Origin of the sequence: Streptomyces sp. Ac-502 (assembly GCF_045222935.1) — a bacterium.
In the GTDB taxonomy this organism is placed as follows: Bacteria; Actinomycetota; Actinomycetes; order Streptomycetales; family Streptomycetaceae; genus Streptomyces; species Streptomyces monomycini.
The window spans coordinates 4248161-5170906 of sequence record NZ_JBHFFO010000001.1 but is presented as its reverse complement, the minus strand read 5'-3'; the positions used below and the strand labels follow the sequence as shown (position 1 = coordinate 5170906).

The following is a 922746-nucleotide window of genomic DNA, read 5'->3' as shown; positions in this document are numbered from 1 at the left end:
GGCCCCCACCTCCACCTCGAAGTGCGCCCAAGCGGCACCCCGGTGGACCCGAAGCCGTGGCTGCGCGATCACGGAATCAGCATCTGACCCCGGAGCTTCGCCCCTCCCCTCCCACCTCCTGCACGACACGCGCGCCGCACCGGGAGGACAGATCGGCCCCGACAACCCCCACCTCCTGGAGAATCCCCTCCAACCTGGGCATTTCCCCTGCTTCGCGCGCTGTCCGCCGGGCACTCGGATGGATGCGCCGCCGGGGTGACCGGCCCCGGCCCGGTACAGGAGGGTGCGATGAGTCCGAACGACAAGGCAGGGGACACGCCGGGCACGAAGTACGACCGAGCAGCCGCGACGCCCGCGGACAGCGCCCCGAGTACCCCCACCGCCACATCCGCCCCCACCCCCACATCCACCCCTCCCCCGACACCCCCGCCATCACCACCGACGTCCCCGCCCGCCTCGACCGTCTCCCCTGGTCGCGCTGGCACTGGACGGTGGTCGTCGGCCTCGGCACGGTGTGGATCCTCGACGGCCTGGAAGTCACCGTCGTCGGCAACATCGCCGGCCGCCTGTCCGAGCACGGCAGCGGACTGCCCATCTCGTCCGCGCAGGTCACCGGTGTCGCCGCGGCGCTGTACGTGGCCGGGGCCTGTCTGGGCGCGCTGTTCTTCGGGCGGCTCACCGACCTCTTCGGCCGTAAGAAGCTCTTCCTGATCACCCTGGCCGTCTACCTGGCCGCCACCGCCCTGACCGCGGTCTCCTTCTCCTCCTGGTGGTTCTTCCTCTTCCGCTTCCTGACCGGTTTCGGGATCGGCGGCGAGTACGCGGCGATCAACTCCGCCATCGACGAGCTGATCCCCTCCGCCTACCGGGGCCGCGTCGACCTCGTCATCAACGGCAGCTTCTGGCTCGGCGCGATCGGCGGCTCCCTGCTGTCCATCGTCATGCTGGACACCAGCATCTTTCCCATCGGCGTCGGCTGGCGGCTGACCTTCGCGCTCGGCGTCGTCCTCGGCCTGGTCATCCTCCTCGTACGCCGCAATGTGCCCGAGAGCCCACGCTGGCTGTTCATCCACGGACGGGGTGACGAGGCGGACCGACTCGTCACCTCCATCGAGAAGCAGATCACCGAGGAGAAAGGCCGACAGGGCAAACCCCTCCCCGAACCCGAGGGTGAGATCACCATCCACCCCCGCAAGAGCATCGGCTTCCTCGAAATCGGCCGCACCGTCTTCTCGCGCTACCGCCGGCGCGCGATCCTCGGCCTCGCCCTCTTCATCGGCCAGGCGTTCCTCTACAACGCCGTCACCTTCGGCTTCGGCGCCATCCTCACCGCGTTCTTCGACGTGTCGACCTCGCACACCGGCTACTTCTTCGCCGTCATGGCGGCCGGCAACTTCCTCGGCCCGCTCCTGCTCGGCAAGCTCTTCGACACCGTCGGCCGCCGCGTCATGATCTCCGGCACCTATCTGCTCTCCGGCGTACTCCTCTTCGCCACCGCCTGGCTCTTCGCCGCCGGCCACCTGACGGCCACCACGCTCACCGCCTGCTGGTGCGTGGTCCTCTTCTTCGCCTCGGCCGGGGCCAGCAGCGCGTACCTGACCGTCTCGGAGATCTTCCCGATGGAGACCCGGGCCATGGCCATCGCCTTCTTCTACGCGGTCGGTACGGCCGCGGGCGGCATCAGCGGCCCCCTGGTCTTCGCCGGACTGACGGAATCCGGCGTGGCCGCCGACACCGCGCTCGCCTTCTGCATCGGCGCCGCCCTCATGTGCCTGGCCGGCCTGACCGCCGCCTTCCTGGCCGTACGCGCCGAACGCCGCTCCCTGGAAAGCATCGCCGCCCCCCTCTCAAAATCCCCCGTAACCTGACCCCACCCACCCCGCCCCCGCCCCACCCCTTCCCCTCCCCCTTCCCTCTCGTCTCCTTGGCCCCGCACCCCCTAAGTTGGAAGATCATGACCGCGCATCAGAAGACCCTCGGCTCCCTGTCCGTCTCACCGCTCTCCCTCGGAGGCAACGTCTTCGGCTGGACCGCGGACGAGCCCCAGTCCTTCGCCGTCCTGGACGCGTACGTCGCCGGCGGCGGCAACTTCATCGACACCGCCGACGTCTACTCGGCCTGGGTCCCGGGCAACAAGGGCGGCGAATCCGAGACCGTCCTCGGCAACTGGCTCGCCTCCCGCGGCAACCGCGACCAGGTCGTCATCGCCACGAAGGTCGGCGCCCACCCGGAACTCAAGGGCCTGGCCCCGGCCACCATCAAGGCCGCCGTCGACGCCTCCCTGACCCGCCTGCGCACCGACTACATCGACCTCTACTACACCCACTACGACGACGAGTCCCTCGCCGTCTCCGACTTCCTCCCGGCCCTCGACGAACTGGTCAAGGACGGCAAGGTCCGCGAGATCGCCGCCTCCAACATCTCGGCCCCGCGCCTGGAAGCGGCCCTGGCCTTCTCCGCCGACGAGAACCTGGCCCGCTACGTCGCCGTCCAGCCCCACTACAACCTGGTCTCCCGCGACACGTACGAAGGCGACCTCGCCGACACCGCCGCCCGCCACGGCGTCTCCGCCGTCCCGTACTACGCCCTGGCCTCGGGCTTCCTCACCGGCAAGTACCGCCCGGACAGCGACGTGAACAGCGCCCGTTCCGAGACGGCCGCCAAGCACCTGGCCACCGACCGCGGCCGCAAGGTCCTCGCCGCCCTCGACACGGTCGCCACCACCCACCAGGCCGAACACGCCACCGTGGCCCTCGCCTGGCTCGCCGCCCAGCCCACGGTCGCGGCCCCCATCGCCAGCGCCCGCACGGTCGACCAGCTCCCCGCCCTCATGTCCGCCGCCGACCTCCACCTCACCAACGACGACCTGACCCTCCTCAACGAGGCCTCAGCCTGACCGCACCCCATAAAAGGGCGTGGGCGCGCACCCAGTACGCGCCCACGCCCTTCTACGCCCCTTCTTCCTACCGACCGCGCCGATCAGCAACCACCCAAGAAGCAGCCCCCACAACCCCCGCCACCGCAAACACCGAAGGCCAGGCCCCCACCTTCTTGGCCAACGGATGCGACCCCGCAAACGCCGCCACATAAGCCCCACTCAACACCGCAGCAGCCTTCCCCCAGCCTTCCGCTCCCACTCCCGAGCCGCCAATCCCCCCGCCACCGCCAAAGCCACCCCACCAAGGGGCCGCTTCTTGGTCCAACGGGCTACGCCGTAACCGCCTACGAGCCCCGTCACAGCCACCAACGAACTCGGCACTCGAGCCATGAGCATGACCTCCACGTCAGAGAAAAGTCGATCAGCTCTTCGACCTTACGCCCAGCCTCGCTCAATCATTCGAAGGGTGGGACGCGAGCTGCCGGGCAAGAACACGGATGCCGGCTCTGTTACGGGGATCAGTGCAGGTCACATCGCTGTACGGCTCGGAGGAACACCTGCCAGACCTGGCAGGGGAAGCCAAGAACCGGCCTGTCGGGATCTTTCGAATCACGCACCAGCATGGTGGCAGCAGAATGCCTGGCGACTTCCAGGCATTCACCGCCGGTACCGTTGCTGTAACTGCTCTTTCGCCACCTGTGGGCGGCGGATATCGGGTACGGATCGCTGCTCATGTGGAGTACTCCTCCAGTACTTCTTTGATCAAGGCGGTTGATCGAGCGGGACTGGAAGCGATGGCTTGAAGGTTGTCGAAGGCCCTCGTGTACTGGGCTACCTCGTCCGGTGATTCCAGGTAGACGCCATCCGTCAGGCCATCTCGATACACCACATCGGGGTCTTCCCGCTCAGAGAAACCGAGCACGGTGAATGCTCCAGTGGCCGGGTACGTACCCGCGGTGAACGGCAGAACTTGCAAGGTCACGTTCTTCAGCGCCCCTACGACAAGCATATGACCAAGCTGTTCCCGCATCAGGGCGCAGTCACCGATCACATGCCGAAGTACGCTCTCGTGAACGATGACCCGCAGCTCAGGGGCTCCTCACCGGTGAGGATCTGCTGCCGAGCCATCCGTACGTTCACTGCGCGATCGAGTGCCTCGGTGGTGAACTGGCTGGACGCGCGGTGCAGCTCAGTGGCATACGCGGCGGTCTGCATCAGTCCGGGTACGAACTCATTCTGGTACTGCCGAAGACTGCAAGCATCTTGCTCAAGGCCGATGTATACGGAAAACCAGGGCGGCACAGCCGAGCCGTGCGCGTGCCACCAACCGCGCACCTTCGATTCCTTGGCCAAACGCATGAGGAATTCACGCAGTTCGTCGGTGGTCTCGTAGAAGCGACAGAGTGCATCCACGTCCGAAGGTTGGACCCGGCCACTGCCAGTCTCCAGGCGGTTGACCTTCGAACCACTCCAGTCAAGTTGTTGACCCACCTGCTGGCAGGTGAGCTGGTGCGATGCGCGAAGGTGCTTCAACTCAATGGCCAGTCGGCGACGGCGCGCTGTCGGTGATCCGGGCACGGCAACTCCCTTGTCGAGAAGGTGACTCCGAGTCTTGCTGGAGGCGCCGGCGGATCCAATCACTCGTTGGAGCGAATCCCTCCGTGCACATTGCATGTCGGGATGGGTGGCTGCCACTCTCGCACGCAGAGCGACCAACCTCGCTCGGTGGTTGCTGCGGTGATCACCGAGGTGTGCGCTAACGCGAGGGAGCTGGATCTCATGTACTCCAACCACTGCCTGCCACAGCCTGACTGGACGAGCGACTCCATCGCGAAGCCTGACGTGGTTCCTCACCTGAGACGGCTCACCCGTGCTCGGCTGGCAGCGTGGGGGCTCACTGACCTTGTAGGCCGGGCTGAACTCTGTGTCAGTGAGCTGATCACCAACGTGATCGATCACGTTGGTTCAGGAACCCCGTTCACTCTTACCGTCTCGCTGAGCGCTGCACAGCTGCGCATCGAGGTACGAGACCCCCTGAGCGTCGAACTCCCCGTCCTCCGCCCACTCTCGGCCCTCTCTGAAACGGGGCGTGGGCTCAGCCTCGTCGATGCCATGGCGGATCGATGGGGGGTCGTACCCACGCCCACAGGCAAGAGCACGTGGTGTGAAATCTCCGTACTCGCTGATACGCCAGGACGAGGCACACGTGGAACGCAGCTCCACAAGGCCGAGGCACTACTGACGCTCTACGACTGTGTGCCGAGTAGCGGTACCGAAATGAGTGATCGTCTTCGCGTCATGACACGTGAAGAAGCAGCGACCGCACTGATCGCAGATCTCCTCTGGTGGCTCCGCGCCCACGGCAGTGACCCAGAGAACGTCCTGGACCAGGCACAGATGCACTTCGAAGCTCAGTTGGGAGGCGCTGCTCAGTGGAACTGACGGATGCGGTGATGACAAAGGTCGCCGAGGAGTACGGGCTGGACATCGGGGGCCATTGCGCCGCTCTTGACGTTGAACTCCTCGCCCTGGCGGGGCGGGCAGCCGGGCTGTTGGCAGGGGTCGTGGTGCACCCGTTGGTGCCGGCCGATGCCCGGGACGACAGCTTTCTGGTCGCGGTGTACCTGGACCCGAAGGTGGCGGCAGTCTCGTTCCCCGTGCACGTACGAGAGGTGAACCCGCCCCACCGCACAAGCGTCCCGAATGCGCTTCGTTACATCCTGGGGAGGATCGGGCAGATCGCCGATCAGGTAGTGGCAGAACATGATCGGTGGAGCGGCCGCGGCAGGAGGTGAGCTGGAACTGCCCTCGTGTTGCCATGACTCTTCGCCCATACCTTCGCGTCATTCATATATTCGAAGCTGGGGGAGTGAGACCGAGTCAAGCGCCGCTACGCGCCCTGGTGCCGGCAACCTTGGCCGCTTGAACGACATCGGACACCTGCTTGGCCACTTCCTGCGGAGCTTCGTGCTCCCAGAAGCGCAGTACCGTCCAGCCAACGGATTCCAGATGAGCGGTGGTTTCGGCATCGCGGGTCATGTTGCCTTCCAGCTTGTCGCGCCACCATTGCGCATTGGCCTTGGGGTGAGTGGCGTGGTCCGGGCAACCGTGCCAGAAACAGCCATCCACGAAGACCGCGACCTGCAGGCCGGGAAAGGCGATGTCGATCGTGCGACGAGGCATGCCAGGTACGCGCCGCTGCAAGCGATAGCGCAGCCCGGCGGTGTACAGCAGGCGCCGCAAGGCCATCTCCGGCTTGGTGTCCCGACGCCCTTGGCGCCTCATACGGGACGAGACACCGAACGAGGAGGGTACGACAGGAGGGTGAGCCATGACCTCAGGATGACGCAACGCCGCCGGGTGGAAAAATTTATGGTCGTTTTCAGGGGATCGTCGTCGCCGGCTACACGGAACCCATCCCGCCGGACGCCTCGGTTGCCGCACAAGATCCTGATGCAGGCCCCGGATTGAAGCAGACAATCAGCGGTGGAACACGGCACCACAGTCACGGGGCATCAGCGACGGCGTCCAGCGGAGAGAAGGGAGGTGACGACTGACCCGTCCGACTCGCCGTAATGTAAAGTGTGAGGCCAGTAAAAGGCAGTACGTAGTCATCCGACACCGTTTGGACGTGGTGCTTAACCGGCGGCGCGGATGACTGTGCTGATCTCGTCGGCCATTATCATCGGGTCAGCATGCTCGCAGTACCACAAAGTAGTCCAATCGTCGACACTGGACAGTATTGTCTTTTCGTGATTCCTGCCACCTCCACAGCATGGCTCCAGGAAGATCGCGACGCGTGGGCCGATGAATGCCAGATCGCTGCTCCTGCAGGGTAGGCCGGTCAACTCGTGATGCAGGCGATACCGCGGACCGGTCCTGTGCAGCAATCGGCCTACGGTCGCTCGCTGCTCATCACGACCGCCGCGACTGCACCGTCCACCAGCGGGGTGATGTGCCCTCTTGGAGGACCTGCGGATCGCTCGGCGGGTCGATGCGCCCCGGACAGGCCCGGCGCTTGGCGTATGGAAGTGCTGCGGAATGTCACATATCAGGGCATAGTGGGAACATAACGGACACATTGAGTGAGCTCCCAAAAATGAGGTCGTCGGCATTGGTGGGCGACCCGCCCACCAATGCCGACGATACAAGCACTACTCGAGCCGATGTGCCAGGCCTTTGCTGGGTGGTCTAAGTCAAAGTCCGCGCCAGCGAGGGCGATCGGTGGTCACCCGACGAGGCCGTCGTTCCTCGACGGGAACGTGGCCCGGAACCTGAAGGTTTCCCGGAGCGGGTCTCCCAGCTCTCCCTCCACCACCACGTTGCCCTCGTCCTTCATCATCCGCACCGCGGCGTGGGGCGCTTCGGCGTCCCACTCGAACTTGCACCTGTAGTCGTCGTTCACTGTCTACCTCTCCGAGTCGAAGGGCCAGGAGGATCCTCCTGGCCCATGAGGCTGCTTCGGCACGGCGCGCCCCTTCGAACACCAGCCCGGCGCCGTCGCTGGGAAGAGTGAACCGCACTGCTACCATCCAGGGCAACCGAAGCGGGGAGGAAAACTTCATCACGGCAGACGAGTAAGTCCCGAAATGTCCGTTTCTGTGGAAGTTTTGTTAAGTCGATCATTGGAATTAACCTTCGGAGGGATCGTGTCGGCGACTTTCGGCGACTGGCTGAACAGGATGCTCGCGCTACGAGGAATGGCGAAGAAGGAGTTGGCGGACCTGACGGGTGTGACCGGGGCGGCTGTGACCGGATGGGTCAACGGTCGCTCGGAACCGCGCTACGAGAAGATCGCGGCGATCGCGGATGCCCTGGGGGTGTCCGTGGACGACGCCGTGGCCCGGCGGGAGCCCACGTCCGCGTCGGGAGAGCTGGACTGGATCTTCCGGGCGGCCCCCGAGGACGGGGGCGGGAAGGTGGCAACGCGGCGAACTTCGCCTTCGCGGCGAGCCTCGACGTGCTGGCGCGGGAAGCGACCCAGAACAGTCTCGACGAGCGCCTCTCCGACGAGGAACCGGTCGTGGTGCGTTACGAGTTGCGCGAACTCACGGGTGCCCACATGAGCGACTTCATGGATGCGCTGCGTTGGGAAAGCATCGAGAAGCACCTCCATGCTGCTGCAGATGTTCGGCAGAAGGTGGGTAGGGTCCTGCGGGACGGGCTCCAGGAGCTGGAGCGCTCGCGACGTCTCGTACTGCTGAGGATCGATGACCACAACGCGGCGGGACTGACGGGGCCGGAGTATGAGGACGGGCGGTTCGCCCGAGTGGTACGGCGTACGCTCGACAGCGGCAAGGCCGGTACGCAGGGGGGTCCTACGGGCTCGGAAAGGCAGCGCTGTGGGCCGCCAGCCGTTTCGGCCTGGTGCTGGTGAACAGCACGTTGTCGGAGGCTCAGGACGGGCGCACCGAACGTCGTATGGCGGGGCGGCTGGAACTGCCGTGGCACACCCTGGACGGCAAGGACTTTGCGGGTCCGGGCTGGTTCGGTGTGGCCGATCCGGAACGCAAGAGCACAGCCCGCTCCTGGTGGGGGGACCGGGAGGCGGCGGAGCGCCTTCATCTGGAGCGCTCCGACGCGTCGCCGGGCACGTCGCTGCTCGTGGTGGGGGTCTACGACGGATCGGGAGAGACCGAGGACGTCGAGGACATGTACGAACGACTGGTGGCGAGCCTGTCGCGCAACTTCTGGGCGTCCATGGTCGGGGGCAACCACGAGGGGCCCAAACTGCGGGCCTCGGTTGCTGCGTTCCGGAACGGGGTGTCCGTGAGGAGCGAGCAGATCATCGATCCGTTCGAGCGGGAACCGGCGCGTTCCCGCGCTGTACGGGCGTTCCTCGACGGAACGACGGTCGAGGAACTCACCGATCGGTCCCAGGTGTTGCAGGCCTCGGTGCCTCTTGAGCTCCGGCGCAGGAAGGACGCGGTCGGGAGCGGGGACGCGGGCACACACGAAGCAGTGCTGCTTGTCACTCCGACCGAGGAGGAGGACGAAGCGCCGGACACCATCGCCTACATGCGCGCGACACGGATGGTGGTCAAGTACAAGAGGGTCGGCGACCTACCCCTGGGCCACCGTCATTTCCAGGCCGTGCTTCTCGCCGGTACGGCGACACGCAGGGGACGCAAGAGGCCGAAGCGGCCGAGCAGATGTTGCGTACCGCGGAGCCGCCGGACCACAACGACTGGGAAGGCACGGAAGACCTGACCGCCACGTACGAGCGCGGTGCCCGCCAGAAGATCATCGATTTCAAGAAGGCGGCCGAGCAGAAGGTCAGAGAGGTGCTGCGAGGGGCGGTCGACGAGGAGAGTCACGACACGGGGCCGGAGGTGCTGCGCGAGCTGTTGCGCCTGGACGCCCCGAAGGCGTCCCGCACACAGGGGTTCCCCACGATCAAGGCCATCGAGGGCGCCGTGGACGAGTTCGGCGCATGGGCCGTCGACGTCACTGTCAAATTGCCGAAGCAGGAGGAGCCGTGGATCTTGACATCAATTCCCAAGTTCCTGATGCGCTCGTCGGGACCCGTCGCGGTCGAGTGGGAAGCTGTGACTCCTGTCGAGGACTGTGAGTTGACGCCGCTCGGTAATCTTCTGTTCCGTGAGGGAGCGACCCAAGGCAAGTTCCGAGGGGTGACGGCAGTGCAGAGCCACCCTGTGGAAGCAGGGATGTCGCAGGTCATGGTGGAGATACGGCGTGCGAAGGAGGACCTGGCGTGAAGACGGTCTTCCCTTATCGGATCCTCAGCGGTGACATCAGCCTACGGATCGACCAGGTCGCGGTGGACAACGTTCCCATCGGGCTGGAAAGAATCAGCGATCGTTATCAGGTCGTCGCTCTTCAGGACCTGAAGGAGTCCAGGCAGCGTTGGGCCGACATCCGCATGAGGGTGTCGGTGTCAGCCGACGGCGCCGAACTTGCCGCCGGCCCCTGGGAGGACCCGCTGTGCCTTGCAGTGGTCACCAACCAACGCGCGAATGTTTATCAGGCCTTCCGTCTCCGCCCCGCCGGGCTGGGGCGTTGGGTCGGAGAGGTGGAGCTGTCTCGCGACGAGCACGTCGGTCGGAGCCAGATCACTGCGCGCATCGTGGCTTCCGTCGGAGGGGTCGAAGGGCGCCTGGTGGGTAGCGCGGAAGTCCCTTGGAACGTCGATTTCGAGACCAAGCGTCCTACTCCGGAGCGCTCGATCAGGATCAAGTGGTTGGATTTCACGGATCCGTTCAACGATCACCTCAAGGAGTATCGTGACGATCCTTGGCTGATCGATTCGGAGGCCGGTGAACCCGTCCTCTACCTCAATTCTTCTGTGGACGGGTTGCAAGGTGTGCTGGAGAACGCATCGACTCCGGAGCAGAAGTTGGTGCGTGAGCTGCTGTCCGCACAAGTTGCCTCAGAGGCTTGGAACGCCATGTTCAACGCGGCTGTGTACGCGTGCGATGTGGTCGACGGTGAGGCGCAGTGGCCTGGCGGATGGCACGAGGACGTACTGCGGAGAATGATTCCCGACCTCTACCCATCCCTTTCCCCGGAAGACGCGCTGGCCGAGTTGGTCGAGGGACGCGTGGAGGGAGAGAACGGTGGGGACCTGCAGCGCCGGCTGATGCACGGCGCCGGTTCGCACGCCCGTAAGTCCAGAAAGGTTTCAACGGCACTGCGGGACCTGCGCCGCATGGCGAGCAAGAAGGAGAAGGCGTGAGCGTGAGCAGTCCGGAAGTTCCTGACAAGTTGGGGAGGTTGTCGGACTCCGTCGCCAACAAGGTATTGACACCGAGTGTCGTCAAGGGGGCGCCGCTACCCCAGGCAGTATTGGCGAACGGGACTGAAGATGTCTTCGACGATTCGCCGCGCTGGGATACTGCAGAGCTTCGCTCTCTTTTCGACGAAGTATTGGAGAGGTTCGAGGGGCAGCGCCCGACCCTCTCCGATGCCTGGTTGGCCCCTCGCCTGCATTCAACCCTGCGTATGACCAGGGCGGAAGCCACCGAATCGGGAATGTGGAATTTTATCGCTCTGAGAGTCGCCCCCGACTATATACGCTGGCGTTGGGGCAGGGTCGAGAGTGGACGTATGGTGGTTGGCCAGGCGGCCAGGTTCAGTGGACGTTGGGACATTCAGGGGGTCTCACGGCTCTGGTGGGCTGCCGAGCTCTTCCGGAACAGTGACAATTACGAACCAGTGGTTGTGTCCTGCGCCAATCAGGATGTTCTCAACACTGCGCTACGGCTGGAAATGAACAATCACCGTCCGTCGGCTCAAGCGTTGGTGAGACTGTTGAAGAAGGGTGTAGTGCGCACCGGGCGGGACGTGAACGGCCTCGTCAAGGCGGCCGGCGCGGCGGGCAGCACGTTGGTGTACGAAGCTCTGGCGCCCGATGAACCACGCGATCACGAGGCGGTCCGGGAGTGGATCCACGCGGCGGAAACCGACCTTTTGTGGAGCCCCAGCTCCCTGCCGGAAGGGCCCAGGGACGGCGACGTTCCCGACCGCTCGACAGAAAAACTGACCACTTGGTTCGAACGACTTTTCGCGACCGCTCCAGTCCGTGGCAAGAAAGCGAGTGACGAGAGCGTCGACCAGGAGGACGAAGTCAAGGCCTGAGGGTTTCGTAGACCATTTTGGCCAGTGCTCGGGAAAGGCCGACAGGCACCGCATTGCCGATCTGTCGGCCGATCTGAATTTTGCTTCCGCACCACAGGAATTCCGGAGGGAACCCTTGAATGAGGGCTGCCTCGTAGTGTGTGATGGGGCGGTGTGCCCGGGGGTGCAGGTAGCGACCTTTTTCCGGCTTGTAGAATTCCGTCCTGATGGTTACGGATGGCCGGTCCCAATACATGCGGCCCATGACGTCGTGCGAACCGTTCTTATGCGCCAGCCACTTCTCCGTGGAGAGATTGCGTGGCAGGTCGTGCCTGTTCCCGCCTTCCGGAATAGCTCGATAGCGATCCTGGGAAAGCTGTGTCGGGTTTCTGCCGAAATGCAGCTGCGTAGTTCGGAACGCTCCCGGAAGCTCCTTGCCCAGCGGATTGCACGTGCCCTCGGGGAGTTCGGTCGTCTGGGTTTCCGTTGCTGTATGAGCGAAGACCGATGGTCCTACTGCCACCCACGGAGCCGGCCCGGCACCAGGGAGGAAACCGCTTGCATTCTTGGCGTGGGTCGCCTCGGGGTACGACACGTCGGCCGGAGCGGCGATGTCGCGTCGCACAGCAACCACGATGGCGCGACGCCGTGCCTGGGGGACACCGTAATCGGCGGCATTGAGAACCGCGTGCTGAGCAAGCACGTAGTCCTTCAGAATCCCATCCGGCTTTTCGGTGGCCGCATGTAGGAGGGCGAACTCGGGTGACCGTAGAAAGCGGTCCACGTTTTCGACGATGAACAGCTTCGGTTTGATCGTGTTCACAATGCGGGAGTACTCGCGCCACAGCTTGTTGCGTGGATCGTTCGCGTCCTCTTTGCCGAGGCCTGAGAAGCCCTGGCAAGGAGGGCCCCCAGGATCACCTCGGCATCGACTTCCTGTGGCCCAGGCTCCCACTCCTCGATGTCGCCCGCGTGGATGTGGCCCGCCCCGCCGGCCTCGCCCGCGAAGTTCAGGGCGTAGGTGGAAGCAGCAGCTACGTCGTGCTCCACCGCGGCCACCGAACGGAAGGCCGGCTCGGTGGCCCCGTCGGGGCGGTACTCATGGAACCCTTGCGTGAAACCGCCGCAACCTGCGAAGAGATCAACGATGTTGATGGTGTCGGAGTGGTCGGCGGCGCTCATAGGTGAGATCTTAGACGGTGCTCAGCTACCGTCGGACAGGGAAGTGGTGAGCGCGGCTGCGATCTGTCGCCCGACAGCCGCAGCGAGGGGCGGGGGCACGGCCTGGCCGACCTGGCGGTAGCCACGCGTCTTGCGTCCGGCGATCCTCCAGTCCGAGGGAAAGCCTTGCAGCAGCGCAGCTTGAGAGACGGTGAGAGCAGGCAGGTCCTTCACGTCTCCGTCGAGGTCCCAGGGGGTACCTGCTGTGGGCACGTCGTCAGCGACGGTGCCGCCGTTGATACCCATTTCGGCCCAGATCTTCTTCGCGCGCGAGGGGCCCAGGTCCGGCCCACCCCGCCTGTCCGATCCTCCTACCAGGGTCGGGGCAACGCGTTGGGCGCGGGCTGCCCAGGTAGGGGCATGCTCCCAGCCTTGGGTGGCCATCGATCGGTATAGCACGTCTCCCACGGTCGGGGCAGGGCCGTCGACCGGCACCGGCCACGAGAACGCGTTGGCCCAGGGGTCCCGGAGTGCGACGAAGAACCCGTGTTTGCGGTCCTGGGGAACACCGAAGTCGCAGGCGTTGAGCACTGCTGAGAAGAGCCGGAAGCCGAGGTGATGCAGCTCATCCTCGATCTCGCCGCGTACCGCCGCGTACTCGTCCTTGCCGACCAGTCCTGGCACATTTTCGATGAGTACCGCCCGGGGCCTGATCGCCCCAACGAGGTAGAGGGCTGCAGCTACCAGTTCTCTTTCGACTTCATCGCTTGCGCGATTGACCGTTGCGGTGGATTTTACTCGCGGAGTACCGGCGGAGAGCAGGTCCGCATCGAGGGCCGCAGGGTGATTCACCGGATCGAATTCTTTGAGATCTGCCTGGATCAATGGCCAGGAGGGGCGATTTATGTTCAGAGTTTCGAGCGCTGTGGCGTCGTTCTCCACCAACCCTGCAGGCGCGAAGCCAGCGTCCTCCAGGCCGAGTGCCAGGCCGCCTGCACCGGCGCATACTTCCAGGAACCTCAGAGAACTGGCGGTTGACATTCGCGCTCCTTGAATGTTGGTGGGCCTCGCCAACCTACGTGACTTCTGGACACGGTTGAAGGTGCTTCGTGTGACAATGTCAATTCTGCGCCAGAATTCCGTGCGGCGGCGACAGTTTGGTCGGTTGCGAAGGGGTGATGGACACTCCGTCGTCAACTCGCCGCATTGATTTCGTGACTCTTCGTGCGGCATTCGAGAGCTCCGAGGTTGCTGTGGCATCACCGAGAACGGTGGCGGCGCCTTCACGTTTCCGCTGGCGGGCGTGTCGTCACGTATTGCGGTCGATGCGTCACATGTAGCGCCTGTAGCAGAGGCGGATGAGCCATTGGCTTGATTTGCCACAAGTGGTGGAGGAGAGCGCGTTCCTGGGTGGGGAAGTCGGGGGTGGGGCCCGTGCGGTGGGCTCGGCGGCGTAGGAAGGCGAGGGAGGTGGCCAGGGCGGCGTATTCGGTTACGGCGCGGGCGGCGGCTGGGCCGTGGGTGCGGCGGGCGATGTCGCGGGCCAGTGAGCGGGTCTTGAGGGAGGACAGGGAGATCGGTTCGGTGGGGGAGAGCCAGCCGGTGGTGACGTACGGGGGGAGGTAGGTGCGCAGGGCGAGGAGTTCGCGGTGGCGGGTCCAGACGGCGAGCCAGGTCAGGGCGGCGAAGACCGGCAGCATGAAGAGGCCGTAGACGGTGATGAAGCCGAGGTCGCCGAGGGTGGTGGCGGCGTTCCAGATGGCGTGCAGGAGGACGGCGGTGGCCAGGCCGACGAAGGGCAGGGCCAGGCGCAGTGGCCGGCGGTGGGGGTAGCTGGTCGCGGCTATGCCGAAGGCCAGGCCGGTGAGCATGGTGAAGAGGGGGTGGGCGAACGGCGAGAGGATGATGCGTACGAAGAAGGTCGCGGCGGTCAGGGAGTCGAGGCCGGTGTGGCCGAGGGACTGGTCCTGGCCGAAGGCGTTGCCCAGATAGAGAACGTTCTCGGTGAAGGCGAAACCGGTGGCCGTGATGCCGGCCAGGACGAGGCCGTCCGTGATGCCGTCGAAGTTCTGGCGGCGGAAGAGGAAGAGGAGGAGGACGGCAGCGGCCTTGACGGTCTCTTCGATGACGGGGGCGAAGACGGTCGCGCCCCAGGTCTTGGCGTCGTCGGGGGAGAGGGTGGAGAGGTTGTTCTCCAGCCAGTTCGTCGCGAAACCGTTGGCCAGGAGCGCTACGAGGGTGGCGGCGCAGGCGCCCCAGGCGAAGGCGAAGAGCAGGTTGCGGCGTGGTTCGGGGTCTATGCGGTCCAGCCAGCAGAAGCCGGCTATGAGGACGGGTACGGGGAAGACCGCCAGCCCGAGGCCGACGAGGAAGCCCTGGGTGCCGGTCTGCTGGCGGACCATCGCCAGGATGATCACGCCGGAGAGGGCGAGGAGCGAGAAGAGGGCGACGGCACGTGCCGTCTTGCTGTGCCAGGGCGCCGGGCGGCGGCGCGGTGTGTAGTGCCACTGCGCCGCCGCGGGCGACGCGGCGGGGGCGGCGTGGCGCGGATCGGGCGCGTACGCCGGTTTCGGCGGAAGCGGAGGCGGCTGCGGCGGATTCACCCATCGACCCTAACCAGCGCGGGGTGGACTATGCCGGGAGCCGCCGGAAGAGGAGGTCGTGGACGACGTGGCCCTTGTCCAGGCCCTGTCCCTCGAACTTGGTGAAGGGGCGGAAGTCCGGGCGGGGGCGTAGCCGGAATGCTCGTTGGCGAGGGTGGGCTCGGCGGACAGGACGTCCAGCATCTGCTCGGCGTACGGCTCCCAGTCGGTCGCGCAGTGGACCAGGGCGCCCGGGGCGAGGCGCGTGGTGACCAGGGAGAGGAACTCGGGCTGGATCAGCCGGCGCTTGTGGTGGCGCTTCTTGGGCCAGGGGTCCGGGAAGTAGACGCGCAGGCCGGCGAGGGAGGCCGGGGCGAGCATCTCGCGGAGCAGGATGATCGCGTCGCCGTTGGCCACCCGGATGTTGGACAGGCCGTTGCGTTCCGCGAGGCCGAGCAGGTTGCCCTGGCCCGGGGTGTGGACGTCGCAGGCGAGGATGCCGGTGTCCGGGTCGGCGGCGGCCATCTGTGCCGTGGCCTCGCCCATGCCGAAGCCGATTTCCAGGACGACCGGGCGGCCCTCGAAGAGCTCGTCCAGGTCGATCCGGGAGAGGCCGTCGATGTCCAGGCCCCACTGGGGCCACAGGCGGCGCAGGGCGTCCGCCTGGCCGGGGAGACCCGGCTGCGACGCGGCTGGAAGGAACGGATCCGCCGCTCGTGGTGCGAACCGGCCGGGTCGGCCGCCGGGCCGGTGCCGTCGGGGAACATCGATTTGGGGGTGGGGCGGGACGCCTGCTGGTGCGCCGAGGCCGGCGCTGCGTCGCCCTGCCCGGGACGCTCGCCCGAGTGCACGGCGTCGGGGCCGCAGCCGGGGGCGGGGGTGAAGGCAGGGCGGGGCTCGGCGGCCGGGCCGGGCTGGGCGGCGGGGCCGGGATCGGGGGTGGGGGCCGGGGCGGCGGAGTTCTCGGACACAGTGGGTCGATTCTACGGGCGGGGAAGTGGCGGAGAGGGGCGGTGGGGATGAGGCGGGAGTGGGGGGCAGGCATGGGGCGGTCGCGGGCCGCTCTCGGTGTCGGCCGCCCGCCGGCCGGTCTCAGCCCGTCGGTCTCAGCCCGTCGGTCTCAGCCCGTCGTCTCCAGCATCGCCAGCGCCCGCCCGGCTATCTCCCTCCCGATCGGCAGGGAAGCCGTGGCCGCGGGGGACGGGGCGTTCAGGACGTGGACGGCGGACGGGGTCTCGGTGATGAGGAAGTCGTCGGCGAGGGTGCCGTCGGGCAGGACGGCCTGGGCGCGGACGCCGGCGGGGGCGGGGCGCAGGTCCTCCTCGCGGACGGCCGGGAGCAGCCGGCGGACCGCTTCGGTGAAGGCACGGCGGGAGAGGGAGCGGTGCAGTTCGCCGGTGCCGTAGCGCCAGTGGCGGCGGGCTATGTGCCAGGAGCCGCGGTACGCCAGGGTGCCGGCCAGTTCCGCGGGACGGACGGTGCGCCAGTCGTACCCCTCGCGGGCGAGTGCGGGGACGGCGTTGGGGCCGATGTGGACGGAGCCGTCGATCCCTCGGGTGAGGTGGACGCCGAGGAACGGGAAGGCGGGGTCGGGCACCGGGTAGACCAGGCCGCGCACCAGGGAGGCGCGGGCCGGGGCGAGGGTGTAGTACTCGCCGCGGAAGGGGACGATGCGCATGCCCGGCGCGTCGCCCGCCAGGCGCGCGATGCGGTCGCAGTGCAGGCCGGCGCAGTTGACCAGGGTGCGGGCGCGGAAGACGGTGCCGGCGGAGGTGCGCACCGCGACCCGGCCGGGGCGGCGGCCGATGGTGGTGACCTCGCTGCCGTACGCGATGCGGGCGCCCGCGTCCGTGGCCAGGGCGGCGAAGCGCCGGGCGACCGCGCCGAAGTCGGCGATGCCGGTCGTGCCGACATGGATGGCGGCCAGGCCGCTGACTTCCGGTTCGTACGTCGCGAGCTGGGCGGGGCCCAGCTCGCGGACCGGGATGCCGTGCTCCCGGCCGCGCTGGATGAGGCTGTGCAGGCGGGGCAGCTCGCTGCGGTCGGTGGCGACGATCAGCTTGCCCGTGACCTCGTGCGGGATGTCGTGGTCCAGACAGAACTTGATCATTTCGGCCGAGCCCTGGAGCGCGAAGCGGGCCTTCAGGGAGCCGGGCGGGTAGTAGATGCCGCTGTGGATCACGCCGCTGTTCCGGCCGGTCTGGTGGCGGGCGGGGCCCGGCTCCTTCTCCAGGACCACCACACGGGTGCCGGGAGCGGCGCGCGTGATCGCGTAGGCCGTCGAGAGTCCGACGATGCCGGCACCGATCACCAGCACGTCGCAGTCGTACGCCGTCACAGCACCTCCCCTGGAACCCTTGGAATCAGACGTATCCCATCATGACGCGGGGGACTGACAACGGGCCGGGAGAGCGGCGGGGGCGCGTACGTCCCCGGGCCCCCGCCCGTGTGCACACTGAGAATCACGCCCGCATCCGTACCCAGAATCACGTTCGCATCAGTACTCACACTTGTACGTTTCCGTACCTGCCCTCGTGGTCGTCTCCGTACCCGTGTCCGTGCCCATCACCGTGCCCGCCGTCTTCGTACCCGTGTCCGTGCTGTCTTCGTGCCCGTCGCCGTACCCGCTGTCTCCGCGCCCGCGCCCTATGCCGGTGCCACGAGCAGCGGCCGGGCCCGTTCGCGCAGCTCCACGACGCGGGGCTCGTCACCGTACGGTTCGAGGCGGTGCAGGAGATCGCGTACGTACTCGGTCGTACGGGCCGAGGAGATGCGGCCGGCCACCTCGACCGCCCGGGTGCCGGCCGCGCACGCCGCGTCCAGGTTGCCGGACTCCAGCTCGGCCACCGCGGAGACGACCAGCCGCAGCCCGTGTGAGCGGACGTACTCCTCCGTGGGGCGGGACAGCGCCTGCTCCGTGAAGCGGCGCACCTGGCGGGGCAGCCGCAGGTCCCGGTAGCACTCGGCGGCGTCGGCGGCGAAGCGTTCGTACGAGTAGAAGTCCAGCCAGGACGGGTCGGGGTCGCCCTCCCGGGAGCGCTCCAGCCAGCCCTCGGCGGCCTTCAGGGCCACCTCGCAGGCGCGCGCCTCGTTGGCCTTGGCCTGCGCGCGGGCCTCCACCAGGCGGAAGAAGCTCATCGTGCGGGCGGTGGCCAGGCCGCGGTTGCGTTCGAGGGCGGCCTGCGCCAGGTCGACGCCCTCGTCGGCGAAGCCGCGGTAGGTCGCCTGGAGTGACATCGAGGCCAGGACATATCCCCCCAACGGGACGTCGGCGGCGGCTCGCGCCAGGCGCAGGGCCTGGATGTAGTAGCGCTGGGCCGCCTCCTGCTGCCCGGTGTCGAAGGCCATCCAGCCCGCGAGTCTGGTCAGTTCGGAGGTCGCCCCGAAGAGCGCGCGGCCCACCTCGTCGCTGTACGAGGCGAGGAGGAGCGGCGCCGCGTCCACCCGAAGGCACTCGGGCACCATCGAGGAGCGCCAGTCGCCGCCCCCGTACTTGGAGTCCCAGCGGCGGGCGTCCTCGGCGGCCTCCCGCAGCTTGGTGACGTCGCTGTGCCCGACGTGCTGGGGCGCGGGGTCGTGGGGAACGCCGTCCTTGCCCGTCGCGCCGTTGCCGTCCCGTACTTCCCGCAGGTCAGGTGCTTCGCGCGCGACGGAACTGTCGGCCGGGGATATCAGCCACCGCGAGGCGGGTGTCGCGTACGCGCTCACCGAGAAGGATCCGGCCAGGCTCTGCCAGATGCCCCCGCCACCGCGGCGTCCGGCCAGGTCGAGGCGGTACAGCTCGGTCGCGGACCGGACCGCGGCGCCCACGTCGCGCGGGAAGGCCAGACCCACCTCGGGGGCCGGGTCGGCGTCGGCCAGGCCGATCTCGTGGAGCGGCACCGGGCGGCCGAGCTTGCCCGCTATCGCGGCCGCGATCAGATGGGGCGCGGCGCCCTGCGGCACCATGCCCTTGGACACCCACCGGGCCACCGACGTCTTGTCGTAGCGGAGCGTCAGACCGCGCTGCGCCCCCAGGTCGTTGACCCGGCGGGCGAGTCCGGCATTGCTGATCCCCGCGAGGGCGAGAACGGTGCCGAGCTTCTCGTTCGGCCCGCGTATATCCCTTGACATGCGCACCCCTCGACACAGCGACGGCAGCCCCGGTACCCCGGGGCACGCGTCCACCCAGAGTAGTTCGCCGAATCCCTACCGTTAAGGCCCGATGTCCCGGATGGCGGGTTTCAAGTCCAAGCGTCCGTAGGGGGTTTGGCATGTGCTCCGGGTACGTGTTGCCGTGCGCCCGTGTGTGCGCGCTGGCCGGGTTGGTGCGGGAGCGCTTCCATGGGACCTGCGTGGGTCGGCCCGCTGCACTGGATCCAGTGGGCTGGGGGACACCGCCACCTCATTCCCCGCGGGTGGCGGTCCGGTCCGGGGGCGAGTCCCGCCTCCCGGACTGTCGCATTGTGCGGGAGGGCCCGCCGGGACGGCTTGGGGGTGCCTGCTCGGCCGCGGCGGCGTCCGGGAGGGAGCCCGGCCGTTCGGCGCGGCGTCCCGAAGGCGTGTCCGGGGGGTCGGAGGGGCGGCCCGAGGGGGCGGTTGACGGGTGATCGGCCGCGCTTCGGGTGCGCTGGCCGGTATCGGGCCAACTGGGCTTGGGCGCACAGATTTTGGCTGAAAATCGATGCAGGTGGGTTTGCTTTCGGGAGCGGGGGATGGAAGGGGGACGGGGCGCGGGGCGTACGGGGCTCCCTCGAACCCGCCACCTCCGGGCCGTCCGGTCCGCCCAAGCCGCCCGATCCGCCCGGCCCACCCGGTCCGCCCGCCCCACCCGCGCTCGATAACGTCTTCCGAACACCCCCACGCCCAGGCGCTCCTCGGCGCCTCCCGAAGGCCGCTGTCGTGGCAGCATGGTCCGCACAACAGCTTGGCAACGGCTTGGCAATCCGCTGTGCGGGGCGGCGGTCCGGTCCACCCTGCCGACCGTCAGGGCGATCCTGAGGTGGGCGGGTGTCCGCCCGGGCGGACGGACGGGGGCCGCCCGGCGGCGGCGAACAGGGTGGAGGCGGCGATGCGCTGGTTGGTGGGGTGGAGCAGTACCGCCACGGGACCGGCCCCCACCGAGGAGGCCCGTACGGTCCTCCCCGTAGGCGCCCAGCTCCTGTGGGGCGACCCCGATCCCCTGTGGGCGGTCGGCGACTGGCGTGCCGACGAGGTGCGCGTCGTCCAGGCCGACGCCGAGACCCGGCTCGCCGTCTTCGGGGTCTGCGGCGCCACCGACGACCAGTTGCGGGTGGGCCTCTTCGCGGCCCGTGGGGGCGCGCTGCGCCACCTCACCGCCTGGCCCGGCAGCTACACGGCCGTCGTCCAGGTCGGCAGGCGCGTGACGGTCACCGGTGACCTGGCGGGCGCGCGGCCGGTCTTCCACACCCCGTGGGCGGGCGGTACGGCGTACGCGACCGCCGCCCTCCCGCTCGCCGACCTGATCGAGGCGAACCTCGACGTCGGGCACCTGGCCGCGCTGCTGGCCTGCCCGGACGCGCCCGAGGCGCTCGGCGCCGGTACCCCGTACGAGGGAGTGCGACGGGTGCCGCCCGGCCATGCGCTCGTCCTCCGTGGGGGCAGCTGCGAGATCACCTCCTACGAGCCGACGGCGTCGCTCGCCGTCGCCGCGCCTCAACTGCCGCCGGAGCAGGCCGTCGACGGCGTGCGCGACGCGCTGGTCGAAGCCGTACGGGCGCGGCTGTCCGGGCCCCGGCACGCACCGGACCCGGACGGCCTGAACGGCCTGGACCCGGGGCCCGTCCCGGGTATGGGCCCGGCCGAACGACGGGCCGCGCGCGGCGCGCCGGCCCCCGGCGTCGGCGCCGACCTCTCGGGAGGCAGCGCCTCCGCCACCCTGGCGCTGCTCGCGGCCGGACTGCCCGGAGTGCCCGGCACGGTCAACGGGCGCGGGGAGCGCCTTCTGGCCGTCACCTTCAACGACCGTGCCACCCACGGGGGCCGCCCGTACCGCGAGGCCGAGCTGGAGCGGGCCCGCAGCATTGCCGCCAATCCGCGCCTCCACCACGTCGTCGTCGCGGCGGGTGAGGAATCCCTCCCGTACGCGGACCTGGAGGGCGGGCCGCTCACGGACGAACCGGGGCCGTCGCTCATCACGGCCGGACGCCACCGCCGGCGGCTGCTGGCGGGCAGCGCGGACCACCTCGTGGGCGCCGGTGCGCGGCAGGTCCTGGACGCGCACCCGGCCCGCCTCGCCGACCTGCTCCTGGACCGGCGCAGACGCCATCTGCTGCGGCCCGTCACGGCACTGGCCAAGGCCGACGGGCCGCTGTCGCAGTCGGCGCTGGTGCCGTTCACCGTCTACCGGGCCGCGCGCAAGCTGGCCCGTACGCCATACGGGGCGGGCATTACCGACACGGCGACGCGCCTGAGAGAGCGGCAGTTCAGCGACGACCCGGTGGCGGGCGGCGGGGCGGTGGACGCGTCCTTGGCGGCGCTCTCCTGGTGCCGGCCCGGGCCCGCGGCACGGTGGCTCACGGGGGAGGCGCTGGCTGAAGTATCGGTTCGGCTGAATGCCGCGGCCGTCCGGACGCCCACTGTGGGACGTCCGGGGGAACGCCGGGCCCGCGCCGCGCTGGCCCGGCACGCGGCCGACCACCGGATCTTCGAACAGGCCGTGGAGGTACGCAACCAACGCCTGCACGCCCCCTTCCTCGACAACCAGGTGGTACTGGCCTGCCGGGCGCTGCCGGACACCCTGCGCGTCCAGCCGGGGGCGCGGGCGGCCGTGCTGCGTGCCGTCCTGTCCGGCGCGGGCGTCCGCGACCTGCCGTCGGGCTGGGGCGCCACGTCCCACATCACGCACGCGGCAGCCGTACGGGCCGGGCTGCGTACCTCCATCGGGGACGTGGTCGGCCTCTTCGACGCACCGCTGCTCGCCGACGCGGGGCTGGTCGAGGCACGGGTCGTACGGAAGGCCCTGCGAGCGGCGGCCGAAGGCGCCCCGCTCCCCCTGGACGGGCTCGCCGAACTCGTCTCCACCGAACTCTGGCTGCGCCGCCTGCTCGCCCGCCGCGGCACCTGCTGGACCGGCACAGCCGCACCCCGCCAGCGAGCCGTGGCGGGCGGGGTGTCGCCGCGGCAGAGCCTTTGAGGGGGCGGGCCGGGTTTGCTGGGTGCCCGGCGTACGGCTTGACTCCGCATATGTCAGCTCTGGATGGGCGTCGACCGTACAGTTCCCCGGTGATCGCCTGCCGGCCGCGGCGATCACCGGGCGGCCGTGCGTGGCCGTGTTCCCGGCGGTGATGGTGTGATCAGGTGCTCTGGTAGGCGACGTACGCGGTGCCGTTGCCGGCGGTGATGGCGGGGGCCGACCAGGACGAGGCGTGGGGGACGGGTTCGAACGAGCCCCAGGTGGCGCCGAGGGACGCGACCCAGATCCGGGAGTCCAGGCCGCGCACGGCGCAGTGGAGCCGGCTGTTGATGACGGCCAGGGCGGGCGCGCAGTCGGTGACTCCGCCTACCTTCACCGGCCGGTTCCAGGCGGAGCCGTTGTGGGCGGTGACGTAGGTCTGGCCGTCGAGGGCGACCGCGGCGAGGTAGAGGGAACCCTCGCTGTTGTCCGGGTCGGCCGCCAGCGCCGGCGCGTGGCTGCTCTGCATGTTCGGGACCGTCTAAAAGGCGTGCCAGGAGTCGCCGGTCCGCCAGGTGAAGTAGATGTCGCGGTCGTCGCCCTGGCCGCGGACGGCGCAGTGCAGCGATCCGTTGCGGACGGCCAGGGCGGGGCCGGCAGCGCTCTTTCCGGGAAGGAGGACGGGGCGCCCCAGCCGGTGCCGGAGGCGGGGAAGACGTAGAGGGTGTCCTGCCCGCTGCGGACGGCCAGGTGCAGTACGCCGTCGACCTCGGCGAGGGCCGGGGTGGAGAGGGTGCCGTGGTTGGCCGCCTTGGTGAAGCCGCTCCATCCGGAAGCGGTGCGGCGGGACAGGTGGATGCCGCCGTCCTCGCCGCGGACCGCGCAGGCGGTGCCGGTTCCGACAGTGGCCAGCCCGGGCCCGGTGCCGGTGGTGCCTTGGAGACCGGTGGGGGCGCTCCAGCCGCCCGGACCGTGTGTGACGACGGCGACCTGGCCGGGCCGTTCCTCCGGCGGCCGGCCGCCGACCAACTTGAGGGTGAGCTGGTAGTAGACGGCTGCTGCCGCCCGCCCGGACGCCGGTGCGCAGCCCGTCGCCTGCTGCCCGGTACGCGGCGCTGTACCCCCTCAGGAGAAACGCACTTTTTGGACATTAGGCCCGCGATTCACCTACTGTGCCGACCGTAGGGGTGTTCCTGCTCGACGTCACACACGATGCGGTTCGCCCTCGTCCCGGCGCCGTCCGGTGCACGGAGTACCAGCGGAGAAAGCATCACTGTGACGGCCACTTCACCCCAGCCCGCCCTGCCGGTCATACCCGGCGCATCCGTCGTCCGCGCCCTGCTCAGCCGTGTGGCCGGGTTCGTGCCACCGGTGGTCGCGTTCGTCCTCGGTATCTGGGGGGCGTGGTATCCCTCCCCGTGGACCGATGAGATCGTCACCATGGACGTGGCGCGGCGGTCCTGGCCGCAGATGATGGAGCTGCTGGGGCGGGTCGACGCGGTCCACGGTCTGCACTATGTGCTGATGTGGCTGGTCGGGCAGATGAACGGCGGGCTCTACTGGGAAGCGGCACGGATGCCGTCCGCGGTGGCGGTGGCCGTCGCGGCCGCCGGTCTGGCGTGGCTGGGGCGGCTGCTCGGCGGCCGGCGGCTGGGGCTGTACGCAGGGCTGGTGCTCGCCGTTTTGCCGACCGCGTCGCGTTACGCACAAGAGGCCCGCTCGTTCGCCTTCGTCATGGCGGTGGCGGTGCTGGCCACGGGTGTCCTGGTGAAGATCTTGTCCAACGGTGCCCGGGGGCGGTGGCTGGCCGCCTACGCCGTGCTGATCGCCCTGCTGGGCTGGTTCAACCTCATCGGACTGCTGCTGGTGGCTGCCCACGCGGTCACCGTCGTTCTGCACCGCCCCGGCCGCCGCGTCATCGTTCGCCTGCTCCTGGCCTCGGCTGCAGGTGTCGCCGCTGTCGCTCCGCTGTTGATGCTCGCCGCCGCCCAGAGCTCCGCCGTGGGCGAAGCCGCACCGGTCACCGCCGGAACTCCCTTCAACTACTTCACCTGGCTCCTGTCCCCCGGCCAGGGCACCCTGCCCACCGCGCTGAGACTCCTGCTCACCTGCACCGCCCTCGCCGCCCTGGCCCTCCTCGTCGTGCGTCGGCACCGGGCCCCGTCCCTGGCCCTGGCGGTCGGCGTGCCCTGGCTGGCCGTGCCGCCGCTGCTCCTCCTGGCCGTCTCCCTGGGCCACCCTCTCTTCGCCTACCGTTACCTGCTGTTCTGCCTGCCTGCCCTGGCCCTGCTGCTCGCCCTGGCCGCAACCGTCATCCCCCGTACCAGCAACTGCTGCTCGCGCTCCTTGCGGCCGTGCCCATGTACGTGTCCCACCAGGCCATACGCCAGGTGGACAGCCGCCAGTGGGAGACCCACGCCGTGATCAGTTCGCTGAGCACTCGCGCCGCCCCCGGCGACGCCGTCCTCTTCAACGGCGCCCGGTGCGGCCTGATCGCCACAGCCTTCGAAGAGGCCTTCACCAACCGCCCCGACGTGGGCCGGGCCCAGACCGCCGCCGCAACCGGAGCCCTGGACAACCTGCCCGCCGACCCGGCCCTACTGCAGCAGCGTCTGAACCACGCCTCCCGGGTGTGGCACATCGACTGCACCCACCTGTCGGGCGGCGCCCGCCAAGCCGCCGCCCGCACCGCCGCAGCCCAGCAGCAGGCCCTTACGCGAGCCGGCTTTGCCCCGGTCTACCACCAGCGCGCCCGCGGCGTGGACATCATCATCGAACAACGCCCCACCAACAGGCAGCCCGCCGCTGCACCCGCCCACTGACAACCGGCTCCGGACGCCCTCACCAGGGCGAGCGGAGGGGCCCGGGCATAGGGGCGAGGACCGAAAATGCAATACCGGCCTGCCCTTCCTCGCCGCCGGTCATCCAACTCATTCCTTCACCTCGCTGGGTCACGGCGGCCGAGCGATGCAGAGTCCCGCGCGAACCGGCACTGGGTACGTCGGGGCGGGGGTGGAGCGTCGTTACGGTGGCGGGTCGTCGGGGCGGTGGCGGGGCACCGTTACGGTGGCGGCCCGCCGATACAGGCACGTACCGTCGCTACGGTAGCGTTCCGTCGCCTCGCCTCGCCTCGCCCGGCCCGCCGCTGCGGAATCGTTTCTCCGCTACAGGCCGCCCCGTCGTCACGGAACCGACCCGTCGCCACGTCGGCACCTCGTCGCCACGCCGCACCTTGCCGAAACAGCCCCGACGCCCCGGCGCTCCCGCGCCCCTCAGCGGCAGGTGATCTGTGACTGGGCCCAGTCGCCCAGGAACATCACGGTGTGGGGCGAACCGGGCTCGACTACCAGGCGCAGCGTCTTGTGTCCTCGCAGCGGCACATGGACCGGGACGGCGGGCTGGCCGCCGCGGACCACTCCCGAGCGCCAGAGCCGCTGCCCGTCCGCGTACACGGAGAAGCGCAGCGCCCCCAGGCCGAGCCCCATGTCGTCCACGCCGGCGAACGCGTCGTACGCCGTGCACTGCCGGTTCAGGTCGATGGTCACGGAGGACGGCGCGTGCACGGTCACCCCGTGCCGGAACGTCCGGCCGCCGATGCCCAGTCTTTGCCGCTGCCACAGCCAGCTGCTGTCCGCCATACGCACCTCGGGCTTTGTGCCGTCTCCCATGAGGTCCCACGTCAACTTGTTGATCTGGTACGGGGACGGAGCGGGCGCGGGCTGGGTCGGCTTCGGCTTCGGTTCTGGCTTCGGGGATTGTGCGGGCGGGGCGGCCGGTGCGGGGGAGTGCGGCGGCTCGGGGGCGGGGGTGGGCGTGGCCTTCGTCGGTGCGGGAGTCGGTGTCTGCGCCGGTTCCGGCCGGGAGGAGGCGGTGGGGCCGGGCGTCGGCTTCGGGGATGCGGGGGCGTGGGTCGGGGGCGGCTGCGCCGGAGTGCGCTCCGGCGGTTCCGACTCGGGAGGCTGCGGCGCGACCGAGGCCGCTCCGGGCTGCTCGGCCTGCGCCCGGGGCGTCGGCTGCGGGTCCCCGATCAGTGCCAGAGCGAGCGCGGCACCCGCCACGATCACCAGACCCGCGCCGATCGCCACCTTCGCGGGCGCGCCGAGCCCCTCACCCACCGCGGCACCCGCCCCGCCCGCGCCACCGGACCCGCCGACGACACCCGCCCCCGCGGCCCCACCGGCCCCAGCCGCTCCACCAGCCCCCGCAGCAGCCCCGGCCCCCGCAGCACCACCAGTTCCCGCGGACGCCCCCGCTCCGGCGCCCCCCGCCGCCGCGGCCGCGCCGGCTCCCGCCGCGGCGCCCGCGCTGCCGAGCCCCACCACGGCCGCGGCCCCCTTGACCGCGTATCCGGCCGCGAACCAGCCGATGACCGCCACCGGGAGGATGACGCGGATGTGCTCGTTGACGTCCGCGACCTCCGAGGCCGCCGTACGGCACCGGGCGCAGTCCTCCAGATGCTTGCGCAGCCCGCGCTCCGCCCGCATCCGCAGCCCGCCGCGGGCGTACGCGCCGAGCCGGTCCGCGTACCGGGCGCAGTCGCCCTCGGCGGTCAGCGAACGGTTCACGTGCGCCTGCAGATACGCCTGCTTGAGGCCTTCGCGTGCACGGTGGGCCAGTACGGCGGTGGCGTTGGCCGACAGCCCGAGCAGCGGCGCGACCTCGCTCGGCGACTCCTCCTCGATCGTGGTGTGCCACAGCACGGTCTGGTAGCGCTCCGGCAGACTGCGGAACGCCCGTACGGCCAGGGACTGCTCGGCTTCGCGCATGGCGCGGACGTCCGCGCCGAGGTCGAGCGTGTCGTCATCCAGTGCGGTGCCGGCCGTCGTGACCGCGAACACGGCGAAGTCCTCGACCAGTTGCTCGCGCTTCGCGGTCCTTCCCCAGGCCGCGGCCACCCGGCGGACGGTGGTGAGCAGATAGGCGCGTACGGACGAGTCGGGGCCGGAGCCGCCGCGTACGGCCTGGAGGGTACGGGCGAAGACTTCGCCGGTGAGGTCGTCGGCGGTGTGCGCGTCCCGGCAGCAACTGCGCGCGTAGCGCCGTACGGCGTCGGCGTGGCGGCGGTACAGCTCCTCGTACGCGCTGTCGTCACCGCCCCGCATGCGGTCGATCAACTCGCGGTCCGCGGGAGGCGGCCCGGACTGCCCGGCCGGGCCCTCTGCCGCGACTGCCCCGTCCGCTTCCGCAGACCTGTCCGAGCCCGCCGACCCGTCCGCTCCGGTCGCCCCGTTCGCTTCTGCCGTCCCGTCCGCTTCCGCCGACCCGCCTGCGCCGGTCGACCCATCTGCCTCCGCCGCCCCGCCCGCCCCCGCCGCCCCGACCGCTGTCGCGCCCCCACCCGCTCCCGCAGAACCGCCCCGCCTCCCGGAGCCGCCGGATCCGGCCGCCTTCAGACGGCTCGGCTTCCGGTGAGCGCCCCGGCCCTTCGGACCCCGCGCGCCACTCGGTTCCCGCCCACCCCTCGGCTCCCGGGCTTCACTCGGCTCCCGCGCGTCCGTCGACTCCCGGACTTCACCCTGCTCCCGCGCGTCCGCGGACTCCCGGGCTTCACTCCGCTCCCGCGCGTCCGCCGGCCCCGGACCGGTCCGCCGCACGCGCTGCTGAGGAACGTTCCGTTCGGCCGGCGCAGGCCGGTAATCGTCCTCCGCCCGGTCGTGCCGTTCCACGGCACGCCCCGAAGAACCCGTGCCCAACGCCTCCGGGCCACTCACCCCGTACGGACGTTTCTGCCCCGGGACTTGAGGGCCACGGCCCCCGCCGCCCTGCTGCCCGCCGCCCTGCCCGCCCTGCTGTCCATCACGCTGCCCGTCACGCCGCCCGCCCTGCTGCCCGCCCCGCTCCCGGCCGAGCCGCTCGTCCCGCCGCTCGTCCCGCCCGTCCACACCCATCGCCGAGGCCCCCGAACACGCCGTCGCTGCGGTAACACCGCGCCAGCGTGCCACAGGGGGGCCGCCCGGCTCGGCCTGCGAGCGCACCAACCACTCGTCCGGGGCGAGTTCATGGACGGCAGCACTAGAGGTCACTCGTACGGGGAATACTCGTCCACCGCGCCCAGGACACGGAACGGGGCGCGGCGTCGGCCACAGCCGACCCCGCGCCCCGCCCGATCTCTCAGGCTGTTGTCACTCAGCCCTGCTCGGCAGGCCGCGACCGCAGCCCCTCCAGCAGGATCTCCAGCAGCCGGGCCGAGGCGGCCTGCTGCTGGGCCGGGTCCGGCAGGGACGGTGCGCCCGTGGCGATGACCAGGAGTACGTCGGCCACCGTCACGTCCGCGCGCAGTTCGCCCGCCTCGCGTGCCCGCTCGACGAGCTGCCCGACGACCTCCAGCAGCGCCTGGGCGCCACCGTCCGCCGTGGTTTCGCCTGGCCCGGCCGGTGCCTCCAGCGCGCCGGTGACGGCCGTGCCGCGTGCGGTCACGCCGTTCGGAACGCCGGCGGAGACCCCGTTCGGGACGGTGGCCGGTACGTCCGAGACCTCGGCCCCGGGCGCGCCGCGCTGTGCGATCACACGGAACTCCGCGGGTACGTCGGACGTCAGCGCGCCGGGCACGTCCGCGGCGAGGTGCGCCGCGCCGGCCGACACGTCCGCCGGACCGGTCGGCACGCCGTCCGGTCCGTACGCCTGGCGCTGCTGCGGAACCCGGGCCTCAGCGGCACCAGCGTCAACACCAGTACCCGCACCGCCCGCGCCGTCCGAAGCCGGAGCGCTGGCGCTCACCCGCAATATGCTCGGCGGCAGCAGCCGTCCGGCGCCGGAGGCGACCGACGTCCGCAGGAAGCGCGAGAGCGCCGACCACGGGTCGTCCTCCTGGCCGAGCGCCGTACGCGCCTGGTCGGTGAGGCGGGAGGTCTCCTCCTCGGCTATTCGCCTGACCAGTACGTCCTTGCTCGGGAAGCGGCGGTACACCGTCCCCACCCCGACGCGGGCACGCCGCGCCACGTCCTCCATGGGCGCGCCGTACCCCAGCTCGCCGAAGACCTCACGAGCCGCCCGCAGGACGTGCTCAAGGTTGCGCTGCGCGTCCACGCGCAGCGGTGTGCTCCGAGCGCCGGCACCGGAGTGTCCGGAGTGCGCGGTGTGCGGATGTGTGTGCGTGGTGCCGTTCCCCCTGCCCTCCGCGGCGTGCGCGGTGGCAGTTACGGCAGTCGGCCATTGAGAGCCCTGAATGTGCATAGATGATCCCCCGGTAATGACGTCTCCCCCGGAGACTCCCCGCCCTGACTGCTGGGGTGTAACAACGTGACGACGAGAGGTTGCACCCCAACGAGGTACGAACATAGTTGAGCCCAGGTCAAGAATGAAGGGGGCAGTTCCGCACAGTCCGTGCACCGATCGGAGTACGGATCCCGTCCGCCCCTGTTCCGCACCCTCCGCCCGCCGTAGACCCACCACCTGACCTGCACCCTTGCGCCCGGCAGCGCGGAACCCGGCCCTCCGGGCCGATGTGCCGGACCGGTCATACATTTCGTCGGGCCTGTGGACAAAGGCGTGTCGCCGTTGCGTCATGGAACAGTGCTGCGTCCTTCCGGGGACGCAGTGCCTGGTGGTGGCAGGCCGGCCGGAGGACGGTGGCAACCCGCGCGGGCCGGCCTTTCGATGTGGCATGTCGCGAGGAGAACCTCTGTGAAGGAACCGGCGCGCATTCTCGTTGTCGGCGGCGGCTACGTGGGGATGTACACCGCCCTGCGCCTGCAACGGAAACTGAAACAGGAACTGCGGCGGTCCGCCGTCGAGGTGGTCGTGGTGGACCCCGACCCGTACATGACGTACCAGCCGTTCCTCCCCGAGGCCGCGGCCGGCTCCATCTCGCCGCGGCACGTCGTCGTACCGCTGCGCCGGGTGCTCCCGCTCTGCAAGGTCGTCGTCGGGGAGGTCACCGCGCTCGACCACACCGCGCGGACTGCGACGGTCACGACACCGGCCACCGAGGAGGAGGGCACCGGCGGTCTGCAACTGCCCTACGACGAGCTGGTACTGGCGCCCGGCTCGGTCTCCCGCGCGCTGCCGGTCCCCGGACTCGCCGAGGGCGGCATCGGCTTCAAGACCGTCGAGGAGGCCATCGGCCTGCGCAACCACGTCCTGGAGCAGTTGGACATCGCCTCCTCGACCCGCGATCCGGCGATCCGCGACGCCGCGCTGACCTTCGTCTTCGTCGGCGGCGGCTACGCGGGGGTGGAGGCGCTCGCGGAACTGGAGGACATGGCGCGCTACGCGGCGCGTTACTACCACAACGTCGAGCCCGACGACATGAAGTGGATCCTGGTCGAGGCGACCGGCCGCATCCTGCCGGAGGTGGGTACGGCGATGGGGCAGTACGCGGTACGGGAGCTGCGGGCGCGCAACATCGACGTACGGCTGGAGACGCGCCTGGAGTCGTACGAGGGGCGGATCGCCGTCCTGAGTGACGGCTCACGCTTCCCGGCTCGCACTCTCGTGTGGACCGCGGGCGTCAAACCGCACCCGGTCATCGCCGCTTCCGGACTGCCGCGCACCAGTCGTGGCCGCCTCAAATGCACGGCCGCCCTCCGGGTGGAAGGCGTCGAACACGCCTGGTCGGCGGGGGACGCCGCGGCCGTACCGGACCTGACGGCGGAGCGCCCGGCCAAGCCGGACGAGCCGCGCCGGGAGTGCGCGCCCAACGCTCAGCACGCCGTCCGGCAGGCGCGGGTGCTGGCGGAGAACATCGCCGCGGTGCTGCGCGGCGAGCCCGTCGTGGACTACGCGCACAAGTACGCCGGTTCGGTCGCCTCGCTCGGCCTGCACAAGGGGGTCGCGCATGTCTACGGGCGCCGCCTGAAGGGCTACCCGGCGTGGGTCATGCACCGCGTGTACCACTTGAGCCGGGTGCCCACGTTCAACCGGAAGGCGCGGGTGCTGGCCGAGTGGACGCTCGCCGGGCTCTTCAAACGGGAAATCGTTTCTCTCGGCTCGCTGGAACACCCGCGCGCCGAGTTCGAACTGGCGGCGAGCACCGGGCGCCACAACGAGCCGAGCTGACGGGCCGTCGTAGACGGTCGGCCGTACGGGCCGCACCTTGCCCGCCCCGCCCGTACGGGCCGCACCTTGCCCGCCCCCGCCCGTACGGGCCGCACCTTCCCGGGCCGCCCAGCCGCCCGCCCGGTCCGTACGGGCCGATCCTTCCAAGGCCGCCCAGCCGCCCGCCCCCAGCCGCGCGCCCCGCCCGTACGACCCCCGCCTGCCGCCCCGTCGCACCCCCGTACCCGGAGTCAGGAACTCCACCTCGTACCTCCGGCGTCTGACGGATGTCAGTCCGGTCGGCCACACTGGACGTGTGACCATGGGTGGGCTCGTATCTGCGAAGAGTGACAATCACGAGGATTCTGGACGATTGCTGCAATCCGCCAGAGGGCACCGAGGGTGCCCTCAGCCGACACCGCTCCCCGCCTCTGCCGGGCGGGCGTCCCTCCGGCGTGCGCGCGGGGAGTCCCACCGAGCCGACGGCCCGATCCCGCGCGACGACGCGAAGTAAGAGGTCCCCTCCGTGAACTTCACGCGCTGGAGCGCCCGTCTCCCCGGCACACAGCGGCGCGGCGCCGCCCGGCCCGACCGTGCCGCACCGACGTCCGCCGCCACCGTGCCCGCCGCTGCCGCCGCCTCCGCCCCGGGTGGCCCGCCGGGTGTGGCCGCCGGCGCGGTCCCCGCGGCCCGCGCCGAACACCCCGGCTCGGACGCGGTGACTGACGGCCCGTCCGCCGGCCCGGACCGCACCCCCAGCGTCGACGCGCTGTCCGTGCACGACATCCTGGGCAAGGTCCCCGCCCTGGTGGCGGTCGTGTACGGGCCCGAGCACCGCATCGCGTACGTCAACGGCGCGTACGCCACCGTCTTCGGCCCCCGCCCGCCCGGCGCCACCGCCCGTGAGGCACTGCCCGAGCTGGACGCGCTGGGCCTGCTGCCGCTGATGGACCAGGTGCTGCGCAGCGGCCGCCCCCGTACGGTCAAGGCCCGCCGGGTGCCCGGCGGCGCCGGCGCCGACCAGTCCCGGGACGGCTACTACACGTTCACCTGCACCCCCATCGAGGTCGCCGCCAGCGGTCCGGCGCCCGACCCCGAGGTCGCCTGTGTGGCGCCGCACAAGGGCGTGCTCGTCTTCGGCGCCGACGTCACCGACCAGGTGGAGTCCACCGAGCGGCTGCGCGCCAGTGAGGCGCGCCAGCGCGCCGCGGCCGTGACGCTCCAGCGTTCCCTGCTGCCGCAGGAGCTGGAGCAGCCCGACGACCTACGGGTCGCCGCGACGTACCAGCCGGGCGGCACGGACGCCGCGGTCGGCGGCGACTGGTACGACGTCATCACCCTCGGCGCCGGCCGTACGGCCCTGGTCATCGGCGACGTCATGGGCCGGGGCGTGCGCGCCGCGGCCGTCATGGGACAGCTGCGGACGGCGGTCCGCGCCTACGCCCGGCTCGACCTGCCGCCCCACGAGGTCCTCCAGCTGCTGGACGGACTGGCCGCCGAGATCGACGCCAGCCAGATCGCGACCTGCGTGTACGCGGTACACGACCCCAACGAGGGCCGCCTGGTCTACGCCTCCGCCGGCCACCTGCCCATCCTGGTGCGTGACGCCGAGGGCACGGTGCTCCGCGCCGCGGAGCCGACCGGTCCGCCGCTGGGCACCGGTGGCTGGCTGCACACCTCCGGAAGCGTCCCACTGGGGCCCGGTTCGAGCGCTGTCCTCTATACGGACGGTCTGGTCGAGCGCCGTGACAAGGACATCGACCACGGGGTCGAGGCCCTGGAGCGTGCCTTCTCGGGGGCGACCGGAGCGCCGGACATCGTCTGCGACCGGCTGCTGCGCGCCCTCGGGATCTCCACCGACCACGACGACGACGTGGCCGTCCTGGTCCTCCAGCACCCCGCCCGTACGGGACACGACGCCGAGCTGTTCCACAACGCCGCCCTCGAACTGCACGGCGGTACGGAAGCGGCACCCCGCGCCCGCGCCTTCGCCTCCGGGGTGCTCGCCTCCTGGCGCTTCTCCCCGGAGCTGCACGACCTCGGCGTCCTGGCCGCCAGCGAACTGGTCGCCAACTCGCTCCAGCACGGCACTCCGCCGATGCGGCTGCGGCTGCGCCGTACGGACCGCCGACTGATCATCGAGGTGACCGACGGCGACGACCACCTGCCGCGGCGTCGCCGGGCCGAGCCCGCCGACGAGGCGGGCCGCGGCATCTCGATCGTCGCGACGATCGCCTCGGCGTGGGGTTCGCGACGGACGCCCGGCGGCGGCAAGGCCGTGTGGTGCGAGTTCGCGCTGCCGCGGGAGTAGCGGCGGGGCGGTACGCACGCGGATGCGCGTACCGGCAGCACAACGGGCCGGCCCCTGCCAGGTGCAGCAGGAACCGGCCCGTACGCGATCGGTTGTTCCGCGCGGCTTACGCCACCGCCGTGACGGACTCCCGCCGCGGCGCACCCGCGTCGGCCCCCGTATCGGTGACCGTGCCCGCCGGCGCGTCCGGGGTGAAGGCCCGGATGTGCGGGTTGTCCTGCGCGGGGGTCAGCATCCGCCCCAGCCGCAGCGCCAGCACGCTGATGCCGACGGCGCACAGGATCAGCATCCCGATGTACGGGGCGGACATCCCGTGGCCCACCATGAGGGCGCCCACCGCCGGGCCGATCGCCAGCGCCAGCTGCTTCACCAGGGCGAAGACCGAGTTGTACTGACCGACCATGGACGCCGGCGCCAGGTCGGCCACCAGCGGGGCCACCGTCGGCGAGAGCAGCGACTCCCCTATACCGAACAGGGCGTAGGTCGAGATCAGCAGAGTGGTGGCCACCGCGTGCGCACCGTGCACCAGGCCCGACAGACCGGCCGCCAGCCACGCCACGGTCCAGATCAGCCCGACCACGGCCATGACCCGGCTGCGCCGCCGCCGCTCGACCAGTTTCAGGACCACGAACTGGGCCGCCACGATCGCCGCCGTGTTGGCGGCCAGCGCGATACCGAGGGTGGAGGGCGCGATCCTCGTGACCTCGGTCGCGTACGCCGCGAGCCCCGACTCGAACTGGCCGTAGCAGGCGAAGAACAGTACGAAGCCCAGCAGGCACAGCCACATCATGCGGCGGTCGGCGAACAGCGCACGCCAGGCACCCTTGGCCCGTGCCTCGCTCGGCACCGGGTCCTCGACCCGCGGCGTCCGCGGCAGCCGTACGGTCGCGATGGCCGCGCCCAGCACCAGGAACATCACGGCCTCGATCGCGAAGAGCCGGACGAAGCTGCCGGCCGCCGACTCGTCGACCAGCAGGCCGCCTATCAGGCCGCCGATGCCCAGACCCAGGTTGTTCAGGAAGAACTGGGTGGCGAACGCCCGCGAACGGGTCACCGTGGTCGAGCACCACACGATCATCGTCGCCAGGGCCGGCTGGATCACCGCGATACCGGCGCCCAGCGCGATGGCGGAGGCGATGACCAGGGGCTCGGTGGTGGACAGGCCCAGCCCGAGCGACCCGACGGCGGCGGTGACGGCACCCGCGATGGCCACCGGCAGCGGACCCCGCCGGTCGATCGCCCGACCGGTCAAGGGCAGCACGACGAGCGCGGCGACGGCCAGCATCGCGAGGACGACACCGGCCGTACTCGCGCCGAGGTCCCGTACCTTCGCCACATAGACGTAGAGATACGGAACCGTGAAGCCGTTGCCGAACGCGCTCAGCGCGTTGCCCAGCTGGATCCGGCGCAGCGCGGCGCCCATCGCGGTGGTCACACTCACCTACCTAGGTCAGATCGAGGGGGACTGGACAGTCACACCCTGAAGACTTCAATGCTAAAGTTCGAAGCTAAAGAGTACATGGCGAAGGACTTCAATGCCAATGAGGTACGTGTCATACTTCCCGGCATGCCAGAGCCCTCAGATGCGGCCCACAGTCCTGCGGAGCCGAGCCTCGAGGAACAGATCGCCGCTTACCAGCGCGAGTTCCAAGGCCTCGATCCCCAGGTGGAGCAGGTCGTCTCCGCACTGCAGCGCCTCAACCGCCGGATGAACGTCGCCTACGGGCGGCAGACCGCCACCCTCAACATGAGCAACGCGGAGTGGGAGGTGCTCAAGGCCCTCGTCGTCGCGGGAGCGCCCTATCAGATGGGCCCCGGCGAGCTGGCCAAACGCCTCGGCCTCACGCCGGCCGCCATGACCCACCGCATCGACCGGATGGCGAGCGAGGGCCTGGTGACGCGGGAGCGCGACGAGGCCAATCGCGTCCGGGTGATCGTGGAGCTGACCCAGGAAGGTCGCGAGAAGTGGGTCGAGGCCATGCGGATGGCCTCGGTCTTCGAGGAGGACCTGCTCCAGGACCTCTCCACCGAGGAGCGCGGCCAGCTCGGGGAGATGCTGACGCGCCTGCTGTGCCGCGTCGAGGACGCCCAGCCGGACGCGGACGGCCGGCTGAACGACCTGGATTGATCTCCGACCTCTGACCTCTGGCCGCCGACCGACCGGCCTCGACTGGCCGGTCTCACCGGCCCGGCCTCGGCTGACGTGGGCGCAAAACCGGTTGACCAGAGGTGGTTGACATGGGTCGCCGCCGTACGTAAAGTTCTTCGAGTTGCCATGGAGCTGTAACGGTTCTGCGGTAGCCCCTCGCGCCGCACCGGCGGCACAACCACTACTGCACGACTCCCGAACGGGACGGATTTCGGCATGCCGAAATTCTGACCAGTGACTCGATTATGCGTCACCGGGAAAAGGCACTAAAGTAGTGATCACGCCGGAAGGCGCGAACAAACCCCCTCCGACGGGGAATCGGATTCACATTCGAACCGACCAGCTTCCTTCACCGGAAGCCCGGAACGAAAAACGGATCTGATAGAGTCGGAAAGGCCGAAAAGCGAAAGCCGGACGGTCACCCCGCTCCAACAGGGAGCCGGAAACGGAAAGCGGAAACGCCGAACGGATCTGGTAAGGTTGGAACCGCGAAGAAGCCGAAAGGCCGAAACGCACCGGCGAAAATCAGGACCGCGAGGATCTGATAGAGTCGGAAACGCAAGACCGAAGGGAAGCGCCCGGAGAGCCTGGTGAAACAGGCACAAAGGAAGCGTCCGTTCCTTGAGAACTCAACAGCGTGCCAAAAGTCAACGCCAGATATGTTGATACCCCGTCCACCGGCAGCAGCCGGAGGATGAGGTTCCTTTGAAAAAGCCCACCAGCACCCACGCGGTGCGGGTGGCACACACAGCGAGGACGCTGTGAACGGGAAGCCTATTCCGCTTCCTGTTCCGCTCTCGTGTGTGTTGACCCGATTACGGGTAAACATTCACGGAGAGTTTGATCCTGGCTCAGGACGAACGCTGGCGGCGTGCTTAACACATGCAAGTCGAACGATGAACCTCCTTCGGGAGGGGATTAGTGGCGAACGGGTGAGTAACACGTGGGCAATCTGCCCTGCACTCTGGGACAAGCCCTGGAAACGGGGTCTAATACCGGATATGACACACGACCGCATGGTCTGTGTGTGGAAAGCTCCGGCGGTGCAGGATGAGCCCGCGGCCTATCAGCTTGTTGGTGGGGTAATGGCCTACCAAGGCGACGACGGGTAGCCGGCCTGAGAGGGCGACCGGCCACACTGGGACTGAGACACGGCCCAGACTCCTACGGGAGGCAGCAGTGGGGAATATTGCACAATGGGCGAAAGCCTGATGCAGCGACGCCGCGTGAGGGATGACGGCCTTCGGGTTGTAAACCTCTTTCAGCAGGGAAGAAGCGCAAGTGACGGTACCTGCAGAAGAAGCGCCGGCTAACTACGTGCCAGCAGCCGCGGTAATACGTAGGGCGCAAGCGTTGTCCGGAATTATTGGGCGTAAAGAGCTCGTAGGCGGCTTGTCACGTCGGATGTGAAAGCCCGGGGCTTAACCCCGGGTCTGCATTCGATACGGGCAGGCTAGAGTTCGGTAGGGGAGATCGGAATTCCTGGTGTAGCGGTGAAATGCGCAGATATCAGGAGGAACACCGGTGGCGAAGGCGGATCTCTGGGCCGATACTGACGCTGAGGAGCGAAAGCGTGGGGAGCGAACAGGATTAGATACCCTGGTAGTCCACGCCGTAAACGTTGGGAACTAGGTGTGGGCGACATTCCACGTCGTCCGTGCCGCAGCTAACGCATTAAGTTCCCCGCCTGGGGAGTACGGCCGCAAGGCTAAAACTCAAAGGAATTGACGGGGGCCCGCACAAGCAGCGGAGCATGTGGCTTAATTCGACGCAACGCGAAGAACCTTACCAAGGCTTGACATACACCGGAAACGTCTGGAGACAGGCGCCCCCTTGTGGTCGGTGTACAGGTGGTGCATGGCTGTCGTCAGCTCGTGTCGTGAGATGTTGGGTTAAGTCCCGCAACGAGCGCAACCCTTGTTCTGTGTTGCCAGCATGCCCTTCGGGGTGATGGGGACTCACAGGAGACTGCCGGGGTCAACTCGGAGGAAGGTGGGGACGACGTCAAGTCATCATGCCCCTTATGTCTTGGGCTGCACACGTGCTACAATGGTCGGTACAATGAGCTGCGATACCGCGAGGTGGAGCGAATCTCAAAAAGCCGATCTCAGTTCGGATTGGGGTCTGCAACTCGACCCCATGAAGTTGGAGTTGCTAGTAATCGCAGATCAGCATTGCTGCGGTGAATACGTTCCCGGGCCTTGTACACACCGCCCGTCACGTCACGAAAGTCGGTAACACCCGAAGCCGGTGGCCCAACCCCTTGTGGGAGGGAATCGTCGAAGGTGGGACTGGCGATTGGGACGAAGTCGTAACAAGGTAGCCGTACCGGAAGGTGCGGCTGGATCACCTCCTTTCTAAGGAGCACTTCTTACCGAGTTCGCTCGGTCAGGGGCCAGTACATCGGCGAATGTCCGGTGCTGGTTGCTCATGGGTGGAACGTTGACTACTCGGCACACTTGGCTCACTGGTCACTAGTACTGCTTCGGCGTGGAACGTGTCAGGGGGCGAGGGTGTCGGGCACGCTGTTGGGTGTCTGAGGGCATGGACGGAGACGTCTGTACCTTCAACGCCGGCCCCGGTAAAGGCCTGCTTCGGCGGGTTGTGACGGGTGGCTGGTCGTTGCTTGAGAACTGCACAGTGGACGCGAGCATCTGTGGCCAAGTTTTTAAGGGCGCACGGTGGATGCCTTGGCACCAGGAACCGATGAAGGACGTGGGAGGCCACGATAGGCCCCGGGGAGCTGTCAACCAAGCTTTGATCCGGGGGTGTCCGAATGGGGAAACCCGGCAGTCGTCATGGGCTGTCACCCGCTGCTGAACACATAGGCAGTGTGGAGGGAACGCGGGGAAGTGAAACATCTCAGTACCCGCAGGAAGAGAAAACAACCGTGATTCCGGGAGTAGTGGCGAGCGAAACCGGATGAGGCCAAACCAGTCACGTGTGATACCCGGCAGGGGTTGCGTGGTTGGGGTTGTGGGAGTTCTCTTGACCGGTCTGCCGGCCGGTCGGCGAGTCAGAAACCGTTGGTGTAGGCGAAGGACATGCGAAAGGTCCGGCGTAGAGGGTAAGACCCCCGTAGCTGAAACATCAACGGCTCGTTTGAGAACCACCCAAGTAGCACGGGGCCCGTGAAATCCCGTGTGAATCTGGCGGGACCACCCGCTAAGCCTAAATATTCCCTGGTGACCGATAGCGGATAGTACCGTGAGGGAATGGTGAAAAGTACCGCGGGAGCGGAGTGAAATAGTACCTGAAACCGTGTGCCTACAAGCCGTGGGAGCGTCGCTATGCAGCTTGCTGCATAGTCGTGACTGCGTGCCTTTTGAAGAATGAGCCTGCGAGTTTGCGGTATGTTGCGAGGTTAACCCGTGTGGGGAAGCCGTAGCGAAAGCGAGTCCGAAGAGGGCGTTGAGTAGCGTGCCCAAGACCCGAAGCGGAGTGATCTAGCCATGGGCAGGTTGAAGCGGAGGTAAGACTTCGTGGAGGACCGAACCCACCAGGGTTGAAAACCTGGGGGATGACCTGTGGTTAGGGGTGAAAGGCCAATCAAACTCCGTGATAGCTGGTTCTCCCCGAAATGCATTTAGGTGCAGCGTCGTGTGTTTCTTGCCGGAGGTAGAGCACTGGATAGGCGATGGGCCCTACCGGGTTACTGACCTTAGCCAAACTCCGAATGCCGGTAAGTGAGAGCGCGGCAGTGAGACTGTGGGGGATAAGCTCCATGGTCGAGAGGGAAACAGCCCAGAGCATCGACTAAGGCCCCTAAGCGTGTGCTAAGTGGGAAAGGATGTGGAGTCGCAGAGACAACCAGGAGGTTGGCTTAGAAGCAGCCACCCTTGAAAGAGTGCGTAATAGCTCACTGGTCAAGTGATTCCGCGCCGACAATGTAGCGGGGCTCAAGCACACCGCCGAAGTCGTGTCATTGCAGTATGTACCCCCAACGGGGACTGTGATGGGTAGGGGAGCGTCGTGTGCCGGGTGAAGCAGCACCGGAAGGTAGTTGTGGACGGTTCACGAGTGAGAATGCAGGCATGAGTAGCGATACACACGTGGGAAACGTGTGCGCCGATTGACTAAGGGTTCCTGGGTCAAGCTGATCTGCCCAGGGTAAGTCGGGACCTAAGGCGAGGCCGACAGGCGTAGTCGATGGACAACCGGTTGATATTCCGGTACCCGCTTTGAAGCGCCAAACATCGAATCCATTAATGCTAAGGCCGTGAAGCCGCCCTGGAGTCTTCGGACAAAGGGGAGTGGTGGAGCCGCTGATCCAAGGTGGTAGTAGGTGAGTGATGGGGTGACGCAGGAAGGTAGTCCAGCCCGGGCGGTGGTTGTCCCGGGGTAAGGGTGTAGCCCGTGCGGTAGGCAAATCCGTCGCACGTTAAGGGTGAGACCTGATGCCGAGCCGATTGTGGTGAAGTGGATGATCCTATGCTGTCGAGAAAAGCCTCTAGCGAGTTTCATGGCGGCCCGTACCCTAAACCGACTCAGGTGGTCAGGTAGAGAATACCGAGGCGTTCGGGTGAACTATGGTTAAGGAACTCGGCAAAATGCCCCCGTAACTTCGGGAGAAGGGGGGCCATTGCTGGTGATGAGTTTTGCACTCTGAGCTGGTGGTGGCCGCAGAGACCAGCGAGAAGCGACTGTTTACTAAAAACACAGGTCCGTGCGAAGCCGTAAGGCGATGTATACGGACTGACGCCTGCCCGGTGCTGGAACGTTAAGGGGACCGGTTAGCTCCATTTCGGTGGGGCGAGGCTGAGAACTTAAGCGCCAGTAAACGGCGGTGGTAACTATAACCATCCTAAGGTAGCGAAATTCCTTGTCGGGTAAGTTCCGACCTGCACGAATGGCGTAACGACTTCTCGACTGTCTCAACCATAGGCCCGGTGAAATTGCACTACGAGTAAAGATGCTCGTTTCGCGCAGCAGGACGGAAAGACCCCGGGACCTTTACTATAGCTTGATATTGGTGTTCGGTTCGGCTTGTGTAGGATAGGTGGGAGACTGTGAACTCGTCACGCCAGTGGCAGGGGAGTCGTTGTTGAAATACCACTCTGGTCGTGCTGGATGTCTAACCTGGGTCCGTGATCCGGATCAGGGACAGTGTCTGGTGGGTAGTTTAACTGGGGCGGTTGCCTCCTAAAGAGTAACGGAGGCGCCCAAAGGTTCCCTCAGCCTGGTTGGCAATCAGGTGTTGAGTGTAAGTGCACAAGGGAGCTTGACTGTGAGACTGACGGGTCGAGCAGGTACGAAAGTAGGGACTAGTGATCCGGCGGTGGCTTGTGGAAGCGCCGTCGCTCAACGGATAAAAGGTACCCCGGGGATAACAGGCTGATCTTCCCCAAGAGTCCATATCGACGGGATGGTTTGGCACCTCGATGTCGGCTCGTCGCATCCTGGGGCTGGAGTCGGTCCCAAGGGTTGGGCTGTTCGCCCATTAAAGCGGTACGCGAGCTGGGTTTAGAACGTCGTGAGACAGTTCGGTCCCTATCCGCTGTGCGCGTAGGAGTCTTGAGAAGGGCTGTCCCTAGTACGAGAGGACCGGGACGGACGAACCTCTGGTGTGCCAGTTGTCCTGCCAAGGGCATGGCTGGTTGGCTACGTTCGGAAAGGATAACCGCTGAAAGCATCTAAGCGGGAAGCCTGCTTCGAGATGAGGGCTCCCACCCCCTGGAGGGGTTAAGGCTCCCAGTAGACGACTGGGTTGATAGGCCAGATATGGAAGCCCGGTAACGGGTGGAGTTGACTGGTACTAATAGGCCGAGGGCTTGTCCTCAGTTGCTCGCGTCCACTGTGTTAGTTCTGAAGTAACGAACTCGCCTTGCCGGCTGGAGTTCAACTTTATAGTGTTTCGGTGGTCATAGCGTTAGGGAAACGCCCGGTTACATTTCGAACCCGGAAGCTAAGCCTTTCAGCGCCGATGGTACTGCAGGGGGACCCTGTGGGAGAGTAGGACGCCGCCGAACAATTTTTCAGCTCCGGTCCCTGAACCTTATGGTTCAGGGACCGGAGCTTTTTGCGTTCCCTGCGTTCCACCGGAATTCCGTCGTCTCCTCGGGGACACGAGTGCCGGGCGTCGCGCCATTTTCGGCCCTTCCGGGTATGGCGTTTAGGGTCGAAGGATGCGTTATGACCTCATCATCTTCGACAACGACGGTGTGCTCGTCGACAGCGAGCCGCTTTCCAACACCATCCTTGCCGGTTACCTCACCGAGCTCGGCCATCCCACCTCGTACGAGGAATCGATCCGCGACTACATGGGCGCCGCGGTGCACCGCGTCCACGACCTCGTCAAGGAGCGGACCGGGCAGCTCCTCCCCGAGGACTTCGAGACCACGCTGCACGCGCGCGTCTTCGAAGCTTTCGAGCGGGAGCTGGAGCCGGTCGCCGGCGTGGACGAGGTGCTCGGCAAGCTGACGGCGGACGGGACGCCGTACTGCGTGGCCTCCTCCGGCAGCCATGAGCGGATCCGCGTCGGCCACCGCAAGACGGGTCTCGACGAATGGTTCGAGGAAGAGTGGATCTTCAGCTCGCAGGACGTCGGCCAGGGGAAGCCGGCCCCCGGACTCTTCCTCCATGCGGCCCGTGAGATGGGTGTGGCGCCCGAGCGTTGCGTGGTCATCGAGGACAGCCCGCTCGGCGTCCAGGCCGCCGTCGCCGCCGGTATGGACGTGTACGGCCTCACGGCCAGGACGTCGGCCGCGGAGCTCACCGCCGCCGGGGCCACCGGGCTCTTCGCGCGCATGGCCGAACTGCCGGAGCTGCTCGCGTAACCAGGCGGTTACCCGACCACCCGCCTTCCGGCAAGGGGACGGCCGGGTACACCTTTCCGGAGCTCGGATACGGTGACGGGCATGAGCGGCCGTGCACAGCTGATGTGGGACGAGGCAGTAACGGGCTACGACTTCGGGCCCGGCCATCCGATGGACCCGGTGCGGCTCGCGCTGACCATGCGGTTGGTGGAGGCGTACGGGCTCGACCGGGGGCCTGACGCGGTGCAAGTCGTGGCCGCGAAGGCCGCCGGCACCTCCACGCTGCGGCTCGTGCACCGCGAGGACTACATCGACGCCGTACGGAAGGCCTCGTCCGACCCGAAGACCGCCGACCCCGTGTACGGGCTCGGCACCGAGGACGACCCGGCGTTCGCCGGGATGCACGAGGCGTCGGCGCTGATCGCCGGGCAGTCCGTGGGGGCCGCGGAGTCGGTGTGGCGCGGCGAGGCCCTGCACGCGGTGAACTTCGCGGGCGGCCTCCACCACGCGATGCCGGGCGGCGCGGCGGGGTTCTGTATCTACAACGACGCTGCGCTGGCCGTCGCACGCCTGCTGGAGCTGGGCGCCGAGCGCGTCGCGTACGTGGATGTGGACGTGCACCACGGGGACGGTGTGCAGGCCGCCTTCTGGGACGACCCGCGGGTTCTGACGGTCTCCCTGCACGAACACCCCCGGACGCTCTTCCCGCGGACCGGCTGGCCGGAGGAGGCCGGCGGGCACGGTGCCGTGGGCAGCGCGGTGAACGTGGCGCTGCCGGCCGGCACCGGTGACGAGGGTTGGCTGCGGGCCTTCCACGCGGTGGTGCCGGACCTGCTGGACGCGTTCCGGCCCGACGTCCTCGTCACCCAGCACGGGGCCGACACCCACTTCGAGGACCCGCTCGCGCACCTGGCGGTGAGCCTGGACGCGCAGCGGGCGGTTGCGGCGGCCTGCCACGACCTGGCGCACGAGACGGCCGACGGCCGGTGGATCGCGCTGGGAGGCGGCGGTTACGCGGTGGTCGACGTCGTACCCCGTACCTGGACCCATCTGGTGGCGATCGCGGCGGGGCGCCCGATCGAGCCCACGTCCTCGGTCCCGCAGGAGTGGCGGCACGAGGTCTACCGGCGTACGCGCCAGGGCGGGCCGCACCGGATGACGGACGGACGCGGAACGGGCTGGCGTGACTTCGTCGGCGACGGTTACGACCCGGCCGACCGCCTGGACCAGGCGATCCTGGCGACCCGCCGGGCGGTGTTCCCCGCGCACGGGCTGCTGCCGTAGGGCCGGGTGCGTCCGAAAGGCACGTACTTCGGGGTCCCTGGGGACGCACTTTGGGGCCATGTCCCCCTTCGGGGCCCATACGCCCGGATGTGTGACTACTGGGCGGTTCGGGCATGGGCCGGGAGCCGGGGCGTCAGCATGGGTGCCGTGTGGGGCACCGGTGCGGACACGGACGGAGCGGCGGCGGCCGCGGCGCTGAAGTCGCACGTGGTCAGGGTGCGGCTCGCGGGGACGATCGCGACCTCCAGGGAGAAGAGCCTGACCCGCTACCGTCTCTTCGCGGCCGGCGACCCACGCGTACTGATCGGCCTGGAGCCCGAGAACGACTGGTCTGTGGCAGAAGTTCTTCAGGTGATGGCTGAGCAGTGTGGAGTTTCGGCCGACCCTGGACATACTTCCGGCCCAGATGTGATCGATCCGCACCGTACGCTGGCGGGGCTCGACGCCTTCGCCGACCGGCTCGGCGCGGCGGCCGCCCGGCACGCTCCGGTACTGATCGGCACGGGCCATCCGCACCGGCTGATGGGCTTCTACGGTGGCCTGGCAGACGCTCTGTCGGCGGCGGGATGCCCCCTTCTCACCCCGGCGTATGGCCGCTGTGTCGACATAGCGACCCGATTCGGGGTACGCACGTACAACCTTGACTACGTACGGGGAGTCGCGCTGATGCGCGAACCGGGCGTGCGGCGCACCGCCGGTGAGCCGGGTGTGCACACGCACTCCCCCTCCCGGTTCGTACCGCCCTCGACGCCGCGGCAGACGCCGGCGGACCCCTTCCCGAGCTGGTGATCGGTGACCACGGATGGGTCTGCGGAGCAGGTCAGCTGGGCTTTGAGGCCATCGGACTGGCGGATACGGACGATCCCGCGCTGTTCGTCGGACAGGCCGAGGGGCGGGTGTCCGCCGTAGTTCCGCTTGATGACGCTGTGCGGTCTGATTACTACCGACCGCTTACTCGCTATGTACTCAATCGAGCGTGTCTGTCACAGTAGGCGGCCGATCGCTGCTCCTCTTCCCCACTCGCATCACCCGCCCCTAACCTGGGGAGTGAGCGCACAGCGACGGGGAGTCACCGGAGGGGAAGCCGGTGCCCGTCATGTGCGGAAGGTTCAGGTGTGTCATGGCTGCAGACCAGAGGCCTCTCAATGAGGTCGTGTTCCTGACCGTGGCGGAAGTCGCCACGGTGATGCGAGTGTCGAAGATGACCGTGTACCGCTTGGTGCACAGCGGTCATCTGCCCGCGATCCGAGTGGGGAGGTCGTTCCGGGTCCCGGAGCAAGCGGTCCACGACTACCTCCGTGAGTCCTATGTGGGGGTGGAATCGGCCTGAGGGGCTCAAGGTGTCCCTCGGATTACGCCGTAGGCTCGTCGGCGGGTAGGCTGGCCCGATGTAGGTAGTGTGGGCTCGGACGCCCCGCACCGAGTGATACGAAGTGAGCGAGGGTAGTCGTGGGCTCTGTTATCAAGAAGCGGCGCAAGCGGATGGCCAAGAAGAAGCACCGCAAGCTGCTCAAGCGCACCCGTGTTCAGCGTCGCAACAAGAAGTAAGCAACGCTGAGCGCGATTCCGCAGCCTCTCACCGCATCAGGCGGTGGGGGGCTGCGGTGCGTTTGGGGGCCGCTTTTCGGTGCGCCCGGTGCGGCGCGGGCCGGGCGGCCGATACCCGGACGGCGTCACCGGACGGACGAGGTGTTCCGGTCCCGGCCGAGTTCCCGGAAAGAGCGGCCCGCGGGAGAACACGGCTCCGGAAGGAACGTGCCGAAAAGTCGGCCGACGGTACGGGCAAAGCTCGGGCCAAGGCTTGAAATGTAGCTCAGCGCATCCCGCGGTCATCACAGCGCAACAACGACCCGATAGCGTGGCCGCACAGCTCGGCTCACGCGAGGGACAAAGGGCGGGAAGGAAGGGCTGATCTTGGGAAAGGTCGTGCTCGTCACTGGAGTCGCACGGCAACTGGGGGGCCGGTTCGTACGACGCATTCAGCGCGACCCCGACGTCGGCCGGGTGATCGGAGTCGATGCCGTGGAGCCCGAGCACTCCTTGGGCGGCGCCGAATTCCTCAAGGCCGACATCCGGCATCCGGCCATTGCCAGAGTGCTGGCCGGGACCAACGTGGACACCGTGGTCCACATGGACATCAACGGCACGCCGCTGGGCGGCCGCGGCAGCCGGGCGACGGTCAAGGAGACCAACGTCATCGGCACCATGCAGCTGCTCGGTGCCTGCCAGAAGGCGCCCAACGTCAAACGGCTGGTGGTGAAGTCCAGCACCAGCGTGTACGGCTCCGCGCCCCGCGACCCCGCCGTCTTCACCGAGACCACGCCCCCGAAGTCACTGCCCAGCGGCGGCTTCGCGAAGGACGCGGTCGAGGTCGAGGGCTACGTACGCGGCTTCGCCCGGCGCCGGCCCGACGTGGCGGTGTGCGTCCTGCGCTTCGCCAACATCCTCGGGGCGTGCGCCGACTCGCCGCTCGCCGAGTACTTCTCGCTGCCCGTGCTGCCCACGGTCCTGGGCTACGACCCGCGGCTGCAGTTCGTCCACGAGGACGACGCGATCGAGGCGCTGTGCCTGGCCTCCGGCAAGCCGCGCCGCGGCACGCTCAACAGCGGCACGTTCAACATCGCGGGGGACGGCGCGCTGCTGCTCTCCCAGTGCTCCCGGCGGCTCGGCCGGCCCACGCTGCCGCTGTTCCTGCCGACCGTCACCTGGGCCGGCACCGCGCTGCGCTCGGTCGGCGTCACCGACTTCTCGCCGGAGCAGATCCGGATGCTCACGCACGGCCGGGTCGTCCAGACGACCCAGATGCGCGAGACACTGGGGTTTCACCCGAAATACACGACGGCGGAGTCCTTCGCGGAGTTCGCCCGCAGCCGTGGGCCCGGGCTGCTGCCGCCCGAGGTCCTCGCCCGTACCGTCGACCGGCTCGCCGCCGTGCTGCCCGCACGCAGCGGCCCGACCCAGTGAGGAGTTCACCCACGATGGCGGACGCCAAGGTCATTCCCTTCGGCGAGGAGCCCCGGTCGCGCAGAAAGCCCAAACGGCCGGGCCGCGGAGGCCGCCGTACGCCGCTGGCGCCCGTACCGGAGCCGCGGCGGCAGGACGGGCGGGACCAGGCGGCGGGAGGGCCGCAGGGGGCGCCGGGGAGTCCCTGGAGCAGCGGATCGCCGGTGGCCTGCGCTTCCTGCGCCGGCGGCTCACCGGCGAGTACGAGGTCGACGACTTCGGGTACGACGAGGAGCTGACCGACCAGGTCCTGATGTCGGTGCTGCGGCCCCTGTACGAGAAGTACTTCCGGGTCGAGGTGAAGGGCATCGAGAACATCCCGGCGGACGGCGGCGCGCTGATCGTCGCCAACCACTCCGGGACGCTGCCCCTGGACGGGCTGATGCTCCAGGTCGCGGTGCACGACCACCACCCCGCCGGCCGGCATCTGCGGCTGCTCGCGGCCGACCTGGTCTTCGTCCTGCCGGTGATCAACGAGCTGGCGCGCAAGGCCGGGCACACGCTCGCCTGCGCCGAGGACGCCCAGCGGCTGCTGGAGCGCGGCGAGGTCGTCGGGGTGATGCCGGAGGGCTTCAAGGGCATCGGCAAGCCCTTCGCGGACCGCTACAAGCTCCAGCGGTTCGGGCGCGGCGGCTTCGTCTCCACCGCGCTGCGGGCCGGGGTGCCGATCGTGCCGTGCTCGATCGTGGGTGCCGAGGAGATCTATCCGAAGATCGGGGACGCGAAGACGCTGGCGCGGGTGCTGGGCTTCCCGTACTTCCCGCTGACGCCGACCTTCCCGTGGCTGGGGCCGCTGGGGCTGGTGCCGCTGCCGACGAAGTGGACGATCCAGTTCGGGGAGCCGATCCCGACGGACGGCTATCCGGCGGAGGCGGCGGACGACCCGATGCTGATGTTCAACCTGACGGACCAGGTACGGGAAACGATCCAGCACACGCTGTACAAGCTGCTGGTGCAGCGGCGCTCGGTGTTCTTCTGACGGTGCCGCCCGGCGGGCCGGGACGGTAGGGCCGCGGGTACGGGGCCGGCTCTCGTGGGACGCATGGGACGCACGCGACGCCCCGGCGCCGTGTGGCGGCACCGGGGCGTCGGAGCGTCGGGTGGCGGCCCGACGCGGGTGGGTCAGCCCAGCGGGTTCTTGCCGTCGAGGCCGATGTCCGGCAGCAGCCCGGGGAGCAGCGGCGGGATGGTGACATCGGGCTCGTGCGGTGTCTCCTTGCCCTTGCCGGAGCCCTTGCCGTCCGGTTCCGGGGTGCCGGCGTCGGACGGCGGGTCGAGCAGGCCGCCCGTGCTGCCGCCGAGCAGGCCCTCGTCCTCCTGGGACGGGGACGAGGCCGGCCGGCGCTGCGGCGTGTGCGAGCCGCCGGCCTTGCCGGACGAGGAGGAGCTCTTCCCGGACGGTGACGGGTGGTCCGTACGGCCCTGGGGGGTGCCCGGCGCGGGCGCCTCGCGCGCCTTCTCGTGGTGGCTCTCGCCGCCCGGATTCTTGGGCAGCAGGGAGCGCAGCGGTCCGACCTCTTCGTCTATGGCGTCGAAGACCGAGCTGACCTCGTCGCGCACGTCCGTCAGCTGGGGCGGCAGGCGGTCGCGCAGCCGGGTCCAGCTGTCGCGGTGCGACTTGGTGAAGGAGTTGAGCGTCTGGATGGGGCCGAGGGAGCCGTCGCGCTCGTACTCCTCGTGGAGGAGGCGGTGGCCCTCGCCGGCGTCCTGCTTGACGCCGGACAGCGCCTTGCGGATCTCACCGAGCGACTCGTGGTCGAGGGGGCCGGAGCGGATGCGCTCCATGAGGCGGTGGGCCTCGAACATGCGCGTGGACGCCTGGTCGAGGAAGAGGCGGCCGCGGTCGGCCACGTCACCCGTCAGGTTCAGCTTGAGGTCCTCCATGCCGCGCTTGAGGGGGTACAGCGAGTCGCCGGGGAGCGCGTCGGAGCTGGCGGCGGCGACGCCGCTGAAGGCGCCGGCCGCGACGCCCACCGTCAGGCCGCCCGCCGCGAGGCCCTTCGACAGCCGCGACCGGGGGCGCAGCCGGCCCAGGGACTTCGCCGCGCGGTGCGCGCCGCGCGTCCCGCGCTGCTGCGGCACCCGTGAGCCGTCGGACGCGGCGCCTTCGGCGAAGGCCGCCTCCATCGCCGCGATGAGCTGGGCCCGGTGGACGGTCTTGACCTCGGGGTCCAACTCCGGCTTGGGGAGTTCTCCGAGGGTGCCGGCGACCGCCAACAGCCTTGTTTCTCCGCACGCTTCCGCCGGTGTGCCGACCTCGTCCTCGGCCGCCGCGCCCGGAAGGACCTGATCCTCCAGGGCCTGGGCGAAGGCGTTAGCCCGCCGGTGCACCGATACGTTCGCGATCACGGGCGGCACCTCCTCTCGTCATCCCGCTCGACTCCCCGGACTGGCTTGACTATCCAGACGGGCCGGAAGGTTGCACGCCCTGCTCGCATCCACTCGATCGAGTGAGAGGGTGCGGGCATGGCGTGACCGCGAGGAGCCTGCGTTCTGCACAACGAGCGCCGCGGCACTTGGGTTACGCACTCACGATGATCTGACCGAACGGTCACGAACGGACACTCACGGTCGATCACCGCGGTGGCCGGCGCCGGGCGTGTCAGCGGCACGAACGGTGCGTCCGAGGGCGTACGGAAGGCGTGGCCGTCAACATCGGTCCGGGAGATTCAGGCGATCGGGGCGGTGGTCCAAGCGTTAGTCCTGGCGGCGGGCCGGAGTGGACGGCCCGGGGCGGTGAGGCAGGCGGAAGCGCAGTGGGCACGGGGACGCGGGTGGCAACCGGGGCACGGCAGGCGGCACGGACCGGGGTCCGTGCGCCGTGGCGGCGGTCAGCGGGCGTCGTCCGGGAGCAGCCGCGCGAGGGTCCGTACGGCCCGGTACTGCAGCGTCTTGATGGCGCCCTCGTTCTTCCCCATGACGCGCGCGGTCTCCGCCACCGACAGGCCCTGGAGGAAGCGCAGCGTCACGCACTCCTGCTGCTGCGGATTGAGCTTGCGGACCGCCTCCAGCAGCGCCGCGTTGGACAGCGACTCCAGGACCGAGTCCTCGGGGCTGCGTTCGACCTCGTTGGCGTCGAGCATCTCACCGGTGGTGACCTCCAGGCGGAAGCGCGACGACTTGAAGTGGTCGGCGACCAGGTTGCGGGCGATCGTGACCAGCCAGGCGCCGAAGTCGCGGCCCTGCCAGGTGAAGGTGCCGATGCGGCGGAGGGCGCGCAGGAACGTCTCGCTGGTCAGGTCCTCGGCCGTGGCCCGGCCGCCCACCCGGTAGTAGATGTAGCGGTAGACCGTGTCGGCGTACTGGTCGTAGAGCCGTCCGAACGCCTCTGCCTCGCCGGCCTGGGCGCGCTCGACGAGGTCCATCATGCGGCGGCTGTCGCTGTCGGCGGGACGCCGGGCGGCGGGCGTGCCCGCGCCGCGGCGCGTTCTGCCGCCGGTCTTGGTGACGGTGGTGGTGCTTCCGTCGGCCAGGGCGTAGCAGGGACCGGCGGGGGTGGCTGTGGCGAATGCGGGGACGGCGATCGCGGTGGGGACAAAACTGCGCAGGTGGTCGACGAGTGTCGTACGCAGCGTAGCCAGGCCCGAGGCGTCAACCCCGACGTGTGGGTACACGGGACTCCCAGAGGCAGAGCTTCCATCACGTGCAGTGCGGGACCGTTCACCCGTCGTAGGGACGCGTGGGTACCGGTTTGCGTCTGAGGAGAATAACGCTTCGTACAGGCAGCGCTACACCCAGTTGCTCAAATCATCGATTACTTCTGGTCCGTTACGAATTCATGCCCGATCAAGTATCGATTCCTGAGCAGATATTGATCAGAAAGGAACGTGATCTGCCTGGTTGCGGGGCGTCTTGTGGCGGACCGGCGGGGGCGGGACTGTGGGGGGTGGGGTGGGGGTATGCAACGGGGATTGGCCGGGCGGTGCGGTTGGGGGTGCGCGGTTTGGGGCGCGCTTCGCGCGGGGGTTTGCGCTGGCGCGCGGCTCGCATGGGTTGCGTTGTGGTGGCGGGGGCGCGCAGGGGGCCAACTCTCCCCCAGCCTTCGGCCGGGGGACCCCCACGGCACCGTGCACGTCCACCGCTTGAACATTGGGGACGCAGATACCCGGCTGCCTGCGGGGATGGCCCCCTACACGCCCCCTCCGGCCGGATTGGCGAGTCCGGGTCAGCTGGGGGAGTTTTTCGATCACACTGGTGCCCGCGCTCCTGGTGGAGAGGCGCACGAGGTGGAGGCGGTGAAGCGGGCCGCTGTACGGCGGTGAGTCGCGCGCGCCGGGCCGACGGGCGCGGAGGGCGGCAGAGTCGCGATGCGCGGGTGCTCGTCTTGTGAGGTCCCCAGCCCGATCGGTCCGATAGTCGCCGTACGGCCAGGGCTCGGGGACACGTAGGGGGCTCCCCGCAGGCAGCCGGGTATCTGCGTTCCCTTATGTTGCTGACTTGGTCGTGCACGGTGCCGAGGAGTGACCCCTGCGGGGCCCCGAGCCCCCCACCACCGGACCCAACGCGCACGACGCGCGCACCCACCAGGCCGAAGCTGAAGACGCGCGCCCCCATCAGGCAAAGGCGACAGCCACCAGCGCCAGCCCGAAGAACCGGTTCAGCGGCGCCGCCTCTGGAGTGCCACCGCCGCGGCCGCTCCGCCCGCGAGCGCTCCCACGCCGGCCGCCGCCGGGATGCCGATCTTGACTGCCTTGCGGCCGGTCCGGTAGTCGCGCAGGCGCCAGCCCTGTTCGCGGGCGTGCTTGCGGAGGCGGCCGTCGGGGTTGACCGCGTACGGGTGGCCGACCAGGGACAACATCGGGATGTCGTTGGCGGAGTCGCTGTAGGCGGCGCAGCGCTCCAGGTTCAGGCCCTCGGCGGCGGCCAGGGCCCGTACGGCCTCGGCCTTGGCGGGGCCGTGCAGTGGCTCGCCGACCAGTTTGCCGGTGTAGACGCCGCCGACGGACTCGGCGACGGTGCCGAGCGCGCCGGTCAGGCCGAGCCGGCGCGCGATGATCGTCGCGGCTTCGACGGGGGCGGCGGTGACCAGCCAGACCTTCTGGCCCGCGTCGAGGTGGGCCTGGGCGAGGGCGCGGGTGCCGGGCCAGATCCGTTCGGCCATGTACTCGTCGTAGATCTCCTCGCCGATGGTCATCAGCTCGGAGACGCGGTGGCCCTGGACGATGGAGAGCGCGCTGTTGCGGGCGTCCGCCATGTGCTCGGGGTTCTCCGAGCCGATGAAACGGAAGTAGATCTGCTGCCAGACGAAGCGGGCCAGGTCGCGCTTGTGGAAGAAGCGCCGTTTGTAGAGGCCGCGTCCGAAGTGGAAGAGGGACGCGCCCTGCATGACGGTGTTGTCGAGGTCGAAGAAGGCGGCGGCGTCGGTGTCGCCGACGACCGGGAACTCGGGTTCCTCGGCGCCCTCCTCCTGGGCGGCCGCTTCCTGCGCCTCGGCTTCCAGCGAGGACTTGCGCGCGGCCTCGGCGGCGGCCTCGCCTGCGAGCACGCTGCGCGCGGTGGCGGGGCGCCTACGGCGGCTGAACCACCCCGTGGGGAGGAGCGCGCCGTAGGCGTTCCTACGGGGACGGCGGGCGGACGACGGGTGGGCCATGTAGCTAGCGTAGCCAGGTTGTTCGGTGCGGCCGGTTACGGCCGGATGTCGGGCGGCCGCGGTGCGGCCGACCGTTGCGTTACGGCCATCCCGGTGACGGTGCCGGGCCGTCGGGGCGCGCGCCGCGGTGCGGGCGTATGCCGGGCGGTACCGGTGGCGTACGCGGCCTGGCCTGCCGGGCGTAGAAGGGCTCGTACCGCTGTGGGGTGGCCGGCTCGCGCCGTCAGGCGCCCAGTGCCTTGCGCAGCCGCTGGGGGTCGACCCGCCAGAAATCGTGCTGTGCGCCGTCCACGAGGACGACCGGAATCTGTTCCCAGTACTTGCGGTACAGCTCCTGGTCCTGGGTGATGTCCTTCTTCTCCCAGGAGGCGCCGGTCTCGGCGCAGACGCGCTCGATGACTTCCTGTGCGACATCACACAGGTGGCAGCCTGGCTTGCCGATGAGCGTGACCGTGCTGTCGGCGGGGTTCTTGCGGGCGCTGCGGCTGAAGAGGGAGGCCATGCCCGTCATTGTGCCTCCGTCCGGGGTGGCGCCGGGTCGCCGTCGTGCCCTTGTCGTGTCCTCGTCACCGCTCCGCCGTACGGGGCGGATAGTCGCCTGAGTCGACTACCATCGGTGGGCGATTTGTAGGTTTTCGGGGCGTTAGCGGTGAGGAGTGAGGGCGCGTGCGGCCGTCGGCGCTCTCGTGTTACCGGCGCGAAACGTGTGAACGGTGCGCCGGGGGAGTTGGTTCCGCGAAGCGGTGTAAAAGCCGCGTGACCCCGGTCACTTTGGCCGGACAAAGCGGACACCATCTTTGTGCACGCGTTCACAAAGACATAGCCTGCTGTCGACGGGGCGGTCGGGAAACCTACGGCCGTCCACAGCCCCGCTCTACCCGCAGGAGCACCGTGGCAACTGGCCGAACTCACCGACCGGCGACCCGAAGCCGAGGGATTCCCGAGGCCACCGTCGCCCGGCTTCCGCTGTATCTGCGCGCGCTGACCGCGCTCTCCGAGCGTTCGGTCCCCACGGTCTCCTCCGAGGAACTCGCCGCCGCGGCGGGGGTCAACTCCGCCAAGCTGCGCAAGGACTTCTCCTACCTCGGTTCGTACGGCACCCGCGGGGTCGGCTACGACGTGGAGTACCTCGTCTACCAGATCTCCCGCGAGCTGGGGCTGACCCAGGACTGGCCGGTCGTGATCGTCGGTATCGGCAACCTCGGCGCCGCCCTGGCCAACTACGGCGGCTTCGCCTCCCGTGGGTTCCGGGTCGCCGCGCTGATAGACGCCGACCCGGCGATGGCGGGCAAGCCGGTGGCGGGCATCGCCGTCCAGCACACCGACGAGCTGGAAAAGATCATCAAGGACAACGGCGTCTCGATCGGTGTGATCGCGACCCCGGCGGGCGCGGCGCAGCAGGTCTGCGACCGGCTCGTCGCGGCCGGCGTCACGTCCATCCTGAACTTCGCGCCGACCGTGCTGACCGTTCCGGACGGTGTGGACGTGCGCAAGGTCGACCTGTCGATAGAACTGCAGATCCTGGCCTTCCACGAGCAGCGCAAGGCGGGCGAGGACGCGGGCCAGGACGACGAGTCCGACGACGCCCGCGCCGTCGCCGCGCGTGAGGCCCGGCGGGCCGTGCGCGAGGTGCGCGAGGCCGCGGGCAAGACCGGCCCGGACGCGGGCGTGTCCACCGGTGCGTCCGACCGCAAGGGACCCGACGGGGACGTACCCGCCGTGATGCCGGCATGAGCCTCCTTGTCGTAGGGCTCAGTCACCGCAGTGCCCCCGTGAGCGTGCTGGAGCACGCGGCCATCGCCCCCGGGGCGCGCGGCAAGCTGCTCCAGGACACGGTGTCGGCCGAGCCGGCCGCCGAGGCCGCGGTGCTCTCCACCTGCAACCGCATCGAGCTGTACGCCGACGTGGACAAGTTCCACGCCGGTGTCGCCGAGCTGTCCACCCTGCTGGCGCGGCACAGCGGCGCGGGCCTGGACGAGCTGACTCCGTACCTGTACGTGCACTACGAGGACCGGGCCGTCCACCACCTCTTCTCGGTGGCCTGCGGCCTGGACTCGATGGTCGTGGGCGAGGGCCAGATCCTCGGCCAGATCAAGGACGCCCTCGCCGTCGCGCAGGAGCAGCACACCGCGGGCCGGCTGCTGAACGACCTCTTCCAGCAGGCGCTGCGGGTCGGCAAGCGCGCCCACAGCGAGACCGGGATCGACAAGGCGGGCCAGTCGCTGGTCACCTTCGGCCTGGAGCAGCTGGCGAGCGGTACGGACGTGGCCGAGTGGGCCCGGGGCAAGCGTGCCCTGGTCATCGGCGCCGGGTCGATGTCGTCGCTGGCCGCCACCACGCTCGTACGGGCCGGTATCAGCGAACTGGCGGTGGCCAACCGGACGGTGGAGCGCGCCGAGCGGCTGACGCGGATCCTGACCGAGCCCGGCTCGGCGGGCGCGCTGAACGGGCTGACCGCCCGCGCCGTGGCGATGACCGCCGTACAGTCCGAGCTGGCCCTGGCCGACGTCGTGGTGTCCTGCACGGGCGCCACCGGCCTGGTGCTGACCGGTGAGGCGATCGGGACGGCCGCGGAGACCCGCGCCGCCCGGATCGCGGCCGGTGACGGGTACGCCGGTACCGCGGGCGGCGCCGGCAGCGCGGTCGCGCCGGCGCCCGAGCTGGCACTGCTCGACCTGGCCATGCCGCGCGACATCGACGCCGCCGCCCACCGGGCCGAGGGCGTGCGCCTCGTCGACATCGAGTCCCTCGCCGACGCGTCGGCGGACGCTCCGATGGCGGCCGACGTGGACCGGGTGCGCGGCATCGTCTCCGACGAGGTGGCCGCGTTCGGCGCGGCGCAGCGGGCGGCGCACATCACCCCGACGGTGGTGGCGCTGCGCACCATGGCGGCGGATGTCGTGGCGGGCGAGATCGCCCGGCTGGACGGCCGCCTCCCCGACCTCGACGACAGGGAGCGCGCGGAGATCACCCAGACCGTGCGCCGGGTCGTCGACAAACTCCTGCACGCGCCCACCGTGCGGGTCAAGCAGCTGGCCAGCGAACCCGGCGGCGCCGGTTACGCGGACGCGCTGCGTGAACTCTTCGACCTCGACCCGCAGACGGTAGCCGCCGTCAGCCGGGCCGACACGCGGGCCGACGGCTCGCACACAGCACGGGAGCGGGCATGACTGACAGCAATCCACGGGCCCTGAGGCTGGGGACCCGGCGCAGCAAGCTCGCCATGGCCCAGTCCGGGATGGTGGCGGAGGCGGTGCGCGAGGTCACCGGCCGCCCGGTAGAGCTGGTGGAGATCACCACTTATGGCGACACCTCGCGGGAGCACCTGGCGCAGATAGGCGGCACCGGGGTGTTCGTCTCCGCGCTGCGCGACGCGCTGCTCGACGGGACGATCGACTTCGCCGTGCACTCGCTCAAGGACCTGCCGACCGCGCAGCCCGCCGAGCTGGCGCTGGCCGCCGTACCGCCGCGCGAGGACCCGCGTGACGTGCTGGTGGCGCGCGACGGTCTGACCTTCGAGGAGCTGCCGGACGGTGCCCGCGTGGGGACCGGTTCGCCGCGCCGCATGGCACAGCTGAACGCCTGGGCGCGTTCGCTGGGCCGTCGGGTGGAGGCCGTGCCGATCCGCGGGAACATCGACACCCGTATCGGCTATGTCGAGAAGGGCGAGCTGGACGCGGTCGTGCTGGCCGCGGCCGGACTGTCCCGGCTCGGCCGGATCGGCGAGGCGACCGAGCACCTGTCGCCCGACATGATTTTGCCCGCCCCCGGCCAGGGGCCCTGGCGGTGGAGTGCGCCGCGCACAACGCGCAGCTCGCCGCCCAGCTCGCCGAGCTCGACGACCCGTTCACCCGGGCCGCCGTGACCGCCGAGCGTTCCCTGCTCGCCGCCCTGGAGGCCGGCTGCTCCGCACCTGTGGGTGCGCTGGCCGACCTTCAGGACGACGGGCAGGCTGTCACCGAAATGCGCCTGCGTGGCGTCGTCGGCACGACCGACGGCTCGACGCTGGTGCAGCTGTCCACCACCGGACACGTACCCGCCTCTCTCGGCGACGCGGCGACCCCCGTGAACATGGGGCGCGAACTCGCCGCCGAGATGCTCGCGAAGGGTGCGGCCGGTCTTATGGGGGAGCGAGCACTTTGAGCCCCACCGCCCCGAATCACCCTGCCGCCGGCCAGGTCACCTTCATCGGCGCCGGTCCCGGAGACCCGGGCCTGCTGACGTTGCGTGCCGTCGAGGCACTGGCCCGCGCCGATGTGCTGGTCGCCGACCCGCAGGTGCTCGACGTCGTCCGCGCGCATGCGCGGCCGCATGTGGACACGCCGCAGCAGCCCACGGCTGACGAAGCGTCAACCACCGCTGGTGTACCCGCGCTTAGGGACACCACCAATCTTGTCATGTCGGCTGTGCGCACCGGCAAGCGGGTGGTGCGTGCGGTGTCCGGCGATCCCGGACTGGACGCGCACGTCGCCGAGGAGATGCTGGCGTGCGCCGCCGAGGGCGTCGTCTTCGAGGTCGTGCCGGGCATCGCCGCCGCGGTCGGCGTGCCCGCGTACGCCGGTGTGCCGCTGCGCGACGCGGACGGCACGGACGTGCGTTTCATCGACGCGCGGACCGCCGACGAGCGCTGCTGGACGGAGGTGGGCGCCAGCGACGCGACCGCCGTCGTGTCCACCTCGCTGGACTCGGTGGCCGCGGCGGCCGGCGAGCTGGTCTCCGCGGGCCGCAAGCCCGACACGCCGATGACGGTCACCGTCGCCGGTACGACGACACGCCAGCGCACCTGGAACGCCACCCTCGGTTCGGTCGCCCAGGTCCTGAAGGCCGCGAAGGTGCTGCCGTCGGCGGACGGCGGGCAGCCGGTCATAGCCGTGGTCGGTGAGCGCGGGGCCGCGGCCCGGCGCGACCAGCTCTCGTGGTTCGAGAACAAGCCGCTGTTCGGCTGGCGTGTCCTCGTGCCGCGGACCAAGGAGCAGGCCGCGTCGCTCTCCGACCAGCTCGTCGAGTACGGCGCGGTGCCGCACGAGGTGCCGACCATCGCCGTGGAGCCGCCGCGCACCCCGCAGCAGATGGAGCGCGCGGTCAAGGGCCTGGTCACCGGCCGTTACGAGTGGATCGCCTTCACCTCGGTCAACGCCGTCAAGGCGGTCCGGGAGAAGTTCGAGGAGTACGGGCTGGACGCCCGCGCGTTCGCCGGGATCAAGGTCGCGGCGGTGGGCGAGCAGACCGCGAAGGCGCTGGTCGCCTTCGGTGTGAAGCCCGACCTCGTGCCGTCCGGCGAGCAGTCCGCCGCCGGGCTGCTGGAGGACTGGCCGCCGTACGACCCGGTCTTCGACCCGATCGACCGCGTCTTTTTGCCGCGTGCCGACATCGCCACCGAGACGCTGGTGGCGGGCCTGATCGAGCTGGGCTGGGAGGTCGACGACGTCACGGCCTACCGGACCGTACGGGCCTCGCCGCCGCCGCAGGAGACCCGCGAGGCGATCAAGGGCGGCGGGTTCGACGCCGTGCTGTTCACCTCGTCCTCGACGGTGCGCAACCTGGTCGGCATCGCCGGCAAGCCGCACAACGTGACCGTGATCGCCTGCATCGGCCCGGCCACCGCCAAGACCGCCGAGGAGCACGGGCTGCGCGTGGACGTCATGTCGCCCGAGCCCTCGGTGCACAAGCTGGCCGAAGCGCTCGCGGACTTCGGGGCGGCGCGGCGCGATGCCGCGCTGGAGGCCGGGGACCCGGTCACCCGCCCCAGCGAGCGCCGGCCCGGATCGCGTAGGAGGGCTCGCAGTTGAGCAGCAGTACGTACGGCAACTTCCCCGGCGCCCGGCCGCGCCGGCTGCGCACCACGCCGGCCATGCGCCGGATGGTCGCGGAGCACCGTCTGCACCCGGCGGACCTGATCCTGCCCGCGTTCGTGCGGGAGGGGATCTCGGAGCCGGTGCCGATCGGCGCGATGCCGGGCGTCGTGCAGCACACCCGTGACACGCTGCGGAAGGCCGCCGTCGAGGCGGTCGAGGCGGGCGTCGCCGGGATCATGCTGTTCGGGGTGCCGGAGGACGCGAAGAAGGACGCCGCCGGTACGGCCGGCACGGACCCGGACGGCATCCTCCAGCAGGGCATCCGCGATGTGCGCGCCGAGGTCGGCGACGACCTGGTGATCATGTCGGACCTGTGCCTGGACGAGTACACCGACCACGGTCACTGCGGCGTCCTGGACGGCCAGGGCCGGGTGGACAACGACGCGACGCTGGAGCGCTACGCCGAGATGGCGCAGGTCCAGGCGGACGCGGGCGTCCACGTGGTGGGCCCGAGCGGCATGATGGACGGCCAGGTCGGCGTCATCCGTGACGCGCTGGACCAGACCGGCCACGAGGACGTCTCGATCCTGGCCTACACCGCGAAGTACGCCTCGGCCTTCTTCGGCCCGTTCCGTGAGGCGGTCGGCTCGTCCCTCAAGGGCGACCGCAAGACCTACCAGCAGGACTACGGCAACTCCCGTGAGTCGCTGCGCGAGCTGGCGCTCGACCTCCAGGAGGGCGCCGACATGGTGATGGTCAAGCCGGGCATGCCGTACCTGGACGTGCTGGCGAAGATCGCGGAAGCGGTGGACGTGCCGGTCGCCGCGTACCAGATCTCCGGTGAGTACGCGATGGTCGAGGCCGCCGCCGAGAAGGGCTGGATCGACCGCGACGCGGCGATCCTGGAGGCCCTGACCGGCTTCAAGCGCGCGGGCGCGGACATGATCCTGACCTACTGGGCGACGGAGGTCGCGCGCAAGCTCTAGTTCCCCATACGTACCTCTGCCGTTGCGGCGTCGCACGCGTGTACCCAAGTCCCGTACGGGGCACAGGAGATGCGACGTATCGACAGGGAGGGGTGCGGGCATGAGGAATCGACTGAAGAGACGGCGGCGCTCCGTGGGGAGCGCCGCCGTCGCGCTGTGCACGGCGGCCGTCCTCGGCGGGGCGCTGGCCACACCGGCCGAGGCGGCGAGCGGTCCGGCGCCGGTGACCTCGTACACGTACACCAGCGTGGCGGGGGACTACATCGGCCAGGGGCACGCCGGCACGTACCGCGAGCCGAACGCGAAGATCACGGTGGCGGGCGACGCCGGGTACGCCCGTGTCCGGGTCTCCACCGCCGAGGAGTGGTGGGACATCGACCTCGCCGCCCCCAAGGGCGAGAAGCTGCGCCCCGGCGTCTACCGCGACGCCGAGCGGGCCGCGTTCCGCACCGGCCGCTCGCCCGGCCTCGATGCCGGCGGCAACGGCCGCGGCTGCGACGAGGTGTACGGGCAGTTCACCGTCAACCAGATCGCCACGGACGAAGCGGGCACCATCACGCTGCTCGACGCCTCGTACACGCAGCACTGCGAGTCGGCGACGGCCCAGCCGCTCAAGGGGACGGTCAAGTACCGCGCGCTGCCGCTGTCCTACGCGTACAAGAGCGACGCGGGTGACTGGGTCGGGCAGGGCAAGTCGGTGACGCACACGGGCGCCACCAGCACCTTCCGGCTGTCCGACAGCTACGGCGGCGGCGTCGAGTTCGGCGTCGAGGGCAAGCGGGAGTACTGGACGGCAGTGCTCCGGCCGCCGCTGGGCGAGCGGCTGACCGCCGGGCGCACGTACCAGGTCACCGGCGCCGAGGGCGGTGCCACTCTGGAGGTCTACGGCAACGGGCGCTCCTGCGCGGACGCCCGGGGCGAATTCACCGTCGACCGCCTGTATTTCACCGACGAGGGCAAGGTGACCGGCCTCTCCGCCCGCTACCGGCAGATGTGCGGCGGCGGCACGGCCGGCATGTCGGGCACCATCCACCACGCGGCCTGACCGGCCTTCGTGACCGTGTGGTGCGGGCCGCGCCCTCCCGGAGGGCGCGGCCCGCGGTGCGGAGCGGCCGTCGAGGGGTGCGGCCCGCGGTGCGCGGCGGCCGTCAGCGCAGGTCGAAGCTGACCGAGCTGGCCTTGTCGTTCATGCCGTCGCCGACGTAGGGGACGTACCCGTAGTACGTCTGCTTGGCGCCGCGGAAGTCGCCGTGCTCCCAGAGCGTGATCGGGCAGGCCACGCCCTCCACGGAGCTGATGTTGTCGTTGTAGCCCCACTTGCCGAGGCTGTTGAACTCCGGGTAGCGCCAGTTGAAGCCGACGCTGCCGCGCAGCGCCAGTTCGGAGCCGCCGGAGTTGGTGTCGGTCCACATCTTGCCGAGGATCTTGTAGTCGGCCCTGGCGTTGCCGAACCGGTCGGCCTGCGCACGGGTGGCGAAGCAGCCGCCTTGGCCGGTGTCGACGATGTAGGTGCAGTACTTGCCCTGGGGGCCGGGGGGCCGGGAGGCGGATGAGGGGGCGGTGGAAAGGCTGGGTGCATACCGGGCGGCCGGATATCGGTTGCGGGGGGGGGCGCCGAGCCCGCCCGCCACGTTTCTTTGGCCCTCGCGCCCAACTGCCGTAACTGCAAGAACTGTTGGCCGGTTTCGTGGCTTGTGCCCCCTTCGTGGTGTCCACATAATCACAACGCTCTGCCGCGTCGTGGCGCCCCTTCCCCCACGTACGTTCCGTTCCCCGGGCCCCTCGGACGCGTGAACTTGGCATGACCTGATCAAGCAGTTCGGCGTGCCCCGGTGACCGCCGGGCGCGTGCCACCCCTCGGAGAGGAAACCCGGTGACCCGTTCCGCGAAACTCCTGAAGAGATCCGTCGCCCTCGGTGCCGTCACCCTGGCGGCCCTGTCGCTCCAGCCCGCCGCCGCCGGCGCCGCCGGCGAGCCGGCCCCGTCGAGCGGCACGCCCGGCACGCGGGTCGTGGGCGGGGTCCCCGCCGCCCAGGGCGAATTCCCGTTCATGGTCCGGCTGTCCATGGGCTGCGGCGGCTCGCTCTACCGCCAGGACATCGTGCTCACCGCCGCCCACTGCGTGGACGGCAGCGGCAACAACACCTCCATCACCGCCACGGCCGGTGTCGTGGACCTCCAGAGCTCAAGCGCGGTCAAGGTGAAGTCCACCAAGGTCCTCCAGGCGCCCGGCTACAACGGATCGGGCAAGGACTGGGCCCTGATCAAGCTCGCCCGCCCGATCAACCTGCCCACCCTGCGCACCACCACGGACGGCCGGTACGACCAGGGCGACTTCGTCGTGGCCGGGTGGGGCGCCGCCCGCGAGGGCGGCGGGCAGCAGCGCTACCTGCGCAAGGCGACGGTGCCGTTCGTCGACACCGCGACGTGCAAGCAGGCGTACGGCAACGCGTACATCCCCGGTGAGGAGATCTGTGCCGGGATCATGCGGACCGGCGGCGTGGACACCTGCCAGGGCGACTCCGGCGGGCCGATGTTCCGCAAGGACGACGCCGGCGCGTGGATCCAGGTCGGCATCGTGAGCTGGGGCGAGGGCTGCGCCCGGCCCGGCAAGCCGGGCGTCTACACACGGGTGAGCGCCTTCTCGCAGGCCATCGCGAAGGCGGCGGACCAGCTGCGGCGCTGAGACTGGACGGGCGGGTGGGGCCGCCGCGTAGCGGCAGCCGTTCCGGGCCGCAGGGCCGCCCACCCGCCCGAACTCGTACGGCATTTGGTCCGAACCACGCAGATGCGGATACGTCGCCGTACTCGGGAAGTGGCCGGTTTCAGAACCTTGTGCATCTTTGGGGCGCGTCCACATAATCACAACGCTCCAGCTACACCACGGCACGTCCGGCACAGCTCTTCGCGTCCGGTCGTGGCGCGGTGTGCCGTGCGGCAACAGCTGGGGACCGTTGTGCCTCCGACGCGAGAGGGAAGTCCTTGAAGCGCTCCGCGAGATGTGTCAAGAGATCCATAGCCGTTGGTGCCGCCGTGGCGGCGGCGGTGGCCCTCCAGTCGGCAGGCGGCGCCACCGCCGCGCCGGCCCCGTCGCCGACCCCCGGTCAGCAGATCATCGGCGGACCGCCCGCCAAGCAGGGCGAGTTCCCGTTCATGGTGCGGCTCTCGATGGGCTGCGGCGGCTCCCTCATCCGGGAGGACGTCGTGCTGACCGCCGCCCACTGCGTGGACGGCAGCGGCCCCAACACGAGCATCACCGTCACCGCGGGCGTCGTGGACCTCCAGAACCCCAAGGCGATCAAGGTGAAGTCCGCCGAGGTCGCGCAGGCACCCGGGTACGACGGCAAGGGCAAGGACTGGGCACTGATCAAGCTCGCCACGCCGATCAAGAACCAGGAGACGCTGCACATCGCCGAGGACGACAACTTCGACCGCGGCAAGTTCACGATCGCCGGCTGGGGCGCCAGCCGGGAGAGCGGCCCCCAGCAGCGCTACCTGCGCAAGGCCCAAGTTCCGTTCGTGAACATGACCGCCTGCAAGCAGGCGTACGGTGACCTGCTCACCCCCGGCGAGGAACTCTGCGCCGGCTTCGTGGCGGAGGGCGGAGTCGACACCTGCCAGGGCGACTCCGGCGGCCCGCTGTTCCGCCGCGACGGGGACGGCGACTGGGTCCAGGTCGGCATCACCAGCTGGGGCGAGGGCTGCGCGCGGCCCGGCAAGCCCGGTGTCTACACCAAGGTGAGCGCCTTCTCCGCACAGATCGAGAAGGCCGCCAACAAGCTGGCGGGCTGACCGGACGCGTCCCGGGCCGCACGACCGGCCCGGGATGCCTCCGCCGCTCGGCACCCCGCGAACCTCTTCCGCCCCGTCCCGTATCCGGGATAGCTTCCCGTTCATGAGAACCGAGGAGCCGGACCACCGCCCGCCCGGTGACGCCCACACCGCCCCGATGGAGTCCCGACTCGCCGCCCGCCTGACGGAGTTGCGTACGGAGCGCGGCTGGTCGCTCGACGATCTGGCCCGGCGTACTGAGGTGAGCCGGTCGACCCTCTCGCGCATGGAGCGGGCCGAGGTAAGCCCCACGGCGGCGCTGCTGTCCCGGCTGTGCGCGGCGTACGAGCGCCCGATGTCCCGGCTGCTGGCCGAGGTCGAGTCGGAGCCGCCCCAACTCGTACGGGCCGCCGCGCAGCCCGTCTGGCGCGACGAACCCTCCGGCTTCACCCGCCGCTCCGTCTCGCCACCCCACCCCAACCTCCGCGGCGAAGTCGTCGAAGCCACACTGCGCCCCGGCGCCGACATCACCTACGACAGCCCGCCGCCCGTACCCGGCCTGGAACAGCACATCTGGCTGCTGGACGGCCGGCTGGAGATCACCACGGGCGGTACGGCGCACACCCTCACCCCGGGCGACTGCCTACGCTTCCGCCTCTGGGGCCCCACCCGCTTCCGCAGCACCGGCCCCGACACCGCGCGCTACGCCCTGCTGGTGGTCCTCCCATGACCCACTCCACCACCTCCCACCCCGTCACCTCCCACCCCACTCCTGCCCACCCCGTCACCATCACCCGCCTCTCCGCCACCACCTTCGACGAACGCGTCCCGGGCCTGGCCGACCTCCTCACCGACACCGTCACCGGCGGCTCCTCCCTCGGTTTCGTCACCCCCTTCGGCCGAACGGAAGCGACGGCCTGGTGGCAGGCCCAACGCCCCGCCGTGGCCGACGGCACCCTCGACGTCTGGGTGGCCGACGGCCCCGAAGGCATCACCGGCATGATCAGCCTCGTCCACCCGGCGAAGCCGAACGCCCGCCACCGCGCCGAGATCGTCAAACTCCTCGTCCACCGCACCGCCCGCGGCCAGGGCCTCGGCCGCACCCTCCTCACCACCGCCGAACAGGCCGCCGCCCGCTCCGGCTTCCGCCTCCTGCTCCTCGACACGGAGACGGACAGCGCGGCGGACCACCTGTACCGTCACGCCGGCTGGACCCCGTACGGCACGGTCCCGTCCTACGCGGCAGACCCGGAGGGCGCGCTGCGGGACTGCACGTTCTTTTACAAGGAGGTGGGGTGAGGGGGCTCCGTGGCCGACGGTGGGCTGCGGCTGACAGCCTTGTCAGGTCTCATGGCCCCGGGTCAGGGCGGCCAGCAGGTCAGGGTCGGAATGGGCTTCCGCCGTGTGCTGCCAGGCGGTCAGTGTCTGGGCAATGGACGCGGTATTGCCGATGGCCCCTGCGGTTGTTCAAGGTAGTGGATGGGGGGCCGGGGCGAGGGTGTCGTGTTTGATGGCGGCTATGAGGGAGCCGAGCTGGGGGCGGGTGGTGGTGACCTCCGCGTTCGGGGTCTCGCTTTCTCGGATACGTATGGTGTGGTCGGGGAATGCGGCGAGGTTCAGGCAGTTGTTTCCTTCGCCGCAGTACGAGGATTTCTGCCAGGCGGACGTGGACACGAGCTTCCTTTCAGAGTTCTCGGGCGATGCTGTGAATGAAGTTTTGTGATGCGACTGGGTCGAGCGCGAGGGCGTGAAGGCGGCCGAGGACTGTCCGGTATTTGGCGAGCTGCGCTTCGGTGTCGAGGAGTGCGGGGCCGTGCGATTGGTCGAGCTGTACGGTGTCGAGTTGCGGTACGGGGCCGTGGGCGTACAGCACAGTCTGGCCTGAGCCCGGGTGGGCGCCGGCGGTGAAGGGGATGACGGTGACGGTGATGCTGTCCCGCTCACCCGCGTCGAGCAGGTGGTTCAACTGTGCTCTGGTGACGGCCGGGCCGCCGAACTGCATGCGGAGAGCCGCTTCGTGAATGATGGCGGAGTACGGGACGGGCGTGTCCCGGTAGAGGACCGCTTGGCGTTTGATGCGCAGCGAGAGGCGGTGCTCGATCTCCGGAGGCGGCAGCGCAGGGACGACCTGCTGGAAGACGACGCGCGCGTGGTCGACGGTCTGGAGTAGTCCGGGCAGGCTTGAGGTCTGTGCCGTGCGCAACTTGACCGCGTGGTGTTCGAGTTCGGCCAGATCGAGCATCCCGGGCGGCAGGATGCCGCGGTACTCCTCCCACCAGTGGCGGGTGCGGCCGCCGGTCATCGCGGCCAGGGCGTCGATGAGGGCTTCGTCCGCGCAGTCGTAGTTGCATGCGAGCGTGCGCACACGTTCCGCGCTGATGGGTGCGCGGCCGGTCTCGATGTTGCTTATGCGGGCCTGGTTGCCGCCGAGCAGTGCGCCTGCCGCAGTCGCGGTCATGCCGGCCTTCTCGCGCAGCTTGCGGAGTTCCGCCCCGAGACGTCGCTGCCGCGCCGTCGGGTGTGTCCTCGCGGCCATGAGCCCCTCTCTTCGCTCGTGATCAGTCTGCCGTGAGCAGTACGAGTACACCAGGGCCGATGGATTACCTCGACTCGGTGGAATCTATCTACCCGAAGGCGCTACGGTGTGAGCCACGTCACTCACGTGATGACGTCAACTGCGCATCCACAACGGAGGCTTCGCATGTCCGGTGACTGGGAGTACGCGTTCGAGATGTCCGACAACCCCCGGGCTCCGCGCGTCGCGCGGCGGGTGGTGCGGCTGGTGCTGGAGGAGCACGGGGAGACGGGGCTGGTCGACGGGGCGGAGCTGTTGGCGTCGGAGTTGATCGCCAATTCATACCGGTACGCGAAGGGGTCCGCCAACGTGCGGGTGAAGCGGATCGGGGCGCGCCTGCGCGTCAGCGTGTGGGACGGGAATCCGGAGCTGCCGAGCTTCGGTGCGGTCGCGGTGTCCGGGCCGGCGGCCGAGGCCGGGCGGGGGCTGGGGCTGGTCAGGCTGTGTGCCGAGAGCTTCGGCGGGTTCGCTTACGGGTCGGGGGCGTTGGGGTCGAGTGGGGGCAAGGTGATGTGGTTCGAGTTGGGGGAGGAGTGTCCGTTGCGGGGTGGTGGGGGCGGGCTCGGGTGAGGTGGGTGACTGCCGTACCGATCAGGAGCAGGGTCAGGGCGGTCCAGGGGAGGGCTGCGGGTGGGGAGACGGTCAGGAGGAGTGCGCCGGCCAGCGCGCCGCCGCCGATGCCGGTGTTGAACGCGGCGACGTAGAGGGAAGAGGCCGCGTCGGGGGCGTCACCGGCCGTGCGCAGGACGGCGGTCTGGAAGCAGACGGGGAGTGCGGTGCAGGCCATGCCCCAGGTGGCGATGGCGAGGAAGAGGAGCGGGCGGTGAGTCGGGGCTGCGCCCAAGGTGGTGAGGGAGACTGCCATCAGGGCGAGCGTGCCGAGGAGCGTGGCGCGGGGGCGGGTGTCGACGAGGGCGCCGCTGAGCCAGGTGCCCGCGATGCCCGTTAGGCCGAAGAGGAGGAGTACGGGACTGAGGGATGCGGGGGCGAAGCCGGCGGTGTCGCGGAGGTACTCCGTCACGTACGTGTAGAGCGTGAAGTGGCCGAGGATGACAAGGCCGGTGGTCAGGACGACCGGGCGCAGGCCCGGCGTACGGGCCACGCGGGGGAGGTCGGAGACGCGGAGGGCGGGGCCGGGTGGGACCTGCGGCAGCAGGCGCGCGGCGACGAGCAGCACGACCGAACCCAGTGCGGCGGTGGCGAGGAACGCGATGCGCCAGCCGAAGGCCGTACCGGCCGTCGTGCCGAGGGGCACCCCGACGACGAAGGCCAGGGACACGCCCGCGAAGACGATCGCCGTGGCGCGCCCCGAGCGCCCCGGCCCGGCGATGGCCGCCGCGTAACCGGCGACGATGGCGTAGAAGACGCCGTGCGCGAGGCCGCAGAGGAGGCGGGTCGCGGCGAGGGTGGCGTAGTTGGGAGAGAGGCCCGAGAGGGCGGTGGCTGCCATGAAGACGGCACAGGTGGTGAGAAAGAGGCGCTTGCGGGGCCAGTTGGAGGTGCGGGCGGTGAGCGGGGCCGCGGTCAGGCCGACGGTGAAGGCGTAGACCGTGACGAGGAGCCCGGTACGGGACGGCGCGACATCGAGGTCGCTGCTGATGTCGGGCAGCAGTCCGACCGGCAGGAACTCGATGGTGCCGATGATGAAGACGAGGAGGGAAAGGAGAAGGAGGCGAGGGAGGGTGGTCGGGCGTCGGCCGGGAGACATGCGCGGGACCGTAGATGTTGACACCGATGTGAAGGTCAAGGCGCGGATGGAGGCGTCTCGGCCTGGGGGTTACGGGGCCGGTGCCGGTCAGGCGGAGCCGTACGGGGCAGGGCCGGTGGGCACGGCTGCGTACGGAGCCGCGGGGATCTGCTGCATACGGGACAGCTTGCGGACGAAGAAGGTGGCGAGAACGGCGGTGACGGCGTTCAGGAGGTCGGACAGGGCCGTGAACACCAGGACGTGGCGGCTGGTGTCCGGGAACGCCGTCACGTCGAAGCCGAAGAGGGTGATACTGATGCAGTCGATGACCTCCGTCAGGATCCACAGCGCCCACCAGATCCGTACCGGTGCCGTGGAGACCGTGCGCCAGGTGCCGTCGGGCGCCGGCCGGGCGCTCGCCTGCCAGGTCTCCCTGGCGACGCGGAACGGCAGCCACAGGTTGGCGACCGGTATGAACCAGGACCCGATGGCCCAGCCGCGGCCCAGGGTGCACACATCCCGGGCGCAGTGCTCGGCGTTCACGCGGGAGCGATAGAACCAGATGAGGAAGACGATGCCGGTGGCGAGCAGGACGGTGGATTGCAGGCCACTGCTCAACATGTCCAAGTCGTCGGCATGACCGGCATCCTGTTCGGTGAGGGTGGTCAGGTCGCCCAGCAGTGCGAAGGCGTGGACGTCCTTGAAGAGCGCGGTCAGGTCTGAGGCGATGACCACGCAGAACAGCACGGTGAGAGCTGTGGCGAGGCCCTTGGTCGGCTGGAGCGCCGGGCCGCCGGTGAGCGGGAGGCCGCCGAGCGGGGAACCGTCGTGCGGCGGAGCGCCGCCGGGCGGAGATCCGACGGGTATGTGCGTCATGGCTGCGTGACTCTCCTGGACAGGTAAATGCCCGCTCTCGGGCGGAAGGAGAGGAATTTACAGGATGTCGGGGGCCTTGACGCGATAAAACGGTCGTGGAGTACGTCGGGTATGAGCGACAATCCCTCGGTTCACTCATGTACCAGGAGATTCATGCACAAGCGTCTGCCCCTGCTCGCCACCTGCCTCGCGCTCGCCGCCTTCGGCATCTCGGCATGTGGCCCGTCCGGTGACAGCGGGGCGAGTTCTTCCGCGACACCGGCTCCCGCGTCCGCATCCGCCTCGGCCGCCTCGGCCGCCCCGACCGGGAGCCCGTCGGCGACACCTGACGAGGTACGCGGTCTGACCGGCCTGGCGCCGAAGTTCTACCTGAAGACGATCCGGGAGCACTACCCGGACCTGGACCACATCAGCGACGACGTACTCGTCGCTCACGGCAACGCGCTGTGCGTCGCCCGTGGGCAGGCCTTCGTGGACCAGGCCCTCAAGACCAAGCGGGAACTCGGGATCACCGGCAAGCAGACGTCGCGGATCATCGGTACCGCGCACGGTAGTTGCGGCAGGAAAATGAACTGGTGAGGCCGAAGGGCCGGGCCAGGGCCAGGTGTGCCGGCCCGTAGCGCGGCGCGGCTCATACGGTCGAGGGGCCCGCCCGACCGCCTCGGCCATCACCGTCGCGGTCTTGATGATCAGGTGGGTGTCTCCCGAGGCGTTCGGAAGTGCCGGCTTGTGGGTGAAGGCCGCGAGGACGACGGGGGTGCCGTCCGGGGTCCAGGCGATGCCCGCGTCGTTGCTCGTCCCGTACGTGCTGCCGCCGCCGGACTTGTCCGCCACCTTCCAGTCCTTCGGAAGCCCCGCGCGGAAACGTTCCACGCTGGTGGTGCTGCGCAGCAGCCAGTCGGTCAGGAGCGCGCGGTCGGGGCGGTTCAGGGCGTTGTCGAGCACGAGGCGGCGGTAGGTGTGGGCGACGGCGTACGGGGAGGTGGTGTCCGTACGGCGGTCCGGTTCGCCGGAGTTCAGCTCGGGCTCCCAGCGGTCGAGGCGGGTCACCGGGTCGCCGAGGGACCGGCAGAAGCGGGTGACGGCGGTCGGGCCGCCCAGCTCGCGCAGGAGGAGGTTGGCGGCGCAGTTGTCGCTGTACCGGACGGCCGCGTCGCACAGGTCCCGTACGGACATGCCGTCGGCGACGTGCTGGGACGTGACGGGTACGTGGCCGGCCTTCCGTACGTCGGCCTCGGTGTAGCGGATCACGCGGGACAGCTGGGTGCCGTCGTGGTCGAGGTCGCGCAGTACGGCCGCGACGGCGAGTCCCTTGAAGACGGAGCACATGGGAAAGCGTTCGTGGGCACGGTGGAGCAGGGTGGCGCCGGTGGCGAGGTTGAGGGCGAAGACGCCGATCCGGGCCTGGTGTTCCCGCTCCAGCTCGCGGAGGCGGCGGGTGGCGGCGGGGTGTGGGGAGGAGGGGGCGGTGGGGCCGGCCTGGGCGGCGCTCGCCGTGGTGGTGCCGAGGGCGAGCGCACCGCCTAGGCCGAGGCCGAGTCCGGTGCCGAGTACGGACCGGCGGGTGAGTGCCGGCGTGGGCTTGCGCATGGTGTGTCCTTTCCCCAGTCCCCCGGTTGGCTGTTGCTGGTGGGGACGTCGGGGCGGGAGGGGCGGTTGCGCGTGCCGGGGAGCGCGGTCAGAGGGCGTTGTCCAGCTCGCTCTGCCAGTACGTGACCTGGGCGGAGTCGTCGATGTACGTACCCTTCGGCAGCTTGGGGTGGGCCGAGCGCTCCGCGTAGCCGCCGTCCCGGTTCGCGAAGAACAGCTCCAGGCTGTGTACGGTCCTCCCGCCGCCGGCCTCCCCGGTGGCGTCCGACGTGCGCACCGCCGCGTACGCGGACTGGCCCGGCTCGACGGACACCACGGACTGCGGCTTGCTGCTCTGCAGGACGTCGGTGGGCGCCTGGGCGTCGTCGAAGCGCAGGGCCGGGTAGTGGTACGCGTCGCAGCGGGTCGAGCCGGTGTTGGTGAGGGTGAGGAGGATGTGGTTGACGGGTCGGCTGAGCTTGGAGACGGTCACCTTGGTGTTGGCCGCGGAGCAGGTGGTGGACTTCCCGCCCGCAGAGGTGCCGTGCTTGCCGCCGGAACCGGCCCGGGTGGGAGACGCCTGCGAGCCGTGGCCGCTCCGCGAGCCGGCGCCCGAGGGGGACTTGGCTGACGGGACCGAGCCGTCCGCGGAGCCGGAACCGGCATCGGTACCGGCCGAGGAGCCCTGGCCGGCGGCGGGGGCCGAACCGGCCGCGGCCACGGGCTGCCCGGCCCCGGCGGCCTTCTTGCCGTCCTCGGCACCGCCGCAGGCGGTCAGGGAGAGGGCGGCGGCGACGGCCGCGGCGGAGGCGGCGACTCGGGCGGTACGGGTGGAGAAGAGACGCGAACGCATGGGTGGTGCTCCCCGTGAGGTGATGGGAAAGGGACGGTTGGTCAGGCGCGGTCAGAAGCTGTGGAGTACGGCCGCTACGACGACGACACAGACGGTCAGTACGCCCAGTGCCGCGAGATCGGCCGGTTCGAGAGGACAGCGGAATCGGATCCGCACGGCTGCTCCCCGGTAAGGCCCCTGGTCAGGGCGTCGTCAGTGATCACAGCCTGGGCGACGGTCCGTCCCGGCCACAACGGCCGCCGGGACATCCGGGACGCTGGAACGATTGCGCGTACTCTGACCTGGGGGAATGGGTGCTCCCTGGAACGGAGTTCCGGGACGGGCAGGAGGGGGAACGGTGAGCACGGCTTCCGGCACGGACGGTTTCGCGGCACTGCTGCGCACGTTGAAGACGAGGTCAGGGCTGAGTTACGGCGCCCTGGCCAAACGCCTGCACATGAGTACGTCCACGCTGCACCGCTACTGCAACGGCGACGCGGTGCCGGCGGACTACGCGCCCGTGGAGCGGCTGGCCCGGCTGTGCGGCGCGCAGCCCGAGGAACTGGTCGAGCTGCACCGCCGGTGGATCCTGGCGGACGCGGCGCGTGGGCGGCGGACGGCGGCGGGGGAGGAGAAGGCGGAGGGGACGGGGGTGAAGGAGGCCGGGTCGGGGGAGACCGGGTCGGAGGAGGCCGGGTCTGAGCCCGTACCGGACCCTGGACCGGCCCCCGAGCCGGCCCCCGCACCGACCCCCACTCCTGTCTCCGCAGGAACTCCCGCCCCTGCGGAAGCTCCCACTGCCGTGACTGCCCCCACAACAACCCCCACAACAACCCCCACACCAATTCCCACCCGCCCCACCCGCCCCAAGCTCCGCCTGGCCCTCGCGGCCGCCGCCGTGGTCGCGCTGGCCGTATCCGCCGTCGCCATCAGCACCGCGTCCTCCTCGGACCCGGAGCGGCCGGTCCGAGCCGGTGCGCAGACGGCCGATCGTACGGCCCGTGGCGGGGGCGGGCCGGTGCCGGACGGTGGTGCCTCCGGTACGCCGTCCCCGTCCTCGTCCGCGTCCGCCTCGGGGGCGGCCGAGGAGCCGAAGCGGAGCAGTGCGCCGGCCGGTGTGGGCGTGTCCGGTGACGCGGCCGGGGAGGGCAAGGGCGAGGCGGGCGGCGGCAGTGGCCGGGACGGCGGTCAGGACAGCGGCAGCGGCACTCCGCTCACCGTCGACGTCCGTACGAACAACTGGGACGACCCCTGCGACCGCTGGTACATGCTCGACAAACCGCCCACCGAGGTCCCGCCGCCGCCCACCGGGGTGAGCGCGCGCGGCTGGGCGAACGCGCTCGGCGCGCTGCCCGGCGGCCACCTCAGGGTGGCGCTGGCCGTGCAGGGCACCAACGACCAGGCCGTCGTCCTGCACTCGCTGACCGTACGGACCACGACGCGCACGGCGTCGGTGGCGGGTTCGGCGTACTCCATGGGCGACGGCTGCGGCGGCGGGCTCACCCCGGCCTCGTTCGACATCGGGCTGGACGCGGCGCAGCCGGTGACACGGCCGGTGGCCGGGGAGCAGGGGGACCGGAGGATTCCGGCGACCGACTTCCCGTTCAAGGTGTCGGCGTCCGATCCGCAGATGCTGTACGTGGACGCGCACGCGGAGGCGAACGACGTCAGCTGGTACCTGGAGCTGGAGTGGAGCAGTGGCGGGCGGCGCGGCACGCTGCGTCTGGACGACCACGGCAAGCCGTTCCGTACGAGCGCGATGAAGGGCCGTCCGCAGTACATCTACCGGTGGGACCAGAACGCCTGGGCCCCCTACGGGAGCTGATCGGAGCCGACCGGGCAACCGGCCCCGGCCCCCTACGGGAGGCGAGCCCGCGGACAGCGGAAAGGCCCCGCCGGAACGGACCGTTCCGGCGGGGCCTCTCCCGTGTACGTCCGGCGGGCGTCAGAGCCGCTCAGGCGTCCGGATCCCCAGCAGCGCCATGCCGCGGTGCAGCGTGCGGGCCGTCAGCTCGCACAGGAACAGGCGGTTCTCCACCTGCTCGCTGCCGCCCTCGGCCTTCAGGACCGGGCACTGGTCGTAGAAGGTCGTGTAGAGAGAGGCGAGCTGGTAGAGGTACGCGGCCAGCTTGTGGGGCTCGTAACCGGCCGCCGCCTCCGCCAGGACCTCGCCGAACTGGTCCAGGTGCAGACCCAGCGCGCGCTCCGCCGGGGCCAGCTCCAGTTCCGGGTGGGCCTTGGGCGCGGCGTCCCCGGCGCGGCGGAAGATGGACTGGACACGGGCGTACGCGTACTGGATGTACACGCTGGTGTCGCCGTTCAGCGAGACCATCTGGTCCAGGTCGAACTTGTAGTCGCGGGAGGCCGAGGTGGACAGGTCCGCGTACTTCACGGCGCCGATGCCGACCTGGAAGCCGTTCTCGGTGATCTCCTGCTCGGTCAGGCCGATGTTCTCGCCCTTCTCCCGTACGACGGCGGTCGCCCGGTCCACCGCCTCGTCGAGCAGGTCCACCAGTCGTACCGTCTCGCCCTCACGGGTCTTGAACGGCTTGCCGTCCTTGCCGAGGACGGTGCCGAAGGCGAGCTGGACGGCGGCGACGTCCTCGCCCAGCCAGCCGGCCCGGCGGGCGGTCTCGAAGACCATCTTGAAGTGCAGCGACTGGCGGGCGTCGACCACGTACAGCAGGGTCGAGGCGCCGAGGCCCTGCACCCGGTCGCGGACGGCGGACAAGTCGGTGGCCGCGTAGCCGTAGCCGCCGTTGGACTTCTTGACGATCAGCGGGGTCGGGTTGCCGTCCGGGCCCTTGACGTCGTCGAAGAAGACGCAGAGCGCGCCGTCGGAGCGGACCGCCACGCCGGACTCCTCCAGCAGTCGGCAGGTCTCCTCCAGCATGGCGTTGTAGCCGGACTCGCCGACCACGTCCGCGTCCCGGATGTCCATGTCGAGCTTGTTGAAGACCGAGTAGAAGTAGACCTTCGACTCGTCGACGAAGCGCTGCCACAGGGCGAGCGTCTCCTCGTCGCCGGCCTGGAGGTCGACGACGCGGCGGCGGGCGCGGTCCTTGAACTCCTCGTCGGAGTCGAACAGCGCGCGGGACGCCTTGTAGAGACGGTTCAGGTTCGACATGGCCTCTTCGCCGGAGATCTCGGCGGAGGCGTCCTCGCTCTTGTGGTCGAGCTCGTGCGGGTGCTCGATCAGGTACTGGATGAGCATGCCGAACTGGGTGCCCCAGTCGCCGATGTGGTGGCGGCGGACCACCTTCTCGCCGGTGAACTCCAGGATCTCGACCATCGCGGCGCCGATCACGGCGGACCGCAGGTGGCCGACGTGCATCTCCTTGGCGACGTTCGGCTGCGCGTAGTCGATGACCGTGGTGCCCGGGTTCTCGGCGTACGGGACGCCGAGGCGGTCGTCGGCGGCGCGCGCGGCCAGCGTCCGGATGATCGCCTCGTCGGAGACGGTGATGTTCAGGAAGCCGGGGCCGGAGACCTCGATCTCCTTGATCACGTCACCGGCGGCGAGCTGCCCGACGACCTGGGAGGCCAGCTCCCGCGGGTTGCCCTTGAGCTTCTTGGCCAGCGCCAGCATGCCGTTGGCCTGGAAGTCGGCCCGGTCGCTTCGTCGCAGCAGCGGGTCCGCGGCGCCGGCCTCCGGCAGGGCTGCCGAGAGGGCGTCCGCGACGCGCTGGTTGACCGTGGCTGCGAGGGAAGGGACCGATGTCATGGAATGAAGGCCGTTCCGTTGGTGTGGAAAGGGTTTGCCACCGAGTATCCCACGGCGGTTCCACCGGTTTTCCACAGGGAAAACCGGCGGTGGCGCGGTCTGGGAGAATGGTCGCCGTCAGGCTTGTCGAGTGGTGAGAAGAGGAAGGGCCGATCGTGGCTCAGCAGAGCACCGAGACCGACTGGGTCTCCAGGTTCGCGGACGAGGTCATTGCCGAGGCGGAGCGCCGCGCCCCCGGCAAACCGATCGTCTGCGCCTCGGGCCTGTCCCCTTCCGGCCCCATCCACCTGGGCAATCTGCGTGAGGTCATGACGCCGCACCTGGTCGCGGACGAGATCCGCCGCCGGGGCTTCGAGGTCCGCCACCTGATCTCCTGGGACGACTACGACCGCTACCGCAAGGTCCCGGCCGGTGTCGCGGGGGTCGACGAGTCCTGGGCCGAGCACATCGGCAAGCCGCTGACCTCGGTGCCGGCCCCGGCCGGCTCCGCGTACGCCAACTGGGCCGAGCACTTCAAGGCCGCCATGACCGAGGCGCTCGCCGAGCTGGGCGTGGAGTACGACGGCATCAGCCAGACCGAGCAGTACACCTCCGGGGTCTACCGCGAGCAGATCCTGCACGCGATGAAGCACCGCGCCGACATCGACGCGATCCTCGCCCAGTACCGCACCAAAAAGGCCCCGGCGAAGAAGTCGCAGAAGCCGGTCGACGAGGCCGAGCTGGAGGCCGCCGAGGGCTCCGGCGCGGCCGCCGAGGACGACGGCAGCAGCGGTTCGGCGGGCTATTTCCCGTACAAGCCGTACTGCGGCCAGTGCGACAAGGACCTCACGACGGTCACCTCCTACGTGGAGGAGACGACCGAGCTGACGTACGCCTGCACGGCCTGCGGCTTCGGTGAGACGGTCCGGCTCAGCGAGTTCAACCGCGGCAAGCTGGTCTGGAAGGTCGACTGGCCGATGCGCTGGGCCTACGAGGGCGTGATCTTCGAGCCGTCGGGTGTGGACCACTCCTCGCCGGGCTCGTCGTTCGTCGTCGGCGGCCAGATCGTGCGCGAGATCTTCGACGGCGCGCAGCCCATCGGCCCGATGTACGCCTTCGTCGGCATCAGCGGCATGGCCAAGATGTCGTCCTCCAAGGGCGGCGTGCCGACCCCGGGCGACGCGCTGAAGATCATGGAGGCGCCGCTGCTGCGCTGGCTGTACGCGCGCCGCAAGCCCAACCAGTCGTTCAAGATCGCCTTCGACCAGGAGATCCAGCGGCTCTACGACGAGTGGGACAAGCTGGAGGCCAAGGTCGCCGACGGCTCGGCGCTGCCCGCCGACGCCGCCGCCCACTCCCGCGCGGTGCGCACGGCCGCCGGTGAGCTGCCCCGCACCCCGCGCCCGCTGCCGTACCGCACGCTGGCCTCGGTCGCCGACATCACCGGCGGGCACGACGAGCAGACGCTGCGCATCCTCGGCGAGCTGGACCCGGCCGACCCGGTCACGTCCCTGGACGAGACCCGGCCCCGGCTGGACAAGGCCGAGTACTGGATCAACACCCAGGTCCCGGCCGAGCAGCGCACCATCGTGCGCGAGGCGCCGGACACCGAGCTGCTCGGCTCGCTCGACGACCAGGCCCGCGAGTCGCTGCGGCTGCTGCTGGACGGGCTGGACGAGCACTGGTCGCTGGACGGGCTGACCACGCTCGTCTACGGCGTACCGAAGATCCAGGCCGGGCTGACGCCGGACGCCAAGCCGACGCCCGAGCTGAAGGTCGCGCAGCGCTCGTTCTTCGCGCTGCTCTACAACCTGCTCGTCGGGCGCGACACCGGCCCGCGGCTGCCCACGCTGCTGCTCGCGGTCGGCGCGGACCGGGTGCGCAAGCTGCTGGCGGCGTGAGCGCCTGACGGGGCGGGCCCGGAGCGCACCGACGGCCGCCGTGGCGCGCGTACGGGTAGGAGGCTCTGACCGGGCCGCTGCGACTTTCGACGGAGTGCCGATTCGGCCCCGGGGACGACGATCCCCGGGGCCGCTCGCATGAGGGTGGAGACATGCGAGCCATCATCGGAGTCATCGGAGTCATCGTCATGATCCAGGGAGCCTTGGGCGCCCTCGGCCGGACCTTCACGGACACCACGGGCTGGGGCATCCTGCCGCACTGGTACGACCTGCCGACGCTCGCGTACGTCGGTATGGCCGTGGCCGGCCTGGTCCTCTTCGTGTGGGGGGAGGCGGGGAAGAAGGGCAAGAAGCGCGTGGGACAGGGGTGACCGCAGGCTTGCGGCCCCGCACCCGCCCGCTACTGGAGGCGTACCGGGCGGGAAATGCCCGGAACAGACATACGTCGAACACCGGGCGGGGACTCGTGTCCCATGACGGATTCGCTCACTTCACTCGGCCTGCCGGACCGTGTCCGGGCCTGCCTGTTCGATCTCGACGGCGTCCTGACCAAGACGGCCGTCGTGCACACGGCCGCCTGGAAGGACACGTTCGACGACTTCCTGCGTCACCGGGACGGCCCCGGATACACCCCCTTCGATCCCGTCTCCGACTACGACGAGTACGTGGACGGCCGCCCACGCGCCGACGGCGTCCGTACCTTCCTCGCCTCGCGCGGCATCGAGCTGCCGGAGGGCGGCCCTGACGACCCGCCCGACCGGGAGACCGTGCACGGGCTGGGCAACCGCAAGAACAATCTGCTGCTGAAGAAACTCCGCGAGCAGGGCGCCGAGGCGTACGAAGGCTCCCGCCGCTATGTGCACGCCGTACGCGAGCAGGGTCTGGCCACCGCCGTCGTCTCCTCCAGCGCCAACTGCCGTGAGGTGCTGGAGTCCGTGGACATGGCGGGCCTCTTCGACGTACGGATCGACGGGAACGTGGCCGCCGAGCGGAAGCTGCCGGGCAAACCGCACCCCGACACCTTCCTGGAGGCCGCCAAGGAGCTGGGCGTCCCCGCCACACAGGCGGCCGTCTACGAGGACGCCCTGGCCGGGATGGACGCCGGGCGGGCCGGCCACTTCGGGTACGTCGTCGGCGTCGACCGGGTCGGCCAGACCGAGGCGCTGCGGCGGCACGGCGCCGACATCGTCGTCAAGGACCTCGCCGAGCTGCTGAAACCCGGTCAGCCGACGCCCGAACCGTCCGCGCCCGGCCACGCGAACCCCGGCCACGCGAACCCCGGCCACTCGAAGGAGGACGGCCAGGCATGATCACCCACTCCTCGTACGCCTGCGACCCCTGGCTGCTGCGCGAGACCGACCTCAACCTGGACGTGCTGCCGCAGAGCGAGTCGGTCTTCGCGCTGTCCAACGGGCACATCGGCTGGCGCGGCAACCTGGACGAGGGCGAGCCGCACGGGCTGCCCGGCAGCTACCTCAACGGCGTCCACGAACTGCGCCCGCTCCCGTACGCCGAGGCCGGCTACGGCTACCCCGAGTCCGGACAGACCGTCATCAACGTCACCAACGGCAAGCTGATCCGGCTGCTCGTCAACGACGAACCGTTCGACCTGCGCTACGGGCGGCTGCGCAGCCACGAACGCGTGCTGGACCTGCGGGCCGGCGTGCTGCGCCGTACCTGCGAGTGGACCTCGCCGGCCGGCTGCACCGTGCGGGTGACCTCCACCCGGCTGGTCTCCTTCACCCAGCGGGCCATCGCCGCCGTCGCCTACGAGGTCGAGCCGTTGGACTCCGAGGTGCGGGTCGTCCTGCAGTCCGAACTCGTCACCAACGAGCAGCTGCCCGAGTCCGGCGGCGACCCCCGGGTCTCCTCGGCGCTGCACAACCCGCTGGAGGCGGAGGAACACTTCGCCTCCGACGCGCGCCTGCGGCTGATCCACTGCACGCGGAGCAGCGGACTGCGGGTGGCGGCCGCCGCCGACCACATCGTCGACGGCCCGGAGGAAGACCCGCACCGACAGCGAGAGCGGCGACGACACCGCCCGCTTCACCGTCACCTCGCTCCTGGAGCAGGGCCAGCGGCTGCGTCTGGAGAAGACGGTGGCGTACGGCTGGTCCGGCGCCCGTTCACTGCCCGCCGTACGCGACCAGGTGGACGCGGCGCTCGCCGGGGCCCGCAGCATCGGCTGGCAGGGTTTGACCGATCAGCAGCGCACCTACCTGGACGACTTCTGGGACCGCGCGGACGTCGAGGTCGACGGCGACGCGGAGATCCAGCAGGCCGTCCGCTTCGCCCTCTTCCACGTGCTCCAGGCGGGCGCGCGGGCCGAGCAGCGCGCCATCCCCGCCAAGGGCCTGACCGGCTCGGGGTACGACGGCCACACGTTCTGGGACAGCGAGACGTTCGTCCTGCCGATGCTGACGTACACCTCGCCCGGCGCCGTCTCCGAGGCGCTGCGCTGGCGGCGGAACACGATGGGCGCGGCCCGCGAGCGCGCGACCCAACTCGGCCTCCGCGGCGCGGCGTTCCCCTGGCGGACCATCGAGGGATCGGAGTGCTCGGCGTACTGGCCGGCCGGCACCGCGGCCTTCCACGTCAACGCCGACATCGCCGACGCGGTCGTCCGCTACGTGTGCGCCACCGGTGACGAGGAGTTCGAGCGGGAGACGGCCGTACCGATCCTGGTGGAGACCGCCCGGCTGTGGCACTCGCTGGGCCACCACGACCACCACGGCACGTTCCACATCGACGGCGTCACCGGCCCCGACGAGTACAGCGCGGTCGCCGACGACAACGTCTACACCAACCTCATGGCCCAGGCGAACCTGCGCGCCGCCGCCGACGTGGCCGAACGCCACCCGCGCGAGGCCGAGGCGCTCGGCGTCGACGACGAGGAGAGCGCGGCCTGGCGGGACGCCGCCGAGGCGGTGGCCGTACCGTACAACCGCGGCCTGCGGGTGCACGAACAGTCGGCGGGCTTCACCACCCACCAGACCTGGGACTTCTCCGGCACCCGCACCGACCAGTACCCGCTGATGCTGCATTTCCCGTACTTCGACCTGTACCGCAAGCAGGTCGTCAAACAGGCCGACCTGGTCCTCGCCCTGTACAAGCGCGGCGACTGCTTCGACGACGAGCACAAGGCCCGCGACTTCGCCTACTACGAGCCGCTGACCGTACGCGACTCCTCCCTCTCCGCCTGCGTCCAGGCCGTCGTGGCCGCCGAGGTGGGCCATCTGCGCCTGGCCTACGACTACTTGGGCGAAGCGGCCCTGATGGACCTCCAGGACCTGGAGAACAACACCCGCGACGGCCTGCACACCGCCTCACTGGCCGGCACCTGGATCGCCCTCGTCGCCGGCTTCGGCGGCATGCGCCACACGCCCCAGGGCCTGACCTTCGCCCCACGCCTCCCCGAAAAACTCAGCCGGCTGGCGTTCTCGGTACAGGTGCTGGGACGGCGGCTGCGCATCGAGATCACCGCCAAGTCGGTGACGTACAGCATGGTCGAGGGGGCACCACTGGAAATACAGCATTACGGCGAACCGCTCACCGTCTCCGACAAGAGCCCCCAGGAACGGGACATCCCCGAACTGGCGGCCCGCCCGGAACCGACCCAGCCGCCGGGGAGGCGGCCGTTGCGGAGGCACTGAGCAGGCAGGGCGGTACGGCTCGGGCGTGAGCCGTTGCGGCCCCTTCCCGCCCTCGGCGGACTGGTCGGACCATCGGACCGGGCCAGGGCCGGGAAGGGGCCGGAGACGGCTACTGGTTGGCCTTGCCGACCGCCGCGACCGCTTCCTTGGCGGCGGTTTCGGCGGCCTTGAGGAGGTCGCTCGGGTCGGGGGCGTCGGCGCCGGCCAGGCCCGCGCCGTTGTAGTTGACGGTGACCACGACGTTCGCGGTGCGGGCGATCACCGTCTGGTTCTTGAAGTCGGAGCCGTCCTTCTTCAGGTCGTAGGTGATCCAGGTGGACTCGTCGCCGTTGCCGTCGACCGCGCCGGTCTTGGTGTTCTTGGCGCCCTGGGTGCCCTTGGCGGTGTCGACCTGCTTCTTGTAGAAGTCGGTGGCGCGCTTCTCGCCGGTGCCCAGGGTCGGGTCGGAGTCGTAGCGCTGGAAGCCGACGTCCAGCCAGCGGTACTGGGTGCCGTCCACGCCCTGGGCGTCGGAGCTGTTCCAGGCGCAGTAGCCGCGGGCCATGGCGTCGGAGGACTTGCCCTGCTCGCCGTTCTCGTTCTTGGTCTTGGGGACGAGCTTCTTGACGGTGTCCTTGGACACGGCCTCGCAGGGGTTGGGCAGCTTCTTGAGCTTGGCGGGCGTGACGCTGGGGGAGGAGCTGCCGCTCTTGCTGGGGGCGGCGGTCTTCGATGCGCCGCCGCCCGAGTCCTTCTTGCCGGAGTCGTCGTCGGAGGAGCAGCCGGCGACGAGCATCACCGGTACGGCTGCGCAGGCGAGGAGGCTGGCGAGTCGCTTGGCTGAACGGTGCATGGTTCCTTCGCTGTTCGTCGTCGTTCGGCGCGTCGCACTGGACGCCGTCGGGTGCCGTGCACGGGCCGGGTGCGGTCCGTACGCGGTACGTCCTTCGGAGCGCGCGGCGACGCTGCCGCGCGCGGGGCTCGGGGGCACACGGTACGCGGCGGAGGGCGGCCGGAGGGCGATTCGTGACGTTACTCGCCGGACAAAGCGGACTATTCGTTGAAGCGGTCGGCCAGCTCCTGGGCCAGCGCCTGTGCCTTCTCCTGGAGGTCCCGGCTGTCGGGCAGCGTCGTCTTGTCGGCCGACCACTGGTCGTAGGCGAGGGTCACGATGACGTTCGAGGAGCGGAAGACGATCGTGACGTCACGGTGCACGCCGCTGTCCGCGGTGATCAGCTTGTCGTTGAGGAAGGCGGCGTCGGCGAGGCCGTCCAGGATGCGCGGGGCGATGTCGGAGCCGGGCGCGCCGCTCGGGTCGCCGCTCGGCGAGGCGGGCGGGGTGGTGGGGGGCGAGGCGGGGGGTGACGTGGGGGCGGGGGACGCCTTGCCGCCCGCGGCGGTCTTGCCGGCCTCCTGGGCGCCGCCGGGATCGCCGTCCTGGCCGCCGTCGGGCTTGCCGCTCTGGCCGCTCTGGTCGCCCTGCTGGTCCTTGCCGTCCTTGTCGGAGGGGGCGGTGGGCGTGGGCGTGGCGCTCTTCCCGCCGGCCGGCAGCTGGGCGGCCAGTTCCTTCTTCCCGTAGACCGTCTGCGCCTTGTCGTCGTCGCTGACCGCGGGGTCGTAGGAGACGACCCGCTCGAAGTCCAGGGTGAGGTGGCGGGTGCCGTCGGGCGCCTCGCGCTTCCAGCGGCAGCCGACCCTGCGGTCCGTGTCGTACGTGATGTCGGCGGTGCCCGCGTAGACCTTGTCGGCGTCCTGCGGGCTCTCCGTGCCGCCGGGCGGCAGCAGCCGGCGCAGGGTGCCCTTGGAGGGCAGGCCGCAGGGTTCGGGGAGCGTCTTGTACTTGCCGGGCTCGGCGGACGCCGACGTGGCGGCCGCGCCGCCGCCCTTGGTGTCGGCGGAACCGACGCCGGATCCGGAGCCGTCGGTGCAGGCGGTGAGCGTGGCGGCCAGCGCCGCCACGGTCGCCAGCGCGGTCCCCGGTACGAACGACCTTCGCTGCACCGTTCCCGGCTCCTTCCGTAGGAAATCTGGTTGCCGCGGCCATACGGCGGATGGACACAATGTCTACCGCACGTTCTGCCGCATACGCCGGTCCCCTGTCCTTGATCAGGCCGCTTGTCCGGCTTTTGCTATTTGTTGATTTTCGGGGGAATGAGGAAGTTATGTCGTACACCGAAGTGCCCGGAGCCAAGGTTCCGATCCGGATGTGGGCGGACCCGTCCACGGTCGAGGGCGTGGCCATGCAGCAGCTGCGCAACGTGGCCACCCTGCCATGGATCAAGGGCCTGGCCGTGATGCCGGACGTGCATTACGGCAAGGGGGCGACGGTCGGGTCGGTGATCGCCATGCACGGGGCGGTCTGCCCGGCGGCCGTCGGTGTCGACATCGGCTGCGGGATGAGCGCCGTGAAGACCTCGCTCACCGCCAACGATCTCCCCGGCGACCTCTCCCGCCTCCGCTCCAAGATCGAGGAGGCCATCCCGGTCGGGCGGGCCATGCATGACGAGCCGGTGGACCCGGGGCGGCTGCACGGCCTGGCGACCAGCGGCTGGGACGACTTCTGGCGCCGTTTCGGCGGGGTGGCGGAAGCGGTCCGGTTCCGTGAGGAGCGCGCCGTCAAGCAGATGGGGTCGCTCGGCGGCGGCAACCACTTCATCGAGTTCTGCCTGGACGAGACCGGCACGGTGTGGCTGATGCTGCACTCCGGCTCCCGCAACATCGGCAAGGAGCTGGCCGACTTCCACATCGGCCAGGCGCAGAAGCTGCCGCACAACCAGGGGCTGGTCGACCGCGACCTCGCCGTCTTCGTCGCGGACACCCCGCAGATGGCGGCGTACCGCAACGACCTCTTCTGGGCGCAGGAGTACGCCCGGCACAACCGGGCGATCATGATGGCGCTCTTCCAGGACGTCGTCCGCAAGGAGTTCAAGAAGGCCGAGCCGGTGTTCGAGCCGGTGATCTCCTGCCACCACAACTACGTGGCGGAGGAGCGGTACGACGGCCTGGACCTGCTCGTGACGCGCAAGGGCGCGATCCGCGCCGGGAGCGGTGACTACGGCATCATCCCCGGCTCGATGGGCACCGGCTCGTACATCGTCAAGGGCCTCGGCAACCCGGCGTCCTTCAACTCCGCCTCGCACGGCGCGGGCCGGAAGATGAGCCGCAACGCGGCAAAGAAGCGTTTCTCGACGCAGGACCTGGAGGAGCAGACGCGGGGCGTGGAGTGCCGCAAGGACGCCGGCGTCGTGGACGAGATCCCGGGCGCGTACAAGCCGATCGAGAAGGTCATCGACCAGCAGCGGGACCTGGTGGAGGTCGTGGCCAAGCTCAAGCAGGTGGTGTGTGTGAAGGGGTGAGGGCGCTTCCTCACCGGGCGAGGGCCCCGGGCCGGCATTTCCGCCGGTCCGGGGCCCTCGCTTTTCAGGCTGCCTGGATTCAGGCGTCCTGGCCGCTCACAGGGAGATCAGCGCCCGTACGGGCATCCTGGTGTCGGCCAGCGGCCGGACGGCCAGGCGTATCAGGGCCAGGGCGTTGTCGTCGCCCGCGGTGCGGTTGGTGCTCAGCTCACCGCAGGCCAGGCACTGGTGGACCAGCAGCCACTCCCCGTCCTGCCGGGCGGACAGGCACAGCGCCCGCATCCGGCCGCCGCAGTCCGCGTCCCGGTCGCCCGGGATCCTGCGGTCCACGTGGCGGCTGGCCAGGCAGTGCGGGCAGTGGTTGCGGTGGGTGGTGCCCGGTGCGGCCAGCGGGACCTCCAGGCGGCATCCGACACAGCGGAAGGTGTCGCCGCCGGCGCCGCCCGGCCCGTGGAGGACGTCCTTGGGCCGTTGGGCGCGGCGCTGCTGCTTGGGTGTACGGCGTCGTGGCACGGTCGTCACTCCCCGCTCACAGGTCGCCGAACGCTTCGAGCGGGAACGGCGGCTGGGCCAGCGGCCGGACCGCGATCCGCATCAGGATCAGCTGGTTGTCGTCCGGGGAGACCGGGTTGGACGTCAGCTCGTCGCAGCGGGTGCACCGGTGGACGAGCATCCAGTCGTCGGTGCGCAGCACCGCGATGGCGATGGGAGACATCCGGCCCCGGCAGGTGGAAGGGCCGCCCTCGGCCGCGTCCCGTACGTGCTGGGAGTGCAGGCAACTGGGGCAGTGGTTGCGGCGGTCGCCGCCGGGGTCGAGGGTGGTGACGGTCAGCCCGCACCGGACGCAGGTGAAGGTGTCGGTGCGCGGCAGCGGGTTCGGACGGTTCGGGCTCTTGGGGCTGTTGGACAGCACTCGGGTACTCCTTGCCGGAAAAGCGTGAGAAGGGCAGCGGGAGCAGGCCGAGCGGCCTCGGTGGTACGGGCGTGGGCGCACCGCGCGAAGGCGGGTGCGGCCGGGCCGGCACGGCGGACGGCGGCCGTCGGACGGTGAAGGTCAGCGGCGGGGTTCGTCCGCGCGGTGGTGAGGCGCGCTCAGCGCCGGCCGGGGCATAGACACTGCTTTCCAGGGCGAGGCCCGAGAGAGGGGGCACGCGCGAGAACGTGCGCGTGCGACGACGCGCTGGTGCGTCGGCTCAGGAAACGGTACGGGCGGGGGCGGCCGCGGCGCCAACGGTTTTCCGGGTGCGGCGCCGGAGCCGGACCTCGGCGACGACGAGCGGGCAGGAGCGGGAACCAGGAGCCGGCGGCGGCGATGTCGTGGGCGGCGGCGAGCTGGTCACCGGCGTACGCGAAGGGGGCGTCCAGCTGGGCGGCGACGGCCTGCCGGAAGAGCGGCCGGCCCGCCGCGCCCTGGGCCCAGCCACCCGGTCGGGGGCGGGGCCAGGGCGCGGCGGGGGTGTCGCGGGGCCTTCGGGGCCGCGGCGGGGTCTCGGGAGGCGGGCCCCCGGGCCGCTGCGAGATCTCAGGAGGCGGGGCCCCGGAGACGCTGCGGGCCTCAGGAGGCGCGGTGCACCTTGGAGTTGGAGGCCTGGGCGCGGGGGCGTACGACGAGGAGGTCGACGTTGACGTGGGCCGGGCGGGTGACGGCCCAGCCGATGGTGTCGGCGACGTCGTCGGCGGTCAGGGGCTCGGCCACGCCCGCGTAGACCTTGGCGGCCTTGGCGGTGTCACCGCGGAAGCGGGTGGTGGCGAACTCGTCGGTCTTGACCATGCCGGGGGCGATCTCGATGACGCGGACGGGCTCGCCGCACAGCTCCAGCCGGAGGGTCTCGGCGATGACGTGCGCGCCGTGCTTGGCGGCGACGTAACCGCCGCCGCCCTCGTAGGTGCCGTGCCCGGCGGTCGAGGAGACGACCACGACGGTGCCGTCCCCGGAGGCGGTCAGGGCGGGCAGCAGGGCCTGGGTGACGTTGAGGACGCCGAGGACGTTGACCTCGTACATGGTGCGCCAGTCGGCCGGGTCGCCGGTGGCGACGGGGTCGGCGCCCAGGGCCCCGCCGGCGTTGTTGACCAGGACGTCCACCGAGGCGTGCTGCTCCCGCAGGCGGGCGGCGAAGGCGTCCACCGCGGTGCGGTCGGTGACGTCGAGCTGGTGGGCCTCGGCGTCGGGCAGTTCGGCGGCCAGCGCCTCGACGCGGTCCTTGCGGCGGGCGGCGAGGACGACGCGGTAGCCCTCGGCGGCCAGCCGGCGGGCGGTCGCGGCGCCGATGCCGCTGCTGGCTCCGGTGACGACGGCGGTACGGGTACGGGGACGGTCTGCGGGCGCGTCGGGTACGGCGGTCATGCGGCGGGCTCCTCGGGCGCTGCGGGCGTCGGTCGTGGTGCCTACGCAGGATATGCGCGGGTCAGCGGCCCCTGGGCGCGTACATGATCACGGCCATGCCGGCCAGGCAGATCAGGGCGCCGGCCACGTCCCAGCGGTCCGGGCGGTAGCCGTCGGCGACCATGCCCCAGGCCAGCGAGCCCGCGACGAAGACACCGCCGTACGCGGCGAGGATGCGGCCGAAGTCGGCGTCCGGCTGGAGGGTGGCGACGAAGCCGTACACGCCGAGGGCGAGGACGCCCGCGCCGATCCAGATCCAGCCGCGGTGTTCGCGCACGCCCTGCCAGACGAGCCAGGCGCCGCCGATTTCGAAGAGGGCGGCGAGGACGAAGAGGGCGACGGAGCGGGCGATGAGCATGGGGCCAGCGTAAGGAGACGGGGGAGCGGGGTGGGTGTGGCGGGTGGGGCGTTGCGGAGGTGTCCGGGCGGTCGGCGCGCGAGGCGATTGTCAGTGGTGTGTGAGAGCTTCGGGACATGCTCATCGAACGCGCGTACGTGGATCTCTCCGAGGAGGAGCGGGCGGAGACCGGGGACAGCTGGCCCTGGACGGTGCCGTGCGTGCGCCGGTTCGTCGCGGACGGGCTGAAGTTCAGCGCGCCGGTCACCTTCCTCGTGGGGGAGAACGGCTCCGGCAAGTCCACCCTGGCCGAGGCCCTGGCGGAGGGCTTCGGACTCGACTCGTACGGCGGCTCGGCCGGTTACAAGTACGCCAGTTCACGCGTGCCGTCCGTACTGGGCACGGCCATGCGCTTCGACGCGACGACGGCGGGCCGCCGGATGGTCCGCGGGCCGCGCACGCGCCGGCGCGGCTTCTTCCTGCGGGCCGAGACGGCGTGGGACGCGCTCGGCCGTGAGCGGCTGTCGGAGGCACCGGAGGAGATGAGTCACGGCGAAGGGTTCCTGATGGCGTTCCGGGAGAAGTTCCGGCAGCCGGGGCTGTATGTGCTGGACGAGCCGGAGGCCGCGCTGTCGTTCTCCTCCTGTTTGGAACTGCTGGGGGTGCTGCACGAGTTGCGCCGCGGTGGTGCCCAGGTCGTCTGCGCCACGCACTCCCCGCTGCTCACGGCCCTGCCCGGCGCGGAGATAGTCGAGGTCGGTGAGCACGGCATGCGGTCGGTGGAGTGGGACGAGCTGGCCCTCGTCGACCACTGGCGGCGCTATCTCACCGACCCGCGGGCGTATCTGCGGCACATCATCGACTGAGCCGGGAGCTATGTACGGGAGCGTGGTCCGCAAGGGAGGGCCGGAAGGGAGGGCCGGAAGGGAGGCCCGGGAGCGTTGTCCGGAAGCGGGGATTGACGGGCGAGGGGGCCGCGCCGGCGGTCGCCGCTGCGTGAACGGCGAACCACTGGCCAAAAACCGTACAGGGCGTCACATGCCCTGGCCGGGCCCCTTGTCAGGCGGCAGAGGCGTCCCTAGATTCCCCTACTACCGGGGGGTACGACGCTGATCGGCGGGCGGCGGACAGAGCGGGAAGACGCGGCTTGCCGTTGATCGGACGACAACGGGTGACCTCCCCGGGTTCCGGGCGGTGCATCCGGGTGCGCACCGGCGCGCCCGGCCCGCTCCGCTTCTTCGGGGACCGGCCTCACCTTCCAGCGCGCGCGACCGTACGGACTTCGGTGGCGGGCGGCGGGCACCGGGCAGCTGCGGGATCCGGTCCGGCCGCCAGGCCCGGCGAGCGTCCGTCCGCCCGGCCCGGGGACGGCCGGGCGTACCGGGCGGCGCGGGCCCGTCCCCCGTTCATGGCCGGGGGACGGGTCCGCGCGAGCCGCACCGGGTCCGCGCGAGCCGCACCGGGTCCGCGCGAGCCGCACCGGGTCCGCGCGAGCCGCACCGGGTCCGCGCGAGCCGCACCGGTTGCTGGCGGTGGCGTGCTGGTCAGGCCAGGGCCGTGGCGCGTACCGCGGCCCGGCCCGAGCCGGTCCAGCGGCCGAGCGCGCCGCGCAGGGCCTCGGCGCGTACGTCCGGGTCGGCGGAGTCGGTGGCCCAGGCGATGTAGCCGTCGGGGCGCACGAGCAGCGCGGTACGCCGGTCACCGGCCCAGGCGGCCCGTACGAGACGGGGGCCGGCGGCGGAACCGCCCTCCGCAGCGGTCCCGTCGTGCGGCTCGACGGTCCCGTCGAGAGGCGACCCGGCAACCGGCGACCCGGCGTCCGGCACCCCGGCGTCCGCCGGTGCCTCGGCCCTCGGCAGTCCCTCGGTCCCCGGCAGTTCCTCGTCCCGCGGCACGACGAGGACGAACCGGCCGCCGCGCAGGGCCTCGTAGAGCCGGGTGCCGCCCGCCAGCCGCAGGTCGGGGGCCCGCTTGCCGGTGAGCGGGTGGGCGCCGCGCTCGGCCCGGTAGGAGATGCCCACCCCGCTGATCTGCCCCAGTGCCCGGTCCGTCAGGGGCGGCGCCACGTTCAGCAGCCCGGCGAGCGACGCGCGCAGCGCCCGCGCCGGCGCGCTGCGCAGCTGGGCCGCCCGGATGAGCGTGCCGCTGCTGCGCAGCACCATCTTCCCCACCGGGTGGCGCTCCGCGTGGTAACTGTCCAGCAGGCTGTCGGGCGCGTCACCGCGCAGTACGGCGGCCAGCTTCCAGCCGAGGTTGGCGGCGTCCTGGAGCCCGGTGTTCATGCCCTGGCCGCCGGCCGGGGAGTGGACGTGCGCGGCGTCGCCCGCGAGGAAGGCGCGGCCGACGCGGTAACGGGGCACCTGGCGCTCGTCGCTGTGGAAGCGGGAGGTCCAGCGGACCTCGCCCATCCCGTAGTCGGTGCCGAGGGCGAGTCGCAGGTAGCCGCGGACCTCGTCGGGGCCGACGGGGGTGTCCTCGGGGATCTGGCGGCGGCGGTCCCAGCCGACGACGCGGTACCAGCCGTCGCCGAAGTTGGCGACGACCGCGATGGCGTCGCCGGTGGCGTTGCCGACCATCGGGAGGTCGGGCTGCTCGTCGAGCCGTACGTCGGCGAGGACGACGGAGCTGACCACGGACCGGCCGGGGAAGGGCAGGCCGAGTGCCTCCCGGACGGTGCTGCGCACGCCGTCCGTGCCGACCAGGTAGGACGCGCGGTAGACCGTGGTGGTCCCGTCCTCCTCCTGTACGCGGGCCTGCACGCCGTGGCCGTCCTGGTCCAGGCCGGTCACCCGGGCCCCGTACCGGAAGGTGACGCCGGCCTTCTGCGCGCGCCGCTCCAGCAGCCGCTCGACCTCGTACTGCGGGGTGATCAGCACGAACGGGAAGCGGGAGGGCAGCCGGGCCGGCTTCAGGACGACGCCGCCGAAGAGCCGCATGCTCCGCAGCGCGTGGCCGTGCGCCAGCAGTTCGTCGGCGAGGCCGCGCGCGTCGAGCTGTTCGAGGCTGCGGGCGTGCACGGCCATCGCCCGGGTCAGGTTGCTGAGGCCGGGGGCGCGGCGCTCCAGCAGGGTGACGCGCAGGCCGGCGACGGCGAGGTCCCCGGCGAGCAGCAGTCCGGTGGGGCCGGCGCCGACCACGAGGACGTCGGCGGTCCCGCCGGTGTGCGTGGTGTCCGTGAGGGGCGTGGGGTTCGGGTCGTCGGTGGTGCCGGGATCGCGGTGCATGGCCGCCTCCAATGCCAACGAGTGTTTGCCAACGATTGTTGGTCAACGCTTGTTGGCAACGATAGAGCCGGCATGCTGGCCGGTCAACAGTTGTTGGCCTACAGTCGTTGGCATGGCTGAGACCACCTCCTCCCCCTCGTACCGGACGCCGCACCGGACCGCCCCCGCCGCTCCGACGCCACCCGTGCCGCGATCCTCGAAGCCGCCCGGGAGCGCTTCGCCGCCGACGGCTACGAACGCGCCACCATCCGGGCCGTCGCCCGGGACGCGGGCATCGACCCGTCGATGGTCATGCGCTACTACGGCAACAAGGCGGGCCTGTTCGCGGCGGCCTCCGAGATCGACCTGAAGCTGCCCGACCTGACGTCCGTACCGCGCGAGGAGCTCGGCACCACCCTCGTGCGGCACTTCCTCGACCGCTGGGAGCGCGACGAGGCGCTGACCGCGATGGTGCGCGTCGCCGTCACCAACGAAGCGGGCGCCGATCGGCTGCGCGGCGTCTTCGTCGAACAGATCAGACCGTCGCTCGCGGCGGTGTGCGCGGTCCCGGAGGAGGACGCGTCCCGCGCGGCGCTGGTCGGCTCCCAGCTCGTGGGCATGGGCATGCTGCGGTACGTCCTGCTGCTGCCGCCCGCCGTCGACCTCGACCGCGAGGAGGTCGTCAGCTGGCTGGGGCCCACCATCCAGCACTACCTGACCGCCGAGCACCCGTAGAACCGGAGCGTGCCCTGGTGTAATTTCGGCCGGGCGCCTGCCCCGGTCCGTCCCGAACGCGCCCGACTTCGGTGATCCCCGGACGCCGCGGCACCGCCGTTCTACGGTGGTGCCCGTACCAGCCGTACGTGCCGCCGTACCCGCAGTGGACCGGGAAGGAGACGCATGGCCCGGCAGCCGTCCGTGTCACCGTCACCCCAGGAGATCGTCGAGCTCTACGGACTGGAGCCGCTGCCCAGAGAGGGCGGCCGCTACCGGCAGACCTGGGCGGGGCCCGAACGCCCCGACGGGCGGCCGGACGGCACCGCGATCGTCGTCCTGCTCACCGCGGAACCCGACGGCCACAGCGCGCTCCACCGCCTGCCCATCGACGAGGTCTGGCACTTCTACCTCGGTGACCCGCTCTCGATGCTCCTGCTGGACCCGTCCGGCGCCACCCGGACGATCACCCTCGGCCCGGACGTCCTGGGCGGCCAGCACGTCCAGTTCACGGTGCCGGCCGGCACCTGGATGGCCGCCGAGGTCGCCGACGGCGGCGCCTGGTCGCTGTTCGGCTGCACGATGGCGCCGGGCTTCACCTTCGACGCGTACGAGCACGGGGACGCCGCCGAACTGGCCGCGCGCTACCCCCAGGAGGCGGCGCGCATCACCGCGCTGTCCCGCCCGTGAACGCGCCCGCCGGCAGCCCGCAGCTGCCCTCCCTCGCAGGTCAGGTGGCCCTGGTGACGGGCGCGGGCGGCGGCCTCGGCACCGGCATCGCGCTGCGCCTCGCCGCGGCGGGCGCCGCGGTCGTCGCCCACTACCGTACGAACGCCACCGCCGCCGAGGCGCTCGTAGCGCGTATCGATGAGCAGGGCGGCAGCGCGCTTGCCGTACCGGCCGACCTGTCCGCCGAGGAGGAGTGCCACCGCCTGGTGCGTACGGCGGCGGAGTGGCGTGGCCGGCTCACCGCCCTGGTGAACAACGCGGGCGTGCAGCCCGTCCAGGACCTGGCCGCCATGTCCGTCGCCGACTGGCGCGCGGTCAACGACACCAACGTGCTGAGCGTCTTCGCCTGCACCCAGGCCGCCGCCGCGGTGATGCGGGACGGCGGAGGCGGCTCGATCACCCACATCGCCTCCATCGAGGCGCACCAGCCCACGGCGGCCCACGCCCACTACTGCGCGTCCAAGGCGGCCGTCGTGATGCACGCGCGCACGGCCGCGCTGGAGTACGGGCCCGACGGCATCCGCGTCAACAGCGTCTCGCCGGGCCTGATCGACCGCGAGGGCCTGGCGGAGGCCTGGCCGGACGGCGTGACCCGCTACCGGCAGGCGGTACCGGCCGGCCGGCTCGGCCGCCCCGAGGACGTCGGCGACGCGTGTGTCTTCCTCGCCTCGCCGATGGCCGCGTGGGTGACCGGGCACGACCTGGTGGTGGACGGCGGGGTGTCGGCCAGGCCCACCTGGTGACCGCTCACCCGGTGACCGCCCGTCCCGTACCGCGTGCCCGGCCCCGGCGGGTCACTTGCCCCTGGCCGTGCTGCCACGCTCCGCGCGGTACCGCTTGTCGTAGCGGTCCTGGCGGATGCGGCGCTCCCGGTAGGCGCGGTACTCCGCGTCGTAGCCCAGGTAGCCCTGCCGGTGGCGCACGGCGAGATAGAGCAGTACGGCGGAAGCCAGCCACCAGACCGGGTTCGCGAACCCGGCGGCGACCGTCAGAAGGAACGAGACGAGCAGAAGCGGGAACACTGCGCACCTCCCACAGTGTGCGGTGACGGGTGATGGGAAGCGCCCCGCCCTTCGGAACGCTTCCTAGGAGTTGTCTTCAAATGTCACGCCCACATCAGGAGTGATGCGAGGGTGACGGCTGCTTGGTAGGACTCGGCGGTCTTCTCGTAGCGGGTGGCGATGCCGCGCCACTGCTTCAATCGGTTGAAGCAGCGTTCGACCACGTTGCGCCGCTTGTAGAGCTGTTTGTCGAAGGCCGGTGGGCGCCCGCCGCGACTGCCGCGCCGGAGCCGGTTGCGGATCTGGTCGGACCGCTGCGGGATGGTGTGGCCGACACCGTGTCGTCTGAGCCAGGCCCGGATCTCTTTGGAGCTGTAGCCCTTGTCGCCGATGACGTGGCTGGGCCGGACACGGGGCCGTCCCGGGCCGGGGCGGGGCACCCGTATCGCGTCCATCACGGCGGTGAACTGGGTGCAGTCGTTGGTGTTCCCGCCGGTGACAGTGAAGGCGAGCGGGCGTCCCAGGGCATCGCAGGCCAGGTGGATCTTGCTGGTCAGGCCGCCTCGGGACCGGCCGAGTCCGGGGCTGCGGAGCCCCTTTTCGGGCCCCGGCGGCATGCTGGTGGGCACGGACCACGGTGGAGTCGACCGACACGAGCCAGTCGATGTCGCCAGCTGCGTCCGCCTGCGCCTGGGCGGCCTGGAGCATCCGCTCGAACGTGCCGTCCAGGGCCCACCGGCGAAACCGGGTGTGCAGCGTGTGCCAGGGGCCGTACGTTCGGGCACGTCCCGCCAGGCCGTGCCGGTGCGGAACTTCCACACAATCCCGTTGAGCACGGTGCGGTCGTCCAGCCGCTTCCTGCCCCGCAACGACTCGGGCAGCAGCGGCCGGACGAACTCCCACTCGGCATCTGACAGCTCATGTCGACGTATCACCCGATCATGATCCACCACACAAGATCTTTGAAGACATCGCCTAGGCCGCGGCCGGGGTGCCGGTCGCGGTGTCCAATCCGGCGAAGACCGGCAGCAGCCGGTTCAGCCCGCTGGCGTGCAACGCCGCGAGGACGACCGGGCTCGGCTGGACGAGTCGCAGGTCACCGCCCTGGGAACGGGCCCGCCTGGCCGCCGCGACGAGCGGACCGAGGGCGAGCGCGCAGCAGTCGGTGACCTCGGACAGGTCGACGATCAGGAGACTTCCGGGGGCGCGGGGCAGGCGCCGCAGGCGTTCGCGCAGGGTGGGCAGGGTCGCCAGGTCCACCCTGCCGCGCACGATGAGGACCGCGAAGTCGGTGTCCGTCACGGGGACCGACGGCGCCTCGTCCGTCGCGGGCCCCGGCGGAACGGCCGGCACGGAGGCCTGCGCCGGTGCGTGCCGGGGGTGATGGCGGGTCGGCATCCGCGTTCCCACCACGCCGACGCGCGGGAAGTCGAGGGAGGTTCCGGGGTCTGCCATCAGCACGCGCCTCCTCGGGGCGGACGGGCTTCCGCGCTGCCGGGGACTCGGGCTGCACCGTCCAGAGTAGTGCGGGGCGGGTGGCGCGAACAGCATGCGTGACCGACCGGTCGGATACGGGGGCGTGCTGACGGCGCGTCACCCGAACGGCGTGCGCCGCCCGGATCCGCCGTCCGTGCTCCGGTTGCGGAAGCCCTGGTTACCCGCGGCTGAGGTCCTGGCCACCCGCCCCGGGGTTCCGGTCACCCGCCTCCGAAGCCCCGGTCATTCTCCGCCGATACCGCGGTCACCCACTGCCGGGACAGCCGTCACCCGCCGCCGAAGCCCCTGCCGGGGCCCGGCAGCGGACCGGCTCCTGAGATCTCTTCGCAGGTCACGGCCACACCAGGCAGTACGCCTGATGCCCGGCGTCGTGCAGCCGGTGGGAGAAGTCCTGCCACTCGTGGAGCAGCTGGTAGACGGTGAAGGCGTCCCGGGGGCCGCCGCGGTCGGGGACCGTGGACCAGATGAAGGCCGCGGCGCCCACCGACTCCTCGCCGACGCCGCGCAGCGGGTCGACGACCGTCATGGGGAGCTTGACGACGGCGTAGTCGGGATGGAGGACGACCAGTTCGAGCGGGGGACCTTGTGCAGCGGTATGCCTTCTATGCCGGTGAGGACCATCGCGGCCATCGTCTCCGGCTTGATCTTCGTGAACATGCCGCCCATGCCGAGCTCGTCACCGCCGAGCTCTTCGGGCCGCATCGAGATCGGCACGCGCGCCGCCGTGGCTCCGTTCGGCGCGCCGAAGTATTTGTACGTCACCCCCATGCGGCCGCCTCTGTTTCCCCCGCCCTTGATCTCCTCGCGCCGGTGGCGGCCCCGCTGGTCGCGCTCAGGACCCCGGTCATCGGTGCCCTCGCCCAGTCCGCCACCGCGATGCATATCTCCACCCGACCACTCGCAGCCCCAGCCGCGCAACCCGATCATCGTCTCAGAGACCTCCCCCGTCACCGGCGCGCGAAACGCCCGGCCGCGCGCCCCCGTGCGCCTCTGAGACCATTGCTTGCGTGACTTACTCGTCCGTTGCCCCAGTTTTGCAGACCCGCGGGGTCTGACACCTGGTCGGTAGCGAGGGGATTTCCGCTCCGCGCTCCGCCCGGGTGCCGCCGCCGGCCGCCGCCCCTTCCTACATTTGCGCAGGTCAGGATCACAGTGCCTTTTCCCTATGAAGCCCCAGTTTCGCAGACGCTCTTCGACCGTGCGGCCGTTGTGACGCCGGGCGGGGTGAACTCTCCCGTGCGCGCGTTCGGCGCCGTGGGTGGTTCGCCCCGGTTCATGGTGTCCGGTACCGGTCCGTACCTCACCGACGCCGACGGACGCGAGTACGTCGACCTCGTGTGCTCGTGGGGCCCGATGATCCTCGGGCACTCCCACCCCGAGGTGATCGCCGCCGTCCAGGAGGCCGTCGCCCGCGGCACCTCCTTCGGCACGCCCGGTGAGGGCGAGGTGGAGCTGGCCGAGCGGATCGTGGACCGGATCGACCCGGTCGAGCAGGTCCGGCTGGTCTCCTCCGGGACCGAGGCGACGATGTCCGCCATCCGGCTGGCGCGCGGCTTCACCGGCCGTACCAAGGTCGTGAAGTTCGCCGGCTGCTACCACGGGCACGTGGACGCGCTGCTGGCCGCGGCCGGCTCCGGCGTCGCCACCTTCGGGCTGCCGGACACGCCCGGCGTCACGGGCGCCCAGGCCGGTGACACGATCGTGCTGCCGTACAACGACATCGAGGCCGTACGGGCCGCCTTCGCCGCGCACCCCGGCGAGATCGCCTGCGTGATCACCGAGGCGGCGGCCGGCAACATGGGCGTCGTCCCGCCGCTGCCCGGCTTCAACCAGGGCCTGAAGGACCTCTGCACGGAGAACGGCGCGCTCTACATCTCCGACGAGGTCATGACCGGCTTCCGGGTCAGCCGCACCGGCTGGTACGGCATCGACGGCGTCCGGCCCGACCTGATGACCTTCGGCAAGGTCATGGGCGGCGGCTTCCCGGCCGCGGCCTTCGGCGGGCGCGCCGACGTGATGGCGCACCTCGCCCCGGTCGGCCCGGTCTACCAGGCGGGCACCCTGTCCGGTAACCCGGTCGCCACCGCGGCGGGCATCGCCCAGCTCAAGCTGCTGGACGAGGCGGCGTACGAGAAGGTCGACGCGGTCTCGGAGCAGGTGCGCTCGCTGGTCGCCGACGCCCTCACGGAGGCGGGCGTCGCGCACCGCCTCCAGGTCGCGGGCAACATGTTCTCGTTCGCCTTCACCGACCAGGACGTCACCGACTACGCCTCGGCCAAGGCGCAGGAGGCGTTCCGCTTCACCGCCTTCTTCCACTCGATGCTGTCCCAGGGCGTGTACCTGCCGCCGTCCGCGTTCGAGTCCTGGTTCGTCTCGACCGCCCACGACGAGCGGGCGGTCGAGCGGATCGCCGCCGCCCTGCCGTCGGCCGCGCGGGCCGCCGCCGAAGCGGGCGCGTGAGCGCGGCGGACGGCGGAGCGGACCGGAAGATGGGTGACATGAGCAGCGAAGACATCACCGTCGTACATCTGATGCGGCACGGCGAGGTGCACAACCCGGAGGGCGTGCTGTACGGGCGGCGGCCCGGCTACCACCTCTCCGAGCTGGGCCGGACCATGGCCGACCGGGTGGCCGAGCATCTGGCGGGGCGGGACATCACGCATGTCGTGGCGTCCCCGCTGGAGCGCGCGCAGGAGACCGCGGCGCCGGTCGCCAAGGCGCACGGCCTGGACCTGGCCACCGACGAGCGGCTGATAGAGGCGGCCAACGTCTTCGAGGGCAAGACCTTCGGGGTCGGCGACGGAGCGCTGAAGAAGCCCGGCAACTGGAAGTACCTGACCAACCCGTTCCGCCCGTCGTGGGGCGAGCCGTACCTGGAGCAGGTCGTACGGATGATGGGGGCGCTCGGCGCGGCGCGTGACGCGGCCCGCGGGCACGAGGCGGTGGCGGTCAGCCACCAGCTGCCGATCTGGATCGTGCGCAGCTTCGCCGAGCGGCGGCGGCTGTGGCACGACCCGCGCAAGCGGCAGTGCACGCTCGCCTCGCTGACCTCCTTCACCTTCCGCGGCGACAAGATCATTTCGGTGGGTTACAGCGAGCCGGCGATCGATCTGGTGCCGGCGCACCTGCGGGCGGGTGCCAAGCCGCAGGCCGGGAAATCCAAGGCCTTCGGAGCGTAACCTCCGGCCGGTTTTTCGCATCGTGTGATGTGAGGGATGCGAGAGGCCGGTGTGACGTGAGGTCATCTACAAGCAAAATAATAAATTCGCGCCAATAGCCCGGAACCTCCGTGTTCGACAATGCCTCTTACTCGATGTCCGTTTATACGGATATTGAGTGTGACGAGTACGGATGGGGACGACGCTATGCGCGCGATCAGTCGGCGGAACGTGCTGGGCATGGGAGTGGGTGCGGCCGCGGCGCTCGGCGTCGCGGGCTGCTCCACCGGCTCCGGTTCCGGGTCCGCCTCCGGCGAGGACAAGAACGCCGTACAGGCCAAGGCCAAGCCGATCGGCGACGGCTCGACGGCCGACGCGGGCCCGCAGCCCCACCAGCCGGAGAAGCCCCGCCGGCTGGAGCCCGGCGAGACCCCGCCGCAATTCGTGATCTTCTCGTGGGACGGCGCGGGCGAGGTCGGCAACGGCCTCTTCCCGCGCTTCCGCAAGCTGGCCAAGGACCACAACGCGGGCATGACCTTCTTCCTCTCCGGGCTCTACTGCCTCCCGGAGTCGAAGAAGCACCTCTACCGCCCGCCGAACAACAAGGTCGGCGCCTCGGACATCGGCTATCTCTCCGACGAGCACATCAAGGCGACCCTGCGGAACGTGCGCGAGGCGTGGCTGGAGGGCCACGAGATCGGCACCCACTTCAACGGGCACTTCTGCGGTGAGGCCCGTACCTCGGTCAAGCACTGGACCCCCGCCCAGTGGCAGTCCGAGATCGACCAGGCCATGGACTTCGTCACCACATGGCGGACCAACACCGGTTTCACCGATCTTGAGCCACTGCCCTTCGACTACAAGAAGGAACTGATCGGCGGCCGTACGCCGTGTCTGCTCGGCCAGGACAACCTGCTGCCCACCGCCAAGAAGCTGGGCTGGCGCTACGACGCCAGCTCGCCGGGCGGCCTGCAGATGTGGCCCAAGAAGAAGATGGGCATCTGGGACTTCCCGCTCCAGCAGATACCTTTCCCCGGGCACCGGTTCGAGGTCCTCTCCATGGACTACAACATCCTCGCGAACCAGTCGAAGAACTCCACCAAGGGCCCGCCCGCCAACTACCCGGGCTGGCGCAAGGAAGCCACCGGCGCCTACATCAAGGGCTTCGAGCGCGCCTACGAGACCAACCGCGCCCCCTGTTCGTCGGCAACCACTTCGAGCAGTGGAACGGCGGGATCTACATGGACGCCGTCGAGGAAGCGCTGAAGCACATCGCCGACGAGAAGCGCAAGGACGTGCGCCTGGTCTCGTTCCGGCAGTTCACCGACTGGCTGGACGCGCAGGACCCGAAGGTCGTCACCAAGCTCCAGGGCCTGCCGGTCGGCCGGAAGCCCACGGGCGGCTGGAAGACGTTCCTCTCGGGCGCCTGAGGCGCGGGGGTACGGGCCGGGGCCGCGCGCCCGGGCCCGTACCCGCCCACGCGCCTTGTGGTCCGTACCCGCCCCGCGCCTCCTGGTCCGTACCTGCCGGCAGGTACGAGCGGCCGACACGGCTCGCGACGGCCCCGCAACCCGCCTGACGTGCCCCGACATGACCGGTACGGCCCCGGCGAGGGGGTGCGGAAGATCCGCCACGGCCCCATGCGAAACTTTTCACATGAGTGCCTGCCGCGTCCCCCGACGACTCGCCAGTCAGCGCCGCACCACGCTGTTCGCCGCGGGAGCCGCGCTCGCCGCGCTGACGCTGAGCGCCTGCGGCGAGGGCACCTCGGGCGGTTCCGAACAGACCCAGTTCGTCGAGGGCAAGGACGGCGTCGAGCGGGTCGCCAAGGCGGACCGTAAGCCCGTCCCCGACATCTCCGGCGAAACCACCCAGAGCGAGAAGCTGGACATCGCGGACTACAAGGGCAAGGTCGTCGTCCTCAACGTCTGGGGATCGTGGTGCGCCCCCTGCATCGCCGAGGCCCCCAACTTCGCCAAGGTCGCGAACGAGACCAAGGCCAAGGGCGTCCAGTTCGTCGGCATCAACACCCGCGACTCGCAGAAGTCCCAGGCGGTCAGCTTCGAAGAACAGCACAAGGTGCCGTACCCGAGCCTGTTCGACCCGACCGGCAAGCTGATGCTGCGCTTCCCCAAGGGCAGTCTCAACCCGCAGGCCATCCCCTCCACCATCGCCGTCGACCGGCAGGGGAAGATCGCCGCGCGGTCCATCGGCCCGCTCAGCGAGGACGAGCTGCGCACGATGCTGCAGCCCCTGATCGACGAGAAGTGATCACGTGATCACCCTCGCCGCCTCCGGCCCCGCCGACACCATCACCTCGGGCGCGCTGCTGCTCGCCGTGCCCGTCGCCCTCCTCGGCGGACTGGTCTCCTTCTTCTCGCCCTGCGTGCTGCCGCTCGTACCCGGCTACATGTCCTACGTCACCGGCGTGACCGGTACGGACCTCGCCGACGCCAAGCGCGGCCGGATGCTCGCCGGCGCCTCCTCTTCATCCTCGGCTTCACCGCCGTCTTCGTCTCCACCGGCGCGCTCTTCGGGTTCTTCGGCAGCGTGCTCCAGGAACACCAGGACGTGCTCAACAAGGTCCTCGGCGTCCTGCTGATCCTGCTCGGCCTGGCCTTCGCCGGCATCCTGAAGAACTTCGGCCAGCGCGAGCTGCGCTTCCACAAGAAGCCCGCCATGGGCCTGGCCGGCGCGCCGGTGCTCGGCGTGCTCTTCGGCGTCGGCTGGACGCCGTGCCTGGGCCCGACCCTCACCGCGGTCAGCTCGCTCGCCATCGACCAGGCCAGTGCCGGGCGCGGCGCCCTGCTGACCGTGGCCTACTGTCTGGGACTGGGCCTGCCCTTCATCGCCGTCGCACTGGCCTTCCGCAAGGTGCTCGGCGCCTTCGGCTGGGTCAAGCGCCACTACGTGTGGGTGATGCGGCTGGGCGGCGGCATGATGGTCGTGCTCGGCGTCCTGCTCCTCACCGGCGCGTGGGCCGACCTGATGTCCACCATGCGGAGCTGGTCCAGCAGCTTCACCCCAGGGATCTGATCGATGACCACCAAGACCGACGCCGCCCGCGACGCCGACGACGCCGATGTCGGCGCCGCGGGCTCGCAACTGTCCACCGCGCCCCAGGAGGAGGTCTCCTTCCCGTCCCTGGGGCCGATCGGCTGGGCCCGGTGGTTCTGGCGGCAGCTGACCTCCATGCGGGTCGCGCTGATCCTGCTGTTCCTGCTCTCCCTGGGGGCCATCCCCGGCTCGCTGGTACCGCAGACCAGCATCGACCCGACCAAGGTCGAGCAGTTCCGGGCCGACCACACCACGCTGGCGCCGGTCTACGACAAGCTGGGCCTGTTCCACGTCTACAGCTCGGTGTGGTTCTCCGCGATCTACCTGCTGCTGTTCATCTCGCTGATCGGCTGCATCGTGCCGCGTACGTGGCAGTTCGTCGGCCAGCTGCGCAGCCGCCCGCCGGGCGCCCCGCGCCGGCTGACCCGGCTGCCCGCGTACACCACGTGGCATACGGACCGGGCGCCCGAGGAGGTGCTCGGCGCCGCGCAGCGGATGCTGAAGAAGCGCCGCTTCCGCGCCCACACGGTCGGTGACGCGGTCGCCGCCGAGAAGGGTTACCTGCGCGAGGCCGGCAACCTCGTCTTCCACATCTCGCTGATCGTGATCCTGGTGGCGGTCGCCGTCGGCAGCCTGTGGAAGTCCGAGGGCGGCAAGCTCGTCGTCGAGGGCGACGGCTTCGCGAACAGCCTCACCCAGTACGACAACTTCAAGTCGGGCGCCTTCTACGACACCGACGACCTCGAACCGTTCGGCTTCTCCCTCAAGAGCTTCGACGCGTCCTACGAGCGCACCGGGCCCCAGAAGGGCACACCGCGCGAGTTCCGCGCCAACATCTCGTACTTCCGGGGCGCGGACGGCCAGGAGCACCAGGGCAAGATCGAGGTCAACCACCCGCTGGAGATCGCCGACTCCAAGATCTTCCTGCTCTCGCACGGTTACGCGCCGGTCGTCGAGGTCACCGACGGCCGCGGCAAGAAGGTCTACAGCGGCGCGGTGCCGTTCCTGCCGCAGGACATGCAGAACTACACCTCCACCGGTGTGGTCAAGGTGCCCAACGCGCTGACCCCGGACGGCAAGCGCAACCAGCTCGGCTTCTCGGGCTTCTTCGTGCCGACGTACGGCGGCAAGGGCTCGGGCTCGATGTTCTCCACGTTCCCCGCGCTGGACAACCCGCGGCTGACGCTGACCGCGTACCACGGCGACCTCGGCGTGGACTCCGGACTGCCGCAGAGCGTGTACCAGCTGGAGAAGAAGAACCTCAAGCAGTACAAGCAGGACGGCCGCGCCGTCGCCCAGATGATGCAGCCCGGCGAGACGATGAAGCTGCCCGGCGGCGACGGCAGCATCACGTTCGTCGGCGTCAAGCAGTGGGCCACCTTCCAGGTCTCCCACCAGCCCGGCAACGGCCTCGCGCTGATCGGCGCGGTCGCCGTGCTGCTCGGCCTGGCCGGCTCGCTGTTCATCCAGCGCCGCCGGGTGTGGGTACGGGCCGTCCGGGGCGCCGACGGGGTCACCGTCGTCGAACTGGCGGGCCTGGGCCGCAGCGAGTCCGCCCGCCTGCCGGAGGAACTGGCGGACCTGGCGGAAGCCCTGGGCCCGGACGCGCCGCAGGCCGCCGAGCCCGCTCCCACCCCCACCCCCACCGAGCCCGAGAACGCGGCGAAGCCCTCAGACTCCGCCGATCCTGCTGATCCCTCCGAAGGAGCGCGCGCGTGAACCTCGCTGCCGCAGCCACCAACGAGAACCTGGCCAGTATCAGCAACGTGCTGATCTACTCGGCCATGGCCGTCTACACCCTCGCCTTCCTCGCGCACCTCGCCGAGTGGGCCTTCGGCAGCCGCAGCAAGGTCGGCCGCACGGCCGCGGCCCTGACCGCCACCGTGCCCGCCCCCGCCAAGGCGTCGGCCCGCACGGCGGAGCAGGGCGGCGGCACCGCCGTACTGGAGCGCCCCAAGGTCGTCACCCGCGCGGCCAACGGCGCCCGGGACGTCCCGGACGGCCCGGGCGCCGCGGGCGGCACCGAGAAGGGCGACCTGTACGGCCGGATCGCCATCTCGCTGACCACCCTCGCCTTCCTGATCCACCTCGGCGGCGTCCTCACCCGCGGCCTGTCCGTGCAGCGTGCCCCCTGGGGCAACATGTACGAGTTCTCCACGACCTTCGGCATGGTCGCGGTGGCCGCGTACCTCGTCCTCCTCGCCCTGAAGAAGAACGTCCGCTGGATCGGCCTGCTGCTGACCGCCACCGTCCTGCTGGACCTGGGCGTGGCCGTCACCTGGCTCTACACCGACAGCTCCCAGCTGGTCCCGGCCCTGCACTCGTACTGGCTGTGGATCCACGTCAGCTGCGCGATCATCTCCGGCGCCTTCCTCTACCTCGGCGCCGTCTCCACGCTGCTCTACCTCTTCCGCGACCGCTACGAGAGCAAGCTGGCCGACCCGTCCGGCAAGCAGCCCGGCGCCTTCGCCACCTCCGTGATGGAGCGCCTCCCCGCGGCCGCCAGCCTGGACAAGTTCTCCTACCGCGTGAACGCCTCGATCTTCCCCCTGTGGACCTTCACGATCATCGCGGGCGCGGTCTGGGCCGGCGAGGCCTGGGGCCGCTACTGGGGCTGGGACTCCAAGGAGATCTGGTCCTTCGTCACCTGGGTCGCCTACGCCGCCTACCTCCACGCCCGCGCCACCGCCGGCTGGAAGGGCCGCAAGGCCGCCTACCTGGGCCTGTTCGCCTTCGTGACGTACATCTTCAACTACTACGTGGTGAACTACTTCTTCTCGGGGCTGCACTCCTACTCGGGGGTCTGACCCGGAGGGCTACGCGGCCGCCGGTCCGGCGGTGCTAAAGGAGTGGATACGGGGATGCCGTCCGACGCCGAGCGGAACACGGGGCACGTATGCACGCCGTTCACGTCGGGCGGCGCCGCCCAGGTACTCACCGGGGCCTGCCGACGGGCAGGCCTCGACAGCGCCGGGGCGCGCCTGCTCCGCCTCGGGGAGAACGCGCTGTTCCGGCTGGCAGCCCATCCTGTGGTGGTGCGGATCGCCCGTTCGGCGGAATACCTGGGTTCGGCCCGGGGCGAGGTGCGGGTGTCCCGCTGGCTGTCGCGCACGGGATTCCCCGCGGCGCGCGTGGTCGACGACCTGGAGCAGCCCATGGTCGTCGACGGCCACCCCGTCACGTTCTGGCACCTGATCGAGGAAGGCGCCCGTAAGCCGACGTACGGGGAGCTGGGCGGGGTGCTGCGGGATCTGCATGCGCTCAGTCCGCCGGACGCCCTGGCGTTACCGCCGTACCCGGCCCTGGGCCGGACCGACCGGCGCATCGCAGCTGCGGTCGGCATACCGGAGGCCGACCGGGCCTTTCTGCACAAGCGCGCCCGGGAACTGCGGGAACGCGTTGCGAGCCTGCGTTTCACATCCCGGAAATGCGCCGTGCACGGAGACGCGCACGTGCAGAACCTGATGGTGGACCGTGCCGGGCAGGTCATCTTGATCGACCTCGAACGATTCAGCCTCGACCACCCCGAATGGGATTTGATGGTCACGGCCACCGAGCATCACAGCCTGGGCTGGCAGACCGAGGAGCAGTACGGCGCCTTCGTCGGAGCGTACGGCCGGGATCTGCGCGGCTGGCCGGGCTTCCCCACCCTGCGCGCCTTGCAGGAATTCAAGATGACGACCTGGCTCATGCAGAACGTCGCCGAGAACGCCGAAACGGCGGCGGAGTACGCCCGTCGAATCTTCTCCCTCCGGAACGAGGACGCGCCACGCGACTGGAAGCCGAGGTGACTCGGGACTACGCGTCGTCCATCCGGTTCATCGCGCTCCGTACCCGTTCGTTGAAACGCTGGACGACGGGATCCCTCGCGTGAACGGAAATCTCACGCCGGAAGTCGTTCACGTAGCGGTGGAACCGGGCTGACTGGAGTGCGTCTCCCGCTTCGACAGCGAGACCGGCGGTGGCCACGGCGGCTTCGAGATCCCCGTTGAGCAGCTGGCTCTGGGCAAGCACCATGCGGCAGAAGCCGAGCGTGCGAGCGTACCTGGGATCGGTGAGCGCGACGGCGCGTTCGGCGAAGCGCACGGCTTCCGGGCCGTGTCCGAGATCGCGGAAGCAGTGGCAGAACTCGCCGTTCAGCTCGGCTTCATCCATATAGGCGAGCCATTCCGGATCAGTGGCACTCCCGGCCCGTTCGAAGAACCTCTCGGCCTCGCTCATCGCGCGGGCAGTACCTCTGCGGTCCTGGGCAGTGGCCAGGGCGCGGGCCTCATGGGCGCAGAACAACGCCATCGCGCGGGGGGTGCAGTCGGCCTTACCGCCTTCCACCGACGCACGTGCCAGGGTCAGGGCGCGGTGCGCCTTGCCCAGGTAGTTGGCTTGATGGCTCAAGTTGGCCAGAATCCTGGAGCCCATCATGCGATCGCCCGTCACCTGCGTCAGCCGCAGTGTGGAAAGCAGGTACCGGCCGGCGAGAGGGTGATTCCCGATGTCGTACGCGCTCCAGGCCAGCAACTGCGACATCTCCGAGGCAGCTTTGAACAGTGCCTCGCCTACTTTGGCGGTGTAGCAGGCTCCGAGCAGAGGAAGCACATCTTCCCGGAAGTAGTGCCGGAAAGCCTTGTGCGCATGGCCACCACCGAATTGGAAGTCCAGCTGCATGAAAAACCCGGCAGCGGCCCGGACAGCGGCGATGTCCCGCATACCGACTCGGCGAGTACCGGTGGTGTCTCTGGGTGCTCCCTCCGGCCGGGAAATCAGCCACCTGAGGACAGCCGAGTGCATCTCGCTGTCCGGGAGCTGCGGTTCTCCCGAGCGGCCGTTCTCCGGGCATTGGCAGGTGAGGCCGTCGAGAGCGTTCAGCGTCTCGGGCAACGAGTCGGCATACCCCTTGCTTCCGGCGGGACATGAGGTGTGCACAGTGCTGGGGAACCCCAGCTCTTGCGGTGAGATCTCCCGCTGTAACTTGTCGCTCAGTGCCTCGGCTACGTACATACCTGTCTGCTGCTGGATACCGCTCCCGTTCAGCCACCGCTGGACGGCAACGTGTGTCGTGCCGACGTGGTCACCATGCCTTTGCGCGACCTCACGGATACGTCTGGCCAGCCCTTTGTTCGACGCGCCGGCCTCCGCCATGACGGCGGCCAAGCGATGGTTCGGCTCTTTGCCCATATTCGGCTGACACCCCCGGCGCCACGGAAAGTGTCCATCGTGTCACACGGGGTCGCAGCCTGTGAGGGGGTTCGTTGTGAACCCCCTGAGCGAGACCTTGAACCCTCCGGGTGCACGTGAACCTCCGTATGAACGCTGTCCCATGCCCGGAGGGGAGCGTTTACTGCGAACAAGACACACCCCGGCGGCGCAGCACGGTGCTCCGGGGGTGCGACCGACCCCGAGGAAGCAGAACGACATGCGGAACCGCAAGAAGAAGTCTGACGAGTTGCTGCTGAACGGCCCGCCCCGCGCGGCGGTGGCACGGTGAGCGTCCCCCCACGTCTGCTTCCATGGCCGGGCCCGAGCGGGCAACGCTCGTACCTGCTGACCGACTACGGCGACAGCCACCTCTCCCGGCTCGCCGACGAGATGGAAGAGGTTCAGCTGGCGATGGGAACCGAACTGCTCGACCACGCGGCCGACATGCTCGAAGACCGGAAAGCCGGGGGCCTGGAATTCCGCTTCCTCAGCGCCCGGTTGTGCGAAGCGCTGCGGGACGTGCTGCGGGTGGCCGAGAGCAGAGGTGGGCGGCTGGCCGCGCCCGGGGGCGAGGAAACCGAGCCAGAAGGACGACTGGCCGCGGACGCCGGGACCGCCGAATGAGCCGGGCAGGACGGGACACGCACGGCTGGGAGCTCACGCCGGTCACCGGCACTGCCGTGCGCTGGGAACCGGACGACCGCATGGCTCTGATGCTCCAGATCACCCGCCGCGGGGAACTGTTCGCCACCGCCCCACTGCGGCTGACCGTGGCCGAGGCGGAGCGCATCCATGCCGCGCTCTGCCACGCCCTCAACCGGGCATCCGCCCCGTCGATGCTCCGGAGTGCCGCAAGCCGATCCAGTATTCCGGCGGCCGGCGACGGTACTGATCAGTTCACCGTTGGCCGCCGGCCGTGTCACGCGCCATGACGACTGGCAGCTTGAGGGGACTCCCACCCTGTGACACCCGGTCGGAGCAGTCCCCCGGCGGGAACCCGTGCCGTACGCGACGGTGGCTTCATGGATCGTCTTGAGAGCCCTGTTCCGTACGGCACCGCCGTGTCCGACGACGACGTCCACACCCTGCGTTACGAGCTGAGCTTTCCCCAGCCTGTGGAGCGGGTCTGGGGTGCGGTGGCCACCCAGGAGGGGCTGCCGGGGTGGCTCGCGGCCGCCGATCCGTTCGTGCGGCGCGAGGGTGGGGCGATCACGCTGCGCTGGCAGAACACCGACGAGCACGGTGTCGCGACGGTGGCCCCCGGGCAGGTGACGGGCTGGGGACCGACCCGGCTGGCCGAGTACACCGTCGATGTCCACGGTCGGATCCGCTTCGATCTCCGGCCCTGGAACGGGCCCGACGCATCCGGCACGCTGCTGTGCTTCACCAACGAGTGCACCGGTCCGGCCGCCTTCCGCCTGGACTGCCTAGCCGGCTGGCACCAGCACTTCGAATTCCTGACCGACGCCCTCGCCGGTCGTCCCAAGGACTGGTCCACCTGGAATCTCGACCGGTGGCGGGAGCTGCGCGCGGACTACGCGGCGGCCGGGGAGTAGGGGCGCTCCTCGGGGAGCAGGCCGGCGGCGGTGGTCAGGTCGCCGCGGGTGACCAGGGCGTGGATCTCGTGGGCGAGCGGGGTGACGTCCCGGATGGCGACGGTCCACTCGTCGGCGTAGCGGCGGGACGCCTCGCCGGACAGGCCGAGCTGGAGCGAGCGGTGGGGCAGGGGCTGGAGGCGCAGATCGCGTTCGGGGTCCCACTGGATGCGGGCCGGGGAGGCGTGCAGCTGCTGCTTCCAGGCGTTCCGGTCGGGGTGGACGGCGGGGTCGTAGTGGGACAGACAGGCGTGGCGCAGCGCCCAGTCGAAGCCCGTGCGGTCGAGCTCGATGGCGAGGACGCGCTCCTGGTCGGGCTTGGTGGCCCAGCCGCAGCGGTACATCATCCACAGGAACGACGGCTTGATCCACGTCATCCGCTCCCGCTTCCACGCGGGCGGGAAGCGGCCGTCGCGGGCGGCGGGGAGGCCGAGGGCCGGGCTGTATGCCTGGTAGACGGTGATGGTCGTGTCGGTGTGGACGGCCCGGATGCGGCGGAGCGGTTCGGGGTGGGCGGCGTGTCCGGTGGTGTGGTCGAGCTGGTCGTCTCTGACGTTCATGGGCGGTCAGTCTGGGCGAGCGGCGGCTCGGGCGGCCACTGAATTAGGCGCGGCGGACCTGGGGCGTCAGGAGGTGCCCTGCGCGTTGATGGCGTCCAGCTGGCCGCGGAGGTACGTGTGCGAGTCCGCCAGGCCGCCGACGCGGGTGCCGGGGTCGCACTCGTAGAAGTAGACCAGGGACATCAGCTCTTCGGTGGGGACGTCCGGCGGGGGCGGCAGGACGCGGTGGCGGCCGGAGCGCCAGCGGCCGTCGGTCCAGTGGGCCATCAGGTCGCCGATGTTGACGGTGAGGGAGCCCGGTACGTACGGGGCGTCCTGCCAGCCGGTGCCGCCGGACGCCGGGTCGGTCCAGATCTGGAGGCCGCCCTTGCCGTACTGCCGGTCCAGGACCGTGACCGTGCCGAAGTCGGTGTGCGGGCCGATGCGGAACTGGCCGGGCAGGGCCTCGCCCACCGTCTCCGTCCCCGGGTACCAGTTGATGTTGAAGCCCCAGGTGGGGTGGGTGGTGTGCCGGGTGAAGCGGTCGGGGGCGGCGCCGAGCGCGGTGGCGAGGAGTTCGAGGAGGAGGTCGGAGAGGGCGCGCAGGGCGGTCAGGAGGTCCTGGACGTCGGTGCGGAGGGCGGGGACCTGGTGGGGCCAGATGTTGGGCAGGAACCACTCCGCGTCCACGGCCGGGACGCCGGTCGGCTCCTCGGAGGCGAAGGACAGCGACTCCTTCAGGTCCGGCGGGGTCGCGGTGCCTTCGGCGGCTCCGTTGGCCTCGGCGCCGGGGCCGAGCCAGCCGCGGCCGCCGACCTCGGTGGCGTACGGCTGCTTCGCCGCGGCGGGCAGGGCGAAGAACGTACGGGCGGTGGTGCGGACGCGGTCGCGCAGCTCCTGGTCGATGCCGTGGCCGGTGACGAGGAGGAAACCGGCGGCGCGCAGCCCGGTGTCGACGGTTTCGGCGATACGGCGGCGGGTGTCCGCGTCGCCGGTCCGCCAGTGGGTGAGGTCGATGGTGGGGATGGGGGAGGCAGGGGGTGGAGGGGGCTCACTCATGGCCGATGTCCTCGTTCCACAGCGCGGGCCGGGCCGCGATGAACTCGCGCAGCAGCGTCCTGCACTCCGTGTCGTCCAGCAGCACGATCCGTATGCCGCTCTGCGCCAGCCAGGCGTGTCCGCCGTGGAAGGTGCGCGCCTCGCCGATCAGGACGTGCGAGATGCCGAACTGGCGGATCAGGCCGCAGCAGAACCAGCAGGGGGCGAGGGTGGTGACCATCGTCGTGCCGCGGTAGCCGCGGCGGCGGCCCGCGGCGCGGAAGGCGGTGGTCTCCGCGTGCGCGGACGGGTCGCCGTCCTGGATACGCCGGTTGCGGCCGCGCCCGAGGACGGTGCCGTCGGAGTCGTACAGCGCGGCGCCGATGGGGATGCCGCCCTCCGCCAGTCCGGCCCGCGCCTCGGCGACCGCCGTCGCCAGCATCTCCAGATCCCGGTCCCTCACGACGGCCACTCTCCTCGCCTCGGGACGTCCGGGCAACGCGTGCGACGTGATCAGGCCGGAGCGGGAGGGGTACGGGGGAGCGCGGGGCGGGGGCGAGCGCCGGCCGGTGGTGGTTCGGCAGGCCCGACGGGGGCTTGGACGGCCGACGGGGGCTCGGGCGGCCGACGGGGGCTCAGTGCTTCGGAGGAGGGGCAGCTCTCGGGCGGAGGGGCCGGGCCGGTCCTCGGCGGAGGCTCAGTTTCTTGTGCGGAGGGTCCGGTCCTCGGCGCAGGCTCCGGCTCGTCGGCGGAGCCTCAGCTCGTCGGCGGAGCCTCAGCTCTTCGGCGGCGGGTTGTTGCCGCCCTCGCCGTCCGCCGGACCGTTTTCCTTGCGCCGCAGTTCCTCCTCGCGGCGCCGCAGGTCGGCCTCCCAGTCCTTCAGGAGTGCCTCGTCCCGCTTGCCCTCGTCCTTCGGGCCGTTCCCCTTCGGGCCGTTCCCCTTCGGGCCGTCCCCCTTCTTGCCCTCGTCCTTGAGGGAGCGCAGGAAGTCGGGGTTGTCGTCCGGCGCGACCCACTTCCGGGCCGCGCCGCGCCCGCCGCGGGGCCACGGTGACGCGGCGCCGCCGCCGGCGTGCTCTCGGCGTGGGCGGCCGGCCACCAGCCAGGCGACCGGGCCGATCAGCACCTCGCCGAAGAGCAGGATGATGAAGACCCAGGCGATCTTCGGCAGGCCGCGGACCTGGTTCTCCGGCGTGTTCAGGCAGTCGATGAACGCATAGATCCACAGCGCCAGGATCACGAGGAACGGCAGATACCTGAGCATTGCGGAAGCAGCCCCCCAGAGCTTGTGGGCGGGCCTCGGCGGGGCCCGGTGACCCGTCCAGGGTAGTGCGTACCGGATACTGGAACGCATGGCTTATGACGACCTTCGCTCGTTCCTGCGCGCGCTCGACCGGGAGGGCGACCTCAAGCGGATCAAGGCCGAGGTCGACCCGCACCTGGAAGTCGGCGAGATCGTGGACCGGGTGCAGAAGTCCGGTGGGCCCGCGCTGCTCTTCGAGAACGTCAAGGGCTCGTCGATGCCGCTGGCGATGAACGTGTACGGCACCGACCGCCGGCTGCTCAAGGCACTCGGCCTGACGTCGTACGACGACATCAGCGACAAGATCGGCGGGCTGCTCAAGCCGGAGCTGCCGCAGGGCTTCGTCGGGGTGCGCGAGGCGTTCGGCAAGCTCGCGAACATGACGCACGTACCGCCGAAGAAGGTCAAGGGCGACAGCGCCCAGGTCCAGGAGGTCGTGCTCCAGGGCGACGACGTCGACCTCGACCAGCTCCCCGCGCTGTTCACCTGGCCGCAGGACGGCGGGTCGTTCTTCAACCTGGGCCTGACCCACACCAAGCACCCGGAGACGGGCGTACGGAACCTGGGCCTGTACCGCCTCCAGCGCCACGACAAGCGCACCATCGGTATGCATTGGCAGATCCACAAGGACAGCCGCAACCACTACCAGGTGGCCGCCAAGCGTGGCGAGAAGCTGCCGGTCGCCATCGCCTTCGGCTGCCCGCCGGCCGTGACGTACGCCTCCACCGCGCCGCTGCCCGGTGACATCGACGAGTACCTGTTCGCCGGGTTCGTGCAGGGCAAGCGGATCGAGATGGTGGACTGCAAGACCGTGCCGCTCCAGGTCCCGGCCAACGCGGAGGTCGTGCTGGAGGGCTGGCTGGAGCCGGGCGAGATGCTCCCGGAGGGCCCGTTCGGCGACCACACCGGCTTCTACACGCCGCAGGAGCCGTTCCCCGCGCTGACCATCGACTGCGTCACGATGCGCAAGCGGCCGCTGCTCCAGTCGATCGTCGTCGGCCGGCCGCCGACGGAGGATGGGCCGCTGGGCCGGGCAACGGAACGGTTCTTCCTGCCGCTGCTCAAGATCATCGTGCCGGACATCGTGGACTACCACCTGCCCGAGTCGGGCGGCTTCCACAACTGCGCGATCGTCTCGATCGACAAGAAGTACCCCAAGCACGCCCAGAAGGTGATGCACGCCATCTGGGGCGCGCACATGATGTCGCTGACCAAGCTGATCATCGTGGTCGACGCCGACTGCGACGTGCACAACCTGCACGAGGTGTCCTGGCGGGCCCTCGGCAACACGGACTACGCGCGCGACCTGACCGTCGTCGAGGGCCCGGTCGACCACCTCGACCACGCCTCCTACCAGCAGTTCTGGGGCGGCAAGGCGGGCATCGACGCGACGCGCAAACTGCCCGAGGAGGGCTACACGAGGGACGGCGGCTGGCCGGAGATGGTCGAGTCGGACACCGAGACGGCGGCGAAGGTCGACCGCCGCTGGAAGGAGTACGGGTTCTAGACATGAGCGCCGATTCAGCGACACCGGAACTCTTCGCCCCCGAACCCGCACCGCCCGGCAAGGTCAAAGCCTTCCTCCGGCTGGTGATGATCGAGCACTCGGTCTTCGCACTGCCCTTTGCCTACATCGCCTCGCTGACCGCGATGCACGGGTCGGACAAGAGCGTCCACTGGGTCGAGCTGCTGCTGGTCACGGTCGCGATGGTGGGCCTGCGGACGTTCGCGATGGCGGCCAACCGCATCATCGACCGGGAGATCGACGCCCGTAACCCGCGCACCGCGGGCCGCGAGCTGGTCACCGGCGCGGTGAGCGTGCGCTCCGCGTGGACCGGCGCGCTGGTCGCCCTGGTGTTCTTCCTCGGCGCCGCGGCGCTGCTCAACCCGCTGTGCCTGGCGCTGGCGCCGATCGCCGTGATCCCGATGGTGGTCTACCCGTACGGCAAACGGTTCACGAACTTCCCGCACGCGATCCTGGGCCTCGCCCAGGCGATCGGCCCGATCGGCGCGTGGATAGCCGTGACGGGGTCCTGGTCCTGGGACGCGGTGATACTCGGGGTCGCCGTCGGCGTCTGGATCGGCGGCTTCGACCTGATCTTCGGCTGCCAGGACGTGCAGGCCGACCGGGCGCACGGCGTGAAGTCCGTCCCGGCCCGCTTCGGCATCCCGGCGGCGCTGCACGGCGCCCGCGCCTGCCATGCCGTCACCACGGCCCTGCTGGTCTGGTACGCGCTGGCCACCCACGCCGGAGTGTTCTTCTGGGTCGGTCTGGTGATCGTCGTGGGTGCCTTCCTCTACGAGCACACGATCGTGCGGCCGCACGACCTCTCCCGGCTCAACCGGGCCTTCTTCCAGGTCAACGGCTTCATCGGGATAGCGTTGTTCGTCTGCGCGCTGCTCGATCTGATCGTTCGGGGACTGACGGTCTGACGGACCTGAGGGAACTGACGGACCTGGCCGACCTGACGGTCGAGCCGTGACGCTCCGGGGGTAGCTGCCTCCGGAGCGCCGTACGTTGTGGCGGTCATCGCCACCGCTACCGCGTAATCCGGGCGCCGAGCCGCCTACGGACCCCCTACGGAACCGTCCGGGTGCCCGCCCCGGATATCCGCTCGGCCGGGCGCTGCCGGAAGGCGAAGGCCGCCAGGACGCCGCCCACCAGCCCGAAGAGGTGGCCCTGCCAGCTGATGCCGCTGTCGGTGGGCAGCGCGCCCCACAGGATCGAGCCGTACACCACGGCGACCAGCACGCCGAGGCCGATGTCCAGCGGCTTGCGGTCGATGAAGCCGCGTATCAGCAGATAGCCGAAGAGGCCGAAGACGACGCCCGAGGCGCCGGCCGTGTTGCTTCCGGCGGGGGCGGTCAGCCAGACGCCCAGGCCGCTGGTCAGGACCGTCAGCAGCGCCACCCCGACGAAGCGGCGCAGGCCGACGCGGAACGCGGCGAGGAAGCCGAGGAGCAGCAGCGGCAGGGTGTTGGCCGTCAGGTGGTCGAAGCCGAAGTGGATGAAGGCGGCGGGCAGCACGTCGGCCAGCTCGCTGATCTCGCGCGGGCGCACGCCGAAGGTGTCCAGCGCGTTGCCGGAAGCGGCGTCCGCGATCTCCAGGACCCACAGCAGGGCGACCCAGCCCAGCATCAGTACGGCGGCCGGCCTGGCCCGCTCCAGCGCTCGCGTCATCATCCGCGGCACCTCCCCTTCCCCGTTCACTGGAACAAACGGCCGTGCGGGGTCCGATGGTTCCGCCGGATAGGCTCGAACCGTGGAACCGCAGGACAACAACCCCAGTCAGCCCGGTGTCACAAGGCCCGGCGGCCACTCCGCCCGCCCGGCCGCCGGGTCCGCCGACGTGCCCCGCCGCCCTTGGGTGGTGGGTGTCTCCGGCGCGTCCGGCACGCCGTACGCGGCGTCCGTGGTGCGCGGCCTGCTCGCGGCGGGCGAGGCGGTGGACCTGATCGTCAGCCGGGCCTCGCGGCTGACGCTGCTGGACGAGACGGGCATCTCCTTCCGGGACGCGCACTGGCGCGCGGACCTGCGGGAGTGGCTGGCGCGCGGCGCGGACGGCAAGCCGGGCACGTTCGGCGTCACGGACGCCGGCCTGGACCTGGTGCGGTACTGGCCGGCCGGTGACCTGGCCGCGGGGCCGTCCTCGGGCTCGTACCCGGTCAAGGGGATGCTGATCGTGCCGGCCAGCACGGCGTGTGTGGCGGGCGTGGCGCTGGGGCTGTCGAAGGACCTGCTCCAGCGGGTGGCGAGCGTGACGCTCAAGGAACGCAGGAGGCTGGTGGTCGCGGTGCGGGAGACCCCGCTGAACGGGCAGACCCTCAGGCATCTGGTGACGCTGGACGAGGCGGGCGCCGTCGTGGTGCCCGCCTCGCCGGCGTTCTACGCGGGAGCGACGCACATCCAGGATCTGGTGGACTTCGTCGCGGGCCGGGTGCTGGATGCGGCGGACGTGCCGCACCGGCTCTACCGGCGGTGGGAAGGGGAGCTCGGTTCGGGCTCCAAGGAGGCTGGCTAGCGCTTCTCGGCGGTGGAGCCGTTGCGGCCGGTGCGGCGCTTGCCCTGGGTGGCGGCGGGACGGTGAGCACGAGAACGATTGGCCAGCTCCTGCAGCTCACGCATGCGGGCGTAGGCCATCTCGATCGAGTACACGGTGACATCTCCTGGGAAAGATCGTCTTTGATCAACGGGGATTGACGGTCTACAGGGTCGTAGCCCCTGTATGCCTTAGATTCTACATGTAAAAGCCGGGATTGCAGAGTGAATGGAAGGTCAGGGGCGTATGGATGCCGTAGATAGGCAGCTCATCCAGGCACTGCGGGAGAACGGCAGGGCCTCGTACGCGGAGCTGGGCCGGCTCGTGGGCCTGTCCGGGCCCAGCGTCACCGACCGGATCAACCGCCTGGAGGCGGCCGGCGTGATCACCGGATACCGCGCGACCGTCGACGCGGCCTCGCTGGGCCTGGGCGTCACCGCCCTGGTCGGCATCTCCCTGTCGGACGCGGCCGACCACGAGGACGTCGCGATGCGGCTGCGCGACCTCGCGGAGATCGAGGACGCCTGGTTCATCGCGGGCGACGACTCGTACATGCTCAAGGTCCGGGTCGGCGACGTGGACGGGCTGGAGCGCACCATCCGCAGGCTCTCGGGCACCAAGGGCGTCTCCCGGACGCGCACCACCATCGTGCTCTCCACCAAGTGGGAGAACCGGGTGGGCGAGCTGCCCGAGGACGCGTAGGCGGCCCGCCGCACGACACGCCGAACCCCGCTCCCGCGCCTGTACGGCGGGCTCCCGGCCGTACAGGCATGGGGGCCCGGCCGGGCCGGAAAACGGGGGAGTACGCTCGGTGAAGCCCGATTTTGGCAGAGATATGGGAGGCGGCCGGATGACTGCATCCATGGATGTGGGTCTCAAGCGCGAGCTGGAGGACAAGGTCCGGTCCGGGGAGCGGCTGACCCGTGAGGACGGCATCGCCCTCTACGCGTGCGACGACCTGGCGTGGCTGGGCGGTCTCGCCCACGAGGTGCGCACCCGCAAGAACGGCGACGTGGTGCACTTCAACGTCAACCGTCACCTCAACATGACCAACGTGTGCACCGCCTCGTGCGCGTACTGCTCCTTCCAGCGCAAGCCGGGCGAGAAGGACGCGTACACGATGCGCATCGAGGAGGCCGTCCGCCTCGCCAAGGCGATGGAGGGCGACAAGCTCACCGAGCTGCACATCGTCAACGGCCTGCACCCGACCCTGCCGTGGCGCTACTACCCGCGCTCGCTCAGCGCCCTCAAGGAGGCGCTGCCCGACACGGTCTCCCTCAAGGCGTTCACCGCCACCGAGATCCACCACTTCGAGAAGATCTCCGGGCTGCCCGCCTCCGAGATCCTCGACGAGCTGATCGACGCCGGTCTGGAGTCGCTGACCGGCGGCGGCGCGGAGATCTTCGACTGGGAGGTGCGCCAGCACATCGTCGACCACGACACCCACTGGGAGGACTGGTCGCGCATCCACCGCCTGGCGCACGAGAAGGGTCTCAAGACCCCGGCGACGATGCTGTACGGGCACATCGAGGAGCCCCGGCACCGCGTCGACCACGTGCTGCGGCTGCGGGAGCTGCAGGACGAGACCAACGGCTTCCAGGTCTTCATCCCGCTGCGCTACCAGCACGACTTCGTGGACATGAAGGACGGCAAGGTCCGCAACAAGCTCCAGGCGCGCACCACGATGGCGACCGGCGCCGAGGCGCTGAAGACCTTCGCGGTCTCCCGGCTGCTGTTCGACAACGTCCCGCACGTGAAGGTCTTCTGGGTCATGCACGGTGTGCAGACCGCTCAGCTCGCGCTCCAGCACGGCGCCGACGACATGGACGGCTCGGTCGTCGAGTACAAGATCACGCACGACGCGGACAACTACGGCACGCCGAACAAGCTCACCCGCGACGACCTGCTGGAACTGATCCGCGACGCGGGCTTCCGGCCGGTCGAGCGCAACACCCGCTACGAGATCATCCGGGAGTACCCGGGCCCGGACGCGGAGCGCCGCGAGGCGCCGCAGCCGATGCGGGTGTGACACCAGGGGCAGACGGAACGCCGGGGGCGGCCGAGACGGCAGGCCCCGGCGAGGTGGCAGACCCAGCCGAGACTGCTGGGACAGGCGAGACGGCAGGGGCGGGTGTCACCCGAGGCGATTAGGGTCCGCGCCATGGATCTCCGCTTCGACCTGGACCCCGCCGTCACCCCCGAACTGACCGACGGCATCCGCACGCTGTGGGCCGAGGTGTCCAACGCGGGCGGTGCCGTCGGGTTCGTCCCGCCGGTGACGGCCGACGACGTCCGCCCCGACCTGCTCTCCCACCTGGTGGCGATGTCCGAGGGGCGCGCCCGGCTGGTCGCGGGCCGCGACGCGCGCGACGGCCGGGTGCTCGCCACCGCGTTCCTCCACCTCAACCACCACCGCCTGAAGAAGCACTGGCTGTGGGTCTACACCGTGATGGTGCACCCCTCCCTCCAGGGGCAGGGCGCCGGCCGCGCCCTGATGGCGGCCGTCGACGAGGCCGCCCGCGCGATCGACGGCATCAAGGGCATCCGCCTCACCTGCCGCGGCGGCACCGGCGTCGACGGCTTCTACACCTCCTGCGGCTACAAGGAGGTCGGCCGGGTCCCGGAGGCGATCAGACTGGCCGACGACGACTACCGGGACGACGTCACGATGTGGCGCGAACTGGCGTGACTGGCCGCGCGCCGGGGCCGCGACAACCGCGTACGGGCCGCGACAACCGCGTACGGGCCGCGACCGCCCCGCCCGGCGCCCCGCATCCGCCCGGCGCCCCGCATCCGCCCGGCGCTCCGCACCCGCCCCATGGCAGGGGCCCGAAAAGATCACGAATCGGGCTGTGCTTGACTGGAGACAGACCCTTTCGGTTGTCGTCGTGAAGAAGGTCCGCCCGTGAGTAGCCAGAAGTTCGCCACGCTCCGCTACACCGCCCTGCGTCTGGGGATCTTCGTCGTGTGCTTCGCGCTGGTCTGGGCGCTGGCGTACTTCCACATCATCCCGCTGGGCGTGGGCAGTTCCAACGCCGTGTGGCTGCTGCTGCTCGCGATCGTGATCTCCGCGCCGCTGAGCTTCGTGCTGCTGCGCAAGCAGCGGGACGCGATGTCCGAGCAGATCGTGCAGAAGGTGGACCGGCAGAAGGCCCGCATCGCGGCCAGCGCCCGCCAGGAGGACGGTCTCCTGTAGTCCGCCCGCCGGCGCTGTAAGGCGCCTCACAGCCGACGGATGCCCCGCCGAGGAGAACCCTCCACGGCGGGGCATCACGCGTTCCACCAGCCTCTCCGGCCCCACCCGCTCCTCGGGCCCAAAGAATTTCTTTGGGTTCCCCAAAGTTCAAGTGTTAACGTGTTCGACATGAAGACAGCAGCAGCGCACCACCACACCACGGGCGTCCCGCTCGTGGCGCGCCTGCACGTCGATCTTTGCCGCTGCATGTCCGCGGCCTGTTGCCGCCGCTGACCCCTTCACCGCGGCGGCCGGAGATCCCGTACGGATCGATACGGACCTCCTTTCTCCTGGCGCTGTCCGCCGTTTCCCCACCTTTCGACGCCTGTCTGTCCCCGGAGTGTGTCCGTTGTCCACCACGTCTTCCGAGACCGAGCGGTCGCCCGAGACCGCCAGAACCTCCCGCCGCATACCCAAGGTCCCCTTCTGGGCCCAGATCCTGCTCGGCCTGGTCCTGGGCGTGCTGCTCGGCTGGATCGCCAAGAGCGGTGACGTCTCCTGGCTGAAGACCACCCTCGACACCATCGGCAGCCTCTTCGTCCAGCTGCTCAAGCTGGCCGTGGCGCCGCTGGTCTTCTTCGCCATCCTGGTCTCGATCACCAATCTGCGGCAGGTCAACAACGCGGCCCGGCTGGCCACCCGCACCCTGCTGTGGTTCATGGTCACCTCGCTGATCGCGGTCGCCATCGGCATGGCGATCGGCCTGATCAGCAACCCTGGCGCGGGCACCGGCCTGACCCCCAAGGACGGCAAGCTCCCCGAGCACGCCGGCTCTTGGATCGACTTCCTGACCGGCATCGTCCCCAAGGACGTCATCACGCCGTTCACCGACCTGAAGGTCATGCAGATCGTCTTCATGGCGACGGTGGCCGGCATCGCGGCCCTGAAGCTGGGCGACCGCGCCGAGCCGGTGCTGCGCCTGAGCCGTTCCGCGCTGGAGCTGCTCCAGAAGGCCCTGTGGTGGGTCATCCGCCTCGCCCCGATCGGCTCGCTCGGCCTGATCGGCTACGCCATCGCGGACTACGGCTGGGACCTGATCAGCAAGTACGCGACCTTCACCGTCGACATCTACGTCGGCTGCGCGATCGTCCTGTTCGGCGTCTACCCGCTGCTGCTGTCGGTCTTCGCCAAGGTCAGCCCGTTGCAGTTCTTCAAGGGCGCCTGGCCCGCCATCCAGCTGGCGTTCGTCTCCCGCTCCTCGGTCGGCACCATGCCGCTGACCCAGAAGGTCACCGAGCGCCTGGGTGTCCCGAAGGAGTACGCGTCCTTCGCGGTGCCGTTCGGCTCGACGACCAAGATGGACGGCTGCGCCTCGATCTACCCGGCGCTCGCCGCGATCTTCATCGCGCAGATCTTCAACGTCGACCTGGGCGTCGGTGACTACATCCTGATCGCCTTCGTCTCGGTCATCGGCTCGGCGGCCACCGCCGGCCTGACGGGCGCCACCGTCATGCTCACCCTGACCCTGTCCACCCTCGGCCTCCCCCTGGAGGGCGTCGGCCTGCTGATGGCCATCGACCCGATCCTGGACATGATGAGGACGGCTACGAACGTTGCCGGCCAAGTCGTCGTACCGATCCTGGTCTCGGCCAAGGAGAAGATCCTGGACCGCGACGCGTACGACCGTGCGGCCGGCGTGGAGCTGGAGGACGGCGTGGTCGCGGAGGCGGACGCGGAGCGGAAGGTGTCGGTACCGGCGCCTGCCGGAGCCTGAGCGCGGACACCGGCCGCGGGGCCGTATCGACCTGAACGCCGGACGGGCTGGGACTTCCCAGCCCGTCCGGCGTTTCGCGTGCGGCGGTACGCGCCCCCACTCAGCCGGCCTTAGCCGTATGCGCCAGGATCGCCTCCGTCAGCGGCCCCTGGACCTCCGGCGGCAGAGCGTGGCCCATGCCGGGGATCTCTGTCAGGTGGGCGTGTCCGACGACCTGGGCGAGGTGGTGCGGGTGCGGGGGCGGGAAGACCGGTTCGGCCGGGGCGTTGACGACCAGGGTGGGGATCCGGTTGGCGGCCAGGGCTTCGGTGCGCAGCATTCCGGAGTGGTCGGCGCGGGCGGGGGCGGTGGAGACGTCGTAGCGGCCGGTGTGCTCGATGATCCGGCGTTCCAGGGCGCGGTAGTGGCCGGGGTCGAAGGGGAGCTGTCCGCCGCTGAGGACCCGCCAGTGCTCGACGCGCCGGTCGAGTTCGGCCTCCAGGCCGTGGTCCTCGACGGGGCGGGCCCACATCTCCAGCACCTCCGGGGCGATGCCGGGCAGGTCGGCGACGGGGACCCGGACGCCGTCCGGGCGGGTGTAGGGGGTGGTGCTCAGGGCGTTGGTGCCCATCAGGGTGGCGCTCAGGATCCGGTCGGGGTGGTCGGCGAGGACCAGTTGCGTCAGCATCCCGCCGAGCGACAGGCCCACCAGGTGTGCGCGCTCGACGCCGAGGCCGTCGAGGACGCGGACGATGTCCGACGCCAGGTCCGTGATGCGGTACGGCTGTTCGTCGAAGGACCAGGTGGAGCGGCCCGTGTCGCGGTGGTCGTAACGGATGACCCGGTGCTGGACGGCGAGCGCGTCCACGAACGGCTCCGGCCAGCCCAGTCCGGACGCCTGCGCACCCATGACCAGCAGCAGCGGGGGCGCGTCGGCCGGGCCGCGCTGGTCGGTCCACAGGCGTACGCCGGGGGCCGCTTCGACGAACCGCTGGTGTGCCTGGTGCATGGGGAGGGTCCTTTCGGCCGAAACAACGAGACGACCCGTATCGTCTCGCTTTCGGGGCGATCGCGTCAAGAGGCGTCGGACAAGGCGGGAAAACGTAAACTTACTTGGCGGTAAAGGGGCGGGACGGAAGGGCAATTGGCGTGGGAGCTGTGAAGAGCAAGCGGATGCCGCGGGCCGTACGGGAACAGCAGATGCTCGACGCGGCCGTGCTGACCTTCGCGCGGCGCGGTTACCGGGCGGCTTCGATGGACGAGATCGCCGAGGTGGCGGGGGTGTCGAAGCCGCTGGTCTATCTGTACCTGAACTCCAAGGAGGAGCTGTTCAGCGCCGTGATCCGGCGGGAGTCGGCGGCGCTCGCGGAGGCCGTACGGGCCGCGGTGGAGCCGGACGCGCCCGCCGACCGGCAGCTCTGGAGCGGGCTGAAAGGATTCTTCGCACATACGGCCGAGCATCCGGACGGCTGGGCGGTGCTGCACCAGCAGGCCCGTACGCAGGGGGAACCGTTCGCGGTCGAGGTCGCCGCGATGCGGGCGGAGATCGTCGAGTTCGTCACGGCGATGATCGGCGCGGCGGCCCAGGAGGCGGGCTGCGTTCGGGAACCGGCCGCGCGTGAAGTGTCCGGCCTGGCGCACGCGCTGGTGGGAGCCGCCGAATCACTGGCCGACTGGGCCAACGGCCGCGGCAGCGGGACGGCGCCGGGGGAGCGCCCGTCGGCCAAGGACACGGCGGCGACGCTGATGAACTTCGCCTGGGCGGGGCTGGGGCGGCTGATGGACGGGGAGCGCTGGTCGCCGGGCGGGTGAGGGGGTGTACGCCCCGGGCGTCATACGTCCGTTTCGACCCGGCCCTCCAAGTGGACGCGGGGCCGCCCGTCCGGGCCGCCGCGGAGCTGGAACGCGCCGCCGTCGCGCGTGGTCTCGTACGCGTACGCGACGGTGGCGGGCAGCAGGACCGGGGAGCGGAATTCCGCCGAGATGCGCAGCGTCGCCGTACCCGGCAGCACCGCCTCGGCGGCGCAGCGCGCGAAGGTCCACATGCCGTGCGCGATGGCCCGGGGGAAGCCGAGCGGGCGGGCCGTGAGCGCGTGCAGATGGATCGGGTTGTAGTCGCCGGAGACGGCGGCATGGCGGCGGCCGAGGTCGGCGGGCAGGCGCCAGCGGGCGCGTACGGGCAGTTCGCGGGGGCCGGGAGGCGGGGGATCGGGGCGCCCGGTCCCCTCGCCGCCCGCCGTCCGGTGCCGTGCCAGATACGAGCTCCGGTCGTGCCACACCAGCGCGCCCCCACGGCGCGCCTCGGTGGTCATCACCACCTCGGTACCGCGGCGATGCGGCCGCAACGCGCTCGCGTACACCGTCAGTTCGAGCGTGTCGGTCGGGTGCAGCGGCGCGTACTGGGTGATCTCGATGCCGGTGTGCACCAGGCCCAGCATCGGCAGCGGGAAGTCCCGTGCGCTCATCAGCCGTGCGGCCAGCGGGAATCCGAGGATGTGCGGGTAGGTGACGGGCAGCGGTTCGGTGGCGTCGTACCCGCAGACCCGGGCGTACGTGGCGGCCCGGCCCAGCCCGATGCGGACGGCGGGCAGGACGAGGCGGGTGCGCGGCAGCACGGCGTCCGGCCGCGGGCGCTTGCCGAAGCCGGTCAGTACGCCCTTGGCCAGTACGGGCATCAGCCGCGGCGCGCGGGACAGGCCGGTGGCCGCGCCGCCCGGCACGTCGGCCGTCATCAGGCGCCCGGCCGGCGCGGCGCGGTCAGCGGGCGGTCCGCGCCGGGTGTTGCGCGGCGGGCGGTGACGGTCGTCCGGCGGCGGGTTCCAGGGGTGCGGAGGAGGGCCGGGGCCGCATCGGCGGGAGGAAGACGGTGCTCGGGCATTGGCCAACTCCTGGTCCTCGCGTAAATTTACTTCGAAGTAAGGTTACTGTCGGGTCAGGTGTTGGTCGAGAGCGCGAACCTGCGGGCCGCGCGCCGTCCCCGGCCGCTCAACGGGCCTGCTCCTCCGGCCTGTTGGAGTCCGCCGGCCGTTGTGCCGCGCCGGCCGCCGCGCCGCGCACACCGTGCGACCACCGTGAGACGAGGAGCCGCTCGTGTCCAGTCAGCAACGGCAAGGCGGGCCACCGGCGCCCGCTCCGGCGGAGCCCCGCACCCGGGTGCGGGACGGGGCCGTGCGGGAGGTGTCCGTACCGCCGCTGGTGGCGCCGGTGCGGACCGGTTCACTGGGAGACATCCCCTTCGACAACGCCGCGCAAGCGCCCGGCGAGGCCGTACTGGCGCGCAAGAAGGCGGGACAGGACGCCGGGGGCGCGTGGCGGGACGTGAGCGCCGCCGAGTTCGCCGCCGAGGTGCTGGCCGTGGCCAAGGGCCTGATCGCGCACGGGCTGCGGCCGGGCGACCGGCTGGCCATCATGGCCCGTACGACGTACGAGTGGACGCTGGTCGACTTCGCCGCGTGGGCGGCCGGCCTGGTCACCGTGCCCGTCTACCCGACCTCCTCGGCCCACCAGGCGCACTGGATCCTCCAGGACTCGGGTGCGGCGGCCTGTGTCGTGGAGAGCGTCGCGGAGGCCCGGCTGGTGAGCGGCGTCCGGTCCGGGCTGCCCGGACTGCGCCACCTGTGGCAGCTGGACACCGGCGCCGTACCGCAGATCGTGGCGGCCGGACGGCCGGTCCCGGACGCGCTGGTGACCGAACGGCGGGCGGCCACCGGCCCGTCGGACATCGCCACCCTCGTCTACACCTCCGGCACCACCGGCCGCCCCAAGGGCTGTGTGCTGACCCACGGCAACTTCTTCGCCGAGGTGGACAACGCCATCGAACTGCTGCACCCGGTCTTCAAGTCGGTCAGCAGCGAACCCGCCTCCACGCTGCTCTTCCTGCCCCTGTCGCACGTCTTCGGCCGGATGGTCGCGGTCGGCTGCCTGCGCGCCCGGGTACGGCTCGGCCACGCGCCCAGCATCCGTACCGAGGACCTCCTCGCCGACCTCGCCGCCTTCCGCCCCACGTTTCTGCTCGCGATCCCCTACGTCCTGGAGAAGGTCTACAACACCGGCCGCGCCACGGCCGAGAAGATGGGCCGGGCCGCCTCCTTCGACCGCGCCGCCGCGATCGCGCGGCGTTACGGGGAGGCCGTCGAGGCGCAGGAGCACGGCACGGGCAGCGGCCCCGGCGTGGCGCTGAAAGCGGCCCGGCGGATGTACGACCCGCTGGTCTACCGCCGTATCCGTGCCGCGCTCGGCGGCAAGGTCCGCTACGCGATCTGCGGCGGCTCCCCGCTCGGTCGGCGGCTCGCGGCCTTCTACGCCGGCGCGGGCATCGAGATATTCGAGGGGTACGGGCTCACCGAGACAACGGCGGCCGCCACTCTCACCCCGCCGCTCAAACCCCGGATCGGCACGGTCGGCCGGCCGCTGCCCGGCACCGCCGTACGGATAGCGGAGGACGGGGAGGTGCTGCTGCGCGGCGGGCAGGTCTTCAGCGGCTACTGGGACGCCGCGACCGGCGGGCCGCTGCCGGCCGGGGACGTGGACGAGAGCGGAGCGGGAGGGAGGACGGGAACGGACGCGGGGTCGGGGGCGGGCGCGCCGGACGGGGGCTGGCTGGCGACCGGCGACATCGGCGCGCTGGACGCGGACGGCTACCTGACCATCACCGGCCGCAAGAAGGAGCTGATCGTCACCTCCGGCGGCAAGAACGTCGCCCCGGCCCCGCTGGAGGACCGGCTGCGGGCGCACCCGCTGGTCGGCCAGTGCATGGTCGTCGGCGACGGCCGCCCGTACGTCACCGCGCTGGTCACGCTGGAGCCGGACGGGCTGGCGCACTGGCGGCAGATGCGGAGGAAACAGCAGGTGCCGTTGGCGGAACTGGTCCGTGACGAGGCGCTGCTGGCCGACATCCAGGACGCCGTGGACGACGCCAACCAGCTGGTCTCGCGCGCCGAATCGATACGCCGGTTCACCGTGCTGCCGGTCGACTTCACGGAGGAGGCCGGTCACCTCACCCCGTCCCTGAAGCTGCGACGGGCCGCCGTCGCACGGGACTTCGGTGCGGAGGTGAAGGAGTTGTACGCGCCGGAGGCCCCGTACTGATGCTCCGTTAACTGACCGCCGGGTAACCTCGTATGCGCTCCGGCCGGTTCGGCCGGGCCGGCAGACCGGAACCCCGTGTCACCTCTGTGGGGGAAGTGGCACGGGGTTCCTCCTCGTATGCCTGCCGCCGCCGGCTCAGCCGCAGTTGCCGCCCGCCGGCTTCCCGGCGAAGCGGCCCGCCAGCCAGTCGGCGGCCGGTACGGCGCCCGCGACCGCGCCGACGACGTGCTCACCCAGCGGGATCGGGGCCCACCGCACCTCGGCGCCCTCGGCGCACCAGTCCGCGCGCAGCCGCTTGCCGACGCCGTACGGGATCAGCTCGTCGAGCGTGCCGTGGTAGAGGAACACCGGCGCGTCCGGCCTGCGCGTACCGAGGTCCGACTCCCGCAGCCGCTGCTGCCAGTCTGCCTCGTACAGCGGGTTCTTGACCGTGACGTCGGAGATCTTCTTGAAGGCACCGGCGATGGCGTCGATCGCCACACAGTTCTTCTTCATGAAGCCGACGTAGTGCCGGCCCTTGTCGTTGAGGTATTTCGCCAGGTCCAGCTCCGGGAACGCGGCGTCCTGGCCGACGGCCGCCATCAGGATCAGGCCCGCGCCGACGTTGCCGTTGTTGAAGTCGGCGACCTTGAGCAGGTCGGCCGGGACGCCGCCGGTCGCGGTGCCCTTGACCTTCAGTTCGGGCGCGTACGTACCGTGCAGCTCGGCCGCCCAGCCGGAGGCCTGGCCGCCCTGCGAATAGCCCATGATCCCGACCGGGGAGTCCGGGGTGACGCCCGCCCGCACGGCACCGGGCAGCCGCTGCGCGGCGCGCGCGGCGTCCAGGACGGCCTGCCCCTCGGCGCGGCCGACGGTGTAGGTGTGGTCGCCGGGCGTGCCCAGGCCCTCGTAGTCGGTCACGGCGACCGCCCAGCCGCGGGCGGTGAGCTGCTGGATGAGGTTGGCCTCGACGGTGGTGCCCTTGGGGAAGCCGGCCGAGGGCGCGCACTGGTCGGCGAGGCCGACCGTGCCGACGGCGTACGTGACCAGCGGGCGGGGCCCGGTGCGGCCGTCGTCCGGGACGATGACGGTGCCGGAGACGACGTTCGGGGTGCCCTTGGCGGTGGTCGAGCGGTACTCCATGTGCCAGGCGCGGGTGCGGGTCGGCTGGCCCGGCAGTGGGTGGAAGGAGGTGGGGGAGGAGGCCACGACGTCGCCGGGGCGCGCTGCCGCCTGCGGGGCCGCCGGGGCGGACTGCGCGGTGGCGGTGGCGTTCGTGAGGCCGAGCGAGAGGGTGAGCGCCGTGACGGCGGTGACGGCGGTGGCGCGCAGCGCGCGGGACGCACGCCGGTCATGGGGGATGTGGGGCACCATGCGGCTCTCCCAACGGTCCGGAGGACGGGGTATGTGGGGTGACCGTAGTGACTCCCGGGTAAGTACGGCGCTGACCAGGACGCTCAGCTTTGCTGACCCCAAAGGGCAGCGGCGGGCGGACGCAGCCGGTACGCGCCCGGCGTGGTCCCCGTCCACCGCCGGAACGCCCGGTGGAAGGCGGTGTCCTCGGAGAAGCCGAGCCGCGCCGCCAGCTCGGCGATCGGCTCCCGGCCCGCCGTCAGCGAGCTGATCGCCGCTTCCCGGCGCACCGCGTCCTTCAGGCGCTGGTACGAGGTGCCCTCCTCCTGGAGCCGGCGGCGCAGCGTCGCCGGGCTGACCGCCAGCCGCGCCGCGATCTCGGCCGCCTCCGGCAGCCGGGCCGGGCCGGTGGCGCGCAGGGCGAGGACGAGCGTGTGCCGTACCCGCTCGGTGACGGTCGTGCCGTACTCCCGGCGGCTCAGCAGATCGGCGGGCGCCCGCCGCAGCATCGCCGTCAGCGCCGCCTCGTCCCGGACGACGGGCGCCGCCAGCCAGCGGGCGTCGAAGGCCGCCGCGGTGTGCGGCGCCCTGAAGCGCACCGCACAGCCGAAGAGCAGCTCGTACTCGTGCGCGTGTGCGGGGGCGGGGTGGGCGAAGCGGGCGTGGCGCAGCGGGATCCGGCGGCCGACGAGCCAGCTGGAGAGCCGGTGCCAGATGATCAGCACGGACTCGGCGAGGAAGGTGGCCTCGGGGTACGGGCGCAGATCGGTACGGATCGAGAACTCGGCGGGGGCGGGAGCGGGGGCGGGGGTGGGAGCGGGGGTGTTACGGGGGCTGATGGCACTGCCGGGGACGGTGGCGGTTCCGGGACTGGTGGCGCTACCGGGGCCGGTGGCGGTACCGGGAGACCCCACCGTCACCCCAGGAGACCCCACCGTCACCCCAGGAGACCCCACCGTCACCGTCATCTCCGGCCCGCCGGGGAACAGCCCGTAGAACCGTACGGCCCGCTCCAGCGCCGTACCGAGGTCGGGGCAGCCCAGGCAGGCGAGGCCCATCATGGCGAAGGTGCCGCGGCGGCTGGGCAGCGGTCCGAGGCCCAGGAACTCGTCGTCCGTCGCCCGGTGCACCTCCCTGACCAGCCGGGCGAAGCGGTCGGCGGTGACCCGCGCCCGCTCGTCCGCGAGCAGCAGGGGCGAGATCCGCGCCGCCTGCAACAGCGGCACGATGTCCACACCCATCCGCCGCGCACCGCTGAGTACGGCCCGCACATGGTGCACCGCGATGGTCGGCCCGGTCATGAATCTGCACGGTAGCCGCGGGGGCCGAAGAGGTCAGGAGGGCCGGAGCGCCGAAAACCCGCCTGCCCGCTTTCGTGCGGCGGGGTGCGGGAAAGGCAGGAGCCCCGTCCCCTTCCCCGAAAGGAAGGAGCGGGGCTCCTTGGGTACTGCTAAGTCGACCGCGATCGGTCGGACCGGGCAACTCAGACCGGCGTGACGTTCTCCGCCTGCGGACCCTTCGGGCCCTGCGTGACGTCGAAGTTCACCTGCTGGTTCTCCTCCAGGGAGCGGAAGCCAGAGGCGTTGATCGCAGAGTAGTGAACGAAGACATCCGGGCCGCCGCCGTCCTGGGCGATGAAGCCGAAGCCCTTTTCAGCGTTGAACCACTTCACGGTTCCGGTAGCCATAAGCCCTCCTTGGGCCAAAGGGTTGCCCTGCTCCAGAACCTGCAAGAAGTCTGAAAACTACAAAAGCCTGCGGCGTCACATGCTCCGCAGGCTCTGTACTGCAAGGGAAACCAAACTGCAACTTGCGCTGAGCGTAGCACGGGGCGCTTGGAGGGCGGAAGAGCCAAAGATCACGTTTACCCGGGCGGTGCAGTGGCCACAGGCGGCCCCGCCGCATCGTCCGGCACCCTCCGGGGCTAGCCTCCGCATGTGGACAATTCAACCGTTGGAGACGCATCCGCAGGAGCCGCAGCCGACCACCGTCGGAGCCGGCCGCGGGTGGGCCACATCCAGTTCCTGAACTGTATGCCCCTGTACTGGGGCCTCGCGCGTACGGGCACGCTGCTCGACCTGGAGCTCACGAAGGACACCCCGGAAAAGCTCAGCGAACAGCTGGTGCGCGGCGATCTCGACATCGCGCCGGTCACCCTCGTGGAGTTCCTGCGGGCCGCCGACGACCTGGTCGCCTTCCCCGCCCTGGCGGTCGGCTGCGACGGTCCGGTCATGTCGTGCGTGATCGTGTCGCAGAAGCCCCTGGAGGAGCTGGACGGGGCTCGGGTCGCACTCGGCTCGACCTCCCGTACGTCCGTACGACTGGCCCAACTGCTGCTGGCCGAGAAGATCGGCGTCACTCCTGAGTACTACACCTGCCCGCCCGACCTCGGCGTGATGATGCAGGAGGCGGAGGCCGCCGTGCTGATCGGGGACGCGGCGCTGCGCGCGAACCTGCACGACGCGCCGCGGCTCGGCCTCCAGGTGCACGATCTGGGCCAGATGTGGAAGGACTGGACGGGGCTGCCGTTCGTCTTCGCCGTCTGGGCGACCCGCCGGGACTACCTGGAGCGCGAGCCCCTCGTCGTACGCAAGGTGCACGAGGCGTTCCTGGCCTCCCGGGACCTGTCGCTCGAAGAGGTCGGCAAGGTGGCCGAGCAGGCCGCACGCTGGGAGGCCTTCGACGAGCAGGTGCTGGAACGCTACTTCACGACACTGGACTTCCGTTTCGGCCCGGACCAGTTGCGCGGCGTGACGGAATTCGCCCGCAGGACCGGAGAATCGACCGGCTATCCGGCGGATGTCCGGGTCGACCTGCTGCGGACCCCGCAGGGCTGACTTCCGTTTCCGGCGGCGAATTCCTTCCGTACGGGACGCGTACGGAACACGTAGGGAACGTGTAGGGAAGGCGTACGGAAACGGCACGGAAGTCAGCCGGAGAAAGTAAGGAAGGCGTACGAAATGCCCGGCCGGCGCGTCAGGGGGCGGGCGTCGGGCCCGGCATCACGTTGCTGATCCATTGCATGGTTCCCTCGTCCATGCCACGGACATATCCCCTGGCGTTGTGACCGCCGCCTTCGATCACTTGCAGGTGGGTCTTGATCGGTCCCTTGCCGTATTTCTTCATGAAGGACTCCAGCTTGGCCCGGCCGCTCTCCTTGGTGCCGATCTGGAAGGCGAGGTGCACGTCCGGGGCCCCGGGCCTGGCGATCAGCTGCTTGGCCAGCTGCTCCGGGTCGTTGGCCCGCTGCTCCTTCTCGTGGCCGCGCCACAGCGGCGAGTCCGGCCGGGTGTCGGGACCGCTCGCGATCACGGCCTTGAACCGGTCGGGGTGCTGGAGCACCTGCTTGAGGCCCACGAAGGCGCCCGAGGAGGAGCCCATGAAGGCCCAGCCGTCCCGTGAGGCGAAGGTCCGGAAGTTGGCCTTGACCAGATCGGGGACGTCGTCGGACATCCAGGTGCCCATCTTCGGCTGCCCCGGGATGTCGCTGCCGTCGTAGTAATTCTTGTCGTCCGCGTTCAGGACCGGCATGACGACGATGAACGGCTTGCTCTTGCCCGACTTCGACCACTCGCTGATGCTGCTCTGCAACTTCAGGTCGGTTCCCATCCAGTAGTTGACCGGATAGCCGGGGCCGCCGGGCAGCGCAATGAGCACCGGGAACGCGCTCTTCGCGTACTTCTCCTCGTAGTACTCCTTGGGCGCCCACACCCAGACCCGGCCCGTGAAGCCGGACTTCTTGCCGTGCAGCGTGGTCACGCCGATCTTGGTGCCGTCGTCCAGCGTGTTCGCCGTCGTGAACTGCGCCTGCGGCCCGGTGGGCATCCGCACCCCCGGCGCGGACCCGCCGGACGCCCCGCCCGCGCCGCCGGAACCGTCGGCGCCGCCACCGTCCGGGCGGGGCTGGCCGAAGGTCATCGGCTCGCCGTTGTCGGAGAAGACGTCGAAGGCGTTCAGTACGGGCACGGCGACCAGGCCCAGTACGACCACGGCCGCCCCCGCCAGCCAGAGCCGCTTCCGCCTGCCCGCGCGGCGGCGCGGCGCGCGGTGCTCCCGGGCGGGGCCGTACGCGGGCCCGCCGTCGGACTCGTACCCGTACGCGGACCGGCCCCCAGGGCCGTTCGAGGGCTGCTCCCCGGGCTGGTGCTGCACGAAGGTCTCCGGATGGGTGTGCTGCCCCGCAGGACAAGTCGGACGGTTGCTGGCGTTCCACCTCTTTGATGGCGAAAGCCGCTGTGCGGGTTCACCGGACCGGGCATGACCTGGGTCATAGGCTGTGCCGTGATCCGGGCCGGCAGGGGGAGGCGAAGCCATGGAGCCGCTGGGGGCGGACGATCCGCGCGTCATCGGTGCGTACCGGCTGCTGGGCCGGCTCGGCGCGGGCGGCATGGGCCGGGTCTACCTCGGGCGCAGCGCCGGCGGCCGTACCGTCGCGGTGAAGTCCGTGCACGCGCAGTTCGCGGCCGACGACCAGTTCCGGGCCCGCTTCCGGCGCGAGGTGGAGTCCGCGCGCCGGGTCGGCGGCGCTTGGACCGCGCCCGTACTGGACGCCGACCCCGACGCGCCCGTCCCCTGGGTGGCCACCGGTTACGTGGCGGGCCCCTCGCTCACCCGCGCCGTCGAGGACTTCGGCCCGCTGGACGGCCCCGCCGTACGGACGCTGGGCGCCGGGCTCGCCCGGGCGCTGGCCGCCGTGCACACCCACGGCCTGGTCCACCGGGACGTCAAACCGTCCAACGTCCTGCTCACCCTCGACGGCCCGCTGCTGATCGACTTCGGCATCGCCCGCGCCACGGACGGCAGCGCCGCGCTGACCGCCACCGGCGTCTCCGTCGGCTCACCCGGCTACATGGCGCCCGAGCAGATCCTCGGCCAGGACGTCACCGGCGCCTGCGACGTCTTCTCGCTCGGCGCGGTACTGGCCTACGCGGCCACCGGCGCCGGCCCGTTCACCGGGGACAGCTCGGCGGCCCTCCTCTACAAGGTCGTCCACGGCGAACCGGACCTCGGCACCGCCCTCACGGGCGAACTCCGCGAAATCACCACGGCCTGCCTGGCCAAGCGCCCCGAGGACCGGCCCGCCCCCGAGGAGATCGCCCGGCGGCTGGGCGGCGCGGAAGCGTGCGGCGAACCGGCGCGCTCTGGCTGGCTGCCGGCGCCGCTGGTCGAACGCGTCAGCAGGCAGGCGGTGGAACTGCTGAACCTGGACGCGCGGGCGGGGGACACCGGGGGCCTGCCGCGCCTGCGTACGGAGATCCGCCGGCGTCTGCGTACGGAGGGCCTGTCGCTGCTTCGTACGGGGTGCCCGACGCCCCTGCGTACGGGGTGCCCGGCACTCCCTCGCACGGGGCGCCGTCCGGCCTCGTTCCTTTCGACGCCCCGCCCGGCCCCGGCACGCCCGGCCCCGGCACGCCCGCCCCCGCTGCCTCCGGCCGGCAACCGACCTACATCCCGCCCCAGCCCCACCCTCAGCCTCACCCCCACCCTTCACATCCCTCTTCCCACCCCTCCTGGCCAACTGCCGGTGCCGCCCCCACCCAGCCACCGAACCCGCCGGAAGCACCCGCCCAGCCCTCCTCTCCGCCCTCCTCCAAGGAACGCCGCCTCACCCTCAAGGGCGCCCTCGGCAGCGGTACCCCCGGACGCCGCCGGATGAGCTGCACGCTGGTCCTGTCCGTGGCCGGTGCGCTCGCCGCCGCGACGACCGCCGCGTTCGTCTTCCAGCTGCTGCCCGGCCAGGGCGAGGGGGACGGCAGGGACGCGGCCGCGAAGCCGCCCGGCAGCGGGCAGACCCCGTCGCCCGGCGGCTCCCGGCCCGGGGAGTCGGCCGTCCCGAAGTCCTTCCTCGGCACCTGGACCGGCACGGTCGTCACCCGTCACGACATCCCCAACGGCACCATCACCAGCACCATCGCCCCGGGCGCCAAGGGTGATTACGTCGTCCACACCTCGTACGACTTCCTGATCGCCCGGTGCGCGGCCAAGGCGAAACTGGTGTCCGCCACCGCCACCACCCTGACCCTCCGGGAGCGCACGGACGGCAAGCCCGGGCCTGGCTGTACGGGAGCCGAGGCGGCCGTCACATACACGCTCGGCAAGGACGGCACGCTCTCCTTCTCCTCGGACGACGAGGCGGGCGGCCGTCCCCGCGCCACCATGAAGAAGACCGGCGGCTGACCCGCCGGAGAACCACCGCTCCGCCCGCCGGAGGGCCCGCGCCCAGCCCTTCGCGCGCCGCCCGGCCCGGCCGCCGCCAGGCCTGTCGTACCGCTGGCGTACGCTGGTTCGGTCGTTATGCCCGCCTCCGAAGGGACGCCCGGTGACCGAGAACGCCGACCTTCAGTCCGTACTCGACCGCGCCGCGGCAGGCGGGCGGATCACGCCCGAGGAAGCGCTGGACCTGTACCGTTCCGCTCCGCTGCACGCGCTGGGCGCCGCCGCCGACGCCGTGCGCCGCCGCCGTTACGCCGGTACGGAGCACATCGCGACGTACATCATCGAGCGCAACATCAACTACACCAACGTGTGCGTGACGGCCTGCAAGTTCTGCGCCTTCTACGCCGCGCCCAAGGACACCGCCAAGGGCTGGTCCCGCGACCTCGACGACATCCTGCGCCGCTGCGCCGAGACCGTCGAGCTGGGCGGCACCCAGATCATGTTCCAGGGCGGCCACCACCCCGACTACGGCGTCGAGTACTACGAAGAGCGCTTCTCCGCCATCAAGAAGGCCTTCCCGCAACTGGTCATCCACTCCCTCGGCGCCTCCGAGGTCGAGCACATGGCCCGGATCTCCAAGACCTCCGTCGAGGACGCCATCCGCCGCATCCACGCCGCGGGCCTGGACTCCTTCGCCGGCGCCGGCGCGGAGCTGCTGCCCGAGCGCCCGCGCAAGGCCATCGCCCCGCTGAAGGAGTCCGGCGAGCGCTGGCTGGAGATCATGGAGACCGCCCACAACCTGGGCGTCGAGTCGACCTCCACCATGCTCATGGGCACCGGCGAGACCAACGCCGAGCGCATCGAGCACCTGCGCATGATCCGTGACGTGCAGGACCGTACGGGCGGCTTCCGCGCCTTCATCCCGTACACCTACCAGCCCGAGAACAACCACCTCAAGGGCCGCACCCAGGCGACGATCTTCGAGTACCTGCGCATGATCGCCATCGCCCGGATCTTCCTCGACAACGTCGCCCACATCCAGGGCTCCTGGCTGACCACCGGCAAGGAGATCGGCCAGCTCTCCCTGCACTACGGCGCCGACGACCTCGGCTCGATCATGCTGGAGGAGAACGTGGTCTCCTCCGCCGGCGCCAAGCACCGCTCCAACCGCCAGGAGATCATCGACCTGATCCGCAAGGCGGGCCGCGTCCCGGCGCAGCGCGCGACCACGTACGAGCACCTGGCCGTGCACGACGACCCGGCCAACGACCCGGTCGACGACCGCGTGACCTCGCACATCTCCTCCACGGCCATCGAGGGCGGCACAGCACACCCCGAGCTGAAGCTCGTCGACGCCAACTGAGCCCCGGCCGAGACTTCCGGTGAGCCCCACGTGCTGACGATCCACCGCGTGCTCGGCGTCCGCCGCGCCCCTGACGGCGCCCCGGGCCCCGGGCACGCGGTCGTCGTCTCCGGCGACCGCGTCGAGGCCGTCGGCCCGTTCGAGGAGCTGCACGAGCGCTACGGCGAACGGGCCCGCGTCCGCGAGTGGGACGGCACGCTGACCCCAGGCCGCCACGAACCCGACGGCGCCGCACTGCTCGAATCCGCCTACCACCCCGACCCGCGCGAGGCCGACGAGCTGGGCACCGCCCCGCTCACCGGCGACGCCCTCACCGCCCTCGGCATGACCGACACCCGCTGGGGCGCGAGCGCCCGCCGGGGTGTCCAGCGCCTGCTTGCCACCGGCACGACATCGGTCTCCGGCCCTTTCACCCGTCCCGCCGTCCGCACGGCGGTCGCCCGCTCCGGCCTCCGCGACCGGCCCGGCCCGCAGCCTCTCGCTCCCGGCGCCCCGGCCGACTTCGCGGTCTTCGCGGAGGACGGCCGCTGCCTGGTCACGGTGCTGGGCGGGCGGCTGGTGTACCGGGGACGCTGAGCGTCACCACCGTCAACGCCGAGAAGCCCGCCCGTCACTTCGTGTGACGGTACTGTCGTATTCAGGACCGTGATCCGCACTCGCGTCCATGGGAGCAGTGATGAGCACTGACCGGCGGCTGGAGAAGGCAACTCCGGAGACCTGGATGAACCCGCCCGGGGGGCAGTGGACGTTCGACCAGGTCAAGGATCTGGAGCTGCCCTTCGACTGGGAACTCATGGACGGAGTGATCGTGGTTCGGGGGATGGCGGAATGGTGGCACGACCAAGTCCGGGACGAGATGTTCTTCCGCATCAAGCAGCTGAAGCCCGACCTGTACGGCGTCAATGCCGAGCGGTGTCTGGTGCTCGACGCCTACAACTCCGTCAAGCCCGACATCGCCGTCTTCGACAAGAGCGGGATCGACGTCGCCTTGTTGACGGCCACGTCGGCTGCCATCGTGAAGCTCGTAGTGGAAGTGGTTTCACCGGGCTCTCAGGTCCGGGACCGGAGCAGCAAGCCCTTCATGTACGCCGAGACGGGCATCCCGTACTTCTGGCGTGTGGAGCGGGGTGCGGACGACAGGCCGGTGGTGCACGAGTTCTGGCTCCGTCGCGACGTGGGCGAGTACGTTCCCGCCCCCGAGCACCCTCGCCACACCGGGAAACTGGAGACCGACCGCCCGTTCCCCATCGGCATCGACCTGGCGAGTCTGCTGGAGCTGTGAGGCCGGGCGTCAACGATCCGTGAAGGCCGACGCGTCCTGCGTCAGGACCCCGTCAACGGAACCGGAACCCCCACCTCCACCCGGCAGGATCTTTCCCGCGGGGACGGCCCATTCGGCCGCTCACGATGCTTCGCGCACGACGCTGCACCGCTGGACCGCCCGGATGTTCTGAGGGGGCATCGGGCCGTCCCCGACCAACGCCTTCCGGAGCCGTAAGGAACAATGGCCGGGTGACCCGAGCCTCTCTGGACAAGCAGCCGCAGGACGTCGCCGCGATGTTCGACGACGTGGCGGCGCGCTACGACCTCACCAACGACGTGCTGTCCCTCGGGCAGGCGCGGCTGTGGCGCAAGGAGGTGGAGCGGGCCGTCGCGGCGCGCCCCGCCGAGCGCGTGCTCGACCTCGCCGCCGGTACGGGCACCTCCTCGCTGCCCTTCACCCGCACCGGCGCCTACGTCGTCCCCTGCGACTTCTCCGTCGGCATGCTGGGCGAGGGCAAGAAGCGCCGCCCGTGGATGCCGTTCGTGGCCGGTGACGGGATGCGTCTGCCCTTCGCCGACGACGTGTTCGACGCCGTGACCATCTCCTTCGGGCTGCGCAACGTCCAGGACACGGACGCCGCCCTGCGTGAGCTGCACCGGGTCACCAAGCCCGGCGGCCGGGTCGTCATCTGCGAGTTCAGCGAGCCGACGTGGGGCCCCTTCCGTACGGTCTACACCGAGTACCTGATGCGGGCGCTGCCGCCCGTCGCGCGCGCGGTGAGCAGCAACCCGGACGCGTACGTGTACCTCGCCGAGTCCATCCGCTCCTGGCCCAACCAGCCGGCGCTGGCGGCGCGGCTCCAGGGGGCGGGCTGGTCGAAGGTGGCCTGGCGCAACCTGACGGGCGGCATCGTCGCCCTGCACCGGGGGACGAAGCCGGACGCGTGACGGCGGAGGGGGCCCGGCCCGGCCGCTGCCCCCTCTCCCGTACGTCTTCCACGCCTCCTCACAGCTCCAGCCGGAAGCAGTACCCCTGCCGCCCGGACGGCGTACGGAACGTTTCCGCGTGCCGCATCCCGAGCCGTCGGGTCACCGCGACGGACCGCTCGTTCCCGGCCGCCACCATCGCGACCACGCTCCGTACCCCCGCGGCCCGCACCACCTCCAGCGCGGCCCGGGCCGCCTGCGTCGCGTACCCCTTGCCCCAGTACGCCCGCCCCAGCCGCCAGCCGATCTCGATCTCGCCCACCGGCCCCCAGTCGTGCGGCCAGGGCTGCGCGCCCGTGAAGCCGAGGACGGCGTCGGCCGCCGGTCCTTCCGCGTCGACCATCGAGTACAGACAGAACCCGTGCTCGGCGTGGTGCCTGCGCTGTCGTGCGGTCAGCTCCTGGTAGACGGAGAGTTCGGCGGTGGCGCCGCCGTGGAACTCCATCACCTCCGGGTGGTCGAACACCCGGTGCCAGTGCCACGCGTCCTCCTCGTCCGGCACGCGCAGCGTGAAACCCGTTCCGGACGGTGTCCGTGGTGCTCCCAGTGGCTCGTGCATGCACCGACCAACCCTTCAGATACTGATCACCTGTGCCCCCATAGACTGACGGGGCCCAGTGCCGGTCGGCACCCAGATATCGACTTCCGGGAGATCCCGCCGTGACCGAGTCCGCGACTGATGCCGTGAGCGAGTCCGTGAGCGAGTCCGTGAACACCCTCCGCTCCGAGTACAGCGCGGACGTCATCGTGGTCGGGGCCGGTCCCGCCGGCTCGGCGACCGCGTACCACCTCGCCAAGTCCGGCTTGGACGTCCTCCTCCTGGAGAAGACCGCCTTCCCGCGCGAGAAGGTCTGCGGCGACGGCCTCACGCCCCGCGCCACCAAGCAGCTGATCTCCATGGGGATCGACATCTCCGAAGAGGCGGGCTGGCTGCGCAACAAGGGCCTGCGCATCATCGGCGGCGGCAACCGCCTCCAGCTCGACTGGCCGGACCTGGCCTCGTACCCGGACTACGGCCTGGTCCGCAAGCGTGACGACTTCGACGAGCAGCTCGCGCGCCAGGCGCAGAAGGCCGGCGCACGCCTGTACGAGCGCTGCAACGTCGGCGCGCCGGTCATCAACGACCTGACGGGCCGCATCGAGGGCGTCCAGGCGAAGCTCGGCGAGGAGAAGACGCCGGTCACCTTCCACGCCCCCTCGTGGTGGCCGCGGACGGCAACTCCACCCGCCTCTCCCTGGCGATGGGCCTGCACCGCCGCGAGGACCGCCCGATGGGCGTCGCGGTCCGTACGTACTTCACCTCGCCCCGCCACGACGACGACTACCTCGAATCCTGGCTGGAGCTGTGGGACCGCCGCGGCGCCGAGGACCGCCTGCTCCCCGGCTACGGCTGGATCTTCGGCATGGGCGACGGCACGAGCAACGTCGGCCTCGGCGTCCTCAACACGTCCTCCTCCTTCAAGGAGCTGGACTGGCGCGAGATCCTCAAGGCGTGGTGCGCCTCCATGCCCGCCGACTGGGGCTACACGCCGGAGAACATGACCGGCCCGATCCGCGGCGCCGCCCTCCCCATGGCCTTCAACCGCCAGCCGCACTACACCAAGGGCCTGCTGCTCGTCGGTGACGCGGGCGGTCTGGTCAACCCGTTCAACGGCGAGGGCATCGCGTACGCCATGGAGTCCGGCTCGATCGCCGCCGAGGTCATCGTCCAGGCTCACGCCCGCGCCACGTACGCCCAGCGTGAGCTGGCCCTCCAGCGCTACCCGAAGATCCTCAAGGACACCTACGGCGGCTACTACTCCCTCGGCCGCGCCTTCGTGAAGCTCATCGGCAACCCGAAGGTCATGAAGATCGCCACCCAGCGCGGCCTGACCCACCCCGTACTGATGCGCTTCACCCTCAAGATGCTCGCCAACCTCACCGACCCCACGGGCGGCGACGCGATGGACCGCATCATCAACGGGCTGAGCAAGGTGGCGCCGCGAGCCTGACGGTTCAGCCGTCTGCTCACCACTCCTGTTCCGCCTGCCGCCGTGTCTCGGCGGGGACGGGGCCGAATGCCGTGCGGTCGGCGGCCACGACCGCACGGAGCTGCTGCGCGGCAAGCCGTAGAACGAAGCCTTCGAGCTCGCGGCCAAGACGGAGAGCCTTGGCCCGATCCGCGGGTGGCTGACCGGGTGGGCCGGCGAGATCGAGATCGAGCGCCGCCCCGATCTGCCGTCCCGACGCCGTGCCGCCGAACATGCCCTCCAGGCACTCGACCACGATGATCCGGCGTGGAGCGCTGCGCGGGACGAGCTGGTGGCCGTACTGCGAGAGGCCCGCGAGGCGACAGGGTGAGCCCGAGCGGGCCTACGTCTTTCAGGTGCCCGCTTGGTAGAACCGCTGCTGCATCGAACGGTGTAGTCGTTTCTCGTCGTCGCGGACGAAGCATCGGGATCTCCCCGGCCCGACCATGGTGGGAAAGCGGGCACCGGGGGAAGGAAGCGGCGTGGCGGAGACGCGGGTACGGGGGACTGTGCCGGAGGTGGCTGGTCCGGGCGGGGCGGGCCGGGCCGGGCGGTTGCCGTTGCTGGACGTGTTGCGCGGAGTGGCGATCCTGGGGACGTTGATGACCAACGTCTGGATCTTCGCGGCGCCGGGCGCGGAGTGGGGTGTGCTGAACGGCAACGTCACCGCGGCGTCGTTCGGCGCCTCGTGGGCCGGGACCGTGGAGGGCGTCTTCCGGTTCGTCGCGGACGGCAAGTTCCTCTCGATGCTGACGATTCTCTTCGGTGTCGGCCTGGCCATCCAGTTCGGATCCGCCGCGAAACGCGGCCGTCCGTGGCCGGGCCGGTACAAGTGGCGGGCTCTGTTCCTCTTCGTCGAGGGCACCGTGCATTTCGTCCTCGTCTTCGCGTGGGACGTGCTGATGGGATACGCGGTCGTCGCCCTTCTGGTGGCCTGGCAGCTGACGCGCACGGCGCGCACGCAGCGGGTGCTGGTGTGGGTGGCGGGCGGGGTGCACGGGGTGGTGCTGGGGTTGCTGACGCTGGCCGCCGTGGCCGGGGGCGGGTCCGGGGAGGACACCGGGAGCGCTCCAAGTGCGGGCGTGAACCCTCGGGTTGTCGACCTGTACGCCGACGGAAACTACCTGGACCAGATCGCCTTCCGACTCCAGAACGCGATCGCCCTGCGCATGGAACCCGTCATCTCCTTCGCGCTGCTCGTCCTCCTCTTTCACCTCGGTGTGCGGCTGTACCGGGCGGGCGCCTTCCGCCCGGACGCGCCCGGGCGGCGCATCCGGCGCCGTCTGTGCGGCTGGGGCCTGGGCATCGGCGTCCCGCTCAACGTGGCCGCGGTGGCGGCCGGTCCGGACCTGGCCTTGGTGGCCCGGTACGGGGCCGCCCCCGTCGTCGCCGTCGGCTACCTGGGCCTCATCGGCCTGCTCGTCGACCGCGTACGCCGGCCGGGCCCGCTGACCGCCGGGCTCACCGCGGTCGGCCGTACGGCGCTGTCCTGCTACGTCCTGCAGAACGTGCTGTGCGTCCTGGTCTGTTACGGACTCGGACTCGGCCTGGCCGCACGGTGGGCGGACCACGGGCCTTGGTGGGTGCTGGGCCTGTGGGCGGCGGTGTGCGCGGTACTGGTCAGCGGGGCAAGGCTCTGGCTGCGGCGCTTCGAGCACGGGCCGCTGGAGTCCGTCCAGAAGCGGCTGCTCCGGTCCTGAGGCGGGTGGGCGCCTGGACGTTGCGCAGGGCGGCCGGCCGGGGTGCCGCCGCCGTCCACTCCTCGGCCGTACGGCAGCGGGGGCAGCGGACCAGGGACGACGACGGGGCCGGGGTCGGGGCCGTAGCCGGGGAACCGGGCGGGGCCGCGAAGGGGAGGCCGCAGAACTGACACTCCTGGCCGGTGGCGCGCACGCGCCTCGGCTCCTCGGGGGGCCGGGCGGGCAGGGGCGGCGGCAGTTTCTCGGTCAGGCGGTGCTTCAGGAACGAGGCCGGGTGGCCGATCGCGCCGGGAGGGAGTTTCGAGACGAGCGAATGGACGACGTACGCGGCCGACACACCACGGTCGAGCCAGACCGAGACGGCCGGGGCCAGGCGGTTCACGTCCCGTACGGAGAGCGTCAGGCGCTCGTCGGCGAGCCGCAGGCCGCAGAGGAGGTCGGCGGCCGGGGAGGGGACGAGGACGGGGGGTGCGGCGGGGGTGCGGGGTGGTGGGATCACTTGGGGCGGCGGGGGCACTTGGGCTGACGGGGCTACCTGGGCTGACGGGGCCACCTGGGGCGGCGAGGGTGCCTGGGGCTGCGGGGCCACTTGGGGCTGTGGGGCCACCTGCGGCGGCTGGGGCACCTCGATCGCGGCGGGTGCCTCGGGCGTCTCGGGAACCACGGGGCCCTCGGGTGTCTTGGGCGTCTCAGGGGCCTCGGAGGCCGTAGATGCCTCAGTGGCCTCGGCCTTCTCGCAGGGCGCAGGTGCCTCGGGCTCGGGTACCTCAGGCACCTTGGGTACCTCAGGCACCTCGATCACCTCAGACACCTCGATCGCCTCGGGCTCCTCCGGCGCAACGGCCGTGTCCGTCCGTGGGGGCTCGGGGATGTCCACAGGCTGTGGGCGAGGCGATGGCGATGGCGTTGGTGGTGGTGGCGGCGGTGGCGAGGGCGCGGGTGGAGGTGGAGGTGGCGGCGGGGCCTGCTGCTGCGTCGGCGTCGGCGCGGGCGACCGTAAACGGTCTTTCGGGTTCTCGTAGTACGTGGTTCGGGTGACGATGCGCTGGCCGTCGATGCGGACCCGCTCCCGGACCAGGTAGCCCTCGGCCTCCAGCTCCTTGAGCGCCTCGCCGATCACGTACTCCGTCTCCGCGTACTTCGAGGCGAGCTTCCGGATGCTGATGGTGGCGCCGTCGGGCATGGCCTGTACGCGTACGGCGTAGCCGAGGGCCATGGTGGAGATCATCGGGTTGAGGGCCAGGTGGTTGCCGACGACCGTGAAGCTGACCGTGTGGTGGTGCCGTACGTGGATCACTCCGGAGAACGGCCGAATCGCAGCGACGGAGCGGACGGGCGCGTTAGACTCAAGTCGAGTCATGGGGAAGGTCCTTGCTTCCTCTTGACGATCATGGGGAAGGTTTCGCTTCCTCTTGATCGGGCCCTCGGCATTGGGATCGCAAGTCCCGCCGGGGGCCGTTCTTTTTGGGTTGTGGCGTGAACGTACAGCCTCCGGGCCCCGGTAAGCGAGCGCGTCACCTGATCAGGTGACAAACGGAAAATGGGGACAGGGAGGGGAGGTTGGTCAGTTCTTTCCCGGTTCTTTTCAGGACCACACGGCACGCCGCGACGCGGCTCACCGGGTCGTGGAATCCCGTGTGCCGGTGAGCATGCCGTCAACACGGCCGACTCGGCCCCGGGCGCACGCCTCCAGGCTGTACAGTCCGGCCTGACCTGTCCCGCCCGCGCTCCAGGAACTGTGGGGCGGACACCCGGGCCGCGAGCGGGAAAGGTCGAGGGGCGGAGTGGGGCGGGGCCTATTGCGTGGGGGGCCCGAACGCCATGAACGTGTCGCGGGCCATGACCGGTACGGACCGTACGTAATGCCGTCCGTTCACGACCTTGCGTTCCACTGAGCGGCGGCGGGGGCCGTTGAGGAGTTGGGAGCCCGCGGGGCAGGGAACCGTGGCGTAGATCCTGTTCATCTGGCCCTGAATCTGGGCCCGGCGCTGGGAGGTGGTCCTGGGGCGGTGGGCTTCCTCGTACAGGGCCCGGCTCTGCCGTTGCGCGGCGCGGCTTTTCGGGGTGTGGAATTGCAGCTCGTACGGGTGGCCCGAATCGTTCGCCCGCCAGGCGGTGTTGATGCCCTTGTAACCGCGGGGCCGCGCCCAGGTGTTGGACCACCGGAGATTCGCGTTCTTCCACCCGGCCAGCAGTTTGGTGGAATCCTGGACGCCCTTGACGTAGGACTTGTCCGGCCACTGGAGGATGTAGCGAACGGAGTCGTTGATCCTTTCCAGCGCCTCGTCCGCGGTGGTGGTGGGGCTGCCCTGCATGGTGCGGGCGACCGCGCGCTTGACCGATTCCGGGGACCTCAGGCGGTTCTCGTATCCGACCACGGTGGCCTTGGTCCGGCGGGCGATGCTGCGCACCTGGGGGCTGACGGTGCGTTCGGCCTTTTTGGCACGGGCCAGGAAGACATTGACCTTGCGCAGGTCGGCGGCGTCGATGTAAAGCCCTTCCCAGCTCCAGCCGTGGTCCTTCTTCAGCTGCTTCCGCCGGGCCGGGGGCTTTTTGGCCGGCTGCTTCTTGGCGGCCTGCTTCTCGACCGGGGGCCGCTTCGCCGGGGGCCGCTTCGCCGGGGGTCGCTGGGTGGTCGGCCGCTGCGCGGACGGCTTCTTCGCGGCGGGTTTCTTCGCGGCGGGTTTCCGGGGCGCGGCCTGGCAGGTGGCCGCGGGCTTCGGCTTGGGCTTCGGCGGGCGGCAGGCCACCGTCGGCGCCTGGGGTGACTGCTTTCGCGCGGCCTGTTTTCTGGCGGCCTGCTTCTTGGCCGCCTGCTTCCGCGCTGCCTGCTTCTCGGCAGCCTGCTTCCGTGCGGCCAGTTTCTTCGCCGCCTGCTTCCGTGCCGCCTGCTTCCGGGCAGCGGCCTGCTTGTCACTGGCCTGCTTCTTGGCAGCGGTCTTTTTCGCGGCTTGTTTCCTGGCCGCCTGCTTCTTGGCTGCCTGCTTCCTCGCGGCCTGCTTCTCGGCGGACGGTGCGGGACAGGTATTGGCGGGCTTCTGTTGAGGCTCGGCCGGCGGGCAGGCGGGGTCGGCGGCGGCCGGCACCAGACTGAGAGTGGAGGCAAGAGCGGTGGCCGTCACCGTCCAGGCGATGGCGCGCAAAGTATGGGCACGACGGATTTTCATTTAAGTAAGTGCTTCCTCTCGTCAGCCGCTGTCCGGTGCCACGAAAAAGAGGGTGCGGGCATTACGGGGCGGAAGGGATGAGTACGGCGAGAGGTACAACTGGGACAGAGTCGTTACGGTAGTTGTGCCGAACGGGCGTCTCTTCATCGAATGGACGATGACGGCCGATCCGATGATCGGCCGTCATGTACGGCATACGGGTACTTTGCGGGCGCAACGCACGAGGGCCGCCGTTCCCGAGCGGTGGGAACGGCGGCCCTCGGCCGTGCGTGGGGGCGTCCTACAGGACGCGGACCGCGCCGGTCGGCTGGCTGTAGCTCAGCGGCTTCTCCACGATGCCGGTGCTGGAGTTCTGGGCACCGATGAAGTTGCCGTTACCGACGTAGACGCCGACGTGGTATGCGCTGCCCGCGCTGCCCCAGTACAGGATGTCGCCGACCTGGAGGTTGCCCAGGTCCACCTGCGTACCGGCGGTGCTCTGCGGCTGCGAGGTGCGCGGCAGGTCGATGCCGATGGTGCGGTAGGCGGCCTGCACCAGGCTGGAGCAGTCGTACGCGGACGGGCCGGAGGCGCCGAGCACGTAGGACTTGCCCAGCTGCGCGCGCAGGAAGCCGACCAGGGAGGAGGTGCTGCCGGTCGCGCCGGTGACGGGGGAGTCGTCGGACGTGGCGGCCAGGGAGCGCAGCGAGGTGCGCTCGGAGGAGCGGGAGGCGCGCTGCTGCTCGGCCTTCTCCTTCTCCTTCGCCTTCTCCTCGGCCTGACGGGCCTCTTCGGCCTTCTTCTCGGCCGCGGCCTTCTTGTCGGCCTCGTCCTTCGCCTTGGTGGCGGCCTCGGTGGCTTGGGCGGTGGCGGTGTCCTGTGCGGCCTGGCGCTCGTAGTCCAGCGCCATCTGCTGGGCGGTGTCCGCGCTCTTGGCCAGGCTGGTGGCCAGTGCCGACGTGATGGTCGGCATTTCCTGGGTCTCGGAGACGGGCTTCTCCGCGGCGCTGGCCGGCATGCTCGCGCCGGTCACCGCCAGGGTGATGATGCCACCGGTGACCCCTGCGCGCAGTGCCCGCGAGGACGCGGAACGGCGGGGCTTCCGGTGGCTGGGTATGACTGCGTTCGGGGACATGGCACCACGGCTATCAGGAGCCACAGGTTGCTGCCAACAAAGGTGGCGTGCGCCACACTTGACGCGTACGCGATGAATAAAAGGGACTTTTCGCCGGTCGGCGGACGGACGGTGGGCGGCCCGAATTTCGTGATCATGTTCTTACGCATGGCATTTACGGGCCGAAGCGGGCCCCGAGGGCACTTATCACCTACTGATCCGCCACGCCAAGGCTTCCCGAAGGTCAAGCGTTCAAGGCAGCAAGCCGCGTGGGATAGGTCACTCGTGAGTGCCCGTTATGTTCCCGTGATGTCGCTGTGACGGGAGTGCTCGTGAACGCGAGCACGTACCGATGATCACGGGAGGGTCACGACGGTCTCGGGACGGTCACGGTGATCGCGGACCGGTCGCGCCGGCCGGCCGCCGACCAGTCTCCGTCAGCGGGCCCTGTGGCCCTAGCAGTTGGCCGAGGGCTGCGCCAATTTGCTTGCATCCCCCACCTCTTGGTAGTGGCAACCCCACGCTGACCAGGGGTAACGCCGAAAAATGTCACCTCCAGTGATCGTTTGCGCGCTTGCTGTACGAAGATCGACACTCATCGGACCAGATGACCGGGCGTCAGGTGGTGGAGATCACAAAGGCGTTGTCGCACCCCGTGTCGCAGATCACAGACCAGCGGGCATAAGATGCAGGCGGCTCGGGCTTGTGAACTGCCTCACATAGGCGCGATCTTCGTGGGGCCGGTGAGCGGGACCGGGCGGACCGCCATCCAGTCATCGTCGACTGAAGGGAGCGGGGACGGTGAACGCTTACGCGCCCATCCTCGTACTGGGAGCCCTCGGGGCAGGCTTTGCGATCTTCTCTGTCGTGATGGCCACGCTCGTCGGACCCAAGCGCTACAACCGGGCGAAGCTAGAGGCGTACGAATGCGGAATCGAGCCGACGCCACAGCCGGCCGGCGGCGGTCGATTTCCGATCAAGTACTACCTCACGGCGATGCTCTTCATCATTTTCGACATCGAGATCGTCTTCCTCTACCCCTGGGCCGTCACCTTCGACGCGCTCGGGCTTTTCGGGCTCGTGGAGATGCTCCTCTTCGCGCTCACCGTCTTCGTCGCCTACGCCTACGTATGGCGTCGTGGCGGCCTGGAATGGGACTAGGGGCCACCAATGGGACTTGAAGAGAAGCTGCCGAGCGGCTTTCTGCTTTCCACCGTCGAACAGGCCGCGGGCTGGGTGCGCAAGTCATCGGTCTTCCCCGCCACCTTCGGCCTCGCCTGCTGCGCCATCGAGATGATGACGACCGGCGCCGGGCGCTACGACCTCGCCCGCTTCGGCATGGAGGTCTTCCGCGGGTCGCCGCGCCAGGCCGATCTGATGATCGTGGCGGGCCGGGTGAGCCAGAAGATGGCGCCCGTGCTGCGGCAGGTGTACGACCAGATGCCGAATCCGAAATGGGTCATCTCGATGGGCGTGTGCGCCTCGTCGGGCGGGATGTTCAACAACTACGCGATCGTCCAGGGTGTCGACCACATCGTTCCGGTGGACATTTATCTGCCCGGCTGCCCGCCGCGTCCGGAAATGCTGCTGGACGCCATTCTCAAGCTGCACCAGAAGATCCAGGACACCAAGCTCGGGGTCAACCAGCAGCAGGCGGCCCGCGAGGCGGAGGAAGCGGCACTCAAGGCGCTCCCGTTGATCGAGATGAAGGGGCTGCTGCGGTGAGCGACGGCACCAAGGGGACCGGCGGCCCCAAGGGGACCCCGGGAACGGTGACACCAACGGCACTGGCGGTGTCAACGGGAACGGCGGGCCCGGAGCGGCCAAGGGGACCGACGGGGTCAACCCCGACCAGGACCTGAACGCGCAGAACCTCCCCGGCCAGCGCGGCGACCACGGCGAGGTCATCGGCACCCGCCGCGGCATGTTCGGCGCGAGCGGCGGCGGCGACACCTCCGGGTACGGCGGGCTCGTCCGGTCCGTACGGATGCCGGGCGCCACGTCCCGCCCGTACGGCGGCTGGTTCGACGAGGTGGCGGACGAGCTGGAAGGCGCGCTGGACGAGCAGGGGCTGGTCCCCGAGAACGTCATCGAGAAGACGGTCGTCGACCGCGGCGAGCTGACCTTCCACATCGAGCGGGAGTACCTGCCGGCCGTCGCCAAGACCCTCCGCGACGACCCGGCGCTCCGCTTCGAGCTGTGCACCGGCGTCTGCGGGGTGCACTTCCCCGGCGACAAGGGCCGCGAGCTGCACGCCGTCTACCACCTGCGCTCGATCACCCACAACCGGCTGATCCGGCTGGAGGTGTCCGCGCCGGACGCCGACCCGCACGTGCCGTCCCTGGTGAGCGTCTATCCGACCAACGACTGGCACGAGCGCGAGGCGTACGACTTCTTCGGACTGATCTTCGACGGCCACCCGGCGCTCACCCGGATCATGATGCCGGACGACTGGCAGGGCTTCCCGCAGCGCAAGGACTACCCGCTCGGCGGCATCCCCGTCGAGTACAAGGGCGCCCAGATCCCGGCTCCCGACCAGCGGAGGTCGTACACCTGATGTCCACCAGCCATGCGACCCCTCGGGAGACGACCGAGGGCACCGTCTACACGGTCACCGGCGGCGACTGGGACGAGATCGCGGCCGCCGCGGCCCGTACCGACGACGAGCGGATCGTCGTCAACATGGGTCCCCAGCACCCCTCCACGCACGGCGTGCTGCGGCTGATCCTGGAGATCGACGGCGAGACCGTCACCGAGGCCCGCTGCGGCATCGGCTATCTGCACACGGGGATCGAGAAGAACCTCGAATTCCGTACGTGGACGCAGGGCACCACCTTCGTGACCCGGATGGACTACCTGACGCCGTTCTTCAACGAGACGGCGTACTGCCTGGCCGTGGAGAAGCTGCTCGGCATCACCGACGACGTGCCGGACCGGGCCTCCGTCATCCGCGTGATGCTGATGGAGCTGAACCGGCTCTCCTCCCACCTGGTGGCCATCGCCACCGGCGGCATGGAGCTGGGCGCCACCACCATCATGATCTACGGGTTCCGGGACCGGGAACTGATCCTGGACATCTACGAGCTGATCACCGGCCTGCGGATGAACCACGCGTACGTCCGGCCCGGCGGGCTCGCCCAGGACCTGCCGCCCGGCGCGGTCGACCAGGTGCGCGAGTTCGTGAAGAAGATGCGCAAGAACCTGGGCGAGTACGACAAGCTCGCCACCGGCAACCCGGTCTTCAAGGGCCGGATGCAGGACATCGGCTACCTCGACCTGGCCGGCTGCCTGGCCACCGGCGCCACCGGACCGGTGCTGCGCTCCGCCGGTCTCCCGCACGACCTGCGCAAGACCCAGCCGTACTGCGGCTACGAGCACTACGACTTCGAGGTGCCGACCACCGACACCTGCGACTCCTACGGGCGCTTCCTGATCCGTCTGGAGGAGATGCGCCAGTCGCTGCGCATCGTCGAACAGTGCCTGGACCGGCTGGCACCCGGTCCGGTGATGGTCGCCGACAAGAAGATCGCCTGGCCCGCCCAGCTGGCCATGGGACCGGACGGGCTCGGCAACTCGCTGGACCACATCAAGAAGATCATGGGGACCTCGATGGAGGCCCTGATCCATCACTTCAAGCTGGTGACGGAGGGCTTCCGGGTGCCTCCCGGCCAGGCGTACGCGGCCGTGGAGTCCCCTAAGGGCGAGCTGGGCGTGCACGCCGTCAGCGACGGCGGGACCCGCCCCTACCGGGTGCACTTCCGCGACCCGTCCTTCACCAACCTCCAGGCCATGGCGGCGATGTGCGAGGGCGGCCAGGTGGCCGACGTCATCGTCGCCGTCGCGTCCATCGACCCCGTGATGGGAGGCGTCGACCGGTGACAGACGTCAGTTTGGGGATGCCGCAGCTCCCCGCCCCCGACTATCCCGCCGAGGTCAGGGCCCGGCTCGAAGCGGACGCCAAGGAGGTGATCGCCCGCTACCCCGGCGCGCGCTCCGCGCTGCTGCCGCTGCTGCACCTCGTCCAGGCGGAGGAGGGGCACGTCACCCGCACCGGCGTCCGCTTCTGCGCCGAGATGCTGGACCTGACGACGGCGGAGGTCACGGCGGTCTCCACCTTCTACTCCATGTACCGGCGCGGGCCCAGCGGCGATTACCAGGTCGGGGTGTGCACCAACACCCTGTGCGCCGTGATGGGCGGCGACGCGATCTTCGAGGCGCTGCAGAAGCACCTGGGCGTCGGCAACGGCGGGACGACCGAGGACGGCAAGGTCACGCTGGAGCACATCGAGTGCAACGCGGCCTGCGACTTCGCGCCCGTCGTGATGGTCAACTGGGAGTTCTTCGACAACCAGACGCCGGACAGCGCCAAGCGGCTCGTGGACGACCTGCGTGACGGCCGGCCCGTCGAACCGACCCGGGGCGCGCCGATGTGCACGTACAAGGAAACGGCCCGCATCCTCGCCGGGTTCCCGGACCAGCGGCCGGGCGCGGTCGAGGCGACCGGCGGCGCCGGGCCCGCCTCGCTGGTAGGGCTGCGGCTGGCCAAGGGCGAGGCCGTACCGGGCGCGGGCCCGGCCGCCGACCACGTCGTACCGCAGCGGGGCGCGGGCCCCGCCGAAGCCGAGGGCGAGCGCGCCGGACGGGCCCCGGGCGAAGCACCGGCCACCCACCCCAGCTCACACGACGCGCCGCGCGACACCTCGGCCTCCGACCCGGCCCACCCGTCTCCCGCCACCACCCCGGATGGAGGGGCTTCGCCCCGCAGTGACATCGCCGGACCCACCGCCGAGGAGGGGAGTGATGACCGTGGCCGCCGAGGTCAGCAAGGCCAACCCGGAGAAGCTGCTCGCACCCGTACTGTCCGCCTTCTGGGACCAGCCGGACTCCTGGACGCTGGAGACCTACCTGCGGCACGAGGGCTACCAGGGCATGCGCAAGGCCCTCGCGATGCCGCCGGACGACGTGATCGCGTACGTCAAGGACGCCGGACTGCGCGGCCGTGGCGGCGCCGGCTTCCCCACCGGGATGAAGTGGCAGTTCATCCCGCAGGGCGACGGCAAGCCGCACTACCTCGTCGTCAACGCCGACGAGTCCGAGCCGGGCACCTGCAAGGACATCCCGCTGCTCTTCGCCAATCCGCACTCCCTCCTCGAAGGCATCGTCATCGCGTGTCACGCGATCCGGTCGCACCACGCCTTCATCTACCTGCGCGGTGAAGTCGTGCCCGTCCTGCGGCGGTTGCACGAGGCCGTACGGGAGGCGTACGACGCGGGCTATCTCGGCCGCGACATCCTCGGCTCGGGCCTGGACCTGGACGTCGTCGTGCACGCGGGCGCGGGCGCGTACATCTGCGGCGAGGAGACCGCGCTGCTGGACTCCCTGGAGGGCCGTCGCGGACAGCCCCGGCTGCGTCCTCCCTTCCCGGCGGTGGCGGGCCTGTACGCCTGCCCCACTGTCGTGAACAACGTCGAGTCCATCGCGTCGGTTCCCGCCATCATGAACAAGGGCAAGGACTGGTTCAGGACGATGGGCAGCGAGAAGTCCCCGGGCTTCACGCTGTACTCGCTCAGCGGCCACGTCACCAACCCCGGCCAGTACGAGGCACCGCTGGGCATCACCCTGCGCCAGCTCCTCGACATGAGCGGCGGCATCCGGCCGGGCCACCGGCTGAAGTTCTGGACGCCCGGCGGCTCCTCCACCCCGATGTTCACCGACGAGCACCTCGACGTGCCGCTGGACTACGAAGGCGTCGGCGCCGCGGGCTCGATGCTCGGCACCAAGGCGCTCCAGTGCTTCGACGAGACCACCTGCGTCGTACGGGCCGTCACCCGCTGGACGGAGTTCTACGCGCACGAGTCCTGCGGCAAGTGCACCCCCTGCCGCGAAGGCACCTACTGGCTCGTCCAGTTGCTGCGCGACATCGAGGCGGGCAAGGGCCGCATGAGCGACCTCGACAAGCTCCACGACATCGCCGACAACATCAACGGCAAGTCCTTCTGCGCCCTGGGCGACGGCGCCGCTTCACCGATCTTCTCCTCGCTGAAGTACTTCCGCGCCGAGTACGAGCAGCACATCACCGGCAAGGGCTGCCCCTTCGACCCCGCCAGGTCGACCGCCTGGGCCGACACCGACGCTCACCTGGGGGTGAACGCATGACCGTCACCAGCGACGCCCCCACCGGGGCGGGCGGGGCGGCCGTACCGCCCGAAGACCTCGTCACGCTGACGATCGACGGCATCGAGATCTCCGTCCCCAAGGGGACGCTGGTCATCCGGGCCGCCGAACTCCTCGGCATCGAGATCCCGCGCTTCTGCGACCACCCGCTGCTGGACCCGGCCGGCGCCTGCCGCCAGTGCATCGTGGAGGTGGAGGGGCAGCGCAAGCCGATGGCCTCCTGCACCATCACCTGCACCGACGGCATGGTGGTCAAGTCGCAGCTCACCTCGCCCGTCGCCGAGAAGGCGCAGCGCGGCGTGATGGAACTGCTGCTGATCAACCACCCGCTGGACTGCCCGGTCTGCGACAAGGGCGGCGAGTGCCCGCTCCAGAACCAGGCGATGTCCGCCGGGCAGGCCGACACCCGCTTCGAGGGCAAGAAGCGCACTTTCGAGAAGCCGGTGCCGATCTCGAAGCAGGTGCTGCTGGACCGCGAGCGGTGCGTACTGTGCGCGCGCTGCACCCGCTTCTCCAACCAGGTCGCGGGCGACCCGATGATCGAACTGATCGAGCGGGGCGCGCTCCAGCAGGTCGGCACGGGCGAGGGCGACCCGTTCCAGTCGTACTTCTCCGGCAACACCATCCAGATCTGCCCGGTCGGCGCGCTGACCTCGGCCGCGTACCGCTTCCGGTCGCGCCCCTTCGACCTGGTGTCCTCGCCGGGCGTCTGCGAGCACTGCGCGGGCGGCTGCGCGACCCGTACGGACCACCGGCGCGGCAAGGTCATGCGGCGGCTGGCCGCCGAGGACCCCGAGGTCAACGAGGAGTGGATCTGCGACAAGGGGCGCTTCGCCTTCCGGTACGCGCAGCAGCGCGACCGGCTGGGGCACCCGATGGTGCGGGACGCGGAGACCGGCGAACTGGTCACGGCCAGCTGGCCGGAGGCCCTGGAGGCGGCGGCGCGCGGGCTGGGCGCCGCCAGGGGCCGGACCGGCGTGCTGACCGGTGGCCGGCTGACCGTCGAGGACGCGTACGCCTACGCCAAGTTCGCGCGGGTCGCGCTGGACACCAACGACATCGACTTCCGGGCCCGTGCGCACAGCGCCGAGGAGGCGGACTTCTTGGCGGCGCGGGTCGCCGGGCGGGGCCGTGACCTGGACGACGACGGGGCCGGGGTCACGTACGAGGTCCTGGAGAAGGCACCCGCTGTCCTCCTCGCCGGTATCGAGGCGGAGGAGGAGGCGCCCGGCGTCTTCCTGCGGCTGCGCAAGGCCCACCGCAAGCACGGCATGCGCACCTTCGGGCTCGCGCCGTACGCGACGCGCGGCCTGATCAAGGCGGGCGGCACGCTGCTGCCCGCCGCGCCCGGCACGGAGACGGAGTGGCTGGACGCGCTGGCCGGCCATGAGGCAGCAGGCGCGGAGCGCCTTCCCGTGGAGGGCGGGGGCGGGCGACGGGCGGGCGGACTCGAAGGCCCGGGCCGCGGCGCGGCCGAGGCGCTGCGCGGCGCCGGTTCGGTGATCGTCGTCGGCGAGCGGCTGGCCGCGGTGCCGGGCGCGCTGACGGCGGCCGTACGGGCGGCCACCGCGACCGGCGCCCGGCTGGTGTGGATCCCCCGGCGGGCCGGTGAGCGCGGTGCCGTCGAGGCGGGCGCGCTGCCGGGACTGCTGCCGGGCGGCCGTCCGGCGACCGACCCGCGCGCCCGTGAGGAGGTCGCCGCCGCCTGGGACGTCGCGGGCCTGCCGCAGCGGCACGGCCGGGACACCGGCCAGATCGTCGCCGCCGCGGCCGCCGGGGAACTGAGCGCCCTCCTGGTGGCGGGCGTCGACCCGGCGGACCTGCCGGACCCGGCGCGGGCCCTGGAGGCGCTGGACTCGGTGGGCTTCCTGGTGAGCCTGGAGCAGCGCCCGTCGGCCGTGACGGAGCGGGCGGACGTCGTGCTGCCGGTCGCGGCGGCCGTCGAGAAGTCCGGCACCTTCCTCAACTGGGAGGGCCGGGCGCGGCTGTTCGAGGCAGCGCTCAAACCGGACCAGATGACCCGGCGGCACCTGCTGCCGGACGCCCGGGTGCTGCACATGCTCGCCGACGCGATGGACGTCCGCCTGGCGCTGCCCGCCGTACGGGCGGTGCGGCGGGAGATGACCGCGCTGGGCACGTGGGGCGGCCCGTACGCCGCCGACCCCGCGGAGACCGGGCGCGCGCTGCCGCGTCCCGAACCCGGCGAGGCCGTACTGGCGGGCCACAAGCTGCTGCTCGACCAGGGGCGGATGCAGGAGGGCGACGAGGCGCTGGCCGGTACGCGGCACGCGGCCGTCGCCCGGATGTCGCCGGTCACCGCCGAGGAGACCGGCGTCAAGGACGGCGACCTGCTGGCGGTCACCGGGCCCGCCGGGTCCGTACGGCTGCCGCTGGCGGTCACCCCGATGCCCGACCGGGTGGTGTGGCTGCCGCTGAACTCGGTGGGCGGCGGGGTGGCGGCCGACACCGGAGCGCGCCCGGGGAGTTGGTGAAGGTGGCGCCGGTGGCCGGGGCAGGTGAACCGGGTGTTCCCGGCGTTCCCGGCGCTTCCGGTACGGCGTCCGGTCCGGTCGAGGAGGTGGACGCGTGATGCAGCACCTGGCGCTGTCCGGCAGCAGTGCGCTGGCCCAGGAAGACCTGTCGATGTTCGGCCGCGACCCGTGGTGGCTGATCGTGGTCAAGGCGGTCTTCTGCTTCGCGTTCCTCATGCTGACCGTGCTCTTCTCGATCGTCTGGGAACGCAAGGTCGTCGCGTGGATGCAGCTGCGCATCGGCCCCAACCGGCACGGCCCCTGGGGCATGCTCCAGTCCCTCGCGGACGGCATCAAGCTGATGCTCAAGGAGGACCTGGTCGTCAAGCGGGCCGACAAGGCGGTGTACGTGCTCGCGCCGATCGTGGCGGCCGTACCGGCCTTCATGGCCGTCGCGGTGATCCCCTTCGGCCCGGCCGGCAACGAGATCTCGATCTTCGGCCAGCGCACCACGATGCAGCTGACCGATCTGCCGATCGGCGTGCTGTACATCCTGGCCACCGCCTCCGTCGGCATCTACGGCATCGTGCTGGCGGGCTGGTCCTCCGGCTCGACGTACCCGCTGCTCGGCGGCCTGCGCTCGTGCGCGCAGATGATCTCGTACGAGATCGCGATGGGCATGTCCTTCGCGGCGGTCTTCCTCTACTCGGGGTCGATGTCGACCTCGGCGATCGTGGAGTCGCAGCAGGACCGGTGGTACGTGCTGCTGCTGCCGGTCTCCTTCATCATCTACATCGTCGCCATGGTGGGCGAGACCAACCGGGCGCCGTTCGACATGCCGGAGTCCGAGGGCGACCTGGTCGGCGGCTTCAACACCGAGTACTCGTCGATCAAGTTCGCGATGTTCATGCTCGCCGAGTACATCAACATGGTGACCGTCTCGGCGGTCGCGGTGACCCTCTTCCTGGGCGGCTGGAAGGCCCCGTACCCGGTCAGCAGCTTCTGGGAAGGCGCCAACCACGGCTGGTGGCCGCTGCTCTGGTTCGTCGTCAAGGTGCAGCTGCTGCTGTTCTTCTTCATCTGGCTGCGCGGCACGCTGCCCCGCGTGCGCTACGACCAGTTCATGAAGCTGGGGTGGAAGGTCCTCATCCCGGTCTCGATGGTCTGGCTGATGCTGGTCGCGACCGTACGGGCCCTGAAGAACGAGGGGTACGACTTCCAGCGGATCGTGATGTTCGTGGGCGGCGCGGCCATCGCCGTCCTGCTGATCTCGCTCGTCGCGGACTTCTTCCGGCGGGGCGAGAAGGAGGAGCCGGCCGAAGAGCCGGCGTTCGACCCCATGGCGGGCGGTTTCCCCGTACCGCCGCTGCCCGGACAGACCCTGCCACCCGTGCCGCGACGGCGGCCCCGGCGTGACAGGGAGTTGATTGTCAGTGGTGGGGTGGACACTGTCAGTGACGGAATCGACAAGGACGGAAAGGGGGCGACGGTGCCTGACTTCCAGAACCCCGTGGCCGGCTTCGGCGTGACCTTCAAGGCCATGTTCAAGAAGCGGCTCACCGAGCAGTATCCGGAGGAGAAGAAACCGACGGCGCCGCGCTTCCACGGCCGCCACCAGCTCAACCGGCATCCCGACGGGCTGGAGAAGTGCATCGGCTGCGAGCTGTGCGCCTGGGCCTGCCCGGCCGACGCGATCTACGTCGAAGGTGCCGACAACACCGACGAGGAGCGCTACAGCCCCGGCGAGCGCTACGGCCGCGTCTACCAGATCAACTACCTGCGCTGCATCCTGTGCGGCCTGTGCGTCGAGGCGTGCCCCACCCGCGCGCTGACCATGACCAACGAGTACGAACTCGCCGACCGGTCCCGCGAATCCCTCATCTACACCAAGGAGGAGCTGCTCGCGGGGCTGGAGGAGACCATGGTCGACAGCCCGCACGCGATCTTCCCCGGCATGACGGAGAAGGACTACTACCGCGGCCTGGTCACGGAGGCCGCGCCGGGCACGGTGCGTCAGGTGGCCGTGTCCAAGGGCGAGACGGTCGAAGGGGAGGGCGGCGCGGACACCGCGGCGCCCCAGGAGGCCGCGGCCACCTTCGGGCCCGACGAGCCCGCCGCCCGGGAGGTGACCCGGTGACGACGACCACCCTGGCCGCCGCGGCGTCCACCGGCGAGGCGGTGCAGTTCTGGATCCTCGGCACGGTCGCGGTGATCGGCGCGCTGTGCACGATCCTCATGCGGCGCGCCGTGCACAGCGCCCTGTCGCTCGCCGGCACCATGATCATCCTTGCGGTGTTCTACCTCGCCAACGGCGCGTACTTCCTCGGCATCGTGCAGATCGTCGTCTACACGGGCGCGATCATGATGCTCTTCCTCTTCGTCGTCATGCTCGTCGGCGTCACGGCGGCCGACTCCCTCAAGGAGACGCTCAAGGGACAGCGCTGGTGGGCCGCCGCCTGCGGTCTCGGCTTCGGCATCCTGCTGATCGCCGGAATCGGCAACGCCTCGCTCCGGCACTTCAACGGCCTCGGCGAGGCCAACGCCGGGGGCAATGTGCAGGGCCTGGCGGCGCTGATCTTCACCAAGTACGTCTTCGCCTTCGAGGTCACCGGCGCACTGCTGATCACGGCGGCGGTCGGCGCAATGGTGCTGACGCACCGCGAGCGTACGGAACGGGCCAGGACACAGCGCGAGCAGTCCGAGGCCCGGATCCGCGAGGGCAAGCAGGCCCACCCGTCACCCGGCCACCACCCCTCATCGACAGGCTCCGCCTGGCCACTGCCTACGCCGCTGCCCGCCCCCGGCGTGTACGCCCGGCACAACGCGGTCGACGTCCCCGGCCTGCTCCCCGACGGCACGCCGTCCGAGCTGACCGTCAACCCGACGCTGCGCGGGCGCGGCCAGATCCGCGACGTCTCCGGCGAGGCGCTGGACGAGCTGAAGGCGCTGGAGCAGCGCTCCGAAGAGCGGCTGGGCCGCAGCGAGGAGGCGAAGCGGTGAACCCGGTCAACTACCTCTATCTCGCCGCCCTGTTGTTCACCATCGGCGCAGCCGGGGTGGTGATCAGGCGGAACGCCATCGTGGTGTTCATGTGCATCGAGCTGATGCTCAACGCCTGCAACCTCGCCTTCGTGGTCTTCTCGCGGATGCACGGAAATCTGGACGGGCAGATCATCGCGTTCTTCACGATGGTCGTCGCCGCGGCCGAGGTCGTGGTGGGCCTGGCGATCATCGTGTCCATCTTCCGTACCCGCCACACGGCCTCGGTCGACGACGCCAGCCTGATGAAGCTGTAAGGGGTCGTACTCGTGGAGAACTTGATCGCCCTGCTCGTCGCGGCCCCCTGGCCGGCGCGGCCCTGCTGCTGTGCGGCGGCCGGAGACTGGACCGGGCCGGCCACTGGCTCGGCACGCTGTTCGCGCTGGCGTCCTTCGCCCTGGCCGTCCCCCTGTTCATGGAGCTGCTGGGCCGCGACGCCGAGCACCGCACCCTGCACCAGCACCTGTTCAGCTGGATTCCGGTGGGCGGCTTCCAGGCGGACGTCGCCTTCCAGCTCGACCAGCTGTCCATGACCTTCGTCCTGCTGATCACCGGTGTCGGATCGCTGATCCACATCTACTCGATCGGCTACATGGAGCACGACGAGCGGCGCCGCCGCTTCTTCGGCTACCTGAACCTCTTCCTCGCGGCCATGCTGCTGCTCGTCCTCGCCGACAACTACCTGTTGCTGTACGTCGGCTGGGAGGGCGTCGGCCTGGCCTCGTACCTGCTCATCGGCTTCTGGCAGCACAAGCCCAGCGCGGCCACGGCGGCGAAGAAGGCCTTCCTGGTCAACCGCGTCGGGGACGTCGGCCTGTCCATCGCCATCATGCTGATGTTCACCACCTTCGGAACGTTCGCGTTCGGACCGGTGCTGGGCGCGGCGGGTGAAACCTCCGAGGGCAAGCTCACCGCCATCGGCGTGATGCTGCTGCTCGCCGCCTGCGGCAAGTCGGCGCAGGTCCCGCTCCAGTCCTGGCTGGGCGACGCGATGGAGGGCCCGACCCCGGTCTCCGCCCTGATCCACGCGGCGACCATGGTGACCGCCGGCGTCTATCTGATCACCCGCTCCGGCGCGATCTTCAACGGGGCGCCGGACGCGCAGACCGCCGTCGTGGTGGTCGGCGCGGTGACGCTGCTGTTCGGCGCGATCGTCGGTTGCGCGAAGGACGACATCAAGAAGGCGCTGGCGGGCTCGACGATGTCGCAGATCGGCTACATGATCCTGGCCGCCGGGCTCGGCCCGGTCGGCTACGCCTTCGCCATCATGCACCTGGTCACGCACGGCTTCTTCAAGGCGGGCCTCTTCCTCGGCGCAGGCTCGGTGATGCACGGGATGAACGACGAGGTGGACATGCGCCGCTACGGCGGCCTGCGCAGGTACATGCCCGTCACCTTCATCACCTTCGGTCTGGGCTATCTGGCCATCATCGGCTTCCCCGGTCTGTCCGGCTTCTTCTCCAAGGACAAGATCATCGAGGCGGCGTTCGCCAAGGGCGGCACGGAAGGCTGGATCCTCGGCGGCGCGGCCCTGCTGGGCGCCGCGATCACCGCGTTCTACATGACGCGGGTGATGCTGATGACGTTCTTCGGCGAGGAGCGCTGGCGCAAGGCGCCGACCCCGTCACCCGCCGAGCCGTCCGTGGAGCCCGCGGCCGAAACGAGGGGCGAGTACACCCCGCCGCACCCGCACGAGTCGCCCAGGTCCATGACGATCCCGATGATCCTGCTGGCCGTCGGATCGGTCTTCGCGGGCGGCCTGTTCAGCATCAACGAGGCGTTCGTGACCTGGCTGGAGCCGGTCACCTCCTTCGACCACGGGCACCCGCCGCTGAGCGCCTCGGCGATCACCACGGCCACCATCGTGGTGATGGTCCTCGGCGTCGGGCTGGCCTACCTCCAGTACGGGCGCAAGCCGGTCCCCGCCGTCGCCCCGCGCGGCTCGCTGCTCACCCGGGCCGCCCGCCGCGACCTGCTCCAGGACGACTTCAACCACGCCGTGCTGGTGCGCGGCGGCGGCGAGCTGACCCGCGCCCTGGTCCAGCTGGACCACTCCGTCGTGGACGGCGCGGTCAACGGCACGGCGGCGTCGATGGGCGGCCTCTCCGGCCGGCTGCGCCAGGCGCAGAACGGCTTCGCCCGCTCGTACGCGGTACAGATGTTGGGCGGTGCGGCCGTGCTGATCGCCGTGACCCTGCTGATGAGGGGTGTCTGAGCCATGTCGTTTCCCCTTCTGACGGCCACCGCGGCGGTCCCGGCGATCGGCGCGATCGCCACCGCCGCGGTGCCCGCCGCCCGGCGCACCGCCGCCAAGTGGCTGGCGCTGCTCTTCTCGCTGGCCACCCTGGTGCTGGCCGCGGTGGTCGCGGTCCGCTTCGAGGCGGGGGCGAAGGGCCCGTTCCAGCTGACCGAATCACACTCCTGGATCAGGGACTTCGGGGTCCGCTACGAACTCGGCGTGGACGGCATCGCGGTGGCGCTGATCGCGCTGACCGCGCTGCTGATCCCGTTCGTGATCCTGGCGGGCTGGCACGACGCCGACCCCCTGGAAGCCCCGGCGCCCAACCGGCGCTGGCGGCCCACCCAGGGCTTCTTCGCGCTGATTCTCGCCGTCGAGGCGATGGTGGTCATCTCCTTCGAGGCCACCGACGTCTTCCTCTTCTACCTCTTCTTCGAAGCCATGCTCATCCCGATGTACTTCCTCATCGGCGGCTTCGGGGACCGGGCCGGGGCGGACGGCGAGGAGCGCAGCGCGAAGCTGCGTTCGCAGGCCGCCGTGAAGTTCCTGCTCTACAACCTGGCCGGCGGCCTGATCATGCTGGCCGCGGTGATCGGACTGTACGCGGCCACCGCCGACCAGCTCGGCAGCGGCACCTTCTCCCTGACGGAGATCGTCCAGGCCCGGGCCGGCGGCAAGCTGGAGCTGGACACCGGCACCGAACGGCTGCTGTTCCTCGGCTTCTTCTTCGCCTTCGCGGTGAAGGCGCCGCTGTGGCCGCTGCACACCTGGCTGCCCGGCGCGATGGGCGAGTCCACGGCGCCGGTGGCCGTCCTGATCACCGCGGTGGTCGACAAGGTCGGCACCTTCGCGATGCTGCGCTTCTGCCTCCAGCTCTTCCCGGAGGCCAGCAGCTGGGCGACGCCGGTGATCCTCGTCCTCGCGCTGATCAGCATCCTGTACGGCGCGCTGCTCGCGGTCGGCCAGCGGGACATCAAGCGCCTGGTGGCGTACGCGTCCATCTCCCACTTCGGCTTCATCATCATGGGCATCTTCGCGATGACGAGCCAGGGCCAGGGCGGCGCGACGCTGTACATGGTCAACCACGGCATCTCGACGGCGGCGCTGATGCTGGTCGCCGGGTTCCTGATCTCGCGGCGCGGCTCCCGGCTGATCGCCGACTACGGCGGGGTGCAGAAGGTCGCGCCGGTGCTGGCCGGCACCTTCCTGGTCGGCGGGCTGGCGACGCTGTCCCTGCCGGGCCTGGCGCCGTTCGTCAGCGAATTCCTGGTGCTGGTCGGCACGTTCAGTCGCTATCCGGCCGTGGGCATCGTGGCCACCGTCGGCATCGTCCTCGCCGCGCTGTACGTCCTGGTCCTCTACCAGCGGACGATGACCGGCCCGGTGAAGGCCGAGGTGCGGGCGATGCCCGACCTCAAGGCGCGGGAGCTGGCGGTCGTCGCCCCGCTGATCGCGCTGCTGCTGTTCCTCGGTGTCTACCCCAAGCCGCTGACGGACCTCGTCAACCCGGCGGTCGACCACACCCTGTCCGTCGTCGACCGGCACGATCCCCGCCCCGACGTAGCCGTGAAGGCAGATGCGGAGGCCGCGAAGTGAGTTCCGTGGCGAGTGTCCACAGCCTGTGGACCATTGCGGCCGAGGCACCGGCCAGGATCCCGGCGCCGAAGATCGAGTATGCCCAGCTGGCCCCGGCGCTGATCGTGCTGGGTGCCGCGGTCGTGGGCGTCGTCCTGGAGGCGTTCCTGCCGCGGCGCAGCCGCTACCACGCCCAGCTGCTGCTGTCCGTGCTCGCGCTGGCCGCCGGGTTCGCGGCCGTCGTGGGCCTGGCGGCGGGCGGCTTCGGCACCACCAAGGCGAAGATTGCGGCGATGGGCGCCATCGCCGTGGACGGACCGGCGCTCTTCCTCCAGGGCACCATCCTGCTGGTGGCGCTGGTCGCCACGTTCACCTTCGCCGAGCGCCGGCTCGATCCGGCCGCGCACGGCAAAAGGTGGACTCCTTCGTCGCGCAGGCCGCGGCGGTGCCCGGCGGGGAAGCCGAGAAGGCCGCGGTCAGGGCCGGGTTCACCACCACCGAGGTGTTCCCGATCGCGCTGTTCGCGGTCGGCGGGATGCTGGTCTTCCCCGCCGCCAACGACCTGCTGACCCTCTTCATCGCGCTGGAGGTCTTCTCCTCCCGCTGTACCTCCTGTGCGCGCTGGCCCGCCGCCAGCGGCTGCTGTCGCAGGAGGCCGCGGTGAAGTACTTCCTGCTCGGCGCGTTCTCCTCGGCGTTCCTGCTGTTCGGCATCGCCCTGCTGTACGGGTACGCGGGCACCGTCACGTACTCCGGCATCGCACAGGTCGTCAGCGACGGCGCCAAGCAGATCGACCCGGCGCTGGCCGGCACCATGGGCAACGACGCGCTGCTGCTGATCGGCGCGGCGCTGGTGCTCATGGGGCTGCTCTTCAAGGTCGGCGCGGTGCCGTTCCACATGTGGACGCCGGACGTCTACCAGGGCGCGCCGACGCCGGTGACCGGGTTCATGGCGGCGGCCACCAAGGTCGCCGCGTTCGGCGCGCTGCTGCGGCTGCTGTACGTGGTCCTGCCGGGGCTGCGCTGGGACTGGCGGCCGGTCATGTGGGGCGTCGCGATCGTCACGATGCTGGGCGGCGCGATCGTCGCGATCACCCAGACCGACATCAAGCGGCTGCTGGCGTACAGCTCCATCGCGCACGCCGGATTCATCCTGGCCGGTGTGATCGCCACCAGCAAGGACGGCATCTCGTCCGTCCTGTTCTACCTGGCGGCGTACTCCTTCGTGACGCTCGGCGCGTTCGCGGTGGTCACGCTGGTGCGGGACGCGGGCGGCGAGGCGACGCAGCTGGCGAAGTGGGCGGGACTGGGACGGCGCTCGCCCCTGACGGCGGCGGTCTTCGCGGTCTTCCTGCTGGCCTTCGCCGGAATCCCGCTGACCTCGGGCTTCACCGGGAAGTTCGCGGTGTTCAAGGCGGCGGCGGAGAGCGGCGCGGGCTGGCTGGTCGTGGTCGGTGTCATCTCGTCCGCCATCGCCGCGTTCTTCTACATCCGGGTCATCGTGCTGATGTTCTTCGACGAGCCGAAGGCGGACGGGCCGACCGTGGCGGTGCCCAGCCCGCTGACCATGACGGCCATCGCGGTCGGTGTCGTGGTCACGCTGGTCCTGGGCCTGGCCCCGCAGTACTTCCTCGACCTGGCGGGTCAGGCGGGGGTGTTCGTGCGCTGAGCGGCGCCGAGCCGGCCGGATGCACGGCGCACGGACCACGGCCGCCGTCCGGTGCCCCCGCAGGGGTGCCGGACGGCGGCCGTTGCGCCACTCGGGCGAAGGGGACCGGCGCGGCCTGAAGCACGTACGAGGAGGGCCGGCCGGAGTACGCGAGGCGCAGGTCAGCGCGGGGGAGGGGCCGGGCTCAGCGGGAGAACAGCACCGACCGGACCAGGACCTTCGTCGGGGCGGCCTTGCCGGGCGGGACGACGTAGAAGGTGTCGCTGCTGCAGTCGTCGTCGGCGAAGAGGGTCACGGTGGCGTTCGTCCGGTTGCGCGCGGCGTAGGCGAAGTCGGCGCCGTCCGGGAGCTTGATGGTGATGCACTGCTTGCCGGGCGGATTGAACAGGGCCGCACGCTGGTCGAGCTCGTCGCCGGTGTTGAAGCCGTAGGAGAAGACGCCGTCGGCGGCGTAGGCGGAGGTGGGGGTGGTCAGGGCGAGTACGGCCGCTCCGAAGGCGGCGGCGACGGAGGTACGCAGGCGCATCTCGTGACTCCTCGTGGTTGTCGGTGTCGAGCAACTACTCGGAGTGAATATGGCTCAGCGTATGGCGTCTTTCCCGGCGCCGCCCCGGAAACACCCCTGGTGGCGTAGCGGGCCTGCGCCGTTCGCGGCGGCCCTCGGCCGTTCGCGCGTGCTCTGCGTCGTCCGCGTCGGTCAGGTCCCCGGGCCGGGCCGGGGACTGATCGGCCGTCAGGTGCCGGGTGTGCCTGCGGACAGGCTCGGCATGCCCGGTAGCTTGAGCTTGCCCTCGGCCTTGGTGAAGGTGTCGGTGGGCCCGTCCTTCCAGCTCACCTTCAGCGTCCTGCCGTCGGCGCCCGGCGTGACGGTGCCCAGGGTGCGGGTGGTGTGGCCGCCCATGCACTTCAGGGCGATCACCGTGGGGCCCGCCTTCTCCACCTTGCCCTGGCAGGCCGACCCGGTGTCCGCGCCGAGCCCCAGCGAGGCGATGCCCCGGTAGATCACGAGGGTGAGGTGCGAGTCGCCGGTGGTGGCCGTCCAGGCACCGTCGAGGCCGCTGGTGCCGCCACCGTCCCGGCCGTCACCGGTAGAGCCGTCACCGGTCGATCCGTCACCGGCCGGGCCGCCGGGAGTCTGCGATGGGGTGGCGGCCGGTGCCGTACGCGCCCCGCCCGCCGCGTCGCGCTCGCCGTCTCGGCTGCCGTCTCCGCTACCGCCACAGCCGCTGAGCAGCAGCGCGGCCATGGCGGCCGTCCCGGCGATCTGCACTGCCTTGCGCACGTACGTCTCCTCCGTTGTGGGGCAGGGAGACGAGAGGCTAGCAACGCGGCGCACGGTCCGGTCCTGTGACGGACGGGGACGGAGCGATCGCGGCAGCGTCGCTACGAGGTTGACGCGCTGCCGTGACCTTGCGCGGGCCGGGCGGTGACCGGGCGGGGACAGGAGCGGCTCATCCGCCACCGCCACCACTGCCGGCGGCGGCCTCGTCCTGGAGGACCGCGGACGCCACCGCGCGGGCGATCCAGTCGTCGCGGACCAATGCCTTCAGGTCGCGGCGTACGGCCCGCCGGTCCCGGCCCAGCTCCAGCTTGCGATCCAGGTGGGTGGCCGACACCAGAGCGGCCAGCGCCCGGTCGCGCGGGTCCGCGAAGCCGGTGGCCGGCGCGCTCTTGAAGCGCGCGCGGGCCGGCCCGGCGAGGTCCACCGGTCCGGCCGCCAGACGCTCGTAACGGAACAGGCCGAGCGCGCGCCGGGACTCCCGGCGGACCGCGCCGCGCTGTTCCAGCCGCTGCCGGCACGCCTCGTCGACACCGCGCGCCGCGGTCCGCACCCAGCGCTTGGCTTGGCCTCGCCGCCCTTGCCGGGGACGGACAGCGTGGCCAGCGCCGCGTCCAGCACCAGGTCACCGAGGGGCAGCGGACTGCCCACCAGGATCCGGCCGCCGCGGCCCTCGGTGACCCGCCCGGCCCGGGCCAGCTCCGCGAGGGCGGCGCCGGCCAGGCCGTACCGCAGGTAGGACGGATGGTTCAGCGGCTTGCCGCGTGCCGGGTCCAGGGCGAGGAGCAGCAACTCCTCGGGCAGGGTGGGCCCGCGGTCCGCGCCGCCCCACCCGCTCCCCGCCCCGTACCCGGTCACGGCGTACGCGCCGGCCGGATGCGTCCGGTGACCTCGCCCAGGCCGACCCGGGAGCCGTCGGGCCCGGGCGCCCAGGCGGTCAGCGTGACCTCGTCGCCGTCCTCCAGGAACGGGCCCTTGCCCTGGGTGAGTTCGAGGAGGCAGCCGAGCTGGTCCGGCTCCGGTCCGGAGACCGTGCCGGAGGCGTAGAGGTCGCCGGTGCGCAGCGAGGCGCCGTTGACCGTCATGTGGGTGAGCTGCTGGGCGGCGGTCCAGTACATGGCGGAGAAGGGCGGGCGGGCGACGGTCTCGCCGTTGATGTCGACCTGGATGCGCAGGTCGATGCCGCCCGGTTCGGCGTCCGAGTCGTCCAGGTAGGGCAGGACGGGCACGTCGCGGGCGGGCGGTGCCGTACGGGCGTGATCCAGCGCGTCCAGCGGCGTGATCCACGCGGACACGGAGGTCGCGAAGGACTTGCCGAGGAAGGGGCCGAGCGGCACGTACTCCCAGGCCTGGATGTCGCGCGCCGACCAGTCGTTGACCAGGCAGACGCCGAAGACGTGCTCGCGGAAGCCGGCCAGCCCGACCGGCTCGCCGAGCGCGGACGGGGTGCCGACGACGAAGCCGATCTCGGCCTCGATGTCCAGCCGCCGGGAGGGTCCGAAGGTGGGCGCCGCGTCGGCGGGTGCCTTGCGCTGGCCGCTGGGCCGTACGACCGGGGTGCCGGAGACGACGACCGTGCCGGCCCGGCCGTGGTAGCCGATGGGCAGGTGCTTCCAGTTGGGGGTGAGGGCGTCGGCGTTCGGCCGGAAGATCCGGCCGACGTTGGTGGCGTGGTGCTCGCTGGCGTAGAAGTCGACATAGTCCGCGACCTCGAACGGCAGGTGCAGCGTCACCGCGTCCAGCGGGATGAGCAGTGCTTCGGTGGTGGCGCGCTGCGCGGGGTCGGTGACGGCCGTGCGGACGGCCTCCCGTACGGCCTGCCAGACGTCGCGGCCCGCGGCGAGCAGCGGGTTCAGGGTCGGTGCGGTCAGCAGGGCGGCGTGCGGCGAACCGGAGGTGGTGGCGAGTGCGTCGAGGTCGAGCACGTGGTCGCCGTAGCGCACGCCGATGCGGTGCCGCGTCGGCTCGTCCGCCGTACTGAAGACGCCGTAGGGGAGGGTGTGCGGCCCGAAGGGGTGGTCCTCGGGCAGGTCGAGCGGGTGGTGCTCGGACATGTACGGCTCCTCGCGTGGTCTCTCGCGTGCGTCGTCACCTGTGGCCGCGGACCCGGCCGGCGGGCCGGCGGGCTCTTTCGATCAGATTACGGCCCAACGGGCCGCGAGGGGATGCCCGGCCGGACAGCGGGCGCCGGCGCGGAGGTGGCCGGGACAGCGGCGGGCCGAAGGGGGCATTGACAGAAGGCAAACAGAAGTGAGCGAAAGGCGTTGGCAAAGCGCCATAAAAGAGTTCGCAATGTCTGGAAAGACGGTACCGGGGCGGTCAGTTCGGTTCTAACTTCCTTGCGGGGCGTGGCCGGGGCGGGACGCGCGCCGTTGGGGGGTCAGGTGGCTCGGAGCAGTACGGCGTTCGCGGTGGACCGGACCGTTCCGGGCCTCATCGTGAAGATCGGGGACTATCCGCTGCACCACGGGGGTGGGGGCGATCCGCAGTCTGGGACGCCTCGGCGTCCCCATGTACGCCATCACCGAGGACCGGTTCACCCCCGCCGCCACCTCACGCTACCTGCACGGACGCTGCGTCTGGCCGACCACCGGACGCGAAGACCCCCAGCAGCTCGTCGAGGTGCTGCTGCGCATCGGCAAGCGCATCGGCCGGCCCACGGTCCTGATACCGACCGACGAGGAGGCCGCCGTCCTGACCGGTGAGTACGCCGACGTCCTCGGCGGCCACTTCCTGCTCCCCCGTACCGCGGCGGGCCTGCCGCGCCGCCTGGCCAGCAAGCAGGGACTGTACGAACTCTGCGTCGAGCACGGCATACCGTCACCGGCGTCCGCCTTCCCGGAGTCGCTGTCGGACATCGAGCACTTCGCCGCGCGGGCGCGCTTCCCGGTCGTGGCCAAGAACCGCGAGGCGTTCCAGCGGCGCCGGCACCCCGCGGTCGCCGGCACCACCCTGATCTCGGGGCCCGACCAGCTCATCGGCCTGGCCCGAGACTGGGGCCGGCGGCCGGACGTGATCCTCCAGGAGTACCTGCCGCGGGAGGAGGCCGAGGACTGGATCGTGCACGCGTACTTCGACGCGGACAGCACCGCGCTGAGCCTGTTCACCGGGGTCAAGGTGCGTTCCTGGCCACCGCACGCGGGCATGACGGCCTGCGCGTACGTCGTCGGCAACCCGGAACTGGCCGAACTGACCGCCCAGTTCGTCAAACGGGTCGGCTTCAGCGGCATCGTTGACCTGGACTGGCGTTACGACCGCCGGGACGGCGCGTACAAGCTGCTGGACTTCAACCCGCGGATGGGCGCCCAGTTCCGGCTGTTCGAGAACGAGGCGGGCATCGACGTCGTACGGGCCCAGCACCTGGACCTGACCGGCCGGAAGGTCCCGGAGGCGGAACAGCGCTCCGGACAGCGGTTCGTCGTGGAGAACATCGACCTGCCCGCGCTGCTCGCGTACCGCCGCAGCGGCTACACCACGCCGCACGCGCCGAGCCGCGCCACCGGCACCGAGCTGGCGTGGCTGGCCGCCGACGACCTCAAGCCGTTCTTCACGATGCTGGCCCGGTTCGTCGGCCCCGGGGCCCGGCATCTGGTCGAACTGCGCCGGGCGAGCAGACGCGCGCGGGCGATGAACGGGGGATCAGTACGGCCGTTCCCCGCCAGGGCAGTGGGGGCACTGCCGGACCAGCAGCAACACCCTGGGGAGGGGAACGCACGTGAACACTCCGGTAGCAGTCGTCGGAGCCGGTCCGTACGGTCTGTCGACGGCGGCGCACCTGCGCGCGCGGGGCGTGCCCGTACGCGTCTTCGGCCGGCCGATGGTGAGCTGGCGCGAGAACATGCCCGCGGGCATGCTGCTCAAGTCGACACCGGCGGCGTCCACCATCGACGCCCCGCAGCCCGGGCACACGCTCCAGGACTTCTGCGACGCGACGGGCGGGCGGCGCTACGAGTCCGACTGGGACATCCTTCCCGTCGAGACCTTCGTGCGGTACGGCGAATGGTTCCAGGAACGGCTGGTTCCCGGCCTGGAGCAGGTCCGGGTCGTCTCGGTCGACCGGCGGTCCGGCGGATACGACCGGCGTTCCGACGGATTCGAGCTGAAACTGGACAGCGGCGAACAGTTCCGGGCCCGCGCGGTCGTCGTGGCCACCGGACTGACCGGCTTCGCCCGGCTGCCGCGCGAGCTGGCCGCGGCGGTGCCGGACGGGCCGTCCCCCACCGGGCCGGTCTCGCACAGCTCCCAGCACCGCGACCTGTCGGCCTTCGCGGGCCGGGACGTGGTGGTGGTCGGCGCCGGGCAGTCGGCGCTGGAGAGCGCGGTGCTGCTCGCCGAGTCCGGCGCCCGGTCCGTACGGGTCGTCGCGCGCGGGCGTGCGGCGGTGGGCTTCGGCGCGCCGCCGGACCATCAGCCCAGGCTGCGGCCGGAGACACCGTTCGGCAACGCGTGGTCGCTGTACGCGTTCACGCACTACGCGGGCGGCTTCCGCCACCTGCCCGCACCGGCCCGCCGCTACCTGGTCCGCCGGGTGCTGGGGCCGCTGGGCGCCTGGTGGCTGCGGGACCGCTTCGTGGGGCGCGTCCAGGTCACGGCCGGGCAGCGGATCGTCCGGGCCCGCGTCGAGGACGGCCGCCCGGTCCTGACGCTGCGCGCCCCCGACGGCCGCACCGGCGAACTGGCCGCCGACCACGTCCTGGCCGCCACCGGCTACCGCGTCGACCTGGCGGCGATGGACTTCCTCGGCCAGGGCCTGCGCACCGGCGTCACGGTGAGCGGCGGAGGGCCCCGACTGGACGCGGGCTTCGGCTCGTCCGTGCCGGGCCTGCACTTCACGGGCCTCCCGGCGGCGGCGTCCTTCGGGCCCGTGATGCGCTTCGTCTGCGGTACGGAGTTCGCGTCCCGGCGGGTGGCGGGGGCGGTGGCGCGGTAGGAGGGGCGGTACGGGGGCAGGGCGCCTGAGCGAGGGCGTGCGCGCGGGCCCGGACAGGAGCCCGGGGCCCGCCTCCGGGCGGATGTCTGACCGGGAGGTCTGACGAGCACCCCGTCGCACAGCGGCCGGGGTGCGCCGCCCTCTCCCGGACCCACCGGTGTCCGAGGTGCGAGAAGCGCGTTCGCCATGCGGACGCGGGCGGGTGTCGAACGGGCTCGCACACCGTTCGAGTGCCTCGGAGGGGCGGGCGCTCACGGTGATCCAACAGCGACCGGATACGCTGGCCAATGGTGGAGACAGCGACAGATCGACAATCCGTTTGATCGTCAGCAGACAGGAGTACCCCTCGTGACCGTCGTCGGGCCCTTCGGGCTGAGCGTGCGGGACCAGGCTCTTGAGGCCGATGTCCAGGCCGGGTTGGCGGCTGTCGAGGAGGGCCTGCTGGAGGCCACCAAGAGCGACGTGCCGTTCATCACCGAGGCCGCGCAGCACCTCGTCCGCGCAGGTGGCAAGCGGTTCCGGCCGCTGCTGGTGATGCTCGCCGCGCAGTTCGGCGACCCGCACACGCCGGGCGTCGTCCCCTCGGCCGTCGTCGTGGAGCTGACGCACCTGGCGACGCTGTACCACGACGACGTCATGGACGAGGCGGACGTGCGCCGCGGGGTGGCCAGCGCCAACGCCCGCTGGGGCAACTCGGTGGCCGTGCTGACCGGCGACTTCCTCTTCGCGCGTGCCTCGCACATACTGGCCGACCTCGGGCCGGAGGCCGTCCGTATCCAGGCCGAGGCGTTCGAACGCCTGGTGACCGGCCAGATCCTGGAGACGGCGGGCCCGCGGGACGGCCGCGACCCGATCGACCACTACCTGGACGTGATCGCGGGCAAGACCGGCTCGCTGATCGCCGTCGCGGGCCGCTTCGGCGCGATGATGTCCGGCGCCGACGAGACGACTGTCAACATCCTGACCCAGTACGGCGAACGTCTCGGCACCGCCTTCCAGCTCGCCGACGACGTCCTGGACATCGCCAGCGACTCCCACGAGTCCGGCAAGACGCCCGGCACGGACCTGCGCGAGGGCATCCCGACCCTGCCGGTCCTGCACCTGCGCGCCCTGGCCGACGGCGCACACGGCACCGACCAGGACCGCGAGCTGCGCGACCTGCTGGCCGGCGACCTGACCGACGACGCCCGGCACGCCGAGGCGCTGGCCGGGCTGCGCGCCCACCCGGCGCTGGAGCAGGCCCGCCGTGACACGGTGCGCTACGCCGAGGAGGCGCGGGCCACCCTGGCGCCGCTGCCGGAGTGCATGGCGAAGGCCGCGCTGGAAGGGCTGTGCGACTCGGTGGTGCACCGGGCGGGGTGACCTTCGGTAACCCCTAGGGTCCGGCTCTGTCTTTGGTCATACCGGTTCCACCCCGCGGTCGCGGGGGCTCCACCCACGGGAGTACACGAGTTGGCCCCCGGGGCTGACGCGTCCGGCTGGCCGGTTTGGTGGGATGGAGAACACCACGCCGCGGCGGAACGGGTCACAATGAGCCCGGGAGTGGGACGAGTGCGTCGCGCAGCAGGCCGCCGCTTACGACGGAGGTAAGGCACATGCCACGGAACCAACCGGCACAGGTCACCGACGAATGGGACGGGGACGGGGGCGCTCCGCGAAGCGCCGCAGAATGATGCGGTACGCCGTTCCGGCCGCCGTCGTGGGCATCACCGCGGCCTCGATCGGGCTGGTCCCGGCGTTCGCCGGCTCCGGCTCCCCGGACCTGCCGGAGATCTCCGCGCAGGACCTGATAGCCAAGGTCGCCGCTTCGGACGTGCAGCAGCTGTCCGGCACGGTCCGTACGAGCACCGACCTGGGACTGCCGTCCCTGTCGGGCGCCGGCGCCGGTGCGTTCGGCGGCGGCTCCTCGGGCCAGGGCGGCAGCGGTACGGGCGACAAGGACGGCAAGGGCGCCTCCGCGAGCCCGCAGAACCAGCTCATGGACCTGGCGTCCGGCTCGCACACGCTGCGCGTCGCCGCCGACGGGCCGGACAAGCAGCGGGTCTCGGTCGTCGGCAAGGCCGCCGAGTACAACCTCGTGCACAACGGCCGTGACATCTGGGGCTACGACAGCAAGAGCAACACCGCGTACCACAGCACGATCCCGGCCGGAGCGGGCAAGGACGGCAAGCACGGTACGGACGGCAAGCACGGTACGGACGGGAAACACGGTACGGACGGCTCCGGCAAGTCCGGCGACCTGAAGAACGCCACCCCGCAGGAGCTGGCCAAGAAGGCGCTCGACGCGGTCGGCGACAGCACCTCGGTGACCGTCGACGGCACGGCCAAGGTGGCCGGACGGGACGTGTACCAGCTCTCGGTCAAGCCGAAGCAGGCCGGCTCCACCGTCGACTCGATCCGGATCTCGGTGGACGCCGAGACCGGCGTACCGCTGAAGTTCACGCTCACGCCCAAGGGCGGCGGCGCCGCGGCGATCGACGTGGGCTTCACCTCCGTCGACTTCGCCAAGCCCGCGGCCGGCACCTTCGACTTCAAGCCGCCGAAGGGCGCGAAGGTCGTGGACGGCGACAAGGCCCGCGCGCCGCAGCGCGCCAAGGGCGAGCGGACGGCCGAGGACCTCCAGGGCATCCTGGGGCAGTACGGCCTGAGCGGCAAGAACGCCGCGAAGGGCAAGGGCGGCGTCGACGTCATCGGCTCCGGCTGGACCTCGATCGTCCACGTCAAGGGCGCCGGCTCCGGTCTCTCCGCGGCCGGCGGCAAGGGCGCGTCCGGTGACGCGGCCAAGCTGCTGGACAGCCTGGGCGAGAAGGTGAACGGAAAGTTCGGCTCCGGCCGGCTCTTCAGCACCCGCCTGGTCAACGCCCTGGTGACGGACGACGGCTCGGTCTACGCCGGTGCCGTGGACAAGGAGTCCCTGCTCAAGGCGGCCGAGTCCGCCAAGTGACGGTCAGGGCGCGGGGCGGGGCCGCACGGTCCCGCCCCGCGCCCGGGACCGCCGGCACGACCGGTCGCGCGCACAGCGGGCGACCACAGGTGCGACCACATGGGGGACCGATGACGCAGCCGTCCGCCGGTGACCGGGTGATCGAGACCCGGGGGCTGACGAAGACCTACCGCGGCGGACAACTCGCCGTCGACCGGCTCGACCTCGCCGTACCGCGCGGCAGCGTCTTCGGCTTCCTCGGGCCCAACGGCTCGGGCAAGACCACCACCATCCGCATGCTGCTCGGCCTGATCGAGCCGTCGGCGGGCAGCGCCCGGCTGCTCGGCGAACCGATGCCGCGGGCCGCCCGCCGGGTACTCCCCAGGGTCGGTGCCCTCATCGAGGGACCGGCCCTGTACGGCTTCCTCAGCGGGCGGGACAACCTCGTCCGGTACGACGCGGCCGACCCGGCCACGGACCCCCGCACCCGCGCCCACCGCGTGGACCACGCGCTGGAACGGGTCGGACTGGCCGCCGCCGCCCGCAAGAAGGCACGCGCCTACTCGCTCGGCATGAAGCAGCGGCTGGGGCTGGCCGCGGCGCTCCTGGAGCCCCGGGAACTCCTCGTGCTGGACGAGCCGACCAACGGCCTGGACCCGCAGGGCATGCGCGAGATCCGTTCGCTCGTCAGGGAACTGGCGGGTGACGGCACCACCGTCTTCCTCTCGTCGCACCTCCTCGACGAGATCGAGCAGGTCTGCACGCACGCCGCCGTGATGGCCCGCGGCCGGCTCGTCACCCAGGGCACGGTCGCCGCGCTGTCCGCGGGCGCGCGGGGACGGCTGGCGGTCGGCACACCCGACACCGCCGACGCGGTACGGGTGCTCAAGGAGCACGGGGTGACCGACCTCGTGACGGCGGAGGAGCGGGTGACCGGGGAACTCCCGGCGCCGGCCGGCGGGCCGCCCGACCTGGCGGAGGTCAACGCCGCTCTCGTACGGGCCGGGGTGCGCGTACGGGCCTTCGGCGTGGAGCGGGCGTCCCTGGAGGACGTCTTCGTGCGGCTGACCGGGGAGGGTTTCGATGTCGCGGGTTGAGATGGCGGGGGGCGCGGAGGCTTCCGGGGGCGCGGGGTCCGGGAGCGCGGCCGTACGCCGTGCGCCGCGCCCGCTGTGGAACCTCGGCCTGCTGCGCAACGAGATCGGCACGACCTTCCGGCGCTGGCGCACCCTCGCGCTGCTCGCCGTACTCGCCGCCGTACCGGTCCTGATCGGTGTCGCCGTCAAGATCGAGACGAGCGGCGAGGACGGCGGACCGGGCGGCTCCGGCGGCGCGGCGTTCGTCTCGCAGATCACCAACAACGGTCTCTTCCTGGTCTTCACTGCGCTCGCCGTCACCCTGCCGGTCTTCCTGCCGCTCGCGGTCGGCGTGATCGCGGGTGACTCCATCGCCGGCGAGGCGCACGCCGGGACGCTGCGCTACCTGCTCGTCGCCCCGGCCGGACGGACCCGGCTGCTGCTGGTCAAGTACGCGACGACGCTGACGTTCTGCCTGGCGGCGACGCTGGCGGTGGCGGTGTCGGCGCTGGTCACCGGGGCGCTGCTGTTCCCGGTCGGCGAGGTGACGCTGCTGTCCGGGACGAGCGTGCCGTTCGGTGAGGGGCTGCTGCGGGCGCTGGCGATCGCGGTCGTCGTGGCGCTGTCCCTGGTCGGGGTGGCGGCGATCGGCCTGTTCGTCTCGACGCTCACCAACAGCGGCATCGCGGCGATGGCCACCACCGTCGGCCTGCTGATCGTGGTGCAGATCCTGGACAACATCCCGCAACTGCACGCGATCCAGCCGTATCTCTTCTCGCACCACTGGCTGTCCTTCGCCGACGTGCTGCGCGAGCCCGTCTACTGGGACCAGCTCCAGAAGAACCTCGGCCTCCAGGCGCTGTACGCGGCGGTCTTCGGCTCCGCCGCCTGGGCGCGCTTCACGGCGCGGGACGTCACGGCCTGAGCCGCGCCGCCCCGCGCCGTACGGTCACGGCCCGCAGGTGCGGCCGGCCGTCAGAAGGTGAGCTTCCAGCTGTCGATGTAGCCCGTGTCCTGCGGACCGAGGTCCTGCACCCGCAGTTGCCAGGTGCCGTCGGCCGGCTCGGCGGACGCGTCGACCGTGTACGTGGTGATCACGTTCGGCGCCGAGTCCGAACCGCTGGAGTTCTTCAGCCGGTATGCCTGCCCGCTCGGCCCCACGAGGTCGATGGCCAGGTCACCGCGGTAGCTGTGCTTGATGTCCACGCCGACCTGGAGGGCGGCCGGCGCGTTGCCGGTACGTCCGGAGACCGTCACCGGCGAGGTCACCGCGGCGCCCGCGTCCGGGATCTGCACGTCGTCGGTGTTCTCGAAGACGGTGCCGCCGGGCGGGGTCGTCGTACCGACGCCCAGCGTCCACACCGCGTGGGCGACGGCGTCGCTGTTGCGGTCCAGGGCGGTGTCGTTGATGTTCGCCGACGTGTCGCAGGAGCGGTGGTAGCAGCGGTCGAAGGGCTGGCCCGCCGTACCGCCCCACTTCTGCGCCTGCGCGGCCGTCTTGGTGTAGTCGGCGCCGGAGAACAGGCCGCCCACGGGGATGCCGACGTTCTTGAACGGCGCGTGGTCGCTGCGGCCGTCGCCCTCGGTCTCGATCTCCGTGGGGACGTTCAGCGAGGCGTAGTACGCCTTGAACACGGCCTCGATGGCGCGGTCGTCGTCGTAGACGAAGTAGCCGGGATTCGGGGAACCCACCATGTCGAAGTTCAGATAGCCGCTGAACTTGGACCGCTCCGTCGCGGCCAGCCGGCTCACGTAGTACTGCGAGCCGCGCATCCCCAGCTCCTCGGCGCCCCACCAGCCGAACCGCAGGTGCTTGGCGGGCTTGGCGCCCGCGCGGGCGACGGCCAGCGCGGTTTCGAGGACCGCGGCCGAGCCGGAGCCGTTGTCGTTGATGCCGGGGCCCGCGCTGACGGAGTCCAGGTGCGCGCCGGCCATCAGGACCTGGTTCGGGTCGCCGCCGGGCCAGTCGGCGATCAGGTTGTAGCCGGTGGTGCCGCCGGTGGTGAACTGCTGCACGCTGGTGGTGAAGCCGGCGGCGTCCAGCTTGCCCTTGACGTAGTCGAGCGAGGCCCGGTAGCCGGGCCGGCCGTGGGCCTGGTTGCCGCCGTTGGCGGTGGCGATCGACTGGAGCTGGCTCAGGTGCGCTTTGACGTTGGCCACCGGCAGGTCGGGGGCGGCGGCGGTGCTGACGGTGGGGGTGGTGGAGCGGGCGGCGGCGGGTGCGGCGGTGGCCGTACCGGCCGCCCCGGGTATCGCAACGATCAGGCCGAGTACGGCACCGGCGGCAGTCAGCCCGAGGCCGCCGGGACGAGGGCCGCCGCCGCGGCCAGATCTTCGAAAACGCCTGGTCGCGCAGGGCCTTGCGGCATTCCATGACATGAGGGGTCTCCGGATTCCGAACGTGGGATGAACGGTCCGTGCATGGCGCGAAGCTGATGTTCGACGTGCCGCGCTTCGCTGGCAAGGCGGAATCCGGACACCCCGACCCGCATATCGTTCCGCGGCGGATCAGGGCTTGGTGGCACCCAGTTCCGGGGCGGGTTCGGAGGCGGGTTCCGGGGCGGGTTCGGGGGTGGCTGACGGGGCGGGCCGTGCGGCGGCCGTCCGGGCGGGCTGCGCGGCCTGCGCCGCGGTGGCCGGGGTCAGGGCCGCGGCCGTCTCCCCGACCACTTCCCGGGCCGTCTTCCGGGCCGTGGCCAGCGCCGTACGCGCGGAACGGGCGGTGCGCACCGCGTCGTACGTCAGCAACACCAGCGCCAGCCAGACGAGACCGAAGCCCGCCCAGCGCTCCGCCGGCATCTCCTCGTGGAAGACCAGCAGGCCCAGCGCGAACTGGAAGGTCGGCGCGAGGTACTGGAGCATTCCGAGCACGGTCAGCGGCAGCCGCACCGCCGCCGCGCCGAAGGCGATCAGCGGCAGCGCGGTGGCCACGCCGCAGCCCATGAGCAGCAGCGTCTGCCCCACTCCGCCGGTCAGGAACCCGGACTCGCCGCGCGCGCCGAGGAAGGCCAGGATGCCGAGCGCAGGCAGGAACTGCATCGCCGTCTCGGCGCTGAAGCCTTCGATGCCGCCCAGTTTCACGCCCTTCTTCACCAGGCCGTACGTGGCGAACGTGAGGGCCAGCGCCAGGGAGATCCAGGGCACCTTGCCGTACGCCACGGCCATCACGACCACCGCGGCGGCGCCGACGCCCACGGCCGCCCACTGCAACGGCCGCAGCCGCTCACGCAGCACCAGTACACCGAAGGCGATGCTGACCAGCGGGTTGATGAAGTAGCCGAGGCTGGCTTCGAGCACGTGCCCGGCGTTGACCGCCCAGATGTACAGGAACCAGTTGACGGAGATGACCGCGGCGCAGACCAGCACCATGCCGAGCCGCTTGGGCTGCCGCACCAGCTCCCGCACCCAGGACCAGCGGCGTATCGCGGCCAGGATGACGACGACGACCGGCAGCGACCACACCATCCGGTGGGCCAGGATCTCGGTGGGGGCCAGGTCACCGAGCAGGTGCCAGTACAGCGGGAGCAGGCCCCACACCACGTACGCGGCCGTGCCGTAGACGAGTCCAGTGCGCTGTTCATTCTGGGGATGCAAGGGGCCCTCCGGAGGAATGCTGCTCCATCTGCGCCGACGGTGGCGCGGGTCGCGTTCTGAAGGTAACGCCGGACGGCCCGACTGTCATGTCCGTACCGGGATACGGTCATGACGGGGGGCGGGTGCGGTGGTCATGCGCGGCGGCCGAAAACGACGGTGCCCGTACGGGACGTCCGAAGACGCTCCGTACGGGCACCGGAAAGGCCGTGACCGGCTGTTCAGCCGACCACCGTCCAGGTGTCGCCGCCGGCCAGCAGGGAGGCCAGGTCGCCCTTGCCCTTCTGCTCGATGGCGGTGTCCAACTGCTCACCCATGAGCGTGTCGTACACCGGGCGGTCCACGTCGCGCAGCACACCGATGGGGGTGTGGTGCAGCGTGTCCGGGTCGGCGAGGCGGGACAGGGCGAACGCGGTGGTCGGCGAGGCCTGGTGCGCGTCGTGGACCAGCACGGCGTCCGAGCCCACCGTCGCCACGTCGACGACCTTCAGGTCGCCGGTGGCCGGATCCCGCACCACGCCCTTGGAACCGAGGCCGTCCTCGGCGAGCGCGCCGAAGCGGATCGGCTGCCCGTGCTCCAGACGGATCACGGCTTCCTCGGCCTGCTGCTTGTCTTTGAGGACCTCGAAGGCGCCGTCGTTGAAGATGTTGCAGTTCTGGTAGATCTCCACCAGCGCCGTGCCCGGGTGAGCGGCGGCCGCGCGCAGCACACTGGTCAGGTGCTTGCGGTCGGAGTCGACCGTACGGGCCACGAAGGACGCCTCGGCGCCGATGGCCAGCGACACCGGGTTGAAGGGCGCGTCCAGCGAGCCCATCGGCGTCGACTTCGTGATCTTGCCGACCTCGGAGGTGGGGCTGTACTGGCCCTTGGTCAGGCCGTAGATCCGGTTGTTGAACAGCAGGATCTTGAGGTTGACGTTGCGGCGCAGCGCGTGGATCAGGTGGTTGCCGCCGATGGACAGCGCGTCGCCGTCACCGGTGACGACCCACACCGACAGGTCGCGGCGCGAGGAGGCCAGGCCGGAGGCGATGGCCGGGGCGCGGCCGTGGATGGAGTGCATCCCGTACGTGTTCATGTAGTACGGGAACCGGGACGAACAGCCGATGCCCGAGACGAAGACGATGTTCTCCTTCGCCAGACCGAGCTCGGGCATGAAGCCCTGCACGGCGGCGAGGACCGCGTAGTCACCGCAGCCGGGGCACCAGCGCACTTCCTGATCGGACTTGAAGTCCTTCATGGACTGCTTGGCCTCGGCCTTGGGCACCAGCGAAAGCGCCTCGATCGACGAGGCCCCTCCGCGATCGTCTCAGTCATTGATGGCCTCCTTAAAGACCTCCGCGAGTTGCTCGGCCTTGAACGGCATTCCGCTGACCTGGGTGTAGGAGCGGGCGTCGACGAGGTACTTCGCCCGCAGCAGCGTCGCGAGCTGGCCGAGGTTCATCTCCGGTACGACCACCTTGTCGTAACGCGCCAGCACCGCGCCGAGATTCCGCGGGAAGGGGTTGAGATGGCGCAGATGGGCCTGTGCCACCCGCCCGCCGTCCCGCCGTACGCGCCGCACGGCCGCGGTGATCGGCCCGTACGTCGAGCCCCAGCCCAGTACGAGGGTGTCGGCGCCCTGCGCGGCGGCGGCACCCTGTCCGTCGTGGACGGCCGCCTCCACCGTCGGGTCGTCGACCTCCAGGTCGGGGACCTCGATACCGTCGATCTTCGCCTGGCGGGTGCGCACCATGAAGTCGTGGTTGGCCGGGTCGTAGGAGATGTTGCCCGTGCCGTCCTGCTTCTCGATGCCGCCGATCCGGTGCTCCAGGCCGGGCGTGCCGGGCACCGCCCACGGGCGGGCGAGGGTCTGCTCGTCGCGCTTGTACGGCCAGAACACCTCGGTGCCGTCCGCCAGCGTGTGGTTCGCGCCGGAGGCGAACTGCACCCGCAGGTCGGGCAGTTCGTCGACCTCCGGGATGCGCCACGGCTCGGATCCGTTGGCCAGGTAGCCGTCGGACAGCAGGAAGACCGGCGTACGGTACGTCAGCGCGATGCGCGCCGCGTCCAGCGCCGCGTCGAAACAGTCGGCCGGTGTCCTCGGCGCCACGATCGGCACCGGCGCCTCGCCGTTGCGCCCGTACATCGCCTGGAGCAGGTCGGCCTGCTCGGTCTTGGTGGGCAGGCCGGTGGACGGGCCGCCGCGCTGGATGTCCACGACGACCAGCGGGAGTTCGAGGAGACCGCGAGCCCGATGGTCTCCGACTTCAGCGCCACACCGGGGCCCGAGGTGGTGGTCACCGCGAGCGCACCGCCGAAGGCGGCGCCCAGTGCCGCGCCGATGCCGGCGATCTCGTCCTCGGCCTGGAAGGTCCGCACGCCGAAGTTCTTGTGCTTGCTCAGCTCGTGCAGGATGTCCGAGGCCGGCGTGATCGGGTACGAGCCGAGGTAGAGCGGCAGATCGGCCTGCTGCCCGGCGGCGATCAGGCCGTACGACAGGGCCAGGTTGCCGGAGATGTTGCGGTACGTCCCCGGCGGGAACGCCTGGGTGGCCGGCGCGACCTCGTAGGAGACCGCGAAGTCCTCGGTGGTCTCGCCGAAGTTCCAGCCCGCGCGGAAGGCGGCGACGTTCGCCTCGGCGATGTCCGGTTTCTTGGCGAACTTCTGCCGCAGGAACGCTTCGGTGCCCTCGGTCGGCCGGTGGTACATCCACGACAGCAGACCCAGCGCGAACATGTTCTTGGAGCGCTCGGCCTCCTTGCGGGAGAGCCCGAACTCCTTGAGCGCCTCGATCGTCAGCGTCGTCAGCGGCACCGGATGGACGTTGTACGCCTCCAGCGACCCGTCCTCCAGCGGGCTGACGTCGTAGCCCACCTTCGCCATCGGCCGCTTGGTGAACTCGTCCGTGTTGACGATGATCTCCGCGCCGCGCGGCACGTCCGCCAGGTTCGCCTTCAGCGCGGCCGGGTTCATCGCCACCAGGACGTTGGGCGCGTCGCCGGGGGTGAGGATGTCGTGGTCCGCGAAGTGCAGCTGGAAGCTGGAGACGCCCGGCAGGGTGCCGGCGGGGGCCCGGATCTCGGCGGGGAAGTTCGGCAGCGTCGACAGGTCGTTGCCGAAGGTCGCCGTCTCGGAGGTGAACCGGTCGCCCGTGAGCTGCATACCGTCACCGGAGTCGCCCGCGAACCGGATGATCACCCGGTCCAGGCGACGTACCTCTTTACCGCCGTTTTTGCTGCCGTGTGTACCGCCGTCTGTACCGCCGTTCTTCCCGCCGTCGGCGCCGGTCCCGGGAGCCTGCGGCTCCCGGGTGAGCGCTCCGTCGGCCTGCTCGGCTTGGCTGCTGACCTGGCTGGTCACTGCTTCGGACCTCCCTCGGGGCGGTGGCTCGGGACTCGTCGTGCCGACCGGTCGTCCCACGAACATCGTACGTGGGTAAGGGTCGCCTTCCCTGGGTCGATCACATGATGGACGTGGACATGAGACAGCACTCTGTCAGGAATTGTCATGAAACAACCGCCCCCCGGCCCCCTTCTCCAAGACGCTCGCGCCTAGGTCTTTGGTTCTACTCCTCAAGTCCCGGCCACCCCCGGGGCCGCCCGCAACCTGCGTGACTGACAGCGTGTCGGTTTCTCAGGAACCGAGATACCGCAGGACGGCCAGCACCCGGCGGTGATCCCCGTCACTCGGTGACAGGCCCAGCTTGAGGAAGATGTTGCTGACGTGCTTCTCCACCGCACCGTCGCTCACCACCAGCTGCCGTGCGATCGCGGAGTTCGTCCGCCCCTCGGCCATCAGCCCCAGGACCTCCCGCTCCCGCGGCGTGAGGTTCGCCAGCACGTCCTGCTTACGGCTGCGGCCGAGCAGCTGCGCGACCACTTCGGGGTCCAGCGCGGTGCCCCCTCGGCGACCCGGACCACCGCGTCGACGAACTCCCGCACTTCGGCTACCCGGTCCTTGAGGAGATAGCCGACGCCGTGACTGGATCCGGCGAGCAATTCCGTCGCGTACTGCTCCTCCACGTACTGCGACAGCACCAGCACCCCCAGCCCCGGGTGATCGCGCCGCAGCCGGACCGCGGCCCGCACCCCCTCGTCCGTGTGCGTCGGCGGCATCCGTACGTCCGCCACCACCACGTCCGGCAGCTCGCCCTCGGCCGCCAGCTCCCCGATGACCTTGAGCAGCGCCTCGGCGTCGCCCACCCCCGCCACGACGTCGTGCCCACGGTCGGTGAGCAACCGGGTCAGGCCCTCCCGAAGCAGCACCGAGTCCTCGGCGATGACCACCCGCACCCTGTCCTCCACGACTCTTCCTGCCCCCACGTCTTGATATTTCCCCACCCTGCGCCCCCAGCATCCCAGCATCCGATCCCGGCCGCCCCCACCCGCCCCGAATCGACGGGTGGGACTCCGGACGGGGCTCCGGAGGGGACGGGGATGTCGTTCGGGATCGGGCGGGGCGTTACTCCGAATAGGGCGGGGCGGGGACGGAGGCATTTCGGACAGGGTGGGGTGGGGCGAGGCGGGAGGGAGCGAGGGCGGGAGGGAGGAGCGGTTCGGGGCCGGTGCGAGTTGCGGTCAGGGGTGCGGGGGTGCCGGGGTGCCCGTACTGCCGGCTTGCCCGGACCACCCGTACCGCCGGATTGCCCGAACCGCCCAGACGGACTGGGGGTCCGGGCGGCCGGGCTGCTGGCTGCCCAGGTGTACCGGGGGCCCGGGCGGGCCGGGCGAGGTGACGGCTCGGCCGGAGCGGATGGGCCAGGTGCGTCAGGCGCGCCAGGGAAGGTCCGCCGTGATGGTGGTCGGGCCGCCCGGAGGGGAGTCGACGACCAGGAGGCCGTCGACCGCGCTGAGCCGCTCGGTCAGGCCCGCCAGCCCGCTGCCGGTTTCCGTGCTCGCGCCCCCTGCCCGTCATCCGCGACGAGCACCATGAGCCGGTCCGCCACCTGCCACACGTCCACGGAGGCGCTGCTCGCCCGGGCGTGCTTGGAGACGTTCTGGAGCAGTTCGGAGACGGTGAAGTAGGCGATGCCCTCGATGGCGGCGGCGGGTCGGTGGTCGAGGTCCACGGAGACCTTGACCGGCACCGTGCAGCGACCCGCCAGCGAGGTGAGGGCCGGGCCCAGCCCGCGGTCCGTGAGGATCGCCGGGTGGATGCCGCGCGCGAGGTCCCGCAGCTCCTGGAGGGCGATCTTCACCTCGCCGTGGGCCTCGCCCACCATCTTCGCGGCGGCCTCCGGGTCCTGCGCCAGCTTCTCCTTCGCCAGGCCCAGGTCCATCGCCAGCGACACCAGCCGGGCCTGCGCGCCGTCGTGCAGGTCCCGCTCGATACGCCGCAGGTCGGCGGCGGCGGTGTCCACGACCACCCCGCGGTCCGTCTCCAGCTCCGAGACGCGCGTGGCGAGCAGGGAGGGACCGAGCAGTCCGTGCACCAGGACGCGGTCCACGTGCGTCAGGCCGCGTATGACCCACGGTCCGGCCAGGACCAGCAGCAGGCCGAGCCCGCTGGCCGTCGCCATGCCGGGCGGGGAGTCCAGGTAGAGGCCGTCTCCCCGGCCGTTGCCCCACAGCTGGATGCCCGGCTGGTCGAGGTAGGCGGGGAACGTCCACTGCCACAGCGGGTAGAGGAACAGGGACCAGGCCACCGTCCAGAACGTCACCGCGAAGACGAAGGCGAAGACCGCCCAGGGGAAGTGGAGTATCGAGTACAGGAGATGGCGCCAGGAGGCACCGCTCTTGAGCACCGCGAAGACCCAGCTCATCATCCCCGGCTTGGCGGCACGCACCGGCGCCGGGTGCTCCACGTCCAGATCCAGCAGGGCGCGCGCCCGGACACGCTCCAGGTTTCCGAGCCCCCGGCAGCCGATCAGTCCGGCGGCGAGCACCGGTATGCCCAGGAACGTGATCAGCAGGCCCGCGCCGACCGAGATCATGGTGACGGCGTAGCTGAACATGACGCAGGCCACCGGGAGACTCAGGAGGAGGTAGAGGAACTCCCGCCAGGTGCGGCCCGCGAACGGGGCACGCAACGCCATGGGCACGCGTGAGGCTGCTGGTGAGGGGGAGTGGGGTCCGTAGGCGGTGTCCATGGTCGCGTCGTCCGTTCTGCCAGGTCCGGGTCGGCCTGCTGCCGGCGCCGTTCTACCTCCGGCAGCGTCCAGTTGCTGCCGCGTCGGCAGATCCGCTGCGTCCGGCTCTGTCGACTACCTCCAGCCTCCGCGCCCGGCGCCTTCCGCACCATGAGGGAAAGCGCAGTCTTCACCCTGGGGTTTTCCCCACCCCCTCGGCGGGCGAAGGTGCGGTCCCCCCGTTCCCCTGCTCCTGCTAACCCCGCTCCCGCTACCCGCTCCCGCTAGCCCCGCCCCTCCTTGACCCGTCCGCGCACCTTCCCGCCGCCGCGCGCCGTCGCCCCCTGCCCCGTACCCTCGCCGAAGGCCCGGCGGCCGCCCTCGTCCCCCTCCCGGCCCCGCCACGGCAGCTCGGCCGTCACCCGCGTCGGTCCGCCGGCCGGTGAATCGAGGACGAACAGCCCGTCCACCGACCCCAGCCGCTCCGCGAGCCCGGCCATCCCGCTGCCGCCGTCCAACCGCGCACCGCCCCGCCCGTCGTCCTGAACCTGGATCAGCAGCCGGTCCTGGGCACGCCACAGCTCCACCTGCGCCGCCCGCGCGCCACTGTGCTTGGAGACGTTCTGGAGCAGTTCGGAGACGGTGAAGTAGGCGATGCCCTCGATGGCCGGCGCGGGCCGCTGCGCCATGTCCACGTCCACCGTGACGGGAACCGTGCAGCGACCCGCCAGCGAGGTGAGGGCCGGGCCCAGCCCACGGTCCGTGAGGATCGCCGGGTGGATGCCGCGCGCGAGGTCGCGCAGCTCCTGGAGGGCGAGCTTCACCTCGCCGTGCGCCTCGTCGACCATCTGGGCCGCCGCGTCCGGGTCCTCCAGCAGCTTCTCCTTGGCCAGACCGAGACCCATGGCCAGGGCCACGAGCCGGGCCTGCGCCCCGTCGTGCAGGTCACGTTCGATCCGGCGCAGGTCGGCGGCGGCGGTGTCGGAGACCGTCGCGCGGTCCGTCTTCAGCTCGGCGATCCGCCGCTCCAGTTCGTCGGAGGGCGACAGCAGGCCGCGCACCATCATCCGGTCCACGTTGGTCAGCCCGCGCGCGATCCAGGGCAGAGCGGGCCAGAGCAGCAGCAACGTGACGATCGTCAGCGGAAAGGTCAGGATCGACCACGGCAGCCGGATGAACGCGTACAGCGCGTGCCGCCACCCGACCGGGTCCTTCAGGCGCAGCCACAGCCAGGTGAAGAAACCGTTCCCCGCAGTGTGCAGGGGCTGGGCTCGTCCACCCGCACGCCCAGCAGCCACCGTGCGCGGGCGCGCTCCAGCTTCCCGTACTGACGGCACACCATCAGCCCCACCGCGAGCAGCGGCAGTCCCACGACGGTGACGGACAGCCCGATGCCCGCCACCAGCCAGACGGTCAGTACGGCGAAGGCCAGGACGCCCAGCGGGAAGTCGGTCAGGAGGTGGGCGACCTCCCGCCAGGTCGCGGGGGCGAGCGCGGCCCGCGGCGGCGGCAGGGGATCGCCGTCGCCGTGCCGGTGGCCGTGACCGGCGGTGCCCGGCACCGGTGCGGTCCCTCCGGAAAGGTGATCGTGGCGTCGATCGTGAGCGGAACGTGCGGTCATACGCCCTAGCTTGCCGGTCGCCACCCGCGGCGACCATGGGGGACATCGGTGCCCGGGGGTGGGGTTTTCCTCACCCCGTCGCCCCGGTCCGCGGCGGCCACATCGGGCGCGGCTTGTGCGAAGGCGGGCGCGGCAGCTTGGATCTCCGACATGAGTGAGCACCAGCAGGGACCGTACGGGCAGCAGCCGCCCTACGGACAGCAGGCCCCGAACGGACAGCAGGCACCGAACGGACAACAACCGCCCTACGGGCAGCAGCCGCCCCACGAGGCGTACGGGCAGGGGCAGGCCCCCGGATACGGCGCGCCGGGGTACGGAGCACCTGGATACGGGGCGCCTGGATACGGTGCGCCGGGACAGCCGGGGTACCCCCGTACGGAACACCGCAGGCGGGCGGGCCGCCCATAGGCATGTTGGCAGGCCAGGGGGCGCGGCTCGGCGCGCGCGCACTGGACGGGGTCTTCCAGGTCGCCGCGGTCATCGTCGTCCTCGTGGTGGTCGGCATCGTCCAGGCCCTGCTGCCGCGCGGTGCCGGAGTGGGCATACCGACGGCCCTGGCCGGGATCGTCGGCGTCGTCGCGGTGCTGTTCTACGAGCCGTTCATGAACTGGAAGTACGGCGGCACGTTCGGCAAGCGGATCTGCGGTCTGCGGATCGCCCGGCTGAACGACGGCGCGGACCTGTCCTTCGGGCAGGCGGTGGGACGTTGGGCGGTGGTGTTCCCGATGGGGTTCGTGCCGTTCCTGGGGCTGCTCAACGTGCTGTGGTGCTGCTGGGACGAACCGTTCCGGCAGTGCTTGCACGACAAGGTGGCCGGCACCGTGGTGGTCAAGCGCGTCTAGACGCGGGTCAGGAGCTGCGGGGACGGCCGAGGGCGGGTGGCCGGGAAGCGGCCGGCCCGAGGCGGGCTCCCCGGACAGGTGCCGGGGCGGGTGGTCGGCGGCAGGTGGTTCCGGGGCGGGGAGGCGAGTCGTATCGTGTCGCGGTGCGGTGCGGTGGGGTGGATTCCGGTTCCAGTACGGGATTCCGGTTCTAGTACGGGGGCGTGGTCAGCATGGTGAACGCTGAAGCCGGGCAGCGGGTGACGTTGCGACGGCTGGTGCTGGCGGGCGAACGGCGGCGGGTCGACCTGGTCCTGCCCGCCCACGAGCCGATCGGCACGCTGCTGCCCGAGATCCTGCGGGCGGCCGGCGACCGGACGGCGCACGAGCCGCTGACGTCTCGTCTGGTGACAGCGGGCGGAGCGGTGCTCGCGCGGAGCGAGACGCTTGCTTCCGCGCAGGTGGCGGACGGGTCCGTCGTACGCCTGGTACGGGACCCCGGCGCGCCCGCCCCCTCGGCCGGGCAGGGCGGGGCCGGCGACACGGCCGGCGATACGGTCGGCGGCCTGGGCGGACATGCCGAACGCGGCGGCCGCGTGGGTCGTGAGGGCTACGAGAGCCGTGAGGGCCGCAAGTGGCGTGAGGGCTACGACGGCCGCGGCGGGTACGTCTGGCGATGGGACGAGCGGAGCCGGACGCGGACGGCGATCGTGGCCGCTGTGCTGCTCGCGGTCGTCGTCGGCGGGTTCACAGACGGCCGGTACGGACTCGACCGGGCCGGACTGTGGCTCGGCCTGGCGGCGGTGGCCGCGGCCGGAGCCGGTTCGGCAACCGTCCTCATGCCCTCCAGGAAGGCGCTGGGCACCGCGCTGCTCCTGGTGGGCGGGACGCTCGGCGTGTTCGCCTCCTGGGGCGCGACATCGGGCGGCGCCGCGCGCCTGGCCGCTGTCGGACTGACGGTGGCGGTCGTCCTCGCGCTGCTCGGGCTCTGTACGGGCCTGGGGCGGGGCGGACTCGTCGGAGCGGCGGCCGTCGCGGTCGCGGTCGGAGCCTGGGAGATCGGGCTGGCGGTCGCCGACCCGGCCCGTACGGGTGTCGCGCTGGGCGTGATCTCGGTCCTCGTCCTGGGACATCTGCCGCGGCTCGCGCTGGCGTCGGCCGGGCTGACGCGCCTGGACCACCATCACTCCGGAGGCGCGCCGGTCAGCAGGTACCGGGCCGCGGCGGCGCTGGGCGCCACGCATCGCGGGCTCACCCTGGCCGCCGTCACGGCGGCCGGATCGGCCGGGGCGGCCGGAGTGCTGGCCGTCAGCGGCACCGGGGACGCGTCCGGTACGGCGGACGGCTGGGCGGTGGCGGCCGCGGTGCTGCTGAGCGTCGTGCTGTTCTCGCGGGCGCGGGCCTACCCGCTGGTCTTGGAGGTCGTGGCGCTGCTGGTGGCGGGTACGGCGGTCTGCGTACGGCTCGTCCTGCTGTGGGGTTCCGACGGCGGGAACCCGGCCGCCGCGCTGACCGTGTCGTGCCTGCTGATGGCGCTCCCGCTCGCCGCTCTCGCGGTGCGGCCGCCGGAGCGCGTACGGCTGCGGGCGCGCCGCCTGGCGAACCTGGCCGAGTCGGTGAGCGTGGTGGCACTGATTCCGGTCGCCGTCGGGGCGTTCGGGGTGTACGGCGGTCTGCCGGACATGTTCTGACCAGCCGGCCGGCCGCGAAGGACCGGCCGGGTCGACGAAAATGAGCGGCCGCGACGGTCGGCCGGAGCGATCAGTCCGACCAGAAGGGGCGGCGGAGGGTTCATGTCGGGACAGACGAGTCAGTCGGGGCATTCGGGTCAGCCGGGGCAGGCAGGGTGGCCGGGACAGTCGAGACAGCCGGTTACGGGCCAGGTGGGTCAGGCGGAATGGGAGGGGAAGCCTGGGCAGACGGGGCCTGTGGTGCCGGTGGTGCCGCCGATGCCTGGGTACGCGCCGGGGGCGGGCGGGGGCGCGATGCCGGGTGACGGTGCGATGCCGGGAAGCGGTGCCATGGGTGGCGGGACGGCACCGACGGCTCCTGAGGGGAGGCCCGGTGCCGTACCTGCGGCGCCCGTACCGCTGTCCAAGCCGTTGCCCGAGGCGCGGTCCGCGGCCGGTTCCGCGCCCGTACCCGTACCCGCCGCGCCCGTCATACCGGCTCGTCCGGCCAGCCAGGTCGGCCAGGTCGGTCCGGCCGGTCCGGCCGGACCCATGAACCCGGCCACCCCCGCCCCCGTCCACACCCCCATCCACCCCTCCACCCCCACCCCCGTCTCCGTCCCCGTACTGCCGCCCGAGTTCGACGGTGTGCAGGCCAAGCCCCGGCACGGCGAGACCGTCGCCCGCCGGGCCGGGCGGGCGCTGCGGCGGGTGTTCGCCTCCTCCGCGGCGGCCGAGACCGAGGCCGTCACACGTGCCGCGCACGCCATCCAGCAGCCCGTGACCACCGGCCGCCAGCTGGCCGTCTCCAGCATTCGCGGCGGTGCGGGCAAGTCCACGGTCGCGGCCCTGCTGGCCCTCACGTACGCGCACTACCGCGCGGACCCGGTGCTCGCGGTGGAGGCCGACCCGGCGCTGGGCACGCTGCCGCACCGGCTGGGCGTACGGGAGGTGCGCTGGTCCGGCACCGATCTGGCGCAGATCGTCGACCCGTCCATGCTGATCACCGACCTGACCGGTTACCTCCTGCCGTTCACGGGCGGCGGCTGGCTGCTGCCCGGCAGCCAGGGCTCGATCGGTACGCGGCTGGACGTCGACACCTACCGCATCGTCATGACCTCGCTGCGCCGCCACTTCGCGACCACGGTCGTGGACTGCGAGACGCTGCCGGCCGAGGTGGCGCGTACCGCGCTGGTCACCACCCAGGCGCGGGTCCTGGTGACGCCGGCGACCGTGGAGGGCGTACGGGCGACCAAGTCCGTACTGGAGTGGATGGGCGGGGTGCACCGCGGGCTGCTGCCGACCGCCGTCGTCGTGCTCAACCACACCTCACCCGACGGGGGCATCGACGTACGCAAGGCCGTCGAGCACCTGGGAGCGGGCGGCGCGGCGGTGCTTCCGCTGCCGTACGACCGGCATCTGGCCGGCGGCGGTGCCGTCCGTACGGAGCTGCTGGGCGAACGGACGCGGGAGGCGGCGGCGCGGCTGGCCGCCGAGGTGATGGACCGCGCGGTCTCGCGCGGGCCGGGCCGGCAGCGCGAGGGCTGAGCCGCCGCGCGCGGTGCCACGGGGGGCGTGCGCGGTGCCACGGGGGACGTGCGCGGTGCCACCGGGTCCTGTGCGGGGCCCATGGTGAAGGGGCCAGGTGGGGCGAAGTCGGGCCATAGCTGTCCGCCAGGTGACGCGACTGCTCACCTGGGGCGGGCCAGGGCCTAGACTCCCGTGCGTACAGATCGTCGAAGTCGTTGAACAAGAGCAGTCAGGGAGCGAGGGCGGACGTGCCGGACGCGACCGTACGCACCAGCCTTGCCGCGGACTATTTCCAGGGGTACTCGGTCGTCGGGCTCATCGCCGTGATCGGCGTGCTCTTCGTGGCCGTGGCCTTCGGTGCCGGGCGGCTGCTGCGGCCCGTGGTGCCCACCCCGGAGAAACTGCTCACCTACGAATGCGGCGTGGACCCGGTGGGTGAGGGCTGGGCACACACCCAGGTCCGCTACTACGTCTACGCCTTCCTCTACGTGATCTTCGCCGTCGACTCGATCTTCCTGTTCCCCTGGGCGACGGTCTTCGCCGCCCCCGGTTTCGGCGGCGTCACGCTGGTGGAGATGTTCATCTTCCTCGGCTTCCTCGCCGTCGGCCTGCTCTACGCATGGAAGAAGGGCGTCCTGGAATGGACGTGACGAACGCGAGGCCGGCCACCGCGACGGGCACCGAACTGCCCGTCGTGTCCGCCGGCGGCACCGTCGAACGACGCCGGCTGGGCCCGCTCGCCCGGCTGGCTCCCGAACCCATGAAGGTGGTCCTCAACTGGGGCCGCCGCTACAGCCTGTGGGTCTTCAACTTCGGGCTCGCCTGCTGCGCGATCGAGTTCATCGCCGCGTCGATGGCGCGGCACGACTTCATCCGGCTGGGCGTGATCCCGTTCGCGCCGGGCCCCCGGCAGGCGGACCTCATGATCGTCTCCGGCACGGTGACGGACAAGATGGCGCCCGCGGTCAAACGGCTCTACGAGCAGATGCCGGAACCGAAGTACGTCATCTCCTTTGGCGCCTGCTCGAACTGCGGGGGCCCTACTGGGACTCGTACGCGGTCACCAAGGGTGTCGACCAGATCATCCCGGTCGATGTGTACGTACCGGGCTGCCCGCCCCGGCCCGAGGCGCTGCTCCAGGGCATCCTCAAGCTCCAGGAGAAGATCGCCCGCGAGTCGCTGGGCGAGCGGTACGGGGCCGCGGGCAACGATGCCGCGGGCAACGGCGACGTGCCTTCCGGGCCGTCGGCCGGCGCGCTGCGCAGCGGGCTGGTGACGCCGCCTGCGCCGGGGGCGTCGGCGCAGGCGGGGGCCGGGCCTGATGCGTCCGGCACCGATGTGTCCGGGGCTGCGGCGGCCGGTGGCGAGGCGTCCGGGGCTGCGGCGGCCGGTGGCGGGAAGCCGAAGGGAGCGGGGGACCAGTGAGCGACGAACAGCCCCCGGTCCCGTCGGCCGAGGACACGCCCGCCGACGCGGCCGACGCCGCCCGGCCGCCGTCCGAGCCCGCCGAGCCGTCCGAGCCCGCCGAGCCGTCCGAGCCCGCCGAGGCGCCGCCCGTCGGGTGGCTGCCCGGTTCCGCCACCGGGATCTTCGGTCCCGGCGCGACCGCCGACGAGGCGTACGACCTGCTGACCGTCGACGTACCCGCCGACGCCTGGCTCCCGGCGCTCACCGCCGCCCGCGACGACCTCGGATGCAGCTACTTCGACTGGCTGAGCGCGGTCGACGAGCCCGGCACCGGCTTCCGCGTCTGCGCCCACCTCGCCGACATCGCCCGGCCCGGCCGCGTACGGCGCCTGGTGCTGCGCACCACCGTCCCGCACGAGGCGGCCGTACTGCCCACCGCCACCGAGGTGTACGCGGGTGCCGGCTGGCACGAGCGGGAGACGCACGAGATGTTCGGCGTGGACTTCACCGGTCACCCGTACCTGGAGCCCCTCCTGCTCCCCGAGAACTTCGAGGGCCACCCGCTGCGCAAGGACTTCGTGCTCGCCGCACGGGTCGCCAAGGCGTGGCCGGGCGCGAAGGAGCCGGGAGAGTCCGAGCACGGCGGGCCCAAGCGCCGCCAGATGCTGCCGCCCGGCGTGCCCGACCCGAACGAGTGGGGACCGCTGAAGGGCCAGCTGCCGCCTGCCCCGGCCAGGCCCGCCCGTGGCGCGCGCGCGGCCGGTGCCCGTGCGGCCGGTGGGGCGGCGGGGGAGCGGCCTGCCCGCCGTACGCGTACGGCAGGTGCGGGTTCGGCGAGCCAGCAGAGCGCTGCGGACAGCGCGCAGACACCGGCCACGGAGGCGGTGGCCCCCGCCGGGACTCCGACTGCCGCCCCGACTGCCGCCCCGACTTCGGTCCCTGCCCCGGCCGCCCGGCCGGAACGCCCTGCCCGCCGGACGCGCAGCGCCAGCCAGGGTTCGGCCAGCCAGCAGCCGGCCGATCAGCAGGCAGACCAGGCGTCCGGTCAGGCGTCCGACCAGGCGCCCGGCCAGCAGGCCGGTCAATCGCCCGATCAGCAGACCGGTCAGGCGCCCGCCCCCACCGGCTCCTCGGACGCCCCCTGGCACCACGCCCGCCCCGCGTTCGAGGACGAGCCGAAGGCCGGCGAGAAGCGCGCAGCCGAAGCCGCACCGGAAGCGGTTCCCGCGCCCGAAGCCGCACCCACCCCCGAAGAGAAACCCGAGCCCCCCAGCACCGACGACGGCACGGGCACGGGCACCGACGACGGCACTGGCACGGGCACCGACGCCGGTCCCGACGACGGCACCCACGGCACCCCCGGCCCCAGCGACGCAGCGGAAGAAGGCGGGACCAGACCATGAGCGACGCCCTCGACATCGCCCTGCGCCTGATCGCCGTCTTCGTCGCCTTCCTGGTCTTCCCGCTGGTCATCGGCCAGACCGAACACAAGGTCATGGCCCATATGCAGGGCCGCCTCGGCCCGATGTACGCGGGTGGCTTCCACGGCTGGGCGCAGCTGGTCGCCGACGGTGTGAAGTTCGCGCAGAAGGAGGACATCGTGCCGGCCGGTGCCGACCGGCGGATCTTCCAGCTCGCGCCCGCCGTCGCGCTCCTGCCGTACCTGCTCGTGCTGGTCGCCATCCCGCTCGGCCCGGGCAACGCGGTCGGGCAGTCGCTGGACGCGGGCATCTTCTTCGTCCTCGCCGTGATGGGCGTCGGCGTCCTGGGCTCGCTGATGGCGGGCTGGGCGTCGGCCAACAAGTTCTCGCTGCTCGGCGGGTTGCGTACGGCCGCCCAGCTTCTCGCGTACGAGCTGCCGATGCTGCTCGCCGCGGCGTCCGTCGCGATGGCCGCCGGAACGCTCTCGCTGCCCGGCATCCTGGACGCCTTCCACTGGTGGTGGGTGCCGTGGCAGATCGTCGGCGGCCTGGTCTTCTTCACGGCGGGGCTGGCCGAACTGCAGCGCCCGCCGTTCGACATGCCGGTCGCCGACTCCGAGATCATCTTCGGTGCGTACACCGAGTACACCGGGCTGCGCTTCGCGCTGTTCCTGCTCGCCGAGTACGCGGGCATCCTCGTCCTGTGCGCCCTGACCTCCGTACTCTTCCTCGGCGGCTGGCACGGACCGTTCGGCGCCGACGGGCTCGGCTGGCTGTGGACGCTGCTGAAGACCGCGGTCCTCGCCTTCGGCGTGATCTGGCTGCGCGTCACTTACCCGCGGCTGCGTGAGGACCAGCTGCAGAAGCTGGCCTGGACGGTGCTGATCCCGCTGGCCCTCGCCCAGATCGCCCTCACCGGCGTCGTCAAGGTGGTGATCTCGTAATGGCCCCGGAGAATCCGGAGAAGAAGTCCGGCTGGCCCGGCAGCGGTCTGGCCAAGGGGCTGGCCGTGACCCTTCGGACGATGACGAAGCGTTCGGTCACCGAGCAGTACCCGGAGGTCCAGCCCGAACTGGCGCCGCGCACCCGCGGCGTGATCGGGCTGTTCGAGGAGAACTGCACGGTCTGCATGCTGTGCGCGCGCGAGTGCCCGGACTGGTGCATCTACATCGACTCCCACAAGGAGACGGTGCCGCCCGCCGCACCCGGCGGCCGCGAGCGCAGCCGTAACGTGCTGGACCGCTTCGCCATCGACTTCTCTCTGTGCATGTACTGCGGTATTTGCATCGAGGTGTGTCCTTTCGACGCGCTGTTCTGGTCGCCGGAGTTCGAGTACGCCGAGACCGACATCCACAACCTCACCCACGAGCGGGACAAACTCCGCGAGTGGATGTGGACGGTGCCGGAGCCGCCCGCCCTCGACCCCGCGGCCGAGGAGCCCAAGGAACTCGGGGCCGCCCGTAAGGCCGCCGACAAACTCGCCGCACAGGAAGCGGCCGAGCGGGCCGCGGCCCAGCAGCAGGCGGCCGGGGAAGAGCCTCGGAACGCCGCCCGGGAACAGGAGGGGAAGCGTGACGCTCGCCGCCGCAAGCCACGGTTTCCTCTCCCCGACCGGGGTCGAGATCGCCTTCCTCCTGGTCGGCCTCGTCACCCTCGGCGCGGCCGTGGTCACCGTCACCACCAAGCAGCTGGTGCACGCCGCCCTGTGGCTGGTGGTCGCCCTCGGCGGTATCGCCGTGGAGTACCTGCTGCTGACCGCGGAGTTCATCGCCTGGGTGCAGGTCCTGATCTACGTGGGGTCCGTCGTCGTGCTCCTCCTGTTCGGACTGATGCTCACCAAGGCGCCCATCGGCCGCTCCGAGAACGCCGACTCGGGCAACCGCTGGGCCGCGCTCACCGTGGCCGTCGCCTCCGCCGCCGCGCTCGTCTGGGTCGTCACGGACGCGTTCCGTACGACCTGGATCGACCTGGACGGCGCGGTCCAGGGCTCCACCGAAGCCTCCGGGCGCAGCCTGTTCCAGTACTGGGTGCTGCCGTTCGAAGCGCTCTCCGTCCTCCTCCTCGCCGCCCTCGTCGGCGCGATCGTGCTCTCCCGCAAGAACGACGACCGCGAACGGCCCGACGGCAGCGGACGGCCCGGCTCCGGCAAGCGGCCCGGTCCCCGTGAGCAGACCAGCTCCCGTGAGCAGCCCGGCTCCCGCGGACGGCCCGGTGACCGCGCACGCCTCAGAGAGGACCAAGGCTGATGCATCTCGCCTATCCCGCCGTCCTCGCCGTCCTCCTGTTCTGCGTCGGTCTGTACGGCGTCCTCGCCCGCCGCAACGCGATCCTCGTCCTGATGTCGGTCGAGCTGATGCTCAACGCCGTCAACCTGAACCTGGTGGCCTTCGACGTCTGGCTGCGCGACAAACTGCACGCCGGCCAGGCCCTCACCCTCTTCACCATCGCCGTGGCCGCCGCCGAGATCGGCATCGGCCTGGCGATCGTCCTGCTCGTCTACCGCAACCGCGGCAGCTCGGACGTGGACCGCCTCCGCGACCTCGCCGAGCGCCCGGACGGCAGCGACCCGAACGACGACACCCCCGGCCGGCCGCGGCCGGACCACCGGGCGGAGGCCGCCGCGTGACGACCACGACCACCGCCGTACTCGTACCCCTCCTTCCCTTCCTCGGCGCTCTCGCGGGCCTCCTCCTCGGCCGCCGGGCGCCCGGCTTCGTGCGCCCGCTGGCCATCCTGCCGACCGCCGCCGCGGCCGCCCTGGCCGTCGTCGTGGCCGTCTCGCAGGGCGGCGGCGCGGGCGCGGGGAAGACCCCGGTGGACGCCGCGACCCGGCTCACCCCCACCGGCTCGGTCCCCGTCGACCTCGCCCTGCACATCGACGGCTTCGCCGCCCTCGTCGCCGTACTCGTGGCCGTCGTCGCCTGCTGCGTGCAGCTCTACTCGACCGGCTACCTGCGCGACGACCCGCGCTACCCCTCCTACGCCGCCCTGGTCTCCCTCTTCACCGCCGCGATGCTGCTGGTCGTCTACTCCGGCGACCTGATGGTGCTGCTGGTGGGCTGGGAGATCATGGGCATCTGCTCGTACTTCCTGGTCGGCCACTACTGGGAGACCGAAGCCGCCCGCTCCGCCTCCCTCAAGGCGTTCCTCGTCACCAAGCTGGGCGACGTCCCCTTCCTCTTCGGCATCTTCGCGCTCGCCGCCGACGCCGGCACGTTCCGCATCACCGGCATCCTCAAGACCGTGGCCGTCGGCGGCCTGGACCACCCCACGCTCATCGCGCTGCTGCTCCTGGCCGGTGTCGCGGGCAAGTCGGCCCAGTTCCCGCTGCACACCTGGCTGCCCGACGCGATGGCCGGCCCGACCCCGGTCTCGGCCCTCATCCACGCGGCCACCATGGTCGCCGCCGGTGTCTACTTCGTCGCCCGTCTCCTCCCCGTCTTCGCGGCGTCCGCCACCGCGATGGTCGTGCTCGCCGTCATGGCCGCGGTCACCATGGTCGGCTCCGGCCTCGCCGCCCTGGCGCAGGACGACATCAAGCGCGTACTGGCCTATTCGACGGTCGGCCAGCTCGGCTACATGACCGGTGCCCTGGCCGTCGGCGACCGCGGCGCCGCCGTCTTCCACCTCCTGTCACACGGCGCGTTCAAGGCCCTGCTCTTCCTCGCCGCCGGTGTGGTCATCCACGCCGCCGGCACGAACTCGCTGGCCGCCATGTCGCGGATGCGCGGCCTGGCCCGGCGCATCCCCGACGCCTACTGGACGATGACGGTCGCGCTGCTCGCCCTGGCCGCCATCCCCCGTTCGCCGGCTTCTTCTCCAAGGAAGCCGTCCTGGGCGCCGCCGAACACGCCGCCACCGGTCACACCACGGCCTCCGGCACCCTCGCCGCCGTTCCCGCCGCGGCGGGCTGGACCGTCCTGCTCGCCGGCCTGCTCACCGCCCTCCTCACCGCCGGGTACGCGACCCGGCTGTGGCTGCTGGCCTTCCACGGCAAGGGCCCCGAACCCGCCCCCGACCACGGCAAACAGCCGCTCGTCATGAACACCGTGCTGTGGGTGCTGTTCGTCCCCACCCTCGCGCTGGGCCTCGCCACCCCCGTCCTGCCCGACTGGTTCGACGGCCGCTCGCTGACCCCGACCCTGACCACCTCCGTCCTGGGCACCGGCGTCGCCCTCGTCGGCGCCCTGGTCACCTACGGTGCCTGGCGGCACACCACCGCTCTCGCGGCGCGCGTCCCGCTCGGCGCGGTCGCCGTGGACCCGGACGCCGCCCCCGCGGACTCCGAGGAGCGCGCCATCGCCACCCACGCCGCGGCCTACGGCGACAACGCCGGCGCCCCGGACCCCGCCGACCCCGGCCGGCTCCTCCTGGGCCCGCTGCACCGCCCCGCAGCCGTCGGCTTCCATCTCGACGCCTTCTACACCGCCCTGTTCGTTCGGCCGGTGCGGGCCGCGGCCCGGCTCGTGCGCTTCCTCGACCGCGAGGTCGTCGACACGTACGTGAACGGCGCGGGCACCGCCTCCCGCTGGCTGGGAGCCGCCGTCCGCCGCGCCCAGACCGGCAATGTGCAGACCTACCTGGGCGCGCTGCTCGCGGGCTCGTTCGTCCTGGCCGTCGCCGTCGTCCTCGTCGCTACGGGCACGGGAGCCTGACCGTGAATCACACCGCTATGCAGCTTCTCCTCGCGGCTGTCGTCGTCCTCCCCCTGCTGGGCGCGGTCGCCGCTCTGCTCCCCGCCCCGCCCGGCCTCAAGGGCCGCGACCCCGACCAGGCCGTACTGCGCCACGGCGTGACCGTCACCGGTGTCGTGCTGGCCGCGGCCGTCGCGCTCGCCGTCGGATTCGACCACGACCACCCGGCCCGGATGCAGGCCACCACCGACATGAGCTGGATCCAGGCGCTCGGCATCCGGATCCATCTCGGCATCGACGGCATCTCGCTCCCCCTCCTCGTCCTGACCGCGCTGCTGACCTTCCTCTGCGCGCTCTACAGCTACTTCCACCTGCCCGCGGGCCCGTCCCCCAAGGCGTTCGTGGCCCTGCTCCTGGTCCTGGAGGCCGGCACCCTCGCCACCTTCGCCGTCCTGGACCTCGTGCTGTTCTTCCTCGCCTTCGAGATGGTCCTCATCCCGATGTACTTCCTCATCGCCCGCTGGGGCGGTGCGCAAAGGACGTACGCGGCGTGGAAGTTCATCCTCTACACCCTCCTCGGCTCGGTCGTGATGCTTCTGGGCCTCCTGCTCGTCGGCCTGAAGTCCGGCACGTTCGACATGGTGGCACTCGCCACTGACAACGGCCCGAACTCCCAGCTCAGCCACACCGTCCAGCTCCTCGCGGTGCTCGCGATCGGCATCGGACTGGCCGTCAAGGCACCGATGTGGCCCCTGCACAGCTGGCTGCCCGACGCGCACACCGCCGCCCCGACCGTCGGCTCGGTGCTGCTGGCCGGCGTCCTGCTGAAGATGGGCACGTACGGCTTCGTGCGCATCGCGCTGCCCATCGCGCCGGACGGCATGCACACCTTCGCCCCGTACCTCGCCGCCTTCGCCGCCGTCGGCATCGTCTACGGCTCGCTCGCGTGCCTGGCGCTCGCCCGGCGCGGCGCGAAGGGCGACCTCAAGCGGCTGATCGCGTACAGCTCGGTCGGCCACATGGGCTTCGTGCTGCTCGGTATCGCGACCATGACACCCACCGGCGTCAACGGCGCCCTGTTCGCCAACATCGCGCACGGCCTGATCACCGGCCTCCTCTTCTTCCTGGTCGGTGCCCTCAAGGACCGGTACGGCACCACCGACCTGGACCGGCTCGCCGGCCGCACCGGCGCCGCCCTGTACGGGCGCGCACCGCGCTTCGGCGGCCTGCTGGCGTTCGGTGCCATCGCCTCCTCGGCCTGCCCGGGCTCGCCGGGTTCTGGGGCGAGATGCTGGCCATGTTCGGCGCGTTCGAGCCCGCCGCGGGCCTCAGCCGCCCCGCGTTCCTCACCTTCATGGCGCTGGCCGGCCTCGGCACCCTCCTCACCGCCGCGTACCTGCTGATCGTCGTACGGCGGGTGTGCATGGGGGCAGGGAGCCGGCCGAGGACGGCGGGGCCGAAGCCGCCGGGACCGCCGGAACCGCGGGGCCCGAGGAGCCCGGTGCCCTCGCGACCGCGGGCTCCGAGGAGGCCGGAGCCACCCGCACCGCCCCCGTCGTCCCCGACCTGGCCCGCTACGAATACGCGGCCTGGACACCCCTCGCCGCGCTCACCGTCCTCGCCGGCCTGTGGCCCGCGGCCCTCCTCGGCCTCACCGACCCGGCCGTCCAGCAGCTCCTCGGAGGCGGTAAGTGATGAGTTCCGTGACCTCCCTGGTCCAGTCCGTCGACTGGGTCGCCGTCGCACCGCCCACCATCACCGCCGTCGTCGCCCTGGCCGTCCTGGTCGCCGACCTCTTCGTCCCGCGGCACCGCAAGCCGCTCCTCGGCTGGTGCGCGATCGGCGGCCTCGCGCTCGCCGCGCTCTCCCTCCTGCCCCTCGTGGCGGGGGACCGCCGTACCTTCTGCCTGACCACGGACCCGGGCGTGTGCAGCTACGCCGCCGACCACTTCGCCGTCGTCATCCAGTTCCTGGTACTGGCCGGCGCCCTGCTCACCGCACTGCTGTCGGTCACCGCCGTCGAGGACCACCGGCTGCCCGCCGGCGAGTTCTGGTTCCTGCTGCTGTCCTCCGCGGCGGGCGCGGCCCTGCTGCCCGCCTCCCGGGACCTGGCGACCCTCGTCATCGCCCTCGAAGTGGCCTCGCTGCCCGCCTTCGCCCTCGTAGGGCTCCGGCGCGCGGACCGCCTCTCCTCGGAGGCGGCCCTGAAGTTCTTCCTGTCCTCGGTGGCGGCCACCGCGGTCATGCTCCTGGGCGTCAGCTTCGTCTACGCGGCGACCGGCAGCCTGCACCTGTCCCGCGTCGCCACCGCCCTCACGGACCTGCCCGACCCGCAACTGGCCACCCTGGCCACGGCGGGCGTCGCCCTGACCCTGGTCGGTTTCGCCTTCAAGACCGCCGCCGTGCCGTTCCACTTCTGGGTGCCCGACACCTACGTGGGCGCGCCGCTGCCGATCGCCGCCTACCTCTCCGTCATCGGCAAGGCCGTCGGCTTCTCGGGCCTCATCCTGGTCACGGTCGAGGGCTTCCCCTCGTACGCGGACGTCTGGGGCCCGGCCGTGGCCGTCCTGGCCGCCCTCACCATGACCGTCGGCAATGTCGCCGCGCTGCGCCAGGCCCCGGAGCGCGCGCACAGCGCGGTACGCCTGCTCGCCTGGTCCTCGGTGGGCCAAGCGGGCTACCTCCTGGTGCCGATCGCCGCCGCCGGGTACGCCGACGACGCGGCGCACGCCATCGGCGCGACCGTCGCGTACGCCCTGATGTACGCGGCCGTGAACCTCGGCGCCTTCGGGGTCGCCGCCCTGGTGGCCCGTACGAGCCCCGCCAACCGGATCAGCGACTACCGCGGCCTCGTCACACGCCGCCCACTGGCCGCCCTCGCCCTCGGCTTCTTCCTGCTCTGCCTCGCGGGCCTGCCGCCCGGCATCATCGGTCTGTTCGCCAAGGTCACGGTCTTCTCGGCGGCGGTGGACGCGGGCCTGGCGTGGCTCGCCGTCGTCATGGCCGTCAATGTGGTCATCGCGCTCTACTACTACCTCCAGTGGACGGCGGTGCTCTTCCGTACGGCGGGGGAGACGGCCGAGGGCGAGGGCGAGGTCGCGGCTGAGCGGCGCGTGAAGGTCGCTGCCGCAGCGGGTGCCGGGGCCGGAGCGGTCGACGAGGGGGCGGAGGGGGCCCGTACCCAGGCCCCCGGGACGGCCGGACCGGCCGCCCTCCCCAAGGCGAAGGTCCCGGTTCCGCTGGCCGCCGCGATCGCCCTCGCCGCCGTCCTCGGCATCGTCCTTTCCGGCGCGCCGCAGCTCGTCCTCCGGTTCGCCTCCGGCGCACTCCTCTGAGCGGGCCGGGCGGACGTTCCCGGCACCTCTTCTGAGCGGGATCGCACCTGCTCGCTGTCCGCACCTGATTGCGGACCGTTCCTGACCGCTGTCCGAGCACGGTCCGGCCACCACCCGGCCGCTTCCCTTCCCTCCGGCCGCGATCTCCGGCCACTCCGGAACGGGTTCCGCGACCGCCTCCTGTCCGGAATACGACGGCCCCCGACCACCCTCGCAGGAGCGCACGGAAGACACCCGTGCACGGGCTCACTCGCACGGCCGTACGCCGTCCCCGCATGCACAAGGGAACTAGCACCCCTCATCTGGCGTTGACCAGACAGAAAGGGTCCACTGAAAAGTGGAGGAAACGTCAGCAAAGGGTTCCCCTGCCGCACCACCTGGAGGGCGTACCGTGCACCGCAGGCACAACGGGCTCAAGACCGCCGTACTCCTCGGGGGACTGTCCGCACTCATCATCGTCATCGGCGGACTTTTCGGCCGTACGGGCCTGATCGTCGCGGTCCTCGTGGCCCTGGGAACCAACGCCTACGCGTACTGGAACAGCGACAAACTCGCACTGCGGGCGATGCGCGCCCGCCCGGTGAGCGAGTTCCAGGCACCACAGCTCTACCGCATGGTCCGCGAGCTCTCCACGGCCGCGCGCCAGCCCATGCCCCGGCTGTACATCTCACCGACCCAGGCCCCCAACGCCTTCGCCACCGGCCGCAACCCGCGCAACGCCGCCGTCTGCTGCACGGACGGCATCCTGCACCTCCTGGACGAACGCGAGCTGCGCGGCGTCATCGGGCACGAACTCAGCCATGTCTACAACCGCGACATCCTCATCTCGTCCGTGGCCGGAGCCCTGGCCTCGGTGGTGATGTTCCTGGTCAACTTCGCCTGGCTGATTCCCATAGGCCGCTCCGACGACGAGGAGGGCCCCGGCTTCCTGGGGATGCTCCTGATCATGATCCTCGGGCCGGTGGCGGCCTCCCTCATCCAGCTGGCCGTCAGCCGCTCCCGCGAGTACCAGGCCGACGCCTCCGGCGCCCAGCTCACCGGCGACCCGCTCGCCCTGGCCTCCGCGCTCCGCAAGCTGGAGGCGGGCACCCAGCAGCTCCCGCTGCCGGCCGAACCGCGGCTGGAGACGGCGAGCCACATGATGATCGCCAACCCGTTCCGGCCCGGTGACGGCATGACCAAGCTCTTCTCGACCCACCCGCCGATGCGTGAGCGCATCAGCCGCCTGGAGCAGATGGCGGGCCGTCAGTCCTGACGCCGACCCGTCAGTCCTGACGCCGGGCCAGATCCCGCCGCCCGCACCGGGACGGCCACGACCTGGCCGTGACCGGCCGCAACTGTTTCCGACCACCGCTGCGTCTACCTGGAGGAAAGACACCACCACCGCACCACGCAGGTGCACGGAAGGCTGCCGACCATGAAGCTCATCCTCAACGTCATCTGGCTGATCCTGAGCGGCTTGTGGATGGCCATCGGTTACGTCATCGCAGGCATCATCTGCTGCATTCTGATCGTCACGATCCCCTTCGGTATCGCTTCGTTCCGTATCGCGGGCTATGCGCTGTGGCCCTTCGGCCGTACGACGGTGGAGCGGCGCGACGCGGGCGCGGGCTCGGTCATCGGCAACGTCATCTGGGTCGTCTTCGCGGGCTGGTGGCTGGCGCTGGGCCACATCGTCACGGGCGCCCTGCAGTGCGTGACGATCATCGGCATCCCGTTCGGCATCGCGAACTTCAAGATGGTGCCGCTCTCCCTGTTCCCGCTCGGCCGCGAGATCGTCCCGACGGACCAGCCCTTCGCCGGGCGTTACTGAGCCGAGGGCGCCGGCCGGGCGCTTCCGGGCGCTTCCGGGCGCCGTGGAAGGCCGGCCCGGCCCGGCCTGTTCCTTCACCGCCGTACGAGCCCCCGAGGCGTCACGTACCGCCGGAAACCGAGCGGGGTGACGCCCGGGATGCCCGCGATCAGGTTCATCACCGCGCCGCCCTGCTGCAACGACGTCTCGACCGTGTGCTGGTGCGCGGCCTCGTCCGTCCACTCGCTGTAGTTGAAGACCCGGGTGCCGTCCTCGCTGATGTGGAAGTTCGAGGAGATGCCGCCCGACCCGGTCCGCGAGGTCTCGGCCGAACCCGGCTGCACCTCGCCCAGCAGGTCCAGCAGGCCGTCGACGAGCTGCCGCGCGGCCTCGTGCCCCGTCGTCTCGAAGGAGACGGCCACCACGCACCCCGGCTCCGGCTGCTCGCCCTGCGGCAGCAGGCTGCGGTAGTAGCGGTAGCGCCGCGCCCCGCCCGCCTCGACGGCCTGCTGGGACGCTCCTGCCCGCCCCTCCTCCCACTGCCCTAAGCCCAGTACGGTCCGCCCGTCCGTACCGGTGAGGTAGACCTGCGAGACCAGCCCGTCCGGCAGCGGCGCCGCCCGCAGCGCCCGCGCGGCGCCCTCGGCCATGGCCTGCTGCCGCTCGGGGTTCTCCGCGTCCCACTCACTGATCAGCACGGTGCCGACGCCGGCCCGCCGGATGTCGGGGAAGGTGTCCGCCCGGAAGGCGTCCGGGTCCGGGGCGCCGCCCGGTGCGGTGGGGTGGACGTACTCGGCCTGCTGGGTGTGCGTTTCCGAAGTCATGCGAACAGCCTCCGACCTCAACCAAGATTGAGGTCAAGTGCCGGCTCTCGAAACGCGCACGGTGTGCGAGGGTGTCCCCTTCGAGACCGATTCGGGACACGGGGGGCGGGCGTCGGTGCGGGAACGAACAGGCAGACGGATCACGGCACTTCTGACGGCCGTCGCCGCGACGGTGCTGCTCGGACCGGGCGCCGCCGCGCCGTACGGGAACGGCGGGCGGCCCTCCTTCACGCTCCGCTCCCACGAGCCCTTCGTCCTCCCCGCGGACGATCCGGAGGCCGGCCGCGTCGACGCCCGTGCGGCCGTCCCCCGCCTGACACCCGCTTTCGAGAACACCGGGGACGTCCCGGCGGCCCGCGGTGTGGTGCTGGCCGTGAAAGTCGGCAACGCGGTCTTCGATGTCGTCGGCGCCGCCGCGGGCCATGACAACTGCTACTACCCGGTGGGCGGCAGGTCGGTCTTCTGCGAATTCCCGGACGCCGTGCCCGTGGGGGCCGCGTACGAGACCGCCGAGCCGCTCCCGGCGGTCACCAGTGATCACGCCACGGTCGAGGGGGCGTACCGCTACGCCGTCTGGCCGCTGGGCGACCCGCCCCCGTACGCCGAGGACTACAAGAGCTCCGGCCGGCGCGGCTCGGGGCCCGCGCTCGGCCTGGTACCGGTCGCCGGCGACACGGTCGAGGGCGGCGGTGAACTGCGTTTCGCCTCGCCCTCGTACAGCAAGAAGGCGGACTGGAAGGTCAAGGGCGTCACGCTCCGCGGCAGGGTCGGGGAGTACGCCACCGCGGAGATGGCGAACATCGGCGACGGGGCCGGCGGGGTGCGCGTGGAGCTGCCGCCGGGGACGTCGTTCGCCCCGCTGACGAGTGAGGAGCGGGAGGGGACCCCCTCCGAGATCTCCACCTGCTGGCAGGACGACCTGGACGGACACATTCAGTGCGGCGGTCAGCCCAACTACGAGGACCTGCGCGTACGGATCGACCGGCGGGTGGACGGCGCCGAGGGAAAGGTTTCGGTACGCGAACCCATCGAGGGGGACACCGACCCCACGAACAACACGGCACCGATCAGGCTGGAGATCACGGACACCGCCCCGCCCGGCAAGGCCGCCCCGCCCGTTCCGGCCGAACCCGGGACGTCCCCCGCGCCGGCCACTGCCCGGGACGCCGGCCGGCCCCGGAAGGCCGAGCTGGCCGTGGCCGCTGCCGCCGCCGCTCTCGCACTGGCGACCGTCCTGTTCACGCGCCGCAAGCGCGCCCGGCGGGCAGGCGGCCCGGCCTAGAGAAGGCGTGCGGAACGCGACGGGGCGCGGCGCCGAGACGGTTCTCGGTGCCGCGCCCTCGGTCGCGTCCGTCGCCGGAGGCGCCGGCGGAACGCCGAGGGACTACCGGTAGTTCACGTACTGCAGCGCGAAGTCCAGGTCCTTGCCCTTCAGCAGCTGCTGCACGGCCTGGAGGTCGTCCCGGCTCTTGGAGCTGACGCGCAGCTCGTCGCCCTGCACCTGCGCCTTGACGCCCTTCGGGCCCTCGTCGCGGATGATCTTGGCGACCTTCTTCGCGTTCTCCTGCGAGATGCCCTCTTCGAGAGAGGCGAAGATCTTGTACTCCTTGCCGGAGGCCTCCGGCTCGCCCGCGTCCAGGGCCTTCAGCGAGATCCCGCGCTTGACCAGCTTGGACTGAAAGATGTCGAGGACGGCCTTCACGCGCTCCTCGGCGTTGGCCCGCATCTCGATCTTCTCGCCCGACCACTTGATCGACGCGTCCACGCCCTTGAAGTCGTAGCGCTGCGAGATCTCCTTGGCGGCCTGGTTGAGGGCGTTGTCGACCTCCTGCCGCTCGACCTTCGAGACGATGTCGAAACTGGAGTCGGCCATCTTGAGTTGGCTCCTCGTACATAGATCCGTCAGGGGTACGGCCCACCTGGGACCGCTACGCAAGCCTAGTCACCCCGAGCATGATCGGTCCGGGAAGAACCGAGTGGCGAACCACCCCCGGCCATCGGGTATGGTTTACGTCGTTGCCACGGAGCGGCGCCACACCGGCGGATCTCCCGGCAGCGAAACCCATGGCGGTGTGCCCGAGCGGCCAAAGGGAGCAGACTGTAAATCTGCCGGCTCAGCCTTCCCAGGTTCGAATCCTGGCGCCGCCACAGGTCCGAAAAGGCCCTGGTCCGTGAGAACGGATCAGGGCCTTTTTGCTTGCCGGACGCTTGTCCGTACGAGGGCCGGAGCCCCGCAGCGCGTACGCCGCGGAGCGGGACCCGGACGGCTCAGTCGGCGGCGACCGCCCGGACGGCCTCGTCGACCGGAGTGCCGCCGCCGATCAGCTCCAGCGTGCGGCCGGCCGTGCCCGGCTCGTCCAGGAGGGCGGCGAGTACGGCAGCCACGTCGTCCCGGGGGATCGCGTCGCGGCCGGTCGACTCGGCCAGCCGGACCCGGCCCGTGCCCGGGTCGTCCGTGAGGCGGCCCGGCCGCAGGATCGTCCAGTCCAGGCCGGAACGGGCGCGTACGTCGGCGTCCGCGGCGCCCTTGGCCCGCAGATACGCGGCGAACACCTCGTCGGTGCCCGCCGGCGGCTCCGTGTCGGCGCCCATCGACGAGACGACCACGAAGCGCCGCACACCGGCTGCCTCCGCCGCGTCCGCGAAGAGGGACGCGGCACCGCGGTCCACCGACTCCTTGCGTTCGATGCCGCTGCCCGGCCCGGCGCCCGCCGCGAAGACCGCCGCGTCCGCCCCTTCGAGGTGCCGGGCGATGTCCGCGACGGTGGCCGTCTCCAGGTCGCAGACGACCGGCTCGGCACCGGCGGACAGCAGGTCCCCGGCCTGTTCGGGCCGGCGGATGATGCCCGCCACCTCGTCCCCGCGCCCGGCGAGCAGTCGCTCCAGCCGCAGCGCGATCTGACCATGTCCACCTGCGATGACAATGCGCATGATCCCGACCGTACGCCTGTCACCCGGCCCGGCGCGGCAGCCCGGGCGGCCGGAGCCGCACCGGGGGCCCTGCCTCCCCGCTCACCGCTGCGACTGACGCGGCAGCTCCAGCGCCACCACCGCCGCCGAGTCGCAGTACTCGCGTACCGCGCTCGTCCGGGCCACCACGCGTCCCCGGTGGACGACGATCCGGCTGTAGGCGAGGGACAGCACCCCGGCGAGGCTCTCGCCCCGTACGGCCAGCAGTTCGGCGGGGAAACCCGCTTCGACGCGGACTTCCGGCAGGCCCAGCGTCGCGCGGGCGGCCGTGCTGACCGCCCCGTAGGCGGTCTCGGGGCCGGCCTCGCCCATGGAGGCCAGCAGGTACGCCGCCTCCAGGGGGTCACCGCGGCCCACCGGGTTCGCCGCGTCGCGCAGGGCGCCGCTGCCCGCCGCCACCCGTACGCCGGCCGCGCGGAGCAGCCGTACGGGCGCTGAGCGGGGCGCCAGGCCGCCCGTGGCCCCGCCGTGTCCCGGGAGGGCGCCCTGCCGCTCCAGGGCCGCACAGCCGCCCTGTGGCAGGCAGACGACCGTCACGCCGGCCGCCGCGAGCTGCTCGGCGGTGCGCGCCGCCATCTCCGGCGGCAGCGCCGACAGGCCCGCGCACGGCCCGAGGGTCACGCCGGGCCGCAGCCCGCCCGCCATCGCGGCGAACCGGGCGAGGCGCGCGGGGTCGTCACCGTCGGTGTGCAGGTCGACCGCGCAGCCGTGCTCGTTCGCCAGCTCCAGGACGGTCTCGGCGTATCCGGCGGGGTCGGGGTCGAGGTCCGGGCAGCCGCCGACGACCGTGGCGCCCATTTTGAGGGCGTCCCGCAGCATCGCCAGCCCGTCCGCGCCGGCCGCCCCGGTGAGCAGTCGCGGCACCGCGACCGCGGTCAGCTCGGCCAGTCCGCGCAGCGACCGGCCCGCCTGGAGGACGGCTTCCAGCGACCGCAGTCCCTGGACGTCGCCGATCCGTACGTGGGCGCGCAGGGCCGTCGCGCCGTGGCCGAGTTGCAGCAGGGCCGCCTCGGTGGTGCGGCGCTGCACGGCTTCGAGCGTGTCGGCGACGGGGCCGGCGGCGTCGGCGGTCAGCGCGGTGTCGCAGTGCGCGTGCGGCTCGGCGGGGGCCGGGAGCAGCAGGTAGCCGCCGAGGTCGACGCGGGAGCCCTGCGGGGCGAGGCTGCCGGCCGTGCCGACCGCCTCGATGCGCCCGCCGCTGAGCCGTACGTCCACCACGCGGCCGTCGGCGAGCCGGGCGTCGCAGAGGACCAGGGTGCCTGCCGCGGCGCCCGTGCCGTCGCTGTCCGTGGCCCTCTCGGGCCCCGGCTGCGGCTGACTGCTGTCGGACATCGCGCTCCTCGAAGGACCGGGCGTGCAAGATCACGCAGCGTGGTCCGAGCCTAGGGGGCGCTCCGGGGAGCTTCACGGAGGCGCGAAATAGTCGTACCGGTGTGGTGCCGGGGGCGGCCGGGGCGGGGCTCCGGATACGGATTTCACCTTTGGCGGCAGGCCGTGTAATGTCTTCATCGCTCGCCCCAATAGCTCAGTCGGCAGAGCGTCTCCATGGTAAGGAGAAGGTCTACGGTTCGATTCCGTATTGGGGCTCTGATGTGTGAGGTATCCCGCCTTCGGGCGGGGTCCACTCGCATCACAGCGGTGTAGCTCAGTCGGTAGAGCAAGCGGCTCATAATCGCTGTGTCACCGGTTCAAGTCCGGTCACCGCTACTGACAGTAGCCGATTGTGGGGTCGGTCCTCCGATCGGCTACTCTTCTATGCGTTCATCCGTCCACCCGTCCGTCAAGGAGCACTCACGTGGCTGCCACCGACGTCCGCCCGAAGATCACGCTGGCCTGCGTGGAGTGCAAGGAGCGGAACTACATCACCAAGAAGAACCGGCGTAACGACCCGGACCGTCTTGAGATGAAGAAGCACTGCCCGCGCTGCAACTCGCACACCGCACACCGCGAGACGCGATAACACCAGGCTCGTCCGCGAGGCCGTCCCCAGTCCTTGGGGGCGGCCTCGCGGCGTTGTGGTGCGACGGCGGCGGCGCGCGGTGCGGTGCCGCCCCGCTGCGCCGGCGTGCCGGTATGGCAAGGTCAGGTTCTTTGCAGGGACCACTTCAGGGAGGTTGCGAGCCCATGGCGCTCGACCAGTCCTTTGTCGGGCGGAGCTACCCGGCCACCGCTCCTTACGAGGTCGGCCGGGAGAAGATCCGCGAATTCGCCGAGGCGATCGGGGACCCCGCGCCGGCGTACACCGACGCCGAAGCCGCCAGGGCGCTCGGTCACCCCGATGTGATCGCCCCGCCGACCTTTGTGTTCTCCATCACTTTCCGGGCGGCCGGACAGGTGGTCGAAGACCCGCAGCTGGGTCTCGATTACAGCCGGGTGGTGCACGGCGACCAGAAATTCGTCTACACCCGCCCGGTGCGCGCCGGCGACCGGCTGACGGTCACCTCGACCATCGAGGCGATCAAATCCATGGCGGGAAACGACATTCTCGATATCCGTGGTGAGGTGCACGACGAAGCGGGCGAGCACGTGGTGACCGCTTTCACGAAGCTGGTGGCGCGCGCCGCCGGGCAGGAGGGCTGACGCGATGACGGCGAAGATCTCTTACGAGGACGTCGAGGCCGGCACCGAACTCCCGGCGCAGACCTTTCCTGTGACCCGTGCCACGCTCGTGCGCTACGCGGGCGCCTCCGGCGACTTCAACCCGATCCACTGGAACGAGAAGTTCGCCAAGGAGGTCGGCCTGCCCGACGTGATCGCGCACGGCATGTTCACCATGGCCGAGGCGGTCCGCGTGGTCACCGACTGGACCGGCGACCCGGGCGCCGTCGTCGAGTACGGCGTGCGCTTCACCAAGCCCGTCGTGGTGCCCAACAACGACGAGGGCGCGGTCGTCGAGGTCAGCGCCAAGGTCGCGGCCAAACTGGACGACCAGGCCCGTACGGTCCGGGTCGACCTGACCGCGACCAGCGCCGGGCAGAAGGTGCTCGGGATGTCGCGCGCGGTGGTGCGGCTCGCCTGAGCCGAGTGATCGTCACTGCACGGGGGCGGCCCGGCCGGAGCGGCGGACCGCCCCCGTACTCTTGAGCCCGTGCAGGAACTCACCGATGCTCCCCTCGCCCCGCTGACCACCTTCCGCCTCGGCGGTCCGGCCACCCGGCTGCTCACCGCCACCACGGACGACGAGGTGGTCGCGGCCGTCCGCGAGGCCGACGCGGCGGGCACGCCGCTGCTGGTCATCGGCGGCGGCAGCAACCTGGTCATCGGCGACAAGGGCTTCGAGGGCACCGCGCTGCGCATCGCCACCCGCGGCTTCGCGCTGGACGGCACCGATCTGACGCTGGCCGCGGGCGAGAACTGGTCCGACGCGGTGGCCCGTACGGTCGAGGCCGGGCTCGCGGGCATCGAGTGCCTGGCCGGCATCCCCGGCTCGGCGGGAGCCACGCCCATCCAGAACGTGGGCGCGTACGGACAGGAAGTGTCCTCCACCATCACCGAAGTGGTCGCGTACGACCGCACGGTGGGCGAGACCGTGACCCTTTCGAACGCCGAGTGCGCGTTCTCGTACCGCCACAGCCGCTTCAAGGAGCACCCCGGCCGGTTCGTCGTGCTGCGGGTGCGCTTCGCCCTGGAGGACGCGGGCGGGCTGTCCGCGCCGATCAAGTACCCGGAGACCGCGCGCACCCTCGGTGTCCAGGCGGGTGACCGGGTGCCGGCCGCCGACGCCCGCGAGACCGTGCTCAAGCTGCGGGCCGGCAAGGGCATGGTGCTGGACCCGGAGGACCACGACACCTGGTCGGCGGGCTCCTTCTTCACCAACCCGGTCCTCACCGAGGCCCAGTACGCGGACTTCCTCGCCCGGGTCCACGAGCGCCTCGGCGCGGACGTCACCCCGCCCGCCTTCCCGGCGGGGGAGGGGCGCGTGAAGACCTCGGCCGCCTGGCTCATCGACCGCGCCGGTTTCACCAAGGGCTACGGCGACGGCCCGGCCCGCATCTCCACCAAGCACACTCTCGCCCTCACCAACCGCGGCGAGGCCACCACCGAGGACCTGCTCGCGCTGGCCCGCGAGGTCCGTGAGGGCGTCCGCGCGGCCTTCGGCGTCACGCTGGTCAACGAGCCGGTGACGGTCGGCGTCACCCTTTAGGACGCGCCGGGGCCCGGTAGAGCCAGGACACGCCGGGGTCCGGAGGGCTCAGCCTTCCCCCAGCCACGCCTCCACCCCCGCCAGCAGCTCCCGCCGCACGCCCTCCGGCGCCCGCGATCCTTCGATCGACTGGCGGGCCAGCTCGGCCAGCTCCGCGTCCGAGAAGCCGTGTGCCGTGCGCGCGATCTCGTACTGCTCCGCCAGCCGGGAGCCGAACAGCAGCGGGTCGTCGGCGCCCAGCGCCAGCGGGACACCGGCGTCGTACAGCGTCCGCAGCGGTACGTCCTCGGGCTTTTCGTAGACGCCCAGGGCCACGTTCGACGCCGGGCAGACCTCGCAGGTCACCCCGCGCTCGGCCAGCCGCCGCAGCAGCGCCGGGTCCTCCGCCGCCCGCACCCCGTGGCCGACACGGGACGCGTGCAGGTCGTCCAGGCAGTCCCGCACGCTCGACGGCCCGGACAGCTCGCCGCCGTGCGGCGCCGCCAGCAATCCGCCCTCACGGGCGATGGCGAAGGCCCGGTCGAAATCGCGCGCGAAACCGCGCCGCTCGTCGTTGGAGAGACCAAAACCGATCACGCCGTGGTCGGCATAGCGGACCGCGAGACGGGCCAGCGTACGGGCGTCCAGGGGGTGCTTCATCCGGTTCGCGGCCACCAGGACCCGTATCCCGAGCCCGGTGTCCCGGGAGGCGGTGCGCACCGCGTCCAGGATGATCTCCAGCGCCGGGATCAGCCCGCCCAGCCGGGGCGCGTACGAGGTCGGGTCGACCTGGATCTCCAGCCAGCCCGAGCCGTCCCGTACGTCCTCCTCCGCGGCCTCCCTGACCAGCCGCTGGATGTCCTCCGGGGAGCGCAGGCAGGAGCGCGCGATGTCGTACAGCCGCTGGAAGCGGAACCAGCCGCGCTCGTCCGTGGCCCGCAGCTTCGGCGGCTCGCCGCCCTTCAGCGCCTCCGGCAGGTGCACGCCGTACTTGTCGGCGAGCTCCAGCAGGGTCGACGGCCGCATCGACCCCGTGAAGTGCAGGTGCAGGTGGGCCTTGGGCAGCCCTCGGACATCGCGTACACGTTCCATCCCAGGATCTTGCCGTACGGGCCCGACGCGCCGGTAGGCCCTTTCCCGAACGAGCGCCCGCCCGAAAGCAGATGCGGGCCCCGGGTTCCCCCACGGGCCCGCGCATCCGCCGCTGTGCGCTACTTGGCCTCGGCCAGCAGCTTCTGGACCCGCGAGATGCCCTCGACCAGGTCCTCGTCACCGAGCGCGTACGACAGGCGCAGGTAGCCCGGCGTGCCGAACGCCTCACCCGGGACGACCGCCACCTCGGCCTCCTCCAGGATCAGCCCGGCCAGCTCCACGCTGGTCTGCGGACGCTTGCCGCGGATCTCCTTGCCGAGCAGTCCCTTGACCGACGGGTAGGCGTAGAACGCGCCCTCCGGCTCGGGGCACAGCACGCCCTCGATCTCGTTGAGCATCCGCACCATCGTCTTGCGCCGCCGGTCGAAGGCGACCTTCATCTCCTCGACGGCGTCCAGGTCGCCGGAGACCGCGGCGATGGCCGCCGCCTGCGCCACGTTGGAGACGTTGGAGGTGGCGTGCGACTGGAGGTTCGCCGCGGCCTTGATCACGTCCTGCGGGCCGATGGCCCAGCCCACCCGCCAGCCGGTCATCGCGTACGTCTTGGCCACGCCGTTGACGATGATGCACTTCTCGCGCAGCTCCGGGACCACGACCGGCAGCGAGGAGAACTCCGCGTCGCCGTAGACCAGGTGCTCGTAGATCTCGTCCGTCAGGACCCACAGGCCGTGCTCGGCGGCCCAGCGGCCCACCGCCTCGACCTGCTCGCGGGTGTAGACCGCGCCGGTCGGGTTGGACGGCGAGACGAACAGCAGCACCTTCGTACGGTCCGTACGGGCCGCCTCCAGCTGCTCCACGGAGACCCGGTAACCGGTGGTCTCGTCGGCCACCACGTCCACCGGCACGCCGCCCGCCAGCCGGATCGACTCCGGGTAGGTGGTCCAGTACGGGGCGGGCACGATGACCTCGTCGCCCGGGTCCAGGATCGCCGCGAACGCCTCGTAGATCGCCTGCTTGCCACCGTTGGTGACCAGCACGTTCGCCGCTTCGACCGCGTAACCCGAGTCGCGCAGCGTCTTCGCCGCGATGGCGGCCTTCAGCTCGGGCAGGCCGCCGGCCGGGGTGTAGCGGTGGAACCTCGGGTCGCGGCAGGCCTCGACGGCGGCCTCGACGATGTAGTCCGGCGTGGGGAAGTCGGGCTCACCGGCGCCGAAGCCGATCACCGGACGCCCGGCGGCCTTCAGCGCCTTCGCCTTGGCGTCCACGGCGAGGGTCGCGGACTCGGAGATCGACCCGACGCGGGCCGACACCCGACGGTCGGTGGGGGACTGTGCGGGAGGAGTAGCGCTCATGTACTGCATGTTCCCAGACCGCCGTCGGGGCGGGCACACGGGTTTGCGGGCACCACCTCGGGGCTTTCTGTTCGACGCCCGGCCGCGAACCACGTACACTCGCAGACCGTTGGCCCCCGACAGGGCGCAAGCGGTCACGCACCTCGTGCAGTGGCCGGGATGCGGTAGGTTGGGGGAACCACAAAGGGTCGTAGCTCAATTGGTAGAGCACTGGTCTCCAAAACCAGCGGTTGGGGGTTCAAGTCCCTCCGGCCCTGCTACACGCACTCGTCACCGAGTCGCGTGCACGCGTACGTACTGAAATGCACCGCCGTGCGGCTCTACCGGGCGCGGCACGGTCAACGACCCGGATTCAGGTGAGGACGAGTGACGGACGCCCTGGGCTCCATCGACATGCCTGAGCGCGGTCGTTCCGAAGACGAGGGCTCGGACGCGAAGAAGCCCCGCCGCGGCGGCAAGCGCGGCAAGAAGGGCCCGTTCGCCCGCCTCGCACTCTTCTACCGGCAGATCATCGCCGAACTCCGCAAGGTCGTCTGGCCCACGCGGGGACAGCTCTCGACGTACACCACTGTGGTGATCGTCTTCGTCGTCATCGTCATCGGTCTTGTAACCGTGATTGACTTGGGATTCAACGAGGCCGTCAAGTACGTCTTCGGCTGATCCCGCGAAGGGCGCCTTTGCGGGCGCCCCTTTGCATGTTCAACCCCTTGAAGCCAGGAAGAAGCAGCCACCGTGTCTGACCCGAACCTGAACGACGCCGCCGACTCCGTCGAGACGGCAGCGGCCGACGTTGACGCGGCTGCCTCGGCCGAGGTCGAGGGCGACGCTGCGGCGCTTGCCGACGAAGAGGGCGCTCGCGAGATCGTCGAAGGCGCCGACGCGGCCGACGAGCTCGACACCGAGGACGCCGAGGCGGGCGAGCCCGCCGAGGAGGCCGCGGTGAGCGTCGAGACCGCCGACGAGGCCGTCGAGGCCGATGACGAGGCAGCCGAGGCTGACGGCGAGGCCGCCGACGCGGCGGAGACCGACGAGGACGCGGCGCAGGACGACGCCGAGGCCGAGGTCGAGGCCGAGCCGGTCGACCCGGTCGCCGCGCTCCGCGAAGAGCTGCGCACCCTGCCGGGCGAGTGGTACGTCATCCACACCTACGCGGGCTACGAGAAGCGCGTGAAGGCCAACCTGGAGCAGCGCGCCGTCTCGCTCAACGTCGAGGACTTCATCTACCAGGCCGAGGTCCCCGAGGAAGAGATCGTCCAGATCAAGAACGGCGAGCGCAAGAACGTCCGCCAGAACAAGCTCCCGGGCTACGTGCTCGTGCGCATGGACCTGACGAACGAGTCCTGGGGCGTCGTGCGCAACACGCCCGGCGTGACCGGCTTCGTGGGCAACGCCTACGACCCGTACCCGCTGACCCTGGACGAGATCGTCAAGATGCTCGCCCCGGAGGCCGAGGCGAAGGCCGCCAAGGAGGCCGCCGAGGCCGAGGGCAAGCCGGCGCCGTCCCGCAAGGTCGAGGTCCAGGTGCTGGACTTCGAGGTGGGCGACTCGGTCACCGTCACCGACGGCCCGTTCGCCACGCTGCAGGCCACGATCAACGAGATCAACGCCGACTCGAAGAAGGTCAAGGGCCTCGTCGAGATCTTCGGCCGCGAGACCCCGGTCGAGCTGAGCTTCGACCAGATCCAGAAGAACTGACACCTTCTGGAACCACGCTTCCGAACAGGTCAGGCGGGCCCCTCGGGGACCGTCTGACCTGCTCGGTTTTTGGCCGCACCTCTGTACCCGTTATCGTTGTGCGGTATGCCTCCATCCGGATGACCGGATGGTCTGGCGAAAAACCTCTCACTAGGACCCGGAGAGAGCATGCCTCCCAAGAAGAAGAAGGTCACGGGGCTCATCAAGCTCCAGATCCAGGCCGGTGCCGCGAACCCGGCTCCGCCGGTCGGCCCCGCGCTGGGTCAGCACGGCGTCAACATCATGGAGTTCTGCAAGGCCTACAACGCCGCGACCGAGTCGCAGCGTGGCTGGGTCATCCCGGTGGAGATCACGGTCTACGAAGACCGTTCCTTCACCTTCGTGACCAAGACCCCGCCGGCCTCGAAGATGATCCTGAAGGCCGCGGGCGTGGAAAAGGGCTCCGGCGAGCCGCACAAGACCAAGGTCGCCAAGATCACGGCCGACCAGGTCCGCGAGATCGCCACCACCAAGATGCCCGACCTGAACGCCAACGACCTGGACGCCGCGTCGAAGATCATCGCCGGCACCGCCCGTTCCATGGGCATCACGGTCGAGGGCTGACAGCCACCCCGCATCCGCCCCGCGGCACCCGCCGCATCACGGGGCACGTGGCAGGGCCAGGCGCTGGCCCGTACCACGACTCCATCGCCACCATTCAGGAGCAGCAGTGAAGCGCAGCAAGACTCTTCGCAACGCGGACGCGAAGATCGACCGGGAGCGTCTGTACGCCCCGCTCGAGGCCGTCCGTCTGGCCAAGGAGACCTCCGCGGCCAAGTTCGACGCGACCGTCGAGGTCGCCATGCGTCTGGGTGTCGACCCGCGCAAGGCCGACCAGATGGTCCGTGGCACCGTGAACCTTCCGCACGGCACCGGTAAGACCGCCCGGGTCCTGGTCTTCGCGACCGGCGACCGTGCTGCGGCCGCGGAAGCCGCCGGCGCCGACATCGTCGGCTCCGACGAACTGATCGACGAGGTCTCCAAGGGCCGCCTGGACTTCGACGCCGTCGTCGCCACGCCGGACCTCATGGGCAAGGTCGGCCGCCTCGGCCGCGTGCTCGGTCCCCGTGGTCTGATGCCGAACCCGAAGACCGGCACCGTCACCCCGGATGTCGCCAAGGCTGTCACCGACATCAAGGGCGGCAAGATCGAGTTCCGCGTGGACAAGCACGCGAACCTCCACTTCATCATCGGCAAGGTGTCCTTCGACGACACCAAGCTGGTGGAGAACTACGCCGCGGCGCTGGAGGAGATCAACCGTCTCAAGCCGTCCGCCGCCAAGGGCCGCTACATCAAGAAGGCCACCATCGCCACCACGATGGGCCCCGGCGTCCCGGTCGACGGCAACCGCACCCGCAACCTCCTCGTCGAGGAGGACGCGCTCGCCGTCTGAGTCTGACGGCAGGCGCGCGCGTACGCGTACGCCGGGCCCCGCACCTCGTCCGAGGTGCGGGGCCCGGCGCTTTCGCGGCCGACGGGCCCGTACGGGACGGCACGGGGCGTTCGGGACGCCGCGGGGCCCGGCGGCGGGCGCTGTCACCCCTCTGCACTACGCTCACCCGCAGTCGTAAAACTGATCTACAACGGGGAGATGTACGTGCGTACTGCGCGGATCACGGCGGTCGTGGCCGGCGTCGTCATGATGGCGGGCCTGACCGCCTGCGGCGACAAGGACGGCGGCAACAAGGCGGGCGGCGACGGGGGCGGCAACGGCTCGCCCGTCCAGGCCGCCGCCGCGGCCCTGCGGACGGCCTCCGAGAAGACCGGCGCGGAGAAGTCGGCCAAGGTCGAGACGACCAGCAAGTCGGGTGCGATGACGCGCACGATGAAGGGCGAGCTGGACTGGGCCGAGGGCGTGCGGATGACCGCCGAGATGTCCGGCCAGGGCGGTCTGGGCGGCGGCAAGCCCATGAAGGTGCTCTCCACGCCGGAGGCGATGTACATCAACCTCGGCCTCGGCGGCAAGCCGTGGATGAAGTACGACTTCGACGCGCTCGCCAAGCAGAACCCGAGCTTCGCGCTGATCAAGGATCAGATGCAGAACAACAACCCGTCGCGGTCGATGGGCCTGGTCATCGCGTCGGGCAAGGCCAAGAAGGTGGGTACGGAGGAGGTGCGCGGGGTTCGGACGACCCATTACACCGCCACCTTCGACGTGGCCGAGCTGACGCGGATGCAGGCCTCCAAGGACTTCAGCGAGAAGGACATGAAGGCGCTGGAGGAGTCGCTCAAGCAGAGCGGCACCAAGAACGAGACCATCGACCTGTGGATCGGCCCCGGCGACCTGCTCGTCAAGAAGACCGAGAAGGCCCAGAACAACATGGGCGGCGCGGAGAGCACGGTCTACTACTCCGACTACGGCACCAAGGTCGACGTCCAGGAGCCCCCGGCCTCGCAGGTGAACGACGCCGGCAAGCTCAGCGCCGGTGCCGCGGGCGGCGGCCTGAAGGGCTGACGCCCTCCCGCCCCGCCGTTCCGGGCCCGGCGCGCCGCCGGGTCCGGAACGGATTTGCCTGCGCGACGGCCGTTCGCGTACCGTAGCGAAGAAGCCAAAGACCGCTGGTTGTCTCTGTACGCCTTTACGGGCGTACGGAACCGAAGGATCCGCTAGCTGCGGACGGCCTGCGCAGGTGGACGAGGAAGAACTCCCGGAAGAACTCTGTTCCCCCGGTTGAGCCATGCCCCGTGCGCCCGCGCCGGGGCGTTTGTTTTGCCCAGCCCCTTCTGCGCGGTCCTCATCACCCGGAAGGAGGCCGAGGCTCATGGCGAGGCCCGACAAGGTCGCAGCCGTCGAGGAGATCACGGAGAAGCTCCGTAACTCCAACGCCGCTGTCGTGACCGCGTACACCGGACTGTCCGTCGCTCAGCTCAAGCAGCTGCGCCGTTCGCTCGGTGACAACGCTCAGTACCGTGTGGTGAAGAACACGCTGACCAAGATTGCGGCCAATGAGGCCGGGATCACGCTGGACGAGCACCTCAAGGGCTCGACGGCTGTCGCCTTCGTGACCGGTGACCCGGTCGAGGCGGCGAAGGGTCTTCGTGACTTCGCCAAGGAGAACCCCTCTCTCGTCATCAAGGGCGGTGTCCTCGACGGCAGGGCGCTGTCCGCCGACGAGATCAAGAAGCTTGCGGACCTCGAGTCCCGCGAGGTTCTGCTCGCCAAGCTGGCGGGTGGCATGAAGGCGTCCATGGCCAAGGCCGCGGCGACCTTCCAGGCCCCGCTCACGAAGATGGTCCGCACCGCGGAAGCTCTTCGCAGCAAGGTCGAGCAGGGCGGTGCCGGTGAGCCGGCTCCCGCCGAGGCCGCGGAGTAACCACTTCGCAGTCCAGCGGGCACGTCTGCTCAGCACGCCCGCCGCAATGTACATCCGGCACCAGCCGAATTAGTGGAAGGACCGCCACCATGGCGAAGCTCACCCAGGACGAACTGCTGGCCCAGTTCGAGGAGATGACCCTGCTCGAGCTCTCCGACTTCGTGAAGAAGTTCGAGGAGAAGTTCGACGTCGAGGCTGCCGCCCCGGCCGCCGTCGTTGCCGCTGCCCCGGGCGCCCCCGCCGCCGAGGCCGCCGAGGAGCAGGACGAGTTCGACGTCATCCTCACCGGTGCCGGCGACAAGAAGATCCAGGTCATCAAGGTCGTGCGTGAGCTGACCTCGCTGGGTCTGAAGGAGGCCAAGGACCTCGTCGACGGCACCCCGAAGCCGGTCCTCGAGAAGGTCGCCAAGGACGCCGCGGACAAGGCCGCCGAGGCCCTCAAGGGCGCCGGCGCCTCCGTCGAGGTCAAGTGACCCGACGAGTCTGCTGACTCTTCGCAAACCTGAAGGCGATCACCCATGCGGGTGGTCGCCTTCGGGCGTTCGGGCCGCGGCTGCGCCGCCCCGGCATTCCGTGCGAGTATGGTGATCTTCGTTGCCCGGCCGTGCACCCCGTGACGATCTTCCAGTGGGTGGGGGCCTTGACGAACCGCACGCAGCGCGCAATTCTCAGGACGCGACGTCAGAAGCGATCCGGGTTCGAGGCATGGATCGCCGGCGAAGAGGGAAGCATCGGGGTGCGCCTGTTGGCGCACGGCTCGTGGCAGGCATAAGACGTTGGCGTTGAGACGAACAAAGAGGGGTACCTCCGTCACGGAGGGTGCCGCCTACCGGAGGGAGAAGATCGGTATCACGGTGCTGGACCGGTCTCCGGAAACTCGCTCTGGACATCAGTGTGCCGAGTGGCTACACTGACCCTTTGCGCTGCCTGTTAGCTGCTCCCTGCCCGTCACCAGGGGCATACCCGAGCTCGAGCAATGCCGACTGATCCGCCCTGACCTGGGCCTTTCCTCCGGCTTCGTTCGGTCCGGGACCGGTACGCGCGTAGTGAGTCCGAGCCCTCGGAAGGACCCCCTCTTGGCCGCCTCGCGCAACGCCTCGACTGCCAATACGAACAACGGCGACAGCACCGCCCCGCTGCGCATCTCTTTTGCGAAGATCAAGGAGCCCCTCGGGGTTCCGAACCTCCTTGCGCTGCAGACCGAAAGCTTCGACTGGCTGCTCGGCAATGCCGCATGGAAGGGTCGCGTCGAGGCTGCGCTGGAAAGTGGTCAGGACGTCCCCACCAAGTCCGGTCTGGAGGAGATCTTCGAAGAGATCTCCCCGATCGAGGACTTCTCCGGGTCGATGTCGCTGACGTTCCGCGACCACCGATTCGAGCCCCCGAAGAACTCCATCGACGAGTGCAAGGAGCGCGACTTCACGTACGCGGCCCCGCTCTTCGTCACCGCCGAGTTCACCAACAACGAGACCGGTGAGATCAAGTCTCAGACGGTCTTCATGGGCGACTTCCCGCTCATGACCAACAAGGGCACCTTCTGCATCAACGGCACCGAGCGTGTCGTCGTCTCGCAGCTGGTCCGCTCGCCGGGCGTCTACTTCGACAGCCAGATCGACAAGACGTCGGACAAGGACATCTTCACCGCCAAGATCATCCCGTCCCGGGGTGCCTGGCTGGAGATGGAGATCGACAAGCGCGACATGGTCGGCGTGCGCATCGACCGCAAGCGCAAGCAGTCCGTGACCGTCCTCCTCAAGGCCCTCGGCTGGACGACCGAGCAGATCCTCGAAGAGTTCGGCGAGTACGAGTCCATGCGCGCCACCCTGGAGAAGGACCACACCCAGGGCCAGGACGACGCGCTGCTCGACATCTACCGCAAGCTGCGTCCGGGCGAGCCGCCGACGCGCGAGGCCGCGCAGACGCTGCTGGAGAACCTGTACTTCAACCCGAAGCGCTACGACCTCGCGAAGGTCGGCCGCTACAAGGTCAACAAGAAGCTCGGCGGCGACGAGCCGCTGGACGCCGGTGTGCTGACCACCGACGACGTCATCGCCACGATCAAGTACCTGGTCAAGCTGCACGCCGGCGAGACCGAGACGATCGGCGAGAACGGCACGGAGATCGTCGTCGAGACCGACGACATCGACCACTTCGGCAACCGCCGCCTGCGCAACGTCGGCGAGCTGATCCAGAACCAGGTCCGTACGGGTCTCGCCCGTATGGAGCGTGTCGTGCGCGAGCGCATGACCACCCAGGACGTCGAGGCGATCACGCCGCAGACCCTGATCAACATCCGGCCGGTCGTCGCCTCCATCAAGGAGTTCTTCGGCACCAGCCAGCTGTCCCAGTTCATGGACCAGACCAACCCGCTGTCGGGCCTGACCCACAAGCGCCGTCTGTCCGCGCTGGGCCCCGGTGGTCTGTCCCGTGAGCGGGCCGGCCTGGACGTCCGTGACGTGCACCCCTCGCACTACGGCCGCATGTGCCCGATCGAGACGCCCGAAGGCCCGAACATCGGTCTGATCGGCTCGCTCGCCTCCTACGGCCGCGTCAACGTCTTCGGCTTCATCGAGACGCCGTACCGCAAGGTCGTCGACGGCCGGGTCACCGAGCAGGTCGACTACCTGACCGCCGACGAGGAAGACCGCTTCCTCATCGCGCAGGCGAACGCCCCCTCACCGAGGACATGCAGTTCGCCGAAGGCCGCGTCATGTGCCGCCGCCGCGGTGGTGAGGTCGACCTCGCCGCCCGCGAGGACGTGGACTACATGGACGTCTCGCCGCGCCAGATGGTGTCGGCCGCGACCGCCATGATCCCCTTCCTGGAGCACGACGACGCCAACCGCGCGCTCATGGGATCGAACATGATGCGCCAGGCCGTGCCGCTGATCAAGGCGGAGGCCCCGCTGGTCGGCACCGGCATGGAGTACCGCTGCGCGGTCGACGCCGGTGACGTCATCAAGGCGGAGAAGGACGGTGTGGTCCAGGAGGTCTCCGCGGACTACATCACCGTCGCCAACGACGACGGCACGTACACCACGTACCGCGTCGCCAAGTTCACCCGCTCCAACCAGGGCACCTCCTTCAACCAGAAGGTCGTCGTGGACGAGGGCGCCCGCGTCGTCGTGGGTCAGGTGCTCGCCGACGGTCCCTCCACGGAGGAGGGCGAGATGGCGCTGGGCAAGAACCTGCTCGTCGCCTTCATGCCCTGGGAGGGTCACAACTACGAGGACGCGATCATCCTGTCGCAGCGCCTCGTGCAGGACGACGTCCTGTCCTCGATCCACATCGAGGAGCACGAGGTCGACGCCCGGGACACCAAGCTGGGCCCGGAGGAGATCACCCGGGACATCCCGAACGTCTCCGAGGAGGTCCTCTCGGACCTCGACGAGCGCGGCATCATCCGGATCGGTGCCGAGGTCGTCGCCGGCGACATCCTCGTCGGCAAGGTCACGCCCAAGGGTGAGACCGAGCTGACCCCGGAGGAGCGCCTGCTGCGCGCCATCTTCGGTGAGAAGGCCCGTGAGGTCCGCGACACCTCGCTGAAGGTCCCGCACGGCGAGATCGGCAAGGTCATCGGCGTCCGCGTCTTCGACCGTGAAGAGGGCGACGAGCTGCCCCCGGGCGTGAACCAGCTGGTCCGCGTCTACGTGGCACAGAAGCGCAAGATCACCGATGGTGACAAGCTCGCCGGCCGCCACGGCAACAAGGGCGTCATCTCCAAGATCCTGCCGGTCGAGGACATGCCGTTCCTGGAGGACGGCACCCCGGTCGACATCATCCTCAACCCGCTGGGTGTCCCGTCCCGAATGAACCCGGGTCAGGTCCTGGAGATCCACCTCGGCTGGCTCGCCAGCCAGGGCTGGAAGGTCGAGGGCGACGCCGACTGGCAGAAGCGTCTCCAGGCGATCGGCGCCGACGAGGTCGCGCCCCGCACCAACGTCGCGACCCCGGTCTTCGACGGTGCGCGTGAGGACGAGCTCGCTGGTCTGTTCGACTCCACGCTGCCGAACCGCGACGGCGAGCGGATGGTCAAGGACACCGGCAAGGCCCGGATGTTCGACGGCCGTTCCGGTGAGCCGTTCCCGGACCCGATCTCGGTCGGGTACATGTACATCCTGAAGCTCCACCACCTGGTGGACGACAAGCTGCACGCGCGTTCGACCGGTCCGTACTCGATGATCACCCAGCAGCCGCTGGGTGGTAAGGCCCAGTTCGGTGGCCAGCGCTTCGGTGAGATGGAGGTGTGGGCGCTGGAGGCTTACGGCGCCGCGTACGCCCTCCAGGAGCTGCTGACCATCAAGTCCGACGACGTGACCGGCCGCGTGAAGGTCTACGAGGCGATCGTCAAGGGCGAGAACATCCCCGAGCCCGGCATTCCCGAGTCCTTCAAGGTGCTCATCAAGGAAATGCAGTCGCTCTGCCTGAACGTGGAGGTGCTGTCCTCGGACGGCATGTCCATCGAGATGCGCGACACGGACGAGGATGTCTTCCGCGCCGCGGAGGAGCTCGGTATCGACCTGTCCCGGCGCGAGCCGAGCAGCGTCGAAGAGGTCTGACGGGCCTGGCCGGGGCTCCTTCCCCCAAGGAGCCCCGGTCGCCCCGGACCCGTACAGACCATGATGTAGAGCCCATTTTTCGCTTACGCGAAGGGCACGACCCTGAAAGAGGGATTGACGACAGTGCTCGACGTCAACTTCTTCGACGAGCTGCGGATCGGCCTGGCGACCGCGGACGACATCCGACAGTGGTCTCACGGTGAGGTCAAGAAGCCGGAGACCATCAACTACCGCACCCTCAAGCCGGAAAAGGACGGGCTCTTCTGCGAGAAGATCTTCGGTCCGACCCGGGACTGGGAGTGCTACTGCGGCAAGTACAAGCGTGTCCGGTTCAAGGGCATCATCTGCGAGCGCTGTGGCGTCGAGGTCACTCGCGCCAAGGTGCGCCGTGAGCGGATGGGCCACATCGAGCTGGCCGCCCCCGTCACGCACATCTGGTACTTCAAGGGCGTTCCGTCGCGGCTGGGCTACCTGCTCGACCTCGCCCCGAAGGACCTGGAAAAGGTCATCTACTTCGCCGCCTACATGATCACGTGGGTGGACGAGGAGCGCCGTACGCGCGACCTGCCCTCGCTGGAGGCGCACGTCTCCGTCGAGCGCCAGCAGATCGAGCAGCGCCGCGACGCCGACCTGGAAGCCCGCGCCAAGAAGCTCGAGACCGATCTGGCCGAGCTGGAGGCCGAGGGCGCCAAGGCGGACGTGCGCCGCAAGGTGCGCGAGGGCGCCGAGCGTGAGATGAAGCAGCTGCGCGACCGTGCGCAGCGCGAGATCGACCGCCTCGACGAGGTGTGGAGCCGCTTCAAGAACCTCAAGGTCCAGGACCTGGAGGGCGACGAGCTGCTCTACCGCGAGCTGCGTGACCGCTTCGGCACGTACTTCATGGGCGGCATGGGCGCCGCGGCGCTGCAGAAGCGCCTGGAGTCCTTCGACCTCGACGAAGAGGCCGAGAAGCTCCGCGAGATCATCCGTACCGGCAAGGGCCAGAAGAAGACCCGTGCGCTCAAGCGCCTGAAGGTCGTCTCCGCGTTCCTGCAGACCCGCAACAGCCCCAACGGCATGGTGCTGGACTGCATCCCGGTCATCCCGCCGGACCTGCGTCCGATGGTGCAGCTGGACGGTGGCCGCTTCGCGACCTCCGACCTGAACGACCTGTACCGCCGTGTGATCAACCGCAACAACCGCCTCAAGCGTCTGCTCGACCTCGGTGCCCCCGAGATCATCGTGAACAACGAGAAGCGGATGCTCCAGGAGGCCGTCGACGCGCTGTTCGACAACGGCCGCCGCGGTCGCCCGGTCACCGGTCCCGGCAACCGTCCGCTGAAGTCCCTCAGCGACATGCTGAAGGGCAAGCAGGGCCGTTTCCGTCAGAACCTGCTCGGCAAGCGTGTGGACTACTCCGCGCGTTCCGTGATCGTCGTCGGTCCGCAGCTGAAGCTGCACCAGTGCGGTCTGCCGAAGGCCATGGCGCTGGAGCTCTTCAAGCCGTTCGTGATGAAGCGCCTGGTCGACCTGAACCACGCGCAGAACATCAAGAGCGCCAAGCGGATGGTCGAGCGCGGCCGCACGGTCGTCTACGACGTCCTCGAAGAGGTCATCGCGGAGCACCCGGTCCTGCTGAACCGTGCGCCCACCCTGCACCGCCTCGGCATCCAGGCCTTCGAGCCGCAGCTGGTCGAGGGCAAGGCCATTCAGATTCACCCGCTCGTGTGCACCGCGTTCAACGCGGACTTCGACGGTGACCAGATGGCCGTGCACCTGCCGCTGTCCGCGGAGGCGCAGGCCGAGGCCCGCATCCTGATGCTGTCCTCGAACAACATCCTCAAGCCGGCCGACGGCCGTCCGGTCACCATGCCGACCCAGGACATGGTGCTGGGCCTGTTCTTCCTCACCACCGACGAGGCGGAGCGCAAGGTCATCGGCGAGGGCCGGTCCTTCGGCTCGGTCGCCGAGGCGATCATGGCCTTCGACAACCGGGAGCTGTCGCTCCAGGCGAAGGTCGACATCCGCTTCCCGATCGGCACCGTCCCGCCGCGTGGCTGGACCCCGCCGGCGCAGGAAGAGGGCGAGCCCGAGTGGCAGCAGGGTGACAGCTTCCGCCTGCGGACGACCCTGGGCCGCGCGCTCTTCAACGAGCTGCTGCCCGAGGACTACCCGTTCGTCGACTACTCGGTGGGCAAGAAGCAGCTCTCCGCGATCGTCAACGACCTGGCCGAGCGTTACCCGAAGGTCATCGTGGCGGCGACGCTCGACAACCTGAAGGCGTCCGGTTTCCACTGGGCGACCCGTTCCGGTGTCACCGTCGCGGTCTCGGACATCGTCGTGCCGGAGGCCAAGAAGGCCATCGTCGCGGGCTACGAGGCCCAGGACGAGAAGGTCCAGAAGCAGTACGAGCGCGGTCTGATCACCAAGGACGAGCGCACTCAGGAACTGATCAACATCTGGACCAAGGCGACCAACGAGGTCTCCGAGGCGATGAACGCCAACTTCCCCAAGACGAACCCCATCTTCATGATGGTTGACTCGGGTGCCCGAGGAAACATGATGCAGATGCGGCAGATCGCCGGTATGCGTGGTCTGGTGTCGAACGCGAAGAACGAGACCATCCCGCGTCCCATCAAGGCCTCGTTCCGCGAGGGTCTGTCCGTGCTGGAGTACTTCATCTCCACCCACGGTGCCCGTAAGGGTCTGGCGGACACCGCCCTGCGTACCGCCGACTCGGGTTACCTGACCCGTCGTCTCGTGGACGTCTCGCAGGACGTCATCATCCGCGAGGAGGACTGCGGCACCGAGCGCGGTCTGAAACTGCGGATCGCCAGCAAGGGCGCCGACGGCATCCTGCGCAAGGCGGACGACGTCGAGTCCAGCGTGTACGCACGCATGCTGGCCGAGGACGTCGTCGTGGACGGCAAGGTCATCGGCCCGGCCAACGTCGACCTGGGCGATGTCCTCATCGACCAGCTCGTCGCGCACGGCGTCGAGGAGGTCAAGACCCGCTCGGTCCTGACCTGCGAGTCCGCCGTCGGCACCTGCGCCTTCTGCTACGGCCGCTCGCTGGCCACCGGCAAGCTGGTCGACATCGGTGAGGCGGTCGGCATCATCGCCGCCCAGTCCATCGGTGAGCCCGGCACCCAGCTGACGATGCGTACCTTCCACACCGGTGGTGTGGCCGGTGACGACATCACCCTGGGTCTGCCGCGTGTCGTCGAGCTCTTCGAGGCCCGTACGCCCAAGGGTGTGGCCCCGATCTCCGAGGCCGCCGGCCGCGTGCGGATCGAGGAGACCGAGAAGACCAAGAAGGTCGTCGTCACGCCGGACGACGGCAGCGACGAGACGGCGTACGGCGTCTCCAAGCGTGCCCGTCTGCTGGTGGGCGAGGGTGACCACGTCGAGGTCGGCCAGGCGCTGACCGTGGGTGCGGTCAACCCGCACGACGTGCTGCGCATCCTGGGCCAGCGTGCCGTCCAGGTCCACCTGGTCGGCGAGGTCCAGAAGGTCTACAACAACCAGGGCGTGGCGATCCACGACAAGCACATCGAGATCATCATCCGGCAGATGCTGCGCCGTGTGACGATCATCGAGTCCGGCGACGCGGAGCTGCTGCCGGGCGAGCTGGTGGAGCGTACGAAGTTCGAGAGCGAGAACCGTCGTGTGGTCCAGGAGGGCGGTCACCCCGCCTCCGGCCGTCCGCAGCTGATGGGTATCACCAAGGCTTCGCTGGCCACCGAGTCCTGGCTGTCGGCGGCGTCCTTCCAGGAGACGACCCGGGTGCTCACCGACGCGGCGATCAACGCCAAGTCGGACTCCCTGATCGGCCTCAAGGAGAACGTCATCATCGGTAAGCTCATCCCGGCCGGTACGGGCCTGTCCCGCTACCGCAACATCCGGGTGGAGCCCACCGAGGAGGCCAAGGCCGCGATGTACTCGGCCGTCGGTTACGACGACATCGACTACTCGCCCTTCGGCACCGGCTCCGGCCAGGCGGTCCCGCTGGAGGACTACGACTACGGTCCGTACAACCAGTAAGGGCCCGGCCGGCCGTCGGCGGCCGGTCCGGACACGCGCTGTGCGCAGGGCGGTCACCCCTCGGGGTGGCCGCCCTGCGGCGTTGTGGGCGGTTCACCCCGTCGGCGGCCCGTCGGCTCCACTTGCGGTGTCCGGGGCGGTGTGATGGCGCGCGATGATTCCTTCGCGGGGAACCGTGCGCTCTTCTGGCGCGTACTGAATGATGGGTGGTACTGCCTAATGTGGGGGAGGTGCTGAGAGTGGCGTTCCAGCCGTGGCAGGGTGGACAGCCGGCGCCGTGGCAAGGCGGGCAGCCGGTCCAGGGCCCGGGCCAGGTCCCGGCGATGCGTGCTTCGCACGCCGACCGTGAGCGTGCGGTGGACGTGCTGAAGGCCGGTTTCGCCGAGGGGCGGCTTCCGCAGCAGGAGTACGAGCAGCGCATCGGCCACGCCTATCAGGCGCAGACCCAGGCCGAGCTGCAGATGCTGGTGGCGGACCTGCCGCAGGGGCCGATGCCGCAGTCGCAGTTCGGGCCGCCGCCGCCCGCGGTGCCGCAGACGTTCATGCCGGTGCAGCCGATGACGGCGCCGACCAACGGTTCGGCGACCGGAGCGCTGGTGTGCGGCATCCTCGCCCCGGTGACGTGGGGCCTGACGTCGATACCCGCGGTCATCCTGGGGCACAAGGCGCGGGCCGAGATCCGCCGCACGGGGGAGCGCGGGGACGGCCAGGCGGTCGCCGGGCTGGTCCTGGGCTGGCTGGGGATCAGCGGCTGGCTGCTGTTCTTCATCCTGATGATCTTCGTGGGGGCGGCGAACCTCTGAGGGCGCGAGGGCGGGGCACACACGGCGCCGGCGGGGCGGTGGCACCCGGGCGCCGGGGGCGGCTCCGGAGGCCGTAGGGCGGCCGCCACGGCGCGCGCGGCGATGGCCGGGCCTTCTTCCGTACGGCCCCTGATCGCACTACGGTGGCCGCAGCGCCGGAGGAGTCCGGCGTGTCCTTCGCGTGTGCATTTGTTTTGACCGCAGCCCATGCGGTAGGTACGCTCTGACCTTGTGCCTGGGGTGTCCTCAGGCTGCCGTGCGTGCACTCGTCCGTACGGAAGCCGGGTCTCGACACCGCAATCTGCCGCCTTCCTCGTTCCAGCGAGGGGTCTGCAGTATTCGACACACCCGACCGCGTGGGTCGGGGACTGTTCCAGGTTAGCTTTACCGAGACTGGCACACAGAAACCGGAGAAACGGTGCCTACGATCCAGCAGCTGGTCCGCAAGGGCCGGCAGGACAAGGTCGAGAAGAACAAGACGCCCGCACTGGAGGGTTCGCCCCAGCGCCGCGGCGTCTGCACGCGTGTTTTCACGACCACCCCGAAGAAGCCGAACTCGGCCCTGCGTAAGGTCGCACGTGTGCGTCTGACCAGTGGCATCGAGGTCACCGCTTACATTCCGGGTGAGGGCCACAACCTCCAGGAGCACTCGATCGTGCTCGTGCGTGGCGGCCGTGTGAAGGACCTGCCGGGTGTTCGGTACAAGATCATCCGCGGCTCCCTCGACACGCAGGGCGTCAAGAACCGCAAGCAGGCTCGCAGCCGCTACGGCGCCAAGAAGGAGAAGTAAGAATGCCTCGTAAGGGCCCCGCCCCGAAGCGCCCGGTCATCATTGACCCGGTCTACAGCTCTCCTCTGGTGACCTCCCTCATCAACAAGGTTCTGCTGAACGGAAAGCGCTCCACCGCCGAGCGCATCGTTTACGGCGCCATGGAGGGTCTGCGTGAGAAGACCGGCAACGACCCGGTCATCACGCTGAAGCGCGCGCTGGAGAACATCAAGCCGACCCTTGAGGTCAAGTCCCGCCGTGTCGGTGGCGCGACCTACCAGGTCCCGGTCGAGGTCAAGCCCGGCCGCGCCGCCACGCTCTCGCTGCGCTGGCTCGTGGGCTACTCGCGCGCCCGCCGCGAGAAGACCATGACCGAGCGCCTCATGAACGAGCTGCTGGACGCCTCGAACGGCCTCGGCGCTTCGGTCAAGAAGCGCGAGGACACGCACAAGATGGCCGAGTCCAACAAGGCCTTCGCGCACTACCGCTGGTAGTCGCTACCCCCATCGAGACCGAGAGAAGATTGAGCCGATATGGCTACCACTTCGCTTGACCTGGCCAAGGTCCGCAACATTGGGATCATGGCCCACATCGACGCGGGCAAGACGACCACCACCGAGCGGATCCTGTTCTACACCGGTGTCTCCTACAAGATCGGTGAGGTCCACGACGGCGCTGCCACGATGGACTGGATGGAGCAGGAGCAGGAGCGCGGCATCACGATCACGTCTGCCGCGACGACCTGCCACTGGCCGCTGAACGACGTCGACCACACCATCAACATCATCGACACCCCGGGCCACGTCGACTTCACCGTCGAGGTGGAGCGTTCGCTGCGCGTGCTCGACGGTGCGGTGACGGTGTTCGACGGCGTTGCCGGTGTTGAGCCGCAGTCCGAGACCGTCTGGCGCCAGGCGGACCGCTACGGCGTGCCGCGCATCTGCTTCGTCAACAAGCTCGACCGCACCGGTGCGGAGTTCCACCGCTGCGTCGACATGATCGTGGACCGCCTGGGCGCGACCCCGATCGTGATGCAGCTGCCGATCGGCACCGAGGCGGACTTCAAGGGCGTCATCGACCTCGTCTCCATGAAGGCGCTGGTCTGGTCCGCCGAGGCCGCCAAGGGCGAGATGTACGACACCGTCGACATCCCGGCCACGCACACCGAGGCTGCCGACGAGTGGCGCGGCAAGCTGCTGGAGGCCGTCGCCGAGAACGACGAAGAGATGATGGAGCTGTACCTGGAGGGCCAGGAGCCCACCGTGGACCAGCTGCACGCGGCGATCCGCCGTATCACCATCAACTCGGGCAAGGGCGGCGACACCACCGTCACCCCCGTGTTCTGCGGTACCGCGTTCAAGAACAAGGGCGTGCAGCCCCTGCTCGACGCGGTCGTGCGCTACCTCCCGTCGCCGCTGGACGTCGAGGGCATCGACGGCCACGCCGTCAACGACTCGGAGCAGGTCATCACGCGGCGCCCCTCCGAGGAGGAGCCGCTGGCCGCTCTCGCGTTCAAGATTGCGAGCGACCCCCACCTGGGCAAGCTCACCTTCATCCGGGTGTACTCGGGCCGCCTCGTGGCGGGTACCCAGGTCACCAACTCGGTGAAGGGCAAGAAGGAGCGCATCGGCAAGATCTACCGGATGCACGCGAACAAGCGTGAGGAGATCGAGTCGGTGGGTGCCGGTGACATCGTCGCCGTCATGGGTCTGAAGCAGACCACCACCGGTGAGACCCTCTGCGACCCGTCGAACCAGGTCATCCTGGAGTCGATGGAGTTCCCGGCCCCGGTCATCCAGGTCGCGATCGAGCCCAAGTCCAAGGGCGACCAGGAGAAGCTGGGTGTCGCCATCCAGCGTCTCGCCGAGGAGGACCCGTCCTTCCAGGTCCACACGGACGAGGAGACCGGTCAGACCATCATCGCGGGTATGGGCGAGCTGCACCTCGACGTGCTGGTCGACCGTATGAAGCGTGAGTTCCGGGTCGAGGCCAACGTCGGCAAGCCGCAGGTCGCGTACCGCGAGACCCTGCGCAAGTCCGTCGAGCGCCTGGACTACACGCACAAGAAGCAGACTGGTGGTTCCGGCCAGTTCGCGAAGGTGCAGATCGCGCTCGAGCCGCTCGAGGGCGACGGGTACGAGTTCGAAAACAAGGTCACCGGTGGCCGTATCCCGCGGGAGTACATCCCGTCCGTGGACGCGGGCTGCCAGGAGGCCATGGAGTTCGGCGTGCTCGCCGGCTACCCGCTGACCGGCGTGAAGATCACGCTGCTCGACGGTGCGTTCCACGAGGTCGACTCCTCGGAGATGGCCTTCAAGATCGCCGGTTCGATGGCCTTCAAGGAGGCCGCCCGCAAGGCCAGCCCGGCCCTGCTGGAGCCGATGATGAAGGTCGAGGTGACGACGCCCGAGGACTACATGGGTGACGTCATCGGCGACATCAACTCGCGTCGCGGTCAGATCCAGTCCATGGAGGACCGCCACGGCGCCAAGCTCGTCACGGGCCTGGTTCCGCTCTCGGAGATGTTCGGCTACGTCGGAGACCTCCGCAGCAAGACCTCGGGTCGCGCAAGCTACTCGATGCAGTTCGACTCCTACGCCGAGGTTCCGCGGAACGTCGCCGAGGAGATCATCGCGAAGGCCAAGGGCGAGTAGTACCGGCTCGCACGAGTCGCGAGACGCTTTAGGCTTGACACCGTCTGCCGGGGCCCGTCCCCGCCACCCGCGAGGGGGCCCCGGCGGCCGGCATCCCAGCAAAGATCACCTGGCGCCGATGAGTAAGGCGTACAGAACCACTTCAGGAGGACCCAGTGGCGAAGGCGAAGTTCGAGCGGACTAAGCCGCACGTCAACATCGGCACCATCGGTCACATCGACCACGGTAAGACGACCCTCACGGCCGCCATTACCAAGGTGCTGCACGACGCGTTCCCCGACCTGAACGAGGCCTCGGCCTTCGACATGATCGACAAGGCGCCCGAGGAGCGCCAGCGCGGTATCACCATCTCGATCGCGCACGTCGAGTACCAGACGGAGAACCGTCACTACGCCCACGTTGACTGCCCCGGTCACGCGGACTACATCAAGAACATGATCACCGGTGCCGCCCAGATGGACGGCGCGATCCTCGTGGTCGCGGCGACCGACGGCCCGATGCCGCAGACCAAGGAGCACGTGCTCCTGGCCCGCCAGGTCGGCGTGCCCTACATCGTTGTCGCCCTGAACAAGGCCGACATGGTGGACGACGAGGAGATCCTGGAGCTCGTCGAGCTCGAGGTCCGTGAGCTCCTCTCGGAGTACGAGTTCCCGGGCGACGACGTTCCGGTCGTCAAGGTCTCGGCGCTCAAGGCGCTCGAGGGCGACAAGGAGTGGGGCGACTCCGTCCTCAAGCTCATGGCCGCCGTCGACGAGTCGATCCCGCAGCCCGAGCGTGACGTCGACAAGCCGTTCCTGATGCCGATCGAGGACGTCTTCACGATCACCGGTCGTGGCACCGTCGTCACCGGTCGTATCGAGCGTGGTGTCCTCAAGGTCAACGAGACCGTCGACATCATCGGCATCAAGACCGAGAAGACCACCACCACGGTCACCGGCATCGAGATGTTCCGGAAGCTGCTCGACGAGGGCCAGGCCGGTGAGAACGTCGGTCTGCTGCTCCGCGGCATCAAGCGCGAGGACGTCGAGCGCGGCCAGGTCATCATCAAGCCGGGCTCGGTCACCCCGCACACGGAGTTCGAGGCGCAGGCGTACATCCTGTCGAAGGACGAGGGTGGCCGCCACACCCCGTTCTTCAACAACTACCGCCCGCAGTTCTACTTCCGTACCACCGACGTGACCGGCGTCGTGACCCTCCCCGAGGGCACCGAGATGGTCATGCCGGGCGACAACACCGAGATGTCGGTCCAGCTGATCCAGCCGGTCGCCATGGAGGAAGGCCTGAAGTTCGCCATCCGTGAGGGTGGCCGGACCGTCGGCGCCGGCCAGGTCACCAAGATCGTCAAGTAATTCTGACGGTCGGGGAGACCCGGCAGCTCTTCGGAGCGCTCTGAGGAGCCCCGCTCACCTTCGGGTGAGCGGGGCTTCTCGCTGTTCACGGCCGGGCCTTCTGCCGTGCCCGCCAGTTGCTTAGCATGTCCGGGTCGGCGCGTACCCCCTCGGGACGCGACCCTTTTCCCGGAAGTGACGCCATGCTGCGCACCATGTTCAAGTCCAAGATCCACCGTGCCACCGTCACCCAGGCGGACCTGCACTACGTCGGCTCGGTGACGGTCGACGCCGACCTGCTGGACGCCGCCGACCTGCTGCCCGGCGAGCTGGTCCACATCGTCGACATCACCAACGGCGCGCGCCTGGAGACGTACATCATCGAGGGCGAGCGCGGCTCCGGCGTCCTCGGCATCAACGGTGCCGCCGCGCACCTGGTGCACCCCGGCGACCTGGTGATCCTTATCAGCTACGCGCAGGTGGACGACGCCGAGGCCCGTACGCTGCGCCCGCGTGTCGTGCACGTGGACGCGGACAACCGCATCGTCGCCGTCGGCACGGACGCGTCGGAGCCGGTGCCCGGGGGAACGGCCGAGCGCAGCCCGCAGGCGGTCGTACGGGCGGTGGATCCCGCCTAGGGAAGGGCGGCCCCGTACCGCCGGAGGGGCAGGGCTCACGGCGGGGGCGGGTGCACGGGGAAGCCGAAGGCCATCCGGTCGCAGGCCGGCCCGGTGGCGTCGAAGTTGAGGCGGCGCATCACGCGGGGCATGCCGGCGGGGATGGGCGTCCGGCCGTGCACCACGGCCGTGTTGTCGGCGATCAGCACGTCGCCGGTGGCGAGCTTGAAGCTGAGCCGGTTCGCGGGCGCGGCGAAGAACCGGCACAGCTCCGCGTACTGGTCACGGACGTCCGCGCGCGGGACGACCCGCGACACGCCGTCCGCCATCCGGAACCGCAGCGTGCAGACGCCGCCCTGGCGCCGGAACAGCGGCTGGGTGCTGGTCTGGTCGGTACGGGTGATCGTCAGCGCGTCGGGCTCGGTCAGCGCGTCCCGCCGGCCGGGGAAGTGCCGCGCCAGGTACTCGTAGGCGGCCTGGGCACTGGCCAGGACGGACAGACCGCCGCGTACGGCGGGCCGGACGCACTGGAGCGTGATCAGGGCCTCGGGGCGGTCACGGAACGCGCCGTCGGTGTGCAGCAGGTGCTCGTCGCGGCTGGAGCCGAGGAAGCCGGCGACCGGCCGGGCGGGGCTGATCGGCACGATCCCGTCGCCGTCCGCGCGCGGGTGCGGCACCGGGGCGCCGAAGCGCCGCCGCAGGCTGAGCAGGTCCTGGCGGCTCCTGACCCGCTCCGCGCAGCGCAGGATCGCGAAGCCGTACCGGTTGAAGGCGGCCAGCATCTCGTGTTCCTGCGCGGCCGACATGCAGCACATCGAGGGCACCCGGACGATCTGCGCCGCCACGGGCAGTCCGGAGCCGAACGGGCGGCGGTGCTCAAGCGGCGCCATGGCCGGTGACCTCCGGTCGCGGTGCCGGGGCGAGGGTGGCGAGCCAGCCGCGCAGTACGGCGGCGGCCATCCGCTCGGTGCCGGCGCGGTCGTGCCGTACGTCGCCGGGCTCGGCCCCGAGGGCGTCGGGGCGGCGGTGGTGGAAGGCCGTGACGGCCTGGTCGTCGGCCGGGTACTCGGCGCCGCTCTCCATCCGGAGCATGATTTTCGCGAGCAGGGCGGTGGCCTTGTAGAGCACCCGCAGATCGGGTTCGTCGAGCAGGAGCTGCTTGCGCAGGGTGACGGCGGCCTGGACCCCGTCGCGCACACTGACGTCCGCGTAGGTGACGGCGTCCGGTACGGGCAGGGCGAGGCCGGGGGCGCACCACAGGGGCGCGAGGGCGCCCGCGCCGCTGAGGGTGAGGACGTGCAGCAGCCGCGGCGGCAGGGCGCCCGCGCGGAACTCGTCCTCGGTGAGGACCGTCATCGTCATCCGGACCCCGTCCAGCACGGGTGCCAGCTCCGAGCGGACGCGCCGGAGCCGGGGAGGGCGTCCTGCGGAGCCAGCACGAGGACGTCCAGGTCGCTCCAGCCGTGCCGGTACGTGCCCCGGGCCGCGCTGCCGGTCACGGCGAGCAGATCCACGGCCGTACGGGGCCGGGTGAGCCGGTCGCGCAGGTCGCGCAGGTATGTGCCGAGGCAGCTCGGAAGGCCCAGGCTGTGTACGGAGACGGGCTTGAGCGGCCGGAACGTCCAGGCGGCGTCGAAGGCGAGGCGGTCCAGGTGCCGCTGGAGGCTCAGCCGGGGCCAGGGGGCGGCGGCGTCGTGGATCGTGTCCTGGGCGGGGCTCTGAGCCGCGTCCTGAGCGGCGGTTTCGGGTGCGGTGTCCTTGCCGGCCCCGGGTCCGGGGCTCACGGCGCGCAGCCGGTCGCCGAAGAGTGTGCGCAGGGCCTCGACGGTGGACGGGTCGTGTACGGGCTCGATGCTGACGCGGTCGAGGAACGGATGCGCGGCGCAGTAGCGGTCGAGGCCGTCGGCGATGCGTTCGGCCTGGGCCGTGGCGTCGTCGGTGTCCGGTACGGCCGGGGTGTGCGACGCGGCGTCGGCGAGGTGCGCGGCGCTGAGGCGGGCGTAGCCGCGGCGGGTGCGCAGGTACTCTCCGGCGGCGTCGCGCGCATGCTCGCAGTCGCCGCCCAGTGCCGCCACCCGCACCCGAGAGAGTGCGCTCTCCGGAACCGCGGGGTACAGCCGGTGCAGGCGTTGCCGCAGCTCGTGCTGCACGTCGATCACCGGCCGGTCGCCGACGACGACGGCCGTGTCGAACCGTCCCTCGTCGAGAAGGCGGTTGATCTGCTCGCGCAGCCGCCGCTGGAAGTACTCCAGGAGGCAGTCGGGGGCCGGGGAGCGGGCCAGACCGCGCGCGGCACCCAGAGCGGGGGACTCGTCGTGCAGCAGGACGACGCCGTACTCGGTCTCCTCGGAGGCGCGCAGAGCGGTGCGGTACGGCGCGAGTGCCGCGCGCGCGTCACGGGCCGCTCGCGCCGTACCGCACCGCTCGCGTACGGCGGCGACGGCGGCCAACGTCGCCTCCAGCATGGGCAGGCCCTGCCGTACGCAGCGCAGGTCCCCACTGGCCCGGGGCTGCCGGGCGCGGGCCAGGTAAGCCGCAGCGAGGACGTCCGCCAGCTCCTGGTAGGACGCGCCGTCGAGCCACCATCCGGTCGCCTCCGTGCCGCTCAGGGCGGGCCACCGGGGGTGTAGGTCTCCGCGTGGGCGGCGATCTCGATCTGTGGGACGCGGCGGGCCAGCATGCGGAGCTGGGTGTCCTTGCCCACGTACGCCGGTCCGCTCACGGCGATGACCCGGTGCGCCGCCGGCGGGCGGTCTTCGGCTGGTGGGTTCAGGGGCATGGGGGTGACCTCCGGAGGTGCACGGTCGGACGGGGGACGGGCTTTCGGCATAAGACGGTGCGGTGTGTTTCTTTTTCGTACGGGTGTTTTCACGGGTGTTTTCGCTGCTGCGGGGCGGGCCGGGCGGCAGGTGAATGAATGACGGGCGATCGACGCGTCGAACTCAGGAATTCCCTGTATCGCGGTCTCCGGGCGTGGTGGTTCCTGTGGAGCTGAATACCGGCAGTGCGGAAAAGGTCGTGGCCCGCGGCCGGAGGTCAGGTCTTCGCGGCCGTGTCCGAGTCCGCGTCCCCGTCCGACGTTTTTTCCGTCTCCCGTTCCGGCTCGGTGCCGGACGTCGTTTCGGTCGCCGTGCCCGTTTCCCTCTCCGCCGCCGGGCGGGAGAGCGCCCAGCCGACGACGGCGGCCGCCACGAGCGAGGTCAGACCGCCGGTGAGGAAACCGGCGCGGGGGCCGCAGGTCTCGGTGACCCAGCCGACGGCCGGCGCGGCCACCGGTGTGCCGCCCACGAACGCGATCTTGAACAGGCTCATCACCCTGCCCCGCGTCGCGGCGTCCGCGGTGAGCTGGACGTGCGCGTTGGCGGTGGCGGTGACGACCAGACCGGCCATGCCGACCGGGACCAGCAGGGCCGCGAAGAGCCACAGCGCGGGCGCCAGGGCGGCGGCCGTCTCCAGCGCGCCGAACAGCAGCGCCGCCGTGGTCAGCACCCGCCGCGGCGGCGCGAGGCTGCGCGCGGCCCACAGTGCCCCCGCCACCGCGCCCGCCGCCAGCAGCGAGTTGAGCAGCCCGTACACGCCGGAGCCGGTACGGAAGACCTGCACGGTGAACGCGGTCAGCCAGACAGGGAAGTTGAACCCGAACGTACCGATGAAGGCGACCAGCACGATCGGCCACAGCAGGCCGGGGTCGCGGCCGACCTGCCGCAGTGCCGCCCTGACCTGCCCGCGGCCGTGCGGGGCGCGCTCGGCCGGGTGCATCTCGGCGGTGCGCATGAGCAGCAGGGCGGTCAGGGGCGCGAGGTAGGAGAGGGCGTTGAGGAGGAAGGCCCAGCCGATGCCCACCACCGTGATCACCACACCGGCGACGGCGGGGCCGACCAGGCGCGCGGTCTGGAAGACGGCGGAGTTCAGGCTCACCGCGTTGCGCAGCTGCTCCGGCCCGACCAGCTCGGCGACGAACGCCTGCCGGGCGGGGGCGTCCGCGACGGAGACCAGGCCCAGCACGGCCGCCATGACGTACACGTGCCAGGGCCGCGCCTGGCCGGCCAGCACCAGTACGGCCAGGACCAGCCCGGTCGTGCCCAGCGCGGCCTGCGTGTGCAGCAGCAGCCGGCGCATCGGCAGCCGGTCGGCGATCAGGCCGCCGTGCAGCCCGAGGAGCAGCATGGGCGCGTACTGGAGTCCGATGGTGAAGCCGACGGCGGCGGGGGAGCCGGTCAGCTCGACGACCAGCCAGTCCTGGGCGATGCGCTGCATCCAGGTGCCGGTGTGGGAGACGGCCTGGCCGGCGGCGAACAGCCGGTAGTTGCGGATGCGCAGGGAGCCGAACGTCGTCGTGGCGCGGCGTGCGGAGCCGTCTTCGCGGCCGGGCGGGAGGGCGGCGGAGGCGGGGCCCGGCGCCCCGGTCACGCCCGCCGCCCTCGCCCGGGGCCCGGGGCCGTCCGTCTCCCGTGCGCGGGGCCGGGTTTTCTCTCTCCGCGGCACGATCGGTGTCCGGGGAAAGAACGGGTTCTGGAGCGGGTGCGGCCGCCGCGCCGGAAACGGCCTCCGGAATGGGAACGCTGCATGAAATCCTCCTTCCTGCTCGCCCGGTCGACATGGTTCAGGATTCCCTCGGGGGTGCGGCATAGTCGCCGGGTGCGCAGCTTCAGCCGGAAGGCTTCCATTTCTTGTGAGCTGTAGGATTTTTGCGGTCATTCGATACGGCGTGCCGTTGTTCGCGCCGGATATCTTTTCGCGCCCGGCGCCCGGGGGCCTTCGGCGGTGCGCGGTCGTGAGCCGGAGCGGGGGAGCGGGGCACGCCGTGCGCCGCGCCGTACGGTGCGGAAGTTCGGATCCCGGGTGCGGCGCGCTCGAAATGCGGGGGGACCTTCCGTCATTTGGAGTAACGTACTGGTGTCGGAGCGTCACCGCCCGGGGAGGGGCGGCCCGCGCCGGGGGTCAGGCGTCGCCAGGAAGTCCAGCCGGCACCAGAGGAGTCAGCCGCTCGTGGTCCTTGCTCACCCCGTCACCCGTGCCGTGCCGCGGAGCGCCGGCTCCGCATCCGCCCCGAAGCCGCGCGTGCGCCCCGGGCCCCCGGTGCCTTCCGTACGCGCCGACGGGCGGTGAGGGGGTGGTCGGCAGCGAGATCAGGCCCTGCGATCACCCCAAGAAGGACGTGCGGCGGGTGCTGGAGAAGTGGGCGGCCCGTGGCTGGGTGCTGCGCAAGGACGGGCACTGGGGGCGGCTCTACTGCCCGTGCGCGGGGCGGTGCACGGTCATCCCGGTGGCGGGCACGCCGCGCAGCCCCACCGCGCACGCGCGTGTGATCGACCGGCTGGCGGCGCGGTGTCCGCTGCCGGGGGACGCGGTGAACCGCAGTCTGACGGGGATGCCGCGCGGCGAAGCGTGACCGCCGCGTCAACTGAGATGGGCCGTCGGCGACCGTGCGTTTTGCGACAGTTGCCCATGCGAGTCCCGTGGGGTTTTGTCATGCTTTGTCTGTTGACGAACGACAACAGACCTGCAACCCTGCCCAAGGACTAGGGGACGCCGCCATGGACTACGACTTCACCTTCGTCGTCACGGGCGCGACCGTCGACGACCAGGACGCCGTCGATGCGCTGCGCGACACCTGCGACGCCCTTCTGGCGCGGGCCGGCGGCACCGACCTGCTCAGCATCGCCTGGCCCGGCGACTGCGCGGTCCGGGCCGCCCTCGAAGCGGCCTCGGCGGCGCACGCCGCGGTGCCGCGCCTGCGGGTGCGCCGCCTCGACCGCGACCTGGTCGGCATACACGAGATCGCCGAGCGCACGGGCCGCTCCCGGCAGAACGTCGCCCAGTGGGCCGCCGGGGCGCGCAAGGCCCAGGGCGCCCCTTCCCGGCCGCCGAGGGCACCGTCGGGCGCTCCCAGGCGTGGCTGTGGTCGGAGGTCAACCGCTGGCTCGCGGCGTACGGCCTCGACGACGGGGCGGCCCGTCCCACGCGCGAGGAGATGGCGGAGATCGACGTGGCGCTGGCCGGCCGGGTCTCGCTGACGTTCCGGTTCGCCGCGACCACGGGCTTCCAGGAAGGGCGGCAGCGCGTCATCGACGAGCTGCGCAACCGCCACATAAACCGGTTCCTCGGCATACTGGCGGGGTTCGAAGGGACCACGGACGAGCACGGCGACCACGTCCTGGTGGTGGCCGACGGGCGCGAACCGGTCCGCGGGGTCATGGAGCGGGTCGCGCAGTTCCCGCACGACGTGGTGCTGGTCACCGAGACCGACCAGTTCACGGTCACCGTCCTCGCCAGCCGCGGCGCGGACCGCCCGGGCCGCGTGGTCCCGGTGCCCGGCACGGCGACGGTCGGCGAGTGGCTGCGCCAGATCCGCGACTTCCCGCACGCGACCTTCGCCGTGGAGGGTGACGACCGTCACGCGAAGGAGTCCGCCCGTATCCAGTGGCAGCTGGCGATCGCGGCGTGAGGGCGGGCCCATAGCGGCCTCGGCGGCGGTCCGCCCCGGCACGCCGGAGCCGGGTCCGTGCATCCGGGCGGTGTGACGCGGTGTACGATCTCCCGCTCGATTGGCAGCGTTCGCCGCTGGTGTGGCACACTGTCCAGGTTGCTCGGTTGAGTGCCGATGCTGCGCGCCTCCCGCCGGGGGGACTGGAAGCGAGTCCTAGGTATTCGTCGCCTCATGATTTACACCGGAAGGTGTAGGGGCGGAAGTACGGGAATCTTCCGGGAAGTGCAGCGGGGTGCCTCAGCCAGGCGCCCGGTGGGTGTTCATCCCCCACGTTTTCCTTCTCGAAGGATCGCCCTTGCGGGGATCTGCGGGAAGGAGCGCGACACGCCCGACCGCGTGGGTCGGAGGATGAACGGCAACGTACCGGGTCCCAGAGCGTTACGAGAGACAGGACTACGAAGTAGCCATGGCGGGACAGAAGATCCGCATCCGGCTCAAGGCCTACGACCACGAGGTCATCGACACGTCGGCGAAGAAGATCGTCGAGACGGTGACCCGTACTGGTGCGTCGGTCGCGGGCCCGGTGCCGCTCCCCACCGAGAAGAACGTGTACTGCGTCATCAAGTCGCCGCACAAGTACAAGGACTCGCGCGAGCACTTCGAGATGCGCACGCACAAGCGCCTGATCGACATCCTCGACCCGACGCCCAAGACCGTTGACTCGCTGATGCGCCTGGACCTTCCGGCCGGCGTTGACATCGAGATCAAGCTCTGAGAGGCGCAGTAGAGATGGCTAAGCAGATCAAGGGCATCCTGGGCGAGAAGCTCGGCATGACCCAGGTCTGGGACGAGAACAACCGTGTCGTCCCGGTCACTGTGGTCAAGGCCGGCCCCTGCGTCGTTACCCAGGTGCGCACCAATGACCAGGACGGCTACGACTCCGTCCAGATCGCCTTCGGCGAGATCGACCCGCGCAAGGTGAACAAGCCCCTCAAGGGCCACTTCGCGAAGGCCGACGTCACCCCCGCCGTCACCTCGTCGAGGTCCGTACCACTGACGCCAGTGAGTACACCCTCGGCCAGGAGCTGACCGCCGAGACCTTCGAGTCCGGCGTCAAGGTGGACGTGACCGGCAAGAGCAAGGGCAAGGGCTTCGCCGGTGTCATGAAGCGTCACGGCTTCCACGGCGGCAAGGCTTCGCACGGTGCCCACCGCGTGCACCGCAAGCCGGGCTCCATCGGTGGCTGCGCCACCCCGGGCCGCGTGTTCAAGGGCATGCGGATGGCCGGCCGTATGGGCAACGAGCGGGTCACCACCCAGAACCTGACCGTCCATGCCGTTGACGCGGAGAAGGGTCTGCTGCTCATCAAGGGCGCAGTTCCTGGTCCGAACGGCGGCCTCGTCCTGGTCCGTACCGCGGCCAAGGGGGCCTGAGGTAACCGATGAGCACCATTGACATCCTTTCGCCGGCAGGCGACAAGGCCGGGACCGTCGAACTCCCCACGGAGATCTTCGACGCGAAGGTCAGCGTTCCGCTGATCCACCAGGTCGTCGTCGCGCAGCTGGCCGCGGCCCGTCAGGGCACGCACAAGACCAAGACCCGTGGCGAGGTCCGCGGCGGCGGCAAGAAGCCGTACCGCCAGAAGGGCACCGGCCGCGCGCGCCAGGGTTCGACCCGTGCGCCGCAGTTCGCCGGCGGTGGCGTCGTGCACGGTCCCGTGCCGCGTGACTACTCGCAGCGGACCCCGAAGAAGATGAAGGCCGCCGCCCTGCGCGGTGCCCTCACCGACCGGGCCCGCAACAGCCGCGTCCACGTCGTCTCCGGCGTGGTCGAGGGCGAGGCCTCCACGAAGGCCGCCAAGGCTCTCCTCGGCAAGATCAGCGAGCGCAAGCACGTGCTGCTGGTCGCCGAGCGCGCCGACCAGGCCGCGTGGCTCTCCGCCCGCAACCTGCCCCAGGTCCACATCCTGGAGCCGGGCCAGCTGAACACGTACGACGTGCTCGTCTCCGACGACGTGGTCTTCACCAAGGCCGCCTTCGAGTCCTTCGTGGCTGGTCCCAAGGCCGCTGAGCTCGAAGGGAGCGCCGCCTGATGACTGAGGCGACCGTTACCAGCAAGTCCTTCTCGGACCCGCGCGACCTTCTGGTCAAGCCGGTCGTCTCCGAGAAGAGCTACGCGCTGCTGGACGAGAACAAGTACACGTTCATCGTCGACCCGCGTGCGAACAAGACCCAGATCAAGCAGGCCGTCGAGGCGGTCTTCTCGGTCAAGGTCACCGGGGTCAACACGATCAACCGCCAGGGCAAGCGCAAGCGCACCCGCACCGGTTTCGGTAAGCGCGCGAACACCAAGCGCGCCATCGTGACCCTCGCCGAGGGCGACCGTATCGACATCTTCGGCGGCCCGGCCTCCTAACGGAGTCCGAGTCGTCCGGAATCGGACGAGGACTGAGAAATGGGTATCCGCAAGTACAAGCCGACGACCCCGGGCCGTCGTGGCTCCAGCGTCGCCGACTTTGTCGAGATCACGCGGTCCACGCCGGAGAAGTCGCTGGTCCGCCCGCTGCACAGCAAGGGCGGCCGTAACAACGCCGGTCGTGTGACCGTTCGCCACCAGGGTGGTGGCCACAAGCGCGCCTACCGCGTGATCGACTTCCGTCGTCACGACAAGGACGGCGTGCCGGCCAAGGTCGCGCACATCGAGTACGACCCCAACCGCACCGCGCGCATCGCGCTGCTGCACTACGCCGACGGCGAGAAGCGCTACATCATCGCGCCGCGTGGCCTGGTGCAGGGTGCTCGGATTGAGAACGGCCAGGGCGCCGACATCAAGCCGGGCAACAACCTGCCGCTGCGCCACATCCCGGTCGGTACGACGATCCACGCCATCGAGCTGCGGCCCGGCGGCGGCGCGAAGTTCGCCCGCTCCGCGGGTGCCTCCGTGCAGCTGCTGGCGAAGGAGGGCTCCATGGCCCACCTTCGTATGCCGTCCGGTGAGATCCGCCTGGTCGACGTGCGCTGCCGCGCCACCGTCGGCGAGGTCGGCAATGCCGAGCAGTCGAACATCAACTGGGGCAAGGCCGGCCGTATGCGCTGGAAGGGCGTCCGCCCGACCGTGCGTGGTGTCGTGATGAACCCGGTCGACCACCCGCACGGTGGTGGTGAGGGCAAGACCTCCGGTGGTCGCCACCCGGTCTCGCCCTGGGGCCAGAAGGAGGGTCGTACGCGTTCGCCGAAGAAGGCTTCGAACAAGTACATCGTCCGCCGCCGCAAGACGAACAAGAAGCGCTAGGAGCGGGTTTAGATGCCGCGTAGTCTCAAGAAGGGGCCCTTCGTCGACGACCACCTGAGCAAGAAGGTGGACACGCAGAACGAAGCCGGCACCAAGAACGTCATCAAGACCTGGTCCCGCCGCTCCATGATCGTCCCGGCCATGCTCGGCCACACGATCGCGGTGCACGACGGCCGCAAGCACGTCCCGGTGTTCGTCACCGAGTCGATGGTCGGCCACAAGCTCGGCGAGTTTGCGCCGACCCGCACCTTCCGCGGCCACGAGAAGGACGACCGCAAGTCGCGTCGTCGCTGATCGACCGGAGTGCGAAGACTATGACTGACACCGAAGGGACAACCATGGAAGCCAGGGCCCAGGCGCGGTACATCCGCGTCACGCCCATGAAGGCCCGCCGCGTGGTGGACCTTATCCGTGGCATGGATGCCACGGAGGCTCAGGCGGTCCTGCGTTTCGCCCCGCAGGCCGCGAGCGTGCCCGTCGGCAAGGTGCTGGACAGCGCCATTGCCAACGCGGCGCACAACTACGACCACACCGACGCCGGCAGCCTCATCATTTCCGAGGCGTACGTCGACGAGGGTCCGACCCTGAAGCGGTTCCGCCCGCGTGCCCAGGGCCGTGCCTACCGGATCCGCAAGCGGACCAGCCACATCACCGTGGTCGTCAGCAGCAAGGAAGGAACCCGGTAATGGGCCAGAAGGTAAACCCGCACGGGTTCCGGCTCGGCATCACCACCGACTTCAAGTCGCGTTGGTACGCCGACAAGCTGTACAAGGACTACGTCAAGGAAGACGTCGCCATTCGTCGCATGATGACGAAGGGCATGGAGCGCGCCGGCATCTCGAAGGTGGAGATCGAGCGCACCCGTGAGCGCGTCCGCGTCGACATCCACACCGCTCGTCCGGGCATCGTCATCGGCCGCCGCGGCGCCGAGGCCGACCGCATCCGCGGCGAACTGGAGAAGCTGACCGGCAAGCAGGTCCAGCTGAACATCCTCGAGGTCAAGAACCCCGAGACCGATGCTCAGCTCGTGGCCCAGGCCGTCGCCGAGCAGCTGTCCTCCCGCGTCTCCTTCCGTCGCGCCATGCGCAAGAGCATGCAGTCGACGATGAAGGCCGGCGCCAAGGGCATCAAGATCCAGTGTGGTGGCCGTCTCGGCGGCGCCGAGATGTCGCGCTCGGAGTTCTACCGCGAGGGCCGCGTGCCCCTGCACACGCTCCGCGCCAACGTCGACTACGGCTTCTTCGAGGCCAAGACGACCTTCGGCCGTATCGGTGTGAAGGTCTGGATCTACAAGGGCGACGTCAAGAACATCGCCGAGGTCCGCGCCGAGAACGCCGCCGCCCGTGCGGGCAACCGCCCGGCCCGTGGTGGGGGCGGCAACGACCGTCCGCGCCGCGGTGGCGAGCGTGGCGGCCGTGGCGGCCGCAAGCCGCAGCAGAACGCCGGCGCCGAGGCCCCCAAGGCCGAGGCCGCTGCCGCTGCTCCGGCTGCTGAGAGCACCGGAACGGAGGGCTGACCGACATGCTGATCCCTCGCAGGGTCAAGCACCGCAAGCAGCACCACCCGAAGCGCAACGGTATGGCCAAGGGTGGCACCGAGCTTGCCTTCGGTGAGTACGGCATTCAGGCCGTGACCCCCGCCTACGTGACGAACCGGCAGATCGAGTCCGCTCGTATCGCCATGACCCGTCACATCAAGCGTGGCGGCAAGGTCTGGATCAACATTTACCCGGACCGCCCGCTGACGAAGAAGCCGGCCGAGACCCGCATGGGTTCCGGTAAGGGTTCTCCGGAGTGGTGGGTCGCGAACGTCAAGCCCGGTCGGGTGATGTTCGAGCTGTCCTTCCCGAACGAAAAGGTTGCGAAGGAGGCGCTGACCCGCGCCGCCCACAAGCTTCCGATGAAGTGCCGCATCGTGCGGCGCGAGGCAGGTGAGTCGTGATGGCGGCCGGTACCAAGGCGACCGAGCTGCGCGAGCTGAATGGCGAGGACCTCGTCAAGAAGCTTCGTGAGGCCAAGGAGGAGCTGTTCAACCTCCGCTTCCAGGCGGCGACCGGACAGCTGGAGAACCACGGCCGGCTGAAGGCCGTCCGCAAGGACATCGCCCGGATCTACACCCTGATGCGGGAGCGCGAGCTCGGCATCGAGACGGTGGAGAGCGCCTGATGAGCGAGAAGAATGTGACTGAGACGAACGAGCAGCGCGGCTTCCGCAAGACCCGCGAGGGTCTCGTCGTCAGCGACAAGATGGACAAGACCGTCGTCGTCGCTGTCGAGGACCGTGTCAAGCACGCGCTGTACGGCAAGGTCATCCGCCGTACGAACAAGCTCAAGGCGCACGACGAGCAGAACGCTGCCGGTGTCGGCGACCGCGTCCTCCTGATGGAGACGCGTCCGCTGTCGGCGAGCAAGCGCTGGCGCATCGTCGAGATCCTCGAGAAGGCCAAGTAAGGAATTTCCCGTCAGGGAATTCCGCTAGATACCGCCTGGGGGTTTCCCCCAGGTCAGTTCCGCCAGGCTCGGCGGTGGGCCTCAGCAATGAGGCCCCCGCCGGGAACCGGCAGACGATCAGGAGATAGACGTGATCCAGCAGGAGTCGCGGCTTCGGGTCGCCGACAACACGGGTGCGAAGGAAATTCTCACCATCCGTGTTCTCGGTGGCTCGGGCCGCCGCTACGCGGGCATCGGTGACGTCATCGTCGCCACCGTCAAGGATGCGATCCCCGGTGGCAACGTGAAGAAGGGTGACGTCGTCAAGGCGGTCATCGTTCGCACCGTCAAGGAGCGCCGCCGTCCGGACGGCTCGTACATCCGCTTCGACGAGAACGCGGCCGTCATCCTCAAGAACGATGGCGACCCCCGCGGCACCCGCATCTTCGGCCCGGTGGGCCGGGAGCTGCGCGAGAAGAAGTTCATGAAGATCATCTCGCTCGCGCCGGAGGTGCTGTAACCGATGAAGATCAAGAAGGGCGACCTGGTCCAGATCATCACCGGCAAGGACAAGGGCAAGCAGGGCAAGGTCATCGCGGCCTTCCCCCGCGAGGACCGTGTCCTGGTCGAGGGTGTCAACCGGGTCAAGAAGCACACCAAGGCCGGTCAGACCGCTCGCGGCTCGCAGACCGGCGGCATCGTGACGACCGAGGCCCCCATCCACGTCAGCAACGTTCAGCTGGTCGTGGAGAAGGACGGCAACAAGGTCGTCACCCGCGTCGGGTACCGCTTCGACGAAGAGGGCAACAAGATCCGCGTTGCCAAGCGGACCGGTGAGGACATCTGATGACTGCCACCACCAACGCGCCGCGCCTCAAGCAGCGCTACCGCGAAGAGATCGCCGGGAAGCTGAAGGACGAGTTCTCCTACGAGAACGTCATGCAGATCCCCGGTCTGACCAAGATCGTGGTCAACATGGGTGTGGGCGACGCCGCCCGCGACTCCAAGCTGATCGAGGGTGCCATCAAGGACCTCACCACGATCACCGGCCAGAAGCCGGCCGTCACCAAGGCCCGTAAGTCCATCGCGCAGTTCAAGCTGCGCGAGGGCCAGCCGATCGGTGCCCACGTCACCCTCCGCGGTGACCGCATGTGGGAGTTCCTGGACCGCCTGCTGTCGCTCGCGCTGCCGCGCATCCGCGACTTCCGTGGTCTGTCCCCGAAGCAGTTCGACGGTCGGGGCAACTACACCTTCGGTCTCACGGAGCAGGTCATGTTCCACGAGATCGACCAGGACAAGATCGACCGGCAGCGGGGCATGGACATCACCGTGGTCACCACGGCGTCCAACGACGATGAGGGCCGCGCCCTGCTTCGTCACCTCGGCTTCCCGTTCAAGGAGAACTGACCGTGGCGAAGAAGGCTCTGATCGCTAAGGCGGCCCGCAAGCCGAAGTTCGCTGTGCGCGCGTACACGCGTTGCCAGCGTTGCGGCCGCCCGCACTCCGTCTACCGCAAGTTCGGCCTGTGCCGCGTGTGCCTCCGTGAGATGGCTCACCGTGGCGAGCTGCCGGGCGTGACCAAGAGCTCCTGGTAACACCCCTCCCGCACGTCCGACCAGCGCCCGCACGGGCGCCCCGGCGGACGGCAGGAATCATGTGGGTGGTTCCGGAGTCTCTCGGTAAGCATCTGTTCGGCGGGGCCCCGCCCTTTGATCCCGTAGGGTAGAAGGGTTGGGCGCCCCGCCGCCCAGGAACGACTTACTACGCCGAAGGTCCCCGCGCCGCACCCGTCCCGACCCAGCTCGGGGAGAGGGATGGCGCATACAGGAAACCCCGGCGAGAGAGGCCGAAGGCCAATTCATGACCATGACTGACCCCATCGCAGACATGCTCACGCGTCTGCGTAACGCGAACTCGGCGTACCACGACACCGTCGTGATGCCGCACAGCAAGATCAAGTCGCACATCGCGGAGATCCTCCAGCAGGAGGGTTACATCACCGGCTGGAAGGTCGAGGACGCCGAGGTCGGCAAGAACCTCACCCTCGAGCTCAAGTTCGGTCCGAACCGCGAGCGTTCGATCGCCGGCATCAAGCGCATCTCGAAGCCGGGCCTGCGGGTCTACGCAAAGTCCACCAACCTGCCGAAGGTGCTCGGCGGCCTGGGCGTGGCGATCATCTCCACGTCGCACGGTCTCCTCACCGGTCAGCAGGCCAGCAAGAAGGGCGTAGGCGGAGAAGTTCTCGCCTACGTCTGGTAATTCGGGAACGGAGGAATAGCTAATGTCGCGTATTGGCAAGCTGCCCATCCAGGTTCCCGCTGGTGTGGACGTCACCATCGACGGTCGCACGGTCTCGGTGAAGGGTCCCAAGGGCTCCCTGCAGCACACCGTCGCCGCGCCCATCGAGGTCGCCAAGGGTGAGGACGGCGTCATCGCCGTCACCCGCCCGAACGACGAGCGTCAGAACAAGGCCCTGCACGGCCTGTCCCGCACGCTGGTGGCGAACATGATCACCGGCGTGACCCAGGGATTCAGCAAGGCGCTCGAGATCAGCGGTGTCGGTTACCGCGTCCAGGCGAAGGGCTCCAACCTGGAGTTCTCGCTCGGTTACAGCCACCCGATCCTGGTCGAGGCGCCCGAGGGCATCTCGTTCAAGGTCGAGTCCCCGACCAAGCTGAGCGTCGAGGGCATCGACAAGCAGAAGGTCGGCGAGGTCGCCGCGAACATCCGCAAGCTGCGCAAGCCCGACCCGTACAAGGCCAAGGGCGTCAAGTACGCCGGCGAGGTCATCCGCCGCAAGGTCGGAAAGGCTGGTAAGTAAGCCATGGCATACGGTGTGAAGGTCGCGAAGGGCGACGCCTACAAGCGCGCCGCCGCGAAGCGTCGCCACATCCGCATCCGTAAGCGGATTTCGGGTACGCCGGAGCGTCCGCGTCTGGTCGTGACGCGGTCCAACCGCGGTATCACCGCCCAGGTCATCGACGACATCAAGGGTCACACCCTGGCGTCGGCGTCGACCCTGGACGCGTCGATCCGCGGCGGCGAGGGCAACAAGACGGACTCGGCCAAGCAGGTCGGATCCCTGGTCGCCGAGCGCGCCAAGGCCGCCGGCGTCGAGGCCGTCGTGTTCGACCGTGGTGGCAAGCAGTACGCCGGGCGGATTGCCGCTCTGGCCGACGCCGCCCGCGAAGCCGGGCTGAAGTTCTAAGCCCCGGTTCCGAGCTAGCGGACGTAACAGAGAGAGGTAAATCCAATGGCTGGACCCCAGCGCCGCGGGAGCGGTGCCGGTGGCGGCGAGCGGCGGGACCGTAAGGACCGGCGGGACGGCGGCGCAGCTGCCGAGAAGACCGCCTACGTCGAGCGTGTTGTCGCAATCAACCGCGTCGCCAAGGTTGTGAAGGGTGGTCGTCGCTTCAGCTTCACCGCGCTGGTCGTGGTGGGCGACGGTGACGGCACCGTGGGTGTCGGTTACGGCAAGGCCAAGGAGGTGCCGGCCGCCATCGCCAAGGGTGTTGAGGAGGCCAAGAAGCACTTCTTCAAGGTCCCCCGTATCGGTGGCACCATCCCGCACCCCATCCAGGGCGAAGAGGCCGCGGGCGTCGTCCTGCTCAAGCCGGCTTCCCCGGTACCGGTGTGATCGCCGGTGGCCCGGTGCGTGCCGTGCTGGAGTGCGCGGGCATCCACGACGTGCTGAGCAAGTCGCTCGGTTCGTCGAACCCGATCAACATCGTGCACGCCACGCGCGCCGCGCTCCAGGGCCTTCAGCGGCCCGAGGAGATCGCTGCCCGCCGTGGCCTGCCGCTGGAGGACGTTGCTCCCGCCGCTCTGCTGCGGGCGCGTGCCGGGGTGAACGCGTAATGGCTTCGCTCAAGATCACGCAGACCAAGTCCATCATCGGCAGCAAGCAGAACCACCGCGACACCCTGCGTTCGCTCGGTCTCAAGAAGATCAACGACGTGGTTGTCAAGGAAGACCGCCCCGAGTACCGCGGCATGGTGCACACCGTCCGCCACCTCGTGACGGTCGAGGAGGTCGACTGACATGGCGGAGAACAACCCGCTGAAGGTCCACAACCTCCGTCCTGCCCCGGGCGCCAAGACCGCCAAGACCCGTGTGGGTCGTGGTGAGGCGTCCAAGGGTAAGACCGCAGGTCGTGGTACCAAGGGCACGAAGGCCCGTTACCAGGTTCCGGAGCGCTTCGAGGGCGGGCAGATGCCCCTCCACATGCGCCTCCCGAAGCTGAAGGGCTTCAAGAACCCCGCCCACAAGCAGTTCCAGGTCGTGAACCTGGACAAGCTGGCCGCGCTCTACCCGCAGGGTGGCGAGGTCACGGTGACCGACCTGGTCGCCAAGGGCGCGGTGCGCAAGAACGAGCTCGTCAAGGTCCTGGGCCAGGGCGAGATCTCCGTGGCGCTGACGGTGACGGTGGACTCCGTCTCCGGCTCCGCCAAGGAGAAGATCACCGCTGCCGGTGGCAGCGTCACCGAGCTCATCTGAGCTCAGTGAATCAACTGACCGGGGATGCCCACGTATTGGGGCATCCCCGGTTGGTCGTTCCAAGGGGGCATGGTCGCCGGTAAGGTGGCGTGCACTGTTGCTGTATTTTCCGGGGTTCTTCCCCTGGACCCCCACCGCGTGGGCTAATGTCCTGCGCGGTTTTGGCCGCTTTGTATTCGTCGATCCTCAAGACCGTCACCTCTCGCTCCAGAGGCGGGAGGCGCAGGAGGCACCGTGCTCACCGCGTTCGCCCGAGCGTTCAAGACGCCCGACCTGCGCAAGAAGCTGCTGTTCACGTTGGGCATTGTGCTCGTCTACCGGCTCGGAGCGCACGTTCCGGTGCCCGGGGTGAACTACTCCAATGTCGACACCTGCATGAAGCAGGCCGGCGCCAACGGCGGCCTCTTCGGCCTGGTGAACATGTTCAGCGGTGGTGCGCTGCTCCAGATCACGATCTTCGCGCTGGGGATCATGCCGTACATCACGGCAAGCATCATCCTCCAGCTGCTGACCGTGGTCATCCCCCGTCTGGAGGCCCTCAAGAAAGAGGGACAGTCCGGACAGGCAAAGATCACTCAGTACACCCGGTACCTGACCGTCGCGCTGGCGGTCCTCCAGGGCACCGGACTGGTCGCGACCGCCAAGAGCGGCGCGCTGTTCCAGGGCTGCCCCGTCGCCAGCGAGATCGTGCCGAGCGACTCGATCTTCACGACCATCACCATGGTCATCACGATGACCGCCGGTACGGCCGTGGTCATGTGGCTCGGTGAGCTGGTGACCGACCGCGGCATCGGCAACGGCATGTCGATCCTGATGTTCGTCGGTATCGCCGCCGGCTTCCCCGGTTCGCTGTGGCAGATCAAGATGTCCGGCAAGCTGGCCGACGGCTGGATCGAGTTCTTCGCCGTCATCGTCGTGGGTCTGGCGATGGTCGCCCTGGTCGTCTTCGTCGAGCAGGCCCAGCGGCGGATCCCCGTGCAGTACGCCAAGCGGATGATCGGACGTCGCTCCTACGGCGGTACGTCCACCTACATCCCGCTCAAGGTGAACCAGGCGGGTGTGATCCCCGTCATCTTCGCTTCGTCGCTGCTCTACATCCCGGCCCTGGTGGCACAGTTCAGTGGGTCGAAGGCCGACTGGGTGGTCTGGATCGAAGCCAACTTCACCAAGGGCAACCACCCGGTCTACATCGTCACGTACTTCCTGCTGATCGTCTTCTTCGCGTTCTTCTACGTCGCCATCTCCTTCAACCCCGAAGAAGTTGCCGACAACATGAAGAAGTATGGTGGCTTCATCCCGGGGATCCGGGCCGGTCGCCCCACGGCCGAGTACCTCAGCTACGTGCTCAACCGGATCACGTGGCCGGGCTCGCTGTATCTGGGTCTGATCGCGCTGGTGCCCACCGTGGCGTTGGTGCTGTTCAAGGCCAACCAGAACTTCCCGTTCGGCGGGACGAGCATCCTGATCATCGTGGGTGTGGGTCTGGAGACCGTGAAGCAGATCGAGAGCCAGCTCCAGCAGCGCAACTACGAAGGGTTCCTCCGCTGATGCGAATCGTCCTCGTCGGGCCTCCTGGGGCAGGCAAGGGTACGCAGGCCGCGTACCTCGCCAAGAACCTCTCGATCCCGCACATCTCCACGGGCGACCTGTTCCGCGCCAACATCAGCCAGGGCACCGACCTGGGCAAAGAGGCCAAGTCCTACATGGACGCGGGCAACCTGGTCCCCGACTCGGTGACGATCGCGATGGCCGAGGACCGGCTGAACCAGGAGGACGCCCGCCAGGGCTTCCTGCTGGACGGCTTCCCGCGCAACCTGGGCCAGGCCGAGGCGCTGGACACCTACCTCAAGGCCAAGGCCGTGAAGCTGGACGCCGTCCTGGACCTGGAGGTCCCCGAGGACGAGGTCGTCAAGCGGATCGCCGGCCGCCGGATCTGCCGCAACGACAGCAGCCACGTCTTCCATGTGGACTACCACAAGCCGAAGACCGAGGGCGTCTGCGACCTCTGCGGCGGCGACCTGTACCAGCGCGAGGACGACCGTGAGGACACCGTCCGCAAGCGGCTGGAGGTCTACCACACGGAGACCGAGCCGATCATCGACCACTACAAGGCCCAGGACCTGGTCGTCACGGTCCCGGCCCTCGGCAAGGTCGACGAGGTCACCCAGCGCGCGATGGCCGCGCTCGGCAAGGCCTGACCGGCACGAGAAGCACGCACACGGCCGCGGTGCCCGGGCACGGGCGCCGCGGCCGTATCGTGTATGGGGTGGCCCGTGCGGCCGCGGCAGTGTCGTAGCAGTCGGTGTGAGGAAGGCGTCAGCCCCCATGGTGGAGATCAAGAACCCCGAGCAGATCGCGAAGATGCGCGAGGCGGGGCTGGTGGTCGCCGCCATCCACGCGGCCACCCGTGAGGTGGCGGTGCCCGGCGCCACCACCAAGGACCTGGACGACGCCGCGCGCAAGGTGCTGGCCGAGCACGGCGCCAAGTCGAACTTCCTCGGGTACGGCGGCTTCCCCGCGACGATCTGCACGTCGGTCAACGACGTCGTCGTCCACGGCATCCCCGACACCGAGACCGTGCTCGCCGACGGCGACATCATCTCCATCGACTGCGGCGCGATCATCGACGGCTGGCACGGCGACGCGGCCTACACCGCCTTCGTGGGCTCCGGTCACGCTCCGGAGCTGGTGGAGCTGAGCCGGGTGACCGAGGAGTCCATGTGGGCCGGCATCGCCGCCGTCCGCAAGGGCAACCGCCTGGTCGACATCTCCAAGGCGATCGAGGGCTACATCCGCCGCCAGCCGCGTCCGGCCAACGGCAAGTACGGCATCGTCGAGGACTACGGCGGCCACGGCATCGGCTCGCAGATGCACATGGACCCGCACCTGCTGAACTACGTCGACCGCAAGCGCGGCCGCGGCCCCAAGCTGGTCCCGGGCTTCTGCATCGCCATCGAGCCCATGGTCAACCTGGGTACGGCCAAGACCCACGTGCTGGAAGACGACTGGACGGTCAAGTCGAACGACGGCAGCTGGTCCTCGCACTGGGAACACTCGGTCGCGCTGACCGAGCAGGGCCCGCTGGTGCTGACCGCCCCCGACGGCGGCAAGGCGAAGCTGGCCGAGCTGGGCATCGAGGCGGCGCCCGACCCGCTGGCCTGAGGCCCGCACCCGGCCGGCGGTACGGGTCTGAGGCCCGCATCCGGCCGGCGGTACGGGCCGGACCCGAGGCGTAACGATCACTGTCCGTGGGCAATAATCGTGGATTCGTCTTTTCGGGAACGCTGACGTAGACTGACGCGTCGGCTGTCGTGCATCCGTGTGCCTGTTTTCCGGGTACGCATCCGCGCACAGTCGATCAAGGTAGCCGATTCGAAGGGCGAAGCGTGGCCAAGAAGCAAGGTGCCATCGAAATCGAGGGCACCGTGATCGAGTCCCTCCCGAACGCGATGTTCAAGGTGGAGCTTCAGAACGGTCACAAGGTCCTCGCGCACATCAGCGGCAAGATGCGGATGCACTACATCCGCATCCTTCCGGATGACCGGGTCGTCGTGGAGCTGTCTCCCTACGACCTGACGCGTGGCCGGATCGTCTACCGCTACAAGTAGATCTTGTCGACGCCCCCTCCCGTGGGGTGGCGGCACTGACCCGGAGAACCTCACACCCATGAAGGTCAAGCCGAGCGTCAAGAAGATCTGCGACAAGTGCAAGGTGATCCGCCGCCACGGCCGGGTCATGGTGATCTGCGACAACCTGCGCCACAAGCAGCGCCAGGGCTGACGCACGCCGACCTCTCTGCATTTCGCAGTATCTTCGCGCGACGCATACGCACAGTAATACGTACATACGCAGACACCCGACCTCTCGTGCCCGCCCCCAGGGCGCACGCAGGGGACGACACCCCCGGCTCGGAGGCCGGGGACCCGGCTCGTAATGCTCCAGAGTCTTACGGGAACGGTGCTGCGGAAGACCTCCGAATACCTCAGGAGCCAATCCATGGCACGCCTCGCAGGCGTTGATCTCCCGCGCGACAAGCGCGTCGAGGTCGCCCTCACCTACGTCTTCGGCATCGGGCGCACCCTGTCGCAGCAGACCCTCGCCGCCACCGGCGTGAACCCGGACACCCGCGTTCGCGACCTGGCCGAGGAAGACCTGGTCAAGATCCGCGAGTACGTGGACAACAACCTCAAGACCGAGGGTGACCTCCGTCGCGAGATCCAGGCCGACATCCGCCGCAAGGTCGAGATCGGCTGCTACCAGGGTCTGCGTCACCGCCGCGGCCTGCCGGTGCACGGTCAGCGCACCAGCACGAACGCCCGTACCCGCAAGGGCCCGCGTCGCGCGATCGCCGGCAAGAAGAAGCCGGGCAAGAAGTAGTCCTCAGCGGACGCTCATCAGCGGTCTTCGCTGTAGGACCGACCACCTCCACCGGGAGTAATACATGCCTCCGAAGGGCCGTACGGCCGGCGCCAAGAAGGTGCGCCGCAAGGAGAAGAAGAACGTCGCCCACGGGCACGCTCACATCAAGAGCACGTTCAACAACACCATCGTCTCGATCACCGACCCCACGGGCAACGTGATCTCCTGGGCCTCGGCGGGCCACGTGGGCTTCAAGGGCTCGCGCAAGTCCACGCCGTTCGCCGCGCAGATGGCTGCCGAGTCGGCCGCCCGCCGCGCGCAGGAGCACGGCATGCGCAAGGTCGACGTCTTCGTCAAGGGTCCCGGCTCCGGCCGTGAGACCGCGATCCGCTCGCTCCAGGCCACCGGCCTGGAGGTCGGCTCGATCCAGGACGTCACCCCCACGCCGCACAACGGCTGCCGTCCCCCCAAGCGCCGTCGCGTCTGACGTCGCGCGGCCGCTCGACGGCCGCAGCCTGTCGGTCCGCGCTCCGGCGCGGCCCGGCACCGGGCACTTTTCGGGCGGTACGCCGCGACTCCTGGGAGCCGCGCCGTGCCGCCCGTACCCTTGTAGACACCGCCGGGCCACCGTCCGGCGCAGCTGGCATCAAATAGCGGGTGCCACGACTGGAAGGCGAAACACCTCATGCTGATCGCTCAGCGCCCCTCGCTGACCGAAGAGGTCGTCGACGAATACCGCTCGCGGTTCGTGATCGAGCCGCTGGAGCCGGGCTTCGGCTACACCCTCGGCAACTCCCTGCGTCGTACGCTCCTCTCCTCGATCCCGGGTGCGGCGGTCACGTCCATCCGCATCGACGGTGTCCTGCACGAGTTCACCACCGTGCCGGGCGTCAAGGAGGACGTCACCGACCTCATCCTGAACATCAAGCAGCTGGTCGTCTCCTCGGAGCACGACGAGCCCGTCGTGATGTACCTGCGCAAGCAGGGCCCCGGCCTGGTCACCGCCGCGGACATCGCCCCGCCGGCCGGTGTCGAGGTGCACAACCCCGACCTGGTCCTCGCCACCCTCAACGGCAAGGGCAAGCTGGAGATGGAGCTGACCGTCGAGCGCGGTCGCGGCTACGTCTCCGCCGTGCAGAACAAGCAGGTGGGCCAGGAGATCGGCCGTATCCCGGTCGACTCCATCTACAGCCCCGTGCTGAAGGTCACCTACAAGGTCGAGGCGACCCGTGTCGAGCAGCGCACCGACTTCGACAAGCTCATCGTCGACGTCGAGACCAAGCAGGCCATGCGGCCGCGTGACGCCATGGCGTCGGCCGGCAAGACCCTGGTCGAGCTGTTCGGTCTGGCGCGCGAGCTGAACATCGACGCCGAGGGCATCGACATGGGCCCGTCCCCCACGGACGCCGCCCTGGCCGCCGACCTGGCGCTGCCGATCGAGGAGCTGGAGCTCACCGTTCGGTCGTACAACTGCCTCAAGCGCGAGGGCATCCACTCCGTGGGTGAGCTCGTCGCCCGCTCCGAGGCCGACCTGCTCGACATCCGCAACTTCGGTGCGAAGTCGATCGACGAGGTCAAGGCGAAGCTGGCCGGCATGGGTCTGGCGCTGAAGGACTCGCCTCCCGGGTTCGACCCGACGGCTGCGGCTGACGCCTTTGGCGCCGATGATGACGCGGATGCCGGGTTCGTGGAGACCGAGCAGTACTGAGCCCGCCTGCGGCGGGTCGGCCGGGAACGGCGGCCCGCCGTACTTGGGTGCAGGCTTGATCGGCCCTGAGGCCTCGTCCTCAAGCGCCGGACGGGCTGAATTGAAAGTCTTCCGCGTGGCACCCGCCTCGTGGGAACTGACACCGGTACCTGATACGGCCGGTGCAGCAATGAAGGAGAAATACCATGCCGAAGCCCGCCAAGGGTGCCCGTCTGGGCGGCAGCGCAGCGCACGAGCGTCTCATGCTGCGCAACCTGGCCACCGCGCTGTTCGAGCACGGCCGGATCACGACGACCGAGGCCAAGGCCCGTCGTCTGCGTCCCTACGCCGAGCGTCTGGTGACCAAGGCGAAGAAGGGTGACCTGCACAACCGTCGTCAGGTCATGACGCTGATCTCGGACAAGAGCGTCGTGCACACGCTCTTCACGGAGATCGCGCCGCGCTTCTCGGAGCGTCCGGGTGGTTACACCCGTATCACCAAGATCGGCAACCGTCGTGGCGACAACGCCCCGATGGCCGTCATCGAGCTGGTCGAGGGCGAGATCGCCAAGAAGGCCACCGTTGCCGAGGCCGAGGCCGCGACCAAGCGCGCGGTGAAGGAGTCCGACGAGGCCGCCAAGGCCGAGGACACCAAGGGCGAGGCCGCCGAGGCCCCGGCCGAGGAGTCGAAGGACGCCTGAGCCTGAACACAGGCCACCGGACGGGCCCGCTCCCCTCAGGGGGCGGGCCCGTTCCGCTTGAGAGGATGCACGCGTGAGCGATGAAGTGGAGCCCGGGTTCGTACGGGTGCGGCTGGACCTTTCCTACGACGGGAAGGACTTCTCGGGCTGGGCGAAGCAGCGCGCGCGGCGCACGGTCCAGGAGGAGCTGGAGACCGCGCTGCGGACGGTGACGCGGTCGGCGGAGACGTACGAGCTGACGGTGGCGGGGCGGACGGACGCCGGGGTGCACGCGCGCGGGCAGGTGGCGCACGTGGACCTGCCGGCGGAGCTGTGGGCCGAGCACGCGGACAAGCTGCTGCGGCGGCTGGCCGGGCGGCTGCCGAAGGACGTGCGGGTGTGGCGGGCGGCCGAGGCGCCGTACGGGTTCAACGCGCGGTTCTCGGCGATCTGGCGGCGGTACGCGTACCGGGTGACCGACCATCCGGGCGGCGTGGACCCGCTGCTGCGCGGCCATGTGCTGTGGCACGACTGGGACCTGGATGTGGACGCGATGAACGCGGCGTCGCAGGCGTTGCTGGGGGAGCACGACTTCGCGGCGTACTGCAAGCGGCGTGAGGGCGCGACGACGATCCGTACGCTCCAGACGTTGAGCTGGGTGCGGGACGCGGACGGGATCGTCACGGCGACGGTGAAGGCGGACGCCTTCTGCCACAACATGGTGCGCTCGCTGGTGGGCGCGCTGCTGTTCGTGGGGGACGGGCACCGGCCGGTGGAGTGGCCGGGCAAGGTGCTGGCGGCCGGGGTGCGGGACTCGGCGGTGCACGTCGTACGGCCGCACGGGCTGACCCTGGAAGAGGTCGGCTATCCGGCGGACGACCAGCTCATGGCCCGTAACAAGGAGGCGCGCAACAAGCGGACCCTGCCGGGGGGCGGCTGCTGCTGAGCCGCCCCGGGGCGGGCGTCAGGACTGGGCGCGGGCGGCCTTGGCCGCCTGGTCCGTGCCGCGCTGCCAGATGCGGTGGTACGCGTACTGGCCGCCGTCCCGCCCTATCTGGAGGGCCTTGGCGGACGCCTTGGTGACGGGCGAGCCGTCCAGGTTGCCGGCGATGGTGAAGTAGGCGTAGCGGCCGGTGGCGTTGGCGTACGTGGTGCAGGGCGAGCCCTGGCAGAAGGAACTGACGCCGTCGCCCGCCAGCGGTGCGAGGCCGGGCTTGTCGGCGGCCTTGACCTTGAACGCGGCGGCCTTGGAGTCGAAGACCGCGACGCCGACGGTGACCGCCACGCCGTCCTTGGCGTAGGTGGCGCGCAGCAGCTTCTTGCAGCCGTTGTGCTTGAGCAGCGAGCCGAGGGCGCCGTAGGTGCCGGCCGTGCAGTCGTCGGTGACGTCGGTGCTGTGCCGGGGGTAGCTGTTCTTGCCGAGCACCATGGCCTGGTCGGGGAAGAGGCCGGCGGGGGTGAGGGCGGCGGTGTCCTTCTTGGGGTCGGTGATGTAGTCCCGCGGGTTCGGCGGCGGGGGGACCGAGACCTCGGAGAAGGAGGGTTCGGGGGCGGCGGACTCGGACGGCAGGGTCACCGGGCGCGGCAGGTCGCCGCCCTTGTTGCTGGTGATCACGGCGGTGGCGACGATGCCGGCCACGGCCGCGGTCGCCAGTGCCCCGCCGCCGATGAGCAGCCATCGTCTGCGGCGGCCGCGCGCCTCGCTCTCGTCGGCGAGCGCGTCCCAGTCAGGAGTCGAGAAGTCCGGTCCCCCGGGGCCGAACGGCCCACCATTCCCAAAGCTCATGCCGCGCATCCTAAACCGGTTGGTGGAACGGGCGGCGGGCGGCGACAATCCGGGGCTATGGGACACGTGGAGGCCGGGCATCTGGAGTACTACCTGCCGGACGGGCGGGTGCTGTTGGGCGACGTGTCCTTCAGGGTCGGCGAGGGGGCTTCGGTCGCCCTTGTCGGCGCCAATGGGGCGGGCAAGACGACGCTGCTGCGGCTGATCGCGGGGAGCTTCAGCCGCACGGCGGCGCGGTGACGGTGAGCGGCGGGCTGGGGGTGATGCCGCAGTTCGTGGGCTCGGTCAGGGATGAGCGGACCGTGCGTGACCTGCTGGTTTCGGTGGCGCAGCCGCGGCTCAGGGAGGCTGCCGCGGCCGTGGACGCCGCCGAGCACGCGGTGATGACCGTCGACGACGAGGCCGCGCAGATGGCGTACGCGCAGGCGCTCAGCGACTGGGCCGAGGCGCGTGGGTACGAGTCCGAGACGGTGTGGGACATGTGCACCATGGCCGCGCTGGGCGTCCCGTACGAGAAGGCGCAGTGGCGGCAGGTGCGCACGCTCAGCGGTGGTGAGCAGAAGCGGCTGGTGCTGGAGTCGCTGCTGCGCGGCACCGACGAGGTGCTGCTGCTGGACGAGCCGGACAACTATCTGGACGTGCCGGGCAAGCGCTGGCTGGAGGAGCGGCTGCGCGAGACCAAGAAGACGGTGCTGTTCGTCAGCCACGACCGGGAGCTGCTGGCCCGCTCCGCCGAGAAGATCGTCAGCGTCGAACCGGGGCCCGCCGGGTCGGACGTATGGGTGCACGGCGGTGGCTTCGGCACGTACCACGATGCCCGTAAGGAGCGCTTCGCCCGCTTCGAGGAGCTGCGGCGGCGCTGGGACGAGAAGCACGAGCAGCTGAAGAAGCTGGTGCGCAATCTGCGGCAGGCGGCGGAGAACAGCCACGAGCTGGCCTCGCGGTACCACGCGGCCCAGACCCGGCTGCGCAAGTTCGAGGAGGCCGGGCCGCCGCCGGAGCCGCCGCGCGAGCAGGAGATCACCATGCGGCTGAAGGGCGGCCGTACCGGCGTACGGGCGGTGACCTGCGAGAACCTTGAGCTGACCGGGCTGATGAAGCCGTTCGACCTGGAGGTCTTCTACGGGGAGCGGGTCGCGGTGCTGGGGTCGAACGGCTCCGGGAAGTCGCACTTCCTGCGGCTGCTGGCGGGCGAGGACGTGGCACATGAGGGGATGTGGAAGCTGGGCGCCCGCGTCGTGCCCGGTCACTTCGCCCAGACCCACGCCCACCCGGAGCTGGAGGGGCGCATCCTTCTGGACATCCTGTGGACGGAACACGCCAAGGACCGTGGCAAGGCGATGAGCGCGCTGCGCCGGTACGAGCTGGAGCGCCAGGCCGAGCAGCGCTTCGACCGGCTGTCCGGCGGGCAGCAGGCGCGTTTCCAGATCCTGCTGCTGGAGCTGGCGGGCACGACCGCCCTGCTGCTGGACGAGCCGACCGACAACCTCGACCTGGAGAGCGCGGAGGCGCTTCAGGAGGGGCTGGAGGCGTACGAGGGGACGGTGCTGGCGGTGACGCACGACCGCTGGTTCGCGCGGTCCTTCGACCGGTACCTGGTCTTCGGCGCGGACGGGCGGGTGCGGGAGACGACGGAGCCGGTGTGGGACGAGCGGAGGGTGGAGCGCAAGCGGTAGCGGGACGTCACCGCTTGGTTCCCGTCCGGTGGTGGGGCTGTGGGAGCGGCTCTTAGATGGACGCATGAGCGCGGAGAAATCGGGCATAGCGGGTGCTGGCGAGGTCCGGGACGCGGCGCGGCCCGCGGACTCGCCGCTCGTCGGGTGGCTGCTCCGGCGGGCCCCGTGGCCCCTGTGGGCGGTGGCCGCCGCCCTGATGGGGGCAGTGATCTTCCATGTGCAGCGGCACAGCCCCACCGTCGGCATGGACAACGACTTCGTCGTGAAGGCGGCGCGGGCGCTGCTGGGTGGTGAGGCTCCGTATGCCGACAAGCGGTTCCTGTATCTGCCCAGCGCGGTGCTGGCCGCGGTGCCCGAGGCGCTGCTGTCCGCCGGGAAGCTGCGGCTGCTGGTGCCGGTAGCGGGCGTGGGGCTGGTGCTGCTGGGGTGGCTCGCCTCGCTGCGGATCTTCCGGATTCCCGTACGGAGCCGGCTGGCGGCGCTCGGCGTGGTGGCCCTGGCGTTCTTCGAGCCGTTCCGCAACGTCGTGAACATCGGGAACTGGACGCTGGCCTCGGTGGCGGCGCTGCCCCTGATGCTGCTGCTGGCGCTGCGCTCCCGGTGGGTCGCCGCGGGCGCGGTCCTGGGGCTCGCGCTGGCGGTCAAGCCGATGCTGGCGCCGCTGCTGCTGCTCCTGGTCCTCGCGCGGCGGTGGCGGGCCCTCGCGGTGGCGGTGGCGGTGCCGGCCGTGGCGTCCGTACTGGCGGCGCTGGCGATGCCGCGCCCGGGCATGTTCTTCACCCGTACGCTGCCGTTCCTGCTGCACGGCCAGGACAGCTTCGCCCGCCCCTTCGACGCCTCGCCCGGGATGATTCTCACCCGGCTGGGCGTGCCCGAGACCGCGGCGTACGGAGTGGCCGCGGTCGCGGCGGTCGCGGGGACGGGCTGTGCGTGGCTGCGGTGGCGGCGCGGCGACCAGGGGGCGCAGCGGCTGGTGGAGACCGCCGCGATGCTGATGGTGGCGGCCTTCCTGGTGTCCCGGCCGTCCTTCGACCACTACCTGCTGGTGGTGCTGCCGCCGCTGGCCGCCTCCGTGGTCCTGCCGGGCTCGGTGCCCCGCACGGTGTGGTTCTGGGTGGCCCTGGTGCCGCAGATCGGCGGGCTGCCCTGGCCGCACCTGGAGGGACTGCACCGGCGGGCCTTCAAGGACACGGTGATGCTGTGCACGGTGGCGGGCGTGCTGGCATGGACCTGCGTACGGCCGCGGGTACTGCGGGCGGTGGCTATCATGCCCATGGGGCCCGAGGGCACGGATCGTACGCCGGTTCGGGACGTGTTTTGACCCGGCTGGGGGCGGCCCGGTATTCTGCCAGTTCGTTATGCGTATTGGCTTGCTCTATCTCACGTGAGGGGCCCTTACGCCGGTCCACCGGGCCGATGACCAGCGGCAGGAACCCGGGTTGCGTCACCCGCGGTGCCGCCAGTGCTGGAGATCGACCGAGGTGACCAGTACAGGACCCTATTCACTGAAGAAGCGAAGGCTAACCGTGCGTACGTTCAGCCCCAAGCCCGGCGATGTCCAGCGCCAGTGGCACATCATTGACGCGCAGGACGTTGTCCTGGGCCGTCTGGCCTCCCAGGCCGCGTCCCTCCTGAGGGGCAAGCACAAGCCGGTGTACGCGCCGCACGTCGACACCGGTGACTTCGTCATCATCGTCAACGCCGACAAGGTGCACCTGTCCGGCAACAAGCGCAGCCAGAAGATGGCCTACCGCCACTCCGGCTTCCCGGGCGGTCTGCGCTCGGTGCGCTACGACGAGCTCCTCGAGAAGAACCCCGAGAAGGCCGTCGAGAAGGCCGTCAAGGGCATGCTCCCCAAGAACACCCTGGGCCGTCAGATGCTCTCGAAGCTGAAGGTCTACGCGGGCGCCGAGCACCCGCACGCTGCGCAGCAGCCGGTCCCGTTCGAGATCACCCAGGTCGCGCAGTAAGTCCGGCCACCCCCTAAGACGAAGAGAATCTGAGGAGAATCGTGGCTGAGACCACCCCCGAGACCCCGCTGGACGAGGTCGAGGAGTACACCACCGAGACCGAGGTTCCGCTGGAGGGTGAGTACACCTCCGAGTCGCTCGCGTCGCGCTTCGGTGACCCGCAGCCGGCCGCCGGCCTGGGCCGTCGCAAGAACGCCATCGCCCGCGTGCGGATCATCCCCGGCTCCGGCCAGTGGAAGATCAACGGCCGCACCCTCGAGGGTTACTTCCCGAACAAGGTGCACCAGCAGGAAGTCAACGAGCCCTTCAAGGTGCTCGAGCTCGACAACCGCTACGACGTGGTGGCCCGCATCTCCGGCGGCGGCATCTCCGGCCAGGCCGGTGCGCTGCGCCTGGGCGTGGCCCGTGCGCTGAACGAGGCGGACGAGGACAACAACCGCGGCCCGCTGAAGAAGGCCGGCTTCCTCAAGCGCGACGACCGTGCGGTCGAGCGCAAGAAGGCCGGTCTGAAGAAGGCCCGCAAGGCGCCGCAGTACAGCAAGCGCTAATTGCCGCTCGGCTGCTCGCGCAGCTCTTGGCGAACGCCCCGGTGGCACGATCCGTGCTGCCGGGGCGTTCGGCTATCCGGGACCAGCGGCGTATACCTGGACGCAAGGCCCTGGTCCACGTACATCAACTCGGAGGACACCAGTGGGACGACTCTTCGGCACGGACGGTGTGCGCGGTGTCGCCAACGCGGATCTCACGGCGGAGCTGGCGCTCGGTCTGTCGGTCGCGGCGGCGCACGTGCTCGCAGAAGCCGGCACCTTTGCGGGCCACCGGCCGGTGGCCGTGGTCGGGCGTGATCCGCGGGCGTCGGGGAGTTCCTGGAGGCCGCCGTGGTCGCGGGCCTGGCCAGCGCGGGCGTGGACGTCCTGCGGGTGGGTGTGCTGCCGACCCCGGCCGTGGCGTACCTGACCGGGTCGCTCGGCGCCGACCTGGGCGTGATGCTCTCCGCCAGCCACAATCCGATGCCCGACAACGGCATCAAGTTCTTCGCCCGCGGCGGCCACAAGCTCGCCGACGAGCTGGAGGACCGCATCGAGCGCACGTACCGCTCGCACAGCTCCGGCGAGCCGTGGAACCGGCCGACCGGCGCCGGCGTGGGCCGGGTCAAGGACTACGACCAGGGCTTTGACAACTACGTCGCGCACCTGGTGGGCGTGCTGCCCAACCGCCTGGACGGCCTGAAGGTCGTCATCGACGGCGCGCACGGCGCGGCCTCCCGCGTCTCCCCGGAGGCGTTCGCCCGGGCCGGTGCCGAGGTCGTCACCATCGGCGCCGACCCCGACGGCCTGAACATCAACGACGGCTGCGGCTCCACGCACCTCTCCGGCCTGTGCGCCGCGGTCGTCGAGCACGGCGCGGACCTCGGCGTGGCGCACGACGGCGACGCGGACCGCTGCCTGGCGGTGGACCGCGACGGCAACGAGATCGACGGCGACCAGATCCTGGCCGTCCTCGCCCTCGGGATGCGCGAGGCGGGCACGCTGCGCAAGGACACCGTCGTGGCGACCGTGATGTCCAACCTGGGCTTCAAGCTGGCCATGGAGCGCGAGGGCCTGACCTTCGTCCAGACGGCGGTCGGCGACCGGTACGTCCTGGAGGAGATGAAGGCCGGCGGCTTCGCGCTCGGCGGCGAACAGTCCGGGCACGTCATCGCGCTGGACCACGCGACGACCGGCGACGGCACGCTCACCGGCCTGATGCTGGCCGCCCGCGTCGCGGCGACGGGCCGCCCGCTGGGCGAGCTGGCGGGCGTCATGCAGCGTCTGCCGCAGGTTCTGGTCAACGTGCCGGACGTGGACAAGTCCCGGGTCGGCACGTCACCGGAGGTCACCTCGGCCGTCGCGGAGGCGGAGCGCGAGCTGGGCACCACCGGGCGCGTCCTGCTGCGCCCCTCGGGCACGGAGCCGCTGGTGCGCGTCATGGTCGAGGCCGCCGACATCGAGCAGGCGGGGGCCGTGGCCGGCCGCCTGGCGGATGTGGTGAAGTCGGCGCTGGGCTGACGCGAGCCGGTCAGCGCTGCCGCTGCCTGGCCCAGAAGAGCTTCTGGGCCAGCAGCGTCAGCGTGCCCGCGACGACGATCCCGGCGAGGTTCAGCAGGAGCTGTTCCGTGGAGCCCCACGCCTGCTTGTACGCGTGGTAGCCGAAGGCGACGGCGGCGTTGGCGGCGGCCGGGACGGTGGTGACCGAGATGGCCACGCCGACCAGCGCGCCGGACTTCGCCGAGGTCAGCGAGAGGACGCCGGCGATTCCGGCGAGGACGGCGACCACGAACGAGAACCAGTCCGGCCGGTAGATGAAGTTCGTGTTCGGGCGGTCCGCCGTCAGCGCCCCGGCGTCGAAGAGCCCCACCGCGTCCATGAACAGGCTGAAGCCCACCGTCGCCGCCATCGCCACCGCGAAGCCCACGACCAGCGCCAGCAGGGAGCGCCAGGCGAGCCGGGGCGCGCGGCGCACCAGGGCGGTGCAGATGCCGGCCAGCGGGCCGAACTCCGGGCCGACGGCCATCGCGCCGACGATCAGGATCGCGTTGTCCAGCACCACGCCGCAGGCGGCGATCATCGTGGCGAGCGTCAGGAACGCCAGATAGGTGAAGGAGAGCGTGGACTCCTCGTGGGTGGCGTCGGTCAGCGACTCCCACAGCACGGCGTCCGCGCCCTCGCCGGGCGCGTCCTTCTCGGCCTTGTCCGCGCGGACGGACAGGGACAGGTCGATGTTCTCGACGGCGATCGAGCCGTCCTGGTCGATGCCGAGGGCCCGCAGCTCGTGCAGCAGGCCGTCACCGGCCTCGCGGGCCACGTCGCAGAGGATCACATCGCCCAGCGGCTCGCGCGCGGCGCCGGTCAGGACGGCCAGGTGGGTGGTGCCCACCGTCTGCTCCACCAGGCGCAGCACGGCCTGCGTACGGTCGGCGGGAACGATCAGGCGCAGGTGCAGCACGGTGTACCTCTCGTGGAAGGCGGCGGGCTGCCGTCGTCAGAGCTTGCGCAGGGACAGCCGCTGCACCTTGTGGTCGGGGCCCTTGCGCAGGACGAGGTTGGCGCGGCCGCGGGTCGGTGCGACATTCTGTTCCAGGTTGGGCTTGTTGACGGTGCGCCAGATCATCCGCGCGTAGTCGAGGGCTTCTTCCTCGGAGACCTGGGTGTACTTGCGGAAGTACGAGAACGGGTTCTGGAAGGCGGTCTCGCGCAGCTTGCGGAACCGGCCCAGGTACCAGCGCTCGATGTCCTCCGTGCGGGCGTCCACGTACACCGAGAAGTCGAAGAAGTCGGCGAGGCCGAGGCGGGTGCGGCCGTCCTTGCCGGGCAGGGCGGGTTGCAGGACGTTCAGGCCCTCGACGATCAGGATGTCGGGGCGGTGCACGGTCAGCCGCTCGCCGGGCACGATGTCGTAGATCAGGTGGGAGTAGACCGGGGCGCTGACCTCGGACTTCCCGGACTTCACATCGGCGACGAAGCGGGTCAGGGCGCGGCGGTCGTACGACTCGGGGAAGCCCTTGCGGGACATCAGGCCGCGGCGGTGCAGCTCGGCGTTGGGGAACAGGAAGCCGTCGGTGGTGACCAGTTCGACGCGCGGGTGCTCCGGCCAGCGGGCCAGCAGCGCCTGGAGGAGCCGGGCGGTGGTGGACTTGCCGACCGCCACGCTGCCCGCGACCCCTATGACGAAGGGAGTGCCGGGTTGTGCGCCGTGGCCGCCGCCCGCGTCGCCGAGGAAGGTGTTCAGCGCGCCGCGCAGGTTGCTGGAGGCGCCCACGTACAGGTTGAGCAGGCGGGACAGCGGGAGGTAGACGTCGCGTACCTCGTCCAGGTCGATCACGTCGCCCAGGCCGCGCAGCCGCTCGACCTCCTCGGCGGTCAGCGGCAGCGGGGTCTTCTCCCGCAGGGCGCTCCACTCGGCGCGCGTCAGGTCGACGTACGGCGAGCGCTCGGCGCGGCGGCGGTGCTGCGACTCGGTCGGCTCTGTGGTGAGGGGCACGCGCCCATTGTCCGCAGGCGCGGGGGCGGGTTCACCCCGGGGTGGGGTTGTGGCCGCCCGGTGCGCGTGTCGCGCGCACGGGTCACGGCGGTCCCGGACGGCGCGCGGGGAGGTGGAAGGTGCGGGTCCGGTGCGCGGCGCCGTTGGCCGGATGGAGCGCGGGGAGGCGTGGCGCGGCCCCGTAGGCTGCCCTCATGTGCGGAATCGTGGGGTATGCGGGCGGCCGGTCCGCCCTGGACGTCGTGCTCACCGGGCTGAAGCGGCTGGAGTACCGCGGCTACGACTCGGCCGGGGTGGCCGTGCTCGCCGACGGCGGTCTGGCGGCGGCCAAGAAGGCCGGCAAACTCGCCAATCTGGACAAGGAACTGGCCGACCGTCCGCTGCCGGCCGGTACGACCGGGATCGGGCACACCCGGTGGGCCACGCACGGCGCGCCGACCGACACCAACGCCCACCCGCATCTGGACAACGCCGGGCGGGTCGCCGTCGTCCACAACGGCATCATCGAGAACTTCGCGGCCCTGCGCGCGGAACTGGCCGAGCGCGGCCACACGCTGGCCTCCGAGACGGACACCGAGGTCGTCGGGCACCTGCTGGCGGAGAACTTCTCCTCCTGCGGGGACCTGGCCGAGGCGATGCGCCAGGTGTGCCGCCGGCTGGAAGGCGCGTTCACGCTGGTCGCGGTGCACGCGGACGCGCCGGACGTGGTGGTGGGCGCGCGCCGCAACTCCCCGCTGGTGGTGGGCATCGGCGAGGACGAGGCGTTCCTGGCGTCGGACGTGGCGGCGTTCATCTCGTACACCCGTGAGGCCGTCGAACTGGGCCAGGACCAGGTCGTGGAGGTGCGCCGGGACGGGGTGACGGTCACCGGCTTCGACGGCGCGCCGGGCGAGGTGCGGAACTTCCACGTGGACTGGGACGCGTCGGCCGCCGAGAAGGGCGGCTACGACTACTTCATGCTCAAGGAGATCGCCGAGCAGCCGAAGGCCGTCGCCGACACACTGCTGGGCCGGGTGGACGAGTCCGGGGTGCTCTCGCTGGACGAGGTCCGCATCGAGGACTCGGTGCTGCGCGAGGCCACCAAGGTGGTGATAGTGGCCTGCGGCACCGCCTTCCACGCCGGGATGATCGCCAAGTACGCCATCGAGCACTGGACGCGCATCCCCTGCGAGGTGGAGCTGGCCAGCGAGTTCCGCTACCGCGACCCGATCCTGGACCCGCGCACCCTGGTCGTCGCCATCTCGCAGTCCGGCGAGACGATGGACACCCTGATGGCGGTACGGCACGCCCGTGAGCAGGGCGCGAAGGTGCTCGCGGTGTGCAACACCAACGGCTCGACGATTCCCCGCGAGTCGGACGCGGTGCTCTACACGCACGCGGGCCCCGAGGTCGCGGTCGCCTCGACCAAGGCGTTCCTGACGCAGCTGGTGGCCTGCTACCTCCTCGCGCTGTACCTGGGCCAGGTGCGCGGCACCCAGTGGGGCGACGAGATCCGCGCGGTGGTGCGCGAACTGGCCGCGATCGGCACCCAGGTCGACCAGGTCCTGGGGACGATGGAGCCGGTACGGGAGCTGGCGCGCGGCCTCGCGGAGAAGAACACGGTGCTCTTCCTCGGGCGGCACGTGGGCTACCCCGTCGCCCTGGAGGGCGCGCTGAAGCTCAAGGAACTGGCGTACATGCACGCGGAGGGCTTCGCGGCGGGCGAGCTGAAGCACGGGCCGATCGCGCTGATCGAGGAGGGCGTGCCGGTCGTCGTGGTCGTGCCGTCGCCGCGCGGCCGGTCCGTGCTGCACGACAAGATCGTCTCCAACATCCAGGAGATCCGGGCCCGGGGCGCGCTCACCATCGTCGTCGCCGAGGAGGGCGACGAGACGGTCGTCCCGTACGCGGACCACCTCGTCCGTATCCCGCGCACCCCGACCCTGCTCCAGCCGATGGTCTCCACCGTGCCGCTCCAGGTCTTCGCCTGCGAACTGGCCACGGCCCGCGGCAACGAGGTCGACCAGCCGCGCAACCTCGCCAAGTCGGTGACCGTCGAATGATCATCGGGGTGGGGATCGACGTCGCCGAGATCGACCGGTTCGCGGCAGCGCTGGAGCGCACCCCGGACATGGCGACGCGGCTGTTCGTCGAACGGGAGCTGACGCTGCCCAGCGGCGAGCGCCGGGGCATCGCCTCGCTCGCCGCGCGGTTCGCGGCCAAGGAGGCGGTGGCCAAGGCGCTGGGGGCGCCCGCCGGGCTGCGGTGGACGGACGCGGAGGTGGCGGTGCTGGATTCCGGGCAGCCGATACTCCAGATCCGCGGGACGGTCGCGGAGCGCGCGGCGGAACTCGGCGTGCGGTCCTGGCACGTGTCGCTCAGTCACGACGCGGGCGTGGCTTCGGCGGTGGTGATCGCGGAGGGGTGAGCGGCGGGCGGCGCGTGCCGGATGCCTGTCCGTACGCGGCGCCGTACCCGTATCCGTACGGACGGTCGTCGGCCGGGCCGTGCGCGTATCCGTGGCGCGGCGCCGCTCCCGTATCCGTACGCGCCGCCGCATGCCGGGTGAGCCGGCGCGCGCCGCCGCCGACCGGGCGAGCCGGGAGGAATGCCCGCGCCGTCCGGGGTGAGACTGGGGGCATGAGGACTGCGTTCAGCGTGGATGTCGTACGGGCGGCCGAGCGGGACCTGATGGCGCGGCTGCCCGAAGGGGCCCTGATGCAGCGGGCCGCCGCCGGTCTCGCGGTGGCGTGCGCGGAGCTGCTGGGGCGGGTGTACGGGGCGCGGGTCGTGCTGCTCGTGGGCAGCGGCGACAACGGCGGCGACGCCCTGTACGCGGGCGCCCGGCTGGCCCGGCGCGGCGCGGGCGTACGCGCCGTCCTGCTGTCCCCCGACCGGGCCCACGCGGGCGGCCTGGCGGCGCTGCGCGCGGCGGGCGGCCGGGTGTCCGGCGACGCCCTGGCCGACCTCGCGCGGGCCGACCTCGTCGTGGACGGGATCGTCGGCATCGGCGGCAAGGGCGGGCTGCGGCCGGAGGCGGCCCGGCTGGCCGACGCGGCGCGGCGGTCCCTGGTCGTCTCCGTCGACCTGCCGAGCGGCGTGGACGCGGACACCGGGGAGGTGGCGGGCGACGCCGTACGGGCCGATGTGACGGTGACGTTCGGCGCGTACAAGCCGGGGCTGCTCATCGACCCGGCGCGCGAGTACGCGGGCGCGCTGCGGCTGGTGGACATCGGCCTGGAGCTGCCCGGGGACGCGACGGCCGAGGCGCTTCAGTACGCGGACGTGGCGGAGCTGCTGCCGCGTCCCACGGCGGAGAGCGACAAGTACCGGCGTGGCGTGGTGGGCGTCGTCGCGGGCTCCGCGCGCTACCCGGGGGCGGCCGTCCTGGCGGTCTCCGGGGCGCTGCGGGGCGGCGCCGGGGCCGTACGGTACGTGGGCCCGGCGGCCGACGCCGTCCTCGCGCGGTTCCCGGAGACCCTGGTGCACGCCGGGCCGCCCTCGAAGGCCGGCCGCGTGCAGTCCTGGGTCATCGGCCCCGGCATCGGCGACGAGGGCGACGCCATGGCGGACGTCCTCGACTCGGACGTCCCCGTCCTGGTGGACGCCGACGGGCTGCGCTTCCTGGACCCGGCGCGGGTACGGGGCCGCGGCGCGCCGACCCTGCTCACCCCGCACGCCGGGGAGGCCGCGGCCCTGCTCGGCACCGACCGGGCGGACGTGGAGGCGTCCCGCCTGCGCTCCGTACGGGAACTGGCCGAACGGTACGGTGCCACGGCGCTCCTGAAGGGCTCCACGACCCTCGTCGCCGACCCGGCGGGCGGCCCGGTGCGCGCCAACCCCACCGGCACGGGCTGGCTCGCCACCGCGGGCAGCGGTGACGTGCTGTCCGGACTGACCGGCTCCCTGCTGGCCACCGGCCTGCCCGCGCACGACGCGGCCGCCGTCGGCGCGTACCTGCACGGCCTGGCCGCCCGGCTGGCGGCCACCCCGGACGGCGCGCCGATCCTGGCGACGGACGTGGCCGGGGCGTTGGGCGCGGCGTGGCGGGACGTCGGCCGCCACTGAGGGCGCCGGGGCGCGGGCCCGTACCGCGGGCGCCCGCGCGCACTCCCGCGTACCCGTCTCTCCCGGCCCCAACACCCCGTTCTGCGACACTGGGTGGATGAACCATGCAGCCATGCGGGCCCGTGCGGCCGTGGACCTCGACGCGGTGCGCTCCAACGTGCGAGCGCTGCGGGCCCGGGCGCCCCGGGCCGAGCTGATGGCCGTGGTGAAGTCCGACGGGTACGGCCACGGCGCGGTCCGGTGCGCCCGCGCGGCCCGGGAGGCCGGGGCGACATGGCTGGGCACCGCGCTCCCCGAGGAGGCGTTCGCGCTGCGCGCCGCGGGCGACACCGGCCGGCTGATGTGCTGGCTGTGGACGCCCGGCGGGCCCTGGCGGCAGGCCGTCGAGCAGGACATCGACGTGTCGGTCAGCGGCATGTGGGCGCTGACCGAGGTGACCGCGGCGGCGCGCGCGTGCGGCCGTACCGCCCGCGTCCAGCTCAAGGTCGACACCGGGCTGGGGCGCAGCGGCTGCCAGCCCGCCGACTGGCCCGAACTGGTCGCCGCCGCCCGTGCCGCCGAGGCCGAGGGCGCGATACGGGTCACCGGCGTCTGGTCGCACTTCGCCTGCGCCGACGAGCCCGGCCACCCCTCCGTCGACGCGCAGCTCGCGGTCTTCGCCGACGCGGACGCGGTGGCCCGCCGCGCGGGCCTGGACCCGGAGGTGCGCCACCACGCCAACACCCCGGCGCTGCTCAGCCTCCCGCACGCGCACTTCGACCTGGTACGTGCCGGTATCGGCATCTACGGTGTCTCGCCCAGCCCCGAGATGGGCGCGCCGGAGGACTTCGGGCTGCGGCCCGCCATGACGCTGGAGGCATCCCTGGCGTCGGTCAAGCACGTACCCGGCGGCCACGGCGTCTCGTACGGGCACCGCTACACGACGGCCGGGGAGACCACCCTCGCCCTGGTCCCGCTCGGCTACGCCGACGGCATCCCCCGCCATGCGTCGAACAGCGGACCGGTGCTGGTCGCGGGCAAATGGCGGACGGTCGCCGGCACCGTCGCGATGGACCAGTTCGTGGTCGACCTCGGCGGGGACCCGGCCCAGGTGGGCGACGTGGCCGTGCTGTTCGGCCCGGGGGACCGGGGGAGCCGAGCGTCGAGGACTGGGCGCGTGCGGCGGGCACGATCGGGTACGAGATCGTTACGCGGATCGGTACCCGGGTGCCACGCGTCTATGTCGACGAACGCGCGGACACGGGGAGCGGGACATGAGCGACAGGACGGGGGCGGCCGCCGACGCCGCGATCGACGCGGCGGCCGAAGCGGCCACGACGGCCGGCAACTGGACACGGGCGGGACGCCACGCGGGCCTCGCGGGCGCCGCGCTCGGCGTGGTCGCCGCGGGCGCCGCGGCGGGCGTGGCCATCGAGCGGCTGACGGTCGGCCGGGGCGTACGGCGCAAGGCGCGGCTCGCGCTGGACGCGGCGGGCCCGTACGGCACGCTGCGCGGCACACCGGGCACGGCGGTCGCCGAGGACGGCACGGAGCTGCACTACGAGATCGACGAGCCGGAGGACGGCAAGGACGGCAAGGGCAGCCGGAGCGGCAAGGGAGGCGGTGCCGGCGGCGCGCGCCGCAAGCGGCTCCTGGGACTGCTGGGGCGCCGCTCCGGAGCGCCCACGGTCGTCTTCAGCCACGGCTACTGCCTGAACCAGGACTCCTGGCACTTCCAGCGCGCGGCCCTGCGCGGCGCGGTGCGCAGCGTCCACTGGGACCAGCGCAGCCACGGCCGCTCGGAGCGCGGCCGGGCCCAGCGCGACGGCACCGAACCGGTCACCATCGAGCTGCTGGGCCGGGACCTGAAGGCGGTGCTGGACGCCGCCGTGCCCGAGGGGCCGATCGTGCTGGTCGGGCACTCCATGGGCGGTATGACGGTGATGGCGCTGGCCGACCAGTACCCGGAGTACGTCGCGGAGCGGGTGGTCGGCGTGGCCCTGATCGGCACCTCGGCGGGCCGGCTCAGCGAGGTCGCCTTCGGGCTGCCGTCGCTGGGCGTCAAGGCGTTCCACCGCTTCGCGCCGGGCGTGCTCAAGGCGCTCGGCGCGCAGAGCGAGCTGGTCGAGAAGGGCCGCCGGGCGACCGCCGACCTCTTCGCCGGGCTGGTCAAGCGCTACTCCTTCGGTACGCCGAAAGAGGTGGACCCGGGGGTGGCGCGGTTCGCCGAGCGGATGATCGAGGCGACCCCGATCGACGTCGTCGCCGAGTTCTTCCCGGCCTTCGCCGTGCACGACAAGACCGAGGCGCTGGTCGCCTTCGACCCCGTACCGGCGCTGGTGCTGGCGGGCGACCGGGACCTGATCACCCCGTCCGACCACAGCGACGCCATCGCCGGGCTGCTGCCGGGCGCGGAGTCGGTGTGCGAGGCGGGGGCGGGCCACCTGGTGATGCTGGAGCGCCCCGAGGTGGTCAGCGGCCATCTGGAGACCCTGATCGAGCGGGCGGCGGCGACGGCGGCGGCTGCCCGGTCGGCGCGGGCGTAGCCGCGCGGCCGCCGGGCCGGTGGGTCCGGCGGCGTCCGTCCGCCGCGGACGGGTTCGAAATGCCGGTTGTGCGCGCCGTACCATCGGCGCATGAGCGCCACCGAGACGATCGAGCACGTAACCGTCAAGTCACCCCTGCGCATGCAGGAGTTGGGCCGCGCACTGGCCGGGCTGCTGCGCCCGGGGGACCTGGTGCTGCTGACCGGGGAGCTGGGCGCGGGCAAGACGACGCTGACCCGCGGGCTGGGCGAGGGCCTCGGCGTGCGCGGCGCGGTCACCTCGCCGACCTTCGTGATCGCCCGGGTGCACCCGCCGCTGGCCGACGGCCCGGCCCTGGTGCACGTGGACGCGTACCGGCTCGGCGGCGGCCTGGACGAGATGGAGGACCTGGACCTCGACGTGTCGCTGCCCGAGTCGGTGGTGGTCGTGGAGTGGGGCGACGGCAAGGTCGAGGAGCTGTCCGAGGACCGGCTGCACGTGGTCATCGAGCGCGCCGTCGGCGCGGACGCGCCCGCCGCGCCCGCCGACGGGGAGGCGCCGGACGAGGACGACGTGCGCGAGGTCACGGTGCGCGGTGTCGGGGCGCGCTGGGCGGACGTGGACCTGACGGTGCTGGCCGGGTCGTAGGGGGCACCCGTGCGGTAGTTTCCGACAAGCCGTCGGGAAGATGTTGCGCGCGCGGCGCCGAACGTGGTCACATGGGTGAAGAGAGAGCCGGTTAGGTCTGCCTAACTACGCCCGCTTGCCCAGGAGCCACGGGAGGCATCCATGTCGGCCCACCAGCCCGTCACCGCAGCGGTCCGCAACGGCGCGGCCGAACCGACGCCGACCATGAACCAGCTGCTGGCGGCGTGCGCCGCGGCCAGCGCGGTGTCCACGCCCCCGCAGCCGCCGTCCCGGGCCGAGACCGCGGAAGACCCCGAGAACACCGAGGGTGCCGAGAGCCCCGAGGGCGACGCGCGCGACGCCGTGCGGGAGGACACCGGTCCGGGCCCGCACGGCGCGCGGACGCACGGTACGGAAGCACGCGACGCGGCATAGCGGGGAACGGCGGCGGCGTAACGGGGAACGGCGGGGGCGCACGCCCCGCGCCGACTCACAACCCGGCGCAAGCTCAAACTCCGCGCGGGCTCACGCCCCGGCTCACTTCACGACGACGACCTTCGTATTGCGCAGCGCGAAGTCCCACATCGCCGTGCCGTCCGCACGCGCCTCGCGGATGCCGCCGGTCTTCTTCGTCGCGTTCGGGTCCGGCATCGAGCCGTCGACCGCCGCGCTGAAGCCGACCACCACGCCGTCGGCCATGGCGAAACGCACCACGTGCTCGACCGGCACCCCGTCGGAGCCGGTGAGCTTCAGCGTCCGGCCGCTGACCTTGTACGTGCCCGGGGCCGGGCTGACGGTGCTCGGCGTGACCTCGTACGTCCGCTTCACCTTGCCGTCCGCCGTGACCAGCCACACCCGCCGCGCGCCCAGCGCGTAGACGACCCGCTCGCCCTCGCCCGAGTCGGCCGGCACCGGCACCTCGGTCTTCTGCCGGTCCGCGCCGTCCTTGCCCTTGCCCGGGGCCGGGCTCGCGGTCGACGACGGCTGCTTGCCGGGGGTGGTGTGGTCGGGGGCCGAGGCGGACGCCTGGTAGGCCAGGAAACCGACGGCGGCGAGCGCAACCGTGGTCAGAGCGGTGACGATCGAACTGCTCTTTGCGGACACCGCCGTGCCACCTTTCGTACGCGCGTGACTACGGGTGACGGTAGCACCCGGCGAGGCACCCGCGGCCGCGCCGTAGTCTTGGAGGCGTGCTGCTGCTTGCTCTGGACACCGCAACCCCCGCCGTCACCGTCGCCGTCCACGACGGCTCCCGCGTCCTCGCCGAGGAGCGCCAGGTGGACGCCCGCCGGCACGGCGAACTGCTGCTGCCCGCCGTCGACCGGGTCCTCGCCGAAGCCGGCGTGAAACTCGGCGCGGTCAGCGACATCGTCGTCGGCGTCGGCCCCGGCCCGTACACGGGCCTGCGGGTCGGTCTCGTCACGGCCGCGACGTTCGGGGCCGCGCTCGACGTGCCGGTGCACGGCCTGTGCACGTTGGACGGCATCGCGTACGCCGCCGGGCTCGACGAGCCGTTCCTGGTGGCGACCGACGCCCGCCGCAAGGAGGTCTACTGGGCGCGCTACGCCGACGCCCGCACGCGGCTCACCGAGCCCGCCGTGGACCGCCCCGCGGACATCGCCGACGAGGCCGGCGCGCTGCCGTCGGTGGGCGCGGGCGCGCTGCTGTACGCCGGCACGTTCACCGGCGTACGGGACGGCGGCCCGGAGCACCAGTCCGCGGGCGCGCTCGCCGCGCTGGCCGCCGAGAAGCTGGCGCGCGGCGAGGAGCTGCTGCCGCCGCAGCCGCTGTACCTGCGCCGCCCCGACGCGCAGGTGCCCGCCAACTACAAGGTGGTCACCCCGAAGTGACCGCACGGGTGGCTGCCGCCGACGGCGCGCGGGACGGCGCCGTACTCCGCGAGATGCGCTGGTGGGACATCGCGCCCGTACTGGAGCTGGAAGGCGAGCTGTTCCCGGAGGACGCCTGGTCGGCGGGTATGTTCTGGTCGGAGCTGGCGCACGCGCGCGGCCCGGCCGCCAACCGCCGCTACCTCGTCGCCGAACGGGACGGCCGCCTGGTCGGCTACGGCGGTCTGGCCGCCGTCGACGGCACCGGCGACATCCAGACCATCGCCACCGCCCGCGACCAGTGGGGCTCCGGCCTCGGCGCCCGGCTGCTGACCGAGCTGCTGTCCGCCGCCACCGCCTTCGAATGCGCCGAGGTGCTGCTCGAAGTGCGCGTCGACAACACCCGGGCGCAGCGCCTGTACGAGCGGTTCGGCTTCGAGCCGATCGGCTTCCGGCGCGGCTACTACCAGCCCGGCAACGTGGACGCCCTCGTCATGCGCCGTACCACCGAGTCCCCCTCCGAATCCCCGGCCGATTCCGCCCCCGAGCCGGCCGACGAAGCCCCCTCCTCCCCACCCCCCGCGCAAGGAAACCGGACCCATGGCTGACGAACCGCTCGTCCTCGGCATCGAGACCTCCTGCGACGAAACCGGCGTCGGCATCGTGCGCGGCCACACGCTCCTCGCGGACGCCGTCGCCTCCAGCGTCGACGAGCACGCGCGCTTCGGCGGCGTCGTCCCGGAGGTGGCCTCGCGCGCGCACCTGGAGGCGATGGTCCCCACCATCCAGCGCGCCCTGAAGGAGGCCGGCGTCGCCGCGTCCGACCTCGACGGCATCGCGGTCACCGCCGGCCCCGGCCTGGCGGGCGCCCTGCTCGTCGGTGTCTCGGCGGCCAAGGCGTACGCCTACGCCCTCGGCAAGCCGCTCTACGGCGTCAACCACCTCGCCTCGCACATCTGCGTAGACCAGCTGGAGCACGGCGCCCTGCCCGAGCCGACGATGGCCCTGCTGGTCTCCGGCGGCCACTCCTCGCTCCTGCTGGCCCCCGACATCACCTCCGACGTACGCCCCCTCGGCTCGACCATCGACGACGCGGCGGGCGAGGCGTTCGACAAGGTCGCCCGCGTACTGCACCTGGGCTTCCCGGGCGGCCCGGTCATCGACCGCTACGCGCGCGAGGGCGACCCGGAGGCGATCCGCTTCCCGCGCGGCCTGACCGGCTCCCGCGACCCCGTCTACGACTTCTCCTTCTCCGGCCTCAAGACGGCCGTCGCCCGCTGGATCGAGGCGAAGCGCGCCGCGGGCGAGGAGGTCCCGGTCGCGGACGTCGCGGCGTCCTTCCAGGAAGCGGTCGTCGACGTCCTGACCCGCAAGGCCGTACGCGCCTGCAAGGACAACGGCGTCGACCACCTGATGATTGGCGGCGGCGTCGCCGCCAACTCCCGCCTCCGCGCGCTGGCCCAGCACCGCTGCGAGAAGGCGGGCATCACCCTGCGCGTCCCCCGCCCCAAGCTCTGCACCGACAACGGCGCCATGGTCGCCGCCCTCGGCGCCGAAATGGTCGCCCGCAACCGCCCCGCCTCCGCCTGGGACCTCCCGGCCGACTCCTCCCTGCCGGTGACGGAACCGCACGTACCGGCCCCGGACCACGCCCACGGGGGCCACGGCCATGCGCACGGTCACGGCCACGGTCATGACCACGACCACTTCCACGAGCTGAGCAAGGACAACCTGTACTCGTAGGGGGCGCGACACGCCTCACGGCACATGCCGCGCCACTCGTTCGCATGAAGCGTCCTGGTGCCCGCTGGCTACTCTGGGCCCACGGCCCAGAACCCCGCCCACGGGAGAACCGATGGCCGTCAGCGCTTCCGAGAGCCCCCTCATCCCACAGCCACAGGCATCGATCACGCTGTTGCGTGAGGCCGTGGCGCGGATCGCGCCTGTGGCCCTGCCGACCTTCACCCGCGGACTGTCGCAGGCCGCCGACCAAGTGCGACAGGGGTCCGACCTGTTGCCGTTGCGCCGCTTCACGATGCAGTGGGCCGTCTACGCGCACATCCAGCGTCACCCACGGATCGCCGCCAGGTTCCGGGAACTGGAGGACCTGGCCGTGGCCACCGACAATGTGGAAGAGGCCCGGAGCGCGGTGGCCGAACTGGGCCGCATCCTCGACGCCGCCCACGCCGCCGTGGCGCGGGAAACGTCCTGAGGCAGGCGGCTACTTCTTTCTCCTACCGCTTCCCCGAAGCAAGCTGGTTGCCGTCACACGGATCATTCCGCCGTTCGAGGGCCTCTGACCAACGCCCTGCCCCACCTCTCTCCTGACACCAGGTCATACCCTGGCCATAGCTCACATATGCGTTGACGGGGAGGGGCAAGCGGTGAACTGGATCTGGTGGGTGTTCGCGTTCTTCATGGCGGGGGGTTTCGCGAAGGTCGCGGATGTCGGGCGGAAGGCGATGAGTACGCGGCACGCGCGGAAGATGGAGCGGCTGGAGAGTACGCGGCGCGAGCGGCTGGAACTGGAGGCGGCGCAGCGGCCGCCGGAGGCGGTGTGCGGGTGTACGCACCATCTCGCCAAGCACGACAAGCAGGGCAGGTGCCATGAGGCGGTCCAGGTGCCGACGGCCTGGGACGCGGAGAAGAAGCCGGTGGCGTACGAGCCGGGGCAGTGCACCTGTCAGCAGTACGTCGGCCCGCAGCCCCTGTCGCAGGTGTTCGCGGAGGAGCTGACGGACCGGGCGTAGGCGTCAGTCCGTCGCGGCCGCGGGGCCTCCCGGCCCAGGAGCATCGTGGGCGCGCCCGCGACCCGGGTCAGGAAGATGACGCAGGTGTCCGGGCCGGAGAGCTTCAGCTTCTTGCGCAGTTCCTCGGGCTCGACCGCCGAACCCCGCTTCTTGATCACGGCGACCCCGACGCCCCGCTCGCGCAGCAGTGCCCGGAGCCTCTTGACGTTGAACGGGAGCGTGTCGGTGATCTCGTACGCGGTGGCGTACGGGGTCGGGCGGTGCTCGTCGGCCGTGACGTAGGCGATGGTCGGGTCGATCAGGCGGCCGTCCACCTGCTGGGCGACCTCCGCGACGAGATGCGCGCGGATGACGGCGCCGTCCGGCTCGTACAGCCAGCGGCCGACCGGGCCCGGCTCGGGGTCGGGCAGGCCGGTGCCCAGCAGGAAGTCACCGGCGGGCAGGAGCGTGGCGCGGCGCGCGCCGGGCGTGGTGCCGAACCACAGGACGGCTTCCTTCACGTCGCCGCCGTCGGAGATCCACTCCGCCTCCGCCTCGTCGGGGACGATCTCGTGCGGGATGCCCGGCGCGATCTTCAGGGCGGCGTGCGGCGCCGTACGGGCGGCCTGGACGGCCCAGGACAGCGGCGGCGAGTACGCCTCCGGGTCGAAGATCCGCCCGCCGCGCCCGCCCCGCCCGCCGCGCCGCGCCGGGTCGACGAACACCGCGTCGTACGCCGAGGTGTCCACCTCGGTGACGTCCGCGCAGCGCACCTCGATCCGGTCGGCCAGCCCCAGCGCCTCCGCGTTGGCACGGGCCGCCGCGCAGGCCAGCGGGTCGCGGTCGACGGCCAGCACGTGGATGCCGGCGCGGGCCAGGGCGATGGCGTCGCCGCCGATGCCGGAGCACAGGTCGGCGAGCGTGCGGACGCCGAGGGCGGCGAGACGGGTGGCGCGGTGGGCGGCGACCGTGCTGCGCGTGGACTGTTCGACGCCGTTGGGCGTGAAGTACATGCGCGCGGCGTCCGCCCCGAACTTGGCCGCGGCGCGCTGGCGCAGCCGCGCCTGTCCCAGCGCGGCGGAGACCAGCGGTGCCGGGTGGTCGCGCCGCAGCCGGGTCGCGGTCGCCAGTTCGTCGGCCGGGTCGTGGTCGCGCAGTTCGGCCAGCAGGGCCTGGCCTTCGGGCGTGTGCAGCGCGGAGAAGGAGTCGAGGTCGTTCGCCTGGTTCACCCGGTCCATTGTGGGCCAGCGCGCGCGGCTCGGAGCGGAGGGGGCCGAAGGGGGCCGGTGGTGACGGGGCGCGGTCAGCCGCGTGAGCGGCGGGCGCGGCGGCCGTGGCCGGGGGCGGGGCCGCCGTTCCGGGGCAGGACCGGGGCGGGCAGGGCGGCCGGGTTCACGCGGGGAGTGGCCTGGGTGGCGTCCAGGTCCGTCGCGGCGCGTGCGGCGCGCCGTCCACGCCGCCCGCGCCGTCCGGTCGGCTCTCCCACCGGCTCGCGGCGGCGCTGCGCGCTGTCGCTGATGCGGATGAGCAGCGCGACCATGACCCAGTTCGCGACGAGTGAGGACCCGCCCTTGGCCAGGAAGGGCAGTGCCTTGCCGGTCAGGGGTATCAGCCCGGTGACGCCGCCCGCGACGACGAAGACCTGGAGCAGCAGCGAGCTGGCCAGGCCGACCGCCAGCAGCTTGCCGAAGGGGTCGCGGGCGGTGAGGCCGACGCGCAGGCCGCGCTGGGCGAGCAGAACGTACAGGATCAGGACGGCCATCACGCCGGCGAGGCCCAGTTCCTCGCCGACGGTGGTGAGGATGAAGTCGCTGTTGCCCGCGAAGCCGATCAGTTCGGGGTGTCCCTGGCCCAGGCCCGTACCGCTGATGCCGCCGCTGCCGAAGCTGAACAGCGCCTGTGCGGCCTGCTCGGATATCAGGCCCGGCGGCCGCTCCTTCTCGGGCAGGAAAATGTCCATGGGGTGCAGCCAGGCCATCACCCGCCCCTTGACGTGCGGTTCGGTCGAGCCGACGACGGCGGCGCCGATCACCGCCATGGCCAGGCCGCACAGCACCCAGCTGGTGCGCTCGGTGGCCATGTAGAGGGTGATCACGAAGAGGCCGAAGAAGATCAGTGAGGTGCCGAGGTCGCGTTCGAAGACCAGCACCAGGAGGCTGATGACCCAGATGGTGAAGATCGGCCCGAGCTGGCGTCCCGGCGGCAGCTGGACGCCCATGACGCGGCGCCCGGAGAGGGCGAGCGCGTCGCGGTTGAGTGTCAGGTAGCCCGCGAAGAACACCGCGATCATGATCTTCACGAACTCGCCGGGCTGCAACGACAGCGGCCCCACGAAGATCCACCGCTTGGCGCCGAACGTGTCGCCGGGGAAGAACGCCGGGGCCATCAGCAGCACCAGCGCGACGGCCATCGTCAGGTAGATGTACCGCTGGAGGAAGCGGTGGTCGCGCAGCAGCATCAGCGCGGCCGTACAGACCGCCACCCCGATGACCGTCCACACCAGCTGCCCGCCCGCCGCCGGGGTCATGTGCAGGCTGGGTTTGGCCGCGTACGTGATGTCGAGGCGGTTCAGCAGCACCAGGCCGATGCCGGACAGCAGGGTGGCGAGCGGCAGGATCAGCGGGTCGGCGCGCGGTGCGAAGCGGCGCACGACCAGGTGCGGGACGAGCGCCATGAAAAAGACGGCGGCGGCGAAGCCGGGCAGCCCGGCGGGCACCCGGCCGTTCATCGACAGACCGGTGTACGTGTAGCCGAAGACCGTGATCAGTACGGCGAAGGCGAGCAGCCACATCTCCGTACGCCGCCGGTTCGGGGCCTGGGCGAGAGCGGCGAACGTCATGGTGCGCTCGGCGTCGCTCTCCGGCCCTCCTAGGGGCCGGAGAGAGCTCGTCAGTCCACGCACGGGATGCCTCCGCCGTCCATCATGGGAGCCGTCTGCCCGGAACGTTCCGCTCCGGAGCCGGACTCCACCGTCGATGAGGAAGACGTGGGTGACGGTTGCAGGGTTCCCACAGCCGACCGGGGTGCGACAGACCCGCTGTCTGGCGCGTCGCCGCTGGTGGGAGCGGCGGAACGGTCGGCCTCCGGCCTGGTTTCGCGGGCGACGAGCCGCCGTATCTTGTCCGGATCCACCCGGTTCACGTCCTCACCGTGATGCGTGGCGAAGCCCTCCACGGGCAGCGTGGTGAATCGTACATTCCCTCCCGAAAGGTTCTTCGCCTGCTGGAGGAACGACAGCAGGTCCCAGCCCTCGTCGATCACCAGGTCCTGCTGCGCGACGTCCGTCAGCTTCAGCAGCCGCAGCGGGTCGGTGAAGGTGCCGGCCGAGTTCAGCTTGTGCGTGGCGGAGGCGAGGAACGCCTGCTGGCGGCGCGTACGGTCCAGGTCGCCCGCGGGCAGCCCGTGCCGCTGCCGTACGAAGGCCAGCGACTGCGGCCCGTCGAGCGTCTGCCGCCCGGCCGGGAAGTCGGCACCCGAGTACCGGTCCCGCACCGCGTGCTTCAGACACACCGGTACGCCGTCGAGCGCGTCCGCGATGTGCAGGAACCCCACCAGGTTCACCTCGGCGAAGTGGTCGACCGGCACACCGAGGAAGGCACGCACCGTCGCGATCTGCGCCCGCCGCCCGGCCTCCCGCCCCTCGTGCTCCAGCCGGTCGTGATCGGTGACGCCCTGCCGCGCGAGCCGCTCCTCCGTCGCGGCCTTGGCCAGCCCGTACGCCTTCTTGATCTTGTCCTTGCCGTGCCCTGGGATGTCCACCAGATCGTCGCGCGGCACGGAGAACGCGGTCGCCCGCCCTCCACCGGCAGGCACGTGCAGCAGGATCAGCGTGTTGGTGTTGTAGCCGCCGATGTCGGACGAGGCGCCCGCGTGCAGCTTCGCCAGCACGTCCTTCGGCAGGTCGTTCCCGTTCTGGTCCTTACGGCTGTCCAGCCCCATCAGCAGGATGTTGACCGCCCCGCCGGACGATCTGGGCGCCCCGTCGCCGAGCGCCCGCGACGAGCCGATCCGCGCGGCGAGATCCTGGTAGAAGTACCAGCCGGCGCCCGCCGTGCCCAGCAGGAGCACGGCGACGCACAGGGCCAGCCTGCGCAACACGACACGACGCCGGGACCGGTGCCGGCGCCCTCGCGGGCGGGCGGTGTCCGGAGCGGTGGGCCTACGACGGTGCTTCATCCGAACAGGCTGGCGGCCCGCCACTGAAGAAAGCCTGAAAGTCCTGAAGAACCGCTCAGGAGCGGCTTTCAGCCAGGCCGCCCCCGTCAGAAGCCCCCGGACCGCCCCTGCCCACCAGGCCGTACGGGCAACACGGCCACAAAGCGGGCACCGGCGCGCCCGTCCTCCCGCCCCCGCACGGTCAGATCCCCGCCGTGCGCGCGGGCGACCCCCGGGCGATGGCCAGCCCCAGCCCCGTACCGCCGGTCTCCCGGTCACGCGCCGCGTCGAGCCGGGCGAACCGCTCGAAAACCTTCCCCCGGTCCGCCTCCGGGACACCGGGCCCGTCATCCACCACTTCCAGCACGCCCTGACCCACACCCCCATCGTGCCCGTCCCCCTCCCCAGCCCTTCGCGCCACGACCCGCACCTCGGACGCCGCATACCGCAGCGCGTTGTCGACCAGATTGGTCAGCAGACGCTCCAGCTGCGCCGGATCACCCCGCACGGGAACGGGCTCACCGGCCTCGACGACCAGCCGCGGCCCACCGCCCACCGGACGGCGCGCGGCCTCCTCCGCCGCCAGCAGCGCCAGATCCACCGGCTCCGCACCACGCGGGGCATGCGCGTCGAGCCGCGCGAGAAGCAGCAGGTCGGTGGCGATCCGCTGGAGACGCTCGGTGTCCCGGAGCGCCGCGCGTACGGACTCCTGATGCTCACCGTCGCGGCCGCCGGCCCCGCCCGCGAGCGCCACCTCCAGCCGGGACCGCACCGCCGCGATCGGATTGCGCAGCTCGTGCGACGCGTCCGCGACGAACTGGCGCTGCCGGGTGACGGCCTGCTCCAGCCGGTCCAGGGTGGCGTTGACCGTACGGGCCATCAGCGCGATCTCGTCACCGCCCGCCGGGTCCGGCACCCGCCGGTCCAGCTCGCTCTCACTCACAGCGGCCAGCTCGGTCCTGATGGCGGTCACCGGGCGCAGCGCCAGCCCGGTCACCGCCCACGCGATGGCGGCGGCCAGCGCGATCAGCGGCGGGGCGCTGGCCAGCAGGGCCACGCCGATGGCGTGGGTCGCGGCGTCCACGTCCGAGAGCACGGTCACGGCGTACACGTACCGCTCCTGCCCGCTGCCGCCGGGCGGCGACGCCCGGACCACCACCACGTCCGCACGCGTACCGCCCGCCGCCGCGGCGGGCGAGCCGGTCAGCACGCGATCGGCGGAGTCCTGTCCCGGGGAGGGACGCAAGCCCCTCAATTCGGCGGCGAGCGGATCAGCGGTACGGAGACTGGTGGCGACGACCCGGCCCGCCGCGTCCAGGACCAGCACCAGGTCGACGCCCTCGGCGGGCGAAGGCAGCACCTCCGGCAGGGCGCCCGTGTCCGCCTGCGCGGCGACCTTACGGGCCGCCACCTCAGTACGACTGGTGGTGTTGTCCAGAAGATTCGCCCGCAACAACACATACAGCCAGCCACCCCCGACAGCCAGCACGAGGCCCATCGCGAGCGCCGCGGCCGCGGCGGTGCGGCCGCGCATGGAAGCGGGCCTGGCCCGGAACCGGGCCCGACGGCGGTTTTCAGCCGTCATCGGGCGCCATCCGGTACCCCGTGCCGTGCACCGTACGGATGGAATGGCGGCCGAACGGCACGTCCACCTTCTTGCGCAGCGACGAGACGTACACCTCGACGATGTTCGGGTCCACGTCGGCCGGCGAGTCCCACACCTCGTCGAGAATGTCCCGCTTGGCGACCGCCTGCCCCTCGCCCGCCATGAGACAGCGCAGCACGCCCAGCTCGCGGGCGGTCAGCTCGATCTCGGTATCGCCACGACGACAGCGCCGGGCGTCGGCGTCCAGCGTCAGATCACCGCTCTGCAAGGTGCGCGGCCGCTCGGCAGCACGCCCGCGACGGGTGAGCGCGCGCAACCGGGCGAGCAGCACGACGAACGAGAACGGTTTGGTCAGATAATCGTCGGCGCCCGCGTCCAGCCCCTCGGCCACGTCGTATTCGCCGTCCTTGGCGGTCAGCATCAGCACCGGCGTCCAGTCGTCCCGACGCCGCAGCCGCCCACAGATCTCGTACCCACTGGGCCCCGGCAGCATCACATCCAGCACGATCGCGTCATACGCCCCGGCCAGCGCCAACTCCAGCCCCCGATGCCCGTCCCGGGCCACATCCACCCAGTGCCCCTCAGCAGCCAGCCCCCGCCGCAAGGAGTCGGCAAGCCCCTCTTCATCCTCCACGACCAGTATGTGCATGAACTCATTGTCCCGGTTCCGCCTATATTCCCGGGGTGCGCCTGGTGGGTGCTCGCGTTTTGCGCGGTAAGGCCGGTGGGTGGGGGCTCGGGGCCCCGCAGGGGTCACTCTCCCCCAGCCTTCGGCCGGGGGTGCCCCCACGGCACCGTGCACGTCCACGTCAGGAACATAAGGGAACGCAGATACCCGGCTGCCTGCGGGGAGCCCCCTACGTGTCCCCGAGCCCTGGCCGTCCGGCGACTATCGGAGCGATCGGGCGAGGCGCTTTCACAAACCAAGCCCGGGCCCATGGCATACGGCCAAGCCAGTCGCGCTGCCTTCCCGCCTCCACCTCGTGCGCCTCACCCCCAGGAGGGCGGGCACCAGGGTGATCGAAAAACTCCCCCACCGACCTCGGCTCGCCAATCCGGCCGGAGGGGGCGTGTAGGGGGCCATCCCCGCAGGCAGCCGGGTATCTGGGTTCCCAATGTTCCTGACGAGGACGTGCACGGTGCCGAGGAGTTGGCCCCCTGCGCGCCCCCGCCACCACAACGCAAGCAATGCGAGCCAAACGTCAACACCACACCAACGCGCGAAGCGCACCACGAAGCCAGGATTGCCAAGCCCCCCACCTGGGCAAGGTGGCCCCGTGCCACCCCACCCCGGAAAGACGCGCCGAAGGCGCATTGGCACTCCGCTTGACCGAGTGCTAACCGCGTCATAGTCTCGGCTCTGGCACTCTCCACCGGGGAGTGCCAAACACAGCGACGGGCAGGTCCGGCACCCGCGACGACGGATCGACCTGGTCGCCACCTCAGACAGTTAACCCCGTGAGATCTCCGAAGGGGAGGTCGGATCGTGACGACCGCCAGCTCCAAGGTTGCCATCAAGCCGCTTGAGGACCGCATCGTGGTCCAGCCGCTCGACGCCGAGCAGACCACGGCTTCGGGCCTGGTCATTCCCGACACCGCGAAGGAGAAGCCCCAGGAGGGCGCCGTCCTCGCCGTGGGTCCGGGCCGCTTCGAGAACGGCGAGCGCCTGCCGCTCGACGTCAAGGTGGGTGACGTCGTTCTCTACAGCAAGTACGGCGGCACCGAGGTGAAGTACAACGGCGACGAGTACCTCGTCCTCTCGGCGCGCGACGTGCTCGCGATCATCGAGAAGTAATTCACCATCGAAGATTGCCTAGATCTGCGCCCCTGGTTCCCGCGTCTAAACAACCGGTTTCCCGGGGCGCAGTTCGTTGCAGAGAACGACTAAGGACACGTAACTCATGGCGAAGATCCTGAAGTTCGACGAGGACGCCCGTCGCGCCCTTGAGCGCGGCGTCAACAAGCTTGCCGACACCGTGAAGGTGACGATCGGCCCCAAGGGCCGCAACGTCGTCATCGACAAGAAGTTCGGCGCCCCGACCATCACCAACGACGGTGTGACCATCGCCCGTGAGGTCGAGGTCGACGACCCGTACGAGAACCTCGGCGCGCAGCTGGTGAAGGAGGTGGCGACCAAGACCAACGACATCGCTGGTGACGGCACCACCACCGCCACCGTGCTGGCGCAGGCGCTGGTCCGTGAGGGTCTGCGCAACGTCGCCGCGGGCGCTTCCCCGGCCGCCCTGAAGAAGGGCATCGACGCCGCGGTCAAGGCCGTGTCCGAGGACCTCCTCGCGACCGCCCGCCCGATCGACGAGAAGTCCGACATCGCCGCCGTCGCCGGTCTGTCCGCCCAGGACAAGCAGGTCGGCGAGCTGATCGCCGAGGCGATGGACAAGGTCGGCAAGGACGGTGTCATCACCGTCGAGGAGTCCAACACCTTCGGTCTGGAGCTGGACTTCACCGAGGGCATGGCCTTCGACAAGGGCTACCTCTCGCCCTACATGGTCACCGACCAGGAGCGGATGGAAGCGGTCCTGGAGGACCCGTACATCCTGATCCACCAGGGCAAGATCGGCTCGATCCAGGACCTGCTGCCGCTGCTGGAGAAGGTCATCCAGGCCGGCTCCTCGAAGCCGCTGCTGATCATCGCCGAGGACGTCGAGGGCGAGGCCCTGTCGACCCTGGTCGTCAACAAGATCCGCGGCACGTTCAACGCCGTCGCCGTCAAGGCGCCCGGCTTCGGTGACCGCCGCAAGGCGATGCTCGGCGACATGGCCGCGCTGACCGGCGCGACCGTCATCGCCGAGGAGGTCGGCCTCAAGCTCGACCAGGCCGGTCTGGACGTGCTGGGCACCGCCCGCCGCGTGACCGTCACCAAGGACGACACGACCATCGTGGACGGCGGCGGCAACTCCGGCGACGTCGAGGGCCGCGTCAACCAGATCAAGGCCGAGATCGAGTCCACCGACTCGGACTGGGACCGTGAGAAGCTCCAGGAGCGCCTGGCGAAGCTGGCCGGCGGCGTCTGCGTGATCCGCGTGGGTGCGGCCACCGAGGTCGAGCTCAAGGAGAAGAAGCACCGTCTGGAGGACGCCATCTCCGCGACCCGCGCCGCGGTCGAGGAGGGCATCGTTTCCGGTGGTGGCTCCGCCCTGGTGCACGCCGCCAAGGTGCTGGAGGGCTCCCTCGGCAAGGAGGGCGACGAGGCCACCGGTGTCGCCGTGGTCCGCCGCGCCGTCGTCGAGCCGCTGCGCTGGATCGCGGAGAACGCCGGCCTGGAGGGCTACGTCATCACCTCGAAGGTGGCGGAGCTGGAGAAGAACCAGGGCTTCAACGCCGCGACCGGCGAGTACGGCGACCTGGTGAAGGCCGGCGTCATCGACCCGGTCAAGGTCACCCGCTCGGCGCTGGAGAACGCCGCGTCGATCGCCTCGCTGCTGCTCACGACTGAGACCCTGGTCGTCGAGAAGCCGGCCGACGAGGAGCCCGAGGCCGGTCACGGCCACGGCCACGCCCACTGAGGCAGCTCACAGCCGTTCGAGGCCCGGCCCCCTTTCGAGGGGACCGGGCCTCGTCCCGTTGACGGGGCTCCCCGCCGTCATCCCGTGGAGCCGTCGGCCAGCGCGGCCCGGACGATACGGACGGCCTCGTCGGTGTCGATTCCGGCGCGGGTGACGACGGCGGCGAACTCGGCGGCGGCGCGGCGAGCCCGTTCGCGTCCCTTCACGTCGGCCGCGGACACGAACGATCCGGCCGCTCCGCGGGTCTCGATCAGCCCCGCCTCCTCCAGCTCCCGGTAGGCCCGGCCGACGGTGTTGGCGGCCAGGCCGAGGTCTGCGGCCAGGCGGCGGATGGCCGGCAACCGGGTGCCCACGGCCAGCGTGCGGTCCTGGACCCGCCGGGCGAGCTGGGCCCGGAGCTGTTCGAACGGCGGGACGGGGGAGGCCGGGTCGATGACGATCATCGGTCTCACCGGGCGCTCATGACGTGCTGTGCCACCGTGGAGCTCGGTGCGGTCCGCGCTGCGATCAGGGCGAGCGCGATGACGCTCGGGGCGACGAAGGCGATCCAGGCGGCGGTCCACCAGCCGAGCCCGAACGTCACCACCGCGAAGACGGCACGCGGCCCGCCGAGCACGGTGCGTCAGCCGAGCCGGACCGGGTGGGCCGCCCGTCGCGGCAGTGTCGCCGCGGCCCGCCGGTCGGCCTGCCGCACCCGCCGGTCCAGCAGTGACTGGGCCAGCACCAGCCCGGCCACCACCGCCGTCGGGGCCAGCAGCGACCAGTGCCGGGGAGGCCCGGGCCCGTCCACCGCGTCGCCGTCGGGGCGGTAGACGGTGTGGCTGAGGGAGACCGCGATGAGGAACGCGGCCAGCAGGACATCAGCGGCCGGGCGGGCGTCTCGCCGGGCCGCCAGACGTGTGGCCGGCAACGGTGTCGGCCGGTCGTCGGGCAGGCCGTGGTGGGCCGGCCAGGCGTCGGCCCGTTCGAGGTCGGCCGGTCGTACCGACCGGTCGTGGTCCGGAGCCGTTTCTTTCGGCATGACGCCTTCTTGTCTCAAGCCTTGTCTCAACACGTTGCGACAAGGCTTGAGACAAGCCGAGAGCGAAGTGGCGCCCCGCAGAGCCGACTTGACGGCACTGTGGACGGTGGGCGGCCTTCAGTACCGGCCTTGGATCCGGCCTCAGGCCGACCGGCCGAGCCCTTCCGGACGTACGGGATCCATGAACGGCAACCCCTGCGCGTACCGCTCCAGTTCGTCCAGGGCCTGGTCGGCCATGCGGTGCAGTTCGCCGCCGAGTGAGCCGGCGACGTGCGGGGTGAGCAGGACGTTGGGCAGGTCGTAGAGGGGGAGTCGGGGGCGGCAGTTCGGGGTACGTGACGTCGAGTACGGCGTTGATGCGGCCGGCGGTCAGCTCGGTGAGCAGGGCCGTTCCGTCGACGAGGGTGCCGCGGGCGGTGTTGATCAGGGTGGCGCCGTCGGGCAGGAGGGCCAGTCGCCGGGCGTCGAGCAGGTGGTGGGTCGCGGGCAGTTGCGGCGCGTGGACGGTGATCACGTCGGAGGCGGCGCAGAGGTCGTCGAGGGGGCGAGGGTGACGCCGAGACGGTCGGCTTCGGCCCCGTCCACGTACGGGTCGTGGAGGAGGACCGTCAGGTCGAAGGGGTGCAGGAGTTCGATGACGCGGCGGCCGACGCGGGAGGCGCCGATCACGCCCACGGTGCGGCGGTGGTTGCCGGCGCCGTCCAGTTCCCGGAGCCAGTCGTGGGGGCGCGCAGCGCGCGGTAGCGGTGTGCGGAGTGCAGGACGCGCTTGTTGGCGAAGAGGATCGCGGCGAGGGTGTACTCGGCGACGGGCTGCGCGTTGGCGGCGGCCGCCGAGGCGACGGCGATGCCGCGGTCCCAACAGGCCGCGGTGACGTGGGGTTTGACCGAGCCGCCGGCGTGGACGACGGCGCGCAGGCGCGGGGCCCGGTCGAGGACGGCGGCGGTCAGCGGGGTCGCTCCCCACGACGTCAGGAGGACCTCGGCGTCGGCCAGCGCGGCGGCCACGGCCGGGGGCGGGGCGGTCAAGTCGTGGGCCACCAGGCCGGGGTCGGTGCGGGCCAGGGCCGCCAGGCGGACGCGGTGCTGGTCGGTGAACAGGCGCCCGGCAAGGCCGGGTTCCATCGCGAGCAGCAGCGGGGGACGGGAACGTGCCTGGTCAGGTCGATTGTCAGTGGTGTGGTGCATGGTGGAAGCGTGCTCCTGGTTCGGGGCGTCATTTGACGCTTCCGGCGGCGAGTCCGGCCTTCCAGTGCCGCTGGAGGGTCACGAAGGCGATGATCAGCGGCAGGACGGCGAGGAGGGAGCCGGTGACGACGAGGGGGTAGAAGGACGGCTCGCCGTGCGCGTTGCCGTTCCAGGCGTACAGGCCGAGGCTCACGGGGAAGAGCCGCTGGTCGGAGAGCATCACGAGGGGGAGGAAGAAGTTGTTCCAGATCGCGGTGAACTGGAAGAGGAAGACGGTCACCAGGCCCGGCGCGACCATACGCAGGCCGATGGACCAGAAGACGCGCAGCTCGCCCGCGCCGTCGATACGGGCCGCTTCCAGCGCCTCGTCCGGGATGTAGCCGGCGCTGAAGACCCGCGCCAGGTATACGCCGAACGGGTTGACGAGTACGGGAACCAGCACCGACCAGTAGGTGTTGACCAGGCCGGTCCGGCTGGCCAGCAGATAGAGGGGAGGGCCAGCGCCGTGGTGGGGACCAGCACGCCGAGCAGGACGACTCCGAACAGCTTCTCCTTGCCCGGGAACCGGTACTTGTCGAAGGCGTAACCGGCGGCCACGCAGATCAGGGCGCCGAGCGCGGCGCCGACGCCCGCGTAGAGCAGGCTGTTGGCGTACCACCGGAAGTAGATGCCGTCGCCCTCCGAGGCGAGGCGGGAGAGGTTGCCGGCCAGGTCGAAGCCCTCGAAGGACAGGGCGTCCCCGGCCAGCAGGCCGCCCGCGTCCTTGGTGGCGGCGGTGACCAGCCAGACGAGGGGGAGGAGCGTGTAGAGGACGGCGAGGCCGAGGGCCGCGTTGACGGCGGCGGGGGACAGCCAGCGGCTGCGCGGCCGGCGGCCGGCGGCGCGTACGGACGGGGCGCGGGACGGGCGTACGGGTACGGGGGCGGGGGCCGTCGGGCCCGGGCCGGTGACGGCGGTGCGGGGCGGGGGCGCCATCAGGGCCTGCCCTTCGGGTGGGCGAGCGGGGCAGGGGACGCGTCCGGGTGAGTGAGCGGGGTACAGGGAGCGTCCGGCAGGCGGCGGCGGCCGGGCCGGGCGGACCGGCCGGAGAGGCGGGTGACGGCGAAGGACAGCAGCGCGGCGACGAGGGCGAGCAGGACGGAGGAGGCGGCCGCGAGGCCGTAGTCGTTGCGGGCGAAGGCGGCGGTGTAGGCGTACATGTTCGGCGTCCAGGAGGAGGTGACGGCGGAGCCGGAGCCCTGGTTGAGGATCAGCGGCTCGGTGAAGAGCTGGAGCGAGCCGATGACGGTGAAGAGGGCCACCATGACGAGGGAGGAGCGGATGAGGGGGATCTTGATACCGGTCGCGACGCGCCAGGCGCCCGCGCCGTCCACCGTCGCGGCCTCGATCACCGAGCGGTCCACGGCCTGGAGGGCGGCGTAGAAGATGACCATGTTGTAGCCGAGCCACTCCCACAGGGCGATGTTGACGACCGAGGGCAGCGCCCCGGCGGGGGACAGGAAGCCGGCGCCGGTGCCGCCGGACTCCAGCGCGGCGACGACCGGGCTGAGCTGGGGCGTGTAGAGGTAGACCCAGATCAGGGCGGCGATGATGCCGGGCACGGCGTGCGGCAGGAAGAGGGCGAGCTGGAAGAAGCGCCGGGCGCGGGCGAGGGCGGAGTCCAGGAGCAGGGCCAGTGTCAGCGCACCGGCCAGCAGGAGGGGAGGTAGAGGGCGCAGTAGCCGAGCAGGACGAGGAAGCCGTCGCGGAAGGCGTGGTCGCCGAGCGCCGCCGCGTAGTTGCCGAGTCCGCTGAAGACCGTGCGCGTACCGCCGAAGCCGAGGCCGGACTGCTGCTCGGTGAAGAGGCTGAGCCAGACCGCGTACCCGACCGGGAGGACCATGACCACGGCGAACAGGGCGAAGAAGGGGGTGAGCAGGACGGTGACGGCCCGCGTCTTGGCGTTCACCGGCCCATGACCTTCAGGCCGCGCTTCCTCAGTTCGCGTACCGTCGCGTCGCTGCCGGCGCGCACGGCGGCGGCGAGCGAGCCCGTGCCGCCGCCCGCGCCCGCGACCTTGCCGAACTCGTCCTTGAGCGTGGTGTTGGTGGTGCTGGTGGCCGGGCCCCAGCCCCACTTCCCGTCGACCGAGGCGGCCGCGGCGTCGAAGAGGGCGTAGACGTCCTGGCCGCCGTAGTAGCGGGTGTCGAACGCCCGCCGGGCGACCGGGCGCAGCGCCGCGGCGGCCGGGTAGGCGCTGGACTCGCCGGAGGCGACCCGGGCCCGGACCGCGTCGGCGGAGGTGGACAGCCAGGTCGCGAACCGTACCGCGGCCTCGGCGTGGCGGCTGCTCTTGGTCACGGCGGTCGTGGAGCCGCCGAGCATGCCGCTGGCGGGTCGGCCGTCCCAGCTCGGCACGGGCGCCGCGGCCCACTTGCCGCTCTGGTCGGGCAGGGTGCCCTTCAGGACGCCCGCGCCCCAGGAGGCGCCGAGGTAGCCGACGGTGGCGCCGCTCTTGAGCGAGTTGGTCCACCCGGGGCTGAAGGAGACGTGGGTGTGCACCAGGCCGTCCTTGAGAAGGCCCTGCCAGTAGTCGGTGACCTTCCTGGTCGCCGGGTCGGTCGTGTCCAGCTTCCAGGAGTCGCCCTGGGTGGCGAACCAGTGCGCGCCGGCCTGCCAGGCCATCGCCTCGAAGGTGGTCGGGTCGTCGGGGAAGAAGGTGCCGACGCGCGCCCTCGGGTCGGCCCTCCGTACGGCGGCGGCAGCGGAGCGGAAGGCGTCCCAGGTCCGCGGCACCTCGATCTTGTGCCGGGTGAAGAAGTCCTTGCGGTAGTAGTAGACCTGCGGCGCGGCGTCGAAGGGGACGGCCCAGTTCCGGCCGCCGAGGGTGGTGAGCCGGACGGCCTGCGGCAGCAGCTTCCGCTTCAGCTCGGGCGTCACGTACGGGGTGATGTCCTTGACGGCGCCCTGGCTGACGAACTCGGGGAGCGTCGGGTACTCGACGCTGACCAGGTCGGGCGCGTTGCCCGCCTTGACCGCGTTGGAGATCTTGGCGTACCCGCCCGCGGTGCCCGAGGGGATCTCCTCGAACCGTACCTTCGTGTCGCGGTGGGTGGCGTTGAACGCGTCCACGGCCTGTCGCGTGCCCTTGGTCCAGCCCCAGTACGTGAGGGTGACGGTGCCCTCGCTCCCGGCGGCGCCACCGCCGCCGCAGGCCGTCAGCAGGGCCAGGGCGGTGAGGCCGCCGGCCAGCGCGAGCGTCGTCCTGCTCCAACTTGGGCTCATGGCGCGGCTCCTGAGCATGAGGGAGGGCGCGGCGCGAAGGTGATGGCCGCGATCCGCGATCCTTGGGCCGGCCTTGAGCGAAGTCAAGAGCGAAAGATTGATTGATCGAAAAAAGAACAGGATGGGGGAGGCGGGTGCGGCGTCCGGGGGCCGGACGGCGGGGGCGGTCAGGCGGGGTGGAGCGGGTGGAGCGGTGGCGGTCAGGCGGTGCGGGAGCCGTCGCCGCCCTCGTCTGCCCCCGCACCGCTTCCGGCACCCGCTTCCGCACCGCTTCCCGTATCGGCGGCTGTGCCGCTTCCCGCCCCCGCACCGCTTCCCGCCCCCGCCGCCCCCGCACCGCTCCCCGCCCCGCACGAAGCGCGGACCCGCAGGGTCGGCAGCAGGGTGAGGTGGCGCCGCGGCCCCGGCTCTCCGAGACCTCCGAGACCTCCGAGACCTCCGAGACCTTCGGGACCTCCGAGACCTCCGAGACCTTTGGGACCTTCCCCGCCCGGCTCCCCGCCGCCTGCCGCCCCGGCCCCGGCCCCGACGCCCCGCTCGCGCAGCCGGTGCATCAGCAGGTCGGCGGCCTGCCGCCCCACCTCCCGCTTGGGCGGCGCCACGGCGGTCAGCGGTGTGTCCGCCAGCGCCGCCACCTCGTCGTCGTACGCGACCAGCGCCAGGTCGCGCGGCACCCGTACGCCCAGTTCCGCGAGCCGCTGCACGATCTGGATCGCGTCCACGTCGTTGTGCACCAGCGCCGCCGTCGCCTCCCCGAGGCCACCGCCGCCCGCAGCTCCCGCACGGCCCGCTCGAAGCCCGCCGGGTCCAGTTCGGCGGGCACCGACCCGATCGCCGGCCGCGGCCGCGGCACGCCGAGGGCGCGCAGCGCCGCGTCGTACCCCTCGCGCACGGCGAGCGCCGTCGGGCTGTCGGCGCGGGCCACCAGCAGCGGCGCGGGGTGCCCCCGCGCGAACAGGTGGCGCAGCGCGAGCAGCACCCCGTGGCCGTGGTCCGAGCACACCCGGTCCAGCCCCGCCAGTGGGCTGTCCGGCGGCACGCTGCGCTCCAACAGCACGACGGGTACGGGGAGTTCGGCGACCCAGCCGCCGTACTCGGCCGGGTCGCCCGGCCCGCGCCAGCCCGGCGCGACGAGCAGTCCTTCGGCCCCGGCGGACAGCAGCCCCGCGGCGCGCGCCGGGTCCTCCTCGGGCCGGTAGCCGGATATCCGCAGGACCAGCCGGGCCCCGGCCCGCGCCGCGGCCTCGTGGGCGCCGCGGATCACGTCGGCGAAGTAGTACGTGGCCGAGGGCGCCAGCAGGCCCAGCACCGGCCCCTCGGCGGCGGGCGCGCGGCCGTCGGCGGCGCGGTCGTGCCGCCGGGGCCAGGACACCGCGCCGTGCACCCGGTCGAGCAGGCCCTTGCCGGTCAGCGTCTCGACGTCGCGCCGTACGGTGACGGGCGAGACGCCGAGCTGGTCGGCCAGGTCGGTGACGCGGGCCGTGCCGCGTCGCCGTACCAAGGACAGCAGGCGGTCATGACGTTGTGCGGCACGCTCGCGCACGGCGGCAGCCCCCTCGCGGTGTGGTGGACCCGGACCGGTGACGGCCGGGACGGCGGCCGGTCCCGGCCCCGGCTCCGGTCACGGTCCGGCCCCGGTCCCGGCCCGTCTCCAGGGTGAAAAGGTGAAGACGCACCCTAGTCCAGCGTGATCGAGCCGCCCAGTAAACGGTCGTTCGATCAGGCGCTCTTGACGTTCGATCGTGGCGAGTTGAGGATTCCTGGGGTCGACGACCGTAAGGGAAGCGCTCATGACCGTGCCCCAGCCCCCGCAGCCCGCCCAGCCCTCACAGCCCGTTCAGCCCGCCGGCCGGAAGTTCGGTGCCCTTCCGCCGGAGGACCGCGAGCGCAGCCCGTACACCGGCTGGACCCGTGCGCACTGGGAGGCCACGGCCGACAGCCTCCTGCAAGCGGTCGTCCCGTACGCGTCGCCCCGGAACGGCCTCATCAACCTCCCGGGCGCCCGCCCCAGTTGGTCGGGACCGCGCTCGGACGGCCTCGAAGGCTACGCGCGCACCTTCCTCGCGGCCGCCTTCCGGGTGGCCGGCAGCGGTGGCCAGGACCCGCACGGCTACCTGGCGCGGTACGGCGAAGGGCTCGCCGCGGGCACCGGGCACCCGGTGACCGAACCCGGGCTCGACGGCAAGCACCCCGACGCCTGGCCGGTCATCCCGGACACCCGGCAGGCCATCGTCGAGTCCGCCTCCATCGCCCTCGGCCTGCGGCTGACCCGCCCCTGGCTCTGGGACACCCTGGACGACGAGGTCCGCACCCGGGCCGTGGACTGGCTGCTGCCCGCCCTCGACCCGCCGCCCATCGACAACAACTGGTGGCTGTTCGGCCTGACCGTCGGTGGTTTCCTCCTCGACGCGGGCGTCGAGACGGAACGCGCGCAGGCGTCCGTCGACCGCGCGCTGGAGCGCATCGACGGCTGGTACCGGGGCGAGGGGTGGTACAGCGACGGCGACAACCAGGCGTTCGACCACTACAACGGCTGGGCGCTGCATTTCTATCCCGTCCTGCACGCCCATCTCTCCGGCGACCGCGCGCTGCTCGACACCTACGGCGAGCGGCTGCGCGCCCACCTCGACGGCTACCGCCGCATGTTCGACGCCAACGGCGCGCCGATGCCCTTCGGCCGCTCCCTCACCTACCGCTTCGCCACCCTCGCCGCGCCCTGGCTCGGCGCCCTCACCGGCCACACCCCGCTCACCCCCGGCGCCACCCGCCGCCTCGCCTCCGGCACCCTGCGGCACTTCATCGACCACGGCGCGGTGACGGACGAGGGCCTCCTGCCGCTCGGCTGGTACGGCCCGTACGCGCCGATGCTCCAGGGCTACTCGGGGCCCGCCTCCCCGTACTGGGCGTCCAAGGGGCTGCTCGGCCTGCTGCTGCCGGACGGCCACCCCGCCTGGACCGAGCGCGAGGAACCGCTGCCCGCCGAGACCGAGGACGCCGTCACCACGCTGCGCGCGCCCGGCCTGCTCGTGCAGTCCACGGCGGCCGACGGGCTGGTCAGGCTGCACAACCACGGCAGCTCCTCGGTCTTCGGCCCGGCCGACCCGAACTACGCGCGGTTCGCCTACTCGACGCGTACGGGGCCGTCGGCCGCGGAAGAGACCGTGGCGGTCGTGGACACGGCGGCTAACCCCGGCTCCGACACCACCCCCGTCGCGACCCCGGACAACCACTTCGCGCTGCTCGTGGACGGCACACCCACCGGCCGCGGCCCGGTCGAACCGCTGGGCGGAGGCCCCGGCTGGGCCGCCTCGGCGCACACCCCGCGCCGCGCGGACGGCTCCGAACTCGCCGGAGTACGGGTCCTGTCCGCGACCCTGGCACACGGCCGCGCCGAGGTGCGCGTCCACCTCGTCACCGGGGCCGCGCCCGGCACCCCCGTACGGCAGACCGGCTGGGCCGTCCCGGACGACGGACCGGCCGCCCAGCTGCACGCCGTCCACGGCTTCACGAAGGACGCCGGTCAGCCGCGGACCGTGCCGACCGGCAGCACGCCCTTCGGGGAGCACACCAGCACCGCCTGCCTCGACGGCACGGTGCCGGACGCCCCCGAAGGCGCCCTGTTCGTCTCGATCGCCTCGCTCACCGCCGAGTCCGGCCCGGAACCGGCCCGCACCCTGGCCGAGGTCCGGCTCAGCGGCTCCCACGACATCCACGTGACCTGGAAGGACGGCACCACCAGCGCCCTGACCCTGACCGCGGACACCGCCACCGCCCCATAACGGAGGCCCACGGACCATGAGACCCGGACCAGGAAGCGGAACAGGTACCGGACCAGGAACCGCACCATGAGACCCGGACCGCGCGCCGCCGCGCGCGCGATACCCACCGTGCTCGCCCTGTCCGCCGCGCTCACGCTCGTCACAGCCCCGGCGCGCGCGCCGCCGACCACCCCTCCGCTTCGGCAGGCCACGTCTTCCACGTCGACTGCGCCGCGCCCGCCGGGGGCGACGGCTCGCGCGCCCGCCCCTGGTCCTCCCTGGCCCAGGCCAACGCCCAGCCGTACGGCCCCGGCGACCGCCTGCTGTTCCGCCGCGGCAGTACCTGCACCGGCACCCTCGCTCCCAGGGGCGAGGGCTCCGCCGCCGCACCCTTCACCATCGCCGACTACGGGAGCGCCGCCGCCCGTGCCCGACTGGACGGCGCCGGCGCCCACGACACCGTGCTGCTGGCCAACACGCGGTACGTACGGCTCAGCGCGCTGGAAATCGTCAACGCGGCGCGCCCCGGCAGCGAACGCAACGGCGTACGGCTGCGCCTGACCGACTACGGCACCGCCCGCGGTATCGCGGTCACCGGGCTGTACGTGCACGGCGTACGCGGTGGCGACGCCAAGACCCTGACCGGATCCAGCGGTGTCCACGTCGCGGTGGAGGGCACCGCGCGGCCCAGCCGCTACGACGGGCTGGAGATCGCCGGGAACCGTATCGAGGACGTCGACCGGGAGGGCGTGTACTTCAAGTCCACCTGGTCCCGGCGCCCCCTCGTCGGCAACCAGCAGGACCCGCACACCTACCCCGGCGCCTGGACCCCGAGCACCCGGGTCCGCGTCCACCACAACACCCTCAGGTCACTGGCGGGCGACGGCATCAAGCTGGACACCACGGCGGGCGCCGTCGTCGAGCACAACCGCGTGGACGGCTTCCAGCTCCGCTCGCCCTCGGCCAACGCGGGAGTCTGGACGTTCAACACGGACGACACCCTCGTCCAGTTCAACGAGGTCTCCGGCGGTGGCAACACACACGACGGCATGTCCTTCGACGCGGACGGCGCCTCCCAAAACACGGTGTTCCAGTACAACAACAGCCACGACAACGCGGGCGGCTTCCTGCTGCTGTGCCCGTACAGCGGCGCCAAGACCGTCGGCACCACCGTCCGCTACAACATCTTCGTCAGCCGCGGACAGGGCGGCTACGCCCTCAAGAACCCCACACCCGGCCTGCGCTTCGACCACAACGTCTTCCACGGCCTGCCACCGGCGCACCTGCCCGCCAACCCCGGCGGCACCACGGCCGCCCCCGGACTGCGCGACGATTTCCGTCTCACCGCCGGGTCACCTGCCCACGCCGCCGGACGGCACGTCGCGGGCAACGGCGGCCGCGACTACTTCGGCACACCGCTGCCCGCCGGAGCCCCCACCATCGGCGCTTACGAGGGCCCCGGCGTCCGCTGACGACTCCAGGACGGTACGGGCCGAGGGCGCCTCACCCACGGCCCGTACCGCACCGCGTCACTGCGGCCCGTACTTGCGTCCCGTCTTCGACGTGATCCCGCCGAGCAGGTTGCGCGGCGCCAGCTTCGCCACGCCCATCAGCGCCTTGTAGCGCGGGTCCGGGATGGACAGCGACTTGCCGCGCGCGAGGTCCTTCATCGCGGCGGCCACCAGCTTGTCGGCGTCCAGCCACATCCAGTCGGGGATGCTGTCCGTCCCCATTCCGGCCCGCTCGTGGAACTCGGTCCGCACGAAGCCCGGGCACAGCGCCATCAGCCGTACGTTGCTGCCCGCCAGGTCACGGGCGGCGCCCTGGGTGAACTGCACGACCCACGCCTTGCTCGCCCCGTACGTGCCGCGCGGCACGAACGCGGCCACCGAGGCCACGTTGACGACCCCGCCGCGGCGCCGCTCGCGCATCCCCTTCAGCGCCTCCGACGTCAGCCGCAGCACCGCCTCGCAGTGCACCTTGAGCATCTTCAGCTCGTCGGCCATCGGCACGTCCAGGAACTCGCCCTTGTTGCCGAAGCCCGCGTTGTTGACCAGCAGGTCCACCGGATGGGTGCGGTCGCCGAGCCGCTGCTCGACCGCGGCGATGCCGTCCTCCGTCGCCAGGTCGGCGACCAGCACGGACACCTCGACGCCGTGCCGGTCGTGCAGCTCGGTGGCCTGCTCGCGCAGCCGCTTCTCGTTGCGCGCCACGAGCACCAGGTTGTGGCCGTCGCCCGCCAGCCGGCGGGCGAAGGCGGCGCCGATGCCCGCCGTCGCTCCCGTAATCAATGCAGTCGTCATACGGGCACGCTATCCGCATCCGCGTACGCCACTCGCCCCGGCCGGTACCCGCCGGCCGGGGTACGGGCGCCCCGTTCGGCCGGGTTCAAGCCTCTTGTGCGCGGATGTACTTGAGCGCCCATTCGCGCAGCTCGGGGTGGAGTGCCGCCCCCGCCTCCAGGAGCCGCGGCAGCATCTCGCGCCCCGTGGTCATGCCGCGGAAGGCGAGGGCGATCGTCACGTCGTGGTCCGGGCGGTGCTCGACGGTGATCGTGTCCCCGGCCCGGATCCCGCCCGGCTCCAGGACCCGCAGGTACGCGCCGGGCGCACCGGCCCGCGTGAAGCGCTTGATCCACCCCGGTTCGCCCAGCCGCCCCTGGAAGGTCATGCAGGGGATGCGCGCGGAGGTCACCTCCAGCAGCAGCTGAGGGCCCACGCGCCAGCGTTCGCCGATCAGCGCGTGCGTCACGTCCAGGCCGCTGGTGGTGAGGTTCTCCCCGAACATCCCGGCGGGCAGCGTACGGCCCAGCTCCTTCTCCCAGGCGTCCAGATCCTCGCGGGCGTACGCGTACACCGCCTGGTCGTTGCCGCCGTGATGTCGGAGATTGACCACCGCGTCCCCGGCCAGACCGCTGCCGGCGATCCCCTTGGGGCCGGGCGCGGAGACCGCCACCGGTCCGTCGACGGGCTGCTTTCCGATGCCCGTACTGCCCGTGGCGCCGGGGTACTCCATGGGCCCCGGCCGCCCCACGTTCACAGACAGAAGCTTCATGGCGGCACGCTACTGGCATCCAGCCAAAGTCGCGAGCCATTATTTCCCGCTCGCTCCAAGGTCCGCTTATGCTCGAAGCATGATCGAGGCTCGTCATCTCCGTGTGCTGCGCGCCGTCTCCCGGACCGGCTCCTTCTCCGCCGCCGCCCGCGAGCTGGGCTGCACCCAGCCCGCCGTCAGCCAGCAGATGAAGGCCCTCGAACAGTCGGCGGGCACCCCGCTGCTGATCCGTACGGGCCGCGAGATGCGGCTGACGCAGGCGGGCGAGGCGCTGGTACGCCACGCCACCGGCATCCTGGCCGGGCTGACCGCCGCCGAGGAGGAGGTCGCCGCCATCGCCGGGCTGCGCGCCGGGCGGGTACGGCTGGTCTCCTTCCCCTCCGGCAGCTCGACGCTGGTGCCCGCCGCCCTGGCCGCCATGCGCGCCGACCACCCCGGCACCCGCGTCTCCCTGGTCGAGGCCGAGCCGCCGCGCTCGGTCGAGATGCTGCGCAACGGCGACTGCGAGATCACGCTGGCCTTCCGCTACCCGGAGGTGCGCGGCGCGGACCCCGCCGCCGAGGCGGAGTGGGACGACCTGGTCGTCCGGCCGGTCCTGGTCGACCGGCTGGTGGGCCTGGTCCCGGAGACGCACCGGCTGGCCGGCGCCGGGACGGCGGGCTACGCCGACCTGGCCGGCGAGCCGTGGATCGCGGGCTGCCCGCGCTGCCGGCGGCACCTGGTCGAGGTCTGCGAGGGGTCCGGCTTCACGCCGCGCATCGATTTCGCGACGGACGACTACCCGGCGGTGATCGGGCTGGTGGGCGCGGGTCTGGGCGTCGCCGTGCTGCCGGAGCTGGCGCTGGAGTCGGTACGGCACAAGGGGGTCCGTACGGTCGCGATGGAGCCGTGCGTGCAGCGCGAGGTCGTGGCGCTCACCCTGCCGGACCTCGCCCAGGTCCCGGCGGTCGAGGCGATGCTCGAGCGGCTGGCGGGCGCGGTCGAGGGCTGAGGCGGGGCTGAGGCGGCGGGACGGGACGGCGGGGACGGGACGGCCGCTGAGGCGTCCAGGGGCGGCAGGCGGCAGGCGGCAGGCGGCAGGCGGCAGACGACAGGCCGCAGACGGCGCGCGGCGCGGCGGCGGGAACGGGAACTCGGCCCGACTGCTGACTGCGCCGATCGGGTGAAGTTACCGAAGGAACGTTTCTTCAGTCCGTGCGCTCAGCGACCCCCGGCGCCGGGGTGCCCCATCGCCGCCGTCGCCGGCACCAGCCGGTGCCGCGCCCGGCCCATCAGCTCTTCGCGCTCGTCCTCCGTCAGCCCGCCCCACACCCCGTACGGCTCGCGGACCGCGAGGGCGTGCGCCGCGCACTGGGCGCGCACGGGGCAGCGCATGCACACCTCTTTCGCCGAGGTCTCACGCGCGCTGCGGGCGGCACCGCGTTCGCCCTCGGGGTGGAAGAAGAGGGAACTGTCCACGCCACGGCACGCGGCGAGCAGCTGCCAGTCCCAGAGATCTGCGTTCGGGCCCGGAAGGCGCGAGAAATCTGCCATTGCTAGTCCCCTCGAAGCGATACCGGTTCGGGCTCGGTGCTCACGACCGTACATCTACTGTCTAAGTAGATGTAAATATGACTCATTGCGAATCTAGCCACAGACACCGTAAAAATGGAAGAAAAGCCACCAAATAGGGCATAGAGCCATGAAGGGGGCGTTCCTTGGCCGTGCATCTTCTGCGTGTCCGGGCCCTCACGTAGAGTGCCGAAGGCGGCTGTCCAACCCGTAACTCTTTCGAGTGACCGTCGTTGAGAGGGCGGAAGCGGTTGGCGGAGGTAGGTCTCGGGCAGGTGTCCGAGGCGGTCGATCGCTCAGGTGACGATACGTACCAGCCTGGAGGCTCAAGGTGACGCGCATCAGCTGCGGAGGGCGGTCATGACATCCGTCCTCGTCTGTGACGACTCCCCGCTTGCCCGAGAGGCGCTCCGCCGCGCGGTCGCGACCGTGCCCGGTGTAGAGCGTGTGACGACGGCGGCCAACGGCGAGGAAGTCCTCCGCCGCTGGGGCGCCGATCGCTCGGACCTGATTCTGATGGACGTGCGGATGCCCGGACTGGGCGGGGTCGAGACGGTTCGCCGGCTGCTCTCCGCCGACCCCGGGGCCCGCATCATCATGCTCACGGTCGCCGAGGATCTGGACGGGGTCGCCCTGGCGGTCGCGGCCGGCGCCCGCGGCTACCTGCACAAGGACGCCTCACGCGCCGAGCTGCGCGCGACGGTCACCCAGGCGCTCGCGGACCCCACCTGGCGGCTCGCGCCGCGCAGGCTGCGGTCCGCCGAGATGGGTGCCGCGCCGACGCTCACCGCGCGCGAGATCCAGGTGCTGGAGGGCATGAGTCACGGCCGCTCCAACGCGGAGATCGGACGTGAGCTGTTCCTCTCCGAGGACACGGTCAAGACCCACGCCCGGCGGCTGTTCAAGAAGCTCGGCGCCTCCGACCGGGCCCATGCGGTCGCGCTCGGATTCCGCTGGGGTCTGGTCCGCTAGGACGGCCGTGACGTGCAGCGATGCGGGGGAATGAGGGGCCCCGCCCGCCGCGTGGCGGGCGGGGTGGCAGGAGGTCCCGCAGGTGCCGGTCCGGGAGCGGAATCCCGGTTCGGCGCGCGGTGCCGCATCCTTGAGGTATGGAGTTCCTCGGGGACGGGCCGATCCGGTGCGAGGGGAGGGCGCGGGAGATGACAGCCGGCGCACCTGCCGCGCATAACGCTTCGGTGCACAAGTACGGACCTGATGCCGCGGATCGCGCCGCGCCAAGGCACCATGGACCGATGCGCGATGACGGGATTCAGGAGATCGGCGATCTCGTCGCACGCGCCGTGGAAGGGGATCGCCGGGCCACCCACGACCTGCTGGCCCATGTGCATCCCCTCGCGCTGCGCTACTGCCGCACCCGGCTGTCCCGGCTGCCGGGTGACGCGCGGCACTTCGTGGAGGACCTGGCGCAGGAGGTCTGCGTCGCGGTGCTCTGCGCGCTGCCGCGCTACCGGGACACCGGAAAGCCGTTCGAGGCGTTCGTCTTCGCCATCGCCGCCCACAAGGTCGCCGACCTCCAGCGGGCCGCGATGCGCGGCCCCGGCAGCACGGCCGTGCCGTCCAACGAGATGCCCGAGAAGCCGGACGACTCGCTGGGCCCGGAGGAGCGGGCGCTGCTCAGCAGTGACGCCGAGTGGGCCAAGAAGCTGCTGGCCAACCTGCCGGAGAACCAGCGTGAGCTGGTGCTGCTGCGGGTCGCGGTCGGGCTGACGGCCGAGGAGACCGGGCAGATGCTGGGGATGTCGCCGGGTGCGGTGCGAGTCGCGCAGCACCGGGCGCTGAGCCGGCTGCGGGCGCTGGCCGAGCAGTAACCGGACCGGCGGGGCGCGGCGTGCTCCGGCGGTGTTCCGGTGCCCGGCGGAAGGGCTGTCCGGCCCCGGCGGAGGCCGGGGCGGCCGGACGCCGCGCGGGAACGTACAGTCGAGGAAACGTACAGCCGTAGGAACGTACGTCCGTGCCGCGGCCATTTCATAGGAACGTACAAGTGATGCGCTCCTCACCGGTTGTGGAATGAGACGCCTGTGGTGGCCGTTAGCATGGGTGTCCGCGCTGAGGCAAGACCATTTGGGAAGGTGTCATGACTGACAACGTCGACGGAATGCCCGCCAAATTCGCGATGCTCGGTCTGACATATGACGACGTGCTGCTGCTGCCCGGCGCCTCCGAGGTGCTGCCGAACGCGGTCGACACGGCGTCCCGGGTCTCGCGCAACGTGAAGGTCAACATTCCGCTGCTGTCCGCCGCGATGGACAAGGTCACCGAGGCGCGGATGGCGATCGCCATGGCGCGGCAGGGCGGCGCGGGCGTGCTGCACCGCAACCTGTCCATCGAGGACCAGGCCAACCAGGTCGACCTGGTCAAGCGCTCCGAGTCCGGCATGGTCACCGACCCGATCACGGTCCGCCCGGACGCCACCCTCGTCGAGGCGGACACGCTCTGCGCGAAGTTCCGCATCAGCGGGGTGCCGGTGACCGACCCGGCGGGCAAGCTGCTGGGCATCGTCACCAACCGCGACATGGCCTTCGAGCTGGACCGCAGCCGCCAGGTGCGCGAGGTCATGACCCCGATGCCGCTGGTCACCGGCAAGGTCGGCATCTCCGGCGAGGACGCCGTCGAGCTGCTGCGCCGCCACAAGATCGAGAAGCTGCCGCTGGTCGACGACGCGGGCGTCCTCAAGGGCCTGATCACGGTCAAGGACTTCGTGAAGGCCGAGAAGTACCCGAACGCGGCCAAGGACGCCGAGGGCCGGCTGGTCGTCGGTGCCGCGGTGGGCGTCGGCGACGAGGCGTTCGACCGCGCCCAGGCGCTGGTCGAGGCCGGTGCGGACTTCCTGGTCGTGGACAGCGCGCACGGCCACAGCCGCGGCATCCTCGACATGATCGCCAAGGTGAAGTCCAACGTCCGCGTCGACGTGGTCGGCGGCAACGTCGCCACCCGCGACGGCGCCCAGGCGCTGATCGACGCCGGTGCCGACGGCATCAAGGTCGGTGTCGGCCCGGGCTCCATCTGCACCACCCGTGTGGTCGCCGGTGTCGGCGTGCCGCAGGTCACCGCGATCTACGAGGCCGCGCAGGCCGCGAACGCGGCGGGCGTGCCGCTGATCGGCGACGGCGGCCTGCAGTTCTCCGGCGACATCGCCAAGGCCATCGCGGCCGGCGCCGACACGGTCATGCTGGGCTCGCTGCTGGCCGGCTGCGAGGAGTCGCCGGGCGAGATGGTCTTCATCAACGGCAAGCAGTTCAAGTCGTACCGCGGCATGGGCTCGCTCGGCGCGATGCAGTCCCGCGGCCAGGCGCGCTCCTTCTCCAAGGACCGCTACTTCCAGGACAACGTCCTCTCCGAGGACAAGCTGGTCCCCGAGGGCATCGAGGGCCAGGTCCCCTACCGCGGCCCGCTCGGCTCGGTGGCCCACCAGCTCGTCGGCGGCCTGCGCGCCTCCATGGGCTACGTCGGCTCCGCGAGCATCGAGGAGCTGAAGGACAAGGGCCGCTTCGTCCGCATCACGTCCGCGGGTCTCAAGGAGAGCCACCCGCACGACGTGCAGATGGTGACCGAGGCGCCGAACTACGCGCGGCGGTGAAGCCGGTAGGCTTGCGGCGCCTGTTCAAGGGGGTCGGATGTTGTACTCGGTGAGTTACAGCGAACGCGCGGCCCGGATCCGCGACAGTTTGCCCGAGGACCGCAGGGCTTTGCTGGAGCGGGGCCTCAAGAAGCTGGCGGACGACCCGCGGCCGAAGATGTCGGTGCCGATCTCCAATGACGAGAACACACGATCGCTGGCGCTCACCCAGAACATCGCGATCGAGTACGTCATCGGCGACGGCTTGCTGATAGTCCTCGTGGTCCACGTGGTGGACACTTCCCGGGTGCTCCTCGAAAACGAAGAGTGATCAAGCCCTGATACGTCCCCAGCGTCCCCGGTCGGGGATACTGGGGACGTAATCGTATGGAAGGGCCACACACGTGACTGAGATCGAGATCGGGCGCGGCAAGCGCGGCCGCCGGGCGTACGCCTTCGACGACATCGCCGTCGTACCGAGTCGGCGCACCCGCGACCCGAAGGAGGTCTCGATCGCCTGGCAGATCGATGCCTACCGTTTCGAGCTGCCGTTCCTCGCGGCCCCGATGGACTCGGTCGTCTCGCCGCAGACCGCGATCCGCATCGGTGAGCTGGGCGGCCTGGGCGTACTGAACCTGGAAGGGCTCTGGACGCGCTACGAGGACCCGGAGCCGCTGCTCGCGGAGATCGCTGAGCTGGACGGCGAGGCCGCCACCAAGCGGCTCCAGGAGATCTACGCCGCGCCGATCAAGGAAGAGCTGATCGGGCAGCGCATCAAGGAGGTGCGCGACTCCGGTGTGGTCACCGCCGCCGCGCTCTCGCCGCAGCGCACGGCCGAGTTCTCCAAGGCCGTCGTGGACGCGGGCGTGGACATCTTCGTGATCCGCGGCACCACCGTCTCCGCGGAGCACGTCTCCTCGGCCGCCGAGCCGCTGAACCTGAAGCAGTTCATCTACGAGCTGGACGTCCCGGTGATCGTCGGCGGCTGCGCCACGTACACCGCGGCCCTGCACCTGATGCGCACCGGCGCGGCGGGCGTGCTCGTCGGCTTCGGCGGCGGCGCCGCGCACACCACCCGTAACGTGCTCGGCATCCAGGTGCCGATGGCGACCGCGGTGGCCGACGTGGCCGCCGCCCGCCGGGACTACATGGACGAGTCCGGCGGCCGCTACGTCCACGTCATCGCCGACGGCGGCGTGGGCTGGTCCGGCGACCTGCCCAAGGCCATCGCCTGCGGCGCGGACGCGGTCATGATGGGCTCGCCGCTGGCGCGCGCCACCGACGCGCCGGGCCGCGGCCACCACTGGGGCATGGAGGCCGTGCACGAGGACGTGCCGCGCGGCAAGCGGATGGACCTGGGTGCGGTCGGCACCACCGAGGAGATCCTGTGCGGTCCCTCGAACAGGCCGGACGGTTCGATGAACTTCTTCGGCGCGCTGCGCCGGGCGATGGCGACCACCGGCTACTCCGAGCTCAAGGAGTTCCAGCGGGTCGAGGTGACGGTCGCGCCGTCGCAGCACGACAACCGCTGAGGCAGGACGCCCAGACGCCGAAGGGCCCGGACCGCACGAGGTGTGCGGTCCGGGCCCTTCGGCGTGCTCGCGGGTGTCAGGCGCCCAGCTTCTTCGCGACCTGGAAGCCGCCGGCCGCCGCCAGCAGGTAGAAGACCACGTCGATCGCGCCGAGGTACTCCTTCCACACCGCGTGGACCAGGTCGAAGTGGTCGAAGACGATCTCGCCGAGCGTGGCGTGCGCGGCGTCGGCCGTCAGGAGGGCCATGCCGAAGACCTGGCCGAGGTAGAGCCCGAGCAGGCCGAGCACCGCGCCGACGACGGGCAGCGCGGCGTTGCGGCCGCCGACCTTGCCCATGACGGCGCCGATCAGCGCGCCGACGGCGAGCGCCGCGTAGCCGATCGAGGCGCCGTCGACGGCCTTGAGGACCGCGCCGTAGACGCCGGCCGCGATCAGCATGGTGACGACACCGAGCGCGACGGCCAGGCCGGCGTTGCCCTGGCGGGCGGCCGGCGGGGCCATCGGGGCCGGGAAGCCGCCCGGTGCGGGAGCGCCGTACGGAGCCTGCTGCGGCTGGTGGGGCTGCTGCGGCTGCTGAGGCGCGGGCGGCATGGACTGGCTCATGAAGATTCCCCCGAGGTGGAGACCGTCGTGGCGTTGGGCGCGGGACCGGTCGGCGTAGACGCGCACACGTTCGATGCGCCGGAACAAATTAACAGACCGGTCTGACATGTCCACTATGGATTTGTCCCCCGCCGGCCGCTGGGCGGCCCGCGCGCCCGCAGGTCAGAGCCGGTACGCGGCCCCCGTCGGTGTCGCCCCCCGGGTGTCCAGGAGGAGCTGGGCCTTCACCGCCAGACCCTGGAGGTCGTACGTGCGGTGGTGCTGGAGCAGCAGCGTCAGGTCGGCCCCGGCAGCCGCCTCGTAGAGGGCGTCGGCGCGCGGGACGGGCCGGTCGCGGACCTGCCACTGATGGACGTACGGATCGTGGTACGTGATGTGCGCGCCCAACTCCATGAGCCGGGAGGCGACTTCGCGGGCCGGGGAGCCTTCCTCGTCGCCGGTGTCCGGCTTGTACGTGACGCCGAGGAGCAGGACGCGGGCGCCGCGCGCGGACTTGCCGTGCTCGTTGAGCAGGGTCGCGCTGCGCTGTACGACGTAGCGCGGCATCCGGCTGTTGACCTCCTGCGCCAGCTCGACCAGGCGCAGCGGGTAGCCGAGCGAACGCCCCTTGTAGGAGTAGTAGTTGGGGTCGATGGGGGCGGTGTGCCCGCCGACCCCCGGGCCGGGGCGGAACGCCTGGAATCCGAACGGCTTGGTCTCGGCGCAGCGGATGACGTCCCACAGGTCGACGCCGATGTCGTGGCAGAGCACCGCCATCTCGTTCATGAGCGCGATGTTCAGATGCCGGTAGTTGGTCTCCAGCAGCTTGGCCGTCTCCGCCTCGCGCGGGCCGCGCGCGCGGACGACCTTGTCGGTGAGCCGGGCGTAGAACGCCGCCGCGGCCTCCGTGCAGGCGGGGGTCAGGCCGCCGATGACCTTCGGGACGGTGCTGTAGCGGTGTGCCCGGTTGCCGGGGTCGTGGCGGGCGGGGGAGCAGGCGAGGTGGAAGTCGCGTCCCGCGGTCAGGCCGGAGCCCTCTTCCAGGAGGGGGCGCAGGAATTCCTCGGTGGTGCCCGGGTAGACGGTGGACTCCAGGACGACCGTGGTGTGCGGGCGCAGCCGCGCCGCCAGTACGCGTGCGGCGTCGGCGACCGCGGTCAGGTCGAGGGCGCCGTCCGCGCCGAGTGGGGTGGGGGCGCAGATGACTGCCGTACGGACCCGGCCGAGCACGGTGGGGTCGTCGGTGACGCGGAAGCCGGCCGCGAGCAGCCGGCGGGTCTCGGACGCGGAGAGCGGACTGTGTGCGGTGTGGGTCGCGCGCCCTTCCGGGGGCGCGGCCGAGGGCGTGTCCGGGGCGGCCGTCGTCGGCGGCGGTCCGGGGTCGTAGCCGATGGTGCGGACGCCGGCGAGGGTGGCGGCCTGGGCGAGGGGGAGACCGATGTGGCCTAGTCCGATGACGGCGAGGTCTGCGGGCATGGCTGGCTGCCGTCCTTCCCGAGCGGTTCCGGATGAGGCGGTGAAGCATAAGAGCATAAGTAGACTAAGCGGACATTTGGCCCAGAATGGGGATTGGCGGATCGGGGGCGGCGGGGTGTTGCCCGGCCCGCCGGAGGGTGGATACGGGCCGGTGGCGCGGCCAAAATCGACGGACGGGGAGTGTGGCCCCGACCACAGCGGGAGGCAGCGGTGAGGACAGCGACACTCGGACCGGCCCAGCGTGCCGAAGCACTCGCACGGATGGCGGAACGGGAGCTGGACATTTTGGTGGTCGGCGGCGGAGTCGTCGGCGCCGGCACGGCACTGGACGCGGCGACCCGCGGCCTGGACACCGGACTGGTCGAGGCCCGCGACTGGGCCTCGGGCACGTCGAGCCGGTCGAGCAAGCTCATCCACGGCGGACTGCGGTACCTGGAGATGCTGGACTTCGCGCTCGTCAGGGAAGCCCTGAAGGAACGCGGGCTGCTGCTGGAACGGCTCGCGCCGCACCTGGTCAAGCCCGTGCCGTTCCTCTACCCGCTCACCCACAAGGGCTGGGAGCGCTGGTACGCGGGCTCCGGCGTCGCCCTGTACGACGGCATGTCGGTCTCCTCCGGGCACGGCCGCGGCCTGCCCGTCCACCGGCACCTCTCGCACAAGCGCGCCCTGCGCGTCGCGCCCTGCCTGAAGAAGGACGCCCTGGTCGGCGCGTTGCAGTACTACGACGCCCAGATGGACGACGCCCGCTTCGTGATGAACCTCGTCCGCACCGCGACCGCGTACGGGGCGGACGCCGCCAACCGGGCCAGGGTGGTCGGCTTCCTGCGCGAGGGCGAACGCGTCGTCGGCGCCCGGGTGCAGGACGTGGAGGCGGGCGGCGAGTACGAGGTACGGGCGCGCCAGGTGGTCAACGCGACCGGCGTGTGGACCGACGACACCCAGGCCCTGATCGGCGAGCGCGGCCAGTTCCACGTACGCGCGTCCAAGGGCATCCACCTGGTCGTGCCCAAGGACCGCATCCACTCGACGACCGGACTGATCCTGCGCACGGAGAAGAGCGTGCTCTTCGTCATCCCGTGGGGCCGGCACTGGATCGTCGGCACGACCGACACGGACTGGGACCTGGACAAGGCACACCCGGCGGCGTCCAGCGCCGACATCGACTACCTGCTGGAGCACGTGAACTCGGTGCTCGCCACGCCGCTGACCCGCGACGACGTCGAGGGCGTCTACGCGGGCCTGCGCCCCCTGCTGGCCGGTGAGTCGGACGCGACCAGCAAACTGTCGCGCGAGCACACGGTCGCGCACCCGGTGCCGGGGGTCGTCGTGGTCGCGGGCGGCAAGTACACGACGTACCGGGTGATGGCCAAGGACGCGGTGGACGAGGCGGTGCACGGGCTCGACCAGCGGGTGGCCGAGTGCGTCACCGAGGACACGCCGCTCGTCGGCGCCGAGGGTTACCGGGCGCGGTGGAACGCGCGGGCCCGCACGGCGGCGCGCACCGGCCTGCACGTGGTGCGCGTCGAGCATCTGCTGAACCGTTACGGCGCCCTGGCCGACGAGGTCTTCGAACTCGTCCTCGCCGACCCCGGGCTCGGCGAGCCGCTCGCCGCCGCCGACGACTACCTGCGCGCCGAGGTCGTCTACGCCTGCACCCACGAGGGCGCCCGGCACCTCGACGACGTCCTCACCCGGCGCACCCGTATCTCCATCGAGACCTTCGACCGGGGCACCCGCAGCGCCCGCGAATGCGCGGAGCTGATGGCGCCGGTCCTGGGCTGGGACGCGGACCAGGTCGACCGCGAGGTGCAGCACTACGAGAAGCGGGTGGAGGCGGAGCGCGAGTCGCAGCGGCAGCCGGACGACCTGACCGCCGACGCGGCACGGCTGGGGGCGCCGGACATCGTGCCGCTGTAGGAGTCTCTGGCCGCAGCCTGCTCTGCCGGGCGGCCCCGACACGTCGGGGCCGCCCGGCAGAACTCTGTCCCGGTGCCGGAGGCGGTCCGGAGGCGTCCCGAGGGGGACCCGGTGGCCTGTCGAGGGCGCCCCGGTGGCCTCCCGAGTGAGGGCGGCCGGAAGGCGACCCGGTGGCGATGCCGGTGACGGTGAGGGTGAGCAGGCGAAGGAAGGTGCGGCGGGTGGGGCGCGTGCGGCGCGGGGAGAACCGGAGGGGGTGCTGCCGGCGTGGAAGGAAGGGGAGCGGAACCGGACGGGGTGACGGAAGGGACGCGGAAGACGCTGGAGGAGATGAGGCCGGTGGTGTCGGAGGTGCGTGAGGTGTGGAAGGTGCGGGGGATGTGTCGTGGTGTCGTACTTGTCCCTGCCGTTCCCCGGCGTTTCCCGCCGCCGTCCGCCGTCCCGGGGCCCGCCGGCACCGCGCCGACGATGCCCTCGTCAGCGGGGACGGCGCCCGTACAGGCCATCATGGCGGGTGCGCAACAGGCGCCGAGTCGCAGACCCTGGCCTTCCCCACGGGCGCGGATGAGAGAGAATGAAGGCTCCGCCAGGGTGGGTTGTCCGAGTTGGGCCAGTTTGGTGATCGACAAGTGTTCGAGATGCCAACTCGGCTGGATTGCAGAGGGGATTCAGTGGGCGACGAGGTCGAGATGGACGGCAAGGAGGGCAGGCTGCTCGCCGGCCGGTACCGGCTCGCCGAAGTCCTCGGCCGGGGCGGAATGGGTACGGTCTGGCGCGCACGGGACGAGGTGCTCGGCCGTACGGTCGCGGTCAAGGAACTGCGCTTCCCTGGCGGGGTCGAGGAGGACGAGAAGCGCCGCCTGATCACCCGTACGCTGCGGGAGGCCAAGGCGATCGCCCGGATCCGCAACAACGGCGCGGTCACGGTCTACGACGTGGTCGACGAGGACGACCGCCCGTGGATCGTCATGGAACTGGTCGAGGGCCGCTCGCTCGCCGAGGTGGTGCGCGACGACGGCCCGCTGACGCCGCGCCGGGCGGCCGAGGTCGGCCTCGCCGTCCTCGACGTGCTGAACGCCGCCCACCGCGAGGGCATCCTGCACCGCGACGTGAAGCCCTCCAACGTCCTGATGTCCGACGACGGCCGGGTCGTGCTCACCGACTTCGGCATCGCCCAGGTCGAGGGCGACCCCTCGGTGACCTCCACCGGCATGCTCGTCGGCGCGCCCTCGTACATATCGCCCGAGCGGGCCCGCGGCCAGAAGCCGGGCCCGCCGGCGGACCTGTGGTCGCTGGGCGGCCTGCTGTACGCCTGTGTCGAGGGCGTGCCGCCGTACGACAAGGGGTCGGCGATCGCCACCCTGACCGCGGTGATGACCGAGCCGCTGGAGCCGCCGAAGAGCGCCGGTGTGCTGGAAGAGGTCATCTACGGCCTGCTGGTCAAGGACCCGGCGGGGCGGCTCGACGACCGGGCGGCGCGGGCGCTGCTCCTGGACGCGGCCAGCGCGCCGGAGGACGCCGGACCGGAACCGCCCGCTCCGGACGCGACGCGCGCGATGGCCCTGCCGGTCGTCCCCGAGGAATCCGCCGCGCCGGCCAAGGACCGCGGCCGGGACAAGGACCGCGCCCGGGAGACGGCGCGGTCGAAGCCGTCGGTGCCGCGCCCGCAGTGGAAGCCCAAGCAGCGCGGCAAGGACGCCGAGAGACGCGCACCGGAAGCGGGCGCGGGGGCGGGCGCGGCCGCCCGCTCGGCGTCGGCGGCCGGTCCGCTCACGGACACCGGGTCGCGTACGGGCTCCGGTTCCCGTACCGGGCCGGGCTCGCGCACTGGGTCGGGCGCGGGTACGGGCACGGGCACGGGCACGACGGCTACGGGCACGGGATCCGGGGCCAAGGCGGCGACCGCCTCGACGACGCGGAGCACCACCGGCCAGTCTTCGGCGCAGACCGGCTCGACGAACGGGCCGAAGAACTGGCCGACGGCGGTCGGCTCGGCCGGCCGGACGGGCTTCGAGTCGGAGGGCGCGAAGGAGAAGGTACGGACCGCGCTCCAGGCGGTGCGCAAGGCGGCGGCCGCCGCGGCCGCCGCCGCCAAACCGGAGCCGAAGACGGACGACGGCGCGCGCCCGTCCGGCCCGCCGCGGGCGTCCGTCACCGACGTCGTACCCCGCCGTACGCTCGTCATCGCCGCCGTGGTCGTGGTGCTCGCCGTGCTCGGCACGGTGCTGGCCTTCGCGCTCAGCGGGAACGACGAGAAGGACGGCGGCCGGGCGGCGGGCGCCGACAAGGCGGCCACCGGTACGGCCGGCTCCGCTCCGGCCGGCGCCGAGGGCACCCCCGGCCGGCCGGCGGACGGCACGCCGGACAGCGGTCGGAACGGCCAGAACGGCAAGCCGGGCGGTGACGCCAAAAACAAGGCGGTGCCGCAGGGCTACGGCACGGTGGCCCACCCCGGATTCCACTTCGCCGTGGCGCTGCCGTCCGGCTGGAAGCAGACGGACACGGCCGGCCAGAACTCCGGCGCGATCTACAGCGCGTCGGGCGGCTTCCCGCGCGTCCAGATCGACTACAACGCCAAGCCCGGCAGCGACGCCGCGGCCGCTTGGCGCAGCCTGGAGCCCGCCGTGCGCGGCAGCGTCCAGGACTACCGGCGCATCGACATCAAGCCGATCGAGTGGCGGGGATACCCGACGGTCGCCGACTGGTCGTTCACGCGCAAGCAGAGCGGCCAGGACGTCCGCGTGCTCAACCGCGGTTTCCGGGCGGACGACCAGCACGGCTACGCCATCATGGTCACCTGCAAGGCGGACGCCTGGGACGCGGCGGAGTGCCGTGAGCTGAGGGACACCGCGTTCGCGACCTTCCAGGTGAAGGACTGACCCGCCGCCTCCCGCGTGCCGACCCGCGTACCGGGAGGTGCGCAGGCCGACGCGGTGTGCGTGGCGGCGGTCGCAGGGCGCGAGCGAAGTCCTGGGGGAACTGTTGGCCGGAGCGCTCCTCAACCCACGCTCCCGGCACGTATCGTGAGACCCCGAAGACCGTACGCAGCCGCAATCGGAGGGAATGCGACCGGTTTTGACCACTGGGGGTAACCAGTGGAACCGGGAGCTCCCGGGCAAAACCGGGCAGGCGGTGTGCATCGCGCGCTGGGGAGGCGTCGTGGACGAGTACGCGGGAAGAGTGCTCGCCGAGCGCTACCGCCTGCCGGTGCCGCCGGCGGACGAGTACGAGTTCGCCGAGACCCGCGCCTTCGACACGTACAGCGGGCAGGAGGTCCTCGTACGCCAGGTGCCGCTGCCCGAAGTCGTGGACGCGGAACTCCTGGACACCGGCCGCCCGGGCGGCCGCCCCGCGCCGGGCGGGTACGGATACGGGCCCGGGCATGGGCACGGTCCCGGACACCGGCTGTCCGACGCCGACCGGACGCCGCAGGACCCCGCCGTACGGCGCGCCCTGGAGGCCGCCACCGCCGCCGCCCGGCTGCCCGACCACCCGCAACTCGACCAGGTCTTCGACGTCTTCGCCCAGGACGGCAGCCTGTGGATCGTCAGTGAACGCGTCGCCGCCCGCCCGCTCGCCGCACTCCTCGCCGAACGCACCCTCACCCCGCACCGGGCGGCGGAGGTCGCCGCCGACATCCTCACCGCCCTCCGCGCCCTGCACGCGCACGGCTGGACCCACCGCAACATCACCGTCCGCACGGTCCTGGTGTGCGACGACGGGCGGGCGATCCTGACCGGCCTGGCCGCGGGCGCGGCGGAGGAAGCGCTGTGCGGGTACGACCCGGTGCCGGGGGCGGGGGAAGGCGCCGACGCGGAGGAGCGTGCGGCGGTGCCGGGGCAGGCCGCCGCGTCGGGTGAGACGGCGTCGGAGCCGGCCGGCCCCGAAGCGACGACCGGGGACGGTGGCGGTGGCGGGGAGCCGGACGCCGCACCCGAAGCGGACCCGCGCCGGGCCCGGGCCGGGGCGATAGCCGCCTACCGGGCGGGCACCCGGGCGGCGGCCGCCCGTACGGCCACCGGCGAGAACGCGACGGCGGCCGCCGACCCCGCACACCCCGCCGACCCGCACTTCAGCCCGTACCGGGACCACATCACCGCGCCGACGTCACCGACGTCACCGGCCGCGCCGGCGTCACCGGCCGCGCCGACGTCACCGGTCGCGCCGGAGCGGCCGGGCAGCGTCACGTACGGCGGCAGCCTGCCCGGACCGGGGGCGGGGCCGGGGCCGCGGCCCGGAGGTATCCAGGTGCCGCACCCGCTGCCGGTGCAGCGCCCGGCGCCGGAGGCCGGCCCCTCCCTGTCCAAGGGGGTGCGGAATCGAATCATCCGGAGCGGTCGGAGCGGTCGGAGAAGCCGGAGCGTCCGGAGCAGTCGGAGCACCCGGCGGAGTACGCGGAGCGTCCGGACCAGCCCGTTGCCTACGGGCGTCCGGGCGCGGCCCTGGCCGCCGAGCGGGCCCGGCAGGTACGGATCAACGTCGTCGGCCCGGTCACCGAGCGCTGGGCGCCGGAGCAGGCAGGACCGGTCCACGCCAACTGGCAGCTCGCGCCGCCGGTCGGCCCCGCCACCGACCTGTGGGCGGTCGGCGCGCTGCTGTTCCGGATCGTGCAGGGGCACTCCGCCTACCCCGAGGACAGCGCCGCCGAGCTGGTGCAGCTGGTGTGCTCGGAACCGCCGTCGTACGCCGAGGAGTGCGGCGCGCTGCGGCCGGTCGTCGAGTCGCTGATGCGGCAGGACCCCGCCGACCGCCCGGACTTCGAGGAACTGCGCGGCTGGCTGCGGTCGCTGATCCGTACCGCGCCGGAGCCCGAGGTGGGCAGCCGGGTCGTGACCGTACCGTCGCTGGAAGGGCCGGCCGACTCGCGGCGGCTCCCGATCCTCCGGCGCCGGGGTGAACTCGTCCGCAAGGGACGGCACAAGAAGGCACGCCAGTCCCGGCCGCCGCGCCCGGCCAAGCCGCCGCGGCAGCCGAAGGGCAAGCGCCCGGCCGCGGCCTTCCGGGAGACCGCCCAGCACGCCCAGACCGGCCTCTCCGAAGCACCCGCCGAGCAGCAGCCGCAGCCCCTCACACCACCGACACCCCAGCCCCAGCCCCACTCCTCATTCCCGTCCCAGTCTCAGTCCCAGCCCCAGTCACCCCCTCAGTACCAGCCGCCCGCCCACCAGCCTCCCCACCACTCCGCCCCGCCCCCGCACGCAGCGGCCGCGACCCAGCACTCGCACCGGTCCGGCCCGGCCCGCGCCCCCAAGCAACCCCGCCCCGCCAAGCAGCCGCGCCCGGCCAAGCAGCCCCGCCCCGCCAAGCAACTCCGGCGGAACGAGGGCGCCTCGTCCCCGGGTGGACGCAGCCCGCGCCGCCTCGGGCTGCTTCTCGTCGGGCTGGTGATCCTCCTGGTCGTGGGCACGATCCTGGTCGCGGCGCTGTTCATGCCGAAGGCCGGCTCGGGGAGGCCGGCGCGGACAGCGTCCGTGAACGCAAGGGCGCCGTGGGCACGCAGAGCTCGACACCTGACGACAGCTCCGGCAGCCGGTCCGGCGACCAGGGCTCACGCAAACAGCAGCCGCAGACGACCGAACCCGCCGACCTCGCCGAAGGCTTCGCGGTGCGCAAGGACCCGAAAGGCTTCCAGGTCGCCGTCCACCAGGGCTGGCAGCGCCGCGAGGAGAACGAGCGCGGCCAGATCCGTTACCTGGGTAACGACTTCGAGCTGCTGATCGTGCCCGGCCGCGACACCACGTCCCGCTACGGCACCGACCCGATGGCCTACCAGCAGGACAAGGAGGCGGAACTGGCCCCGTACCGTGAGTCCAGCTGGTCCGGCTCCTCCGGCCTGCGCCGTATCGACGTCGGCCGGGCCGCGATGGCCGAGGGCACCTTCACCTGGCAGGACAGCAGCGGCCGCCAGGTCTACGTACGCAACCTCGCGATGATCCACAAGGGTCGCTACCACGTCATCCAGGTCATCGGCCCGGACAACGAACGCCGCGAGGTCGACCGCCTCTACGACCAGGCGACGGGTTCCTACCGCCCCAACTAGGGCGCTTCTGACGGATCTCCGCGGCATCGCGACGCCCGGCACCCACTCTCGCCGCACGGTGCAAAGGGACAGGTGGCTCCGCCACATGACCCTTCACACCGCGCACCGAGAGCACGCACCGAACGCCGCTCGGTGTGCTCCACGGAGATCCATCAGAAACGCCCTAGTGTCCTGAGTCAGAGATCCGGTGGCAGTAGGCGGCGACTTTGTCGAGGATCTCGTCGGCGGATTTCGTCCAGACGAACGGTCTGGGGTGTTCGTTCCAGTCGGCCAGCCAGGCCCGGATGTCGCGTTCGAGAGCCTGTACGGAGCGGTGGACGCCGCGCTTGAGCTTCTTCTGTGTCAGTTCGGCGAACCACCGCTCGACCAGGTTGAGCCAGGACGCGCTGGTGGGTGTGAAGTGCAGGTGGAAGCGCGGGTGCGCCAGCAGCCACGTCTTGACCGCGGGCGTCTTGTGCGTCGCGTAGTTGTCGAGGATCAGATGCACGCCGAGGCCGGCCGGGACCTCCTTGTCCAGCCTGGCCAGGAACTTCTTGAACTCCACGGCCCGGTGTCTGCGGTGCAGCGAGCCGAAGACCTTCCCGCTCGCCACCTCCAGGGCCGCGAACAGCGTCGTGGTGCCGGCCCGGACATCGTCATGACTGCGCCGCTCGGGCACCCCGGGCATCATCGGCAGCACGGGCTGGGACCGGTCCAGCGCCTGGATCTGCGACTTCTCATCCACGCACAGCACCAGGGCCTTCTCCGGCGGATCGAGGTAGAGCCCCACGACATCGCGCACCTTGTCGATGAACAACGGGTCCGTGGACAGCTTGAACGTCTGCGTGCGGTGCGGGGCCAGGGCGAACGCCCGCCAGATCCGCGAGACGGCCGACTGGGACATGCCCGTGGCCGCCGCCATCGACCTCGTCGACCAGTGAGTGGCGTTCTTCGGCCTCTTTTCCAGCGTCTTGACGATGACCCGCTCGACATCCGCATCGGTGATCTTCCGCGGGACACCCGGCCGCGGCTCGTCGCACAGACCGTCCAGGCCGCGGTCGAGAAAACGCCTCCGCCAGGTGCGGACCGTGTCCGGGGCGATCCGCAGCCGGCGCGACACTTCCATGATCGAGTGCCCCTCGGCGCACTCCAGCACGATCCGCGACCGCTGGGCCAGTGCCTGAGCCGTCGAACGCCGACGCACCCAACCTTCCAGCACAGCCCGCTGGGCATCAGTGACCGACAACGGCGCAATCTTCGGACCCGGGCGACTCATACCCAACCAACGACGAATCTCCGACTCAGGACACTAGCGGTGGTTTGTTGACGGCGGGTGGTAGAGATCAAGGGGTCTGCCGGTGGCGACGGTGTCGAGCAGGGCTTGGAGGTCGGTGGGCGGGGGCCTGGTTGTCCACGCTCGCCAATAACGTTGCAGCGTGGCCCAGGGCGTCAGCCAGCCACGGACGGCGCGGATGGCGCGAGGCCAGCAGACCGCCTGGGGCGGGTGGGACATCTGTGTGCCCCCTCTCTGGGCCAGGATCCGGTTCCGGTTCACCCACGGGCTGTTCCGGGGCGAACCAGGTGTCCCAGCAGAAGGAGAAAGCGCAGTTGACCAGGGTCTGATGACGGCGGATCGCGGCATCGGAGCGGACCTGGAAGTCGGCCCAGCCCAGTTCGTCCTTGACCTGCTTGTAGCTCTGCTCGACCCAGTGCCGCAGCCCGTAGATCCGCACGACCTCGGTGAGATCGGCGGCCGGGGGCTGGCTGTGCTGCTCGCGGGGTGAGCCGGGCCGGGGCAGGTCGGTGGCCAGGTACCAGGTGGCATTCTCGGGCAGGGTGGCCGGGTCGGTGGTGGCCACCACCAGCCGGATGTTGCCGTCCGGCCCCCACCATCCCAGGCGGGCGTCGGCGGCCCACCAGGTGGCGGTGCGCCCGCCGCGGAAAGTGCGGGTGACCGGCGTCCAGTCACCGGGGCGGCCGGGACCGTGCCAGGCCAGTTCGCGGGCGGCATCGACCGGCCGGAAGGCATCCTTGTACTGCCAGGTGCCGTGGCCGCGTTTGAGGGCCATCACGAACGGCAGCCCGGCGGCGGACAGGTCACGGCGAAAGCTGTCGTGGTCACCGTAGGCGCAGTCCGCGGCCACCGCCCTGAAAGCCACTCCCGCCTCCGCGGCCTGGCGGGCCAGAGCACCCCCGATCTGCAGCTTCGTGCGGAAGGCCGGGTCGTTCTTCCCGCCGGGGAAGTGGTGGGCGGGGGTGTAGGGGACGGCGTGCAGCGGATAGTAGAGGCGTTCGTCGGCCCAGCAGGTGGTCACCGTGACCACACCGCGACCGGTCTTGCCGACCGAGCCGAGGTACTGCGTGCCCACGTGCGCGGTCGCCTTTCCGTCCTTGCGGTCGCCGGAATCGTCGACCACGAGCACCCCGCCCCCATGCGGGGCGGTTGCCGGGTCGGTCAGCAGCAGCTGAAGCCGTCGGGCGTTGACCGCTTCCTGGTCCCAGGTCGACTCGGAGAGGAAGAACTGCAGCCGCTGCACCGCCGCATGCTGGGCGCCGGCCACCGGCTCCGTACCGGCCAGGCACGTCAGCGTCTTGTTCCGGTCCCGCGGCAGCAGCAGCCCGGCCAGGTACTCGCGAAACCCCCGCCGCTGGGCCAGCGTGGCCAAGAGGTCGTCGAAGCGTGCGGCGTAGGCTTCCAGCGGACCGGGCGCGGGCGGACACGACAGTCGCTTGGTCATCTCACGCTCCACCGACAGGCTGAGGATCTCCCTTCCGGCATATCGCCACCACCACCCGCCGTCAACAAACCACCGCTAGCCGTCGTCCCCGCGCCTTGTCGGCTCCGGGGCGCGCGGCTAGCCTCATAACTGACGCTCCGTCAGAAAACGGCGCACGCACGCCCGTCGGGCACCGGACGGAAGAACCGCGTGAGGGGAACCAGGAGGAGACCGTGTACAAGCTGCTGCGCGGCACCGCGATCCGCACGCTCGACCTCGGCCTCGCCTGATGGACCTGGCGTACGCGCCCGAGGAGGAGGAGTTCCGGGCCCGCCTGCGGGAGTGGCTCGCCAAGGCACTCCCTGACCTGCCCGCCCGCCCCGACCCGCTGGACTGGCCGGGCCGGCGCGGCTACGACCTCGGCTGGCAGCGGCGGCTGTACGACGCCGGGTACGGCACCGTGCACTGGGACGCCTCGCCCACCCGGCGGCTGATCTTCCTGGAGGAGACGGAGCGCGCCGGCGCGCCCTACGTGGGCGCCAACTTCGTCGGACTGCTGCACGCCGGACCGACCATCGCCGCCGAGGGCACGGACCAGCAGCGCGCCCGCTGGCTGCCGCCCGTCGTGCGCGGCGACGAGGTCTGGTGCCAGGGCTTCAGCGAGCCGGAGGCGGGCTCCGACCTCGCCGCCCTGCGCACCCGCGCGGTACGCGACGGCGACGACTACGTGGTCACCGGGCAGAAGATCTGGACCTCGCACGCGGAGATCGCCGACTGGTGCGAGTTGCTGGTGCGTACGGATCCGGAGGCGCCCCGACACCGGGGGATCTCCTGGCTGGCGATGCCGATGGACGCGCCCGGGATCACCGTACGGCCGCTGCGTACGCTCGTCGGCCCGGCCGAGTTCGCGGAGGTCTTCCTCGACGAGGTGCGGGTGCCGGTGGCCAACCGGGTCGGTGCCGAGCACGACGGCTGGCGCGTCACCATGGTCACGCTCTCCTTCGAGCGGGGCACCGCCTTCGTCGGCGAGGTCGTCGCCTGCCGCCGCACGCTCGGCCTGCTGGCCCGCGCGGCACGGGCGAACGGGCGCTGGGACGACCCGGTGCTGCGCCGTCGGCTGGGCCGGCTGAACGCCGAGTTCATGGCCCTGTGGCGGCTCATCCAGCGCAACGTCGGCGCGGCCCGGGACGTGGGCGGGGCGCCGGACGCGGGCGGCTCGGTCTTCAAACTGCGCTACTCGCAGGTCCGCCAGGAGCTGTACGACGCGGCCGCCGAGGTGCTGGGGCCGTGCGGCGCGCTGGACGCGGACCAGCAGTGGACGGCGGACCGGCTGTCGTCCCTCTCGTACACGATCGCCGCCGGTACCTCGCAGATCCAGCGCGACATCGTCGCCGAGCGCATCCTCGGCCTGCCGAAGGGACGGTGAACGGGCGCCGTGGACCTCCGACCCACCGCTGATCAACAGGCCTTGCAGGCCGGAACCCGCGAACTGCTGACGCGGCGCTTCGGGAGGGACCGGCTGCGGGAGGCGGTGGAGGCCCCCGCGCTCGACCGCGCGCTCTGGCGTGAGCTGGGCGCGGCCGGGTTCTTCGCGCTGCGGCTGCCGGAGGCGGACGGCGGGGTGGGGCTCGGCCTGCCGGACGCGGTGCTGGTCTTCGAGGAGGCCGGGCGGGCGCTGCTGCCGGGGCCGCTGGTGGCGGGGCAGCTGCTGGCGGGGGTGGTGCCGGGGGTGGCGACGGGGGAGCGGGTGGTGGGGCTGTGCGATGCGGGGCGGGGTGGGGAGTGTCTGTGGGAACACCCTGGGGACTGCGATGAGTTGATCTTGTTGGAGGGCGGTGATCCCGGTGATCCCGGTGATCCCGGCGAGCGTGGCGATCCGGGAGGGGCGGCCGGTTCGGAGGCGGACGGCCCGGTGTGGAGTGGCCCGGCGTCGGGCGCCCGCGGCAGAGCCTTCTGGAGCGCCCCCGACTGGCCCGTCCTGGAAGCCGTCCGCTCGATCGACCCCCTCACGCCGCTCGCGCGCGTGACGTCCTACCCGCGCAGCGCGCCGCGCTCTCTGGACGTACCCCGGTTGCGCCGGGAGGCCGCTCTGCTGACCGCGGCGCTCCAGCTGGGCAGCGCTGCCCGTACGGTCGAGATGGCCGTGCAACACGCCCGGAGCCGAGAGCAGTTCGGCGTGCGGATCGGATCGTTCCAGGCGGTGAAACATCTGTGCGCCGAGATGCTGATAAGAGTGGAAATAGCGCGAAGTGCCGTATATGCCGCTTCGCTCACCGAACGGTCACTCCCCGTAGTCGGCGCCAAGTTGCTCGCCGACGAGGCCGCCGTCCGCAACGCCCGGGACTGCCTCCAGGTGCACGGCGGTACGGGCTTCACCTGGGAGGCCGACGTGCATCTCCATCTCAAACGGGCGTGGTGCCGAGTCGAACAGTGGCAAAGCGGCGGAAAGGCGGAGGAAGCACTCGCCGAGGCGCTGCTGGCCGACGATGTCGGTGTCTAGCGGGTTGTGTGCGGAATGTCGGACTCCGTACACACAAGCGGTCACGGAGGGTCGAAAGCGGGTTGTGTCCTAGGCGTAACTCGTCACAGGGGGAGTCGGCGCCCCGCTCGGGTACGCTCCCTTGGGTGCGAGTGGTTCTGAGGCGCAACTGTTCCCGTGGGGTCGTGGTGACCGACCCGGGATGCCGAACGCGCTCCACCCGCCCCCGAAGGAGGGGTGTGAAGCCCTCTTGTTCGACTCCCGGCAATGCGCGTCGCACAGTATGCACTACGCATACTCCCTTGCGCTGGAATATGCCCGAAGCGCTTGTTGGGGTGACTGAACGTCAACCATGCTGTGCATCACCGGGGTCACGGAGTGTGACCCCGAGGAGGCGCGAGGCGATGTGTCCGCCGGTTCGGATGGTGTGAGCGGTGCAGGTGCTTCAGGTGCAGTTGGAAGTCCGGCCTGACCCCGCGGAGGTGGGGCGGGCCCGGAGGTGGGCCAGGTCGCGGCTGGCCGGCTCGGGCATAGGGGACGACGAGCCGCTGGCGGAGACGCTGATCCTGCTGATCTCCGAGTTGGTCACCAATGCCGTCGTGCATACCGGGAACCCCGCCGAGCTGCGGATGTGCTTCTCGGGCTCGGGCGCCGTGGTGGGCACCGTACGGGTCGAGGTCTCGGACCGCAGTACCCGCGCGCCGCGCCCCCGGCGTGCCGACGGCGACGACACGAACGGCCGCGGTCTGGAGCTGGTCGACGGCCTGGCGGACCGCTGGGGCTGGCGGCGGGAGGGGACCGGGAAGAGCATCTGGTGCGAGGTGGACCGCGGGCAGTCGATGCTGATGCCGGCGGGCTCGGACCTGGGCACGTACGACCCGCACTGCGCCGTCCCGCACCGCGCCTGACGCTGACCGGAGGAAAGTGCGGACCAGTTGTTGACGTGCCGTGTGCACGTGATCACGCTGGGATGGAGCGATGCGCCGCGAGGGGACGCCGAGGTGCGAGGGCCGGGAGGCCGCGGCCTCGGCGAGTGCGGATCGTGTCCGTAGCCGGGTGGTGGTCCGCGGTGCCACGCTCGGGGTGCGCACGGCGTACCGCCACCCGGCTGGGGCGCCGCGGCTGTCCGTACGGCCGCCCGTCCGCTTCCGCCCGTCCGCTTCCGCCCGTCCGCTTCGTACGGCTCGCTTTCCGTATGGCCTGCCTCCCCGCGTGGGTGGTCCCGGCCCGTGTGACCCGCCTCAGAGGACCGCGACCGGCGCCACCGGTGCGCCGGTGCCGCCCACGAACGGCTCGGCCATCGCGGTGAGGAAGAACGCGTAACGGTTCTCCTCCGCGCAGGCCCCGGCCAGCTCCTCCAGATTCCAGTTCTGGCCCTGGATCATGCCCATCTCCACCAGGTGCAGCGCGTGCACGGGCATCCAGAGGCCGTCGATCTCCGGCGGGAAGATCTCGAAGGTGAGGGTGTCGTCGGCGACGGCCGCGACGTCGCGGGCGTGGAACCACTCGGGCGTACGGACCGACAGTCCGGGGGACGGGTAGGCGTACGCGTCCCGGTCGCCCGCCAGGTAGTGCTGGATCTGCCCGGTGCGGACCAGCACGATGTCGCCGGACCGTACCCGCGTCCCGGCCAGCTCCTCCGCCGCGTCGAGGTCCTCCGGGGTCACCGCGTGGTCGGCAGGCAGCCTCCCGGGCCCGTCGGAATCCCCGCGGCGGGCGCGGGCCACGTCGAGCAGGACGCCGCGCGAGACGATCGGGGGCGCCTTCTCGATGCCGAGGACGGTGGCGCCGCCGTGCGCGGTGACGGAGCCGGCGGGGCGGTCGTTGTAGAGCCGGCCGGAGTGCGAGACATGGGTCAGGCCGTCCCAGTGGGTGGCCGCCTGGAGGCCCATGGTGACGGCGTCGTCGGAGGTGGCGACCGTCCCCGGGCCGAAGAGTTCCTGGTTGATCGCGGTCATGGTGTGCAGGGGGTTGACCCGGCCGGGGATCAGGCCGGTCTGTACGCCGTCCTGCCGCAGCGGCAGCGCGAGGGCGATGCGGCGGCCGCTGCGGACGGTGGCGGCGGCCTCCCGTACGACGTCGGGTGTGAGCAGGTTGAGCGTGCCGATCTCGTCGTCCGCGCCCCAGCGGCCCCAGTTGTTCACGCGTTTGGCCAGGGCGTGGAACTCGGCGGGGAGTGGCATGGGGGCTCCTCGGTGGCTTCGGGCTTTCGGAATTTCGGGGGTTTCGGGGTTTCGGGGGGCGGGGGGTTTCAGGGGCTTCACGGGGTGTCGGGCGGCGCCGGGGTGCGCGTCGGGCTGCGCCGGGTCTTGTGCTCGGTGCGGCTCTGCTCAAAAATCTAACGGGCCGTCAGAAACTGCGGGAAGGGGCGCGGCATGGGGAACTTCTTGGCGGGCAAGGTGATCGCCGTCACCGGCGCGGGCCGTGGCATCGGGCGCGCGGTGGCCCTGGCCTGCGCCGCGCAGGGCGCCAAGGTGGTCGTCAACGACTACGGGGTGGCGGTCGACGGCGCCGGACCGAGCAGCGAGGTCGCCGAGGCGGTGGTCGAGGAGATCGGGCAGGCGGGCGGCGAGGCGGTCGCCGTCGCGGACGACGTGTCCACGATGGCGGGCGGCCAGCGCGTCGTCGACACGGCGCTCACCCGCTACGGGCGCGTGGACGGCGTGGCGTGCGTGGCCGGCATCCTGCGCGAACGGATGCTCTTCAACATGACCGAGGAGGAGTGGGACCCGGTCGTCGCCACCCACCTGAAGGGCACGTTCACCGTGTTCCGGGCGGCCTCGGCGGTCATGCGCCGACAGCGGTCCGGCACCCTCGTCGGCTTCACCAGCGGCAACCACCAGGGCAGCGTCTCGCAGGCCAACTACGCCGCGGCCAAGGGCGGCGTCATCTCGCTGGTGCGCAGCGCCGCACTCGGCCTCAGCCGGTACGGCGTGACCGCCAACGCGGTCGCCCCCGTCGCCCGTACACGGATGTCCGCCGGCGTACCGACGGAGCTGACGGAGATCGGCGAGCCCGAGGACGTCGCGGCCCTCGTCGTCTACCTGCTCAGCGACCGCGCCCAGCAGGAGCGCATCACCGGGCAGGTCTACACGGTCGCCGGGCCGAAGATCGCGGTGTGGGCCCAGCCGAGGGAGCTGCGCTCCGGGTACGCGGAGGGTGGGTGGACGCCGGAGAAGATCGCGGAGTTTCTGCCGGGGGCGGTGGGGGTCGATCCGATGCCGTTGCTGTCCCGGGTGGAGGCGATGGCCGCTGACGCGGCCGGGGGCGGCGTCCCAACGTGTAGGCCACCCGGGGGCCCGGTTTTTGGTGCCGGTTCGCCTTTGGCTGCGTGGCGCTCGTTGGGCGCGGGTTTCCGGTTCGCCGGTGCCGGTCCGCCTGCGGGGGCGGCCCTGTGCGCGCCTGCGGCGGGCTGTGGTCGCTGCGCGGGCTGTCAAGGTTCGGGGGCGGGCCTGCGCGGCAGGCCGCTCCGGCCCGCTCCCTTCCGTGAGGGGTGGGTGGAGGGGCGGGTGGGGGCCGATCTCGGTGGGAGGCGTGTGGTGGATTTCTCGGTGGGGGCCGCAGACAGGGTGTTTCGGGGGGAGGTGCGTTGCTGGCTGGCGGAGCATCTGTGTGAGGAGTGGTTGTCCGGGCGTGAGTCATATCGCGTACGGCTCGCCTGGGAGCGGGAGTTGGGGCGTTGTGGGTGGGTCGGGATCGGGTGGGACCGTGCTTACGGTTCGTTTGGGAACCGGGGGGCTTCGCTGACGCAGCAGGTGGTGTGGGCCGAGGAGTACGCCGCGGCGCGTGCGCCGGAGCGGGTGGGGCACATCGGGGAGCAACTGCTGGCGCCGACGCTGATCGCTTACGGGGACGACGCACAGCGGAAACGTTTCCTGCCGCCCGTCGCACGGGGCGAGGAACTGTGGTGCCAGGGGTACAGCGAGCCCGGCGCGGGCTCGGACCTCGCGGCGGTCCGTACGGTGGCCGTGCGGGACGGGGACACGTACCGGATCAGCGGGCAGAAGATCTGGACCTCGCTCGCGCGGGAGGCCGACTGGTGCTTCGTGCTGGCCAGGACCGACCCGGGGGAGCGGCGGCACCGGGGGTTGTCCTTCCTGCTGGTGCCGATGGACCAGCCGGGGCGCGTCGAGGTGCGGCCGGTCCGGCAGATGACGGGGACGTCCGAGTTCAACGAGGTGTTCTTCGACGGGGCGGTGGCGCGCGCCGGGCATGTGGTGGGCGGCCCCGGGGCCGGGTGGCGGGTGGCCATGGGGCTGCTGGCGCTGGAGCGCGGCGTCTCCACGCTCGCCCAACAGGTTGCTTTCGGCGCCGAGTTGAGCGAAGTCGTCCGTGAGGCGGTGCGTACGGGGGCGGTGGACGATCCCGTACTGCGGGACCGGCTCGTACGGCAGTGGGCCGAGCTGCGGGTGATGCGCTGGAACGCGCTGCGCACGCTCGGGCCGGCGGCCGGGGACGCGGGTGCGCCCAGTGTGGCGAAGCTGCTGTGGTCCGGCTGGCGCCAGCGGATGGGGGAGCTGGCCATGCAGGTACGGGGAGCGGGCGCGGTGTGCGGTCCGCAGCCGTGGACGGCGGATGCCGCGTACGGACTCGACGCGGAGCAGCGGCGGTTCCTCTTCAGCCGGGCCGACACGGTCTACGGCGGTTCGGACGAGATCCAGCGCACGATCATTGCCGGGCGGGTGCTCGGCCTCGGCGGAGGGCGGGAGCGGTGATGCGAGGCGTCATGTTCGAGGGTGACCGGCCGCGGTTCGTGGACGACCTGGAGGTACGGGGGCCAGGGCCCGGCGAGGTGCTGGTCGGTATCCGGGCTGCGGGGCTGTGCCACAGCGATGTGTCAGTGGTCGATGGGACGATTCCTTATCCGGTGCCGGTGGTGCTGGGGCACGAGGGTGCGGGCGTGGTCGAGGAGGTGGGGGACGGGGTCACACATGTAGCGGCAGGAGATCATGTCGCGCTGTCCACGCTGGCCAACTGCGGGACGTGCGCGGAGTGCGACCGTGGCCGGCCGACGATGTGCCGCGCCTCGATCGGGATGCCCGGGAAGCCGTTCCGGCACGGCGGCCGGGAGGTGTACAGCTTCGCGTCCAACTCGGCCTTCGCCGAGCGTACGGTCGTGCGGGCCGTGCAGGCGGTGCGGATTCCCCGTGGGATACCGCTGACGTCGGCGGCACTGATCGGGTGCGGTGTGCTGACCGGGGTCGGCGCCGTCCTGAACCGTGCGCGGGTGGAGCAGGGCGACACGGTGGTGGTGATCGGCACGGGCGGCGTCGGGCTGAACGTGCTCCAGGGCGCCCGGCTGGCCGGCGCCTCGGTGCGCGTCGCCGTGGACGTCGATCCGGCCAAGGAGGCGGTGGCGCGGCTCTTCGGCGCGACGCACTTCGTGGACGCGTCGGCGGCGCCGGACACCGTCGAGGCCGTACGCGGCGTCCTGCCGTACGGCGCCGACCACGCCTTCGAGTGCGTGGGCCGTACGGAGCTGATCCGGCAGGCCGTGGACGTCCTCGGCCGGCACGGTCAGGCGGTGCTGCTGGGCGTGCCCCCGGCCACCGCCGAGGCGTCGTTCCTGGTTTCGTCGATGTATCTGGACAAGTCCATCCTGGGCTGCCGCTACGGCTCGTCCCGCCCGCAGCGCGACGTCGCGCGGTACGCGAGGTTCTACGAGGAGGGCCGCCTCCTCCTGGACGAGCTGGTGACCAGGACTTACGCGATCAAGGACTTCGACGCGGCGGTGGCGGACCTGCGGAGGGGGCGGGTGGCGCGGGGAGCGCTGACGTTCTGACGGGATCACGGGATGACGGGATGACGGGATGACGTTCTGAGGGGGGCCGGCGGGCCGACGTACGGGGAGGCGGGCCACCGTACTGGCCGGCGTGCCGCCCGCCAGTACGGCCGCCCTCCGCCCGCCTCCCTCCGGCTTCCGGCCGGGCGGATCCGCCCTACGCGCTGAAGCGGCCGAAAGCGCCCCGGTGGAAGAGGAGCGGGCCGGCTCCGGCGGCTTCCGGGTCCGTGCCGAGGGCGGCGACCCGGCCCACGACGATGAGGTGGTCGCCGCCGGTGTGCACGGCCTGGATCGTGCAGTCGATCCAGGCCGGGGCGCCCGCCAGGCGCGGTGAGCCGGTGACGGGAGCAGGCGTGTGGGTGACGCCCGCGAACTTGTCGGCGCCGCTGACCGCGAAGGCTCGGCACAGGCCCCCTGGTCCGCGCCCAGGATGTTGACGCAGAAGACGCCCGCGCGGGCGATCCGGGGCCAGGTCGTGGACGTACGGGCCACCATGAACGTGACCAGCGGCGGGTCGAGGGAGAGCGACGCGAAGGACTGGCAGGCGAAGCCCGCGGGGGCGTCGGGTGGGGTGCCGGCCGCGCAGGGCGCGGGGGCGGACGGGGGAGCGGGGGCGGTGACGACCGTGACGCCGCTGGCGAAGTGGCCGAGGACGTCGCGGAACGCCGCCGGGTCCAGTGGCGCGCGCTCGTCCTCCCGTACGGCCCTGAGGGCAGGGCGCGGCGGTGTGGTGGTGGCGCGGTCCGGGGCCGGGTCCGGGGCCGTGGCCGGAGCCCCGGCCGAGGTCGGCGCGCCGACCGATCGCAGATAGCGCACCGCGATGGCTGCCATACCGGCGTGTCCCATCATGGCTCCATTGAACCTGACGGGCCGTCAGTTAGGAAGGGCGGCGGGCCCTTCTCCCCGCTCCCACCCCCTCATCGCCCCCGGTACGTGGGCCGACGGCGCTCCACGAAGGCCGTCACCCCCTCCCGTGCGTCCGCCGTCGTCATGTTGATCTCCTGGGCCGCTGCCTCGGCCGCGAACGCCGCGCCGCGGTCGCCGTGCATCGAGGCGTTGACCAACTGCTTCGTGAGGGCGAGGGCCCGGGTCGGGCCGGCGGCGAGCCGTTCCGCCCAGTCCTGCGCGGCCTGTTTCAGTCCCGCGTCCGGCACCACTCGGTTGACCAGCCCCAGGCGTTCGGCGTCGGCCGCCGTGACGGCGTCGCCGAAGAACAGCAGCTCCTTCGCGCGCTGCGGCCCGACGAGCCGGGGCAGCAGGTACGCGCCGCCGCCGTCCGGTACGAGACCGCGGCGCGCGAACACCTCGATGAACGTGGCGGACTCGGCCGCCACCACCAGGTCGCAGGCGAAGGCGAGGTGCGCGCCGAGCCCGGCGGCGGTGCCGTTGACGGCGGCGAGGACGGGTTTCTCGCAGTCGAGTACGGCGGAGACGAGGCGCTGGGCGCCGCGCCGGATCAGGCGGGCCACGTCGCCCGCGACCCGCTCGGGCGGCGGCGCGCCGCTCGGCCCGCCGTCTGGCCCGCTACCGCCCGGCTCGCCGCCGCCCGGCCCACCGCCGCTCGGTCCACCGCCGCCCGGCCCGCCGCGGAGGTCGGCCCCCGCGCAGAAACCTTTGCCCGTTCCGGTGACGACGACGGCGCGCACGTCCGGGTCGGCGGACGCCTCGGAAAGATGCTCGATGATGCGTTCGCGCAGGTCAGGGGTGATGGCGTTGAGGGCGGCCGGGCGGTTGAGGGTGATCTGCAGCACGCCGTTGTCAGTGGTGTGGAGTATCAAGGAATCAGCGGAGACGGAATCGGGGGAATCGGGGGTGGGGGCCATGGTGAGGCGGCTCCGAGTTCTGTGGTCGACGGTGAGAGCGCGCGGGAGGGCGAGCGCCCGGGCGGCCGCGCGGGCCGCCGGTCCGCTCGCGCGGTCAGTGGCAGACGGCGAGCGCGTCGAGTGCGACGGCGCCCTGGCCGCGCGGCAGCACCATCAGCGGGTTGATGTCCAGTTCGGCGAGTTCGCCGCTCAGGTCCAGCGCCATCCGCTGGACGCGCAGGACGACCTCGACGAGCGCGTCCACGTCGGCCGGCCGCCCTCCCCGTACACCCTCCAGCAGGGCGTGGCCGCGCAGTTCGCCGAGCATCGCGCGGGCCCGGTCCTCGCCGAAGGGCGGCACACCGACGGCGGTGTCCCGCAGGACTTCGACGAGCACCCCGCCCAGTCCGACCGTCACGGTCGGCCCGAAGAGGCGGTCCGGGGTGACGCCCACGACCATCTCCACGCCCCGCTCGACCATCTGGCAGACGAGCACCCCGTCCAGTTCGATGCCTTCGTGGCGGGCGATGTCGGCCAGCTCCCGGTAGGCGTCCCTGACCTGGCTGGCGGAGGTCAGCCCGGTCTTGACGAGCCCGAGTTCCGTCTTGTGCGCGAGCTGCGGCGCGGACGCCTTCATGACGACGGGGTAGCCGACCAGGCTCGCGGCGCGCACGGCCGCCGCCGCGCTGGTGACGAGCTGCTCGCGCGGCACCCTGATCCCGTAGGCGCGCAGGAGCTGCTTCGCCGCGTGTTCGCTGAGCTGCTGTCCCGGGCGCAGCAGGTCCTGCGCCTTGCGCGCGGAGGGCGAGGGCGTGCGCGGCGCGTCGTCGAAGGGGAGCGGTAGTTGGCGGTGAAGCGGTGGTGGGCGAGATGGGCGTGTACGGCCGTGACGCAGTTCGCGAAGGTGCGGAAGGTCGCCACGCGCCGGGAGCCGAGGAGGGTGTGCCGGTAGGCGTCCTCGGTGCCGACGGGCGAGCCCCAGACGACGCACACCAGCTTGTCCGTCTCCTCCGCCGCGTCCACGAGGTCCTGCGCCAGCTTGTCGCTCATCGGCGGGAACGGGCCGGTGATCGGACAGATCAGTACGCCGATGGACGGGTCGGCGAGCAGCGCGTCGATGATCTTGCGGCCGCGCCGGTCACCGACCGGGTGGCCGCCGCTGTCCACCGGGTTGGCGACGTCCAGGTAGTCCGGGATCCACTGGTGCAGCTCGTCCTGCTTGGCGCGGTCCAGCGCGGGCAGCCGGAGCCCGGCGGCCGTCGCCAGGTCCGCGAAGTGGGCGCCGGTGCCCCCGGATATCGAATAGACGGCGACGCCGTCGGCCGTCGGTGTGCGGGCCCGGGCGAGCAGGGCCGCGGTGTCCTGCAACTCGTCCAGTCCGTCCACCCGGATCACGCCGAACTGCCGCATGGCCGCGTCCACCACCGCGTCGGCACCGGTCAGTTTGCCGGTGTGCGAGGCGGCCGTACGGGCCCCGGCCTCGGTGCGGCCGACCTTGACGGCGACGACCGGGACCTTGTTGCGGGCCGCCCGGTCGGCGGCGAGCAGGAAGCTCCGGCCGTCCTTGAACCCTTCGATGTACGCGGCGACGGCGCCGACCTCGGGACGGGAGGCGAAGTAGGAGAGGAAGTCGGCGGTCTCCAGATCGGCCTCGTTGCCGGTCGGGGCCCAGTGCGAGAGGCGGATGCCCAGCTCCTGGAGGGAGAAGACGGGACGGCCCTGGTGGCCTGACTGGGTGATCAGGGCGATGGCGGGGCCGTCCAGGTCCTCGCGGAACGACGCGAAGGCGTTGAGGTTGGTGTTCGGGCCGAGCAGCCGGATGCCGGTACGGGCCACGGCCTCGGCCAGCCGGTCCTGGGCGGCGGCACCGGCCGCCCCGGTCTCGGCGAAGCCGGAGGCGAAGGCGACCGCGAACCTGACCTTGGCGTCGGCCAGTTCCTCGATGACGGGTACGGGGTCCGCGATCAGCAGTACGGCGAGATCGGCCTGCTCGGGCAGGTCGGAGACGGAGGTGAGACAGGGCAGGCCGAAGACGCTGCGGCGGCCCGGGTTGACCGGGTAGAGACGGGCACCGACGCGTTCGGCCCACGCGATGAGCTGGCGGGTGATGCCGGTGTTCGGGCGGCCCTCGCTGTCGGAGGCGCCGACCACCGCGACCGCCCCGGGCCGGAAGAACCGGTCCAGGTCGGGGACGGGGGCGTACAGCGGGCGCCCGCTGACGTCCAGGTCGGGCCCCGTGGCGCCGGCGGGCGTGCCGTCGGTGCGCGGTCCGCCCGCGGGCGGTGCGGCCGTGCCGTGCACGGTGTGCGGTGGGGTGGCCCCGCAGGCCACTGCGCGGGCGGGGCTGGAGTGAGTGGTGAGACTGCCGTGAGTCGATCCAAGCATCGCTGACGCCCGCTCCCGTGTGACGAGTGCCGATCCAACTGACGCCTCGTCAGGTTAGGACAACTGACGGTCAGTCAGGAATGGGTCGTACGGGATCGGGATCGGTATCGGGCTCGGGGCCGGGACCGGGGCCGGGATCGAGACCGGGTGTGGGCGTGGGGGTCGGGTCCTGGCGGGCGTGGGCCTCGGCGATGGCGTGGGCGATGCGGCGGGCGTCGTGGGACAGCTCGCGGAACATGCCGCTGATCGGGTTGGTGTAGCCGGTGAAGTGGAGGCCCGGGCAGGAGGGGAGGGTGCGGGGGCCGTGGACGCGCGGGCGGCCACGGGTGTCGAGGAGGCCGAGATGGCCGACGAGGCCGTCCAGGCCGCGCCGGTAACCGGTGGCGGCGATGACGGCCTCCGGTTCGATCGCGTCGCCGTCCGCGAGGTGTACGACGCCGCCGTCGAAGGACGCCACGGCCGCCACCGGCCGTACCGCTCCACGCTGTACGGCGTCGATCAGCCCGACGTCCTGGACGGGGATCGCCCCTTCCAGGACCCGGCTGTACAGCCCGGTGTCCGGCATCGGCAGGCCGTGCGCCGACAGGTCCGGTACGGACAGGCGGCGCATCACCCGGGCCGCCCGGTCCACCGCGCGCGGGGGCAGGCGCCGTACGAGGATGCCCGTCGCCTGGGCGGGCCAGCCCGCCGTCGAGCGGCGCACGATGTGCGGGGCGGTGCGGACCGCCAGCCGCACCCGGGCCGCGCCGCCTTCCGCCAGGTCGACGGCGATCTCGGCTCCGGTGTTGCCGGTGCCGACGACCAGGACGTCCTTGCCCGCGTACGGGGCGGCGTTGCGGTAGTCGCCGGCGTGCAGGAGTTCACCCGGGTAGCTGTCGCGGCCGGGCCAGTCGGGGAGGTGCGGGGTGTGGTTGTAGCCGGTGGCGATCACGACCGTACGGGCGGCCGGCTCGCGCCCGCCGTTCGCGTGGAGCACCCACCCGCCGCCCGCCGCCCGGTCCACGCGCCGTACTTCGACGCCCGTGGCGACTTCGAGGTCGTGGTGCGCGGCGTACTGCTCCAGGTAGCGCACCACATCGTCGCGCGCGACCCACCGCCCGTAGGCGCGCGGGATGGGCAGGCCCGGCAGGCCGGAGAGGCGGCGCGTGGTGTGCAGTCGCAGACGGTCGTAATGGCCCCGCCAGGAAGCGCCCACCGCGTCGGCCTTTTCGAGGACGACGGCACGGATGCCGTAGGCACCGAGCGCGGCGGCCGTGGCGAGCCCGCCCGGCCCGCCCCCGACGACGTACACGGGCGGGACGGCGGCGGGCGGGACGGCGGAGACGGCCGCCGTCCCGGGCAAGGTGGCGCCGTCCGCCGGGGCGCTGCCCGCGCGGGAACGGGACGCGCGGGAACGGGACGCGGGGAAACGGGATGCGGAGGAGCTGGCGTGCGCTGCGTCGTCCGGCATGCCGGTGAGGGTAACCGCGTACGGCGCGCATGTCGCCGTACGGGGCACCGCCCGTGCCCGCCCCCTTGCGCATCCAGTCCAACGTCCATTGAACTGACGTACCGTCAGTACAGGGCGTCGGCAATCACCGTGCGCCGTGCACCGAGCTGAAGCGGGTGGTCCGGAGTGAGACCGAAGGCGGCATCCACATCCGAGCCCGGGGGAGCGGCGGCGCGGCCGCCCGCCGCGCCCAGGTCCGACCTGCCCGACGTCGACGTGTTCAGTCGCGTCTACTGGGACGCGGCGGCCCAGGGCCGCTTGTTGCTGCGCCGCTGCCGCGCCGACGGCTGTGGGGCGGCGCACCACTACCCGCGCGAGTTCTGCCCGCGTTGCTGGAGCGAAGACGTGGAGTGGGAGGAGGCGAGCGGCCGGGCCACGCTCTACACGTGGTCGGTGGTGCACCGTAACGACCTCCCGCCGTTCGGCGAGCGCGTCCCGTACGTGGCCGCGGTGGTGGACCTGGCCGAGGGCCCGCGGATGATGACGGAGGTCGTCGACTGCCCGGAGGCGGACCTGCGCATCGGCATGGCGTTACGGGTGCGCTTCCGTACCGCGGACGCTTCAGGCATTGCCGTCCCGGTATTTCGCCCTGCCTGAGCCCCACGCGGTGGGGAACTGCTCCCGTGGGGTGCCGTACGAGTTCTTCGGGACGTCCGTCGGGCGCCCGTGGATCGAAGTGCATGATGACGGGACCGCGTCGGGCGCCTACGGGTGCGAGGCGTTCCGGGTGAAAGCGCGGCCGGGGGCGGCCAAGCTGACTCTGGGAGGGAAGGCGGGCGGGCCTCCGGAATGGCCGGGCCCGCGGAAGAGCGCCCGGTGCGGTCCCGAAGTGACCGACTTCAGGAGGTGGTGGCCTATGAGGACGGACTCAAGGCTTTCCTCCAGGGCCCGCTGACGATCACCGAAAAATCCGCAGACGCCGACCCGGAGCCCGAGAAGCCGGAGAGCCGGCAGCCCGAGAGGCCGGAGACATCCGAGAAGCCGGAGACATTCGAGAGGCCGGAGACATTCGAGAGGCCGGAGACATCGATCGCGACGGCATGACGATACGTCGGGGCGACGCCCCCTACATCACCACCCTTTACCTCACCGGCACGCCACGCCCGTAGCCGCTCGCCCGCCCGGCCCGGAAAATCGCTGGCTCCCCGTGCCGGCCCCCGGCATGCTGGCGCGCGTGCTGATTCGAGAAGCGAACGCGGCCGACTGGCCCGCCGTCTGGCCGTTCTTCCGCGGCATCGTCGCGGCCGGCGAAACGTACACCTTCGCCCGCGACATGGACGAGGCGACCAGCCGTACGATGTGGATGCTCGCTCCGCCGAGCCGCACGGTCGTCGCCGTGGACGACGACGGTACGGTCCTCGGCACGGCCAAGATGAACGCCAACCACATGGGCGGCGCCGCGCACATCGCCGGCGCCTCCTTCATGGTCGATCCGGCCCACGGCGGCCGCGGTGTGGGCCGCGCGCTCGGTGAGTACGCCGTCGAGTGGGCCCGCGCGACGGGCTTCCGGGCCATGCAGTTCAACGCGGTGGTCGAGACCAACACCCGCGCCGTCGCCCTCTGGCAGTCCCTCGGCTTCGACATAGTGGCGACCCTCCCCGAGGGCTTCCTGCACCCCACCAAGGGCTACGTCGACCTGCACATCATGTACCAGCGGTTCTGACCACCGGCCGCCCCGAGCAGGGCGACATGAACGGCCCCAGGGGCCAGAGCCAACCCGCCGGCGTAGGAGTGCGCGGGCGGAGCCGGACCGGGCCTACGGCCAGAGGAGTTCGCGGATCCAGGCCCCGCCCTCGCGACGGTAGTTGATACGTACGTGCCGTCGGCGGGCGTCGCCCTGGAAGAACTCCACCTCGTCCGGGCACAGGACGTACAGCGTCCAGCTCGGTACGGGTGCGTCCGGTTCCTGCCGGGCCCGGTCCCAGGCGGCCTCCGAGGCGCGTTCGAGGTCCGCGTACGAGGCGAGGACTTCGCTCTGGCGGCCCACCAGCGCGGCGGCCAGGGCGCCCGTCGAGCGGCGGTGGAGGTCGGCCGCGCTCTCCTCCGGCCCCGCCTCGGTGACCCGGCCCCGGACGCGGACCTGGCGGCCGAGGCCCGCCCAGTAGAAGCCGAGGGCGGCGCGCGGGCGGGCGGCCAGTTCGCGGCCCTTGCGACTGCCGCGGTGGGTGGCGAAGTGCCAGCCGCGCTCGTCGGCGTCGTGCAGCATCAGGGTGCGGACGTCCGGGTCGCCGGACGCGTCCGCCGTCGCCAGCGTCATGGTGTGCGGCTCGGGCACGCCCGCCTCCGCGGCCTCCCGCAGCCACTGCCGGAAGAGCGGCAGCGGGTCGGCCGGGGCGTGCGCCGGGTCGGGGTCGACGGCGAGCAGCTCGTGGTCCCAGACGCGGAGGGAGCGGAGGAGCGCGTGGAAGCGTTCGTCGGAGTCCGGGCCGGTGCCCGCGCCCGCGCGCGCCCCCGCGCCCGTATCCGTACCCGTGCGCCTGGGCGCGTTCTCTGCCGGGTGTTCGACCATGGTCGGCAGCCTAGTCCGTAGGTCCGCCGCCCCGCAGAACCACAGGTCCGCGGGGCGGCGCCTGCCGTACTCCGGTCTAGCGACGGGTGACCGAGCGGATCCAGGCGAGTTGCTGGGAGACCTCTCCGGCCTGGGCGACCGTCTCCCGGTCCGAGCCGTTGAAGACGCCGAGGAGGGTTTCGGTGCCGTGCGCTCCGATGCTCATCACCGGGCCGCCGGAGTCGCCGCCGGCCGGAACCCCGGTCACCTTCTCCATGCAGAAGTCCGGGCCGCCCGGTGCCGTGTAGCCCTGGCAGCGGCGGTCGTCCGGCCGTACGACCCGCAGGTCGGACTGCTTGAGCACGGGGGACTGGCAGGCGTTCTCGTCATCGGTGCAGGTGGCGCCCCACCCGTACTGCCGCACGGTCTGGCCCACGCGGACACCGGCCGTGGCCAGGCGTGCCGTGGGGATCTTCATCTTCGGGACCTTGACGAGCATCATGTCGGCCTTCGCGCTGCCCACCCGCTTGCCGGGCAGCGGCCGGACCGTGGTGCCCTTGCGCATGTCGAGGTTGCCGACCCGGAAGGAGATCCGCTTGTCGGCGACCGGCTGCGCCTGCTCGTAGAAGCAGTGCGAGGCGGTGAGTATCCACTGGGGGGCGACGGCCGTCCCCGTGCACGTCGGCTGGCCGTCGATCAGCATGCGGACCGCCCACGGGCCGTACGTGCTCTTCGCCCCGCCGATGACGGCGGAGGCCGGGGCGGACCAGATCACCGAACCCGTCAGCAGCAGTGCGGCTGTCAACAGCAGCACCCGAACTCGACGCACCATGCGAACAACTCCTCCACCAGGCAGGGCCCTTACGGGTGGAGAGATGCCCCGTCGGGGCAAAAGGTTCCGGCTTACGCCGATGTGGGAGCCGGGGACGGGACCGGGCGACGGGTCCCGTACGGCTTGAGGGTGATCGCGTGGGCGCAGCGCTGTACGTCCTCGGCGAGCTTCTTCGCGAGGTAGTTCTTCCACGGCAGGTGGGGGAGCATCCGCAACATCGTGTGCCGGAAACGGATCGCCGCCCTGGTGGCGGGCAGCATCTGGGGCACGAACTTCTCCGCCATCCGCTGGTTCGCCGTGACGTACGGCCGCATCTCCGCCTCGTAGCGCGCGAAGGCCGTACGCGGGTCACCGCCCGCCGCCTCCAGCTCTCCGGCCAGTACGTACGCGCCGACCAGCGCCATCCCCGTACCCTGCCCCGACGCGGGCGACGCGCAGTGCGCGGCGTCGCCCAGCAGCACCACGCGCCCGCGCGACCAGCGGTCCATTTCGATAAGGTCGAGCCCGTCGAAGTAAAAGTCGGTGGCGGTGCGGGAGGCTTCGAGGAGGCGCGGCACCTGCCAGCCGACACCCTTGAAGGCAGCCGTCAGCAGTGCGCGTTGTCCGTCCGCGTCGCGGGGGTCGTAGTCCAGCCGGGGCGAGCGGAAGGAGAGCCATGCCTTGGCGCCGCCGGCGCCGGATTCACCGGACGCGCTGTACGTGCAGACGAGGCGGCCGGGCGTGAGGTGGTACACCTCCTCGCCCGTGGCCGTCAGTTCGTCCAGTTCGCCGGGCACGCTGAAAGCCGCGATGTACGCGCCGATGTGCCGCAGGTAGCGGGACTCGTCGCCGAAGGCGAGACGGCGGACGGTGGAGTGCAGGCCGTCCGCGCCGACGACGAGGTCGAAACGGCGCGGCGCCCCGCGTTCGAAAGTGACGTCGACCCCCGTGCCGTCGTCCGTGAGCGAACCGATCGAGTCGCCGAAGACGTACTCCACGTCGGCGCGCGTGCGGTCGTAGAGGATCTGGGTCAGGTCGCCGCGCATGACCTCGTCGTCACCGTCCACCCGGGCGCCGAAGATGTCGGCGGGCAGCGTGGCCACCCGCCGCCCGTCGTCGTTCACGTACGTGCCGGTCCGCATGTCCGTACTGGCGCGCCGGATCTCCGGCAGTACGCCCATCCGGTCCGCGACCTCGATCGCGACGCCGCGCAGGTCGACCTTGTAGCCGCTGGTCCGGAGTCCGGGCGCGCGCTCGACCACGGTGACGGCGTAGCCGTAGCGGTGCAGCCAGTACGCGAGGGCGGGGCCGCCGATGCCGGCGCCGGAGATGAGGGCGTGGGGACGGGATGTCGTCGAGGTCATGGCGTGACTATACGTTTGTCCTAGACGGTCGTCTATGACAAACGTATAGATGGCTGGTGTTCACGGTGCGTGCAGGGCCTGGTCCAGCCTGCGGCCCCGGCTGTCGGCCACGCGTACGGCGTCGCTCAGCGACTCGGTGAGGCGGTTGGTGATGAAGAGGAGTTCGGTGGGGGCGGGGGTTCGGGTTGGTTCAGCGTCGCGCGTGAGTGGTCCAACACCTCGATTGCGGTGCAAAGTTGCAACTCTTCCAGCCCGTCGGCCAGGTCCGTCACGGGACCGTGCCCGTCGCCGATCAGGTAGCAGGGCTTGCCGTCCAGACCGGCCCAGGGGAGGAGGCGTGGCTCTTGGGGGTGGTTTTCGGTCGTCATGGCTTCAATGGTCGGTGTGTGTGCGTAGCGTCACCAGCAGCAACGGACCTACAAGGACGAGTGTGGGGTGGTTGATCATGGTGGTGCAGGGCATGGAGCCGTCGCCCGCGCGTGTGCATGTCGGTGGGCTCATCAGCTCCTGGCGTCAGCGCGCGAGGATGACGCAGAAGGAACTGGCTCTCCAGACGCATGTATCGGTATCGCTGGAGGGCGCTTACGAGCGTGCGGAACGCATCCCGAGTGCGGGCTTCCTCATCGAGGCCGACCGGCTCACCGCTGCGGAGGGCGAACTGCAGTCGTGCATCGGTCTGATGGAGCAGGAATCGGGGCGGGACCAGTTTCTGGAGTGGAAGGCGCTGGAGCGGGAAGCCCTGAGCATGGAGGGGTACCAGAGCATGGTGCTGCCTGGACTGTTGCAGGCGCCCGAGTACGTGTGGGCCTTGTTTCAAACTCGGCTACCGGCGTACAGCAAGAGCGAAGTCGAGCGGCTGGTGGCGGAGCGACTGGAACGGAAATCCGCGCTCATTCGTGACCCGGCCCCCACGGTGAGCTTCGTGGTCGAGCAGTCGGTGTTCGAGCGGCCGCTCGGCGGCGCTGCGGCGTTCAAGAAGTGTTTGCTCCACGTCGTGCAGACGGTCCGCGAACTTGATCACGTCATGCTGCAGGTGATGCCCACGAACGTGACCGAGCACGCGGGGCTCAACGGGCCGTTGGATGTGGTGTTCTCCCCGGACGGGCGGTACAGCATCTTCATGGAAGGGCAGGCCAAGGGTAGGTTGCTGTCGAGGCCGGCTGAAGCACACCAGTACGTCCAGAGGATCGGTGCTCTCCGGTCGCAGGCCATGGACCCGCAGAAGTCACTGGAATTCGTCGAGAAACTGGCAAGGTGAGTGTGAACGCCGAACTGACCTGGTTCAAGAGCAGTCACAGCAACCCCGATGGTCAAACGTGTGTAGAAGTGGCCTACGCCTGGCGTAAGTCCAGCTACAGCAGCGAACAGTCCGCCGACACCAACTGTGTCGAGATCGCCGCAACCCCCACCACCATCCACATACGAGACTCCAAGAACACAACCGGCCCCGCCCTCTCCGTACCCCCCACCGCCTGGGCCGACTTCCTCCGGCTCATCTCGTAGCGCGGGACGCGTCGTACTCGATGACGCGTTCGTTCATGGCTTGCAGGTGGTTGTCCCAGGAGTAGACGCGCCGGAGGCTGTAGCCGCCCTTGCCGGCCGGTTCGCGGACGATCACGTCGTGGCCTGAGAGTTCGACGGACAGGGGTGTCACTCCGGCGTCCATGATCTGGGTTACCACCCCGTCCTTCGCGGTGAACCCCCACAAGAACAGAAACGTTTTCCCGGACTCGATGCCGAGCAGCAGCTCGTCCTTGCCGTCCCCGTTCAGGTCCCGGTACTGCGGCGCCAGTACGGGACACGGCTTCCGTCCGGCGGCCTGGCACTCCCTGATCTTCCTGTTGGTGCCGTCCTCGTCCAGCGCGCCGGTCATGGACGCGACCTTGGCCTGGGCGACGGCCAGCGCCGAGACCCGGCGCATGTCACCGGACGGCACGCGCGGCGCCGACTTCAGCGGCGACGGGCGCTCGGCGGAGTTGGGCTCGTACGTCTGCTCCGGCGCAGGTGTACGGCCGGGCCACAGCAGCGCGGGCGCCGACACCCCCGCCGTACGTCCCGCGCTTTTCGGCTCACCCGTCCCGTGGCACCCGCTGAGCAGCGCGCACGAGGAGGCCAGGGCGAGGGCCGCGGCCGGCAGGGAACGGAGCATCGGTACGTCATTTCCGGTCGGGCCTGAAGGGCGACGGCGGGCGGGGGCCACACCGCACATGATGTTGTCTGCCCTTTGTTGCGGCAATTCGGCGGCGGCGTAACGGCACGCCGTAGACGAAGGTGCAGTGGTGTTACGGCCTGGGAGCCCGGCCGGGAATGCGCCCCGGATGTAGGACACGCCCTGTCCGCCATGCCGCCTAACGTCTTCCTCATCGGCCAGCGCGGCCACCCGGCCGCCCGCCCCGTACCGTGAGGAGCACGTCATGAGCCGTGTCACCGGCCATCAGCCCGACGGAACGCCCACCTGGATCGAGCTGACCGTTCCCGAGCTCGACCGCGCCATGGACTTCTACGGGGCGCTGTTCGGCTGGACGTACGAGACGGAGACCATGGAGGGCGGGCGGTACGCCGTCGCCCTCGTCGGCGGGCAGCGCGCCGCGGGGCTGATGGAGCGGTCCGACGCGGCGGGCGGTGCCTGGACGATGTACATGGCGGTCGACGACTGCGACGGCACGGCCAAGCGGATCACCGACGCGGGCGGCCGGGTGCTGTGGGGGCCGGTGGACATCCGGGACCACGGGCGGGCCGCGATCGCCGAGGACACCGTGGGGGCCCAGTTCGGGCTCTGGCAGGGGCGTGCCCACGTCGGCTGCGAGATCGTCAACGAGCCCAACTCCCTCGTACGCAACGACCTGGTGGCGCCGGTCGCCGATGCCGCCCGGGCCCGCGACTTCTACGCGGCGGTCTTCGCCTACACGCTGGACGGCAACCCGGACATGGCGGGCGTCGACTTCACGTTCCTGCGCCGCCCGGACGGGCACGAGATCGGCGGCATCATGGGCGACGCGTCCGCCGGGGCGGCGGGCTGGGGGACGTTGTTCGAGGTGGCGGACACGGACGCGGCGGTGGCGCGGGCGGTCGCGGCCGGCGGGACGGCGACCGAGCCGGAGGACACGGTGTACGTACGGCAGGCGCGGGTGACGGACCCGTTCGGCACGGAGTTCGTGATCGGCGCGCGGCCGATGGCGTGAAGCCGTGATGCCCGGCGGCCGGATCGCTGGTGATCCGACCGCCGGGCACGCGTGGACGCGCCGGGTGTCAGCCGCGCTCGGCGGTGGCGCGGCGGCGGCCCGCGACCACCAGGCCCGCGCCCGCGGTCATGGCGATGGCGGCGCCGCCGACGGCCCACGGGGTGGCGGGGCTGACGCCGGTCGCGGCGAGAGAGGCGCCGGTGCCGGTGCCGGTGCCGGTGCCGCTGTCGCTGCCGGTGGACGTGACGGCGGTGCCGGAGGCCGAGCCGGAGCCGGTGGCGCCGTGGCCGCCCGCCGACTTGGCGTCGACGGCGGGCGTGACGTTCTTGCCGCCGCCCTCGACGGCCTTGTCCCCGGCGCCCTTTTCCTGCGCCGCCTTTTCCTTCGACACCTTCTCCTTGGCGGCCTTCTCCTTGGCCGCCTTGTCCTTCGCGGCCTTCTCCTCTTCCGCCTTCTTGGCGGCGGCCTCGTCCTTGGCGCGGGCCTCGTACTGGCCGACGTCGAGGAAGTGCTGAAGAGCCTCGGGCCCGCCCCACAGCGCCTCATCGGCGGCGGCTCTGACGGCGGGGCCGCCGACGCTGAGAATCTGCGCCGCGCGCACCCTGTTGTCTCCTTCGATGGCCAGGCTCAGGCCCTTCTCCAGGAACCGCACCCGGTCCTGCGGGGTGCCGTCGAGAGCCTTGTTCGCCGCTTCGCGGACATGGGAGCCGACGCTCTTGCCCGCCATGCTCCGCACGATCGCCACCTTGTTGTCCTCGTCGCGGGCCTCGTACTGCCCCGTCTCCAGGAACCGGCGCAGACCTTCGCGCGGGCCGATGAGCGCCTTCCTGGCCTCCCGGGCCAGCGCGCGGCCGGGGTTTCCGTCCAGCATCCGCGCGACCGCGAGCAGGTCCTCCTTCATGCGCGCCAGGTCCGCCGGCTTCTTCGCGGACTCGTCCGGCTTCGCCTCCGCTCCGTGGTCCGGCGCGGAGTTGGCGGCGGCCGGTGCCTCGGCGGCGAGCGCCGGGGAGGCGAACAGTACGGCGGGCGCGACGGCGGCGGCCGCGAGGAAAGCCGTCAGGCGGGCCTGCTTCTTCATCTCTTGCACCAACATTTCCGGTAATGATCAAAAAATAACCTTCACAGGGTAAGGCGTGCCCAGGATTAGCGTGACCGGCATGGAGACTCCACAAGAACGCCGCAGTCGGCTGCTCCTGGGCGGCCGTAGCCTCTCGTATCTCGATTTCGGCCCTGCCGACGGAAAACCGCTCCTCGCCCTGCACGGGCATTTCTCCGAAGGCCGCGCATTCGCCGGACTCGCCGCCGAACTCGCCCCGGAATGGCGGGTGATCGCCCCCGACCAGGGCGGCCATGGCGAGTCGGACCGTACCCCGGACCATTCCCGCGAGGCGTACGTCGCCGACGCGCTCGCCCTCCTCGACCACCTCGGCCTGGCGTCCGCCGTGGTGCTCGGGCACTCCATGGGCGGCAAGAACGCGTACCACCTCGCGGCCCGGCACCCGGAGCGGGTCCGCGCGCTGATCAATGTGGACGACCCGGTCGTCATCGCCGACACCGGCCCGAGCGGCATCGCCTTCTGCCTCGGCTGGCCGCGGCAGGCGCCGACCCGTGAGGAACTGCTCGACGGCCTCGGCCCGGCGGCGCCACTGGTCGCCCCGTGGCTGCGGCAGCAGGGCGACGGCAGTTGGCGGCTGCCGTTCGTGCCGGAGGACATCGTCGAGTCCGACCTCGGCGTGCGCGGTGACCACTGGCCGGTCTGGCTGGGCAGCGACTGCCCGGCCCTGCTCGTGCATGGCCGTACGAGCTTCCTGGTGACGCCGGAGCTGGCCCGGGAGATGGCCGAGCGCCGTCCGCACACCCGCCGGGTCGAACTGGACGCCGGGCACTTCATCCCGACCGAGGACCCGGAGGGGCTGGTCAGGGCCGTACGGGAGTTTCTCGGCACGGTGGGGTGCGGGGAGACGGGTGCGGGGTCGCCGGGTGCGGGGCCATAGTGGACAGAGGGGAGGAACTATCCATAAGGTAAAGAAATGGCAAACTTCGTTGAATGCATAACCGATCCGGACGCCGCCGGTGAGCTGTGGTGCGGAGACCGCACGGTCGCCGTGCTCGCTGCCCGCCCCCAGGGAGCTGCCGAAGGCGTCGAAGGTGTCGAGGGTTCGGTCGCGCTGCTGGACCTGGGCGCCGACGACCCCGCCCTGCGCTTCGTCGCCGTCCTCGACTGCGCGGAGGACGCGATCCTGGTGCCCTTGTTGCAGGGGGCGGCCGACGAGGCCCGCAAGGCGGGCGGCTCGGCGCTGCGGTGGATCACGGAGGAGGACACGAGCCCCGGCAAGGCCGCGGTGGAGCTGGGCGCCCTCGAAAGCGGCGAGGTCTACCGCTGGTGGCGGCGCGACCTGCCGGCCGGTGTCCCCGTACGGGACGCGGCCGTACGGCAGCTCCCCTCCGAGGAGGAGGGCGTCGCGTTCCGTATCGGTACGGACGAGGCCTGGTACGACGTCGAGCTGGACGACGACCGCGCCCGCCTGGTCCACGACCGCGAAGCCGACAGCACCGCCGACGCACTCACCGCCCTCACCTCGGCGGCCCTCCACGCACTCGACACCGACCACCCCGGCCTGCGCGGCGCGGAGGTCAACGCGGCCCCCGACGACGAGGATCTCCACGCCGCGCTGCGCCGGTTGGGCTTCGAGGCGACGACCTCGCGTGCCGTGGAGTACACGCTGGCGCTCACGTAGGGCGGGGCGCCGAGCGACACCGGACGAATGGCGAGCGCGTCGAGCGACGCCGGACGAATGGCGAGCGAGACGTACGGCCCGCGCTTCATCGACTGGTCGCGGGTGATACCGCCCCACGAGCTGGAGCTTTCGTACCCGAGCCGGGCCGAGCCCGGCCAGGTCTGACGGATTCGCGCGCCCGAGGCCCCTACCCCCGCCCCAGCACCACCGTCCCCGACGAGCAGAACCAGCCGCCCGTCCCCGAGGCCACCGCCAGCCGCGGGAGGGTGCCGTCGGGGCGGTGTACCTGGCGGTCCTCGCCTGCCTCGCCGCGTAGTTGGCGTACTGCTTCGACCAGGAGGAACAGGCCGCGCATGCCGGGGTGGCAGGCGGCCAGGCCGCCGCCGTCGGTGTTGACGGGGAGGGCGCCGTCGCGCAGCAGGCGGCCCTTTTCCACGAACGTGCCGCCCTCGCCCTTGGCGCAGAAGCCGAGGTCTTCGAGCGTCACCAGCGTCATGTAGGTGAAGGCGTCGTAGATCTCGGCCACGTCGACCTCCGACGGGCGTACCCCGGCCCGTTCGAAGGCGAGGCGGCCGGAGACGGCGGCGGGGGAGACGGTGAAGTCGTCCCACTCGGACATCGCGGCGTGCGACACGGCGGTGCCCGTGCCCAGGACGTGGACGGGCGGCCTGGCCAGGCCGCGTACGTACTCCTCGGCGGCCAGGAGGACCGCGCAGCCCCCGTCGGAGCGCACGCAGCAGTGGAGCTTGGTGAAGGGGTCGGCGATCAGCGGGCCGGACAGCACGTCATCGACGGTGACGGGGTCCCGGTACATCGCGTCGGGGTTCGTGGCCGCGTTGGCCCGCGCCTGGACGGCGACCTCGGCGAGCTGGGCGAGCGTCGTGCCGTACTGGTGCATGTGACGGCGCGCGGCCATGGCGTACTTGGCGACGAGGGTGTGGCCGTACGGCACCTCGTACTGGAGCGGGCCGCGGGCGCCGAAGGAGAGGTTGGCTGTGCGGCGGCCGGCCTTGAGGTCGGCGCGCGCCGTGGACCCGTACACCAGCAGGACCGCGCGCGCCTGCCCGGCCGCGATGGCGTCCGCGGCGTGCGCGGCCATCACCTCCCAGGTGGCGCCGCCCACCGAGGTGGAGTCGGCCCAGGTGGGACGCAGCCCCAGGTACTCGGCGACCTCCACGGGCGCGAGGGTGCCGAGCCCGGCCGAGGCGAAGCCGTCGACCAGGGAGCGGTCGAGCCCGGAGTCGGCCAGCGCGCGGCGGGCGGCCTGGGCGTGGAGGGCGTACGGGGTGGCGCCGTCCATGCGCCCGCAGTCGGAGAGGGCGACACCGGCGACGACTACCTTGCGGGGGGATGCGGCGGTACTCCCTGGCGGCAGCGGCATGAACCTGACGGTACATCAGGTGGTGGGCGGGGAGGGAGGGTGTGGCGGCCGGGTGAGATGTGTGCGTGAGGCTGGGAAAAGTGGTGCTGCGTACCTAACATGACGGCCCGTCAGGTCGTTGTACGGCCGTGACCGGGAGGAGTCCGCCGATGGATGCCGCGTTCACCGAGGAGCAGGACGAGATCCGCCGCACGCTGCGCGAACTGCTCCACAAGCGCTGCGGCCCCGACGACCTCCGGGCCGCCGTCCGCACCCCCGAGGGATACGACACCGGCCTGTGGCGGCAGCTCGCGCAGCAGCTGGGATTGCCGGGGCTGGCGCTGCCCACCGCGTACGGCGGCGTCGGCTGCGGGCCCACCGAGCTGGCGCTGGCCTGCGAGGAGACCGGACGGGTGCTGCTGCCCTCACCGCTGCTGCCCACCGCCGCCCTCGTCGCGCCGCTGGTGCTGGCGCTGGGGACGGAGGCGCAGCGTGCGGAGCTGCTGCCCGCTCTGGCGGCGGGTGAGGTGACGGGGGCGCTCGCCGTACCGGGCGGCCAGCTGAGTACGGCCCTCGCGCTCACCGCCCGTAACGGCGGGGACTGGGCGGGCGGCGGCCGGGCCGGTGGCATCCAGGCGCGGGAGTGCGGAGGGGAGCCCGGGGCGCCGGGGGAGTGGCGGCTGTACGGGGAGGCCGCGCAGGTGCTGGGCGGGCACAGTGCGGGGCTGCTCCTGGTGGCCGCGCACGCGGGCGGTTACGCGCGCAGCCGGACGCTGCTGTTCGTCGTACGGGGGGACGCGCCCGGTGTGGTGCGGGTGCGGCAGACGGCGATGGATGAGACCCGGGCGCTGGGGGCCGTCCAACTGCGCAATGTAGGCGCATCGTTGCTTGGAGCGGAGGGTGCGGAGGGCGTGGGCGGGGCGAATGGGCGGGTGGAGCGCGCGCTCGCGCGGGCGGGTGCCGGGGTCGCGGCGGCACTGGCCGCCGAGGCGGTCGGGGCGGCGGGGGCGGCGCTGGAGCGGACCGTCGAGTACGTCAAGGTGCGGGAACAGTTCGGCCGGCCCATCGGGTCCTTCCAGGCCGTCCAGCACCGGCTGGCGGACCTCTACGTACAGGTGCAGGCCGCCCGGTCCGCGGCCTGCTACGCGGCGTGGGCGGTGGGCGGCGGGGCACCGGGCGGGCCGGCGGAGGACGCCGAGCCCGGCGCCCCCGGCCTCGCGCTCGCGCACGCCCTGGAGACGCTGCGCGCGGTGGCCGGGGAGGCCATCCAGCTGCACGGCGGCATCGGCTTCACCTGGGAGCACGACGCCCACCTCTTCTTCAAGCGCGCGGCCTGCGACGAGCTGCTGTTCGGCCCCGTGCACCGACTGCGGGCGCATGCCGCCGAGACGGCGGGAGTGTTCGGGGGCAGTGGGGGCAGTGAAGGCAGTGGGGACACCGGGGGCGGCGGCGGGATGCGGGCGGAGGTGCCGGCGTGAGGGCGTCAGGTGGCTCGGGAGCGTACGACGGATCGGGATCGCCCGGCGGCTCGGGAGCGTCCGCCCGGGTGAAGGCGTCCGGCAGGCGGGTGGTGCAGAGGGTGTCCGCGACGCGTGGCTTCGCGCGGGTGGCGCCGTACGTCGTCCCCGCCCTGGACCGTGCGGTGCACCGGCTCACCAGGGGCAAGGTACTGCTGAGCGCGCGGATGCTGCCCGGGGCGGTCCTGACGGCGGCGGGCGCCCGGACCGGCCTGCCGCGGCGGACGCCGCTGGCGTGCCTGCCCGAGGAGGGCGGGACGTGGCTGCTGGCCGGCAGCAACTTCGGCCGTCCCGGGCACCCGGCCTGGACGGCCAACCTGCTGAAGAACCCGGAGGCCGAGATTAGTTGGCGGGGCCGGGACGTCCCCGTACGGGCCCGGCTGCTGACCGGTGCGGAGCGGGCGCGGGCGTGGGACGCGGTGGTCGCGTGCTGGCCGCCGTACGCCGCGTACCAGGCGCGGGTCACCCGGGAGATCCGGCTCTTCCGGCTGGAACCGCGCTGAGCGTACGGGCGTCCGGGGTGCGACCTGGGGTGCGGCCCGGGGGCCGATCCGGGAACGGCGCGCGGCGGGGCCCGTCCGCAGACGCGCACAGCGGGTGCCGGCCGGCCCCGAGGGGCGGACAACACCCGCTGTGACGTACAGCTATGGCAGGACGAGCGCGAACGAGAACCGTTCCGTGGGCTGTTTCGTGAGGTATTCCCGAGCTGTGTCGTGGGGCGGAACGTGAAGGGTGAAACAGGGGCGGTACGCGGCGGTGAAACGTGGCGTGAGCCGTGCGCCGCGGAATGAGCCCCGGGTTATTTGGTGGGCTTTTTACCGGTGACGCCCAGGTGCACCAGGAGTGCCAGGTTCGGCTTCAATTCCTGCTGTTTGACACCCCAGCTCGTGAAGCCCTTCTGATGGGCGGCGACCGCCGCCAGCATGGCGACGAGCGAACCGGCCATCGCGGCCGCGCTGATGTCCTTGTCCACCTTGCCCTTGGACTGGAGCTCCTTGATGGAGTCCGTAAGGGAGTTGGTGACGGCATTCAGGATCTTCATGCGGATCTTGTAGAACCGTTTGTCGCCCTCGGCGGCCCCGAGGTCCACGACGCGCAGGATCGCGTCGTTCCGGCGCCAGAAGGAGAGGAATCCCTCGACGAGTTCCTCGGCCGCCTGCCGGCCCGATCTGCCCACCCAGGAGCGCCCGGCCACCAGGTCGGTCAGGCTCGCGCCTTCCTTGGCCATCTCCTCGGCGATTTCCAGTACCGCGCCCTCGACGTCGGGGAAGTACTGATAGAACGTCGCGGGCGAAGTGCCCGCTTTGCGGGCCACATCGATGACCTTGACGTCTCGATACGGGGACGAACTGAGCATGTCGCTGAGGCAGTCGAGCAGCTTCTGCCGGGTCGCCTGTCCACGGCGCCCGGCGACTCTGCCGTCGACGGTCCGAACTTGTCCTGTCATGCCGTCAGCTTACCGAGGGGTGATCGGAGCGCGATTTGGCTGCCTGCAAATGGGGATGCGGGAGTTCGGCCGTATCGGTCCTGGCCGGGCCCCTGCGCGGAGCGGCCGGGGCGGTCCGGAGCGGGCCCGGAGGGCGGCTTGGCCCGAACAAGTGAATCGTATTGTCAACAGGCTGTGGACAACTTTTCCGGACCGGTGGACAGGGTTCCGGCGGGGATGCGCGGTCACGCCGTACGTCATTGCGGACGCGGAACGGATCACTGCCGGACGCCGGGGAATGTCCGGTAAGGAACGTGATCGCGGAGAATTGGCAGAATGTTCGATTACTCTCCGGGCGCGATGCAAGATCCAGGGCTAGTTTGGCCCCATGACTGCATTCGCGGCGGGCGTCCCGTGCTGGGCCGATGTCATGCTGCCGGACCTGGAGGCGGGCAAGAGATTCTACGGAGAGCTGTTCGGCTGGACCTTCTCCGGCAGTGCTCCCGAGTCCGGCCGCTACACCGCGGCGTACAAGGACGGCAGGGCGGCCGCCGGCCTGATGGCCAAGCAGGACGGCCGGATGCCCACCGCGTGGAACATCTACTTCGCGACCCCGGACGCCGCCCGGACCAGCGCGCGGATCCTGCGGGCGGGCGGCCGGATCGTCACGGAGGCCATGCCCGTCGGTGACTTGGGCACCCTGCTGGTCGCCGCCGACCCCACCGGCGCGGTCTTCAGCATCTGGCAGGCCGGCACCCATCAGGGCTTCGGCGTGCAGCGCGAATCCGGCGCGTACGTCTGGACGAGCCTGAGCACCCGCGACCCGGAGCGGGCCGACACCTTCTACGAAGAGGTCTTCGGCTTCGAGAGCGTCGCCGACAGCCCGGCGGCGGACGAGCGCTTCCGGCCCTGGCGGCTGCCCGGCCAGGACCGCGAGGTCGGCGGCCGGATCCGGATGGACGACCGCGCGCCCGCCGCGATGCCGCCGCACTTCACCGTCTGCTTCCTCGTCCCCGAAATGGACGACGCCGTACGGATCACCACCCGGCTGGGCGGCCGGATCACGGTCGAACCGGTCGGTACGCCGGGCGGGCCGTTCGCGGTGCTCACCGACGACCAGGGCGCCGGCTTCGGCATCATGGCCCCGAAGTAGCGCCTCACGGACCACAATTGGGGCCGGTGGCAGCTCCCGCTGCCGGGCCGCGGACGGCGCGGCCCGGCAGCGGGCCTGTGCGAGGGGCCCGTGGGGGGCGGCGCGACGACCTGGAGTACGGCACAGTGGGTACGGCCGCGCGCGGGGAGAGAACGGGGACGGGACAGCATGACCAGGACGGACAGCAGACCGGACGGACGGCTTCCGGTGCTTGCGGGGTGGGGTACGGGACTGCTCATACCGGAGTTCGGCGGACGTACCGCGTGTACCCGACGTACCAGGCCGTTTTGGGGCGCCGATCCGGCCCGGTGCCGGTTTCGGACGGTGTGACGGCGCGGCGGCACCACGTCCCGGCGCGATCCGGTCGTACGGTGTTCGACAGCTCGCCGGCGGCCCGCGGCGGCGCCCGGACACCTCCGTACGGACACCCGTCCGCGCGGAGCCGTCACGGCATGTGACGGTACCGGTGCGCACCGCAGAAGGCCGCCGGGACACGACGGGAGCGGCCCCGGGTTCGCAACCGTGGGCCCGGCCAGGAAGAATCAGTACGCGTACGGCCGAACAGGCCAGGCGGTGAGACGCTGCACGGGGCAGTGGCTCTCGGCGGCCACTGGCTTTTGAGAGTCTCTTTTACGCCCCACGGGGAGGTGGCAGGCAAGTGGTGGAGCAGCTGACACAGCTGACACAGCACGATCCCCGGCGGATCGGCCCGTTCGAGGTGCTCGGCCGTCTCGGGGCCGGCGGCATGGGGCTGGTCTACCTCGCGCGCTCGGCGTCCGGGCGGCGGGTGGCGATCAAGACGGTGCGTACGGAACTCGCCGAGGACCAGCTGTTCCGGGTCCGCTTCACCCGCGAGGTCGAGGCGGCCCGCGCGGTCAGCGGCTTCTACACCGCCGCGGTGGTGGACGCCGACCCCCGGGCCGCGGTGCCGTGGCTGGCCACCGCCTACGTGCCCGCGCCCTCCCTGGAGGAAATAGTCAATGAGTGCGGGCCGCTCCCGGCCCAGGCGGTGCGCTGGCTCGCGGCCGGCATCGCCGAGGCGCTGCAGTCCATCCACGGCGCGGGTCTGGTCCACCGGGACCTGAAGCCGTCCAACGTGCTGGTCGTCGAGGACGGGCCGCGCGTCATCGACTTCGGCATCGCCAGCGGTGTCTCCAACACCCGTCTGACCATGACGAACGTGGCCGTCGGCACGCCCGCGTACATGTCGCCCGAGCAGGCCCGCGACTCCCGCAGCGTCACCGGCGCCAGCGACGTCTTCTCGCTCGGCTCCACCCTGGTCTTCGCCGCCACCGGACACGCACCCTTCCACGGCGCCAACCCGGTCGAGACGGTCTTCATGCTGCTGCGCGAGGGCCCGGACCTGGCCGGGCTGCCGGACGAACTGCGGCCGCTGATCGAGTCCTGCATGCAGATGGAGGCGCCCGGCCGCCCCACCCCGCCGACCTCCAGTCCCAGCTCGCACCGCACCTGTTCGGCTCCGGCAGCGACGACAGCGGCACCGCCTCCGCCTGGCTGCCGGCCGGCGCCGTCGCCCTCATCGAAGGGCGGCGCGGCGGGCGCCAGGCCACACCGGCCGCCGCCGCGCGCGGTGGCGCCGGGCAGCCCCGCGCCGCGCGGCAGCCCGTACCGCACTCCCCGCCGCCCGCCCAGCCGCCGCCACCGCGCCCGCGCAACGCCCCGGCGGCCGCGCACGCCGGCGGCGCGACGGGGGCGCCCGCGCCGGAGCCCGGCTGGGCCGGAGCCGCCGGCATGGGCCCCGGCGCACGCCGGGCCGCCGACCCGCGCGGCGCCGCGCAGCCGCCGCAGTCCGCGCCCGCCGGCCCGGTGGCCGCCGCGCCGCCGGTCGCCGCCCCGCCGTTCGCGTCCGCCCCGTCCGCGGCGTCACGGCTGCCGGACGGTGACGTTCCGGACGGCTCCGTACGCCTCGCCGGCACCTCCGCGCCGATAGGTCCAGGCCCCCGCGCCGGGGACGGCGGGCCGCCGCAGCCGCGCGCCCAGGCACCCGCCACGGACTGGGTCCGGCCGCCCGCGGGCGCGCCGGGCGGCCCCGGCCACGGACCCCACGAAGGCGAGCCGGCCCCGCCCCTGCCGCAGCAGGGCGCCGCGGCGGGGCCCGGCTCCGGCACGCCCGTCACGGGCGGCGACGGCGCCGCGCCCGCCCGCTGGCGCCCCTGGCGTTTTCGCATGTCCAACGACGTGTGGGGCACGCCCACGGTCGCCGGTGACCTGCTGTACGTCACCTCCTTCGAGGTGCACGCCCTCGATGTGGCCAGCGGCCGCCGCCAGTTCAAGACCCGCGACGTGGCCTGGAGCATGTCCGTCGCGGACGGCCGTATCCACGCCTCCGACGGGCCGAGCCTGTACGCGCTCGACGCGGCCGACGGCACCGAGCGCTGGCGCCTGGGCAGCGACGGCTGGATCTACGCCCTCAAGGCCGGCCGGGGCACCGTCGTCACCGGCACCCGGGGCGGCGGCGTCCAGGCCTGGGAAGCCGCCACCGGCGAACGGCTCTGGGAGACCGGCGGCGCGCAGACCGACTTCGAGACCGCCGACCTGGGACCGGTCCTGCACGAGGGCACGGTCCTCGTCTGGGCCGACGGGCGGCTGAAGGCCCTGGAGGCCCGTACGGGCGCCGAGCGCTGGTCGTACCCGGTCGGCGACGCGGCCTCCTGCGGCGGTGTCCCGGTGCGGCTGCTGCCCGCGCCGGACGGCGCCGTGTACGTCACCGCCGGGACCAGGGTGCTGGCGATCGACCTCGCGCGCGGCGAGGTGCGCTGGCACTTCGAGGCGCCCGCCGCGTTCCTCAGCCGCCCCGCGTTCGCGCCGGGGCCCGCGGTCACCGGCGGCGGCCTCTACCTGGCCGACTACCTCGGCACGGTCTACGCCCTGGACGCGGCCGACGGCCGGGACCGCTGGCGCATCGCGACCGAGGCCCGGCAGTCCACCGAGCCGGTCCTGGTCGCGGACGGCGCCGTGCACCTCGGCAGCGGCAAGGCGCTCTACACGCTCGACGCCGTCACGGGCACGCCCCGCTGGCGGTTCCAGGCGGGCGGCGAGGTGATCGGCGCGCCCGTCGTGGCGGACGGCCGGGTGCACTTCGGCTCCGCCGACCACTGCCTGTACACCCTCGACGCGACGGGCGGACAACTGCGCTGGAAGCTCGCCACCGGCGGCGAGATCACCGGCACGCCGGTGGCCTCCGGGGGCGTCGTCTACGCGTGCAGCAAGGACCGGTGCGTGTACGCGCTGGACGCGGCGAAGGGGACGGGGCTGACGCGGCGGTCGTGACGGGTGGCCGGGCGGCTACCGGTCCTTGTCCGGGGAGGCCGCTCGGGCCGTTCCTGCGCGGGCCGTTCCTGCTCAGGCCGTTCCTGTGCCGCCCGCTCCTGCTCCGGCCGTTCCCGCTCCGGCCGTTCCGGGGGCGGTGTCGTCCTGATGGGCCGCGTCTCGTCGTCGGGCCGGGGCGGCGGCTGCCCCGGATCGTCCGAGGCCGGCGGCATGCGGACGGCCCGGGTGGGCTGGTCGTCCGGGTCCGGCGGACCCGACTCGGGCGGCGGGTGCCCGGCGCCCGGCCACCGTACGGGCGGCTGGTGGTGCGGCGTCGAAGGCGGGGGAGCGTCGTACGCGGGTGTGCCTTGCGGCGGGGTGTCACCGCCCCGGACAGGGCCGGGCTCCCACTCGGGCCCCGGCGCCCCGTAGGGCGTCGGTTCGCCGTACCGGTTGTCCCGCTCCCGGAAACCGGTGTCCTGGCGCCGGGAGCGCACGCCCCGGCGCCCGCTCATCAGCAGAGCGCCCAGCCACAGCAGCGCGCCCCTCCGAGGGCGTACGCCACCCCTAGGCCCAAGCCCTGGTCCGCGATCTCGCCGACGGTGAGGCTGCCCGCCTCCTGCCCCTGGCGGACCATCCACAGGATGGTGAAGCCGAGCACGACGAGCCCCGCCACCGCGACGAGCAGGCGGGAGCGCAGCAGAACGCCGATCAGGGTCACCAGCGCGGCGAAGGCCATCGGCAGGAACACCGAGCCGAACAGGTCGGCCTTCTCCCCGGTGATGCCGCGGAACAGGTCCTCGATACGGATCTCGCGTCCGTGACGGCCGTCGTACCAGGCACGGAAGGGGCTCCAGACGGCGGCCGCCGCTCCGGCGAGGGCCAGTACGGATCCGAGTACGTTGCGCACCACAGGCGTCGCCTCTCAGGTCGCTGATTCGTCCCGTTTCCCTCTGTAATCGACGCTACGCCCGACTGCACGCGCGCGCCAGACCTGCGCGTTTTACCTGGTCAGGAAGAGATTTTGGGTAATGCAAAGACGTTGCTAGTCTGCCGTGCACTCGTCAAGAAAAGATAAGGACGAGATGCGCCGCGCGCAGCGGCGCGCTTTTTCCACGGGGTCAACGGGGGCACAACATCATGAAGTTCCGTCATGTCCGCGCGGTCGCGGCGGCCGGGGTGGTCCTGGTCGCGCTGACCGGCGCACGTCACTCGCACGGCGGCGGCTGCGGAAGCAGCCACAGCAGTGGCAGCGACGGCGGTTCCAGCAGCACGGGCGGCAGCAGCACCAGTGGCAGCAGCACGAGCGGCGGTTACGAGGCCAGCACCGGTGGCTACGACGGCGGCACGAGCAGCGGCAGTTCCACGAGCGGCAGCACGACCGGTGGCAGCGGCACCAGCGGCAGCACCTCCGGCTACACCAGCGGCGGTTCCGGCAGCAGCCGCAGCGCCATGGGTGACATCAAGATCGACGGGTGCCGGTACAACGGCGCGGGCAGCGTGAAGACCACGGTCAGCGCCACCAACAGCTCGTCCACCACCAAGTACACGTACCTGCTGACGGTGAAGTTCACCGCGCCCGGCGGCAAGGACCTCGGCACCCGCCACCCGAGCATCCCCTACGTGATGCCGGGGCGCACCGACTCCACCGACGTGATCCAGTACGTGCCGTCCGACGCCGCCACCGCCGGTACGTACCGCTGCTCGGTGACCGACGTCCAGCGCACCCCGCTGTCCTGATGGCCACCAGGGAACGGCGGCCCGTCCGGGCCGCCATCGCGGCCGCGACGGCGGCCGCCGGCGCGCTCGGGCTGGTCGGCTGCGGTGCCCTGCTGCCCGGCGGCCACGCCCGCCGGGTGACACCGCCGCCACCGCCTCCCGGCTACAGCTCCTCGCCGTCGCCCGGCTACGACGCGCCCTCGTACGAGCCGACGTACTCCTACTCGCCGTCGCCGACGCCGGAGGAGACGTACGACCCGGACGGCCGCTCGGACGCGCGCGGCAACAACTGCCGCTACGACCAGTCGACCCGCCGCCTCGAATACTCGGTCTCGGTGACCAACCCGTCGCTGACCAAGACCTTCAAGTACGAGATGGCCGTCAACTGGATGAAGGCGCGGCCCGCCGACGGCACGGCGTTCGGGCTGCACCAGCGCAGCGTCATCGTCCGGCCGGGACAGACCGAGACGTACACGGCCACGTACAGCTACACCAACACCTCGACGCGGCAACTGTGGTTCCAGTGCGAGATCCGCGGGGCGCGCAAGTCCGAGCTGTGACGGGGCCGCGGGCGTACCGGCGGGGCCGGGAGGCCGGGCCGGCGCGCCCCGTTGTCAGCGGACCCGGAAGTCCCGGGAGCGGGCCGCGAACAGCCCGTCCTGTTCCTCCGGCGGCAGGCTGCCCAGCGCGATGAGCTGCGGGGCGTGGGACACGGCCTGCGCCCGCGCGGCCTCCCGCGACGCCCACAGGGCCCGTACAGTGCCCTGCACCGCACCGGTCGGCTGCGCGGCGAGCACGGCGGCGGCACGCCGGGCCGCGGCCACCGCGCCGCCCGGCGGCGCCAGCTCCGAGACCAGGCCCGTCTCGTGGGCGCGGCGGGCACCGAGCCGCTCCGCCGTGCCCATCAGGGACAGCCGCGCGATCTCGCCGTACGGCATCCGCTGCGCCATGAAGACCGACTCGTACGCGCTGACCATGCCATACGTCGTGTGCGGGTCGAAGAACGTGGCCTCCTCGGAGGCGACCAGGAACTCGCACTCGCCCAGCAGGTAGAACGCCCCGCCGCAGGCCATCCCCTCGACGGCCGCGACGACCGGCTTCCACAGGTCGTTCGCCTTCGGGCCGATGCCGAGCAGCGGGTCGTCGGCCGAGAACGGGGAGGACGGCTGCGGGACGTCCGCCGAGCGGTCGATACCGGTGCAGAACGCCGTACGCCCGGCGCCGGTCAGGACGACGGCCCGTACGGCGTCGTCGGCACGGAACCGGCGCCAGACGGCCGCGAGCCCGTCGGCCGTCGCCAGGTCGATGGCGTTGTGGCGCTCGGGCCGGTCCAGGGTCACCAGGGCGACGCCGTCGGGCGCCGTCTCCACCCGTACCGACGGCTGCCCGTCGGGCGTTGTCTTCGCGCGTACGGACGGCTGCCCGTCCGGCGCCGTCTCCGCGCTTACCGAAGGCCGCCCGCCCGGCGTCGTCACGGCCGCTCCAGCAGCCAGCGCGGCACGGTGACACCCGGCGCCTGCTCGTGGAACGCCACCTTCACCGCGGCGCCGATCCGGATCCGGCCCGGATCGACGGAGTTCAGCGCGGCGTCCGGAGCCGTCACCAGGTTGCCGGCCAGGCGGATGCGCGGGGCGTCGGCCAGTTCCACCACGACGACGGTGTACGGGGCCTGCGCGGCGTAGGCGGGCAGCAGCGGCGGGTGCGGTACGACGTACGACCAGATGCGGCCCCGGCCGGACATCCGCCGCCAGCGGTGGTCGAAGGACTGGCAGTGCGGGCAGCACGGGCGGGGCGGGAAGCGCGGCTCGCCGCAGGCGGCGCAGGCCTGGACGCGGAGTTCGCGGCGGGCGGCGTACTCCCAGAAGGGGGCGCCGTCGTCGTCGGGGACGGGGAGCAGGAGGGCGTCGGCGGGGTCTTCGCCCTGGTCCGGGGCAGGTTGGGGGCCGTTGTCAGTGGTCGGCCTCATGCTGGTGGACATGAGCACTCAACTCCTCAGCAGCAGGGCCGATGTGGGGACCCCCTCACCGGCCGTGACCAGGCAGGTGGCGGCGTCCGGGACCTGGGCGGTGCTGGTGCCGCGCAGTTGCCGGACGCCTTCGGTGATGAGGTTGAAACCGTGCACGTACGCCTCGCTCAGCCCGCCGCCCGCGGTGTTCAGGGGCAGCCGGCCGCCGATCTCCAGGGCGCCGCCCTCGGTGAAGGCCGCGCCCTCACCGCGTCCGCAGAAGCCGTAGCCCTCCAGGGAGAGCGGGATCAGCGGGGTGAACGCGTCGTAGATCTGCGCCACGTCGACGTCCTCGGGGCCGAAGTCGGCCTGCTTCCACAGCTGCCGGGCGGCGGTCCAGGACGGTCCGGTGAGCGGGTCGTCGGTCCAGTAATTGACCATGCCGTGGTGCTGGGCGGGCAGGCCCTGCGCCACGGAGTGGACGTAGACGGGGCGGTGCCGCAGGTCGCGGGCGCGTTCGGCGGCGACGACCACACACGCCAGCGCGCCGTCGGTCTCCAGGCAGTTGTCGAAGAGGCAGAGCGGCTCGCTGATCCAGCGGGAGGTCATGTACATCGCGCGGGTCAGCGGCCGGTCGTACATGATCGCGGCCGGGTTCTGGTTGGCCCGGTTGCGGCAGGCGAGGGCGACGTTGAAGAAGTGGTCACGGGTCGCGCCGTATTCGTGCATGTAGCGCCGGGCGAGCACGCCGATCTCGTCGGCGGGCCGCAGCAGACCGAAAGGACGGGTCCATTGGGCCGGAGTGGGCAGTTGGACAGCGGTGTTCCGCCACGGGCGGGGCCCCGAACCGCGCTTGCGCGACCGCCAGGCGACGCCCACGCTCGCCTGACCGGTGGCGATGGCCGCCGCCAGGTGCGCGACGGTCGCACACGAACCGCCGCCGCCGTAACCGGCTTTGGCGAAAAAAGTGACGTCACCAGCGCCGATCGCCTTGGCGACCTCCACCTCGTCGGTCTCCTCCATGGTGTACGAGGCGAACGCGTCCACCTCCGCCGCGGCGATCCCCGCGTCGTCCAGGGCCGCGACGATCGCTCGGCACGCCAGCGTGCGTTCGGACTCGGGCAGCCGCTTGGCGAACGCCGTCTGGCCCGTCCCGGCTATCACCGCCGCGTCCTTGAGGGTCGCGCCCATCGGCACCTCCGTGGTCGGCCGTCCGTGCTGACAGCCGAGGAGGCTACCGCTAACCTGACGGGTAGTCAGCTCCCGGTGTCCGGCCGGTTCTCTCGCGGGAGGTTGTGCGATGCGCGGTGACCTGGACGAGCCCGGCACCACCGACCCCCGCGCCGACCTGGCGCACGGCACGGTGCCCCGCCTGGTGCGGGCCGCCGCCGAGCGGTACGGCCCGGCCGAGGCGGTCGCCGAAGGCCGCCACCGCCTGACCTTCGTCCAGCTGGAGGAGCGGGTCGAACGGGCCGCCGCGGCCTGCGTCGCCGCCGGTGCCGAGCCCGGCGACCGGGTGGCCGTGTGGGCCCCCAACACCACCGAATGGATCACCGCGGCGCTCGGCGCGGTGACGGCGGGCGCCGTACTGGTGCCGGTCAACACCCGCTTCAAGGGCGCCGAGGCGGCCCACGTCCTGCGCCGCACCCGCGCCCGTCTGCTCTTCGTCACCGGCACCTTCCTCGGCACGTCCTACGTGGCCTCGCTGCGCCGCGCGGCCCGGGAGGGCACCGGCCGCGGTCCGCTCCCCGGCCTGCCGGACCTGGAGCGGGCCGTCGTCCTCTCGGGGGACGCCCCGGACTCCTTCCTCACCTGGAAGGACTTCCTGTCGGCGGGCGAGGCGGTACCGGTCGGCGCGGTGCGCGCACGGGCCGACGCGGTCCGCCCCCAGGACCCCTCCGACATCATCTTCACCTCCGGCACCACCGGCCTCCCCAAAGGCGTCGTCATCACCCACGCCCAGACCTTGCGCGCATACGGCGTCTGGAGCGAACTCGCCGGACTCGCGCCCGGCGACCGCTACTTGATCGTCAACCCGTTCTTCCACACCTTCGGCTACAAGGCCGGCATCATCGCCTGCCTGCTGCGCGGCGCGACGATGATCCCGCAGCCGGTCTTCGGCGCCCCCACCGCACTGGCCCACATCGCCGCCGAACGCGTCACGGTCCTGCCCGGCCCGCCCACCCTCCACCAGCAGCTCCTCGACCACCCCGACCGGGCCCGGTACGACCTCGGCTCGCTGCGCCTGGTCGTCACCGGCGCCGCCGTCGTGCCGCTGGAGCTGGTCGAACGGCTCCGCACCGAGCTGGGCGTCGGCACCGTACTGACCGCCTACGGCCTCTCCGAGAGCTCCGGCATCGCCACGATGTGCCGCCGCGACGACCCGCCCGCCACCGTCGCCGCCACGTCCGGGCGCGCCGTACCCGGCACGGAGATACGCATCGCCGACGCCGACGGCCGGGTGGCGGCGGAGCCGGGGACGGCCGGTGAGGTCCAGGTCCGCGGCTATCACGTGATGGCCGGCTACTACGAAGACCCGCAGGCCACCGCCGAGGCGCTGACCCCGGACGGGTGGCTGCGCACCGGCGACGTCGGAGTCCTGGACGCCGACGGCAACCTGCGCATCACCGACCGCCTGAAGGACATGTTCATCGTCGGCGGCTTCAACGCCTACCCCGCCGAGATCGAGCGCCTGCTCGCCCGCCACCCGGACGTCGCCGAGGTCGCCGTCGTCGGCGTCCCCGACCCCCGGCTCGGCGAGGTCGGCAGGGCGTACGCGGTCCGCCGCCCGCGGTCCACGCTCACCGCGGCGGAGCTGATCGCCTGGGCGCGCCGGGAGATGGCCAACTACAAAGTGCCCAGAGAGGTCGCGTTCGTGGCGGCCCTGCCGCGCAACGCGAGCGGGAAGGTCGTCAAGGGGAGTTGCGCGGGGCACCCACCGTTCCGACGCTTCCGTAGCGGGAAGCCCCGGTCGGTCAGGAGACGGTGGACGCCATCCGTCGATTACCGGAGTGTTAGCAGGCTGTTAGCCGCCCCCGGCACCTTTGCGTACGTACCGACGACCCCGACGCACCTGTTCCTGGGGGAACCGCATGCCCAGCCTCACCACCACCGCCTTCCGCCGCGGCCGCCGGCTCGCCGCCGCCACGATCGTCGCCGTCGCGGCGTTCTCGCTCACCGCGTGCGACGACTCCTCCGGCGGCCCGAGCCCGGCCAAGAGCGCGGCGGTGGAGTCCTCCGAGGGCGGCACGTCGGGCGGCTCGGGCTCGGCCGGCGGCGGTGCGGGTTCCGCGGACACGGGCACCTCGGGAGCGCAGGCTTCGGGCGGCTCCACCGGCGGCGGCACGTCGGGCGGTACGGGCTCGACGGGGTCCGGCACGGGCAAGGGAACAGGCACGGCTACGGGCGCGGGTACCGGTACTGGTACCGGCACCGGTACGGGCGCCGGGCGCAAAGGTGTCGACGTCACCCTGGTCGGCACCCTCAAGTACCTCGCCCCGGGCAAGCTCACCGTGACCCCGGAGTCGGGTACGGAGCAGGCGTTCTTCGTCGCCACCGACACCAAGGTCCTCGGCGCCGCGACCATCTGCGGCGGCCCCGACGGCCAGGTCACCATCACGGACGACAGCTACGGCACCACCACCTGCACCACGGACCAGCTCGACGAGGCCGCCAAGAAGAACACGGTCAAGGTCCGCGCCACGATCCACAAGGGCATCGCCACCAAGGTGGAAGAGCGCTACCACCCGTAAACCACTGCCCCACCCCCGGCGCAGCCCCCGGCCCCCCGACCGGGGGCTGCGCGCATCCGTCGCGGGCCTCGGCGCAGTGCGGCGCGGCGCGGTCGGCTGCTGTCCCGATCCGGTGGTTGTGAAGCGGCCCTCGCGTGGAAGGCGTGCAGTATGAGCACTCCATACCCCGACGGTCCGGAGCCCGGCGGCCCCGTGACCGACCCGCCCGACCCGCCCGGCCCCCAGCCGGGCCACGACCCCCAGCCCGGCCACGACCCTCAGCCGGGACGCGACCCGAGCCCGCCCCCGCCCGGGCCGAGCGACCCCATGGGCCCGGACCCGATCCCGCGGCCGTCCGACCCGGACGCGGCCCCGGAACCCACGCCACAGCCCGGCCCGCTCACCTGAACGCCCCCGGACGGCCGGGCAGCGGCCGCGGGCAAGCCGTCCGCCCGGCCCTCACCGCTCCCCGAACCGCTCCCGCAGCGCCCCCTTGAGCACCTTGTTCAAGGGGCCGCCCCGCGGCAGCGTGTCCAGGATCTCCAGCTGCTCCGGCAGCTTCTGCGGCATCAGCCCCGCCCGGCGCAGATGAGCGGTGAGCGCGCCGAGCGTCAGCACGTCCGCGCCCGCCCCAGAGGCCGAACCCGCGCCTGCCCCCGGCCTCGGTCCCGCCCCCGCGAGCGTCACCACCGCACACACCCGTTCACCACGCTCCCGGTCCGGCAGCCCGATCACCGCCACCTCGCTCACCGCCGGGTGCGCGCGGACCAGCTCCTCGATCTCCTGGGCGGAGATGTTCTCGCCCTTCCTGATGATGATGTCCTTGAGCCGCCCGGTGATCACGAGATGCCCGTCCGTCCGCAGCAGGCCCAGGTCACCGGTGTGGAACCAGCCGTCCGCGTCGAACGCCCCGGCCGTCAGCGCCGGGTCGGTGTAGCCGCGGCAGACCATCGGCCCGCGTACGGTGATCTCACCCGGCTCGCCGGGCCGTGCCGCGCCGCCGTCGGGCCGGACGATCCGGACGCGGGCGCCGGTCACCGGCTTGCCCACGGTGTGCGCGAGCTGTTCGTCGCTGTCGTACGGCGTGCCCATCGTGATCATGGGGCACTCCGTCATCCCGTACCCGTGCACCACCGCGCACTCCAGCTCGCGGCCCGCCGCGTGGTACAGCTCCGGCGGGAGCGGCGCCCCGCCGCCGGACAGCAGCCGCAGCGTGGGGACGAGCCCGACCGCCGGGCCCGGCCCGGCATGTGCCCGGCGCCGACGGGCCTCGTCGAGGAACGCCTGGTAGAAGGCCGTGCTGCCGCCGGCCATGGTGACGCCGTGCCGCCGGTACGCCTCGACCGCCGCCGCCGGTTCGAACGTGTCCAGCACGACGGCCGGGAAGCCGCTGAGCAGCATCGCGACGAGGTAGTCGGGCCCGGCGATGTGCGCGTACGGGAAGGCGATCGAGCCGGTGTCCGCCGCGGTCATGCCCAGCGCGGTGGCCAGCCCGATGCCGCCCGCGAGGAGCGAGCCGTCGGTGTGCCGGACGCCCTTGGGCTCGGCGGTCGTGCCGGAGGTGTAGTAGATCCACGTCGGCGTGCTGTCCGGCCGTACGAAGTCCGGCAGCGTGCCGCCGGAGCCCGGCGCGGCCTCCGGCAGCCCGTCGGCGACGGAGAGCACACGCACACCGGCGGGTGCGGCCTCGCGCGCCGTACCCGCGTAGTCGTGGCCGCGCCACTCGCCCGGCACGATCGCGTACTCGGCGGCCGACTGCCGCAGCGCGAAGCCGACTTCGCGCTCCCGGTGCAGATGCAGGACGGGGATCTGTACGGCCCCGAGCCGGGCCAGCGCGAGGGACACCGCGACGGTCAGGGGCCAGGTGGGCAACTGCCACAGGACGCGCGTGCCGGCGCCGATCCCCAGCCCGTGGAACCCGGCCGCCAGCCGCCGGGCACGGTCCCGTACCTCCCCGAAGGTGACGGTCTGCCCGGAGCCGCCGGTGGTCTCGTCGAAGAACATCGGCTGCCGCGGGGACAGCTCCGCCCGGTATCGCATCAGCTCCCAGAGCGAACGCACACGATCAGGTTCGAACACGGCGCCTCCTCGGGGAGCGGGGGCGCGACGGTAGCAGAAGTACGCCGATATGAGGAGACGTCAGTTAGAGGGAACGATGCGGAACATCCGCGCGGGCGAAGACGTTGGGGGCTGGTGACCTGGTCCGCACGAGCACGTGAGGAGACGGCCATGCCGTTGAGTACGCAAGAGCGCGAGGCCTTCCTGGCCGAGCCGCACATCGGAGCCCTGTCGGTGGCGTCGGGCGCGGCGGACCGCGCTCCGCTGACCGTGCCCATCTGGTACGGCTACGAGCCGGGCGGCGAACTGTGGATCACCACCGAGCAGGGCTCGCGCAAGAGCCGGCTCATCGCGGCGGCGGGCCGGTTCTCCCTGATGGTGGACCGGGTCGAGCCGACGGTCCGCTATGTGTCGGTCGAGGGCGAGGTCGTCTCGACCGAGCCGTCGACGGACGAGGAACTGCGCGCGATGGCCGGGCGCTACCTCGCTCCGGAGGCCGCCGCGGCGTATCTGAAGAACGTGCTGCCCACGCTCGGCCCGTCGGTGACCATCCGGCTGCGGCCGCGGCGGTGGCTGTCGGCGGACATGGGGACGGTCGTCTAGACCAGGAGTGGCCCAGAGCGGCCCGGAGCAGTCCGGCAGCAGCCCTGGAGCCGCGCTGGAGCGGACGCCGTAGGGGCCGGCCTCACCCGGTCCGGCCCCCTTCGGTCGTACTGCGGCCCGTGACGGGCCGAGGACTACGGGCGGTGGGTGTCCAGCGGGACGAATCCGCCCGCCTCCGGCCGGTGGGTGTCGGGCGCGACGGAACGGTCGGCCGGTATCGGCCGGTGGGTGTCGGATGCGACGGAATGGGCGCCAGGGGCCGGCCGGTGGGTGTCGGCCATGGCGGGAGCCGCCGCCGCGCCCGCTACGGCAGTGGTGAGAGCAAGGGTGACAAGGGTGTGCTTGATACGACTCATGACCGCTCCTCCGTGGGGGAATCCCAGGTAAGTGACGCTGGCTTCTGGTGAGGCGTGTGTTCTGTCCCCCCCCGGGCTGGAAACAGCCGTGAAGAGGGGGAGAAAGCTTATGACTTCGGGTATGCCGCGGGGACCGGCTTCGATGGCTCCCCCTGAGCGCCATCGAAACCGGCCCCCGCGATCCCCGGACCCCCCGGATCCCCCCGGATCCCCCGATCCCCGGTCTCAGCAGTCCCCCCGGATCCCCCGATCCCCCGGACTGCCGAAACCGCAGTGGGTCTGGTGCGGAATCGCTCGCCGTGCGGGCGGGTCGTCACATCCCCCGTGACCCGCCCGCACGGCGCCGCGCTACTTCGGCTCGGCCACGGGCACGTTGCCCTCACCCATCACGACGACATTGCCGTCCCGGCCCGGTGCGGGCTGGGTGCCGTCCTCGGTGACCAGCTGACCGTCGATGATCGGCCGGTGACTGTCCTCCGGCTTGATCGGCCGGTGACTGTCCATGGGCTGGATCGGACGGTGGCTGTCCTCCGGCTTGATCGGCCGGTGACTGTCCATGGGCTCCGGTTTGATCGGCCGGTGACTGTCCTGCGGCACGATCGGCCGGTGACTGTCCGGCGGCTGAATCGGCCGGTGGCTGTCGGTGGGCTGCGGTTGGATGGGCCGGTGACTGTCCTGCGGCACGATCGGCCGGTGACTGTCCTGCGGCTTGACGATGTCCCTGTCGTCGTCCTTTCGAGCCTGATTCTGAGAGCTCACGGTGATCAACTCCGTTGTGTGGGCGCTGTTGGCCCACCCGGCCGGCAACTCCCCCGTGGGTCGCCGGACGGGTGGACCATGGCCTGACACCTTGCGGTGGGGCCTGGTCACCGAGCCGCTTGCCCCCGAGGCGGCGGATCGGTAATTAGAGAGTGGCCCCTCGCGATGAACGATCGATAAACGCCTGAAGCCCGCGGTCCGGGCGGCTTTTACACCAGCGCGACAGGGGTGCTGAGATTGTGGAGCTCCCCGTCCACGGGCAGGCCCAGCTGTTCGTGGATGGTCACGACTTCCTGCCAGCAGACCTTCGCCCGGCCGGTGTGCCCGATCTGGTTCAGGGCGTGCCCCAGCGTCGTCAGCGCCTCGGCCCGCCAGCGGCCGCCGCCGAGCCCCCGCAGGGCGGAGAGCGCCTGCTCGGCGTAGTTGGCCGCGTTGGCCGGACGCCGGGCCGCCAGGTCGACCTCGGCGAGCCGGAGGTAGGTCATGCCCTCCCAGAACCGCTGCCGGCTGTCCCGGAAGATGGCGAGCGCCTCGGTCAGCTGCTGGGTGGCCTCGTCGAGTCTGCCGGCCAGCGTCAGCGCCATGCCCAGCGCGTACCTGCCGTTGCCGAGGCGGCGGGAGGCACCGACCTCCCGGAGGGCTGCGACACCCTGCTCGGCGAGCTGGATGGCGCTCTCGGTGCGCCCGGTGTCCAGGTGCAGCCGCGACAGGTTGCACAGCGCGCTCGCCTCGGACTGCTTGTTGTCGTTCTCCCGGAAGGCGAGCAGGGCCTGGTTCAGGTACTCCTCGGCCGCCTCGAAGCGGTGCTGGATGCTGGCGATGATGCCGCGGTCGTTGGGGCCCTGGGAGGCGGCGAAGGAGTCCTCCGCGGCGAGCCCCAGCAGGGTGGCCAGCTTCGCGTGCTCGTCCGCCTCGTTGAGCCGCCCGGAATGGGTGTAGAAGGGCGCCAGGGCCCAGTGGGCCCGGCCTTCCGCGTGCTGGTCGCCCGCCCGGCGCGCGGCGTCCAGCAGGGCGAGGTTGGCCTGCTCCCACTGGCGGCTGTTGGCGCCGGACTCGGCCATGTCCCGGGTCAGGAGCAGCAGGTCGACGGCGCGGCGCAGCACCTTCTCGCCGGTGTTCTGCAGCGCGCAGGCGATCAGGGAACGGGTCTCGTTGAAGAGCCAGCTCAGGGCCTCGGCGCGGTCGGTGAAGAGCAGGCCCGGGTAGTGCGGGGTCTCCGTGTGGTCGGTGAGGCGGTCACCGGGGCGCTCCAGCGCGAACATGTGGGTGGCGGTGGCCAGGTAGAAGTCCAGCAGCCGGGACAGGGCCGCGTCGCGCACCTGCGGCGGCTGCTCGTCGCGCTCCGCGCAGGAGCGGGCGTAGAGGTGCACCAGGTCGTGGAAGCGGTAGCGGCCGGGGGCGGCGGACTCCAGGAGGGAGGTGTCGACGAGCGATTCGAGGAGGTCCTCGGCGTCGTCGGTGTCCATGTCGAGGAGGGCCGCCGCGGCGGCGAGCGAGATGTCGGGCCCGTCCGCGAGGCCCAGGAGGCGGAAGGCCCGCGCCTGGCGGGGCTCCAGCTGCTTGTAGCCCAGTTCGAAGGTGGAGTTCACGGCGAGGTCGCCGGCGCGCAGCTCGTCCAGCCTGCGGCGCTCGTCGGCCAGCTTGCGGGCGAGTACGGAGACGGTCCAGGTGCGGCGGGCGGCCAGCCGGGACGCGGCGATACGGATGGCCAGCGGCAGGAAGCCGCAGGCGCCGACCACGTCCATGGACGCCTCGCGCTCGGCGTTCACGCGCTCCTCGCCCACGATGAGCGTGAAGAGGGTGAACGCTTCCTCAGGGCTCATCACGTCCAGGTCGACCAGGTGCGCGCCGGCCAGGTCGATCATCCGGACGCGGCTGGTGATCAGCGCCGCGCAGCCGTCCGTACCGGGCAGCAGCGGGCGGACCTGGGCGGCGTCGCGGGCGTTGTCGAGCAGGACGAGCAGCCGGCGGCCGGCGAGGGCCGAGCGGTAGAGGGCGGCCCGTTCCTCGATGCCGTCGGGGATGGCCGGGCCCGGTGTCCCCAGCGCGCGCAGGAACGCGCCGAGCACCGCTTCCGGGTCGGACGGGGAGTGCCCGACGCCCTGGAGGTCCACGTACAGCTGGCCGTCCGGGAAGTGCACATGGGCGGCGTGCGCGACATGCACGGCGAGGGTGGTCTTGCCGACGCCGCCGATGCCGGTGAGTGCCGAGACGGCCATCACCCGGCCCTCGGCGGTGGCGAGCTGCTCGCTCAGTTCCGTGACGAAGGCGGCCCGGCCGGTGAAGTCCGCGACCGTGGCCGGAAGTTGCTGCGGACGTACGAAAGTCGGCTCGCCGGGGACCTGGCCGTCGTGCGGCACGGCGGGCGCGTCCAGCTCCGTGTCGGCGCGCAGGATGCGCTGCTGGAGTTCGGAGAGCGACGCGCAGGGGTCCACCCCCAGCTCATCGGCGAGCAGACGCCGCGTGTCGGCGTATACGGCGAGTGCCTCGGCCTGGCGGCCGCTGCGGTACAGCGCCAGCATGAGGAGTTCTCGCAGCCGCTCGCGCAAGGGGTGCGCGGCGGTCAGCGCGGTCAGCTCCGAGACGGCGTCGCCGTGGCAGCCCAGCTCCAGGTCGAGTTCCAGGCGCGTCTCGATGAGGGACAGGCGCCATTCCTCCAGGCGGGTGCGCTGGTTGTCCGCGTAGGGCCCGGCGAGGTTGGCCAGCGGCTCGCCGTCCCACAGGGCCAGCGCGGAGTCCAGGAGGTCCCGGGCGCGGCAGCGGTCACCGGTGGCCCTGGCCTTCTCGGCGTCGGCCGCGTACTGCTCGGCGTGATCCATGTCGAGGTCGAGCGGCTGGTGGTCCACCGGCCGCAGTGCGTAGCCGCCGGACTCGCTGACCAGCGTGTCCGCGTCCGCTCCGAGCGCTTTGCGGATGCGTGAGGCGTACGTGCGCAGCGCCGCGAGGGCGGCATGCGGTGGTTCCTCGCCCCAGAGGGCGTCGACGAGTTCGGATGCGGTGGCGGTGCGCCCGCCCCGCAGGAGAAGGGCGGCCAGCAGCGCACGCTGCTGCGGGGAGCCGACCGCCAGTGGCGTCGTGCCGCGCCAGGCCCGTACGGGACCGAGCACGGTGAAGCGGAGCCGCTCCTGGCCCTGCCCCGGACCGTCGTCCATGGTGTCCCCCTGCCCTGTGCACTTCGTTCGCATCGGCCAGTCTGCCTTGTCGTAGCCCCTTACGTCAGTAGGGGTCCGGTCTCCGCACGGACTCTCCACGCCCGGCGTTCGGGCTGGTGTTCGGCTGCGCGGCGGGGGCGGGCCGGGACGGCCGCTGGTGCCGACGACCGTGCGGATGCGCGTGCAGCTTCCCGTGCGCGGCTCGCGCGCCGGTGCGGGTCCGAGCGTCGCTGCTCAGCCGCCTGCGGGGCCGCGCGGCGCCCGGCCCGGGCACAAAACGGTGTCACCTGCATGCATTCCCTCCTGTCACTGCGTTACTGACGGTCCGTCAGTTCGACGCTACGGTAAAAACATGGAGAGTTTTCCGAAGATAATCTCGGTGGACGACCACACGGTGGAGCCGCCGCACGTCTGGCGGGACCGCCTCCCCTCGAAATATCACGACATCGGCCCCCGAATCGTCCGGGCCCCGCTGAAGGAAATGACCTTCGTCGGCGGCAGGTTCGCGCCGAAGATGGGCCGTCCGGGGGACGAGGGGCCGCTCGCCGACTGGTGGGTCTACGAGGACCTGCACCGCCCGCTGACCCGCCTGGACACCGCCGTCGGCTACGACCGCGACGAGATCAGACTCGAAGGCATCACCTACGAGCAGATGCGCCCCGGCTCCTTCAGCGTCCCGGAGCGGCTGGCCGACATGGACGTCAACCACGTGCAGTCGGCGCTGTGTTTCCCCACGTTTCCGCGCTTTTGCGGTCAGACCTTCACCGAGGCCAAGGACCGCGAACTGGGGCTGCTGGGCGTGCGCGCGTACAACGACTGGATGGTGGAGGAGTGGTGCGGCCCGGCCGCGGGCGGACGCCTCATACCGCTCGGCCTCGTCCCGTTGTGGGACGCGGAACTGGCCGCGCGGGAGGTGTGCCGGAACGCGGAGCGCGGCGTACGGGCGGTCTGCTTCAGCGAAATCCCGCCACATCTGGGCCTGCCCAGTATTCACACCGGCGACTGGGACCCCTTCCTGCGCGCCTGCGAGGAGACCGGGACCGTCATCGCCATGCACATCGGCTCCTCCAGCAGGATGCCGTCCACCTCCGCCGACGCGCCGCCCGCCGTCGGCTCCACGATCACCTTCGCCAACTGCTGCTTCTCGATGGTCGACTGGCTGATGAGCGGAGCGTTCGACCGCTTCCCCGGCCTGAAGATCATGTACGCGGAAGGGCAGATCGGGTGGATCCCGTACATCCTGGAACGCGCGGACGTGGTCTGGGAGGAGAACCGCGGCTGGGGCGGCGTCGCCGACAAGGTCCTGCGGCCGCCCTCCGAACTCTTCGCCGGCCACGTGTACGGCTGCTTCTTCGACGACGCCTTCGGCCTGCGCAACCTGGACGCGATCGGCGTCGGCAACGTCCTCTACGAGACGGACTACCCGCACTCGGACTCCACCTGGCCGCGCTCCAGGGAGGTCGGCGAGGCCCAGATGGGACACCTGGCGCCCGAGACGGTCGAACGGATCGTGCGCGGCAACGCCATCGACCTGCTCGGGCTGACGGCGGACGGGCTGTGGGCGGGGGCGGCGTGATCGCCGTGCGCCGGGGTGGCGCGGGGCTCCCGCGCGCCCGCGTGAGCGCGGGATCCCTCGCGCGCTCGCGGTACATGAGGGCTTCCGCGCGCCCCCGGTTTACGTAAAGGTGCTCGCGCGCCCGCGGTGGACAGAGGCCCCCGCGCGCCCGCAGAAGTGACGGATTCCGCGTGCCGTACCTCGCCGCGGGGCCCGTGCCGCCGTCACGATGGGACGGGCGGCCGGGACCGGGCCGTCCGCACGGACCGCGCCCACGGGGCGCCGTCCGTGAGCGGCGGGGCCGGGAGGTGGCACAGATGACGACGTTCGTGCTGGTGTCGGGCGGGTACACCGGAGGGTGGATCTGGCAGGAGGTGGCGGACCACCTGCGCGCGGCGGGACACCGGGCGCATCCGGTGACTCTGACCGGGATGGGGGACCGCCGCCACCTGTCGGGCCCCGGCACCGACCTGAACACCCACATCGAGGACGTGGCGCAGGCCCTCGACCACATCGGCGCGGGCGAGCCCGGCGAAGCGGGGGAGACGGTGCTCGTCGCCCACTGCTACGGCGCCTACCCCGCGCTCGGCGCCGCCGACCGCGAGCCGGGCCGTCTGGCCCGCCTCGTGTACGTGGACGCCGGCCTGCCCGCCGACGGCGTCTGCGTCCTGGACGCGCTGCCCGACCCGGCCGTACCGGACCGGCTGCGGCGCCGCGCCCAGGAGCACGGCGACGGCTGGCGGCTGCCGCCCCCGGTGTTCGAGGAGACCGACATCTGGGGCAGCCTGGACGGCATCTCCCCGGAAGGGCTGGACCGGCTGGCCCGCTTCGCCGCGCCCCAGCCGCTGGCCACCCTCACCCAGCCGATCCGGCTGACCGGCACCACGGCCGCGCTGCCCGCCACCGGCATCTTCTGCACCAAGAACGTCACCAGCACCGCGGCCCTCCGCGCCCTGGTGGACTCCGGCGACCCGCGCTTCGCCGCGTTCACCGACCCCCGGTACGGCTTCTTCGACCTCGACACCGGGCACTGGCCCATGCTGTCCTGCCCCGGCGAGCTGGCCGACCTGCTGCTGCGGGCGGCGGCGGACGAGGGGGAACGGCTCGGGACGCCCGCCTGAGGTACGCCCGCCTGCGGCGCGCCCGGCCGGGGCACGCTCGCCGGGTACGTACCCGCCCGGGGCGGCGCGGACCCGTCCCGTGCGCCCCGGCATGATGGGGACATGAGCAACCGACCCGTACTCGTCTACGACGGGGACTGCGGCTTCTGCACCACCTGCGTGCGCTTCGCCGAACGCCGTATCCGCCCCCGCTGCACCGTCTCGGCCTGGCAGTTCACCGACCTGGAGGCGCTCGGCGTCACCCCGGAGCGGGCCGAGCACGAGGTGCTGTGGATCACTCCGGCGGGGACCGTGTACGGCGGCGCGCAGGCGGTCGCCAAGCTGCTGATGAGCGCACGCGGCCTCTGGTCCGTCCCCGGCGCGCTGCTGACCCTGCCGCCGTTCCGCCAGGCCGCCCACGCCGTGTACCGCCTGGTCGCCGACAACCGCCACCGCATGCCCGGCGGCACCGCGGCCTGCTCGCTCCCCGCGCACCTCAGGCCCTGACGGCCCCCGCCACCGCCCCGGCCACCGTCGCCCGCGCCCTTGCCTGACGGGCCGTCAGCCCACACCATGACCCCCAGCCGCCGACGACCGTCGGCCGAGCGCCCGGGGGTGGACGCGGACGTGGACGTGGACAGCACTACGGGAAGCGGCACACACGGAGACGACGGGGTGCGGGTGCTGCCCGAAGGAAAGCTGGCGTACGGCATCCAGCTCCCCGTCCAGTCGCAGAGCACCCTCTACACGGAACCGTGGGAGGCCGGGGCCGGCCCCGCCGACCTGGTGGAGATCGCCCGCACCGCCGACCGCCACGGCTTCGCCTACATCGCCTGCTGCGAGCACATCGGCATACCGCGCCGACTGGCCGCGGCCATGAGCACGGTCTGGTACGACCCGGTCGCCACCCTCGCCTACCTGGCGGCGGCCACCACCCGCGTACGGCTCCTCAGCCACATCGCCCTGGCCGCCCTCAAGCACCCGCTGCTCAGCGCCAAGCAGTACGCGACCCTCGACCACCTCTCGGGCGGGCGGCTGATCCTCGGGGTCGGCGCCGGGCACGTACCGGAGGAGTTCGACGCCCTCGGGGTGGACTTCACGCGGCGCGGCGCCCTGCTGGACGAAGCCATCGACGCACTGAAGGCGGCGCTGGGCCCGGAAGAGTTCCCCTCCTACCAAGGGAAACGATTCGCCTTCACCGGTCTGGGACAGCGCCCGCGCCCCGTACAGACGCCGCGCCCACCGGTCTGGGTGGGCGGCTCGTCACCCGCCGCCCTCCGCAGAGCCGCCGTACGCGGCGACGGCTGGCTGCCGCAGGGCGACCGCAGGGACCAGCTCCCGGCGCAGCTCGCGAAGCTGCGGCGGCTGCGGGCGGAAGCCGGGCTCACCACACCCGCCGAGGCCGGCGCCATCACCGAGCCGCTGTACGTGGGCGAGCCCGCGTGGGACACCGGCCGGCGCACCCTCACCGGGCCGCCCGAGCGGCTGGCGGAGTCGCTGCGCGAGTACCGGGCGATGGGGGTGCGGCAGATCCAGGTCCGGTTCCGCAGCCGGAGCCGTACCGAACTGAGCGACCAGATGGCGGCGTTCGCCACCGGCGTGGCTCCGCACCTCGACAGCTGAGACGCACGACGCTCCCGGAGGGACCGGTGCACATGGGGAAGCTGGACGGCCGAGTCGTCATCATCACCGGCGCCGCACGCGGCCAGGGCGAGCAGGAGGCGCGGCTCTTCGTCGCGGAGGGCGCCCGCGTGGTGCTGGGCGACGTGCTGGACGGCCCGGGGGAGGCGCTGGCGGCGGAGCTGGGGGACGGCGCCCGGTACGTACACCTGGACGTGCGCCGGGAAGCGGACTGGGAAGCCGCGGTCCGGGCCGCCGGGGAGGCGTTCGGCACGGTCGACGGGCTGGTCAACAATGCCGGCATCCTGCGCTTCAACGAGCTGGCCGCCACCCCGCTCGCCGAGTTCCAGGAGGTGGTGCAGGTCAACCAGGTCGGCACGTTCCTCGGGATGCGGGCGGTGGTCCCGGAGCTGACGGCGGCCGGCGGCGGCACCGTCGTGAACACCGCCTCGTACGCCGCGCTGTCCGGCATGGCGTACCTGACCGCGTACGCGGCGTCCAAGGCGGCGGTGGTCGGCATGACGCGGGTGGCGGCGATGGAGCTGGCGGGCCGGGGCATCCGGGTCAACGCGATGTGCCCGGGGGCCGTCGACACCCCGATGGCGCGTCCGGAGCGGGGACCGGCGGAGACGGCGGACGTCTCCGGCACCTCCACCGCCTCCGCTCCGGACCTTGACGCGTTCTTCGCGAAGACCGTTCCCCTCGGGCGGATCGGGCAGCCGGAGGAGGTCGCCCGGCTGGCGCTGTTCCTGTCGTGCGCGGACTCCTCGTACATCACGGGCCAGCCGTTCGTCATCGACGGCGGCCGGCTGTCCGGCATCAGCCTGTACTGAGGCGCGTACGCCGTTTCCTGGCCCGTACCTGATGGCCCGTCAGGTATTGACGGCCCGGAAGCCCGGTGCGAGAGTCGGACCCGATCTGACGGGGCGTCAGGTATTGGCGCCAAGGCGGACGAGGGACGGTGAACCTACCTTGGAATTCGGGCTGTTCGTTCAGGGATATGTGCCCGCCGCGCGGGCGAAGGCCGACCCCCAGGCGGAGCACCACGCGCTGATGGAGGAGACCGAGTACGTCATCGAGGCCGACCGGGCCGGGTTCAAGTACGCGTGGGCCTCCGAGCACCACTTCCTGGAGGAGTACTCCCACCTCTCCGCCAACGACGTCTACCTGGGCTACCTCGCCCACGCCACCGAGCGCATCCACCTCGGCTCCGGCATCTTCAACCCGCTCGCCCCGGTCAACCACCCCGTCAAGGTCGCCGAGAAGGCCGCCATGCTCGACCACCTCTCCGGGGGCCGTTTCGAGTTCGGCACCGGGCGCGGCGCGGGCAGCCACGAGATCCTCGGGTTCATGCCGGGCGTCACCGACATGAACCACACCAAGGAGCTGTGGGAAGAGACCATCGCCGAGTTCCCGAAGATGTGGCTCCAGGACGAGTACCAGGGGTTCCAGGGCAAGCACTGGCAGCTGCCGCCGCGCAAGGTGCTGCCCAAGCCGTACGGGACCGCGCACCCGCCGATGTGGTACGCGGCCGGCTCACCCGCCTCGTACGCGATGGCGGGGAAGAAGGGTCTGGGCGTGCTGGGCTTCAGCGTGCAGAAGGTCGCCGACATGGAGTGGGTCGTCGAGTCGTACAAGAAGGCCGTCGAGCAGGCCGAACCGGTCGGCGCGTACGTCAACGACAACGTCATGGTGACCTCCACCGCCATCTGCGCCGAGACCCACCAGAAGGCCGTGGAGATCGCGGTGGGCGGCGGGCTGAACTACCTCCAGTCGCTGCTGTTCCGCTACCACGACACGTTCCCGCGCCCCGAGGGCATCCCGGAGTGGCCCGAGCTGCTGCCCGAGTACACCGAGGAGATCATCGAGCTGCTGATCGCCGAGGAGCTGATGATCTGCGGCGACCCCGACGAGGTGTTCCGCCAGTGCGAGCGCTGGGAACAGGCCGGCGCCGACCAGCTCTCCTTCGGCCTGCCCATCGGCGTCTCGCCCGAGGACACCCGCACCACCATCCGGCTGATCGGCGAGCACGTGATCCCGAAGATCGACACGGATCCGGTGCACCGGACGGCCCGCTTCCGGCAGAGCGCCGCCTGACCAAGGCCGTTCCGAGCGGAAGGGACTTCCCGGGGATGCTCGACCACCTGATCAAGGGCGCCACCGTCGTCGACGGCACCGGCGCCCCCGCGTACCAGGCCGACCTCGCCGTCCAGCGCGGCCGGATCACCGCCGTCGGCCGGATCACCGACCCCGCCAGGACCACCGAGGACGCCCACGGCCTCGTCCTGACGCCCGGCTTCGTCGACCCGCACACCCACTACGACGCCCAGCTCTTCTGGGACCCGTACGCCACCCCTCCATGCACCACGGCGTCACCACCGTCGCGGGCGGCAACTGCGGCTTCACCCTCGCCCCGCTCAACCCGGACCGCCCCGGCGACGCCGACTACACCCGCCGCATGATGAGCCGCGTCGAGGGCATGTCACTGGCGGCACTGGAGCAGGGCGCGCCGTGGAACTGGTCCACCTTCGGCGAATACCTGGACGCCCTGGACGGCCGGACCGCCGTCAACGCGGGCTTCATGGTCGGCCACTGCGCCCTGCGCCGCCACGTCATGGGCCCGGACGCCATCGGCGGACAGCCCACGGACACCCAGCTGGACGCCATGCTCCGGCTCTTCCACGAGGCCATGGAGGCGGGCGCCTGGGGCCTGTCCACCACCCAGTCCTCGACCCATGCCGACGGTGACGGCCAACCCGTCGCCTCCCGGCACGCCCGCCCCGCCGAACTCCTGGCGCTCTCCCGCGCGGTCGCCGACCACGAGGGCACCCAGCTCGAAGCGATCGTCGCCGGGTGCCTCGACCAGTTCGCGGACGAGGAGATCGACCTGCTCGTCGAGATGTCGGCCGCCGCCGGGCGCCCGCTGAACTGGAACGTGCTGACCATCGACGCGGCCGTACCCGAACGCGTCCCCCGGCAGCTGGAGGCGAGCGAGCGCGCCCGTGAGGCGGGCGGCCGGATCGTCGCCCTCACCATGCCGATCCTCACCCCCATGAACATGTCGCTGGGCACCTTCTGCGCCCTCAACCTCATCCCCGGCTGGGGCGACATCCTCGCCCTGCCCGTACCGGAGCGCATCGCCCGGCTGCGCGACCCGGCCGTACGGGAGGAGATGCTGCGGCGCGCGGCGAGCAAGGAGGCGGGCGTCTTCCGGCGGCTGGCCGACTTCGCCCGGTACGTCATCGGCGACACGTACTCCGCCGCGAACCGGGGACTCTCCGGCCGGGTGGTCGGCGACATCGCCGCCGAACGCGGCCAGGAACCTTTCCACACCCTGGTCGACATCTGCGCCGAGGACGGGCTGCGCACCGTCCTGTGGCCGATGCCGACCGACAACGACCCGGACAGCTGGGCCCTGCGGCAGCGCACCTGGCAGCACGAGGACGTGATGCTGGGCGGCTCCGACGCGGGCGCCCACCTGGACCGCATGTGCGGCGCCCCGTACACGACACGCTTCCTCGGCGACTGCCTGCGCGGCCGGAAGCTGGCGGGGCTGGAGGAGGCCGTACGGATGCTGACCGACGACCCGGCCCGGCTCTTCGGCCTGCGCGGCCGCGGCCGGATCGCCGTCGGCCACCACGCCGACCTGGTCCTCTTCGACCCGGAGCGGATCGACGCCGGGCCGGCCCGGCTGGTCCACGACCTGCCGGGGGACAGCCCGCGACTGGACTCGGAGGCCGCCGGGATCGTGAGCGTACGGGTCAACGGCGTCGAGACGGTACGGGACGGCGCGGTGACCGGGGCGGTACCGGGGAAGGTCCTGCGATCGGGCCGGGACACCGAGACGGTGCGTACGCGGTGAGCGCGCCTTCCGGTCCGTCCGCCCCTCGCCCCGAGCGGCTGCTGATCGGCGGCACGTGGACCGCGCCCGACCACGGCCACTACGAGGTGACCGACCCGGCGACCGAAGAGACCGTCGGACTGGCGGCGGAGGCGAGCCGCGACCAGGCGTACGAGGCGGCCCGCGCGGCGCGCGAGGCGTTCGGGCCCTGGTCGCGCACAGCGCCCGAGACCCGCGCGCGGGTCCTGGAGCGCGCCGCCGAGATCCTGGCGCGCAACATCGGCCCGTACACCCGGCTCGCGCAGGCGGAGACCGGGGCGACGACCGGCACCGCCCGCGCGATGCAGGTAGGCGTCGCCGTCGCCCGCCTGAAGCGGTACGCGCGCGGAGCGCTGGAACCGGTCGAGACCCCCTACCGCCGCAGATCAACGAGGCGGGCCCGTTCGGGAAAGCGGCCGTCCTCGGCGCGCTCGCGGTGCGCCGCCCCGTCGGCGTCGTCACCTGCGTCACCTCCTACAACAACCCCTGGGCCAACCCGGCCGGCAAGATCGCCCCCGCCCTGGCCATGGGCAACACGGTCATCATCAAGCCCGCCCCGCAGGACCCGCTCTCCGTCCACCGCCTGACCGAGGCCCTTCAGGAAGCCCTGGACGAGGCCGGTGCGCCACCGGGCGTCGTCAACCTCGTGACCGGCGAGGACCCGGCGATCGGCGAGGCCGCGGTCGACTCCCCGGACGTGGACATGGTCAGCTTCACCGGCTCCACGGCCGTCGGGCAGCGCATCGCCGAAGTGTGCGGACGCGGCATGAAACGCCAGCTCATGGAGCTGGGCGGCAAGGGCGCCGCACTGGTCTTCGACGACGCCGACCTGGACGCGGCGGTGGCCGGCATCGGCACCACGTACTCCTTCTACAGCGGTCAGATCTGTACGGCACCGACGCGCGTACTGGCGCAGCGCGCCATCCACGACCGGCTGGTGGAGAAGCTGACCGCGTACGCGACCCGCCTGAAGATCGGCGACCCTGCCGCCCCGGACACGGTCATCGGCCCGGTGATCTCCGCCGCGCACCGCGACCGCGTCGAGTCGTACATCGAACTGGCCTGCAAGGAGGGCGCCCACCTGGTCACGGGCGGCGAGCGCCCACCCCTCCCGCGCGGCTTCTACGTGGCCCCCACCCTCTTCACCGACTGCACCCCGACCCTGCGCGTCGTACGGGAGGAGATCTTCGGCCCGGTGGTCGTCGTCCTCCCCTTCACCGACGAGGAGGAGGCTGTCGCCCTCGCCAACGACAGCGACTACGGCCTGCTGGACTACGTGTGGTCCGGGGACGTGGCGCGCGCGTTCCGGGTGGCGGGGCGGCTGCGCGCGGGCGGCGTCGGCGTCAACACGGTCGGGCGGAACATGGAGGCGCCGTTCGGCGGCTTCAAACGGAGCGGGGTGGGGCGCGACGTCGGCTCGTACGCGCTGCACGCGTACAGCGAGACGCAGGCGGTGGTGTGGCCGGGATGAGGCCGGTGCGCGACGGCGCGGGAAAATTTTGAAACGGGACGAAACGGACAGGGCTGCGGTTCCCGCAGTCCGGAACTCGACCGTACGACCTTCAAGTTACCGACCGTAACGCGCAGCACGCCTTGCAAACCTCACCCAAAAGCCCGCCCGACCCCACCCTCATGTGGATTCCACGGCTCCCGAGGGGAGGATCTTCAGCCCCCCGATGCGGAAACAGCAGCCCTTAACGTCCTGTTCATGGTTCAGGTAGACCCCCGGCTCCCGGCCGGAGACACGGTAACGAGGGCCGCCGACACGGCTGGTGGCGCCGCCGGAGGCGGCACCGGCGGGACCCGCGGCAAGGGCCTGAGCGGCAACTCCGTAGGGCTCCTCGGCAGCGCCGTCATCGGCGTCTCGACCGTCGCCCCCGTCTACTGCCTGACCTCGACCCTCGGCCCCACCGTCGGCGAGGTCGGCCTCCAGATGCCGGCCGTCTTCCTCGCGGGCTTCCTGCCGATGCTGCTGGTCGCCTTCGCCTACCGGGAGCTGAACAAGGCCGTCCCCGACTGCGGCACGTCCTTCACCTGGACGGTGAAGGCGTTCGGCCCGCGTATCGGCTGGATGTGCGGCTGGGGACTGGTGATCGCGACGATCATCGTCCTCTCCAACCTGGCCGGCGTCGCCACCTCCTTCTTCTGGCTCCTGCTCGGCGAACTCACCGGCAGCGACGCCATCGCCGCCCTGGACGGCGACAAGGCCGCCCACGTCCTGACGTGCCTGGCCTTCATCGCCCTCGCCACCGCCGTCAGCTACCGCGGCATGACCGCCACGAAAGGCGTCCAGTACGCCCTGGTAGGCCTCCAACTAGCCGTACTCGCCCTCTTCATCGCCATGGCCTTCACCAAGGCCGGCTCCGGCACCTTCACGGGCTCCCTCCACTTCTCCCTCTCCTGGCTGAACCCGTTCGCCGTCCAGTCCTTCTCCGCCTTCACCGCGGGCCTGTCCCTCTCGATCTTCATGTTCTGGGGCTGGGACGCCTGCCTGACCGTCAACGAGGAAACCGCCGGCAGCGCCAAGACCCCAGGCCGCGCCGCCCTCCTCGCCATGGTCGTCCTCATCGGTTCCTACCTGCTGACCGCCGTGGCAGCCCAGATGTTCTCCGGCGTCGGCACCGAAGGCCCCGGCCTGGGCAACCCCGACACCGCCGACAACGTCTTCGCCGCCCTCGCCACCCCCGTCATGGGCCCGGTCCTCGGCGTACTCCTCTTCGTCGCCGTCCTCGCCTCCGCCGCCGCCAGCCTCCAGACCACCTTCATCCCGGTGGCCCGCACGGTCCTGGCGATGAGCGCGTACGAGGCGCTGCCGCCGTCCTTCGCCCGCATCCATCCGCGCTTCCGCTCCCCGGGCCGCGCCACCGTCGCGGCGGGCGTCGCCACCGGCGTCTTCTACGCGGGCATGACCTTCCTCTCCCAGAACGTCCTCGTCGACACCATCTACGCCCTCGGCCTCATGATCTGCTTCTACTACGCGATCACGGCCTTCGCCTGCGCCTGGTACTTCCGCCGCGAACTGCGCCGCTCCGCCCGCGACCTGCTCTTCAAGGGCGTCTTCCCGGTGCTCGGCGGCGTGCTCCTCACCGCCGTCTTCACCAAGACCCTGATCGACATGTGGAACCCGGCCTACGGCACCGGCAGCTCCGTCCTCGGCGTCGGCTCGGTCTTCGTCATCGGCGTCGGCCTGCTGCTGCTCGGCTTCGTCCTCATGCTGGTCATGCGGCGGCGCAGCCCCGCGTTCTTCCGGGGCGAGGTGCTGACGAGGTCGACGCCGGCGATGGTGGTGGAGGAGTAGGGGGCGCTCCGCGGCGCTGAGCCGCGGAGCGCCACCGTCGCCCTACCCGGCCCCGAACTCGTACAGCAGCTCGTTGAGGTGTCCCGCCTTCGTCATGACGCTCACCTCGATGGGCCGGTCACCTTCGCTGTACACCACGCGCAGCGTGTGCAGAACGGGCAGATCGCCCGGTAGCTGGAGTGCCGTGTACTGCTCCTGAGTGGGGACGCGTGCGGATACCCGGTCCACGCTGCGTACGGGTGGGTGGCCCAGCTCAGCGAGGTGAGTGGGTGTGCCGCCCCTGATCTTGCGGGGCTCCGCGATCGCCGTACCGCGAGCGATCTCCACGGGGTAGTACGAGGCGACAAGTTCCACCGGCTCGGCACCGATGCTCAGTACCTGCCGCCGCAACACCGCCGTGCCGCCTTCCGTCAGCCCCAACGCATTGGCGACATCCGCAGGCGGCACCACTTCCCCCACCTCCAGCAGGCGACTGTGTGCCCGCTCCCCGGGCCCGGGAGCCTCGGTGAGCCAGCGATACGGCCGACCGGGCTCGGCCGGGGCCATGTAGGCGGCGGGGCGCAGTGTCCGCCGTTCTGTGGGCGGTGCCGCCGGAGACGGCGTCTCGGGCGTGCTCATCCGTGGGCTCCTGGCTGTGAGGTGGGGCGGCAAGGGGGCTGGGCTCAGGCTTTCGTCGCCACCACGGCCCGGACCCGTTCGTTCAGGGCTCGTACGGACTTGGCGCGGTGGTGCGGGCGGATACGGGCGCGGAGGGTGGCGAAGTGGGCGTCGCCGCGGGCGGAGGAGACTTCCGTGTAGTCATCGAGGAAGCGCTGCCAGGTCGCGCAGGCCGCATCGAGATGTCCCAGCTCGAACTGGCGCTGTGCGAGCAGCGCGTGGGAGTGGACGCGACCCTGGCGTTCCTGGCGGGGCTGGGCTTTCAGGGAGCTGTTCAGGGCCGTGATCGAGCCGGGCAGGTCCTGGAACTCGTACAGCACATGGGAGACGTGGAAGAGGTACGCCGAGGCGTCGTAACCACCGATCGACTCGCGCCGGGAGTCCGCCTTGGAAAGCGCGGTCTCCGCCTCCTGGAGCCGGGTGATCGCCGTGTGGCGGTCCCCGGTCAAGGAGGCGGCGTGTGCCTGCTGGCCGCGCAGGAACGCCACCAGACGCGGACCGGCCGCGGGGGCCGCGGTCGCCGCCGAGTCGGCCAGCTCCAGGGCCTTCGCACCGTAACCGAGGCTGGACGCCTGGAGCGACATGCCGCGCAACGTGCGGCAGTACGTGAGGTGGTCCTTCGCCTCACCGGCCAGGTGCAGGGCCTTGACGTAGTAGCGCTGCCCGAGACCGTGCGCCCGCTCGTACATGGCCATCCAGCCGGTGAGGTACGTCAGGTCCGATGCGGCGGAAAGCATTTCCCGGTGCATCTGCTCCGACGCGGGCGCCGTCAGCCACGGTCCCACCGAGTTCACCAGGAACGCCGCCGCCATCGGCCGCGCGTGACCGCCTCCGAACTCGTCGAGAATGTCCGCCACCCGGTCCGTCACCGCCCGGACCGTCTCGACCTGCGCCGGCCCGATCCGGCCGGTCCGCCCCGGACGCGCCGCCGCCTCGGCCCGCCCGGCGAGATCGGCGAAGAGCGGTACAGCCAGGGCGGCCGAGCAGAGGCCGGCTTGGAGAACGCCCCTGCGGGACGGGGCCATGTCGTCGCGACTCAAGACCGCCATGATCAACTCCCGGCGGTTTTCGGGTGGGGCTTCTTCCCGTCGGCTGTCCACGGTACCCGCGCAGGCGACATACCGAGCCGACCCTGGGGCCCAACTCGCTCCCGGACCGGCCGCTTCTCGGCGTGTGAGCAGGTCAGGCGTGGTACGCCGTACCCCAGCGCATGGATCTGCGCAGGTAGCCACGTCGTACGTGCGCGTCGATTTCGTTCTGGTCCGCCCCGGCCGGCACAGGGTCGAACAGGGCCAGGACGCGGACGGGGGTGCCGGCGGCCACCATGCGAACCCACGACGGCGCGGCGGGCAGACAGAGGCGGTACGAGTCGTCGCCGTAGTCGAGCCATGGCTGGCCACGCCACATCCGGACGCGGTGGCCGATCATGGGCGGGTTTTCGATCACCGGCCCGAGACGGAGGGAGGCGGCGAGCGATTCCATGCCGGTTCGGATGCGCTCGTCGCTCTCGTGCGTGAGCCGGGGCGGCAGGTGCGAGACGAGCAGTTGGGCGACGCTGTGCGTCGGGGTGTGGTGCAGGCCGGTCGCGAGCCGGACTCCAGCGACGAATCCGGGGCCGGGTGGAGCTGTGACGCCGGGCGTGGTCACGCCTTCACCTCCGCCCACACGGATTTGCCGAGGGGGATGGCGTCGACTCCCCAGCTGCCGGGGCACAGGGCGTCGAGGACCAGCAGACCGCGCCCACGGGTGCGCACTCCGGATTCGGGCCTGGTGCGGGGGCGGCGGCGAACGGGGTCGTGCACCTCGACGCGCGTACGGCCGCCGTCGGCGTCGAGCACGAGGCGCAGCGAGTCGCCCGGTTCGGTGCCGTAGCGGATGGAGTTGGAGACCAGCTCCGATGTCACGAGGGTGACCCGGTCAATGTGATCTGCGGAAGCCCCCGGTACGTGGCAGGCGATGTACTCACGTACGAACGTCCGCGCGAGGCGAGCTGATTGTGGGTCGCCTGCCAGGGTCAAGACGGCTGAAGGGGCAACAACGGCGGTGTTGCAGGCGGGTTGGTGAGCCCGCCGTAGTTCGATCATGCAAGTCCCCTAACGGGAGCGCGCCATGGAGCACGAGCCAGTCGAGAGCGCGCCGATGGCTCGATCGCGGTTCGTCGCACAGAGTGCTCCTGGTTCGCCACGCTCAGCAACAGATCGCATGGGTGAATGCAAAATTGCACTCGTACGTGGGAGGGTGCGGTCGTGTGCACAGCGCGTTGATGACAGGCGATGACGGAGCACGGCAGACTGGCGGGCAGACACCGACCGGAGGGGAAAATGTGAGCGCACCCACCGTGCGCCGTCGGCGCCTCGGTGCGAAGCTGCGCACCTTGCGGGGTGACCTCACACTCGACCAACTCGCCGAGAAGTCCAACGGCCGGTTCGTCGCCTCGAAGGTCTCCCGGATCGAGACGGCCAAGACAGCGGCCAAGGCCAAGGACGTGGAGGCCTTGCTCGACCTGTACGCCGAGGTCGGGCGCGAAGTGAGCGATGAGCTCCGGGCCGCGCTGTTGACGCTCACGAAAGAGGGCGGTCAACGGGGCTGGTGGCACTCGTACAGGGGTGTGCTGACGCCGGTGTACGAGGATCTGATCAGCCTGGAGGCTGAGGCGGAAGCGGTGTCGGCGTGGCAGTTGGGCGCCATTCCCGGTCTGCTGCACACAGCTGAGTACGCCCGCGAGATCATCAGCGCGACGGCGATGTCCGAAGCGGTTGAGGCGCGCGTCGATGCACTGGTCGAGGTTCGACTCGCACGACAGGCGGTACTCACCAGGGAGGAACCCCTCGCCTTGTGGGCCATCATCGGCGAGGGCGCCCTACGCTCCGGCTCCGAGGGCGAGGGAGTCATGCATGAGCAACTTGGTCGGTTGCTGACCATCGGAAAGCGGCCGAACGTGAACGTACAGGTGCTGCCCTCGGAGGCCCCGTTGCACGTGGGTCAGCTGGGCAGCTTCACGATCCTTGGATTCGGACCGCATATCGACCTCGATGTCGTACATGCCGAGGGGCTGACCTCGGCCCTGTACATCGAGGAAGCCGACAAGGTCGCGGCTCATCGGGACGCCTGGCAACGGCTCACCTCTGCCGCGCTCTCGGTCGAGGCGTCGGCGGAACTGATCGCAGAGATAAGGAAGAACACATGAGCCACATTGACGACGCCTCCGCACTCTCCGTGAGCTGGCGGAAATCCTCGTACAGCGATACGGGAGCCCAGTGCGTAGAGTGCGCCATCGTCGATGCCGGGACGGTGGCCGTACGGGACAGCAAGAACCCGAACGGGCCGGCGTTGCTGCTCGGCCGCGGGCAGTTGGCCGCGTTCGTCTCCGCGGCGGCCACGGGCCGGTTCGGCGGGCTCGGGTAGGCAGCCAGGTAGGAGCGGCGGCCCGTCTCTCGGTACCCGGGGCGGGCCGTCGGCCGTGTCAGCCCCGTCCCAGGAAGATCGGATTCGTCATGGCCGCCATCGGCCCCGGCACCCCCGCTGTCGTCGCCGGATGGCGCACCTCGGCGCGTACGTAGGCGGCGTTCGCCGGAGTTGTGTGCCACGTGGTGGTTTCCGAGGCGGGGGCGGTGAAGCGTTGGCCCTGGTCGGTGAGGAGGCGGATGGTGCTGTTGGGTGGGGCGCCGGTTACGGCGAGGTGGAGGGTGACCGGGGTCGAGTCGTGTACGGGGAGGCGGTCGCCGAGGGTGGCGTGTTCGCCTTTGGGGCCGGTGGCGGTGAAGGTGAGGGAGAGGGTGGCGGATTCGGCGAGGTAGGTGTGGCCCTTGCGGATGCCGTCGAGGATCGAGGCGCGCGAGAGGTCGTCGGCCAGGACGACGGTCTGGGGGAGGCCGACTACGTCCGGGTCGCGGTGGGCGTCGCTGTGGCCGACGGCGGGGAGGAAGCGGCCCCTGCCGTGGGTGTGCGCCACGAGGGCGTTGTCCCATTCGGCGATGGCCACCTCGTCGCCGAGGGTGAAGGGGCCGTTCCAGACCTCGACCGCGTCCGCCTCCTCGTAGCCGAACTTCCAGTTGCAGCCGATGCACGGGGCGTGCGGGTGGGCCGGGATGACGAGGCCGCCCGCGCGGTGGACGCGGCGGGCGAAGCGGCCGAAGACGGCGTCGCGGGCGCGGTAGCGCCAGTCGATGAAGACGCCGGGGTCGGTGCCCATCGCCACCACGTGGCCGTTGCGGGTGGTGACCTCCTCGCCGGTGAGGATGAGGAGGTCATCCCCCCAGAGTCCGTCCCATGCCGGGTGCGAGGAAGTGGTGTTGTGCTCGGTGGTGGTGATGAAGTCCAGGCCGGCGGCGCGGGCGAGGGCGGCGATCTGGGCGGGGGTGCGCTTGCCGTCGGAGTGGACGGAGTGGAGGTGGTTGTCGCCTCGGTACCAGGAACGGCCGCGGCCTTTGGCGCGTTGAGGAGGGTAGGAGGGGACGGGCGGGGTGCCGGGGGCGCCGAAGTGGAGGGTGATGGTCACTTCGTAGGTGAGACCTTGTGGGGCGACGGTGTACGGGCCGAGGGCGATGTGCCAGGTGCCGGGGTTGAGGGGCCCGGGGAGGTAGCCGGGCGTGGCGTCGTCGGCGCGGAGGAAGAACTCCGTACGGGCGCCGCCCGACCAGCCGCGGAAGCCGCGTCCGCCGAGGGCCGTGCCGCGTTCGTCGAAGATGCCGATGTCGCAGGCGTTGCCCGCGGTGCTGGGCGGGGTGGCGGGGCGGTCGTAGGTGTAGGAGACGGTGAGCTGGCGTACGCCGGCGGGGATTTCGACGGGGAGGTAGACGTAGTCGGGGGCGCCGGTGGGGAGGCGTCCGGTGATCTTGCGGGTCTCACCGGTCTCATCGGCCTCATGGGTCTCCGTGCGGCCGTTCGCGCCGGTCCGGCCGCCGTCCCGGGCCGTCCCGCCGCCGTCATCGGCTGCCGCGAAGTCCACACCGTTCAACGTAAGCGCCGCGGCGGCGCCCGTCACCAGGAGGGCGCGGCGTCCGGGCGAGCCGCTGGTGCTGTCGTCGTCGCACATGAGGCATCACTCCCGGGCAGGCGTGGCGAAACCGGCGTACGGAAACTCTCGTATTGAGTCGTGAACGGGCGGACAAGGGAAGGGGGCCGGACGGGAACACCCGCGTGTGATGAACCGTGTGGCGTGTTCCTGGGGCACCGCACCGGCGCCTCATGGACGCTGCCCCTCCCCGGGGGTAGGAAAGGAGCACTGCCGACGCGGAGGTACGCCCAGTATGCGGATCTCGACCACCATCTTCCTGACCGACGAGACCGTCCGGCCCGACCGGCTGGCCCGGGAGCTGGAGCAGCGCGGGTTCGCCGGGCTCTACCTCCCCGAACACACCCACATCCCGGCGAGTCGCGACACACCCGCCCCCATGGGCGAGCCGTTGCCCCGCGAGTACGGGCGCACGCTCGACCCGTTCGTGGCCCTCGGGCAGGCCGCCGCCGTCACCGAACGGCTGGCGGTCGCCACCGGCGTCACCCTCGTCGCCCAGCACGACCCGATCGCCCTGGCCAAGCAGGTCGCCACGCTGGACTTCCTGTCGGCCGGGCGGTTCACGCTCGGGGTGGGGTACGGCTGGAACGTGGAGGAGGCGGCGGACCACGGGGTCGAGTGGTCCTCGCGGCGCGCGCTGGTGCGGGAGCGGATGCTGCTGATGCGCGCCCTGTGGGCGGAGGAGCCGACGGCGTACGAGGGCCGGTTCGCCTCCGTACGGGCCAGCCTGGCGCATCCGAAGCCGGTCAAGGGCGCGCCGCGCACGCTGCTCGGCGGAGCACCGGGGCCGCGGCTCTTCGCGGGCATCGCGGAGTTCGCGGACGGCTGGCTGCCGATCGGCGGCGCGGGACTGGCGGAGGCACTGCCGGCCCTGCGACAGGCGTGGACGGACGCGGGCCGGGACGGCGCGCCGGTGGTGGTGCCGTACGCGGTGCAGCCGTCGGCCGGGAAGCTGGCGCGGCTGCGCGATCTGGGGCTGGAGGAGGTCGTCGTGGGACTGCCGTCGGCGGGGGAGGCGGAGGTGCTGCGGACGCTGGACGAGTACGCGCAGTATCTGTGAGCCGCGCAGCAGCCATGGGGGCGGGGCGCCCGATCGCCGTGCGCAGGGTCGTACTCCTCCCGCCCAGGCTGCCCGCCCGCAGCCCGGAGGGAACCTCCGTATGACGTGATCAGCGGCACACCGCCGCAGGCCGTCCGGTCGGCGGCACTGTCGGTGGTCGCTCGTATGCTCGTTGGATGACTAGCAGCGCGCAGGTACCCGGGCAGGGGACGGACCGGGTGGCGGTCCCCACCGGCACGCCCTCTTCCGCCACCGCCCCCACCGCCAACGCCATGCGCCGCGCCCTCAAGCGCGCCCGTGACGGCGTCGCGCTCGACGCCGGGGAGGCCGCGGTGCTGCTCCAGGCGCGCGGCGACGACCTGCGGGACCTGTGCGCGTCCGCGGCCCGGGTGCGCGACGCCGGCCTGGCGGCCGCCGGGCGGCCCGGTGTCATCACGTACTCCAAAAGCGTGTTCATCCCGCTCACCCGCCTGTGCCGCGACAAGTGCCACTACTGCACGTTCGTCACCGTCCCCGGCAAGCTGCGCCGCGCCGGCCACGGCATGTTCATGTCCCCGGACGAGGTCCTGGACATCGCCCGCCGCGGCGCCGAACTGGGCTGCAAGGAAGCGCTGATCACGCTCGGCGACAAGCCGGAGAACCGCTGGCCCGAGGCGCGCGAGTGGCTGGAGGCCGAGGGGTACGACTCCACGATCGCGTACGTACGGTCCATCGCGATCCGCATCCTGGAGGAGACGGGGCTGCTGCCCCACCTGAACCCCGGCGTGCTGTCCTGGACGGACTTCCAGACGCTCAAGCCGGTCGCCCCGTCGATGGGCATGATGCTGGAGACCACCGCCGAGCGCCTGTGGAGCGAGCCCGGCGCCCCGCACTACGGCTCCCCGGACAAGGAACCGGCCGTCCGGCTGCGCGTCCTGGAGGACGCCGGACGTTCCAATGTGCCCTTCACGAGCGGCCTGCTGATCGGCATCGGCGAGACGTACGAGGAGCGCGCCGAGTCGCTGTTCGCGCTCCGCAAGGTGCAGCGCGCCTACCACGGCATCCAGGAAGTCATCGTGCAGAACTTCCGCGCCAAGCCGGACACGGCCATGCGCGGCATGCCGGACGCCGAACTGGAGGACCTGGCCGCCACCGTGGCCGTCGCCCGGCACATCCTGGGCCCGGCCGGCTGCCTCCAGGCGCCGCCCAACCTCGTCGACTCCGAGTACGCGCTGCTCATCGACGCGGGCATCGACGACTGGGGCGGCGTCTCCCCGGTGACGCCCGACCACGTCAACCCCGAGCGTCCCTGGCCCCGGATCGAGGAGCTGGCCGAGAAGTCCGCCGCCGCGGGCTTCGAGCTGCGCGAGCGGCTCGCCGTCTACCCGGAGTACGTCCAGCGCGGCGAGCCCTGGCTCGACCCGCGCCTGCTGCCGCACGTACGGGCCCTGGCCGACCCGGAGACCGGGCTGGCCCGCCCGGACGCGAAGGTCGAGGGCCGCCCCTGGCAGGAGCCCGACGAGGGCTTCTCGATGAGCTCCACGGGCCGTACGGACCTGCACCGCACCATCGACACGGACGGCCGCACCACCGACCGGCGCAACGACTTCGACGAGGTGTACGGCGACTGGGACGCGCTGCGCGAGGCCGCCGCCCCCGGCATGGCGCCCGAGCGCATCGACACGGACGTCCGCGCCGCCCTCGCGCAGGCCGCCGACGACCCCACCAAGCTCACCGACGCCGAGGCGCTGGCCCTGCTGCACGCCGACGGCCCGGCGCTGGACGCCCTGTGCGGCATCGCCGACGACCTGCGCCGCGCCACGGTCGGCGACGACGTCACGTACATCGTCACGCGCAACATCAACTTCACCAACGTCTGCTACACCGGCTGCCGCTTCTGCGCCTTCGCCCAGCGCCGTACGGACGCCGACGCCTACACCCTGTCCTCTCCCAGGTCGCCGACCGCGCCCAGCAGGCGTGGGACGTCGGCGCCGTCGAGGTCTGCATGCAGGGCGGCATCCACCCCGACCTGCCCGGCACCGCGTACTTCGACATCGCGCGCGCCGTCAAGGAACGCGTCCCCGGGATGCACGTCCACGCCTTCTCGCCGATGGAGGTCGTCAACGGAGCGTCCCGCACCGGCCTGTCCATCCGCGAGTGGCTGAGCGAGGCCAAGGCCGCCGGCCTGGACAGCATCCCCGGCACCGCCGCCGAAATCCTCGACGACGAGGTCCGCTGGGTGCTGACCAAGGGCAAGCTGCCCACCGCCACCTGGGTCGAGGTCGTCAAGACCGCCCACGAGCTGGGCATCCGCTCGTCCTCCACGATGATGTACGGCCATGTCGACCAGCCCCGGCACTGGCTCGGTCATCTGCGGCTGCTCGCCGAGATCCAGCAGGAGACCGGCGGGTTCACGGAGTTCGTGACGCTGCCGTTCATCCACACCAACGCGCCGGTCTACCTGGCCGGCATCGCCCGCCCCGGCCCCACCACCCGCGACAACCGCGCCGTCACGGCCATGGCCCGCGTCCTGCTGCACCCGCACATCCCCAACATCCAGACCAGCTGGGTCAAGCTCGGCACGGAAGGCGCCGCCGAGATGCTCCGCTCCGGCGCCAACGACCTCGGCGGCACCCTGATGGAGGAGACCATCTCCCGGATGGCGGGCTCCAGTTACGGCTCCTACCGCTCCATCCAGGACCTGATCGCCATCGCGGACACCGCGGGCCGCCCGTCGCGCGCCCGCACGACGATGTACGGGCCGGTGGCGGCGGAGCGGGAGGCGGCGGCGCTGGCGTCGGACGGGCATCTGCCGGAGTTGTTGCCGGTGGTGGAGTAGCGGGGACGGTGGCGGAGTAGCGGGGGCGGGCCGGGCGCGCCTGTTTCCCGCTACGGTTGCGCCTGGAGGCCCGCCGGGGGAGCGCGGGCCCGGGAGGTGAGCGGTGAACCGCAGGCGGCTCTCTCGCCAGGAACTGATCCGCGACCGGCGGGAAGACGGGTTCGTCGGCCGCGACGGCGAACTGGCTGCCTTCCGCGCCAACCTCGCCCGGGATCCGGCCGACCCGGACTTCCGCTTCCTGCACCACCTGCGCGGCCAGGGCGGCGTCGGAAAGACCTCCCTGGTCCAGCGGTTCGAGCACATGGCGCGTGAGCTGGGCGCGCTGACCGTGTACGTCGACGAGTCGGTGCACAGCGTCCCGGAGGCGATGGCCGCGATCAGCGCCAAGCTGGGACGCCAGGGCAGCCCGCTGAAAGCCTTCGACAAGCTGCTGGCCACCTACCGGGAGCGACGGCACGAGGCGGAGACGGCGCTCGCGGGGCCGGACGAACCGGGAGACGAGGTGCCGCCCTCACCCGGCAGCATGCTCATCGCCAGGGCGGGCGTGGTGGGCATGGGCCTGATCCCGGGCGTCGGCCCCTTCGCCGGCGCGCTGGACACCACCCACGTCGCCCGCGGCGCCGAACGGCTGCGCGGCCGGCTCGGCGCCCGGCTGCGCAGCCACGACGACGTACAACTGGTCCTGTCCCCGGTCGAGGTGCTCACCCCGGCCTTCGTACGGGAACTGGGCGACGCTGCCGACGCCGTGCCCCTGCTGGTGCTCTTCTTCGACACGTACGAGGCGACCGGCCCGCTCCTGGACACCTGGCTGCGCGACGTCCTCTTCAGCGACCGCTACGGGCCGCTGGCGCAGAACGTCGTGATCGTCCTGGCCGGGCGCGACGCCTTGGACCGGACCTGCTGGGCCGACCACCTCGAACACGTCACGGACGTGCCGCTGGACGTCTTCACGGAGGCCGAGGCGCGGCAGTTCCTGTCGGCCAAGGACATCACCGACCCCGGCACCGTCGACACCATCCTGCAGCTCTCCGGCCGCCTCCCGGTCCTCGTCTCCACCCTCGCCGAGAGCCGGCCGGACGCGGCGGACGCCGTCGACGACCCCAGCGACACGGCCGTCGAACGCTTCCTGAAGTGGGAGACCGACCCGGTACGACGGGAGGCCGCGCTGGCCGCCGCCCTGCCGTGCCACCTGGACGAGGACGTGTACCGGGAAGCGGTGGACGCGGAGGCCGCGGGACAATTCGGCCGGCTGTGCGCCCTGCCGTTCGTCACCGAGCGCGGTGGGCGGTGGCAGTACCACGAGGTGGTCCGCACGGCGATGCTCCGCCTCCAGCGCCGCCGGTCGCCGCGCCTCTGGGCCGAGCGGCACGGGCGGCTGGCTGAGGCGGCGCGGCGGTGGCGGGAGCAGTGCGCGGGGGACGACGGCCCGGGCAGTTCCCGGGGCGGGGGCGGCAGGTACGGGGAGGACAGCGACGCGGGCGCGTGCCACCGCGACGAGCGGTGGCGGGAGTTGCGGCTGGGGGAGATCTATCACGGGCTGTGCGCCGAGCCGCGGGGTTCCTGCCGGAGGCCTTGTCCGAGGTGACGGCCACCGCGCAGTACGAGCCGCCCGCCGTACGCCTGGTCGCCGAGACCGTACGGAAGGCCGGGACGGACACGGACGCGCCCGAGGTACGCGACTGGGGTGAGCGGCTGCTGGCCGCCCTCGACGGGGCGGAAGGACTGGCACAGGCGCTCACCACGCTGCTCGCCCGGCCCGGCCTCGGCGCGCCGGAACAGGCGCTGATCCACCGCCTGCGCGGCCGCGAACACCGTAAGGCCGAGTCCTGGCAGCAGGCGTTCGCCGACTTCGACCGCTGCCTGGAGCTGGCACCGGACGACGCGCACGCGCTGGTCGGACGAGGACTCACCCACCGGTACCGGCGCGATTTCGAGCCCGCCGTCCAGGACTTCACGCGGGCCCTGGCCCTCGAACCGCGCTCGGTCACCGCCGCCTTCCACCTCGGCGAGGTCAACCGCATCATGGGCAGGTACGAGCAGGCGCTGACCGCGTTCGACCGCCCGCTGGAGCTGGACCCCCGCTACCCGCCGGCGCACGGCAGCCGCGCCGTCTGCCTGCGCCACCTGGGCCGTTACGAAGAGGCGCTGGCGGTGCTGGAACACGCCATCGAGCTGTACCCGGACTACGCCTGGGCGATGGCCGAACGGGGAATGACCTACCGCGCCATGGGCCGGTACACCGAAGCGTTGGCGGAGTTCGACCGGGCGCTGGCCGTCAACCCGGTGTACGCGTGGGCCGCCGGGGCGCGGGGGAGGGTCGCGCTCCTCTCGGGGCGGCTCGCGGAGGCGGTGGCGGACTTCGGCCGGGTCGTCACCCTTGGAGCGGCCAATCCCTGGCTCTTCGCCCGTCGTGCCAAGGCACACGGGTTGCTGGGGGCGGAGGGAGAAGCGCTCGCCGACTACGACAGGGCGCTGGCCGAAGCCGACCGGTCCGCCGTGCCGGACGAGGCCCGGGCCGCTTTCCTGTCCGGGCGCGCCGGGTGCCTGCGCCGCGCGGGACGGCTCGACGCGACGCGCGAAGCCGTCGAGGCGGCCTCGGCTCTCGCGCCGGACGAACTGCCGGTGCGGTACGAGGCCGCGCTCCTCACCTGCGCCGTACGCGGGCCGTGGGCCGCCGCGCCCGCCTGGGAGGCGCTACGGGACGCGGAGACCCGGCCGCTGGACGGCGACGACTTCACCGGTCCCGCCGTCGCCGCCGTCGTCAGCCGCTGCGCCCTGGCGGACTGGGCCGGTGCCCACGCCGTGCTCACCGGCCTGCTCGACGACGGGACCCCCTGGGAGCGCCTGGCCGAGGTGGAGTCCGGGCTGCGGGACCTGGCGGCACTGTGGCCGGCACGGGACGCCACGGCCGCTGACCGATTGGGGGCGGCCCGCCACGTACTCCTGGAGCGGATGGCCGAAGCGGCGGCTGCCCACGCACGGTGACCGCCGTCCTCACCCGTCCCCCGTCTCCGCCTCCGCTTCGTGCTGGAGGATGCACTGCTGCCACTGCGCCAGCGCCTCCGCGCGGTCGCCGCCGGTGTCCTCGGCGGCGGAGATGAGGGCGTCGGCGGCCATCGCGGCCAGCCGGACGGTGATCTGGCACACGTCGCGCTGGGAGAGCGGACGGAGGAGTTCCACGGCGCCGTCGCTGTCACCGGCCAGGGCGCAGGCCACGGTGGCCATGGCGGTGCGGTCCCACTCGAAGTCGGGCATGGAGGAAGCCTTCCCACGGCACGCCGGTCGTATGGCCTCGGTACGCAGGGGTACGACTGTGCCGGTCGGCGCCGGCCGGGACGCCGATCGGGACTGTAGTGATCAAAAGCCGCCTCTGGGGTGACTGTTCGCATAGCGTTCCTTGCCCTGAGTTGACTGTTCTTGGTCGATTACAGTGCTGCGGCAGGGGGAGCGTAAGGACCCCGTAAGGGAAGTGGTGGGCCACGGGGAGGGACGGGAGTGAGTACAGCGGCAGGCGGTACGGCCATCTGGGGCCGCGCCGAACAGCAGGACTTCCGCAGCCGGGTACGCGGCTGCCTGCTGGGCGGGGCGATCGGTGACGCGCTCGGCGCCGGCATCGAGTTCAGCTCGCTGGACGCGATCCGCGAGGCCCACGGCCAGGACGGCGTGACGGACTACGTACCGGCCTTCGGGCGGCGCGGCACGGTCACCGACGACACCCAGATGACGCTGTTCACCGTCGACGGGCTGATCCGGGCCCAGGTACGGCGCGACACCGGCGCCTGGCACCCGCCCACCGACGTGCACCGCGCGTACCTGCGCTGGGCCGCCACCCAGCGCGACTGGGGCCCCGACGAACGCAAGAAGGACGACGGCTGGCTGGCACGCGAGGAGTGGCTGTACGCGCAGCGGGCGCCCGGCCGGGCCTGCCTTTCCGGGCTCGGCGACGACGTGATGGGAACGCTGGAGCAGCCCAAGAACCCCGCCTCCAAGGGCTGCGGCGCGGTCATGCGGTCGGCGCCCTTCGGGCTGCTGGTCGGCTGGGAACCGCAGCTGGTCTTCCAGCTCGCCGTCGAGTGCGCCGCCCAGACGCACGGCCACCCGACCGGCTACCTCGCGGCCGGCGCCATGGCGGTGATCACCCACTCGCTGGCCCGGGGCGACGACCTGGACAGCGCCGTACAGAAGTCCCTGGCCCACCTGGCCACCCGGCCGGACCACGAGGAGACCGCCGAGGCGCTCCAGCAGGCGCTGGGCGCCGTACGGCAGGGCATGCCCACGGCCGCCCGCGTGGAGTCGCTCGGCGAGGGCTGGACGGCCGAGGAGGCGCTGGCGATCGGCGTGTACTGCGCGCTGGTCGCCGAGGACATCCGGCACGGGCTGCTGCTGGCGGTCAACCACGGCGGCGACAGCGACTCCACCGGCGCCATCTGCGGCAACCTCCTGGGCACCCTGCACGGCGAAACGGCACTGCCGCCCGTGTGGCTGGCCGAAGTGGAAGGCCGCGCGACGATCCTGCAACTCGCCGACGACTTCGCCATGGAGATGACACAGGGACCGGCCCTGCACGGGCCGGGCAACTCAGCGCCGGGGTGGCTGGAGCGGTATCCGCGGGCTTGAGGGCGGGGTGGGGCGGGCGCTTCATGTCCGGCTGGTGGTGGCGGGGCGGGCGCTTCATGTCCGGCTGGTGGTGGCGAGACGGGTGCTTCATGCCCTGCTCGGGGGTGGGGCGTGCATCGCGCCTCCACCGGGGCGAATCGAACGCGCGCGTCCCCCCAGCAGGGGGTTACCCAAGGGGAGGCGCGCCAGAACCACAACCACGCCGCCCGTCCCGCCCTGCTCGGCCTCGCCTCGCCCGCTCCGCCCCGCCCGCCCAGTACTGCCCCGCCCGCCCAGTACTGCCGTGCCCGCCCCGTACCACCCGTACCGCTGCGAACTCGGCGCCGCCTCACCCCCGTTCGCATTGTCCCGCTTTGGGGGAGCCTCGGTCGACAAACCGGCCCCGCGCATGCGAGAACAGCCCAGAGAACAGCCCAGGGCCCGCAGTCGGTCCGGGCCGTAGCCGTACGAGGGGGAGAGACATCATGGGCCGCTACCTGCTGCGCAGGCTGGCCGGTTACCTCGTCCTGGTGGCCGTGGCGGCGTCCCTGACGTACTTCCTCGCCGGGCTGAGCCTCAACCCGCGGGCCCGGTTCGAGAACCGCAACCCGCCGCTGCCCGAGGCCGCCGTCACCCGCACCCTCGACGACGTCAACATGAACCCGGACACCCCGGTGACGACCCGCTTCGCGCGCTGGGCCGGTGACGTCGTCCACGGCGACCTCGGCCGGACCCTCTCCGGCGACTCCCTCAACGACGACTTCGGCCGCCGGGTCGGTGTCAGCACCCGCCTGCTGCTCCTGGCAACCTTCGCCGGCTCGGCCCTCGGCGTCGCCGTCGGCGCGTACGGCGCGATCCGCCAGTACCGGTTCTTCGACCGGTTCTCCACGCTCGCCTCGTTCTTCGTGCTGGCGATGCCGGTGTTCGTGGTCGGAGTCGCCCTGAAGATCGGCGCCACCGCCCTCAACGACGGTACGCAGACGATCAAAGTCCTCGGCGAGTACGACGCCCAGTACGCCGGCCGATGGGACCCTGCCGCCCTGGTCAACCGTGCCCAGCACATGCTGCTGCCCGCCCTGACCCTCATCATCGTGCAGGTCGCCCTCTACAGCCGCTACCAGCGCAACACCATGCTCGACGTGCTCGGCGCCGACTTCCTGCGCACCGCGCGCGCCAAGGGCTGCGCCGCCGCACCGCCCTGTTACGGCACGGGCTGCGCACGGCCGTCCTGCCGGTCGTCCCCCTGCTCGTCTACAACATCGTGCTGCTCTTCGCCGGTGCCACCTTCGTGGAGAAGACCTTCGGCTGGCACGGCATGGGCGAACTGCTGGTCGATTCGGTCGCCGGGCAGGACGTCAACGCAGTCGCCGCGGTGGGCGTGTTCACCGCAGTACTGGTGCTGGCGGCGGGGCTGCTGTCGGACCTCTTGTACGCGGCGCTGGACCCCCGCGTAAGGGTGCGGTGATGCGCCCCGCAGCCGGCGGCCGTGGGCCGTGGTCCGGCCGTACGCCATGGTCCGGTCGCCCGCCGCGTGACGGCCGCCCGCCGCGTGACGGCCGCCCGCCGCGTGACGGCCGCCCGCCGCGTGACGGCCGTACGCCGCGTGACCGCCACCCCTCGCCGCCCGGCCGTCCGCCACATGACCGCCACCCCTCCCGCACCCGCCTCACCGCACGCCGCTTCGCACGCAACCGGCTCGCGACGGCCGGGCTGGCGCTGCTCTTCCTGCTCTTCCTCGCCGCGTACGTCGGCCCGCTCCTGAGCCCCTGGGACCACCGCACCCACGACTTCCTCAACTTCCTCTCCGGGCCGTCCGCCGAACACTGGTGGGGCACCACCCAGAGCGGCCTGGACCTCTACGCGCTCACCCTGCGCGGACTCCAGAAGTCCCTGGTCATCGGCATCCTCGTGGGAGTGGTCTCCACCTTCCTGTCGGCCGTGGTGGGCGCCTTCGCCGGGTACTTCGGCGGCTGGACCGACCGCGTCCTGACGGGCGCCGTCGACCTGCTGCTGGTGATGCCCGCGTTCCTGGTCGTCGCCGTCCTGTCGCCGCTCGTCCGCGGCTCCGGCTGGCCGGTCTTCGTCGTCCTGCTGGCCGCCTTCAGCTGGATGATCACCGGGCGGGTGGTGCGCAGTGTGACGCTCACGCTCAAGGAACGCGAGTACGTCAAGGCGGCCCGCTACATGGGCGTACCGGGGCCGGTGATCGTCTTCCGGCACATCCTGCCCAACATGGCCTCCCTGCTGATCATCGACGCGGTCATCCAGGCCGGGGCCGCGGTCATCGGGGAGAGCGGACTGTCGTACTTCGGGTTCGGGGTGCAGCCGCCGGACGTGTCGCTCGGCACGGTCATCGCCGACAACACCAACATGGCCGCGAGCTACCCGTGGCTGTTCTTCTTCCCCGCCGGGTGCCTGGTGCTCATCGGCGTCTCCCTCGCCTTCGTCGGCGACGGGCTGCGGGACGCGCTGGACCCCGACGCGGCGGGGGCGCAGGCGCGCGTGAAGGGGCGCGGGAAGCGCGCCGCTGAGGAAGGCCGTCGCCGGTGACCGCACAACGCCACACCGGCCAGGAGGCGGCGGCCGCCCGCCCCGCCCTCCAGGTGACGGGCCTGCACGTCACCTTCCCCGGCGAGCACGGTCCCGTGCACGCCGTACGCGGTCTGAGCTACGCCGTACGGCCCGGCGAGGTGCTCGGCATCGTCGGGGAGTCCGGCTCGGGCAAGTCCGCCGCCGCCCAGGCCGTCCTCGGACTGCTGCCGGACGGCACCGCCGTACGGGGCTCCGTCGAACTGGACGGACAGGAACTGCTCGGCCTCGGCGACGCCGCGCTGTCCAGGATCCGCGGCAACGGCATCAGCATGGTCTTCCAGGACCCGCTGTCCGCCCTCACGCCCGTCTACAGCATCGGCAGCCAGCTCGTCGAAGCGCTCCGCGTCCATCAGGACCTGAGCCGCAAGGCCGCACGGGCCCGCGCCGTCGAACTCCTCGCCCTCGTCGGCATCCCGGACCCGCGGCGCCGAGCCGACGCCTTTCCGCACGAGTTCTCCGGCGGGATGCGGCAGCGCGCGGTGATCGCCATGGCCATCGCCAACGACCCGCGGGTCATCGTCGCGGACGAGCCGACCACCGCCCTGGACGTCACCGTCCAGGCGCAGATCCTGGACGTCCTGCGGACCGCCAGGGAGGTGACCGGCGCCGCGGTCGTACTGATCACCCACGACCTGGGGGTGGTCGCGGGGTTCGCCGACCGGGTGCAGGTCATGTACGCGGGCCGGCCCGTGGAGGCCGGTACGGTCGACGAGATCTACTACCGGCCCAGGATGCCGTACACCATCGGCCTGTTGGGCGCGACGCCCCGCCTGGACGGGCCCACCGACGTACCGCTGACCCCCGTGCACGGCACCCCGCCGTCCCTGACGGCGCAACCACCCGGCTGCCCGTTCGCACCACGCTGCCCGGTCGCCGTTCCCCTGTGCCACGAGACGGAGCCTGCCCCGGCGCAGGCCGTACCCAGGGAGGCCATGGGCCCCACAGCAGTCACGGACGCCACAGCAGACACGGACGCTTCTCCGGTCGTCTCAGCCACCCCGGACACCCCGACCACCCCAGCCCTTCCGGACACTCCAGACACCCAAGTCCCCCCGACCACCACGGCCCCCGCCCACGCCGCCGCCTGCCACCGCAGCGAGGAGATCGCCTCGGGGGCGTTGCCGCGGTCGGGGATCTTCGCGGGGGCCGGGGGAAGCCTTCGGACGGGGGCGGATCGCCCGCGGGCTTCCGCGGTACGGGCACGGGCGGTACGGGCACGGGGGATACGGGCAGTGCGTGCACGGGTGGTACGGGCCCCCGCAGCGCAGACACGTGCGGCACGGACTCGTGCGGCACGGGCAAAGACCGCACCGGCAAAGACCGCACGGGCAAGGACCGCACGGGCAAGGACCGCACGAGCAAGGACCGCACAGGCAAGGACCGCACAGACACGAACGGTACCGGCGACACGGCCACGGACGGCACGGACCCCCGTCGGGCCGGAACGGGCGGCACCGACGCGTCCCCCGCCGAGACCCCCGCAGCCCCACCCCGCACGGATCGCGCGCCTACCGGGGCGAATCGAACGCCCCGGGCCCCCCAGCAGGGGGATACCCAGGGGCGGCAGCCCGGAACCGCGCCCCCTCCCCCCACCCCGCCATCCTGGAACTCGACGGTCTCGTCAAACACTTCCCGCTCACCCGGGGCACCTTCGTCAAGCGCACGATCGGCACCGTGCGGGCCGTGGACGGCATCAGTCTCGTCGTACGGGAGGGCGAGACGCTCGCCCTGGTCGGCGAGTCGGGCTGCGGCAAGACCACCACCCTGATGGAGATCATGGACCTGGCGGCCGGGCAGGCGGGCACCGTCCGGCTCTTCGGCCGGGACGTACGCGACCTGGACCGCGCCGCGCGCCGCGCCCTGCGCCGTGACCTCCAGATCGTCTTCCAGGACCCGACGGCCGCACTGGACCCCCGGATGCCGGCCGGCGACATCCTCGCCGAGCCGCTGCGCACGCACCGCTGGCCCAAGGACCGGATCGCCGCCCGGGTCCCCGAGCTGCTGGAGACGGTCGGCCTGGCGGCCGCCGACGCGGGCCGCTACCCGCGCGAGTTCAGCGGCGGCCAGCGTCAGCGCATCGCCGTCGCGCGCGCCCTGGCGCTGGAACCGCGGCTGCTGGTGCTGGACGAGCCGGTCTCCGCGCTCGACGTGTCCGTGCAGGCCGGTGTGCTCAACCTGCTGGACGAGCTGAAGGCCCGGCTCGGCCTGAGCTACCTGCTCGTCGCCCACGACCTGTCCGTCGTCCGGCACAGCGCCGACCGGGTCGCGGTCATGTACCTGGGCCGCATCGTGGAGACGGGCGGCACCGCGGACGTGTTCGCGGCGCCGGCGCACCCGTACACCCGGGCCCTGCTGTCGGCCGTACCGCTGCCCGACCCGCACAAGGAGCGCGCCAGGACCCGGATCCTGCTGGGCGGCGACCTGCCGAGCCCGGCGGACGTGCCGTCCGGCTGCCGGTTCCGCGGCCGCTGTCCGCTGTACGCGACGCTCGGCGCGCCGGAGCAGCGGCGCTGCGAGCAGCAGGACCCGCCGTCGCGACCCGTCGCCCCGGGCCACGAGTCGGCCTGCCACCACGCGGCGTACGGGCCGGACACGCCCGTCACAGGAGGCTGAAGAACACCTCCCGCACCACGCCCTCCCTGTGTTTTCGTCAGTCCAGTCGAGAAAGGGAACGTCTCCGCAATGAAGCACTCCAGAGTTCCGCTCGCCCTCGTGGCCACCGTCGTGGCGTCGTCCTTGGCGCTGACCGCCTGTGGCGGCTCGGACGACGAGGGCGGTGGCGGCGAGGCGAAGCAGCCGCCGAAGACCACCGCGCTGGACATCAACCAGTCCGACCCTGCGCAGCTCAAGCAGGGCGGCACGCTGAACTGGGCGATCGACCAGTTCCCCGTGCAGTTCAACGAGATGGAGACGGACGGCAACCAGGCCGCCACCAACGCCGTCGTCGAGGCCGTGCTGCCGTCGCTGTGGCACTCGGCGCCCAACGGCGAGCAGGTGCCCGACAAGGCGTTCCTGCTGGACGCCGCCAGCCGTACGGAGGGCGGCAAGCAGATCGTCACGTACCGCCTGAATCCCAAGGCGAAGTGGTCCGACGGCACGCCGGTCACCTACCGGGACCTGGAGGCCAACGTCCGGGCGCTGAGCAGCAAGGATCCGGCGTACAAGGTCGGTTCTCCGGCCGGGTACGAGGACGTGTCGTCGGTACGCCGGGGCAAGGACGACCACGAGGCCGTCCTGACCTTCGACAAGCCGTACGCGGACTGGCGCGCCCTGTTCGGGGCGCCCAACAACACCCCGCTCTACCCGGCCAAGTACATGGCCGACGCGAAGAGCTTCACCACCGGCTACCTCAACACGATCCCGGTCACCGCCAACGCGTACAAGCTCGGCGGCATCGACAAGACCGCACAGACGGTCACCCTCGTCCCCGACCCCGCGTGGTGGGGGAGAAGCCGAAACTCGACAAGATCGTCTTTCATGCGATGACGACCGAGTCGATGCCCGCGGCCTACGCCAACGGCGAGATCGACTACTTCGACCTGAACGCGAGCGTGGCCGCCTTCAAGCAGGTCTCGGGCGTGAAGTCGGGCGAGATCCGGGAGGCCGGCGGTCCCAACTACCGGCACCTGACCTTCAACGGCAAGAGCCCGAAGCTCAGCGACCCGAAGGTGCGCAAGGCGCTGTTCAAGGCCACCGACCGCGAGACGATCGTGAAGTCCGGCCTCAAGGGGCTCAACTGGTCGGGCAAGCCGCTGGGCAACCACTTCCTCATGCCCAACCAGAAGGGTTACCGGGACAACGCCGGCGACCTGGGCACGTACGACACGAAGGCCGCCGGCCGGCTGCTGGACGAGGCCGGCTGGAAGCTGGGCGGCGGCAAGGTGCGCAAGAAGGGCGGCGAGGAGCTGAAGCTGCGCTTCCTGATCCCCACCGGCCAGCCCGCCGCGAAGAACGAGGCCACCATCCTCACCCAGCTGTGGGCCGAGGTCGGCGTCGAGCTGGACGTCCGTGCGGTGCCCGTCAACGAGTTCTTCGACAAGTACGTGACCCCGGGCGACTACGACGTGGCGCCCTACAGCTTCTTCCGTACGCCGTTCGCCGCGACCGGCTCCAGCGGCACCTACGCCCGCGACGGCGGCGGCAACGACTCCAAGACCGGCAGCGCCAAGCTGGACGACCTGCTGGGCAAGGCGGGCCGCAGCGCCGACCAGGCCGCCGCCCTGGAGGCCGTCAACGCGGCCGACGCGGAGGCGTGGCAGGTGGCCGGCGTCCTGCCCACCTACCAGCTCCCCGAGATCACCGCGGCCAAGAAGAACCTGGCCAACCTCGGTGCCCAGGGCATGGCCGACATCGCGTACGAGCGGATCGGCTACACGAAGTAGGTCGCGGAGTCCGCAGCGGGGGCGGGGGCCGTACGGCCGGCTCACTGTGGCGCGGCACGGTGACCGGGCCCGCCGGCCCGCCCGGGCACCGTGCGGGCGGCGGCGCCCGTACCACCGGTGCCGACGCGGTCCCTCCCGCTCCGGCCCTCCCCCTCACGCTCACCGTCACGCTCGTCCCCGTCCTCGTCGACGCCGGAGTTGATACGGGCGAGCACCGCGTCCCTCTCCGGGGTGTCCTCCGGTTTGAGGAAGCCGATCACGACGTACAGGACCAGCGAGGTGGCCACCGGCGCGACGATCTGGATCTGGAGCTGCACGCCGGTCAGCCCGTAGTTGGTGAGCCAGAAGGCGAACAGACCCGCCGCCCAGGACACCAGCGCCGCGGTCGGCCCGGACCTGCGGAAGCGCGGCACCATGCCGAGCAGGAACGGGATGGAGATCGGCCCCACCAGACCGGCCACCCACTTGATGACGACGGTGATGATGTCCTTGAACGTCGGGGTGTTGACCTGGGTCGCGACGGCCATCGACAGGGCCAGGAAGGCGACGGTGGACAGTCGCGCGGCCAGCAGCCCCGCCCGGTGCGACCAGCCGCGGGCCCGCGCGCCCAGCTTCGGCAGCGCGGGCGCGATGTCACGGGTGAAGACGGCGGAGATGGCGTTGGCGTCGGACGAGCACATGGCCATCGTGTGCGAGAAGAAACCGACGATGACCAGGCCTAGCAGGCCGTGTGGCAGCAGGTGTTCGGTGAGCAGCGCGTACGAGTCGGAGGCGTCCGGTTTCTCGGCCTTTACCAGTAGTGGCGCGACCCACATAGGAAAGAAGAGCACCGCCGGCCACACGAACCACAAGGCGGCGGACAGCCGCGCCGAGCGCCGCGCCTCGCGCGCGCTGCGGGTGGCCATGTAGCGCTGCGCCTGGTTCCACATGCCGCCGCTGTACTCGAACGTCTTGATGAAGAGGTACGCGAGCAGGAACGTCAGCGTGTACGGGCCGACGGTCGGCTGCGCGTGGCTGTCGGGCAGCCGATCCCACACCGTCCACAGCGCGCTGACACCGCCCAGCTCCGCCAGTACGGTCACCAGCATCGCCACGCCCGCCAGCAACTGGATGACGAACTGACCGAGTTCGGTGAGCGCGTCCGCCCACAGGCCGCCGACCGTGCAGTAGACGCCGGTGACCACGCCGGTGATCAGGATGCCCTGGTTGAGGGAGAGACCGGTGAAGACGGACAGCAGCGTGGCGATGGCCGCCCACTTGGCCCCCACGTCCACGATCTTCAGCAGTACACCGGACCAGGCGAGCGCCTGCTGGGTGGGCAGGTTGTAGCGGCTCTTGAGGTACTCCAGGGGTGAGGCGACGTGCAGCCGCGACCGCAGCCGGTTCAGCCGCCCGGCGAACAGGCGCGCCCCGATGGCGATCCCCACCGCGATGGGGAAGGACCAGGTGACGTAGGACGTGACGCCGTACTGGTAGGCGATGCCCGCGTAGCCGGTGAACATCACCGCGCTGTACCCCGACATGTGGTGCGAGATCCCGGACAGCCACCAGGGCATCCGGCCGCCCGCGGTGAAGAAGTCGCTCACGTCCTCCACGCGCCTGTGGGACCACACGCCGATCGCGACCATCACACCGAAGTAGCCGATGAGCACGGCCCGGTCGAGACTGTTCATGGCCCCTCCAGGGGTCCGCCTTGTGAACGGGAAACACGTCGCCGTACGTTCCGCGGGGCGGCGCCCCCGTGCGGGAGCGGGGACTTCGGGGATTGAACCGTTCATGGCGAGGGGCGGTCAAGGGTGCGGCGGTCAAGGATGTGAACTGCCGACAACTGGGCGAACGCTTCCGGCGGAGCGCCTAGCGCATGATCTCCCCGGCGTTCACCAGCAGCGACTGGCCGGTGATCGCCCGCGCCCGGTCGGACGCCAGGAAGACCGCGGTCTGCGCGACATCGGCGTCGGTCGCCATCTCCGGCAGCGCCATCCGCGCGGTGAGTCGGTCCAGCACCTCGCGCTCCGGTACGTCCTCGGCGTGCGCCGCGTACCGGACGTACGCCTCGACCTGCGGGCCCCACATCCAGCCCGGCTGCACGGTGTTGACGCGTATCCGGCGGGGCCCCAGCTCGCGCGCGAGCGAGTACATCGCCGAGACCAGCGCGCCCTTGGACGCCGCGTACGCCGCCTGCCGCACCTCGGACGGCGCGGCGACCGACGACTGCGTGCCGATCAGCACGACCGACCCGCCGCCGCGCTCCGTCATCGACGGCAGGCAGGCGCGCGCCATGCGCAGCGTGCCGAAGAGGTTGATGTCCACGACCCGCTGCCAGGCGACGAAGTCCGCGTCCGCCAGCCCGCCGAAGTGCGAGTCCAGGGCGGCCACCTGGACCAGCGCGTCGACGCCGCCGAAACGTTCGACCGCGAGCGCGGCCAGCGCCGAGCACTGCTCCTCGTCCGCGATGTCCGTCACCCGCCAGGCGACGCGCTCGCCCGCCGGATCGGCCTGCGCCGCCGTCTCGGCGAGGCGGGACTCCGTACGGGCGCCGAGCACCACCGAAGCGCCGTCCCGTACGCACGCCGCCGCCACCTGGTGGCCGAGCCCGGCGCCCACGCCCGAGACGACGACGGTCTTGTCCCGCAGCAGCATGCGCGCCTCCGGCCCGTGTCGATGTGACGGCCCATCAGAATAGGCGTGCCCGTTCCCGGTGGCTACGGACGCGGCGCCCGCAGCGTCTTCGCCAGCCGCAGCAGTCCCTCCCGGATCTCCTCCGGCGGATGCGTCACGAAGGACAGCCGCACGGTCCCCGCGTTGGCCGGCTCGGCGTAGAAGGGCGCACCCGGCACGTACGCCACGTCGTGCCGGACCACCTCGGGCAGCAGCGCCGTCGCGTCGTACCCGGCAGGCATCGACGCCCAGACGAACATCCCGCCCTCCGGCCGGTTCCAGCGCGAGCCCTCGGGCAGGGCCGCGCCCAGGCCGTCCGCCAGCGCGTCGCGCCGGGCGCGGTAGGCGCCGCGCACCCGCTCCAGATGGGCGTCCAGGTCCGGGCCCGCCGGGTACCGGGCGACGGCCGCCTGGTCGAGCGTCGAGGTGTGCAGGTCGGCTGCCTGCTTCGCGATGACGCAGGCCCGGCGCGGTACGGCCGGCGCGCGCAGCCAGCCCAGCCGCAACCCCGGCGCCACGATCTTGGAAAAGGACCCGAGCAGCGCCGTACGGGTCGTCCTCGACGATCCACAGCCCGCGGCGAGCCGTCACCCGGGCCACCGCGGCCCGCCGCCCGGCCGGCAGCGTCCGGCCCGTCGGATTCTGGAACGTCGGCACGAGGTGGAGCAGCCTCGGCCGCTCGCGTGCCGCGATCTCGTCCAGCGCCTGCGGGTCCAGCCCGCCGTCGTCGGTCGGTACCGGCACCACCCGCGCCCCGGCCAGCGAGAAGACCTGGAGCGCCGCCAGATAGCACGGGTCCTCGACCAGCACCGTGTCACCGGGCTCCAGCAGGGCCCTGGCCAGCAGCGACAGGCCCTGCTGCGAACCGGTGGAGATCAACAGGTCGTCTGGCACGGTGGCGAAGCCGCGGGCACTCACCCGGGCCGCCACGGCCGCGCGCAGAGCCGGGTCGCCCTCGGTCGTCGAGTACTGCAGCGCCTGCCGCGGCACCTCGTCCAGTACGTGCCGGAAGGCGGCGGAGATGCCGCCGGCGCACATCTCCCCAACTGACGCTACGTCAGCTACATATCTGGGCATGACCCAGAAACCCGGCACGGACACGGGCGCGGACACTCGTGCGGACACGGGCGCGGCGACGAACGCGGCGATGGACGCAGCAGCGGACGCGGACACCCGCAGTGAGACCTACGCCGAACTGGCAGCCGTCGGCCCCTACGGCGTCCGCCCCGGGCACGCGCTCATCACCATGGTCGAGCCGCACCCCGGCCACGAGTACACGTACAACCGCTGGTACGAGGACGACCACTACCTGGCCGGCGCGACGGCGATGCCCTGGATCTTCGCGGGCCGCCGCTGGGTCGCCACCCGCGACCTCCAGCTGCTGCGCTACCCCGCGCGGTCGGCCGTCGCCCGGCCCGTCACCGCCGGCTGCTACCTGTCCACGTACTGGATCACCGAGGGGCGCTACGACGACCATCTGCGGTGGAGTGTCGCCGTCAACCGGCGGCTGAACGCCGACGGCCGGATCCACCACGACCGTACGCACGTCTTCACGGCCTTCCACGACCACGAAGCCACCGTCTACCGGGACGGCACTCGCGGCCCGCGCGACTTCCACGCGTTGGACCACCCGTACGCCGGGCTGGTCGTCGAGGTCATCGATGCAGTGGGTCCGGGCCCGGGTGCGGATGCGGGGGCGGCTGGGGATGCGTCGGACGCGGCGGACGTTCCGGGCCGTACCGCGCTGCTGCGGTGGCTGACGGAGGAGCGGCTGCCGCGCCGGCTGGTGGGCTCGCCCGCGGCCATGGTGACGGTCTTCCGGCCCAGGCCGCTGCCGGCGGACCGGATGGCGTACGTGCGGCAGGTGGAGGGCGTCGACACCCGGCTGACGCTGCTGTGGTTCCTCCAGGAGGACCCGCGCGCGTGCTGGGAGCCGTGGTTCACGGGGCTCGACGGGGAGGTCGCGGCCTCGGGGCTGGGACGGGTGGAGCTGGTCGCGCCGTTCGTACCGACCGTGCCCGGGACCGACCGGTACGTGGACGAGCTGCGCTGAGCCGGCGGGGAGGCCGCTGCGTGCGCTCGGGGGCAAGGCCGAGCCCCCTCGGCCGGGACGGCGATCCAGTCGAGAGGGCTCTGGGGTGGTGCTGGTCATGCGGTGTGCGACATCAGGCCGGGACCGGCCGGATCAGACCAGGAGCGGCCGGATCAGATCAGGTCGTACGCGCCTTTGCTCACGTCCCCCACGAAGGAGCTCCACGCGGAGGTGTCGAAGGTCAGGCGCGGGCCGTCGGGGTTCTTGGAGTCACGGACCGCGATGGCGGCGGGCGCCGGCACGGCGACCTCGACGCACGCGCCATTGCCACCGGAGTACGAGGACTTCGTCCAGGAGAAAGCGGAATTGGGCTGCATGGCCATGTTCACTCCGACTCGATCTGGGTTGCACCGCGTTGCCGCGGATTCGGTAGTCCCGACGCTACGCGCCAACATCACCGGTGGCAGGAGTAGTTCACCCATTCGTATGGCATATTCCTTGATCTCTTTCCAAGGAGTGGCGTCTCGGTGTACGGTGCTGGACTTCCTTCCGGAATCCTGGATTCGGCCATCCTGGCGCCGTGATCAGGCCATGCTGTCCGCGTGCCTCTTCGCCGCCGCGGCGATGAACTCCCTGCTCTGGTCCGCACTCAGCGCCTGGGCCCGCAGATGTTCGTACATGATCGTGTACTTGTGCACATCGTTGGTCTTCTCCAGGTACAGGTCGCTGGTGACGCCCTCGATGTAGACCACGCTCGAATCGGCCGCGTCGTCGAACTCCAGGATCGAGAAGGTGCCCGACATGCCCGCGTGCGCGCCCGCGTCGTACGGCAGCACCTGGACCGTCACATGCGGCAGGTTGCTGACCTCCACGAGGTGGTCGAGCTGCTCGCGCATGATCAGGTGGCTGCCCACGACCCGCCGCAGCGCGCTCTCGTCCAGGACGACCCACAACCGCAGCGGACTGTCGGGGTGATTGACCCGCTCCTGGCGGCGCATCCGTACTTGAATCCGTTTCTCCAGCTGCTCCTGCGTCAGTTCGGGGACCGTCCCGGGAATGACGGCCTCGGCATAACCGGGCGTCTGCAACAGGCCCGGTACGAGCAGCGACTCGTACACCCGCAGCGAGGCCGCCTCGGTCTCCAGACCGATGTAGACGCTGTACGGGATGTCACCGAACGCGTGCCACCAGCCCTGCTGACGGGAGTCCTTGGCCATCTGCATCAGCGAATCCACGACCCGGTGGTCGTCGACCTCGTACACCCCGCACAGGTCCCGGACGTCCCGCTGGCTGATGCTGCGGCGGCCGTTCTCCAGCCGGCTGATCTTCGACTGGGACACGAGCAGGCGCTCGGCGACCTCCTCGGCCGTCATGCCCTTCAGCTCGCGGAGCCTGCGCAGCTCCTGGCCCAGCCGGCGCCGCCGGACGGTGGGATTGATGTTGGACGCCACGGGACGTGCACCTCCGGCTCCGTACTGCTGTTTTCTCCTGCTCAGCAGATTGCCATCCCAGGTCCGCGCGGCGCAGTGGAATGGACACACAAGGCGAGCGGACGTGCGCGCGGGGTGGCGGCCCGGCCGTCGTCCGGAACGGCCGGTCCGCCACCCCGCGCTTGCTGCGGCTCCCGAACGGGACTGTGGGGACGGTGGTGCTGGTTCTGCTGGTTCTGTTGGTCCTGATGGTTCGCTGTTCGTGCTCGTGGTGCTGGTCCTGCTGGCTCCGCTGAGGTGTAGGTGGTGCTTGGTGCTTGGTGCGCCTGTCACGCACCGAGCGTGGTGCTGCGTGGTGAGTCCGCGTCCGCGGGAACCGCCGGTGACGCCGCGGTGCCGGGCTCGTCGTCGAGGCTCGCCGACGCGGGACGTCAGCGGGCGCCGACGCGGGCCATGGCCCCGTGCCGCGGCGGTACCGGTACGCCCGCCGGCTCGGCTGCGACGCGGGGCGCGGGCTGCCTGCCCGCACCCGGCCCGGATGCCGTTCCGGCCACTGCCACCGGTGCGCGCCTCGGCTGCGCCGCGACGCCGTTCTGCACATCCATGACGGCATGTGCGACCAGCCCGCCCATCGGGTCGTGCCGGATCAGGTCCCGGAGGCGGGAGCGCGAGGAGCGCCCCTCGTTCCCGGGATACAGGTGCTTGCCGAGACCGACCGCGTGGGCCAGAGCGGCGAGCGCCGCGGTCCGCGGGTCCGGCGGTACGCCGGTGCGGATCGCGTTGTCCAGCCGGTTCTTGATCTCCCGGCTGATGGCCGTGTCCGTCGCCTGGTAGCGAGTCGTCGGCAGCACTCCGCACATCTGGCCCGCCACGGCATGGACCATGCCGCACCGCTCCAGATGCGTGAGATACGTCTGGCGCAGCCCCAGCCGGGGCCCGCCGATCCAGTGGACGGCGCGCACCGGGCTGCCGCGTCGGCGCAGCAGTTCGAGCGCGGAGTCCAGAGTCGGATCTCCGGTCGGCCGTGGCAGCACCACGGCGATACGATCCCCGTCAGGGGCTATTCGTCCGGCCAGAGCCAGCTCTACTAGCTGGGCCCCGGCCAGACCGAGGTCGAGCGACTGCGGCTGCGCTGTGGTTCCCGTTGCCGGGTCCAAAGCGAGCAGCAGAAGCTCCTCCGGAATTGTTCTGCGGCTCCTGCCCATCCATGCCTCCCCGCGTGGATGAATGACAGGGTGACCCCTCTCACATTCATCTGTCGAGAGTGCCTGGGGGGTTAGGCAGGGAACCTGTAGGTATGTCGTTGTCGTCTAGCTCCTTGGCGACGCCTTCTGTGGGGCGGGGCGCCCAGCGTTTCGCGTGGCGGTGCGGACGTGCCTCGCGGACACAGGACACTTGGGAACACTGGGCCAGACAGAGCGCGACGTGTCGCGGACGTGTGAAGGAGACATAGGTGGCGGGCGAGTCCCCCGGCAAGCCGGAGCAGAAGCAGTCGTCGGGGGAGACGGCGGGGAGCGAACGCGATCCGCGGCTCGCGGTCTTCCGCGAACCGAAGGCCGACCCGGCCGACCCGGAACCGAGGAACGGAGCGGCGGACGACGCGGGGGTCGAGGCCGCGGACACGGGCGCGGGCAAGGCGGAGAAGGCGGGCAAGGCCGCTGCGGAGCCGGCTGAAGAACCGACTGCGGAGCCCGTCGGCGAGGGCCGGGACGAGCGCCTGCGGGAGGCGGTCGCCGCTTGGGTGGCGACCTCGGACGGTGAGGGCGCGTCCGAGGGGGACGCTTCCGGAGGCGATGCCGCTGGTGGTGCCGCCTCCGGTGGTGCCGCCTCCGGGGACGACGCGGAGGCCGGAGCGGAAACGCGTGCGAAGGCTGAGGCGGACGAGACCCCGGTGACGAAGGCGTCGAAGGGGAGCGACGAGGAGAAGGCCGGCGGTGCCCCCGAGGCGGCCCCCGAGACCACTCCCAAGACAGCCCCTAAGCCGACCCCTGGGCCCGCTCCCAAGAACGCCTCGAAGGCTGCTGAGGGCGCTACCAAGGGCAAGACCGAGGCTGAGCCCAAGAACGCCTCCAAGGGCGCGTCCAAGGATGCCTCCAAGGCCGGTGAGGCCGCGGCGAAGAGCACCTCCGGTGCGGCAGCCGACGACCGGCCGAAGGCGGGCGAGGGCAAGCCGAAGGCGGCCGAGGAGCAGCCGAAGGCGGTGGACCAGCCGACGGCGATCTTCAAGATGCCGAGCGCGGACGAGCCTGCCGACGACGCGACCCGAGCGTTCTCGGTCGCAAAGCGGAAGGGTTCGGACGGCGAGGGTCCGGCGACGCCCGCCAAGGGCGCCGGCAAGGCCGGGAAGCCCGAAGCCGAGGAAGCCGGGACCGACGCGAAGACCGCCCCCAAGGCCGGCACCGAGGCCGAGCCCGAGGCCGGAGCCAAGGCCGACCCCAAGACCGACCCCAAGGCCGAAAAGCCCGGCAAGCCCGGCGGAAAGTCCGGCGACAAGCCGGGGGCAAGCCGGAAGCCGACCAGCCCACCACCGCGATAAAGGTCGTACGGCCTGCCGGTGCCGCGGAGTCGGACGGCGAGCGCACCAGCCAGTTCGTGGCCCTGAAGTCCACCGACCCGCAGCCGATCAAGCCGCCGCGGCCCGTCACGGGCGACAAGCCGGGCAAGGCCGGCAAGTCCGCGGCCAAGGACGCCGCGAAGACCGAGGACAAGCCCGGCACCGGCACCGGCACCGGCGCTGGAACCGGCGCCAAGGCCGGCACCAAGTCCGACACCGGTGCGGGTACGAAGGCGGGCGCGAAGCCCGCCGCCGAGCCGGACGTCGCGCCGGGCACGAAGTGGGGCGCGAAGGCCGCCGCCCAGACCGGGACGAAGGCCACCGCGCCCGAGGCGCCCGCCGCCGCGACGTCCACCGGCGCCACCGCTCAGCCGGGCGCGCTGCCCGACTCCGAGCAGACCAAGCAGCAGCCGTTGCCGCCGCTGGACCTCCTGGCGCAGCTGACCAATACACCGCCGCCGCCCGAGACGCCGATGCGTACGGTCGCCCGCCGGTTCAAGATCTGGACTCCGCTGGTACTTCTGCTGCTGGTCGTCTTCGTGGTCGTGCAGCAGGTGCGGCCGGTGCCGGGACCGACGCTGGCGCTGAGCGGGAAGTCCTCGTTCACGTTCGAGGGCGGCTCGTTCCAGATGCCGTGGCCGTCCGAGGGCCAGGCCGCGGCGAAGGTCGTGGGCGCGGGCAGCCTGGGGACGTACGGTGACGAGAAGCCGGTGCCCACGGCGAGCGTCGCCAAGGTCATGACCGCGTACGTGATCCTGAAGAACCACCCTCTGAAGGCCAAGGAAGAGGGCCCGAAGATCACGATCGACGCGAAGGCGGTCCAGGAAGGGAACGCGCCGGGCGAGTCGACGATCCCGGGGCTCAAGGAGGGGCAGCAGTACAGCGAGCAGAAGATGCTCCAGATGCTGATGATCCACTCGGCCAACAACATCGCCCGTGCGCTGGCCCGCTGGGATGCCGGTTCGGAGCAGGAGTTCGCCAAGAAGATGAATGCCGCGGCCAAGGACCTCGGCATGAAGAACACCACGTACACCGACCCCAGCGGCCTGACCAAGACCACCGTCAGCACCGCCGTCGACCAGCTCAAGCTGGCCGAGGAGGTCATGAAGCTGGACGCGTTCCGGCCGATCGTCGCGCTGCCCGACGCCAAGGACGGGCTGCCCGAGCGGATCTTCAACGCCAACAAGCTGATCGCGCAGTACCCCGAACTGAGCATCAAGGGCATCAAGACCGGCTCCAGCACGGCGGCCGGCGGGGCGCTGGTGTGGGCGTCCTACAAGGGCGTGGACGGCAAGGACCAGCTGATCCTCGGTACGACGATGGGGCAGCACGCCAAGGGCCCGGACCCCAACGGCACCAGCAGCCTCGCGCTGGTCCTGAGCCGCACCAAGCCCATGATCGAGGCCATCCGCAACGCTCTGACCTCCGCCACCACGGTGAAGAAGGGCCAGGTCGTCGGCTATGTGGACGACGGTGTGGGCGGTCAGACGCCCGTCGTGGCGACGAAGGACCTGAAGGCGATCGGCGTCCCCGGCCAGAAGATCGACTTCAAGATCGGCGCCGCCGCCGGCAAGGCCGTCCCGCACGAGGCGAAGACCGGCACGGTGGTCGGCGAGCTGACCGTCGGCACCGGCTCCAGTGCGGCGAAGGTGCCGGTGGCCCTGCAGAAGGACCTCACCGAGCCGTCCTTCGGCGCCAAGCTGACGCGCATCTCCTGATCGACGGACTGAGCGTCGGACTGGCCGTCGGTCTGCCTCTCGGGCGGGCCGACGGCTGGTCTTCCGTCTGATCGCACGACCCGTCGAGGCCCCGGCAAGCACCTGCTTGCCGGGGCCTCGGTGTGCGGGGGCGGTTTACGCGAACGCCGGCGGCAAGTGCATCAAAGAAGCATCGACACCGCGGGCCATTTCGACAGCGGCTGGAGCCACTGCGGCTGACGCCATCCGGCCTGCCGACAGGCCCCCGCCTGCCCGTGAGCGGCGGCTGTCGTACGGTCTAATCGTGACCGCACAGTCCCGCCCCTCCCGCTGAAGCGGAGTCCGCCATCGACGTAGCGCAAACCGCATACGCGTCCCCCGCGCGCGCCAGAGGAATCTGGGCGTCGCGGGGGCCGTCGCGTTGTACCCCGCCACTTTGATGCTGCTGCTGGGACTGTGGGGCATCCGCCGTCAGGACAGCATGTGGCGGGACGAGGCGGTCACGTACGACATGGCGCACCGCACCTTGGCGGAGCTGTGGCCGACCCTTCAGACCGTGGACGCGGTGCACGGTCTCTACTACGTGCTCATGCGCGGCTGGTTCCTCGTCTTCGACGGGGGTGTGGTGGCCCTGCGACTGCCGTCCGTAGTCGCGATGGCGGCAGCCGCCGCCGGGGTGGCCCTGCTCGGCAGGCAACTGGCGGGCCGGCGGGCGGGGCTTTTCGCGGGCCTCGTCTTCGTACTGCTGCCGATGGTGCAGCAGTACGCGCAGGAGGGCCGCTCCTACGCGCTGGTCTGCGCGCTGGTGGCGTGGTCCACTTACCTGCTGGCGCGGGTCACCGCCCGGCCCGGCAAGCGCCTGTGGGCGGGGTACGCGGCACTGTCGCTGGCCGCCTGCCTGATGCACGAGTTCGCCGTACTGGTCCTGCCCGCGCACGGCGCCGCCGTCGTCCTGTCCGGACTGCCGCGCGCGGTGCGCCGGGCCTGGTGCGTGGCGGCGGCCGCGGTGGTCGTCGGCCTGGTGCCGCTGGCCCTGTTCAGCATGGGGCAGTCGGAACAGCTCAGCTGGCTGCAGTGGCCCAACCCGGTCCAGCTGGGCACCTTCATCACCCTGGTGCTGGGCGGCCTGCTGTGCTCCCGTGCCCCGGTCGCCCGCGCGGGCCGGCAGCGGCTGCGGCTGCGGCCGGTCGCGTTTCCCCTGCTGGTCCTGCCCACGGCGCTGCTGGTGCTGCTCTCCCAGCTCAAGCCGATGTACGTGGACCGCTACGTCCTGTACTACGTGGCCGGCTTCGCCCTCCTGGCGGGCGCGGCGCTCGACTGGCTGCTGCGCCCGCCCGGCCGCCGCGGCCAGACCCGGCGCAGGGTGCTGTACCGGTCCGCGGCGCTCGTCGTGGTCCTGGCGCTGCTCGTCCCCGTCAACGTCTTCCTGCGCAGCCCGCAGAGCCGTACCGACGACGCGATCGCGGTCACCCAGGCCGTACGGGAGCTGTCGTCGCCCGGCGACGGCCTGCTGTTCCTGCCCGCCCGGCGCCGGGTGTGGGCGGCGGCCGCGCCCCACGAGTTCCACCGCCTGCGGGACCTCGCGCTCGACGAGAGCCCGGTGGCCTCCCACACGCTGTACGGCACCGAACTGTCCGGCGACCACGTCCACGCGCGCATGATGCGGGCCCGCCGCGTCGTCGCGGTCGGCGACGCGAAGGGGCAGCCGCTGGACCGGACCGATCAGGAGATCGCCAAGCGGACCACCTTGAAGTCCGCGTTCCAGGTGTGTGCGACGAGGGATGTTAAGGGCGCGAGCATCACGCTGTACGCGCGGCCCGGGTACTGCTCCGGAACGCCTTCGCCGTCCTCCCGCTAGAGCAGCCCCGCCCCCCCGTTAGAGCAGTGCTGTCCCTCCGCTAGAGCACCCCCCGCTAGAGCACCCCCCCGCTAGAGCACCCCCGCCGCCTCCGCGTCCAGTCCCAGCAGGTCACGCAGGGCCTCCGCTCCCGTGGGCGTCAGCCGTACGGCCCGGCCGCTGCCGACGCGCCGTACCCACGCCCGTTCCAGCAGCCCCGCGCAGAGCCGGGCGCCCGCCACGCCTGCCAGGTGCTGCCGCCGCTCGGTCCAGTCCAGGCAGCCGCGGGCCGTCGGGCGGCGGCCCGCGCGGAGCGTGGCGGTGTCGGTGGCGAGGGCCTCGGCGAACCAGGTGCGGCCCGCGCCGGTCAGCGCGAAGCCGCCGTCCTGGTCGATCAGGCCGCGCCCGGTCATCGCGTCCGTGACGGCCACGCCCAGCCGCCCGGCCAGGTGGTCGTAGCACGTACGCCCGCGGGCCAGCGCGGCCGACGCGTTGGCGGCGCGCAGCCCGCGCGGCCGCTCGACGGGCGGGTCGAGGTGCGCGGTCAGCCCCTCGATCAGTTCGGCGACGCGGGGGCTCGCGAGCTGCACGTACCGGTGCCGGCCCTGGCGGTGCTCCACGAGCAGCCCGCCCTCGGTCAGCCGCGTCAGGTGCTCGCTCGCACTCGACGGCGCGACCCGCGCGTACGCGGCCAGCTCGCCCGCCGTCCAGGCTCGCCCGTCCAGCAGGGCCAGGCAGAACGCGGCCCGGGTCCGGTCCGCGAGCAGGCCCGCGAGACGGGCGAGCCCGATGCTGTGCGCCGGTGCCGCGTCCGGTGGCGGTGCCTGTGTGGTCATGGGTCCATTGTGCGCGGGCACGTTTCGGCCGGGCCCGAAACGAAGCGGCCCTACGGTCCTGCCATGCAGACCTTGGACGACATGGAAGACAGCGCACGCCTGGGCGTCGGCCCTGACCTGCTCACGGACCCGGGCTGGGTGGTGCCGCCGGTGCCGGAGGACGTACCCGAGGGCACGATGGCCTGGCTGCGGGCGCGGGTCGCCCGCTTCAGCAGTGGGGGCGCGCATGCGCGGCGGCGGGCATTGGCGGCCGAGGCGCTTGGGTCGCTCGGTGCGCTCGGTGTGCTCGGCGGGCCGGACGCGAACGCCGAGGCGTTGCGCGATGCGGCGCGCATCCGGGCGCGGGAGCTGCTGAGCGTCCCCGGCACGGTCGAGGTGATGACGCGGGTGGCGCGTGTGGTGCCCGCCGAAGTACTCGCCACGTCCCTCGGCCTGCGCGTCACGGCGGACACGGCCGCGCTGGTGGGGGACGTGGCCGGCGCGTACCACGCGCACGGCGAGACCGTCCCGGCCGCGGACCGCGCCCTCACCCGGCTCGTGGCGGACTGCGGCGGTACGTGGGACGAGGCCACGGCGGCCCGCATCGGCCTGCTGGTGCAGGCGTACGACGCCACGGCGGGACTGATCGGGAACGCGGCGTACCTGGCACTGACGGGACCCGCGCCGGATCCCTCACCCGGGCCGCCCGCCGACTACGTTGCCGACCCCACCACCGATTCCGCCCCCGCTCCCGCCCCCGACGCCGCTGCGGACCTGTTGGCCCGGACCCTGCGCACCGACCCACCCGTACGGGGCACCCTCCGCGCCACCGTGGACGGCGGCGACCCGGTACGGGTCAGCCTGGTCACCCCCGACGGATCGCTGGCCTTCGGCGCCGGGGCGCACGCCTGTCCCGGGCACGCCCACGCCCGGGCCCTCGCGGCCGGAGTGCTGGACGCGCTGCTCGCGCGCGGCTGCCGCCTGGTCCGCCCCGGTGTCGCGTACGAGCCGTCCGTGAACCTGCGGGTGCCGGCGGCGCTGGAGGTGACGTGCGCGTGAGTACGGACCGGAACTGCACCTTCCACGCCCTGCACCACGCCGACGCGCCACTGCTGCTCCCCAACGCCTGGGACGCCGCCTCCGCCACCGCTCTCGCCGCCGCGGGCTTCGCCGCGATCGGCACCACGAGCCTGGGCATCGCGGCCGCGCTGGGCGAGCCGGACGGGCGGGGTTCGGCCCGCGTGCGGGACGCCACGGTCGCCCTCGCGCGACGGCTCGGCAGTCGCCTGCCCTGCCCGTACACGGTGGACATCGAAGGCGGCTTCGGTGGCGGTCCGGAGGAAGTGGGGGCCCTGGCGCGGGAGTTGGCGGAGGCGGGTGCGTCCGGCGTCAATCTGGAGGACGGGCTGCCGGGCCGGACGGGCGACGGCCCGCTGGTCGCGGCCGGGCGGCAGGCGGAGCTGATCCGCGCGGTCAAGGAGTGCGCGCCGGACCTCTACGTCAACGCCCGTATCGATACGCACTGGCTCGTGGACGACCCGGCGACGCGGCCGCTGGACGAGACGCTGGCCCGCGCCGAAACGTATCTGGCGGCCGGGGCGGACGGAATCTTCGTACCGGGCGTCGCCGACGAGCGGGCCGTCGCCACGCTCGCCGCGGGCATCCCGGCGCCGCTGAACGTCCTCTACGCACCGGGCCCGGACGGGAGCCGGGGCCGTCTCGCCCGCTTGGCGGAGCTGGGCGTACGGCGCGTCAGCACCGGCTCACTGCTGTTCCGTTCGGCGCTGCACGCGGCGGTGACGCTTGCCGAGTCCGTACGTGCGGACGGGGCGGACCGGGCGGACCGGGCGGAGGGTGCGGGTGGATCCGGTGGGCCCGGTGGGCCCGGTGGGTTCGATGGGGCGGGCGGCCTTGCCGGTGTGCTCGGTTATGGGGAGGTGCAGCGGCTGGCGGAGTGACGGGTCCGACGGGGCGGGGGAGGGGAGGAGCGGGGAGAGGATGCGGATGTGCGGGACGCGGGGCGCCCTCGGCCGCTTCGGCTCAGGCCTGCTGCGCCTGGCGGCGCCGGTGCACCGCGATGCCCACAGCCGCCGCGCCGACCACACCGGCCGCGCCCGCGATCCCGCCCGCGGGGAGCTTGCCGACCCGCTCGGCGATCCCGGCGAGGCCGTCCTCGGGGAGCACGGCGGACAGGCGGCCCGACGCGTGCTGGGTGATGGCTCCGGTCTTGGCGTGGGCGTCGGCGGCGTCGGAGGTGCCGGCGGCGAACGCGCCGCCCGCCGGGAGGAGCAGGGCGGCCGCGATGCCGGTCGTGACGGCGGCGGTACGGATCACGGAGCGGCGCTTTGCCCGCATGGAACGACTCCTCGTCGTGGCGGCCCCGACCGGGCTGCCGTAGGTCTGCTGCTTCGTAGAAGAATGTACGAGGCGTCTTTCACGGCGATCCGTAGGTTGTGTAACAGCCTGCGCCATCTCTGCGGGCAGTGATGTCACGGCATGGGCGCAGGTACCGTACGCGCGCCGCCACTATGGGTAACTTTGTCTCGTTACGTAGCTCTGTGTCCGTGTCCGTAAGGCCGCGGGACGCGTCGGACGGGAAGGCGGTGGGCCGTGCGGCGCCGGACGCTCCCGGCGGTGGCACTGTTCGTGGTGCCGCTGCCGCTCGCCCTGGCGGCGGGCTGCGCACCCGTCGCCGGCCTGCACGACGACGGCCGGGCGCGGAACGTCACGGCCCCGCTCGCCCTCTGGGCGGACCGTACGCCCGCGCCGCGCGTCCGCGACGAGGACCCCGGCGGCCAGCGCGCCGTGCCGGGCATCGCCCGAGTCCCCTCCGGTGACATGAAGGACACCGACCCGGCGGCCGTCGTCCGGGCGGACTTCGGGGCCGACGGGGACCGGCCGCCCCGCCCGGACGCCGTACGCAGCCCGGTCCTGCACGACCTCACCGACGACGGAAAACCCGACCTGATCAGCGCCGTCGACCTGGACGGGCGCACCAGCCTGCTGCGCGTCTACAGCGTCCGCGACCAAGTCGTGACGCGCGTCCTGGCGATGCGCGCCGTCCTCGCGGGAGTCGAACTGGCCGCGGGCCACCTCGCGGTGCGCGAACCCACCAAGGACCCGCGCTACGTCAGCGTCACCGACTACGTATGGGACGGCAGCCGGATGGGCCTGTGGGACCTCACCCTGGACGAATACCGGACCCCGCAGAACCCGCTGCCCACGACGCCGTCGGGCGTGCCGTCCCCGGGGGCTTCCACATGACCCGCCCGGTGCTCTCCCTCCGCTGGAAGATCGCGCTCACCGTCACGGCGGTGTGCTGCGCGGTCGCCGCCGTACTGGGCGTGCTGGTCCACAACGCCGTCGCCCGTCAGACCGTCGGCCAGGTACGCAAGGAGACGCTCACCGACCTCGACGACGCGCTGGACCTGTACGAGTACGGCACCTCCCGCGAAGGTCTCAACTCCGTACTCGATCCCGCTGAACTCCCGCCACAGCTCCGCACGTTGGTGCACCACGACCGGCGCGGCAGCATGGTCGGCACCTACCACGGGCAACGCGTGATGTGGACGGCGGCGCCGGCCGGCGACCAGGTGATGGCGGTCTGGTCCCCGTACGAGAACACCCGCCGCTCCCTGGAGAACCTCGACACGGCCATCTTCGGTTCCGCCGTCCTCGCCGCCACCGCCGTCGCCCTCGCCGGACTGTTCCTCGCACACCGCATCAGCCGCCGGCTGAGCACCACGGCGGCCGTCGCGCGCCGCATCACCGCGGGGGACCTGGACGCGCGGGCCGGCACCGAGGGGGAGGGGCGGCGGGGCCGGCCGGGGGCGCAGGACGAGGTGGCGGCGGTGGCCGCGGCGCTGGACTCGGTGGCCGGCTCCCTCCAGGGCCGTCTCCAGGCCGAACAGCGCTTCACCGCCGACGTGGCCCATGAACTGCGCACCCCGCTGACCGGCATCCTCGCCTCGGCCGAGCTGCTGCCCGAGGGCCGTCCCAAGGAGATGATCAACGACCGGCTGCGGGCGCTGCACCGGCTCACCGAGGACCTGCTGGAGATCTCCCGCCTCGACTCCGGCGCCGAACGCCCCGATCTGGCCGCATACGAACTGGGCGCGCTGGTCCGCGGTTCGGTGCGGGGCACCGGGTTCGACACCGAGGTACGGGTGGTGCGGGACGCGGTCGTACGGACGGACCGGCGCCGCCTGGACCGCATCCTGTGCAACCTGGTCCTGAACGCGCACCGGCACGGGCGGCCTCCGGTCGTGGTGACCGTGGACGTACCGGACGGCGGGGCGGCGTACGGGGGAACGCCGTACGGGGGCACGGTGTATGAGGGTGCGGCGTACGAGAGCGCGGCGTACGAGGGAATGCCGTACGACGGGTCCGTGCGCGACGGATCCGTGCGCGACGGGACCGTACGCGACGGAGCGCACCGAGGCGCGCCGCCCCCGGTCCCCGTGGTGGAGGTACGCGACCACGGCCCCGGCTTCCCGGACGAGCTGCTGCATCGCGGCCCGCAACGTTTCCGTACCGACGCACCGGGCCGCGGCAAGGGACACGGCCTCGGCCTGACCATCGCGGTCGGCCAGGCGACCGTCCTGGGCATCGAACTGCACTTCACCAACGCACCGGACGGCGGCGCGCGAGCCGTTCTCCGCCTTACCCCGCCCCCGCTCCCCGTCCGCTAGCCGTTCCCGTCCCCGTGCCTGTCCCCGTTCCCGTCCGACCGGTCCGGATCGCCAGGGCATACACCCGGGTGATCTGGTGCGGGCTGTTGTTGTTGTCCGACACGATGAAGAGCGGCAGCCGCCCCTTGTACGGGCCCGAGGCCAGCGGCGCGGTGCCGAGCGCCATCCCCTCGGCGTTCTCCAGCAGCGGGTTGGTCTGCGGCTGCGCGGCCGCCGAGCCACCACGTGGGCAGGTGACGAGATCGACCGGCTCCCACTTCTTCGCGAAGGCGTCGACCGGCTCCGCCTGCAACGACGCGACCCTGGAGACGTCCTTCGCCCGGCTCAGGTCGGCCCCGAAGACGCGCACCGCGTTGCCCTGGCCCTCGGCGTGGTTGGTCTCCAGTACGAGCAGCCGGTCGCCGCCCAACGCCACCAGCTCCGAGACCCGCAGCCCGGCCGCCGACTGGTAGGCGAACTGCTTGTCCGGTACGTACGCGCCGCCCGGCGTCCCCTTGAAGCGCTGGATGCGCAGCAGGCTGCGGCCGCGCGCCTTGCCGTCGCGGAAGAGCGGCGCCTCCATGCCCGCGTACAGATACCGGCCGTCCGGGGACGCGCCCAGCGCCTCCAGATTCTCCGGCCCGGCCCATTCGACCAGGTTGCGCGGCAGCTCGATGCGGCCCGTCTCGGCGCCGTCCGACACCCGGAACCTGCGGATCGACGGGCCCGCCTCCGAGGCGACCAGGACGGTACGCCCGCCCTTCTCCAGGACGAGCCCCTCACCGTCAAAGCGGCCGCCGCCGGTGGGGCGGAGGGTGCGCAGGTGGACGGCGCGGGCGGACGGTGGCGAGGCGCCCGACGTACCGAGGTCGAGGTCGAAGATCCGGCCCGGCGCGTTGTCGGCCAGCGCCCACGCCCGGGAGGGGCCGGACATGGCGAGGCCGGACAGACCGTCCACCGGTACGGCACCCTCGTACTCGACACCGTTGAGCGCGTCGCTGTGGCCGATCAGCGCCACGTCGGCCGAGCAGGCGCCGGAGGACGGCTCGTCGTCCCGCCACTGCCACCACACACCGGCCGGGACCGCCACCGCCACCACCGCGACGCACAGGACAGTGATCAGCGCCCGGCGCCGGAGCTTCCGCGCCTTGGCGGCTTCCGGGTCGGGGGTGGGGCTGCGGGGGTGGGTGTGGCGCCCGAGGTGCCAGCGGGGTGTGGGATACCTGCGTTTCCTGGTGGTCCGGCGCCGGTTTGGTCGGTGGGGCCGGTGTGACCGGGCTGACCAGCGTGTCCAGCGTGGCCGAACCGATCGGCCAGTCCGGTCCGTCCGGTCAGTCCGGCCTGCCCGACCTCTCCGGACTGGCCCGGTGGGGGAGCGGGGCGCGCCGCACGATTCCGTACGAACGGCAGCTTCTCGATGCCGTTCTGCGCCTGCTGCTGCGGCAGCGGACGGTTCTTCTCGCGCAGGGCGCGGCGGACTTCCCGGTAGATGGCTTCAAGACTGAGATGGTCGTGGGGCGGGGAACCCGCGGCCATGCCGGCTGCCGCACTCTCCGGCCCCGGCCCCGGCCCCGGCCCCGGCCCCGGCCCCGAAGGCGATTCCGGGCGCGGGCCGGGGATCCCCTCCCGCAGCACCCGCAGGAACTCACCGGTGAAAGCGGTGTGCTCCTCACCCTCAGGCGCCAGCGCCTCGACGTTCCAGGGCGTCGAGGTGAGCAGGTACGAGACGCCCTCCAGGCTGTCCATACCCTCGAACAGGGCCTCACCCAGCTGACTGGACGCCTGCTGCGTGGCCGCCACCGTGGACATGGTGCCGCCCATGGTCCCGGCGGACATGCCCTTGATCACGCTGCCGCTGTAACAGCAGTCGAGGATGATGATGCGGCGCTTGGGCGGCGTACGGGTGCCCAGGGCACTGCGCAGCCATGTGTACGGGATGCCGCTGTGCACCTTCCCCGGTTCCGTACCGGGCAGCGTGAGGTACAGGCCCTCTTGCCGCGAGTCGAGGAAGCCGTGGCCCGCGTAGTACACGATCAGCGTGTCCCGCGCGGCCCGTACCGCCTCCTCGATGGGCTTCAACGCCGCTGTGACCGTACGGGGGTTGGGCACGATCCGGCAGTTCTTCTTGGGCATGCCCCCGATGGTCCGGTCGGTCAGCGCGGCCTTGAGCGCCTTGAGGTTGTTGCGGACCCCCGGCAGCGGCGGCAGATTGGCGTACCGGTCGACCCCGATGATCACACAAGCCGACTCCGCCGGATCGAACGCCGGCCCCGCTTCTCCCCCGACCCCACTCATTCCGTCAGCCCCCACCCATCCCGTCAGCCCCACCCGTCCCGCCTTCACGCGCTTCTCCCGCACGCGGTTGCCCCGCGCCCTCTCCTCCCGGGAGCCCTTCTCCCGCCCCCGTCACCCCACCGCCCCCACCCCCTGCTCCCCCGTCCTCCAATCTCTCCAACTCCTCCAACGCGCGAAGAACGCTCCGGACACCGTCCGTGTCCGCCGTGGCGAAAGTGACCCGTACACCGTTGCGTTCGACCGTCACCTTGGGACGCGCCGCGTACGCCCTGCGCCAGCCGTCGATGGCGAGGGCGAGGCTGCTCAGCTGGAACGCGCTGTCGACGATCAACTGGACGGCGTCGAACCCCAGCCCCATCTCCCCGGGCCTGTTCTCCCTCTTCCGCAGCGAGACGTCCGCGCTCCGGCCCACGGCGGCATCGTCCGCCAGCCACTCGCACAACGACCGCAACTCCAGGTCGCTCTCCGCCTCGTCCAGCCTGACCTGGATTCTCATCAGCCCCCCACACGCCGGTCCGGCCTCACATCAACTCTCGCCCCATACCCACCCCCTTCGCGGCAATTCCCGGAACCGCGCGCAATCACCCTGTGCGTGTGCGCTTCGACCGATCGGCCGTCATGGAGACGGATGCACGGCGGGCGGCCGGCTGCCAAGATCCCCCACATGTCGAACGTTCCATCGATGACGTACACCCGTATCGGCGCGATCCTGTACGAGATCGGCATGGTCTCCGAGGCGCAGATGCACAGCACCCTCGCGGAGGCGGCCAATTGCGCCGACGAACCGCTGGAGGAGCATGACGAAGCGGCGTGCGCCCTCGAAGAATTCGGTGTGGCGGTCCCCGTGCACGCCGACGACATCGACTCCATCTACGACGACTACGCCACCCTGCTGGAGGACGCCGTAGCGGTCGCCGGCGGCAAGGTCGCCATCACCGACGTACGGGTCGTCGAGGGCGAAGGCGACCTGGAGAACGGCCGCCTGGACCGACTGGAGTTCGAACGGAACGGCAAGCCCATCTCGATCCTGGCCGACCACCTCGCCGAGGACTACTACGACCAGGCCGCCGCCTGCGAGGCCATAGCCGAGACCGCCCACGACGACGACCCCCGCACCTGGCGCCACCTCGACTTCGAACGCCGACCGCACCACGGCTACGACAGCATCATGGTCCTAGCCACCCCCGAACAGGCCGAGGCCCTCCACACCCACCTAGGCTTCACCTTCCCCAACTGACCCCCTCCCTCCTACGCCAAACCGTCTCCTTCCTGATCACGCCACGCCGAACCCAGCTCTCCCCGGCCCCCCGCGGGGGCCCTCACTCCTCCTCAACGGGTGGCTCCCCGCCCCAGTCCCACTCCTCCTCCGGCACCGACTCCTGGCCCGGCCCCGGCTGCCGCCCCGCGGCCGGCGCCGCCACCTGGGCCATCGGCTGCACCTGCGCCGCCGCCGGTACCGCCTGCTCCGACAACACAGCCAGAATCTGCTCGCCGTACTTCGCCAGCTTGTTCTCGCCCACTCCGTTCACGGAGCCGAGCTCGCCGACGCTCGACGGCCGGGCCGTGGCGATCTCCCGCAGCGTCGCGTCGTGGAAGATCACGTACGCCGGTACGCCCTGCTCCTTGGCCGTGCGCCCCCGCCAGGCGCGCAGCTCCTCGAACACCGGCACCGCCTCCTCCGGGAGGTCCACCGGTGCCGCTCGCCGACCCTTGGCCGCCTTCGCAGCCTTGGCCTTCACGGCCTTCTCCGGCTCGCGCCGCATCAGCACCTCGCGCTGTCCCCGCAGCACCTCACCGCTCGCCTCGGTCAGCACCAGCGTGCCGTAGTCGCCCTCCACCGCGAGGAGCCGCTGGGCGAGCAACTGCCGGATGACACCGCGCCACTCGGCCTCCCGCAGGTCCTCCCCGATCCCGAAGACGCTGAGCTGATCATGATCGAACTGGATGACCTTCGCGGTCTTCCGGCCCATCAGGATGTCGACGATCTGACCGGCGCCGAACTTCTGCTTCCGCTCGCGCTGCAACCGCACCACCGTGGAGAGCAGCTTCTGCGAGGCAACCGTGCCGTCCCAGGTCTGCGGCGGCGTCAGGCACGTGTCGCAGTTCCCGCACGCGCTGCTCTCCTGCCCGAAGTAGGCGAGCAGCCGCACCCGCCGGCACTCCACCGTCTCGCAGAGTGCGAGCATCGCGTCGAGGTGCGCCGACAGCCGCCTGCGGTGGGCGTCGTCCCCGTCCGAGCCGTCGATCATCTTCCGCTGCTGGACCACGTCCTGCAGCCCGTACGCCAGCCACGCCGTGGACGGCTGGCCGTCCCGCCCGGCGCGTCCCGTCTCCTGGTAATACCCCTCCACCGATTTCGGCAGGTCCAGGTGGGCCACGAACCGTACGTCGGGCTTGTCGATGCCCATCCCGAACGCGATGGTGGCGACCACCACCACCCCGTCCTCCCGCAGGAAACGGGCCTGGTGCTCCGCGCGCATCCGGGCGTCCAGCCCGGCGTGATACGGAAGCGCCGTGACGCCGTTCTGCACCAGGAATTCGGCGGTCTTCTCCACCGAGGCCCGCGAAAGGCAGTACACGATGCCCGCATCGCCGGCGTGCTCGGTGCGCAGCAATTCCAGCAGCTGCTTCTTCGGGTCACTCTTTCCGGCGATCCGGTACTGAATGTTCGGCCGGTCGAAGCTGGCCACGAAATGCCGGGCGTTCTCCATCCCGAGCCGCGAGGTGATCTCGTGGTGGGTGGCTTCCGTGGCCGTCGCGGTCAGGGCCATCCTCGGGACCTCGGGCCACCGCTCCCGGAGCATCGACAGGGCGAGGTAGTCCGGCCGGAAGTCGTGGCCCCACTGCGCGACACAGTGTGCCTCGTCGATCGCGAACAGCGAGATCTTGCCCCGGTCGAGCAGATTCAGCGTCTGCTCCACCCGCAGCCGCTCCGGCGCCAGATACAGCAGGTCCAGCTCCCCGGAGAGGAACTCGGCCTCCACCAGCCGCCGATCCTCCAGATCCTGTGTGGAATTGAGGAAACCGGCCCGGACCCCCAGCGCCCGCAGCGCGTCGACCTGATCCTGCATCAACGCGATCAGCGGCGAGACGACCACCCCGACGCCCGGCCGCACCAGGGCCGGAATCTGGTAGCACAGGGACTTTCCGCCGCCGGTCGGCATCAGTACGACCGCGTCGCCGCCCGCTATGACGTGCTCGATGATCGACTGCTGTTCCCCGCGGAACGCGTCGTACCCGAACACCCGCCGCAGCACGCTCACCGCGTCACTGACGTCGTCCTCGGTTTCCCCGGCACCGGAAGCCATCTCCACCTCGCTCATGCCTGCAGCGTACGAGCTATCCCGCCACCCGCGCTCAGCCCTGTGGATAACTCCGCACCGGACCACCCCCTCTGCTACTCCCGATCCGAGCCCGTACGACCTTCGTATGGGCCGCGCACGGGCCCAAGCCGCCCCGAAGCGCCTCGCGCCACGCCCCGTACAACGAAAACCGCCGTCCGCCCGTCTCACAGAACGACGAGGAACATCACATATCGCGCCCCGCGAACGGCACGCCGCGCCCTCTGTCCACCCCTTCCACCGCCCAGGCCTGGCCCCTCTCCCTCCGCCGCCAAAACCACCCACAGGACGGAGCCCCACATGCACAACCACAGCCCCTCACCCCACCCGACCCCGGCCCCCGAGTCCACCCACCCCACTGACCCCACTCACTCCATCCGCCCCACGCCCACAAAGCGCCACCACCCAGCCAGGACCACCACAGCCCTCCTGGCCACCCTCACAGCCACAATCGCCACTCTCACCACTATCACCCCCACAGCCTCAGCAACCCCCTCAACCGCTCCCACCACCTCCACCACGCCCCACTGCACCGAACCCGCCCTAACGATCAAGGCATCCATCCCCGTCCCCCAGCACCCCGACATCCTGCGCATCAGCGCCACCAACCGCACCGCCAAGCCCTGCGTAATCGACCGCATCCCGACCGTCACCTTCGGTGACCTCGACGGCGCCGCCGAGCCCGACCCGCCCACCGAGAGCGCTCCGTACCGCCTCGCGCCCGGCTCCACCGCGTACGCCACGGTCCGCACCGTCACCGGCCGGCCCACCCCATCCGCCCGCACCGTCGACTTCATCACCGTCGCCGCAGACCCGTCACACCGCGGCCGCCGCTTCGACGCCACCGCCATCGGCGCCCCGCCCGAAGGCATCCGCGTCTGGACCCCGACCACGACCTGGTGGCGCCCCACGCTCACCTGACACCAACAGGTCAACGCACCACCAACACCGCCAAGTCCCCACCATCGGGAACGGGTTATGCCGAGCCGTCCGCCCCCGATTCCCCCCACCCACCAAAGTGAGCGCATGAGTCTCACGACCGTCGGCGAACCGCCAGGCCCCGTACGTTTCTTCCTCATGTGCGACCGCCTGGGCTGCGGCGCCCGCGCCGTCCTCGACCTGGTCGTCCCCGATCAGCCGCCGGACATCGAGACGGACCTCTTCGGCCACCTCCTGCACAGCGCCAAGGCGGCCGCCCCGAGCATCGCCGACATGGGATGGACGTACTTCCAGGGCGACGGCTACCGGTGCTCGCGCTGCTCGACCCCACGCTCCCAACGCCCCCGAAGAGGCCGCACCCGCTCTTCCTGACCACCACAGCCCTGCCGGCAAACGCCCCTCAGCCAACGCCTACGACCTGGTCATCTCCCGGGCCATCACCCTGGAAGCAGCCCACACACTCAAGGCACTTCGTAACGGACCAACGCCCGCGCGAACGGCTCCCCGGTGGACCGCGCGTAAGCCATCCGCTCGCGCACCTCCCTGAGAGTGCGAGGACGGTAACCGGGCCCGCCGCAACAGCCCATACGAAAACGGACGCCGGCATGCAACAGCACGGAGAGCGTGCGCCAGGCGGCGACATCCCGCCTTTTGGGCGCCGCGAAGGCGGACCCGACGTAAAACAGCGGCGCGGTACACCGGGGGCAGGTCCGGGCGTGGTCGTAACTGCGAGGGGAGGGCTGCTTGTACGAGACCCGGCAGGGCAGGCATACGTACGAGGTCTTTCCGTGGGCCATGCGGTAAGGCTAGAGCTGACCAAGGGCCGGATTCGACCGGTTTATGCAGACTGCGCGAGCTGCTGACCAGGTGGGTTTCCGGCTGCCGACCGAGACGGCGGCCCGCCGCGCGTGCGTGCGGCGCGACGGGCATCTTGAGCCCGCCCAGCACCTCAAGATCGCCGCCGCTCAGAACGGCTGCCCGCAGCGGATGTACGTCATGGCATATGGGCACCGCGAACGCGAGAGCCCCTCCGCCCGCTGGACGGAAGGGCCCTGACCTGCTACTTCTCTGTGCCCCCGGCAGGATTCGAACCTGCGACACCCGCTTTAGGAGAGCGGTGCTCTATCCCCTGAGCTACGGAGGCGGGGCGTGGTCGGCGCCTGGTGGGCGCGCGGCCGGGCTGCTGGTGGGCAGCTTTGGACAGGGTAGCGGATGGGGGGTGGGTGGTGGGGAGGGGCGTGGGGCGTGGAGGTAGGCGGGGCGTTTTCGGCTCGGGTCGGGGGAGGCCGGAAGCGTCCTCGGAGATGGGAGGCGCCCACGCCCCAGGTGGGGGCGTGGGCGCCTCTGGCCGTGTCAGTGCCGGCTACGCGGCCGGCCCGGCCGTGTGGTTAGGGCGCGTGGGCTGGGTTGTCGGGGGTGGGGGAGTTGGTGGGGGTGGTGCGGTGGGCGGACCAGGAGGTGAGGGCGGTGGCGCAGGCGTGGTCCAGGTGGCGCAGGCCGGTGAGGTCGAGGGTGACCTCGCGGTCGTGGGGGAGGGCCTCCAGCTGGTCGAGGATCTTGGGGAGGCGCAGGAAGGTGGCGTTGCCGAGGGCGCTTACCTGGACGGGCTCGGTGGGCGGGGCGTCCAGGCCGGAGATCTCCAGGTGGACGTGCGAGGTCTCCCAGGCGGTCTTGGCGATCGCCAGGAGGAGGCCGATCAGTACGCCCTCGAACATGTTGGTGACGACGATGGCGATGGCCGTCGCGGCGAGGACCACCGCTTCGCCGCGGTGTTCGCGCCACAGGGGGCCGAAGTCGCGTACGGGGATGAGCTTGAAGCCCGCGTGGACGAGTACGCCCGCCAGCGCCGCGACCGGGATGATGCCCAGGGCCGCCGGGACGGCCGCCGCGAAGATCAGCAGCCAGGCGCCGTGCATCACACGGGACGCCTTCGTACGGGCTCCGGCGTTGACGTTGGCGGAGCTGCGCACGATCACCGCGGTCATGGGCAGCGCGCCCAGGATGCCGCACACGGTGTTGCCCGCGCCCTGGGCCATCAGCTCCTTGTCGTACTGCGTACGCGGCCCGTCGTGCAGCCGGTCCACGGCCGCCGCGCTGAACAGGGACTCGGCGGACGCGATGAGGGCGAACGCGAGGATCGTGCCGATCGCGCCGACGCTCGCGAGCTGGGCGAAGTCCGAGCCGCCGGGCGGCTGGACGGAGGAGAGCAGGCCATGGACCTCGACGCGGGCTATGGGCAGGTCGAAGGCGAAGACCGCGAGTGTGGCCAGGGCCACGGCCGCGAGCGGGGCCGGCAGGATGCGGGCCGCGCGCTTCCACCGGGGCCACAGCACCAGTACGGCGATGGTGCCCGCGCCGACCGCGAGGGCGGACAGGGCGGCTCCGGAGCCCGCGGTGCCGGTGACCAGTCCGGGCAGGCCGCCGAGGTTGGCGAGTCCGCTGCCGGGGGCCTTGGCGTCGGTGAGGGTGTACAGCTGCGCGGCGATCAGGACGAGGCCGATGCCCGCCAGCATGCCCTGGACGACGGCCACGGAGATGGCTCGGAACCAGCGGCCGAGGCGCAGGGCGCCCATGGCGAGCTGGAGGAGGCCCGCCACGAGGACGAGTGCGCCCAGCGTGCCGAGTCCGAATTCCTTGACCGCCTCGAAGACGAGGACGGTCAGTCCGGCGGCCGGGCCGCTGACCTGGAGGCTGCTGCCCGGCAGGAAGCCGGTGAGCAGACCGCCGACGATGCCGGTGATCAGCCCGAGCTCGGCCGGGACGCCGGAGGCGACGGCCACGCCGACGCACAGCGGCAGGGCCACCAGGAAGACGACGATGGAGGCGGTGAAGTCCGCCCGGAGGTGGGGCCAGCGGGGGGAGGAGGAAGGGGAGGAGGGGAGGAAGGGGAGGGGGAGGGGGCAGGAGTGGGAGAAGGCTCCTTGGGGTGGGGCGCGCCGTTGGTGCCGGGCGCCGGGGAGGGAGCTGTCACGCCCGTGGTCACGTCCGTGGCCGTGCCCGGGTTCGATTTCGGTGTCATGGAGGGCGCCTTCGCCGTCAGAGGGGGAGGAACGTGTCGGTGTCGGGACGGTGCGCCGTGACCAGGCCGGTGTGGACCTCGTAGTACCAGCCGTGCAGGTTCACCTCGCCCGCGTCGACGCGCTCGCGTACGCACGGGTACTGGCGCAGTCGCGCCACTTGCTCGGTGACGTGCCGCTGGACCGCGGTCGCGACCGTCGGCGCCTCGTCCCTGGGCAGCTCGGCGGAGAGCTCCTGGGTCAGCCAGGCGCGTACGTCGGGAGCGCCGGCGAGATCCTCGCGGCGCGCCATGGCGCCGACCGCCCCGCAGTGCGAGTGACCGCAGACCACGATGTCGGCGACGCGGAGTACCCGCATCGCGTACTCGATGGTGGCGGCCTCCGCGCTGGCCGGCATGTCCGGCCGGTGTACGGGCACGGCGTTGCCCGCCGTACGCAGTTCGAAGAGTTCGCCCGGCAGCGCTCCGGTGATCAGGGACGGGATGATCCGTGAGTCGGAGCAGGTGATGAACAGGGCGAGCGGCGACTGGCCGTCGGCGAGCCGCTGGTAGGTCTCACGCTCCTCGTGCGCGGCCGCGATGCGGGCGTTGAAGGAGCGGGCATGTTCGATGAAGGTTTCCACGAGGGAATGTCTCCTGCTGGTCGGTAAGTGGTGCCATTGAGGGGCATGGCAGAACCCGTTCGACTGGTGCGGAGCAGGAAGCCCCAGCAGTGCTTCTCAGCAGCGGAATACGCAGTGGAGACAGTGCAAGGCGGGGCGGGTGGCCACGCCTGGTCTTGAAGTGGCGAGTGTGGCGGCGGTGCCGGTGGGTGCGGAGCACAGGACGGCGGTCGGGTAGGACCGGGCCGCGCACGGGTGTGACGGCAGCGGCCGGCGGTACGGGGACGGCGCGCCCGGCGCGGCCCGCGTGCAACGGCGCGCCTGGTTACGGTCCTTGTCCTTCTCGCGCCCGGGATCGCGTTCGTTGTCGCGCCGGTACTGGATGCCCGTGGTGGAGTCGGCCTGGGCGGGGGACACCTGGGTGGGGGTGCCGTGCGCGCCCGGGGGAGCCGCCGGGGTGGGGGTGGGCGCGGGTCCCTGTAGGGGCGCGGTGCCGGCGGCCGTGAGGGACGGGATCTCGCCGCCCTTGGCCGCTGCCGTTCCGGAGAAGAGCAGGGTCAGCGCCACGATGAAGATGCCGAGGACGCTGAGGAGGTTGAGGGGGTGGGAAGTGTGGTGGGGGGAGCGGTTGTTTCGGGGGTGCTGGTGTTGCGGGCTTTCTGGGCGTGTTGGGGCCGTCGTCGTACGGGGGGCCGTTCGCGGGCCGCCGTGCGCATACGGGGCGGCGTTGTCGGAAGCTTGCCGGGCGGGGTAACGGCGGTGCCGGCGGCGGACTTGGTGGCGGACTCGGTGGCGGTGGCCGAACGAGTAGCCGTACGCGTCGCCGCGCGCGCCGCTGTACGGACCGCCGTACGGACCGGCCCCGCGCCCGGCGGGCTGTGCGGACGGTTGGAGGCGGTGTAGTGGGCGGGGTGCCCGGCGGTGTCCGGGCGGGTTTGCAGCTGGGGGAGGCCTTTGCGGCCCGTGAGGCTTTTGAAGTACTTCATGTCTGCTCCCCGGCCACAGACGTACTCACGCCCGCACCCGCACCCGTACCCGCACCCGTATCCGTACGCCCTACACGCCCCACGCGCCCCCTCAGCACCAGCAGCGGTACGAGGCCCAACGCCACGATCCCCCCGCCCAGCGACAGCGTGGAGTAGCCGCCCGTGGCCACGACCAGCCCCGATGCCATGCCGCCCGTGGCGCCGGCGACGGCGATGCCCACGTCGACCAGGCCCTGCGTCGAGGCGCGGGTGGCCAGCGGTACGGCGTCGGTGACGATGGCGGTGCCGCTGACGAGGCCGAAGTTCCAGCCGATGCCCAGGAGTACGAGGGCGGTGGCGAGCGCCGGTACGGAGTGGGCCGGCGCGAGGGCGGCGAGGACGCCCGCGGCGAGCAGGACGATGCCGGAGGCCGCCGCGACGCGCACCCGGCCGACCCGGTCCACCAGCATCCCGGTGAGCGGCGAGGGCAGGTACATCGCCGCCACGTGCAGGGCGATGACGAGCCCGGCCGTCTCGGTCGCGTGGCCGTGCGCCCGCATGTGGACGGGCGTCATCGTCATGATGGCGATCATGACGAGCTGGGTGAAGGTCATGACGACGGCGCCGGTGACGAGCTTGGGGGTGTCGATACGGGCCGCGGGGGCGGCGGGAGCGGTCGCCCCCGCAGGCACGTCCTGCGCCGCCTCCGCGCCGGCAGCGGTGTCCGTCTCCGCCGACGCCTCCTTCGCCTCCGCGAGGCGCCGCGCCAGATGCAGCGGGTCCGGGCGCAGGAACAGCCCCAGCACCACAGCCGCCGCCGCATATGCGACCACCGCCAGCAGGAACGGTCCCGCCAGGCGCGGCACGCCCAGGCCGTACGCGACCTCGCCCGTCACCCCGACCAGGTTCGGCCCGATCACCGCACCGAGCGTGGTGGCGAACAGGACCAGGCTCACCGCACGCCCCCGCCGCGTCGGCGCGGCCAGGTCGGCGCCCGCGTACCGGGCCATCAGGGTCGTCGCCGTACCCGCCCCGTAGACGAGGAGCGACAGGAACAGCAGCCATACGGAACCGAGGCCCGCGGCGGCGACGACGCCGAGGCTGCCCAGCCCGGCGGTCGCGTAGCCCGCGGTGAGACCCGGCCGCCGGCCCCAGCGCTGGCAGACCCGGCCGATGCCGACGGCACCGAGCGCCGCCCCGCCCGTGAACAGGGCGGCGGGCAGGCCGGCCAGTCCCGTCGAGCCGAGCATCTCCTCCGCCAGCAGCGCCCCCACCGTGATGCCCGCGGCCAGCCCGGCGCCACTGAGCGTCTGCGACAGCGCGAGCACGATGAGCACGCGCTTCTGCTCCGGGGGCTCCAAAACTTCTGCTGCTGGATCGCCGTGCGGGCCGTGCGGCGAGGCGTGGGATGTGGCATGTGATGCCGGTGTGCCGGGCCGAGCGCTCATGGGGTCCGTTTCCTCGTTCTCGGGCTGCCCCGAAAGCGCGCTCAGGGCGCGCCGGCAGGCTGGAGCGCCGCGATGTCCCGCAGCGACATGCTCAGCTGGTCGTGCAGGAAGCGCACGATCGTCCAGTGCGGCAGGGCGCCCTCGTCGAAGGGGCCGAACTCGCGGACGTACAGCGGTATCCAGCGCAGGGCCTCCTCGATCGCCTGCTCCCGCCCCGGTTCCTGCTGGTACGCGTCGTAGCCGATGCTGCGGTGCTCGATGAAGAACCGTCCCGGCAGCCGCCGCTCGCACCATTCCCGGTACTCGCGCGTCTGGAGGATGAGGTAGTGCCAGATCTCGTCGATGTCCTGCTCGACGGGCAGGAAGAGACCGCTGAGCCGCTCGCGGTGGCGGGAGACGAGGTAGAGGTAGCGCAGGCACTCGGTGACCTGCCGCTCCACGTACGCGGTCTCGGCGCCGCTCAGCGCCACGAAGTGCTCCACCACTTCGGCGTGCAGGCGCTCACCGAGCAGGGCTACGAGGTCGTCGGTCGTGACGCGCGGTTCCTGCGTCTGCGAGGTCATGGTGCTCCCGGTGTCTTCGGGTGGGGCCGGTGTCTTCGGGTGGGGCCGGTTCGGTCGGTGCGGTCGGTACGGATGTCTTCGGGGCCGCTCCGTGTGCCTCCGAGCCGTACGGAATCGGAGACGATCCGTACGGAACCGGAACTCACCCGTACGGCTTCGGAGCCCGCCCGCACGGATTCGGAGCCCGCCCGTACGGCTTCGGAACCCATCCGTACGAAACCGCATCCCCTCCGTACGGATTCGAGCACGCCGCCTTCAGCCGGCGGCCTGCTCCCGCTCCAGCCACGCGTACTTCCCCGACTTCCCGATCGGAATGTGCGCGCGGTGCTCGACGCGGCACGGAAGGCCCGTCAGCCGCTCCACCCCCGTGCTCAGCGCCGCGGCTTCCGCCGCGCCCACGGGAGCGCCGTCGAAGGTCGTGTACCGCAGTTCGGCGGGGCTGCGTGGTCCGTCGCCGCTCCGGTCCCCGGGCACGTACAGCTGGTGGACGAACACGCGGGACGACGCCGCGCTGACGCAGTCGTCGAGGTCGCCCTGCGCGACCGGCCCCTGGCCGTGTGCCGACGCGAGCAGCTCCTTCTCGCGGCCGCAGAACCGGGAGATCTTCTCCGGGTCCGGTGTGCCGTCGAGCGTGCGCGCGCAGTCCCCGGAGCGGTAACGGATCAGCGGCATGTACGGGTTCCGGACGCTCGACACGATCATGCTGAAGAGGTGGCTGCCCGGCTCCACCGGGACCAGCTCGACGCTCATCTTGTCCAGGTACGGGTGGTACCGGCCGTGCCGGTCGCTGTAGTAGAGGTAGCCCAGTTCGGTGCTGCCGAACAGGTCGATGACCGGGCAGTCGAAGTGCTCGGTCAGGTAGCGCCGCACGTTCACCGGCGTGTACTCGTACGCGTGCACGATGCTCGCCGGGCGCGGGAAGCGGTCCCACAGGCCCCAGTCGGTCACCTTCCGCACGAGGTGCGCCAAGTGGTAGCTGCTGCAATCGAGGTGGTAACGGCCCTGCGGGTGTGCCTGCTGGGCCGTACGGATCTCGTCGAGCATCCGCTCGACGTCCGCGCGCTCCCAGAGGGCCGGGTCGAGCGTGAGGTTGACGTAGAAGGTGCGCTCGTCGAGACGCCGGTCCGCCAGGTCGGGTACGGGCGCGAGCGCGGTACGGCCGTGCTTCTTGGCGTTGACGCGCGCCACGTGCTCGGTGGCCAGCACGGTGGTGAGGGAGACGCGGCGGCACCCCTCGTGCCAGGTGCCGGAGATGTCCGGGTGCTCGCTCCACAGCTGGTAGTACGAGTTCAGCAGGAAGTACGGAGGCCGGATGATCTGCATCCGCGCATGGTTGGTGCCGGTGGAGAGCACGTACTCCGCGGCGCCGGCGGCGAGTGCGTCGGCCAGTGCCGGTGTCATCCAGTTGTCCGGAAATCCCCGGGCGATCTCGGGCTTGTCCAGTATCGGGAAGTGCCCCCGCTCTATCGACGAGCGGTAGATCGGTATGTCCCTTATCCGGTTCACGATGTCGGCGGTCGGTTGTCCCGGCCGGCTCGGCTGGCCTTCCATGGTCACCCTCAGGTCTGTCGTGTCTGGCGGACGGGGAGTGATCGGTGTCGTGGCGTACGAGAACCTGCGCGAAAAGCGTAGGAAGCGAGCGGAACGCGTGGATTCCGCGGAATGGGGTGGCGGGGAGTTGGCCGGAGGTGTGCGGGCCGCCGGCCAACTCCCCGCCCGGAAGGCTCAGCGCCCGGTCAGGAAATACATCCCGTTTTGGGCGCGGCCGAGGTCGCGCTGATGCAGCCGGACTTCGTCGCGCTGATGCAGCCGTCCTTGCCCGCTTCGCGCGGAGAGTTCACGGCGACCCACTCGCGCCAGACGCCGTCCTGGGCCATCTTCTTGATCAGCTGTTCCATGTCCGTCGAGCCTCCGAAGGCAGGGGATGGTGGAAAACGGCGATGATCAGCCACGCGGGTCGCGCGGGTGCCGCTCCCTAGAACGTAAAAGAAGGACCAAGTGATCGTCAAAGGCTCGCAATCCCGGTATGGCTCAAACGTCGACATGGACGGACACTTTGGCTTGATCCTTCCCCTCGTGCCCACAGCTCGCAAGGGATGTGTGGCCGGTAGTAGCCGTCCGCGGCCGATAGGCGTACGGTGCCCTGCTGGTCTGGACCACGGAATTGGTACGCCGTGAACATGACAACAAAAACAGTGGCCGGAACGGTGTGGAGCGGCTTGTTTGCGACAAGGTGGCCGCAAGGTGAACATGCGGTGAACCGTCGAACGCCCGGCGAATCTTCCGAAGCCGTAGCGGAATGGCGCGTGATGTGCGGTGCTTCGCAGGGGTGATTCGGGCGGGTGGCGGTGGGGTTCTCGGGTGACATTTCCGCGCGTATGCGGCGTGAGCCGGTATTCGGTGGTTGCGGCCGCTTCAGCCGGTAGGCGAGGTCTTGTATGTATGCGTGTACGGATTTTCGGACGGGCGTGAACGGGTTCCCGTACCCGCGTTCACGCCCGCGCCTGTTTTCGAGCCCGCTTTCGCGTCTGTTTTCCTTGCGGGGCTCGCGCTTGACTGGCCGTCACATTCGAGGCCCGGTGCCGAGCGTGGCTCCGGATTCAGGGGCCTTGCCTTCACCTTTGCGGTGAACAGCTCCTGGCCGTTCTGGCGCGCGGTAACCCGTACGTGGACGAGCCCGGAGCAGTCGTTCCGCGATGCCGGCCCCGATTCCTCTCCCGGCTCCTCCCCCACTCCACCCCCGATGCTCCCCATTCCGGAACCGATTCCGTCCGGTCGATCACCGTGGCCTCTATCCAGCTCGGTGCGTCCAGTTCGGCGTACCGTGCGAATACGGTGCTCAGGCCGACGGGTATCACCGGCAGCGGGTGGAGTACGGCATGGACGGCCTGGTGCGTGGCTTCCAGCAGCAGCATTCCGGGAGCGTGGTCGACCGGGTGGTCGAAGATGACCGGGTGGGTGGTGTCCGTGCGGAGCTGCCAGCGGTTGCGGGTGTCCGTGGGGGAGAGCACCACGCTCTCGTACTGGGCGCGGGCCACCCGCCGCGGCGCGACCGGCGGCGGCAGCGGCACCGCGCGGGCCATCGCCTCGGAGGCGTCACCGTACGCGCCGCGCAACCGGCGGTAGACGGCCGGAGCGTGGCTGGTGAAACGGGCGACCGCGGTACCGAGGTGGACGCCGTTCCGCGTCGCCTCGACGTCCATGGTCAGGGCGCTCAGGGTGTCGCCGCGACGCCTGATGCCGGAGCAGACGATGCGTAGTTCGATCTCGGTGGGGGCAGTCTCGGTACGCAGCACGCCGGGTTCGAGCGCATAAGTGAAGTGGTCCCAGATCAGCTGGTGTCCGAACGGCACGCGGTAAGCGAGGTGCGAGAGCAGCGGAATGGTCTGCCGGATCGTCTCGACGAGCAGAAGGGGGTCGTGCAGCCGGTTCCTGGAGGAGTAGAAGGCGTGGGCCCGCGGCCATTCCGCGGTCACGACGTGGACGTCCGGAGCCGTCTCCTTCCAACTGGTGAGCAGGACTTCGGACAGCGCCGTCTTGTGTACATACTCCTTGGGCACGGTGGTGGTGAGCGTGCGCGGGCACGGACCGGTGGCAGGAGCAGGTGCGGAGATCTCCGGAAGCCGGCCGGTGGTGCTCATGCGGATGTCCCCCTGAGGAGTGTCTACAGGTCCGGTCCTGTTCGGTCCTGTCTGGTCCGGTCCGGCCCTTTGTGGTCCGTAGTGGTCCGGCCGGGGCTCTCGGGCAGGTCGTCGCCGTCCTGCGGGATGCCCGGCGGCCAACAGGAGCCGCGGTGGGTCCGGTTCGGCTGTCACCGTGTGAGGGCCTCGGCGCTCATAAAATAAATACTATTCTTTTTGTTCGTCGAGGGAGCTGGTGCTGTCCATGCAGGAGCGCGCGGTCAGGACACGTGAGGTCATCCTCCGGGCGGCCGCCGAGGTCTTCGACGAGTTCGGGTTCAGCGGCGCCAGCATCAGCAAGATCATGAAGCGCGCCGGTGTGACCCAGGGCGGGATGTACTTCCACTTCCCGTCCAAAGAAGCCCTGGCCAGGGCGGTTATGGTCGAGCAGAGCGAGGGCTTGCGGATGCCGCCCGGAGAGGACGGCCTCCAGCGTCTGGTCGACATCACCCTGTATCTGGCGGAGGAGTTGCAGTCCAACCCCACCCTGCGGGCGGGCGTCAGGCTCGCGGCCGAGCAGGGGAGTTCGGCGTCCAGGACGACTCCGCGTACCGCATCTGGGCCGAGCAGTTCGGCGGCCAGCTACGCGCCGCGCGGGAGAAGGGCGAACTGCTCCCCGAGGTGAACGTGGACGAGCTGGCCTGGGTCCTGGTCAGCGCCTACACCGGCACGCAGCTCTTCTCGCAGATCTCCACCGGCCGCGCTGACCTGCACAAACGCGTCGTATCCCTCTGGCGCTACCTTCTCCCGGGCGTCGCCGCGCCGGCCGTCAGGCAGCAGGTCGGACTCGCGGCACGGCGGAAGCGGGCGGTGGCCTGAGGGCGGGAAGCGGACGCGTACGGTGACGGGGAAAGGTGTGGCGAAAGGCACGGCTGAGGGCATGGTGCGTGACGTGGCGGACGGTGCGGCGGCGACGGCTCCCCGGCGGGTGGTGGTGACCGGGGCGACCGGGTTCATTGGATCCGCGGTGGTACGGGGACTGCTGGCTTATCCGAATCCGGATTCGGTTTTGCCGCGCTCGATCCACCTTCGCGCCGTAGCTCGCAAGCCGCCGGAGCCCGCCGGGGCCCCGGGTTCCCTTCCGTACCCGGGTTCCCTTCCGCCCCCAGATTCCCTCCCGTTCCCGGGTTCGCTCACGTCCCCAGAATCCCTCACGTCCCCAGATTCCCTCCGGGCCTCGCCCCCGCCCCCGCGGCCGGACACGACCGTCCCCGTCGAATGGGTCACCGCCGACCTCGCCGATCCCACCTCCCTGCGCGGTGTCTGCGAAGGCGCCGACGTCCTGCTGCACCTCGCTTCGGACATCGGCCGGGACGAGGAGCGCTGCGAGCTGGTCAACGTGCGGGGCACCGCCGCCCTCGTAGGCGAAGCGGTACGGGCGGGTGTCGGCCGGATCGTCCAGCTCTCCACCGCCGCTGTGTACGGGGCCGGGCCGCACGCCGGGCCGGGCGTGGGCGAGGTCGAACCCGCGCCGCTCTCCCCGGCGAGCCGCACCCGCCTGGCCGCCGAACGTCCGGTGCTGGAGGCGGGCGGCACGGTGCTGCGGCCGGGCCTGGTGCTCGGCGCGGGCGACCGGTGGGTGGTTCCTGCGCTGGCCGAACTGCTGCACCGGGTTCCGGCGCGCTGGGACGGCGGGCGCGGTCTGCTGTCCGTCGTGGCGGTCGAGGATCTGGCCCGCCTGTTCGCGCGGCTGGCCCTGGCGCCGGAGGCCGTCCCTGGTGGCGTGTACCACGCCAGTCACCCCGTCCCCGTACGCAACGGGGACCTCATGGACACCCTGATCGGCCACGGCGTCCTCCCGCGGCCGGGCGCCACCTCATCTCAGGGCGCCACCTCACCTCAGGACGGCCCCGGCTCCGCCCTCGCCCCCGGTCCCGTCCTCGCCTCCGGACCCGCCCCCGCCCCCGACCTCTCCTGGGACGCGTGCCTGGAGCGCCTCGAAGCCGTCCCCGGCCGGGTGAGCGAGCGGCAGTTCGCCCTCCTGGCCAGGGACCACTGGTACCGCAGCGACGAGGTGTGGAAGGTGGCCGGCTGCGACCCGGGCCCCGGCCCTCTCGTGCGGCTCGCGGAAGCCGCCGACTGGTACCGCTCCCACCTCCAGGCCCGCGCCTGAACCGGCGCCCACCTGCGGACCCGCGCCTGAACCGGCGCCCACCTCCAGGCCCGCGCCTGAACCGGCGCCCACCTCCAGGCCCGCGCCTGAACCGGCGCCCACCTCCAGGCCCGCGCCTGAACCGGCGCCCACCTCCAGGCCCGCGCCTGAACCGGCGCCCACCTCCAGGCCCGCGCCTGAACCGGCGCCCACCTGCGGACCCGCGCCTGAACCGGCGCCGCCTTCGGGGCCGCGCCTGAACCGGCCTTCGCCACTAGACCACGCCTGAACCGACCCCGCCTCCAGGCCCGCGCCTCACCTGCCCCCGGAGCCCACCCTCAGGACACGAACCGCACCGCCGTCAACGTCTGCTCGTCCGGCACCGCCGTCAGCGCCCGGTAGGCGTGTGCCGCCGAGGTCAGCGTCATGTGGTGGTGCCAGCCCGGGAAGGAGCGGCCCTCGAAGTCGTACAGTCCGAAGTCCGTCGCGAGGGTGCGCAGCGTGGCCGTGGGCAGCTGGTGCAGCCGGGCGAGGCCGAGGAGCTGGCCCATGCGGCGGTGCGCCATGTTGGTGAGCCAGATCCGGGACGGCCGGGCGCCGGCCGGTCCGGGCTCCGTGAAGGCGCGGTAGGTGTGGTGTGAGCCGGGCAGGCGTACGGGCGTGGGCGCGGACTGCAGCAGGCGCGGACGTGCGCCCGGGTCACCGGGCATGCCGGGCGTGGCCGGGGTGGCCAGCGCGGTGGCGGCCGGTACGGCGATGACGAAGTCGCGTCCCTGCCGGGCCAGCGCCTCGATGAGCCGTACGGAGTCGGAGTACTCGCTCAGGTCCGCCACGACCGGCGCCGGAGCGCAGGTCGAGCGGGCGGCCTGCGCCTCCACGAGGTCGAGCGCGTGCACCCACATCGGGCGGGGGTGGTTGGTCTCCGCGGCGGGTATGCGGTTGCGGCGCAGCAGCTCGGGGTCGTCGGCCCACTGGGGAGGCAGGAACAGCCGCCAGTCGACGGACACGGCCGCGCTGCCACCGCAGTCACCGGCAGCGGCTGCCCCGGCCGACGCGCCACCGGCCGACCCGTTCGGCGTCGCGCCCGAAGCCGCGCCCGCGGCCCCCGAAGCGGCCGACGCCGACACGGCGGCAGCCGTGGCCGCCTCTCCCACCGGCAGGAACATCCCCATGGCCAGCTGACAGCTGACGGTCCGTCCGGCGGCGGAGTCGAAGCGGCGGTGGACGCCGACGGAGTGACCGCCGCGCTTGGGCAGCACCGCCGGAGCGAGGATCCACGCCCGGGGCGCTGCGGGCTCCTCCGCCCGGCGTACGAGTTCGCGGCGTACCGGGTTCCAGTCCCAGGGGCTGGCGTTGAGGAACTGGTGCAGCGACTGGGAGGCGGTGGGGGAGTCGGAGACGGCGGCGGCCAGCCGGCGTACGGACTTCTTGCCTTCGGTGGTCAGCAGGGCCAGCAGGTACGCGTGGGCCCAGCGGCGCTGGTCGGTACGCGGCAGATGGCCGAAAAGGTCGTCGGCGAAGGCGTCGAACGTCCCGAACGTCTCCGGGTGACCGAACGTTTCGGACTGACCGGATGTGCCGGGCGTGCCGGATGCTTCTGACGTGACGCACGTGGCGGACGTGGCAGCTCTGTCGGAACCGCCGGACGGTCCGGCCGGTGCGGCGGAAGCGGAGCCACCGGAGGCGGCGGCGCGGCGCTCGGGTGCGGCGGGGGCTTCGGTGCGGCCCGGCCTGCGGGCGGTTCCGGTTCGCCCGGCGGGTCCGGTCGAACCGGGGGCCGGGGGACGGCCGGTGCCTCCGTTGCGGGCGGCGGAGCGGCCGTTGCGGGCGGTCCTTCCGGAACCGGCGGGGAGCGTGTCGGTGGTGACGGGAGAGACATCGCGCACACCCGATTTGTCGGACAGACTACGTACTGCGAGCGGGCGACTGGAAGAGAGGGAAGCGGCCAGGGTGTGTGCGGGGGTGCGGGTAGCCGGATGCGCAGTTTCTGTCGTCATGGTGTTCGTTCCCTCCCGTGGTCATCCCGTGAATCGGGCGCCGACCAGCAAAGAATAAAGAACGATCGTTTTTTTTGCGAGCCCACGAGGTCCCGGGCTTTTTTCGTCGTACCAGGAGCCGTCCGGACGCGGCCGGACGGACGCCGAACTACGGGCGGGCGGCGAGGAGACGATCCGTGCGGGCAGGGCCCGGAAACGGGTGCGGGGACCGGCCGGGAGCGGCCCGTGACGGTCCCGCGAGCCGGTACGGACGCACCTCGGGCCGACCGGTGGCGCCGGAGCCCGGCACCGGCCCCCGGGTTCCGCTTCGGCAGCACCCCGCGGACACCTGCGGGCACCCATGGACACCCCGCGGGCACCCATGGACACCCCACGGCCCCTCCGGAACCGCCCCCGCCCCCGAAATCACCCCAAGGAACTGGACGACTGCCCTGAGCCGCCCCCGGTTCCCATACTGATCAAGTCTCCGCCAACTCCCGCCGCGACCGTGCGGCCCGCCAAACCCGCGCCTAGCATGGGCGGTTGGGTGTCACCGGTACGGCGCTGGCAACCGAGGGCGATCACCGAGGCGGGACAATGGCGCGACAGGACCGAGCTGAGCGGACGCGCCGCACCCTGCTGCGGGCCGCCGCCGACGAGATAACCGAGAAGGGGTACGCGGGCGCCTCGATGGCCCGTATCAGCACCGCGGCGGACGTCACGATCGGCGGCCTGACGTTCCACTTCCCGTCCAAGGCGGCGCTCGCCGAAGCGGTCAGGGAGGCCGGCTGCACGCTGACCTGCGGCGCGCTGACCTCCCTCATGGCCGAGAGCAGAATCCCCAAGGCCGCCGCCCGCGGCGGGTTACGACGGGTCGTCACCTTCACCCGTACCCTCGCGCGGCTGCTCGAAGAGGAACCGACCGTACGGGCCGCCGCCCGCCTCGCCTGGGACTTCCCGGAGGACGGCGACACCTGGTACGCGATGTGGCTGCCCTCGCTCAGCGAACTCGTCGAACGCGCCCACCCGGACTTCACCGGCTGGACGACCGCGGAGGCGGTCACCGCCACGGCGGTCTCCGTGGTGACCGGCGCGGAGTTCGCGGCCCGCACCGGCGTACCGCGCGGTGTCGCGGCCGGGCTGTCCCCGACGGCACACGTGGACCGCGTCTGGGGCCTGGTGCTCGGCGCGCGGCCGCCGCTCCTGGTGGGCGGCGACGAGTACCCGGAGAACCGGCTGGCCGGCGCGGACCCGGCGGGCGGGGGCCACGGCGGCGACCACCGGGCGGGCGACCTCAAGGTGCCGGAACACCGGGTGCCCGAGCGCCGGGTGGGGGAGTGCCGGGCGGGCGAAGGCCGGGTGCGCGCCGCGTCACGGTGACATCGACGCCCGACGCCCGACGCCCGACGCCCGACGCCCGAGTTCCGGTGACACCGCCGCCCAGACGCCCGCCGCCCGCCTCCCGAGCCCCGGTGCCACCGATGCCCGACACCGACGCTCGCCGCCCGATGCCGTACGGCACCCGCTCGTGGAGCCCCCGGCGAGTGATCGGCAATTCCGTCGCGCCCCCACTATGGGCCGTGGCACCATCGCTGCCATGCCTGGACTGCCGGAGTTCATGACGCCCGACCAGCTCGCCGCCCGCACGTCACGTGCGCTGGACGCAGCGGTCGCCGCCGGGCGTGAACGGGGTCTGACGGTGACCGACGCGACCGTGCTGCACGACATGTTCTCCGTCGTCGTGCACCTCGCTCCCTCGCCCGTGGTGGTCCGGGTGCCGACCGTCCTGCCGCCGTACGCCGACACCGGCGTCCAGGCGGCGCGTCAGCGGCTGGAGCTGGACGTGGTGGCCTGGCTGGCGATGCGAGGTGTCCCGGTGATCCCGCCGAGCCCGCTCGTGCCGCGGGAGCCCGTGGTGCGCGACGGGTTCTCGATGACGTTCTGGCAGTTCGTCGAGCAGGACGGCGGCGAAGGGCGGGAGCCCGATTACGTACGCAACTCCCGCCTGACGGCCGACCTGCACGCCGCACTGCGCGCCTACCCGGGCGAGCTGCCGTTCCTGTCGGCCGCCGAGCCGCGGTTCGCCACGGAGGCGCTGGCCGCCCTCGAAGGGCGCACCGACCTCATCGAGCCGGCCGATCTCGACCGCGCGCGGCGGGAGTGGGCGGTGCTGGAGCCCCTGGTCGGTTCGCGTGCCGCGTTCGAGGCGGAGTTCCCCGGCGTCGCCTTCCAGCCGATTCACGGGGACGCGCCCGCCGTCAACATCGTCGCGGCCAAGGGCGGCGACCTGTACGCCGATTTCGAGCTGACCACGCTCGGGCCGGTCGAGTGGGACATGGCGGCCCTCGGCCCCGAGTGCGAGGCCGCGTACGACGAAGCCGCGTGCCGCCTCGGCCTGCGGCAACTCGACGAGCGCGCGCTGCGTTGCGTCAACGCCGTCGGCATGATCCGGGTGGTGGCGTGCCTCGCGCTCGCACCGCGGCTGCCCATGCTCGTGGAGGCGCTGAAGCCCGCCGTCGAGCACTGGCGGACGCTGCCGTTCGCCGGCGGCCTGCGGGGCTGAGGCCTGAGGGCCCGGGTGCGGGCCCGCCCCCGCTACCGCCCCTCGGCAACTTCGTGAAGTCGTTCGCGATCCGCCCCGCGGGGCGAGAAACATAGCGAACATTCTTTATTGTCCTGCTGTCACCCGCACTCCCGTCCCGTCTCCCCGGGGGCCAGTCCCTTGTCCGTGCCCGCATCCCCCACCGCCGTTCCGCCGCCCCTCCCCGGGCGGCCGACCAGCACTCAGGAGGCGTGGGTCGAGGACCTGTGCAGACACCTCTTCGTCTCCTTCACCAGGGCGGATCACCACATCAAGGGCGAGCAGTACCTCCGCGGGCTGCTCACCGCCCCGGGCCGCAAGTCCATCCGCAACATCGCCCGGACGCTGGACGACACCGGCGCGGCCCAGCGCCTCCACCACTTCATCTGCAACGCCCCGTGGAGCTGGCGCACCGTCCGCGAAGCCCTCGCCGACTACCTGATCGCCCTCACCCGCCCGCGCTCGTGGGTCGTGCGGCCGATGCTCATCCCCAAGTCCGGCACGAACTCGGTCGGTGTCCACCGCCGCTTCGTCCCTGCCACCGGCCAGCTGGTCAACGGCCAGCTCGCCTACGGACTCTGGTACGCGGGCCAGGCCCTCAACGTCCCCGTCGACTGGAGCCTGCACCTCCCGCCGCCGACCGCAGGACTCCCCGTCCCCGACGACGACGGCGTGGCCCAGATACTCGAACTCGTACAGCGGGCTGCGAAAGCGGCACCCGGAGTCGCCGCCCCGGTCATCTGGGACAGCCAGATGCGCCACGCGGGGGAAGTGATGAGCGCCCTGGCCCCGCTCGGTCTGCCCGTCATGGCCCGCACGCCCGGCTCCCTCCCGCTCCAACTGGTGGACCGCAGTGGGCGTCCGACGCGCCGCAGCGCGCTTCCTGCGCAGCGCGTGCTGGCCGCCCCGGAACGCCTGGGCCTCCAGGTCCACGACGTGGCCCCCGGTGTACGGGCCGTGCTGGCCCGGGTCGTGCCCGTACGGCCGGGCGTGGGCGGGCTGAGCGGTGAGAGCAGTGCGCGTGGTGAGGCGGGTGAGCTGATGCTCTACGCGCAGCGGTACGAGGACCCCGAAGGCCGTGAGGGCCGCGGCGGGCCGGGTGCCCGCGCGGACTTCTGGCTGACGACGCCGACCCGCAGGTCCCCGGCCGACCTGCACCAGTACACGAGGACCGCCGGGTACGTGGCGCGGGACAGCGTCCGCATCGGCGGCCGAACGGGACTGCGGGACTTCGAGGGCCGGTCGTACGAGGGCTGGCACCGCCACATGACGCTGGCCTCGGTCGCGTACGCCGTCCAGTCGCTCACCGCGCTCGACGCCGTACGGGCGGAACGCGGCCCGCACCAGCGGCTGCACGCGGTCCCGCGCCCGTACGCCTACGCTCCTGCGCAGCCGTACCACGCCTCCCCGCAGCGCGCGGGCGGACCGCCCCTCACCCTCGTGGGGTGAAGGGCGGTCGCGTACGGCGGGCCAAGGCGGGCTTGGGCGGTGTCAGCCGCCGATCGTCCAGCTCAGGGTGCCGTCGGCGGTGGCCAGCGTCGCCAGGATGATCAGGTCGACGGCACCGAGGGCCATACCCAGTACGGCACGGAAACGCCGCGTGGTGTTACGGGCCAGGGCCAGCGCTCCGAGCACGAGGGCGCAGGGGCCGAGGACGACGTTGGCGACCAGGGTGCCGACGAGGCCGAGGACGAACGCGGCCACGGCCATGCCGTCGGCCTGCCCGCGCGGCGAACGGCGCTTCTCCGGCCCAGCCGGGGACTTGGCGTCCGGCTCGGTGGCGGGGGCGGCGGTGCGGCGGGTGTCCGTGTCGGTGTCGTGCGTGTTGTCGCGGTCGGTGTCGTGATCGGTGATGAGGGGGTCATCGGGATGCTCCCTCGGTCTTGTCGGAGTGGTGGCGGCGCTCGCGGATGAAGAAGACGAGCAGCCAGCAGCTGATGGCCACTGCCGCGATGATCGTGACGGGGACCGGGAGGTGTGCCGCGGTACCCACCAGAACCCCCAGCAGGAGGAGGGCTGCGACAAGGAAGAGCATGATCTGCCTTTCCATTCTGGAGGACAGTTGTTCACTCAGGTTCCCACTGTAGGGGTGGAGAAACTCGGAGCACAGTTGTTTACTGGATGGCATGAGTCACAGCGAGTCCGGCGGTGTCCGGCAGGCCCAGAAGCAGCGCACACGACGGGCCCTGCTCGACGCGGCGCTCGGCCTGCTGGAGGAACAGAGCCTGAGCAGCCTGGGGTTGCGCGAGGTGACGCGCGTGGTCGGCGTCGCCCCCACCGCCTTCTACCGGCACTTTCGTGACCTGGGCGAACTCGGAGTCGCGCTGGTCCAGGAGTCGTTGAGCAGCTTGCACACGACCGTCCGCGCGGTCCTCGCCGAACAGGCCGGCGAGGAGGAGCGGATCGACCACACGGTGGCGGTCGTCGAACGGTACGTACGCGAACAGCCCGCGCATGTCCGCTTCATCGCCCGCGAACGGCACGGCGGCGTACGGGCCGTACGGCAGGCCATAGCGGGTGAACTGGACCGGTTCGCGGCGGAGGTCGCCGCGGCGCTCACGTCGCAGCCGGTGTCGGAGGGCTGGAGCGACGAGGACGTACGGATGCTGGCGGAGCTGTACGTGGACCGGCTGGTGATGACGGCCTCCGCGTTCCTGGACGTACGGGACGGCGGCGACCAGGACACGGAGCGGTGGCGCGCGGTCGCGCGTACTGCGCGGAGGCAACTGCATCTCATCAGCGTGGGCCGTCGGCACTGGCGCGATGCCGTTTCCTGATCGGCGTTTGTTCGCTGCTGATCAACTGGTGCCATAGTCAAGCCATTTGGCTCAATTGTCAGTGGGTGGGTCTAGCGTTTGCCGTGGGTCAACTACGCGAGTAGCGGGAGGCGGACGCGATGTCGGACGAGAATGCCCGGCCACCGATGGCGTGGCGGTACTGCGGGAACCAGATCAAGCTGTGGCGCGGGCAGGCGGAGGTGAGTCGGGAGGAGTTGGCGGAAGAGGTCGGCTATTCGGCCGAGTATGTGAAGTCGATGGAGCAGGGGCGGCGGAAGCCAACGGTTCATCTGCTCCGGGTGGCGGACCAAATGTGCCGCGCTCGTGGGATGCTGACGGCGGCGGAAGAGTACTTGCAGCCGGACAAGTTCCCGTCGTACTCCGCGGATTACATGAGGTACGAGGCCGATGCCCTCGCCGTCAACTCCTACCAGGCGCAGCTCATCCCTGGGCTTCTCCAGACTGAGGCGTACGCGCGGACGCTGATGGAGGGCCGATGGCCGCCGGCGGACCGCGAGACGATCGAGCAGCGTGTCGCGTTCCGAATGGAGCGTCAGGCGCTACTGGACAGGGAGACCCGGACATTCACCTTCGTGATCAACGAGATCGCGCTGCGACATGTCGTGGGCACCAAGAAGGATCATGGGGAACAGTTGCACCGGCTGCTCGAAGCAGGGGAGCGGCGTAACGTGATCCTCCAGGTTCTGCCTCTCAGGGACGGCGCAAGCCCGGCGCTCTTCGGCCCGTTCAACTTGCTGGAGACACCGGAGCATGACCGGATCGCCTACGAAGAGGGTCACCTGGGGGGTGTGCTGTGCGCCGACCCGGAGAGGGTTAACCAAATCAGTCAGAGGTACGAGCTGCTTCTCCAGATGGCCTTGCGCGCCGAGGATTCGGCTCGATTCATCGAGAAGCTGGCGGAGGAACTGTGAACGGTGACCTTGTGTGGTTCAAGAGCAGCTACAGCAACGACGACGGGGCCGACTGCGTCGAAATATCCACCACCCTGACTGCAATCCGCGTCCGGGATTCCAAGGACCCGCAAGGCCCTCAGCTCGCGTTCACCGTGGCCGCCTGGTCCGACTTCCTCCTCGGTGTGAGGGGGTAGCACGCCAGCCCCAGTAGCGCGGCGCTGAAGTGGCCGATGTCGGTGAAGGTGAGGTGGTCGAAGAGGGGGCCGTGTAGAAGAGGAGGACGCCGGCCGCGTACACGTAGCGCAGGGGGCGCCAGGGGATGCGGTACGTGAGGACGGCCGCGACGCCGGCCAGCGCGTAGCTGACGCCGACGTCCAGGGTGTTCACGGCGGAGTGGGGTGCCGCGTCCGTGTGGATGGCGAGGGCGAGGACTCCCTCGCTCAGATACGTGGCGCCGATGTGGGCGACGCCCATGACCGCGAGCCAGCGGCGGGTGCCGAGCCAGCGTTCGGCGGGGACGTGGAAGATGTTGAAGACGACGACGTAGAGGGGCCAGCCGCCGCCGTCGAGCCACAGTGCGCTGGTCAGCAGGACCCGTCCGGGTGAGAGCAGCAGGTTGTGGATGTTGGTGGAGCGGCGTTGCAGGACGTGTTCCAGGATCTCGGGGGTCAGCTGGTGCATGATCACCGACGTCCCGAAGAGGATGCCGAGCCAGACGAACGTACCGGGGGCCCGGTACACGTACGACCGGATCGCGCGGGGTAGAGCGGCCGGGCGGAGCGAAACGGTCATGGCGCATGTATACGGCACGCGCTCCGCCGTGCTCGGCAGCCACCCGGCCGCCCGGCCGGGCACGCCGCGTGGCCTGCGGTACCGCGCGCGGCCCACCCCGGCGGGTGGCGCACCCGGAGGACGCCGCACCCGGAGGACGCCGCACCCGTGGGGCGCCGCACCCGGAGGACGCCGCGCCCGGGCGGCGAGGGCCTCGGCGGGTGTGGCGCAGGACACAGCGACGGTCGAAATAACCGGGGAGCGCATCCCCGTTTAACCGGATGTCCGACTGAAGCGGGGACTCGCTCCCCGCTTCGCCCAGCCCAGAGAGGAACGTGCCGACATGACCGCCACCCGGTCCCGCACCCGCGTCCCCGGCGCCTGCGCGGCGACTCCGCCGCACCGGCTGCGGGCGGACGCCGTGCGCAACAGGGAGCGGATCATCGGCGCGGCCCGTGAGGCGATGGTCGAGTTCGGGGCGGAGATCCCGCTCGATGAAATCGCTCGACGGGCCGGTGTCGGCAATGCGACGCTCTACCGTCACTTCCCGGATCGGCTGGAGCTGATCCACCACGTCACGCTCTCCGTCATGGACCGCACCGCGGACAAGGCGGAGTGCGCGCTCGCCGAGGAGCCCGATGCTTTCCAAGCGCTGAGGCGCTTCGTCTTCGCCGCGGTCGAGGAGCGGATCGGTGCCCTGTGCTCGCTGCTCTCGGACGGCGTCGACAAGGACCACCCCGACCTGCACGCAGCGCGTGAGCGTCTGGAGGGGGCCGTCGAGGCCCTGATGGACGCCGCACGCGACAGCGGCCAGCTGCGTACCGACATCGCCGTCGGTGACCTGATGGTCGCGCTCACACAACTCACGCGGCCGCTGCCCGGATGGGGGCACCCCCGGACGGAGTCTGGGGGAGGCTGTACGGACTTCGACCGTTTCGTGTACCGGCACCTGGTGCTGTTCCTGGACGGTCTGCGGGCGCCCGCGCGTTCGGAACTGCCCGGCGCGGCGGCCACGCTGGAGGACCTCCGGCACGGCTGACAGCCGACGGCCCGAACGCGGCGCCCTCCCCGTAGGGGAACCCCGGCGACCCACGACCGACCTGCCGGCCGGTGGGTTCGTCGTCCCTGCCGACCCTCCGTGCGGAGCGCCGGAGCGCCGCCACGTGACCGTAGCGGCACCGCCGACGCGCCTCGGCCATACACGCAAGCGACCAACACGTGATCAATACGTACTGAACACCCGATCAACACCACAACGACACCGTTTTTCCACACAACGGCACCGCGGCCACGGATCATCACGCCCTGCCCGCGTCCCGATGTCTTCGCTCACGTACCACTGGCACGCACCACTAGGCGGACCCACCCATGTCTTCTTCGGCCACCCATGTCGATCCCAGGCGCTGGAAAGCGCTCATATTCATCGCCCTGGCGCAGCTCATGGTCGTGCTCGACGCGACGATCGTGAACATCGCGCTGCCCTCCGCCCAGGCCGATCTCGGCATCTCCGACGCGAACCGGCAGTGGGTCATCACGGCGTACGCCCTCGCGTTCGGCGGTCTGCTGCTGTTCGGCGGGCGGGTCGCCGACCTGTGGGGCCGCAAGCGGACCTTCATCATCGGCCTGGTCGGCTTCGCGCTGGCCTCGGCCCTCGGCGGTGCCGCGTCCAACGAGGGCGTCCTGCTCGGCGCGCGCGCCCTCCAGGGCGTCTTCGGCGCGCTGCTGGCGCCGGCGGCGCTGTCGCTGCTCGCGGTGACGTTCACCGAGGCCCGGGAGCGGGCCAAGGCGTTCGGCATCTTCGGTGCCATCGCCGGTGGTGGCGGTGCCGTGGGTCTGATCCTCGGCGGCGTGCTCACCGAGTACATGAACTGGCGCTGGACCTTCTTCGTCAACATCCCGTTCGCCGTGGTCGCGGCCGTCGGCGCGCTGCTGGTGATCCGTGAGCCCGCGGGCAGCCGCAACCCGTCCAAGCTGGACGTGCCCGGCGTCATCCTGGCCACGCTCGGCCTGGTCTCGCTGGTGTACGGCTTCACGCGCGCCGAGTCCGACGGGTGGGGCGCCGGAATGACCGTCGGCCTGTTCGTGGCCGCCGCCGTGCTGCTCACCGTGTTCGTCCTCGTCGAGTCGAAGGTCAAGTCCCCGCTGCTGCCGCTGCGGGTGCTCACCGACCGCAACCGGGCCGGCGTCTACGCGTCGCTGGGCCTGGCCGTCATCGGCATGTTCGGTCTGTTCCTGTTCCTGACGTACTACATGCAGATCGTGAAGGGATATACGCCGGTCACGACCGGTCTGGCCTTCCTGCCGATGATCGTCGGCATGATCACCGGCTCGACGCAGATCGGCGCCCGGCTGATGACCCGCGTCCGGCCGCGGCTGCTGATGGCCCCGGGCTTCCTGCTCGCCGCCGTCGGCATGTTCCTGCTGACCGGCATCGACCTGGACACGTCCTACCCGGCGCTGATCCTGCCCGCTTTCCTGCTGCTCGGGCTCGGCATGGGCACGGCCTTCATGCCCGCCATGTCGCTGGCCACGCACGGCGTCCAGCCGCGTGACGCGGGTGTCGCCTCGGCGATGGTCAACACCTCGCAGCAGGTGGGCGGCGCGATCGGCACGGCCCTGCTGAACACCATCGCGGCCAGCGCCACCACCGCGTACGCCACCTCCCACGCGAAGAGCGCGCCCTCGGTGGACCTGCTCAAGCTGGAGTCGATGGTGCACGGCTACACCGCCGCCATCTGGTGGGCGGTCGGCATCCTGGCCGTCGCGGCGGTCATCGCCTTCACCATGATCACCACCGGTCACCAGGGTGGCAGCGGTCCGGTCGCCCGCTCCGGTGACGGCGCGGACACGGCCGAGGACGCCGACGCGGAGGCGGCGAACGTGCCGATTCCGGTCATGGCGCACTGAGCGTACGCAGGGGCGGGCCGGTGGCCGGCCACCAACCGGTGGCCGGTCACCGATGACCCGTCCCGGTGGCCGGCGGCCGGTGACTGGTGCCCCGTCCCGGTGGCCGGTGACCCGTCACAGGTCACCGGCCACGGCCCGTACCCCGGGTGACGCCGAACCCTCCGGCGCCGGCCCGCCCCTCGCTCCCCGCTTCTCGTCTTCTTCTCAGCGGAGCCAGGGCAGGTCGGCGCCCTGGGGTTGCAGGCCGTCCGCCACCGTGCGGCAGATGGCGGCCAGCTGGCCGACCTGCTCGGGGCTGAGCCGGTCGAATATCGCCGCCCGCACGGCGGCGACATGGCCGGGGGCGGCCTTCTCCAGGACGCGCAGGCCCTCGTCGGTGAGGACGGCGTTCTGACCGCGCTTGTCGGAGGGGCAGTCCTCGCGCCGGACCCAGCCGCTCTTCTCCAGGCGGGCCACGGCGTGCGAGAGCCGGGAACGGGTGATCTTGGCGTTCTGGGCCAGTTCGGTCATCCGCAACCGGCGCCGGGGGGCCTGGGAGAGCTGGACGAGCAGCCCGTAATAGACGTGCGGCATGCCTGCGTCACGCTGGAGCTGGCGGTCGAGGTGGTCCTCCAGGAGCGTGGTGGCGTGCAGGTACGACTGCCAGGCGTACTGCTCTTCGTCGCTGAGCCAGCGAGGCTCACCTGCGGGTTCGGTGCTCATACCATCCACTGTCTCACCGCTCCGCCATTTCTTGAAGTTTTAACTAAGGGTGACGGGCGGGAAATACGCAGGTGAGCCGTCGTACGAGGGACTGCGGTTTTTTCAGGAACGCTCTGGAACAGCCGCAACCCGAGGCAATCCGTTCAGGAAACGGCGGAAATCAGCCGCTGGGCGCGCACAGCGGCAGCCAGCGCCCGGTCGTCACCGTCCACGGCCGAGGCCGCCACGTCCAACGCCGTGTCGGTCATCTTGATGACGTGCTCGTCGCCGTGCCGGGCGGAACGCTCGAACACTTCCTCCGGGGTGAGCGGCCCGGCCCCTCCAGCGGTGGCAGCGCCTCGCCGGCCGCGTAGACGGAAGTGATCGCGGCACTCGCCGCCCAGGCCGCGCCGAGCGATGCCGCCCACAGGTCACGGGGGAGCGCGGGCAGGGTGCGCAGCACGGCGTTCGGGGCGGTGGCGGTGTGCACCATCAGGACACCGCTGCCGTGCCCGTGGTCGAGATAGCGGTGCACGGTGGCCCGGACCAGCGCCGCCAGCTGCGCACGGGCGGCGTCCGGGTCCTCGTACGGCACCCGCAGCGATCGCGCCGTGGCCGCCCAGCCCGGCGTACCGGGGAGCTGGGCCAGGCCGTCGAGCGGCAGGACCTGCTGGTCGGCGATGCGCGGGAGGGCGGCCAGCGCCTCGCCGGGGGAGGCGGAACCGGCGGGGACCACCGTGACGGGCAGCGTGGTGTGGCGTGCCGCCCAGTAACCGAGCGCGTGCGCCAGCTCCGCGACGCGCGGCGCCTCCTCGCCGTCGTCGAGGAGCGTCCGTACGACATGACCCACCCGGATGACGGGATGCGTCGCGGCACCGGCGATGCCGGGCAGCAGACGCGGCCACCACTCGGCCAGCACCTCCCGCCACGGGCGCTCGGCGACCAGCCGGGTGAAGTACGCGGTCCAGTCGGTGACCCGGCGCGGATCACCCAGCGCCGTCCGCCAGTCGTCGTCCGAGATCGTCTCCCGCGGGCTCGGCACCTCCTCCAGCTTCGTCGCGTAACGGTCGAGCCAGCGGTGGACGGAACCCGCCTGTCCGTGCCGGACCAGGGCCTCCACCGCCATCGGCCCGTGATTGGCGAGAAACCCCTGGAACTCGGGGCCCGAGGCGTGCAGGCGTTCCAGAGCCTCGTCGAGAATGCCGCTCTCCAAGTCCATGTGCCGAGGCTAGGCCGGGTGACCGGGCGCCGTAACGGACGCCGGTCCCATGCCTCCGTACGGAAATGGTCGTAAGGCCGGAGGGTCCCCGCCGTGTCGAGCCCAATTCGAGCGGAGATGCCGGGTATTGGCGGGAGGGCGAGGGCATGATGAGTGAGGAGACGCAAGTGGACAGCCAGCCGCGTAGCGACGCCGAGGCGCCCCGCGAGCGATGAGACAGGCGCGGGCGACGCGCCACATGGGAGCGCTGACATGTGGACGAGTGACGGGACGGGCGCGGCCGGTGGTGCCGAGGGGGTGCGCTGGGCCGTCTTCGCCGCGGGACAGCCCCGGTTGGCGCGGCAGGTGGAGAAACGCTTCACGGCGCACGGGCCGCACGTCCTCGGCACGGTCCGCCGCGACGGCTCCCCGCGCCTGAGCGGCATCGAGGCGGACTTCCGCTTCGGTGAACTGTGGCTGGGCATGATGATCCGGTCCCGCAAGACGCTGGACCTGCGACGTGACCCGCGTTTCGCCCTGCACACCGACCCGGGGCCTTCCTCGGACATGGCGAGCGGCGACGTACGGCTCGCCGGGCGAGCCGTGGAGGCCACCGATCCGGCGCTGCTCGCACGGTATACGGCGGAGACGAATCCGCCGGAGCCGTTCCACCTGTTCCGTACGGAGCTGACCGAGGTGGTCCGGACCTACGTCGAGGACTCGCACATCGTGCTGGAGACCTGGCGGCCCGGCGGCCCCCTGCGCGTCATCCGGAGGGGGAACGGCGCCGAGCCGCCCGAGGTCATCGTCGTGCCCGAGTAGGGCATCGGCGCGTTGCCGGGCGTCGGCCGGGGCCATGTCGTCGGTGAGCGGGCGAGGTCAAGGCGTCAAGAGGTCAAGGCGTCAAGGCGCCGGCGGGCGGGGTCCGGCTCTCAGCGGGACGGGTGGGGCTGGTGTGTCCTGTGCGCTCCCCGTGTCCGGTGCGCTCCGTGCGCCCGATGTGCTCCGTGGGGACGGTGTTGGCCGTGGGGCTCGCGGGTGCGGTGGGTGCGGAAGACGTACAGGGAGACGACGAACATCACCGCGCCCATGACCAGGCCCATCCGCACCGACTCCAGGAGGGACGGCCCGGACGTGTGGGAGATGCTGTAGAGGTAGCCCATCGCGATGCCGAACAGCGTTCCGTACGCCAGCGCCCGCACCTCGGTGATCAGCGTCGACTGGATGCGTACCAGGGCCAGCCCGAGCGCTCCGCTGACGGCGGCCGCGATCAGGCCCAGCAGCCAGGCGTGGCCCAGTGAGGAGCCGCTGGTGCGGTCGACGAAGGCGGTCCACAGGCCGTAGAGGACCGCCGCGGCGACGGGCAGGGCCAGGGCGGTGGTGGACATGCCGCGCCGCTTCGAATCGGGTGCGTTCTCGTGCGGGGCCGGCTGGGACCCGGGCTGTGACGGTGACCGGAACTGGGACTGGGACCGGGGCTGTGACCGGTACGTGGGCCCGGACCGCGGGTCCGCGGTGGCGCCGTGCCGGTGGACGGGTGTCTCCATGACGGGCTCCTCTCACTCGCCCCCGTCTTCCAGGCCACACCCGGGTCTCGCCACCGTCAACTGGAAGGGCCGGCTCCGGCCCGTCGCCGGGGTCGCCCCGGGCCCGTCGGCGGACGACGGCAGGGCGCCCGCGCGCTCAGTCCAGGTGCTTCTCGTACCAGGCGACGTCCCAGTAGCGGCCGAACTTGCGGCCGACCTCGCCGTACGTACCGACGTGCCGGAAGCCGAAGCGGGTGTGCAGCCGGACCGACGCCTCGTTGGGCAGGGCGATGCCCGCGTACGCGCGGTGCACGTCCTCGTCCGCCAGCGCCTCGAAGAGCGCCTTGTACAGCAGCGTGCCGACACCGCGCCCGACGGCCTCGGGCGCGCAGTAGACGCTGACCTCCACCGAGGTGGCATAGGCCGGCTTGAGCCGGAAAGGCGTACTGGTCACATAACCCAAGAGACTCCGGTTTGTCCGGTCCCGGGCAACCAGAAGGCGGTGCGGGCCGTCTTCAGGGTGGGAGAGCAACCACGAGCGGCGCTGCTCGGGGGTGAAGGGCTCCGTGTCGAAGGTGATGGGCGTCTCACGGACGTAGTGGTTGTAGAGGTCCGTGAGGCTGCCGAGGTCGGTCTCGGTTGCCGCCCTGACCTGCACTTCCCGGTACTCCGGAGACATCCGACCTCCTCGGTGGGGCATGCAGGGTACTGCATGATCACGAAAATAGGTGCTCGGCAGGGGAATTCTGTCCGGATTCCAGCCGTTGTTTCCTTCGGAAGGGGTACTCGGGTCTCGCACCCGGTGTCCCACCGCCACCATCCCGCGACCGACTCATCGCAAAGGGAGCACACGCATGGCAACCCGTGCCGTCGCCCGACGTCAGGCCACCAGCAGCGGTGCTGACGGGGCCAACAGTGTTCGCGCCGTAGGCGGGGAGATCGCCGACCGCGACCTGGTCGGCATGTACCTCGACGAGATCGCGCGAACACCCCTGCTCGACGCCGCCAGGGAGGTCGAGCTGTCCCAGACCATCGAGGCGGGCGTCTACGCCCGGCAGATCCTCGACGGGACCGTCGATGACGGCAACGCCGCCGGCGGTACCCGCGAGGAGCTCGAAGCGCTGGCCGAAGAGGCCGAGAAGGCCAAGGACGTCTTCATCCGTTCCAACCTGCGCCTGGTCGTAGCGGTCGCCCGCCGCTACCCGCGCGCCGGTCTGCCCCTGCTCGACCTGATCCAGGAGGGCAACGCGGGCCTGGTCCGCGCGGTCGAGAAGTTCGACTACGCGAAGGGCTTCAAGTTCTCCACGTACGCGACGTGGTGGATCCGTCAGGCCATCACCCGCTCCATCGCGGACCAGTCGCGCACCATCCGGCTCCCCGTCCACCTCGTGGAGGAGCTGGGCCGCATCCGCCGCGTCCAGCGCGAGTTCAACCGTGAGAACGGCCGCGACCCGGAGCCCGCCGAGGTCGCCCAGGAGCTGGGCTCCACGCCCGAGCGCGTCACCGACGTCCTGGACTGGGCCCGCGACCCGGTCAGTCTGAACATGTCCGTCGACGACGAGGGCGACACCCAGTTCGGCGACCTGCTGGAGGACACCTCCGCGGCCTCGCCCGAGCAGTCCGTCCTGACGCTGCTGCGCAGCGAGGAGCTGGAGGACCTGATCGACCGGCTCGACCACCGTACGGCCTCGATCATCAAGGCGCGGTACGGCATCGAGGACGGCCGTGAGCGGACCCTCACCGAGGTCGGCAAGCAGCACGGCCTGACCCGTGAGCGGATCCGCCAGATAGAGAAGCACGCGCTGCTGGAGCTGAAGCGGATGGCGCGCGACACGGGGTTCGACGCGGCGGCGTAGCGACCGCGGGGCCGCGGGGCCGCCGTCTGCGGCCTGGTGGTAGCCGCCGGGCCGCCGTCTGCGGCCTGGTGGTAAACGTGGCGGCTGCGTTCCGCCGGCATTCCTCCCTGATGGTCAGAGGTGGCCTGACCCGGTGAGGGGCGGCAGCCTGCGCCCGATCTGATCCGTCCCGATCCGCCCCCTTCCCCCATGGACGAGCCCCGGTGCCGAATCCCCCCTCGGCGCCGGGGCTCTTTGCTATCCACTCATGCCCGTTTGGTTGTGCTGCGTGCCCGAGTGTGTTTACTTACCGCTCATCCGCACGTACCTTTGGCTCGAAACCACACGGTCGGGCACGAGGCAGGCACGAAGACATATGTACGCAGCGGAGCGGCAGCAGGAGATCCTGCGACTGGCGCGGGAGAGCGGACGGGTCGACGTCCTCTCGCTCGCCGAGGAGTTCCAGGTCACCGCCGAGACCGTACGCCGGGACCTGAAGGCCCTGGACCGGGCCGGCCTGGTCCGCCGGGTGCACGGCGGCGCCATCCCCGCCGGGCGCCTGGACTTCGAGCCGGACCTCGCCGAGCGGGACACCGTCGCCGCCGACGAGAAGCAGCGCATCGCGCGGGCCGCCCTCGCGGAGCTGCCCGGCGGGTCGGCGCCCGGCAGCGTGATCCTCGACGCGGGCACCACGGCCGCCCGGATCGCCGCCGAGCTGCCGCTGGAGGCCGAGCTGACCGTCGTCACGCACGCGCTCCCGGTCGCCGCCCGGCTGGCCGACCACCCGGGCCTGACCCTCCACCTCGTCGGCGGCCGCATCCGGCACCGTACGCGGGCCGCGGTCGACGACTGGGCGCTGCGCGCCTACCGCGAGATCAACGCGGACGTGGTCTTCCTGGCGACCAACGGCTTCTCCCTGGAGGGCGGCCTGACCACCCCCGACCTCGCCGAGGCGGCCGTGAAGCGGGCGGCGATGGCCGCCGCGCGGCGGGTCGTGCTCGTCGCGGACAGCAGCAAGTTCGGGCAGGTGCACTTCGCCCGCTTCGGCGGACTCGCCGACGTGGACCTGCTCGTCACCGACACCGGGCTCAGCCCCGACGACGCCCTCGCCATCGAGCGCGCGGGCACGGAAGTAGTGCGCGCATGATCCTCACCGTCACCCCCAATCCCAGCCTGGACCGTACGTACGAGATCCCGGCGCTGGAGCGCGGCGCCGTGCTGCGGGCCACCGCGGACCGGATCGACCCGGGCGGCAAGGGTGTCAACGTCTCCCGCGCCGTGGCCGCGGCCGGGCACCGCACGCTGGCCGTCCTGCCGCTCGGCGGCCCGGCGGGCGCGGCGCTGGGCGGCCTGCTGGCGGCGGAGGGCATCGAGGTCGCGGGCGTGCCGGTGGCCGGACAGACCCGGTCGAACATCTCCGCCGTCGAACCGGACGGCACCCTCACGAAGATCAACGCGGCCGGGCCCGAGCTGACCCCCGACGAGTCGCGGGCACTCCTCGACACCGTACGGACCCGCTCGGCCGGAGCGGACTGGATCGCCTGCTGCGGCAGCCTGCCGCGCGGCCTGGCCCCCTCCTGGTACGCGGAACTGGTCGCTCAGGTGCACCGGGCCGGGGCCCGGATCGCGCTGGACACGTCCGGGCCGTCGCTGACCGCCGCGTTGGAGGCACGCCCCGATGTGGTCAAGCCCAACGCGGAGGAACTGGCCCAGGCGGTCGGCCGTCCGCTGCGCACCGTCGGCGACGCCGTGGAAGCCGCGCGGGAACTGCGCGCCCTGGGCGCGGGCGCGGTGCTCGCCTCCCTCGGCGCGGACGGGCAGCTGTTGGTCGACGGGGACGGGGAGCACTTCGCCTCCGCGCCGGTGGCGACCGTACGCAGCAACGTCGGCGCGGGTGACGCGTCGCTGGCCGGGTTCCTCGCGGCGGGCGGCACGGGCGTACGGGCACTGACCGCGGCCGTGGCCTACGGGGCAGCGGCCGTGCAGCTGCCCGGCAGCGCCATGCCGACGCCGGAGGATCTTGATCTCTCGGCGGTGGCCGTGGGGGAGACCGTGCCGGTGGCGAGGGAGCTGCGGGAGCCGGCGGGATGAGCGGCGGCATGTGCGGGGCGGGGTTGAGCGGACCGGTTCCCGTCGGGACCGGGCGTGGACGTGAAGCGAGCGAAGGAGCCCGCGATGAGTGAGCTGATCACCGCGGAACTGGTCGATCTCGACCTGTCCGCCGAGAGCAAGGAAGCGGCCGCGCGGTCGCTGGCCGAGCGGATGGCCGGGCTGGGCCGGGTCACCGATCTGGAGGGCTTCCTCGCGGACGTGGCCGCGCGCGAGGCCCAGATGCCGACCGGCCTGGACGGCGGCATCGGCATACCGCACTGCCGCAGCGCGCACGTCACCGAGCCGACGCTCGCCTTCGGGCGCAGCGCCGCCGGGATCGACTTCGGCGCGGCGGACGGGCCCGCCGACCTGGTCTTCCTGATCGCGGCCCCGGCGGGCGGCGACGCCGACCACCTGTCGATCCTGTCGACGCTGGCCCGGCACCTGATGGACGAGGAGTTCACGGGGGCGCTGCGGGCGGCGGACGATGCGGGGGCGGCGGCGGCGCTGATCCGGGGAGATGAACCGGTTGCCGTAACGGATGCTCCGTCCGTACCCGAGGCGACGGCCGTACCCGCGGCGACCGCTGTACCTGCGGCGACCGCCGAGGCCGACGCCGCCCCGGAGGAAACGTCCCCTCCCGCCACCCCCTTCAAGATCGTCGCCATCACCTCCTGCCCCACCGGCATCGCCCACACCTACATGGCCGCCGAAGCGCTGGCCAAGGCAGGCAAGGAGGCCGGAGTCGAACTGATCGTGGAGACCCAGGGATCGGCGGGGTTCAAACGGCTGGACCCGGAGGTCGTCGCGGCGGCGGACGGCGTGATCTTCGCGCACGACGTGGAAGTACGGGACAAGGCGCGGTTCGCCGGGAAGCCGACGGTGGACGTCGGGGTCAAGGCGGGCGTCAACCGGCCCGCCGAACTGATCGCGGAAGTACGGGAGAAGGCCGCGCGCGGCGACATCTCCACGCCGGCGGCGGCCGGGCCCGCGCCCATGGACCGGAACGGCGAGGCGGGCGACGGCTTCGGCACCCGGCTGCGCAAGTGGCTGATGACCGGCGTGAGCTACATGGTCCCGTTCGTCGCGGCGGGCGGTCTGCTGATCGCCCTGGGCTTCGCGATCGGCGGGTACGGCATCGACAAGGCGCCGTCCGTCGCCGAGCACTTCGTGTGGAGCGAGTCCGCGAGCTGGGCGGCGCTGCTCTTCCAGATCGGCGGCGTGGCGTTCGGTTTCCTCGTCCCCGTACTGGCGGGCTTCATCGCGTACGGCATGGCCGACCGGCCGGGCCTGGTGCCGGGCTTCGTCGGCGGCGCGATCGCCCTGACCGTCAACGCGGGCTTCCTCGGCGGCCTGATCGCCGGTCTGCTCGCGGGCGCGGTGGTGATGGCGGTCCAGCGGGTCGAGGTGCCGTCCGCGCTGCGCGGGATCATGCCGGTCGTCGTCATCCCGCTGATCTCGTCGGCGGTCGTCGGATTCCTGATGTTCCTGGTGGTCGGCAAGCCGATCGCCGCGCTCCAGAAGGCGCTGACCGACTGGCTGAGCGGGCTGTCCGGCGCCAACGCCGTCATCCTGGGCGTCATCCTCGGGCTGATGATGACGTTCGACCTCGGCGGCCCGCTCAACAAGGTGGCGTACGCGTTCGCCGTGGGCGGCCTCGCCAACCCCAACGACGGCAGCCTGAAGGTGATGGCCGCGGCGATGGCGGCCGGTATGGTGCCGCCGCTGGCCATGGCGCTGGCCACGACCGTACGGGGCCGCCTGTTCACCCGTACCGAGCGGGAGAACGGGAAGGCCGCCTGGGTGCTGGGCGCGTCGTTCATCACCGAGGGCGCGATCCCGTTCGCGGCGGCCGACCCGCTGCGCGTCATCCCGTCCGCGATGGCGGGCGGCGCGGTGACCGGCGCCCTGTCGATGGCGTTCGGCTGCACGCTCCGGGCCCCGCACGGCGGCGTCTTCGTGGTGCCGCTGATCGGACAGCCGCTGCTCTACCTGGTGGCCGTACTGGCCGGTACGGCGGTCACCACCGCCTTGGTGATCCTCCTCAAGGGCCTGCGCAAGCCGGCCGCTCCCGGGTCCGCCCCCGAGTCCACGGCCGAACCGGCCCAGGCTCCTGCCGGGAACACCCCGGTGGCGGCCTGACCGCGGCGGACGCAAGAACGAAGGTGGCCGGTCCCCGTGCGGGGACCGGCCACCTTTTCGCCGTACGGGCCCGGAGGCCTGTGGGGACGGCTGCGCGGAATCAGCCCGCGCTGCCCGCCTGCCACTCGCTCCACGACATGTTCCAGCCGTTGAGGCCGTTGTCCGGCTTCACGGTCTTGTCGGGGGAGTTCTTGACGACCACGACGTCACCGATCAGCGAGTTGTCGAAGAACCACTTGCCCGGGGTGTCGCCACCGCCGCCCCGGTTGTCCTGGAGGCCGACGCAGCCGTGGCTGGTGCCGGCCTTGCCGAAGATCGACGGGCTGCCCCAGTAGTTGCCGTGGATGAACGTGCCGGAGCGGGACAGCCGCATCGCGTGCGGGACGTCCTTGATGTCGTACTCGCCGCCGAAGCCGACCGTCGAGCCGTTCATGCGGGTCTGCGTGAACTTCTCCGAGATGACCATCTGGCCGTTGTACGTCGGGTTCTTCGCGCTGCCGCCGGAGATCGGGATCGACTTGACGGTCTTGCCGTCCCGGACCACCGTCATGGTCTGGGTGTTCATGTCGACGGTCGAGACCTGGGAGCGGCCGACGGTGAAGGACACCGTCTTGGACTGCACGCCGGTGATGCCCTGGCCGCCCTTGACCCCGTCCAGCTCGATCTTCAGCGTGACCTTGGAGCCGGCCTTCCAGTACTGCTCCGGGCGGAAGTCCAGGCGCTGCGCGCCGAACCAGTGCCCGACGACCTTCTGGCCACTGCTGGAGGTCACCGTGATGTGGGACTGGACGTCCTTCTTGTTGGTGATCGCCTTGTCGAAGGTGAAGGACACCGGCATGCCCACGCCGACGGTCTTGCCGCCGTCGGGCGTGTAGGAGCCGATGAAGCTGTTCTTCGACGAGACGGTGGTGAAGGTGGCGTTCTCGGTGGCCGCCCGGCCCTTGCCGTCCTTGGCGTTGGCCACCAGCTTGTACTTCGTGCCGCGCTCCAGCTGCGCCGACGGCTTCCAGGACGAACCGTCGCCGGATATCTCGCCCTTGACCGCCGCGCCGTTGTCCGCCTGCACCAGCTTCACGTCGGTCAGCTTGCCGCCGCTGACCGTCACCCCGGTGTCGTTGATGCTGGCGTCGGTGGCGCCGTCCTTCGAGGTGACCGAGATCTTCGCCTCGGAGGCGTCCTTGGCGGCCGCGGCGTCCGCGCCCGCCTGCCCCTTGCCGTCGTCGCCGCCCGCCGAGGCGTCCCCGCCGCACGCGGACAGGGTCAGCGCACCGGCGGCCAGGAGGGAGGCCGCCGCGAGTCCGCGACGCAGCCGGCGCTTGGTGCGGGACGGTGCGGGCGGCGCGGTGTTGTCCGGCATTGTCACGGGCTGCTCCATGCAAGGGTGTTGTCAGTCAGTGCTGGTAAACAGCAACTACGGGCGGGTTTGGTTGCACTCCCCGAACTGTTGTGATGAACGTCACAGAAGGGGCGGCAGGGGTGTGTCGTCCGGGCCGGACAGCCAGGCGCGCAGGGGTTCGCCGTGCTCGTCCAGGGCGGGCGGGGCGTGCGGGGCGACGACCGGCGTGACGGACAGTCGCAGCGGACTGCGCACCTGTGGTGTCCGGTCCGCGCCGACCGGCACGACCGGGTCCAGGCCGAGCCGTTCGGCCAGGGCCAGCGCCTCGCCGACGGAGTTGACCGGCCCGCACGGCACGGACGCGGCGGTCAGCCGCTCGGTCCAGACCGCGGGCGTCTCCGCCGCCAGCCGCTTCTCCAGCTCGCCGGCCAGTTCGTCGCGGTGGCGCACCCGGTCCTGATTGCGCGCGAACCGCTCGTCGTCGGCGAGGCCGGGCGCGCCGAGCGCCCGCGCCAGCGCCCGGAACTGCCGGTCGTTGCCGACCGCGACGGCCAGCGGCTCGCCGTCCCGGCAGGCCAGCGTCTCGTACGGGGCGATGCTCGGGTGCCGGTTGCCCATCGGGCCCGGGGCGCGGCCGGTGGCCAGGTGCCCGGACGCCTGGTTGACCAGCGAACCGAGCAGCGACGACAGCAGGTTGACCTCGACGTGCTGGCCCTGCCCCGTACGGTCGCGGTGGCGCAGCGCGGCCAGGACGGCGGTGGTGGCGTCCTTGGCGGTCAGGACGTCGACGAGCGCGACGCCCGCCTTCAGGGGCGGGCCGCCCGGTTCGCCGGTGATGCTCATCAGGCCGCCGACGGCCTGCACGACGAAGTCGTACCCCGGCAGACGGGCGCCCTCGCCGGAGCCGAAGCCGGTGATCGAGCAGTGCACCAGGCCGGGGTGGGCGGCGAGGGTGGCCGCCGGGTCCAGCCCGTAGCGGGCGAGTGCGCCGGGCCGGAAGTTCTCGATCAGCACGTCGGCCCGGCGGGCCAGTTCCCGGGCGGCCGCCGCGTCGCCGGGGTCGGCGAGGTCGAGGGTGAGGCCGCGTTTGGAGCGGTTGGCGGCGTCGAAGTACGCGGCCGTGCCGTCGGAGGAGAAGGGCGGGCCCCAGGAGCGGGTGTCGTCGCCGGAGCCGGGCCGCTCCACCTTGACCACGTCGGCACCCAGGTCGGCCAGGGTGGCGGCGGCCAGCGGGCCGGCCAGGACGCGGCTGAAGTCGGCCACGAGGACGCCTTCCAGGGCCTTCGGGGTGGTGTCCAGGGCCTCGGGGATGGCGTCCAGGGCCTTCGGGGTGGCGTGGGGCGCGGTCGACTGCGGCACGTGCGGACTCCTCGCGTCGGGAGGGCGGTGTGCCACATGCTCGTGGACGATCTTGGGGGAGGGGAAGGGGGCGTCGGCGTACGGGGGAGCGGGCGTCGGCGTACGGGGTGTGGGTGAAACGTGGGGAGGCCGGGCGGGAGGTGCGGAGGTGCGTGAGCGGTGTGGGAGTTACGTCACGTGTGGGGCGTAAGTCCGTTGAATCCCCTGACGGAAGTCCCTGACATGGTGTCTACTACTGAAGTCCGCACGCCGGGGCCCACACGGGCCCGGGACCGCACCGTCGCGCACCCGACCTGGAGGACCGCATGTTCCCCTCCGTCCCACTCCTCCAGCAGATCGGCCTGGCCATCCTGCTCACCGTCACCGTCGGGTGGGCCGTGAGCCAGGCCCGGCTCGTGCGCCGGCACCGTTTCGGGGCGCCGGCCCCGGCTCCGACCGGGAACGGGACGAGACCGCTGCTGCGCGCGGTCCCGCGGCAGACCGGCCCGGCGGGGCCGCCGTCCGAGCGTGTGGAGCTGAGCGCCGCCGAGCGCGAGGCCTTCGCCGGGCTCGTACGGCAACTGGACGGCAACGAGCGGCACTGAACGGCACTGAACGGCACCGAGCCGGGCCGGAATCCGGCGCCGTGATGCCCCGGTTCCCGTCCCGGCTCCTGCTACGGCTGCGGCCCCGGCCTCAGCGCACCGGCCCCAGCTCTAGCGCACCGGCCCCAGCTTCAGCAGCGCCAGCGAGGTCAGCATCTGCACCGCCACCGCCACCGCCGCCTTGACGGTGGACAGATGGTGCTGCCCCCGGATGAGCAGGATGGCCAGCAGGTAGCCGAAGCCCCAGGTCGTCCAGGCCACGGCCTGCACGAGCGTCGAACCGTGCGGCAGCCAGGTGGCCAGCACCAGCCGCGGCAGGTCGGTGACCCAGAACAGCACGACGAACAGGCTGACCGTCGGCTCGAACCGGCCGTTCCCGCCGATCGTGCGCGCTATGGCATGGGTGACCACGCCCAGCGCGAGACTGGCCAGCAGGACGCCCGCCTCCGCGACGGCCGCCAGCTCCAGAGCATCCCGCTGGTCCAGCGCCCACTGCTTGCGGAAGGCGTCCACCGACACGATGCCGAGGGCGCCGCTGATCAGGCACAGCAGGACGGCCGCGCTCCAGGCGCTGCGGTCGCGCGCCTCGTCCATCACCTCGACGGGCCGGTACCAGAGCCCCAGGAACAGACGGTGCCACCACAACCGCCGGCGCCGCTTCGGCGGCTGCGGCGGGCCCGGATTCTTCTTGGGCGATGGCTGGACGAGCGTGGGGGAGGCGGCGGCACGGACATAAGGCCCGTTCTACCACCGGTGTCAGGAGGGCGGCTGCGACGGGTGGAGGTCTCGGTACGACGGGTAGAGGTCACGGTACGACGGGAAGCAGCCGCCCGGGGTGTCCACCGTCTCCGCCGCCAGTACGCCCTTGACCACGGCCCGGACCAGCACGTCGGCCCCCGCGGCAAGGATCTCGTTGAGGGCGGCGGTCTCGGCGTGCGCCCCGAACACCGCGTCGGCGTCGGCCGCTTGCGGCGTCAGCGGCCGGTCACCGGTGGCGAGGGCGAAGACCGTGTCGCCGTCGGTGAGCAGGTGCGCCGGGCGTACGGCACGGGCCAGCCCGTCGTGTGCGGTGCCCGCCAGCTTCTGGGCCTGGGCACGGGTCAGGACCGCGTCGGTCGCGATGACGGCGAGGGTGGTGTTCAGGGGCGGGCGCGCGGAGACGGCCGAACGTCGCTCGGAAGCGGTACGGGCCTCGGCGAGACGGCGCCGCGCGCCGGCGTGCGCGCCGGGGGAGGGCAGGCCGGTTCCGTCGCCGTCTTCGGGCACGGCTCGCGCCAACACCTCGCACACGTCCCCGTACTGCCCGTACAGCACCCCGGTACGCGGATCGACCACCGACCCCGCCGCGTTGACGGCCGCCAGCGCGGCGACCGTGACGCCCGACGGCAGGACCAGGCTCGCGGTGCCGATGCCGCCCTTGACGCCGCCGGCCACCGCGCCCGTACCGGCACCGGTGTTGCCCTGCGCGACGGGCGCGTTCAATGCCGTGGCGGCGGCGTCCTCGATGGCGGCGCGGCCCAGCGCGGCGTCCGGGCGGGCGTACCAGTCGCCGCCGCGCCCCAGGTCGAACAGGGCCGCGGCCGGGACGACGGGGACGACCTGCGCCGGGTCGGGGCCGACGCGGTAGCCGCGGCCCTGCTCCGCCAGCCAGGCCACCGCCCCGGAGGCGGCGTCCAGGCCGAAGGCGCTGCCGCCGGCCAGGACGACCGCTTCGATGCGCTGGACGAGGTTGCGGGGGTCCAGGGCGTCCGTCTCGCGGGTGCCGGGGCCGCCGCCGCGTACGTCCACGGCGGCGATGACACCGCCCTCGGGCGCCAGGACGACGGTGGTGCCCGTCAGGCGGCCGTCGCCGAGGAGTTGCGCGTGACCGACCCGGAGTCCGGTGACGTCGGTCAACGCGTCACCCGGGCCGGGACGTTGCGTGGCCTCCTCAGGGGCGAAGGAGGAGGCGCGGGCTGCGGCTTCGTCGTGCGACTGCTGAGGGTCGTCGGCCATGGCACATGCGTACCACGGGGGAAGCCGGGGCGGTACGGGGAGCGGCGGGGAAGGGCGGAGAAAGGCGGGGCTTCTGTCCGGGCCCCGCCACGGGCGACGTCAGTGGCCCGCCGGGCCCATCACGACGACCGGGTGCTGCGCCGGGTCCAGCGTGCGCAGCAGCTCCTGCATCACCTCGGGCTTGAGGCTGATGCAGCCCTGCGTGGGCCCGTTGTGGTCGACGTGCAGCCAGACGCCGCCGCCCTTCGCGGCGCCCTGCGGGCGGCGCTGGTCCAGGGGCGAGGACCCCTTGACCCGGTTGTAGTCGATGGCGATGACGTAGTCGAAGGCGCCGCCCAGCGGCTCCCCTTCGACGCCGGTGCCGTGCGCGACGAAGCTGCTGTTGCGGTCGTACGGCAGCTTGGTGCCCTCCGGCGGCGCCAGCTTGCCGCCCGCGTCGCTGAGCGTGAACACGCCCTCGGGCGAGCGCAGGTCACCGTAGTGGTGGTCCGCGGTCCACCCCCGGGAGGCGTTGTGCGCCACCCAGCGGGCGCCGGGGCGCCAGTCCTCCGAGTGCTCGGCGCGGGTGTAGAGCACGACGGCGGAGTCGTGCGCGTCCGGGCCCTGGCCCGTGACGACCAGGACCTGCCGGGACTCGGCCGGGATCTGCTTGCGGGTGGCGTCGCTCAGGCCCGGGATCGTGCGCGGGGCCGGCGCGGAGGTACCGCCGGTGACGTGGTGCGCGGGGGTGTCCGGTGCCGAGGGGGCCGGGCGGGCCTGGTCGGCGCGGTGGCCGTCGTGGTCGTCGCCGGAGGCGGGCCACGCCCACAGCGCGGTGCCCACGAGGGTGGTCAGGGCGAGACCGCTCACGGCCTTGCCGCGACGGGTCATCCTTATTCGCGTACCGCCCGGCTGGGCGTGGCGGGCAGCCATGTCGTGGCGTCTCCTCGCCCGTCGGCTCTGGCCGGTGGGCTGTCGCAGGTATAAATCGGGCAATCTGCACCCTACACCGTTCGGGTAAATGCTCAGTACAGGGCCTGGTGCTGTTCATGCGTCGGGAGAGGCCAATGGCTGAAAGCCGCAGGTCCTTTGGCCGGAATGGCGGGGTCCGCTGGTCGGCTGTCCAGTGCTGGCCCAGTGCTGGCCCAGCACTTGCCCTGTCGCGCGGTCAGCTGCCCAGTGCCTGCCCCTGACGTGCGGTCAGCGCCGCACCCGCCGCGACTGGTGGCGACGCCACCGTCCGGTCGGCAGGACCGCCGCACGGCCCGCGAACGTGCGGGCCCGTACGGCCGCCTGTGGAGTGGGCTCAGCGGACGGTGATCCTCACCGATCTCGTCTCGGAGTACGCGCGGCTCTCCGCCGACTCCGGGGTGCCGTTCGTGCAGCGGTAGCACCCGAACAGTTCGACGACGGTGGTGCCCGCCCGGTCGGCCGAGAAGGTGTACCAGTCCTTGCGGTCGCCCGCCGCGTCGCCTTCGACGTGCGGCACGTCGCTCAGCAGCGGAGCGGGGCCCGAAGCGCCGCGGCTGACGACCCGCCAGGTGATGCCCGGTACGTTCGAGTAGGCGTTCGGCAGCGAGAAGCGTTCTCCGCGCCGGACGGTCACCTCGCCGCCGGAACCGCCCGTGAAGCCGGTGCCCAGCGCGCGCCCCCGCTTCAGGTCGCCGCCCGTCGCGTTCGGTGCCGCGCTCGGCGCGGCGCCCGGCCCCGTACCGACGGTGACCTGGTACGTCATGGTGCGCTCGCGGTCCGCCGAGGTCAGCACGATCCGCGCGGTGCCGGGCTTGACGGCGTGGAAGGGGGCTCGTACGGCGTCCTTCGCGCCGGCGCGCGAGGCGGCACCCGGGGTGGCATCCGAGGCGGCACCCGAGGCAGCGGCGACGGAACGGTACCGTACCGTCGCTCCCTCGACCTTCGGCTCGTCCACCCGCCAGCCACTGCCGCCCGCCCGCAGCACGATGTCGAAGTCCGTACCGGCCCGCACCCGCAGGCTCGTCGCCTGGGACGGGAACTCCCAGGCCGCGCCCGGTACCCCGCCCGGCGTGGTGGGCGACGGCGAGGCGGTCGGCGCCTTGACGCAGCAGTCCGACTTGCCGCCGCACGCGCCCGTCGTCAGGGCGACGAGCGCGGCGCCGGCGGTGGCCAGAGCGGCGGCGCGCAAACGGGGAGCGGACTTCCGAGGACCGGGCTTCCGAGGGCCGGGGAAGCGCATCATCAGGCGGCTCACTTCGGTACGTGCACGGCGTACGCGTCCGGCAGGTCGTTGTCGGACGCCTTCTGCATCCGGCCGTTGACGAAATCGTCCTCGCTCACCCAGGTCGTGGTCCCCCACGGGTTGTAGACCTGGAGCATGTCGCCCTCCTGGCCGACGATCATCATGGCGTGGCCGCTGCGGTCGCCGTCCTTGTAGCCCTCGACGCCGATCGGTACGGGCTTGCCCTCGGCCACCGCCTTCTCGATGTCCGGCAGTGCGTCCCGGCGGGCGTCCGCGCTGCCGGTCTCGCGCAGCTCGTACGCGCCGCCCGTGTGCGGGCTGATCTCCTTGTTGACGACCTCGGTCTTGCCGTCGTTGTCCATACCGCTGGGCGCTCCGGTGCCGAACCAGCCCTCGTGGCCGCCGTCGCCCTCCTCGTGCACCCGGTGCTGCTCGTCCACCAGGCGCTCGCGGAACGCCTTGGCGTCGTTCTCCTGGCCCGACTCGCCGCCGGTGAGGCCCAGCGCGTACACCGGGTCGACCATGGCCCGCGCGGTGACGGTCGAGGAGGCCACACAGGTGCCCTCCTGGCCGTCGCCGCCCTGTGCCCAGGCCTGGCCGTCGAAGGCCGCGGTGTCCCTGTTGACGTTCGACCCGTCGCTGTTGAGCCCTTCGTCGTCCTTGCTGTCGCCCTGGGTGACGACCGGCGTGAGGTGGGCGGCCAGCCACGCCTCGTCGTCGCCGTGCGGGTGGATCTTGTCGCGGAAGCCGCGTACGGAGTCGAGGTCGTTGCCGGCGGCGAGCGCCTTCATCAGGTAGGCGCGTTCCTCGGGCGACTTGGACTCGGCGAGCATCCGCTCGAACTCGGCCCGGTCCCCGGCGTTCATCCTGTTCAGGTACTGGCTGGACCGCTGGAGATCGTTGCTGGTGAGGATCTCGTTCTGCTCGCGGGCCGGGTCGTTCTCGTCGACGGTGGAGGTGTCGGCGAGCATCAGCTTGTCCGCGGCGGTCAGACCCCGCGCGGTCACCTTGCCCGAACGGGCCTCCGCGGCGTACTTGTTCAGCTCGCGCGCCGCCGCCCGCCCCGCGTCGTCGGCGGTCACGGCCGCGCGGTACAGGTCGGCGACGCCGGTCTGCGCCAGGCTCTTCGCCCGGTTCTTGGCGTCCTCCTCGCCGTCGTCCTCCCACATGTCGTCGAAGAACCCGTCCTCACCGCCGAGCAGGCTCAGTGCCTCCTCCAGGCTGGGGCGGCCCCGGCTGTCGGTGTCCTGGGCGGACCGTACGGCGTCCGCGAGCCGGATCAGCTCGCCGCCGGCCTTGCTGAACGCCTCCGCCATCTGCTGCGCCGCCCGGTCGGCCGCGGCCACCACGTCGGCCGCCTTGACCGCCGTCGTGCCGGTCCAGGCGTCCGGCAGGGTCTCCTGGGCGACCTTCTGGACGCGGGGCTGCACCTCGTGGCTACAGGCGTCGGCCGCGGCGCGGTAACTCTTGCCGGCGCTCTCGATCGAGCCGGGGTGACCGAGCGGCGCCTGTACGGCGAGCGCCTTCTTGATCTCGGACATCAGGTCGTTCTTGCTGTCGGCACCGTCGATGCCCTTGACCCGCTCGGCGAGTTCGGCCCGCCGTGCCGTCGTGGATTCGCCCGCCATGTGGGCCGCCTTTCCCCCGTGGTGCTGTTGTTGTGGCTGTTGCAGGTGGTGTGGTGGTGCTGTGGTGTGTTGGTGGTGCCGGGGGCCTGTTCACGGCACCGGGTGGGTGCTCACGGTGACGGCGAGGTGCCCGAGGCGCGCGCGGTCAGCCGTAGCTCCATCAGCGCGGCCACCGCCTCGAACCAGCGGGCGAGCGTCTCGTCGTCGTCCACGCCTCCGGTGACCCCGGCCGCGGCGGCGAGCCAGGCGCCCGCCGTACGGGCCGGTGTCTCGCCCGGCAGCGGCAGGTCGAGCGCGGCGGCGTACGCGGCGCCGCCCGCACGGACGACCTCGGCGAGGTAGGCCACGGAACGGGGCAGCACGCCGAGCCGGCCGAGCGTCACGGCGGCGGCGATCGCCCCGTCACCGAAGAGGGCGCGGCGGGCGTGGCCTTCGGCGGGCAGGCCGAAGCGCAGCATGGACGGGACGTCGAGCCGCAGCAGTTCGTCGTCGGTCTTCGGAGGGAATGCGGTCATGGCTGGCTTGCCCTGTTCTGGTGGCGTGGTGTCGGCCTACGGCCTGGCCTTGGCCTCTGGCCAGGCTTTGGGCCTACGGCTTGGCCTTGGCCTGGCGTGATGCGGCCTGGTGTGCGGTGGCGGTGTGGCCGCCGGTCAGCCGAAGGGGTGCTGCCCGCGCCGGAGGGCGCCGGGGCGGCGGCCGCGTGGCGCAGGCCGGAGATGGCGGAGTGGTCCGCGGCACCGTAGTTGTTCGTCGTGGTGCGGAGTTTCTTCGCGATCTCGCCGAGGGCGTCGTGCAGAACGGTGGCTTCGTGCTGCCAGGCACCGGCGAAGTTGTCGAAGGCGGGGGCCGCGTCCTCGCCGCCGAACGCGTCCGGCCTGCTGCACGCCTGCTGCGGGATGGATTTCTGTACGGAGGCGAGTTGTCCGGCGGCGGAATCCAGTTCCGACGCGCTGCTCTCCGTACCGGATTTCTTGATCGCGTAACCTGACCCGTTGGCCATGCCTGAGTACCGTCCCCCGTGCGTCCGTACGTGCGCTTCCCGCGCCGGGCGGCCTGACATGCCGCGCGGGATTTCCGGATGCGTGCGGAATGCGTACCGCACGCCGATTCGCCGCGTCACAGGTTTCCGTGCGTGGCCCCCTTGTTCGGGTCCCGCCCTTCGGATTCCGCTGCTTACCAGGTCACTTCGGTGCCGGAGGAGCATAACCGATTCCCGGCGGAAGACCGTCCGTGCCAGGAGCAATACGGCGGTCATTCGACCCAATAGGTCGTTCCGGGGCTTCGGTCCCGGGAATTCCCGCAATGGGGTTTCCGCGTATTCCGGGGCGGGGTGGTGAAAGGTGTGGCGGCGGGGAACTCTCGCGTGGGTAACGCGCGTTGTCCGTACAGGATTTCCACAGGAAGGAGGGTGGCGCGCAGCGGTCCGTCCGCCGGCCCCCGATGGGCGGACGGTGGAGCGGTACGGGGTGCGTGCGGGCGGTGTTTTCCGGCCCGCCGCGGCCGGTCTCGCCCTCGCCCGCGCGTCCGTTACATGATCAAATGCAACGTATGAGCGATAGCGCGCGTGACTCCGTACTGGCCCCGCTCGACGCCCGCATGGCGGACCTCGAATCCCTCTACGAAGACCTCCACCGGCACCCCGAACTCGGCTTCCAGGAGACCCGTACCGCAGCCGAGGCCGCCCGCCGCCTGACCTCGTACGGCTACGAGGTCACCACCGGCATCGGCCGGACGGGCGTGACGGGCGTGCTGCGCAACGGCCCCGGCCCGGTCGTCCTGCTGCGGGCCGACATGGACGCCCTGCCCGTCACCGAGCGCAGCGGTCTGCCGTACGCCTCCGCCGTCCCCGGCGTCATGCACGCCTGCGGCCACGACGTGCACGTCACCTGCCTGGCGGGCGCCGCCGACCTGCTGGCGGCGGGCCGGGAGCACTGGTCCGGCACCCTGGTCGTGCTCTTCCAGCCCGCCGAGGAGGTCGGCGACGGGGCCCGGGCGATGATCGAGGACGGCTTGTTCGGGGCGGCGGCGGACGGCTCCGCTGCTACTTCTGATGCCGGTGCCGGTGCCGGTGCCGGTGCCGATGGGCAGGGGCGGGTGCCCACCCCCGACGTGGTGCTCGCCCAGCACGTCGCCCCGCTCGGCGCGGGCCTGATCACGTACGCCCCCGGCGCCTGTATGGCCGCCTCGGACAGCCTGAAGATCACCTTCCACGGGACCGGCGGCCACGGCTCCCGCCCCGAGACCGCCGTCGACCCGATCGTGATGGCCGCCGCCTTCGTCCAGCGGCTGCAGTCCGTCGTCGCCCGCGAGGTCGCTCCCAAGGACCGCGCCGTCGTCACCGTGGGCTCCTTCCAGGCCGGGGACGCGCCCAACGTCATCCCCGACCAGGCGGTGGTGCAGCTCAGCGTCCGTACCTTCGACGAGGACGTGCGCAGCCGGGTGCTGGCGGCCGTCGACCGCATCGCCAGAGCGGAGGCCACCGCGTCCGGCGCGGAGCGCGAGCCGGAGACCGAGGTGCTGAACACCTTCCCCGTCACCCGCAACGACGACCGCACGCTGGAGCAGGTCAACGCCGCCTTCACCGACCACTTCGGCGCCCAGCGCTTGTTCGGCTACGAACCGGCCGCCGGCAGCGAGGACGCCGGGCTGATCGCCACGGCCGCCGGCGCGCCGCTCTACTACTGGTGGCTGGGCGGCTGGGACCCGGACGAGTTCCGCGCCGCGATGGCCTCCGGACGCCTCGCCCAGGACATCCCCTCCAACCACTCGCCGCACTTCACCCCGGTCAAACAGCCCACCCTGACCATGGGCGTCCAGGCGCTCACCGTCGCCGCACTGAGCCACCTGGAGCCGGGCAGGTGACCTCCCGCGCGCCCAGACGTACATAGGCCCCCCCTGGACGACCAGCGCCACCAGGGCAGCGGGCCCCACGGCCCAAGGGAGCGCTCCCGCGACGGCGAGGGCGGCGCACAGGGGGACGGTGATCAGGGTGGGAAGGACGGAGGCGACGGCCAGGCGGGCGCGGGTACGGGCGCAGGTACGCGTACTGGGGTGGGGGTGGCGGGTCATGAACCGGCTCCTGTGGGACGGGGGCCGGCGGCACGCGCCTCGCGTGCCGCGTCGAGGTAATCCGCCAGCGCCACGTAGACGTCGGCCTCACCGGCTGCCTCTGACCCTGGCTCCATCCATGCCCCTGCCCTCGCCTCCGGGTTCGGCTGCGGCCCTGAATCCGGTTCCGCCACCGCCGCCTCCGTACGCCATGCCGTCCGCACCCCGGCGGACACCCCCGCGTCCCCGCCGCTGAACAGCACGCCCAGCTCGTCCATCCGCGCCACCAGATCCCGTACCCGTCGGTCGGTCGCCGGTACCCCGGCCGTGCGCAGCCGCTCCGCCCGGCGGTACAGCTCCGGCCACTCCACCCGCAGCAGGTAGTGCGCCGCCGGCCCAGCGCCGCGCCGCGCGCCGCGAGTACCTGGAGCTGGTCCGCGTCCAGATGGCGGCGCAGGGACTGGTCCGCGGACGGGCCGGTGCGGCCGATCGCCTCCAGTGCCGCCAGCAGGTCGGGTGTGCCCGGTGCCGTGCCAGCCGACAGCGACTCCTCCAGTCGCCGCAGTCGGCCACGCAGCGCTTCCAGCGCGGCCAGGGACTCCGCCACTTCCGACAGGTGGTCCCGTACGAGGCGCAGCGGATCGACGCCCGAGTCCAGGCAGACCGCGATGGTCTCCAGCCCCAGGCCCAGTCCGCGCAGGGCCAGTACCTGGTAGAGGCGTGCGGCGTCGTCCTCCGAGTACTCCCGGTGGCCGCCGGGTGTGCGGCGGGACGGGTTGAGCAGCCCGATGGTGTCCCAGTGGTGCAGGGTCCGGACGGTCAGCCCGCTCGCCTCGGCGAGCCGGCCGACCTTCCAGGTGGTGGCGTCGGTCATGTCTTTACGGTGCGACATCACGCGACGTCGGGTTCAAGTGCGGGGGTCAGGGGGCCACGATGCGGTCGACCGCGGCGTACACCAGCTCTTCGCGTTCGGCCTCCGAGAGGACGTCGGGCAGGGTGAGCTGTTCGACGATGAGCCAGTTGAAGGCCAGGTACAGCAGCCGGACGGCGGTCGCGTCGCCGGGCAGGCCGGATGCTTCGTGGTAGGCCACGTTGGCGTCGATGTCGGCGCGGACGCGCTCGGTCAGCACCGCGCGCAGCGCGGGGCGGCGGGTGGCTTCGAGGCGTAGTTCGAGCAGCGCCAGGTAGCCGGTACGGAACGAGCTGACCCGGCCGACCAGCTCGCGCATCAGCATGGCGTACGTCTCCCGGTCGGGCGTGGCCTGCCGCTGCCGCGCGATCGTCGCCTCGTCCGGCTGGAGGCGTTCGTAGACCCGGGCGCCCGCCTGGGTGAGCAGGTCGTCGCGGTTGGCGAAATAGTTGGAGGCGGTGCCAGGGGGCACGGCGGCCGCGTTGTCCACCGCGCGGAAGGTCAGGCCGCGGGCGCCTTCCCCGGCCAGCACCTCGATCGCGGCGTCGACGAGTGCCGCCCTCCGCCCGTCGTTCCTGCGGACCATTGACACCACTCCATTCGTAGTACTACGTTCTCACCACTTCACTTGGAGTACTATGGATGGAGTCGTCGGTATGCGCAAGCTGGTCTACTACGTCGCCGTCAGCCTGGACGGCCGTATCGCGGGCCCCGGCGGGGAGTTCGACTTCTATCCTGCGGGCGACGAGCAGCAGGCCGCCGCCTACAGCGCGTGGTGCAACGCCCGCTACCCGGAATTCGTGCCCACCGCGATGCGCGAGGCCCTCGGTCTCGCCGACACGCCCAACCGGCGCTTCGACACCGTACTGATGGGACTCGGCAGCTACCGCCCCGCGCTGGACGCGGGCATCACCAGCCCGTACGCGCACCTGCGCCAGTACGTGGTGTCGAGCACGCTCGCGCCGGACACCGACCCCGCCGTCACCGTGGTCCGCGCGGACCCGCAGGCGCTGGTCCGTGACGTGAAGGAGGAGGGCGGGGAAGGGCCGGGGCGGGACATCTGGCTGTGCGGCGGTGGGCGGCTCGCGGGTGCGCTGCTGCCCGAGATCGACGAACTGATCATCAAGAGCTATCCGGTGGTCGCCGGGGCCGGGATCTCCGTGTTCGACGGGGAGTTCGACCCGACCGTCTTCGACGTGACCGACCGGACCTCGTTCGACAACGGCGTCACGGTCACTCACTTCGCCAGGCGGTGACCGTCCCCGTCCCGCCCTTGACCTTGCCCCTGGGGGAAGACGCAGCCTCAGGTCTGCGGGGCCGACCCCGCATGAGGAGGGTGCACGGGTGCGCGACGACACGGGGCCGGGCCTGGGGCCGCAAGCGGCGGCCGGGACGGGTGAGACGGGTGGCGGGGGAGCGGGGCGACTGCTGAGCATCGGAGCGTTCACCAGGGCGGCGCGGCTTTCGCCGAAGGCGCTGCGGCTCTACGGCGAACTGGGGCTGCTGCCACCCGCCCACGTCGATCCCGTCAACGGCTACCGGCGCTACGCGCGCGCCCAGTTGGAGCGCGCCCGGCTGGTCGCCTGGTCGCGCCGGCTCGGTATGCCACTGGCCCGCATCCGGGACGTGTGCGAGCTGGCCGCGGGACCAGCCGCCGAAGCGGTGTCGGCCTACTGGGCGGAGACCGAGGCGGACACCGCCGCCCGCCGCGAACTGGCGGCCTTCCTCGTCGACCACCTGAAGAGGAAGGACGCGGCCATGACGGGCATGTCCACGGCCGCTCCGAGGCCCGGACGCCGACCGCTACCGCTCGGCATCCGCTACGCGGCCCTCTCGGGCACCGGGCTGGTCGGGGAGAGCAACCAGGACACCGCCTACGCGGGCGACCGGCTGCTGGCCGCGGCCGACGGCTTCGGTGGTGCCGGGGCGTCCGCCGGGTCCGCGGCCGTCGAGGCGCTGCGCGGCCTGGAGAGTTTCGACGGCGGGACGTTGCGCCCCGGCGACCTGCTCGACGTACTGGCGGACGCGGCCGGGCAGGCCAACCGTTCCGTACGGGGTGTCGTGACGGCCGCGGACGCGGACCACGCCGGCACCACGCTGACCGCCCTGCTCTGGACCGGCTCCCACCTGGCCCGTGCACGTGGGCGACTCGCGACCGCTACCTGCTCTGCTCGGACGGCCTGTCCGCGGTGGTGCCCTCCGACGCCGTAGGGGAGGTGCTCGGCGCGGCTCCCGGCCCCGGCCGGGCGGTACAGGACCTGGTGGCGCTGGCGTACGAGGCCGGGGCGCCGGACAACGTGAGCTGTGTGGTGGCGGATGTGGTCACGGATGTGCCGATGGGCGGAAGCGCGGATGTGCCGGTGGGTGAGGGCACGGATGTGTCGATGGGTAGGGGTACGGGCGTGCTGACGGATGGGGGTACGGACGTGTCGGCCCCCACGTAGCGCCAAGGGCCGCGAGTATCGTCCGACGACGTCTCCGATTCCGTACCTGCTGCTGGAGCCCCCGTGAACGATCCGGAAGCGCACGAACCGGCCGCCGACGAAGCGCACGAACCGGCCGCCGACGGACTCCGTTTCGTTGGAAAGCACGAGCGGAAGGCGCTGATCGAGGCCGCTCTGCGGGTCGTCGCGCGGGACGGTGCGGCGGGCGTCACCCACCGCACCGTCGCCGACGAGGCACAGCTGCCCACCGCGGCCGCCGCATCCGCCTTCGAGAGCGCCGACGCGCTGCTCACGGCCGCGCTGACCAGTGCGATGGAGCAGGAGACCGAACGGGTGCGGCAGCTCACCGCCGCGCCCGTCGAAGGACCGGGCGCGGCGGGCGGGCGCGGCGACAAGCGGCGGATGCTGGCGCGCCTGACGGCCGGGTCGCTGGAGGACCGGGGGCTGCTGCTCGCCGAGTTCGAACTGTGCCTGCTGGCCACCCGCCGCCCCGAACTGCGCGGCCACACCCGCCGCTGGTCCGAAGCGCTCGCCGACTTCGCCCGCCTCCACACGCGGGACCCGATGCGCGTCGCGCTCTTCACCCGCGCCTACGAAGGGTTGCGCCTCCAAGCCCTGCTGGCCGACGAACCGCCTGCCGCCGAAGAGTTCGAGGCGATGCTGTGGGAGCTGCTGCCGGACGAGGGGTAGGCCCCCCGCTCAGGCCAGGCCCTTGAGCATCCCCTTGAAGTACAGCTGCGGCAGCCCGTACCGCTTCAGGAACCACATGTCGGTGCGCTCCTTCGTCGTGTCGATGAACGGGATGGAGGGCGCCGGTTCCAGGTCGTAGTCGAACTCGGCGAGCAGCATCTTGTGGCGCGCGGTGACCAAGGGGCAGGAGGTGTAACCGTCGTAGCGGGCGGTGGCGGGCCGGCCGCGCAGTCCGGCCCGCAGGTTGGCGACGACGACCGGGGCCTGCTTGCGGATCGCCGCGCCCGTCTTGGACGTCGGCAGGTTCGCGACGTCACCGATCGCGAACACCTCGGGGAAGTCGGGGTGCTGGAGCGTTTCCCGGTCGGCCTTGGCGTAGCCGAAGGGCGAGGCCGGGTCGGCGAGCGGACTGTCGGCCACCCACTGCGGCGCGCGCTGCGGCGGCACGGCGTGCAGCAGGTCGTAGCGGATCGTTTCCTTGGCGCCGGTCGCGTGGTCGACGATCTCCGCCTCCCGCGTGGCACCGTCCACCTGCGTCAGCTCCGACTGGAGCCGCACCTCGATGCCGTACCGCCGCGCCGTCTCCTGGAGCGCCCGGTCGAAGACCGGCACCTTGAACATGGCGGGCTCGGGCAGCACCAGGATCGTACGGATACGGCCCAGCAGCCCCCGCTTGCGCCAGTAGTCGGCGGCCAGGTACGCGATCTTCTGCGGGGCGCCGCCGCACTTCACCGGCCCGGACGGCATCGTGAACAGCGCCGTACCGCGCTGGGTGCGCCGGATGAAGTCCCAGGTCAGCGGCGCGAGATCGGGGCGGTAGTTGCTGGAGACGCCGCCGTGGCCGAGGGCCTGCGTCAGCCCCGGTATGCCTCCCCAGTCCAGGCTCAGCCCGGGGGCGAGCACCAGCCGGTCGTACGAGACCGTCCGCCCGGAGGCGGTGCCCACCGTACGCGCGGCCGGGTCGACGGAGACGGCGGTCTCGCGCAGCCACCGCACACCGGGCGGCATGACCTCCGCCTCCGTACGCAGGGCCGCCCGCAGCGGCGCCTGACCGCCGCCGACCAGCGTCCAGAGCGGCTGGTACCAGTGCGTCTCGGACGGCTCCAGCACCGCGATGTCACGCAGTCCGGCGCGGCGCAGCCGGGCGGCCACGGTGATGCCCGCGGTGCCGCCGCCGATGATGACGACCTGGTGGTGCGTCGAGGCGGAAGTCATGGTTCTTTCCTCCTGAGGTCGAGCTGGGATCGGGGACTGGATGAGGGGGATCGGGGGCCGGGGGCCCGGTGACGGGGGCAGGGGGCCGGATGAGGGGGATCGGGGGCCGGGCCGCCATGGTTCGGTCGTGGCCCGGTCACAAGCGGGGGATGCTGGTCACCGCCATCGACACGGCGAGCACCGTGACCAGCGACGCGAACGCCGTGGACAGGGCCTGTGGCCGCAGCCGGGCGGCGAGCCGGTTGCCGAGCCAGCTGCCGAGCGCGGCGCAGGCGGCGAAGGAGGCCAGCAGCGGCCAGTCCAGGCCGCCCGCCCCGGCCCGGGTGGCGAACGCCGTACCGGAGTTGACGAGGATGACCAGGAGCGACGTACCGATGGCGACCGGCATCTCCAGGCCGAGGACGAGGGTCAGCGCCGGCACGACGACGAAACCGCCGCCGACACCGAAGAAGCCGGTCAGCAGGCCGACGGCGGTCGCGGTGACACCGATGCGCAGCGCGGCGGCCAGGCGGGGGGCGGGGCGTGCGGCGAGCGGCGGGCCGGAGGCGGTGGGAGACGCAGGGGACGTGGCGGCCGCGCGCGCGGAAGTCTTTTCCCGTTCGCGCCATACCCGTACGAGCATCACCGCCGCCACCGCCAGCATCAGCCCGGCGAACGCCGTCATCAGGACGGTCGGGTTCAGCGACGCGCTCCAACGGGAGCCCAGGAACGTACCGGCAGTGCCCAGCCCGCCGAACGCCGCCCCCGCCCCCAGCGGACCCGGCCCGCACGGGCATGGCAGGCCAGTCCGGACGCCGCGCCGATCCCGACCACCACCAGCGCACCCGCCGTGGCCTCGTGCGGGGACTGGTGCAGCAGGTAGACCAGCGCCGGTACGGCGAGGATCGAACCGCCGCCGCCGAGCGCGCCCAGCAGCAGCCCGATGACCAGCCCGCAGGGCAGCGCCGCCCAGGCTAGAAGCGGCATCGCCGGGGGCGGGTCGTCGGCGGCACCGGCCGCGTCGCGGTGTGCGGTGCGGGCCGCGTCGCGGTGAGTGGTGCGTGCCGCGTCGCGGTGAGTGGTGCGGGTCCGGCCGTCATGACGGACACGAGGCGCGGGGCGCCAGTTCGACCGCGTGGCTGTCGCTCGACCACTCGGCGACGAAGGCGAAACGGTCACCGCGTACGACGGTCTCGCGCCACTCCACCGGCCGCTCCCCGGAACGCCCCAGCCGCTCGATGGCGAACGCGGGCTCACGGTCGGCCAGTCCCAGCAGCCACGCCTGCCGGATGTCGGGCAGGAAAGGGTGGATGCGTTCCCGGCCGCCGGTGACCTTGATCCCGCAGCGCTGCTGCAACTCGCCGTACAACGAGGTGTGCCGGAAGTCGGCGTCGAGCAGCGGCTCGGCCACCTCGGCGGGCAGGTACGTGGTGTCGTGGGCGAGCGGTTCGCCGTCGGCCAGCCGGAGCCGTTCCAGTACGACCAGCGGCGCGTCCGGGACGAGTCCGAGCTGGTCGGCGACCGGGCCGTCCGCCGTCCGCTCCAGCCGCAGCACCTCGCTGCGCTGCTCCACGCCCTGGCCCTCCAGCTCGCGGAAAAGGCTGTAGAGCGAGCCGAGCGGCTGCTGTATGCGCCGGGTGTTCAGACGGCTGGCGCGCCCGCGTTCGGCGATCACCAGACCGTCCGCGCGCAGCTTGCGCAGCGCCTCGCGCACGGTGTGCCGGCTGACCTCGTACTCCCCGGTGAGCCGGTGCTCGGCCGGGAACTCCTCGGCGAACTCGTCCGCCTCCATACGGCGCCGCAGGTCCTCGGAGAGCTGGGCCCACAGGGGCAGCGGGGAGCGCCGGTCCAGGGGACGCGGGCCCGGGGGGTGTTCGGTCATGAGGGCGCCTCCGGGGGGTGCGAGGGGTGTGAGGTGTTCGAGGTGTTCGAGGGATGCGAGAGCTGCGAGAAGTTCGATGGGTATGGGTGGTACGGGCGGTACGGGTTTTGCGAGAGGTAGGGGAAGTCAGGGCGGTTCGAGCGAGCGGTACGGGTGGGGCGTTCCGTCTTGTCACCCACCTCCGTACCGGCCCCCAACTTGTCGGCGCCGACGGCGCATGCCTAATGTACGTACATCCGTGCATCCGCACAACACACTCCCCGCGGGGCTCGTGACGGCGGGCCCGCAGGACCACGGAGGTCGACCGTGCATTTCGCGCAGTACTACCTCGACTGCCTCTCCCAGGCGTCGTACCTGATCGGCGACAAGACCACCGGACGTGCCGTCCTCGTCGACCCACGCCGCGACATCGACGACTACCTGCGCGACGCGGAGGCGGCCGGACTGCGCATCGAACTGATCATCGAGACGCACTTCCACGCCGATTTCCTCTCCGGACACCTCGAACTGGCCCGCGCCACCGGCGCCACCATCGCCTTCGGCGAGGCCGCCGAGACCGGCTACCCGATACGGCGGCTGCGCGACGGCGAACGTATCCACCTGGGTGGCGGATCGGACGACGGATCGGGCGGTGAAACGGGTGGCAGAACGGGCGGTGGAACGGGCGACGGACCGGAGCCCTCCGGCGTGACCCTCACCGTCCTCGCCACCCCCGGCCACACCCCGGAATCCATCTGTCTCGTCGTCCACGAACACCCGGAGGCGGCGGAACCGTACGGTGTCCTGACCGGCGACACGCTCTTCGTCGGCGACGTGGGGCGCCCCGACCTGCTCGCCACGGCCGGGCTGACGCCGCAGGACATGGCGGGCCGCCTCTACCGCTCCCTGCACGGCAAACTGCTCACCCTCCCGGACGCCACCCGCGTCTTCCCCGCCCACGGCGCCGGCTCGGCCTGCGGCCGCAACCTCTCCACCGAGACCACCTCCACCATCGGCGACCAGCGCCGCCACAACTACGCCCTGCAACCCATGCCGGAGGCCGAGTTCATACGCCTGGTCACAGCCGGACAGCCCGCCACCCCCGGCTACTTCGCGCACGACGCCGCCCTCAACCGCGACGGCCACCCGCTCCTGGACGCCGCGCCACCCGCCGCGCTCACCCTCGACGAGGCGCTCGCCGCCTGCCGGGACACCGGCGCGGTCCTCCTGGACAGCCGCCCGCTCGCCGCCTACACCGCGGCGCACTTCACCGGCTCGCTGCACATCAGCCTGGACACCCGGTTCGCCGAGTACACGGGCAGCGTGGTGGCGCCCGGCACGCCGATCGTCCTCGTCAGCGACCCCGGTACGGAGGCCGAGGCACGCCTCCGCCTGGCCCGCATCGGTTACGACCACGTCCTCGGGCACGTACCCGACCCGGCCGCCGAACTCGCCCGCCACCCCGAGCTGGTGTCCCGCAGCCGCCGCCTGCCGCCCGGTGACGTGCCGGCCGAGGGCGTCCAGCTGATCGACGTCCGCAACCCCGCCGAGTACGAGGCGGGCGCCCTGCCGGGCTCCCGCAATCTGCCCCTCGCGAGCCTTCCCGCCAGCTGCGCGACGCTGGACGCCGACCGTCCGGTGGTCCTCTACTGCCGCAGCGGCGGCCGCTCCGTGATCGCCGCCGCGCTGCTGGAGGCGCGCGGCTTCCGGGACGTACGGGACGTCATCGGGGGCTACGAGGCGGCCGCGGCCACCTGCGGCTGACGTGCCGCGGGATGCGCCGGTCCCGCCGGGTGTGCGGGTTCCGCCGGCCCCGCGGGGCATGCCGGTCCTGCCGGTCCTGCCGGTTCCGCCGGTTTCGCGACAGGAGGGCCAGGCAGGCGGCCGCGCACCCGGCCGAGACCAGGCACAGCGCGCCGTCCGGATCCGGGCCGGCCGGCGCGAGGCTCAGCCCGGCCGTCACCGTGATCGCGCACTTGGTCAGCCCGGACGCCTCGCCCGCCCGGTCCGGCCGGACCACGGCCTGGGTGGCCGTCAGCGTCAGGGCCCCGGCCACACCGAGCGAGCCCGCGGCCACGGTGGCCACCGTGAGGAGGACGGCCGTTGCCGATGCCGCCGCCGCTGAGGCCGTTGCTGCTGACGGCATCGCTGCCAAGGCGGCAGCGGCGAGGCCGAGGCAGGCGGCCATCACGGGTTCGGCGGCCGCCGTGGGCACCCGTCCGGCCACCGGCCCTGCCGCCGCCATCGCGGCTGCCGGTACGAGGAAGGCCGTTCCCGCACCCAGTACGGACATCCCCAGCACCTCCTGGAGCAGGAACGGAACCACGAAGAGCAGCACCACGGTCGCCGCGTTCGCCACCGCACCGGCCGAAGTGAGCGCGACGTAAGGCGCGTTACGGAAGAGATCGAGGTCGATCAGCGGCGCGCGCGACCGGCGCTCGGCCCGTACGAACACCACACCGAGCCCCAAAGCGCCCGCCGCCCACCCGCACGCCTGCCACCACACCCCCACGCTCTCGACAGCCATCGCCAGACACACCGGCACCCCGGTCCCCACGGCCATCGATCCCCACCGACCTCGACCACCCCGTAAGCCCCAGAAGCCCCGGAAACCCCAGACACTCCGGACGTCCTTGCCCCGATTCAGACGAGCCACCACGCCGCCCCGAGGCCTCGCCACCTCACGAACCTCCACCGCCTCACGAACCTCCACCACGTCCCGAACCTCCACCTCCCCTCGAACCTCCACCGCCCTCCGGGCGCACAGCATCCCCACCCCCGCCGCGCACAACGGCACATTCACCCAGAACACGGCCCGCCAGGACAGCTCCTGGGCCAGCACCCCGCCCACGAACGGCCCGCAGGCCGTGGCCAGACCGGCCAGCCCCAGGGCGTACCCCGTCGCGACGCGCGCCCGCCCCGGCGGGAAGGAACGTGTCAGCAGGGCCAGCCCCACCGGCATGACCAGCGCACCGCCCGCCCCTTGCAGCACCCGGAACACCACCAGTAACGCCAACGAGGGCGCCACCGCGCACCCCGCCGACGTTCCCCCGAACAGCGCGAGCCCGACCAACAGCAGCCGCCGCCTCCCGTACAGATCTCCCAGCCGCCCGGCAGCCGGCATCAGCGCCCCGGCCGCCAGCAGGTAGCCGCTGATCACCCACGGTCCGGCCGCCGCGGAGGCGTGCAGGTCCCGGCGGAGCCCCGGCAACGCCATGTTCAGCGCGAAGGCGTCCAGCTGCACACAGAACCCCCCGACGGCCACGGCCACCACAGCCCGCCACCGACACCGCCCCACCGCCCGGGCATCACCCGCACGAAGCAGCTCTTCATTCCCCTCAGACATCGGACACACCGATCCACCTCTCACGCCACGCGGCTCGGCGCGGCGCACTACGTACGGACGAGGAAGGTGAAAGGCGGGGGATTGGGTGTGCCGGAGACGGGGCAGAGACGTGGGGGTGCCGTACGGGCGCCTACGGTTTCTCACGAACACGTCGCTTGAAGGGCACGAGAAGCGACGCCTTCCGGGGCGTCGCGAAAACGGCGGCTACGGGGCACGGGACGTGCCGTACAGCGGACGTTCAGCAGTTGTTGATCGCTGATCTTCAAGCTGGTCCACATGTTGCGCCGTGTGATCTCCGAGCATGAGGAAACGACCCGGGAAACGCAAGAGCCCCCGGCGTCCCCGCCCCCGATGGCCCTCACCTGGCACGGTGAGCCGGGACGTCACGAGGAGCTGACCCACACCATGCTCATGGGCCAGGCCAAGCGGGCGGCCGCTGCGCTGGCCCGGCTCGGCGTACGGGCCGGCGACCCGGTGGCGGTCCACCTGCCGCTGGTGCCGGAGTCCGTCATCGCCACCCTCGCCTGCGGCCGGCTCGACGCCGTCCGTACGACGCTGCCGGTCTACCTGACCGTCCCGGAACTCGCCGAGGCGGCCCGCGCATCCGGCGCCAAGGTGATCATCACCGCGGACGCGGCGTTCTGGGACGGCGCGGTACGCCCGGTCAAGCCCGTACTGGACCGCGCCCTGCGCCGCGACTGCGCGTGGGTACGCTCCGTCCTGGTCGTCAACCGCACCAGCCGCCCGGTCTCCTGGACAGCGGGCCGCGACCACTGGTGGCACGAGGCCCTCGCCACCCGCTGACGCCCGGCCCGGCCGACCCGCTACTCCAAGGGCTGCCGCCCCACCGGTACCCACGCGTACCCGGCCCGCGCGTCGCTCCGGCCGTTCTCGTCGCTCTCGCCGAACGTCGTGACCGAGAACCCGCCTGCCTCCGCCACGCGCCCCTGGAGCGCGAGCCGCCCCTCGACGTCGTGCGCGAACCGGTTCCAGTGGTGCACGAGACAGAACGCGCGCCGGCCCACCACCTGACGCCCCAACACGCCGACCAGCGCCCCCAACTCGGGCCGCTCACCCCCCAACGCCGCGTCCCCGAGATCCACCCACCACCCGGCAACCTCCCACCCCTGCCGCTCGGCATAGGTGCGACACCCGGCCAAGCGCATCTCCAACATCGCATGCGACCGCGTGGCACAACGGTCGTAGACGAAGGCGAGCGGGGGTGTGGTGGGCATGGCGGTTCCCCTTACGTGCGTCGTGCCTTTCGGTGGTACGGCACGACCGTAGGAGCGCCCGCCGGGCAGCGGGGGCACTGATTGTGTCCCTTGCCCCGCATCCTTCATCCTCAGGCGGCGAGCAGGCCGATCTTGTGGGCCAGTTCGGATGCCCGGCGACGACGGGACGGAATCTTCGACTCGGTTTCCTCCAGCACGATCCTCTTCGCGTAGCCGTTGTATCGGACAGTTTCGGGAGCGGCGGCGTACGCCTGGCCGAGCGTGGCCAGCGCTACGTCCCCCGCTTGTCGAGCTGGTAGCCGCGGGCCTGCTCGATGCGGTGCCGGGCTCGTCGCGGCCGGGAGAAGATGCATCCGGCCTCGGCCTGTTCCGCCTGCCGGACGGCCTCGGTGCCGGAGTGCAGTTCGACCGCGACGGTCACCGCATGGGCCCCCATGATGCCGCGGGAGAACGAGGTCACCGGGTGGAAGTAGTCCGCAGGCAGCCGCTCGGCCACCTCACGGGCGATGTCCCAGTAGCGCCATGCCGTGCCCGTGTCCCCGCGCCGGGCCGCCGTGTACCCGACCTCGAACTGCAGGGCCCCGGCGATGGCGCGTACATCATCGGTCGCGTCCGGCAGCAGGGGAGCCAGGTAACGGAGCGTTGCCAGGTTCACCTCGTCGGCAGCGTCGTAGTGCCGTGGGCCGGCGTCCCGGTACGCCTGCCCGGTGAGCCAGGCTGCGATGCCGATCGCGTGGGGGTCCTCGGACTCCTGTGCCGCGATCACACCGCGTTCCACGACGCGCCATAGGAGCGCGGCGTCCGGCTGGTAGGCGACGAAGAACTGGCTGAGGCTGTAGACCTCCGAGAGGAGGCCCTGGGCGGTACGTCGTTCGGCAGCCGAGTCGGCCTGGCGCACGGCGAGCTGGGCATCGCGGATGAGGTCCGGAAGCAGTCCGCCGATGACATCCCTGTGGTGCGGCGCGGCATGCCGGGCCGACCAGGCATGGGCCAACCGCGACCGCAAGTGCGCCGCTGAAGGAGCGGCCCGGTCCGCCTCGAAGGGGAACTGGTTCACCGCCGCGGCGACCGCAGGCAGCAGTCGGTGCCCAGGACCGGCGAACAGGCCGACCCGTACCGACCCGGACCCGGTGAGTTCCGCAAGATCGCGAACCCGCAGTGCCTCGGCCACTCGTAGGGCCATGTCCAACCCGGGCGTCTTCAACTGCCCGTTCTCCACCCGCTTCACCCACGACTCGGACATGCCGATGAGTCCCGCGAGCACCCCACGTGTCATCCCGCGACGCTGCCGCAGGATCTGCATCCGCTGGCCGAAGACCAGGGGAGCTGGGGCGGAGTCGGGAATGGCACCTTCTTGAGACACGGTCTGGCCCCTCTCTGAAGAGTCCGGCACGGCTCAGAGTAGAGGGGAGGGGGCGGTAGCGTGCCGGGCTTGGACGACACCTGTGAGTACGGCGGCCGTACCCTGGAGGAGTGAGTACGCCCCCGAACCCCGGCCCGAGGCCGACGCGGAGCCGCAGGAGATCCCGGCGCCGCAGGAGACCGCGGAGACCGAGGAGGCCGCGGAGACCGCGGCACCTTCCGAGCAGTCCCCGCAGGTCCCCAAGACCCCGCCGTCCCCGCGGCCCGCGGCACACGCGGCGCTGATTTTCGACGACCCGCTGAGCCGGCGGTCGTCGGACGACACCGACCGTGGCTGGGGCGAGCGCCCGAGCCGTACGGACAGCGCCGCCGACCTCGCGCGCTTCCTCGACGAAAAGCCGCCCCACCACCTCTGACCGAGGCGCCGGGACGGCTTCGTGGGACCGTGGTCGGTCGTGGCGTCCGTTACTGCGTCTTCTGCGTGACGACCGAGCCGGTGCCGCCATGTCCGGACGAGTTCGTGGACGAACCGGACAGCGAGCCGTTGCGCTGCGCCACGAGCGCGTCGCGGATCTCCATCAGCAGCTCGACCTCGGTCGGGTCCGCCGGGCCATTGTCCACCGGCTTCTTGGCGTCCTGGCGGGCCTTCCACTTGTTCATCGGCAGGATCATGAGGAAGTACACGACCGCGGCCGTGATCAGGAACGTCAGGACGGCGCTGAGCACCGAGCCCCACAGGATGTAGATCCCGTCCGTGTAGTCGCCGGTCTTGGCGTTCGTGGAGCAGGTGGTGAGGCAGGCCTTGTAGTGGTCGAGGTTCTGCGAGCCCAGCGCACCGACGATCGGGTTGATCACGCCCTTGACCACGGCGTTCACGATGTTCGTGAACGCGGCTCCGACGACCACGGCCACCGCGAGCTCGATCACGTTGCCGCGCATCAGGAATTCCTTGAACCCTGACAGTACGCCCGTCTTCCCGCTCACCTGAAAGCCTCTTTCCACACTCACTACGATCCGTGCAACGAACAGCACCGCAACCTACGGCAGGGCAGGGCGAGGCTGTCCAATCCCATGACCTGAACCGGTGAGCGGACAGAGCGTCCGTACGGATCGGCGCCGCGTCCCGGCCGACCGGGGGAGAGCCTTCCCCACGGCACGCCGAACGCACCCCGCCACTCTCGCCAGTGTCGCGCGCATATCGGGCAAAGGCCACTCGATCTTCGCCGGGCGCGGTCCGGGCCGTCATGACCGCCCCCAGCCTGGGTGGCTCCCGGGCGCCGGGGCGGCACAGGCGCCCGAAGAGCCCGAGGCGCGGCCCTCGCCGCTCTGGTGGGCCGTGGCGGTCAAGGCCGCCGCGGTCATCGCCAGCCCCGCCGTCACGGTGTGCCGACGGCGCCGTACGGCCCGGCGCAACCGGTGACGCCCGCCCCGCGCCCGTACGGGAGTGAAGTGCGCAACCTCACACGGCGGAGGGAGGGGGAGGGGAGGGGTGAGATGGAGGTCGAGGTCGAGGTCGTGGGGCACGGTAACCACCGCCTGAGGTGCCGGAATCGGTGCGGACGCGTTCCACGGTGCCGGACTTCGCCGGAGCCCGCTCGGCCCTGTGGACAACGGCCATCGACGCGCACGGGCCGACGTTTGCTACCCGCTGGTTGTGGAGAAAACGGTCACCCTCACGGGCCTCCCCAGCTCTCACGAGCCCCCTCCACCCCTCACGAACCGACTTCGCCCCTCACGGCAACGGGATTCCCAGTTCCCAGCCCGCGTGCGCGTCCGCGCACGCGCAGGTCCGTTCCGCCGTCGCCGGCAGCGCGCCCACCGCGTCGAACAGCACCTCGCGCAGCCGCCCGACGTTCCGCCCGAAGACCTCCAGCACCTCCTCGTGCGAGACGCCCTCGCCCGTCTCCGTACCCGCGTCCAGGTCCGTGACCAGCGACAACGACGTGTAGCAGAGGGCCAGCTCACGGGCCAGCACCGCTTCCGGGTGGCCGGTCATGCCGACCACCGACCAGCCCTGCGCCGCGTGCCACCGCGACTCCGCGCGGGTCGAGAAGCGCGGCCCTTCGATGACCACGAGCGTGCCGCCCTCCACCGGCTCCCACGCACGGCCCCGGGCCGCCGCGGCCACCGTCGCGCGGCCGACCGGGCAGTACGGATCGGCGAACGACAGGTGCACCACGTTCGGCACACTGCCGTCGGGCAGCGGCACCCCGTCCAAGTACGTCTGCGTCCTGGCCTTCGTACGGTCCACGAGCTGGTCCGGCACGAGCAGCGTCCCCGGCCCGTACTCCGGGCGCAGCCCGCCCACCGCGCACGGGCCGAGCACCTGCCGCACGCCGACGGACCGCAGCGCCCACAGGTTGGCGCGGTAGTTGATGCGGTGCGGCGGCAGGTGGTGCTTGCGGCCGTGCCGGGGCAGGAAGGCGACGGCGCGTCCGGCCACCTCGCCGAGGAAGAGGGAGTCGCTGGGAGCGCCGTAGGGGGTGTCGACCGTGATCTCCGTCACGTCGTCCAGGAACGAGTAGAAGCCGGACCCGCCGATGACCCCGATCTCCGCGTCAGCCATGCGAGCACATTAGCCGCGGGGAGGGGGCGTGAGGAGAGGGCCTCGGGGGGTGAGGGGGCTCCAGGAGGGGCGGGAGGGGCGGGAGGTGTGTCCTGGAACGCCGGAAGCCCCGCCGTCGGTGACGGCGGGGCTTCCGCGGAGAGATGTCCCGTACGGGCGCGTACGGGGCCGGAGCCTCGCTCAGGCGGCCGAGGCCTTGGGCGTCGAGCTGGAGCCCGTACCCGAAGAGCTCGACGAGCCGGCGGACGACTTCGACTCGCCGCCCGAGGACGACGAGGAAGACGACGAGGACCCGGAGTCCGAGGACGACGAGGAGCCCGACGACGAGGACGAGCTCGACGCGGGGGTGCTGCTGGACGACGAGCCGCGGCTGTCGTTCCGGTAGAACCCGGAGCCCTTGAACACGATGCCGACCGCGGAGAACACCTTCTTGAGGCGTCCGTTGCAGGCGGGGCACTCGGTGAGCGCGTCGTCGGTGAACTTCTGCACCGCCTCGAGGCCCTCGCCGCACGCGGTGCACTGATACTGGTAGGTCGGCACTGTGACTTCCTCCTGGCACTCTCACTCAATGAGTGCTAACGACGCTCCATAGTGCAGTATTCCGGCCCGTCAGTCCACTGTTACCGGCGAGCGGTGACCGACCCCACGTCCGACGACCAGTGTGTCGGCCCGCGGCACCAGGTGTCCCCGGAACGCCGCGAGCACCACCAGCGCCAGGCCCGTACCGCACAGCGGCACCAGGAATCCGGCATGCGGACCGAAGTGGTCCGCCAGCAGGCCGGCGACGGTCGACGCCGCGGCCTGGCCCAGACCGACCGCGCCGGTCAGCCAGGTGAACGCCTCGGTACGGGCGGAGGCCGGGACCAGCGAGTCCACCAGCGTGTAGCCGGTGATCAGCGCCGGGGCGATGCAGAGCCCCACCAGCAGGCCCACCGCGCCCATCAGTGGCGCCACGCTCACCGCCCACAGCGGGGTGGTCAGCAGCGTCAGCAGCGCGTACCCGGTCAGCAGGCGGCGCCGGGGGCCGATCTTCCAGGAGATCGCGCCGCACACGATGCCGGCCAGCATGTTGCCCGCCGCGAAGACCCCGTACAGCAGGCCGTTGATGCCGGGCTGCCCGATGTCCTCGGCGAAGGCCGTGAGGGAGACCTGCATGCCGCCGAAGACCGTGCCGATGCCGAAGAGCCCCGCGATCAGGACCCGCAGCCCCGGCACCGACAGCGCCGAGACGCGCTTGGCGGAGCTGTCGTCCGACCGGTGCACCGGCGGCTGGCTGCGCCGCTGCGCCGCGAAGAGCAGGCCGCCGACCAGCGTCAGGACGCCCTCGGCGACCAGACCGGCCGCCGGGTGGATGCCGGTGCACAGCGCGGTCGCCAGCACCGAGCCGACGACGAAGGTGAACTCGTCGGTCACCGACTCGAAGGCGGTGGACGTCGGCATCAGGGGGTACCGGTCAGCTTGGCGGCCCACCGGGAGCGCACCATGGGGCCGATCTGCGGCGTCGAGGCGCCGGTCGGTACGGCGATGACCAGCAGCGCCCACAGCGGAGCGTGCGACAGCGCCAGCGTGATCATCGCGGCGACCGCCGCCGCGTGCACCAGTACGCCGGGTACGAGCACCGCGCGCTGCCCGAACCGGTCCGCCAGCTTGCCGCTCTGCGGGGCGAACAGCGCCATCGAGACGCCGGTGACCGCCGAGACGACACCGGCGGTGCCGTACGAGCCGGTGGTGTGCTGGACGAGCAGCAGGATGCTGAACGTCAGCATCGCGAAGGGCTGGCGGGCCAGGAAGCCCGGCAGCAGGAACGCCCACGCCCCCGGGGTGCGCAGCAGCTGCCCGTAACCGGGACGGACGTCCTTGACCGGGGGCTGCTGGGTGGGAGCGGTCCCGTCCTGGGCTGCCTCGCCCCGGACGTCCTTGCCCGCGTTGTCCTTGACCGCGGATGCCACGGCCGAGCCTTTCTACCGCCTGGTAGCGCGCTGCCCGCGAGGTTGTCACGGGGTGCGCGCCGAGAGCTGTCCTCTCGCGCAGGACCGAGTGATACCGCGTGGTCCGCACCGGGGAGGTGGCTGCGTGTGGCAGGGGACCGCGGCCGCCGAGCGGTCGCGCCAGCTCTGCGTCAGGCAGAGTTGGTTCCTTTGATTGCCCTGCCATAGTACAGGCCGATACGCGGGAAGCCCTGGCATCGGCCAGGGCTTCCCGCACATTTCGCGCCGTCCCGCTCGGCGTGCCGGGAGGCACCGTTCCGCTCACCGCGCCGGGACATGCCGTCCCGCTCACCGCGTCGGTCGCGCCGTCCCGCTCGCCGCGCCTGGGCGTGCCGTCCCGCTCACCGCGCCGGAGTGGGCGGCGGTCGGCCTTCCGTCCGGCCGTCCGGATGCCGGCCGACCTGCCCGGCCTTGCCCTCCGGCCGGTCCCCGGACCGGTCGCCCGGCCGCACCCCCGCCTTCTTGACGGGCCGCCGCCCGCCCGGCGTGCCCGGCGCCAGCCAGCCGGCCAGCTTGCCGTGCTGGGAGACCGCCTGGAGCCGGTTCTCGACCGCGTCCCGTACCGGGTCCGTGGCCACGACCAGCAGGTCGTCGCCGCGGCGCAGCACGGTCGTGGGCGACGGTACGAAGCTGGTCCCGTCCCGTACGACGAGGGTGACCGCGGCCCCCGGAGGCAGCCGCAGTTCGCTGATCTCCACGCCGTGCATCCGCGACTTCGCGCTGATCGTGGTGGACAGCAGATGGCCGCGCAGCCGCTCCAGCGGCGCCGACTCGATGCCCAGGTCGGCGGCCTCCTCGTCGTCGCCCAGGCGCAGTTTCCTGGCCAGCCAGGGCAGCGTCGGGCCCTGGATCAGCGTGTAGACGACGACCAGGATGAAGACGATGTTGAAGACCCGGTCGCTGCCGGGCACGCCGCCCACCATGGGGATGGTGGCCAGCACGATCGGTACGGCGCCGCGCAGCCCGGCCCAGGACAGCAGCGCCTTCTCGCGCCAGGGCACCTTGAAGGGCAGCAGGCCCAGGAACACGGAGGTCGGCCGGGCCACGATCGTCAGGATCAGGCCGATGACCAGCGCCGGAACCGCGTCGTCGAACAGCGTGTGCGGGGTGACCAGCAGGCCGAGCAGTACGAACATGCCGATCTGGCCGATCCAGCCGAGGCCTTCGGCGAAGCCGCGGGTGGCGGCCGAGTGCGGCAGTTTCGCGTTGCCGAGGATCAGCGCGGCGATGTAGACGGCGAGGAAGCCGGAGCCGTGCGCCAGCGCGCCGGCCGCGTAGGCGGAGACGGCGATGGCCATCACCGCGATCGGGTACAGACCGGACGCGGGCAGCGCGACGTGCCGCATCCCGTACGCGCCCAGCCAGCCGACGGCCATGCCTATGGCCGCGCCGATCGCCAGTTCCAGGGCGATCTCGCCGATCAGCGTGTACCAGTGCTCCACCGGGCCGGCGGTGGAGAACGCGACGACGAGGATGACCACGGGGGCGTCGTTGAAGCCGGACTCGGCCTCCAGGACGCCGGTCAGCCGGGCGGGCAGCGGCACGTTGCGCAGGACGGAGAAGACCGCCGCCGCGTCCGTGGAGGAGACCACCGCGCCGATGAGCAGCGCCTGGCGCCAGTCCAGGCCGACGAGATAGTGGGCGCCGGCCGCGGTGACCCCCACGCTCACCGCGACACCGAACGTGGACAGCAGCGCGGCTCTGGGCAGCGCGGGTCTGATCTCTTTCCACTTCGTGCCGAGGCCGCCCTCGGCCAGGATCACGACCAGGGCGGTGTAGCCCAGTATCTGGGTCAGCTCGGCGTTGTCGAAGACGACACCGCCGAATCCGTCCTGCCCTATGGCGATGCCTATCCCCAGATAGATGAGCAGGCTGGGCAGTCCGCTGCGGGAGGAGACGCGTACCGCTGCCACCGCGACGAGCAGGACGAGGGCGCAGATCAGCAGGAGTTCGTTGAGGCGGTCGACAGTCAGGACTGGTCCTTCCTCGTGGCGGGCCGGTCAGGCACGGGAACGGGCACAGGGCTGTGGATCGGGCGGGCTTTCCTTACCGTATCTAGTTACTGAGGCTAACAATTTACCATTGCTTGAATCTTGGAGGTGCCGGCGGCTACACCGCGTAGGGCTCGGCGGACCCGTGCGCCTATGGTTGCTCCAGCACTCCCACCCTGCCCCTCGAAGGACAGAGATGCCCGCCAACAAGTCCGCCCCCGCCCCTGACAAGGCTGCGAAGAAGCCGAAGAAGAAGGGGCGGCGCGGCCGCCTCGTCGCGATCACGGTCGTGCTTCTGCTCGTGGCGGGCATCGGCTACGGCGCGTACTGGGGCGTGAGTACCGTCCGCGCCTCGTACCCGCAGACCACCGGCTCCCTGAAGCTGGCCGGCCTGACCGCACCCGTCGACGTCGCCCGCGACGGCAACGGCATTCCGCAGATCTACGCCGACACCGACGAGGACCTCTTCCGCGCCCAGGGCTTCGTACAGGCCCAGGACCGCTTCTGGGAGATGGACGTACGCCGTCACATGACGGCCGGCCGCCTCTCGGAGATGTTCGGCCAGAGCCAGGTCGACACCGACGCCTTCCTGCGCACGCTCGGCTGGCACGACGTCGCACAGCGGGAGTACGACACCAAGCTCTCCCCGGAGACGAAGAAGTACCTCCAGGCGTACTCGGACGGCGTCAACGCCTACCTCAAGGAACACGAGGGCTCGGCGCTCTCCCTGGAGTACGCGGCGCTCGGCTTCCAGAACGACTACAAGCCGCAGAAGTGGACCCCGGTCGACTCGGTGGCCTGGCTCAAGGCGATGGCCTGGGACCTGCGCGGCAACATGCAGGACGAGATCGACCGCGCCCTGCTGACCAGCCGCTTCAGCCCGACGCAGATCGACCAGCTCTACCCGAAGTACCCGGCGAAGCGGAACCGGCCGATCGTTGACGGCGGCGCCGTCAACCCGGTCACCAAGGACTTCGACGCCAAGGCGACGCCGAGCGGCGGGCTGCAGAACAACTCGGGGACGGGTACGGGGGCCGGCGCCGGTACGGGCACGGGTTCCGGCACCGGTACGGGTGCGGGGAACGGCTCCGGTACGCGTACGGGGCAGGGAACCGGTAACGGGACGGGCACCGGCAACGGGACGGGTACGGGCAACGGTGCCGGTACGGGCAACGGTGCCGGTACGGGAACCGGCTCGGGCACCGGAACCGGAACCAACTCCGCCTCCGCCGCCACTCAGGGCGTGCAGACCCAGCTCTCCTCGGTCTCCAAGTCCCTGGAGAAGATCCCGGCCCTGCTCGGCCCCAACGGCAACGGCATCGGCTCGAACTCCTGGGTCGTCTCCGGCGCCCACACCACCACCGGCAAGCCGCTGCTCGCCAACGACCCGCACCTGGCCCCCCAGATGCCGTCCCTCTGGTACCAGATGGGCCTGCACTGCCGCACCACCAGCGCCAAGTGCAACTACGACGTCTCGGGCTACACCTTCTCCGGGATGCCCGGCGTGGTCATCGGCCACAACCAGGACATCTCCTGGGGCATGACCAACCTGGGCGCCGACGTCACCGACCTGTACCTGGAGAAGATCAGCGCCAACGGGTACCTGTCGAACAACACGGTCAAGCCGTACAAGACCCGTAAGGAGACCATCAAGGTCGCCGGCGGCGCGGACCGCGAGATCACGGTCCGCTCCACCGACAACGGCCCGCTGATCTCCGACCGCGACGACGAGATGACCAAGGTCGGCAAGCACGCCCCGGTCGGCAACGCGGCACCCGACCGCGGCGACGGCTACGGCATCTCGCTGCGCTGGACCGCCCTGGACCCGGGCAGGTCGATGGACGCGGTCTTCGAGCTGAACCGCGCCAAGAACTGGACGGACTTCCGTAAGGCCGCCTCGCACTTCGAGGTGCCCTCGCAGAACCTGATCTACGCCGACACCAAGGGCAACATCGGCTACCAGGCGCCCGGCCGGATCCCGGTACGCGGCAAGGGCTACGACGGCACGCTGCCCGCCCCCGGCTGGGACCCGAAGGCCCGCTGGGACAGCTACGTGCCCCAGAAGGCGCTGCCCAACGAGTACAACCCGGCGCGCGGCTACATCGTCACCGCCAACCAGGCCGTCGTCGACCCGGACAAGTACCCGTATCTGCTGACCAAGGACTGGGGCTACGGCGCCCGCAGCCAGCGGATCAACGACCTCATCCAGTCGAAGATCAAGGACGGCGGCAAGGTCTCCACGGACGACATGCAGACCATGCAGATGGACAACAGCAACGAGATCGCCAAGCTGCTGACGCCCTACCTACTGAAGATCGACGTGGGCGACGCGTACGTCCGTGAGGCGCAGAAGCTGCTGGAGGGCTGGGACTACACCCAGGAGCCCGACTCGGCCGCCGCCGCGTACTTCAACGCGGTCTGGCGCAACACCCTCAAGCTGGCCTTCGGCAACAAGATGCCCAAGGAGCTGCGGGTCGACGGGCAGTGCCTCAACGTCCGCCCGGCCGACGACACCGGCCCGGCCGACGACCAGGACAAGCTGGTGCGCGAGTGCGGCCAGCGCGCCCCCGACCAGGCGCAGCCCGACGGCGGCGACCGCTGGTACGAGGTCGTCCGGAACATCATCGACGACCCGAAGAACGACTGGTGGAAGACGGAGTCCCGGCCCGGCCGCGTCCTCGACGCCAACCGCGACCAGCTCCTGGAGCACGCCATGCGGGACGCCCGCTACGAGCTGACCAGCAAGCTCGGCAAGAACGTCGACAACTGGAGCTGGGGCCGCCTGCACCAGATGTTCCTGAAGAACCAGACGCTGGGCACCAGCGGCCCGGGCCTCCTCCAGGACCTGTTCAACCGCGGCCCCTGGAACGTGGGCGGCGGCGAGGCGGCCGTCAACGCCACCGGCTGGAACGCGGCCGGCGGCTACGAGGTCACCTGGGTCCCGTCGATGCGGATGGTCGTCAACCTGGCCGACTTGGACAAGTCGCGGTGGATCAACCTGACGGGCGCCTCCGGGCACGCGTACAGCGCGCACTACTACGACCAGACGGACAAGTGGGCCAAGGGCGAACTGCTCCCGTGGGCCTACTCCGAGAAGGCCGTCAAGGCCGCGGCCAAGGACACGCTGACGCTGTCGCCGTGACGGATGCCGTGACGGGGTGCTGACCCCGTAGGCCGGGCGGGCTCGAATGCATTCGAGCCCGCCCGGCCTCGTTCACGGCGGTCTACAGCGGTCTGCGGCGGTTTACGCCGGTCCACGGCTGCCTCCTGTAGGGACTACCCGGCGACGGGCGGAGGCGACTGCGCGGCGAACCGGTGCACACCCCTGGCGTCACCGCCACGTCCACCGGCCGGTCGTGCTCCTCGGCCGGCACCTCCGCCAGCACCTCCGCGTCGTACAGCAGCACCACCTTCGCCGGCCGGACACCCGCCTTCTCCAGCCGCTCCAGCACCCGGTCGTACGACCCGCCGCCGCGCCCGAGCCGCATGCCGCGCCGGTCCACCGCCAGCCCCGGCAGCAGCATCGCGTCCGCCTCGGTGACGGACCGCGGGCCCAGCCGGGGCCCGGCGGGCTCCCGCAGCCCCCGCGCGGCCCGTACGAGGCCCTCGGCACCGTCGTACGGGGCCCAGTCCAGGTCGTTGTCCGGCAGCAGTACGGGCAGCAGCACCCGCACCCCGGCCGCGTGCAACTGGTCCAACAGGGCGTGCGTGGACGGCTCGCGCCCCACCGACACGTACGCGGCGACCGTGCCCGCCCCGGCCAGCTCCGGCAGGGCCAGCGCACGGCGTGCCAGCACCGCTCCCGCCGCCCGGATTTCACCGTCCGGCAACTGGGCCCTCATGCCCAGGAGGTCGCGCCGCAACCCGCGTTTCCCACCGTCGTAACCGCTCATGATGCGCCGTCGCTCCCGCTCCTGTGACCCGTTCACCGGACCCCGCCTTCCGGTGCAAAGTGCCGGTTATCGTGATCCGCATGACTCCATCGCGTACTCGGATCACCAAGGCTGTCATTCCGGCAGCCGGTCTCGGGACCCGCTTCCTCCCGGCGACCAAGGCCACGCCCAAGGAGATGCTGCCGGTCGTCGACAAACCCGCCATCCAGTACGTCGTGGAGGAGGCCGCCACCGCCGGACTCAGCGACGTCCTGATGGTCACCGGACGCAACAAGCGCCCTCTCGAAGACCATTTCGACCGCAATTACGAGCTCGAAGAGGCGCTGGACCGCAAAGGGGACGAGTCGCGCCTCGCCCGGGTCCAGGAGTCCAGCGACCTGGCCACCATGCACTACGTCCGCCAGGGCGACCCCAAGGGCCTCGGCCACGCCGTCCTGTGCGCCGCCCCGCACGTCGGCGACCAGCCCTTCGCGGTCATGCTCGGCGACGACCTGATCGACCCGCGCGACCCGCTGCTCCAGCGCATGATCGAGGTGCGGGAGCGGCACGGCGGCTCCGTCATCGCCCTCATGGAGGTCGATCCGGCGCAGATCGGGCTCTACGGGTGCGCAGCCGCCGCCCCGGACGGCGACGACGACGTGGTGCTCGTCTCCGACCTGGTCGAGAAGCCGGATCCGGCCGACGCCCCCAGCAATCTGGCCATCATCGGCCGGTACGTCCTGGACCCCGCCGTCTTCGAGGTGCTGCGCGAGACCGCACCGGGCCGCGGCGGCGAGATCCAGCTGACCGACGCCCTCCAAGCGCTCGCTGCCGACCCGGACCTCGGCGGGCCCGTGCACGGCGTGGTCTTCAAGGGGCGCCGCTATGACACCGGAGACCGCGGCGACTACCTCCGCGCCATTGTCAGACTGGCGTGCGAACGTGAGGACCTGGGCCCGGAGTTCCGGACCTGGCTGCGCAGCTTCGTCAGCGAGGAGATGTGACACCGTGAGCGCCACCACCGGCCGGATCACCCACCAGGAACGCGTCTGGTCGGTGGCCGACCACCTCGACGACGTGCTCTCCAAGATCCACCCGCTGGAGCCGATCGAGCTCCACCTCCTGGACGCGCAGGGCTGTGTACTGGTGGAGGACGTCACCGTCCCCGCCGCCCTGCCGCCCTTCGACAACAGCTCCATGGACGGGTACGCGGTCCGCGTCGCCGACGTGGCGGGCGCCACCGACGAGTTCCCCGCCGCCCTGACGGTGGTCGGCGACGTCGCGGCGGGCAGTGCCGAGCTGCCCGCCGTCGGCCCCGGCGAAGCCGCCCGCATCATGACCGGCGCGCCCCTTCCGCCCGGCGCGGAAGCCGTCGTGCCCGTGGAGTGGACCGACGGCGGGACGGGCGGCGGCCCCGCCGAGGCGATGCGCGCGCACAGCGCCGCGCCCGAGGCCGCCGGCGGCGAGGTCCGAATCTACCGCCCGGTCGACGAGCGCCAGCACGTACGCGCCCGCGGCAGCGACGTCCCGGCCGGCGAACTGGCCCTGCCGGCCGGCACCGTCATCGGCCCCGCCCAGATCGGCCTGCTCGCCGCCATCGGGCGCTCCTCGGTCCGGGTCCGGCCGCGCCCCCGCGTCGTGGTCCTGTCCACCGGCAGCGAACTGGTCCAGCCCGGCGAGGAGTTGGCCCCCGGCCAGATCCACGACTCCAACAGCTTCCAGCTGACCGCCGCCGCCCGCGCGGCCGGCGCCATCGCCTACCGCGTCGGCGCCGTCGCCGACGACGCCGAGACGCTGCGCGCCACCCTGGAGGACCAGCTCATCCGGGCCGACATCCTGGTGACCAGCGGCGGCGTCAGCGTCGGCGCGTATGACGTGGTCAAGGAGACCCTCGCCGACCTGTCCGCCGAGGAAGGCACCGTCGAGTTCCGCAAACTGGCCATGCAGCCGGGCAAGCCGCAGGGCTTCGGCCTCATCGGCCCGGATCGCACCCCGCTGCTGGCCCTGCCCGGCAACCCGGTCAGCTCCTACGTCTCCTTCGAACTGTTCGTACGCCCCGCCATCCGTACGCTCATGGGCCTGCCCGACGTGCACCGCCACACCTCCCGGGCCACCTGCGGCGCGGCCGTCGAGTCCTCCCCGCGGGGCCGGCGCCAGTTCCTGCGCGGCTGGTACGACGCCGACACGGCCACCGTCACGCCCGTGGGCGGCGCCGGGTCCCACCTGATCAAGGCGCTGGCCCAGGCCAACGCGCTGATCGTGGTCCCGGAGGAGACGACCGAGGTGGTGGAAGGGGCGGAGGTGGAGGTCGTGTTGCTGGGGTGAGGTGCCAAGGGGATCGCGGGGGCGAGGAAGAGTGGGGCGGGCGGTGGCCGTACGGCGCCGTGGGGGCCGTACGGACCGCACGCGACAGCCGTCGGCGCCGCAGGTGGGTGCCGTCGGCCTGCTCGCGCGTGCTGCCCCGCACCGTATGCGGGGGCCGTCCGCACCGTACGCGGGGGCCGTCCGCACCGTATGCGGAGGCCGGCCGTACTGCTCGTGCGTGCCGTCCGCACCGGGTAGCCGGGTGACGGCCGACGCCTGCGGGTACGGTGTCGTCGCACAGGCGGCACGGTCCGGACCGGGAGAACGATGAGCAGCGGCCAGCAAGACCTCACCCACCTCGACGCGTCGGGCGCGGCCCGCATGGTCGACGTGTCCCAGAAGGACGTCACCGCGCGCACCGCCCGCGCCAGCGGCCGCGTCCTGGTCGCGCCGCGCGTCGTCGAACTGCTGCGCGGCGAGGGCGTCCCGAAGGGCGACGCGCTCGCCACCGCCCGTATCGCCGGCATCATGGGCGCCAAGCGCACCCCCGACCTGATCCCGCTCTGCCACCCGCTCGCGATCTCCGGGGTCGAGATCGACCTCCGGGTGGCCGACGACGCGGTGGAGATCCTGGCCACGGTCCGCACCACCGACCGCACGGGCGTGGAGATGGAAGCCCTGACGGCCGTCTCGGTCGCCGCCCTGACCGTCGTGGACATGGTCAAGGCCGTCGACAAGGGCGCGGTCGTCACCGACGTACGGGTCGAGGAGAAAACAGGCGGCAAGTCGGGCCACTGGAGCCGTTCATGACCGCGGACCGGCACCGCCCCGGCCAGGACGGACACGGCACGACGGCAGATCCGGGGCCGGAGACCGCGTCCGGCGCGGTGCGCGGCTCGACCGCGAACCCGGGCCCGGACACGGCCCCAGACCGTTCCGCCACCACGCCACCCAACCCTGGACCGGGCTCCGCGGACGGGGCCCCCGGGGCCCCCGGGGCCGCCGCCCCCGCCGGCCCAGGCCCGAGCCCGAGTTCGAGCCCGGGCGCGTCCCCCCACCCGCACCAGCACGCCTCGTCTCAGCAACCCACCTCCGCCGCCCCCACCCCACCCCGGGCCCTCGTCATCACCGCGTCCAACCGCGCGGCGGCCGGTGTGTACGCGGACAAGGGCGGACCGCTGCTCGCCGAGGGCCTGGCGGCGCTGGGCTTCACGGTCGACGGGCCGCAGGTGGTCCCGGACGGCGAACCCGTCGAGGCCGCCCTGCGCGCCGCCGTCACCGCCGCCTACGACGTCGTCCTGACCACCGGCGGTACGGGCATCTCGCCCACCGACCGCACCCCCGACGTCACCCGCGGCGTCATCGACTACGAGGTCCCCGGCATCCCGGAGGCGATCCGCGCCGCCGGCCGCGCGAAGGTGCCCACCGCCGCGCTCTCCCGCGGCCTGGCCGGAGTCGCCGGCCGTACGCTGATCATCAACCTGCCCGGCTCCACCGGCGGCGTCCGTGACGGCCTGGCGGTCCTCGCCGGCCTCCTTCCGCACGCGGTCGACCAGCTACGGGGCGGCGACCATGCGCCGATGCCGGCGACACCCCAGGGCTCCACCTCCACCGGGAGCGCACACTGAACGCCCCCTGGCCCGTCGTACTGGCGGACGGCGAGACCGCCCTCCGCCCGATAAAGCTGCGCGACCAACGGGCCTGGCGCGACGTCAACCGCCGTAACCGCGACTGGCTGCGCCCCTGGGAGGCGACCATCCCGCCGCCCCCGCCGGGCATTCCCGCGCCGCACCGGCCCACGTACCGTCAGATGGTCCGCCACCTGCGCGCCGAGGCGCACGCGGGGCGGATGCTGCCGTTCGTCGTCGAGCACCGGGGCCGGCTGGCCGGGCAGCTGACGGTGGCCGGGATCACCTGGGGCTCGATGTGCTCGGGGCACGTCGGCTACTGGGTCGACGAGGCGGTGGCGGGCCGCGGCGTCATACCGACGGCGGTGGCGCTCGCCGTCGACCACTGCTTCCGCTCGGTGGGTCTGCACCGCATCGAGGTCTGTATTCGGCCGGAGAACCTGCCCAGCCGGCGGGTCGTGGAGAAACTCGGCTTTCGCGAGGAGGGGCTGCGTCCGCGCTATCTGCACATCGACGGGGCCTGGCGCGACCATCTCGTATTCGCGCTGACCGCGGAGGAGGTGCCCGAGGGGCTGTTGGCCCGCTGGCACCGGGAGAAGCCCAGTACACCCCACAAATAAAATACGTGTTCGAATATTTTCACCAATTGACCACAACCGCGTACGGCTGATCTCAACAATCACAAAAAAGTTCGAGATATCAGCCAGATCGTGCGACACACCGGCTCAATTGGCGGATGGCCCCCTGCAAACCCCTCTACCGTGTGAGACGTGAGCAGCAGCGGCCTCATCTACGCAGTCATCGTCGGGGCCTGGGCCGCCTACTTGGTGCCGATGTGGCTCCGCAGGCAGGACGAGCTCAATGAAGCCCGGCCGACGGAGCGCTTCAGTACCGCCATCCGGCTCCTGTCCGGACGTGCGGCCATGGAGCGCCGTTACGCCAAGGGGCTGGAGGGGCAGGGCGGCCGGTCCATCGACGATGCGGGCGAAGTGCGTGAGCCGGACGCCGCGGCCGAGGAGGCCGCCGTCCGGGACTTCGACGCGCCCGCGGACGAAGCCCCGCCCGCCGCTCAGCGCCAGCCCGCGCCCGCCGCCGGCGGCGCGTCCGGTCCCGCGCCGCGCCCCGCCAAGAAGCCCGGCTTCGGCCGGGCCTCCACCGCCGACCGCGTGAAGCGCGCGAAGGTGCTGGCCCGCCGCCGGCGCACCACCATCGTCCTCTTCCTCGCCTTCACCGTCGGCACGGTCGTCGCGGCCGTCGGCGGCCTCGCCTTCCTCTGGGCGCCGGCCATCCCGGCCATACTCCTCAGCGCGTACATCGTCTACCTCCGCGCCCAGGAACGGCGCCGCTTCACCTTCACCATGGACCAGCGCCAGGCCGAGGCGGCCGCCCAGCGGCTACGGGAGGGCAGGCCACGCCCTCCCCAGGCGTCCCAGCAGCCCGCCGCCGACGAAGCCCCCGCTGAGGACGCCACCACCCCGCCCCCCGCCCCGGCGCGCACTCCCGCGCCCGCCCCCGCCCCGAGCCGGCGTCGACGGCCGGCCGCCGCGCCCTGGTGGAGGAGACCGACCACGCGGAGTGGGTGGACCAGCAGCGCGAACGCGAGCGCACCGAGCCCGGCGGCTGGGACCCCGTCCCGGTCCCGCTCCCGACGTACGTCACGGCCCCCGTCGCCCCGCGCGCCACCAGCCACGTCGACCTCGACGCCGACGACGCCTGGAGCTCCGCCCGCTCCGGCCCGGCCACCGAGACCCCCCAGCCCACCCCGTCCGCCACCCCGCAGCGCCGCACCACCCCCGGCCGCCGCACCCGGGGCCGCACCCCCTGTTCGACCAGTACGCCGACGAGGACCGCCCCCGCGCGGCGAACGAGTGACCCCCCACAGCTGACCAGCACGGGAAGCGATTTTTGAGCACCCCGACAAGGATGCTAGAGTTTCACTCGTCGCAAGGGCCTGTGGCGCAGCTGGTAGCGCACCTCGTTCGCAACGAGGGGGTCAGGGGTTCGAATCCCCTCAGGTCCACCGACGGACTGTTCTTGAGGTAGCTCAGGAGTAGTTCACGAGATCCCGTCCGATCATGCCGATCGGACGGGATCTTCGTCGTTTCCGGGGTTTGTCCGATGCTGTCCCGGTGATGGATGGCAACGGATCCTGAGGGCTGCTTGGCCAGGGCAGCCCCCTCGGCGGCCGGCCGCCGCGTCGCAACCAGGTGGCAGGCAGCCGGTCGCGGCGCGGCGGCCGGCGGCGGCAGCCACGTCAGCTCCCGCCGGAAGCGGGGTGGTCCGGGTGGTCGCTGAGCCACTGCTGCAGTTCGCGGTGGCGGAACTGATAGGCGGTGCCTGACAGACGCATCAGCCCGGCGGCACAGCACCAGTCGAGGAAAGCGCCCAAGCGCCACGGCAGTTTTCCGCGAGCACAGATCAGGAAGACCGCATATCGGCGAAGGGGGCAGCCCTGACCAGCGTGAAAGCCAGACCGATGGCCAGGCCGACGGCCACACCGCTGAAGGGAGCCAGGCTGAAGGGGACCAAGCTCAACGCAGCTCCCTTGAGCCCCCGGAGAGAGCGATGTCTTCGGGCCACCAACTGGGAAGAATATTGCTCGCGTACCACCCGGGCGTGGCGGTGCCCTGGTTCCCTATGCCGGCGACGCCCAGTATGAGGGTCCCGACCAGTGCGCCCGCGAAGCCGCTCGCGATCCCGGCCATGACGGCACGCGACAGGACCCTCCGCATGACGGTGCGGGGTGACGCCGTCGCGGCGGGTTCACCGGACGCCCCGTCCACGAGTCCGCCGAGGACGCCGCCCACGACCCCGCCCACGCACCCGAGCGCGAGGCCGATCAGTGGCATGACCAGCGGGCCCGGGACGTCACCCATGCCGAGAATGCCCAGCTCCAGTGACACCATGGTGTCGAGAGGGCCCTTACCTGTCGCCAGCGCCAGGCCATTCATGACGAGCCCGCCGCTGATCCCCCACAGAAGCCCCATCAGTAGCTTCCGCCCCAGCCCAGCCCAGAACCGGCGCAGGCCGGCGGGGGTCTTCAGCAGTCTCCACTCAAGGTGTCTCGGTACGGACTGCCGGGAACGTACCGCTGCCAGTCCCGCGAAGATGCCGAACGCCAAGGCGACCGCCAGAACCGTGAAATTGACGAGCAGCAGGCAGACCATAAGAGGCCAAAAGGTGCTGGAGGCATGGACATCGGTACGGGACGGGCCGATGGAAAGGAAGACGAGCAGGAGCAGGAGCAGGGTGGAGATCCACGGCAGGAATGCCGCAGTGGCGGTGAGCAGGCCGTCAGCCACGCGCACACGGAGACGTCCGGCCAGCGGCCAGAGTTCATGGAGAACCAGGTCGGTGCCCGGTCGGATCTCAGAGGGCCCGGGCCGGCCCGGCGCGTCGAGGTGGCGCGCGAGGCGGGCGAGCCATCGGTGGACGCGGGCGCTGTCATAGCGCGGGTGGGCGTACAAAGTGCCGGTGGCGGGGATGAAGCGGGCCAGCAGATGCTCGTCGAGTGCCTGAGGACTGGTGTGCCGCAGGAGTTCGGCCGGGTCGCTGTCACGGGCGTACACCGTGGCCGCCAGGCACAGCCGCCACGGTGTCGACAGGGCGGCGGCCAGCGGACCGGTCGGGTCGTCGCGCAGCGCTGTCAGGACGGGTTCCCAGCGCGCGGGGGTGCCGGACCGGCTGAGCAGGTAGGCGTGCGCGTCCCGAGCGGGGACGGCGTCGATGTGGACGCGCGCGGCATCCAGCAGCCGGGTGTGCGGCGCGAGGGCGTCGTAGTGGGCGGCGCGGCAGGTCAGTAGGAGGGGGCCGGCATCACGGCCCTCCTGGTAGGCGTTGAGGGCGTCCAGCGCGGCCAGAGCGCGGGGAGCATCGGGAGAGGGAGTGCCGTCCGGCCGGGTGAGGTCCATCTCGTCGAGGCCGTCGAGCACGGGGAGCACCCGGTGGTGGCGGACGAGCGCTTCGGCCATCGCCGCGGGCCAGTCGTATACGTCGACGAGCCGGCCAACGAGCAGTTCACGCACCGGAACACCGGTGTCCCACTCGGCCAGGGACACCCGCACCGGCACCGGTTCGTCCTCTCCGCGCTCTTCGAGCAGGGCGAGCATCAGCTCCAGGGCCAGAACGGTCTTGCCCGAGCCCGCGGCACCGGTGACCACCAGGCGGCGCGGACGGGTCTGCCGGTAGTACGTCGCCACATCCGGAACGGTCGGCGTGCCGCCGAACAGGCGCCCCGTGTCCGCGGGCACCGTCGCGGTACGGGCCGGGGCCGCCCGGACGGTGAAGGTGAGATTGATGCGCTGCGTGTCATCGCCGAGCAGCTGCCGCCACTCCCGCTCCTCGGACTTCTTGACCTGCGTCGCCAAGGTGGCCGCCCAGTCGCGTGAGCGGTTCGCCAGATCACCCTCCGGAGCCCGGCGCAGAGCCAGCACCGCGGCCACCAGCGCCGCGACCGCGACCGGCAGCCCGAGCAGCGCGGCCGTGTCCGCGGGGTCAAGCCCCTCGGCCCCCACACTTGCCATATCGCGTAGACGAGACTGGCCACCAGCAGCGCCACAGCGCAGACACCCAGCCACATCCGCCGACGCCGAAGCCCGCGTCCCCCGATTCCCTTCCTCGCCATGGTTCACCTGTTCCCGGCGGCAACCACCACACCGCGTACAGGGCTCGCTCGGCAGCATCTGACTTCAATCAGTGAACACATGACGGCACATTAGGACTGCGCGGACTCTGTGGTCCACCGTGGCAACACGGGAACGCATCCGTACTCGGTCCTCCTGACCCGCATTTCAGCCCTGTAGCTGTAGTCCCTGTCCTGAGCTATGGGCAAAGCCCGCCCCTGGAGCCCGGAGGGCGCGCTACGGATCACGGACGGGGTCTCGACGAACGACACTGGCCGGCGCCTCGCGTCCGCCCCAACGGCAGTGGACTGACACGTAGTTGTCATACTGACCCCGTTCCGTATGGACGGCTAGGGGGAGGCGTTGTACATGGTTCGCACGGTGGTTCCGGTGGGGCTGGCGGTTGTTCTGGCGGCAGTTGGGGTGCTGCATTTCGTCTGGGCTTTCACGACCTGGCCGATGAAGGACACGGTGACGTTCACCAAGACGATCGGTGGCAGCGACGACGGTGTGATGCCGTCGGCGCCGAGCACGATGCTGGTGGGGGCGGCGCTGATCGGTGGCGCCGTGCTCACGCTCATGGTCAATGAGTCCATCCCGGCGATCGGCCCGGACTGGCTGCGGCTGGTGGGCATGTACGGGCTGGCCGTGGTCCTGCTCGCCCGCGGCCTGGGCGGGTACTTCATGAACTCCGGGGCCGCCGTCGAGTTCCAGCGGTTGAACAGTGTCCTGTACTCGCCGTTGTGTGTGGCGCTCGGCGTCCTGGGCGGGATCGTCGCAGTGGCCGCGAGCAGGCGCTGACGCGTCGCGGACGCGGGGGAATGAGGGTTATCCACAGGCCAGTTGAAAATCGGCCCCGGGCTCTAAAATTGTTGCTTGCGGGGCCGGTGGGCTTCGTCATGTGGGTACTTGATCGGGTATCCGATGGCGGCGACGGGAGGGCACATGGCCAAGGAACGGGCGTTCGGGCCGCATCAGCTGGCCGAGTGGCTGGGCATCGAGCCGCGGCACGTACGGCGTGCCGAGACGCGGGGGCTGATTCCGCCCCCGGACGTGGGCGACGAGCGATGGTCGATGGAGTTGGCCAAGACGCTGCCGGACCGGGTCGAGGAGATCCTGTCCGTGGTGGGGGACGAGAACTACGGGGACGCGCAGGGCGCCGTGAAGGGCGGGCGCCGTCAGCCGGTCAAGGGGAGACGTTCGGGCCGCACCAACTGGCGAGTGAGCTGGAGCTTCAGCGGTGGCAGGTCGGCCGGGCCGGGCAGCGGGGGCTGCTGCCGCCGCCGGACGTGGACGGCAAGCGATGGTCGCGCGAGGTCGTCGAGGGCTTGCGGGAGCGGGTGGCGGAGATCAAGGAAGAGCTCGGTGACCATCCCGGGCTGGGGTCGATCGACGCGGCGAAGCACCTGGCCGGGCGTACGGAGCTGGAGGTCGAGCGGGAGGACGTACGGGTGCTGGCGGGGCAGGGGCACCTTCGGCCGGCGGGGAGTTCCGGGGGTACCCCATGTTCAGCCTGGAGAGCCTCGACGGGCTGGACGGGGAGCTGGTCGCGGGGGTGGTGGCTGAGCGGCAGCGGTGGATGGAGCGGAGCGTGACGGCCAAGGAGGCGGCGGCGCTGTTGGGGTGGCCGGCCGGCAGGTTCGAGGTGGCGGCGGAGCGGAACGGGCTGGTTCCGGGGCGGCTCGGCCGGTACGACCGGGCGGAGGTCGAGGGACTGCCGGAGAGGGACAGGGAGGGGAGGGAGTAGGGGGAGGGAGGTAGGAGGTGAGGGAGAGGAGGGAGGGGAGGTGGGTGGGGATTCGGCGGGGGTGGTTAAGGCTGGGGCTGGGGCTGAGCTGGGGCTGTTGGGGGAGCTTCTTCTTGGCGATGGTTTGGCGGGCTGGGCGGCTGACTTGCCGGGCTGCCCATGCTCGGCGGGTGTGTGTGTGGGGGGGGGGGGGGACGGGGGGACGGGGTGGGCTCCGGCGTCGTCTCCCAGCGCCAAGGTCGACACGGGCGTGTTGCTCATGGGGTCGCCGGTGAGCGGTCTGTGGGTGCCGTGATGGTGCGGCGGTTGTTCGGCCTGTAGACCGCGGTTGGGTTGTTGGGGCTGTCGTGGTGGTGGTTGTGGTGAGGGGGAGCGGAGGCGGGAGGGAGGGGGCGGGGCGGGGGGAGAGAGGGGAGGTGCGGCGGTGGGGGTGGGGTGGGGGTGTAGGTGTGGCGTGGGTTAGTGGGGGATGGCGCGGTGGGTGATGCGGATGCCTCGGCGGGACAGGTAGGTGAGGGGGTTGATGTCGGAGCCGTAGCGGCGTGTCTTGCGTACCTCGAAGTGGAGGTGGGGGCCGGTGGTGCGGCCGGTGGAGCCGCTGTAGCCGATGCGGGTGCCGGCCCGTACGCGTTGGCCGACGCGGGCGGTGATGCGGGAGAGGTGGCCGAAGAGGGTGTAGTAGCCGTCGGTCATGTGGATGGTGACGGCGAGGCCGTAGTCGCCCGAGCGTTTGGCCAGGACGACGGTGCCGGATCCGACCGAGGAGACCGGGGTGCCGGTGCGGACGGCGAAGTCCACGCCGGTGTGATGGCCGGCGGCCCAGTCGCCCTTGACGCCGTAGGGCGAGCTGACGCGGGCATGGGCGGCGATCGGCCGGGTCCACGGGCCGGCCGCCGCGGCCGGGACCGCCTCGGTCGCGGTCAGGCCGAGGACGGTACCGATCGCCACCGGCACCACGCCGAGCAGCAGGAGTCGTCTGCGGAGCCAGTTCATAGTTGCGAGGACACGCCCTACGCCGGGCGGATGCATCTGGAAACGCCCGGTGGGCGCCCGAACGGCGCAGAGGTTCCCCGTACCGGGTGGTAACAGGGGTGAGTCCGGGTGTACGGGGAATCAGGGCGCGCGGGTGGTGCTCGCGCGGTGTTCGAGGTGCGGCAGCTCGGCCTGGAGGCGGCGGGTGGGAGCGCCGTCCAGGAGGGACAGCAGCTCCTGGGCGGCCAGGCGGCCGAACCCGGCGGTGTCGCGTACCAGTGAGGTCAGACGCGGGTGGGTCACGCGGCACAGGGGCGAGTCGTCCCAGGCGACGATGGACAGCGCGCCGGGTACGGGGACACCGCGTCCGGCGGCGACGGCGGCGCCGGCCACGGCCATCACGTCGTTGTCGTAGACGATCGCGGTGGGCGGGCGAGGGGTGGCCAGCAGGCGGCGGGTGGCTTCGGCGCCCTGCTCGTCGGAGTAGTCCGTGCAGACGGAGCGGACATCGCGGGCGTCCAGGCCGAGGCGGGCGGCCTCGGCGTGCAGGGCGGCGACCCGGCGTTCGGTGTGGGCGAGGCCGGGCAGGCCGGCGATGTGCACGATGCGGCGGTGGCCGAGCGTGTGGAGGTGGTCGATGATCGAGCGCATCGCGGCGGCGTCGTCGGCCCAGATGGTGGAGAGGGGGCGGGGGAGAGGGTGGGGGCGGGGGTGGGCTGCTGGGGCGTGGTCGTTCCGGGTGTCGCTCCTGCCCCGGGTGCCGCTACCACCCCTGGTCCCCGCTGCGTGTCCCCGATGACGACTGTGGGCAGGGCCAGGGAGGCGAGGAGGCCCGGGCGGGGGTCCTCGGTGCGGGGGTCCACGACCAGGACGCCGTCCACGCGCCGCTCGGCCCACCAGCGCCGGTACGTTGCGCACTCGGCGTCCAAATCCTCGACGACCTGGAAGAGGAGCGCGACGCGCCGGGCGGCGAGGGCCTCCTGGATGCCGGAGACCAGTTGAAGGAAGAAGGACTCGACGCCGAGGGTGCGGGCGGGGCGGGCGAGGACGAGTCCGACGCAGTCGGAGCGTTCGCCGGACAGTGCGCGGGCGGCGCTGTTGGGCTGCCAGCCCAGTTCCTCGGCGACCTCGCGGATACGGGCGCGGGTGCCGGGGGAGACGCCGTCGCGGTCGTTGAGGGCGAAGGAGACGGCCGAGGGGGAGACGCCGGCGCGTTCGGCGATGTCCTTCATGGTCGGGCGGCGGCGTGGGGGCGCCGTGGGGACGCGGGGGGCGTCGTCCGAGGTTGGGGGGCCGGTGGTCATGTCGTCCGTCAGCTCCTCCGGTCGGCCCGGTCTCCGTGGTGCGGTGGCCTGGGCGGCCTCGGTTGCTAAACCGCATTAGGTGATCGGGCTAAAGCGCATTAGGTGGTTCAGGATCACGGTGTGGGGGCGGGAAGTCAATCGTTGTACGGGGAGGTGGAAGAAGGCGCGTCGGGAGGTGAACTCTCGGCTTCCGTTACGGAATTGAGATGGTGGGTTTGATGAGTGGCGGCTTTAGCGCATTAGCGCAGGTGGGGAGAGTGGTGTGGCGGGAAAGGGTCAGGGTGGGCGCGGCGGGAGGGTGAGGTGAAGGGAACCCGGGGCGGCGGAAGTTGGGGGGCGTGCATTGACGGGACGGAAAGCGGACGACAACGTTGGCATCGCCATCCGGCGGCGCGGCCGGTCGTGTGCCGGTCCGTGCGTGGCTCTTTGCTGTTTCCTCGCGGTTCCCCGATGCGGGAGCGCTCCCTCACGGGGACGTGCCTCCCGGGCAGAAGCGTTTCCCCGACGCAGGAGTGACCATGACGCGCAGGCACTTGGACCCCGTACATAACGTAAGCAGCGCACACGGCGCGAGCGGCGCACATGGTGCGAGCAGCGCGCATGGTGCGAGTAATCATCGTCCCGGCCGCTCCCGGCTGGTCATTGCCACCGCCCTCGCGGCCGCTCTGCTGTCGGCCACGGCCGCCTGTGGTGTCGGCGGGGCCGAGGGGTCCTCGGCCGCCGAGGGGCAGCCGAAGCGGACCGGCAAGGTCTCCGGCGAGATCACCTTCCGTACGCTCCAGCTGAAGCCGAACTTCACCGCGTACGTGCAGGGCGTCATCGACACGTTCGAGAAGAAGTACCCGGGCACCAAGGTGACCTGGGAAGACGTGCCGGGTGACGGCTACAACGAGAAGCTCGTGGCGGATGCGCAGGCCGGCGGGCTGCCTGATGTGGTCAACCTGAACACCGACTCCTTCCAGTTGCTCGGCGACCGGGGGATGCTCGCGGACGTCGCCCGGCTGGACCCGAAGATCGCTCAGGAGTACGTACCGGGCGCCTGGGAGCAGTACAAGCTGCCGGGCAAGGGGGACGGCGTGTACGCCTATCCCTGGTATGTGACGCCCGAGATCCTCACGTACAACAAGGAACTCTTCGCCAAGGCCGGGCTCGACGTGAACAAGCCGCCCACCACCGTGGAGCAGTTCTTCGACCAGGCGGAGCGGATCGCGAAGGCGGCGGACGGCCGGTACAGCGCGTTCATGGCGGATCCGAAGGGGCGGCTGCCGGGTGACTGGCAGAAGATGGGCGTGCCGATCCTGAGCAAGGAGAAGGACGCGTTCGCCTTCGACACACCCAAGGCCGTCGAGTGGGTGCAGCGGATGGAGAAGCTGTACGCGATGGGGGCCATGCCGAAGGAGTCGCTGACCAAGGCCGATGACCTGGCGCAGCTCTACGGGGCGGGGAAGCTGGTGTTCGGGCCCGGGTCGCCGGGTGTCCTCAAGGACGTCAAGCGCAACTCCCCGACTGCGTATGCGAACACGCAGGTGGCGTCGGCCGTCACCGGGACGCTGAAGCACATCGGCATCTACACGCAGTCGCTGGGCGTGCGGAAGGACACCGCGCACCCGGACGCGGCGGCGGAGTTCGCGAAGTGGGTGACCAACGGGCCGAACCAGGTGGCGTTCTCGAAGCAGGTGACGATCTACCCGTCGAACGCGAAGGGGCTCGCCGACCCGTACTTCGCCGACCGGGGCGACGGCAAGGACCCGGAGACGATGGCGCGCGCCATCGGGGCCGAGGAGCTGAAGGCGGCCCAGCTGGACGCCAACACGCCCGTGGAGTGGACCACTCAGGTCGGTGACGCGGTGGTACGGGAGATGCAGAAGGGGATCAAGGGGAAGAGGAGCCCGCGGTGGCGGTCAAGAACGCGCAGGAAGCGGCCAACAAGATCCTCGAACAGCAGCAGAAGCACCAGAAGCAGAAGCGGTAGTGACCGGTGATGCCATCCGGTACGGCGCGCACGAAGCGCACCGCTCACACGACGATTCCCCCGGCCCCGGAGGCCCCGACGACCTCGGACCCGAACCCGGCCACACCCGCCCCCGCCCGGCGCGCAGCCCGGCGCAGCCGCAAAGCTCCCGACACGGACACCGGTCTGGTGCACCGCCGCTGGTGGACGCCGTACCTCTTCCTGCTGCCGGGCCTGGTCATGGTGGTGCTGTTCAGTCTCTGGCCGTTCATCAACACCGTCATCCTGTCGCTCACCGACGCCCAGATCCTGCGCGGCGGCCGGTTCGTCGGACTGGAGAACTACGGGCGGGCGCTCGACGACCCCGACTTCTGGACGGCGACCGTCAACAGCGTCGTCTACCTGGCCGTCGTCGTGCCGTGCCTGGTGCTGCTGCCGCTGGCGCTGGCCGTCCTCGTGCAGCGGAAGGTGCCCGGCATCGGCTTCTTCCGCTCCGCCTTCTACACGCCGGTCATCGCGTCGGCCGTCGTCGTCGGGCTGATCTGGCAGTGGGTGCTGCGCAGTGACGGACTGGTCAACACCGTGTTCGAAAAGCTGCACCTGATCTCCGGGCCGGTCCCGTTTCTGACCGACTCCACGATGCTTCTGGTCTCCGCCATGATCGTCACGATCTGGAAGGGCCTGGGCTACTACATGGTCTTCTACCTCGCGGCGCTGGGGAACGTGCCGACGTCGCTGTACGAGGCTGCCGCGCTCGACGGCGCCGGGGCCGTACGCCGCTTCCTCAGCATCACCATCCCCAGCGTGAAGCCGATGATGCTGCTGGTCGGGACGTTGTCGGCGATCTCCGCGCTGCGTGTGTTCACCGAGATCTACATCCTCGGCGGGGAGAGCGGCGGCCCCGGCGGCGGGGCCCGGACGCTGCCGTTCCTGATCCGGCAGGTCGGGCTGGGCTTCGCGGGCGAGACCGGTTACGCGGCAGCCGTATCGATCCTGCTGTTCCTGCTGACGCTGGCGTTCAGCCTTCTGGGGCACCGGCTGTCGAAGGGAGACGAAAGGTGACCGTTCTGTCCCCGGGTGAACGGCGGGGCCGGCGCACCCCGGTCGCGGGCCGCGGACGCAGGCCGACCCCCGGCCACGAGCTGTCCCCCGGCCACAAGCCAACTTCCGTCCGCAAGCCGCCCCGCGGCCGCAAGGCGATTCTCGGTCTGTCCGGCCGCTACCTGACGTTGTGCCTGATGCTGGTGGTGTTGCTGGGGCCCATCGTCTGGCAGTTTCTGACGTCGCTGAAGGGGCGTGGGGAGGATGTGTACGGGGGTGTGCTGCCCAGCCGGCCGACGCTGGACAACTACGTACGGGTCGCCGAGTCCTTCCCGCTGCTGCACTACGTGGGCAACACGCTGATCGTCGCGGCGCTGGCCGTCACCTCCAACTGCGTATTCGCCGCGATGGGCGGTTACGCGCTGTCGCGGGCGGGGTGGCGCGGGCGGCGGGTCGTGTTCACGGTGCTGGTCGCGACGCTGATGTTCCCCTTCGAGTCCGTGATGATCTCGATGTTCCTCACGGTGCGTTCGATGGGTCTGGTGGACACGCTCGTCGGCGTCTGGCTGCCCGGCGCGGTCTCCGTGCTCAACCTGATGATCATGCGGGCCGCCTTCCTCGCCGTACCGAAGGAGGTGGAGGAGGCCGCGGTCCTGGACGGGGCCGACGAGTGGCAGCGCTTCACGAAGGTGTTCGTGCCGGCGGCGAAGGGCGCGCTGGCGGTGGTCTGCCTGACCAGCTTCATGGGCGCCTGGGACGACTTCCTGTGGCCGCTGATCGTGCTGACCAACAGCGATCACTACACCCTGCAACTCGGACTCAAATCGCTGGCCGGGGCCACCACGGTCAACGACCAGCGGCTGATCGCGGCCGGCGCGATGGCCGCGCTGATCCCGATGATGGCGCTCTTCTTCGCCCTCCAGCGGTTCTTCTTCAAGGGCGTGGGCGAGGGGGCGCTGAAGACGTGAAGGGAAGCGATGTGACGTCGTCCGCCGGCCGCGCGCCCCGTATGGGCGCCAACTACACGCCCAGTCAGGGTTGGTTCCACCACTGGCTGGATTTCGACCTCGACGCCGTACGCCGCGACCTGGACGCGCTCGCGGCGCTCGGCCTGGACCACGTCCGGGTCTTCGCCCTCTGGCCGGTCTTCCAGCCGAATCGTTCCCTCATCCGTCCGCGCGCCGTCGACCAGCTGGGGCAGCTGGTCGACGCGGCCGCGCAGTGCGGCCTGGACGTCGCCGTGGACGCCCTCCAGGGCCACCTGTCCAGCTTCGACTTCGTACCGTCCTGGCTGCGCACCTGGCACCGGCGCAACATGTTCACCGACCCGGAAGCGGTCGACGGCGCGGCCCGCTACCTGGAAACCTTGGCGTCGTCCCTTGCCGGGCGTCCCAACTTCCTGGGTATGACGCTGGGAAACGAGGTCAACCAGTTCTCTGGGCCGCCGCACCCGGACCCCGACCCGTGCACGTACGAGGAGGCCGGGCAGTGGCTGACCCGGCTGCTGGACGTGTGCGAGCGGGCCGCGCCGGGACGGGCGCACACCCACGCCGAGTACGACGCGGTGTGGTTCCAGGACGGCCACCCCTTCACCCCCGCCCAGGCTGCGCGCCTCGGCCGGGCCACCACCATCCACTCCTGGGTCTTCAACGGAACCGCCCAGCGGCACGGCCACGACGGGACCGCGACGGTACGGCTCGCCGAGTACCTGATCCAGGTGGCCACGGCCTGGGCGGACGACCCGGCGCGGCCGGTCTGGCTCCAGGAGGTCGGCGCGCCCGCCCCGCTCGTCCCGCCCGAACACGCCGCCGCGTTCGCCACGGCCACCCTCGACAACGCCCTGACCTGCGAAGAGCTTTCCGGCATCACGTGGTGGTGCTCGCACGACGTGTCCCGCGAGCTGGCGGACTTCCCGGAGCTGGAGTACGGGCTCGGGCTGCTCACCCCGGACGGCGCGGTCAAGCCGGCGGGGCGGGCCGTGGCCGAGACCGCGGCTCGGCTGCGGGCCGAGCCGCCCCGGCCGGTGCGCCGGACGACCGCGCTCGTCCTGGACGCGGGGGACGCCGCCACGGCTCCGCGCCGGTCGGTCTGCGCGCCGGGCGGAGCCTTCTTCGAGGCGTGGGTCCGGCTGGCCGACCAGGGCGTACGGGCGGGAGCCGTCCTGGCGGACCGGGCGCGGGATGCCGCGTATCTGAAGGGGCGGGGGATCACGGAGGTGGTCTGGCCCTCGGACGTGAAGTGAGGAACGGAGCGGAGCGGAAGGGAGCGGAACTGCGCGGAACGAAGTGGAGCGGAACCGAGCGGAACGAACCGGATCGGATCAGTACGGGCGCGGACATGACCGGAGAGCGGGACGAGCGGTGGAGGACGCAATGGACGTACCACGTGATGCGGAGCGGGGTGGGGGCGGTGGCGGGGGCGCTGAGCGCGGGCCGTCGCGGCGCAAACTGGTCGCCGGGGCCGCGGCGGCGGGGCTGGCGCTGCCGCTGACCTCCGGGAGCGCGGGAGCGGTCGTACGGGCGGCCCCCTCCAGAGTGGCCGTACCGACGGACGCCGCCGGAGCGGCGGGGCGGGAACGTGACCCGAAAGCGGCAGGTTTCCTCCAGCCGTACGCCTCCTACTGGTTCCCCGACAGCTTCCCCGAAGGCCGCGAGCCCGACCCCGGCGCGGTCTGGCGCAGCCTGAAGAGCTGGCGCCCGCAGGACGACGCGGACCTGCCGTACAACGTCGCGACCGTGCCCCTGGCCGAGCGCTTCACGCCGGTGCCCGCCAACGCCACCGCGCGCGCCGGCCAGGCCCGTATCTCGGCGCTCGTCTCCTTCGCGGGAACGGCCGGCAACCCCTCCCAGGGTGGTCCCACGGCGGACTACTACGCCCTCAGCCACTGGGCCTACCTGGACGAACTGGTCTTCTGGGGCGGCTCGTCCGGCGAGGGCATCATCCTCGCCCCCAACGCCCCGGTCACCGACGCCGCGCACCGCAACGGCGTGCCCGTGCTGGGCAACGTCTTCCTCCCGCCCACCGCGTACGGCGGCGATCTGACCTGGACGCGCGAGCTGGTCCAGAAGGACGCGCGCGGCCGCTTCCCGCTGGCGGACAAGCTGATCCAGGTGGCCCGCACGTACGGCTTCGACGGCTGGTTCCTCAACGGCGAGACCGACGGCGGCGACCCCGCGCTGGCCCGGCAGTTCGCCGACTTCGTGCAGGCGCTGCGCCAGGGCGCGCCCGAACTGCGCATCACCTGGTACGACGCGTTCAACGCGGACGGCCGGGTCGGCTGGCAGGGCGCGCTGAACGACAAGAACGCGATGTTCTTCCAGCGCGGGGACCGGAAGCTGTCCGACACGGTGTTCGTGGACTTCCGGTGGAGCGCGGCCCGGCTGGCGTCGTCGGCCGCGTACGCCCGGCGGCTGGGGCGTTCGCCGTACGAGCTGTGGGCCGGTGTCGACGTCGAGGCGAGCGGCTGGGACGCGCGCGTGAACTGGGACGCCTTCGTGCCGGAGGGCCGGGACCACGTGGTGTCGTACGGGCTCTACCGGCCCGAGTGGACGCGCCGGTCCGGCGAGGCGCCCGGCCCGTTCCACGCGCGCGACGACCAGTTCTGGGGCGGGCGGAACACCGACCCGTCGGCGCCCGCCGGGCCGGGCTCCTGGCGCCCGGCCGCCCGTACGGTCGCGGACCGCTCGACCGTCACCTCCGTACCGTTCGCCTCCACGTTCAACACCGGCCACGGGACGGCCTGGTACGAGGGCGGGGTGCGGGCCGGCGAGGTCGAGTGGAACCACCTCGGCCTTCAGGACCGGCTGCCGGGGCGGCGCTGGGCGCTGTGGGCGGACGGCGGCGGAACGTTTCGGCGGCCCGCTGTCGGCTTCGACTTCGGGGCGGCGTGGCGCGGCGGCAGCAGCCTGCTCGTGGACGGCCCGCTCGACCGCCCCGTGACGCTGGAGCTGTACCGGACGCGGCTGCCCCTGCGCGCCGGCACCGTCCTGGAGATCACCCACCGCGTCGACGAGGGTTCGGCGGCGGTCACTGTGGAGGCGGCCGTGGCGTACGCGGAGCCCGCCAAGGCGGGCGGGCGGCCGACGTTCCGCCGCCTCCCGGCGAGGACGGTCCGGGCAGCGGACGGCTGGCTCACCTCAACCGTACGGATCGGGGACGGCCCCGGCCGTACCGCGTACGCGCTCGGTGTCCGCCTGAGCGCCCCCGGTGGCAGCCCCGTGCGCTGGCGGCTCGGCGGCCTCGCCGTACGGGACGGTGAGCCCGCCGCGCACACGCCCGCGCCGCCGAGCGCCTTGCGCATCGCCGCCTCGCACATCACGGGCGACGGCACGGCCGAACTACGGCTCACCTGGCAGCCGTCGGCCAAGGGCGCCCCCGTACGGCACTCGGCCGAGGGCACCTCCGTACGGCACCCGGCCGAGGCCGCCCCCGTAAGGCACTACGAAGTGCACCAGATCCTCCCGGACGGAAAGCGCCGCTTCCTGGGCGGGACCTGCGGCACCGCCTGCTACCTGCCCGCGCTGCGGCGTACGGGCGGCGAGGCGGGAACCCGGCTGGAAGTGCGGGCGGTCGGCGAGCTGTACGTCTCGTCGGCGGCCGCCGCGGCCGTATTCACCTGGTAGGTCACCCGCCCAAGGGGCAGAAAACCCGCAGAACCGTGCGACCCGTTCGTGATCACCCCGCACCCGCCGCTCGCCACTCACCCACCGGAGCACCCGCATGCACGACGACCGCAGCATCGTGGAACACCGTCTACGCCGAGTCCTGAACGACCGCATCGTGCCCGCCGTCCGCAGCCGGTCCGTGCCGCTGACGGTCGAGCGCTGGGAGGCGCCGGGCGAGCCGGTGCCGCCCGCCGAGGGCCTGGCCGCCGCCTATGAACCGACGAAGACCGGGGAGGGGTGGGGGCCGGCCTGGGGCACCACCTGGTTCCGGGTCACCGGGCGGGTCCCGGCGGACTGGGCCGGGCGCGCCGTCGAAGCCGTACTGGACCTCGGCTTCGACGCGAACATGCCGGGTTTCCAGTGCGAGGGGCTGGTCTACCGGGCGGACGGCGAGGCGGTGAAGGGCCTGAACCCGCGCAACGACTGGGTGCGGGTCGTCGACGCCGCCACCGGCGGCGAGGAGGTCGAGCTGTACGTGGAGGCCGCCTCCAACCCGGTTCTGGCGGACCACCGGCCCACCTACGAGGGCGACCGGCTCACCGCGAGCCACGCGCCGCTGTACCGGCTGCGGCGGATGGACCTCGTCGTCTTCGAGACCGAGGTCTGGGAACTGGTTCAGGACCTGGAGGTGCTGGGCAGCCTGATGCGGGAGCTGGACGTGGCCGACGCGCGCCGCCACGGCATCCTGCGCGCCGTCGAACGCGCCCTGGACGCCGTCGATCTGAAGGACATCCCCGGCACCGCCGCGCGGGCGCGCGAGCAGCTCGCGGACGTCCTCGCGTCCCCGGCCCACGCCTCGGCCCACCGCGTCAGCGCGGTCGGCCACGCGCACATCGACTCCGCCTGGCTGTGGCCGCTGCGCGAGACGGTCCGCAAGGTGGCCCGTACGTCGTCCAACATGGTCAACCTGATGGACGAGCACCCCGAGTTCGTCTTCGCCATGTCCCAGGCGCAGCAGCTCGCCTGGATCAAGGAGCACCGTCCCGAGGTGTTCGCCAAGGTCAAGGCGAAGATCGAGGCGGGGCAGTTCGTGCCGGTCGGCGGCATGTGGGTGGAGTCGGACACCAACATGGTCGGCGGCGAGGCGATGGCCCGGCAGTTCCTGTACGGGAAGAAGTTCTTCCTCGACGAGTTCGGGATCGAGACGAAGGAGGTGTGGCTGCCGGACTCCTTCGGCTACACGGCGGCCATGCCGCAGCTCGTGAAGCTGTCGGGCTCGACGTGGTTCCTGACGCAGAAGATCTCCTGGAGCCAGGTCAACAGGTTCCCGCACCACACCTTCTGGTGGGAGGGCATCGACGGCACCCGCGTCTTCACCCACTTCCCGCCGGTCGACACGTACAACTCCGACCTCGGCGGGAAGGAGATGGCGCACGCGGCCCGCAACTACCGTGAGAAGGGCCGGGGTTCGCGGTCGCTCGCGCCCTTCGGGTGGGGCGACGGCGGTGGCGGCGCCACCCGCGAGATGCTGGCCCGCGCCGCCCGGCTGCGGGACCTGGAGGGCTCGCCGCGGGTCGAGATCGAGCGGCCCGACGCGTTCTTCGAGAAGGCGCACGCGGAGTACCCGGACGCGCCGGTGTGGGCGGGCGAGCTGTACCTGGAGCTGCACCGCGGCACGTACACCTCCCAGGCCAAGACCAAGCAGGGCAACCGGCACAGCGAGTCCCTGCTGCGCGAGGCCGAGCTGTGGGCCGCCACCGCGGCCGTACGGGTACCGGGCCACGGGTACCCGTACGAGGACCTGGAGCGGATCTGGAAGACGGTGCTGCTGCACCAGTTCCACGACATCCTGCCCGGCTCGTCGATCGCCTGGGTGCACCGGGAGGCCCGCGACACGTACGCGCGGGTACGCGAGGAGCTGACCGGGATCGTCCGCGCCGCGCAGACCGCGCTGGCCGGACCCGGCACCCGGGAGATCGTCTTCAACGCGGCACCGCACGCGCGCGGCGGCGTACCGGCGGGCGGCGCGCAGCCGGCACCCGGGCAGGTGTCCGGGCAGGGCCCCGGCCAGAGCGGTGGGCCCGTCTCCGTACGCCCGGTGACGGTCGAGCCGCTGACCGTGGACGGCCGGGCCACCGGCGGCCACCGCCTCGCCAACGGCCGGCTGCGGATCGAGATCGACGCCCGCGGGCTGGTCGTGTCGGCATATGACATCGAGGCCGAACGGGAGGCCGTGGCACCGGGCGCGGCGGCCAACCTCCTCCAGATCCACCCGGACTTCCCCAACATGTGGGACGCCTGGGACGTGGACGAGTTCTACCGGCACAACGTCACCGATCTGGTGTCCGTGGACGAGCTGACGGTCGACGCGGCCGGCCCGCACGAGGTACGGGTCAAGGTCGCCCGGTCCTTCGGGCACGGCTCCACCGTCGTACAGCACCTGACGCTGCGGGCCGGCGCCAAGGTCCTGGACATCGACACCGAGGTGGACTGGCGGGAGACCGAGACGTTCCTCAAGGCCGCCTTCCCGCTGGACGTGAAGGCCGACCGGTCCGCCTCCGAGACCCAGTTCGGGCACGTCTTCCGCGCCACCCACACCAACACGTCCTGGGAGGCCGCCAAGTTCGAGATCTGCGCGCACCGCTGGATCCAGGTCGGGGAACCGGGCTGGGGAGCGGCCCTGGTCAACGACTCCACGTACGGGCACGACGTCACCCGCGACATCCGTCCCGACGGCGGCCAGACCACGACCGTACGGCTGTCCCTGCTGCGGGCACCCCGCTACCCGGACCCGGAGACCGACCAGGGCCACCACCGCCTGCGGTACGCGCTCGCGCCCGGCGCGGCGGTCGGCGACGCGGTACGGGAGGGCCACTGGATCAACCTGCCCGAGCGCACGGTGCGGGGCGGCGGGCCGGTCGAGCCGCTGGTCGCGATCGACAACGACGCGGTGGTGGCGGAGGCCGTGAAGCTGGCCGAGGACCGGAGCGGCGACGTCGTGGTCCGGCTGTACGAGTCGCACGGCGGCCGGGCGTCCGCGACGCTCACGGCCGGGTTCCCGGTGGCGGGAGCCGTGGAGACGGATCTGCTGGAGCGGGAGACGGCCGGTCCGGCCGTTGGCGAGGTGCGGGACGGGCGGGTGGCGCTGACGCTGCGGCCGTTCCAGATCGTGACCGTACGGCTGTCGCGAGGGGCGGAGGGCTGACGCGCGGGCGGGGCGGCCGAAATCCTGCGGACCCGGCCGGAGGCGGCCGAAATCCCGCGGACCCGGCTGCCCCGCCCTGCTCCCCCTGCCCTGCTTCGTCCCCGCCCTGACCTCACCCCCGTCCTCCACCGCCTTCAGTACCTCCCCCGCGCCGTCCTCCGCCTCCATGCGCCGCGCGATCCCGGTGGCGGCAGTGCGGTGGGCGGGCTCCCGTACGGCGCACGCGACGGCCTCCGCCAAGAGGTCCGGTGCGCCTCCCTCCTCCGCCAGCGCGCGAAACGGCACCGGACCCGTACCGGCGCCCACCGCGGCCAGCCGGGCCGCCCAGAACGGCTGGTCGGCGGTGACCGGAACCGGTACGGCCGGGACCCCGGCCCGTAGCGCGGCGGCCGTCGTGCCCGCGCCCGCGTGGTGCACGACGGCCGCCGTACGCGGGAAGAGGAGGGCGTGCGGCACCTCGCCGACGGTCAGGATGTCGTCGCCGGTCTCCGGTCCGGCCAGGCCCGCCCAGCCGGACTGGAGCACGCCGCGCACCCCGGCGCGGCGGAGAGCGGCGACGACGTTCGCCGTCAGCCGCGCGGCCGTGCCGTCGTCCCGCGCACCCGCCGCCATGCTGCCGAAGCCGACGAAGACGGGTGGCGGGCCCGCCGCGAGGAAGTCCTCCAGCGCGGGCGGGAGGGCGGCGTCGGGTGCCGTGTACGGCCACCAGTTGCCGACCAGTTCCAGGCCGGGGCGCCAGTCCGCGGGCCGGGGGACGAGTGCGGGGCTGACGCCGTGCAGCACCGGACGGCGATCCGCGTCCCGGCGGCGGCGTAGCGCGCCGGCCGAGAGGGGCGGCAGGCCCAGCCGGGCCCGTAGCTCCCGTACCCCGTCCGCGTACAGGCGGTCCACCACCCGCAGGGAGAGGCGTCCTGCGGCCCGGTTGCCCCAGCGGCCCAGCGAGCGGGTGCCCGCGACCACGGGCGGGAAAGCGCCGGTGGGAGCGTTCGGCTGGAGCGGGAGGCCGAGGTACGGGATGCCCATCGCCTCGGCGGCGTGCCGGCCGAGCGGGGCGGTGGTCGCGGACAGGAGCAGCAGGTCGGCGCCCTGGGCGGCGGCATCGGCGAGGCCCGGCCCGAGCTGCCGGGTGAAGGCGGCGGCCCGCCGCATCAGCTCCCGCTTCCCGCCGGAGGCCCCGCTCCGTTCCCTCCGGGGGTCGGCGGGCAGCGCCCGGAACTCCAGCCCGGCGGCCCGTACGAGCGGTGCGTACGAGGCGTCGGCGGCCAGCGCGACGGTGTGCCCGGCCTCCTGGAGGCGGGCGCCGAGGCCGGTGTACGGGGCGACGTCGCCGTACGAACCGGCCGCCGTGACGAGGATCTTCATGACGGCTCCGGGGAGGAAGAGGGCTGGGCGGCTTCGGACGGGGCGGCTTCGGACGGGGCGGGTGCGGTCGAAGGAGCTTCGGACGGAAGGGTTCCGGTCGGTGCGGGTGCGGCCGAAAGGGCTTCGGACGGAAGCGTTCCGGTCGGGGCGGCCCCGGGCGGGGCGGATGCGGGGGCCTGGCGTACCGCGTTGGCATGCACCGCCGTCCGCAGATACGCGGCGAGGCCGGGACGCTGCTGGGACGGCGGTACGACGAGCGCGTAGGCCCGTGGGTCGGCCGTGAAGTCGTCGGCGATCCGGCCGTGCATGCCGGGCGGGCACGGGGTGAACCAGCGGGTGAGGTGGGCGCGGTGCTCCTCGGCCAGGTCCATGGCCCGGTCGCCGTCGGCGGGCGCGCCGGCGTCGAAGGCGGCGAGCAGCCGGTGCCGCCACGCGCCCGCTTCGGCCATGATCCGCGCCCAGTCCTCCTTGGTGTGCGCGGCGGCCCGCGCCATGGCCTGCTGGTGGCCCGCGCTGTGCTGCCACTTCAGGTGCGCGTCGGTGGCGTAACTGAGGTCGAAGGCGACCTCGCCGAAGACCTCGAAGCGCTCCTCGGGCGTCAGCTCCACCCCCGTACGCTGCACCTCCATCGCCCGCTCGGCGACCTCGACCAGCCGTTGCAGCTCGGTGACCTGCTCCTTGAGCAGGCGGTGCCGGGCGCGCAGGCCGTCCAGGGCGTCGGCCTGCGGGTCCCGGAGGACGGCGGCGATCTCGTCGAGGCCGAAGCCGAGCTGCCGGTAGAACAGGATCTGCTGGAGGCGGGCCAGGTCGGCGTCGTCGTAGCGGCGGTATCCGGCGGGGCTGCGGGCGCTGGGGGAGAGCAGGCCGGTCTTGTCGTAGTGGTGCAGGGTGCGGACCGTGATGCCCGCGAAGCCGGAGACCTGACCGACCGAGTACGCCATGGAACCGCCTCTCGTGCCACGGCCCGCCGGGGGCCGCCGTACGGCCCGTGCCGTACGGACACAGGCTGCGGCCTGACGTGAGGGGAGGGTCAAGCGGGGTCGGGGCGGTGCCGGTCCCGGCGACTGCCGACAGTGACGGAAGACCTCCGTTCCACGGCCCCGGGGCCGCCCTGAAACGGGCTGCTGAGCGTGCGGGCATTCCGGGCGGACACGGTTACCTTTGTCGTAAAAGCCCACCCCAGGGCTTCCCGGCGGCACCCCGGTGCCGCCCCGAGGCCCGCCCAGCCGACCGAGGGACCCGTGCGCTCACTCACCGCGACCGCCTGCGTCACCGCGATGTCCGCGGCCGCGCTGCTGCTGTCCGGCTGCTCCGACCCGCGCGGCCTGCGCGTGGCGGGCCCCGCCGTGTCCCCCTCGCCGCCGGCCGGTCCCGTTGAGGTCACCGAGCCCGTCTACGTCTCCGACGCGGCCCGCCGCCCGTTGCAGCGCCCCGCCTCCTTCGAGCTGACCGGCTCGGTGAGCCTGACCGGCCTGCACTGGACGTCCTGGGGCGACGCGACCGCCAAGGCCACCGGAGGGCTGAGCGGCGCCTGGTGCCGTCCCGAGTGCAAGGAACAGCCGTACCCGGTCGCGGTCACGCTCAGCGGCCTGCTCAAGCAGGACGGGCCGAAGCGGCAGAGCCGGCCGGCGTTCTATTCGAGCGCCACCCTCGTCTCCGACCGCCTGCCGCCGGAGAAGGCCGCCGAACTGGGCAGGGTCAGCCTGCACACCCCGGAGTTCTAGGCCGCCATGGGGTTGCGCGCGAAGATCGGCATGGCGATCGCCGCCACGGCCGCCGTGGTCGCGGTCCTCATCGGGGTGCTCGTGCACAACCGGACCGTGGACGCGCAGTTCGACCTGGCGGCCGAATCGATCGACGGACGGCTGCAGAGCCTGGTGCAGGACCGGGCGGCCGGCATCGACACCGGCCGGGCGATCATCGACCCGCCCGACCTCCCCGGCCCGCTGAAGGACGCGGTCGCGCACGGCGAGCGCGGCGTCTACCTGGAACCCGACGGCCCCGAGCCGCACCTGTGGGCCGCGACCGAGCTGGGCGGCGAGGTCATCGCCATCAAGCGTCCGTACGTACGGGAGCGGGAGATCCTGCGCAACCTGGACCGCGTCCTGTGGCTGTCCGGCATCGCGGGCACCGCGCTGGGCTGCGTCGTCGGCCTGCTGGTCGCCCGCCGGCTGGGACGGCGGCTGACCTCCTCGGCGGTCACCGCGCAGCGGATCGCCGAGGGCGACCTGACCGCGCGGCTGCCGCGCGGCGGCAAGGACGAGATAGCCCAGCTGACCACCGCGGTCAACACCATGGCCGACGCGCTGGCCGCCCGCCTCCAGGCCGAACGCGACGTCACCGCCAACATCGCCCACGAACTGCGCACCCCCGTCGCCGGCCTGGTCGCGGCCGCCGGCCTGCTGCCGCCCTCGCGCCCCACCGAGCTGGTCCAGGACCGGGCCCAGCGGGTACGGGCGCTGATGGAGGACGTCCTGGAGGTGGCGCGGCTGGACGCGCGTACCGAGGAGGCCGACACGGAGCTGCGGCCGCTGGGGGAGCTGGCGCGGCGGACGGTGGCGGCGCTGGGCGAGGCCGCCGGGGCGGGCGTGGAGATACGGGTGCTCTCGGACGGGCTGGTGGAGACCGACCCACGGCGGGTCGAACGCATCCTCGTCAACCTGGTCGGCAACGCGCTGCGACACGGCGCGGCCCCGGTGACCGTCGAGGTCGAGCGCGGCGTCCTGCGCGTCCGCGACAGCGGTCCCGGCTTCCCGGAGGCGCTGCTGGCGCACGGTCCGCAGCGCTTCCGTACGGGCGGCGGCTCGGACGGGCACGGGCTCGGCCTCGGGCTGACCATCGCGTCCGGGCAGGCGCGGGTGCTGGGCGGGCGGCTGACGTTCGCCAATCCGGCGGGGGAGGGGCGGAGGCGACGCTGGACCTCGGCCGGTCGCTCGCCGACCGCTCACTCTCCGGGGGATCGGAGGGCTCCGAGGGCTCCGGGGGCTCCGGAGGAAGCGAGGGATCCGAGGGGCCCGGGGGTTCGCCCTCCGACGGCTCCTGACATGCGTACGGGCCCGTCCGCCCCAAGAGTGGTGTGAGACGCCTGCCTCCGGAGCAGGCGTACGGTACCCCACCGTCGACCGCAGACCACTGGAGCCACCGCGATGGACGAGAACGTGCTCTTCATGGACCTCACCCACGCCGGTGAGGGCGCGGCGCGGCGCGCCCTGGACGCGCTGCGCCACGAGGACGCCGAACACCGGATCACGCTGCGCGAGGCCACTGTGATCGCCCGGGACGCCGACGGCAACGTCACCTTCCCCGAGAACGAGGACCACACCGGCACCGTGCGCGGCTTCGCCGTCGGCGGGCTGCTCGGCGGGCTCGTCGGGCTGCTGGGCGGGCCGCTGGGCGCCGTTGTCGGCTTCGGCGCCGGCGGCCTCCTGGGCGGCGCGCGCGACGCGCGGCGGGCCAGCGCGGACAACGCGGCCGTGGACATGCTCGCGGCGGAGGTGCCGCCCGGCAGTACCGTCCTGATCGCCGAGGTCTCGGAACCGGCCAAGGGCCCGGTCGACGCGGCGCTGGCGGGCATCGGCGAGGGCGTCGTCCGCTACCCGGCGGCCGAGGCGCGCAAGCACGTGGAAGAGCTGATCGCGGAGAGCAGCTGAGGGGCGTACGCCCGAGGGGAGCGGCGGCGGCCCGTCCGCCCCGTACAGCGGCTGTACGCCCGTCGGCCCCGAACAGCGGCCGTACGCCGTCCGCCCCCTACGAGCTGTGCACCCGGCTGCCCACTCCGGTCGGCGCTCCGGCCGACGCTCCGGCCCCGTCCCCCGCTGACACCAGCGACTTCCCCATGCACCGGCTGTCCTCGTACATCCGGTACAGCCCGAACTTCGTCACCGGCCGGTAGCCGCACGACGCGTACAGCGCCAGCGCCTCGGGCTGCTTGATGCCCGTCTCCAGCACCATCCGGGTGCGGCCCGCGGCCCGCGCGTCCGCCTCCAGGGCGGCGAGGATGCGCCGGGCCAGCCCGCGCCCGCGGGCCTCCGCCACCACGAACATGCGCTTTATCTCGGCGTCCCCGTCCGCGTACCCCTCGGGGTTGGCGTCCTGGGCCCGCCAGCCGCCGGTGGCCAGCGGACGCCCGTCCTCGTAGGCGAGCAGGTACAGACCGTTCGGCGGGCGGAACATCCCCGGGTCGAGCGGCGTGATGTCGCCCTCGTCGTCGTACCGCTCGGCGTACTCGCGCTGCACCAGCCGGTCGAGGTCGACGGCGTCGGGGTGGTCGTAGGGGACGGGACGGATCTCCATCCGATGAATCGTACGGATGTCCGGCCGATGGGGCGAGAGTGCCGGACGGGATGCCGGCGCACGCCCGCCGCGTCCCTCCTCCGCACCCCGCATCCCCTCTACCGGACCCCGCTCCCGCCCTCCCGCCGCATACGGCGGTTCGGCGGAGCCAATGCACCCGATGGGGGTGTGTCGGTACGGGAACGGACAACACGGGCCGCCGACGGGGAACGGCTGCTGCGCCACTGACGCTGAACCGAAGGAGAAACCCATGCGTCTGCGTCCCGTGCTGGCCACCGCCGCCGCCGTACTCTCCCTGTCCGCATCCGGTCTGACCGGGGCTGCCGTGGCGGCGGCCCCGGCGGACCCCGCGCCGCCGGTCAGCTTCGGCAGCCGGCCGAACGACGACAGCGCCAACGGCGACAGCCGCGGCGAGCACGATTACCCCGGCACCATCGGGTGGGGGCACAAGCCGTACCAGCTGCTCGGTGACCGCGACGGCAGGTACGTCATCACGGCGGTGAACAAGACCGACACCGACCGGCTGCCGACCTGCTACCGCGACCTGTACGCGACCCCGGCCTCCTCGATCTGCCACTGACCGGGGCGGCTCACCGTGGTGCCCGGCGCTCATCGCGCCGGGCACGCGCGCGGGTAGCGCCGAGTCGTTCCCGCCCCCTCGCGTCGCGTAGGCTGCGCTGCCGCCAGCGCGATGAGGGAGCAAGTAGTGCTAACTGTGACAACCGTCAACGTCAACGGCCTGCGCGCCGCGGCCAAGAAGGGCTTCCTTCCCTGGCTGGCGGAGACGGACGCCGACGTGATCTGCCTCCAGGAGGTACGCGCCGAGCCGGACCAGCTGCCCGCCGAGGCCCGCGACCCCGAAGGCTGGCACACGGTGCACGCCCCCGCGGCCGCCAAGGGCCGGGCCGGCGTCTCCCTCTACTCGCGCCGCGCGCCCGAGCGCGTACAGACCGGATTCGGGTCCGAGGAGTTCGACACCAGCGGCCGGTACGTCGAGATCGACCTGCCCGGTGTGACGGTGGCCAGCCTGTACCTCCCCTCCGGCGAGGTGGGCACCGACCGGCAGGACGAGAAGGAACGGTTCATGGCCGAGTTCCTCCCGTACCTCGCCGGACTGCGCGAGCGGGCGGCCGCGTCCGGCCGTGAGGTCGTGGTCTGCGGCGACTGGAACATCGCCCACCAGGAGGCCGACCTGAAGAACTGGAAGGCCAACCGGAAGAAGGCCGGCTTCCTCCCCGAGGAGCGCGCCTGGCTCAGCCGCGTCCTCGACGCGCACGACGGCGGCTACGTGGACGTCGTCCGCGCCCTGCACCCGGACACCGAGGGCCCGTACTCGTGGTGGTCCTACCGGGGCCGCGCTTTTGACAATGACGCAGGGTGGCGCATTGATTACCATCTGGCGACGGCCGGTCTCGCCGCCCGCGCGGTCAAGGGCTTCGTGGAGCGCGCCGCGACCCACGACGCCCGGTGGTCGGACCATGCGCCGGTGACGGTGGTCTACGAGCTTTAGGGCCCACAGGCTGGACGGAGGAGGGGGCGATGACCACAGCTGCCGTGGGCGAGCCGGGCATCCCCCTATGCCGGAGAGAAACCCGAAGGCCCTCCGTGAGGCCATCGCCCGGCATGCTCCCCGGCTCCTGTCCGATTTCGACGCGCACTGGAAGCGGTACGTCGCCGACGCGTACGACACCAGTACTGCGCCCGCCTTCATGGCCCGGTGGTGGGGCGAGTACGCAATCGCCCGCGACCCGCAGCTCGATGCCCACGTCACCAGCCTCGAACACCGCGCCGCCTATGAGTGCACCGATCCGGCCGAAGCCAAGGCGCTCCTGGAAGAAGCGTCCAATATCCGCCACATGGCAGCCCGCGCGGAGCCCGGCCAGTGACCAACAGGTCCATGGGGAAGAGATCTTCTGGCAGTGACCGGTTCGCACTCGGGCCGGTGAGTGCCCACTGGTCGGACCACGCGCCGATGACGGTTGTCTGCGATCACGGCTGACGTCTGGGCCGTACGGGACCGGGCGGCGCCGGAGCGGTGGCCGGAGCGGCGGCCGGGCGGTGGCAGGGCGGGCCCGGGGCGGGCGGTGTGCGGAACGTGCGACCGCTGGCGGCTCGGTGTCACGCTTTCGAGGTACCGGCGGCATCGAAACCGCTCATCGCGGGCATACGCGACACATGTCCGTAAGCCGCGCAAGGAGTGGCAATGGCGGCCTTGATGCTGCGGTGATCTCTCCGGAAGGCGCCCGGGTGGCGCGCGTCTTCGACAGCCTCGGTATGGATTTCGAGCGGGCCTTCGCCGGCCGGAAGCAGGCCCAGACCGACGCCGTCGAAGACCTGGCGCGCCGCCTCGCTCCCGGCTCCCGTGTCCTGGACGTGGGATGCGCGACGGGCCGCCCCACCACGGAGCAGCTGTGCGCGAAGGGCCTGGACGTCACGGGCATCGACGTCTCCGAGGTGATGCTGGCCCACGCGCGGCGCCAGGTGCCCCGGGCGCGCTTCGTGCTGGCCGACCTCTTCGGCGAGGTTCCCGCCGAGCTGGGGGCGTACGACGCCGTGGTGTGCCTGTTCTGCTTCGTCGACCTGCCCGAGCACTCCTTCGTGGAGGGAGTGCGGCGGCTGGCGGCCCTCACCGTGCCGGGCGGCACCGTCCTGCTGGCGGTTCTGGAGCGCCGGGACACGCAGGTCGTGCGGTTCCTCGGCCGGACCTACCGTGCCGCGCGGTGTCTGCGCGAGGACGTCCGCCATTACGCCGAGCTGGCGGGCCTGGAGGTCGAACGCGTGGAGGTCCGCACCGAAGCCCCGGCGCGCGACCAGGCGCCGGCCGAACCAGAGAGAAGCCTGTACCTGTGGGCGAGGACTCCGGCGTCATGACGGCACAAGAAGAGTTCAGCGGCGGCACGCGAGGAACAGCCTGTCCGCAGGGGCATTCGCGCTCAGAAGCCGGTGGCGATGGCGGTGGCGGTGTCGATGTCGATGTGGAATGGCCTCTCGCCCGGCGAGGTGATGTGGTTCCCGAAGTGTGTACGTGGCTCCGCGAGCACAAGCCCGTCGCCCGCATCCGTACGTTCACCGGCGACCCGGCCTGGCTGGTCTGTACGCACGAACTGGCCACGCGGGTACTCCAGGACGACGCCTTCAGCATGTCGGCCCTGGCCGAACCGGGCGGGCGCCTGCAATACGCGCCGCTCTTCCCGGCGTCGAACCGCAGCAGCGTCAAGGACATGGTGGGCGCGGGGCTGCGCGAGACGGTCATGCAGGCCCTCTCCCCGCACGCGGTCAAGGAAGCGACCGGCGCTTTCCGCCGCAAGGCCGAGGAACTGCTGGACGAGCTGACGGCCGAGGGGCCTCCGGGGGACGTCCGGGCGCGCTTCACCCAGCCCTACACCGCCTCCGTGATGTCCACCGTCCTGGGGCTCACCGAAGACCATGGCCGCCTGCTGATGGACGGGTTCGACATCAGCATCATGACCGTGCCGCGCTCCTTCGAGGGCGCGGAGGTCAACCTGGCGAAGTGCCTGGCCCGCACGCGCGCCTGCCTGATCGCGCCCGACGCCGTCGACGCGCCGGGCCTGCTGGGCGCGCTGGCCCGCTTCCGTGTGGAGAACGGGACGACGCCCGAACTCGACGAAGAGATCACCCTCATGATCAACAACCTCTTCGTCGCGGGCGGACTGAGCACCGCGGCCTTCCTGCTGCTGTCCCTGCTGCAACTCGCCACCCACCGGGACCAGACGCGATGGCTGCGCGCCCACCCCGAAGCCATGGAGCCGGCGGTGGAGGAACTCCTCCGTTACAGCCTCGCCATCGGCGACGGCCTCCCGCGCATCGCCGTCAGGGACACCGAACTCGGCGGCCAGGCCGTCTCCAAGGGCGACCTCGTCCTCGTCCTCGTGGAAGGCGCCAACTACGACCCCGCCGTGTTCCAGGACCCGCAGGAACTCGACCTGACCCGCAACGCGAAGGAACACCTGACCTTCGGCACCGGCCGCCACTACTGCTCGGCCACGTATCTCGCGCGTACCCACGCATCCGTCGCGCTGTCCGCCGTCCTGGACCGCATGCCCGACCTGCGCCTGGCGATCCCGCCGGAAGAGATCAACTGGCGGACGGGCTGGATCAAACGCACCCCGGAGCGGCTGCCGGTCCTGTGGTGACACCGCGCGGGCGCGCACCGGGCACGGATGTGTTTCCGGCTAGGGCCTGTCGTCAAATTCTCGTCGTCCGCCCAAAGGGCGGGCCGCGCGGCGTCTGGTGCGTGCGATCGCAAGGCGCCGGGGCGCCCTCGTAGCGGAGCTACGCGGGCGTTTCGGCAACGCAGCGAGCGTGCGTGCCAGGCGTCGCGCGGCAGGCGGGAATTTGACGACAGGGCCTAGGGCCTGCCGTCCGCGTGGCTCGTCGGGCGGGCCGCTGTGACCAGCCACGACGTGCTGCGGAGCCGGACCGTGCCGTCCGCTGTCTCGTGGGTGCGCAGATGGGCTGTGAGGGTGGCGCGGGCGTGGGCGCGGGTGGCCGCGTCGGCCGTCTGTTCCGTGAGGTGGCGGCCCGGGCCGGTGGCCAGGAGGAAGTCGGCGGCGTCCGCGGCCCCGTGCCCCCACGTCCCGTACGCCTGGATCTGGTCGACGGTGACGGCGGTGAAGCCGGCCGTGGTGAGGACGTCGCGTATACGGTCCGGTTCGGCCAGGGAGAACATGCCGGGGAGGCCCGGCTGCCCGAAGGCGCCGACCGGCACGATGTCGCGCAGCGACGCGACCGCCGTCACCCAGTCGTTGAGCGCGGCGTCGGCCGGGCAGACGAAGGCGAGGCGGCCGCCGGGCCGCAGCGCGCGGCCGATGTTCCCGAAGGCCGCCACGGGATCGGCGTAGAACATCACCCCGTACCGGCTGATCGCCGCATCGAACTGACCTGCCTCGAAGGGGTGCGTCTGCGCATCCCCTTGGACGAACGCCGCATTGGCGACACCCTCCCGCTCCGCGCGGGCCCGCGCCTCGGTGAGCATCGGGCCCGACAGGTCGAGGCCCAGCGCGTGCCCCCGGGGCGCCCGGAGCGCGGCGAGACGGGTGGTCTGGCCGGAGCCGCAGCCGACGTCGAGGGTGCGGGTGTCCTGCGCGATCCGGGCGGCGTCGAGCAGGGGCTCGTTGAAGCCGCCGTTCACCGCGTTCCAGCGGTCTTGGTTACGGGCCCAATGGGCACCTTCGGGGCCGTTCCATGCCTGCGCCTGCTCGGAGTTGACGATGTCCGGCACGTGGGCCTCCAGGAAGGAAGACGAAGTATGGGCGTGCGCCCAAACTGTATGGGCGCGTGCCCAAACTGGCAATCCCCGCTACGCTGACCCGTGTTCGCGCCCCGAGGGCGGGCGACGAGGACGAGACGGAAGGCAGCAGCTCATGTCACCGCGCGGAGTGGCGACCCCGGACGTCGGCGAGCGGCTGTTCGCGGCCGCCGAACGCGTCGTGGTCAGGGACGGCCCGGGCGCGCTCACCAGCCGCGCCGTCACCACCGAGGCGGGCTGCGCGAAGGGGCTGTTGCACGCGCACTTCGCGGGGCTCGACGCGTTCGTGGCCGAACTCTGCCTCGACCGCTTCGCGCGCACGGCCACGAAGGCGCGGGCGCTGTCGGAACGCGTCGGTCAGGACACGGTGGCGGCCAACCTCGAAGCCGTCGCCCTCGCCCTTCTCGAATCCGGCGGCCCGGCCATCTCGGGCCTCGCCATGACCCGCCCCGCCGCCACGGCGCGCGTCCGCGAGGCGCTGGCGGGCGGCGCGCCCGGCTTCGACGCGATCCAGGACGCGATCACCGGCTACCTGGCGGCGGAACGGGACCTGGGCCGGGTGCCGGCGTCCGTCGACCCGCCCAGCGTGGCCCTCGCCGTCGTCGGCGCCACGCACCATCTGCTGATGACCGGGTGGCCGGGAGCACCCGATCCGCGCCCTTCGGTGACACGGCTGGTGGGCGCGCTCGTGAAGGACTGAGGGAGCCGGTCCGGGCACCCGGGCCTCTGAGCAGTGCGGCCCGCGCAAGACACCCCCTCACCTGCACGGTTAGGCTGATGATCACCGTCCAAGGAGATGCATCGTGCCTGCCCGCCCCCGCGTTCTGTTCGTGACCGACCTCGCCTACCAGGCCAAGGGACGGCGGTACTGCGACGAGGACATCTTCCTGTCCTCCCGACTGCGCGACGCCTTCACCATCGCCCTGTGCCATCCCCTGGACGCCGCCGGGCTGATGGACGCGTTCGACGCGGTCATCGTCCGTAACAGCGGACCCGTGCTGCACTACCAGGAGGAGTACGACGCGTTCCGCGAGCAGGCTCTGGCGCGCGGCACCCGGGTCTACAACCCGTTGACCGGGCGCGGTGACATGGCCGGCAAGCAGTACCTGCTGGACCTGACCGCCGCCGGATACCCGGTCATCCCCACCGTCGACCGCCCCCAGGACCTCCACCTGCTGCCCCAGGCCCCGCAGTACGCGGTCAAGCCGAAGGCGGGCGCGGACTCCATCGGCCTGACCTTCGCCCCCGCGGACCAACTCGCCGGGCTGGCCTACGGCGACATCCTCGTCCAGCCGCGCATCGACTTCCGCTACGAGGTGTCCTTCTACTACGTGGACGACACCTTCCAGTACGCCCTCCACGCCCCCGACCCCGCCCGGCGCTGGGAACTCGCACCGTACGAGCCCACCGAGGCGGACCTCGCCTTCGCGCGGAAGTTCATCGACTGGAACACCCTCGCCCACGGCATCCAGCGCGTGGACGCCTGCCGCACGCCCGAGGGCGACCTGCTCCTGGTCGAGCTGGAGGACCTCAACCCGTACCTCTCCCTGGAACTGCTGCCTGAGCAGACCCGGGACGCGTTCGCGACGAGCCTTACGGCGTCACTGCGCCGGTTCTTGGAGGGGTGAGGGGGCGTCGGCCGCGCCTTCTCCCTCGGCTGGCAGGCCGTCGCTCAGGCGGAGAAGGTGTCGGTCTTGACGCCTGCGATGAATATCGCGAAGGCGTCGGCGGGGAAGGCGAGAACGGGGCCGTGCGGGGACTTGCTGTCGCGGACCGGGACGGTGCCAGTCGTTTCGGCGGTCGAGGGGGACCACTCCAGGCAGTTGCCGCCATCGGGGTTGCTATGGCTGGACTTGCCCCAGGGCGGGGTGAGGTAGGGCGTCACGGTGCCTCCCCGAGCTGTCTGGCCGAACGGGCAGCGTAGAGCGGTGCTCAACCTACGCGCCCGGGCCTCTAGTAGGACTCCGTTAGGTCTGTCTCGGTCTTGGTGCCGTGTGTGTCCTGTTGGGTAGGGGTTGATGGCAGGTGGTGCAGATGCCGGTCCAGCACCTCAGGAGATTCTGGAGGGTGTCGAGGACCTGGTAGAGGGTGCGCCCGGTGCGGGCACTTTTGGGGCCAGGCGCTGTTCGGTGAGGAAGGCATGGGCGGCGGTCACGAGGGTGACGTGGTGGTGCCAGCCTGGCCAGGAGCGGCCTTCGAAGTGGTCCAGGCCCAGGCCGTGCTTGAGTTCGCGATAGTCGTGCTCGATGCGCCAGCGGACCTTGGCCAGACGTACCAGGTTGGCGATCGGGGTGTCGGCCGGCAGGTTGGACAGCCAGTAATTGGCCGGCGCCTCGGCATCGGCGGGCCACTCGATCAGCAGCCAGCAGTCGGGCAGGATCCCGTCCCACCAGCCATGTTCGGCCGAGGCCGCGGCCTTGACCGGACGCTCGACAGCCTTGCCGGCCGGGCGGACGCGCACGGCGGCGAAGCGGGAACGCAACTCTCCTCGGGAGCCGCCTCGCCAGGTGAGAGGGGCGAACGCCTCCTGCCCGAGGCCGACGGCCAGGGCAGCCACCGATGGTGCGGCCTGCCGGTATCGCGGCTGGGGCCAGCATCCGACCGGCCCGTTGCGCGCCGGGGCGACAGGCTCTGCCTCGAAGGGATGGGCGCTCGCATCCGAGCGGATGGCCAGGACGTAGGCCAGCCCACGCTCGGACAGCGCCGTCCGCAGGCGGGCGTTGGTGCCGTAGGCGGCGTCGGCCACCACGACCGGGGGCCTCATGCCCCAGTGGGCCAGCGTGTCGAGCATGTCCAGAGCCAGCCGCCACTTCTCGCGGTGCGTGACCTCGGGCGGAACGCGGGTGATGGCCCGGCGGCCGGTGTCCGACGCCCACTCCTCGGGCAGGAACAGCCGCCACTGCAGCGGGCAGGAAGCCGTGTCGGTCGCGGCATGGACGCTGACCGCGACCTGGCAGTTCGCCCGTTTGCCCAACGCTCCGCAGTACTGCGGAGCCACGGCGACCGACATCTGTCCGTCTTTGGGTACCGACACGTCGTCGATCACCCAGGCCGTCGGGTTGATGAGCGGCAGCGTCCGCTCGACGATCCGCCGCTGCACCGGCACCGGATCCCACGTCGACTGGTTCACGAACTGCTGCAAGTTCTGCTCGTTGCCGTCCGGCAGGCGCGCGGCCATCGCCTGGATCGATTTGCGGCGGCCGTCCAGCATGAGTCCCCGCAGGTAACAGTCGCCTTTGGCACGCTGGTCCTTGCGCGGCACCGACGCGAACACATCAGCCACGTACAACGCCAACGTGGCCCGGACACGGTTCACTTCAGGTGCATCCACACACCCAACATGCTCGTGATCAGCGCTGATAGGAAGACCTAACGGAGTCCTACTAGAGACTGATTCCCGATAGCTTGGACAGACGCAGCAGCTCAGGCTTGCTCCGCCTGTGCAGGGACGACAGCACACGGAACACTTCCCGTGCCGTGGGGTGGATGCGTGCCATCTGGGGGCCGCGTCCCATGCGGCGCTCAGGCTTTCCAAAGCGCCGTCGCGGTCGCCCACGTCCAGTTGAGCGCGGGCGAGATTCATCCTGGTCGGGCCGACGCGGTTGGCGGGCAGGCCCGCCAGGGCCGTGTCGATATTCTCCGCGGCTTCCAAGGCATCGCGCGGACGGCCCAGGTCGAGGCGGGTGGCCAGTACGTGGGTGGTGACGTTCCGCGGGCCGAAGATCATGTTGTGCCGGTGCCAGTCGCGGTCGTCGAACCACTCGGCGGATTCCCACGCGGACGCGATGTGCCGCTCGGCCTCGCGTCGGCCTTCCTGCTTGTCGCTCAGGCGTCCCGCTAGGGTCATGCCTCGGAGGTTCAGCACGCCTACGGCGAAGGCCCGGTCCTGACCGGACAGGCCGGACTGGGCCTGTGCGATGGCGCGGTCGACAATCGTCAGCCCGCCCTCGAAGTCACCACCGTTGAGGTACGCGCCCGCCCTGTCGCGAGCGGCGATCGCCACTCCCAGCGGGTCGGGTTTCTGCTCGACGGCCCAACGCTGCCGGGTCACGGCCAGCTCCGCCATGTCCATCCAGCGGTGCCGGGCGGCCAGCCAGTACACGCTGCTGTAGACCTCGGACAGCGCCATCCACGCGTCCACCGTGTTGGCAGCGTGCGCGTGGACGGTGGCGTTCCTGAGCAGCCCGGGAAGCAGTACCAGCAGCCGGTCGACCTCTGCGGCGTCACGGTGCCGCCGCGCGGTTTCCAGGGCGGCGACTATGCCGGCCTCGTGAACTTCGTGACGTCCGGGCAGGTCGTAGTCCCGGATCGCGGAGCGCAGTTCCGCCAATCGCTGCTCGTCGTCCCGGGAGACCGAGGCCCGGCCCAGCACCTCGGCCATGCTGAGCCCCATGGGTTTGCCCAGGGCTGCCGCTACGGCAGGTGTGAGGGTCCTGTCTCCCACCTCGATCTTGGACAGGAAGGAAACATTGATACCGGCCTGCCTGGCCAGTTGTGTGCGTGTCAGCCCGTACGCCACGCGGAGCGCTGCGAGATTCGCGCCCGGTGCGAGGTCCATGGTCGTACCCATGAGATCAGCCTTATCTGGTGAGGAGCATCCGTGGTGCGTCCGTCACTGCCGGAGGCCGGAGTACGCGTTGGCTTTGATGCCCGTGACGAAGGCCGCGAAGGCGGCAGGGGTGAAGGTGAGGACGGGGCCGTCCGGGTCTTTGCTGTCGCGGACCGGGACGGTGCCGGCCGCTTTGGCGGTCGAGGGGGACCACTCCAGGCAGTTGCCGCCCTCTGCGCTGGTGTAGCTCGACTTGGTCCATGTGAGGGGCAGACCTGGGGTCGTAATGGGCTGGGCCATGACGCCTCCATGGGCTGCACGGCTGAAGCGGAACGGCTGCCGTACTCCGCTATCAGATGGTGAAGGTGCCAGCTTTGACGCCTGCGATGAACGCCGCGAAGGAGCGGGAGGAGAGGGAGAGAACGGGGCCGCCGGGGTTCTTACTGTCCCGGACGGCGACGGCGCCGGTCGCTATGCCGGAAGTTGAGTCCCACTCCAGGCAGTTGCCCCCTTCAGGGCTGCTGTAGCTCGACTTGGCCCAACAAGCCGCACCGATCTTCACGTCAGCTTCTCCATCTGCTCGGCGATCAGGCGCGCGCTCTCCCGTGCGGACAGTGCGTCGCCGGTCAGTTCATCGTAGGTCCGCACTGCGTTTCGAACGTAGTCCAGATCGTCCACGATGCCAGCCGTTTGATAGTTCTCCACGCAGACGGAGGTGACGTGACGGGGAGAGGTGATCAGCGACACCGGCCAGTCGATGAACAAGTGGGCAGGAGAGTCCAGGGGAAGAATCTGCACGCGAACGGTGGGCCTCGACCCGGCGTCGAGCAGAGCCTTCAGCTGTCGTCGCATGATCTCCGGCGGGCAGAAGCGGCGGTGCAGGACGGACTCGCACAGCACTACGTAGACGTCCGGTGGCATGGCTCCATCGAGTAAGGCTTTCCTCGCGATCCGGTCGTTGACGAACGCCGAAGTCTCCTTGGTGCTGGCGCGCGGGGCGCCGCCCTTGAAGAGGTAGCGCGCATAGTCGGCGGTCTGGAGCAATCCGGGAACAAGAGTCGGTGACCACTCCCGAATGGCGACGGCGGCGCGCTCCAAAGCCATGCGCCGCCGGTAGAGCGTGGGGAACGACGCTGCCACTGCCTCCTCATGGAGTCGCTTGAACTTCCCGTCCGTCGCGAACACTTCGTCCAGTAGGGGCGGAAGGTCCGGCGGAATCGCCCCTTGGCACGTCTCCAAACGGGAGATCGTGCTCTTGGAAGTGCGCAGCAGTCTGGCCAATTGGGCCTGTGTCAGCGCTGCCGGGTCGTGCAGTTCCCGCGCGCTGCGGCACTCCTCGGCGAACTCCCGGCGTGGGTCCTCGGGGGTCTCAGTTTCTTCGTCCACGATTCTCCCGACTCACGGCCTGGTCATGGCTCTGGGACAAGGCGTTTCCGGTGGTCAACGGCGCGTGCATATGCCGCGAAGCCCAGCCCTCAGGTTGGACTCCCGAATCTCTCCAGACTACCGAGCGTTGCGGCACGCTGTAACCAATTGGCCGCGCTGAGTGAATGTGCGGTCTGGGAACAGGTGAGGGACTGCTCATGGGTGTCAAAGAAAAGTTCGAAGCGGCCATTGAAGGCCGGCCCGATTCACGGAACTTGGAACCCGTACCCGTACCCGGCTGCACCGTCTGCGCCTCCGCGTACGGGGACCGGGAGCCCGCACGGGACGATGGGCGTTCGCTCACCGTGCTGAGCTGCAACGGTGTCATCGCCGGGCACCCTCACACCCGGGAGGACCGGGCATGACGGTGTTGCGCAGGCCGCCGGAGCTTGCCGGGGAGTGCCCGGGGTGTGCGGAGTTGGCGCGTGCCCTGGTCGCCGCGCTGAAAGTCGGGGACCGGTCCAGGGCGACGGACTGCCAAGTCCTGATCCGTCGGCACCCCGACCACGGCCCCGGTGTTCCCAATCCGCCCAAGGGCGGCTAGGCATGGGGTACGAACGTCAGCGGCTTCCCGTGAGCGCCGAGCTGGGGCTCGCCCTCGTCGGGGCCGGGGCCTTGTCCGTCGAGTGGGCGGAATCGTTCGCGGCCGTGCCCCGGTCGGCGTTTCTGCCGGGGCTCATGTGGCCTTGGGACATGACGGCCGGGCGCAGTGTGTTCGTTTCGCGGGTCGACGAGCCGGAGCGGTGGCGGGCCTACGCCGACGCGGACTGTCCGGTGGTCACGCAGTGGGACGACGGTGAGCACACCGGTACGGAGCCGGGGGCCGTGGCCACCAGTTCCGCGTCCATGCCGTCGGTGGTGTTCCGGATGCTGCGGAACGTGGACCTGCGGCCGGGAGACAAGGTGCTGGAGATCGGGACGGGGACGGGGTGGAACGCGGCGCTGTTGGCGCACCGGGCCGGGGTCGGGCGGGTGGTCAGTGTGGAGGTGGACGGGGTGGTCGCGGGGCGGGCCCGTACGGCGTTGGACGCGTTCGGCAGTTTCGTGCGGGTGGTGCACGGGGATGGTGCGCGGGGGTATTCGGAGGGGGCGCCGTACGACCGGATCATCGCGACCTGCGGGCTCCGTCGCTTTCCCTGGACCTGGGTCGAGCAGTGCCGCCCTGGGGGAATTCTCGTCGCGCCCTGGGGAACGCATTACAGCCATGCCGACGGCGTGGCGCGTCTGGTGGTGGCGGGGGACGGACGCAGCGCTTCGGGGAAATTCACCGGGGCGGTGGAATTCATGAAGCTGCGGGCTCAGCGGCTGCCGCGGGTGGTGCATGGGGCGTATGTTTCGGGAAGTGTGACGGGTGGGGACGAGACGGTCACGGAACTTACGGAGGAGGAGTTCACGGGCGGGCTGTCCGGGCCTCAGCGGTTCGCCGTGGGGCTGCGGGTGCCTGACTGTGTGCAGGTCGAGGCGGAGCGACGCGGGGGCGCGCGGCCGGTGTGGCTCTACGGGTTGCGGGACCGGTCCTGGGCTTGCGCGTACTTCCGTGACGGCGGGGAAACCCGCGTCTGGCAGGGCGGGCCCCGCCGTCTCTGGGACGAGGCGGAGGCCGCCCACCGGTGGTGGGCAGGAAATGGCCGGCCCGGTTGTGAACGGTTCGGCCTGACCGTCACTGCGGAAGGTGAAGAGGTGTGGCTGGACGATCCACGGGAAATTTGCTGGCTTTCGCGGGATAAGCGGTGAATTAGGTGAGGGCTGGGAATGCTGATCGCTTCGGCTACAGTGATCGACTGTTATCAGCCACACCTCAACGGGTCGGTCGGTACGACTCGTTATGTGAACGGGGAGCTTTATGCGTCGACGTATCACCACACTTGCCGTTTCCGCCGCTCTCGCGGGCGGCGTCCTGTTCGCGGCCGTTCCCGCGCAGGCGGCACAGGGCGCCGTGTCGACCCGCGGGAAGGTCACCTGCCACATCGGCCAGATGAGCGAGCAGGTCAAGGCGCACAAGTCCAAGGCCGCGAAGCTGGACGCCCGCGGTCAGCACAAGGCGGCCGACAAGGAGCGCGCCAAGGCGCGGGCGATCGAGAAGCGGATCAAGCAGTGCCAGGACGCGGACAAGAACAACCCCGGTCCGTTCGGCAGCTGAGTCCTGATCCCCGGATGACTCCGGGGAGGGTCCCGCAGACGGACGGCCCTTGAGGCGGACGGTTCCGGAGACGAGCGAGCCTCTGCCCGGCGAGGAAATCGCCGGGCAGAGGCTCGCTCACGTTCTCTCCCCGGGCCCGGGCCTGGGCCGGCCCTGGGCGCGTGAACCGGTCCTGCTCGGGCTCCCGTTGCGGCCGGTGCCCGGCGCCGGCCGCACGCCGGCGAACTCAGGTCACTTGCCGTCCACCTTGTACTGGCCGACCTCCAGGAAGTACCGCAGCGCCTCCGGCGATCCGTCGTCGAGGACCTTGTTCACTGCCGCTCTGAGAGCCTTGCTGATGTTCGGCCTGGTGAGGATTCTGGCTATGGCCACGCGGTCGTCATCGGCCTGGGCGAGGCGGTAGCCGGTTTCGAGGAAGGCGCGGAATTCCTCGGGTGTGCCGTTGCGAGGAGCTGGTAGATCTCCTTCTTGACCCCGGGGCCGATTTCCTTGCGCGCCAGGATGGTGGAGACGGCTATGCGGTCGTCCTCGAAACGGGTGAGGCGGTAACCCGTTTCGAGGAAGGCGCGGAGGGCTTCGGGGCTGCCGTCGGCAAGGGCTTTGGCGGCTTCGCGCTTCACTCCCTTGCCGATGTTCTTGTCCGCCAGAATACGTGAGACCGCTACGCGGAGGTCGTCCGTCGACATCTCGCCGACCGGCGTCCCGGGCGTGGCTGCCACGGGGGCCGTCGCGGCCGTACGGGCGGTGGCGGACGCCGGGGCGGCGAACGCCGGGGTGGCCAGGAGCAGGGCCGGTGTCAGGGCGGTGGCCGCGACGATCAGGGCAGCGCGGGACGGTCTCATGGGCGTGATGCCTCCGTGGTTGAACTACCGATGACACGATCATCCCCATGGTGCGCCCACCGGGCATTGCCTGAAGTCGGCAATGTCAGGAGGTTGTCGGTGACTTCGGATACTTGGTGATGTGGGGCTGGTCAACTTCCCCGGGCCTGTCCTCTTCGCCCGATCCGCCGGGGATGAGAAAAACGTTAGGTCCGCGGGACAGGGTGAGGGGCGTCCACGTGACGTCCCGTGACCGTCTTCGGTCGTCTCCAGCGAAGTCCGACAGGAGTCCCACGCCCCGCCCCATTTCACGCGGCGCCGGTGTCAGAACGCGCCGGAGGTCCCGCCCCCTGGTGCGCCTGGTAACGGTCTGTGCCGCCTTGGGCGCGTCCCTGCTCACGCCCGGTGCCGCCGGGGCGGCCGGCTCGCGGAACCAGGACGCCTACCGGACCTCGGGTCGACGACCCGGCTGGACTGGATGGCGAACATCGCGGACGACACCTCGCTGGGGGCGATGTCGCTGCCCGGCACCCACGACACGCTCGCCATTCACGGTGGCGCCGTCGCGCAGACGCAGGAGGTCTTCGGCGACAACGGGAAGACCCTGAAGGCGCAGTTGGAGCACGGAATCCGCGCCGTCGACATCCGGGTCCGCATCAGCGGAGCCATGGATTTCACGGTCCACCACGGAGTGGTCTACCAGAAGGCGAATTTCGGTGACGTCCTGAACGAGACGCGGGCCTTCCTCAAGAAGCACCCGAGCGAGACGGTCCTGATGCGCCTGAAGGCCGAGTGTCCCTTCGAGGATGTCAAGCCCGTCGATTGTGCGAACGATCCGAAGTCGATGAAGGCGAAAGACGCCCGCAGCATTTTCGGCCACTACGTGTCGAGGAACAGCGACCTCTTCTACACCCCCTCGGCGGCGGGTGAAGGCAGAGCGCCGGTTCCCCGTCTCAAGGACGTCCGCGGCAAGCTGGTCCTGGGCAGCTTCGACAGCGACGCGTACGGGATCGAGACCTTCAACAAGAATCAGGAAGACCACTGGACGGCGGACCCCGTCGAGAAGAAGTGGAACTACGTCAAGGAGAACGTCGACCGGGCGGCCCGCGACGACGACAACGAGATGTACGTGACGTACACCTCCGCGTCCCAGGGGCTCACCCGGCTCCCGTTCGAGTACGCCGGCGGGTACTGGCAGGAGCAGGGCGGTGTCCGTACTGAGGTCCAGGGCGTCAATTACCGCCTGATGAAGTACCTCAACGGCGGTGACAGCGGCCGCGTCGGTACGGTCATGATGGACTTCCCGGGCTGGGCCCTGATAGACGACATCATCTTCCGCAACAACGGCCACATCCCCCAGGGCGGCAACCGGGCGATCTGGCTGGTCAACTCCGACAAGACCTACGTCAACAGCCAGTATCAGCGGTGCATGGTGCGGGGCCCCGAGTTCGACAGCGCCAAGTCCGGCGGCCTGGTCACCTAGCGCGAAGAGCTTCCGGTTCGTCAACAACTGGACGAGTCTGTGCCTGTCGATGGATCCGGCCACCGCCTCCGCCAACGGCGGCAAGGTGACCCAGGACACCTGCCCGAAGTAGGCGGGCCGGGCGCGGGAGTGGGGGCGGGAGCGGCGAGCGGTCAGGCCCCGCTCCCGCCTCCGCCCCCGTTTTCCGTCTCCCGGCGCCACGAGTCCAGCTCCGCCCGCACCCTCCGGTCCATCGCCATCGACAGTTCCGCGTCGACGATGCCCTTGGAGATCGGGCGGAGCTTTTCGATGGTCTGGGTGATGCGGGCGGCCTCGGTGGGGTCGAGGGGCTCGCCGGCCGCGGCGCGGTCGAGGACGTCGGCCAGGACGTGGGTGCGGACGACCGAGATGAACAGGTCGGCGAGGGCGTCGGCGTGGGTGCGGACCGCGCGGCCCGCTTCGAGGACGGCGGCCAGCGGCACGCCGTTGGCGACGAGTTCGGTGGAGGCGTCGAGCAGCCGGCGGCTGATGTGCACGAACTCGTCCCCGTCGACGGCCAGGTAGCCGATGTCGAGGGAGGCGGAGAGGTTCTCCGGGGTGACGTCGTCCTTGAAGTGGTCGGCGAGTTCCCCGGGGGTCAGGCGTACGGGGGTCTCCTCGGACCAGGGGGCCACCAGGGTGTCCTCCAGGCCGAGGAGTTCGCCGACGTCGCGGCCGGTGTCGAAGGCGGCGAGGAGTTCGGCGATGCCGCCCAGGGTGTGGCCGCGTTCGAGCAGGCCGGCGATGGTGTGGAGGCGGGCGAGGTGGTGCTCGTTGTACCAGGCGATGCGGCCCTCGCGGCGCGGCGGCGGGATGAGTTTGCGTTCGCGGTAGAAGCGGAGGGTGCGGACGGTGATGCCGGCCGCTTCGGCGAGGTCGGCCATGCGGTATTCGCGGGGGCCGAGGCCGGAAGCGGGGGTGCCGGGTTCGGCGGGAGGTCCGGGATCGCCGTGCGTTTTCTCTGCCACGGCTTCACCCTATGTCGCCCCACCAGGCCCCGGCCGAGGTGCAACCAGCGGTAACTTCCGCTCGCACACCCCCTACCGCTCGGTACGTCCGTGTCCTACCCTCCAATCGTGCCAGTGATTGCTGGCGCGGTTAATCCGAAGGCTAGACGTTCTGACGGTCGAACTCGGGAGGCGGCGGCATGGCCGAGCGCGAACACGAGCACGTACGGGTGGCGGCGATCGGATCGGGGTTCGGTGGTCTGGGGGCGGCCGTACGGCTGCGGCGCCAGGGCATCACCGACTTCGTGGTCCTGGAGCGGGCCGGCTCGGTGGGCGGCACCTGGCGTGACAACAGCTACCCGGGATGCGCGTGCGACGTGCCCTCGCACCTGTACTCGTTCTCCTTCGCGCCCAACCCCGAGTGGCCGCGCAACTTCTCCGGGCAGCCGCACATCCGCGCGTACCTGGAGCGGGTCACCGACACCTTCGGGCTGCGGCCGCACATCCGGTTCGACTCCGAGGTGCGCAGCCTGCGGTGGAACGGGGAGGAACTGCACTGGGAGGTGGAGACGGCGCGGGGCGCCCTGACGGCGGACGTGGTCGTGTCCGCGACCGGGCCGCTGTCGGACCCGAAGGTGCCGGACGTCCCGGGGCTGGACTCCTTCCCGGGGAAGGTCTTCCACTCGGCGCGCTGGGACCACGACTACGACCTGCGCGGCAAGCGGATCGCGATGATCGGTACGGGCGCCTCGGCGATCCAGATCGTGCCGTCCATCCAGCCGACGGCCGGCCGGCTCACCCTCTTCCAGCGCACTCCGGCCTGGGTGCTGCCGCGCGCCGACCGGCGGATCAGCGGCCTGGAACGCTGGCTGCACACCAAGGTCCCGGCGACCCGGGTGGCGCGCCGCGGACTGCTGTGGGGCATCCGCGAGATGCAGGTCAGCGCCTTCACCAAGCGCCCGAACGAGCTGGGGCTGATCGAGGGCCTGGCCAAGGGCCACATGAAGCGGGCCGTGAAGGACCCGGCGCTGCGGGCCAAGCTCACGCCGGACTACCGCATCGGCTGCAAGCGCATTCTGCTGTCGAACACGTACTACCCGGCGCTGACGCAGCCGAACGTGGACGTGGTGGCGAGCGGACTGAAGGAGGTCCGGGGCAATGTGCTGGTCGCCGCGGACGGTACGGAGACCGAGGCGGACGCGATCGTCTTCGGTACGGGCTTCCGCGTCACGGACATGCCGATCGCCCACCGCGTCACCGGCGCCAACGGCACCACCCTCGCCGAGGAGTGGAAGGACGGCATGGAGTCGCTGCGCGGCGCCAGCGCCGCCGGCTTCCCCAACTTCCTCACCATCATCGGCCCCAACACGGGCCTCGGGAACAGCTCGATGATCCTGATGATCGAGTCCCAGCTGAACTACCTGGTCGACTACATGCGGCAGCTGGACGTACTGGGCGGCAAGATCGCGCTGAACGCGCGGCCGTCCGCGGTGCACGCCTGGACTCGCGGCATTCAGCGGCGGATGGAGCGCACGGTGTGGACCACCGGCGGCTGCGACAGCTGGTACCTGGACGCCAACGGCCGCAACACCACGGCCTGGCCCGGTACGACCGCCGAGTTCCGCAAGCTGACCCGGGAGGTGGACCTCGCGGAGTACGAAGTGCTGCGCGTCCCCGCGTCCCGTACGGGCGCACGGGCCGGGCAGGCCGCGAAGGCGGTGGCGTGATGGCGCCGGCCCCCATGACCCACGGGCGGTACGCGCCGCCCGCACCGCGCCGCGAACTGACCGCCACCTCCGCCGACGGCTCCCGGCTGCACGTGGAGATCCACGGGCCGGAGGCCCCCGGCACCCCCGCCGTCGTCCTGTCGCACGGCTGGACCTGCTCGACCGCCTTCTGGGCCCCGGTCGTCAGGGACCTCACCGCCGATCACAAGGTGGTGCTCTACGACCAGCGGGGGCACGGCCGCACCCCTCGGTCGGCCCGCGCGGCTACAGCACCACCGCGCTCGCCGACGACCTGACCGCCGTCCTCGGCGCCGCGCTGGAGACGGGGGAGCGGGCCGTGCTGGCCGGGCACTCCATGGGCGGCATGACGATGATGGCCTCCGCCGAACGCCCCGAGTTCCGGGAGCGGGCCGCCGCCGTCCTGCTGTGCAGCACCGGCAGCGCGAACCTGACGGCTGAGGCCCTGGTGATCCCGCTGCGCTCGCCGGGCGGGCGGCGCGTCGCGCACCAGGTCGTCCTGGGGTCGCGGGCGCCGCTCGGACCCGTCAGCGCAGTCGCCAAGCGGATCCTGAAGTACGCCACGATGGGGCCCGCCGCCACACCCGAGCAGGTCGAGGCGTGCGCGCGCATCGTGCACGCCTGCCAGGTGCGCCCCCGGTCGAAGTGGGGCAAGGTCCTCGCCGGGCTGGACCTGACCGGCGGCGCCGCCCGGCTGGAGGTGCCGACCGCCGTCGTCGCGGGCACCGCCGACCGGCTCACCCCGATCGTCCTCTCCCGGCGGCTGGCCTCCGTACTGCCCCAGTTCCTGGGCATGACCGAGCTGCCAGGAGCCGGGCACATGACACCCATCGAGGAGCCGGACGCGGTCACCGCCCGCATCCGGGAGCTGGTACGGGACCACCTGCCGGCCCGTGACGCCCGTGCCGAGGCGGCCACCGAAGCGAAGGAGAAGACCGTATGAGCGCACGCAGGAGCCTGGAGGGACAGGTCGCCGTCGTCACCGGCGCGGCCCGCGGGGTCGGCGAACTCCTCGCCCGCAAACTGTCCGCGCGCGGCGCCACGCTCGCCCTGGTCGGCCTGGAGCCGGAGGAACTGGCGCGGGTCGCCGCCTCGATGCACGGCGAGGCGGCGCACTGGCACGCCGATGTGACCGACCACGAGGCGATGGCCCAGGTGGCGCGCGAGGTCAAGGCGCGCTTCGGCAAGGTGGACATCGTGGTCGCCAACGCCGGGGTGGCCACCGGCGGCCCGTTCGTGGACTCCGACCCGGTGTCCTGGCGGCGGGTCATCGAGGTCAACCTCATCGGCGGCGCGGTCACGGGGCGGGCGTTCCTGCCGGTCCTGATGGAGTCGCGCGGCTACTTCCTCCAGATCGCCTCGCTCGCCGCGCTCACCCCGGCACCGATGATGACCGCGTACTGCGCATCCAAGTCCGGCGTCGAGGCGTTCGCGCACAGCCTGCGCGCCGAGGTCGGCTACAAGGGCGTACGGGTCGGCGTCGGTTACCTGAGCTGGACCGACACGGACATGGTGCGCGGCGCCGACCAGGACGACATCATGCGCGAGCTGCGGCAACGGCTGCCCTGGCCGACGAACAAGACGTACCCCCTGAGCCCGGCCGTGGACCGGATCGTGGCGGGCATCGAGCGCCGCTCGGCGCACGTGTACGGCCAGTGGTGGCTGCGCGGCATGCAGTCGGTCCGCGGCTGTCTGCCGTCCGCCATCGGGACGGTGGGGCAGCGCGAGATGCGCCGCTTCGGCGACCGGCTGGAGGGGATGCGCGTGGGGCTGGTCGGCGCGGGCGGGGAGGCGGACGAGAAGGTGCGCGCGAACCACTGAGGGGCTTCTGGCGCGGGGGTGCACCCGGTCCGGCGGGTGCACCCCTCAACCGGGCTACGGGGCGGCCTACTTGACGACCTTCAGCGACGTCGGCCACCCGTACCGCTCCGCCGCCGCGAAGAGGTTCTTGATGTCCGCCGGGGCCAGCTTCACACAGCCCAGCGAGCGGTAGTCCACGTCGCCGTCCCAGCGGTACGGGCTGTCGCGGCCCGGCACCGCGATGCCCTGGGTCCCGTCCGACCGCATCTCGCTGTGCACGAACAGGGCGGTGCGCCGGGTGCTGCCGTCCCGGCACACCTTGTCGCCGACGTGGATGGCGTAGCCGTTGATGCCGTCCCGCCCGCCCTTCTTGCGGGTGGTGTGCGAGAGCACCCGGTACGTGCCGTCCGGCAGCCAGCCCTTGTTCCGTACGCACTCGTCGCGGCCCGCCGTGCCGCCCTGGCCGGACCCGGCGCGGTACTCGGCCAGTACCTTGCCGGTGCCGGACCGCACCAGGCGCACCCGGGACGTGGCCGGGGCGCGCTGGTTCTTCTCGAAGACGAGGTGGGTCGGGCCCGCCCGGCCGGGTGGCGAGGTGGCGTGGGCGGGCCCGGTGGCCGTGGCGAGTCCGGCCGTCAACGCCGCGGTGACGGCCAGTGACGCTGTGCGTATGTGGGTTGCCATGCAGGTGCTCCTGTCGTGCGGAGGGCGTGCGGGGCCTTGCTCAGCCGCTGCGGGGCGGCAGGTGGGGGCGCCGCCGGTCCGGTACGTCGGACAGGTCGGGCGGCGTCGCGGCGGGGTGGCGTTCCAGCAGGTCCAGTGCGGTACGGACGGCGACGCCGAGCTGCGGGTGGCGGCCCTCCGCCCAGTCCAGCGGGGAGCGCGGCGCCTCGATGTCCGGCTCCACGCCGTGGTTCTCCACACCCCAGCCGTATGCCTCGAACCAGGCGGCGTTCATCGGCACCGTGATGTACGTACCGTCGCCCAGCCGGTGCCGCCCGGTCATCCCGACCACGCCGCCCCAGGTGCGCAGACCCACGACCGGGCCGATGCCCTGGAGTTTGAACGCCGCGGTGATCATGTCGCCGTCGGAGGAGGTCATCTCGTCGGCGACCGCGACCACCGGGCCGCGCGGCGCGTTGCTGGCGTAACTGACCGGCCGGGCGTCGCGGGTCAGGTCCCAGCCGACGATGGTGCGGGTCAGCTTCTCGACGACCAGCTCGGAGATGTTGCCGCCGGCGTTGCCCCGGACGTCCACGATCAGCGCGGGCCGCGAGACCTCCATGCGCAGGTCGCGGTTGAACTGCGCCCAGCCGGAGCCGCCCATGTCGGGGATGTGCAGATAGCCGCACCGGCCGTCGCTCAGCTCGCGCACCACCTCGCGGCGCTTGGCCACCCAGTCCTGGTAGCGCAACGGCCGCTCGTCGATCAGCGGGACCACCGCGACCCGCCGCGACGGGCCGCCGCCCGCGGGCGCGAAGGTCAGCTCGACGGTGGTGCCGCCGGCCGCGGACAGCAGCGGGGCGGGACCCGTCATCGGATCGACCCGGCGGCCGTCCACGTGCGTGAGCGCGGCGCCCTCGCGGATGCCCGTACCGGCCAGCGGGGAGCGGGCGCGGGAGTCCGAGGAGTCGCCGGGCAGGATGCGCCGCACCACCCAGTAGCCGTCCTTGAAGACGAAGTTGGCGCCGAGCAGGCCGATCGCGCGCTGGTAGTGCGGCGGGCCCTCGTTGCGCTTGCCCGCCGTGACGTACGCGTGCGAGGTGCCCAGCTCGCCCAGCACCTCGCGCATCAGATCGGCGAACTCGTCGGGCGAGGCGACCCGTTCGACCAGCGGCCGGTACTGCTCCAGCACCGCCTCCCAGTCGACACCGCACAGCCCGGGGTCCCAGAAGTACGCGCGGATGATCCGGCCCGCCTCGTCGTACGCCTGGCGCCACTCGGCGGGCGGGTCCACGTCGTGCAGGATGCGCCGCGGGTCCAGATGGACCGTGGAATCGGCGTCCGGCGGTTCGGTCGCGGGGACCGCCCGCAGGTCGCCCTCGTCGTTGACGACCAGCCGGGTGCCGTCGCCGCTGAGCGCGTACGCGTCGATGGCGCCGGTCAGTTCGGTGCGCTTGGCCTTGACCAGGTCGAAGTGTTCCAGCGTGGGCTGGCCCGAGGTGTTGTCGGGGTTGGCGAAGGTCTCGCCGAGCGCGCCGGAGATCGGCCAGCGCAGCCAGACCAGCCCGCCGCCCGCGACCGGGCGCAGCGCCGAGTACTTCGACGCCGACACCGGGAACGGCGTCACCCGGCTGGCCAGCCCCTCCACCTCCACCAGCGCCGTGCCCTCGGCCGTCACCGGGGCCTCCGCCGGGTCCAGGCCGCCCGCGGCGGGCCGCCCGTCGGCGGACAGCTGGAAGGGGGACGGTGTGGCGGAGGACAGCGGTACGAGGTAGGGGCGGCAGCCGAGCGGGAAGGACAGGTCGCCGGTGTGCACGTCGTAGACCGGGTCGAAGCCGCGCCAGGACAGGAACGCGAGGTAGCGGCCGTCACGGGTGAAGACGGGCTGCTCGTCCTCGAAGCGGCCGTTGGTGACGTCCACGACGGTACGGGCGGCCTCCTCGCCGTCCTCCGCGCCGGTACCGGTGAGCCGGGCCATCTTGATCTGCCGCAGCGTCCGGCCGATGCCGGGGTGGGACCAGGTCAGCCAGCCCGAGTCGGGGGAGAAGGCCAGGTCCCGTACGGGCCCGTTGTCGGACCTGATCAGCTCGGTGACCCGGCCCTCGGTGTCGCCGTCGGCCGAGACGTCGACGAGCAGCAGCCGCCCGTCGTGCGCGGCCACCGCCAGCCGTTCGCCGTCCGGCGCGGCGACCAGTTCGTGGACGCGGCCGAGCCGGCCGGCCGCCAGGCGGTGCGGGTCGCGCGGGATGCCGGCCTTGGGCAGGTCGGCGATCTCGATGGCGTCGTCGCCCTCGGCGGAGGTGATGTAGGCGATCCGGCCGGTGGAGCCGAGCATCTCGGGCAGCCGGACGCGTACCCCCGGCTCGTCGTGGATGGTGCGGGCCGGGCCGTCGCGGTGGGTGAGCCAGTACAGGCTGCCGCGGACGCCGACGGCGCTGGCCCGCCCGGTGGTGTCCACGGCGAGGGACGTGATGTGCGAGCCGGCCGGGATCTGGTACGTACGGCGTCCGGCGCGCGGGCCGCCCAGGCGCACCTGGAGGCGGCGGGGCCGGCCGCTCGGGCTCAGGTCGTCGACCAGCCACAGGTCGCCGCCGCACTGGTAGACGATGCGCTGCCCGTCGGTGGCGGCGTGCCGGGCGTAGAAGTCGGCGTGGTCGGTGTGCCGTCGCAGGTCGGTGCTGTCCGGCTTGCAGGAGTAGACATTGGCGATCCCCTCGTGGTCGGAGAGGAACGCGATCCGGTCGCCGACGAACATCACCGCGTCCAGGTGGCCCCGCAGGTCCGGCACCAGCCGGGTGCCGTGCAGCCACAGCCGCCCCATCGCGCCGCCGCGGTAGCGCTTCCAGGAGGCGGGCTCGTGCGGCGGCTTGCCGGTGAGCAGCAGCGTCTTGCGGTCCACCGAGTCGTCGTGGCCGCTTCCGGAGCCGTCGCCGCCGTCCCCGTCGCCGTCGCCCACATGCCCGTACGGATGGCCGTCGCCCGCCAGCCGGTGCCCGTCCGCGGCGAAGTCGGCGACCGCGATGTCCGAGACCGGCCCCCAGGGCAGCCGGCCGCCGGGGCTGCCGTCGGTGGGGACGCTGTAGGCCCAGGAGTAGTACGAGAAGGGCTGGCCGTGCGAGGAGACGGCCAGGATCTGGCCGTCCGGGGTCCAGCCGCAGACCCGGGTGTCGGTGCTCCCCCAATAGGTGAGGCGGCGGGCCGGGCCGCCCTCCACCGGGGCGAGGTGGATCTCCGGGTCGAGGCTGCGCCAGGTGGTGAAGGCGATGTGTCTGCCGTCCGGGGAGATCCGGGGGTGGCTGATCCGGGTGCGGTCCACCGTCAGCCGCCAGGCCCGTGGCGTACTGCCGCCCTCGGCAGTCAGCGGGGCCACCCAGAGGTCGTCCTCGGCGGCGAAACACAGCATCTCGCCGTGGAGATGCGGGAACCGGAGATACGCGCCGTCACTCACGCCCCCATGCTTTCGGCGAGTGCGGACGGTGGCAACTCGGCCGGGCGCGTGTTCCCGTGACGCACACCACCATCGAAACGTTTCCGTTTCGCTGGGGCCGAGGGTACGGTCGAGCCGTACGAAGCTGTACGAAACCGTTTCGTTCACGTGAAGCCATGAGGAGGTGCGCCGCCATGGGCCGCAGCCGGCTGACCCCCGAGCGCGAGGCGGAGCTCTACGCGGCCGTGCTCGACCTGCTCCGCGAGGTCGGCTACGACGCCCTGACCATGGACGCCGTCGCCGCCCGCACCCACGCCAGCAAGGCCACCCTCTACCGCCAGTGGCAGGGCAAGCCCGAACTGGTCGCGAAGGCGCTCCATCACCACAAGCCCGTCCACCTCGCCGACATCGACACCGGCAGCATCCGCGGTGACCTGCACGCCATGGTCTCCCGCGGGGACGACTGCGAGATGGAGCGCGACTCCGCGCTGCTGCGGGGGCTCGTACGGGCCGCACACGACAACCCCGACCTCCACCGGGCACTGCGCGACCTGCTCATCAACCCGGACGTCTCCGGACTGGGGGAGATGCTCACCCGCGCCGTCGAGCGCGGCGAGATCCCCGCCGGCCGTCCCGCGCTCTCCTACGTACCGCACATGCTGGTCGGCGCCTTCGTCGCCCAGCAGCTCATCGAGGACCGGCCCCCGGACCGCGCCTTCCTCGCCGCATACGTCGACGCCGTGGTCCTCCCCGCCCTAGGCGTCTGACCGGTCCCGGCCGCCCCCCCGGCCGGACCGATCGTCCCCAACTCCCCCCATAACGGCAGCACTCGACGCGCCGCTCTCGTCGTCGGGCCGGCTCCGTACGTCCTTGTACGTCCCTCTTCCCGACGGGAGCGCCCCTTCTCGTGGCTACATTCCTCTACAAACTCGGACGGTTCGCCTTTCGGCGACGCCGCTTCGTCGCCCTCATATGGGTGGCGCTGCTGGCCGTCGCCGGAGTCGGCGCCGCCACCGCGTCCTCGCCCGCCGCCGACTCCTTCTCCGTACCGGGTACGGAGTCGCAGAAGACCTTCGACCTGCTGGGTGAACGCTTCCCCGGCACCAAGGCGGACGGCGCCACCGCGCGCGTGGTCTTCAAGGCGCCCGACGGGCAGCAGGTGACCGCACCGGCACAGAAGAAGGCCGTCGAGAAGGTCGTCGGCGAGCTGAAGTCCTCCTCGCCGCAGGTCGCCTCGGTCTCCGACCCGTACCTGGCCAAGGGGTGGCCCAGGACGGCAAGATCGCCTACGCGCAGGTCACCTACAAGGTCTCCGGCTTCGAGCTGAAGGACGACGCGCGCGACGCGCTCAAGGAAGCGGCCCAGCACGGCCGGGACGCCGGACTGACCGTCGAGATCGGCGGCAACGCGCTCCAGGCGATGCCGGAGACCGGCGCCACCGAGGTCATCGGCATCGTCATCTCCGCCGTCGTCCTCGTCATCACCTTCGGCGCGCTGATAGCCGCCGGCCTGCCGCTGCTGACCGCGCTGATCGGCGTGGGCATCGGCGTCTCGTCCATCACCGCGCTCGGCAGCGTCCTGGACCTGTCCAGTACGACGTCCACCCTCGCCATGATGATCGGCCTCGCCGTCGGCATCGACTACGCGCTGTTCATCGTCTCCCGCTACCGCTCCGAACTGGCCGAGGGCCGCGAGCGGGAAGAGGCGGCCGGGCGCGCGACCGGCACCGCCGGGTCCGCCGTGGTCTTCGCCGGACTGAGCGTCGTCATCGCCCTGGTGGGCCTGTCGGTGGTCAACATCCCGATGCTCACCAAGATGGGCATCGCGGCGGCCGGCACGGTCGTCATCGCCGTCCTCGTCGCCCTGACCCTGATCCCCGCGCTGCTGGGCTTCGCGGGCAAGCGGGTGCTGAGCCGCAAGGCCCGCAAGGGCGCCACCGACCCCGGGGAGGCCGAGGGCGGCAAGCCCAACATGGGCACCCGCTGGGCGCGCTTCGTGCTGCGGCGTCCGGTCGCCGTACTGCTCGCCGGAGTCGTCGGCCTGGGCGTCATCGCCGTACCCGCCGCCTCGCTGGAGATGGGCCTGCCGGACGACGGCGCCCAGCCCACCAGCACCACCCAGCGCAAGGCGTACGACCTGCTCTCCGAAGGCTTCGGGCCGGGCTTCAACGGCCCGCTGATGCTGGTCGTGGACGGACAGGGCGGCAAGGACCCGAAGGCCGCGGCGACGCGGGTCGCCGGGACCGTCGCGAAGCTGGACGGCGTCGCGGCCGTCACCCCGCCCACCTTCAACCAGGCGGGCGACACGGCGCTGCTGAACGTCGTGCCGAAGTCCAAGCCGAGCAGCACCGAGACCGAGGACCTGGTCCACGAGATCCGCGGCAAGGCGGGCGACGCGGCCCGGGACGCCGACGCGCGGGCGCTGGTCACCGGCACCACCGCGATGAACATCGACGTCTCCGAGAAGCTCAACGACGCGCTGCTGCCCTATCTGGCGCTGGTCGTCGGCCTGGCCTTCCTGCTGCTGATGGTCGTCTTCCGGTCCGTGCTGGTGCCCCTGAAGGCGGCCCTCGGCTTCCTGCTGTCGGTCGTCGCGGCCCTCGGCGCGGTGGTCGCGGTCTTCCAGTGGGGCTGGCTGGCGGACCTGTTCGGCGTCGAGCAGACCGGCCCGGTCATGAGCATGATGCCGATCTTCATGGTGGGCGTGGTCTTCGGACTCGCCATGGACTACGAGGTCTTCCTCGTGACCCGGATGCGGGAGGCGTTCGTCCACGGGGAGCGCCCCGGGCAGGCCGTCGTCACCGGCTTCCGGCACGGCGCGCGGGTGGTCACGGCCGCCGCGGTCATCATGATCTCGGTCTTCGCGGGCTTCATCGGCTCCTCCGAATCCATGATCAAGATGATCGGATTCGGGCTCGCCGTCGCCGTCTTCTTCGACGCGTTCGTGGTCCGCATGGCCCTCGTCCCCGCCGTCCTCGCGCTCCTCGGACGCGCGGCGTGGTGGCTGCCCAAGTGGCTCCAGCGCGCCCTGCCCAACGTGGACGTCGAGGGCGAACAGCTCCAGAAGCACCTCGCGCCCGGACCGGCCGAAAAGCCGGAACTCACCAAGGTGTGACGGCCGAGGCGTGACGAGCCCCGGGGCGGCCGCGTGAGCGGCGCGTCCGCCCCGGTCCGCGCCGCCCCGTGGGGACGGGGCGCGGCGCGCGTGACACGGTCCGGCGACGGGTCCCGTACGGAACGGGGCCGGTCGCCGGGCCGTGCCCGTACCTCAAGAAGTGCGCCCCGCCAGCCCCGGCGCCGCGTACACCGCCTCGACCAGCGCCAGGTTGCGGGTGTCGTCGCCCGTCGTGCCGCTGCCGAACTTGTTCATCACGTACGCGTACGCCAGCCGGCTCTCCGGGTCGGCGAAGGCGAGGAGCCGCCCGCGCCGCCATGGCCGAAGGCCGTACGGTTCGGGCCGAAGTAGTGGGACTCGTTGAGCATGTAGCCGGAGGCCCAGGCGAACGGCAGGTCCTCCTCCGCGAACGCGCCGAGCACCAGGTCGCGTTCGCCGGGACGGCTCTGCCGCTCCCGCAGGGACGCGAGGGTGCCGGGGCCGACCAGCTCGCCGTCGGCCAGCGCGCGGTAGACCGCCGCCAGGCCGCGCGCGGTGGCGTTGCCGTTGCCGGCGGGGATCTCGGCCGCGCGGCACGCGGCGCTGTTCACGTCTCCCATGGGCATGTGGCGCATGGCGAGCGCCAGCGGGGCGAACGGGTGAGAGTCCAGGGACCGTACGGTCCCGTCCGGGATGCCCGGGAACGCGCTGCTGAGGACGCCGTCGCCCTCCGGGCCGATGAACCGGGCGCAGCGGCCGTGCTCCGAGGCCGGCGTGCCGATGTACAGGTCGGCGCCGAGCGGCTCGGTGATCTCCGTACGCAGGAAGGTGCCGAGCGAGACCCCGGTGATACGGCGTACGACCTCGCCGACCAGGAAGCCGAAGCTGACGGCGTGGTAGCCCTGGGCGGTGCCCGGCTCCCACCACGGCTCGGTGGCGGCGAGGACCGCGCAGGTCTTCTCCCAGTCGTACACGTCCTCGGCCGTCAACCGCTCCCGGGGACCGATCAGGCCCGCGCGGTGCGAAAGCAGCCAGCGCACCGGCACCTCGCCCTTGCCGGCCTGCGCGAACTCCGGCCAGTAACGGGCGACCGGCGCGTCCAGGTCCAACTCGCCCCGGTCGGCGAGCAGGTGGGCGCACAGGGCGGTCAGGCCCTTGCTCGTCGAGTACACGGTGACCAGCGTGTCGCGCTCCCACGGGCGGGTGCCTTCGGCGTCCGCGTGCCCGCCCCACAGGTCGACGACCTTCTCGCCGTCCAGGTACACCGCGACCGCGGCGCCCACCTCACCGCGTTCGGCGAAGTTGCGCGCGAACTCGGCCCGTACGTTCTCGAACTCCGGGGCACAGGTGCCCTGAACGGCTGCTGTCACGGTCGACGGCTCCTCACGCGGGCTGAGTGGTTGCCTCGGCAACCTAACCCCGGTCCGTGGCCCCGTCCAGGACGCCTCTGAACACTTGGACGGTCTTGGCGCATACCCGCCCTCGGACCGCCGCCGGCCAGCCCTCGGGCCGCCGTCAGACCGCCGTCCGCTCCCGGTGCGACGTGTCCTCGTCCAGCAGCCGCGCCGCCATGTTGTCCAGCGCGCGCGCCAGCCGGGCGCGGTCCTCGGGGTCCTCCGCGGTCCAGCCCTCCAGCCGCTCGTCCAGCCACTCGCGCCAGGCGACGATCAGCCGGTCGATCTCGGCGCGGCCCGCCTCGGTGGGCTCCAGCCGCCCGTCGTCGCCGTACCGCGCGTAGCCGGACCCGATCACCCGCGTGAAGACCGGCTCCAGCACCTCGTCCGGCATCCGGTGCGCCTGGGCGACGGCCGTCAGCGACGTCCGGCCGTGGATGCGCGTACGCCAGTGGATCTGGCCCAGCGCCCACGCCTGGCCGGGCGTGAGCGGACTGCCGGACGCGGCCAGCACCTCCAGGCTCACCGGCCCCTCCGCCTTGCGCATCGCCCGTGCCACCGCACGCTCCAACTGCTGGTCGGAATCGGTGGAGTCGGGCGCCGCGAAACCCTCGCCGAGGTCACCGGCGGCCGCCCGCGCGCTGTCCCGCAGCGGCACCTCCTTGAGGAACCACGCCACCACGAACCCGGCCAGCGCGACCGGCACCACCCACTGGAAGACGTGGTTGACGGTGTCCGCGTACGCGTCGATCACCGGCCTGGCCTGCGCTTCGGGCAGCCGGTGCAGCGCCTGCGGGCTCGCCGCCGCCTCCGGCGGCACGCCCGGGGACTTCGCCAGCGCGGCCTTCAGATTGGGGTCGAGGCGGTTGCTGTAGAGCGTGCCGAAGACGGCCGTGCCGAACGACGAGCCGAGCGTACGGAAGAAGGTCACGCCCGAGGTCGCCGAGCCCAGCTCGTGGTAGTCGACCGTGTTCTGCACCGCGATGGTCAGCACCTGCATCGCCAGCCCGATACCGAGGCCGAGCACGAACATGTACAGCGATTCGAGCCAGACGCCGGTGTCCGCGCCCATCGTCGACATCAGGTACAGGCCGAGCGTCATCACGCCCGTACCGACGATGGGGAAGACCCGGTAGCGGCCGGTGCGGCTGACGACGACGCCGGAGAGCATCGAGGTGCCCAGCAGCCCGGCCACCATCGGCAGCGTCCGCACGCCCGACATGGTCGCCGAGACCCCGTCGACGAACTGGAGGTAGGTCGGCAGGTACGTCATCGCGCCGAGCATCGCGAAGCCGACGATGAAGCTGAGCACCGAGCAGACGGTGAAGACCGGGTTGCGGAACAGATGCATCGGGAGCATCGGCTCCTTGGCCCGCAGCTCCACGAAGACGAAGCCCGCCAGCAGCACCAGCGATCCCGTGAACAGGCCGATGATGACCGGCGAGCCCCAGGCGTACTCGTTGCCGCCCCACTCCAGGCCCAGCACCAGGCCGGAGGAGCCCAGCGCGACCAGCACGATGCCGATGTAGTCGATCACCGGGCGGACCGCGGCCCGTACGACCGGGACCGTGCGCGCCGCCATCACGACCATCACGATCGCGATGGGGATGTTGACGTAGAAGCACCAGCGCCAGGACGCGTGGTCGGTGAACAGGCCGCCCAGCGTGGGCCCGACGACCGTGGTCACCCCGAAGACGGCGCCCAGCGCGCCCTGGTACTTGCCGCGTTCGCGCAGCGGGATGACGTCCGCGATCAACGCCATCGCGGTGACCATCAGGCCACCGCCGCCGACGCCCTGCACGGCGCGCGCCACGACCAGCATCAGCATCGAGGCCGAGGCGCCGGCCAGGATCGAGCCGCCGACGAAGACCACCGCGCTGACCTGGAAAATGATCTTCCGGCCGAAGAGGTCGCCGAACTTGCCGACCAGCACCGTCGCCACGGTCTCCGCCAGCAGGTACGCCGTCACCACCCACGCCATGTGCCCGCCGCCGCCCAGGTCCGCCACGATCGTGGGCAGCGCGGTGGACACGATCGTCTGGTCCAGGGCGGCCAGCAGCATGCCGAGCACGATCGTGGTGAAGACCAGGTTGGTACGGCGGCGGTTGAGCGCGGGCGGAGTGCTGCGCGCTTCGGGGGCGGAGGCTTGCGCGGCGGCCGTGGTCATGGACCAAGCCTTTGCGCCAATGCCCCGCTTCGCCACCTTTTGCTGCTGTGGGGGTGACGCGCCGCCGCCGTTTCGCGCCCCGAGCGCTCTTGCGACCCGTTTGCAGTACGGCCACGATGAAGGGATCGCGCGGCTGAGCGGAGACCCTCATGCACGTACCCGACGGATTCATCGACGCCCCCGTCTCGGCCGCCACCGGCGTCCTCGCCGCTGCCGCCGTCGCCGTCAGCCTGCGCGGCGCCCGCCGTGAACTGGGCGGCCCCGGGCCGCACGCCGGACTCGGCGCCGAACGCACCGCGCCCCTCGCCGGTCTCGTCGCCGCCTTCATCTTCGCCGTCCAGATGCTCAACTTCCCCGTCGCCGCCGGGACCAGCGGGCACCTGCTCGGCGGCGCGCTGGCCGCCATCCTCGTCGGCCCGTACACGGGCGTGCTCTGCGTCTCCGTCGTCCTGCTCATGCAAGCCGTGCTCTTCGCGGACGGCGGGCTGACCGCGCTCGGTGTCAACATCACCGACATGGCGGTGGTGACCACCGTCGTCGCGTACTGGATCTTCCGCGGCCTGGTCAAGGCGCTGCCGCGCGGCCACCGAGCGGTGACGGCCGCCGCCTTCGTGGCCGCCGTCATCTCCGTACCGGCCGCCGCCGTCGCCTTCACCGGCCTGTACGCGCTGGGCGGCACCACCCACGTACCGATCGGCACCGTCTTCGCGGCGATGACCGGCGTGCACGTCCTCATCGGCATCGGCGAGGCCGCCATCACCGCGCTCACCGTCGGTGCGGTCCTCGCCGTGCGCCCCGACCTCGTGTACGGGGCGCGCGGGCTGGCCAAGCCGCTCCAGCTGCGGACTTCCCCTTGGCCGGACCCGCGGCGGGAGCGGGGAGCCCGGTTCCGGGCCGTCGGCGGCGCCGGTCACCGGCCCGCGGCCGGCCGGCGCCCGGCGCTCCGCCCGCCGCCTCTGGCTGGCCGGCGTCGCCGTCGCGCTCGTCTGCGCGGGCGGCGTCAGCTACTACGCCTCCAGCAGCCCGGACGGTCTGGAGAAGGTCGCGCAGGACCAGGGCATCGACGCCAAGGCCGAGGAGCACGCCGCGCAGGACTCGCCGCTGGCCGACTACAGCGTCAAAAACATTGCGAACCCCCGGATCAGCGGCGGGCTCGCCGGGGTGATCGGGGTGGGCGCGACACTCGCCGCCGGCACCGGCGTCTTCGTCGTCGTACGGCGCCGGCGCGGCGCGGCCCGGGACGCCGCAGAGGCGGACGGCGCTGCCGGGACCGCTACGGCTTCCGAGGCCGGCACCACCGCCGGAGACGCACCGGCGCCCCCGCGGCACACCCCGGAATCGGCCTGACATGAGCGCCGGGCACGCCCACAAGCTCTACCGGCACGGGCACTCGCCGGTGCACGCCCTGCCACCGCACTGCAAGATCGCGGCGGTGCTCTGCTTCGTCCTGGCCGTCGTCGCCACCCCGCGCACCGCCGTCTGGACCTTCGCCCTGTACGCGCTGCTGCTCGCCGCCGTCGCGGCGGCCGCCCGGGTGCCCGCCGCCTTCCTGCTCAAGCGGCTGCTCATCGAGGTGCCGTTCGTGGCCTTCGCCGTCCTGATGCCGTTCGTCGCCACCGGGCCGCGCGTCCACATCCTGGGGACGGGGCTGAGCGAGCCCGGACTCTGGGGCGCCTGGAACATCCTCGCCAAGGGCACCCTGGGCGTCGCCGCCTCCGTCCTGCTCGCCGCCACCACCGACCTGCGCGGCCTGCTGCTCGGCCTGCAACGGCTGCGGATGCCGCCGCTGCTCGTCCAGATCGCCTCCTTCATGATCCGGTACGGCGACGTCATCGCCGACGAACTGCGGCGGATGCGCATCGCCCGCCTCTCCCGCGGCTTCGAGGCACGCGGCGTACGCCACTGGGGCGTCCTCGCCAAGACCGCGGGCGCCCTGTTCATCCGCTCCTACGAACGCGGCGAACGCGTCCACCTCGCCATGGTCAGCCGTGGTTACACGGGCACCCTGCCCGTACCGGACGCCGCCGCGGCGACCGGCGCCCAGTGGACCCGCGCCGCCGCCCTGCCCGCCGCCGCCCTCGCCGTATGCCTGCTGGGATGGACCCTTTGAACAACCCCCTGCGCACCCGCGCCACCGCCCCGCCCCCGGAAACCCCCGCGCCCTCCCTGGAGGTCGCCGGGCTCGCCTACGCCTACCCCGACGGACACCAGGCCCTCTACGGCGTCGACCTGACCGTCGCCCGCGGCGAGCGGGTCGCCCTGCTCGGGCCCAACGGCGCCGGCAAGACCACCCTCGTCCTGCACCTGAACGGCATCCTCGCGCCCGGCGCCGGCACGGTCACGGTCGCCGGGCTGCCCGTCGTCCGCCGCCACCTCGCCGAGATCCGCCGCCGCGTCGGCATCGTCTTCCAGGACCCCGACGACCAGCTGTTCATGCCGACCGTCCGCGAGGACGTCGCCTTCGGGCCCGCCGCGGCCGGGCTGCGCGGCGCCGAACTGGCGGCGCGGGTCACCGAAGCCCTCGGCCGCGTCGGCATGGCGGACTACGCCGACCGCCCGCCGCACCACCTCTCCTTCGGGCAGCGCCGCCGGGTCGCGGTCGCCACCGTCCTCGCGATGCGCCCCGAGATCCTCGTCCTGGACGAGCCCTCGTCCAACCTCGACCCCGCCTCCCGCCGTGAACTGGCCGACATCCTGCGGGCGTTGGACGTGACGGTGCTGATGGTCACGCACGACCTGCCGTACGCGCTCGAACTGTGCCCGCGCGCCGTCGTGCTCTCCGAAGGCGTCATCACCGCCGACGGGCCCACCCGGCACCTGCTGAGCGACACGGAACTGATGGCCGCGCACCGACTCGAACTGCCCTTCGGATTCGATCCGCGCTCTGTGACGCTCCCCACGCCCTGACGACCCCAGCGCCCTGGCGGCACCCCCGCACACCGCGTCCGCCGCCGCCGCTGGTCACCAGCACTGATCCGCGCGTTGCACCATTGATAGGTCACAAACGCGACGGATGAGTGGGAAGCGGGAAACAGTGGTGGACGTCCAGGGCACGGTCGCGGACGGCTTCGAGCCGGTCCGGGACGCCTTCGCGGCCAACTTCGCGCGGCGCGGCGAGCGCGGCGCGGCTGTCGCCGTCTACCGGCACGGGCGCAAGATCGTCGACCTGTGGGCAGGCAGCCGGGACGCCGACGCCCCCGAGGACGGCGGAGCCCCTGGGAGGCGGACACCGCCCAGGTCGTCCGCTCCGCCACCAAGGGCGTCGCCGCGATCGTCCCGCTCCTGCTGCACCAGCGCGGCCTGCTCGACCTGGACGCGCCGGTCGGTACGTACTGGCCCGAGTTCAAGGCCGCCGGCAAGGAACGCGTCCTGGTCCGCCACCTCCTCTCGCACCGCGCCGGACTGCCCGTCCTGGACACCCCGCTCACCCCGGAACAGGCCGTCGACGGCGTCAGCGGCCCCGCCGCTCTCGCCGCCCAGGCCCCCGCCTGGACCCCCGGCACCGAGCACGGCTACCACGCCCAGACCTACAGCTGGCTGCTGGCCGAACTGGTACGGCGGGTCACCGGCCGCACCATCGGCACCTGGATCGCCGACGAGATATCCGGGCCCCTCGGCCTGGAACTGTGGGTCGGCGCCCCCGCCGACGCGCTCGCCCGCACCGGCCGCCTGGCCGACGTCGAGGCACCCCCGCGCCCGCCGCCGCCGGACTGCGCGTCCGCCCCAAGCGCAGCGTCACCGACGCCTACCGCGACCCCGCCTCCCTCACCCGGCGCGCCTTCGGCGCCATCACCCCGGCCCCCGACGAGAACGCCGACGCCTACCGCGCCGCCGAACTCCCCGCCTCCAACGGCATCGCCACCGCCCGCGCCCTGGCCCGCTGCTACGCGGCGCTCATCGGCCCCGTCGACGGCCACCCCCGCCTCTTCGCGCCCGCCACGCTCACCCTGGCCCGTACGGAGGAGTCCGCGGGCCCCGACCGCGTCCTCGTGGTCAATACCCGCTTCGGCCTCGGCCACATGCTGCACGGCCCCGCCGCGCCCCTCCTGGGCCCCGGCTCCTTCGGCCACCCCGGCCGCGGCGGCTGCCTGGCCTTCGCCGACCCCGAGTCCGGCACCGCCTTCGGCTACGTCACCAACGGGATGCAGCAGAACGTGACGGCCGACCCGCGGGCCCAGGCGCTGGTACGGGGGCTGCGGGCGGCGCTGGAGGACTGAGCGCGCGGTGCGGACGTGTCGCAAGGGGCGGGAGGGGCACCCGTACGCCTGACGAGCCACTCCACACCTCAAGGAGCCGACATGGGCGACGAGCGCAAGCTGACGGACCCCCGGGAAGCCGGACCCGACCAGGACAAGCCGAAGCCGCTGGACAGCGAGCGGGACCGCAGCGCCGAGGAGGTCAACGCCGACCAGCCGTCCGTACGCGGCGAGAAGCCGAAGCCGGCGCCGAAGCGGTACTGACCGGGCGCCCCACGCGGTCTGTTGCCGCCGGGGCATATGCGCCAAGGTGGGCGCATGCGGCGATTCGACGGCTACAGCGTACTGATCACCGGCGCCGGCCGGGGCATCGGCGAGGCCACCGCGCGGCGGCTCGCCGCCGAGGGCGCGCGGGTCCTGGTCACCGACCTGGACGCGGACCGCGCCGAGAAGGCGGCCGCCCGCATCCGCGTGAGCGCACCCGTGCGTGACAGCGGCGGCACCGCCGAGGCGCTCGCCTGTGACGTCGCGGACCGCACCGCCGTCGAGGCGGCCGTCGCACACGCCGTACGGCGTTTCGGCGGGCTCGACGTGCTGGTCAACAACGCCTGCCGCTGCACCCCCGACGCCCCGCTCTTCGACGGCCAGCGGGACGAGGACTGGGCCGGCGACCTGGACATCACCCTCAACGGCGCGTACCGCTGCGCCCGCGCCGCCCTGCCCCACCTGGCCGCCGCGGGCGGCCGCGGCGCGATCGTCAGCGTCGGCTCGGTCAACGGCGAGCAGGACTTCGGCAACCACGCCTACAGCGCCGCCAAGGCGGGCCTGGCCTCCCTCACCCGTACGCTCGCGGGCGAGGCGGCCGGGCGGGGCGTACGGGTCAACCTGGTCGCGCCGGGCACGGTCGACACCCCCTACTGGGGCGACCGCCCCGAAGCACTGGAGCGCGCCGCGGCCGAGTACCCCCTGGGCCGCGTCGGCCGCCCCGCCGACATCGCCGCCGCCGTGGCCTTCCTGGCCTCCTCCGACGCCGCCTGGCTCACCGGCGTCACGCTCCCGGTGGACGGCGGCATCCTGATCGCCAACACGTCCCTGAGCCGGGGACTGCACAGCGGCGGCCCGGAAGCGTCCCGCTAGCGCAGCATCAGCGCGATCCCCGCGACCATCAGCCCCGCCGCCGCGAGCCGCGGGGCGCCGAAACGTTCCTTGAAGAACAGCGTGCCGATGGCCGCGCCCACGATGATCGAGGACTCGCGGAGCGCGGCGATCGGCGCCAGGTCGGCCCGCGTCTGGGCCCACAGGACCAGGCCGTAGGCGAAGACGGACAGCACCCCGCCGGCCGCGCCGCGCACGGCCACCGGACGCAGCTGGGCCAGGAGCAGCCGGCGCCGGGTGGCCAGCGCGTACCCGGGGATCGCCAGGCCTTCGAGGACCATCAGCCAGCCGATGTAGCCGAGGGCGGTGCCGGAGGCGCGGACGCCGATGCCGTCCACCGTCGTGTACGAGGCGATGGCCAGCCCGGTGGCGAGCGCGGCGACGATGGCCGGCCAGTGCGGCTTCGTACCGGAGCCCCGGATGCCCCACAGCGCCAGGCCGACCAGGCCCGCCGAGGCGAGCACCACCCCGGCCAGGGCCCAGGCGTCGGGCACCTCACCGACGAAGACGGCGGCCAGGACCGTGACGGCGAGCGGTGCGGTGCCCCTCGCGATGGGGTACATCTGCCCGAACTCGCCCATCCGGAAGGACTGCATCAGCAGCACCTGGTAGACGATGTGCAGCACGGTGGAGCCGGCGAGCGGGAGCCACGCGGCGGGCGCGGGCAGCGGCGCGAAGCAGGCCAGCACCGCGCCGCAGACCGCACCGCCGCCGCCGACCAGCGTGAAGGCGATCAGCTGGTCCTCGATGTGGTGCGCGATCGCGTTCCAGCTGGCGTGGGTGACGGCGGCGGTCAGGACCGCCGCGACGACCAGGGGGCTCATGCGGCGCGCTCGCGCACGTCGGCCGCCCGGCTCCGGGCGTACGGGGCGGCCGGGGATCCGGGGGCGGCGCCGGGGGCCGGTGGGCGGAGGGCTTCGTGACCGTACGGGAAATGGCGCATGGCCCGCACGCTAGCTGTAGCTGTACGGGCCATGCGATGGTGCGCGGGAGGGGTGGGGGAGATCACCCCGGGGGCGCCCCCGGGGGCGGCGGGGCTCAGCCCGCCGACAGGATCGACCGGACGACCGGCCCGGCGTTCGAGCCGCCGTGCCCGCTGGCCGGGACGACGGCGGCGGCCGCGATGTCGCCGCGGTAGGCGGTGAACCAGGCGTTCGGCTTCTCCTGCCCGTCGACCTCGGCCGAGCCGGTCTTCGCGCCGATGTCACCGCTGAGCCCGGACATCGCCTCGGCCGCCGTGCCGGAGGTGGCGGTCAGCTTCATCAGCGACTTCAGCGCGGACGCGGTGTCCGGCTTCATCGCGCGCGGCGCCTTGGCCAGGGCCCGGCCGTCCAGCGCGGGCGCGACGATGTACGGCTGGTGGAAGCCGCCGTTCTGCACGGTCGCGGCGACGGAGGCGACGGTCAGCGGGTTCATCCGCACGCCGCCCTGCCCGATCAGCGAGGCGGCCATCTGCGCGTCGCTCTGCACCGGCACCGCGCCGTCGAACGTCGGGATGCCGGTCTGCCAGTTCAGGCCGATGCCGAAGACGTCGCGGGCCTGCTTGGTCAGGTCGTCGTCCGCGAGCTTGGGCGCCATGGAGATGAAGGCGTTGTTGCAGGACGCGGCGAAACTCTGCGCGAAGGTGCCGTTCTTGATCTCGGTCTTGTTCAGGTTCTGGAACTTCCAGCCGCCGACCGTCACGAACTTCTCGCACGGGTGCGGCTTGCCCGGCGCCGTCAGGCCCTTGTCGATGAGCATCGAGGCCGTCACGACCTTCATCGTCGAGCCCGGGGCCAGCGAACCCTGGGTGGCCGTGTTGAAGCCCTTCTCCGGGGAGTTGGCGATGGCCAGGATCTCGCCGGTGCTCGGCTTGAGGGCGACCGCCGACGCCTTCGGCTTGCCCTTGACGGCCTTCTCCGCCGCGGCCTGCACCGTGGCGTCCAGGGTGGTCTTCAGGGTGCCCGGCGTGCCCTTGGAGAGCACCTTCAGCGTCTCGTCCGGCTGCTGTGTCGCCTTGTCGCGGGCGGCCCGGTGGACGGACAGCTCCACGCCGGGCTTGCCGTCCGTCTTCTTGCCGTACTTGTCGCGCAGGCTGTCCAGCACCCCGGCCAGCGCCGGGTGCGCCTCCTTGGTCAGCTCGGCGCCGTTGCGGTCCACGGCCTTGATGGGCGGCGCCTCGGCCTCGCCGGTCCGCAGCACGTCGCCCTTGCCCAGCTTCGGGTGCAGGATGCTCGGCGCCCAGGCGACCCGCGGCTCGCCCGTCTCCTTGTCGCGCTTGACGGTCAGTGAGGTGCCGTAGGAGACGGGCGCCTTCAGGTTCTTGTACGCGATCTGCGCGGCGACCGTGTAGGCGACCTTGTCGCCGGAGGCCTTGCCCGGGGTGAGCTTCAGGTCCGTGAAGTGGGTCTGCTTCGGGTAGGCGGCCAGCCCGGCGGCGGCCGCCTTCGCGTCGTCCGTGAGGGCGGCGGCCCGGTCGGCGGCGCCCGCCTTCCAGGCGTCGAGGAACTTGCCCGCGGTGCCGGTGACTTCCGCGGCGGACAGCGGCCCCGTCTTCACCTCGGGCGCTCCGTCGCCGGGCTTGCCGTCCCGGGCCGCGCGGACCTCCTGGGCCGGATCGCCGTCGCCGGACCCGCCGAGCAGCGTGTAGCCGCCGACACCGCCCAGGACCAGGGCCACCGCCCCGCCGATCAGCCCGTACCTCACCTCACGGCGCATCTCGCCGATCCCCTCCCGAATCCTCGTTCTTCAGCACGCACACAAGAACGTGCAGCGCACTCTATGGGACACGGGGTGCGGGAGTGAGTTCCGGCCCTGTGACGCGGACGACGCCGGCGGGGCGCCGCCGTGCCTCAGGTGTGCGGCTGCTGCCGGGGCGGCCGGCGCCGGGGGCCGACGACCTCGACCGGGCTGATGCGGAAGACCGTGGTCTTCTGCCCGTCCACCTCGGCCGTGGCCTGGAGACCGGGGGCGTCACCGAGCAGCGGGTTGTTGTTCTCCTGCCAGGTCAGCCCCGGGTAGTGCTGCCGTTCGCCCCAGATCTCGGCCTCCTCCCTGGCCTGCTCGATGTCGAGGAAAGCGGCGAGGGCCAGCTCCTTGCAGGCGGGTGCGACGGTGCGCAGCGCGCCGTGGTCCTGGACCTGTTCCGGCTTGTTGTGCTCGATGACGTACACGATCTTCGGGGTGCTCACCTGCGGTCCCTCCCTGGCCGTCCGGGGCCGCGGGCGACGATCGGCATTGACCGGCATCGTTCGACGGAGGCCAAGTATGACCGCCGGTCCTGCGCGGACGGCGCTTTCGGCGTACGGAATCCGGCCGTGTCGGCACCTGGGCCCAGGTCTTCTAGACCCAGGTGTCGAACCACATCCGGTGGTGCCAGGCGCTCTTGGGGATCGGCTGCCCGGTGTAGAGCGGGTAGAAGTAGATGAAGTTCCAGATGATGAGCAGGACGAGTACCCCGGCGCCGACCGCGCCGACCGCGCGCCGCCGTTCGCCCGACCCCGACGGGCCGAGGAGCGCCCCGATCAGCATGGCCAGGGCCAGGCACACGAACGGCACGAACACCACCGCGTAGAACAGGAAGATCGTCCGGTCCTGGTACAGGAACCACGGCAGATAGCCCGCCGCGATGCCGCAGGCGACGGCGCCCGCCCGCCAGTCCCGTCGGAACAGCCAGCGGTAGAGCACGTACAGGATCGCGAAGCAGCCTGCCCACCACAGCAAGGGAGTACCCAGCGCGAGCACTTCCCGTGCACAGCCCTCGGCCGCCTTGCAGCCGTCGTGCCCCATCTTGGGGTCCTCGTAGAAGTACGAGACGGGACGGCCCTGGACCAGCCAGCTCCAGGGGTTGGACTGGTACGTGTGCGGCGTGGACAGGCCCTTGTGGAAGTCGTAGACCTCCGTCTCGTAATGCCACAGGCTGCGCAGCCAGTCCGGCAGCCACTGCCAGCCGCCCGCCCGGCCCTCCGGCGTGGCGGTGGCCCAGTCGCGGTAGTAGCCACCCTTGGTGACCACCCAGCCGGTCCACGTCACCAGGTACGCGGCCAGGCCCACCACGACGGTCGAGACGAACGCGGGCACCACGTCCCGGCGCAGCGCCGCGCGCACCGGGTGCCGGGCACCGGCCGTGCGCCGCGCGGCCACGTCCCACAGCACCGACAGCACGGCGAACGCCGCCAGGAAGTACAGGCCGTTCCACTTGCTCGCGGCGGACAGGCCCAGGCACAGCCCGGCGGCCAGCCGCCACGGCCGCCACCCCAGCCGCATCCGGTCGCCCACCCGCTCGTCCGGCCGGGCCAGCCCGTCCGTGCCGACCGGCAGCGCCGCCGCCAGCCGCGCCCGGGTGCGGTCCCGGTCCACCAGCAGGCAGCCGAACGCCGCCACCACCCAGAACATGACGATGAGGTCCAGCAGCGCGGTACGGCTCATCACGAAGTGCAGGCCGTCCACCGCCAGCAGCACGCCCGCCAGGCAGCCCAGCACCGTGGAGCGCAGCAGCCGGCGGCCGATGCGGCAGATCATCAGCACCGACAGGGTGCCGAGCAGTGCGACCATGAACCGCCAGCCGAAGGGGTTCATCCCGAACACCCACTCGCCCAGCGCGATCATCCACTTGCCCAGCGGCGGATGGACGACGTAGGAGTGCTCGGGCGAGAGCAGGATCTCCGGGGGTGCGCCACGAGCGCGTCGTTGGCGTTCTTCGCCCAGGTGCCCTCGTAGCCGTACTGGAGCAGCGACCAGGCGTCCTTGGGGTAGTACGTCTCGTCGAATATCACCTTCGCCGGGCTGCCCAGGTTCCAGAACCGCAGCAGGCCCGCGAGAAGCGCGACCAGCAGCGGGCCGCCCCAGCCCGACCAGCGCGCCAGCCGGCCGGCGGCGGCCGGGCCCAGGCCCAGGACCGTCCACACCCGCGTCCCCGGCTCGGGGAACGCCGGCACCAGCCGCTCGCGGGCGTCGGCCTGCGGCTGCCCGGCGTAGCCGAACCGGCGCAGCCTGCGCTGCCACCGCCGGGGCTGCCCGGCGGCCTCCTCCTCGGCGCGGTCTGCGTCTGTCGCGGTGTCACTCGTCACCGGCCCATCGTAGGGAAGCGGTCTGTGCGGGACGTGAGGGCCGCGCGGCCGGGGCCCGAGGTCCGGTGCGGGCGGGGCGTACGGGGCCGGTGGGCCGCGTGCGGCCGCCGCCACCGGGACGCGCCGCACCGTACGGCTGGGAGGATGGGGGCGTGACTGGAACGCTGGTACTTGCAGGGACGCCCATCGGCGACGTCGCGGACGCCCCGCCGCGGCTCGCCGCCGAACTGGCCGCGGCCGAGGTGATCGCCGCCGAGGACACCCGGCGGCTGCGCCGCCTGACCCAGGCGCTCGGCGTGCACACGACCGGCCGCGTCGTGTCGTACTTCGAGGGCAACGAGGCGGCCCGCACCCCCGAGCTGGCCGACGCCCTCGAAGCGGGCGCCCGCGTCCTGCTCGTCACCGACGCCGGCATGCCCTCGGTCTCCGACCCCGGCTACCGGCTGGTCGCCGCCGCCGTCGAGCGCGGCATCAAGGTCACCGCCGTGCCCGGCCCCAGCGCGGTGCTCACCGCGCTCGCCGTGTCCGGCCTGCCCGTGGACCGGTTCTGCTTCGAGGGCTTCCTGCCCCGCAAGCCCGGCGAACGCCGCTCCCGGCTGCGCGAGGTGGCCGACGAGCGCCGCACCCTCGTCTACTTCGAGGCGCCGCACCGCCTCGACGACACCCTCGCCGCCATGAGCGAGATCCTCGGCGCCGAGCGCCGCGCCGCGGTCTGCCGCGAGCTGACCAAGACCTACGAGGAGGTCCGGCGCGGCCCCCTGGAGGAGCTGGCCGCGTGGGCGGCGGACGGCGTACGCGGCGAGATCACCATCGTGGTCGAGGGCGCCCCCGAGACCGGCCCGCAGGACCTCGGCCCCGAGGAACTCGTGCGTCGCGTACACGTCAGGGAGGAGGCGGGGGAGCGCCGCAAGGAGGCCATCGCCGCCGTCGCCGCCGAGACCGGCCTTCCCAAGCGCGAGGTGTTCGATGCCGTCGTGGCGGCAAAGAATGCGGCGCGAACGGGACCGGCGGAAGGTAAATGACTAGCCTGGAAGGTAAAACGCGGGCCGCGCAGCGGGGCCGATTCTCTGTCCCCCGCCAAATCTGGGCCAACAGCTGACCGCCCTTGCTGCGCCACCGCCGGGGAAGGCGTCCACTGGGAGGTGGGACGTTCGTCCCCGGAGACCTTGTCCAGCGGGCAAGAGGAGCGGCTATGAGTGACATCGCGCGTACGCCGGGCAGCATCACCACCGGTGCCCACCCCACCCCCGGGCCGACCCCCCGGCACACGAGGCCTACGCCTTCGCGTGCATGAGGTGCGGCCACGGCTGGGAGCAGGCGTACGAGATAACACACCACGTCGACGGGGACGGGCGCACGCACTGTGTGTACTACGCGGACGGCGAGCGCGTCCCCTCCCCCTGACCCGGCCCACCTGCCTGAACTGCGGCGCGCACGTCGTCCGCATCATGCGGGCCGGACAGGTCTCCATGGTCTCCAAGGCGATCGCCAGTCTGTACGAGCAGCCGTCGGCGGGCGCCGCCGAGGGCCACGCGGGCGCGGGCGCGGGAACCGTCCCGCAACAGGGCGAGAACAGCGAGCCCAGCGGGAACAGCGGGACCACCGCCGACGGCGGCGCCACCGCGGACGGCCACCGCGCACGCCACCACTGGCACCTCGCCGACCTGCTGCACCCCTTCCAGCACCACCGCAGGTGAGCCGGCGGCCGCGGTCCCGTCCGGTGGCCGTCACCGGCCCCTCGTAGGATCGCGGCCATGAGCAAGAGCACCAAGGACGCGCCGCCGCCGCTGCCCGAACCGCTTCGGGTGCCGGTGGCGGACTCGCACACCCACCTGGACATGCTCCCCCAGCTACCGCTGGGAGGGGCCCCCACCGGCACGGTCACCGAGGCCCTGGCCAAGGCCGCCTCCGTGGGCGTGACCACCGTCGTCCAGGTCGGCTGCGACGTGAACGGCTCGCGCTGGGCCGCCGAGACCGCCGCCGCGCACGAGGCCGTGCACGCGACGGTCGCGCTGCACCCGAATGAAGCGCCGCGGATCGTGCTCGGTGATCCTGGGGGAGGCGGGTCGCGGCAGGGCGCCCGGGAGGCCGGCGGGGACGCCGCCCTCGACGCCGCGCTCGCCGAGATCGACGCCCTCGCCGCCCTGCCGCACGTCCGCGGCGTCGGCGAGACCGGCCTGGACCACTTCCGCACCGGCCCCGACGGCATGGCCGCCCAGCAGCGCTCCTTCCGCGCCCACATCGAGATCGCCAAGCGGCACGGCAAGGCCCTGGTCATCCACGACCGCGAGGCCCACGACGACGTGTTGCGGATCCTGCGCGAAGAGGGCGCGCCGGAGAGCGTCGTCTTCCACTGCTACTCGGGCGATGCCGAGATGGCCAAGGTCTGCGCCGAGGCCGGATACTTCATGTCCTTCGCGGGCAACGTCACCTTCAAGAACGCCCAGCCGCTGCGCGACGCCCTCGCCGTCGCCCCGCCCGAACTGGTGCTCGTCGAGACCGACGCGCCCTTCCTCACCCCCGTCCCGTACCGCGGACGGCCTAACGCCCCGTATCTCATTCCGGTCACGCTGCGGGCCATGGCCGAGGTCAAGGGAATGGCGGAGGACGCCCTGGCCACCGCCGTCGCCGCGAACACGGCGCGCGCCTTCGGCTACTGAGGGGCCCTCCGGGACGGCCGCGGCACAATAGCGCGACGACACTGTGCAGCGGGTCCGCTTTGGAGAGTCACCCGCGCTCCGCTACATTCCGGGCCGACACCCGGACCCGTGGCACGTGGAGCGTCGTGACTCATTCGCAGGGCAGCCACCACCTCGCGCACGGCGGACACGGACCCAGCACCGAGCCGCCGCGCGACGCAGCCGTCGAGAACCCCGACCCGTACGGGCGGTACGCGGCGTACGGCGATCACACGGCGTACGGGGCGCAGGGAGGACACCGGGCGCAGGGCGAGTACGGGGCCTACAGCGCGTACAGCGAGTACGGGCCGTACGACGTGTACGAGACGTACAGCCCGTACGGAACGGCCGACCGGTACGAGCGCCACGACCCCGCACGGGACGGCCGCGCCGGCTCCGGGCCGGCCCCCGCGCCCCCGTACCCGTATCCGGCGCGCGACACCGACGACGCCCGGCAGCCGCAGGACACACCGGGCGGCCCGGCAAGCCCGCCCGGCACCGGCGAGACCTGGGAGACGCCCGAGGCCGCCGCCTCCCCGGCGCCCGGACGCGTGCCCCACCAGGGGCCGCTGGTCCCGCTGCGCGACGACCTCGCCGGCGTCCCCGCCCCCGCGCCGGCGGCCGGGCCGCCGCCCGCCGCGCCTCCCGCGGCACCGCCCACCGCCGCGGCATGACCGGCCGGCTCAACGCCACCGACCGCCGCGGCGCCGACGGCACCGAACCCCGCCGCCGCCTCCTCCCGCAGGCCCTCGTCGTGGCCTTCCTGGCCGGCGGCACCTCCGCGTTCATCGCCCACGACAAGGCCGTCCGCATCGACGTCGACGGCGAACCCCGCACCCTGCACACCTTCGCCGCCGACGTCGGCGACCTGCTCGCCGACGAGGACGTCGAGGTCGGCGCGCACGATCTCGTCCAGCCCGCCGCCGACGCCGCGCTGACCAGCGGCGACGAGATCACCGTCCGCTACGGGCGGCCGGTCCGCCTCACCCTCGACGGCGAACACCGCCAGGTCTGGACGACCGCCGAGACCGTCGGCGGCGCGCTGCGCCAGCTCGGCGTCCGCGCCGAGGGCGCCTACCTGTCCACCCACCCCGCCCGGCGCATCGGCCGCAACGGCCTCGACCTCGACGTCCGCACCGAACGCAGCGTCACCTTCGTCGCCGACGGCCGCGAGCACACCGTCCGCACCAACGCCGCCACCGTCAGCGAAGCCCTCGACCAGGCGGGCATCGTGCTGCGCGGTGAGGACATCACCTCCGTGGCACCCGAGTCCTTCCCGCGCGACGGCCAGACCGTCTCCGTCCTGCGGATCACCGGCACCGAGAAGGTCCGCGAGGTGACCATCCCGTTCGAGACGGTCAAGCGGGCCGACCCGACGCTCTTCAAGGGCACCGAGACGGTGGTCCGCCAGGGACAGCCCGGCGTACGCCGCCTGACCTACGAGATCCGCACGGTCAACGGCGTCCAGCAGAAGCCCAAGAAGGTCGGCTCGGAGGTCGTCCGTGAGCCCCGCGACCGGATCGTGCACGTCGGCACCAAGCCGATGCCGATGAGCGTGGACGGGGCCGACCACCTGAACTGGGGCGCGCTCGCCCAGTGCGAGGCCGGCGGCCGCCCCGACGCGGTCGACGCGTCCGGCACCTACGGCGGCCTGTACCAGTTCGACACCGGCACCTGGCGCGGCCTCGGCGGCAACGGACGCCCCCAGGACGCACCGGCCAGGGAACAGACCTACCGCGCCAAGAAGCTCTACATCAGCCGGGGCGCGAGCCCGTGGCCGGTGTGCGGGCGCAAGCTGCACGACTGAGCGTGCGGGGGGGACGGTCCGGGCGCGGGCCGGGCCGCCGCCCCGCCCCGGACCGGCGACGGAGCCAGGGCGCGGCGGGCGCCGTCGCCGAGCCCCGCCCCGCGCGCCGTAAGCTGCACGGGTGAGCAACAGCAGCCCCACCGACGAGCCCGGCCCCCTCCTCGGCGCCGCCGACATCCGCGAACTGGCCACCGCGCTGGGCGTCCGCCCCACCAAGCAGCGCGGCCAGAACTTCGTCATCGACGCCAACACCGTCCGGCGCATCGTGCGCACCGCCGAGGTACGGCCGGACGACGTCGTCGTCGAGGTCGGCCCCGGGCTCGGCTCGCTGACGCTGGCCCTGCTGGAGGCCGCCGACCGGGTCACCGCCGTCGAGATCGACGACGTCCTGGCCGCCGCGCTGCCCGCCACCGTCGAGACCCGGCTGCCCGGGCGCGCCGACCGCTTCGCGCTCGTGCACAGCGACGCCATGCTCGTCCAGGACCTGCCGGGGCCCGCGCCCACCGCGCTGGTGGCCAATCTCCCGTACAACGTCGCCGTCCCCGTCCTGCTGCACATGCTCGCGACGTTCCCGACCATCGACCGCACCCTGGTCATGGTCCAGTCCGAGGTCGCCGACCGCCTCGCGGCCCGGCCCGGCAACAAGGTGTACGGCGTGCCGTCGGTCAAGGCCAACTGGTATGCGGAGGTCAAGCGGGCCGGCGCGATCGGCCGCAACGTGTTCTGGCCGGCGCCCAACGTCGACTCCGGCCTGGTCTCGCTCGTCCGCCGCGAGAAGCCGGTCGAGACCACCGCGAGCCGCGCGGAGGTCTTCGCCGTCGTCGACGCGGCGTTCGCCCAGCGCCGCAAGACGCTGCGCGCCGCCCTGGCCGGATGGGCCGGATCGGCCGCCGCCGCCGAGACCGCGCTGGTCGCCGCGGGCGTCTCGCCGCAGGCCCGTGGCGAGGCGCTGACCGTCGAGGAGTTCGCCCGTATCGCCGAGCACAGGCCCGTGCGCGAAGGGAGCGCCGCGTGACCGCCTCCGTCACCGTCCGCGTACCCGCCAAGGTCAACGTCCAGCTCGCCGTCGGCGGCGCCCGCCCGGACGGCTTCCACGACCTGGCCAACGTCTTCCTGGCCGTCGGCCTCCACGACGAGGTCACGGCCACCCCTGCCGAGTCGCTGCGCGTCACCGCGACCGGCCCGGACACCGACCGCGTCCCCCTCGACCGCACGAACCTGGCCGCCCGCGCCGCGGAACTCCTGGCCGCCCGGCACGGCATCGCGCCCGACGTGCACCTGCACATCGCCAAGGACATCCCCGTCGCGGGCGGCATGGCCGGCGGCAGCGCGGACGCGGCGGGCGCCCTGGTGGCGTGCGACGCGCTGTGGGGCACCGGCGCGACCCGCGAGGAACTGCTCGCCCTCTGCGCCGAACTCGGCAGCGACGTGCCGTTCTCCCTGGTGGGCGGGGCGGCGCTGGGCCACGGCCGCGGCGAACTGCTGACGCCGCTGGAGGTGGGCGGCACGTTCCACTGGGTCTTCGCGGTGGCCGACGGCGGCCTGTCCACGCCCGCCGTCTACGCCGAGTTCGACCGCCTCACGGAGAACGCGGACGTCCCGGCCCCGGAGGCTTCCCCGGCCCTGCTCGACGCCCTGCGCACCGGCGACGCGACCGCCCTGGCCCCCGCCCTCGCCAACGACCTCCAGCCCGCGGCCCTCTCCCTGCGCCCGTCCCTGGCCGCCACCCTCACGGCGGGCACCACCGCCGGAGCCCTCGCGGCCCTGGTCTCCGGCTCGGGCCCCACCACGGCCTTCCTCGTCAAGGACGCAGACACCGCCGCCTCGGTCGCCGACGCCCTGCTGACCTCCGGCACCTGCCGGGCCGCCCGGGTGGCGGCGGGACCGGTGCGGGGCGCGACGGTCGTCTGAAGCGGCGCGGGGCGCGCACGGGCCCCGCGGAGCGCGCAGCACCGGCTCGCACCCCCGCGCGGCAAGCACGCGGGGAAAAGCCTCCGGGGGCCGGACTAGGCTGTCGGGAGGACCCCGACCGATGGAGTGAAGTGTGGCCGTCAACCTCGTCAATCTGGAAGCCGTGGGCAAGGTGTACGGAACCCGTGCACTGCTCGACGGCATTTCCCTGGGTGTCAATGAGGGGGACCGGATCGGCGTCGTGGGGCGTAACGGCGACGGCAAGACGACCTTGATCCGGATCCTCGCGAAGCTGGAGGACGCCGACGACGGCCGGGTGACGCACAACAGCGGACTGCGGCTCGGCGTGCTGACCCAGCACGACTCGCTGGACCCGGCCGCGACCGTGCGCCACGAGGTCATCGGCGACCTCGCGGACCACGAGTGGCGGGGCAACGCCAAGATCCGGGACGTGCTGACCGGGCTGTTCGGCGGGCTGGACCTGCCGGGGCTGGGGCAGGGCCTGGACACCGTGATCGGCCCGCTGTCGGGCGGTGAGCGCCGCCGGATCGCGCTGGCCAAGCTGCTGATCGCCGAGCAGGACCTGATCGTGCTGGACGAGCCGACGAACCACCTGGACGTCGAAGGCATCTCCTGGCTCGCCGACCACCTGCGCGAACGCCGCTCGGCGCTGGTCTGCGTCACGCACGACCGCTGGTTCCTGGACCAGGTGTGCACCCGTATGTGGGACGTGCAGCGCGGCGACGTCCACGAGTACGAGGGCGGCTACAGCGACTACGTCTTCGCGCGCGCGGAGCGCGAGCGCATCGCGGCGAGCGAGGAGGCCAAGCGGCAGAACCTGATGCGCAAGGAGCTGGCCTGGCTGCGCCGGGGCGCTCCGGCGCGCACCAGCAAGCCGCGGTTCCGTATCGAGGCGGCCAACGAGCTGATCGCGGACGTGCCGCCGCCGCGGGACACCGCCGAGCTGATGAAGTTCGCCAACTCGCGGCTGGGCAAGACCGTCTTCGAGCTGGCCGACGTGACCGTGCAGGCCGGGCCGAAGGTGCTGCTCAAGCATCTGACGTGGCAGCTCGGCCCGGGCGACCGGATCGGCCTGGTCGGCGTGAACGGCGCGGGCAAGACCTCGCTGCTGCGGGCGCTGGCCGAGGCGGCGCGTACGGAGGGCGAGGCGCAGCCGGCGGCCGGGAAGATCGTGGTCGGCAGGACGGTGAAGCTGGCCTACCTGTCGCAGGAGGTCGCCGAGCTGGACCCGGCGCTGCGGGTGCTGGAGGCCGTGCAGCGGGTGCGCGAGCGGGTGGACCTCGGCAAGGGCCGGGAGATGACCGCGGGCCAGCTGTGCGAGAAGTTCGGCTTCACCAAGGAGAAGCAGTGGACGCCGGTCGGCGACCTGTCGGGCGGTGAGCGGCGGCGGCTGCAGATCCTGCGGCTGCTGATGGACGAGCCGAACGTGCTGTTCCTGGACGAGCCGACCAACGACCTGGACATCGAGACGCTGACGCAGCTGGAGGACCTGCTCGACGGCTGGGCGGGGTCGCTGGTGGTCATCAGCCACGACCGGTACTTCGTCGAGCGGACCACCGACCGGGTGTTCGCGCTGCTGGGCGACGCGACGCTGCGGATGCTGCCGCGCGGGCTGGACGAGTACCTGGAGCGGCGCCGGCAGGTGATCGACGCGGCGGCGCCCGCGCCGGCCCCGGCGCAGGACGCGCCGAAGCAGAAGCCGGCGGCCGTGACGCGGGCGGCGCAGAAGGAGTTGCAGAAGATCGAGCGGCAGCTCGACCGCATCGGCGAGAAGGAGACGAAGCTGCACGCGCAGATCGCCGAACACGCCACGGACTTCGAGAAGGTGGCGGGGCTGGACGCGCAGCTGCGGGAGCTGGCGGGCGAGCGGGAAGAGCTGGAGATGCGGTGGCTGGAGCTGGCGGAGGACGCGTAGCGGACACGCCGCCACCGCCGGAGCCGGCCACGATCGATCGGCTCCGGTGCATCTCCTGTCACATTCGGCCAAGAAGTTGGGGGTAACTGCCCCCGATTGGCCGGGATTTCAGCATGGCGACAGGCTTCTTCCCCTGAGGGGGCGCGCAATGTCGAACAAGCGTGTAGCTTCCGGGGGCAAGGGGCCTGGCGAGGGCCGGGGGCTGGGCTCGCCGGGGAATTTGGGGGTTGCTGCAATGGGCGTGCGGCTGATGGTGGTCGACGATCACCGACTGCTCGCCGAGGCACTCGCCTCGGCCTTGAAACTGCGCGGGCACCGCGTGCTCGCGGCGGCCGCCCCGAGCGCCGGGGCGGCGGACCTGGTGGTGAGCCGCGCGCCCGAAGTGTGCCTGCTGGGCACGGCGTCCCCGGCCGAGCCGGGCGCCTTCGACCCGATCGTACGGATCAAGAAGGAACGGCCGCAGGTCGCGGTCGTGGTGCTCGGTCCGGTGCCCAACCCGCGCGGCATCGCGGCCGCCTTCGCCGCGGGCGCCTCCGGCTACGTACGCCACGACGAGCGGATCGAGGGCGTGGAACGCGCCATGATGAAGGCGCGGGCCGGCGAGGCGGCGATCGCGCCGCAGTTGCTCCAGCAAGCCTTCGAGGAGCTGCTGCATCCGGCCGCCCAGCCCGACGACGAGGGCGCCCGGCTGCTCCAGATGCTCACGCCGCGCGAGGTCGAGGTGCTGGTACGGGTCGCCGAGGGCGAGGACACCCGGCTGATCGCGGCCGGGATGGGGATCGCTCCGAGCACCGCCCGTACGCATGTGCAGCGGGTGCTGATGAAGCTGGGCGTGGGCTCCCGGCTGGAGGCGGCGGCGCTGGCGGCCCGTACGGGACTGCTGGACCGGGCGGCGACGCGGAGCGCGGGCGCGCGCGAGGCGGCGGGGGCCGAGACCGCCCCGCCGCCGTGACGCGCGCCGTCAGTCGGTGTCCTCCTGGAGGGCCGCGAGTTCCTCGGCGGTCGGCGGGACGATCGGGCGCAGCTTGATCCAGGCCAGGAGGAACAGGCCGAGCAGCAGCATGCCCAGACCGGTCCAGAGGTTGATGTTGATGTCCTCGGCCTTCTTCAGGTCCGCGTCGGAGACGGCGAACCCGGCGATCATGACGATGACGCCGTAGAGCGTGAACAGGCCGCCGATGATGAGCCGGATGTCGAAGAGCCGGGCGGCCGTGGCGGACCTGCGCTCCAGTTCGACCTCGTGCTGGTAGTCACTCATGGTGCGTGCGTTCCTTCGGCTGGGTGGCGGGCGTCAGAAGGAGTACGGGAGGTAGCAGAGCGCGGCGAGGACGATCGCGCCCCAGCCGAGCAGGGCCGGCTTGCGGTACCAGGCGTCGTCGCCCTTGGCGGGCGGCTCGTCCAGGCCGGGGGACCTGGTGCCGTAGACCAGGCCGGCCAGTTGCGCCGCGGGCTTGGGCTCGGTGAACAGGGTGACACCGACCATCACCACGGCGCCGACGACGAAGGCGACGATCGCGGAGACGAAGTTGGCGCCCTGGTCGGTGGGGATGGCGATGATGCCCTGCTTGTAGATCCAGAAGTAGTTGATCATCGCGGCGGTGGTGCCCGCCACCAGACCCCACACACCGGACTTCATGGAGGCCCGCTTCCAGAACATGCCGATGATGAACACCACGAACATCGGCACGTTGAAGAACGAGAACAGCGTCTGGAGGTAGCCCATGATGTTGTTGAAGCTGGCCGCCAGGAAGGCCGTACCGATGCTGCACAGCACGCCGACGGCGGTCACCAGACGGCCGAACCGCAGGTAGTAGCGGTCCTCGCGGCCGGGCCGTACGTACTTCGCCCAGATGTCGGAGGTGAACACGGTGTTGAACGACGAGACGTTGGCGGCCATGCCCGCCATGAACGCGGCCAGCAGACCGGTGACCGCCACCCCCAGGACGCCGTTGGGCAGCAGGTCCCGCATCAGCAGCGGAATCGCGTCGTTGTACGTCAGGCCGGAGCCCTCCTGGCCGATCTTCGGCATGACGACCGCGGCGACCAGGCCGGGGATCATCACCAGGAAGGCGATGAACATCTTCGGGTAGGCGGCGATCAGCGGGGTGCGCTGCGCGGCCGAGAGGTTCTTGGCGGACAGGGCGCGCTGCACCTCGGCGAAGTTGGTGGTCCAGTAGCCGAAGGAGAGCACGAAGCCCAGGCCGAGGATGATCGTCAGCCAGTTGGCGCCGAGCGCGTTGGGCTCGCCGATGCCGGTGCCGTCCCAGGCCGTCAGGAAGCTGTGCCCGTGGCTCTTCTCCAGCGACGAGGTCAGCCCGTCCCAGCCGCCGACCCGCTTGAGCCCGATGACGCAGATCGGGATGAGCGCGGCCAGGATGACGAAGAACTGCAGCACCTCGTTGTAGATCGCCGAGGACAGGCCGCCGATGGTGATGTACACCAGCACGAACAGCCCGGCGACGACGATGGCGACCCACTGCGGCCAGCCCAGCAGCGCCTCCACGACGATCGACAGGGCGTAGAGGTTGACGCCCGCGATGAGGATGGCGGCGAAGGCGAACAGCACCGAACTGAGCAGGTGCGCCGACTTGTCGAAGCGCTGGAGCAGGAACTCCGGTACGGAGCGCACCCGCGAGCCGTAGTAGAACGGCATCATCACCAGGCCGAGGAACACCATGGCGGGGACGGCGCCGATCCAGTACCAGTGCACGACGGCGACGCCGTACTGCGCGCCGGTGGCGGCCATGCCGAGGATCTCGGTGGCGCCGAGGTTGGCGGCGACGAAGGCCAGACCGGTGACCCAGGCGGGCAGCGACCGCCCGGACAGGAAGAAGTCCAGGCTGGTCTTCACGCTGCGCCGGGCGGCGAAGCCGATGCCGAGGACGACGGCGAAATAGATGGCCAGAATCGCGTAGTCGAGTCCGTTGGTGGGCAGCCGTAGCCCTGCGGCCAAGGTGATCATGGGGCACTCACTTCTCTGTGCGTGATGAACGCACAGGAAACTACGCGCGCTCCTTCAGGAACTGAAGACTTTTGTTCGTTCTCGTGGCCCCATCGTGATGGAGGTGGGTGCTTTGTGCCGTAATCTCCGGGTGCGGATCGGGTGTGCGTCGCGTGCGGATCGGGCCGAGGCCGGGCGTTGACTGGGTTGTTTAGTTGTGCTTCATTGTGTGTGTTTGTGTTTGATGGGTGTGTGACGGGTGCCCGAGGAGTGCTCCAGTGAAGAAGACGATGACCCGGCTCGCCGACGGCCGGGAGCTCATCTACTACGACCTGCGCGACGACGTGGTGCGCGACGACACCGACCGCCGCCCGCTCGACCCGGTCTCCACCGCCTCCGAGATCCGCCACGACCGCCTGCTCGGGGACGCGGTCGCCATCGCCTCGCACCGCCAGGGCCGTACGTACCACCCGCCGGCCGACGCCTGCCCGCTGTGCCCCTCCCGCGACGGCCACGGCACCGAGATCCCCGCCGCCGACTACGACGTCGCCGTCTTCGAGAACCGTTTCCCCTCCCTGGCCGGCGACACCGGCCGCTGCGAGGTCGTCTGCTTCACCCCCGACCACGACGCCTCCTTCGCCGCCCTCACCGAGGAACAGGCCGCGCTCGTCCTGGAGGCCTGGACCGACCGCACCGCCGAACTCTCCCAACTCCCCGGCGTCCGGCAGGTCTTCTGCTTCGAGAACCGCGGCGCGGAGATCGGCGTCACCCTCGGCCACCCGCACGGCCAGATCTACGCCTACCCCTTCACCACCCCGCGCACCGAGCGGATGCTCACCCAGCTCGCCGCCCACCGCGAACGTACCGGCGGCCGCAACCTCTTCGACGACGTCCTCGCCGACGAACGCGCCGACGGCCGCCGCGTCGTCCTGGACGCGGAACACTGGACCGCCTTTGTCCCGTACGCCGCGCACTGGCCGTACGAGGTCCACCTCTACCCCAAGCGCCGGGTCCCCGACCTGCTCGCCCTCGGCGAGGACGCGCGCACAGAGTTCCCACAGGTCTATCTGGAAGTCTTGCGGCGCTTCGACCGGATCTTCGGCCCCGGTGAGCCGCCGACCCCGTACATCTCCGCCTGGCACCAGGCGCCGCTGTACGCCGCCGACCGCGGCGAGTTCGCGCTCCATCTGGAGCTTTTCACCGTCCGCCGTACTTCCGGCAAGCTCAAGTTCCTCGCGGGTTCCGAATCCGGCATGAACGTGTTCATCAACGACGTGCCGCCGGAGGCCGCGGCCGAGCGACTGCGAGAGGTAGCGAGCGAGTGAGCAACAAGTACCTGGTCACCGGTGGCGCGGGATACGTGGGCAGCGTCGTCGCGGCCCACCTGGTCGAGGCCGGGCACACCGTCACGGTCCTGGACGACCTGTCCACCGGGCACCGCGAGGGCGTCCCGGCCGGCACCCGCTTCGTCGAGGGCCGCGTCCAGGACGCCGCCCGCCACCTGGACGCCTCCTACGACGCGGTCCTGCACTTCGCCGCCTTCTCCCAGGTCGGCGAGTCCGTCACCGACCCCGAGAAGTACTGGCGCAACAACGTCGGCGGCACCATGGACCTGCTCGCCGCGATGCGCGCCGCGGGCGTCCGCACCCTGGTCTTCTCCTCCACCGCCGCCACCTACGGCGAGCCGGAGACCACCCCGATCACCGAGTCCGCGCCCACCGCGCCCACCAGCCCGTACGGCGCCTCCAAGCTCGCCGTCGACCACATGATCGCGGGCGAGTGCGCCGCGCACGGCCTGGCCGCCGTCTCGCTGCGCTACTTCAACGTCGCGGGCGCCTACGGCGACTGCGGCGAGCGCCACGACCCCGAGTCGCACCTGATCCCGCTCGTCCTCCAGGTCGCCCAGGGCAAGCGCGAGGCCATCTCCGTCTACGGCGACGACTACCCGACGCCCGACGGCACCTGCGTACGCGACTACATCCACGTCGCGGACCTGGCGGAGGCCCACCTGCTCGCGCTGGGCGCGGCGGCGCCCGGCGAGCACCTGATCTGCAACCTCGGCAACGGCAACGGCTTCTCCGTACGCGAAGTCGTCGAGACCGTCCGCAAGGTCACCGGCCACCCCGTCCCCGAGGTCGTGGCGGGCCGCCGCGGCGGCGACCCCGCCGTCCTGGTCGCCTCCGCGCGGACCGCGGCGGACCGGCTCGGCTGGCGCCCCGGCCGCACCGGCCTGGCCGACATCGTCGCGGACGCCTGGGCGTTCGCACAGCGCAGGGAGGCCGGTACGCCGTGACGCACACCAGCGATCCGGCCACGGACCAGAAGCAGCGTGCCCGGCACACCGCCGAGCGCTTCCGTGAGGTGTACGGCGCCGCCCCCGCCGGAGTGTGGGCGGCGCCCGGCCGCGTCAACCTGATCGGCGAACACACCGACTACAACGACGGCTTCGTGATGCCGCTGGCGCTGCCGCACACCACCCTCGCCGCCGCCGCACCCCGCACCGACGGCGTCCTGCGGGTGCACTCCGGCGACGGCGACGGCGGCAGCGGCGACGGCCAGACCGTCGAACTGCGGCTGGACGCCCTGCGCCCGGCCCCCGACGGCGGCTGGGCGGCCTACCCCGCGGGCGTCGTCTGGGCGATGCGGGAGGCCGGACTGCCCGTCGGCGGCGCCGACCTCCACTACGACAGCACCGTCCCGGTCGGTGCCGGACTGTCCTCGTCGGCCGCCCTGGAGGTCGTCACGGCCTTGGCCCTCGACGACCTGTACGGGCTCGGGCTCACCCGGCAGCGCCTGGCGCAGCTCGCGCAGCGCGCCGAGAACGCCTTCGTGGGGGTGCCCTGCGGCATCATGGACCAGACCGCCGCCGCCTGCTGCGCGGACGGCCACGCGCTGTTCCTGGACACCCGCGACCTCTCCCAGCGGCACGTCCCGTTCGATTTGGCGGGGGAGGGGCTGCGGCTCCTGGTCGTGGACACCCGGGTCAAGCACGAGCTGGGGGACGGCGCGTACGCCCAGCGCCGCGCCCTGTGCGAGCGCGGTGCGCGGGCGCTCGGCGTACGCGCGCTGCGCGATGTGCCGTACGCGCACCTGTCCGACGTCCTGGAGAAACTCGCCACCGAGCAGCACGGGCCGGGCGACGCCGAGCCCGGTGTACAGGCCGTCGTACGGCACGTCGTCACCGAGAACCGGCGCGTCGAGGACGTCATCGCCCGCCTGGACGCCGGCGAGACCCGGGCCATCGGCCCGCTGCTGACCGCCGGGCACGCCTCGCTGCGCGACGACTTCCGGGTCTCCTGCGCCGAACTGGACCTCGCCGTCGACACGGCGGTCGCGGCGGGCGCGCTGGGCGCCCGGATGACGGGCGGCGGATTCGGCGGCTCGGCCGTCGTCCTGGTCGAGGAGAAGGACGCGGACACCGTCGCCGCGCGGGTCACCGAGGCGTTCACGGCCGCCGGGCACACGGCGCCACGGATCTTTCCGGCCGTTCCGAGCGCGGGGGCCCGGCGGCTGCGCTGAGGCCCGGCGCCCGCTGCTCACCCCGCTCCGGGCGCCTCCGGCCGGCCGTTCCGGCCGATCGGATTCGGACGAACCTTGTCGACTTGTGCCCCTCGACGGCCGCTGGGCCCCACTGTGAACACTTGGGCCGGGCAGTTTTGCCAATAGCCTTCCGTTGCCGCACCCCGTCCGTACTCTGAGTCCCAGCACCGGTGGGGGCCGGTGCTGATCAGGGGGCGAGACAGTCGGGTACGACGCCCGGGGTGGGGTAACCAGGCGGCACGGCGGCGGCCGTGCGGCTGCGTCGGCCTTGATCCCGGGCGCCGTGCCCACTTGGTCCGTTCCCCGAGACAGGGGGTCTCAGTGCAACGCATCCGGGTTCTGGTGGTCGACGACCACCGCATCTTCGCCGAGTCCCTGGCGGCCGCGCTCGCGGCCGAACAGGACGTGGACGTGGCCGCGGCCGGCAGCGGGCCGGCGGCTCTGCGCAGCCTGGAGCGGGCGGCCGCCGACGGCCGGCGCTTCGACGTGATGCTCATCGACGCCGACCTCGGCACCGTCGCGGCGCCGCTGGCGTCCGTACCGGACCGGCCCGCGCCGGGCCGCGACAGCGCCGGTGACGGCGGCCCGCTGGACGGCATCTCGCTGGTCGCCGGCGTCCGTACGGCCTACCCGTACGTCCGTACCGTCGTGCTCGCCGAGAAGGACGACCCGCGCCGGGCCGCCTTCGCCCTCCAGGCGGGGGCCGGCGGCTGGGTCGCCAAGGACTGCTCGCTCTCCCGCCTGCTCGCCGTCATCCGCGGCGTGCTGCGCGACGAGACGCATCTGCCGCCCGCGCTGCTCACCGGCGTCCTGCGGGAGCTGACGGCCGCGCGCAAGCACCGTACGGAGAGCGAGCGGCTGGTGGAGTCGCTGACGCCGCGCGAGCGCGAGGTGCTGCGCTGCATGGTGGCCGGCCTGGGCCGCAAGGCGGTCGCCGAGCGGCTGTTCCTGTCGCCGCACACGGTCCGTACGCACATGCAGAACGTGCTCGGCAAGCTGGGCGTCCACTCGACGCTCGCCGCCGTGGCGCTGGCGCGGCGGGCCGGCGTGGGCCCGGTGGAACTCGAGCCGGCCACCGCCGCGGCGTCCGCGCTGACCTGAGACGCGGCGCGGGTCCGCCCGCGCCGCGCCCGGCACCGGCCGTTCCCCGGTCAGCCGCCCGCGGGCACCGTCCCGTGCAGGTCCTTGAGCACGGCCACCCCGCGGGCCGGCAGCCCTATCCGGTACGTGTGCTCCGCCCGCTCCCCGCGCGTCCCGGCGAGCGCGTCGGCCATCGGGCACGGCAGGGCGATGTCGGCTGCCCGCGTGCCGTGGTTGAGCAGGAAGAGGAAGCGGCCGCCGACGCCTTCCCGGACGGTGGCCTGTACGCCTTCGGGCAGCCCGGCCAGCACCGGCCGCACGCCCGCCGCCTCTCGTACGCCGTCCGTCAGGGCGCGCATCAGCGACGGTTCGAGGCGGGCGCCGACGTACGTGACCGTGCCCGCGCCGTAGCCGTGCCGGGTGACGGCCGGGGAGCCCGCCAGGTCGCCGTCCGCGAATTCCGCGACGGGCTCGGCGCCTTCGAGGCGGATCGCCTCCGACCACAGGTCGGCCGTACCGTCGGGCAGCTCCCAGGCACCCGCGGCTCCCGTACGCGCCCGGCCGCCACTCCGGCCCCGTACCCCCGCCAGGCCCCGCACGCGCACCGTCGCGCCCTCGTCCAGCGGCCAGAACTCCTCCACCCGCAGGCCCAGCAGCGACCGCAGCGGCCCCGGACAGCCGCCGGGATGCACCCGGTCGCAGTCGTCCACGACCCCCGAGAAGAACGACACCAGCAGCCGGCCGCCGCCCCGCACGTACGACGCCAGGCGCCGCGCGACGGCCTCCGTCACCAGGTACAGGTTCGGCACGACGACCAGCCGGTAGCCGGACAGGTCACGGTCCGGCGGCACGACGTCGCACGCCACCCCCGCCTCGAACAGCGGCCGGTAGTGCCCCAGCGCCAGCTCCGGCAGGCGCAGCGCCGTGGACGGGTGCGAGTCCAGCTCCAGGGCCCGCCAGCTGTCCCAGTCCGTCACCAGCGCCGCCGTCGGCCGCACCGCCCGCGTCCCCGCGAGCTCCGGTACGGACGCCAGCTCCCGCCCCAGGTCGCACACCTCGCGGAAGATCCGGGTGTCCGTACCGGCGTGCGGCACCATCGCCGAGTGGAACTTCTCCGCGCCGCCGCGCGACTGCCGCCACTGGAAGTACAGGACCGCGTCCGCGCCCTGCGCCACGGCCTGCCAGCTCCACAGGCGCATCGCGCCCGGCGGCTTGGGACCGTTGCGCGCCCGCCAGTTGACCGCGCCGGGCGCCTGCTCCAGCAGCAGCCAGGGCTGCCCGCCACGCGCCGAACGCATCAGATCGAAGGTGTAGGCGGCCTTCAGATGCGTCTCCGGGTCGAACGGGTCCTGATAGAAGTCCAGCGCCATCGCGTCCATGTCGCGCGACCACGCGAAGGCGTCCACCGGCTTGTGGAACGGCATCAGGTTCGTGGTCACCGGCGTCCCCGGACTCAGGCGCGCCAGCACCTCCCGCTCCGCCAGGTAGCCGTCGCGCAGCGCGTCGTCGCTGAAGCGCAGGTAGTCCAGCTGATGGGCCGGGTTGGGGAAGGTGGGCGCGGTACGCGGCGGCAGCACCTCCTCGAAACCCGTGTACGCCTGCGACCAGAAGGCCGTGGACCACGCGTCGTTGAGGCGCGCCACGCTCCCGTACCGCTCGCGCAGCCACCGCCGGAAGTCCGCGGCGGACACGTCGCAGAAGCACTGGCGGGTGTGGCAGCCGTACTCGTTGCCGACGTGCCACAGGGCCAGCGCCGGGTGTCCCGCGTACCGGGCGGCGAGCCGCTCGACGAGCCGGACCGCGTGCTCGCGGTAGACGGGGCTGGACGGGCAGTAGTGCTGCCGTCCGCCGGGCCAGCGGCGCTGCCCGTCCGGGCCCTGCGGCAGCACCTCCGGGTGCGCGCGGGTGAGCCAGGGCGGCGGGGAGGCGGTCATGGTGGCCAGACACACGCGGATGCCCGCGCCGTCGAGGCCGTCCATGACCCGGTCGAACCAGTCGAAGTCGTACGTGCCGGGCCGGGGCTCGGCCTTCGCCCACGAGAAGATCCCGGCGGTGACCATGGTGACGTGGGCCCGTTTCATCAGGCCGATGTCCTCCTCCCACACCTCCTCGGGCCACTGCTCGGGGTTGTAGTCCGCACCGAAATGGATGCCCATCGGGTGTTCCCTTGGTCGTGACGAGTGGCGGCACGAGCTGCGGGCGGCGCGGCCGAGGAGCGCGGGGCGGGCCGCCCGTACCGTCATGATTCCCGCGGCGGGGCGCCGTGGCGCGCACATCCGGCCTTACGGGGGCGTCGACGCCGCAGTGTCTCGGCGCCTCCCTCAGGACGACTCCTTGCGCACACTCCAGCCGCCGTCCACGACCAGATCGGCGCCGGTCACGTACGACGCGTCGTCGGAGAGCAGGAACGCGATGGCGGTCGCCACCTCCTCGGGCCGCCCGAGCCGCCCGGCCGCGGTCGCCTCGGCGCTGGCCCGCCGGTCCGCCTCGCCGACGGCCTCCCAGGCCGCCGTCAGCACCGGCCCCGGCAGCACACTGTTCACCCGCACCCGCGGCCCGTACTCGACCGCCAGCTGGCGCGCCAGCCCGGTCAGCCCCGCCTTCGTCGCGGCGTACGCGGGACGGCCCGGCAGGCCGAAGTGCGCCTGCACCGACGAGGTGAGCACGACCGCGCCGCACCGCTCGCGCAGGTCCGCCAGTACGGCCCGCACGCCCAGGAACGCCCCGGTCAGGTTGACCGCCAGCTGCCGGTCCCAGTCCGCCGGCGCGGTCACGTCGGCGGGCGCGTGCGGCCCCTGCCGCGCGGCGTTGCTGACCAGCGCGTCCACCGGCCCGTACCGCTGCCGGGCGGCGTGCGCGGCACGCTGCCAGTGGTCCTCGCGCGCCACGTCGCAGTGCTCGTACGAGGCCCGGCCGCCGAGGGCGCGGATCCGGCGGGCGGTGCGCTCGCCGCGCTCGTCGTCGATGTCCAGGAGCAGCACCTGGGCGCCCTCGGCCGCCAGCCGGTCGGCGGTGGCCGCGCCGATCCCGGCGGCGGCACCGGTGACCAGGACCGTACGCCCGGTGAACCGCGATCCGTCCGGCGCTCCCGCGGGCCGCCGGTGCCCCTGCCGCCTGGGGCGGCCCTGCTGCCCGTACAGGTCCTGCTGCCCCTGCTGGCCCCGCGGGCCGTGCTGGCTCATGGTCGCGATCCAAGCCCAACGGGCGGGGGCGCGGCAAGTGGACGTGGCGGGGCCCGGCGGCGGCCCGGCCCGGCCGTCAGCCCGGAACGTTGTCGAACGGTGCCGTCAACTGGCGTAGCAGCCCGGCCAGTTCACCGCGCTGCTGCGGGGACAGCTCGGCCAGGATGGCGCGCTCCTGCGTGAGCAGTCCGGCCAGCGACTCGTCGGCCGCCTCGCGTCCCTCCGGCGTCAGCCGCACCAGCACCCCGCGCCGGTCGCTGGGGTCGGGCAGCCGTTCGACCAGGCCCTTCTTGGCGAGCCGGTCGATGCGGTTGGTCATCGTGCCGGAGGTGACCAGGGTCTGGGTGAGGAGCGCGCCGGGGGAGAGCTGGTACGGAGCCCCCGCGCGGCGCAGCGCGGTGAGCACGTCGAACTCCCAGGGCTCCAGGCCGACCTCGGAGAAGGCGAGGCGGCGCGCGCGGTCGAGGTGTCTGGCCAGCCTGCTGATGCGGCTGAGGACCTCAAGCGGTTCTACGTCGAGGTCCGGGCGCTCCCGGCGCCATGCTGCGACCAGTCGGTCGACCTCGTCCTCCATGCCGATCAGTGTAGTTGGTCTGTCGACATGAAGTCTCTTGACGTCAAGTCTCTTGACGCAAAGATATATTTCCGTGGACTATTGGGCATCGTCGGCGATGGGCTCACGCTGCGCTCGCGTGGCCTGTACCAACCCTGCGTCAGCCGAAGGGGTTCGAACATGCACGTCGCACCAACCTGGGATCCACAGCAGTACCTGCGCCACGCCGGACACCGCACGCGCCCGTTCCACGATCTGCTCGCCCGCATACCCGAGCTGCCCCACCGCAACCGCCCCGCCCGCATCGCCGACCTCGGCTGCGGCCCCGGCAACGTCACCGTCCAGCTCACCGACCGCTGGCCCGACGCGCACATCACCGGCCTGGACAGCTCGGCGGACATGCTCAAGGAAGCCGACCTCTACGCCGGACCCACCCCCGGCGGCGGCCACCTCGACTTCGCCCACGCCGACGCCACCGACTGGCGCCCCGCCGAACCGTTCGACCTGATCGTCTCCAACGCGGCGCTGCAATGGGTCCCGAACCACCCCGAATCCCTCCCGGCCTGGATCGACGGCCTCACCCCCGGCGGCACCCTCGCCTTCCAGGTCCCCGGAAACTTCACCGCGCCCAGCCACGCGCTGCTCGGCGAACTCTGCGACGAACCCCAGTGGCGCGACCGCCTCGCCACCCACGGCCGCCGCTTCGTCCACATCCTCGACCCCACCGCCTACCTGGAACGCCTCACCGCGCTCGGCTGCGCGGTGGACGCCTGGGAGACGACGTACGTCCAGCTCCTCCAGGGCGAGGACCCGGTCCTCGACTGGGTCAAGGGCACCGCCCTGCGCCCCGTGCTGACCGCCCTGGAGGACGACCCGGCCGCCCGCGACGAATTCCTCTCGCAATACCGCGACCTGCTCCGCAAGTCCTACCCACCCGGCCCGCACGGCACGGTCTTCCCGTTCCGCCGGATCTTCGTGGTGGCCCGCACGGAACGATGACCCCATGAGGTGACCCATGATCACCGGCCTCGACCACGTCCAGCTCGCCGCACCACCCGGCAGCGAAACCACCCTGCGCGCGTTCTACGGCGGCGTGCTCGGCCTACGGGAACTCCCGAAGCCGCCGGCGCTCGCTCCTCGCGGCGGATGCTGGTTCGAGGCCGGCCCCACCACCCAGCTCCACCTGGGCATCGACCCCGACTTCCACCCGGCCCCCAAGACCCACCCGGCCTTCCGCGTCACCGGCATCCGCACGTACGCGGCCCGCCTGACCGACCACGGCACCCCTGTGACCTGGGACGGCGCGCTCCCCGGGCACGACCGTTTCTACGTACACGACCCGGTAGGCAATCGACTGGAATTCCTGGAACCCCTGGCATGACCCGAGCCCCTACGGAATGGGCTCCTTGTGGCCGAGCGTCCCCGGAAAATGTTTGATGAAATCCTCCTCACCGGAGACGAACAGCGTTCCCCAGGACCCGTCGGAAAACCCGAACTGCATCTCATTCTTCGGAGCGTGGCGCCGGGTCCACACCACAGCGTCGTGCGGAAAAGAGACACCCAGCTCGACGGCTTCCCCCAGCCCGCCCCGGACCCGCCGGTACTGGACATAGACGAAGCGCATACAGACATCGGTGACGGCCACGACGGCGGCCGCCCCGGTCTTCGACTGCGGCTGGCCGGCAATCAGAAACCGCCCGGCCAGACTGTCCCACCCACCGAAGAAGGGCTCCTTGTCCTTCTGGCGTCCGCCCCGCAGGGAAGGACCCTCGATGGACGTACCTCGTTGCGGGGAAGGCACATCGCTGGTGAACACCCGGAAAACCCGCGCGACGAAACGCGCCCAGCCGTCCCCCTCCTTCTCCTGCCCCACCAGCACCTTGGGCCGCCGCGAATCCGGCGCACGGCTGCTCCCGCCCCGACTCCGGCTGGACGCCAGCGAACGCGAGACCTCAAAGGCCGCTACGAGTCTCTCGCCCGGCGGAATCGCGGACCGGACCTTCTGCTCAAGTTCGGGCATCACGAGAGGCATCTCCTCACACACTCCGGCCGACCATCGGCTGGTCACGGAACTCCACTTCAGCCGGGAACGGAATCCGATGCTATCGAGATGCGTTCGCGCGGCGAAGGCGCTACGAAGGAGCGTCCGGATTTCCGGCAAGTGTTCCGCGGGAGGGGGTATGGGGAGTATTGGGGAGTGTGATGTGGGTGGTCGCTTTTTGGAGTGATGCAGGAGTGTGCGCAGGTGCGCACGCAGGGGAACTCCTGCTGGCCGGGGGCGGGAGCCGCTCTGGTCAGGCCCGCCGATGGCCTATCAGGCGGGGCTTCGGTTCCAGGCCGTCCAGGCCGTGCCAGGCGAGGTTCACCAGGTGGGCGGCGACCTCGGGCTTTTGGGTTTGCGGACGTCGAGCCACCACTGGCCGGTCAGGGCGACCATGCCTACCAGGGCCTGGGCGTACAGGGGGGCCAGTTTCGGGTCGAAGCCGCGGGCCTTGAATTCCAGGCCGAGGATGTCTTCGACCTGGGTGGCGATGTCGCTGATCAGGGATGCGAAGGTGCCGGTGGACTGGGCCACGGGGGAGTCGCGGACCAGGATGCGGAAGCCGTCGGTGTAGGTCTCGATGTAGTCGAGGAGGGCGAAGGCGGCCTGTTCGAGGAGTTCGCGGGGGTGGCCGGCGGTCAGGGCGCTGGTGACCATGTCCAGCAGCTGGCGCATCTCGCGGTCCACCACGACCGCGTACAGCCCTTCCTTGCCGCCGAAGTGCTCGTAGACGACCGGCTTGGAGACGCCGGCCTTCGCCGCGATCTCCTCGACCGAGGTGCCCTCGAAGCCGCGCTCCGCGAACAGGGCGCGACCGATGTCGAGCAGCTGCTCACGGCGCTGGGCGCCCGTCATCCGCACTCTGCGGGTGCGCCGGGTCCCCGCGCCGGAGGGGGCCTTGCCCTGGTTGTCGTTCACGCTGCTGCCGTCGATCGCCACCCGTCAATCATGCCTTCCCCGGCTGTCACCGCCCGGTACCCCCGGGCACGGCGGCGTCCGCGCGCTTCGCGTCGAGGCGGGAGGCGTTCGGCCAGCGCACGTCGTACGCCCAGCCGGCCTTCTCGAACCAGCGGATGAGGCGGGCACTGGAGTCCAGCTGCCCCTTCATGACGCCGTGCCGGGCGCACGTCGGGTCGGCGTGGTGCAGGTTGTGCCAGGACTCGCCGCAGGAGAGCACCGCCAGCCACCAGACGTTGCCGGAGCGGTCGCGGGACTTGAACGGGCGCTTGCCGACCGCGTGGCAGATCGAGTTGATCGACCACGTGACGTGGTGGAGCAGGCCGACGCGGACCAGGGAGCCCCAGAAGAACGCGGTGGCCGCGCCCTGCCAGGACATCGTGACCAGGCCGCCGACCAGGGGCGGGACGATGAGGGAGACGACGGTCCACAGGACGAACTGGCGGGAGATCCGGCGGATCGCGGGGTCCTTGATCAGGTCCGGCGCGTACTTGTGCTGCGGCGTCTGCTCCTCGTCGAACATCCAGCCGATGTGGGCCCACCACAGGCCCTTCATGAGCGCCGGCACCGTCTCGCCGAACCGCCAGGGCGAGTGCGGGTCGCCCTCGGCGTCGGAGAACTTGTGGTGCTTGCGGTGGTCGGCCACCCAGCGCACCAGCGGCCCCTCGACCGCCAGCGACCCCATGACCGCCAGCGCGATGCGCAGCGGGCGCTTGGCCTTGAAGGCGCCGTGGGTGAAGTAGCGGTGGAAGCCGATGGTGATGCCGTGGCAGCCGATGAAGTACATCGCCGCCATCAGCGCCAGGTCGAGCCAGCTCACGCCCCAGCCCCAGGCCAGCGGCACCGCGGCCACCAGCGCCACGAAGGGCAGGGTGATGAACAGCAGCAGGGTGATCTGTTCGACCGAGCGTTTGCTGTCGCTGCCGAGCGTCGCGGACGGCAGCGGGGTTTCGGCGGGTTTCGGCGACTCTTCGAGGACTTCGGGGCTAGCGGTCATGTGGTGTCCCTCGTCGGGGGCTCGGGGGCTCGGGGCACGGTTCCGGCTACGGGACCGTAACCTACGGTTTCGTAAGTATGGCAGCGCCCTCGGTACGGGCAAGGGTCCGACAGGTCGGTGACGGGTGACCGAATTGCGGCAAAAGAAGGTGAGGGAACCGTGCAAGTTCCGTCACATATGAACAACGTCCAGGTGTGAGCGTCACCCCGAACAGGTAGGTGCCCACCCAACGGACAGGGTGATCCGCCGACGCCGCGGAGACCTATCCTGGGAAACGTCGGACAGCGCGGTCCGCGACCCGCCCCCAGCACCGCCGGGGGCACCCCCAGCAGCGCTGGGGAGCACCCCTGCCAGCGCCCGGACGTGCTCAGATCACGAAGATCACTGCAAGGAGCCGCACCTGTGAGCAGTGCCGACCCCACCCCCGCCGCGAACGACGAGCGCACCGGCGCCACCGACACCCCGGCCGCCGCCGACGCCGCACGTGACAACGGCCCCCTGCGCGCCGACATCCGCCGCCTCGGCGACCTCCTCGGCGAGACCCTCGTCCGCCAGGAAGGCCAGGAGCTGCTGGACCTCGTCGAACAGGTGCGCGCTCTGACCCGTACCGACGGCGAAGCCGCCGCCCGGCTCCTCGGCGAGACCGACCTCGCCACCGCCGCCAAGCTGGTCCGCGCCTTCTCCACCTACTTCCACCTCGCCAACGTCACCGAGCAGGTGCACCGCGGCCGCGAACTGCGCGCCCGGCGCGCCGCCGAAGGCGGCATCCTCGCCCGCACCGCCGACATGCTCAAGGACGCCGACCCCGAGCACCTGCGCGCCACCGCCGCCAACCTCGGCGTCCGGCCCGTCTTCACCGCACACCCCACCGAAGCCGCCCGCCGCTCGGTCCTGACCAAGCTCCGCAAGGTCGCCGAACTGCTGGACCGCACGGACACCGGCGAACGCCGCCGCGCCGACCTGCGCCTCGCCGAGAACATCGACCTCATCTGGCAGACCGACGAACTGCGCGTCGCCCGCCCCGAGCCGACCGACGAGGCCCGCAACGCCATCTACTACCTCGACGAGCTGGGCCGCGGCGCCGTCGGCGACGTCCTCGAAGACCTCGCCGCCGAACTGGAACGGGCCGGCGCCCAGCTCCCGCCCGGCACCCGCCCCCTGACCTTCGGCACCTGGATCGGCGGCGACCGCGACGGCAACCCCAACGTCACCCCCCAGGTCACCTGGGACGTCCTGATCCTCCAGCACGAACACGGCATCACCGACGCCCTCGAACACGTCGACGAGCTGCGCGGCGCCCTGTCCAACTCCATCCGCAACTGCGGCGCCACCGACGAACTCCTCGCCTCCCTCCAGCAGGACCTCGACGCCCTCCCCGAGATCAGCCCCCGCTACAAGCGGCTGAACGCCGAGGAGCCCTACCGCCTCAAGGCCACCTGCATCCGCCAGAAGCTCGTCAACACCCGCGAACGCCTCGCCAACGACACCCCGCACGTCCCCGGCCGCGACTACCTAGGCACCACCGGCCTCATCGAGGACCTCACCCTCATCCAGACCTCGCTGCGCGAGCACCGCGGCGGCCTCGTCGCCGACGGCCGCCTGGAGCGCACGATCCGTACGATCGCGGCCTTCGGTCTCCAGCTCGCCACCATGGACGTCCGCGAACACGCCGACGCCCACCACCACGCCCTCGGCCAGCTCTTCGACCGCCTCGGCGAGGAATCCTGGCGCTACACCGACATGCCGCGCGACTACCGCCGCAAGCTCCTCGCCAAGGAACTGCGCTCGCGCCGCCCCCTCGCCCCCAGCCCCGCTCCCCTCGACGAGGCCGGCGCCAAGACCCTCGGCGTCTTCCGCACCGTCCTCAAGGCCAAGAAGACCTTCGGCCCCGAGGTCGTCGAGTCCTACATCATCTCCATGTGCCAGGGCTCCGACGATGTCTTCGCCGCCACCGTCCTGGCCCGCGAGGCCGGCCTGATCGACCTGCACGCCGGCTGGGCCAAGATCGGCATCGTGCCGCTCCTGGAGACCACCGACGAGTTGAAGATCGCCGACCAGCTCCTCGACGAGATGCTCGCCGACCCCTCCTACCGTCGCCTGGTCGCCCTGCGCGGCGACGTCCAGGAGGTCATGCTCGGCTACTCCGACTCCTCCAAGTTCGGCGGTATCACCACCTCCCAGTGGGAGATCCACCGCGCCCAGCGCCTGCTGCGCGACGTCGCCCACCGGCACGGCGTACGCCTGCGCCTCTTCCACGGCCGTGGCGGCACCGTCGGCCGCGGCGGCGGCCCCTCCCACGACGCGATCCTCGCCCAGCCCTACGGCACCCTCGAAGGCGAGATCAAGGTCACCGAACAGGGCGAGGTCATCTCCGACAAGTACCTGGTGCCCTCCCTCGCCCGGGAGAACCTGGAACTGACCGTCGCCGCCACCCTCCAGGCCTCCGCGCTGCACACCGCGCCGCGCCAGTCCGACGAGGCGCTGGCCCGCTGGGACGCCGCCATGGAGACCGTCTCCGACGCCGCCCACGGCGCGTACCGGCGGCTCGTCGAGGACCCCGACCTGCCCGCGTACTTCTTCGCGTCCACGCCGGTCGACCAGCTCGCCGAACTCCACCTCGGCTCCCGGCCCTCCCGCCGCCCGGACTCCGGCGCCGGACTCGACGGCCTGCGCGCCATCCCCTGGGTCTTCGGCTGGACCCAGTCCCGCCAGATCGTCCCCGGCTGGTTCGGCGTCGGTACGGGCCTCAAGGCCGCCCGCGAAGCCGGACTCGACGTCGTCCTCGACGAGATGCACGAGCACTGGCACTTCTTCCGCAACTTCCTGTCCAACGTCGAGATGACACTGGCCAAGACCGACCTGCGGATCGCCCGGCACTACGTCGACACCCTCGTCCCCGACGAACTCCAGCACGTCTTCGACACGATCAAGGCCGAACACGAGCTGACCGTCCAGGAAGTCCTGCGCGTCACGGGCGAGAGCGAACTGCTCGAATCCAACCCGGTCCTCAAGCAGACGTTCCACATCCGGGACGCCTACCTCGACCCGATCTCCTACCTCCAGGTCACCCTGCTGCACCGCCAGCGGGCCGCGGCGGCACGCGGCGAGGAAGCCGACCCCGTACTGGCGCGGGCGCTGCTGCTCACCGTCAACGGCGTCGCGGCGGGACTCCGCAACACCGGGTGAGCCTGACGGCGCACCACCGGGCGAGCCTGACGGCCGGCCCGTAGAACACACACCGTTGGCCAGGGCGTGTGCCCTGGCCAACGGTCGTATCGGAGTACGGAAACCCCGCACGGACGCCCCGCCCGGACGTCCCGCCCTACAGCGCCGCGAACGTCGCTCCCAGCAACACCGTCCCCATCAGCCCCATCACCCACGCCGTACGCCGCAGCTTCATCCCGCCCGCCACCACCAGAGCCGCCAGCAGCAACGATCCCGCGAACGGCACCCACGCGTGCAGAACGCCGCCCGCACCGATGCGTACCGCCCGGTCCGTACCCGGCTGCACCGTCACCTCGACCTGCTCACCCTTGTCCGGAGCGGCCGCGGCGGCTATCGACACCTGCGTCCGGCGCCGGCTGCCCTCCAACGGCAGATACGGACCCGTACACCGGTCCTCATGGCAGGCCGTCACCGTCATCGTCCCGCGCTCCCGCGCCTCCACGAGCATCGCGTACTGCGCCGTGTTCCACGACGTCCAGACACCCGCCACCAGCAACAGCAGCGCCAGCGCCCCCATCAGCCCCATACGGGCGACGAGCAGCAGCCCGTACGCGCTCTCCCCATCCGGCGGGTACGGCTGCGTTTGACGGGGCGGCTGCGCTTCTTGCTGCTCGGGCGGCTCTTGGGCATGGCGGCGATCCTTGGCCATATGACTGCGCGCGGTCAACCTGGGACGCCGAGCCGTGCCACCTGGAACGCCGAGCCGTGCCACCTGGAACGCCGAGCCGTGCCACCTGGGACACCGGCCCGTGCGCCCCGGAACGCCGGCCCGTTCAGGAGTTGTACGTACTCTGCGCCCGCTCCAGACCGTCCAGCACCAGCCCCTCCACCGCGTCCGCCGCCCGGTCCACGAAGTAGTCCAGCTCCTTGCGCTCCGCACCGGAGAAGTCCTTCAGCACGAAGTCCGCCACCTGCATCCGCCCCGGAGGACGGCCGATACCGAACCGCACCCGGTGATAATCCGGCCCCAGCGACTTCGTCATCGACTTCAGCCCGTTGTGCCCGTTGTCACCGCCGCCCAGCTTCAGCCGCAGCGCCCCGTAATCGATGTCCAGCTCGTCGTGCACCGCGACGATGTTCGCCACCGGAACCTTGTAGAAGTCCCGCAATGCCGTCACCGGACCACCCGACAGATTCATGTACGTCATCGGCTTGGCCACCACCACCCGCGGGCTCCCCGGCCCCGGCGGACCGATCCGGCCCTCCACGACCTGCGCCCGCGCCTTGTGCGCCTTGAAACGCCCCCGCATCCGCTCCGCGAGCAGATCCGCCACCATGAACCCCACGTTGTGGCGGTTGGCCGCGTACTCCGGGCCCGGGTTGCCCAGCCCCGCGATCAGCCAGGGGCCCTCGGCGTCCGTCGTCATCCTCATGTCTCCTTGCAGCGACCCACCCTGAAACGGCTCAACCGCCGCCCCGCGCACTGGGTGCGGGGCAGCGGTTGACAGTAACGCGCGTTACGGGAGCGATCAGCCCTCGGCGGACTCGTCGCCCTCGCCCGCCGCCGGCGCCTCGGCCTGCGCCGCGACGACCTGGAGCACCACGGTCTCCTCGTCGATGGCCAGCGTCGAACCGGTCGGCAGGGTGATGTCCTTGGCGTGCACCGAGTCACCGGCGTCCAGGCCCGCCACGGAGACGGTCACCGACTCCGGGATGTGGGTAGCCTCGGCCTCCAGCGGCAGGGTGTTCAGCAGGTGCTCCAGCAGGTTGGCACCCGGCGCCAGGTCGCCCTCGACGTGGATCGGGATCTCGACGGTGACCTTCTCGCCCTTGCGGACGGCCAGGAAGTCCACGTGGACCAGGAAGCCACGGATGGCCTCACGCTGCACGGCCTTGGGGATGACCAGGAAGCTCTCGCCCTCCACGTCCAGGCGGATCAGCGCGTTCGAGTTCTTCAGCGCCATCATCAGCGCGTGGTTGTGGATGGCGACGTGCTTCGGCTCGGCACCGTGGCCGTAGATCACCGCGGGGACCATGTCCTCGCGGCGCGAACGGCGGGCGGCACCCTTACCGAAGTCGGTACGGATCTTGGCGTCGAGCTTGACCTCAGCCATGGCGGCACTCCTCGTAGTCGGCACGGTCGACGGACGACCGGACGGATCTGTGGGGCGTCACCCGGCCCACGACAGACCTGCTACGAAGAGCGCGTCGATAACGGACCGCCGCACCACAGAAAAGTGCGGCCTCCCTCGCCGAGCAACTCCATGAGTCTACCCGGCGGGGAGGCCGCCCCCAAAGTCGATCTCCGTGAGCCCCGCGGGCTACGGAATCCGGCTCACTGCTCCTCGAAGAGGCTGGTCACCGAGCCGTCCTCGAACACCTCACGGATCGCCCGCGCGATCGTCGGCGCCATCGACAGCACCGTGATCTTGTCCAGCTCCAGCTCGGACGGGGTGGGCAGGGTGTTGGTGAAGACGAACTCGCTGACCTTGGAGTTCTTCAGCCGGTCCGCCGCCGGACCGGACAGGATGCCGTGCGTGGCCGTCACGATGACGTCCGCCGCGCCGTTCGCGAACAGCGCGTCCGCCGCGGCGCAGATCGTGCCACCGGTGTCGATCATGTCGTCGACCAGGACGCAGACCCGGTCCTTCACGTCGCCGACGACCTCGTGGACGGTGACCTGGTTCGCCACGTCCTTGTCCCGGCGCTTGTGCACGATCGCCAGCGGCGCGTCCAGCCGGTCGCACCAGCGGTCCGCGACCCGCACCCGGCCCGCGTCCGGCGAGACCACCGTCAGCTTCTCGCGGTCCACCTTGGCGCCCACGTAGTCCGCGAGGACCGGCAGCGCGAACAGGTGGTCCACCGGGCCGTCGAAGAAGCCCTGGATCTGGTCGGTGTGCAGGTCGACCGTGACGATCCGGTCGGCGCCCGCGCACTTCAGCAGATCCGCGATCAGGCGGGCCGAGATCGGCTCGCGGCCGCGGTGCTTCTTGTCCTGACGGGCGTACCCGTACGACGGGATGACCACGGTGATGCTCCGGGCCGAGGCCCGCTTCAGCGCATCGATCATGATCAACTGTTCCATGATCCACTTATTGATGGGAGCCGTGTGGCTCTGCATCAAGAAGCAGTCCGCACCACGCGCCGACTCCTGGTAACGGACGTAGATCTCTCCGTTGGCGAAGTCGAACGCCTTGGTCGGGACCAGCCCGACACCCAGCTGGTGGGCGACCTCCTCAGCCAGCTCGGGGTGGGCGCGGCCGGAGAAGAGCATCAGCTTCTTCTCGCCGGTCGTCTTGATCCCGGTCACAGCAAATCTCCTCAGATCCTGTTTGCGTGCACTTATCACGGTACGCCCCGCACGGCGCACCCGAGCACGATCACTGCTCGCCGTCGGACTCCTGGCCAGCAGCAGACGCAGCCTGCGCGGCGGCGCTTCCGGGACGCTTACGCGCGACCCAACCCTCGATATTCCGCTGCTGGCCGCGCGCGACCGCCAGCGAACCCGGGGGCACATCCTTGGTGATGACCGAGCCGGCAGCGGTGTACGCACCGTCCCCGACCGTGACAGGAGCCACAAACATGTTGTCCGAGCCGGTCCGGCAGTGCGAACCGATCGTCGTGTGGTGCTTCGCCTCGCCGTCGTAGTTCACGAACACGCTCGCCGCACCGATGTTGGTGAACTCACCGATCGTCGCGTCACCCACGTACGACAGGTGCGGCACCTTCGTGCCCTCACCGATCTTCGAGTTCTTCATCTCCACGTACGCGCCGGCCTTCGACTTCGGCCCCAGGTCCGTACCCGGACGCAGGTACGCGTACGGACCCACACTCGCCCCCGGACCGACCTTCGCACTGTCCGCGACCGTGAACGACACCTTCGCGCCCTCACCCACCGACGTGTCCTTCAGCCGCGCGTCCGGACCCACCTCCGCGTGCGCCGCGACATGCGTACCGCCCAGCAGCTGCGTACCCGGGTGCACCGTCGCGTCCGCCTCGAACGTCACCGACACGTCCACCCACGTCGTCGCCGGATCCACGACCGTCACACCGGCCAGCATCGCCCGCGTCAGCAGCCGCTCGTTGAGCAGGCGCCGCGCCTCCGCGAGCTGCACGCGGTTGTTGATGCCCAGGATCTCCCGGTGATCGTCCGCCACCGCCGCACCGACCCGGTGCCCGGCCTCGCGCAGAATCCCCAGCACGTCCGTGAGGTACTCCTCACCCTGGCTGTTGTCCGTCCGCACCTTGCCCAGCGCGTCCGTCAGCAGCTGCGCGTCGAACGCGAACACCCCGGAGTTGATCTCCCGGATCGCGCGCTGCGCGTCCGTGGCGTCCTTGTGCTCGACGATCTCCGTCACCGCGCCGGTGTTCTCGTCCCGCACGATCCGGCCGTACCCGGTCGAGTCCGGCACCTCCGCCGACAGCACCGTGACGGCGTTGCCGTCCGCCGCGTGCGTGTCACCGAGCTTCTTCAGGGTCTCGCCGGTCAGCAGCGGGGTGTCGCCGCACACGACGATCACCGTGCCGTCGAGGGTGACACCACCGTTGCCCAGCTCCTCCAGGCCCATGCGGACGGCGTGACCGGTGCCGTTCTGCTCGTGCTGGACAGCGGTGCGCACATCCGGGTCGATCTCGGCGAGATGCCCGCCGACCTGCTCACGGGCGTGACCCACGACCACCACGAGGTGCTCGGGGTCCAGCTCACGGGAGGCGGCGACGACGTGCCCCACGAGGGAGCGACCGCAGATCGCGTGCAGAACCTTGGGGGTCGACGACTTCATGCGGGTGCCCTCACCCGCTGCGAGAACGACGACGGCGGCCGGGCGGTTGGCGCTCACGGGGATGCCCTTCGGCTTCTTCGGGTGGTGGACACCCGAAGGATACCGGTGCGGTTTGCGGCCGAAACGCGGGCGGGTCCCGACCTGGAGGTCAGGACCCGAACAGTGGCTCCGCCGGCTGGATTCGAACCAGCGTCTCAAGGCTCCAAAGGCCTGCGGGATGCCGCTACCCCACGGCGGATCACTGCTTCAGACCCTACCTGAGAGTCTGCCGGTCCTGGGGCCCCCGGGCGGCGGCCGTGATGCCTTGCCACCAGCCTTCGATGCGACGGTACAGCTCCGTACCTTGCAGGACGCGGACGACCAGACAGCCGTGGTAGTCCTCGCCGACATTCTTGCGGACGGTCTTCGGGTTGTGCTTCTTCAGCGTCGTCTTGCCGAAGGCCGCGACGTCGACGCCCACCAGGTCGGCCCAGTAGCGCTCGGACGCGGCCACGTCGGCGGACTCGTGGATCATCACTCGGAAGCGCAGCCGGCCGGGGTCGACGCCCAGCAGGGCCAGCCAGGCCAGATAGACGTGGATCATGGTCGGGTCACTGTTGATGAAGGTGACGGTCTCGGACATGCGGTACGGCTTGCTCTTCGCCCCCTCGGACCAGTAGAGCCCGACGCCCACCAGCATCAGTTCGCGGTCGCAGAGCGTGCCGATCTCCGCCATGGCCGAGGCCCTGGTCTGCTGCCGTTCCCTGTCCCGCACCGCCAGCTCGTGCTCCCAGCGCTTACGGTTCGCGAGTTTCGCCTGCTCAGCGGCCGACCGCCGAGGCGGCGGTTTGGGCAGGTCGCGGACCCACAGGGAGATCGAACTCTTCGAGCAGCCCAGCTCGACCTGGATCTCGTCGTACGTCATGCCTTGCGTGCGCAGCTCCCGCGCCCTCGCCCGCAGGTCGTCCTTCGCGTTCGGGCGGCGGGTCCAGTCGGGAGGTGGTTCGCCTTCGAGGAGGCGGTTGAGGATGTCGTTGTTGTGGATGTGTAAGCGGTCGCGGATCTGGCGGCGGCTCAGGCCGTCGCGGCGGAGGGTGACCGCCTGGTCGCGCAGGGACTCGAAGTCCGGCCGTGTGTGGTGGTGCATGGGGTCAGCTTCAGGCCGGGCGGTGTACAGACGGGTCGAAAATGTGGGCGATTCAATAGTTCGAGGGAAAACAGGAAAGTACTGGTCCGTAACGGTGCACTCGCGTGCAGAGCGCTCGACGGAAAATCGCTCGCAGCCGCCCGTAGGCTGGTCGGTATGACCGCAACGGGGGCAATCGAAGCTACGGGTGCGCGGGACGCGCCCGCCGGGCCGTGGTGGTGGCCGCGGCGGCGGAGTGTGGTGCTCGACGTGTCGTTGGCCGTCGTGTCGACCGTCGAGACCGTGGTGGAGGGTCTGGACTTCGCGGGTGACACGGGGCTGCCGGCGTGGGCCGGGCTGCTGCTCGGGCTGGTCGTGGGGCCGGTGCTGCTGCTGCGGCGCCGGTGGCCGGTGGCCGTGGTGCTGGTGTCGGTGGCGGTGACGCCGGCGCAGATGGGCGTGCTGCTGGGCATGATCGGTCTGTATTCGCTGGCGGTCTCGGACGCGCCGCGGCGGGTGATCGGGCTGCTGGCGGGGATGGCGGTGGCCGGGACGCTGGTCTCCGGTTTCTTCACCATCCGGCAGGACGTGGGGGTGAGCCGGACTTCAACCCGCCGTCATGGTTCGTGCTGGTGATGGCGGCGGTGGTGGCGCTGGTGGTGACGGCTCCGCCGGTGTTGTGGGGGTTGTACGTCGGTGCGCGGCGCCGGCTGGTGGAGAGTCTGCGGGAGCGGGCGGACGGGCTGGAGCGGGAGTTGTCGCTGCTGGCGGACCGGGCCGAGGAGCGGGCGGAGTGGGCGCGCAACGAGGAGCGGACGCGGATCGCGCGGGAGATGCACGACGTGGTGGCGCACCGGGTGAGTCTGATGGTGGTGCATGCGGCGGCGTTGCAGGCGGTGGCGTTGAAGGATCCGGAGAAGGCGTCGCGGAACGCGGCGCTGGTGGGGGACATGGGGCGGCAGGCGTTGACGGAGTTGCGGGAGATGCTGGGGGTGCTGCGGACGGCGGAGGGGGCGTCGGGGCGTTCGTCGGCGCCGGTGTCGGACGAGCCGGAGCGGTTGGTGGCGGTGGCGTCGAAGGCGAAGACGAAGGCGGCGGGGGAGGCCGCGGGTGCCGGCGGTTCGTGGTCGGAGGGTGCGGAGAGGCCGGGCCGGGTGGCGGAGGCCGGGTCGGGGTCCGGTGGTGGTGCGGTGCGTGGTGGTGCGGCGGTGGTGACGGCGGAGCCGGAGGGGGAGGGGCCGTCGCTGGCGGAGCTGGGGGATCTGGTGGGGCAGTCGCGGGCTGCCGGGATGGCGGTGGAGCTGTCGGTGGACGGTGTGGCCGCGGAGGGTGGTTATCCGCCGGGGGTGGAGCAGACGGTGTACCGGGTGGTGCAGGAGGCGCTGACGAATGTGCACAAGCACGCGCCGGGTGCGCGGGCCCGGGTGCGGTTGGCGCATCGTGAGGGTGAGGTGGCGGTGCAGGTGGAGAACGGTCCGTCGGAGCGGGGTGCGGCGGACGTGGGGTTGCCGAGTGGGGGGAACGGCCTGGTCGGTATGCGGGAGCGGGTGACCGGGCTGGGTGGGGTGTTCGTGTCGGGGCCCACGGAGGCGGGTGGCTTCCGGGTGTCGGCGGTGCTGCCGGGGCGGTAGGGGGCGTACGGGGAGGTAAGGGGCGGTAAGGAGTGGGAGGAGAGCGGTGGGGGCCGGCTCCGAGGGCGGGAAGCGTGGCCCCGTTCAGCTCTCCCGTGCCGTGGCCTGGCTGAGCCGGGTGGGGCGGATGCCGAGGACGAGGGTGTTGAGGGCCTGGTCGATGTGGGGGCCGAGGTACCAGTCGCCGGTGTGGTCGAGGCTGTAGACGCGGCCTTCGGTGTCGATGGCGAGGACGGCCTGGCCGCCGGCTTCCTGTCCGAGGGGTGCGACGTCGGTCTCCAGGGCGCGGCCGAGGTCGCCGAGGGTGCGGGCGAGGTGGAGGCCGTGCAGGGGGTCGAGGGTGAAGGGGGTGGGGGCGAGGTGGCGTCCGGGGCCGGTGGGGGTGATGTCCAGGCCGCCGAATTCGGCCCAGGCCTCGACGGCGGCGGGGAAGACGGTGTGGCGGTGCCCGGCGGGGGAGGTGTGGGCGCGCAGGGCGTCGGCCCAGTGTTCGGCCTGCTGTATGTCCCAGCGTCCGGTGCGCCAGCCGGCGTCCTGGAGGGCGGCGTCGACGGCGACGGGGAAGCGGGTGGCCGAGGTCCGGTCGTAGGAGTCGTAGACCGGGGCGACGGGCGCGGCGGAGACCGGGGCGGTGGAGTCCGCGGACGGTGCGGTGGGGGGCATGGTGCGGGTCAGCTCCCTGCGTGCGTACCGATGGGCATGACGCCGAAGAAGGCGAGGAGGGCGTCGCAGGAGCGACAGGGGGAGCGTAGCTGCCGTGCAGGGGGTCGCCGTCCTCGCGGATGTGCCGGGCGGTGATTTTGGAGTGTTTCAGGGAGCGGCGGGCCTCGCCGTTGGTGAGGGGTTTGCGGGAGGCGCGTTTGCCGCGGTTGGCCTCGACGGCGGTGAGGTGGCGGCTGAGCAGGACGGCTTCGGGGCAGCGGCCGGTGAAGCGTTCGCGCTGGGCGGTGGCGAGGGTGTCGAGGAAGTCCTGGACGAGGTGGTGGAGCACGGGGGGTTGTTCGGCCTTGCTCGCGGTGCAGGTGAGGGTGCGTCCGCGTACGGAGAGGGCGGCGCCGACGGTGGGGAGGATGCCGTCGCGGCGGTGGCGGAGGGCAGGCGGACGGTCGTCGTCGGCGGTGCCGCTCCAGCCGACGCGGGGGTCTCCCGCGGTGGCGGTGTTGTGGTGTGCCGTGGTGCGCATGGTCAGTGCTTTTCCCTCCCCGAATCCCCGGGACGCCGGAGGTCCCCCGCAAGGGTAGGGGGAGGGTCAGCCTGCCAAATGTGGTGGGTGTTGGGGAAGTCGGGTGTGCTGTCGGTGATGTCACGGTTGTGTCCGGGTGCGGGGCCGGGTGGGGGGCCGGGTTCCGGGGTGTTCCGGTGGTGAGGGGGTCGGGGGCGGCGGGTGGTTGCGAGGTGGGGGCGCGCGGTGAAGTGGCGGTGTGCCGACGGCGGTTGGGGCGGGGCCGGGGGAGGCCGGTTGACGTGCGCGGGAGGGCGGGTTGCGGTACGGCATAGGCTGTGCCCAGTAGCCGGATTCAGCCAGGGAGCACCGCCATGACGTCAGGTCGGCACGGGCTGGGGGCACCTCCCGGCCCTCAGGTCGCGGGCCACGCCGCGCCACCGAACACGGCCTATGCCGGGCAGGTCGTGCATTTTCCGGATCCGGTGCGTGCGGCGCGGTATCCGCGGGGTGTGCCGGTGGACGGGTCGGGGTTCCCGGATTTCTCGTCGTACGCGCGGGCGGCGGCGGAGATCGCGGAGCCGCCGGAGGGTTTCGGCGTGGACGAGTTGCGGCTGACGGACTATGTGTCGGCGAACGTGGCGTTGCACGCGTGGGGGCACGAGCTGTGGGAGGACGTGCCGGCGGTGGCGACGCCGCACGGCTGGACGTGGCATCACGTGGCGGGTTCGCGGCGGATGGAGCTGGTGCCGGTCGAGGTGAAGGCGCTGTTGCGGCATCACGGGGGGCTTGCGACGGCGGCGGTGGACCACGGGAAGCGGGGGACGCGGCCGTTGCAGGACACGCGGCCGGTGCATTTCGGGTTGCCGCACCGGGAGCTGTCGGTGACGGAGGAGCAGGTGCGGCAGGCGGAGGAGGCGCTGGGGTACCGGCTGCCGGGTGCCTATCGTTCGTTCCTGAAGGCGGCGGGCGGGTGTGCGCCGGTGGGGGTGGGGCTGTACGCGGATCTGGGGCTGCTGGTGGACCAGCCGTTCTTCACGGTGCGGGACGAGGCCGCGCTGAACGATCTGGTGTACGTCAACAAGTGTCTGCGCGATCACTTCACCAAGGACTACCTGGGCGTGGGGTTCGTGCAGGGCGGGGTGATAGCGGTGCAGGTGCGGGGTGCGGCGCCGGGTTCGGTGTGGTTCTGCGCGTACGACGACGCGCGGGACCGGGACGGGTGGCCGGTGCGGGAGCGGGTGGAGCGGCTTCTGTTGCCGTGCGGGGCGGATTTCGACGATTTTCTGCGGGAGCTGGCGGGGAGTCCGCCGGAGCTGGAGACGGTGGCGGGTCTGATGGTGGACGGCGGCTTCGCGCGTGTCGTTCCGGTGGAGGGGTGAGGCGCGGTGGTGACGTTCGCGCAGGCGCAGGAGCGCGCGGAGCGCTGGGTCAACGAGGACGTGTCGGGTCCGTTCCAGCGTGAGGTGCGGGTGCGGGAGTTCGATCTGGGGTTCGTGGCCTGGGCGGAGGACCGCGCGGGCGGTCCGGCGACGGAGGGCGGCCGGGCCCGGCTGGTGATCGCGCGGGACAGCGGGGAGACGACGCTGTGGCCGGGGTTGCCGGTGGGTGAGGTGATCCGGCGGTACGAGGAGGAGTACGGCGCGGTGGCGGACGCCGTGGTGGCGGAGGCGCCGCCGCAGCGGATCGATCTGGAGGCGACGTCGTTCCTGCTGACGCCGCCGGAGTGGTTGCAGGAGGCGGCGGACCGGCGGACGTCGGGGGCGGGGCTGGTGGTGCCCGCGGGGGAGCCGGCCGCGTCCGCGGGGGCTCCTTCCGTACCGGCGGATGCCCCTTCCGTACCGGTGGATGTTCCTTCTGTGCCGGAACAGGATGCTTCCGTGTCCGTATCGGATCAGGCTGCTTCCGTACCGGTGCCGGGTCAGAGCGCTTCCGTACGGGACGAGCCGGCCGTCGTGACGCCGTGGGCGGGGACGGACGTCCGGGCGGACGAGGACGCCGACGACCGTTCGGTGGGGCTGCCCGCGACGGTCTTCGCGCCGCCGCTGGCCGGGTTCGACGACGAGGACACGCCGCCGGCGGGCGCGGGGGCCGAGGCCAGGACGGAACTGATCGCGGGCGGCAGCCGATTGCCGCGGACGATGATGGCGCCGGCGGTCGAGGAGGCGGGGGCCGGCGGGCCGGTGGCGCCGCCGATGCCGTCGTCGCCTCCGCCGGGGCCGGACGGGACCGGGCCGCACGCGGCGGGGCTGGCGGAGCTGCCGCCGCCGTCCGGGCCGCCGATCGCCGATGTGCCGCCGCCTCCCGTGTACGCGGCGGGGGCCGGTGCTGCCGAAGGGCCGGGCGCGCCGGACGGTGGTACGGACGCGTCGGCGCCCTCCGCCGCCGCTCCGGCGGGCGGGTACGTCCCGACGCAGCTCGTGTCGCAGCTCGACGCCGATCAGGTGGATCTGAGCGCGGTGGACGGACCGGAGCCGGCCGCGCCGGAAGGGGAGCAGGGGCCGCCTGCTCCGCCGTCGGCCGGTCCTGGCGCCGGCCCTGGTGCCGGTGGTGTGCACGCGGCCGCGACGATGCTGGCCGGTGGCGCCGCGCTGCCGTCCGACGCGGCCGGGTCGGGTGGTCCGGGGGCCCGGGCGGTGCTGGTGGCTCCGCCGGTCCCGGTGTGCCGCCGCCTCCGGCGCCTCCTGGCGTGCCGCCGGGTCCGCCCGGCGGGCCGAAGGCTTCCGGTACGCCGGGTGCGCCCGGTACATCCGGTACGCCCGGTGATCAGGCCCCGTCCGGCGCTGCGGGCGGCCCGCCCCCGCCACCGTCCGCGCCACCGTCCGCGCCGCCCTCGACCGGTCCCGGCAGTACGACCGGTCCTGGCGGTACGCCCGGCCCCAGCGGTACGCCCGGCCCCGGCGGCGGTGTGCACGCCGCCGCGACGATGCTGGCCGACGGCGCGGGAGCCCTCGGCGGCCCGGGGATGCCGCCGCCCGGCGTCCCGGGCCCGCCCGCACCCGCTCCGGCCGCACCCGCTCCGGCCGCCCCCGGCCCGCCCGCATCCGGCCCGGTGGCCCCCGGTCCGGCCGCGCAGCCGCCCGGGGTGCCGCCGTCCGCCGCGCAGCCGCCCGCCTCCGGCTCGTACGGCTATCCGCAGGCGCCGCCGTCCGGGCAGCCGACCGTCGGCCCCGGTTACATGGCCGTCCTGAGCTACCGCGCTCCGGACGGTTCGGAGCAGAAGATCGTGCGGCGTTCCGCGCCGGGCACCCCGCATCCGGAGTGGCAGTTGCTGCACGAGCTGCGCGGGATGAACGTCCCGCCGCAGCAGGTGCTGGAGCTGCACACGGAGCTGGAGTCGTGCGACGTGCCGGGCGGGTACTGCGCGCGGATGGTCCGTGAGACCTGGCCGCAGGTGCGGATCAGTCACACCGCGGCGTACGGGACGGAGCACGCCTCGCGGCAGCAGGGGTGCGCCACCTCGTGGAGCACCAGGGCGAGTTGCACCAGGTGGCGGACGGTCCGGCGCGGCCCGCGCCGGTGCGGGCGCCGTTGCCGCACCCGTCCCAGGTGCAGGCGGTGCCGCCGGTGCCGCCGCAGGTGTTCGGGCAGGAGCTGGAGCAGGCGTTCGGTCCGCAGGGGATCTTCCGGTTCGATCAGCGGGCGGTCTCCCGGCACGGGGTGCCGGAGGTGGTGGCGCAGACGCTGGTGTGGGCCGGGCTGCCGGTGGACTTCGGGCCGTTCTTCTGGGCGCAGGCGCAGCCGGGGCGTCCGGTGCCGACGCTGGCGGAGCTGGCGGCGGAGCGCGGGGTGCGGCCGGCTGCCGACGCGGGGTCGTACCTGGTGATGGGGAACGACTTCGGCCGTCAGCTGTGTGTGCAGTACGGGACGGCGCACATCGTGGCGGTGCCGCTGGACGGCGGTGCGCAGGGGCCGGGCGGGCTGCCGGCGGTGCCGCAGTTCGTGAACAGCGGGCTGCCGGAGTTCGTGCGCTGTCTGGCGATGCTGGGGCGGATGTGGCGGCTGCGGTACGGGCTGACGCCGGAGCAGGCGGGGCGTTGGACGGTGGACTTCCAGGCGCAGCTGGTGGCGTTGGACGCGCCGGCGCTGGGGTCGCCGGAGACGTGGTGGTCGGTGCTGCTCGAACAGATGTGGGACGGGTTGCTGTAGGGCGCGGCCGCGGGGGCGGGCGACGCGCCGGTTGCCGGTGGGCCGCCCGTGCCGCCTCCGGCGGCGCTCGACCTGCGGGGCGGGCGGGTCACCATGATCCTTCGTATATGGGTCAGCCGTCGTGGTCGCCGCAGCCTCCGTCGCCGGAGGGTACGTCGACGCTGTACCGGGCCGGGCACGGACGTGGGTCCGGGTCCGGGCGCGGGGGCCGCGGGGGCCGCCGTCCGGAGGGGCGGCGGCGCCGGCTGTCCTGGCCGAAGCGGATCGCGCTGGTGCTGCTGGTTCTGGTGGTGCTGGCGGTGGCGGGCGGGGTGGCGCTGTACGTCTGGGCGGGCGGCCAGGTGCGCCGTACCGACGCCGTCGCCGGCTACTCCGGCAGGCCGTCGCCGGGCAAGGGCACGAACTGGCTGCTGGTCGGTTCGGACAGCCGGGAGAGCCTGACGCCGGAGCAGCGTGAGCGGCTGCACGTCGGCAACGACGAGGGCCTGAACACCGACACGATCATGGTGCTGCACCACGGGGACAGCGGCCCCTATCTGGTGAGTCTGCCGCGGGACAGCTATGTGGCGGTGCCGGGGCACGGCCGGAACAAGGTGAACGTGGCGTTCGCCGAGGGCGGACCGAAGCTGTTGACGCGCACCGTGGAGCAGGCGACGGGGCTGCGGATCGAACGCTACGCCGAGGTGGATTTCCTCGGCTTCGTGAAGGTGGTGGACGCGCTCGGCGGGGTACGGATGTGCCTGGACAAACCGCTCAAGGATGAGAAGTCGGGTGCCGACTTCCGGGCGGGTTGCCAGGAGATGGACGGAGTGCGGGCACTTGCGTACGTACGGGCGCGGTATACGGATCCGGAAGGCGACCTGGGCCGGGTCAGGCGGCAGCGGCAGCTGATCGGCGCGCTCGGCGACAAGATGCTCGGGGCCAAGGTGCTGCTCAATCCGTTCGCGCTGGTCCCGGCGCTGGACGCGGCGCTGTCGGCGCTGACGGTGGACCGGGCGGCGGGCGTGCCGGACCTGGCACGCCTGGGCTGGTCGATGAAGAAGATCGCGGACGGGGCGGGTGCGGCGACCACCGTTCCGGTGGCGAACCCCGGGGTGAACCTGGGCGGTCTCGGTGATGTGGTGGAGTGGGACGAGCAGGGAGCGCGGCGGCTCTTCCAGGCGCTCCGCGAAGATGTCCCGATTCCGACTTCTAGCAGCAATTGACGCATCCTTGGACGATGGAAAGGGGCGGAGTGTCGCGTAACGGTCGCTTCGAATCGATCCAGAAAGATGTGCGCGCGAGTGCGCCGCACATCGGAGAGGGGCTTGAGGGATGAGTGCATCGGTTTCGCCTCACGGGTTCGAGATCGTACGAGGACGTGGCTACCGTCCCGAGGATGTCGACCGCCGGGTGGAAGGGCTCTCGGTCGACCGTGACTCCTGCTGGGAGCGCGCGGCACGGCTGACGGTCCTCGCCAACGAGATGACGGCCGAGCTGGCGGAGCTGCAGGAGTACGTCCGGCAGCTGCCGCCGCAGACGTACGAGTCGCTGGGCGACCAGGCGCGGCTGATCCTGACGACGGCGGAGGCCGAGGCGGCGCGGCTGCGCAAGGACGCCGAGGAGGCGGCCGAGCGGGCGCGCGAGGAGGCCGAGGCGTACGCGCGGCAGATCCAGGAGGCCGCGGACCGGGCCGCGCAGGAGCTGCGGGACGAGACCGAGGACCAGGCGCGCCGCACGGTCGAGGCGGCGTGGGCCGAGGCGGACGCCATCGAGGCCGCGGCCGTCAAGGACGCCGGGCAGTGGCGGACCGCCGCCCAGGACGCGCTGCACGAGATGGAGCAGCGCACCACCGGGATGCTGCGCGAGCAGGAGCAGGAGCAGACCGAGGAGTGGGAGGCGGCCGGCCGCGACCTGGCGGCGCAGGAGGCCGACCTCGAACTGCGGGTGGCGGAGCTGGAGGAGCTGGGCCGGGCCAAGGTCGCCGAGGCGGAGCGCTTCCTTACGGAGGCCGAGGAGGCGGCGCGGCACCGCGACGAGGACGCCGAGGCGCGCGCATCCGACCTGCTGGCGCAGGCCAGGGTCGAGGTCGAGCGGATCGAGCGGGCCACCGACCGGATACTGCGTGAGCACACGGAGCGGCGCGAGAAGGTGCGCGAGCACATGACGCACGTCCGCAACACGCTGGCCGCCCTGACGGGCAAGGCCCCCGAGGAGGACGAGCCCGCGGGCGGCGCGGCGGCCGAGGGCGCCGGGGACGTCGCGGGCGCGGGGGCCACGACGAACGCGCAGGGCGGCACGGTGCTGCTGGAGAAGGCCGGTGGCACGGGCGAGGCCGACGTGGCCGACGAGGCCGGGGACGCCGGAGAGGCTGATGGCTCCGTCGGGAGCGACGGGTCCGTTCGTGCGCAGGAGGCCGCGGTGACCGGTACGGGTGCGACCGCGGCCGGGGAGCCCGCCGACACACGGGCGCCGGTGGACCCCGACAACGAGGACACCCTGGAGACGAAGCTGCCGCGGCTGCCCGAAGGGCAGCAGTGATACGGGCCGCGAACCCGGCGGGGAGGGCGGCGGGCGCCGAGCGGCGCGCGCCCCTTCCCCGCCGGGCTCCGTAGCGCCGTCAGCCGCCGCTTGCGGACCCGGCCGCCGGCTGCTCCTCTCCACCCGTACCGCTCGTACCGGCTGTACTGCCCGTACCGGCCCCGGCTCCGCCCCCGACGCCGTTTTCGGTCCCGGCCCCGGCTCCGACACCGCTCCCGGCCCCGTCCCCGGACGTGTCTCCCGGCCCGCTCCCCGGCTCCCCGTGGAGCGGGAAGCGGCGCGGCGCGAGCAACAGCAGGATCAGGAAGGCGAGACCGGCGGCGGCCGCGGCACCGAGGTAGACGTGCTCGACGGTGACGTCCACGGCGCGCCGCAGGTAGTCGGCGGCCTGCTCGGTGAGCGCGCCGGCGCTGGCCAGGGCGTGCGAGACGGAGTCCAGGTCGTCGGGCAGGCCCGGCCGGATGTCCGTGGGCGCGGTGGCCAGCCGGCCGTTGAGGGTGGCGTTGGCGACGGCGCCGAAGAGGGCGGCGCCGACGCACTGGCCGACCTGGCGGCAGAAGAGGATCGAGGCGGTCGCGGTACCGCGCTCCTCGAAGCCGACCGAGGACTGCACCCCGATGATCAGCGGCAGCTGGAAGATCCCGAGGGCGGCGCCGAGCGCGAACATGAGCAGCGCGGGCTGCCAGGCGGCACCGGGGTAGGGGAGCAGCAGGAAGGTGAGCAGGACGAGCGTGGCGGCGCCGATGCCGATCATGGAGCAGTTGCGGATGCCGACGCGGTTGTAGACGTGGCTGCTCAGTGCGGCGGACACCGGCCAGCTCAGGGTCATGGTGGAGAGTACGAATCCGGCCGCGATCGGGCCCAGGCCCAGTACGGCCTGGGCGTAGGTGGGCAGGAAGACGGTCGGCGCGACCATGAGCAGGCCGCCCGAGCCGAGCGCCAGGTTGACGGCCGAGATCGTCCGGCGGCGCCAGACCCAGCCCGGGATGATCGGTTCGGCGGCGCGGCGTTCGATGAGGACGGTGGCGGCGCCGCAGAGCGCGCTGCCCGCGAAGAACAGCAGCGAGGGCACGGAGAGCCAGGGCCAGGCGACGCCGCCCTGGACGAGGGCGGTCAGCAGCAGGCCGCCGCAGGCGAAGATGGCGAGCGCGCCGGGCCAGTCGACCCGGGGGCGCCGGGTGCGGTCCCGCGCGGGCAGTGATTCGCGGAAGTGCCGGACGACGAGCCAGAGCGCGAGGGCGCCCACCGGCAGGTTGACCAGGAAGATCCAGCGCCAGTCGGCGTAGGCGGCGAGCAGGCCGCCGAGGGCGGGACCGGCGACCGAGGAGGTCGCCCAGACGGTGGACAGCCTGGCCTGGATCTTGGGCCGTTCCTTCATCGGGTAGAGGTCGGCGGCGATGGTCTGGACGGTGCCCTGGAGGGCGCCGCCACCCAGTCCTTGCAGGACGCGGAAGGCGATGAGGGAGGCCATGTTCCAGGCGGCCGCGCACAGCAGCGACCCGGCCAGGAAGATGATCACACCGGTGATCAGGATGGGCTTGCGGCCGAAGGTGTCGGAGAGCTTGCCGTAGACGGGCAGGGTGACGGTGACGGCGAGCAGATAGCCCGAGAAGAGCCAGGAGAACACGGCGAATCCGCCGAGGTCGCCGACGATCTGCGGGACGGCGGTCGCGATGATCGTCGAATCGAGCGCGGCGAGCGCCATGCAGAGCATCAGGGCGGCCACGACACGGCCGCGCCCGGCGGGGGGCCGGGGTATCGGGGGTACGGGTGCGGCCGCCCCGGCCGCCGCGCCCGCCCCGGCCCCGGCGCCCGCCCCGGACGGCGGAACCCCACCGCCCCGCCCGGCTTCACCGCCCCGCCCGGCCTCCGTACTCCGATCGGCTCCCGCGCCCGTCCCGGCTCCCGGGCCCGTCCCCGCTCCCGCGTCCGTCCCGGCTCCCGCGCCCCCGCCGGCCCCCACATCCCGACCGGTGGTGCTGCTCACCGTCCCCGCCGCCCCTTCCGCTTCCGTCCGGCCCCTCGTGCGGTGGCCGCTCCTGCTGTCCTGACTCACGTGCCCCCCTCGGCTTTTGCGTGTACGCGACACCCTTCCACGCGGGCGCCGCCACCGGAACGGCATCCCGCGTCCGGGTCGGGCGGGTTGCCGGGGCGAGTGGAACGCGGGTGTCAGCAGGGAGTCGTACTCTTGGGGAAACCCGGCCCGTCGCACGTGCCGGGCTGCTCGCGTTGTTCGCCTCACCGGGACGGAAAAGCCATACTCATGAGCCTGACTGGTCTGCTCGACGCCGTCGCCCAGGACCCGGCGCTCGCCGAAGCCGTGCGGGCCGCGGCGGACGGCAACCGTCCCCAGGTGGACCTGGTCGGCCCGCCCGCCGCCCGCCCGTTCTCCATCGCCGCCCTCGCGCGCCGCAGCTCCCGTACGGTCCTGGCGGTGACCGCCACCGGCCGGGAGGCCGAGGACCTGGCCGCCGCGCTGCGCTCGCTGATGCCGGCCGGCGAGGAGAACGCGGTGGTGGAGTACCCGTCCTGGGAGACGCTGCCGCACGAACGGCTCTCGCCGCGCTCGGACACCGTCGGCCGCCGCCTCGCGGTACTGCGCCGTCTCGCCCACCCCAGCCAGGACGACCCGACCGCGGGCCCGGTCCAGGTGGTCGTCGCACCCGTACGCTCCGTGCTCCAGCCGCAGGTCAAGGGCCTGGGCAACCTGGAGCCCGTGGCGCTGCGCACCGGGCAGACGGCGGACCTGGAAGAGGTCGTGGACGGGCTGGCGGCCGCCGCGTACGCGCGGGTGGAACTGGTCGAGAAGCGCGGCGAGTTCGCGGTGCGCGGCGGCATCCTGGACGTGTTCCCGCCGACCGAGGAACACCCGCTGCGGATCGAGTTCTGGGGCGACGACGTCGAGGAGATCCGCTACTTCAAGGTCGCCGACCAGCGGTCCCTGGAGGTGGCGGAGCACGGGCTGTGGGCGCCGCCGTGCCGTGAGCTGCTGCTGACGGCCCAGGTGCGGGCGCGGGCCGCGGACCTCGCGGAGCGGCATCCGGAGCTGGGCGAGCTGCTGGGCAAGATCGCCGAGGGGATCGCCGTCGAGGGCATGGAGTCGCTGGCCCCGGTGCTGGTGGACGACATGGAGCTGCTGCTGGACGTGCTGCCGGCGGGCAGCATGACGGTGGTGTGCGACCCGGAGCGGGTACGGACGCGTGCCGCCGACCTGGTGGCCACCTCGCAGGAGTTCCTCCAGGCGTCGTGGGCGGCGAGCGCGGGCGGCGGAGAGGCCCCGATCGACGTCGGTGCCGCCTCCCTCTGGGGCATCGCCGACGTCCGGGACCGGGCCCGCGAACTGGGCATGATGTGGTGGACGGTCAGCCCGTTCGCCGCCGACGAGGAGCTGGACGAGGACACCCTCAAGCTGGGGATGCACGCCCCGGAGACGTACCGCGGCGACACCCAGCGGGCGCTGGCCGACACCAAGCGCTGGATCGCGGACGGCTGGCGGACGGTGTTCATCACCGAGGGGCACGGCCCGGCCGCCCGTACGGTCGAGGTGCTGGGCGACGAGAACATCGCGGCCCGCCTCGACCCGGAGCTGGGCGAGCTGTCCCCGTCGGTCGTGCACGTCTCGTGCGGCTGCCTCGACAACGGCTTCATCGACCCGGGCCTGAAGCTGGCGGTGCTGACCGAGACGGACCTGACCGGCCAGAAGTCGGCGAGCAAGGAGCTGGGCCGGATGCCGGCCCGCCGCCGTAAGACCATCGACCCGCTGACCCTCCAGGCGGGCGACTTCATCGTCCACGAGCAGCACGGCGTCGGCCGGTACATCGAGATGGTGCAGCGCACGGTCCAGGGCGCCACCCGCGAGTACCTGCTGGTGGAGTACGCGCCGGCCAAGCGCGGCCAGCCCGGCGACCGCCTGTACATCCCCACCGACCAGCTGGAGCAGGTCACCAAGTACGTGGGCGGTGAGGCGCCGACGCTGCACCGTCTGGGCGGCGCCGACTGGACGAAGACCAAGGCGCGCGCGAAGAAGGCCGTCAAGGAGATCGCCGCCGACCTGATCAAGCTGTACTCGGCGCGGATGGCGGCGCCCGGCTACACCTTCGGCCCGGACACGCCTTGGCAGCGCGAACTGGAGGACGCGTTCCCGTACGCGGAGACGCCCGACCAGCTCACCACGATCGCCGAGGTCAAGGAGGACATGCAGAAGTCCGTCCCGATGGACCGGCTGGTCTGCGGCGACGTCGGTTACGGCAAGACCGAGATCGCGGTGCGGGCGGCGTTCAAGGCCATCCAGGACGGCAAGCAGGTCGCGGTGCTGGTGCCGACGACGCTGCTGGTGCAGCAGCACTTCGGTACGTTCACCGAGCGGTACGGCCAGTTCCCGGTCGTCGTCAAGGCGCTCAGCCGCTTCCAGACGGACACCGAGGCCAAGGCCACCCTCGAAGGGCTCAAGGACGGCTCGGTCGACCTGGTCATCGGCACCCACCGGCTGTTCTCCTCCGAGACCAGGTTCAAGGACCTGGGCCTGGTCATCGTGGACGAGGAGCAGCGTTTCGGCGTCGAGCACAAGGAGCAATTGAAGAAGCTGCGCGCCAACGTGGACGTGCTGACGATGTCCGCCACGCCCATTCCCCGTACGCTCGAAATGGCGGTGACCGGCATCCGCGAGATGTCCACGATCACCACCCCGCCGGAGGAGCGGCACCCGGTCCTGACCTTCGTCGGGCCGTACGAGGAGAAGCAGATCGGCGCGGCCATCCGGCGTGAACTGCTGCGCGAGGGCCAGGTCTTCTACATCCACAACCGCGTCGAGTCCATCGACCGGGCGGCGGCCAGGCTCCGCGAGATCGTGCCGGAGGCCCGCATCCAGACCGCGCACGGCCAGATGGGCGAGAACCAGCTCGAACAGGTCGTGGTGGACTTCTGGGAGAAGAAGTTCGACGTGCTGGTCTCCACCACGATCGTCGAGTCCGGCATCGACATCTCCAACGCCAACACCCTGATCGTCGAGCGCGGCGACAACTTCGGCCTGTCCCAGCTGCACCAGCTGCGCGGCCGCGTCGGCCGTGGCCGCGACCGCGGTTACGCGTACTTCCTCTACCCGCCCGAGAAGCCCCTGACGGAGACCGCGCACGAACGCCTGGCCACCATCGCCCAGCACACGGAGATGGGCGCGGGCATGTACGTCGCGATGAAGGACCTGGAGATCCGCGGCGCGGGCAACCTCCTCGGCGGCGAACAGTCCGGCCACATCGCCGGCGTCGGCTTCGACCTGTACGTCCGCATGGTCGGCGAGGCCGTCGCCGACTACCGGGCGTCCCTGGAGGGCGGCGTGGAGGAGGAGCCGCCGCTGGAGGTCAAGATCGAGCTGCCGGTGGACGCGCACGTCCCGCACGACTACGCCCCCGGCGAGCGGCTGCGCCTCCAGGCGTACCGCGCGATCGCCGCGGCGTCCTCGGAGGAGGACATCACGGCCGTCCGCGAGGAGCTGACCGACCGCTACGGCAAGCTCCCCGAGCCGGTCGAGAACCTCCTCCTGGTCGCCGGCCTGCGGATGCTCGCCCGTTCCTGCGGCGTCACGGACATCACGCTCCAGGGCTCCAACGTCCGCTTCGGCCCCGTCGAACTCCGCGAGTCCCAGGAACTGCGCCTCAAGCGCCTCTACCCGCGCACGGTCCTCAAGCCCGCCACCCGCCAGGCCCTGGTCCCCCGCCCGTCCACCGGCAAGATCGGCGGAAAGCCGCTGGTCGGACGGGACCTGCTGGCCTGGGTCGGCGAGTTCTTGACGTCGATCCTGGGGTCCTGACGATCCCGGCGGCCCGGCCGGGGAAGCAGGCCGGGCCGCCGGAGACGCCGGGGCGGAACCGCCCGGGGCGGTTCCGCTGCCTCAGCTGCGTGCGGAAACGGCGAAGGTGTCGTACCCGCCGGGTCTCCAGGTCGGGTATCCGCTGCGGGCGTGCCTCAAGTACCTGATGAGGCACATCAGCGCGGAGCACGGGAAGCACGCCGGCATCGCGTTCACCGTCCCTGTCCAGCACTGCCGCGGATGCGGACCGGAGGCCGCGCGGCGCATCGCCCGGGCCGACGGCTGGCAGATCATCAAGCCCGGAAGGTCCGTCGGGAACCACGTGGCGCCTGAGGACCGTCAGGGCCTCACCCTGGCCGTCCCGGACCCACGCCTCCAGCCCGTACCGTCAACCGGCACGCCCTCCGAGAGGCTCTGAGAACTTCCCCTCAGCAGCCTTTGTGCTGCCTTCCGCCCGATTCAGGCACCTTGGCGGTGACCGGTAGGAGATATCGCTCTATGGTCGGGCTGCCCCGTGCGTCTCACGGGGCCAGCCGACCTCAGAGAACGGGATGTTCCCACCGTGATAAGACCCCGCCGCGCCGCCCTGTCCGCCGCCTCCCTGATCACTGCGGCCCTGGTCGCCCTCTCCGGGTGCACACCGGACGGCGGTACGGACAAGGGCGGCGCGGCGAGCCCGTCCGCGACGGCCTCCGCCTCGGCCTCCGCCACGCCTTCGCCGTCCGCGTCGCCGACCGAGAGCCCGAGCCCCAGTGCCACGCCGTCGGCCGCCGCGCCCACGCCGACTCCCGAGGCCGCCGAGCCGCCCGCGCCGACGCGTAAGACGCACCGGGCCGGCGGGGGTTCGGACTCCGGTTCCGGTGGGTCCGGCTCCGGTGGCTCGTCCTCCGGCGGCTCCGGATCGGGTTCGGGTTCGGGTTCGGATTCCGGTGGTTCCGGTAGTGACGCGTCCGGTGACGTGATTCTCGCGCCGTCCGGCAACCACTACCGCCGCGGCCAGTTCTGCAAGAAGGCCCATCTGGGGCTGACCACGAAGGACGCCCACGGTGCGACGCTGTCCTGCGAGATGCAGAGCGGGCGTCCGCACTGGCAGTGAGCCGTGCCCGCCGGGCGCTCGTACCGGCGGTGAGCGGAGCCGGTCCGCCGCCCGCCCTCACACCACGTACGCGGCGATCCGCCGTGCGCAGGTGAGGGGATCGGTGACCCCGGTGTCGACCTCGATGTCGTAGATGACGCCCCGGTGGACCGGTTCGGCCTGGGACGCCGCCATGCCGGTGATCCGGTCGCCGCGCGCGGCTTCGCGGGCGGCGGCCGTCTCCGGGGCGCAGCGCACGCCGACCCACAGCACCGACAGGCCCTTCAGTGTGCGGCGCCAGCGTTCCTGGCCTTCGGCGCCGCCGAGGAGGACCTCGTCCAGGAGGACGCCGGTGCCCGTGCGGGCGATGGCGGCGACGCCTTCCTGCCAGTCGTTCTGGAGGGCGCGGAAGACCGGGCCGACGGTGATGCTGCCGTCGGGGGCGAGGCCGAGGCCCGGTGCGGTCTCGGACGCCTCCGGTATGACGAGCGAGGGTGGCAGGGCCTCGATGAAGGAGTCGACGCCGAACGTCAGCCAGGGACGGGGCAGGATCTCCTGGAGCTGCCGGATCAGGGTGGAAGTGCCGGAGCTGGAGCCGCCGTTCAGGACGACGACGTCGGTACGGGTGCGGGACGGGCCGGTGGTCATCGGGCCACCGTACGGAGTCAGAGCCGGCCTGTCCGCTGCATCACCGCGACGCCGCCGGCGGCGCCGAGGACGCCGTACACGGCCTTGGGGTGGCGCTTGCGGGTGTCCTCCAGGGCCTGTGCGGGCTTGCGGCCGTCGTGCAGTTCCACGGCGACGTAGTCGGGGTCGATGCCTCGGGTGTCCCCTGTCCAGAAGACCCGGGTGCGGTCGGTCAGGCGGGAGATGGGCCGTATGTCGGCCTCGACCGTGGCGCCGTCGGGGATACGTTCCAGCAGGCGTTCGGCGGCCGTCGCGGACGGTGGTTTGCGGTAGGTGCCGGCCTCGGTGAGGCGGGCGAGCGGGAGGGTGGTGGTCAGGGCCAGCGCGGCGGCCAGTACGGCGGCGGGCAGGTGGTGGGCGTAGGCGCGGAGCCAGGGGCGCGCGGAGATCAGCGTGCGCGGCAGGGCGTCGGCCAGGGCGAGGAAGACCACCGGCATCAGGACGGCGTTGTAGTGCCAGTCGATGCCCCAGTAGTGCGGTTCGTGGGAGAGGAACCGCCAGCCGAGGGTGGGCAGCGCGGCCAGCAGCAGGGGCGAGCGCAGCGCGAGCAGGCCGGTGGTGGGCAGCAGGAGCCAGAGCAGGGTGCGGACGGCGGTGTCCGCCGGGATGCGGGGGCCGGGCCGCCGTCGCCGCTGAGCTTGTTCCAGTAGTCGTACGAGCCGGAGCCGTTGAAGCCGGGGATGATCACGCCGAGGGTGACGGCGGTGGCCGCGAGGCCGAAGGCGACGAGTGCGACGGCGAGCGGCACGGCGCGCCGCGCGCGGACGAGGATCAGCGCGCCGATGACGGCGGCGGTCACCCCCAGGTCCTCCTTGACCAGCACGAGCGGCGCCGCCCAGCACACCGCCGCGGTCCAGCGGCCGCGCAGCACCGCTTCCAGCGCGAAGGCGATCAGCGGTACGGCGAAGGCGATCTCGTGGAAGTCGAAGTCGACGGCCTTCTGCAGGCCCCAGGACAGTCCGTACGCGACGCCGACGGCCAGGCCGCGGCCCTGCCCCAGGTGGCGGACGGCGATCCGGGTCACCGGCACGGCCGAGAGCGCGAAGAGGAAGGCCTGCGCGAACAGCAGCGTCTGGGCGCTGGGGAAGATCCGGTAGAGCGGGGCGAGCAGGGCCAGGGCGGGGCTGAAGTGGTCGCCGAGGATGTTGGTGCCGGGGCCCTTGAGGTCGGCGACGGGGGCCCGCAGGTGCGCGTAGGCCCGTACGGCCTGCTCGAATATGCCGAGGTCCCAGGAGGACGTCGCCATCGAGCGGAAGCGCAGGACGGAGACCGTGGCGAAGAGGACGAAGAAGGCCGCGGCGGTCCAGTAGGGGAGCAGGCGCGGGCCGCGCAGGGCGGCGGTCCGGGCGCGGAGGCCGCCGGGGACCGGTGCGTATCCGCTCCCGGTGACGGGCACGGGCGTCGTCCTGCCGCTGGTCGCGGTTGCTGCGGCCGTGTCCATGGGCGTCCTTACTCTCAACTTCCGAAAAGATATCCGAGGCCGTTGAACCGGCCGGTATTGTCGCCTGCTTTGAGATGGGATGTCCCTCTTGTACCGGATACGGACCGTATCGTCGCCCCGCGTCAGGACCCTGCCCAGCACCCGCCGCGGCGGCGCCGTCGCCGCGGCCGGGCTGGCCGCGCTGCTCGCCCTCACCGGCTGCACACCCGGCGGCGGCAAAGGGGGCGGTACGGGAGAAGACGGCGGTACGGTGTCGTCCGTTCCCGCCGCGGGCGGCACCGCGCTGCACGCCGTCGGCACGCTCACCGTCAAGGGCCGCGCCCCCAAGACCGGTTACACTCGCGCGCGCTTCGGCACGGCCTGGGCCGACACGGACGGCAACCACTGCGGCACGCGCGACGACATCCTCAAGCGGGACCTGACGGAGGTGCGGTTCACCGACGGCCACTGCAAGGTCGCCTCCGGGACGCTGAAGAAGGACCCGTACACCGGCCAGGCGGTCCAGTACGAGCGCGGGCGCAGCAAGGTGGACATAGACCACCTCGTGGCGCTGTCGGACGCGTGGCAGAAGGGCGCGCAGCAGTGGCCGGGCCGCAAGCGCGTCGCGCTCGCCAACGACCCGCTGAACCTGATCGCCGCCGACTCCTCCGCCAACCGCCAGAAGGGCGACGGGGACGCGGCGACGTGGCTGCCCGCCAACAAGGCGTACCGCTGCGACTACGTGGCGCACCAGGTGGCGGTGAAGAAGAAGTACGGGCTGTGGGTGACGCAGGGGGAGAAGGACGCGATGACCCAGGTGCTCGGCGGGTGCCCGAAGCTGAAGCTGCCGGCGGGCGGCGGGCCGACGGAGGCGCCGGAACGGTTCACCGCCAAGTAGGGGCGGCACGGGGGTGTGCGACAGGCCGCCGGCCCGGTTCCGCGTGCTGCGGTTCCGGGCCGGCGGCCTGTCGGGGTCATGACGCAGGCCATGGCACAGGCCATGACACGGGTGCTCAGAGCGTGAGCTGCCAGTGGGTCGCCTTGTGGTCGAAGCCGGGGCGGACCTCGACGTCCAGGGTCTTCGCGCCGGCCGGCACGTCGAAGGCGAAGTCGGCGGTGGCGGTCTTGCCGGCCGTCACGGTGCCGCTGAAGCCGGCGCCGGACTTGTCGTCGTAGATCCGCTCGGCGGTCTTGCCGTCCTTGCCGGCGCGCGCCTCGACCGTCACCAGGTCAGCGGCGACGTCCTTGGTGCCCTTGTTCTCCAGCCGCACGGTGACCTTGTAGGACTTGTTGCCCTTCGCGTGCCCGATCGCGAACTCGCCGGGGGTGAAGGAGGCGGGCTTGGAGACGGTGACGTTCAGGCCGGTGCCGTAGACGGCGGTGGCGCCGCCCTGGTACTCCTTCGTGGCCGCGCCGCCGTCCTTCGGCTTGGCCTCCGAGCCCTCCATGGCCTTGTTGACCTCCTTCACCGCCTGGTCGACCGCGGTCACGGTGACGACCAGGCCGACCACCGACGCGATCAGCGCGAGGATGCCGAAGACCGTGCCGGTCAGGGCCACGCCCTTGTTGGTGGCCTGCCTGCGCTTGACCCTGCCGAGTCCCACCAGGCCGAAGATCAGGGCCAGTAGGCCGAGGATGCCGGCCAGCCAGAAGAGCAGCGGGATCAGGCCGCTGAGGGTGCCGATGATGCCGAGGGTGAGCGCGGCGATCCCCAGCCCGTTGCGTGCGGCCTGCTGCGGCGGCATGCCCGTCGGGGCCTGCGGGGCGTGTGGGTGGTGCATCTGGTGCGACATGGAGGTACGGCCCCTTCCGGGCGCTGGAGCGGGAGAGCGTCGGTTCGGGCGCAGGGGTGCCCCTGCGAACCGGGATGAGCCGGTTCCGCCGTGTGAACCGGTGGTGCGGTGGGTCAATAACAGCACTTCCTGTGAACCGAGTCAACACGGTTTACGGGGCGAAGGTGCTTCACGCTGTGAAGGGGACGGTGTCGTGTTCCTGGGTATGCTCGGCGACACAGGCAGGTGAAGGGCGAGCGGACGGGAGCCAGCCAGGTGCCGGACAGAGCAGCAGCGACATGGAACGGTCCGGCCGACGGCCCGGAACCCGCGCCCGTGACCGAGGTGACCGCCGCCGGCATCGCCCGGCTGGCCGGCGTCGGCCGCGCCGCGGTCAGCAACTGGCGCCGCCGGCACACCGGCTTCCCCGGCCCGTCGGCGGTACGGAGACCAGCCCCACCTTCGCCCTCGCCGACGTCGAGCACTGGCTGCGCGCCCAGGGCAAACTCGCCGAGGTGCCGCTGCGCGAACGGGTCTGGCAGCAGCTCGTCTCCCACCCGGACGGCGCCGCCACCGCCCTGCGGCACGCCGGCGCCGTCCTGCTGTTCGTCCGCGACCGGCCCGCCGCCTGGCGCCGCCTGAACGAGGCCGCCGACGACACCGAACTGGCCGGCCTGCTGCCCGCCCCCTCGCCTCGGTGCTCGCCGCCCACCTGGGCCGCCACCACCCCGTGCACGGCCTGACCCGCGACGCCCTCCTGCCCTCCGCCGCCCTCGTGCGGGCCACCGCGGAACTCGCCGCCGGCGAGGACGGCGCCGTACCGGCCTTCGAGTTCCTCCTGGGCCGTCACCTGGACGCCAACCCCCGGCAGTACACCCTCACCCCGCCCGGCCCGGCCGCCCTGATGGCCGCGCTGGCCGGCCCGGCCCGTACCGTCCTGGACCCGGCGAGCGGCACCGGCAGCCTCCTGGACGCGGCCGCCGACGCCGCCGAGGACACCGCGGAGCTGTACGGGCAGGAGGCCGACCCGGACCTGGCCGCGCTCACCGCGCTGCGCCTGGCCCTGCACGCCCCCGCAGCACAGGTGCGCGTGCACGCCGCCGACACCCTGCGCGCCGACGCCTTCCCCCAGCTCGCCGCCGACGCCGTCCTCGCCCACCCGCCGTTCAACGAACGCAACTGGGGCCACGACGAACTGGCCTACGACCCGCGCTGGGAGTACGGCTTCCCGGCCCGTACGGAATCCGAACTGGCCTGGGTGCAGCACGCGCTGGCCCGGCTGCGCGAGGGCGGCACCGCCGTCCTGCTGATGCCGCCCGCCGCCGCGTCCCGCCGCTCCGGCCGCCGCATCCGCGCCGACCTGCTGCGCCGCGGTGCCCTGCGCGCCGTGATCGCCCTGCCGGCCGGGGCGGCACCGCCGTACGGCATCCCGCTGCACCTGTGGGTCCTGCGCAAGCCGGGTGCCGCCGCCCAGCCCTCGCCGCACCTCCTCGTCGTCGACACCGCGGCCCTCGCCGCGGGCGGCGCCCCCGGCCGGGACAAGCCCGACTGGCAGGCCGTACGGACCACCGCGCTGGAGGCGTGGGAAGCGTTCGACCGGGACGGCGGGGTCGAGGAACGGCCCGGCGTACGGCGCACCCTGGCCGCCATCGACCTGCTCGGCGACGACGTGGACCTGGCCCCGGCCCGCCACCTGCCGCCCCCTCGGCCGCCGGGGGCCTCGCCGAACTGGCCACCGTCCGGGAGCGGCTGGCCACCACCCTGTCCCGTACGGCCGAGCTGACCCCGGACGCGGCGGGCGGCCCCGACACCGCGCCCGCCCGCTGGCCGCTGACCACCGTCGGGGAACTCGCCCGCGCCGGTGCCCTCGTGCTGCGCGCCGGCGGCCCCGGCACCGCGACCGCGGACACCGCGCCCGCCGTCCTCACCGAGCACGACGTCATCGGCGGCACGGCACCCAGCGGCGCGCTGCCCGAGAGCGGCGGGCCCGCCGAGGAGCCCGTCCTCGTGGCGGCCGGGGACGTCGTGGTGCCCGTCCTGGGCGGCGGCGCCGTCGCCCGCGTCGTCGGCGAGGACACCGCGGGCGCCGCCCTCGGCCGCAACCTCTTCCTCCTGCGGCCCGACCCGGCCGCCCTCGACCCGTGGTTCCTCGCCGGGTTCCTGCGCGGCACCGCCAACACCCGGCAGGCCAGCAGCTACGCGTCCACCGCCACCCGCCTGGACGTCCGCCGCCTCCAGCTCCCGCGGCTGCCGCTGGCCGACCAGCTCCGCTACGGCCGGCGCTTCCGTGAACTGGCCGCCTTCGAGGAGACCCTGCGCCTCGCCGCCCGGCTGGGCGAACAGCTCGTGCAGGGGCTCCACGACGGTCTGACGGACGGTTCGGTGACACCCGGCTGATTTCCTACAACCCCGGCGGCCTCAGCGGTGTCGTATATACGCTCGATCGCACCCGGCCGAGCATGTCCCGGCAACCGCACCCACCGCCCCACGCCGGGCCTCGATCCGTCAGGAGCAGTCATGCACGGCCCCGCCCCGGCAGCACCGCCGCACCGTCCCGCGCCGCACCGTCCCGCGCCGCACCGGACGGCCGTCCTGCTGCGGGTGGTCTTCGTGGCACTGGCCGTGCTCAGCCTCGGCTTCCTGGCCTGGGTGACGCTGCTGCGCGCCGCGCTCGTGCAGCGCCGTCCGCTGGGCTGGTGGGTGTTCGGCGCGGACCTGGCCCTCGTCCTCGCCGCGATCGTGGTCGCCGGCGGCCACGACGAGAACTCCTGGCAGTCGAACGCCAGTGCGGCGCTGATCCTCCTTCAGATGGCCGGGGTCGTCGTGTACTACCTCGTCGTCGACGGGCGCGCGCAGCGCGGCACGGCCGAGTGGCCGCAGTACGGGACGGCGGGCGCGGGGAGCGGCTACGGCGCGACCGGAGCGGGGTACGGCCATCCGGGGCCGGAGGGCACCGGGTACGGCTATCCGGGGCCGGACGGTGCCGGGTACGGCTACCCCGGGCCGGGCGCCGCAGGCTACGGCTACCCCGGACCGGCCCAGGCTCCGGCCCCCGCGCAGGCCCCCGTTCCGGCCCCCGCACCGCCCGCCCCGAACCCGTACGCCGGACCCCAGCTGCCGCCTCAGCAGCCCCGCGCCACCCCCGCCGCCCCCTACGCGTCCCAGCCCCAGCGCATCGACCGCGTGCGCGCCGAACTGGACGAGCTGAGCAACTACCTCCGCAAGGAGGAGGGCCGTTGAACGGACGCGTCGTCGCCGAGCGTTACGAACTGTCCGCGCTGCTCGGCCAAGGCGGCATGGGCCAGGTCTGGATCGCCTACGACCGCCGCCTGGACCGCCGCGTCGGCGTCAAACTGCTGCGCCCCGACCGGGTGTCCGGCACCCCTGACGCGGAGGAGATGCGCCGCCGCTTCGTCCGCGAGTGCCGCGTCACCGCGCAGGTCGACCACCCCGGTCTGGTCACCGTCCACGACGCGGGCAGCGACGGCGACGACCTCTTCCTCGTCATGCAGTACGTCGAGGGCGCGGACCTCGCCGACCACCTGGCCGAGCACGAGCCGTACCCTGGCCGTGGGCGGTCAGCGTGGCGGCGCAGCTGTGCGCCGTGCTGGCGTCCGTGCACGCCGTGCCGATCATCCACCGCGACCTGAAGCCGCGGAACGTGATGGTCAAGCCGGACGGCACCCTCACCGTCCTCGACCTCGGCATCGCCGCCGCCCTGGACACCGACACCACCCGCCTGACCAGCACCGGATCGCCCATCGGCAGCCCCGCCTACATGGCGCCCGAGCAGGCGATGGGCGGCTCGGTCGGTCCGTACACGGATCTGTACGCGCTCGGTGTGCTGCTGCACGAGCTGCTCAGCGGCGAGGTGCCGTTCGCCGGTTCCACGGCGCTGGGCGTGCTGCACCGCCACCTGTACGAGCCGCCCGTACCGGTGCGCCGCCTCCGGCCGGACGTGCCCGAGCAGCTGGAGGCGCTGGTCCTGCGGCTGCTCGGCAAGGACCCGCAGGAGCGCCCCGCCGACGCGCAGGAGGTCTACCAGGCGCTGGTGCCGCTGCTGCCCACCGCGGCCCAAGGCCGGGCCGGTACGGGCACGGGCGCGCCGATGGACCCGACCCGCCCGTTCCTGCACCCGCACGCGCCGTGGCCCGCCCGCGCGGCAGCGCCCCCGGCCCCGCAGCCGGTCGTGGCCGCGCCCGCCGTACCGCGGCAGCCGGCCGCGGCGCCCGCGGCCGGCTACGCCCCGCCGCCCCCGTACCCGCCCGTGGGCACCGACCCGCGGACGTCCATAGGAACCGGCGGCTTCCGGCCCCAGGGAGCCGCCGACCTCCGGACCTCCGGCACCGGCGGCCCCGACGTCGCCGCGGCCGTGGACGAGGTCAAACGCCTCCTGGACCAGGGCCGCATCACCCACGCCGTGGACATCCTCGGCGGCATCCTGCCGGCCGCCGCCGCCCGGCACGGCGCCCACTCACCGGTCGTACGGACCCTGCGCAAGCAGTACGCGGCCACCCTCATGGACGACGGCCAGTACCGCCGGGCCCTGCCGGAACTGCGCACACTGGCCGAGGAGTTCGGCCGGGACACCGGCCCCGGATCGGCCCGGCAGGCGCTCCAGTTCCACTACGAGGCCGCGCAGTGCCTGGAGCAACTGGGCGAGGTGACCCAGGCGCTGGGCGAGTACCGCGCCCTGCTGCCGCACTTCGAGCGCTACCCGGACGACCCCATGAGGCCCCTGGAGATCCGGCGTTCCATCGGCCACCTCCTGCTCGCCCTCGGAGAACGCGGCGCCGCCCAGGAAACCCTCTCCCGCCTCCTGCACGACGCGGAACGCCTGCACGGCCCGCACGGCGCCTTCCCGGCGGAGGTCCGCCGCACCCTGTACTGGCTGGGGCAGGTACGCGGCTGACGCCGTGGGCGGCGGGGCAGGCACCGGGGGAGAACCGGAAGAGAAACCGCCTTCCGGGCAACTCGTTGGTCGAATCAGTGGCCCGGGCCCCGCGGACTCTTTAGCATCGGCATCGATCAACACCAGGTTTGCCGGGTCGGAAGAGCCGCACGTCGCACGTCGCCGCACCGCTGTCGCATGTCGCACCCTGCCAGGAGGCTTGATGTTCCGCCGTAGGACCGCGCTTCCCGTTTCCGCCGCTGCCGCCCTGTTGGCCGCCCCGCTGCTCACGGCCTGCGGCACGGAGGCGCATCCCGGCGCCGCGGCCGTGGTGGACGGGCAGCGGATCAGTGTCTCGCAGCTCCAGTCGCGGGTACGGGACGTACGCGCCGCCCAGGAGAAGTCCCCGCAGGCCGCCCAACTGGTGGAGAACACCGGGAAGCTGAGCCCCGCCACCCTCAACGGCATGATCTTCGACCGGGTGCTGGAGCGTGGCGCGAAGGACGCCGGGGTCACCGTCTCCCGGCGCGACGTGCAGCAGTGGCGCGCGGCGGCCGAGCGCAGCGCGGGGGCGCGGACCGGCTGAAGGAGATGTGGCTCCAGCAGGCCATCGCGCCCGGCGAGATCGACGCGGTGGTCCGCAACCAGCTGCTGCTGGACGGCGTCGCCAAGAGCATCGGCGCCGACCGCGGGCAGCCGCAGGGCCAGCAGCGGCTCGCCGAGTCGCTCGCCGGGACGTCCCGGAAGATGCGCATCGACGTCAATCCGCGCTTCGGGAAGTGGGACGACAGCCAGGTCGTCCTCGGCGGGACGAAGGAGCCGTGGGTCAAGGACGTGACGGGCGCGCAACAGCAGCAGCAGACCTGAGAGCCGGTGCCATGACCCCGGCCGGGGGCGCGGCGCAGGCGAGGCCGTGCGTTACGTTCGTCGGGTGAACGCTGACGCCACCGACGCCCCCGGCACTCCGCAGACCCCCGCCCCCGGCCGCCTGGTCCTGCTCACGACCAGCCACCGGGTCGCACCCGGCCTGCTGTCCTGGCCCGCGTGGCAGACGCTGCGCGCCGCCGACCTCGTGCTGAGCGCCGACGCCGCCCACCCGCAGCTGCCGTATCTGCGCGAGGCGGGCGTCGAGGTCGGTACGGAGGTGCCGGGCGCCCGTGAGCTGGTGGAGTTCTGCCGGGCCGGGGACCGTACGGCGGTCGTGATCACCTCGGCCGACGGCGACTCGGAGCTGACCGACGGCCTGGCCCGGATGGCGGGCTCCGGCCGGGAGACCATGCCGGACCTGGAGCTGCTGCCGGGCTCGTACGACCTGCCGGGCGCCCGCCTGCTCGACCTCGTCCAGGTCATGGACCGGATCCGCCGCGGCTGCCCGTGGAGCGGGGTGCGCACGCACCAGGACCTGGCGAAGTACGGCATCGAGGAGATGTACGAGCTGGTCGAGGCCATCGAGGACGGGGACCGGGAGGCGGTGCGCGAGGAGCTGGGCGACGTACTCCTCCAGGTCGTCTTCCACGCCCGGATCGCGCAGGACGACCCGGACGAGCCGTTCTCCGTCGACGACGTGGCGGGCACGATCGTGGAGAAGCTGATCCACCGCCACCCGCACATCTTCGGCGAGGACGAGGCGCACACCCCCGAGGACGTCAAGGCCCACTGGACGCGGACGAAGGCGGCCGAGAAGCAGCGCGCCTCGGTCACCGAAGGCATTCCGGTCGGCCAGCCCGCCCTGGCGCTGGCCGGCAAGCTGGCCTCGCGGGCGCGCGCGGCCGGTATCGACGCCCTCCCGGCGGGCGAGGGGTTCGGGTACGAGCTGCTCGCGCTCGCCGTACGGGCCGAAGCCGCCGGCACGGACCCGGAGACAGCGCTGCGCGCCGCCGCCCGAACCTACCGGGACGCGATCCGGTCCGCCGAGGAGGCGGCCTCCGGCGCCACGGGCTGAGCCCCGGGCCGCCGGCCGCGGTGGCGCAGCCGTTCGGCCGTCCAGACGGCGGCCACGGCCGCGCCCAGCACCGCGCCCACGCCGCACACCCCGCCCCAGCCGGCCGCGCCCCACACCGCCGAGGTGAGCGCCGAGCCGGCCGCGCCGCCGACGAAGTAACTGGTCATGTAGGCCGAGTTGAGACGGTTACGGGCCTCCGGGCGCACCGCGTAGACCAGGTTCTGGTTGCTGATGTGCACCGCCTGCACCGCCGCGTCCAGGACGACCACCCCGGCCAGCAGGGCCACCAGCGGCCAGACGCCGCCCGCGCCCCCGGTCGCCAGCAGCGCCCAGGAGCCGAGCAGCAGGAACGCGCCCGCACCGGTGACCCGGTGGGCCAGCCCCCGGTCGGCCAGCCGTCCGGCGGCCGAGGCGGACAGCGATCCGGCCGCGCCCACCAGGCCCAGCAGCCCGATCGCCGACTCCGACCAGCCGTAGGAGGGGCCGGACATCAGGAAGGCCATCGCCGTCCACAGCACACTGAACGCGGCGAAGGACAGCGCGCCCAGCGCTGCCCGCCAGCGCAGCACCGGTTCCTGTACGAAGAGGGCGAGCGTGGAGCGGATCAGCGCGGGGTAGCGCAGTCCGGCGCCGGTGTGCAGCGCGGGCAGCCGTAGCCGTAGCAGTACGGCCATCAGCAGCATCAGGCCCGCGTTGACCCAGTAGACGGTGCGCCAGCCGCCGAGGTCGGCCAGCAGTCCGGCAGCCGTACGGGCCAGCAGGATGCCCAGCAGCAGCCCGGTCATGACGGTGCCGACCGTACGGCCGCGTTCGGCGGGCGGCGCGAGGGAGGCCGCGTACGGGACGACGACCTGGGCGGCGACGGAGGTCAGACCGGTCAGGGCGGTGCCGATCAGCAGCAGCGTCCCGTTGGGCGCGCTCGCCGTCACGGTCAGGAAGACCGCGGTGGCCGCGGTCAGGCCCACCGCCAGCCGCCGCCGTTCCAGCAGGTCGCCGAGCGGCACGAGGAACAGCAGCCCGAGCCCGTAGCCGACCTGCGCGACGGTCACCACCAGCGCGGTGGCGGCCGCCCCCAGGTGGAGGTCGCGGCCTATGACGTCCAGCAGCGGCTGGGCGAAGTAGTTGCCCGCCACCGACAGGCCGGTCGCCACGGACATCAGCAGCAGCGTGCCGCGCCCCAGCCCGGGATGCCCCTCTACCTGGGAAGCCATCAGGTCCCTTTCCGTACGACGCGCCGCCCTGACGGTGGCGCTCGGGCTCTCAGCTTCCGCCGCGCCGGGCGATGAGTCCAACACATGGTTTTCATCGCATCCATCGTGAAACGCGATCGACGCGCCCCGACGGACGTCTCCGCCTGGCTACGCTCGCCGCCATGGAGCTGCAACAGATGCGGTACGTCGTCGCGGTCGCCGAGACCGGCGGCTTCACCCGCGCCGCCGAACGCTGCCACGTCGTGCAGTCCGCGCTCAGCCACCAGATCGCCCGCCTGGAGAAGGAGCTGGGCGCCCGGCTCTTCCACCGGACCAGCCGCAGCGTGCGGCTGACGGCCGCGGGGAGGCGTTCGTGCCGGTCGCCCGGCAGGCGCTGGAGGCGGCCGAGCGGGCCCGCGCCGAGGTGGAGGCGGCGGTCGGGGAGGTACGCGGCCGCCTCGCCGTGGGCGCGATCTCCACCGTCGCGGCCGTCGACCTGGCCCGCGAGCTGGGCGCCTACCGCGCCCGCTACCCGCAGGTGCGCATCAGCCTGCGCATGGAGATGAGCGAACAGCTCATCGACCAGGTCCGGCAGGGCGCGCTGGACGTCGCCTTCGTCGGTCTGGTGCCCGGCGCCCGCAGTCCGGGCGTACGGGAGCGGGCCCTGGCCCACGGCGAGCTGGTCGCCGTCGTACCGCCCGGCCACCCGCTGGCGGGCCGGGAGTGGACGGACCTGCGGCGGCTGGCCCAGGAGACCTTCGTGGACTTCACGGCCGGGTCGGCGGCGCGGCGCCAGCGGGACGACGCGTTCCGCGCGGCGGGCCTGACGACCGAGGTGGCCTTCGAGGTGACCACCGTGGAGTTCCTGGCCAAGCTGGTCCGCGCCGGGCTCGGCATCGGCATGGTGCCGCTGGCGTTCGCCGCGGAACTGACCGGGCTGAGCGTGGTGCGCGTCCCGGACGCGCCCGCCCGGGTCGAACGCGTCGTGTGGAGCGCGCGCGGGCCCTCCCCGGCGGCCGCGGCCTTCCTGGAGGCGCTGGGGGTGGACCCCTCCGAGCCGGACTCGGGCCCCGGTGTACGCGGGCCGGGTTCGGGCTCCGATGTACGCGGGACGGACCCGGGTACCGCCGTACGCGATCCGGGCCCGGGCTCCGTCGTACGCGATCCGGGCCCGGGCTCCGCCGTACCTGATCCCGGACCGGACTCCGCCGTACGGGGGACATGAGCCCGCGCCGTAAGCCGGTGACCAGGGGGTTCGCTCGGCCGCCGGTCGCCGGGCCGGGGGCAGTGGCCGCCCGCGCATCGTCCCCGTCCACCCGGGTACCCGGGTCCAATGACAGCAACGATCGCTTCGACCACACCGGCCCAGGACGTGACCTCCGTCCAGCAGGCCGTGGACCTCACGCGGGACATGGTCGTCGGCACCGGTCCGCTGATCGCCGGGATCGTCATCGTCGCGGGACTGATCCTCGCCGTGGTCTACGGCAGGCGCCGCCGGGACCGCGAGCCCGACCCGCCCGAGCCGGAGACCCAGCCGACGCCGCCCAAGAACCCGACCGGGTACGAGAGCGAGCTGCGCGACCCGAACGAGGTGCCGCGCGACGGCGACCACCGGCTGACCCCGCACGAACTGCCGGACTACGGCAACGCCCCCACCCGGCACGGCGACGACCAGGACCGGGAGCGCAAGCGCTGGCAGGACGGGCACAGCGGGTCCTTCGGCGGGGGTTAACGTCGAGGGGTGCGACCGCAGACCCCTTTCCCCGCCGATTCTCCCGCCGATCCCTTTGCCGGTCTCCCCGCCGGCGAGCGGCCCGCCGACCCCTCCGGGGCCGGGCCCGCCTGCCCCGTGACCGGCCAAGCGGCCGCCCCCGCCTGCCCGGAACTGTTCACGTGGGAGTTCGCCTCCGACCCGTACCCGGCGTACGCCTGGCTGCGCGAGCACGCGCCCGTGCACCGTACGCGGCTGCCCAGCGGCGTCGAGGCCTGGCTGGTGACCCGGTACACCGACGCGCGGCAGGCACTCGCCGACACCCGGCTGTCGAAGAACCCGGTGCACCACAGCGAGGCCGCGCACGGCAAGGGCAAGGTCGGCATCCCCGGCGAGCGCGGCGCGAACCTGATGACGCACCTGCTCAACATCGACCCACCGGACCACACCCGGCTGCGCCGGCTGGTCTCCAAGGCGTTCACCCCGCGCCGTATCGCCCGGTTCGCGCCGCGCGTACAGGAACTGACGGACGCCTTCATCGACTCCTTCGCGGAGCGCGGCGAGGCCGACCTGATCCACGAGTTCGCCTTCCCGCTGCCCATCTACGCCATCTGCGACCTGCTCGGTGTCCCGCGCGAGGACCAGGACGACTTCCGGGACTGGGCGGGGATGATGATCCGGCACGGGGGCGGGCCGCGCGGCGGCGTCGCCCGGTCGGTGAAGAAGATGCGCGGCTACCTCGCCGAGCTGATCCACCGCAAGCGCGAGTCGCTCGGCGACGAGGGGACCGACGACCTGATCTCCGGCCTGATCCGCGCCTCCGACCACGGCGAGCACCTCACCGAGAACGAGGCCGCCGCGATGGCCTTCATCCTGCTGTTCGCCGGCTTCGAGACCACCGTCAACCTCATCGGCAACGGCGTGTACCAGCTGCTGCGCCACCCCGAGCAGCGCCGGCTGCTCCAGCAGGCCGCCGCCGAGGGCGACGAGGAACTGCTCGCCACCGGCGTCGAGGAGCTGCTGCGCTACGACGGCCCGGTCGAGCTGGCCACCTGGCGCTTCGCCACCCGGGACCTCACCCTCGGCGGGCAGCGGATCGCCGAGGGCGACCCGGTCCTGGTCGTCCTGGCCGCCGCCGACCGCGATCCCGAGCGCTTCCCGGGGCCGGACGTCCTGGACCTGTCCCGCCGCGACAACCAGCACCTCGGATACGGCCACGGCGTCCACTACTGCCTGGGCGCGCCGCTGGCCCGCCTCGAAGGCCGGACCGCGATAGCCACCCTGCTGACCCGGCTGCCGGACCTCCGGCTCGGCGCCGACCCGGACGAGCTGCGCTGGCGCGGCGGGCTGATCATGCGGGGGCTGCGGGCCCTGCCGGTGGAGTTCACACCCGTACAAAGGTGACGCCGAGTCCGTACGAAGGCGACTCCGCACCCGTACAAAGGTGACTCTGCACACCCGTACGAAGGCGACACCGCGCCCTGCCACAGGGGATGCCGAGTCCCTGCCGAAGGGGACGCCGCGCCCGTACGCGCGGTTCCGCGTGCCCGACCGTACATGACATCACGTCGGGCCGTGACCTGAGCGTGATCTCCGCTACACCGGCTTGTGACGGACGGGCCGCACCGCTACTTTCAACCGTTTGAAAGGCCGGGGCGGGCGGCGCGGCAGCGCACGGGCCACGCAGCCGACGGCGCCGGCCTCTCGACGACAACTCAACCGCCGCTCGAAAGGCAACCGCATGCGCTCCGGGAACGGTCGTCACCGACGCCCCCGCCAGGCTCCGGCCATCTTCGTCACGGCGGGAGTCGCCGGCGGCGCCCTCGCCATGCCCCTGCTCGCCGCGAGCAGCGCCAACGCCGCCGACGCGGCCACCTGGGACCGCGTCGCGCAGTGCGAGAGCAGCGGGGTGTGGAGCGCCGACGGCGGCAACGGGTTCTACGGCGGGCTCCAGCTCACCCAGGAGATGTGGGACCGCTACGGCGGCCCGTCCTACGCCTCGCGCCCCGACCTGGCCAGCCGCTCGCAGCAGATGGCCGTCGCCGAGTCGATCCTCGCCGCGCGCGGCCCCGACGCCTGGCCGAGCTGCGCGGTGAACGCGGGGCTCAAGCGGGGCGGCAGCGGGCCGGACGTCGACCCGGGCGGTACGGCGACGCCGTCCCCCGAGCCCTCCTCGCCGTCCCCGTCCACCCCGACGCCCTCCACCAAGCCGTCCAAGCCGTCCGGGACGCCGGAGGCCGGCGGGACGCGCACCCCGGAGCCGAAGCCGTCGCCCACCGGCCCGGCCGGCACCCCGGACCCGTCCCGTACGCCGGACCCGTCCGGCACGGGCCGTACGCAGGACCCGTCGCGCCCCGCCGACCCGGCCACCCCGGGCGACGGCGCCTCCACGGGCCCCACCACGCCCCCGTCGCAGGGCAAGCACCGCGGCCGGCCCGCGGAGCGGCCCGGCACGGGTGCGGACGCGGGCACGGGCACGGGCACGGGCACGGGCACGGACGCGGGTACGGGTACCGGTACGGGCGCGGGCTCCGGTGACGCGGGCCGGTCCGGCGGGGGACACCCCTCGCGGGGCGGCGACGCGCACCGCACGGACCCGGGCGCGCCAGGTGACTACACCGTGCGGCCCGGTGACAACCTGTCAGCCATCGCGGAGGGCCGCGGAGTCTCCGGGGGCTGGCCGGCGCTCTACGAGGCCAACAAAGGTGTCATCGGGGGCGATCCGGACCTTATCCACCCTGGTCAGCGCCTTGAGCTCGGTGACCAACAGGGATAGTTCGCAGTCATTTGCCCGCTTTGGTGAAAGTGAGACATGGATCTCGTTCGGGACCGCGGTGACCGTCCCGCCCGTTGTTTCCAAACCTGCGGCGACCTGCGGAAATGTGATGATCCTGTGATGTCTGGGGGTCAACTGGCCTCAGATGTAGGGGTTTGAACCCGCGGGGTGTTCCTGTTTACCGTCTTCATCGCTCGCCAAAGCGGGCCCTTCGATCGCACGCCGAATCCTGCCGGTGGTCGGAGGTCACTCGACGCGAGAGCGCCGAAGGCAGGAGCGGGGGACCCAAGGTAAGCGCCGGCCCCGCCCGCGGAAGCGGGTCCAACCGGCTAGGGGTGAAGCCATGTGTGAAGCACACACGGCCGGGCAACTCACATGGCCCGAACCCGACAGCTCACCTCGCAGGCGTCGGTGAGGAACAACCATGCTGAACACCAAGGGCAAGCACCGTCGTCCCTCCAAGGCCGTCCGCGTCGCCACGCTGGCGGGCGTCGCCGGTGCCGCTGTGGCCGTCCCGCTGATGGGCGCCACCTCTGCCTCCGCCGCGGGCAACAACTGGGACGCCGTCGCCCAGTGCGAGTCCGGTGGCAACTGGTCGATCAACACCGGTAACGGCTACTACGGTGGCCTGCAGTTCTCGAACTCCAGCTGGGCCGCCGCCGGCGGTACCCAGTACGCCCCGCGCGCCGACCAGGCCAGCAAGAGCCAGCAGATCGCCGCGGCCGAGCGCCTGCTCGCCATCCAGGGCCCGGGCGCCTGGACCTGCGCCGGCGGCCACCTCGGCCAGGGCAACGCGAACGCCAAGGCCGACGGCGGCTCGTCGCACGGCAGCAGCTCGCACAAGTCGCACAAGACCTACAAGTCGCAGCGCTCCTACTCCGCCCCGCAGAACACCTCGCGCTCCGAGGCCCGCAAGCAGGGCGAGGAGCTGGCCCGCAAGACCCCGGCCCCGGCGCAGAAGTCCACGCCGAAGTCGAACCCCGAGGGCAACTACACCGTGAAGTCCGGTGACACCCTCGCCAAGATCGCCGCTTCCCACGGCAAGAACTGGAAGTCGGTCTACGCCAACAACAAGTCCGTCATCGGCGGCAACCCCAACCTGATCTTCCCGGGCCAGAAGCTGGCCGTCTGAGCCGGTCCGAGCCCTGAGAGATCCCGGGTGACCGTGGCACTCCGTACGTACGGCGGTACGTACGGGCTGCCCCGCCTCCCGGGGGCCGCTCATCCCGGGAATCCGCTCTTCCCGTGAGACTGCCCCGCCACGGCGCCTGTCCCCCGCAGGCGCCGCGGCGGGGCTTCTCCTTTCCCCGGCCACGAGCCGGCCCGGCCGTCCCGGCCTGGGGCCGCCCAGGGGCCGCCCAGGGCCCTGGAGGCCACCGTCCCGGCCGCCCCGCCGGGTCCGCCCCGCCCCCGTCCGCCGACTTCTCCCTTCAGCGAACAATGCACCCATACGTCCCGTGAACAGGGCCTTTGCGGGTGTATTCATCCCGAGGACCGGGCTGGCGGCGAGCGGAACCCCCGGAGGCCGTTAGGCTCGTGCTGCAGAACTCCAGACACCCATGAAGGAGACAACGTGCCGTCCATCGACGTCGTCGTAGCTCGCGAGATCCTCGACTCGCGAGGCAATCCCACGGTCGAGGTCGAGGTCGGCCTCGACGACGGCAGCACCGGCCGTGCCGCCGTCCCGTCCGGCGCCTCGACCGGCGCCTTCGAGGCCATCGAGCTGCGTGACGGTGACCCGGCCCGCTACCAGGGCAAGGGCGTGGAGAAGGCCGTCCTCGCGGTCATCGAGCAGATCGGCCCGGAGCTGGTCGGCTACGACGCCACCGAGCAGCGCCTGATCGACCAGGCCATGTTCGACCTGGACGCCACCGACAACAAGGGCTCGCTCGGCGCCAACGCCATCCTCGGCGTCTCCCTGGCCGTCGCGCACGCCGCCTCCGAGGCCAGCGACCTGCCGCTGTTCCGCTACCTCGGCGGCCCGAACGCCCACGTGCTGCCGGTCCCGATGATGAACATCCTGAACGGCGGCTCGCACGCCGACTCCAACGTGGACATCCAGGAGTTCATGATCGCCCCGATCGGCGCGGAGTCCTTCTCCGAGGCGCTGCGCTGGGGCACCGAGGTCTACCACACCCTCAAGAAGGTCCTGAAGGGCAAGGGCCTGGCCACCGGCCTGGGCGACGAGGGCGGCTTCGCCCCGAACCTGGGCTCCAACCGCGAGGCCCTGGACCTGATCCTCGAAGCGATCAAGGAAGCCGGTTACACCCCCGGCCAGGACATCGCGCTGGCGCTCGACGTCGCCGCCTCCGAGTTCTACAAGGACGGCGTCTACGAGTTCGAGGGCGAGCAGCGCACCGCCGAGCAGATGACCTCGTACTACGAGGAGCTCGTCGCCGCCTACCCGCTGGTCTCCATCGAGGACCCGCTGTTCGAGGACGACTGGGCCGGCTGGAACGTCATCACCGAGCGCCTGGGCTCCAAGGTGCAGCTGGTCGGCGACGACCTGTTCGTCACCAACCCGGAGCGCCTGGCCCGCGGCATCGAGGAGAACTCGGCCAACGCCCTGCTGGTCAAGGTCAACCAGATCGGCTCGCTGACCGAGACCCTGGACGCCGTCGAGCTGGCCCAGCGCAACGGCTTCAAGTGCATGATGTCGCACCGCTCCGGCGAGACCGAGGACGTCACCATCGCCGACCTGGCCGTCGCCACCAACTGCGGCCAGATCAAGACCGGCGCCCCGGCCCGCTCCGAGCGCGTCGCCAAGTACAACCAGCTGCTGCGCATCGAGGAGATCCTCGACGACGCGGCGGTCTACGCGGGCCGCTCCGCCTTCCCGCGGTTCCGCGTCGCGGACTGACACCGGCGCCGGCGAGAGCTGAGCCCCGCGGGCCGCGAACGGCCCCGGAAGCCGTGAATACGTACGTCCCCGGCAGCGGTCCCGTACCGTTGCCGGGGACGTACGTGCTGCGGGCCGGGCCTTCCGGGCCCGGTGGTGACCCAGGGGAGGCGACGTGTCCGCGGAACGGTTCTCCACCGCGACCCGGCTCAAGGCGCTCGGCGAACAGGCCGCCGCCCGGGTCCAGCGCGCCGGCCGGCCCCGCCGGGGCCGCCTGACCGGCCGTGCGGCGCTGCTCGCGCTGGTGCTGTGCTCCCTGGTCGTCGCCCTCGCCTACCCCACCCGGCAGTACATCTCGCAGCGCTCCGAGATCGCCGACCAGCGCCGCCAGGCCGCCGAGGCCCAGCTGCGCGCCGACGAGCTGCGCGACGAGAAGGCCCGCTGGCAGGACCCGGAGTACGTACGCCAGCAGGCGCGGCTGCATCTGCACTACGTCCGGCCCGGCGAGACCGGCTTCATCGTCCAGGACGGATCCGGCACGGGAAAGCGGCGCACCGGCCAGGCCGCCACCGAAGACCCCTGGTACGACAACATCTGGAACGGCCTGGACGCCGCCGACAAGTAGCCTGTGCGGGGCGCGCGCCCGGCCCGGCCCGCCGCACGGCGCCGCCGTCTCCACCACCGCCACGACCGAAAGCACCCACGTCCGTGTCTGAACACCTCATGCCCCCGCCGCAGACCGAGCGCACCGAGCCCACCGATGCGGACATCGCGGCCTTCAAGGAACAGCTCGGCCGCCCGCCCCGCGGCCTGCGCGCCATCGCGCACCGCTGCCCCTGCGGACAGCCGGACGTCGTCGAGACGGCCCCGCGCCTGGAGGACGGCACCCCCTTCCCCACGCTCTACTACCTCACCTGCCCGCGCGCGGCCTCCGCGATCGGCACGCTGGAGGCCAACGGCGTGATGAAGGAGATGACCGAGCGGCTGGCCACGGACCCGGAGCTGGCCGAGAAGTACCGGGCCGCCCACGAGGACTACATCCGCCGCCGGGACGCCATCGAGGAGCTGAGGAACTTCCCGAGCGCGGGCGGCATGCCCGACCGGGTCAAGTGCCTGCACGTCCTGGTCGGCCACTCGCTCGCGGCCGGCCCCGGCGTCAACCCGCTCGGCGACGAGGCGCTCGCGATGCTGCCGGCGTGGTGGCGCAAGGGCCCGTGCGTGACCCCCTGCACCGACAGCACGGACACCACCGAGGGCGAAGGAGACCCGACCGCATGAAGCGCGTAGCGGCCGTCGACTGCGGCACCAACTCCATCCGCCTGCTCATCGCCGACCTCGACCCGGCGACCGGTGAGCTGAAGGACCTGGACCGCCGGATGACGATCGTGCGCCTGGGCCAGGGCGTGGACCGTACCGGCCGGCTCGCCCCCGAGGCCCTGGAGCGCACCTTCGCGGCCTGCCGCGAGTACGCCGGGGCGATCCGGGAGCTGGGCGCCGAGACCGTCCGCTTCGTCGCCACCTCGGCCTCCCGCGACGCCGAGAACCGGGACGAATTCGTGCGCGGCGTGGTGGACATCCTGGGCGTCGAGCCCGAGGTGATCACCGGCGACCAGGAGGCGGAGTTCTCCTTCACCGGCGCCACCAAGGAGCTGACCGGCCGCACCGACCTCGCGAAGCCCTACCTGGTCGTCGACATCGGCGGCGGCTCCACCGAGTTCGTCCTCGGCTCCGAGACCGTCCAGGCCGCCCGCTCCGTGGACATCGGCTGCGTACGGATGAGCGAGCGGCACCTCGTACGGGACGGCGAGGTCATCGACCCGCCCGGTGACGAGCAGATCAGCGCCATACGGGCGGACATCGACCGCGCCCTGGACGAGGCCGCGCGGACCGTCCCCCTGGACCGGGCCGCCACCCTCGTCGGCCTGGCCGGCTCGGTGGTCACGATCGCCGCCATCGCCCTGGACCTGCCCGGCTACGACTCCGAGGCCATCCACCACACGCGCGTCCCGCTCTCCAAGGTCCGCGAGATCACCCACCACCTCCTGACCGCCACCCACGACCAGCGCGCCGCCATCCCCTCGATGCACCCGGGCCGCGTCGACGTCATCGGCGCGGGCGCCCTCGTCCTCCTGTCGGTCATGGAACGGGTGGGCGCGGACGAGGTCGTCGTCTCCGAACACGACATCCTGGACGGGATCGCCTGGAGCTGCGTGTAGCGCTCCGGGGGCGTGGCCGCCCGGTTTCCGGGCCGGCTGACCGACCGGACACGAAGGCCGCCCGGACACGGAAGCCCGGGCGGCCCGCTCGTCAGATGTTGCGGTAGACGTCGCGCCGGTCTCCGACCTTGACGACGAGGATGACGAGTTCGCCGTCCTCGACCAGGTAGGCGACCCGGTAGGTGCCGATGCGGAGCCGGTAGAGGCCCGATGGACCGGTCAGCTTCTTGACGTCGGCGTCTTCGCGGTACGGATCTTCGCCGAGCGCGGTCAGCGCGGCGAGGATGCGCATGGCGGCGGGCCGCTCGATGGCCCGCAACTGCCGCTGCGCCGCCGCGGTGAACCGGAACGCGTACTTCACGCCGCGTCTCGGCGGTTCTCGGTGAACAGGTCCGCCAGCAGTTCGGCCATGCTCACGGTCGGGCCGCCTTCGGTGAGGACTGCTTCCGCCTCTCGGGCGAGCAGGACATCGGCCGCTTCCTCCAGGGCGTCGAAGTCCGAGATCGGCACGACGGCCGCGACCGGCACGCCGTTGCGAGTGATCACTGTGGGCGTGCCCTGCTCGGCGCGGTTGATGTGGTCCGCGAGATGCGCGCGGGCTTCCCGTACGGTCACGGTGCTCTCAGCCATGCGTTCAGTGTACGCGCGCATGTGTACACCGTCGCGACTTCGGCTACCGCCCCTCCGTCTCGTGCGGCGGCGGCAGGGCCCGCCCCGGAGTCCGCGATCACCTCTCCGGGTCCCCGTCCAGGGCCGGAAGGGTCCCTTCAGGGAGCTCTCGGGCCCTCGTCGCGGAGAAAGTTCGTGAAACTCTTCACATGAAAAAAGGGCTCGCTGGCCGCGCAAACCGGGCAGCGGGCCCTACTTCCTGGGCCGTAGGTCCTCGGTGCCGCAAGAATGTGCGGTTTTCAGGGGTGTTAAAGACATGCTTACGTGCGGGGTGGTCCAGTCGTCCTGGAGGGCACAATCCCTGATCAACGGGGGTGTCCAACGCTCAGGGCGGTGCCTTGGTTCCCTTGTGGGGCTATGGCGTCGATCACGGGGCGGCGGAGTGTAGCAGACCCCTCCCACAACCTTGTGAAGGGGCTCACGAGGGGTGCTCCGAGTGGGGGTGGATACTCGATTGCATGAGCACCACGGAGCGTCCCAGGATCCTCGTTGTAGGCGGTGGGTACGTAGGTTTGTACGCGGCACGCCGCATCCTCAAGAAGATGCGGTACGGCGAGGCGACGGTCACGGTCGTCGACCCGCGCTCGTACATGACGTACCAGCCCTTCCTCCCTGAAGCTGCTGCCGGCAGCATCTCTCCCCGCCACGTCGTGGTGCCGCTGCGACGCGTGCTCCCGAAGGCGGAGGTCCTCACCGGCCGCGTCACCACCATCGACCAGGACCGCAAGGTCGCCACGATCTCGCCGCTGGTCGGCGAGGCGTACGAGCTGCCTTTCGACTACCTGGTCATCGCGATGGGCGCGGTCTCCCGTACCTTCCCGATCCCCGGCCTCGCCGAGAACGGCATCGGCATGAAGGGCATCGAGGAGGCCATCGGCCTGCGCAACCATGTCCTGGAGCAGCTGGACAAGGCCGACTCCACGACCGACGAAGAGGTCCGCCGCAAGGCGCTGACCTTCGTCTTCGTCGGCGGCGGCTTCGCCGGTGCGGAGACCGTCGGCGAGGTCGAGGACATGGCCCGCGACGCCGCGAAGTACTACAACAACGTCAAGCGCGAAGACATGCGCTTCCTGCTGGTCGACGTCGCCGACAAGATCCTCCCCGAGGTCGGTCCCAAGCTCGGCGCCTACGGCAAGGAGCACCTGGAGAGCCGCGGGGTCGAGGTCTACCTCGGCACCAGCACCAAGTCCTGCGTCGACGGCCACGTGGTGCTGAGCAACGACCTGGAGGTCGACTCCAACACCATCGTGTGGACCGCGGGCGTCAAGCCGAACCCGGCGCTCTCCCGCTTCGGTCTCCCGCTGGGCCCGCGCGGCCACGTGGACACCCAGGCCACCCTCCAGGTGCAGGGCACCGACTACATCTGGGCCGCGGGCGACAACGCCCAGGTCCCGGACCTGGTCGGCCGCAAGGCGGGCAACGAGAACGCCTGGTGCCCGCCGAACGCCCAGCACGCGCTGCGCCAGGCCAAGGTCCTCGGCGACAACGTGATCTCCGGCATGCGGGGCTTCCCGCAGAAGGAGTACAGCCACGCCAACAAGGGCGCGGTCGCGGGCCTGGGTCTGCACAAGGGCGTCGCGATGATCGTCCTGGGCAAGACCAAGATCAAGCTGAAGGGCCGGCTGGCCTGGTACATGCACCGCGCGTACCACGGCATGGCGATGCCGACCTTCAACCGCAAGATCCGCGTCTTCGCCGACTGGACCCTCGGCATGTTCCTCAAGCGCGAGATCACCTCGCTCGGCGCCATGGAGAACCCGCGCGAGGAGTTCTACGAGGCCGCCAAGCCGGCCCCGGCGCCCGCCGCCGCGGCCGACGACGCCCAAAGCAAGGCCAAGAGCGGCGACAAGGCGGAGGCCAAGGCCTCCTGACCTTCCGTCGGGAGTGACGTCCGGCAGCGGACGTCACCCGTACACCACCGCCGAAGGGGCGGCCGCCATCCGTGGTGCGGCCGCCCCTTCGGCGTATTCGTTGTGGCGGACCGTGGTCGTTTTGCTGTTCCCTTACGAACGAACGGGACTAGCGGGCGCCCGGACGGCGTTTACATGGTGGGTGAAACTGTCTTCGCCCTTCTCGAACACGGAGGTGTGCGACATGGCCGGCGCCGCTGGACGGCTCTCCAAGCTCGCCGAGGAGGTGCTGGGAGCCCCGCTCCCGGTGCGCATCCGCGCCTGGGACCGCAGCGAGTACGGCCCGCCGGGCGCACCCATCCTCGTCATCCGCCATCGCCGCGCCCTGCGCCGCCTCATGTTCAAGCCGGGGGAGTTGGGCCTCGCGCGCGCTTGGGTGGCTGGTGAGATCGATGTAGAGGGCGATCTGTACGAGGCGCTGGACCAGTTGTCGGGGATGGTGTGGGAGCGCGGTACGGCGGCGGACAAGCCGCAGCGTGCCGCCGCCCTGCGGGCCCTGGCCAGGCCGGAGATCCGCGCTGCCGTCCGCGACCTGGTGGCCTTGGCGGGCCTGCCCGTACCGCCCAAGCCGCCGGCCGAGGAGGCCCCCAAGAGCCACGGCCCGCTGCACACGCTGCGCCGCGACAAGGAGGCCATCAGCCACCACTACGACGTCGGCAACGACTTCTACGAGCTGGTGCTCGGCCCGTCCATGGTCTATTCGTGCGCCTACTGGGAGAGCCCCGACGCCACCCTGGAAGAGGCCCAGCGCGACAAGCTGGACCTGATCTGCCGCAAGCTGCGCCTGAAGGAGGGCGAGCGGCTGCTGGACGTCGGCTGCGGCTGGGGCTCGATGGCCCTGCACGCCGCCCGCGAGTACGGCGTACGGGTCGTCGGCATCACCCTCTCCGAGGAGCAGGCCACCTACGGCCGCAAGCGCGTCGCCGAGGCCGGCCTCGCCGACCGGATCGAGATCCGCGTCCAGGACTACCGCGAGGTCCACGACGAACCGTTCGACGCGATCTCCTCGATCGGCATGGCCGAGCACGTCGGCCGCGCCCGCTACGCCGAGTACGCCGCCGACCTGTACGCCCTCCTCAAGCCCGGCGGACGCCTGCTCAACCACCAGATCGCCCGCCGCCCGCTGGCGGACGAGGACGCCTACCGCGTCGACGAGTTCATCGACCGGTACGTCTTCCCGGACGGCGAGCTGGCCCCCGTCGGCCGCACCGTCGGGCAGCTGGAGGACGCCGGGTTCGAGGTGCGGGACGTGGAGGCGATCCGCGAGCACTACGCGCTGACGCTGCGCGCCTGGGTGGCCAACCTGGAGGCGCGCTGGACGGAGGCGGTGCGGCTGACGACACCGGGCCGGGCCCGGGTGTGGCGGCTGTACATGGCCGCCTCCGCCCTGTCCTTCGAGCGCAACCGGATCGGCGTCAACCAGGTGCTGGCGGTCCGCACGCCGGACTCCGGCGCCGCCGGGCTGCCGCTGCGGGCCCGGGAGTGGCGCGGCTGACGTACGGAAAGGGCCCCGGTGCCCGGGCCGCCGCGCGCGGTCCGGGCACCGGGGCCCCGTCGTGACGGCGTCCGCTACTCGGCCTTGATCGCCGCCAGCATGTTCAGCTTCGCGGCCCGGCGGGCCGGCCACAGCGCGGCCAGCATGCCGACCACCGCGGCGAGCGCCAGGAAGATGCCCAGCCGGTCCCACGGGAGCACCAGCTCGTAGGTGGACATCGAGCCGCCGATCAGCTCACCGGCGGCCCAGCCGAAGAAGACGCCCAGGCCGATGCCGAGGACCCCGCCGAACAGCGCGATCACCAGCGACTCCAGCCGCACCATCCGCTTGATGCCGGCCCGGTCCAGGCCGATCGCCCGCAGCATGCCGATCTCCTGCGACCGCTCGAAGACCGACATGGCCAGGGTGTTGACCACGCCGAGCACCGCGACGACCACGGCCATGGCGAGCAGCCCGTAGAGCATGTTCAGCATCAGGTTGATCATCTGGGCGATGCCCTCGGACACGTCCTTCTTGTCCTGCACGGAGATCGCCGGGTTCTTGCCGAGCGTCTCGGTCAGGGAGTCCTTGGCGGCCTCGCTCGCGCCGCCCTTCGTCTTGACCATCACCCGCGCGTCGGTGGGGTGCTTCTGGTGCGGGGCGAGCACGGAGGTGTCGAGCAGGATGCCCTGAAGCATGTCGTTGCCCTCGAAGACACCGGAGACGGTGAGCCGGCCCTTCTTGCCGTCCTCGAAGGTCGTCTCGAAGGACGAGCCGACCTGCCAGCCGTGCTGCTTCGCGGTGCCGCTGTCGACGACCGCCCGGTGGGAGCCCGGCGTGCCGAGCCCGTCGAAGGAGCCCGCGGTGAACTTCAGGTTCGTCAGCTCGCCGATCGCCTTGCCGTCGACGCCGGTCAGGGACTCGGCCTCGCCGCCGATCCGGGCGGGGGCGTTGCGCAGCGGGCTGGAGGCGGTGACCTGCGGGTCGGCCGCCAGCTTCGCCGCGACGTCGGGGGAGAGCGGGCCCATGGTGGCCATGCCGACGACGTAGTCCGCCTTCAGGGCGTCGGTCGCCATCTTGTCGACGCCCTTCTGGACACTGCCCGCGATCACGGTCAGGCCGGTGACCAGGGTGAGCCCGATCATCAGGGCGGAGGCCGTGGCGGCCGTACGGCGCGGGTTGCGCACCGCGTTCTGCCGGGCCAGCTTGCCCGAGATGCCGAACGCGCGGAGGACGGGCGCGGCGGCCGCGATCATCGGGCGGGACAGCAGCGGGGTCAGCACGAAGACACCGATCAGGAGCAGCCCGGCGCCGAGCGCCATCAGCCCCTTGCCGTCGGCGCCGATCGCGGTGGCGCCCAGGACGCAGGCGATGCCCGCGCCGGCCAGGACGGCGCCGATGGCGTTGCGCACCACCAGGGACTTCGTGCTCGCCGCCGCGTGCACGCTGTTCATCGCGGCGACCGGCGGGATCTTCGCGGCGCGGCGGCCCGGCAGCCAGGCGGCGAGCACCGTGACCACGGTGCCGACCAGCAGCGAGACGACGACGGTGGAGGGGGCGACGACCAGCGGGCCCTCCGGGACGGTGCCGAGGGCGCCGGTGAGCGCCCGCAGCCCGGCGCCGATGCCGATACCGGCCAGCAGGCCGGTGACGGCGGCCACCGCGCCGACCACGAACGCCTCGATCAGCACCGAGCGGGTGACCTGGCGGCGGCTGGCGCCGACCGCGCGCATCAGGGCCAGTTCCTTGGTGCGCTGGGCGACCAGCATGGTGAAGGTGTTGGCGATGATGAAGATGCCGACGAACAGCGCGATACCGGCGAAGGCCAGCAGGCCGGTCTTCATGCTGTCCATGCTCTTGGCGATCATCTCGGCCTGGTCGTCGGCCAGCTTCTTGCCGGTGACGGACTCGGCGGTGTCCGGCAGCACCTTGTCGACCGCCGCCTTCAGCGCGTCCTGGGACGTGCCGGGCGCGGCCTCGACGTCGATCTCGCTGAACTCGCCGGGCGCGGCGAACAGCTTCTGCGCCGTCGCGGTGTCGAAGAGCGCCAGGCTGCCGCCGGAGGAGACCGCGCCGTCGTCGGTGGTGAAGATACCGGAGACCTTCGCCTCGCGGACCGGGCCGTCGACGGACAGCCGTACGGTGTCGCCGACCTTGTAGCCGGTCTTCTGGGCGGTCCCGGAGTCCAGCGCGACCTCGTGCGCGCCCTTGGGGGCGGTGCCGGACGTCATCGGGAAGCGGGCGTCCTTGCCGTCCGCGCCGGGGTAGTAGTTGCGGCCGCGGGAGCTGGTGCCGTTGCCGGCCAGCTTGCCCTTCTTGTCGGCGATGGCGGTGAACCCGTCGACGGTGCCGGTGGCGCCGGCCGCGCCGGGCACCTTGCCGGCCTGGTCGAGGAGTGCCTGGCTCAGCCCGGGGGCCTTGCCGGGCCTGGCGTCGGCGGCGTCCGAGCGGTGCGGCTGGACGGCCACGTCGACGCCGTCGAAGCCCTTCTGCGAACTCTTCTGCGTGGCGTCGGAGAGGGTGGAGGTGAAGACCAGGGTGCCGGAGACGAAGGCCACGCCGAGCATGACGGCGAGGACGGTCATCAGCAGCCGGGCCTTGTGCGCGAGCACGTTGCGCAAGGCGGTACGGAACATGGTGGGTCCTGGGGGAGTGAGGCGGTGAGCTGGCTGCTGGTACCGGTCAGCTGACGCGGCCCCTGGCGTCGAAGCCCTTCATGCGCTCCAGGACCCGGTCGGCGGTCGGGTCGGCCATGTCGTCGACGATGCGGCCGTCGGCGAGGAAGATCACCCGGTCCGCGTAGGCCGCCGCCACCGGGTCGTGGGTCACCATCACCACGGTCTGCCCCAGTTCCCGTACGGAGTTGCGCAGGAAGCCGAGCACCTCGGCGCCGGAGCGGGAGTCGAGGTTGCCGGTCGGCTCGTCGGCGAAGATGATCTCCGGCTGGGAGGCCAGCGCGCGGGCCACCGCGACGCGCTGCTGCTGGCCGCCGGAGAGCTGCGCGGGCCGGTGCTTGAGCCGCCCGGACAGGCCGACCGTCTGGACGACCTGGTCCAGCCACTGCCGGTCGGGCTTGCGGCCCGCGATATCCATGGGCAGCGTGATGTTCTCCAGCGCGGTGAGCGTGGGCAGCAGGTTGAACGCCTGGAAGATGAAGCCGATCTTGTCGCGGCGCAGCTGGGTGAGCTTCTTGTCCTTCAGGCCGTTCAGCTCGGTGCTGCCGATCAGGGCCGAGCCGGACGATATGGCGTCCAGTCCGGCCATGCAGTGCATGAGGGTGGACTTGCCGGACCCGGAGGGGCCCATGATCGCGGTGAACTCGGCCTGCCGGAAGTCCACGGACACCTGGTCCAGCGCGACCACCTGGGTCTCGCCCTGTCCGTAGACCTTGGTGAGATCCGTGGCGCGTGCGGCCACCGTGGCGCGGGTGGCGGGGGGAACGCCGGTGTGGGTGGTGCTCACGGAAAGAGACTCCTGTCGAATGTCGGGATTGTGGAGGGCCGGGTGGACGCGGCTTTTCCATCGTGGGGGAGACGTGGGCACGCCAACGTCACCCCCTGAGCCCGTCCTGAGGGAGCCCTGGGGCGTACCACGGACCCGGCCGGTCATCCCTGGGTATGACGGAGACCCCGAGAGGTGACGACAGGGCCGAGGGGGCGGAAGGGCGCTCGCGGGGGCGCGCGTGCGGCATCGAGTTTCCGTCAATCCGGACACGGCCGACGGCAGGCGCCGGAGCGGCGGGGGTGGGCCGCAGGCATGTGCCGAAGGCCCGTACCAGCCGCTGATGACCCCTCAGTTGCCAATAAAATAAGACAACCTCGGGAAGACGGGCCCCTGTTCGGCGGGCACTGCGGGCTAGGCTCGTGCTGCCCCCTTTGAGGTGGCATGGGGGAGCCCAGGCCCGGATGGTGGAATGCAGACACGGCGAGCTTAAACCTCGCTGGCCTTCGGGCCGTGCCGGTTCAAGTCCGGCTCCGGGCACAGTACGGCACAGCCCGGTTGACCTGGGGGAACGCTGATCAGGTAGCGCTGCGCGCGGCCACCGTGGGAGCACGGCGGGAGCACGTGGCGCTATCGCGCGTGGACGGCGGACGCGGCCGCGGGGACGTGTGCCGCCGGACGTTATCCGCCGTCGGGCGGGGGTCGATGGCGGTGTCCGAAGCGGAGGTTGACGGTCCGGACGTCCCCCGCCCGCCGGACGGTTACGGGGCGGTGCTGCCCCGGCCGTCGCGTTGCGTCGGTCCCTGGCCGTGAGAGCGGTACGCGTCCGTGGCGCGGGACTTGGTGCCGTGCCCGCTCCCGTCGATCCCGTTCCCGCGGTGGTCGCTCGCATTCCCGCGGTTGTCGCCCGCGACGTTCTCGCTGTTCTCGGCAGCGCCGTTCCGGCCGCTCCTGCTGTCGTCGCTGTCGCCTTCGCCGTCGCTGCCGTCACCGTCCGCGGGCGTCGTTCCGCCGGGGGGCCAGGCCGGGCGGATCTCCTCGGGGACGGCGGCCAGCGCGTGACCGACGGTCGGGAAGCAGGCCAGCGCGTCCACGGCCCGGGTGACCAGGAGGACGTGCAGGACGCGGACGCCCAGGGAGGCGAGCAGCAGGCGGCCGTTCATCCGCCGGCACAGCCACTCCAGGGCGAGCAGGCAGTTCAGGCCGCGGGAGTCACAGAACCGCAGCGCGGTCAGGTCCAGCACCAGGAACCGGTGCCCGGCCGCGATCACGGCCCCCGACTCGTCCAGGAACTGCCGCTCCGCGTGCACGTCCAGTTCCCCGGCCACCCGGAGCACCGCGCATTCCTCGGCGTCGACGACTGTGGTGATCGTCAGGTGCCGCCTGCCTTGGGCCATCGCTCCTCCACGTGTGCGCCCGGACCGGCCGGGCTCCCGGGGCGCGTCCCCGCTCCCGTCCAGTGTGCCGGGCGGCGCTCCGTTCCCCGGCGCCGGCACGGGGCGTGCCCGCGGCGCGCGGGCGCCGGGCCCGCGGGCCGGTCCCGCATTCGGCGCACCGCACGAATGCGTGTCGCCGTGGATAGCGCAAGCATTTCCACGGGGGAAACGCTGGTGCTGCAAATGGTCGCACTTCGGACCCGAACAGATATATCACATGGCAGCGCGTGTTCGATCACATACGGCCGCGGTAGACATCCCGTGTCACATTTCTGCGCACGAGGAGAGAAAGCATGCGCAAGTTCATCGGTCGTACCGCGGGCTCGTTCGCCATCGCCGCCCTTGCCGTCGTCCCGCTCTCGGGCCTGGCCTCCGCCGCGTCGTGGGACGACGCGCCGCGCCTCAGCGCCGGCAACAACTGCGGTGCCAAGTACGGCAAGTTCCACTGTGACCGGGTGCACAAGGAGCACAACGAGTACAACGACAACAAGGCGTACACGTACAACGACAACGACACGTACAAGTTCAAGTACAAGAAGAACGTGACCAAGGTCGGCCTGGCGATCGGCAACGTCGAGCAGTGAGCCGGCTTCCGCGGGACGGGCGGCTCTTGGGCCCGCCCACCCGCTGAGACCAGGAAAGGCCCCGCGTGTCGCGGGGCCTTTCTCTGTGCGGCGGGATTATGACAGCCGGGGCGGGGAATGGCGCGGTGGGCGGAGCCGATGACGGTTTCGCTCATTTTCGCGATTTCGATGACGGCCGCCCGGCGTCGGGGGCTTTTGATTGGCGCATGCGCACCCGGGCGGGCGATGGCGCGGTGATATGTGTCTACGGTTTCGTGGCATTCGGGTGAACCGGCGAAACTGAACTGGCGGACGCGAGTTGTCCAGGACGCTCCGGAAACGGACACTCCGCTTCGAGAAGGGTGAATCGTGATCAAGAAGTTCCTGGCCGCGACGGCCGTAGCTGCGTCCGTCGTCGGCGTCTCGGCCATGGCAGCTCCGCAGGCCATGGCTGTCGGTGACGGTCGCGGCACGTCGACGGCCAACGGCAACGGCGCGGGGCAGGCGTTCGGCAACGCCAACACCGAGGGTGACATGTCCCCCCAGCTGAGCCTGATCGAAGGCACGCTCAACAAGCCCTGCATCGGCATCCCGATCGAGAACATCCAGAACATCGTGGCCCTGGTCAACATCGGCGTCCAGGACATCCTGTCCTCGGACCAGCACCAGCAGTGTGTCGAGAACTCGACCGAGTCGCAGGGCGACCAGGCGCTGTCGCACATCATCGACAAGCTCCCGCTGCTGTCCGAGAACGGCGTCAACAACAGCTGAGCCGGTCTGCCGTAAAAGGCCCGGGGCGTCGGTTCTCTCCTCCTGAACGACTCGGGCCTTTGCGCTTTAAAAAAGCGCATGCAGTCCCCGCATTACCCACTCTTCTATCTGTGCCGCGCTGAACCATTCGGGCGATTCCTCGTGAAAATCGACTTCGCAGGAGTTTCGTCGGCGCGGACGAATCGTTACACATATTGGTAGCGGTGTTACGGGCGATCTAGAGGGCGCCCGTGCGGCACGAAGGACGTGACCGTTTCAGACTCCGCTGCGGAAAGGGCTGAAAGTGAAGTACGCGAAGGTTGCCGCAGTCGCTGCTGGAACGCTCATGGCGGCCGGAGCCGCCACTCCGGCGTTCGCCGACGCGGGTACCTCGGGCGCCGCCCAGAACTCCCCCGGCGTCCTCTCCGGCAACGTTCTCCAGATTCCGGTCCACATCCCGATCAACCTCTGTGGGAACTCGATCGACATCATCGGTCTGCTGAACCCGGCGTTCGGCAACACCTGCGTCAACGACTGACGCACCGCGTCGAACGGGTAGCAGTGGATGGAGCGAAAGGCCCCGGCGCGCCAGCCAAGCGTGCCGGGGCCCTTCGCGTCGGAGGGGGCCGGGAAGTGGTGAAACGGATGGGTTTCTCTTTCGGGCCGACATCGATGAACACCGAAAAAGCGGTGGTCCGGAGAGAGCCGGGGAGGCCGCGCGGTGTATTCGGCCGCGGCGGTCGCCAGCACCGCTCAGGAAAGGACAGCGGAAAGTGAAGTACGCGAAGACGGCCGCGTTTCTGGCCGGTTCCGTCATGGCTCTGGGAGCGGCGTCCCCCGTTTTCGCCGGTGCACCGGGGCAGGTGCCGAGTTTCAGCCTGAACGGTGGTCTTGCGGACGCCCTGAAGAACAAGCAGCTGGACGGCCGGCAGCTCGACCCGGTGGTCCGGACCGTCGAGAACACCTCCAGCGATCTGCAGAGTTCCACTGCCACGAAGAAGCTGCTGAACACCGTCGGGGATGTCACTCAGAAGACGCCGGGGCTCAGGGGCGTCGAGGTGGCCAAGCCGGCCCGTAAGTAAGGCCCGGCCCGCGGTACAACTGTGCCGCTCAGTTGTACGCGAAATCATTTGAGTGATGGAGCACAACCAAGCTCGTCACACCGAGTTGTGCACACTGCCCCCGGGTAAAGAGCATCCCGAAACGCGAAGGATCACATATGATCAACAAGGCGCTGGCAACAGTGGCCACGGCTGCTTCCATTGTCGGTATCGCGGCCGCCACCGCCCCAGAAGCATCGGCCGTCGGAGACCACCGCAAGGTCACCACGGTCAATGGCAACGGCGCGGCCCAGACGTACGGCAACTTCTCCACGATGGGGAACATGAGCCCGCAGTTCGCGCTCATCCAGGGCTCCTTCAACAAGCCCTGCATCGCGGTGCCCATCGACAATGTGCAGAACGTCGTGGGCCTGGTCAACGTGGGTGTGCAGGACCTGCTGTCCTCGGACCAGAAGCAGCAGTGTGTCGAGAACTCGACCCAGGTCCAGGGCGACGGGCCGCTGTCGCACCTCATCGACAAGCTGCCGGTCCTCTCCGTCAACGGCACCAACAACCAGTGACGGGTGCCGTCGCCGCGTGACCGGGGTGAGGGCCCGCGCTGTCGCCGTCCGGCGGCGCGGGCCCTTTTCCCTGCGGTGTTTTCCCGGGGCGGGTGCGCGTGCCGAGTCAGCCGCGCTCGTCCGGCTGTTCCAGCAGAGCTCTGCGCAGACTCATCAGCGCTTCCAGATCGGCGACCCGGGCAAAGCGGCCGAGCAGGGTGTCGACGCCGGCGTCGTCGCCGCGGCGCACCGCCGCGACGATTTCTTCTTTCACGCGCATCGCGTCCACGGGGGCGACCATCCGGTAAACCTTGTCCTTTCGCTGTTCGGCGGGAGCGGGAGAATCGTCCCCGGAACGTGCTGCCGAAAGCCCACACGGAAGAGTGGCATTCCGTCCGGCGAACTGGAATGTCGATCTGTTCGGGTGATGATGCGCAACTTTCTCGGCCGTACCGGGTTGTTGCTTACAGGGCTCCCTTCGTCATGGGAGTTCATTTCCTGAAGGGGTTTCGAGATGAACAAGATGATGGCGGGCGTGGCGGTTGCCGCGTCTCTGGTCGGTATCTCCGCGGCGGCGGCTCCGCAGGCCATGGCGGTGGGGGACGGCCGCAGTACGGGAACGGCCAACGGCAATCACTCGGCGCAGGCGTTCGGCAACGGCGGCACCGAGGGCGACATGAGCCCGGACGCCACGCTCATCGGTGACTCGCTGAACAAGCTGTGCATCGGCATCCCGGTCGTGAACATCCAGAACATCGTGGCCCTGGTCAACATCGGCGTGCAGGACATCCTGTCCTCGGACCAGTACCAGGAGTGTGTCGAGAGCTCGACCGAGTCCCAGCAGGACCAGGCACTGTCGCACATCATCGACAAGCTGCCGCTCCTCTCCCAGAACGGCGTCAACAACGAGTGACCCGTCCGGCGGCCGCCACCGGCCGCCGAAACCCGTTGAGGGACCGCACGCCACCCGCGTACGGTCCCTCAACGGCGTCCGGGCACCTTCTCGGCCTCCCGTACGTCCTACGGACGTGATCCACCAGGGGAATCGTCCCCGTGCGGGATTGATCACCCGAAGTTGCGGTGAAGATCCTGCTCAAGAACTAGAACGTGCTTTTGCCAAGCCATTACCCTTGTGGGAAGGCCGCGCACGGCGGCCATGGAGGAGTGAGATGAGGAGCAGCAACCCGGTCTTCTCGCGACGGGGGTTCAGCCGCGACAACAACGGCTACGCGGGCTTCGACGCGCCGCCGCAGGCCGGGGCCGCAGCGAACCCTTACGCCGGGACGAACCCGTACGCCCAGGGCGGCAACCCGTACGCCCAGGATGCCGCGCCGGGAACCCAGACACCGCAGTACGCGCCGCAGACCCGTCGGATGACGATGGACGACGTCCTGCTGCGTACCGGCATGACGCTCGGCACCGTGATCGCCGGTGCCGCGGTCGGCTGGATCTTCCTGACCAAGAGCCTCGGCTTCGCCGTCGGCGCCGGTCTGATCGCGATGGTGCTGGCGTTCGTCCAGTCCTTCAAGCGCAAGCCCTCGCCGGCCCTGATCCTGACCTACGCCGCGTTCGAGGGCCTGTTCCTCGGCGCGCTCAGCGGCGCGATCAACGACATCCCGAAGTTCAGCGGCGCACCCATGCAGGCGGTGATGGGCACCATGGCGGTCTTCGTCGCCATGCTCGTCGCCTACAAGACCCGCATCGTGCGGGTCACCGCCCGCTTCACGCGCTACCTGATGATCGCGCTGCTCGGCTTCGTGCTGCTGTCGTTCGTCAACGTGCTGTTCATGGCCTTCGGCGGCGGTGACGGCCTCGGCTTCCGCAGCGGCGGCCTGGGCATCCTGTTCGGCGTCGTCGGCGTCGTGCTCGGCGCGCTGTGCCTGGCGATGGACTTCAAGCAGGTCGAGGACGGCATCGCGTACGGCGCTCCGCGCGAGGAGTCCTGGCTGGCCGCGTTCGGCCTGACCGTGACGCTGGCGTGGATCTACATGGAGCTGCTGCGGCTGATCTCGATCCTCCGGGACTGAGGCGGAGCACCGCGGCGGGCCACGCCCGTCGCGGTGACCCGGCCGGTGACCTGACGAAGGGCCCGTGGGTGTTCCCACGGGCCCTTCGCCATGTCTCTCGGCGGGCACGGCTAAAGCTTGCGCGCGGCGCGCCTGAGGTCGTATTCGTGGACGATCGCCTTGGCGTGCCCGTAAGCGAGGTTGTGCTCGCCCCGGAGCCAGCTGACCTTCTCCTCGAAGCGGAAGAGAGCGGGGCCTTCATCCACCGTGCGAAGCCAGTCGGAGACTTCGCGGCCGGTGCAGTGGGGGATGCGGGAGAGCAGGTTCCGGTGGGTCTCTTCGGAGAAGAGTTGAGACATCGGCGCCTCCGGACGCGTTCGATGCTGGTCCTTCAGCCCACCGTGCCTGACCGTTGGGGTGTTGGCAACCACCCGGGAGTGGCGCATAAGCTCGGCCTGTGCTTGACGTAATGCCTTTGCAGACTGCCGTGGAAGCCCTCGCCGACCGCCTGCGGGCGCTGCCGCAGAGCGTCCTGGCGCGCGGCGCGGCGGCCGAAGCGCTGGCCTTGGCCCGTGAGTTGGCGGTGCGGGCGCAGCACGTCGAGGAGCCGGGACGGGAGCCCCGGGAGATCCCGGACGCCGGGATGTTCGCGGTCGGTGACCAAGTGGCGGTGGCCGGGCACGACTTGGTGGAGGCGGTACGCGCCGCCGGCGACGAGCGCGCGCTGGCGGCGGCGGTGGAACTGGTGCGGGGGCCTCGGCGCGCTGCTGAGCCCTCCGGGGAACGGCTGCTTCCGGCCGGATCCTCCGGCGCGGGCAGGGCGTTTGCCGGCGCGGGCAGGCCGATTTTCAGAGGGACGCGATGACGCGGTCCGCGAGGATGTAGACGTTGTCGGTGGTGGCGGGGCCCCAGGAGAAGGTCAGGGCGTAGGCGCCGGAGATGCCGGAGCCGCCCAGGAGGACGGGGGCGCTGCCCGCGCGGAGGGCCGCGGCGACGCGCTCGGCGGTCTCGCGGTGGCCGGGCGTCATGCAGATCGTGGTGCCGTCGGTGAAGACGTAGACGTCCAGGGTGCCGAGCGGTCCGGGGCGGACGTCCGCGAGCGGGGTGCGGTCGCGGGCCAGCTCCTCCAGACGGCCGACGGTGCGCTCGTGGTCACCGACGGCGGGAGCCGGGGTGAAGTCCGGGTGCGAGGGGTGGCGCCGGCGCGCGGCGGCCAGCTCGGCGGACTCCGTCTCCTCGGTGGCCTCGCTCTCCAGCGCCTCCACCTCCAGCGCCTCCAGGGCGCCCGGCCCGTCGGCGGCGTGCGGCGCGTCCGGGCCGAGCAGCGGCTCCAGCCCGGCGAGGTCCGCCTGCCGGGGCAGGAAGTACACGTCGTCGAGGCGCTCGTGCGGGTCGAAGTGGTCGATGCCGCCGTCCAGCGGGCCCATCAGGGACGGGGCGTCGGCGGCGTCCCTGGCCTCCTGGGCGGCCCAGAAGGCGCGCGCCTCGGCGAGTTCGCGCTCCCGCTCCTCGGCCAGCGCGTCGGCGACGGCGGCCCGTATGTCGGCGAGCGCGTGCCCCGCGTCCGGGGTGGTGCGGGCGGCGGGGATGCTCGGCGCGGCGGACTGCGCGCGTGCCTCGGCGCGGGCGTCCGCGTACGCGGCGAGGAGCTCGGCGCGCAACCCGGTGACCTGGCGGCGCAGCGCGTGGGCGGTGTACAGGGCGGCCGCTCCCAGGGCCACGGCGACCGCCGCGGCCAGCAGCAGGGCAAGAGTGATGGCGCTCACTGACGTACTCCCATTAGCAGAATGTCCCCCGACTTCCTACATCAGGCTGCCGGTCGTCGGCGACCGGGCCCAGTGCCGCAGGTCCTCGACCGGACGGGGATTCGGTCCTGGTGCGTTCGGGTGACACCTTGCTGACCTGCGAGAACGTGGTCCCGTGGGGGGTTTGGTCACAATCCTGGGGGCGATTTGATCGCGATCTCGTCAACCGGTGACCCAGCTCACCGACGGTCGCTCTGTGTACGTCAGTTGGGACGCAGGGTGCGGGTGTGGCGCCGATGGGGGACGTACGGGCACGGACGGTCGCGGAAGCGGGCCGCGTCCGGGGGGCGGCGGGCCGTGCCTGACCGTCGGCCGGGCGCCGTCCGTACCGTCGGCCGGGCGCCGTCCGCCGTGGACGGCGCCCCGCCGGCCGGGGGTCAGCTCAGGCGCTCGACGACCATGGCCATGCCCTGGCCGCCGCCCACGCACATCGTCTCCAGGCCGAACTGCTTGTCGTGCCACTGGAGAGAGTTGATCAGGGTGGTGGTGATACGGGCGCCGGTCATCCCGAAGGGGTGGCCCACGGCGATCGCGCCGCCGTTGACGTTCAGCCGGTCCAGGTCGATGCCGAGGTCCCGGTACGAGGGGATCACCTGGGCGGCGAACGCCTCGTTGATCTCCACCAGGTCGATGTCGGAGATCCCCAGGCCCGCGCGGCGCAGGGCCTGCTTGGACGCCTCGACCGGGCCGAGGCCCATGATCTCCGGCGACAGGCCGCTGACGCCGGTGGAGACGATCCGCGCGAGCGGCGTCAGGCCCAGCTCGCGGGCCTTGGTGTCGGACATGATCACGAGGGCCGCGGCGCCGTCGTTGAGCGGGCAGCAGTTGCCCGCCGTCACCAGGCCGTCGGGGCGGAAGACCGGCTTGAGGCCCTGTACGCCTTCGAGGGTGACGCCCGCGCGCGGGCCGTCGTCCTTGCTGACGACCGTGCCGTCCGGCGTGGTCACCGGCGTGATCTCGCGCTCCCAGAACCCGTTCTCGATCGCCTGCTCGGCGAGGTTCTGGGACCGTACGCCGAACTCGTCCATGTCCTGGCGGGTGACGCCCTTGGCGCGGGCCAGGTTCTCCGCGGTCTGCCCCATCGCGATGTACGGGTCGGGGAGCAGGCCGTCCGCGCGCGGGTCGTGCCAGTCGGCGCCCTCCTGCTCGGCGCGGGCGGCGGTGCGCGCCTCGGCGTCCGCGAACAGCGGGTTGTGGGTCTCGGGCATCCCGTCCGAGGTGCCCTTCACGGAGCGCGAGACGGTCTCCACGCCGGCCGAGATGAAGACGTCGCCCTCGCCCGCCTTGATGGCGTGCAGCGCCATCCGGGTCGTCTGGAGGGAGGACGAGCAGTAGCGGGTGACCGTACAGCCGGGCAGGTGGTCCATGCCCATCTGTACGGCGACGATCCGGCCCAGGTTGTGCCCCTGCTCGCCGCCGGGCAGGCCGCAGCCGAGCATCAGGTCGTCGATGTCCTCCGGGTCGAGCGCGGGGACCTTGGCGAGGGCGGCCTGGATGATGCCGGCGGTCAGGTCGTCCGGCCGTACGTCCTTCAGGGAGCCCTTGAAGGCGCGGCCGATCGGGGAGCGGGCGGTCGAAACGATCACGGCTTCGGGCATGACGGCTCCAGGGGAAGGACTGGCAGGGCTGAGGGGGAAGTTACCCGGCCGTAGGGCGGAGGTCACGCGGTAGCGCTTGTGATGCGGAACTCTTTTCTAAGCGGGTGCTTATCGCTGCGCTTGGCTGCGGTGGATGGGGGTGCGGCGTAGGTGTGTCTGCGGGCACGGTGCGCCTGCGGCGGGCGTCCTCAAGCGCCGGACGGGCTGATTTCGCTTCGCTCGTCCTCAAGCGCCGGACGGGCTGGTTTCGCTTTGCTCGTGCTCAAGCGCCGGACGGGCTGGGTTTGCTTCGCTCGTCCTCGAACGTCGGGCGGGCTGGTTTCGCTTTGCTCGTGTTCAAGGGCCGGGCCGGCCGGTTTTGCCGTCCCGGGCGTTTTCGTCTTGCTCGTCCGGGAGCTTCCCCGCTCAGCGCTGGGAGGTGCCCCGGGACGGGCTGGTCCTCTCTGCGGCCTCCGTCGGTTCCGGTGTGGGGATCTGCCGCCGCCTGCGGTGTTTGAGCAGAGCCCAGGGGGCGCGGGTGGCGGTGACTTCGGTGCCGCCCTCGTCCGCGGCCTGGGCTGCGGCCTCGGCCACCGGGAGGATGCCTTCGCGGCGGTACGGCTCCGGGTGCTCCTCCTCGGGCCAGAGGCCGAGTGCGGCGCAGAGGGTGGGCAGGACGGCCATCGCGGCAGTGGCGTAGCCCTCGGCGGAGGGGTGGTAGTTGTCGGGGCCGAACAGTTCGCGGGGGTGCGCCTCGAACTCGGGGCCCAGCAGGTCGCCGAGGGAGACCGTACGGGCGCCGTGCGCCACCACCCCTATGGTCTGCGCGGCGGCCAGCTGCCGGGACAGGCGGCGGGCGACCCAGCGCAGCGGCTGGTAGACCGGCTCGATGGTGCCCAGGTCGGGGCAGGTGCCGACGACCACGGCGCAGCCCGCCTCGCGCAGCCGGCGGACCGCGTCGGACAGCAGGCGCACCGAGCGGGCCGGTGGCATCCGGTGGGTGACGTCGTTGGCGCCGATCATGATGACGACGACGTCGGGCGCCGGTCCCGGCCCCGCCAGGACGAGCGTGACCTGCCGGTCGAGGTCGTCGGACTGGGCGCCGGGCAGCGCCACGTTGTGCAGGTCGACCGGCAGCTCCGCGACGGCGGCGAGGCCGGAGGCGAGCAGCGCGCCCGGGGTCTGGCGGGGGCGGTGGACGCCCTGTCCGGCGGCCGTGGAGTCGCCGAGGAAGCCCAGGCGCAGCGCCGGCCGGTCGGTGCGGTGGGCGAAGGCGGAGCCGTAGCGGCCGTCCGCGCAGGGCGGCTGGGTGCTGGAGCCGCCGACCGTACGGCGGGCGAGGCGGACCTCGGTCAGCAGCAGGCCGACACCGGCCACGCCGAGCAGACCGATCCCGCCGCCGCCCACCGCGGCGGCGGCGGCGATCCGCCGTGCCACCCTCGCCCTGGACATCGTCATCGGCATAGGCCGGGCACCTCCCCGTGCAGTGCGTGCGAAAACGTACGGAATGTCGTGCGGAGTGACGGGCGGACGGAGTCGGAGCGGCGGGCGGAGTCGGTGGCGGAGGCGGGCCGCGGGGCCCGGGGCGGGTCGTCGTGGTGGCGGCGGCGAGAAGTGCCGTACCAAGGTGGTGCCCCGTCGGGCGGGCCGTGCAACGCGCGGCGACTCCATGAGGGGCGGGCAATAGGCTGGTCGGATGGGCGCAGGACAGCGCGCCCCCGACAGCGGAGACCACCGTGCAGTTTTACGAATCCATGATCGAGCTCGTCGGCAACACCCCGCTGGTGAAGCTCAGGAACGTCACCCGAGGGATCCGGGCGACCGTCCTGGTGAAGGTCGAGTACTTCAACCCGGGCGGCTCCGTGAAGGACCGGATCGCCGTACGGATGATCGAGGCCGCCGAGAAGTCCGGTGAGCTGAAGCCGGGCGGCACCATCGTGGAGCCGACCTCGGGAAACACCGGAGTGGGCCTGGCGATCGTGGCCCAGCAGAAGGGCTACAAGTGCATCTTCGTCTGCCCGGACAAGGTGTCCACCGACAAGATCAACGTGCTGCGGGCGTACGGCGCCGAGGTCGTGGTCTGCCCGACGGCGGTGGACCCGGAGCACCCGGACTCGTACTACAACGTCTCGGACCGGCTGGTCCGTGAGACGCCGGGCGCCTGGAAGCCGGACCAGTACAGCAACCCGAACAACCCGCGTTCGCACTACGAGACGACCGGTCCCGAGCTGTGGGAACAGACCGAGGGAAAGATCACTCACTTCGTCGCGGGCGTCGGCACCGGCGGCACCATCAGCGGCACCGGCCGCTACCTGAAGGAGGCCAGCGAGGGCCGGGTCAAGGTCGTCGGCGCCGACCCGGAGGGCTCGGTCTACAGCGGCGGCTCGGGCCGTCCGTACCTGATCGAGGGCGTCGGTGAGGACTTCTGGCCGAGCGCCTACGACCGTACGGTCGCCGACGAGATCGTGCCGGTCTCGGACAAGGACGCCTTCCAGATGACCCGGCGCCTGGCCAAGGAGGAGGGCCTGCTGGTCGGCGGCTCCTGCGGCATGGCGGTCGTGGCGGGCCTGGAGGTCGCCGAGCGGCTCGGTGAGGACGACGTGGTGGTGGTCCTGCTGCCGGACAGCGGCCGCGGCTACCTCAGCAAGATCTTCAACGACGAGTGGATGGCGGACTACGGCTTCCTGGAGGACGCCGGTCCCGCGGCGCGCGTCGGCGACGTGCTGCGGCACAAGGAGGGCGCGCTGCCCTCGCTGGTCCACATGCACCCGGAGGAGACGGTCGGCGAGGCCATCGACGTGCTGCGCGAGTACGGCGTCTCGCAGATGCCGATCGTCAAGCCGGGCGCCGGGCACCCCGACGTGATGGCGGCGGAGGTCGTCGGCTCGGTCGTGGAGCGCGAGCTGCTGGACGCGCTGTTCGCGCAGCGCGCGTCGCTCTCCGACCCGCTGGAGAAGCACCTGTGCCCGCCGCTGCCGCAGGTCGGCTCGGGCGAGCCGGTCGGTGACCTGATGGCGGTCCTGGAGAAGGCGGACGCGGCGATCGTGCTCGTCGAGGGCAAGCCGACGGGCGTGGTGAGCCGGCAGGACCTGCTCGCCTTCCTGGCGCGGGAGGCCAAGCAGGCGTAACACGGGGTCGCCGGGGAGCCCGGGACGGGCGGTGCGCGGCGCCGAGGACAGCCGGCGTCAAGCGGCCGTCAGGAAACGGGCGGAGACCGCAAGGGCTACGTATGCGTCACGCGCCCGCAGCACGGGCTTAACACAGGCCCGGCACAGTGGTGACGGTGGCGATACGGACTTCCGGAGCGGCTCCCGGACCTTCCGCAGATCGCCCGGACGCGACGACCGGCCCTGACCCGGTCCGCGTCCCCGCGGGGACCGCCGTCGTCCCGCCCCCGGCCCCGGCCGGGGTGCGGCGGTCCCCGCGCACCGGCCTTCGCGCCGGTCCGCGCACGGACTCGCGCGCCGGCTTGCGGAACGCCCCGCGCGCCGATCCGCGGAACGCCCCTTGCGCCGACCGCCTCCCGGCCCGCGTCGGCCGCCTCCCGGCCCGCGCCGGGCGGCTCAGTCCCATCCGTCCGCCTCCCGTTTGCGCTTCCCGGGCGCCCACCCGAAGAGGCCCGAGGTGTGCAGCGCGTTGACGCCGACGATCCCGGCCCAGCTGACCAGCATCCCGATCAGGTCCGCGTAGGCCGCGCCGATCGCGGACAGCGGGATCGCCAGCACCAGGGAGACGGTGGCGAAGCCGAAGCGCTCGCCGTAGCCGTTGCCGGGCCCGGACCGTGGACGGGGCGGCTGCGCGCCGCGCGCGACCTGCATCTGCTGTTCGGCGAACTGCCGGCGCACCCGCTGGTCGACCGACGTGTCGAGCTTCTCCAGGAAACGCTCGACCAACTCCGACTCGTACTCCGGCCCCAGCTCCTTGCGGGTCTGCAGGGTCGCGTCGAGTTCTTTCCGCAACTCCGGGTCATGGGTAGCCATGCTGCCGAGATTACGGACGGGAAGCGGGCCGCGCGGTAGGGCTTTCCCCGTATTCGTGGGGGTGCGGCCCGGCTCTTCGGTGCCGGCGGGCGGGACGCGGCCGGTGTCGTGGCGGGCGACGGTCCAGTACAGGACGGCGGGTACGGCCAGGCCGACGAGCCAGGAGAGGTCGGCGCCGCCGAGCGGGGAGACCAGCGGGCCGGTGTAGAAGTGGGTGGCCAGGAAGGGGAACTGGGCCAGCACCCCGGCCGCGTACACCGCCAGTGCCCGGCCGTTCCAGGCGCCGTAGCGGCCCGCCGGGTCGCTGAGCGCCGGGATGTCGTAGCGCTCCTTGGAGATCAGGTAGTAGTCCACCAGGTTGATCGCCGACCAGGGGGTGAAGAAGGTCAGCAGGAACAGCAGGAAGTCCTTGAACGAGGTGAGGAAGGAGTCCTTGCCGAGCAGGGCGACGGCGGTGCCCGCGAGCATGATGCCGGTGATGTAGAGGGTCCGGCCGCGCGGCGTGAGGGTGCTGCCCGTGCCTCCGGCGCCGGGCGCCCCCGGCTTGCGGAAGCCGCTGACGCTGGTGACCAGCGACATGAAACCGCCGTAGGTGTTCAGCACGTTGATGGTCAGCTTGCCGAGGGCGATGACGAAGTACAGCGCCGAGGCGATCAGGCCGGTGCCGCCCAGGGAGACGACGTAGGAGACCTCGTGGCCGACGAAGGCGGCGGGGGCCGCGGCGGCGGCGAGCGCGCCGAAGGTCATCGACCACTGCGAGCCGAGGACCGAGCCGGACAGCGTCCACCAGAAGGTGGCGCGGGTGGAGGTGTGCCGGGGGAGGTAGCGGGAGTAGTCGGCGACGTACGGGCCGAAGGCCAGCTGCCAGGAGGCGGACAGCGAGACGGCGAGGAGGAAGAGCGGGAAGGAGAAGGACCGGTCGTGCAGGAGCACGGCCAGGTCGGCCCGTTCCAGCAGGCGCGCGCCGAGGTAGAGGAAGGCCAGCGCGCAGACGACACTGGCGACGCGGCCCAGGATGTGGACGAGCCGGTAGCCGACCGCGGCGGCGACGGCGGTGACCACGGCGAAGACGACGATGCCCGGGGTGGCGCCCAGGTGCGTCAGCTCGCCGACCGCCTGCCCGGCAAGGACCGTGCCGCTGGCGAAGAAGCCGATGTACATCACGATGACCAGGGCCAGCGGCACCACCGCGCCGCGCACCCCGAACTGGGCCCGGGAGGTGATCATCTGCGGCAGGCCGAGCCGCGGCCCCTGGGCGGAGTGCAGCGCCATGACCGCGCCGCCGAGGAGGTTGCCGAGCAGCAGACCGATCAGGGACCAGAAGGCGTTGGCACCGAAGACGACGGCCAGCGCGCCGGTGACGACGGCGGTGATCTGGAGGTTGGCGCCGAGCCACAGGGTGAACTGGCTGACCGGCGTGCCGTGGCGTTCGTCGTCCGGGACGACGTCGATCGTGCGCTGTTCCACCACTGCCGCCATCGGCTGTCCTCTTCCGCGCATCGGCTGTATGAGTTCATGCAGGATCGATGTGGGTGAATGGAAAATCAATACCCGGGACCGGAAAAGGTGGAACCGGGGCCTCCGGGTACGGCCGTGGGCGCGGCTCAGGACCCGGACCCGGACGTGGCTCCGGGCCCGGCCATGGCTCCGGGCCCGGGTGTACGGAGGTCCGCGCAGGCCGCGGGCTCCAAGGGGCGCAGCTCGTCCGCGTACGAGACGGAGAGGCGGCGCATCAGTCCGTCCTCGGTGATGGCGTACTGCCCCAGACGCCACAGCGGCGGCGAGTACGCGTGCAGGGACACTGCGTCGTCGGTGGCGCCGGTGAGCCGGTGGATGTGGTCCGGGCCGAAGCAGAAGGAGGCGCCGGCCCGGACGGGGGCGGCCAGGTGCGCGCCGCCGATACGCGGGTTGGACTCGGTCAGCACGCCCTGGACGACCCGGACCGCGCCGGACGAGAGGTCGTGGTCGTGCCAGCCGGTGTCGTTCCGCCGGGTCCAGCACAGCAGCCAGACGTCCACGTACGTGTCGCGGTGCAGGGAGGCGTAGTGCCGCTCGGCGTCGGAGAAGGCGACCTCGCCGCGCCAGAGGCCGGGCGCGGCGGCCAGCCGGTCGACCAGGGTGCGCAGTTCGCGCTTGCCGAGGTTGCGGGCGGGGAGGGCGGTGAAGAGCGCGGGGACGTCGTGCGGCGGGGGTGCCGCGGGGACCTCGGGGGACATGTGCGGGCTCCTTACGCCGGGCCGAGGAGGCGGGCGGGGTTGGTGGTGCGCAGGGCGTGCGCGGCGGTGGCGCCGAGGTCGGGCACGTCCGGCACGGCGTACGGGCGGTCGCTGCCGTGCACCAGGGCGTCGATGCCGACGGCGCGGACGACCGCGTCCACGGCGCGCGTGCCGTAGGAGGAGGTGTCGTAGAAGACGCCGGGGTCGACGCGCCCGCGGTCCCGGCCGCCGCGCGCGGCGAGCCGTTCGCCGTGCAGCGGGGCGAGGCCCGCGAGAGCGGCGAAGCAGACGCGCAGGCGCGGATGGCGGGGGCGGCCGAAGGCGCGGAAGGCGAACCAGGCGGCGTGCAGTTGCTGGAGGTACGGGACCAGGGCGGGCCACCACGGAGGGCTGCCCGGCGGGGCCGGGGGAGCGGGCCCGGGGTGGACGAACAGGGGCCTGCCCAGGCCTTCCGCAGCATCGAGAAACGGCGCGCGACGGGCCCACCCGGCGGCGTCGGGCAAGGCGGTGGCGGGGAGTTGCAGCCCGACGCAGCCGCTGCGCAGCAGCCGCACGACGGAGGCGGGGTCGGGAGCCCGGGCGGACAGGCAGGGTGAGGCCCAGACGCCGAAGGGCGCGGGCAGCGCGAGCGCGCCCTCGTGGAAGGCGTCGAGCAGCGGGACGGCCTCGGCGGGCGGCAGGAATTCGACGCCGAGCGGACTGGAGAGGCAGATCAGGGCCCGGTCGAGCCCGTCGGCGCGGGCCAGTTCCGTCCGGGCGGTGAGGTCGTGGTCGGCGGGAACGACGGTGTACGGGGGTTCGCCGGGCAGGTGCAGCGTCCAGCCGTCCAGGCGGGGCGGCACCCGGCGGGCGCGCAGCAGGCCGGTGAACCGCGGGGGCCACACGTGCTGATGGACGTCGCAAGGCACGGACTTCCTCCCGTGGGTGGAGGAGGTCAACCGCTTCAGTGATGCGATTGAGTGAAGCGATTGACCGGAACGGCGTCAAGGGAACGGCAGGGGCGCCCGCGCGCACCCGGCGGCGGGCGGGCGAAGCAACACGCGGGAGACGCCGCTGCCTTGGGTAGGCTTCCGGCATGGTCAGGCCCCGTAAGCGCACCACCCTCCGCGAGGTGGCCGAGGCCACCGGGCTCTCCACCGCCGCCGTCTCCTACGCCCTGCGCGGCACGCACGTCTCCAAGGAGACCGAGGAGCGGGTGCGCAAGGCCGCCGCCGAACTCGGCTACGAGGCGGACCCCATCGCCCGCGCCCTGGCCAGCGGACGGACCAGCATGGTCGGCGTGCTGGCCGGTGACCTCCAGGACCTCTGGCAGCAGCAGCTGATGGCGGCGATAGGACGGGAGCTGCTCGCGGGCGACCGCTACGCCCTGATCCTCGACGCGGGCGGCGACCCGCAGCGCGAACTCGCCCTGGCCAAACAACTGCGCGACCAGCGTGTCGATGGCCTGTTGGTGTCACCGGTCGATCCTTCGGCGGCGGGCTGGGCGCAGATCGCCGAGGCGGTGCCGGTGGTGTCCATCGGAGACTCGCTGCGCCGCGCCCGTACGGCGGGCGAGGTGCTGTTCGACAACCGCGCCGGGATCGACGCCGTACTGGAGTACCTGGTGGGGCTGGGCCACCGCCGGGTCACCGTCCTGACGCCGACCGGCCCGTCCACCCCCGACCGGCCCGCCGACGTGTACGTGAGGGAGGCGGCCGGGCGCCTCGGCATCACCGCCGAAGTCCTGCCGTGCGCCCAGGAACTGGGCGAGGCGACGGCGGTCGCGCGGCGCGTGCTGGGCGGCGGCGGACCCGGCGGGGTGACGCCGACGGCGGTGTTCTGCTTCTCCGACTCGATCGCGTACGGGGTCTACGCGGCGGCGGCCGAGGCGTCGCTGGCGGTCGGCCGGGACGTCTCGGTGGTCGGCTTCGACGACCACCCCGTCTCCCGGGTGCTCACCCCGCCCTTGACGACGCTGGACTGGGGACTCGCCGGCATCGCCGCGGAGGCGGCACGGCTGGCCGTCGCCGCCGTCGAGGGGCGGCGCGTCCGGCGCAAGCGGATGCTGTGCGCGCCGCGGCTGAGCGAGCGGGGGTCGGCGGTACGGGTGTGAGGGGGGCGCCGGATGTCCTTGATGCCGGTCCCGCGGTCCCGCGGTGCTGCCCGGCCGTGCCCCGCGATCCTGCCCTCTTGCCCGACCACGTCCCGCACTCTTGCCCGACTGTATATCGTCATGCAGAGTCATCAGTGAGTGAATAAGGGCTGTCGGGGAAGGGAGCCGCGCACCATGCCGTCCCGGACTCCGGACCAGGAGAGGCGTCCCGGCCGTACGCCCGCCGCGGACGGCCCCGCCGGGCCCGCGCGCACGGTCGCCCTCGACGGGCGCGGACTCGGCGTAAACGGCAACGACGCCCTCGCCTTCATCAGCAGCGACGCGCTCACCCTCGCCCTGGCCGCCGGTGCGCTGGACGCGCGGATGGCGGACCGCCCGCTGATGGAGGACGTGGCGATGGCGGAGGGGCTGCTGGACGGGCCGGCCGCGCTGTGAAGCGGGAGGAAAGGGGCGCGGCGGGCGGCGAGGGCGCCGGCGGGGAAAGGGACGGGGAGCGCGTCCCGATTACGTACAGTCGGGCGGCGGGACGGGACCCGCGCGGTACGCCGCCGCCCCGCACGACCAGCAACGACACGAAGGCCGGGAGCACGGCCGCGAACACGGCCGGGAGGCAGCGATGAACGGGGACGGCGGCGAGGACCGCGGCGGCACGGCGGCGGAAGCGGGAGCGGAAGCGGGCACGCGGGGGGCGCACGGCACCCAGATGACGCAGGGGGCGCACGGTACGCCGGAGCCCGGTCCCGGAGCGGCCACCGGCACGGCGGCGCGCCTCCAGAAGCTCTTCGAAGGGCACCGCCTCACCCCGACCCAGCGGCGCATCGCGCACTGCATGGTGCGCCGGGCCGCCGACGCGCCCTTCCTCTCCAGCGTCGAACTCGCCGAACTGGCCGGGGTCAGCCAGCCCTCGGTGACCCGCTTCGCGGTCGCCCTCGGCTTCGACGGCTACCCGGCGCTGCGCAAGCACCTGCGGGAGGTCGCGCCCGCCGCGGCGGCGCGCGGCACCGGGACGTACAACGAGTACCAGCAGGCCGTACAGGCCGAGATCGACAACCTGCGGCACCTAGCGGCGGTCCTGGCCGACCCGGGCCCGGTGGTCCGGGCGGGCCGGCTCTTCGCGGCCTCCCGGCCGCTGCCGGTCCTCGGGCTGCGGGCGGCGACCGCGCAGGCCGCCGGTTTCGCGTACTTCGCGCGCAAGGTCCACCCGGACGTCCGGCTGCTCGACGAGGGCGGCACGATGCTCACCGACCGCATCGACGCGGCGGTGCGGGCGGGCGCGAGCACCCTGCTGTGCTTCGCGCTGCCGCGCCACCCGCGCGAGGTGGTGGACGCCCTGGAGTACGCGCGCGCCGCCGGTCTGACCGTCGTGACGGTCGCCGACAGCGCCTTCGCGCCGGTCGCCCGCCACACCGACCTGCTGCTGCCCGCAGCCGTCGGCACCGGCCTCGCCTTCGACACGGCCTGCGCGCCGATGCTGCTCGGCCGGGTGCTGCTGGAGGCGATGTGCGACGCGCTGCCGGACGCGCAGGCGCGGCTGGAGGAGTTCGACGCGAAGGCGGCCGAGCGGGGGCTGTTCGTGGAGTGAGCCGCCACCGCTCCACGGGCCTGACGACCGGCTTCACGGAATTCTCAGACGGGCTGGCTACCATCCGCCGCCGTGACGTCGATCCGTAGCCGGATCGTGGAGCGAGGAGGAGGTTGTCGTGGGTCGCGGGGCTGTTGCGCTGGCGCGGGTGGCGGTGCTGGTCCGGGCGCCGGCCGGGTGGCTGTGGTGGCCGGGTGTGGTGGCCGCGGGGGCGGGCGTGCTGGTGCCCGGGCTGACCGGGCGGCGGATCGGGGTGTTCGCCGGGGCGGCGCTGTTCATCGTCACGGCGTACGGGGTCTTCGCGGTGCGCCGCAAGCGGTACGCGCACCTGGCGAAGGCGGCGTCCCGGGCCGGCAAGTCGGCGATCCTCCAGGACCGTGCCGTGACGCTGCGGACCTGGCGGCGGGCTCACCGCTGGTGGCTGCTGCTTGCCTTCCTGGCCGCGCTCGGCTCCTCGTTCGCGCTGCCCGCGGCGGGCGGGATGCTGCTGGCCGGGGCGGGCCTCGGGCTGTGGGCCAAGGCGCTGTGGCTGGGCCGCTGGGAGCGGGAGCACGACGCGCTGCTGTGGGTCCGTACGGAGGCTGCCGTACGCGGCGGGCCCGCCGGACGGGACGTCCGCGGCTACCTGACGACGGGTGTGGCGGCCAAGGACGCGCGCCCCGGCGGGGCGAAGGCGGCCCGACCGAGGGTGGCGAAGGTCTGACGGCCGGCCCGGCAGTTGCTCCGACGGCTGGAAGTCACTCCCCCCGGACGCGCAGGACGAGCCGGTTCACGCCCCACAGCGCGATGCCGACCACCACCAGCACGGCGGCCCGTACGTACACCTCGACCGCCCGGTCGGCGAGCGGACTGGCCAGCGCGAGGGCCCCGGCGGCGCCGAGCACCGGGAAGACGGCGGGCGTACGGAAGTGGTGGTGCGGCACCCGGTCGCGGCGCAGCACCAGCACCGCCACGTTGACGACCGCGAAGACGCACAGCAGCAGGAAGGCCGTCGTGTCGCCCAGGCCCTCGATCTCGCCGGTGAGGACCAGGCCCAGGGCCAGCACCGTGGTCAGCGCGATGCCGACGACGGGCGTACGGCGGCCCGGCAGGACGCGGGCCACGGCGCGCGGCAGGATGCGTTCGTTGGCCATTCCGTAGCACAGCCGGGAGGCCATCATCATGTTGATCAGTGCGGAGTTGGTGACCGCGCACAGCGCCATCAGCGCGAACACCGTCGGCGGGAACGTCACGCCGCCCGCGTGCACCACTTCCAGCAGCGGTGCCGACGACTCCTGGAGCCGCCGGTGGTCGACCAGCAGGGACGAGACCAGGGCCACCAGGACATAGACGGTGCCGGTGATCCCCACCCCGAGGAAGATCGCGCGGGGGAAGCTGCGGCCCGGGTGCGCGGTCTCCTCCGCCATGTTCACCGAGTCCTCGAAGCCGACGAAGGCGAAGAAGGCGAGTCCGGTGGCGCCCAGTACGCCGGTCAGCACCGCGAATCCGGTACCGCCGGTGTCCAGCTCGGCCAGCCGCGCCGGCTCCCCGCCGCCGGTCCAGACCGCGTACACCCCCAGCCCGATGATGATCAGCAGGCCGGACACCTCGACCAGGGTCAGCACCACGTTCGCCTTGACCGACTCCGCCACACCGCGCAGGTTCAGCGCGGCCAGCGCCAGCACGAACACCACCGCGACCAGGGTCGGCGGCAGATCGGCGAAGGTGCGCAGATAGTCGCCGCTGAAGGCGCGGGCCGCGGCGCTCGCCGAGGACAGGCCCGAGCACATCACCATGAAGGCGACGAGGAACGTCAGGAACGGCGCCCGGAACGCCTTTTGCGTGTAGAGCGCGGCCCCCGCCGCCTTCGGGTACTTGCCGACCAGCTCCACGTACGAGGCGGCGGTCAGCGCGGCGATGCCGAAGCCGATCACGAAGGGCAGCCACAGGGCGCCGCCGACCTTGCCCGCGACCTTGCCGGTGACGGCGTACACACCGGTGCCGAGGATGTCCCCGACCACCAGCAGGATCAGCAGTTTGGGCCCGATGGCGCGGCGCAGGGGGTGTCGGGGGCGCTCGGGCCGTTCGGGTCGGCCGGTTCCGGGGAGTCCGTGGAGGGGGTCCGCATGAGCCCGGGATGCCCGCTCCAGGAGATCTTTAGAGCTGGGTGAGCGCGTCCCCGTACGCGCCGCCGCTCTCCGCGACCAGTTCGGACACCCGCTGCGCGGCCCGTACGGTCGCCCAGCGCGGCTCGCCGTCCGGGTCCGGCGCGTACCCGTACACCCCGGGCCGGGGGAGCGAGTTGTACGCGAAGTGGGTGGAGAAGTAGTACGCGCCGGTGTCCAGGAGGGCGACGTGGTCGCCCGGCTCCAGGGGCGGCAGCGGCCGGTTGCGGGCGATCAGGTCGCCCGCGAAGCAGCAGGGCCCGGCGACGTCCTGGGCGACCGGTTCACCGGTCTTGGGGCGCCCCTGCGCGTCGTACGCGGCCACCCGCACCGGCCAGGCGTCCGGCGCGAAGACCGTACGGGTGGCGACCTGCGCGCCCGCGTGGGTGACCGCGATGCGCCGCCCGCCGGCCGACTTGGCGTACTCGACACGGGCCAGGACCAGGCCGTGCTTGGCGAGCAGCGAGCGGCCGAACTCGGTCACCAGGCCGTACCGGCCGTCGAAGAGCCCGGGCACGGTGCGGTGCAGCAGCCGGGCGTAGTCGCGGTACGTCGGCGCCATCGCGTCGGACGCGAAGTTCACCGGCAGGCCGCCGCCGATGTCCAGCGTGGTGACCTGGGCCCGCGCGGCCTTCTCGTTGATCTCCTCGGCCAGCTCGTACAGGACCCGCACCCCGTCCGCCATCAGCTCCAGCGGCATCCCCTGGGAGCCGACGTGGGCGTGCAGCCGGGTCAGCCACGGCCGCTCCAGGAAGGTCCGTACGACCCGCTCGCGGGCGTCCTCGTCGCGCAGCGCCACACCGAACTTCGACGTGCCGGTGGCGGTGCTCATCGCGTCGATGCTGCCGCCGCCGAGCTGCGGGTTGACGCGCAGGCCCAGCGGCGAGGCGGTCGGCGCGGAGGCGGTCAGGGCGTCCAGGCGGTCCAGTTCGCCGAAGCTGTCGGCGTTGACGGCGATGCCGAGGGCGAGCGCCTCGCGCAGCTCGGCGTGGGTCTTGGCGGGCGAGTCCAGCACGGTACGGGCCGGTGGCACACCGGCCGCGCGGGCCAGTGCCAGTTCGCCGGGACTGGCGACCTCGCAGCCCAGGCCCTCCTGGGCGAGCAGCCGCAGTACGGGGACGAGCGAGGCGGCCTTGACGGCGAAGGCGTGCAGCACCGGCGTGCCGGGTGCGGTGAACGCGTCGAACGCGGCGCGCAGTTCGGCGGCGGAACGGCGGATTCCGGTGATGTCCAGCAGCCCCGCGACGGGGTCGGCGGCGCTCACCAGCCCCTGGGCGACGGCTGCCGCGACGGCGCGGTCGCGCAGGGCGGGGGCCGGGGAGGGCGCGGAGGAGGAGTCGGGAGACGGCGGGGGCGGGGGCGTCGCGGGGCTCATGTCACCACTCCACCACCTGCCCGCCGTGGCTGCCATCGACCGGCACCCGCGCAGGCGGTGTTGACCTCTCCGGCACGCGGCAATAACGTCACGGCGCTCTCACGAGGGGTCCCTTCACGCGGACGCGCGACGCGGAACGGTGGTGCGGGTTCATGCGATACCGGCACGTCCAGGCGAGACCGGCGGTGCGGCAGGGCTCCCCGTACCCGCCGCCCCGGCCCCCGTACCCCGACGTGGTCGTGGTCGGCAGCGGCATCATCGGCGCGGCCTGCGCCGAGGCGCTCACCCGGCGCGGCGTACGCGTCACCGTGCTGGACCGCGCGCCGCTCACCTCCGGCACGACCGCCCACGGCGAGGGCAACCTGCTCGTCTCCGACAAGCCGCCAGGGCCCGAACTGACCCTGGCGCTCGCCTCGTCGGCCCGCTGGCCACGGCTGCTCGCGGAGCTGGGTGAGGAACTGGGCGCGGGGCTCGCGGAGCGGTGCGAGTACGAGACGAAGGGCGGCCTGGTCGTCGCCCTCGGGGAGGCGGGCGCGCGGGCACTGGCCGGGTTCGCCGCCGCCCAGCGGGCCGCCGGGGTCACCGCCCGCGAGGTCGGCCCGCACGACGTACACGCCTACGAGCCGCACCTCGCCCCGGGCGTCCGCGCCGCCGTCCACTACCCGCGGGACGCCCAGATCCAGCCGGTCGCGGCGGCCGCCGCGCTGCTCGGCGCCGTACGGCGGCGCGGCGGCGCCCTGCGGTCAGGGGTGCGGGCGTTCGGTGTCGAGCGCGGCACGGACGGGCGGGTGACGGCGCTGCGCACCTCGGCCGGGACGCTGCCGTGCGGGGCGGTCGTCAACGCCTGCGGGCCGTGGGCGGGCCGGTTCGCGGCAGAGGCGGGCGCGCCGCTCCCCGTCCAGCCGCGCCGGGGCCTGGTGCTGGTCACCGCGCCGCTGCCGCCGGGCACGGTCCGGCACAAGGTGTACGACGCGGACTACGTGGGAGCCGTCGGCAGCGGCGACGCGGACCTGCGGACCTCGACGGTCGTCGAGGCCACCCGGGGCGGGACCGTGCTCATCGGGTCCAGCCGGGAGCGGGCCGGCTTCGAGGAACGTTTCCGCGTCGCCGTCCTGCGTGCCCTCGCCCGTAAGGCGACGGCGCTGTTCCCGGTGCTGGGCCACGTCCCGGTGATCCGCGCGTACGGCGGCTTCCGCCCGTACACCCCCGACCACCTCCCGGTCATCGGCCCGGACCCGCGCCTGCCGGGCCTGTGGCACGCCACCGGACACGAAGGCGCGGGCATCGGCCTGGCACCCGCGACCGGCGAACTCCTCGCCCAGCTGTACGCGGGCGAACCGCCGTGCCTCGACCCGGAGCCGTACCGGGTGGCCCGGCCGGGACTGGCGGCGGAGGAGGCGCGGTGTTCCGCGTGACGGTGGACGGCGCCGAGCGGTGGGCCCGGACCGGCCAGACGGCCGCCGCGGTCCTGCTGGCCGACGGGCGCGCCTCCTGGCGGACCACCCGCGGCGGCCGCCCGCGCGGGATCTTCTGCGGGATCGGCGTCTGCCACGACTGTCTGGTGGTCGTCAACGGCGTACCGGACGTACGGGCCTGCCGGCGCGTGGTCGAGGCGGGCGACCGCATCGAGACGCAGGAGGGCGCGCGGCTGCCATGCCTTTCCCCGGAGACGGGCGCGGGCACGACCCCGGGGGAGGCGCGTGAGGTGACGGTGCCAGTGGTCGTCGTGGGCGCCGGGCCCGCGGGCCTGGCGGCGGCACTGGCGGCGGCCGGGGCCGGGGCGCGGGTGGTGCTGGTGGACGACGGGGAGCGGCCGGGCGGGCAGTTCCTCCGGCAGGCGGCGGACGGCCCGGCGCGGGGCGCGGCGGTCCGCGCCGTACAGGAACACCCGCGCATCGAACGGCTGCCAGGGAGCACGGTCTGGGCGCTGGAGCCGGGCGGTGGCCTGCCCTCGGGGACGCCGAACCGTACGGACGCGGGCTGGACCGTCCACGTCCTCCAAGGCCCCGCCGACGCCCCCGGCCGCACGGCCCACACGCTGCGCACCGCCGCGCTCGTCCTGTGCACCGGCGCGTACGACCGGGCCCTGCCGTTCCCCGGCTGGGACCTTCCGGGCGTCGTCACGGCGGGCGCGGCGCAGGCCCTCGCCAAGGGCCAGCGGACGGCGATCGGCCGCCGGGTGGTGGTCTCCGGCACCGGGCCGTTCCTGCTGCCGGTCGCGTCGTCGCTGTTCACCGTCGGCGCGCGCGTCCTCGGGGTGTACGAGGCGGGCTCGCCCGCCGCCTGGCTGCGCACTCCCGTGGCCGCGGTCCGCGACGGACACACCAAACTGCCCGAACTGCTCACCTACGCCGCCAGGCTGGCACGGCACCGCGTCCCCTACCGGACCCGCCAGGCCGTCGTGGCGGCGCACGGACGGGACCGCGTCGAGGCGGTGACGGTGGCGCGCCTCACGCCCGGCTGGCAGATCAGCCCCGGCAGCGAACGCCGCGTCGAGGACGTGGACGCGGTCTGCGTCGGCTACGGCTTCACCCCGCAACTGGAACTCGCCCTCGCCGCGGGCTGCGCGCTGCGCGACAACACCTGGGTCGCGGTCGGCGCCCGGCAGCAGACCTCCGTACCCGGCGTGTACGCGGCAGGCGAGCCCACCGGCATCGGCGGCGCGGCACTCGCGGCGGCGGAAGGCGAACTGGCGGGGCTGGCGGCGGCCCACTGGGCGGAGCGCCGCGGTGACGCGGCCGGGTGGGCCCCGGCCGACGTGGTGGCACGCGGCTCGGCCGCCCGGCGGCGGGTCCTCGCGGGCCGCCGCTTCGCCCGGCTGCTCGCCGCCGCCCACCCCGTACGCGACGGGTGGCACACCTGGCTCGGCGAGGACACGCTCGTCTGCCGCTGCGAGGAGGTTCCGTACGGCGTGCTGCGTACGGCGGCGGGGGAGCGGGGCCCGGACGGCAGTGGCGGCCTCGCGGCCGACGGCATGTGCACGTTCAAGCTCGCCACCCGCGTCGGCCTGGGCCCCTGCCAGGGCCGGATCTGCGCCCGCAACGCGGCCGGACTCCGCGGCCCGGACACCCTCCCCGACCCCCAGACGGCCGACCGGCGCCCGATCGCCCAGCCGGTCCGCCTCGCCGACCTGGCCGCACCCGGCCCCGAGCCCCGCGGCACCAGCGCCCTCGACCCCAGCGCCCTCGACCCCAGCGCCCTCGACCCCAGCGCCCTCAACCCCGGCGCTCCCGGCCCCGCCGCACCGTACCGAGAGGACCCGACATGACGGACCACGCGACGCCGCAGACCCGTACGTCCCACCCGTCCCCCACGTCCCGTACATCCGGCACCGCCGCCTCCCGTACGTTCCTGACCGGCGTCATCGTCGCCACCGCCCTCCCGTACGCCGAGGACCGGAGCGCCCCCGCCGGGCTCCGGCCGGACCTGGACCGGTACGCCGAGCACTGCCGCTGGCTCGTCGACAGCGGCTGTCACGGCGTCGGTCCGAACGGTTCGCTCGGGGAGTACTCCTCCCTCACCGACGACGAACGGCGCGCGGTGGCCCGTACGGCCGTCACGGCGGTGGGGCGGGACGCGCGGGTCGTCGTGGGCGTGCACGGGGTCGGCGCACACCAGGCGCGGTACTGGGCGGAGCTGGCGGCCGAGGACGGCGCGGACGGCGTGCTGTGCCTGCCGCCCACCCTCTACCGGGCCAACACCGCCGAGGTGGTGCGGCACTTCGAGGAGGTCGCGGCCGTCGGCCTGCCGGTGATGGTCTACAACAATCCCCTCGACACGAAGGTCGACCTGACGCCGGAGACACTGCGCGAGGTCGCGGCGATCGACGGGGTGGTGGCCGTCAAGGAGTTCTCGGGGGACATCCGCCGGGTGCTGCACGTCAAGGAGCAGGCCCCCGGCCTGGACGTGGTGGCGGGCGCCGACGACCTGGTGCTGGAGGCGCTGCTGATGGGCGCCACCGGCTGGTTCGCCGGCTTCCCCAACGTCTTCCCCGCCGCCTGCGTACGCCTCTACGAGCTGGCCAGGGCCGGGCGGGTGGCCGAGGCGCGGGAGCTGTACGAACCGCTGGTCGCCGCGTTCCGGTGGGACTCGCGGACCGAGTTCGTGCAGGCGGTCAAGCGCGGGATGGACCTCGTGGGCCGGTACGGCGGACCCTGCCGGCCGCCGCGCGGCCCGCTGCTGCCCGAGCACCGGCGGCAGCTGGACGCGGACATCCGCGGCGCCGTCCAGGCACTGGAGATCTGGGCGAAAGCCGAGGGGCGGTGACGGCCGACGGCACTCCGGCCCCGTTCGCCGCGCGCAGCGTGCGCACCTTCGGCGCCGTGGACTCGCACACCGAGGGCATGCCGACGCGCGTCGTCACGGACGGCGTCGGCACCATCCCCGGCGCGACCATGGCCGAACGCCGCCGCTACTTCGTCGAACACCTCGACCACATCCGCCAGTTGCTGGTCAACGAACCACGCGGGCACCCCGCCATGAGCGGTGCGATCCTCCAGCCACCGACCCGGCCCGACGCCGACTGGGGCGTCGTCTACATCGAGGTCTCCGGATGCCTGCCGATGTGCGGGCACGGCACGATCGGCGTCGCGACGGTCCTGGTCGAGACGGGCAGGGTGGCGGTCACCGAGCCCGTCACAACCGTACGGCTGGACACCCCGGCCGGGCTGGTGGCCGCCCGGGTCGCGGTGCGCGACGGCCGCGCCGAGCACGTCACCCTGCACAACGTCCCCTCGTACGCGCATGAACTGGACGCCGTGGTGAAGGTGCCCGGCTACGGCGAGGTCCGCTACGACCTGGCCTACGGCGGCAACTTCTACGCGATCACCCCGCTCGCCGCGCTGGGCATCCCGTTCGCCGCCGCCCACCTGGACGACATCATCGCCGCCGGGCTGGCGGTGATGGCCGCGGTCGAGGAGCGCGACCGGCCCGTGCACCCGGCCGACCCGGCCATCTCCGGCTGCCACCACGTCCAGTTCACGGCCCCCGGCACACCGGGACCGGACGGCTCGGACTCCCGTAACGCCATGGTCATCCACCCCGGCTGGCTCGACCGCTCGCCCTGCGGCACCGGCACCAGCGCCCGGATGGCCCAACTCCACGCGCGCGGCGCGCTCCCGCTGCACCGGCCCTTCGTCAACGAGTCCCTGATCGGCACCCGCTTCACGGGCCGGCTGGTGGGCACGGAGCGGGTCGGCGGGCGGCCGGCCGTCGTGCCCACGGTGACCGGACGCGCTTGGATCACGGGCACGGCCCGGTACGTCCTCGACCCGACCGACCCGTTCCCCCGGGGATTCGTGCTGTAGCGGAGGCCGCGGCGGGTTCCCGGTTCCGGGTGTGCTGCTGCGAAGGTGAACAGTCGTGCGCGGCCGTCGCGCACGAGCGACGAGGAAGCGGAGCACATGTTCACCAAGGGAATACCGGGCCGGCAGCACGCACGGCGAGGGGCCTGCGCGCTGGCCGCCGCGGCCGCGGCACTGGCGTTGCAGACCGGAACGGCGGCGGCTTCGGGCCCGGCCGAGGCGCTGACCTCGACTGTGCGTACGGCCCCTGCCCCCGCCCCGGCCGAGGCGCTGACTCCGACCGCGCGTACGGCCCCGGCTCCCGCCCCGGCCGTACGGATCACCGAGGGCCAGGTCCGCGAGGCCGCTCCCGGCGGCACCCTGCTCTACCCGAGCGTGACCAGTTGCCTGACCGTGACGGTCCGTCTCGCGGACGGCGGCCTGGTGGGCGCGCACGCCAGCCTGTTCCAGGTGCCGGGGGAGTACCGCTCCGACCGCATCCTCGGCGCCCTGCGGGACCGGGTGGGCGGCCGGGACGTGACCGCGGTGGAGGTCAGGGGCGCGGTCGGTGCCTGGCTCCCCGGCTATTTCACGAAGGCGATCGAGAGCTACGGGGACGGCGAGACCGTACCGTTCCCGGCCGAGCCCGACCCCGGTGGCCTGGCGGCGGCGGTGGCGGACGGCCTGGGACAGCCGCGCGCGAAGGTCACGGTGACGGACGTGCCGGACGGCGACCAGACGGTGGGCTGAGGGAGTGGCCGGCGGGCCGGGGCGGCGGACGGGTCGCCCCGACCTGTTGACTAGCCCTATTCAGCACCCCAAGATGTGAATAGCTCGATCCATTCGCATCGACGTCAGGGAGGCACGGCCCATGTCAGGACCGCGACCCGTGCGGGCACCGCGCGGTACGGAACTGAGCGCCCGGGGATGGCAGCAGGAAGCCGCGCTGCGCATGCTGCAGAACAATCTCGACCCGGAGGTCGCCGAGCACCCGGACAAGCTCGTCGTCTACGGCGGCACCGGCAAGGCCGCCCGGGACTGGCGCTCCTTCGACGCGATGGTCCGCACACTGACCACGCTCAAGCAGGACGAGACCATGCTCGTCCAGTCCGGGCGGCCGGTCGGCGTCATGCAGACGCACGAGTGGGCGCCGCGGGTCCTGATCGCCAACTCCAACCTGGTGGGCGACTGGGCCAACTGGGAGGAGTTCCGGCGCCTGGAGGCCCTCGGCCTGACCATGTACGGGCAGATGACCGCCGGTTCGTGGATCTACATCGGCACCCAGGGCATCCTCCAGGGCACCTACGAGACGTTCGCCGCCGTCGCCGCGAAGAAGTTCAACGGCTCGCTGGCCGGCACGATCACCCTCACCGCCGGGCTCGGCGGCATGGGCGGCGCCCAGCCGCTCGCCGTCACGATGAACGACGGCGTCGCGATCTGCATCGACTGCGACCCGCGCGCCATCGAGCGGCGCATCGAGCACCGCTACCTGGACGTGCGGGCCGACAGCCTCCAGCACGCCCTCCAGCTCGCCGTCGAAGCCCGTGACCAGCGCAAACCGCTGTCCATCGGCCTGCTCGGCAACGCGGCGGAACTGCTGCCGCGGATGCTCGCCGACGGCGCGCCGATCGACATCGTCACCGACCAGACCTCCGCCCACGACCCGCTGGCCTACCTCCCGCTCGGCGTGGACTTCGCGGACATGGCCGCCTACGCGGCCGAGCAGCCCGCCGACTTCACCCGCCGGGCCCGCGAGTCGATGGCCAAGCACGTGGAGGCCATGGTCGGCTTCATGGACGCCGGCGCCGAGGTGTTCGACTACGGCAACTCCATCCGCGGCGAGGCCGAACTCGCGGGCTACAAGCGCGCCTTCGCCTTCCCCGGCTTCGTGCCCGCCTACATCCGGCCGCTGTTCGCCGAGGGCAAGGGCCCGTTCCGCTGGGCCGCGCTGTCCGGCGACCCCAAGGACATCGCCGCCACCGACCGGGCGATCCTGGACCTCTTCCCGGAGAACGAGTCGCTCGCCCGGTGGATCAAGCTGGCCGGCGAGCGGGTGCACTTCCAGGGCCTGCCCGCCCGGATCTGCTGGCTCGGCTACGGCGAGCGCGACAAGGCGGGCGAGCGCTTCAACGACATGGTCGCCGACGGCACCCTCCAGGCACCGCTGGCCATCGGCCGCGACCACCTGGACTGCGGCTCGGTGGCGTCCCCGTACCGGGAGACCGAGGCGATGCTCGACGGCTCCGACGCCATCGCCGACTGGCCGCTGCTCAACGCCATGGTCAACGTCGCCTCCGGCGCCTCCTGGGTCTCCCTGCACCACGGCGGCGGCGTCGGCATGGGCCGCTCGATCCACGCCGGACAGGTCACGGTCGCCGACGGCACCCCGCTGGCCGGCGAGAAGATCCGCCGGGTACTGACCAACGACCCGGGCATGGGCGTCATCCGCCACGTCGACGCCGGCTACGAACGCGCCGACGAGGTCGCCGCCGAACGCGGCGTGCGCATCCCGATGCGGGAGGGCGAGTGACCACGACGCACGACGGCCCGGCGGCCGCCGCCGGGCCGGGCGCGCCGTCCTTCCACGAGATGTGGCGCGACCTCGCGCCCATCGGCCGTCACTCCGGCTCCGGCGGCTACCGCCGCTTCGCCTGGACCGGCGCCGACGCCGACTGCCGGGCCTGGTTCGAGGCCCAGGCCCGCGCCCGTGGACTCTCCTACGAGCAGGACCGCAACGGCAACCAGTGGGCCTGGCTGGGCGCCGCGTCCGCCGCGGACGTGGCCCCCGGCGAAGCCGTCGTCACCGGCTCCCACCTCGACTCCGTCCCGGACGGCGGCGCCTTCGACGGGCCGCTCGGCGTCGTCTCCTCCTTCGCCGCGCTCGACGAACTCCGCCGCCGCGGCGCCGAGCCCGCCAAGCCGCTGGCGATCGTCAACTTCGGCGACGAGGAAGGCGCCCGCTTCGGCCTGGCCTGCGTCGGCTCCCGGCTCAGCGCGGGACAGCTCACCGTCGAGGCCGCCCACCAGCTGCGGGACGGCGACGGGGTGACGCTGCCGCAGGCCATGGAGCGGGCCGGCCACGACCCGGACGCCATCGGCCCGGACCCCGACCGCCTCGCCCGCATCGGCGCGTTCGTCGAACTCCACGTCGAACAGGGCCGTGCCCTCGACCTGACCGGCGACCCCGTGGGCATCGCCTCCGCCATCTGGCCGCACGGCCGCTGGCGGTTCGACTTCCACGGCGAGGCCAACCACGCGGGCACCACCCGTCTGGCGGACCGGCGCGACCCGATGCTCACCTACGCCGCGACCGTGCTCGCCGCCCGGAAGAGCGCCGAGCCGGCCGGCGCGCTGGCCACCTTCGGCAAGATCAGCGTCGAGCCGAACGGCGTGAACGCCATCCCGTCGCTGGTCCGCGGCTGGCTGGACTCCCGCGCCGCCGACCAGGAGACGCTGGACACCGTCGTCGCCGCCATCGAGCGGGCGGCCGCCGAACGCGGCGCGCGCGACGGGGTCGACGTCCGGGTCACCCGGGAGTCCTTCACCCCCGTCGTCGAGTTCGGGAACGCCCTGCGGGACGAGCTGGCCAAGATCCTCACCCACACGGCGGACCACCGCCCGGGCGGCGCCCGCGAGGTGCCCGTGCTGGGCACCGGCGCCGGGCACGACGCGGGTATCCTGTCCGCCTCCGTCCCCACCGCCATGCTGTTCGTACGCAACCCCACCGGCGTCTCGCACTCGCCCGCCGAACGCGCGGCCGAGGACGACTGCATCGCCGGGGTGACCGCACTCGCCGACGTACTGGAGGGCCTGGCGTGCAGGTGACGCCGCAGGAAGACGAGCCGGCCCCGCGCCCCGGAGGCGACGGGCCGAGGCCGGCCGCCCCGAAGACGTACTGGCTGGAACACGCCTGGCTCGGCACGCACGTCGAGCCGGGCGTGGCCGTGGACGTGGATCCGGCCGACGGCCGTATCGGCGCCGTACGGACCGAGGTGCCCACCCCGCCGCCGGGCGCCGTCCCCCTGCGCGGCCTGACCCTCCCCGGCCTCGCCAACGCCCACTCGCACGCCTTCCACCGGGCCCTGCGCGGCACGGTCCAGGTCGGCTCCGGCACCTTCTGGACCTGGCGCGAGGTGATGTACCAGGTCGCCTCCCGGCTCACCCCCGACTCCTACTACGCCCTCGCACGGGCCGTGTACGCGGAGATGGCGCTGACGGGCATCACCTGTGTCGGCGAATTCCACTACCTCCACCACGGACCGGGCGGCACCCGCTACGCCGACCCCAACGCGATGGGCGAGGCCCTGATCGCCGCCGCCGACGAGGCGGGCATCCGCATCACCCTGCTGGACACCGCCTATCTCTCGTCCGGCTTCGGCGCCCCGCCCGACCACCACCAGCTGCGCTTCTCCGACGGCACCGCCGACGCCTGGGCCGAGCGTGCCGCCGCCCTGAAGGACGGCCGCCCGCACGCCCGCATCGGGGCGGCCGTGCACTCCGTACGCGCCGTGCCCGCCGACCAGCTGAGCACCGTCGCGGAGTGGGCCGACCGGCGGCAGGCACCGCTGCACGTCCACCTCTCCGAGCAGACCGCCGAGAACGACGCCTGCCGCGCGGCACATGGCCGCACCCCCACCGAACTCCTTGCCGCCCACGGCGTCCTGGGCCGCCGCACCACCGCCGTGCACGCCACCCACCTCACCGACGAGGACGTCCGGCTGCTGGGCGCGGCCACCACCGGCGTGTGCATGTGCCCCACCACCGAACGCGACCTCGCCGACGGTATCGGCCCCGCCGTCCAGCTCCAGGCCGCCGGCAGCCCCTGTCGCTCGGCAGCGACAGCCACGCCGTCATCGACCTCTTCGAAGAGGCCCGCGCGATGGAGCTGGACGAACGGCTGCGCACCCGCACCCGCGGCCACTGGACCGCCAACGCCCTGCTGCGCGCCGCGACCGCCGACGGCCACGCGGCACTGGGCTGGGACGCGGCGGGCACCATCGAACGCGGCGCGCTCGCCGACCTCACCACGATCGCGCTGGACTCCGTACGCACCGCGGGCCCGCTGCCCCGGCTGGGCGCCGAGACGGCCGTATTCGCCGCCTCCGGAGCGGACGTGCGCCACACGGTGGTCGGCGGCCGCCAGGTCGTACGCGACGGAGTCCACGCACGCGTGCCCGACGTCCCCACCGCGCTGGCCGAGGCCATCGCGGCCGTACACGGCTGACACCGCGGCCGAAGGAGAGCACCCCCACGATGAACACCGGCACCACGGCCGCGGAGCGCGCCGCCACCGGCCGCACCACCGCCATCACCAACATCGCCACCCTCGTCACCAACGACCCCTCCCTCGGCGAAGGCCCCCTCGGTCTGATCCAGGACGCGGCCGTCGTCTTCGACGGCGACCGCGTCGCCTGGGTCGGTACGACAAGCAAAGCACCCGCCACTGACAGTCACCACGACGCGGGCGGCCGCGCGGCCATTCCGGGTTTCGTCGACTCCCACTCCCACCTGGTCTTCGGCGGCGACCGCACCGCCGAGTTCAACGCCCGGATGTCCGGCCGCGCCTACTCCGCCGGCGGCATCCGCACCACCGTCGCCGCCACCCGCGCCGCCACCGACGAAGAGCTGCACGCCAACGTCGCCAAGTACCTCGCCGAAGCCCTCCGCCAGGGCACCACGACCCTGGAGACCAAGTCCGGCTACGGCCTGACCGTCGAGGACGAGGCCCGCGCCCTGCGCATCGCCGCCGCCCACACCGACGAAGTCACCTTCCTCGGCGCGCACATCGTCTCCCCCGACTACGCCGACGACCCCGCCGGTTACGTCGACCTGGTCACCGGCCCGATGCTGGACGCCTGCGCCCCGCACGCCTGCTGGATCGACGTCTTCTGCGAACAGGGCGCCTTCGACGGCGACCAGGCCCGCGCCATCCTGACCGCGGGCAAGGCCAAGGGCCTGCACCCGCGCGTGCACGCCAACCAGCTCCACCACGGCCCCGGCGTCCAGCTCGCGGTCGAACTCGACGCCGCCTCCGCCGACCACTGCACCCACCTGGACGCCGCCGACATCGACGCCCTCGCCAACAGCGCGACCGTCGCCACCCTGCTGCCCGGCGCCGAGTTCTCCACCCGCGCGCAGTGGCCCGACGCGCGCCCCCTGCTCGACGCGGGCGCCACCGTCGCGCTGTCCACCGACTGCAACCCGGGCTCGTCCTTCACCAGTTCGATGCCGTTCTGCATCGCGCTGGCCGTACGGGACATGAAGATGACGCCCGACGAGGCCGTGTGGGCCGCCACCGCCGGCGGCGCGGCGGCCCTGCGCCGTACCGACGTCGGCCGCCTGGCCCCCGGCGCCCGCGCCGACCTCGCGCTCCTCGACGCGCCCTCGCACGTCCACCTCGCCTACCGCCCGGGCGTCCCCCTCGTCTCCGACGTCTGGCACCGGGGCGTACGCGTCTGACCGGCGGCTTCGAGAGGCGACTTCACGGTTCCCGGTTCCGGACATTGCGTAGATCACGTAAGGTCCGGGACCGACACGAACAACTGTCGCAGTCACCCGCACAGCCGGAGAAAACCCGCCGGAGCCCGCTCCGTAGGAGGTGCTCCGGTGCTCGGCCAGGGTGACGGCGCGGGGGAAAGGAACCTCATGAAGTCGACCCGCCTCAAGGCCCGTCTCGCCGGCACCGCGGCCACCGTCGCCGTCCTCGGCGGCGCCGCCCTGGCCACGGCACCGGCCGCCGCGGCGAAGGCGAACGTGATCTCCATCGACAGGGTGACGCTCGACGGACAGCAGCTCTCGGTGCACCTCGGCTACTCCTGCGACACCGGCTACACCTGGGGGCTGACCGGCAAGGCGGTCAAGACGGACGGACCGGCCGGCCCGGCGTCGTCCGCCACCGGCACCGTCCCGGCCGGCGCGCTCACCTGCGACTACCGGACCCGCGCCCTGAAGCTCGACCTCACGCCGGCCGCCGGCGCGCACTTCGCCGCGGGCGACGACGTGAAGGTCACCGTCGCCTTCACGGAGGAGAACGGCCCGGGCCTGGAAGGCGAGGAGATCATCACCACGCTTCAGGCCCCCGCGCCGACGCGGTAGGCACCAGTACAGCGCGCGCCAGGCACCCGCCACAGCGCCGGCACAGCAGAGGAGGGCCCGTCCCGGACATCCGGGGCAGGCCCTCTTCCACGCGGGCGGATGCCGGCCGTCAGGCCGGCAGCGACCGCGAAGTGTCCGCCGGACTCATTCCTCGACCATCAGCCCCTTGCGGAGCTTGACGAGCGTGCGCGACAGCAGCCGCGACACGTGCATCTGAGAGATGTTCAGCTCCTCGCCGATCTCCGACTGCGTCATGTTGGCGACGAAGCGGAGCGAGAGGATCTTGCGGTCACGCGGGGGCAGCTCGGCGATCAGCGGCTTGAGCGACTCCACGTACTCGATGCCTTCGAGGCCGTGGTCCTCGTAGCCGATGCGGTCGGCCAGCGCGCCCTCGTTGTCGTCCTCCTCCGGCTGGGCGTCCAGCGAGCTGGCCGTGTAGGCGTTGCTCGCGGCCATGCCCTCGACGACCTCGTCGTTGGTGATGCCGAGGCGTTCGGCGAGCTCGCTCACCGTCGGGGAACGGTCCAGCTTCTGCGCCAGCTCGTCGCCGGCCTTGGCCAGGTCCAGACGCAGCTCCTGAAGGCGCCTGGGCACGCGTACGGACCAGCTGGTGTCACGGAAGAAACGCTTGATCTCGCCGACGATGGTCGGCATGGCGAACGTCGGGAACTCCACGCCGCGGCTGAGCTCGAAGCGGTCGATCGCCTTGATCAGGCCGATGGTGCCGACCTGGACGATGTCCTCCATGGGCTCGCTGCGGGAGCGGAACCGGGAGGCCGCGAACTTCACCAGCGCGAGGTTGAGTTCGACCAGGGTGTTGCGGACGTACGCGAATTCGTGCGTGCCTTCTTCCAGCGACTCCAGCCGCTCGAAGAGGGTCTTGGACAGGGCCCGCGCGTCCACCGGCCCCACCTCGGCGTACGGGGGATCTCGGGCAGCCCGTCGAGCTCGGGGATTCCCGTCGTGTCCGGTGCGGACGATTCAGATGTGATCTGCGGGGAATGAGAAGTCTGGGCCTGTTCGGGCAGGGCGGCCTCGGACAGGACGGCCTCGGTGAGAGCGGCCGTTGCGAGGGTGGTCTCTGACAAGGGAGTCGACGACGCGGTCTCCGTGGTGTCTTCGGTGCGCAATTCGTCGAGCCGGGGTGACATGTTGTCCTCCATCGTTCTCGGCATATGGCTGCCGATGCCTCTACGCGAAGCTGCGGTGTGCGGCGCCTCCAAAGCCGGCCGTTTCGAATGTGTCCTTACTACGCCTACCTGGGTTTGCCGGAAGATGGCAAGTGCGTGTTGTCCGGGTTTGCTGGGAATTACGTATTGTTCGGCTACCAGTCGCGTGTATCGAAGGCGTAGTCTTCGGTCAGCGCAGTCGTAAGCAATCGGACGCCGAGACAGCAAGAGGGGTGCACGCGCATGGACCGCGGGACGGTCGGCAGTGCCAGTCGGGGACGGCTCAATGTCGCGATCCGGCATCAAGGTGCCAGCGCGATCGTGACCGTCGCGGGTGAGCTGGACCACCACACCGCGGACCTGTTGCGGGAATCACTCGAGAGGTGCGTCGCGGACGGCTTCGCGCGACTGGTCGTCGACTGCTCGCAGCTGGAGTTCATGGACTCCACCGGCTTGAACGTACTGCTCGGCGCCCGCCTGAAGGCGGAGGCCGGGGAGGCGGGGTACATCTGGCCGGGATGCAGCCGGTGGTGGCGCGGGTCTTTGAGATCACTGGCGCGGACGCGGTGTTCACCGTGCACGACTCCCTCGACAAGGCTCTCGCCGACTGACGGCGGTGGCGCGAACGGTGCACTACGAGGGGTTCCTCCCGTATGCGTTGCCCGCGTCACAACTTCCGTACCCAAGAAGTGGGTGTTCTCACGGTCCCGTCGGGCAGGAGACATCTGAATCTGTTGAATCTGTCAGGTAACCGCTATCCGTGAAATGGCGAATCGGTGAGGTGAAGCGCTGATGAGCACCACCCGGCCGTACCCGCCGGGCGACCTCGGCCCGGAGCCGGGCAACGCCGGCGCTCCCTCCGCCTCCCCGGCCGTGCCGGCCGGCCAGATCCGCAGGCTGCGCCTGGCGGGTGTGCAGGGAGCCGTCGCGCGAGCCCGTGACTTCGCCCGGCAGGGCCTGCACGACTGGGGCTGGCTCCCGGCCGCCGGTGCCGACCAGCGGGCGGCCGCCGAGGACGTCCTGCTCGTGGTCTCCGAGCTGGTCACCAACGCCTGCCTGCACGCCGAGGGGCCCGAGGAACTCCGGCTGCGCAGCAACGCCAAGGTGCTGCGCATCGAAGTGACCGACCTCGGCGCGGGCTCGCCCGCGCCCCGCACCCCCACCGGGCGGGGCGGCCCGGCGGGCACGGCATGTTCATCGTGCAGCGCCTGTGTCTGGACTGGGGAGTCGTACGCAACCCGGACGGCACGGGCAAGACCGTGTGGGCGGAGCTGGCAGCTCCCTCCTAGGGCCCCTGGGCGGGGCCCTCCTTCGCGCCCTGGGGCCTTCGTGTCCTGGGGCAGCGCGGGGCGCGGTGTACGGCGGTGTGCGCCGCGACCGGGCCGCGTGGCCGGTACGGCGTGACCGGGGTGGCGCGGCTCCGCGGCCGCGCGGGCTGTGACGCGTGCGCATTCCGTCCCCCTGCGCATCCGGTGCCCCCTGCGCATCCGGTGCCCCCTGCGCATCCGGTGCCCCCTGCGCATCCGGTGCCCCCTGCGCCCCCTGTATCCCTTACGCCCCTCCCGCCCCCGCTCGGCGGGCTCCCCGCCTTCTCCTGGCGTCCCGCGCCGTACGGATCCGGCCTGTTCTGTGACTTCCCTCGACAAGGTCCCCGGCGTACCTTGAGCCACCGATCTGATGTGCCGTCAGTAACATCGGGCGGCGCTCAACCGCGAGAAGGGGAACTCAAGGTGGCCCGCTTCTACGAACAGCACGCCGCGCGCCCCCGCCGCCGCGCGGCCGGCCTGGCCGCGGCCGTGGCGCTGACGGCGGGGTCCGCGGTCCTGCTCACCGCGCCGGCCGCGCAGGCCGACGTGGTGGACGTCAACTACCAGTGCAAGACGCCGATCGGGAACAAGGGCGCGGTCTCGCCCATCGACATCAGGAGTACGCGGAGCGGCAGCGCGTACAAGCTCGTGATGTCCTTCCAGAAGGGCGTCTCCTCCAGCCCCGTCGAACTGGGCGCGGGCGCCATGAAGCCGAGCGCGCTCATCGGGCTGGGCGGCGCGGAGAGCGGCACCGTACCCGTGTCCGGGCCGCCCAACGACAAGGCGATCCCCGCCAACACGCCCATCAAGATCAGTGACCTGAGCGGGACGTACACGCCCCAGAAGAGCGGCAAGGTCACCTTCACCGCGTCCACGCTCACCATCAAGGCCCTCGGGACGACCACCACCTGCACCCCCGTCAACCACCCGAAGCCGTCGCTCACCCTGGACGTCAAGAGCGCGGGCGGAACGGGGAGTTCCGGCGGAACGGGTGGTTCCGGCAGTACGGGTGGCAGCGGCACCGGCGGGTCCACGGGCGGCTCCGGGAGCAGCACCGGAGGATCGACGGGCACCTCCGGCGGCGGAGAACTGCCGCAGACCGGCCCGGCCGACTCCGCCGTCGCCCTCGGCACGCTCGGTGGCACGGTGCTCCTCGCCGGCGCGGCGGGCGTCCTCTGGCTGACCCGGCGCAACCAGTAGCGCGTCTGAGTCCCGTACCGCGTTTCCAGGGCCCGCCCCCACCCCGCACGCGTACGAGCGCAGCGCTTGCACCAGCCCCAGGAGCCGCCGATGCCGTCCCGTACCCGCTCGGTGGCCCCGGGCGCAGCTCTCGCGACCGCCGTCGCGCTGCTGAGCCCGGCCGGGGCGTACGCCGCGCCCGGACCCGCACCTGCGCCCGGCCCGTCCGCGTCCGGTCCGTCCGCCCCGCGCTCGTCCGCCTCCGGCCCGTCCGCCTCCGATCCGTCCGCTTCCGTCCCGGGCGGCGGGCCCTGGACCGCCGCGCCCGCCCCCGGAGGCGAGGCGCGGCCGAGCGCCCAGGACCGCCCGTACTTCTACCTGGAAGGCGTGCCCGGCGCGGTCCTCGACGACCGGCTGTCGCTCACCAACCCCGGCGGCAGCGCGGTGACGCTCCGGCTGCGCGGCGGACCGGCCGGGGCCGGCGGCTGGATCGCCACGGCGGGCAAGGAGGTACGGGTGCCACCGCGCACCCGGGCGGCCGTGCCCTTCACCGTGACCGTCCCCAGGGACGCGACCCCGGGTGACCACCCGGCCGCACTCGTCGCCGAAGGGGACGGCAGGACGGCCACGGTCCCGGTGCACCTGCGGGTGACCGGGCCCGTACTGGCCGCGCTGAGCGTCGAGGACGTGACGGTGGAGCGCCGGGGAAGCGCGGCCGTCATCCGGTATGCGCTGGTCAACCGCGGCAACACCACGCTCACGCCACGGCTCGCGGTCGACGCCGACGGGCTCTTCGGGCCGGCCCTGCGCCGCGCGGCGCGCACCCTCCCCGTCACGCTGCCGCCGGGCCGCCGGGTCCCGCTGACCGAGCCGTGGCCCGATCCGCCCGCGCTGGACTCGGTGAACGTACGACTGACGGCCACGGCGCCGGGTGGCGCGCGCGGGACGGCGGCGGCCTCCTACACGGCGGTCCCGTGGAGTGCTGCCGCGCTGCCGCCCGCGGGGCTGCTGGCGGGCGCGGCCCTGTGGCGCGTACGGCGCCGGAGGCGGGCGGCGGGGCTTCGGCAGGGCTCTCCGGCGGCGGAAGCGCCACAGGGGCCGCCACAGGAGTCGTATGCGGCCTCTGGGACGGGCGCCCGGGCGGGGGCGGACGCATGACCGGCCGCATGACCGGCCGGACGAGGGGCCGGACGGGCGGCCGGATGATCGGCTGGATGGGCGGCCGGACGAACCCCTTCCTCGCCCTTCTCTGCCTCGCCCTGCTGCCCGTACCGGCCATGGCCTCAGCCGCCCCCCAGCCCGCCCCAGCAGCCCATACCGCCCCCACCCCCCGCATCCACCTCTCCGCCCAGCAAGCGGGCAAGGGCGGCACCCTCACCGTGACCGGCGGCGGCTGGCGCCCCGGGACGCTGCTCACCCTGCTCATCTGCGGACAGAACATGATCGGCGGCACCAACGCGTGCGCCAACGGCGACGGCCGGGCCGTGACCACCGGCCCGGACGGTTCCTTCCGCAAGGACCTGCCGGTCGCCGAGCCGCCGAAGCCCTGCCCGTGCGTCGTGCACGCCGCCACCGTGACCGGCGCGTCCGCCACCGCCGACGCCCCGTTCACGGTGGCCGGGCACCCCGTCGCGCCGCTGCCGCGGCAGGACCCGGGCGGGCGGCTGAGCATCCTGGCGCCGCCGCGGCTGGAAGGTTCCAGCGGCCTGCTGACCTGGTTCGGCGCACCCGCGCAACGACGGCTCGTGGTCACCGTGGGCAACGTCGGCTCCACCCCGGCCGTGGACCCGGTCTTCGAGGTCGGCACCTCGCACGGCGTCTTCGCCCCGCAGTGGGAGGAGCGGCAGTGGCAGGGGACCGTGCCCGCCGGGCGGAAGCAGCGCATCGAACTGCCGGTGGAACTGCCCGCCGGGGCGCACGGCGACTACCTCGTGTCGCTGAAGTACGGCGGCAAGGTGCTCGCCGAGCAGCCGTGGGGCGTCGGGCGGCCCTGGGGCGTGACGCTGTTCTGGATCCTGCTGTGCGTCGTCGTGCCGGCCGCCGCCTTCCGTATCGGCATGGCGGTCGTCGACCGGGTCCGCCCGCGCCCGGGAGCGGCCCGTACGAAGGGCCGGCCGTGGGGAGGGCCGTACCGCGGGCTCCCCGGCGTCCGGCGGCCGCGGGACGCCACCGCGGCGCCCGCGCCCCCGCGCCCCGCACGGCGGAGCCCGCCCCCGCGGACGGCGATGCCGCCGCCCCCTTGCCGTGGTTCACCCCGGACACCGCACCGTCCGCCACCACAGCACCACCCACCGACCCTCCGACATCGAGAGGTTCCACGTGATGCACCACGTGACGAGGCAACGCAGGAGAGCGAGCGCGGGCGGCTTCGCCCTGATGCTCGCCGGTGCGGGCATACTGACGGCCGCCGGACCGGCCGACGCCGCGGAGACGGCGTACCGGACCGAGTGCGTACCGCCGCCGATCTCGGGACTGCCCGCGATCCAGGGCACCACCAAGGTGGAGATCACCGCGCCCGCGACGGCGAAGGTCGGCGACGAGGTCGAGGTGGTGTGGCGGACGGTCGAGGCCGCGTCCAAGAACCCCGACATCCTCGACCTGGACAAGGACACCGTGCAGCCCAGCGGCAAGATCAAGGTGGGCGGCGCGCAGAGCGGCGAGCTGAGCGTCCAGGGGCCGCGGCAGAACCCGCCGATCCCCAAGAACAGCCCGATGAAGCTCTCCGACATGAAGGGCACCCTGAAGCTGGAGAAGCCCGGCGAGATCACCCTGGCGCCCGGCTTCTACAACATCAACGTCAACAAGCCGATCTCCACCGACACGAAATGCACCCCGAAGGAGGACGTGCGGCCCGCCGCCACGATCAAGGTGACGGACGGCGGCGGCACGGGAGGCACCACCGGCGGCGGCACGGGAGGCGGTGACACCGGCGGCAGCGGTACGGGCGGCAGCACCGGCGGCTCCACGGCGAGCGGCGGCACGAGCGCGGGCAGCACCGGCGGCGCCGCGGGCGGTTCGGACACCGGCGGCTCGACCGGCGGCGGTACGGGCGGCTCGGGAGGTACGGGAGGCACGGCCGGCTCCTCCGGCGGCGGAGGCGCCCCCGACGGCACCTCCTACGAGGGCAAGCAGGTCCAGGTCCCGTACGCCTGCAAGACCCCGATCGGCGACAAGAAGGCCACCTCCCCGGTGCAGATCAACGCCACCAAGAAGGGCGGTGCCTACGACCTGACGGTGAAGTTCGCGAAGTCGGTGATGGACAGCCCGGCGGACATCCCGGCCGGCGCGGTCAAGCCGTCCATGCGGGTACGGGTCGGCGGCGCCGACAAGGGCGCGGTCACGACCGAGGGCCCGGCGAACAAGGAGCCCATCAAGTCCGGACAGCCGATCGCGGTCCCCGACCTGAAGGGCACCTACACCCCCGGCGTCACCGGGAAGACGACCCTGACGCCCGGTGTGCTGACCGTCAACGCCCTGGGGACGACCACGACCTGCACCCCCGAGAAGGACCCGGGCGTCTCCCTGGCTCTGGACACGACGGCCCAGCAGGGCGGTACCGGCGGCGGCTCGTCCGCGTCCGGCGGCACGACCGGCGGTACGGGCGGCGGCACCGGCGGAGGCACGGCGGGCGGCGGCTCGATGGGCCCCGCGAGCACGGGCGGCACGTCGGGCGGCCTGGCGGAGACCGGCGCGAGCGACCACGGTGGCCTGCGCGCCCTCGCCCTGGTCGCGGGCACGGTTGTCCTGCTGGGCGGCGCGGTCTTCACCTTCGCGCCCGGCCGGGCGCTGCGGCGCCGCTGACGGCGGAACGCAGGAGGGGCCCGGTGCCCCTTGGCACCGAGCCCCTCCGCGTATCGGGGACGCGCTACGACAGCGTCAGTGGACGTCACCCATGGACGCCTCGATCTTCTTGCGGGACATCCAGATCGCCACAGCGGCCAGGACGGCCAGGGCCGCTTCGGACGCCACCACCCCCACACCGCTGAGGTCGGCACCGGCCAGGGAGATCAGGCTGACCACACAGTCACCGGTGGTGACGGCGAGGAACCACACGCCCATCATCTGGCTGGCGTACTTCTGCGGGGCCATCTTGGTGGTCACCGACAGGCCGACCGGGGAGAGGCACAGCTCACCCATGGTCTGGATCATGTAGACGGTGATCAGCCACATCGGGCTGACCTTGTCGCCGCCGGAGGACATCTGCATCGGCACGATGAACACGAAGTACGAGGCGCCGACGAGCAGCATCGACATCGCGAACTTCACGACCGTGCTGGGCTCCTTCGAGCGCCGGGCCAGCGCCGTCCACGCCGCGGCGAACAGCGGCGCGAGCGCCAGGACCCAGGCCGAGTTCACCGACTGGAACCAGGTCGACGGGAAGTGCAGGCCGAAGACCGTGTCCGAGGTGTTCTTGTCGGCGAAGACGTTCAGCGTCGAACCGGCCTGGTCGAAGATCATGAAGAAGATCGCGGCGGCGACGAAGAACCAGATGTAGCCGCTGACCTTGGTCTGCTCGGTCTGCGTCAGTTCCTTGTCGCGCTTGATGCGCACCAGGACCGAGATCGGGATGATCATGCCGAGCAGGCTGATCGGGATCAGCGCCCAGTTCAGCGTGAAGGTCCCGGTGGCCACGACGATGCCGTAGAAGACGGCCGCGACGACGGTCCAGATCAGGCCCTTGCGCAGCCAGCCCGTGCGCTCTTCACGGGTGAGCGGGGTCGGGACCTCGCCGCTGCGCGGGTTCAGGTTGCGGGTGCCGAACAGGAAGCCGACCAGACCCAGCGCCATACCGAGACCGGCGGTAGCGAAGCCCACGTGCCAGTTGATGCTCTGACCGATGGTGCCGACCACCAGCGGGGCGGAGACGCCACCGAGGTTGATGCCGATGTAGAAGATCGTGAAGCCGGAGTCGCGGCGCGGGTCCTGCGGGCCGTCGTAGAGCTGGCCGACCATCGTGGAGATGTTGGCCTTGAGCAGACCCGAGCCGAGCGCCACCAGGGCCAGACCGGCGAAGAAGGTGCCCTGGCCGGGCAGGGCCAGCGTCAGGTGACCGACGATCACCACGCCCGCGCCGATGATCACGGTCTTGCGCGGGCCCCAGACCCGGTCGCCGAACCAGCCGCCGGGCATGGCGAGCAGGTAGACCATCGCCATGTAGACCGCGTAGATCGCCGAGGCGGTCGCGGCGGTCATGGCCAGGCCGCCGCCCTGCTCGCCCACCTTGGCGTCGGCGCCGCCCGAGATGAGGTAGAGGACGAGGAGTGCCCTCATGCCGTAGAAGCTGAACCGCTCCCACATCTCGGTCATGAAGAGGGTGGCCAGTCCGCGGGGGTGGCCGAAGAAGGTTTTGCCGTCGCTGGCAGGGTTCCCCTGCGCGCCGGCGTCCTTCGTCAGGCTGGACGCCATGGTGCTTCCTAGGTGTGCTCGGGACGCGTGAGGAGACCGCAGCGCGCCCGGGTCGGCTGACCGGCACCGGCGTCACGTTGCCCGCCCCCACGTCCTCGGGGGCCGACGCCACTGGAAGAGGAATCGGCGGGACACTCGCGACACCGGGATCCACGCCCCCGTGCTGTGTGCGCGGTGGACCCGGTCGACAGGTCATTCACTGTGTATCAAGACTGGTGGTACCAGCCCCGCACACAACAGGGACCGATGACGGCTCGTGAGCGTCACGGGTCCCGAGGCTGTGCTACGGACGTTGGGACACCATACGTCCAGCAGCCGCACCGGTGGGACCACTGAGACAACGGTCACATGATCAACCGGGAACCGTACGGAGGCCGGCGGCCGCGGAGCGCGCCCCGCCCCTTGATCACCCGCCGGCCGCGCGCACGCCGCCGGCGCGCCGTCCGCGGGACGTTTTCCGGCCACCTCCGGGCGCACCGGGTCCCGCCCGGGGAGGTAAGACCTGGGACTACCATCGGCCCATGACCCGTGTACTGCTCGCCGAGGATGACGCGTCCATCTCGGAGCCGCTCGCCCGCGCCCTGCGCCGCGAGGGTTACGAAGTCGAGGTGCGCGAGGACGGCCCCACGGCGCTCGACGCCGGTCTGCAGGGCAGCATCGACCTGGTCGTCCTCGACCTGGGCCTGCCCGGTATGGACGGCCTGGAGGTGGCCCGCCGGCTGCGCAACGAAGGCCACTCCTTCCCCATCCTCGTGCTCACCGCCCGCGCCGACGAGGTCGACACCGTCGTCGGCCTGGACGCCGGAGCCGACGACTACGTCACCAAGCCCTTCCGGCTCGCCGAACTGCTCGCCCGCGTCCGCGCCCTGCTGCGCCGCGGCTCGTCCGTCGAGCCGCAGCAGCCGCCCGCGACGCACGGCGTACGGATCGACGTCGAGTCGCACCGCGCCTGGATGGGGGACGACGAACTCCAGCTCACCGCGAAGGAGTTCGACCTGCTGCGGGTGCTGGTGCGGGACGCGGGACGGGTCGTCACCCGTGACCAGCTGATGCGCGAGGTCTGGGACACCACCTGGTGGTCGTCCACGAAGACGCTGGACATGCACATCTCCTGGCTCCGCAAGAAGCTCGGCGACGACGCGGCCAACCCGCGGTACATCGCCACCGTGCGCGGCGTCGGCTTCCGCTTCGAGAAGAGCTGAGAGCCTGTGTCCGGGCGCCCGGCCGGGGCCCGGACACAGGCTCTTTGCCCGCCGCCGGGCGGGAAGAAGTAGAAGAACGAACGCATCCCGCCCGGAGGACACCGTGCGCCGCCGTCTGATCAATTCCACTCTCGCCGTGGTGCTCGTGGTGATCGCCGTCTTCGGCGTCTCGCTGGTCATCGTGGAGACCCGCACCATCCAGTCGGGGGCGCAGGACAGCGTCGCCGCCGAGGCCGTACGGCTCGTCGGCATCGTGGAGAGCCGGCTGGGCAGCGGCGAGAAGCTGACGCCCGAGATCCTCTCGGAGCAGATCACCGCCAAGCGGTACGCCGAGATCGAGGTGCCGGGCCGGTCCCGTATCGAGATCGGCTCCCGGCCGTCCGGTGACGTCATCGCCTCGACCCAGCACGGCGACCGCGGTGAGACCGTCACCGTCGAGGAACCGCGCTCCGCGGTCAGCGCCGAGATCGGCCGGACGCTGCTGGTCATCCTGGCCGTCGCGATCCTGGCGATCCTGGCCGCGGTGGTGCTCGCCGTGCAGCAGGCCCGCCGGCTGACCGCGCCGCTGACCGACCTCGCGGAGACCGCCGAACGCCTCGGCTCCGGTGATCCGCGGCCGCGCCACCGCCGGTACGGGGTCCAGGAGCTGGACCGGGTCGCGGACGTGCTGGACGCCAGCGCCGAGCGCATCGCGCGGATGCTCACCGCCGAACGCCGGCTCGCCGCCGACGCCTCCCACCAGCTGCGGACTCCGCTGACCGCGCTGTCCATGCGGCTGGAGGAGATCACCCTCACCGACGACCCGGACACGGTGAAGGAGGAGGCCACCATCGCGCTGGGCCAGGTCGAGCGGCTCACCGACGTCGTCCAGCGGCTGCTGACCAACTCCCGCGACCCGCGCTCCGGCTCCGCCGTCGCCTTCGACCTCGACGAGGTCGTCAAGCAGCAGGTCGAGGAGTGGCGCCCGGCCTACCGCAGCGCGGGCCGGGCCATCGTCCGCTCCGGCAAGAAGGGGCTGCGGGCGGTCGGCACCCCAGGGGCGGTGGCCCAGGTCCTCGCCACCCTGATCGAGAACTCGCTGATGCACGGGGACGGGACGGTGGCGCTGCGCACCCGGGTCACCGGCAACCAGGCGGTCGTCGAGGTCACGGACGCCGGCCGGGGCGTACCGCCGGACCTCGGCTCGCGGGTCTTCGAGCGGACGGTCAGTGGCCGGAATTCGACGGGGCTGGGGCTTGCCGTGGCCCGTGATCTCGCGGAGGCGGACGGCGGACGGCTGGAACTCCTCCAGCAGTATCCGCCGGTCTTCGCGCTCTTTCTCGCGCGTGAGGCGGAGCCGTCGCCGGAGTGAGCCGGGGGCCCCCGGGGGGCGCAGGGCGCAGCCCCCGGCCGCGCGCTCTAGTCGCTCGGCCGCTCGGCCGCCGCCGCGCTCGCCGCCCGCTGCGGCTGCGCGCCCTCGGTCAGGAAGGACTCCGCGGTCTCCACGGCCTCGCGCGCGGGCAGTGCGCGGAACACCCAGGTGCGGTAGGACCAGAAGCGGAAGAGCGTGGCCAGGCCGATGCCGAGGAACTTGAAGACGTTGCTCTGCAGCGAGGTGTCCCAGCCGAACCCGTACGTCGCGACGTACAGGACGCCGTTCTCGATGACCAGGCCGACGACGCTGAACAGCAGGAAGAGCGTCAGCTCCTTGGTCCGCCCGTTCTTGTCGCGGTCCCGGTAGGTGAAGTAGCGGTAGCCGAGGTAGTTCGTGCCGGTGGCCACGACGGTCGCCACCACGCTGGCCCGGACGACGGGCAGCTCGGTCAGGTGCCGTACCAGGTTGAAGACGACGAAGTTGACGAGGACCCCCGCACCCCCGACGGCGCCGAACTTCATGAGTTCGCGGGCCAGCGTGTCCAGTCGGGCCCGCAGTGCGCTCCGTTCACTCATCGTGATCGTTCAGCTCCTGTGGTGGGCGGTCGTGGGCGTTCCTGCACGGTCGCCCCCGTGCAACCGCACGCTCATGCTAACCAGGGGACCTGTGTGCTGCCTGCCACCCGGGACGGCAGGGGCGTACGAGACATGTCAGTCCACGGTCACGCGGAACCGCCGAGTCCGGCTGTTCTCGTCCTGCTCGTCGGCCTGCGGGGTGCCGCAGCGGAAGCAGTATCTGAGAGTCACCTCGGTACGTCCGGCGCCCCGCGCCATGAAATCGACGTAGCGCAGGCCGCCCGATCCCGGGCGGACCGGCTCGTCGGCGTCGTAGTGCCCGCCGGTCCTCCGCAGTACGGCCGGGTCCGGCTCCGGCGTGGCGAGGACCCACCGGAAGCCGGTCGCAGGGTTGTCCTTGAGGCGGATCGAGAAGTGGGTGCCGGGGGAGACCGTGATCTGCCGGTCGTCCTCGTCGAAGACGACGGGACGGGTCAGCTGGGTGATCACCGCGTAGACCGCGGCGGCCAGGGCCGCCAACGCGACGACGATCCCCACGGTCCTGGTGCGCCCGGGCGTCCGGCCCTCGCTCATGCGTTCCTTCCCCTCGGCGCGGGCGGCGAGCCTACCGCCCGCGCCGATCCCCGGGGGCCGCGACGGTGAGAGTGGCGCACTTGCGTTCGTACGTTCCTCCAAGGCGGTGACCGGGGTCCGTGGGCGGGCGGATACCCTGGGGGCGTGACGTTCCCGGTAGTCGGCATGGTCGGTGGCGGTCAGCTCGCCCGTATGACCCACGAGGCGGGCATCCCCCTCGGCATCAAGTTCAAGCTCCTCAGCGACACCCCGCAGGACTCGGCGGCCCAGGTGGTCAGCGAGGTCGTCATCGGCGACCACCGCGACCTGGACACGCTGCGCGCCTTCGCCCGTGGCTGTGATGTGATCACCTTCGATCACGAGCATGTCCCCACCGAGCACTTGAGGGCACTGGAGGCCGACGGCATCCCCGTCCGGCCCGGCCCCGACGCGCTCGTGCACGCCCAGGACAAGGGGGTGATGCGAGCGAAGCTCGACGCGATCGGGGCGCCCTGCCCCCGGCACCGCGTCGTCGCCGACCCGGCGGACGTGGAGCGCTTCGCGGAGGAGATCGGGGGCTTCCCCGTTGTCCTCAAGACGGTCCGCGGCGGCTACGACGGCAAGGGCGTCTGGGTCGTACGATCCTCCAAGGGAGCCGCCGAGCCGTTCCGCGCCGGAGTGCCGGTTCTGGCCGAGGAGAAGGTCCCCTTCGTCCGGGAACTGGCCGCCAACGTCGTCCGTTCACCGCACGGCCAGGCCGTCGCGTACCCGGTCGTGGAGTCCGTCCAGGTCGACGGCGTCTGCGACACGGTGATCGCGCCCGCCCCCGGCCTCTCCGACGCGCTGTCCGGCCAGGCCCAGGAACTGGCGCTGCGCATCGCGCACGAACTCGGCGTGGTCGGCCACCTCGCGGTCGAGCTGTTCGAGACCGCCGACGGCCGCATCCTCGTCAACGAGCTGGCCATGCGCCCGCACAACTCCGGCCACTGGACCCAGGACGGCGCGATCACCTCGCAGTTCGCCAACCACCTGCGGGCCGTCCTCGACCTGCCGCTCGGCGACCCCCGCCCGCGCGCGAAGTGGACCGTGATGGCCAACGTCCTCGGCGGCGACTATCCGGACATGTATTCCGCGTACCTCCATTGCATGGCACGGGACCCGCAGCTGAAGATCCATATGTACGGAAAGGACGTGAAGCCCGGCCGCAAGGTCGGACACGTCAACACCTACGGCGACGACCTGGCCGACGTGCGAGAGCGCGCCGCGCACGCCGCCGGCTATCTGCGAGGAACCATCACCGAATGAGTGCGAGCACTTCCCCGTCATCGGCATCGTCATGGGCTCCGACTCCGACTGGCCCGTCATGGAGGCCGCCGCCAAGGCCCTGGACGAGTTCGAGATCCCCTACGAGGTCGACGTCGTCTCCGCGCACCGCATGCCGCACGAGATGATCGCGTACGGCGAGGAGGCCGCCGGCCGCGGCCTGAAGGCGATCGTCGCGGGCGCCGGGGAGCGGCCCACCTGCCGGGGATGCTCGCCTCGGTCACCCCGCTGCCGGTCATCGGCGTGCCCGTACCGCTGAAGTACCTGGACGGCATGGACTCGCTGCTGTCCATCGTGCAGATGCCGGCCGGGGTGCCCGTCGCCACCGTCTCGGTCGGCGGCGCCCGCAACGCCGGGCTGCTCGCCGCCCGGATGCTCGCCGCCCACGACCCGGACCTCCAGGCCCGGATGCGCGAGTTCCAGCAGCACCTGAACGAGCAGGCCACCGAGAAGGGCAAGCGGCTGCGCAACAAGGTCGCCACCCCGGCCGGCTTCGGCTTCGGGAACGGCAAGTGAGCGCGTCCCTGGAGGCGGCCCGCGCGCTGCTCGCCGAACACCCCGTCGTCGACGGCCACAACGACCTGCCCTGGGCCCTGCGCGAGCAGGTCCGCTACGACCTCGACCGGCGCGACATCGCCGGCGACCAGACCGGTCACCTGCACACCGACATCCCCCGGCTGCGGGCCGGCGGCGTCGGCGCGCAGTTCTGGTCGGTGTACGTACGGACCGACTACACCGGCGACCAGGCGGTCAGCGCCACCCTCGAACAGATCGACGTGGTGCGCCTGCTGGCCGCCCGCTACCCCGGCGACCTGCGCCTGGCGTACACCGCCGACGACATGGAAGCGGCCCGCGCCGAGGGCCGCATCGCGTCCCTGATGGGCGCCGAGGGCGGCCACTCCATCAACAACTCGCTGGCCACCCTGCGCGCGCTGTACGAACTGGGCGTGCGCTACCTGACGCTCACCCACAACGACAACATCGCCTGGGCGGACTCGGCCACCGACGAGCCGCGCGCGCACGGACTCACCGCCTTCGGCCGCGAGGTCGTCCGCGAGATGAACCGTCTCGGCATGCTGGTCGACCTCTCGCACGTCTCCGCCGACACCATGCGCGACGCGCTGGACACCAGCGTCGCGCCGGTCGTCTTCTCGCACTCCTCAGCGCGCGCGGTCTGCGACCACCCGCGCAACGTCCCGGACGACGTGCTGGAGCGGCTGCCCGCCAACGGCGGGATCGCGATGGCCACCTTCGTGCCGAAGTTCATCCTCCCCGAGGCCGTCGACTGGACGCTGCGGGCGGACGAGAACATGCGCGCGCACGGCTTCCACCATCTGGACACCACCGCCGAGGGCATGGCCGTGCACCGCGCCTTCGAGGCCGGCCACCCGCGCCCGCTCGCCACCGCCGCCACCGTCGCCGACCACCTCGACCACATGCGCGAGGTCGCCGGCGTCGACCACATCGGCATCGGCGGCGACTTCGACGGCACCGCCTTCACCCCCGCCGACCTCGCCGACGTGTCCGGCTACCCGAACCTGGTCGCCGAACTCCTGGACCGGAAGTGGTCCACGGCCGACCTGGCCAAGCTGACCTGGCAGAACGCCGTCCGCACGCTGCGCGGCGCGGAGGACGTCGCGCGTGCGGTGCAGGCCGAGCGCGGACCGTCCGTCGCGACGATCGACCAGCTCGACGGCTGAGCGGCGCGACAACGCCACAAGGGGCCGGGCTCAAGACGGGCCCGGCCCTTCGTCGTTCCTTCCCGTCTCAGGCCTGCGGACGGCCCAGCGCCCGGTACGTCCAGCCCGCCTTGCGCCACAGCGCCGGATCGAGCGCGTTACGGCCGTCCAGTATGCGCGGCGTGGCCACCACCTCGGCCAGCGCGGCCGGGTCCAGCTCCCGGAACTCCCGCCACTCGGTCAGGTGCAGCACCACGTCGGCGCCGCGCACCGCCTCCTGCGCCGAGTCCGCGTACCCCAGCGTCGGGAACACGCGCCGCGCGTTCTCCATGCCCTTGGGGTCGTAGACCGTCACCTGGCCGCCCTGGAGGTGGATCTGCCCGGCGACGTTGAGCGCGGGCGAGTCCCGTACGTCGTCCGAGTCCGGCTTGAAGGTGGCGCCGAGGACGGCGACCCGGGTCCCGAGGAAGGAGCCGCCGACCGCCTCCCGGGTCAGCTCGACCATGTGGCCGCGGCGCCGCATGTTGATCGAGTCGACCTCGCGCAGGAACGTCAGCGCCTGGTCGGCGCCCAGCTCACCGGCGCGCGCCATGAACGCCCTGATGTCCTTGGGCAGGCAGCCGCCGCCGAAGCCGATACCGGCCCGCAGGAACTTCTTGCCGATCCGCTCGTCGTGACCGATCGCCTCCGCCAGCTTCACCACGTCACCGCCGGCCGCCTCGCACACCTCCGCCATGGCGTTGATGAACGAGATCTTCGTGGCCAGGAAGGAGTTCGCGGACGTCTTGACCAGCTCGGCGGTGGGGAAGTCGGCCACCACGAACGGCGAGCCCTCGGCGACCGGCGTCGCGTACACCTCCCGCAGCAGCTCCTCGGCCCGCCCGCCGTCGACACCGATCACGATCCGGTCCGGGTGCAGGGTGTCCTGCACGGCGAAGCCCTCGCGCAGGAACTCCGGGTTCCACGCCAGCTCCACGTCCTCGCCGGCCGGCGCCAGCTCCACGAGCCGCTTCGCCAGCCGCGCCGCGCTGCCCACCGGGACCGTCGACTTGCCGACCACCAGCGCCGGGCGCCGCAGCAGCGGGGCCAGCGACTCGACGGCCGACTCGACGTAGGACATGTCGCAGGCGTACTCGCCGTGCTTCTGCGGCGTGTTCACGCACACGAAGTGCACGTCGCCGAAGTCCGCCAGCTCTTCCCAGGAGGTGGTGAAGCGCAGCCGGCCGCTGGTGCCCTCGAAGCCCGCGACGTGCGCGCGCAGCAGCTCCTCCAGGCCGGGCTCGTACATCGGGGTCTCGCCCCGCTCCAGCATCGCGATCTTCGCCGGGTCGATGTCCAGCCCCATCACCTCGAATCCCAGCTCCGCCATGGCCGCGGCGTGCGTCGCGCCGAGGTAGCCGGTGCCGATCACGGTGATCTTCAGGGCCATGGGTGCTCCAGGTGCATACGGGGAGGAGTGCGCTGCCTGAGCATAGTCCGGCCGGGTCCCGGGGGTCCGGGCCCGGTGGCCGGGACCGTACGGGTGCTGTCGGCTAACTCACGTATCCCCGGTGCCGTACCGCCCCCTAGAATTCGGGTTACTTAACGGTAGTTAGCACTGCAGTCAGCTCTCAGGGGAGTGAGAAACCTTGGCGGGAACCGCTGATTTCGATCTGTACCGGACGTCCGAGGAGCACGACATGCTCCGCGAGTCGGTGCGCTCGCTCGCCGAGGCGAAGATCGCCCCGTTCGCCGCCGAGGTGGACGAGCAGGCCCGCTTCCCCCAGGAGGCCAGGGACGCGCTGACCCTGAACGACCTGCACGCCGTGCACGTCCCCGAGGCGTACGGCGGCGCCGGTGCCGACGCGCTGGCCACCGTCATCGTCATCGAGGAGGTCGCCCGCGTCTGCGCCTCCTCCTCGCTGATCCCGGCCGTCAACAAGCTCGGCTCCCTCCCGGTGATCCTCTCCGGCTCCGAGGAGCTGAAGAAGAAGTACCTGGGCCCGCTCGCCAAGGGCGACGCGATGTTCTCGTACTGCCTGAGCGAGCCGGACGCGGGTTCCGACGCGGCCGGCATGAAGACCAAGGCCGTACGCGACGGCGACCACTACGTCCTCAACGGCGTCAAGCGCTGGATCACCAACGCCGGTGTCTCCGAGTACTACACGGTGATGGCCGTGACCGACCCGGAGAAGCGCTCCAAGGGCATCTCCGCCTTCGTGGTGGAGAAGGACGACGAGGGCGTCTCCTTCGGCGCCCCGGAGAAGAAGCTCGGCATCAAGGGCTCCCCGACCCGCGAGGTCTACCTCGACAACGTCCGCATCCCCGCCGACCGCATGATCGGCGCGGAGGGCACCGGCTTCGCCACCGCCATGAAGACCCTGGACCACACCCGCATCACCATCGCGGCCCAGGCCCTCGGCATCGCCCAGGGCGCCCTCGACTACGCCAAGGGCTATGTCCAGGAGCGCAAGCAGTTCGGCAAGCCGATCGGCGACTTCCAGGGCGTGCAGTTCATGCTCGCCGACATGGCCATGAAGCTGGAGGCCGCCCGCCAGCTCACCTACGCCGCCGCCGCCAAGTCCGAGCGCATCTCCGCCGGCGGCAAGCCCGAGGACCTCACCTTCTTCGGCGCCGCCGCCAAGTGCTACGCCTCGGACGCCGCCATGGAGATCACCACCGACGCCGTCCAGCTCCTCGGCGGCTACGGCTACACCCGCGACTACCCGCTGGAGCGCATGATGCGCGACGCCAAGATCACGCAGATCTACGAGGGCACCAACCAGGTCCAGCGCATCGTGATGGCGCGGAACCTGCCGTAACGGCACGGCAGCCCAGCGCAAGAGCCCCCGGGTGCCTTGAGTTCTAGTGGTCGTCGCAACACCCCAGCTCAGGGGACGCGATGGACTTCGAGATCCGGAAGAACCGGGGGCCCGGGGGCGGGCGCCAACTGGCCCGCGAGCGGGCCGCATACTTCCTGCTCATGGAGCAGGGGTACAGCACTCGGGAAGCCGCCCGGGTAGTCGGCATCAACCTGCGCACTGGCAAGCGGTGGCGCAACGGGTGGCACTCGCCGCCAGGCGGCCGGAAGGCAGTTCCTCCGATCTACCCGGTGCCGGGACAGGCCCCGGCGACGGGATCGGAGGAACTGCCTCCCGCGCCGTCGCGGTATCTCCAGGAGCACGACCGCATCCACATCGCCGACCGTCTCCGCGAGGGGGCCTCGATCCGGCAGATAGCCGTCGAGCTGGGCCGCAGCCCGTCCACCGTCAGTCGCGAAATACGCCGCAACCGGCACACTCTGCACAACGGCGGCTGGTACTACCGACCGAGCATCGCCCACAACAAGGCCAAGGCCCGCCGGTCCCGTCCGAAACCCGGAAAGATCGGCCAGAATTCCGAGCTGCGGGACTTCATCCAGGATCACCTCACGATGCGCTGGAGCCCCGAGCAGATCTGCCAAGTCCTGCGGGCACGTTTTCCCGACCGGCCGGAGATGCACGTGACCCACGAGACCGTTTACCAGGCCCTCTACGTCCAGGGCCGCGGAGAACTCCGCCGGGAACTGACCCGAGCGCTTCGCACCGGCCGGGCCCGCCGGCGCCCACACCGCCAGGCCCACAAGCGTGCCTCCCGCGCCATCAAGGACATGGTCCTGATCAGCGAACGCCCCGCCGAAGCCGCTGACCGGGCCGTCCCCGGACACTGGGAGGGCGATCTCATCATCGGCAAGGACGGCCGTTCCGCCATCGGCACCCTCGTCGAGCGGTCCACCCGCTACCTGATGCTCGTGCACCTGCCGGTCGGCCACAGCGCCATCGCCACCCGCAACGCGCTCGCCACGACCGTCCAGACCCTTCCACGGCACCTCTGGCGATCCCTGACCTGGGACCAGGGCTCGGAGATGGCCGCCCACCGGGCGTTCACCGTTGCCACCGACATCCCGGTCTACTTCTGCGACCCGGCCAGCCCCTGGCAACGCGGCTCCAACGAGAACACCAACGGCCTGCTGCGGCAGTACTTCCCCAAGGGCACCGACCTGGCCGTTCACACCCCCGGGGACCTGGCGGGCGTCGCCGCCGAGCTGAACAGCCGGCCACGCAAAACGCTCGGCTGGCAAACCCCAGCCGAGCGTCTCGCTAAGCTCCTGGCGACAGCCAGTTGACCTCTGTGTTGCAACGACCCCTGGAATTCGCCGGTGCCGGGGGCTCTTCCCGTGCTCCGGCTGCCCAAAGGCGCCGTCTCGTCTACTCGTTACCGCTCACCGTCACCGGCTCGTCGTTCTTCAGCTGTTCGACGAGTTTGGCGACCTTGGCCTTGTCCCAGCGGAGGTTGCCGCCGACGCTGCCCGCGATGGGCATGTTCATCGACTTGCCGTCGCCGCCCGTGACGCCCTTCATCGCGAAGAACATTGAGCCGAGGTCGAACAGACCCATGTCCTTGTCGACGATCACGGTGCCCAGGCCCGCGCTCATCGTCGGGTAGAGCTTGAACGGGTTGATGATCGTGCCGGGGGTGGCCGTCTGGCTCGCCAGGGCCGCGAGGAACTTCTGCTGGTTCTTCGTGCGGTCCAGGTCGCTGCCGGCGAAGGCGTAGCGGGTGCGGACGAAGGCGAGGGCCTGTTCGCCGTCGAGGGTCTGCTTGCCGGCCTGGAAGTCGGCGCCGGACTTCTTGTCCTTGAAGGCCTTCGGGATGTCCATCTCGACGCCGCCGATCGCGTCCACGATGTTGGCGAAGCCCGCGAAGCCGATCTCGACGTAGTGGTCGATGCGCAGGCCGGTGTTGTGCTCGACGGTGCGCACCAGCAGTTCGGGGCCGTCCTCGGCGTAGGCCGCGTTGAGCTTGGTGTGGCGGCCCTTGGCGGCGTACTTCTTGCCGGACTTGGAGCCGACGAACGAGGGGATCTCGACGTCCGAGTCGCGCGGCAGCGAGATCAGGGTGGGGCCGTTGCCGCCGTCGTGCAGGATCATCATCGAGTCCGTGCGCTTGCCCTCGGCGGAGCCGGTGTGCAGCTTCTTCTTGTCCTCGTCGGACATGCCCTCGCGGCTGTCGGAGCCGACGATCAGGTAGTTGGTGCCGTCGCCTTCCTCGGGCCGGTCGATGACCTTGCTCAGGTCGACCTCGCGGCGCAGCTTGCCGTCGGCCCAGAAGTACGTGGCGACCGAGGTGACGAGGAGCACGGCGACCAGCGTCAGGACGGTCCACTTGATGCGGCGCCCCCAGTTGGGCGCGGGACGCGGGGCACGGCCGCCGCCCTGTCCGCCGCCCTGTCCGCCGCCGCGGCCGCCGCCGTAGACCTGGCCGGTGTTGTAGCCGTCGCCGTGCCCGCCGTCGTAGCTGTTGCCGTACGGGTCGGGGCCCTGGCCCTGCGGCGGGACGGAGGGGCGGCGGCGCGGCGAGAGGTGCGGCGGCAGCGGCGGCTCGCCCGGTTGCTGCCCCGGCCCGGGGTAGGGGCCACCGGGACCGCCGGGGCCACCGGGTCCGTTGGGACCGCCACGCCGTACGTGCGGCATGGCGCGCGCGCCCTCCGGCTCGGCGCCGCCGCCACGTCCGTACCGGTCTCTGTCGTCGGACCCAGGCCACTCGTTCATGGGGGAAGTCTGCCTGTCCCACGGCTCCCCCATACAGGGGAGGTACGAGATCGGGCCGTCGCTGTTGCAGAGCTGATGCAAAGTGACACGGAGCGCCGCTTGCGCAATGCGGACGGAGGTGATCAAACCGGCATGGGTGCCCCTGGTCAGGGGTGCGGGGTGGGCGCGCGGGAAGGGAGGTGCGCCCGCGCATAAAGTGGGCGCATGACCGATCTCGTCACCACCGGCCCGGAGGCCGACCTTCCGGGTAAGCCCACTTCCGTCTCCCGGACGACGCTGTCGCACATCATGACGGCAGGCGACACCAACCTGCTCGGCACGGTGCACGGTGGCGTGATCATGAAACTCGTCGACGACGCGGCGGGCGCGGTGGCCGGCCGGCACTCCGGCGGGCCCGCGGTCACCGCCTCCATGGACGAGATGGCGTTCTTGGAACCGGTCCGTGTGGGGGACCTGGTGCATGTGAAGGCCCAGGTCAACTGGACCGGGCGGTCCTCGATGGAGGTCGGGGTGCGGGTGCTCGCCGAGCGCTGGAACGAGTCCACGCCCGCCACGCAGGTCGGGTCGGCCTACCTGGTGTTCGCGGCGGTGGACGAGGAGGGCAAGCCCCGCCCCGTACCGCCGGTCGTCCCGGAGACCGAGCGGGACAAGCGCCGCTACCAGGAGGCCCAGATCCGCCGCACCCACCGGCTGGCCCGGCGCCGCGCGATCAAGGAGCTGCGGGCGCAGCGGGTGGCGGACGGGATCGACGACGCGTAGGGCGGTGCCGCGTGACGCGGGGGGTCACGTTCCTTCGGGGCGTGCCAGGTCTCCTTCGGGGCGGGCCAGGTCGAGGGCCGCTTCCGCGTCGGTCGTGCGGGCGCCCTCCCAGAGCAGCACGCGGTCGGCGCCGGACTCGGCGAGGAGTTTTTCGGCGAGCCGGGTGTCGCTGCCGAGGGCGCGGTCCACGACGTCCTGACCGCTGCTCCGTACGGTCCACGTGCTGCCGTCGCGTACGTCGAGGCGCCAGCTGTAGCGGACGCGTTCGCGCAGGATGCGGTAGACGTACGACGGTGTGACGGCGAGGTCGCGGGCGATGGCGGGCGCGTCGAAGCCGTCCGCCGCGGCCTCCAGGACGAGGCGCGGCAGGGCGGTTTCGGTGACCTTGTAGGCGCGGCGGATGCGGCCCGCCTCGGTGAGGGTGAGGTCGTCGGCGCTGATGTCGAGGTGCGGGACGGGGGCCGACCGGGCCGGTCGCGGCGCGGGGCCGGAGCCGGGGGCCGGGGTGGGGGCGAGGGCGTGGTTGAGGCGTTCCACGTCCGCCTGGAGTGCGGCTTCCTCCTGTTCCAGCCGGGCCCGCTGCGCGGACAGGCGCGCGGCGCGGGCGGTCAGGTCCTCGTGGCCGGAGTGCCGCGGAGCGCCCGGAGTGTCCGGTACCTGGGTGTCCGGCTGCGAGCGCTGGAACTGCTGCATGACGACGGCGATCTGGTCGAGGAACCACCGGTCGCTGAGTGGTGATCGTTTTTCACCCATGGGCGGGGACTGTACTGAGTACACATGACCTCGGCAACCGGGTTCACGACCGGGGTCCCGGCGGCCCGGGGCACGCCGCCTCGTCGCCGGTCAGCGTCCCGAAGTCGCCGGCGCCCGTCGGCTGGGTCGGGTCGTCGGAGCGCACCCGGTGGACCGCCTTGAAGTCCTTGCCGACGGTCACCCGCAGCACCGAGCCCTGCCCGGGAGCCTGTCGCAGGGCCGCCCCGGGCAGGGCGGCGGCGAGGGAGCGGACCGAGCGGTCCCAGCGCGGGTCGTAGGAGATCACGGTGCGCCGCGTGCGGGTGGCGGCGTTGCCCGGGGTGCCGGTGGTGTCGAAGCCGGTGGCGCGCAAGGACGTGTCCACCGCGCGGCCCAGCCCCGTGCGGCCCGCGCCGTTGTCCACCTGCACCCGGATCGTGGCGGGCGGTACGTCCACGACCGTCGCGCGCTGCCGGCCGGACCGCCGCACGGCCAGCGGCCGGTCCTCGCGCAGCGCCTGGAAGAGCTGCTTCGCCTTGTCCTCGTTCCACATCACGGTCGAGCCGACGTTCGGCACCTGGAAGTCGATGTCGCCCAGCGGTACGGAGGCGAACTCGGAGGACGACGGGTTGAAACCGCGCAGCGCCTGGCCGAGGTCGACCATCTCGTCCGCGCCGAACCCCTCGTCGGCCCGTACGGACTCCAGCAGTGCGTCGGTGATCTCCTTGAACTGGACCGGGTGGAGCAGCGCGCCGGAGCTGGTGATCTTGTGCATGAGCGCGGCGAGGAAGCGCTGCTGGCGCTGCATCCGCCCGAGGTCGGAGGCGCTGTCCAGGTGCCGGGCGCGGACGTACTGGAGGGCCTGGCCGCCGTTGAGCCGGGAGCGTCCGGCGGGCAGGTCCAGGCCGCTGTAGTTGTCCTTCAGGGGGCGGTTGGTGCAGATGTTCACGCCGCCGACCGCGTCCACCGTCTTCATGAAGCTGGTGAAGTCGACCTCCAGGTAGTGGTCGATGTGCACACCGGTCATCCGCTCGACGGTCCGGATGGTCAGGCCGGGGCCGCCCTCGGCGTACGCCGCGTTCAGCTTCACGGGGTGGCCGCGGTGGTGCTTGCCGGTGGTCCCGTCGGTGTGCGGGGGCGTCTGCGCGTACGAGTCGCGCGGCAGGCTGACCACGCTGGCGCGGTTCCGGTCGGCGGACAGGTGCACCATCATGATCGTGTCGGTGCAGTGGCACGGCTCGCCGCCCAGGTGGTAGCGGCGTTTCTCCTCGGGGAGAGCTTGGCCCGGCCGTCCGTGCCGACGACCAGGAAGTTCATGCCGTCACCGCCGCTGTTGTCCGGCCGGTTGCCCAGCCCCTTGAAGGCGTCCACCCGGGCGATGCCGTCCTCGACGCCGGTGACCATGGCGTGCCCGACCCCGCCCGCGGCCAGCAGCAGCAGCGAGACGCCCGCGGTGACGCGCAGGCCCCAGCGGGGCCGCCCGTCCCGTCGCCGGTGACGGGCGCGCGGTCGGGGCGGGCGGTGCGGTGCGGTCATGGGGACACCTCCGCGGCAGGGTCGGGGCGGACGGAGTGCGGGGACGGGCGCGGGGGGCGGGGTGGACGAGCAGGCCGGGTCACCGTAGGCCCATACGATCGGCTGTAAAGCACCACACGCCGGGCGCCGCCCCCAGGGCCACCCGCCTGCCGTCGGCCCCCGTCCCCCATACGCGGTAACGTGACCGCGATGAACGCCACGCCACCGCAGCAGCTCCCGGCCGTCTCCGTGATCATGCCGGTGCTCAACGAGGAACGTCATCTGCGCAGCTCGGTCCAGCACATCCTGGAACAGGAGTACGCCGGTGAGATGGAGGTGGTGATCGCGCTCGGGCCCTCGACGGACCGTACGGACGAGATCGCCGCCGAGCTGGTCGCCGAGAACGCCGCCGACGAGCGGGCCCGCGTGCTGACCGTGCCCAACCCCACGGGCCGCACCCCGGCCGCCCTGAACGCGGCGATCAAGGCGTCCCGCCACCCGATCGTGGTGCGCGTCGACGGCCACGGGATGCTCTCGCCGGACTACATCGCGACCGCGGTCCGCCTCCTGGAGGAGACCGGCGCGCAGAACGTCGGCGGCATCATGCACGCCGAGGGCGAGAACGCCTGGGAGGACGCGGTCGCCGCCGCGATGACCTCCAGGATCGGCGTGGGCAACGCGGCCTTCCACACGGGCGGCGCCGCGGGCCCGGCCGACACGGTCTACCTGGGCGTCTTCCGGCGCGAGGCGCTGGAGCAGCAGGGCGGTTACAACGAGGAGTTCATCCGCGCCCAGGACTGGGAGCTGAACTTCCGCATCCGCGAGGCGGGCGGGCAAATCTGGTTCTCGCCCGAGCTGAAGGTGCAGTACCGGCCGCGGCCCAGCGTCCGCGCGCTCGCCAAGCAGTACAAGGACTACGGGCGCTGGCGCCACGTCGTGGCCCGCTACCACTCCGGTTCGATCAACCTGCGGTACCTGGCGCCGCCGACCGCCGTGTGCGCCATCGCGGCGGGCGCCGTGGTCGGCGCCCTCGTCACGCCGTGGGGCTTCGCCGTCCCGGCCGGGTACCTGGCCGCCATCGCGGCGGGCTCGGTCCCGGCGGGCAAGGGGCTGCCGCTGAAGGCCCGCGCCCAGATCCCGGTCGCCCTGGCGACCATGCACATGTCGTGGGGCTGGGGCTTCCTGACCAGCCCGCGGTCGCTGGCCGAGAAGGTCATCGCCAGCCGCCGCCCGGCCGTACCGGCGCCGCAGCCGGCCGCCGCGGAGTGACTTCGCGGGCGGCCCGCGCGCCCGGCTCACGCGTCCCCGTTCTCCCGGGTACGTCCGTCGGGTGCGCGGCGCCGCCGCGCCGTCCACGCGCCACCGCCCCACCCGTAGCGCACGCACCTTCCACCACAGCAGTAAAGGCGGGCTGGGCACAGACGCCCAGGCATGGCTACGATACGTGTCTTATCCGTCACGTACCGTGTCAGGTGAGCGGCTGGAGGTGCCCCCGTGCGTCCCTGGGCGGCGCTGGTTGTCCTGCTGTGCGGCACGTTCCTCGCCAACCTCGACGTCTTCGTCGTGGTCGTGGCGATGCCCGCGCTGGAACGGGACCTGGGCGCGGACGGCAGCCAGCAGCAGCTCGTCCTCGCCGGCTACCAGCTGGTCTACGCGCTCGGCCTGGCCGCCGGCGGCCGGCTGGGGGACGCGCTGGGCTCCCTGCGGGTCTTCGGCCTCGGCATGGCCGTCTTCACCGGCGCCTCGATCGCCTGCGGGGCGGCGCCCACCCCGGCCGTCCTGGTCCTGGCCCGGCTGTTCCAGGGCGCCGGTACGGCCCTGATGGTGCCCCAGGTCTACCGCGCCGCGCAGACCTTGTTCACCGGCGCGGCCCAGCGCAGGGCGTACGCCGCGATCGGCGCCGTGATGGGCCTCGGCGCGATCGGCGGGCAACTGATCGGCGGCTGGCTGCTGTCGGCGGACGTCCTCGGCCTCGGCTGGCGCGCCGTCTTCCTCGTCAACGTACCGGTGGGCGTCCTGGCGCTCACCCTCCTGCCGTGGGCGGCGGGCGGACACCCGCCCGTACGCCGCGAACCGGTGCGCGCCGACCTGCCCGGCGTGGGCCTCGCGGCGGCCGCGATCGGGCTGTGCACCGTCCCTCTGGTGGCCGGCGGTGCGGGCGGCATGGTGTGGTGGGGGCCGGCCTGCCTGGCCGCCTCCGTCCCGGTCGCCGCGTGCTTCCTGCGCCACGAACGCGCGCTGGAAGCCCGGGGTGGCTCCCCGCTCGTACCGCCGCGGCTGCTGCGGGCCGAAGGCTTCCGGCGCGGCATCCTGCTGATCGTCCTGGTCAACTGCGGGCTCGCCGCGTTCGTCCTGATGCTCGGGCTGCTGCTCCAGAAGGGACTGCGCTGGAGCCCGCTGGCCACCGGAGCGGGCATGGTGCCGGCCGCGGTCGCGTTCGCCGCCGGGTCGCTGATCGCGCCGCGGCTGGCCCGCGGCACGGAGGTCCGGCTGCTGGTCCTGGCCTCCCTCGCGGCGACCGCCGGGTACGCGGGCTGCGCCGTGAGCGCCCTCGGCACCGACCCCCGCTGGCTGCTCGGCGCGGTGTGCGCCGTCGGCGGCGCGCTGGGCCTGTGCGTCACCCCCGCCCTGTCCGTGACCCTGCGCGCCGTGCCGGAACCGGTCGCGGGCGCGGCGTCCGGCGTGGTCTCCACGGCTCAGCAGCTCGGCGCCGCGCTCGGCGTGTGCGTCTACGGCTTCCTCTTCTTCGCCCAGGTGCGCGCCACGGCCGACGTGGTCGCCGCCTTCGCGGTCACCACCACCGCGCTGACCACGACCTCGGCGGCCGCCGCAGTCCTCGCCCGCGGCCTGCCCCCGGCGGCGGCACCCGCCGGCCGGCAGCCGCAGAGCAGCCCCGGCGCACCGGCGGCGCGGGACCTCCCGATGTGACACCGGACCGACCCCCGACCGTACGGAGACACGCTTGTCCCCTCAGCCCCGGTCCGCCGCCGTGCGGCCGAGCCCCGAAGCCCGGCTCTCCGAGACCGTCCCGCAGGTCGGCCAGTACCTGGCCGGGCTGCTCGACGCCTACCGGCCCCGGTACGCGCACCTGCGGCCCACGCTCGAACGGCTCGTCACCCACGGCAGGCGATCCCCCTCGAATGCGCGCTGCCGCTCCTTGTGCACGGTGCCGTCGAAGGCACCCTCGAACCGGCCATCCCGGTGGCCGGGGTGCACGCCCTGTGGTGGCGGGCCGCCAACACCTTTGACGACGTGTCGGACGGCGACCTCGGCAGTCGGTTGTACGGCGGCGACCCGGCGGCCGTCATGACGGCCGCCCTGGAATGCGGCTACGCCCTGCCGCTGCGCGCGCTGGCCGCGCTGCCGGTGCCCGGGCCCCTGCGCGAACGCCTGACCGCGGACTACCTCGACGGCTGGACCGCGGCCTGCGACGGGCAGGTCGGTGACATCCTCGGTTCACCGACCGGGACGGGCCCCGAGGACGTCCTGACGGTCTACCGGCACAAGAGCGGCTCGGTCTACGCCATGGCAGCCACGATGGCGGCCCGCCTCGCGCTCGGCGCGGACGGCGCCGACGACCCGCGGGCCGCCGCCTGGGGGAGTTCGGGCAGGCCGTCGGGATGCTCGCGCAGTTCCGCAACGACGAGGACGACCTGCGCTCCGGCCAGAGCGAGGACCTCGGCAACCGCACCGCCACCTACCTCCTGGTCCAGTTGCTGCACGCGGCCACCGACGCGGACCGGGAGCAGGCGGTGGAACTCCTCGGCCGGGCCGCCGACTCACCCGCCGACCGCCGACGGCTGGCCGCCATGATGTTCGCCCCGGACGTCCTCACCCCGTACCGGCGCCTCCTCGCCGACCTCCACCAGCGCGCCCACGCCCTGCTGGACACCCTGGCCCCCGCCTCGCCCTTCACCGCGCCGCTGCACCGGCGCGTCGACGACGAGGTGCGGACCACCGCGAACGCCTGCGCGCCGGCGGGCCCGCACGGCGCGCACTGCACCCTGCCCCCGGGCCCGGCGGTGCCGCCCGGCCGCGCCCGGGCGCGGTCCGGTCAGAAGGTGTAGGCCGGGTTCACCTTCATACAGGCCTTCTTGTCCTCGCCGTTGAGGGCGTCGGCGCTGTCCGGCGCCTTGCCGGCCTCCTTCTCGGCCTCCGACGGCTTGGGGAACGCCGTCCCCTTGCGCCAGTCGTTGCCGATCACCAGCCGCATACGGGTCGCCGAACGCGACTCCTTGACCGCGTCCTTGGGCAGGCCGAGGGCCTTGGCGAGGGCGAGGGCGTCGCCGCGTCCCTCCTTGGCCGGGTAGGTGATCGTGGTGTCGGCCTGGGTGGTGAGGCGGGCGTCCGTGTCGGCGCTCGTGTAGCCGAGCGACGCCAGGTGGCCGGCGATCACGTTCGCGCGGCCGGAGACCGGGCCGGTGACCGTGCTGTTGGTGCCGTTCTGGACGACGACCTCCAGCTTGTCCTTGGCCGTCGTCGGCTGCGGGTCGGGCGCGGGCTTCTTCTTGTCCTTGCCGTCCAGCGCGGTGTCGTTGCGGACGAGGGAGAAGGTCTGCTCGGCGTCGCCCGGCTTGGGCACGACGTACTCGCCGCGCGCCGCGTACTGCCACGGCATGGTGACCATCGTGATCCGCTCGGTCGGTACCCGCTGGAGGTCGCCGCCCAGGTCGTACAGCTTCTTCACGGTGCCCAGGCCCTCGTCCACGGTCAGTGCCTTGGTGGCGGCCTCGGCCAGGTCGCGCAGCTTCATCGGGTCGGTGAGCTTGGTGCCCGCCTTGAGCTCGCGGACCATCGAGTTCATGTACATGTGCTGGGCCTTGGCCCGGCCGATGTCGGTGTTGTCCTCGAAGCCATAACGGGTGCGCAGCCACTGGAGGGCCTGTACGCCCTTGACCGAGTGGGTGCCCGCGGTGAGCTTCAGGCCGCTGCCGTGGCCTTTCTTGTCGTGCGAGTAGATGTTCTTGTCCACACACACGGGTACGCCACCGATCGCGTCCGCCATGTCCACCACGCCGGCGAAGTCGACCATCATGAAGTGGTCGATGTAGATGCCGGTCAGCTCCTTCCAGGTGGCGACGGTGCAGCCGGGGCCGCCGTGCTGGAGCGAGGTGTTGATGGCCGCGGTGGTCTGCGGGTAGACCTTGCCGTCGTCCGGGTCCTTGCACTCCGGGATCGGCACGCGGGTGTCGCGCGGGATCGAGATGACCGACATGTTGCTGCGGTCGGCGGAGACGTGCAGCAGCATCTGCACGTCGGCCAGCGGCTTGCGGTCCGCGTCCTGGCGGGCGCCGCCCAGCTCGATGTTCTTCTCACTGTTCCGGCCGTCCGAGCCGAGCAGCAGGATGTTCAGCGGAGTCTGCCCGAACGCGTTCGGCTCGGGCTTCTCCAGACCGCCGGAGCCCAGGTCCAGGGCGTCCTTGCGGAGGTTGCCGTTGAGGTGCTCGTAGTACCAGTAACCGGCGCCGGCCGTGCCGACTATCAGCACGGCCAGGGTTATCGCGCTCCAGCGCAGGACGCGCCGGGCCTTGCTGCGGGGTCTGCGCGCGCGGCGGGAGCCCTTGGCCTCGGGCTCGGAGCCGTCGGCGGGGGAGGAGCCGGGGGCCGCGGCTTCCTTGAGGGCGGTGGCGGTGGCGGTGGCGGCGGTGGGGGTGCTGGTGGCAGCCGTACCGGCGGTGGGTGTACCGGGGGCAGCCGTACCGGCAGCCGGTGTGCCCGTGACGGCCGTACCCGTGACGGCCGGTGCGGGGGCCTGGTCGGCAGGGGCGTCGCCGCCCGTGGCCGGGCCGGCGACGCCGCCGGTGATCACGGGCGGCCCCGACACCCCCCGGTGATCACCGGGGGGACGGCCGTGCCGCCGCCCGCCGACGGCGTGCCGGTGACGCCGGGAGCGTCCGGGGCGCCGGGGGCGTCCGGGGAGGCGTACCCCCTGGCCCGCCGGCCGTGGCGCACCGTCCCGTCCGTCGCCGTTCCCGTTCCCGTACAGGCTGTCGTCCCAGCCCAGACTCTCGGCGTCGGGCCGGCGCCGTCGTGGCCCGTCGCCACGCGCACTGCTGTGCCGCATTGGGTTTCTCCCCGTCAGTCGGCGCCGGTCACGGCGGCCGGGGCTCGCTTGGTCTTTCCGGCTGCCCCGTGCGGCCGCGGACCGGCCGGGGAGCCCGGCCGGTGTCCGGCTACTTGGCGCAGACGTTCTGGTCGTCGGCGTTCACGTTCTGCACGCCGTCCGGCGTTTTCGTCGGCGCCTCGACCGACTTGCCCGGTCCCTCGAAGTCCTTGCCCAGGATCAGCTTCATCGGGACCTTCGGCCCCGCGTCCGCGGTGGTCTTCTTCAACGCGCTCTTGGGCAGGCCCATCCACTCGGCCAGGGTCGCTGCCTGGTCGGCCTGGTTCGGCGCGTACTCCAGCCGGGTCGCGGCCAGCTTCGTCGGCGCGTTGCCGGCGTTGGTCGACAGCTTCGCGGCCTTGCTGTTCTGCAGCCAGTCCACCGTCTCCTGGGCGGCACCGATCGGTCCGCCGCCGTTGCTGACGTCCACCCGCACCTTGTCGGCCGGGGCCTTGGGAACCTTCTTGTCGTCCGACGTGCCCTTGCTCTTCTTCTCCTTCGTCCTGGACAGCGAGTGGTCGGCGCGGATCATCTGGAACAGCGGTCCGGCCTTCGCCTCGTCCAGTACGACGGTCGCGGGGTCCTTCGGGTTGTCCAGGACGGGAACTGTGGCGAAAGTGATGTTTTTGATGTCGACCCGGCTGAGGTCCTTGGCCAGGTCCACCAGCTTGCCCGCGCTGCCGATCCCGGTGTCCACGGTCAGCGCCTTGGTGGCGGCCTGGGCCAGGTCGTAGAGCTTTGGCACGCTGGTGAGGGTGTCGCCGGACTTCATCTTGCGGATCATCGAGCTGAGGAACTGCTGCTGGAGCTGGATGCGGCTCAGGTCGCTGCCGGTGCCGACGGAGTGCCGGGTACGGACGAAGGCCAGCGCCTGCTCGCCCTTGACGATGCTCTTGCCGGCCGGCAGGTGCAGATGGGACTTCGGGTCGTCGATCGGCTTCGCGGCACACACCTCGACGCCGTCGACCGCCTCCGACAGCTCCTTGACCGCGTTGAAGTCGGCCATCATGAAGTGATCTATGGACAGGCCGGTCATCTTCTCGACGGTGCGCCAGGTGCAGCCGGGGTCGCGGTCCTCCTGGCCCAGGCTCGTGTTGAAGCGGACGTTGCGCTCACCCGGGATGTTCCTGGTGGTGCCGTCCTTCTTCGTCGGGCAGTCCGGAATGTCGGTGATCATGTCGCGGGGGATGCTCAGGGCCGTCGCGTTGGAGCGGTCCTTGGAGATGTGCATCAGGATCGTGGTGTCCGCGTGCCCCACGCTGCCCGCGTCGCCGTAGCCCTGGTTGCCCTTGCCGGAGCGGGCGTCCGTGCCGATGACGAGGATGTTGACCGGGCCGTCCTTGACCGCCGGGTTCTCCTTGCCGACGTCGACCTTGGAGATGTTCCCGTTCAGCTGCTGGTACAGGAAGAACGCGCCGCCGCAGCCCGCGACGAGGACGAAGCCGAGCGCGCCGGACGTCCAGTAGAGCGCCTTCTTCTTCGCGGACTTCTTCGGCTTGGGCTTACGACGGCTCGGCGCGCCGCCGCCGGGCGGCGCGGAGCGGTTCCCGGCACGCCGGTCGCGCTGCGCGGGCAGCTCGCGGGTGTCGGTGTCCCGGCCGGGGCCACCGCTTCCAGAACCGTTTTGCCCCGTACGGCTGCCGGGCTGTCCCGCACCGCTGCCGGGCCCGGGCTGTCCCGTACCGCTCCCGGGCTGTCCCGCACCGCTGCGGGGCGCGGGAGCGCCCCGGCCCCCTCGGGCCGTGGCGTGCCACGGCCGCGTCCGGGCGCCGGCCCCTTGCCGCCGGCCGGCTGCGTCGCCGGGGCGTCGCCGGGGTCCAGCCGCAACTCGTAGGTGCCGGTGTTCGGGTCGAACACCCACTGATCGGCGGGATCGATGTCGTCCCCTCGCCCACGGCCTTGCGCGTCCACGGTGCCTTGTGTCCTCCGTCGGTGCCACGCGGCGCCTCCCCTCAAGGCGCTCGGTCGGTCGGTTGTGCAATACGCGGTCAGCCTGGTCGTGCGGACCGGATCGCTCACACTATCCGCCCAGTTCAGCGTCGAGCGACGCCGGTGACACATTCCACTCCCCTACAACTGGGCAATTCACCCCATCTTTTCGGCGGCTTTCGCGCGGCCGAGCGTATTTTTGCCGAGCTTTCAGCGGCAGATCCCGCGTTCGGCGGTCGTTCCCCGGAAGGTGGGTGTCGCGGACGGGAGGGCGGAACCGTTCGTCGCCTCGGCCGCGGAATTCTTACGCGATCCGGATGCCGGGCCCGGGGAGTGCGGCGCGTCCGCCGCGCCCCGCGCCCGGCCCGGTACGGCGGACGCCGCGGGGGCCGGCGCGGGGGTCGTCGAAGCGGGCCGCACGGTCACCGGGCGGTCCTTGCCCAGCTGCCGGAAGAGCTGCTCGGCGTCCGGCTGGACGAGTTCGTCGCGGTCGGTGTCGTAGCGGTACTCCTGGCGCGGAACGGTCAGGAACTGCACCTTGTCGGTCGGAATGCTGCGCATCCCACGGACCCATTCGTACAGACCCCGCAGTGACGCCAGCCCCTCGTCCGTGGTGAGGGAGCTGGTCGCGGCGTCCAGCAGCGGATAGAGCCGGCCGGGGTGCAGCAGGACGCCGTTGCTCTGGACCTTGTTCACCAGCGCCGCCAGGAACTGCTGCTGGCGCTCCATGCGCATGGTGTCGCTGCCGTCGCCGAGGCTCTTGCGGGCCCGGACGTAGCCGAGCGCCTCCTCCCCGCGCAGCGTCTGCCAGCCGGACGGCAGCCGCAGATGTGCCTCGTCGTCATGGACGGGCCGTTCCAGGCAGAGGTCGACGCCGTCCACCGCGTCCACCATTTTCTTGAATCCGGCGAAATCCACGATCATGTGGTGGTCGATGCGAATGCCGGTCATCTTCTCGACCGTACGGATCGTGCAGGCCGCCCCCGCGAACTCGAACGCCCAGTTGAACTGGATGAATTGCGGCACCGACTGCTTTCCGTCGGAACGCTTGCAAGCGGGAATGCGCACCATCAGATCGCGCGGGATGCTGACCGCCGTCGCGCTCCTGCGGTCCGCCGCCGCGTGTAGCAGGATCGCGGTGTCCGACCGCTGGGTGCCGTTGTCCTCGCCGTACTTGCCGTTGCTCTCCCCGGAGCGCCGGTCGGAGCCGATCAGCAGGACGTTCTCCGCGCCCCCGGGCTCCGACTTGGGCCGCTCCGCCTCGTACTTCTCCAGCTCGTTACGGGTGTCGTGGTCGGTACGGATGTTGCCGTCCAGCTTGGTGTAGAGCAGCCAGCCGGTACCGGCCAGGGCCAGCACCAGCCCGGCGAGCCCGAGGGCGGTCCGGCGCAGCCACCGGCGCCCGGGCCGCGGACCGGTGGCCGTCGCGCCGCTCTCCGCCGTGAGGTCCAGCGGCGGGGCCGCGAGCGGGCCCGGGCGCGCACCCGGCTCGCCGCCGACGTCCCGCGGGCCGCGCGGACCCGGCCGGCCGGAAGGATTCTCCGGGCTGTCGCTCACGTGTGCGTCCCCATCCCTCCGGAGTCGGCGTCCCGCCCGCGCGGAGCCACCGCCCGGCGGGCGGACGGGCCCGCGGGGGCGTCCGTATCCAAAGATCATGACCCGCCCGGGGCGGACCGGCCCCTCACGGAGGGTCAGGTGTCCGCCGGACGGGGGACAGGGGGCGGGAGCCCGGGCTGGGGCGCGGCCCGTCAGACCGCGCGGTGCGTCACCCGCTCGCTCTCCTCGCGCTGCGCCAGGCCGTCCGCGGCCGGCCGGTCCAGGTTGCGGCACAGCACGACCGAGCCGCCCACGGCCAGCGGGGCGAGCAGCCCGGCGGACAGGCCCGCCCAGCTGTCGTACGGCAGGCCGGACAGCAGCCGGGACCCCTCGGTCAGCCCGCGCTCCGCGGCGTCGGCCAGTGCCGCCGCCACCACCTCGGCGCCGGTCAGCTCCCGGCCGTCCACGGCGAGCGCCGGGTCCTGCGGGGAAACCGGCGTGTACGGCGCGAACCGGTCGCCCTGGCTCGGCACCTCGACCGCGTAGTCCGCGAAGCCCTGCGGCGCCTGCGGGAAGCGGCCGCCCAGCGGGCGCAGCGCCAGCGCCACCCGCTCGCCCGTGCAGGCGCGGGCCTCCTCCAGGGTGTCCGGCCCGCTCACGACGAGGTCCGCCGCACCCGGGTCGCCGCCGACGTCCGCGACCACGCCGACGGAGGAGCAGGCCAGCAGCCAGACCGCGGTCTGCCAGTGCGCGGGCAGCAGCAGTGCCAGGCGGTCGCCGGGTTCGGCGGCGAGGTCGCCCTGGAGGTAGTTGGCGGTCTTCGCCACCCAATTGGCGAAGGTGGCGACGGACAGTTCCACGCGCTCGCCGGTGGCGTCGTCGTAGAAGGTCACGAGCGGGCGGGCCGGGTCCGCGGCGAGTGCGGAACGCAGCAGGTCGGCGGGGGTGCGATCGGTGGTGTTCATCGGCGTCAGGGTACGCGCGGGGGCGGCCGCCGGTCAGCCGGACGGCGGGCGGGCAGGGGGCGCCCGGGCCGACGCGCCGTCAGGTTCGTGAATGGCATGTTATGTCCCATTCGTTCACGCTTTCTCCATGCGTGCCATTCTTGCTACCTCGATCGCCGTGACGTGCACCGCGGCCCTCGCCCTCCCGCTCGCCCTGCCCGCCGGGGCGACCACCGCCGCACCCGTCACCGCCCCCGCCGCCACCTCCGCCCGGGCCGTACCCGCCGGCATCCCCGGCAGCACCCGCTCCCTGCCCCTGCGCCCCCTGCACACCTCGGCCCGGAGCGCGGCCTCCGGCGCCCAGGGCCTGTCCGCCCGCGGCGTCGCCCCGTTCTCGCTGGTCGGAGTCGTCTGGGACGACCCGGCAGCCGAACTGCACGGCGACGTCCAGGTCCGCACCCGCCCCGTCGGCAGCACCGGCTGGTCCGGCTGGCAGGACGTCCAGGCCCATGACGACGACGCCCCCGACCCGCGGTCCGCCGAGCGCCGGGGCGGCTCCGTACGGGGCAGCACCGCACCCCTGTGGGTCGGCGCCTCGGACGCCGTGGAACTGCGGGTCGTCCCGGAACGCGAGCGCGACGGCGGCGCCCGGACGGCCGTACGCCGCGCCCTGCCCGCCGGGATGCGCCTGGAGCTGGTCGACCCCGGCCAGGACACCCCGCAGGTGCGGGCGGCGCGGACCGGCGAACAGCCCTCCGGCGCAGGCCGCCCGAAGCCGCCCCGCAACACCGGAACCGTCGGCTCCGCCCTCGACGCCCTGCTCGGCGTCTTCCGCCTTCCCGCGCTGGGCAAGCCCGCCGGCCCCGGCGACGACTACGACGACGAGCCCACCCCCGGCCCACCGCCACCTCACGCCCCACCACCCCCCGCTCCCACGTCGGCCCGCGCCCGGCCATCGTCACCCGGGCCGGCTGGGGCGCCGACGAGCGGCTGCGCGAGCGGGAATTCGCTTACACCAAGAGCGTCCGGGCGGCCTTCGTCCACCACAGCGCCACCGGCAACAACTACTCGTGCCGGCAGGCCCCGCGGTGCTGCGCGGCATCTACCGCTTCCACGTCAAGAGCAGCGGCTGGCGCGACATGGGCTACAACTTCCTCATCGACAAGTGCGGCACCGTCTACGAAGGCCGCGCGGGCGGCGTCACCAAGCCGGTGATGGGCGCGCACACCCGCGGTTTCAACGAGGACAGCATGGGCATCGCTGTCCTCGGGACGTTCGAGAATGCAAATCCGTCCGCCGCGTCCGTCTCCGCGGTGGCGAAACTGACGGCCTGGAAGCTCGGCCTGTACGGAGTCGACCCGCGCGCCGTCACGACGCTCGTGTCCGGCGGCGGCAACCGGTTCAAGAAGGGCACCAGGGCTAAGCTGCACGCCATCTCGGGGCACCGGGACGGGTTCAACACCAAGTGCCCCGGCGACCGCCTGTACAGAAAGCTCGGCACCGCGCGCCATTCGGCGGCCCGCCTCCAGGGGCGCTGAAAGTCCGTTCGAAAGTATCTGCCTACACTGGTCCGCCGACCGGCCGACCCCAGCAGGAAGCAGAGAAGCCAAGGTGACTGAAGCGATCCTCCTGGTTGGCGGCAAGGGCACCCGGCTGCGCCCGCTGACGGTGCACACGCCCAAACCGATGGTCCCGGCCGCCGGTGTCCCCTTCCTCACCCACCAGCTGGCGCGCGCCCGCGCCGCGGGTGTGGAGCACATCGTGCTGGCCACCTCCTACCTGGCCGAGGTCTTCGAGCCGTACTTCGGCGACGGGTCCGCGCTCGGCCTGCACCTGGAGTACGTCACCGAGGAGGAGCCGCTGGGCACCGGCGGCGCCATCCGCAACGTCGCCTCCCGCCTGCACTCGGCACCCGGCGACCCGGTCCTGATCTTCAACGGCGACATCCTCACCGGACTGGACATCGAGGCACTGGTGGACACCCACCGCACCACCGGCGCCGACGTCTCCCTGCACCTGACCAAGGTCGCCGACCCGCGCGCGTTCGGCCTGGTGCCCACCGACGGGACCGGCCGGGTCACCGCCTTCCTGGAGAAGCCGCAGGCGCCCGAGGAGATCGTCACCGACCAGATCAACGCGGGCGCCTACGTCTTCAACCGCTCGGTCATCGACACCATCCCGGCCGGCCGCCCGGTCTCCGTCGAACGCGAGACCTTCCCCGGCCTGCTGGAGAGCGGCGCCCACCTCCAGGGCATGGTCGACTCCACCTACTGGCTCGACCTGGGCACCCCGCACGCCTTCGTCCGCGGCTCCGCCGACCTGGTGCTGGGCCGCGCCCCGTCCCCGGCCGTCCCCGGCCGCTGCGGCGACCGCCTGGTCATGGACACCGCCGATGTCGCGCCCGACGCCAAGATCACCGGCGGCTCGGCCGTCGGCCCCCGCGCCCGGATCGGCGCGGGCGCGCGCGTCGACGGCAGCGCTGTCCTGGAGGGCGCCGTCGTCGAGCCGGGCGCCCGCGTCCGCGACTCCCTGATCGGCGCGGGGGCGTACATCGGGGCGCGCACGGTGCTGGAAGGCGCGGTCATCGGCGACGGCGCCCGCGTCGGCGCCGACAACGAACTGCGCGAGGGCATACGGGTGTGGTGCGACGCCGAGATACCCGCGGCCTCGGTCCGCTTCTCCTCCGACCAGTAGGCCGGAGGGCGGCACAGCGGCGGCACACGGGCACCACCCGGGACGCCGGGCAGCCCCCTCGGGAACTCCTCCGGAACCCCTCCGGAACCTGGGCCCCCGCCACCGCCCGCCCGCATCACTTACCCTGGCCGGATGCCCGCCCCCCACCGCCGCACCTGGGCCCCGCCCGGCCCGTACGACCTGCGCCGCACCCTCGGCGTACTCGGCCGCGGCCCCGGCGACCCGGCGTTCCGGGTGGTGGACGGCGCGGTCTGGCGGGCCAGCCGTACGCCGCAGGGGCCGGCCACCTTGTGCGTACGGGAGCGGCCCGGCGCCGGACAGGTCGAGGCCGAGGCCTGGGGGCCCGGCGCCGAGTGGATGCTGGACGGGCTGCCCGCCCTCCTGGGGGAGGGCGACGACCCGGCGGCGTTCACCCCGCGGCACCGCCTGGTCCACGAGGCGCGCCGCCGCCACCCCGGCGTACGGCTCGCCCGCACCGGCCTGGTCCTGGAATCGCTGATCCCCTCGGTCCTGGAGCAGAAGGTCACCGCCGACGAGGCGTACCGCGCCTGGCGCCTGCTGCTCCAGCGGCACGGCGAGCCCGCGCCCGGCCCGTTCGAGCGGCTGCGCGTGATGCCCGATCCGCGCGGCTGGGCGCTGATCCCGTCGTGGGAGTGGCACCGCGCGGGCGTCGACCACAAACGTTCGGCCACGATCGTGCGGGCCGTACGGGTCGCCCGCCGCCTCGAAGAGGCCGCGGCCATGGACCTCCCGGACGCGCTGCACCGGCTCCAGCTGGTCCAGGGCATCGGCCCGTGGACGGCCGCCGAGGCGCTCCAGCGCTCCAACGGCGCGCCCGACGCGATCACCGTCGGCGACCTGCACCTGCCGCGCATCGTCGGCTACGCGCTGACCGGGCGGCGGGACGGCACCGACGAGCAGATGCTCGGCCTGCTCGCCCCGTACGAGGGCCAGCGGCACCGCGCCGCCCGCTTCATCCTGCTGTCGGGCCGGACCCTGCCGCGCCGCGCCCCGCGCTTCCCCGTGGGGGACATCGCCCGGCTGTAGCGACGGCCGGGCGCGGCACCGCGGGCGCGCTCAGCGCACCGTCACGAAGGCGTCCCCCGGGCGGTCCGGCCGGGGCCGCGGCGGCGCCGCCGGGCGGCCCACGGCCACCGCGCCCATCGGGTCCCAGTCCGCCGGCAGGTCCAGCGCCTCCCGTACGACGTCGCGGCAGAACATCGTCGAGGACACCCACGCCGACCCCAGCCGCTCCCCGGCCAGCGCGACCAGGAAGTTCTGGATGCCCGCGCCGTTGGCGACGACGAACATCTCCCGCTCGGCCGCGTTGCGCCGCGCGTCCGGGTACGTGTGCGAGCCGTCCATGACCAGGCACGGCACGACCAGGTACGGCGCGTTGCGCAGCACGTCGCCCCGGCGCACCCGCTTGGCGATCGACTCCTCGCTGAAACCGTCCCCGCGCAGGTCGGCGATCCAGGCGTCCCGCATGGCGTCCAGCAGCCCGGTGCGGGCGCCCTCGGACTCCAGCAGCACGAACCGCCAAGGGGTGGTGTGGTGCGGCGCGGGCGCGGTGACGGCCGCGGCGACCGCGCGCCGTACCGCGCCGGGGTCCACCGGGTCGTCGGTGAACTCGCGCACCGTACGCCGCAGGGTCACCGCTTCCCGTACGGCCTCGGAGGTGCCCAGCCGGAACATGTCGTCGGGGGCGGACCGCACCAGGTCCCGGGCCCCGGCGTCGTCCGGGTCGCCGTCCGCGCCGTCCTCGCGCACCACGTGCGGCAGCCCGCGGACCACCGCCACCGGCAGCCCGGCCGCCTTGCCCTTCACCAGGTCGCCCGCCGCGGCCAGTTCGTCGGCGGTGGCGACGATCGTCGCGCTGAGCGGGTTGCCGTACGCGTCCACGCCGCCGCGCAGGTCGTCCAGCACCCGCACCCCGGCCGCGCCGATCGCGACATCGGTCAGCCCGCTGCGCCACGGCCGCCCGAAGGTGTCGCTGACGACGACACCGACCCGTACGCCCAGCGCTTCCCGCAGCCCGTCGCGGATGGCGCGCGCCGAGGCGTCCGGGTCCTCGGGCAGCAGCAGGACGGTCCCGGCCGGCGTGTTGGAGGCGTCGACGCCCGCCGCCGCCATGATCAGGCCCTGCCGGTTCTCGACGATGCGCAGCGTGCCGCGGCGCGCCACGATCCGTACGGTCTCCTGGTCGATGGCCGCCTCGCGGTCGGTGGCCTCCATGATCCGGCCCTCGGCCTTGCTGATGATCTTCGAGGTCACCAGCAGGACGTCGCCGTCGGCGAGCCCGGGCAGTCCGTCGGCGGTCGCCGCGGCCGCGATGATCTTGGCGAGGTCGTCGCCGTCCCGCACCTCGGGAATGCCGGGCAGCGCCCACACCCGGTAGGCCGGGGCCGCCCCGGGGCCGCTCGTGGCGGCCGGCGCGGGCCCGAAGCCGCTCACGCGCGGACCTCCTCGGCCAGCGTCAGCGCCGCACGGGCCATCGCGGCGGTCGCGTCCAGGCCGGTCATCATCAGCGGTACGGCCTGGCAGCGGATGCCCGCCTCCTCGACCTCGGGCACCGCGCCCGCGTCCACCGTGTCGACGAGCCAGCCGTCCAGCAGCCCGGAGCCGTAGTGCTTGGCCACCGCGGCGGCCGTCGACTCGACGCCGACCGCGGCGAGGACCTTGTCCGCCATGCCGCGCACCGGCGCGTTCCCGACGATCGGCGACAGCCCGACCACCGGCACCCCGGCGTCCGCGATCGCCTCCCGGATGCCCGGTACGGCCAGGATCGTCCCGACGCTCACCACCGGGTTGGACGGCGGGAAGAGCACCACGTCGGCTTCGGCGATGGCCTCCAGCACGCCCGGCGCGGGCTTGGCCTGCTCGGCGCCGACCGGCACCACCGCGTGCGCGTCCACCGAGGCGCGCAGCCGCACCCAGTACTCCTGGAAGTGGACGGCCCTGCGCTCGCCGTCGACGTCCACGGCGACATGGGTCTCCACCCGGTCGTCGGACATCGGCAGCAGCCGCACGCCCGGCTTCCACCGCGCGCACAGCGCCTCGGTCACCGCGCTCAGCGGATAGCCGGCGCCGAGCATCTGGGTACGGACGATGTGGGTGGCGAAGTCGCGGTCGCCGAGTCCGAACCACTCGGGCCCGACCCCGTACGCCGCCAACTCCTCCTTCACCCGGAAGGTTTCATCGGCCCGGCCCCAGCCCTGTTCCTCGTTGATGCCGCCGCCGAGCGTGTACATCACGGTGTCGAGGTCGGGGCAGACCTTCAGCCCGAACAGATGGATGTCGTCACCGGTATTGCCGATGACCGTGATGTCGGCGTCCGGCGCCGCTGCTTTCACACCCCGCAGGAAGCGGGCGCCGCCGATGCCGCCGGCGAGAACCACAATGCGCATGGTCCCAGCATGTCAGGGGGCGGCCGTCCGGCGGGAGGCGGTCGGGGGTGCGGAGGTCAGGGGGCGACAGCCGCGGGGGAGGCGTCCGCCGCGCAGCGGGCGCTGTGCATCGGCATGTCGGTCAGGCCGGGGAAGTACACGTGCAGGCTGACGGCGGGTACGAGCGCGGCGTTGACGACCTCGTGGACGTACCCCGGTGCGAAGACGCGCTGCGCGCCGGCCGTCAGCGTCCGGTTCCCGCCCGTGGTGCGCTCGCTCAATTCACCTTCCAGAACGGTCAGCACGCCGGAGGACGGGCCGTGGTCGTGCCGTCCGCTGCCCTGTCCCGGCAGCCAGCTCAGCAGCCACACCTCGTAGCCCGGCCCCTGGCGCAGCCGGTGGTACCAGCGGGTGGTGGCGTCGTAGCGCACGAGCGGGGCCCAGCGGGCCCGGTCGGCGGCGATCTCACGGGCGAGTCCGGCGAACCCGGCGACGGTGGAGGGGTGCGCGGGGACGGGCGGGAGCAGGTGCGGGACGGCCAGCGGGTCGCCGGCGATCTGGACATCGCTGTTCATGTGCGGAAGTTCCTCGGCAAGGTGCTCAGGTGGCGCAGACGGGGAGCGCCGCGGCGCGGGCGGCGCGCGGCGGGCACGGGAACCGTGCGGGGTGCGGCGGTCGCCGCGGGTACGGCGAGTGCTGCGTGAACTGCGGGGAGAAGAAGCTGGAGCTCGGTGGCGTCAACAGCTGGAACAGCGACAGCGGGCCTGGGCAGCGCAGCGGGACCCGTAGGAACGGGTCAGGCGGAGCGCGGGAATCGCTGGCATGCCTGCAAGGAGACCGGGTACTCGGCCGCATGTCAACCGGGTGTCTGCTTTGGGGGAAATGTTTCACCTCATCCGGTTACTGCGAGCGGCGAAAGGTTTGTGCAGGCGAGGTGCTGAGCACACGGGCGACAACCGCGCACTCCCGGGCGCCGTTGCGGTCTCGTGATCTGAATGTGACCTGGCCCGCTTCGGTGGACGCGGTGCAACGGCCGCGCCGCCCGTCGCGTCCTTGGGTGTGAGAGGGAAGTTACGGGTGATGCGGGTGAGGAAGTGTCCTGTTTTTTGCCGATTTGAACACTTTCTGCATAGGCTTGGTTCCGCAGAGTGAATAAGGGGCCCAATAGCAGATCTCGGCTTGACTGGCCCGGATCGGCACACTTGTAATTTCACTCGTGTCGTTCAGCCGTCATCGGTAACGGCTGCATCACGGGGACGCAAAGACAGACGAGGGGCGCACATGACCGAGCTGTTCCAGGAATTGCTGGTCGAAGAGGCGGACGAGGAGCTCGGCTGGCAGGAGCGCGCGCTGTGCGCCCAGACCGACCCCGAATCCTTCTTCCCGGAGAAGGGTGGCTCCACCCGCGAGGCCAAGAAGGTCTGTCTCGCGTGCGAGGTCCGCTCCGAATGCCTTGAATATGCCCTCGCCAACGACGAACGCTTCGGCATCTGGGGCGGACTGTCCGAGCGCGAGCGGCGCCGGCTCAAGAAGGCAGCGGTCTGACGTCCAACGCGACGGCCCGGCTGCCGGGCCACCGATTCTCCGTATATCCCCCCATAGACAACGGTCCGCCTCCGCAGCCCACGTGCCGGAGGCGGACCGCTGTGTACGCGGCAGACGGACCCGCACCGCCGAAGCATTAGTGTGGGGCCGCGTCCGAGGCGCACCGACGCCCTGACCGGCACCCGGCCACGACCCGTGCCGTCGGCCGCACCGCGTCGCCGTCCGTCGCAGTCCACAGCGCAGCGCTATGCCGGGGGAGGACCCCGAGACCCCCGGGGAGGGCCCCTACCTCGATGTCCGTGCACAGTCAGCCGGCCGGCCAGGCCGCGCAAGCCGCCGCCCAATACCACGACGGCACCCCCGAGTTCCCCCGGCACGTCGTCACCGCAGTGCTCGTCTCCCACGACGGCGAACGCTGGCTCCCCGACGTCCTCGCCGGACTCCTCGGCCAGGAACGCCCGCCGCAGCAGATCCTCGGCGCCGACACCGGCAGCGCGGACGCCTCCGCCCGGCTGCTCGGCGAGGCCCTCGGCGACGACCGGGTGCTCCACCTCGCCCGCCGCTCCGGCTTCGGCACCGCCGTCGACGAGGCCGTCCGCGCCGCCCCCGTCCCCGGCCCCGACGACCTGCCGTACCTGCGCCGCCCCAGCGGCTGGGACCCGGTCGCCCGCACCTGGCGCGACGACGCCTACGACCTCCCGGAACTCCCGCACGGCGAACCCGTCCAGTGGCTGTGGCTGCTGCACGACGACTGCGCGCCCGAACCCGACGCGCTCGCCGAACTCCTGCGGGTCGCCGACTCCAGCCCCTCCACCGCCGTCGTCGGTCCCAAGCTCCGCAGCTGGTACGACCGCCGCCAGCTCCTCGAAGCAGGCGTCAGCATCGCCCGCAGCGGCCGCCGTTGGACCGGCCTGGACCGCCGCGAACAGGACCAGGGCCAGCACGACCAGGTACGGCCCGTCCTGTCCGTCTCCAGCGCGGGCATGCTCATCCGCCGCGACGTGTACGAGCAGTTGGGCGGCTTCGACCGCCGCCTGCCCCTGATGCGCGACGACGTCGACCTGTGCTGGCGCGCCCAGGCCGCCGGCCACCAGGTCCTCGTCGCCCCCGACGCCGTCCTGCGGCACGCCGAGGCGTCCGCCCGCGAACGCCGCCCCATCGACTGCGTCGGCCGCTCCACCGCCGGCCCCCACCGCGTCGACAAGGCCGGCGCCGTCTACACCCTGCTGGCCAACACCCGCGGCGCCCTGCTCCCGTACGTCGCCCTGCGCATCGTCCTCGGCACCCTGCTGCGCGTCCTCGCCTACCTCGTCGGCAAGGCCCCCGGCCAGGCCCTCGACGAACTCGCCGGCCTCATCGGCACCCTGCTGCGCCCCGGCGCGATCCTCGCCGCGCGCAGGAAACGCGGCCGCCCCGCCACGGACGCGAGCGAACTGCGGCCGCTCTTCCCGCCACCCGGCGCGACCGTACGGGCCACCGTCGAACAGGTCGCCGGCAACCTCGCCGGACGCTCCGCCCCCGAAGCCGCCTCCGCCGGACGGCACGGCGCCGTCGAATCCGGACCCGGCGGCGACGACGCCGACTACCTGGAGATCGAGCAGTTCGCCCGGCTCAAGCGGATCGCCCGCCGCCCGGCCCCGGTGCTCTTCCTCCTCCTGCTCGCCGTCTCGCTCATCGCCTGCCGCTCCCTCCTCGGCTCCGGCTCCCTGACCGGCGGCGCCCTGCTGCCCGCCCCCGACCGCCTCGGCGAACTCTGGACCAGCTACCTCGACGGCTGGCACGCCACCGGCACCGGCAGCACCGCCGCCGCGCCCCCTACCTCGCCGTCCTCGCCCTCGTCGCCACCCTCTTCCTCGGCAGCACCAAACTGGCCGTCACCGTCCTGCTGGTGTGCTCCGTACCGCTCGCGGGCCTGAGCGCCTACTTCGCCTCCCGCCCGCTGGTCACCTCCCGCCTGCTGCGCGCCTGGGGCAGCGTCGTCTACGCCTTCCTGCCCGCCGCCACCGGCGCCCTGGCCGGCGGCCGCATCGGCACCGCCGTCCTCGCGATCCTGCTGCCGCTCACGGCACGCGCCGCCGTCGCCGCCGGCGGCCTGCGGCTGACCCCCGGCACCCGGCCGAGCTGGCGCGCCGCCTGGGCGTACGCGCTGCTGCTCACCTTCACCACCGCCTTCACCCCGGTCGTCTGGCCCGTCGCCGTCCTCCTCGGCATCGCCCTGCTCGTCCTGCGCGCCCTCGACGGCAACCGCGGCCTGCTCCTGCCCTACGCCCTGCGGTTCCTCGCCGTCGCCGCCACCCCGCTCGTCGTCCTGGCGCCCTGGTCGCTGTCCCTGCTCGCCCACCCCTCCCGCTTCTTCCGCGAGGCCGGACTGGACCTCGGCACGGGATCGGCGTCCGTACTGGACCTGGTCGGCATCAGCCCCGGCGGCCCGAAGGCCGCCGGCGGCGTGCTGCTCCTCGGCATCGTGCTGGCCGCGCTGGCCGCCACCCTGCGCGACGACCGGCAGCGCGCGGTCCGCATCGCCTGGGCCGTGGCCGTGACCGGCCTGCTCTTCGCCGTGCTCGCCAACCGCTCCGCCTGGGCCGGCCCCGCCGTCCTCGTCTACGGGCTCGCGCTGCTGAGCGCCGCCGCCGTCGGCGCCGAAGGCATCCGCTCCCGTATGGAGACCCTCGGCTTCGGCTGGAAACAGCCGGTCGCCGTCCTGATCGCCATCTCCGCACTGCTCGCACCGCTGTACGCGGCGGCCAGCTGGATGATCACCGGCGCGGCCGGGCCGCTGGAGCGCCGCGACCCCGTACAGGTCCCCGCCTTCGTCGCCGAGGACACCGGCTCCGTCGACCAGGCCCGCACCCTCGTCCTCGACGGCGACGCCGGCCACGTCGCGTACACCCTGGTACGCGGCTCCGGCGCCCGCCTCGGCGACGCCGACCTCGCCACCGAGACCGGCGAGGACCAGCGGCTCGGCGGCATCGTCGCCAACCTCGTCGCCGGCTCCGGCGCCGACCAGACCAACCAGCTCGGCGGCTACGCGATCCGCTACCTCCTGGTCCGCGACGGCGCGCCCCGCGCCATGGGCCGCGTCCTGGACGCCACCCCCGGCCTGACCCGCCTCAGCCAGGACGACGGCAGCGCCCTGTGGCGCGTCGACCAGCGCGTCTCACGGGTCTCGATCGTGCCCGGGGAGACCAAGGACGGCACGCGCGCGGGCCGCGCCACCGCACCGGTCCCGGTCCCGGCCGGACCCGTCGCGGCCCACACCGACGTGCCCAACGGCGCCGACGGCCGGGTGCTGCGCGTCGCCGACACCGCCGACGCGGGCTGGCAGGCCACCCTCGACGGCAAGCCGCTGAAGCCGGTCACGGTCGACGGCTGGGCGCAGGGCTTCGCACTGCCCGCGTCCGGCGGCCGCCTGGACCTCACCTACGACGACCCCATGGGCCACACCGCGTGGCTGTGGGCCCAGGGCCTGCTCGCCGTGGTCCTGGTGGTGCTCGCCCTGCCGGGCCGCCGCCGCGAGATCGACGACGACCTGCCCGAGGACGGCGTGGCCGCGGTGCCCGCGGAGGCCGCCTCGGGCGAGGGCCGACGCGCACGGCGGCTGCGGGCCGCCCAGGCCGCCGCCCCCGACGGCGCGGTGCCGGGCATCCCGGGCCCGCGGCCCGGAGAAGACCCGGTCACCGCCCCGGCGGCGCCTCCCGCCGCCGATCCGACGGCCGATCCGATGGCCGCCCCGACCGCCGACCCGTACGCGGCCGTGTCGCAGCAGCAGAGCTACGAGGAGCAGCAGGGGTTCGAGCAGCAGCAGGGGTACGGGCAGCAGGGCTACGACCCGCAGCAGGGGTACGAGCAGCAGATGTCCGGCCAGTGGCAGCAACAGCCGGGATACGGGCAGGGCCAGTACGCACCGGATCAGTACACACCGGATCAGTACGGGCCGAACCAGTACGGACAGAACCAGCACGGGCAGCCGTACGCGGACGCGGCAGGCCCCGCCCCGGCGGACCCGGACCAGGCCGCCGCCCCCTACCCGCCCGGCGCCTACGACCCGTACCACTACGGCTGGCAGCCATCCCAGCAGCCGCCGCACCAGCAGCAGCCCTACGACGACGGCACGACGCACCCCGGCTCCTACCGCGAGCCCCGCCGTGACGGGAGCGACCAGCAGTGAAGCGCACCATCATGTCCTTGATCGGCGCGGCCGTGGCCCTCGGCGCGGTCACCGGAGTCGCCGCCGTCGCCACACCGGACACACCGGGCGCCACCACGGCCCAGGGCGCCTCCCGGCGGCCCGTCGAACGGTCCGCGCTGCTGTGCCCGCCGCCCACCTCGTCGGAGGTCGGCGAGACCACGTACACGGCCTTCACCCCCGAAGGGACGGGCGGCAAGACCGGTTCCGAGGGCACCGCGGGGCTGCTGCCCGCACCGTCCGGCAAGCAGCCGGACGGGAAGGGCGGGCAGGACGGAAAGGGCAAGGCGGGCGCCGGCCAGGGGCAGCAGGGCGCGCAGGCGGGCGCCGCCCCCGTCGCGCCCCTGAAGAAGGCCGGCACCCCCGTCACCGCGACCACGGACCGCGCGGACGCCCCCGCCCTCACCGGATCCGCCGACGGCGCCCTCGCGCCCGGCTGGACCGTCCAGCAGACCACCAGCGTCGCGGCCGGCAACGGGCGCGGCCTGCTCGGCCTGTCCTGCGCGGCGCCCGACACCGACTTCTGGTTCCCCGGCGTGAGCACCGCCAAGGACCGCCAGGACTACATCCACCTCACCAACCCCGACGACACCCCGGCCGTCGTCGACCTCGACCTGCGCGGCAAGGACGGCCCGCTGAAGTCCTCCTCCGGCGAGAACGTCACCGTCCCGCCGCACTCCACCGTGCCCGTCCTGCTCTCCACCCTGACGGGCACGCCCGTCCAGGACGCGGCCCTGCACGTGGGCGCGCGGGAGGGCCGCGTCGGCGCCTCCGTACAGGCCGCCGACGCGAAACTGGGCGGCGACTGGCTGCCCGCGGCGGCCGACCCCGCGCCCGGCGCGGTCCTGCCGGGCATCCCGGCCGACGCCACCGGCGTCCACCTCGTCGCCGTCGCGCCCGGCAAGGAGGACGCCGACCTGAAGGTGCAGCTGGCCACCCCGAACGGTCTGATCACCCCGGCCGGACTGGAGACCCTGCACGTCAAGAGCGGCATGACGGCCTCCGCCGACCTCAAGGACCTCACCAAGGGCGAGGCGGGCTCGCTGGTGCTGACCCCCGCCGACGGCTCCAAGGCGCCCGTCGCGGTGGCCCTCCGGGTCACCCGCGGCAAGGGCGACAAGCAGGAGATGGCCTTCATCCCGGCGACCGGGCCGGTCGGCGACCGGGCCACCGTCGCCGACAACCGCGACAAGGGCGGCACGCTGTCCCTCGTCGCGCCGGAGAAGGGCAAGGACGCCAAGGTCACGGTCACCGCGTCGGCGGGCAGCGGGGGCGGTACGCCGGTGTCGAAGACGTACACCGTCAAGGGCGGCAGCACCCTCGCCGTGGAACCGCCGCGCCCGCAGGGCCTCAAGGGCTCGTACGCCCTGACCGTCACCCCGGCGGCGGGCAGCGGCCCGGTCCACGCGGCACGGACCCTGGCCCTGCCCCAGGGCGGCCTGCCCGCCTTCACCGTGCAGACGCTCCCGGACGACCGGGGGACGGTGGTGGTGCCGACGGCGGGGAGGATCTCGGGCTGCTGCTGAAGTGAGGGGCGGTCGCCGGGCGCTCGCGTCGGGCCCGGAGTCAGTCCTGCCCGTACCGCGGGTCGACCGACTCCGGCGCCAGGCCGAGCAGCTCGGCGACCTGTTCGACGACGACCTCGTGGACCAGCAGGGCCCGCTCGTCGCGGTTCTTGGTACGGATCTCGACCGGGCGGCGGTAGACGACCACCCGTTCCGCCTGGTCGCCGGTGGCGGGCAGCAGCCGGCCCAGCGGCACCGTCTCCTCGTCGGCGGCCGGCCCGGCGTCCCCGTCGGGGCCGAACCCGGGCACCTCGACGACCAGGAAGTCGACGTCCGCCAGCTGCGGCCAGCGCCGTTCCAGCCGGTCCCGTGAGTCGTAGACCAGGTCGACGAAGGAATCCGCGCGGCTCACCGAGAGCGGCACCTGGGGCGGGGCGACCGGGCCGCGCATCCCGCGGCCGTGCCGGTCGCGGCGGCGCGGGCGCGGCCCCGCCGGGGCGGGCGGCCGCGTGGCGCCGCCGGGCGCGGCGGGGGTGCCGCCGGTGCCGGCCGGTGCGGAGGGCCCTCCGGCGTCGGCCGGAGGAGGTACGGGGCTGTCCATCAGAACCGAGCGTAACCGTCCCGGGGCAGGTGGCGCGGGAGAGCGGCGGATCCGGTGCCATGTCGTCGAGCGACCGGTCGTAGGCTCGTCGAGTCCGCTTGCGGCCATGCATCGGACCGGGAAGGACATGGGGAATGACATGAAATGTACAGAGTCGTGACGGGTTTCGACGCCCTGCGCCGTCCGGCGCAGTGCGCACCGCACGGTTCGGCCCGGGCGCCCGCAGGTCAGGCGCACCGGACGAACCGGGACGACACGGTCGGGTGAGGTCGTGGAGAGTCATCGCGGCCCGCTCAAGAGTGCGGTACCGTCCAACGTCGTGAGCCCTGTACGTCGCTGTTCGCGCACTGCGTGCGGCCGCCCCGCCGTCGCAACGCTGACGTACGTCTACGCGGATTCGACCGCCGTGCTCGGACCGCTCGCCACCTACGCCGAGCCCCACTGCTACGACCTGTGCGCCGAGCACTCCGAGCGGCTGACCGCGCCGCGCGGCTGGGAAGTCGTGCGGCTGGCCACCGACACCGGCCCGGCCCGCCCCAGCGGCGACGACCTCGAAGCGCTCGCCAACGCGGTGCGCGAGGCGGCCCGGCCCCAGGAACGCGCGGCGGGCGGCGGCAACGGCCCCCAGGTCAGCGGACCGAACGGGCGGGACGCCCACCCGATGGAGGTCGCCCGCCGGGGACATCTGCGGGTGCTGCGGTCGCCGGACAACTGAGGTCCGGGGCAGGGCGACCGGGTTCCGACGCCGGATCCCGGTCGCTCCCGCCCCCCGTCTTCCCTGCCACGCCCGTCACTTCGTCACTTCCGCCCGCGCCATTGACGCCGCCTCGCCGCGGGCACCACCATGCCTCCACCCCCGAAAGATCCGCTTCCGTATGGCGGAAGTGACGGGGAAGCTGCCCACCGGGAGGCCGTGTGTCCGCACCGCAGCGGGAGTTCGTGCAGCCGCTGGAACCCGTGGCCGGTTCGCTCGCCCTGTCCGCGCTCGTCGCCGCCCTCCCGCTGATCGCCGTCCTCGTCCTGCTCGGCGCCGTACGGATGCGCGCCCACCGCGCCGGACTCACCGGCCTCGCCGTCGCCCTCGCCACCGCCTGCCTCGGCTACGGCATGCCCGCCGGGCAGGCCCTGTCCGCCGCCGCGCAGGGCGTGCTCTTCGGCCTGTTCCCCATCCTGTGGATCGTCGTCAACGCCCTGTGGGTGTACCGGATGACGGTCCGCACCCGGCACTTCGACGTCCTGCGCCGCTCCTTCTCCGGGCTCTCCGCCGACCCCCGCGTCCAGGCCCTGGTCATCGCCTTCTGCTTCGGGGCGCTGCTCGAAGCACTCGCCGGGTTCGGGGCGCCCGTCGCGATCAGTGCGGTGATGCTGGTCGCCCTCGGCTTCTCCCCGGTACGGGCCGCCGTCGTCGCGCTCGTCGCCAACACCGCGCCGGTCGCCTTCGGCGCCATGGGCACCCCTGTCGTCACGCTCGCCCAGGTCACCGGCCTGCCACTGGACGCCGTCGCGCCGGTCGTCGGCCGCCAGACCCCGCTGCTCGCCCTCGTCGTACCGCTGTTGCTGGTGTTCCTGGTCGACGGGCGGCGCGGCCTGCGCGAGACCTGGGCGCCCGCGCTCGCCTGCGGACTGGCCTTCGCCGCCGTGCAGTTCGCCGCCGCCAACTACGTCTCCGCGCAACTGGCCGACATCGGCGCGGCCCTGGCCGGGGCCGCCGCCCTCGTCGCCGTACCCGGCGCCCGCAGACCCGCCTCCGAACCCGTACGGGCCGCCGTCCTGACCGGCGCCCGCAGCGAGGACCTGGACGTCCGCGACTCCCGCGCCGACATCGTCCGCGCCTACGCGCCGTACGCCCTGATCGTCGCCGTCTTCTCCCTCGCCCAGGCCCCGCCCGTCAAAGACCTCCTCGCGCGGGCGACCCGCACCTTCGACTGGCCTTTCCTGGACGTCGCGGGCCCGGACGGGAAACCGGCCGTCGGCAACGTCTTCTCGCTCCCGCTGCTCGCCACCGGGGGGACGCTGGTCCTGCTGGCCGGCGTGCTGACCGCCGCCGTACTGGGCGTACGGGCCGCCACCGCCGTACGGGAATGGGCCGCGACCGTACGCGAACTGCGCCTGGCCGTCCTCACCGTGACCTCCGTCCTGGCCCTCGCCTACGTCATGAACCTCTCCGGACAGGCCGCCGCCATCGGCCACTTCGTCGCCGCCGCCGGTGCCGGACTGGCCTTCCTCTCGCCCGTCCTCGGCTGGTTCGGCGTCGCCGTCACCGGCTCCGACACCTCCGCCAACGCCCTCTTCGGCGCCCTCCAGGTGTCCGCGGCCCGGCAGTCCGGCCTCTCACCCGTCCTGCTCGCCGCGGCCAACAGCTCCGGCGGCGTGCTCGGCAAGATGATCTCCCCGCAGAACCTGGCGATCGCCTGCGCCGCGGTCGGCCTGGCCGGACGCGAGGGCGACCTGCTGCGCAAGGTGCTGCCGTGGAGCCTGGGGCTGCTGCTGGTGATGTGTCTGATCGTGGTGGGGCAGAGCACGGCCGTACTGGGGTGGATGCTGCCTTAGGGGCGGGAAGCGAGGGGGAGCGGCAGCGGGAAGGGGCGGAGCGGGGCTGGGGGAGGGGACTTTCGTCCGTGATTGATCCACCGCGGCGCGGGACACAAGATGACCCGGGCTGCCGGACCCCACCCCGAACCCACCCCCGAACCCGCCTCCCGCCGGCCTCGTACGGGTAGGTTTGGGTCCCCGTCATGACATCAGGAGGGCTGGCTGTGACTGATCTGTCGCAGATCGTGAAGGCGTACGACGTGCGCGGTGTGGTCCCCGACCAGTGGGACGAGCCGCTGGCCGAACTGTTCGGCGCGGCCTTCGCCCAGGTGACCGGAGCGGACGCCATCGTGACCGGGCACGACATGCGGCCCTCCTCACCCGGCCTGTCCCGGGCCTTCGCCCGCGGCGCCGCGGCGCGCGGGGCCGACGTCACCGAGATCGGCCTGTGCTCGACCGACCAGCTCTACTACGCCAGCGGCGCGCTGGACCTGCCCGGCGCGATGTTCACCGCCTCGCACAACCCCGCCCAGTACAACGGCATCAAGATGTGCCGGGCGGGCGCCGCCCCGGTCGGCCAGGACACCGGCCTCGCCGACATCCGCGCCCTCGTGGAGCAGTGGCGCGACGGCGGTGCCCCGGAGCCCGCGGCGGCCCCCGGCACCATCACCCAGCACGACGTCCTCGCCGACTACGCCGCCCACCTGCGCCGCCTCGTCGACCTCTCCGGCATCCGCCGCCTGAAGGTCGTGGTGGACGCCGGCAACGGCATGGGCGGCCACACCGTCCCCACCGTCTTCGAGGGCCTGCCCATCGACCTGGACGCCCTGTACTTCGAACTCGACGGCACCTTCCCGAACCACGAGGCCAACCCCCTGGACCCGGCGAACATCACCGACCTCCAGGCGCGCGTCCGCGAGGTCGGCGCCGACATCGGCCTGGCCTTCGACGGCGACGCGGACCGCTGCTTCGTCGTCGACGGCAGCGGCGACCCGGTCTCCCCGTCCGCGATCACCGCCCTGGTCGCCGCCCGCGAACTGGCCAAGCACCCCGGCGGCACGGTCATCCACAACTGCATCACCTCCTGGTCCGTCCCCGAGGTCGTCAAGGAGAACGGCGGCACGCCCGTACGCACCCGCGTCGGCCACTCCTTCATCAAGGGGGAGATGGCCCGGACCGGCGCCATCTTCGGCGGCGAACACTCCGCGCACTACTACTTCCGCGACTTCTGGAACGCCGACACCGGCATGCTCGCCGCCCTGCACGTCCTGGCGGCGCTCGGCGGCCAGGAAGGGCCGCTGTCCGAACTGGTCGCCCAGTACGACCGGTACGCCGCCTCCGGCGAGATCAACAGCACCGTCGACGACCAGACCGGCCGCCTCGCCGCCGTGAAGACCGCCTACGAGGGCGAGCAGGGCACCGGACTCGACGAGCTGGACGGCCTGACCGTCAGCACCGCCGACTGGTGGTTCAACCTCCGCCCCTCCAACACCGAACCCCTCCTCCGCCTGAACGTCGAGGCCCGGGACCAGGAGACGGTCGAGCGGGTGCGCGACGAGGTGCTGGCGATCGTTCGCGGGTGAAAGGCCGAGCGGACCAGGGGCCGGGCCCCGCCCGGCCCCACTCCGCCCACCTGCGGCGCGTCCCGCCGCACGCCCCGGCGGTACGCTGGCAGTGCCGTATTTCCGCCGAAGGAGAAGCCCCCATGCCGGTCGACGCCAGCCTGATCGAGATCCTCGCCTGCCCGGCGTGCCACGCCCCGCTGGCGGACCGGTCGGACGCCGACCCGGCCGAGCTGCGGTGCACCGGCACGGAATGCGGCCTCGCCTACCCCGTCCGGGACGGCATCCCCGTCCTCCTGGTGGACGAGGCCCGCCGCCCCGCCTGACCCGGGCACCGGAGCCGTCCGGACCCCACCCCGCCCGTACCGGCGATCGGAGGCAGCGCACACCATGCTCGACGAGTCCCTGCTGGACGCACCCGAAGCGCTGGCCGGCGCCGACCGCTACGGACTGCTGCGCGGCGTCGCCGAATCCGGGGCCCGGGTGCGCACCGCCGCCCGTAACGCCGCCGAGTCCGGCATCGCCGACCTGCGGCCCGACGGCCGGCCCCGCACCGTCCTGGTGGCGGGCCCGGCACCGGCCGCCGCCTGCGTCGCCGACCTCTTCGGCGCCCTCGGCGGCGGCACCTGCCCGGTCACCCTCATCCTGCCCACCGGCGTCGCGGCACGCCCCGGCGCCCTGCGCTGGACCCTGCCCGGCTGGTCGGGACCGCTCGACCTGCTGCTGATCGCCGGCCCGGACGGCGCCGACCCCGGACTCGCGCGGCTCGTCGAGCAGGCCTACCGCCGCGGCTGCTCCGTCGTCGCCGTCACCCCGGCGGGCGGCCCGCTCGCCGACGCCGTCGTCCAGGCCCGCGGTCTGCCCGTACCGCTGGCCACCACGCCGTACGACGCCGAGTTCGACGTCGAGGGCGCGCCGCCCGCCGCCCCCGGCACCCTCTGGTCGCTGCTCATCCCGATGCTCGCGCTCGCCGACCGGATCGGCCTGCTCAGCGCCACCTCCGACCTGCTCGAACAGCTCGCCGACCGCCTCGACCAGGTCGCCGAACGCTGCGGCCCCGCCATCGAGACGTACTCCAACCCCGCCAAGACCCTCGCCGCCGAACTCGCCGACGCGCTCCCGCTGATCTGGACCGAGGGCACCGTCTCCGGAGCCGTCGGCCGGCACTTCGCGACCGTCCTGGCCGGACTCGCCGGCCGGCCCGCCCTCGCCGGCGAACTGCCCGAGACGATGACCACGCACGGCGCGCTGCTCGCCGGCCCGTTCGCGGCCGGCGCCGACCCGGACGACTTCTTCCGCGACCGCGTCGACCAGCCCACCGCCCTGCACGCCCGCGTCGTCCTGCTCCGCGAGGAAGCCACCGGACCGCTCTCCGCCGCGCCCGCCGCCCGCGAACTGGCGCTGGAGCACGACACCCCCGTCAGCGAACTGGAACCGGACGGCGGCAGCGCCCTGGAACGGGCCGCCGAACTCCTCGCCGTCACGGACTTCGCCGCCGTCTACCTCGCGCTCGCCGGCACCGAGGGAACATGAGGACCCGGCCGCGGCCACCGGGCGCACGGGAGACCTGAGCGCGCCCCGGCAGCAGCCCGACCGCAGACGAAGAATCAGGAAGCCCGCCACATGGACCGCCTCACCAACACCGTGCGCCCCTACGCCTGGGGCTCCGCCACCGCCATCCCGGAACTCCTCGGCACCGAACCGACCGGCGAACCCCAGGCCGAGATGTGGATGGGCGCCCACCCCGGCGCCCCCTCCCGCACCGACCGCGGCACCGGCCCGGTCTCGCTGGCCGACGTCATAGCCGCCGACCCGGAAGGCGAACTCGGCCCCGACGCGGTACGCGCCTTCGGCCCCCGCCTGCCCTTCCTGCTCAAGCTGCTCGCCGCCGGCTCCCCACTGTCCCTCCAGGTCCACCCCGACCTGACCCAGGCCCAGGAGGGCTACGCGGACGAGGAGAAGCGCGGCATCCCCGCCGAGGCACCGCACCGCAACTACAAGGACGCCAACCACAAGCCCGAACTGATCTGCGCCCTCACCCCCTTCGAAGGGCTCTGCGGCTTCCGGCACCCGGCCGAGGCCGCCACCCTCCTCGAAGGCCTCGGCGTCAGCGCCCTCAAGCCGTACGCCGACATCCTGCGCGCCGCCCCGGAGGACGCCGCCCTGCGCGAAGTCCTCACCGCCGTACTGGGCGCCGACCGCGACGCGACGGCCGAAACCGTCGAACAGGCCGCGGCCGCCGCCCGGCGCCTGGCCGGCGAAGGTGGCCCGCACGCCGACTCCTACGCCGCGTACGCCGCCATCGCCCACCACTACCCGGGCGACCCGGGCGTGCTCGCCGCCATGCTCCTCAACCACGTACGGCTGCAGCCCGGCGAAGCGCTCTTCCTGGGCGCCGGCATCCCGCACGCCTACCTCGGCGGCCTCGGCGTGGAACTGATGGCCAACTCCGACAACGTGCTGCGCTGCGGGCTGACCCCCAAGCACGTGGACGTACCGGAACTGCTGCGGGTGGTCCGCTTCGCGCCCCGCGACGCGGGGGTGCTGCGGCCGGAGGAGGCCACGGCGTCGGGCGAGGAGGTCTACGAGACCCCGACCGACGAGTTCCGGCTCTCGCGCTTCGTCCTGGCGCCGGGCGGGGCGGCCCGCGTCCTCGGCGACCGCACGCCGCAGATTCTGTTGTGCACCGCAGGAACGGTTGCTCTGCACGCGAGCGGTACGGGTTCGGAGGGCGGTTCCGTCTCTGGTACGGACGCGGGTTCTGGAACGTACGCGGGTTCTCGTACGGACGCGGGCTCTCGTACGGACCTGACGCTCGCGCCCGGCGAGTCGGCCTTCGTACCGGCCGGCGAGCGTGTGGAACTGACGGGAGAGGGCACGGTCTTCCGGGCGACGGTGGCGCTCTGACGGCAGTCCGGGGGCGGCCTGGCGCCGCCCCCGGGGGCGTCCCGACACCGGCCCGGGGCATCCCGGCGCCGGTCCGCGGGCGCCCCGTGCGCGTTCCCGCAGGCGGGCTGCAACAATGACCCGCCTAAAGGGTTCGTAAAGGAGCCCTCGGAGCGGCCTCGGAGCAGGCTGCGCACCGCAGCCGGTCGACGGAAGGGAAATGCGCCACCCATGAGTGCATCAGGCGGTACCAAGGCGATCGTCGCGGCGCTGGGCGCCAACCTGGCGATCGCGGCGGCGAAGTTCGTGGCCTTCGCCTTCAGCGGATCGTCCTCGATGCTGGCCGAAGGCGTCCACTCCGTCGCCGACTCCGGCAACCAGGGACTCCTGCTCCTCGGCGGCAAGAAGGCCAAGCGCGCCGCCACCGAGGAACACCCCTTCGGCTACGGCCGCGAGCGCTACATCTACGGCTTCCTCGTCTCCATCGTCCTGTTCACCATCGGCGGCGTCTTCGCCCTCTACGAGGGCTACGAGAAGATCCACGACCCGCACGAGCTGGACAACTGGGTCTGGCCGGTCGGCGTCCTGGTCTTCGCGATCGTCGCCGAGGGCTTCTCCTTCCGTACGGCCATCAAGGAGTCCAACGAACTGCGCGGCAAGCAGACCTGGCCCCAGTTCGTCCGCCGCGCCAAGGCCCCCGAACTCCCCGTCGTCCTCCTGGAGGACTTCGGCGCGCTCGTCGGCCTGGTACTGGCGCTCGGCGGCGTCGGCCTCACCCTCGCCACCGGCAACGGCGTGTGGGACGGCATCGGCACGATGTGCATCGGCGTCCTCCTCGTCCTGATCGCCCTGGTCCTCGCCGCCGAGACCAAGTCGCTGCTGCTGGGCGAGGCGGCCGGCCCCGAACAGGTCGCCAAGATCCGCGCGGCCGTGGTCGACGGCGACACCGTCACCCGCGTCATCCACATGCGCACCCTCCACCTCGGCCCCGAGGAACTCCTCGTCGCCGCCAAGGTCGCCGTCCAGCACGACGACACGGCCAAGGAGGTCGCCGACGCGATCAACGCCGCCGAGGACCGCATCCGCGCCGCCGTCCCGATCGCCCGCGTGATCTACCTCGAACCCGACATCTACCACGAGTCCGCCGCCGCCTCGGGCGACAACCCGGCCAAGACCCCGGGCGGAGCCTGACGGCCGGCCCTCTCGTACGGACAGGGCCCCGCACCAGAACCCAAGGGACTGGTGCGGGGCCCTGCCGGTTTACACGGCTGGCTGCTTCGGGCGGGTTGTGGGGGCTCGGGTGCCCGTTTGCTCGCCTGCCGGTTGGGCGGTTGGCCGGTTGGCGCCTGCTCGGTTGGCCGGTTGTCCGGTTGGCGCCTGCCGGCTTGCTCGCCTGTCGGTTGACCAGTCGCCCGGTTGGCATCTGCCGGTCTGCCCGCCTGCCGGGTGCTCGGTTGCGGCCTGCCCGGATGCCGGCCTGCCGGGTGCTCGGTCGGCGCCTGCTCGGATGCCCGCCTGCCCGCCTGCCCGCCTGCCCGCCTGCCCGCCTGCCCGGCCGCCTGGCCCCCTCGGACGCCCGGCTACCCGACCTCGCCCAGCACCCGCAGAATCGCCGTCTCGTCCGGTGCGCTTCGCAGCCGTGCCCGGAAGTCCGCGTCCATCAGCTTCCGCGACAGCAGCGCCAGGATGCGCAGATGCTCGTCACCGGCGGCGGCCTCCGGCACCGAGATCATGAACACCAGCTTGGCGCGCGTACCGTCCAGCGAGTCCCAGTCGATGCCCTCGGCGGAACGCGCGAAGCCGACGACGGGGGCGGTCACCGCGTCCGTCTTGGCGTGCGGAATCGCGATCTCCTCACCGAGACCGGTGGTGCCCTGCGCCTCACGCGCCAGCGCCACCCGCACCAGCTCGTCCACGTCCGTCACCTTGCCGGTACGCGCCGCGAGCTTTGCCATCTCCCGGATCGCGGCCTCCTTGCCGTCGGCGGCCAGCCGCACCTGCACGGTCTCCCGCGTCAGATACCCGGACAGCACCTCCCCGTGCGACCCCTCTCCTTCAGGCCCCTCACCTTCACCGCGTGGGGCTCCACTCGAAATGTCTCCACCCGAAATGTCCCCACCTGACGTGCCCTTGTCCGGCGTTCCTGCGTCCGGCGTGCTTGCCTCCGGAACGCCTGCGTCCGGCGTCCCTGCGCCCGAGGCGCCCCCATCAGGCTCCTCTTCACCTCTCACCTCACCAGCCACGGCACTACCGGCCCCGGCGCCCTCAGCCGTACCGTTCCCGGCCACGGTGTTCCCGGGCGCGGCGCTCTCAGCCATGGCGCTCTCGGCCGCCGCGACCCCGGCCGCCCCGGCCGCCATACCTCCGGTCGCCCCGGCCGCACCGACGCCGGCCAGGACGGGTTCGGGCCCCGCCCCCGCACCCGTCCCCGAAGCCGATCCGATGTTCCCGACCTTCCCGACCTCCCCGGCCGCTCCGATCTTCCCGATCTTCCCGACCTCCCCGGCCGCCGTACGCCCCTTCTGTCGCTCCGCCACGTCCACCAGCGCGACCGTCGTCAGTGCCGTCACGACCGACCCGGCCGCCACGGCCACGAAGAACATCGGCACCCCGCCGACCGCACCCAGAATCGCCACGATCGGTCCGCCGTGCGGCACCGCGTCCGTCACCCCGGCCATCCCGGCGACCGCTCCGGCGACCGCGCCGCCCACCATGTTCGCGGGGATGACCTGTGCGGGCCGGGCCGCCGCGAACGGGATCGCGCCCTCCGATATGCCGAACAGGCCCATGAAGAGCGACGCCATGCCGGTCTCCCGTTCCTGGTCGGAGTACAGGCGCCGGCGGATCAGCGTGGCCAGGCCCTGGCCGAGCGGCATCACCGGGATGGCGGCGGCGCACATGCCCATGACGGTCTGGTTGCCGGTCGCGATCAGCCCGGTGCCGAAGAGGAACGCCGTCTTGTTGACCGGCCCGCCCATGTCGAACGCGATCATCAGGCCGAGAACCGCGCCGAGCGCGATCGCGCTGGTGCCCGTCATCCCGCTGAGCCAGTCCGTCAGGTGCGTGAACACCCACGAGATCGGCCGGCCGAGGAGGTAGATGAAGAACAGCCCGAGCACCGCCGTCGAGACGATCGGGATCACGATGATCGGCATGATCGGCCGGACGAACCGGGGAACCCTGACCTTCTTGATCCACATGACCAGGTACCCGGCCAGGAAGCCCGTGACGATCGCCCCGATGAACCCGGCGCCCGCCTTGGAGTCGTACAGCTCGCCGGTGTTGGCTATCCAGCCGCCGATCATGCCCGGCACCAGCGCGGGCCGGTCCCCGATCGCGTACGCGATGTAGCCGGAGAGGATCGGCACCATCAGCTGGAACCCGATGGTGCCGATGTCGTTGACATGCGCCCAGAACGTGCCCTCCGGGATGACCAGCCCCTTCGGCGTCGCCTCCCCGCCGACCGCCAGGGACAGCGCCAGCAGCAGACCGCCGACCACGACGAACGGGATCATGTAACTGACACCGTTCATCAGCGCCTTGTACGCGAGGCTGCGCTCCTTCCCCCGGAGCCACTGGTCCCGGCCCCACCACTCCGACCGGACCGCACCCCGGCTCCGGCCCCGGACCCGGACCCGTCACCCTCGGCCCTGCCCCCGGACCCGTCACCCTCGGCCGCGTACTCCGTCCCGTACCCCGTCCCGGACTCCGCTCCGTACACCGGCGCGCTCAGCACCCGGCCGATCAGCTCCTCCGGGTGGCGGATGCCCTCGGCCACGCCCACCACCAGCAGTCTCTTGCCGACGAAGCGAGCCGGGTCGACGTCCTTGTCCGCGGCGATGATGATGCCGTCGGCGTTTCTGACATCGTTGTCAGACAGGACGTTCTCGGCGCCGATCGACCCCTGCGTCTCCACCTTCATCGCATGGCCGAGCGACTCGGCGGCCTGGGTCAGCTTCTCGGCGGCCATGTACGTGTGGGCTATGCCGGTCGGGCAGGCGGTCACTGCGAGCAGCTTCAGCCCTTGCCCGCCCCTCTCCGCGCCCTTGGGGGGATCAGCTGGACTGGTGGTCACGTGGCTCTCCTAACGGACGTGCGCGCAAGGTGACGTGCGAGTGTCCTCGCGCTCCCCGCATCCTCCAATACGCAGGGACGGGTGCAAAGTGCCCTACGCCACACCACTCCAGGCCAGACCCCCACCACCCCCGCCCGCGCCCCGCGCCCCCTGCTCCCCGCCTCCCCATGAGCCCCCTGCACCCCGCTCCCCATACGCCCACTACCTCACACCTACGCCTCCACCCCATGCCCACGCTTCCGTCCCCCTCCAAGCCCAAGCGCCGCCCCCCATGCTCACGCTTCCGTCCTACTCGCCCACGCCCGCGCTCCCGCCCGCCACGCCCAAGCGCCCGCTATCCCCATGCTCACCTCCGTCCCCCTCCACCCCCACGCGCCCGCCCCCACCACCTGCACCCCCGCCCCGACCACCTGCGCCCCCGCACCCGCCACCGTCGCCCGCACACCGCAACCACAGGCGCCCCCACACCGCAACCACCGACGCCCGCACCGCGCCCGCCGAGCCCCCGCCCTCGCCATCCGCTCGTATTTTCCTAGGGCGGGCTGGGGTTCCCGGGGGCGATCGGTGTAGATTCGTGCCCAGTGCCAGACGTCGCTGCTGATGGCGGTTGGGCGGTCCGCCCCGCGGACCGGCCGAGGGAGAGAGGGCCTCCGACGGACTGCGCTGCGGAACAGGGGAGAGGTGTGTCCGCCCACGCGGAACCGCCCGTACGGTATGCCGTCCCGGACGGTGTGCCGCTCATGCGGTACGTCCGCCCGCGCGAAACTCCGGGCGGCGACGTCCCCACCTGCCCGCGCCGCAGACTGCCAGCCAACCACCCTCGACCCCGGGAGCAACCCGAATGTCGACCGCAGCCCACAGCCAGGACTTCAAGGTCGCCGACCTGTCCCTCGCCGCCTTCGGCCGCAAGGAGATCACCCTCGCCGAGCACGAGATGCCCGGCCTGATGGCGATCCGCAAGGAGTACGCCGCCGCGCAGCCGCTGGCCGGCGCCCGCGTCACCGGCTCGCTGCACATGACCGTGCAGACCGCCGTGCTGATCGAGACCCTCACCGCTCTCGGCGCCGAGGTCCGCTGGGCCTCCTGCAACATCTTCTCCACCCAGGACCACGCCGCGGCCGCCATCGCGGTCGGCCCGAACGGCACCCCCGAGAACCCCCAGGGCGTCCCGGTCTTCGCCTGGAAGGGCGAGACGCTCGAAGAGTACTGGTGGTGCACGGAGCAGGCGCTGACCTGGCCGAACTCGCCCACCGGCGGCCCGAACATGATCCTCGACGACGGCGGCGACGCCACGCTCCTGGTCCACCAGGGCGTCGAGTACGAGAAGGACGGCAAGGCCCCCGCCGTCGAGACCGCGGAGAACGACGAGCACCGCGCGGTCCTGACGCTCCTCAACCGCACCCTCGCCGAGTCCCCGCAGAAGTGGACCAAGCTGGCGTCGGAGATCCGCGGTGTCACCGAGGAGACCACCACCGGCGTGCACCGCCTCTACGAGATGCAGCGCGACGGCAAGCTGCTCTTCCCGGCGATCAACGTGAACGACGCCGTCACCAAGTCGAAGTTCGACAACAAGTACGGCTGCCGCCACTCCCTGATCGACGGCATCAACCGCGCCACCGACACCCTCATCGGCGGCAAGACCGCCGTCGTCTGCGGCTACGGCGACGTCGGCAAGGGCTGCGCCGAGTCGCTGCGCGGCCAGGGCGCCCGCGTCATCATCACCGAGATCGACCCGATCTGCGCGCTCCAGGCCGCGATGGACGGCTACCAGGTCACCACCCTGGACGAGGTCGTCGAGACCGCCGACATCTTCGTCACCACGACGGGCAACAAGGACATCATCATGGCCTCCGACATGGCCAAGATGAAGCACCAGGCCATCGTCGGCAACATCGGCCACTTCGACAACGAGATCGACATGGCCGGCCTCGCCGCCATCGACGGCATCGTCAAGGACGAGGTCAAGCCGCAGGTCCACACCTGGACCTTCCCCGACGGCAAGGTCCTGATCGTGCTGTCCGAGGGCCGCCTGCTCAACCTCGGCAACGCGACCGGCCACCCCTCCTTCGTGATGTCCAACTCCTTCGCGGACCAGACCCTGGCCCAGATCGAGCTGTTCACCAAGCCGGCGGAGTACCCGACCGACGTCTACGTCCTGCCCAAGCACCTGGACGAGAAGGTCGCCCGCCTCCACCTCGACGCCCTCGGCGTCAAGCTCACGACCCTCCGCCCCGAGCAGGCCGCCTACATCGGCGTCACGGTCGAGGGCCCCTACAAGTCCGACCACTACCGCTACTGATCCCCGCGCACCCGGTGCCCGCCCCGCCATCGCGCACATCGGGCACCACCACCGGCAGCCGGTGATCCAGGCCCCCGCCCAGCACCACGGCGGGGGCCTGACCCGTACCACCGGACCCGACCAAGGACCCCCATGCCCCGCGGCCGCTACTCCCTCCACGACCCGCACGACCACACCCCCTCGGCGAAGAACACTTCCACTGCGCCACCGGCCCCTCCGGCTGGCGTTACGTCTCCCAGCTCACCACCCCCTCCGGAGACCACGCGGGCTCCGTCGACCTCACCCTCGACGACCTCGGCCGCCCCCTCCGCCTCGAACTCCACGCCGGCGGCTGGCAGGTACGCGGCGCCGCCCTGGAAGGCGTCACCTGGGTCCGTACCGACCCGACCGGTGATCACGCCACCGAAGGCAACGTCCCCGCCCACGCCTTCACCGGCGCGTCCCCCGCCTTCCTCATCGCCACCGCCCGGCTGCTCCGCCCCGCCCCCGGCACCGGAGCCGTCCGCACCCGCCTCGTGGCCTTCACACCCCCGTCCTCGCACCCCGCACGCTCGACCAGTCCTGGGCCTTGGTGAACAGGACAGCACACCCCACTGACAACGGCCCGCTGACCGCGGACGAATACCAGGTCAACGACCTGGAGACCGGTGAACAGCACGCCGTCCACCTCGCCGGCGACGTCGTCCTGTCGGCCCCCGGCATCCAACTCGAAGACCTGGAATCCCCGCCCTCCGCCTTCACCTGACCGAACGCCGGACACCCCGGCCCCGCGACCGCCCGCCCGGCCATCCCACCGCCCGCCCGGCCCTGCCACCGCCCGGCCGAGCACCGCACACCGCCCGACACCCGCGCCCGTAAAGCACACCGTCCGACACCCGCACCCGTAAGGCTCACCACCCGACACCCGCACCCGCACGGCCCACCGGCCGCGCACCGCCCTCACGGCACCGCCCTCACACCGGCGGCGTGAACCCCGTACGCCGCCCCGGTCCCCCCGCAGCCCCGCCCCCGGAACCAGCCTCCCCGGCCCCGGAGCCGTCCTCCCCGGCACCGCCCTGAGCCTCCCCGGTACTCGCACCGCCCCCCTCCGCCGCCGGCATCGCGTACGGCGTCTCCGCACGCACCGGCCCCGGCTCGCCCGCATGCACCGGCGCCACCGGAACCCGCGCCTCTCCACCCGGGACGGCCACCCCGCTCCCCGACACACCCACCACCGGCCCCGGAGCCCCCAACGGCGCCCCGAACGCCCGCTGCGCCTCCCGCGCCTGCCGCTCACCCGTCACCGCGGCCAGATACACCGCCGGATACATCCCCGCCGGCACCGACGCCCCGGTCCAGCCACACAGATCCGCCGCCAGCCGAGCCCCCATCGCCCCGCCGACCTGCGGATCGAGCTGCCGTATTCGGCTCAGGTACTGGCGTACCGTCAGCCACCAGCTGTCCGGGACCCGCGACAGGTCCAGCGCGCCGAGTTCCGCCGCCAACCAGGGCGGCGGGGGCGGCAGCACCGGCATCCCGCGCGGGGTGGGTATCCGCTCCCGTACGACGACGGTGCCCGCGAACACATCACCGAGCCGCCGCCCCCTGGCCGAGACCAGCGAGGCGATGCACGCCACCACGCCCATCGTCAGCACGATCTCCACAGCGCCCAGCGCGCCGCGCACCAGCGCGTGCCGGAACCGGACCGGCCCGCCGTCCTCGCGCACCACCCGCAGCCCGCACACCAGCTTCCCGAGCGACCGGCCACGGCTCAGCGTCTCCACCACGATCGGCACCCCGACCAGCACCAGCACGAACAACGCCACCGACACCGCGGCCCTCGCCGCCTCGTCCATCGACGCCGTGGCGCTCAGCAGCAGCAACGACACCGCGACGTAGGCACTCCAAGTCACCGCGAGATCGACGAGGACCGCCAGCGCCCGGCTCGGCAGCCGGGCCGGCCGCAGCCCCAGAACCACCGCCTCGCCCGTCACGAGTTCGTTCACCTGCGCCGCCCTTCCTTGCCCCACTCCGTACCGGTCCGTTCCCGGACCGCCGCCCGCCCCATTGCCGACCGGGCCAGTCTGCCAAGCTGACGGCACAGTCACCTCACGGCGCCGCCAGGAGCTGAATCCATGGACCTCGATGTCTTCATAAGGGCCCACCGTGCCGAGTGGGACCGGCTCGAAGAGCTGCTGCGCCGTAAACGCCGCCTCACCGGTGCCGAGGCCGACGAACTGATCACGCTCTACCAGCGCACCACCACCCACCTGTCCCTCCTCCAGGCCAGCGCCCCCGACCCCGCCCTCACGGGACGCCTCACCTCCCTCGTGGCGCGCGCCCGCAGTACGGTCACCGGCGCGCGCAAGGCCTCCTGGCGCGACGCCGCCCGCTTCTTCACGGTGTCGTTCCCCGCCGCGGTCTACCGCCTGCGCCACTGGTGGGTGCCGACGGCCCTGCTCTCCACCGCGGTCGGCGCCCTCATCGCCTGGTGGATCTCCACCCACCCAGAGGTGCAGGCCGCCATCGGCGCCCCCGAGGACCTGCGCGCCATGACCCGGCCCGGCGGGGAGTACGAGACGTACTACTCCAGCCACCCCGCGGCGTCCTTCGCCGCCCAGGTATGGACGAACAACGCACAGGCGGTCGCCCTGTGCCTGGTCCTGGGAGCCTTCCTCGGCCTGCCCGTCTTCTGGGTGCTCTTCCAGAACATGCTCAACCTGGGCGTCGGCCTCGGCCTGATGTCATCGGCCGGCCGTCTCGACACCTTCCTCGGACTCCTCCTCCCGCACGGCCTCCTGGAACTCACCGCGGTCTTCGTCGCAGCCGGCATCGGCCTGCGCCTGGGCTGGACCGTCATCGACCCCGGCCCGCGCACCCGCCGCACCGCCCTCGCCGAAGAAGGCCGCACCGCACTCGGGGTGGCCGTCGGCCTGGCCGCCGTACTGTTCGTGTCGGGCATCCTCGAAGGCTTCGTCACCCCTTCCGGCCTGCCCACCTGGGCCCGCATCACCATTGGCGTCGTCGCCGAGCTGGCCTTTCTCGCGTACGTGTACGTACTCGGGGGCCGCGCCGTCCGATCGGGCGAAACGGGAGACGTCGACGAGGCGGACCGCGAGGCACCCGTACCGACCGCGGCCTGATGTGCGTAAGGCCCCGCTGACCTGCTAATCTCTGATCTCCCCAAGAGGCCCGTTGACACGGGCAGGGCGGGGAGGTAGATTCGAACGGTTGCCACGGACTAGACATGTTCGAGCGCGACAGTTAGTCTCTCGACTGCTTCGGTCGGAACATCGATTCCACGAAGCGCCTCCGAATCTTTATCCGGAAAACGTCCGCCGATTTCAGATCGGCGAAACGCTTCTGATAAAGTCGGAACAGCCGAAAGGCAAACCACTCCGACAAACATCGGAAACGAATTCAGCCCGGAAACGGACTGCGAATCGGATCTGATAGAGTCGGAAAGGCCGAAAAGCGAAAGCCGGAAGGCCGCCCCGCTCCAACAGGGGCCGGAAACGGAAAGCGGAAACGCCGAACGGATCTGGTAAGGTTGGAACCGCGAAGAAGCCGAAAGGCCGAAACGCACCGGCGAAAATCAGGACCACGAGGATCTGATAGAGTCGGAAACGCAAGACCGAAGGGAAGCGCCCGGAGAGCCTGGTGAAACAGGCACAAAGGAAGCGTCCGTTCCTTGAGAACTCAACAGCGTGCCAAAAGTCAACGCCAGATATGTTGATACCCCGTCCACCGGCAGCAGCCGGAGGATGAGGTTCCTTTGAAAAGCCCACCAGCACTTAACGGTGCGGGTGGCACACACAGCGAGGACGCTGTGAACGGGAAGCCTATTCCGCTTCCTGTTCCGCTCTCGTGTGTGTTGACCCGATTACGGGTAAACATTCACGGAGAGTTTGATCCTGGCTCAGGACGAACGCTGGCGGCGTGCTTAACACATGCAAGTCGAACGATGAACCTCCTTCGGGAGGGGATTAGTGGCGAACGGGTGAGTAACACGTGGGCAATCTGCCCTGCACTCTGGGACAAGCCCTGGAAACGGGGTCTAATACCGGATATGACACACGACCGCATGGTCTGTGTGTGGAAAGCTCCGGCGGTGCAGGATGAGCCCGCGGCCTATCAGCTTGTTGGTGGGGTAATGGCCTACCAAGGCGACGACGGGTAGCCGGCCTGAGAGGGCGACCGGCCACACTGGGACTGAGACACGGCCCAGACTCCTACGGGAGGCAGCAGTGGGGAATATTGCACAATGGGCGAAAGCCTGATGCAGCGACGCCGCGTGAGGGATGACGGCCTTCGGGTTGTAAACCTCTTTCAGCAGGGAAGAAGCGCAAGTGACGGTACCTGCAGAAGAAGCGCCGGCTAACTACGTGCCAGCAGCCGCGGTAATACGTAGGGCGCAAGCGTTGTCCGGAATTATTGGGCGTAAAGAGCTCGTAGGCGGCTTGTCACGTCGGATGTGAAAGCCCGGGGCTTAACCCCGGGTCTGCATTCGATACGGGCAGGCTAGAGTTCGGTAGGGGAGATCGGAATTCCTGGTGTAGCGGTGAAATGCGCAGATATCAGGAGGAACACCGGTGGCGAAGGCGGATCTCTGGGCCGATACTGACGCTGAGGAGCGAAAGCGTGGGGAGCGAACAGGATTAGATACCCTGGTAGTCCACGCCGTAAACGTTGGGAACTAGGTGTGGGCGACATTCCACGTCGTCCGTGCCGCAGCTAACGCATTAAGTTCCCCGCCTGGGGAGTACGGCCGCAAGGCTAAAACTCAAAGGAATTGACGGGGGCCCGCACAAGCAGCGGAGCATGTGGCTTAATTCGACGCAACGCGAAGAACCTTACCAAGGCTTGACATACACCGGAAACGTCTGGAGACAGGCGCCCCCTTGTGGTCGGTGTACAGGTGGTGCATGGCTGTCGTCAGCTCGTGTCGTGAGATGTTGGGTTAAGTCCCGCAACGAGCGCAACCCTTGTTCTGTGTTGCCAGCATGCCCTTCGGGGTGATGGGGACTCACAGGAGACTGCCGGGGTCAACTCGGAGGAAGGTGGGGACGACGTCAAGTCATCATGCCCCTTATGTCTTGGGCTGCACACGTGCTACAATGGTCGGTACAATGAGCTGCGATACCGCGAGGTGGAGCGAATCTCAAAAAGCCGATCTCAGTTCGGATTGGGGTCTGCAACTCGACCCCATGAAGTTGGAGTTGCTAGTAATCGCAGATCAGCATTGCTGCGGTGAATACGTTCCCGGGCCTTGTACACACCGCCCGTCACGTCACGAAAGTCGGTAACACCCGAAGCCGGTGGCCCAACCCCTTGTGGGAGGGAATCGTCGAAGGTGGGACTGGCGATTGGGACGAAGTCGTAACAAGGTAGCCGTACCGGAAGGTGCGGCTGGATCACCTCCTTTCTAAGGAGCACTTCTTACCGGCCTTCGGGCTGGTCAGGGGCCAGTACATCGGCGAATGTCCGGTGCTGGTTGCTCATGGGTGGAACGTTGACTACTCGGCACACTTGGCTCACTGGTCACTAGTACTGCTTCGGCGTGGAACGTGTCAGGGGGGCGAGGGTGTCGGGCACGCTGTTGGGTGTCTGAGGGCATGGACGGAGACGTCTGTACCTTCAACGCCGGCCCCGGTAAAGGCCTGCTTCGGCGGGTTGTGACGGGTGGCTGGTCGTTGCTTGAGAACTGCACAGTGGACGCGAGCATCTGTGGCCAAGTTTTTAAGGGCGCACGGTGGATGCCTTGGCACCAGGAACCGATGAAGGACGTGGGAGGCCACGATAGGCCCCGGGGAGCTGTCAACCAAGCTTTGATCCGGGGGTGTCCGAATGGGGAAACCCGGCAGTCGTCATGGGCTGTCACCCGCTGCTGAACACATAGGCAGTGTGGAGGGAACGCGGGGAAGTGAAACATCTCAGTACCCGCAGGAAGAGAAAACAACCGTGATTCCGGGAGTAGTGGCGAGCGAAACCGGATGAGGCCAAACCAGTCACGTGTGATACCCGGCAGGGGTTGCGTGGTTGGGGTTGTGGGAGTTCTCTTGACCGGTCTGCCGGCCGGTCGGCGAGTCAGAAACCGTTGGTGTAGGCGAAGGACATGCGAAAGGTCCGGCGTAGAGGGTAAGACCCCCGTAGCTGAAACATCAACGGCTCGTTTGAGAACCACCCAAGTAGCACGGGGCCCGTGAAATCCCGTGTGAATCTGGCGGGACCACCCGCTAAGCCTAAATATTCCCTGGTGACCGATAGCGGATAGTACCGTGAGGGAATGGTGAAAAGTACCGCGGGAGCGGAGTGAAATAGTACCTGAAACCGTGTGCCTACAAGCCGTGGGAGCGTCGCTATGCAGCTTGCTGCATAGTCGTGACTGCGTGCCTTTTGAAGAATGAGCCTGCGAGTTTGCGGTATGTTGCGAGGTTAACCCGTGTGGGGAAGCCGTAGCGAAAGCGAGTCCGAAGAGGGCGTTGAGTAGCGTGCCCAAGACCCGAAGCGGAGTGATCTAGCCATGGGCAGGTTGAAGCGGAGGTAAGACTTCGTGGAGGACCGAACCCACCAGGGTTGAAAACCTGGGGGATGACCTGTGGTTAGGGGTGAAAGGCCAATCAAACTCCGTGATAGCTGGTTCTCCCCGAAATGCATTTAGGTGCAGCGTCGTGTGTTTCTTGCCGGAGGTAGAGCACTGGATAGGCGATGGGCCCTACCGGGTTACTGACCTTAGCCAAACTCCGAATGCCGGTAAGTGAGAGCGCGGCAGTGAGACTGTGGGGGATAAGCTCCATGGTCGAGAGGGAAACAGCCCAGAGCATCGACTAAGGCCCCTAAGCGTGTGCTAAGTGGGAAAGGATGTGGAGTCGCAGAGACAACCAGGAGGTTGGCTTAGAAGCAGCCACCCTTGAAAGAGTGCGTAATAGCTCACTGGTCAAGTGATTCCGCGCCGACAATGTAGCGGGGCTCAAGCACACCGCCGAAGTCGTGTCATTGCAGTAGATACCCCTAACGGGGACTGTGATGGGTAGGGGAGCGTCGTGTGCCGGGTGAAGCAGCACCGGAAGGTAGTTGTGGACGGTTCACGAGTGAGAATGCAGGCATGAGTAGCGATACACACGTGGGAAACGTGTGCGCCGATTGACTAAGGGTTCCTGGGTCAAGCTGATCTGCCCAGGGTAAGTCGGGACCTAAGGCGAGGCCGACAGGCGTAGTCGATGGACAACCGGTTGATATTCCGGTACCCGCTTTGAAGCGCCAAACATCGAATCAGGCGATGCTAAGTCCGTGAAGCCGCCCTGAGCTCTTCGGAGCGTAGGGGAGTGGTGGAGCCGACGGACCAGACTTGTAGTAGGTGAGTGATGGGGTGACGCAGGAAGGTAGTCCAGCCCGGGCGGTGGTTGTCCCGGGGTAAGGGTGTAGCCCGTGCGGTAGGCAAATCCGTCGCACGTTAAGGGTGAGACCTGATGCCGAGCCGATTGTGGTGAAGTGGATGATCCTATGCTGTCGAGAAAAGCCTCTAGCGAGTTTCATGGCGGCCCGTACCCTAAACCGACTCAGGTGGTCAGGTAGAGAATACCGAGGCGTTCGGGTGAACTATGGTTAAGGAACTCGGCAAAATGCCCCCGTAACTTCGGGAGAAGGGGGGCCATTGCTGGTGATGAGTTTTGCACTCTGAGCTGGTGGTGGCCGCAGAGACCAGCGAGAAGCGACTGTTTACTAAAAACACAGGTCCGTGCGAAGCCGTAAGGCGATGTATACGGACTGACGCCTGCCCGGTGCTGGAACGTTAAGGGGACCGGTTAGCTCCATTTCGGTGGGGCGAGGCTGAGAACTTAAGCGCCAGTAAACGGCGGTGGTAACTATAACCATCCTAAGGTAGCGAAATTCCTTGTCGGGTAAGTTCCGACCTGCACGAATGGCGTAACGACTTCTCGACTGTCTCAACCATAGGCCCGGTGAAATTGCACTACGAGTAAAGATGCTCGTTTCGCGCAGCAGGACGGAAAGACCCCGGGACCTTTACTATAGCTTGATATTGGTGTTCGGTTCGGCTTGTGTAGGATAGGTGGGAGACTGTGAACTCGTCACGCCAGTGGCAGGGGAGTCGTTGTTGAAATACCACTCTGGTCGTGCTGGATGTCTAACCTGGGTCCGTGATCCGGATCAGGGACAGTGTCTGGTGGGTAGTTTAACTGGGGCGGTTGCCTCCTAAAGAGTAACGGAGGCGCCCAAAGGTTCCCTCAGCCTGGTTGGCAATCAGGTGTTGAGTGTAAGTGCACAAGGGAGCTTGACTGTGAGACTGACGGGTCGAGCAGGTACGAAAGTAGGGACTAGTGATCCGGCGGTGGCTTGTGGAAGCGCCGTCGCTCAACGGATAAAAGGTACCCCGGGGATAACAGGCTGATCTTCCCCAAGAGTCCATATCGACGGGATGGTTTGGCACCTCGATGTCGGCTCGTCGCATCCTGGGGCTGGAGTCGGTCCCAAGGGTTGGGCTGTTCGCCCATTAAAGCGGTACGCGAGCTGGGTTTAGAACGTCGTGAGACAGTTCGGTCCCTATCCGCTGTGCGCGTAGGAGTCTTGAGAAGGGCTGTCCCTAGTACGAGAGGACCGGGACGGACGAACCTCTGGTGTGCCAGTTGTCCTGCCAAGGGCATGGCTGGTTGGCTACGTTCGGAAAGGATAACCGCTGAAAGCATCTAAGCGGGAAGCCTGCTTCGAGATGAGGGCTCCCACCCCCTGGAGGGGTTAAGGCTCCCAGTAGACGACTGGGTTGATAGGCCAGATATGGAAGCCCGGTAACGGGTGGAGTTGACTGGTACTAATAGGCCGAGGGCTTGTCCTCAGTTGCTCGCGTCCACTGTGTTAGTTCTGAAGTAACGAACTCGCCTTGCCGGCTGGAGTTCAACTTTATAGTGTTTCGGTGGTCATAGCGTTAGGGAAACGCCCGGTTACATTTCGAACCCGGAAGCTAAGCCTTTCAGCGCCGATGGTACTGCAGGGGGGACCCTGTGGGAGAGTAGGACGCCGCCGAACAATTTTTCAGCTCCGGTCCCTGAACCTTATGGTTCAGGGACCGGAGCTTTTTTGCGTTCCCTGCGTTCCTGCCTACGGAGTGCCTGCCCGCTGTAGCTTCCAATGCCCCGCACCACTCGGTGCGGGGCATTGTGCGTTGTATGAGCTATGGCCGTGGCGGCTGCCTCGTCTCGCCCTAGAAGCTTCTGGCAGCGGTTGGTGTGCGGGCCCCAAGCGGCGTATGGCGCAGACGACCGTGCTGCGGCCGCGCTGCCCTGGACCGCGTATTCGTACCCACGTATATCCGTCGCTCCGTACCGCGAGCAACATGCGTCCAGCGGCTGCCGACTCCGGACCGCCGGGCCTGCCGGCTTCCTTCCGGGATATGCGCCGTGCATGCCGCGTATACAGCTCATACGGCCGGTACGGGCTTCGGCCAGGAGCCGAAGCTCCGAAGCCCCCGAGGCCTCCGCCTCCTACAGTCGGCCGGAAGCCTTGAGGGAGAGGTACGCGTCCGCGAGGTCGGGGGCGAGGCGGGCCGGAGTGGAGTCGATGACCGTGATGCCGTGGCGGCGCAGGCGGTCAGCGCTGCGGCGACGGGCCGCGCGCGTCTGTTCGGCGGCGGCTGCGGCGTACACGGCTTGTGGGGTGTGGCGGGCGGCGGCCATGTCCTCGATACGGGGATCCGCCACCGCGGCGACGATGATCTCGTTGCGCTGGGTGAGGCCGGGGAGGACGGGCAGCAGGCCTTCCTCGACCGGGGCCGTGTCCAGGCCGGTGAACAGGACGATCAGGGCGCGGCGCGGCGTGCTGCGGTGGAGGGCGGCGGCCAGGCCGTGGGCGTCCGCCTCGACGAGTTCGGGTTCGAGGGGCGCGAGGGCGTCGGTCAGGGCGGGCAGGAGGTCTCCCGCCGCGCGGCCCTGGACGGAGGCCCGTACCCGGCGGTCGTAGGCGAGGAGGTCGACGCGGTCGCCGGCGCGGGATGCCAGGGCGGCAAGCAGCAGTGCCGCGTCCATGGCGGCGTCCAGGCGCGGGGTGTCGCCGACGCGGCCGGCGGAGGTGCGGCCGGTCTCCAGGGCCAGGAGGATGCGCCGGTCGCGCTCCGGGCGCCAGGTGCGTACCGCGACGGACTGGCGGCGCGCGGTGGCGCGCCAGTCGATGGAGCGGGTGTCGTCGCCGGGGGTGTAGTCGCGGAGACTGTCGAACTCGGTGCCTTCGCCGCGGGTGAGGATGCTGGTGCGGCCGTCGAGTTCGCGGAGCCGGGCCAGCTTTCCGGGCAGGTGCTTGCGGCTGGTGAAGGGCGGCAGGGCGCGCACGGTCCAGGGGACGTGGTGACTGCCCTGGCGGGCCGCGAGGCCGAGGGGGCCGTAGGAACGGACCGTGACGCGTACGGCGTGGTGGTCGCCGCGCCGGGTGGGGTGGAGTGTCGTCGTGACGCGGCGGCGCTCGGCTGCGGGGATGCGCAGGCGGTGGCGGGAAGCCGGGACTTCGGTGCCGGGGGCGAACGAGCTGGGCGGCCAGGCGTCGCGGAGCTGCGCGCGGAGTGGTCGCCGGTCCGGGTTGGTGACGGCGAGGTGCGTACGAGCTTCCTGGCCGAGTCGAACGGATGTTTCACCGGTTCGGGTGAACTGGAGCTTCCGCACTGGCGCGGCAAGGGCCAGGTCGCACAAAATTGCTAGCAGCAAGGCGAGTTGGACGGTGAGGATGCCGGTCCAGCTCGGCAGGAGGAGGCCGACGAAGAGAGCTCCGACGGCGGAGATGAGGGCGGTGCGTCCGGTCAGGGCCACGGCTCGGTCTCAGCGGGGGACGGGAAGGTGGGCGAGGACGGAGTTGATGACGGAGTCGGCGGTGACTCCTTCCATCTCGGCTTCCGGGCGGAGTTGGACGCGGTGCCGGAGCGTGGGCAGGGCCAGGGCTTTCACGTCGTCAGGGGTGACGTAGTCGCGGCCGGTGAGCCAGGCCCAGGCCCGGGAGGTGGAGAGCAGGGCGGTGGCGCCTCGGGGTGAGACGCCGAGGGAGAGCGAGGGGGATTCGCGCGTGGCACGGCAGATATCGACGATGTAACCGGTGACCTCGGGGGACACGGCAACCTTGGCCACGGCCTCCCGGGCCGCTTCGAGATCGGCGGGGCCTGCGGCGGGACGCAGGCCGGCCGCGTCGAGGTCGCGTGGGCTGAAGCCCTGGGCATGCCGGGTGAGGATGTCGACCTCGTCCTGACGGGCGGGCAGCGGGACCGTCAGCTTCAGCAGGAACCGGTCGAGTTGGGCCTCGGGCAGCGGATAGGTGCCTTCGTACTCGACGGGGTTCTGCGTGGCGGCGACCAGGAAGGGCTCGGGAAGAGGGCGGGGCGTTCCGTCGACGGTGACCTGACGCTCCTCCATGGCCTCCAGCAGGGATGCCTGGGTCTTGGGAGGGGTGCGGTTGATCTCGTCGGCGAGCAGCAGATTGGTGAAGACCGGGCCGGGCTGGAAGGAGAACTCCGAGCTGCGTGAGTCGTAGACGAGCGAGCCGGTGACGTCGCTCGGCATGAGATCGGGGGTGAACTGAACGCGCTTGGTGTCGAGTTCCAGGGTCGCCGAGAGCGCGCGGACGAGCAGGGTCTTGGCGACACCGGGGACGCCTTCGAGCAGGACGTGCCCGCGGCAGAGCAGCGCGACGACCAAGCCGGTGACGGCCGGGTCCTGGCCTACGACGGCCTTGGCGATCTCGGTGCGGACGGCCTCCAGGGAGGCTCGGGCGCTGTCAGCTGTCGGGGTGCTCACGGGGGTCGTGCCTCTCTGGGGACAGGATCGAACGTTCCAGGTGGTCGAGCTGGTCGGCCAAGGTGACCAGGGCCGTGTCGTCGGCGGGCGCGGGCCCGAACAACAGGGAGTGCAGGGTGGCGCCGGTCGTCGCGTCCGACGGCAGGCGCGCGGAGACCGCGGGGAGAAGGATGTCGGGGGTGTGGGCGTGTGTGGGAGACACGCCGGTGAGCGGTGCGAGCCGGGCGCGGGTGGCGGCCCGTAGGACGTCGGCGGCACGGTCGCGGGCGCCGGCCCGCTCGTACAGGCGGGCGTGGCCCTCGGTCGTCTCGGCGGCGGGGACGGTGACCGGCAGCCGCTCGGGGACGAGGGGGCCGAGCCGCCGGGCCCGCCAGAAGCCCGCGAGGGCGGCGGCGACGAGGAGCTGGAGCAGTGCCCAGCGCCAGCCGGAGGGGATGAGGTCGAAGAAGCCGCGCCGGCCGTCCTGCGTGGACGAAGGGTCGCTGACGGAGGGAGGTACCAGACCAGATGACGGTGCGAACCGAGCAGTTGCAGAGCGAGCGAGGCGTTGCCGTGTTCGGCGAGCCGGCGGTTGTGGAGGATGTCCGGGGCGCCGAGGAGGACGGTGTCGCCGCCGGTCGTGGAGGGCAGGCGCAGCAGGGTGGCGGCGCCGTCGCTGGGGTAGCAGCGGTCGGCGGTGCGGACGGATGTCGAGTAGCGCAGCCCGCCGAGTTTGGCGTCTCCCGCGGCCCGGGCGGCGGGCAGGGCACAGCCCGGGGACAGCGGCTTCACGTCGGTGGGCCTCCCGGCCTCGGTCCCCGGCGCGAAGACGTCCAGGGCGGCGGGGCCCGGCGTGAGCAGGACGGTGCGTCCTGCCTTGCGGCCGGTGGCCTGGTGGAGGGTGTTCAGCTGGCGGCGGGTCAGCAGGTTCGGGTCGGTGACCAGGACCGTGGTGTCCGGACCGGCTGCGGCGGCTGCTTCCTCGGTGGTGGTCACGACGCGGGTGTCGACGCCGTGGTCGTTGAGGAGTGCGGCGACGGCGCCGCTGCCGTAGCGGTCCACCGACCGGGGATCGAGACGTCCGTGCTGATCCCCGGACCGCAGCAGCGCGAGGCCGGCGCCGCCCAGGAGGAGGACGAGGAGACCGGCGAGCAGCCCGCGCGAGCGGGTCCACAGACGGCGCGTGGTCGGCGCGAGCGAGGTGGTTCCGGGCGCAGTGGTTTCGGACGAGCTGGTTTCGGGCGTGGGGGCGTTCATGTGCCGCTCCCGTGGGGAGCGGCGGCCAGCTGCGGTTTGCTGTGCCGCAGGTCGGTGTCCAGGGTGCTCAGAGCGGCGTACTCCTGTGCGGTGCCCGGGCGGCCGCCGTACGTGACGTCGTCGAAGGTACGGGCGGCGGCGTGCAGGCGCTCGGAGTGGGCGGGCAGGACCCGGCCCGCCTCCGACGCGGCCTCGTCGGCGGTACGGCCGGGGCCGGGGATGAGCAGAGTACGTTCCTCCAGGGCGAGGACGATGGCCCGCATCCGTTCCTGGACGGCTTCGGTCCACCGGCTGCCGGCCGCGTGCCGTTCTGCGGCGGCACGGTGTTCCGCGGCCGTACGGGGGCGGTCCCCGAAGAGCGCGCCGCCCCCCGAGGTGGGGGTGCGGCGCAGGGCGCCCAGCCGGAGCCGGAGGGCGACGGCGAGCAGCAGTATGACGAGGACGACGGCGAGGAGGCCGGTCCAGCCGCCCGGAGTGGCCCCGGCGGCGGCTTCGAACAGGTCACCGATGCGGTCCCAGAACCAGTCCAGAGCGCGCTGGAGCAGGTTCGGATCGTTCTGGTGGTACCGCGGATCGGCGAGTTCGCGTTCGGCCGCCTCACGGGCCGGCACCCGCGGAATGCGTACCGGTCCGTCGTCTCCGGAGCCCGGCATCAGCTGCGCGAGCACGGCAATCCTCCCCGCCCCCGTCACCGCATCAGCTTCCCGGAGTGCTGCCGGCCGTGCCCTGGCCGGCGCTGTCCGGTCCGGGGCCGGGCTGGCCGGGTGCCTGCTGGCCGGGCGCGTCCGTGCCGTAACCGGGGAGGCCGGCGGCGCGGGCGAGTTCGAGGTCGAGGGCCTCGCGGCGGATCCGCTGGTCCATGTAGAGGAGCGAGGTGACGCCCGCGCTGACGGGGTAGGTGACCGCGGACGTGATCACGGTGCCGACGGCCAGCACGATCAGGAACGTCCAGCCGGTGTCGCCGTTGCCCTCGGTCCAGGCAGTGAAGCTCTCACCGCCGAGGAGGACGGCGACGATGGTGGCCGGCACCTGCACGATCATCTGCACGACGGCGATCAGCAGATGCGTGAGGAGCTGGATGCCCAGGATCCGCCACCACGCGCCGCGCACCAGCTTGGCGGAGCGCCGCATCGAGGCGATGACACCCTGCTTCTCCAGCATCAGCGCCGGGGCGGCGAGGCTGAAGCGGACCCACAGCCAGATGCTCACGACGACGGCGCCCACACCGCCGAGCACGAGGAGCGGCAGACCGGCCGCGGGCTGGCCCACGGCCGAGACGACGATGCCGGGCACCATGCCCACGAGGATGACGGCCGAGACCATGAGGGGCAGCAGGAGCAGCAGACCGAGCAGCCGCGGCAGCCGGCCGCGGGCGTCCCGCCAGGCCTCGCCGGCCGTCACCGAGCGTCCCAGCACGGCCCGGCTGACGACGATGGTGAGCATCGCGGTGACGACGATCGTGCTCAGCAGCCCGATCACCGAGGTGATGGCGCCGCCCGCGAGAGTGGATCCGACGGCGTCCAGCGCTTCGCTGAGGGTGGCGTCGGGATTGTTCTCCAGCGCGGACAGGTCCTGGGCATTGCGGAACAAGAACCCGTTGACGAGCGTGTTCGCGGTCTGCGTGATGACCGCGACGACCAGGGAGATCCCCAGGACGGTGCGCCAGTGGGCGCGCATGGTGGACACCGCGCCGTCGAGGATCTCGCCGACGCCGAGCGGACGGAGCGGGATCACGCCCGGCTTGGCCGCGGGGGGCGGGGCCCAGGCGGCGCCCCAACCCGGCTGTCCTCCCCACCCGGGCTGACCGCCCCGGCCGGGCTGCTGTCCGCCCCAGCCGCCGTGGCCGCCCTGCGGGCCGGGAGGCCCGGCCTGCCCGCCGCGGCCGGAGCCGCCGGTGGGCGCGGACCACTGACCGGCGGGAGGCTGCTCCTTGGACCACTGCGGAGGGACCGAGGAACCGCCGGCCGGTGCGGCGTCGGACGGGACCGCAGGTTCGGTGGGGCCCGGCGCACCGGCAGTACCGGTAGCGTCGGCGGGAGCGTCCGAGCCGGTGGGTTCCGCGGCGCCGGGCCGGCCCTGCGCGGCGCGGTCCGGTTCGTCGGAGGGGAGGATCCGGGCGAGGCCCAGCCCGGAGAGTTGTTCATCGTCGCTCCTTCATGCTTCCCGCCCGTTCGAACGGCCGGTGTGCGGCGTCCGCAGTGCCTGTCATCGTGTCATGGCGTGGGGCCCCGCGTCCCCGGGCCCTTGTCCGGGGAGCGACCTTGCACGGGGGAGCCCTTCTGCTCCGGCCGGTGTCGGCGGCAGACTGGGCGGATGGCCGATCGCTACGAGAAGTCCGAGGCGGGCGCCGACGCTCCCGTGGTTCCGTCACTGCGTTGGGAGGAGCTACCCGAGGGGCCCGTACTGGTTCTCCTCGATCAGACACGGCTGCCGTCCGAAGAAGTCGAGCTGGTGTGCACGGACGTACCGGCTCTGGTGCAGGCGATTCGAACGCTGGCGGTGCGCGGCGCTCCGCTGCTGGGCATCGCCGGGGCGTACGGAGTCGCCCTGGCCGCCTCGCGGGGGTTCGACGTGGCCGACGCCGCCGACACCCTGGCGCACGCGCGCCCGACGGCGGTCAACCTCGAATACGGCGTCCGGAGGGCGGCCGGCGCCTACCGCGGCGCGGTCGAGGGCGGAGCGGACCGTGAAGGGGCCGCCGCCGCGGCGCTGGCCGAGGCCCGCGCCGTCCATGCGGAGGACGCCGAAGCCAGCTCCCGGATGGCCGCGCACGGGCTGGCGCTGCTGGACGAACTGGTCCCCGGCGGCGGCCACCGCATACTCACCCACTGCAACACCGGGGCGCTGGTCTCCGGGGGCGAGGGCACCGCCCTGGCGGTGGCGCTGGCAGCCCACCGGGCCGGTGAGCTGCGGCGGCTGTGGGTCGACGAGACGCGGCCGCTGCTGCAGGGCGCGCGGCTGACCGCGTACGAGGCGGCGCGTACGGGCATGCCGTACACGGTGCTCGCGGACGGGGCGGCCGGGTCGCTCTTCGCGGCGGGCGAGGTGGACGCCGTACTGATCGGTGCCGACCGGATAACGGCGGACGGTTCGGTCGCCAACAAGGTGGGCAGCTACCCGCTGGCCGTGCTGGCCCGGTACCACCACGTGCCGTTCCTGGTGGTGGCGCCGACCAGCACGGTGGACCTGGACACGGCGGAGGGCGCGCTCATAGAGGTGGAGCAGCGGCCCGGGCACGAGGTGACGGAAATCGCGGTCCCCTTCTTGCCCGGCGCCGGGACGGAGGCCGGCACCGGGGTGCCGGTGGCTCCGCTGGGCGCGCTGGCCTACAACCCCGCCTTCGACGTGACGCCGGCCGAGCTGGTGACGGCCATAGTCACCGAGAACGGAGTGGTCTCACCGGTCACTCCGGGCGGCCTCGCGGAGCTGTGTTCCACATCACGATGGGGTAAGTCACGATCAGGTAATGGGATGATGGCCGAATGAAGGGACGCGTCCTGGTCGTCGACGACGACACCGCACTGGCAGAGATGCTCGGCATCGTGCTGCGCGGCGAAGGCTTTGAACCGTCGTTCGTCTCGGACGGGGACAAGGCGCTCGCCGCCTTCCGGGAGACCAAGCCGGACCTCGTGCTGCTCGACCTCATGCTGCCCGGGAGGGACGGCATAGAGGTGTGCCGGCTCATCCGTGCCGAGTCCGGTGTACCGATCGTCATGCTGACCGCGAAGAGTGACACGGTCGACGTGGTGGTCGGCCTGGAGTCGGGGGCGGACGACTACATCGTCAAGCCGTTCAAGCCCAAGGAGCTGGTGGCCCGCATCCGGGCACGGCTGCGCCGCTCGGAGGAGCCGGCGCCCGAGCAGCTGGCCATCGGTGACCTGGTCATCGACGTGGCCGGGCACTCGGTCAAGCGCAGCGGCCAGTCGATAGCGCTGACGCCGCTGGAGTTCGACCTGCTGGTGGCGCTGGCCCGTAAGCCGTGGCAGGTGTTCACGCGGGAGGTGCTGCTGGAGCAGGTCTGGGGCTACCGGCACGCCGCGGACACCCGGCTGGTCAACGTGCACGTGCAGCGGCTGCGCTCCAAGGTCGAGAAGGACCCGGAGCGCCCGGAGATCGTGGTGACCGTGCGCGGCGTCGGCTACAAGGCCGGGCCCAGCTGAGATGTCGCGGGACGGTTCGGCCCCGGAGGACGAGCGGGGGCGGACCGTCCGCCCGGCAGGCGATATGCCCCTTTTGCGGCGTTTGTTTGGGTGGCTGCCCGGCCGGATGACCGGTCGGCCGAGCCGACGGACGGACGGGGAGGCCGTACGTGCTGACGGCCGCGACGTCGCCAGCCGTGACGTCATCAGCCATGCCGGTGACAGCCGTGCCGGTGCCCGTCAGGCCGCCACCAGGCGTGATGTCGACGGTCGTGATGTCGACGGTCGTGACGATCGCGGCCCTGGCCGCGGTGCGAGGGCCGGTGGGCGGTCCGGCGACGGGACGGCGCGGTCCGCTGCCCGTCCGGGGCGGGGCGAGCGGCCGGGAGAGCGGCTGCGGGGCATGCCCGCGCGCCTGCTGCCCGACGGGGCCACGGCCGGTTCCGTCCACCCGATGCTGCGGCTCTTCGGCCGCTGGATACGCCGTCCGCTGCTGCCCGCGCTGCGCCTGTGGCGCCGGAACATCCAGCTCCGCGTGGTCGCCACGACCCTGCTGATGTCGTTGGGCGTGGTGCTGCTGCTCGGCGTCGTGGTCATCGGGCAGGTCCGCAACGGATTGCTGGAGGCCAAGCGGCAGGCGGCCCAGAGCCAGGCGGCCGGCGGGTTCGCCGTGGCGCAGAAGCTGGCCGACGGCACCACCGACAGCCGCGGCGACGACCCCGTACGCTCCGGCAGCCGTGGCGGGCAGGACTCCGCGACCTGGCTGACCAGCCTGGTCGAACAGCTCGCCAGTGGCGGGCAGGGCGTCTTCTCGGTGGTGGCGCTCAGCTCCGGCTCGGCCGTCGAGGAGCCGTTCGGGGACAGCAGCCCGGACACCCGCGGCCCGCGTGCCTCCGGGGACGTCGACCCCGAGCGCAGCGTGCCCGCCGAGATGCGCCAGATGCTGGACACCAAGACCGGTACCTTCCGCCAGTCCACGCAGATCAAGCGTGTCGGGTCGGAGGAGGGCGAGCCGGCGATCATCATCGGCAAGCGGCTCAACGACGTCAACAGCAACCCGTACCAGCTCTACTACCTCTTCCCGTTCAGCCAGGAGGAGAAGTCGCTGAGCCTGGTGAAGGGGACCCTGGCCACGGCCGGTGTGTTCGTGGTCGTCCTGCTCGGCGCGATCGCCTGGCTCGTGGTGCGGCAGGTCGTCACGCCCGTCCGGATGGCGGCGGGCATCTCCGAACGGCTGGCCGCCGGGCTCCTCCAGGAGCGGATGAAGGTCACCGGCGAGGACGACATCGCCCGCCTCGGCGAGTCCTTCAACAAGATGGCGCAGAACCTCCAGGTCAAGATCCAGCAGCTGGAGGAACTGTCCCGGATGCAGCGGCGGTTCGTCTCGGACGTCTCGCACGAGCTGCGCACCCCGCTGACCACCGTACGGATGGCCGCCGACGTCATCCACGACGCGCGCGAGGACTTCGATCCGGTGACGGCGCGCTCCGCCGAGCTGCTGCGCGGACAGCTCGACCGCTTCGAGTCGCTGCTCGCCGAGCTGCTGGAGATCAGCCGCTTCGACGCGGGCGCGGCCGCCCTGGAGGCCGAGCCGATCGACCTGCGGGACGTGGTGCACCGGGTCATCGAGGGTGCCGAGCCGCTGGCGGAGCGCAAGGGCAGCCGGATCCTGGTGCGCGGCGCCGAACAGCCGGTGATCGCGGAGGCGGACACCCGCCGGGTGGAGCGGGTGCTGCGCAACCTCGTCGTCAACGCGGTGGAGCACGGCGAAGGCCGGGACGTCGTGGTGCGGCTGGCCGCGGCCGGCGGCAGGAACGGCGGCGCGGTCGCCGTCGCGGTACGCGACTACGGCGTGGGGCTGAAGCCGGGCGACGCGGCCCGGGTGTTCAACCGCTTCTGGCGCGCGGACCCGGCTCGGGCCCGTACGACCGGCGGTACGGGCCTGGGCCTGTCGATCGCGGTCGAGGACGCGCGGCTGCACGGCGGCTGGTTGCAGGCGTGGGGCGAGCCGGGCGGCGGATCGCAGTTCCGGCTGACGCTGCCGCGTACGGCGGGGGAGGCGCTGCGCGGTTCGCCGATACCGCTCGAACCGGAGGATTCCCGGCGTAACCGGGAGACAGCCGGTGCGGGGCTGCCGCGCGGTGCGGCAGCGGTGCGGAAGGCGGCCGCCATTCCGGCGCAGCAGCGGCTGGCGGAACCATGGCCTCTTGAGCCGCACGGCTCGGCCCGTACTTCGGTACGGACGCCTGCGCAGCGGTCGGCGGAGTCGGAGGAGGCTGCTGGGGCTGCTGGGGCTGCTGGGGCGCGGATGGATGCCCGTACGGATGCTCATACGGGCGTGCGTGCGGGCGGCACCGGAGCGGCGGCGGACGGTGTGCACCGGAACGGGGAGGCCGGCGGGGGCGTGCACGGAAACGGCGTACGCGGTGGGGCGGAGCACGGGCACGATGGCGCGTCGGGCGTGTCAGGCGCGTCAGAAGCGTCAGGTGAGGGGAACGGGGACGGTCCGGGACGGAAGGGTGGGGGCGGAGAGGGCGCTGAGCGTGAGGACGAGGTTCGTGGGCACTGAACCGGGCGCGAGGACGCGGGTTGAGGCGGGTGCTGGCACTGGGGCCCGGAGCGGTGCCGGGGTGCGCGCCGGTGGTGGTGTGCGGGTGCGTCCGAAGCGGCCCGGCGGGGCCGTCCGTACGGGCGCCGTGCTCGGCTGCGGCGCGTTGCTGCTGGCCGGATGCGCGACGATGCCGGACAGCGGGGACATGCAGGCGGTCGACCAGTCGCCGCGTGCGGAGGCCGATGCTCAGGTACGGGTCTACGGCGTGCCCCCGCAGGACGGGGCGCAGCCCACGGAGATCGTCAGTGGCTTCCTCGACGCGACGACGAGCGACGAGGTGGACTTCAGTACGGCCGTGCAGTACCTGGCCAGTTCGACGAAGAAGACGTGGCAGCCGTTCTCGGCGACGAAGGTGCTCCAGCAGCGGCCGAAGGCCGAACCCGTGGGGCAGGCCAACCGCGAGGACCCGAACGGTTACACGATCACGCTGTCCGGCAGCCAGGTGGCCACCGTCGACCGCAACCACGCCTACACGCCGGAGGAGCAGGCGTACCAGCAGACCATCCACCTGACCAAGGAGGACGGGCAGTGGCGCATCGACCGGCTGCCCAACGGTCTGGTGCTCGGGCAGTCCGATTTCCAGCGGATCTACCGTTCCGTCAACAAGTACTACTTCGCCGACTACAAGTCGGAGGCGCAGTTGTCCAGGGCGGGCCACAATGTGCTGGTCGCCGATCCCGTCTACCTGCGGCAGCGAATAGATCCGGTCACCGCGAGCGTGGCCGCGCTGCTGGAGGGGCCCACGAACTGGCTGAATCAGGTGACCGCCTCCGCGTTCCCGACGGGCACCGCGCTCAAGAGCAGTGGCCTGTCCCTCGACGACTCCAACGCGCTGCGGGTGAAGCTGAGCAAGCGGGCGGCCGCCGCCGGGCCGGGACAGTGCCGGCGGATGGCGGCCCAGCTGTTCTTCACCGTCCAGGACATCACCCGGGCGTCGAAGATCAGCGAGGTGGAGCTCCAGGACGAGGGCGGCAACCGGCTGTGTGTCCTGTCGCAGGACCGCGCCAACGGCGAGTTCACGCCACGCAAGCATGTCGGGCGGCCCGCCCAGGAGTACTTCATCGACGCTGACCAGAAGGTGGTCAGCATGCCGGACACGACCACGGAGCCGCGGCCGGTGCCCGGACCGTTCGGGTCCGGGAAGACTCCGCTGAGCTCGATCGCGATCGCGCGTGACGAGGACACCGCGGCGGGCGTCTCGGCCGACGGCCGGTCACTCTATGTGGCGCCGCTGGAGTACGGCACCGAACGCGGCCCGGCGGTGCTGCACAGTACGGCCAAGAACGGTTTCTCGGCACCCAGTTGGGACGGGCTGGGCGACCTGTGGATAGCGGACCGCAGTGACAAGGGGTCGCGGCTGCTGCGCCTGCGTCAGGGCGAGGGAGCGCCGGACGTGGTGACGGTGCCCGGTCTCGGTGACCGGCTGATCAAGTCGATCAAGGTGGCGTCAGACGGCATCCGGATCGCGGTGCTGGTCGAGGACAAGGGGCGTACGACGCTCCAGCTCGGCCGCGTCGAACGCGGCGGCACGGAGCGGCACCCGGTGCTGTCGGTGGAGGAACTGCGTCCCATCGCGCCCCAGTTGGAGGACGTGGTGGCGGCGTCGTGGGCGGGCGGCAGCCGGCTCGTGGTGGTCGGCAGGCAGTCCGGCGGGGTGCAGCAGATGCAGTACATGGAGACGGACGGCTCGGCGTCGAGCGCGCAGACGTTGCCCGGTGTCAACGGGGTCAAGGCGGTGACGGCTTCGGAGGACGAGACGCGGCCGCTGATCGCGGACGGGGCCGAGGGGATAGTGCGGCTGCCGCAGGACGCGAACTGGAAGACCGTGGCGAAGGAGGGGAAGGCGCCGGTTTATCCGGGGTAGAGCCGGGGGTGGGTGTGCGGGCGGTGCCGGGGCGTGGCCGGTTGCGTTGGTGTTGCTTTTGGGGCTGCTGATGCCCTTGGTGTTGCTGCTGGTGTCTGGGGTGGTGGGGTCCGGGTGGCAGGTGGGTTGGGTCTTGGCGGTGGCGGTGGCGGCCCGTGGGTGCCGGTGCTGCGGGTACGGGTGCGGACGTGGGGCTGAGCTGTGGTTGCTGTCGGCGTGACCGTGCTGGTGGCGGCAGGTCCTGACCGGGGCTGGGATCGGCACGGCTGGGATCGGCACTGCCTTGTGGATTCAACCCGTCACCCGGGTTGTCCACAGGGGTGGTGCCCCACCCCCACCCCGCGGGACAGTAGATCCATGCGGGGCGTATGGCGGGAAATCACCGGTCTGGTACTACCGGTGGACTGTGCCGGATGTGGCCTCCCTCGTACGGAACTGTGCGAGGAGTGCCACAGGGCGCTGATCCGGGGGGCGAGGGGGAGTGGGGGCGGGGGCGGGGGAGGCCCCCGGGGGCCCCGGAGGGTGCGTCCGCGTCCTGTCCCGCCCGGTCTTCCGCCGACGTGTGCTGCTGCGCCGTACGCCGATGAGGTGCGGGCGGTGCTGCTCGCGCACAAGGAGCGGGGTGCGTTGCGGCTGGCCGGTCCGTTGGGGCAGGCGCTTGCGGGGGCTGTGCGGGGGCTGTGGGCGTGGGGTGGGCCGTTGAGTTCTTACGGTGGTGAGCTTGGGCCTGGTGGTGTCTCTGGGGGCAGTGGAGGGTTGCGTTCTGGTGGTGAGCAGGGGGCTAGGGGCAGTCTGGGGGCTAGGGACAGCTCTGGGGCCAGTGGTGTCTATGGGATCAGTGGTGTTTCTGAGGCTGATGGTGGGTTTCTGAGTCCCGTCACCCACTCCGCGTCGCACACCGTGCCAACAGCCACCGTCCACCACCCTCGCCTCGCCCACAGCGCTCACTACGTCCATGCCCACACCGACCCCGCTCCCACCCGCCCCGCTCCCACCCACCCCACCACCCCCTCCTCCTCATCCCCGTGCCCTCGGCCCGGCGGGCGGTGGCTGGGCGGGGGCATGATCCGGTGCGGCGGATCGCGTGGGCGGCGGCTCGGGACCTTCGGCGGGAGGGGGTGCCCGTTCGGGTCCTCTCCGCGCTGCGGCAGCGGCGTACGGTTGTTGATCAGGCGGGCCTGAGTGCCCGCCGGCGCCTGGCCAACGTCTCCGGAGCCCTGACAGTCGTCCCCGGAGCCGTACGGCTGCTGGCGGCGGCCCCGGTGGTACTGGTGGACGATCTGATCACCACCGGGGCTTCGCTGGCGGAGGCGGCGCGGGCTGTGCGGGCGGCCGGGGGAGGGTGGTGGGAGCGGGTGTGGTGGCGGCGCCGCGGAGTGCTTTCGAAATCAACTGGAACTGACCGCGAAAATTCATCGTTGCAGGTAACAAGGGCGAAAAAGCACCCAAACGGAGCTAGTGCCAGCCAGGGGGTGCCGTCACCCGTCCGAGAGAGCTATGTTCGGTTGTGAGGACTTGGCTGATGCTTTGACTCGGATGCCGGGATAGGTGCGTTTATGGGTCTTTGCAGGGATCCTGAAATGGACGGGAGTGGGGACCCTGCCGACGGGGGAGGAGGAGGTGAAAGTCGCCAAGTCCGAGGCTTCGGCACTCACCGGAGCCTGGTGCAAGAAGGAATCGCCCCGCGCGTAGCAGCGGGGTGATCCGGGAACGGAGTTCTGCGTGGACATCGTCGTCAAGGGCCGCAAGACCGAGGTGCCCGAGCGGTTCCGCAAGCACGTGGCCGAGAAGCTGAAGCTGGACAAGGTCCAGAAGCTCGACGGCAAGGTGATCAGCCTGGACGTCGAGGTGTCCAAGGAGCCCAACCCCCGGCAGGCCGACCGTTCCGACCGAGTGGAGATCACCCTCCGCTCCCGAGGCCCGGTGGTACGGGCCGAGGCGGCCGCCGCCGACCCCTACGCCGCGCTCGACCTGGCCACGGCCAAGCTGGAAGCGCGGCTGCGCAAGCAGCACGACAAGCGCCACTCACGGCGCGGCAGCGGGCGCATCCCGGCGAGCGACGTCGCGGACAGCGTCCCGGACGCGGCGAAGCTCGACGAGGCCGGCCACCTGGCCGTGGACGGCGCGCCGCAGGAGCAGGTGCCGACGACGAAGATGGGTTCGCTGGAGGTCCAGGGCGAAGGCCCGCTGATCGTCCGCGAGAAGACCCACTCCGCGGCACCGATGACGCTCAACCAGGCGCTCTACGAGATGGAGTTGGTCGGACACGACTTCTATCTCTTCGTCGACGCCGAGACCAAGCAGCCGAGTGTCGTCTACCGGCGGCACGCCTACGACTACGGCGTCATCCATCTGAACCCTGACTCGTTCGGGGGAGAGGAGCCCGGTGGCGCCGGCGGGGCGCTCGGCGGCTGACGGCTGCTGAAGTGGTGCCCCCGGCGTACGCCCGGGGGCACCATTGCGCCTGCGGGGGGCAGGAGTTGAGGCCGTATAGTGTTTGTGCCAGTCAGTGAGCCTGTGAGCACGAGATGACGACATGCGCGGGAGACGGTTGTATGGCGTTGTTCGGGCTGGCCGCAACGGGCTGTGGTCAACCAGCCTTACATCCAAACTCTGGCCGTCACCGGCCGAGTAGTTGACCGGGAGGAACGATGGGGGACAGCTTCGGGCCCGTGCACGGCGGAGCGGACGACGGCGGGGGCGGCGTCGGTGACGGTTCCGGCACGGACGCGGGCGTGTCGCGCAAGGAGCCGATCAGGGTCCTGGTCGTCGACGACCACGCGCTCTTCCGCCGGGGCTTGGAGATCGTGCTCGCCCACGAGGAGGACATCGAGGTCGTCGGTGAGGCCGGGGACGGCGCCGAGGCGGTGGACAAGGCCGCCGACCTGCTGCCCGACATCGTGCTGATGGACGTACGGATGCCCCGGCGCGGCGGCATCGAGGCGTGCACCTCCATCAAGGAGGTGGCCCCCAGTGCGAAGATCATCATGCTGACGATCAGCGACGAGGAGGCGGACCTCTACGACGCGATCAAGGCCGGGGCCACCGGCTACCTCCTCAAGGAGATCTCCACGGACGAGGTGGCGACGGCGATCCGCGCGGTGGCGGACGGCCAGTCCCAGATCAGCCCGTCCATGGCGTCCAAGCTGCTGACCGAGTTCAAGTCGATGATCCAGCGCACCGACGAGCGCCGCCTGGTGCCGGCGCCCCGGCTCACCGACCGTGAGCTGGAGGTCCTCAAGCTGGTCGCGACCGGTATGAACAACCGCGACATCGCCAAGGAACTGTTCATCTCCGAGAACACCGTCAAGAACCACGTCCGCAACATCCTGGAGAAGCTGCAGCTGCACTCCCGGATGGAGGCGGTCGTGTACGCGATGCGGGAGAAGATTCTGGAGATCCGCTGAGGGGCTCGTGACGGGCCGCTCAGCGGGTCGGTGAGCGGCCCCCGAGACGGGCCCCGCGGCCAGCCTTCCGCAGCGGCCCGCCACTCCGCCGCAGCCCGCGCCCCCGCCACGGGTCCACGGCCCGCGCCCCGCCACGGCTCCACGGCCCGCTCCCGGTACGCCCCGCTCCCGCTACGCCCCGCTCCCGCTACGCCCCCGCTGCCGCCCCCACCTCCGCGACCAGCGCCGCCCGCAGTGCGGCATCGTCGCAGCGTTCGATGCGGACGGAGTCGCAGCCGACCCACCGCGCGGCCTCGGTCAGCGCCTGGGCCATCGGCCGTACGGCCTTGGCGTCGCGCATCGACACCTGGCGGGCGACGAGCGTGCTGCCCTCGCGGGCCGGGTCCACCCGCCCGGCGAGCCGGCCGCCGGCCAGCAGCGGCATCGCGAAATAGCCGTGTATCCGCTTGGGGCGCGGGACGTATGCCTCCAGGCGGTGGGTGAAGTCGAAGATCCGGGCCGTGCGCGGGCGGTCCCAGACGAGGGAGTCGAAGGGCGAGAGCAGGGTCGTACGATGCCGGCCGCGCGGTGCTTCGGCGAGGGCGGCGGGGTCCGCCCAGGCCGGCTTGCCCCAGCCCGCCACCTCGACCGGGACCAGCCCCGACGCCTCGATGACGGCGTCCACCTGCTCGTTCTTGAGGCGGTGGTAGTCGGCGAGGTCCGCGCGGGTGGCCACGCCCATCGCGGCGCCGGCCTGGGCGACCAGGCGCCGCACGCACTCCGCGTCGGACAGGTCGTCGTGCAGCAGGTGGCCGGGGACGGCGCGCTCGGCGAGGTCGTACACCCGCTTCCAGGCGCGGCGCTCCGTGCACACCACCTCGCCGGTGTCCAGCAGCCACTCCACCGCGATCTTCGTCTCGGACCAGTCCCACCACTCGCCGCCCTTGCGGCCGCCGCCCAGGTCGGAGGTGGTCAGCGGGCCGTCGGCCTTCAGCCGGTCCAGTACGGCGGCGCAGGAGCCCTCGCGGTCCTCCATCCGGTGCCAGCGGTGTCCCTTCGCGCGCATCGCGCGGCGCCGGAAGGCGAAGTGCGGCCACTCCTCGACGGGCAGGATGCAGGCGGCGTGCGACCAGTACTCGAAGCTGTGCCCGCCCGACCAGTAGGCGGACTCGACGGCGGGGCGGCCGACGGCACCGAGCCGGGCGTACGGGATCAGCTCGTGGGAGCGGGCCAGCACCGAGATGGTGTCGAGCTGCACCGCGCCCAGGCGCCGCAGGACGCCCCGGACGCCCGCGCGGCGGTCCGGCGCGCCGAGGAAGCCCTGGGCCCGCAGCGCCATGCGCCGGGCGTCGTCGGCGGACAGGGTGGTCACGGGCTTCGGCTTCACGGGCCTCGCGGACTTCGCAGCTGTCATGCGTCACAGGGTAGGAGTGACCACTGACAACGCCGGTGACGGTGTCCGGCGGGCCGGCTCCGTCCGAACTCGTCAGCCCGGGAACGGGAGATGGGGCGTCTCGGAGGGCAGTCCCAGGTCGCCGGGGAGCAGCGAGCCGATCCAGGCGTCCCGCCGGGCGCCCTGGTGCGAGATCTTGGCACGCAGGGTGCCCTCCATCCGAAAGCCGGCCTTGAGCGCCACGCCGCGTGACGCGTCGTTGCCGACCTCCGCGATCCACTCCAGGCGCTCGATGCCGAGTTCCGTCAGGGCCCAGCGCGCGACCTCGCGTACGGCCTCGGCGGTCCAGCCCCTGCCGCGCTGTTCCCTCGTCGTCCAGTAGCCGATCTCGGCCTGCCGCTCGATGGACCGCGGCGCCATGCCGAACAGGCTCACGGCCCCGGTCAGTGTGCCGTCCGCCTTGGTGGTCACGGCGAAGCGGTACTGGGCGTCCGTGCGCCACTCCTGCTGGCTGCGGGCTATGTAGTCGTGCGCCTGTGCCATGTCGAACCGGGACGGTACGGATGTCCAGCGCGGTATGGCCGGATCCTGGCAGGCGGTGTGGACCGCCTGGGCGTCGGCGGGGGCGAAGGGACGGAGGAGGAGACGCTCGGTGGTCAGCGTGACGGGTTCCATGGGGGGAGTGTGCGGAGCCGGGAGGGGCGGGGCGAGTGGTTTTTCCGGAACGCTCCCGGTCCGTCCTCCGCCCCGTACGGCGGCCCGCCCTCCCGGTCCGTCCTCCGCCCCGTACGGCGGCCCGCCCTCCAGCCGCCCACCGGTCCGTCCCCGCCCCGCCCTCCCGCCCGGCCCACCCGCTCCTCGCCCCCCTCCCGGCACTTTCTCCTGGTCTCGCGCGTTCTCGTAGGGAAGGGTGTGCACCGGGGAGCGGTGTGCTTCGCGGCGGTGGACCTCCCGGCCGGATGGGGTCCTCCTTTACGATGGCCGTTGCGGCGGGGCCTGCCCCTTGGAAAAATGCCGCGCCCGCGCACCCTCCCCTGCCTGCGGCGGGGGTACCCCCAGCGCCAGGCCCGACCGGCAAGGAGACCAGCCCAAGTGTCCGTCTTCAACAAGCTCATGCGTGCAGGCGAAGGAAAGATCCTGCGCAAACTGCACCGCATCGCGGGCCAGGTCAACTCCATCGAGGAGGACTTCGCGGCCCTCTCCGACGCCGAGCTGCGGGCGCTCACCGACGAGTACAAGCAGCGGTTCGCGGACGGCGAAACCCTGGACGACCTGCTGCCCGAGGCGTTCGCGACGGTCCGTGAGGCCGCCAAGCGGGTGCTCGGCCAGCGCCCCTACGACGTCCAGCTGATGGGCGGCGCGGCCCTCCACATGGGGTACGTCGCCGAGATGAAGACCGGTGAGGGCAAGACCCTGGTCGGCACCCTCCCCGCGTATCTGAACGCGCTGTCCGGCGAGGGCGTCCACCTGATCACGGTCAACGACTACCTGGCCGAGCGCGACTCCGAGATGATGGGCCGGGTCCACAAGTTCCTCGGGCTCTCGGTCGGTTGCATTCTGGCCAACATGACGCCCGCCGAACGGCGCGAACAGTACAACCGGGACATCACGTACGGAACGAACAATGAGTTCGGTTTCGACTATCTGCGCGACAACATGGCCTGGTCGAAGGACGAGCTGGTCCAGCGCGGCCACAACTTCGCCATCGTCGACGAGGTCGACTCGATCCTGGTCGACGAGGCCCGTACGCCGCTGATCATCTCGGGCCCGGCGGACTCGGCCACCAAGTGGTACGGCGACTTCGCGAAGTTGGTCAAGCGCCTGAAGAAGGGCGAGCCCGCCAACCCGCAGCGCGGCATCGAGGAGACCGGCGACTACGACATCGACGAGAAGAAGCGCACGGTCGGCATCCACGAGTCGGGCGTCAGCAAGGTCGAGGACTGGCTCGGCATCGACAACCTCTACGAGTCGGTCAACACGCCGCTGGTCGGGTACCTCAACAACGCGATCAAGGCCAAGGAGCTGTTCAAGCTCGACAAGGACTACGTCGTCATCGACGGCGAGGTCATGATCGTCGACGAGCACACCGGCCGTATCCTCGCCGGCCGCCGCTACAACGAGGGCATGCACCAGGCCATCGAGGCGAAGGAAGGGGTGGAGATCAAGGACGAGAACCAGACGCTCGCCACCATCACCCTGCAGAACTTCTTCCGCCTCTACAGCAAGCTCTCCGGCATGACCGGTACGGCCATGACCGAGGCCGCCGAGTTCCACCAGATCTACAAGCTGGGCGTCGTCCCGATCCCGACGAACCGTCCGATGGTCCGCAAGGACCAGGCTGACCTGATCTACCGCACCGAGGTCGCCAAGTTCGCGGCGGTCGTCGAGGACATCGTCGAGAAGCACGAGAAGGGCCAGCCGATCCTGGTCGGCACGACCTCCGTGGAGAAGTCCGAGTACCTCTCCCAGCAGCTGAACAAGCGCGGTGTGCGCCACGAGGTGCTCAACGCCAAGCAGCACGACCGGGAGGCGTCGATCGTCGCCCAGGCCGGCCGCAAGGGCGCCGTCACGGTCGCCACGAACATGGCCGGCCGCGGTACGGACATCAAGCTGGGCGGCAACCCGGACGACCTCGCCGAGACCGAGCTGCGCAGCCAGGGCCTCGACCCGGTCGAGCACGTCGAGGAGTGGGCGGCCGCGCTGCCCGCCGCCCTGGAGAAGGCCGAGGCCGCGGTCGAGGCGGAGTTCGAAGAGGTCAAGAGCCTCGGCGGGCTGTACGTCCTGGGCACCGAGCGGCACGAGTCGCGCCGGATCGACAACCAGCTGCGCGGCCGCTCCGGCCGGCAGGGCGACCCGGGCGAGTCGCGCTTCTACCTCTCCCTCGGCGACGACCTGATGCGCCTGTTCAAGGCCCAGATGGTCGAGCGGGTCATGGCGATGGCCAACGTCCCCGACGACGTGCCGATCGAGAACAAGATGGTGACGCGCGCCATCGCGTCCGCGCAGTCGCAGGTCGAGCAGCAGAACTTCGAGACCCGTAAGAACGTCCTGAAGTACGACGAGGTCCTCAACCGGCAGCGCGAGGTCATCTACGGCGAGCGCCGCCGCGTCCTGGAGGGCGAGGACCTCCAGGATCAGGTCAAGCACTTCATGGACGACACCATCGACGCCTACATCCAGGCGGAGACGGTCGAGGGCTTCGCGGAGGAGTGGGACCTGGACCGCCTGTGGGGCGCGTTCAAGCAGCTCTACCCGGTCAAGGTGACGGTCGCGGAGCTGGAGGAGGAGGCCGGCGACCGCGCCGGCATCACCTCCGACTTCATCGCGGAGGCCGTCAAGGAGGACATCCACCAGCAGTACGCGGCCCGTGAGGAGCAGCTCGGCTCCGACATCATGCGCGAGCTGGAGCGCCGCGTGGTGCTGTCCGTCCTGGACCGCAAGTGGCGCGAGCACCTCTACGAGATGGACTACCTCCAGGAGGGCATCGGCCTTCGCGCGATGGCCCAGAAGGACCCGCTGGTCGAGTACCAGCGCGAGGGCTTCGACATGTTCACCGCCATGATGGAGGGCATCAAGGAGGAGTCCGTCGGCTACCTGTTCAACCTGGAGGTCCAGGTCGAGCAGCAGGTCGAGGAGGTCCCGGTGGCCGACGCCGAGGAGAAGACCTCGCCGGCCAAGGACGACCAGGACGCCGTGCCCGCCGGGGCCGGCGCCGGGCGGCCGGAGATCCACGCGAAGGGCCTGGAGGCGCCGCAGCGTCCGGACCGGCTGCACTTCTCCGCGCCGACCGTGGACGGCGAGGGCGGTGTCGTCGAGGGTGACTTCACCAGCGAGGACGCGGCTCCGGCCCGTTCGGAGTCGGACGGCCTGACGCGCGCGGAGCGCCGCAAGGCCCAGAAGAGCGGCGGGCGCCGCCGCAAGAAGTGACGTACGGCGAGACGTGACACCCGCCGCCCGGCGGTGGGTGCGAGGCCGGGGCACCGCAGCGCGCAGCTGCGGTGCCCCGGCTCTTTTCGTACGTGTGGGACCGCGCGCCGTCCGGGTCACCACACCCGGTCGGACGGGCCGATGTCGACGGCGGCGCAGCGCCACCGGGCATCGCTGCCCAGCTCCAGGCGGAAGGCGAGGGCGCGCAGCCGCTCGCCGGAGGCGATCCGGGCGAACGCCTCGATGACGCCAGGGCGCGGCCGGCACAGGCCGCAGTGGAGCACCGACGGGGCCGGTGCGCGGCGGTTCGCCGGGGTGCCTGTGGGCCTCAGGGGCGTCTGCGGGGCGAGTTCCACGAGGCGGTCGTACGCGGCGGGCAGTGCGTGCCCCAGGAGGGCGTGCACGGGGCGCCGGCCACTCAGGGTCAGGAGCAACTGCTCGGCGAACCAGTTGTGCGGCTGAGGGCGGGCCGGGCGGCGCCGGGCGGCCTGGGCGGCCTGGGCGGGAGCCGTACGGGGCCCGCCAGGGCGCCGGGTGTCACGGCGGCCGGGCGGGCCGGTGCGGGGGCGGCCCGGTCCCGCGGCGGGCGGAATCCCGGGGGAGCGGGTGCGGGCGGGTGGGAGGGCGTCGGTGTGGGTGGTGAGCATGAGGGCCCCCGTTCGGCCGGTCCGGTGGATACCCGGCAGTAGCTTCGGTGGGGTTCTTCTACCGGCGGGGAACCGGCGGCAGCAAGGGCCGCCGGCCGGGCCGGGCGGGCGGCCGGAGATTCACCCATCAGGGGGAGAGCGGGGGGATGTGCGGGCACGAGGCGGCGCCTGGCCCGCCGATGGCCGTGCCGGGACGGCGGAGCGGGAGCACGAAGGGGGACTCCGGCCCGTATCTCACGCCGTACCCCGCGCCCGTATGCTGGCCGGACAGATTTTCCAGACCCAGCGATGTGAGCGGAAGCGGCAGCCATGCGCGTGTATGTCCCCCTGACCCTGCCCGGACTCGCGGCGGCGCACGAGGCCGGGGAGTTGGGCCCCGGCCCGCTGGACGCCTACGCCGTCACGCCCGCGCTGCGCGAGTGGTACGTCTCCGACGACATCGAGGAACTGGAGTACGCGGCGCTCAACCGGGCCGCGCAGGGCTCGCTGCGCCGGCTCGCGGCCGACCCGGACGCCCCGCGGCGCCGGGTCGTGGTGGCCGTGGACGTGCCGGACGGAGCGGCCGTCGCCGACCCCGACCGGGGCCTGGACCAGGCGGCGCTGGGCGAGGTCCGCATCGCCGGGCCGGTGCCGATGGCCAAGGCCGCGGCGGTGCACGTGGACTCCGACGACGCGGTGCAGGACGTCACGGCGGCCGCCGGCGCGCTGGGCGCCGCCGACCTCGGCGACGAGGACGCGCGGTTCACGGTGGACGGCGCCGAGGACCACGAGCTGATGTGGTTCGGCGTGCAGGAGATCCCGAACCTGATCGCCGGGCGCTGAGTGCCGGGCGCCGGGCGGGGCTGAGCGCCTGACGGCCCGCGCCGCGCCCCGCGTGCGCCCGTTCCGCTGCCGTCCGTGACTGCGCTGTCAGTGGTCATGGGTACCGTCTTGGCATGGGGACGCACGCGACGCACATCGTCTGGGACTGGAACGGCACGCTCTTTCACGACACCGAAGCGGTGATGGGCGCGACCAACGCCGCCTTCGCCGAGCTGGGGCTGCCGCCGATAACCCTGGAGCGCTACCGCGAGCTGTACTGCGTCCCGATCCCGCGGTTCTACGAGCGGCTGCTGGGGCGGCTGCCGACGGACGCGGAGTGGCTGGTCATGGACGAGGCGTTCCACCGGCACTACGCCGTCCACCGGCCCGCGTGCGGCCTCGCGGAGGGCGCCGAGCGGCTGCTGGAGAGCTGGCAGCTGGCGGGCCGCAGCCAGTCGATCCTGAGCCTGTACGGGCATGACGAGCTGACGCCACTGGTGCGGGGCTTCGGCATTGAGGCGCGTTTCGTGCGGGTGGACGGCCGTACGGGGCCTTCCGGCGGGAGCAAGAGCGAGCACATGGTGCGCCACCTCGCGGCCCTGGCCGCCGGGCCTCGCGGGGACGGCGCGGCGGGGCCCGGTGGCGCGGCGGGACACGGTGGCGCGGCGGGACGAATAGACCCGGGCCGTACGGTCGTGATCGGTGACGCGCTCGACGACGCGGTGGCCGCGCGGCACGCGGGCGCCCACGCCGTGCTCTACACCGGCGGCTCGCACAGCCGTGCCAGCCTGGCGGCCGCGGGAGTGCCGGTGGTGGACACCCTGGCGGAGGCCGTGGAGCTCGCGGAGGAGATCGCCGCGTAACGGAAGGCTGTGGGGCTCGCGGAGGGGACCGCCGCGTGACGGAGGCAGTCGCCCCGGACCGGAGCCCCGGACCGGAGCCCCGGACCGGAAGCCCCGGACCGGGAGCCCCGGCCGGACGCCGCCCGCCGGAGCTCAGCTCACCGGCGCCTTGGCCCGCAGCACCGCGATGAACTCGCGCATCCATCCGGAGTGGTCCGGCCAGGCGCGGGAGGAGACCAGGGTGCCGTCGACGACGACCTCGGCGTCCCGGAAGGCGGCGCCGGCGGCCTGCATGTCCATTTCGAGGGCGGGGTAGGCGGTGACCCGGCGCCCGTTGAGGCCGCCGATCGCGGCGGTCAGCAGCGGGCCGTGGCAGATCTGGGCGACGGGCTTGTCCGCGTCGAAGAAGGACTTGACGAGTTTGCGCAGCTCGGGGTCGTTGCGCAGATATTCGGGCGCCCGCCCGCCGGGCACCACGAGCGCGGCGTACTGCCCGGGGTCCACCTCGGAGAAGGCCAGGTCGGCGGGCCAGGTGTAGCCGGGTTTCTCGGTGTAGGTGTCAAAGCCCGGTTCGAAGTCGTGCACGACCAGGCGCAGTGTCTTGCGGGCGGGGGCGGCGACGTGCACGTCGTAGCCCTCCTCGCGCAGCCGCTGGTAGGGGTAGAGGACCTCCAGGGACTCCGCCGCGTCGCCGGTCACGATCAGGATCTTGGCGGTCATGCCGTCCACCTCCGCTCGGGTCGCGCACCGCGCGCGGACGTGCCGTTCGTCACATCCGCGGGCCCGGAATCCGTTCCTCGGTGCCCCGCTCAACGTCCTCCGGATCGCCGTCCTTGCCAAGCCCCCGCGGGATACCGTGGGATTCCAGGGGTGCGGCGCGCGATCCCGTCGCTGTCCGGATCGTCAAATTTCGGCTAGTGGTTTTGTACACAGCTGGACCATGACGGCACCCCGGCCGGGAGCGATAGCCTTGCATCGTGATCAGCGCGATAACCCGCGGGGGCATCGAGGCCCTCGTCGTGCGCCCGGGACAGCACAGTGACCGGGCGGCCGCTGACCGTTGCGATCAGGACCGGAAACCGACCCCGACCGGGTCGGTGCCGAGCGGTCCGGCCATCGCTCATCGCGGCACGGCGTCGTCTCCGACCGGACACTTCCCCGCGTTGCGGCGGTGGAACCCTCACCGGCCGGCCCGGCGTCGTGCAGCTTCCACGGAGTTCATCCACAACGTCACGCAACGGCGCGCGACAGGAGCCAGAGGACATGCAGACCAAGCTGGACGAAGCCAAGACCGAGCTGCTCGCGCGGGCGGCCCGGGTCGCTGAAAGCAGCCCGGCCGGGGGACAGGCACCGGTGCAGGGTCTCGACCCGGACACCCTCCTGGGATACCTCCAGCGCTACTACCTGCACACCGCGCCGGAGGACCTGACCGGCCGCGACCCGGTCGACGTCTTCGGCGCCGCGCTCTCCCACTACCGGCTGGCCGAGACCCGGCCGCAGGGCACCGCGAACGTCCGGGTGCACACCCCGACGGTCGAGGAGAACGGCTGGACGTGCAGCCACTCCGTCGTCGAGGTCGTCACCGACGACATGCCCTTCCTGGTCGACTCGGTCACCAACGAGCTGTCGCGTCAGGGCCGCGGCATCCATGTGGTGATCCACCCGCAGGTGATCGTCCGCCGCGACGTGACCGGCAAGCTGATCGAGGTCCTCGACAACACGTGCGACGCGCACGGCCGGACCGGCAAGGACAAGGCGGGCAACGGCAAGGGCCGGGACCTGCCGCACGACGCGCTGGTCGAATCATGGATCCACGTCGAGATCGACCGGGAGACCGACCGCGCCGACCTCAAGCAGATCACCGCCGACCTGCTGCGGGTGCTGTCGGACGTGCGGGAGGCCGTCGAGGACTGGGAGAAGATGCGCGACGCCGCGCTGCGCATCGCCGACGAGCTGCCCACCGAGCCGACCGCCGACGACCTGCGCGACCAGGAGGTCGACGAGGCCCGCGAGCTGCTGCGCTGGCTGGCCGCCGACCACTTCACCTTCCTCGGCTTCCGCGAGTACGAGCTGACCTCGGTGCCCGGCGAGTCCGGCGCCGAGGAGGACGTGCTGAGCGCCGTGGCCGGCACCGGCCTCGGCATCCTGCGCTCCGACCCGGCGCACAGCGACGGCGACGACGGCCACCCCGTCTCCCCGTCGTTCAACCGGCTCCCCAAGGACGCGCGCGCGAAGGCCCGCGAGCACCGGCTGCTGATCCTGACCAAGGCCAACAGCCGCTCCACCGTGCACCGCCCCTCGTACCTCGACTACGTGGGCGTCAAGAAGTTCGACGCCCAGGGCAACGTCGTCGGCGAGCGCCGCTTCCTCGGCCTGTTCTCCTCGGCCGCGTACACCGAGTCCGTACGCCGGGTGCCGGTCATCCGCCGCAAGGTCGCCGAGGTGCTGGACGCCGCGGGCTTCACCGCCAACAGCCACGACGGCCGCGACCTGCTCCAGATCCTGGAGACCTACCCGCGCGACGAGCTGTTCCAGACGCGCGTGGACCAGCTCCAGTCCATCGTCACCAGTGTGCTGTACCTCCAGGAGCGCCGCCGGCTGCGGCTGTACCTGCGCCAGGACGAGTACGGGCGCTACTTCTCGGCGCTGGTCTACCTGCCCCGCGACCGCTACACCACCGGCGTACGGCTGCGCCTGATCGACATCCTCAAGGAGGAACTGGGCGGCACCAGCGTCGACTTCACCGCCTGGAACACCGAGTCGATCCTGTCCCGGCTGCACTTCGTGGTCCGGGTCGAGCCCGGCGCGACGCTGCCGAACCTCACCGACGCGGACGCCGAGCGCATCGAGGCACGCCTGGTCGAGGCCGCCCGCTCGTGGGCCGACGGTTTCGCCGAGGCGCTGACCGCCGAGGTGGGCGAGGAGCGCGCGGCCGAGCTGCTGCGCCGCTACAACCACGCCTTCCCCGAGGGGTACAAGGCCGACAACCCGCCGCGCAGCGCGGTCGCCGACCTCCAGCACCTGGAGCAGCTGACGGCGAAGGGCGGCAATGACTTCGAGGTCAGCCTGTACGAGCCGGTCGGCGCGGGCCCCGACGAGCGCCGCTTCAAGCTCTACCGCACGGGTGAGCCGGTCTCCCTGTCCAAGGTCCTGCCGGTGCTGAACCGTCTCGGCGTCGAGGTCGTCGACGAGCGGCCGCACGAGCTGCGCTGCACCGACGGCACCACCGCCTGGATCTACGACTTCGGGCTGCGCATCCCCGAACGGATGAACGGTGACGACGCGCGCGAGCGGTTCCAGGACGCCTTCACGGCGGTGTGGACCGGCCGCGCGGAGAGCGACAACTTCAACAAGCTGGTGCTGCGGGCCGGTCTGAACTGGCGCCAGGCGATGGTGCTGCGGGCGTACGCCAAGTACCTGCGGCAGGCCGGCTCGACGTTCAGCCAGACGTACATGGAGGACACCCTCTCCAACAACGTCCACACCACCCGGCTGCTGGTCAGCCTCTTCGAGGCGCGGATGTCGCCGGAGCGGCAGCGCGCCGGCACCGAGCTGACCGACGGGCTGCTGGAGGAGCTGGACGGCGCGCTGGACCAGGTCGCGAGCCTGGACGAGGACCGCATCCTGCGGTCGTTCCTGACCGTCATCAAGGCGACGCTGCGCACCAACCACTACCAGAAGAACAGCGACGGGCAGTCGCACTCCTACCTGTCGATGAAGCTCGACCCGCAGGCCATCCCGGACCTGCCGGCGCCGCGCCCGGCGTACGAGATCTGGGTGTACTCGCCGCGCGTCGAGGGTGTCCACCTGCGCTTCGGCAAGGTGGCGCGCGGTGGTCTGCGCTGGTCGGACCGGCGTGAGGACTTCCGTACGGAGGTGCTCGGCCTGGTCAAGGCGCAGATGGTGAAGAACACCGTCATCGTGCCGGTCGGCGCCAAGGGCGGCTTCGTCGGCAAGCGGCTGCCGGACCCGTCGGCGGACCGTGACGCGTGGCTGGCGGAGGGCATCGCCTGCTACAAGACGTTCATCTCGGGTCTGCTGGACATCACCGACAACCTGGTCGGCGGCGAGGTCGTGCACCCCGCGGACGTCGTCCGGCACGACGAGGACGACACGTACCTCGTCGTCGCGGCCGACAAGGGCACCGCGACCTTCTCCGACATCGCCAACGAGGTCGCCGAGTCGTACGGCTTCTGGCTCGGTGACGCGTTCGCGTCCGGCGGCAGCGCCGGATACGACCACAAGGGCATGGGCATCACCGCCCGCGGCGCCTGGGAGTCGGTCAAGCGGCACTTCCGCGAGCTGGGTGTCGACACCCAGAGCGAGGACTTCACCGTCGTCGGCGTCGGCGACATGTCCGGTGACGTGTTCGGCAACGGCATGCTGCTCAGCGAGCACATCCGGCTGGTCGCCGCCTTCGACCACCGGCACATCTTCCTCGACCCGAACCCGGACGCGGCCACCTCGTACGCCGAGCGCCGCCGCCTGTTCGAGCTGCCGCGCTCCTCGTGGGCGGACTACGACACCGAGCTGCTGTCGCAGGGCGGCGGCATCCACCCCCGTACCGCCAAGTCCATCCCGGTCAACGCGCAGGTGCGGGCCGCCCTCGGCATCGAGGCGGGCGTCAAGAAGATGACGCCGGCCGATCTGATGCGGGCGATCCTCGGCGCGCCGGTGGACCTGCTGTGGAACGGCGGCATCGGTACGTACGTGAAGGCGGCGGCCGAGTCGAACGCGGACGTGGGCGACAAGTCCAACGACGCGATCCGCGTCAACGGCGAGGACCTGCGGGTCAAGGTCGTCGGCGAGGGCGGCAACCTGGGGCTGACCCAGCTCGGCCGGATCGAGTTCGCCCAGAACGGCGGCAAGATCAATACCGATGCGATCGACAACAGTGCCGGTGTGGACACCTCCGACCACGAGGTGAACATCAAGATCCTGCTCAACTCGGTCGTCGCCGACGGCGACATGACGGTCAAGCAGCGCAACAAGCTGCTGGCCGCGATGACCGACGAGGTCGGCGCGCTGGTGCTGCGCAACAACTACGCGCAGAACACCGCGCTCTCGCTGGCCCAGGCGCAGTGCGCGAGCATGCTCCCCGCCCAGCAGCGCTTCATCCGCCGCCTGGAGCGCGACGGGGACCTGGACCGGGGGCTGGAGTTCATGCCCAGCGACCGGCAGATCAAGGAACGGCTGAACGCCGGCCGCGGCCTGACCCAGCCCGAGACCGCCGTGCTCCTCGCCTACACGAAGATCACGGTCGCCGACGCGCTGATCCAGACCGGGCTGCCGGACGACCCGCACTTCCAGCACCTGCTGCACGCGTACTTCCCCAGCGCGCTGCGGGAGAGGTTCGCCGAGCAGATCGACGCGCACGCGCTGCGCCGCGAGATCGTCACGACCGTGATGGTCAACGACACCGTCAACTCCGGCGGTACGAGCTTCCTGCACCGGATGCGGGAGGAGACCGGCGCGGCCCTCGAAGAGGTCGTACGGGCGCACACCGCGGCCCGCGCGATCTTCGGGCTCGGCTCGGTCTGGGACGCCGTCGAGGCCCTCGACAACACCGTCACCGCCGACGTGCAGACCCGTATCCGTCTGCACTCCCGGCGCCTGGTGGAGCGCGGCACCCGCTGGCTCCTCAACAACCGTCCGCAGCCGCTGGAACTCTCCGAGACCATCGACTTCTTCGCGGACCGGGTCGCCGGGGTCTGGGCCGAACTGCCCAAGCTGCTGTGCGGCAGCGACCTGGAATGGCACCAGCGCATTCTGGACGAGCTGGCCGAGGCCGGAGTCCCGGCGGAGCTGGCCGGCCGGGTGGCCGGGTTCTCCTCCGTCTTCCCCGCGCTGGACATCGTGGCCATCGCGGACCGCACCGGCAAGGAGCCGCTGGACGTCGCCGAGGTCTACTACGACCTGGGCGACCGGCTGCGGATCAACCAGCTCCTGGACCGCATCCTGGAACTGCCGCGCAACGACCGGTGGCAGTCGATGGCCCGGGCCTCCATCCGCGAGGACCTGTTCGCCGCGCACGCGGCGCTGACCGGCGACGTGCTGTCGGTGGGCAGCGACTCCGCGACGCCGGAGGAGCGGTTCAAGGCGTGGGAGGAGAAGAACGCGGCGATCCTCGGACGCGCGCGGACCACGCTGGAGGAGATCCACGGGTCGGAGGGCTTCGACCTGGCGAACCTCTCGGTCGCGATGCGGACGATGCGGACGCTGCTGCGTACGCACAGCTGACGCGCACCACGTCGTGACGGCGGCGCGGCCCGGTACTGCCGGGCCGCGCCGCCGTCGTTCCGGGCGCCTCGCCTGCCGTTTGCCGGCCGTCCTGCCGGCCGTCCTGCCTGCCGCCTTGACCGGTGCCCTACCCGGCGCTCCGCTCGTACGCCGCCACGACCTCCTCCGTAGGGCCGTCCATCACCAGTTCGCCCTTCTCCAGCCACAGCACCCGGTCGCAGGTGTCGCGGATGGCCTTGTTGTTGTGGCTGACCAGGAAGACCGTGCCCGCCTCTTCGCGGAGTTCGCGGATACGGGCCTCGGAGCGCTTCTGGAAGGCGCGGTCGCCGGTGGCCAGCGCTTCGTCGATCATCAGGACGTCGTGGCTCTTGGCAGCGGCGATGGAGAAGCGCAGCCGGGCCGCCATGCCGGAGGAGTACGTGCGCATCGGCAGCGAGACGAAGTCGCCCTTCTCGTTGATGCCGGAGAAGTCGACGATGCCCGGGTAGCGGTCGCGGATCTCCGCGCGGGACATGCCCATGGCGAGCCCGCCGAGGACGACGTTGCGCTCGCCGGTGAGGTCGTTCATCAGGGCCGCGTTCACCCCCAGGAGTGACGGCTGGCCGTGGGTGTAGACGCGGCCGGCGGCGGGCGGCAGAAGCCCGGCGACGGCCCGCAGCAGCGTGGACTTCCCCGAGCCGTTGGAACCGATCAGACCGATCGCCTCACCCTTGTGGGCGACGAAGGTGACGCCCTTGACGGCGTGCACCTCCCGGACGGCGGCGCTCGGCCGGCGGCGGACGATCCGGTTCAGGGCGGCCGTCGCGCTGCCCTTGCCCGCGCTGCCGCCGTGCACCTTGTAGACGATGTGGACGTTGTCGCAGATGACGGTCGGGGTGCGGTCGTCGGCGGGATCGGGCGCGCCGATGGCTGCGGGGGTGCTTTCGATGGTGGTGGTGTCAGCCACGGCCGTACTCCTCCTCCGCCTTCCAGAAGAAGACGTATCCGGCGACGCCGGCCAGCAGCGCCCAGCCGAGGGCCAGCGGCCACACGTGCGGCGGCAGGTCCTGGGCGCGCACCGTGTCGATCAGGGCGTACCGCATCAGGTCGATGTAGATCAGGGCGGGATTGCAGTTCAGGACCACCGAGACCAGGTGGGGCGCACTGCTGGTGAACGTGGAGAGGTTGTAGAAGACGCCGGAGACGTACATCCAGGTGCGCAGTACGAACGGCATCAGCTGCGCGGTGTCCGTGGTCTTCGCGCCGATACGGGCCATGACCAGGGCGAGGCCGGTGTTGAAGACCGACTGGAGCAGCAGGGCCGGGACCATCAGCAGCCAGTGCCACGTCACCGGTACGCCGCAGATCAGCACGATGGCCGCCAGCACACCCATGGAACAGATGAGCTGCTGGAGCTGGATGAGGGTGTGGGCGACGGGCAGCGCGGCGCGCGGGAAGTGCAGCGCGCGGACCAGGCCGATGCTGCCGGAGACGGCGCGGGTGCCGGCCAGGACCGTGGACTGGGTGAAGGTGAACACGAAGATCCCGGTGCACAGGAACGGGATGAAGTTCGGGATGCCGTGGCTGGTGTGCAGCAGCATCCCGAAGATCAAGTAGTAGACGCCCGCGTTGAGCAGCGGCGTCATCACCTGCCAGAGCTGGCCCAGCCGGGCCGTGGTGTACGTGGCGGCCAGCCGGGCGGTGGCGAAGGACGCGATGAAGTGACGGCGGGCCCACAGGCGGCGGGTGTACTCCCGCAGCGGCGGGCGGGCGCCGCTGACGGTCAGGCCGTACTGCTCCGCCAGTGCTCGCAGGCCGGGGCCGGGCGGGACGGCGGCCGGGGACACGGGCGGCGCTTCGGGGGCGCGGGCCGGCGGGGCGAGGGTCTGGGGCATGGGTCGGTCGCCTCCGGGCGTGAGGGCGGCGCTCCGGCACGTCGGGTCGAATCGACGTTAGAACGCTCCCGTATCGTCGTGACGGTGCCGAGCGTACGACCGCATCACGTCGAAACGCAACCGTTCCGTCGTTACGAGGCCGTTGCGTCGTGACGAAGCCGTTCCGTCGAGACGTGACCGTCCATCGCGACGAGACTGTTTCGTCGAGACGTGACCGCCCCGTCGAGACGTGTTCGTGCCGTCGAAACGTGACCGTTCCGTCGCGACGTAACCGTTCCGTCGCGACGCTACGATCGGGGCATGGCACAGGACGGCACGGAATTGACCAGGACACCGGGCGTATCGGGCGGGCGGCGGGCGCCGGCCGGGGCCGCCGTACTGCGTGAGGAGAAGACCGAGGCGATCCGCGCCGCGGTCTTCGCGGAACTCGCGGCGGTGGGGTTCGCGCGGATGTCCATCGAGGGCATCGCCCGGCGGGCCGGCGTCGGCAAGACCGCTGTCTACCGGCGGTGGCGCTCCAAGCTGCACCTCGTGCTGGACGTGGTCTCGGCGGTGGCCGCCGAGGGCCTGCCGACGCCGGACACCGGGTCGCTGCGCGGCGACGTGCGGATGCTGCTGGAGGTCGCGGCCCGCGCGCTGCGGCACCCGATGGCCTCGCAGATCATCCCGGATCTCCTGGCCGAGGCCGCCCGCAGCCCCGAGATCGCCGAAGCGCTGCGCACCGCCCTGCTCGACAGTCAGCAGGGCGTGGCGACGGCGATGGTGGCCCGCGCGGTCGAACGCGGCGAGCTGCGCCCGGAAGCCGACGCGCGGCTGGCCCTCGACCTGATGACCGGCCCGCTCTACTGGCGCCTGATGGTCGTGCGCGACGAACTCCCGAAGACCTACCTGGACGAACTGGCCCTCGCGGTGGCGTCGGCCCTGGAGGCGTGACGCGGTACCCCGGCCCTGCCTCGGCCCCGGTCCCTGCTCCGGCCCGGCCCCGACCTCGGCCCCGACCCCTGCCCCTGCTCCGGCCCTGCCCCGACCCCTGCCCCGGCCCCTGCCTCGGCCCCGGTCCCTGCCCGGTCCTGCCCGGTCCTGCCTCGGCTCCTCCCCATGACGATCCCGGCCGCCCCGGCCGCCCCGATCGCCCCCACCCCGGCCACCACGGACTAATCAGGCGAGCGGTGCGCGCCGCGCGGCTGAATACTGGACAGGTGCAGTGCGCGAGGTGGCTCATTCCGGTGTGGGCCGGGCGGTGACGAGTGGGGCGTTGCCGGGCGCCGTGGAGGTCGTGACCTGTGCCGACGCACCCGTCCCGGTGGCCCCGACGGCGGCTGCTCCAGGCTGCCGGGGGCGGCGCGGCCGCGGTGGTGGCCGGGGCCGGGGTGTGGGCCTGGTCGGGGCCGGGGATGCCGCTGTCGCAGGTGGCCGACCCGGCGCGGGAGCGGGAGGCCGCCGCGCACGGTGCCGAGCAGGCGTTTTTGCACGTCATCGCGCATGCCGACGACTCGTTGTACTTCATGAATCCGGCGCTGGAGCAGTCGGTGCGCAGCGGCGCCCGCTCGGTGACGGTGTGCCTGACCGGCGGCGAGTCGGACGGCCGCAACACCGCCGAGCACGGGCGCGGGGACCGGATGCCGCCGCGCGACCGCCCGGCGTTCGCGCGCGCCCGCACCAACGGCCTGCGGGCCGCGCACGCCGTGATGGCCACCGGCGACCCGCTGAGCCCCTGGGACGTGGAGGCCATTTCCCTGCTGCCCGGCTTGCAGGTGGAGATGCAGACGTTGCGGGCCGCGCCGCAGAACCAGTTGGTCTTCATGGAGCTGGTGGAGGCACGGTCCGTCTCCCTGCCGCGCGCACAGAGCCTGCGCGGCCTGTGGCTCGGTGTTGTCGACGTGCTGCCCACACTGCGGTCTCAGGGCACTCCCGTGCAGCGCGCGTTCCAGTACACCCGTGAGGACGTTGTCGCGTCACTGACGGCACTGCTCGAACGGGTGCGGCCCACTGTGGTGCGCACCCTCGACCCGAACGCGGTCCACGTCCCGCACCAGCCCCCGCCCACCGGCGACCCCAAGCTGCGCGGCTTCCTGTACTACGACCACCAGGACCACATCAGCTCGGCCTGCTTCACGCAGGCGGCACTGGCGGCCTACTGGGGCCGTGAGCACACCCGTCCCACCGTCGTGGAGAACTACATCGGGTACGAGGCGGGCGTGCTGCCCAACAATGTCGATCTGTCGACTGCCCGGCGTAAGGGTGAGTTGCTGTCGGTGTACGGCTGGGCGGACGGTCGTGACTGCGGGGACCGGGCGGGGTGTGGTGACCGTAAGGTCGGCGGGTCGGCGTTCGAGGGGTGGTCGCGTAACTGGACGCGTAGTACCCGGTTGCGGGCTCCCGGGTCGAACAGCTGGCTGCGGCCGTTGAAGGACGGCCGGCTGGCCGCGTTCGCGGTGCTGGACGGCGGTGCGGTGTGCTGGGCCGAGACCGCGCCGGGCAACGGCACCTTCAGTGGCCCGCACCGGCTCGGCGGCGGCTTCCTCCAGGGGCAGATCCACGTGGTGAGCCATCCGGGTGGGGCGCTCCAGCTCTTCGCCTCCCGTACGGTCCTGCCTGCCCGTAACCATGCGCACCGCCGGGAGCTGGTGACCGCGTTGCAGAGCGGTACCGCGCGCAACGGGGTGCCGGCCTTCGGCCCGTGGGAGTCGCTGGGCACGCCGGACGCCGCGCCGGCGAAGTCTTTGGAGACGGGCTTCCCGGTGGCGGCGGTCGGTCAGGATGGCGTGGTGCATGTTTTCGCCCGTGACTGGCGTGGTGGCATCGCGTACCGCAGCGGCGCCCAGGGCGGGGACTGGTCGTTGTGGCGGCAGTTGGAGGCGCCGACGGCGTCGCGGGGTGCGGGGGCCGGGTGCCGGCTGTGGTGGACGGGCTGGATGCCTGTGTGGATTCCGAGGGGCTGGTGCATGTGGTGGCGCCGGGGGCTGATGGGGCGGTGCATCACTGGGTGTCGCGGAAGACGGGGCAGATGCCGGAGCCCACGGGGGAGACGGGTCTGCCCGAGCCGGGCGGTCCGTTGAGTCTGGTGGCGCTGGGCGGCGGGGAGGTGCGTGTGGCGTACCGGCAGAGTGTCACAGCCCAGGTGGTGCTGGCCGGGCGGCGGCCGCGGCCCGGGTCCTGGCGGGTGGCGGCGCGGTATGAGCCGGTGGGTGGGTACGGGCGGGTGGCCTTGGCGGCCGTCGGCAAGCCCGCGCGGACGGTGGTGCTGGCGGGGCAGGACGGCGCGGGTCTGTTGCGGTATGCGCTGAGCGAGGCGGGGCAGGACACTCCGGGGCGTTGGCTGACGGGGAGGGTGCCGCATTCGGGTGCGGCGGCGGTGGGGCAGGACACCGGCGGGCGTGCGGTGCTGGCCGTCCTCGGCAACGACGGACGGCTGCACGTGGTGCGGCAACGGGGCGTGGGAGCGGACGGCGCGTTCCAGGAGTGGCGGGCCCAGCCGGTCCCGCGGGGTCAGAGCGGCCCGGCGCACCGCACCGGCTGAGCCTCGTCACCCGTACGGCCGTCCCCCTCGCCGGCCGGAGCGGCATCCGCCCCGTGGGGCCGCGCCCGTCGAGGCAGGAGGATACGGGTGGACACCAGATAGGTGAACGGGATCGCGATCACCGCGGCGACCAGCGGCGCGATACGGGTGCCGAGTCCGCACCAGTTGACCAGCACGACCAGACCCGCGCTCTGCACCACGTAGTTGGTGAGCTGGGTGAGTGGGAAGAGCAGGAACTTCTTCCAGGTGGGCCGGGTGCGGTAGGTGAAGTAGGTGTTCAGGAAGAACGAGCCCACCATGCTGAAGACGAACGCGATCGTGTAGGCGGCGAAGTACGGCATCCAGGGATGCAGCGCCAGATAGCACCCGTAGAAGGTGAGGGTGTTGACGCCGCCGACGACGGCGAAACGCAGCAACCGCCCGATCGGCAACCGCCCGATCGGCAGCCTCCGCGACCGGAACCCCCGATCGAGAACCGCCCGAACGAGAACCGCCCGAACCGGACCCGCCCGAACGAGAACCGCCCCCGTGACGGCCGGCGGTACGGTCGACGCCTCATCGGCGCGTCCGCCCGGCGACCCGGGCCGTGGGGGTGTGGGTGGGCGCCGTCCCGTTGGTCTCCTTGACCAGGAAGTGCGGGCGCCGCTTGGTCTCGTAGTAGATACGGCCGATGTACTCGCCGATCAGGCCGAGCATCACCATCTGGAGCCCGCCCAGGCCCACGATGATCGCCACCAGCGTCACATAGCCGGGCGCGGTGATGCCCCCGGCGACCGCGGCGCCGATGATCCACAGGGCGTAGGCGGCGGCCAGCCCGGCCAGGCTCAGGCCCGCGTAGATCGCCACCCGCAGCGGGCGGCTGTTGAAGGAGATCATGCCGTCGATGCCGTAGTTGACCAGGGCGCCGAAGCGCCACTTGGTCCGGCCGCCCTCGCGCTGGGCGTTGCGGTAGTCGAAGGTGACGGTGTCGAAGCCTATCCAGGAGAACAGGCCCTTGGAGAAGCGGTTGTACTCGGGCAGTGAGACCAGCGCGTCCACGGCGGTGCGCGACAGCAGCCGGAAGTCACCGACCCCGTCGGTCAGTTCGACGTCCACCCACTTGTTGACCGCGCGGTAGTAGAGCTTGCTGACCATGCTCCGCAGCGGCTTGTCGCCCTCCCGGCTGCGCCTGGCGATGACCTGGTCGTGGCCGAGCTGGTAGAGGTCGAGCATCTTCTCGATGAGCTGGGGCGGGTGCTGGAGGTCGGCGTCCATCAGGATGACGGCGTCGCCGCCGGCCTCCTTCAGGCCCGCGAGCATCGCGGCCTCCTTGCCGAAGTTACGGCTGAAGGAGAGGTAGCGGGTGGTGGGGCGGTGCTGCTGGGCGAGGGTGCGTATCCGGTGCAGGGTGCCGTCGGTGCTGCCGTCGTCGACGTAGCACAGCTCGTACTCGACGGCGAGCCGGCCGAGCACCCCGCGGATCTCCTCGTCGAAGCGCCCGATGACTTCCTCTTCGTCGTAACAGGGGACAACGACCGAGAGCTTCATAGGGGGCCCTTTCGCCGGGGCGGAGCGCGGCGGGAGCCACCACGTCCCAGGCAGCAAGTCTACTAATCAGAGGAAATGCCACGATTCGAGCGCGGCGGCCGGACGGTGTGCTGCACCCGGCTCCCGCCCCGGCGCCGCCGCACACCGCAGGTGACGGCCACGGCGGCCAGGACCCCCAGCGCGGTGCCGCTCGCGGCCAGTCCCGGCAGCAGCCCGGGCGTGCGGTACGAGCAGTCCAGCCGTGCGGCGCCCGCTCCGAGCGGTACGGCCATCAGACCGCCGAACGAGTGCGGGGCGCGCCAGGCACCGCCGTCCACCCGGCAGCCCCAGCCGGTGACCGTCGGCACCGCGAGGACGGCCGTGCCGGTGCTGTGCGCGGGCAGCTCGGCGGACAGCCCGTGGCCGCTCGACGAGAGCCGTACCGGGGCCTGATTCCGCAGGTCAGTGATGGCGGCGGCGAGTTTCTCGCGGCTCAGGCAGCCGAGCGGGCGGCCAGGGACGCGCTGGGCCTTCGGGTTGCTGAAGGAGACCGTCAGCCGCCCGTCGGCCGGGGCGACGCCCAGGCCCTTGACCGGGTTCGCGGTCGTCTCCCGAATGCCGAACCCGGGGGAGGTATGGCCGGCGGCCCGTACTTTGCCGTGGTACCAGGGCGCGTACCAGTAGACGTCGGAGCCCGGTGTGCACCGGGCCGTGAAGACGGCCGCGCCGCCCCGGCGGGTCGCGGGCAGCCGCCACTCGCCGTCGACCAGGCGCGGCACCGGACGCACGGCCCCGCTCCCCGGAACGGCCACCGCGTGGCTCCCCGCGGCCGGCCCCCGGCGCCGCCGCCCCCGCCCACCGGGCGCAGCACGGGCACCTCGTACACCCGCGCGCCCAGCAGCCGCTCCTGGCGGGCGAAGACCGTGCCGCCGCCGACGCGCGGGTCGTGCCGTACGTCGATGCCCCGTGCGGCGGCCCCGCTCCGCCGCTGGTCGAGGCCGTCCACGGACAGGCCGGGCCGTACGGTCAGCAGGGGCGCGGCGGCGGCCCGCCCCACGTCGACCGGCCCGGCCTGCGGTCCGGTGCGGAAGCTGCTCACCGCCAGGACCGCGCGGCTCACGGGGTCCTCGACGCTGCGGAGGTGACGGCCGTGGATGTACCAGCCGCCGCCCATCTCGCGCAGGGTGCGCGCGGTCCGTTCCGGTACATAGCTGCTGTAGTACGAGCCGCCCTCGCCGCCCAGCAGCAGGGGGTCGTTGTTGGCGAACTCGTGCGGTCCGGGGTCGGTGCGCGAGCGCGGCCAGTCCTCGCTCTCCTTGATCTCCCGGTGGACCGCGAGCGACCGGTCGTCGAGCGTGATCTTCGGGGCCCACCAGGCGAGCTGGTCCCTGGCGGCCGTCACGGAGAAGGCCGCATAGGCCGAGCCGAGGAAGACCGCGCAGGTCAGGGTGGCTGTGGCGAGGGTACGTACGGTGCTGCGCGCGCGGTGCCGGGCGAGCGCCAGCAGCGCCGCGAGCACCACCGCGCCGGAGCCCAGCACCAGGATCCAGGTGGCCGGGCCGACCACGCTGCGGCCGTGGCACAGCGCGGCGAGCAGGGCGACCAGTACGGCACCGGCCGCCAGCTCGCGTGGGCGCGGCCGGTGCGCCAGCGCCAGCCACGCGATGATCACCAGGAGCGCGCTGAGCACGAAGGAGGCGCGGTAGGGGCTGCCGTTGGGGACCGCCAGGCCGTGCCACACCAGGAGCGTCGGCTTCCACACGAAGGAGACCGCGACGCAGACGGCCAGGACGTACCAGGCGACGCGCGTACGGACCGGAAGGGCACGGACGAAGGGGAAGGCCGCCACCAGCAGCAGCCCCAGCATCCCGATGAACAGGTGCGGCGCGGGCACCGAGCCGCGCCCGCCGGGCAGCAGCTCCGCGACGAAGTCCAGCGTCGGCGGCCGGCCCCGGTAGACGGCCTCCGGGGCGGGCCGGGACGCCTTGCTGGCCTTGAGGGTGACAGTGATCGCCGGGGCCGCCAGCAGGATGCCGGTCAGCGCCATGGTGGCGGCACGGGCCAGGGAACGCAGCCGGTCCCGTACGGGCAGGTCCGTGGCGAGCAGCAGGCGTACGGCCAGCACCAGCGCCATGGCGAGGGTCGCCATCGCCGCCGTGTAGAAGTTCCCCGCCCACGACACGCCGACGAGCAGGGTGCCGGCCACCCAGCGGCGCCGGTGCAGGCACCAGTCGGCGGCGATGCCGGTCAGCGGCAGCGAGACCAGCCCCCACATCCACATGGGGTCGGCGCTGCCGTCGCTCACGACCCAGGCGCAGGTGCCGTAGCCCACCGCGAGCAGCGCGCGCAGCCACGGCGAACCGGGGTGCAGCCGCCCGAGGAAGACGGTCATCAGCGCCGTACCGAGGCCGACGCAGCCCAGCGTGACGAGGAACACCGGCAGCTCGGCGAGGTCGCGGGGGAAGAGGCCGACAAGCCAGGAGAACGGATTCATCAGATAGGTGAGGAAGTCGGCGAGAAAGGGCACACCGTAACCGCTGTTCCAGTTGAGGAGCAGGTCACCGGTGGTGCTGCCGTGCAGCAGGTCCCACAGACGGGTGTGGAACGGTACGAACTGATTTCCGAGGTCGTTGACGGCGCGTGAGCGGGTACCGAACGGATAGCTGCCGAGCATCGCCATACCGAGGCAATAGGCACCCATGGCCAGCAATGCTGCGAAAGGTGGCGCGCACCGAGGCGTCGCCAGGCGTTCGGCCGGCGCGGTCAGCATTTTGATCGTCACATTCACGGGGCGGCCGCGCTTCCCTGGTCACCTGCGTCTTGAGCGAGTAGATGCCGCTTTTGGGTGATCCGTTTTTCATGTACGGCATGTCGGGACCCGGTTCCCGATGCGGGAGATCGTCCCCGGGTCGAGAGTCCTACGGTAAGCCAAATGTCCGCAATAATGTGGTTTGACAAGAGTGAGGTGCGGCGGCGAACGTGCGCTCGTACGCCGGTCGACGGCGTGCCGGGCCGGTCGCTGGCCAAGGTAGCTTTGGGATCCCGCAGCGCTATGAAAAGAGGATTGGGGTGCCCGTGCCTGACGTCTCCGTAGTCGTGATCGTCTATAACGACGCCGACCGGCTACCGACGGCTGTCCGGTCCGTACTGGACCAGACGCTCCACGGAGTCGAAGTTCTGATCGTCGACGACTGCAGCACGGACAGATCCTTCGACGTGGCCCGGCAGCTCGCCGCCGCCCACCCCGGCCGGGTGCGGGCGCTCCAGCTCCCGGAGAACAGCGGCGGCTGTGGAGCGCCCCGCAACCACGGCGTCCAGCACGCCACCGGCGCGTACGTGATGTTCCTGGACAGCGACGACGTCCTGGAGCCGAACGCCTGCCGCAACATGCTGGAGGCGGCCGAGCGCACCGGCGCCGACCTGGTCTCCGGGATGTGTGTACGGGTCGAGGTCGATTCCCGTCACAAGAAGCAGACCGAATGGTATCCCTGGCTGTACTCCCGTACCCGGACCATCGAATCCATTTCCGAATTGCCCGACCTGCTGGTCTTCGACACGCTGTCGACCAACAAGTGCTATCGGCGGGAATTCCTCCTGGCGGCCGGACTCGTCTTTCCCGTCGGCATCCACTACGAGGACCTGCTCTTCTCGGCCCAGGCGTACGTGGCGGCCCGGCGCATCACGCTGATCCCCAACCACGTCTACTTCTGGAACGTGTTCGAGAAGGCCGCAACCAAGTCGATCAGCAACCGGCGGCACGAGATCGCCAACTTCGCGCACCGCATGGAGATCCACCGCCGGGTGGACGAACTGCTGGAGCGCGAGGGCCTGGACGACCTCAAATTCCACAAGGACGTCAAGTTCCTCAAGCACGACCTCGTGCTGCATCTGCGTGATCTTCCGCTGCTGGACGAGGACTACCGCCGCGAGTTCGCCCGGATGGCCAACGGCTATCTCGCCGGTATCGCCCCCGAGGCGTACGAACGGGTCCAGCGCATTCAGGCGATCTGCGCCTACCTCCTCGCCCGGGAGGACTGGGCGAATTTGATGCCCGCGGTGGACACACTGATCAACCGCGACAAACTCTCCTCACCGCTCGCCGAGCGCGACGGCCGGATCTACTGGTGCGCCGAACACCTCGACGACCCCGAGGGCCGCCGCGTCCTGGACGTCACCGAGGCCGGCTACCACACCCGCTCGGTCGGCAAGCTGTTCCTGCGCAACCAGCTCACCGCCTACGAGGACGACGGACAGGGCACGGTCCGGCTGGTCGGCACCGTCGTCAACCCGCTCGGCAAGGTCGCCCCCGGCACCCCGCTGCGCGGCCGGCTCGAACTCAAGGCCCGCCGCAAGAGCCTCCAGACGTTCTCCTTCCCGCTGACCTCCCTGCGCATCGCTGCGGACGGCCTGCACTGGGACGCCGAACTGGACCTCGCCCGCCGGCTGCGCCCGCTCGGCGTGATCGACGCCGTCTGGGACGTCCGGCTGATCCTGGACGTGGACGGCGTCACCACCCGCACCCGCCTGACCGTCGGCGGCGTCGACCTCGACAGCGCCCACGCGCTGCGGGTCCGCCCCGCCTCACCCGGCTGGTCTCCGACCACGTCGAGCCCGCCACCTCCAAGCGCGGCCACCTCTCCTTCGTCCTGGACGCCCAGGGCAAGGCGGCCCGGCGCACCAACGACGTGCTGCGGCAGGCGCTGCGCAGCCCCGCCGCCGACCTCGCCAAGAGCGGTGTGCGCAAGGCCCGCAAGGCCCAGCGCGACCTGAACTCCGGCGAGACCAAGCTGCGCGTCTACCACGAGGTGTTCAGCAAGCTGCCCGTCCGCAAGGGGCTGGTCGTCTTCGAGAGCCACCTCGGCAAGCAGTACAGCGACAGCCCCCGCGCCATCTACGAGGAGATGCGCCGCCAGGGCGTCGACTTCGAGGCCGTGTGGGCCTACGACGGCAAGAAGCCGGAAGGCTTCCCCAAGGACGCCACCCTCGTCAAGCGCTGGAGCTGGCAGTACCTGCGCGCCCTCGCCCAGGCCGAGTTCTGGATCGACAACCAGGGCTTCCCGCTGCGCCTGGTCAAGCGCCCGGAGACCACCTACATCCAGACCTGGCACGGCTCCGCCCTCAAGCGCATGGGCTTCGACGAGCCGCGCATGAAGCTCAAGACGCGGGCCGCCAAGGAGGACTTCCAGAAGGTCCTGGACCGCTTCGACCACTTCCTGGTCCGCTCCGAGCACGACGTACGGACCCTGGCCGGCGCCTTCCGGCTGCGCGACGAGGTGCTGCTGCGCAGCGGCTACCCGCGCAACGACGCGCTGGTCGCGACGCGCCGCGCCGAGGAGGCGAGCGGCGTGCGCGAACGCGGCCCGCTCGCCGAGGAGCTGGGCATCGGCGCGGACAAGACGGTGCTGCTGTACGCGCCGACCTTCCGCGCCAACCCCAACGGTTCGGTCCGCGGCTTCGAACTCCCCTTTGACGTGGACGAGTTCGCCGAGCGCTTCGGCGACCGCTTCGTGCTGCTGATGCGCTCGCACTACCTGAACAACGTGGTGCTGCCGCCCTCCGTGCGCGGCAAGGTCATCGACGTCACCGGGCACCACGACATCACCCCGCTGCTCCAGCTGGCCGACGGCCTGATCACGGACTACTCCTCCGTGATGTTCGACTACGCCCTGCTCGACCGGCCGATGCTGTTCTTCGCGTACGACTACGAGGAGTACGCCAACGAGGCGCGCGGCACCTACTTCGACCTCAAGGAGAAGGCGCCGGGCCCGGTGCTGGGCACGGCCGAGGATCTGTTCGCGGCGATCGAGGGCCTCAAGGCGGCCGACGACGGCCACCGGGAGGCGCGGCGCCGCTTCACCGCCGAGTTCGGCGAGTACGACCAGGGCGACGCGGCCCGCCGGATCGTCGACCGGTTCTTCGGCGGCGCCGGAGCCGCCGAACAACCGGACAGCGGTCCGGCGCACGGCGACGCGCTGCCCGGCCCCGCCGTCATCACCGGCTCCGCGCACAGCGGTTCTTCCGTGAAGGGGAAGCCCATGACCGGGCGTGACATCTTCATCGTCTCCAACAACGTGGACGAGACGGGCGGTGTGACCACCTGGTCCCACCAGATGGCCCGGCTCTTCACCGGGAGCGGCCACCGGGTGCACGTCATCGGCGTCGTACCGGCCCCCGAGGAGCTGCGTGCCGACCTCGGCGACGACCTGCCGTACGCCACCACGACCCTGTACGACGCCCACCCGCCCAAGGCCGTACCGGCCGCCCGCGGCATCAGGGGCCGCCTGAACATCGCCGAGCAGCGGCGGCGCGCCGCCCGCCAGGCCGGGATGCAGCAGCAGGCGGACAAGCTCAGCGCGCTGTTCCGCGGGGCCCGGCCGGGCGGCGTGGTCATCGTGACGCAGGTGTGGGCCATGGAGTGGGTGGCGCTCGCCGACACCGCGGGACTGCCGGTCGTCGGCATGACCCACGAGTCCTTCGACGCCTGCCGCAAGTCCTCGCGTTTCGGGCGGGTCAAGAAGTACTACCGGGGCGTGGACCGGCTGCTCGCGCTCACCCGTGAGGACGCGGACCTGTGGATCCGCCAGGGCATGGACAACGCGGACTTCATGCCCAACCCGCTTCCGGTGACGCCCGAGGTGCCCTCCGACCGCACCGCCAAGGTCGTCGCCAGCATCGGCCGGCTCTCCGACGAGAAGGGCGTCGACCTGCTCCTGGACACCTGGGCCATGGTCGCGCCCGATCACCCGGACTGGACCCTGCGGATCTACGGTTCCGGCGACGACGAGGACCTGCTGAAGAAGCAGGCCGCCATGCTCGGCCTGGACGGTTCCGTGGAGTTCATGGGCCGTACCGACGACGTCGCCGGGGCGCTGCGCGGCGCCTCCGTCTTCGCCCAGTCCTCCCGCGCCGAGGGCTTCCCGCTCTCCCTCATGGAGGCGATGGCCAGCGGTGTGCCGTGCGCGGCCTTCGACTGCGCGCCCGGCGTGCACGAGATCGTGCGGGACGGTGAGGACGGCCTGCTGGCGGTGGTCGGCAACACCACCGAACTGGCCCGCCACATCGACGCGCTGATCTCCGACAAGGAGCTGCGCGACCGGCTCGGCACGGCGGCGCGGGAGAACGTCCAGCGTTACTCGACCGACCGGATCCTGAAGCGCTGGGAGGATCTCTTCGCCCTGCTGGAGCGCTGAGGCACCCTGGACGGGCCCGGCCTCGCGCACCGCGGGGCCGGCCCGTACCGGATGACGGAAGAGGCACACCGTGGTAGCAGACCGATCGCCCGCCCCCGACAGCCGGGGTCCCCGCGACCCGGTCGTCTCCGTCGTCGTGCCGGTGCACAACACCCGGCGCTACCTCGGACGGTGCCTGGGCTCCGTCTTCGCCCAGAGCCTCGGGCCGGACGCCGTCGAGGTCATCGCCGTGGACGACGGGTCCGACGACGGCAGCGGCGCCTGGCTGGACGGACAAGCCCGTACGCACCCGAACCTGACGGTGCTCCACCAGCCGCCGTCGGGCGGCGCCGGACGGCCGCGCAACGTCGGTATGGACCACGCCCGCGGCCGGTACCTCTTCTTCCTCGACTCCGACGACCACCTCGGCACCGAAGCCCTGGAACGGCTCACCGCCCTGGCCGACACCCACGGCTCGGACCTCGTCTACGGGCGCATAGTCGGCGTCGGCGGGCGCCCGGCCCCCGTGGACCTGCGCACCACCAGCCCCCGCGTCACGCCCTGGGACTCGCCCGTCTACTGGACGCTGGCCGCCTACAAACTCTTCCGCCGGGCCTACGTCCAGGAGCGGGGACTGCGCTTCGTCGAAGGCCGGCTGCTCGCCGAGGACCTGCCCTTCGGCATCCGCGCCCTGCTCGGCGCGGACACCGTCTCCGTCCTCGGCGACTACGACTGCTACTACCTCCAGGGCCGCGACGACGACTCCAACGCCAGCCGCCAGGACCTCGACTGGCCCGAACACCTCGGCTACATCGCCACCGTGCTCGCCGAGGTCGCGGAGCTGGTGCCGCCGGGCCCCGGGCGCGACACGCTCATGGTCCGCCACTTCCACGGCGAGATCCTCGCCCAGTTCGCCGCGCCGTACCTCGCCCGGGACGCCGAGGGGCGCCGCGCCATGGCGAAGGCCGCCCGTCCGCTGGTCGAGGCCTACCTCACCGACCGGGTGCTGGCCGCCCTCCCGCCCCGGCTGCGGCTGCGCGCGCACTGCCTGCGGGAAGGGCTGGTGGACGAGCTGAGCGAGATCGTCCGCGCGGACACCGGGCGGGAGTTGGGGCCGCCGGTGACGGACGCGGACGGCCGGGAGTACGCCGCGTATCCGTACTTCCGCGACCCGGAGCGCGGCATTCCGGACGGCTGCTACGCACTGCGGCCGACGGGACCGGCCGAGACGGCCTGAAAAAGGCGTACGCCCCCGGGTGCCTTGAGTTCTAGTGGTCGTCGCAACACCCCAGCTCAGGGGACGCGATGGACTTCGAGATCCGGAAGAACCGGGGGCCCGGGGGCGGGCGCCAACTGGCCCGCGAGCGGGCCGCATACTTCCTGCTCATGGAGCAGGGGTACAGCACTCGGGAAGCCGCCCGGATAGTCGGCATCAACCTGCGCACTGGCAAGCGGTGGCGCAACGGGTGGCACTCGCCGCCAGGCGGCCGGAAGGCAGTTCCTCCGATCTACCCGGTGCCGGGACAGGCCCCGGCGACGGGATCGGAGGAACTGCCTCCCGCGCCGTCGCGGTATCTCCAGGAGCACGACCGCATCCACATCGCCGACCGTCTCCGCGAGGGGGCCTCGATCCGGCAGATAGCCGTCGAGCTGGGCCGCAGCCCGTCCACCGTCAGTCGCGAAATACGCCGCAACCGGCACACTCTGCACAACGGCGGCTGGTACTACCGACCGAGCATCGCCCACAACAAGGCCAAGGCCCGCCGGTCCCGTCCGAAACCCGGAAAGATCGGCCAGAATTCCGAGCTGCGGGACTTCATCCAGGATCACCTCACGATGCGCTGGAGCCCCGAGCAGATCTGCCAAGTCCTGCGGGCACGTTTTCCCGACCGGCCGGAGATGCACGTGACCCACGAGACCGTTTACCAGGCCCTCTACGTCCAGGGCCGCGGAGAACTCCGCCGGGAACTGACCCGAGCGCTTCGCACCGGCCGGGCCCGCCGGCGCCCACACCGCCAGGCCCACAAGCGTGCCTCCCGCGCCATCAAGGACATGGTCCTGATCAGCGAACGCCCCGCCGAAGCCGCTGACCGGGCCGTCCCCGGACACTGGGAGGGCGATCTCATCATCGGCAAGGACGGCCGTTCCGCCATCGGCACCCTCGTCGAGCGGTCCACCCGCTACCTGATGCTCGTGCACCTGCCGGTCGGCCACAGCGCCATCGCCACCCGCAACGCGCTCGCCACGACCGTCCAGACCCTTCCACGGCACCTCTGGCGATCCCTGACCTGGGACCAGGGCTCGGAGATGGCCGCCCACCGGGCGTTCACCGTTGCCACCGACATCCCGGTCTACTTCTGCGACCCGGCCAGCCCCTGGCAACGCGGCTCCAACGAGAACACCAACGGCCTGCTGCGGCAGTACTTCCCCAGGGGCACCGACCTGGCCGTTCACACCCCCGGGGACCTGGCGGGCGTCGCCGCCGAGCTGAACAGCCGGCCACGCAAAACGCTCGGCTGGCAAACCCCAGCCGAGCGTCTCGCTAAGCTCCTGGCGACAGCCAGTTGACCTCTGTGTTGCAACGACCCCTGGAATTCGCCGGCACCGGGGGCGTACGGAGGGGCCAGGTCAGGCGCCGGCGCGGTGGTGCTGCCAGCCCTGCCAGGCCGAGGTGATCATGTCGCGCACGTCGTGGCGGGCCTTCCAGCCCAGCTCGCCGGCGATCCGGTCGGCGGCCGCGACGACCCGGGCCGGGTCGCCGGGACGGCGCGGGGTGACCTCGGCGACGGCGTCGGTGTGACCGGTGATCTCGGTGATCAGGTCGACCATCTCCTTGACGGAGACACCCTCGCCACGGCCGATGTTCAGGGTCAGGTCACGCACCGGGCCGGGCTCGGCCAGCTTGCGCGCGGCGGCCAGGTGGGCGTCCGCGAGGTCCGCGACGTGGATGTAGTCGCGGATGCAGGTGCCGTCCGGGGTCGGGTAGTCGTCGCCGAAGATCCGCGGGGACGCGCCGTCGGTGAGCTTCTCGAAGACCATCGGGACGATGTTGAAGACGCCCATGTCGGCCAGCTCGGGGGTGGCGGTGCCGGCCACGTTGAAGTAGCGCAGGCACGCGGTGTTGATGCCGTGCGCCTTGCCCGCCGCGCGCGCCATCCACTCGCCGACGAGCTTGGTCTCGCCGTACGGGTTGATCGGCGCGCAGGGGGTGTCCTCGGTGACCAGGTCCACGTCCGGCATGCCGTAGACGGCCGCGGAGGACGAGAAGACGAACTGGCCGACGCCGCCCGCCGCCATGGCCTCCAGCAGCGTCTGCAGGCCGTGCACGTTCTCGCGGTAGTAGTGCAGCGGCATCTCCACGGACTCGCCGACCTGCTTCTTCGCGGCGAGGTGCACCACACCGGTGATGCCGTGCTCGGAGATCGTCCGGTCCAGCAGCTCGCGGTCCAGGGTGGAGCCCACCACCATCGGCACGCCCTCGGGGACCCGGGCGGCCACGCCCGTGGAGAGGTCGTCGAGCACCACGACCCGCTCGCCCGCCTGTGTCATGGCCCGTACGACGTGGGCGCCGATGTAGCCGGCGCCGCCCGTGATCAAGTAAGACATCTCGCCATCCTAAGGGGGTCGTTGCTCGTGGGGTGGTGCGGTGCGGACGCCGGCGGGCGGCGCCCCGGGGGCCGCGACGGCCGGGTCCGGCGCGCTGACCGGGGCCGTCGCACGGCCTCCGCCGAGCCGGGCCCGGCCGCCGCCGGCCGGGCCGCTGTGACATGACTAACGAGCGCGCCCGCCGCCGCGACGCAGCTTGCGGGCCGCGATCTGCCACGCGGTACGCATACCGGACGCCATACGCAGCGCCAGCGCTCCGCCCGTGGTCGCGTACGGCTGCGCCAGCAGCAGGCCGTGCCGGGCGCTGGGCAGCGCGTGCCGCCGCAGCCCGGGGCCGGTGGCCCGCAGCGCGGCGTGCAGCACGGAGCCGTCCGCGCAGCGCACCTGAGCCGTCAGGTCCCACGGCACGGGGGTGCCGGAGCCGCTGTCGCCACGGCTGATCAGCGCGCCGAGGTCGAGTGCTGTCTCGGCCGTCCAGGCGTCTCCGGACGGGTCCGGGTTGAGGGCGGCGGTGTGGACGGGCCCGCGGCGGCCGTCCGCCCGGCGGCGCAGCTCCACGTCGATGCCGACCGGCCCGGCGGCGGCCACCCGCCCGTACAGCTCGTGCACGCGTAGCCGCAGCAGGGAGCGGGCGCCGAGGACGGGTTCGGCGTCGACGGTCACCGGCAGCTGGTCGGCGGGCAGCGCGTCCAGGCCGTCCAGTTCGACCTCGGACAGGCCGGCCGACCACACGGGGCGCTCGCCGTCCCGCGCGTACGGCGGCAGCAGCCGTCCGGGGCGTGCGGCGAGCTGGGTGAGCCGGTCGGAGTCCACCGGCGTCTCGGAGGCGAGCAGCACCCGGGCGAGCCAGCGGGCCGGGGCGGTGGCGGCGAGCAGTTCGCCCTCCTCGAACCCGGCGAGGTAGGCGCGGGTCAGCCGCCACCACTCCTGCCGGTAGTCCGCGCCGCGGGTGTGCAGCTCCCGTACGTACATCCGCAGGTCGTGGTCGAGGAACTTGGTGCGCGCCGCGCTCGCGAGGCCCTTGTGCCCGGCGTCCGCGAAGATCCGCACGCTGGTGCGGTGCGCCTCGATACGGGACTCCCAGTTGGCGACGTCCTTGCGGTCCAGCGAGATCGACTGCTTCTTGGCGCTGCGCCGGACGTGCCAGACGTACACCTCGTCGGGGACCACCGCGAGGCGCGGGGCGGCGGCCAGCACCCGGGAGGTGAAGACGAAGTCCTCGTAGGTGAAGCGGCCCTCGGGGAAGAGGATGCCGTGGTCGAGGAGGAAGGCCCGGTCGTAGAGCTTGTTGACGCACAGGGTGTCGCCGACCAGCTCGGGGTGGGCGGTGACGGGATCGTGCAGCGCGGGCGCGCGGTAGAGGTCCGGCTGCCAGGGCACCTCGCGCGGCCCCGGCAGTTCGCGGCGCACGCACAGGCCCGCCGTCACCGGGGTGTCGTGGCGCAGCGCGGCCGCCAGGAGGGCGTCGACTGCGCCCTCGGGCAGCACGTCGTCGCTGTCCAGGAACATCACGAAGCGGCCGGTGGCGGCCCGCAGCCCGTCGTTGCGGGGCGTGCCGCAGCCGCCGCTGTTGTCCTCCCGGTGGAGCACCCGCAGCCGCGGGTGCTCGCGCGCGAGGTCGTCCAGGACCGGGCCGGTGCGGTCGGTGGAGGCGTCGTCGACCGCGATCACCTCGGCGATCGCGTCCCCCTGCGCCAGCGCGGAGCGCACCGCCGCGCCGACCAGCGTGGCGTCGTTGTAGGCGATGACGACGATGCTGACCTGCGCGGACGGCGTGAGGGCAGACCCCGGCCGCGGCTTGGGGGCTTCATTCACAGTCACTACATCTACATTTCGTGTCGGTGTGGTCGGCGCCGGAGGGCCGAGGGCCCCTTCTGTACGGAGGCCGTGAGCCGGCCCACGGTTGCGTGCGCGCCCCTGCTCCGGGCCATCTTGCCGTCCCGCGCCCCGCGGCCGGGCGCGGGGCCCTGCCACTCGCCGTCCGCGGCTCCCGCCACCTGCCGTCCGCGGCTCCCGCCGTCCGCCGGCCGTGGCTTTCGCCGCCCGTGCCCGTGGCCCCGCCGCCGTGGTCCGTGGTGCACCGCTCAACTCGCCACGCGACGGCGGGTCACCGGACCTGGGCCGAACGGGTGACGGGCGCGATCGACAGTACGTAGTGGAGTGATTACGCTCTGCGTCCGTTCCTCCTGTGTCCTCGGACCTGCGAGCCCCGACCTTGGGATGGCCATGCCCCGGTTCAGCGTCATCGTCCCCGCCCGCGGCGTCCAGGGCTTCCTGCGCGCCTGTCTGGACTCCGTACTGGAACAGTCCCACCGGGACGTGGAGCTGATCGCCGTCGACGACTGCTCGGCGGACGCCACCGGCGCGATCATCGACGAGTACGCGCGCCAGGACCCCCGCCTGACCGCCCTGCACCTGCGCCGCCCGAGCGGCGCCGGCCCGTCCCGCAACGCCGGTGCCGCGCTGGCCGGCGGCGACTACCTGCTCTTCCTCGACGGCGACGACACGCTGGCCCCCGGCGCGCTGGCCGCCGTCGACGCGCGGCTGCGGGCGTGCGGCGAGCCGGACGTCCTGCTGTGGGACCACGACCGGACGGACGTCTGGGAACGGCGGCGGCCCAGCGGTGACGGCGCCTTCCTGGAGGCGGCGGGGGACACGGTGTTCGACGCCGTGCAGCGCCCCGGCGTGCTCGGCGTCGAGCCCGCCGCGTGGAACCGCGCGGTGCGCCGCGAGCACTGGACCGGCCGGGAGCTCGCCTTCGCCGACGGCCCGTACGAGGACGTCCCGTACGCGTACGAGAGCCTGCTGACCGCCGGGCGCGTCGCGGCGCTGGACCGGGTGTGCGTCACCTGGCGCGAGCGGCGGCGGGGCAGCGCCGTGACCACACCCGGGCGCCATCACTTCGTGGCCGTCGAGCGCTACGAGGAACTGTTCGCCCGGCTGGACGATCTGCTGCCGGGGGACAGGGGCGCAGGCGAAGACGGGTCCGGGGGTGGGGCCGGCGACGGCCGGCTTCCGCTGCGGACCATCCTGCACGCCCGCATGACCGACCGGCTGCTGGCGATCCTCGACGACCCCGACCGCATCGTGCCCGCCGACCGCGCCGCCTTCTTCCGCGCCGCGAGCCGCTGCATCCGCGCACACCGGCCGGACGGCGCGCCGCTGCCGGCCGCCCTGCGTTCGTACCGCGCCTACCGGTCGCTGCACGGCGCGCAGGTGCTGCGGCGCGAGGTGGCCAAGGAACTGCGGGACCGCGGCGAGGCCGCCGCCCGCACGGCCTTCCGGCGCTACTACGGCCTGCGGCTGCACACCCCGCTCGACGCCGACCTGGTGCTCTACGGCGCGCGCGGCAACCGCGCGGTGACCGGCAATCCGTACGCCGTCGACCGCAAGGCCCGCGAGATCGCGCCCCAGTTGCACGGCGTCTGGGCCGTCCACCCGGACGCGGTGGACGCCGTCCCGGCAGGCGCGGACCACGTCACCGTCGGCTCCCGCCGCTACTGGGAACTCCTGGCCCGCGCCACCTACCTGGTCACCGACGGCGACTTTCCCGGTGCGGCCGGACGGCCGGGACAGGTCTGCCTCCAGACCCACCAGGGCACCCCGCTGAAGGCCACCGGCCTGGACTCGCACCGCTACCCGGGCAGCCCGGCGGGCCCGGGCCCCGGCCCCGGCCGGGCCCTGGAACACGCCGACCAGTGGACCTACTGCCTCTCCGCCAACCAGCACTCCAGCGAGATCTGGGAACGCGCCTACCCCAGCTCGTACGAGACGCTGGCCACCGGCTTCCCCCGCAACGACCGGTACGCCACCGCCACCGCGGCCGAGGTGCGGGCGCTGCGGGCCGCGCTCGGCGTCCGGCCCGGCGCGACCGCCGTCCTGTACGCGCCCACCCACCGCGTCCGGCCGGACGGCGCCGTGCCGCCGCTGGACGTGGCCCGCCTCGCCGCGGCGCTTGGCCCGCGCTTCCAGCTCCTGGTCCGCGCCCACCCGTACAGCGGCCCGCACCAGGGCGTGGACCCGCACACGGCCGCCCTCCAGGAGGAGGGCGCGGTCCTGGACGTCTCCGGCCACCCGCACATCGAGGACCTGTGCCTGGCCGCCGACGCGCTGCTGTGCGACTTCTCTTCGGTCCTGTTCGACTACGCCAACCTCGACCGGCCGATCGTCGTGCACACCGCCGACTGGGACGCCTTCCGGCTCACCCGCGGCGTCTACCTCGACCTGCTGTCCGGGCGGCCCGGCGACACCCCGGGCGTCCTCGCGGCGGACGAGGCGGACATCGCCGGAGCCTTCCACTCGGGGCGCTGGGACGGCCCGGCGGCGGCGTCGCTGCGGGCCGCCTTCCGGGAGCGCTTCTGCCAGTACGACGACGGGCTGGCCGCGGAGCGGGTGGTGCGCCGGGTGCTCCTCGGCGAGGACGACCTGCTGCCCCTGCTGCCGCCCGGCGAACGCCGTACCGCCCCGTCGCCCCGGACCGCCGAACGGGCCGCGGCCCGGCAGGACGGCGCCGGGCGCACCCTCACGGGCCCCGGGGCGGTCGTCGGGTGAGGGCGGGGCGGCGCGCGCTCAGCGGGTCGCCGAGCGGCGGCGGGCGGCGACTACGGCCTTGGTGATGAACGGCGGCAGGACGTTCACCGCGAGACGGCGGGCCGGACTGCGACGGGCCCGGGCGGCGGCCGGCCGGTTCGCGGCGGCGCGGGCGGGCGTCCGTGACCCGGAAGCAGCGGAGGCGGAGGAAGCGGTGGAGGCGGCGGCCGCCGGGGCGGCGTCGCGCGCGGGCTCCGTACGGTGCCGGGAGACCGGGTGCGCGGGTTCCTCGGCGTTCTTGGCGCTCAGCCGGATCAGCGGCGCCCCGTTGACCTCCTGCACCTCGTGCCACACCCCCTCGCGGCCGGTCAGCCACGCCAGCAGCGCCGCCTGTACGGGCGCGGGATCGCCCCACGTGCCGTAGAACTTGGTCGGCGTGATGCAGATCGGACGCAGCGCCAGCCCGGTCACCGCCTGCCAGGTCGCGGCGGCCACCCCGGGGCAGTGCTCGGCGCGGAAGTCGTCGAGGACGACGATGCCCTGGGGCGTGAGCAGGTCGCGCACCGTGACGATGTCGCCGTGCACATGCTCGTACAGGTGCGAGGCGTCGATGTGCGCGAAGCGGCAGCTGCCCGGCTCGACGTGCCGCGCCACACTGGAGCTGAGCCCCTGCACGATCTCCGGCAGCTCGTCGTGGAAGGCCAGGTAGTTCGCCTCGAAGGCGCGGCGCGTCAGCGTGGCGTAGGACTTCGCCATCTCCTTGGAGTTGGAGGCGTCCTCGGCGGGGGAGTCGAACAGGTCGCAGACCGTGAAGCGGTCGCCGGCGCGCAGCCGGGAGCCCAGGAAGATGGCGCTCTTGCCCAGGTAGACGCCGAGTTCAAGCAGGTCGCCCGGCTCGGCCCGGTCCTCCTGGCGGGCCAGGAACCAGTCGAAGAGCAGCTGGTCGGCGGTGAAGAACCAGCCCTTCACGTCGGCCAGCCGGGCGGGGCGCGGGAGCTGCTCGGCACTGAGGTCTGCGGAGGGTGCAGTCATGTGCGGTCCGTCTCCAGACGGTCGGGGAGGTGGCGTCGTCGGCGTGGCCGTCATCGTGGGGCAGCAACGTGAACGGAAAGTGGCGTACGGCACAGCGTTCCCTTACGCCGCCGCGCCCGTTCCCGTACCGGCCCGAGCCCGCCCCCGTGGCGCCCGTTCCCGTACCCCTCCGGCACCCGCCGGGCGCGCTCACTTCACCGCGCCCGCCATCACCCCGGAGACGAACTGCCGCTGGAAGGCGAAGAAGACGGCCAGCGGGACCACCATCGACAGGAACGCGCCGGGCGCCAGTACGTCGATGTTGTTGCCGAACTGCCGTACCTCCTGCTGGAGCGCGACCGTGATCGGCGGGCTGCCGCTGTCCGCGAAGATCAGCGCCACCAGCAGGTCGTTCCACACCCACAGGAACTGGAAGATGCCCAGCGAGGCGATGGCGGGCCCGCCCAGCGGCAGCACCACCCGGGTGAACAGGCGTATCTCGTTCGCGCCGTCCAGCCGGGCCGCCTCCAGCAGTTCGCGCGGGATCTCGGCGAAGAAGTTGCGCAGCAGGAACACCGCGAAGGGCAGGCCGAAGGCGGTGTGGAAGAGGATCACCCCGGGCGTCGTCTCGAACAGCCCGATCGCGCCGAACAGCTCGGCGACGGGGATCAGCGCGACCTGCACGGGCACCACCAGCAGGCCGACCACGACCATGAACCAGGCGTCGCGGCCGGGGAAGTCCATCCAGGCGAACGCGTACCCGGCCAGCGCCCCGATGACGACGACCAGCACCGTCGCCGGGACCGTGATCAGCGCGGTGGTCAGCAGCGAGTCCATCACCTTGGCGTTCTCCAGGAGATGGCCGTAGCTGGACCAGGTGAGCTGGGCGGGCTCGGCGAAGACCTGCCACCAGCCGGACTCGGCGATGTCCTGCGGCGAGCGCAGCGAGGACACCAGCAGGCCGGCCGTCGGCATCAGCCAGAACAGCCCGATCAGGATCAGCACGACCCGCAGGGCACCGCCGCCCGTGCGGGCCGCGATCCGGGCGGGCAGCGACTGCTTGGCCCGTACGACACCGTCGGCGGTCGTCATCGCCCGCGCTCCTTCCGTAGGCGCCGGAGATTGACGTACATCACCGGCAGGACGAGCAGCAGCAGGAACACCGCGATGGCGCTGCCGATGCCCTGGTCCACATCCGTGCCGAACGACGACTGGAAGAGCTGGAGCGCGAGGACGTTGGCGTCCTTGAGGCTGGAGCCCGGCGCGATGATGTAGACCAGGTCGAAGATCTTCAGCACGTTGATCATGAGCGTGACCAGCACGACGATCAGGACGGGCGCCAGCAGCGGCACCGTCACCCGGCGGAAGACCTGCCACTCGTTGGCGCCGTCCACCCGCGCCGCCTCCAGCAGCTCCCGCGGCATCCCGGCCAGGCCCGCCGCGATCAGCACCATCGCGAACCCGGCCCACATCCAGATGTACGCGCCGATGATGGCCGGGGTGACCAGGGCCGGGCCGAGCCAGTTCACACCGTTGTACGCCGTGGCGAAGTTCGCCGCCGGCAGCCGCAGCCGCGCGCCGTCCGCCGCGGCGGGCAGCGTGAACCGCCCGTCCGGGCCGGTGGTCGTGCTCGCCACGGTCCGGCCGTCCTTGACCGCCTCGACCGTCAGGCCGGGCAGCCCCTTCTCGGAGCGGTCCACGATGTTCGGGGTGCCGCCGCCACCGCGGGTGAAGTCCAGCCAGGCGGTGCCGGTGACCTTGCCGGGCTCCGGGCGCGCGGCCGTCGCCGGGCGCGCGTCGCCCAGGTCGGCGGGCTGCACGGCCACCAGCGGCAGGTTCGCCGGGTCACCCGCGCGCACCGGCTTCGCCGTGGTGTATGTGCCGCCGGACGCCCTCAGTCCGGCGTCGGGCCGCGGCTTGGCGCCCGGGTACGGCGCGGGCTCCGCGAAGGTGTCGTGGACGCCGACCCACACGGCGTTGGCGACACCGCGCTCCGGGTCCTGGTCGTACACCAGCCGGAAGATGATGCCCGCGGCCAGCATCGAGATCGCCATCGGCATGAAGACGACCAGCTTGAAGGCGGTGCCCCAGCGGACCCGCTCGGTGAGCACCGCGAAGATCAGACCGAGCGCGGTGGCGACGGTCGGGGCCACCACGACCCAGATGACGTTGTTCTTCAGCGCGATGCGGATCCGCTCGTCCGAGAACAGCTCGACGTAGTTGCCCAGCCCCACGAAACCGTCGCCGGACGTGTCGAACAGGCTCCGGTAGACCGAGAAGCCGATGGGGTAGACGACCAGCGCCCCGAGCAGGACGAGGGCGGGCAGCAGGAAGACGGCGGCGACCCAGGGGCGGGTGCCCGCCACACTCTTGACCCGGCGCAGCGTGCCGGTGCGCGGACGGACCGGGCCGGCCGGCCCGCCCGCGGTCGCAGCGTTCATGGTGGTGTCCCCCGGTCGATGCGGTCGGGCGGCGGTGCGCACCGTGGGTGCGCTGCTGCGGCGGCGGGCCGCGCGGGGTCCGCCGCCGTACGGGCGCTCCGGGTCAGCTGCCGTACGCCTTGGCGGCGTCCTGCTCCAGCTTCTTCTGGATGCCCGCGATGTCCTTGGGGTTCTTCAGGAAGTCCTGGAGGTCCTTCCACTCGCCCTGGCCCGGCTTGCCGCCGAAACCGGCCGGCGCCTGGTCGGACATGTCGAAGCGGAACGCGTCTCCCGCCTTGATCAGCGCCGCGGCGATCTCGCGCATCGTGTCGTTGGCGTACGCGGCCTGGTCCAGCTCCTTGTTGGGGGAGATGAACCCGCCGGCCTGCGCCCAGATCTTCGCGGCGTCCGTGGAGGCGAGGAAGGTGAGCAGGGCCTGCGCGCCCTTGGTGTCCTTCAGGGCCACCGCCGCGTCGCCGCCGGTGACCACCGGGGACCGGGAGCCCACCGCGGGGAACGGGAAGACCTTGGCGTCCGTGCCGACCTTGGCCTTGGTCTGCGCGATGTTGGTGGCGGCGTAGTCGGCGGAGGAGACCATGGCGGCCTTCGGCTGCTCGCCGCTGAAGGCCTGGGTGACCGATGCCGGGAACTGGGTCTGCAACGCGCCGCTGTTGCCGCCGGCCAGCAGGCCCGGCGTGCCGAAGAGCCGGCCGAGCGCGGTGAGCGCCTGGGTGACGGACGGGTCGGTCCACTTGATCTTGTGCTGGGCCAGCAGGTCGTACTTCTCCGGGCCGGCCTGGGAGAGGTAGATGTTCTCGAACCAGTCGGTCAGCGTCCAGCCGTCCGCGCCGCCCACCGAGACCGGCGGAACCCCGGAGTCCGCGATGGTCTGCGCCGTCTTGAGGAACTCCGCCCAGTCCTTCGGCTCGGCCACCCCCGCGTTCTCGAACGCCTTGGCGTTGTACCAGATCAGCGACTTGTTGCTGGCCTTGTAGTAGACGCCGTACTCGGTGCTGTCGTACGAGCCGAGCTTGCGCCAGCCCGGGGAGAAGTTCTTGGCGAGCTGCTCCTTGGCCTCGGGCCCGAGCGGCTTGAGCCAGCCCTTGCGGGCGAACTCCCGCAACACGCCGACCTGCGGCGGGAACGCCACGTCCGGCTGCCCGCCACCGGCGACCTTCGAGCCGATGAAGCCGGCCATGTCGTCGCCGCTGGGGATGTAGTCGACCGTCGCGCCGGTGCGCTTCTCGAACTCCTCCAGCACCTTCAGGAAGCTCGCCCGCTCCGGGCCGGTCCACACCGCCGCGACCTGGAGCTTCTGGCCGGACAGTCGGGGGAGCTGGACGGAGACGCCGTCGCTGCCCTTGCCGCTGTCCCCGCTCTTGCCGCCGTCACCGCCGTTGCCGCTGCCGCTGCACGCGGTCAGTGTCAGGGCGCCCGCCGCGGCGAGCGCCAGGGCGACGCGGGTGGTCGCGGTGACGCGGGCGCGGGCGGCCGCCGGGCCGCTCGCCGTACGGCCGGTCGTCGTACGGCCGGTCGTCGTGGTGCGCGCGTCGGCGCGCCGTGTGCGTGAAGTGCCCATCCCCGTAAGCCCCTCCCGTGCGGTGCACTGAGCGCCGTGTGGCGGTCCGCGCCGTGCGACGGTCCGCCGGGCACAGTCCTACGCCCGGATCACCGGCCCCGCAATACCGCCTCCCGCCCCAACTGGCCTTTCGTGACCGGCCCGTTACCCGTCGCGTACACCTCGCGAGCGCGCCCCGCACGGCACGCCGGGGCCGCTCGCGGACGGCCGGGCGCCGGGGCCGGGCCGCCGGCTCCCGGAGCGGCGGCGGGGCCACGGGGCGGAACAGTGGCGGGACGGTTGCGGGGCCGCGGGTCAGAGCAGCGGCGGGGCGGCGGGCGCGCCGGAGGACTGGGCGGCCCGCTGGAGGGCGCTCGCCAGCAGCGCCAGGTCGGTCGGCCCGTTGCCCAGCTCGCGGAGCGGGCGGCGGGCCGGCGGATCGCCCATCCGCTCCCACTCCAGCGGTACGACCGTGGGGCGGAGCGTGGACGTACGGGGTATCCGCCCGGTCACCCGGCCGGCCTGGAACGGGGTGACGGAGGAGTCCGCCGCGCGGTGCAGCCGCCCGCGCCCGGGCGGCACCGGCTCGGCCGCGTCCGCCGCCGGGCCCAGCTCCACGCGCAGTCCGGCCGCGCGGTCCGTGGCCGTCTCGGCCGTACGGTCCGGGTGGCCGGTGGCCGCTATCAGGTGCACGCCGAGCGCCACCCCGTCCCGCGCCACCGCCTCCAGCGCCCGCACCACCGAACCGGCCGCCGGGCGGCCGGTACTGCCCAGGGCCGGGGCGACCAGCGCGTCGAAGTCGTCGACCAGCACGAACAGCCGGGACAGCGGCGCGGCCTGCGGCTCCGGCACCTCGGCACCGCCCCCGGAAGCACTGCGCGCCCGCAGCCGCAGGGTGCCCGTCGAGGTGGAGTCCCGCTCGGCGGCCGGAGCGCCGGACGGGCCTTCACCGGGACGCCGGGGCGCCGGGGTGCGCGGATCCGGGAGGTGCCGGGCCCGCCACTCGGCGAAGTCCGTGCCGGCCAGGGTCTCGGCGCGCCGCTTCAGCTCGGAGCTGAGCGCCTGCGCGAACTGCCGCATCCGCACCGGGTCGGAGGCCGTCAGATGGGTGGTCACGTGCGGCAGGTCCGTGCACAGCCGCAGCCCCTCGCCGCGCTCCGGGCCCGCGCCGTCCACCAGCACGAGGGAGAGCAGGTCCGGGCGGTCGGCGGCGGCGAGCGAGGCGGCCAGCGAGCGCAGCAGCTCCGTCTTGCCGCTGCCCGGGCCGCCGGTCACCAGCAGATGACAGGCGTCGGTGGCCGGATCGGCGCAGAGCGGCCCGCGCGGTCCCGCGCCCAGCACGGCGGGGGCACCCGCCCGGCCGGGATCCGAGGCGGCGGCCCAACGGGCCATCAGGGAGGCCGGGGTGGCCCGCGCCAGGCCCAGCTCGTCCAGCAGCCGGGAGGTGTCCGGCAGGGGTACGGCGGCGCTGCGCGCCGGGCGCCCGCCGAGGCCGTCGCCGGTGTCCGCCTCGGACAGCGGCGCGAGGGCGCGCGCGAACCGCTCGGCCCAGGCGCCGGAGACCGCGTCGACCGCGGCGACCGTGCCGTTCGGGCCCGAGCCTGGCTGGACGACGCGCAGCGCCGTGGCGACGTCGCCGCTCAGCACCGCGACCGCGCCGCACTCGCCGAACGCGGGCGACGCGGTACGGGCCGCCTCGTACGTCGCGGCCAGCGGGAAGGCCGGGGTGGCGGCGGGCGTCTCGGCCAGGCACAGCACATGGATGCCGGCCGCCGGGCCGTTCGCCGCGAGCCGGGCCGTCGTCTCGCGCAGCGCGGACGAACCGGGGTCGCCGTCCACGATCAGGAGGGTGTACGGGCCGTTGTAGCGCGTGGCGGCGGAGGCGACGGCGGCACGGTCGGCACCGGCCCAGTGCGGGCCCAGCGGGCCGTCGTCGAGGCGGCGCGCCAGCTCGGCCGTACGGGCCGTCGCCTGCTCCTTCTCGTAGGCGAGCAGCAGCCGGCAGTCCTGGGAGTGGGCCGGGCGCACCTGGGGGAGCCAGCCGAGCCAGGCCCAGTCGGCCAGCCGGTCCTCCAGGGACCGCGCGCGGTCCGTGCTGACCAGCACGATCTCCAGGGTGGCGGGGGAGTGCAGGGCGGCGAGCTGGGCGACGGCGGCGCGCGCGAGGCCGCCGAGCCGGGCGCGCGGCCCGGCGAGGCCCAGGGCGCCCGCCTTGCGCAGCTCGACGGTCACCGGCACGGCGGCCCGGCCGCCGTCCTGCGGGGCCGTGCCGAGCCGGACGGTGAGCGCGTCCGGATGGTCGGGGCCGCGCTCCCAGAGCCGGGGCCCGGGGCCGAGCGCGGTCAGCAGCACCGTCGCCGGGTCGGGCCAGCGCTCGTCCGCGGCCTCGGGACTCAGCCGCCCGCCGACGGGCTCGTCCGCCTGGTCCGCCGCTCCGGAAGCCGCCGCCTGCGACTGCCGCTGCTGCTCCTGCCAGACGGTCGGCGCGGGGGCGGGGCCCGTACCGGCGCGGTCGTCGGCCGGCCGGGCGCCGGTCAGCCGGCGGGCCCAGGCGCCGATGCCGCCCCGGCGCGCGGCCTTGGGGGCCGGCTCCTCCTGGCGCGGATCGTGCCCCTCGGCCGGGGCCAGGTCCTGCCCGCCGCCGTGGGTCCGCTGCGCACCGGTGCCGTCCTGGCCGTACGGCGCGTACTGCTCCTGGGGGCTGCCGGGGTACGGGGTGCCGCGCAGCGGGGTGCCGCGGCGCGCCGGGCTGTCGTACGCGGCGGGCAGCTCCTCCGGCGGCCGCGGGTCGCCGTACGAGGAGGGGGTGTACGGAGCGGAGCCGGGGGTGGGGGCCGTGACGCCATGAACGGCGAAGGAAGCGGCGGGAGCGCTCTGGTGCGGCACCTCGGGCCGCCGGGCGTCCTGATGCGGCACTCCGGGCCGCCGGGCGCCCTGGTCGTGCGCGGCGGAGCGCGCGCCGGGGACGGCGGGCGCGCCGGGGTGCCCGGCACCCCGGGCCGCGGGAGCGGTGGCGTCCTGCTGGGAGACGCGCAGTCGGCCCTCGCCGTCGGGAGCGCACGCCAGGGCCGGGTCGGGCTCGGCGGGCGCGGCCTGGAGGCGCAGCGCGGACTCGCCGATGCGCAGCAGCGCGCCGGGCGGCAGCGGCACCGGGAGCTCGCCGACCTCGGCGCCGTCGACGGCCGTGCCGTTGGTCGAGCGGAGGTCGGCGACCAGCACCGAGCCGTCCGGCTCGACCGTCACCGCGCAGTGCAGCCGGGAGACGTCCGGGTCGTCGAGGGGCACGTCCGCCTCGGCGGAGCGGCCGACGCGGATGGCGCCGCCCTGGCCGCCGTGCAACAGGTGGACCCCGCCGGCGTCCGGCCCGGAGACGACCCGCAGCCGGGGCGCGCCGTGCGGCAGGCCGTGCGCCGGGGCCGGGCCGGGGGCGCCGAGGGAGAGCACCGCGCCGTCGATCAGCGGGGGTTCGCCGACCGCCGCGCGCTGCGGGTCCAGCCGGTCGCTGCCCGCGTACAGCACGACGGGGCCGCCGGAGCCCCCGGCGGAGCCGCCGCCTTTTGCGCTGCTGCCGCTGGTGGTGCTGCCGATGTCCGCGCCGGACCCGGCCACGGCGGCCGCGAGGCCGCCCGCGACCGTGGCGAGCGCCGTCCCGGCGGGGGCCGTGACGAGGACGTCGCAGGCCCGCGTGGGGTGGCCGCTGCGCGGCCCGAGGACGGTCAGCCGGATCTGCATCGCCGTCAACGGTCCCTTCCGCCCGGACCGTTCGGCAGGGGCCCCGTGACCTCCCCCGCCGCGCCCGGGCACTCGGCACGTACAAACAAGTCCCTAGGCGCGGGGATCGTGCTCCCGCGCCGCACGCGCGCGACGAAGGCCCCGCACCCCCACCGCTTCCGTGCTGGGTGCATCCTCGCACCTGCCACTGACAACACGCCCGCCGACCATCACCCAGTGATCTTGATCGGTCGCCCCCGGGCGGAAAACCACCTGATCGAGCACGGTGAACGGCCGGTTTTCGATCATCGGCGTTCGTTGTTCGGCCTGACGTGGACACCGATCGCGGCCCGCCCGCAACCATCTGTCCCGAATGCGCGTCTTTCCCCCGAGCCCCGCCCGATCGTCCCGCCGTACGGCCCGTACGGCGGCACTACAGTGGGGCGACGGGCCGCTGCGACCCACCGGCCCGGCAAGGATCGATCACGACCAGGGAGCGCACGTGCGGCCGGTAGGCAGCAAGTACCTGCTCGAGGAGCCGCTGGGACGCGGCGCCACGGGCACCGTCTGGCGTGCCCGTCAGAGGGAGACGGCGGGCGCCGAGGCATCGGTGGCCGGGGAGCCCGGCGAGACGGTCGCGATCAAGGTCCTCAAGGAGGAGCTGGCGCACGACGCGGACGTCGTCATGCGCTTCCTGCGCGAGCGCTCGGTGCTGCTGCGGCTCACCCACCCGAACATCGTGCGCACCCGCGACCTGGTCGTCGAGGGCGACCTGCTCGCCCTGGTCATGGACCTGATCGACGGCCCCGACCTGCACCGCCACCTCCGCGACAACGGCCCCTTCAGCCCCGTCGCGGCCGCCCTGCTGACCGCCCAGATCGCCGACGCGCTGGCCGCCAGCCACGCCGACGGCGTGGTGCACCGCGACCTGAAGCCCGCCAACGTCCTGCTCCAGGGCACCGGCGAGGGCGACACCGCCGAGCTGCACCCGATGCTCACCGACTTCGGCATCGCGCGCCTCGCGGACTCGCCCGGCCTCACCCGCACCCACGAATTCGTCGGCACCCCCGCCTACGTGGCGCCGGAGTCCGCCGAGGGCCGCCCGCAGACCTCCGCCGTGGACATCTACGGCGCCGGCATCCTGCTCTACGAGCTCGTCACCGGCCGCCCGCCGTTCGGCGGCGCCAGCGCCCTCGAAGTGCTGCACCGCCACCTCAGCGAGGAGCCGCGCCGTCCGTCCACCGTCCCCGAGCCGCTGTGGACGGTCATCGAGCGCTGTCTGAGCAAGGAGCCGGGCGAGCGGCCCAGCGCCGAGAACCTGGCCCGCGCGCTGCGCACGGTCGCCGCGGGCATCGGCGTGCACGCGAGCCCCGCGCAGGCCGAGGCCGCGCTCGGCGTCGCCGCGCTGCTCGCGCCCGACCCGTCCCCCGCCACGGTGCCCGGCACCGGCACCGGCGGAACGGGCGACGCCGACCCCACCCAGGTGCTGCCGTCCACCGGCGGCACGTACGACCCGGCCGCGGCGACCAGCGTGCTGCCGTCCACCGGCGGCCAGGGCGGGCCCGGCGGCCCGGACGCCGACCCCACCCAGGTGCTCTCCTCCTCCGGCCCCGGCGGCCAGGGACAGGACTACGGCCAGGACTACGGCCGGAGCGGCGCCGACCCGACCCGCGCGATGCCTCCCGTACCGCCGGGCCCGCCCGGTGGGCAGCCCGAGGGCCCCCACCCGTGGGAGTCCCAGATGCGGGCCGCCCGGGACCGCAACGAGCAGACGCAGTACCTGGACCCCGGCCAGGACCCGCTGCGCCGCCGCCCGCAGCGCCGGCCCGCGCAGCCGCAGCAGCCCCCGCAGTACCAGCAGCAGGCGCCTGCCCCGTACCAGCAGCAGGCCCCCGCGCCCTACCAGCCGCCGCAGCACCAGCCCCAGCAGCCGCCGCAGCGTCAGCCACAGCAGGCAGCGCGCCGCCGGCAGCCGCCGCCCCAGCGCTACGAACCGGAGCCGCCGCCCCGGGAGCGGGATCCCCGGCCGCGCCGCGAGCCCCGGCAGCGCAGCGCCAACCCGATGCGCATCCCGGGTCTGGGCTGCCTGAAGGGCTGCCTGTTCGTCCTGGTGCTCCTGTTCGTCGGCGGCTGGGCGGTCTGGGAGTTCTCCCCGCTCCAGGAGTGGATCGGCACGACCAAGGGCTACTTCGAACAGATCGGCGATGTCATCGGCAGCGTCCGCGACTTCTTCAACGACGTCGGCACCTGGTTCAAGTGACGTCCGGTTCCCGCGCCGCCGGTGCTCCCCGGCGCCGCGGGACCGCTCCGGCGCGCCCGCCGGGAGGGCGCGGTGCCCGCGCCCGGCACGGTGACCAAGGGGATTTGTCGACTTCCAGGGGGCGATTTCCCCCACAGAAGTGCTACCTGGGCCCATCCTGGGCACGGAACCCCCGGCACCCGCGTAGCTTTGACGCCACCTTCAGCCCCCTGAGGACGCTCAGCGGGCCCGACACGTCGGAGCAGTCTTGGCACGGAAGATCGGCAGCCGGTACACCGCCCACCAGATCCTTGGCCGCGGCAGTGCCGGCACGGTATGGCTCGGCGACGGACCCGAGGGGCCCGTCGCCATCAAGCTGCTGCGCGAGGACCTCGCCGCCGACCAGGAGCTGGTCGGCCGCTTCGTCCAGGAGCGCGCCGCGCTGCTGGGCCTGGACCACCCGCACGTCGTCGGCGTGCGCGACCTGGTCGTCGACGGCAACGACCTCGCCCTGGTCATGGACCTCGTACGCGGCACGGACCTGCGCACCCGCCTGGAGCGGGAGCGACGGCTCGCCCCGGAGGCCGCCGTCGCCGTCGCCGCCGACGTGGCCGACGGCCTCGCCGCCGCCCACAAGGCCGGCATCGTGCACCGCGACGTCAAGCCCGAGAACGTCCTGCTGGACATGCAGGGGCCGCTCGGGCCCGGCGGCGCCCACCCCGCGCTGCTCACCGACTTCGGCATCGCCCGCCTCGTCGACACGCCGCGCCGCACCCTCCCCAGCCGCCGGCCGCCGGAAACCCGCGCTCGGCCAAGGTGATCGGCACCCCCGACTACCTGGCGCCCGAGATCATCGAGGGCCTGCCGCCGCGCGCGTCCGTCGACGTGTACGCGCTCGCCACGGTGCTGTACGAGATGCTGGCCGGCTTCACCCCGTTCGGCGGCGGTCACCCCGGCGCGGTGCTGCGCCGCCACGTCACCGAGGCCGTGGCGCCGCTGCCCGGCATCCCGGACGAACTGTGGCAGCTGCTCCTTCAGTGCCTGGCCAAGGCGCCCGCCTCCCGGCTGCGCGCCCCCGAACTGGCCGCCCGGCTGCGCGAGATCCTGCCCGGCCTGGCGGGCCACCCGCCGCTGGACATCGACGAGCCCGACGGCGACCAGACCGCCGAGGAGGCCGAGGACACCGCCACCGGCCCGTACGCCTCCGGTGCCTCCGGTGCCTCCGGTGCCGCTCCGGGCGCGTACGACGAAGCCCTCTACCCGCCGGTCGCGCCGGGCGGCGCCCGCCCGCGCGGCGCCGTGCCGCTCGTCCACGGCTCGGCCGCCCCCGACTCGAACCGCGAGACCCACACGAGCATGCGCGTCCCCGGCCCCGACGAGCTGGCGGGCGGCGCGCACGGCACGGCCCGCGCCCCGCGCGCCGCGGGCGAGCCCCGGGCCGGCTCGGCCCGGCACCGCGAGGCGGTGCGCCGCCGCCGGGTGAAACTGGGCCTGGCCGCGGCGGCGGTGGTGGCCGCCGCCGGGCTCGGCGGCTGGTTCGCCTCCCAGCACGGCGACTCCGGCGAGGACGCCAAGCCCGGCGTCCGCCACTCCGACGCGGCGACCCCGCGCCCCACCCGCTGACCTCGGACGACGCCCCGCCCCGCCGACCTCCTCGCGCCGCCGCCCCACGAGCGGCGCGAGGCTCGGGGCACGCAGGCGGCGGCAGCCGTTAGGCTGGGGTGCGTGGCAGTCGTCGATGTATCCGAAGAGCTGAAGTCCCTCTCCTCGACCATGGGGTCGATCGAGGCCGTCCTGGACCTCGACAAGATGAGGGCCGATATCGCCGCGCTTGAGGAGCAGGCAGCGGCGCCGTCCCTCTGGGACGACCCGGAGAGCGCACAGAAGATCACCAGTCGGCTGTCCTACCTCCAGGGCCAGCTGCGCCGGGCCGAGGAACTGCGCGGCCGGGTCGACGACGTCGGTGTGCTCTTCGAGCTCGCCGAGGCCGAGGGTGACGAGGAGACGCGCGCCGAGGCCGAGAAGGAGCTGACCGACGTCCGCAAGGCCGTCGACGAGCTGGAGGTCCGCACGCTGCTGTCGGGCGAGTACGACTCCCGTGAGGCCGTCGTCAACATCCGCGCCGAGGCCGGCGGTGTGGACGCCGCCGACTTCGCCGAGAAGCTCCAGCGCATGTACCTGCGCTGGGCCGAGCGGCACGGCTACAAGGCCGAGGTGTACGAAACCTCGTACGCCGAAGAGGCCGGCATCAAGTCGACCACCTTCGCCATCCAGGTGCCGTACGCCTACGGCACGCTCTCCGTCGAGCAGGGCACCCACCGCCTCGTGCGCATCTCGCCCTTCGACAACCAGGGCCGCCGCCAGACGTCCTTCGCGGGCGTCGAGGTGCTGCCGGTGGTCGAGCAGACCGACCACATCGAGATCGACGAGTCCGAGCTGCGCGTCGACGTGTACCGCTCCTCCGGCCCCGGCGGCCAGGGCGTCAACACGACCGACTCCGCGGTGCGCCTGACGCACATCCCGACCGGCATCGTCGTCTCCTGCCAGAACGAGCGCTCGCAGATCCAGAACAAGGCGACCGCGATGAACGTCCTCCAGGCGAAGCTGCTCGAACGCCGCCGCCAGGAGGAGCAGGCCAAGATGGACGCGCTCAAGGGCGACGGCGGCAATTCCTGGGGCAACCAGATGCGGTCGTACGTGCTGCACCCGTATCAGATGGTCAAGGACCTGCGCACCGAGTTCGAGGTCGGCAATCCGCAGGGCGTGCTCGACGGCGACATCGACGGTTTCCTGGAAGCGGGCATCCGCTGGCGCAAGCAGCAGGAACAGGGAAAGTGAGCCGCGGCTGAAGGCCGTATGGATTTTCTGTGAAAACAACTGCCGCTTTACGAGCGGCAGTTGTTTTTTGCTGCCGTTCGGCCGTGTGGCAATTTGGTCACAGTCATACGTCCATGGACCCCGCAACTCCCCTCAATTCGGTCATCGCGCCTTTATTTGACCTTGACGATGATGTGAGAACTGGGAAGGGTGGTACGCGGCATGCGTATGTCCGGGGCGTGCGTGTGAACGGGGAACTGAGTGCAACGGCCGCAGGGCGGTGTCGCGACTCGCCTACCCGGGTCGGCCGCTGCCCCGAACGGCGATGCTCCATGGACGAGTACAGCTACTGGGGGTAGCAGGCACATGACGAAGAAGACGCGGCTGCGCGTAGCGCGCATTGCGGCCGGTGCGGTGATCGCGGCCGGTGCGTCGCTCACCGCGGCCGGCGCGGCCTCCGCGGTCGGCACCGAGCCGACGACGGCGGGCTCCAGCAGTTCCGGCGGCCTGGGCGGCCTGATCGACGACCTTCTCAGCGGCGGCGGTGACTCCGGCGGCAGCGAGATCGGTGGCTCCGAGACCGGCGGTTCCGAGACCGGTGGTTCGGAGACCGGTGGTTCCGAGACTGGTGGGTCTGAGACTGGCGGTTCCGAGACCGGCGGTAACGAGACCGGTGGCCAGTCCGGCAGTCAGACCGGCGGTAACGAGACGGGCGGTCAGTCCGGCAGCCAGACCGGTGGCAACGAGACCGGCGGTCAGTCCGGCAGCCAGACCGGTGGCAACGAGACCGGCGGTCAGAGCGGCAGCCAGACCGGCGGTAACGAGACCGGCGGTCAGTCCGGCAGCCAGACTGGCGGTAACGAGACGGGCGGTCAGTCCGGCAGCCAGACCGGTGGCAACGAGACCGGCGGCCAGTCCGGCAGCCAGACCGGCGGCCACGGGAACGGCGGTCAGACCGGCGGCTCCTCCACCGGCGGCTCCTCCACCGGCGGCACCGGTGGCGGCGACGGCACCGGCACCGGTACCGACAACGAGGGCAGCAAGCCGATCGAGCAGCCCGGCGAGGGCAGCCAGCAGATCGTGAACACGCCCGGCCAGCCGCAGCAGCAGGCCAAGGGCGGCGAGCTCGCGGAGACCGGTGCCTCCGGCACCACCTTCCTGCTCGTCGGCGCGGCGACGATGATCGCCGGTGGCATCGGCTTCCGCCTGATGCCGCGCCTGATCAACAAGAACGGCGGCGCGGCCGCGGCCTGACACCAGGCCCCGCCCCGCACCCGGGGCAGTGCGTGACGAAGGGCCCGGAGCGCGAGCAGCGCTCCGGGCCCTTCATCGTCCGCACGTCCTCATGTCCTCGGTGTGCCGGGCACGGTGACGCTCCGTGCGGGGTGCGTCACACGGGCCCGCGGGCCTCGGGGCGCCTCAGGCTGCCTGGTGCAGCAGCATCGCGAGCGCGACCAACGCCACCAGCAGCGCCACTATGGCAGCAGGCGTCACCTGGCCGAACGACCCGTTCTCCTGCAGCCGTTCCCTGCTGGCCCGGCACACGGGGCAGCGGCCCTCGCTCACAGGGGCCGCGCAGTTGGCGCACACCAGCCGGTCGTACGTCATGCGACCTCCTCCTCAACCGCTGCAACGCGCAAGGGACCACGATGGTTCCCCCTACCACTTTGCCAGCTCGCCGTCGGAACGGCGCGCCCCGGTCGCCTTCCGCCCTTTTCCGCGGGCCTGCCCGCGCCCCCGGGCCGGAATGTGCTCGTTTTGTCCCCGTAGATGCCGTGAATAAACGCACCAACCCCGAACGGCGACTGCGCCTTCGCGCGAGACTCGCGTAGGGTCACGCTCACCGACAGGAGCCCCAACAGGGGCGTCCGGTGCCGCTACCCAGGTCGACCGTGGTGCATCAGTGATCCGATTCGACAACGTCTCCAAGACCTACCCGAAGCAGAACCGCCCCGCCCTCAGGGACGTCTCCCTGGAGATCGAGCGCGGCGAGTTCGTCTTCCTGGTGGGCTCCTCGGGCTCCGGCAAGTCCACCTTCCTGCGTCTTCTCCTGCGGGAGGAGCGTGCCAGCCATGGCGCCGTGCACGTGCTGGGCAAGGACCTCGCGAAGCTGTCCAACTGGAAGGTGCCGCAGATGCGGCGCCAGGTGGGCACCGTCTTCCAGGACTTCCGGCTGCTCCCCAACAAGACGGTGGGGCAGAACGTCGCCTTCGCCCTCGAAGTCATCGGCAAGCCGCGCGGCCAGATCCGCAAGACGGTGCCCGAGGTCCTCGACCTCGTCGGCCTCGGCGGCAAGGACGACCGGATGCCGGGCGAGCTGTCCGGTGGTGAGCAGCAGCGCGTCGCCATCGCGCGGGCGTTCGTCAACCGCCCCCTGCTCCTCATCGCGGACGAGCCCACCGGCAACCTCGACCCGCAGACGTCGGTCGGCATCATGAAACTGCTGGACCGGATCAACCGGACCGGTACGACGGTGGTCATGGCCACCCACGACCAGCAGATCGTCGACCAGATGCGCAAGCGCGTCATGGAACTCGAAAAGGGCCGGCTCGTGCGTGACCAGTCGCGCGGCGTGTACGGCTATCAGCACTAAGCGTGTACGGCCCCCAGCACTGAAAGGACGCCATGCGCGCCCAGTTCGTCCTGTCGGAGATCGGCGTCGGTCTCCGCCGGAATCTCACGATGACCTTCGCGGTCATCGTCTCCGTAGCCCTCTCCCTCGGCCTGTTCGGCGCTTCGCTGCTGATGCGCGACCAGGTCAGCACGATGAAGGGCTATTGGTATGACAAGGTCAACGTCTCGATCTTCTTCTGCAACAAGAACGACGCCGAGACGGGGTCCCACTGCGCCAAGGGCGCGGCCACCGAGCAGCAGAAGAACGACATCAAGGCCGAACTGGACCGGCTGCCGATCGTGCAGAACGTGCAGTACGAGTCCAGCGACCAGGCGTACAAGCACTACAAGGAGCAGTTCGGCGACACGCCCGTGGCGGGCCTGGTCACCCCCGACCAGCTGCCGGAGTCCTTCCGGGTCAAGCTCAAGGACCCGACGAAGTACGAAGTGATCAAATCGGCGTTCTCCGAGCGGCCGGGCGTCCAGGAGGTGCAGGACCAGCGGGACACCATCGAGCCGTTGTTCAACCTCCTCAACGGCATGAACATCGCCGCGCTGGTGGTGATGGCGCTGATGCTGGTGGTGGCGCTGATGCTGATCGTCAACACCGTGCGGGTGTCGGCGTTCAGCCGGCGGCGGGAAACCGGGATCATGCGGCTGGTGGGCGCGTCCAGCTTCTACATCCAGATGCCGTTCATCCTGGAGGCCGCCATCGCGGGCCTGCTGGGAGCGGTGTTCGCGTGCGTGCTGATCGTCGGCGGCAAGTGGGTGCTGATCAACAACTGGCTGGCCACGAAGATTCTGGTCATCAAGTTCATCGGCTGGGATTCGGTGGTCGCGGTGCTGCCGCTGGTGCTGCTGATCGGCCTGTTGATGCCGGCGCTCGCCGCGTTCTTCGCGCTCCGTAAGTACCTCAAGGTGTGACGTATGCCAAGGGCGCCGTACGGTCAACTCCCCGTACGGCGCTTCTTTCTGTCCTACACTCACCGGCATGACGGGCCCGTGTTTGTTCGTCCGGCCCCGCCGCAGCCGCCGCGGGGCGGCCCTGACGTTGGTCTTCGTGAGCGTGCTGGCGACCGGCGCGGCGGCGGGCACCTGGAAGGAGACCGGGCCCCCGGCGGACGGACGGCAGCTGTCCGGGCGGGCGGCCGACGGGGCCGACCGCGGCCACCGGCCGGCGCGCGCCGACCGGCACGCCGGGCCGCATCCGGACGGCTCCGGAGCGGCGGACGAGGCCGTCAGCCGCAGCGGTGACCGCTGGTCCACGGCGTTCTCCGCCCGCGAGTACGAGGACTTCCAGCGCGAGCTCGGCGGCGAGTACGTGGGCGTGGGCCTGTGGCTGCGGCAGGTGTCGGACGGCCGCGCCCTGGTCTCCCGGGTACGGCCCGGCAGCCCCGCGGCGGCGGCCGGCCTGCGCCCCGGCGACGACCTGCGCGCGGTGGACGGCGTGGCCTCCCGGGGCAGCGCGGTCACCGAGGTCGTGGCGCGGCTGCGCGGCGACGCCGGACCGGCCGCCGGAGGTCCGGACCCGGGCGCCGGGAGCAGCGTCGCCCTGGAGCTGCGGCGCGGTACGCGGCAGTGGACCGAGACTCTGCGCCGGGCCCGCCTGCGGGACCAGAACGTGATCACCGACCGCCCCGACGGCCCGGACGGGCCCACCCGCATCAAGGTCGGCGCCTTCAGCAGCGGTACGGGCGAGGAGATCCGCCGGGCGGTGCGCACGGCCTCCCCGCGCGGTGGTGTGCTGCTGGACCTGCGCGGCAACACCGGCGGCCTGGTGCACGAGGCGGTCACCGCCGCCTCCGCCTTCCTGGACGGCGGCCTGGTCGCCACGTACGACGTACGCGGCAGCCAGCGCGCCCTGTACGCGCAGGGCGGCGGCAACCCGGACATCCCCCTCGCGGTGCTCGTGGACGGCGGCACGATGAGCGCCGGCGAACTGCTGGCCGGGGCGCTCCAGGACCGCGGCCGCGCGGTCGTCGTCGGTACCCCGACTTTCGGCAAGGGCTCGGTGCAGCTGCCCAGTAAGCTGCCGGACGGCTCGGTGGCCGAGCTGACCGTCGGCCGGTACCGCATGCCGTCGGGCCGGGTGGTGGACGAACACGGCCTCACCCCCGACCTGATCGCCGAGGACGACGCCCCGGCCCGCGCCCGCACGGTATTGAGTGGCCTCGGGGGCGGGGCGTAGTGCGAAAATGGCGCCACTATGGCCAAGACGAACAAGAAGAACAACAAGAAGGACGACGGTAGCGGCCGCAAGCTCATCGCCCAGCACAAGAAGGCGCGGCACGACTACCTCATCCTGGACACGTACGAGTGCGGGCTGGTGCTGACCGGCACCGAGGTCAAGTCGCTGCGCCAGGGCCGGGCGTCCCTGGTGGACGGCTTCGTGCAGATCGACCGCGGCGAGGCGTGGCTGCACAACGTGCACATCCCGGAGTACGCCCAGGGCACGTGGACCAACCACAGCGCGCGCCGCAAGCGCAAGCTGCTGCTGCACCGCCTGGAGATCGACAAGCTGGAGTCGAAGTCGCAGGAGACCAGCCACACGATCGTGCCGCTGTCGCTGTACTTCAAGAACGGCCGCGTGAAGGTCGAGATCGCGCTGGCCAAGGGCAAGAAGGAGTACGACAAGCGGCAGACGCTGCGTGAGCAGCAGGACCGGCGTGAGGCGCACCGGGCGATCTCGGCGGCCAAGCGGCGCGAGCGGGCCTGAGCGGCCGCGCGCGGGCCTGAGCGATGCGCGCGGCCCGAGCGGTGGCGCGGTCCGCCGCCCGGGCAGGAATACGCTGGCATCGTCGCGCGTTGGTCACGTACGATGGGCTACGCACCGCACGCCGGTGCAGGCACCACCTTGAAAAAACAACATGGGGATGATCGGTTTCGACAGCGGATGTCGAAGCAGGGGAAGCGAGCCGAGGAAGCGGCAATGATCTCGTAAACCATATGTCGCAAAAAATAATCGCCAACACCAAGCGCGATTCCTTCGCCCTCGCTGCCTAAGTAGCGACCTGCGAAGTGTCAGCCCGGGGGTGTTCCCGACCCGGATCCTGGCATCAGCTAGGGAACTAAACTTCTAGGCCCGGTCACGGGGCCCAGGAGGAAATCACACAGTGACTGAGCCCGTCGGAGACTTGTCCGCGAGATCTCCGGGGCTGAGAAAATCGCAGCGGACTGCGCTCGGAGAAGCCCTGTTTCCGCACCGTTGGACGCGGGTTCGATTCCCGCCATCTCCACTCGACGGAGAACCGGAGGCCCCGGCCCCCGGACCCGTCACCCCATGTGAGGCGAAGGCCCCGCTGCCCAGGCAGCGGGGCCTTCGCCGTTGCCGGGCCCTCACGCGGGCCGCCGGGAGGCCCGTACGGCGTGGGCGGTGGCGGCCGCGGTCAGGGCCAGGGCGGCCGCCGCGGCGGGCACGGTGTAGCCCGCGGCGGTGCCCGCCGGCAGGTGCTGCACGGCCCAGCCGCCACCCGCCGAGCCCGCCGCGATGCCGGTCAGCAGCGCGGTCACGGCCAGCGTCATGCCCTCGTTCAGACGGCCGGCCGGTACCCGGGACTGGATCAGTCCCATCCCGGTGACCATGGTCGGAGCCGTGGCCATCCCGGCGAGCAGCAGGGCCGCCGCCAGAAGGACCCCGCCGCCCGCGCCCGCCGCCGCGAACGGCAGCCACATCAGCGCGGCCATCGCGGTGACGCACCGTACGAAGCGGCGGTCCGCCGGCCCGGCCGGGCGCAGCACCCCGTACAGCAGGCCCGCCGCGCAGGACCCGGCCGCCTGGAGGGCGAGCAGCGCGCCCGCCGCGGCACGCTGTCCGTGCGCGTCCGTGAAGCCGATCGTGACGACCTCCAGTGAGCCGAAGACCGCGCCCGTGGCGAGGAAGGTCAGCAGGAGGGGCAGCAGCGACGTCACCAGCCGTCCGGCGCCATGGCGGGTGGACGCGGGAGCGACCGGCGGTTCCGTACGGCGCTGGGCGGCGAACAGCAGGACGCCCGTCAGCAGCAGCACCGCGCCGGTCAGCGTGCCCGCCTCGGGGAAGAGCCCGGTGCACAGGAAGGCCGCGAGTACCGGCCCGAGCATGAAGCACACCTCGTCCGCCGCCTGCTCGAAGGAGTTGGCGGTGTGCAGCGCGCGGGGGTCGTCCCGCAGGAGGTGGGCCCAGCGGGCACGCGCCATGCCGCCGGTGTTCGGTGTGGTCGCGGTGCAGGCGTACGCGGTGAACAGCGTCCAGGACGGCGCACCGAAGTGGACGCACAGCAGTAGCGCCAGCGACCCGAGCACGGCCAGTGCCGTCGCGGGGACGGCGACCCTGGCCTGCCCGTACCGGTCGACCAGCCGCGCCGTCCACGGCCCGGCGACCGCCGTCGCCGCGAGGCCCGTCGCGGTGACCGCCCCGGCCAGCGCGTACGAGCCGCGCGTCCCGGCGATCATCAGGATCGCGCTGACGCTGAACATGCCCATGGGCAGCCGGGCGAGGAGATTGGCGGCGGTGAAGGCGCGGGTGCCGGGGACGGCGAAGATCCGTCCGTACGGCCCGAGTACGCGCCGGAGTGCGGCGGGGGAGCGGCGCCGACGGCGGGCGGGTGGCGGCACGGGGCGGACGGGCGGGGCGGTCACGGGCCGGGCGGCGAGGAAGAGGATCACACAACTACCGTCGCCGCGCGGGCCGTTCCCCGTCCAACACCTGAAGTGCGCGCATTCACGCAGTTCCATTGTCAATGGCGTCGGCGCGTCCGGCCCCCGCACGCGCGGGTGGCACGATGTCCGCGTGTCCCGAGACCTCGACCCGCGCCTGCTCCGCGCCTTCACCGCCGTCGCCGACGAACTGCACTTCACCCGTGCCGCCGCCCGGCTGTACGTCGCCCAGCAGGCACTGAGCCGCGACATCCGGCGGCTGGAACGGGAGGTGGGCGCCGACCTCTTCGACCGTACGACGCGCCGGGTCGCCCTCACCGAGGACGGCTCCCGGCTGCTCCCGTACGCGCGCCGGGTGCTGGCCGCCCACGACGACCTGGCCGCCGCCTTCCGCGTCCCCGACGACCGCCCGCTGCTGGTCGACGTCAGCGTCCCCCTCGGGACGGCACACGCCGTCCTGGAGGAGGCCCGCCGCCTGGACCCCGCCCCCGAACTCGTCGCGCGCTACCACAGCGGCCTGACCGGCGCGGCGGCCGAACTCGCCGCCGGGAAGCTGGACGTGTCCTTCGGGCGGGTCGCCGGGCTGCCCCCGGCCGTCCGGGCCCGCCTGGAGCACCAGCCCGTACGGTACGAGCCGATGGCCGTCCTGCTGGACGCGGCCCACCCGCTGGCGGCCCGCCCCGCCGTGCGCCTGGCCGACCTCGCGGGCGAGACCCTCTACGCCGGGGCCGGGAACCCGCACACCGCCGAGTGGACCGATCTCGCCGCGCGCCTCTTCGCCGGGCGGGACATCGCGATGGCGGCGCCGTTCCCGGAGATCGAGGGGTCCGCGGAGTTCACGCGGGTGGTGCGCAAGCAGGGCTGGTCGGTGCTGGCCAGCGTCGAGTTCATCGACGTGCCCGGCATGGCGCTGCGGCCGGTCACCGACCCCGTGCCGCTCTCGCCGATGTCCCTGGTGTGGCGGCGCGGCCTGCGCCATGCGGGCCTGGACGCGCTGCGGGCGGCCGGCCGGAGGCTCGCGGCCGAACGGGGGTGGCTGCGGTGGCCGGAGGGGCCGGTGTGGCTGCCGGACGAGGACGCGGCGTTGATGGCGCATGGCCGATGACTGCCGCCGGCTGCCGGATTCTCGCCGTATGAGCAACCTGTGAGCGCCGGAATCCCTCCCTATGGGCGTCAGGAACCGCAGCCGGACGTCGAGGGGGTCCCGTGCGCAAGCGCCCGCTGACCGTGGCGGCCCTGGCCGTGCTCGCCCTGAGTGGTGGCCTGGTCGCCTGTGACGAACCGCGTGTCGACGCGCTGCACGCGAAATGCACGACCAAGGACCTGAAGTGGCGGGTCACGGTGTTGAAGAAGAAGCCGCGCAGTACGCACCGGGAAGGCCGGCTCTCGGCGGTCAACACCGGCTCCGGGAAATGTGTCTTCGGCGGCTACCCGGCCTTCCGGGTGTACCTCGGCAAGGGGCCCTTCGCGAACGGCGTCGGGCAGGGCCGGACCCGGCCGGTGGGCCTGCCCAGCGGCGGAAGCGTCGTGATCGATTTGCAGTACCGGGATCCCGCGGGCAGACGACCGGCTCTCGACGACTGCTTCACCAACGGCCACGCCGTGGCGGCGGCGCCCCGCGACACCGGCCACGACGCGATGGCGCCGATCCAGGACGAGAAGGGCCGGGAGACCGGGATGGACGTCTGCGGCGACGTCATCCGGATGGCGCCGCCGCGGGAGACGCCCGGCTGACCGGGCCGTGGCCGTACGCCGGACCAGGGCGGCTGACCGGCGCGAAGCCGTACACCGAGCCTCCGGTCGGCTGACCAGCCCGGAGCCGTACGTCGAGCCCCCGCTCGGCTGACCGGAGGCGCGTCCGTACACCAGGCCTCCGGCCGTGGCTACGACCCCGGCTCTCCCCGTGGGACGGTCAGCAACGGCTGGTAGAGCCGGGTGTCGTCGGGCTCGCCCACGGGACGGCCGTCCACCGCCACCCACGCGTGGGCACGGAACGGTTCCGTCCGGACGCCCGTGCACCACTGGGGCCACCGGCCGCGCAGACGGCACAACAGGGCGGTCGCCACCGAGCGTTGCAGGCAGCCGTTGCCCGCGCAGCGCACGCTGACCGTGACGACGGCTTGCCGGGCGCGCGCGGCCTCCGGTTCGGTGGCGGCGCGCGCACCGCGCCGTACGGTCTCCAGCGCGCGGCACAGAGTACGGGGGAGCAGCGCGTCAGGAGGCGGGCCGCGGCGACGCAGCCGAGGGTGGCGCAGCGTTCCGCGAAGGACAGGCGCGGGCGCGCGGGCGTGTCCATGGCGACCGGGATGCTCACGAGGTCACCAGCTTCGCGGACCTGAGCGACTCCAGCAGGGCGACGGCGTCCGCGGCCACCCGGTCCGCCGCCGAGGGGTGGCGGTTGCGCAGCTCGTCGGCGGCCGACGCGCAGGTGCCGCCCGCGAGGAGGTGCTCCAGGACGAACGCGCCGGTGTTGTTCATCTGCCAGTAGCGGCCCGTACGGGCGTTGAGCAGCACCATGCCTCCGGGGTGCGCACGCTGCTGACATGGGGGGCGAGGGCGAACATCGGGTCAGGCTCCTTCCGCGGCGGGAACGGTGGGGCGGTCCGGGACGGGTGCCTGCGTCTCCTGGAGGGAGCGCAGCCAGTACTCGGCGGCCAGGGTGGGATCGAGCGGGTGCAGAGCGTGGGCCAGCGGCTGCAACGAGGTCAGGGTCGTGCGCAGCACCTCGGGCCGGATCAGCCCCAGCCCGGCGAGCCGTGAGTCGTCGCAGAGCGCGGACAGGGCCCGGTGGTGGCGGCGCAGGCCCGCGTAGACCTCGGCGCTGTGTTCGCCCTTGGTGCCGCGGGCCCGTACCGCGTCCGGCAGGATCCCGCGCATGGCCGCGCTGAGCAGGGGTTTGTACGAGCCGACGGCGACCTGGTCCACGAGGCGCACGGTCAGCGCGGCCTCGATGACGGTGTCGTCGAGGAAGGGCGCCTCGAAGGTGACGCCGTGCCGCGCGGTCAGGGCGGTCGCGCCGCGCACGATCTCCCCGGCGCGGGCGGCGGCCCGCAGCGTCTCGTGCTGGCAGCGCAGCGGCGCGAAGGGCTCGGGCCCCGCGGCGGCGGCGTCGCGCACCAGACGGCGCACGGTGGACACCGCGTCCGGGTGCGCCCACGGCGGCATGGCCGGTACGACCTCCCAGTCGGCTCCGCTGTCGCCGGACCGCACACCGGGCACGATCCGGTCGGCGCAGGACTCCAGCCACTGCGGGTACGGGACGCCGCCGAACAGGGTGCGCAGGGTGTCCACCAGCGTCCAGCGGCCGAGGCGGCGGGCCGCGCACGCGCGCCGGGCGGCGGAGCGGAAGTCCGTACGGGCCAGGGAGTTCAGCGCCACCGGGCGCGGGGAGAACAGCTCGTCGCCGCCGACGCCGACCAGGTGGGTACGGGAGCCGCGGGCGGCGACGACGCGCGCCTGATGGGTGAGCCGGGCGCTCTCCCGGATCACGGCGAGCGGGCCCGCCGGGTCGGTGTGCGCGGGCGGCGGGGGTGTGTACCAGGTGGGCGCGTCGGCGTAGGGGAGGGGCAGGTGCTCGGCGGCGCGGAGCAGGGCCGCGCCGTGGTCGCTCCACACGTTGTCGTCGTTGGCCTCGTCCCGGCAGACCCAGGCCGTGGTGATCAGCCGGGTGTCCTCCCGGGCGGCGAGGAAGCACAGGCTGGTGGAGTCCATGCCGCCGGACAGGTCGGCGCTGAGCGCCGGGCGGCGGGTGCGCACCCGTACTGCCTCGGTCAGCGCGTCCCGTACGGACTCGGCGGCGTCCTCCAGCCACAGGTCGGGCCGCGGGGGCCGCCACCAGCGCGCCGTGCCGTGCCGCCCGTCGGCGCCCAGGGTCAGGCAGTGGCCCGGCGGCACGGCGTGCACCGCCCGCCAGGCCGGGCGCTGGGCTAGCGGGAAGGGCGCGAACGGGACGAGCAGCCGCAGCGCCAGGCTCTCCTCGTCGACCGAGCCGAGGCCGGGCGCGCCGGTGGGCAGGCCGGCGGCGGCCGCCTCGCGGGCCAGCGCCGCCAGGTCCTGCGGGCGGCTGCCGGCGACCGTGACGCCGTTGACGCCCGCGTGGTGCAGCTGCCGGACCGTCGACAGGCTGCCCTGGCACCGGGTACGGGAGCCCATCGCGGCCAGCAGGAAGAAGCTGCCGGGCAGTTCGCGGACCCGGGTGTCGAGGTCGTCCAGGCTGCGCAGGCGGCGCAGCATCCGGCCCAGGGTTTCGGCGTCGGCCGAGGTCGTGCCGAGCAGCAGCAGCCGGTCCGGGCCCGAACCGGCCGCGACGGCCTCGTCATCGCTCCAGTGCCCCATGATCCAGGGGCGCCCGGAGGGGTGGCGCACCGTGCGCACGGTGGGGTCCCGGCGCAGGTTCAGGCACAGCGGACCGGTCGCGGGATGGTCGGGGAAGACGACGAAATCCACGATGACTTACCACCCCTGGCGTGCGGTGCGGGCGTGCGGCTCGGTCGGTTCCAAACGGGCGCGGAAGGTGCGGAAAGGTGCGGACGAGTGCGGACGTATGCGGGTGGGTGCGGACGAGTGCGGGCGGCTGCGGACGGATGCCCGCGGAGAGGAGCGGTGCAGGACCCGGCCGGTACGGCCACGTGCCGGTGGGGGCGGCCCCTGCCGGGACGGGCGGTGCGCGTCCGGGCAGGGACCGCCGGACTGGGGGCGCGTGGGCGACGTCCCGTCAGGCCGGAGACCCGGGGCCCCACCGGGGCGTGGCAGGGACCGGTGGGACCCGACCGGCTACGGGATCACCACCAGCCGTGGCCGCGCCCGCCGAAGGCGTCCCAATGGTGGCCGTGGAACCCGAGCGTCAGCTCGGCGAACTCACCGGCCTCGGCCAGCTCCGGTGCTTCGTACTCCACCGTCTCGATCTGTTCCTGCATCTCCGGCATCGGATGTGTCCCCTTCCCTCAGAAGTACTGCGCCGCCCCCGATCACGGGCTGTGCTCAACCGGCTACGCAGCGCGTCCAGGAAAGATGTTGCCAGCGTCCCTGCCCTCTGCCATTGCCCCTAACGAGTGATGTCGGGGGCGCGCGGGGTGTTTTGGCGTAACCCCCGGCGGGTCGTGCGCCACCAGCGCGTTCTCCGCTCACCGCGCGCTCCCGGACGCGGTGAGCGCAAGGTTTCGCGGCGGTCACGCGCCGCCACAGAGGGGAAACGCGCCCTCCCTAGCGTCGCGGTACGGCGGCAACCGGAAGCGGGGAGGCGCGATGACAGGCACCGGCGCGACAGCAGGCACCGAGGCGACGACACGTACAGGAACGGCCACGGACGGGACGGCCCCAAACGGGACGGCGGCCCGCGCCCCCGTCCGGGGAGCGGGCCGCTGGATCGAACACTGGGACCCGGAGGACGAGACCTTCTGGCGCGACCACGGGCGGCGGACCGCCCGGCGCAACCTCGTCCTGTCCATCGTCTGCGAGCACATCGGCTTCTCCGTCTGGAGCCTGTGGTCGGTGCTGGTGCTGTTCCTGGGGCCCGAGTACGGGATCGACGCGGCCGGGAAGTTCTTCCTGGTGGCGGTGCCGACGCTGGTGGGCGCGGTGCTGCGGGTGCCGTACACCTTCGCGGTGGCGCGGTTCGGCGGGCGCAACTGGACGGTGTTCAGCGCGGCGTTGCTGCTGGTCCCCACCGCCGCCGCGGCGTACGCGCTGCGGCCGGGCACCTCGTACACCGTCTTTCTGCTGGTCGCGGCCCTGGCCGGGATCGGCGGCGGAAACTTCGCCTCGTCCATGACGAACATCAACTCCTTCTACCCGCTGCGGAAGAAGGGCTGGGCGCTCGGGCTCAACGCGGGCGGCGGCAACATCGGCGTCCCTGTCGTCCAGCTGCTGGGGCTGCTCGTCATCGCCACGGCCGGCGCCGCGCACCCGCGGCTGGTGCTCGCGGTCTACCTCCCGCTGATCGTGGCCGCGGCCGTACTGGCGGCCCTGTTCATGGACAACCTGCGCCCGGTGCGCAACGACACCGGAGCGGCCAGGGACGCCGCCCGCGACCCGCACACCTGGATCGTCTCGCTCCTGTACGTCGGCACCTTCGGGTCGTTCATCGGCTACAGCTTCGCCTTCGGCCTGGTCCTGCAGACGCAGTTCGCCCGCACGCCCCTCCAGGCGGCGTCGCTGACCTTCCTCGGGCCGCTGCTCGGCTCCCTGGTGCGGCCGGTGGGCGGCCGGCTGGCGGACCGGTACGGCGGCGCCCGCGTCACCCTGGCGACCTTCGCGGCGATGGCGCTGGCCACCGGCGTGGTGATCGTGGCGTCGGCGCGGCACTCGCTGGACGTCTTCCTCGCCGGGTTCGTCGTCCTGTTCGTGCTCAGCGGACTCGGCAACGGCTCCACGTACAAGATGATCCCCGGCATCTTCCAGGCCAAGGCGCTGGCGAAGGGCCTGACGGGGGAGGCGGCCGCGGCCCACGGGCGGCGGCTGTCCGGCGCGGCGATGGGACTGACCGGCGCCGTCGGCGCGCTCGGCGGACTCGGCGTCAACCTCGCCTTCCGCCAGTCCTTCCAGGCCGGAGGCACCGGCACCCCGGCGTTCGTGGCCTTCCTCGGCTGTTACGCGCTGTGCTCCGCGGTGACCTGGGCCGTATACCTGAGGCGTACGGCGGCCACCGTGGCCGTGCGGGACCCGGAGGCGGCGGCGCCCGCGCTCGCGGAGGTGTGACGCGCGCCGCGCCGGGCGGCCGCGGCGGTCCGTAACAGCTGGGAAATACTGCGGGAGCGAGCCTGTCACCGGTGGTTGGCAGGCTCGGACCGCCACCGGTGCCCGGCGGCACCGGAGCCAGTACGAGCCAGGGACGGATCATGCACGAGGGCGAGCACGACGAACGTCGGGACGACGGCGTACGGGACGACGGTGCGCAGGACGACGACGTACGGGACGACGCGCGGCAGCACGGCGACCCGGCCCGGTACGCCGCCCCGCACACCGCGCCGGGCGCCCCGGACGTACGGCCCCTGGACGGCTTCACCGTCGGGGTGACCGCCGCCCGCCGCGCCGAGGAACTGGGCGCCCTGCTCGAACGGCGCGGCGCCCAGGTCCTGCACGCCCCCGCGCTGCGCATCGTGCCGCTGCCGGACGACGCGGAACTGCTCGCCGCCACCGAGGACCTGATCGGCCGGGCACCGGACGTGGTGATCGCGACCACCGCGATCGGCTTCCGGGGCTGGATCGAGGCCGCCGAGGGCTGGGGGCTCGGTGAGGCGCTGCTCGCCCGGCTCGGCGCCGTCGAGCTGCTGGCGCGCGGCCCGAAGGTCAAGGGCGCCATCCGCGCGGCCGGGCTGACGGAGACGTGGTCGCCGCAGTCCGAGTCCCTGGCGGAGGTGCTGGACCGGCTGCTGGAGGAGGGCGTGCACGGGCGCCGGATCGCCCTCCAGCTGCACGGCGAACCGCTGCCCGGTTTCGTGGAGTCGCTGCGGGCGGGCGGCGCCGAGGTGGTCGGCGTGCCGGTCTACCGCTGGATGCCGCCCGCCGACATCGGCCCCGTCGACCGGCTGCTGGACGCGGCGGTCGGCCGCGGCCTGGACGCGATCACGTTCACCAGCGCGCCGGCCGCCGTCTCGCTGCTGCGCCGCGCCGGGGAACGCGGCCTGCGCGACGGGCTGCTGGACGCGCTGCGGCGCGACGTGCTGCCCGCCTGCGTCGGGCCGGTCACCGCGCTGCCCCTCGAAGCGCACGAGGTGACCACGTACCAGCCCGAACGGTTCCGGCTCGGCCCGCTCGTTCAGCTGCTGTGCCGTGAACTTCCGGAGCGGGCGCGCACGTTGACGGTCGCCGGGCGGCGGGTCGAGATCCGCGGGCAGGCCGTCCTGGTGGACGGCGTCCTGCGGCCCGTGCCTCCGGCGGGGATGGCGCTGCTGCGCGCGCTGGCGCGCCGCCCCGGCTGGGTCGTCTCCCGCGCCGACCTGCTGCGCGCCCTGCCGGGCACGGGGCGCGACGAGCACGCGGTGGAGACGGCGATGGCCCGGCTGCGGGGGCGCTCGGCGCGCCCAAGCTGATCCAGACGGTGGTCAAGCGGGGGTACCGGCTGGCGCTCGACCCGCGGGTGGGGGCCAAGTACGGCGACGGGTGACGTACCGCGGCGTACGGCTGTACCGCGCCGTACGGCGGTGCCCGGGGGCCGCCCGAGCCGCGGCCGCTACGCGGGGTTCGTCACCCGGATCTTGGACTGTCCGTGCGGTCGGGTCTCCCAGTCCGCCATGAACCGGGCCTCCAGCCCGTGTTTGCGGGCCAGCGCCAGCAGCGTCTCGGTGCGGTAGTAGAAGTCCTCGCGCAGTACCTGGTGTTCGGCACCTTCGGTGCGGTCGAAGGTGAAGTCGAAGAACCCGCCGGGCGCCAGAATGCGGCCGACGTGCCGGAAGCACTCGTCGATCACGGACAGCGGCGAGTGCGAGAAGACGCTGTGCGCGTGCACCACGTCGAAGTGCCGGTCCGGCAGGAAGTCGAAGGTCAGGTCCTGCGTGATGGTCAGGTGCGGGACCTTGTCCTGCAGTTCGTAGGTGGCGAGGGTCTTCTTGGCGGCTATCAGGATGTCCGGCGAGATGTCGATGCCGTAGTAGTTGCCGGTGTCGAGGTGGGCGATGAAGCGCCAGCCGGCCCGCAGGTTGCCGCAGCCGATGTCCAGCATCCGCATGTCGGGCCGCAGCCCGTGTTCCGTCAGATAGGTGAACTGCATCTCGCCCAGGGCCAGCCAGCGTTCGTGGCTGCGGCTGCCGACCGCGGCCTCCGGGCTGCGGCCGGCGTCGGAGGCCATCACGGCGCGGTAGTACGCGACGTGGTCGGGGTGTTTGAGGCGGAGCCAGGAGTCCCGGGCGGTACGCCGGAGGTATGGCGCGATCCGGGCGGGGTTGCTGACCGCGTAACGGACCTTGTGCGTCAGGCTGGAGCGGTTCTTGAGCAGGGTCTTGGCCGACATGGCACGGACTATACAACAGAGGTATACATGCGATGCATACACGCGGTGCATACACACGGTGCATACGGAGGCGCGGCCCGGTGCGCGGCGGTGCCGAGGGTTCCGGCCGGGGGCCGCGCCGGGCACTCTGATAGGGCAGAAGTTGTCTCCCAAGGAGTGACGGGCACATGGCGGCGCCTTTTGACCTGCGGTTCGACTGCGGGCGGATCTGCCTGGACCTGATGGCCACGACCGGCCGGTCCGCCGAACGGCTGGCCGGCCCCGAACAGCTGGCGGCCTGGCTGGTGGGTGCGGGCGTCGTCCCCGGCAGCACCCAGCTCGGCGCCGTGGACCGCGGCTGGGTCGTCCGCTTCCGGATGCTGCGCGAACTGCTGCGCCGCGTGGTCCACGACGAATTGCGCGACCGGGCCGCCGACGGCGACCTGCGCCTGCTCAACGCGGCGGCGGCCGCCGCCCCGGTGCCGCCCGCCCGCGCCGTACGCGCCGACGACGGCGCCCTCGTCCGGGCGCTCGCCGCGCCCCCGACTGCGCCGGGCTGCTGGCGGCGGTGGCACGGGACGCCATAGGGATGCTGACCGATGCCGGGACCCGCGGCCGGCTGCGGCAGTGCGAGGGCGAGAGCTGCGCGCTGGTGTACCTGGACACCTCGCGCGGGCGGCGGCGCCGGTGGTGCTCCAGCGAGGTGTGCGGGAACCGGGAACGGGTGGCCCGCCACCGCCGGCGGGCGGTGAGCCGCTCGGGCCGGCAGCCCGCCGTGAACGACCGGGTCCAGCTCCCCGCCGTACGGACGGTGCCGACGAACACGTAGTCGGCCGGGGCCGGGCGAAAGGCCACGCCACGGAGTTGCCCGAGCACCGCGCCGCGCGGAAATCGCGCCGCAAGAAAGCTTGAAAGGGAAACCACCAACCGTCGTCACGGCGCACGGTTGCACGAAAGGGCGCGCGCGGAACCGCGCGCGAAACGCGCGCCCGTATGCGTAAACCCCGTCGTCCCTAAGGGAATTCACCCGGCGCGTACTGAGTCGCGGCTTCCCGGCCCCCGTACTGCTGACTGAAGGGGCCTTTCCCTGGCCCCGACCGGCCCGGAATGCGAGACGAGGGAGCGGACATGCGCGAGCCCGGCCGCGGACGGCAGATCGAGGTGATCGACGGTGCGGAAGACGACGGCAGTGACACCGGCGACGCGTGCGAGCGCTGATGGCCGTGCGCAGCGAATGTCCGATCCGCGCTATCGACCCGGGAGTTGGCGTGCGCAAGGATGCCGTCGTGGCAGACAGTACGGCGCCGGACGAGGAGCTGATGCGGGCCCTCTACGAGGAGCACGCCGGCCCGCTGCTCGCCTTCGTGCTGCGCCTGGTCGCCGGAGACCGGCACCGGGCGGAGGACGTGGTGCAGGAGACCCTGCTGCGGGCTTGGCGCAACGCCGGCCAGTTGCAGCGCGCGACCGGTTCCGTCCGCCCCTGGCTGGTCACCGTCGCCCGGCGCATCGTCATCGACAGCCACCGCAGCCGTCAGGCACGTCCCCAGGAGGTCGACGCCGCCCCCTGGAATCGATGCCGGCCGCCGACGAGATCGACCGGGCCCTGCGCCTGATGACGATCACCGAAGCGCTCGGGGACCTCAGTGCGGCCCACCGGGAGGCGTTGATAGAGACCTACTTCAGGGGACGTACGGTCAATGAGGCGGCCGAAGTCCTCCGGGTGCCGGCCGGGACCGTCCGGTCCCGGGTCTTCTACGCCCTGCGCTCCCTGAAGCTCTCGCTCGAAGAACGAGGAGTGACGGCGTGAAGCGGCCTGTGGAGCCCGTAGCACACACCGACGTCGGCGCCTACGCGCTGGGCGTCCTGGACGCCGCCGAGGCGGCACGCTTCGAGGAGCACCTGGCCGACTGCGACCGGTGCGCCGCCGAACTGGACGGTCTGATGGGGCTGCCGCCGCTGCTCGCCGAGGCGGGGGAGGCGGCGCCCGACCCGGAGGCGGTCACCCCGGCCCCCGGGCCGGGTCTCCTGGCGGGGCTGCTGGAGGAGGTCGGCGTGGTGCGCCGCGCCCGCCGCCGGCGCCGGCTGTACCTGGTCGCCGCCGCTGCCGTACTGGTCGTCGGCGGCCCCCTGACCACGTACGCGCTGACCGCGGAGGACGCCGAGCCCCCGGAGCACCTGACGGGCTACGCCCGCGCGATGTACGAGCACGGCGAGAAGGCCGGCACGGTCGATCCGGTGACCAAGGTCGCCGCCAGCGTCTCCATGGAACGCAAGCCCTGGGGCACCCACGTCGCCCTCAAACTGGGCAACGTCAAGGGCCCGCTCACCTGCGACCTGGTCGCGGTCGGCAAGAGCGGCGCGGAGCAGACGGTGACGACCTGGGCGGTGCCCCCGGGCGGCTACGGCCTCAAGGACGGTGCCGCCAAGTGGAACAAGGAGCCGCTCTACACCCACGGCGGTTCGGCGATGAACCGTTCCTACATCGACCGCTTCGAGGTCCGGACGCTCGACGGCAGGCGGCTGGCCGAGATCAAGGTGTGACGGGCGGGCCCGGTCGTGAGGGCCGGGTGCGACGGGCGGGCCCGGCCCTGAGAGCCGGGCGTGACCGGCAGGCCCGGCCTTGAGAGCGAGGCGGGCCCGGCCACGGAGCCGAGACCCGCCCGCCCCTCCCACATATGCGGAACCGCTGATTCCGCCCCACCCGCCCGCCCACGGTGCCCGGTTTGCTCCCGCCCGGTGGTGATTTCGTCCTTTGGGTCAGGTGCGCCCGGTGCCCGGTTCGCGTACGGTTGACGGCTGCCCTACGCACAGAAGAAGGGGGCCTGGGTGGCCGCGCAGAATGCCACGCACGCGCCGGACTCCGTCGACGACGCACAGCCGGACAGCACACGCGAACGCGAGATCGCGTCCGAACAGGAGCATCTCGACCGTGTCTACCAGCGTCTGGAGGAGAAGATCCACGAGGCCGAGTTCCTCATGGACGACGCCGCCAAACGCGGCCAGGTCGGCACGCCCGGCGCCCTCGCCGAGCGGGACGCCCAGGTCTTCCAGGCCGGCGCCCACCTGAACCGGCTCAACTCCGAGTACGAGGACTTCCTCTTCGGCCGGATCGACCTGCTCCTGGGCAAGGACGGCAAGAAGGGCCCGGACGGCGCGTACACCTCCGTCGAACCCGCCGACGGAGCGATCGCCGACGGCCACGCCGCCATCGCCGAGACCCTGCACATCGGCCGCCTCGGCGTGCTGGACGCCGACTACAGCCCGCTGGTCATCGACTGGCGCGCCCCCGCCGCCGCCCCCTTCTACCGGGCCACCCCGGTCGCGCCCGGCCGCGTCGTACGCCGCCGGGTCATCCGCTCCAAGGGCCGCCGCGTCCTGGGCGTCGAGGACGACCTGATGCGCCCGGAGATCACCGCGACGCTGGACGGCGAGGAGCTGCCCGCGGTCGGCGACGGCGCGCTGATGGCCGCCCTGGGCCGGGCCCGCAGCCACACGATGCGCGACATCGTCGCCTCCATCCAGGCCGAGCAGGACATGGTCATCCGGGCCCCCGCCGCCTCCGTCACGGAGGTCGAGGGCGGCCCCGGCACCGGCAAGACGGCGGTGGCGCTGCACCGCGCCGCCTACCTCCTCTACCAGGACCGCCGCCGCTACGCGGGCGGCATCCTCATCGTCTCCCCGACGCCGCTGCTCGTCGCGTACACCGAGGGCGTCCTGCCGTCCCTCGGCGAGGAGGGCCAGGTCGCCATCCGCGCGCTGGGCTCCCTGGTGGACGGTGCCGAAGCCACCGCGTACGACTCCCCGGCCGTGGCCCGCGTCAAGGGTTCCAGCCGCATGCAGAAACTGCTGCGCAAGGCGGCGCGGGGGGCCCTGGAAATGGCCGGTACGGCGTCCGCGGGGGCCTCCAAGCCGACCGCCGCGCCCCCCGACGGGCAGCTCGCCTTCGGCGAGGAGGACGACGAGCCCGCAGAGGCCCCCGCCGGACCTCCGGACCGGCTGCGCGTCGTCGTCTTCGGCGCCCGCGTCGAACTGGAAGCACGCGACCTGCACCGCATCCGGCACTCCGCCCTCGGCGGCACCGCGCCCGTCAACCTGCTGCGCCCGCGCGCTCGCCGCCTGATCCTGGACGCCCTCTGGTCCCGCTCCGGCGCCGCCAAGCGCTACACCGACCCCGAGCTGGCCGCCGAGGCGCGCCAGGCCTTCGACGAGGACATCACCACCGAGCCGGATTTCCAGGACTTCCTGGACGCCTGGTGGCCGGAGCTGACCCCGCGGGGCGTGCTGGCCGCCATGGCCGACGAGCGCCGTCTCGGCCGCTGGGCGCGCCGGGTGCTCAATCAGCGCGAGGTGCGCAAGCTGGCCCGCTCCCTGAGCCGTCTGGACGACAAGGGGCAGGGGCCGCTGTCGGTCCACGACGTGGCGCTGCTGGACGAGCTCCAGCTGATCCTCGGCGCGCCGCCCCGGCCCGCCAGGCCCCGCGACGCCGATCCGCTGGACCAGCTCACCGGTTTGGAGGAGCTGAGTACGTACGGCGAGCGGATGTCCGGCGGCGGCCGCGGCAGACGCGAGCGACTGGAGGAGGAGCGTACGGACTACGCCCACGTCATCGTCGACGAGGCGCAGGACCTGACGCCCATGCAGTGGCGGATGGTCGGCCGGCGCGGCCGGCACGCGACGTGGACGGTGGTCGGCGACCCGGCGCAGTCGTCCTGGTCCGACCCGGACGAGGCGGCCGTCGCCCGCGACGAGGCGCTGGGCACCCGCCCGCGCCGCCGCTTCACCCTCACCGTCAACTACCGCAACCCCGCCGAGATCGCGGAGCTGGCGGCGCGGGTGCTGGCGCTGGCGATGCCGGGCATGGAAGCGCCGGAGGCGGTCCGTTCCACGGGCCTGACGCCGCGTTTCGCGGTCGCCGACGACGCCGACCTGGCCGGGTCCGTACGGGACGCGGCCCGGCTGCTGCTGGACGAGGTGGACGGCACGGTCGGTGTCGTGGTGGCGATGGAACGCCGCGCGCAGGCCCGCCGCTGGCTGGCGGGGCTGGGCGACCGGGTGGTGGCGCTGGGTTCGCTGGAGGCCAAGGGCCTGGAGTACGACGCGACGCTGGTGGTCTCGCCCGCCGAGATCGCGGACGAGTCGCCGGCCGGGCTGCGGGTGCTGTACGTGGCGCTGACCCGGGCCACCCAGCAGCTGACCGTGCTGTCCGGGGCGCGCGACGAACCGGACGAGGACGGGGTGCCGGACCTGCTCAGGGACTGAAACGGCCGGGGTGTCCCTGGTGGGTGCCCCCGGGTGTCCGCCGAACGGCGGTGCCCCGCCGCGAAAGAAGGTGGCGGGACGGGATTCGCTTCCAGGGATGGTTTGTTAGCCTTGGTGGTGGCACCGGCCCGATCCAAGCCCCGGGCCCAACCATAGTCGCTACGAGCGACCACTTGCCGCGAGGCGAGCATGGCGGGTCGGTGTCACTGAACCACACGACGGGCGCCTTCCGGAGCAATCCGGAAGGCGCCCGTCGGCGTTCGTGCAGTGTTCATCCACGGTTGCCGGACACGTCTTCCTTTCGCCCAGCCTCTCTCGTATGGTGGAAAAGCCTTTCCGTAAAGGGGGCTGGTTACCGTGTACCGGCTGGTAGGTGGGACGATCGGTCCTCGCACTCCGGCCTGATCCCGCCGCGGACTCCGGAGCGGCGCGCAGAGAGAAACAAGGGAAAGCAGAGGAAGTCGGCCATGGCAACGGCGCCTAGCGTCTCGTATTCGATGACGGTGCGACTGGAGGTTCCCGCAAGCGGTACGGCGGTCAGCCAGCTCACCACGGCCGTGGAGTCCTCCGGCGGCTCCGTCACCGGCCTCGATGTGACCGCCTCCGGCCACGAAAAGCTCCGCATCGACGTCACCATCGCCGCGACCTCCACCGCCCACGCGGACGAGATCGTCGAGAAGCTGCGAGGCATCGAGGGCGTCTCGCTCGGCAAGGTCTCCGACCGTACGTTCCTGATGCACCTCGGCGGCAAGATCGAGATGCAGTCGAAGCACCCCATCCGCAGCCGTGACGACCTGTCGATGGTCTACACCCCCGGCGTCGCCCGGGTCTGCCAGGCCATCGCCAACAACCCCGAGGACGCCCGCCGCCTGACGATCAAGCGCAACAGCGTCGCGGTCGTCACCGACGGCTCCGCCGTGCTGGGCCTGGGCAACATCGGCCCCAAGGCCGCGCTGCCCGTCATGGAGGGCAAGGCGGCCCTCTTCAAGCGCTTCGCCGGCATCGACGCCTGGCCGCTGTGCCTGGACACCCAGGACACCGACGCGATCGTGGAGATCGTCAAGGCGATCGCCCCCGGCTTCGCGGGCATCAACCTGGAGGACATCTCCGCGCCCCGCTGCTTCGAGATCGAGGCCCGGCTGCGCGAGGCCCTGGACATCCCGGTCTTCCACGACGACCAGCACGGCACCGCCATCGTGGTGCTCGCCGCGCTGACCAACGCGCTGCGCGTGGTGGACAAGAAGTTCGAGGACGTCCGCGTGGTGATGTCCGGCGCCGGCGCCGCCGGTACGGCCATCCTCAAGCTGCTGATGGCGGCCGGCGTCCAGCACGCCGTCGTCGCCGACATCAACGGCGTGGTGCACGCCGGCCGCGAGGACCTGGTCGACGCCGACCCCGACTCGCCGCTGCGCTGGATCGCCGACAACACCAACCCGGAGGGCGAGACCGGCACCCTCAAGGAGGCCGTCGTCGGCGCCGACGTCTTCATCGGCGTCTCCGCCCCCAACGTCCTGGACGGCGACGACGTCGCCAAGATGGCCAAGGGCGCGATCGTGTTCGCACTCGCCAACCCCGACCCCGAGGTGGACCCCGCGATCGCGCGGCAGACCGCCTCCGTCGTGGCCACCGGCCGCTCCGACTTCCCCAACCAGATCAACAACGTGCTGGTCTTCCCGGGAGTCTTCCGCGGCCTGCTGGACGCCCAGTCCCGTACGGTGAACACGGACATGATGCTGGCCGCGGCCGGCGCGCTGGCGAACGTCGTCCTGGACGACGAGCGCAACGCGAACTACATCATCCCGAGCGTCTTCAACGACAAGGTCGCGGGCGCGGTGGCCGACGCGGTGAAGGAAGCCGCGAAGGCCGCGGGAGAGGCTGTGACGGCCGCCACGACGGCCTGACCGCCCGGCGCGTCGCGTGACACGGGGCCCGCGGCGCCCCCATAGGGTGGCGGGCAGCAGACGGCCGCCGCCCTGCGGGGCCGGCCCGGCGGGGCACGGTGCGGGACGTCACCACTCTGAGGCAGTGGCGCTTTCCGTGTGACCCTCCTGGGTGCCGGATTGGCTTTACCGCCGCAGGTGGGGGCAGGATGCGTATCCGGGCGCGAGGGTCTGTCAGCAGACCCGGGTCCGGGCACCGTCCAAGGGCCCTGGCAGCATCGGCTTCGATCTCACGCCTCATTGGCAAGAAGAACACGGGAGTACAAACATGAACCGCAGTGAGCTGGTGGCCGCTCTGGCCGACCGTGCCGAGGTGACCCGCAAGGACGCCGACGCCGTTCTGGCCGCGCTCGCCGAGACCGTCGGCGAGGTCGTCGCCAAGGGCGACGAGAAGGTCACCATCCCCGGCTTCCTGACCTTCGAGCGCACCCACCGTGCCGCTCGCACCGCGCGCAACCCGCAGACCGGCGACCCGATCCAGATCCCGGCCGGCTACAGCGTGAAGGTCTCCGCGGGCTCCAAGCTCAAGGAAGCCGCCAAGGGCAAGTAAGCCGCCGGGGGCCCGACCGGCCCCCTGGTGACACAGGCGTGAGGGCGGCCGTCCCCTTCGGGGGACGGCCGCCCTTTTGTCTGCGCGGTGTCCGGCGCCCGGCGCCCGGCGTCCGGGGCCCCGGCGTCCGGCATCCCGGGGTTCCGGCGTCCCGGGGCCCGGCATCCGGAGTACGGCGTTCAGCGGCCACGGAGGCGGCCAGAAGGCCCGCGGATGGGGCCAGTGGGCCTCTTGTGGCTTCTGATGTCTCCTGTTGCTCTACAGGGGCGTAGAAGCGGCTTGGGGGGAGTGGCCGACGGGAGACGGCGCGAGGGTGGGCATGTGGACGGCCCGTCACCGGCAGAATCACGGCATCCCCGACACGGCATCCCCGACACGGCATCCCCGACACGGCATCCCCGACACGGCATCCCCGACACGGCATCCCCGACACGCCGCCCCCTCCGTCATCCCCGCCCCCGTCACCCCCGCCCCCGTCACGTCACCCTCGTCACATCACCCCTCGCGCGCCCGTCGCATCCGCAATGCCCGGAGGCGCCACCCGCGAGCGCCACCCGACTCGAAGACCTGAATTCAACCATTCGCAACAGCAAATGACATTCGGCCTGGCGTCGGCGTCCCGAACGCAGCAGAAGGGCGGCCGTCCCTCGGACGGCCGCCCTTCCCGCCTCCCGGCGGATGTGCGCGGACCTGACGCCCGCCGCGCCTCCTCGGGCGCCCGGGCGCTCAGTCGCTCAGTGCCCCGTTCGGCAGCTCCACGTGCGCTCCCAGGCTCACGAGCTTCTCCATGAAGTTCTCGTAGCCCCGGTTGATCAGGTCGATGCCGTGCACGCGCGAGGTGCCCTGCGCCGCGAGGGCGGCGATCAGATACGAGAAGCCGCCGCGCAGGTCGGGAATGACCAGGTCGGCGCCCTGCAACTTGGTCGGCCCGGAGACGACGGCCGAGTGCAGGAAGTTGCGCTGCCCGAAGCGGCAGGCGCTGCCGCCCAGGCACTCGCGGTACAGCTGGATGTGCGCACCCATCTGGTTGAGCGCCGACGTGAAGCCGAGCCGGGACTCGTACACCGTCTCGTGGACGATGGACAGGCCGGACGCCTGCGTCAGGGCGACGACCAGCGGCTGCTGCCAGTCGGTCTGGAAACCGGGGTGTACGTCGGTCTCCAGGGCGATCGCGTCCAGCGAGCCGCCCGGGTGCCAGAAGCGGATGCCCTCGTCGTCGATCTCGAAGGCGCCGCCGACCTTGCGGTAGGTGTTCAGGAAGGTCATCATCGAGCGCTGCTGCGCGCCGCGCACGTAGATGTTGCCCTCGGTGGCCAGTGCCGCGGACGCCCAGGAGGCCGCCTCCAGGCGGTCCGGGAGCGCGCGGTGGTTGTAGCCGCCCAGCCTGTCGACACCGGTGATCCGGATGGTCCGGTCGGTGTCCATGGAGATGATCGCGCCCATCTTCTGCAGAACGCAGATCAGGTCCTCGATCTCCGGCTCCACGGCCGCGTTCGACAGCTCGGTGACGCCTTCCGCCAGGACGGCGGTCAGCAGCACCTGCTCGGTCGAGCCGACGGACGGGTACGGCAGGCGGATCTTGCAACCGCGCAGCCGCTGCGGGGCCTCCAGGTACTGGCCGTCCGCCCGCTTCTCGATGGTCGCGCCGAACTGGCGCAGCACGTCGAAGTGGAAGTCGACCGGGCGGCCGCCGATGTCGCAGCCGCCCAGGCCCGGGATGAAGGCGTGGCCGAGGCGGTGCAGCAGCGGGCCGCAGAAGAGGATCGGAATGCGCGAGGAGCCGGCGTGCGCGTCGATGTCGGCGACATTGGCGCTCTCCACGTGCGACGGGTCGAGGATGAGCTCGCCCGCCTCGTCACCGGGGCGCACCGTGACGCCGTGCAGCTGCAGCAGGCCGCGTACGACGCGTACGTCGCGGATGTCGGGCACATTGCGCAGTCTGCTCGGGCCGCTGCCGAGCAGCGCGGCGACCATGGCCTTGGGCACGAGGTTCTTCGCGCCGCGAACCCGGATCTCGCCCTCCAGCGGGGTGCCGCCGTGGACAAGCAGTACGTCGTCGGTAGAGACGGTCATGGATCTCGCGTTCCTGGAGACGGACAGGGGGCCAAGGGGAAATGGTAAGGGCGGTGGAGGGGGTGCCCGTAGGCCGGAACGGGTTCGGGGCGTGTAATGGCTTTGTCACAACACCCTCCGCTACGGTCCGCCTTTGCTCTGTAATCGACATTCGGACAGTTGCGTACGACTACACCCCACTATGTCTCCTCTGTCACCGCCCTGTGCGCCGGGGCTGCCGTCGTACGCCCTGCGCTGCTCTCGCCCGGGTACCGCAGTTGACTCCCCGCCGCGGTCCGAAGTGCGGGATCATGTCCCCATGACCGAGGTGTCCTCGCTCACCGGCCGGCTGCTCGTCGCCACACCGGCGCTCGCCGACCCGAATTTCGACCGCGCGGTGGTGCTCCTGCTCGACCACGACGAGGAGGGGTCCCTCGGCGTGGTCCTCAACCGCCCGACGCCCGTGGGCGTCGGCGACATCCTCCAGCCGTGGGCGCCCCTGGCCGGCGAGCCCGGCGTGGTCTTCCAGGGCGGCCCGGTCTCGCTGGACTCGGCCCTTGGCGTGGCCGTGGTGCCGGGCGGCCCCGAGACCCCGGAGAGCGCGCTGGTCGGCGACGGCCCGCTGGGCTGGCGCCGCGTGCACGGCGCCATAGGGCTGGTGGACCTGGAAGCCCCGCCGGAACTGCTCTCCACGGTGCTCGGCAGCCTGCGGATCTTCGCCGGTTACGCGGGCTGGGGCCCCGGCCAGCTGGAGGACGAACTGGTCGAGGGCGCCTGGTACGTCGTCGAATCCGAACCGGGCGACGTGTCGTCCCCGGATCCGGAACAACTTTGGCGAGCAGTCCTGCGCCGCCAGCGCAACGAACTCGCGATGGTGGCGACGTACCCGGACGACCCGTCCCTGAACTGACGCCCCAACCCCCGGATTCCGCCCCACCCCACCCGGGTAAACCCCCGGTGGGGGAATGCAAGCGCGCGCCCGTAGGCCGCCACCCCCGCCGCCCCAAACCCCGAACCCCGGCCCCCGGACCCCGAACCCCGGGCGACCCGGATTCCGCTCGGCTCCACCCGGGTAAGCCCCCGGTGGGGGAATGCAAGCGCGCGCCCGTAGGCCGCCACCCCCCGCCGCCCCGAACCCCACCGGTTCCGCCCCTACCGCCCCGCCTTCAGCTCCGGCCCCTCCCACCTCGACCGCGATCCCCGCCCCCACCGAAGAACCGTTCCGCCAGTGGATGGGCGCCCCGGTTGGGCAGGGCGAGGCGAACGGTCACCGGTGGAGCGTTCTTCAGGCGTACGAAGCGGATGCCCGGATGGGTGTGGCGCGTGGCCACCTCCTGCGGGGCCACGCCCACCCCGTGTCCGGCGGCCACCGCCTCCAGCCACTCGTCGAAGTTGTCCGCCGTGCAGGCCAGGCGCGGGCGCCGGTCGGCGGGCCACAGTTCGGGGCGGGTGCTGCCGGTGACGGTGTTCACGACGAGCGGGTGGTCCGCCAGTTCGGCCCAGTCCAGCACCCGGCGGCGCGCCAGGGACGCGCCCGCGCCGCCTCGGCCGACGGCGGCGACCCGCGGCTCGTGCAGCAGTACCCGGGTGCGGACGTCCGCGTCCGGCGGGGCGTCGCCGCGCAGTACGGCGATGTCCGACTCGCCGGTGTCCAGTCCCGCCAGCGGCGTGTCCCGGCGGACCAGCCGTACCCCGGCCCCGGTGGCCGCCTCGAACTCCGCGTTCAGCTCGGCACAGGCGGCGGGCAGCAGTGACGTGAAACCGAGCCGCAGCACGGGCTGCCCACCGGGCGCACGCAGCGCGGCGGACAGCCGGGGAAGCAGCGACGCCAGTTCGGCGTACAGTCGACGGCCGTCCTCCGTCAGCTCGACGCGCCGGGTGGTGCGGTCCAGCAGCCGCGTGGCAAGAACCTCCTCCAGGGCCCGTACGGACTTGGTCAGCGCGGGCTGCCCGACGCGCAGCCGGTCGGCGGCATACGTGAAACCGCGCTCCTCGGCAACGGCCATGAAGGCACGCAGGTGCCGCAGTTCGACCCCGTCGAGCCCGTCCGTGCCACGCGCCACTCCCGCCACCGGCCCCGCGCCCACCGTCATGTCCACGTCCTGCCGTCGCCCTCCACCGAAGCGCCTCCGCGCTCATCCGCACGTGGCTGTCCGCACACGTCCCCGCCGGGCGCACATCGCTCCGCGCGGCCACTTCCCCGAACGTCCGGAGGGCTGCTGTGCTTCCCGGGCGAGGCGAGGCGGGGCGGGGCGGGGTGGCCGACAGACCGGAGCAGCGCCTTCGCTCAGCTCAACGCCTCCTCGATGGCCTCAAACACGTCCGCGTCGGTCTCCTGCTGCCAGGACGGCAGGTCGGGCCAGTCGGCCACGTAACCGGGCTTGGGGTCTTCGAAGTGCCGGAACATCTGGGCCGTCCAGCACGTCGCGACGAAGCGGCTCTTCTGCTCGCGGGACAGTTTCGAGGAGCGGCCCCCGCTGACCTCGATGAACTGACGGACCTGCGCATAGACAGCCCCGGCGGCCGCACGCTCCCACTGCGGGATGTCGTCCCACGGAGTGACGTAGCCGGGCTTGGGCTCCCCGGGGAAGTGCCGGCGCACTCCCGCGATCCAGCTCTCCCGGAACAGCCGTGCACCTTCACTCTGCGACATGCCGACCCCTTCCGTCACGGCGTGCCCGGCGAGGCGCTCTCCGCCCTCGGCTCCGCCGGCGCGGCTCGACGCCGATCCGCTGCCGTACACAACACACCTATTCCCCCTGGGCATCAATTCCCCCACTCCGGCATTTCCCCCGCCTTAGGGAGCCCGCCTACGTTCCTCCGGTCGGTGCACAAGGGCTTACGGAACAGGGGAGTTGACAGCGATGCGCAAGGTCTGGTTGTTGGCGCTGGGGGCGTTCGCGCTCGGGCTCGACGCTTACGTGATGGCGGGGCTGCTGCCGGTGGTCGCGCACGACCTCGGTACGACGGTGTCGCTGGCGGGGCAGATGGTGACGGTGTTCACGCTGGCGTATGCGGTTGCCGCGCCGTTGGTCGCGGGGCTGCTGTCGGGGGTGCGGCCGCGCGGGGTCATTCTCTTGGCGCTGGCGGTGTTCACGGTGGGGAACGCCGCCACGGCGCTCGCGCCCGCGCTGGGGGCGTTGCTGGGTGCGCGGATCGTGGCGGGCGCCGGGGCGGGCGTCTACGCGGCGCTGTCCACGGCCGCCGCCTCGGCGCTGGTGCCCGCCGAGCGGCGGGGGCGGGCGTTGGCACTGGTCATGGGTGGGATGAGTACGGGCACGGTGGTCGGTGTGCCGGTGGGGGTACTGCTGGCCGAGCACGCGGGGTGGCGGACGACGATGTGGCTGGTCACGGGGTTGGGGGTGGTCGCCCTCGCGGGGCTGGCCGGGCTGCTGCCCGCGGTGCCCGCGGATCCGCCGGTGCCGGTGCGGGCCCGGCTGGCCGCCGTCACGGACCGCGAGGTGGCGCCGATCGTGGGGGTCTCGTTCCTGGCGGCGGTGGCGAGTCTGGGGCTCTACACGTACCTGGCGCCGGTGCTGGCGTCCGCGGGGGAGTGGGCGAGGTCGCGCCGTATCTGTGGGCGTGGGGGATCGGCGGGGTGCTCGGGAGCCTTGCGGCCGGGCCGCTGGTGGACCGTACGGGGAAGATCACGGCCCTGGTCGGCGGGATCCTGGTGACGGTGGCCGCGGCTCAGGCCCTGCTGCCGCTGCTGGCCTCCGCCGCACTGCCCGGCGCAGCCGCCGCGCTGGTGGTCTGGGGCGCGGCGGGCTGGGCCCTTCAGGTGCCGCAGCAGCACCGGCTGCTCGCGCTGCGCGACGACCGCGGCACGGTGGCCCTCGCCTTGAACAACTCGGCCCTCTACCTGGGCAGCGCGGTCGGCTCCGCGCTGGGCGGGCTGGCTCTCGCGGCGGGCGTCCAGGCTTCCGCGCTGCCGTGGGTGGCGGCAGGGGTCGCGGGCCTCGGGGCCGCCCTCCACCTGCGCGCGGGCCGTCGCTCCCGGCACGCCGCGCGCGTCGGTACCCTTGGCGGTTATGAGCACTGTTGAGCCCGAGCGCGGGGCAGGTACGGGGACCCTCGTAGAGCCGACGCCGCAGACGTCGCACGGCGACGGCGATCACGAGCGCTACGCCCACTATGTCCAGAAGGACAAGATCATGGCGAGCGCGCTCGACGGGACCCCCGTCGTCGCTCTCTGCGGCAAGGTGTGGGTGCCGGGCCGGGACCCGAAGAAGTACCCGGTCTGCCCCATGTGCAAGGAGATCTACGAGTCCATGAGCGCCGGCGGCGACAAGGACAAGGGCGGTAAGGACGGCGGCAAGAAGTAGTCCGTCCGGGGGCGGCGCGCCGGCGCGCGGCTCCCCGCCCGCCTCGCGCGTGTCCGGCCCGTTCCCGTACGGGGAGCGGGCCGCACGCGTGGTACGCGCCGCACACGGAGGCCCGGTCCCCGCGGGGGCCGGGCCTCTCGGTGTGGGTGCGCCGGGCGGGTCAGTCGTTCCAGGGGGTGAGGTTGAAGATGTCGCCGCTCTCGGCGTTGGCGATGCACTGGTTGGCATAGGTGTGCTGGTAGGCGGTCGTCCTGCCGTGCCAGGTGCCGTGGGTGACGACCGTGACCGGCTGGTAGATCTTCGTGCAGGCGCGGTGGATCTGCGGGACGCGGGCGTAGTCCCCGTTGGCGAGGGCCAGCTTGAGGCAGGAGGCCTCCGGCGTCGGGTGGCTGCCGCCGGTCGGGAAGCACCGCAGGTAGGCGGCGGCGAGGAGCGGGCCGGAGGGGTCGGTGCCCTCGTGGATGGCGATGTGCTGGCGGCCGCCGGTCTCCGGCCGGGCGTCCGTGGCGGCGGCGGGGGCGGTGGCGAAGGGGAGCAGGCCCAGGGCGGCGACGGCCAGCAGGGCGGTGCGTACGGGTCTTGCGCGCATGGGTTCGGTCGGTCCTTTGTGTCGTGCGGCTGGGAGCTGCTTCCAGGGGGTGCTGCCGGGGGCCGGTCCGCGCGGACGAGGCCCGGGGCCGCTTCTGGGAGCCGAGGAGGGACATCTGATTCATAGATAGACGTACCGGGACGGAATGCCGACGAATGTGGGCCAGTGGCGGCGTGTCGCCCGCGCCGTTGCCTGATCGGCTCTTGTGGGGGAGCGTCGGCGCGCTTAGCCTCCTGAGGATTGTGCATGGCGAAACGCCCGTTGCGCATGTTGCAACGTTCCTTCAGGGGGTACCCGATGCAGCTCTCCGCCCGAACAGCCGCCCGTGCCGCGGCACTTGCCCTGGCCCTCGGCACCGCCGTCGGCTGCGCCCCGTCCACCTCCGGCGGCGGCGCCAAGGAGGACAGCAAGACCGGCACGCTGCGGGTCTGGCTCTTCCAGGAGGTCAACAACAAGCCCAAGGAAGAAGTCGTCCGCAAGGCGGTGGCGGACTACGAGGCTGCCCACAAGGGCACGAAGGTCGACGTCACCTACATCCCGGTCGACACCCGCGCCCAGCGCATCAAGGCCGCCTTCAACGATCCCAAGAGCGCCCCCGACCTCATCGAGTACGGGAACACCGACACCGCCGGCTACGTGAAGGACGGCGGACTGGCCGACGTCAGCCAGGAGTTCGGCGCCTGGAAGGACGCCAAGGACACCGACCCGACGGCCAAGCAGTCGGTGACCGTGGACGGCAAGGTCTACGGCGCGCCGCTGTTCGTCGGCGTCCGGGCGCTGTACTACCGCACCGACGTGTTCAAGGATCTGGGACTCACGGTCCCCACGACCCTGGACGAGGTCGCCACGACCGCCCGTAAGATCCGCGCGGAGCGGCCCGAGCTGTACGGGATCTCCGTCGGCGGCGCGTACACCTACGGCGCGCTGCCCTTCCTCTGGGCGCACGGCGGCGAACTGGCGACCGGCAAGGGCGACGCGTACACCGCCGCCGTGGACAGCCCGAAGGCGCAGGCGGGCATCAAGGCGTACGCGGACCTCTTCGGCGACACCAACTGCCCGGCCGCCAAGTGCGCCGAGATGGGCGGCAACGACTCCGTCGCCGCCTTCGCCGCCGGCAAGGCGGGCATGACGATCGGCGGCGACTTCAGCCACCAGGCCATGGAGGACGGCAAGGTCAAGGGCAAGTACGCCGTCGTGCCGCTGCCCGGCACCACGAAGGGCTCCATCGCCCCGGCCTTCGCGGGCGGCAACAACATCGGCGTACTGAAGAGCACTTCGCACCGCACGCTGGCCGTCGACCTGATGAAGGCGCTGGCCGGCAAGGACACCCAGCAGCGGCTGTTCGACGCGATGGGCTTCCTGCCGACGTACGGCGACGTACGGGCCGAGGCGGCGAAGAAGCAGCCGTTCGTGCAGCCCTTCGTACGGACGCTGGAGGCGGGCGCCAAGTTCGTCCCGGCCTCCCCGGCCTGGGGCGGCATCGACTCCGCGCTGGTACTGCCGACGATGTACCAGGAGATCGTCAGCGGCCGTAAGGACGTCGCCACGGCCTCCGGCGACGCGGCCAAGAAGATGAACGAGGCGTTCAAGAAGTGACGCTCACGGTCAAGGAAGCACGCCCCGGGAGCGGCCGCACGCCGCTCACCGGCGGCCGCCGGCTGCGGCCGCCGTCCCGGCACGGGAGCCGCTGGACACCGTGGCTCTACCTCGCGCCCGCCCTGGTCGTCCTCGGCGGCCTGCTCGTCTACCCGATCTACCAGCTCGGCCTGATCTCGTTCCTCGAATACACCCAGGCCCAGGTCAGCGGCGGCGAACCGACCACCTTCAAGGGGCTGGCGAACTACGCCGAACTGCTCGGCGACGGCCAGTTCTGGCAGGTGCTGCTGGCGACCGTGGTGTTCGCCGCGGCCTGCGTCCTGTGCACGCTGGTGGTCGGCTGCTCGACCGCCGTCCTGCTCACCCGCATCCGGGCGCTGCCCCGGCTGGCCCTGATGCTCGCCGCGCTCGGCGCCTGGGCCACCCCCGCCATCACCGGCTCCACCGTCTGGGTCTTCCTCTTCGACCCGGACTTCGGGCCGGTCAACCGGGTGCTGGGCCTCGGCGACTTCTCCTGGACCTACGGGCGCTACAGCGCCTTCGCGCTGGTCCTGCTGGAAGTCGTGTGGTGCTCGTTCCCGTTCGTGATGGTGACCGTCTACGCGGGCATCCGCGCCATCCCGGGCGAGGTCCTGGAGGCGGCCGCCATGGACGGCGCGTCGCAGTGGCGGATCTGGCGCTCGGTCATGGCACCGATGCTGCGGCCGATCCTCGTCGTCGTCACCATCCAGTCGGTCATCTGGGACTTCAAGGTCTTCACCCAGATCTACGTCATGACCAACGGCGGCGGCATCGCCGGGCAGAACCTCGTACTGAACGTGTACGCCTACCAGAAGGCGTTCGCCTCGTCCCAGTACAGCCTGGGCTCGGCGATCGGCATCGTGATGCTGCTGATCCTGCTGGCCGTCACGCTCGTCTACCTGCGCCTGCTGCGCCGACAGGGGAGGAACTGTGAGTACGGTCCCCACACCGGCCCCCACACCGGTCCGCACGTCAGTCCGCACGTCGGTCCGCACACCCCGGATACGGCGGCCCGGACGGCTGGCCGCCGAGGCGGGCGCGCTGCTGCTCGCCGCCGCCGTGGCCTTCCCCTGTACTGGATGGTGCTGTCCGCCTTCAAACCGGCGGGCGAGATCCAGTCCACCGAACCGGTGCCCTGGACCCTGCACCCTTCCCTGGACGCCTTCCGGCGGGTCTTCCAGCAGCAGGACTTCGGCCGCTACTTCCTGAACAGCCTCTTCGTGGCGGGCGTCGTCGTCATCGTCTCCGCGCTGATCGCCTTCCTCGCGGCGACGGCCGTCACCCGCTTCCGCTTCCGGTTCCGCACGACGCTGATGATCATGTTCCTGGTCGCCCAGATGGTGCCCGTCGAAGCGCTCACCATCCCGCTGTTCTTCCTGATGCGGGACGTCGGCGACGCCGTACCCGGCATCGGCCTGAACACCCTCGGCTCGCTGATCCTGCCGCACCTCGCCTTCTCCCTCCCCTTCGCGATCTGGATGCTGCGCGGCTTCGTCCGGGCCGTGCCCGAGGCCCTGGAGGAGGCCGCCTACCTGGACGGCGCGTCACGCGCCCGCTTCCTGTGGCAGATCCTCTTCCCGCTCGTCTTCCCCGGGCTCGTCGCCACCAGCGTCTTCTCCTTCATCAGCACCTGGAACGACTTCCTCTTCGCCAAGTCCTTCATCATCAGCGCGACGGAGAACTCCACCCTCCCGATGGCGCTGCTGGTCTTCTTCAAACCGGACGAGAACGACTGGGGCGGGATCATGGCGGCCTCGACCGTGATGACCATCCCCGTACTGGTGTTCTTCGTGCTCGTGCAGCGCAGGCTGGTGTCGGGCCTGGGCGGCGCGGTGAAGGACTGACGACACGCCCGCACGCGCCCCCTCCGGTGAACCGCACCGGCCACTCCCACCTCCCAGCCCCCGAACGGAAGGGTCAGCACATGGACGACGCAGCGACGGCGGACAGCGCCCGTACGGAGACCGACCTGATACCCCGGCCACGCGACACCCGGCCGGAGGAGGGCGCGTTCCTCCTGGGGCCGGGGACCGTACTGGACGCAGGCCCCGGTACGGAGGCCACCGCGGCCTGGCTGCGCGGCACCGTCGGCACCGCGACCGGCCTGCCGCTCCCGCCCCGCACGACCGCCGACGGCACCACCGGCGACGGCGGTTCCGGTAACGGCGGCACCGGGGCCGGCACCCCCGCGCCCGGCCCCGGCAGCGGCGTCATCCGCCTCCGCGTCGACGCCGACACCGCCGCCGCACTCGGCCCCGAGGGCTACCGGCTGACGGCTGACGGCAGCGGCGTCACCCTCCTCGGCGGCGGCGCGGCCGGCGCGTTCTGGGGCGCGCAGACCCTGCGGCAGCTGCTCGGCGCCGACGCGCACCGCCGCGCGCCCCTGCGCCCCGGACAGCGCTGGTCCGTACCGTTCGTACGGATCGAGGACGCGCCCCGCTTCGCCTGGCGCGGCATGATGCTCGACGTCGCCCGCCACTTCCTGCCCAAGGACGGCGTGCTGCGCTACATCGACCTGCTCGCCGCCCACAAGCTCAACGTCCTGCACTTCCACCTCACCGACGACCAGGGCTGGCGGATCGAGATCAAGCGCCACCCGCGCCTCACCGAGGCGGGCGCCTGGCGGGAGCGCACCAAGCTCGGCCACCGGGCCTCGCCCCTGTGGGACGACCGGCCGCACGGCGGCTACTACACCCAGGACGACATCCGCGAGATCGTGGCCTACGCCGACGCCCGGCACATCACCGTCGTCCCGGAGATCGACATCCCGGGCCACTCGCAGGCCGCCATCGCCGCGTACCCGGAACTGGGCAACACCGACGTCATCGACACCGCCACCCTCAAGCCCTGGGACACCTGGGGCGTCAACCCGAACGTCCTGGCCCCCACCGACACCACCCTCCGCTTCTACGAAGGGGTGCTGGAAGAAGTCCTCGGCCTCTTCCCCTCCCCGTTCGTGCACATCGGCGGCGACGAGTGCCCCAAGGACCAGTGGCGCGCGTCGCCGGCCGCCCAGGCCCGCATCAAGGAACTGGGCCTGGCCGACGAGGACGAGCTGCAGAGCTGGTTCATCCGGCACTTCGACAGCTGGCTCGCCGACCGCGGACGCCGCCTGATCGGCTGGGACGAGATCCTGGAAGGCGGCCTCGCGCCGGGCGCCGCGGTGTCGTCCTGGCGCGGCTACGCGGGCGGCATCGCCGCCGCCCGGGCCGGCCACGACGTCGTCATGTGCCCCGAGCAGCAGGTCTATCTGGACCACCGGCAGGACGGCGGCGCCGACGAACCCGTACCGATCGGCTACGTACGGACCCTGGAGGACGTCTACCGCTTCGAGCCGGTGCCCCCGCAGCTGACGCCGGACGAGGCCGCCCGCGTCCTCGGTACCCAGGCCAACGTCTGGACCGAGGTGATGGAGAACCAGCAGCGCCTGGACTACCAGGTCTTCCCGCGGCTCGCCGCCTTCGCCGAGGTCGCCTGGTCGCGGCTGCCGGCCCCCGAGGACCGCGACCACACCGGCTTCACCCGCCGGATGGACGCCCACTACCACCGCCTGGACGCCCTCGGCGTCGACTACCGGCCGCCCGGTGGCCCCTTCCCGTGGCAACGGCGCCCCGGGTTGCTCGGACGTCCGATCGAGGGGTCGCCCCCAAACGTGTGAGCCGGGGCTGATGCGGGCGGCCGGAGCCCGCGGTACCTGGGACGGTGGTTCCCGCGGAACGCACTGAAGGCAGCCAAGGTGAGACATGTCCGGTACAGCGCACCAGGCGGGGTCGGGAACGTCCGCCCGCACACCGCACGGCCCCCGGCCCCGGCCACAGCCGGAGGCCGTGCCGGGACGCCGTCCCGCACGTCACGCCTGCTCCACCGCTCCCCGGCCGCCGTCCGCCGCCCGCCCGGCGCCGCCGCCCGCCGGCGCGCGTCCCGAACGTCCCGAACGCCCCGAACACCGGCCATGTCCCGTACGCGGCGCGCCCGCTGCCGTCCGAAGGCGTCCGGAACCCGGGCCCTAGCGCCGCGGGCCTGCAAAGATGTGCCAGAGTTGCCACGTCCGGACCGTGAGCACGTACCGTACGGCGGAGCGGAACAGCCGGGACACCGGGGAAGGGGCAGCTGGGTTGACCACGCACGCACCGCAGGCTTCGCAATCGGTGACGTTGCCGGCCTCGCTCGACGAGGCCGTGGCGGCGCTCGCCGCCATGCCCGCCGCCGTGCCCGTCGCGGGCGGTACGGACCTGATGGCCGCCGTCAACTCCGGGCTGCTGCGGCCCGCGAGACTGGTGGGCCTCGGCCGGATCAGCGAGATCCGCGGCTGGCAGTACCAGGACGGCCACGCCCTGCTCGGCGCGGGCCTGACCCTCGCCCGGATGGGACGCCCCGACTTCGCCGCCCTCATCCCCGGCCTCGCCGCCGCCGCCCGCGCCGCCGGACCCCCGCAGGTACGCAACGCCGGCACCCTCGGCGGCAACATCGTCACCTCCGCGCCCACCGGCGACACCCTGCCGGTGCTCGCCGCCCTCGAAGCGAACCTCGTCGTCGCCGGACCCGGCGGCGCCCGCCGCGAGGTCCCCGTCAGCCACCTGCTGGCCGGCCGCGAGATGCTGCGCCCCGGCGAACTCGTCGGCTACGTACGGGTGCCGCTGCTGCACGCCCCGCAGACCTTCCTGAAGGCCACCGGCCGCACCGGCCCCGGCCGCGCCACCGCCTCGGTGGCGCTCGTCCTGGACCCGGCCCGGCGCGGCGTGCGCTGCGCGGTCGGCGCGGTGGCCGCCATGCCGCTGCGGCCCCTGGAGGCCGAGCAGTGGGTGGCCTCCATCATCGACTGGGACGGCGACCGCACACTGGTGCCCGAGGCGCTGGCCGCCTTCGGCGACTACGTGGCCGCCGCCTGCATCCCGGACCCGCCACCGCCGCAGGACGGCACGGAACCGCAGACCCTGCCGCCCGCCGCACTGCACCTGCGCCGTACGGTGGCGGCCCTGGCCCGCCGAGCACTTGGGAGGGCGCTCTCGTGAGCGACGCCGACCGCCCCGACCGTAACGACCGGCGCAACAGCCCCGAGGACACCCAGCCACTGCGCGTGGTGCGGCCGCAGGACCGCCAGCGCTGGGAACCACTGCCCCAGGGCAACGAGTACGAGTCGGAGGCCACCGCCTTCGTCCAGCTCCCGGACGGCTTCACCAGCGGCCCCTACCCGGGCGGTTACGGCTACCAGGGCTACCCGGACCCGCACGGCACCGGCACCCCGGACGCCCACGGCGGCGTGCCCGGCGCCGTCGACCACGGCGGTTACGCCGCCGACCCGCTCGCCGCGCCCGGCCACGGCTACACCCCGCCGTCCTCCTTCGCGCCGCCCACTCCGGGCGCGACGACCGACCCGTCGGCCACCGGCCAGTGGACGCTGCCCTTCGCGGACGCCCCGGCCACCGACCTGCCCGCCCACGGGCTGACGGACGGCGGCCCGCACACCGGCGTGCCCGGCGGCCACTACGCCGACGGCACGGACGGCGCGTCGCACGCGCTCTGGCCCGCCGCGGGCACCGACGGGTCCAGCGGCACCACGGGCCAGTGGGCGATCCCGACCGCCCCGGACGAGATGCTGGAGGAGTCCGGCGAGTACCTGCTGGGCGACGACCGTACGCACCCGGCCTCCGGGTACGGCACCGCGTACGGCCCCTACGACCACGGGCACGGCCACGGCCACGCCCCGGTGGACCCGGCGGCGACCGGCCAGTGGCACTTCACCACCGACCAGCACACCACCGACCAGCACACCGGCGCCGGCCACCTGCCGTACGGACAGCAGCCGCACCGCCCCGCCGACCAGGTGACCCCCGGCTACGACCCCGGCCACCACGTGCCCGCCTCCGGCGACAGCGCGGGCGGCACGCTGGGCGGCGCGGGCAACTGGTCCCTGCCCGCCGACGCGCTGGCGCAGTGGCCGCCGCGTGCGGAGCCGGTGGACGACCCGCAGGGCGAGACGCCTGGGCACGACGATGCGCCGGCGCACGGTGGGGCGCCCGGCCATGAGGGCGCGCCGGTGCAGGGTGAGGTGGCGCCGCACGGTGACGGGCTGCCGCAGCAGGAGGCGGAGCCGGGGCCGGAGTTGAAGCCGGAGCCGGTGCCGGTGTCGGTCCCGGTGTCGGAGCCCGAGCCCGGGGAGACGTCGGCCAGGCCGCCCAGGAGCCCGTGTCCGGCCCGATCGCCCTCGGCCCGGCTGCCGCCGACGTCGACGGACCGCCCGTGGACGAGAGCGGGACGCCTGCTGCCGGGACTCGTACGGACGCCGAGGCCCCCAGGGACGCACACACTCGTACGGACGTCGGGACTCGTACGGACGCGGAGGCTCGTACGGACGAGGCCACCGCCGGAACCTCGGCGGACGCCACCGCCGAAGCAGGCGTCGAGCCCGGTGCCACCCCGGCAGCCGACACCCGTGCCGCCACGGACGCGCCCCCGGCCGCCGACGCTCAGCCCGCCGCCCCCGAGGCGGCCGGGCCGGAGGAGGCTGCCGAGGCCGCGACCCCGGAAGCCGGGACCGGAACCGACCCGGAGCACGGAACCGCACCCGCACCCGCACCCGCAACCGCATCCGCACCCGGCACGGAGACTGAGGCCCCGCCGACCGAGCCGGTCACGCCCGTCTCGGCCGAGTCCGTCGGCCAAGCCACCCCCGACGCCCCGACGGCCTCTCCCGCCGACCCCGCCGACGTGCTCCCGGAACCGGCCACCGCCCCGGAGCCCGCAGCCACCCCGGACCCCGCCGCCGCCCCCGCGGAGCCCGTCACCGTGGCCGAAGAGCCGCCCGCAGCCCCGGAACCGGCACCCGCCCCAGAAACCACCCCGCTCCCGGCCGACGACACGGCCGTAGCCCCGGCCGCGGCCGCGACCCCGGCCCTGACCCCCGCCGACGACACGACGACGGACCCCCTCCCCCTCCCCGACCCCCACGACGAACACCCGCACACCTCCTACGTCCTCTCCGTCAACGGCACCGACCGCCCCGTCACCGACGCCTGGATCGGCGAATCGCTGCTGTACGTACTGCGCGAGCGCCTCGGCCTCGCCGGGGCCAAGGACGGCTGCTCGCAGGGGGAGTGCGGCGCCTGCTCCGTCCAGGTCGACGGGCGCCTCGTCGCATCCTGCCTGGTGCCCGCCGCGACCACGGCGGGCAGTGAGGTCCGTACCGTCGAGGGTCTCGCGCAGAACGGCGCGCCCTCCGACGTGCAGTGCGCCCTCGCCGACTCCGGCGCCGTGCAGTGCGGCTTCTGCATCCCCGGCATGGCGATGACCGTCCACGACCTGCTGGAGGGCAACCACGCCCCCACCGAGCTGGAGACCCGGCAGGCCCTGTGCGGCAACCTGTGCCGCTGCTCGGGCTACCGCGGCGTGCTCGACGCGGTCAACGAGGTCGTACGGTCCCGCGCCGACGCCGCCGCGGCGGCCGAGGAGGCCGCGGCCGCCCCCGAGGAGCCCGGTACCGGCGCCGGCACCCCCGCATCCCGCACCAGGCGGGCCCCGCCGACCCGCAGGGCCCCGCTTCCCACAGCCACCACCCCCACGGGCCGCACCCCCACGGCCCGGGCGCTGATCCGCAGTCCGGAGGCTCCGTATGACCGGCACATCCGAGGGCGCCGGCGCCGTCACCGCGCCCCCCGCCGCGGGCGACCGTTCCGGCGGGCCCGCCGACCCGCCGCCGCACGGCCTCGGCGTCTCCCTCCCGCCCGAGGACGCGCCCGCCAAGACGGAAGGCGTCTTCCCGTACGCCTCCGACCTGTGGGCCGAGGGCCTGCTGTGGGCCGCGATCCTGCGCTCCCCGTACCCCAGCGCCCGCATCACCTCCATCGACACCGAACAGGCCGTGGAGATGCCGGGCGTACGGGCCGTCGTCACCCACGCGGACGTGCCGGGCGACGCCGGGCACGGCCGGGGCATCCCCGACCGCCCGGTCTTCGCGCACGACGTGGTCCGCCACCACGGCGAGCCGATCGCCGCCGTCGCCGCCGACCACCCCGACACGGCCCGGCTGGCGGCCGCGGCCATCGCTGTCGAATACGACATCCTGGAGCCGGTGACCGACCCCCAACTGGCCTTCGAAGCCGAACCGCTGCACCCGGACGGCAACCTGATCCGGCACATCCCGCTGCACTTCGGCGACCCCGAGGTGGTGGGCGAGACCATCGTCGAGGGCCTGTACCGCATCGGCCGCCAGGACCCGGCGCCGATCGGCGCCGAGGCAGGGCTCGCGGTGCCGCGCCCGGACGGCGGCGTGGAGATCTACACCGCCTCCACCGACCCGCACACCGACCGCGACCTGGCCGCCGCCTGCTTCGGGCTGGAGCCGGAGCGGGTACGCGTCGTCGTCACCGGCGTGCCCGGCGCCACCGCGGACCGCGAGGACCCGGGCATGCAGCTGTCCCTCGGGCTGCTGGCGCTGCGCACCGGCTGCCCGGTCAAACTGGCCGCCACCCGCGAGGAGTCCTTCCTCGGCCACGCCCACCGCCACCCCACCCTCCTCCGTTACCGGCACCACGCGGACGCCGAGGGCAAGCTGGTCAAGGTCGAGGCGCAGATCCTGATGGACGCGGGCGCGTACGCGGACACCTCGGCCGAGGCGCTGGCCGCCGCCGTGTCGTTCGCCTGCGGCCCGTACGTCGTCCCGCACGCCTTCATCGAGGGCTGGGCGGTCCGCACGAACAACCCGCCCTCCGGCCACCTGCGCGGCGAGGGCGCGATGCAGGTCTGCGCCGCGTACGAGGGGCAGATGGACAAGCTGGCCGCCAAGCTCGGCATGGACCCGGCCGAGATCCGGCTGCGCAACGTCATGGCCACCGGCGACCTGCTGCCCACCGGCCAGACCGTCACCTGCCCCGCGCCGGTCGCCGAACTGCTGCGCGCAGTCAAGGACGAGCCGCTGCCCGAACTCCCCAAGGACACCCCGGAGGAGGACTGGCTGCTGCCCGGCGGCCTGGAGGGCGCGGGCGAGCCGTCCGCGGTGCGCCGCGGCGTCGGCTACGCGCTCGGCATGGTCCACATGCTCGGCGCGGAGGGCGCCGACGAGGTGTCCACCGCCACGGTCAAGGTCAGCGGCTCGGTCGCCACCGTGCTGTGCGCGGCCGTGGAGACCGGCTCGGGCTTCTCGACCCTGGCCCGCCAGATCGTCCAGGAGACGCTGGGCATCGACGAGGTGCACGTGGCGGGCGTCGACACCGACCAGCCGTCCGCCGGGCGCGCCTGCCACGGCCGACACACCTGGGTCTCCGGCGGCGCCGTGGAACGCGCCGCCAAGATGGTCCGCACCCAGCTCCTGCAACCCCTGGCCCACAAGTTCGGCATGTCCACCGAACTCCTCCAGATCAACGACGGCAAGATCACCTCGTACGACGGCGTCCTGAGCACCACCGTCGCCGAGGCCCTGGACGGCAAGGAACTCTGGGCCACCGCCCAGTGCCGCCCCCACCCGACCGAGCCCCTGGACGAGACCGGCCAGGGCGACGCCTTCGTCGGCCTCGCCTTCTGCGCGATTCGCTGCGTCGCGGACGTCGACATCGAACTCGGCACCATCCGCGTCGTCGAGATGACCGTCGCCCAGGACGTCGGCCGGGTCCTCAACCCGCGCCAGCTCCGCGCCCGTATCGAGGCCGGCGTCACCCAGGGCCTCGGCGCGGCCCTGATGGAGAACCTCCGCACCACCCGCGGCCAGATCCGCCACCCCGACCTCACCGGCTACCCCCTGCCCACCGCCCTCGACGCCCCCGACATCCGCATCGTCAAACTCGTCGAGGAACGCGACGTCGTAGCCCCCTTCGGCGCCAAACCCGCCAGCGCCGTCCCGGTCGTCACCTCCCCGGCCGCCGTAGCCTCCGCCGTACGCGCCGCCACAGGCCGCCCGATAGGACGCCTCCCGATCCGGCCTCAGGCGGCGGTGGCGCAGCAGTAGTAGGCGTTGCCTGGTGCGCACGTAGGGCGGCTCCGTACACGCGCGGAGCCGCCCCTTACGCTCTGTTCCGTGGGCGCTTCAGAGGACCTGCGGTTCGCACGAGGTCAGCCCGTGATCGATCCGTGCGCGGATGGCCGGGTGGATGCGATAGTCGTCCAAGTGCTCCGGGGCGACCCACCGGACTTCGGTTGCTTCGGACGGCTCCGGGCGGGCCTCTCCACCGATCAGACGAGCGCGGAGGCAGACGTTGACGGGCTGGCGTACTTCGTCGACGCGGTCTCCGTGCATATAGACGATCACGTGGTCGGGAGAGGAGAAGACTCCTACCAGTCCGATGACCTCAACGTGATATCCGGTCTCTTCGTGGCATTCGCGCACACCGGTCTGGCCGACCGACTCTCCCTTCTTCACGCCTCCCGTGGGGATGGTCCACAGGTCGTTGTCCGCGCGTTTGAGGAGCAGCAGGCGCCCTTGGTCGTCACGGACGAAGACGGACGCGGACGGCTTGCGGCTCGTCGGCTCCGGCGCTTCGGGGTCCTGCCAGTAGTCGATCCTGCGCGTCTTCCTGGTCATCGGGACTCCAGCGTGTCTTCGGCGGGGCGAGCGGAAGCCCATACCCTTTCGTACGACTCCACGTAAGTGCTGAAATAGCTGCCGTCCATCCGGCGCAGGTGCATGGTGGGAGTGAAGGCTGCCAGCACCCCGTACGCGTGTACATTCACGATCATCTCGTCGTCGAACCGGTAGATCGAGTTGTACAACGGCGTATCGTGCAGTCGAATCTGCACCGTGTCAGGCCCGAGTTGACCGTAGTGGTTGAGAACGGAGCTGACTCTTCCCGATACGCCGCCCCCGATGCGATACTCGCGATCTCTCGAAGCCAGTTGGGTACCGGTCGGATCGCCCAGGAGAATACGTACACGCGCACCAGCCCTGGCCTTGTCGGCCAGCGTGGGCAGCCAGTCAGGGTGCTCCTCGGTGAGGAAGAGGCCGGCGAAAGCCAAGAGGTCGATGTCCCGTTCGGAGCTCCGCAGCAACTCCATCCACAGGTGCCGGGGGACATCACTTCGGCGCGGGTAGGTCGCCACCATCTCGGCACCCGCGAGGGAGGACCCGTTGACAGCTTCGGGCCAGAGATATGACTCGTCTTCCTGGAGGATGGCAGCCACGCGGTAGCGAGTACGCGGGTAGGGGACCTTGCCGCTGAGCCACCGCTCCACGGTTTTGGTCGATACTTCCGACGCATCGGCGAGAGAGGCGATGTCGAGCCCAGCTCGGTGCATGGCACGGCGGAGCCGTTCGTTGACCATCCCAACAGCATAGACACCGAGGACGACTTGGCGTCCGGAAGATGTCCGAAGATGTCTAGCGGTGTAGATGCGCTGTCTCGCGCACCCCGCGAACATGGGCCGTATCAGCCTCTTCCGCGACCGTGGGGGTCGCCACGGGGCATGGCTCAACCTCAGAGAGCAGATCCACATGCACGAGGCTACCGTTGCAAGCGCCACCCGAATGACACCTGGCGGATTCCTCACCCCACCCGTTCATCTCACTGAACCATTCGATTTGGATCCGGCACCTGCCGAAGGCTGCTCCGTGTGCAAGGAGAAAGCCGTAGAGCGCCGGCAAGCCCTCGACACAGGTTTCATGGCGGTAGCGGCTTGCGCTGCGATCGAGATCGGACGTCACCCGGGGCACCGGGTGAAGCCGGGTGGTGAGCCCGCAGCTCTTCCGAGGCCGTGACAGGATTCGAACCTGCGTAACCGGATTTGCAATCCGGCCCCTGAACCGCTCGGGCACACGGCCGTGTTGAAGCGATGGACCGAGATTAGGCCGCGGGCCCGGGGGCGGCGCAAGGGTTTTGGGCGGGCCGGCATGTGGTTGCAATGCGGTGTTCACGAGTCCGGTTGGCCGGCCGGTTTCATGGACGTCTCAGGGTGTGTGGAGGAACTCCTCCACCGCTCGGCGGAACCGGGCCGGTTCGTCGATCCAGGGGTAGTGGCCCGCCTCGGGCAGGTGGTGTGTCCGGCCGTCGGGGAAGGAAGCGGCGACCAGTTCGCCTGCCCGTACGCCCGTCACCGCGTCCCGGCCGCCGGTCATGACGAGGACCGGGCACGTCACCTCGCGCAGGCCCGCCAGCAGTGTCTGGCGGGCCGGTTCGTCCACGCCCTGCCAGAAGGCGGCGCGCGGCACCGGGTTCAACTGGGCGGCTTCGGTGGCCGCGTGGGCTTGCTGGGGGGCCTCCCAGCGGCCGTAGGCGAGCGGGGCCGCGGTCAGGAGCAGGTCGTGTGCCTCGGCTGGGGTGGGGGTTTCCGCCAGGCGTTGTAGCGCTGCTGACGCCTCCGGCCACCATGGCTCGTCCGAGCGGGAGGTGAAGATGTCCCGTGCGTCGTCGGGGAATTCGCCTTGCAGGTGGGAGCTGGGGGTGATCAGGATCAGGCGGGTCAGGCGGGCCGGGTACGCGGCCGCGTACGCCTGCGCGGTCGCTGTCGCGGCGTCGTGGGCGAGCAGTGCGAAGCGGTCCAGGCCGAGGTGGGCGCGGAGTGCTTCCAGGTCTTCGGCCAGGTGGGGGAAGGCGTAGCGGGACGGGTCGGCGGCGGGCGGGGAGGCGCCGGTGCCACGGTTGTCCGGGATCAGCAGGTGCCGTTGCTCCGCCAGGCCGCCGAGGCCGTCCAGGTACGTGGCGTCCCGGCCGGGGCCGCCCGCCAGGCACACCAGGGGCGGCAGCCCGGAGTCGTCCGGGCCGAGTGCGCGGTAGTGCAGTTCGGCGTTGTCGTAGCTGGTGAAGTGGGGCATGGGGACAAGCTTGCCGGACGGGGGAGGGGGCGGGGACGGCCGGCGCGTGGCACGGCTTAGGTCCGGCGGCCGAGAAGATCCCCGTCCTGCGACAGGGGCGCAGACCTGTAACGCCTCTTACGCTGACCGCATGACTGCCGTGGACCCGCGTGACGCCGCCGAAGTGCCCCCACCCGCCACCGCCTTGGCACCGCCGTCCCTCGCGGACTCCGCCGCAAGCCCCGTGGCCGCCCCGCCCCTCGCGGACCCCGCCGCGAACCCGGTGGCCGCCCCGCCCCCGAAGGCGTCCTCGGCCGTACGTACCGGGCGCTCACCCTCGGCATCATCTCCGTCGTCTCGCTCATCGCCTTCGAGGCGAGCGCGGTGAACACCGCCATGCCCGCCGTCGGCCACGCCCTGGACGGCATCGAGATGTACGCGTTCGCCTTCTCCGCGTACTTCACGGCGAGCCTGTTCGCGATGGCGCTGTCGGGGGAGTGGTGCGACCGGGGCGGGCCGCTCGCGCCGCTGTTCACCGGGATCGCCACGTTCGGCGCGGGGCTGGTGGTCGCGGGGTCGGCGCAGGAGATGTGGCTGTTCGTGGTGGGGCGCGGGGTGCAGGGGGTCGGGGGCGGGCTGGTGATCGTCGCGTTGTACGTGGTGGTGAGCCGCGCCTATCCGGAGGCGCTGCGGCCGTCCGTCCTCGCGTCCTTCTCGGCGGCCTGGGTGCTGCCGGTGATCGTCGGGCCGCTCGTCGCGGGGACGGTCACCGAGCACCTGGGCTGGCGCTGGGTGTTCCTGTCCATACCCGTCCTCATTCTGCTGCCGCTGACGGTCATGCTTCCCGCGCTGCGCAAGCTGCCGCCCCGCAGGGGCGACGAAGGGATGGACCGGCGCCGCATTCTGCTCGCCCTGGCGGTGGCGGCGGGTGCCGGGCTGCTTCAGTACGCGGCCCAGCGGCGGGACTGGGTGGCTGTGGTGCCCGCGGTCGTCGGGCTCGTACTGCTGGTGCCGGCCATCGTCCGGCTGCTGCCCAAGGGGACGTTCCGGGCCGCGCGGGGGCTGCCGTCCGTCGTACTGATCCGTGGCCTGGCAGCCGGGTCGCTGCTCGCCGCCGAGAGTTTCATTCCGTTGCTGCTCGTCACGGAGCGCGGTCTGTCGACCACGCTGGCCGGGCTCTCGCTGACCGGCGGCGGCCTCACCTGGGCCCTGGGCTCGTACACCCAGAGCCGGCCGCGCCTGGAGCCGTACCGGGAGCGGATCATGGGGATCGGGATGCTGCTGATCACGGTGGCGATCCTGGCCGTGCCGCTGGTGCTGTTCGGCGGCGTGCCGGTCTGGATCGTGGCGGTCGCGTGGGTGGTGGCCGGGTTCGGGATGGGGCTGAACATTTCGAGCGGGAGCGTGCTGCTGCTGAAGCTGTCCCCGCCCGAGGACGCGGGCAGCAATTCGGCCTCGCTCCAGGTGTCCGACGCCCTCGGCAACATCACCTTCGTCGGGCTGAGCGGCCTGCTGTTCAGCGCCTTCGGCGGCGCCTCGGTCGACACGGGCGGCACGCCGGACGTGACCAACGCCGCATCCGGGCAGCCCGCCGCCTTCGCCGCGGTCTTCCTCGCCATGGCGGCGGTCTCCCTCACCGGATCGTGGGTGGCCACACGCCTGAAGCCCGCGGAAAAAGGCCTCGGGGCGGTCCCGGCCGGTGGCGGGAAGGCGGCACCGGTGCCCGGCCCGCGAACGCCGTCCGCTCCTGCGGAGCGTTAGGCTGACGCGGTTGCCGATCGCCGAGCCAGCCCGACGGAGACCGTGACTACCACCACCAGCGCCACCAACAACCACCACCTGTCCCCGGCCTTCCCCGGACGGGCCCTTGGGGTACCGCGAACAAGCTGCGCGCCTGGCAGCAGTCCGCGATGGACCGGTACATCCAGACGCAGCCGCGCGACTTCCTCGCGGTCGCGACCCCCGGCGCGGGCAAGACCACCTTCGCGCTCACCCTCGCCTCCTGGCTGCTGCACCACCACGTCGTGCAGCAGGTGACCGTGGTCGCCCCCACCGAGCACCTGAAGAAGCAGTGGGCGGAGGCCGCCGCCCGGATAGGCATCAAGCTGGACCCGGAGTACAGCGCGGGTCCGCTGAGCAAGGAGTACCACGGCATCGCGATCACGTACGCGGGTGTCGGCGTACGTCCGATGCTGCACCGCAACCGGATCGAGCAGCGCAAGACGCTGGTCATCCTCGACGAGATCCACCACGCCGGCGACTCCAAGTCGTGGGGTGAGGCGTGCCTGGAGGCGTTCGAGCCGGCCACCCGGCGGCTCGCGCTGACCGGTACGCCGTTCCGCTCCGACACCAACCCGATCCCCTTCGTGACGTACGAGGAGGGCGACGACGGCATCCGGCGCAGCTCCGCCGACTACACGTACGGCTACGGCAACGCGCTCGGCGACGGCGTCGTCCGCCCGGTGATCTTCCTGTCGTACAGCGGCAGCATGCGCTGGCGCACCAAGGCCGGCGACGAGATCGCGGCGAAGCTCGGCGAGCCGATGACCAAGGACGCCGTCTCGCAGGCCTGGCGCACCGCGCTGGACCCGCGCGGCGACTGGATGCCCAAGGTCCTCAAGGCCGCCGACCAGCGGCTGACCGAGGTCCGCAAGGCGATACCGGACGCCGGCGCGCTGGTGATCGCCTCCGACCAGGAGCAGGCCCGCGCGTACGCCAAGCTGATCCGGGAGATCACCGGCGAGGGCGCCACCCTGGTGCTGTCCGACGACAGCGGTGCCTCGCAGCGCATCGACGACTTCGCGCACTCCGAGGACCGGTGGATGGTCGCGGTCCGGATGGTGTCCGAGGGCGTCGACGTGCCGCGCCTGGCGGTCGGCGTGTACGCGACGACGATCTCCACCCCGCTGTTCTTCGCGCAGGCGGTGGGCCGCTTCGTACGGTCCCGCAAGCGCGGCGAGACCGCGTCCGTCTTCCTGCCCACGGTGCCTTCGCTGCTCGGCTTCGCCAACGAGATGGAGGTCGAGCGCGACCACGTCCTGGACAAGCCGAAGAAGGACGGCGACGAGGATCCGTACGCCGAGTCCGAGAAGGAGATGGACGAGGCCAACAAACAGCAGGACGAGGACACCGGCGAGCAGGAGCAGTTCTCCTTCGAGGCGCTGGAGTCCGAGGCGGTCTTCGACCGGGTGCTGTACGACGGCGCCGAATTCGGCATGCAGGCGCACGCGGGCAGCGAGGAGGAGCAGGACTACCTCGGCATCCCCGGGCTGCTGGAGCCGGACCAGGTGCAGATGCTGCTCCAGAAGCGGCAGGCGCGGCAGATAGCGCACAGCAAGAAGAAGCCGGACTCCGAGGCCGACCTGCTGGAGATGCCCGCCGAGCGGCGTCCGGTGGTCACGCACAAGGAGCTGCTGGAGCTGCGCAAGCAGCTGAACACCCTGGTCGGCGCGTACGTCCACCAGAGCGGCAAGCCGCACGGCGTGATCCACACCGAGCTGCGCCGGGTGTGCGGCGGCCCGCCGAGCGCGGAGGCCACGGCCGGACAGCTCAACGAGCGGATCAAGAAGGTACGGGAGTGGGCCACGCGCATGAAGTGAGCCCTGCGAAGTGATGTGGCGGCCCGCGGCCCGGACGAGGTTCCGGGGCGCGGGCCGTAGCTGTAGGTGCCCGGGGCCGTACGGAGCCGGGCTCGCCGCTGTCCGGACGTCTCCGTGTTGTACCCCAGCCCGAAAGGCCCGTGTGCGCCGCCAACCGGTCACAACCTGCGGATGTTCAGGGATAAAGCGGTCACGGAAGACCGGATTCTGGACGGACTCTTCCGCTGACCGGACCAGCTCGCTACTGTCCCGGTCACGCACACGCCCCGTGGCAGCGCCGCCGCGGAGCGCAGCCGGTGCCATGCGGCCGGCGGCCTCTTCGCGCGCGCTGCCCCGGGACCGGCAGCGCACCCCGCGGACGAGCCGCCACTCACCCGAGGAGGGGGCGTCGTGACCGCGGAGACCTCCCAGACGCTCGACCGGGGACTACGCGTCCTCAAATTGCTCGCCGACACCGACCACGGCCTGACCGTCACCGAGCTGTCCACCAAGCTGGGGGTCAACCGGACCGTGGTCTACCGCCTGCTCGCCACCCTGGAGCAGCACGCCCTGGTACGCCGTGACGTCGGCGGCCGGGCCCGGGTCGGCCTGGGCGTGCTGCGCCTGGGCCGCCAGGTGCACCCGCTGGTGCGCGAAGCGGCGCTGCCCGCCCTGCGCTCCCTGGCCGAGGACATCGGCGCCACCGCCCACCTGACGCTCGTGGACGGTACGGAAGCGCTGGCCGTGGCCGTCGTCGAGCCGTCCTGGACCGACTACCACGTCGCCTACCGCGCGGGCTTCCGGCACCCGCTGGACCGGGGCGCGGCCGGGCGGGCGATCCTCAAGGCCCGCCAGGGGCGCATCGAGGACGCCGGGCTGGCCCTGACACACGGCGAGTTGGAGGCGGGTGCGAGCGGCGCCGCGGCCCCGCTGCTCGGGGTGAGCGGCATCGAGGGCAGCGTCGGCGTCGTGATGCTCGCCGAGACGGTGCCCGAGCGGGTCGGGCCCCGGGTGGTCGAGGCGGCCCGCGAGGTGTCCGAAGCGCTGCGGTGACGGTCCGGGGCGGTGGCGGTCCGAGGCGTGCGGTCCGGGGCGGGCGCCGAGGGCGCGCGTACCCCGTCGCGCCCCGTGGTGAGAGGCCGGGCGGCCAGGTCATCTAGGGTGGCGGGGTGTCTTCTCGCACTCGCGCCCTCGGGATCTGCGCCGCCCTGGTCATCGCGCTCCTCGCCACGGTGGCCTTCGCGCCCCTGCCGTTCTCGGTCGCCTTCCCCGGCGACACGGCGGACGTGCTGGGCAAGCACAAGGGCAAACAGGTGATCACGATCAGCGGGGCGCCGACCCGCGAGACCAGTGGCCAGCTGCGGATGGCGGCGATCGTGGCGACCGGCCCGGACGCGCCGGTCCGGCTGCCGGACATCGTCAAGGGCTGGTTCCGTACCGACCAGGCCGTGATGCCGGTCGAGTCGGTCTACCCGGTCGGCGACACGGCGGAGAAGGCCGTGGAGCACAACCTGAAGGACATGCGCTCCTCCCAGGACGTCGCCACCCGCGCCGCCCTGAACTATCTGCACAAGAGCGACAAGGACGTCCAGGTCAAGCTGGACCTGGGCACGATCGGCGGGCCCAGCGCGGGTCTGCTGTTCTCGCTGGGCATCATCGACAAGCTGGCCGGGGACGGCCAGGGCGGTGACCTGACCGGCGGGCAGAAGATCGCGGGCACCGGCACGATCGCCGCGGACGGCGAGGTCGGAGCGGTCGGCGGGGTCGCGCTGAAGACGCAGGCCGCGGGCCGGGACGGCGCCACGGTCTTCCTCGTGCCGAAGTCGGAGTGCCGGGACGCGCAGGCCGAGCTGCCGGAGGGGCTGCGGCTGGTCCCGGTCAGCACGCTGTCCGGGACCGTGGACGCGCTCAAGGCGCTGAAGTCCGGCGGCAAGGTCCCCAGCTGCTGACCGGCCGCTGAGAGCCGCAGGCGGCCGGCCGGTGAGTCATCGGCAGCCGTTCAGCCGCCGTCCTTGATGAACCCCTTCTCGATCATCCATTCCTTCGCGACCTCGTGCGGGTCCTGCCCCTCCACGTCCACCTTCGCGTTCAGGCTCTGCGCGACGGCGTTGTCCAGAGCGGCGGTGACCGGCGCGAGGATGTCCGCGATCTGCGGGTACTTCTTCATCGTCGCCGCGTTCATCTCGGGCGCCGCGTTGTAGTTCGGGAAGAAGTGCCGGTCGTCCTTGACGGTCTTCAAGCCCATCGCCTTGATCCGGCCGTCGGTCGTGTAGACCTCGCCGAAGGTGCAGGCGCGGCCCTCCGCCACCTGGGTGTAGACGACGCCGCTGGTCATCTTCTTGATGTTGCCGGACGGGAGCCGCATGCCGTACGCCTTGGCCATGCCGGGCAGGCCGTCGTTACGGGCCGAGAACTCGGCCTCCGCGCACAGGGTGACCGCGCTCGGGTCCTTGCGGGACAGCGCGGCGACGTCCGACAGGGTCTCGACGCCCAGCCGTTTGTACTGCTCGGCGTTGAGCGCCAGCGCGTAGGTGTTGTTGAGCTTCGACTGCGGCAGCCATTCCAGGCCGTTGGCGCGGTCGCCGTCGCGTACCGCCTCCCACTGCTTCCGCGGGTCGACTATGGGGCGTTCGTGGCCGAGGTAGGTGATCCAGCCGGTGCCGGTGTACTCGTACATCCCGTCCGCCGTACCGGACTTGACCGCCTCCCGGGCGCCGATCGAGCCCTGGATGTTGGTCTTGTCGACGACCGAGGCGCCGGCCGCCTTGAAGGCCAGGCCCATGAGCTGGCCGAGGATGATGTTCTCGGTGAACTCCTTGGACGTCACGGCCAGTTCGGCGCCCTTGAGCGGCTGCCCCCGGCCGATCGTGCCGGGCCGCACGTCGTCGCTCATCGGGCTGCCGCTGACCAGCCCGCAGCCGCTCAGCGCGGCCGCGCCCAGCAGCAGGCAGGCGGCGGCGGCCGGTACGGTCCTGCGGGGCCGGGGCCGGGGCCGGGGCCGGCGCGGTTCTGCGGTCATGATTCCCCCACCTCCAGCCCTCGCGGGCGCAGCAGCAGTTCCACGAGCGACGCCAGCCAGTCGACCAGCAGCGCCAGCACCACCGTCAGGACGGAACCGAGCACCAGCACCGGCATCCGCTGGGTGATGATGCCCGCCGAGATCAGGTCGCCGAGCCCGCCGCCACCGCCGAAGGTGGCCAGGGTGGCGGTGCCCACGTTCAGGACGAGCGCGTTGCGCACGCCCGCCAGGATCAGCGGTACGGCCAGCGGCAGTTCGACCTTGGCCAGCACCCCGGCCGCCGACATGCCGATGCCGCGGGCGGCCTCGGTCAGCGTCGGGTCGATGGCCTTCAGGCCCGCGACGGTGTTGGCCAGGACCGGCAGTACCGCGTAGAGCACCATGCCGATGACGGCCGCCTCGGCCCCGATGCCGAGCCGGATGACCAGCAGCACCAGCAGGCCCAGGGCGGGCACCGCCTGCCCGAGGTTGGCCACCGCCACCGCGAACGGCGCGGCCCGGCGCAGCCTGGCGCGGGTCAGCGCGATGCCCAGGGGGATGGCGATGATCAGTACGAAGAAGGTCGACACGGCGGTCAGCTGGAGGTGCTGGCGCAGCGCCAGCCACACCTTGCCGTCGTCCACCGCCTGGTGCGCGATGGAGTCCAGCCGGGCGCCGCGGAACCACAGCCAGGTGGCGAGCAGCACCGCCGCCAGTACGGCGGGCAGCGTGACCGCCTTCTTCCAGGTGATCCGGCGCGGCGGCCGGGTGACGGACGCGGCGGGTGCGGCGGGTGCCGGCTCGGCCGCCAGTACGGGCCCGCGCTCCCCGGCCGCCGCCTCGTCGCGGAAGGTCACGCCGTGTACCTCGTGCTCGCCCGGCGGCCGTTCGCCCTTCGGTGGCCGGCGCCTGTCCCGGGGGCTCACGCCTTGACCCCGTGCGCGCCGCCCGCCGGGTCCACGCCCTCCTGGGCCAGCCGCGTCTGCCGCGCGCGCTGCTCCTCCAGCGCGTGCCGGTGCTCGACGGCGTCCAGCCGGTCCTCCTCCAGCAGTTCGTGGACGTTGTTCATCAGCGTCTCCATGTCGACGACGCCGGTGTACTCGCCGCGCCGCCCGGTCACCGCGACCCGGCCCGCGTTGTCGGTGAGGACCGCCTCCAGCGCGTCGCGCAGGGTCGCGTCGCGGGTGACCGTGTCGTGCACGAGCGTGCCCGCGCGGGCCAGCGAGCCCTTGGCGCGCATCAGGTCGCCGCGGCGCAGCCACTTGTAGGGGCGCCGGTGCCGGTCCAGCAGCAGGATCTCGTTGGTGGCGCCGGAGCGCAGCAGGTCGAAGATGGACTGGAGCGGGTCGTCCATCGACGCGGTGGGGAAGTCGACGACGCCGACGTCCCGTACGCGGGTGAGGTTGAGGCGTTTGAGGGCCGCGCCCGCCCCCACGAAGCCGGAGACGAAGTCGTCGGCGGGGTTGGTGAGGATGGCCTCGGGCGTGTCGAACTGCGCGATGTGCGAGCGCTCGCGCAGCACCGCGATGCGGTCGCCCAGCTTGATCGCCTCGTCGAAGTCGTGGGTGACGAAGACGATGGTCTTGCGCAGTTCGTGCTGGAGCCGGATCAGCTCGTCCTGGAGGTGGTCGCGGGTGATCGGGTCGACCGCGCCGAACGGCTCGTCCATGAGCAGGACGGGCGGGTCGGCGGCCAGCGCCCGCGCCACGCCGACGCGCTGCTGCTGCCCGCCGGACAGCTGCCGCGGGTAGCGGCCGTGGAACTCGCGCGGGTCGAGGCCGACCAGGTCGAGCATCTCCTCGACGCGGCTGCTCACTCTCGCCTTCGGCCAGCCGGTCATCTTCGGGACGAGGGCGATGTTCTGGGCGACGGTCATGTGCGGGAAGAGGCCGGAGGACTGGATGGCGTAGCCGACCTTGCGGCGCAGCCTGACCGGGTCGATGCCGGTGACGTCCTCGTCGCCGATCATGATCCGCCCGGAGGTGGGCTCGATCAGCCGGTTGATCATTCTCAGGGTGGTGGACTTGCCGCACCCCGAGGGCCCGACGAGGATCACCGTCTCGCCGGGCTTGATGTCCATGCTCACGTTGTCGACCGCGGGCGTGGGGTTGCCCGGGTAGAGCTTGCTCAGGTTCTCCAGCGCGATGCCGGCGCCGGAGGCGGTGGTGTCAGGCACGGGTCCCCCTGGAGATGGTCAGCCGTCCGAGGACGACGTACGCGGCGTCGAAGAGCAGGGCGAGGACGACGATCCCGAGTGTCCCGGAGAGCACCTGGTTGAGCGCGTTGGCGCTGCCCAGGGAGGAGATACCGCGGAAGATCTCGTTGCCCAGGCCGGGCCCGGAGGCGTAGGCGGCGATCGCCGCGATGCCCATCAGCATCTGGGTGGAGACCCGGATGCCGGTCAGGATCGGCGGCCAGGCCAGCGGCAGCTCCACCCGCACCAGCCGGGCCGTACGGGACATCCCGATGCCCTTGGCGGCGTCGATCAGCGCGGGGTCGACGCCGCGCAGACCGACGACGGCGTTGCGTACCACCGGCAGCAGCCCGTACAGGGTCAGGGCGATGACGGTGGGCGCCACGCCGAGGCCGACGATCGGCACGAGCAGGCCGATCAGGGCCAGCGAGGGCACCGTCAGGATGGTCGCCGTGGTGGCGGTGGCCAGGTTCCCGGCCCATTCACTGCGGTAGGTGGCGACGCCCAGCAGTACACCGAGCACGGTGGCGAGCACCATGCACTGGAAGACGGCGCTGGCGTGCTGAAACGTATCCGTCAGCAGCTGGGCGTGCCGGTTGCCGACGTACTCCCAGAAGCTCACACGCGCTCTCCTCGGTCAGTCCCCCGACGCTTGTTTGACCAGGGGGATGATGCGCAACGGAACTGGATTTTCCATGACGATCGCGGTGGAAGCCCGCATGATGCCATCGAAACCCACAACTCGGTCGATCACCCGTTGCAGATCGGCGTTGGAACGGGCAACGAGTCTGCACAGCATGTCCCCATGTCCCGTCGTTGTATGCAGCTCCAGCACTTCCGGTACGGACGCCAAGTGCGCCCGTACGTCGGCCCCTTGACCCTGTTTGATCTCCAGTGTCGCGAATGCGGTGACCGGGTAGCCCAGCGCCGCCGGGTCCACGTCCGGACCGAATCCCCGGATCACTCCGTTCGACTGAAGCCGGTCCAGGCGCGCCTGCGCCGTGCCGCGCGCCACCCCGAGCCGGCGCGACGCCTCCAGTACGCCGATGCGCGGTTCCTCGGCGAGCAGTTCCAGGAGTCTGCCGTCCAAATGATCGATCGCCACGGCCGTCGCCTCCGAAATCGATGGTCATCATGTACGAATCGTCCGGTGAATCGCGCGATTCGCTGTACAGCTTGCCCAGTGAACGCGCAAACTATTGCGCACCTTGTGGCCCGGAGGGAGTCTGCGGGCATGACACAGACCACGGACCACACCACCCCCACCAGTGCTCGGCAGGCCGATCCCTTCCCGGTCAAGGGGATGGACGCGGTCGTCTTCGCCGTCGGCAACGCCAAGCAGGCGGCGCATTACTACGCCACCGCCTTCGGCATGAAGCGTGTCGCCTACTCCGGACCGGAGAACGGCAGCCGCGAGACCGCCAGTTACGTGCTCGAATCCGGCGGCGCCCGTTTCGTGTTCACCTCCGTCATCAAGCCGACGACCGACTGGGGCCGCTTCCTGGCCGACCACGTCACCGCCCACGGTGACGGCGTCATCGACCTCGCCATCGAGGTGCCGGACGCGCGCGCCGCCTACGCGTACGCCCTGGAGCACGGCGCCACCGGCATCGAGGAGCCGTACGAGACCAAGGACGAGCACGGCGTCGTCGTCCGCGCCTCCATCGCCACGTACGGCAAGACCCGGCACACCCTGGTCGAGCGCACCGACTACGACGGCCCCTACCTGCCCGGCTACGTCGCCGCCGACCCCATCGTCGAGCCCGGCAAGCGCCGCTTCCAGGCCATCGACCACTGCGTCGGCAACGTCGAGCTCGGCAAGATGGACGAGTGGGTCGCCTTCTACAACAACGTCATGGGCTTCACGAACATGAAGGAGTTCGTCGGCTCGGACATCGCCACCGAGTACAGCGCCCTGATGTCGAAGGTGGTCGCGGACGGCACCCGCAAGGTGAAGTTCCCCCTCAACGAGCCTGCCATCGCCAAGAAGAAGTCGCAGATCGACGAGTACCTGGAGTTCTACGGCGGCCCCGGCTGCCAGCACATCGCGCTGGCCACCAACGACATCGTCGCGAGTGTACGGGCCATGCGCGCGGCGGGCGTCGAGTTCCTGGACACCCCGGACTCCTACTACGACACCCTCGGCGAGTGGGCGGGCGAGACCCGCGTCCCGGTCGAGACGCTGCGCGAGCTGAAGATCCTCGTCGACCGCGACGAGGACGGCTACCTGTTGCAGATCTTCACCAAGCCCGTCCAGGACCGTCCCACCGTCTTCTTCGAACTGATCGAGCGGCACGGCTCGCTGGGCTTCGGCAAGGGCAACTTCAAGGCCCTCTTCGAGGCCATCGAGCGGGAGCAGGAACGGCGCGGCAACCTCTGACACCCCGGCCCCGCCCGGGTGTCCTCCGGACGCCACCCCCACCCCGCGGCCCCGCCGGTCCTGACCCGGCGGGGCCGCGGCCCTTCCCGCGGGGAGCGGCGCTCCCGCACCCGGGACCGTCACCCGGGTGCGGGAGAGGAACCCCGGCCGCGGGGGGCCCTCGGGTGCGGGAGAGGATCTTCCGTGTACGGCCCACGGATGGGAGGCTGACGGCATGGACCTCCTCGCACGCCTGCGCGACGCCCTGCCCACGGAAGCGATCCTCACCGACCCCGACGTCACCGGCGCCTACGCCCACGACATGGCGAGCTTCTGCGAGGCCGGCACGCCCGCCGTCGTCGTCCTGCCGCGCACGGTCGAGCAGGTCCAGCACGTGATGCGCACCGCCACCGCCCTGCGCGTCCCGGTCGTCCCCCAGGGCGCCCGCACCGGCCTGTCGGGCGCCGCCAACGCCTCCGACGGCTGCATCGTGCTCTCCCTGGTCAAGATGGACCGGATCATCGAGATCAACCCCGTCGACCGGATCGCGGTCGTCGAGCCCGGCGTCGTCAACGCGGTGCTCTCCCGGGCCGTCAACGAACACGGCCTCTACTACCCCCGGACCCCTCCAGCTGGGAGGAGTGCTCCATCGGCGGCAACATCGGCACCGCCTCCGGCGGCCTGTGCTGCGTCAAGTACGGCGTCACCGCCGAGTACGTCCTCGGCCTGGACGTCGTCCTCGCCGACGGCCGGCTGCTCACCACCGGCCGCCGCACCGCCAAGGGCGTCGCCGGGTACGACCTCACCCGCCTGTTCGTCGGCTCCGAGGGCAGCCTCGGCGTCGTCGTACGCGCCGTGCTCGCCCTCAAGCCCGAACCGCCCCAGCAGCTCGCACTGGCCGCCGAGTTCCCCTCGACCGCCGCCGCGTGCGCCGCCGTCTGCGAGATCATGGCGCGCGGCCACGCCCCTCGCTGCTCGAACTCATGGACCGTACGAGCATCCGCGCCGTCAACGCGATGGCCGGCATGGGCCTGCCGGACAGCACCGAGGCGCTGCTGCTGGCCGCCTTCGACACCCCGGAACCGGCCGCCGACCTGGCCGCCGTCGGCGCGCTGTGCGAGGCCGCCGGAGCCACCGAGGTCGTACCGGCCGAGACCCCGGCCGAGTCCGACCTCCTCCTCCAGGCGCGGCGGCTGACCCTGACCGCCCTGGAACGCGTCAAGTCCGCCACGATGATCGACGACGTGTGCGTACCGCGCTCGGCACTCGCCGCGATGCTCGACGGCACCGCCGCCATCGCCGAGAAGTACGGCCTGACCATCGGCGTCTGCGCGCACGCGGGCGACGGCAACACCCACCCCACCGTCTGCTTCGACGCGAACGACCCCGACGAGTCCCGGCGCGCCCGCGAGTCCTTCGACGAGATCATGGCGCTCGGCCTGGAACTGGGCGGCACGATCACCGGCGAGCACGGCGTCGGCGTCCTGAAGAAGGAGTGGCTGGCCCGTGAGCTGGGCCCGGTCGGCCTGGAGATGCACCGCGGCATCAAGGCCGTCTTCGACCCGCTGGGGCTGCTCAACCCGGGGAAGGTCTTCTGACCGGCACCGGTCGCGGTCCGGTCGCGGTCCGGTCGCGGTTCGGCCCTGGTGAGCTGCGCCTTTAGGGTTCGGTCCATGAACTCCGACCTCTGGACCATCATCGGCGCGGCGGCCGTCGTCATCGTCGTCCTCGCCTCCACCATGGACGCCCGCCACAAGACGCTCGAACGCCGTCTGCGGCGCATGGACCGCAAGCTCGACCTGATCATGGAACACCTCGGCGTCGAGGAGACCGGCCCCGAGGGCATCGCCGAGGTCGACGCCCTGCTGCACAAGGGCAAGAAGATCGAGGCGATCAAGCGCTACCGCGAACTGACCGGCGCCGGCCTGGTCGAGGCCAAGGAGGCCGTGGAGCGCCGGGAAGGCTGAGAGCCGGCCCCCCGCCCGGCGAATGCCCCGACACATGTGGCCGAGCCGGGCCCCCGGGACCAGGATGGAGCCGACCGCCGCGACGCCGACACAGGGAGCGATGAGCGATGCCGACGACCACAGGGGCCGAAGAGGCCGCGGGCCAGGACACGTACGACGTCGTCGTGCTGGGCGCCGGGCCGACCGGTGAGAACGTCGCCGACCGGGCCCACGCCCTCGGCCTGAGCGCGGTGATCGTGGAGAGCGAACTGGTCGGCGGCGAGTGCTCGTACTGGGCCTGCATGCCCAGCAAGGCGCTGCTGCGCCCGGTCACCGCCCGCGCCGACGCCCGCCGCGTCCCCGGCCTCCACCAGGCCGCGGCCGCGCCGCTGGACACCAAGGCGGTGCTCGCCCACCGCGACGCGTTCGCGTCGCACTGGAAGGACGATGGCCAGGTCAGCTGGCTGGACTCGGCCGGCATCGACTTCGTACGCGGCCGGGCCCGCCTCGACGGCCCCCGGCGGGTCGTGGTCGCCACCGACGGCGGGGCAGAGCGCGCCCTCACCGCCCGGCACGCCGTCGCCGTCTGCACCGGCAGCCGCGCCGTCCTCCCCGACCTCCCCGGACTGGCCGCCGCCCGCCCCTGGACCAGCCGAGAAGCGACCAGCGCGCAGTCCGTACCGCCGCGCCTGGCGGTGGTCGGCGGCGGGGTCGTCGGCGTCGAGATGGCCACCGCCTGGCAGGCCCTGGGCTCCCGGGTGACGCTCCTGGTACGCGGCGGCGGACTGCTGCCCAAGATGGAGCCGTTCGCGGGCGAACTGGTCGCCGAGTCCCTGGCCCAGGCGGGCGCCACCGTGCGCACCGGCGTCTCGGTGAGCGCGGTACGGCGCGAGATGCCCAACGGGCCCGCCACCGTCGTGCTCGACAACGGCGAAGAGCTCGTCGCCGACGAGATCCTGTTCGCCACCGGCCGCGCGCCGCGCACCGACGACATCGGCCTGGAGACGGTCGGCCTGCAGCCCGGCTCCTGGCTGGAGACCGACGACACCTGCCGGGTCAAGGGCGTGGCGGACGGCTGGCTGTACGCCGTCGGCGACGTCAACCACCGCGCGCTGCTGACCCACCAGGGCAAGTACCAGGCCCGCATCGTCGGCGCCGCCATCGCCGCACAGGCCCAGGGCAGCGGCCTGGACACCGGCCGCTGGGGCGCGCACGCCGCGACCGCCGACACCGCCGCCGTACCGCAGGTCGTCTTCACCGACCCCGAGGCGGCCTCCGTCGGCCTGACCGCCGCCGAGGCCGATCGCGCCGGCCACCGCACCCGCGTCGTCGACTTCGACCTCGGCTCGGTCGCGGGCGCCGGCCTGTACGCCGACGGCTACCGCGGCCGCGCCCGCATGATCGTCGACCTGGACCGCGAAACCCTCCTCGGCGTCACCTTCGTCGGCCCGGCGGTGGGCGAACTCCTGCACTCGGCCACCGTCGCGGTGGCCGGTGAGGTGCCCCTGGACCGCCTGTGGCACGCGGTGCCCGCGTACCCGACGATCAGCGAGGTGTGGCTGAGGCTGCTGGAGACGTATCGAGGTTGAGACGTCGGTACGGACACCCGGCCGGGCGGTGGGGCGTACCGGGGACGAGGACGTCGGTCCGGGCACGGCCGGACCGGCGACGTAGGTCGGAAATCCGATACTCAGGCGCGCGAAGCCGCCGTACGGTAAGGAGCGCACGCCAGCAACGCCCCTGAAAAAACCCGATGTTCACAGGAGGCCGCCGTGCCCGTCCAGCTCGACCACACGATCATGCACGCCACCGACAAGTTCGTCTCCGCGCGCTTCCTCGCGGAACTGACCGGCGTCGGCGAACCGGTCGAAACCGGGCCCTTCGCCGCCGTCACGTTCGCCAACGACCTGACCGTCGACTACGCCGACACGGTCGTCGAGCCGGAAGCGATCGTGCCGCAGCACCTCGCGTTCCGGGTCACGGACGAGGAGTTCGACGAAATCTTCGGCCGCATCCAGGAGCGCGGGCTGCCGTACTGGGCGGACCCGCACCATCTCAAGCCGCAGCAGATCGGACACCTCGACGGCGCCCGCGGGGTCTACGTCGACGACCCGGACGGCCACGCCATCGAGTTCATCACCCCGCGCGCCCGGTCCGGCGCGAGCCTCGGTACCGACGCTTCCTGACCCTGGTGATCGCGCTCTCCGGCCCCGTGCGCCCGGGGCCGGTCCACCCGGCCGTGGCCGGGCCGTACGCCGTCCCACGCCGCTACGCCCCCGCCTCCGGCGACTCGTCCGACGGCCACGGGTCGGACAGCCACAGATCGTCCCGCGGCGTCATGGCGAGCAGCGCGCTCAGCCCTTTGTCCAGCCCCAGATGGTCCTGCTCCGACCCCGGCGGCACGACCCGCAGCGTGCGCTCCAGCCACGCCGAGACCGCCGCGGCCGACGCCTCCAGCAGCGCGTCGCCGTCCGGGGAACTGAGCGCCATGCAGACCAGACTGCGCCCGTCCACCTTCGTGGGCCACACCCGCACGTCACCGTGACCGCACGGCCGGAACACCCCCTCGACGAGCAGTTCGCGCGCGAACGTCCAGTTGACGGGGACGTCCGAGCCGATGTGGAAGGTGACGTGGACGGCGTAGGGGTCGTCCGTGCGATAGGTCAGCCGGGCCGGGACGGGGACACTGCGCTCCGGCGACAGGACCAGCCCCAGCTCCAGCTCTCGTTCCACCACGGTGTGCATACGGTCCGCCTCTCTTCGGTACCTCCTGCGAACCCCCTGTGACGGGGCCCGCACTTGGTTAGAGGCTCCGGAGCCCGGACTATTACGCGACTTCGCACAACTTTTTTCGCGGGCCTCTTCCAGGTGGTCCGGCCCGGCCGGGACACCCGGTCCGACCCTCCGTCTGATAGATGTGGACGCTGCGTTGCGGCAGACTGCACATGCCCCACCCACCACACCAGGCCGAGAACAGATAGCGGGACTTCGGACATGAGCGCCCCTTCCTCAGGATCCGCCGGCGGCAGCCCCACGCCAGGCTTCTACCCGGACCCGTCCATCCCCGGCTACATCCGGTACTGGAACGGTGCCGCATGGGTACCGGGCACCAGCCGGCCCGCGCCCGCCGAAGGCGAGGCCCTCCCCGCGCCGCCGCCCGGCACCGCCCCGGCCCCCGCGCCCGCACCGGCCCCCACCCCCGCCGTGGAGGAGACCGGGCCGGTCTTCCTCGACGAGGAGGAGGAGCACGGCCGGCTGACCGGGGCGGGCAGCGGCGCGGTCGCCTCCGCGTGGCAGGCCGACACCGCCCGGCAGAACGGCTTCGGCGGCGAGCAGGACCGCCGTATCGCCTGGGGTTCGCCCGAGGAACGGCAGGCCGGCCTGCCGCAGCAGCGCGACGAGGCCGCGGCCGCGCCCGGCACGCCGGCCTCCGGCGAGGAGCCGCCGCGGACCGACGGCACGGTCACCATCCGCGCCGTACGGGACGAAGGCGGCGCCCCCGGCCGCGACCGCGGCACGACCGCCATCCGCGCCGTACGCCCCGACGGGCCCCAGGGCGGCAAGAGCGACACGATGTCGATCCGGATGGCCCCGCAGTCCGGCGGCGCCCCGGCGTCGCCGCTGCCCGGCGCCACGTCTCCGCAGCCCCTGCCGTCCACCGGGCCGTCCGCCGCGCCGTCTGTCGCGCCGTCCGCCGGTGTGCAGCAGCCGCCGACGGCCCCTGGCCCGCAGCAGACGGCCGCGCAGCCCGGTCCCGGGGGCCGGACGCCCGGCGCGCAGGGACCGGCCCAGCAGGCGCCGCAGGGGCCCGTACAGCCGCAGTCCCAGCCGCAGCCCGGGCCGGGCGCCGCCGGGCCGCCCGTGCAGCACCAGCCGTTCCCGACGCAGCAGCCTCCGCAGCCCCAGATGCCGCAGCAGTCACCGGCGCCGCACGCTCCGCCGCCCCAGCCCCCGTCCCGGCCCGCCCCCGGCCCCACCGCCGGACCGGCCCCCGCCCCCGCACCGCAGGCCCCCGCACCGGCCCCCGGCCCGCAGGCCCAGCCCGCGCCCTTCTCCGGCTTCCCGCCGCAGCAGGACGGCGGCGCGGCCGAAGGGGTCGTCCCCTGGAAGCCGCCGACCACCGACCCGTTCCTCGCGGCCGCGCAGGAGCAGGGCCGCCCGGCCCCTCTGGGCCGCCGGTTCGCCGCCCGCCTGATCGACACCCTGGCCCTGGCGGTCATCACGGGCGCCGCCGCCGTACCGCTGTGGGGCCCGGCCGCCGACCACATCGACGCCAAGGTGGAGGCCGCCAAGCAGTCCGGGCGGGAGGTCACCGTCTACCTGCTGGACGGCACCACCGGCCCCTACCTGGCCGTCGTGCTCGCCGTGCTGCTCATCGGCGGCGGTCTGTACGAGGTGCTGCCCACCGTCAAGTGGGGCCACACGCTCGGCAAGAAGGTGTGCGGCGTCAAGGTGCTGGACATCGAGAGCCACGACACCCCGCCCCTGGCCTCGGTGATCAGGCGGTGGCTGGTGTACGGCGTGCTCGGCGTGCTGGCGGTCGGTGTGGTCAACGCCGTGTGGTGCCTGTTCGACCGGCCGTGGCGGCAGTGCTGGCACGACAAGCTCGCCCGGACGTTCGTCGCCGAGAAGTAGCCCGGGAAGTAGAGCCGGGAAGCAGTCTGCGAAGCAGGCCGGGGGACGGACCGCCGGTCCGGCCGCGTCACCCGGCCGGACCTCGCCGGATGCGGCGGCGCGCGGCCCGGGTTCGACTCGGGCCATGAGCACCGACCAGCCCGGGCCCGGCTCCGGAGGCGAACCGCCGGAGCACGACCCGTACCTGAAGAAGCCGCAGGAACCGCCGTCGGGCGGCTCTCCGTACGGTGCCGAGCCGGCCGGTGGCTCTCCGTACGGCAGCCGGCCGGCCGGCGGGTCCCCGTACGACCGCCCCGCCAACGCCACCCCGCACGGCGAACCGCCACCCGGCGGCGACCCGTACGGCGGTGGCGCCCCGCCGCCCGGGAGCGGGCCGCCGCCCGGAGGGATGCCGCCGCCCTACGGCGGTGACCCGTACGGGGGCAATCCGTACGGCGGCCAGTACGGCGCCGCCGACCCGCTGGCCGGAATGCCGCCGCTGGCCGGCCGCGGCCGCCGCCTGGTCGCCCGCATCATCGACTGGATCATCGTCTGCGTACCGGTCGGCCTGATCATGAGCGCGATCGTCGGCGGCTTCGACTACTGGACTACCGACGGCACCCAGACCGGACGGCAGGCGTCCGTCTCCCTCGTGACGATGCTGGTCTATCTCGTCTACGAGGGCCTGATGCTCACCAGCCGCGGCCAGACCGTCGGCAAGATGGCGATGAAGATCCGGGTGGGGATGCTGGAGGACGGCGCGGTACCGGCCGGGCAGGCGGGCTGGGTACGGGCGGCGGTCTACACCCTGCCGGAGATCGTGCCGTGCTGCGGCTTCCTCTTCTGGCTCGTCAACGTCCTGTGGTGCACCTGGGACAAGCCGTACCAGCAGTGCCTGCACGACAAGACGGCCAAGACGGTGGTGGTCTCCACGGTCTGAGGCCGGACACCGGGGCAAGTGCCCCCTACAAGGAACCTCGCACGCCCCGGATCCTCCCGGACTTCCCGGCCCTGCGAGATCCGCCCGTCCCTCCTGGCGGCTCCGGCGCGTCAACCGGCGGTCGGCGCACCCCTCTTCCGAGCGGTGCCCGGCCGCCTACGCGCGTCCACCAGCCGCGGACAGGTGACTAACGGGAGTGCTCGCTGACGCGGCCTTCCGAGGAGACACCGGCGTGAGTGTGCTGACACGGCACCCGCGGGGCCGTCGAGCCGGCGGCGGCCGGCACGTGCGGGCGTGCGCCGAGGGCGGCGCGCGCGCCGGAGCGCCGGGCCGTACGGCGGCGCGTCACATGAGAAACCCCCGGCAGCGGCGCCGTGAGGGCGACCAGCAGGCCGAGGGCGAGGGCTGCGACGGCGATGACCGCGATTCCGACCCCGGTCCGCGTCTGCGAGAGCAGTAACAGCGCGAGGGTCGAGAAGACGACGGTGGCCGATCCGTAGGCGAGCTGTGCGGCAGTCGGACGAGGCATGGCGGATCCGTCCTCAGGAAGGTCGGCAGGGGTGTGGTCGACAGGGGCGCGCCGTCAAACGACTCTACGGTCCTTACTGCCCGAGCGGAACTGGCGGTAAGCGTGACCTAACCCACGGTTCCGAGGCATAGGGGGCGCATGGATTCACTCCTGGTTTGAACGGGCCTGATCGGAGCGGCGGTCGGGGTGCGCGGAGCGCGGCGCGGGGTGGCCGCCGGGGTGGTGCGGGTACGTACGCGAACCATGCCCCCGTACGCGGCCGAAGCTGCCCGATACCCGTGTCCTGAGGGCCGAAAACCGTACTTCCCTGTCGTGACCAAGTCAAGATCTGTCTTTTCCCTCCCCTTCCGGTCAAATGCTGGCATCCAGTGACCGTTTCCAAGGGGAGGATTGCGCCAAGTGAGAGCCAAGAGACGGGCGTTCAGACCGGTCGCCCTGGCCACCGCCGCCGCCGCGATCGGAGCGGCCGGCCTGGCCTCCGGCGCGCCGGCGCAGGCCGACGACGGCCACCCGCCGCTCACCGTCCAGCGGCAGGACCCGGGGGCGCCCGCCAAGCAGGCCGTCGACCACGACCTCAAGGGCCCGTTCAGCGACCAGCAGGCGGCGCAGCGCAAGGAAGCGCTCCAGCAGGTCATCTCCGGCGACGCCACGCCCGCCCGGCACGGCGCCTCCCAGGTCGTCAAGCTCGGCCGGGGCAAATACGTCGAACTCGCCCGCGAGAAGACCGACAAGATCTTCACCATCCTGGTCGAGTTCGGCAACAAGGTCGACGACACCACCATGTACGACCCGGACGGCGACGGCCCCAAGCCCCCGGTGAAGAAGTACGGCGGCAAGCCCGGCCCCGCGCACAACACCATCGCGCAGCCCGACCGCCGCAACGACAACTCCACCGCCTGGCAGAAGGACTACAACCGGCAGCACTTCCAGGACCTCTACTTCTCCCACGACAAGAAGAAGGAGTCCCTGGCCAAGTACTACGAGAAGCAGTCCTCGGGCCGCTACTCCGTCGACGGTGAAGTCTCCGACTGGGTCAAGGTCGACTGGAACGAGGCCCGTTACGGCTCCAACTTCTGCGGCTCCACCAACTGCGCCAGCGCCTGGGACCTGATACGCGACGGCGTCAACCGCTGGGCCGAGGACCAGAAGGCCAAGGGCCGCACCGACGCCCAGATCAAGGCCGACCTCGCCAAGTACGACCAGTGGGACCGCTACGACCACGACGGCGACGGCAACTTCAACGAGCCCGACGGCTACATCGACCACTTCCAGATCGTGCACGCCGGCGAGGACGAGTCCGCGGGCGGCGGCGCGCAGGGCACCGACGCCATCTGGGCGCACCGCTGGTACGCGTACGGCAGCGACTCCGGCCGCACCGGCCCCTCCGGCAACAAGGCCGGCGGCACCCAGATCGGCAGCACCGGCATCTGGGTCGGCGACTACACGATGCAGCCCGAGAACGGCGGCCTCGGCGTCTTCGCCCACGAGTACGGCCACGACCTCGGCCTCCCCGACGAGTACGACACCACCGGCACCGGTGAGTCCTCCGTCGACTCCTGGTCGCTGATGTCCGGCGGCTCCTGGCTCGGCACCGGCAAGGACTCCATAGGCGACCTCCCCGGCGACATGAGCGCCTGGGACAAGCTCCAGCTCGGCTGGCTCAACTACGCCAAGGCCAAGGCGGCCACCAGGTCCACCCACAAGCTGGGCGTGGCCGAGTACAACACCAAGGACAAGCAGGCCCTGGTCGTCGAACTGCCCTCCAAGAACGTCCGCACCGACGTCGTCAAGCCCGCCGAAGGCACCCAGCAGTGGTGGAGCGGCATGGGCAACGACCTGAAGAACACCCTGTCCCGCCCGGTCGACCTCACCGGCAAGAAGAAGGCCGCCCTGACCCTCAAGGGCTGGTGGGACATCGAGCAGAACTACGACTTCGCCTACGCCGAGGTCTCCACGGACGGCGGCGCCAACTACACGCCGCTGGAAGGCACCGCCGACGGCAAGCCGATCACCCGTGACGGCGGCGACAAGCCCGCCCTGACCGGCACCTCGGGCGCCTACAAGAACCTGGTCTTCCCGCTCGACGCGTACGCCGGCAAGAAGATCGACCTGCGCTTCCGCTACCAGACGGACGGCGGCGCCGCCCAGAAGGGCTTCGCCGCGGACGCGATCTCGGTGACCGCCGACGGCAAGGCCCTCTTCACGGATGGCGCCGAGGCCGGTGACAACGGCTGGGCCGCCAAGGGCTTCTCGCGCATCGGCGCGTCCTTCACCAAGGACTACCCGCGCTACTACATCGCCGAGAACCGCCAGTACGTCTCGTACGACAAGACCCTGAAGACCGGCCCGTACAACTTCGGCTGGGCGACCGGCCGTCCGCAGTGGGTCGAGCACTTCCCGTACCAGAACGGCGTCCTGATCTGGCTGTGGGACACCTCGCAGCCGGACAACAACGTCGGCCAGCACCCCGGCTACGGCCAGATCCTGCCGGTCGACGCCCACCCGAAGGCCGAGAAGTGGTCGGACGGCAAGCTGATGCGCAACCGCTTCCAGACCTACGACTCGACCTTCACCCGGCACCGCACGGATGCGCTCACGCTCCACAAGGACGGCAAGGTCACCAAGATCAAGTCGAAGCCCGGCGTGACCGTCTTCGACGACCGCAAGGGCGACTACTACGACGAGTCGAACCCGACCGGCGGCGTGATCGTTGCTGACACCAACACCCGAATCAAGATCCTCAACGAGGCCCGGAACGGCTCCACGGTGACCCTCCAGGTGGGCCCCTCCACCAAGTAACCAACAAAACCGCAGGTCACAAGCCAATCGGCCGCCGCCCCTAGCGGGCGGCGGCCGATCGCGTTTAGATGCACCTTGCGAGTCCTTGTTGACGCCGAGTCTCACGGGGGAAACCGTGCCCACATCCGGAGGAGGATTCATCAGGCTTCCCGGCGGAAGCGTGGTGGTCGCCCTCGCCCTGCCCAGACCGGGCGACAACGGACACCGCGTCCGCGTCCTCGTCCACGCCGTGAACCGCCAGCGCGCCCTGACCAGGCTGCGCAACCTGGGCCTGCGCGCGGTCTACCTCCGCGGCAACACGGAGCCACCCACCCCGGACGAGATCACGGCGGTCCTGCACCACCCCGACGGCCTGGTGTGGCGCGAGACCCCGGAGGACGACACGGAGTCCTGGCACCCGATACGAACGCTGCTCCGCTCTGCGTAGCCGCTGGCGCGGCGGTTCACCGGGGGCCTCTGCGCTTCGCGCGAGGGTTTGCGCTGGCGCGCGGCTCGCATTGCTTGCATTGTGGGGGCGGGGGCGCGCAGGGGGCCAACTCTCCCCCAGCCTTCAGCCGGGGGACCCCCACGGCACCGTGCACGTCCACGTCAGGGACATTGGGGACGCAGATACCCGGCTGCCTGCGGGGATGGCCCCCTACACGCCCCCTCCGGCCGGTTTGGCGAGTCCGGGTCAGCTGGGGGAGTTTTTCGATCACACTGGTGCCCGCGCTCCTGAGGGTGAGGCGCACGAAGTGGAGGCGGTAAGGCGGGCCGCTGTGGGGCGGTGGGACGCGCGCGTCGGGCCGGCGGGCGCGGCAAAGCCGCGCTGCCCGGCACCCGGCTTGTGCATGTGCCCAGCCCGATCGCTCCGATAGTCGCCGTACGGCCAGGGCTCGGGGACACGTAGGGGCTCCCCGCAGGCAGCCGGGTATCTGCGTTCCCATGTGTTTCTAACGTGGACGTGCACGGTGCCGAGGAGTGACCCCTGCGGGGCCCCGAGCCCCCACCACCGGACCCATCGCGCAGGACGCGAGCACCGAACCGGGTGCATTAAGGCTTGTGAAATCCCCAGCCCGATCGCTCCGATAGTCGCCGTACGGCCAGGGCTCGGGGACACGTAGGGGGCTCCCCGCAGGCAGCCGGGTATCTGCGTTCCCCTTTGTTTCTAACTTGGTCGTGCACGGTGCCGAGGAGTGACCCCTGCGGGGCCCCGAGCCCCCACCACCGGCCCAAGGGCGCAAACCGCGCGCCCCCTCAGGCCGCGATCACCACCGGCTTGCCGGTGAGTTCGACTCCCGCGGTCCGCATCTGTTCCAGGGCCCGCTCCGTCGTCCCCGGTGCCACCCCCGCCGTGAGATCCAGCAGTACCCGCACCCGGAACCCCTCAGCCACCGCGTCCACCGCCGTGGCCCGCACACAGTGGTCCGTGGCGAGTCCGACCACGTCGACCTCGCTCACTCCGTGGGCCCGCATCCACTCCGCCAGGGGGCGCCCGTTCTCGTCCACGCCCTCGAAGCCGCTGTAAGCGGCAGCGTGCGCGCCCTTGGAGAAGACCGCGTCGACCGCCCCGGACGCGAGCGCCGGCGCGAAGTTCGGGTGGAAGCCGCTGCCCTCCGTACCGGCGACGCAGTGCGGAGGCCAGGACGTCTCGTAGTTCGGTCGCACCGAGAAGTGGTCACCGGGCTCGATGTGGTGATCGCGGGTCGCCACGATGTGCCGGTAGCCGCTGCCCGCGGCCTCACCCACCAGATCGGTGATGGCGGCAGCCACATCCGCACCTCCTGCCACGGCAAGGCTGCCGCCCTCGCAGAAATCGTTCTGCACGTCAACGACGATCAATGCCCGGTGCATGGTGCGAGCCTTCCGGCTGGGGAGCGGTGGAGTGGGCGCGGAGTGGGCGCACAGTGGTGTGACCGAGGGTAGCCACTAGCCGCGCCCGGGGGAGTGGGCACTGGGGGCCCGCGGGCGCCCCCTCAGACCTGCTCCGTGGGCAGTACGGCCTCCCCACGGGACAACTGCATCGCGGACATCGGCAGCCCGGCCAGCGCCGCGATGTGCCGCTCCCGCGCCGCGTCCAGCGGCTCGCGGGCGACCACCTCACCACCGCGCACCAGCGGCACCGCGAGCTGCCGCTCGGCGTACTCCGCCGGTACGGGCCCGGTCCCGACGATCTCCGCCTCCGCGACGCCGTGCTCGTCCAGCCGCCGCGCCGACCACTTGCGGCCGCCGAGCGACGCCTTGCCGCCCATGGATTTCTTGGCCACCGGCCGCAGCGGCGCGTCGGCCGCGTCGCTGTCGGCGCGGGCGACCAGCTTGTAGACCATCGAGCAGGTCGGGTGCCCGCTGCCGGTGACGAGCTGGGTGCCCACGCCGTACGCGTCCACCGGTGCCGCCGCGAGCGAGGCGATGGCGTACTCGTCCAGGTCGCTCGTCACCACGATGCGCGTGTCGCGGGCGCCCAGCTCGTCCAGCTGCTGCCGTACGCGGTGGGCGAGCAGCAGCAGGTCGCCGGAGTCGATGCGGACGGCGCCGAGGCCGGGCCCGGCCACCTCGACGGCGGTACGGACCGCCTCGGTGACGTCGAAGGTGTCCACGAGCAGCGTCGTGCCGCTGCCGAGCGCGTCGACCTGCGCCTGGAACGCGTCGCGCTCGCTGTCGTGCAGCAGGGTGAAGGAGTGGGCGCTGGTGCCGACGGTGGGGATGTTGTAGCGGAAGCCGGCCGCGAGGTCGGACGTGGAGTGGAAGCCGCCCACGTACGCCGAGCGGGACGCGGCGACGGCCGCCAGTTCGTGGGTGCGGCGGGCGCCCATCTCGATGAGCGGCCGGCCGCCGGCCGCGACGGCCATGCGGGACGCGGCGGCGGCCACCGCGGAGTCGTGGTTGAGGATGGAGAGGATCACCGTCTCCAGCAGGACCGCTTCGGCGAAGGTGCCCTCCACCCGCATGATCGGCGAGCCGGGGAAGTAGACCTCGCCCTCGGGGTAGCCCCAGATGTCGCCGCGGAAGCGGTAGCCGGCCAGCCAGTCCAGCGTGCGCTCGTCGAGGATGCCGCGCTCGCGCAGGAAGCCGAGAATCGTTTCGTCGAAGCGGAAGTTCTCCACCGCGTCCAGGACCCGGCCCGTTCCGGCGACGACGCCGTAGCGGCGTCCTTCCGGCAGGCGCCGGGTGAAGACCTCGAAGACCGAGCGGCGCTCGGCGGTCCCGGACCGCAGGGCGGCCTGCAGCATGGTGAGTTCGTACTGGTCGGTGAAGAGAGCAGTCGACGGCACGTCCACCGGCAGCCCCAGGTCTGCTGTGTTCATGGGAGGGATGCTACCTCTCATACTCGTCACTCTGACGATTTCCCCGGGCTGTTTGTGCGATGCCCCACCACGAGTGGCAGCATGGAGACCGTGAGCGCCGACCCGTCTGCCACCATCGCCCTTCGATCGACGCGCTGCGCGCTCGGCGCCCCCGTGGAGATCGAACGACCCGAGTCCAGCGAGGCACCCTTCGAGGTGCCCGAGCCGGACGTGCCCTGGGTCACGCTGGTGCACAACGACCCCGTCAATCTCATGAGCTACGTGGCGTATGTCTTCGAGACCTACTTCGGCTACTCGAAGGGCAAGGCCAAGCAGCTCATGCTCGACGTCCATCACAAGGGACGGGCGGTCGTCTCCAGTGGCAGCCGCGAGGAAATGGAGCGCGACGTGCAAGCGATGCACGGCTACGGCCTGTGGGCGACCCTGACGCAGGACCGCTGATGGCCGGCCACTTCGAGCCCCTGCCCGGCGGCGGCGCGGCCGCCCCCTCGACGAGGTCGAGATCTCCATCCTGCGCAGCCTCGCCGTCCAGCTCATGGAGCTGATCGGTCCGGGCGAGGAGCCCGCCGAGGGGGATGATCCGCTCGCCGCGCTGTTCACGGAGGGCCCCAGCGAGCCCCCGTCCGACCCGGCGCTGGCCCGGCTCTTCCCGGACGCGTACGGCGGCCCGGATGAGGTGCCGGACGACGCCACGCACGCCGCGGCGGCCGAGTTCCGCCGCTACACGGAAAACGATCTGCGCACCCGTAAGCGCGAGGACGCGCTCGCGGTCGTACGGGCCCTGGACGCGCTCGGCCCGGCCGGCGGACGGGACGGTTCCGGCGGTACGGACGGCCCGCGCGAGACGGACGGCACGGAGGGTGTGGGCGGCACGGACGCCACGGGCGGCGCCGCCGGTCCCGAGGGCGCCGCGGACGGCGCCGTGCTGCGCCTGCGGCCCGACGAGTCGCGGCAGTGGCTGGGCGCCCTGAACGACCTCCGGCTGGCCATCGGCACCCGTCTGGAGGTCACCGACGAGGACGAGAGCGGTGAGCTGCTGCGGCTGCCGGACAGCGACCCGCGCAAGCCGATGGTGATGGCGTACCTGTGGCTGGGCGGGCTCCAGGAGAGTCTGATCGAGACGCTGACGGCCTGAACGGGACGCTGACCGCCCGGGCTCCGGGACGCCGCGCGGCCACCCGCCGCCTGTCCCGGATGTCCCGATCGTGGGGGCCCGCTCAACGGACGCTCAGATCCGGATAACGATCGCGTCACCGCCCCTGGCTACCCAGCAGTCCATTCCAGCATTTATCCTACTTTTCTTGTGCTCGGCTCCAAGACATCACTGGTAGATGTCCAAGGCGCCGTGATACATGTTCACGAACCTGCCGTGAGTGACGCCACCCCTGTCACTCCGGGAGCGCTTGGCCGGCCGACCGTCGGCGTGCAGGAACTCCATCCGGGGGATCGGAACCCGATCCGGACAGACCGGGTCGGAATGGAGAAGGGCGCACCACACATGACCTCTGTGCAGGTCGAAAAGAACGCCGGCGGCAGCGACGCCGCGGGATCTGCTTCCGAAGAGGGTTACCAGCGGGGGCTGGGAAACCGGCAGATCCAGATGATCGCCATCGGTGGCGCCATCGGAACCGGTCTGTTCCTCGGAGCGGGCAAGGCGATCTCCAAAGCGGGACCCAGCATCATCCTGGCCTACGCCATCGTGGGCCTGGTCATCTTCTTCATCATGCGCGCCCTGGGCGAGCTGCTCATGTACCGGCCGGTGTCGGGCTCCTTCTCGGAGTACGCCCGCGAATTCCTCGGCCCGTTCATGGGATTTGTGACGGGCTGGACGTACTGGCTGTTCTGGGTGGTCACCGGCATCACCGAAGTAACTGCAGCCGCCACCTATGTGCAGTACTGGAACAAGGGAATACCCCAGTGGGCGTCGGCCCTGGTCTTCACGGTCGCCCTGTTCGGTATCAACCTGATCTCCGTGAAGCTCTTCGGTGAGCTGGAGTTCTGGTTCTCGATGGTCAAGGTCACCGCGATCATCGGCATGATCCTCATCGGTCTCGGCGTGATCACCATCGGATTCTCCAAGGCCGGTGACACCGCTTCCTTCAGCCTTCTCTGGTCGGACGGCGGATTCTTCCCGAAGGGCATCGGCAGCACGCTGATGACCCTCCAGATCGTGATGTTCGCCTTCATGGCGGTCGAACTCGTCGGTGTCACCGCGGGCGAGGCCACCGACCCGAAGAAGGTCCTGCCCAAGGCGATCAACACCGTGCCGTGGCGTATCGGTCTCTTCTACATCGGCGCGCTGATCATCATCCTGTCCGTGGTGAGCTGGACCGTCTTCAAGCCGGGCGTGAGCCCGTTCGTCGCGGCCTTCCAGCAGATCGGCCTGCCCGCCGGTGCGGCCATCGTCAACTTCGTGGTGCTGACCGCGGCGCTGTCCTCGGCCAACTCCGGCATGTACTCCACCGGCCGGATGCTGCGTGACCTGGCGCTCAACGGCCAGGGCCCGAAGCTGTTCACCCGGCTCAGCAAGAACGGCCTGCCGACCTGGGGCACCGGCGTCTCGGTGGCGATGATGCTGTTCGGCGTCTGGATCAACTACCAGTGGCCGGGCAAGGCGTTCGACCTCGTCGTCTCCTTCGCGACGATCTCCGGCATGTGGGCCTGGATCGTGATCCTGATCTCGCAGCTGCGCTACCGCGCCAAGGCCGACCGCGGCGAACTGCCGCAGTCCGAGTTCAAGGCGCCCGGCGCCCCGTACACCTCGATCTTCGCGCTGGCCTTCATCGGCATGGTCATCGTGATGATGGGCGCCGACCCCGACGCCCGGGTCTCGCTGTACGCGGCACCGCTGTGGGGGCTGGTGCTGGCCGTCAGCTACCTGGTGCTCAAGTCCCGCAATCCCGACATGTTCGGCAAGGGCGACACCGCGGCCGTCGCCAAGTCCGCGCCGCAGGGCGGCAAGCAGGGCTGAGGGCGGCCTGCTCACGGCGGGCTGTCCAGCATGCGGGCCGGTTCGTACCAACCTTCGGTACGGACCGGCCCGCCTGCTTATTCTGGGGCCCATGCTGACCCTTACCAAGGCCCTGTACGACCAGATCGTGGAACACGCCCGCAAGGACCACCCCGACGAGGCCTGCGGCATGGTCGCGGGCCCGGCCGGCAGTGGCCGCCCCGAGCGGTTCATCCCGATGCTCAACGCCGCCCGCTCGCCCACCTTCTACGAGTTCGACTCCCAGGACCTGCTCAAGCTCTACCGCGAGCTGGACGACCGGGACGAGGAACCCGTGATCATCTACCACTCGCACACCGCGACCGAGGCGTACCCGTCCCGTACGGACATCACCTACGCCAACGAACCCGGCGCGCACTACGTCCTGGTCTCCACGGCCGACACCGACGACGCCGGACCGTTCCAGTTCCGCTCGTTCCGCATCCTGGACGGCCAGGTCACGGAGGAAGACGTCGAGGTCGTGGACGCGTACTGACCGGCGTGGCCACGGTCGCGTACTGACCGGCGAGGCCGCGATCGCGTACCGGCCGTCGCGGGCTGGGCCCCGTACCGACCACCGCGACGGCGGGCGCCGGCCACCCACCTGACACACTGTGCCGCATCACCTCGGGCGGCAGGACCCAGGAACCCGGTGCGAATCCGGGACGGTCCCGCCACTGTGACCAGGCCGCACGGCCTGGAAGCCAGGAACTGACCTGCCGCCTGCACACCGACCAGGGGACGCGGATCCCCCGGAGGAGGCACGGCCATGTCCAGACCCAGGTCCCGCGGCGCACTGCGCGCGCTCGTCCCGGCGGCGCTCCTGCTGCCGCTCGCCGCCTGCGGCGCCGGCGGCGACGCCGACGGGAAGGCGTCCGGCGGAGCCACGGCGAAGGCGGCCGGCTTCCCGTACACCGTCGAGAACTGCGGCGTACGCACCACCTTCGAGGCCCCGCCCGAGCGCGTGGTCACCATGAACCAGCACACCACCGAGATCATGCTCGCCCTCGGTCTCAAGGACCGGCTGGCCGGCACCGCCTACCTCGACGACAAGGTCCTGCCGCAGTACGAGAAGGACTACAAGAGCGTCAAGGTCCTCGCCAAGGAGTACCCCTCCTACGAGACGCTGCTCGGCGCCAACCCCGACTTCGTCTACGGCGGCTACTCCAGCGCCTTCGACAAGGGCGAGGGCCGCGAACGGGCCGCCCTGGAGAAGTCCGGTATCAAGACCCGCCTGAACATCGAGTACTGCGCGCAGGACAAGACCGGCGTCCAGCAACTCGCCCGGGAGATCCGCGAGGTCGGCGCCACCTTCGGCGTACGCGACCGCGCCGAGGCCCTGGTCAAGAAGGCCGAGGCCGCGATCGACGCCACCAAAAACAAGCTCAAGGGCACCGCCCCGGCCTCCGTCCTCGTCTACGACAGCGGCGACAGCGCGGTGCACACCGCGGGCGGCAAGGGCATCGGCAACGAGATCATCTCGCTGGCCGGCGGCCGCAACGTCTTCGCGGACCGGGCCAAGACCTTCACCGACGTGTCCTGGGAGCAGATCGTCGAGCGCAAGCCCGAGATCATCGTGATCTACGACTACGGCGGCACCCCCGTCGCGGCGAAGAAGAAGCAGCTGCTCGAAGACCCGGCCCTCAAGGACGTACCGGCCGTCAAGAACCAGCGGTTCGCGGTGCTGCCGCTGTCCAGCGCGGTGCTCGGCGTACGCGTACCGGACGCCGTCCGGTCGCTGGCCGGGCAGCTGCACCCGGACGCCTTCAAGTAGCCCCGGTGACCTGCAAGACCGCGGCCGCGCCGCCGCGCCGCCTGCGCTACACCCTCGTCCTGGCCGTCCTCGCCGCCGCCCTGCTCGCGGCCGGCCTGGCCGGACTCGTCCTCGGCTCCGTCCGCATCCCGCCCGGCGACGTGCTGCGCGTCCTGACCGGGGACGCGCCGGCCGGCCCGTTCCCGACCATCGTCCTCGACGTACGGTTGCCGCGCGTGCTGCTCGGCGCCGTCGTCGGCGCGGGGCTCGCCGTCATCGGCACCGTCCTGCAAGCGCTGGTCCGCAACCCGCTCGCCGACCCTTTCCTGCTCGGCGTCTCCTCGGGCGCCTCGACCGGCGCCGTCATGGTCGTCGTCCTCGGCGTCGGCGGCGGCCTGGCCACCACCGTCTCGATGCCGCTGGCCGCCTTCGCCGGATCACTGGGCGCGCTGATCGCTGTCTACGCGCTGGCCCGGCGCGGCGGCACCATGACCACCGGGCGGCTGGTGCTGGCGGGCGTCGCGGTCCAGTACATCCTCTCCGCGCTGACCAGCCTCGTCCTGGTCACCTCGGCCCAGGCCGAGCACCTGCGGTCGATCATGTTCTGGACGCTCGGCGGTCTCGGCCAGGCCCGCTGGAACACCCTGTGGCTGCCCGCCCTCGTCCTGCTCTTCGGCCTCGCCCTGCTGCTCACCCTCGCCCGGCCGCTGGACCTGCTGCTGGTGGGGGAGGAGGGCGCGACCGTCCTCGGGCTGGACACCGGCCGCTTCCGCGCCGCCGTCTTCGTCCTCGCGTCGCTGGTCACCGGCGTACTCGTCGCGGCCAGCGGCTCCATCGGCTTCGTCGGCCTGATGGTGCCGCACGCCGTCCGGATGCTCGTCGGCGCCTCGCACCGGGCCCTGCTGCCGGTGGTCGCGCTGGCGGGCGCGGTCTTCGTCGTCCTGGCCGACCTGCTGGCCCGTACCGTCGCCGGCTCCCAGGAGATCCCCGTCGGAGTGATCACCGCGCTGGCCGGCGGGCCGTTCTTCCTGTGGCTGCTGCGCCGCACCACCCGTACGGAAGGGATCACCGGATGAGCGGCCTGAGCACGGGGTCCGGCACGGCTCCCGCCGTCCCCGCCGAGCTGCGGACCGAGGGACTGTCGTACGGCGTCGACGGCCGCCACCTCGTCGACGGCGCCGACCTGCACGTCGCGCCCGGCGAGACGGTCGGCCTGGTCGGCCCGAACGGCAGCGGCAAGACGACGCTGCTGCGCTGCGTGTACGGCACCCTGGCGCCCACCCACGGCCGGATCACCCTGGACGGCCGCGACCTGGCCGGGTTCTCCGCCAAGGAGCGGGCGCGGCGGGTGGCCACCGTCCCGCAGGACGGCAGCGGCGCCTTCGAACTGACCGTGCGCGAGATCGTCGCCATGGGCCGCTCGCCGCACAAGCGCTTCTGGGAGACCGATTCGGCGGACGACGCCGCCCGCACCGACGAGGCGCTGGAACGGGTCGGGGTCGCGGCGCTGCACCACCGTTCTTTCGCCGCGCTGTCGGGCGGGGAGCGGCAGCGCGTCCTGGTCGCGCGGGCCCTGGTGCAGCAGCCGTCCCTGCTCGTCCTCGACGAACCGACCAACCACCTCGACATCCGCTACCAGCTCGACGTCCTCTCCCTGGTGACCTCCCTCGGCACCAGCACCCTGCTCGCCCTGCACGACCTCAACCTCGCCGCGTACTACTGCGACCGCCTGTATGTGCTGCGCGAGGGCCGCGTCGTCGCCCACGGGACACCGCCCGAGATCCTCACCCCCGGCCTGCTGGCCGACGTGTACGGGGTCGCCGCCGAGGTCAGCACGCATCCGGTGACCGGGGCGCCGACGGTGGTGTACCTGCCGCCGGGGGCGGCGGGCGGGCGGAACGCGGCGGCTTCGGGAACGGCGGGACGGCGGTGAGCGCGTACGGGACGGAGGCCGCCCCCGGCAGTACGGACGCAACGCTCGCCGCGCTCGCCGCACACGGCCCCCGCTACCGCCTCGGGCTCGGCACCCCGCCGGACGGCGAACCCGGCTGGCTCGCGGCCGACCGGCTGCTCGACCCGAACGGCCCGGAACTGTCCCACCTCCTGGACACCGAGCACCAGGGCAGCGGCCACCGCACCGCGCACGCCGCCGCCCTCACCCTGATCGCCGTCTACGCGGGCCGGGTCACCGCGGCGGCCGTCCTGCACTGGGCGCTGACCGGCCGCGTCCTGGACGTACGGCCGGAGAACGTCCTGCTGCGGCCCGACCCCGGGCACGGCATCGCGGGGGTCAGGATGCGGACGTTCCGCATCCTGGACGAGCCCGGGACGGCCGCGGAAACGCTTCAAAGCGTCGTCCTCACCCACCACCTGCTGCCCCTGGCCGACGCGCTGCGGGAACGCACCCGGGCCGGGCTGCGGCAACTGCGCGGGGAGTGGCCCACGGCTGCGCGACCGCCCTCGGGGCCTCCCGCGCCGATCCGGCACTGCTGGCCCGCCGCTGGGCCGCCTTCCTGGACGGGGCGCCCGGCGCCCTCGCCACCCTCGGCGATGTGGTCACCGTCACACGCCACGACGGCTCCCCGCGCCTGGTCTACCTCCGCCGGACCTGCTGCCTCTTCTACACGAGCGCCGAAGCCGTGCGCTGTGTCAGCTGCTGCCTGACCAGCAGGGGCGAGCGGATCGCGGCCTACGGCGCGCGCCCCTGAGGCGTACCGCCGCGGGCCGCGTCCCACCTGTTGTGCACCAAGCGTCCGCATCGCAAGACGAGGTTCCAGTCCCCGGACCGGGAATCGATACGATGACCGCATGGTTTTTGACGACGTGAGCGAGAAGACGCCGGGCATTTTGCTTGTGGCGCGGCTGCACGTCGACCTGTGCCGCCTTGCCAGCGCCATCTGTCCGATGCGCGCCGCCGCCTGACGCCGCCGTTCCACCGGCCGCGCGGCGGCCCCCGCGCGCACCCTGCCGCGCGCGTCAGGCATCGCGCCCTCACGCCCAGCGCCTCCGCGCCGCACGCCCCGAGCCTGCGCCGCACGCCCGCCCGCCCGCACGTCACCGCCCTCCCACAGGAGCACCCATGGCCATCGAGGTCCGTATCCCGACCATCCTCCGCACCTACACCGACGGCCAGAAGGCCGTCGAAGGCAGCGGTGCGACCCTCGCCGACCTCTTCGCCGACCTGGAGAGCCGCCACAACGGCATCCGGGCGCGCCTCGTCGACGGCGAGCAGCTGCGCCGCTTCGTGAACGTCTACCTCAACGACGAGGACGTGCGCTTCCTGAACGGCATCTCCACCGAGCTGAGCGACGGCGACAGCGTCACCATCCTCCCGGCCGTGGCCGGCGGCTCGGGCATGTCCGACGGCCCCCGGGAACAGCGCTGATGCGGTACGACTCCCCGCTGGCGGCGGTCGGCAACACCCCGCTGGTCCGCCTGCCGCGGCTGTCGCCCTCCGCCGACGTCCGCATCTGGGCCAAGCTGGAGGACCGCAACCCGACCGGCTCGGTCAAGGACCGCCCCGCGCTCCACATGATCGAGCAGGCGGAGAAGGACGGCCGGCTCACCCCCGGCTGCACCATCCTGGAACCCACCTCGGGCAACACCGGCATCTCGCTGGCGATGGCGGCCAAGCTCAAGGGCTACCGCATCGTCTGCGTCATGCCGGAGAACACCTCCTCCGAACGGCGCGAACTGCTCGCCATGTGGGGCGCGGAAATCGTCTCCTCGCCCGCCGCGGGCGGCTCCAACACGTCCGTACGGGTCGCCAAGGAACTGGCCGCCGAACACCCCGACTGGGTGATGCTCTACCAGTACGGCAATCCCGACAACGCCGGCGCGCACTACGCCACCACCGGCCCGGAGATCCTCGCCGACCTGCCGTCCATCACCCACTTCGTGGCCGGCCTGGGCACCACCGGCACCCTCATGGGCGTCGGCCGCTACCTGCGCGAACACGTCCCCGGCGTACAGATCGTCGCCGCCGAACCGCGCTACGACGACGTGGTCTACGGGCTGCGCAACCTCGACGAGGGCTTCGTGCCCGAGCTGTACGACGCGTCGGTGCTCACCACCCGCTTCTCCGTCGGCTCCGAGGACGCCGTCCGCCGCACCCGCGAACTCCTCGCCGAGGAAGGCATCTTCGCGGGCGTCTCGACGGGAGCCGCCCTGCACGCGGCGATCGGCGTGGCCCGCAAGGCCGTCAAGGCCGGACAGACCGCCGACGTCGCCTTCGTCGTCGCCGACGGCGGCTGGAAGTACCTCTCCACCGGCGTCTACACCGCCGAAACCACCGAGGCCGCGATCGAGACGCTGCACGGACAGCTCTGGGCGTGAGGCCGGCGGCCTTACGGTCCTGCGGCCTTGCGGTCATGGGGGCGTGCGGTGTTGCGGCGCTGCGGTCCTGAGGCCCCGCGGTCCTGAGGGCGTGCGGCCCTGCGGCTTGGAGCCGTAAGGCCGCGAGACCCGGGACAGGCTCCGAGACCCGGGACAGGCCCCGAGACCCGGGGCAAGCCCCGCGCGGCGGGACGGAACACGTCCCGCCGCCTCACCGCCCGGACAGGCGGCGTACCCGCTTCCACGTGGCGTCGTCGACCGCTCCCGCCCGGCGGCGGAAGTCCCGCAGCGGCACGTCGCGCAGCTCGTCCGTCTCCAGGAAGCTCGCCCGGCGCTGCCCGTCACCGACCGCGCCGGGCGGCAGCGGAAGCACCCCCGGGCGGTCCGGATGGTGCCGACTGGTGATCTTCACGACGTGTGCCGTACCGCCGCGCACCGACAGCACCAGGCACGGGCGGTCCTTCGCGCCCGGCCCGTCCTCGTACGGCACCAGGGCCCACCAGATCTCCCGCGCCCGCGGCGTCGCGGCGCCCGGCGCGGTGACCCGGGAGGGGCGGCCGCCGGGGCGCGTACGGTCACGCGCCCGCGCTCTTGGCCAAAAACGCGCGCTCCGCCGCCTCCGCGCGCCCCGCGCGCGAGCCCGTCCGTCGACGAGCGCCGCCACCAGCGCCAGCGCGGCCACCACGACCAGCGCCGGCCACCAAGCCGAGACGTCCAAACCCGTTCCCTCCAAGCTCCAGGCCCTGCCCGACCGTACCGGCCGGACCGCCCGGCGGCACGGCCGTACCCGGGCGCGGGGCGCCGCCGTACGGGCGTCGTGTAGGCGTACGGCACCGGGGAACGACAGGTAGGGAACGCCCTCCTGTACACACCCACCCGGACTGGTGATTCCGCCCACAGCTCGCCCCGCCGGAGGAGCCACCGGCCCTTTCGCGCCTTACGCTCGTGGGCACCGCAATGACCGCTCAGGACCCGGCACACCGCCCGCCGGACGAGGACCGGCGGGGACTTGTGCACGCCCCCGCCGAAGCCCCGCATGGACCCGCCGCTCCGCCCCCAGCCACGGAGGTTCACGCCCGCATGAAGCTCACTGTCGTCGGTTGCTCGGGGTCGTTCCCTTCCACGGAATCGGCCTGTTCGAGCTACCTCTTGGAGGCCGACGGCTTCAGGCTGCTCATCGACATGGGCAACGGTGCCCTCGGCGAGCTGCAGCGCCACTGCGGTCTCTACGACCTCGACGCCGTACTCCTGTCCCACCTGCACGCCGACCACTGCATCGACCTGTGCGGCTACTTCGTCGTCCGCTACTACCGGCCCGACGGCGGCCGGTGCGCGCCGATGCCCGTGTACGGCCCGGCCGGGACCGAACGCCGGCTGACCGCCGCGCACGCGGACCTGCCCACCGACCAGGCCATGAGCGAGGTCTTCGACTTCCGGACGCTGACCCCCGGCACGTTCACCGTCGGCCCCTTCACCATCCGTACGGACCTGGTCAGCCACCCCGTCGAAGCGTTCGGCTTCCGTATCGAACACGACGGCAAGACGCTGACGTACTCCGGGGACACCGGAGTCTGCGACGCCCTGGACGGCCTCGCCGAGGACACCGACTTCTTCCTGTGCGAGGCGTCCTTCACGCACGGCAAGGAGGACATCCCGGACCTCCACCTCAACGGGCGCGAAGCCGGCGCGCACGCCGCGCGCGCCCGCGCGGGACGGCTGGTCCTGACCCACATCCCGCCGTGGACCGACCCGGGCATCAACCTGCGCGACGCGCAGGAGGTCTTCGAAGGACCGGTCGAGGTCGCCAAGGCGGGCGCGGTGTACGAGATCTGAGCCGTACGCCCGCCTGAGCCGTACGCGCGCCTGAGCCGTACGCAAAAGCCCCCGCGACCAGGTGGTCACGGGGGCCTTCCGCTGCCGCGGGCGCGGCCGGGGGCCTACTTGCCTTCGAGCTTCTGCATCTCGGCGATCTCCTCGTCGGACTCGCGGCCCGGCGTCTTGAGATTGAACTTGGTGATCGCGAACCGGAAGATCACGTAGTACAGGGCGGCGAAGCACAGGCCGACCACCGCGAGCATCAGCGGCTTGGTCGCGATGCCCAGGTTCAGCAGGTAGTCGATCGCGCCGGCCGAGAAGCCGAAGCCGTCCTTCATGCCCAGCGCCCAGGTCAGCGCCATCGACACACCGGTCAGTACGGCGTGGATCGCGTACAGCACCGGCGCGATGAACATGAACGTGAACTCGATCGGCTCGGTCACACCGGTGACGAACGCGGTGAGCGCGAGCGAGAACATCATGCCGCCGACGACCTTGCGGCGCTCCGGGCGGGCACAGTGCACGATCGCCAGGCACGCGGCGGGCAGCGCGAACATCATGATCGGGAAGAAGCCGGTCATGAACTGGCCGGCGGTCGGGTCGCCCTGGAGGAAGCGGGCGATGTCGCCGTGCTTGCCCTCGAAGTCGCCGGCCTGGAACCAGGGGAAGGAGTTCAGCAGGTGGTGCATGCCGACCGCGATCAGACCGCGGTTGGCGACACCGAAGATGCCCGCGCCGACCGCGCCGGAGCCGACCAGCCACTCACCGAAGTTGTGCAGACCGGCGCCGAGGACCGGCCAGATGTAGCCGAAGACGATGCCGATGATCAGGCCCGCGAAGGACGACAGGATCGGGACCAGGCGGCGGCCGCTGAAGAAGCCGAGCCAGTCCGGCAGCTTCTTGCGGCTGTAGCGCTGGTAGAGCAGGGCGACCACGATGCCCATCACCACGCCGCCGAGGACCTTGGCGTCGGCGGGCGCGGCCTGCTCGACGATCTTCCCGTCCACCACCTTGGCGATCTTCGGGAGGCTGTCGTCGCCGAACGTCGCCAGCACCTTGCTGAAGACCAGGTAGCCGACGACGGCGGCCAGACCGGTCGAGCCGTCCGCCTTCTTGGCGAAGCCGATGGCGATACCGACGGCGAACAGCAGCGGCATGTTGTCCAGGAGCGCACCGCCACCGGCGGCCATGAACTCCGCGATCTTGTTCAGGAACGCGGGGAACGAATCTCGGCCGAGCATGTCCGGCTGGCCGAGCCGGACCATGAGCGCCGCGGCGGGCAGCGTCGCGATGGGCAGCATGAGGCTGCGGCCGATGCGCTGCGCGACGGCCATGGCGCCGGCGCCACGTTTCTTCTCGGGAGCCGCCTTGGCGGTGGCCGAACTCATCGGATTCCTCCTGGTGAGGCGGGCACTCGGAGAAAGGGGGACGGCCCGCCAGCTTGGTCTACACCACTCAGTGGTTTAGACCATTCTTAGCATGTCGCCCACACATAAAGGAATCCGTTGTTCCCCAACGTTTAGATCACATGCCGAGCGGCCTACAAGTCCCGCGGCTCCGGGGGCCGGTCGGCCCGGGCCGTACTCCGTACCCGTGGCCCCGTGACCTTGCACCGCCCGCGCCCCGTACCGCCCCGTTGGGCCCTCCCCGGACCGCACTCAGGCACCCCGCGCCCCGGCCCCACCCCTTCCGCCACTCCTGCCTGTCCCTCCCGCCCCTCCCGTCCCTCCCGCCCCTCCTACTTCGTATTCTCCTTCGTCAGCTCCTCCTCCACCTCCTCCGGCTCGCGCCCCGGAGTGTGCAGGTCGAACTTGGTGATCACGAAGCGGAACAGCGCGTAATAGACGGCCGCGAAACACAGACCGATCGGAATGATCATCCACGGTCTGGTGGCCAGCCCCCAGTTGATCACGTAGTCGATCAGACCGGCCGAGAAACTGAACCCGTCCTTGACGCCCAGCGCCCAGCTCACCGCCATCGACACCCCCGTCAGCACGGCGTGGATCGCGTACAGCACCGGCGCGACGAACAGGAACGAGTACTCGATCGGCTCGGTCACCCCCGTGACGAAGGACGTCAGCCCCACCGACAGCATCAGCCCGCCGATCTCCTTGCGGCGGTGCGGCTTGGCGCAGTGCGTGATCGCCAGTGCCGCGGCCGGCAGCGCGAACATCATGATCGGGAAGAAACCCGTGGTGAACTGCCCGGCCGTCGGATCCCCCGCCAGGAAACGGTTGATGTCACCGTGCACCGACGTACCGTCCGGCTTGCTGAAATCACCGAACTGGAACCACATGAACGTATTCAGGAACTGATGCATCCCGATCACCAGCAGCGCCCGGTTGGCGACACCGAAGATGCCCGAACCGGTCGCGCCCAGATCCGTCAGCCACCTGCTGAAACCCGTCAGCGCGTCACCGATCGGCGGCCACACCCACAGGCACAGCGCGGCGAAGGCCAGCCCGACGAACGCCATGACGATCGGTACGAGCCGCCGCCCGTTGAAGAATCCCAGCCAGTCCACCAGCTTCACCCGGTGGTAGCGCTGCCAGATCCACGCGGCGAAGAAACCCGTCACGATGCCGCCGAAGACCCCCGGATTCTGGAACTCCGCCGGAGTCGCCTTACCGCTCCCGTCGACACACACCCCGCCCCACTGCCCGGCCGTCGCATACGTCGCCCCCGCGGCACAGTCCTGCGGGAACTGGTGCAGCACCGAGTAGTAGACGAGAAAACCCACCACCGCGGCCAGCGCCGTCGAGCCGTCCGCCTTCTTCGCCATGCCGATCGCCACACCGACGCAGAACAGCAGCGGCAGCCCCAGCGAGGAGTCCAGCAGCGCGCCGCCCGCACCCGCGAACACCTTCGCCACGCTCTCCCAGCCCAGACCGTCCGCACCGAAGACGTCCGGCTGGCCGAGCCGGTTCAGGATGCCCGCGGCCGGCAGCACGGCGATGGGCAGCTGAAGACTGCGCCCCATCTTCTGCAAGCCCTGGAACAGGCCCGCCGACCGCTTCCTCGTTCCCACCGCTGCCGCGTTCGAACTCATCCGCGTCCTCCCGGCCACCGGTCCGTAGCGGACCGGCTCGGTACGTGCCGCATACTGATGGTGTAGACCACTTGTGGTGCGTTTCGGACCCCGGAAAAGCGCTGCCGGGTGGTCGCCATCATTCGCCAGAGCACGGGCACACGCCCGGGCAACTGGGCTGAACGTGCGTTACCGTGTGATCACCGCGCGGCACCGACCGCCGGTGGCCGAGACAAGCAGGAGTGGACATGGCCAGCAAGGCTGAGAAGATCGTCGCCGGGCTCGGCGGCCTCGACAACATCGAAGAGGTCGAGGGCTGCATCACCCGCCTGCGCACCGAGGTCGCCGACCCCTCGCTCGTCGACGAGGCCGCGCTGAAGGCCGCCGGCGCGCACGGCGTCGTGAAGATGGGCACCGCCATCCAGGTCGTCATCGGCACCGACGCGGACCCGATCGCCGCCGAGATCGAAGACATGATGTGAGCAGCTGACCGCTCACCCGCCGGAGCCCCGGCCGCCCGCCCACCAGGCGACGGACCGGGGCTCCGGTACGGGTACCCGCCGGCCCGTACCCGTACGGCCGTGCGCAGGTCTGTGCCCGTACGGCCATGTGCAGGCCCGCGCCCGTACGCGCCCGTCCGCCCCCTCCCACAGCCGGAACCCGACCCCGGAACCCGGCCCCCCGGGCCTCCCCCGACCCGGAACGAGCCCCTCTACCGAGCCGATAGGGTCGGGACCATGTCTCGAATCGACGGCCGCACCCCCGACCAGCTCCGCCCCGTCACCATGGAACGCGGCTGGAGCAAGCACGCCGAAGGCTCCGTACTGATCTCCTTCGGCGACACCAAGGTCTTCTGCACCGCCTCCCTCACCGAAGGCGTCCCGCGCTGGCGCAAGGGCAGCGGCGAAGGCTGGGTCACCGCCGAGTACTCGATGCTGCCGCGCTCCACCAACACCCGCGGCGACCGCGAATCCGTCCGCGGCAAGATCGGCGGCCGGACCCACGAGATCTCCCGCCTCATCGGCCGCTCACTGCGCGCCGTCATCGACTTCAAGGCCCTCGGCGAGAACACCGTCGTCCTGGACTGCGACGTCCTCCAGGCCGACGGCGGTACCCGCACCGCCGCCATCACCGGCGCCTACGTCGCCCTCGCCGACGCGATCTCCTGGGCCCAGGCCAAGAAGAGCATCAAGGCCGGCCGCCAGCCGCTCGTCGGCACCGTCTCCGCCGTCAGCGTCGGCATCGTCGGCGGCGTCCCCCTGCTGGACCTCTGCTACGAGGAGGACGTGCGCGCCGAGACCGACATGAACGTCGTCTGCACCGGCGACGGCCGCTTCGTCGAGGTCCAGGGCACCGCCGAAGCCGAACCCTTCGCCCGCGAGGAACTCAACTCCCTCCTCGACCTGGCCGTCGCCGGCTGCTCGACCCTGGACGCCGCCCAGCGCGAGGCCCTCGCCCGCACGCTCTGACGCGCGCCCCAGCGGCCGCCTACGAGCCCCGGCCCGTACGGGTACGGACTGCCGCCTGTACGGGTACGGGCTGTCCGCCGCCGCACGAGCCTCTTGACGCGCCGGCCCCGCAACGGCGGGCCGGCGCGCCGCTCACCGCCCGCCGGGCCCGCCGGGCCCGTCCTGTGACCTTTCCCTCGTGGGATCTGCGTCTCTAGGAAAACGGCGACCCGCCGCGCACCGTGGAACCCATGTCCACTTCCGCTGCCACGGCTGCCGCAGCCGACGCCTCCGTCACCGCGTCCCGGGCCCGCACCGGCGGGCCCAAGGACGGCCCCAACCTGCTGGAACACCTCGTCGGCTGGACCCTCGTCATCGTCCTGGCCATGCTCTTCACCCAGACCGGCCTCATGTGACACGCGGGGCGCACGCCCCGCACACCTCGCACCACCCCGGCCCGCTCCGAGCGCCCCGGTCCGCTCCCGAGCGCCCCGGTCCGCCCCCAGCGCCCCGGTCCGCCCGGCCCCCGGCAACCAAAGCCGGCCCGCCGGCGTTCTCCCTAGTACCGGAACCGGCATCAGTACCGGAACCGGTATCAGTACCGGTGCACCGCCCGTGCACGGGCACGCCCAGGGGAGGACCGTTCCATGGCTCTGCGCCGCCGTACCGCACTCGGCCGTACCGCAACCCGCCGCACCGCGGACCGCCGCCCGGCCACCACCACCGCCGCCCTCCTGGCGGCGGCCGCCCTGACCGTCCCGCTCCTCACCGCCTGCGGAGCGGTCGAAAAGGCCGTCGGCTGCGCCAAGACCGCCACCACGTTCGCCAACGACCTGTCCTCCCTCCACCAGGACCTGAGCAACGCCGCCGACAGCCCCCAGGACGCCGAACGCGCCATCGACCGCCTCAACAAGGACCTCGGCACGATCCAGAAAGCCACGGACGACCCCGACGTCCAGAAGGCACTCAGCAACCTGACCGACGCCCTCGACAAGGCCGACGACGCCGTACGCGACGGCCGCACCCCCGACCTGTCCGCACTCGGCGACGCGGCCGGCGCCCTCACCAAGAGCTGCGCCACGGGGTGAGAGAAGCGGCCGCCGCCCCTGGATAATCGGGCCTCATGAAGCGCCTGATCCTCGCCACCCGCAATGCCGGCAAAATCACCGAACTCCGCGCCATCCTGGCCGCCGCCGACCTCGACGTCGAACTGGTCGGCGCCGACGCCTACCCGGACGTCCCCGACGTCAAGGAAACCGGCGTCACCTTCGCCGAGAACGCCCTCCTCAAAGCCCACGCCCTCGCCCGCGCCACCGGCCACCCGGCCGTCGCCGACGACTCCGGCCTGTGCGTCGACGTCCTCGGCGGCGCGCCCGGCATCTTCTCCGCCCGCTGGGCAGGCCGGCACGGCGACGACCAGGCCAACCTCGACCTGCTCCTCGCGCAGCTCTCCGACATCGCCGACGGCCACCGCGCCGCCCACTTCGCCTGCGCCGCGGCCCTCGCCCTCCCCGACGGCACCGAACGCGTCGTCGAAGGCCGCCTCGAAGGCACCCTGCGCCACACCCCCGCCGGCACCGGCGGCTTCGGCTACGACCCGATCCTGGCCCCCTCGGCGACACCCGCACCTGCGCCGAACTGACCGCCGACGAGAAGAACGCCATCAGCCATCGCGGCAAGGCGTTCCGGGGGCTGGTGCCGGTGGTTCGGGAGTTGGTGGGCTGAGGCGGCGGTCACCCCGCACGACGAAGGTCCGGCCCCGTACGAAACGGGACCGGACCTTCGATTCAAAGGCGTGCGGCCGGAGGGACTCGAACCCTCATGCCTCGAAGGCACTGGTTTCTAAGACCAGCCTGTATAACCCGTTCCAGCACGGCCGCTCGGCACTGACATGGTACTCGGCGGCCGACAGCGCGCGAGAGCTAGTCCCTGGATCGGCCGCCCCGGCACCACGTGGAGGTGGCCGCATGACAGTTGGGACACAGAAACCTGAGGTTGCGGGACCGGTTGTCCGTCCAGTCACCGTTGATGTGATCGATCTCCAGCGTCATCGGCCGACCGTGCCACACCGGTCCGGTTCCGCACTCCGCGCACCGGTCGGCAACGCCGCTTTCCAGCAACGCCCGCCGCAGCAGCGATGTGCCCGTGCGACGTCCCGTGTTCTGCTTCTTGAGGATGTCGTGCGCGGTCCGTCGGTTGAGTGTCTTCTTTCCTCGCTGGTGAGCCTGGCCCAGGAAGTGGCTGGTGTCGATGCCGTACTCGGTGGTCCAGCGCAGGAATTGTTTGCGGGTGCAGTGATTCGATGACCTGTTCATGTGCCGCAGAGCCGCTGCCACGGAACAGGAGGAGGCGACGGCTTCCTGGAGTGTCTCCTTCGTGGGGTGCGGGTGGACGCTCCGGCGCCCCACCGCTTCGAAGTGCGAGACGTCGATGCCGAAGTGCGCGAAGCGCCGGAAGATGTGCCGGCGGAGCTGGTGATAGGGGCGGACCCCCATGAAGGCGATGACTTCGTCGATGTTCTTGCAGTGGCGAGCGGCCGCGTCGAGAAGTTCCCGGGTGTAGCGCACGCCGCTGCTCATCGCTGTACACCCGCTCGCGCGCTCCGCTTCTTCTTGCTGCGTCCGCGATAGGAATCTGTCACCGAGTGGCAATTGGGGCAGAGAATCCGGAGATTCTCCAGGCGGTTGTTCCGCCAGTTGCCGTCGATGTGGTCGACTTCCAGGGGGATGGTGCTGCCGCGCCAGATCGGTCCCGTGCCGCACAGCGTGCACTGCTCCGTCACGCCGCGAGCCAGCATCGCTCCCTTCAAAGCGCTGCTCGGCACCCGGCGGGCGCCGGCGGCCGGCATCTCCACCAGCAGGCGGTCACCGCAGCGGCGACGGGAAGCCGGTTTCGCACGGCTTTGACCCGTGAAATGCGAGGTGTCGATTCCCAGGGCCCGGACCCGGCGGCTGATGTGCGTGTGATACCCGCCTACCACTTCGAGGCCGAGCAGCCGCAGCACCTCGCACATGTTCGTGGAGGAAGCCACTGCGGGCTCCAGCACTTCCCTGGTCCAGCGGACGCCGTCGCCCGTGAAATGGGAGATGTCGATATCCATCGACTTCATGCGCTCACGGATGTAACGGCGCCCAGAACTCTTCGGATCCACCCCTAACTTGACCAACGCTTCCGTGAACGTACGAGACGAAGCCGCCGCCTCGCTCAAGCGCTCGCGGGTATAGGGACTGACCGGCATGTGAACCCCCGTGATGTCTTTCGGCTGTGTGTCGCCCTCTCGAACTGCCCAACGCCCCCACCCCCCACCCGGTTACGCCGAACGGCCCAAAAACCCAAAAAAACGACCGCGGCCCTCGCCCGACCAGGGCAAGGGCCGCGAAGCGGAGTGCGAAGAGAGGTCAGAAGCGCGGGTCCGGGGACTGGGCCGTGACCATTTCGACGGCTTCCTCCTTGGTGGCGACGGCCGGCGGGGAGCCCTCCAGGGGCTGTTGGGCGGTTTCCTTCATGCAGGCGACGGCGATGGCGCCTACCAGGGCGGCGCCCATGGCGTAGTAGGCGGGGATCATGTCGTTGCCGCCGAAGCCGTCCATGAGGGCGGTGATGACCAGGGGGTCGTGCCGCCGAAGAGGGAGACGGCGAGGTTGTAGCCGATGGAGAGGGAGCCGTAGCGGACGCTGGTGGGGAAGAGGGCGGGGAGCGCGGCGGACATGGTGCCCAGGAGGCAGACCAGGGAGAGGCCGAGCATCAGCATGCCGGGGATGATCGCGGCCATGCTGCCCTGCTTGACCAGCAGGAAGGCGGGGGCGGAGAGGAGGAAGAAGCCGAGCATGCCGGTCATCAGCAGGGGCTTGCGGCCGTAGCGGTCGTTGAGCTTGCCGACGCTGCTGATGACGCACATCAGGACGAGCATGGTGCCGATGACGATCAGCAGACCGTGTGCCTCGTCGTAGTGGAGGGTGTCGGTCAGGTAGGTCGGCATGTAGGAGAGCAGCATGTAGTGGCAGATGTTGTACGCGCCGACCAGCGCGATGCACAGGATCAGCATCGGCCACTGCTGCGAGAAGATCTCGCCGAGCTTCTTCTTGGGGGCGTTCTCCGAGAGGTGGGAGGCGTCGCCCTCGGCCTCGGTGACGGAGGTGTCGCCGGTGTGGGACTGGGACGCTTCCAGCTTCTGGAAGGCGGGGGTCTCGTCGAGCTTCATCCGCAGGTAGAGGCCGACCAGGCCGAGCGGTCCGGCGACGAGGAAGGGGATGCGCCAGCCCCAGTCGTGCATGGTCTCGGAGCCGAGCGTGGAGTTGAGGACGAGGACCAGGCCGGCGGCGCCGGTGTAGCCGGCCAGGGTGCCCATCTCCAGGAAGCTGCCGAAGAAGCCGCGCTTCTTGTCGGGGGCGTACTCGGCGATGAAGGTGGAGGCGCCGCCGTACTCGCCGCCGGTGGAGAAGCCCTGGATCATGCGGAAGACGATCAGCAGGATCGGGGCCCACAGGCCGATGCTGGCGTACGAGGGGATCAGGCCGATGCACAGGGTGCCCGCGGCCATCATGATCATGGTGAGGGCGAGGACCTTCTTGCGGCCGACACGGTCGCCGAGGGGTCCGAAGAACGCGCCGCCGATGGGCCGTACGAGGAACGCGACGGCGAAGGTGGCGAAGGAGGACAGCAGGCTGGTGGTGTCGCTGCCGCCGGGGAAGAACACCTTTCCGATGGTGACCGCGAGGTAGCTGTAGATGCCGAAGTCGAACCATTCCATGGCGTTGCCGAGCGCGGCCGCCTTCACGGCGCGTTTGACGACGCGTTCGTCGGTCACCGTGATGTCGGTGCGGCGGAGCCGGGGTTCCGGCGGCGGGCGACGGCACGGAACAGGTTTCTGTGGCGTTTGAACGCCGCCGGGTCCCGGTCGGTCGTGGGTTCGGCTTCGGTGCTGCCGGTCGGCACGAGTCGAGTCCTCTCGGTCGGTCAGCGCGCTCGATGCGCGGCAGGAGTTCGCAGCGGTCGTGGGCGTCCTCGTGGCCGGGAGGGCCGTCAGCGGTCGCCTGTGATCACAAAGGTGGTCGTACGACAGGTGCGCCTGCGCACTGGAGCGCGACTCAAACCACTCTGACCCCACAACGCGATGTACGTCACGTGGTCTGCGCCGTCCGGCGCAGCGGTTCCTCCCGGTTTCGTGGTGGTTTTCGTCAGGGCTGTGACCACCGCTGTTACAGAACTGGTACACAGCCGCGTGGTCACCGAAGCGTCCGGGCAATCAGCTCGTGTGGCGGGGAGGGGAGAGTGGTGGGTATCGAAACCACCCTTATGCTCCGAACCGTTCGCTCCGCGGACCCCTCGCGTACGTGTGCCTCGGCCTCGCGCGCGGGGGAACGTGCACCGGCGCGGGTGCAGTGTTCGGATGCGGTGGCCCGTTCCGCGCCGGTACGGGGCCGCCGCCCCGGAAGGAGAAGTCCATGACCGACCGCGAGGGTGCCCGCCGGTTCAGCGGGCGCACCGCCCTGGCGACCTTCGCCGCGGTCACCGCGCTGGCGGTCGGCGGTGTGTGGTTCAGCCAGGCGACGGACCGTGCGTCGGCGGTGGACGCGGCGCCGAAGACGTCGGCGGTGCAGGACGTGAAGTCGGCCGGGAAGGCGACCGGCGGGCTGCCCGGTGTGCGCGACTGCGGGTTCGGCGAGCCGGAGATCAAGCCGCAGGTCATCACGTTGACGTGTGCTGACGCGGGCATGGTGGCGACGGGGATCACCTGGGACCGGTACGGCACGGCGGAGGCCGAGGGCAAGGGCGTGGTGCAGGTGGAGAAGGCCGCCGCGGGGGTGGGCACGAACGCCGGTTTCCCGGCGACGTTCCGGCTGTACGGGGCGAAGACGGTGGACGGCGCGCGGGCCTTCACGGGGCTGGAGGTGACGTACGAGGGCTCGACGCCGCTCGGTGACTCGACGGAGATGTACAACCTCGCGTGATGGGCATCCGAGGCCGGATCGCGCTGGCCATTTCGTGTGTGACGGCGTTGGCGGTGGTGGTGCTGGGGTTCGCGGTGCATCACATCGCGGACGCGGAGCGGGAGCGTTCGGCGCGCTCGTACCAGGACGACCGGCTCAGTTCGGCGCTGCAGATCTACGAGCGGGACGGGACGCTGGCGCTGGGCGCGCAGCTGGACGACGCGACGTTGCCGAGCCCGTTGCGGGCGGCGGTCTTCGAGGGGAAGTCCGGTACGTATGTGAGTCAGGGCGAGGATCCGCGGGTGTGGGCGGCGACCGGGGTGGGCGGGGGTTCCGGGGCCGGTGGTTCCGGGGCGGGTGACTCCGAGAAGAGGGGCTCCGCGGAGGGGGACTCCGGCGGTGGTTCCGGTGCGAACGGGGCCGGTGACGGCTCCCGGGACAGCGGTTCCGGTGACAGCGGTTCCGGTGACGCCGGCGCCCACGGCAGCGGTTCCGGCGGGCCGCCGCGGACGCTGTCGGTCTCGGCGGCGTTCCCGGACGACGACCCGGCCCAGGAGGCGCTGGACCGGGCCCTGGTGATCGCGGGCGTCGGCACGGTGGTGCTGATGGCCGGCGTGTCGTGGTTCGTCTCGCAGCGGCTGTCGCGGCGGCTGCGGCACAGTGCGGCCGCGGCGCGCCGGATCGCGGCGGGTGAGCCGCCGGACGCGGACGCGCTGGCGGCGGGCGGCCGGGACGAGGTGGCGGAGCTGGGCCGTTCGGTGCACCACATGGCGACGTCGCTGGCGGCCCGGGTGGAGGCGGAGCGCAAGTTCACCGCCGATGTGGCGCACGAGCTGCGGACGCCGGTGGCGGGTCTGGTCGCGGCGTCCGAGCTGCTGCCGCACGAGCGGGCCGTCGAGCTGGTGCGGGACCGGGCGCAGACGATGCGCAACCTGGTCGAGGACCTGCTGGAGGTGTCCCGGCTGGACGCGGGCGTGGAGTCCGCGCAGCTGGACGCGGTGGATCTGCCGTCGTTGGTGCGCGGGATCGTGGACCGGGTGGAGCGGGTGCGCGGCATCACGGGTGTCGGGATCGTCGTGGTGGGGCCGGCGCGGGTGGTGGAGACCGACCGGCGCCGGGTGGAGCGGGTGCTGGTCAATCTGCTGGCGAACGCGGCCAAGCACGGCGAGCCGCCGGTGGAGGTACGGGTCGAGGGCACGCGGATCGTCGTGCGCGATCACGGGCCGGGGTATCCGCCGGAGCTGTGCGAGGAGGGGCCGCGCCGCTTCCGTACGGCGGCTCCGGAGCGCGGTACCGGGCACGGTCTGGGGCTGACGATCGCGGCCGGGCAGGCGGAGGTGCTGGGCGGCCGGCTGCTGTTCGGTACGGCCGAGGGTGGCGGTGCCGAGGCGGTGCTGGAGCTGCCGGAGCCGGTCGGGCCGGAGGAGGCGGAGCGGGTGCCGGTGGTGGAGCGGGGGGCGGTGGCGGCTTCGTAGGCCCGCCGGGCCCGGCGGGCCCGGAAGTGGGCGGGGCGGCAGCGGGGGCAGCCGGGGCGGCCGGAGGACGGCCGCGGCCCCGCAGTACGGGTCCCAGCCGCTCGCGCCCGGTCGCCCCTCGCCCGTCCGGCTTCCGCCTACAGCCCCAGATCCTTGATGATCTTGGCGACGTGGCCGGTGGCCTTCACGTTGTACAGGGCGCGCTCGACCTTGCCCTCCTCGTCCACGATCACCGTGGAGCGGATGACGCCGGTCACGACCTTGCCGTACAGCTTCTTCTCGCCGTACGCGCCGTAGGCCTCCAGGACCTGCTTGTCGGGGTCGCCCAGCAGGGTGACCGACAGTTCCTCCTTCTCGCGGAACTTCGCGAGCTTCTCCGGCTTGTCGGGGGAGATGCCGATGACGTCGTAGCCGTGACCGGCCAGGAAGTCGAGGTTGTCGGTGAAGTCGCAGGCCTGCTTGGTGCAGCCGGGGGTCAGCGCGGCCGGGTAGAAGTACACGATGACCTTGCGCCCCTTGTGGCCGGCGAGCGAGACCTGCTTGCCGTCCGCGTCGGGGAGGGTGAAGGCGGGGGCGGTGTCGCCGGGCTGCAGTCGCTCGCTCATGGCTCTCCTTGGGTGGGCGGCACGCGGGGTGCACGTACGGGGAAGACGGGGGCGCGAGCGGGTCGCGCCCCTGTTCGCGCTACGCCCCGAGGTTACTGAGCCGCTCGAAAAGGGGGTGCTGTGGGGCGGCGGGGCCGTGGTGCTGACAGACTGTCCGCACGGAGACGGATCGAGACGACCGGAGGCAGCGCGGTGTCGGAAGCCAGGACCCCTGCGCAGATCGAGAAGGACATCGTCCGCAGGCGGCAGGAGCTTGCCGTGACGCTGGACGAGATCGGTGTGCGGCTGCACCCGAAGACGATCATGGGGGACGCGAAGGCGAAGACGGCGGCGGCCGTGGACCGCACGGCGGGGCGGGCCTACGTGGCCGCCAACCGCGCGGTCTCGGACATCCGCGCCCAGCTGGTGGCGGAGGACGGCGCGCCCCGCCTGGAGCGGGTGGTGCCGCTGGCGATGATCGGTGTGGCCGTTGTCGGGCTGCTCGTGGTGGGTTCCAGGCGCCGCCGTTCCTGAGGCGGGCGCTGCGCGGGCGCGCGGCCGGGTACGGTCGTGCCGTGAGCCCGAATAACGCCAAGGACACCCACGACAAGCTGCCCATCCGGATGCTGCACGACCGGGTGCTGGTCCGTACCGACATCGCCGAGGGCGAGCGCCGTTCCACCGGCGGCATCGTCATTCCCGCGACCGCGGCGGTCGGCCGCCGTCTGGCCTGGGCCGAGGTGGTCGCGGTGGGGCAGAACGTGCGGACCGTGGAGCCCGGTGATCGGGTGCTGTACGACCCGGAGGACCGGGCCGAGGTCGAGGTGCGCGGCGTCGCGTACGTCCTGATGCGCGAGCGCGACCTGCACGCGGTGGCGGCGGAGCGCCTGGAGGGTGCCGAGGACGCGACGGGGCTGTATCTGTAGAGACAGCTGCACGTGTGGAGACAGCTGTACCTGTAGAGGCAGCTGTACCTGTAGGGGCCGCCGGGCGGTTCTGCCGTACGGAGGCGAGGGCGGGCGGTGACCAGGGTCACCGCCCGTTTTGTACGCCTTTTGCTAGGCTCGGAGACATCCCGACGAGACGCGCCGTACCGGGTCACGACAAGACGACGCACCCCTGTAGAAGCTCGCTTTCCACGGAGGTGCCGTCATGGCATGGATCCTGCTCGCCGTCGCCGGTCTGCTCGAAGTCGGCTGGTCGATCGGTATGAAGTTCACGGACGGGTTCACCCGGCTGTGGCCCAGTGTCTTCACCGGCGCGGGCATCGTCGCCAGCATGGTGCTGCTCTCGTACGCCGCCCGGACCCTGCCGATCGGCACCGCGTACGGCGTCTGGGTCGGTATCGGCGCGGCCGGTGCCGCGGTCGTCGGCATGCTGGTGCTCGGGGAGCCCGCCACCGCCGCGCGGATCTTCTTCATCTGCTTGCTGCTGGTGGCGGTCGTCGGCCTGAAGATGACGTCCGGCCACTGACGCCGGGTGCCGGGCCCGGCACCCGGCCCCCGGAAACGCCCCTCACGCCCCCGGGAAGTTCTCCCACCCGCCGTACCCGCCGTCGTAGCCGCCTCCCATGCCCCCGCCGCTGCCGCCCCGGCCGCCGTTGATGCCGCCCTCGATGCCCCCGGCGGGTGGCTCCACGGTGGGCCAGTCGTCGGTGGGGGCGGTGGTCGGCTCCTCGGTCGGGAACGTCGGGAAGCTGGGGCCGGGGGCTGTGGTGGGCCCGGGGCCGCTGGTGGGCGGGGTGCCGGTCGGGCCGCTGGGCGGCGGGGTGTCGCTCGGCGGTGCCTCGCTGGTGCTCGGCTGCTCGCCGGGCGTGCTCGGTGCCTGGCTGGGCGGCTGGCTCGCGCCCGCCTCCAGGTCCAGGTCGAAGTCCTTGGCCGGCTTCCCCTCCAGGGCGGCTTCGGTGTACGCGGCCCAGATCTCGGCGGGGAAGCCGCCGCCGTTGATCCGGGCCTGTCCCGCCGCCCCGTACAGCGGCTTCTGCGCGCCGGTGTCCGGGTCCTGGCCCAGGACGCCGACGACGGTGGCCAGGTCGGGGGTGTAGCCCGCGAACCAGGCGGCCTTGTCCTGCTCGGCCGTGCCGGTCTTGCCGGCCGCGGGCCGTCCGACGGCGCGGGCCGCCGAGCCGGTGCCGCCGGGGCTCTCGATGACGCTGCGCAGGATCGAGGTGGTGGTGTCGGCGGCGTTGCGGGGCACCGCGGTCTTCTCGCCGCGGTCCGGCAGTTCGACGGTCTCGCCGCCCTTGGTGGCCTTGCCGACGAGGCTGTACGCGCGCTGCTTGCCGTGGTTGGCGAGGGTGGCGTAGACCTGCGTCATGTCCAGCACGCTGGGGGTGGCGGTGCCGAGCGAGATGGCGCACTGGGAGGAGCCGAGGCTCGGCGTGTCCTTGGGGATGCCGAGGTCGACGGCGGTGTCCTTGACCTTCTCCGGGCCGACGTCGACACCCATCTGGGCGTACACGGCGTTGACGGACTTGTCGGTGGCGGTGGAGACGGTGATCGGCCCGTAGGAGCGGCCGTCCTCGTTCTCGGGGGCGAAGCCGACGCGCCGGCCGTTGCTGACCGCCTCGCGCTTGTTGGTGCCGTCGTAGACCGTGTTCGGGGTGATCTTGTTGCCGTCCTGGGTGACGGCGTCGTTGGCGACGGCGGAGGTGAAGACGATCGGCTTGAAGATGGAGCCGACCTGGTAGTCGCGGCGGGTGGCGCTGTTGACGTACTGCTTGGCGTAGTCGATGCCGCCGTACATGGCGACGACGTTGCCGGTGGCGGGGTCGATGGAGGCGCCGCCGCCCGTACGTAACGGTCGGCCGTGGACGTGCCGAGCTGTCGCATCAGCTTCTTGTCGACGGCTTCGACCAGGGCGTCCTGGCGCTTCTTGTCGAGGGTGGTGGTGATGCGGTAGCCGCCGGTGGCCAGCGTCTGATCGTCGATGATCTTGTTGTTGGTCAGATAGTCCTTGATCGCTTCGACGAGGTAGCCGCGCTGTCCGGACAGGCCGGTGGGCGGCTTGGCCTTGCCGGGCGTGGGGAAGGTCAGCCCGGCCCGTTCGGACGCGCTGATCCACTTCTTCTTGACCATGCCGTCCAGGACGTAGTTCCAGCGGTCCAGGGCGCGCTGCCGGTTCTGCGGGTGGGTGGCGACGTCGTACGCGCTGGGCGCGTTGAGCAGGGTGGCGAGGTAGGCGCCCTCGGCGGTGGTGAGCTGGTCGGAGTTCTTGCTGTAGTACGCCTGGGCGGCGGCCTGGATGCCGTACGCGTTGCGGCCGTAGTAGCTGGTGTTGAGGTAGCCCTCCAGGATCTCGGACTTGCTGCGCTCGCGGTCCAGCTTGATCGCGATGAAGAACTCCTTGGCCTTGCGGGTGATGGTCTGTTCCTGGCCGAGGTAGTAGTTCTTCACGTACTGCTGGGTGATGGTGGAGCCGGACTGCTTGCCCTTGCCGGTGACGGTGTTCCACGCGGCGCGCAGCATGGCGACGGGATCGACGGCGGACTCGGAGTAGAAGTCGCGGTCCTCGGCGGCCAGGACGGCTTCCTGGGTGGTCTTCGGGACCTGGCTCAGGGGGACGTTCTCGCGGTTGACCTTGCCGTCGCGGGCGATCTGGCTGCCGTCGGCGTACAGGTAGACGTTGCTCTGCGCCTGGGCGGCCGAGTTGGCGGCGGGGATGGGCACGAGCATGTACCCGGCGACGAGGCCGCCCGCGACCAGCAGCAGGACGAGCAGGAAGCCGCCCAGCACCATCCGCCAGGTGGGCAGGGCGCGCCGCCAGCCGGTGCGCTTGCGGCGGCCCTGGCCGGCCTTGGCCCCTCCGTCGGCTGCCGGGCCCTCCTGGGGGCCGTGCGCGTCGGCGGCCGCGGGCAACTCGGAGCGTGCGGCCCACTTCGGTACGCGGGGGCCGGCCTTGCCGTCCTGCTGCGGATCGTCGCTCATGTCTGTATGGACTCCTCGGCCGCCGCCGAGGGTTGTACCGCGGCGGATCGGTGGCGTGTCGGGCGATTCGCGTTCTAAGCCGGAAAAGGAACTGTCGCCCGATACGAAACTCTCGCATCAAGGCCTTCACCCACGAGGGGCGGCGCGCACCTGTGACCGCTCCGTGACCGGCCGAACGGGTCGAAAGACTCACCGGAACGGGTGAATAAATGCGTGGCCGGGCCCCCGCGCGCCGGACTAGGCTCCGGTCTTTCGCGCCACAAGATGGCGTGCCGTCAGGAACGGGGGACGCCACACGTGTTGTACGCGGCCGTAGCGGCGGGCAGCTTCCGGCGCTATGCCACCTACCGTATCGCCACCGCTTCCGGCGTCTTCACCAACACCGTCTTCGGCTTCATCCTCGCCTACACCTACATCGCCCTGTGGACCGAGCGCCCCCACCTGGGCGGCTACGACCTGCCGCAGGCGCTGACCTTCGTATGGACCGGGCAGGCGCTGCTGGCGGCCACCGGGCTGCTCATCGGCGGTGGCATGGACGAGTTGCAGGAGCGCATCCGCAGCGGGGACATCGCCGTCGACCTGTACCGGCCCGCGGACCTCCAGCTGTGGTGGCTGGCCGCCGACCTCGGGCGGGCCGCCTTCCAGCTGTTGGGGCGTGGCCTGGTGCCGATGGCGGTGGGCGCGCTGGTCTTTCCGTCGGCGCTGCCCGCCTCGCCGGTGACCTGGCTGCTGTTCCTGGTGTCGGTGGCGCTCGGTGTGGTGGTCGGCTTCGCGCTGCGTTACCTGGTGGCGCTGACGTCCTTCTGGCTGCTGGACGGCGCGGGCGTGTCGATGGTCGCCGGGCTGATGTGCCTGTTCTTCTCCGGGATGGTGCTGCCGCTGAACGTCTTCCCCGGCGGGTTCGGCGAGGTTGTCCGGCTGCTGCCGTGGTCCTCGATGCTCCAGGTGCCGGCCGACGTGCTGCTCGGGGTGCACGACGGCGTGGGGGCGGCGCGGGCGCTGGCCTTCCAGGCCGGGTGGGCGGTGGTGCTGCTGGCGTCGGGGCGGCTGGTGCAGTCCGTGGCGACGCGGAAGGTGGTGGTGCAGGGTGGCTGAGGAAGGTACGTGGGCCCTCCGCCCGCGGCTGGCCGAAGGCCTGCGGGCGTACGGCCTGATCGTGGCGATGTGGACCCGCTCCACGCTCGCCTACCGGACGTCCTTCCTGCTGACGGCGCTCGGCAACTTCGCCGCCACCGGGCTGGACTTCCTCGCGATTCTGCTGATGTTCACGCACATCACGGCCCTCGGCGGGTTCTCGTTGCCCGAGGTGGCGTTCCTGTACGGCACGTCCGGCGCGGCGCTGGGCCTGGCGGACCTGGTGCTGGGCAGCATGGACCGGCTCGGCACGCGGGTCAGGGACGGCACGATGGACGTCCTGCTGGTGCGGCCCGTACCGGTGTTCGCGCAGGTCGCGGCGGACCGTTTCGCGCTGCGCCGGCTCGGCCGGATCCTGCAGTCGGCGCTGGTGCTGGGCTGGTCGCTGTCCCGGCTGGAGGTGGACTGGACGCCGGGCAAGGTGCTGCTGGTGCCGGTGATGCTGCTGTGCGGTGCGGTGATCTTCGGGGCGGTCTTCACCATCGGGGCCGCGTTCCAGTTCGTCGCGCAGGATGCCGCCGAGGTGCAGAACTCGTTCACGTACGGCGGTACGACGATGCTCCAGTACCCGCCCACCGTCTTCGCCAAGGACCTGGTGCGCGGCGTCACCTTCGTCGTCCCGCTCGCCTTCGTCAACTGGCTGCCCGCGCTGCGCCTGCTGGGCCGCGACGACCCGCTGGGGCTGCCGGGCTGGGTGGACTTCCTGGGGCCGGCGGTCGCGGCGGCGATGTGCGGACTGGCCTGGCTGGCCTGGCGGGCGGGCCTGCGCAACTATCGGAGCACGGGGAGCTGAGGGACGGTATGCGAAGCGGTACGGGGGACGCGGTGCGCGGCCCGGAGGAGACCGGGGCTGTGGGGCGTGGCCCGGAGGAGGCCGGGGCTGTGGTGCGCGGCCCGGAGGAGACCGGGACTGTGGGGCGTGGCCCGGAGGAAGCCGGGGCTGTGGGGCGTGGCCCGTCCGGCGGTGAGCCCGGTTTCATCGAACTGGAGGGCGTCGAGAAGGTCTTCCACGTACGGCGCAAGGCGGGCCGGCTGCGGCGGGTGCGCGAGGAGGTGCGGGCCGTCGACGGCATCAGCTTCCGGGTGCCGCGCGGCGCGATGGTCGGCTACATCGGCCCGAACGGCGCGGGCAAGTCCACCACCGTCAAGATGCTCACCGGCATCCTGGTGCCCAGCGGCGGGCGGCTGCGGGTGGCGGGCATCGACCCGGCGCGGGAGCGGACCCGGCTCGCGCGCCGCGTCGGGGTGGTCTTCGGGCAGCGTACGACGCTGTGGTGGGACCTGCCGCTGAAGGACTCCTACGAGCTGGTGCGGCGGATGTACCGGATTCCGGAGGCCGCCTACCGGCGGAACATGGAGCGCTGCGTCGAACTGCTCGACCTGGCGAAGCTGTTGCCGGTCCCGGTGCGGCAGCTCTCGCTCGGCCAGCGGATGCGCGGTGACATCGCGGCGGCGCTGCTGCACGACCCGGAGGTGCTCTACCTCGACGAGCCGACCATCGGCCTGGACGTCATCAGCAAGGCGAAGGTCCGCGGCTTCCTGCGCGAGGTGAACGCGGAGCGGGGCACCACCGTCCTGCTGACCACGCACGACCTCACCGACATCGAGCAGTTGTGCCGCCGGGTGATGGTCATCGACCACGGGCGTCTGGTGTACGACGGCGGGCTGGACGGGCTGCACGCCGTGGGGCGCAGCGAGCGGACGCTGGTGGTGGATCTGGAACGGGAGCTTCCGCCCATCGAGGGGGTGCCCGGCGCCCGTACGGTCAAGGTCGAAGGCCCGCGGCAGTGGCTGGCGTTCCCGGCGGCGCAGAGCGCGGCGCCGGTCGTCTCGGCGGTCGCGGAACGGTATCCGCTGGTGGATCTGTCGGTGCGGGAACCGGACATCGAGGACGTCATCTCCCGGATGTACGCGGACAACACGGCGCCATGAGGCATTAATCTGTCCGTATGACTGACGAACTCCCCGATCTGCGCGCCTCGGACGCCGACCGTGACCGGATCGCCGGGATCCTGCGCGAAGCCCTCGCCGAGGGGCGGCTGCAGATGGAGGAGTTCGAGGAGCGGCTGACCGCGGCCTACCAGGCGCGGACGGTCGGCGCGCTGCGGCCGCTGGTCGCTGACCTGCCGCAGCCGTCCGACAGCGGCCTGCCGGACACCCGGGCCGCCGGGCCCGGGGCGGTTGCCTGGCGGGAGCGGATCGGCGGCGAGCCGTCCTCCCGCGGGGCCTTCGCCTTCTGGAGCGGTTTCTCGCGCAACGGCCGCTGGACGGCGCCGCGGATGTTCACCGCCGGGGTGTTCCAGGCGGGCGGCGAGATCGACCTGCGCGACGCGCACTTCGAGGCCGAGGAGATCACGGTGCGCTGCTTCGCGTTCATGGGCGGCATCGATGTCGTGGTGCCGCCGGGCGTGGACGTGCAGGTGACCGGCTGGGGTTTCATGGGCGGTTTCGACAACGGCGACGGCGAGCCGGGGGACCCGGGCGCACCGCGGGTGAAGATCACCGGGTTCGCGATGATGGGCGGCGTCGGTGTCCGGCGCAGGCTGTCCAAGCTGGAGAAGAAGCGGATCAGGCTGGAGCGTGAGCGGCGCGCGGAGTCGGCGTTTCCGGAAGACGCGCGCGGATACGAGGTGTCGGAGCGCCGGCGCAAGGAGCTGGACTGACGCCGTGCACGGGCGCCCGCGCGCCTGCCGTACCGGCCTCCGCGCCCCCGGGGCGCCTCATCGTGCCGCCGCTCCCGTGAGCCGCCTCACCGTACCGGCGCTCCCTTGAGCTGTCGCAGGTCGACCGCGCCGGCCATCGCCCGGTAGCCCGCGTCGCTCGGGTGCAGACGGTCGCCCGAGTCGTAGGCGGGCCGCAGCCGCAGGGGGTGGTGCGGGTCGCGCAGCGCCTCGTCGAAGTCCGCGTAACTCCCGTAGACCTCCCCGGCGCGGATCTTCGCGTTGAGGTCCTGCCGTACGGCGTCGAGCTCCGGCCGGTAGCCGCGATGGCCGCCGAACGGGGTGAGCGTGCTGCCGATGACCTGGATGTCCCGTGCCGCTGCCCGGCGCACGATCTCCCGCATCCCGTCCGCCAGCTTCTCCGCGTCGAGCCGGCGCGGTGACTTGAACAGGTCGTTGAGGCCGATCTCGACGACGACGGCCCGCACCCCCGCGCGCGACAGTACGTCGCGCTCCAGCCGGGACAGCACGCTGGGCCCGCCGCTGACCGACCAGCGGTTGCTGTCCGTCAGCAGGCGGTTGCCGCTGATGCCCTGGTTGAGGACGCCGTAGCGGGGCGCGCCGGGCTCGGTGCGCAGCCGGGCGGCGAGGAAGTCCGGCCAGCGGTGGTTGGCGTCCGGGGTGGAGGTGTTGCCGTCGGTGATCGAGTCGCCGACGGCCACGACGGCGCCGACGGTGCGCGGGCCGCGGACGTCCACACTGGTCAGATAGCGCCAGGCGGTGACCTTTTGGGTGTAGGCGCCGCCGGTGGTGTCCGCGGCGCGGTCGCCGCGCGCCAGGTAGGACGTCTGGCGGGCGTGCGGGTGGTAGGTGACGGGTCCGGAGGGGGTCGGGGAGTAGGTGGTGACCAGGAGGTCGGCGGCGGCCGGGACGGTCAGCCGCACCGGGTCGCTGGTGACCGATCCACCTGCCGGGACGGTGACGGCGGGCCGTCCGGCGAAGGTCAGCCTGCGCAGGGTGCCGGGCATGACCGCCGGGCTGCCGGGGGCGAAGGCGCGGGCGAGGGTGGCGTGACCGACGGGCAGCGGGCGGGTGCCGTACAGGTTGGAGAGCTGGATACGGGCGCTGGTGCCGCCGATGCTGGTGTGCACCACGTTGCGTAGGGAGGTGTCCGCGTAGCCGTCCGACTTGCCGGGTTCGGCGGCCGCGGCGGCGGCCGACCACGTACCGGTCCAGCGCTCCGCCGAGGGCGGGCGGTCGTCTCCCGCGGGGGCCTGGGCGCCGTCGCCGCCGGAGCCGAGGAGCACCGCGGTGACGGCGAGCACCAGCAGCGCCGCCAGGCCGGCGAGCAGCGGCAACGGGCGGCCCACGGGAGTCGGCATGCGGGCACAGTCTCCTATGGCAGGCGGAGCGGCGTGCTCCGGGCGGGCACAGGGCAGCGTGTGGTCAGCGGTGGCGGCGTGGTCCGGTCGGCCCGTTCATGCTGCCACGCGGTCCGGACGGCCCGGGTGGCGCCCCGGCGGCGCGCAGGGGAACTCGTGGTTCGCGTCCGGAGTAGGACACAGTTGAACGCACGGCCGGCATGAAGCAGGGCATATGCCTGTACGTACGGTGCTGACGGGTTCGAGCGGGTGGAGCGGATGGAACGGACGAAGACGGACGTGGTCCCCGGGGCGGATGTGCCCGCGGGAGCGGACGGGACGCCGCCGGACGGCGGGCGCGCGGGCACGGGCCGGGCCCGCGGCCCGGTACCGCCCGGCGGCTCCCCGCAGAGCCTCGCGGACAGCCCCGCGGACGCGGAGAAGCGGCGCGGCGTACGGCGCATGAAGACCCTCGCGACCGGTCTGCTGCTCGGAGTGGCCCTGGTGTACGCCCTCGCCACCTGGGCGAAGGCCGCCGGCGCGGGCGGCTGGGCGGGTTATGTGGCGGCGGCGGCCGAGGCGGGCATGGTCGGCGCGCTGGCCGACTGGTTCGCGGTCACCGCCCTGTTCAAGCGGCCGCTGGGACTGCCCATCCCGCACACCGCGATCATTCCGACGAAGAAGGACCAGCTCGGGGTGAGCCTCGGCGAGTTCGTCGGCGAGAACTTCCTGTCCGGCGACGTCGTACGGCAGCGGCTGCGCAAGGTCGGCATCGGCCGGCGGCTGGGCGCCTGGCTCGCCGAACCGAAGAACGCCGACCGGGTGACGGCGGAGCTGTCCACCGCGCTGCGCGGCGCGCTGACCGTGCTGCGCGACTCCGACGTGCAGGCGGTGGTCGGCGAGGCGATCACCCGCCGCGCGGACGCGCAGGAGATCGCGCCCGGGCTCGGCAAGATGCTGGAGAAGGTCGTCGCGGACGGCGGGCACCGCCGGGTCGTGGACCTGGTCTGCGTACGGGCCCACGACTGGCTGACCGCGCACGGCGACTCGGTCATGACGGCGGTCTCCGGCGGCGCCCCCGGCTGGACGCCGCGCTTCGTGGACCGCAAGGTCGGCGAGCGGGTCTACAAGGAGCTGCTGCGGTTCGTCACCGAGATGCGGGACATGCCCGAGCACCCGGCGCGCGGCGCGGTGGACCGTTTCCTCAAGGACTTCGCGGGCGACCTGCAGTCCGACACCGACACCCGGGAGCGGGTGGAGCGCCTGAAGTCGGAGGTGCTGGGCCGCGGCGAGGTGCAGGACCTGATCGCCTCCGCGTGGGGCTCCGTACGCACCATGATCGTGGCGGCCGCCGAGGACGAGCACAGCGAGCTGCGGCAGCGCACCCGGTCGGCCCTGCTGTCACTGGGCCGACGGCTGGCCCGCGACGGGCGGATCCAGAACAAGGTCGACGGCTGGCTGGAGGGCGCCGCGGTCTACGTCGTGACGACCTACCGCGCCGAGATCACGTCGCTGATCACCGACACCGTCGCGAGCTGGGACGCCGACCACACCTCGAAGAAGATCGAGGCACACATCGGACGCGACCTCCAGTTCATCCGCATCAACGGCACGGTCGTCGGCGCCCTGGCCGGTCTGTGCATCTACGCGGTGTCGCGGGTGCTCGGGGGTAGGGCGCGGCGGTACGCGTTCCGGGACGCACCCCGTACGGGAGAAACCAGCTCGTACGGGGAAAATGGGGCGGTGACGGACGACGACATCCTGGCTGTACCCGACCCCGGGCAGGCACTGCGGTGGCTGCGCGAGCGGCTGACCCCTGACACCGACGCATGGCGGCACGTCGTCACCGAACTCGTCCCCGAGGGCTATCCGGCATACGTACGCGTCTTCCACTCCTGGATGCTGGAGGAAGTACCCGGACTGCGCAGGACGTGGCGGGAGATGGCGGCGGCTTCCGGCGCGCACTTCCACGGCGAGCTGATGGCCGGAGCCCTGCGGCGGGAGATGCTCAGCCCGCCTGCCGGGGAGCAGTGGGAGGTTTTCGACGGGGAGCCCGACCCGGCCACGCGCCAGGGGCTCGTGGAGATCCTGACGGACGCCACGCCGGCGGAAGCCGACCAGCGGATCTTCTACAGCTATGAGCTGGCCAGAGAGCTCCGCGGCGAGGAAACCCTCGTGTGGAAGTCGTCGCTCTCCGGCCTGGAAGCCGTGCGGGCCCGTACAGGGGAGGAGTGCGCCGGGCCGGAACACTGGTGGCCCGAGGACCGCGGCTGGGTGGTCGCCTGCGACTGGGACCTGTGCTCCACGTATGTGGCGTGCTCGGAGGAGCTCGCTGAACGCCTCGTCGGAAGCGACTTGATCGAGGCCGTTCGGGTGGCTCCCACCGCGCGCGTGGACAACGGAGCCGATCACCTCAACAAGCGGTCCTGATTTTCGCCGAGGACCCGGCTGCGAGGCCGGTCCTGGGCTCGTCTCAGGCCGCACCGCCTATGGAAGTCTCCCGCCGCAGGCCCTACCGTGCAGCGCGTGCGCGAGCGGATACCGGTGGTGGTGCAGGGGCAGCGGCGGCGACGGCCGCGCGCTGTGCGGGTGTTGTGGGCGGGCGCGGAGCTGGCGGTGACGTTCGGGGTGCTCGTCCTGCTGCTGGTCGTACATCAGCTGTACTGGACGAACCGACAGGCGCAGGCGAGCGCGCGCGACCAGGTGGCGCGGCTGGAACGGCAGTGGGACGCGCAGCGCCCGCCGGCCACCGGAGCACCGGCAACCGGAACGCCGTCCTCTGGACCGTCGCCCGGCCCGGCCGCTTCCACCGGTCCTGAGCGGCCCGGGGACCGTATGCGGCAGGAGGTGCGCAGCACCCTGGAGCAGGCCGCGCCACCGCGCCCCCGCCGGGACGCCGCGTACGCGGTCCTGCGCATCCCGCGTCTCGGCCTGACCGTTCCCGTCGCCGAGGGGACCGGCAGGTCCGCCGTCCTGAACAAGGGCTACGCGGGCCACTACGCGCACACCGCGCAGCCCGGCGAGCCGGGCAACTTCGCGCTCGCCGGGCACCGCAACACGCACGGCGAACCGTTCCGCTTCCTGAACCGGCTGCGGCCCGGCGACACGGTGGAGGTGCTCACCGCGGCCGCCCGCTACACGTACGCGGTCGACCGGACCGTGCCGCGCACCACGCCCTCCGACGGCACCGTCACCGCCCCCGTCCCGTACAGCACCGCCCACCCGTCCCTGCGCTACACCGAGCCGGGCTCCTACCTGACGCTGACGACCTGCACGCCCGAGTACTCCTCGGCGTACCGGCTGGTGGTGTGGGGCCGTCTGACGGGCGCGGTGCCCCGATAGGCTCTTCCGCTGTGCTGAAACGTCCCACGCTGCTGTGGCTCCTGGTCCCTCACGTGCTCTACCTCGGTGTGCTGCCGCTGGTGAACCGTGTGACGCCGACCGTGCTCGGACTTCCCTTCCTCGTCTTCTGGATGCTGCTCGCGACCCTGCTGACGCCCGCGTCGGTGTGGCTGGCCTGGCGCGGCGACCGGAAACGGGCCGCGCGGCGGGCCGCCGGGCGAGCGGTCGCGCCGACCGGGAAGCGCGCGGGAGAAGGGAGTGCGGCATGAACGCGACCATCGCCACCTCCATCTTCGCGGCGTTCATGGTGCTGACGCTGGCCCTGGGCCTGCTGGCGGTCCGCGGCGGCGGGCGCCGCAAGGGCGGGCTCACCGAGTGGTCGGTGGGCGGCCGCAGCCTCGGCACGGTCTTCATCTGGGTGCTGATGGCGGGCGAGAGCTACACCAGCTTCAGCTACCTGGGCGCGGCGGGCTGGGGCTACAACTTCGGCGCCCCGGTCCTCTACGTCCTCGCGTACATGTCCTGCGGCTACGCCCTCGGCTTCGTGGTCGGCCCGATGCTCTGGTCGTACGCGCGCCGGCACGGCCTGGTCGGCATCACCGACCTGGTGGCGCACCGCTACGGGCGGCGCTGGCTCGGCACGGCGGTGGCGGTCCTCGCGACCGTCTGCCTGCTGCCGTACATCCAGCTCCAGATCACCGGCATGGGCGTGGTCGTGACGACCATCTCCTACGGGGCGATCAGCCTGAACTGGGCCTACTTCATCGGCTTCGCGGTCACCACCCTCTTCGTCGTGGTCAGCGGCCTGCGCGGCAGCGCGTGGGTCTCGGTTCTCAAGGACATCCTGGTCATCGCGACCCTCGCTTTCCTGGCCGTCTACGTACCGCTGCACTACTTCGACGGGTACGGGCCCTTCCTGGACCGGATCGTCGCCGAGAAGCCGCAGTGGCTGACCTTCCCCGGCCACGAGTCGGGCGGCCTGGGCCAGGGCTGGTTCATCACCACCTCCCTGCTGAACTCGCTGACCGTCGTCATCTTCCCGACGACCGTCGCGGGCTATCTGGGCGCGCGCAACGCCGACGCGCTGCGGCGCAACGCGGTGCTGCTGCCGTTCTACAACGTGCTGCTGTTCGTGCCGATGCTGCTCGGCATGGCGGCGCTGTTCGTGGTGCCGGGGCTGACCGGCGCCGACTCCAATCTGGCGCTGTTCAAGCTGGTGGTGGACTCGCTGCCGGCCTGGCTGGTGGGCGTCACCGGTGTCGCCGCCGCGCTCTCCTCCATCGTGCCGATGGCCGTGTTCATGCTGGTCATCGGCACGATGTGGGGAGGAGCGTGCTGGGCGCGGTGCCCCGGCTGGCGCACCGCCAGAAGCTGTGGTCGCAGGTCGTCGTCGTGGTGGCGGGCGCGCTGGCGCTGCTGCTGACGTACACCGCGCCGAACACCCTCGTACGGCTCTCGCTCATCTCGTACGAGGGGATGGCGCAGCTGGTGCCGATGATTCTGCTGGGTCTGGTGTGGCGACGGCTGACGCTGTACGGGGCCGTCGGCGGTCTGGTCGTGGGTCTGGTGGTGGTCTGCGGGCTGGTCTTCACCGGACACGACCCGGTGTGGGGCGTGAACGCGGGGATCGTGGCGCTCGCGGTGAACCTGGTGGTGGCGCTCGGGGTGACCTGGCTGGGCCCGCGGCCCGTGGACGGCCGGCCGGACGCCGAGGTGCTGGCGTCGGACCTGGACGCGGAGGAGGACGGCCCCGGGGCGGAAGGCGCTGGTGGGGACGGGGGCGGGGCCGGCGGGAACGGCGCGGCCGGGGTCAGCCCGTCACCGACGAGGTGATCTTCTTGCCCTCCGGGGAGACGGCGAACCACGTGTCCATCTTCCCCTGCCCGTTGACGTCGCCGGGCTGCTTGTCGCCGCTGAAGGTGTAGACCGGCCAGCAGTCGACCGCGAGCTGCTTGGTGCCGTCGGGCCGGGTGACGGTGCTGATCAGCTTCTCGGGGACGCCTTCCAGCTTGCTCTTGTCGGCCGGGCCGACGGGTTTCCAGGTGTCCAGGCAGGCGCCGTTGCAGCCGAACCTCATCGGCCAGGCGCTGTCCTTGTTGAAGCGGTAGACCGTACGGCCGTCCTTGTCGACGAGCAGCTTGCCGAGCTTGGGCTGGTCGAAGACGGAGACGTCGGCGGCCGGTCCGGCGGTGGCCTTCTTGCCGTCGGGGGCGAACGCGTTCCAGGTGCCGGCGACACCGTGGCCCTTGGTGTCGCCGGGGGCGGTGTCCTTGGCGTAGCGGTAGGCGGGCCAGCCGCTGATGGTGAGCTGCTTGGTGCCGTCGGGGCGGGTGACCGAGCCGAGGGCGCTCGCGGCCATGCCGGAGGCGGCGGTGGCGTCGTCGGCGGGGACCGGGGGCCAGGTGGTCGCGCAGGCTCCGGAGCAGGCGGAGTTCGGCGGCTTGGCGGTGTCCTTGTCGAAGCGGTAGAGGGCCATGCCCTTGCTGTCGGTGACGACCGGGCCGAGTTCGGGGGACTGGCGCAGCGCGAGGGCCCGGGCGGGCGCGCCCTGCGCCGCGGGGCGGTTGCTGTCATCCGTCGAGCCGTAGCCGTCGCCGCCGGCCTGTCCCTTGTCGGCGCCGCTGTCCGCGCCGTAACCGCTGCCGGTGTCGCCTGAGCCGTAATCGGCGGAACTGCCGCTGCCTGCCCGCACCTTGTCGTTGGCCACGGGGGCGGCGTCGGTGCGGTCGGCGGAGCCGCAGGCGGTGGTGAGCGCCAGGACGGCGGCGGCTGTCACCGCCAGGAGGGCGTGGCGGCGTTGGGTGTCGGGGCGAGGGTGGGGGCGGGGGCCTGAGCCGCGGGAGGAGGGGTGGGGGCCGGGGCGGCGGGAGGCGGGGTAGGAGTGGTCGGTGTGCGGGGCGGGGTGCGGGTGGGGTTGGGGCTTGGGTTGGGGCTGGGACTGAGGCTGGGGCTTGGGGTGCGGGTGGGGCTGGGGCTGCGGGGCGGGGTGCGGGCTCATCGCTGTCTCCTTCGGGGAATTCGGGGGTGCTGTCGCGGGATTCCGGGGGCGTCGTCGTTGGGGGCCGGGGGTGTTGTCTGCGGGGTACGAGGGGTGGGGAGCGGGTGTTCAGGCGGGACGAAAGTTGTCATCGGCGGACGAAAAGCGTGCGGAAGTGGCATCCGTACAGCGGATGTTCGGCCGCCGTACGGGTCATTCGCCGCCTTGGACGCGCAGCGCGAGCGCCGGGCAGCGCCGCACCGCGAGCTGCGCGCGCCGGCGCATCCGGGCGGGCAGCGGCATCGTGGCCCGCTCCGGGTAGCCGTCGGGCCCCAGCCGGACCATGCCCGGCACGAGGTCGGCGCACAGGCCGTGGCCCTGGCACAGCGTCCAGTCGACGAGCAGCCGCTGTTCGGGCGCGCGGGGCCGGGCGGCGGTGGCCGTGGTGGCGCGGCCACCGGAGTGCCGCCCGCCACCGGCTGCTGGGGCGCTCGCGGCGCCGTACGCCTTCCCGCCGTACGCCTCCTCGCCGGGCACCGGCAGCGCGCCGAGCACCGGACGACCACACCCGGCGCCGCCGGCGTGCCCGGCGAACTCGTCGGGGAAGGCGGCCAGTGCCGAAGCGATGAAACGCGCGGTGCCGTCGGGATGGCTGCATGCGCCGCGCCGTTCCACGGCCCGCATCCAATCCCGTACGGCGTCCAGCGCGCGCTGCCCGCCACCGCCGACCGCCTGGCCGAGCGCGTCGGCGAGTGCGGGCAGCCCCAGGACGCAGGGGCCGCACTGTCCCGCGGATTCGGCGGCCATCCAGCGCGCGACCCGTACGACCTCGCCCGCCGGGCAGGTCCCTTCCGGCAGCGGCAGCACCGCCCCCGCGCCGAGCACCGCGCCGTACGCGGCCAGGTCGTCGCGGCTGAGGAGGGCCGTACCGGCGGCGGACGGCGACAGCCAGGTGCCGTGGTAGCCGCCGATCAGGACGCCCTGTCCAGGGCGGAGTCCGCACAGGGCCAGGACGCGGGCGAGAGGCACTCCGGTCGGTGCCTCCACGACCCGTTCGCCGGCCACGGTCAGCAGGACGGTTCCGGGTTCGGCGGGGTCGCCGGTGGCGCGGTGGTCCAGGGCGCCCAGCCGCGCGGCGACGGCGAGCTGGGCGTACGTCTCGGTGTTGGACAGCAGGGTGGGCAGGCCGTTCAGGCCGCGTTCGCTGGAGCGGATCTTGCGCCCCGAGGGCAGGCCGGGGCCCCGGTTGAGGCCGTCGGTGAGCGCGGTGCCCTCGCCTGTGATGAAACGTTCCGCCAGTAGTACGGCGCGTACCGGCGTGGACAGCGGCCCCCGTTCGTCGATCGCCCGGCGTACCGACCGGGCCACGTCCGCGCGGGTCACCCCGACCGCGATCTCCTCGGCGCCGAGCGCCCGCGCGGCCAGCAGCGCGCCGTCCAGCACCAGGTGCGGCGCGAACAGCAGGAGAGCCGTGTCCTTGAGGCAACCGGGCTCGCCCTCACTGCCGTTGACGACCACCGCGACCCGCCCGCCCGTGCGCCGCCGCCCCTCCATGACGGCACTCAGCTTCCGCGCGAACGGAAAGCCCGCACCGCCACGGCCGCGCAGTCCGGTGTCCTCGGCCAGCGCCACGAGTTCGCCGGCGGACAGGTCGGGCGGACTGCCGTGCCGCGCGAGGTGCGCCACCCGGTCCAGGCGCCGCTCCAACTTGTCCAGCCCGTGCGCCCTGCCCACTCCGCCCAGCCCCGCCATTCTGTCCAGCCCAAGGGCCCCGCCCTCCCCACCCGCTCCGTTCGGCCCCGCCACTCCGCCCAGTCCTGCCATTCCGTCCAGACCAACGGGCCCGTCCAGCCCGCCCACTCCGTTCACCCCGCCCGCTCCGTTCACCCCGCCCACTTCGTTCAGCCCCACCGGCCCGTCCAGCCCAACCGAGTCGACCAGCCCGGCGAGCAGTCGAGGCGCTTCGATCGCGGCCAGACTGGGGACGGCCAGGCCGGGTGCGGACAGTCCGGGTGCGGTCAGACCGTGAACGGCCAGCCCGGGAACGGCTAGGCCGGGAACGGCCGAACCGGACGCGACGGCAGGCATCGAAATCGTGGTGGCCGACGCCAAGTGCGTCATAGGGAACTCCATTCAGTCTTCGATACGTTGAGGTAACCGGGGGCCCACCAAAGCTGGCCCCGTAGGCGCACCGTTCGCCCCCGCCGCCGTACCGGCCACATCGCCCTACTCTCCGCGCACAGCCGTACGTCATGGACGGACACCGCGGGAGTGCCGGGCCGCCCGATCCGCGCCCCGGGGCCTGCCGGAATGTGCGTTCGGCGGCGGGCTGTGCGGGACCTGGGTTCGCCGCGGCGCCCGTATCCGCAGTACGAGCACCACCGCGGCCCCGGCGACGCACAGCATGTATCCGGTGGTCACCCAACCAGCGGCAGCGCGCCCTGACTTCAGCCCGTGCACCAGCGCCGCGCACCAGGCCACGTACGCCCCCATGTGCAGCACCCGCCACCACCGCGACCCGCGGCGCGAAGTGAACGCGCCGCGCACCGCGCCCGTCACCGCCGCCGCGAGGAAGAGGTAGCCGGCCAGAGTGCCGAGTCCGATGAGCAGGGGGCGGCTGTCGTCGGTGAACGGCACCACGGCGGCCGTGCCGCTCGTCCGGTCGCGGGCGATCTTCACCCCGATGTGCAGGGCGAGGAAGCCGAGCCCGGCGACGCCGGTGCCGCGGTGCACGGCCTGCGCGACCAGCCGGTGGCCGGAGTGCAGCAGCAGCCGGTCGGTGGCGGCCAGGCCCCACAGCACGGTGCCGGTGAGTGAGACCAGTGCGAGGACGCCCGCGCCGAAGTCCAGGAAGTCCAGGGCCCGCCGGGGCGCTCCGGCCTGGGTGGCCACGGCGAGGAAGAGGAGTACGACGGCGGGCAGGGCGGGGCGCAGGGCGGCCCGTAGACGGGATGCGGACATGAGGCCTCCTTGAGGGGAGCCGGGGGCGGAGGGGAGGGGCGCGGGGAAGGGGAGGCACGTGGGTGGCGCCTCGCGGCGATGTCCGCGCGGTGAAATGCGTACGCCGCGCGCCGGGATATTCACCACGGTTTATGCGCGGTCTCCCGCCGGGACGCGCAAAGGTATGCGCCGAAGGCGGTGGCCCGGGGTGAGCAGCAGCATCACGGAACGCCGCCGGACCGTCCTCCGGTTTATCGCGCTGTGACAAATTCCTGCACCGGCATCGAAGTTACGCGGGGTAACTCCGGATGGTGCCCCCTCAAGCACGACCGCCGCTCGAAGCGTCACCGGACACCGATCCACCGATCCACCGATCCACCGCTCCACCGATCCACTGCACCACCGCTTCACCGCTCCACCGCTCCACCGCTCCACCGCACGGCGGTGCTTCCGAGCAGCAGGGCCGTACCCCCTCCGCATCACGCCAGGAACGAGGTAGCGATGTGTGATCTCCTGAACCGCATCTGGTCACGCCCCCGCGGCGAATGGACCCGCGTGCTGAGAAAGGAACTCCCGGCGCTCGCCGGGAAGGTGTGCGAGGAGCTGCGGAGCGGATTTCCCGCCTTTGCGGCACTGCTCGCGGAAACGGGTGCCGAAGAGACCCACCGGGCCGTGGAACAGGCGATGGTGGTGGCGCTCGGCTACCAGGAGAACGCGGAACGCGTCCGGCGGCCCAAGGACCTCGTCGTCACTCCACTGCCGATGGCGCCGGCCCGCCGGGAAATGTTCGCCGCCCTCTCCGGGGCCAAAGACGTCTCCGACGTCGCCCTCGCCGAAGTGGCCCGCTGTGCCGGCTGGCCCGTACCGGCGCTCGTGCAGGCCATCGCGCTCGCCTCACCCGCCGAAGCCCCCAGCTGGCCGCCGCCCTCGGAGACGCCCTCATCGGCACCGTCGACGGTGACACCTGCCTGCTCGTCCCCGACCCCGGGACGCAGACCCGCGCCCGTCTGGAGGCCGCTCTCAAGGGCCGGGCGGCGGCGGTCGGCCATGCCGTACCGGCGGGTGACACCGCTTCCTCGCTGCGCTGGGCCCGCGCCCTGCTCGCCCTGTCACCCGGCCGCGGCGGCCCCGACACCCGCCCGGCCTTCGTCGACGACCACCTCTCCACACTGCTCCTCCTCCAGGACGAATCGCTGGCCGCAGCACTCTCCGCACGCTGGCTGAGTCCTCTCGACGACCTGACGCCTCGCCAGAGCGAACGCCTGGAGGTCACCTTGCTCGCCTGGCTGGAGGGCGGCGGCGCGCCCGAAGCGGCCCGGGTGCTCCAGGTGCACCCGCAGACCGTGCGCTACCGCCTGCGGCAGATCGAGAAGCTTTTCGGCCCCGCGCTGCGCGATCCGCGGACCCGCTTCGAACTGGAGATGGCGTTGCGCAGCCGCCGCCTGATGGCTCACGTACGGCGCTACCGCTCCCGGGCCGGCCGCCGGGCCAGGGCCGTCGCCTCCAGCATCCGGCCGCTGGGCGTGGCCAGGGAGGCCCGGGTCAACGGGCTGTGACAGGCGCACGGTGACCGCGGCGGCCCCGGGCTCCCCTCCGGGGCCGCCGCCCTGCCCGGCCGTTCTGCCCGGCTGCCCCGACCGGCGGCCCTGCCGCTACGCTGGTGCGGAACCCGGCCGGATGAGCCGGGAACTGCCATCCGCCGTACGAACCGCACGGATCGTACGGACCGCACGAACCGCACGGACCGGGAAGGAGTGAGCACATGCGGCGCTTCGCCGAAGCCTGGCGGCTGTACATGGGTGCGCTCTTCTTCCTGCTCTCCGGTTTCGCGCTCGCCCAGAGCGGCCTGACCTCGACGCTCGCCGCCGCCGCGACCACCGCCGCCGTACTGCTGCTGTGCCGCGCCTTCCTGGCCGCCGCGCTCGCCCGTCCCGAACCGCCGGGCCGCGTCCGTACCGCCATGCGCGACCGGGAACGCCGTACGGCCTTCCTGCCGCAACGCGATCCCGACGCCGCGGGCCGCCCGCGGCCCAGGGCGCCCGGCCGTCCCCTCCCGACGGCCGCGTAGGCGCCTACCCCTCGCACTCCGCGAAGGCCCCGGCCCCGCGCGGCTCGTCACGCCGAAATCCTCTTCCGGCACGACGAGACCCCGTGGAGGGCTCACCCATGTCCGTTTTCGCCACCCTGGGCAGCGCGCTGTCCCAGGCCGCCGACCTCTTCGAACCGCTCTTCGGAGCTTCGGCGACCGCCGCCGCGATCATCCTCTTCACCCTGTGCGTACGCGCCGCACTGCACCCGCTCGCCCGCGCCGCCGCCCGCGGCGAGAAGACCCGTTCCGCGCACGCCCCGCGCCTGGCCGAGCTGCGCCGTAAGTACGCGAAGGACCCGCAGCGCCTACAGGAGGAGACCGCCGCGCTCTACGCCGAGACCGGCTCCTCGCCGCTGGCCGGCTGCCTGCCGTCGCTTCTGCAACTGCCTGTCTTCTTCGTCATGTACCACCTGTTCACCAGCGACGGCAGCGGTCTGCTCGCGCACACGCTGCTGGGCGCCCCGCTCGGCGGGCACTGGACGCAGGCCCTCGCGGACGGCGGCCTGACCGGACCGCACGGGCGGGTCTACCTCGCGTTGTTCGTGCTGGCCGCCGCCGTCGCCACCTGGAACTACCGGCGGGCCCGTACGACGATGGCGCGGAACGCGGCGACGGGCGCGCCCCTCGGGCAGGCGGGCACACCCGACGGCGGTGCGGTGCCCGGCCTCGGCGCCATGACGAAGGTGATGCCGCTGCTGTCCTTCGGGACGCTGGTCAGCATCGCGGTGCTGCCGCTGGCGGCCGCGCTCTACCTGGTGACGACCACGGCGTGGACGGCGTGCGAGCGGGCGCTGCTGCACCGGGAGCGCGACCGGGACGGCCGCGCGGACCGTACGGCCGGGGAGGGGACGGCGGTGCAGGCGGGTACGGCCGGATAGCGGTACGTCCCCGGTACGTACCGCCGGGTAACGGTCCAGTACGTGAACCGGGTCTTGCGGAGCGGACGCCGTTCTTGGACGATCGTCCGAATCGCTCGATGGCCGTCCCCATCGGCCGGTCCGGGAGAGCCCTCCCGGACCGACCCTTCGACCACGGGAGTTGTACCGATGAAGCTGCTGCGTGTCGGTCCGGTGGGGGCGGAACGCCCGGCGCTGCTCGACGAGGAAGGCGTGCTGCGCGATCTGTCGTCGCTGGTCACGGACGTC

General features: G+C 71.8%; 721 protein-coding genes, 10 tRNA genes, 6 rRNA genes, 1 other RNA gene, 112 pseudogenes and 3 riboswitches (2 of these 853 only partly in view). Of the genes and pseudogenes, 520 read left to right on the top strand and 330 right to left on the bottom strand.

Annotated features, from left to right (window positions below):
• The 3 genes from ACEXOX_RS23315 to ACEXOX_RS23305 all read left to right on the top strand — a co-directional run.
• Positions 1–87, top strand: partial view of a M23 family metallopeptidase gene (locus ACEXOX_RS23315; RefSeq protein WP_406523001.1) — the 3' end only. The gene continues 1113 nt to the left of window position 1, outside the view; the window shows 87 of its 1200 coding nt (coding positions 1114–1200); its start codon lies off the left edge, out of view; the stop codon is at positions 85–87.
• A gap of 155 nt (positions 88–242) precedes the next feature.
• Positions 243–1868: an MFS transporter gene (locus ACEXOX_RS23310; RefSeq protein ID WP_406522999.1), complete on the top strand. Its 1626-nt coding sequence runs from the start codon at positions 243–245 to the stop codon at positions 1866–1868.
• Positions 1869–1954: 86 nt separating this feature from the next.
• Positions 1955–2896, top strand: coding sequence for an aldo/keto reductase (locus ACEXOX_RS23305; protein ID WP_406522997.1), 942 nt, complete (start codon positions 1955–1957; stop codon positions 2894–2896).
• Positions 2897–2963: 67 nt separating this feature from the next.
• Here the strand turns inward: ACEXOX_RS23305 and ACEXOX_RS23300 are convergent.
• From ACEXOX_RS23300 to ACEXOX_RS23290, 3 genes and pseudogenes are all read right to left on the bottom strand, one after another.
• Positions 2964–3268, bottom strand: a pseudogene (locus tag ACEXOX_RS23300) (hypothetical protein).
• A gap of 128 nt (positions 3269–3396) precedes the next feature.
• Positions 3397–3612: a DUF397 domain-containing protein gene (locus ACEXOX_RS23295; protein WP_406522995.1), complete on the bottom strand. Its 216-nt coding sequence runs from the start codon at positions 3610–3612 to the stop codon at positions 3397–3399.
• Positions 3609–4456 (bottom strand): annotated as a pseudogene (locus tag ACEXOX_RS23290) (helix-turn-helix domain-containing protein). Before ACEXOX_RS23290 ends, ACEXOX_RS23295 begins: the two are co-directional and overlap by 4 nt.
• A gap of 159 nt (positions 4457–4615) precedes the next feature.
• On the opposite strand from ACEXOX_RS23290, the gene ACEXOX_RS23285 reads away from it, so the two are divergent.
• Positions 4616–5320: an ATP-binding protein gene (locus tag ACEXOX_RS23285; RefSeq protein WP_406522994.1), complete on the top strand. Its 705-nt coding sequence runs from the start codon at positions 4616–4618 to the stop codon at positions 5318–5320.
• Positions 5311–5673 (top strand): hypothetical protein, encoded by a 363-nt coding sequence (locus ACEXOX_RS23280; RefSeq protein WP_406522992.1) that lies wholly within the window; start codon positions 5311–5313, stop codon positions 5671–5673. Before ACEXOX_RS23285 ends, ACEXOX_RS23280 begins: the two co-directional genes overlap by 10 nt.
• Before the next feature lie 85 nt (positions 5674–5758).
• On the opposite strand, the gene ACEXOX_RS23275 is transcribed toward ACEXOX_RS23280, so the two are convergent.
• Together ACEXOX_RS23275 and ACEXOX_RS23270 are read right to left on the bottom strand one after the other, a co-directional pair.
• Positions 5759–6211 (bottom strand): very short patch repair endonuclease, encoded by a 453-nt coding sequence (locus ACEXOX_RS23275; protein WP_406522990.1) that lies wholly within the window; start codon positions 6209–6211, stop codon positions 5759–5761.
• An 895-nt stretch (positions 6212–7106) separates the two neighbouring features.
• The gene (locus tag ACEXOX_RS23270) at positions 7107–7283 is read right to left on the bottom strand and encodes a hypothetical protein (RefSeq protein WP_406522988.1); all 177 of its coding nucleotides are present in this window, start codon (positions 7281–7283) and stop codon (positions 7107–7109) included.
• A gap of 184 nt (positions 7284–7467) precedes the next feature.
• Between ACEXOX_RS23270 and ACEXOX_RS23265 the strand changes: the two are divergent.
• A pseudogene (locus tag ACEXOX_RS23265) lies at positions 7468–7656 on the top strand (helix-turn-helix domain-containing protein); the annotation flags it as partial.
• A gap of 5 nt (positions 7657–7661) precedes the next feature.
• On the opposite strand, the gene ACEXOX_RS23260 reads toward ACEXOX_RS23265, so the two are convergent.
• A complete protein-coding gene (locus ACEXOX_RS23260; protein WP_406526696.1) occupies positions 7662–7994 on the bottom strand; it encodes a hypothetical protein in 333 nt (110 codons plus the stop codon).
• A 305-nt stretch (positions 7995–8299) separates the two neighbouring features.
• Between ACEXOX_RS23260 and ACEXOX_RS23255 the strand changes: the two genes are divergently transcribed.
• Genes ACEXOX_RS23255 through ACEXOX_RS23240 form a run of 4 tightly spaced genes read left to right on the top strand, consistent with a single transcriptional unit; the run spans position 8300 to position 11476 of the window.
• The gene (locus ACEXOX_RS23255) at positions 8300–9088 is read left to right on the top strand and encodes a hypothetical protein (RefSeq protein ID WP_406522986.1); all 789 of its coding nucleotides are present in this window, start codon (positions 8300–8302) and stop codon (positions 9086–9088) included.
• Entirely contained in the window at positions 9031–9597 is a 567-nt protein-coding gene (locus tag ACEXOX_RS23250) for a hypothetical protein (protein ID WP_406522984.1), read from the top strand. Before ACEXOX_RS23255 ends, ACEXOX_RS23250 begins: the two co-directional genes overlap by 58 nt.
• Positions 9594–10574: a hypothetical protein gene (locus ACEXOX_RS23245; RefSeq protein ID WP_406522982.1), complete on the top strand. Its 981-nt coding sequence runs from the start codon at positions 9594–9596 to the stop codon at positions 10572–10574. The genes ACEXOX_RS23250 and ACEXOX_RS23245 overlap by 4 nt, the downstream gene beginning before the upstream one ends.
• Positions 10571–11476: a DUF6339 family protein gene (locus ACEXOX_RS23240; RefSeq protein WP_406522980.1), complete on the top strand. Its 906-nt coding sequence runs from the start codon at positions 10571–10573 to the stop codon at positions 11474–11476. The genes ACEXOX_RS23245 and ACEXOX_RS23240 overlap by 4 nt, the downstream gene beginning before the upstream one ends.
• Here the strand turns inward: ACEXOX_RS23240 and ACEXOX_RS23235 are convergent.
• From ACEXOX_RS23235 to ACEXOX_RS23205, 7 genes and pseudogenes are all read right to left on the bottom strand, one after another.
• Positions 11466–12410: a DNA cytosine methyltransferase gene (locus tag ACEXOX_RS23235; protein ID WP_406522978.1), complete on the bottom strand. Its 945-nt coding sequence runs from the start codon at positions 12408–12410 to the stop codon at positions 11466–11468. The two genes, ACEXOX_RS23240 and ACEXOX_RS23235, sit on opposite strands and share 11 nt — an antisense overlap.
• A 62-nt stretch (positions 12411–12472) precedes the next feature.
• A pseudogene (locus ACEXOX_RS23230) lies at positions 12473–12637 on the bottom strand (DNA cytosine methyltransferase); the annotation flags it as partial.
• A gap of 21 nt (positions 12638–12658) precedes the next feature.
• Positions 12659–13657, bottom strand: coding sequence for a DNA cytosine methyltransferase (locus ACEXOX_RS23225; RefSeq protein ID WP_406522976.1), 999 nt, complete (start codon positions 13655–13657; stop codon positions 12659–12661).
• Between the two features lie 242 nt (positions 13658–13899).
• A complete protein-coding gene (locus tag ACEXOX_RS23220) occupies positions 13900–15219 on the bottom strand; it encodes a PrsW family intramembrane metalloprotease (RefSeq protein WP_406522974.1) in 1320 nt (439 codons plus the stop codon).
• Between the two features lie 28 nt (positions 15220–15247).
• A pseudogene (gene trmB, locus ACEXOX_RS23215) lies at positions 15248–16049 on the bottom strand (tRNA (guanosine(46)-N7)-methyltransferase TrmB).
• A gap of 269 nt (positions 16050–16318) precedes the next feature.
• Positions 16319–17536: an L-2-hydroxyglutarate oxidase gene (gene lhgO, locus ACEXOX_RS23210; RefSeq protein WP_406522972.1), complete on the bottom strand. Its 1218-nt coding sequence runs from the start codon at positions 17534–17536 to the stop codon at positions 16319–16321.
• A 308-nt stretch (positions 17537–17844) separates the two neighbouring features.
• On the bottom strand, positions 17845–19311 hold the full coding sequence (locus tag ACEXOX_RS23205; protein WP_406522970.1) for an MFS transporter: 1467 nt from the start codon (positions 19309–19311) through the stop codon (positions 17845–17847).
• A gap of 937 nt (positions 19312–20248) precedes the next feature.
• On the opposite strand from ACEXOX_RS23205, the gene ACEXOX_RS23200 reads away from it, so the two are divergent.
• On the top strand, positions 20249–22333 hold the full coding sequence (locus ACEXOX_RS23200; protein WP_406522968.1) for an asparagine synthase-related protein: 2085 nt from the start codon (positions 20249–20251) through the stop codon (positions 22331–22333).
• A 160-nt stretch (positions 22334–22493) separates the two neighbouring features.
• Here ACEXOX_RS23200 and ACEXOX_RS23195 read toward each other — a convergent pair whose 3' ends face one another.
• Positions 22494–22841: a hypothetical protein gene (locus ACEXOX_RS23195; RefSeq protein ID WP_406522966.1), complete on the bottom strand. Its 348-nt coding sequence runs from the start codon at positions 22839–22841 to the stop codon at positions 22494–22496.
• 746 nt (positions 22842–23587) lie between these two features.
• Between ACEXOX_RS23195 and ACEXOX_RS23190 the strand changes: the two genes are divergently transcribed.
• Together ACEXOX_RS23190 and ACEXOX_RS23185 are read left to right on the top strand one after the other, a co-directional pair.
• On the top strand, positions 23588–24736 hold the full coding sequence (locus ACEXOX_RS23190; RefSeq protein WP_406522964.1) for a hypothetical protein: 1149 nt from the start codon (positions 23588–23590) through the stop codon (positions 24734–24736).
• Entirely contained in the window at positions 24733–25134 is a 402-nt protein-coding gene (locus tag ACEXOX_RS23185; protein ID WP_406522962.1) for a hypothetical protein, read from the top strand. The genes ACEXOX_RS23190 and ACEXOX_RS23185 overlap by 4 nt, the downstream gene beginning before the upstream one ends.
• A gap of 450 nt (positions 25135–25584) precedes the next feature.
• Here ACEXOX_RS23185 and ACEXOX_RS23180 read toward each other — a convergent pair whose 3' ends face one another.
• Together ACEXOX_RS23180 and ACEXOX_RS23175 are read right to left on the bottom strand one after the other, a co-directional pair.
• The gene (locus ACEXOX_RS23180) at positions 25585–27414 is read right to left on the bottom strand and encodes a sigma-70 family RNA polymerase sigma factor (RefSeq protein WP_406526440.1); all 1830 of its coding nucleotides are present in this window, start codon (positions 27412–27414) and stop codon (positions 25585–25587) included.
• A gap of 1024 nt (positions 27415–28438) precedes the next feature.
• Positions 28439–29485: a TetR family transcriptional regulator gene (locus ACEXOX_RS23175; RefSeq protein ID WP_406522960.1), complete on the bottom strand. Its 1047-nt coding sequence runs from the start codon at positions 29483–29485 to the stop codon at positions 28439–28441.
• A gap of 423 nt (positions 29486–29908) precedes the next feature.
• Between ACEXOX_RS23175 and ACEXOX_RS23170 the strand changes: the two genes are divergently transcribed.
• Both ACEXOX_RS23170 and ACEXOX_RS23165 read left to right on the top strand, forming a co-directional pair.
• Positions 29909–31309, top strand: a complete 1401-nt coding sequence (locus ACEXOX_RS23170; RefSeq protein WP_406522958.1) for an NAD(P)/FAD-dependent oxidoreductase — start codon at positions 29909–29911, stop codon at positions 31307–31309.
• A 505-nt stretch (positions 31310–31814) separates the two neighbouring features.
• Entirely contained in the window at positions 31815–33599 is a 1785-nt protein-coding gene (locus ACEXOX_RS23165) for a SpoIIE family protein phosphatase (RefSeq protein ID WP_406522956.1), read from the top strand.
• A 106-nt stretch (positions 33600–33705) separates the two neighbouring features.
• On the opposite strand, the gene ACEXOX_RS23160 is transcribed toward ACEXOX_RS23165, so the two are convergent.
• Complete coding sequence (locus ACEXOX_RS23160) at positions 33706–35034, bottom strand: MFS transporter (RefSeq protein ID WP_406526439.1); 1329 nt, start codon at positions 35032–35034, stop codon at positions 33706–33708.
• Positions 35035–35166: 132 nt separating this feature from the next.
• On the opposite strand from ACEXOX_RS23160, the gene ACEXOX_RS23155 reads away from it, so the two are divergent.
• From ACEXOX_RS23155 to ACEXOX_RS23105, 11 genes and pseudogenes are all read left to right on the top strand, one after another.
• Positions 35167–35727 (top strand): MarR family transcriptional regulator, encoded by a 561-nt coding sequence (locus ACEXOX_RS23155; RefSeq protein WP_361161136.1) that lies wholly within the window; start codon positions 35167–35169, stop codon positions 35725–35727.
• 849 nt (positions 35728–36576) lie between these two features.
• A 16S ribosomal RNA gene (locus ACEXOX_RS23150) occupies positions 36577–38105 on the top strand.
• Positions 38106–38406: 301 nt separating this feature from the next.
• Positions 38407–41527: ribosomal RNA gene (locus tag ACEXOX_RS23145) — 23S ribosomal RNA — on the top strand.
• Between the two features lie 74 nt (positions 41528–41601).
• Positions 41602–41717 (top strand): 5S ribosomal RNA (gene rrf, locus ACEXOX_RS23140).
• The 16S, 23S and 5S rRNA genes sit together here, the layout of an rRNA operon.
• Positions 41718–41873: 156 nt before the next feature.
• Positions 41874–42524 (top strand): HAD family hydrolase, encoded by a 651-nt coding sequence (locus ACEXOX_RS23135; protein ID WP_406522954.1) that lies wholly within the window; start codon positions 41874–41876, stop codon positions 42522–42524.
• A gap of 81 nt (positions 42525–42605) precedes the next feature.
• The gene (locus ACEXOX_RS23130) at positions 42606–43787 is read left to right on the top strand and encodes an acetoin utilization protein AcuC (RefSeq protein WP_406522952.1); all 1182 of its coding nucleotides are present in this window, start codon (positions 42606–42608) and stop codon (positions 43785–43787) included.
• Positions 43788–43925: 138 nt separating this feature from the next.
• Positions 43926–44779, top strand: a pseudogene (locus ACEXOX_RS23125) (phosphatase).
• 128 nt (positions 44780–44907) lie between these two features.
• Positions 44908–45117 (top strand): helix-turn-helix domain-containing protein, encoded by a 210-nt coding sequence (locus ACEXOX_RS23120; RefSeq protein ID WP_014144137.1) that lies wholly within the window; start codon positions 44908–44910, stop codon positions 45115–45117.
• A 119-nt stretch (positions 45118–45236) separates the two neighbouring features.
• On the top strand, positions 45237–45335 hold the full coding sequence (locus tag ACEXOX_RS23115) for a 30S ribosomal protein bS22 (protein WP_003948845.1): 99 nt from the start codon (positions 45237–45239) through the stop codon (positions 45333–45335).
• Between the two features lie 366 nt (positions 45336–45701).
• Positions 45702–46751, top strand: a complete 1050-nt coding sequence (locus tag ACEXOX_RS23110) for an NAD-dependent epimerase/dehydratase family protein (protein WP_030017983.1) — start codon at positions 45702–45704, stop codon at positions 46749–46751.
• Between the two features lie 14 nt (positions 46752–46765).
• Positions 46766–47769, top strand: a pseudogene (locus ACEXOX_RS23105) (lysophospholipid acyltransferase family protein).
• A gap of 143 nt (positions 47770–47912) precedes the next feature.
• Here the strand turns inward: ACEXOX_RS23105 and ACEXOX_RS23100 are convergent.
• The 4 genes from ACEXOX_RS23100 to ACEXOX_RS23085 all read right to left on the bottom strand — a co-directional run bounded on the left by ACEXOX_RS23100 (position 47913) and on the right by ACEXOX_RS23085 (position 52882).
• Entirely contained in the window at positions 47913–49139 is a 1227-nt protein-coding gene (locus ACEXOX_RS23100) for a DUF5667 domain-containing protein (protein ID WP_406522950.1), read from the bottom strand.
• Between the two features lie 482 nt (positions 49140–49621).
• Entirely contained in the window at positions 49622–50404 is a 783-nt protein-coding gene (locus ACEXOX_RS23095) for an ECF subfamily RNA polymerase sigma factor, BldN family (RefSeq protein WP_030017980.1), read from the bottom strand.
• 983 nt (positions 50405–51387) lie between these two features.
• On the bottom strand, positions 51388–52275 hold the full coding sequence (locus ACEXOX_RS23090) for an HAD family hydrolase (protein WP_406522949.1): 888 nt from the start codon (positions 52273–52275) through the stop codon (positions 51388–51390).
• A 328-nt stretch (positions 52276–52603) separates the two neighbouring features.
• Positions 52604–52882 (bottom strand): glutaredoxin family protein, encoded by a 279-nt coding sequence (locus tag ACEXOX_RS23085; protein ID WP_030024824.1) that lies wholly within the window; start codon positions 52880–52882, stop codon positions 52604–52606.
• Between the two features lie 389 nt (positions 52883–53271).
• On the opposite strand from ACEXOX_RS23085, the gene ACEXOX_RS23080 reads away from it, so the two are divergent.
• The 6 genes and pseudogenes from ACEXOX_RS23080 to ACEXOX_RS23055 all read left to right on the top strand — a co-directional run bounded on the left by ACEXOX_RS23080 (position 53272) and on the right by ACEXOX_RS23055 (position 60206).
• A complete protein-coding gene (locus ACEXOX_RS23080) occupies positions 53272–54114 on the top strand; it encodes a redox-sensing transcriptional repressor Rex (RefSeq protein WP_406522947.1) in 843 nt (280 codons plus the stop codon).
• Positions 54111–55550, top strand: a complete 1440-nt coding sequence (locus tag ACEXOX_RS23075; RefSeq protein WP_406522945.1) for a glutamyl-tRNA reductase — start codon at positions 54111–54113, stop codon at positions 55548–55550. The genes ACEXOX_RS23080 and ACEXOX_RS23075 overlap by 4 nt, the downstream gene beginning before the upstream one ends.
• Positions 55547–56523: pseudogene (gene hemC / locus ACEXOX_RS23070) on the top strand (hydroxymethylbilane synthase). Before ACEXOX_RS23075 ends, hemC begins: the two are co-directional and overlap by 4 nt.
• Positions 56520–58169 carry a uroporphyrinogen-III synthase gene (locus tag ACEXOX_RS23065; RefSeq protein ID WP_406522943.1) on the top strand — a complete coding sequence of 550 codons (1650 nt, stop codon included), beginning with the start codon at positions 56520–56522 and terminating at the stop codon, positions 58167–58169. The pseudogene hemC and the gene ACEXOX_RS23065 overlap by 4 nt, the downstream one beginning before the upstream one ends.
• Positions 58166–59161: a porphobilinogen synthase gene (gene hemB, locus ACEXOX_RS23060; RefSeq protein WP_406522942.1), complete on the top strand. Its 996-nt coding sequence runs from the start codon at positions 58166–58168 to the stop codon at positions 59159–59161. Before ACEXOX_RS23065 ends, hemB begins: the two co-directional genes overlap by 4 nt.
• A gap of 100 nt (positions 59162–59261) precedes the next feature.
• Positions 59262–60206: a hypothetical protein gene (locus ACEXOX_RS23055; protein ID WP_406522940.1), complete on the top strand. Its 945-nt coding sequence runs from the start codon at positions 59262–59264 to the stop codon at positions 60204–60206.
• 103 nt (positions 60207–60309) lie between these two features.
• On the opposite strand, the gene ACEXOX_RS23050 is transcribed toward ACEXOX_RS23055, so the two are convergent.
• Positions 60310–60792, bottom strand: coding sequence for a hypothetical protein (locus ACEXOX_RS23050; protein WP_406522938.1), 483 nt, complete (start codon positions 60790–60792; stop codon positions 60310–60312).
• A gap of 242 nt (positions 60793–61034) precedes the next feature.
• Here ACEXOX_RS23050 and ACEXOX_RS23045 point away from each other — a divergent pair, with 242 nt between their 5' ends.
• From ACEXOX_RS23045 to ACEXOX_RS23030, 4 genes are all read left to right on the top strand, one after another.
• On the top strand, positions 61035–61847 hold the full coding sequence (locus tag ACEXOX_RS23045) for a serine protease (protein WP_406522936.1): 813 nt from the start codon (positions 61035–61037) through the stop codon (positions 61845–61847).
• Between the two features lie 296 nt (positions 61848–62143).
• Complete coding sequence (locus ACEXOX_RS23040) at positions 62144–62953, top strand: S1 family peptidase (protein ID WP_406522934.1); 810 nt, start codon at positions 62144–62146, stop codon at positions 62951–62953.
• 103 nt (positions 62954–63056) lie between these two features.
• Entirely contained in the window at positions 63057–63662 is a 606-nt protein-coding gene (locus tag ACEXOX_RS23035; RefSeq protein WP_406522933.1) for a helix-turn-helix domain-containing protein, read from the top strand.
• A complete protein-coding gene (locus ACEXOX_RS23030; protein ID WP_406522931.1) occupies positions 63659–64231 on the top strand; it encodes a GNAT family N-acetyltransferase in 573 nt (190 codons plus the stop codon). The genes ACEXOX_RS23035 and ACEXOX_RS23030 overlap by 4 nt, the downstream gene beginning before the upstream one ends.
• Positions 64232–64399: 168 nt before the next feature.
• Here the strand turns inward: ACEXOX_RS23030 and ACEXOX_RS23025 are convergent, their stop codons facing one another.
• The 6 genes and pseudogenes from ACEXOX_RS23025 to ACEXOX_RS23000 form a co-directional block, all read right to left on the bottom strand.
• Positions 64400–64606 (bottom strand): DUF397 domain-containing protein, encoded by a 207-nt coding sequence (locus ACEXOX_RS23025; RefSeq protein ID WP_406522929.1) that lies wholly within the window; start codon positions 64604–64606, stop codon positions 64400–64402.
• A gap of 10 nt (positions 64607–64616) precedes the next feature.
• Positions 64617–65468 carry a helix-turn-helix domain-containing protein gene (locus ACEXOX_RS23020; protein WP_406522927.1) on the bottom strand — a complete coding sequence of 284 codons (852 nt, stop codon included), beginning with the start codon at positions 65466–65468 and terminating at the stop codon, positions 64617–64619.
• Between the two features lie 475 nt (positions 65469–65943).
• A complete protein-coding gene (locus tag ACEXOX_RS23015; RefSeq protein WP_406522925.1) occupies positions 65944–67215 on the bottom strand; it encodes an MFS transporter in 1272 nt (423 codons plus the stop codon).
• 87 nt (positions 67216–67302) lie between these two features.
• Positions 67303–68070: a DUF4328 domain-containing protein gene (locus tag ACEXOX_RS23010; RefSeq protein WP_406522923.1), complete on the bottom strand. Its 768-nt coding sequence runs from the start codon at positions 68068–68070 to the stop codon at positions 67303–67305.
• A 651-nt stretch (positions 68071–68721) separates the two neighbouring features.
• A pseudogene (gene bla, locus ACEXOX_RS23005) lies at positions 68722–69660 on the bottom strand (class A beta-lactamase); the annotation flags it as partial.
• Between the two features lie 88 nt (positions 69661–69748).
• Complete coding sequence (locus ACEXOX_RS23000; RefSeq protein ID WP_406522921.1) at positions 69749–70492, bottom strand: DUF4232 domain-containing protein; 744 nt, start codon at positions 70490–70492, stop codon at positions 69749–69751.
• Between the two features lie 337 nt (positions 70493–70829).
• On the opposite strand from ACEXOX_RS23000, the gene ACEXOX_RS22995 reads away from it, so the two are divergent.
• Positions 70830–72296: a helix-turn-helix domain-containing protein gene (locus tag ACEXOX_RS22995; RefSeq protein WP_406522919.1), complete on the top strand. Its 1467-nt coding sequence runs from the start codon at positions 70830–70832 to the stop codon at positions 72294–72296.
• A gap of 120 nt (positions 72297–72416) precedes the next feature.
• Here ACEXOX_RS22995 and argS read toward each other — a convergent pair whose 3' ends face one another.
• Entirely contained in the window at positions 72417–74195 is a 1779-nt protein-coding gene (gene argS / locus ACEXOX_RS22990) for an arginine--tRNA ligase (RefSeq protein ID WP_406522918.1), read from the bottom strand.
• Positions 74196–74350: 155 nt separating this feature from the next.
• Here argS and lysS point away from each other — a divergent pair, with 155 nt between their 5' ends.
• The 4 genes and pseudogenes from lysS (at position 74351) to ACEXOX_RS22970 (ending at position 79728) form a co-directional block, all read left to right on the top strand.
• A complete protein-coding gene (gene lysS, locus ACEXOX_RS22985; RefSeq protein ID WP_406522916.1) occupies positions 74351–76075 on the top strand; it encodes a lysine--tRNA ligase in 1725 nt (574 codons plus the stop codon).
• 152 nt (positions 76076–76227) lie between these two features.
• Positions 76228–76446, top strand: a complete 219-nt coding sequence (locus ACEXOX_RS22980; RefSeq protein ID WP_406522914.1) for a hypothetical protein — start codon at positions 76228–76230, stop codon at positions 76444–76446.
• Between the two features lie 102 nt (positions 76447–76548).
• On the top strand, positions 76549–77385 hold the full coding sequence (locus ACEXOX_RS22975) for an HAD family hydrolase (RefSeq protein WP_406522912.1): 837 nt from the start codon (positions 76549–76551) through the stop codon (positions 77383–77385).
• Positions 77382–79728: pseudogene (locus tag ACEXOX_RS22970) on the top strand (glycoside hydrolase family 65 protein). The gene ACEXOX_RS22975 and the pseudogene ACEXOX_RS22970 overlap by 4 nt, the downstream one beginning before the upstream one ends.
• 109 nt (positions 79729–79837) lie before the next feature.
• Here ACEXOX_RS22970 and ACEXOX_RS22965 read toward each other — a convergent pair.
• Positions 79838–80560, bottom strand: coding sequence for a DUF3558 family protein (locus ACEXOX_RS22965; protein ID WP_406522911.1), 723 nt, complete (start codon positions 80558–80560; stop codon positions 79838–79840).
• Positions 80561–80760: 200 nt separating this feature from the next.
• Complete coding sequence (locus tag ACEXOX_RS22960) at positions 80761–81708, bottom strand: hypothetical protein (RefSeq protein ID WP_406522909.1); 948 nt, start codon at positions 81706–81708, stop codon at positions 80761–80763.
• Between the two features lie 161 nt (positions 81709–81869).
• Between ACEXOX_RS22960 and ACEXOX_RS22955 the strand changes: the two genes are divergently transcribed.
• On the top strand, positions 81870–83063 hold the full coding sequence (locus ACEXOX_RS22955; RefSeq protein WP_406522907.1) for an RtcB family protein: 1194 nt from the start codon (positions 81870–81872) through the stop codon (positions 83061–83063).
• Between the two features lie 96 nt (positions 83064–83159).
• Here ACEXOX_RS22955 and ACEXOX_RS22950 read toward each other — a convergent pair whose 3' ends face one another.
• The 4 genes from ACEXOX_RS22950 to ACEXOX_RS22935 form a co-directional block, all read right to left on the bottom strand.
• A complete protein-coding gene (locus ACEXOX_RS22950) occupies positions 83160–83576 on the bottom strand; it encodes an RNHCP domain-containing protein (protein ID WP_406522905.1) in 417 nt (138 codons plus the stop codon).
• Between the two features lie 16 nt (positions 83577–83592).
• Positions 83593–83973: an RNHCP domain-containing protein gene (locus ACEXOX_RS22945; protein WP_406526438.1), complete on the bottom strand. Its 381-nt coding sequence runs from the start codon at positions 83971–83973 to the stop codon at positions 83593–83595.
• A gap of 645 nt (positions 83974–84618) precedes the next feature.
• Complete coding sequence (locus ACEXOX_RS22940) at positions 84619–85407, bottom strand: SDR family NAD(P)-dependent oxidoreductase (RefSeq protein WP_406522903.1); 789 nt, start codon at positions 85405–85407, stop codon at positions 84619–84621.
• 61 nt (positions 85408–85468) lie between these two features.
• Positions 85469–85804, bottom strand: a complete 336-nt coding sequence (locus tag ACEXOX_RS22935) for a YnfA family protein (protein ID WP_030024760.1) — start codon at positions 85802–85804, stop codon at positions 85469–85471.
• Positions 85805–85920: 116 nt separating this feature from the next.
• On the opposite strand from ACEXOX_RS22935, the gene ACEXOX_RS22930 reads away from it, so the two are divergent.
• Complete coding sequence (locus ACEXOX_RS22930) at positions 85921–86649, top strand: AAA family ATPase (RefSeq protein ID WP_406522901.1); 729 nt, start codon at positions 85921–85923, stop codon at positions 86647–86649.
• A gap of 678 nt (positions 86650–87327) precedes the next feature.
• Here the strand turns inward: ACEXOX_RS22930 and ACEXOX_RS22925 are convergent.
• Positions 87328–89007, bottom strand: coding sequence for an FAD-dependent monooxygenase (locus tag ACEXOX_RS22925; RefSeq protein ID WP_406522899.1), 1680 nt, complete (start codon positions 89005–89007; stop codon positions 87328–87330).
• A 192-nt stretch (positions 89008–89199) separates the two neighbouring features.
• On the opposite strand from ACEXOX_RS22925, the gene ACEXOX_RS22920 reads away from it, so the two are divergent.
• The 3 genes from ACEXOX_RS22920 (at position 89200) to ACEXOX_RS22910 (ending at position 91172) form a co-directional block, all read left to right on the top strand.
• Entirely contained in the window at positions 89200–89721 is a 522-nt protein-coding gene (locus ACEXOX_RS22920; RefSeq protein WP_406526437.1) for a TetR family transcriptional regulator, read from the top strand.
• 165 nt (positions 89722–89886) lie between these two features.
• Positions 89887–90390, top strand: a complete 504-nt coding sequence (locus ACEXOX_RS22915) for a cupin domain-containing protein (protein ID WP_406522897.1) — start codon at positions 89887–89889, stop codon at positions 90388–90390.
• The gene (locus ACEXOX_RS22910; RefSeq protein WP_406522895.1) at positions 90387–91172 is read left to right on the top strand and encodes an SDR family NAD(P)-dependent oxidoreductase; all 786 of its coding nucleotides are present in this window, start codon (positions 90387–90389) and stop codon (positions 91170–91172) included. Before ACEXOX_RS22915 ends, ACEXOX_RS22910 begins: the two co-directional genes overlap by 4 nt.
• A 51-nt stretch (positions 91173–91223) precedes the next feature.
• Here the strand turns inward: ACEXOX_RS22910 and ACEXOX_RS22905 are convergent, their stop codons facing one another.
• The 4 genes and pseudogenes from ACEXOX_RS22905 to ACEXOX_RS22890 form a co-directional block, all read right to left on the bottom strand.
• Positions 91224–91451: a hypothetical protein gene (locus ACEXOX_RS22905; protein ID WP_406522893.1), complete on the bottom strand. Its 228-nt coding sequence runs from the start codon at positions 91449–91451 to the stop codon at positions 91224–91226.
• An 83-nt stretch (positions 91452–91534) separates the two neighbouring features.
• On the bottom strand, positions 91535–92365 hold the full coding sequence (locus ACEXOX_RS22900) for an IS5 family transposase (protein ID WP_406522891.1): 831 nt from the start codon (positions 92363–92365) through the stop codon (positions 91535–91537).
• 40 nt (positions 92366–92405) lie between these two features.
• Positions 92406–92885, bottom strand: a complete 480-nt coding sequence (locus ACEXOX_RS22895) for an STAS domain-containing protein (protein WP_406522890.1) — start codon at positions 92883–92885, stop codon at positions 92406–92408.
• A gap of 373 nt (positions 92886–93258) precedes the next feature.
• Positions 93259–93695: pseudogene (locus tag ACEXOX_RS22890) on the bottom strand (hypothetical protein).
• Positions 93696–94079: 384 nt separating this feature from the next.
• Between ACEXOX_RS22890 and hemL the strand changes: the two are divergent.
• The 8 genes and pseudogenes from hemL to ACEXOX_RS22850 all read left to right on the top strand — a co-directional run bounded on the left by hemL (position 94080) and on the right by ACEXOX_RS22850 (position 102933).
• Positions 94080–95387 carry a glutamate-1-semialdehyde 2,1-aminomutase gene (gene hemL / locus ACEXOX_RS22885; RefSeq protein WP_406522888.1) on the top strand — a complete coding sequence of 436 codons (1308 nt, stop codon included), beginning with the start codon at positions 94080–94082 and terminating at the stop codon, positions 95385–95387.
• Positions 95388–95425: 38 nt separating this feature from the next.
• The gene (locus ACEXOX_RS22880) at positions 95426–96106 is read left to right on the top strand and encodes a histidine phosphatase family protein (RefSeq protein ID WP_033040187.1); all 681 of its coding nucleotides are present in this window, start codon (positions 95426–95428) and stop codon (positions 96104–96106) included.
• A gap of 186 nt (positions 96107–96292) precedes the next feature.
• A pseudogene (locus ACEXOX_RS22875) lies at positions 96293–97515 on the top strand (hypothetical protein).
• A 226-nt stretch (positions 97516–97741) separates the two neighbouring features.
• On the top strand, positions 97742–98356 hold the full coding sequence (locus ACEXOX_RS22870) for a TlpA family protein disulfide reductase (RefSeq protein WP_406522886.1): 615 nt from the start codon (positions 97742–97744) through the stop codon (positions 98354–98356).
• A gap of 4 nt (positions 98357–98360) precedes the next feature.
• Positions 98361–99121: pseudogene (locus tag ACEXOX_RS22865) on the top strand (cytochrome c biogenesis CcdA family protein).
• Positions 99122–99124: 3 nt separating this feature from the next.
• Positions 99125–100861, top strand: coding sequence for a cytochrome c biogenesis protein ResB (locus ACEXOX_RS22860; RefSeq protein WP_406522885.1), 1737 nt, complete (start codon positions 99125–99127; stop codon positions 100859–100861).
• Positions 100858–101949 (top strand): c-type cytochrome biogenesis protein CcsB, encoded by a 1092-nt coding sequence (gene ccsB / locus ACEXOX_RS22855; RefSeq protein WP_406522883.1) that lies wholly within the window; start codon positions 100858–100860, stop codon positions 101947–101949. Before ACEXOX_RS22860 ends, ccsB begins: the two co-directional genes overlap by 4 nt.
• Before the next feature lie 54 nt (positions 101950–102003).
• Positions 102004–102933 (top strand): phosphotransferase enzyme family protein, encoded by a 930-nt coding sequence (locus tag ACEXOX_RS22850; RefSeq protein ID WP_406522882.1) that lies wholly within the window; start codon positions 102004–102006, stop codon positions 102931–102933.
• Positions 102934–102940: 7 nt separating this feature from the next.
• Here ACEXOX_RS22850 and ACEXOX_RS22845 read toward each other — a convergent pair whose 3' ends face one another.
• The gene (locus ACEXOX_RS22845) at positions 102941–104290 is read right to left on the bottom strand and encodes a sporulation protein (protein WP_406522881.1); all 1350 of its coding nucleotides are present in this window, start codon (positions 104288–104290) and stop codon (positions 102941–102943) included.
• Between the two features lie 330 nt (positions 104291–104620).
• Between ACEXOX_RS22845 and ACEXOX_RS22840 the strand changes: the two genes are divergently transcribed.
• Positions 104621–104959, top strand: coding sequence for a hypothetical protein (locus ACEXOX_RS22840; RefSeq protein ID WP_406522879.1), 339 nt, complete (start codon positions 104621–104623; stop codon positions 104957–104959).
• Positions 104960–105357: 398 nt separating this feature from the next.
• Entirely contained in the window at positions 105358–105891 is a 534-nt protein-coding gene (locus ACEXOX_RS22835) for a hypothetical protein (protein WP_406522878.1), read from the top strand.
• Here ACEXOX_RS22835 and ACEXOX_RS22830 read toward each other — a convergent pair.
• From ACEXOX_RS22830 to ACEXOX_RS22815, 4 genes are all read right to left on the bottom strand, one after another.
• Positions 105870–106490 (bottom strand): DUF4291 domain-containing protein, encoded by a 621-nt coding sequence (locus tag ACEXOX_RS22830; protein WP_406522876.1) that lies wholly within the window; start codon positions 106488–106490, stop codon positions 105870–105872. The genes ACEXOX_RS22835 and ACEXOX_RS22830 overlap by 22 nt on opposite strands.
• Before the next feature lie 66 nt (positions 106491–106556).
• Positions 106557–107528 carry an isopenicillin N synthase family dioxygenase gene (locus tag ACEXOX_RS22825; protein ID WP_406522874.1) on the bottom strand — a complete coding sequence of 324 codons (972 nt, stop codon included), beginning with the start codon at positions 107526–107528 and terminating at the stop codon, positions 106557–106559.
• Positions 107521–107949: a nucleoside deaminase gene (locus ACEXOX_RS22820; RefSeq protein ID WP_406526436.1), complete on the bottom strand. Its 429-nt coding sequence runs from the start codon at positions 107947–107949 to the stop codon at positions 107521–107523. The genes ACEXOX_RS22825 and ACEXOX_RS22820 overlap by 8 nt, the downstream gene beginning before the upstream one ends.
• A 333-nt stretch (positions 107950–108282) precedes the next feature.
• The gene (locus ACEXOX_RS22815) at positions 108283–108771 is read right to left on the bottom strand and encodes a PLD nuclease N-terminal domain-containing protein (RefSeq protein WP_406522872.1); all 489 of its coding nucleotides are present in this window, start codon (positions 108769–108771) and stop codon (positions 108283–108285) included.
• Between the two features lie 88 nt (positions 108772–108859).
• On the opposite strand from ACEXOX_RS22815, the gene ACEXOX_RS22810 reads away from it, so the two are divergent.
• Together ACEXOX_RS22810 and mqnP are read left to right on the top strand one after the other, a co-directional pair.
• Positions 108860–110317 carry a menaquinone biosynthesis decarboxylase gene (locus ACEXOX_RS22810; RefSeq protein WP_406522870.1) on the top strand — a complete coding sequence of 486 codons (1458 nt, stop codon included), beginning with the start codon at positions 108860–108862 and terminating at the stop codon, positions 110315–110317.
• Between the two features lie 2 nt (positions 110318–110319).
• Positions 110320–111243 (top strand): menaquinone biosynthesis prenyltransferase MqnP, encoded by a 924-nt coding sequence (mqnP, locus tag ACEXOX_RS22805; protein ID WP_406522868.1) that lies wholly within the window; start codon positions 110320–110322, stop codon positions 111241–111243.
• Positions 111244–111388: 145 nt separating this feature from the next.
• On the opposite strand, the gene ACEXOX_RS22800 is transcribed toward mqnP, so the two are convergent.
• The gene (locus ACEXOX_RS22800; protein WP_406522867.1) at positions 111389–111994 is read right to left on the bottom strand and encodes a rhomboid family intramembrane serine protease; all 606 of its coding nucleotides are present in this window, start codon (positions 111992–111994) and stop codon (positions 111389–111391) included.
• Positions 111995–112160: 166 nt separating this feature from the next.
• On the opposite strand from ACEXOX_RS22800, the gene ACEXOX_RS22795 reads away from it, so the two are divergent.
• Positions 112161–112832, top strand: a complete 672-nt coding sequence (locus ACEXOX_RS22795; protein WP_406526435.1) for a UbiX family flavin prenyltransferase — start codon at positions 112161–112163, stop codon at positions 112830–112832.
• Here ACEXOX_RS22795 and ACEXOX_RS22790 read toward each other — a convergent pair.
• Positions 112829–112966 (bottom strand): hypothetical protein, encoded by a 138-nt coding sequence (locus ACEXOX_RS22790; protein WP_406522865.1) that lies wholly within the window; start codon positions 112964–112966, stop codon positions 112829–112831. The two genes, ACEXOX_RS22795 and ACEXOX_RS22790, sit on opposite strands and share 4 nt — an antisense overlap.
• A gap of 130 nt (positions 112967–113096) precedes the next feature.
• Between ACEXOX_RS22790 and ACEXOX_RS22785 the strand changes: the two genes are divergently transcribed.
• The 5 genes from ACEXOX_RS22785 (at position 113097) to ACEXOX_RS22765 (ending at position 117799) form a co-directional block, all read left to right on the top strand.
• Positions 113097–113552, top strand: a complete 456-nt coding sequence (locus ACEXOX_RS22785; protein ID WP_030017842.1) for an Lrp/AsnC family transcriptional regulator — start codon at positions 113097–113099, stop codon at positions 113550–113552.
• A gap of 160 nt (positions 113553–113712) precedes the next feature.
• Complete coding sequence (gene mqnE, locus ACEXOX_RS22780; RefSeq protein ID WP_361150130.1) at positions 113713–114879, top strand: aminofutalosine synthase MqnE; 1167 nt, start codon at positions 113713–113715, stop codon at positions 114877–114879.
• A gap of 132 nt (positions 114880–115011) precedes the next feature.
• Positions 115012–115539: a GNAT family N-acetyltransferase gene (locus ACEXOX_RS22775; RefSeq protein ID WP_406522863.1), complete on the top strand. Its 528-nt coding sequence runs from the start codon at positions 115012–115014 to the stop codon at positions 115537–115539.
• A 216-nt stretch (positions 115540–115755) separates the two neighbouring features.
• Positions 115756–116046 (top strand): DUF4229 domain-containing protein, encoded by a 291-nt coding sequence (locus tag ACEXOX_RS22770; RefSeq protein ID WP_030017847.1) that lies wholly within the window; start codon positions 115756–115758, stop codon positions 116044–116046.
• Between the two features lie 388 nt (positions 116047–116434).
• Positions 116435–117799: a dicarboxylate/amino acid:cation symporter gene (locus ACEXOX_RS22765; protein ID WP_406522861.1), complete on the top strand. Its 1365-nt coding sequence runs from the start codon at positions 116435–116437 to the stop codon at positions 117797–117799.
• Between the two features lie 100 nt (positions 117800–117899).
• On the opposite strand, the gene ACEXOX_RS22760 is transcribed toward ACEXOX_RS22765, so the two are convergent.
• Positions 117900–118787 carry an alpha/beta fold hydrolase gene (locus ACEXOX_RS22760; RefSeq protein ID WP_406522859.1) on the bottom strand — a complete coding sequence of 296 codons (888 nt, stop codon included), beginning with the start codon at positions 118785–118787 and terminating at the stop codon, positions 117900–117902.
• A 164-nt stretch (positions 118788–118951) separates the two neighbouring features.
• On the opposite strand from ACEXOX_RS22760, the gene ACEXOX_RS22755 reads away from it, so the two are divergent.
• The gene (locus ACEXOX_RS22755) at positions 118952–119590 is read left to right on the top strand and encodes a TetR/AcrR family transcriptional regulator (RefSeq protein WP_406526434.1); all 639 of its coding nucleotides are present in this window, start codon (positions 118952–118954) and stop codon (positions 119588–119590) included.
• A gap of 20 nt (positions 119591–119610) precedes the next feature.
• Here ACEXOX_RS22755 and ACEXOX_RS22750 read toward each other — a convergent pair whose 3' ends face one another.
• Together ACEXOX_RS22750 and ACEXOX_RS22745 are read right to left on the bottom strand one after the other, a co-directional pair.
• Positions 119611–120510, bottom strand: a complete 900-nt coding sequence (locus tag ACEXOX_RS22750; RefSeq protein ID WP_406522857.1) for a MaoC family dehydratase — start codon at positions 120508–120510, stop codon at positions 119611–119613.
• On the bottom strand, positions 120510–120656 hold the full coding sequence (locus tag ACEXOX_RS22745) for a hypothetical protein (protein ID WP_406522855.1): 147 nt from the start codon (positions 120654–120656) through the stop codon (positions 120510–120512). Before ACEXOX_RS22745 ends, ACEXOX_RS22750 begins: the two co-directional genes overlap by 1 nt.
• A 212-nt stretch (positions 120657–120868) precedes the next feature.
• Between ACEXOX_RS22745 and ACEXOX_RS22740 the strand changes: the two genes are divergently transcribed.
• Positions 120869–122866 (top strand): AMP-dependent synthetase/ligase, encoded by a 1998-nt coding sequence (locus tag ACEXOX_RS22740; protein ID WP_406522854.1) that lies wholly within the window; start codon positions 120869–120871, stop codon positions 122864–122866.
• Between the two features lie 135 nt (positions 122867–123001).
• On the opposite strand, the gene ACEXOX_RS22735 is transcribed toward ACEXOX_RS22740, so the two are convergent.
• The 3 genes from ACEXOX_RS22735 to ACEXOX_RS22725 form a co-directional block, all read right to left on the bottom strand.
• Positions 123002–124219, bottom strand: coding sequence for a lipase family protein (locus ACEXOX_RS22735; RefSeq protein ID WP_406522853.1), 1218 nt, complete (start codon positions 124217–124219; stop codon positions 123002–123004).
• A gap of 83 nt (positions 124220–124302) precedes the next feature.
• Entirely contained in the window at positions 124303–125499 is a 1197-nt protein-coding gene (locus ACEXOX_RS22730) for an AraC family transcriptional regulator (RefSeq protein ID WP_406522852.1), read from the bottom strand.
• Between the two features lie 182 nt (positions 125500–125681).
• A complete protein-coding gene (locus tag ACEXOX_RS22725) occupies positions 125682–125885 on the bottom strand; it encodes a cold-shock protein (protein ID WP_003984261.1) in 204 nt (67 codons plus the stop codon).
• A gap of 249 nt (positions 125886–126134) precedes the next feature.
• Between ACEXOX_RS22725 and ACEXOX_RS22720 the strand changes: the two genes are divergently transcribed.
• A complete protein-coding gene (locus ACEXOX_RS22720) occupies positions 126135–127034 on the top strand; it encodes a menaquinone biosynthetic enzyme MqnA/MqnD family protein (RefSeq protein ID WP_406522851.1) in 900 nt (299 codons plus the stop codon).
• Between the two features lie 139 nt (positions 127035–127173).
• On the opposite strand, the gene ACEXOX_RS22715 is transcribed toward ACEXOX_RS22720, so the two are convergent.
• Positions 127174–128349: an alpha/beta hydrolase gene (locus ACEXOX_RS22715; RefSeq protein ID WP_406522850.1), complete on the bottom strand. Its 1176-nt coding sequence runs from the start codon at positions 128347–128349 to the stop codon at positions 127174–127176.
• 160 nt (positions 128350–128509) lie between these two features.
• Here ACEXOX_RS22715 and ACEXOX_RS22710 point away from each other — a divergent pair.
• The 6 genes and pseudogenes from ACEXOX_RS22710 to ACEXOX_RS22685 all read left to right on the top strand — a co-directional run.
• Positions 128510–129771, top strand: a pseudogene (locus ACEXOX_RS22710) (serine/threonine-protein kinase); the annotation flags it as partial.
• A gap of 78 nt (positions 129772–129849) precedes the next feature.
• A complete protein-coding gene (locus ACEXOX_RS22705) occupies positions 129850–130374 on the top strand; it encodes a hypothetical protein (RefSeq protein ID WP_406526695.1) in 525 nt (174 codons plus the stop codon).
• Positions 130375–130516: 142 nt separating this feature from the next.
• The gene (mqnC, locus tag ACEXOX_RS22700; protein WP_406522848.1) at positions 130517–131716 is read left to right on the top strand and encodes a cyclic dehypoxanthinyl futalosine synthase; all 1200 of its coding nucleotides are present in this window, start codon (positions 130517–130519) and stop codon (positions 131714–131716) included.
• 30 nt (positions 131717–131746) lie between these two features.
• Entirely contained in the window at positions 131747–132292 is a 546-nt protein-coding gene (locus ACEXOX_RS22695) for an imidazolonepropionase-like domain-containing protein (protein WP_406522846.1), read from the top strand.
• Positions 132293–132392: 100 nt separating this feature from the next.
• Positions 132393–132998 (top strand): Uma2 family endonuclease, encoded by a 606-nt coding sequence (locus tag ACEXOX_RS22690; RefSeq protein ID WP_406522844.1) that lies wholly within the window; start codon positions 132393–132395, stop codon positions 132996–132998.
• 230 nt (positions 132999–133228) lie between these two features.
• On the top strand, positions 133229–133927 hold the full coding sequence (locus ACEXOX_RS22685; RefSeq protein WP_406522843.1) for a demethylmenaquinone methyltransferase: 699 nt from the start codon (positions 133229–133231) through the stop codon (positions 133925–133927).
• A gap of 58 nt (positions 133928–133985) precedes the next feature.
• On the opposite strand, the gene ACEXOX_RS22680 is transcribed toward ACEXOX_RS22685, so the two are convergent.
• Positions 133986–134525: a GNAT family N-acetyltransferase gene (locus tag ACEXOX_RS22680; protein ID WP_406522842.1), complete on the bottom strand. Its 540-nt coding sequence runs from the start codon at positions 134523–134525 to the stop codon at positions 133986–133988.
• Between the two features lie 149 nt (positions 134526–134674).
• On the opposite strand from ACEXOX_RS22680, the pseudogene ACEXOX_RS22675 reads away from it, so the two are divergent.
• A pseudogene (locus ACEXOX_RS22675) lies at positions 134675–135957 on the top strand (geranylgeranyl reductase family protein).
• Between the two features lie 16 nt (positions 135958–135973).
• Here ACEXOX_RS22675 and ACEXOX_RS22670 read toward each other — a convergent pair.
• Positions 135974–136231: a hypothetical protein gene (locus ACEXOX_RS22670; protein WP_406522841.1), complete on the bottom strand. Its 258-nt coding sequence runs from the start codon at positions 136229–136231 to the stop codon at positions 135974–135976.
• A gap of 190 nt (positions 136232–136421) precedes the next feature.
• On the opposite strand from ACEXOX_RS22670, the gene ACEXOX_RS22665 reads away from it, so the two are divergent.
• Positions 136422–137675, top strand: a complete 1254-nt coding sequence (locus tag ACEXOX_RS22665; protein WP_406522840.1) for a DUF418 domain-containing protein — start codon at positions 136422–136424, stop codon at positions 137673–137675.
• Here ACEXOX_RS22665 and ACEXOX_RS22660 read toward each other — a convergent pair.
• The 3 genes from ACEXOX_RS22660 to ACEXOX_RS22650 form a co-directional block, all read right to left on the bottom strand.
• Entirely contained in the window at positions 137596–139035 is a 1440-nt protein-coding gene (locus tag ACEXOX_RS22660) for a hypothetical protein (RefSeq protein ID WP_406522838.1), read from the bottom strand. The two genes, ACEXOX_RS22665 and ACEXOX_RS22660, sit on opposite strands and share 80 nt — an antisense overlap.
• A gap of 436 nt (positions 139036–139471) precedes the next feature.
• Positions 139472–140842 carry a hypothetical protein gene (locus ACEXOX_RS22655; RefSeq protein WP_406522837.1) on the bottom strand — a complete coding sequence of 457 codons (1371 nt, stop codon included), beginning with the start codon at positions 140840–140842 and terminating at the stop codon, positions 139472–139474.
• A 280-nt stretch (positions 140843–141122) separates the two neighbouring features.
• Entirely contained in the window at positions 141123–141956 is an 834-nt protein-coding gene (locus tag ACEXOX_RS22650) for a C40 family peptidase (RefSeq protein WP_406522835.1), read from the bottom strand.
• A gap of 780 nt (positions 141957–142736) precedes the next feature.
• On the opposite strand from ACEXOX_RS22650, the gene ACEXOX_RS22645 reads away from it, so the two are divergent.
• The 14 genes and pseudogenes from ACEXOX_RS22645 (at position 142737) to nuoN (ending at position 159101) form a co-directional block, all read left to right on the top strand.
• Positions 142737–143096 (top strand): NADH-quinone oxidoreductase subunit A, encoded by a 360-nt coding sequence (locus tag ACEXOX_RS22645; protein ID WP_030022241.1) that lies wholly within the window; start codon positions 142737–142739, stop codon positions 143094–143096.
• A gap of 9 nt (positions 143097–143105) precedes the next feature.
• Entirely contained in the window at positions 143106–143660 is a 555-nt protein-coding gene (locus ACEXOX_RS22640; RefSeq protein ID WP_406522833.1) for a NuoB/complex I 20 kDa subunit family protein, read from the top strand.
• Positions 143661–143793: 133 nt separating this feature from the next.
• On the top strand, positions 143794–144492 hold the full coding sequence (locus ACEXOX_RS22635) for an NADH-quinone oxidoreductase subunit C (RefSeq protein ID WP_406526433.1): 699 nt from the start codon (positions 143794–143796) through the stop codon (positions 144490–144492).
• The gene (locus ACEXOX_RS22630; RefSeq protein ID WP_406522832.1) at positions 144492–145814 is read left to right on the top strand and encodes an NADH-quinone oxidoreductase subunit D; all 1323 of its coding nucleotides are present in this window, start codon (positions 144492–144494) and stop codon (positions 145812–145814) included. The genes ACEXOX_RS22635 and ACEXOX_RS22630 overlap by 1 nt, the downstream gene beginning before the upstream one ends.
• A gap of 17 nt (positions 145815–145831) precedes the next feature.
• Positions 145832–146731 (top strand): annotated as a pseudogene (gene nuoE / locus ACEXOX_RS22625) (NADH-quinone oxidoreductase subunit NuoE); the annotation flags it as partial.
• A gap of 1 nt (position 146732) precedes the next feature.
• Entirely contained in the window at positions 146733–148091 is a 1359-nt protein-coding gene (nuoF, locus tag ACEXOX_RS22620; RefSeq protein ID WP_406522831.1) for an NADH-quinone oxidoreductase subunit NuoF, read from the top strand.
• Positions 148088–150699, top strand: a pseudogene (locus ACEXOX_RS22615) (NADH-quinone oxidoreductase subunit G). The gene nuoF and the pseudogene ACEXOX_RS22615 overlap by 4 nt, the downstream one beginning before the upstream one ends.
• Positions 150699–152066, top strand: a pseudogene (nuoH, locus tag ACEXOX_RS22610) (NADH-quinone oxidoreductase subunit NuoH); the annotation flags it as partial. The pseudogenes ACEXOX_RS22615 and nuoH, both read left to right, overlap by 1 nt.
• A 3-nt stretch (positions 152067–152069) precedes the next feature.
• Positions 152070–152717 (top strand): NADH-quinone oxidoreductase subunit NuoI, encoded by a 648-nt coding sequence (gene nuoI, locus ACEXOX_RS22605; RefSeq protein ID WP_406526432.1) that lies wholly within the window; start codon positions 152070–152072, stop codon positions 152715–152717.
• Positions 152714–153580, top strand: coding sequence for an NADH-quinone oxidoreductase subunit J (locus ACEXOX_RS22600; protein ID WP_406522830.1), 867 nt, complete (start codon positions 152714–152716; stop codon positions 153578–153580). The genes nuoI and ACEXOX_RS22600 overlap by 4 nt, the downstream gene beginning before the upstream one ends.
• Positions 153577–153876, top strand: a complete 300-nt coding sequence (gene nuoK / locus ACEXOX_RS22595) for an NADH-quinone oxidoreductase subunit NuoK (RefSeq protein ID WP_406522828.1) — start codon at positions 153577–153579, stop codon at positions 153874–153876. The genes ACEXOX_RS22600 and nuoK (ACEXOX_RS22595) overlap by 4 nt, the downstream gene beginning before the upstream one ends.
• A 12-nt stretch (positions 153877–153888) precedes the next feature.
• Positions 153889–155834, top strand: a pseudogene (gene nuoL / locus ACEXOX_RS22590) (NADH-quinone oxidoreductase subunit L).
• 3 nt (positions 155835–155837) lie between these two features.
• Positions 155838–157454 (top strand): NADH-quinone oxidoreductase subunit M, encoded by a 1617-nt coding sequence (locus tag ACEXOX_RS22585; RefSeq protein WP_406522827.1) that lies wholly within the window; start codon positions 155838–155840, stop codon positions 157452–157454.
• Positions 157451–159101 (top strand): annotated as a pseudogene (gene nuoN, locus ACEXOX_RS22580) (NADH-quinone oxidoreductase subunit NuoN). The gene ACEXOX_RS22585 and the pseudogene nuoN overlap by 4 nt, the downstream one beginning before the upstream one ends.
• A gap of 184 nt (positions 159102–159285) precedes the next feature.
• Here nuoN and ACEXOX_RS22575 read toward each other — a convergent pair.
• From ACEXOX_RS22575 to fahA, 5 genes and pseudogenes are all read right to left on the bottom strand, one after another.
• Complete coding sequence (locus tag ACEXOX_RS22575) at positions 159286–159627, bottom strand: hypothetical protein (protein ID WP_406522825.1); 342 nt, start codon at positions 159625–159627, stop codon at positions 159286–159288.
• A 207-nt stretch (positions 159628–159834) separates the two neighbouring features.
• Positions 159835–160383 carry a hypothetical protein gene (locus tag ACEXOX_RS22570; RefSeq protein WP_406522823.1) on the bottom strand — a complete coding sequence of 183 codons (549 nt, stop codon included), beginning with the start codon at positions 160381–160383 and terminating at the stop codon, positions 159835–159837.
• Positions 160384–160552: 169 nt separating this feature from the next.
• Complete coding sequence (locus tag ACEXOX_RS22565; protein WP_406522822.1) at positions 160553–160933, bottom strand: GPP34 family phosphoprotein; 381 nt, start codon at positions 160931–160933, stop codon at positions 160553–160555.
• Positions 160934–161031: 98 nt separating this feature from the next.
• Positions 161032–161238 (bottom strand): annotated as a pseudogene (locus ACEXOX_RS22560) (GPP34 family phosphoprotein); the annotation flags it as partial.
• Positions 161235–162434 carry a fumarylacetoacetase gene (gene fahA / locus ACEXOX_RS22555; protein ID WP_406522820.1) on the bottom strand — a complete coding sequence of 400 codons (1200 nt, stop codon included), beginning with the start codon at positions 162432–162434 and terminating at the stop codon, positions 161235–161237. The pseudogene ACEXOX_RS22560 and the gene fahA, both read right to left, overlap by 4 nt.
• A 318-nt stretch (positions 162435–162752) precedes the next feature.
• On the opposite strand from fahA, the pseudogene ACEXOX_RS22550 reads away from it, so the two are divergent.
• The 6 genes and pseudogenes from ACEXOX_RS22550 to ACEXOX_RS22525 form a co-directional block, all read left to right on the top strand.
• Positions 162753–163998: pseudogene (locus ACEXOX_RS22550) on the top strand (ATP-grasp domain-containing protein); the annotation flags it as partial.
• A gap of 97 nt (positions 163999–164095) precedes the next feature.
• Positions 164096–165310, top strand: coding sequence for an FAD-dependent oxidoreductase (locus tag ACEXOX_RS22545; protein WP_406522819.1), 1215 nt, complete (start codon positions 164096–164098; stop codon positions 165308–165310).
• Between the two features lie 348 nt (positions 165311–165658).
• Complete coding sequence (locus ACEXOX_RS22540; RefSeq protein ID WP_406522817.1) at positions 165659–166672, top strand: polyprenyl synthetase family protein; 1014 nt, start codon at positions 165659–165661, stop codon at positions 166670–166672.
• 307 nt (positions 166673–166979) lie between these two features.
• Entirely contained in the window at positions 166980–168254 is a 1275-nt protein-coding gene (locus ACEXOX_RS22535) for a LolA family protein (protein WP_406522815.1), read from the top strand.
• A 110-nt stretch (positions 168255–168364) separates the two neighbouring features.
• Positions 168365–169330 (top strand): ATP-binding cassette domain-containing protein, encoded by a 966-nt coding sequence (locus ACEXOX_RS22530; RefSeq protein ID WP_406522813.1) that lies wholly within the window; start codon positions 168365–168367, stop codon positions 169328–169330.
• Complete coding sequence (locus ACEXOX_RS22525) at positions 169317–170234, top strand: ABC transporter permease (protein ID WP_406522811.1); 918 nt, start codon at positions 169317–169319, stop codon at positions 170232–170234. Before ACEXOX_RS22530 ends, ACEXOX_RS22525 begins: the two co-directional genes overlap by 14 nt.
• Before the next feature lie 50 nt (positions 170235–170284).
• Here ACEXOX_RS22525 and ACEXOX_RS22520 read toward each other — a convergent pair whose 3' ends face one another.
• The 7 genes and pseudogenes from ACEXOX_RS22520 to ACEXOX_RS22490 form a co-directional block, all read right to left on the bottom strand.
• Positions 170285–171688, bottom strand: a complete 1404-nt coding sequence (locus ACEXOX_RS22520) for a M28 family metallopeptidase (protein WP_406522809.1) — start codon at positions 171686–171688, stop codon at positions 170285–170287.
• Positions 171689–171817: 129 nt separating this feature from the next.
• Positions 171818–172903, bottom strand: coding sequence for an EamA family transporter RarD (gene rarD / locus ACEXOX_RS22515; protein ID WP_406522807.1), 1086 nt, complete (start codon positions 172901–172903; stop codon positions 171818–171820).
• Between the two features lie 218 nt (positions 172904–173121).
• The gene (locus ACEXOX_RS22510; RefSeq protein WP_406526431.1) at positions 173122–174183 is read right to left on the bottom strand and encodes a 2-oxoacid:ferredoxin oxidoreductase subunit beta; all 1062 of its coding nucleotides are present in this window, start codon (positions 174181–174183) and stop codon (positions 173122–173124) included.
• Between the two features lie 24 nt (positions 174184–174207).
• Positions 174208–176240: pseudogene (locus ACEXOX_RS22505) on the bottom strand (2-oxoacid:acceptor oxidoreductase subunit alpha).
• A gap of 273 nt (positions 176241–176513) precedes the next feature.
• Positions 176514–177172, bottom strand: a pseudogene (locus tag ACEXOX_RS22500) (LuxR C-terminal-related transcriptional regulator).
• 474 nt (positions 177173–177646) lie between these two features.
• Positions 177647–178968 (bottom strand): annotated as a pseudogene (locus ACEXOX_RS22495) (sensor histidine kinase).
• 263 nt (positions 178969–179231) lie between these two features.
• A pseudogene (locus ACEXOX_RS22490) lies at positions 179232–180568 on the bottom strand (sensor histidine kinase).
• Positions 180569–180978: 410 nt separating this feature from the next.
• On the opposite strand from ACEXOX_RS22490, the gene ACEXOX_RS22485 reads away from it, so the two are divergent.
• Entirely contained in the window at positions 180979–181410 is a 432-nt protein-coding gene (locus ACEXOX_RS22485; protein ID WP_406522806.1) for an RDD family protein, read from the top strand.
• A gap of 212 nt (positions 181411–181622) precedes the next feature.
• Entirely contained in the window at positions 181623–183080 is a 1458-nt protein-coding gene (locus ACEXOX_RS22480) for an EsaB/YukD family protein (RefSeq protein ID WP_406522805.1), read from the top strand.
• A gap of 197 nt (positions 183081–183277) precedes the next feature.
• Here ACEXOX_RS22480 and ACEXOX_RS22475 read toward each other — a convergent pair whose 3' ends face one another.
• Positions 183278–183613, bottom strand: coding sequence for a hypothetical protein (locus ACEXOX_RS22475; protein ID WP_406522803.1), 336 nt, complete (start codon positions 183611–183613; stop codon positions 183278–183280).
• Between ACEXOX_RS22475 and ACEXOX_RS22470 the strand changes: the two genes are divergently transcribed.
• From ACEXOX_RS22470 to ACEXOX_RS22410, 13 genes and pseudogenes are all read left to right on the top strand, one after another.
• Positions 183612–184607, top strand: coding sequence for a hypothetical protein (locus ACEXOX_RS22470; protein WP_406522802.1), 996 nt, complete (start codon positions 183612–183614; stop codon positions 184605–184607). The two genes, ACEXOX_RS22475 and ACEXOX_RS22470, sit on opposite strands and share 2 nt — an antisense overlap.
• A gap of 230 nt (positions 184608–184837) precedes the next feature.
• Positions 184838–185239 (top strand): NADH-quinone oxidoreductase subunit A, encoded by a 402-nt coding sequence (locus tag ACEXOX_RS22465; RefSeq protein ID WP_031002969.1) that lies wholly within the window; start codon positions 184838–184840, stop codon positions 185237–185239.
• A pseudogene (locus tag ACEXOX_RS22460) lies at positions 185209–186014 on the top strand (NADH-quinone oxidoreductase subunit B). The gene ACEXOX_RS22465 and the pseudogene ACEXOX_RS22460 overlap by 31 nt, the downstream one beginning before the upstream one ends.
• Entirely contained in the window at positions 186011–187399 is a 1389-nt protein-coding gene (locus ACEXOX_RS22455) for an NADH-quinone oxidoreductase subunit C (protein ID WP_406522800.1), read from the top strand. Before ACEXOX_RS22460 ends, ACEXOX_RS22455 begins: the two are co-directional and overlap by 4 nt.
• Entirely contained in the window at positions 187396–188361 is a 966-nt protein-coding gene (locus ACEXOX_RS22450) for an NADH-quinone oxidoreductase subunit H (protein WP_406522798.1), read from the top strand. The genes ACEXOX_RS22455 and ACEXOX_RS22450 overlap by 4 nt, the downstream gene beginning before the upstream one ends.
• Positions 188361–188924, top strand: a pseudogene (locus ACEXOX_RS22445) (NuoI/complex I 23 kDa subunit family protein); the annotation flags it as partial. The gene ACEXOX_RS22450 and the pseudogene ACEXOX_RS22445, both read left to right, overlap by 1 nt.
• A gap of 64 nt (positions 188925–188988) precedes the next feature.
• Complete coding sequence (locus ACEXOX_RS22440; RefSeq protein ID WP_406522797.1) at positions 188989–189663, top strand: NADH-quinone oxidoreductase subunit J; 675 nt, start codon at positions 188989–188991, stop codon at positions 189661–189663.
• Entirely contained in the window at positions 189663–190043 is a 381-nt protein-coding gene (gene nuoK / locus ACEXOX_RS22435) for an NADH-quinone oxidoreductase subunit NuoK (RefSeq protein ID WP_406522795.1), read from the top strand. Before ACEXOX_RS22440 ends, nuoK (ACEXOX_RS22435) begins: the two co-directional genes overlap by 1 nt.
• A pseudogene (locus tag ACEXOX_RS22430) lies at positions 190040–192072 on the top strand (NADH-quinone oxidoreductase subunit L). The gene nuoK (ACEXOX_RS22435) and the pseudogene ACEXOX_RS22430 overlap by 4 nt, the downstream one beginning before the upstream one ends.
• A gap of 17 nt (positions 192073–192089) precedes the next feature.
• A pseudogene (locus ACEXOX_RS22425) lies at positions 192090–193746 on the top strand (NuoM family protein).
• Positions 193746–195386, top strand: a complete 1641-nt coding sequence (locus ACEXOX_RS22420) for an NADH-quinone oxidoreductase subunit N (protein WP_406522793.1) — start codon at positions 193746–193748, stop codon at positions 195384–195386. Before ACEXOX_RS22425 ends, ACEXOX_RS22420 begins: the two are co-directional and overlap by 1 nt.
• Positions 195387–195777: 391 nt before the next feature.
• Complete coding sequence (gene htpX / locus ACEXOX_RS22415; protein WP_406522792.1) at positions 195778–196641, top strand: zinc metalloprotease HtpX; 864 nt, start codon at positions 195778–195780, stop codon at positions 196639–196641.
• A 162-nt stretch (positions 196642–196803) separates the two neighbouring features.
• Positions 196804–197199, top strand: coding sequence for a YccF domain-containing protein (locus ACEXOX_RS22410; RefSeq protein ID WP_406522790.1), 396 nt, complete (start codon positions 196804–196806; stop codon positions 197197–197199).
• A gap of 74 nt (positions 197200–197273) precedes the next feature.
• Here the strand turns inward: ACEXOX_RS22410 and ACEXOX_RS22405 are convergent, their stop codons facing one another.
• The gene (locus ACEXOX_RS22405; RefSeq protein ID WP_406522788.1) at positions 197274–198002 is read right to left on the bottom strand and encodes a hypothetical protein; all 729 of its coding nucleotides are present in this window, start codon (positions 198000–198002) and stop codon (positions 197274–197276) included.
• A 115-nt stretch (positions 198003–198117) separates the two neighbouring features.
• Here ACEXOX_RS22405 and ACEXOX_RS22400 point away from each other — a divergent pair, with 115 nt between their 5' ends.
• Positions 198118–199284, top strand: a complete 1167-nt coding sequence (locus tag ACEXOX_RS22400) for a hypothetical protein (protein ID WP_406522787.1) — start codon at positions 198118–198120, stop codon at positions 199282–199284.
• Positions 199285–199386: 102 nt separating this feature from the next.
• Here the strand turns inward: ACEXOX_RS22400 and ACEXOX_RS22395 are convergent, their stop codons facing one another.
• A complete protein-coding gene (locus ACEXOX_RS22395) occupies positions 199387–199875 on the bottom strand; it encodes a YajQ family cyclic di-GMP-binding protein (RefSeq protein WP_030017019.1) in 489 nt (162 codons plus the stop codon).
• Between the two features lie 193 nt (positions 199876–200068).
• Here ACEXOX_RS22395 and ACEXOX_RS22390 point away from each other — a divergent pair.
• A tRNA-Tyr gene (locus ACEXOX_RS22390) sits at positions 200069–200150 on the top strand.
• A gap of 120 nt (positions 200151–200270) precedes the next feature.
• Here the strand turns inward: ACEXOX_RS22390 and ACEXOX_RS22385 are convergent.
• The gene (locus ACEXOX_RS22385) at positions 200271–200933 is read right to left on the bottom strand and encodes an SDR family oxidoreductase (protein ID WP_406522785.1); all 663 of its coding nucleotides are present in this window, start codon (positions 200931–200933) and stop codon (positions 200271–200273) included.
• Between the two features lie 81 nt (positions 200934–201014).
• Complete coding sequence (locus tag ACEXOX_RS22380; protein WP_406522783.1) at positions 201015–202304, bottom strand: amidohydrolase family protein; 1290 nt, start codon at positions 202302–202304, stop codon at positions 201015–201017.
• A 182-nt stretch (positions 202305–202486) separates the two neighbouring features.
• On the opposite strand from ACEXOX_RS22380, the gene ACEXOX_RS22375 reads away from it, so the two are divergent.
• The 6 genes from ACEXOX_RS22375 to ACEXOX_RS22350 all read left to right on the top strand — a co-directional run bounded on the left by ACEXOX_RS22375 (position 202487) and on the right by ACEXOX_RS22350 (position 205116).
• Positions 202487–202559: transfer RNA gene (locus ACEXOX_RS22375), tRNA-Thr, on the top strand.
• A 47-nt stretch (positions 202560–202606) separates the two neighbouring features.
• Positions 202607–202679, top strand: a tRNA-Met gene (locus ACEXOX_RS22370).
• An 88-nt stretch (positions 202680–202767) separates the two neighbouring features.
• On the top strand, positions 202768–202932 hold the full coding sequence (rpmG, locus tag ACEXOX_RS22365; protein WP_006604855.1) for a 50S ribosomal protein L33: 165 nt from the start codon (positions 202768–202770) through the stop codon (positions 202930–202932).
• A 164-nt stretch (positions 202933–203096) separates the two neighbouring features.
• The gene (locus ACEXOX_RS22360) at positions 203097–203552 is read left to right on the top strand and encodes a MaoC family dehydratase N-terminal domain-containing protein (RefSeq protein ID WP_030017016.1); all 456 of its coding nucleotides are present in this window, start codon (positions 203097–203099) and stop codon (positions 203550–203552) included.
• 4 nt (positions 203553–203556) lie between these two features.
• A complete protein-coding gene (locus ACEXOX_RS22355) occupies positions 203557–203991 on the top strand; it encodes a MaoC family dehydratase (protein WP_406522781.1) in 435 nt (144 codons plus the stop codon).
• A gap of 69 nt (positions 203992–204060) precedes the next feature.
• Positions 204061–205116, top strand: coding sequence for a UDP-N-acetylmuramate dehydrogenase (locus tag ACEXOX_RS22350; RefSeq protein ID WP_406522779.1), 1056 nt, complete (start codon positions 204061–204063; stop codon positions 205114–205116).
• 48 nt (positions 205117–205164) lie between these two features.
• Here ACEXOX_RS22350 and ACEXOX_RS22345 read toward each other — a convergent pair whose 3' ends face one another.
• Together ACEXOX_RS22345 and ACEXOX_RS22340 are read right to left on the bottom strand one after the other, a co-directional pair.
• Complete coding sequence (locus ACEXOX_RS22345; RefSeq protein WP_406522777.1) at positions 205165–206187, bottom strand: adenosine deaminase; 1023 nt, start codon at positions 206185–206187, stop codon at positions 205165–205167.
• 119 nt (positions 206188–206306) lie between these two features.
• Positions 206307–207539: a pyridoxal phosphate-dependent aminotransferase gene (locus ACEXOX_RS22340; protein ID WP_406522776.1), complete on the bottom strand. Its 1233-nt coding sequence runs from the start codon at positions 207537–207539 to the stop codon at positions 206307–206309.
• 184 nt (positions 207540–207723) lie between these two features.
• Here ACEXOX_RS22340 and ACEXOX_RS22335 point away from each other — a divergent pair.
• The 16 genes and pseudogenes from ACEXOX_RS22335 to panD all read left to right on the top strand — a co-directional run bounded on the left by ACEXOX_RS22335 (position 207724) and on the right by panD (position 227360).
• A tRNA-Trp gene (locus ACEXOX_RS22335) sits at positions 207724–207796 on the top strand.
• A gap of 109 nt (positions 207797–207905) precedes the next feature.
• Complete coding sequence (secE, locus tag ACEXOX_RS22330) at positions 207906–208199, top strand: preprotein translocase subunit SecE (protein WP_030017011.1); 294 nt, start codon at positions 207906–207908, stop codon at positions 208197–208199.
• A gap of 72 nt (positions 208200–208271) precedes the next feature.
• Positions 208272–209234, top strand: coding sequence for a transcription termination/antitermination protein NusG (nusG, locus tag ACEXOX_RS22325; protein ID WP_406522775.1), 963 nt, complete (start codon positions 208272–208274; stop codon positions 209232–209234).
• A 168-nt stretch (positions 209235–209402) separates the two neighbouring features.
• Positions 209403–209837: a 50S ribosomal protein L11 gene (gene rplK / locus ACEXOX_RS22320; protein WP_030017009.1), complete on the top strand. Its 435-nt coding sequence runs from the start codon at positions 209403–209405 to the stop codon at positions 209835–209837.
• Positions 209838–209943: 106 nt separating this feature from the next.
• A complete protein-coding gene (gene rplA / locus ACEXOX_RS22315; protein ID WP_361149160.1) occupies positions 209944–210666 on the top strand; it encodes a 50S ribosomal protein L1 in 723 nt (240 codons plus the stop codon).
• Between the two features lie 198 nt (positions 210667–210864).
• Positions 210865–211728: a hypothetical protein gene (locus tag ACEXOX_RS22310; RefSeq protein WP_406522772.1), complete on the top strand. Its 864-nt coding sequence runs from the start codon at positions 210865–210867 to the stop codon at positions 211726–211728.
• A gap of 307 nt (positions 211729–212035) precedes the next feature.
• Positions 212036–212587 (top strand): 50S ribosomal protein L10, encoded by a 552-nt coding sequence (gene rplJ, locus ACEXOX_RS22305; RefSeq protein ID WP_030017006.1) that lies wholly within the window; start codon positions 212036–212038, stop codon positions 212585–212587.
• Positions 212588–212676: 89 nt separating this feature from the next.
• The gene (gene rplL, locus ACEXOX_RS22300; protein ID WP_385235480.1) at positions 212677–213060 is read left to right on the top strand and encodes a 50S ribosomal protein L7/L12; all 384 of its coding nucleotides are present in this window, start codon (positions 212677–212679) and stop codon (positions 213058–213060) included.
• Positions 213061–213663: 603 nt separating this feature from the next.
• Positions 213664–217145: pseudogene (rpoB, locus tag ACEXOX_RS22295) on the top strand (DNA-directed RNA polymerase subunit beta).
• A 123-nt stretch (positions 217146–217268) separates the two neighbouring features.
• The gene (locus tag ACEXOX_RS22290) at positions 217269–221168 is read left to right on the top strand and encodes a DNA-directed RNA polymerase subunit beta' (protein WP_030017003.1); all 3900 of its coding nucleotides are present in this window, start codon (positions 217269–217271) and stop codon (positions 221166–221168) included.
• 323 nt (positions 221169–221491) lie between these two features.
• A complete protein-coding gene (locus ACEXOX_RS22285) occupies positions 221492–221971 on the top strand; it encodes a DUF1707 and DUF4190 domain-containing protein (protein WP_406522770.1) in 480 nt (159 codons plus the stop codon).
• A gap of 418 nt (positions 221972–222389) precedes the next feature.
• Complete coding sequence (rpsL, locus tag ACEXOX_RS22280; protein ID WP_003948652.1) at positions 222390–222761, top strand: 30S ribosomal protein S12; 372 nt, start codon at positions 222390–222392, stop codon at positions 222759–222761.
• Between the two features lie 2 nt (positions 222762–222763).
• The gene (gene rpsG / locus ACEXOX_RS22275; protein WP_030017001.1) at positions 222764–223234 is read left to right on the top strand and encodes a 30S ribosomal protein S7; all 471 of its coding nucleotides are present in this window, start codon (positions 222764–222766) and stop codon (positions 223232–223234) included.
• Positions 223235–223273: 39 nt separating this feature from the next.
• Positions 223274–225394 (top strand): elongation factor G, encoded by a 2121-nt coding sequence (fusA, locus tag ACEXOX_RS22270; protein ID WP_406522768.1) that lies wholly within the window; start codon positions 223274–223276, stop codon positions 225392–225394.
• A 155-nt stretch (positions 225395–225549) separates the two neighbouring features.
• Positions 225550–226743, top strand: coding sequence for an elongation factor Tu (tuf, locus tag ACEXOX_RS22265; protein ID WP_030016999.1), 1194 nt, complete (start codon positions 225550–225552; stop codon positions 226741–226743).
• A gap of 182 nt (positions 226744–226925) precedes the next feature.
• Positions 226926–227360, top strand: coding sequence for an aspartate 1-decarboxylase (panD, locus tag ACEXOX_RS22260; RefSeq protein WP_406522766.1), 435 nt, complete (start codon positions 226926–226928; stop codon positions 227358–227360).
• Positions 227361–227395: 35 nt separating this feature from the next.
• Here panD and ACEXOX_RS22255 read toward each other — a convergent pair whose 3' ends face one another.
• The 5 genes from ACEXOX_RS22255 to ACEXOX_RS22235 all read right to left on the bottom strand — a co-directional run bounded on the left by ACEXOX_RS22255 (position 227396) and on the right by ACEXOX_RS22235 (position 231749).
• A complete protein-coding gene (locus ACEXOX_RS22255; protein ID WP_406522764.1) occupies positions 227396–228229 on the bottom strand; it encodes a TauD/TfdA family dioxygenase in 834 nt (277 codons plus the stop codon).
• Entirely contained in the window at positions 228216–228719 is a 504-nt protein-coding gene (locus tag ACEXOX_RS22250; protein WP_406522762.1) for a hypothetical protein, read from the bottom strand. Before ACEXOX_RS22250 ends, ACEXOX_RS22255 begins: the two co-directional genes overlap by 14 nt.
• Positions 228698–229804 (bottom strand): nucleotidyltransferase domain-containing protein, encoded by a 1107-nt coding sequence (locus tag ACEXOX_RS22245; protein ID WP_406522760.1) that lies wholly within the window; start codon positions 229802–229804, stop codon positions 228698–228700. Before ACEXOX_RS22245 ends, ACEXOX_RS22250 begins: the two co-directional genes overlap by 22 nt.
• 140 nt (positions 229805–229944) lie before the next feature.
• Complete coding sequence (locus ACEXOX_RS22240; RefSeq protein ID WP_406522758.1) at positions 229945–230118, bottom strand: hypothetical protein; 174 nt, start codon at positions 230116–230118, stop codon at positions 229945–229947.
• 257 nt (positions 230119–230375) lie between these two features.
• Positions 230376–231749 carry an MFS transporter gene (locus ACEXOX_RS22235; protein ID WP_406522756.1) on the bottom strand — a complete coding sequence of 458 codons (1374 nt, stop codon included), beginning with the start codon at positions 231747–231749 and terminating at the stop codon, positions 230376–230378.
• 703 nt (positions 231750–232452) lie between these two features.
• On the opposite strand from ACEXOX_RS22235, the gene ACEXOX_RS22230 reads away from it, so the two are divergent.
• From ACEXOX_RS22230 to truA, 34 genes and pseudogenes are all read left to right on the top strand, one after another.
• Positions 232453–232731, top strand: a complete 279-nt coding sequence (locus ACEXOX_RS22230) for a hypothetical protein (protein WP_406522754.1) — start codon at positions 232453–232455, stop codon at positions 232729–232731.
• 145 nt (positions 232732–232876) lie between these two features.
• The gene (locus ACEXOX_RS22225; RefSeq protein WP_406522753.1) at positions 232877–233356 is read left to right on the top strand and encodes a hypothetical protein; all 480 of its coding nucleotides are present in this window, start codon (positions 232877–232879) and stop codon (positions 233354–233356) included.
• A complete protein-coding gene (locus ACEXOX_RS22220) occupies positions 233314–233787 on the top strand; it encodes a hypothetical protein (RefSeq protein ID WP_406522751.1) in 474 nt (157 codons plus the stop codon). Before ACEXOX_RS22225 ends, ACEXOX_RS22220 begins: the two co-directional genes overlap by 43 nt.
• Positions 233788–234235: 448 nt before the next feature.
• Entirely contained in the window at positions 234236–234544 is a 309-nt protein-coding gene (rpsJ, locus tag ACEXOX_RS22215) for a 30S ribosomal protein S10 (protein WP_004571821.1), read from the top strand.
• A 14-nt stretch (positions 234545–234558) separates the two neighbouring features.
• A pseudogene (gene rplC / locus ACEXOX_RS22210) lies at positions 234559–235202 on the top strand (50S ribosomal protein L3).
• 8 nt (positions 235203–235210) lie between these two features.
• Positions 235211–235861, top strand: coding sequence for a 50S ribosomal protein L4 (gene rplD, locus ACEXOX_RS22205; RefSeq protein ID WP_406522750.1), 651 nt, complete (start codon positions 235211–235213; stop codon positions 235859–235861).
• Positions 235861–236184 carry a 50S ribosomal protein L23 gene (rplW, locus tag ACEXOX_RS22200; RefSeq protein WP_406522749.1) on the top strand — a complete coding sequence of 108 codons (324 nt, stop codon included), beginning with the start codon at positions 235861–235863 and terminating at the stop codon, positions 236182–236184. The genes rplD and rplW overlap by 1 nt, the downstream gene beginning before the upstream one ends.
• Before the next feature lie 39 nt (positions 236185–236223).
• The gene (gene rplB, locus ACEXOX_RS22195) at positions 236224–237060 is read left to right on the top strand and encodes a 50S ribosomal protein L2 (protein WP_030016989.1); all 837 of its coding nucleotides are present in this window, start codon (positions 236224–236226) and stop codon (positions 237058–237060) included.
• 12 nt (positions 237061–237072) lie between these two features.
• Complete coding sequence (rpsS, locus tag ACEXOX_RS22190) at positions 237073–237354, top strand: 30S ribosomal protein S19 (protein WP_030016988.1); 282 nt, start codon at positions 237073–237075, stop codon at positions 237352–237354.
• Positions 237355–237398: 44 nt separating this feature from the next.
• Positions 237399–237746 carry a 50S ribosomal protein L22 gene (rplV, locus tag ACEXOX_RS22185; protein ID WP_358656906.1) on the top strand — a complete coding sequence of 116 codons (348 nt, stop codon included), beginning with the start codon at positions 237399–237401 and terminating at the stop codon, positions 237744–237746.
• Positions 237746–238576 carry a 30S ribosomal protein S3 gene (gene rpsC, locus ACEXOX_RS22180; RefSeq protein WP_406522747.1) on the top strand — a complete coding sequence of 277 codons (831 nt, stop codon included), beginning with the start codon at positions 237746–237748 and terminating at the stop codon, positions 238574–238576. The genes rplV and rpsC overlap by 1 nt, the downstream gene beginning before the upstream one ends.
• A 5-nt stretch (positions 238577–238581) precedes the next feature.
• Positions 238582–239001 carry a 50S ribosomal protein L16 gene (gene rplP / locus ACEXOX_RS22175; protein WP_004571829.1) on the top strand — a complete coding sequence of 140 codons (420 nt, stop codon included), beginning with the start codon at positions 238582–238584 and terminating at the stop codon, positions 238999–239001.
• Complete coding sequence (gene rpmC, locus ACEXOX_RS22170) at positions 239001–239225, top strand: 50S ribosomal protein L29 (RefSeq protein ID WP_030016986.1); 225 nt, start codon at positions 239001–239003, stop codon at positions 239223–239225. Before rplP ends, rpmC begins: the two co-directional genes overlap by 1 nt.
• The gene (gene rpsQ, locus ACEXOX_RS22165; protein ID WP_004571831.1) at positions 239225–239509 is read left to right on the top strand and encodes a 30S ribosomal protein S17; all 285 of its coding nucleotides are present in this window, start codon (positions 239225–239227) and stop codon (positions 239507–239509) included. The genes rpmC and rpsQ overlap by 1 nt, the downstream gene beginning before the upstream one ends.
• Before the next feature lie 130 nt (positions 239510–239639).
• Complete coding sequence (rplN, locus tag ACEXOX_RS22160; protein ID WP_003974257.1) at positions 239640–240008, top strand: 50S ribosomal protein L14; 369 nt, start codon at positions 239640–239642, stop codon at positions 240006–240008.
• A gap of 3 nt (positions 240009–240011) precedes the next feature.
• Positions 240012–240335, top strand: a complete 324-nt coding sequence (rplX, locus tag ACEXOX_RS22155) for a 50S ribosomal protein L24 (protein ID WP_030016985.1) — start codon at positions 240012–240014, stop codon at positions 240333–240335.
• The gene (gene rplE / locus ACEXOX_RS22150) at positions 240335–240895 is read left to right on the top strand and encodes a 50S ribosomal protein L5 (RefSeq protein WP_030016984.1); all 561 of its coding nucleotides are present in this window, start codon (positions 240335–240337) and stop codon (positions 240893–240895) included. The genes rplX and rplE overlap by 1 nt, the downstream gene beginning before the upstream one ends.
• A 2-nt stretch (positions 240896–240897) precedes the next feature.
• The gene (locus tag ACEXOX_RS22145) at positions 240898–241083 is read left to right on the top strand and encodes a type Z 30S ribosomal protein S14 (RefSeq protein WP_004571834.1); all 186 of its coding nucleotides are present in this window, start codon (positions 240898–240900) and stop codon (positions 241081–241083) included.
• 265 nt (positions 241084–241348) lie between these two features.
• Positions 241349–241747: a 30S ribosomal protein S8 gene (gene rpsH, locus ACEXOX_RS22140; RefSeq protein ID WP_227046489.1), complete on the top strand. Its 399-nt coding sequence runs from the start codon at positions 241349–241351 to the stop codon at positions 241745–241747.
• Between the two features lie 22 nt (positions 241748–241769).
• Positions 241770–242309 (top strand): 50S ribosomal protein L6, encoded by a 540-nt coding sequence (gene rplF / locus ACEXOX_RS22135; protein ID WP_406522744.1) that lies wholly within the window; start codon positions 241770–241772, stop codon positions 242307–242309.
• A 3-nt stretch (positions 242310–242312) separates the two neighbouring features.
• Positions 242313–242696 carry a 50S ribosomal protein L18 gene (gene rplR, locus ACEXOX_RS22130; protein ID WP_406522742.1) on the top strand — a complete coding sequence of 128 codons (384 nt, stop codon included), beginning with the start codon at positions 242313–242315 and terminating at the stop codon, positions 242694–242696.
• A gap of 45 nt (positions 242697–242741) precedes the next feature.
• Positions 242742–243346: pseudogene (gene rpsE / locus ACEXOX_RS22125) on the top strand (30S ribosomal protein S5).
• A complete protein-coding gene (rpmD, locus tag ACEXOX_RS22120; RefSeq protein ID WP_030016980.1) occupies positions 243346–243528 on the top strand; it encodes a 50S ribosomal protein L30 in 183 nt (60 codons plus the stop codon). Before rpsE ends, rpmD begins: the two are co-directional and overlap by 1 nt.
• A 1-nt stretch (position 243529) precedes the next feature.
• Complete coding sequence (gene rplO, locus ACEXOX_RS22115; RefSeq protein WP_030016979.1) at positions 243530–243985, top strand: 50S ribosomal protein L15; 456 nt, start codon at positions 243530–243532, stop codon at positions 243983–243985.
• 234 nt (positions 243986–244219) lie between these two features.
• Positions 244220–245533, top strand: coding sequence for a preprotein translocase subunit SecY (secY, locus tag ACEXOX_RS22110; RefSeq protein WP_406522740.1), 1314 nt, complete (start codon positions 244220–244222; stop codon positions 245531–245533).
• A complete protein-coding gene (locus ACEXOX_RS22105; protein ID WP_406522738.1) occupies positions 245533–246183 on the top strand; it encodes an adenylate kinase in 651 nt (216 codons plus the stop codon). The genes secY and ACEXOX_RS22105 overlap by 1 nt, the downstream gene beginning before the upstream one ends.
• Before the next feature lie 127 nt (positions 246184–246310).
• A complete protein-coding gene (map, locus tag ACEXOX_RS22100; RefSeq protein WP_030016976.1) occupies positions 246311–247147 on the top strand; it encodes a type I methionyl aminopeptidase in 837 nt (278 codons plus the stop codon).
• A gap of 224 nt (positions 247148–247371) precedes the next feature.
• A complete protein-coding gene (gene infA / locus ACEXOX_RS22095; RefSeq protein ID WP_003956442.1) occupies positions 247372–247593 on the top strand; it encodes a translation initiation factor IF-1 in 222 nt (73 codons plus the stop codon).
• A gap of 58 nt (positions 247594–247651) precedes the next feature.
• A complete protein-coding gene (rpmJ, locus tag ACEXOX_RS22090) occupies positions 247652–247765 on the top strand; it encodes a 50S ribosomal protein L36 (RefSeq protein WP_003956441.1) in 114 nt (37 codons plus the stop codon).
• A 216-nt stretch (positions 247766–247981) separates the two neighbouring features.
• Positions 247982–248362, top strand: coding sequence for a 30S ribosomal protein S13 (rpsM, locus tag ACEXOX_RS22085; RefSeq protein ID WP_004571844.1), 381 nt, complete (start codon positions 247982–247984; stop codon positions 248360–248362).
• Between the two features lie 64 nt (positions 248363–248426).
• Positions 248427–248831, top strand: a complete 405-nt coding sequence (rpsK, locus tag ACEXOX_RS22080) for a 30S ribosomal protein S11 (RefSeq protein WP_004571845.1) — start codon at positions 248427–248429, stop codon at positions 248829–248831.
• A gap of 198 nt (positions 248832–249029) precedes the next feature.
• A complete protein-coding gene (locus ACEXOX_RS22075) occupies positions 249030–250052 on the top strand; it encodes a DNA-directed RNA polymerase subunit alpha (RefSeq protein WP_003956430.1) in 1023 nt (340 codons plus the stop codon).
• A 185-nt stretch (positions 250053–250237) separates the two neighbouring features.
• Positions 250238–250732, top strand: coding sequence for a 50S ribosomal protein L17 (gene rplQ / locus ACEXOX_RS22070; protein WP_406522735.1), 495 nt, complete (start codon positions 250238–250240; stop codon positions 250730–250732).
• Positions 250733–250805: 73 nt separating this feature from the next.
• A complete protein-coding gene (gene truA / locus ACEXOX_RS22065) occupies positions 250806–251657 on the top strand; it encodes a tRNA pseudouridine(38-40) synthase TruA (protein WP_030016974.1) in 852 nt (283 codons plus the stop codon).
• An 18-nt stretch (positions 251658–251675) separates the two neighbouring features.
• On the opposite strand, the gene ACEXOX_RS22060 is transcribed toward truA, so the two are convergent.
• The gene (locus tag ACEXOX_RS22060; RefSeq protein ID WP_406522733.1) at positions 251676–252497 is read right to left on the bottom strand and encodes a hypothetical protein; all 822 of its coding nucleotides are present in this window, start codon (positions 252495–252497) and stop codon (positions 251676–251678) included.
• Between the two features lie 57 nt (positions 252498–252554).
• Between ACEXOX_RS22060 and ACEXOX_RS22055 the strand changes: the two are divergent.
• From ACEXOX_RS22055 to glmM, 5 genes and pseudogenes are all read left to right on the top strand, one after another.
• Positions 252555–254173: pseudogene (locus ACEXOX_RS22055) on the top strand (ABC-F family ATP-binding cassette domain-containing protein).
• A 64-nt stretch (positions 254174–254237) separates the two neighbouring features.
• Entirely contained in the window at positions 254238–255494 is a 1257-nt protein-coding gene (locus ACEXOX_RS22050; protein ID WP_406522731.1) for a glycosyltransferase family 87 protein, read from the top strand.
• A gap of 205 nt (positions 255495–255699) precedes the next feature.
• Positions 255700–256143 carry a 50S ribosomal protein L13 gene (gene rplM, locus ACEXOX_RS22045; RefSeq protein WP_030016970.1) on the top strand — a complete coding sequence of 148 codons (444 nt, stop codon included), beginning with the start codon at positions 255700–255702 and terminating at the stop codon, positions 256141–256143.
• A gap of 41 nt (positions 256144–256184) precedes the next feature.
• Positions 256185–256691, top strand: coding sequence for a 30S ribosomal protein S9 (gene rpsI, locus ACEXOX_RS22040; RefSeq protein ID WP_030016969.1), 507 nt, complete (start codon positions 256185–256187; stop codon positions 256689–256691).
• 142 nt (positions 256692–256833) lie between these two features.
• A pseudogene (gene glmM, locus ACEXOX_RS22035) lies at positions 256834–258191 on the top strand (phosphoglucosamine mutase).
• A gap of 10 nt (positions 258192–258201) precedes the next feature.
• Here the strand turns inward: glmM and ACEXOX_RS22030 are convergent.
• Complete coding sequence (locus ACEXOX_RS22030; protein WP_406522729.1) at positions 258202–259128, bottom strand: DUF389 domain-containing protein; 927 nt, start codon at positions 259126–259128, stop codon at positions 258202–258204.
• Between the two features lie 36 nt (positions 259129–259164).
• Positions 259165–260163 (bottom strand): type I pantothenate kinase, encoded by a 999-nt coding sequence (coaA, locus tag ACEXOX_RS22025; RefSeq protein WP_406522728.1) that lies wholly within the window; start codon positions 260161–260163, stop codon positions 259165–259167.
• A gap of 194 nt (positions 260164–260357) precedes the next feature.
• Between coaA and glmS the strand changes: the two genes are divergently transcribed.
• The 7 genes and pseudogenes from glmS to ACEXOX_RS21990 all read left to right on the top strand — a co-directional run bounded on the left by glmS (position 260358) and on the right by ACEXOX_RS21990 (position 267776).
• Positions 260358–262205, top strand: coding sequence for a glutamine--fructose-6-phosphate transaminase (isomerizing) (gene glmS / locus ACEXOX_RS22020; protein ID WP_406522726.1), 1848 nt, complete (start codon positions 260358–260360; stop codon positions 262203–262205).
• Positions 262202–262570, top strand: a complete 369-nt coding sequence (locus tag ACEXOX_RS22015; protein ID WP_406522724.1) for a holo-ACP synthase — start codon at positions 262202–262204, stop codon at positions 262568–262570. Before glmS ends, ACEXOX_RS22015 begins: the two co-directional genes overlap by 4 nt.
• A 212-nt stretch (positions 262571–262782) precedes the next feature.
• Positions 262783–264210 (top strand): NAD(P)H-hydrate dehydratase, encoded by a 1428-nt coding sequence (locus ACEXOX_RS22010; protein ID WP_406522722.1) that lies wholly within the window; start codon positions 262783–262785, stop codon positions 264208–264210.
• A 97-nt stretch (positions 264211–264307) separates the two neighbouring features.
• Positions 264308–265467: pseudogene (alr, locus tag ACEXOX_RS22005) on the top strand (alanine racemase).
• Complete coding sequence (locus ACEXOX_RS22000; RefSeq protein WP_406522720.1) at positions 265464–266735, top strand: alpha/beta fold hydrolase; 1272 nt, start codon at positions 265464–265466, stop codon at positions 266733–266735. Before alr ends, ACEXOX_RS22000 begins: the two are co-directional and overlap by 4 nt.
• 90 nt (positions 266736–266825) lie before the next feature.
• The gene (gene tsaE, locus ACEXOX_RS21995) at positions 266826–267362 is read left to right on the top strand and encodes a tRNA (adenosine(37)-N6)-threonylcarbamoyltransferase complex ATPase subunit type 1 TsaE (RefSeq protein WP_406522718.1); all 537 of its coding nucleotides are present in this window, start codon (positions 266826–266828) and stop codon (positions 267360–267362) included.
• A 141-nt stretch (positions 267363–267503) separates the two neighbouring features.
• Positions 267504–267776 carry a hypothetical protein gene (locus ACEXOX_RS21990; protein WP_406522716.1) on the top strand — a complete coding sequence of 91 codons (273 nt, stop codon included), beginning with the start codon at positions 267504–267506 and terminating at the stop codon, positions 267774–267776.
• Positions 267777–267878: 102 nt separating this feature from the next.
• Here ACEXOX_RS21990 and ACEXOX_RS21985 read toward each other — a convergent pair whose 3' ends face one another.
• The gene (locus ACEXOX_RS21985) at positions 267879–268445 is read right to left on the bottom strand and encodes a hypothetical protein (RefSeq protein WP_406522715.1); all 567 of its coding nucleotides are present in this window, start codon (positions 268443–268445) and stop codon (positions 267879–267881) included.
• A gap of 86 nt (positions 268446–268531) precedes the next feature.
• Here ACEXOX_RS21985 and tsaB point away from each other — a divergent pair, with 86 nt between their 5' ends.
• The 5 genes from tsaB to ACEXOX_RS21960 all read left to right on the top strand — a co-directional run bounded on the left by tsaB (position 268532) and on the right by ACEXOX_RS21960 (position 271920).
• A complete protein-coding gene (gene tsaB / locus ACEXOX_RS21980; protein ID WP_125055673.1) occupies positions 268532–269191 on the top strand; it encodes a tRNA (adenosine(37)-N6)-threonylcarbamoyltransferase complex dimerization subunit type 1 TsaB in 660 nt (219 codons plus the stop codon).
• A 53-nt stretch (positions 269192–269244) separates the two neighbouring features.
• Positions 269245–269778, top strand: a complete 534-nt coding sequence (gene rimI / locus ACEXOX_RS21975) for a ribosomal protein S18-alanine N-acetyltransferase (RefSeq protein WP_406526430.1) — start codon at positions 269245–269247, stop codon at positions 269776–269778.
• Positions 269771–270913 carry a tRNA (adenosine(37)-N6)-threonylcarbamoyltransferase complex transferase subunit TsaD gene (tsaD, locus tag ACEXOX_RS21970; protein ID WP_406522713.1) on the top strand — a complete coding sequence of 381 codons (1143 nt, stop codon included), beginning with the start codon at positions 269771–269773 and terminating at the stop codon, positions 270911–270913. Before rimI ends, tsaD begins: the two co-directional genes overlap by 8 nt.
• Positions 270914–271025: 112 nt before the next feature.
• Positions 271026–271382, top strand: a complete 357-nt coding sequence (locus ACEXOX_RS21965) for a hypothetical protein (protein ID WP_406522711.1) — start codon at positions 271026–271028, stop codon at positions 271380–271382.
• Between the two features lie 172 nt (positions 271383–271554).
• Positions 271555–271920, top strand: a complete 366-nt coding sequence (locus ACEXOX_RS21960) for a hypothetical protein (RefSeq protein WP_406522709.1) — start codon at positions 271555–271557, stop codon at positions 271918–271920.
• Here ACEXOX_RS21960 and ACEXOX_RS21955 read toward each other — a convergent pair.
• From ACEXOX_RS21955 to ACEXOX_RS21935, 5 genes are all read right to left on the bottom strand, one after another.
• Positions 271854–273137 (bottom strand): THUMP-like domain-containing protein, encoded by a 1284-nt coding sequence (locus ACEXOX_RS21955; protein ID WP_406522707.1) that lies wholly within the window; start codon positions 273135–273137, stop codon positions 271854–271856. The two genes, ACEXOX_RS21960 and ACEXOX_RS21955, sit on opposite strands and share 67 nt — an antisense overlap.
• A 65-nt stretch (positions 273138–273202) precedes the next feature.
• Positions 273203–274738, bottom strand: coding sequence for an FtsW/RodA/SpoVE family cell cycle protein (locus ACEXOX_RS21950; protein WP_406522705.1), 1536 nt, complete (start codon positions 274736–274738; stop codon positions 273203–273205).
• A gap of 50 nt (positions 274739–274788) precedes the next feature.
• The gene (locus ACEXOX_RS21945) at positions 274789–275997 is read right to left on the bottom strand and encodes an LCP family protein (protein WP_406522703.1); all 1209 of its coding nucleotides are present in this window, start codon (positions 275995–275997) and stop codon (positions 274789–274791) included.
• A gap of 259 nt (positions 275998–276256) precedes the next feature.
• The gene (locus ACEXOX_RS21940) at positions 276257–277588 is read right to left on the bottom strand and encodes a sensor histidine kinase (RefSeq protein WP_406522701.1); all 1332 of its coding nucleotides are present in this window, start codon (positions 277586–277588) and stop codon (positions 276257–276259) included.
• Between the two features lie 40 nt (positions 277589–277628).
• Positions 277629–278309, bottom strand: coding sequence for a response regulator transcription factor (locus ACEXOX_RS21935; protein WP_030016947.1), 681 nt, complete (start codon positions 278307–278309; stop codon positions 277629–277631).
• Between the two features lie 837 nt (positions 278310–279146).
• On the opposite strand from ACEXOX_RS21935, the gene groES reads away from it, so the two are divergent.
• The gene (groES, locus tag ACEXOX_RS21930; RefSeq protein WP_004955293.1) at positions 279147–279455 is read left to right on the top strand and encodes a co-chaperone GroES; all 309 of its coding nucleotides are present in this window, start codon (positions 279147–279149) and stop codon (positions 279453–279455) included.
• Between the two features lie 106 nt (positions 279456–279561).
• A complete protein-coding gene (gene groL, locus ACEXOX_RS21925; RefSeq protein ID WP_406522699.1) occupies positions 279562–281184 on the top strand; it encodes a chaperonin GroEL in 1623 nt (540 codons plus the stop codon).
• A 77-nt stretch (positions 281185–281261) separates the two neighbouring features.
• Here the strand turns inward: groL and ACEXOX_RS21920 are convergent, their stop codons facing one another.
• From ACEXOX_RS21920 to ACEXOX_RS21880, 9 genes and pseudogenes are all read right to left on the bottom strand, one after another.
• Entirely contained in the window at positions 281262–281627 is a 366-nt protein-coding gene (locus ACEXOX_RS21920; protein ID WP_406526429.1) for a GntR family transcriptional regulator, read from the bottom strand.
• Positions 281628–281632: 5 nt separating this feature from the next.
• Positions 281633–281800: a hypothetical protein gene (locus ACEXOX_RS21915; RefSeq protein WP_406522698.1), complete on the bottom strand. Its 168-nt coding sequence runs from the start codon at positions 281798–281800 to the stop codon at positions 281633–281635.
• A 6-nt stretch (positions 281801–281806) separates the two neighbouring features.
• Positions 281807–282205 carry a hypothetical protein gene (locus ACEXOX_RS21910; RefSeq protein WP_406522696.1) on the bottom strand — a complete coding sequence of 133 codons (399 nt, stop codon included), beginning with the start codon at positions 282203–282205 and terminating at the stop codon, positions 281807–281809.
• 141 nt (positions 282206–282346) lie between these two features.
• Positions 282347–283392, bottom strand: a pseudogene (locus tag ACEXOX_RS21905) (hydroxyacid dehydrogenase).
• A gap of 28 nt (positions 283393–283420) precedes the next feature.
• Positions 283421–284367: pseudogene (locus tag ACEXOX_RS21900) on the bottom strand (carbohydrate ABC transporter permease).
• Positions 284367–285340: pseudogene (locus ACEXOX_RS21895) on the bottom strand (carbohydrate ABC transporter permease). Before ACEXOX_RS21895 ends, ACEXOX_RS21900 begins: the two co-directional pseudogenes overlap by 1 nt.
• Entirely contained in the window at positions 285337–286656 is a 1320-nt protein-coding gene (locus ACEXOX_RS21890; RefSeq protein ID WP_406522694.1) for an ABC transporter substrate-binding protein, read from the bottom strand. Before ACEXOX_RS21890 ends, ACEXOX_RS21895 begins: the two are co-directional and overlap by 4 nt.
• A gap of 200 nt (positions 286657–286856) precedes the next feature.
• The gene (locus ACEXOX_RS21885) at positions 286857–287657 is read right to left on the bottom strand and encodes a substrate-binding domain-containing protein (RefSeq protein WP_406526428.1); all 801 of its coding nucleotides are present in this window, start codon (positions 287655–287657) and stop codon (positions 286857–286859) included.
• Positions 287564–288199 (bottom strand): annotated as a pseudogene (locus ACEXOX_RS21880) (DeoR family transcriptional regulator); the annotation flags it as partial. The pseudogene ACEXOX_RS21880 and the gene ACEXOX_RS21885, both read right to left, overlap by 94 nt.
• 247 nt (positions 288200–288446) lie before the next feature.
• Between ACEXOX_RS21880 and ACEXOX_RS21875 the strand changes: the two are divergent.
• Positions 288447–290435 (top strand): DUF2264 domain-containing protein, encoded by a 1989-nt coding sequence (locus tag ACEXOX_RS21875; protein ID WP_406522692.1) that lies wholly within the window; start codon positions 288447–288449, stop codon positions 290433–290435.
• 440 nt (positions 290436–290875) lie between these two features.
• Complete coding sequence (locus tag ACEXOX_RS21870) at positions 290876–291886, top strand: right-handed parallel beta-helix repeat-containing protein (RefSeq protein WP_406522691.1); 1011 nt, start codon at positions 290876–290878, stop codon at positions 291884–291886.
• Between the two features lie 57 nt (positions 291887–291943).
• Here the strand turns inward: ACEXOX_RS21870 and ACEXOX_RS21865 are convergent, their stop codons facing one another.
• Positions 291944–292717, bottom strand: a complete 774-nt coding sequence (locus ACEXOX_RS21865; protein ID WP_406522689.1) for an SDR family NAD(P)-dependent oxidoreductase — start codon at positions 292715–292717, stop codon at positions 291944–291946.
• Between the two features lie 85 nt (positions 292718–292802).
• Positions 292803–293468 carry an MOSC domain-containing protein gene (locus ACEXOX_RS21860; RefSeq protein WP_406522688.1) on the bottom strand — a complete coding sequence of 222 codons (666 nt, stop codon included), beginning with the start codon at positions 293466–293468 and terminating at the stop codon, positions 292803–292805.
• Between the two features lie 79 nt (positions 293469–293547).
• Between ACEXOX_RS21860 and ACEXOX_RS21855 the strand changes: the two genes are divergently transcribed.
• On the top strand, positions 293548–294459 hold the full coding sequence (locus tag ACEXOX_RS21855) for a LysR family transcriptional regulator (protein WP_406522686.1): 912 nt from the start codon (positions 293548–293550) through the stop codon (positions 294457–294459).
• 209 nt (positions 294460–294668) lie between these two features.
• On the opposite strand, the gene ACEXOX_RS21850 is transcribed toward ACEXOX_RS21855, so the two are convergent.
• A complete protein-coding gene (locus tag ACEXOX_RS21850) occupies positions 294669–295001 on the bottom strand; it encodes a WhiB family transcriptional regulator (protein WP_406522685.1) in 333 nt (110 codons plus the stop codon).
• Positions 295002–295379: 378 nt separating this feature from the next.
• On the opposite strand from ACEXOX_RS21850, the gene ACEXOX_RS21845 reads away from it, so the two are divergent.
• The 5 genes from ACEXOX_RS21845 to ACEXOX_RS21825 all read left to right on the top strand — a co-directional run bounded on the left by ACEXOX_RS21845 (position 295380) and on the right by ACEXOX_RS21825 (position 300128).
• Positions 295380–295991: a response regulator transcription factor gene (locus ACEXOX_RS21845; RefSeq protein ID WP_003948568.1), complete on the top strand. Its 612-nt coding sequence runs from the start codon at positions 295380–295382 to the stop codon at positions 295989–295991.
• Between the two features lie 281 nt (positions 295992–296272).
• Positions 296273–296848, top strand: a complete 576-nt coding sequence (locus tag ACEXOX_RS21840; RefSeq protein ID WP_030022422.1) for a sigma-70 family RNA polymerase sigma factor — start codon at positions 296273–296275, stop codon at positions 296846–296848.
• Between the two features lie 266 nt (positions 296849–297114).
• Positions 297115–298617, top strand: coding sequence for an IMP dehydrogenase (gene guaB / locus ACEXOX_RS21835; RefSeq protein ID WP_406522683.1), 1503 nt, complete (start codon positions 297115–297117; stop codon positions 298615–298617).
• Between the two features lie 49 nt (positions 298618–298666).
• Positions 298667–298927: a hypothetical protein gene (locus ACEXOX_RS21830; RefSeq protein ID WP_406522682.1), complete on the top strand. Its 261-nt coding sequence runs from the start codon at positions 298667–298669 to the stop codon at positions 298925–298927.
• Between the two features lie 73 nt (positions 298928–299000).
• Positions 299001–300128 (top strand): GuaB3 family IMP dehydrogenase-related protein, encoded by a 1128-nt coding sequence (locus tag ACEXOX_RS21825; protein ID WP_406522681.1) that lies wholly within the window; start codon positions 299001–299003, stop codon positions 300126–300128.
• Between the two features lie 76 nt (positions 300129–300204).
• On the opposite strand, the gene ACEXOX_RS21820 is transcribed toward ACEXOX_RS21825, so the two are convergent.
• Together ACEXOX_RS21820 and ACEXOX_RS21815 are read right to left on the bottom strand one after the other, a co-directional pair.
• Positions 300205–300732 (bottom strand): hypothetical protein, encoded by a 528-nt coding sequence (locus tag ACEXOX_RS21820; protein WP_406522679.1) that lies wholly within the window; start codon positions 300730–300732, stop codon positions 300205–300207.
• A 162-nt stretch (positions 300733–300894) separates the two neighbouring features.
• Positions 300895–302187 carry a nucleotide sugar dehydrogenase gene (locus tag ACEXOX_RS21815; protein ID WP_406522678.1) on the bottom strand — a complete coding sequence of 431 codons (1293 nt, stop codon included), beginning with the start codon at positions 302185–302187 and terminating at the stop codon, positions 300895–300897.
• Between the two features lie 210 nt (positions 302188–302397).
• On the opposite strand from ACEXOX_RS21815, the gene ACEXOX_RS21810 reads away from it, so the two are divergent.
• The 4 genes and pseudogenes from ACEXOX_RS21810 (at position 302398) to ACEXOX_RS21795 (ending at position 310144) form a co-directional block, all read left to right on the top strand.
• Positions 302398–304104 (top strand): glycerol-3-phosphate dehydrogenase/oxidase, encoded by a 1707-nt coding sequence (locus ACEXOX_RS21810; RefSeq protein ID WP_406522677.1) that lies wholly within the window; start codon positions 302398–302400, stop codon positions 304102–304104.
• Positions 304105–304793: 689 nt separating this feature from the next.
• Positions 304794–306983 (top strand): serine/threonine-protein kinase, encoded by a 2190-nt coding sequence (locus ACEXOX_RS21805; RefSeq protein ID WP_406526427.1) that lies wholly within the window; start codon positions 304794–304796, stop codon positions 306981–306983.
• Between the two features lie 280 nt (positions 306984–307263).
• A pseudogene (locus tag ACEXOX_RS21800) lies at positions 307264–309014 on the top strand (protein kinase); the annotation flags it as partial.
• Positions 309015–309592: 578 nt separating this feature from the next.
• Entirely contained in the window at positions 309593–310144 is a 552-nt protein-coding gene (locus ACEXOX_RS21795; protein WP_406526694.1) for a serine/threonine protein kinase, read from the top strand.
• Positions 310145–310307: 163 nt separating this feature from the next.
• On the opposite strand, the gene ACEXOX_RS21790 is transcribed toward ACEXOX_RS21795, so the two are convergent.
• Together ACEXOX_RS21790 and ACEXOX_RS21785 are read right to left on the bottom strand one after the other, a co-directional pair.
• Positions 310308–311399: an IS630 family transposase gene (locus tag ACEXOX_RS21790; protein ID WP_406522675.1), complete on the bottom strand. Its 1092-nt coding sequence runs from the start codon at positions 311397–311399 to the stop codon at positions 310308–310310.
• A 67-nt stretch (positions 311400–311466) separates the two neighbouring features.
• Entirely contained in the window at positions 311467–312861 is a 1395-nt protein-coding gene (locus ACEXOX_RS21785; RefSeq protein WP_406522674.1) for an IS701 family transposase, read from the bottom strand.
• 268 nt (positions 312862–313129) lie between these two features.
• Here ACEXOX_RS21785 and ACEXOX_RS21780 point away from each other — a divergent pair, with 268 nt between their 5' ends.
• The 3 genes from ACEXOX_RS21780 to ACEXOX_RS21770 all read left to right on the top strand — a co-directional run bounded on the left by ACEXOX_RS21780 (position 313130) and on the right by ACEXOX_RS21770 (position 316227).
• Entirely contained in the window at positions 313130–314266 is a 1137-nt protein-coding gene (locus tag ACEXOX_RS21780) for an acyl-CoA dehydrogenase family protein (protein WP_406522672.1), read from the top strand.
• 9 nt (positions 314267–314275) lie between these two features.
• Entirely contained in the window at positions 314276–315340 is a 1065-nt protein-coding gene (locus ACEXOX_RS21775; protein ID WP_406522670.1) for an acyl-CoA dehydrogenase family protein, read from the top strand.
• Positions 315341–315753: 413 nt separating this feature from the next.
• Positions 315754–316227, top strand: a complete 474-nt coding sequence (locus ACEXOX_RS21770; RefSeq protein WP_406522668.1) for an ATP-binding protein — start codon at positions 315754–315756, stop codon at positions 316225–316227.
• 333 nt (positions 316228–316560) lie between these two features.
• On the opposite strand, the gene ACEXOX_RS21765 is transcribed toward ACEXOX_RS21770, so the two are convergent.
• Positions 316561–317502: a cyclase family protein gene (locus ACEXOX_RS21765; protein WP_406522666.1), complete on the bottom strand. Its 942-nt coding sequence runs from the start codon at positions 317500–317502 to the stop codon at positions 316561–316563.
• Between the two features lie 192 nt (positions 317503–317694).
• Here ACEXOX_RS21765 and ACEXOX_RS21760 point away from each other — a divergent pair.
• The 3 genes and pseudogenes from ACEXOX_RS21760 to ACEXOX_RS21750 all read left to right on the top strand — a co-directional run.
• Positions 317695–318597: pseudogene (locus tag ACEXOX_RS21760) on the top strand (SDR family oxidoreductase); the annotation flags it as partial.
• Positions 318598–318858: 261 nt separating this feature from the next.
• On the top strand, positions 318859–320034 hold the full coding sequence (locus ACEXOX_RS21755; RefSeq protein WP_406526426.1) for an acyl-CoA dehydrogenase family protein: 1176 nt from the start codon (positions 318859–318861) through the stop codon (positions 320032–320034).
• A complete protein-coding gene (locus ACEXOX_RS21750; protein WP_406522664.1) occupies positions 320034–321101 on the top strand; it encodes an alcohol dehydrogenase catalytic domain-containing protein in 1068 nt (355 codons plus the stop codon). Before ACEXOX_RS21755 ends, ACEXOX_RS21750 begins: the two co-directional genes overlap by 1 nt.
• 157 nt (positions 321102–321258) lie before the next feature.
• Here ACEXOX_RS21750 and ACEXOX_RS21745 read toward each other — a convergent pair.
• From ACEXOX_RS21745 to ACEXOX_RS21730, 4 genes and pseudogenes are all read right to left on the bottom strand, one after another.
• Positions 321259–321932, bottom strand: a pseudogene (locus ACEXOX_RS21745) (flavin reductase family protein).
• Positions 321933–322018: 86 nt separating this feature from the next.
• The gene (locus tag ACEXOX_RS21740; protein WP_406522663.1) at positions 322019–322924 is read right to left on the bottom strand and encodes an enoyl-CoA hydratase/isomerase family protein; all 906 of its coding nucleotides are present in this window, start codon (positions 322922–322924) and stop codon (positions 322019–322021) included.
• 94 nt (positions 322925–323018) lie between these two features.
• Positions 323019–325288, bottom strand: a pseudogene (locus ACEXOX_RS21735) (acetate--CoA ligase family protein).
• Between the two features lie 70 nt (positions 325289–325358).
• A complete protein-coding gene (locus tag ACEXOX_RS21730; RefSeq protein ID WP_406522661.1) occupies positions 325359–326738 on the bottom strand; it encodes a flavin-containing monooxygenase in 1380 nt (459 codons plus the stop codon).
• A gap of 255 nt (positions 326739–326993) precedes the next feature.
• Between ACEXOX_RS21730 and ACEXOX_RS21725 the strand changes: the two genes are divergently transcribed.
• From ACEXOX_RS21725 to ACEXOX_RS21715, 3 genes are all read left to right on the top strand, one after another.
• Positions 326994–327374: a Zn-ribbon domain-containing OB-fold protein gene (locus ACEXOX_RS21725; protein WP_406522660.1), complete on the top strand. Its 381-nt coding sequence runs from the start codon at positions 326994–326996 to the stop codon at positions 327372–327374.
• Positions 327375–327626: 252 nt separating this feature from the next.
• Positions 327627–327821, top strand: coding sequence for a hypothetical protein (locus ACEXOX_RS21720; protein ID WP_406522658.1), 195 nt, complete (start codon positions 327627–327629; stop codon positions 327819–327821).
• 118 nt (positions 327822–327939) lie between these two features.
• Positions 327940–328440 (top strand): GNAT family N-acetyltransferase, encoded by a 501-nt coding sequence (locus ACEXOX_RS21715; RefSeq protein ID WP_406522657.1) that lies wholly within the window; start codon positions 327940–327942, stop codon positions 328438–328440.
• Positions 328441–328533: 93 nt separating this feature from the next.
• On the opposite strand, the gene ACEXOX_RS21710 is transcribed toward ACEXOX_RS21715, so the two are convergent.
• The 4 genes from ACEXOX_RS21710 to ACEXOX_RS21695 all read right to left on the bottom strand — a co-directional run bounded on the left by ACEXOX_RS21710 (position 328534) and on the right by ACEXOX_RS21695 (position 331808).
• On the bottom strand, positions 328534–329286 hold the full coding sequence (locus ACEXOX_RS21710; protein WP_406522655.1) for a pyridoxal 5'-phosphate synthase: 753 nt from the start codon (positions 329284–329286) through the stop codon (positions 328534–328536).
• A 76-nt stretch (positions 329287–329362) separates the two neighbouring features.
• Positions 329363–330097, bottom strand: a complete 735-nt coding sequence (locus tag ACEXOX_RS21705) for a S1 family peptidase (RefSeq protein WP_406522654.1) — start codon at positions 330095–330097, stop codon at positions 329363–329365.
• A gap of 71 nt (positions 330098–330168) precedes the next feature.
• On the bottom strand, positions 330169–331440 hold the full coding sequence (locus ACEXOX_RS21700; RefSeq protein WP_406522652.1) for an FAD-dependent monooxygenase: 1272 nt from the start codon (positions 331438–331440) through the stop codon (positions 330169–330171).
• 125 nt (positions 331441–331565) lie between these two features.
• Positions 331566–331808, bottom strand: a complete 243-nt coding sequence (locus tag ACEXOX_RS21695; RefSeq protein ID WP_406522650.1) for a hypothetical protein — start codon at positions 331806–331808, stop codon at positions 331566–331568.
• A 77-nt stretch (positions 331809–331885) separates the two neighbouring features.
• On the opposite strand from ACEXOX_RS21695, the gene ACEXOX_RS21690 reads away from it, so the two are divergent.
• Together ACEXOX_RS21690 and ACEXOX_RS21685 are read left to right on the top strand one after the other, a co-directional pair.
• On the top strand, positions 331886–332698 hold the full coding sequence (locus tag ACEXOX_RS21690; protein WP_406522648.1) for a helix-turn-helix domain-containing protein: 813 nt from the start codon (positions 331886–331888) through the stop codon (positions 332696–332698).
• Positions 332695–332943 (top strand): DUF397 domain-containing protein, encoded by a 249-nt coding sequence (locus ACEXOX_RS21685; protein ID WP_406522646.1) that lies wholly within the window; start codon positions 332695–332697, stop codon positions 332941–332943. Before ACEXOX_RS21690 ends, ACEXOX_RS21685 begins: the two co-directional genes overlap by 4 nt.
• Here ACEXOX_RS21685 and ACEXOX_RS21680 read toward each other — a convergent pair.
• Positions 332933–333589, bottom strand: coding sequence for a hypothetical protein (locus ACEXOX_RS21680; protein ID WP_406522645.1), 657 nt, complete (start codon positions 333587–333589; stop codon positions 332933–332935). The two genes, ACEXOX_RS21685 and ACEXOX_RS21680, sit on opposite strands and share 11 nt — an antisense overlap.
• A 265-nt stretch (positions 333590–333854) precedes the next feature.
• On the opposite strand from ACEXOX_RS21680, the gene ACEXOX_RS21675 reads away from it, so the two are divergent.
• The gene (locus tag ACEXOX_RS21675) at positions 333855–334622 is read left to right on the top strand and encodes a VOC family protein (protein WP_406522643.1); all 768 of its coding nucleotides are present in this window, start codon (positions 333855–333857) and stop codon (positions 334620–334622) included.
• 67 nt (positions 334623–334689) lie between these two features.
• Here ACEXOX_RS21675 and ACEXOX_RS21670 read toward each other — a convergent pair whose 3' ends face one another.
• Entirely contained in the window at positions 334690–335715 is a 1026-nt protein-coding gene (locus tag ACEXOX_RS21670) for a hypothetical protein (RefSeq protein ID WP_406522642.1), read from the bottom strand.
• Between the two features lie 64 nt (positions 335716–335779).
• Between ACEXOX_RS21670 and ACEXOX_RS21665 the strand changes: the two genes are divergently transcribed.
• A complete protein-coding gene (locus tag ACEXOX_RS21665) occupies positions 335780–336616 on the top strand; it encodes an alpha/beta fold hydrolase (RefSeq protein ID WP_406522640.1) in 837 nt (278 codons plus the stop codon).
• 36 nt (positions 336617–336652) lie between these two features.
• Positions 336653–337360 (top strand): hypothetical protein, encoded by a 708-nt coding sequence (locus tag ACEXOX_RS21660; RefSeq protein WP_406522639.1) that lies wholly within the window; start codon positions 336653–336655, stop codon positions 337358–337360.
• Positions 337361–337547: 187 nt separating this feature from the next.
• On the opposite strand, the gene ACEXOX_RS21655 is transcribed toward ACEXOX_RS21660, so the two are convergent.
• The gene (locus ACEXOX_RS21655; protein WP_406522637.1) at positions 337548–338741 is read right to left on the bottom strand and encodes a thiolase C-terminal domain-containing protein; all 1194 of its coding nucleotides are present in this window, start codon (positions 338739–338741) and stop codon (positions 337548–337550) included.
• A gap of 149 nt (positions 338742–338890) precedes the next feature.
• On the opposite strand from ACEXOX_RS21655, the gene ACEXOX_RS21650 reads away from it, so the two are divergent.
• On the top strand, positions 338891–340198 hold the full coding sequence (locus tag ACEXOX_RS21650; protein ID WP_406522635.1) for an acyl-CoA dehydrogenase family protein: 1308 nt from the start codon (positions 338891–338893) through the stop codon (positions 340196–340198).
• A gap of 101 nt (positions 340199–340299) precedes the next feature.
• Positions 340300–340740 (top strand): nitroreductase/quinone reductase family protein, encoded by a 441-nt coding sequence (locus ACEXOX_RS21645; RefSeq protein WP_406522634.1) that lies wholly within the window; start codon positions 340300–340302, stop codon positions 340738–340740.
• Between the two features lie 296 nt (positions 340741–341036).
• Here the strand turns inward: ACEXOX_RS21645 and ACEXOX_RS21640 are convergent, their stop codons facing one another.
• The gene (locus ACEXOX_RS21640; RefSeq protein WP_030020049.1) at positions 341037–341684 is read right to left on the bottom strand and encodes a TetR family transcriptional regulator; all 648 of its coding nucleotides are present in this window, start codon (positions 341682–341684) and stop codon (positions 341037–341039) included.
• Between the two features lie 367 nt (positions 341685–342051).
• Here ACEXOX_RS21640 and ACEXOX_RS21635 point away from each other — a divergent pair, with 367 nt between their 5' ends.
• Both ACEXOX_RS21635 and ACEXOX_RS21630 read left to right on the top strand, forming a co-directional pair.
• Entirely contained in the window at positions 342052–342816 is a 765-nt protein-coding gene (locus tag ACEXOX_RS21635) for a VOC family protein (RefSeq protein ID WP_406522632.1), read from the top strand.
• A gap of 670 nt (positions 342817–343486) precedes the next feature.
• A pseudogene (locus ACEXOX_RS21630) lies at positions 343487–346107 on the top strand (PQQ-binding-like beta-propeller repeat protein).
• Here the strand turns inward: ACEXOX_RS21630 and ACEXOX_RS21625 are convergent.
• On the bottom strand, positions 346032–346601 hold the full coding sequence (locus ACEXOX_RS21625) for a hypothetical protein (RefSeq protein ID WP_406522630.1): 570 nt from the start codon (positions 346599–346601) through the stop codon (positions 346032–346034). The pseudogene ACEXOX_RS21630 and the gene ACEXOX_RS21625 sit on opposite strands and share 76 nt — an antisense overlap.
• Entirely contained in the window at positions 346601–346999 is a 399-nt protein-coding gene (locus tag ACEXOX_RS21620; protein WP_406522628.1) for a hypothetical protein, read from the bottom strand. Before ACEXOX_RS21620 ends, ACEXOX_RS21625 begins: the two co-directional genes overlap by 1 nt.
• A 227-nt stretch (positions 347000–347226) precedes the next feature.
• Between ACEXOX_RS21620 and ACEXOX_RS21615 the strand changes: the two genes are divergently transcribed.
• The gene (locus tag ACEXOX_RS21615; RefSeq protein ID WP_406522627.1) at positions 347227–347826 is read left to right on the top strand and encodes a hypothetical protein; all 600 of its coding nucleotides are present in this window, start codon (positions 347227–347229) and stop codon (positions 347824–347826) included.
• Positions 347826–348365: a hypothetical protein gene (locus ACEXOX_RS21610; protein ID WP_406522625.1), complete on the top strand. Its 540-nt coding sequence runs from the start codon at positions 347826–347828 to the stop codon at positions 348363–348365. Before ACEXOX_RS21615 ends, ACEXOX_RS21610 begins: the two co-directional genes overlap by 1 nt.
• Before the next feature lie 54 nt (positions 348366–348419).
• On the opposite strand, the gene ACEXOX_RS21605 is transcribed toward ACEXOX_RS21610, so the two are convergent.
• The 3 genes from ACEXOX_RS21605 to ACEXOX_RS21595 all read right to left on the bottom strand — a co-directional run bounded on the left by ACEXOX_RS21605 (position 348420) and on the right by ACEXOX_RS21595 (position 350941).
• Positions 348420–349175 (bottom strand): enoyl-CoA hydratase/isomerase family protein, encoded by a 756-nt coding sequence (locus ACEXOX_RS21605; RefSeq protein ID WP_406526425.1) that lies wholly within the window; start codon positions 349173–349175, stop codon positions 348420–348422.
• Between the two features lie 101 nt (positions 349176–349276).
• Positions 349277–349783, bottom strand: coding sequence for a Zn-ribbon domain-containing OB-fold protein (locus tag ACEXOX_RS21600; RefSeq protein WP_406522623.1), 507 nt, complete (start codon positions 349781–349783; stop codon positions 349277–349279).
• A 6-nt stretch (positions 349784–349789) separates the two neighbouring features.
• Positions 349790–350941, bottom strand: coding sequence for a lipid-transfer protein (locus tag ACEXOX_RS21595; protein ID WP_406522621.1), 1152 nt, complete (start codon positions 350939–350941; stop codon positions 349790–349792).
• Positions 350942–351050: 109 nt separating this feature from the next.
• Between ACEXOX_RS21595 and ACEXOX_RS21590 the strand changes: the two are divergent.
• Positions 351051–352682: pseudogene (locus tag ACEXOX_RS21590) on the top strand (FadD3 family acyl-CoA ligase); the annotation flags it as partial.
• 970 nt (positions 352683–353652) lie between these two features.
• The gene (locus tag ACEXOX_RS21585) at positions 353653–353889 is read left to right on the top strand and encodes a hypothetical protein (protein WP_406522619.1); all 237 of its coding nucleotides are present in this window, start codon (positions 353653–353655) and stop codon (positions 353887–353889) included.
• A 51-nt stretch (positions 353890–353940) separates the two neighbouring features.
• Here the strand turns inward: ACEXOX_RS21585 and ACEXOX_RS21580 are convergent, their stop codons facing one another.
• The gene (locus ACEXOX_RS21580; RefSeq protein ID WP_406522618.1) at positions 353941–355560 is read right to left on the bottom strand and encodes a class I adenylate-forming enzyme family protein; all 1620 of its coding nucleotides are present in this window, start codon (positions 355558–355560) and stop codon (positions 353941–353943) included.
• A gap of 150 nt (positions 355561–355710) precedes the next feature.
• On the opposite strand from ACEXOX_RS21580, the gene ACEXOX_RS21575 reads away from it, so the two are divergent.
• The gene (locus ACEXOX_RS21575; RefSeq protein ID WP_406522616.1) at positions 355711–356142 is read left to right on the top strand and encodes a pyridoxamine 5'-phosphate oxidase family protein; all 432 of its coding nucleotides are present in this window, start codon (positions 355711–355713) and stop codon (positions 356140–356142) included.
• Positions 356143–356276: 134 nt separating this feature from the next.
• Here ACEXOX_RS21575 and ACEXOX_RS21570 read toward each other — a convergent pair whose 3' ends face one another.
• The 3 genes from ACEXOX_RS21570 to ACEXOX_RS21560 all read right to left on the bottom strand — a co-directional run bounded on the left by ACEXOX_RS21570 (position 356277) and on the right by ACEXOX_RS21560 (position 360409).
• Positions 356277–356498 (bottom strand): hypothetical protein, encoded by a 222-nt coding sequence (locus ACEXOX_RS21570; protein ID WP_406522614.1) that lies wholly within the window; start codon positions 356496–356498, stop codon positions 356277–356279.
• Between the two features lie 348 nt (positions 356499–356846).
• Entirely contained in the window at positions 356847–357257 is a 411-nt protein-coding gene (locus ACEXOX_RS21565; protein WP_406522612.1) for a laminin G, read from the bottom strand.
• A 209-nt stretch (positions 357258–357466) separates the two neighbouring features.
• Positions 357467–360409 (bottom strand): BTAD domain-containing putative transcriptional regulator, encoded by a 2943-nt coding sequence (locus tag ACEXOX_RS21560; RefSeq protein WP_406522610.1) that lies wholly within the window; start codon positions 360407–360409, stop codon positions 357467–357469.
• A 352-nt stretch (positions 360410–360761) separates the two neighbouring features.
• On the opposite strand from ACEXOX_RS21560, the gene ACEXOX_RS21555 reads away from it, so the two are divergent.
• From ACEXOX_RS21555 to ACEXOX_RS21515, 9 genes and pseudogenes are all read left to right on the top strand, one after another.
• The gene (locus ACEXOX_RS21555) at positions 360762–361985 is read left to right on the top strand and encodes an amidohydrolase family protein (RefSeq protein WP_406522609.1); all 1224 of its coding nucleotides are present in this window, start codon (positions 360762–360764) and stop codon (positions 361983–361985) included.
• 296 nt (positions 361986–362281) lie between these two features.
• Positions 362282–363085 (top strand): alpha/beta fold hydrolase, encoded by an 804-nt coding sequence (locus ACEXOX_RS21550; RefSeq protein ID WP_406522607.1) that lies wholly within the window; start codon positions 362282–362284, stop codon positions 363083–363085.
• Between the two features lie 102 nt (positions 363086–363187).
• Entirely contained in the window at positions 363188–363571 is a 384-nt protein-coding gene (locus ACEXOX_RS21545) for a thiol-disulfide oxidoreductase DCC family protein (RefSeq protein ID WP_406522606.1), read from the top strand.
• 66 nt (positions 363572–363637) lie between these two features.
• On the top strand, positions 363638–364687 hold the full coding sequence (locus tag ACEXOX_RS21540; RefSeq protein WP_406522605.1) for a TIGR03619 family F420-dependent LLM class oxidoreductase: 1050 nt from the start codon (positions 363638–363640) through the stop codon (positions 364685–364687).
• A gap of 32 nt (positions 364688–364719) precedes the next feature.
• Positions 364720–365517 (top strand): SDR family NAD(P)-dependent oxidoreductase, encoded by a 798-nt coding sequence (locus tag ACEXOX_RS21535; protein ID WP_406522604.1) that lies wholly within the window; start codon positions 364720–364722, stop codon positions 365515–365517.
• 139 nt (positions 365518–365656) lie between these two features.
• A complete protein-coding gene (locus ACEXOX_RS21530) occupies positions 365657–366781 on the top strand; it encodes an LLM class flavin-dependent oxidoreductase (protein ID WP_406522602.1) in 1125 nt (374 codons plus the stop codon).
• Positions 366782–366816: 35 nt separating this feature from the next.
• Positions 366817–368546, top strand: a pseudogene (locus ACEXOX_RS21525) (amidohydrolase family protein).
• Positions 368543–370035, top strand: a pseudogene (locus ACEXOX_RS21520) (aldehyde dehydrogenase family protein). The pseudogenes ACEXOX_RS21525 and ACEXOX_RS21520 overlap by 4 nt, the downstream one beginning before the upstream one ends.
• A 237-nt stretch (positions 370036–370272) precedes the next feature.
• The gene (locus ACEXOX_RS21515; RefSeq protein ID WP_406522600.1) at positions 370273–371862 is read left to right on the top strand and encodes an APC family permease; all 1590 of its coding nucleotides are present in this window, start codon (positions 370273–370275) and stop codon (positions 371860–371862) included.
• Between the two features lie 42 nt (positions 371863–371904).
• On the opposite strand, the pseudogene ACEXOX_RS21510 reads toward ACEXOX_RS21515, so the two are convergent.
• The 4 genes and pseudogenes from ACEXOX_RS21510 to ACEXOX_RS21495 all read right to left on the bottom strand — a co-directional run.
• Positions 371905–372435, bottom strand: a pseudogene (locus ACEXOX_RS21510) (GntR family transcriptional regulator); the annotation flags it as partial.
• 89 nt (positions 372436–372524) lie between these two features.
• Positions 372525–373568: a hypothetical protein gene (locus tag ACEXOX_RS21505; RefSeq protein WP_406522599.1), complete on the bottom strand. Its 1044-nt coding sequence runs from the start codon at positions 373566–373568 to the stop codon at positions 372525–372527.
• A gap of 133 nt (positions 373569–373701) precedes the next feature.
• Entirely contained in the window at positions 373702–374166 is a 465-nt protein-coding gene (locus tag ACEXOX_RS21500; RefSeq protein ID WP_406522598.1) for a hypothetical protein, read from the bottom strand.
• The gene (locus ACEXOX_RS21495; protein ID WP_406522596.1) at positions 374163–374603 is read right to left on the bottom strand and encodes an ATP-binding protein; all 441 of its coding nucleotides are present in this window, start codon (positions 374601–374603) and stop codon (positions 374163–374165) included. Before ACEXOX_RS21495 ends, ACEXOX_RS21500 begins: the two co-directional genes overlap by 4 nt.
• Positions 374604–374842: 239 nt before the next feature.
• On the opposite strand from ACEXOX_RS21495, the gene ACEXOX_RS21490 reads away from it, so the two are divergent.
• Together ACEXOX_RS21490 and ACEXOX_RS21485 are read left to right on the top strand one after the other, a co-directional pair.
• Complete coding sequence (locus tag ACEXOX_RS21490) at positions 374843–375706, top strand: helix-turn-helix domain-containing protein (RefSeq protein ID WP_406522594.1); 864 nt, start codon at positions 374843–374845, stop codon at positions 375704–375706.
• Positions 375703–375924, top strand: coding sequence for a DUF397 domain-containing protein (locus ACEXOX_RS21485; RefSeq protein WP_406522592.1), 222 nt, complete (start codon positions 375703–375705; stop codon positions 375922–375924). The genes ACEXOX_RS21490 and ACEXOX_RS21485 overlap by 4 nt, the downstream gene beginning before the upstream one ends.
• A 58-nt stretch (positions 375925–375982) precedes the next feature.
• Here the strand turns inward: ACEXOX_RS21485 and ACEXOX_RS21480 are convergent, their stop codons facing one another.
• Entirely contained in the window at positions 375983–377554 is a 1572-nt protein-coding gene (locus ACEXOX_RS21480; RefSeq protein WP_406522590.1) for a CehA/McbA family metallohydrolase, read from the bottom strand.
• A 214-nt stretch (positions 377555–377768) separates the two neighbouring features.
• On the opposite strand from ACEXOX_RS21480, the gene ACEXOX_RS21475 reads away from it, so the two are divergent.
• From ACEXOX_RS21475 to ACEXOX_RS21460, 4 genes and pseudogenes are all read left to right on the top strand, one after another.
• The gene (locus tag ACEXOX_RS21475; protein WP_406522588.1) at positions 377769–378593 is read left to right on the top strand and encodes a TIGR03619 family F420-dependent LLM class oxidoreductase; all 825 of its coding nucleotides are present in this window, start codon (positions 377769–377771) and stop codon (positions 378591–378593) included.
• Between the two features lie 176 nt (positions 378594–378769).
• Positions 378770–381411, top strand: a pseudogene (locus ACEXOX_RS21470) (bifunctional FO biosynthesis protein CofGH).
• A gap of 103 nt (positions 381412–381514) precedes the next feature.
• A complete protein-coding gene (locus ACEXOX_RS21465; RefSeq protein WP_406522586.1) occupies positions 381515–382996 on the top strand; it encodes a hypothetical protein in 1482 nt (493 codons plus the stop codon).
• Complete coding sequence (locus ACEXOX_RS21460; RefSeq protein ID WP_406526424.1) at positions 382993–384396, top strand: tetratricopeptide repeat protein; 1404 nt, start codon at positions 382993–382995, stop codon at positions 384394–384396. Before ACEXOX_RS21465 ends, ACEXOX_RS21460 begins: the two co-directional genes overlap by 4 nt.
• 9 nt (positions 384397–384405) lie before the next feature.
• On the opposite strand, the gene ACEXOX_RS21455 is transcribed toward ACEXOX_RS21460, so the two are convergent.
• On the bottom strand, positions 384406–384666 hold the full coding sequence (locus ACEXOX_RS21455) for a hypothetical protein (RefSeq protein WP_030021897.1): 261 nt from the start codon (positions 384664–384666) through the stop codon (positions 384406–384408).
• Positions 384667–384906: 240 nt separating this feature from the next.
• Here ACEXOX_RS21455 and ACEXOX_RS21450 point away from each other — a divergent pair, with 240 nt between their 5' ends.
• The 6 genes and pseudogenes from ACEXOX_RS21450 to ACEXOX_RS21425 all read left to right on the top strand — a co-directional run bounded on the left by ACEXOX_RS21450 (position 384907) and on the right by ACEXOX_RS21425 (position 392981).
• Positions 384907–386028, top strand: coding sequence for an ADP-ribosylglycohydrolase family protein (locus tag ACEXOX_RS21450; protein ID WP_406522585.1), 1122 nt, complete (start codon positions 384907–384909; stop codon positions 386026–386028).
• A gap of 23 nt (positions 386029–386051) precedes the next feature.
• Positions 386052–387472, top strand: a pseudogene (locus tag ACEXOX_RS21445) (ABC transporter permease subunit).
• Complete coding sequence (locus ACEXOX_RS21440; protein ID WP_406522584.1) at positions 387472–388557, top strand: ABC transporter permease; 1086 nt, start codon at positions 387472–387474, stop codon at positions 388555–388557. Before ACEXOX_RS21445 ends, ACEXOX_RS21440 begins: the two are co-directional and overlap by 1 nt.
• Positions 388554–389564, top strand: a pseudogene (locus ACEXOX_RS21435) (ABC transporter ATP-binding protein); the annotation flags it as partial. The gene ACEXOX_RS21440 and the pseudogene ACEXOX_RS21435, both read left to right, overlap by 4 nt.
• Positions 389565–390282: 718 nt before the next feature.
• Positions 390283–391212, top strand: a complete 930-nt coding sequence (locus ACEXOX_RS21430) for an ABC transporter ATP-binding protein (RefSeq protein ID WP_406522582.1) — start codon at positions 390283–390285, stop codon at positions 391210–391212.
• 69 nt (positions 391213–391281) lie between these two features.
• A pseudogene (locus tag ACEXOX_RS21425) lies at positions 391282–392981 on the top strand (ABC transporter family substrate-binding protein).
• A gap of 41 nt (positions 392982–393022) precedes the next feature.
• Here ACEXOX_RS21425 and ACEXOX_RS21420 read toward each other — a convergent pair.
• The 3 genes and pseudogenes from ACEXOX_RS21420 to ACEXOX_RS21410 all read right to left on the bottom strand — a co-directional run bounded on the left by ACEXOX_RS21420 (position 393023) and on the right by ACEXOX_RS21410 (position 396716).
• A complete protein-coding gene (locus ACEXOX_RS21420; protein WP_406522581.1) occupies positions 393023–394654 on the bottom strand; it encodes a sodium:solute symporter family protein in 1632 nt (543 codons plus the stop codon).
• A 181-nt stretch (positions 394655–394835) separates the two neighbouring features.
• Positions 394836–395621: an SDR family oxidoreductase gene (locus tag ACEXOX_RS21415; RefSeq protein WP_406522579.1), complete on the bottom strand. Its 786-nt coding sequence runs from the start codon at positions 395619–395621 to the stop codon at positions 394836–394838.
• 62 nt (positions 395622–395683) lie between these two features.
• Positions 395684–396716, bottom strand: a pseudogene (locus tag ACEXOX_RS21410) (PLP-dependent aminotransferase family protein).
• 70 nt (positions 396717–396786) lie between these two features.
• Here ACEXOX_RS21410 and ACEXOX_RS21405 point away from each other — a divergent pair.
• Positions 396787–397692, top strand: a complete 906-nt coding sequence (locus ACEXOX_RS21405) for a hypothetical protein (protein ID WP_406526423.1) — start codon at positions 396787–396789, stop codon at positions 397690–397692.
• A 152-nt stretch (positions 397693–397844) separates the two neighbouring features.
• Here ACEXOX_RS21405 and ACEXOX_RS21400 read toward each other — a convergent pair whose 3' ends face one another.
• The 3 genes from ACEXOX_RS21400 to ACEXOX_RS21390 form a co-directional block, all read right to left on the bottom strand.
• Entirely contained in the window at positions 397845–398054 is a 210-nt protein-coding gene (locus ACEXOX_RS21400) for a DUF397 domain-containing protein (RefSeq protein ID WP_406522578.1), read from the bottom strand.
• Between the two features lie 201 nt (positions 398055–398255).
• Complete coding sequence (locus tag ACEXOX_RS21395; RefSeq protein ID WP_030024591.1) at positions 398256–399122, bottom strand: helix-turn-helix transcriptional regulator; 867 nt, start codon at positions 399120–399122, stop codon at positions 398256–398258.
• 410 nt (positions 399123–399532) lie between these two features.
• Positions 399533–400306, bottom strand: coding sequence for a GPP34 family phosphoprotein (locus ACEXOX_RS21390; RefSeq protein WP_406522576.1), 774 nt, complete (start codon positions 400304–400306; stop codon positions 399533–399535).
• 248 nt (positions 400307–400554) lie between these two features.
• Here ACEXOX_RS21390 and ACEXOX_RS21385 point away from each other — a divergent pair, with 248 nt between their 5' ends.
• The 3 genes from ACEXOX_RS21385 (at position 400555) to ACEXOX_RS21375 (ending at position 405210) form a co-directional block, all read left to right on the top strand.
• Positions 400555–401637, top strand: coding sequence for a hypothetical protein (locus tag ACEXOX_RS21385; protein ID WP_406522574.1), 1083 nt, complete (start codon positions 400555–400557; stop codon positions 401635–401637).
• 56 nt (positions 401638–401693) lie between these two features.
• A complete protein-coding gene (locus ACEXOX_RS21380) occupies positions 401694–403373 on the top strand; it encodes a D-alanyl-D-alanine carboxypeptidase family protein (protein ID WP_406522572.1) in 1680 nt (559 codons plus the stop codon).
• 418 nt (positions 403374–403791) lie between these two features.
• Positions 403792–405210 carry a glycosyltransferase family 39 protein gene (locus ACEXOX_RS21375; protein ID WP_406522570.1) on the top strand — a complete coding sequence of 473 codons (1419 nt, stop codon included), beginning with the start codon at positions 403792–403794 and terminating at the stop codon, positions 405208–405210.
• Between the two features lie 71 nt (positions 405211–405281).
• On the opposite strand, the gene ACEXOX_RS21370 is transcribed toward ACEXOX_RS21375, so the two are convergent.
• Positions 405282–406025, bottom strand: coding sequence for an ArsR/SmtB family transcription factor (locus ACEXOX_RS21370; protein WP_406522568.1), 744 nt, complete (start codon positions 406023–406025; stop codon positions 405282–405284).
• A 63-nt stretch (positions 406026–406088) separates the two neighbouring features.
• Between ACEXOX_RS21370 and ACEXOX_RS21365 the strand changes: the two genes are divergently transcribed.
• Both ACEXOX_RS21365 and ACEXOX_RS21360 read left to right on the top strand, forming a co-directional pair.
• The gene (locus ACEXOX_RS21365; RefSeq protein ID WP_406522567.1) at positions 406089–407063 is read left to right on the top strand and encodes a hypothetical protein; all 975 of its coding nucleotides are present in this window, start codon (positions 406089–406091) and stop codon (positions 407061–407063) included.
• The gene (locus ACEXOX_RS21360) at positions 407060–407962 is read left to right on the top strand and encodes an isocitrate lyase/phosphoenolpyruvate mutase family protein (RefSeq protein WP_406522565.1); all 903 of its coding nucleotides are present in this window, start codon (positions 407060–407062) and stop codon (positions 407960–407962) included. The genes ACEXOX_RS21365 and ACEXOX_RS21360 overlap by 4 nt, the downstream gene beginning before the upstream one ends.
• Before the next feature lie 82 nt (positions 407963–408044).
• Here the strand turns inward: ACEXOX_RS21360 and ACEXOX_RS21355 are convergent, their stop codons facing one another.
• Positions 408045–408359 carry a hypothetical protein gene (locus ACEXOX_RS21355; protein WP_406522564.1) on the bottom strand — a complete coding sequence of 105 codons (315 nt, stop codon included), beginning with the start codon at positions 408357–408359 and terminating at the stop codon, positions 408045–408047.
• Positions 408360–408638: 279 nt separating this feature from the next.
• Between ACEXOX_RS21355 and ACEXOX_RS21350 the strand changes: the two genes are divergently transcribed.
• Together ACEXOX_RS21350 and ACEXOX_RS21345 are read left to right on the top strand one after the other, a co-directional pair.
• The gene (locus ACEXOX_RS21350) at positions 408639–409268 is read left to right on the top strand and encodes a hypothetical protein (protein WP_406522562.1); all 630 of its coding nucleotides are present in this window, start codon (positions 408639–408641) and stop codon (positions 409266–409268) included.
• Positions 409265–410695: a sensor histidine kinase gene (locus ACEXOX_RS21345; protein ID WP_406522560.1), complete on the top strand. Its 1431-nt coding sequence runs from the start codon at positions 409265–409267 to the stop codon at positions 410693–410695. Before ACEXOX_RS21350 ends, ACEXOX_RS21345 begins: the two co-directional genes overlap by 4 nt.
• Here ACEXOX_RS21345 and ACEXOX_RS21340 read toward each other — a convergent pair.
• The 3 genes from ACEXOX_RS21340 to ACEXOX_RS21330 all read right to left on the bottom strand — a co-directional run bounded on the left by ACEXOX_RS21340 (position 410667) and on the right by ACEXOX_RS21330 (position 413465).
• Positions 410667–411764, bottom strand: coding sequence for an esterase-like activity of phytase family protein (locus ACEXOX_RS21340; RefSeq protein WP_406522559.1), 1098 nt, complete (start codon positions 411762–411764; stop codon positions 410667–410669). The two genes, ACEXOX_RS21345 and ACEXOX_RS21340, sit on opposite strands and share 29 nt — an antisense overlap.
• Before the next feature lie 29 nt (positions 411765–411793).
• Positions 411794–412912: a caspase family protein gene (locus tag ACEXOX_RS21335; RefSeq protein WP_406522557.1), complete on the bottom strand. Its 1119-nt coding sequence runs from the start codon at positions 412910–412912 to the stop codon at positions 411794–411796.
• A gap of 61 nt (positions 412913–412973) precedes the next feature.
• Positions 412974–413465 (bottom strand): hypothetical protein, encoded by a 492-nt coding sequence (locus ACEXOX_RS21330; protein WP_406522555.1) that lies wholly within the window; start codon positions 413463–413465, stop codon positions 412974–412976.
• A 168-nt stretch (positions 413466–413633) separates the two neighbouring features.
• Here ACEXOX_RS21330 and ACEXOX_RS21325 point away from each other — a divergent pair, with 168 nt between their 5' ends.
• Positions 413634–414206, top strand: coding sequence for a hypothetical protein (locus ACEXOX_RS21325; RefSeq protein ID WP_406522553.1), 573 nt, complete (start codon positions 413634–413636; stop codon positions 414204–414206).
• Positions 414207–414288: 82 nt separating this feature from the next.
• Here the strand turns inward: ACEXOX_RS21325 and recQ are convergent, their stop codons facing one another.
• On the bottom strand, positions 414289–416277 hold the full coding sequence (gene recQ / locus ACEXOX_RS21320) for a DNA helicase RecQ (protein ID WP_406526422.1): 1989 nt from the start codon (positions 416275–416277) through the stop codon (positions 414289–414291).
• A gap of 333 nt (positions 416278–416610) precedes the next feature.
• Between recQ and ACEXOX_RS21315 the strand changes: the two genes are divergently transcribed.
• Together ACEXOX_RS21315 and ACEXOX_RS21310 are read left to right on the top strand one after the other, a co-directional pair.
• Positions 416611–417231: a DUF4232 domain-containing protein gene (locus ACEXOX_RS21315; protein WP_406522552.1), complete on the top strand. Its 621-nt coding sequence runs from the start codon at positions 416611–416613 to the stop codon at positions 417229–417231.
• Positions 417232–417336: 105 nt separating this feature from the next.
• Positions 417337–417621, top strand: a complete 285-nt coding sequence (locus tag ACEXOX_RS21310; RefSeq protein WP_406522550.1) for a hypothetical protein — start codon at positions 417337–417339, stop codon at positions 417619–417621.
• A gap of 89 nt (positions 417622–417710) precedes the next feature.
• Here the strand turns inward: ACEXOX_RS21310 and ACEXOX_RS21305 are convergent, their stop codons facing one another.
• Positions 417711–418046 carry a deoxyxylulose-5-phosphate synthase gene (locus ACEXOX_RS21305; RefSeq protein ID WP_078624688.1) on the bottom strand — a complete coding sequence of 112 codons (336 nt, stop codon included), beginning with the start codon at positions 418044–418046 and terminating at the stop codon, positions 417711–417713.
• Positions 418047–418089: 43 nt separating this feature from the next.
• On the opposite strand from ACEXOX_RS21305, the gene ACEXOX_RS21300 reads away from it, so the two are divergent.
• Entirely contained in the window at positions 418090–418305 is a 216-nt protein-coding gene (locus tag ACEXOX_RS21300) for a hypothetical protein (protein WP_406522548.1), read from the top strand.
• Positions 418306–418320: 15 nt separating this feature from the next.
• On the opposite strand, the gene ACEXOX_RS21295 is transcribed toward ACEXOX_RS21300, so the two are convergent.
• The 4 genes from ACEXOX_RS21295 to ACEXOX_RS21280 form a co-directional block, all read right to left on the bottom strand.
• A tRNA-Arg gene (locus ACEXOX_RS21295) sits at positions 418321–418393 on the bottom strand.
• A 244-nt stretch (positions 418394–418637) separates the two neighbouring features.
• Positions 418638–420257, bottom strand: a complete 1620-nt coding sequence (locus tag ACEXOX_RS21290; RefSeq protein WP_406526421.1) for a SulP family inorganic anion transporter — start codon at positions 420255–420257, stop codon at positions 418638–418640.
• A 28-nt stretch (positions 420258–420285) separates the two neighbouring features.
• Complete coding sequence (locus ACEXOX_RS21285) at positions 420286–420888, bottom strand: carbonic anhydrase (protein ID WP_406522546.1); 603 nt, start codon at positions 420886–420888, stop codon at positions 420286–420288.
• 96 nt (positions 420889–420984) lie between these two features.
• Positions 420985–421434, bottom strand: coding sequence for a hypothetical protein (locus ACEXOX_RS21280; protein ID WP_406522544.1), 450 nt, complete (start codon positions 421432–421434; stop codon positions 420985–420987).
• A 192-nt stretch (positions 421435–421626) separates the two neighbouring features.
• Here ACEXOX_RS21280 and ACEXOX_RS21275 point away from each other — a divergent pair, with 192 nt between their 5' ends.
• Complete coding sequence (locus ACEXOX_RS21275; RefSeq protein WP_406522542.1) at positions 421627–421770, top strand: hypothetical protein; 144 nt, start codon at positions 421627–421629, stop codon at positions 421768–421770.
• Between the two features lie 79 nt (positions 421771–421849).
• Here ACEXOX_RS21275 and ACEXOX_RS21270 read toward each other — a convergent pair whose 3' ends face one another.
• The 5 genes from ACEXOX_RS21270 to ACEXOX_RS21250 form a co-directional block, all read right to left on the bottom strand.
• A complete protein-coding gene (locus ACEXOX_RS21270; RefSeq protein WP_406526420.1) occupies positions 421850–423160 on the bottom strand; it encodes an MFS transporter in 1311 nt (436 codons plus the stop codon).
• Positions 423161–423321: 161 nt separating this feature from the next.
• Entirely contained in the window at positions 423322–423843 is a 522-nt protein-coding gene (locus ACEXOX_RS21265; RefSeq protein WP_406522540.1) for a hypothetical protein, read from the bottom strand.
• A gap of 255 nt (positions 423844–424098) precedes the next feature.
• Complete coding sequence (locus ACEXOX_RS21260; protein ID WP_406522538.1) at positions 424099–425394, bottom strand: hypothetical protein; 1296 nt, start codon at positions 425392–425394, stop codon at positions 424099–424101.
• Positions 425395–425579: 185 nt separating this feature from the next.
• Complete coding sequence (locus ACEXOX_RS21255; protein WP_167745480.1) at positions 425580–425741, bottom strand: hypothetical protein; 162 nt, start codon at positions 425739–425741, stop codon at positions 425580–425582.
• Between the two features lie 717 nt (positions 425742–426458).
• Entirely contained in the window at positions 426459–427484 is a 1026-nt protein-coding gene (locus ACEXOX_RS21250) for a ScbA/BarX family gamma-butyrolactone biosynthesis protein (RefSeq protein WP_406522536.1), read from the bottom strand.
• Positions 427485–427728: 244 nt separating this feature from the next.
• Here ACEXOX_RS21250 and ACEXOX_RS21245 point away from each other — a divergent pair.
• Both ACEXOX_RS21245 and ACEXOX_RS21240 read left to right on the top strand, forming a co-directional pair.
• Positions 427729–428342 (top strand): annotated as a pseudogene (locus ACEXOX_RS21245) (ScbR family autoregulator-binding transcription factor).
• A gap of 61 nt (positions 428343–428403) precedes the next feature.
• A complete protein-coding gene (locus tag ACEXOX_RS21240) occupies positions 428404–429636 on the top strand; it encodes an NAD-dependent epimerase/dehydratase family protein (RefSeq protein ID WP_406522534.1) in 1233 nt (410 codons plus the stop codon).
• Positions 429637–429953: 317 nt separating this feature from the next.
• Here ACEXOX_RS21240 and ACEXOX_RS21235 read toward each other — a convergent pair whose 3' ends face one another.
• Positions 429954–431501, bottom strand: a complete 1548-nt coding sequence (locus tag ACEXOX_RS21235; protein WP_406522532.1) for a transposase — start codon at positions 431499–431501, stop codon at positions 429954–429956.
• 687 nt (positions 431502–432188) lie between these two features.
• Between ACEXOX_RS21235 and ACEXOX_RS21230 the strand changes: the two genes are divergently transcribed.
• From ACEXOX_RS21230 to ACEXOX_RS21220, 3 genes are all read left to right on the top strand, one after another.
• Entirely contained in the window at positions 432189–432971 is a 783-nt protein-coding gene (locus tag ACEXOX_RS21230) for a TetR family transcriptional regulator (RefSeq protein WP_406522531.1), read from the top strand.
• A 217-nt stretch (positions 432972–433188) separates the two neighbouring features.
• Entirely contained in the window at positions 433189–434154 is a 966-nt protein-coding gene (locus ACEXOX_RS21225) for an aminoglycoside phosphotransferase family protein (RefSeq protein WP_406522530.1), read from the top strand.
• A gap of 165 nt (positions 434155–434319) precedes the next feature.
• Positions 434320–435621 (top strand): IS701 family transposase, encoded by a 1302-nt coding sequence (locus tag ACEXOX_RS21220; RefSeq protein WP_406522529.1) that lies wholly within the window; start codon positions 434320–434322, stop codon positions 435619–435621.
• A 42-nt stretch (positions 435622–435663) separates the two neighbouring features.
• Here ACEXOX_RS21220 and ACEXOX_RS21215 read toward each other — a convergent pair whose 3' ends face one another.
• Positions 435664–436026: a hypothetical protein gene (locus tag ACEXOX_RS21215; RefSeq protein WP_406526419.1), complete on the bottom strand. Its 363-nt coding sequence runs from the start codon at positions 436024–436026 to the stop codon at positions 435664–435666.
• A gap of 272 nt (positions 436027–436298) precedes the next feature.
• Here ACEXOX_RS21215 and ACEXOX_RS21210 point away from each other — a divergent pair, with 272 nt between their 5' ends.
• The 3 genes from ACEXOX_RS21210 to ACEXOX_RS21200 all read left to right on the top strand — a co-directional run bounded on the left by ACEXOX_RS21210 (position 436299) and on the right by ACEXOX_RS21200 (position 438057).
• On the top strand, positions 436299–436949 hold the full coding sequence (locus tag ACEXOX_RS21210; RefSeq protein ID WP_406522527.1) for a TetR family transcriptional regulator: 651 nt from the start codon (positions 436299–436301) through the stop codon (positions 436947–436949).
• A 119-nt stretch (positions 436950–437068) separates the two neighbouring features.
• Positions 437069–437881, top strand: a complete 813-nt coding sequence (locus ACEXOX_RS21205) for a Scr1 family TA system antitoxin-like transcriptional regulator (protein ID WP_406522525.1) — start codon at positions 437069–437071, stop codon at positions 437879–437881.
• A complete protein-coding gene (locus ACEXOX_RS21200; protein ID WP_406522523.1) occupies positions 437878–438057 on the top strand; it encodes a DUF397 domain-containing protein in 180 nt (59 codons plus the stop codon). Before ACEXOX_RS21205 ends, ACEXOX_RS21200 begins: the two co-directional genes overlap by 4 nt.
• On the opposite strand, the pseudogene ACEXOX_RS21195 reads toward ACEXOX_RS21200, so the two are convergent.
• Positions 438000–438655 (bottom strand): annotated as a pseudogene (locus tag ACEXOX_RS21195) (rhomboid-like protein). The gene ACEXOX_RS21200 and the pseudogene ACEXOX_RS21195 sit on opposite strands and share 58 nt — an antisense overlap.
• A gap of 322 nt (positions 438656–438977) precedes the next feature.
• Between ACEXOX_RS21195 and ACEXOX_RS21190 the strand changes: the two are divergent.
• Together ACEXOX_RS21190 and ACEXOX_RS21185 are read left to right on the top strand one after the other, a co-directional pair.
• Positions 438978–439673 (top strand): TetR/AcrR family transcriptional regulator, encoded by a 696-nt coding sequence (locus ACEXOX_RS21190; protein WP_406522521.1) that lies wholly within the window; start codon positions 438978–438980, stop codon positions 439671–439673.
• Positions 439674–440002: 329 nt separating this feature from the next.
• Positions 440003–441541, top strand: coding sequence for an MFS transporter (locus ACEXOX_RS21185; RefSeq protein WP_406522519.1), 1539 nt, complete (start codon positions 440003–440005; stop codon positions 441539–441541).
• Between the two features lie 204 nt (positions 441542–441745).
• On the opposite strand, the gene ACEXOX_RS21180 is transcribed toward ACEXOX_RS21185, so the two are convergent.
• Entirely contained in the window at positions 441746–442243 is a 498-nt protein-coding gene (locus ACEXOX_RS21180; protein WP_030024258.1) for a MarR family winged helix-turn-helix transcriptional regulator, read from the bottom strand.
• A 143-nt stretch (positions 442244–442386) separates the two neighbouring features.
• Positions 442387–443441 (bottom strand): annotated as a pseudogene (locus ACEXOX_RS21175) (questin oxidase family protein).
• 252 nt (positions 443442–443693) lie between these two features.
• Between ACEXOX_RS21175 and ACEXOX_RS21170 the strand changes: the two are divergent.
• The gene (locus ACEXOX_RS21170) at positions 443694–444242 is read left to right on the top strand and encodes a pyridoxamine 5'-phosphate oxidase family protein (RefSeq protein WP_406522517.1); all 549 of its coding nucleotides are present in this window, start codon (positions 443694–443696) and stop codon (positions 444240–444242) included.
• A gap of 110 nt (positions 444243–444352) precedes the next feature.
• Here the strand turns inward: ACEXOX_RS21170 and ACEXOX_RS21165 are convergent, their stop codons facing one another.
• Both ACEXOX_RS21165 and ACEXOX_RS21160 read right to left on the bottom strand, forming a co-directional pair.
• Positions 444353–444808, bottom strand: coding sequence for a hypothetical protein (locus ACEXOX_RS21165; protein ID WP_406522516.1), 456 nt, complete (start codon positions 444806–444808; stop codon positions 444353–444355).
• A gap of 295 nt (positions 444809–445103) precedes the next feature.
• The gene (locus ACEXOX_RS21160; protein ID WP_406522514.1) at positions 445104–445625 is read right to left on the bottom strand and encodes a GNAT family N-acetyltransferase; all 522 of its coding nucleotides are present in this window, start codon (positions 445623–445625) and stop codon (positions 445104–445106) included.
• Between the two features lie 175 nt (positions 445626–445800).
• Between ACEXOX_RS21160 and ACEXOX_RS21155 the strand changes: the two genes are divergently transcribed.
• The 4 genes from ACEXOX_RS21155 (at position 445801) to ACEXOX_RS21140 (ending at position 451014) form a co-directional block, all read left to right on the top strand.
• Entirely contained in the window at positions 445801–446802 is a 1002-nt protein-coding gene (locus tag ACEXOX_RS21155) for an RNA polymerase sigma factor RpoD/SigA (protein WP_030024263.1), read from the top strand.
• Between the two features lie 355 nt (positions 446803–447157).
• Positions 447158–447928: a DeoR/GlpR family DNA-binding transcription regulator gene (locus ACEXOX_RS21150; protein WP_030024264.1), complete on the top strand. Its 771-nt coding sequence runs from the start codon at positions 447158–447160 to the stop codon at positions 447926–447928.
• Positions 447925–448872: a 1-phosphofructokinase gene (gene pfkB, locus ACEXOX_RS21145; protein ID WP_406522511.1), complete on the top strand. Its 948-nt coding sequence runs from the start codon at positions 447925–447927 to the stop codon at positions 448870–448872. Before ACEXOX_RS21150 ends, pfkB begins: the two co-directional genes overlap by 4 nt.
• A gap of 84 nt (positions 448873–448956) precedes the next feature.
• A complete protein-coding gene (locus ACEXOX_RS21140; protein ID WP_406522509.1) occupies positions 448957–451014 on the top strand; it encodes a fructose-specific PTS transporter subunit EIIC in 2058 nt (685 codons plus the stop codon).
• 100 nt (positions 451015–451114) lie between these two features.
• Here ACEXOX_RS21140 and ACEXOX_RS21135 read toward each other — a convergent pair whose 3' ends face one another.
• Positions 451115–452371: an Ig-like domain-containing protein gene (locus tag ACEXOX_RS21135; protein WP_406526418.1), complete on the bottom strand. Its 1257-nt coding sequence runs from the start codon at positions 452369–452371 to the stop codon at positions 451115–451117.
• A gap of 99 nt (positions 452372–452470) precedes the next feature.
• The gene (locus tag ACEXOX_RS21130; RefSeq protein WP_406526417.1) at positions 452471–453661 is read right to left on the bottom strand and encodes a CaiB/BaiF CoA transferase family protein; all 1191 of its coding nucleotides are present in this window, start codon (positions 453659–453661) and stop codon (positions 452471–452473) included.
• Between the two features lie 353 nt (positions 453662–454014).
• On the opposite strand from ACEXOX_RS21130, the gene ACEXOX_RS21125 reads away from it, so the two are divergent.
• Complete coding sequence (locus ACEXOX_RS21125; protein ID WP_406522507.1) at positions 454015–454293, top strand: hypothetical protein; 279 nt, start codon at positions 454015–454017, stop codon at positions 454291–454293.
• A gap of 111 nt (positions 454294–454404) precedes the next feature.
• Here ACEXOX_RS21125 and ACEXOX_RS21120 read toward each other — a convergent pair whose 3' ends face one another.
• From ACEXOX_RS21120 to ACEXOX_RS21090, 7 genes are all read right to left on the bottom strand, one after another.
• Positions 454405–454938 carry a YIP1 family protein gene (locus ACEXOX_RS21120; RefSeq protein WP_125058906.1) on the bottom strand — a complete coding sequence of 178 codons (534 nt, stop codon included), beginning with the start codon at positions 454936–454938 and terminating at the stop codon, positions 454405–454407.
• Positions 454939–455049: 111 nt separating this feature from the next.
• On the bottom strand, positions 455050–456288 hold the full coding sequence (locus tag ACEXOX_RS21115; RefSeq protein WP_406522506.1) for a P1 family peptidase: 1239 nt from the start codon (positions 456286–456288) through the stop codon (positions 455050–455052).
• A 99-nt stretch (positions 456289–456387) separates the two neighbouring features.
• Positions 456388–457200, bottom strand: a complete 813-nt coding sequence (locus ACEXOX_RS21110; protein WP_406522505.1) for a L,D-transpeptidase family protein — start codon at positions 457198–457200, stop codon at positions 456388–456390.
• A gap of 373 nt (positions 457201–457573) precedes the next feature.
• Positions 457574–458428, bottom strand: coding sequence for a hypothetical protein (locus ACEXOX_RS21105; protein WP_406522504.1), 855 nt, complete (start codon positions 458426–458428; stop codon positions 457574–457576).
• Between the two features lie 62 nt (positions 458429–458490).
• The gene (locus tag ACEXOX_RS21100; protein WP_406522503.1) at positions 458491–460110 is read right to left on the bottom strand and encodes a peptidoglycan-binding protein; all 1620 of its coding nucleotides are present in this window, start codon (positions 460108–460110) and stop codon (positions 458491–458493) included.
• A 110-nt stretch (positions 460111–460220) separates the two neighbouring features.
• Entirely contained in the window at positions 460221–460625 is a 405-nt protein-coding gene (locus ACEXOX_RS21095; protein ID WP_406522502.1) for a hypothetical protein, read from the bottom strand.
• Positions 460622–461110: a WXG100 family type VII secretion target gene (locus ACEXOX_RS21090; protein ID WP_406522500.1), complete on the bottom strand. Its 489-nt coding sequence runs from the start codon at positions 461108–461110 to the stop codon at positions 460622–460624. Before ACEXOX_RS21090 ends, ACEXOX_RS21095 begins: the two co-directional genes overlap by 4 nt.
• Positions 461111–461658: 548 nt before the next feature.
• Here ACEXOX_RS21090 and ACEXOX_RS21085 point away from each other — a divergent pair.
• On the top strand, positions 461659–462972 hold the full coding sequence (locus tag ACEXOX_RS21085) for a M20/M25/M40 family metallo-hydrolase (protein ID WP_406522498.1): 1314 nt from the start codon (positions 461659–461661) through the stop codon (positions 462970–462972).
• A 203-nt stretch (positions 462973–463175) separates the two neighbouring features.
• On the opposite strand, the gene ACEXOX_RS21080 is transcribed toward ACEXOX_RS21085, so the two are convergent.
• The 3 genes and pseudogenes from ACEXOX_RS21080 to ACEXOX_RS21070 all read right to left on the bottom strand — a co-directional run bounded on the left by ACEXOX_RS21080 (position 463176) and on the right by ACEXOX_RS21070 (position 464654).
• Entirely contained in the window at positions 463176–463529 is a 354-nt protein-coding gene (locus tag ACEXOX_RS21080) for a hypothetical protein (RefSeq protein ID WP_406526693.1), read from the bottom strand.
• A gap of 341 nt (positions 463530–463870) precedes the next feature.
• Positions 463871–464032: pseudogene (locus tag ACEXOX_RS21075) on the bottom strand (MerR family DNA-binding transcriptional regulator); the annotation flags it as partial.
• A 46-nt stretch (positions 464033–464078) separates the two neighbouring features.
• Complete coding sequence (locus ACEXOX_RS21070) at positions 464079–464654, bottom strand: TetR/AcrR family transcriptional regulator (protein WP_406522497.1); 576 nt, start codon at positions 464652–464654, stop codon at positions 464079–464081.
• 70 nt (positions 464655–464724) lie between these two features.
• Here ACEXOX_RS21070 and ACEXOX_RS21065 point away from each other — a divergent pair, with 70 nt between their 5' ends.
• From ACEXOX_RS21065 to ACEXOX_RS21055, 3 genes and pseudogenes are all read left to right on the top strand, one after another.
• Entirely contained in the window at positions 464725–465324 is a 600-nt protein-coding gene (locus ACEXOX_RS21065) for a dihydrofolate reductase family protein (protein ID WP_406522495.1), read from the top strand.
• 169 nt (positions 465325–465493) lie between these two features.
• Positions 465494–466512: pseudogene (locus ACEXOX_RS21060) on the top strand (MerR family transcriptional regulator).
• A gap of 63 nt (positions 466513–466575) precedes the next feature.
• Positions 466576–467202, top strand: a complete 627-nt coding sequence (locus ACEXOX_RS21055; protein ID WP_406522494.1) for a TetR/AcrR family transcriptional regulator — start codon at positions 466576–466578, stop codon at positions 467200–467202.
• A 9-nt stretch (positions 467203–467211) separates the two neighbouring features.
• Here ACEXOX_RS21055 and ACEXOX_RS21050 read toward each other — a convergent pair whose 3' ends face one another.
• The 3 genes and pseudogenes from ACEXOX_RS21050 to ACEXOX_RS21040 all read right to left on the bottom strand — a co-directional run bounded on the left by ACEXOX_RS21050 (position 467212) and on the right by ACEXOX_RS21040 (position 470278).
• Positions 467212–468417, bottom strand: a complete 1206-nt coding sequence (locus ACEXOX_RS21050; RefSeq protein ID WP_406522493.1) for an FAD-dependent oxidoreductase — start codon at positions 468415–468417, stop codon at positions 467212–467214.
• A gap of 136 nt (positions 468418–468553) precedes the next feature.
• A pseudogene (locus tag ACEXOX_RS21045) lies at positions 468554–469383 on the bottom strand (sulfite exporter TauE/SafE family protein).
• 109 nt (positions 469384–469492) lie between these two features.
• On the bottom strand, positions 469493–470278 hold the full coding sequence (locus ACEXOX_RS21040; protein ID WP_030024294.1) for a GntR family transcriptional regulator: 786 nt from the start codon (positions 470276–470278) through the stop codon (positions 469493–469495).
• A 306-nt stretch (positions 470279–470584) separates the two neighbouring features.
• Here ACEXOX_RS21040 and ACEXOX_RS21035 point away from each other — a divergent pair, with 306 nt between their 5' ends.
• Complete coding sequence (locus ACEXOX_RS21035; RefSeq protein WP_406522491.1) at positions 470585–472021, top strand: rhodanese-like domain-containing protein; 1437 nt, start codon at positions 470585–470587, stop codon at positions 472019–472021.
• Here ACEXOX_RS21035 and ACEXOX_RS21030 read toward each other — a convergent pair.
• Entirely contained in the window at positions 471981–473501 is a 1521-nt protein-coding gene (locus tag ACEXOX_RS21030; protein ID WP_406522490.1) for an MFS transporter, read from the bottom strand. The two genes, ACEXOX_RS21035 and ACEXOX_RS21030, sit on opposite strands and share 41 nt — an antisense overlap.
• Before the next feature lie 390 nt (positions 473502–473891).
• Between ACEXOX_RS21030 and ACEXOX_RS21025 the strand changes: the two genes are divergently transcribed.
• Entirely contained in the window at positions 473892–474407 is a 516-nt protein-coding gene (locus ACEXOX_RS21025; protein ID WP_406522489.1) for an AMP-binding protein, read from the top strand.
• A gap of 20 nt (positions 474408–474427) precedes the next feature.
• Here ACEXOX_RS21025 and ACEXOX_RS21020 read toward each other — a convergent pair whose 3' ends face one another.
• Positions 474428–474838: a hypothetical protein gene (locus ACEXOX_RS21020; protein WP_406522487.1), complete on the bottom strand. Its 411-nt coding sequence runs from the start codon at positions 474836–474838 to the stop codon at positions 474428–474430.
• A 110-nt stretch (positions 474839–474948) separates the two neighbouring features.
• Positions 474949–476141, bottom strand: a pseudogene (locus ACEXOX_RS21015) (multiprotein-bridging factor 1 family protein).
• 220 nt (positions 476142–476361) lie between these two features.
• Between ACEXOX_RS21015 and ACEXOX_RS21010 the strand changes: the two are divergent.
• Entirely contained in the window at positions 476362–476616 is a 255-nt protein-coding gene (locus ACEXOX_RS21010; protein WP_406526416.1) for a hypothetical protein, read from the top strand.
• A 49-nt stretch (positions 476617–476665) separates the two neighbouring features.
• On the opposite strand, the gene mscL is transcribed toward ACEXOX_RS21010, so the two are convergent.
• A complete protein-coding gene (gene mscL, locus ACEXOX_RS21005) occupies positions 476666–477184 on the bottom strand; it encodes a large conductance mechanosensitive channel protein MscL (protein WP_406522486.1) in 519 nt (172 codons plus the stop codon).
• Between the two features lie 100 nt (positions 477185–477284).
• Here mscL and ACEXOX_RS21000 point away from each other — a divergent pair, with 100 nt between their 5' ends.
• Complete coding sequence (locus tag ACEXOX_RS21000; RefSeq protein ID WP_406522484.1) at positions 477285–477620, top strand: hypothetical protein; 336 nt, start codon at positions 477285–477287, stop codon at positions 477618–477620.
• Positions 477621–477932: 312 nt separating this feature from the next.
• On the opposite strand, the gene ACEXOX_RS20995 is transcribed toward ACEXOX_RS21000, so the two are convergent.
• The 4 genes and pseudogenes from ACEXOX_RS20995 to ACEXOX_RS20980 form a co-directional block, all read right to left on the bottom strand.
• A complete protein-coding gene (locus tag ACEXOX_RS20995) occupies positions 477933–478766 on the bottom strand; it encodes an S-methyl-5'-thioadenosine phosphorylase (protein WP_406522482.1) in 834 nt (277 codons plus the stop codon).
• Positions 478767–478946: 180 nt separating this feature from the next.
• Positions 478947–479306, bottom strand: coding sequence for an FmdB family zinc ribbon protein (locus ACEXOX_RS20990; RefSeq protein WP_406522481.1), 360 nt, complete (start codon positions 479304–479306; stop codon positions 478947–478949).
• A gap of 69 nt (positions 479307–479375) precedes the next feature.
• Positions 479376–480595, bottom strand: a pseudogene (locus ACEXOX_RS20985) (MFS transporter).
• 500 nt (positions 480596–481095) lie between these two features.
• Positions 481096–482667 (bottom strand): potassium/proton antiporter, encoded by a 1572-nt coding sequence (locus ACEXOX_RS20980; protein ID WP_406522479.1) that lies wholly within the window; start codon positions 482665–482667, stop codon positions 481096–481098.
• 274 nt (positions 482668–482941) lie between these two features.
• On the opposite strand from ACEXOX_RS20980, the gene ACEXOX_RS20975 reads away from it, so the two are divergent.
• Positions 482942–485887, top strand: a complete 2946-nt coding sequence (locus tag ACEXOX_RS20975) for a penicillin acylase family protein (RefSeq protein ID WP_406522477.1) — start codon at positions 482942–482944, stop codon at positions 485885–485887.
• Positions 485888–485969: 82 nt separating this feature from the next.
• Here the strand turns inward: ACEXOX_RS20975 and ACEXOX_RS20970 are convergent, their stop codons facing one another.
• On the bottom strand, positions 485970–486638 hold the full coding sequence (locus ACEXOX_RS20970) for a 5-formyltetrahydrofolate cyclo-ligase (protein ID WP_406522475.1): 669 nt from the start codon (positions 486636–486638) through the stop codon (positions 485970–485972).
• An 80-nt stretch (positions 486639–486718) separates the two neighbouring features.
• Between ACEXOX_RS20970 and galU the strand changes: the two genes are divergently transcribed.
• From galU to ACEXOX_RS20935, 7 genes and pseudogenes are all read left to right on the top strand, one after another.
• The gene (galU, locus tag ACEXOX_RS20965; RefSeq protein ID WP_406522473.1) at positions 486719–487621 is read left to right on the top strand and encodes a UTP--glucose-1-phosphate uridylyltransferase GalU; all 903 of its coding nucleotides are present in this window, start codon (positions 486719–486721) and stop codon (positions 487619–487621) included.
• A gap of 4 nt (positions 487622–487625) precedes the next feature.
• Positions 487626–488942, top strand: coding sequence for a gephyrin-like molybdotransferase Glp (glp, locus tag ACEXOX_RS20960; protein WP_406522471.1), 1317 nt, complete (start codon positions 487626–487628; stop codon positions 488940–488942).
• A gap of 306 nt (positions 488943–489248) precedes the next feature.
• Positions 489249–489731 (top strand): cyclic pyranopterin monophosphate synthase MoaC, encoded by a 483-nt coding sequence (moaC, locus tag ACEXOX_RS20955; RefSeq protein ID WP_125046493.1) that lies wholly within the window; start codon positions 489249–489251, stop codon positions 489729–489731.
• Between the two features lie 77 nt (positions 489732–489808).
• Complete coding sequence (locus ACEXOX_RS20950; RefSeq protein ID WP_406526415.1) at positions 489809–490549, top strand: molybdenum cofactor biosynthesis protein B; 741 nt, start codon at positions 489809–489811, stop codon at positions 490547–490549.
• Positions 490546–491169 (top strand): GNAT family N-acetyltransferase, encoded by a 624-nt coding sequence (locus ACEXOX_RS20945; protein WP_078624639.1) that lies wholly within the window; start codon positions 490546–490548, stop codon positions 491167–491169. Before ACEXOX_RS20950 ends, ACEXOX_RS20945 begins: the two co-directional genes overlap by 4 nt.
• Before the next feature lie 150 nt (positions 491170–491319).
• Positions 491320–492421 (top strand): annotated as a pseudogene (gene glpR, locus ACEXOX_RS20940) (gephyrin-like molybdotransferase receptor GlpR).
• Positions 492422–492496: 75 nt separating this feature from the next.
• Positions 492497–492569, top strand: a tRNA-Ala gene (locus ACEXOX_RS20935).
• Positions 492570–492803: 234 nt separating this feature from the next.
• On the opposite strand, the gene ACEXOX_RS20930 is transcribed toward ACEXOX_RS20935, so the two are convergent.
• Together ACEXOX_RS20930 and ACEXOX_RS20925 are read right to left on the bottom strand one after the other, a co-directional pair.
• Positions 492804–492938: a hypothetical protein gene (locus ACEXOX_RS20930; RefSeq protein WP_406522469.1), complete on the bottom strand. Its 135-nt coding sequence runs from the start codon at positions 492936–492938 to the stop codon at positions 492804–492806.
• A gap of 142 nt (positions 492939–493080) precedes the next feature.
• Positions 493081–495072 (bottom strand): NACHT domain-containing protein, encoded by a 1992-nt coding sequence (locus ACEXOX_RS20925; protein ID WP_406522467.1) that lies wholly within the window; start codon positions 495070–495072, stop codon positions 493081–493083.
• Between the two features lie 468 nt (positions 495073–495540).
• Between ACEXOX_RS20925 and ACEXOX_RS20920 the strand changes: the two genes are divergently transcribed.
• Entirely contained in the window at positions 495541–495972 is a 432-nt protein-coding gene (locus tag ACEXOX_RS20920) for a DUF3995 domain-containing protein (protein WP_406522465.1), read from the top strand.
• Positions 495973–496349: 377 nt separating this feature from the next.
• Here ACEXOX_RS20920 and ACEXOX_RS20915 read toward each other — a convergent pair whose 3' ends face one another.
• Positions 496350–496643 (bottom strand): hypothetical protein, encoded by a 294-nt coding sequence (locus ACEXOX_RS20915; protein ID WP_406522464.1) that lies wholly within the window; start codon positions 496641–496643, stop codon positions 496350–496352.
• Between the two features lie 32 nt (positions 496644–496675).
• Here ACEXOX_RS20915 and ACEXOX_RS20910 point away from each other — a divergent pair, with 32 nt between their 5' ends.
• Positions 496676–496918 carry a hypothetical protein gene (locus ACEXOX_RS20910; protein ID WP_406522462.1) on the top strand — a complete coding sequence of 81 codons (243 nt, stop codon included), beginning with the start codon at positions 496676–496678 and terminating at the stop codon, positions 496916–496918.
• Positions 496919–497377: 459 nt separating this feature from the next.
• On the opposite strand, the gene ACEXOX_RS20905 is transcribed toward ACEXOX_RS20910, so the two are convergent.
• The 3 genes and pseudogenes from ACEXOX_RS20905 to ACEXOX_RS20895 all read right to left on the bottom strand — a co-directional run.
• Positions 497378–497911: a M23 family metallopeptidase gene (locus ACEXOX_RS20905; RefSeq protein ID WP_406522461.1), complete on the bottom strand. Its 534-nt coding sequence runs from the start codon at positions 497909–497911 to the stop codon at positions 497378–497380.
• Positions 497912–498031: 120 nt separating this feature from the next.
• Positions 498032–498541 carry a substrate-binding domain-containing protein gene (locus ACEXOX_RS20900; protein ID WP_406522460.1) on the bottom strand — a complete coding sequence of 170 codons (510 nt, stop codon included), beginning with the start codon at positions 498539–498541 and terminating at the stop codon, positions 498032–498034.
• Between the two features lie 506 nt (positions 498542–499047).
• A pseudogene (locus tag ACEXOX_RS20895) lies at positions 499048–499122 on the bottom strand (LacI family DNA-binding transcriptional regulator); the annotation flags it as partial.
• Positions 499123–499712: 590 nt separating this feature from the next.
• Here ACEXOX_RS20895 and ACEXOX_RS20890 point away from each other — a divergent pair.
• The 6 genes from ACEXOX_RS20890 to ACEXOX_RS20865 all read left to right on the top strand — a co-directional run bounded on the left by ACEXOX_RS20890 (position 499713) and on the right by ACEXOX_RS20865 (position 509995).
• Positions 499713–501176, top strand: a complete 1464-nt coding sequence (locus ACEXOX_RS20890) for an ABC transporter substrate-binding protein (protein WP_406522459.1) — start codon at positions 499713–499715, stop codon at positions 501174–501176.
• Complete coding sequence (locus tag ACEXOX_RS20885; RefSeq protein WP_406522458.1) at positions 501176–502207, top strand: carbohydrate ABC transporter permease; 1032 nt, start codon at positions 501176–501178, stop codon at positions 502205–502207. The genes ACEXOX_RS20890 and ACEXOX_RS20885 overlap by 1 nt, the downstream gene beginning before the upstream one ends.
• Positions 502208–502212: 5 nt before the next feature.
• A complete protein-coding gene (locus ACEXOX_RS20880) occupies positions 502213–503154 on the top strand; it encodes a carbohydrate ABC transporter permease (protein ID WP_406526414.1) in 942 nt (313 codons plus the stop codon).
• Between the two features lie 41 nt (positions 503155–503195).
• On the top strand, positions 503196–504428 hold the full coding sequence (locus ACEXOX_RS20875) for a glycosyl hydrolase (RefSeq protein ID WP_406526413.1): 1233 nt from the start codon (positions 503196–503198) through the stop codon (positions 504426–504428).
• A 130-nt stretch (positions 504429–504558) separates the two neighbouring features.
• Positions 504559–506808, top strand: coding sequence for an endo-beta-N-acetylglucosaminidase (locus ACEXOX_RS20870; protein WP_406522457.1), 2250 nt, complete (start codon positions 504559–504561; stop codon positions 506806–506808).
• A gap of 97 nt (positions 506809–506905) precedes the next feature.
• The gene (locus tag ACEXOX_RS20865; protein WP_406522456.1) at positions 506906–509995 is read left to right on the top strand and encodes an alpha-mannosidase; all 3090 of its coding nucleotides are present in this window, start codon (positions 506906–506908) and stop codon (positions 509993–509995) included.
• Positions 509996–510118: 123 nt separating this feature from the next.
• On the opposite strand, the pseudogene ACEXOX_RS20860 reads toward ACEXOX_RS20865, so the two are convergent.
• Positions 510119–511357: pseudogene (locus ACEXOX_RS20860) on the bottom strand (glycosyltransferase); the annotation flags it as partial.
• A gap of 173 nt (positions 511358–511530) precedes the next feature.
• Positions 511531–512298 (bottom strand): annotated as a pseudogene (locus ACEXOX_RS20855) (MerR family transcriptional regulator); the annotation flags it as partial.
• Positions 512299–512598: 300 nt separating this feature from the next.
• Here ACEXOX_RS20855 and ACEXOX_RS20850 point away from each other — a divergent pair.
• From ACEXOX_RS20850 to ACEXOX_RS20840, 3 genes are all read left to right on the top strand, one after another.
• A complete protein-coding gene (locus ACEXOX_RS20850) occupies positions 512599–513081 on the top strand; it encodes a hypothetical protein (RefSeq protein WP_406522455.1) in 483 nt (160 codons plus the stop codon).
• Positions 513082–513087: 6 nt separating this feature from the next.
• Complete coding sequence (locus tag ACEXOX_RS20845) at positions 513088–514437, top strand: ATP-binding protein (protein WP_406522453.1); 1350 nt, start codon at positions 513088–513090, stop codon at positions 514435–514437.
• 66 nt (positions 514438–514503) lie between these two features.
• Positions 514504–515007 (top strand): DUF1269 domain-containing protein, encoded by a 504-nt coding sequence (locus ACEXOX_RS20840; protein ID WP_406522452.1) that lies wholly within the window; start codon positions 514504–514506, stop codon positions 515005–515007.
• 97 nt (positions 515008–515104) lie between these two features.
• On the opposite strand, the gene ACEXOX_RS20835 is transcribed toward ACEXOX_RS20840, so the two are convergent.
• Positions 515105–515650: a GNAT family N-acetyltransferase gene (locus ACEXOX_RS20835; protein WP_406522451.1), complete on the bottom strand. Its 546-nt coding sequence runs from the start codon at positions 515648–515650 to the stop codon at positions 515105–515107.
• A 250-nt stretch (positions 515651–515900) separates the two neighbouring features.
• Between ACEXOX_RS20835 and ACEXOX_RS20830 the strand changes: the two genes are divergently transcribed.
• The 5 genes from ACEXOX_RS20830 (at position 515901) to ACEXOX_RS20810 (ending at position 519804) form a co-directional block, all read left to right on the top strand.
• Positions 515901–516230, top strand: coding sequence for a hypothetical protein (locus tag ACEXOX_RS20830; RefSeq protein WP_406522450.1), 330 nt, complete (start codon positions 515901–515903; stop codon positions 516228–516230).
• Between the two features lie 126 nt (positions 516231–516356).
• A complete protein-coding gene (locus tag ACEXOX_RS20825) occupies positions 516357–517160 on the top strand; it encodes an exodeoxyribonuclease III (protein WP_406522449.1) in 804 nt (267 codons plus the stop codon).
• A gap of 67 nt (positions 517161–517227) precedes the next feature.
• A complete protein-coding gene (locus ACEXOX_RS20820; RefSeq protein WP_406522447.1) occupies positions 517228–517536 on the top strand; it encodes a hypothetical protein in 309 nt (102 codons plus the stop codon).
• A 337-nt stretch (positions 517537–517873) separates the two neighbouring features.
• Positions 517874–518521: a class I SAM-dependent methyltransferase gene (locus tag ACEXOX_RS20815; protein WP_406522446.1), complete on the top strand. Its 648-nt coding sequence runs from the start codon at positions 517874–517876 to the stop codon at positions 518519–518521.
• A gap of 134 nt (positions 518522–518655) precedes the next feature.
• The gene (locus ACEXOX_RS20810) at positions 518656–519804 is read left to right on the top strand and encodes a cytochrome P450 (protein WP_406522445.1); all 1149 of its coding nucleotides are present in this window, start codon (positions 518656–518658) and stop codon (positions 519802–519804) included.
• Between the two features lie 215 nt (positions 519805–520019).
• Here ACEXOX_RS20810 and ACEXOX_RS20805 read toward each other — a convergent pair whose 3' ends face one another.
• The gene (locus tag ACEXOX_RS20805; protein ID WP_406522444.1) at positions 520020–520892 is read right to left on the bottom strand and encodes a class I SAM-dependent methyltransferase; all 873 of its coding nucleotides are present in this window, start codon (positions 520890–520892) and stop codon (positions 520020–520022) included.
• Positions 520893–521034: 142 nt separating this feature from the next.
• Between ACEXOX_RS20805 and ACEXOX_RS20800 the strand changes: the two genes are divergently transcribed.
• On the top strand, positions 521035–521619 hold the full coding sequence (locus ACEXOX_RS20800; protein ID WP_406522442.1) for a TetR/AcrR family transcriptional regulator: 585 nt from the start codon (positions 521035–521037) through the stop codon (positions 521617–521619).
• 103 nt (positions 521620–521722) lie between these two features.
• Positions 521723–522547 carry a hypothetical protein gene (locus ACEXOX_RS20795; RefSeq protein ID WP_406522441.1) on the top strand — a complete coding sequence of 275 codons (825 nt, stop codon included), beginning with the start codon at positions 521723–521725 and terminating at the stop codon, positions 522545–522547.
• A 44-nt stretch (positions 522548–522591) separates the two neighbouring features.
• On the opposite strand, the gene ACEXOX_RS20790 is transcribed toward ACEXOX_RS20795, so the two are convergent.
• From ACEXOX_RS20790 to ACEXOX_RS20765, 6 genes and pseudogenes are all read right to left on the bottom strand, one after another.
• Entirely contained in the window at positions 522592–522804 is a 213-nt protein-coding gene (locus ACEXOX_RS20790) for a DUF397 domain-containing protein (RefSeq protein WP_406522440.1), read from the bottom strand.
• Between the two features lie 165 nt (positions 522805–522969).
• Complete coding sequence (locus ACEXOX_RS20785; protein ID WP_406526412.1) at positions 522970–524250, bottom strand: IS701 family transposase; 1281 nt, start codon at positions 524248–524250, stop codon at positions 522970–522972.
• Between the two features lie 1101 nt (positions 524251–525351).
• Positions 525352–525477 (bottom strand): annotated as a pseudogene (locus tag ACEXOX_RS20780) (helix-turn-helix domain-containing protein); the annotation flags it as partial.
• A gap of 54 nt (positions 525478–525531) precedes the next feature.
• Positions 525532–525768 (bottom strand): DUF397 domain-containing protein, encoded by a 237-nt coding sequence (locus ACEXOX_RS20775; protein WP_406522439.1) that lies wholly within the window; start codon positions 525766–525768, stop codon positions 525532–525534.
• 52 nt (positions 525769–525820) lie between these two features.
• On the bottom strand, positions 525821–526030 hold the full coding sequence (locus ACEXOX_RS20770; protein WP_406522437.1) for a DUF397 domain-containing protein: 210 nt from the start codon (positions 526028–526030) through the stop codon (positions 525821–525823).
• A complete protein-coding gene (locus ACEXOX_RS20765) occupies positions 526027–526854 on the bottom strand; it encodes a Scr1 family TA system antitoxin-like transcriptional regulator (RefSeq protein ID WP_406522436.1) in 828 nt (275 codons plus the stop codon). Before ACEXOX_RS20765 ends, ACEXOX_RS20770 begins: the two co-directional genes overlap by 4 nt.
• Positions 526855–527439: 585 nt before the next feature.
• On the opposite strand from ACEXOX_RS20765, the gene ACEXOX_RS20760 reads away from it, so the two are divergent.
• Both ACEXOX_RS20760 and ACEXOX_RS20755 read left to right on the top strand, forming a co-directional pair.
• On the top strand, positions 527440–528627 hold the full coding sequence (locus ACEXOX_RS20760) for a methyltransferase domain-containing protein (protein WP_406522435.1): 1188 nt from the start codon (positions 527440–527442) through the stop codon (positions 528625–528627).
• A 109-nt stretch (positions 528628–528736) separates the two neighbouring features.
• Positions 528737–529033, top strand: coding sequence for a hypothetical protein (locus ACEXOX_RS20755; protein ID WP_406522433.1), 297 nt, complete (start codon positions 528737–528739; stop codon positions 529031–529033).
• Between the two features lie 231 nt (positions 529034–529264).
• On the opposite strand, the pseudogene ACEXOX_RS20750 reads toward ACEXOX_RS20755, so the two are convergent.
• Positions 529265–529875 (bottom strand): annotated as a pseudogene (locus ACEXOX_RS20750) (ALF repeat-containing protein).
• Positions 529876–530332: 457 nt separating this feature from the next.
• Between ACEXOX_RS20750 and ACEXOX_RS20745 the strand changes: the two are divergent.
• A complete protein-coding gene (locus tag ACEXOX_RS20745) occupies positions 530333–531337 on the top strand; it encodes a phosphatidylinositol-specific phospholipase C (RefSeq protein WP_406522432.1) in 1005 nt (334 codons plus the stop codon).
• Positions 531338–531489: 152 nt separating this feature from the next.
• Here ACEXOX_RS20745 and ACEXOX_RS20740 read toward each other — a convergent pair whose 3' ends face one another.
• A complete protein-coding gene (locus tag ACEXOX_RS20740) occupies positions 531490–532239 on the bottom strand; it encodes a MerR family transcriptional regulator (protein ID WP_406526411.1) in 750 nt (249 codons plus the stop codon).
• Positions 532240–532502: 263 nt separating this feature from the next.
• Here ACEXOX_RS20740 and ACEXOX_RS20735 point away from each other — a divergent pair, with 263 nt between their 5' ends.
• The 3 genes and pseudogenes from ACEXOX_RS20735 (at position 532503) to ACEXOX_RS20725 (ending at position 535868) form a co-directional block, all read left to right on the top strand.
• Positions 532503–534029: a flavin-containing monooxygenase gene (locus tag ACEXOX_RS20735; RefSeq protein ID WP_406522430.1), complete on the top strand. Its 1527-nt coding sequence runs from the start codon at positions 532503–532505 to the stop codon at positions 534027–534029.
• Positions 534029–534990, top strand: a pseudogene (locus tag ACEXOX_RS20730) (alpha/beta fold hydrolase). The gene ACEXOX_RS20735 and the pseudogene ACEXOX_RS20730 overlap by 1 nt, the downstream one beginning before the upstream one ends.
• Complete coding sequence (locus ACEXOX_RS20725; RefSeq protein WP_406522429.1) at positions 534987–535868, top strand: SDR family oxidoreductase; 882 nt, start codon at positions 534987–534989, stop codon at positions 535866–535868. Before ACEXOX_RS20730 ends, ACEXOX_RS20725 begins: the two are co-directional and overlap by 4 nt.
• A gap of 66 nt (positions 535869–535934) precedes the next feature.
• Here ACEXOX_RS20725 and ACEXOX_RS20720 read toward each other — a convergent pair whose 3' ends face one another.
• On the bottom strand, positions 535935–536531 hold the full coding sequence (locus ACEXOX_RS20720; protein WP_406522427.1) for a hypothetical protein: 597 nt from the start codon (positions 536529–536531) through the stop codon (positions 535935–535937).
• A 40-nt stretch (positions 536532–536571) separates the two neighbouring features.
• Positions 536572–539913, bottom strand: a complete 3342-nt coding sequence (locus ACEXOX_RS20715) for a S41 family peptidase (RefSeq protein ID WP_406526410.1) — start codon at positions 539911–539913, stop codon at positions 536572–536574.
• A 218-nt stretch (positions 539914–540131) separates the two neighbouring features.
• On the opposite strand from ACEXOX_RS20715, the gene ACEXOX_RS20710 reads away from it, so the two are divergent.
• A complete protein-coding gene (locus ACEXOX_RS20710; RefSeq protein ID WP_406522426.1) occupies positions 540132–540704 on the top strand; it encodes a TetR/AcrR family transcriptional regulator in 573 nt (190 codons plus the stop codon).
• 140 nt (positions 540705–540844) lie between these two features.
• Positions 540845–543051, top strand: a pseudogene (locus tag ACEXOX_RS20705) (MMPL family transporter).
• 254 nt (positions 543052–543305) lie between these two features.
• Here the strand turns inward: ACEXOX_RS20705 and ACEXOX_RS20700 are convergent.
• Both ACEXOX_RS20700 and ACEXOX_RS20695 read right to left on the bottom strand, forming a co-directional pair.
• Positions 543306–544400, bottom strand: coding sequence for a serine hydrolase domain-containing protein (locus ACEXOX_RS20700; protein WP_406522424.1), 1095 nt, complete (start codon positions 544398–544400; stop codon positions 543306–543308).
• A gap of 145 nt (positions 544401–544545) precedes the next feature.
• On the bottom strand, positions 544546–546591 hold the full coding sequence (locus ACEXOX_RS20695) for an MFS transporter (RefSeq protein ID WP_406522423.1): 2046 nt from the start codon (positions 546589–546591) through the stop codon (positions 544546–544548).
• A 149-nt stretch (positions 546592–546740) separates the two neighbouring features.
• Here ACEXOX_RS20695 and ACEXOX_RS20690 point away from each other — a divergent pair.
• From ACEXOX_RS20690 to ACEXOX_RS20665, 6 genes and pseudogenes are all read left to right on the top strand, one after another.
• Positions 546741–547938, top strand: a pseudogene (locus ACEXOX_RS20690) (energy-coupling factor ABC transporter permease).
• A gap of 1 nt (position 547939) precedes the next feature.
• The gene (gene cbiQ, locus ACEXOX_RS20685) at positions 547940–548701 is read left to right on the top strand and encodes a cobalt ECF transporter T component CbiQ (RefSeq protein WP_406522422.1); all 762 of its coding nucleotides are present in this window, start codon (positions 547940–547942) and stop codon (positions 548699–548701) included.
• Complete coding sequence (locus tag ACEXOX_RS20680; protein WP_406522420.1) at positions 548689–549498, top strand: energy-coupling factor ABC transporter ATP-binding protein; 810 nt, start codon at positions 548689–548691, stop codon at positions 549496–549498. The genes cbiQ and ACEXOX_RS20680 overlap by 13 nt, the downstream gene beginning before the upstream one ends.
• Positions 549499–549759: 261 nt before the next feature.
• Positions 549760–550808, top strand: a pseudogene (locus tag ACEXOX_RS20675) (serine hydrolase domain-containing protein).
• An 81-nt stretch (positions 550809–550889) separates the two neighbouring features.
• On the top strand, positions 550890–551051 hold the full coding sequence (locus tag ACEXOX_RS20670; RefSeq protein ID WP_406522418.1) for a hypothetical protein: 162 nt from the start codon (positions 550890–550892) through the stop codon (positions 551049–551051).
• Positions 551052–551105: 54 nt separating this feature from the next.
• Complete coding sequence (locus ACEXOX_RS20665) at positions 551106–551924, top strand: SDR family NAD(P)-dependent oxidoreductase (RefSeq protein ID WP_406522416.1); 819 nt, start codon at positions 551106–551108, stop codon at positions 551922–551924.
• Here the strand turns inward: ACEXOX_RS20665 and ACEXOX_RS20660 are convergent.
• The 4 genes and pseudogenes from ACEXOX_RS20660 to ACEXOX_RS20645 form a co-directional block, all read right to left on the bottom strand.
• Positions 551921–552766, bottom strand: a complete 846-nt coding sequence (locus ACEXOX_RS20660; protein WP_406522414.1) for an EamA family transporter — start codon at positions 552764–552766, stop codon at positions 551921–551923. The two genes, ACEXOX_RS20665 and ACEXOX_RS20660, sit on opposite strands and share 4 nt — an antisense overlap.
• Before the next feature lie 214 nt (positions 552767–552980).
• The gene (locus ACEXOX_RS20655) at positions 552981–554639 is read right to left on the bottom strand and encodes a penicillin-binding transpeptidase domain-containing protein (protein WP_406522412.1); all 1659 of its coding nucleotides are present in this window, start codon (positions 554637–554639) and stop codon (positions 552981–552983) included.
• Between the two features lie 134 nt (positions 554640–554773).
• Positions 554774–555112, bottom strand: coding sequence for a hypothetical protein (locus tag ACEXOX_RS20650; protein ID WP_406522411.1), 339 nt, complete (start codon positions 555110–555112; stop codon positions 554774–554776).
• Between the two features lie 151 nt (positions 555113–555263).
• Positions 555264–556990: pseudogene (locus ACEXOX_RS20645) on the bottom strand (dolichyl-phosphate-mannose--protein mannosyltransferase).
• A gap of 152 nt (positions 556991–557142) precedes the next feature.
• Here ACEXOX_RS20645 and rsmI point away from each other — a divergent pair.
• The 9 genes and pseudogenes from rsmI to ACEXOX_RS20600 all read left to right on the top strand — a co-directional run bounded on the left by rsmI (position 557143) and on the right by ACEXOX_RS20600 (position 566274).
• Positions 557143–558012 (top strand): 16S rRNA (cytidine(1402)-2'-O)-methyltransferase, encoded by an 870-nt coding sequence (gene rsmI / locus ACEXOX_RS20640; protein ID WP_030017165.1) that lies wholly within the window; start codon positions 557143–557145, stop codon positions 558010–558012.
• Positions 558013–558280: 268 nt separating this feature from the next.
• Positions 558281–558687, top strand: a pseudogene (locus ACEXOX_RS20635) (hypothetical protein).
• 57 nt (positions 558688–558744) lie between these two features.
• Positions 558745–559650: a TatD family hydrolase gene (locus ACEXOX_RS20630; protein ID WP_406522409.1), complete on the top strand. Its 906-nt coding sequence runs from the start codon at positions 558745–558747 to the stop codon at positions 559648–559650.
• Between the two features lie 125 nt (positions 559651–559775).
• Positions 559776–560342, top strand: a complete 567-nt coding sequence (locus ACEXOX_RS20625; protein WP_406522407.1) for a hypothetical protein — start codon at positions 559776–559778, stop codon at positions 560340–560342.
• On the top strand, positions 560339–561475 hold the full coding sequence (locus ACEXOX_RS20620) for a ubiquitin-like domain-containing protein (RefSeq protein WP_406522406.1): 1137 nt from the start codon (positions 560339–560341) through the stop codon (positions 561473–561475). Before ACEXOX_RS20625 ends, ACEXOX_RS20620 begins: the two co-directional genes overlap by 4 nt.
• A 121-nt stretch (positions 561476–561596) precedes the next feature.
• Entirely contained in the window at positions 561597–562490 is an 894-nt protein-coding gene (gene rsmA, locus ACEXOX_RS20615; protein WP_406522404.1) for a 16S rRNA (adenine(1518)-N(6)/adenine(1519)-N(6))-dimethyltransferase RsmA, read from the top strand.
• Positions 562487–563386: a 4-(cytidine 5'-diphospho)-2-C-methyl-D-erythritol kinase gene (locus tag ACEXOX_RS20610; protein ID WP_406522402.1), complete on the top strand. Its 900-nt coding sequence runs from the start codon at positions 562487–562489 to the stop codon at positions 563384–563386. The genes rsmA and ACEXOX_RS20610 overlap by 4 nt, the downstream gene beginning before the upstream one ends.
• A gap of 133 nt (positions 563387–563519) precedes the next feature.
• A complete protein-coding gene (locus ACEXOX_RS20605; protein ID WP_406522400.1) occupies positions 563520–565322 on the top strand; it encodes an ABC-F family ATP-binding cassette domain-containing protein in 1803 nt (600 codons plus the stop codon).
• 235 nt (positions 565323–565557) lie between these two features.
• A complete protein-coding gene (locus ACEXOX_RS20600; RefSeq protein WP_406522398.1) occupies positions 565558–566274 on the top strand; it encodes a response regulator transcription factor in 717 nt (238 codons plus the stop codon).
• 9 nt (positions 566275–566283) lie between these two features.
• Here ACEXOX_RS20600 and ACEXOX_RS20595 read toward each other — a convergent pair whose 3' ends face one another.
• Both ACEXOX_RS20595 and ACEXOX_RS20590 read right to left on the bottom strand, forming a co-directional pair.
• Entirely contained in the window at positions 566284–566580 is a 297-nt protein-coding gene (locus ACEXOX_RS20595; protein ID WP_406522396.1) for a hypothetical protein, read from the bottom strand.
• A 33-nt stretch (positions 566581–566613) separates the two neighbouring features.
• Positions 566614–568284: a sodium:solute symporter family protein gene (locus tag ACEXOX_RS20590; protein WP_406522394.1), complete on the bottom strand. Its 1671-nt coding sequence runs from the start codon at positions 568282–568284 to the stop codon at positions 566614–566616.
• 257 nt (positions 568285–568541) lie between these two features.
• On the opposite strand from ACEXOX_RS20590, the gene galT reads away from it, so the two are divergent.
• From galT to ACEXOX_RS20570, 4 genes are all read left to right on the top strand, one after another.
• Positions 568542–569588, top strand: a complete 1047-nt coding sequence (gene galT / locus ACEXOX_RS20585; RefSeq protein ID WP_030017176.1) for a galactose-1-phosphate uridylyltransferase — start codon at positions 568542–568544, stop codon at positions 569586–569588.
• Positions 569585–570556, top strand: coding sequence for a UDP-glucose 4-epimerase GalE (gene galE / locus ACEXOX_RS20580; protein WP_406522392.1), 972 nt, complete (start codon positions 569585–569587; stop codon positions 570554–570556). Before galT ends, galE (ACEXOX_RS20580) begins: the two co-directional genes overlap by 4 nt.
• Positions 570553–571782: a galactokinase gene (gene galK / locus ACEXOX_RS20575; protein WP_406522390.1), complete on the top strand. Its 1230-nt coding sequence runs from the start codon at positions 570553–570555 to the stop codon at positions 571780–571782. The genes galE (ACEXOX_RS20580) and galK overlap by 4 nt, the downstream gene beginning before the upstream one ends.
• Positions 571783–572124: 342 nt before the next feature.
• Positions 572125–572904, top strand: a complete 780-nt coding sequence (locus ACEXOX_RS20570) for a LuxR C-terminal-related transcriptional regulator (RefSeq protein WP_406522388.1) — start codon at positions 572125–572127, stop codon at positions 572902–572904.
• A 50-nt stretch (positions 572905–572954) separates the two neighbouring features.
• Here ACEXOX_RS20570 and ACEXOX_RS20565 read toward each other — a convergent pair whose 3' ends face one another.
• The 3 genes from ACEXOX_RS20565 to ACEXOX_RS20555 all read right to left on the bottom strand — a co-directional run bounded on the left by ACEXOX_RS20565 (position 572955) and on the right by ACEXOX_RS20555 (position 576639).
• Positions 572955–575039 carry a beta-galactosidase gene (locus ACEXOX_RS20565; protein WP_406522386.1) on the bottom strand — a complete coding sequence of 695 codons (2085 nt, stop codon included), beginning with the start codon at positions 575037–575039 and terminating at the stop codon, positions 572955–572957.
• A 165-nt stretch (positions 575040–575204) separates the two neighbouring features.
• Entirely contained in the window at positions 575205–576065 is an 861-nt protein-coding gene (locus tag ACEXOX_RS20560) for an SDR family NAD(P)-dependent oxidoreductase (protein ID WP_406522384.1), read from the bottom strand.
• Positions 576066–576141: 76 nt separating this feature from the next.
• Positions 576142–576639, bottom strand: coding sequence for a MarR family winged helix-turn-helix transcriptional regulator (locus tag ACEXOX_RS20555; protein ID WP_030017182.1), 498 nt, complete (start codon positions 576637–576639; stop codon positions 576142–576144).
• A 159-nt stretch (positions 576640–576798) separates the two neighbouring features.
• Here ACEXOX_RS20555 and ACEXOX_RS20550 point away from each other — a divergent pair, with 159 nt between their 5' ends.
• Complete coding sequence (locus ACEXOX_RS20550) at positions 576799–577617, top strand: trans-aconitate 2-methyltransferase (protein WP_406522382.1); 819 nt, start codon at positions 576799–576801, stop codon at positions 577615–577617.
• 16 nt (positions 577618–577633) lie between these two features.
• Positions 577634–577999 (top strand): glyoxalase, encoded by a 366-nt coding sequence (locus ACEXOX_RS20545; RefSeq protein ID WP_406522380.1) that lies wholly within the window; start codon positions 577634–577636, stop codon positions 577997–577999.
• 9 nt (positions 578000–578008) lie between these two features.
• On the opposite strand, the gene ACEXOX_RS20540 is transcribed toward ACEXOX_RS20545, so the two are convergent.
• The 3 genes and pseudogenes from ACEXOX_RS20540 to ACEXOX_RS20530 all read right to left on the bottom strand — a co-directional run bounded on the left by ACEXOX_RS20540 (position 578009) and on the right by ACEXOX_RS20530 (position 580613).
• A complete protein-coding gene (locus tag ACEXOX_RS20540; RefSeq protein ID WP_406522379.1) occupies positions 578009–578638 on the bottom strand; it encodes a hypothetical protein in 630 nt (209 codons plus the stop codon).
• Between the two features lie 274 nt (positions 578639–578912).
• Positions 578913–579514, bottom strand: a pseudogene (locus tag ACEXOX_RS20535) (TetR/AcrR family transcriptional regulator).
• A gap of 109 nt (positions 579515–579623) precedes the next feature.
• Positions 579624–580613: an acyl-CoA desaturase gene (locus tag ACEXOX_RS20530; protein WP_406522377.1), complete on the bottom strand. Its 990-nt coding sequence runs from the start codon at positions 580611–580613 to the stop codon at positions 579624–579626.
• Positions 580614–581015: 402 nt separating this feature from the next.
• Here ACEXOX_RS20530 and ppc point away from each other — a divergent pair, with 402 nt between their 5' ends.
• Positions 581016–583799 (top strand): phosphoenolpyruvate carboxylase, encoded by a 2784-nt coding sequence (ppc, locus tag ACEXOX_RS20525; RefSeq protein WP_406522375.1) that lies wholly within the window; start codon positions 581016–581018, stop codon positions 583797–583799.
• 136 nt (positions 583800–583935) lie between these two features.
• Here the strand turns inward: ppc and ACEXOX_RS20520 are convergent, their stop codons facing one another.
• From ACEXOX_RS20520 to ACEXOX_RS20490, 7 genes are all read right to left on the bottom strand, one after another.
• Positions 583936–584487 (bottom strand): hypothetical protein, encoded by a 552-nt coding sequence (locus ACEXOX_RS20520; protein ID WP_406522373.1) that lies wholly within the window; start codon positions 584485–584487, stop codon positions 583936–583938.
• Positions 584488–584611: 124 nt separating this feature from the next.
• Positions 584612–585205 (bottom strand): aminoacyl-tRNA hydrolase, encoded by a 594-nt coding sequence (pth, locus tag ACEXOX_RS20515; protein ID WP_406522371.1) that lies wholly within the window; start codon positions 585203–585205, stop codon positions 584612–584614.
• Positions 585206–585307: 102 nt separating this feature from the next.
• Positions 585308–585892, bottom strand: a complete 585-nt coding sequence (locus tag ACEXOX_RS20510; protein ID WP_406522369.1) for a 50S ribosomal protein L25/general stress protein Ctc — start codon at positions 585890–585892, stop codon at positions 585308–585310.
• Between the two features lie 221 nt (positions 585893–586113).
• Positions 586114–587088 (bottom strand): ribose-phosphate diphosphokinase, encoded by a 975-nt coding sequence (locus tag ACEXOX_RS20505; RefSeq protein WP_003984389.1) that lies wholly within the window; start codon positions 587086–587088, stop codon positions 586114–586116.
• A 70-nt stretch (positions 587089–587158) separates the two neighbouring features.
• Positions 587159–588616, bottom strand: coding sequence for a bifunctional UDP-N-acetylglucosamine diphosphorylase/glucosamine-1-phosphate N-acetyltransferase GlmU (glmU, locus tag ACEXOX_RS20500; protein WP_406522367.1), 1458 nt, complete (start codon positions 588614–588616; stop codon positions 587159–587161).
• 106 nt (positions 588617–588722) lie between these two features.
• Positions 588723–588797: transfer RNA gene (locus ACEXOX_RS20495), tRNA-Gln, on the bottom strand.
• A gap of 15 nt (positions 588798–588812) precedes the next feature.
• A complete protein-coding gene (locus ACEXOX_RS20490; RefSeq protein WP_406522365.1) occupies positions 588813–589685 on the bottom strand; it encodes a hypothetical protein in 873 nt (290 codons plus the stop codon).
• A 156-nt stretch (positions 589686–589841) separates the two neighbouring features.
• Between ACEXOX_RS20490 and ACEXOX_RS20485 the strand changes: the two are divergent.
• A pseudogene (locus tag ACEXOX_RS20485) lies at positions 589842–591295 on the top strand (sensor histidine kinase).
• 84 nt (positions 591296–591379) lie between these two features.
• On the opposite strand, the gene ACEXOX_RS20480 reads toward ACEXOX_RS20485, so the two are convergent.
• A complete protein-coding gene (locus tag ACEXOX_RS20480) occupies positions 591380–591958 on the bottom strand; it encodes an SUKH-3 domain-containing protein (RefSeq protein ID WP_406522363.1) in 579 nt (192 codons plus the stop codon).
• 8 nt (positions 591959–591966) lie between these two features.
• Positions 591967–592478, bottom strand: a pseudogene (locus ACEXOX_RS20475) (YwqJ-related putative deaminase).
• Between the two features lie 353 nt (positions 592479–592831).
• On the opposite strand from ACEXOX_RS20475, the gene ACEXOX_RS20470 reads away from it, so the two are divergent.
• The 4 genes and pseudogenes from ACEXOX_RS20470 to ACEXOX_RS20455 all read left to right on the top strand — a co-directional run bounded on the left by ACEXOX_RS20470 (position 592832) and on the right by ACEXOX_RS20455 (position 599126).
• On the top strand, positions 592832–593839 hold the full coding sequence (locus ACEXOX_RS20470) for an SMI1/KNR4 family protein (RefSeq protein ID WP_406522362.1): 1008 nt from the start codon (positions 592832–592834) through the stop codon (positions 593837–593839).
• A 6-nt stretch (positions 593840–593845) separates the two neighbouring features.
• Positions 593846–596606: pseudogene (locus ACEXOX_RS20465) on the top strand (SUKH-4 family immunity protein).
• A gap of 269 nt (positions 596607–596875) precedes the next feature.
• Complete coding sequence (locus ACEXOX_RS20460) at positions 596876–597811, top strand: LCP family protein (protein ID WP_406526409.1); 936 nt, start codon at positions 596876–596878, stop codon at positions 597809–597811.
• A 187-nt stretch (positions 597812–597998) separates the two neighbouring features.
• Positions 597999–599126: a cellulose-binding protein gene (locus ACEXOX_RS20455; protein ID WP_406522360.1), complete on the top strand. Its 1128-nt coding sequence runs from the start codon at positions 597999–598001 to the stop codon at positions 599124–599126.
• Positions 599127–599205: 79 nt separating this feature from the next.
• On the opposite strand, the gene ACEXOX_RS20450 is transcribed toward ACEXOX_RS20455, so the two are convergent.
• Positions 599206–600840: an MFS transporter gene (locus ACEXOX_RS20450; RefSeq protein ID WP_406526408.1), complete on the bottom strand. Its 1635-nt coding sequence runs from the start codon at positions 600838–600840 to the stop codon at positions 599206–599208.
• Between the two features lie 549 nt (positions 600841–601389).
• Here ACEXOX_RS20450 and mfd point away from each other — a divergent pair.
• The 3 genes from mfd (at position 601390) to ACEXOX_RS20435 (ending at position 606025) form a co-directional block, all read left to right on the top strand.
• Positions 601390–604929 carry a transcription-repair coupling factor gene (gene mfd, locus ACEXOX_RS20445; protein WP_406522358.1) on the top strand — a complete coding sequence of 1180 codons (3540 nt, stop codon included), beginning with the start codon at positions 601390–601392 and terminating at the stop codon, positions 604927–604929.
• Positions 604930–605035: 106 nt separating this feature from the next.
• Positions 605036–605347: a hypothetical protein gene (locus ACEXOX_RS20440; RefSeq protein ID WP_406522356.1), complete on the top strand. Its 312-nt coding sequence runs from the start codon at positions 605036–605038 to the stop codon at positions 605345–605347.
• Between the two features lie 144 nt (positions 605348–605491).
• Complete coding sequence (locus tag ACEXOX_RS20435; protein ID WP_406522355.1) at positions 605492–606025, top strand: hypothetical protein; 534 nt, start codon at positions 605492–605494, stop codon at positions 606023–606025.
• Between the two features lie 57 nt (positions 606026–606082).
• Here ACEXOX_RS20435 and ACEXOX_RS20430 read toward each other — a convergent pair whose 3' ends face one another.
• Together ACEXOX_RS20430 and ACEXOX_RS20425 are read right to left on the bottom strand one after the other, a co-directional pair.
• Complete coding sequence (locus ACEXOX_RS20430; RefSeq protein WP_406522353.1) at positions 606083–606652, bottom strand: chloramphenicol phosphotransferase CPT family protein; 570 nt, start codon at positions 606650–606652, stop codon at positions 606083–606085.
• A 17-nt stretch (positions 606653–606669) separates the two neighbouring features.
• Positions 606670–608132 (bottom strand): annotated as a pseudogene (locus ACEXOX_RS20425) (DUF2079 domain-containing protein).
• A gap of 79 nt (positions 608133–608211) precedes the next feature.
• On the opposite strand from ACEXOX_RS20425, the gene ACEXOX_RS20420 reads away from it, so the two are divergent.
• Positions 608212–609009 carry an HNH endonuclease family protein gene (locus tag ACEXOX_RS20420; protein ID WP_406522351.1) on the top strand — a complete coding sequence of 266 codons (798 nt, stop codon included), beginning with the start codon at positions 608212–608214 and terminating at the stop codon, positions 609007–609009.
• Positions 609010–609124: 115 nt separating this feature from the next.
• On the opposite strand, the gene ACEXOX_RS20415 is transcribed toward ACEXOX_RS20420, so the two are convergent.
• Positions 609125–609904, bottom strand: a complete 780-nt coding sequence (locus tag ACEXOX_RS20415) for a DUF4190 domain-containing protein (protein ID WP_406522349.1) — start codon at positions 609902–609904, stop codon at positions 609125–609127.
• Between the two features lie 324 nt (positions 609905–610228).
• Between ACEXOX_RS20415 and ACEXOX_RS20410 the strand changes: the two are divergent.
• From ACEXOX_RS20410 to ACEXOX_RS20390, 5 genes and pseudogenes are all read left to right on the top strand, one after another.
• A pseudogene (locus ACEXOX_RS20410) lies at positions 610229–612280 on the top strand (N-6 DNA methylase).
• 120 nt (positions 612281–612400) lie between these two features.
• The gene (locus tag ACEXOX_RS20405) at positions 612401–613123 is read left to right on the top strand and encodes a hypothetical protein (protein ID WP_406522347.1); all 723 of its coding nucleotides are present in this window, start codon (positions 612401–612403) and stop codon (positions 613121–613123) included.
• Positions 613120–614795: pseudogene (locus ACEXOX_RS20400) on the top strand (protein kinase domain-containing protein). Before ACEXOX_RS20405 ends, ACEXOX_RS20400 begins: the two are co-directional and overlap by 4 nt.
• Before the next feature lie 202 nt (positions 614796–614997).
• Positions 614998–615641 (top strand): annotated as a pseudogene (locus tag ACEXOX_RS20395) (SurA N-terminal domain-containing protein).
• Positions 615642–615705: 64 nt separating this feature from the next.
• Positions 615706–616716 (top strand): nucleoside triphosphate pyrophosphohydrolase, encoded by a 1011-nt coding sequence (locus ACEXOX_RS20390; RefSeq protein ID WP_406522345.1) that lies wholly within the window; start codon positions 615706–615708, stop codon positions 616714–616716.
• On the opposite strand, the gene ACEXOX_RS20385 is transcribed toward ACEXOX_RS20390, so the two are convergent.
• Positions 616662–617927, bottom strand: coding sequence for an MFS transporter (locus ACEXOX_RS20385; RefSeq protein ID WP_406522343.1), 1266 nt, complete (start codon positions 617925–617927; stop codon positions 616662–616664). The genes ACEXOX_RS20390 and ACEXOX_RS20385 overlap by 55 nt on opposite strands.
• A 161-nt stretch (positions 617928–618088) precedes the next feature.
• Here ACEXOX_RS20385 and ACEXOX_RS20380 point away from each other — a divergent pair.
• The 9 genes and pseudogenes from ACEXOX_RS20380 to ACEXOX_RS20340 all read left to right on the top strand — a co-directional run.
• A pseudogene (locus tag ACEXOX_RS20380) lies at positions 618089–618963 on the top strand (LysR family transcriptional regulator); the annotation flags it as partial.
• A 276-nt stretch (positions 618964–619239) separates the two neighbouring features.
• Positions 619240–619638: a DUF6479 family protein gene (locus tag ACEXOX_RS20375; RefSeq protein WP_238783358.1), complete on the top strand. Its 399-nt coding sequence runs from the start codon at positions 619240–619242 to the stop codon at positions 619636–619638.
• Between the two features lie 117 nt (positions 619639–619755).
• Positions 619756–621021 (top strand): cytochrome P450, encoded by a 1266-nt coding sequence (locus ACEXOX_RS20370; protein ID WP_406526407.1) that lies wholly within the window; start codon positions 619756–619758, stop codon positions 621019–621021.
• Between the two features lie 337 nt (positions 621022–621358).
• A complete protein-coding gene (locus ACEXOX_RS20365; protein ID WP_406522341.1) occupies positions 621359–622393 on the top strand; it encodes a transglycosylase family protein in 1035 nt (344 codons plus the stop codon).
• Between the two features lie 210 nt (positions 622394–622603).
• A riboswitch (cyclic di-AMP (ydaO/yuaA leader) is annotated at positions 622604–622816 on the top strand.
• 1 nt (position 622817) lies between these two features.
• A complete protein-coding gene (locus ACEXOX_RS20360) occupies positions 622818–623525 on the top strand; it encodes a transglycosylase family protein (RefSeq protein WP_030021605.1) in 708 nt (235 codons plus the stop codon).
• A 441-nt stretch (positions 623526–623966) separates the two neighbouring features.
• Positions 623967–625253, top strand: a complete 1287-nt coding sequence (eno, locus tag ACEXOX_RS20355; RefSeq protein WP_030021607.1) for a phosphopyruvate hydratase — start codon at positions 623967–623969, stop codon at positions 625251–625253.
• Positions 625254–625407: 154 nt separating this feature from the next.
• The gene (locus tag ACEXOX_RS20350) at positions 625408–625857 is read left to right on the top strand and encodes a septum formation initiator family protein (protein ID WP_030021608.1); all 450 of its coding nucleotides are present in this window, start codon (positions 625408–625410) and stop codon (positions 625855–625857) included.
• Positions 625858–625955: 98 nt separating this feature from the next.
• Positions 625956–626510, top strand: coding sequence for a DUF501 domain-containing protein (locus ACEXOX_RS20345; RefSeq protein ID WP_406526406.1), 555 nt, complete (start codon positions 625956–625958; stop codon positions 626508–626510).
• Entirely contained in the window at positions 626507–627448 is a 942-nt protein-coding gene (locus ACEXOX_RS20340) for an exopolyphosphatase (protein WP_406522338.1), read from the top strand. Before ACEXOX_RS20345 ends, ACEXOX_RS20340 begins: the two co-directional genes overlap by 4 nt.
• A gap of 91 nt (positions 627449–627539) precedes the next feature.
• On the opposite strand, the gene ACEXOX_RS20335 is transcribed toward ACEXOX_RS20340, so the two are convergent.
• The gene (locus tag ACEXOX_RS20335; protein WP_406522337.1) at positions 627540–627809 is read right to left on the bottom strand and encodes a type II toxin-antitoxin system RelE/ParE family toxin; all 270 of its coding nucleotides are present in this window, start codon (positions 627807–627809) and stop codon (positions 627540–627542) included.
• Positions 627806–628078: a type II toxin-antitoxin system Phd/YefM family antitoxin gene (locus ACEXOX_RS20330; RefSeq protein WP_406522335.1), complete on the bottom strand. Its 273-nt coding sequence runs from the start codon at positions 628076–628078 to the stop codon at positions 627806–627808. The genes ACEXOX_RS20335 and ACEXOX_RS20330 overlap by 4 nt, the downstream gene beginning before the upstream one ends.
• Before the next feature lie 497 nt (positions 628079–628575).
• Between ACEXOX_RS20330 and ACEXOX_RS20325 the strand changes: the two genes are divergently transcribed.
• On the top strand, positions 628576–629988 hold the full coding sequence (locus ACEXOX_RS20325) for an NAD(P)/FAD-dependent oxidoreductase (RefSeq protein WP_406522333.1): 1413 nt from the start codon (positions 628576–628578) through the stop codon (positions 629986–629988).
• A 223-nt stretch (positions 629989–630211) separates the two neighbouring features.
• On the top strand, positions 630212–631522 hold the full coding sequence (locus ACEXOX_RS20320; RefSeq protein ID WP_406522331.1) for a class I SAM-dependent methyltransferase: 1311 nt from the start codon (positions 630212–630214) through the stop codon (positions 631520–631522).
• Between the two features lie 74 nt (positions 631523–631596).
• Here ACEXOX_RS20320 and ACEXOX_RS20315 read toward each other — a convergent pair whose 3' ends face one another.
• Positions 631597–634137, bottom strand: a complete 2541-nt coding sequence (locus tag ACEXOX_RS20315) for an ABC transporter permease (protein ID WP_406522329.1) — start codon at positions 634135–634137, stop codon at positions 631597–631599.
• Positions 634138–634183: 46 nt separating this feature from the next.
• The gene (locus tag ACEXOX_RS20310; RefSeq protein ID WP_406522327.1) at positions 634184–634963 is read right to left on the bottom strand and encodes an ABC transporter ATP-binding protein; all 780 of its coding nucleotides are present in this window, start codon (positions 634961–634963) and stop codon (positions 634184–634186) included.
• Positions 634964–635400: 437 nt separating this feature from the next.
• On the opposite strand from ACEXOX_RS20310, the gene ACEXOX_RS20305 reads away from it, so the two are divergent.
• A tRNA-Leu gene (locus ACEXOX_RS20305) sits at positions 635401–635482 on the top strand.
• Positions 635483–635703: 221 nt separating this feature from the next.
• Here ACEXOX_RS20305 and ACEXOX_RS20300 read toward each other — a convergent pair.
• Positions 635704–636339 carry an STAS domain-containing protein gene (locus ACEXOX_RS20300; protein WP_406522325.1) on the bottom strand — a complete coding sequence of 212 codons (636 nt, stop codon included), beginning with the start codon at positions 636337–636339 and terminating at the stop codon, positions 635704–635706.
• A 332-nt stretch (positions 636340–636671) separates the two neighbouring features.
• Here ACEXOX_RS20300 and ACEXOX_RS20295 point away from each other — a divergent pair, with 332 nt between their 5' ends.
• The 5 genes from ACEXOX_RS20295 (at position 636672) to ACEXOX_RS20275 (ending at position 639312) form a co-directional block, all read left to right on the top strand.
• Positions 636672–636962, top strand: a complete 291-nt coding sequence (locus ACEXOX_RS20295; RefSeq protein ID WP_030021621.1) for a hypothetical protein — start codon at positions 636672–636674, stop codon at positions 636960–636962.
• A 348-nt stretch (positions 636963–637310) separates the two neighbouring features.
• Positions 637311–637712, top strand: coding sequence for a rodlin (locus ACEXOX_RS20290; RefSeq protein ID WP_031009423.1), 402 nt, complete (start codon positions 637311–637313; stop codon positions 637710–637712).
• Positions 637713–637995: 283 nt separating this feature from the next.
• Entirely contained in the window at positions 637996–638229 is a 234-nt protein-coding gene (locus ACEXOX_RS20285) for a chaplin (RefSeq protein ID WP_406522322.1), read from the top strand.
• A 235-nt stretch (positions 638230–638464) separates the two neighbouring features.
• Positions 638465–638773 carry a hypothetical protein gene (locus ACEXOX_RS20280; protein ID WP_030021625.1) on the top strand — a complete coding sequence of 103 codons (309 nt, stop codon included), beginning with the start codon at positions 638465–638467 and terminating at the stop codon, positions 638771–638773.
• 137 nt (positions 638774–638910) lie between these two features.
• On the top strand, positions 638911–639312 hold the full coding sequence (locus ACEXOX_RS20275) for a rodlin (RefSeq protein WP_030021627.1): 402 nt from the start codon (positions 638911–638913) through the stop codon (positions 639310–639312).
• A 106-nt stretch (positions 639313–639418) separates the two neighbouring features.
• On the opposite strand, the gene ACEXOX_RS20270 is transcribed toward ACEXOX_RS20275, so the two are convergent.
• On the bottom strand, positions 639419–639580 hold the full coding sequence (locus ACEXOX_RS20270; RefSeq protein WP_406522320.1) for a hypothetical protein: 162 nt from the start codon (positions 639578–639580) through the stop codon (positions 639419–639421).
• A 225-nt stretch (positions 639581–639805) separates the two neighbouring features.
• On the opposite strand from ACEXOX_RS20270, the gene ACEXOX_RS20265 reads away from it, so the two are divergent.
• Together ACEXOX_RS20265 and ACEXOX_RS20260 are read left to right on the top strand one after the other, a co-directional pair.
• The gene (locus tag ACEXOX_RS20265; RefSeq protein WP_406522318.1) at positions 639806–640204 is read left to right on the top strand and encodes a rodlin; all 399 of its coding nucleotides are present in this window, start codon (positions 639806–639808) and stop codon (positions 640202–640204) included.
• Between the two features lie 256 nt (positions 640205–640460).
• Entirely contained in the window at positions 640461–641318 is an 858-nt protein-coding gene (locus ACEXOX_RS20260; protein WP_406522316.1) for a Bax inhibitor-1/YccA family protein, read from the top strand.
• A 110-nt stretch (positions 641319–641428) separates the two neighbouring features.
• Here the strand turns inward: ACEXOX_RS20260 and ACEXOX_RS20255 are convergent, their stop codons facing one another.
• Positions 641429–641656 carry a DUF4287 domain-containing protein gene (locus tag ACEXOX_RS20255; RefSeq protein ID WP_003984087.1) on the bottom strand — a complete coding sequence of 76 codons (228 nt, stop codon included), beginning with the start codon at positions 641654–641656 and terminating at the stop codon, positions 641429–641431.
• Positions 641657–641766: 110 nt separating this feature from the next.
• Between ACEXOX_RS20255 and ACEXOX_RS20250 the strand changes: the two genes are divergently transcribed.
• Positions 641767–642162 (top strand): hypothetical protein, encoded by a 396-nt coding sequence (locus tag ACEXOX_RS20250; RefSeq protein ID WP_406522313.1) that lies wholly within the window; start codon positions 641767–641769, stop codon positions 642160–642162.
• Here ACEXOX_RS20250 and ACEXOX_RS20245 read toward each other — a convergent pair.
• The 3 genes from ACEXOX_RS20245 to ACEXOX_RS20235 all read right to left on the bottom strand — a co-directional run bounded on the left by ACEXOX_RS20245 (position 642146) and on the right by ACEXOX_RS20235 (position 646143).
• Positions 642146–643063 carry a hypothetical protein gene (locus ACEXOX_RS20245; protein WP_406522312.1) on the bottom strand — a complete coding sequence of 306 codons (918 nt, stop codon included), beginning with the start codon at positions 643061–643063 and terminating at the stop codon, positions 642146–642148. The genes ACEXOX_RS20250 and ACEXOX_RS20245 overlap by 17 nt on opposite strands.
• Before the next feature lie 416 nt (positions 643064–643479).
• The gene (locus tag ACEXOX_RS20240) at positions 643480–644700 is read right to left on the bottom strand and encodes an acetyl-CoA C-acetyltransferase (protein WP_406522310.1); all 1221 of its coding nucleotides are present in this window, start codon (positions 644698–644700) and stop codon (positions 643480–643482) included.
• 405 nt (positions 644701–645105) lie between these two features.
• Entirely contained in the window at positions 645106–646143 is a 1038-nt protein-coding gene (locus ACEXOX_RS20235; RefSeq protein ID WP_406522308.1) for an SGNH/GDSL hydrolase family protein, read from the bottom strand.
• 272 nt (positions 646144–646415) lie between these two features.
• Here ACEXOX_RS20235 and ACEXOX_RS20230 point away from each other — a divergent pair, with 272 nt between their 5' ends.
• Positions 646416–647807, top strand: coding sequence for a cystathionine beta-synthase (locus tag ACEXOX_RS20230; protein WP_406522307.1), 1392 nt, complete (start codon positions 646416–646418; stop codon positions 647805–647807).
• An 897-nt stretch (positions 647808–648704) separates the two neighbouring features.
• Here ACEXOX_RS20230 and ACEXOX_RS20225 read toward each other — a convergent pair.
• From ACEXOX_RS20225 to ACEXOX_RS20215, 3 genes and pseudogenes are all read right to left on the bottom strand, one after another.
• Positions 648705–650138: pseudogene (locus ACEXOX_RS20225) on the bottom strand (purine-cytosine permease family protein); the annotation flags it as partial.
• Between the two features lie 125 nt (positions 650139–650263).
• Positions 650264–650875: a cysteine dioxygenase gene (locus ACEXOX_RS20220; protein ID WP_406522305.1), complete on the bottom strand. Its 612-nt coding sequence runs from the start codon at positions 650873–650875 to the stop codon at positions 650264–650266.
• 11 nt (positions 650876–650886) lie between these two features.
• Positions 650887–651783, bottom strand: a complete 897-nt coding sequence (locus ACEXOX_RS20215; RefSeq protein ID WP_406522304.1) for an amidohydrolase — start codon at positions 651781–651783, stop codon at positions 650887–650889.
• A gap of 167 nt (positions 651784–651950) precedes the next feature.
• Between ACEXOX_RS20215 and ACEXOX_RS20210 the strand changes: the two genes are divergently transcribed.
• The 4 genes from ACEXOX_RS20210 to ACEXOX_RS20195 all read left to right on the top strand — a co-directional run bounded on the left by ACEXOX_RS20210 (position 651951) and on the right by ACEXOX_RS20195 (position 655252).
• Positions 651951–652967 (top strand): LacI family DNA-binding transcriptional regulator, encoded by a 1017-nt coding sequence (locus ACEXOX_RS20210; RefSeq protein WP_406522302.1) that lies wholly within the window; start codon positions 651951–651953, stop codon positions 652965–652967.
• Between the two features lie 174 nt (positions 652968–653141).
• The gene (locus ACEXOX_RS20205; RefSeq protein WP_406522301.1) at positions 653142–653402 is read left to right on the top strand and encodes a hypothetical protein; all 261 of its coding nucleotides are present in this window, start codon (positions 653142–653144) and stop codon (positions 653400–653402) included.
• A 268-nt stretch (positions 653403–653670) separates the two neighbouring features.
• Entirely contained in the window at positions 653671–654549 is an 879-nt protein-coding gene (locus tag ACEXOX_RS20200; protein ID WP_406526405.1) for a MurR/RpiR family transcriptional regulator, read from the top strand.
• Positions 654550–654667: 118 nt separating this feature from the next.
• Positions 654668–655252 carry a hypothetical protein gene (locus ACEXOX_RS20195; RefSeq protein WP_406522300.1) on the top strand — a complete coding sequence of 195 codons (585 nt, stop codon included), beginning with the start codon at positions 654668–654670 and terminating at the stop codon, positions 655250–655252.
• Positions 655253–655286: 34 nt separating this feature from the next.
• Here ACEXOX_RS20195 and ACEXOX_RS20190 read toward each other — a convergent pair whose 3' ends face one another.
• Both ACEXOX_RS20190 and ACEXOX_RS20185 read right to left on the bottom strand, forming a co-directional pair.
• Positions 655287–656588, bottom strand: a complete 1302-nt coding sequence (locus ACEXOX_RS20190) for an APC family permease (RefSeq protein ID WP_406526404.1) — start codon at positions 656586–656588, stop codon at positions 655287–655289.
• A 97-nt stretch (positions 656589–656685) separates the two neighbouring features.
• Positions 656686–658068, bottom strand: a complete 1383-nt coding sequence (locus ACEXOX_RS20185; RefSeq protein ID WP_406522299.1) for a diaminopimelate decarboxylase — start codon at positions 658066–658068, stop codon at positions 656686–656688.
• Between the two features lie 152 nt (positions 658069–658220).
• On the opposite strand from ACEXOX_RS20185, the gene ACEXOX_RS20180 reads away from it, so the two are divergent.
• From ACEXOX_RS20180 to ACEXOX_RS20135, 10 genes and pseudogenes are all read left to right on the top strand, one after another.
• Entirely contained in the window at positions 658221–659483 is a 1263-nt protein-coding gene (locus ACEXOX_RS20180; RefSeq protein ID WP_406522298.1) for an NAD(P)/FAD-dependent oxidoreductase, read from the top strand.
• A complete protein-coding gene (locus ACEXOX_RS20175) occupies positions 659471–661336 on the top strand; it encodes an FAD-dependent oxidoreductase (protein ID WP_406522296.1) in 1866 nt (621 codons plus the stop codon). The genes ACEXOX_RS20180 and ACEXOX_RS20175 overlap by 13 nt, the downstream gene beginning before the upstream one ends.
• Entirely contained in the window at positions 661333–662334 is a 1002-nt protein-coding gene (locus ACEXOX_RS20170) for a dihydrodipicolinate synthase family protein (protein ID WP_406522295.1), read from the top strand. The genes ACEXOX_RS20175 and ACEXOX_RS20170 overlap by 4 nt, the downstream gene beginning before the upstream one ends.
• Positions 662331–663374: a proline racemase family protein gene (locus ACEXOX_RS20165; RefSeq protein WP_406522294.1), complete on the top strand. Its 1044-nt coding sequence runs from the start codon at positions 662331–662333 to the stop codon at positions 663372–663374. Before ACEXOX_RS20170 ends, ACEXOX_RS20165 begins: the two co-directional genes overlap by 4 nt.
• A 96-nt stretch (positions 663375–663470) precedes the next feature.
• Positions 663471–664100, top strand: a complete 630-nt coding sequence (locus tag ACEXOX_RS20160) for a hypothetical protein (RefSeq protein WP_406522292.1) — start codon at positions 663471–663473, stop codon at positions 664098–664100.
• Positions 664101–664221: 121 nt separating this feature from the next.
• Positions 664222–665880 (top strand): urocanate hydratase, encoded by a 1659-nt coding sequence (gene hutU / locus ACEXOX_RS20155; protein WP_406522291.1) that lies wholly within the window; start codon positions 664222–664224, stop codon positions 665878–665880.
• Between the two features lie 59 nt (positions 665881–665939).
• A complete protein-coding gene (locus ACEXOX_RS20150) occupies positions 665940–667175 on the top strand; it encodes an allantoate amidohydrolase (protein ID WP_406526403.1) in 1236 nt (411 codons plus the stop codon).
• A 74-nt stretch (positions 667176–667249) separates the two neighbouring features.
• Positions 667250–668574, top strand: a pseudogene (locus ACEXOX_RS20145) (formimidoylglutamate deiminase).
• Positions 668575–668603: 29 nt separating this feature from the next.
• Positions 668604–669809, top strand: coding sequence for an imidazolonepropionase (hutI, locus tag ACEXOX_RS20140; RefSeq protein WP_406522290.1), 1206 nt, complete (start codon positions 668604–668606; stop codon positions 669807–669809).
• 186 nt (positions 669810–669995) lie between these two features.
• Positions 669996–670445 (top strand): hypothetical protein, encoded by a 450-nt coding sequence (locus tag ACEXOX_RS20135; protein ID WP_406522288.1) that lies wholly within the window; start codon positions 669996–669998, stop codon positions 670443–670445.
• A gap of 144 nt (positions 670446–670589) precedes the next feature.
• Here ACEXOX_RS20135 and ACEXOX_RS20130 read toward each other — a convergent pair.
• Positions 670590–671596: pseudogene (locus ACEXOX_RS20130) on the bottom strand (RNA polymerase sigma factor SigF).
• A 261-nt stretch (positions 671597–671857) separates the two neighbouring features.
• On the opposite strand from ACEXOX_RS20130, the pseudogene ACEXOX_RS20125 reads away from it, so the two are divergent.
• The 5 genes and pseudogenes from ACEXOX_RS20125 (at position 671858) to ACEXOX_RS20105 (ending at position 677901) form a co-directional block, all read left to right on the top strand.
• Positions 671858–672225: pseudogene (locus ACEXOX_RS20125) on the top strand (STAS domain-containing protein).
• 181 nt (positions 672226–672406) lie between these two features.
• Positions 672407–672903 (top strand): annotated as a pseudogene (locus tag ACEXOX_RS20120) (ATP-binding protein).
• A 441-nt stretch (positions 672904–673344) separates the two neighbouring features.
• Positions 673345–674121 carry an LPXTG cell wall anchor domain-containing protein gene (locus tag ACEXOX_RS20115; protein ID WP_406522286.1) on the top strand — a complete coding sequence of 259 codons (777 nt, stop codon included), beginning with the start codon at positions 673345–673347 and terminating at the stop codon, positions 674119–674121.
• A gap of 90 nt (positions 674122–674211) precedes the next feature.
• The gene (locus ACEXOX_RS20110; RefSeq protein ID WP_406522285.1) at positions 674212–675258 is read left to right on the top strand and encodes a hypothetical protein; all 1047 of its coding nucleotides are present in this window, start codon (positions 674212–674214) and stop codon (positions 675256–675258) included.
• 1164 nt (positions 675259–676422) lie between these two features.
• Positions 676423–677901 (top strand): hypothetical protein, encoded by a 1479-nt coding sequence (locus tag ACEXOX_RS20105; RefSeq protein WP_406522284.1) that lies wholly within the window; start codon positions 676423–676425, stop codon positions 677899–677901.
• A 75-nt stretch (positions 677902–677976) separates the two neighbouring features.
• Here the strand turns inward: ACEXOX_RS20105 and ACEXOX_RS20100 are convergent, their stop codons facing one another.
• Entirely contained in the window at positions 677977–679506 is a 1530-nt protein-coding gene (locus ACEXOX_RS20100) for a peptide MFS transporter (protein WP_406522282.1), read from the bottom strand.
• Positions 679507–680027: 521 nt separating this feature from the next.
• Here ACEXOX_RS20100 and ACEXOX_RS20095 point away from each other — a divergent pair.
• Both ACEXOX_RS20095 and ACEXOX_RS20090 read left to right on the top strand, forming a co-directional pair.
• Positions 680028–680708: a response regulator transcription factor gene (locus ACEXOX_RS20095; RefSeq protein WP_030021664.1), complete on the top strand. Its 681-nt coding sequence runs from the start codon at positions 680028–680030 to the stop codon at positions 680706–680708.
• A gap of 103 nt (positions 680709–680811) precedes the next feature.
• Positions 680812–682059: an ATP-binding protein gene (locus tag ACEXOX_RS20090; protein WP_406522280.1), complete on the top strand. Its 1248-nt coding sequence runs from the start codon at positions 680812–680814 to the stop codon at positions 682057–682059.
• Between the two features lie 47 nt (positions 682060–682106).
• Here ACEXOX_RS20090 and ACEXOX_RS20085 read toward each other — a convergent pair whose 3' ends face one another.
• Together ACEXOX_RS20085 and ACEXOX_RS20080 are read right to left on the bottom strand one after the other, a co-directional pair.
• Positions 682107–682637 carry a GtrA family protein gene (locus tag ACEXOX_RS20085; RefSeq protein ID WP_406522278.1) on the bottom strand — a complete coding sequence of 177 codons (531 nt, stop codon included), beginning with the start codon at positions 682635–682637 and terminating at the stop codon, positions 682107–682109.
• A 135-nt stretch (positions 682638–682772) separates the two neighbouring features.
• Positions 682773–683210, bottom strand: coding sequence for a protease inhibitor I42 family protein (locus ACEXOX_RS20080; RefSeq protein ID WP_406522276.1), 438 nt, complete (start codon positions 683208–683210; stop codon positions 682773–682775).
• 165 nt (positions 683211–683375) lie between these two features.
• Between ACEXOX_RS20080 and ACEXOX_RS20075 the strand changes: the two genes are divergently transcribed.
• From ACEXOX_RS20075 to ACEXOX_RS20065, 3 genes and pseudogenes are all read left to right on the top strand, one after another.
• Positions 683376–684494 carry a 5-(carboxyamino)imidazole ribonucleotide synthase gene (locus ACEXOX_RS20075; RefSeq protein WP_406526402.1) on the top strand — a complete coding sequence of 373 codons (1119 nt, stop codon included), beginning with the start codon at positions 683376–683378 and terminating at the stop codon, positions 684492–684494.
• A 31-nt stretch (positions 684495–684525) separates the two neighbouring features.
• Positions 684526–685028 (top strand): annotated as a pseudogene (gene purE / locus ACEXOX_RS20070) (5-(carboxyamino)imidazole ribonucleotide mutase).
• Positions 685025–686212 (top strand): dipeptidase, encoded by a 1188-nt coding sequence (locus ACEXOX_RS20065; RefSeq protein ID WP_406522275.1) that lies wholly within the window; start codon positions 685025–685027, stop codon positions 686210–686212. Before purE ends, ACEXOX_RS20065 begins: the two are co-directional and overlap by 4 nt.
• A 67-nt stretch (positions 686213–686279) precedes the next feature.
• Here the strand turns inward: ACEXOX_RS20065 and ACEXOX_RS20060 are convergent, their stop codons facing one another.
• Entirely contained in the window at positions 686280–687620 is a 1341-nt protein-coding gene (locus ACEXOX_RS20060) for a UDP-glucose dehydrogenase family protein (RefSeq protein ID WP_406522273.1), read from the bottom strand.
• A 199-nt stretch (positions 687621–687819) separates the two neighbouring features.
• Here ACEXOX_RS20060 and ACEXOX_RS20055 point away from each other — a divergent pair, with 199 nt between their 5' ends.
• The gene (locus ACEXOX_RS20055; protein WP_406522272.1) at positions 687820–688992 is read left to right on the top strand and encodes an acyl-CoA dehydrogenase family protein; all 1173 of its coding nucleotides are present in this window, start codon (positions 687820–687822) and stop codon (positions 688990–688992) included.
• An 80-nt stretch (positions 688993–689072) separates the two neighbouring features.
• Positions 689073–690335, top strand: coding sequence for an IS30 family transposase (locus tag ACEXOX_RS20050; RefSeq protein WP_406522270.1), 1263 nt, complete (start codon positions 689073–689075; stop codon positions 690333–690335).
• Between the two features lie 82 nt (positions 690336–690417).
• Here the strand turns inward: ACEXOX_RS20050 and ACEXOX_RS20045 are convergent, their stop codons facing one another.
• Positions 690418–691761 (bottom strand): LCP family protein, encoded by a 1344-nt coding sequence (locus ACEXOX_RS20045; protein ID WP_406522269.1) that lies wholly within the window; start codon positions 691759–691761, stop codon positions 690418–690420.
• Positions 691762–691965: 204 nt separating this feature from the next.
• Here ACEXOX_RS20045 and ACEXOX_RS20040 point away from each other — a divergent pair, with 204 nt between their 5' ends.
• Positions 691966–692520: an acyl-CoA thioesterase gene (locus ACEXOX_RS20040; protein WP_030021674.1), complete on the top strand. Its 555-nt coding sequence runs from the start codon at positions 691966–691968 to the stop codon at positions 692518–692520.
• 24 nt (positions 692521–692544) lie between these two features.
• Here ACEXOX_RS20040 and ACEXOX_RS20035 read toward each other — a convergent pair whose 3' ends face one another.
• Together ACEXOX_RS20035 and ACEXOX_RS20030 are read right to left on the bottom strand one after the other, a co-directional pair.
• Positions 692545–693273, bottom strand: coding sequence for a hypothetical protein (locus tag ACEXOX_RS20035; RefSeq protein WP_406522267.1), 729 nt, complete (start codon positions 693271–693273; stop codon positions 692545–692547).
• Between the two features lie 43 nt (positions 693274–693316).
• Positions 693317–694788, bottom strand: a pseudogene (locus ACEXOX_RS20030) (LCP family protein).
• Positions 694789–694977: 189 nt separating this feature from the next.
• Here ACEXOX_RS20030 and ACEXOX_RS20025 point away from each other — a divergent pair.
• From ACEXOX_RS20025 to ACEXOX_RS20010, 4 genes are all read left to right on the top strand, one after another.
• Positions 694978–696036 (top strand): glycosyltransferase family 2 protein, encoded by a 1059-nt coding sequence (locus ACEXOX_RS20025; protein WP_406522266.1) that lies wholly within the window; start codon positions 694978–694980, stop codon positions 696034–696036.
• A 225-nt stretch (positions 696037–696261) separates the two neighbouring features.
• Positions 696262–697695, top strand: a complete 1434-nt coding sequence (locus ACEXOX_RS20020) for an MFS transporter (protein ID WP_406522264.1) — start codon at positions 696262–696264, stop codon at positions 697693–697695.
• 231 nt (positions 697696–697926) lie between these two features.
• Complete coding sequence (locus tag ACEXOX_RS20015) at positions 697927–698580, top strand: hypothetical protein (RefSeq protein ID WP_406522263.1); 654 nt, start codon at positions 697927–697929, stop codon at positions 698578–698580.
• On the top strand, positions 698520–698834 hold the full coding sequence (locus ACEXOX_RS20010; RefSeq protein WP_406522261.1) for a hypothetical protein: 315 nt from the start codon (positions 698520–698522) through the stop codon (positions 698832–698834). Before ACEXOX_RS20015 ends, ACEXOX_RS20010 begins: the two co-directional genes overlap by 61 nt.
• Here ACEXOX_RS20010 and ACEXOX_RS20005 read toward each other — a convergent pair.
• The 4 genes and pseudogenes from ACEXOX_RS20005 to ACEXOX_RS19990 all read right to left on the bottom strand — a co-directional run bounded on the left by ACEXOX_RS20005 (position 698822) and on the right by ACEXOX_RS19990 (position 705300).
• On the bottom strand, positions 698822–700591 hold the full coding sequence (locus ACEXOX_RS20005; RefSeq protein ID WP_406522260.1) for an LCP family protein: 1770 nt from the start codon (positions 700589–700591) through the stop codon (positions 698822–698824). The two genes, ACEXOX_RS20010 and ACEXOX_RS20005, sit on opposite strands and share 13 nt — an antisense overlap.
• 349 nt (positions 700592–700940) lie before the next feature.
• Positions 700941–702781, bottom strand: a pseudogene (locus tag ACEXOX_RS20000) (LCP family protein).
• Positions 702782–703009: 228 nt separating this feature from the next.
• Positions 703010–704356 (bottom strand): LCP family protein, encoded by a 1347-nt coding sequence (locus ACEXOX_RS19995; protein WP_406522258.1) that lies wholly within the window; start codon positions 704354–704356, stop codon positions 703010–703012.
• A gap of 191 nt (positions 704357–704547) precedes the next feature.
• Positions 704548–705300, bottom strand: a complete 753-nt coding sequence (locus ACEXOX_RS19990) for a TIGR03089 family protein (RefSeq protein WP_406522256.1) — start codon at positions 705298–705300, stop codon at positions 704548–704550.
• A gap of 127 nt (positions 705301–705427) precedes the next feature.
• Here ACEXOX_RS19990 and ACEXOX_RS19985 point away from each other — a divergent pair.
• From ACEXOX_RS19985 to ACEXOX_RS19975, 3 genes and pseudogenes are all read left to right on the top strand, one after another.
• Positions 705428–706817, top strand: a pseudogene (locus ACEXOX_RS19985) (peptidoglycan recognition protein).
• 73 nt (positions 706818–706890) lie between these two features.
• Positions 706891–707973, top strand: coding sequence for a sugar phosphate nucleotidyltransferase (locus ACEXOX_RS19980; protein ID WP_406522255.1), 1083 nt, complete (start codon positions 706891–706893; stop codon positions 707971–707973).
• Positions 707974–708105: 132 nt separating this feature from the next.
• A complete protein-coding gene (locus ACEXOX_RS19975; protein ID WP_406522253.1) occupies positions 708106–709020 on the top strand; it encodes a DNA-3-methyladenine glycosylase family protein in 915 nt (304 codons plus the stop codon).
• Between the two features lie 30 nt (positions 709021–709050).
• Here the strand turns inward: ACEXOX_RS19975 and ACEXOX_RS19970 are convergent, their stop codons facing one another.
• From ACEXOX_RS19970 to ACEXOX_RS19960, 3 genes are read right to left on the bottom strand one after another with little or no spacing between them, the layout of a single operon-like run.
• Complete coding sequence (locus ACEXOX_RS19970; protein WP_406522251.1) at positions 709051–710427, bottom strand: coenzyme F420-0:L-glutamate ligase; 1377 nt, start codon at positions 710425–710427, stop codon at positions 709051–709053.
• The gene (cofD, locus tag ACEXOX_RS19965) at positions 710424–711380 is read right to left on the bottom strand and encodes a 2-phospho-L-lactate transferase (RefSeq protein ID WP_406522250.1); all 957 of its coding nucleotides are present in this window, start codon (positions 711378–711380) and stop codon (positions 710424–710426) included. The genes ACEXOX_RS19970 and cofD overlap by 4 nt, the downstream gene beginning before the upstream one ends.
• Before the next feature lie 56 nt (positions 711381–711436).
• Positions 711437–711934: a cysteine dioxygenase gene (locus tag ACEXOX_RS19960; protein ID WP_406522248.1), complete on the bottom strand. Its 498-nt coding sequence runs from the start codon at positions 711932–711934 to the stop codon at positions 711437–711439.
• A gap of 706 nt (positions 711935–712640) precedes the next feature.
• Between ACEXOX_RS19960 and ACEXOX_RS19955 the strand changes: the two genes are divergently transcribed.
• The 3 genes and pseudogenes from ACEXOX_RS19955 (at position 712641) to ACEXOX_RS19945 (ending at position 718616) form a co-directional block, all read left to right on the top strand.
• Positions 712641–712904 (top strand): WhiB family transcriptional regulator, encoded by a 264-nt coding sequence (locus tag ACEXOX_RS19955; RefSeq protein ID WP_003983763.1) that lies wholly within the window; start codon positions 712641–712643, stop codon positions 712902–712904.
• Between the two features lie 293 nt (positions 712905–713197).
• Positions 713198–717072, top strand: a pseudogene (locus ACEXOX_RS19950) (glycosyltransferase).
• Positions 717069–718616 carry a DUF5719 family protein gene (locus tag ACEXOX_RS19945; protein WP_406522247.1) on the top strand — a complete coding sequence of 516 codons (1548 nt, stop codon included), beginning with the start codon at positions 717069–717071 and terminating at the stop codon, positions 718614–718616. The pseudogene ACEXOX_RS19950 and the gene ACEXOX_RS19945 overlap by 4 nt, the downstream one beginning before the upstream one ends.
• Positions 718617–718656: 40 nt before the next feature.
• Here the strand turns inward: ACEXOX_RS19945 and ACEXOX_RS19940 are convergent, their stop codons facing one another.
• Positions 718657–719196: a metallopeptidase family protein gene (locus tag ACEXOX_RS19940; RefSeq protein ID WP_406522245.1), complete on the bottom strand. Its 540-nt coding sequence runs from the start codon at positions 719194–719196 to the stop codon at positions 718657–718659.
• A gap of 271 nt (positions 719197–719467) precedes the next feature.
• On the opposite strand from ACEXOX_RS19940, the gene ACEXOX_RS19935 reads away from it, so the two are divergent.
• The 7 genes from ACEXOX_RS19935 to ACEXOX_RS19905 all read left to right on the top strand — a co-directional run bounded on the left by ACEXOX_RS19935 (position 719468) and on the right by ACEXOX_RS19905 (position 727367).
• Positions 719468–719911 carry a DUF3499 domain-containing protein gene (locus tag ACEXOX_RS19935; protein WP_078624427.1) on the top strand — a complete coding sequence of 148 codons (444 nt, stop codon included), beginning with the start codon at positions 719468–719470 and terminating at the stop codon, positions 719909–719911.
• Positions 719912–720111: 200 nt separating this feature from the next.
• Positions 720112–721746, top strand: a complete 1635-nt coding sequence (locus ACEXOX_RS19930; protein ID WP_406522243.1) for an L-lactate permease — start codon at positions 720112–720114, stop codon at positions 721744–721746.
• A gap of 206 nt (positions 721747–721952) precedes the next feature.
• Entirely contained in the window at positions 721953–723311 is a 1359-nt protein-coding gene (locus ACEXOX_RS19925; protein ID WP_406522242.1) for a phosphomannomutase/phosphoglucomutase, read from the top strand.
• Between the two features lie 122 nt (positions 723312–723433).
• Positions 723434–723616 carry a Trm112 family protein gene (locus tag ACEXOX_RS19920; protein ID WP_030021694.1) on the top strand — a complete coding sequence of 61 codons (183 nt, stop codon included), beginning with the start codon at positions 723434–723436 and terminating at the stop codon, positions 723614–723616.
• Between the two features lie 64 nt (positions 723617–723680).
• A complete protein-coding gene (locus tag ACEXOX_RS19915; RefSeq protein ID WP_406522239.1) occupies positions 723681–724823 on the top strand; it encodes an SIS domain-containing protein in 1143 nt (380 codons plus the stop codon).
• 90 nt (positions 724824–724913) lie between these two features.
• Positions 724914–726197, top strand: a complete 1284-nt coding sequence (gene manA, locus ACEXOX_RS19910; RefSeq protein WP_406522238.1) for a mannose-6-phosphate isomerase, class I — start codon at positions 724914–724916, stop codon at positions 726195–726197.
• Between the two features lie 210 nt (positions 726198–726407).
• On the top strand, positions 726408–727367 hold the full coding sequence (locus tag ACEXOX_RS19905; protein WP_406522237.1) for a cation diffusion facilitator family transporter: 960 nt from the start codon (positions 726408–726410) through the stop codon (positions 727365–727367).
• Positions 727368–727756: 389 nt separating this feature from the next.
• Here ACEXOX_RS19905 and ACEXOX_RS19900 read toward each other — a convergent pair whose 3' ends face one another.
• Both ACEXOX_RS19900 and ACEXOX_RS19895 read right to left on the bottom strand, forming a co-directional pair.
• Positions 727757–729709, bottom strand: a complete 1953-nt coding sequence (locus ACEXOX_RS19900) for a fructose-specific PTS transporter subunit EIIC (protein ID WP_406522236.1) — start codon at positions 729707–729709, stop codon at positions 727757–727759.
• Positions 729709–730251: a PTS fructose transporter subunit IIB gene (locus ACEXOX_RS19895; protein ID WP_406522234.1), complete on the bottom strand. Its 543-nt coding sequence runs from the start codon at positions 730249–730251 to the stop codon at positions 729709–729711. The genes ACEXOX_RS19900 and ACEXOX_RS19895 overlap by 1 nt, the downstream gene beginning before the upstream one ends.
• An 841-nt stretch (positions 730252–731092) precedes the next feature.
• Here ACEXOX_RS19895 and ahcY point away from each other — a divergent pair.
• Together ahcY and ACEXOX_RS19885 are read left to right on the top strand one after the other, a co-directional pair.
• Positions 731093–732550: an adenosylhomocysteinase gene (ahcY, locus tag ACEXOX_RS19890; RefSeq protein WP_406522233.1), complete on the top strand. Its 1458-nt coding sequence runs from the start codon at positions 731093–731095 to the stop codon at positions 732548–732550.
• A 132-nt stretch (positions 732551–732682) separates the two neighbouring features.
• A pseudogene (locus tag ACEXOX_RS19885) lies at positions 732683–733295 on the top strand (hypothetical protein).
• Positions 733296–733503: 208 nt separating this feature from the next.
• On the opposite strand, the gene ACEXOX_RS19880 reads toward ACEXOX_RS19885, so the two are convergent.
• The gene (locus ACEXOX_RS19880) at positions 733504–734535 is read right to left on the bottom strand and encodes an RDD family protein (protein ID WP_406522231.1); all 1032 of its coding nucleotides are present in this window, start codon (positions 734533–734535) and stop codon (positions 733504–733506) included.
• Between the two features lie 129 nt (positions 734536–734664).
• Between ACEXOX_RS19880 and ACEXOX_RS19875 the strand changes: the two genes are divergently transcribed.
• From ACEXOX_RS19875 to rrf (ACEXOX_RS19860), 4 genes are all read left to right on the top strand, one after another.
• Positions 734665–735672 (top strand): stage II sporulation protein M, encoded by a 1008-nt coding sequence (locus ACEXOX_RS19875; protein WP_406522230.1) that lies wholly within the window; start codon positions 734665–734667, stop codon positions 735670–735672.
• 753 nt (positions 735673–736425) lie between these two features.
• A 16S ribosomal RNA gene (locus ACEXOX_RS19870) occupies positions 736426–737954 on the top strand.
• Between the two features lie 304 nt (positions 737955–738258).
• Positions 738259–741380 (top strand): 23S ribosomal RNA (locus ACEXOX_RS19865).
• Positions 741381–741454: 74 nt separating this feature from the next.
• A 5S ribosomal RNA gene (rrf, locus tag ACEXOX_RS19860) occupies positions 741455–741571 on the top strand.
• Between the two features lie 455 nt (positions 741572–742026).
• On the opposite strand, the gene ACEXOX_RS19855 is transcribed toward rrf (ACEXOX_RS19860), so the two are convergent.
• The 5 genes and pseudogenes from ACEXOX_RS19855 to ACEXOX_RS19835 all read right to left on the bottom strand — a co-directional run bounded on the left by ACEXOX_RS19855 (position 742027) and on the right by ACEXOX_RS19835 (position 747282).
• Positions 742027–743337 carry a DUF58 domain-containing protein gene (locus ACEXOX_RS19855; RefSeq protein ID WP_406522228.1) on the bottom strand — a complete coding sequence of 437 codons (1311 nt, stop codon included), beginning with the start codon at positions 743335–743337 and terminating at the stop codon, positions 742027–742029.
• Between the two features lie 9 nt (positions 743338–743346).
• The gene (locus ACEXOX_RS19850) at positions 743347–744312 is read right to left on the bottom strand and encodes an AAA family ATPase (protein WP_406526401.1); all 966 of its coding nucleotides are present in this window, start codon (positions 744310–744312) and stop codon (positions 743347–743349) included.
• 582 nt (positions 744313–744894) lie between these two features.
• Positions 744895–745548 (bottom strand): annotated as a pseudogene (locus ACEXOX_RS19845) (DUF4350 domain-containing protein); the annotation flags it as partial.
• Positions 745545–746216: a DUF4129 domain-containing protein gene (locus tag ACEXOX_RS19840; RefSeq protein ID WP_406522226.1), complete on the bottom strand. Its 672-nt coding sequence runs from the start codon at positions 746214–746216 to the stop codon at positions 745545–745547. The pseudogene ACEXOX_RS19845 and the gene ACEXOX_RS19840, both read right to left, overlap by 4 nt.
• Positions 746217–746244: 28 nt before the next feature.
• A complete protein-coding gene (locus tag ACEXOX_RS19835) occupies positions 746245–747282 on the bottom strand; it encodes a hypothetical protein (RefSeq protein ID WP_406522224.1) in 1038 nt (345 codons plus the stop codon).
• Positions 747283–747861: 579 nt separating this feature from the next.
• Between ACEXOX_RS19835 and mtnA the strand changes: the two genes are divergently transcribed.
• The 8 genes and pseudogenes from mtnA to ACEXOX_RS19795 all read left to right on the top strand — a co-directional run bounded on the left by mtnA (position 747862) and on the right by ACEXOX_RS19795 (position 757569).
• A complete protein-coding gene (gene mtnA / locus ACEXOX_RS19830) occupies positions 747862–749034 on the top strand; it encodes an S-methyl-5-thioribose-1-phosphate isomerase (RefSeq protein WP_406522222.1) in 1173 nt (390 codons plus the stop codon).
• The gene (gene mtrA, locus ACEXOX_RS19825; RefSeq protein ID WP_030017937.1) at positions 749031–749708 is read left to right on the top strand and encodes a two-component system response regulator MtrA; all 678 of its coding nucleotides are present in this window, start codon (positions 749031–749033) and stop codon (positions 749706–749708) included. The genes mtnA and mtrA overlap by 4 nt, the downstream gene beginning before the upstream one ends.
• Before the next feature lie 382 nt (positions 749709–750090).
• On the top strand, positions 750091–752256 hold the full coding sequence (mtrB, locus tag ACEXOX_RS19820) for an MtrAB system histidine kinase MtrB (protein WP_406522219.1): 2166 nt from the start codon (positions 750091–750093) through the stop codon (positions 752254–752256).
• Positions 752257–752341: 85 nt separating this feature from the next.
• Positions 752342–754162, top strand: a complete 1821-nt coding sequence (locus ACEXOX_RS19815; protein ID WP_406522217.1) for an LpqB family beta-propeller domain-containing protein — start codon at positions 752342–752344, stop codon at positions 754160–754162.
• Positions 754163–754519: 357 nt separating this feature from the next.
• A pseudogene (locus ACEXOX_RS19810) lies at positions 754520–754927 on the top strand (hypothetical protein); the annotation flags it as partial.
• Between the two features lie 242 nt (positions 754928–755169).
• Positions 755170–755673: pseudogene (locus tag ACEXOX_RS19805) on the top strand (ComF family protein); the annotation flags it as partial.
• 211 nt (positions 755674–755884) lie between these two features.
• A complete protein-coding gene (gene hpf, locus ACEXOX_RS19800) occupies positions 755885–756577 on the top strand; it encodes a ribosome hibernation-promoting factor, HPF/YfiA family (protein WP_406522215.1) in 693 nt (230 codons plus the stop codon).
• A 236-nt stretch (positions 756578–756813) separates the two neighbouring features.
• Positions 756814–757569, top strand: a complete 756-nt coding sequence (locus tag ACEXOX_RS19795; protein ID WP_030017897.1) for a response regulator transcription factor — start codon at positions 756814–756816, stop codon at positions 757567–757569.
• A gap of 187 nt (positions 757570–757756) precedes the next feature.
• Here ACEXOX_RS19795 and ACEXOX_RS19790 read toward each other — a convergent pair whose 3' ends face one another.
• Together ACEXOX_RS19790 and ACEXOX_RS19785 are read right to left on the bottom strand one after the other, a co-directional pair.
• Positions 757757–758962: a winged helix-turn-helix domain-containing protein gene (locus ACEXOX_RS19790; protein ID WP_406522213.1), complete on the bottom strand. Its 1206-nt coding sequence runs from the start codon at positions 758960–758962 to the stop codon at positions 757757–757759.
• A gap of 72 nt (positions 758963–759034) precedes the next feature.
• Positions 759035–759616, bottom strand: coding sequence for a GNAT family N-acetyltransferase (locus ACEXOX_RS19785; protein WP_406522211.1), 582 nt, complete (start codon positions 759614–759616; stop codon positions 759035–759037).
• A gap of 417 nt (positions 759617–760033) precedes the next feature.
• Here ACEXOX_RS19785 and secA point away from each other — a divergent pair, with 417 nt between their 5' ends.
• A complete protein-coding gene (secA, locus tag ACEXOX_RS19780) occupies positions 760034–762868 on the top strand; it encodes a preprotein translocase subunit SecA (RefSeq protein ID WP_406522209.1) in 2835 nt (944 codons plus the stop codon).
• A 116-nt stretch (positions 762869–762984) separates the two neighbouring features.
• On the opposite strand, the gene ACEXOX_RS19775 is transcribed toward secA, so the two are convergent.
• Positions 762985–763515 (bottom strand): Rv3235 family protein, encoded by a 531-nt coding sequence (locus ACEXOX_RS19775; RefSeq protein WP_406522208.1) that lies wholly within the window; start codon positions 763513–763515, stop codon positions 762985–762987.
• A gap of 309 nt (positions 763516–763824) precedes the next feature.
• On the opposite strand from ACEXOX_RS19775, the gene ACEXOX_RS19770 reads away from it, so the two are divergent.
• Positions 763825–764337 carry a DUF6912 family protein gene (locus ACEXOX_RS19770; protein ID WP_406522206.1) on the top strand — a complete coding sequence of 171 codons (513 nt, stop codon included), beginning with the start codon at positions 763825–763827 and terminating at the stop codon, positions 764335–764337.
• A 113-nt stretch (positions 764338–764450) separates the two neighbouring features.
• The gene (locus ACEXOX_RS19765) at positions 764451–765179 is read left to right on the top strand and encodes an HAD family hydrolase (RefSeq protein ID WP_406522204.1); all 729 of its coding nucleotides are present in this window, start codon (positions 764451–764453) and stop codon (positions 765177–765179) included.
• 132 nt (positions 765180–765311) lie between these two features.
• Here the strand turns inward: ACEXOX_RS19765 and ACEXOX_RS19760 are convergent, their stop codons facing one another.
• Positions 765312–765878 carry a DJ-1/PfpI family protein gene (locus ACEXOX_RS19760; RefSeq protein WP_030017890.1) on the bottom strand — a complete coding sequence of 189 codons (567 nt, stop codon included), beginning with the start codon at positions 765876–765878 and terminating at the stop codon, positions 765312–765314.
• Between the two features lie 543 nt (positions 765879–766421).
• On the opposite strand from ACEXOX_RS19760, the gene ACEXOX_RS19755 reads away from it, so the two are divergent.
• Positions 766422–771398 (top strand): NAD-glutamate dehydrogenase, encoded by a 4977-nt coding sequence (locus tag ACEXOX_RS19755; RefSeq protein ID WP_406522202.1) that lies wholly within the window; start codon positions 766422–766424, stop codon positions 771396–771398.
• A 127-nt stretch (positions 771399–771525) separates the two neighbouring features.
• Here ACEXOX_RS19755 and ACEXOX_RS19750 read toward each other — a convergent pair whose 3' ends face one another.
• Both ACEXOX_RS19750 and ACEXOX_RS19745 read right to left on the bottom strand, forming a co-directional pair.
• The gene (locus ACEXOX_RS19750) at positions 771526–772344 is read right to left on the bottom strand and encodes an ABC transporter ATP-binding protein (protein WP_406522200.1); all 819 of its coding nucleotides are present in this window, start codon (positions 772342–772344) and stop codon (positions 771526–771528) included.
• A complete protein-coding gene (locus tag ACEXOX_RS19745) occupies positions 772337–773272 on the bottom strand; it encodes an ABC transporter permease (protein WP_406522198.1) in 936 nt (311 codons plus the stop codon). Before ACEXOX_RS19745 ends, ACEXOX_RS19750 begins: the two co-directional genes overlap by 8 nt.
• A 300-nt stretch (positions 773273–773572) precedes the next feature.
• On the opposite strand from ACEXOX_RS19745, the gene ACEXOX_RS19740 reads away from it, so the two are divergent.
• From ACEXOX_RS19740 to ACEXOX_RS19730, 3 genes are all read left to right on the top strand, one after another.
• Positions 773573–774205 (top strand): TetR/AcrR family transcriptional regulator, encoded by a 633-nt coding sequence (locus ACEXOX_RS19740; RefSeq protein ID WP_406522197.1) that lies wholly within the window; start codon positions 773573–773575, stop codon positions 774203–774205.
• Between the two features lie 350 nt (positions 774206–774555).
• A complete protein-coding gene (locus tag ACEXOX_RS19735) occupies positions 774556–776331 on the top strand; it encodes a PIG-L family deacetylase (RefSeq protein WP_406522195.1) in 1776 nt (591 codons plus the stop codon).
• Entirely contained in the window at positions 776280–776792 is a 513-nt protein-coding gene (locus ACEXOX_RS19730) for a hypothetical protein (RefSeq protein ID WP_406522193.1), read from the top strand. The genes ACEXOX_RS19735 and ACEXOX_RS19730 overlap by 52 nt, the downstream gene beginning before the upstream one ends.
• Here ACEXOX_RS19730 and ACEXOX_RS19725 read toward each other — a convergent pair.
• From ACEXOX_RS19725 to ACEXOX_RS19710, 4 genes are all read right to left on the bottom strand, one after another.
• Positions 776762–777208: a GtrA family protein gene (locus ACEXOX_RS19725; protein ID WP_406522192.1), complete on the bottom strand. Its 447-nt coding sequence runs from the start codon at positions 777206–777208 to the stop codon at positions 776762–776764. The genes ACEXOX_RS19730 and ACEXOX_RS19725 overlap by 31 nt on opposite strands.
• A gap of 139 nt (positions 777209–777347) precedes the next feature.
• Positions 777348–778319, bottom strand: a complete 972-nt coding sequence (locus tag ACEXOX_RS19720) for a glycosyltransferase family 2 protein (protein WP_406522191.1) — start codon at positions 778317–778319, stop codon at positions 777348–777350.
• A gap of 62 nt (positions 778320–778381) precedes the next feature.
• The gene (locus tag ACEXOX_RS19715; protein WP_406526400.1) at positions 778382–778795 is read right to left on the bottom strand and encodes a YfhO family protein; all 414 of its coding nucleotides are present in this window, start codon (positions 778793–778795) and stop codon (positions 778382–778384) included.
• Between the two features lie 56 nt (positions 778796–778851).
• Complete coding sequence (locus ACEXOX_RS19710) at positions 778852–780999, bottom strand: YfhO family protein (RefSeq protein WP_406522189.1); 2148 nt, start codon at positions 780997–780999, stop codon at positions 778852–778854.
• 368 nt (positions 781000–781367) lie between these two features.
• On the opposite strand from ACEXOX_RS19710, the pseudogene ACEXOX_RS19705 reads away from it, so the two are divergent.
• From ACEXOX_RS19705 to ACEXOX_RS19690, 4 genes and pseudogenes are all read left to right on the top strand, one after another.
• A pseudogene (locus ACEXOX_RS19705) lies at positions 781368–784216 on the top strand (CDP-glycerol glycerophosphotransferase family protein); the annotation flags it as partial.
• 117 nt (positions 784217–784333) lie between these two features.
• Positions 784334–785488, top strand: a complete 1155-nt coding sequence (locus tag ACEXOX_RS19700) for a glycosyltransferase (RefSeq protein ID WP_406526399.1) — start codon at positions 784334–784336, stop codon at positions 785486–785488.
• A 70-nt stretch (positions 785489–785558) separates the two neighbouring features.
• The gene (locus ACEXOX_RS19695; RefSeq protein WP_406522187.1) at positions 785559–786704 is read left to right on the top strand and encodes a glycosyltransferase family 2 protein; all 1146 of its coding nucleotides are present in this window, start codon (positions 785559–785561) and stop codon (positions 786702–786704) included.
• A 68-nt stretch (positions 786705–786772) separates the two neighbouring features.
• The gene (locus ACEXOX_RS19690) at positions 786773–788035 is read left to right on the top strand and encodes an IS30 family transposase (protein ID WP_406522186.1); all 1263 of its coding nucleotides are present in this window, start codon (positions 786773–786775) and stop codon (positions 788033–788035) included.
• Between the two features lie 60 nt (positions 788036–788095).
• Here the strand turns inward: ACEXOX_RS19690 and galE (ACEXOX_RS19685) are convergent, their stop codons facing one another.
• Positions 788096–789073: a UDP-glucose 4-epimerase GalE gene (gene galE, locus ACEXOX_RS19685; RefSeq protein WP_406522185.1), complete on the bottom strand. Its 978-nt coding sequence runs from the start codon at positions 789071–789073 to the stop codon at positions 788096–788098.
• Positions 789074–789238: 165 nt separating this feature from the next.
• On the bottom strand, positions 789239–790894 hold the full coding sequence (locus tag ACEXOX_RS19680) for a glycosyltransferase family 2 protein (protein ID WP_406522184.1): 1656 nt from the start codon (positions 790892–790894) through the stop codon (positions 789239–789241).
• A gap of 405 nt (positions 790895–791299) precedes the next feature.
• On the opposite strand from ACEXOX_RS19680, the gene ACEXOX_RS19675 reads away from it, so the two are divergent.
• Positions 791300–793624: a CDP-glycerol glycerophosphotransferase family protein gene (locus tag ACEXOX_RS19675; protein ID WP_406522182.1), complete on the top strand. Its 2325-nt coding sequence runs from the start codon at positions 791300–791302 to the stop codon at positions 793622–793624.
• 18 nt (positions 793625–793642) lie between these two features.
• Here ACEXOX_RS19675 and ACEXOX_RS19670 read toward each other — a convergent pair whose 3' ends face one another.
• The 5 genes from ACEXOX_RS19670 to ACEXOX_RS19650 all read right to left on the bottom strand — a co-directional run bounded on the left by ACEXOX_RS19670 (position 793643) and on the right by ACEXOX_RS19650 (position 802324).
• Positions 793643–794635 (bottom strand): class I SAM-dependent methyltransferase, encoded by a 993-nt coding sequence (locus ACEXOX_RS19670; protein ID WP_406522180.1) that lies wholly within the window; start codon positions 794633–794635, stop codon positions 793643–793645.
• Positions 794636–794824: 189 nt separating this feature from the next.
• On the bottom strand, positions 794825–795706 hold the full coding sequence (locus ACEXOX_RS19665) for a carbohydrate ABC transporter permease (RefSeq protein ID WP_406522178.1): 882 nt from the start codon (positions 795704–795706) through the stop codon (positions 794825–794827).
• On the bottom strand, positions 795703–797055 hold the full coding sequence (locus ACEXOX_RS19660) for a carbohydrate ABC transporter permease (protein WP_406522177.1): 1353 nt from the start codon (positions 797053–797055) through the stop codon (positions 795703–795705). Before ACEXOX_RS19660 ends, ACEXOX_RS19665 begins: the two co-directional genes overlap by 4 nt.
• A 103-nt stretch (positions 797056–797158) precedes the next feature.
• The gene (locus tag ACEXOX_RS19655) at positions 797159–798613 is read right to left on the bottom strand and encodes an ABC transporter substrate-binding protein (RefSeq protein WP_406522176.1); all 1455 of its coding nucleotides are present in this window, start codon (positions 798611–798613) and stop codon (positions 797159–797161) included.
• Between the two features lie 294 nt (positions 798614–798907).
• Positions 798908–802324 (bottom strand): FtsK/SpoIIIE domain-containing protein, encoded by a 3417-nt coding sequence (locus ACEXOX_RS19650; RefSeq protein ID WP_406526398.1) that lies wholly within the window; start codon positions 802322–802324, stop codon positions 798908–798910.
• A gap of 481 nt (positions 802325–802805) precedes the next feature.
• Between ACEXOX_RS19650 and ACEXOX_RS19645 the strand changes: the two genes are divergently transcribed.
• The 4 genes and pseudogenes from ACEXOX_RS19645 (at position 802806) to ACEXOX_RS19630 (ending at position 808613) form a co-directional block, all read left to right on the top strand.
• Entirely contained in the window at positions 802806–804563 is a 1758-nt protein-coding gene (locus tag ACEXOX_RS19645) for a serine/threonine-protein kinase (protein WP_406522174.1), read from the top strand.
• Between the two features lie 247 nt (positions 804564–804810).
• Positions 804811–806165: pseudogene (locus ACEXOX_RS19640) on the top strand (serine/threonine-protein kinase).
• Between the two features lie 102 nt (positions 806166–806267).
• Positions 806268–807380 (top strand): peptide chain release factor 2, encoded by a 1113-nt coding sequence (gene prfB / locus ACEXOX_RS19635; RefSeq protein WP_406522173.1) that lies wholly within the window; start codon positions 806268–806270, stop codon positions 807378–807380.
• 345 nt (positions 807381–807725) lie between these two features.
• The gene (locus ACEXOX_RS19630) at positions 807726–808613 is read left to right on the top strand and encodes a hypothetical protein (protein ID WP_406522171.1); all 888 of its coding nucleotides are present in this window, start codon (positions 807726–807728) and stop codon (positions 808611–808613) included.
• A 165-nt stretch (positions 808614–808778) separates the two neighbouring features.
• Here the strand turns inward: ACEXOX_RS19630 and ACEXOX_RS19625 are convergent, their stop codons facing one another.
• Complete coding sequence (locus tag ACEXOX_RS19625; protein WP_406522169.1) at positions 808779–808967, bottom strand: hypothetical protein; 189 nt, start codon at positions 808965–808967, stop codon at positions 808779–808781.
• 295 nt (positions 808968–809262) lie between these two features.
• On the opposite strand from ACEXOX_RS19625, the gene ftsE reads away from it, so the two are divergent.
• The 5 genes from ftsE (at position 809263) to ssrA (ending at position 813211) form a co-directional block, all read left to right on the top strand.
• The gene (gene ftsE / locus ACEXOX_RS19620; protein ID WP_030025118.1) at positions 809263–809952 is read left to right on the top strand and encodes a cell division ATP-binding protein FtsE; all 690 of its coding nucleotides are present in this window, start codon (positions 809263–809265) and stop codon (positions 809950–809952) included.
• Between the two features lie 32 nt (positions 809953–809984).
• Positions 809985–810896, top strand: a complete 912-nt coding sequence (ftsX, locus tag ACEXOX_RS19615; RefSeq protein ID WP_030025119.1) for a permease-like cell division protein FtsX — start codon at positions 809985–809987, stop codon at positions 810894–810896.
• Between the two features lie 67 nt (positions 810897–810963).
• Complete coding sequence (locus ACEXOX_RS19610; RefSeq protein ID WP_406522167.1) at positions 810964–812160, top strand: S41 family peptidase; 1197 nt, start codon at positions 810964–810966, stop codon at positions 812158–812160.
• Positions 812161–812178: 18 nt separating this feature from the next.
• Entirely contained in the window at positions 812179–812688 is a 510-nt protein-coding gene (smpB, locus tag ACEXOX_RS19605) for an SsrA-binding protein SmpB (RefSeq protein WP_406522166.1), read from the top strand.
• 153 nt (positions 812689–812841) lie between these two features.
• Positions 812842–813211, top strand: a transfer-messenger RNA (tmRNA) gene (ssrA, locus tag ACEXOX_RS19600).
• 97 nt (positions 813212–813308) lie between these two features.
• Here the strand turns inward: ssrA and ACEXOX_RS19595 are convergent.
• Positions 813309–814613 (bottom strand): MFS transporter, encoded by a 1305-nt coding sequence (locus ACEXOX_RS19595; RefSeq protein WP_406522164.1) that lies wholly within the window; start codon positions 814611–814613, stop codon positions 813309–813311.
• A gap of 124 nt (positions 814614–814737) precedes the next feature.
• Here ACEXOX_RS19595 and ACEXOX_RS19590 point away from each other — a divergent pair, with 124 nt between their 5' ends.
• Together ACEXOX_RS19590 and ACEXOX_RS19585 are read left to right on the top strand one after the other, a co-directional pair.
• Positions 814738–815709: a LysR family transcriptional regulator gene (locus ACEXOX_RS19590; RefSeq protein WP_406522162.1), complete on the top strand. Its 972-nt coding sequence runs from the start codon at positions 814738–814740 to the stop codon at positions 815707–815709.
• 101 nt (positions 815710–815810) lie between these two features.
• Entirely contained in the window at positions 815811–816338 is a 528-nt protein-coding gene (locus ACEXOX_RS19585; protein WP_406522161.1) for a DUF4232 domain-containing protein, read from the top strand.
• A gap of 149 nt (positions 816339–816487) precedes the next feature.
• On the opposite strand, the gene ACEXOX_RS19580 is transcribed toward ACEXOX_RS19585, so the two are convergent.
• From ACEXOX_RS19580 to ACEXOX_RS19565, 4 genes are all read right to left on the bottom strand, one after another.
• Positions 816488–816787 (bottom strand): lasso peptide biosynthesis B2 protein, encoded by a 300-nt coding sequence (locus ACEXOX_RS19580; protein WP_406526397.1) that lies wholly within the window; start codon positions 816785–816787, stop codon positions 816488–816490.
• Between the two features lie 127 nt (positions 816788–816914).
• Entirely contained in the window at positions 816915–817121 is a 207-nt protein-coding gene (locus tag ACEXOX_RS19575; protein ID WP_406522159.1) for a lasso peptide biosynthesis PqqD family chaperone, read from the bottom strand.
• A gap of 51 nt (positions 817122–817172) precedes the next feature.
• On the bottom strand, positions 817173–819050 hold the full coding sequence (locus ACEXOX_RS19570; RefSeq protein ID WP_406522157.1) for an asparagine synthase-related protein: 1878 nt from the start codon (positions 819048–819050) through the stop codon (positions 817173–817175).
• 335 nt (positions 819051–819385) lie between these two features.
• Positions 819386–819529 carry a lasso RiPP family leader peptide-containing protein gene (locus tag ACEXOX_RS19565; RefSeq protein ID WP_406522155.1) on the bottom strand — a complete coding sequence of 48 codons (144 nt, stop codon included), beginning with the start codon at positions 819527–819529 and terminating at the stop codon, positions 819386–819388.
• Positions 819530–819848: 319 nt separating this feature from the next.
• Between ACEXOX_RS19565 and ACEXOX_RS19560 the strand changes: the two genes are divergently transcribed.
• Both ACEXOX_RS19560 and ACEXOX_RS19555 read left to right on the top strand, forming a co-directional pair.
• Positions 819849–821300: a nitrate/nitrite transporter gene (locus tag ACEXOX_RS19560; protein ID WP_406522153.1), complete on the top strand. Its 1452-nt coding sequence runs from the start codon at positions 819849–819851 to the stop codon at positions 821298–821300.
• Positions 821301–821440: 140 nt separating this feature from the next.
• Positions 821441–822708, top strand: a pseudogene (locus ACEXOX_RS19555) (uroporphyrinogen-III synthase).
• A gap of 66 nt (positions 822709–822774) precedes the next feature.
• Here ACEXOX_RS19555 and ACEXOX_RS19550 read toward each other — a convergent pair.
• On the bottom strand, positions 822775–823551 hold the full coding sequence (locus ACEXOX_RS19550; protein ID WP_406522151.1) for a class I SAM-dependent methyltransferase: 777 nt from the start codon (positions 823549–823551) through the stop codon (positions 822775–822777).
• Between the two features lie 167 nt (positions 823552–823718).
• Here ACEXOX_RS19550 and ACEXOX_RS19545 point away from each other — a divergent pair.
• The 6 genes and pseudogenes from ACEXOX_RS19545 (at position 823719) to ACEXOX_RS19520 (ending at position 831279) form a co-directional block, all read left to right on the top strand.
• Positions 823719–824359 (top strand): annotated as a pseudogene (locus ACEXOX_RS19545) (CGNR zinc finger domain-containing protein).
• A gap of 490 nt (positions 824360–824849) precedes the next feature.
• A pseudogene (locus tag ACEXOX_RS19540) lies at positions 824850–825337 on the top strand (sigma-70 family RNA polymerase sigma factor).
• On the top strand, positions 825334–826071 hold the full coding sequence (locus ACEXOX_RS19535; protein ID WP_406522149.1) for an anti-sigma factor family protein: 738 nt from the start codon (positions 825334–825336) through the stop codon (positions 826069–826071). Before ACEXOX_RS19540 ends, ACEXOX_RS19535 begins: the two are co-directional and overlap by 4 nt.
• A gap of 285 nt (positions 826072–826356) precedes the next feature.
• A complete protein-coding gene (locus tag ACEXOX_RS19530) occupies positions 826357–828789 on the top strand; it encodes a HelD family protein (RefSeq protein WP_406522148.1) in 2433 nt (810 codons plus the stop codon).
• Between the two features lie 467 nt (positions 828790–829256).
• Positions 829257–830690 (top strand): NAD-dependent malic enzyme, encoded by a 1434-nt coding sequence (locus ACEXOX_RS19525; RefSeq protein WP_406522147.1) that lies wholly within the window; start codon positions 829257–829259, stop codon positions 830688–830690.
• Between the two features lie 307 nt (positions 830691–830997).
• Entirely contained in the window at positions 830998–831279 is a 282-nt protein-coding gene (locus ACEXOX_RS19520) for an HU family DNA-binding protein (protein ID WP_004571953.1), read from the top strand.
• A 726-nt stretch (positions 831280–832005) separates the two neighbouring features.
• Here the strand turns inward: ACEXOX_RS19520 and murA are convergent.
• Positions 832006–833352: a UDP-N-acetylglucosamine 1-carboxyvinyltransferase gene (gene murA, locus ACEXOX_RS19515; RefSeq protein WP_406522146.1), complete on the bottom strand. Its 1347-nt coding sequence runs from the start codon at positions 833350–833352 to the stop codon at positions 832006–832008.
• A gap of 298 nt (positions 833353–833650) precedes the next feature.
• Here murA and ACEXOX_RS19510 point away from each other — a divergent pair, with 298 nt between their 5' ends.
• Positions 833651–834241, top strand: coding sequence for a YqgE/AlgH family protein (locus ACEXOX_RS19510; RefSeq protein ID WP_206507758.1), 591 nt, complete (start codon positions 833651–833653; stop codon positions 834239–834241).
• A gap of 256 nt (positions 834242–834497) precedes the next feature.
• On the opposite strand, the gene ACEXOX_RS19505 is transcribed toward ACEXOX_RS19510, so the two are convergent.
• Entirely contained in the window at positions 834498–835424 is a 927-nt protein-coding gene (locus tag ACEXOX_RS19505; RefSeq protein WP_406522145.1) for a LysR family transcriptional regulator, read from the bottom strand.
• A gap of 194 nt (positions 835425–835618) precedes the next feature.
• Positions 835619–835984, bottom strand: coding sequence for a hypothetical protein (locus ACEXOX_RS19500; RefSeq protein WP_406522144.1), 366 nt, complete (start codon positions 835982–835984; stop codon positions 835619–835621).
• 211 nt (positions 835985–836195) lie between these two features.
• On the opposite strand from ACEXOX_RS19500, the gene ACEXOX_RS19495 reads away from it, so the two are divergent.
• From ACEXOX_RS19495 to ACEXOX_RS19485, 3 genes are read left to right on the top strand one after another with little or no spacing between them, the layout of a single operon-like run.
• Positions 836196–837008, top strand: coding sequence for an MFS transporter (locus ACEXOX_RS19495; RefSeq protein WP_406522143.1), 813 nt, complete (start codon positions 836196–836198; stop codon positions 837006–837008).
• The gene (locus ACEXOX_RS19490; protein ID WP_406526692.1) at positions 836930–837376 is read left to right on the top strand and encodes a hypothetical protein; all 447 of its coding nucleotides are present in this window, start codon (positions 836930–836932) and stop codon (positions 837374–837376) included. The genes ACEXOX_RS19495 and ACEXOX_RS19490 overlap by 79 nt, the downstream gene beginning before the upstream one ends.
• Positions 837363–837656 carry a DUF3039 domain-containing protein gene (locus tag ACEXOX_RS19485; protein ID WP_030025272.1) on the top strand — a complete coding sequence of 98 codons (294 nt, stop codon included), beginning with the start codon at positions 837363–837365 and terminating at the stop codon, positions 837654–837656. Before ACEXOX_RS19490 ends, ACEXOX_RS19485 begins: the two co-directional genes overlap by 14 nt.
• 160 nt (positions 837657–837816) lie before the next feature.
• Here the strand turns inward: ACEXOX_RS19485 and ACEXOX_RS19480 are convergent, their stop codons facing one another.
• Positions 837817–838245: an SSI family serine proteinase inhibitor gene (locus tag ACEXOX_RS19480; RefSeq protein WP_406522142.1), complete on the bottom strand. Its 429-nt coding sequence runs from the start codon at positions 838243–838245 to the stop codon at positions 837817–837819.
• Positions 838246–838542: 297 nt separating this feature from the next.
• On the opposite strand from ACEXOX_RS19480, the gene ACEXOX_RS19475 reads away from it, so the two are divergent.
• The 7 genes and pseudogenes from ACEXOX_RS19475 to ACEXOX_RS19445 all read left to right on the top strand — a co-directional run bounded on the left by ACEXOX_RS19475 (position 838543) and on the right by ACEXOX_RS19445 (position 849799).
• Positions 838543–839841, top strand: a complete 1299-nt coding sequence (locus ACEXOX_RS19475; protein ID WP_406522141.1) for an extracellular solute-binding protein — start codon at positions 838543–838545, stop codon at positions 839839–839841.
• Positions 839842–839903: 62 nt separating this feature from the next.
• Positions 839904–840785 (top strand): annotated as a pseudogene (locus tag ACEXOX_RS19470) (carbohydrate ABC transporter permease); the annotation flags it as partial.
• A gap of 79 nt (positions 840786–840864) precedes the next feature.
• Positions 840865–841706, top strand: a pseudogene (locus ACEXOX_RS19465) (carbohydrate ABC transporter permease).
• Between the two features lie 80 nt (positions 841707–841786).
• Entirely contained in the window at positions 841787–843520 is a 1734-nt protein-coding gene (locus ACEXOX_RS19460) for a beta-N-acetylhexosaminidase (RefSeq protein ID WP_406526396.1), read from the top strand.
• Positions 843521–843977: 457 nt separating this feature from the next.
• Entirely contained in the window at positions 843978–844874 is an 897-nt protein-coding gene (locus ACEXOX_RS19455) for an FAD binding domain-containing protein (protein WP_406522140.1), read from the top strand.
• 1438 nt (positions 844875–846312) lie between these two features.
• A pseudogene (locus tag ACEXOX_RS19450) lies at positions 846313–847475 on the top strand ((2Fe-2S)-binding protein); the annotation flags it as partial.
• Entirely contained in the window at positions 847472–849799 is a 2328-nt protein-coding gene (locus ACEXOX_RS19445; protein ID WP_406522139.1) for a xanthine dehydrogenase family protein molybdopterin-binding subunit, read from the top strand. The pseudogene ACEXOX_RS19450 and the gene ACEXOX_RS19445, both read left to right, overlap by 4 nt.
• A gap of 78 nt (positions 849800–849877) precedes the next feature.
• Here ACEXOX_RS19445 and ACEXOX_RS19440 read toward each other — a convergent pair whose 3' ends face one another.
• The 4 genes from ACEXOX_RS19440 to ACEXOX_RS19425 form a co-directional block, all read right to left on the bottom strand.
• Positions 849878–850372 carry an NUDIX domain-containing protein gene (locus ACEXOX_RS19440; RefSeq protein WP_406522138.1) on the bottom strand — a complete coding sequence of 165 codons (495 nt, stop codon included), beginning with the start codon at positions 850370–850372 and terminating at the stop codon, positions 849878–849880.
• A complete protein-coding gene (locus ACEXOX_RS19435; RefSeq protein ID WP_406522137.1) occupies positions 850369–851109 on the bottom strand; it encodes an XRE family transcriptional regulator in 741 nt (246 codons plus the stop codon). The genes ACEXOX_RS19440 and ACEXOX_RS19435 overlap by 4 nt, the downstream gene beginning before the upstream one ends.
• 424 nt (positions 851110–851533) lie before the next feature.
• Positions 851534–851605: transfer RNA gene (locus ACEXOX_RS19430), tRNA-Cys, on the bottom strand.
• Between the two features lie 126 nt (positions 851606–851731).
• Complete coding sequence (locus tag ACEXOX_RS19425; protein ID WP_406522136.1) at positions 851732–852595, bottom strand: alpha/beta fold hydrolase; 864 nt, start codon at positions 852593–852595, stop codon at positions 851732–851734.
• 363 nt (positions 852596–852958) lie between these two features.
• Here ACEXOX_RS19425 and ACEXOX_RS19420 point away from each other — a divergent pair, with 363 nt between their 5' ends.
• The 4 genes and pseudogenes from ACEXOX_RS19420 (at position 852959) to ACEXOX_RS19405 (ending at position 858101) form a co-directional block, all read left to right on the top strand.
• Positions 852959–854335: an MFS transporter gene (locus ACEXOX_RS19420; protein WP_406522135.1), complete on the top strand. Its 1377-nt coding sequence runs from the start codon at positions 852959–852961 to the stop codon at positions 854333–854335.
• Between the two features lie 42 nt (positions 854336–854377).
• Positions 854378–856173, top strand: a pseudogene (locus ACEXOX_RS19415) (DEAD/DEAH box helicase).
• Between the two features lie 390 nt (positions 856174–856563).
• Positions 856564–857205 carry an IclR family transcriptional regulator gene (locus ACEXOX_RS19410; protein WP_406522134.1) on the top strand — a complete coding sequence of 214 codons (642 nt, stop codon included), beginning with the start codon at positions 856564–856566 and terminating at the stop codon, positions 857203–857205.
• Positions 857206–857321: 116 nt separating this feature from the next.
• Positions 857322–858101 (top strand): S16 family serine protease, encoded by a 780-nt coding sequence (locus ACEXOX_RS19405; protein ID WP_406522133.1) that lies wholly within the window; start codon positions 857322–857324, stop codon positions 858099–858101.
• A 50-nt stretch (positions 858102–858151) separates the two neighbouring features.
• On the opposite strand, the gene ACEXOX_RS19400 is transcribed toward ACEXOX_RS19405, so the two are convergent.
• The 5 genes from ACEXOX_RS19400 to ACEXOX_RS19380 are packed head-to-tail and all read right to left on the bottom strand — an operon-like array spanning position 858152 to position 862449.
• On the bottom strand, positions 858152–859171 hold the full coding sequence (locus ACEXOX_RS19400) for a glycine betaine ABC transporter substrate-binding protein (protein WP_406522132.1): 1020 nt from the start codon (positions 859169–859171) through the stop codon (positions 858152–858154).
• Positions 859168–860076: an ABC transporter permease gene (locus ACEXOX_RS19395; protein ID WP_406522131.1), complete on the bottom strand. Its 909-nt coding sequence runs from the start codon at positions 860074–860076 to the stop codon at positions 859168–859170. The genes ACEXOX_RS19400 and ACEXOX_RS19395 overlap by 4 nt, the downstream gene beginning before the upstream one ends.
• Positions 860073–861326, bottom strand: coding sequence for a betaine/proline/choline family ABC transporter ATP-binding protein (locus ACEXOX_RS19390; RefSeq protein WP_406522130.1), 1254 nt, complete (start codon positions 861324–861326; stop codon positions 860073–860075). Before ACEXOX_RS19390 ends, ACEXOX_RS19395 begins: the two co-directional genes overlap by 4 nt.
• Entirely contained in the window at positions 861319–861966 is a 648-nt protein-coding gene (locus ACEXOX_RS19385; RefSeq protein ID WP_406522129.1) for an ABC transporter permease, read from the bottom strand. The genes ACEXOX_RS19390 and ACEXOX_RS19385 overlap by 8 nt, the downstream gene beginning before the upstream one ends.
• A 15-nt stretch (positions 861967–861981) precedes the next feature.
• Positions 861982–862449: an Lrp/AsnC family transcriptional regulator gene (locus ACEXOX_RS19380; RefSeq protein WP_073761201.1), complete on the bottom strand. Its 468-nt coding sequence runs from the start codon at positions 862447–862449 to the stop codon at positions 861982–861984.
• Between the two features lie 129 nt (positions 862450–862578).
• Between ACEXOX_RS19380 and hppD the strand changes: the two genes are divergently transcribed.
• The 6 genes and pseudogenes from hppD (at position 862579) to ACEXOX_RS19350 (ending at position 867835) form a co-directional block, all read left to right on the top strand.
• Entirely contained in the window at positions 862579–863724 is a 1146-nt protein-coding gene (gene hppD, locus ACEXOX_RS19375; protein WP_406522128.1) for a 4-hydroxyphenylpyruvate dioxygenase, read from the top strand.
• A gap of 214 nt (positions 863725–863938) precedes the next feature.
• Positions 863939–864411: pseudogene (locus tag ACEXOX_RS19370) on the top strand (FAD-binding oxidoreductase); the annotation flags it as partial.
• 275 nt (positions 864412–864686) lie between these two features.
• Positions 864687–865301, top strand: a complete 615-nt coding sequence (locus ACEXOX_RS19365; protein WP_406522127.1) for an FAD-linked oxidase C-terminal domain-containing protein — start codon at positions 864687–864689, stop codon at positions 865299–865301.
• A 75-nt stretch (positions 865302–865376) separates the two neighbouring features.
• Entirely contained in the window at positions 865377–865670 is a 294-nt protein-coding gene (locus ACEXOX_RS19360) for a ribosomal protein L7/L12 (protein WP_030025047.1), read from the top strand.
• 107 nt (positions 865671–865777) lie between these two features.
• Positions 865778–867238 carry a dihydrolipoyl dehydrogenase family protein gene (locus ACEXOX_RS19355; RefSeq protein ID WP_406522126.1) on the top strand — a complete coding sequence of 487 codons (1461 nt, stop codon included), beginning with the start codon at positions 865778–865780 and terminating at the stop codon, positions 867236–867238.
• Between the two features lie 183 nt (positions 867239–867421).
• Positions 867422–867835, top strand: coding sequence for a VOC family protein (locus ACEXOX_RS19350; RefSeq protein WP_406522125.1), 414 nt, complete (start codon positions 867422–867424; stop codon positions 867833–867835).
• 82 nt (positions 867836–867917) lie between these two features.
• Here ACEXOX_RS19350 and ACEXOX_RS19345 read toward each other — a convergent pair whose 3' ends face one another.
• Positions 867918–868394: an SsgA family sporulation/cell division regulator gene (locus ACEXOX_RS19345; RefSeq protein ID WP_030025044.1), complete on the bottom strand. Its 477-nt coding sequence runs from the start codon at positions 868392–868394 to the stop codon at positions 867918–867920.
• 249 nt (positions 868395–868643) lie between these two features.
• Here ACEXOX_RS19345 and ACEXOX_RS19340 point away from each other — a divergent pair, with 249 nt between their 5' ends.
• Both ACEXOX_RS19340 and ACEXOX_RS19335 read left to right on the top strand, forming a co-directional pair.
• On the top strand, positions 868644–870284 hold the full coding sequence (locus ACEXOX_RS19340; RefSeq protein WP_406522124.1) for an RDD family protein: 1641 nt from the start codon (positions 868644–868646) through the stop codon (positions 870282–870284).
• A gap of 124 nt (positions 870285–870408) precedes the next feature.
• A complete protein-coding gene (locus ACEXOX_RS19335; protein ID WP_406522123.1) occupies positions 870409–871203 on the top strand; it encodes an RDD family protein in 795 nt (264 codons plus the stop codon).
• Positions 871204–871390: 187 nt separating this feature from the next.
• On the opposite strand, the gene ACEXOX_RS19330 is transcribed toward ACEXOX_RS19335, so the two are convergent.
• Positions 871391–871732: a hypothetical protein gene (locus ACEXOX_RS19330; RefSeq protein WP_406522121.1), complete on the bottom strand. Its 342-nt coding sequence runs from the start codon at positions 871730–871732 to the stop codon at positions 871391–871393.
• A 399-nt stretch (positions 871733–872131) separates the two neighbouring features.
• On the opposite strand from ACEXOX_RS19330, the gene ACEXOX_RS19325 reads away from it, so the two are divergent.
• Positions 872132–874531, top strand: a complete 2400-nt coding sequence (locus ACEXOX_RS19325; RefSeq protein ID WP_406522120.1) for an immune inhibitor A domain-containing protein — start codon at positions 872132–872134, stop codon at positions 874529–874531.
• 115 nt (positions 874532–874646) lie between these two features.
• Positions 874647–874958 carry a hypothetical protein gene (locus tag ACEXOX_RS19320; protein WP_406522119.1) on the top strand — a complete coding sequence of 104 codons (312 nt, stop codon included), beginning with the start codon at positions 874647–874649 and terminating at the stop codon, positions 874956–874958.
• 809 nt (positions 874959–875767) lie between these two features.
• On the opposite strand, the gene ACEXOX_RS19315 is transcribed toward ACEXOX_RS19320, so the two are convergent.
• Together ACEXOX_RS19315 and ACEXOX_RS19310 are read right to left on the bottom strand one after the other, a co-directional pair.
• The gene (locus ACEXOX_RS19315; RefSeq protein WP_406522118.1) at positions 875768–876364 is read right to left on the bottom strand and encodes an isochorismatase family protein; all 597 of its coding nucleotides are present in this window, start codon (positions 876362–876364) and stop codon (positions 875768–875770) included.
• Between the two features lie 122 nt (positions 876365–876486).
• A complete protein-coding gene (locus ACEXOX_RS19310) occupies positions 876487–877815 on the bottom strand; it encodes a nicotinate phosphoribosyltransferase (protein ID WP_406522117.1) in 1329 nt (442 codons plus the stop codon).
• Between the two features lie 81 nt (positions 877816–877896).
• Here ACEXOX_RS19310 and clpS point away from each other — a divergent pair, with 81 nt between their 5' ends.
• The 11 genes from clpS to ACEXOX_RS19255 all read left to right on the top strand — a co-directional run bounded on the left by clpS (position 877897) and on the right by ACEXOX_RS19255 (position 886892).
• A complete protein-coding gene (gene clpS / locus ACEXOX_RS19305; protein WP_238782702.1) occupies positions 877897–878256 on the top strand; it encodes an ATP-dependent Clp protease adapter ClpS in 360 nt (119 codons plus the stop codon).
• Positions 878257–878350: 94 nt separating this feature from the next.
• Positions 878351–878950 carry a DUF2017 domain-containing protein gene (locus ACEXOX_RS19300; protein WP_406522116.1) on the top strand — a complete coding sequence of 200 codons (600 nt, stop codon included), beginning with the start codon at positions 878351–878353 and terminating at the stop codon, positions 878948–878950.
• 363 nt (positions 878951–879313) lie between these two features.
• Positions 879314–880786: an amino acid permease gene (locus tag ACEXOX_RS19295; protein WP_406522115.1), complete on the top strand. Its 1473-nt coding sequence runs from the start codon at positions 879314–879316 to the stop codon at positions 880784–880786.
• Positions 880787–880877: 91 nt separating this feature from the next.
• Positions 880878–881300 carry a Mov34/MPN/PAD-1 family protein gene (locus ACEXOX_RS19290; RefSeq protein WP_030023757.1) on the top strand — a complete coding sequence of 141 codons (423 nt, stop codon included), beginning with the start codon at positions 880878–880880 and terminating at the stop codon, positions 881298–881300.
• Between the two features lie 146 nt (positions 881301–881446).
• Positions 881447–881518: riboswitch (cobalamin riboswitch) on the top strand.
• A gap of 55 nt (positions 881519–881573) precedes the next feature.
• Complete coding sequence (locus ACEXOX_RS19285) at positions 881574–882578, top strand: ABC transporter substrate-binding protein (RefSeq protein WP_406522114.1); 1005 nt, start codon at positions 881574–881576, stop codon at positions 882576–882578.
• Between the two features lie 5 nt (positions 882579–882583).
• Positions 882584–883633 (top strand): FecCD family ABC transporter permease, encoded by a 1050-nt coding sequence (locus ACEXOX_RS19280; RefSeq protein WP_406522112.1) that lies wholly within the window; start codon positions 882584–882586, stop codon positions 883631–883633.
• Positions 883630–884490, top strand: a complete 861-nt coding sequence (locus ACEXOX_RS19275; protein ID WP_406522110.1) for an ABC transporter ATP-binding protein — start codon at positions 883630–883632, stop codon at positions 884488–884490. The genes ACEXOX_RS19280 and ACEXOX_RS19275 overlap by 4 nt, the downstream gene beginning before the upstream one ends.
• Entirely contained in the window at positions 884487–885221 is a 735-nt protein-coding gene (locus ACEXOX_RS19270) for a hypothetical protein (RefSeq protein ID WP_406522108.1), read from the top strand. Before ACEXOX_RS19275 ends, ACEXOX_RS19270 begins: the two co-directional genes overlap by 4 nt.
• Before the next feature lie 144 nt (positions 885222–885365).
• Entirely contained in the window at positions 885366–885479 is a 114-nt protein-coding gene (locus ACEXOX_RS19265) for a putative leader peptide (RefSeq protein WP_341865888.1), read from the top strand.
• A 157-nt stretch (positions 885480–885636) separates the two neighbouring features.
• Positions 885637–885942 (top strand): MoaD/ThiS family protein, encoded by a 306-nt coding sequence (locus ACEXOX_RS19260; RefSeq protein ID WP_406522107.1) that lies wholly within the window; start codon positions 885637–885639, stop codon positions 885940–885942.
• Positions 885942–886892 (top strand): PLP-dependent cysteine synthase family protein, encoded by a 951-nt coding sequence (locus ACEXOX_RS19255; RefSeq protein WP_406522105.1) that lies wholly within the window; start codon positions 885942–885944, stop codon positions 886890–886892. Before ACEXOX_RS19260 ends, ACEXOX_RS19255 begins: the two co-directional genes overlap by 1 nt.
• A gap of 211 nt (positions 886893–887103) precedes the next feature.
• Here the strand turns inward: ACEXOX_RS19255 and ACEXOX_RS19250 are convergent, their stop codons facing one another.
• A complete protein-coding gene (locus tag ACEXOX_RS19250) occupies positions 887104–887610 on the bottom strand; it encodes a type II toxin-antitoxin system PemK/MazF family toxin (protein ID WP_406522103.1) in 507 nt (168 codons plus the stop codon).
• A 362-nt stretch (positions 887611–887972) separates the two neighbouring features.
• Here ACEXOX_RS19250 and ACEXOX_RS19245 point away from each other — a divergent pair, with 362 nt between their 5' ends.
• Entirely contained in the window at positions 887973–888725 is a 753-nt protein-coding gene (locus ACEXOX_RS19245; protein ID WP_030023749.1) for an MBL fold metallo-hydrolase, read from the top strand.
• Between the two features lie 104 nt (positions 888726–888829).
• Here the strand turns inward: ACEXOX_RS19245 and ACEXOX_RS19240 are convergent, their stop codons facing one another.
• Positions 888830–890095 carry a PTS transporter subunit EIIC gene (locus ACEXOX_RS19240; RefSeq protein WP_406522101.1) on the bottom strand — a complete coding sequence of 422 codons (1266 nt, stop codon included), beginning with the start codon at positions 890093–890095 and terminating at the stop codon, positions 888830–888832.
• Positions 890096–890445: 350 nt separating this feature from the next.
• Entirely contained in the window at positions 890446–891756 is a 1311-nt protein-coding gene (locus ACEXOX_RS19235; protein ID WP_406522099.1) for a PTS transporter subunit EIIC, read from the bottom strand.
• Between the two features lie 227 nt (positions 891757–891983).
• Here ACEXOX_RS19235 and ACEXOX_RS19230 point away from each other — a divergent pair, with 227 nt between their 5' ends.
• The 5 genes and pseudogenes from ACEXOX_RS19230 to rdgB all read left to right on the top strand — a co-directional run bounded on the left by ACEXOX_RS19230 (position 891984) and on the right by rdgB (position 894908).
• The gene (locus tag ACEXOX_RS19230) at positions 891984–892217 is read left to right on the top strand and encodes a glucose PTS transporter subunit EIIB (protein WP_003986022.1); all 234 of its coding nucleotides are present in this window, start codon (positions 891984–891986) and stop codon (positions 892215–892217) included.
• A gap of 255 nt (positions 892218–892472) precedes the next feature.
• Complete coding sequence (gene rph, locus ACEXOX_RS19225; RefSeq protein WP_030023744.1) at positions 892473–893204, top strand: ribonuclease PH; 732 nt, start codon at positions 892473–892475, stop codon at positions 893202–893204.
• Positions 893205–893434: 230 nt separating this feature from the next.
• Positions 893435–893599 (top strand): SCO1431 family membrane protein, encoded by a 165-nt coding sequence (locus ACEXOX_RS19220; RefSeq protein WP_398744382.1) that lies wholly within the window; start codon positions 893435–893437, stop codon positions 893597–893599.
• 231 nt (positions 893600–893830) lie between these two features.
• The gene (locus tag ACEXOX_RS19215; protein WP_406522096.1) at positions 893831–894271 is read left to right on the top strand and encodes a hypothetical protein; all 441 of its coding nucleotides are present in this window, start codon (positions 893831–893833) and stop codon (positions 894269–894271) included.
• Positions 894272–894306: 35 nt separating this feature from the next.
• A pseudogene (gene rdgB / locus ACEXOX_RS19210) lies at positions 894307–894908 on the top strand (RdgB/HAM1 family non-canonical purine NTP pyrophosphatase).
• 71 nt (positions 894909–894979) lie between these two features.
• Here the strand turns inward: rdgB and ACEXOX_RS19205 are convergent.
• The 4 genes and pseudogenes from ACEXOX_RS19205 to ACEXOX_RS19190 all read right to left on the bottom strand — a co-directional run bounded on the left by ACEXOX_RS19205 (position 894980) and on the right by ACEXOX_RS19190 (position 898118).
• Positions 894980–895063, bottom strand: a tRNA-Leu gene (locus ACEXOX_RS19205).
• A gap of 42 nt (positions 895064–895105) precedes the next feature.
• Complete coding sequence (locus ACEXOX_RS19200; RefSeq protein WP_406522094.1) at positions 895106–895762, bottom strand: HNH endonuclease; 657 nt, start codon at positions 895760–895762, stop codon at positions 895106–895108.
• On the bottom strand, positions 895759–896421 hold the full coding sequence (locus ACEXOX_RS19195; protein WP_406522092.1) for an HNH endonuclease signature motif containing protein: 663 nt from the start codon (positions 896419–896421) through the stop codon (positions 895759–895761). The genes ACEXOX_RS19200 and ACEXOX_RS19195 overlap by 4 nt, the downstream gene beginning before the upstream one ends.
• A 160-nt stretch (positions 896422–896581) precedes the next feature.
• Positions 896582–898118: pseudogene (locus ACEXOX_RS19190) on the bottom strand (MFS transporter).
• Positions 898119–898627: 509 nt separating this feature from the next.
• Between ACEXOX_RS19190 and ACEXOX_RS19185 the strand changes: the two are divergent.
• Positions 898628–899134: a hypothetical protein gene (locus ACEXOX_RS19185; protein WP_406522091.1), complete on the top strand. Its 507-nt coding sequence runs from the start codon at positions 898628–898630 to the stop codon at positions 899132–899134.
• A complete protein-coding gene (locus ACEXOX_RS19180; RefSeq protein WP_406522090.1) occupies positions 899134–900588 on the top strand; it encodes a sensor histidine kinase in 1455 nt (484 codons plus the stop codon). The genes ACEXOX_RS19185 and ACEXOX_RS19180 overlap by 1 nt, the downstream gene beginning before the upstream one ends.
• A 137-nt stretch (positions 900589–900725) precedes the next feature.
• On the opposite strand, the gene bcp is transcribed toward ACEXOX_RS19180, so the two are convergent.
• Complete coding sequence (bcp, locus tag ACEXOX_RS19175) at positions 900726–901193, bottom strand: thioredoxin-dependent thiol peroxidase (RefSeq protein ID WP_406522088.1); 468 nt, start codon at positions 901191–901193, stop codon at positions 900726–900728.
• Positions 901194–901385: 192 nt separating this feature from the next.
• On the opposite strand from bcp, the gene ACEXOX_RS19170 reads away from it, so the two are divergent.
• From ACEXOX_RS19170 to ACEXOX_RS19160, 3 genes are all read left to right on the top strand, one after another.
• The gene (locus tag ACEXOX_RS19170; RefSeq protein ID WP_030023732.1) at positions 901386–901706 is read left to right on the top strand and encodes a DUF3618 domain-containing protein; all 321 of its coding nucleotides are present in this window, start codon (positions 901386–901388) and stop codon (positions 901704–901706) included.
• An 89-nt stretch (positions 901707–901795) separates the two neighbouring features.
• Entirely contained in the window at positions 901796–902098 is a 303-nt protein-coding gene (locus ACEXOX_RS19165; RefSeq protein ID WP_174856576.1) for a co-chaperone GroES, read from the top strand.
• Positions 902099–902217: 119 nt separating this feature from the next.
• Positions 902218–902290: riboswitch (guanidine-III (ykkC-III) riboswitch) on the top strand.
• A gap of 34 nt (positions 902291–902324) precedes the next feature.
• Positions 902325–902645 (top strand): multidrug efflux SMR transporter, encoded by a 321-nt coding sequence (locus tag ACEXOX_RS19160; protein WP_030023730.1) that lies wholly within the window; start codon positions 902325–902327, stop codon positions 902643–902645.
• A gap of 42 nt (positions 902646–902687) precedes the next feature.
• Here ACEXOX_RS19160 and ACEXOX_RS19155 read toward each other — a convergent pair.
• Positions 902688–905098: pseudogene (locus ACEXOX_RS19155) on the bottom strand (transglycosylase domain-containing protein).
• Between the two features lie 297 nt (positions 905099–905395).
• On the opposite strand from ACEXOX_RS19155, the gene ACEXOX_RS19150 reads away from it, so the two are divergent.
• The 4 genes from ACEXOX_RS19150 to ACEXOX_RS19135 all read left to right on the top strand — a co-directional run bounded on the left by ACEXOX_RS19150 (position 905396) and on the right by ACEXOX_RS19135 (position 908895).
• A complete protein-coding gene (locus ACEXOX_RS19150) occupies positions 905396–906193 on the top strand; it encodes an ABC transporter permease (RefSeq protein ID WP_406522086.1) in 798 nt (265 codons plus the stop codon).
• A 67-nt stretch (positions 906194–906260) separates the two neighbouring features.
• Positions 906261–907025 carry an ABC transporter permease gene (locus ACEXOX_RS19145; RefSeq protein WP_406526395.1) on the top strand — a complete coding sequence of 255 codons (765 nt, stop codon included), beginning with the start codon at positions 906261–906263 and terminating at the stop codon, positions 907023–907025.
• Between the two features lie 8 nt (positions 907026–907033).
• Positions 907034–908164 carry an ATP-binding cassette domain-containing protein gene (locus tag ACEXOX_RS19140; RefSeq protein WP_406522084.1) on the top strand — a complete coding sequence of 377 codons (1131 nt, stop codon included), beginning with the start codon at positions 907034–907036 and terminating at the stop codon, positions 908162–908164.
• 17 nt (positions 908165–908181) lie between these two features.
• Positions 908182–908895 carry a DUF1707 domain-containing protein gene (locus tag ACEXOX_RS19135; protein WP_406522082.1) on the top strand — a complete coding sequence of 238 codons (714 nt, stop codon included), beginning with the start codon at positions 908182–908184 and terminating at the stop codon, positions 908893–908895.
• A gap of 86 nt (positions 908896–908981) precedes the next feature.
• Here ACEXOX_RS19135 and ACEXOX_RS19130 read toward each other — a convergent pair whose 3' ends face one another.
• The gene (locus ACEXOX_RS19130; RefSeq protein WP_406522081.1) at positions 908982–910274 is read right to left on the bottom strand and encodes an SGNH/GDSL hydrolase family protein; all 1293 of its coding nucleotides are present in this window, start codon (positions 910272–910274) and stop codon (positions 908982–908984) included.
• Between the two features lie 258 nt (positions 910275–910532).
• Here ACEXOX_RS19130 and ACEXOX_RS19125 point away from each other — a divergent pair.
• From ACEXOX_RS19125 to ACEXOX_RS19110, 4 genes and pseudogenes are all read left to right on the top strand, one after another.
• A pseudogene (locus tag ACEXOX_RS19125) lies at positions 910533–911924 on the top strand (DUF445 domain-containing protein); the annotation flags it as partial.
• Between the two features lie 855 nt (positions 911925–912779).
• A complete protein-coding gene (locus ACEXOX_RS19120; protein WP_406522080.1) occupies positions 912780–913595 on the top strand; it encodes a class E sortase in 816 nt (271 codons plus the stop codon).
• Between the two features lie 11 nt (positions 913596–913606).
• Positions 913607–913864 (top strand): DUF3311 domain-containing protein, encoded by a 258-nt coding sequence (locus ACEXOX_RS19115; protein WP_406522078.1) that lies wholly within the window; start codon positions 913607–913609, stop codon positions 913862–913864.
• Positions 913861–915428 (top strand): annotated as a pseudogene (locus tag ACEXOX_RS19110) (sodium:solute symporter). Before ACEXOX_RS19115 ends, ACEXOX_RS19110 begins: the two are co-directional and overlap by 4 nt.
• Here ACEXOX_RS19110 and ACEXOX_RS19105 read toward each other — a convergent pair.
• From ACEXOX_RS19105 to ACEXOX_RS19095, 3 genes are all read right to left on the bottom strand, one after another.
• Positions 915406–916593: an SCO0930 family lipoprotein gene (locus tag ACEXOX_RS19105; RefSeq protein ID WP_406522077.1), complete on the bottom strand. Its 1188-nt coding sequence runs from the start codon at positions 916591–916593 to the stop codon at positions 915406–915408. The pseudogene ACEXOX_RS19110 and the gene ACEXOX_RS19105 sit on opposite strands and share 23 nt — an antisense overlap.
• A 192-nt stretch (positions 916594–916785) precedes the next feature.
• Positions 916786–918324 carry an NADH-ubiquinone oxidoreductase-F iron-sulfur binding region domain-containing protein gene (locus tag ACEXOX_RS19100; protein ID WP_406526394.1) on the bottom strand — a complete coding sequence of 513 codons (1539 nt, stop codon included), beginning with the start codon at positions 918322–918324 and terminating at the stop codon, positions 916786–916788.
• Between the two features lie 498 nt (positions 918325–918822).
• Positions 918823–919533 (bottom strand): hypothetical protein, encoded by a 711-nt coding sequence (locus ACEXOX_RS19095; RefSeq protein ID WP_406522076.1) that lies wholly within the window; start codon positions 919531–919533, stop codon positions 918823–918825.
• Positions 919534–920013: 480 nt separating this feature from the next.
• On the opposite strand from ACEXOX_RS19095, the gene ACEXOX_RS19090 reads away from it, so the two are divergent.
• From ACEXOX_RS19090 to ACEXOX_RS19070, 5 genes are all read left to right on the top strand, one after another.
• The gene (locus ACEXOX_RS19090; RefSeq protein WP_406522074.1) at positions 920014–920736 is read left to right on the top strand and encodes a hypothetical protein; all 723 of its coding nucleotides are present in this window, start codon (positions 920014–920016) and stop codon (positions 920734–920736) included.
• A gap of 50 nt (positions 920737–920786) precedes the next feature.
• The gene (locus ACEXOX_RS19085; protein WP_406522072.1) at positions 920787–921068 is read left to right on the top strand and encodes a helix-turn-helix domain-containing protein; all 282 of its coding nucleotides are present in this window, start codon (positions 920787–920789) and stop codon (positions 921066–921068) included.
• 206 nt (positions 921069–921274) lie between these two features.
• The gene (locus tag ACEXOX_RS19080; RefSeq protein ID WP_030021535.1) at positions 921275–921580 is read left to right on the top strand and encodes a DUF6412 domain-containing protein; all 306 of its coding nucleotides are present in this window, start codon (positions 921275–921277) and stop codon (positions 921578–921580) included.
• Between the two features lie 98 nt (positions 921581–921678).
• Positions 921679–922479 (top strand): YidC/Oxa1 family membrane protein insertase, encoded by an 801-nt coding sequence (locus ACEXOX_RS19075; protein ID WP_406522070.1) that lies wholly within the window; start codon positions 921679–921681, stop codon positions 922477–922479.
• Between the two features lie 168 nt (positions 922480–922647).
• Positions 922648–922746, top strand: partial view of a fumarylacetoacetate hydrolase family protein gene (locus ACEXOX_RS19070; RefSeq protein ID WP_406522068.1) — the start only. It continues 759 nt past the right edge of the window; 99 of the gene's 858 nt are visible here — the first part of the coding sequence; it begins with the start codon at positions 922648–922650; the stop codon falls past the right edge of the window.

Excerpts from the sequence above, each read along its gene's own strand:
- ACEXOX_RS21540 (WP_406522605.1), top strand. The coding sequence starts at position 363,638 with ATGACCCCCAGCCGCCGACGACCGTCGGCCGAGCGCCCGGGGGTGGAC.
- ACEXOX_RS21165 (WP_406522516.1), bottom strand. The coding sequence starts at position 444,808 with ATGTCCACCACCGCCCTGGCCCTGCCCGTCGCCGCGGCGGTCCTCTAC.
- mqnE (WP_361150130.1), top strand. The coding sequence starts at position 113,713 with ATGGATGTGGGTCTCAAGCGCGAGCTGGAGGACAAGGTCCGGTCCGGG.
- ACEXOX_RS20680 (WP_406522420.1), top strand. The coding sequence starts at position 548,689 with ATGGACCCTTTGAACAACCCCCTGCGCACCCGCGCCACCGCCCCGCCC.
- ACEXOX_RS21260 (WP_406522538.1), bottom strand. The coding sequence starts at position 425,394 with ATGGAAGGCCAGCCGAGCCGGCCGGGACAACCGACCGCCGACATCGTG.
- ACEXOX_RS19180 (WP_406522090.1), top strand. The coding sequence starts at position 899,134 with ATGGGCATCCGAGGCCGGATCGCGCTGGCCATTTCGTGTGTGACGGCG.
- ACEXOX_RS19240 (WP_406522101.1), bottom strand. The coding sequence starts at position 890,095 with ATGAGTTCGGCCACCGCCAAGGCGGCTCCCGAGAAGAAACGTGGCGCC.
- ACEXOX_RS22220 (WP_406522751.1), top strand. The coding sequence starts at position 233,314 with ATGGCGGAGATCGACGTGGCGCTGGCCGGCCGGGTCTCGCTGACGTTC.
- ACEXOX_RS20185 (WP_406522299.1), bottom strand. The coding sequence starts at position 658,068 with ATGAGCCCCGCGACGCCCCCGCCCCCGCCGTCTCCCGACTCCTCCTCC.
- ACEXOX_RS21920 (WP_406526429.1), bottom strand. The coding sequence starts at position 281,627 with ATGATCGTCATCGACCCGGCCTCCCCCGTCCCGCCGTTCGAACAGCTC.
- ACEXOX_RS21780 (WP_406522672.1), top strand. The coding sequence starts at position 313,130 with ATGGACCTGGCGTACGCGCCCGAGGAGGAGGAGTTCCGGGCCCGCCTG.
- ACEXOX_RS20075 (WP_406526402.1), top strand. The coding sequence starts at position 683,376 with ATGGTCGGTGGCGGTCAGCTCGCCCGTATGACCCACGAGGCGGGCATC.
- ACEXOX_RS21485 (WP_406522592.1), top strand. The coding sequence starts at position 375,703 with ATGAGCCACATTGACGACGCCTCCGCACTCTCCGTGAGCTGGCGGAAA.
- ACEXOX_RS19440 (WP_406522138.1), bottom strand. The coding sequence starts at position 850,372 with ATGACCAGGAAGACGCGCAGGATCGACTACTGGCAGGACCCCGAAGCG.
- ACEXOX_RS21370 (WP_406522568.1), bottom strand. The coding sequence starts at position 406,025 with ATGACCACACAGGCACCGCCACCGGACGCGGCACCGGCGCACAGCATC.
- rplE (WP_030016984.1), top strand. The coding sequence starts at position 240,335 with ATGACTGCCACCACCAACGCGCCGCGCCTCAAGCAGCGCTACCGCGAA.
- ACEXOX_RS22815 (WP_406522872.1), bottom strand. The coding sequence starts at position 108,771 with ATGCTCAGGTATCTGCCGTTCCTCGTGATCCTGGCGCTGTGGATCTAT.
- rplL (WP_385235480.1), top strand. The coding sequence starts at position 212,677 with ATGGCGAAGCTCACCCAGGACGAACTGCTGGCCCAGTTCGAGGAGATG.
- ACEXOX_RS20540 (WP_406522379.1), bottom strand. The coding sequence starts at position 578,638 with ATGCCCGAACTTGAGCAGAAGGTCCGGTCCGCGATTCCGCCGGGCGAG.
- ACEXOX_RS19260 (WP_406522107.1), top strand. The coding sequence starts at position 885,637 with ATGGCCATCGAGGTCCGTATCCCGACCATCCTCCGCACCTACACCGAC.
- rpsK (WP_004571845.1), top strand. The coding sequence starts at position 248,427 with ATGCCTCCGAAGGGCCGTACGGCCGGCGCCAAGAAGGTGCGCCGCAAG.
- ACEXOX_RS21515 (WP_406522600.1), top strand. The coding sequence starts at position 370,273 with ATGGTTCAGGTAGACCCCCGGCTCCCGGCCGGAGACACGGTAACGAGG.
- ACEXOX_RS20300 (WP_406522325.1), bottom strand. The coding sequence starts at position 636,339 with ATGGCCCAAGGCAGGCGGCACCTGACGATCACCACAGTCGTCGACGCC.
- ACEXOX_RS22345 (WP_406522777.1), bottom strand. The coding sequence starts at position 206,187 with ATGGAACGTGTACGCGATGTCCGAGGGCTGCCCAAGGCCCACCTGCAC.
- ACEXOX_RS19425 (WP_406522136.1), bottom strand. The coding sequence starts at position 852,595 with ATGCCCCACTTCACCAGCTACGACAACGCCGAACTGCACTACCGCGCA.
- ACEXOX_RS23310 (WP_406522999.1), top strand. The coding sequence starts at position 243 with ATGCGCCGCCGGGGTGACCGGCCCCGGCCCGGTACAGGAGGGTGCGAT.
- ACEXOX_RS20040 (WP_030021674.1), top strand. The coding sequence starts at position 691,966 with ATGACCGATCTCGTCACCACCGGCCCGGAGGCCGACCTTCCGGGTAAG.
- ACEXOX_RS20375 (WP_238783358.1), top strand. The coding sequence starts at position 619,240 with ATGACAGCAACGATCGCTTCGACCACACCGGCCCAGGACGTGACCTCC.
- ACEXOX_RS19245 (WP_030023749.1), top strand. The coding sequence starts at position 887,973 with ATGAAGCTCACTGTCGTCGGTTGCTCGGGGTCGTTCCCTTCCACGGAA.
- tsaD (WP_406522713.1), top strand. The coding sequence starts at position 269,771 with ATGGCTGACGAACCGCTCGTCCTCGGCATCGAGACCTCCTGCGACGAA.
- ACEXOX_RS19505 (WP_406522145.1), bottom strand. The coding sequence starts at position 835,424 with ATGACGGTGGGCGCGGGGCCGGTGGCGGGAGTGGCGCGTGGCACGGAC.
- ACEXOX_RS21955 (WP_406522707.1), bottom strand. The coding sequence starts at position 273,137 with ATGGACCGGGTGAACCAGGCGAACGACCTCGACTCCTTCTCCGCGCTG.
- ACEXOX_RS21740 (WP_406522663.1), bottom strand. The coding sequence starts at position 322,924 with ATGGCCCCCACCCCCGATTCCCCCGATTCCGTCTCCGCTGATTCCTTG.
- ACEXOX_RS19610 (WP_406522167.1), top strand. The coding sequence starts at position 810,964 with ATGACGGGCCCGTGTTTGTTCGTCCGGCCCCGCCGCAGCCGCCGCGGG.
- ACEXOX_RS20545 (WP_406522380.1), top strand. The coding sequence starts at position 577,634 with ATGATCACCGGCCTCGACCACGTCCAGCTCGCCGCACCACCCGGCAGC.
- ACEXOX_RS20710 (WP_406522426.1), top strand. The coding sequence starts at position 540,132 with ATGGGCCGCAGCCGGCTGACCCCCGAGCGCGAGGCGGAGCTCTACGCG.
- ACEXOX_RS22775 (WP_406522863.1), top strand. The coding sequence starts at position 115,012 with ATGGATCTCCGCTTCGACCTGGACCCCGCCGTCACCCCCGAACTGACC.
- ACEXOX_RS19315 (WP_406522118.1), bottom strand. The coding sequence starts at position 876,364 with ATGCACCGGGCATTGATCGTCGTTGACGTGCAGAACGATTTCTGCGAG.
- ACEXOX_RS21965 (WP_406522711.1), top strand. The coding sequence starts at position 271,026 with ATGGCCGTCAGCGCTTCCGAGAGCCCCCTCATCCCACAGCCACAGGCA.
- ACEXOX_RS19710 (WP_406522189.1), bottom strand. The coding sequence starts at position 780,999 with ATGGGTGCCTATTGCCTCGGTATGGCGATGCTCGGCAGCTATCCGTTC.
- ACEXOX_RS20725 (WP_406522429.1), top strand. The coding sequence starts at position 534,987 with ATGAGCGCACGCAGGAGCCTGGAGGGACAGGTCGCCGTCGTCACCGGC.
- ACEXOX_RS22240 (WP_406522758.1), bottom strand. The coding sequence starts at position 230,118 with ATGCCCCTGAACCCACCAGCCGAAGACCGCCCGCCGGCGGCGCACCGG.
- ACEXOX_RS19200 (WP_406522094.1), bottom strand. The coding sequence starts at position 895,762 with ATGAGCAGCGGCGTGCGCTACACCCGGGAACTTCTCGACGCGGCCGCT.
- ACEXOX_RS23120 (WP_014144137.1), top strand. The coding sequence starts at position 44,908 with ATGGCTGCAGACCAGAGGCCTCTCAATGAGGTCGTGTTCCTGACCGTG.
- ACEXOX_RS19495 (WP_406522143.1), top strand. The coding sequence starts at position 836,196 with ATGCGCAAGGTCTGGTTGTTGGCGCTGGGGGCGTTCGCGCTCGGGCTC.
- ACEXOX_RS22935 (WP_030024760.1), bottom strand. The coding sequence starts at position 85,804 with ATGCTCATCGCCCGCTCCGTCGCCCTCTTCGTCCTCGCCGCCCTCTTC.
- ACEXOX_RS21875 (WP_406522692.1), top strand. The coding sequence starts at position 288,447 with ATGACCGTGCCCCAGCCCCCGCAGCCCGCCCAGCCCTCACAGCCCGTT.
- ACEXOX_RS19990 (WP_406522256.1), bottom strand. The coding sequence starts at position 705,300 with ATGAACACCACCGATCGCACCCCCGCCGACCTGCTGCGTTCCGCACTC.
- ACEXOX_RS19340 (WP_406522124.1), top strand. The coding sequence starts at position 868,644 with ATGAGCGCCCCTTCCTCAGGATCCGCCGGCGGCAGCCCCACGCCAGGC.
- ACEXOX_RS19550 (WP_406522151.1), bottom strand. The coding sequence starts at position 823,551 with ATGTCGGCCAAGACCCTGCTCAAGAACCGCTCCAGCCTGACGCACAAG.
- ACEXOX_RS22075 (WP_003956430.1), top strand. The coding sequence starts at position 249,030 with ATGCTGATCGCTCAGCGCCCCTCGCTGACCGAAGAGGTCGTCGACGAA.
- ACEXOX_RS23075 (WP_406522945.1), top strand. The coding sequence starts at position 54,111 with ATGAGCCTCCTTGTCGTAGGGCTCAGTCACCGCAGTGCCCCCGTGAGC.
- ACEXOX_RS20100 (WP_406522282.1), bottom strand. The coding sequence starts at position 679,506 with ATGGCGTCCAGCCTGACGAAGGACGCCGGCGCGCAGGGGAACCCTGCC.
- ACEXOX_RS20655 (WP_406522412.1), bottom strand. The coding sequence starts at position 554,639 with ATGCGCCGTGAGGTGAGGTACGGGCTGATCGGCGGGGCGGTGGCCCTG.
- ACEXOX_RS21695 (WP_406522650.1), bottom strand. The coding sequence starts at position 331,808 with ATGACGACCGAAAACCACCCCCAAGAGCCACGCCTCCTCCCCTGGGCC.
- murA (WP_406522146.1), bottom strand. The coding sequence starts at position 833,352 with ATGACCGTCTCTACCGACGACGTACTGCTTGTCCACGGCGGCACCCCG.
- ACEXOX_RS20345 (WP_406526406.1), top strand. The coding sequence starts at position 625,956 with ATGCCCCCGCCGCAGACCGAGCGCACCGAGCCCACCGATGCGGACATC.
- ACEXOX_RS20235 (WP_406522308.1), bottom strand. The coding sequence starts at position 646,143 with ATGCCGATGACGATGTCCAGGGCGAGGGTGGCACGGCGGATCGCCGCC.
- ACEXOX_RS21790 (WP_406522675.1), bottom strand. The coding sequence starts at position 311,399 with ATGAGTCGCCCGGGTCCGAAGATTGCGCCGTTGTCGGTCACTGATGCC.
- ACEXOX_RS21860 (WP_406522688.1), bottom strand. The coding sequence starts at position 293,468 with ATGAAGCTTCTGTCTGTGAACGTGGGGCGGCCGGGGCCCATGGAGTAC.
- ACEXOX_RS23035 (WP_406522933.1), top strand. The coding sequence starts at position 63,057 with ATGAGAACCGAGGAGCCGGACCACCGCCCGCCCGGTGACGCCCACACC.
- ACEXOX_RS22980 (WP_406522914.1), top strand. The coding sequence starts at position 76,228 with ATGCGAGCCATCATCGGAGTCATCGGAGTCATCGTCATGATCCAGGGA.
- manA (WP_406522238.1), top strand. The coding sequence starts at position 724,914 with ATGGACCGCCTCACCAACACCGTGCGCCCCTACGCCTGGGGCTCCGCC.
- ACEXOX_RS23250 (WP_406522984.1), top strand. The coding sequence starts at position 9,031 with ATGTTGCGTACCGCGGAGCCGCCGGACCACAACGACTGGGAAGGCACG.
- ACEXOX_RS20755 (WP_406522433.1), top strand. The coding sequence starts at position 528,737 with ATGCGTCGACGTATCACCACACTTGCCGTTTCCGCCGCTCTCGCGGGC.
- ACEXOX_RS23225 (WP_406522976.1), bottom strand. The coding sequence starts at position 13,657 with ATGTCAACCGCCAGTTCTCTGAGGTTCCTGGAAGTATGCGCCGGTGCA.
- ACEXOX_RS21595 (WP_406522621.1), bottom strand. The coding sequence starts at position 350,941 with ATGGGCGCGACCCTCAAGGACGCGGCGGTGATAGCCGGGACGGGCCAG.
- ACEXOX_RS22870 (WP_406522886.1), top strand. The coding sequence starts at position 97,742 with ATGAGTGCCTGCCGCGTCCCCCGACGACTCGCCAGTCAGCGCCGCACC.
- ACEXOX_RS20255 (WP_003984087.1), bottom strand. The coding sequence starts at position 641,656 with ATGTCTCAACTCTTCTCCGAAGAGACCCACCGGAACCTGCTCTCCCGC.
- recQ (WP_406526422.1), bottom strand. The coding sequence starts at position 416,277 with ATGGCTTCCGGTGCCGGGGAAACCGAGGACGACGTCAGTGACGCGGTG.
- ACEXOX_RS21085 (WP_406522498.1), top strand. The coding sequence starts at position 461,659 with ATGAGCGATAGCGCGCGTGACTCCGTACTGGCCCCGCTCGACGCCCGC.
- ACEXOX_RS20925 (WP_406522467.1), bottom strand. The coding sequence starts at position 495,072 with ATGGCAAGTGTGGGGGCCGAGGGGCTTGACCCCGCGGACACGGCCGCG.
- ACEXOX_RS21845 (WP_003948568.1), top strand. The coding sequence starts at position 295,380 with ATGACATCCGTCCTCGTCTGTGACGACTCCCCGCTTGCCCGAGAGGCG.
- ACEXOX_RS19220 (WP_398744382.1), top strand. The coding sequence starts at position 893,435 with ATGTCCACTTCCGCTGCCACGGCTGCCGCAGCCGACGCCTCCGTCACC.
- ACEXOX_RS22450 (WP_406522798.1), top strand. The coding sequence starts at position 187,396 with ATGAGCGACGCCCTCGACATCGCCCTGCGCCTGATCGCCGTCTTCGTC.
- ACEXOX_RS19285 (WP_406522114.1), top strand. The coding sequence starts at position 881,574 with ATGTCCAGACCCAGGTCCCGCGGCGCACTGCGCGCGCTCGTCCCGGCG.
- ACEXOX_RS22810 (WP_406522870.1), top strand. The coding sequence starts at position 108,860 with ATGGCTTATGACGACCTTCGCTCGTTCCTGCGCGCGCTCGACCGGGAG.
- hutU (WP_406522291.1), top strand. The coding sequence starts at position 664,222 with ATGTCAGGACCGCGACCCGTGCGGGCACCGCGCGGTACGGAACTGAGC.
- ACEXOX_RS21615 (WP_406522627.1), top strand. The coding sequence starts at position 347,227 with ATGAAGTTCCGTCATGTCCGCGCGGTCGCGGCGGCCGGGGTGGTCCTG.
- ACEXOX_RS19795 (WP_030017897.1), top strand. The coding sequence starts at position 756,814 with ATGGGGGACAGCTTCGGGCCCGTGCACGGCGGAGCGGACGACGGCGGG.
- ACEXOX_RS22800 (WP_406522867.1), bottom strand. The coding sequence starts at position 111,994 with ATGATGACGCGAGCGCTGGAGCGGGCCAGGCCGGCCGCCGTACTGATG.
- ACEXOX_RS22530 (WP_406522813.1), top strand. The coding sequence starts at position 168,365 with ATGACGCAGCCGTCCGCCGGTGACCGGGTGATCGAGACCCGGGGGCTG.
- ACEXOX_RS21840 (WP_030022422.1), top strand. The coding sequence starts at position 296,273 with ATGCGCGATGACGGGATTCAGGAGATCGGCGATCTCGTCGCACGCGCC.
- ACEXOX_RS20050 (WP_406522270.1), top strand. The coding sequence starts at position 689,073 with ATGGACTTCGAGATCCGGAAGAACCGGGGGCCCGGGGGCGGGCGCCAA.
- ACEXOX_RS19955 (WP_003983763.1), top strand. The coding sequence starts at position 712,641 with ATGACCGAGCTGTTCCAGGAATTGCTGGTCGAAGAGGCGGACGAGGAG.
- ACEXOX_RS19700 (WP_406526399.1), top strand. The coding sequence starts at position 784,334 with ATGACCGGGCGTGACATCTTCATCGTCTCCAACAACGTGGACGAGACG.
- ACEXOX_RS21675 (WP_406522643.1), top strand. The coding sequence starts at position 333,855 with ATGAGCCGTGTCACCGGCCATCAGCCCGACGGAACGCCCACCTGGATC.
- ACEXOX_RS20180 (WP_406522298.1), top strand. The coding sequence starts at position 658,221 with ATGCGATACCGGCACGTCCAGGCGAGACCGGCGGTGCGGCAGGGCTCC.
- ACEXOX_RS20975 (WP_406522477.1), top strand. The coding sequence starts at position 482,942 with ATGCCCGCCAACAAGTCCGCCCCCGCCCCTGACAAGGCTGCGAAGAAG.
- ACEXOX_RS23000 (WP_406522921.1), bottom strand. The coding sequence starts at position 70,492 with ATGCGTTCGCGTCTCTTCTCCACCCGTACCGCCCGAGTCGCCGCCTCC.
- ACEXOX_RS20820 (WP_406522447.1), top strand. The coding sequence starts at position 517,228 with ATGCCGGAGAGAAACCCGAAGGCCCTCCGTGAGGCCATCGCCCGGCAT.
- ACEXOX_RS20885 (WP_406522458.1), top strand. The coding sequence starts at position 501,176 with ATGCCATCCGGTACGGCGCGCACGAAGCGCACCGCTCACACGACGATT.
- argS (WP_406522918.1), bottom strand. The coding sequence starts at position 74,195 with ATGACATCGGTCCCTTCCCTCGCAGCCACGGTCAACCAGCGCGTCGCG.
- ACEXOX_RS20840 (WP_406522452.1), top strand. The coding sequence starts at position 514,504 with ATGGACGAGAACGTGCTCTTCATGGACCTCACCCACGCCGGTGAGGGC.
- ACEXOX_RS19920 (WP_030021694.1), top strand. The coding sequence starts at position 723,434 with ATGCCGGTCGACGCCAGCCTGATCGAGATCCTCGCCTGCCCGGCGTGC.
- ACEXOX_RS21910 (WP_406522696.1), bottom strand. The coding sequence starts at position 282,205 with ATGCCGAAAGAAACGGCTCCGGACCACGACCGGTCGGTACGACCGGCC.
- ACEXOX_RS23085 (WP_030024824.1), bottom strand. The coding sequence starts at position 52,882 with ATGGCCTCCCTCTTCAGCCGCAGCGCCCGCAAGAACCCCGCCGACAGC.
- ACEXOX_RS20450 (WP_406526408.1), bottom strand. The coding sequence starts at position 600,840 with ATGCTCTGCATGGCGCTCGCCGCGCTCGATTCGACGATCATCGCGACC.
- rplF (WP_406522744.1), top strand. The coding sequence starts at position 241,770 with ATGTCGCGTATTGGCAAGCTGCCCATCCAGGTTCCCGCTGGTGTGGAC.
- ACEXOX_RS19275 (WP_406522110.1), top strand. The coding sequence starts at position 883,630 with ATGAGCGGCCTGAGCACGGGGTCCGGCACGGCTCCCGCCGTCCCCGCC.
- ACEXOX_RS23305 (WP_406522997.1), top strand. The coding sequence starts at position 1,955 with ATGACCGCGCATCAGAAGACCCTCGGCTCCCTGTCCGTCTCACCGCTC.
- ACEXOX_RS20150 (WP_406526403.1), top strand. The coding sequence starts at position 665,940 with ATGTGGCGCGACCTCGCGCCCATCGGCCGTCACTCCGGCTCCGGCGGC.
- ACEXOX_RS20095 (WP_030021664.1), top strand. The coding sequence starts at position 680,028 with ATGACCCGTGTACTGCTCGCCGAGGATGACGCGTCCATCTCGGAGCCG.
- ACEXOX_RS22955 (WP_406522907.1), top strand. The coding sequence starts at position 81,870 with ATGTCGTACACCGAAGTGCCCGGAGCCAAGGTTCCGATCCGGATGTGG.
- ACEXOX_RS20595 (WP_406522396.1), bottom strand. The coding sequence starts at position 566,580 with ATGAGTGACTACCAGCACGAGGTCGAACTGGAGCGCAGGTCCGCCACG.
- ACEXOX_RS23015 (WP_406522925.1), bottom strand. The coding sequence starts at position 67,215 with ATGTCTCCCGGCCGACGCCCGACCACCCTCCCTCGCCTCCTTCTCCTT.
- ACEXOX_RS19510 (WP_206507758.1), top strand. The coding sequence starts at position 833,651 with ATGACCGAGGTGTCCTCGCTCACCGGCCGGCTGCTCGTCGCCACACCG.
- ACEXOX_RS20550 (WP_406522382.1), top strand. The coding sequence starts at position 576,799 with ATGCACGTCGCACCAACCTGGGATCCACAGCAGTACCTGCGCCACGCC.
- ACEXOX_RS19265 (WP_341865888.1), top strand. The coding sequence starts at position 885,366 with ATGGTTTTTGACGACGTGAGCGAGAAGACGCCGGGCATTTTGCTTGTG.
- ACEXOX_RS21655 (WP_406522637.1), bottom strand. The coding sequence starts at position 338,741 with ATGCCGCTGCCGCCAGGGAGTACCGCCGCATCCCCCCGCAAGGTAGTC.
- nuoK (WP_406522795.1), top strand. The coding sequence starts at position 189,663 with ATGCATCTCGCCTATCCCGCCGTCCTCGCCGTCCTCCTGTTCTGCGTC.
- ACEXOX_RS21355 (WP_406522564.1), bottom strand. The coding sequence starts at position 408,359 with ATGCGGGCAAAGCGCCGCTCCGTGATCCGTACCGCCGCCGTCACGACC.
- ACEXOX_RS19330 (WP_406522121.1), bottom strand. The coding sequence starts at position 871,732 with ATGCCTCGTCCGACTGCCGCACAGCTCGCCTACGGATCGGCCACCGTC.
- ACEXOX_RS21855 (WP_406522686.1), top strand. The coding sequence starts at position 293,548 with ATGATCGAGGCTCGTCATCTCCGTGTGCTGCGCGCCGTCTCCCGGACC.
- ACEXOX_RS21585 (WP_406522619.1), top strand. The coding sequence starts at position 353,653 with ATGAGCACTCCATACCCCGACGGTCCGGAGCCCGGCGGCCCCGTGACC.
- ACEXOX_RS21625 (WP_406522630.1), bottom strand. The coding sequence starts at position 346,601 with ATGAGCGGGCGCCGGGGCGTGCGCTCCCGGCGCCAGGACACCGGTTTC.
- map (WP_030016976.1), top strand. The coding sequence starts at position 246,311 with ATGGTGGAGATCAAGAACCCCGAGCAGATCGCGAAGATGCGCGAGGCG.
- ACEXOX_RS19660 (WP_406522177.1), bottom strand. The coding sequence starts at position 797,055 with ATGAACGCTGCGACCGCGGGCGGGCCGGCCGGCCCGGTCCGTCCGCGC.
- ACEXOX_RS22395 (WP_030017019.1), bottom strand. The coding sequence starts at position 199,875 with ATGGCCGACTCCAGTTTCGACATCGTCTCGAAGGTCGAGCGGCAGGAG.
- ACEXOX_RS22915 (WP_406522897.1), top strand. The coding sequence starts at position 89,887 with ATGGCCCGGCAGCCGTCCGTGTCACCGTCACCCCAGGAGATCGTCGAG.
- ACEXOX_RS20315 (WP_406522329.1), bottom strand. The coding sequence starts at position 634,137 with ATGTTCCGTACCGCCTTGCGCAACGTGCTCGCGCACAAGGCCCGGCTG.
- ACEXOX_RS19230 (WP_003986022.1), top strand. The coding sequence starts at position 891,984 with ATGGCCAGCAAGGCTGAGAAGATCGTCGCCGGGCTCGGCGGCCTCGAC.
- ACEXOX_RS21560 (WP_406522610.1), bottom strand. The coding sequence starts at position 360,409 with ATGGACGACGGTCCGGGGCAGGGCCAGGAGCGGCTCCGCTTCACCGTG.
- ACEXOX_RS20260 (WP_406522316.1), top strand. The coding sequence starts at position 640,461 with ATGAGGAGCAGCAACCCGGTCTTCTCGCGACGGGGGTTCAGCCGCGAC.
- ACEXOX_RS21850 (WP_406522685.1), bottom strand. The coding sequence starts at position 295,001 with ATGGCAGATTTCTCGCGCCTTCCGGGCCCGAACGCAGATCTCTGGGAC.
- ACEXOX_RS21690 (WP_406522648.1), top strand. The coding sequence starts at position 331,886 with ATGGTGGTGCAGGGCATGGAGCCGTCGCCCGCGCGTGTGCATGTCGGT.
- ACEXOX_RS22830 (WP_406522876.1), bottom strand. The coding sequence starts at position 106,490 with ATGAACGTCAGAGACGACCAGCTCGACCACACCACCGGACACGCCGCC.
- ACEXOX_RS23030 (WP_406522931.1), top strand. The coding sequence starts at position 63,659 with ATGACCCACTCCACCACCTCCCACCCCGTCACCTCCCACCCCACTCCT.
- mqnP (WP_406522868.1), top strand. The coding sequence starts at position 110,320 with ATGAGCGCCGATTCAGCGACACCGGAACTCTTCGCCCCCGAACCCGCA.
- ACEXOX_RS23175 (WP_406522960.1), bottom strand. The coding sequence starts at position 29,485 with ATGCACATTCAGGGCTCTCAATGGCCGACTGCCGTAACTGCCACCGCG.
- ACEXOX_RS22705 (WP_406526695.1), top strand. The coding sequence starts at position 129,850 with ATGAGCTGCACGCTGGTCCTGTCCGTGGCCGGTGCGCTCGCCGCCGCG.
- ACEXOX_RS19940 (WP_406522245.1), bottom strand. The coding sequence starts at position 719,196 with ATGGACAGCCCCGTACCTCCTCCGGCCGACGCCGGAGGGCCCTCCGCA.
- ACEXOX_RS19480 (WP_406522142.1), bottom strand. The coding sequence starts at position 838,245 with ATGCGCGCAAGACCCGTACGCACCGCCCTGCTGGCCGTCGCCGCCCTG.
- ACEXOX_RS21750 (WP_406522664.1), top strand. The coding sequence starts at position 320,034 with ATGCGAGGCGTCATGTTCGAGGGTGACCGGCCGCGGTTCGTGGACGAC.
- ACEXOX_RS22050 (WP_406522731.1), top strand. The coding sequence starts at position 254,238 with ATGAGCGCGGAGAAATCGGGCATAGCGGGTGCTGGCGAGGTCCGGGAC.
- rpmC (WP_030016986.1), top strand. The coding sequence starts at position 239,001 with ATGGCGGCCGGTACCAAGGCGACCGAGCTGCGCGAGCTGAATGGCGAG.
- ACEXOX_RS23130 (WP_406522952.1), top strand. The coding sequence starts at position 42,606 with ATGAGCGGCCGTGCACAGCTGATGTGGGACGAGGCAGTAACGGGCTAC.
- ACEXOX_RS19720 (WP_406522191.1), bottom strand. The coding sequence starts at position 778,319 with ATGAAGCTCTCGGTCGTTGTCCCCTGTTACGACGAAGAGGAAGTCATC.
- ACEXOX_RS20995 (WP_406522482.1), bottom strand. The coding sequence starts at position 478,766 with ATGGCTGACGCGGAGATCGGGGTCATCGGCGGGTCCGGCTTCTACTCG.
- ACEXOX_RS21405 (WP_406526423.1), top strand. The coding sequence starts at position 396,787 with ATGGACGCAGCAGCGGACGCGGACACCCGCAGTGAGACCTACGCCGAA.
- ACEXOX_RS22860 (WP_406522885.1), top strand. The coding sequence starts at position 99,125 with ATGACCACCAAGACCGACGCCGCCCGCGACGCCGACGACGCCGATGTC.
- ACEXOX_RS20775 (WP_406522439.1), bottom strand. The coding sequence starts at position 525,768 with ATGGCCCAGCCCATTACGACCCCAGGTCTGCCCCTCACATGGACCAAG.
- ACEXOX_RS22820 (WP_406526436.1), bottom strand. The coding sequence starts at position 107,949 with ATGCTGGCGACGGCGGTCGCCGAGGCGCGGGCCGGACTGGCGGAGGGC.
- rplD (WP_406522750.1), top strand. The coding sequence starts at position 235,211 with ATGAGCACCATTGACATCCTTTCGCCGGCAGGCGACAAGGCCGGGACC.
- galE (WP_406522185.1), bottom strand. The coding sequence starts at position 789,073 with ATGTCTTACTTGATCACGGGCGGCGCCGGCTACATCGGCGCCCACGTC.
- ACEXOX_RS22760 (WP_406522859.1), bottom strand. The coding sequence starts at position 118,787 with ATGCACCAGGCACACCAGCGGTTCGTCGAAGCGGCCCCCGGCGTACGC.
- ACEXOX_RS20835 (WP_406522451.1), bottom strand. The coding sequence starts at position 515,650 with ATGGAGATCCGTCCCGTCCCCTACGACCACCCCGACGCCGTCGACCTC.
- ACEXOX_RS19625 (WP_406522169.1), bottom strand. The coding sequence starts at position 808,967 with ATGACGTACGACCGGCTGGTGTGCGCCAACTGCGCGGCCCCTGTGAGC.
- ACEXOX_RS19360 (WP_030025047.1), top strand. The coding sequence starts at position 865,377 with ATGAACTCCGACCTCTGGACCATCATCGGCGCGGCGGCCGTCGTCATC.
- ACEXOX_RS19400 (WP_406522132.1), bottom strand. The coding sequence starts at position 859,171 with ATGACCGCAGAACCGCGCCGGCCCCGGCCCCGGCCCCGGCCCCGCAGG.
- ACEXOX_RS23200 (WP_406522968.1), top strand. The coding sequence starts at position 20,249 with ATGCGCTGGTTGGTGGGGTGGAGCAGTACCGCCACGGGACCGGCCCCC.
- ACEXOX_RS19445 (WP_406522139.1), top strand. The coding sequence starts at position 847,472 with ATGACCGGCACATCCGAGGGCGCCGGCGCCGTCACCGCGCCCCCCGCC.
- ACEXOX_RS20630 (WP_406522409.1), top strand. The coding sequence starts at position 558,745 with ATGAGCAAGAGCACCAAGGACGCGCCGCCGCCGCTGCCCGAACCGCTT.
- ACEXOX_RS20060 (WP_406522273.1), bottom strand. The coding sequence starts at position 687,620 with ATGGCCCTGAAGATCACCGTGATCGGCACCGGCTACCTCGGCGCGACG.
- ACEXOX_RS20660 (WP_406522414.1), bottom strand. The coding sequence starts at position 552,766 with ATGAGCCCCCTGGTCGTCGCGGCGGTCCTGACCGCCGCCGTCACCCAC.
- ACEXOX_RS19740 (WP_406522197.1), top strand. The coding sequence starts at position 773,573 with ATGGCACAGGACGGCACGGAATTGACCAGGACACCGGGCGTATCGGGC.
- moaC (WP_125046493.1), top strand. The coding sequence starts at position 489,249 with ATGAGCAGCGGCCAGCAAGACCTCACCCACCTCGACGCGTCGGGCGCG.
- ACEXOX_RS19790 (WP_406522213.1), bottom strand. The coding sequence starts at position 758,962 with ATGACAGCTGCGAAGTCCGCGAGGCCCGTGAAGCCGAAGCCCGTGACC.
- ACEXOX_RS22520 (WP_406522809.1), bottom strand. The coding sequence starts at position 171,688 with ATGTCATGGAATGCCGCAAGGCCCTGCGCGACCAGGCGTTTTCGAAGA.
- ACEXOX_RS22925 (WP_406522899.1), bottom strand. The coding sequence starts at position 89,007 with ATGCACCGCGATCCCGGCACCACCGACGACCCGAACCCCACGCCCCTC.
- ACEXOX_RS19160 (WP_030023730.1), top strand. The coding sequence starts at position 902,325 with ATGGCATGGATCCTGCTCGCCGTCGCCGGTCTGCTCGAAGTCGGCTGG.
- ACEXOX_RS20240 (WP_406522310.1), bottom strand. The coding sequence starts at position 644,700 with ATGCCCGAAGCCGTGATCGTTTCGACCGCCCGCTCCCCGATCGGCCGC.
- ACEXOX_RS20760 (WP_406522435.1), top strand. The coding sequence starts at position 527,440 with ATGGGGTACGAACGTCAGCGGCTTCCCGTGAGCGCCGAGCTGGGGCTC.
- ACEXOX_RS20490 (WP_406522365.1), bottom strand. The coding sequence starts at position 589,685 with ATGCACCACCACACACGGCCGGACTTCGAGTCCCTGCGCGACCAGGCG.
- ACEXOX_RS22485 (WP_406522806.1), top strand. The coding sequence starts at position 180,979 with ATGTTGGCAGGCCAGGGGGCGCGGCTCGGCGCGCGCGCACTGGACGGG.
- ACEXOX_RS20970 (WP_406522475.1), bottom strand. The coding sequence starts at position 486,638 with ATGAGCGGTTACGACGGTGGGAAACGCGGGTTGCGGCGCGACCTCCTG.
- ACEXOX_RS21415 (WP_406522579.1), bottom strand. The coding sequence starts at position 395,621 with ATGCTGCTGCGGGACAAGACCGTCGTCGTCTCGGGCGTGGGCGCCGGG.
- ACEXOX_RS22930 (WP_406522901.1), top strand. The coding sequence starts at position 85,921 with ATGCTCATCGAACGCGCGTACGTGGATCTCTCCGAGGAGGAGCGGGCG.
- ACEXOX_RS21950 (WP_406522705.1), bottom strand. The coding sequence starts at position 274,738 with ATGACGTTCGCCGCTCTCGCCCAGGCCCCGAACCGGCGGCGTACGGAG.
- ACEXOX_RS19135 (WP_406522082.1), top strand. The coding sequence starts at position 908,182 with ATGACTGACGAACTCCCCGATCTGCGCGCCTCGGACGCCGACCGTGAC.
- ACEXOX_RS19255 (WP_406522105.1), top strand. The coding sequence starts at position 885,942 with ATGCGGTACGACTCCCCGCTGGCGGCGGTCGGCAACACCCCGCTGGTC.
- ACEXOX_RS22850 (WP_406522882.1), top strand. The coding sequence starts at position 102,004 with ATGCCGTCCGACGCCGAGCGGAACACGGGGCACGTATGCACGCCGTTC.
- ACEXOX_RS20320 (WP_406522331.1), top strand. The coding sequence starts at position 630,212 with ATGGCCGGCGCCGCTGGACGGCTCTCCAAGCTCGCCGAGGAGGTGCTG.
- ACEXOX_RS21095 (WP_406522502.1), bottom strand. The coding sequence starts at position 460,625 with ATGACCGCATTCCCTCCGAAGACCGACGACGAACTGCTGCGGCTCGAC.
- ahcY (WP_406522233.1), top strand. The coding sequence starts at position 731,093 with ATGTCGACCGCAGCCCACAGCCAGGACTTCAAGGTCGCCGACCTGTCC.
- ACEXOX_RS22360 (WP_030017016.1), top strand. The coding sequence starts at position 203,097 with ATGGCGCTCGACCAGTCCTTTGTCGGGCGGAGCTACCCGGCCACCGCT.
- groL (WP_406522699.1), top strand. The coding sequence starts at position 279,562 with ATGGCGAAGATCCTGAAGTTCGACGAGGACGCCCGTCGCGCCCTTGAG.
- ACEXOX_RS20035 (WP_406522267.1), bottom strand. The coding sequence starts at position 693,273 with ATGGGTGAAAAACGATCACCACTCAGCGACCGGTGGTTCCTCGACCAG.
- ACEXOX_RS20510 (WP_406522369.1), bottom strand. The coding sequence starts at position 585,892 with ATGGCTGAGGTCAAGCTCGACGCCAAGATCCGTACCGACTTCGGTAAG.
- ACEXOX_RS23135 (WP_406522954.1), top strand. The coding sequence starts at position 41,874 with ATGCGTTATGACCTCATCATCTTCGACAACGACGGTGTGCTCGTCGAC.
- ACEXOX_RS21390 (WP_406522576.1), bottom strand. The coding sequence starts at position 400,306 with ATGGGCAGGAGCCGCAGAACAATTCCGGAGGAGCTTCTGCTGCTCGCT.
- ACEXOX_RS22310 (WP_406522772.1), top strand. The coding sequence starts at position 210,865 with ATGTACGTGCGTACTGCGCGGATCACGGCGGTCGTGGCCGGCGTCGTC.
- ACEXOX_RS21765 (WP_406522666.1), bottom strand. The coding sequence starts at position 317,502 with ATGCCACTCCCCGCCGAGTTCCACGCCCTGGCCAAACGCGTGAACAAC.
- ACEXOX_RS20275 (WP_030021627.1), top strand. The coding sequence starts at position 638,911 with ATGATCAACAAGGCGCTGGCAACAGTGGCCACGGCTGCTTCCATTGTC.
- ACEXOX_RS20910 (WP_406522462.1), top strand. The coding sequence starts at position 496,676 with ATGTTCAGCCTGGAGAGCCTCGACGGGCTGGACGGGGAGCTGGTCGCG.
- rplQ (WP_406522735.1), top strand. The coding sequence starts at position 250,238 with ATGCCGAAGCCCGCCAAGGGTGCCCGTCTGGGCGGCAGCGCAGCGCAC.
- ACEXOX_RS19560 (WP_406522153.1), top strand. The coding sequence starts at position 819,849 with ATGACAGGCACCGGCGCGACAGCAGGCACCGAGGCGACGACACGTACA.
- ACEXOX_RS22975 (WP_406522912.1), top strand. The coding sequence starts at position 76,549 with ATGACGGATTCGCTCACTTCACTCGGCCTGCCGGACCGTGTCCGGGCC.
- ACEXOX_RS23275 (WP_406522990.1), bottom strand. The coding sequence starts at position 6,211 with ATGGCTCACCCTCCTGTCGTACCCTCCTCGTTCGGTGTCTCGTCCCGT.
- ACEXOX_RS19165 (WP_174856576.1), top strand. The coding sequence starts at position 901,796 with ATGCTGCACGACCGGGTGCTGGTCCGTACCGACATCGCCGAGGGCGAG.
- ACEXOX_RS23180 (WP_406526440.1), bottom strand. The coding sequence starts at position 27,414 with ATGCGGGGCGGTGACGACAGCGCGTACGAGGAGCTGTACCGCCGCCAC.
- ACEXOX_RS22380 (WP_406522783.1), bottom strand. The coding sequence starts at position 202,304 with ATGTCCGACAGCAGTCAGCCGCAGCCGGGGCCCGAGAGGGCCACGGAC.
- cbiQ (WP_406522422.1), top strand. The coding sequence starts at position 547,940 with ATGAGCGCCGGGCACGCCCACAAGCTCTACCGGCACGGGCACTCGCCG.
- smpB (WP_406522166.1), top strand. The coding sequence starts at position 812,179 with ATGGCCAAGACGAACAAGAAGAACAACAAGAAGGACGACGGTAGCGGC.
- ACEXOX_RS20085 (WP_406522278.1), bottom strand. The coding sequence starts at position 682,637 with ATGAGTGAACGGAGCGCACTGCGGGCCCGACTGGACACGCTGGCCCGC.
- ACEXOX_RS21680 (WP_406522645.1), bottom strand. The coding sequence starts at position 333,589 with ATGCTCCGTTCCCTGCCGGCCGCGGCCCTCGCCCTGGCCTCCTCGTGC.
- ACEXOX_RS21180 (WP_030024258.1), bottom strand. The coding sequence starts at position 442,243 with ATGAGCACCGAACCCGCAGGTGAGCCTCGCTGGCTCAGCGACGAAGAG.
- ACEXOX_RS19525 (WP_406522147.1), top strand. The coding sequence starts at position 829,257 with ATGGCAACGGCGCCTAGCGTCTCGTATTCGATGACGGTGCGACTGGAG.
- ACEXOX_RS22665 (WP_406522840.1), top strand. The coding sequence starts at position 136,422 with ATGGTGGGAAAGCGGGCACCGGGGGAAGGAAGCGGCGTGGCGGAGACG.
- ACEXOX_RS20430 (WP_406522353.1), bottom strand. The coding sequence starts at position 606,652 with ATGACCACCGGCCCGTCCCGCACCCGTACCGACGTCGTCGTCCTGAAC.
- ACEXOX_RS20720 (WP_406522427.1), bottom strand. The coding sequence starts at position 536,531 with ATGGCAACCCACATACGCACAGCGTCACTGGCCGTCACCGCGGCGTTG.
- ACEXOX_RS22730 (WP_406522852.1), bottom strand. The coding sequence starts at position 125,499 with ATGACCGGGCCGACCATCGCGGTGCACCATGTGCGGGCCGTACTCAGC.
- ACEXOX_RS21240 (WP_406522534.1), top strand. The coding sequence starts at position 428,404 with ATGGTGCGTGACGTGGCGGACGGTGCGGCGGCGACGGCTCCCCGGCGG.
- ACEXOX_RS21040 (WP_030024294.1), bottom strand. The coding sequence starts at position 470,278 with ATGACCGAACACCCCCCGGGCCCGCGTCCCCTGGACCGGCGCTCCCCG.
- ACEXOX_RS21480 (WP_406522590.1), bottom strand. The coding sequence starts at position 377,554 with ATGTGCGACGACGACAGCACCAGCGGCTCGCCCGGACGCCGCGCCCTC.
- ACEXOX_RS22355 (WP_406522781.1), top strand. The coding sequence starts at position 203,557 with ATGACGGCGAAGATCTCTTACGAGGACGTCGAGGCCGGCACCGAACTC.
- ACEXOX_RS19365 (WP_406522127.1), top strand. The coding sequence starts at position 864,687 with ATGGACCGTACGAGCATCCGCGCCGTCAACGCGATGGCCGGCATGGGC.
- ACEXOX_RS22340 (WP_406522776.1), bottom strand. The coding sequence starts at position 207,539 with ATGAGCGCTACTCCTCCCGCACAGTCCCCCACCGACCGTCGGGTGTCG.
- ACEXOX_RS23055 (WP_406522940.1), top strand. The coding sequence starts at position 59,262 with ATGAGGAATCGACTGAAGAGACGGCGGCGCTCCGTGGGGAGCGCCGCC.
- ACEXOX_RS22690 (WP_406522844.1), top strand. The coding sequence starts at position 132,393 with ATGAGCACTGACCGGCGGCTGGAGAAGGCAACTCCGGAGACCTGGATG.
- ACEXOX_RS19235 (WP_406522099.1), bottom strand. The coding sequence starts at position 891,756 with ATGAGTTCGAACGCGGCAGCGGTGGGAACGAGGAAGCGGTCGGCGGGC.
- ACEXOX_RS22785 (WP_030017842.1), top strand. The coding sequence starts at position 113,097 with ATGGATGCCGTAGATAGGCAGCTCATCCAGGCACTGCGGGAGAACGGC.
- ACEXOX_RS21210 (WP_406522527.1), top strand. The coding sequence starts at position 436,299 with ATGAGTCACAGCGAGTCCGGCGGTGTCCGGCAGGCCCAGAAGCAGCGC.
- ACEXOX_RS21670 (WP_406522642.1), bottom strand. The coding sequence starts at position 335,715 with ATGTTGGTGCAAGAGATGAAGAAGCAGGCCCGCCTGACGGCTTTCCTC.
- ACEXOX_RS21610 (WP_406522625.1), top strand. The coding sequence starts at position 347,826 with ATGGCCACCAGGGAACGGCGGCCCGTCCGGGCCGCCATCGCGGCCGCG.
- rph (WP_030023744.1), top strand. The coding sequence starts at position 892,473 with ATGTCTCGAATCGACGGCCGCACCCCCGACCAGCTCCGCCCCGTCACC.
- ACEXOX_RS23260 (WP_406526696.1), bottom strand. The coding sequence starts at position 7,994 with ATGGAGGTGCTTCTCGATGCTTTCCCAACGCAGCGCATCCATGAAGTC.
- ACEXOX_RS23295 (WP_406522995.1), bottom strand. The coding sequence starts at position 3,612 with ATGAGCAGCGATCCGTACCCGATATCCGCCGCCCACAGGTGGCGAAAG.
- ACEXOX_RS20080 (WP_406522276.1), bottom strand. The coding sequence starts at position 683,210 with ATGAGCGAGGGCCGGACGCCCGGGCGCACCAGGACCGTGGGGATCGTC.
- ACEXOX_RS19665 (WP_406522178.1), bottom strand. The coding sequence starts at position 795,706 with ATGACGACCGCCGACGGTGTCGTACGGGCCAAGCAGTCGCTGCCCGCC.
- ACEXOX_RS19100 (WP_406526394.1), bottom strand. The coding sequence starts at position 918,324 with ATGGCGGGGCTGGGCGGAGTGGGCAGGGCGCACGGGCTGGACAAGTTG.
- ACEXOX_RS21600 (WP_406522623.1), bottom strand. The coding sequence starts at position 349,783 with ATGTCCACCAGCATGAGGCCGACCACTGACAACGGCCCCCAACCTGCC.
- ACEXOX_RS20325 (WP_406522333.1), top strand. The coding sequence starts at position 628,576 with ATGAGCACCACGGAGCGTCCCAGGATCCTCGTTGTAGGCGGTGGGTAC.
- ACEXOX_RS21330 (WP_406522555.1), bottom strand. The coding sequence starts at position 413,465 with ATGAGAATCCAGGTCAGGCTGGACGAGGCGGAGAGCGACCTGGAGTTG.
- rpmD (WP_030016980.1), top strand. The coding sequence starts at position 243,346 with ATGGCTTCGCTCAAGATCACGCAGACCAAGTCCATCATCGGCAGCAAG.
- ACEXOX_RS22285 (WP_406522770.1), top strand. The coding sequence starts at position 221,492 with ATGCGTGCTTCGCACGCCGACCGTGAGCGTGCGGTGGACGTGCTGAAG.
- ACEXOX_RS21650 (WP_406522635.1), top strand. The coding sequence starts at position 338,891 with ATGGATGCCGCGTTCACCGAGGAGCAGGACGAGATCCGCCGCACGCTG.
- ACEXOX_RS20250 (WP_406522313.1), top strand. The coding sequence starts at position 641,767 with ATGCCTTTGCAGACTGCCGTGGAAGCCCTCGCCGACCGCCTGCGGGCG.
- ACEXOX_RS19900 (WP_406522236.1), bottom strand. The coding sequence starts at position 729,709 with ATGAACGGTGTCAGTTACATGATCCCGTTCGTCGTGGTCGGCGGTCTG.
- ACEXOX_RS20105 (WP_406522284.1), top strand. The coding sequence starts at position 676,423 with ATGCACCACGTGACGAGGCAACGCAGGAGAGCGAGCGCGGGCGGCTTC.
- ACEXOX_RS20385 (WP_406522343.1), bottom strand. The coding sequence starts at position 617,927 with ATGGCTTCCCAGGTAGAGGGGCATCCCGGGCTGGGGCGCGGCACGCTG.
- ACEXOX_RS20565 (WP_406522386.1), bottom strand. The coding sequence starts at position 575,039 with ATGGGCATCCATTTCGGTGCGGACTACAACCCCGAGCAGTGGCCCGAG.
- ACEXOX_RS20590 (WP_406522394.1), bottom strand. The coding sequence starts at position 568,284 with ATGATCACCTTGGCCGCAGGGCTACGGCTGCCCACCAACGGACTCGAC.
- ACEXOX_RS21125 (WP_406522507.1), top strand. The coding sequence starts at position 454,015 with ATGTTCCCCTCCGTCCCACTCCTCCAGCAGATCGGCCTGGCCATCCTG.
- ACEXOX_RS21020 (WP_406522487.1), bottom strand. The coding sequence starts at position 474,838 with ATGCCCACCACACCCCCGCTCGCCTTCGTCTACGACCGTTGTGCCACG.
- ACEXOX_RS19915 (WP_406522239.1), top strand. The coding sequence starts at position 723,681 with ATGCTCGACGAGTCCCTGCTGGACGCACCCGAAGCGCTGGCCGGCGCC.
- ACEXOX_RS20620 (WP_406522406.1), top strand. The coding sequence starts at position 560,339 with ATGACCGGCCGGCTCAACGCCACCGACCGCCGCGGCGCCGACGGCACC.
- ACEXOX_RS22880 (WP_033040187.1), top strand. The coding sequence starts at position 95,426 with ATGAGCAGCGAAGACATCACCGTCGTACATCTGATGCGGCACGGCGAG.
- ACEXOX_RS19295 (WP_406522115.1), top strand. The coding sequence starts at position 879,314 with ATGACCTCTGTGCAGGTCGAAAAGAACGCCGGCGGCAGCGACGCCGCG.
- ACEXOX_RS20890 (WP_406522459.1), top strand. The coding sequence starts at position 499,713 with ATGACGCGCAGGCACTTGGACCCCGTACATAACGTAAGCAGCGCACAC.
- rplV (WP_358656906.1), top strand. The coding sequence starts at position 237,399 with ATGGAAGCCAGGGCCCAGGCGCGGTACATCCGCGTCACGCCCATGAAG.
- ACEXOX_RS21250 (WP_406522536.1), bottom strand. The coding sequence starts at position 427,484 with ATGAGCACCACCGGCCGGCTTCCGGAGATCTCCGCACCTGCTCCTGCC.
- rpsM (WP_004571844.1), top strand. The coding sequence starts at position 247,982 with ATGGCACGCCTCGCAGGCGTTGATCTCCCGCGCGACAAGCGCGTCGAG.
- ACEXOX_RS21420 (WP_406522581.1), bottom strand. The coding sequence starts at position 394,654 with ATGAACAGTCTCGACCGGGCCGTGCTCATCGGCTACTTCGGTGTGATG.
- ACEXOX_RS21365 (WP_406522567.1), top strand. The coding sequence starts at position 406,089 with ATGCAGACCTTGGACGACATGGAAGACAGCGCACGCCTGGGCGTCGGC.
- ACEXOX_RS21265 (WP_406522540.1), bottom strand. The coding sequence starts at position 423,843 with ATGACCTCGCAGACGCAGGAACCGCGCGTCACGACCGACGACCTCGTA.
- ACEXOX_RS21575 (WP_406522616.1), top strand. The coding sequence starts at position 355,711 with ATGCCGTTGAGTACGCAAGAGCGCGAGGCCTTCCTGGCCGAGCCGCAC.
- ACEXOX_RS21310 (WP_406522550.1), top strand. The coding sequence starts at position 417,337 with ATGAGTCTCACGACCGTCGGCGAACCGCCAGGCCCCGTACGTTTCTTC.
- ACEXOX_RS22575 (WP_406522825.1), bottom strand. The coding sequence starts at position 159,627 with ATGCGCCTGCGTACCTCCGTCGCCGCCGCCTTCGGAGCGGCCGTACTC.
- ACEXOX_RS21715 (WP_406522657.1), top strand. The coding sequence starts at position 327,940 with ATGCTGGCGCGCGTGCTGATTCGAGAAGCGAACGCGGCCGACTGGCCC.
- ACEXOX_RS21865 (WP_406522689.1), bottom strand. The coding sequence starts at position 292,717 with ATGACGACTGCATTGATTACGGGAGCGACGGCGGGCATCGGCGCCGCC.
- ACEXOX_RS21170 (WP_406522517.1), top strand. The coding sequence starts at position 443,694 with ATGTGGACGAGTGACGGGACGGGCGCGGCCGGTGGTGCCGAGGGGGTG.
- ACEXOX_RS20905 (WP_406522461.1), bottom strand. The coding sequence starts at position 497,911 with ATGAACTGGCTCCGCAGACGACTCCTGCTGCTCGGCGTGGTGCCGGTG.
- mfd (WP_406522358.1), top strand. The coding sequence starts at position 601,390 with ATGAGCCTGACTGGTCTGCTCGACGCCGTCGCCCAGGACCCGGCGCTC.
- rpsQ (WP_004571831.1), top strand. The coding sequence starts at position 239,225 with ATGAGCGAGAAGAATGTGACTGAGACGAACGAGCAGCGCGGCTTCCGC.
- ACEXOX_RS22385 (WP_406522785.1), bottom strand. The coding sequence starts at position 200,933 with ATGCGCATTGTCATCGCAGGTGGACATGGTCAGATCGCGCTGCGGCTG.
- ACEXOX_RS19875 (WP_406522230.1), top strand. The coding sequence starts at position 734,665 with ATGGACCTCGATGTCTTCATAAGGGCCCACCGTGCCGAGTGGGACCGG.
- ACEXOX_RS21150 (WP_030024264.1), top strand. The coding sequence starts at position 447,158 with ATGTACGCAGCGGAGCGGCAGCAGGAGATCCTGCGACTGGCGCGGGAG.
- ACEXOX_RS21705 (WP_406522654.1), bottom strand. The coding sequence starts at position 330,097 with ATGGTGCGTCGAGTTCGGGTGCTGCTGTTGACAGCCGCACTGCTGCTG.
- ACEXOX_RS23170 (WP_406522958.1), top strand. The coding sequence starts at position 29,909 with ATGTGGCATGTCGCGAGGAGAACCTCTGTGAAGGAACCGGCGCGCATT.
- fahA (WP_406522820.1), bottom strand. The coding sequence starts at position 162,434 with ATGTCCGAGCACCACCCGCTCGACCTGCCCGAGGACCACCCCTTCGGG.
- clpS (WP_238782702.1), top strand. The coding sequence starts at position 877,897 with ATGGAGACCGTGAGCGCCGACCCGTCTGCCACCATCGCCCTTCGATCG.
- cofD (WP_406522250.1), bottom strand. The coding sequence starts at position 711,380 with ATGCGCATTGTGGTTCTCGCCGGCGGCATCGGCGGCGCCCGCTTCCTG.
- ACEXOX_RS20110 (WP_406522285.1), top strand. The coding sequence starts at position 674,212 with ATGCCGTCCCGTACCCGCTCGGTGGCCCCGGGCGCAGCTCTCGCGACC.
- ACEXOX_RS22825 (WP_406522874.1), bottom strand. The coding sequence starts at position 107,528 with ATGAGTGAGCCCCCTCCACCCCCTGCCTCCCCCATCCCCACCATCGAC.
- ACEXOX_RS20530 (WP_406522377.1), bottom strand. The coding sequence starts at position 580,613 with ATGACCGCTAGCCCCGAAGTCCTCGAAGAGTCGCCGAAACCCGCCGAA.
- ACEXOX_RS20740 (WP_406526411.1), bottom strand. The coding sequence starts at position 532,239 with ATGGCCGACCTCGCCGAAGCGGCCGGCATCACCGTCCGCACCCTCCGC.
- ACEXOX_RS22060 (WP_406522733.1), bottom strand. The coding sequence starts at position 252,497 with ATGAGCTTTGGGAATGGTGGGCCGTTCGGCCCCGGGGGACCGGACTTC.
- ACEXOX_RS22585 (WP_406522827.1), top strand. The coding sequence starts at position 155,838 with ATGTCGTTTCCCCTTCTGACGGCCACCGCGGCGGTCCCGGCGATCGGC.
- ACEXOX_RS19690 (WP_406522186.1), top strand. The coding sequence starts at position 786,773 with ATGGACTTCGAGATCCGGAAGAACCGGGGGCCCGGGGGCGGGCGCCAA.
- ACEXOX_RS19140 (WP_406522084.1), top strand. The coding sequence starts at position 907,034 with ATGCGAAGCGGTACGGGGGACGCGGTGCGCGGCCCGGAGGAGACCGGG.
- ACEXOX_RS21535 (WP_406522604.1), top strand. The coding sequence starts at position 364,720 with ATGGGGAAGCTGGACGGCCGAGTCGTCATCATCACCGGCGCCGCACGC.
- ACEXOX_RS20920 (WP_406522465.1), top strand. The coding sequence starts at position 495,541 with ATGGTTCGCACGGTGGTTCCGGTGGGGCTGGCGGTTGTTCTGGCGGCA.
- ACEXOX_RS19500 (WP_406522144.1), bottom strand. The coding sequence starts at position 835,984 with ATGTCGCAGAGTGAAGGTGCACGGCTGTTCCGGGAGAGCTGGATCGCG.
- ACEXOX_RS20875 (WP_406526413.1), top strand. The coding sequence starts at position 503,196 with ATGGGCGCCAACTACACGCCCAGTCAGGGTTGGTTCCACCACTGGCTG.
- ACEXOX_RS21940 (WP_406522701.1), bottom strand. The coding sequence starts at position 277,588 with ATGCGCGGCCGCACCGCCGCGGCCGCGGCGCTCGCGATGGGCCTCGTG.
- ACEXOX_RS22965 (WP_406522911.1), bottom strand. The coding sequence starts at position 80,560 with ATGCACCGTTCAGCCAAGCGACTCGCCAGCCTCCTCGCCTGCGCAGCC.
- ACEXOX_RS19095 (WP_406522076.1), bottom strand. The coding sequence starts at position 919,533 with ATGTCCGCATCCCGTCTACGGGCCGCCCTGCGCCCCGCCCTGCCCGCC.
- ACEXOX_RS23205 (WP_406522970.1), bottom strand. The coding sequence starts at position 19,311 with ATGTCAAGGGATATACGCGGGCCGAACGAGAAGCTCGGCACCGTTCTC.
- ACEXOX_RS19520 (WP_004571953.1), top strand. The coding sequence starts at position 830,998 with ATGAACCGCAGTGAGCTGGTGGCCGCTCTGGCCGACCGTGCCGAGGTG.
- ACEXOX_RS20480 (WP_406522363.1), bottom strand. The coding sequence starts at position 591,958 with ATGCCCCCCACCGCACCGTCCGCGGACTCCACCGCCCCGGTCTCCGCC.
- ACEXOX_RS20045 (WP_406522269.1), bottom strand. The coding sequence starts at position 691,761 with ATGAACGAGTGGCCTGGGTCCGACGACAGAGACCGGTACGGACGTGGC.
- ACEXOX_RS21230 (WP_406522531.1), top strand. The coding sequence starts at position 432,189 with ATGGCGCGACAGGACCGAGCTGAGCGGACGCGCCGCACCCTGCTGCGG.
- ACEXOX_RS22640 (WP_406522833.1), top strand. The coding sequence starts at position 143,106 with ATGGGACTTGAAGAGAAGCTGCCGAGCGGCTTTCTGCTTTCCACCGTC.
- ACEXOX_RS19215 (WP_406522096.1), top strand. The coding sequence starts at position 893,831 with ATGGCTCTGCGCCGCCGTACCGCACTCGGCCGTACCGCAACCCGCCGC.
- ACEXOX_RS22660 (WP_406522838.1), bottom strand. The coding sequence starts at position 139,035 with ATGACTCGACTTGAGTCTAACGCGCCCGTCCGCTCCGTCGCTGCGATT.
- ACEXOX_RS21570 (WP_406522614.1), bottom strand. The coding sequence starts at position 356,498 with ATGAGTCGTATCAAGCACACCCTTGTCACCCTTGCTCTCACCACTGCC.
- rplW (WP_406522749.1), top strand. The coding sequence starts at position 235,861 with ATGACTGAGGCGACCGTTACCAGCAAGTCCTTCTCGGACCCGCGCGAC.
- ACEXOX_RS20520 (WP_406522373.1), bottom strand. The coding sequence starts at position 584,487 with ATGGCCAAGGATCGCCGCCATGCCCAAGAGCCGCCCGAGCAGCAAGAA.
- guaB (WP_406522683.1), top strand. The coding sequence starts at position 297,115 with ATGACTGACAACGTCGACGGAATGCCCGCCAAATTCGCGATGCTCGGT.
- panD (WP_406522766.1), top strand. The coding sequence starts at position 226,926 with ATGCTGCGCACCATGTTCAAGTCCAAGATCCACCGTGCCACCGTCACC.
- ACEXOX_RS22680 (WP_406522842.1), bottom strand. The coding sequence starts at position 134,525 with ATGCACGAGCCACTGGGAGCACCACGGACACCGTCCGGAACGGGTTTC.
- ACEXOX_RS22525 (WP_406522811.1), top strand. The coding sequence starts at position 169,317 with ATGTCGCGGGTTGAGATGGCGGGGGGCGCGGAGGCTTCCGGGGGCGCG.
- ACEXOX_RS19670 (WP_406522180.1), bottom strand. The coding sequence starts at position 794,635 with ATGACTGCACCCTCCGCAGACCTCAGTGCCGAGCAGCTCCCGCGCCCC.
- ACEXOX_RS20745 (WP_406522432.1), top strand. The coding sequence starts at position 530,333 with ATGGCGAACATCGCGGACGACACCTCGCTGGGGGCGATGTCGCTGCCC.
- fusA (WP_406522768.1), top strand. The coding sequence starts at position 223,274 with ATGGCTACCACTTCGCTTGACCTGGCCAAGGTCCGCAACATTGGGATC.
- ACEXOX_RS20665 (WP_406522416.1), top strand. The coding sequence starts at position 551,106 with ATGCGGCGATTCGACGGCTACAGCGTACTGATCACCGGCGCCGGCCGG.
- ACEXOX_RS20715 (WP_406526410.1), bottom strand. The coding sequence starts at position 539,913 with ATGCTGTGTTTCGCCGCCGAGGACGACCTCTGGGTGGCCCCGCTGACT.
- ACEXOX_RS20420 (WP_406522351.1), top strand. The coding sequence starts at position 608,212 with ATGTCCCTCTTGTACCGGATACGGACCGTATCGTCGCCCCGCGTCAGG.
- ACEXOX_RS21990 (WP_406522716.1), top strand. The coding sequence starts at position 267,504 with ATGTCGGCCCACCAGCCCGTCACCGCAGCGGTCCGCAACGGCGCGGCC.
- ACEXOX_RS19575 (WP_406522159.1), bottom strand. The coding sequence starts at position 817,121 with ATGGTGCTGCTCAACGCCCGTACGGGCCGCTACTGGCAGATGAACAAC.
- rpsG (WP_030017001.1), top strand. The coding sequence starts at position 222,764 with ATGCCTCGTAAGGGCCCCGCCCCGAAGCGCCCGGTCATCATTGACCCG.
- ACEXOX_RS20870 (WP_406522457.1), top strand. The coding sequence starts at position 504,559 with ATGGACGTACCACGTGATGCGGAGCGGGGTGGGGGCGGTGGCGGGGGC.
- ACEXOX_RS20560 (WP_406522384.1), bottom strand. The coding sequence starts at position 576,065 with ATGAGCCAGCACGGCCCGCGGGGCCAGCAGGGGCAGCAGGACCTGTAC.
- ACEXOX_RS21065 (WP_406522495.1), top strand. The coding sequence starts at position 464,725 with ATGCGCAAGCTGGTCTACTACGTCGCCGTCAGCCTGGACGGCCGTATC.
- ACEXOX_RS21155 (WP_030024263.1), top strand. The coding sequence starts at position 445,801 with ATGGCAACCCGTGCCGTCGCCCGACGTCAGGCCACCAGCAGCGGTGCT.
- ACEXOX_RS23020 (WP_406522927.1), bottom strand. The coding sequence starts at position 65,468 with ATGGCCGCGAGGACACACCCGACGGCGCGGCAGCGACGTCTCGGGGCG.
- ACEXOX_RS22895 (WP_406522890.1), bottom strand. The coding sequence starts at position 92,885 with ATGGCAGACCCCGGAACCTCCCTCGACTTCCCGCGCGTCGGCGTGGTG.
- ACEXOX_RS21090 (WP_406522500.1), bottom strand. The coding sequence starts at position 461,110 with ATGGCCAACGGGTCAGGTTACGCGATCAAGAAATCCGGTACGGAGAGC.
- ACEXOX_RS22105 (WP_406522738.1), top strand. The coding sequence starts at position 245,533 with ATGCGAATCGTCCTCGTCGGGCCTCCTGGGGCAGGCAAGGGTACGCAG.
- ACEXOX_RS19145 (WP_406526395.1), top strand. The coding sequence starts at position 906,261 with ATGTGGACCCGCTCCACGCTCGCCTACCGGACGTCCTTCCTGCTGACG.
- ACEXOX_RS20735 (WP_406522430.1), top strand. The coding sequence starts at position 532,503 with ATGGCCGAGCGCGAACACGAGCACGTACGGGTGGCGGCGATCGGATCG.
- ACEXOX_RS20170 (WP_406522295.1), top strand. The coding sequence starts at position 661,333 with ATGACGGACCACGCGACGCCGCAGACCCGTACGTCCCACCCGTCCCCC.
- ftsX (WP_030025119.1), top strand. The coding sequence starts at position 809,985 with ATGCGCGCCCAGTTCGTCCTGTCGGAGATCGGCGTCGGTCTCCGCCGG.
- ACEXOX_RS22420 (WP_406522793.1), top strand. The coding sequence starts at position 193,746 with ATGAGTTCCGTGACCTCCCTGGTCCAGTCCGTCGACTGGGTCGCCGTC.
- ACEXOX_RS21205 (WP_406522525.1), top strand. The coding sequence starts at position 437,069 with ATGTCGGACGAGAATGCCCGGCCACCGATGGCGTGGCGGTACTGCGGG.
- ACEXOX_RS20470 (WP_406522362.1), top strand. The coding sequence starts at position 592,832 with ATGACGTCAGGTCGGCACGGGCTGGGGGCACCTCCCGGCCCTCAGGTC.
- ACEXOX_RS22750 (WP_406522857.1), bottom strand. The coding sequence starts at position 120,510 with ATGACGGCCGACGTGCCGGGCGGCGCGGCCACCGGCCTGTCCCGCGCG.
- ACEXOX_RS21700 (WP_406522652.1), bottom strand. The coding sequence starts at position 331,440 with ATGACCTCGACGACATCCCGTCCCCACGCCCTCATCTCCGGCGCCGGC.
- ACEXOX_RS19335 (WP_406522123.1), top strand. The coding sequence starts at position 870,409 with ATGAGCACCGACCAGCCCGGGCCCGGCTCCGGAGGCGAACCGCCGGAG.
- ACEXOX_RS21185 (WP_406522519.1), top strand. The coding sequence starts at position 440,003 with ATGTCTTCTTCGGCCACCCATGTCGATCCCAGGCGCTGGAAAGCGCTC.
- ACEXOX_RS19300 (WP_406522116.1), top strand. The coding sequence starts at position 878,351 with ATGGAGCTGATCGGTCCGGGCGAGGAGCCCGCCGAGGGGGATGATCCG.
- rplP (WP_004571829.1), top strand. The coding sequence starts at position 238,582 with ATGCTGATCCCTCGCAGGGTCAAGCACCGCAAGCAGCACCACCCGAAG.
- ACEXOX_RS21660 (WP_406522639.1), top strand. The coding sequence starts at position 336,653 with ATGGCAAACTTCGTTGAATGCATAACCGATCCGGACGCCGCCGGTGAG.
- rplJ (WP_030017006.1), top strand. The coding sequence starts at position 212,036 with ATGGCGAGGCCCGACAAGGTCGCAGCCGTCGAGGAGATCACGGAGAAG.
- ACEXOX_RS21400 (WP_406522578.1), bottom strand. The coding sequence starts at position 398,054 with ATGGCCATGCAGCCCAATTCCGCTTTCTCCTGGACGAAGTCCTCGTAC.
- rplR (WP_406522742.1), top strand. The coding sequence starts at position 242,313 with ATGGCATACGGTGTGAAGGTCGCGAAGGGCGACGCCTACAAGCGCGCC.
- mtrA (WP_030017937.1), top strand. The coding sequence starts at position 749,031 with ATGAAGGGACGCGTCCTGGTCGTCGACGACGACACCGCACTGGCAGAG.
- ACEXOX_RS21190 (WP_406522521.1), top strand. The coding sequence starts at position 438,978 with ATGACCGCCACCCGGTCCCGCACCCGCGTCCCCGGCGCCTGCGCGGCG.
- ACEXOX_RS19975 (WP_406522253.1), top strand. The coding sequence starts at position 708,106 with ATGCCCGCCCCCCACCGCCGCACCTGGGCCCCGCCCGGCCCGTACGAC.
- ACEXOX_RS19105 (WP_406522077.1), bottom strand. The coding sequence starts at position 916,593 with ATGAGCCCGCACCCCGCCCCGCAGCCCCAGCCCCACCCGCACCCCAAG.
- rplK (WP_030017009.1), top strand. The coding sequence starts at position 209,403 with ATGCCTCCCAAGAAGAAGAAGGTCACGGGGCTCATCAAGCTCCAGATC.
- mtnA (WP_406522222.1), top strand. The coding sequence starts at position 747,862 with ATGGCCGATCGCTACGAGAAGTCCGAGGCGGGCGCCGACGCTCCCGTG.
- ACEXOX_RS19760 (WP_030017890.1), bottom strand. The coding sequence starts at position 765,878 with ATGACCGCCAAGATCCTGATCGTGACCGGCGACGCGGCGGAGTCCCTG.
- ACEXOX_RS21050 (WP_406522493.1), bottom strand. The coding sequence starts at position 468,417 with ATGACTTCCGCCTCGACGCACCACCAGGTCGTCATCATCGGCGGCGGC.
- ACEXOX_RS19130 (WP_406522081.1), bottom strand. The coding sequence starts at position 910,274 with ATGCCGACTCCCGTGGGCCGCCCGTTGCCGCTGCTCGCCGGCCTGGCG.
- ACEXOX_RS21135 (WP_406526418.1), bottom strand. The coding sequence starts at position 452,371 with ATGCCGGACAACACCGCGCCGCCCGCACCGTCCCGCACCAAGCGCCGG.
- ACEXOX_RS21225 (WP_406522530.1), top strand. The coding sequence starts at position 433,189 with ATGCCTGGACTGCCGGAGTTCATGACGCCCGACCAGCTCGCCGCCCGC.
- ACEXOX_RS20025 (WP_406522266.1), top strand. The coding sequence starts at position 694,978 with ATGAACGCCACGCCACCGCAGCAGCTCCCGGCCGTCTCCGTGATCATG.
- ACEXOX_RS20695 (WP_406522423.1), bottom strand. The coding sequence starts at position 546,591 with ATGACCACGGCCGCCGCGCAAGCCTCCGCCCCCGAAGCGCGCAGCACT.
- ACEXOX_RS19770 (WP_406522206.1), top strand. The coding sequence starts at position 763,825 with ATGCGCGTGTATGTCCCCCTGACCCTGCCCGGACTCGCGGCGGCGCAC.
- ACEXOX_RS21305 (WP_078624688.1), bottom strand. The coding sequence starts at position 418,046 with ATGGCCCACGGAAAGACCTCGTACGTATGCCTGCCCTGCCGGGTCTCG.
- rplB (WP_030016989.1), top strand. The coding sequence starts at position 236,224 with ATGGGTATCCGCAAGTACAAGCCGACGACCCCGGGCCGTCGTGGCTCC.
- rplX (WP_030016985.1), top strand. The coding sequence starts at position 240,012 with ATGAAGATCAAGAAGGGCGACCTGGTCCAGATCATCACCGGCAAGGAC.
- rpmJ (WP_003956441.1), top strand. The coding sequence starts at position 247,652 with ATGAAGGTCAAGCCGAGCGTCAAGAAGATCTGCGACAAGTGCAAGGTG.
- ACEXOX_RS20845 (WP_406522453.1), top strand. The coding sequence starts at position 513,088 with ATGGGGTTGCGCGCGAAGATCGGCATGGCGATCGCCGCCACGGCCGCC.
- ACEXOX_RS20830 (WP_406522450.1), top strand. The coding sequence starts at position 515,901 with ATGCGTCTGCGTCCCGTGCTGGCCACCGCCGCCGCCGTACTCTCCCTG.
- ACEXOX_RS21160 (WP_406522514.1), bottom strand. The coding sequence starts at position 445,625 with ATGTCTCCGGAGTACCGGGAAGTGCAGGTCAGGGCGGCAACCGAGACC.
- ACEXOX_RS21555 (WP_406522609.1), top strand. The coding sequence starts at position 360,762 with ATGGAGAGTTTTCCGAAGATAATCTCGGTGGACGACCACACGGTGGAG.
- rpsJ (WP_004571821.1), top strand. The coding sequence starts at position 234,236 with ATGGCGGGACAGAAGATCCGCATCCGGCTCAAGGCCTACGACCACGAG.
- ACEXOX_RS19745 (WP_406522198.1), bottom strand. The coding sequence starts at position 773,272 with ATGCCCCAGACCCTCGCCCCGCCGGCCCGCGCCCCCGAAGCGCCGCCC.
- ACEXOX_RS20800 (WP_406522442.1), top strand. The coding sequence starts at position 521,035 with ATGTCACCGCGCGGAGTGGCGACCCCGGACGTCGGCGAGCGGCTGTTC.
- rpsS (WP_030016988.1), top strand. The coding sequence starts at position 237,073 with ATGCCGCGTAGTCTCAAGAAGGGGCCCTTCGTCGACGACCACCTGAGC.
- ACEXOX_RS21935 (WP_030016947.1), bottom strand. The coding sequence starts at position 278,309 with ATGCACATACTGGTCGTGGAGGATGAAGAGGGGCTTGCCGACTCCTTG.
- ACEXOX_RS22225 (WP_406522753.1), top strand. The coding sequence starts at position 232,877 with ATGGACTACGACTTCACCTTCGTCGTCACGGGCGCGACCGTCGACGAC.
- ACEXOX_RS19730 (WP_406522193.1), top strand. The coding sequence starts at position 776,280 with ATGCCGGAGCCCACGGGGGAGACGGGTCTGCCCGAGCCGGGCGGTCCG.
- ACEXOX_RS19475 (WP_406522141.1), top strand. The coding sequence starts at position 838,543 with ATGCAGCTCTCCGCCCGAACAGCCGCCCGTGCCGCGGCACTTGCCCTG.
- ACEXOX_RS20600 (WP_406522398.1), top strand. The coding sequence starts at position 565,558 with ATGGGCGTGCGGCTGATGGTGGTCGACGATCACCGACTGCTCGCCGAG.
- ACEXOX_RS21820 (WP_406522679.1), bottom strand. The coding sequence starts at position 300,732 with ATGAGCCAGTCCATGCCGCCCGCGCCTCAGCAGCCGCAGCAGCCCCAC.
- ACEXOX_RS22655 (WP_406522837.1), bottom strand. The coding sequence starts at position 140,842 with ATGAAAATCCGTCGTGCCCATACTTTGCGCGCCATCGCCTGGACGGTG.
- ACEXOX_RS21815 (WP_406522678.1), bottom strand. The coding sequence starts at position 302,187 with ATGCCCGCAGACCTCGCCGTCATCGGACTAGGCCACATCGGTCTCCCC.
- ACEXOX_RS19195 (WP_406522092.1), bottom strand. The coding sequence starts at position 896,421 with ATGCCGGTCAGTCCCTATACCCGCGAGCGCTTGAGCGAGGCGGCGGCT.
- rplO (WP_030016979.1), top strand. The coding sequence starts at position 243,530 with ATGGCGGAGAACAACCCGCTGAAGGTCCACAACCTCCGTCCTGCCCCG.
- ACEXOX_RS20900 (WP_406522460.1), bottom strand. The coding sequence starts at position 498,541 with ATGCGCTCGATCATCGACCACCTCCACACGCTCGGCCACCGCCGCATC.
- ACEXOX_RS21100 (WP_406522503.1), bottom strand. The coding sequence starts at position 460,110 with ATGGCGGGCGAATCCACGACGGCACGGCGGGCCGAACTCGCCGAGCGG.
- ACEXOX_RS20210 (WP_406522302.1), top strand. The coding sequence starts at position 651,951 with ATGGTCAGGCCCCGTAAGCGCACCACCCTCCGCGAGGTGGCCGAGGCC.
- ACEXOX_RS22470 (WP_406522802.1), top strand. The coding sequence starts at position 183,612 with ATGAACCCGGCCACCCCCGCCCCCGTCCACACCCCCATCCACCCCTCC.
- ACEXOX_RS21545 (WP_406522606.1), top strand. The coding sequence starts at position 363,188 with ATGAGCAACCGACCCGTACTCGTCTACGACGGGGACTGCGGCTTCTGC.
- ACEXOX_RS20340 (WP_406522338.1), top strand. The coding sequence starts at position 626,507 with ATGAAGCGCGTAGCGGCCGTCGACTGCGGCACCAACTCCATCCGCCTG.
- bcp (WP_406522088.1), bottom strand. The coding sequence starts at position 901,193 with ATGAGCGAGCGACTGCAGCCCGGCGACACCGCCCCCGCCTTCACCCTC.
- ACEXOX_RS20205 (WP_406522301.1), top strand. The coding sequence starts at position 653,142 with ATGCCGTCCCGGACTCCGGACCAGGAGAGGCGTCCCGGCCGTACGCCC.
- ACEXOX_RS22835 (WP_406522878.1), top strand. The coding sequence starts at position 105,358 with ATGGATCGTCTTGAGAGCCCTGTTCCGTACGGCACCGCCGTGTCCGAC.
- ACEXOX_RS19630 (WP_406522171.1), top strand. The coding sequence starts at position 807,726 with ATGACGAAGAAGACGCGGCTGCGCGTAGCGCGCATTGCGGCCGGTGCG.
- ACEXOX_RS22015 (WP_406522724.1), top strand. The coding sequence starts at position 262,202 with ATGATCATCGGGGTGGGGATCGACGTCGCCGAGATCGACCGGTTCGCG.
- ACEXOX_RS19905 (WP_406522237.1), top strand. The coding sequence starts at position 726,408 with ATGAGTGCATCAGGCGGTACCAAGGCGATCGTCGCGGCGCTGGGCGCC.
- ACEXOX_RS20405 (WP_406522347.1), top strand. The coding sequence starts at position 612,401 with ATGCACGGCCCCGCCCCGGCAGCACCGCCGCACCGTCCCGCGCCGCAC.
- ACEXOX_RS21115 (WP_406522506.1), bottom strand. The coding sequence starts at position 456,288 with ATGGCCGACGACCCTCAGCAGTCGCACGACGAAGCCGCAGCCCGCGCC.
- ACEXOX_RS22745 (WP_406522855.1), bottom strand. The coding sequence starts at position 120,656 with ATGCCCGAGCACCGTCTTCCTCCCGCCGATGCGGCCCCGGCCCTCCTC.
- ACEXOX_RS20220 (WP_406522305.1), bottom strand. The coding sequence starts at position 650,875 with ATGTCCCCCGAGGTCCCCGCGGCACCCCCGCCGCACGACGTCCCCGCG.
- ACEXOX_RS22480 (WP_406522805.1), top strand. The coding sequence starts at position 181,623 with ATGGTGAACGCTGAAGCCGGGCAGCGGGTGACGTTGCGACGGCTGGTG.
- pfkB (WP_406522511.1), top strand. The coding sequence starts at position 447,925 with ATGATCCTCACCGTCACCCCCAATCCCAGCCTGGACCGTACGTACGAG.
- ACEXOX_RS21375 (WP_406522570.1), top strand. The coding sequence starts at position 403,792 with ATGCTGCTGCTGGGACTGTGGGGCATCCGCCGTCAGGACAGCATGTGG.
- ACEXOX_RS21300 (WP_406522548.1), top strand. The coding sequence starts at position 418,090 with ATGCAGACTGCGCGAGCTGCTGACCAGGTGGGTTTCCGGCTGCCGACC.
- ACEXOX_RS22535 (WP_406522815.1), top strand. The coding sequence starts at position 166,980 with ATGATGCGGTACGCCGTTCCGGCCGCCGTCGTGGGCATCACCGCGGCC.
- ACEXOX_RS22735 (WP_406522853.1), bottom strand. The coding sequence starts at position 124,219 with ATGGTGCCCCACATCCCCCATGACCGGCGTGCGTCCCGCGCGCTGCGC.
- ACEXOX_RS21805 (WP_406526427.1), top strand. The coding sequence starts at position 304,794 with ATGGACGGCAAGGAGGGCAGGCTGCTCGCCGGCCGGTACCGGCTCGCC.
- ACEXOX_RS22405 (WP_406522788.1), bottom strand. The coding sequence starts at position 198,002 with ATGACTTCGGAAACGCACACCCAGCAGGCCGAGTACGTCCACCCCACC.
- ACEXOX_RS20365 (WP_406522341.1), top strand. The coding sequence starts at position 621,359 with ATGCGCTCCGGGAACGGTCGTCACCGACGCCCCCGCCAGGCTCCGGCC.
- ACEXOX_RS19565 (WP_406522155.1), bottom strand. The coding sequence starts at position 819,529 with ATGCCGGAGATGCAGGAACAGATCGAGACGGTGGAGTACGAAGCACCG.
- ACEXOX_RS19310 (WP_406522117.1), bottom strand. The coding sequence starts at position 877,815 with ATGAACACAGCAGACCTGGGGCTGCCGGTGGACGTGCCGTCGACTGCT.
- ACEXOX_RS21255 (WP_167745480.1), bottom strand. The coding sequence starts at position 425,741 with ATGGAACAGCTGATCAAGAAGATGGCCCAGGACGGCGTCTGGCGCGAG.
- ACEXOX_RS20135 (WP_406522288.1), top strand. The coding sequence starts at position 669,996 with ATGAAGTCGACCCGCCTCAAGGCCCGTCTCGCCGGCACCGCGGCCACC.
- ACEXOX_RS22755 (WP_406526434.1), top strand. The coding sequence starts at position 118,952 with ATGCCGCGGGCCGTACGGGAACAGCAGATGCTCGACGCGGCCGTGCTG.
- mtrB (WP_406522219.1), top strand. The coding sequence starts at position 750,091 with ATGCCCGCGCGCCTGCTGCCCGACGGGGCCACGGCCGGTTCCGTCCAC.
- ACEXOX_RS19755 (WP_406522202.1), top strand. The coding sequence starts at position 766,422 with ATGCAGACCAAGCTGGACGAAGCCAAGACCGAGCTGCTCGCGCGGGCG.
- rimI (WP_406526430.1), top strand. The coding sequence starts at position 269,245 with ATGCGCTGGTGGGACATCGCGCCCGTACTGGAGCTGGAAGGCGAGCTG.
- ACEXOX_RS21710 (WP_406522655.1), bottom strand. The coding sequence starts at position 329,286 with ATGGTCGAACACCCGGCAGAGAACGCGCCCAGGCGCACGGGTACGGAT.
- ACEXOX_RS21070 (WP_406522497.1), bottom strand. The coding sequence starts at position 464,654 with ATGGTCCGCAGGAACGACGGGCGGAGGGCGGCACTCGTCGACGCCGCG.
- rpsH (WP_227046489.1), top strand. The coding sequence starts at position 241,349 with ATGACCATGACTGACCCCATCGCAGACATGCTCACGCGTCTGCGTAAC.
- ACEXOX_RS19185 (WP_406522091.1), top strand. The coding sequence starts at position 898,628 with ATGACCGACCGCGAGGGTGCCCGCCGGTTCAGCGGGCGCACCGCCCTG.
- ACEXOX_RS19345 (WP_030025044.1), bottom strand. The coding sequence starts at position 868,394 with ATGCACACCGTGGTGGAACGAGAGCTGGAGCTGGGGCTGGTCCTGTCG.
- ACEXOX_RS21785 (WP_406522674.1), bottom strand. The coding sequence starts at position 312,861 with ATGACCAAGCGACTGTCGTGTCCGCCCGCGCCCGGTCCGCTGGAAGCC.
- ACEXOX_RS20295 (WP_030021621.1), top strand. The coding sequence starts at position 636,672 with ATGCGCAAGTTCATCGGTCGTACCGCGGGCTCGTTCGCCATCGCCGCC.
- ACEXOX_RS20200 (WP_406526405.1), top strand. The coding sequence starts at position 653,671 with ATGACGCAGGGGGCGCACGGTACGCCGGAGCCCGGTCCCGGAGCGGCC.
- hutI (WP_406522290.1), top strand. The coding sequence starts at position 668,604 with ATGAACACCGGCACCACGGCCGCGGAGCGCGCCGCCACCGGCCGCACC.
- ACEXOX_RS22410 (WP_406522790.1), top strand. The coding sequence starts at position 196,804 with ATGAAGCTCATCCTCAACGTCATCTGGCTGATCCTGAGCGGCTTGTGG.
- ACEXOX_RS22630 (WP_406522832.1), top strand. The coding sequence starts at position 144,492 with ATGTCCACCAGCCATGCGACCCCTCGGGAGACGACCGAGGGCACCGTC.
- ACEXOX_RS20415 (WP_406522349.1), bottom strand. The coding sequence starts at position 609,904 with ATGTCGCACCAGATGCACCACCCACACGCCCCGCAGGCCCCGACGGGC.
- ACEXOX_RS19775 (WP_406522208.1), bottom strand. The coding sequence starts at position 763,515 with ATGCTCACCACCCACACCGACGCCCTCCCACCCGCCCGCACCCGCTCC.
- ACEXOX_RS21475 (WP_406522588.1), top strand. The coding sequence starts at position 377,769 with ATGCGGATCTCGACCACCATCTTCCTGACCGACGAGACCGTCCGGCCC.
- galU (WP_406522473.1), top strand. The coding sequence starts at position 486,719 with ATGACTCCATCGCGTACTCGGATCACCAAGGCTGTCATTCCGGCAGCC.
- ACEXOX_RS21640 (WP_030020049.1), bottom strand. The coding sequence starts at position 341,684 with ATGACAGGACAAGTTCGGACCGTCGACGGCAGAGTCGCCGGGCGCCGT.
- ACEXOX_RS19485 (WP_030025272.1), top strand. The coding sequence starts at position 837,363 with ATGAGCACTGTTGAGCCCGAGCGCGGGGCAGGTACGGGGACCCTCGTA.
- ACEXOX_RS20670 (WP_406522418.1), top strand. The coding sequence starts at position 550,890 with ATGGGCGACGAGCGCAAGCTGACGGACCCCCGGGAAGCCGGACCCGAC.
- ACEXOX_RS19355 (WP_406522126.1), top strand. The coding sequence starts at position 865,778 with ATGCCGACGACCACAGGGGCCGAAGAGGCCGCGGGCCAGGACACGTAC.
- ACEXOX_RS21890 (WP_406522694.1), bottom strand. The coding sequence starts at position 286,656 with ATGAGCCCAAGTTGGAGCAGGACGACGCTCGCGCTGGCCGGCGGCCTC.
- ACEXOX_RS19785 (WP_406522211.1), bottom strand. The coding sequence starts at position 759,616 with ATGGAACCCGTCACGCTGACCACCGAGCGTCTCCTCCTCCGTCCCTTC.
- ACEXOX_RS20865 (WP_406522456.1), top strand. The coding sequence starts at position 506,906 with ATGCACGACGACCGCAGCATCGTGGAACACCGTCTACGCCGAGTCCTG.
- ACEXOX_RS23255 (WP_406522986.1), top strand. The coding sequence starts at position 8,300 with ATGGCGGGGCGGCTGGAACTGCCGTGGCACACCCTGGACGGCAAGGAC.
- tsaE (WP_406522718.1), top strand. The coding sequence starts at position 266,826 with ATGAGCGCCACCGAGACGATCGAGCACGTAACCGTCAAGTCACCCCTG.
- ACEXOX_RS21455 (WP_030021897.1), bottom strand. The coding sequence starts at position 384,666 with ATGCCCGACTTCGAGTGGGACCGCACCGCCATGGCCACCGTGGCCTGC.
- ACEXOX_RS21325 (WP_406522553.1), top strand. The coding sequence starts at position 413,634 with ATGTCGAACGTTCCATCGATGACGTACACCCGTATCGGCGCGATCCTG.
- ACEXOX_RS21635 (WP_406522632.1), top strand. The coding sequence starts at position 342,052 with ATGACTGCATTCGCGGCGGGCGTCCCGTGCTGGGCCGATGTCATGCTG.
- ACEXOX_RS23195 (WP_406522966.1), bottom strand. The coding sequence starts at position 22,841 with ATGCAGAGCAGCCACGCGCCGGCGCTGGCGGCCGACCCGGACAACAGC.
- ACEXOX_RS22650 (WP_406522835.1), bottom strand. The coding sequence starts at position 141,956 with ATGTCCCCGAACGCAGTCATACCCAGCCACCGGAAGCCCCGCCGTTCC.
- ACEXOX_RS22010 (WP_406522722.1), top strand. The coding sequence starts at position 262,783 with ATGAGGACTGCGTTCAGCGTGGATGTCGTACGGGCGGCCGAGCGGGAC.
- ACEXOX_RS21140 (WP_406522509.1), top strand. The coding sequence starts at position 448,957 with ATGAGTGAGCTGATCACCGCGGAACTGGTCGATCTCGACCTGTCCGCC.
- ACEXOX_RS21730 (WP_406522661.1), bottom strand. The coding sequence starts at position 326,738 with ATGCCGGACGACGCAGCGCACGCCAGCTCCTCCGCATCCCGTTTCCCC.
- ACEXOX_RS21505 (WP_406522599.1), bottom strand. The coding sequence starts at position 373,568 with ATGGCGGTCTTGAGTCGCGACGACATGGCCCCGTCCCGCAGGGGCGTT.
- ACEXOX_RS21550 (WP_406522607.1), top strand. The coding sequence starts at position 362,282 with ATGACGACGTTCGTGCTGGTGTCGGGCGGGTACACCGGAGGGTGGATC.
- ACEXOX_RS19675 (WP_406522182.1), top strand. The coding sequence starts at position 791,300 with ATGCCCCGGTTCAGCGTCATCGTCCCCGCCCGCGGCGTCCAGGGCTTC.
- ACEXOX_RS20265 (WP_406522318.1), top strand. The coding sequence starts at position 639,806 with ATGAACAAGATGATGGCGGGCGTGGCGGTTGCCGCGTCTCTGGTCGGT.
- ACEXOX_RS20330 (WP_406522335.1), bottom strand. The coding sequence starts at position 628,078 with ATGGCTGAGAGCACCGTGACCGTACGGGAAGCCCGCGCGCATCTCGCG.
- rpsC (WP_406522747.1), top strand. The coding sequence starts at position 237,746 with ATGGGCCAGAAGGTAAACCCGCACGGGTTCCGGCTCGGCATCACCACC.
- ACEXOX_RS21315 (WP_406522552.1), top strand. The coding sequence starts at position 416,611 with ATGCACAACCACAGCCCCTCACCCCACCCGACCCCGGCCCCCGAGTCC.
- ACEXOX_RS19075 (WP_406522070.1), top strand. The coding sequence starts at position 921,679 with ATGTCCGTTTTCGCCACCCTGGGCAGCGCGCTGTCCCAGGCCGCCGAC.
- ACEXOX_RS20160 (WP_406522292.1), top strand. The coding sequence starts at position 663,471 with ATGTTCACCAAGGGAATACCGGGCCGGCAGCACGCACGGCGAGGGGCC.
- ACEXOX_RS23010 (WP_406522923.1), bottom strand. The coding sequence starts at position 68,070 with ATGACGCACATACCCGTCGGATCTCCGCCCGGCGGCGCTCCGCCGCAC.
- ACEXOX_RS20360 (WP_030021605.1), top strand. The coding sequence starts at position 622,818 with ATGCTGAACACCAAGGGCAAGCACCGTCGTCCCTCCAAGGCCGTCCGC.
- ACEXOX_RS21665 (WP_406522640.1), top strand. The coding sequence starts at position 335,780 with ATGGAGACTCCACAAGAACGCCGCAGTCGGCTGCTCCTGGGCGGCCGT.
- ACEXOX_RS20555 (WP_030017182.1), bottom strand. The coding sequence starts at position 576,639 with ATGGAGGACGAGGTCGACCGACTGGTCGCAGCATGGCGCCGGGAGCGC.
- ACEXOX_RS19765 (WP_406522204.1), top strand. The coding sequence starts at position 764,451 with ATGGGGACGCACGCGACGCACATCGTCTGGGACTGGAACGGCACGCTC.
- ACEXOX_RS22000 (WP_406522720.1), top strand. The coding sequence starts at position 265,464 with ATGAGCGACAGGACGGGGGCGGCCGCCGACGCCGCGATCGACGCGGCG.
- ACEXOX_RS19655 (WP_406522176.1), bottom strand. The coding sequence starts at position 798,613 with ATGGGCACTTCACGCACACGGCGCGCCGACGCGCGCACCACGACGACC.
- ACEXOX_RS22255 (WP_406522764.1), bottom strand. The coding sequence starts at position 228,229 with ATGGCGCCGCTTGAGCACCGCCGCCCGTTCGGCTCCGGACTGCCCGTG.
- ACEXOX_RS21440 (WP_406522584.1), top strand. The coding sequence starts at position 387,472 with ATGCGCCCCGCAGCCGGCGGCCGTGGGCCGTGGTCCGGCCGTACGCCA.
- ACEXOX_RS21495 (WP_406522596.1), bottom strand. The coding sequence starts at position 374,603 with ATGATCGAACTACGGCGGGCTCACCAACCCGCCTGCAACACCGCCGTT.
- ACEXOX_RS19650 (WP_406526398.1), bottom strand. The coding sequence starts at position 802,324 with ATGCAGATCCGGCTGACCGTCCTCGGGCCGCGCAGCGGCCACCCCACG.
- ACEXOX_RS22475 (WP_406522803.1), bottom strand. The coding sequence starts at position 183,613 with ATGGGTCCGGCCGGACCGGCCGGACCGACCTGGCCGACCTGGCTGGCC.
- ACEXOX_RS19435 (WP_406522137.1), bottom strand. The coding sequence starts at position 851,109 with ATGGTCAACGAACGGCTCCGCCGTGCCATGCACCGAGCTGGGCTCGAC.
- glmS (WP_406522726.1), top strand. The coding sequence starts at position 260,358 with ATGTGCGGAATCGTGGGGTATGCGGGCGGCCGGTCCGCCCTGGACGTC.
- ACEXOX_RS19290 (WP_030023757.1), top strand. The coding sequence starts at position 880,878 with ATGCTGACCCTTACCAAGGCCCTGTACGACCAGATCGTGGAACACGCC.
- ACEXOX_RS19090 (WP_406522074.1), top strand. The coding sequence starts at position 920,014 with ATGTGTGATCTCCTGAACCGCATCTGGTCACGCCCCCGCGGCGAATGG.
- pth (WP_406522371.1), bottom strand. The coding sequence starts at position 585,205 with ATGACGACGGACGCCGAGGGCCCCTGGCTGATCGCGGGGCTGGGCAAC.
- ACEXOX_RS22245 (WP_406522760.1), bottom strand. The coding sequence starts at position 229,804 with ATGCTGGAGGCGACGTTGGCCGCCGTCGCCGCCGTACGCGAGCGGTGC.
- ACEXOX_RS19460 (WP_406526396.1), top strand. The coding sequence starts at position 841,787 with ATGGACGACGCAGCGACGGCGGACAGCGCCCGTACGGAGACCGACCTG.
- ACEXOX_RS19080 (WP_030021535.1), top strand. The coding sequence starts at position 921,275 with ATGCGGCGCTTCGCCGAAGCCTGGCGGCTGTACATGGGTGCGCTCTTC.
- ACEXOX_RS19960 (WP_406522248.1), bottom strand. The coding sequence starts at position 711,934 with ATGAACAGCGATGTCCAGATCGCCGGCGACCCGCTGGCCGTCCCGCAC.
- ACEXOX_RS22725 (WP_003984261.1), bottom strand. The coding sequence starts at position 125,885 with ATGGCTACCGGAACCGTGAAGTGGTTCAACGCTGAAAAGGGCTTCGGC.
- ACEXOX_RS21110 (WP_406522505.1), bottom strand. The coding sequence starts at position 457,200 with ATGGCTGCCCGCCACGCCCAGCCGGGCGGTACGCGAATAAGGATGACC.
- ACEXOX_RS23155 (WP_361161136.1), top strand. The coding sequence starts at position 35,167 with ATGCCAGAGCCCTCAGATGCGGCCCACAGTCCTGCGGAGCCGAGCCTC.
- ACEXOX_RS21345 (WP_406522560.1), top strand. The coding sequence starts at position 409,265 with ATGACCCGCCCGGTGCTCTCCCTCCGCTGGAAGATCGCGCTCACCGTC.
- hppD (WP_406522128.1), top strand. The coding sequence starts at position 862,579 with ATGACACAGACCACGGACCACACCACCCCCACCAGTGCTCGGCAGGCC.
- ACEXOX_RS22940 (WP_406522903.1), bottom strand. The coding sequence starts at position 85,407 with ATGACCGCCGTACCCGACGCGCCCGCAGACCGTCCCCGTACCCGTACC.